This is a genomic window from Microbacterium sp. JZ101 (assembly GCF_053903175.1).
Map to the genome: position 1 here is coordinate 113,313 of NZ_CP096400.1, position 910,581 is coordinate 1,023,893.

Here is a 910,581-nt window from a genome sequence, read left to right on the forward strand (position 1 = left end):
CAGCGTGATGGCCATCGCGACGGCGACGCCGAGCACGGTCTCGATCGCGCGGTCCGCCATGAGCTGCGCCACCGGCAGCGGATGGCCGAGCTGCACCATGCACAGCGCGAGCGGTGTGATGAAGAGCAGCGCGACCGTGTAGTTCCGGCCGATGAACAGCTCGGCGCCGAGCTGCATCACCGCGATGATGAGGATGAGGGCGAGCGGCGGCGGCGCGAAGGCCAGCACGGCCCACGTGATGAGCACGCCGACGAGGGTTCCGACGACGCGCTGCGTGCCGCGGAGGAGGCGCGCGGATGCCGTCGGCGCCGCCATCGGGACGACCACCGAGACGATCGCCCAGTACGGATGGCCGATGCCGATCGCGGTCGCGACGGAGCCCGCGAGCACGACGCCGAGGCCGTACCGGACGAGGTAGTGCCGCAGCGGCCACTCCGGGCCGTCGCCAGGCAGGGTGCCGGGGTCCGCGGGGCGGCGCGGCCAGGTCTGCGCGACGCGCGCGATGTGGCGCCGCCAGAGGTGGCGACCGAGCGAGGTCAGATAGGTGAGCGCGAGGCTCAGCGCGAGGGCGGCGGCCGACACGAGCGCGGCGGGCACGAGGTCGGCGGCGGTGCGGGCGGTCGAGGCGCACGCGCCGAGCGCGAAGACGTGGAAGAGCACGCCGGGCGGGTGCCAGTTGCGTCGGTGCGAGACGACCGCGATCCCGGTCGCGAACACGGCCGCGACCGGGATGAGCAGCCACTCCCGTCCGGGCCAGAGCGCCACCGCGACGCCGAGGAGGATCGCGAGGATGAGCGTCAGCCCCGCCTCCGCCTGCGACCGCAGCCGCTCCGGGAGGGGGAGGGTCCGCCCGAAGATCGACGACAGCGCGCCGAACGACGCGTACATCGCCCAGTCGAGCCTGTCGGCTCCCCAGAGCACGAGGAGAGGCAGCAGCACGGACAGCGCCGCCCGGATGGCCACGGTCCACTCCCCGCGCGCCGGCTGGATGCGGAAGAGGTCGCGCAGGAAGGAGGGAGGAGCCATCCCCTCTATTCTCCTCCTGCGGTCAGGTTGCGACCGCGACCGCGTCGGCGGCGACCCGGGTGCGCGCCATCCCGGCTGCCACGGCGAGCACGGCCAGGGCGGCGGCGGTCATCGCGGCGCCGACCCAGATCGGCGCGGTGTAGCCGAGGCCCGCGGTGATCGCGACGCCGCCGGCCCACGCGCCGAGCGCGTTGCCGACGTTGAACGCGCCGATGTTCGCGCCCGAGGCGAGCGTCGGAGCCTGGCCGGCATACGCCATGATGCGGCTCTGGAGGCCCGGGACGGTGCCGAAGCCGAAGCCGCCCATGAGGAAGAGGGCGACGACGGTCGCGATCTGCGATCCGGCGAGCAGGGCGAAGAGCGCGAGCACGACGACGAGCGCCGCGGTGAAGACGATGAGCGTCGGGTCGATCGCGCGGTCGGCGAGCCGCCCGCCGATGCCGTTGCCGAGCACGAGGCCGGCCCCGAACACCACGAGCAGCCACGGCACGGCGCCTGCCGCGAAGCCGCTGACCTCGGTGAGCGTGTACGCGATGTACGTGAAGGCGCCGAACATGCCGCCGAACGCGAGGACCGTGACGATGAGCGAGAGCCAGACCTGGGTCGAGCGGAACGCACGCAGCTCGCGGCGCAGGCTCACGCGCTCCTCGGGAGCCGGGATGGCCGGGACGAGGGCCGCGACGCCCGCGAGCGCGATGAGGCCGATCGCGGAGATCGCCCAGAACGTGGAGCGCCAGCCGAGCTCCTGGCCGAGGAACGTGCCGAAGGGCACGCCCAGCACGTTCGCGGCCGTGAGGCCCGTGAACATGATGGCGATCGCGCCGGCCTTCTTCTCGGGCGCGACCAGGCCCGCGGCGACGACCGAGCCGATGCCGAAGAACGCGCCGTGGCAGAGCGCGGCGAGGATGCGCCCGGCCATGGCGGTGGCGTAGTCGGGTGCGAGCGCGGTGAGCGCGTTGCCGAGGATGAAGAGGACGATGAGGCTGAGGAGCACGGCCTTACGGGGCAGGCGGATGGTCGCGGCCGTGAGGAGGAGGGCGCCGACCACGACGCTGAGCGCGTAGCCCGAGATGAGCCATCCGGCGGCCGCCTCCGAGACGGCGAAGTCGCGTGCCACCTCGGGCAGCAGGCCCATGATGACGAATTCCGTGAGTCCGATGCCGAAGGCGCCGATGGCGAGGGCGATCAGTCCGAGGGGCATGAAGGGGTCTCCTGGTATGCTCGGGTTACTTGCACGCGCGGGATTTTGCAGCGGCTCGAGAAATACTGCCACACGCGGATACAACGCGCAAGCAACTATCTGGAGGGGACATGGGAATTGCCGACGACGCGGTCGAGGTGCGCGCGCAGGGATGGCGCACGCTCGCGGCCCTGCATGGCCTCATCGAGACCGCCCTCGAGCGCGCGCTCGCGACATCCGTCGAGCTCTCGGTCGTCGAGTACACGGTGCTCGACGCGCTGAGCCGTCAGGACGGGTGGCACATGCGGATGCAGCAGCTCGCGGGCGCCGCCGCCCTGAGCGCGAGCGCGACGACGCGGCTCGTGAACCGGCTCGAGGACCGCGGGCTGCTGACGCGCGTCCTCTGCGCGGACGACCGCCGCGGCATCTACACCGAGCTCACGCCCGCCGGACGCGATCTCTTCGAGCGGGCGCGCCCCATCCACGACGAGACGCTCGAGCGCGTGCTGGACGAGGCCGCTGCACGACCCGAGCTCGCTCCGGTCGTGCACGCGCTGCAGGCTGCGCCGGTCTCAGCGTAGGGCGACGTCGCGGAACGCCGTGATGAACGAGTAGCCGGCGTCGTTCTTCGTGACCGAGAGGTTGAGCCCCATATGCGGCTCGAGCGTCGTCACCTTGTCGAGCGGCGCCACGACGATGATCTGGAAGCCGAGGCCGAGCCACGCGCGGATCGCGCGCCCCGTGAACGCGCTGTCGGCCTTGACGAAGCCCTCGTCGAGGAAGACCGGCGCGAACCGCGGCCAGGAGCGCGTCTGATCGCCGAGCTGGTACCGCAGCGCGGCGCCCACGATGAACGCCACGAGCTCCTGCGACTCGCCGCCCGACTTGTCGCCGAGGGTCGAGTAGGTGCTCACCTCGCGGCCTTCGGGATCGATGCGGCTCGCCGTGATCTCGATGTGGCGGCGCACGTCGAGCACCTCGTCTCGGCGCGGGTTGACGCCCGACTCGGGGAGGTCGATGAGGTCGATGAACTCCTGCAGACGCGCGAAGCGCCGGTCGGCCTCCTCCGCGGTCCACTCGCCCGTGACATCCGCGGAGAGCTCCCTCAGCTGCGTCTTGATCGACTCGATGCGCTCGGGGTGCAGATGGCGCATGTCGATGCGGAGCCGGTCGGTCTCCGACGCGAACGGCAGATCGCGGAGGATGTCGTTGACCGGCTCGAGGCGCTCCTCGATGCTCAGCAGGGCGTGGCCGAACGAGTCGCTCAGCATCTTGAGGTCCATCGTGCTGACCTCCTGCAGGTGACGCCGGAACTCGAGCCGGTGCTGCGAGAGGCCGTGGTGCGTGATCTCCTCGTAGATCGCGGCGAACTCGTCGTACGCGTCGACGGTCGTGCCGCGGTTCGGATCCGGCCACCTCTCGTTGTAGGCGGCGAAGATGCGCTCGAGCGACGCCGCGGCCGAGTCGAGCGTGGCGTGCGCGCGGCGGACGTCCAGCTGCAGCTCGTCGGCGAGCCGGGGGACGGCCTTCGCGAACCGGTCGTGCGTCGCGTCGGGCTCGATGCGGCGGAACTCCCGGTCGAGGTGCGCGGCGTCCTCGTCGGTCAGGACGATGTCGGGGCGCTCGGCAAGGCGGTCGCGCTCGGTCGCGACGGCATCCTGCCGGTCGACGATCGCGCCCCACGTGCGCTCGAGCTGCTCGAGCGCGGCCGCGCGGCGGTAGCGCTCCTCGCGCGCCGACTCGAGGCGCTCCGCCGCATCGCGCAGCCGCTCCTCGAGCTCGACGAGAAGGTCCGACCGGTCGAGGATGGCCTCGCGCTGCGCCTCGAGCTCGCCGACCTCCTTCTCGACGGAGGCTACGTCGATCGACGCCCACTCGACGTCCTGCACGCGGCGGTACGCCTCGGCGAGGCGCTGTACCTCGTCGGCCTCGCGCTCGTGCGCGGCTCGGGCCTCCTCGTGCGCGGCGATGCGGGCGGTCGTCTCGGCGATCTCCGCCTCGATCTCCTGCCGGCGCGCGGCGTTCGAGAAGCCGAGGATCGAGCGCTCGCGCGGATCGCGGCCGTGCGCACCGCGTCGGCCGTGCGACGTCTGGCCGTTGACGGTGACCTTGGGCTCGTCGCCGCCGAGCTCGGCGGGCGAGTCCACGCAGAGGTGGTCGCCCGCGACGACGCGCCGCTTGACCCACGCCGTGAACGGCGAGTCCCGGAAGACGAGGCGCCCCGAGATGTACCGCGGGTCCGACGGGGTCTCGGCGTCCTCCGACAGGTCGACGCCGTCGAAGCGGATGCGCCGCGTGAGCTTCATCGACTCGATGGCCTCGCGGATCTGCCGCTGCCGCCGCGCGTCCATGAGCATCGTCATGCCGATGCCCGACAGGGTGACCTCGGCAGCCGTGCGCCACGGCTCGTGGTCGGGGTGCACGTCCATGAGCTCGGCGGCGAAGGGCAGGTCGGATGGCTCGAGCCCGCATGCGCGGGCGATCTCGCGCCGGGTGCGGTCGTAGGCGTCGGGGATGAGGCTGTCGCGCCCCGAGAGCGACTCGAGCTCCGCGGCGTCGCCGCGCCGGCGGCGGGTCAGGTCGCCGATCGCGAGGACCTCCTCGTCGCGACGGCGCTTGAGCTCGGCGAGCCGGTCGTCGACGCCCTCGAGGAACGTCGCCGCGGCATCCTGCACGGCGCGCAGCGCGCTCTCGGTAGGGAACTCCGCGCCGAGCGTGCGCACGCGCTCCTGCAGGGTGCGCCGGGCGTCGGCGATCCGGGCCGCTCGGGCCCGCGCCTCCGCGACCCGCGCGTCGAGCCGCGCGAGCAGGTCGCCGCCGTTCTGCGCCCGCTGCTCCTTGATCTCCTCGACCTCGACCGCGAGCGCGGTCTCGGCCGAGAGGGCGAGCGTGAGCGCCTCCTTCTCGGCGTCGCGCGCGGTCTTGTTCGCCTCCTCGGCCTCGCCGAGCAGGCGGTACTCCGTCGTCAGGCACCACAGCCGGAAGGGCGTCGCGTCGTCGCCGCGCGTGAGGCCGTAGCGGTCGAGGCGCGCGACGCGGTCCCGTGCGCTCTCGTAGTCGTCGTGCAGGTGCGCGATCTCGGCGAGCATCCGCTCCTTGGCCTCGTCGGTCGCGAGGCTCTCGTGACTCTGCTTGAGCGCCTGGAACTGCGCGAGCACGGCGTCCGCGGCCGCGTACGTCGGCGGCTCCTCGAGCACCATCTCCTTGTAGAGCCGGTCGACGGTGCGCACCTGGTGGCCGGCCTGGATGCGCGACAGGAGGCGCAGGGCGTTGTCGCTGTTGCCGCCCTCGCCGATGCCGAGCCGGGCGGCGACCGCGGAGAGGAAGTCCTGGGTCGTCTCGTAGGAGCGCAGCCCCGTGAACCGGGCCCGCAGGGCGCGCGGATCGAACCGGCCGTCCGCGAAGTCGGCGAGATCGGGCAGATGGAAGTCGCCCTCGACGGTGAGCTGGCGCGTGCGCACCTCGGTGCTGCGCTGGGCGCCCGCGGGCGCGAAGTACGTGCGCAGGGCCGTGTACCGCCGGCCGGAGCCGTCGACGAAGGTCATCGAGATCGCGCCCCACGCGCTCGTGCCGTCGCCGCGGAGCACGCGCTCGACATCGCGGACGGTGTCGCGCTTGCCGCGCAGGTACGTCAGCACGTTGCGTTGGTCGGCACCGCGGGCCCGGCCGACCGTCGCGTCGTTCGAGGCGCCGTTGAACGGCACGGTCGACGGCATCATGAGCGCGATGTACGCGTCGAGGAGCGTGCTCTTGCCCGTGCCGGAGCCGCCCGAGATGAGGGTCGCCTCGCGGTCGAAGTCCACGCGGTGGTGGCCGTGGAAGCCGCCCCAGTTCAGCACCTGGAGGTGGCTCGCGCGCCACTGGGCGGTCTCGTCGTCGTACCCGGCGATGAGCAGATCCGTCACGCGGCGTCCTCCTCGTCGTCCTCGTCCTGCGGTGCGTCCTCCGGCTCATCCGCCGCCGGCTCGATCCGCCGCCGCAGCGCGTTCTCGGGGCGGTTCTGCTCGGCCAGCCACTCCTGGATGACCCGCAGCCGGTCGATCGGCAGGAGCGTCTCGATCACGGGCGAGATGAGGAAGCGGTCGTCGCCGTCGGCCTTCACGAGGATGCCGGCCTTGACGAGCGAGTCGACGGCGGCGCCCGCCTTCTTCTCGTCGCCCGAGCGGTCGGTCGCGTGCGCCGGGCGGAACTGAGCCACCGCGGCGAGGCAGTCGTCGCGGTCGATGTGGGCGTGCGGGCGCCCGCTGCCGCGCTCGGCGAGGTGCCGCTGGCGCAGGTGCGCGAGGAGGACGGTCTCCTCGCGGGTGTACGCGGAGTCGCGCAGGAGCGGGGGGACGTAGCCCGACGCGTCGGAGCGGATCTGCACCTTGTAGGCGACGCCGCGATCGCGGTCGATCACGAGGTCGAGGAAGAGGTCGTTGAGGCGGCTCTTGATGAGGCGCGCGTCGCGCAGGAGGACGGGCCACTCCTCGCGCTCGTCGGTGATGATCTGGTGCTTGAGCATCACGACGAGGCAGCGGCGCTGCTCGAGCGTGAGCATGCCGTCGTCGCCGTCGAAGAGCGACAGGGCGGTATCGTCGGGCGCGTTCTCGATCGCGTCGGGCGTCGTGAAGGCGTCGTCGGCGAAGGCGTCGTCGGCGAAGGCGTCGTCAGGCGTCGTCATCGTCGTCTCCTGTCAGGTCGGTCGGCGGCTGCAGGCGGGGGAGCGCGAGCGCGCGCGCGGTGCCGTCGGGGCGGACGGTGCGGACGACGCCCCCGTCATCGGCGATCCCGCCGGGAAGGCCGTCGCGGGCGGCGAGGTAGGCGAGGCCGAAGACCTCGACGGGGCGGCGCAGGTCGTCCGGGAGGGCGTTGAACGCCTCCGAGAGGGTGGTCGCGCCGTCGGCGGCCGCGGCGTCGAGCCCTCGGCGCACCTCGTCGAGCAGCGGGCCGCCCTGACGCCGGACGTCGTCGAGCGACGGCGGCGCCGGCGCGAGGTCGGAGACGTCCTCGAGCGCGGGAGCGGGCTTCTCCCGGCTCGGATCGTAGAAGCGCGTGCGGAGGTGCTCGATGTCGAGGCGCGACGGCATCCACGGCAGGGGGACGGTGTCGCGGGCGCGGGCGGTCTCCATCCACACCGCGAGCTCCTGCTCGACGCGGCGCAGCGTGCGGGTGACCTCGCGCTCCTGCAGGGAGTCGTACGCCGCGAGGTACTCGGCGAGCGACTGCGACGCGCGCTGCTGGCGCGTCTGCACGTCGCGGAGACCGCGGCGCAGCAGCGCGTCGGCGTTGACGAACGCCGCGCGCTCGTCGGGCGACAGGTCGCGCGCGAACGGATGGCTCATGATCGCGCGGAGGTCTTCGCGGAACTCGGCGAGCAGGTCCTCATCGCTCAGCACGGTGAGGGCGCCCTGGAACGCGCGGCCCTCGCGGGTCTGCGACGCGAGGCGGGTGCTCGAGGCGAGGTACTCGCCGAGCACCTCGCCCTTGGGGCGCTCCTCGGCGCGGAAGTCGCGCACCATCTGGTCGTGGATGGCGTCGAGCGCCTCCTCGACGCGGCGGAAGTCGCCGGGGAGCTGACCGAGGAGGTCGACGAGATCCGTGTAGCCCCCGAGCATCCGCTCGTCGTCGGCGATCTCGACCTCGCCGCCCGCCGCGATGCGGTCACGCTCTGCCGTGAGCCGCGCGATCTCGGCGTCGAGCACGGCCATCCGCGTCGTCTCGTCGGGGTTCGCCTCGGTCGCCCAGCGGCGGACCGCGTCGAGGATGGTCGTGAGCCGCGACTCGCTGAGCAGAGCGCGCTCGCGCGAGAGCTCGCTGTGCATCCGCATCGCGGCGAGGGCGTGCGACGTGAGCTCGTAGGCCTCGCCGCCGTCGTCGAGCGGGACGCGCCGCAGCCACTGGCTGCGCATCCACGACAGGCACAGCGCGCGCCCCTCCTCCTGCGCGGGGACCTCGAAGCCCGCATCGCGCAGCTCGTGCAGGTAGGTGTCGACCTGCACGTGCAGGCGCTCGGCGCGGACCTGCTTGATCTCCTGCGAGAACGAGGCCCGGAAGATCGCGAGGATGAGCGGTGCCCAGCGGCTGCGGACGAGGCTGAGCGCCGCGCCCTCGCGCGCCTCGGTGAGGCGTGCGACGTCCCTGGGGACTCCGCTCACTCGGGCCGCTCCGTTCTGCGCTTCGGGGTTCTCGCCGCACGGCGGCGGCAACCCTCGATTCTCTCACGGAGGCCGGGATGGTCCGGATGCCGGGTGCGCGGTGGATGTCCCTCTCGAGGATGACGCGGTTCGGCCTGCGGGGTGATCCCCTCGCGGCTGCCGCCCGCGAGAGTGGGATCACCGTCGTTCGAAGAGGGAGAAGCCGATGTCCACGGTCCAGTCGGTCGGAAGCGAGGTGCTCGTGCGCGGTGCATCCGCCGCCAGCGCCGTCGTCGAGGTGCTCGTCCTCGCTGGAGTGGCGGTCTTCATGGTGGGGGTGGTCGTCGTGTCCCAGGTCGTGCAGGCCGTCGAGGCCGCCAAGGAGGCCCGCAGCCTGCGGCGGCGACCGCGGCACCCGGTGACCACCCCGCCCGGCATCACGCCTCCACGCGCGCGGGCTTCGTGAAGCAGAACGCGATCGCGCCCACGAGGAGGAGCGCTGCGGAGAGATAGAAGCCCGACTCGAGCATGCCGGTCGCGTCGGCGAGGGCGCCGGTGATGTACGGAGCGAAGATCGACGACAGCATCCCGGCGAAGTTGAAGTAGCCGTACGCCCGCGAGTACATCTCCTGCGGCGTGTTCTCGGCCAGGAACGCGATGAGGATCGGGTCGAGCGCGAGCTTGCCCACGAGGCCGTAGACGACGAGTCCCGCGATCATGAGCGCATAGTCGCCCGTGAGCGGAACGAGGATCTGGCAGAGGCCGCCCAGCAGCGCGAGGGCGATGATCAGCGGCCGTGTGTTCGACATCCGGCGGGCGAGCATGCTGAGCACGATGGCCCCGGGGATCGAGGCCCAGGGCACGAGGGAGGCGATGATCCCCGTCTGCGCGGGGGCGACGTCGCGCACCTGCTGCAGGTAGGTCGGCAGCCACGTGAGCATCGAGAAGAAGCCGTACAGCGAGCAGAAGATCAGCACGTACGTGAGCAGGTGGTTGCGCGAGAAGAGCGCGCGTCGCGCCGGCGCGTCGGGAGTCGCCACGGTGCGCGCGGCGGCGAGCTGCGCGCGGTGCTCGTCGTCGATCGGCGCGAGGAAGTAGTGGATGAGCCCGGCCACCACGACCGTCGCGATGCCGAACACGAGGAAGGTGACGTGCCACGGCAGGCCGAGCGTGAAGGTCAGATAGCTCGACCCGATGAATCCGAGAGAGATGCCGACGGCCATCCCGCTGTTGATGACGGCCGCCGAGACGCCGCGCCAGCGCTTCGAGACGTAGCTCGACGAGATGCCGTACACGGGGCTGTAGTACGTGCCCTCGCCGACGCCCGTGAACGCGCGGAACATGAGGAAGATGAGGAACGTCGACGCGAAGCCGCTCAGAATCGTGCCGATTCCGAAGAGCACGTAGCCCACGACCACGACCCGCACGCGGCCGAACCGATCGGCGATGTACCCCGTCGGGATCTGCATGAGCGCGTAGGTGAGGAAGAACACCGTCGACATCAGGCCCAGCTCGGTGCGCGAGAGGCCCCACTCCTCCTGGATCACCGTCATCACGGGCGAGAGGATGTTCCGATCGGCGTACATGAAGACCCAGCCGAGTGAGAACAGGGCCGTCACGAGGAGCGGGCCCGGTCGGCGTCGGCTCGCGGGGAGCAGCCGCCTGGCGGGGGAGGGCGGTGCGGTCGGGGCGGAGATCGTGGGACGCGACTGCGTGGACGTGGTCATCTGGCTCCTCGTCGCCGGGCTCGAATGGTCGTCTCATTCGAGCGGAGCCGTGTTGCGGCCGATCCCGCGCCGTGTGAAGGCTCTGTTACGCGCCCGCTACCCGATCCGGAGCCCTTCCGGCAAGCACCTCCCGTCGCGCGAGCGCACGTGCGGATACTCGAGCATGAGGACATTCGGCGTGGAGGAGGAGCTGCTGCTCGTGGACGCGACCACGGGGCGGCCGCGTCCGCTCGCGCCCGAGATCCTCGCGCAGGCGGCGGGCCGCGAGCTGGCCGGCTTCGCGCTCGAGTCGGAGATGGACCAGGAGATGCTCGAGGTCATCTCGCCCCCGTGCGCGACGGCCGACGAGCTGCGGTCGTTCGTGCTCGCGGGGCGGGAGATGGCGGATGGTCTCGCTCGCGAGCTCGATGCGCGCGCGGTCGCGCTCGCCACGTCGCCCATCCGCGGCCGGCCGCACACGAGCGTGAGCCCGCGCTACAACGCGGTGCTGGAGCGCTTCCGCGGACTCGCCGCGGCGACGCTCGAATGCGGCCTCCACGTGCACGTGTCCATCGCGGACGCGGAGGAGGGAGTGGCCATCCTCGATCGCATCCGCGCCTGGCTGCCGATCCTCCTCGCGCTGAGCGCCAACTCGCCCTTCCGCGACGGCGCCGACACGGGGTACGCGAGCTACCGCCATGTCGTCTGGCACCAGTGGCCGACCGCCGGTCCGCTCGAGCTCCTGCACACGCCCGCCCGCTACGAGCAGCTCGTGCAATCCCTCCTCGCGACGGGCGGCATCCTCGACGACGGGCAGCTCTACTTCGACGCCCGTCTGTCGCGGCATCATCCGACCGTCGAGATCCGCGTCGCCGACGTCTGCCTCGATCCCGAGGACACGATCACGATCGCCGTCCTCGTGCGGGCCCTCGTCGACACCGCGGCCGCGGCATGGCGTGCGGGCGAGCCGGCCCCCGACATCCCGACGCCGACCATCCGCCTCGCCTCGTGGATGGCGGCGCGGTGGGGCGTTCGCGGCGACCTCGTCGACCCGGGCACGGGGCGCGCGGTGCCCGCGGCGGATGCCGTCGAGACGCTGCTGAGCCACGTCCGCGCGGCCCTGCGTGCGAACGGCGATGCTAAGCGGGCGCAGACCGGCGCGCGGGACATCCTCGTGCGCGGCACAGGCGCCGAACGGCAGCGGGCGCGGCACGAGCTCTCCGGATCGCTCGCGGGCGTCGTGCTCGGAAGCGATCACGAGGGCTGAGCGGCGCTACCCCACGACGGTGCGCACGGCCTCGAGGAGCGTCCGGCGCACGCCGAGGTCCTCGGCGGTGTCCAGGGCGCGACCTGCGTAGCACTCCCATCCTTCGCCCGTGCAGCAGAGGTATCCGCGCACCTGGTCGCCCACGGCGACCTGATAGCAGGTCAGGGTCACCGGGATCAGCCGCGCGCCGAGCGACCGCACGGCCTCCGGCGTCGCGCTCCGGGCCTCTCGGGCATCTGAGATCACGCTCACGGTTCTCCTCCGCTCTCGACCGCGCTGTCGATCCGTCCGCTGATGTGCCGTCCAGTGTCGCGTCCGCGATCCTCCGGAGCACACGGGTTGACAACGCCTGTCGAACGTGAGGCGCGACGGCGCGCGAAGATACCTCGGCGAGGCTGCCTCGTGCCGGAAGGCGGCTGCCCCGTGCCGGAGGCGCCTGTCAACCCCGTGGGATCCGGCCCTGCGCCCTGATTACCTCGGAGCATGACCGCATCCGCCTCCGCGCCCTCGAGGCCCTCCGACGGATCCGCCGCGGACGGCGTCCCGACGCTGTGCCTCGACGCCACCCATCGCCTCGCGCGCGACGGCTACGCCTTCGGCCTCCGCGGATACCGGGACGTCGGGGCCGACGCCTTCCGCACCCGGCTCGTCGGGCGCCCCGTCGTGGTCGCCCGCGGAGCCGAGGCCGCCCACGTCTTCGGCGCCGGCGGCTTCCGACGCAGCGGCGCCATCCCGCGATCCGCGATGCACCTCCTGCAGGACGAGGGCAGCGTCCAGGCGCTCGAGGGCGAACGGCACCGCGTGCGCCGCGCGCTCCTCCTCGAGATCGCCGAGCGCGGGCGCGGGACGCTCGTGGCGCTGTTCCGCTCCGAGTGGGGCGCCGCGGTGGAGGAGGTGTCGGGGGAGCGGACGAGTCTGCTGGATGTCGCGACGACGGCGCTCGCACGCGCTGCGTTCCACTGGGTCGGGGTGCTGCCGCCTCCCGTGGAGGAGCGTGTGATCACGGCCGGCCTGCGCGGCATGATCGACAGCGCGGCGAGCATCGGCCCCCGCAACTGGGCGGCACGCGCGCACCGTCGTCGGGTCGAGCGCTGGGCGGCGTCGCTCGTGTCCTCTGCCCGATCCCGCGGAGACGCCGTCTCGATCGTCGGTCGCCTCGCGCACCACGAGGAGGATGGCCGCCCGCTCGACGTCGAGGTCGCCGCGGTCGAGCTGCTGAACCTCCTGCGCCCCGTCGTCGCCGTGGCCCGGTTCGTCGCGTTCGCGGGGCACGCGCTACACGCGCATCCGGAATGGGCGGCGCGGGTCGGGACCGGCGACGCCGAGACGACGCGCTGGATGGCCGACGAGGTGCGGCGCTTCTACCCCTTCTTCCCGATGATCGGCGGGATCGCGACCGCGCCGTTCCGCCTGCGCGGCGAGGAGTTCCCGGCGGGGCAGTGCCTCCTCTTCGACCTCTACGGCACCGATCACTCACCCGAGCTCTGGGAGCGGCCGGACGTGTTCGACCCGTTCCGCTTCGCGGACGCCTCGCCGCACGCGATCGTCGCGCAGGGCGTCGGCGACGGCCTCGGAGCGCACCGGTGCCCCGGCGAGCTCGCGACATCCGATCTCGTCGCCGAGGCGCTGTCGCTGCTCGTCAACAGCTCGCGATACGAGGTTCTGCCGCAGGATCTGCGCATCAGCCTGCGGCGCATCCCGGCACGGCCGGAGGGCGGGATGGCGGTGGTGTTCGCATGAGCCTGCCCGTTCTGCGCACGCTCGAGGAGCTCGCGGTCGCGGTCCGCGCGGCCAGGGGCCTGCACGTGCGCTACTCCGCGGGGCCCGATGCCGACGCGTCGCGGACGAGCATCGACACCGAGAGCGGCCTCGAGCTGCCCGGCCTGTCGGTGAACCCGCTCGATCCGGAACCATGGTGGACGCGCCCGCTCGACGACTGGCTCGCCCGCCAGCTCTGCCAGTACCGCCACCTGGAGGAGAAGGACGCCGAGCGCTATGCGTGGGTTCTGCGCGGCCGCGAGGCCGGTCGCGGCCCCGACTGCGAGCCGCTGCTCGCCGAGGTCGCACCCGTCGCGAGACTCGACGACGCGCTGCTCGACGAGGCCGAGCAGCGGTATCGCGCCCGCTTCGACGCGGGACGCGGCCCGGCCGATGGCGACGAGAGATGAGCCGCGCCGACATCGAGCGCACCGCGCGCGAGCGCTTCGGGCTGGATCGGCTTCGCCCTGAGCAGGCGGAGGCGATCGCGGCGGCGGTCGAGGGTCGTGACGTGCTCGCGGTCTGGGCGACCGGATCGGGCAAGTCCGCGGTGTACCAGGTCGCCGGTGCGCTGCGCCCGGGGCTCGCGGTGGTCGTCTCGCCGCTCATCGCCCTGCAGGAGGATCAGCTCGTCGGGCTCGGAGACGCGCCATCCGCGCCCGGTGCCGTCGCGCTGAACTCCGCGCGCGGCGTGCGCGCTCAGAGAGAGGCCTGGCGCCGGATTCGCGAGGGCGGCGCGGAGTACGCGCTTCTCGCACCCGAGCAGCTCGTGAAGGACGACGTCCTCGACGCGCTCGCCGCATGCGATGTCTCGCTGCTCGTCGTCGACGAGGCGCACTGCATCACGTCGTGGGGGCACGACTTCCGCCCGGACTACCTCCTCCTCGGAGGGCTCGCCGATCGGCTGGGGCGCCCGCCGATCGTCGCCCTCACGGCGACCGCGTCGACGCCCGTCCGCGAGGAGATCGTGCGGCGCCTGGGAATGCGCGAGCCCGCGGTGCTCGTGGGCGACATGGATCGTCCGGAGATCTCGCTCGCCGTCCGCCGCCACCGCGACGACGCCGCCAAGCGCTCCGCCGTCGTCGACGAGGTCGCCCGTCTCCGCGGCACGGGCCTGCTGTACACCTCGACGCGGAAGGACACCGAGCGCTACGCGCAGGAGCTCGCGGATCGCGGCGTGCGCGCAGCGGCCTATCACGCGGGTCTTCGCGCCGCCGAGCGCCATCGCGTGCACGAGGCGTTCCTCGACGGCGAAGTCGACGTCGTCGTGGCCACCTCGGCGTTCGGGATGGGCATCGACAAGGAGGACGTGCGCTTCGTCGTGCATGCCGATGCGCCCGAGTCGCTCGATGCGTACTACCAGGAGGTGGGTCGCGCCGGTCGTGACGGCGAGGCCGCCCAGGCGACGCTGCACTATCGACCCGAGGACCTCGCGCTGCGCCGGTACTTCGCGGCCCGCTCTGCCGATCCCGACGATCTGCGGGGTGTTCTCGGGGCCATCCGCGACGGACGTCGGCGTCGCGCGGAGATCGCGGATGCCGCGGGCGTCCCGGCCCGCAGGGTCTCGGCCCTGCTCACCCTCCTGTCCGACACCGGCGCAGTGCGCCTCGACCGGCGAGGGGCGGCGCTCATGCGCGGGGTGGACGACGATTCGGCGGTCGACGCCGCGCTCGCGCACGTCGAGGACCGGGAGCGCATCGACCGATCGCGCATCGAGATGCTCCGCTCCTATGCCGAGGCGCGGCGCTGCCGACGCCAGGTGCTCCTCGGCTACTTCGGCCAGGAGGTCGCCGACGCGTGCGGCAACTGCGATGTGTGCGCGGAGGAGCGGGGAGAGGGGCCGGATCCGACGGACGTTGCCGTGTCAGACGCGCCGGATGCGGCGTTCCGCGCGGACGATCGCGTGCGTCATCGCGAGTGGGGCGAGGGCACCGTCATGGAGGTCGAGGAGGATCGGATGACCGTCTTCTTCGAGACGGCGGGGTACCGGGTGCTCGCGCTCGAGCTCGTCGACGAGGGGAGTCTGCTGGACCGGGTCACTTCGGGCTGACGGGAAGGTGGGTGCGGCATGCCCACCGCGGGTCTAGGATCTGTTCACCAGGAGGGCGGCCCGACGCCCGACGTCAACCCTGGGGAGGGAAGATGACGACCACGCAGGTTGCGCAGATCCACGTCGACGTGCCGATCGAGGAGGCCTACCGTCACTGGACGGCGGTCGAGTCGTTCCCGGACTACATCGACGCAATCGACTCCGTACGGCGCATCGACGAGGTGCGCTCGCGATGGTCGGCCACGATCGAGGGCGTCTCCGACGACTTCTACGTCGACATCGTCGATCAGACCCCTCCCGAGCGTCTCGCCTGGCAGAGCACCGACGGGGTGTTCCACTACGGGCGCGTCGACCTCACGCGCGACGGCACGGGCACGCGGATCGTGCTGCGCATGGCGTGGGAGGTCGAAGGCGATGAGGGCACAGGCTCCGAGCTCGGCGACGGCCCGATGCAGCGCGACCTCGAGCGGTTCAAGGCGCTCGTCGAGGGTGCGGCTGCGGAGGAGGGAGATGCGGAGGACGGCGCCGTCGCCTCCTGACCGGCCGCGGCGTCGCGTAGGGTCGAGCGCATGGGCGTCCTCTACTACGGCTCCGAGTCGCTGCCGATCGCGATCGAGGATCGCACCCTCGCGCACCTCAAAGTCGTGATCGTGACCAAGCTCCGCCGCCACGAGAGCTTCGCCGTCTCGTGGCGCCATCCCGAGGGCGAGCCTGCAGGCCGCAGCACGATCTGGGTGCACCCCGCCATCCCGCTCCGCTTCGAGTTCGACGAGCCCGTCGCACCCGAGCTGAACCGAGCCTGGCTCGAGGAACTGGCGACCTCGGCCAATGTCCTCGGCGGTGTCACGCTCGTCGAGGAGCACATCGCACCCGCCGTGTCCTAGTCGGGGCTCTCGGCGCGCCGCCGGGCCGCCGCGTTCCCGTCGGCCCACGCCTCCGTCGCGATTCCGTCGCCCGCGTCTCCGTCTGCCCTGCGTCCGCCGGTTCGGGCCCCGCTGGCGGGCCGGTTTCAGGATGCTGCCGTGGCGAGTTGCGGTCGCGGTTCGATGCGTGCGGGCGTGCCGGGGCCGTGGTCTTCGGGTTCGTGGTGGGCGATGTCGTCGGCATCGAGAAGGGCTTGGGCGAGGTATTCGGGGGTTGTCCAGTAGTGGCGGAGCCATTCCTGGATGTCCTGTTCGATCTCGAGGTGCAGCCGCCGCTCCCGCTCCCGCTCCTCCTGCTCGCGCTGGCGCTGTTCGCGTTCCCGCTGGTGTTGTTCGCGTTCCCGCTGGTGCTGTTCGCGCTCGCGCTCGCGTTCGCGCTGGCGCTGTTCCTGCTCGCGCTCGCGTTCGCGTTGGCGTGCGCGGCGGCGCTGCTCAGCCTGCTCGCGGTCGCGGTGGTGGCGGGCGAGGGCGTCGGCGATGAGCGGGGTCGGGGTGGCGTCCGCGCGGGCCTGTGGGGGTGGCTTCTCGGTGTAGGTGTATCCGGCGGGGCTGGTCCATTCCAGGACGCCGTCGCCGAGCTGCCTGACCTGCCAGGGCGTGTGGTGCTTGTCCTGGTGGCATCCCTCGCACAGGCAGGCGAGGTTGCCCACGTCCGTGACACCGCCCTGGGCGTACGGGATGGTGTGGTCCAGGTCCGCGGTGATCGCGAGGTTGCGGCACCCGGGCGTGCGGCAGCGTTCGTCGCGGGCGAGGAGGTACCGCTTCTGCGCGGCGGTGGGGGTGTACCGGTCGACGGTGAGCAGCGCCCCGGTGTCGGGGTGGCAGAACACCCGCTCCCACCCCGCCGCGTTGCCCGCGAGCTTGCGGGCGGTGTCCGCGTCGATCGGCCCGTACCCGGCCAGGAACCCCGGCTCATCATCCAACCCCGCTAGCGTCGTCGCCGCGACCGTGACCTGCACCACCGCCCGCACCCGCGACAGCACCCGATCCACATCCCCCACCAAGCCCCGCACCGACGGCGGCGCCCCACGCGGAGGACCTCCATCCCGAGGCGATCCGTCCGGGGGTGAGGCTCCGGGATCTCGCGCGGCGTCGGCGGTGCCGGGTGGATCGGATTCCGCGTCCGCACCCACGGGGTCAGCTCCGCCGTCGGCTCTGTCGACCGTTCGCGCGGCATCCGAGACATCGGAACCCGCGCCCGCGTCCACGTCGTCCGCGTCGGGGCTGGCGCCGTCGTCCTCGGTGCCCGCATCGGGGGCCGCCGAGTCCGTGTCCGCGGTCGCACCCGCGATGTCCGTGTCGGGGTTCGTCGTGCCCGCTCCCGCGTCTGCGGCGCCCGTGCCAGCCGCGCCAGGTTCCGTTGAATCCGCGGCGCGAGCCGTCGCGCCCGCGCCGACATCCGTCGTGTCCGTGTCGGTGGTGGTCCAGGGGGCGGGGGTGTCGTCGGGGTCGCCGCACAGGGCGGACAGGACCTCGACGGCGAGGTCCGACGCGATCTGCGTCGCCGTCCGCGGCCCCTCCCCGCCCTCACCGACCCGCTCCGAATCCTCGAACCGCACACCCGACCCACCGGCCGCGCCCACACCCGCGGCGCCCGCGCCCGCGCCCGCGCCCGCGCCCACACCCGCGGCGCCCGCGCCCGCGCCCGCAACGCTTCCGGTATCCGTGGTTTCGGCGGCGCGGCGTTCCTGTCGGGCCAGGTCCCGTGCGTGCTGGCGCAGGGCCCGGGCGATCGCCTGGATCCGGGTCGCCTCGCCCACGATCTCCAGCGCCTGCGTCCCATCCGGAAGCACCTTCACCCACACACCCCGCCGCGCCATCGCCGACCGATGCCGATCCGAGAACGACCGCGGATCCAGCCTCTCCGCCAGAGCCTCCGCGAACACCCGCGTCTCGAACGGCGTCGCACCCTCCGCGTACCCGACGGCCGCGGCCTCGAACACCTCCCGCAGCCCATCCGGCAGCCGCATCCCGACCTGCCGGATCACTCCCGCGTGCCGACCCGTGATCCGCGCACCCTCCAGCGCCGCGAACGTCTCCGGGAACGACCCCACCAACACCATCGCGTCCCCCAGGCGGGTCTGCATCCGCCCCTTCGACTCCCCCAGAGCCGCCGCGAACTCCCCCGCCATCGCCCGGAACGGGAAGTCATACCGCGACGAGACCGCCCCCGACCTCGCCAGCTGCGCCCGCGCGACCTCCCCCGCCTCAGCCAGCGCCTCAATCTCCAGCGCATCCGCCTCCGCCCGCAAAGCCCGCGCCCGACGAGCCCGCTCCACCGCCGAACGCGTCACCGCGACCTCCGCCGGGGTGGGCTCCCAACCCACCCCCGCATCCTCCCGCGGCATCGTCCTCGACATACCCCCACACTACCCACCCCATCGGACATTCCACCGAACAATCCCAGCCTGTGGATAACTCCACATTCGCAAAGAGATACGAGGAAGGAAAGGCGTGAAGGACCCCTGCCTTCTCCTCCTCGCTCTGTCAACCCCGTTCTGCCTGCCCGTCGCGTGTAGTCGAATGGTCTGCACGACCGAAGGCACGACGAGAGGAGGCCCCATGGGACTCGACGACAAGATCGAGAACGCCGGGCAGGACATCGCGGGCAAGGCGAAGGAAGCCACCGGCAAGGCCACGGACAACGAAGAGCTCGAGGCCGAGGGCGAGGCCGACCAGTTCGGCGCGAAGCTCAAGAAGGCCGGAGAGAACGTCAAGGACGCCTTCAAGTAAAGAGGCCTCCTCAACGCCGGCGGCGCACTCGCGCCGCCGGCGTTGCCCTCGCACCCGGGAGTGCGACATCGCGTGATCGACGAAGACCACACGACAGACGAGGACGTGCACCATGATCGAACCCCTGCAGAACGCAGACCCCCACAGACGCGACGGTTTCCGCCGTGCCGGCGCCGCGAACGGGAGGCACCCGTCGCAGCGACCCGTGCCCATCCCGCATTTCCCGCCGTTGACCGACGGCTACCACCGTCCGACGGGACGGTGACCCGTGCTCAAGCAGATCGGCGGCCGCCGCGGCTACGCGGGCCGCGAGGTCATCGAGGGCTGCTGCGCGGATGACGACGCCTGGGCTCTCATCGCCTGGGACGGATGGGACGACGAGCGCTGGTGGGAGCTGCCAGACGGCCGCGCGATCGACGAGGTCCTCGCCGCGGGCGATATCGCGTCGCTCCCGCCGCTGCGACTCGCGTTCGAGCGCGGCGGCCGCCTCGGCGACATCCTCTGGTCCAGCACGCCCGTCGCGCCGATCGTCTCCCAGCGCTTTGCGACCGTCCTCGCCGACATGGGCGCCACGGGGTACGCCCTGATTCCGCTCGCGACGCCGGAGGGCATCCCGCCCTACTTCCTGCTGCTGCTCGACGACAACGACTTCGACGATGTGCGGGCGTTCCCCCAGGGCGCGCAGCCCGTGGATCGCCTCGACGTCTCGCGCGAGGTGATGGCGGCGCTCCGCGCGGCGCACGCCGACTGCTTCCACGTCGAGCACGCCGAGGCGGCATCGCAGCGCGAGCGGATGCGCCAGCTCACGGTGGCGATCCCCTCCTGACGGCCGATCGTGGGCGGACGCCCCTTCTCACCGAGCGGGGGAGCGGGGGACTCCGCCCACGATCCTCAGTCGAGCGGCTTCTCGAAGAGCGCGGCCGGCACGCGGCCGATCTCCGGCGGGAACTCGCGGATGCCCTGGAAGACGTACCCGCGGCCCTCGTAGTAGCTGCGGAGATCCGCGTTCGACGCGACGCAGTCGAGGCGCGCCGCGGCCCACCCGCGCGAGCGGATCATCCCCTCGGCGAACGCGAGGACGCGCCCGCCGAGGCCCTCGCCCGCCCGTGAGCGCGCGACCATGAGGCCGTGGATGTATCCGGCGTCGTCTCCCTCGGCGTCGGGCCAGAAGAGCGGGTCGTCGTCGAGCACGCGCACGGTCGCCTCGATCTCGTCGCGATCATCGAGGACGTGCCACTGGCCAGCCGCGATCTGCGCCTGGATCTCGGTGAGCGGCACCTGCCCGGGCGTCCACTGTCGGATGCCGCGCGAGAGATGCCAGCGCGCGAGCGCATCGCGCAGCGCGAGGATGGCCGGGGCGTCGTCGGTCTGAGCGGGGCGCAGCACCCGACCATCCTCTCGCATCCGGATGCCCCGATCAGATCTCGGGGACGATCCGGACGGCGCCCTTGTCGGCCGACTGTGCGAAGGCCGCGTAGGCGCGCAGTGCGGGCGAGACCTCGCGGACGCGGTTCTTCGGCCGGTAGCCCCCGCCTGCCTCGAGCGCAGCGCGACGGCGCTCGAGCTCCTCGGGGGCGACGTCGAGCGAGATCGCGCGCGTGGGGATGTCGATCGAGATGATGTCGCCGTCCTCCACGAGCGCGATGAGTCCGCCCGCCGCGGCCTCGGGGGAGACGTGTCCGATCGAGAGACCTGACGTGCCGCCCGAGAAGCGGCCGTCGGTGATGAGCGCGCAGCTCTTGCCGAGGCCGCGGCCCTTGAGGAACGACGTCGGGTACAGCATCTCCTGCATGCCAGGGCCCCCCTTGGGGCCCTCGTAGCGGATCACGACGACGTCGCCCTCCGCGACCTCCTTCGCGAGGATCTTCTGCACCGCCTCGTCCTGCGACTCGCACACGACCGCGGGGCCCGAGAACGTCCAGATCGACGGGTCGACGCCCGCGGTCTTCACGACCGCGCCGTCGACGGCGATGTTGCCGCGCAGGACCGCGAGGCCGCCGTCCTTCGAGTACGCGTGCGCGACGTCGCGGATGCAGCCGCCCTCGGCGTCGAGGTCGAGCGCCGCCCAGCGCTCGGACTGCGAGAAGGCCGTCGCCGAGCGGCGCCCGCCGGGCGCCGCGTGCCACAGCTCGACGGCCTCGTCGCTCGCGGAGCCGCCGCGGACATCCCACTCGTCGAGCCAGGCGCCCAGCGTCTGCGCGTGCACCGTGTGCACGTCCTCGTCGAGGAGCCCGCCGCGGCGCAGCTCGCCGAGGAGCGCGGGGATGCCGCCCGCGCGGTGCACATCCTCCATGTAGTAGGTCCGGCCGTTCGCGACGTTCGGCGCGACCTTCGCGAGACACGGCACGCGGCGCGAGACCTCGTCGATCTCATCGAGCCCGAACGCGACGCCGGCCTCGTGCGCGGCCGCGAGCAGGTGCAGGATCGTGTTCGTCGACCCGCCCATCGCGATGTCGAGCGCCATCGCGTTGCCGAATGCGGCAGGCGTCGCGATGCTGCGCGGGAGGACCGAGGCGTCGTCCTCGTCGTAGTAGCGGCGCGTGATGTCGACGACCAGCGAGCCGGCCTTCTCGTAGAGCGCGCGGCGCGCGGTGTGGGTCGCGAGCACCGAGCCGTTGCCCGGGAGCGAGAGGCCGATCGCCTCCGTGAGGCAGTTCATCGAGTTCGCCGTGAACATCCCCGAGCACGATCCGCAGGTGGGGCAGGCCGACTCCTCGATGCGCTGGATGTCTGCGTCAGAGACGTTCTCGTTCACGGCCTCCGAGATCGCGTCGACGAGATCGAGGGTGCGCACGGTGCCGTCGACGAGCGTCGCGCGGCCGGCCTCCATGGGCCCGCCCGAGACGAAGACGGTCGGGATGTTGAGGCGCAGAGCGGCCAGCAGCATCCCGGGCGTGATCTTGTCGCAGTTCGAGATGCACACGAGGGCGTCGGCGCAGTGCGCGTTCACCATGTACTCGACCGAGTCGGCGATGAGGTCGCGAGACGGCAGCGAGTAGAGCATGCCGCCGTGGCCCATGGCGATGCCGTCGTCGACCGCGATCGTGTTGAACTCGCGCGGCACCCCGCCCGCGGCGGTGATCGCGTCGGAGACGATGCGGCCCACAGGCGCGAGGTGCGTGTGGCCGGGCACGAACTCGGTGAACGAGTTGGCGACCGCGATGATCGGCTTCCGGCCGATGTCGGCGCCCGGGACGCCGGCGGCGCGCAGCAGTGCGCGGGCGCCGGCCATGTTGCGGCCGTGCGTGATGGTGCGAGAGCGGAGTGCGGGCATGCTCCCATCTCCGCACGTCGCAGGAAGAAGCGGGAGATGCGGTCAGTACCGGTACTGGCAGTACCATCAAAGCGTGATCCGGCCGCGCACTCCTCGTCGCGAGCAGCTCGGCGAATTCCTTCTCGCGCGCCGTCGCACGACGAGCCGCTCCGCCCTGGGGCTGCCGTTGACTGCCCGCCGCGGCGACGCCGGTCTCACCCGCGAGGAGGTCGCGACGCTCGCCGGCGTGAGCGGGTCCTGGTACACGTGGCTCGAGCAGGGGCGCGACATCAACGTCTCCCGCCAGGTGCTCGCCGCCGTCGCGCGCGTGCTCGGGCTGACCTCGGTCGAGACGGAGTACGTCTTCGCGCTCGCCGAGCAGGAGTCAGCCGAGCCCGCGCCCGAGCGCGAGGCGGTGCCCGACCATCTTCAGCGGCTCGTCGACGCCCTCGACTTTCCCGCATTCATCGTCGCGACGGACTGGGCGATCGCCGGATGGAACGCCCGGTACGCGTGGCTGTACCCGCGGATCGCGACCCTCGACGAGGCCGACCGCAACCTGCTGTGGCTCGTCTACACCGACCCCGAGCTGCGCGAGATGCTGCCCGACTGGGAGCGCGACAGCCGGCGGTTCCTCGCGGAGTTCCGCGCCGAGGCCGGGGTGCGCCTCGCCACCCCGCGGCATCGCGCGATCGTCGAGCGGCTGCGCGAGGCGAGCGATGATTTCCGCGTCCAGTGGGCCGAGCTCGAGATCCTGCGCTTCGCGTCGCGGCGGCGGATGTTCCGCCATCGCGAGGCGGGTCTGCTCGCGTTCGAGCACCATCGGCTCGTGCCATCCGACGCCTCCGACCTCCACGTCGTGATGTACGTGCCCGTCACGACCTGAACCGCGACATACTGCAGAGGATGCTTCCGCTGACGACGACCGTGTTCACGGTCGGGCACTCCAACCGGCCGATCGAGGAGTTCCTCGCGATGCTCGCCGCGAGCGGGATCGAGCTCGTGGGAGACATCCGCTCGGTGGTCGGATCGCGTCGGAACCCGCAGTTCGGGCGGGACGAGCTGCCGCGCGCGCTCGAGGACGCGGGCGTCGCATACCGGCGCCTTGAGGACCTCGGCGGGCGTCGCTACACGCGGGTCGGCGAGGAGTCGATCAACGGAGCCTGGCGCAACCGCAGCTTCCGCGCGTACGCCGACTACATGCAGACCGAGCCGTTCGCGCGCGGCGTGGACGAGCTCATCCGCCTCGCGGAGCGGCAGCGGACCGCGATCATGTGCGCCGAGGCGGTTCCGTGGCGCTGCCACCGCTCGCTCGTGGGCGACGCGCTGCTCGTGCGCGGGATCGAGGTCGTCGACATCATGAGCCCGACCGCGTCCCGGCCGCACACGCTCACGTCGTTCGCGCGCGTCGAGGGCGAGCGCGTCTGGTACCCGCCGGAGGACGACCCGGCGTGAGTCCTCAGTGGGCGGCGCGGCTGCGCTCCTCGATGAGGCGCTTGAAGCGTTCGAGGTCACGCTGTGCGAGGTCGTGGTCGAGGTCGAGCGGCAGGCCGATCGCGGCGAACGGATCGGGAGCATCCCAGGTCGTCTCGAGCGCGACATGGGTGCCGCCGTCGCGCGGCGCGAACTCGACGCGTCCGGAGTGGAGCGCGCCGTCGGTGCTCTGCCAGCAGATGCGCCGTTCGGGCACGTCGTCGACGATGTCGGCGTAGAACGTCTGCGGGGTCCGCCCGAGCCGCACCGTCCAGAACGAGCGGATGTCGTCCACCCGGCGGACGGATTCCACGAGCTCGACGAATTCGGGGAACCCCTCGACGTCCCTCCAGCGTGCGTACACCTCCCCGGGAGGCGCGTCGACGTCGATCTCTCCGGTCAGTGCTGTGCGCATGTGTGCCTCGGCTGGTCGCATGATGGAGTGCTCTCTTCGTGGACCCGAGGCTATGCTCTGCTCCTCCGTGGGATTAATGGGGTTGACGAGCGGCGCGCTTCTCCTCACGCGCGCGCGACCGCCGCCATCCGCCCCTCACGGCGTTCGAGCCGGGGTCGACGTGGAACAGATTCCCCTCGGAGGGAGAGGCGGCCATCCTGCCCACGCCGACACGGCGCATGTACGCCGACATGAACGCGTCGACGAGCCCCGGGCACAGAGGGCGCAGGTAGACGGCCGCTCCCTGCGTCCAGCCGACGACGCGACGGCGGCGCGGGCGGATGGCGAGCTCGACGATCGCGCTCGCTACGCGCTCCGCGGGCACGAGCGGAGGGAGGGGGCGGATCGCGCGGCCGGTCGCGTTCGCGGCGTGCTGGTGGATCGGGGTGTCGATCGTCGCGGGGAGGAGCAGGCACACGTCGATCTCGCCGCGCAGCTCCAGGCGCAGGACCTTCGCGAAGCCGGCGATGCCGTGCTTGCTGGCCGCGTACGCGCCGACGAACGGGGCGGGCACCACGGAGAAGACCGAGCCGAGGAGGATCATCGTGCCGTGCGCCCTCCGAAGGAGAGGGATGGCCGCACGCGCGGCCTCCATCTGCGCGATGAGATTCACCTCGATGATGCGCCGCGTCACCTCGCTCGGCGTGCTCTCGACCGTGCCGAGACTGTAGAGGGAGCTCGCGGCGACCCAGACGTCCACGCGTCGGAGGCGGCGCTCGGCCGACGCGAGCATGTCGGCGACCCCGTCTTCGTCGACGATGTCGAGGGGGAACGTCAGGACGTCGGCCGCGCCGAGGCTGCGGCACTCGTCTGCGGCGGCATCGAGGCTCGCCGGCGTGCGCGCGCAGAGCACCAGACGCGCTCCGTGCCGCGCGAAGGCGTGCGCAGCCGCGCGCCCGATGCCGCTCGAGGCGCCGAGCACCACGACCACGGTGTCCGAGTCGATGCGGCCTCTCATGGCCGCTCGCGTGCTGCCATCGGTTCCTCCCGTCGGTGCCATCCCTAACACCGCCGATCGGCGCGCGGCAAGCCCCTGGCGGACGCGGCGGTGCGGACGCAGGGTGCTCTCATGCGCGATCGATCGAGATCCTGGAGCGTGGTGGCCGAGGGGGTCCACCGGCTCGATGTCGCGCACGTGAACTGCTATCTCGTCGTGCGCCCCGACGGCATGACCCTCGTCGACGCGGGCCTGCCCGGCACGTGGGGCGCGCTCCGGGAAGCGCTCGGCCACCTCCGCGCGACACCGGCCGACATCGACGCCGTGGTTCTCACGCACGGCCATTTCGATCACGTCGGGATCGCCCGGCGGCTGCAGCGCGCGCACGAGACGCCCGTGCACGTCCACGCGCGGGACCGACGCCTCGCGCGCCATCCGTACCTCTACCGCCCCGAGCGCGCCCGGCCGCCGTACCTCGCCCGGTATCCGAAGGCGCTCCCCGTGCTCGGCGACATGGTCCTGCACGGAGCGCTCGGCGTACGCGGCGTGACTGCGCGCGCGTCGCTCGCGAACGGCCATCCGCTCGATGTGCCGGGATCGCCCGTGCCGCTGTGGACGCCGGGGCACACCGACGGGCACTGTGCGCTTCTCTTCGACGAGATCGGGATCCTCTTCTCGGGCGACGCGATCGTCACGCTCGACCCGTACACCGCCGAGACCGGGCCGCGCCTCGTCGCGAACGCCGCGACGGCCGACAGCAGGGCCGCGCTCGCGTCGCTCGACGCGCTCGCGCAGGTCGAGGCGCCGCTCATGCTGCCCGGCCACGGCGAGCCGTGGCGCGACGGTCTCCGCGCGGCCGCACGTCTGGCCCGGGCCGCGGGCGCCCGCTGACGCTGGCACCTGCCCCGCCAGTGCACTATGGTGCACCTATGACCTCTGCGGCATTCACGGGTGTGAGCGCGTTCCCGCTCACGCCGCTGCGCGACGACGTGCTCGACTACGCCGCGTACGCGGGCCTCGTGGAGCGCCTGGCGCGCAGCGAGGTCGACACCATCACCGCGCTCGGCTCGACAGGCTGCTCCCCGTACCTGTCGCGCTCCGAGCGTGCGGAGGCGGCGCGCATCGCGGTCGAGAGCGCGGGCGAGAAGCCCGTGCTCGTCGGGATCGGCGCGCTGCGGGCGAGCGAGGTGCGCGCGCTCGCCGCCGACGCGCAGGAGGCGGGAGCGGCGGGTCTGCTCCTGCCCGCGCTGAGCTACCAGCCTCTGACCCACGACGAGGTCTTCGCTCTCTTCGAAGCGGTGACGGCCGAGGTGTCGGTGCCTGTGGTCGTCTACGACAACCCGACGACGACGGGTTTCGCCTTCACCGACGATCTCCTCGAGCGTGTGGCGGCGCTGCCGCACATCGCCTCGATCAAGATCCCCGGCGTGCCCGCCGAGCCGCTCGCCGCCCGGGAGCGCGTGCGTGCTCTGCAGGGGCGCATCCCGGAGAGCGTGAGCGTCGGCATCTCGGTCGACCCGCTCGCCGCCGCGGGCCTCGCCGCCGGCTGCGCCGTCTGGTACTCAGTGGTGGGCGGCCTCTTCCCGCAGGCGGCGATGGCGATCGCCGAGCCGGCCGGCCGCGGCGATCACGCCGCCGCGGCGGCGGCATCCGAGCGCCTCGAGCCGCTGTGGCAGCTCTTCCGCGCGCACGGGAGCCTGCGCGTCGTCGCCGCGCTCGCGGGTCATCTCGGTCTCACGGCGGATGACCCGCTGCCGCGACCGCTCCGCGCGCTCGAGGGGGACGCGCGGCGGCGGGCCGTCGAGGTCGCGCACGAGCTGGGCCTCGACGAGGAGCTCTGAGGAGGGCGGATCACCCGTCCGGCTGAGGCCGACCGCTCGGCTCGCCGGACGTCCGCGCCTGGACCTCGCGGTACGACGGATCGCGGATCGCGTGGATCCACGGCGCCACCGTCGCGCCCGGCGGAACATGCGCGCCCACGTCGATGCGCTCTGACGTGTCGAGCGCGCCGGCCTCGTGCCGGAGGGTGAGCTCGGCGAAGGGATGCCAGCGCCCGGTCGGGGTGGCGACGTGCAGGCGCAGGCGCCAGGGCGTCTCGCGCAGGGCGGCGGCCAGAGCGGATGGCTCGCTCGGCAGATCGCTCGGCGCGAGCGGCCACGCGGCGAGCAGCAGAGAGCCCCGGGAGCCCGTGTAGGGGAGGAAGGTGCTCAGCCATGCCGCCGAGGGCGACCGGTGCGCCGTGAGAAGCCAGCGGGAGACGGGCCCACGCCCCGTCGACGCCAGCGCGAGGTGCACGGGGCCGCGTTCATCGTCCACGCGGAGCGCAAGGCCGATCACGTCGGACAGGGGCGCGGGCACGCCGATCGAGCGCGACGCTCGGGCCGACACGCGCTGCGGGCCGTCCGGAGGCTCGTCGACCCAGGCGATCCCCGAGGCGCTCGGGCCGAGCCATCGCATCTCGCCCGTGAGGGCGACGCCATGGGGATGCACGGGGCGCGGATGGCGCAGGCGCACGAGTCCCGAGAAGAGCGCCTTCAGGACCGCGCCGGCGAGCGAGGTGATGCGATGCATGCGTCCATCCCAGCCTTCGCCGACGCGCGCGGGTAATCCCTTGCAATGTCCGGCGGACAATGCGTAGCGTCTCGCTCCAGGCGTTGACAACGATGTCAGCCCCCGCGCGACGAAGGGCGAACACCATCCCATGACGAAGAGACGACTCCTGCGCTTGGCCGCGATCGCGGCCGCCACTGCTCTCGGATGCTCCCTCGCGGCATCGCCCGCATGGGGCGCGGACGAGCCGCCACCGCCCGAGACCGAGCAGCACCGGCCGTACCTCCACTTCACGCCCGAGCGCAACTGGATGAACGACCCGAACGGACTCGTCTTCGAGAACGGCACGTGGCACCTGTTCTTCCAGCACAACCCTCATGGCACGCGCTGGGGCAACATGAGCTGGGGGCACGCGACGAGCACGGATCTCGTGCACTGGGAGGAGCAGCCGCTCGCGATCCCCCGCGGCTTCGACGAGAGCGGCACCGAGATCGAGCAGATCTTCTCGGGCTCCGTGGTCTACGACGAGGCGAATACGAGCGGTTTCGGGACGAACGAGAACCCTCCGCTCGTGGCGATCTACACGAGCGCGTACACCCCGCACCACCCGACCCATCTCGGCATCCAGGCGCAGTCGCTCGCGTACAGCCTCGACCACGGCCGGACGTGGACGAAGTACGAGGGGAATCCCGTGCTCGACCGCGGCTCGCAGAACTTCCGCGACCCGAAGGTCATCCCGTACACCGATCCCGAATCGGGTGAGACGTACTGGGTGATGGTCGCCGTGGAGGCGCTCGATCACAAGGTCGTGCTGTACCGCAGCGATGACCTCCGCACGTGGACGCATCTCAGCGACTTCGGCCCGGCGAACGCGGTCGGCGGCATCTGGGAGTGCCCTGACCTCTTCCCGCTTCCGGTCGACGGCGATCCCGCGAACACCAAGTGGGTTCTCGTCGTGAACCTCAACCCGGGCGCACCAGCCGGCGGGTCGGGTGGCCAGTATTTCGTCGGCGAGTTCGATGGCACGACCTTCACCTCCGAGAGCACCGTCGCGGGCGATACTCTGCCGCAAGGGGAGCTGTTCGCGGGGTTCGACGGCGGGGGCTACGACGGCTGGACGGTCATGAACGAGCAAGGGGGCACCGGTCCGTGGGGCGCGGCTCCCGCGCCCGGCACGCTGGACGGCCAGAACCCCGTGACCGGCTTCGTCGGCAGTGGTCTGGTCAACGGCTTCGTCGGCGGCGACGGGCCGGTCGGCTCGATGGAGTCGCCGCCGTTCACGGTGTCGGAGTCGCACGTCAACCTCCTCGTGGGAGGCGGGAGCCATCCGCGTGTGGACGGCACCCAGCTCGGCAACGAACCGCCCGAGGGTCGCCTTCTCTTCGATGGCTTCGAGCTGCCCGACGGCACGGACCTCGCCGACGCCGGATGGGAGCTCACGGGCGACTTCGCGACGGATCCGTCGCGCAACCCGTCGACCACAGGTGGGGACTACTATCTGGGAGCCAAGCGTCTGAATACGTGGGAGGGTGGGCCGAAGGGCGACGAGAACCTCGGCGACCTCACGTCGCCCGCCTTCGCGATCGAGCCCGGCGAGGACCACCTGTCGTTCCTCATCGGCGGTGGCAAGCGTGCGAACGGGACCCTCGAGGTGCGCCTGATCGTGGACGGGCAGGTCGTCCGCACCGCGACCGGGCCGGAGGCCGGCCAGCTCAACTGGCAGTCCTGGGATGTGTCGGAGTTCGCCGGGAGCGAAGCGCGCTTCCAGGTGCATGACGACGCGACAGGCGGGTGGGGACACCTCACGGTCGATCACCTCGTGCTGGGTGCGGAGCCCGCGCAGCCGCGCTCCGAGGAGACAAGCGTGAGTCTCGTCGTCGACGGCGAGGTGGTGCGGACCGCGACCGGAGCGAACAGCGAGACCCTCGACTGGGTGAGCTGGGACGTCGAGGAGTACCTCGGGCGCGAGGCGACCATCCGCATCGTCGACAACAACCGGTTCGGCTGGGGGCACATCCTCGTCGACCAGATCATGTTCGGACCGGAGGCGGCTGCCCCCCGCATCGAGTCCTACGACTGGCTCGACTGGGGGCGTGACGCGTACGCGACCGTGTCGTTCAACGGCGCGCCGGACGGGCGTCGCGTGCTCCTGGGGTGGATGAACAACTGGGACTACGCGAACGACATCCCGACCGGCTCATGGCGCAGCGCTATGGCGCTGCCTCGCGAGGTCGAGCTCGCGTCCACTCCCGAGGGGCCGCGTCTCGTCCAGCACGTCGTACCCGAGTTCGCGCAGCTCGAGCAGTCGGACCGCGCGTGGAACGCACCGGCCGGACCGATCGCCGACGGCGCGGCGACGCTCCCCGTCGAGGGCGACGTGCTGAGGATCGACGCCGTGCTCGCACCCGGCGGTGCCGACGCCGTCGGACTCAGCGTCCTCGGAGACGACGAGAGCGCGACTCGGATCGGCTACGCGGACGGGCGCCTCTTCGTCGACCGGCGCGACTCGGGCGACGTGGCGTTCCACCCCGCGTTCCCGTCCCTCGACGACGCCCCCGTCGCGCTGGAAGACGGCCGGGTCGCGATCACGGCCTACGTCGACCGCGCGAGCGTCGAGGTCCTCACAGCCGACGGCGAGATCTCGATCACCGACCAGGTGTTCCCGAACGAGGGCGCGGACCGCCTGGCGCTCTGGGCTGAGGGAGACGGCGCGATGGTCGAGTCCCTCACGATCACGCCGATGCACGGGGCGATGTGGAAGGAGGCCGGCGCGGACGACGCGACCGCGACGCCCCCGGCCGCCGAGGTGAGCGCCCTCACCGGCCCGAGGCGTGGACCGGATGCCGATGGCGACTTCTCGATCAAGGTGAAGGTCGGCAAGGGGCAGCCCACGACGGTCGTCCGGCTGCTCGAGGACGGACGCGTCATCGGCCGCGTCCACCGCGCCGTCGCGAGCGATCGCGTCGTCGAGTTCCTGGTCAGCGGCGCCTCGCCGGGCGCGCACGAGTACCGCGTCGAGCTCGAGAACTCGGTCGGCGTCGTCGACGGCGGCGCAGTCCGCGTCGGCGTCGCGGGGTGAGTCGGGGTGTCCCGGGGCTCGTCCCCGGGGCACCCCGCTCACGCGGGAGCGGCGATCTCGCCACTCCCGCGTGGGATGAGGCTCGTCTGCACGACGATCCGGCGGGCGGAGGCGTCCTCGCCTTCGAGCCGCGCGAAGAGCAGCTCGACAGCGCGGCGACCGATCTCCTGCGGGTCCTGCGCTGCGACGGTGATGCCCGGATCGAGGAGGTCCGCGAGGGGCAGGTCATCGAACCCGACGAGCGCGACCCGATGCTGGAGACCAGCCTCGCGCAGGGCGTGGAGTGCGCCGACGGTGACAAGGTTCTGGCTGCTGAACACGGCGGTGGGCGGCGTCTCGAGCGCGAGGAGCTCGGCGAGCGCCGCGCGCGCCTGCTCGGGGGTGTGCAGCTCGGTGACGGTCGGCGCGAGGGCGGTCGGGACGCCCGCCGCCCCGAGCGCGTCGAAGAATCCCGCTTGGCGCATCCGTGCGGTCTCGATGTCAAGCCGATCGGCGAGAAGGGCGATGCGGCGGTGCCCGTGCCGGATCAGGTGGGCCGTGGCTGCGGCTGCCCCGTCGCGGTTGTCGCTCGCGACCTGGTCGACCTCGGCGAGCGGGTCGCGGTCGACGAACACAGCCGGGATGCCCCGCGCGCGGAGCGTCTCGAGGTAGGCGGGGCGCGCCTGGGCCGTCGTGAGGATGAGTCCGTCCACTCGGCGCTGCAGGAAGGTCCGCACCGCAAGGTCCTCGCGGTGCGGGTCGTCGTCCATGCTCGCGGCGAGCACGGCCACGCCGCGGGGAGAGGCCGCGTCCTCGACCGCGCGGTGCACGGCGCCCGCGAACGGGTTGTCGACGCTTCCGACCAGGAGCCCGATCGTCCGCGTGCGTCCGTCGGCCCTGCGCAGGCTGCCGGCCTGGAGGTCTACGTGGTAGTCCAGCGTGCGCACCGCGTCCCAGACCTTCGCCGCCGTCGCCGCAGCGACGTTCGGCTCGCCGTTGACCACGCGCGAGACGGTCTTGATCCCGACACCCGCGAGCGCCGCCACGTGCTTCATGGTCGCCCGGGGTCTGCGGGCGTGGTCTTCTGCCAAATCTGACATCGATGTCACATTCTCATCTCGGCGACGGTTTGTCCCCTTGACTCTATCCGAGCCCTCGGATACAAACGTCACTGACATCGTTGTCATCACCTGGAGGTCTCAATGACGAAGCACAGCATCCGGTCCCGCTCCCTCATCGCGGTCGGCCTCGCGACGACCGCCGCGCTCGCGCTCTCCGGCTGTGCCGGTTCCGCGTCGAGTGGCGACCCAGACGCGATCGGCGTCTCGCTCATCGTGAAGACGAACTCGAACCCGTTCTTCATCGCGATGGAGGAGGGCGCCCGCGCTGCGGCAGAAGAACACGGCGTGAGCCTCACGGTCGCCGCCGGCAAGGAGGATGGCGACGAGGACACCCAGATCCAAGCCATCGAGGCCGCGATCTCGAAGGGCGACCAGGGCATCCTCATCACCCCGAACGGTCCCTCCGTCCTCGACGCGATCCAGAAGGCGCGCGACGCCGGGCTCTACGTCATCGCCCTCGACACCGTGCCCGAGCCGGCCGACGCGGTCGACATCACTTTCGCCACGGACAACTTCCTCGCGGGACAGCTGATCGGCCAGTGGACGGCCGGCGCGCTCGGCGGGGAGGACGCCGTGATCGGCATGATCGATCTCTTCGACGACAAGGTCGTCACGGTGGACTACAGCCGCGACCAGGGCTTCCTCGACGGGCTCGGCGTCGATCTCGGCGATCCGGCGGTCAACGGCGACGAGGCCGCGAGCGGCGAGTACTCGGGCGGCTCATACACGATCGTCGGCAACGAGGCGTCGCAGGGCGCCGAGGACGGCGGACGCGCGGCGATGGAGAACCTCCTCGCGAAGAACCCCGACATCAACGTCGTCTACACGATCAACGAGCCCGCGGCCTACGGCGCATATCAGGCGCTCGAGGCAGCGGGCAAGAGCCCCGAGGACGTCATCATCGTCTCGGTGGACGGCGGATGCGCCGGCGTCGGCCAGGTCGCGGACGGCATCATCGACGCCACGAGCCAGCAGTACCCCGTCAAGATGGCGGAGCTCGGCGTCGAGGCGATCGCGCAGCTCGCAGAGACGGGCGAGACCCCCGAGGTCAGCGAGGGCCTGGACTTCTACAACACAGGCGTCGCGCTCGTGACCGACACGCCCGTGGACGGCGTCGACTCGATCGACACCGCCGAGGGCGCGGACCTCTGCTGGGGTGCCGAATAGGCGGAGGTGGCGGGGCGGCGCGTCCTCCCCGCCCCCGCTCCTCGTCCACGCCATCCCTATCCCTGGAGATCCCGTGACTCAGAACATCTCACCGCCGACCAGCGCCCTCGACCTCGCAGCCGAGTTCCTCGATCGTCGGACGCCCGTCGACCGCCTTCGCGGCCTGCTGCACCGGTACCCCGTGATCAGCCCCGCGGTGGTGCTCGTCCTCGCGGTCATCGTCTTCGGCAGCATCAACCCGCGATTCTTCGCTCCCGCGAACCTGTCCCTCGTGCTCGACCAGGTCTCGGTCGTCGGCACCGTCGCCGTCGCGCAGACGCTGATCATCCTCACCGCCGGCATCGACCTCTCGGTCGGCGCGGCGATGATCCTCGCGTCCATGGTCGCCGCGCAGACCGCCGCCGACGCGGGGCTTCCGGCGCCTCTCGCGCTCGTCGTGGGCCTCGTCGTGGCTCTCGTTGCCGGTGCGATCAACGGACTGCTCGTGACGCGGCTGAAGCTGCCGCCGTTCATCGCCACGCTCGGGACGTTCAACGCGTTCCTCGCGCTGAGCCTGCTGTACAGCGGCGGGCAGACCGTGAGGCGCACCGACATGCCCGACCTCATGACCTGGACTGCTACGGCCATTCCGGTCGGAGACGTCCGGCTGACCGTCGGGGCGATCATCATGCTCGCGCTGTACGCGGGCGTCGCGTTCATCCTCGGCCGAACCGCCTGGGGGCGTCACGTCTACGCCGTGGGCGACGACGCCGAGGCGGCGCGCCTCGCGGGCATCTCCACGAGCCGCGTGCTGATGAGCGTCTACGTCGCGGCGGGAGCCGTGCTCGCGATCGCCGCATGGATCCAGATCGGACGGTCGGGCGCTGCCAGCCCCAACGCCGGCGCGGATCTCAACCTCGACTCCATCACGGCGGTCGTGATCGGCGGCACGTCGCTGTTCGGCGGGCGCGGCGTCATCTGGGGCTCGCTGCTCGGCGCGATCATCGTCGGCGTCTTCCGCAACGGCCTCTTCCTCGCCGGTGTGGACGGGCTCTACCAGACGCTCGCGATCGGCATCCTCGTCATCGTCGCCGTCTCCGTTGACCAGTGGATCAGGAAGGTGCGCAAGTGATCCCTTCAGAGAGCGCCGCCGCGGCGGCCGTGACCTCGGGGCGCGCCCCGGTGCTGGAAGCACGCCGGCTCGTGAAGACCTTCGGCCGCGTGGTCGGCCTGGACGGCGTGAGCCTCCAGCTCCACGCGGGCGAGGTGCTAGCTGTCATCGGCGACAACGGCGCCGGCAAGTCCACGCTCATCAAGTGCCTCACGGGCGCCTACATCCCCGACGAGGGCGAGCTCCTCCTCGACGGCTCCCCCGTGCACTTCAAACGGCCGCAGGATGCGCGCGCGGCGGGCATCGAAACCGTGTACCAGAACCTCGCCGTGTCGCCCGCGCTGGACGTCGCCTCGAACCTGTTCCTGGGGCGCGAGCGGCGCAAGCCCGGTGTGCTGGGCTCGGTCTTCCGCATGCTCGACACCGCGGGGATGCGCAAGGATGCCCGCGATGAAGTGCAGCGCCTGGGCATCTCCACGCTCCAGGACGTCACCGTCGCCGTCGAGAACCTGTCCGGGGGCCAGCGTCAGGCTGTGGCCGTCGCGCGCGCCGCGGCCTTCGGCTCGAAGGTCGTCATCCTGGACGAGCCGACGGCCGCGCTCGGGGTCCGCGAGTCGAATATGGTGCTCGAGCTCATCACGCGACTGCGCGACAACGGCGTGCCGGTCATCCTCATCTCGCACAACATGCCGCACGTCTTCCAGGTGGCCGACCGCATCCACATCCAGCGTCTCGGCAAGCGGGCCGCGACGATCACGCCGCAGTCGCACTCCATGACCGACGCGGTTGCGATCATGACGGGAGCGGCCACCGAATGAGCGAACCGGTCGTCCTGCATGCCGAGTTCACCGCCCGACCCGGCTCCGAGGACCATGTCGCGCAGCTGATCACCGCGTACGCGGGCGTCGTGCGCGCAGAGTCCGGGAACGTCGTGTTCGACGTGTACCGGAGGGCCGAGGCGCCCGAGCAGTTCTTCGTCTTCGAGGTGTACCGCGATCGCGCGGCCTTCGACGCGCACCTCGGGGGCGACGCCGGCAGCGCGTTCAACGCCGAGCTGGCCGACCACGTCACGGGCGGCCGCAGCGCGCTGCGCTTCCTCGAGCCGGCGTCGGTCGACGGATGGCGCACGTGACGGCGCCGCGGATCCTCGTCGTCGGCGAGGCGCTCATCGACATCGTTCGCCGCGCCGACGGGCGCATCGAGGAGATCCCCGGTGGCAGTCCCGCCAATGTGGCGATCACGCTCGGGCGCCTCGGACGTTCGCCGCGCCTCCTGACGGCGCTCGGGGCGGATGGCCACGGCCGGGTGCTGCGCGACTGGCTCGCCGAATCGGGCGTCGAGGTCGCGCACGCTGAGATCCCGCGGACCGCGACCGCGACGGCCGAGCTCGATAGGACGGGAGCGGCCACGTACGTCTTCGACATCGCCTGGTCGCTCTCCGGGGCGACGGCCGAAGATGCGGACGTCATCCACGTCGGCTCGATCGCCGGCCTGCTCGAGCCGGGAGCGGACGAGGTCCTGCACATCGTGGAAGCGGGGCGACCTGGAGCGCTCGTCACGTACGACCCGAACATCCGCCCCGCCCTCGTGTCGGATGGGGCCGACACCCGGCGGGGGGTCGAGTCCCTCGTCGCCCAGGCGGACGTCGTCAAGGCGAGTGACGAGGATCTGCACTGGCTCTATCCCGGATTCGACCCTCGCGACGCTGCACGCGCCTGGCAGGCTTCCGGGCCGGCCGTCGTCATCGTGACGGAGGGGGCGAAGGGTGCGTTCGCTGTCGCCGACTGCGGGGAGCTGGAGGTGCCAGGGCGCCGCGTCTCGGTCGTCGACACGGTCGGTGCGGGGGACACGTTCATGGGCGCTCTGATCGACGGCCTCATCTCCGCAGGGTGGGTAGACGGCACCGCGCGCGATGCGCTGCGCGCGGCGGACTCGGCGCAGCTCGCGTCGATCCTCGACTGGGCCGCGCGGGCTGCAGCCGTCACGGTCTCACGCCCGGGCGCGGACCCGCCTCGACGCGGCGAAGTCGCCTAGCGAGACGAGGAGGGCCCTCCACGTGCGCGCGGAGGGCCCTCGTGTGCTGCGGCTCAGCGGCTGTTCTGGGGCTGGGGCTTGAGCTCGAGGTTGGATGGGATGTCGGCGTAGCCGCCGAGGCCGTTGTCGCCGTACGTGCGGTCGACTGTTGCGGTGTCGCCGTCGATCTCGATGCGGACGGTGGGGCCGAGGGTTCCGCCGCGGCGGAAGTTGTCCTTCGTTCCGATCGTGTCGATGAACGACTGCACGAGGCCGTTGGGCATGACGTAGTGCGAGTAGGCCTGGAACTGGCCGGGGTGCTGGTTGTAGTCCGGGTCGAAGGGGTGTCCCACCGCGTAGTTCAGGTTCGACGGGCTGGCCAGCGCGAGTCCCGAACCGCGGTTGAGGGGCTGGTAGTCGCTGCGGATGCCGTTGCCGACGAAGCCGTACACGCCCTCGGGGCCGTCGAGGCCTGCGGCATACGTGTGGCGGTGGCTGATCGTGAAGAGGTAGTACTTGCCGTCCTGCATGTAGATCTGCGGGCGCTCGGTCTGGTCCGTGACGCAGTTCGCGGAGAGGATGGGCGGGAGGAACTCCCACTCGGTGAGGTCCTTGTTCGTCGCGCGGGCCAGTCCGACGTTGCCGATCTGGTAGGTCGCGCCCGAGGCGTTGACCTCTTCGACGGTCTCGGCGTAGGGGTCGCCTTCGCGGTAGCCGAGGTCCTCCTCGGTGCAGTAGGCCTCGTCACGGGGCATGGCGGTGTTGCCCTCGAAGACCATGAAGGTCTCGCCGGGGTGGGCGGGGTCCTCGAACGTGAACGGGTCGCGGAAGTTGAAGAACGGGTTCTGCTCGGCGGTCTGGTAGTACTCGCCGTCGGCCTGGAGCAGGTCGTGGACCTTGTTGAAGCCCGTGAGCTTGACGCCGTTCTTGTTGGCGTGCACGTGCCCGACCGAGAGGGCGATGCGCGGGTCGTAGGGCTTGATGTCCTGCCCGTTCTCGTCGCGGTAGAACGCCACGTCGGTGAAGAAGAGCTTGATCTCGCCGTTCGGGTACACCCGGGCGGAACCGGACCACTGGGTCTGGTGGCTGTAGGACTGGTCCTCGAAGATCGTGCCGGTCACGCCCTCGTCGAACACGAGGCCGCCGTAGGTCCAGCCGCCGTTCTCGGCGTACTCGCCGCCCTCGTTGCCCGGAGCGGTGCCAGCCGGGCGGTAGAAGTAGCCGATCTTGGCGTAGTGGTGGCGCTCGTCGAAGCCGAGGCTGCGGTCGGCGACGAGGGAGAAGATGATCTCCCAGCCGTTCACGCGGTACTGGTTCGCCTTCTCGTCGGTGAGCGGCCAGGTGTCCCACACCCAGACCTGCTCGTTGCTCATGTCGGGGAAGTCCTGCGGGATCGTCGGCATCGTGTACTCCTCGGGGAGGGAGTTCTCCCGGGGAGCGGCGTTCGGGTCGGACATCGCCTGGATCTGCATGGCATCCGCACGCGTCCACTTCGCGGTGAAGTCCGACAGCGGGTCGTATGCCTCCTGCGTGTGCTCGGTGGGAGCCGGGAAACCAGGCACCGCATCCGAGGCGGCGATGGCCGGGGTGGCCAGGAGGGAGGCGCCGAGGGCGCCGATCGCGACAGCGGCGCCGAGCAGGCGCCGTCGAGTGCGTGTGATGGTCACGTTCTTCGCTTTCGTGGGGAGACAGGAAAGTCGCTCGAACGCAGGGTGTGATCTTCCGGTGGGCAAGCTATGCGCGCGCTGAGAGCCGTGTCAAACGCATCGGGTCATCACGCGGAGATCGGCTGCCGACTCCGCCGCGTCATCGCGCGGCGGAAGGCGATTTCCTGGGAATCCACTGATTGCAAAACGGTTTGCAACGCCATACGGTGGAGGCGTCACTCGGATGTGGCGTGCTGAACTTCCACCCCTGTTGTCCGCGATGGTGCACCGTCTCCGTCGCCCATCGGCGGGGAGGCGGTGCACCCCAAGGAGTCCTCATGACCTCCCGCCGCGCTCGCACGCGCCTCGCCGTGCTGGCCGCGTTCTCCATCGTCCTGGCTGTCGTCGTCGCTCTCGTGTGGGCCTGGCCCCGCGACGATGGCCGATCCGCGCCCGGGTCGTCTGGGTCGCCCGCCGCGACGGCCGAGGGTCGTCCGAGCATCCACCTCACCCCGTCGGCGCACTGGATGAACGACCCTCAGCGGCCCGTCTTCGTCGACGGTCGCTGGCACCTCTACTACCTCTACAACGCCGACCACCCGCACGGAAACGGCACGGCCTGGTACCACGTGAGCTCGACCGACTTGGTGCACTGGCGCGACGAGGGCGTCGCGATCGAGAAGTACCGGAACGGCCTCGGCGACATCTGGACCGGCAGCGTCGTCGTCGACAAGCGCGGCACAGCGGGCTTCGGGGCGGGCGCGCTCGTTGCGCTCGTCACGCAGCAGGACGACGGCGTCCAGCGGCAGTCGCTCTTCTTCTCGACCGACGGCGGGGAGAGCTTCGCGTCGTACGACGGCAATCCGGTGATGGACAACCCGGGGGTCGACGCCTGGCGGGATCCCAAGGTGATCTGGGACGAGCAGCGCGGGCGCTGGCTGATGCTCCTCGCTGAAGGCGACAAGATCGGCTTCTACACCTCGCCTGACCTGAAGGAGTGGACCTATCGCTCGGGGTTGGAGCGCGACGACCTCGGCGTGCTCGAGTGTCCGGACCTCTTCGAGATGACGGCCGAGGACGGCTCGCGACACTGGGTGCTCGGTGTGAGCGCCAACGGCGAGGGGCACGGGCGCACGACCGGGTACGCGTACTGGACGGGCTCATTCGACGGCGAGGCGTTCGTGCCATCCGAGGATGACCCGCTCTGGCTGGACGGCGGCGCCGACTTCTACGCGGGCGTGACGTGGAGCGATCCGCGCGACGGCGCCGCGAGCATGCGGCGGTATGCGCTCGGATGGATGAACAACTGGGCCTACGCCGGATCGCTGCCGACCGCGGGGTGGCAGGGCGGAGCGCTCTCGATCGTGCGCGAGCTCCGCCTTCGCGAACAGGACCGGCGCCTTGCTCTCACGTCGGAGCCCATCGACGCGATCGGCGCCCTCGAGGGCGCGCCAGTCTCGGCATCCGGCATCCGGATCGTCGAGGGCGAGACCGCGGTCGACGGGATCCCGCAGCCGGCGGAGGGCGCGTTCCGGCTGCGGATGACGATCGCCCAGGACCCTCGCGATCCTGCGGACGAGGTCCGCGTGCGGGTCGGCGACGAGAGCGCGTTCGCGACGGTCGGCGCGGACTTCGCCCAGGGTGCCGTCTTCCTCGCCCGCGACGCGGACCTCGCTGCGGACGCGATGCCCGAGCAGTACGGGGCTGTGCGCACCGCGCGGGCGCCGCTCGCCGACGGGCGGGTCGAGTTCGACGTCGTCGTCGACGCGATCTCCATCGAAGCCTTCGCGGAGGGCGGGATCGCGTCGCTCACTGGGCTGGTCTTCCTCGATCCCGCGGGGCGAGCGATCGCCGTCGAGTCCGTCGGCGGTGACGTCATCGTCGAGGACGTGAGTGTGGCGCCTCTCGCGAGCGCGCGCTGACGAGGGACGCCACACTCAGCCGCACCGCGTCAGCGGCTGTTCTGGGGCTGGGGCTTGAGCTCGAGGTTGGATGGGATGTCGGCGTAGCCGCCGAGGCCGTTGTCGCCGTACGTGCGGTCGACTGTTGCGGTGTCGCCGTCGATCTCGATGCGGACGGTGGGGCCGAGGGTTCCGCCGCGGCGGAAGTTGTCCTTCGTTCCGATCGTGTCGATGAACGACTGCACGAGGCCGTTGGGCATGACGTAGTGCGAGTAGGCCTGGAACTGGCCGGGGTGCTGGTTGTAGTCCGGGTCGAAGGGGTGTCCCACCGCGTAGTTCAGGTTCGACGGGCTGGCCAGCGCGAGTCCCGAACCGCGGTTGAGGGGCTGGTAGTCGCTGCGGATGCCGTTGCCGACGAAGCCGTACACGCCCTCGGGGCCGTCGAGGCCTGCGGCATACGTGTGGCGGTGGCTGATCGTGAAGAGGTAGTACTTGCCGTCCTGCATGTAGATCTGCGGGCGCTCGGTCTGGTCCGTGACGCAGTTCGCGGAGAGGATGGGCGGGAGGAACTCCCACTCGGTGAGGTCCTTGTTCGTCGCGCGGGCCAGTCCGACGTTGCCGATCTGGTAGGTCGCGCCCGAGGCGTTGACCTCTTCGACGGTCTCGGCGTAGGGGTCGCCTTCGCGGTAGCCGAGGTCCTCCTCGGTGCAGTAGGCCTCGTCACGGGGCATGGCGGTGTTGCCCTCGAAGACCATGAAGGTCTCGCCGGGGTGGGCGGGGTCCTCGAACGTGAACGGGTCGCGGAAGTTGAAGAACGGGTTCTGCTCGGCGGTCTGGTAGTACTCGCCGTCGGCCTGGAGCAGGTCGTGGACCTTGTTGAAGCCCGTGAGCTTGACGCCGTTCTTGTTGGCGTGCACGTGCCCGACCGAGAGGGCGATGCGCGGGTCGTAGGGCTTGATGTCCTGCCCGTTCTCGTCGCGGTAGAACGCCACGTCGGTGAAGAAGAGCTTGATCTCGCCGTTCGGGTACACCCGGGCGGAACCGGACCACTGGGTCTGGTGGCTGTAGGACTGGTCCTCGAAGATCGTGCCGGTCACGCCCTCGTCGAACACGAGGCCGCCGTAGGTCCAGCCGCCGTTCTCGGCGTACTCGCCGCCCTCGTTGCCCGGAGCGGTGCCAGCCGGGCGGTAGAAGTAGCCGATCTTGGCGTAGTGGTGGCGCTCGTCGAAGCCGAGGCTGCGGTCGGCGACGAGGGAGAAGATGATCTCCCAGCCGTTCACGCGGTACTGGTTCGCCTTCTCGTCGGTGAGCGGCCAGGTGTCCCACACCCAGACCTGCTCGTTGCTCATGTCGGGGAAGTCCTGCGGGATCGTCGGCATCGTGTACTCCTCGGGGAGGGAGTTCTCCCGGGGAGCGGCGTTCGGGTCGGACATCGCCTGGATCTGCATGGCATCCGCACGCGTCCACTTCGCGGTGAAGTCCGACAGCGGGTCGTATGCCTCCTGCGTGTGCTCGGTGGGAGCCGGGAAACCAGGCACCGCATCGAGCGCGGTAGCCGCAGGGGCGGCGATCGCCGGCCCCGCGATGACAGACGCGCTGAGTGCGCTCAGCGCCAGGGCGACGCCCAGAAGGCGGCGCCGGGTTCGTTGTGTGCTCACGATCTTCGCTTTCGTCAGATGGATGGGACGGCCGCTCGAACGTGACGTGTGATCTTCCGGGGCAGACGCTATGACTGCACTGAGGGTGTGTCAACTGCCCGGGTTACCGGGCAGCGGCAGCATGCGGTTTCCGCGAGAACATGGGTTGCAAATCGGTTTGCAGCGGTGTTAGCCTCCGGGCGGTCACTCGAGAAGTGACGTGCGCATCTTCCGATCGCTGCACGGTGCATCGCCCTGTCGTGACCCGACGGGGCGATGCACCCCGCTCACGCGGGAGGCGCGACCGAGCCGCGCTCCACGAGGGCGCATTCCAGGCGCGCCTGGACCGGCTCGGTGTCGCCCTCGACAGCCGCGAGCAGACGCGACGCCGCCCAGTGGCCCATCTCGGCGTGCGGCAGCGCGATGGTCGTCAGAGACGGGCGGAGCCCTGCGGAGATGATCCGCAGGTCATCGACGCCGACGACGGAGAGCTCGTGCGGGATCGAGATGCCCGCTGCTGCCGCCGCCTGGTACACGCCCATCGCCATCTCGTCGTTGAAGCAGAAGACGGCGGTCGGGCGCGGTGTGCGCGCGAGCAGCGCGACGCCCGCTTCGTAACCACCGGTCGGATCGCCGCTCGCGCGGACGACGAGCCGCTCGTCGGCCGCGAGCCCCGCTTCCGCGAGGGCCGCGCGGTAGCCGTCCTCTCGCCCGTGCGCAGCGGGCACGTCCCCGCCGATCGTGGCGAGGGCGATCCGACGGTGCCCCGCCGCGATGAGGTGCCGCGTCGCGGTGAGTCCGATCCCGTGCTCATCGGGCACGACCGACGAGAGGCTCGGATCGTCGCTCGTCGCGTCGGCGAGGACGACGTTCTGGTCGCGCAACTCGTCGGGGACGACGACGGAACGGTGGAACATCCGCGCGTAGATGAAGCCGTCGACGCGATGCGTCAGCAGCGTGCGGATCTGACGTCGCTCGCGGTCGGCCATCCCATCGGAATCGAGCACGACGAGGACGCTGTCGTGCTCGGCAGCGGCCGCCTGGGCGCCGCTCACAATGCGACCGGCGTGCGGCGTGGAGGCGATGACGTCGCTCAGGAAGCCGAGCGTGTACGTGCGCGAGCCGCGCAGCGATCGCGCGCGGACATCCGGCAGATAGCCCAATCGCTCAGCCGTCTCGATCACCCGCGCGCGGGTATCGGGGTTGAGAGCGCGTGCGCCGCTGAAGGCGTGGGAGACCGTCGTCGGCGACACGCCGGCGGCAGCAGCGACATCACGGATGCCGACCCTCCGCTTCGGTTCCGCCGTGGCCATAGCGCAACGCTAGTGCACATGCCTTCAGCTCCCCTCGAAAGAGCGGATGACGATACCGGAGAAGCGCGCCGGCCCGCCGTCGGTGTAGAGCGAGATGCCGGTGTCGCCCTCGGTGAAGTGGACCTGCTGTGACAGCACCGTGTGTCCGGCGTTCACGAACACCTCCACGCTCTGCGTGTCGACGAAGATGCGAAGGTGCACCGTGCGCGCGGCGGGATCGATCGGCGCAGCTGCCCGCGTGTAGGGCGCGAGCTCATACCCCGCGAGCTCGGACGGCCCGCGATCGACGTAGAGGTCGCTGCCGTACTTGCCGATGTTCGTATGGCGCGCGCCGTCTGCGGAGCGCCCGACCGAGACGCCGACGTTGGTCGCCGAGTCCCACAAGATGTCCACTTCGAGCTCGTAGGCGCGCCCGCTCCAGGGCAGCACGACACTTCCGTCGACGATCCGATCAGGCAGGGTCGTCTCGGAGGTCACGCGTTCCGCGAGCGTCGCGACGGGACTGCTGAGGAGGCTGTACCAGCCGCCGGCCTGGCGTACGAGGCGCAGTTCGCGCGTGATCGCGTTCTGCCCGTTGTATCCGTCGGTCGCGTCTGTCGGCACATCGCGGGCGGCGTACTTCCAGTTGTTCATCCAGGCGGTCGCATAGCGCCGGGTCTCGGGCGCGTCCGCCTTCGGCCACGTCACCGCTCCGTACCAGTCCCAGCCCCAGTCGAGCCACTGCGGAGTGAGGTCGTCGGCAAGGAACTGCTCGCCGTCCCACGTGCCCATCCAGTACGCGTAGGTCATGGGGAGTCCGACGCCGTACGCGTCCATGCTCGCGCCGAGGATCCAGTGACGAGAGCCGTCGTCGGCCGTCATCTCGAAGAGGTCGGGGCACTCGATGCCGCCGAGCGCGTGGTCCGGGTAGTCGAAGTTGCGTCGCAGGCGCCAGTCGCGCAGGTTCGCCGAGGTGTAGAACGTCGCGTAGCGCGCACGGCCGATCACGCACACCCACTCGCCCCGTGCAGCATCCCAGTGGATCTTCGGGTCGCGGAACCATTCCGCGTGCGCGATCTCCTCGGGCGTGCTCGCCGTGCGCCCATCCGGGTTGACGATCACGGGGTCCGGCAGGGGAGTGAACGTGTACCCGCCGTCCGTCGACCAGTACAGGTACTGCTCCTGGAAACGGCGCACGCCGTCGGTCGGCTGCGTCGCGAGCGCGACGATCGCCCCTGACCCGAAGCCCGCGGTGTTCGCCGCGTCCACGACGAGCGATCCGGACCAGACCGGGACGTTCTGCCGCAGCGGCATGACCGTCCCGTGGTGCGTGAACGTCACCGCATCCACGGTCGTTGCGTGGTCCCATCCGCCTGGCCCATTGTTCACATCGGAATGCAGGTAGTACAGGTGATAGGCGCCGCCCACGTGGACGGGACGCTGGGGATCGCAGAGCCAGCCGGACGGCGGGGTCAGGTGGTAGATCGCGCGCAGGGACGTCAGCGCGCGCGCAGGCGCTGCGTCGACGGAGCCGACGAGCAGGGCGAGGGCGCCGGCTCCGGCGCCTTGCATGAGTCGGCGGCGGGAGATCGGATGCATCATCGCAGTTTCCTCTCGGTGTTCGCGGGCGCGACGGTGCGCCCGCCGTGGCGTGTGCGGACGACGGCGTTCGAAGGGCAGGGTCAGGCGAGCGCGGCGGCGAGGGTCTCGGTCGGACGATCGGCGGCGAGATGGGCGGTCGAGGCCCTGACGGCGCCCGCCCGCTCGGTCTGCAGGCTTGCGACGACTGGGCCGTCGCCGAGCATCACGAGATGTGTGATCGTCGCCGCGCCGTCGTCGGCGAACACCTCGAGCAGAGGGCCGTCGAGGCTGATCAGCAGCCGTCGCGTCGATCCGTCCTCGATCAAGCCGGTCGTGCACGCCGATGCGAAGTCAGGATGGACGGCCTCCGCGTCGGGGCCGCCGCGCTCGAAGCGGAGGGTCGCTGTCTCGGGATCGTGGCTCAGCTCCGCGAACGCGTCGGCGTCGCCCGTGAGCCGCAGGCGCAGAGAACCGGTCGTGCGCGGATCCCACTCCAACTCGAGCAGGGAGTGGGCGGTCAGGGCGAGCTCAGCGAATGGTCTCGCGGCGCGGACCACCTTCGACGGCGTATCGGCGAGGTGCTCGCGCACGAAGATCGGGGGTTCCTGGTGCAGTTGCACTCGTCCGCGACGGTCTCGGCGGAGCGAGAGTCGACGCGCGAGCGACATCGCTCCCCGCCACGGCGACGACGGGATGGCATGGGCGTAGCGCCAGTTGCTCATCCAGGCGAGCATGACCGCCTCGCCGCCTGGTGCGCTGTCGAACGTGACGCCGGCGTAGAGGTCACGTCCCTCGTCGAGCCGAGCGAACTGGCAGGTGTCGGGTGTGAAGGCGATCCCGTCGAAGGTCCCGGCGATCCAGCTCATCGCCGATCCGCGAGGATCGGCATCGTCGCCGACGGGGTTCGTGCTGAGCAGGAGAACCCAGCGGATGTCATCCGGATCGTCGTCGACGGCGAGCGGGACGAGGTCGGGGCACTCCCAGACCACACCATCGGTTCCGAGTGGCCCGAACGAGCTGAGATGCTCCCACGTGCGAAGATCGTCGGACCCGTAGAAGAGCACCTGACGCGCGTCGGCTTCGACCGCGACGAGGATCCATCGATCGCGGCCGTCGGCCGTCGGGAACCGGACGACCTTCGGATCGCGGAAGGACGTCGTCCCTCGGTCGAGCACGGGGTTCTCGAGGTCGGGCGACCAGGTGAGGCCGCCGTCGTCGCTCACGGCGCGGGACTGCGCTTGCCGGCCGTCGTCGTATGCGCTCGTGTAGTGCGCGATGAGCCGGACGCCGTCCCGCTCGGCCACCACGGACCCGGAGAAGATCTGTTCACCCGGCCGGTGCCGCAGAGCGACCGGGTGCTCGGTCCAGTGCGCGAGATCCGTGCTGGACGCGTGGCCCCAGCTCATGTTGCCCCAGTCGGACGACTCGGGGTTGTACTGGAAGTAGGCATGCCAGAGGCCGCTGTGATGAACCAGGCCGTTGGGGTCGTTCATCCAGTTGCGCCTCGGCGTGAGGTGGAACGCCGGACGAGGGACGCGGATCATGACCTAGCCTCCGCGATCGACGCGCGCGCGACGGGAGGGCAGGCGATGCGACGCACTCCGTCGGCCGCATCGTCGATGCCGAGCAGAACCCGCACGCCGGCAGCGCCCAGCTCGTAGTGCGGGAGGGCGACCGTCGACAGGGGCGGTCGGAGGTGCGCGGCGATGACCTCCTGGTTGTCGAACCCCATCACAGCGATGTCCTCCGGCACGCGTCGCCCGTGTTCGCGGAGTCCGTCGTAGAGGCCCATCGCCACGCGGTCGTTGTGACAGAACACCGCTGTCGCCTGAGACGCGAGCACCTGCCTCGTGGACGCGTAGCCGCCCTCCTGCTCGGGCGCCGCGGGGAGGACGAGCGCGTCGTCGAAGGGGATGCCGGCCGCCTCGAGGGCTGCGCGATAGCCCGCCAGGCGTCCGCTCTGCGCGGGCGAGGGCGTGGTCGTGTTGATGAAGGCGATCCTCGTGTGCCCCGCTGCGAGCAGGACCTCGGTGGCCGTGCGGCCGCCCTGCTCCTCGTCCGGCACGACCGCGGGGAGGCCGCTGCCCGGCGCGAAGCAGTCGACGAGCACGGTGTCGGTCTGGCGGAGGGTCTCCGGGACGACGATCTCGCGGTGGTACCAGGTCGAGTAGAGGATGCCCTGCACCTGGTGCTCGAGCATCATGGCGATCGCGTCCGTCTCGGCGGCGGTGTTGCCGTCGGTGTTGGCGACGAGCAGCACATAGCCGTGCTTCCAGGCCTCGTCCTGTGCGCCGTGGATGATCTGGCCGGCGAACGGCGTCGTCGCGATCGCATCGGCGACGAGGCCGATGAAGCGCGAGGAGCCTTGCGACAGCGTCTTCGCGAGGGCGTTCGGGCGGTAGCCGAGTTCGAGCACGGCCTCTTGCACGCGGCGGCGGGCGTCTTCGCCGATGCGCGCGCCGGGCTTGTCATTCACGACGTGGGAGACGGTCGCCACCGAGACGCCTGCGGCCCTGGCGACGTCTCTCATGGTGACCGGCGAGCGCCCGTGGTCGGTGGTCGTCATCCCTTGGTCGCTCCGCTCTCGAGTCCGCTGATCATCGCCTTGTTGAGCACGAGGAACACGAGGAGCAGCGGAGCCACCGTGACGCACACGGCGGCGAACGTCGCTGTCCAGTCGGTGTTGCCCATCGCCCCGATGTAATTCTGCAGGCCGAGCGGGATGGTCTTGAGACCATCCGACAGCACGAACGTGTTCGCGAAGATGAAGTCGTTCCAGATGAAGATGCTGTTCACGAGGACGACCGTGATGATCGTGTTCGCGGAGAGGGGGAAGGTGATCTTCGCGAAGATCCGATACGGGCCCGCTCCGTCGAGTGAGGCGGCCTCGTACATCTCTCGCGGGATGTACTCGTAGAAGGAGGAGAACAGGTACACCGACATCGGCAGAGAGAACGCCGCGAGCGGAATGATCATCGACATATGGGTGTCGAGCAGGCCCACTTGCGAGTAGTCGATGAACAGCGGAACGAGCGCGATCTGGACCGGCACGATGATGCCGAGGAGGAACAGCGAGCGCACGAGCCCGCTGAAGCGGAAGCCGAGCACCTGCAGGGAGTACGCCGCCATCATCCCGGCGATCACGATGAGCGCGCTCGAGCCGAGCGTCACGATGAGGCTGTTGAGGATGTTCAGCCACAGGTCGCCGGTCGCGAACGCCCGCTCGTAGTTCTCGAGTGTGTACGCCGACGGCAGGGCGAACGGGTTGCCTCCCGCGAAGTCGGACGCCGTGCGGAAGCTCGTCACGAACAGCCAGGCGAGCGGGTAGACCTGCACGACCACGATCAGGGCGACCGTGACGCTCAGCAGTGCGCGGTGGATCGGGAGTCGCTGCGTGCGCGGGGTCCGCGCGCGATCGCGCGGCGGTTCGGTCACGGCGGTCTCCGAAGGTCGGATGAGGGCGGGAGCGGTCACGAGTCGTCCCTTCGACGGAGCAGGAGGATGATGAGGCCGACGGCGACGAGGCACTCGACGACGATGAAGACCGAGATCGCGCTCGCGTACCCGTAGTCCGTGTGCACGAACGCGGTCTTGTACATGTACGTCGTCAGGAGCTCGGAGGCCTGCCCCGGACCTCCTCCCGTCAGGAGGTAGGGGATATCGAACCCCCGCAGGGCGAAGGTCGTCGCCATGATCGTCGTGGTGATCCAGACGGGGCGGATATACGGGAAGCGGATGCGCCAGAAGGTCTGCCACCAGGAGGCGCCGTCGAGACGAGCGGCCTCCTCGAGCTCGCGCGGGACCGCGATCAGGGCCGCGTAGATGATCAGCATGTACAGGCCGGTGAAGCGCCATCCCTCGGGGATCGAGACCGCAGCGAGCACGGTCTGGACGTCCGAGAGCCACGCGGATTGAAGGTCTTCGAGACCGAGCCACGCGAGCGCCTGGTTGAGGAGGCCGACCGGGTCCAGCGAGTAGATGCGCTGGAAGAGGAAGGCGATCGCGACGGTCGAGATCACGGCAGGCAGCAGGTAGAGCGTCTTCACGAGCTCCCGGGCGCGCGGCAGCGCGGTGAGCAGCCCGGCGACCGCGAGCGCGCCGCCCAGCTGCAGCACGAGGCAGATCGCGAGGTAGCCGAGCGCGTTTCCGAACGACGTCCAGAACACGTCGTCACGCGTGAGCATCTTGACGTAGTTGTCGACGCCGACGAAGACCATGTCGGTGATCCCGTCCCAGCGGAACAGACTGAGGACGAGCGACTGGATGATCGGCAGCAGCACAGCGACGCCGTAGAGCAGCAACGGCGGGACGAGGAACACCGCGACCGAGAGCGCCGAGCGGCGCGGCAGCATGGACGTCCGCATCGTCGGGCGGGGCCGGGACGGGCGGCGTACGCTCGCCCCGGACCGAGCCGTCTCAGCCATCGAGGTTCTCCGCGAGGGTCGCGTCCATCGTCTCGATGAACTGGTCCGGGGTGATCTCGCCCTGTACGAGCAGCGTCAGCTCCTGCTGGAGGCGCGTGTTCGTCGCGGGATCGAGCTGCGTGTCCCACGGCATCGCGATGGCCTCGCCGACGCCGTCGGCCTGCTCGACCGCGCGCGTGTACAGGTCGGTGGCGCCCTCGGGGATGGCCGTCTCGGAGGTCGTCGTCGGAGACAGTGCGCCCGTGGCCGCGTAGACCTCGGGGTAGCGCTCAAGCGCGAACGCGAGGAAGTCGCGGACGAGCGGGTCGTACGTCTTCGCGTTCACGGCCATCCCGATGCCCGACGGCGTCACGTACTCGTTCTCGGCCGTCACCGCCCCGTCGATCGTCGGCAGCGTGAAGTAGTCGACGGCGTCTCGCACCGCCGGGTCGAGGGCATCGGTCGCGAGGTTGCCGAGCTCCCAGGTCCCGATGTTGTAGATGGCCGCGCGCCCCGAGGTGAAGAGCGCCTGCGCGTCCGCGTATCCGGTCGAGGAGAAGCCGTCGGCGAAGCAGCCGGCCTCGCCGAGTGCGTGCATCCACTCGGCAGCGGCGCGACCCGCCGGGTCGGCGAACGACGCGTCGCCGTTCTTGAGGTCCTGAACGTACTCGGGCCCGGCCATCCGGAACGGGTAGTAGGCCAGGTAGCGCTCGAGCGGCCACTGGTCCGCCCCGTCGAGGGCGATCGGTGTGATGCCGGCGGCGCTCAGCTGCTCGCACATCTGCGGAAAGTCGTCGAGTGTGGCGGGCACCTGGACGCCCGCTTCGGCGAAGAGATCGGTGTTGTACCAGAAGAACTCGAGCTGGAACTCGAACGGCACCATGTACAGCGACCCGTCGTCGAACCGCTGGTAGGCGAGGGCGGCCTCGCGGTAGTCGTCGGCGAGCCCGAGATCCTCGAGGAGCAGTTCCACGTCGACCATGCGACCCTGATCGGCGAGCTTCTGCGCGAACGGCGTCGCATCGGTGTCGAACAGCTCGGGCAGCTTGTTCGCCGCGGCGAGCGTCTCGTACTTCTGGATGTACGAGGGGCGGTCCGGTGTCGTGATGAGGTTCAGGGCGAACCCGGGGTGCTCATCGGCGTACTCGTCGGCGATCTGCTGCATGGCCGTGATCACGCCGCCGTCTGCTGGTCGGGAGAGGAGCCACGAGATCTCGCGGGCGACGATCTCGCCGTCGGGGTCGACGTCGGCGGGATCGGAGGAGGCGGTCGTGCCGGAGCAGCCGGCGAGGGCGAGAGCGGAAGCGGCGAGGCCGGCGAGCAGCGCCGCGCTGCGGTGAGGGCGGGACATGGTCGTCATCTCCATTGACTGATCGATCGGGTGTGGGCGGGCGTCGGCTCAGCGGCCGAGGGAGAGGAGGGTCTCGCGGCGATCCGCAGAGGCGGTGGACTCGGGGACGCGGACGGTGAGTTCGTGCAGGAGTGCGGACCCTTCGCCGACGAAGAAGCCCACGCGGCCCGAGGTGCGGTCGTAGATGCGCGTGCTGAGCACCGTTGCGTCGTCGAGGGTCGCGACGCAGATGTCGCCGTCGACGAGGACGTCGAGCACGTGCGCGCCCGGGTCGACGGTGCACGGCCGCTCGAGCTCGACCGCGAACGGGACGTCGCCCGAGATCTGCCATTGCTCGCCGCCCGTGCGGCGCCTCGGCCAGCGGTCGAAGACGAGGCGGTTGCGTCGAGGCTCCACGCGGATGGCGTAGCCGGCGTCGCCGTCGGCGCTCGTCCGCAGGAGCATGCCGCACTCCGTCGTGCCTTCGCTGATCTCGAACTGAGCAGTGACTCGGAAGGCGTCAGGGGCGTCCTCGTGCGAGAGGATGTGCTGATAGCCGTCGGGTGCGGCGAGCGTCTCAGCGTGCATGACGACCCCCGTCGACCCGGTGGAGTAGGCGCTGCGCAGCTCGGCGGGCGGATGGAAGGCGAGCGTGCCGTCCATCCGCTGCTCCGCCTCGAGCACCGAAAGCGTGCCGGCCCACTGCCACGCGCCGTCGTCGCACGCGCCTTCGCGCGTCGCGATCCAGCCGAAGAAGAGGCGTCGTCCGTCTCGCTCGGCCGACTTGGCCGCGTAGTAGGCCCGTCCGTCGAGCGTGTCGTGCTCGGGTACCAGCCACGGGCCGTCGAGGCTCCGGGCCATCCGGTACCGGGTGGTGAACGACTCGCTGAACTCCGACGAGACGAGGTACCACCAGTCCCCCCACTGGAACACCTCGGGGCACTCGTGCGCGAGAAAGCGCCGCGGGTCCCAGAACGGCGCTGCGGGTTGCCACGCGCGGAGGTCGTGCGAGACGCACTGCGCGATGACGCCCCGTCGGCGCCGCGGCCCGCTGTCGTGGCGAGCCGTGATGAGCATGCGCCAGAGGCCGGCCTCGTGGTCGCGGAACACGAACGGATCGCGCCAGTCCGAGGTCTCGTAGCCGGGCGTTGCGCCGAAAGCGTCGTCGGGGTGCCGTTGCCACGTGCGCATGCCGTCTGCGCTCGTCGCATGCATGACGACCTGGACGGGAAGGCCGTCGGATCCGAGTAGGGTCGGGTTCTGACCCGTGTAGAACGCGTGGTGGAGGCCGCTCTCGTCGCGGACGATGCTGCCGGTGTAGACGTTGAAGTCTGCCGCGTCCGGCCCGCCCGAGGCGAGTGCGACGCCCTTCTCTGAGAACTCGACGAGGTCCGTCGTCTCGATGCGCAGCCACGGCATTCCGGTCTTCGGCTCGCGGCGCTCTTCGTGAAGGTAGAAGAGATGGAAGACGCCATCCTCCTGCCAGGGGATCACGTCCCCCACCCAGGCTCCGTCCGGTCGGTAGAACCCTCGTCGGCTCATCGTCACCCCGTCATTGGTGGTTAATCGGTTGAGCAGGACGTTAGCAGGTCTCGGTGGAGATGGTCAATCGGTTAATCACGAACAAGGGGAACGGGCCCCCCGCGTCTGACGCGGAGGGCCCGTCGTTCGGCGCCCGTCAGCGCGCGAGTGCGGCGAACCCGGTGACGCGCTTGGGGCGCGGCGGGGCGTAGGTGCGCACCTTGGACGTGCGAAGGCCGAGGCGCACGAGGCCCTCCGCGACCGCGACCGCCGCCTGCACGCCGTCCACGACGGGCACTCCGCACAGCTGCACGACGCGGTCCTTCAGCTCGGCCATCCCGCCGCAGCCGAGCACGATGACCTCCGCGCGGTCCTGCTCGACGGCGCGCTGCGCCTCCGCCGCGATCGCCTCGACCGCGCGGGCGGGGTCGGACTCGAGCTCGAGCACGCCGAGGCCCGACGACCGCACCGAGGCACACCGATCGTGCAGCCCGGCGAGGACGAGCCGGTCCTCGATGAGCGGGACCGCCCGGTCGAGCGTCGTGATGACCGAGTACGAACGGCCGACGTACATCGCGGTCGACGCCGCGGCCTCCGTGATGTCGACGACGGGCACGTCGAGCAGCTCCTGCAGGCCCTCGCGCCCGTGCTCGCCGTATCCCGCCTGGATCACGGCGTCGTACGGGCCCTCGTACCGCGTCACCTTGTCCATCACGGCGATCGCGGCGAGGTAGCTCTCCACGTTCCCCTCGCACGACTCGGCGCCGAAGTCGGGGGTGAGGCCGATGATCTCGGTGCCCGGAGAGGCGGCCGAGCGCGCCGCCTCCGCGATGCCCTCGGTCATCGACTCCGTCGTGTTCACGTTCGCGACGAGAATGCGCATGTCGGTGCTCCTTCTTCCGGGGCGATCAGTGGGTCGGCGTGACGGCGATGTCGGTGCCGGCGACATCGTGGAAGGGCCCGCGGCGGTCGGCGATCACGGCGTACACGACCGCGGCGAGTCCGGCGGCGAAGAACCACGAGAAGTCGCGGACCGCGGCGAACGCGGGCAGGAACGTGAACAGGAGCGAGATCGCGCCCGAGATCGCGAGGGCGATGACGGCTCGCGGGTTGAAGCCGCGGGTGTACGCGTACTCGCCGACCGGCGAGGTCGAGTACAGCTCGGGCACGTTGATCCGCTGTCGGCGGATGATCCAGTAGTCGACCATGATGATGCCGAAGAGCGGGCCGAGGAGGGCGCCGAGGCCGCCCAGGAAGACGTTGATCACGACGGGCGAGTTGTAGAGGTTCCACGGCAGGATCACGAGGCCGATCACGGCCGACAGGATGGCCGCCTTGCGGAAGTCCAGGTGACGCGGCAGGAGGTTCGTGAACGCGTAGGTCGGGGCGACGAAGTTCGCCATGAGGTTCACCGCGATCGTGAGGGCGATGAGCGCGAGCGAGGCGAGCACGAGCAGGAAGGTGTTCGGGATGGCCGCGACGACGTCGGCGGGCGAGGTGATGAGCGTGCCGTTCAGGCGGAACGTGCCGCCCGAGAGCACGACGACGATCGCGCCGAAGAACAGCATGTTGATCGGGATGCCCCAGAAGTTGCCCTTGACGACGGCCGCGCGCGACTTCGCACCGCGCGTGAAGTCGCAGAAGTTGAGCACGAAGGTGCCGTAGATCGACACCCACAGCGACGCCGCGCCGAGCATCGTGAGCCAGAGCTCGCCGCCCTCGGCCGTGCCGAGCGGCGCCCAGTCGATCTGGAACCCGCTCTGGATGAGCACCCAGACGGCGAGGACGACGAAGGTGCCGAGGATGATCGGCCCGGCCCACGCCTCGTACTTGCGGATCATCTCCATGCCGTAGCTGACGATGACGACCTGGATCGCCCACAGGGCGAGGAATGTGATCCATCCGAGGGCCGACAGGCCGAGGAAGGATCCGGCCTGCAGTGCGACCGCTCCGGGCGCGACCGCGATGATGACGACCTGCAGCACCTGCGACGCGAGGTACGTCTGGATGCCGAACCATGCGATCGCGACGATGCCGCGGAGCAGGCCGGGGATCTGCGCGCCGTGCACGCCGAAGGCGATGCGGCTCATGACGGGGAAGGGCACGCCCGTCTTCTCGCCCATGAACCCCGACAGCGTCAGGAGCAGGAAGAGGAAGAGCGCCCCGAACGCGAGTGCCCCGAGGATCGCGCCGCCGCTCAGCCCGAGCGCGAACAGGCCGATCGCGAACGCGTAGTTGCCGAGGCTGTGCACGTCGTTCGCCCAGAGGGTGAAGATGCTGTAGGCGCTCCAGTGGCGGCCCTCGCGGGTCGTGGGTGCGAGGTCGCTGTTGTAGAGGCGCGGGCTGATGCCGGCCTGGACGGCGAAGGTCGCGGATGGCGGGTTCGCGAGCCCCTCGGAGGCGCGGCTCGGGATGTGGACGTACTCTTCGGTCGACATGGACGCTTCTTTCCTCGACTTCGTCGTCAGGGGAGAGGGATGATGAAAGTTCCATAATATGGAACGCCTGTTTCGGGTAAAGGAATTTCACCACGTCGTCGGTCCAGCTGTCAACGGTCTGGCCTGCGCCCGCGCCCTAAGATCGACCCCGTGCCGACCCCCTCGCTCCGCCACCCCCTCGACATCGACGGGATCCCCTACGCGCCCCGCGCGCAGGCGCTGCGCGACGCGCTCGCGACGCGCGTCGTCATCGCCGACGGCGCGATGGGCACGATGCTGCAGCGATACGAGCCGACGCTCGACGACTACCAGGGGCTCGAGGGCTGCAACGAGATCCTCAACGTCTCGCGCCCCGACATGGTCGGCCGCATCCACGACGACTACCTCGCGACCGGCATCGACGCGATCGAGACGAACACCTTCGGCGCCAACTGGTCGAACCTCTCCGACTACGACATCGACGACCGCATCCACGAGCTCGCCGAGGCGGGCGCCCGCATCGCGCGCGAGCGGGTCGATGCGGCGGAGGCGGCGGATGGCCGGATGCGCTGGGTCCTCGGGTCGATGGGGCCGGGCACGAAGCTGCCCTCGCTCGGGCACACGACCTACGCGCACCTCAAGGAGACCTTCGCGCAGCAGGCCGAGGGCCTGATCGACGGCGGCGCCGACGCCCTCCTCATCGAGACGTCGCAGGACCTGCTCCAGACGAAGGCCGCCGTGAACGCGTGCAAGCAGGCGATCGTCGCCCGCGGCATCCGCCTGCCGATCTTCGTCGAGGTGACCGTCGAGACGACCGGCACCATGCTCATGGGGTCGGAGATCGGCGCCGCGCTCACGGCTCTCGCGCCGCTCGGCGTCGACGCGATCGGCCTGAACTGCGCGACGGGGCCGCAGGAGATGAGCGAGCACCTGCGGCACCTCTCCAAGCACTCGCCCGTCACGGTCATGTGCATGCCGAACGCCGGCCTTCCCGTGCTCACGGCCGATGGCGCGCACTACCCCCTCACGCCCGCCGAGCTCGCCACGGCGCACGAGCAGTTCGTGCGCGAGTTCGGCCTCGGCCTCGTCGGCGGGTGCTGCGGCACGACGCCCGAGCACATGCAGGCCGTCGTCGACCGGCTGCGCGGGGCATCTGCCGCCGAGCGGTCGGCGCAGATCGAGCCCGGCGTCGCCTCGCTCTATCAGCACGTGCCCTTCGACCAGGACGCGTCCTACCTCGCGATCGGCGAGCGCACGAACGCCAACGGGTCGAAGGCGTTCCGCGAGGCGATGCTCGAGGGCCGGTGGGACGACTGCGTCGAGATCGCGCGCTCGCAGATCCGCGTCGGCGCGCACCTGCTCGACGTGTGCGTCGACTACGTCGGGCGCGATGGCGTCGCCGACATCCGCGAGATCGTCTCGCGCTTCGCCTCGGCCTCCACCCTGCCGCTCGTCGTCGACTCGACCGAGCCCGCCGTCATCCAGGCCGGTCTCGAGCTCATCGGCGGTCGCCCCGTCGTGAACTCGGTCAACTACGAGGACGGCGACGGCCCGACCTCGCGCTTCGGGCGCATCATGCCGCTCGTCAAGGAGCACGGCGCGGCCGTGATCGCGCTCACGATCGACGAGCAGGGGCAGGCGCGCACCGCGGAGGACAAGCTCCGCATCGCCTCGCGCCTCGTCGACGAGCTCGTCGGCGAGTGGGGCATGAAGGTCTCCGACATCATCGTCGACTGCCTCACCTTCCCGATCGCGACCGGCCAGGAGGAGACCCGGCGCGATGCGATCGAGACGATCGAGGCCATCCGCGCCCTCGTCGCGAAGTACCCCGGCATCCACACGACGCTGGGCGTCTCGAACGTCTCGTTCGGGCTCAACCCGGCCGCCCGCTCGGTGCTGAACTCGGTGTTCCTGCACGAGGCGTCGCAGGCCGGTCTCGACTCGGGCATCATCGACGCCGCGAAGATCGTGCCGCTCGCGTCGATCCCGGAGGAGCAGCGCCAGGTCGCGCTCGATCTCGTCTGGGACCGCCGCGCGTACGACGCCGACGGCACCCTGACCTACGACCCGCTCGCCCGCATGCTCGACCTCTTCGCGGGCGTCGACAGCGCCGCCCTCCGCGACCAGCGCGCGGCCGAGCTCGCCGCGCTGCCCACGGGAGAGCGGCTCCAGCGGCGGATCATCGACGGCGAGCTCAAGGGGCTCGAGGAGGACCTCGACCTCGCGCGCGCCGAGGGGATGACCGCACTCGGCATCATCAACGACCACCTGCTCGAGGGCATGAAGGTCGTCGGCGAGCGCTTCGGGTCGGGCCAGATGCAGCTGCCGTTCGTGCTGCAGTCGGCCGAGGTCATGAAGACCGCCGTCGCGCTGCTCGAGCCGCACATGGAGAAGAGCGACGACGCGGGCAAGGGCCGCATCGTCCTCGCGACCGTGCGCGGAGACGTGCACGACATCGGCAAGAACCTCGTCGACATCATCCTCACGAACAACGGGTACGAGGTGATCAACCTCGGCATCAAGCAGCCGATCGCCGGCATCATCGCCGCGGCCGAGGAGCACGACGCCGACGTGATCGGCATGAGCGGCCTGCTCGTGAAGTCGACGGTCGTCATGAAGGAGAACCTCGAGGAGCTGCAGGCGCGGGGCCTTGCGAGGCGCTGGCCGGTCATCCTCGGCGGTGCGGCGCTCACGCGCGCCTATGTCGAGGACGACCTCGCGAGCCTGTTCGAGGGCGAGGTGCGCTATGCGAAGGACGCGTTCGAGGGCCTCGCCCTCATGGAGCCGCTCGTCGCGATCGCGCGCGGCGCCTCGCCCGACGAGGTGGGCCTCCCGCCCCTCAAGAAGCGCATCCACCGCAAGGGCGCCGCTCTCACGCTCACCGAGCCGGAGAGCATGCCCGAGCGCTCCGACGTCGCGGCCGACAACCCCGTGCCGGCGCCGCCGTTCTGGGGCACGCGAATCGTGCGCGGCATCGCGCTGGCTGACTTCGCGGCCTTCCTCGACGAGCGCGCGACCTTCATGGGCCAGTGGGGGCTGAAGCCCGGTCGCGGCGACGACGGACTGTCGTACGAACAGCTCGTCGAGCGCGAGGGCCGGCCGCGCCTGCGGTACTGGCTCGACCGCATCCTCGCGGAGGGCATGCTCGATCCGTCGGTCGCGTACGGGTACTTCCCCGTCGTCTCGGAGGGCGACGACCTCGTCGTGCTCCATCACGGAGAAGATCCGGATGGCCGCATCGGCCGCGCGGGGCTGCTCGCGCCCGACGGAGGCTCGGGCGGGTCGGTCGGCTCCGACCGACTGCGCTTCCACTTCCCGCGCCAGCGCCGTGATCGGCACCTGTGCCTGTCTGACTTCGTGCGCGCACGCGCATCGGGCGAGGTCGACGTGCTGCCCGTGCAGCTCGTGACCGCGGGCGCGAGGATCGACGAGGTGACCGCGCGGATGTTCGCCGAGAACCGGTACCGCGACTACTACGAGCTGAACGGCCTCGTCATGCAGCTCACCGAGGCGCTCGCCGAGTTCTGGCATGCGCGCATCCGCGACGAGCTGGGGTTCTCGGCCGAGGACCCGACGAGCACCGAGGGGCTGTTCAAGCTCGAGTACCGGGGCGCGCGGTTCTCGCTCGGCTACCCCGCGTGCCCCGACATGGAGGACCGCCGCAAGGTCGTCGAGCTGCTGCGGCCCGAGCGGATGGGCGTCGAGCTCAGCGAGGAGCTGCAGCTGCATCCCGAGCAGTCGACGGACGCGTTCGTCTTCCACCACCCGGAAGCGAAGTACTTCTCGGTGTGACGGCCGGCTTCGCCCGCCGCAGCGCGCGCAGGCAGGCGGTGCCGACGAGGGCGAGCCCGACGACGGTCGTGATCGCCCGCAGCGTGTCCCAGCTCAGCGTGGAGGTCACGAGCGAGTACACGAGGAAGCTCGCGAGGTTCTCGGCGAGCGGCGCCCCGGGCGCGTAGGACGCTCCCGTGCCGGCCCCGACCGCGAACGGCCAGAACCACATGTTCATGATGAGCCCGAAGGCGTACGACGCCGCGACGCCGTAGACGCACAGCATCGCGATCTCGGCCCGTCCGCGCACGCGGCGGGGGAGGAGCCCCGCGCCCGCCGCGACCCATCCGCACGCGAACATCTGGAACGGCAGCCACGGGCCGACGCCTCCCCAGAGCAGCGCCGACATCCCGATCGACACGGCGCCCAGCAGCAGGCCGAAGCGCGCCCCGAGCACGCGGCCCGCGAGGATGAGCAGCACGAACAGCGCCTCGACGCCGCCGACGCCCGTCCCGACGATGCGGATGGCCGCGCCCACGGCGCCGAGGACGGCCAGGTGCGCGAGCGTGTGGGCGGAGCGCACCGAGCCGTCGAGGAGGGCGAGCACGGCGATGACCGCGAGCGGCGCGACGGCGACCGCCACGTACGGGACGGCGGCCTGGGCCTCGGTCGGGAGGGCGCTCGCGAAGAGGGGCCACAGGAAGGCCCCCACCGCCACGAGGTTGGCGAGTGCGAGCAGCGCGAGGTTGCCGGCTCCCTCCGCGAGCGCCCTGCCCCCGGTCGTTGAGCGAGCGAAGCGAGTCGGTTCGTTCGGGGAGCGCAGCGACCTGCCCCCGGTCGTTGAGCGAGCGAAGCGAGTCGAAACGTCGTGACCCGTCGTCGAGAACCGCACCCCGCTTCCGGCTCCGTCCGCGGGCACCCTGCCCCCGGCCCCGTCCGCGAGCGACCTGCCCCCGGTCGTTGAGCGAGCGGAGCGAGTCGAAACGCCGTGAGCCGAAACGCCGTCCCCCTCCGTCCCCGGCACACCCACGCGCCCGTCCGCGATCGCCAGCCGGCGGTCCGCGACGAGCTCCGCGAACGCCGCGTCGTGCGTCGCGAGCAGCACGCCGACCCCGGCGTCGGCCTCGGCGAGCACGGCGCGTGCGACGAGTGCGCGGGCCGCGGGATCGAGCCCACGCGTCGGCTCGTCGATGAGCAGCGCCCTCGGGCTGCGCGCGGTCTGGAGGGCGATGGCCAGGCAGCGCCGCTGCCCCGCGGACAGATCTCGCGGGTGCGTGCGGAGGATGCGCGTGAATGTCGGCGCCCCGGGCTCGAGGCCGAGGAACGCCGCGAGCCGCTCGGCGGTGGGCTGCGCGGGGCGGAAGCGCCGGTCGGCCGCGCGGCATTCCGCGGCGACCGTGTCGCGCAGGAGGAGGTCGTCGGACGCATCGGGGACGAGCGCGACGCGGCGGCGCGCCCCGCCCGCGACCGCGACCCCGGGCGCTCCGGTCGCGAGCGCCTCGAGGAGGCTCGACTTGCCCGCCCCGTTGGGGCCGGTCAGCACGAGCACCTCGCCCGCGTGCAGGTCGAGGCTCGCCTCGTCGACGGCGATGCGCGTCCCGCGTCGCGCGGTGACGTCGTGGGCCGCGAGGGCGACGGCGGCTGCGGCCGGCGGCGTGCGGCGCGGCGCCCTGCTCCGCTCGGGACCGGAACGGAGGTCGGCAGGGGCCGCCGCCCCGTCCTCGATCCGCAGCGAGAGGTCGGCGATGGAGGCGAGCTCGGCCATCCGGTGCTCGGCGACGACGACGCACATGCCGTCGCGATGGGCGAGCGCGTCGAGGAGCGCGACGATCCGGCCGCGGAAGTCGGCGTCGAGGTCGGCGAGCGGCTCGTCCACGAGGAGGAGCGCCGGGTCGTCGACGATGGCCGATGCGAGGGCGACGAGGGTCGCCTCGCCCGCCGAGAGCCCGCGCACGGGGCGCTCCAGGAGGTGGCCGATGGCCATCCGCTCCGCGACGTCGGCGACCTTCTCGCGACGGTCCGCTGCGGAGACGCCGCGCAGCTCGAGGGCGAAGCCGATCTCGTCGGCCACGCGAGCCGCCGCGAACGCCTGCCGCGGCTGCTGCAGCACGACGCCGATGTCCCGCGCGAGGTCGCGCGGCGGCACCGCGCTGCGTTCGCGGCCGACGACCTCCGCGCGTCCCGCCATCCATCCGCCATCGACGTGCGTGTGGAGCCCCGCGATGAGCCGCAGAAGCGTCGACTTGCCGGCGCCGGTCGGCCCCGACAGGCAGACGACGGATGCTCGCGGCAGCGCGAGCGCATCGACGCGCACGACCTCGACGGGGTCGAACCCCGCGCGGAGGCCATCGAGCAGGACGGCCGTCTCGGCGCGTGCCGCGGGGGATGGCCGACCCGCGTAGCCGCGGAGCTCGAGTGCCGCGCTCAGCGCGGTCGCGCGCTCGAGGGCGCGCTCGAGCACGGGCGCGAGGAGGCGCGCGGCGTTCCGCTCGTCGCGCAGTCGCTGGGCGAATTGCGCGGCGCGGACCGCGTCGGCGAGAGAGGGAACGGTGGCCCACGCGATGGCGAGGGCGCGGCAGATTCCGCCGAGGAAGCGCCCGCGCGCGCCGTGCGCGAGGAGGCGCGGCACGTCGACGAGCGCCGTGAGCACGCCGATACCGAGGATGACGAGCGCGATCGGAACCGCGCTCAGCGCGGCGTCCGCCAGGCCATCCGCCGTGACCTCGCCGAGCAGGCGCACATGCGCGAAGGGCGGCGGGAGGCGCAGCTCGGGCAGCGCCCAGAGCACGGCGCCGTCGCCGTCGGCGCCGTGGAAGAGGATGCGGTAGACGATCCGGACGACGATGAAGCCCGCGGCCACGACGGCCGCGGTCCTCACCGCCGCGGATCGCGTTGTCACGGTGCCGCGGGTGCGCCGTCCAGCGTGAAGAGGAGCTCGAGGCTCTCGCCCGGTGCGACCTCCTGGGTCGACAGGCCCTCCATCGCGTATTCCCACTCGCCGTCGGCGGGCTGGATCCAGATCGACCAGTAGGCGAACGCGGCGGGCATCGACGCGCACTCCTCGACGTACGCCGGGTCCTCGGTCGAGCCGACCGGCTCGGTCGCCGACGGCAGACCGTCCACGCGGCAGAGCACCTCGTCGCCGTACTCCTCCGTGCCCTCGGTCTCGACGCCGGCCTCGGCCAGGACGTCGGCCGCGACCTGCGGCTCGTCCGCGAGGACGCAGCGCTCGCTGCGCTCGCCGCCCTCGAGCGCGGTGCTGTCGACGATGAGCGTGATGCCCTCGTCGTCGGCGCACGCGCCGTCGACGACCGTCTCGGCCGCAGGGGTCTCGGTCGGTGCCGACTCGGCCGGCTGCTCGGATGCGGGGCTTGCACAGGAGGCCAGGGCGAGCACGGCGATCGCGCCGGCGAGGCCCGAGAGGGCGCGCAGTGTCTTGGTCACCGACTCAGCGTAGGGCGCGCGGCGGCGGTGGTCGGAACCGCGCGTAACAGGAGCGCTCGGGGGGGGCATGCCGACGTTTCCCTGCCCTGATGCCCCGGCAGCGCCCGCCTGTCGGTCGTTGCCCGTAGCGTTGGCGGTGATGTCCGACGCAGCCTCTCCCGATTCTCCCGCGCCCTCCGGCCCCCGTCGTCCCGCTGACGCGGCGCGGAGCGCATCCGAGCGCCCTGCCTGGCGCCGACTGGGCTGGCGTCGGCTGGGCGGGCCCGCTGCGTTCGCCGCGATCGTCCTGCTCGTCGCTGGCACGACCGGCCAGGCCGCGGGGACCGTGATCGCGGGGCGCCTCTCGGGCGACCCCACGGTCGACGCGCTGCTCCTCTTCGCCCTGTGCGTCGTCGGCGGCGCGGTCGTCGACAGCGTCGGGCAGGTCCTGTGGGCCGGCGTCGTCGACCGCGCCGAGGGGCGCCTGCGCGGCGATCTGCTCACGGCCGCGATGAGCCAGCCCCTGGCAGTGCTGTCGGAGCAGGCGGTGGGCGAGGTGCTCGACCGCGTCGACGACGACACGCGCGCGGTCGGCTCGCTCGTGCGGCGTCAGCTGTGGGGAGCCGGGCGGACCCTCGTCGGCGTCGTGCCGCTGTGGATCGTGGCGAGCACGACGTGGTGGCCCGCGTGGATCCTCTTCCCCGTCCTCGGCGTGATCGTGGCGCTCGTCGCCCGCCCGCTGCTGCGCGAGATCGCCCTGCGCAAGGTCGCGGAGGAGGAGGCGTGGACCGACCACGCCGCCGCGTTCGAGGAGGCGGTCGCTGCGCGGAACGACCTCCGCACGAGCCTCGGCCAGGCGTTCGCGGTGCGGCGCCTCGCGCAGATCTCGGCCGTCGTGCACGCGCGGCTCCGCACGCTGACGGGCCTCGAGATGCGGCTCATCAACCGGGCGGAGGTGCTGCTGCACGCCCTGCTGGGCGGCGTCGCGGTGACCGGAGCCGTGCTCGCCTTCGGCGGCAGCCTCCCCGTGGAGCAGCTCGTCACGCTCTTCCTCGCGACGGCCCTGCTCGTCGGGTCGGTGTCGAACCTCGTCCACCACCTGCCGGACATCCAGGAGGGCATCGGCGCGCTCATCCGCATCCGGCAGATGCTCGAGGTGGAGCCCGAGCCGGTGGGCGGCCTCGACGTGCCGCCCGGCCAGGTCGGTCTGGAGGTGCGCGACCTCGACTTCGCCTATGAGGAGGGCGCGTTCGCCCTCGCCGGGGTGTCGCTCGACGTGCCGGCCGGGCAGACCGTGGCGCTCGTGGGGCGGACGGGGTCGGGCAAGTCGACGCTCGCCGCGCTGATCTCGCGCGCGCAGGAGCCGCCGCGCGGCACGGTGCTGCTGGGCGGCGTCGATGTGCGCGACCTGGATCTGCAGAGGCTGCGCGCCGCCGTCGGCGTCGTGACGCAGCGCACCGAGATCCTGTCGGGCACGCTCGCGGAGAACATCGCGCTGTTCGCCCCGGTCGACCGGCGCGAGATCGAGGCGGCCGTCGCGGAGCTCGGCATCGCCGACTGGGTCGCCGGGCTGCCCGACGGGCTCGACACCGCCCTCGGGCCGGGGGGAACTGCGCTCTCCGCAGGCGAGGAGCAGCTCGTCGCCTTCGCGCGCCTGCTCGTCCGCCACGTCCAGGTGGTCGTCCTCGACGAGGCGACGGCGCGGATGGACCCGCTCACCGAGGCGCGCGTGGTCGCGGCGTCCGAGCGGCTGCTGCGGGGGCGGACGGGGGTGCTCGTCGCGCACCGCCTCACGACGATCGAGCGCGCCGACCTCGTCGCCGTTCTCGATCATGGGCGCATCGTCCAGCAGGGGCCGCGCGAGGCTCTCGCGGCGGCGGATGGCCCCTTCCGCCGCCTGCGCGAGGCGGCAGCGTCCGACGGTCAGATCGACGACGCCGCGCCCGACGCGCAGCCGGATGGCGCGGAGGCGGATGCCCCGGCGGCGGCTCCCGACGCCGCGGCCGGCGTCGGCACGCGGCGCCGCACCGGCACTCCGCCCGCGCTCTCGGAGCCCGGCGATGGGCCGTCGCTCGCGCGCGGCATCCTGCATGTGCTGTTCGTCCGGCCCCAGTGGGGCATCGCGGGCGCGGCGCTCTTCCTCGTGTCGGCGCTCGCCGCGGCGCAGGGCGCGCTGACCGGCTTCCTCTGGGGGCGGATCGTGGAGGCGCTTCAGGCGGGCGAGCTGCCGTCGGCCCTTCTCCTCGGGCTCGTGGTGCTGATGCTGCTCAGCCCGCTCGCGCTGGGTCGGGCGATCTACCTCTACCCGAGCTGGTGGGTCGAGAACCTGCTGCGCGTCCGCATGCGCGTCATGTACGGCCAGACCCGCCAGCACCGGCTGCCGACGACTCCCGCCGGCGAGATCGTCGCGCGCGCGATGGACGCCGACCGCTACGTCATGTACGCCGACCGCTGGGTCGACTTCGTGAACGGCCTGGTCATCGCCGCGGTCACGGCGCTCGTGTCGCGCTCCTGGCTCGCGGGCGGCGTGCTGCTCGCGGTCATGGTGGTCTCCGCGCTCGCGGCCGCCGTCGGCCGGCCGATCGCCGGTCGCTCGGCGACCCGCTCCTCGGCTGCCCGCGCGCGATTCGGGCGCTCCCTCGTCTCGGCTCTCGATGCCGCGCGCACGGTCAAGCTCGCCGCCCGCACGCCGGAGGTGCACCGTCATCTCCAGGAGGTCGACAGCGGCCGCGTGCGCGCGGCGATCTTCGAGCACCGCGTGCAGGCCGTCCTCGACGGCGTCCCGATCGTCGCCCTGCACATCGGAGCGGTGGCCGCATGGGCGGCATTCCTCTCCGGCGTCTGGGATCTCGCGACCACCCTCCTGGTCGCGAACGCGGTCACGGGCTTCGGATGGTTCGGCGTCGTCGCGGGAGCGGTGGTCACCGAGGCGCCGGGCACGCGCAGCTGGCAGCAGGCGACCGCGCGCTTCGCGGGCGGCGTCGACCTCGTCGATCCGGTGCCCGGTGTCGACCTCGTCGCGGGGACCGCGCCCGAGCCGCCCGCGACGGGTCGCGCGCCGCTGCAGGCGCTCGAGCTGCGCGGGGTGAGCGCGGTGCACGACGACGGCACGCTCGGCGTGACGGATGTCGATCTCGAGGTGCGCCGAGGCGAGCTGGTCCTGCTCCTCGGGCAGGTCGGATCGGGCAAGTCGAGCCTGCTCGCCGCGCTCGCGGGGCTCATGGAGCACACGGGCGAGATCCGGTGGAACGGCGTCGAGATCGCCGATGCGCAGGAGTTCCTCCGCCCCGGCCAGGTCGCGCATGTCGCCCAGGTGCCGCGCGTCCTCAGCGGCACCTTCGCCGACAACGTGCGCCTCGATCACGAGCGCGACGTCGACGGCCCGATCGACAGCGCCCGGCTCAGCGAGGACGTCCGCGAGGCGGGCGGCGCCCACGCGCTCGTCGGGCACCGCGGGGTGCGTCTGTCGGGCGGGCAGGTGCAGCGGCTCGCGCTCGCGCGGGCGCTCGCGGCTGACGCCGAGCTCCTGCTCGCGGACGACGTGTCGTCTGCGCTCGATGCGCGCACGGAGATCGAGCTCTGGCAGGCGCTGCGCGATCGCGGTGCGACCGTCATCGGCGCGACTTCCAAGCGTGCCGCGCTGGCCCGAGCGGATCGCGTGGTCGTGCTGTCCGACGGCGAGGTCGCGGCCGTCGGCCCCTGGCGCGAGCTGGCGCCGCGGTGGGCGCACCTGGCGGGGTGAGGCGCGCGCTCAGGGCTTCAGAGGCTCCTCGCCGACGACGACGTCCGGGTCCATCGGGATCGGACCGACCACGCGAGGGTCGCCGTCGTGCCACTCGACCGGGACCCCCGCGCGCTCCAGTCCCGCCAGGCTCAGATCGATGCGCAGAAGCGGGAGCGACAGGTCCGCATAGCCGTCGCGCACCACCTCGGCCACGCGTTCCGGGGTCGTCGCGCGAACATAGCCCGCGTCGTCGAGGGGGACGCCGCGCTTGGAGACCTCGTACTGGCCGAACCCCCGGCTCATCCCCCAGTCGTCCTCTATCGCCACATGGCAGATCACGTCCACGGTCGCCACACCTCCTGCTGTAATGAAACGCTGTCGTGTCATTATGGTACCGTGCCCTCATGGCGAGCAAGCGAGGGCGGCCCACGGCGGATGAGCGCGCGAAGCGTCAGGAGCGTGTGCTGGAGGTCGCGACCGAGCTCTTCCTCTCGCGCGGATACGAAGCGGTCTCACTCGATGCGGTCGCAGGAATGGCGGGCATCGCCAAGCGGACTCTGTACGACTCGATCGGCGACAAGAGCGCCATCTTCTGCGCCGTCGTTCGGCGGCAGCACCGGTACACGGAACCGGAGAGCGAGCCGTCCGACCTGGTTCAGGCTGCGGAAGCGGTCCATCGCTCCCTGATGACCGACCAGGCCGTCGCCCTGCACCGCGTCGTCATCGCCGCCGCAGTCTCGTTCCCGGAACTCGCGAGGGAGTTCTACGCGAACGGCCCCGCCGTGGCGCAGGCCTTCCTCGCGAAGCAGCTGGTCGACGCCGGAGGCTCGCCCGAGTCCGCGCCGCTGCTGTTCTCGCTCCTTCTCGGGGAACGCCATCGGCGCCGGCTGCTCGGACTCGACGCGGAGCCGACGGCTGAGGAGAGCCGCGTGCAGGTCGCGGAAGCCGTGGCTGTGGTGCTCGGCGACAACGCGTGAGCGGCTCTCTCGAGTGCGGCATCGACGCAGGATGACCTTGTGGATGTCAGTTCTCAAGCTAGGTGAGACAGAAAGTCCTAGTTGAGACTGGCACCCTTGCCCCGCGTTCACCTGCTCGTCGCTCGGCGCTCTCAATCTAGTTGAGACGAGTTTCTCGCACACCCGCACCGCCGCCTGTGCGTGGGTTACGCGCACGACCGAGAGCCCGTGCGAAGGAGGTGTCGATGCGCGAGGAACCTATTTGAGGAGGGCTACGGGAATTCTTCGATGACCTCGCGATCATCCGCGAGATGTGGCCGGGCAACATCGTGATCAAGGGCGTGCAGAACGTGCCGGATGCGGTGAAGGTCATCGACATGGGCGTGGACGGGCTGATCTTGTCCAACCACGGCGGGCGTCAGCTCGACCGGGCTCCCATCCCGTTCCACCTGCTGCCGAAGGTCGTGCGCGAGGTGGGCCGGGACGCCACGGTGATGATCGACACGGGCATCATGAACGGCGCCGACATCGTCGCCTCGATCGCCCTGGGCGCGAAGTTCACCCTGATCGGCCGCGCCTACCTCTACGGCCTCATGGCGGGCGGACGCGCCGACGTTGACCGCACCATCGTGATCCTGCGCGCCGAGATCGAGCGCACCATGAAGCTGCTCGGCGTCAGCTCCCTCGACGATCTCGAGCCGCGCCACGTCACCCAGGTCACCCGGATGGCGCCCGTCCTGTAGTCGGGCTGTCGCGTTCATTGCGCGGACTCTCGCGCCAGGTTGGTGGGAGACGGGCATAGTCGATATGTTTCAACTGTTTGGTTGATAGTGACGGGATCCCATGACTGCCATACCTCCACGACTGCGGCGCGGCGAAGCTGCGGAACGTCCTGTACGAGATCCGGGGAGAGGCGCTCTCTCAGGCGGAGCGCCTTGAGGCCGAGGGTCATGGGGTGAATCAAGCTGAATATCGGCAACCCCGCGGTGTTCGGCTTCGAGGCTCCGCATAAGGTCGTGCGCGACATGATCGCGTCGGTGCCCCATGCGCACGGATACGGCGACAGCCGTGGCATCCTCTCCGCGCGCCGCGCGGTCTCGGCGCGATACGAGCAGGAGCCCGGCTTCCCCCCCCGGTCGACCCCGATCACGTGTACCTGGGCAACGGTGTGTCCGAGCTGATCACGATGACGATGCAGGCGCTGCTCGACGACGGCGACGAGGTGCTGATCCCCGCTCCGGATTACCCCCTGTGGACGGCGATGACGAGCCTTGGCGGCGGGACGCCGGCGCATTACCTATGCGACGAATCGCGGGAGTGGCAACCGGACCTCGAGGACATCCGATCGAAGGTGACCGCCAACACCAAGGCGATCGTCGTCATCAACCCCAACAACCCCACGGGCGCCGTGTACTCGCGTGAGGTGCTCGAGGGCATCGCGGAGATCGCGCGCGAGCACTCGCTGCTGCTGCTGAGCGACGAGATCTACGACCGGATCGTGTTCGACGACGCGGTGCACGTGCCCATGGCGACCGTCGCTCCCGACCTCCTGTGTCTGACCTTCAACGGACTGTCCAAGACCTACCGCGTCGCGGGGTACCGGTCGGGGTGGCTGGTGATCACCGGCCCCCGTGAGCACGCCGCGGGCTTCCTGCACGGCATCAGCCTGCTGGCATCCACGCGACTGTGCCCGAACATGCCGGCGCAGTTCGCCGCGCAGGCCGCGTTGTCGGGTGTGCAGTCCATCGACGCGCTCATCGCCCCGACAGGCCGGCTGCATGAGCAGCGCGGCGTGGGCAGGGCTGGAGGCGATTCCCGGGGTGTCGTGTGTGCAACCGCGCGGCGCACTCTACGCATTCCACGGCTCGATCCGGACGTGTACGAGATTCCTAACGACGCCGCATTCGTGCGCGACTTCCTCGTCGCCGAGCACGTGCTGCTCGTGCAGGGCTCGGGTTTCAACTGGCCGGGCACGGACCATGTCCGCATGGTCACGCTGGCCGAGGTGCGCGTCGTCTCAGAGGCCGTCGAGCGGCTCGGCAACTTCCTGGCGTCCTGGCGGCCCTGAGGTCGCCGCCCGACCCGCTCAGGAGATCGCGGAGATCGCGCTCATCGCCATGTCGAGAGCTTCGGCCAGGGGCATCGAGGAGCGCGCCGCGTGCAGGTGTGCCGTGGACAGCGCCGAGAAGGCGGCGGCGACCGCGGCGGCTGCCTCCAGCTCCCCGACGGTTCCCGGGGCCCGTTCGAGGACGACGGAGACGATGCGCTCCTGTGCGCGCTGCATCCGTTCGAGGTAGCCCGCGCGGAGGACGTCGGATGACTGGATGATGTGGTCGATCGCTTCCGCCTGGGCGGCGCGACCCGGGTCGGAGATGTAGTCGACGACGCCATCGAACATGCGCCGAAGGGCCCGCCATGCCGGCTCATCTGCGGGCCGCGCGGCCAAGGCGGCCGCAAGATCCTCGCCGAGCTTGTCGTACTTGCCGAGCAGGAGCGCGTCCTTGCTGGGGAAGTAGCGGAAGAACGTCCGCTTCGACATCCCCGCGGCGTCCGCGATCTGGTCGACGCGGACCTCGTTGTATCCCTGCTCGACGAACAGCCGCAGGGCGACCTCGACGAGTTCGCCGCGCACGGCGCGCCGCGTGCGATCGCGGATCGACGGGGATTGCGGTTCTGCGCTCATGCCCGTAGTGTACCTGCGAGTCAGCATTGACACCGGGTGTCAGTTAAGACGCCGAGTGCGACACCGAGGAGGCGCTGTGAGCAAGAACTGGTTCATTACGGGTGCGGGGCGAGGCTTCGGGCGCGAATTTACCAAGAACGCGCTCGAGCGCGGCGACCGCGTCGCGGCCACCGTGCGCGACACCGCGGTGATCGCGGATCTTGTGGATGAATACGGGGACAACCTGCTGGTGCTGACGCTCGATGTTACTGACGAGGCTGCGGTGCGCGATGCCGTCGCGGCGGCCGTCGGTCGATTCGGGCGTCTCGACGTCGTCGTCAACAACGCCGGGTACGGTCTGTTCGGCGCGGTCGAGGAGATCTCCACCGAGCAGCTGCGTGCTCAGCTGGAGGTCAACCTGTTCGGGGCGTTCTTCGTGACGCAGGCCGCCCTTCCCTTCCTGCGCGAGCAGGGATCCGGGCACATCATCCAGATCTCCACGATCGGTGGAATCGCCGCGTTCCCGTCGCTCGGCGGCTATCACGCATCGAAGTGGGCGCTCGAGGGTCTCAGCGAGTCGCTCGCACAGGAGGTTGCACCGTTCGGCATCAAGGTGACGCTGATCGAGCCGGGAGGCTTCTCGACCGACTGGGCGGGCAGCAGTGCCGTGCACGCCGCGCCGCAGCCACAGTATGACGCCCTCCGGAAGGGCATGGCCGAGGGGGCGGCGAATGCGAACCTGGGCGATCCGGTTGCCGCCGGCCCCGCGATCCTGAAGATCGTCGACGCGGAGGAGCCGCCGCTGCGCGTGCTCTTCGGCACGCAGCCCACGCAGATCGTGCCGTGGCTGTACGACCAGCGTCTCGCCACGTGGAAGCAGTGGGAGTGGCTCTCCGTCGAGGCCAACGGCTGACGGAGACCCGACCGCCGTCTGTGCGTCCCCGCGACTTCGGTCACGGGGGCGCACGCGCATGTTGCCATCGACTTCCTTCGGGCCAACCAGTTGGTCACTTTCCGGAATCGGGCGGGCCGCCCCCAGGCGGTGGGGCGGGCGGCGTTCGGGCGCTTCATGGAGAGCTCCGGCGCGTGTCTGCTGCTGGAAAAGGCCATTGATCAGGTCTATCTATTGCCTGGGTGCGACCGCGGAGGTGACCACGCCCGTTTGTGAGACTCGATCGGCTCGATCCGCGGACTACCGGATCACCTCCAATGATTGACGCGAAGATCAACCGTATGGTTACATCGCTGCCAACTCCAGCGAGGCGCGGCTGGGTCCGTACATCCGCGCACCGGTGAAGCCGCTTCAGACAACGCTGTCGACCCGACGACGTCTCCGTCGTCGCTGCCAGAGAGGTCCAGGTAATGACGCCTGAGATGTGGTCCATTGTCGCGCTGCTGGTCTTCTTCACGATGGGCACCGTGCTTCGCATCAACCTGGGGGCCCTCGCCCTCATCGCCACCTTCATCATCGGCACCGTCCTGCTCGGAAAGCCTCCCGCCGATCTGCTCGCGCTGTTCCCCGTCGACTTGTTCGTGATCCTCGTGGGGACCACGATGCTCCTGGGCGTCGCGCAGGCGAACGGCACAGTCGACTGGATCGTCGGCCTGTGCGTCAGAGCGGTGCGGGGGAGGGTTGCGTTCCTGCCGTGGATCCTCTTCCTGATCAGCGCGCTGATGTCGACCATGGGTCCGGGCGCAGTGCCTCTGCTCGCAGGGATCGGAGCGAAGTTCATCACCCGATACACGCTGAACCCGGTCCTGATCGGTCTTATGGTCGTGCACGGTGCCCAGGCCGGCGCGTTCTCGCCGATCACGCCGTACGGCGTGGTGGTGAACGGGATGATGGAGCGTTTCGGGCTCACGCCGGAACCGTGGGTGCTCTATGTGTGCGTGATGGCTTTCAACACGCTCGCGTCGATCATCGGCTTCCGAGCGTTCGGGGGACGGGGCATCCTGGGCCGTAAAGACGACCTCGACGCCGCGTTCGGTGAGGCGTCTGTCGAGAGCACGTCGCCCGTCGCCGGTTCGTCCGGGCTGAAGGTCGATGCGACAGGTCGCATCTCCGGTGGCGGCGCCGGGGTGCATCAGGGGGCAGGCGGGGAGAGCGGGGGCGATGCCGTCGCCACTCAGGCGACGGCATCCATCGCCACCGAGCTCAAGCCGGGGCGGTCGCGGATCCAGCGTCCCTCGTTCCATCAGATCGCGACGCTGATCGCGCTGATCGTCTTCGTGACCGTGGTGACGGCATTCAACACCGACCTCGGCTTCACCTCGCTGATCATCGCGGTTGCGCTGCTGCTCGTCCACTCGGGTGAGATCCGTGGCAGATCCGTCGGCTTCGTCGCCTGGCCGACGCTCCTGCTGGTGGCCGGTGTGCTGACGTATGTGGGCCTCATGCAGGAGATGGGCACGGTCGCCATCATCGCGGAGGGCGTGGGAGCGGTGGGGAGCCCGGTCCTCGCGATCCTGATCTGCTGCTACATCGCCGCGGCCGTCTCGTCGGTGGCTTCGTCGCTCGGCATCATCGGCATCCTGATCCCGCTGGTCCTGCCGTTCCTCCAGAGCGGTGACGTCAGCGTCATCGGAACCATCGTCGCCGTCGCCATCTGCGCCACCATCGTCGATGTGAGCCCTTTCTCGACCTACGGGGCGATGGTGCTGGCCAACTCGCACGGCGTCGACGTGAAGGTGTACGAGCGAAAGCTGCTGGGCTACACTGGCGTGCTCATCCTGCTCGCGCCGGCCGCCACCTGGGCGGTCTTCGTGCTGCCGCACTGGTTGCCGTGACGACAACGAGCCGGGTGTGGCTTGCCTTCCGGAGGCGATCTTGCGAGAATGAGCCGCTAGCGCGCGCAAGCGAAGTGGGGGTGGTGGATCGCGGATGGCGCGCAGGAAGCACGCGTTCCCGAGCGGACGTCGCGTCACGCCCGCCTGATCACCACCCGCGAGAGGCATCCATGCACGGCCACAATCCTGTTCTCCCTCCCGACGTCTGGATCCCCGACGGCGAAGCGCATGTCATGCCGGATGGTCGCCTGTATGTGTACGGGAGCCTCGATCGGCACGAGGACGTGTACTGCAGCAACGAGTACCGCGTCGTGTCCACGTCTGACCTTTGCGACTGGACCGTGCACGACACGTCGTTCGCGATCGACAAGGAGCAGTGGGAGGCGGTGCCGGCTGCCACGTCGCCGGTGGCGACTCTGGGGCGCTGGACCAAGGCCAAGCACCTCGTCAAGACCGGGCTCCAGATGCGCCGCAGCGGCGTCTGGCCGGCCTTTCAGCGCATGATGAAGGCGGGCCGGGATGCTCCGCGGCCCGCGCTGTTCGCGCCGGACTGCATCGAGAAGGACGGTCGCTATCACCTCTTCTTCGACCTGTCCGACGACAGCGAGGGCGTGGCGGTCAGCGATCGGCCGGAAGGACCCTTCCGCGACCCCGTGCGGCTGCCCGCCACCGGCATCGATCCGGCCGTCTTCGTGGACCGCGATGGCTCTGCGTACTACTACTGGGGGCAGTTCCGTGCCAGCGGCGTTCGCCTGAACGACGACATGCGCGGCTTCGACACCCGCGCGGTCGTGCACAACCTGATCACCGAGGAAGAGCATCACTTCCACGAGGGCTCCTCCATGCGGCGGATCGGCGACACGTACTATCTCGTCTTCGCGGACACCTCTCGCGGAAGGCCCACGAGCCTCGGTTACGCGACCGCCCAGAGCCCCCTCGGACCCTTCACATACCGCGGCGTCATCATCGACAACGACGGGTGCGATCCGCAGTCGTGGAACAACCACGGCTCGATCGAGCAGGTCGACGGCAGGTGGTACGTGTTCTACCACCGTTCGAGCGGCAACTCGATGGCCAGACGCCGGCTCTGCGTCGAGCCGATCACCATCGCGCCGGACGGATCGATCGCTGAGGTGCCGATGACGTCCCAGGGTGTGGGCGCCCCTCACGCCCCGGGAGAGGCGATCGAGGCGTGGCGCGCGTGCCAGGTCTCCGGGGGCGCGTACGTCGGCCCGTCGGCCGCTGGGCAGGAGAAGCTCCACCTGCCGGGCGGCGGCGCATCGGGCACGTTCCGATACCTCGTGAGCGATCGCGACCTCACCCGGGCGACAGTCGACGCCCACGGTGCGGCGCTTCTCGAGATCCGGTTGGGGGCGCATGCGACAGTGCACGCGCTGACGTCCGGTTCGCGCGCATTCGACCTCGCGCGCCCGGTGGGACCGGGACGCTACGAGGTCACGATCACGCTGCGGTCGGGATCAGACGTTCAGCTCCGCTCGCTCTCGCTCGCCTGACAAGCCACGCGGAGCATGGAGAGGCGGCCGGCCACCCGAAGGTGACCGGCCGCCTCGTTGCGCGGGACGGGCTCACGCCCCCGAGCCGACGGGCTCGGGCACCGACTCTCGGGAGCTGGTCAGCCCTGCCCACCGTCCGAACGTCATCGATCGCAGGCCCGAGGTGCCCGCCGGATACTGCTCGTAGAACACTCCGGCGATCTCGCCTGCGGCGTACAGGCCGGGGATCGGGCGGCCGAAGACGTCGAGAACGTGCGTGTCTCCGTCCACGCGGAGACCGCCGTAGGTGAAGCAGATCTGACCGGCCACCGGCCAGGCCCGGAAGGGGCCGTCCGTCAGCGCTGTGGCGAAGTTCGACTTCGGTGGGGCGATTCCCGTCGTACCGAGGCCGTCGAGCAGGGCCGTGGGGTCGAAGCCCGCGGGGTCGGGCGTCGCGGCGTTGAACTCGTCGACGGTGCGGCGGAGACGGCCGGGATCGATGTCGAGCTTCTCGGCGAGCTCCTCGATCGAGTCGGCCACGATCGGGTCGATGTCGGTCTGGCGCACGCCCGGGATGCGGGCGATGAGCCTCGACTGAGGGTCGCTGACGATCGCGTACGCAAGGTTGCCCTGCGTGCGCAGGATCGTGTTGCCGACGGTGTCGAAGTGGATCATCTGCAGCTCGGCGGCCTCGTCCATGAATCGCTCGCCCTGCCGGTTGACCAGGATGCCCCACCAGTAGGCGGGAACCAGCGGCTCGATGTCGTCAGAGCGCGGGTCGCAGGGCTCGACATGCGCACCGTCGAACTGGCCGGCGGTGTCGGCACCCACCTCCACAGCGATGCGGATCCCGTCGCCGCGGTTGTTTCGCGTGCCCGGAGACACCGTGCGCAGCTTGTAGGCCTCCGGGATGTAGCGGGTGAGCCACTCGTGGTCTCCCTCGAAGCCTCCGCTCGCGAGAATCACCGCCCGGGTCTCGACGCGCACCGTGGCGCCAGAGGTATCGCGCACGTCGATGCCCGCGATTCGTCCGCCATCCCCACGCACGAGCCCAAGAGCGGTCGTGTCATAGAAGATCTCGCCGCCAAGCGCGCGGATCTGATCGGGGAAGGCGTCGACGACGGACGCTCCGCCACCGTGCACGCTCCACATGCCGTGATACTCGTCGAACGAGATGCCGCTCTCCCGGAGCCACTCCAGCGTCTCGGGAACGAGGCGGTAGAACGCCTCGATGTACGCCTCGTTCGCGAGCTCGCCCGCCGTCTCGCGCACGCGCTCTCCCCAGAACGGGATGAGTTCCTGCTCGGCGGTGAGGGACAGCACCGCCGTGGTCCATCGGGTCGAGCCGCCGCGTTGCGCGTACGGCGCGCGCTCGAAGACCGCGACGCGAGCGGTCCGGCCCTCGGCGCGGGCCGCTTCGAGATGCGCTTTCGCCGCCGTCAGGCCGGCGAAGCCGTGGCCGACGACGACCGCATCCCACGGTCCGCGGATGTCGGAAGTGCTGGACAGGGACATATGAGAACTCCTTTGTCTCAGTTCGGGTGGTTGGATGGCAGAAACGCCGCGCCTTGTAGCCCGGCACCTCACCTGGCAGGGTCCAGTCAGACTCGCGCGACGGGCAGCTCCTGCAGCTGGTTGATGAAGTTGGACCATCCCCGCTTCGGCTCGCCGTTCAAGCGCAGTCGGATGCCGGCGGCATGCAGTTCCTCGAACAGGATCTGAACCTCGAGCTTCGCGAGATAGGAGCCGATGCATCGGTGGATCCCGCTGCCGAAGGCCAGCGTGGCCGTCTCCGTGCGCCACGGGTTGAAGGTGTCGGGGTCGGAGAAGACCGTCTCGTCCCGATTGGCCGAGGTGAAGTACAGGACCACTGCGTCCCCCTGGCGGATCTGGGTGCCCGCAACCTCCACATCGCGCGTGGCCAGGCGCGCCATCTGCATCGCCGGCGTGATGAGGCGGATGAACTCGTCCGCCAGCCTTCCGCTGCTGCCCTCCTCGATGGCGCGGTCCGTGGCAGCCCGGATCTCGTCGTCCTCGAGGATCATCCTCATCGACTGGCCGATGGCCGTGTGAGTGGTCTCGAAACCGGCGGCCAGGATGAGGAGCGTCCACTGGAGGAACTCGGACTGAGTGATGTCGCCGGCGTCGGCGATCTTGGACAGTGCGGTGAACATGTCGTCCGCGGGTTCGGCCCGCTTCCGCTCCTGCATCTCGGCGCAGTACGCCTGGATCTCCTCCTGGACGCTCTGTACCAGCGCGATCTGGGCTTCGGTGCCGTCGCCGGTCTCCTGGCCGGCCGCGAAGAGGCGGATCGTCCAGTCGACGATGCGCTCGCGGTCCTCGCGCGGGCTGCCGAGGACGCGGGCGATCACGTAGGCCGGAATGGTGCGCGCGAACTTGTCGACATAGTCGAACTCCGATAGCGACTCGATGTCGGCGATGGCCTCGCGAACGATCTCGCGCACCCACGGGTCGAAGTTCGCCACAACGCGCGGGCCGAACCCCGCAGCCGCCGCGCGGCGAAGGCCCGTGTGCCGCGGCGGATCGGTGAACATGAGGTTGTCGTTCATCGGGGCCGGCGCCGGGAACGGGTAAATCAGCGGGTACGAGACACCGTGCGTCGACGTGAAGGCGCTGAGATCCTTCTCGACGGCCTGGATGTCCTGGAACCGCGTCACCGCCCAGTAGCCGCCTCGGGACGGCGAGATCTCCGTCGGCTGCCAATACAGCCCCTCTCGCTCGCGAAGCCGACGGAATCCCTCGTGGGGGACCCCCTCGACGAAGGTCTGCGGGTCGCTGAGATCGGGGATGACCTCGTCCACGACGGTCGATGGTGTCATTTCTTCCTCCTTGAATGGTGACGTGACAGGTGCGGGCTCGCCGATGGCGAGCTGCGTGGGGGTGATGAGGTGTGAGGTCGGGGCGGATCCGCCGCGGCGCGTGGGATCTGGCCGGCGCTACGCCAGACCGAGAGTGTGGGCGACCGGGCACTTGCCGGCGTCGCCGGTGCCGTCGTGCGACCAGGCCTCGGCCGCTTCCTCGCGGTGCTCGGCCCAGCTCAGGTCGCCGAGCATGCGGTGGGCTCGCTCCTTCGCGAACGGCACGGACTTCGGGTTCGTGACGATGAGCTCGCGCCCGGACAGCAGCCCCTCGACTGCGATCCGCGCGACCTCGCTGGTCTCCTGCGCGTACGGAGTGACTGCCGCGGCGAAGTCCTCGGATGCCGAGATCAGCTCTCTGATCTGCTCGGTGAGAACCCAGCCGGGGGCGACGAGCGACACCACGATGCCGGTGTCCGCGAGGTCCCGGCGGACGACCTCGGTGAGCGCCAGCTCGGCCTGCTTGGTGACGGTGTAGGCGCTCAGCGGCACCACGTGCGGCGGCACGCCCAGTGAGTGCTCGGACCCGACGTTCAGGATGTACGCGGGCGCGCCCTGCGCGGCATTCGCGCGCAGGTCCTCCGCGAACGCCTGGATGGTCCACACGTAGCCGAGCACGTTGATGTTCAGCGCCCGCTGGAGCCCCTCCGGGTCGTTGTCGATGATCGAGCCCGCGCTGTCGCCGCCGGCGGCGTTGTTGATGAGGATGTTGACCGGGCCGTACTTCTCGCGCGTGAACGCTGCGAGCTCCTGCACCCGTGCGCGGTCCGACACGTCGACCTGGAACCAGTCGGCTTCCGCCCCGGCGGCGCGGATCTCCTCCACGGCGCCGCTGGCGTCGGATGTCGAAGCGATCACAACGCGCGAACCGCGTCGCGCCACCTCGAGAGCCAGGCCGAGGCCGACCCCTTTTCCTCCGCCCGTAACGACGGTCACTGCACCGTGAAGATCGGTCATCACTGCCTCCCAGCAGATGTTTCGCCCCACTCCGATGTGCGGGCTGCCTGGAGCGAAGCTACGCCAGGTTCAGCGCTAATGCAACGCACGGGTCAAGAAAAATCTCGCGACACGTGTGGCGAACCCGGGACAAGTGCGCTAGAAACTAACCCACGAGTTAATTTTGCCGCGATGATCGAACGTCGCGGCCGACGGACGAGGAGGTCCGGATACCCATGTCGCGAGTTGAATACGTGCTGCCCGGCGGGGAGCGCCGAGTAGTGGAAGCCCAGGACGGCACCTCTGTGATGCAGGCGTCGCTCAACAACCTGGTGCCCGGCATCATCGGCGAGTGCGGCGGCGAGCTCTCGTGCGCGACCTGCCACGTGTTCGTCGCCCCCGAGTGGTTCGATCGCCTCGGGGGGCGCAGCCCCGAAGAAGAGGACATGTTGCAGGTCACCGCCGCAGAGCCCACGGATTTCAGCCGGCTCTCGTGCCAGATCCGGTGCGAGGCCGACACGGACGGGCTCGTCGTCACCGTGCCCGAGGTCCAGTGATCTGCCATGGCGCAGCGTACTGATCGCATTGTGGTCGTCGGGGCGGGGCAGGCGGGAGTGGATGCCGCCGCCGCCCTGCGAATGGCGGGGAGCGACGCGCCGATCACCATCGTCGGCGACGAACACGCATCGCCCTACTCGCGCCCGCCGCTCTCGAAGGGCATTCTGGCCGGCACCGCCCAGCTCGGAGAGATCGCCCTCCGCACCGACGACTTCTACGTGCGGGAGGACATCGATCTGCGCGTCGGGCGCTCGGTCGCCGAGATCGACGCGCCGGGACGGACTGTTCAGCTGGACGACGGCGACACGATCCCGTACGACTCGCTCATCATCGCCACGGGCTCCCAGGCTCGGATGCTGCCGCACCCGGAGCTGCGCGGTGCCTCGAACGTGCTGACGCTGCGCACCCTCGATGACACCCTCCGGTTGCAGGAGTTCCTTCGCCCCGGCGCCCGTGCAGCCATCATCGGCGGCGGCTACATCGGGCTGGAGATCGCCTCGGCCGCCCGGCGCGCCGGTGTGGAGACGACGATCCTGGAAGCCGCCGATCGCGTTCTGGCACGCGTGACATCCGCACCCGTGTCCGAGTTCTTCCAGCGCGTCCACGGGGATGAGGGTGTGGACATCCGGACCGGCGCACGGATCGCCGGTTTCCGCACGGATGCGCACGGTGACGTCGCGGCCGTCGTCTTCGACGACGCATCGGCGCTCGAGATCGACTTCCTGCTCGTCGGCATCGGCGTCACGCCGCGCACTGCGCTCGCAGAGCGTGCCGGGGCGCTCGTCGACAACGGCATCGTCGTGGACGGTCAGCTGCGCACGTCGCTTCCCGGGGTCTACGCCATCGGCGATGTCTCCCGGCATCCGTGCCCGCAGCACGGCGGTCTGCGGCGCCTGGAGTCCGCCCCCAACGCGTCGGAGCAGGCGCGGCACGCCGCACGGAGCATCCTGGGGGAGGAGTCGACCTACTCGGCCCTTCCGTGGTTCTGGTCGGACCAGTACGACCTCAAGCTCCAGTCGGTCGGTCTCAGCGCCACCGCGGACAGGGTCGTCGTGCGCGGTGCGCCGGGAGATGGCCGCAAGCTCGAAGTGTTCTACCTCGCGGAGAGCAGGCTCATCGCCGCCGACATCGTGGGCGCTCCCGGTGACTTCGCATTCTCGCGCAAGCTCGTGGAATCGAAGGCCGTCCTGGACCCGGCGGTGCTCGCGGATCCGGATGTCCCGTTGCGCACGTTCCTCGCCGTCTCCAGCGCTGCGTGAGCCCGTCCCTTCACCTGCATCTGTAGGGTGGGGAATCGACATGCCGACCCAGCGCCCGAAGTCCCGACCGAATGCCACCACGACGGACGACCGCGTTCTGCGCGAACGTGGTCGACTCCGTCGGGAGGAGATCCTCCTGGAGGCCGCGAACCAATTCAGTGTGCGCGGCATCAGCGCCGTCACGGTGGAGGACATCGCGAAGGCGGTCGGCTGCAACAAGTCACTTGTCTACTACTACTTCGGAAGCAAGGACGGCCTGCGGGATGCCGTGATGGCGAAGGTGGTCGACATCACCCAGGAGATCTGGGCGGACCTGCGCTCTCAGACGTTCGCCGATTGGGTGCGTGACATCACCGACTGGCCCCGGCGGAATCCCGACAACCCCTGGCTTCGCCTGATCGTACGAGAGGGCATCTCCGACACCGGACATGCCGTCCTGGAGGAGGAGCGCTCGCGTGCGCTCGTCGAGAGCACCCGGGTCGTGGTGCGGGCCCAAGGCCGGGGTGATGTCGAGATGGAGCTGGATCCCGAGCTGGTCTCCCTCCTGATCCTGTTCCTCACCCTGGGGCCCGTCACGGCGCCGCAGATGGTGCGCATGATCACCCATGACGCGCCGGACAGCGATCGTTTCCATGAACGCTACAGCGCGTTCGTCGACGCTCTCATTCAACGGTTGGCGCCCAGCTCGCGGGCCTGAAGATCCGGATCACGGGCATTGCGCCGCCGCCGCCGTGCCGGCGAGGCGACCCGAGAGGATCGCGTGCAGGAAGGATCCGTCTGTCGGGCGCGCGTGATCGGGGAAGGAACCTGCGATCGCTCCCGCCGCGTACAGGCCCGGGATGACGTCGCCCTGTGCGTCGAGGACACGCGCCGCGTCATCCACTCGGAGCCCCTCGGTGGTGAAGGCGACTTGCGCGCCGACCGGCAGCGCCTCGAACGGCGGCTGGATCAGGGGAAGCGCCCAGCTCGACTTCTTCGGCGAGGCGCCGGTCGTGCGATTGCCGTCGAGCGGGCTGCCGTCGTGGAGCGCGGCGGGGGTCGCGGCGTTGTACTGCTCGACGGTTCGTCCCAGCACCGCGGCGTCCATCCCGAGGCGATCGGCCAACTCCGCGATCGAGTCGGCGCTGATCGGAGGCTGATCGGTGCGCTGCAATGCCGCGCTCGCCGGCGTGGCGGCTCGCACCGTGGCGTCCGTGATGGCGAACGCGAGCCCCCCTCGGGCGAGCACCGCGCGCGCGACCGTGTCGGCATGCGACTCGAAGGTGCCCTCGCCTTCGTCGAGGAAGCGCCGGCCATCCAGATCGACGAGGATTCCGCGGAGCCACGTGCCGACGATCGGTGCGACGCGGTCGCTGCGGGGATCGACCGGAAGCAGCGCCGCCGTGTCGGGGCGGCTCGTTCGTGCCGCCCCGATCGCGGTCGCGGCGGCGAGACCCGCTCCCGTGCTCAGCCGGGCACCAGGGGAGGCGGGTTCGAGTCGCTCGCCCCCGGGGACGCGGCGTGCGAGCTCTTCCCGGTCGCCCTCGAAGCCCCCGGAGGCGAGCACGACCGCAGTCGTGTCCATCGCCATCTCGCGGTCAGCGCCGCGCACCTCGACCCGGGCCACTGCACCGCCGGCGCCGCGTCCCAACCCGAGCAGCTCCGTTTGGTAGAAGAACCGGGCGCCGAGCCGGGTGGCACGGTCGTGATACCGCTCGACGAACCCGCGTCCCTCTCCGACGAGGGAGCGCCAGTCGCCCGTCGTTCGCCATGGCGCGAAGCCGGGAAACGGACGAAGACCGACGCCGTTGGATGTCAGCCAGCCGAGCGTCTCGGACAGGGCTGCGCTGACATCGGTGGCACGGAAGCTCGCAGGCGCCCAGCGTGTGGAACCGCCCCGCTCGTCGGGCCGCGCGCGGTCGATCACCGCCACACGTGGTGTCGCTCCGTGCCGCGCCTCGAGATACGCCACTGCGGCGGACAGCCCGGCGAACCCGTGGCCGACGACGATCAGGTCCCAGGGGCCCTCGTCATCCGTGCGCTCCATGCTCATCGCATGCTCCTGACCTCGTACGGCGGAGTCGGAGTTCGGAGAGGTATGCGCTTTCGCGGGCGACGTCAGGAGTTGTCGGGGCCGTGCCAGTAGGCCTTCGGCTCCGTGTACTCGTCGAAGATGTCGAGTCCCATCTCGTGTCCCAGGCCGCTGACCTTCCGGCCACCGAAGGGAACGTTGGGGCTGAACGCGCGCCAGGTGTTGATCCACACGACACCGGTGTCGATCTGCCGCGACACTCGCCGGGCTCGATCGAGGTCGCGCGTCCACAGGCCACCGACCAGACCGAACTCGGTGTCGTTGGCGATCTCGACGGCTTCATCCTCGGTGTCGAACACGATGACGGAACCGACAGGCCCGAAGATCTCCTCGCGCCGAAGACGCGAGTCGCGATCGGGGGTCGCGTACAGTGACGGCTCCACGAACAGGCCGCCCGTGACGCCGGGCACATCCGTGCCGCAGCGGCCACCCACGAGCAGAGCGGTGGTGTCCTCACCCTCCGCGATGTCGAAGTAGCCGGTGACCTTCGTGTACTGCGGGCGCGAAGCGAGCGGACCGATCTGCGTCGCGGGGTCCAGGGGATCGCCGATCACGACCTGGGAGAGGAGCCTCTCGAGCCGGGACAGCACGTCATCGAGGACAGTGCTCTGGATCAGGATGCGCGATCCGGCATTGCAGGCCTGTCCGGTGCCGGCGATGATGCCCGTGAGCAGGCCCTCGGCGGCGCGATCGAGGTCGGCATCGTCGAAGACGATGTTGGCTCCCTTGCCGCCGAGTTCGAGCGTCGCGCGGATGAGACGAGGCGCGATCGCCTGGGCGATGGATCGGCCCGTCGCGGTCGATCCGGTGAAGGCCACCTTGTCGATCCCGGGGTGCTCGACCAGAGCGGCGCCGGTGGCTCCGGCGCCGGTCACGACGTTGACGACACCGGGCGGGAATCCGGCCTCGAGTGCCAGTTCGATCAGCCGAATCGTCGACACCGGCGTCACCTCCGACGGCTTGACGACGATCGTGTTGCCGGAGGCCAGGGCACCGAACAGCTTCCACTGGAGCAGGCCGAGCGGGTTGTTCCAGGGGGCGATCGCGGCGACGACGCCGATCGGGACGCGCTCCGTCCAGGCGGTGTGCCCCGGCATGATCGGCGTGACCGTCTCGCCGTGCAGCGTCAGCGCGTAGTTCGCGCTGAACTCGGCGCCCTGCGCGAGGGCCCCCGGGACCATGCTCATCTCCGTGATGGTCTTGCCGTTCTCGTGCACCTGCAGCCGCGCCAGTTCGGACGCGTGCTCGCGGATGAGCTGGCCCCACCGCCGGAACAGCTCGAGTCGTGCGAACGGCGACATCGCGGACCAGGCCGGGAAGGCGGCGCGCGCGGCGCGCACGGCACGGTCGACGTCGGCGGCGCCGGCGACGGGGATATAGCCCCACTCGGCGTCCTCGAACGGGTCGACGCAGCGATAGGTCTGACCGTCGGCGGCCTGAACCTGCTCGCCGTCGATGATCATCCCGTAGCGCTGCTCGGGGTCGAACTCGGGAAAGCGGGTGGCCACCCGCTGGTCTGCAATGGTCATCGAACTGCCCTCGTCTCGAGACCGGGCGTCGTCACCCGGTGTGAGGGAAACCTACTCTGCCGAATGGCAGTCGTCAACCGTTTGGTTACCGGGGGTGGTTCTCCGTCAGGTCGCCTCGGCGCGCCGGGTGAACATTCGCGTGACCATGTCGGCCCAAGCCGTGATCGTGTCCTCGGACTCGGCCGCTCCCGGACCGAGGCAGAAGTCGACCAGCTGAGGGATCACATGCGGCGCGATGCCCACGGCGTAGATGGTCGCGAGCACGAACCGCGGATCGACGTCTGTCGCGAGGTTGCCCTCCCGCTGCATGCGCAGGATCGCGTTCACCTGGCGGTGGATCGATTCCTGGCGTTCTTCGGCGGAGATCACCGGCCGATCCTCGGAGAGTCCCTCCCAGGCGACCATCCGCGACCAGGCGCGGCGCGCTTCGGGCTCGCCGATCTGGCGGCGAGCGAACTCGCGAATGCCGGATGCCGACTCGATGGAGTCGTGCATCGAGGTCAGCATCTCGCCCAGCACGGCGGCGTAGATGCCGTCCTTGCTGTCGAAGTAGTGGTAGATCAGCTGCTTGTTTACATCCGCGAGCTGTGCGATGCGGTTGATCCGGGCGCCGGAGAAGCCGTGCTCGGCGAACTCCGCGGCGGCCGCGCGGAGAATGCGCTCCCTGGCGGTGGGCGCTGGTGATGGAGGCGGCGGGTCGCTGTCGATCATCGGGCAACCGTAACGCAGTTCCCGCGCCGCCGCAGAGATATCAACCAAACGGTTGACCGATTGGGTTGGTTGTGTCTATCGTGCATTGCATCACCCACGCCGATCTTCCGATGACGCGACGGCAGGGCCTCCTCCCGAGGGCTGATCGCGTCTCGTGAGCGCACGACCCGAGAGGTACATCCATGCCGAACTCCGCAGACAAGACCGCGACGCCCTTCGACGAGCTCGTGCTCGTCGACGATCGAGGCGATTACGCCGTCCTCACGATCAATCGCCCTGAGAAGCGCAACGCGATGAGCATGGACTCTATGAAGCGGCTCCGTGAGGCGCTCACGGAGGTCGCCGACAAGAAGGTCGTCGTTCTCACCGGAACCGGCACGTCGTTCTGCGCCGGTGTCGATCTCTCGCCGCAGAACACCGCGGCGATGGAGGAGTTCAGCAAGGCGCACGGCACCCAGGTGCTGCACCCGTGGACGCAGGTGCAGGCGGAGATCCGAGCGCACCGCGCCATCTTCATCGCCGCGGTCAACGGCTACGCGCTCGGCGGCGGGTCCACCCTCATCAACACGTGCGAGCTCGCGATCGCGGCGGAATCCGCACAGATCGCGATGCCGGAGCAGGGGTTCGGCAGCTGGCCGATGCAGGCGGGGCCGGCCTCCATCAAGCGGATCGCTCCCAAGCACGCCGCGGAGCTGATCTTCACCTCGCGGCGCGCCGACGCGCAGACCGCCTTCCGGATGGCGTTGGTCAACAAGGTCGTGCCGGATGCCGAGCTGCTCGACGAGGCCATCGCGCTCGCCGAGCACATCGCCGCGTTCAACGCCTACAGCCTCGACGCCTCCAAGCGCGCCTACCACCGTGTGCAGTCGATGACGTGGGACGAGGCCCAGGACTACAGCAGCCTGATCGTCGGCAGCATCCGTGCCCAGGCACCGGAAGCGGTGGAGGGCGTCGCCAAGTTCCTCTCGGGCGAGCGCGGCCCGGGTCAGGGACGCTGAGCACCGGGAGCGCGACGATGACGGAATCCTCCTACGCGGCCGCCGCGGCCCGGGCGCCCCGCCGGACCGCGCTGCTGCCGCCCACCCTGCGCGTCGTCGAGCTCGGGGAGTCCGTGTCGACAGCCCTGAGCGGCCGCCTCCTGTCGAAGCTCGGCGCGCAGGTCACCCAGGTCGCCCTGGCCGGACAGCCCCGGGTCCTCGACACCACCGGCCCCTTCGTGGGCGACGGGACGCCACCGATCTCCGCGTTGGCCGTGTGGCTGCGCGACGGCAAGAGCCGCGTCGACATCGATCTCGATGCCGCGGCAGACCGCGACACCCTCGAGGAGATGCTTCGGGCGGCCGACGTGATCCTGGTCGCCGGCACCGCCCGTGAATGGCGCGAGCGCGGCCTGTCGGCCGAGCGCCTGGCACAGCTGGCTCCGGCGGCGGTCATCGGCCGGATCAGCCCGTGGGGTGAGAGCGAGGAGGCCGCGGGCCTGCGATCGAACGAGCTGGCGCTGCAGGCCGCAAGCGGCTTCATGCGGCTCATCGGCTATCTGGACCGCGAGCCGGTGCGGCTGGGTGGCCACCCGCTGCAGGCGATCGCAGCGCTGCTGATGTTCGACGGCGTGATGATCGGACTCTTCGCGCGGGAACGCACCGGCGAGGGATCTCGCTTCACGACGTCGGAGTACGAGGCCGCGGCGCATGCCGAGTGGAAGATCGCGACCTTCGTCCAGGCCGGTCTGCGTCGTGAGCGCCGGGGCGAGGACAACGGCGCACTCGTTCTGCGCTGCCGTGACGGGCATTTCGCCGCCTTCTACGTTCCGCGCGACTGGAGCGTGATGAAGGAGATCATCGGCGACAGCCGGCTGGATGACGAGGCGTTCGACACCCCTCAGGGCCGGATCGAGAACCAGGCGCGGCTCGTCGCGCTGATCGAGGAGACGACAAGGACCATGTCGAAGAAGGACCTCTACCACGCGACCCAGGCTCGCGGGATACCCGCCGGGTATGTGGCGACCGTCACCGACCTGTTCGAATCGCCCCAGTACCGCTCGCGCGGCTTCTTCGAGCCGGTCGAGGTCGCGGGCGCGGGCGCGGGACTGCTTCCCGACGTCCCGTGGCAGGTCTTCGGGCGTGAGGACGTCGTCGCGTGAGCGGGCTGCTGGAGGGCCTGCGCATCGCGGACCTCACGATCGTGACGGCCGGCGCGGCGGCCACCCAGGTGCTGGCGGACTTCGGTGCCGACGTGATCAAGATCGAGGGCGTCACGCGCCCCGATCTGTATCGCGGGGGAATGGGCGGTGACATCGGCGAGGACGTCGCCTTCCCGCCGTTTCGCACCGCGAACCGGAACAAGCGTGCCCTCGCCGTCGATCTGAAGACTCCTGAAGGACTGGAGATCGTGCAGCGGATCGTCGCGACGAGCGACGTGGTCACGGAGAACTTCCGACGGGGCGTCGTGGAGCGGCTGGGCCTCGGCTTCCGCGACTTGATCGCCGTCAAGCCCGACATCGTCCTGGCCTCGATCTCGAGTCAGGGGGTCACCGGGCCGAGCAGCGGACTCATCTCGTTCGGTCTGACCCTGGACGCCCTCGGCGGTGTCATGTCGTTCTCGGGGTACGACACAGGAAACCCGATCTGGTCGAGTGCGCGCATCAACTACCCGGACCAGACGGCGAACTCCCTTGCCCCGGGACTCGTGATCGCGGCGGTGCTGGCGTCGCGCCGCGATGGGCAGCCGCGATGGCTCGACCTGTCGCAGCGCGAGACCGTGACCGCCCTCATGGGAGACGAGGTGCTGCGCACCTCGCTCACCGGCGAGAACCCGCTTCCCACCGGCAACAGCACCCCCGACAGCATCGAGTGGGTGACGCCCTGCGCGGGCGACGACGCCTGGGTTGCCATCTCGCTTCGCTCGGCGGACGAGCTCGAGCTGGTCGCGGCGGTGGTCGGCGCCGACCTGTCGGGAGCCGACGACGAGGGGGCGCGCGCGGCTGTCGTGCGCCTCGCCACCGAGGAGTGGTCGGCATCGCACTCCGACACGGAGAGCGCGGCACGTCTGCGTGCGGCGGGCGTGTTGGCGGTGCCCGTGCGCAGCGGCGAGCAGCTGCTCGACGACCCGTACCTCCGTGAGCGCGAGTGGTGGCAGGAGGTGGATGCACCCGGTGGAGGCACCGAACGCCAGCGCGGCTGGGCCGTCGCCTTCGACGAGGGCGGTCCCACCGGCATCCGTCGCAACGGCCCGCGCATCGGCGAGGACACGTTCGAGGTGCTCGGCGAACTGGGGTACGACCAGGACGAGATCTCGTCGCTCGTGGAACGAGCGGTCGTGTCCGCGCCCGTGGGCGCCCATCAGGGCTGACTCACCCATCAGAAGACTCGACACGAGGAGAGAAATGACAGTGGACATCCGCGGCAAGGTCGCAATCGTCGGTGTCGGCCATTCCGACCAGGGCACGTTCCCCGGCAAGACGGCCGAGCAGCTCTCGATTGAGGCGATCCAGTCCGCCTTGACCGACGCGCAGCTCACGAAGGATCAGCTCGACGGCCTGATCACGTGCAAGTCCGTGCAGGGCAACAACATCGACATCCAGGTGGGGCCGCTCTTCGGGTTGAGCCCGAAGTATGCGCAGACGCTGGACTATGGCACCTGCAACTACTCGCTGCATCTGGCCACGCAGGCGATCCTCTCCGGGCTCGCCGAGACGATCGTGCTGGTGTACGGCGCGAACGCACGATCGGGCAAGTTCAACTTCTCGGCGGCAGCTCCGTCGTTGGAGAGCGCATCCGGATTCGTGCACGTCGCCGGCCCTGCCGCCCTCGCCATGCAGCGTCACAAGGCCCTGTACGGAACGAAGGAGGAGGACTTCGGATGGTTCGCGGTCTCGGAGCGGGAGTGGGCGCAGCGCAACCCGCTGGCGATCTTCCAGGAGCCGATGACGATCGACGACTACCTCAACAAGCCGTACCTCGTGGAGCCGCTGCGCCGGGAGGACATCACCATGATCTCCGACGGTGCCGTCGCGCTGATCGTGACGTCCGCAGAACGGGCGAAGGATTACCCGAACAAGCCGGTGTACATCCTCGGCATCGCGGAGAACACCGAGGTCGCCGGCGACACCTTCGACGACTTCCTGATGCGCCCGAACATGAAGGGCACCGCGGCCGACATCTGGAAGAACACCGGCTTCGCCCCGTCCGACATCGACGTGCTGTACATCCAGAACCCGACGGCGGTCTGGAACCTGCAGATGGTCGAAGCCTACGGTTTCGCGCCGGAAGGCGAGGGGGCCGCGTGGGCGGCCGAGGGGCACATCCGTCCCGGCGGCGACCTGCCGCTGAACACGAACGGCGGCCAGCTCTCGGAGAGCTACATGTGGGGCTGGCTCCACATGGTCGAGGCCGTGCGGCAGCTGCGCGGCACGGTGGAGCCGGACCGGCAGGTGCCCGGAGCGGAACTCGCCCTGTACTGCTCGACGATGACCTTCCTGAAGAGCGCCGCATCGATCATCGGAGTGAACCCGTGAGTGACAACCCCCACCTCCCCGCCACCGACGTCCCGCTGACGGCCCCGTTCTGGGAAGCAGCCAGGCGGCACGTCCTGACCGCGCAGAAGTGCCTCGACTGCGGTTACCTGCGCTACCCGGCGCACGAGATCTGCCCTCGTTGCTGGTCGACGAACCAGACCTGGGCGGAGATCTCGCCGAACGGCACGCTGTGGAGCTACATCGTCTACCACCGTGCTCTCGATCCGAGCAAGAAGGACGAGATCCCCTACGTCGTGGGCCGCGTGAAGACGGACGACGGGCCGGTCTTCACCGTGCGTCTCGACATCGCCCCCGACGAGGCGAAGGTGGACATGCCTGTCACCGCGAGTTGGGACGACGCGAGTGACGAGGTCACGCTCGTGCGGTTCACCGCCAGGTGACACCGTGATCGATGCCGCCGCGCCCGAGTGGCTGCGCCGTGCGCTCGCGGTACGGCCGGAGCAGCGGGCCGTCGAGGTCGAGGGTGCGACGGTACGGTACCGCGCCTGGGGGCCCGTCGGGGCCCCCGGGCTGGTGCTCGTCCACGGAGGCCTGGCTCACGCGCGATGGTGGGACCACATCGCGCCGCTTCTCGGTCGGCATCGTGTGCTCGCCCCCGACCTCACCGGGCACGGTGACAGCACGTGGCGCGACGAGTACGACACGACGCAGTGGGCGCGGGAGATCGCGGCGGTGATCCGCGATGACGGACTCACGCGCCCCGTCGTCGTCGGGCACAGCATGGGAGGGCTCCCCGCCGTGACCGCCGCCCTCGACATGGGCGACGCTCTCTCCGGCGTTGCGACCATCGACGTGCGGTTCAACGACGGGGAGTGGCCCGCTCGGGAGAAGCCGAGCGACCGGTTCGCGTCCCTCGAGGACGGAATCGCGCGATTCGCGCCCATTGCGTCCCGGGTGGGCATCGAGGTGGACCCGGCGATCCAGAGGCACGTCGCCGCGACATCCTTGACGTGGGACGGCGACGCCTGGCGCTGGAAGCGCGCGGACAGCTACGGCATCCGCCGCGTCCCCCTGCGCAGACTGCTGCCCGACGTCCGCGTGCCACTCGCGATCATCCGCACCGACCACGGGCTCGTCACCCCCGAGGCCGCGATCGAGATGCAGCAGCTCATCCCCGCGCCTTCCGTCGTGACGACCGTGCCGGAAGCCGGCCACAATCCGATGCTCGAGCAGCCGCTCGCCCTCGTCGGAGTGCTGCGTGCGCTCCTGGACGGCTGGTGGCCGACGCCGAGCAGCACCAGCGGACGTCCGAGCGATGCCGGCCGTTCGAACACCGAATGAAGAGGTACAACGCCATGTCAGAGACGACTTCGCCCCTCGCTCGCACGTTCCTGTCCGAGATGTGGGCAGCACTCGGAGGCGACGCGTCCGTCACGGAGCGCGTCTCCTTCACCGGAGAGGGCTCGCTGCCCGGCGCGTTCGCGCAGACCGATTTCGCCGCCGCCGCGTTCGGCGTGGCCGGCGCAGCGGTGAGCGAGCTGCTCGAGGCCGGCGGCACCCCCGCATCCGCAGTGGAAGTCGACCGTGTCCTCAGCAGTGGATGGTTCATCCTGCCCCCGTCGCTGTCACGGCTACTCGACGCACCGCCCACCGGGCAGATCCACATGCCGGATTTCGCCACGGAGATCGCGACCGCGGACGGGCGCTGGCTGCGATTGCACGCGTTCCCGTCCAATCGCGCGCGCATCGTCAAGGCGCTCGGTGTCGAGGACAGCATCGACGCCGTCGCGGCTGTCATCCGGGAACGCGCGGTCGACGAGATCGAGCAGGAGCTGGTGGACCAGGGCTGCATCGTCGCGGCGAGCCGGACACCCGACGAGTGGTTCGCGCACCCAGCCGGGGCCGGGGTGGACGCCGAGCCGCTGGCCGCCGTCACCCAGTTCGCCGCAGACGGAGCGGAATGGCGACCCACCCCCGGTCGACCGCTGTCGGGGATCAAGGTGCTGGACCTCACGCGCGTCGTCGCCGGGCCGACCGGTACCCGGTTCCTGGCGGCGCTCGGCGCCGAGGTGCTCCGCATCGACGCGCCCGACTCCGAGGAGTCGCGCTACCTGCCGCTCGGATACGACCTGCTGCTGGGCAAGCGGTGGGCCTTCCTCGACCTCAAGACGCCTGAGGGGGTCGAGCAGTTCAAGCGACTGCTCGCCGAAGCGGACGTGCTGGTCCACGGGTATCGTCCGGGGGCGATTGACGGCTTCGTTCCCGAGGAGGAGCGCCGCCGGCTCAACCCCGACCTGGTCGAGGTCGCCCTGCGCGCATACGGCTGGGAGGGACCATGGAAGATGCGCCGCGGATTCGACACCGTTGTGCAGTTCAGCGTCGGCCTGGCGAACGCGACCCAGGAATGGGCGCTCGCCGACCCGGAGCGCCGCCTGCCGCTCCGCATCAACGGCTACGAGGTCGATGCGACGCGCCCCCGTCACACCCCGGTGGAGGGGCTGGACCTCGCCACCGGCTACCAGATCGCGGCGGCGGCGATCCGCGGACTCACACGGCGCCTGCAATCCGGTGCGGGATCCGTCACCAGGTACTCGCTTGCGCGCACGGCCTCCTTGCTCATGAAGGGCGGACCGAACCCCGACGGCGGGCCTGACATCCGGCTCCCGCTCGATGGGCCGTGGGAGAACCGCGTCTACGGCAGCCCGCTCGGGCCCGTGAAGCGGATGCTGTTCCCGATCGGGATAGAGCGCACCCCTTTGTTCTGGGAGAAGACCCCCGACCGACCGGGGGCCGCGACCCCCACCTGGAACAGCTAGGGGCCGTCCCCGTCGGCGAGGCGGGACCTGCCAACCGGGTTCCGCGTCAGTGCTCCGACCCGATCGCTCGCGCAGGTCCGCGGAGCGATCGGGTCGGCGGCGTACGTCAGCTCACGCGACGGCGCACTCGAGCTCGTGTGAGCCGCTCGAGAGCTCGTGCCGGGTGCCGTCGGGCAGCTCGACGACGCAGCTGGCAGACACCGGCACGTCCACGGACAGCGTGAACCGATCCTGCTCCAGCGTCCACGAGGAGCGTGCGCGGCCGTAGGGCGTCATCACCGCCCCCTCGGCAGAGGTCAGCCCGCCGCCGAGCAGCGGCGCCACGCGGAACCGCCGGTAACCGCCCTCCAGCGGCTCCAGCCCGGCGACCCGTCGGTACAGCCAATCGCCGACGGCACCCGCGGCGTAGTGGTTGAAGGAGACCATGCCGCCGCCGGAGTCCTCGTCCGAGCCGCCGTTGAGATCGGCGATGTTGACGGTGCCGTCCGGTCGCAGCGCATCCCACCGCTCCCAGATCGTCGTGCCGCCGGATTCCACCATGTAGAGCCAGGACGGGCTCGTCGTCTGCAGCAGCAGGTCGAACGCCTCGCTCACGCGCCCGTTCTCCGACAGGGCGAACAGCAGCTGAGGCGTGCCGGGGAAGCCGGTGGCGAGATGGCCGTCCGCCTCCGAGATGAGACGCATGAGGTTGTCGGCCATCGCCTGCGTTTCGCGGCCCGAGGTCATGCCGAAGGCGAGCGGCAGCACGTAGCCGGTCTGGAACTCGGTCTTCAGCGTGCCCTCGCCGTCGGTGAACACATCGCGATACGCCTCGATGACCTCGTCGCGCAGCCGCCGGTAGCGGCGAGCATCGCCCGGCTCTCCCAGCAGTTCTGCGATGCGCGCGACGATTCCGTACGACTGGGCCAGGTAGGCGGTGGCCACCCAGCGCCCGCGGCGCAGCCAGCCGCGCACGTCGGTGTCCGGCGCGGTCCAGTCGCCGAAGTGGAACGGGAAGCGCCAGATGCGACGCCGATTGCGGCGCACCGAGAACAGGCCGGACCACCATCCGGCCGCCTTCAGGAACCGCTTCATGACGGGGTACTGATCCCGCAGCATCCGAAGGTCGCCGCGCGCGAGGTACTCGGCCCACGGCGCCAGGATGCACACGTCGCCCCACGTCGCAGTCGCCATCACGGGGTACGGGTTGCCTGCGCGGGGGACGACCATGGGGATGCCGCCCCCGCGGCCCTGCTCGGCCTTCACGTCGCGCAGCCACTTGCCGAGGAACCGGCTCATGTCGAAGTTGTACGACGCGGTGGAGGCGAAGACGGCGTAGTCCCCGGTCCAGCCCTCGCGCTCGTCGCGCTGCGGGCAGTCGGTGGGGATGTCGACGAAGTTCGACCTGCCGCCCCACTGGATGGCGGACTGCAGCCGGTTGATGAGCTCATTGCTGCAGCGGAAGCTCCCCGTCTCGGGGACGTCGGAGTGCAGCACGAGAGCCTCGAGCTCGAGGTCCTCCGGGGCGATCCCCGTGACCCCGACGTAGCGGAATCCCATGTACGTCAGGCGAGGGGAGTACGTCTGGTCGCCGTCGACGCAGGTGTAGGTCGCCGTCGCCTTGGCCGTGCGCAGCGACGTGACGAACAGCTCGTCGTCGACGAGCACCTCGGCGTGGCGGAAGGTGACGGTGCGCCCGCGCTCGCCTCGGATGCGCGCTCTGACGACGCCCGCGAAGTTCTGGCCGAAGTCGTAGACGAGCTCACCCGTCGGCGAGACCGACTGCCCGATGGGTGAGAGCACGCGCTGGGAGCGCACGGGCGCGCCGTACTGGGCCAGGATGCGAGGCGTGACCCGTGGGGCGGTCACGTCGGCCGCCTTCCAGGTCTGGTCCTCCGCTGTGACGGTGGCGTCGAACGTCTCGCCGTCGTACCACTCCGCCATCCGGTAGGGCCCGTCGATGCTGACGTCCCACTGCGCATCGGTGGCGACGATCTCGGTCGTGCCGTCGGCGTACGCCAGGTGGATCTCGGCAAGCAGCGCCTGCCGATCCGCGTAGATCTTGTTCTTGCGCTTGTGGGTGAAGGAACCCACCGCCCAGCCGCCGGCCACGGTCACGACGACGGTGTTCTCGCCCTCAGCCGGCGACAGATCGTACGTCTGGTACTGGAGTTGGTGGTGGTACGACGTGAGGCCCGGCGCGAAGTAGTCCTCGCCCACCTTGCTGCCGTTCAGGTCGAGCTCGTAGACGCCGAGCGCCGTGATCTCGATCCATGCGCGCGTCAGCCCCGGGCGCGCGTGGAAGCGGCGGCGGAACGCCATGGGCGTCGGCGACTGCTTCTCGGGCGTCTCGTAGCTGGCGTCGGTGATCCACTTCGCCACCCAGGAGATGTCCATCCGCCCCGTGCGGAAGCTGGTCGATGCCTCCGCCCGGGCTCCGCTGACACCCGTTGCCGTCACACGAACCGGGTACTCGGTGCGCGGCCTCAGGTCGCCCGTATAGACCGTGCCGACCTGGTCGGTCGTCTCCGTGCTCCAGTCGCCGACCGAGATGGTCGCCGATGCCAGCGCCTCCCCGGCGACAGCGGATTCGAGAGCGAAGGCGATGCGGGGCGGCTCGTCGGTCAGGCAGCCGTGGGACTGGGCGTCGACGGTGAGGGCGGAGATTCTCATCAAGCGGGTCTTCCTGAGTATCGAGGTGGGGATCGGGCGTCCCCGTGGTCACATCGGAGTGGTCATCGCACCGACCGGACGAACATCGTGAGGATGCCCGCGGCCAGCGAGAAGACGGCGCCTGCCAGGAACAGGGCGGTGTAGTTGCTGCTGTCGGTCGTGTCGATCATGAGCATGGCGGCGCCGAGCAGCGGCGCGACGGCCGTCGAGAGCGTCGCGGCGATGTTGTAGCTGGTCATCCACTTCCCGGCGCGCTCGGGCTCCGGCACGAGGTCGCTCGCGAGCGCGACATCCACCGAGCCGAACATGCCCGCGGCGCCCAGGATGAACAGGACCGCGGCGAAGAAGAGGCCGAACCCGTCGGTGAACGCCATCAGCGTCATGCCGACCGCGGAGAGGATCCCGGAGATGAACACGAAGATCCGGCGCCGCTTGAGCCGGTCGGAGAGGATCCCGGAGCCGACCGCGAACGTCATCGTGACGAGGATTCCGATGCCGCCGACGAGGCTGAGGCGGAGTCCGGCCTCCTCCGCGGTGAAGCCGAGCCGGTCGAGCAGGAAGTACAGCTGGTACGTCGACAGGAATGCCAGCGCGATCTGCATCAGCAGCTTGCCGACCCACAGGACGGAGAAGTCCGGATGCTTACGCGGATCGAACCCGAGCTCGCGGAACGTGTCGCGGATCGACTGACGGGGCAGCTCGACGATCCGCTCGGGCGTCAGGAACAGGAACAGGCCGCCCAGCACCGCCAGCGCGACGACGGGCAGCAGGAAGATGAGGAGGATGCTCCACGTCAGAGAGCCGCCGATGGTGTATCCGAGGACGCCCGCGAGCTGCGTCGCCACCCCGGCGATCGCTCGCCGTGCCGCGCTGCGACTCGGGGATGCGCTCGGCCACGATCGGGGTGATCGCCGCCGCGACACCTGCGCCGCCGAGAGATACGATCACCCACCCGACCACCAGCAGCGGGATCGACGGGGCCAGGGCCACGACGGCAGATCCCACCGCGAGCACGAGCACACCGCCCACGAACCACGGCCGACGGCGACCGATGCGCGTGTGCGTGCGGTCGGACAGGACTCCCGCGACCGGGCCGGCGACGATTCCGACGACGGCGCCCACGGTCGCGACGGCACCCAGCACGGCGACCTTGTCATCCGGCGCGAGCAGCCCGATCTTGTACGGAAGGCTGAACAGCGCCGGCATCATCACGGTCAGGTACAGCCCGAAATTGGCGAGGCCGAAGAGCACGAGGAATCCGGCGCTCACCTTGCCGACCGGGGCGGATGCGACCGTGGGCGTGTCGGGCAGGGGATCGAACGGCGCGGGAGGCGGCTGGTCGGTGAGGCGGTTCATGAAGACTCCTTTGTCGGGTGTGCTGTTGGGTGTGCTCTGCGGTCAGGACGCGCGCGGTGGCTTTGCGGCATCGGACGGGCCGCCGGAGACGAGCCGGCGAAGGGCGCGGAATGGGCGATGCGCGGCAAGGTCGGCGATCGCGGCGGCCATCGTCAGGGGGAACGCACCGGAGGAGGCCATCGCCATGCTCCGCAGCGAGTTGTACGGCATCATCCGCACGAGGAAATGCGTGTTCTTCACCTGCGCGTCGCGTTCGAGGCTGTCGGGCAGGGCGAGCGCGGCGGCGTACTGCTTCTTCACCCGACCCACCACGAGGGCGTGCATGAGCGAGCCCGTGATCGTGCCGCGGGCATCGTCGAGCCGGGTCTCCAGCGTCAGACGACGAGGACGCTCGTACGACGGCTGAGCGCCGACCAGGGTGGTGAAGCTCTCCGGCTCGCGCAACGGCGGCCGGGCGTAATCGGCGGACACGGAAGCCGGGTAGGGCGAACGCGACTCCCGTCCCGTCGTGACGCGCAGCGGGTGCGACAGCCGGACGTCGCGAGAAGATGCGGCGGCCAGAACCTCGTACTCGCCGTTCTCGAGCACCCATCCGTGCTCGGCGATGTCCCAGTATGCGAGATCCTTCAGCGGGAAGCGCAGCGTGACGGAGACCGTCTCGCCGGCGGGGACGGCGACCTTCGTGAAAGCGCGCAGCTCCTTCTCGGCCTTGAAGACCTCCCCGCGGTTGTTCCGCACGTAGAGCTGGATGACCTCTCGCGCATCGCGCTCACCGACGTTCGCCACGTCGAGCGTGACGAGCACGTCGTCTCCTTCGTGGCGGACCTGCAGGTCGCGGTACTCGAACTCGGTGTAACTCAGGCCATGTCCGAACGGGTATCGCAGAGCGGTTCCCGCTGCGTCGTAGAAGCGATAGCCCACGTAGATCGACTCGTAGTAGCGCGACTGCGGGCCGCGATCCCAGTCGGCGCGCGCACTGGCATCGTTCTCGTCGAGCGGCCAGCTCTCGGCGAGCCGCCCCGAGGGGGAGACCTCGCCGAACAGCAGGGAGGCGGTCGCTTCGCCCCCGCGCATCCCGGGCAGGTACATGTCGAGGACGGCCGACAGCTCCTCCGCGAACGGCAGGGACACGGGGGCGCCGGCGTAGAGCACGAGCACGACTCGGGCTCCGGTGTCCAGCAGCGCGCGAAGCAGCGCGGACTGCGCCTCGGGCAAGGCCATCGTCTCGCGATCGAACCCCTCGCTCTCCTCCAGATCGCTGAGGCCGCCGAAGAACAGCACGGTCTGGCCGGGGAGCACCGCATCCAGTGCCTCCCGCTCCAGCGCGGCATCCCGACCCGGCGTGAAGGAGCGATATCCGCGAGCGTAGGTGTAGCGGACTCCCCGGCTGTCGAACGCATCCTTCGGCGAGACGATCTCGGTCGGCGTGATGAGCGACGACCCCGCCCCTTGGAAGCGCATGCGCTCGAACATCTCGCCGACTACGACGATGTCGCTCGCCGATGCGGACAGCGGCAGGATTCCGTCGTTCTGCAACAGCACGGCGCTGTCGGCGGCGATGGCCTCGGCGAGTGCGGCGTGCGCCCGGGGATCATGGGGTTCGCGTGGCCGCTCGGCCCGCCGACTGTCCTCGATGAGGCGCAGGATGCGGCGCACCGACGTGTCGAGGACGCTCATCGGCAGCCGACCATCGGCGACGGCACGCTGGATCGCGCGGCGATTGGCTTCCACCTCGCCAGGCATGTCGAGGTCGCAGCCGGCGTGGAGCGCGGCGACGCGATCGTGCGTCGCACCCCAGTCCGTCATCACGGCCCCCTGGAATCCCCACTCCTCCCGCAGGATGCCCGTCAGCAGGGCGCGGTTGTCGGAGCTGAACACCCCTCCGATGGCGTTGTAGGCGCACATCACCGTCGCGGGCTTGGCCTCGCGGACGACGCGCTCGAACTGCCGCAGATAGATCTCGCGCAGAGCCCGTTCGTCAACGATGCTGTCCCCCACGAAGCGATAGTTCTCGTTCGAGTTCGCCGCGAAGTGCTTGAGCGAGGTGCCCACACCGTTCGACTGCACGCCCTCGACGAAGGCGGTCCCGAGGACGCCGCTGAGCAGCGGATCTTCGGAGTAGTACTCGAAGTTGCGCCCGCACAGCGGGTGGCGCTTGATGTTGACTCCGGGCGCGAGCAGCACATCGACTCCGAGGTCCACGCACTCATGCGCGATCGCCGCGCCCATGCGCCGAGCGTTCTCCGGGTCCCACGATCCCGCGACCGTCGCGGTCGTCGGGAAGGCGGTCGAGGGCTCGTTGTCGGATACGCCGAAGCCTCCGTCGGCGCTGCGCACCTTGCGCACGCCGTGCGGTCCGTCGGTGACGAACAGGGCGGGAATCCCGAGGCGGTCGACCGCATTGGTGTTCCACGCGCCTACGCCCTCGACGAGGAGAGCCTTCTCCTCGAGCGTGAGGGCGTCGACAGCGCTCTCGAGAGGCGAGAGGTCGGAGACGGCGGGGGACGGCAGTGTCATGGGCACCTTCAGTTACTAGCGCGCGCTACTCGCGCGCGTACTGGACCCTACAGTCGATCGCCAGCGCGCGCAAGCGGCGGCAGAAACGGCTTGATCAGGAGGTGGAGGCGAACGCGTCCAGGGTCAGGCGGAGTCGCGTTCGATCACGGCGAGGTAGCGTGTCGGCGCCGACTCCGGTAGGGGCGAGTCCTCCGCGAGGCTGAGTGCGATGCCCGCGAGGTAGCGACCCAGCCCCGCGATGTCGAAGCGGATCGACGTGATGCGCGGTTCGACGGCGGCCGCGAGGGGGATGTCGTCGTGACCGATGACCGCGATATCGCCCGGCACGTTCAGCCCCGCGCGGATGGCCGCCCCGACGAGGGCGATCGCGACGTCGTCGTTGTACGCGACGATGCCGGTCGCGTCAGCCTCCCGCGCGACGTCGAGCGCCCGCGCCGCGGAATCGTCGTCTGCAAGCGACACGGCGCCCGCGTCCACGAGTGTCACCCCCGCGTCGCGGGCGGCGTCGGCGGCTCGCGCGTATCGCTCGTCGACCAGGCCGGCCAGTCGCGCATCCGCCGTGCCGACGAACGCGAGCACTCGGTGGCCCTTGTCTGCGAGATGGGTGACCTGCAGTGCGGGGCCCTGCTCGGTGTACGCCTCGATGGGGACGTGGGCGGGATCGGGGACGATCTTGTGCACGCCCGCCGCGTGGAGCTGATCCAGCCGCTCGGGCGCGAAGGGCGTGAGCGACATCACCACGTCGGGCTGCAGGGTCTCCCACAGGGGTCGCGCCTTGCCCGCGTGCAGCGGGTTGTGCGTGACCAGCGAGTAACCGGCCTCGTCCAGGGCGAGGGTGGCCTCCTCAATGTTGCGACGCATGGTGAAGTCGATGGGCCAATCCGGCAGGACGAGCAGGATGATCCGCGACTGGCCGCTCGCGAGTGCCCGGGCGGCGAGGTGCGGCCGGTATCCGAGCCGCCGGGCCTCGGCCAGCACACGCTCGCGCGTATGGGGCGGGATCGTCTGCCCTGGGGTGTCGTTCAGGACGAAGCCCACCGTGGCGCGCGAGAGACCGAGGGACCGCGCGACATCGGCCGCGGTCACGCGGCGATTGGCGGCCTGGGATCGCTCGGGTGACGAGGATCCGGGCACAGGGGAATCGGAAGCTCTCACGACGTCATCCTAATGACGGGCAGCCTCTTCCCGGCGCGCCGCCGGCCGCGGTGTCGAGGCGTTCTCGACCTGTGCGAGGTGCTGGTTGACGTCGGCCTGCCTGCCGTATCCCGCGCTGTCGCGCACGCACTCGGGGCACCAGTGCCCGGCCGTGAGGATGAGCCGAGGGCTCGCCGCGAAGACATGCCCGAAGCCGCAGCGCCAGACGAGCGGGGCCGAAGGGGCGCCCGCCTCGGTGCTCAGCAGCTCGCCACCGCGGAAGACCGCCGCGCCTGCGTAGTCGTCCACGGTCCACGTCGACGGATCCTTCGATTCGTCGTATCCATGGTCGAGGAGAACCGGCATGCGAGACGGAGCCGGAGGCGTGAAGGTGCTCCAGTCGCCGATCCACTCCCAGGTCTCGCGTGAGCCGAAGTACGCGGCCACCTCATCCTCGCGTCCTCCCCGCACGGCGCCCATGGTGCCCCGGGGTCGGCGGGTGAGGGGCTTCATGACGAGGTGCTTCACGAGCCACGCGGGCACCTTGCCGGCCGAGCGCACCGACGAGGGGGCGGCGGCCAGCGCCCGCTCGAGCGCGTCCTTCACGGTGTCCTGCCGGAACGGGACGAGTTCGTGCAGGCGGTCGCTGTCGCTGTACCACTGCCCGTGGAAGTTCTTCAGCGCGAACCAGTTGCGCTCGTACCAGCCGCGGATGTCGCGAACGCCCATCGCGCCACCCAGCATCGTCTGCAGCTCCCAGTTCGTCAGCCGCCACTGCTCGCCGCCGCCGATGTTGTAAACGCCGCGCCAGAACTGCTCGGGGACACCGCGCGACGCGACGCCGACGAGCAGCCGAGCGGAATCTTCGGCGGTCGCCCACTCCATGACTCCGGAGAACGGCGAGTGCGTCATGATCGGGTCGCGGATCTCGAGCATCCCGGGGTGGAAGATGCCGGTCTGACGCAGCCACGCCCAGCGGGGGAGGCCCGAGTCCACGAGCAGCCGCTCCGCGACGATCTTCGTCTGCCCGTACTCGTCGAACTGCGACACGCGCAGCGGATCGCCCACGCGTCCCCAGTGCACAGGCTCCTGCCGATCCCCGGTCTCGGCGACCGACCCGATGCCGATGACGGCGACGGCGGCCGGGTCGGGCAGGGCGCGCACAGCGCGCACGATGTTCTGCATTGAGCCGATGTTCACCCGGCGGGCGAGGTCGGGGTGGTCGTCGGCGAAGGGGGAGACGATGGCCCCGACGTGCAGAACGACGTCGACGCCGGAGATCGCCCGGCGGACGTCGTCGTAGCGCGTGAGGTCTCCTCGGAACACCTCGAGGTTCGGCATGTCCGCGAATTCGGCGAGCGCGGCATCGTCGGCCGCCGATCGCAGGGCGAACGCCCGCACGCGGATGTCGGGTCGCTCGCGGAACGCGCGCAGGGTGGCGCGCCCCCAGTTGCCGGTCGCGCCGGTCAGGAGAACGGTGCGGTCGAAGGTGTCGGGCATGGGTCTCGTTTCGGGTGTCGGTCGCGTGCTCGGTCGGCACCGCCGGGTGCGGCGCACGTGAGCGGGTATCCGCTCACGCACTATCTCGCGCTAGTGAGACCTTACGTACCATGGCCGGTGTGCGCAAGGCAACAACTTGCGCGCGCAAGTTGCCGTTGGTAGGTTCGTCGCGCTTGCACGCGCAAGTTCCCCGCTTCACGGAAGCGCTTCTTCGACGACGGAGTCCAGATGAACAACCAGACCACGGCCGGGCCGCTTGTCACCCAGACCTCGGCGACGATCGGCCCGGCGCCGGGTGGCCGGGCCGCCGCAGTCGGGACCGATTCGGGCGGCGGCCTGGATCTGCCACAGGTCGGCCCGCGCTACGACTGGCTGATGACGCTCGCGCAGTTCGGCGTCTTCATGGCGTTCATCACCCCGATGGCGATCTCGCTCACGATCAGGGTCAATGCGCTCGCCCCCGGCCACCCCGAGTTCCTCGGCCTGATCACCGGTGCCGGCGCACTGTTCGTGATGCTCACGTCGCCCTTCATGGGCGTCTGGAGCGACCGCACGCGCACCCGGATCGGGCGCCGGCGGCCGTTCCTCATCGGCGGCATGCTCGTCGGGACCGCGGCGCTGTTCGTCATGGCCCTCGCACCGAACGTGCTGCTCCTCGGAGCGGGATGGATCCTCGCTCAGGCGGGCTGGGGGACTGCGCTCAGCAACCTCAACATCTCGCAGGCCGACCGCCTGCCCGAGGCCCAGCGCGGCCGGGTTGCGGGTCTGACGAGCTTCGCCACGCAGATCGCGCCCGTCTTCGGCGTCATCCTCGCCCAGTTCTTCACGGGCGACCCCCTGCTGCTGTTCCTGGTGCCCGGCGCCGTCGGGATCGTCTTCGTGCTGCTCTTCGTCACGCTCGTGCATGAGGATGACAGCCGCGGGATGCCGAAGGACGCGCTCACCGTCACCCAGCTGCTCGCGAAGTACCTGTTCAACCCCCGGAAGTACCCCGACTTCTCGTGGAACTGGCTGGGACGGTTCCTCTTCTACACCGGCATCACCCTGAACACGACCTACACCGCGTACTTCTTCGCCGACCGCCTGGGAGTGGCCGTGGAATCGGTGACCGGCGTCATCGCCTCCCTCAGCCTCGGCAGCATCCTCGCTGTGACCGCCGGCGCCCTCGGAGGCGGCTTCCTGTCGGACCGCCTGCATCGGCGGCGGATCTTCGTCCTGATCGGCGGCGTGATCATGGCCGCGGGAATGCTCGTCTCGGGCCTCGCCCCGGACCTCACGATGCTGATCGTCGGCTCGCTGGTCACGTCGATCGGCCTGGGCCTGTTCGCGGCCGTCGATACCGCCCTGCTCCTAGACGTCCTCCCCGAGCGCGAGACGGACGCGGGCCGGTTCATGGGCATCGTGGGCTTCGCGACGTCGATTCCGCAGTCGCTCGCGCCGCTCGCGGCCTCCGCGATCCTGCTCATCGGGGTCACGGGAGCCGACCGCAACTACACGCTGCTGTACCTCGTGGGTGCGCTCTCCGTCGTCCTCGCCGGCGCGGTCGTGATGCGCATCCGTTCGGTCCGCTGAGGCCGCCCATCCTGACCTGACGACCGCCGCCATCTGACTGGAGCTCACTCGCCATGACCGACGACCTCTCGCATCTCAGCCTGGAGCAGAAGGCATCTCTGCTCTCCGGACGCGACTGGGGCTCGACCAAGCCCATCGACGACGCCGGCGTCCGCTCCGTCAGCATGGCGGACGGCCCTCACGGCGTCCGATACCAGGACGCCGACTCCGATCACCTGGGCATCGGCCACAGCGCCCCGTCGACATGCTTCCCGCCCGCTGTCGCCGTGGGGTCCAGCTGGGATCCGCAGCTCGCCGAGGCCGTCGGCGCCGGTGTCGCACGCGAGGCTTCCGCGTTCGGCCTGGATCTCGTGCTCGGGCCGGGCGTGAACATCAAGCGCTCGCCGCTGTGCGGCCGCAACTTCGAGTACTACTCGGAGGACCCTTTGATCTCGGGTGTGCTCGGCGCGGCGTACGTCACCGCGCTGCAGGAGGTCGGCCCCGGCGCCTCGGTGAAGCACTTTGCGGCCAACAACCAGGAGACCGAGCGCATGCGTGTCAGCGCGGATGTCGACGAGCGGACCCTGCGTGAGATCTACCTGCCCGCGTTCGAGCGCGTGGTCACCGAGGCGCAGCCCGCCACGGTGATGTGCTCGTACAATCGGATCAACGGCGTGCCCGCCTCGCACAACCGCTGGCTGCTCACGGATGTCCTCCGCGGCGACTGGGGCTACCAGGGCGCCGTGGTCTCCGACTGGGGCGCCGTCAGCGACCGCGTCGAGGGCGTGCGCGCGGGTATGGATCTCGAGATGCCCGGCAGCAACGGCGCGACCGACGCGCAGATCGCGGCGGCCGTCGAGTCCGGGGCCCTGGAGGAGGCGCTCGTTGACGCATCCGTCCGGCGCGTGCTCGCCCTCACCGAGCGCCCGCGGCCGTCGGTGTCCGAGATCCCCGTCGACGCCCACCATCGTGTCGCTCGTGAGGTGGCGGCAGGCTCCGTGGTGCTGCTGAAGAACGAGGGCGGCGCGCTCCCGCTGGAGGCCCGCACGACCGTCGCGGTCATCGGCGCGTTCGCCACCGAGCCCCGCTTCCAGGGCGGCGGCAGCTCCCACATCAACGCCACCCGCACGGACACCGCGCTCGCGGAGATTCAGGCGCTCGCCGGTCCCCGCGAGGTGAGGGTCGTCCACGCCCCCGGCTTCTCCCTCGATGCGGACGCGGATGCTGTCGAGGCCGAGGCGCTCAGGGAGGACGCGGTGGCCACCGCGTCGGCTGCGGACGTCGCCGTCGTGTTCGCCGGGTTGGGCGAGCGGGAGGAGTCGGAGGGCTTCGACCGCACGACTCTGCTGCTCCCCGAGCGGCAGGTCGAGCTGATCCGCGCGGTGGCGCAGACCGCGGCGAGGACCGTCGTGGTGCTCTCTAATGGCGGCGTCGTGTCCCTGGAAGGATGGCACGACGAGGTCGACGCCATCGTCGAGGGGTTCCTCCTCGGCCAGGCCGGAGGCGGCGCGCTGGCGGACATCCTGTTCGGCGTGGTCAACCCGTCCGGACATCTCGCCGAGACCATCCCGCTGCGGCTCGAGGACAATCCGAGCTGGCTGAACTTCCCCGGTGAGCAGGGGCACGTCCGCTACGGCGAGGGCGTCTTCGTCGGCTACCGCTACTACACGACCGCGGGCATCCCTGTGCGGTACCCCTTCGGGCATGGCCTGTCGTACACCACCTTCGAGACGACCGGCCTAGAAGTCGCGGCCACCGGCTCCAATACAGCCTCCGCGCACGTCACCGTGCGCAACACGGGCTCTGTCACGGGCAAGCACGTGGTGCAGCTGTACGTCTCGACGACGGCAGGACGCGTCCGCCGTCCTCTCCGCGAGCTGCGTGCGTTCGCCAAGGTCGAACTGCAGCCTGGCCAGTCGCGTACCGTGACGTTCGAGCTCGACCGGCGCGCCTTCGCCTACTGGGACGTCGAAGCGGGCGACTGGGTGGTCGCATCGGGCGACTACGCGGTGCAGGTGTGCGCAGATGCGCAGACCCTGATCGCGGAGCAGATCATCTCGCTCGCGGGGGACACCGTGGTGCGCGAGCTCAGCATGGAGTCCTCGGTCGGCGACTGGTTCGCCCACCCGCTGGTCGGCCCGGCGCTTATGGAAGGGCTGACCGCGTCGATGACGCCCGAGCAGCAGCAGCAGGCGGAGGCGAACCCGGACGGCCTGCGGATGGTCGAGTCGATGCCGATGCGGCAGTTCCTCGTCTTCACCAACGGCGCGATCCCCGCCGAGGCCCTCGAGCAGCTCATCGGGTTGAGCAGGATGCCCGCGCCGGTGGTGTGACCGTGACGTCGCCATCCGTATGCACCGTGCCCTGCGGAGCCGAGGAGCTGCGCCGCTCTCGTGAGGAGTCCGCCCATGAGTGAGAGCACTTCCGCCAGCACTACCGCGGCGACAGGCGGCATGGTCGAACCGCGGATCGTCGACCTGCTCGTCGTCGGCTCAGGCGCCGGCCTCGCGGCCGCCGTGTCCGCCCGCGAGCTGGGCGCCGACGTACTGGTGATCGAGAAGACCGACCTGGTGGGTGGATCGACCGCACGCTCCGGGGGCGCCTTCTGGGTGCCGGCGAATCCGCTTCTCGCTCAGGAGGCGCCCGAGGACACACTTGAGGACGCGCGCACGTACCTCGAGGACCTCGTCGGAGATGCCGCTCCGCGCGAGCGCTGGGAGAGCTGCCTGGAGCACGGCCCCGATGCCATCCGGATGCTGCAGCGCACGACGCGGATGCAGTTCAGCTGGGCGCGCGGCTACTCCGACTACCACCCCGAGCGTCCGGGCGGCTCGGCCCTCGGTCGCAGCTGCGAATCCCGGCCCTTCGATGCCGCGCTCCTCGGGAGGAATCGCACGCGGCTGCGCCCGGCGACAATGGCCGCACCGATCCCCATGCCCGTCACGGGCGCCGACTACAAGTGGCTCAACCTCATGCTTCGCGTGCCGCAGCGCGGATTGTGGGTCGCGGTCAAGCGCGCGATCCAGGGCCTCGGCGGCCTCGTGCTCGGGCGCCGATACGTCGCCGGGGGGCAGGCCCTCGCGGCGGGTCTTTACGACGCCGCTCTGCGAATGGGAGTCCCCGTCTGGACGCGCACTGCGCTCGAGCGGCTGGTGGTCGAGGACGGGCAGGTCACCGGTGCGATCGTCCGTCGCGGGGGAGAGCTCATCCAGGTGACGGCCACGCGCGGTGTCGTCCTCGCCGCCGGCGGCTTCGACCACGAACTCGAGCGCCGTCGTCGTGAGCAGTCCGCGCTGCTCGGGGACTGGAGTCTGGGCGCCGACGGCAACACCGGCGATGCGATCGCCGCCGGGCAGGCGGTCGGCGCGGGCCTGGCGCTCATGGATCAGGCGTGGTGGTTCCCCGCCGTCGCGCCGCTGCCGGGGGAGAGGCCAGTCGTGCTGCTGGCGGAGCGCTCGCTTCCCGGGTCGTTTATGGTCGACCAGGAGGGCAGGCGCTTCATCAACGAAGCCACCGACTACATGTCGTTCGGGCAGGAGCTGCTGCGGCGCGAGCGGGAGGGGCGCCCGGTGCGGGAGATGTGGCTCGTGTTCGACCAGAGCTACCGCAACAGGTACCTGCTCGGGGGCAGTGTCTTCCCGCGCATGCCTCTGCCGAAGGCCTGGTACGACCACGGCATCGCTGTGAGGGCCGGATCCTGGCGCGAGCTCGCGAGCAGGACGCGGCTTCCGGCCGACACGCTGGCGCATACCGCCGAGCGCTTCGCTCAGCTCGCGGCGGCCGGGGTGGATGACGACTTCCACCGGGGCGGCAGCGCGTACGACCGCTACTACGGCGACCCCACAGTCAGGCCCAACCCCAATCTCCGTCCGCTCGACGAGCGCCGCCTCTACGCCGTGCGCATCGTGCTGTCCGACCTCGGCACGTGCGGCGGGCTCGCCGCCGACGAGCATGCCCGTGTCCTGACCGACGACGGGCAACCGATCCCCGGCCTGTACGCGATCGGCAACACGGCCGCCAATGTGTACGGCAACCGGTACCCCGGGGCAGGGGCCACCATCGGGCAGGGCCTCGTGATGGGCCACGTCGCCGCACGGCATGCGCTGTCGGCTGCCGGTCCGGGGCAGGGCGGAGTCCGTGGCTGAGGATCGGGTCCGCATCGGGGTTCTCGGCGCCGCGAGGATCGTCCCACAGGCCCTGCTGCGACCGGCTTCCGAGATCCGCGGTCTCGATGTGGTCGCGATCGCTGCGCGTGACCGCGCGAAGGCAGACGCATTCGCTCGGAAGCACAGCATCCCGATGGTGCACGGTTCGTATGACGGGCTTCTCGCGGACGACAGCATCAACGCCGTCTACATCCCTCTGCCGCCGTCGCTGCACGCACCGTGGGCGATCGCCGCGCTCGAAGCGGGCAAGCACGTGCTGGTGGAGAAGCCCTTCACAGCCGAGCCCGACGCTGCGGTGCGGATCGTCAACGCCGTGGGGCGCAGCGACCGGGTGCTGATGGAGGCCTATCACTCCCACCATCACCCGTTCCAGCGCCGGCTCACCGAGATCGTCCGGTCCGGCGAACTCGGGCAGATCCGGTCCGCTCGTGCGACGTTCTGCGTGCCGATCCCCCCGGGGAAGGACATCCGATGGCAGAAGGCCCTCGGAGGCGGCGCCCTGCTCGACCTCGGCTACTACCCGACTCGCCTGCTCACCGAGCTGCTGGGCCCGCCGGTGCGCGTCGACGACGCCCGCGCGAGCGTAATGCGCGAGGTGGATCGGCGCATCACGGCGACGATGACGTACCCGGGGGATGTGCGCGGCGAAGTCGTCGCCTCGATGTGGTCCGCCCGGCTCTTCGACATGTCGCTCGTCGTCACGGGCACGCACGGGCGAATGCGGGTCACGTTCCCGTATCACCCCCAGCACGGAGCACGCGCCAGGGTCGTGGCGAACGGCGAGCGCCGCGAGGAAGCCGCGGAGCGGCGGTCGACCTACGCGTTCCAGGCAGAGACCTTCCGCGATGCAGTGCTCGATGGAGCAGCGATCTCCACCGGTGCCGAAGAGGCCGCGGCTCATCAGCGCCTGCTCGCGCGCATCGCCGCCGCCGCGGGACTCGAGGACCGCGCACGGTGACGGCTCCCGACGTCACGACCGTGACCGGCGCGAAGCGTCGGCGCGCGCGCACGCGACGTCACCTGCTGGATGCCGCCAAGACGGCCTTCGCCGCGCACGGCGTCGCCGGCTGCTCGATCCAGACGATCTGCGGGCACGCCGGATACTCGCGGGGCGCCTTCTACTCGAACTTCACCTCGAAGGAGCAGCTCCTGATCGAGCTGGCCGCCGAGATCGCGCACAACACGATCGCCCGGGTCCGCGCTGTCGCCCTCGTAGAGGCGCACTCTGCAGGAGACTGGCGCGCACGCGTCCGACACGCGGTCGACGAATCACTCGCCGAGGACTCTGCGGTGCTGATCCTGACGGAGGTCAGGCTGCTGTCGATCCGGCTCCCAGAGGCCCGCGACATCGCGCGCGGGTTCTTCGCGTCGCTCGAGTCGCAGACGGCAGCCCTCGTCAGCGAGTTCACGTCTCAGAGGGGACTGAGCCTGCGTATGCCGGTGCCCCTCGCGGCGCGCGTCGTGATCGCCCTGTGGCTCGATGAGGCGTCGCGGCGCGCTATGCGCCGGCACACCGGCAGCGATTCCGCAGAGTCCGATGGCGACGCGCTGTGGCAGGCGGTCGCCGCACTCGTCGTCGCCTGACCCTCCCAGCTGCCCGCTGCGAACGGCAGGGGAGGACCCCCGTCAGACAACGCCACCGCGGTAGGCGAACGCGACGAGCTGCCCGCGGTCGCGTGCGCCCAGCTTGGTCATGGCGCGATTGAGGTGGGTCTTCACCGTCAGCGGCGAGATGAAGAGGCGCTGGGCGATGGTCGCGTTGTCCTCTCCCCGTGCTGCTGCCGCGACGAGGTCGCGCTCTCGGGGGGTCAGTGTCGCCACGAGAGCCGCGAGCTCCGGGTCGATCTCGGCGCGGGGCTGGTTCGGCGCCGCGGACAGATGGGTGATCACGGCACGAGACGCGCGGGCGGACAGCGAGGATTCGCCTGCGGCCACGCGCTCGACGGCCCCGATGATCTCATCGGGATCGGCGGCCTTCCCGAGGAACCCGTCGGCTCCCGCCGACAGCGCGGCGACCACGTCTCTGTCCCCGTCGAATGTCGTCAGCACGAGGATGCGGACGTCCTCGAGGGAATCGTCGGAGCGGATCTCCTTCGTCGCAGCGGCGCCATCCTGCCCGGGCATCCGGAGATCCATGAGCACGACGTCCGGATGCAGGCTTCGCGCGAGCTCCACACCACGCGCGCCGTCCGGCGCCTCGCCGACAACGGAGACGTCCGCGGATTCGAGGACGCTGCGCAGGCCGGCGCGGATCACGGCCTGATCGTCGACCAGCAGGACGCGGATCATCCCAGCCCCTCCGTTTCGTGAGCGTGGAGCGGCAGGGTCGCGCGCAGGACGAACCGATGCGGCTCGGCGCTCGCGCGGAGCGTGCCGTGCACGCTCGCTGCACGTTCCCGCATGCCGATGAGCCCGAAGCCGCGCACGTCTTCGCGCGCGGTGCCGCGGAGCCGATTGACGACATGGATGCGCAGCGTGCGATCGTCATGCCTGATCGACACGGTGACCGGATCCGTCCCGTGCTTGCGCGCGTTCGTGAGTGATTCCTGAACGATGCGGTACGTGGCGACGCCGACCGATCGGTCGAGCGAGGCCGGCAGGCTCGCGCTGTACTCGACGTGCATGCCGGTCGCTCTCGTGGCCTCCACGAGTGCCTCGAGCCCGTCCAGGCCGGGGAGCGCCCCCCGCTCGTCCTCGGCGCTGTCGCCGGGATTCCGAAGCACCGCCAGGACATCCTGAAGCTCGTCCACGACGGCGCGGGCCGAGGCCCGCACCTGCTGGAGCGCGGTCCGGGCTCGCTCGGTGTCGCCGGTCAGGTGCCGTTCGGCGGCGCCCGCGTGGATGGCGACGGCGGAGACCGTGTGCGCGACCGAGTCGTGGAGGTCGCGAGCGATGCGGAGCCGTTCCTCGTCGACCTTATGGCGCACCTCGCTTTCGCGGTAGGCGGCCGCGGATCGGCTGTGCTCTTCGAGCGCGCGGACGTAGTCGTCGTTCGTGCGCAGGAACAGGCCGACCGAGACGACCGCCGCGGTCCACACAGGCAGGATCAGCGCCACCGGCTCGAGCGGTGCCGCCCGGAAGACGACCACGGCGCCGACGTAGAGCAGCGTGGCGTGCGCCGCGCCGAACCAGAGGGCGATGCGGCGCGGACGGCGGAGCGCGAGAGAGAACAGGCAGACCTCGGCGGCGACCCACAGCGGCACCGCGCCCGCCGGTGCCAGCAGGGCCAGCCCGCTGACGAGAAGCGCGGCGGACGCGGCCACGATCGGAAGCCGTCGGCGCGCCGCCACGGACGCTGCGGCGAGAACCACCACTGGGAGCGTGGAGAACGAGCCCGTGGAGATCTCGCGCGTCAGTTCGACAACAAGCGCGATCGCCGCTGCCGCATCGAGCGCCCACTCGATGCGGTTCAGGCCCAGACCGAGGCCGCGCGGGCGCTGCGGCGCCGAGAGGGAACCGTCGCTCATATCAGCACTCTGCCACGCCGCGGCGGTACCGGGCCGACCACAGCACGCGCCCGATACCGCCACGGGCATCACCGGACGCCGGCCGGCGCGGGCGTCGCCGTCTCCTCCGACGACGACGCGGTCGGCCGCTCGAGCGCGGCGCCCTCCACATCGATGTTCGGCAGGATGCGGTCGAGCCATCGCGGCATCCACCAGGCCGCCTTCCCGAGCAGGGCGAGTGCCGCAGGCACAAGCACCATGCGGACGATGAAGGCGTCTGCGACGACACCCACCGTGAGCGCGAGGGCGATGGAGCCGACCAGGGAGGAGGGGCTCATCGCGAACCCGCCGAACACCGCGGCCATGATCGCGGCGGCTGCGACGACGACGATCGCCGAGCGGCGGAAGCCCGTGCGGATCGCTTCCACCGGGGACATGCCCTGCGTGTGGGCCTCGTGCATGCGAGACACGAGGAACACCTGGTAGTCCATCGCGAGCCCGAACAGGATGCCCGTCACGACGATCGGCAGCAGGCTCAGCAGCGGGTTGCCTTGCGGTGACGTGATCAGCGCGTCCAGCCAGCCCCACTGGAAGACGGCGACGGTCGCGCCGAGGCCGGCGCCGAGGGACAGCAGGAAGCCGATCGTGGCGACGAGAGGAACGAGGATCGAGCGGAAGAGCACGATCATCAGCAGCAGCGACAGGCCCACGATAAGAGCGATGTACGTGGTCAGCGCCGACTGCAGCTGTTCGTCGGAGTCGAGGCCCATCGCCGTGCCGCCGGTGACGAGCAGCTGGGCGTCGTCCACCTGGCGGTCCTCGGCGCGCAGATCGCGCACGAGGTCCTTCGTCTCGTCGTCGAGCGGGCCGTGCTCCGACATGACGGTGAGCATGGCGACGTCACCGCGGTCGTTGACGCCGGCCGGGACGACCATGGCGACGTCGTCGAGCTCGGACAGGTGCTCATGAATATCCGGCAGCACCTGCTCCACGTCGTCGTGCCGCACCAGGACCACAAGAGGATCCTGTGCGCCCTCACCGAACTCGTCCGCGATCAGCTCGTACGCCGCGCGCTGGCTCGACTCGGGGTCCTCGCCGCCGGGGACATTCAGCGTCGTCTGCATGGCCGTCACCGGAAGTGCCAGCGCGCCGAGCAGCAGCGCGCCGCCGAAGAGGCTCGCCACGCGGTGGCGGGTGACGAAGTTCGCCCATCCGGTGATGAAGCGCCCGCCGCTGCCCGGATGTGTGCTGCGCGACGCACGGTCCTTGCGCGACAGTGCACGGCGGCCCATGAAGCTCAGCATCGCCGGAAGCAGCGTGAGCGCCATCAGGACGGCGACGGCGACGGCGAACGCGGCCGCCAGGCCCATCTCACCGAGGAACGTGATCCCGACGACGGTCAGTCCGACCAGGGCGATGATGACGGTCGCGCCCGCGAAGACGACGGACGACCCCGCGGTGCCCACGGCGCGGGCGATGGCGTCCTCGACGCTCGCGCCCTCACGCAGCTCGGACCGGAAGCGGGCGAGGATGAACAGGCAGTAGTCGATCCCGACCGCGAGCCCCAGCATGACCGCGAGGATCGGCGTGAGCGAGCCGATCGGGGCGATCGCCGAGAAGCCCAGCACACCGAGGATGCCGACACCCACACCGACGAGCGCGCCGAGCATGTTCGCGCCCGCGGCCACGAGCGATCCATAGGTGATCAAGAGGACGATGAACGCCAGCGCGGCGCCGACGATCTCGCTCGGGCCCATGATCTCCGGCACGCCCGACTCGAGGCTCCCGCCGACCTCCGCGGTGAGACCGTCGGCGCCCAGGCCGGCAGCGACGTCCGCGACCTCCTCGGAGACCCGTTCGGCGTCCGCATCGGGGTCGACCTCGAGCGACACCACGGCCGTGCTCAGATCCTGCGAGACGTACGGTCGCGCAGGATCGAACGGGTCGGAGACGGTCAGAACGCCGTCGATCGCCGCGAGCTCGTCCCGGGCGGCGGCGATGTCTGCGCCGATCTCTGGGTCCGTGACATCCGCGTGGTCTCCTGTGCTCACAACGAGCTGCAGCGCCTTCGCGGCGTCATCGTCGGTCGGGAACTCCTCCTCCAGCACCGACATCGCCTTGCTCGAGGGCGTGCCGGGAACGTCGAAGGCGCCGTCGCTGAACTTCATGCCGCTCAGTGCGACGACGGCGAGGGCGACGAGCGCGACGACCCAGCTGAACACCGTGGCCCAGCGATGGCGGGCGCTGAAGCGCCCCAGACGTGACAGCAGACGAGCCATAAGGCCCCTTCCTCAAGACAGGAAATCGGACGATCTCCAGCCTTTCCGCCGCAGCGGCGCGCCACGTCTGCCAGGCGCAGGATCTTCATCTACTGCGAGCGCAGTAGGCGCGGCGACGCGCGCAGTTCTCAGCGCGCGGCGAGATCCCCCGTGGGCTCGCCGTTAGCGAGAGCGAGGAGCTGGTCCAGCTACTCGCGGGTGAAGTTTCCGCTGCTCATCGCGACGGCCTGCCTGAGCGGGATCGCCGCGAACATCCGCATCGCGTCAGAGCCGAGGCCCTCGACCGTGTCGACGCCCTGCGCCGCGCCGGACATGTCGGCCACCAGTGGGCCGACGACCGGGTGCGCCATCATCTCTCCGACGGTCGACGCATCGGTCAGTGGCGTCTCGGCGACGTCACCCGCCAGCTCGACAGATGCCGACAGGCGCAGGTCGCGGCGGGAGGCGCCGACGTGCACGACGTCGGCCCCCGGCTCGAGGACCCACCGCCCCGCCGCCGTGTCCCAGAAGGACAGATCCTCGCGGCGGAGGTCGACGTCAATGGTCGCGGACTCGCCGGGTTCCAGCTCGACGGCGTCGAAGGCGGCGAGCTCGCGGACGGCCCGCCGCACAGTGGCACCGGGAGCGCTCACGTAGAACTGCGCAACCTCGCGGCCCCGACGGGAGCCCGTGTTGGTCACGGTGACGCTCGCCGTGAGTCCGTTCGTCGCGGCGCTCACGCGCAGGTCACTGTACGCGAATGAGGTGTACGACAGCCCATGGCCGAAGGGATACCTTGCCCTGCGAGGTGCGTGTGCGGTCGATGAGGTATCCCATGAGGAAGTTCGTGCCCGCGTGCAGGATCTACGAGACGATCGGGAACACGATGAGGAACGCGCCTCCCCACAGCCCGGGCACGCCCAGAACGTCCGTGTAGTAGACGTTGAGGTAGCTCGCCAGCACGGCGTTGAGGAGGAGCGCGCCAGCCGGGCCGATGAGATACCCGAGCCACCGCTCGCGCGCCGAGACCTGTGCCGAGCGCACGCGACTCGTGAACAGCGGAGCGTCGAGCAACCGCGTCCGCATCGGCGTGCGAGTCGTCATTGTCATGGAAAGCCTCTCTGCTTCTTCACCGCTCAGCGCCGAAGCGTAATAGCGCGCGCTAGTGATCGTAGCGGAGGCAGGCATGCACATTGTTAACCTTGTGCGCGTCGTGTAGCTCGCGCTATCGGCGGTGTCGTCGACGACATCGCCGTTCGGGCATGCTCTGCAAGGACGCTCGTGACCAACGGACCAGATCCCGGCCTGTGGCGTCTCACCTAGGTTGCGAAAGTCTCACCTAGCTTGAGAACTGACAGTGGAGGGGCTGACGGGAATCGAACCCGCGCTGTCTGCTTGGGAAGCAGAAGTTCTGCCATTGAACTACAGCCCCGCGCGCGTGGAGCACGCGACTCCGCCAGCATAACAGGGGCTGCGGGCACCCCGGGATCCCCCGACAGCAAGTAGCGTCGGCTTCATGGGACGCGACGACCGGTACACCGAGACCTTCACCTCGGTGCCCGAAGGGCATCAGGGGCCCTATGTCATCCCGCCTCTCGACGAGATGCGGCGTCGCGGGACGCGCACGCCGACTCCGCGGGCCTCCCGACCCCGACGGCGCGGGCGCGGGTGGCTCGTCCTCCCGATCCTCCTCGTGATCGTGGTGGCGGCGTTCGAGACACGGCTCTTCGGGCTGTGGCCGGTCGTCGTGGAGACCGTCGAGACGTGGATCAGCGGCGCGCCGGACGAGCCCGAGCCCGTCGTGCCGACCGCGGATGCCGATGCCGATGCCGAGCCATCCGCCCCGCCCGCGCCGCAGCCATCCGAGTTCCCTCCCGTCGACGCGGCCCGGCTCGCGGCCATCCTGGATGCCCCCGAAGCGCACGTGGGCGAGGGGTTCGTCGCGTACGCGGAGATCCTCGCGCCGGACACGCCGGAGGCCGATGTGCCCGCCGACGCCGCCGCGCACCTCGTCACGCTGAGCGCGCGCCAGCCCGCGACCGCGTACGAGTACGTCGGCGACAACCAGACGGTCATCGTCGACCCCGAGGGGCGCCCCGTCGAGACGGGCGACGTGCTCCTCGTCTCGCTCGCCGTGCCCGACCCCGAGAGCTTCGAGTCGTACTACGACCTCGCGGGGATCGACTTCGCGCGGTTCGACGTCGTCGAGCTCGAGATCGTCGGGCTCTACGACCTCGCGCAGGACGTGACCCTCGGCGAGCTGAGGCTCGACGGCGACGAGCCCGTCCTGCCCGTGAGCGTCCGGAACTCCGCCGATGTGCCGATGGAGTACGCGATCGACATCACCGCCCTGAACCCCGACGGGTCGGAGGCGGCGACGTCGATCGCCTGGTCCGCCGACATCGCGCCGGGCGAGACGGGTGCGGCCGACGTCACGCTGTACGGGGCGGTCCCGGATGGCGTCATGTTCCGCATCGACAGCGTCTCGCGCTACGCGCACTGAGGCGGATGGCCGCGGCCGACTACGCTGGCACCGTGCTGCTCTCGGATCGCGACATCAAGGCCCAGCTCGACGCCGACCGCATCAGGCTCGACCCGCTCGATCTCGCGATGGTGCAGCCCTCGAGCGTCGACGTGCGCCTCGACCGGTACTTCCGTCTCTTCGACAACCACAAGTACCCCTTCATCGACCCCGCCGAGGACCAGCCCGAGCTCACCCGCCTCATCGAGGTCAAGCCCGACGAGCCGTTCATCCTGCACCCCGGCGAGTTCGCGCTCGGCGCGACGTTCGAGCAGGTCACGCTCCCGGATGACATCGCGGCCCGCCTCGAGGGCAAGTCGTCGCTCGGGCGCCTCGGCCTCATCACCCACTCGACGGCGGGCTTCATCGACCCGGGCTTCACCGGCCATGTCACGCTCGAGCTCGCGAATGTCGCGACGCTGCCGATCAAGCTCTGGCCGGGCATGAAGATCGGCCAGCTCTGCTTCTTCCAGCTGACCTCGGCGGCCGAGAACGCCTACGGCTCGGGCCCCTACGGCAACCGCTACCAGGGGCAGCGCGGGCCGACCGCCTCCCGCTCGTTCCAGAACTTCCATCGGACGGACGTGTCGGTGAGCGATGCGGGCGCGAGCGGGGCCTGACCTACAGCCGCTTCAGATGCACCGCCGCCATCGCGAGCGCGGCGATCGACTCGCCGTCTGAGATCTCCCCGGACACGGACATCCGCAGCGCCTCGTCGAGCGGCACCCACCGCGAGGCGGTGATGCCCTCCTCGGCCTGATGCGCGGCCGCGTCGTGAGCGGACGTGAGCCCGCGGGCGACGAACACCGTCTCGGGGGCGACGCAGATGCCGTTGAGCGCGTTCATCCGCCCCACCTCGATCCATTCGGCCGCCTCGAGCCCGCTCTCCTCGAGCAGCTCTCGACGCGCGGCCTGCTCGGCCGGCTCGCCATCGCTGCCGCCCGCGACGACCTCCCACGATCGTCCGACCGTGTAGCGGTCGACCTCGACGAGCAGCACGCGGTCCTCCTCGTCGAGCGCGACGACGAAGACCGCCGGATGCCGCAGCTCGACGACGCCGTAGATGCCCTCCCCGCCGTCCGGCCGGGCGACCTCGTCCTCCCGCACGCGGATCCACGGATTCTCGTACACGGTGCGCGTGCGCTTCGTCTGCCAGGCCATGGCCCCATCGTAGGAAGGCGCCCCGCATGTCGCCGATCGGTGCCAGGATCGACTCTCGTGGCATCACTGGGTGAGATCGTCGCGCCGCGGCGGATGGGGCGCGACTTCCGATGGCTCCTCGCGTCGTCGTGGACGAGCAACATCGGCGACGGCATCGCGCTCGCGGCAGGGCCGCTGCTCGTCGCGTCGCTGACCGACTCCCCGTTCCTCGTGGCCTCGGCGGCACTGCTGCAGTACCTGCCGTGGCTGCTGTTCGGACTGCACGCCGGCGCGATCGCCGACCGATTCGACCGCCGCACGCTCGTCATGATCGCGAACGCGCTCCGCGCGCTGGTCGTGGCGATGCTCTGCGTGTTCATCGTCACCGGCGCGGTGAACATCGGGATCGTGCTCGTCACGATGTTCGCCTACGGGGTCGCCGAGGTGTTCGCCGACTCCGCGAGCAGCACGCTGCTGCCGATGCTCGTCGACCACGACGACCTCGGCGTCGGCAACGCGCGCATGCAGGGCGGCTACCTCGTCGCGAACCAGTTCGCGGGGCCGCCCCTCGGCGCCTTCCTCTTCGCCGCCGGCTCCGCCTGGCCGTTCGCCGCGCAGATCGTCTGCGTCCTGCTCGCGATCCTCCTCGTCTCGCGCATCGCCCTCCCGCCGCTCCCGCCGCGCGAGGGCGGCCATCCGCCCGTCCGCCGCGACATCGCGGAGGGCCTGCGCTGGACGTGGCGAAACCCGCCCATGCGCACGCTCGCGATCGTCATCCTCGTCTTCAACATCACGTGGGCGGCGCCGTGGGGCGTGCTCGTCCTCTACGCGACCGAGCACCTGCACATGGGCGCCGTCGGCTATGGGATGCTCACGACGGCATCCGCCGCGGGCGGTCTGCTCTCGACGATGGCGTTCGGATGGCTCGAGCGGCATGTCTCGTTCGCCACGCTCATGCGCGTGTGCCTGTCGCTCGAGGTGGTCATGCACCTCGCCTTCGCGCTCACGACCGAGGGATGGCTCGCGCTCGTCATCATGGGAGTGTTCGGCGCGTACGCGTTCGTGTGGGGCACGATCTCGACGACGGTGCGCCAGCGGGTGGTGCCGAACGAGCTCCAGGGGCGCGCGAGCTCGCTGAACATGGTGTGCGTGTTCGGCGGGATGGTCGTGGGCCAGGCGCTCGGCGGCGTGATCGCGCAGCTGTGGGGCCTGACCGCCCCGTGGTGGTTCGCGTTCGGCGGCGCCGGCATCACGCTGCTGCTCGTCTGGCGGCAGCTCGGCCACATCGCTGCCGCGAAGCGCGCGCCGGCGTGACCGCACGGCGGGCGCCGGGCGGACCGTCAGGAGACTGCGGCACGCTGAGGGCGTGAGCAGGCGCCGGAGGAGCACGACGCAGGCCGCCGCGGTCGTCGTGAGCGGCGTCGTGGGTGCGGGCGTGCTCGTCGGGCTGATCGCCCTGGCCGTGCGGCCGGCGGAACCCGCTCCGCAGGCACCCACCTCGGCCGCCGCGCTCGCGACGCCGTCGTCGGACGGCGCCACGGTCGACGCCGAGTGGCTCGCGGCGACGGCCGCGTCGCAGGGGATCCCCGAGCGCGCGCTCGCGGCATACGGGGCGGCCGACCTCGGCGCGCGGGCGACCTACGGCTGCGCGGTCGGATGGAACACGCTCGCCGGCATCGGATGGGTCGAGAGCCGGCACGGGGCGCTCGAGGGCGGAGCCGTGGACGGCGACGGCGTCGCCCGCCCGGCGATCATCGGCATTCCGCTCGACGGCACGAACCGCACCATGGCCATCCCCGACACCGACGGCGGCGCTCTCGACGGGGACGCGGTCTGGGATCGCGCGGTCGGGCCCTTGCAGTTCATCCCGGAGACCTGGGCCATCTGGGCCGTCGACGCCGACGGCGACGGCCGTGCGGACCCGCACGACATCGACGACGCCGCGGCGACGGCCGCGCGCTACCTCTGCCAGGCGCACGGGACGCTCGATTCGCCCGAGGCCTGGATCGGCGCCATCCGCTCGTACAACGACACCGATGACTACCAGCGGCAGGTCGCGGAGGCTGCGACGCGGTATGCCGAAGGCGGATGAACCCGATGTCGCCCGCTCGCGCTAAGGTCGCGCCGTGATGCGCGACTCCCTGCCGCCTCCTCCGTCGCGTCGCCCCGATGTCGAGGACGACTTCGCCGACGGCCCCGACCCTGCGCTCTGGGTCGCGCACTACCTGCCGCACTGGACGACGCCCGACCGCTCCGCGGCGCGGTTCGACGTCGCCGCGGATGGCCTGCGCCTCCGGATCGATGAGGACCAGCTCGACTGGCGCCCCGAGGACGCACCGCTGCGCGTCTCGAACCTGCAGACCGGGGTCTTCTCGGGGCCGCTCGGGTCGACGCGCGGCACGCATCGGCATCGCCCCGATGGCCTCTCGGTTCGAACCGAGACACCGGCGCGCCTGCTGTGGGCGCCGCGCTCGGGCCGCGTCGACATCACCGTGAGCGCGAGCGCGGATGAGGGCGCGATGCTCGCCGCGTGGCTCGTCGGGACGGAGCATGAGCGCGCAGAGGACGCGGGCGAGATCTGCATCTTCGAGATCGACGCGGAGGCTGTGGGGTCATCGACCGTCGCCCGCACGGGCATCAAGGCCCACGGCGACCCGGGGCTGCGCACCGACATGGCCGAGGTGACGCTGCCGTTCGACGCCGCGAGACCGCACACGTGGACCGCGATCTGGGGCGCGGGCGAGACCGTCATCGGATGCGAGGGCGTGGTCGTGCGCCGGATCCCGCAGGCCCCCGACTGCCCCCTGTTCCTGCTCGTCGACCTGTTCGAGGTCGGCGGGCGCGGCGGCTCCTACCCGAAGACGGCGCGGCTGCACCGCGTGCGCGGCTGGAGCGGCGCGTGACTCAGCCGTCGACGTCGCCGTCGACGTAGACCCAGCGGCCGCCGCGGCGCGCGAAACGGGAGCGCTCCTCGAGCCGGCCAGGGCCATCCGCCGTCGTGAAGTGCGCGACGAACGCGACCTCGTCGCCCGCGGCCTCGAGGATCTCGAGGCGCGTCCACGTCGTGCTGTCGTCGAGGGCGAGGTCGGCGGGGCGCGTGCGCGGGTGCCAGGTGCGCGCGAGGTAGTCGACATCGCCCTTCGAGAAGGCGCTGTACCGCGAGCGCATGAGCTCTTCCGGGGTCTCCGCGAGGCGCGCGCCGGAGTGGAGGGCGCCGCAGCACGACGGATACGGCCGCCCGCTCCCGCACGGGCAGGTCTCGGCGAAGCTCATGACTCGAGCCTACGGTCCGGCGCCGAGACCGCCCGTGTGCAGGGAGAACGCGTCACGACGCGTCGCGGTGTCCGTGGTGGAAGCCGCGCGGGCCGAAGCGGTGGGGCCCGAAGCCGTGTCCGTGCGGGCCGAAGCCGTGGCCGTGGCCGTGGGGCCCGAAGCCGTGGGGCCCGAAGCCGTGGGGCCCGAAGCCGTGGCCGTGCGGGCCGAAGCCGTGGCCGTGTCGGCCGCGGGGACGCGTGCGGCGGGGCAGGGGCTTGCCCTCCTCCCAGCCGAGCTCGCGCGCGATGGCCTCGAGTGAGGCGAGGGTCGTGGCGAAGTCCTCGGGAGAGACCGCGGCGGCGACGCGCTCGCGCACGGCGGCGACCCGGGGCGCGAGCCGATCGAGTGTCGTGCGCCCCTCGTCGGTCAGGGTCCATTCCCCGTCGACGAGCTCGACCCATCCGTGCTCGGCGAGCATCGTGACGCGGTGGGGCTTGCGAGCGAGTCGGTCGTGCAGACCCGGCGCGTCGACCGTGCCGGCGAGCGCGTTCAGCAGCCGCCAGTCGCGGTGGTCGATGCCCTCGCTCTCGAGCGCGGCGTCGATCTGCTGGGAGAGCAGGGAGTCGACGGCCTTCAGCCAGAAGCCGAGGGGGCGGCCGTCGTCCTGCGGGGTGCGGTGTGTGGTGTCGGTGTTCATGGAGGTCTCCAAATCAATGTCATCGTGCATGTATATGCAGGATGACATGCATCGGAGCTCCATGTCAAGTGTCATGTACTTTAGAGGGGTGGCAGAGCCGACCGATCCCGCAGCCCGCATCGCCGCCGCCCTCGCGCGGCTGCGGCTCGGGCGCCGCGGCGGGGAGGGGCCGTTCGAGCACGGGCATCCGCTTCACGGCGGCCCGTTCGGAGGCCCCCACGCCGGGCCGCACGGCGGTCCGCTCGGTGCGCACCACGGGCACGGCGGTCCGCACGGCGATCACCCGCGCGGTCCGTTCGGGCGCTCGATCGCACGTCTGCGGCTGCTGGAGATCCTCGCCACGGCGGATGGTCCGCTGTCGGTCGGGCAGATCGGCGAGCGCCTCGGCGTCGATCAGCCTCGCGCGAGCCGGCTCGTGCAGGCCGTCGTGGAATCGGGACACGCTCGCCGGGAGGCCGATCCTGCCGATGCGCGTCGGACGCTCATCGCGCTCACGGACGAGGGCCGCGCGATCGCGGCGCGCACGCACGGCGCGCGCACGGAGGCCGTCGAGCAGGCACTGGCCGGCTTCACCGCCGAGGAGCGCGCGCAGCTCGCGGATCTCCTCGGGCGCTTCGCCGACGCGTGGCCCGACCCGCGCCGTCCGCAGGGCTGAGCCGGCCCGGGCTCCGAGCCGAGCCATCCGTCTCCCGCCCCGCTGACGCGGAGAGGCCGGGCCGCCCGGAGGGGCGACCCGGCCTCGGTGTCGTGCCGTCGTCAGGACCCGGCGTTGACCTCGATGGTCATCGTGCCCTCGCGGCGGTCAGCGCCCACGACCTGGATGGTCGTGCCCGTGCCGCCGACGATGACCGAGTTCTGCGGGTTGGCCTCGTCGTAGTAGGCGTACGGGTCGGAGTCGTCGAAGAGCGACACCGGCTTCTGCTTCTTGAGCTCGAGGGTGGTCATGCCCTCCTCGGTCTCGCGGTGCAGCGACAGCTTGTCGGTCTTGTCGAGCCCGAACGTCGCGTCGAACGTCTGGATGCGGTTGCGCGCGATCGTCCCGTCCGTCCAGGTCAGCGCCTGCGGACGCGCGTCGACCGGCAGGGCCTGGCCGCCGCCCGGGTGCGCCGAGGTGTTGTTGTCCTCGTAGAGCCCGTTCACGTACCAGATGAGCAGGCCGTCCTGGAACGGGAAGTGCTCGACCCGGTTCGGGTTGGTCTGCGACCAGCCGAAGTTGTACGGGCCCTCGGCGAGCGTCGCGTCGTAGCCGCCGTACACGCGGTTCTCCGCGATGTAGCGGTGGTCGTACTGCACGGTGTACCCGCCGTCCTCGATGAGCTCGAAGCCGGCGCGCTCCCAGTCCGCTGCGCCGTCCTCGACGTCGGTCGACAGCGCGTCGCCCACGGCGATGTCGTCGACCTTGAAGCCGGGGTTGTTGACCGCGCCGTCGGTGACGTACCGGAAGCGGATCTGCGCGGTCTGCCCCGCGTAGGCCCCCAGATCGGCGGTGAGGGCCGTCCAGCCCTCGGTCGCGCCCGTGATGCCGTTGCCGAGGTTCGCCCCGTTCGGGTCCTCGGTCGTCGAGTGGTCGGTCGCGAGCGGCGTCCAGCTGGCCCCTGCGTCAGTCGAGATCTCGGCGTACGCGTAGTCCCAGTCGGCTTCGATGTCGTAGTCGACCTGCGCGGTCAGCGCGGCGCCTGCCGGAACCTCGAACGCAGGGCTCGTGACGGTGCTGTCGAGCCCTGCGCCGCTGCCCGAGAAGAAGTACTTCGTGCCGGATGCCGCCGGCCCGGTCTCGACGAACTGCTCGCCGGGAGGCAGGTTGACGATGACGGCCTGCGGGCGCGTCGTCGCGTGGAAGGCCGGTCCGAGGTCGACGGTCGCCGACTCGCCCGCCTCGACCGTCTCGTAGTCGAGCCAGCCGAGGAACAGCTTCTCGGTCGCGCCCATGTGGTTCGGGGTCGTGCCGATCGTGCCGTCGCCGTGCCCGAGCCACGAGCCCGAGCTCATCAGCGTCCAGAAGGCGGTGCCGTTGTCGCCGCCGTCGGTGTCGTAGTAGTCGGGAAGGCCCAGGTCGTGCCCGAACTCATGGGCGAAGACGCCGAGTCCGCCGTTCTCGGGCTCGGTCGTGTAGTCGCGGATCCAGATGTCCGTGTCGCCGATGCGGACGCCGCCCGCCTTCGGGTGGTCGGCCGGTCCGTCGACGCCGAGACCCGCCTGGTTCGCCGCCCAGCGGTGCGACCAGATCGCCCACTCGGGGGCGCCCGCCTCCTCGCCCTCGCCGGCGTGGATCGCCTGGAAGTGGTCGATGTAGCCGTCGGGCTCGTTCGTGATGCCGTCGCCGTCGAGGTCGTACCGGTCCCACACGTCGAACGTCTGGAGGTACGCCACGATCTCGTCGTGCGTCTTGCCCTGCGCGAGCTGATCGGCGTACCAGGCGTCCGCGGAGTCCTGGATGAAGCGCGTCATGTCGTCCTGCGACTCGGTCTGCCCGTACGACGCCTCCGCGTACGGCACGGTGACCCAGTCGGACACGTCGCCCTGCAGGTCGAAGCGGCCGGACGACATCTCGTCGTAGACGCCGCGGAACGACTCCCCGCCCTGGTCCTCGAGGCCCGTGAAGAACATCTCCAGGAAGTGCTCGCGCGAGAAGTCCTCCTCCCAGTAGGTCGAGTTGTCGTCGGCGGCGGGCTCCGGGATCTCGTTGTGCAGCGGACCCGCGGCCGGGGCCTCGGGGAACCGCTCGTCCGGGGTGTCGCCGAACTCCACGAGGATCGAGAACAGCTGGGCCGTCTCCTCGACGCCGTACTCCACCCAGTCATCGGGGGCGATCTCCACGACGCGGGTCTTGTTCTTCCCCTTGCCGCGCTCGGTGACCTCGGCCTGGCCCGTCGCGACCAGCTCGGCCGCCCGCATCTTCTCCGCCGTGCGCTTCTCGGCGAGCGGATCGGGGCGGTCGTCCTGCTGTGCGGGGACGGTCGGGTCGAGCGGCGGAGCCGTGTCGGTGTCGCTCGGTGCCGCGGTGGCGGCCGTCGGTGCGAGCGCCCCGGCGAGCAGGATCGCTGCTCCCAGTGCGCATGCGGTGCGTGACTTCACTCTTCCTCCAGGTTTCACGCGTCGACCGCGAGGTCGGCGCCCGGATGTCTGCGACACGGCGTCGTCGCCGTGCGCAGACGGATGAACCCAACCTAGAGACCCAGGTGTTTCACAGAAATGACATTCTGTCGAACCGCGATGGGGAGTTCTGCCCATGAGGTGCCCATCTGGTGCGTCGTTCCGCTCATCCACGCGGATGCGGATGATCGGTCGGATGGCCCGGACGCGCGGTCGGGCGGCCAGCGCCGGGCTCCGCGACGCTGGAGGGCATGACGAACACCGCCTCGCTTCCGACCGTCGACGAACGCCTCTCACCTCCGCGCGAGCGCCTCCGCTACGGCGCGCTCGTGACGATGATGGTCATGAGCTTCGTGCTGGTGACCGCGGAGTTCCTTCCGAACGGCGTGCTCACCGAGTTCGCGCGCGACCTCGGTGTGACGGCGGGCCAGGCGGGGCAGGCGGTCACCGTGACCGCTCTCGTCGGATTCCTCGTCGCCCCGACGATCGGCCTCCTCGTGCCGCGCCTCGACCGCAGGGACCTGCTCGTGTGGCTCGCGGTCGCGGCCGCCGTGTCGAACCTGCTCGTCGCGCTCGCGCCGTCCCTGGGCATCGTGCTCGCGTCGCGGGTCCTGCTCGGTGCTGCGCTCAGCGGGTTCTGGTCGATGTCGCTCACGGTGGCGTCGCGCATCGCCGGCCCGGAGCGGCTCGGGCGCGCGGTCATGTTCACGACCGCCGGGACGTCGCTGGCGACGGTGCTCGGGGTTCCGCTCGGCGTGCTCCTCAGCACGTTCGCCGACTGGCGCGCCGTCTTCGCGGGCGCCGCCGTCGTCACGGCCGCCGTCGCCGTCGCGCTCCGCGTGCTCCTGCCGAAGGTGCCGGCGCAGAGCGCAGCGAGCCTCGCCATCCTCGGCAGCACGCTCCGCCGGCCCGGGATCGCACTGGGCCTCGCCGGCCACGTGCTCACGGTTCTCGGCCACTTCACCGCGTACACCTACATCCGGCTCGCGCTGGAGCGGATCACGGAGGGACCCCAGCGCACGCCGCTCGACGAGGGGGCGATCGTGCTCCTCCTCGCCCTCTTCGGCGTCGGCGGGCTCGTCGGCAACGTCGTCACCGGCGTGATCGTCGACCGCCACCTGGGCCTGCTCTCGGCTGCCGTGCCGGTGCTCGTCGGCGCGCCGATCGTCGCGGTCATCCTGTGGCCGACCTCGCTCGCGGTCGTCGGCGTCGCCGTGGTCGTGTGGGGTGTCGCGTTCTCGGCGTGGCTCATCGTGCTGAACGCCTGGATCGGCCGCCGCCTGCCCGACCGCCTCGAGGCCGGCGGAGGCCTGGTCGTCGCGGGATTCCAGCTCGCGATCATGCTCGCGGCCGGCATCGGCGGGGTGCTCGTCGACGCCGCGGGGGTCGACGCGGCCTACATCACGGGAGCCGTCGCGGTCGCCCTCGGCGCCGTGCTGCTCGGTCTCGCCGGTCGCCGGTAGGGCCGGTCGCGGCTACGCGCGGACGAGCGCTCGCGCACGCCACGCCGACGGCGTGACGCCCGTGTGGCGTCGGAATGCGCGGCTGAAGCCCTCGTCCGACGCGTAGCCGAGGCGGCGGGAGACCTCGGAGACCCCGGCACCGCCCGCGAGCAGGTCCTGCGCGGCCGCCATGCGCACCTCCGTCAGGTATCCGAGCGGCGACCGTCCGACGACCGAGCGGAACCGCTCGGCGAAGACCGAGCGAGACATGGCCGCGATCGCGGCCATCCGCTCGACCGTCCAGTCGCGCCCGGGCTCTGCGTGGATGGCCTCGATCACGCGCGCGAGGAACGGATCCGCGGTGCGCGCGGGCCATCCGTCGGGTGCGCAGCCGGCGACGGCCCACGCGCGCAGCGTCGCGAGAGCGAGCGTCGTCGCCATGAGGCGGCAGATCACGGGAGCCGCCCCGGCGTACGGGCTCGTCACCGCGGGGAGGCCGAGGTGGGCTGCGAGCGCCGCGGCGGCGGGCTCGATGCGCGAGAACCCGCTGACCGAGACGAGATCCGGCACGATCGCGAGCTGCCGCTGGACGGACTCGGATGCGCTCAGCCGCGAGACGATCACGAAGGCTCCGTCGCCGCGGATCCGCATCGGCTCGCGGCCCAGGGAGAGAAGCGTGTCGCCCGCGACGAGCTCCGTCGGCGGCGCTCCGTCGCGCGCGCCGCAGTCGTAGGCGCGCGGCGGCAGGGCCAGTGCCCCCTCGAGCACGTACACGAGCGCGGCATCGCCCGCGCCGAGGGCGATCTCCCGCTCGATGCGGAGCCGGTCGGTGCTGCGTACCTCCCACTCGAGCGACGACAGCAGGCGCTCGAGCGCATCGCCGTCGCGCAGTGCGGGGAGCGGGGTCAGCAGCGTCACACCGGCGTGAACCGCCGCCGGCGCGCCGCTATTCCGTCTGCGTCAGAGGAGACCGTGCCGCGCGAAGGCCTTCGCGAGGCCGTCCTCGTCGATCGGAGCGGTCACCTCGTCGGCCGCCTCCTTCGCCTGCAGCGTGCCGTTGCCCATCGCGATGCCGACACCCGCGAGCTCGAGCATCTCGAGATCGTTGTTGTTGTCGCCGATCGCGATCGCATCGGCGAGGTCCATCCCGATCCGATCGACCAGCTCGCGGATCGCGCTGCCCTTCGTCACCGCGGGCATCGACACCTCGCCGCTCGCCGTGCCCATGCCGGGGATCGTGCCCGTGATGACCGTGAACTCGGCGCCCACGGCACGCTGCACGGCGTCGTAGGCCCCGAGGTCGTCGCCCGAGAACACGGCCTTCGCCGTGCGGTCGTGGCGCAGCGGCGGGATCTCGCCGAGGTACCGGCCGAGCCCGCGATCCGAGACGCCCTCGCCATCCGAGACGCCGAGCTGACGGCGCAGGTGCCGCTGCATGCCCGCGGTGGCATAGAAGTACTCGCGCCCCTGGAGCACGTAGTCCAGCCCGAGCGCGTCGAACTCCTCGCGCAGCCTCCGGCAGGACGCCTCGGGCATGAGGCGCTCGATGATCCACTCGCCGTCGTACTCGACGAAGGCGCCGGCGCCCGCGACGATGCCGTCGAACCCGATGTCGGTCACCTGCACGTCGACCTCGTAGGGCGTCCGCCCCGTCGCGAGCAGCACGAGATGGCCGTTCGCGCGAGCGCGGCGGATGGCATCGGGCGTCGAGGGCGGGATGGTCCCGTCGTGGTCGAGGATCGTCCCGTCGATGTCGAGGAACACGATGCGACGGCGGGCGGTGCGGGGCATGCTCCCGACGCTACCCGCCCCGGATCACCGCGCGGCCTTCACGGGCAGCAGCAGGAGGAATCCGAGCAGGAGGACGAGCACGAGGCCGAGGATGCCGAACGTCGTCTGGTGCGTGACGGTGATGAGGAGCGCCCACGCGGCTGAGGCCATCCAGCTCGCGGCGCGCCCCGTCGTCGCGTAGAGGCCGAAGATCTCGCCCTCGCGGCCCGCGGGCGTGACCCGGGCGAGGAACGACCTCGACGCCGCCTGGGCCGGTCCGACGAACACGCACAGGATGAGCCCGCCGATCCAGAACACGGTGCGCCCGGCATCGGCGAGTGCGAAGACCGCGAGCCCCGCGAGGGTCATCGCGCCGAGCGAGAAGAGGATGATGCGCTTGGGCCCGAACCGGTCGTCGAGGCGACCCGAGATGATCGTCGAGACGCCCGCGATGACGTTCGCGGCGACGCCGAAGATCATGAGCTCGAGCGTGCCGAAGCCGAAGACGCTCGCCGCGATCACCGCGCCGAACGTGAACACCCCGGCGAGGCCGTCGCGGAAGACCGCGCTCGCGAGGAGGAACCAGAAGGTCGGGCGCGTGGCGGGGGAGCGGTAGAGGCCGGCGACATCCTTCACGAGCAGCGCGTACGACTGCACGAAGCCCACGCGGCGCTCGGGGCGCCCGAGCGAGGGCTCGGGCACCTTCACGAAGATCGGGATGGCGAACGCGATCGTCCACAGGGCGCAGCCGACCGCGATGACGCGGAACGGGAGGCCGCCCTCCGACGAGAGCCCGAACCAGTCGCCCAGGTAGAAGACGATGACGAGGGCGAGGGCGACGATGCCGCCGAGGTACCCGAACCCCCAGCCGAGGCCCGAGATGCGCCCGATCGTCTTCGGCGTCGCGATGCCGATGAGGATGGCGTTGGAGTTGACGGCCGCGATCTCGCCGAACACCATGCCCGCTGAGATCAGCGCGACCCCCAGCCAGAACAGGGTCGGGGTGGGCTCGACGAACCACAGGCCGAGCATGCAGACGATGAGCGCCCCCGTGCCGATCCCGAGCCACAGCTTCTGCCGGCCTGCGGCATCCGCCTGCTGCCCGAGAACCGGGGCGAGCAGGAGGATGAGGAGGCCCGCGACCGTGGTGCCCCATCCGAGGCCCGATGCGAGGTCGGCGAGCGCCGCGACCTTGACCGGGTCGTCGTCGGCGAGACCCTGCACATCGGGCAGAAGGAAGGCGTCTGTCGTCAGGTAGAGGGCCGTGAAGATGAACGTGAGGATGACCGTGTTGAACGGCTGGGTCGCCCAGTCCCAGAGCGCCCACGCGAAGACGGTGGCGCGCGATGCGGGAGCGCGCTCAGGGAGCTCGAGCCCCATCACGGTCAGCGCGGCGGTGTCGGCGGCCGCGGGCGGCGCGGAGGGGTGGGCGGGCTCGGGCATGTCGGTCACGCTAGGCCTCCTCGGTGAACGCGCGGTGGCGCGCCGTCGCGCCGCTGCCGCCCGTTCTCCCGCTGAGACTAGTGTCCGGCGTCGAGACCTGTGTTCCCGACACCGGTCTCGACGACCGGCGCTAGTCTCGGACGCCCGCTACACCGGTCTCGACGACCGGCGCTAGTCTCGAGGGTGCGGGGTGAAGTTGAGTCGGGCTGTATCAAGTTTCTTGACTTCCCCCGGCTGTCGCCGTACGCTTGAGTCAGCGCGACTCAAGATCGCGCGCAGACTTCAGGCAGCGACAGAAGGAGAAGCAACATGGCACGTGCTGTGGGTATCGACCTCGGGACGACCAACTCGGTCGTCTCGGTCCTCGAGGGCGGCGAGCCGAAGGTCATCGCCAACGCCGAGGGCTTCCGCACGACCCCGTCGGTCGTCGCGTTCACCAAGGACGGCGAGGTGCTCGTCGGCGAGACCGCGAAGCGCCAGGCCGTCACCAACGTCGACCGCACGCTCGCGTCGGTCAAGCGCCACATGGGCACCGACTGGACGTTCAAGGTGGACGACAAGTCGTACACGCCGCAGGAGATCTCGGCGCGCATCCTCCAGAAGCTGAAGCGCGACGCCGAGCAGTACCTGGGCGACACGGTGACCGACGCCGTCATCACCGTGCCCGCGTACTTCAACGACGCCGAGCGCCAGGCCACGAAGGAGGCCGGCGAGATCGCGGGCCTCAACGTCCTGCGCATCATCAACGAGCCCACGGCCGCCGCCCTCGCGTACGGCCTCGACAAGGGCAAGGAGGACGAGCTCATCCTCGTCTTCGACCTCGGCGGCGGAACCTTCGACGTCTCGCTGCTCGAGGTGGGCAAGGACGACGACTTCTCGACCATCCAGGTGCGTGCCACGGCGGGCGACAACCGCCTCGGCGGCGACGACTGGGACCAGCGCCTCGTCGACTACCTCATCAAGCAGTTCAAGGACTCCACGGGCGTCGACGTCTCGAACGACAAGATCGCCCTGCAGCGCCTCAAGGAGGCCGCGGAGCAGGCGAAGAAGGAGCTCTCGAGCTCGACGTCGACGAGCGTCAACCTGCCGTACCTGTCGCTCACGGAGAACGGCCCCGTGTCGCTGTCCGAGACGATCTCGCGCGCGAAGTTCGAGGACCTCACGAAGGACCTCCTCGAGCGCACGAAGAAGCCGTTCCAGGACGTCATCCGCGAGGCGGGCATCAAGGTCTCCGACATCGCGCACGTCGTGCTCGTCGGCGGCTCGACCCGCATGCCCGCGGTCAGCGAGCTCGTGAAGAGCGAGACGAGCCAGGAGCCCAACAAGGGCGTCAACCCGGACGAGGTCGTCGCCGTCGGCGCCGCCATCCAGGCGGGCGTGCTGAAGGGCGAGCGCAAGGACGTCCTCCTCATCGACGTCACCCCGCTGAGCCTCGGCATCGAGACCAAGGGCGGCGTCATGACCAAGCTCATCGAGCGCAACACGGCCATCCCGACCAAGCGCAGCGAGACCTTCACGACCGCAGACGACAACCAGCCGTCGGTGGCCATCCAGGTCTTCCAGGGCGAGCGCGAGTTCACCCGCGACAACAAGCCGCTCGGCACCTTCGAGCTCACCGGCATCGCGCCGGCGCCCCGCGGCGTGCCGCAGGTCGAGGTCACGTTCGACATCGACGCGAACGGCATCGTGCACGTGTCCGCCAAGGACAAGGGCACGGGCAAGGAGCAGTCGATGACCATCACGGGCGGCTCGTCGCTCTCGAAGGAGGACATCGAGCGGATGGTCCGCGACGCCGAGGAGCACGCGGCCGAGGACAAGAAGCGCCGCGAGGCCGCGGATGTCCGCAACCAGGCCGAGACGCTCGCGTACTCGATCGAGAAGCTCATCTCGGAGAACGACGACAAGCTCCCCGCCGACGTGAAGGACTCGGTCAAGGCCGACGTCGACGCGCTCAAGACCGCGCTCGCGGGCGAGGACGACGACGCCGTGAAGGCCGCGTTCGAGAAGCTCAACGAGAGCCAGACCAAGCTCGGCGAGGCGATCTACCAGCAGGCTCAGGCCGCGCAGGAGCAGGCGCCGCAGGACGCCCCGGCCGGCGAGCAGAGCTCGGCGGATGAGGACGTCATCGACGCCGAGGTCGTGGACGACGAGGACGAGAAGAAGAGCTGATGACGGACAAGGACTTCGAGGAGCCCCAGGGCGAGCAGCCCGACGGCGACGAGGTCCAGCCGGACGCCGAGGGGTCGGAAGCCGCCGCTTCCGACCCCGCGGCGCAGCCGGCTGAGACCGCGGAGGAGCGCGACGGCCTGACGGTCGACGACATCCTCGGCGCCGAGCAGACCGACGAGGCGGCGGAGGCGGAGAAGAGCGACTACGAGACGCAGCTCCTGCACGACCTCAAGCGCCTCCAGGCGGAGTACGCGAACTACCGTCGCCGCACCGAGGAGCAGCGCGAGATCGAGATCTCCCGCGCCAGGGGCGAGGCCGTGAAGGGCCTCCTCCCCGTGCTCGACGACCTCGACCGGGCCGAGAAGCACGGCGACCTCGCCGAGGGCAGCCCGTTCTCGGCCGTCGCTGCCAAGGTGCGCGGCGTCGCCGAGCGCCTGGGCGTCGTCGCGTTCGGCGCGACTGGCGAGACGTTCGACCCGCAGCGTCACGAGGCGATCTTCCAGCAGCCGGTCCCCGGCACGACGGAGAGCACGATCCTCGAGGTCGTCGAGGTCGGCTACCTGCTGGGCGACGTCGAGCTGCGCCCCGCCAAGGTCGTCGTCGCCGTCCCGGCGGAATGACTCCCGGTCGGCCCCGCTGCGGCGGGGCCGACCGCTTTCCGGATCACGCGTAGAGCATTCGCAAGAAGAAGGTGCAGATGGCCAGTCAGGACTGGTTCGACAAGGACTTCTACAAGATCCTCGGCGTCGACAAGAACGTGAGCGACGCGGATCTGAAGAAGACCTACCGCAAGCTCGCGCGCAGGTACCACCCCGACTCGAACCCGGGCGACGCGGCTGCGGAGTCGCGGTTCAAGGAGATCAGCGAGGCGTACTCGGTGCTCTCCGACCCCGAGCAGCGCAAGGAGTACGACGAGCTGCGCGCGATGGGCTCGGGTGCGCGGTTCACCGCGCCCGGCGGCGCCGGCGGCGGGTTCGACGACGTCTTCAGCCGGTTCACGCAGCAGCGCACGGCGTCCCCGGGCGACTTCGACGACATCTTCTCGATGTTCTCCGGCGGGGGCGGAGGCTTCGGCTCCGGCCGCTTCGGGCAGTCGACGGGCGGGTACCGCGGCTTCGGCGGCCCCCAGCGCGGCGCCGACGTGCGTGTGCGCGCACGACGATCGACTTCACGACGGCCGCCAAGGGCGAGACCATCACGCTCCAGGGCGAGGACGGCAAGCCGTTCAAGGTCAAGATCCCCGCGGGCGTCGCGGATGGCCAGAAGATCCGCCTGCGCGGGCGCGGGCGTCCCTCGCCGGACGGAGGCGAGAGCGGCGACATCGTCGTCGAGGTCGCCGTCCGATCGCACCCCGTCTTCACGCGCGACGGCCTGAACGTCCGCGTGACCGTTCCGATCACGTTCACCGAGGCGGTGTTCGGCGCGACCATCGAGGTTCCGACGCTCGGTGGCGACCCCGTGAAGCTGCGCGTCGCCCCCGGCACGCCCTCCGGCCGCGTGCTCCGCGTCAAGGGACGCGGCATCGCGTCCAGCAAGGGCACGGGCGATCTCCTCGCCGAGGTGCAGGTGGCTGTGCCGTCGCATCTCGACGACGCCGCGCGCGAGGCGCTTCTCGCCTACCGCGAGGCCGAGCCGAAGGAGAACCCCCGCGCTGAGATGATGGCGAAGGCGAAGCAGTAGCCCGCTGCCGCCATCCGCCCCCGACACCTTCAGGAGGTGAGCACCATGCCGATCCCGGTCGACCCGGCCGACATCGACCCCGATGCGCCGATCTTCCCCATCGCGGCGGCTGCCGAGCTCGCCGCCATGCACCCGCAGACCCTGCGGCAGTACGACCGCATGGGCCTCGTCGTCCCCGGGCGCACGCGCGGCGGATCGCGGCGCTACTCGCTGCGCGACATCGAGCAGCTGCGCGAGGTCGCGCGGCTGTCGTCCGAGGGTGTGCGCCTCGCCGTCATCGAGCGCATCCTGCACATGGAGAACGAGGTGCAGGAGCTGCGCGGCCGTGTCCGCGAGCTCGAGCGCGAGCTGCGCGCCGAGCGCGAGCAGCGTCCGGGCGCGCGCGTGTTCGCGACGAGCGCGAACGGCGCGGTCGTGACGCTGCGTGCGGGCACCCGCGTGCGCCGTCAGACCGACGTCGTGCTCTGGCGTCCCGCCGACTGACGCCCGCAGGCGCGCGCGGCCGTCAGGGCTCGATGCGCGAGTGCTCGCCGAGGCGGTGCCACGTGCGGTTGTGATAGACCAGCGCGTCGCCGGCGTCGCCCGGGTGGATGTCGCGCTCGATGTGCGACTGCAGTGCGTGGGCCGCGACGACCGTCGACGTGCCCGCATCCATCCGGTCGATGACCGCGCAGCGCACCCACGCGCGCACGCCCTCGTACACGGGCTCGCCCGTGGCGAGGCGCGTCCACGGGTGCTCCTGGGCGAAGCGGTCGACTCCGCTCGCGGCGCCGAGCTTCGCCACCTCCAGATCGTGAGCGTCGAGGAAGTGCACGACGACGGTCTCGGCGCGCGAGAGAACGTCCGACGCCGACGACAGCGCCGAGATCGAGAACACCAGGAGCGGGGGCTCGGCGCTCACCGACGCGACCGAGGTCGCCGTTAGGGCGACGGGCCCGTCGCCGGCATCCGCCGTGATGACGGTGACGCCGCCGGGGTGCCCCCGGAAGAGGGCCTTGAAGTCGTCGGGCGACAGCGACGGCGCGAAGCCGTGACGCGGGGTCTCGGCGGGTGCGTCGGCGGGCGACGCCTCAGACGCGCGCATCGGCCAGCTCCTCGCGCAGGATGGCCGCGCCCGCGCTGAGCGCGCTGAGCTTGCGCAGCGCGACCTCCCGGGGGAACGGCGCCATGCCGCAGTTCGTGCTGGGCACGAGCTTGTCCGCGTCGACGTAGGCGAGCGCACGGCGGAGGGTGTCGGCGACCTCCTCGGGGGTCTCGACCGTCTCATCCGCGACGTCGATCGCGCCGAGCATGACCTTCTTGCCGCGGACGAGCTCGACGAGCTCGAGCGGGACGCGGGAGTGGTGGCACTCGAGCGAGACGATGTCGACGGCCGACCGCTGCAGAAGCGGGAACGACTCCTCGTAGTGGCGCCACTGCGAGCCGAGTGTCGCTTTCCAGTCGGTGTTCGCCTTGATCCCGTAGCCGTAGCAGATGTGCACGGCGGTCTCGGCGCGCAGCCCCTCGCACGCGCGCTCGAGGGCGGCGACGCCCCAGTCCTTGACCTCGTCGAGGAAGACGTTGAAGGCGGGCTCGTCGAACTGGATGATGTCGACGCCCGCGGCCTCGAGCTCCCTGGCCTCCTGGTTGAGGATGGTCGCGAACTCCCACGCCAGCTTCTCGCGGCTGCGGTAGTGGGCGTCGTAGAGCGTGTCGACCATCGTCATCGGGCCCGGCAGCGTCCACTTGATCGGGCGGTCGGTGCTCGAACGGAGGAACGCCGCGTCGTCGACGAAGACGGGGCGCTCGCGGTGCACCGCGCCGACGACCGTCGGAACGCTCGCGTCGTAGCGGTCGCGGATGCGCACGGTCCTGCGCTGTGCGAAGTCGACGCCGTCGAGGTGCTCGATGAACGTCGTCACGAAGTGCTGGCGCGTCTGCTCCCCGTCGCCGATGATGTCGATGCCGCGGCGCGTCTGCTCCTGGACGGCGATGCGCATCGCGTCCTGCTTGCCCTCGGTCAGCGCGGTGCCCTCGAGCTTCCAGGGGGACCAGAGCGTCTCCGGCTCGGCGAGCCACGACGGCTTGGGAAGGCTGCCGACGATCGAGGTCGGCAGGAGCGCAGGGGTCATGGATGGTCCTCCGGGGGTCATGCGACGAGAACGGGGTCGCCGGCGGTCCACTGCTCCAGCAGCTCGCGGTTCGGCTCGATGAAGTGCTCCTGCGCGTACTTCCCCTGCGTGACAGCGAGCTGGCTGCGCTCCTCGCGGTCGTAGGAGATCTGCGTCCGCGAGAAGTCCTGCGCGCCCAGGCTCGGGCGGTAGACGGCGGCGGCGGCCGAGTTCGCGTTGTAGATCTCGGGGCGGTAGATCTTCTGGAATGTCTCCATCGTGCTGATCGTGCTGATGAGCTGCAGGTTCGAGTAGTCGTTCAGCAGGTCGCCGCGGAAGTAGAACGCGAGCGGCGCGACGCTTCCGCGCGGCATGAAGTAGCGCACGCGGAGCCCCATCTTCCCGAAGTACTCGTCGGTCAGGGAGTGCTCGTCCTGCTGGTACTCGACGCCGAGGACGGGGTGGCTGTTGCCGGTCTGGTGGTAGGTCTTGCTCGTCGAGACGCTGATGCAGATGACGGGCGCCTGCGGGAAGCGCTGCCGGTAGACATCCGAGTCGAGGAAGTGCTGGAAGAGCCTGCCATGCAGGACGCCGAAGTCGCGGGGGAGCGCGGGCGCGCCCGTGCCATCCTTCGCCGAGGGCAGGACGACGCTGAAGTCGTAGTCGCGGATGTAGGACGAGAAGTTGTTGCCGACGATCCCGTGGTGGCGGGCGCCCGTGTGCCGGTCGATGATCCGCGTGTCGAGGACCTCGAGCAGCGGGAACGGCTGAGCCTCGCCATCCGCCGACGTGCGCAGCTGCACGGAGACGATCTCGAGTTCGAGGGTGTAGCGGTCGCGAGTCGGGTTGTCCCAGTGCGCGAGGTCGTTGAACCGCCGGTCGATCATCGTCAGGGTGCTGCGGAGGTTCTCCTGACGGCGCTCGCCGCGCGCGAGGTTGGCGAAGTTGGTCGTGATCCGGGAGCTCTCCGACGGCGTGTAGTCCTCGTCGAAGGGGGTGGTCGTGATGCTGAACTCGAATGCGCTCGCCATGGGCCAATCCAGGGGTGATGAGGGTCGGGTCGATCCTCGGACGTCGGAGCCTCCATCGTGCCGGGATCCGGGCGATATCGGGTAAGAAGACGACGCTATCCCTCCATATAGTCTGTGGCTATGGCACAGGGAACGAGCGGTCTCACGCTGCAGCAGCTCCGCTACTTCATCGAGGTCGCCGCCGAGGGCTCGATCTCGGGTGCCGCCGACCTGCTCTACGTCGCGCAGCCGACCATGTCGGCGGCGATGAAGGAGCTCGAGGCGCGCGTGGGGCGCACGCTCCTGGTCCGCTCCGCACGCGGCGTGACGCTCACCCTCGACGGGGCGGAGTTCCTCGGCTATGCGCGACAGGTCGTCGAGCAGGTGGAGCTCCTCGAGCAGCGCTACCTCGACCGGCCCCCGTCGCGGCGTCTGCTCGGGGTCTCGGCGCAGCACTACTCGTTCGCGGTCGACGCGTTCGTGCGGATGGTCCAGGCGAGCGGGGCGGCCGAGTACGAGTTCTCCCTGCGGGAGACCCGGACGGGCGACATCATCGAGGATGTCCGCACGCTCCGCAGCGAGATCGGCATCCTCTACCGGAACGACTTCAACCGGAAGGTGATCGACAAGCTGCTGCGGGACTCGGGGCTCGCGTTCCATCCGCTGTTCCTCGCCGAGCCGCACATCTTCATCTCGCGGCGCAACCCACTCGCCTCCCGGAAGCGCGCGACCCTCGGCGACCTCGAGGATCTGCCGCGACTCACCTTCGACCAGGGTGCGGACAACTCCTTCTACTTCGCCGAGGAGATCCTCTCCACCATGTCGAGCAGGCGCGAGATCCGGGTCTCCGACCGGGCGACGATCTTCAACCTCATGATCGGCCTCGGCGGCTACACGATCTCGACCGGCATCATCAGCGACGAGCTCGATCCGGAGATCGTCGCCATCCCCCTCGACGTCGATGAGCGCATCGAGATCGGGTGGATCGACCACGCCGCGATCCCGCTGACGGAGCAGGCGCAGCGCTACCTCGACGAGGTGCGCGCGGTCGTCGCCGGGTTCGGCGTGGAGGTGCTGGGATAGCGCGTCCCTGATGCAGCAGCAAGACGCCAGAGGGCGCTGACGGACGCGTCCACCTGGTCGCGCGTGATCGCGCCGCCGACGTACTGGAGCACGAGACCGTCCAGTGCTGCGAAGACGGCGCGTGCGAGGGCGTCGTCGTCGGCTGTCGCGGCGCTGCCGAACATGCTCCGCGAGACTCCCGCCGTGTAGCGGTCGTACATGTCGATGATCTGCGAACGGACTTCGGCGTCCCGACTCGCTTCGAGAATCATCTCGAACTGATAGACGTGCAGGTCCCGACGCTGGTCGAGGGTGGACCACAGCGCGGCCTTGTAGTCACTCTCCGAGTCAAGGAATCCGTCGAGGTGGGAGTCGCGCATTGCGGTCGCGGCCGACCACTCGAGGGCGGCGTTGGCCAACGCGGACAGCGACCCGAAGTGGTGGGCGACCAGCGAGTTGTTGACACCCGCCTCCTGCGCGACCTTTCGGAAGGTCATGCCATGCAGGCCGTGTCGCGCGACCACGCGAACGGCGGCCTCGATGAGCGCCTCGCGGCCGGTGCCGTACTTGATGCGTTGAGGTTCATCGGCCATGTTCGCACCCTATCTCCCGATGAAGTGACGGCGAATCTAAGCAAACGCTTGACTTTAAATTGAGCAGATGCTGGAATTGCTCGCACTACCCGACGTTCAAAGGAGAACGCCATGGCAACCGCTCGAACGGATGCGACCGCCGGACCGACGACGGCGCTGAAGCGCAACAGTCTCGGCGTGGTGGGCATCGCCTTCTTCGTCATCGCCGCCGCTGCCCCGATGGCTGCCTTCGTCGGCGCGTCTCCTGTCGTCTTCTCCCTCGTCGGCCCTGGTGCACCTGCGGTGTACGTGATCGTCGCCGGAGTGATCGCGATCTTCGCGATCGGATATCTGAAGATGAGCCGGCACATCACGAACGCGGGCGGCTTCGTGGCGTACATCGCTCGCGGGCTGGGATCGAGGACGGCCACCGGCGCGGCGGGGATCGTCGTCGTGACCTACCTCGCCCTTCAGATCGGCCTGGTGGCTCAGTTCGGCGTGTTCGCACAGCAGCTGGCTGCCGAGGCGGGGCTCGACCTCCCTGTGTGGGTCTGGGTCATGCTCGCCATCGTCATCACCACCATCCTCGTCATGCGCGGCGTCGACCTGAACATGCGCGTGCTCGGCGTGATCATCGCGCTCGAGGTCGTGGTCGTCGCCATGCTCGTCGTCGGCATCCTCGTCGCTTTCCCGGGCCAGGACCCCTCGCTGGTGAGCTTCAGCCCCGCGGTTCTCGCGAACCCGGGCGTCGGCGTCGCCGGCCTCTTCGTCTTCACATGCTTCACGACCTTCGAGGCGACGACGGTGTTCGCCGAGGAAGCCCGCAACCCTCGCCGCACCATCCCCGTCGCGCTGTTCGTCGTGATCGGCTTCGTCGCTGCCTTCTACACCCTCGCCACGTGGGCGGTCAGCTACGGGATCGGCGCCGACAACGTCCAGCAGGCGTCGGCAGACGATCTCTCCGGGGTGATCTTCGATATCGCCAGCCGTGCCGTGGGCCCGTGGTTCTCGCTCGTCCTCCAGGTCCTCGTGCTCACGAGCTTCCTGGCGATGCTCATCGGCGTGCAGAACATGTTCGCCCGCTACTGCTTCGCGCTGGGCCGAGCCCGCGTCCTGCCTCGCCTCTTCGCTCGCGTGTCCGAGGTCAAGCGCGCCCCGCACCTGGCCGCGCTCGTGGATGCCGCTGTCTGCGTGGTGATCCTGGCAGCGTTCTTCGCCGCCGGGGCGGACCCCATCGTCGTCATCTACGCCTGGTTCGTCGCGCTGGGCACCATCGGCTTCATCGTGATGATGACCATCGCCTCGGTGGGCATCCTCGCCTTCTTCATCCGTGAGCGGCTGGAGACCGGATTCTGGAGCACCAAGTTCGCGCCGACGCTCGCGATGCTCCTGAATGCCGCGGTTCTCGTCATCGCTCTCTCGAACTTCGACGTGCTGCTGTTCGATGACGGCACGGTCGCGAAGACGATGCTCTGGATGATCCCCATCGCCTTCGCCATCGGGTTCGTGATGCCCAGCTTCCGCAAGAACATCGACTTCCACGTCGTCGCGATCTCCTGAGCCCCACCGCCAGCTTCAGCAAGGAACGAATCATGAGCACAACCACCGACTCCCAGGTCCAGGCACGGGACTTCGTCGCCCAGAGTGACTGGCCCGACGTCTCCGCGATGATCAGCGGCTTCGGCGACCCGAGCCTGCCCGCCAGCAGCGCACTCGTCGGCCAGACCATCGACATCACGTACGACAACGGATGGATGGTCCGGCACGTGTTCCATACCGACGGTGAGTTGACCTGGACCCTTCTCGAGGGTGACGATGCCGGCGCAGCGGGCATCCATCCGTACCGCGCCGTCGAAGTGCGCCCCGGCATCCAGCTTGTCGACGTCCTCAAGGGCGAGGGGCCGCGTACGCACTCCTTCACCTTCGTGCTCGACCTCGCTGACGGACGGGTCACGGCCGCGGACAGCGGCATCACCATCGCGGATGGCATCGGACGGACGAACACGACGTTCCTCTCGGGTCGGGTCGTCGGCACGGGCGAGATCGAACCCCGTCGTCGCAGTGACGAGCTCGTGGGCAAGCGCATCTACTACCGCTACAGCGAGACCGAACGGTACGAGCACATCTACCTCAATGGCGGCACGTTCGTGTGGCATTGCATCTCTGGTGCCGAGGCCGGTCTCGCCGACGTCGACGAGACGAAGGCGTTCGAACTCGCCGACGGGATCGTCATCTTCTTCTGGAAGGAAGGCGTGATGCCGGTGGAGAGCTTCCTGGTGGTCGACCTCGACGAGAAGCGCTCCGTCGGACGCATGTTCTGCTGGGAGAACTCGACGCAGAGCGTCGTGCACATCCCCTTTGACAGTCGCTTCACCATCCTCAACGAGACCACCTATCCGAACGACTGATCGGCACCATCCACAAAGGAGATCACGATGCCAGACTTCATCAGCCACGCTCGTTTCGACCGCTCGAATGCGGAGCCGTTCGAGGTCGGCGTCGTCCAGTGGACCCGACGCCCGGGCGACGGCGGGCGACCCCATCTGTCCTCCGGTTTCTGGTTCGTCACCCCCGAAGAAGCGCCTGGTGCAATGCGTGTCGTCGGGCACGCCGACGAGACCGTGTACATCCTCGAAGGGCATCTGCGGATCGAGCCCGAGGGCGGCGAGCCCTTCGAGCTGACCGCAGGTTCGGTGGCCTCCTTCAACAAGGGCGCTGCCGCGCTGTGGACCGTGTTGGCGCCCACGGTCGAGTTCTTCGTCTACTCCTGAGAAGCGCCATGATCGATCAGCACTACGAGGTCATCGTCGTCGGAGCCGGGTTCGCAGGCCTCACCGCCGCACGCGAACTCACCTGGAGCGGAAAACGCGTCCTCCTCGTCGAAGCGCGCGACCGCATCGGCGGACGCACATGGTTCGACCGTCGGCTCGGCATCGAGATCGAGCTCGGCGGCACCTGGGTGCACTGGACGCAGCCGTACGTCTGGGCCGAACTCCATCGCTACGGACTCGGAGTCGTGGCCAGCCCAGCGCCCGCCACTGCGTGGTGGCACGTGGACGGAAAGCCGACCGTCGTCGCGCCCGATGCGCTACTCGAGCTCATGGACGAGCCGAACCGCGAGCTCGGTGCAGAAGCGCGTGCCGTCTTCCCGCAGCCGTTCTCGCCCCTGAGCTCTGCACCCGGAGCGGCATTCGATGCCCGCGGGATCTCCGAGCGCATCGACGCTCTGGATCTCGACGAGAATCGTCGCGCACTCCTCCGCGCGTTCTGGACGCTGAACTTCAACGGGCGCCTCGGCGAGGCCGCCTACACTCAGGCCCTGCGCTGGCTTGCGGTCGCCAATGGTGACTGGAGGGTCATGTTCGAGGCGTGCGCGAGTTACAAGATCGCGGGCGGTACGCGCGCTCTGGCCGAAGCGATCCTCGCCGACACGAACGCGGAGCTGCGACTCGGCGCAGAAGTGACGGCCGTGGTCGAAGGTGACGGCCCCTCTCGCGTGGAGTTCGCAGACGGCACGCACGCTCGCGCGGACGCCGTGATCCTGACGGCTCCGCTGAACGCACTCTCCCGCATCCGCTTCGAGCCCCCGCTGCCGGAGAGCGCCGGGCGGGCGGTCTCCGCCGGACAGATCGGACTCGGTACGAAGATCTGGTTCGCGGTCCAGGGAGAGCTTCCCCATTTCGTCGCCTTCGGCAGCGAAGACGATCCCTTCACCTTCCTTCAATCCGAATACCACGTGGACGGACGCACCATCGTCATCGGCTTCGGCCCTGATGCGCGCGCGATCGACGCGAGCGATGTCGCCGCCGTGCAAGCCGCGGCGGACAGGCTCGTGCCCGGGCTCGCCGTCGTCGCTGCAACGGGCCACGACTGGACGGCCGATCCGCTGTCGGGGGAGACCTGGCCGATGCACCGCACCGGATACCTCTCACAGGGGCTGCCGGCGCTGCGCGCCGGACATGGATGCGTCGTCTTCGCCGGCTCAGACGTCGCCGAAGGGTGGGGCGGATTCATCGACGGCGCCATCGAGAGTGGCCTGTCAGCTGCGCGGAAGGTTCTCGACCGCGCACCCCACGCCGTCGATTCGACGCTCACCCGTACCGCCTGATCACCCCACTCAGCCCAGGAGCAATCATGACGACCGCCACCAGCATCCTCGATGCCATCACCGTTCCCGTCTCAGAGGGTCGTGCGATCCCTGATGCCGCGACGCGGGAGACCATCGGCTACGCGCCGATCCACACCCTCGCCGACCTCGAGTCCGCCGTGTCCGCCGCCCGCGCCGCGCAGCCTGCCTGGGATGGCCTCGGCCACGCGGAGCGCAGCCGTGTGCTGCATGCCATCGCCGATGACATCGATGCCCATGCGGAGGAGCTGGCCGTCATCCTGTCTCGCGAGCAGGGCAAGCCGCTCGACGGGCCCAACGCCCGATTCGAAGTCGGCGCGTGCGCGGTGTGGACCCGCAGCGCGGCGGACACCGTTCTCGAACCGGAAGTCGTCTTCGAGGCGGGCGCAGCGCGAGCCGAGGTCCACTATGGGGCACTCGGAGTGGTGGGAGCGATCGGCCCCTGGAACTGGCCGATGATGATCTCGGTCTGGCAGATCGCGCCATCCCTGCGCATGGGCAACACGGTCGTCGTCAAGCCCAGCGGGTTCACACCGCTCTCGGTTCTCGCGCTCGTGGAGATCTTCAACCGCCACTTGCCCGCGGGTGTCCTCACCGCCGTCACGGGCGACCGGGAGATCGGATCGACTCTCGCTGCGCACCCTGGCGTGGACAAGATCATGTTCACGGGTTCGACACCGACGGGTCGGAAGATCGTCGAAGCCTCGGCGCAGAACCTCGCCCGCCTCACCCTCGAGCTCGGCGGAAACGACGCCGGCATCGTCCTGCCGGGCACCGACGTCGCCGCGCACGCCGAGGACCTGTTCTGGGGCATCTTCATCAACACCGGGCAGACCTGCGCCGCGCTCAAGCGCCTGTACGTCCACGATTCCGTCTATGACGAGACCGTCGAAGCGCTCGCGCACCTCGCACGCACGATGCCGATGGGGCGGGGGCTCGACGAGGGCAACGTCCTGGGGCCTCTGCAGAACCAGAATCAGTTCGACATCGTCCAGCGCCTCGTCGAGGACGCCCGTGCCCGTGGAGCGCGGATCGTCGCCGGAGGCGAGCCCGCGGCCGACCTCGGGCCTCTGTTCTTCCAGCCGACCGTGGTTGCGGACATCTCCGACGGAGCAGCGCTCGTCGACGAGGAGCAGTTCGGGCCGGCGATCCCGGTCATCCGGTACAGCGATGTCGATGATGCGATCTCGCGCGCGAACGCCGCCGAGCAAGGTCTCGGTGCCTCCGTATGGTCCGACGACCCTGAGGCGGCGCTCGCCGTGGCGCAGCGCCTGCAGGCCGGTACCGTTTGGATCAACCAGCACGGCGTGCTCAACCCCCAGGTCCCGTTCGGGGGCACCAAGTCGTCCGGATACGGGCAGGAGTTCGGTGTCGCCGGCCTCAAGGCCGTTGCCGCCCCGAAGGTCATCAGTCGATGACGTGCGCCGGGGCGGCTGTCAATGCGGTCGAGCCCGACGGGATCGCGCAGGTCGTGCGGGGCTTCGCCGACTCGGACGCAGTCACTGATGGTGCCTGTGGTGATCGGCGTCGGATGTCGCGGCCTGCTCCAGAGCGCGGCTGTGCGCCACGAGGGCGTTGTAGTCTCGCGCGGCCCCGCGCAGCAGGATCTCGACGGCCTGCTGCGCCTCGGCGTCGGTGATGTGGCGGTCGCCGAACAGGGCGAGGTAGTGCACGAGGGCGCCGACCATGTCGAGCAGCACCTCCCGATCCGCATCGGGGCGCACGTCGCCGCGCCCGACCGCCCGGTCGATCGTGCAGGCGACTGCGCGCCGCGCGGGTTCGATCAGCGTCTCGAGGTACTGCGCTCTCAGATCGGCGCTCGTCGCGCACTCGGCGAGCAGGGCGCTGAGGACGTCCGGCCGGATCCGTCGGTAGGCGGCGAGGAACAGCGAGATGCTCTCGTCGAGATCGCACAGGGTGCATCCGGTGTCGGGGGAGCGCGGCGACTCCAGGCGTGAGCTGATCGCGGCCAGTGCGAGACGCGCGCGACCCGGCCAACGTCGATAGATCGCGGGGCGAGACGTCCCGGCCTTCCGCGCGACGGCCTCGAGGCTGAGTTCCTGGTACCCCGCCTCGTCCAGGATCGCCAGCGCCGCGTCGAGGATGGCGTGATCCAGCTGGGCGTCGCGGGGGCGCCCCGCGCCAGCTGGGCGACGGGAGGGTGTGGACATGCAGTCAGTGTAGCCGTAACATTACGTGCCATGACGGAACATAAATTGCGAGACACGGCGGCACCGGTTCGCGCATGGTGGGGGCTCGCCCTGCTCGTCGCTCCGATGCTCGCCCTCTCGACCGATCTCACCGCGCTGTTCTTCGCCATTCCCACGCTGGTCGCGGATCTCGATGCCTCGTCGACGGAGTCGCTCTGGATCGTGCACGCGTACGGCTTCCTCATCGCCGGCTTCCTGATCACGATGGGCCGGGTCTCGGAGCGGGTCGGCGCCCGCAGGCTCCTCCTCTGCGGCGCCTTCGCATTCGCCGTGCTCTCCGTCGTCGCGGCGTTCGCGGCGACTCCTGTCGCGCTCATCGTCACGCGCGCACTGCTGGGCATCGCCGGTGCGACTCTGATGCCCTCGCTGTTCTCCCTGCTCCGCGTGATGTTCCGCGACGATGCTCAGCGTCGGCTCGCGATTGCCGTCATGTTCAGCGCCTTCACGGTCGGCGGCGCGGTCGGCCCACTGCTGGGCGGGGCGCTGATCGAGGGGTTCTGGTGGGGTGCGATCTTCCTGATCAACGTCCCGCCGATGCTCCTGCTCGTCTTGCTCGGAGTGTTCGTTCTGCCGGAGCATCACGACCCCGGGGCGGGCTGCATCGACGCTGTCAGTGTCGCGCTGTCGGTGTCGGGGATGCTGATGCTGGTCTACGGGCTGCAGGAGGTCGCGGCCGGTGCGGAGGGAGGCGACGCGCCGTCTTCGCTCTGGGGCGCCGTCGCCTGCATCGCGGCAGGCCTTGCGCTCCTCGGCCTGTTCGTGCGGAGGCAGCGGCGGGCCGCCGACCCCCTGTTCGATCCAGCTCTGCTGGCGAACCGTCGCGTCGCGGCGTCACTGCTGACCCTGCTGATCACCGGAATCGGCACAGTGGGACTGTTCTTCGTCTTCACGCAGCACCTGCAGTGGGCGGGAGGCTTCCCTCCGCTCGTCGCCGGCGTCCTGACCCTGCCATACATCGTGACGGACATCCTCGGAGCGCTCGCTGCTCCCGCTATGGCTCGACGGTGGTCTCCTGCTCGTGTGATCACCGCGGGGCTCGTGGTGGTCGCGCTCGGTGCAGGGCTCACCGCGATCGCGGTCGCAGACGGCGCGATCTCGTTCCTCGTCGTCGCGGTGTCCGTCATCGGACTCGGCCACGGGGCCGCGATGGCCCTGGTGAGTGACGCGATCATATCGAGTGCGCCGGAGCATCGCGTCGGATCCGCCGCCGCTGCGCAGGAGGTCGGCGGCGAGCTCGGGGCAGCGCTCGGCGTTGCGGCGGCCAGGACCGTGGGGATCGTCGCGTTCCGCGCGTCGCTCGACGACTCGCTGCCGCCGAATATGCCGGCCGACACGACGGAGGCCCTGCGATCGAGCATTCACCAGGCGTTCGCGGTGGCTCACGAGGGCGCGGGCGGGTCCGCGTCCCTCGTCGAGATCCTGCGCGATGCGACGGCGCAGGGGCTGCTGGTATACGCGCTGATCGCGACCGTGCTCGTCGGGGCGACCGCGGGGATGTTCGCAGCCGCGTTCTTCGGGCGCACCGCGCGCTCACGGTCGGTGGGATGAACGACCGTCGCGCCAGTCACCCCCGCTGCCTTCACGAGGAGTGCAGTGGCAACGGGCCTTGACACACGCCCGCCGCGGCCCTAACGTACAACCAAATGGTTGCACAAACGGAGTTGAGCGAGACGGAGATCGACCGTGTCTTCCACGCACTGGCGGCGGCGACGCGGCGCGACATCCTGCGTCGGACGATCGAGCGCGAGCAGTCCGTCTCCGCACTGGCCCGCGACTACGACATGTCGTTCGCCGCGGTCCAGAAGCACGTGGCCGTGCTCGAAGAGGCGCGGCTCATCGTCAAGCGCGCGGAGGGGCGCGAGCGGCTCGTCCGCGCGAACCCCGAGATGATCGCGCGCGCCAGGGCCCTGCTGGGCCGATACGAGCAGCTGTGGCGCGCCCGCATCGCGCGCCTCGACGACCTGCTGGCCGAACCGCACGACACCACTGGATCAGGAGATTGACATGCCCGTCACCGATGTCACCACCGACGCCGAGAGTCTCACCATGACCGTCGTCGCAGACTTCGCAGCGCCCATCGAGCGCGTGTGGAGCGCCTACGCCGACCCGCGCCAGCTCGAGCGCTTCTGGGGTCCTCCCGGCTGGCCTGCGACGTTCACGGCCTTCGACCACACGGTCGGGGGAATGGCGCAGTACACGATGGCCGGCCCGCGCGGCGAGCGCTCCTCGGGGTCGTGGGAGTTCCTCGAGATCGACGAGCCGCGGGGGTTCGCGGTGATCGACCGGTTCGTCGACGACGAGGGCCGTCCGCTCGAGGGCTTTCCCTCCCTGCGCATGACGTTCTCCTTCGAGGAAGCGGGCGACGGCACGCGGATGGTCACCACGAGCCACTTCGACTCGATCGAGGCGCTCGAGCAGGTCGTCGAGATGGGTGCGATCGAGGGCACGCGGATGGCCATGGCCCAGCTGGACGCCGTGCTCCAGGACCTGCGCGCCTACGCACAGGGGAAGGGGACGCGCGTCGAGGAGCTCGACGACACCCACGTGCGGATCACGCGTCTCGTGGAGGGCCCGCGGGAGCTCGTGTGGCGGGCCCACCACGACCCCGACCTGCTGCGGCAGTGGATGCTCGGTCCCGACGGGTGGGAGATGACCGAGTGCGTCGTCGCGCTCGCTCCCGGTGACCGGCACAGCACGTCGTGGGCGCCGGTCGGCGAGACCGAGGGCGAGGCCTTCGGCTTCGAGGGGGAGGCGCTCCTCATCGAGGCTCCGCGGCGCGCTGTCACGACGGAGCGCATGAAGGGCACCGAAGGGCCCGAGACGCTCAACGACCTCAACCTGTACGAAGAGGACGGCGCGACCCTCATCACGCTCCTCATCGAGTACCCCGACAAGGAGACGCGCGACATGATCCTCGCGACCGGGATGGCCGACGGCATGGAGGCCTCGTACGCCCGCCTCGAGAGGGACGTGCTCGTCGCCTCCGGTCGCTGACTCGCCGCGGCCGCGTCACCCGAGGTGGCGCGGCCGCGTTCTGGGCGTACTCTGTTGACAGTCAACGACGTTCAGGGAGGCACGATGCGGGACAAGGTCGAGCGCGGCGTATCGCTCGGAACGCAGGTCGCGGACATCATCCGGCAGCGCATCGTGCGCGGCGAGCTCCAGGCCGGCGACCGCCTGACGGAGGAGGGTGTCGCCGAGGAGTTCCAGGTGAGCCGCGGGCCGGTGCGCGACGCCGTTTCGCAGCTGAGCTACGAGGGCCTCGTCGAGGTGCGGCGCCCGAGGGGCATCTACATCCTCGGGCTGTCGGCCGATGACGTCGAGCAGCTGTACAGCCTGCGGGGCGCGCTCGAGCGGCTCGCCGTTCAGCGCGCGATGGATGTGACGGACGACGAGCCGTGGCGCCGCGTCTGGCAATGCGTCGAGCGGATGGCTGTCGCAGCCGATGAGGGCGATCATCCCGCCTTCCAGAAGGCCGACGTCGAGTTCCATTCGCTCTTCTACGAGATGGCGCGGCATCCGCGTCTTCTCGCGACCTGGCGTCAGTACGAGCCGACGTTCGCCGCTCTGCTCGACGTGACGATCAACCACGACGACGACCTGCACGAGTCGTCTGAGGCGCACCGGCGCTTGTATGACGTGCTGCGCTCCGGTGATCGAGCCGCCGCCGAGGCGGAGCTCATCGAGCATCTGCGAGGCGCGGAGGAGCGCATGCGGCTGGAGCTCGTCGCTCGGCGCTGACTCTCCTCGGATGATCTGAGCGCGGTCAGCGTTGACTGTTAACAGTAAACGTGCAAGACTCGGCTCAGCCGACAGAGCCCGTCGGTTCCGCGCCGAGAGGAGCAATGATGCCCCGGTACATCCGTTTCACCGCAGCGTTCGCGGCGGCAGGCCTGGCCGCGACCGCGCTGGCTGCCTGCACGCCGGTGGCTGAGGGCGGCGACAGCTCGTCCTATCCCGAAGAGGACATCCGCCTCATCATCCAGGCTGACGCGGGAGGCGGCTCCGACCTCTCATCGCGCGCGCTCGCGACGGAGCTCGAGAAGATCCTCGGCGTCAGCGTGATCCCCGAGAACATGCCCGGGGCATCCGGAGCGCTGGCGATGGAGTACGTCGCCGAGCAGGAGCCCGACGGCTATGTCATCGGCTTCGGTCCGGTCGAGATCTCCATGCTGAACACGACCCAGAACGCAGACGTGCTCCCGGAGAACTACGACCTCCTCGGACAGATCATGCTCGCGCCCGGCGTCATCTCGGTCAGTGCTGACAGCGGCATCGAGACGCTCGAGGATCTCATCGAGCAGGGTGAGTCCGGCGCGCTGACGGTTGCCAATTCCGGCGCCGGCTCGATCTGGGAGGCCGCCACTCTCGGCCTCGGCGACGCGACGGGGGCCCAGTTCACTCCGGTCGCGTACGACGGCGGCGCGACGGCGGTGAGCGCCGCTGCATCGGGTGAGGTCGTGGCCGCGGTCTCCGGAGTCGGCGAGGCTCTCGCTCAGGCTGAGTCGGTCCGGATCCTCGCCATCATGCACGACGAGCGTCATCCCGACCTGCCCGACGTCCCGACGGTCGCGGAGGCGATCGGCGAGGAGATCGAGTTCGGCGGCTGGGGTGGGATCTACGCCCCCGCAGGGCTTCCTGACGACGTGCACGACACCCTCGAGTCCGCGATCGCGGAGGCGGTCGAGACCGAGTCCTACCAGGACTTCCAGAAGAGCTCGGGCAACCTCGTGGTGTACCGCGACTCCGCGGAGTTCACGACCTTCGTCGACGAGCAGTTCACTCGCTTCCAGGAGCTGCTCGGCTGATGAACGTCGACGCTGAGACGGAGCCGGGCACAACGCCCCGCCCCTCTCGAGCACTCGAGATCGCCTTCGCAGGCACCGCCCTGGTCTTCTGCGTGGTCTACTTCGCGCTGGGGCTGCAGATCGAGCTGCGGCGCGAAGTGCCCGGTCAGATGGACGCGCGCACCTGGCCGCTCGTCCTCGGCGTCCTCGGAATCGTCGTCTCGCTCGTGCTCGTCGCGATCGCGATCACCCGACCGCCGTCGACGAGGAGCGACCTGGAGCGCGTCGCCGTCGGCGGCCCGCTCAGGGTCGTGCTCACGCTGCTCGTCTCGGGCGGGTTCCTCGCTCTCTGGTCGTTCTCCGATGTGATCGCATTCGGGTACCGCATCCAGCTGTTCCCGATCGCGGCGGCGATCTACCTGCTCGCTCTGCTGCTGCTCTTCGGACAGCGGCGCCTGATCGGACTCATCGTCTATCCCGTCGCGGTGACGGCCTTCGTCTACGTCGTCTTCGGCCTGCTGTTGAGGATCCCGCTATGAACCCGCTGATCGAGGGCCTGTCGTCCCTCATGGACATCTCCGTCCTCCTGTACATGTGCGTGGGACTCCTCCTCGGCTTCCTGGTCGGAGCGTTCCCCGGCATCACCGCGACGATGGCCGTCGCGCTCGCCGCCGGGTTCACCATGACGCTCGACCCTGTCCAGGGACTCGCGGTCCTGCTCACCATCTACGTCGCCGCGAACTTCGGCGACCGGGTGCCGGCCATTCTCGTGAACACGCCGGGCACACCCGCGTCGGTGGCGACCACGCTCGACGGATACCCCATGGCGAAACAGGGAAGAGCGGGGCTCGCCCTGACCATCTCGGCGATCGTCAGCGCGGTCGGGATCCTCGCCTCCGTCATCCTCTTCGCCGCACTCGCCGTGCCGATCGCGACGCTGGCCAGGAACCACTTCCGCTCGCCCGAGCTGTTCGCCCTGGTGGTGTTCGGCATCGCGATCATGATCGGCATCTCGTCGAAGTCCATGATGAAGGGGATCCTCGCGGGCCTGATCGGGCTCATGCTCGGAACCGTGGGCACCTATGCCGCGACAGCGGACCAGCGCTTCACCTTCGGAGTGCTCGAGCTGTCGGAGGGCCTCAACTTCATCGCCGTCATCATCGGGCTCTTCGGCATCGCGGAACTGCTCGATCAGCTGCTCACGCATCACGCATCGAAGGTGCGTCCCATCTCGTCGCTCGGGCGCTGGTTCCCGAACGGCCGCGAACTGCGGCAGACCGGGCGAGCGGTCGCGGTGAGCGGCGCGGTCGGCCTCGGTGTGGGTCTGGTTCCCGCGGCAGGCGGCGACATCGCCGGTCTCATCGGATGGGAACGGGCGCGCGCGGTCTCGCGGCACCCCGAGATGTTCGGCAAGGGATCGATCGAGGGAGTCGCGGCTTCGGACACCGCCTCGAGCGCGACTCTCGGCGGGTCCCTCACGACCACCATGGCGCTCGGCATCCCGGGCGACTCCGTCATGGCCGTCATGATCGGCTCGATGATCATCTGGGGCATCACCCCGGGGCCCACGCTCTTCGCCGAGCGCCCGGAGCTCGTCGTCTCGATCGCGACGATCATGATCGTCGCGACGGTGCTCTCCCTGGCGCTGAGCCTCGTGCGCATGCGCGGGATGGTGAAGCTCCTGGACATCCCGCGGCCCTATCTGTGGAGCGGCATCCTCGTGTTCTGCATCATCGGGACCTACGCCACGTCGAACAGCCTCTCGGCCGTCATCCAGATGCTCGTGTTCGGTGTCGTCGGGCTCGCCTTCAAGCGCCTCGAGATCCCCGCAGGCCCCGTGGTGCTCGGCCTCCTTCTCGGTCCCCTCGCAGAGCAGAATCTCGCTCGCACGCTGGCGATCCTCCCGACCGAGCCGTTCTTCAGCGTGGTCAGCCCGATCGCACTCGTGCTCATCGCTCTCGCGATCGCCTCGATCATCGTGCCGGTCGTCCGCAACGCGCGGCGATCGCCCGAGCAGCGTCGGTCCTTCGCCGAATCGGTCCTCAGCGAGGACACCGTCGCCGAGATCGAGGAGGCGCACGACGAGCTGCGCGCGCGCCCGGATCTGCTCACATCGACCATCCGCAACGACGAAGCCGACCCTGCGCGCGAGCGCACGGCGCGAAAGAACCGCAAGGAGCCCCGTTCATGACCCGCCGAGACATCCTCACCGCCGTGCCGACCTCGTTCCTCGCGGACGGCCGACTCGACCTCGAGGGGAGCCGCGCGATCTTCCGCTACGTCGCGGAGTCGGGGAACGAAGGGGCTTTCGTCCTCGGGACGACGGGCGAATTCCCGGCCGTCGACGACGCCGAGTTCGCCGAGCTCGTCGAGGCCGCGCTGGCGGATCTCGCCGACGCCATGCGCGTCGTCGTGCACGTCGGGGCGACCAGCGCGTTCGAGGCGGTCCGCCGCGTGCAGATCGCCCGCCGCCTGGGTGCCCGCGAGTTCGCCGCGGTCACCCCCTACTACCTCCCCTCGTCGGAGGCCGGTCTGTTCGCGTACTTCGCCGCCATCTCCGAGGCGGTCGGCGACGGGCAGCTGTACGTCTACGCGTATCCGGCCCGCACGGGGAACCCCGTCTCGCCGGAGCTTCTGGCCCGCCTCGCCGAGCTGCCCAACGTGGTCGGGATCAAGGCCAGCGAGCTCTCCCTCGAGCAGATCGCGGCCTATCGCGCGGCGGTGCCCGCGGACTTCGTCATCTACACGGGAGCGGATCGCGACCTCGTCGCGGCCGGAGAGGTCGGCGCCCAAGGCGTGGTGTCCGGAGTCTCGTCGGTGCTGCCGAAGCCGTTCCGTGCACTCGCAGCCGCTGCCGACTCCGGTGACGCGGACGCGATCGCCCGTGCGCAGGCCGCCGTCGACGACGTGGTGTCGGTCATCGGCGGCGACATGCCGCGCATGAAGGCCGCCTACCGCGCGATGGGGGTCGCGGATGGGCGATGCCGGATGGCGCTCGACGAGCCGGACGCCGCCGCCCTCGCCGAGATCGACCGCGTCATCGCGACGCACCGCTGAAGGAGCCCCATGTCCTACGCATTCCCTGAACCGTCCACGCGGCCCGCGCTCGCCCCGAAGACGGCGTATCTCATCGCGTCGGGCGATCTGCGCGAGTCCGCGAACGTCGCAGGATGGCCCACGCAGGTCGCGCTCGAGTCCGCGGTGACGCGCGTGCTGAACGACCTGGGGTGGCAGGTCATCCGCGCCAACGACGTCGATCCCGCGACGGGTCACGGGTTCATCTCGAGTCAGCGGATGGGCCTCGAGGTGTTCAAGACGATCCCGGTCGACGCGCCGCTCATCGTCGCCGAGGCGGTGTGGCAGTACTCGCACCACGTCCTGGCGGGTCTCCGCACGCATCGCGGGCCGGTCCTGACGGTCGCGAACTTCGCGGGCGACTGGCCGGGCCTCGTCGGCCTCCTGGGCCTCAACGCGGGCCTGACGAAGATGGGCAAGGACTACGCCACGATCTGGTCGACCGACTTCCAGGACGAGTGGTTCCGGAGCGGGATCCGCGAGTGGGTCGAGACCGGTCGCATCACGCACGACGCCTCTCACGTGCGGCCGCTGCCCGAGCTGCCGGCGTCTCCCGAGCGGGACCTCGGTCGCGCGCTGGGCGATCAGCTGCTCGCGGACAAGGCGATCATCGGCGTGTTCGACGAGGGCTGCATGGGCATGTACAACGCCATCTTCGACGACGAGCTGCTGAACCCGACCGGCATCTACAAGGAGCGTCTGTCGCAGTCCGCCCTGTACGCCGAGATGCTGACGGTGCCGGACGCGGAAGCCGACGCCGCCCGCGACTGGCTGGTCGACCGCGGAATGAGGTTCCGCTTCGGCAGCGATGAGGCGTCAGAGCTCACCGAGTCGCAGGTGCGCTGGCAGATGAAGATGTACATCGCGGCCCTGCGCATCGCCGATGACTTCGGTCTGGACGCCGTGGGCATCCAGTACCAGCAGGGCCTCAAGGACCTGGTCCCGGCATCCGATCTCGCCGAAGGCGTGCTCAACTCCACCGAGCGCCCACCGGTGTTCTCGCGCGACGGTCAGCGCGAGCTGTTCGCAGGCCGCGCTCTCCCGCACTTCAACGAGGCCGACGAGGGTGTCGCCGTCGATGCGCTCGTGACCGACCGGGTGTGGACGGCGATGGGTCTCGTGCCCGACAACACCCTGCACGACGTCCGCTGGGGCGAGGACTACGAGGGCGACTTCGTCTGGGTCTACGAGATCTCCGGCTCGGTCCCCGGATCGCACCTGGGCGGGTGGGACCAGGCCGAGGGATGGCGCCAGGACCCGGTGTTCTTCCCGGCCGGCGGGTCGACGATCAACGGCGTGTCCCGGCCGGGGGAGCTCGTCATCTCGCGGGTCTTCATCGCGGACGGCGTGCTTCAGGCCGACATCTTCCGCGGAACCGCGATCGAGCTGCCCGAGGAGGAGACCGCGCGCCGGAAGCAGGCGACCAACCCCGAGTGGCCCATCGCGCATGTCGTGCTCCACGGCATCACGCGTGACCAGTTCATGGCCCGGCACAAGGCGAACCACGCTCAGGTGGTCTACGCGCCCGACGCCGCCACGGCCGACCGGGCGCTCGTCGCGAAGGCGGCCATGCTCGACCGCATGGGCATCCGCGTGAATCTCGTGGGGGACGTGCGCCTGTGACTGGCGAGACCGGGCGCGCACTAGCGTGGACGTCGTGAACCGCACGGGCCCCATCGTCGTCCTCGGCAGCGCCAACATGGACCTCGTCACGCGGCAGCCGCGTCTCCCCGAGCCGGGCGAGACGATGGCCGGCTCCGACTTCTCGACGGGCGCCGGCGGCAAGGGCCTCAACCAGGCCGTGGCCGCTCGCCGCGCCGGAGCCGATGTCGCGTTCGCGGGCGCGGTCGGCGACGACGGGTTCGGGCGCGAGCTGCGCGCTTTCCTGGAGGGCGAGCGCATCGCGACCGACGCGCTGCGGACATCCGCTGCGCCGACGGGCATCGCCCAGGTCAGCGTGCTCGACGGCGGCGAGAACAGCATCGTCATCGTGGCGGGCGCGAACGGCGAGGAGGAGCTGACGGATGGCGACCGCGCGCTGATCGCGTCGGCTGCGGCCCTCGTCGTGCAGCTCGAGCGCCCGCTCGCCCTCGTCGAGCGCGCCCTCGCCGCCGGTCGGCAGGCCGAGGCGCTCACGGTGCTCACCCCCGCCCCGGTCGACGCCGAGGCGGCGCGACTGCTGCCGCTCGTGGACATCCTCGTGCCGAACGAGTCGGAGGCGCTCGCGCTGTCGGGCGCTTCCGACGTCGAGGCCGCCGCGCGGCGCCTCAGCGCGGAGGCGGGCACGGTCATCGTCACGCGCGGGTCGAAGGGCGCGCTCATCGCACGCGGCGGCGACATCGTCGCCGCCGTGGCGGCGCGCGAGGTCGAGGCCGTCGACACGACGGGCGCGGGCGACACGTTCGTCGGCGTGCTCGTCGCGTGGCTCACCCGCGGCGAGCCGCTCGAGGCGGCCGTCGAGGCGGCGACGGCGGCTGCCGCGATCGCGGTGACCCGGCCCGGGGCCGCGCCCGCGATGCCGACGCGCGAGGAGATCGACGCCGCGCTCGGGTGACCGGCGCGCATTGTGTCCGTACTGTGGCCATCCGGTTACCGGAACGGCGGGTTCTGTCATCTGAGCCTGGGACAATCGCCCTGTGAGCCCGGAGATCTGGACCCGCATGGGTGAGACAGCCGCCATCTGGCCAGGACGCAACTGGCCGCTCGGAGCGACCTGGAGCGAGGAGTCGACGAACTTCGCGGTCTACGCGCCCAACGCGACGCGCGTGTGGCTGTGCCTGTTCGACGAGAACAACTCCGAGACGCGGCACGAGCTCACCGAGCACTCCCAGAGCATCTGGCACGGCGCCCTTCCCGGCATCCGCCCCGGGCAGCGCTACGGCTACCGCGTCGACGGCCCGTGGGATCCGGCGCAGGGCCTCCGGCACAACCCGCAGAAGCTCCTCCTCGACCCGTACGGTCTCGCCACGAGCGGCACGATCATCGCCGAGCAGCCGATCTTCGGCGTCCGCGAGGACGACCCCGCCGTGCGCGACGACACCGACTCGGCCGCGTACACGGCGCGGAGCGTCGTCGTGGACCCGTCGTTCGACTGGGGCGACGACGAGCCGATGAAGACGCGCTGGCGCGACACGGTCATCTACGAGCTGCACGTGAAGGGGTTCACGAAGCTGCACGACCGCGTCCCCGAGCACCTGCGCGGCACCTATGCGGGCCTCGCCGAGCCGGCGGTCGTCGAGTACCTCCGCGACCTCGGCGTCACGGCCGTCGAGCTGCTGCCCGTGCAGCAGTTCTTCTCGGAGCCGGGCCTCCTCGAGCGCGGGCTCGTCAACTACTGGGGCTACAACACCCTGTCCTACTTCGCGCCCGACGCGGCGTACTCGTCGTCGGGCGATCGCGGCGAGCAGGTCGACGAGTTCAAGCGGATGGTGAAGGCGCTGCACGGAGCGGGGATCGAGGTCATCCTCGACGTCGTCTACAACCACACGGCGGAGGCCGGCCCCCACGGGCCGACCCTCTCGTTCCGCGGGCTCGACGACCGCGGCTTCTACAAGCGGCTGATCCCGGAGAACGGCGGGTTCGACGACACCTACTGGGATGTCACGGGCTGCGGCAACACCGTCAACACGGGCGACCCCTACGCGCTGCGCCTCATCCTCGACTCGCTGCGCTACTGGGTCACCGAGATGCACGTCGACGGGTTCCGGTTCGACCTCACCTCGGCGCTCACGCGCACGGGCTACGACATCGACTTCGCGTGCGCGTTCCTCATCGCGGTCGACCAGGACCCGGTGCTGCGTCACGTCAAGCTCATCGCCGAGCCGTGGGACGCGTCGATGGACGGCTACCTCGTCGGCCGCCTGCCGCAGCCGTGGGTCGAGTGGAACGACAAGTACCGCGACACCATCCGCGACTTCTGGCGCGGGCACGCGCAGATCAAGGACGTCGCGACGCGGCTCGCGGGCTCGAGCGACCTCTACGCCGACGACGGCCGCTCCGCGTACAACTCGGTGAACTTCATCACGGCGCACGACGGCTTCACCGTGCGCGACCTCGTCAGCTACGACCACAAGCACAACGAGGCGAACGGCGAGGACAACCGCGACGGCACCGACAACAACCGGTCCTGGAACCACGGCGTCGAGGGCGAGACCGACGACGCCGAGATCGTCGCACTGCGCCGTCGCCAGGCCGCGAACCTCATGATGACGCTGTGCCTGTCGAACGGCGTGCCGATGATCACGGCCGGCGACGAGCGCGGCCGCACGCAGCGCGGCAACAACAACGCCTACTGCCAGGACAACGAGATCTCGTGGATGGACTGGCGCCCCGACGACGCGTGGCTCGACGTGTACGAGCTCACCAAGGCGGCGCTCAGGCTCCGGCGCGAGCACCTGGCGCTGCGGCAGCGGCACTGGTTCGAGGGGTCGCCGACGATCAAGGGCGGCCCGGCCGACCTCGTCTGGCTGCACCCCGAGGGGCGCCGCATGCGCACGGCCGACTGGGCGGATGGCGGGCTCAGGACCATCGGGATGTTCCTGTCCGGCGGTCCGCTGCGCGAGCCGGGCCCGCACGGCGAGCAGCTCGTCGACCACTCGTTCCTGTTCTGGTTCAACGCGGGCGAGACCGAGGTGACGATCACGTTCCCCGAGAACGAGTGGATCAGCATGGGCGACGTCGTGCTCTCGACCGATGAGGCGGTGCCCCCGGGCACGCGCGTCACGGTGGAGGCGCCGCTCGTCATGGCGCCGCGCACCGTGGTCGTGATGCAGTCGCTGCAGGCTCCGCTCTGACGCGGGCCGGGCCGCTCGACCCTACGCGGTGGCGACCAGGCCCAGCTCGGCGACCGAGGCGAGGTGCTCCTCCTGGGGCACGACGCGCACGGTGTACCCGAACGCGCCCGAGCGGTCGAGGGTGATCCCGCCCGCGAAGCAGACCCGTCCGCCCTCGTAGCTCTCCACCGGCGAGAGCGCCGTGTACGTCGGGTCCGCGATCTCGTCCTCGCCGACCGCGCGCCCCGAGACGAGCTGCACCGCGACATCCGCCGGCCGCAGGTCGCCCAGCGCGACGAACGCGCGCACCGACAGCTCGGCGCCGACCTCGGCGGCGTCGCCAGGGCCACTCGACTCGACGTGCTCGACGCGCACCGCGTGCCATCCGGCCGCGACGCGCGCCTTCCAGGCCGCGAGGTCGATCGCCGCGGCGAAGCCGTCGTCGAGCGCCCGTCCCGACGTCGCGGCCGGCGCATAGAGCTCGGTGACGTAGTCGCGCACCATGCGGGTCGCGAGCACCTTCGGGGCGAGCGACACGAGCGTGTGCCGCACCATCTCGAGCCAGCGGATGGGCAGCCCGTCGGCGTCGCGGTCGTAGAACCGCGGCGCGATCTCGCGCTCGACGAGGTCGTAGAGCGCGGCGGCCTCGAGGTCGTCGCGCTTGTCGGGGTCGTCGAGGCCGTCGGCCGAGGGGATGGCCCAGCCGTTGTCCCCGTCGAACCACTCGTCCCACCATCCGTCGAGGATCGAGAGATTGAGCCCGCCGTTCAGCGCGGCCTTCATGCCGCTCGTGCCGCAGGCCTCGTAGGGGCGCAGCGGGTTGTTGAGCCAGACGTCGCAGCCCGGGTAGAGCGGCAGGGCCATCGCGATGTCGTAGTTGGGCAGGAACACGATGCGGTGGCGGACCTCGGGGTCGTCGGCGAAGCGCACGAGATTCTGGATGAGCTTCTTGCCGCCGTCGTCGGCGGGGTGCGCCTTGCCAGCGACGACGAGCTGGATGGGCCGCTCGGGGTCGAGCAGGAGGCGCTTGAGTCGCGCGGGGTCGCGGAGCATGAGGGTGAGGCGCTTGTACGACGGAACGCGCCGCGCGAAGCCGATCGTGAGCACATCCGGATCGAGTGCGTCGTCGATCCAGCCGAGCTCGGCCTCCGCCGCGCCGCGCTTGCGCCACGAGGCGCGCAGCCGATCGCGCGCATCGAGGACGAGCCGCTCGCGCATCGCGCGCTTGAGCTCCCACATGCGGCGCGACGGCGCGGTGACGATCGCCTGCGCGAACTCCGCGGGGTCGCCGTCGGGGTCGGCGCCGAGCTCGGCCACGAGCTGCTGGAACTCGCGAGCCACCCACGTCGGGGCGTGCACGCCGTTCGTGATGGAGGTGATCGGCACCTCCGCCTCGTCGAACGCGGGCCACAGGCCGTGGAACATCTCGCGGCTCACGTGTCCGTGCAGCTGCGAGACCCCGTTCGCGCGCTGCGCGAGGCGGAAGCCCATCACGGCCATGTTGAACACGCCGGGGTCGCCGCCCGGGTAGCTCTCTGCGCCGAGCGCGAGGACCCGGTCGAGCGGCACGCCCGGCGTCGCGCCGTCGGATGCGAAGTACTGCTCGATGAGCGTGCGGGGGAAGCGGTCGATGCCCGCGGGCACGGGCGTGTGCGTCGTGAACACGGTCGAGGCGCGGCACACCTCGAGCGCCGCGTCGATGTCGAGGCGCGGGCCCGCCGCGTCGACCGTGAGCTCGCGGATGCGCTCGAGCCCCTGGAACCCGGCGTGCCCCTCGTTGGTGTGGTACACCTCGGGCACGGGCGCGCCGGTCAGGCGGCTGTAGGCCCGCAGCGCGCGCACGCCGCCGACGCCGAGCAGCAGCTCCTGGCGGAGCCGGTGCTCGCTGTTGCCGCCGTACAGGCGGTCGGTGACGGCGACGTGGTGATCCGGGGCCCCCTCGACCGCCGTGTCGAGCATGAGCAGCGGCACGCGCCCGACCCTCGCGACCCAGATGCGCGCGACGAGATCGCGGTCGCCGGGCTGGGCGATCGAGATCGTCGCGGGCGTGCCGTCCGGCTCGCGCAGAGCCGTGATCGGCAGCTCGTCGGGGTCGAGCAGCGGGTAGCTCTCCTGCTGCCAGCCCTCGCGCGACAGCGCCTGCGAGAAGTAGCCGTGTCGGTAGAGCAGGCCCACGCCGACGATCGGGACGCCGAGGTCGCTCGCCGCCTTGAGGTGATCGCCCGCGAGGATGCCGAGGCCCCCGGAGTACTGCGGCAGCACCGCCGTGATCCCGAACTCGGGGGAGAAGTACGCGATCGCGCGCGGGCCATCCGCGACCTGGCGCTGATACCAGCGGTCCTCGGCGAGGTAGCGCTCGAGGCTCGCCTCCGCCTGCCCGAGGCGCGCGAGGAAGCCGTCGTCACCGGCGAGCTCGTCGAGCCGCTCGCGCGAGACCGATCCGAGCACGTGCACGGGATCGTGCGTCGCGGCCCACGCGTCCGGCGCGACCTCGGCGAAGACATCCTGCGTGGCGGGATGCCAGGACCATCTGAGGTTCCCGGCGAGGCTGCCGAGCGCCGCGATTGGGGCGGGGAGGACGGGTCGGACGGTGAAGCGACGGATGGCGCGCATGCGCACACGGTAGTGCATGGACGTAGCCATGTCAGCACAAGGGGGTTGACACGAGGTGTCGGGGCGTGCGGCTCCGTCAGTCCTCGGGGGACGCGCCCCACGCCGTGTACTCGATCACGGTGTCGGCGGGCAGATCGAGCGTGTCGCTGCCGCCCCGGTACACGACGTCGGCCGCGATGAACTGGCGCGTGTCCTCGTCGAGGACGACGGTCACGTCGAACGCCGGCCGCTTCTCGGTGGTGACGGAGAGCGCGACGCCCTCGCGCCCGAGACGATCGGTCACCGAGCCGAGCAGCTCGACATCCCCCGTCCGCATCAGGAGCTCGAGAGCCGCGGCGGACTGCTCTCCGGACAGCGTCCATTCGTCGAGGAGCGCGTCGACCGCACCCCACACCTGCAGGCCGTCAGCCTCCTCGGGCAGATACGCACGCTCCCTGAGGTACGCCGCGAGAGCGTCGGCGTCCGACGGGGGAGATTCGTAGAACCATCCCTCGTAGCTCGCCTCGTCCCACTCCTCGGCGGTCATGCCCTTGGCCGCGGGCGGAAGCGGGAACTCCTTCTCGACGACCTCGCCGTCCTCGATCGAGTAGGCGTCGCCGGGGACCGTCTCGAGGTGGCCGGTGCCGTCGTCGTCCCAGACCCAGCGCGCCCAGAAGGGGGCGATGACGCGCTCATCCGCGATCTCGCGGTCGTAGTGCCAGGTGACATGCCAGCCGCCGCGCTCTCCGGCCGTGCTCGCGGTCTCCAGTGCGGCGAGCGACTCGTCCACGACCTCGTCGAGGGATGCCGCGAGCGGCGCGGCCTCGAGCAGGGGCGGTGTCACCGCCACCGCGGGTGCGGGCGCCGCGACCTGGGCGGCGACGACCACCGCCGTCGCGAGCGCCATCGCCGCGAGCGGCGTGATCCAGGCCACGCGGATGGCCGTGCGCGACCGCCCAGGGCGCCTCCCGTCCATCGCGCGCTCGAGGCGCGCCCATTCCGCCGCGGTCGGCCGGGCATCCGCGCCCGAGGCCGCGGGATCCATCGCGCGGAGCCCTTCGGCGATCCGCTCATCCGTCCACTGCATTCCCACTCACCTGCTCTCTGTCTCGCGGGGCTCGGCGGGTGCCGCGAGGCGGGAGCGGAGCGCGTCCCGCGCCCGGCTCAGCCGCTTCCACACCGCGGCCTCGCCGCATCCCAGCACCTTCGCGGCGTCTGCCGCGGAGAGTCCGTCCCAGTACACGAGCACGAGGACCTCGCGCTCCTTCGGCCGCAGCCCCGCCATCGCGATGGCGAGCTCGGCGCTCTCGAAGCCATCCGACCCGTCGGCGTGCCGGCCCGCCTCGAGGAGGTGCGCGGTCGCCGCGCGCTCCCTGTCGCGCTTCCGGTAGGCGTCGCCGATGCGGTTCCGTGCCGTGCGCAGCAGCCAGGGCAGCTCGAACGGCGCCGCGGGGTCGAAGCGGCGCCACGCGATCTCGAAGCTGTCCATCGCGATCTCCCTCGCCTGCTCGCGGTCGTCGACGCGGCGCTCCGCGAAGCGGAGGACCGTGGCGAAGTGCGCGCGGAAGAGGCTCTCGAACGCGGCCCTCGCGCCATCCGCGGCGGTTCGCGCCGAGGCTCTCGCCGCGAGGGGGAGGTCGCTCTCGGAGCCGAGATCGGCCGGCACGCTGCTCACGTCGGTCAGCCCTCGACGGTGTAGCCGTCGACGGCCGCCAGCATCTCCGTGCGGAGCTCCGACCAGCGGTCGCGCTGCGCGCGGATCTCGTCGGCGTGCTCGACGATGTAGGCGACCTGCGCCGTCCACTCCGCGTCGTAGCGCTCGGCGTTCCACCCGCTCGTCGCGCGGCATGCTGCGTCAGCGGAGGCCAGTTCGATCTCGGCGGCCGTCGGCGCAGGCCAGGGGACGACGTCCTTGAGGCCCGTGAGGCCCCAGTCCTCCGCGTCGGCAGTCGTCGGCATGAGCGTCGGGTCGTCCGTGCGCCGCTCGAACCCGGCCTCGGCGAGGCACCGGGACCACGTCCTCGCCGCCGCCGCGACCTCCTCGTCCTCCGCGGCGCGCTCGGCCGCGAAGGTGAGACCGGGCGACAGGATCCCGTTGATGATCTCGACCTCGATGCGCGACCAGTCGTGCTGCTCGCGGACGCCGTCGAGGCAGTCCTGGAAGGCCGTCTCGAACCCGGGGGTCGAGCCCGCGATCCGGTTCAGCAGCTGATGGGCCTCCTGGCCCGCGACGTCGACCTCGCCCGCCGTGTGGTACCCGTGCGCGTCAGCCCACTCCTGAGTGAGCGGGGCCCGGCCGTGCGTGCTCGCGTCGATCTCCGCGACGTCCTCCTCGGGGATCGGCCAGTCGAGGCCGGCTCCCTCGAGGCATGCCGCGACGAGCACGTTCTCGGCGTGGTTCCCGAGACCGCCCTCGACCCCGGGGAACAGGCTCGGCAGCGGCAGCCTCCAGGCGGCCAGGTCCCGCTCGGGCAGCTCGATGCCCTCGACCACGTCGCCGGGCTCGGCGCTCGCGGCGATCTCGGCCCCGTGCGCCGACGCGCACCCCGCCGCGAGCAGCGCGACCGCGCCCACCGCCACCGCGGCCATCCCGTGTCGCATCCGTGTCCTCATGCGCATGTCCTCTCGTTCCGACCGCGCGGTTCACGGGCGGTCATGGGGGAGGTTGTCGCAGGTGCGGGATCCTGACGCGATTCCCGAGACCGCGGGACCGTGAGCCCCTCCGCAGACATTCTGCGGGGCGAAGGGCGCCCCTGCCGGCGAGCCCATGTGCGGTGGTCGAGAGCAACGCTGGATGATGTGGAAAATATCCTATAGGATCGTGCTCGACCACGGATGACGACGTCCACGAGGAGGCGGCGCGATGACGCGACTGTTCAACGACCCTGCGGCGTTCGCCGACGAGATGACCGAGGGCTTCGCCGATGCGGCCGCGCGCTGGGTGCAGCGCGTGCCGGGCGGCGTGGTCCGCGCCACGGCGGCCGATGAGCCGACCGTCGCGCTCGTCGTCGGCGGCGGCAGCGGCCACTATCCGGCCTTCGGCGGCCTGGTCGGGCCCGGCCTGGCGCACGGAGCGGCCATGGGCAACCTGTTCGCCTCGCCCTCGGCGCAGCAGGTGTACTCGGTGGCCAAGGCCGCCGATCAGGGCCGCGGCGTCCTGCTGTCGTACGGCAACTACGCCGGCGACGTGCTGCACTTCACGCAGGCGCAGGACCGCCTGAACGCCGAGGGGCACGACGTGCGCACGGTGCTCGTGACCGACGACGTCTGGAGCGCCCCGGCCGATCAGCAGGAGAAGCGCCGCGGCATCGCCGGCGACCTCGTCGTGTTCAAGATCGCGGGCGCCGCGGCCGAGGCCGGCATGGACCTCGACGACGTCGAGCGCCTCGCCCGGCACGCCAACGCCCGCACGCGCTCGTTCGGCGTCGCGTTCGGCGGGTGCACGATGCCGGGGGCGGACGCCCCGCTCTTCGAGGTGCCGAAGGGGCGGATGGCCGTGGGCCTCGGCATCCACGGCGAGCCCGGGATCGACGAGGTGGACATCCCGACGGCCGAGGGCCTGGCCGGGATGTTCGTCGCGAAGCTGCTCGAGGAGCTGCCCGACGGCGTGACCGTCGCCGGGGCGCGCGTGGTGCCGCTGCTGAACGGCCTCGGAAGCGTGAAGAGCGAGGAGCTCTTCGTCGTCTACCGCACCGTGCACCGCCTGCTCGACGAGGCGGGCGCGACCGTGGTCGAACCCGAGGTCGGCGAGCTCTGCACGAGCTTCGACATGGCGGGCTGCTCGCTCACCCTGCTGTGGCTGGACGACGAGCTCGAGCGCCTGTGGGCCGCGCCCGCCGACAGCCACGGGTACCGGAAGGGAGCGGTCGCTCCGCAGCGTCGCGTCGAGGTCCATGTCGACGAGGAGGATGCGCAGCTGCCGATCGGCCCCGCGTCCGAGGCCTCGCGGGCTCTGGGCGACGTGATCGCGGGCGCCCTCGCCGATGTCGCGCAGGCCCTGGACGACGCCGCCGACGAGCTCGGCCGCATCGATCGGGTGGCAGGCGACGGCGACCACGGCATCGGCATGCAGCGCGGCTCGCATGCTGCTCGCGACGCCGGTCGCCGCGCGAGCGAGGCCGGCGCCGGCGCCCAGACGGTGCTCGCGCATGCCGCCGAGGCCTGGAGCGACAAGGCGGGCGGGACCTCGGGGGCGATCTGGGCCGAGATCCTGAAGACCGTCGGCACGGCCCTGACCGACGACGAGGCCGTCACCGCGCAGCGGGTCGCCGACGGCGTGCGCGCGGCGAGTGACGCCGTGCGGGCGTTCGGCAAGGCCGAGGTGGGCGACAAGACGATGGTCGACGCCATCGTGCCCTTCGCCGAGACGCTGAGCGCCGAGGTCGCCGCCGGCCGCCGCCTCGGCGACGCATGGGCTGCCGCGACCGATGCCGCCGAGGCGGCTGCCCGGTCGACCGCCGACCTCGTCGCGACGCTGGGCCGCGCTCGCTCGCACGGCGAGAAGTCGATCGGCACGCCCGACCCGGGAGCGGTGTCGTTCGCGCTCGTCTGCCGCACCGTCCACCGCGCCTTCGTCGACGCGCCCGCGACGACGTGATCCCCACGAGACCGAAGGAGTGACCATGGCCCTGCGCCTCATCGTCGGCTGCGACGACGCCGGCTACCAGTACAAGGAGATCCTCAAGGGAGACCTCGAGGCGAGCGACCTCGTCGAGAGCGTCGCCGACGTCGGCGTCGACGCCGACGGGCACACGTCCTACCCCCGGATCGCGATCGAGGCGGCCGAGCGCATCGCGCGCGGCGAAGCCGACCGGGCCATCCTGATCTGCGGCACGGGGCTCGGTGTCGCGATCGCCGCCAACAAGGTCAAGGGCATCCGCGCCGTGACCGCGCACGACTCGTTCTCGGTCGAGCGCTCGATCCTGTCGAACAACGCGCAGGTGCTCTGCATGGGCCAGCGCGTGGTGGGCATCGAGCTGGCGCGCCGTCTCGCCGCGGAGTGGCTGACGTACACGTTCGACCCGTCCAGCGCGTCGAACGACAAGGTCAACGACATCTGCGCGTACGAGGGCGACTGAACCGTGGCGCGCTTCGTCGTCGGCGCGAGCCTGAAGGCCTACTTCGGTCGCGAGCGCACGATGACCTGGGCTCGCGCCGTGGATGAGCTGAGCCGAGCGCATCCCGCCGTGCGCTCGGGGGCGGTCGAGCCGTTCGCGATCCCGGGCTTCCTGTCGATCGCGGAGGTCGCGGCGGTCGCCGCCGACGGGCCGCTGCGCGTCGGCGCGCAGGACGCGCACTGGGACGACGGCGCGTTCACAGGGGAGGTGTCGCCGCGGCAGCTCGCCGAGTTCGGGGTGAGCCTCGTCGAGGTCGGCCATGCCGAGCGGCGTCGCCACTTCGGCGAGACCGACGAGACCGTCGCGCGGAAGGCGGACGCCATCCTCGCCGCGGGGTTGACGCCGCTCGTGTGCGTCGGGGAGGAGAGCGAGGGGGCACCGCAGGATGCGGCGCGTGCGGCCGTGCGGCAGCTCCAGGCGTCGCTCGCCCCCGCGCTCGCCGCAGGACGCGACGGGCGGGTGCTCGTGGCATACGAGCCGGTCTGGGCGATCGGAGCGCCGGAGCCGGCGCCCGACGAGCACATCCGCGTCGTGTGCGCGGAGCTGCGCGCGGCGCTGCGGGCGATGGGCATGGCCGCCGATTCGGCCGTCCTCTACGGCGGCAGCGCCGGACCGGGGCTGATCTCGCGCATCGGCGCGGCCGTCGACGGGCTCTTCCTCGGTCGCTTCGCACATGATCCCGAGGCGTTCGGCCGTATTCTCGACGAAGCGGGATCCCTCGCCCAGAGCGACGGGGTCCGGCGGCCCGGAACGGAGTGAGCGCCGAGGAGGAGCACGCGTGAGCAGTCTGCCGCTGGGACGCGTCGTCGAGATCGAGCGGCGCGGTCTGCGAGACCGTGTGTACGATCTGATCCTCGAGATGCTGCTGACCGGCGAGGTCGAGCCGGGTGCGCGCCTGTCGATCGACTCGATGGCCCGCCTTCTCGACGTGTCGCCGACGCCCGTGCGGGAGGCGATGGTCCAGCTGGAGCGCACCGGCCTCGTGACCCGCGAGGCGCTGCGCGGCTACCGCGTGGCTCCTCCGCTCGCGCCCGAGGAGCTCGAGCAGCTGTTCGACGCGCGCCTGGTCATCGAGACGGCCGCTGCCGGCGGCGCCGTCAGGGGAGGCGCTGCCGCGGTGACCGCGCTCCGCGCAGCGCATGCGGGGCACGTCGACGCGGCCGAGGCGGTCATCGCCGCCCACGACGACGCGGGCGTGCCGCTCGAGGTGACGAAGGCCTATTTCGCCGCGGACGGCGAGTTCCATCGGCAGCTGTTCCTCGCGAACGGGAATCACTACCTGCTGGAGATGCACGACGGGCTCGGCGCCCTGACGCATCGGATGCGCCAGGCCGTCATGGGCGGGCCCGACGACGTCCGCGAGGCGGTCGCCGAGCATGAGACGATCCTCGACGCGGTCGAGCGCGGCGACGCCGAGGCGGCCGTCGCCTGCATGCGCGCGCACCTCGAGAAGGTGCGGGCGCGCTCCCTGCGCGACACCGACCGCTGATCCCGCGCGCACGGTCGCGCAGCCGCCGCGTCTGACGGCGGGGTCTCCGCTGATCCCTCGGATCCTCGGATCCGCCCTTGACGCGTCGTGGCAAAGATCCTATAGGATCGATGATGCGCCGCCGATGGCGCGAGAACGCAACGGAGCACACCACATGGCGACTGCATACGAGTACACCCGCGAGGGATGGCCGATCGCGACCTGCTTGCACGGATTCCCCACGGTGGGGCGCGACGGCACGGCCCTGCACGACGCGGCCCCCGAGGTGTGGGACGACATGTTCGAGCAGATCGAGGAGGTCGGCTTCGACCTCGCCGAGCTCGCCGACAGCCACGTGCGCCCCGCCGATCTCGAGGCGAGCCGCCGCGACGAGCTCCTCGCGATCGCCCGATCGCACGGCGTGCGCATCCCCAGCGTGCACTTGCAGCGCCGGAGCGTGATCTGGCCGGGGCGCGAGGACGAGAACCTCGCGTACGCCCACCGCACGATCGACGCCGCGGCCGAGTGGGGCATGGACGTCTTCTCGACCGGCCTCCACCAGCCCTTCAGCGAGGCCCAGCGGGATGCGCTGTGGTTCTGGACCGCGCAGGGCCCGAAGGACCCGGATGACCCGGAGGTCTGGACGGCGGCCGTGTCGCGTCTGCGGGAGCTGGGCCGGCACGCGGCAGAGGTCGGCCTGCAGATGTCGCTCGAGATGTACGAGGACACCTACGTCGGCACAGCCGACAGCGCCGTCCGGCTCATCGAGGACATCGGCCTCGACAACGTCGGCATCAATCCCGACATCGCGAACCTCATCCGCCTGCATCGCCCCATCGAGGACTGGCGCGAGATGTTCGCCAAGACGCTTCCGTACACGAACTACTGGCACGTCAAGAACTACACGCGCGACGAGGCGGGCGACGGATCGTGGGCCACGTCGGTCCCGACGAGCATGGAGCTCGGCCTCATCAACTACCGCCAGGTCGTGCGCGAGGCCATCAACGAGATCGGCTTCCGCGGCATCTTCCTCATGGAGCAGTACGGCGGCGACTCGCTCGGCGTCTGCGCCACGAACGCGCGATACCTCCGCACCCTCATCCCCCGCAACATCAAGGAGCGTCAGCAGTGACCACCATCGCCATCGTCGGATCGGGCTACATGGGCGGCGGCATCGCCCAGGTGCTCGCGCTCGCCGGCTACGACGTCCGCATCGCCGACGTCTCGGCGGAGATCGCCGCCGCCAACCTCGAGCGCCTCCTCACCGAGGCCGGGCAGTTCGTCGCAGACGGACTGTTCCCGGCGGACGCCGTCGAGCGGATCCAGGCGCGCCTCACGGCCGCCGCATCCATCGAGGAGGCCGTGGCGGGCGCCGACCTCATCGAGGAGGCCGTGCCCGAGAAGATCGAGATCAAGCACGCCACCCTGTCCCGCATCTCCGCCGCGGCCCGGCCCGACGCCGTCATCGGATCCAACACGTCGACGATCCTGATCGCGTCGCTCGCGACCGCCGTGGAGCATCCCGAGCGCTTCCTCGGGGTGCACTTCTCGAACCCCGCTCCGTTCATCCCGGGTGTCGAGATCATCCCCCACGAGGGCACCGACGAGGCCATCCTGCCGTTCGTCGAGGAGGTCGTGCGGGCCACGGGCAAGCAGACCGCGCGCGTGAAGGACTCGACGGGCTTCGTGCTCAACCGCCTCCAGTACGCGCTGTTCGCCGAGGCGTCGCAGCTCGTCGAGGAGGGCGTCGCGTCGGCCTCCGACGTCGACACGATCGTGCGCACGACGTTCGGCTTCCGCCTTCCGTTCTTCGGCCCGTTCGCGATCGCCGACATGGCCGGGCTCGACGTCTACGCCTTCTGCTACGAGTCGCTGCAGACCCGGTGGCCCGAGCGCTTCGCCACCCCGGCCGCCCTGCAGGAGCTCGTCGACGCCGGCAAGCTCGGCACGAAGTCGGGCGGGGGATTCCTCGACGTCCCCGCCGAGCGCACGCCCGAGCTGGTGGCCTACCGCAACAGGGCGTACGTCGCGATGCAGAAGCTGCTCGACGAGCTGGGCCCCGCCCCGATCGAGCCCGCGGCGCAGGCCTCGGAGGTCGTCCGATGAGCGCGTTCCCGGCAGAGCGCACCGTGATCCTGACCGGCGCGGCGTCGCCGCGCGGCATCGGCCGGGCCACGGCGCACTACCTCGCCGAGCGGGGCTGGAGCATCGGCATCATCGACCTCGACGAGGCGGCCGCGCAGGGCGTCGCCGACGAGATCGCCGAGCAGCACGGCGTCACAGCCGCGGGAGCCGGGGCCGACGTCGCCGACGAGGTGCAGGTGCGCGCCGCCTTCGATGCGCTCGAGCCGCGGCTGCCGACGCTCGTCGCGCTCGTGAACCTCGCGGGCGTCTCGTCGCCGGATCCGTACCTCGAGGTCACGCCCGAGGAGTGGAACCGCGTCATCGCGATCAACCTCAACGGCGTGCACTACGCCACACGGCGGGCCGCGGAGACGATGACCGCGAACGGGCTCGGCCGCATCGTGAGCATGTCGTCGATCTCGGCACAGCGCGGCGGCGGCACGTTCTCGAAGACCGCGTACTCCGCGGCCAAGGCCGGGGTCATCGGCTTCACCCGATCGGTCGCGCGCGAGCTCGGGCGTCTCGGCGTGACCGTGAACGCGATCGCTCCTGGCCCCATCGACACCGACATCATGGGCGGCACCCTCACCGAGGAGCGGAAGACGGCCATGGCCGCCGACGGCGTGCTGCCCCGCATCGGCTCCCCTCGCGACATCGCCGCGGGCGTCGCCTACCTGATCAGCGAAGACGCCGGCTATGTGACGGGCCAGACCCTGAACATCGACGGCGGCACCTACATGCACTGAGGAGTCCTCCATGACCACCGGCAGCTGGAGCAAGTCCCGCCTGGCGTTCCTCGCCCTCGGCATCGTCCTCGTCGGCATCGGGATCTGGCAGATCCTCGCGGTCTGACCCGCACCGACGACCTCGACCCGACACCCCCCAACCCGTCCGTAGCCATGCTCGAAGGAGAGTCCATCTATGGCTGACACCGCCACCCTGAGGACGGAGCCGCTCGCCAGCGCCGTCCGCAAGGCGACCCGGCACCTCATGCCGATGCTCGTCATCCTGTACTTCGTCGCGTTCCTCGACCGCACCAACGTCGGCTTCGCCGAGGCCGCGCTGCAGACCGACCGCGGCATCTCCGCGGGAGCGTTCGCGCTCGGCGCCGGCATCTTCTTCATCGGCTACGCGATCTTCGAGATCCCGTCGAACCTCGCGCTCAAGAGGTTCGGCGCCCGATGGTGGCTCGCGCGGATCGCGATCACGTGGGGCCTCGTCGCGGCGGCGTTCGCGTTCACGACGAACGACACGATGTTCATCATCCTGCGGTTCCTGCTCGGCGTCACCGAGGCCGGGCTCTTCCCCGGCGTCATCATGTTCCTGGCCGAGTGGTTCCCGAACAAGGTGCGCGTGCGCATGTTCGCGATCTTCTACCTCGCTCAGCCGTTCTCGCAGATGCTCGGCGCTCCGCTCTCCGGCGGACTGATCAGCTTCGGCGACCAGTACACGCCGTGGGCGGGCTGGCAGGTGATGTTCTTCAGCGAGGGCATGCTCGCGGTCATCGCCGGTGTGGCGGCGATCTTCCTGCTCATCGACACGCCGCAGAAGGCCAAGTGGCTGAACGACGACGAGAAGCGCGCCCTGATCGACGTGATGGCGCGTGAGGACGCTGTGCGCCAGGAGGACGGCCCGACCGGCATCTGGCGCGCGATGGCCAACTGGAAGGTCTGGTACTTCACGGTCATCTACTTCTGCCTGCAGATCGCGGTGTACGGCACCACGTTCTACCTGCCGCAGCAGGTGGCGGGGCTCCTGGGCCAGGACGTCGGATGGCAGGTCGGCCTCGTCACGGCGATCCCGTGGCTCGTGGGCCTGTTCGCCTGCTACTACTTCGGCAACAAGGCGGACACAGTGAGGCGCCGTCGCAACTGGGGCGCCACGTTCTACGTCCTCACGGGGGCGTTCATCGTCGGATCCGCGTGGGCGGGGGCGACGGACCAGCCGCTCCTCGGCATCCTCTTCATCACCGTCGCGGTCGCGAGCTTCCTCTCGGTGGGCCCGATCACGTGGTCCTTCCCGACGGCGTTCCTCACCGGCACCGCGGCCGCGGCCGGCATCGGCCTCATCAACTCCCTCGGCAACCTCGGCGGCTTCGTCGCCCCGCTCATGCGCACGGCCTTCAACGAGGCGATGCCGACCGAGAGCGGCGCCTGGGGCGTGGTCTCGCTCGGGGTGTTCGCGTTCCTCGCTGCCGCCATGATGCTCGGCACGCGCTTCTTCCGCGCGAAGGCCGACGACCTGCTCGACGACGCGCCCGCGCAGACCCCGGCCCACTGAGGAGGACCCCATGCCCCGCCCTGTCATCGTCCTCGACGACGACCCCACCGGCACGCAGACGATCCGCGGCGTCCCCGTCCTGACGCGGACGGACCCCGACGATCTGCGGTGGGCGTTCGGTCAGGGCGGGGAGGGGTTCTTCATCCTCACCAACACCCGCAGCCTCGGACCCGCCGAGGCCGCGGAGCGGGTGGCCGGCGTGGCCGCCGCCGTTCGCGGAGTCGCGGCCGAGCTCGGCGTCGATCCCGTGTTCATGGCGCGCGGCGACTCGACCCTGCGCGGGCACTTCCCGCTCGAGACCGACGTGCTCGCGGCCTCCGAGCCGCGGCCCGTCGACGCCGTGCTGCTCGTCCCCGCCTACATCGACGCCGGGCGCATCACGGTCGACGGCGTGCACCTCGTCGTCGGCTCCGACGGCACGCGCACGCCCGTCGGCGAGACCGAGTTCGCGCGCGACGCGACGTTCGGCTTCCGCGAGTCGGCGCTGCCGCGCTGGGTCGAGGAGCAGACGGGCGGGCGCGTGCGCGCATCCGACGTCGCGCAGATCCGCCTGTCCGACATCCGCGAGGGCGGGCCGGATCGCGTGCGCGCCATCCTCGACGAGGCGCAGGACGGGCGGGTCGTGGCCGTCGACGCCGAGCACGACGACGACCTGCGCGTCGTGGCGGAGGCGGTGCAGCGCGCGGAGGCGGATGGCCGGAGGCTCGTCTACCGGTCGGGGCCGTCTTTCGTGCGGGCGCGGCTCGGCCAGCGCGCGAGCAGCCCCGTGGCGGACCACGAGCTCGCGGCGCCGGAGGGCGGCGCACCAGGCGGGCTCGTGGTGGTCGGATCGCACGTCGCGATGACGACGCGCCAGCTCGAACGGCTGCTCGCGGACCGCGAGCTGCCGATCATCGAGCTCGACGCGGCGCGCCCGTCGGACGCCGCGCACCGTCGCGCCCTCGCCGATGCGATCGTCGCGGCGCTCGAGCGCGGCACGGTCGTCTTCCGGACGAGCCGCGCCCTGCGGCGCGGCGACGACGCCGAGGGCAGCCTCGCGATCGCCCGCGAGGTGAGCGCCGCGGTCGTCGACGTCGTGCGCGAGGTGCTCGAGCGCCGGCAGCCCGCCTTCCTCGTCGCGAAGGGAGGCATCACGTCGTCCGACGTCGCGACCGAGGCGCTCGGGATGAGCCGCGCCGAGGTCGTGGGCACGGTGCTGCCCGGCATCGTCTCCGTGTGGCGCCCCGTCGACGGCCGCGCGCCGGGGCTGCCCTACGTCGTGTTCGCCGGCAACGTCGGCGGCGACGACGGCCTCGTGCACGTCGTCGACCGCCTCGAGCAGGCGACCGCGCGGACCGGCCGCCGCTCCGCGGGCTGAGCGGCGCACTCTACCGTGTCGATCGAACGCGATCGGGAACTCTCCGGACACCGTCGACACGCGCGGGAACGCGGGTAGTCGCCGGGTGCTCCGGATGGCTAGGTTGGGTGCCATGGTCGGACGCATTCCCGTGATCGACGTCCATCCGCTCATCGAGGGCGGCGAGCTGCCGGCGAAGGCGACTCGGGGCGAGCCCCTTCCCGTGCGCGCGACGGTCTTCCGCGAAGGCCATGACCGTCTCGGCGCCGAGGTGGTGCTGATCGATCCGGATGGCGCGCGGCGCACGCCGGTGCGCATGCGCGAGATCGCGAAGGGCACCGACCGCTACGAGGCGTGGGTCACCCCCGACGTCGAGGGCGCGTGGACCTTCGAGGTGCACGGATGGTCCGACCCGCTCGCGACGTGGGAGCACGCGGCGAGCGTGAAGATCGCCGCCGGCGTCGACGTCGACCTCATGTTCCTCGAGGGGCGGCTGCTGCTCGAGCGCATCGACGCGGCGGCGCTGTCGGCTGCCGAGCGCGAGGTGCTGCAGGGCGCGCTCGAGGCCGCGACGGATGCGTCGCGGCCGGCGGAGGCGCGGATGGCCCAGCTCGCGAGCGACGAGGTCGTCGCGCTGTTCCGCGCGCATCCGCTTCGCGACCTGCTGACGGTCGCGGGGCCCTACCCGCTGTACGCCGACCGTCCGCGCGCGCTGTTCGGCAGCTGGTACGAGTTCTTCCCCCGCTCCGAGGGCGCGAAGGTCGACAGGAAGACGGGCAAGGTCGTCAGCGGAACGTTCAAGACCGCAGCCAAGCGCCTTCCCGCGGTGGCCGCGATGGGCTTCGACGTGCTGTATCTGCCGCCCATCCATCCGATCGGCGAGATCAACCGCAAGGGGCCGAACAACACGCTCACGCCCGGGCCGGACGACGTCGGATCGCCGTGGGCGATCGGCTCGAAGGACGGCGGGCACGACGCCATCCACCCCGATCTCGGGACCTTCGCCGACTTCGACGCGTTCGTGAAGAAGGCGAACAAGCTCGGCCTCGAGGTCGCGCTCGACCTCGCGCTCCAGGCTGCCCCCGACCATCCGTGGGTGAAGGAGCATCCGGAGTTCTTCACGACGCGGGCCGACGGGTCGATCGCGTACGCGGAGAACCCGCCCAAGAAGTACCAGGACATCTACCCGATCAACTTCGACAACGACTTCGACGGCATCTACGCCGAGGTGCTGCGCGTCGTCCGGCTGTGGATGAGTCACGGCGTGCGGATCTTCCGCGTGGACAACCCGCACACGAAGACCGTGCAGTTCTGGGAGAAGCTCCTCGGCGAGATCCGCCGCACCGACCCCGACGTGCTCTTCCTCTCGGAGGCGTTCACACGCCCCGCGATGATGCACACGCTCGGCGCGGTCGGCTTCCATCAGTCGTACACGTACTTCACGTGGCGCACCGCGAAGGGCGAGATCGAGGACTACCTGCGCGAGGTCGCGACCGAGAGCGACCACCTCATGCGGCCGAACTTCTTCGTGAACACCCCCGACATCCTCCACGGGTTCCTCCAGTACGGCGGCCCCGCGGCGTTCCGCCTGCGGGCGGCGCTCGCCGCGACGGGCTCGCCCTCGTGGGGCGTGTACGCGGGCTACGAGCTCTTCGAGCACGTCGCGGTCAAGCCCGGCAGCGAGGAGTACCTCGACAGCGAGAAGTACCAGATCCGCATCCGCGACTGGGAGGGCGCGGAGCGCGAGGGGCGCACGCTCGCGCCGTACCTCACGCGGCTCAACGAGATCCGTCGGGCGCACCCCGCTCTGCAGCAGCTGCGCAGCCTCGTCATCCACTGGACGGACGATGACCACGTGCTCTGCTTCTCGAAGTCCGATCGCCAGGGCGACACGGTCATCGTCGTCATCAACCTCGATCCGCACGGGACGCGCGAGACGATGGTCCACCTCGACCTCGCGGCGGCCGGCCTCCCCGAGGTGTTCGCCGTCCGCGACGAGATCACCGGCAGCGAGTGGACGTGGGGGCGCGACGCGTACGTGCGGCTCGACCCCGGCCACGAGGTGGCCCACATCCTCGCCGTGCGCGACCCGCACGCCGAGCCGGCGCCGAGCCCCGCCGCCGACATCCCGAGGGGAGCGTCATGACCGCGTCATCGCCATCCGTCCTGCCCATCGATCCGGCGATCCTCGCGCAGATCGCCCACGGCGAGCACGGCGATCCGCACGCCGTCCTCGGGCCGCACCCGCACGACGGCGGCGTCACGGTCCGGGTGCTGAAGCCGCTCGCGAAGTGGGTCACGGTGCGCTATCGCCTGCCCGCGCCGACGCGCAAGAACCCCGACGGATGGGCCGCGGTCGAGCTCGCGCACGAGCACGAGGGCGTCTGGGCCGGGGTGCTGCCCGTGGCCGACGTTCCGGCGTATCGGCTCGAGGTCGCCTACGAGGGGTCGGAGCCGATCGAGCGCGACGACCCGTACCGGTTCCTGCCGACGCTCGGCGAGGTCGACCTCCACCTCATCGGCGAGGGGCGGCACGAGCAGCTGTGGACCGTGCTCGGCGCGCACGTGCATCGCTACGACGGCCTGGGCGTCGCGCCCGACGTCACGGGCACGGCGTTCGCGGTCTGGGCGCCGCGCGCCCGCGCCGTGCGGCTCAAGGCCGACTTCAACAGCTGGGATGGCCGCGAGCACCCGATGCGCCAGCTCGGCAGCTCGGGCATCTGGGAGCTGTTCGTGCCGGACGTCGGCAGCGGCACGACCTACAAATACGTCATCCTCGGCGCCGACGGCGTGTGGCGCGAGAAGGCCGACCCGATGGCCGCATGGGCCGAGGTGCCGCCGCAGACCGCGTCGCGGGTGTTCGACTCGGCGTACGAGTGGGGTGACGACGAGTGGATGGCGGCGCGCGCGTCGCGCGGCCAGGTCGACGCGCCGATGTCGATCTACGAGATGCACCTCGCCTCCTGGCGCCGCGACCGGTCGTACGCGCAGCTGGCGGACGAGCTCGTGCCGTACCTCTCCGACCTCGGTTTCACGCACGTCGAGCTCATGCCGGTCATGCAGCATCCGTTCGGCGGATCGTGGGGCTACCACGTGACGGGCTACTACGCGCCCGACAGCCGGTTCGGCGATCCCGACGGCCTGCGCCTGCTCATCGACCGCCTGCACCAGGCGGGCATCGGGGTCATCCTCGACTGGGTGCCCGGCCACTTCGCGACCGACCCCTGGGCGCTCGTCCAGTTCGACGGCGCACCCCTCTACGAGGACCCGAACCCCCAGCGCGGATGGCACAAGGAGTGGGGATCGCACATCTTCGACTTCGGGCGCCGCGAGGTGCGGAACTTCCTCTACGGCAACGCGCTGTACTGGCTCGAGGAGTTCCACGCCGACGGTCTCCGGGTCGACGGCGTGGCATCGATGCTCTACCTCGACTACGCGCGCGAGCCGGGGGAGTGGACCCCGAACATCCACGGCGGCCACGAGAACCTCGAGGCCGTGCAGTTCCTGCAGGAGCTGAACGCGACCGCCTACAAGCGCGTGCCGGGCATCTCGATGATCGCCGAGGAGTCGACCGCGTGGCCCGGCGTCACGCAGCCGACGAGCGCGGGCGGCCTCGGATTCGGCTTCAAGTGGAACATGGGATGGATGCACGACACGCTGCAGTACCTGCAGCGCGACCCCATCCACCGCGCGTATCACCACGGCGAGATGACCTTCTCGCTGGTCTACGCGTGGAGCGAGAACTACGTCCTGCCGCTGTCGCACGACGAGGTCGTGCACGGCAAGGGCTCGCTGCTGCGCAAGATGCCCGGCGACCGCTGGCGCCAGCTCGCGACGCTGCGCGCGTACTACGCGTTCATGTGGGCCCACCCCGGCAAGCAGATGCTCTTCATGGGCTCGGAGTTCGGCCAGGAGGCGGAGTGGGCCGAGTCGCGCGAGCTCGACTGGTGGCTGCTCGACCACCCCGAGCACCGCGGGCTGCGTGACGCGCTCCGCGACATCAATGCGCGGTACCGCGAGTCGCCCGCGATCTGGCGATCCGACGCCGACCCCGGCTCGTTCGCGTGGGTCGAGGCCGACGATGCGGCGGGGAACGTGTTCGCGTTCGTGCGCCGCAGCGGTGACGACGAGATCCTCTCGGCGACGAACTTCGCGGCCATGCCGCACCACGGGTACCGCCTCGGCTTCCCGGGCGACGGGGAGTGGGAGGAGTGCCTCAACACCGACGCCGAGGCCTACGGCGGCTCGGGTGTGGGCAACCTCGGCGCGGTCACGGCGGTCGCCGGCGAGCACAAGGGATGGCCCGCGCACGCGGAGGTCGTGCTGCCGCCGCTGTCGACGGTGTGGTTCCGGCGCAAGCGCTGACGCGGCGTCGGCGGGGGCGCGTGGCGCGCTTGTCCGGGGCGACGTGTCTTGCCGGGGGCGGGCGTGTCTCGGTCGCGGTGGGCGTGTCTCGGTTGGCGTGGGTTTGCGCGGGTATTTCGGCGTGGCGTGAGACATGGTGTGCCCGGCGGGGTGGGCGTGTCTCAACCGCGGTGGGTATGGGCGGGGTATTCCCGCGTGTCGTGAGACATGGTGTGCCAGGTGTGGTGGGCGTGTCTCAACCGTGGTGGGTATGGGCGGGGTATTCCGGCGTGTCGTGAGACATGCACACCCGCGGCCACGCGAGCGTGTCTCACTCGTCGCGGGTATCCGGAGGCGGAACCCGCGACGAGTGAGACACGTGGGGCGGCGTCAGCCGCGCTGGAGCCAGACGGTCGTCGCGCCGGGGAGCTCGTCGCCCTCGAGCGGCCAGCTCGAGAGGAGCACCTCGCCCTCAGGCAGCGGAACCGGGGTGTCGCCGAAGTTCGTGACGCTCGTCCAGCCGCCCGGGCGCGAGAACGCCAGCACGTCGCCCGTGGTGAGCTTCTCATCCCACGTCAGCGCCTCCGCCGCCTGGAGCTCGTGCCGCAGGCGGAGCGCCTCGCGGTAGAGGTTCAGCGTCGACGCGGGGTCGTCGTCCTGCGCCTCGACCGAGACCTCGGCGAACCAGGCCGGCTGGGGCAGGTGCGCGCCGTTCGGGCCGAAGCCGAACGACGAGCCGCTCGTCGTCCAGGGCAGCGGCACGCGGCATCCGTCGCGGCCCACCTCGACGCCCTTGTTGCGGAAGAACGACGGGTCCTGCCGCGCCTCGTCGGGGATGTCGCCGACCTCGTGCAGACCGAGCTCCTCGCCCTGATACAGGTACGCCGAGCCGGGAAGCGCGAACTCGAGCAGCGTCGCCGCGCGTGCACGGCGCACGCCGAGCTCGCGGTCGAGCTCCTCCTCGGGGGCGCCGCGGAGCAGCCAGTCCTTGCTGGGGATGGCCATGATCTCCGACGTCTCGACCTTCTCGGTCGGCGTCGGCAGACCGTAGCGGGTCGCGTGCCGGACGACGTCGTGGTTCGAGAACACCCACGTCGTCGACGAGCCCGACGCCGCCGACAGGGCGAGGTTCTCGGCGATGATCGTCCGGAACTGCGCGGCGTCGAAGTCGGCCTGCAGGAGGTCGAAGTTGAACGCCTGGCCGAGCCCCTCGGCGCTCGCGTACCGCGGGCGGCGCGACGTCTCGACCCACGCCTCCGCGACGGCGATGCGCGGCGGGTCGTACTCGTCGAAGACCTTCCGCCAGTCGGCGTAGATGTCGTGCACCTCGTCGCGGTCCCACAGGGGGTGCTGACCGGGCTCGGTGATCGCCTTCATCTCCTCCTTGGAGGGCAGCTCATCGGGGAGGTGCTTGGCGAGGCCGTGCGCGACGTCGACGCGGAACCCGTCGACACCCCGGTCGGCCCAGAAGCGCAGCGTCGTGCGGAAGTCGGCGCGGACCTCCTCGTTGTCCCAGTTGAGGTCGGGCTGCTCCTTCGCGAAGAGGTGCAGGTACCACTGCCCGTCCTCGACGCGCGTCCACGACGGGCCGCCGAAGATGCTCTCCCAGTCGGCGGGCGGCAGCTCGCCGTTCTCGCCGCGTCCGTCGCGGAAGATGTAGCGGTCGCGCGCGGGCGACCCCTTGGGCGAGCGCAGCGCCTCCTGGAACCACGCGTGGCGGTCGGAGGAGTGGTTCGGCACGAGGTCGACGATGAGGCGGATGCCCGCGGCATGGAGCTCGCGGACCATCTCGTCGAACTCCTCGAGGGTCCCGATCTTCGGGTCGACGTCGCGGTAGTCGTCGACGTCGTAGCCGCCGTCGGCGAGGGCCGACGGATAGAACGGGCTGAGCCACACCGCATCGATCCCGAGAGCGCGCAGGTACGGGATGCGCGAGATGATGCCGCGCAGGTCGCCGATGCCGTCGCCGTTCGCGTCCGCGAAGGAGCGGGGGTAGATCTGGTACACGGCGGCCTGGCGCCACCAGTCGGCCTCGCCGAGGAGGGTGGGTTCGGATGTCGCGGTGAGCGTGGTCAAGGGATGTCTCTCCTCAGTGCGGTGCGGATGGCGGATCGTGCGGTGTGCGGATGGCGGGTCATGCGCGGGTCAGCCAGGCTGTCGCCGCGCCGGGGAGGAGGTCGCCGTCGAGCGGTGCGCTCGCGAGGACGACCTCTCCATCGGGAAGGGCGACGGGAGCGTCGCCGAAGTTGGTCACGCTCACCCACCCGCCGGGGCGGGAGAAGGCGAGCACATCGTCTCGTCCGAGCTCATCGTGCCATGCGAGCGTCTCGTCCGACTGCAGCTCGCGGCGCAGTCTCAGGGCCGCGCGGTACAGGCTGAGGGTCGAGGCGGGATCGCCCTCCTGCGCCTCGACGGAGACGTCGCCGAACCAGGCCGGCTGCGGCAGATGCGCGCCGTCGGAGCCGAACCCGAACGATGAGCCCGAGCGTGCCCAGGGGAGCGGCACGCGGCATCCGTCGCGCCCGAGCCCGTCGTAGCTCCAGGTCGGCTGTCCGACGGACCGGTGGTACGCGGGATCCTGCCGCTGCTCGGCGGGGATGTCGCCGACCTCGTGCAGCCCGAGCTCCTCGCCCTGATAGAGGTACGCGCTGCCGGGGAGGGCGAGCAGGAAGAGCGTGGCGGCGCGCGCTCGACGCAGCCCGAGCGCGAGGTCGACGCCGTCGGCTGGCGCGCCCGCGAGCATCCACTCGACGCCCTGCTTGACGCGGCGTCCGTTCAGCGGAGGCAGGCCGTAGCGCGTCGCGTGGCGCGTCACGTCGTGGTTCGAGAGGACCCAGGTCGACGACGAGCCCGTGGCCGCGGACTGCGCGAGGTTGTCGGCCACGATGCGGCGGAACGCGCCGGCGTCGAAGTCGGCCGTGAGCAGGTCGAAGTTGAACGCCTGGCCGAGGCCGGCGGGGGAGGCGTAGCGCGCGCGGCGCGCGGGGGAGTCGACCCACGCCTCGGCGACCGCCGTGCGCGGCGGGTCGTACTCGTCGAAGACCGCGCGCCACTGCGCATAGACCTCGTGCACCTCGTCGCGGTCGAGCAGCGGATGGCGCCCCGAATCGCGGTCGAGGGCGTCGAGCTCCGCCTGCGAGGGCAGCGGGTCGGCGAGCTCCTTCACGAGCAGGTGCGCGACGTCGATGCGGAAGCCGTCGACGCCGCGATCCGACCAGAAGCGCAGCGTCGTGAGGAAGTCCTCGCGCACCTCCGCGTTGTCCCAGTTGAAGTCGGGCTGCTCCCTCGCGAACGTGTGGAGGTACCACTGGCCGTCGCCGACCGGCTCCCATGCGGATCCGCCGAACACCGACGGCCAGTCGGCGGGCGGGAGCTCGCCGTTCTCGCCGAGACCGTCGCGGAAGATGTAGCGGTCGCGCGCAGGCGAGCCCTTCGGCGCGGCCAGGGCCTCGCGGAACCACGCGTGCTGGTCGGACGAGTGGTTCGGCACGATGTCGACGACGACGCGGATGCCGGCCTCGTGCAGCGCGGCGACCATCTCGTCGAACTCGGCGAGCGTGCCGATGCGCGGGTCGACGTCGCGGTAGTCGGCCACGTCGTATCCGCCGTCGGCGAGCGCCGACGGATAGAACGGGCTCAGCCACACGGCGTCGACCCCGAGCGCGCGGAGATACGGCACGCGCGAGACGATGCCGCGGAGGTCGCCGATCCCGTCGCCGTTCGCGTCGGCGAACGACCGCGGGTAGATCTGGTAGACGGCGGCCTGGCGCCACCAGTCGGCGCCGGCGGGCGCGATCTGCTCTGACATGACGTGGGATCCCCCCTGGGAGCAAGGGGCGGATGAGCGGGCGCGGCCCGCTCATCCGCCCGTGGACGGTTCGGCGCTCAGCCCTTGACGGCGCCCTGCGTGACGCCCTCCATGACCCAGCGCTGCGCGAACAGGTAGGCGATGATCGCGGGCGCCATCGCCATGAGGTACGACGCGAACGCGACGTTGTAGTTGCTGCTGAACTGCGTCTGGAACAGGTTCTGGCGAACGGGCAGCGTCTGCAGGTTCGCGTCGGAGATGATGAGCGACGGCATCATGAAGTCGTTCCATGCGTAGAGGAACGCGAAGATGCCGACCGTGGCGCTCATCGGGGCGAGGAGCGGGAAGATGAGCTTCCAGAACGTCTGCCACGTCGAGGCGCCGTCGATGCGCGCGCTCTCCTCGAGCTCGAGCGGGATCGACCGCAGGAACGCGGTGAACAGCAGCACGCTGAAGCTCAGCTGGAACATCGTCGCGAGCAGGATGACCCCGAGCGGGTTGTCGAGGCCGACCCGGCCCGTGAGCTGGATCTGCGGGAGGGCGACGACGGGGAACGGGATGAACATGGCCGCGAGCAGGTAGAAGAACGACCAGCGGAACAGCTTGCGATCCCAGTTGCGGACGATCGCGTACGACGCGAACGCCGCGAGGATGATCGTCGCGACGACGGTGCCCGCGGTCACGATGAGCGACATCGCGAAGCCGACCGGGAACTTCGTGAGCTGCCAGGCGTCGATGAACCCCTGGATGCTGAACGGCATCGGCAGCGAGAACGCGTTGCCGTCGACCGCCTGCGAGCTCGTCTTGAACGCCATCGAGACGGTGACGTAGAGGGGCAGGAGCACGGTGATCGCGCACAGGAACAGGATGACGGTGGCCGACCAGTTCACGCGCTCCATGCGGAAGCGCGGGGCCTTGCCGGCGGCGCTCGTGACGATGGCTCTCGTGCTGCCGGTGGGGGCGGTGTGCGTGGACATCAGAGTGCGCTCCTTCCGCGCGTCACCGACAGCTGCAGGACGGCGATGATGACGGTGATGATGAAGAACAGCGTCGCTGTCGCCATCTGGTAGGCGTAGTCGCCCGTCTGGAAGCCGCGGATGATCGTCATCGCGATCGTGCGGGTGGAGGTGCCGGGGCCGCCGTTCGTGAGGCCGACCACGATGTCGTACGAGTTCAGGAAGTTCTTGAAGCCGAGGATGACGTTGATGACGACGTAGCCCGCGACGAGGGGGAGCGTGATCCGCAGCAGCTGCTGCGGCTTGGACGCGCCGTCGATGTCGGCGGCCTCGTAGACCTCGCCGGGGATCGACAGGAGTCCCGCGATGTAGATGAGGAGCGTGCCGGGGATCGACTGCCACGCGGTCACGATGACGATGCCGAGCCAGGCGAGGTCGGGGTTCGCGAGGATGCTCTCCTCGAGGAACGGGATGCCGAGCGCGGCGCCGGCGCCGGGGAGGGAGTTCTGGAAGAGGAACTGGAAGACGTACGCGATGATGATGCCCGACACGACCATCGGGATGACGAAGATCGCGCGGAGCCCCATCTTGAAGCGGATGCGCGCCGTGAGCCCCACCGCGAGGAGGAACGCGATCACGTTCACGACGACGACCGTCACGAGCGAGAACCCGAAGGTGAACAGGAAGCTCGAGAGGATGGCCGGGTCGCTGAAGGCCGCGATGTAGTTGGTGAAGCCGATGAACTTCCAGTCGCCGAGGCCGATGGAGTCGGTGAAGCTGAAGACGATGCCGATGACGCCGGGAAGCGTGATCGCGAGCGTGAACAGCAGCAGCGACGGCAGCAGGAAGAGGTAGTAGATCGGCTCGACCCGCTTGCGGCTGCGGCGCACGCGGCGGTCGCCGCCGGTCACGATCGTCGTGGTGGTGCTCATTCTGCCGTCTCCTCGGTCGAGACCGCCGGCTGGCGGAAGGCGAGGCGGGCCCAGTCGGCGTCCATGGTCTGCAGGACCGAGGAGGCGTCCGCGCCGAGGACGAGCGACTGCGCGTAGTTCTCGGTCGGGATGGCCCGCGGGTTCAGGACGCCGGGGCCCTGGTAGACCGCGCCCTCGTTGTAGTAGCCGATCATCCCCTCGACGCGGGGGTCGCTCGGGTCGTCGCCGGTCGTCGTCGGCACGAAGCCGAGCTGCGACTCGTTGTACTCCTGGATGAGCTCGGGCTGGAAGAGGTGCTCGAGGAACGCGAACGCGCCCTCCTTGTTCTCCGCCTCCTCGGGGATCATCGTGACGAGGTCCATGTTGACGCGCACCTTGAGGTCGGCCGGGTCCTCGGTCATCGGGAGCGGGAAGGTGCCCAGCTCGAGGTCGGGGTTCGTCTTCGCGATCTCGCTGAAGGCCCACGGCCCCTGCAGGTACATCGCGCCCTCGCCGTTCGCGAAGGCGACGTTGCCCGCGTCGTAGCCGCGGCTGCTCGCGTTCGGCTGCGTGTAGGTGCTCGCGAGGAGCTGCATCTTCTCGATCGGCTCGAGGAAGTCCTTCTGGAAGGACACCGGCGAATCCGGGCCGACGTCGGTGCCCTGCGCGGCGAGCTGGTCGTAGAAGTCGAGCACGTCGAGGGATCCGCCGATCGCGTAGTCGAACCATCCCTGGTTCGCCGTCCAGGCATCCGCGAACGTCGCGTAGAACGGCGCGACGCCCGCGGCCTGCAGGGTGTCGCAGACCTCGATGAGCTCGCTCCACGTCTGCGGGACCTCGAGGTCGTGCTCCGCGAAGATCTCCTTGTTGTAGATGACCGATGCGGCCATCACCGAGTACGGGAGCGCGGTCGTGCGGCCCTCGCAGACGCCGTACTGGTCGAGGAGGGGCTGCATCTCGGGGCGGATGTCGGCGGCCGCGTCGGTCTCGGACAGGTCCGTGAGCGCGCAGCGCTGCACGAAGCGCGCGACCTCCTGGTTGTAGTTCGCGAGCATGAGGTCGGGCGGATTGCCGCGGACGAAGCTCGCCGCGATGACGTCGGGGCCCGACGTGTCCATGACCACCTCGTACTCGTCCTGCGACGCGTTGAACTCGTCGACCACCTCGGTCATGAACGAGATCGCCTCGCGCTTGCTGAACGTGAAGTGGACGGTCTCCCGTCCGCCGGCGGAGCAGCCGGCGAGCAGCGACGCGGTCACGGCGACGCCGATCCCGGCCGCGGCGACCCTCGTCGCTCTTCTCAGTCCCAAAGACATCGTCGTCCTCTCCTGCGTCTCGATTTATTCAGCGAGTAAATCTAGACTGCGAATATAACGGGGACACTCTCTCACCGCCAGTCGGGCGGCGTCAAGACCCCCAGTAAGGTCGAGAACATGGCTCACGGCACGGCGAACTCGCCCCAGGTGCTGCGTCGGATGAACTCCGGCGCGGTGGTGCGCTTCGCCCTGCGCGTCGCGGAGTTCACGGCGGCCGAGGTGATGGCGGAGACCTCGCTCACCCGCGCGACGGTGCTCGGCGTGTGCGACGACCTCGTCGAGGCCGGATGGCTCGTCGAGCTCGAGGACAGCCGCGCCGCCGGCCTGACGAGCAAGGGGCGTCCGGCACGGCGCTACCGTCTGCGCGACGAGGCGGGGGTCGTCGCCGGCATCGACGCGGGCGAGCACCGCTTCACCGCCATCGTCGCCGACCTCCGCGGGAAGGTGCTCGGCGAGGTCGGCGCCGACGCGCCCGCCGTCGACCGCCGCCCCGGTACCGCGGCCGAGCGCAGTCGCGCCGAGGCGGCGGACGAGCGCCGCGCGCTCTCCGTGCGCCTGCTCGACGAGGCCCTCGCGGCGGCGGGGGCCCGGCGTGACGATCTGCTCGTCGTCGTCGTCGGCGTTCCGGCGCCCGTCGACGCCGACGGGCGCTCGCCCGCGGGAGATCGGGACTACTGGAAGACGATGAACCCGGGCTTCGCGGACGCGCTCCCCGGCCCGTCCGTGGTCGTCGAGAACGACGCCAACCTCGCGGCGGTCGCCGAGCAGAGCCACGACGGTCAGGCCCACACGGCGAACGTCGCGACGCTGCTCTCGGGGGAGCGCCTCGGCGCGGGCGTCATCGTCGACGGCCGGCTGCTGCGCGGAGCGCGCGGCGGAGCGGGCGAGATGCGCTTCCTCGACATCGTGGAGGGAGCGGGGAGCCCCGACGGCGTCGGCGCGCTCGCCCGCATGTGGGCGCAGGACGCCGTCGCGCACGGTGAGCGGAGCGCCCTGGCCGAGCTGCCCGTCGACGAGATCACGGCGCGCGACGTCTTCCGCGCCGCCGCCGACGGCGACGCGCTCGCCGCCGGCATCCTCGATCGGCTCGGCGACCGCATCGCGCGGGTCGCGCTCGTCCTCGCGAGTCTCCTCGACATCGAGCGGGTCGTGATCGCCGGCGCGATCGCGGAGGCGATCGAGCCGGTCCTCGCGCGTGCGCGGACGGTGCTCGCGGAGGAGTTCTACCCGCCCGTGCCCGAGCTCGTCGCGAGCACCCTGGGGCGCGACATCGTCGTCCGCGGCGCGGTCGAGTCGGCTCGCGCCCGCATCCGCGAGGAGCCGCTCGCCTTCGTGCCGCGCCGCTGACACGGCGATGGCCGGCGCATCCCCCGACGCGCCGGCCACCTGTGCCGCTCGATTCCCGGCACGCTCACATGCCGTGCACGCTCACACTCAGTTCGTCTTGCGTCGACCCGTGATGAGTCCCCAGATGAGGAGGACGATGATCGCTCCGCCGATCGCGAGCAGCCAGCTGCCGAGATCCCAGAACTGGTCGACTCCCACTCCGAAGAGGGCCGTTCCGATCCATCCGCCGAGCAAGGCTCCGACCACGCCGAGGATGAGGGTGGCGATCCAGCCGCCGCCCTGGTTGCCCGGCAGGATGGCCTTCGCGATGGCTCCGGCGATGAGGCCGAGGATGAGGAATGCGATGAAGCCCATGACTGCTCCCTTCTCAAAGCGGTGCGCGGATGTGCGCCGCTGATGCAAACCTAGGGGCGACGGCGGCAGCGGCGCATGGGCTTGACAGCGATGACTCGGCGGCGGTAACCGGGCCTCAGCAGTGCGCGAACACGTGCGCGGGGTCGCCGCGCGGGGTCGCGTCGCGGTCGCGGAGGGTGATCGGATGGTCGCCCGCGCGACGGGCGCACGCCCATTCGAACGCGGTCCGCGTGATGCCGTCGCGCTCGACGGCGCCCGTGTCGTCGTACTCGATCTCGAGCACGCGGCCCGGGTAGCGGTAGTCGGCGCACTCGTCGTGGAGCTCGCACTCCTCGGCGACGGCGAAGTCGAAGCCGAGCTCAGGGCCGGACGCCCCGAGCTCGGCGGTGTTCTTCTGCGCGACGGCCAGCCCGAGCCGGTGCGCGAGGGGAACGATCTCCGCCATGTAGGCGAGCGCGTGGTCGAGGGTCTGCAGCCCGTGCGAGCGCTCGTGCTGATCGAGGTTGTCGGGCTCCACGGCGTCGTAGCCGTCGTCGGCGCACCCGCGCAGCCACGCCGACTGGATCTGGAGCAGCGCCTCGCGCGTGGCGGCGGTCCGGATGTCGAACAGGGCCTCGTTCCACTCCTCGTCGACCACGAGAGCGCCGTCCGCATCGCGCAGCAGCAGCTCGGGGTGAACGGCGTCCCACCACGCGGTCGTCCCCTCGAGGGCGGGGTCGGGCCCCGACGCGGGGTCCGGCTGGGTCTGGAAGAGGTTGACGTAGCAGACGCCGTAGGCCCCGTCCGCGGGCGCCTCGATGCGGTCGCGCACGACGATCGTCACCTCCGGGGCGGGCGCGTACGCGCCGCCGAGCTGGTAGTCGAGCACGCCGTCCGGAGGGGGAAGGCGGATGCCGTCGTCGGCCGCCGCGCATCCCGCGACGAGCGCGGCGGCCGCGAGCAGCGCGGCGGCTCCGCGGATCCGCCGCATCAGGCGGGCGGGAGCCGGAGGATGTTCGACTCGCCGACCTCGAGGTCGTCCGAGAGGCGGATGGTCCGCGCGAGGTCCTCGATCGCCGGCAGCAGCGTGCGGAAGCGCTCGCGGTCGGGCGATGCCGCCTGCAGCGTCACGAGCTGCGTGCCGGTGTCCCACGTGTAGGTCGCCGAGAGGAGGGAGCGCTCGCCCTGCGGCATGTCGATGACGAGCTTCTCGCCCTGCCCGAGGAACGGCGACCGGAAGTCCTCGGTGTCGTCGTACTCGATCGGCATCATGGCGCGGGCGGTCCGCAGCTGCGCCGTGAGCTCCTGGACCTGGGCGATCGCGACGAGGAGCTCGGGGTCGTCCTTCCAGACCCACGCGAGGATGCGGCCATCCGATCGGCGCATCATCGCGCGCGCCGCGCGATTGGCGATCCAGGCGAGGAATCCCGACCCGGGAGCGCCCTGCGGGAGGCCGGCGCTCCCGAGGAGCATGCGGATGGCCGCCTTCCGGTGGCGGCCGCCGCGGAGTCCGCGCCCGGTCACGGGCACCCAGCGGGTCGAGTCGGCGTCGGCGAGCAGGCGCGTCATGGGTCCAGGGTAGGGGCTCGGATAGCGTGGATGCCTGTGAACGGTCAGGTGCTCCCCGCTGTCGTCGCCGTCCTGCTCGGGGCGGTGTTCGCGGTGCTGCTGTTCGTGCCGTTCGTCGCCGTGCAGTATCGGCGGGAGGGCCGGCTCACCCTCCGGCAGCTGCTGCTGTGGGGCGCCTTCCTCGTCTACGGCCTCGCGCTGTGGACGTACACGCTGCTTCCGCTCCCCGACCCCGACGCGATCCGCTGCGCGGCGCCGCAGCTGCGGCCGTTCCAGTTCGTCGACGACATACTCGACTACCCGGTCGGCTCGCTCTCCGCCCTGCGGCACAATCCCGCGGTCATGCAGGTCGCGCTCAACGTGCTCCTGTTCGTGCCGCTGGGGTTCTTCCTGCGCCTCATCTGGCGGCGCGGCGTGCTCGTCTCGACGCTCGTCGGGTTCGGGCTGTCGCTCGCGATCGAGACGACCCAGGTCACGGGCGTCTGGGGCATCTACCCCTGCGGGTACCGTCTGTTCGACGTCGACGACCTGCTCGCCAACACCGCGGGAGCCCTGCTCGGCGGCGCCCTGTCGCTCGCCGTGCGGCCGCTGCTCGCCCGCCGCGATGCACGGCCTGTGGCGGACGCCCCGCGCCCGGTGACGATCTGGCGGCGCCTGCTCGGCATGCTGTGCGACGCGCTCGCGGTCGCGCTGACCGGCGGTGCGGCGGGCATCGCCGTGAACGCGTGGCAGCTCTACGTCGTCGGCGTCCCGGCTGCGCAGCTGGATCCCGCCGCCCCGAACGCCGCGGCGACCGCCGTGCCCTTCGTCCTCCTGGGGGCGGTCGTCCTCGTGACGGGCGGCACGGTGGGCGACCACGCCGTCCTCGTCCGGTGGGAGGGCGGGGTCGGGCCCGCGCCGGCGGCCCGCGCGCTGCGCTATCTCGCGGGCATCGGCGGCTGGCAGCTCCTCGGCATGCTGACGTCGCCGCTCGACGCGCTGTTCGCCGTGGCGAGCATCGTCGCGCTCGTCATCGCGACCGAGCGCGGCGGACTGCCGGGCGTCGTCTCCAGGATGCGCCCGGTGGATGCGCGCGCAGGGGCTCGGGTCTAGGCGGCCCCGCGCGTCACTGCCGGCGGCGGAGGACCAGGAGCCCGGCGCCCGCGAGCACGAGCACCACGGCGCCGCCCACGATCCAGGGCACGAGGTCGTTGCCGGTGCTCGCCAGCGCGGTCGAAGCGGAGAGGAGGGTCGTCGTCACGCGCCCAGTCTGCCTCATGCCCGCCCCGAACCGGGAGCACCGCCCCCGCGGCCGTCCAGGCGGCGCCGGTAGCCTGGGCAGGTGAACGACGCCCTCGCCCGTGCCGAATCGCTCATCGACCTCACCCCGGACTACCCGGAGCCGGGCATCCTGTTCCGCGACATCTCGCCGCTGCTGGCCGACCCCGAGGCCCTCCGCGTCGCGTGCGCCGCGCTCGTCGAGCCGTTCGAGGGCCGGTTCGACATCGTCGGCGGCATCGAGGCGCGCGGGTTCCTGCTCGCGGGGTATGTCGCAGCCGTCGCCGGAGTCGGTGTGCTGCCGATCCGCAAGGCCGGGAAGCTGCCCAAGCCGGCGGCCGCCGTGTCGTACGACCTCGAGTACGGGTCGGCGGCGATCGAGGCGCCGGGCGTCCTCAAGCCGGGGGAGCGCGTCCTGCTCCTCGACGACGTGCTCGCGACCGGCGGGACACTCGCGGCCGCCCAGCAGCTCATCCGGGACCTCGGCGCCGAGGTGGCCGGGTCGGCCGTCGTGCTCGAGCTCGTCGATCTGGGCGGCCGGGCCGTCGCGGGCGACGTGCACACGCTCTTCACGGCGCACGAGTCCGCCTGACGCGGCGCGTGAGGCGCTCGTCATGAAGTGACTCCTTCACGAAACGCCGAGGCAACACCGCGTCATTAGCGTCGCGGCATGACGACCTCCTCCCGCGACGCGAACACCGTCGACTCGATCCCGCCGCTCGCGCGGCTGTTCCCTCTCGGCCTCCAGCACGTGCTCGCAATGTACGCGGGCGCCGTCGCCGTCCCGCTCATCGTCGGCGGCGCGATCGGCCTCGGCGGCGCCGACCTCGCGTACCTGATCAGCGCCGACCTCTTCGTCGCGGGCATCGCGACGATCGTGCAGTCGATCGGGTTCTGGCGGTTCGGCGTGCGCCTGCCGCTCATGCAGGGCGTCACCTTCGCCGCGGTCGGCCCCATGATCGCGATCGGAACGCAGCACGGCATCACGGCGATCTACGGCGCGACCATCGCCTGCGGCCTCTTCATGATCCTCGTCGCGCCGTTCTTCTCGCAGCTCCTGCGCTTCTTCCCGCCGCTCGTCACCGGCACCGTCATCCTCATCATCGGCCTGTCCCTCATGGACGTCGCGGCCGGATGGGTGATCGACGGCGCGGAGGACGGCGCTGCCGACCCGCTGAACCTCGCCTTCGCGGCCGGGACCCTGCTCTTCATCGTCCTCGTCGAGCGGTTCGCTCCGCGGGCGCTCGCCCGCATCTCCGTGCTCCTGGGGCTCGTCGTCGGCACCCTCGCCGCACTCGCTGTCCCCGGGATGGTCGACTGGTCGGGCGTGGCCGACACGGCGTGGTTCGGCATCGTCGCGCCGTTCCACTTCGGACTGCCGACCTTCGAGATCGCCTCGGTCGTCTCGATGCTCGTCGTGGGCCTCGTCATCATGACCGAGACGACGGGCGACATGATCGCCGTCGGCGAGATCGTGGAGCGCCCCGTGGGCCGTCGTCAGCTCGCCGACGGGCTGCGCGCCGACGGGCTCGGCACCGTCATCGGCGGTGTCTTCAACACCTTCCCCTACACCGCGTTCGCCCAGAACGTGGGGCTCGTCTCGCTCACGGGCGTGCGCTCGCGCTGGGTCGCGACGATGGCGGGCGGGATCCTCGTCGTCCTCGGCCTGCTGCCGCCGGTCTCGGCGATCGTCGAGGGCGTCCCGCGGGCCGTGCTCGGCGGCGCGGGGATCGCGCTGTTCGGGATGGTCGCGGCCAGCGGCATCCGGACGCTCGCGAAGGTCCGCTTCGACAACCGCAACGTGCTCGTCGTCGCGGTCTCGGTCGGCATCGCCCTGCTGCCGACGGTCGCGCCGGAGATCTACGCGCGCTTCCCCGACGCGTTCACGCTCATCTTCGACTCGGGCATCTCTGCGGGCGCGATCGCGGCCATCCTGCTCAACCTCCTGCTGAACTCGCGCTCGGCGAAGGAGAGGTACGGCGCCGACCCGGTCGTGGGGTCGTATGACGGCGTGCGCTCGACCGCCGCGATCGCCCTCGTCTCCTCCGAGGCGGTGGGGGCCGGTCTCACCCCTGTGCGGTTCCGCGACGAGAGCGGTCAGGAGCTGCCGGCCGTCGACAAGGAGGGCAACCCCGTCGACGCGCACGTCGTCGCGCCCGAGGGCGACCCCGGCCGCTGAACGGCCGCCCTCGGCGGGCGGGGCGGGCAGGGCGAGGAGGGTCTTGTCCAGGTCGCACTTCGCGTCCGTAAGGGGGCTTTTGGGGACGCGGAGTGCGACCTGGGCGGGGAGGGTCTCGCCGGGGTCGCACTTCGCGTCCGTAAGGGGGCTTTTGGGGACGCGGAGTGCGACCTGGGCGAGAGAGGCGGGGGAGAAGAGAGGACGACGGACTGGAGGGAGGGGCAGACCGAGGAGCGGCGCCGACGTCAGATGAACGTCGGCACGTCGGCCCAGGCCGCGGGCGCGTCGTCGACGCCGTCGCGCACGACCGTCCCCTCGATGAGCCCGTAGGGGCGGTCGTCGGCGATGAACACCTCGCCCTCGTTCTCGAGGTCGAAGCGCGCGAGGTCGTAGAGGAAGTGGTGCCGGTTCGGCATCGCGAAGCGGATCTCCGCGAGCTCGGGTCGCGCCTCGATCGCCGCGCGCCCCATCGCGAAGAGGGTCTGCTGCAGGGCGAGCGAGTGCACGACGGCGAACCGCTCGAGGAGCACGGCCGTGACCTCCTCGTACACGCCGTTGTAGTCCACGCCCTCCGCGACCGCCTCGGGCAGGAAGCGCCAGCGCGCCGTGACCGACGTCGCCATGATGCGGTCGTCGGTCTCGGGGAGGGTCGTGAACGGCGTCCTCGGGAACCCCCGGAACTCCGATCCCGTCGACTTCAGGACGACGAGGTCCTTCACGCCGCCCAGCACGTGGGTGCCGCCATCCGCGACCTGGACGGCGGCGAGCCGCGTGCCGCGCCCCGTGCGGACGAACGCGTGATCGTGGCCGGAGCCGTCGACGGCGATGCGCTCCCACACGTGCTGCTCGGCCTGCCACAGCCCGCCCTCCACCCACTCGAACTCGGTCGTGAAGTGCTCGGCGAGGAGGGAGAGGAAGCGCTCGGGCGAGCCCACGCCGTGCGTCTTCGCGAATGCGAACACCGTGTTCTTCTGCGTGTCGGTGGCGATGACCTTCGCGTTGTCGCCGGTCAGGAACGAGTCGGCGAACGCCTCGCCGCGCAGCTGCGAGGTGACCGTGAGGTCCTCGATCTCGTGCCGGGCGGTGTCCCGCGTGATCCGCACGAGGCGGTTCTCGGCCTTGCCGTACTTGTGCGGTCCCAGGTGCACGGACACGTCGCTCATGGATCAGCTCCCTCGATAGGTGGAGTACGCGAACGGGCTCAGCAGGAGCGGCACGTGCGCGTGCGGCTCGCCGTCGACCCGGAAGGCGACGGCGACGGACGGATAGAACGCCTCGACGCCGCGCGCCGCGAACCACGCGCCGGTGTCGAAGACCAGCGTGTGCTCGCCCGCGCCGAGCGCTCCCAGCGCCGCGCGCCCGTCGGCGTCGGTCGCGGCCGTCGCGACGACGGCGCCCGCGGTGCGCACGGCGACGGCCATGCCGGCCGCGGGGCGTCCGCTCGCGGCATCCAGCACATGCGTCGTCAGCTCGGTCATCGGGTCTCCTCGGATGGCGCCGCGGCGGATGGCGCGGTCTCGGATGGCGCGGCGAAGGCCGCGCGGATGCGGGCGAGGGCGATCTCGAGGAGCTGCCCGCACGCCTCGCGGACCTCGGCGGCGTCGTCGTTCGCGAGCCGGCGGTCGAGCTCGCCGAGCATCTCGACGGGGGAGCGGCCCGCGGCGCGGATGAGGAACACCCGGCCGAAGCGCGCCTCGTAGGCCGCGTTGCCCTCGGCCATCCGCGCGGCGACCTCGGCGTCGGCGTCGGCCATCGCCGCCTGCTCGCGCCGGGAGGCGGCCGCCTCCGCGCTGTCTCCCGTCGGACGATCGCCGATCCGCGGATGGCGCGCGAGCGCCGCGTCGAGCTCGCGCTCACCCCAGGTCGCGGCGTCCTCGGCCGCCCTCGCGAGCAGCGCATCGAGCGACCCGTGCGGTCGGGACGCGACGAGCGCGTCGACCCAGCTCGGGACATCCGCCCACACCCGCGCGGCCGCCGCGGCGTCGGGAGCGGGTGCGCGGTCGAAGTCCTCCAGGAGCATGCCGCCACGCTAGGGGCGGCGTATTTCGGCGCGGTAACGCGGGGTGGTTCGCTCAGTCGGCCGAGGGCGGATGGACGATGAGCCAGCGGGCGACGGCGGGTTCATCGCCCGTGTTGTGCAGCCGATGCGGCTTGTCGCAGGGATACCGGATGGTGTCGCCCGCGCGCAGCACGACGACCTCGTCCGAGAAGTCGATCGTGAGCTCGCCGGAGAGCACCTCGCCGACCTCGTACCCCTCGTGGCGGAAGAGCTGGTCCTTCGACGACGCGGTGCTGCCGGGCGGGTAGATCGACTCGAAGTAGTCGATGCCGGGGCTGTCACCCGGAGCGAGGCGCCGGAAGACGACGCCTCCGCCGAGCTCGAGGTACGCGGCGTCCGCGGCGCGCTCGAGAGCGTACGACCCGTCGTCGGGCCCCGTCGCGACCGAGCCGGAGAGCACCGTGGCGAGCGGGACGCCGAGGGCGTCGGTGATCGCGATGAGGCGCGAGACGCTCGGCTGCATGACGCCGCGCTCGATCTGCGAGACCGCGCTCGTCGAGATCCCGAGGCGCCGGGCGAGGGCGGAGACCGAGAGCCCGGTGAGCGTCCGGGCCTCGCGGAGCCGGCGCCCCACGAGGGTGCGCGGGTCGGGTGCGTCCCCGACGCCGGCAGCGGGTCCGGGGGCCGAGAGGGTCACGCCGACATGCTAGCCCGCGCCGCGAGCGAGCCGCCGTCGGGATTTACGCCGCCGAAACACGAGGGACACGGCGCGGGAAACGTGAAGGGATAACTTCACACCACGCCTCTCGTCCGGCAAGCCTCCATCGGCCGGAGCACCACCGACACCGCATCCTCCTCTCGAAAGGCACCATCGTGTCGCAGAGCAGCTCCCCCACCCGGCCGCAGGACGTCGTGGAGGCCGCGGGCCACCCCATCGGCTCCGGCAACATGCGCCCCGGCTACGACCCCCGCCTCGCCAACGAGGACCTCGCCCCGCTGCGCCGCCAGCGCTGGACGAGCTACAACATCTTCGCGTTCTGGATGAGCGACGTGCACTCCGTCGGCGGCTACGTCACCGCCGGCTCCCTGTTCGCGCTCGGCATCGCGAGCTGGCAGGTCCTCGTCGCCCTCGTCGTCGGCATCCTCATCGTCCAGTTCTTCACGAACCTCGTCGCGAAGCCGAGCCAGCGCACGGGCGTGCCCTACCCCGTCGTCAACCGCTTCCTCTTCGGGGTCAAGGGCGCGAACATCCCGGCCATCGTCCGCGGCGTCATCGCGATCGCCTGGTACGGGGTGCAGACGTACCTCGCCGCCGAGTCCCTCACCATCGTCTTCCTCAAGTTCATCCCGGCGTCGGCCGCGCTCCTCGAGCCGAGCTTCCTCGGCCTCGACGCGCTCGGATGGATCTCGTACGCGATCCTCTGGGTCGCGCAGGCCGCCGTCTTCTGGAACGGCATGGAGGCCATCCGCCGCTTCATCGACTTCGCGGGCCCCGCCGTGTACGTCGTGATGATCGTCCTCGCGGTGTATCTCGTGAGCCAGGCGGGCTGGGAGAACATCAGCCTCGACCTCTCGAGCGGCGAGCCCCTCGACCTGTGGGCCTCGATCCCCGTCATGCTCTCCGCCATCGCGATCGTCGTGTCGTACTTCTCGGGGCCGATGCTGAACTTCGGCGACTTCGCGCGCTACGGCCGCAGCTTCCGCGCCGTGAAGCGCGGCAACCTCTGGGGCCTGCCCGTCAACTTCCTCTTCTTCTCGATCCTCACGGTGGTGACGGCGTCGGCGACCGTGCCGGTCTTCGGCGAGCTCATCACCGACCCCATCCACACGGTCGAGCGCATCGACCACTGGTTCGCCATCCTGCTCGGCGGTCTGACCTTCGTCACCGCCACGGTCGGCATCAACATCGTCGCGAACTTCATCTCGCCGGCGTTCGACTTCTCGAACGTCGCGCCCCACCGCATCTCGTGGCGGATGGGCGGGATGATCGCGGCCGTCGGGTCGGTGCTCCTCACGCCCTGGAACTGGTACGCGAACGACCAGGCCATCCACTACACGCTCGGCATCCTGTCGGCCCTCATCGGCCCGCTGTTCGGCATCCTCATCGCGGGGTACTACGTGGTGGCGCGTCAGCGGATCCGCGTCGACGACATGTACACGATGTCCGAGCAGGGCGCCTACTGGTATCGCCGCGGCTACAACCCGAACGCGCTGTGGGCGGTCGCGGGCGCGGGCGTGCCGACCATCCTCCTCGCGATCGTGCCCAAGTCCCTCGTGTTCGCCGGAGCGATCGACCCCGCGTGGGGCGCGATCGGCGACTTCACGTGGTTCATCGGGTGCGGTCTCGGCTTCGCCATCTTCACGCTGCTCGAGCGCGCCCGACCGACCGTCCCCGTGTTCGACGGCGAGACCGCCGGCGTCTCCGACGGCACGGCAGAGGACGTGCTCGAGGAGTACCCCGACACCGCGACCGCCTCGCTGGCGGTCGCGCAGGCCGAGGCCGCGCTCGCGGCCTCCGACGAAGAAGAGGACGCCCAGGTCCGCTGATGCGCATCACCCTCATCAACCCCAACACCTCCCGGGCCATGACGGCCAAGATCGCCGCCGCGGCCCGGGAGGCCGCCGCCCCCGACGTCGAGGTCGTCGCCGTGTGCCCCGCGGAGGGCGACGGCCCGGCCGCGATCGAGAGCCACCTCGACGAGGTGCACGCGGCGGCCGCGGTCGTCGACGCCATCCGGCGCGACCAGGCGGCGGGCGGCAGCGACGGCTACATCGTCGCGTGCTTCGGGGACCCCGGCCTCGACGCCGCGCGCGAGCTCGTCGACGCACCCGTCGTCGGGATCGCGGAGGCCGCTATGCACGTCGCCGCCCTCACCGGGCGGACCTTCGGGATCGTCACGACGCTCTCGCGCACGCTCGGCCGCGCCGAGGACCTCGTGCTCCGCTACGGGTTCGAGCGCGCGTGCGTCGCCGCCTACGGCACGGGCATCCCCGTCCTCGACCTCGAGGAGGCCGACCCCGCGGCCGTCGAGCGCATCGCCGCGTGGTGCGAGCGCGTCGCGTGGGAGGACCGCGCCGACGCCGTCGTGCTCGGCTGCGCGGGCATGGCCGACCTCTGCGCGCACCTGTCCGAGCGCGTGGGCGTCCCGGTCGTCGACGGCGTCGCCGCGGCGGTCGGGCTCGTCTCGGCGATGGCGCGGATGGGCGTGGGCACGAGCAAGCGCGACGAGTACGCGACGCCGCCGCACCGCGAGCCCCTGGCGCGCGACGCGGCTGTCGCGGGGAGCGTGACCGCATGAGCGGCCCCGTCTCCGCCATCGCCGCGCGGCGCGTGCTCGTGGGCGGCGCCTTCGCGGCCGCCACCGTGCGCATCGCCGACGGCCTCGTGGCCGGCGTGGAGCCGTACGACCCCGACGCCGAGGTCGTGCTCGCCGACGCGGAGGTGCTGCTCCCTGGCCTCGTCGACAGCCACGTGCACCTCAACGAGCCGGGGCGCACCGCGTGGGAGGGCTTCGCCACCGGCACGGCGGCGGCCGCCGCGGGCGGCGTGACGACGCTCGTCGAGATGCCGCTCAACTCGGTGCCCGTCACGACGACGCCCGCCGCGCTCGCCGCGAAGCGTCGGGCCGCGGTCGGCAAGCTCGCGGTCGACGTCGCGTTCTGGGGCGGCGCCGTGCCCGAGAACCTCGGCGCCCTCGGCGCTCTGCTCGACGCGGGGGTCGTCGGGGTGAAGTGCTTCCTCGCCCCGAGCGGGATCGACGAGTTCGGGCACCTCGACGCCGCTCAGCTGGAGACGGCTCTCGCCGAGCTCGCCGCGCGCGACGGCCTGCTCATCGCGCACGCCGAGCTCGAGGAGCACCTGTCCGACGCCGCGGGCCCCGTGTTCACCGATTTCGTGGCATCCCGCCCTCCTCGCGCGGAGGTCGAGGCGATCCGCCTCGTGATCGAGGCGGCCCGGCGGACCGGGGCCCGCGTGCACATCGTGCACGTCTCGGCCGCGGAGGCGCTCGACCTCGTGCGCGCGGCCCGCGCCGACGGCGTCCGCATCACCGTGGAGACGTGCCCGCACTACCTGACCCTGCGCGCCGAGGAGCTGCCGGACGGCCAGGGCCGCTTCAAGTGCTGCCCGCCGATCCGAGACGGCGCGAACCAGGACGCCCTGTGGGCGGGCGTCCTCGACGGCACGATCGCGGCGATCGTGAGCGATCACTCGCCCGCGACCTTCGATCTCAAGGGCGTCGCCGACCTCGGGCTCGCGTGGGGCGGGATCGCGGGTGTGCAGACCGGGCTGTCGGCCGTGTGGACCGAGGCGCGCCGCCGGGGCCTGCCGCTCGAGGCCATCCTGCCGGCGTTCACGACCGGGCCAGCGGACCTCGTGCGCCTCGGCGACCGCGGCCGCATCGCCCCGGGGGCGCCGGCCCACCTCGTCGTGTTCGACCCCGAGGCCGAGTACGTGCTCGATGCCGCATCGCTCGCCTACCGGAACCCCATGTCGCCGTGGGAGGGCGCGCGTCTGCGCGGGATCGTCCGGGAGACCTACCTGCACGGCGAGCTCATCCACGCGCACGGCACCGGACTGCGCGCACGACGCGGGCACGAGGTGCTCGCCCCCACGACGACCGCGACCCTGACGGAGGCCAGCGCATGACCATCGACACCGCCGAGCGGAACCGGTTCGGAGCGGCCGCAGCGCCGGCGCGCTTCGCCGACATCCCGATCCTGCAGCCCGGTCGCGGCCTGCCCGACGGCGCGACGTACCTGACGTCGTCGCCCGAGACCGTGCGGTGGGGGCGGCTCCCGAGCGGCGAGGACGAGCCCGTCCTCACGATCGCGTCGGGCGAGACGATCATCGTCGACACGGTCAGCCACGAGGGGCTGCTGCCCGACCAGGGCCAGGACCCGGTCGCGTTCTTCGCGCAGCACGGCGTCCCCGCGGGCGCCGTCCTCGACGACGCGGTCGCGATCGCCGCATCGGTGCCTCGCGACCCCGTCGCCGACGGCCCGCACGTCGTCACCGGTCCCATCCGCGTGGAGGGCGCGCAGCCGGGCGACCTCCTCCGGATCACCGTCGTCGCGCTCGAGCCGCGGGTTCCGTACGGCGTCATCTCGAATCGACACGGCAAGGGGGCGCTGCCCGGCGTGCTGCCGCGCAGCGGCCGGACGGTCAGCGTCTTCGCCCCGGTCGAGGAGCGCGCAGGCCGCCTCGTCGGAGCGCTCCCCGCGACCGAGGGCGGAGCGCGCGACGTCGTCTTCCCGCTCGCGCCGTTCCTCGGCACGATGGGCGTCACGCCGGCCGGGCCGGAGCGCGCGCATTCGGTCCCGCCCGGTGCGCACGGCGGCAACATCGACATCAACCTCCTGACGGCGGGCTCGTCGCTCTACCTCCCCGTGCAGGTCGAGGGCGCGCTCGCGTACGTGGGCGACCCCCACTTCGCGCAGGGCGACGGCGAGGTCGCGCTCACGGCGCTCGAGGCCTCGCTGCGGGCGACCCTCCGCTTCGACGTCGTGCCCGCCGCCGCGGCCGAGCGCGCCTTCGGACGCATCGCCGGCCCGCTCGTGCGCACGGCCGACCACCTCGTCCCGACGGGCCTCGACCCGGATCTCGACGAGGCGATGCGGGCGTGCACGACGGAGGCGATCGCGCTTCTGCAGGCGCGATGGGGGATGGACGAGCATCTCGCCTACGCCTACCTGTCGGCGGCGGTCGACTTCGACATCTCGCAGGTCGTCGACGTCGTGTGCGGCGTGCACGCGCGAATCCGCGAGGCCGACTTCGCCGCGATCGAGGCCGCCGATGCGTGACGCGACGGCCGTGCAGGCGCCACCGCGGATCCCGGGCGACGAGACGGTTCCGGCCGAGCTGCTCGACGCGTTCCACGCGTACGAGCGGGCCGTGGTCGCGAACGACCTCGATGCGCTCGATGCGTGGTTCGACGACGCCCCCGACACGCTGCGCGGAGACGAGAGCGGCCTCCTCGTGGGGCACGACGCGATCAGCGCGTTCCGCGCGCAGCGGGGCGGGGTCGCGCCGCGCGCCATCGAGCGGATCGAGCACCGTCCGCTCGCCGACGGGACGGCGCTGCTCGTCTCGGTCTCGCGCTTCGACGCGGGCGGGCGAGGGCTGCAGACCCAGGTCTGGCGCCGCAGGGCGGCAGGGTGGCGCATCGTCGCGGCGCACGTCTCCTCGCGGCCGCGGGCGTTCGACCGCGCGATCTGGCGCGAGGTCGGCGAGCCCCTCGCGCCGGCGGCGGCCGACGGCCCCCTCTCGGGCCTCTCGTTCGCGGTCAAGGACCTCTTCGCGATCGCCGGGAGCAGGATCGGCGCGGGCAATCCCGCCTACCTCGACGAGGCGCGGCCCGCCACGACGACCGCGCCCGCCGTGTCGACCCTGCTCGGCGGGGGCGCTGCGCTGCGCGGGATCGCGCGCACCGACGAGTTCGCCTACTCGATCGCGGGGGACAACGCGCACTACGGCACCCCGCCGAACGGGGCCCTCCCCGGGGCTCTCCCCGGCGGGTCGTCGAGCGGGCCCGCGTCGGCCGTCGCGCTGGGCCAGGCCGACATCGGCCTCGCGACCGACACCGCGGGCTCCATCCGCGTGCCGGCGTCCTATCAGGGGCTGTGGGGGGTGCGGACCACGCACGGCCGGGTCCCGCGACGCGGCGTGCTGCCGCTCGCGCCCGCGTTCGACACGGTCGGATGGCTCACGCGCGACGGCGAGACGCTCGAGCGGGTGGCCTCGTGGTGCCTCGACGGCGACGCCGAGGCGCCGCTGCCGTGGCGCTTCCGCGTCCCCGTCGAGGCGCTCGAGCTCGCCGAGCCCGCCGTGCGCGAGGCGTTCGAGGAGCTGCTCGCGGCGCTCGGCCGCACCGCGCCGATCGAGCGCGTCTCGATCGGCGACCTCGCGGCCTGCCACGAGCGGTTCCGCACGGTCCAGGCCGCCGAGGCCTGGCGAGTGCACGGGGCGTGGCTGGACGCGCATCCCGGGGCGCTCGGCGGAGCCGTCGCCGCCCGCTTCGCCGCCGCGGCGGAGGTGACCCCGTTCGCCGAGCAGGCGGCGCGCGAGCAGCTGCGCCCGTTCGCCGCGCGCGTGCGCGCGCTCGTCGGAGACGCGGTGCTGATCCTCCCCGTCGTCCCCGGCCCCGCGCCGTCCCGCACCGCCGAGCCCGACGAGATCGACGCCATCCGCACCGCCACCCTCCGGCTCACGGCTCCCGCCGCGGTGGCGGGAGCGCCCTCGATCTCGGCTCCGCTCCTGACCGTCCCGTCCGCCCTCGGTCCTGCTCCCGTCGGGGTGGGGCTCATCGGGCGGGCCGGCTCCGACCTCTCCCTCGTCCGCCTGGCGCGGGCGCTCGCCGACGCCGTGTCGTGAGCCCGCGCCGTCCCCTCCCGACCGCCCCACTCGGAAGCAGCACATCATGACGATCACCGCCCCGCTCGACCCGCCCGCCCGCCTCCTCATGGGCCCCGGCCCCATCTCGGCGTATCCGCGCGTCCTGCGCGCGATGTCGGCGCAGCTCGTCGGGCAGTACGACCCGTTCATGACCGCGACGATGCGCGAGACGCAGGAGCTCTACCGTCGCGTGTGGGCGACGCGGAACGACGCGACGCTTCTCGTCGACGGCACCGCGCGCGCCGGCATCGAGGCGGCGCTCATGTCGCTCATCCGCCCGGGCGACCGGGTGCTCGTGCCGGTCTTCGGGCGGTTCGGGCATCTGCTCGCGGAGATCGCGGAGCGCGCGCTCGCCGAGGTGCACGTCGTCGAGGTCCCGTGGGGCCAGGTGGTGCCGACCTCGCTCATCGAGGAGGCCGTCGCGCGCGTGAAGCCCGCGGTTCTCGCGCTCGTTCAGGGGGACACCTCCACGACGATGAACCAGCCGCTCGACGAGATCGGCGCGATCTGCGAGCGGCACGGCGCGCTCTTCTACACCGACGCGACGGCCTCGCTCGGCGGGAACGCGTTCCTCGCCGACGCCTGGGGAGTCGACGCCGCCACCGCGGGGCTCCAGAAGTGCCTCGGCGGGCCCAGCGGCTCGGCGCCGCTCACGCTCTCGGAGCGCGCCGTGTCGGTCATCCGCTCGCGCTCGCGCGTCGAGGCGGGCATCCGCGAGGACGCCGACGCGAGCGCCGCCGACTTCGTCCGCACGAACTACTTCGACCTCGGCATGATCCTCGACTACTGGGGGCCGCGACGCCTCAACCACCACACCGAGGCGACCTCGATGCTCTACGCGGCGCGGGAGTGCGCGGCCGTGCTCCTCGAGGAGGGGCGCGAGGCGGTGATCGAGCGGCACCGGCTGGCGGGCGCCGCGATGCTCGCAGGAGTCCGCGGTCTCGGGCTGGGCGTCTTCGGCGATGTCGCGCACCGGATGAACAACGTCGTCGCGGTCGAGGTCCCGGATGGCGTGCCGGCGGACGCCGTGCGCGAGGCGCTGCTCGACGACTTCGGCGTCGAGATCGGCACGTCGTTCGGGCCGCTGCACGGCCGGGTCTGGCGGATCGGCACGATGGGCTACAACGCGCGCAAGGACGCGGTGCTCGTCACGCTCGCGGCGCTCGAGGCGGTCCTGCGCCGCTTCGGCGTCGCCGTCGCTGCGGGCGGCGGGGTCGAGGCAGCCGGCGACGTCTTCCGCGCCGCGGTGCGCGAGGAGGTGCTCGCATGATCGCCTCGCGACTCGCGCTCTCGACCGAGCAGATCGCCGCGGCTGCCCGCCGCGTCATGGCGCGCTGCGACGAGCTCGCGCGGATCAGCGCCGACAGCGGAGCCATCACGCGCGTGTACCTCTCGCCCGAGCACGCGCGGGTGAACGCGCTCGCCGACGCGTGGATGCGCGAGGTCGGGATGACCACCCGGCAGGACGCCGCGGGCAATCAGCTCGGGCTCCTCCCCGCGGCCGATCCCGACGCGCCCGTGCTCATGCTCGGCTCGCATCTCGACACCGTGATCGACGCGGGGCGCTTCGACGGCATCGTCGGCGTGCTCATGGCGATCGAGGTCGTGCGCATCCTCCGGGTCGCGTCGGCGGACGGCGGGTGGCGGTCGCCGTTCCCGTTCGGGATCGAGGTGGCGGCGTTCGCCGACGAGGAGGGCACGCGCTTCGGACGCGCGCTGCTCGGGTCGTCGGCCGTCGCGGGCACCTGGGACGACGCCTGGTGGGACCTGGAGGACGCCGACGGGATCACGCTCCGCGACGCGCACCGCGCCTTCGGACTGGACGCGGCCGCCATCCGCGACGCCGCACGCGCCCCCGGGCAGCTCGTCGGCTACCTCGAGGCGCACATCGAGCAGGGGCCCGAGCTCGATCGGCGCGACGAGCCGCTCGCCGTGGTGTCGTCGATCGCCTCGGCGCGGCGGTTCCAGGTGGTCGTCGAGGGCGAGGCCCGTCACGCGGGCGGCACGCCCTACGACATGCGGCGCGACGCCCTCCTCGGAGCCAGCGAGGCGGCTCTCGCCGTCGAGCGCGTCTGCTCATCGGAGCACCACATCATCGGCACCGTCGGGCAGCTCGAGGCGTTCCCGGGGGCGGTGAACGTCATCCCCGGCGAGACGCGGATGAGCATCGACCTGCGCGGCGAGTTCGACGGCGCGCGCGACCGCGTGTGGGAGCGGATCTCCCGCGAGCTCGACGAGATCATGGGCAGGCGACGGCTCCGCTGGCACGCGCGCGAGGTGCACAGCGCCCCCGCGCTCTTCTGCGCACCGCTTCTGCAGGACGTCGTGCGCGAGGGCATCCGCGCGAGCGTCGCGAGCGCCGAGCCGGCGTCGCTGTTCAGCCCGGCCGGGCACGACGGGATGACGCTGGGCGCGCTGACGGATGTCGGGATGCTCTTCCTGCGCAATGCGGACGGCGTCAGCCACCATCCGGCCGAGTCCGTCCTCGGCGGCGACGTCGCGCTCGGCATCCGCGCGCTCGCGGAGGCCGTCGCGCACCGCGGCGCCGAGCCGAGCTGACCGGCGTCCTGCCGCGTAACACCGGCGCAACAGGCGCGCACGTCGGCGAAATCTGAGGCCCGTACTGTCGCCGAGTACTCACCCGAGAGCACCACCACCTGCAGATGGAGACCCGCATGCCCGCTTCATCCCTTCGTACCCGGCTCGGCGCATCCGCCGCGGTCGTCGCCCTGTCATCGCTCGTGCTCGCCGGATGCGCGGGCGAGCCCGCCGACGGCGCCGCCGGCGACGATGAGAGCTTCGGCGAGATCTCGCTGCAGCTCAGCTGGATCCTCAACGAGGAGTTCGCGGGCGAGTACATCGCCGACAGCGAGGGCTACTACGAGGACGCCGGCTTCGACGCCGTGAACCTCGTGCCCGGCCCCTCGACCGGCACCGCCGAGCTGCTGAGCGGAAGCGTCGACATCGCGCTCAGCGACTCCGCCGCGGTCGGCACGGTCATCGCGAACGAGGGCGCCCCGCTCAAGATCATCGGCGCGACCTTCCAGGCCAACCCGTTCACGGTGCTCTCCCTCGCCGACGGCGGGAACATCGCCACGCCGGCCGACCTCGTCGGGAAGCGGATCGGCGTGCAGGACTCGAACACGTCGCTCTTCCAGGCGCTCCTCGCGGCCAACGGCATCGACCCCGCCGAGGTCGAGGTCGTGCCGGTCCAGTACGACCCCGCGCCCCTCGTGAACGGGGAGGTCGACGGGTTCATCGCCTACCTCACGAACGAGGCCATCACGCTCGACCTCGCGGGGCTCGACACGGTCAACCTCGCCTTCGCCGACAACGGCCTGCCGTTCGTGGCGGAGACGGTCACCGTCACGGACGAGACGATCGAGACCGAGCGCGAGATGCTCAAGGCGTTCCTGGTCGCCGAGATCCGCGGCTGGACCGACGCGCTCGCCGACCCGCAGCGCGGCGCCGACCTCGCGATGGAGGAGTACGGCACCGATCTCGACCTCGACCCGGAGAAGACGCTCGCGGGCTCCGAGGCGCAGAACGCGCTGGTCGTCTCGGCGGACACCGAGGAGAGCGGCCTGTTCACGATCAGCGAGGAGCTCCAGGAGCGCACGATCGCGAGCCTTGCGGGGGCGGGCATCGACGTCACCGCCGAGGAGCTGTTCGACATGAGCCTCCTCGCCGAGGTCTACGAGGAGAATCCCGACCTCGTGGCGTACGCCGGCTGAGCGCAGCCAAGGGCCGGCCGACCCAGCCGGCCCCTTCCCGGCATCCCGACAACCCAAGGAGCACACGTGACCGACACGGCCATCCCCGCGATCCCCGCGTCGACGGCGGGGACCGGGCTGCAGATCACGGGGCTGAACAAGGTGTTCCGCTCGGGGCGCCGCAGCGTCGTGGCTCTGCAGGACGCCGACCTGCACACCGATCGGGGAGCGTTCCTCTCGCTCCTCGGACCGTCCGGGTGCGGCAAGTCGACCATCCTGCGGATCCTCGCGGGCCTCGAGGAGCCCACGAGCGGCACGATCCTCGTCGACGGACGCAGCCCAGAGGACCTGCGCCGCGAGAACCGGCTGGGCATCGCGTTCCAGGACGCGGCGCTGCTGCCGTGGCGCAGCGTGCAGGCCAACATCCAGCTGCCGTTCGAGGTGGCCGGCCGGCCTGTCGACAGGGACTACGTGCGCGAGCTCATCGATCTCGTCGGCCTCACCGGCTTCGAGAAGGCGCGCCCCGCGCAGCTCTCCGGCGGGATGCGCCAGCGCGTCTCGATCGCGCGCTCGCTCGTCCTGAAGCCCGACGTGCTGCTGTTCGACGAGCCCTTCGGCGCGCTCGACGACATGACGCGGCAGCGGCTCAACCTCGAGCTGCTGCGCATCTGGACCGAGAAGCCCGCGACGACCCTGCTCGTGACGCACGGCATCTCGGAGGCGATCTTCCTCAGCGACAAGGTCGCGGTGATGAGCCCTCGGCCCGGGCGCGTCAAGGCGGTCATGGACATCGACCTGCCGCGGCCGCGCACCCCCGAGCTCATGCGCACGCCCGAGTTCCACGCGTACGTCGACCAGGCATCGGAGCTCCTGTTCGGAGGGGGCGACGATGAGCGCTGACGGGGTGGGCGGCGGCTCGGGCGACGCGCTCGCGGCGGTTGCGGCCCAGGCCCCGGACGGACGCGGCGCGCGCATCGCGTGGGAGGACGTGCGCCTCCCGTCCTGGCTCGTCGGCGCGATCGGGCTGGTGGGCGTGGTCATCGCATGGTGGGTGCTCGCCGAGACCGCGCTCGCCGGCGTGGGCGCCGGCGTCCGCGCCGTCCCCACGCCGCCGGAGGTCGTGGTCGGCATCGTCTCGGCGGGATGGGACTTCTACGCGCGCAACTTCGCGGTCACCCTCGCCGAGGCCGGCATCGGGTACCTGTGGGGCAACGCCATCGCCCTCGTGCTCTCGGCCGCGGTGCTCGTCGTGCCGCGCCTCGAGGGCCTCGTGATGCAGCTCGCGATCCTGACCTACTGCATCCCGATCGTCGCGATCGGCATCGTGCTCGTCGTCATCATCCCGGTGCCCCCTGCGGGGCAGCCGGCGGGCAACGCCGTGTTCCTGGCGGCGCTGTCGGTGTTCTTCACGACCGTCGTGAGCACGCTGCTCGGCCTCAAGGCCGCCGACCGCTCCGCTCTCGACGTCGTGACCGTCTACGGCGGCTCGCGTCTGATGCAGCTGCGCAAGGTCCGCATCGTCGCGGCGCTGCCATCCGCTCTGAACGCCCTCCAGGTCGCCGTGCCGGCCGCCTTCCTCGGCGCGGTGCTCGGCGAGTTCTTCGGCAAGGTGCAGTCGGGCGTCGGCCCGGCGATGATCGCCGCCCAGCAGGGCCTCGACGCGCCGCGCGTGTGGGGCCTCGCGCTCGTGTCGGGTCTCGTCGCGCTCGCCGGATTCGCGCTCCTCGGCGTCGTGGCGCGTCTCGTCGCGCCCTGGGCGAAGGGCGCGGCATGAGCGCGGGCGGCGCCGCGGCGGACATCCGGCGCGAGGCGCGCAGGGCCACCCTCCGCGCGCTCGGATCGAGTCTCGCGACCTTCGGCCTCACGCTCGCGGCGGTGCTCGTCCTCTGGCAGGGCCTGCTGTGGGCGACGGGCGTGTCGCCCTACGTCGGGAAGGGGCCGCTCGACGTCTGGACCTTCCTCGTCACGGCACCCGAGGCGGCGGAGAACCGTGCGCTGCTGATGGGCCAGCTCGTCACCACGCTCCAGGACGCCGCGATCGGGTTCGTCGCGGGGCTCGTCGTCGCGCTGCTCGTCGCGATCGGGTTCCAGCTGAGCCGGGGGCTCGAGCACGCGCTCATGCCGCTCGCGATGCTGCTGCGCTCGGTGCCGCTCGTGGCGATGGCGCCCGTCATCATCCTCCTGTTCGGGCGCAGCGCGGCCACCGTCGCGGTGATCGGCGGCATCGTCGTGCTGTTCCCGGCGCTCGTCAACATCGTGTTCGGGCTGCGACAGGTCTCTCCGCAGATGAGCGACGTCATCCACGTCTACGGCGGATCGGCGTGGACGGCCCTGCGGAAGGTCGCGCTGCCGAGCGCGCTGCCCTCGCTCCTCGCCGCCGTGCGGATCTCGGTGCCGGGGGCCATCACGGGCGCGCTGCTGGCCGAGTGGCTCGCGGTAGGCGGCGGGATCGGCGGAGCCGTGGGCGCGTACAGCTCGCAGGCGCAGTTCTCCGCCCTGTGGTCGGCGGTCGTGCTCGTCACGGCCGCGGCCCTCGTGATCTACAATCTCGTGGCCGTCGTCGAGTCCGTCGTCCTCGCCCGGATGGGCATGGCGGATCGCGCCTGAGCTCGCATCGAAGGGAACCCATGACCACCGACCTCCGCGCGTTCGCGCGCGCCCTGCCGAAGGCCGAGCTGCACCTCCACCTCGAAGGGACCCTCGAGCCGGAGCTGAAGTTCGCGCTCGCCGCCCGCAACGGCATCGCGCTCGTCGAGAAGACCGTCGAGGACGTCGTCGCCAGCTACGACTTCACCGATCTGACGAGCTTCCTCGCCGTGTACTACCCCGCGATGACCGTGCTGCAGACCGCCGACGACTTCCACGATCTCGCGTGGGCGTACCTCCAGAAGGCGAGGGAGCAGGGCGTCGTCCACGTCGAGATGTTCTTCGACCCGCAGGCGCACACGAGCCGAGGGGTGCCGTTCGCCGACGTCATCGCCGGCTACCGCCGTGCGGTCGTGCGCGCGCAGGATGAGCTCGGCGTCTCGGCCGAGCTCATCCTCTGCTTCCTCCGCGACTTCACGGCGGAGCACGCGATGTCGACCCTCATGGAGGCGCTGCCCTACCGTGCCTGGATCATCGGGGTCGGACTCGATTCGGACGAGCGCGGCAACCCGCCGGCGAAGTTCGCCGAGGTGTTCGCCCGTGCGAAGGCGGAGGGCTTCTTCACGACGATGCACTGCGACATCGACCAGCCCGGCTCGATCGAGCACATCCGCCAGGTGATCGAGGAGATCGGCGTCGACCGCATCGACCACGGCACGAACATCGTCGAGGACCCGGCGCTCGTCGCCGTCGCCCGCGAGCGCGGGCTCGGCTTCACGACCTGCCCCGTATCGAACTCGTTCGTGACCGAGGAGATGAAGGCGGACGAGATCGTCCAGCTCCTGCGCGAGGGCGTGCGGGTGACGGTCAACTCCGACGATCCGGCCTATTTCGGCGGCTACGTCGCCGACAACTACGTCGCCCTCGCGGAGCACGCGGATCTCTCCGCCGCCGACCTCGCCCGGCTCGCGATCAACTCCTTCGAGGCCGCGTGGCTCACGCCCGCGCGCCGCGCGGCCTACATCGCATCGGTCGTCGACTGCGCGCAGGCGCACGGCGTGCCGCTGCCGGAGTGAGCGCTACGCTCCGAGCAGCGCCCGGATCGGCTCGATCGTGAAGTACACGACGAAGAGCGCGCCGACGAGCCACATGAGCCAGTGCACGTCGCCGACCTTGCCGCGGGCGAGCTTCACGATGATGTAGGCGATGAAGCCCGCGCCGATGCCGTCGGCGATCGAGTACGTGAACGGCATGATGACGATCGTGAGGAAGGCCGGCAGGGCGACCTCGATGTTCTTCCAGTCGATGCCGGCGACCTGCGTGAGCATGAGGAAGCCGACGAGCACGAGCGCGGGGGCCGCGGCCTCGTAGGGCACGAGCGCGACGAGCGGCGCGAAGAGGGTCGAGAGCAGGAACGCGATGCCGGTGACGACCGACGCGAGGCCGGTCCGCGCGCCGTCGCCGACGCCCGCGGTCGACTCGACGAAGGCGGTGTTCGAGGACACCGAGCCCACGCCGCCCGCGACGGCGCCGAGCGAGTCGACGATGAGGATCTGCTTCGTGCGCGGCGGGTTCCCGTTCGCGTCGAGCAGCTTCGCCTCGGCGCCGATCGCGACCATCGTGCCCATGGTGTCGAAGAAGTCGGCGAGCAGCAGCGTGAAGACGAGCAGCACGAGGGTGACGATGCCGATGCTCTGCACCGAGCCGAGCAGGTTGAACTGCCCGATGAGGGAGAAGTCGGGCACGGCGATGACGCCCGAGAACGTCGGGGGCGAGTTGAAGCCGCCGGGGTTCTCGTCGCCGCGCGCGCCGATGTGGAGGGTGTTCTCGAGGAGGATCGCGAGCGCGGTCGCGACGAGGATCGAGATGAGGATGGCGCCCTTCACCCGGCGCGCGCGCAGGACGATCGCGAGGACGAGCCCCACGACGAAGACGAGGATCGGCCACGTGCCGAGGTTGCCGAGGGCGAGGATGGTCGCGCCGTCGCCGGTCACGAAGCCCGCGTTCGCGAGGCCGATGAGCGTGATGAACAGGCCGATGCCCGCCCCGATCGCGGTCTTCAGCGGCGTCGGGACGGCTCGGAAGACGGCCTCGCGGAACCCGGTGAGCACGAGGAGCAGGATGAGCAGGCCCTCGATCACGATGACGCCCATCGCGTCGGCCCAGGTCACGCCAGGGATCGCGGCGATCGAGTAGGTCACGACCGCGTTGAGGCCGAGGCCCGCCGCCATCGCGAGCGGGAAGTTCGCCACGACGCCCATGAGGATCGACATGATGCCCGCGATGAGAGCGGTCGCCGACGCGATCATGCTGAGGTTCGGAGCGTCGCCGCCGCCGAGGAACTCTCCCGTGCCGTCCGCCGACGTGCCGATGATGAGCGGGTTCAGCACCACGATGTACGACATCGCGAAGAAGGTGACGAGGCCGCCGCGGATCTCGGTGCCGACGGTCGAGCCGCGCTCGGTGATGCGGAAGAAGCGGTCGAGGGCGCCGCGGGGCGCAGGGGTGCTCATCATAGGGTCATCGTTCCATCGGGGTGAGGGGTGGAGCCGCACGGGTCACGGGTTCAGGATGGCAGTTGCGGGCTGCGCGCGCATCGACCCGCCTGTCTTCGACAGGCGTAGTCTAGATGTCAGGGTTCATGCAAAGGCATGGATCTTCGCGCAGGAGATCGAAGGGAACATTATGTCATTCGACGGAAGGGTCGCCCTCGTCACGGGCGGCGGATCGGGCATCGGCGAGGCCATCGCGAAGGACCTGGCGGCCCACGGCGCGAAGGTCGTCGTGACCGACATCGACCTGGATGCCGCGCAGCGCGTGGCCGACGACATCGCCGCTGCCGGGGGCGAGGCCGCGGCGTTCCGCGCCGACACCTCGGTCGCCGAGGACAGCGAGAAGGCGGTCGCGTTCGCCAAGGAGACGTTCGGCCGCCTCAACTACGCGGTCAACAACGCAGGGATCGGCGGCCGCCAGGCGCCGACCGGCGAGATCGACGTGGATGACTGGAACCGCGTCATCGGCATCAACCTCGACGGCGTGCTCTACGGCATGCGGCACCAGATCCCCGCGATGCTCGAGGCCGGAGCCGGCGAGAGCGCGATCGTGAACATGGCGTCGATCCACGGGATGGTCGCCGCGCTCGGCAACTCCGCGTACACGGCCTCGAAGCACGCGGTCGTCGGCCTCACGAAGAACGCCGCCGCCGAGTACGGCGCGCAGGGGCTGCGCATCAACGCGGTCGGGCCCGGCTACATCGACACCCCGCTCCTGCAGAAGCTGCCCGCCGAGGCGCTCGAGGCGCTCAAGGCCAAGCACCCGCTCGGGCGGCTGGGCCGGGCAGAGGAGGTCGCGAAGGTCGTCAGGTTCCTCCTCTCAGACGACGCGTCGTTCGTGACCGGCGGCTACTACCTCATCGACGGCGGCTACACCGCCGTCTGACCCTCCTGCAGCAGTCGCCACACGCGCTCGCGGGTGAACGGCTGATGGAAGGGGCGCCGGCCGATGGCGCGCGCGATCGCGTTGCCGATGGCCGGCGCCACGGGGTTGTAGGGGGACTCGCTCATCGACTTGGCCCCGAACGGGCCGAGCGCGTCGGCGGTGTCGGCGAAGAGCACCTCGGTGTCGGGGATGTCGGCCGACTGCGGAACCCGATACGTGCGGAACATCGGATTCCGCACGACCCCGTCCTCGACGAGCACCTCCTCGTACAGTGCGCCGCCGATGCCCTGGGCGACGCCTCCCTCGACCTGGCCGCGGCACTGCGCGGGGTTCATGACGAAGCCCGCGTCGGCCGCGTGGACCGACTTCAGGATGCGGACGACGCCGGTCTCCGGGTCGACGGCGACGCGGACGGCGTGCACGTCGAACGCGAGGGAGCGGCGGTCGCCGTGCTCCTCGCCGGCCGCGGTGATCCCGTCGGGCCCCGCGAGCTCCGCGAAGGGGATGACGCCCGCCGGGGTCGCGACGCCCTCGGCCGTGGGCGCGCACTCCGCCGGGGAGGCGCCCGTGCGCGCGGCAGCGAGCCCGACCATCCGCTCGCGCAGCGCGAGGCAGGCGGCGTGGAGCGCCTTGCCGGCGACGGTCGTGCCGGCCGACGCGAACGCGCCGGTGTCGTGCGGAACGAGCGCCGTGTCGGCGTGGGCGAGCCGGATCATGGAGAGCGGCACGCCGAGCGCGCTCGCCGCGATCTGCCGGTGGACGGTGGTCGTGCCGTTGCCGAACTCGGCCGTGCCCGTGCGCAGCTCGAAGACCCCGTCGGGCCGCAGCGATGCCGACGCGTGCGCCACGTGGCCGAAGGGCGCCATCGTCGCGATCATGGCGGCGGCCATCCCCTCGCCGACGAGCCAGCCGTCGGGCGCGGTCTCGCCGTCACCGCGCTGCATCGCCTCCTGGGCGAGGTCGAGGCACTGATCGAGCCCGTAGCTGCCCCACACGAGGTCGTCCTCGACGTGGCCGTCGGCCGCGAGGATGGGGTCGCCCTCGCGCACGGCGTTGCGGCGCCGGACCTCGAACGGATCGAGACCGAGCCGCTCGGCGAGCATGTCCATGGCCGACTCGATGCCGAGCATGACCTGCCCGAGGCCGTATCCGCGGAAGGCCCCCGACGGCGGGTTGTTCGTGTAGACGACCTCGGCGTCGAGCCGGAGCACGGGCGTGCGGTAGATCGTGACCGACTCGGCGACGCCGTGGAAGAGCACGCCGAGCGCGTGGTTGCCGTACGCGCCGGTGTCGCTCAGCACGTCGAGGCGCATCGCCGTGAGCCGGCCGTCGGCATCCGCGCCCAGCTCGACGCTCACGCGCATCGGATGCCGCACGGGCGCGCGGAGGAACTCGTCCGCGCGGGAGAACTCGTACGCGGCGGGGCGCCCCGTGCGCAGCACGGCGAGCGCGACGAGGTCCTCCGCGAGGAGCTCCTGCTTGCCGCCGAAGCCGCCGCCGACGCGGGGCGCGAAGACGCGGACGCGCTCGCGCGGCAGCTCGAGGATGCGCGCGAGCTCGTCGCGGGTGAGGAACGGGACCTGCGTCGACGAGCGGATGGTCAGGACGTCGCCCTCGAGCCATCCGACCGCGCCGTGCGTCTCGAGCTGCGCGTGCGACGTGCGCGACGTCTGCCAGGTGCCCGCGACGGTGACGGCGCTCGCCGCGAGCGCGGCGTCGATGTCGCCGCCCCGCCCCGTGTGGACGGCGCCGACGACGTTGCGCGCGGCATCCGCGACGCGGTCGTCGGGCGTGCGGTCGGGATGGATGGCCGGAGCACCCGGTGTGCGCGCGGCCTCGGGGTCGAAGACGGCGGGGAGCGGCTCGTAGGCGACCGCGATGAGGCCGCAGGCGCGCTCGGCCGCCGCCGCGGTCTCGGCGACGACGGCCGCGACGCGCTGGCCGATGTGCCGCACGACGTCGTCGAGCATGCGCGTGTCGTCGGGGTCGTCGGTGCGGTGCTCGTGGCGCCCCGTCGAGTAGCGGATGCCGGGCACGTCGCGGTGCGTGAAGACCGCCACGACGCCCGGCACCGCCTCGGCCGCGGTCGTGTCGATGGACGTGATGCGGGCGTGCGAGTGGGGCGACGACAGGACGCGCAGGATGAGCGCCCCGTCCGGCACCTCGTCGAACGTGTACGGCTCGCGCCCCTGCACGATCCGGCGGGCGGCCTCCGGCACGACGGACCGGCCGACGCCGCCGGCCTCCTCCTGGGACGAGCCGGGCCCGGTCTCGCGCCCGGCCGTGAGCGTCGACGCGATCGCCTCGCGGATCGGGCGGTATCCCGTGCAGCGGCAGAGGTTGCCCTTGAGGCGCCGGTCGAGGTCGCGCTCGTCGCCCGGGTGCAGGCACGACGCGGTCACGCTCATCCCCGGCGTGCAGAACCCGCACTGGAACCCGAACCCGGTCGCGAGCGCCTCCTGCACGGGGTGGAGCTCGTCGCCCGGAGCGAGCCCGGCCGCCGTCGTGACCGCGACGCCCTCGGCGCGCACGGCGGGGATGAGGCACGAGTGGACAGGGACGCCGTCGAGGAGCACGCCGCACGCGCCGCAGTCGCCGGCATCGCAGCCCTTCTTCACCTCGGTGTGCCCGTGCTCGCGCAGGAGCGTGCGCAGGCACTGACCAGGGCGCGGATCGGCGTCGACGGGGGAGCCGTTGACCGTGAGCCTCATTCCGCGTCTCCTTCCGCGAGGGCCGCGCGGCAGCGCTCCGCGAGGACGACCGAGACGCCGCGGCGCCAGTCGGCGGCGCCCAGGGGGTCGGTGTACCAGCCCTCGGCGCCGGCCACCGCCGCCCTCAGGTCGGCCGCGCTCGGGAGGGATGGCCAGCGCAGCACGACGGGGCGCTCGACGCTCGCCGTGATGCCGAACACCGCGGCTCCGCCCTCGTCCACCCGGCCGGTCACGACGGCACCCGAGCGCCCGAGCTCGGCGAGCGCGATCCGGCGCAGCGCGGCCCGCGCCCGCAGGGCCCGCGCGGGGATGTCGATGGCGCGGATGATCTCTCCCGGGCCGAGCGCGCTCAGGCCGTTCCCTGCCGGGATCTCGGCCACGGGCATCCGGCGCTCGCCTCCGTCGGGGGTCCAGACGAGCGCCTCGGCGTCGAGGGCCGCGCCGAGCGCGACCATGGCCGCCGCGGCGTAGGACTGGGCGATGTTGCCGCCGACCGTCGCGGTGTTCCAGATCTTGAAGGAGGCGAGGAGGGCGTGCGCGGCGTCGGCGAAGAGCGGCACGGCCGTCCAGGTCGGATCGGGGCGCAGCGCGTCGCGGCCCTCCGCGAACGCGACGAGGCGTGCGATGGGGCAGGTCGCGCCGATGCGCAGGCCGTCGGCCGACGGCTCGAGGTCGGGCCAGCCGAGCGTCGTGAGGTCGACGAGCCCCGTGATGAGCGGGCTCGGCGCGCTGAAGAGCAGCGTGCCGCCCGCGAGCGGCACCTCGCCCGGCGCGAGGGCGAGGTCGGCGCGCGTGCGTGCGCGCCGATAGGTCTCGACGGCGTTCAGATCCATGACGCCCGCTCCGCCAGCGCGCGCGATGCGGCGGTCGCCCGCTCGGCGATCCGCCCCTCGTCGGAGGAGACGAGCACGTCGTCCGCCACGACCGTGCGCCCGCCGACGAGAAGCCGCCGCAGCGGCGGCAGGGCGCCCAGGCCGAGCGCCGCGACCGGGTCGAGGATGCCGGCGTGCTCGACGCCCCCGATCCACCACACGGCGACGTCCGCGAGCAGTCCGGGCTCGAGCGCCCCGATCGCGTCCTCGCGCCCGAGGACGCGCGCGCCGCCGGCCGTCGCCATCCGAAGGGCGTCCCGCACGCTCATCCCGTCAGCGCCCGAGCGGAGCCGGCCCATGAGCACGGCCTCGCGGATCTCGACCCCGAGCTGCCCCGACTCGTTGGACGCCGCCCCGTCGACGCCGAGGCCGACGGGCACGCCCGCGTCGAGCATCGTGCGCACGGGCGCGATCCCGGCCGCCAGCCGCCCGTTCGACGACGGGCAGTGGGCGACCCCCGTGCCGGTGGCCGCGTACCGCGCGACGGCGGCGTCGTCGAGGTGCACGGCGTGCGCCATCCAGACGTCGTCACCCAGCCAGCCGAGGCCCTCGAGATACGCCGTCGGCGACATCCCGAAGCGCTCCGCGCAGAACGCGTCCTCCTCGGCGGTCTCGGAGGCGTGCGTGTGGAGGCGGACGCCCAGGGCGCGAGCCAGAGCCGCCGATTCGCGCAGCAGGTCGCCGGTGACCGAGAACGGCGAGCACGGCGCGATCGCGATGTGGATGCGCGAGTCCGGGCTCGGGTCGTGCCAGCGCTCGACCGCCTCCTGCGATGCGCGGAGGGCGGCGTCCGTCTCCTCGACGGCGGCGTCCGGCGGCAGCCCGCCCTGCGAGGCGCCGAGGTCCATCGACCCGCGGGTCGCGTGCAGCCGCACGCCGATCTCGTCCGCGGCCGCGACGAGCGCGCCGACGATGTCGCCGGAGCCCTGCGGGAAGACGTAGTGGTGGTCGGCGACGGTCGTGCAGCCCGAGCGGGCGAGCACGGCCATCGCGCCGGCGGCGCCCTCGCCCGTGAGGTCGGCGTCGATGTGCGACCACAGGGGGTAGAGCGCCGTCAGCCAGTCGAAGAGGATGGCGTCCTGCGCGCGCCCTCGGGTGAGCCACTGGAAGAGGTGGTTGTGGGTGTTCACGAGGCCCGGGGTGACGAGGCAGTCCGTCGCGTCGACGACCTCGGCGCCCGCGCGCAGCTCGGGCGGAGCGGCCCCCGCTCCCACCGCGGCGATGCGCCCGCCCTCGATGACCACGTGACCCGTGCGGTGCTCGGTCCCGTGGTCATCGACGGTGACGACGTAGCCGCCCTCGATGATCGTGCGGGCGGGTGCGATGGTGCTCATGTCGCTCCTGGGGTCTGTGACGGACGTCGCAGTCCCCGCCCTGACGTGCGCGGAGTCATGGTGATAGGACACGCTCACGCCGATCCTAGGAACCCCGTGTCACGGCGGTGTTACGCGGAGGAGCCGCGCACGCGGCCTCGGCCGCCGGGCGGTCGCGGTGCAGCGGCCCGGTCCGCTCGCGCAGCGGCGCGCCGGTTCCCCCATGCCGGGCGGCGAGGATCTCCGCGAGGATCGCGACCGCCGTCTCCTCGGGCGCCGAGCCGCCCAGATCGAGCCCGAGCGGGGCGTGCAGCCGCGCGAGGTCGGCGTCGGAGACGCCCTCCGCCCGCAGGAGCTCGGCGCGCCGCGCGACGGTCGCGCGGGCGCCGAGCGCCCCGACGAACCCGATCGGCAGGGCGAGGGCCTGGCGGATGGCCGGCACGTCGAGCCGCGCGTCGTGGGTGAGCACGCACACGGCCGTGCGCGCGTCGACCGCGCTCTCCGGAAGGCGCGCGAGGTGCTCGTGCGGGAGGGCGGCGACGAGGTCGTCGGCATCGGGGAAGCGCTCGCGCGTGACGAGCAGCTCCCACGGATCGACGACGGTCACGGCGAAGCCCGCCGCCGCGCCGACACGGCAGAGCGCCGCGGCGTGCTCGGTCGCGCCGGCGAGGATGAGGCGCGGTCGCGGGGCGCTCGAGACCGCCAGCACCGCCGGACGGCCGACGACCCGGGTCTCGGCGAGGAGCGCCGCGGCATCGAACGCGGCCGACGACGCGGGGCCGAGGTCGCGCGAGGCGACGATCCGACCGCGGTCCGCGCCCTCCAGGACGATCCCCGCGGTCGCCGCGCGGCCATCCGCCGCCCGCTCGAGCGCCCGCATCGCGACGGGGTCGGCGGCGCGGACCTCGTAGGCGATGACGTCGACCTGGCCGCCGCACGCGAGGCCCGCCGCGTGCGCCGTCCGGTCGTCGAAGCCGAAGGTCGCGGTGCGGGCGACGCCGTCGGCCAGCACGGCGTGCGCGAGGACGACCGCGTCGCCCTCGACGCATCCGCCCGAGATCGAGCCCACGACCTCGCCCTCATCCGTCACGGCCATCGACGCGCCGAGACCCCGGGGCGCGCTGCGCGCGACGCGGGTCACGGTGATCACCGCGGCGCGTCGGCCGCGCGCGAGCCGATCGAGGAGAGCCGACGCGAGTTCGAGCATGCTCCACGCTATCCCTCCCCATGTTTCACGGAGAAGACAGGAGCGCTGTGAGATCGGCGCGCTACGGTCGGAGGATGGCGGCGATCTGCGGGATCGTGCTGGCGGCCGGCGCCGGCACGCGCTTCGGCGGGCCCAAGGCGCTCGCGCGCACGGCGGATGGCACGCCCTGGCTCGCCCGCGTCGTCGCGGCGCTCGAGGAGGGCGGCTGCGATCGCGTCGTCGTCGCCCTGGGAGCGCGGGCCGCAGCGGCGCGCTCACTCGTGCCGGACCGCGCCGACATCGTCGTGGCATCCGACTGGCAGGACGGCATGTCCGCCACCCTGCGCTCCGCGCTCGCCGCGTCTGCGGGCGCGGACGCGGTGGTCGTCGCGACCGTCGACGTCCCTGAGCTTCCGAGCACGGCCGTCCGGCGCGTGCTCGCGGCCGCGGGCGATCCGCCGACCGCCCTCGCGCAGGCCGTCTACCGGGGCCGGCCCGGCCATCCGGCCGTCATCGGCTCCGCGCACGTCGACGCGCTGACGGCCTCGCTGTCGGGCGACCGGGGAGCGCGCCCCTACCTCGTCGCGAACCGCGTGCGCGAGGTCGAGTGCGGCGACCTGTGGTCGGGCGAGGATATCGACACGCGCTGAGGGAGGCGAGAGACGCCGAAGCGGCCGGATCCATCGGGATCCGGCCGCTTCGGGTGCGCGGTGTCAGCTGCGGCGCGTGCGGGCGCGGGCGACGAGCGCCGTTCCGAGCGCGATGAGCGCGAGCGCGGCGGCCACGAGCGTCGCGGCCATCGTGATGCCGGTCGGCTCGAGCTCCCGCTGCTCGTCCGCGGTCGGCTCCTCGCGGGTGTCCTCGGGCGCCGTGTCCTCGGGCGCCGTGTCCTCGGGGGCAGCCTCGGGCGTCGACTCGGCCGGCGGAACCGGCTGCTCCGACTCCGGGGCCTCCGACTCGGGCGACTGCTCCGGGGCGGGGGCCTGCGGCGCCGGCGTCTCCTCGGGGCGCGGAGCCTCGGGCGAGGGCGACCCCTCGGGCTTCGGCGTCTCCTCGGGCTCGGGGGTGCCCGCGGGCGCCTCCGGCTCGGGCGTCTCCTCGGAGTCCGGTCCGCCCGGGCCCTCGCCGAAGTCCGGCGTCTCCTCCGGCCGGGGCGTCTCGCCCGGCTGCTCGGACCCGGGCGTCTCACCCGGACCGGGCGTCTCACCCGGACCAGGCGTCTCGCCCGGCTCCTCGGGGCCGGGCGTCTCGCCCGGCTCCTCGGTCGCCTCGATGAGGGTGAAGGTGCGCACGGCCGAGACCTCGACGGCGCCGTGCGGGTCGCGCGTCTCCACGAACCAGCCGTGGTCGCCGAGCACCTCGAGCGGCCACTTGACCGCAGCCACAGTGCCGCTCTCGACGCCGGCGAGGGCGTCGATCTCGTTCGCGGTGAGGATCTCCGCCGTGAACGCGGAGGTCGCGAGCGTCTTGTCGCTCGGCGCGATCCCGAGATCCGCGTAGGGCACCTCGAAGTCCTGGTGCAGGTAGGGGTCCTCGGCGGGGCCCAGCAGGCTCGGCTCGTCGGAGTTGTAGCGCTGGAGCGACGGCGAGAACGTGCGCACGGCCATCCGCTGCCCGACGTTGTCGAACTGCAGCAGGCGCAGGAAGCCCTGACCGCCCTCGGGCAGGCCCTGGTAGTCGAACAGCATCGCGTGGACCTTGCGGTCGGCGACGCCGTCGCCGTCGTCGTCGAACTCGTCCACGCGCGTGAACGCGTCGTGGTAGTGCCCCGAGAAGACGAGTCGCACGTTGGGGTTGGTCGCGACGACCTCGTCCATGATCTGCTGCGGCACGGGTCCGAGTCCGCCCGTCGTGAGCATGAACTCGTGCAGGTTGATGATCGCGATGCGCTCGGGGTGCTGCGCGAGCACCTCGTTCATCCAGTCGATCGCGCTCTGCTGGGGGTCCCATCCCATGTAGAGCATGATGAAGTCGATCCCGCCCGCGGTGATGAGGTCGTAGTGACCGCGGTTGTCCTCGAAGCTCTCGCCGTACCAGGGTCGGTCGGCATAGCGCGCCTCCCCGAAGTACCGCGAGAAGTTCGCGTAGTCGCTCACGCCGTGCCCGACGTCGTGGTTGCCCGCGAGCACGCCGTAGGGCATACCGGCGTCATCGAGGCGCGCGTACTGCGGGGAGGCGTTCAGCCACTGGTACTCCTGGTCGTAGTCGTCCACGACGTCGCCCGTGTGGATGAGGTACTGGATGTTCTGCGCCTCGCGCTGCCCCAGCACGTAGTCGTGGATCGCCGCCTGGTGCTGGGTGAACTCCTCGTTGTAGTACTGCGTGTCCGACTCCCACGCGATCGTGAAGTCGTACTCCGAGCGGGGCGTGTCGTCGGGGTGCGCGGGGGCGACCTCCGAGTCGCGCGTCGAGAGGTTCGCGCCGGCGAATCCCTCGGAGTGCTGCACGAGCGCCGTGATCACGCCGTCGTGCGCGGCTTCGGCCACGGGGATGGAGCCGGTGAGCGTGAACTCCTCGCCCTCCGACGCCGTGAGGTGACGCGAGATCTCGATCCATGAGGCGCCGTCGGCCGCGAGCGCGTACAGGATGACCTGCGCGTGCGCGTCGGCCGAGCCCGACCAGGTGAGGCGCGCGGTCGCGCCCTCGCCCGCGTCGTCGGGGACGGCGACGTCGAACGTGTAGTACGGCAGCGCGTCGGTCGACGTCACGGGGGCGAGCCCCGTGGTCGTCGGCAGGTCCGCTGCGGCCGCTGCGGCACCGGCGGATGGCGCGGGCTCGGCCGACGGCTCGAGGTCGCGCTCGAGGGCCGACGCGTCGTGCGTCGTGCCGCTCACCGCGGTCACCTCCTCATCGCCCAGCTCGAAGCGGTGCCCCTCGCGGAACGACACGTCGAGCGGGTCGCCCGTGGGGTCGGTGACCGTCGCCTGCAGGATGACGTCGCCAGCCTCGACCTCGGCGCCCTCATCGGGGGCGAAGCCGTCGGCGCCCGGCTGCTCCTCGGGCACCGTGAAGGTCGTCGTGGACTCGCCCGCGTTGCCGACGTGGTCGGTCGCCGTGACGGCGAGCACGTGCTCCCCGGCTGCGAGCTCGACGGAGGAGGTCCGCGTGCCGAGCTCGACCGGCTCGCCGTCGAGGGTCGCGACGACCTCCGCGACGCCCGAGCCCGCGCCATCCGACACCTCGGCGTCCAGGACGATCTCGCCCTGGTACACGCGCCCGTCCTCGATCGCGGGTGCGATCTCGGGGGCCGTGTTGTCGACCGTGACCTGCGCGGTCGCGGCGTGCGTGCCGTCGGTCGCGCTCACCTCATGGGCGCCGTCGGCGGTCGCCGTCGTTTCCCAGTCGTGTGCGACCGCCGTGAACGCGTCGTCGGGGATCGCGAAGACCGACGCGAACATGTCGTTCTTGCCCGCGCTGTCGCCCATCTGGATGATCCGCGTCGGGTCGTCGTAGCCCTCGGGGCGCAGCGTGCGCCCATCCGGCAGGACGAGCCGCATGCCCGAGATGACGAAGTCGTCGTTGTTCTCGAACTCGTCGATCCACGGGCCGGCCTTCGTGCCCGCCCAGATGTCGACCGAGAGCGGCGCACCCTGCGCGATGTGCTCGAGCGGCACGGGGACGGCGATCGTCTCGGTGCGCTCGTACGTGCCCTCGTCGAAGATGTGCAGGATCTCCTCGCCGATCCGCACGCCGTTGCGGAAGTAGAAGTCGGTCTGCGACGTCTCGAACACGAACTGCGGCTCGTGCTCGAGCGATGCGCGCGTCGGCACCGACGCGCCGTCGATCGCGAGGTCGAGCGCGGGCGGGAAGTCCTCTCCCGCCGCCGACACGGTCGTCGTGCCGCCCATGAACTGCCCGTCCGACACATTGAGGCGGACGGGATCGGTCGACGCGCCCGCGACCGGGACGCGGCGGGTCTCCGTGCGGATCTCGTTGACGCCGTCGGTCGCGACGACGGCGTACTCGTACCAGCGCTTGCCCATGAGGTCGGCGGCGCCGACGGTGTGCCGGTAGGCCGCCTCGTCGTCCGCGGCGTGGACGAGGTTGACGACGCGCGACTCCGGGTCGACGTCGTTGCGGATCTCGAGCGAGACCGTGCGCACGCGCACGTCGTCGGTCACGGAGAGATCGACCGTGAAGCCGGCGGCCGGGTCGATCTCGGCGACCGTGCGGTCGGCAAGAGACGGCGCGACCGCGTCGTCGGCCACGACCGCGAGGCCGGACGGCACCTGATCGACCTGGACGCGACCCGGCGACGCCGCGCGCGCATCGACGATCGACTGCAGGGCGAGGTCGTCCGAGGCGGTGTAGCGGATGCCGCGATCGGCGTCGACGTCGTCGGCTCCCGCCATGTTGTAGTACGCGCGGTTGATGCTGAAGCCCGTGTTCGTGCGGATGTCGAGACCGCGCGCCGAGCCGTTGGCCATGCCAGCCGACGCGATCTCGACGAGGCTCTCGCCGGCGACGAGGTCGGTGCCGAACTTCGCGTTGAAGTCGGCGGCGCCGAGACCCGCGTTGCCGGCGTTCTTGATCCAGAGGACGAGCGTCTCGCCGCCCGGGATCACGACGTCGCGCGGCGACGACGGCCACAGCGCCTCGTTGGTGTTCGTCTCGTAGTCCTGCGGGTACAGGTAGGTGATCGCGTAGTCCGCGAAGTCGATCGGAGCGCTCGTGGCGTTGTAGACCTCGATGAACTCGTAGCCGTCGGCGCCGCCGACGTTCTCCGAATCCGGGAGCACCTCCGTGATCTGCAGCGGCGCGGCGACGACCGACGGGTCCGGCTCGAGCACGCCGATGTCGGCCGGATCGCCGGGCGTCGGCTCAGGCGTCGCGGTCGGCTCGGGGGTCTCGGTGGGCTCGGGCTCGGGCGTCGTGGGCGTGAGCTGCGCGGGCGAGACCGCGCCGGGGGTCATCGCCGTGCGGGTCGCCACGACCGGGGCGGGCTCGCCGACGGCGGATGGCACCGAGAAGTCGACGCCGAGATCGGTCGCCATCGAATCGGTCGGGTAGAACGACCAGGTGAGGATGCCGTGGGCGTCGCTCACGCGGATGCCGCGCCCGACGCCGTTGGCCATCCCCGGCTGTCCGGTCACGCGGAGCACCTGCGTGCCCTCGGGCGTGCCGGTGGCCGCGCGGAACTCGTCCGCCGTGCGCGCGAAGGAGTCGAGCGTGCCGTCGCTGTTCGCGTAGCTCACCCACAGCACGACCGACCCGCCGGGGGCGATCGTCGCGTCGCCGTCCACCGTGAGCGCGACGTCGCGCGCCGTGTCGGCCGAGTCGACGTAGGTGTACGCGAAGGAGAGGCTCGAGAGCGGCACGGGCGCATCGGTCGGGTTGGTGACCTCGATGTACTCGAACTCGTCGGCTCCCGCGGGATTCGCGAGGATCTCCGACACGAACACGGGCGGCGTGGCACCTCCTTCCGCCGCGGTCGCCGAGACGGGGACGAGGGCAGCGCAGCTCGCGAGGATCACGGCGGTCGTCGCGAAGGCGAGCGACCGCGTGAGCCCCGGGCGCGCCGAACGATGTTCGGGCATGAGGGTGCTTCCGGGAGAGATGCGGGAGAGGGGCCGTCGAGACGGCGATGACCCGCACGCTAGCGATCCCGGTCAACCTCGCGGTGACGCCCGCTGTCCGAACGGTGAACGACAGGTGTCGAAAGAGGGGCCGCACCGAGGGGTGCGTCCGCGATCAGGTCCGGATGACGACGTTCTCGGGCTCCTCGCCCCGCGCCATCCGCTCGGCCTGCCGCGCGATCAGGCGCGCGATCCGCGGGCGCATCGCGCCGCTGTTGCCGCCGACATGCGGGGAGATGAAGACGCCGTCGAGCGACCAGAGCGGATGGCCCTCCGGAAGGGGCTCGGGGTCGAACACGTCGCTCGCCACGCGGATGCGCCCGCGGCGGACGTGCTCGACGAGCGCGTCGGTGTCGACGGTCGGCCCGCGGCCGACGTTCACGAGGAGCGCGTGCTCGGGGAGTCGCCCGAGGACAGCGGCGTCGATGAGGTGGCGCGTCTCCTCTCCGCCCGGGAGCGCGTTGACGAGGATCTCCGCGCCGGGAAGCAGCTCGTCGAGCTCGTCGAGCGCGTGGACGTGCAGCCCGTCCTCGTCGCGCGCGCGGGAGGCGACCGGCACGAGGTCGACCTCGAAGGCCGCGAGACGACGCGCGATCGCCTTGCCGACGCCGCCGAAGCCGAGCAGCACGATCCGCCGATCGGCGAGCCCGGGCATCCGGAAGCTGTGCCACTCGCCGCGCTCCTGGCTGTGCACCATCCGGTCGAGACCGCGCTGCGCGAGGATCATGAGACCGACCGCGAGCTCGGCGGTCGCGGTCTCGTGGACGCTCGCCGCGTTCGCGTAGACGGTCCCCGGAGGCAGGCGCTCCTCGACGCCGTCGAAGCCGATGGCCTGCGCCTGCACGAGACGGCACTCGAGCTCGGGCAGCCGCGCGAGCATTCGGCCCTGGCGCATGTACGGCGGCACGACGATGTCGATGCGGTCGCGCGGCGGCGCATCCTGCCCGTCCCACAGGACGACGTCGATGTCGAGCGCGGGGTCGAGCAGCGCCGTCACGTCGGCGACGAGCTCGTCGGTGGGAACGGAGAGCGTCAGTGCAGTCACGCTTCGAGGCTACCGGCGCGGGCACGCCGAAGCCCCGGGGAGTGCCAGGCCCGCGGTTCGCGCCAGGCCCGCCATTCCCGAGGAGGATGCCGCTTTCCCAGGACGGATGGACGCGATCCGGTCCTGGGAAAGCGCGATCCTCCTGGTTTCGGGAGGGTGCCCCGGCCGCTGAGCGCGCTACGCGGTCTGCGCGACGACGGCCGCGATGGCCGACTCGAAGAACCGCAGCCCGTCGATGCCCGAGCGCATGGCGGCGGGGGTGCCGGGGCCGAAGCCGGGCTCCACGGCGTGCTCGGGGTGGGGCATGAGGCCGACGACGTTGCCGCGCTCGTTCGTGAGGCCGGCGATGTCGTCGAGCGAGCCGTTGGGGTTCACACCGAGGTAGCGGAACGCGACCTGGCCCTCGCCCTCGATGCGCTTGAGCGTCTCGTCGTCGGCGATGTAGCCGCCGTCGGCGTTCTTGAGCGGGATGACGATCTCCTCGCCCTGCTCGAACGCGTTCGTCCAGGCGGTCGACGCGTTCTCGACGCGGAGGCGCTGGTCGCGGCGGATGAACTGCTGGTGCGCGTTGCGGATGAGGCCGCCGGGAAGGAGGTGCGCCTCGACGAGCATCTGGAAGCCGTTGCAGATGCCGAGCACCGGCATGCCCTTCGCCGCGGCGTCCGCGACCTCGGCCATGATCGGCGCATGCGCGGCGATGGCGCCCGCGCGCAGGTAGTCGCCGTACGAGAACCCGCCGGGGAGGATGACGGCGTCGACGCCCTCGAGATCGTGCGAGCCGTGCCAGAGCGCGACCGGCTCGGCGCCCGCGATCCGCACCGCGCGCTGGGCGTCGCGGTCGTCGAGGGAGCCGGGGAAGGTGATGACCCCGATGCGGGCGGTCACTCGACCACCTCGATGTTCACGACATCCTCGATGACGGCGTTCGAGAGGATCTCGTCGGCGACCGTCTTGGCCTCGGCGAGCACCTCGTCGGTGACCTCGCCCTCGACCGTGAGCTCGATGCGCTTGCCGATGCGGACGTTCTGGAAGGCGCCGTGGCCCAGACGGGCGAGCGACCCGGTGACGGCCTTGCCCTGCGGGTCCAGCAGCTCGGCCTTGGGCATGACGTCGACGACGATGGTGGGCATGAGATGAGCTCCGGATGTCGCGGGCGGGGAATCGGGACCATTCTAGTCGCCGAGACCCGCGCCATCCGCCGCGCTGCCGTGGGACGCTGGTCGCGGTGCTCGGCTCAGCGCCCCACGGCGTAGCCCTGGGCGCCGCGCGGGTTCGCCGCGGCGCCGAGCAGCCCGGTCCGCGGGTCGCGCGTGACCGCGGAGAGGCGCCCGAGGGCCCATGCGCCGGCGCGGGTCACGGCGTGGCCGCGGCGCTCGAGGCCCGCGATGACGTCGTCGCCGAGTCGGTCCTCGACGACTGCGCCGCCGGGCGTGCCCGTCCGCGGCCAGAACGAGCCGGGGAAGGCCGTCGTGTGGAAGGCCGGCGCGTCGATCGCCTGCTGCGGCGACCATCCGCCCACGAGCACCCGGAGCAGGAAGAGCAGCTGCCACTGATCCTGCTGATCGCCTCCGGGGGAGCCGAGCGCCATGACCGGCTCGTCTCCCTCGAGCACGAGGGTCGGCGTGAGAGTCGTGCGCGGTCGCGCGCCGGGGCGGAGCGCCGACGGCGACGTCTCATCGAGCCAGGTCATCTGCAGGCGCGTGCCGAGGCAGAAGCCGAGGCCGGGAAGGGCCGGCGACGACTGCAGCCAGCCGCCCGACGGCGTCGCCGAGATGATGTTGCCCCACCGGTCGACGACGTCGACGTGGCACGTGTCGCCGCGGGCGACCCCGCGGGCGTCGGTCTCGAGTCCGCTCTCGGAGGGACGGGCTCCCGGGACGGTCGGCTCGCCGACCCCCGCTGCGAGCTCGGCCGCGTCGCGGTGAAGCGGGCGGATGGTCGGCGCCGGGCGGCCGGGCAGGCGTCCGGGGCGCGGGGCGAGCGCCGCCCGATCGCCGATCAGGGCCCGCCGTTCCGCGGCATATTCGTCGGAGAGCATGTACGCGAGGTCGTCCGAGGAGAGCTGCTCGCCGTACCAGGCCTCGCGGTCGGCGAAGGCGAGCCCCAGCGCCTCGAGGATCGTGTGCGCTCCGAGCTCGGTCGACGGGTCGAGTCGGTCGTCGTCGAACCCCTCGAGGATCTTCAGGGCCTGCAGCAGGACGGGGCCCTGCCCCCATGGCCCGGTCTTCGCGATGGTCCGTCCGCGGAACGTCGCGGTCGTCGGATGCTCCCAGCTCGCCGAGAACGCCTCGACATCCGCGCGAGAGAGCACGCCGGCGTGATCGCGGCCGTCGGAGTGGCGGTGCGGTGTGCGAGCGAGCTCCTCCGCGGCGCGGCCGAGGATCTCGCGCCACCGCACCCGCGCGGCGTCGATCCGCGCGACGCGGGTCCCCGCGACGGCCGCGGCGTGGGTCGCGACCTCCTCGAGCAGCGCCGCGTACTCGGGGTTCGTCACGATCTCGCCCGGGCGCGGGATGCGGCCGCCGGGCATCCACCGCTCCGCCGAGGTCGGCCAGTGGTCCCGGAAGAGCGCCGACACGCCCTCGATCGTCGTCACCACGTTGCGGAGGACGGGATGGCCCTCCCTGGCGCACCCGATCGCGTAGGCGAGAGCATCCGCCGGCTCCCATGTGCCGTGGTCGCGCAGGAGGAGGAGCCACGCGTCGACGGCACCCGGGACGGCCGCCGCGAGCGCGCCCGCGCCCGGGACGAGGTCGAGGCCCTCCGACCGGAAGTGCGCGACCGAGGCGGCCGAGGGCGCCGGGCCCTGCCCGACGAGCACGCGGGGAGGGGTGCCGGCAGGTCGGATGATCGCGGTCAGGTCGCCGCCGGGCCCGTTGAGGTGCGGTTCGACGACGTGGAGCGTGAAGGCCGCGGCGACCGCGGCGTCGAAGGCGTTGCCGCCGCGCTCGAGCACCGACTGGGCGACGCCGGTGGCGGTCCAGTGCGTCGAGGCGGCCATCCCGAACGTGCCGGTCAGGTCCGGTCGCGTCGTGAACGCAGCAGGTGTCGAGAACGCCATGTCCTCCACCCTCGCATCGAAATTTCGACCTCGGCCGTCGAAATATCGACTTGACGGATGTGAGAGCGCTCCCATAGAGTCCGTGAGCATGTCGTGGGAGCGCTCTCACGACAGGTCCCACACCCACCACAAAGGAGTGACAGTGAACACTCGTGCCTTCCGCCGCGGAGCCGCCGCGGTCAGCGCCCTCGCCATCGGCGGTCTCGCCCTCGCGGGCTGCTCCGGCTCGTCGCAGGGCGCCGACGCCGCCGATCCCGACGCTCCCGTCGAGATCTCGATCTCGACCTTCAACGACTTCGGCTACACCGACGAGCTCCTCCAGGAGTACATGGACGAGCACCCGAACGTCACGATCGTCCACAACAAGGCGGCGACGTCGAACGACGCCCGCGCCAACTTCTTCCAGAAGCTCGGGAACACGGGCCTCGCCGACATCGAGGCGGTCGAGGTCGACTGGTTCGCCGAGATGATGGAGTACGCCGACCTGCTCGCGCCGGTGCCCGAGGACCTCAAGGGCCGCTGGCTCGACTGGAAGGAGGCCGCGGCGACCGACGCCGACGGCAACCTCGTCGCATACGGCACCGACATCGGCCCGCAGGCGGTCTGCTACCGGTCCGACCTCTTCGAGGCAGCGGGCCTGCCGACCGATCGGGCCGAGGTCGCGGGCCTCTTCACGACCTGGGACGACTTCTTCGCCGTGGGCCAGGAGTACGTCGACAAGACGGGCAAGCCGTTCATCGACTCCGCGAACTCGGTGCTGCAGGGCCTCATGAACCAGATCGAGGTCACCTACGAGGAGGCCGACGGCACCGTCGTCGCCACCGAGAACCCCGACGTCCAGGAGGCGTACGAGACGGTCGTCGAGAAGGCCGTGCCGATCTCGGCCTACGCGGGCCAGTGGAGCGAGGACTGGTACGCCTCGATGGCCAACGGCGAGTTCGCCGCGATGCTCTGCCCGGGCTGGATGCACGGCATCATCTCGGGTGAGGCGCCCGACATCGAGGGCTGGGACATCGCCGACGTCTTCCCGGGCGGCGGCGGCAACTGGGGCGGTTCGTACCTCGTGATCCCGGCGAACGGCGAGAACGTCACGGCCGCGCAGGAACTGGCCGACTGGCTGACGTCGCCCGAGACGCAGGTCAAGGCGTTCGTGAACGCGGGCACGTTCCCGAGCCAGCCCGAGGCGTACGAGGACGCCGAGCTCACCGGCTTCTCGAACCCGTACTTCAACGACGCGCCGACCGGCGAGATCGGCATCGCGCGCGCCGAGGCCGTCGAGGTCTCGCCCGTGAAGGGGCCGAAGTACTTCCAGTTCCACGACGCGCTGCAGAACGCGGTCACCCGGGTGTTCGACGGCATCGAGGACGCCGACACGAGCTGGGACACGTGGGTCGAGGAGGTCTCGGCGTTCTGACGCCCCTCCGTCTCCCCGACGCGGGCGGCCGGCCCCGGCCATCCGCCCGCGTCGGGGGCAGGCGACCGCCAGCCCCGACCATCCGCCCGCTCCTTCCGAGGGAACCTCCGTGACCGTCACCGCCACTCGCCCGACGCGCGCCGACGCGCCGCCGCCGGACCGGCCCATCCGCGTGCTGTCCTTCTCCCAGCGCCTCAGCCGCTGGGACCTCAAGCTCTCGCCGTACCTCTACATCTCGCCGTTCTTCGTGCTGTTCGCGATCGTCGGCCTCTTCCCGATCATCTACACGGGCGTCATCTCGTTCATGGACTGGGACCAGGTGCGCCGATCGGGCGAGTTCATCGGCTTCGACCAGTACGCGTGGATCCTCACGCAGCCGAAGTTCTGGACGGCGCTCGGCAACACCTTCAGCATCTTCCTGCTCTCGAGCGTGCCGCAGCTCATCCTCGCGATGTTCATCGCGGCGATGCTCGACCGCCACATCCGCGCACGGACGTTCTGGCGGATGAGCGCCCTCCTGCCCTATGTCGTCGCACCCGTCGCGGTGGGCCTCATCTTCAACGCGCTCTTCGCGGACAAGTCCGGAGCGATCAACGGCTTCCTGTCGCTCGTGGGGATCGGTGCGATCCCGTGGCACGTCGAGCCGTTCTGGAGCCACGTCGCGATCGCCACGATGGTGAACTACCGCTGGACGGGGTACAACGCGCTCATCCTGCTCGCGGCGATGCAGGCCATCCCGCGCGACTACTACGAGGCGGCGACGGTCGACGGGGCGAACGCGTTCCGGCAGTTCTGGAGCATCACGCTCCCGTCGCTCAAGCCGACGCTCATCTTCGTGATCATCACCTCGACGATCGGCGGCCTGCAGATCTTCGACGAGCCGCGGATGTTCGACCAGTTCGGGCGCGGAGGCTCGGCCCAGCAGTGGCTCACGATCACGCTGTACCTCTACGACATCGGGTGGGGCGAGTGGAACTTCGGGCGCGCAGCCGCGATGGCCTGGATCCTCTTCCTCATCATCCTGGCCATCGGCCTCATCAACCTGCTCATCACCCGGTCGCTCGTGCGCGACGAGGGGACGCGCGGGCGGCAGCTGTCGCGACGCGAGCGTCGAGCCCTGAAGCGAGCGGAGGCCCGCCGATGACCGCCACGTCCGCACTCGTCCTCGAGGAGGCACCGCGCCGGTCCCGCACGGTGCGCATCCGCGGCGCCCGGCCGGGCTTCTGGGTCTACGCCGGACTCGCCGTGGTCCTCGTCGCGAGCCTCTTCCCGCTGTACTTCTCGTTCCTCATCGGATCGGGCGACTCCACGACGCTCCGCGACCCCGCGCGGTCGTGGATTCCCGGGGGCAACTTCATCGCCAACGCGCTGAGCGTGATGAACGATCCCGCCGTGAACTTCTGGCTCGCGCTGTGGAACTCGCTCTGGAGCTCGACGGTCATCGCCGTGAGCGTCGTCGTGTTCTCGACGCTCGCCGGGTGGGCGTTCGCGAAGCTGCGCTTCCGCGGCGGCAAGGTGCTCCTGTCGTTCGTCGTCGCGACGATGGCGGTGCCGCAGCAGCTGGGCGTCGTGCCGCTCTACATCCTCTTCAGCGAGATCGGATGGACGGGGCAGATCGGCGCGATCGTCGTGCCCGCTCTCACGAGCGCCTTCGGCGTGTTCTGGATGACGCAGTACCTCCAGCAGGCAGTGCCCGACGAGCTCATCGAGGCCGCTCGGATGGACGGCGCCTCGATGATCCGCACCTTCTGGACGGTCGGGGTGACGGCCGCGCGGCCTGCCGCCGCGATGCTGTTCCTCTTCACGTTCGTCACGGCGTGGAACAACTTCTTCTGGCCGTTCATCGTGCTCGACCGGCAGAACCCGACGCTGCCCGTGGCGCTCTCCCTGCTGCAGTCGAACTACTTCGTCGACTACTCGATCGTGCTCGCGGGGGTCGTGCTGGCGACGCTTCCGCTGCTGCTGCTGTTCGCGGTGGCCGGCAAGCAGCTCGTCAGCGGCATCATGGCCGGCGCGGTGAAGGGATGATGTCCTTCATGACCCGAACCTTTCCGGACCACTTCCTCTTCGGCGCGGCCACGGCGGCCTATCAGATCGAGGGCGCGGCGTTCGAGGACGGACGCACCGCATCGATCTGGGACGCGTTCGCACGCGTGCCGGGAGCCGTGATCGACGCCGACAACGGCGACGTCGCGTGCGACCACTACCACCGCTACCGCGATGACGTCGCGCTCATGAAGGACCTGGGCCTGCAGGCCTACCGGTTCTCGACGTCGTGGTCGCGCGTGCGCCCCGACGGCGGGGCGCCCAACGCCCGCGGCATCGACTTCTACAGCCGCCTCGTCGACGAGCTGCTCGAGGCCGGCATCCTGCCGTGGCTCACGCTCTATCACTGGGACATGCCGCAGGCGCTCGAGGAGAAGGGCGGATGGACCGCCCGCGACACCGTCGACCGCTTCGTCGAGTACGCGATCACGATGCACGAGGCGCTCGGCGACCGGGTCACGCACTGGACGACCTTCAACGAGCCGTGGTGCTCGTCGTTCCTGTCGTACACGGCCGGCGCTCACGCCCCCGGCCGGCAGAGCGTCCGCGACGGCCTGCTCGCGTCGCACCACCTCCTGCTCTCGCACGGGCGCGCCGTGCAGGAGCTGCGGGATCGCGGTGCGCAGGAGCTCGGCATCACGCTCAACCTCACGAACGCCGAGCCGGTGGACCCCTCGGATCCGGCCGACCTCGACGCCGCGCGGCGCATCGACGGCCAGTTCAACCGGTGGTTCCTCGAGCCCGTCTTCCACGCGACCTATCCCGGCGACATCGTCGAGGACATCCGCGCGGTCGACGCGGCCGCGGTCGACGAGTTCCAGGCGGCCGTGCGCGACGGCGACCTGGCGACGATCTCGACGCCCCTCGAGTTCCTCGGGGTGAACTACTACCACGGGGAGTACGTGTCGGGGCGGCCGTCGTCGACGCCCGTTCCGGGCGGCGACGCACCCACCGATCGGCACATCGAGCCCGCCTTCCCGTCGCACGAGGGGATCCACTGGCACGAGCGCGGGTACGAGCGGACGAACATGGGCTGGGAGATCGACCCGGCCGGGCTCACACGGCTCCTGCAGCGCGTCTCGGACGAGTACGCGAGCGCGGCCGGCGTGCCCCTCTACGTCACCGAGAACGGCGCGGCGGGCGACGACGCCATCGCGGATGGTCGCATCGACGACGCGCAGCGCGTCGCGTTCGTGCGCGACCACGTCGAGGCGGTGGGCGCGGCGCTCGACGAGGGCGTGGATGTGCGCGGCTACTTCTACTGGTCGCTCATGGACAACTACGAGTGGGCGTGGGGCTACGCGAAGCGCTTCGGCATCGTGCACGTCGACTACGAGACGCAGCAGCGCACGGTGAAGGCATCCGGCCGCGCCTACGCGCGCATCATCGCCGATCGCGCGGTCTGACCGCCGCCCGGAGGCGCCGTGCTGCGGAGCGCGGCGCCTCCCGCGGGGTGCCCGGATGGCGGGGGTGCGCGGCGGGGCCCGGTCGCGAGAAGATGTCCTGAAGACAGAAGGAGCCTCCCGATGAGCGCGGATGCCGACGCGGGGCGCGTCCCGGCGACGCTGGAGCAGGTCGCCGCGCGCGCGGGGGTGTCGCGCTCGACCGTCTCGCGCGTCGTCAACGGCGGGGAGCGGGTGAGCCCCGAGGCGCTGGAGGCCGTGCGCCGCGCGATCGCCGAGCTCAACTACGTGCCGAATCGCGCAGCGCGCTCGCTCGCGAGCCGGCTGACGCATGTCATCGCGCTCGTCGTCCCCGAGGACACGACCCGCTTCTTCGGCGACCCGTTCTTCGCGGCGATCGTCACCGGGATCAGCAACCGCCTGTCGCGGTCGGATCACATGCTGAACCTCATCATCGCCTCGGACGATCCGGGCGACAAGGCGACGACGTTCCTCGCGGGCGGCAACGTCGACGGCGCGCTCGTCGTCTCGCACCACACGAGCGACACGTACATCGACCGGATCTCGGCCTCGGTCCCCGTCGTGTTCGGCGGGCGCCCCGCGCGCGAGCGCGTCGACGACTACTTCGTCGACGTCGACAACGTCGCGGGCGGCCGCGTGGCGACCGAGTACCTGCTGAGCCGAGGGCACCGCCGCATCGGCACGATCACCGGTCCGCCCGACATGCCGGCGGGCGTGGACCGGCTCACGGGCTTCCGCGATGCGCTCGCGGAGGCCGGGATCGAGGCGGGGCCGGTCGTCGACGGCGACTTCACCTCGGTCGGCGGCGCGGCCGCGATGCGCCGCATCATCGAGAGCGTCGACCGGGGCGAGGCCGAGTGGCCCGACGCCCTCTTCGTCGCGAGCGACCTCATGGCGCGCGGTGCGCTCGAGGTGCTCGCCACGGCGGGCAGGCGCGTCCCCGACGACATCGCGATCATCGGGTTCGACGACTCGCCCGTCGCGACGAGCGTCGCCCCCGCGCTCACGACCATCCGCCAGCCGTCGCTCGAGCAGGGCGAGGCGATGGCCGACATCCTCCTGGCGCGGCTCGCCGGGCAGTCGCCGCCGCGCGTGACCATCCTGCCCGCCGACCTCGTCGTGCGAGACAGCGCGTAGGGCTGTCGGATGTCGGCGGTGCGCGGGATGCTGTCGACATGGACATCGAGGTGCGCCCCGCGACCGTCTTCGACGACGTCAAGGTGCTCCTGGGCCCGAAGCGCCCCGATGCGAGCGTGTGCTGGTGCCTGAGCCACCGCCTGCCCTCGAAGGTCAACAGCGCGCTGCACGGCCCCGAGCGCGGCGCCTTCGTGGCCGAGATGTGCGCATCCGATCTGCCGCCGGGCGTCCTCGCGTATGACGACGGCGAACCGGTCGGATGGGCGGGGGTCGCTCCCCGCGCGCACACGCAGTTCGCGCGGAGCACGAGGATCCCGCACGTCGAGGGCCCCGAGCCGTGGTCCATCTGGTGCCTGAGGGTGCGCCCGGGGCACCGCGGCCGCGGCATCCTGCCGCCGCTGCTCGACGGCGCCGTGGCGTTCGCGATCGAACGCGGCGCCGCGGCGATCGAGGGGTATCCCGTCGACAACGGCGACCGGAAGGTCGATCTGACGATGGCCTTCGTCGGCTTCCGGTCGCTGTTCGAGCGGGCTGGCTTCCGCAAGGTCGCCGACACCGACTCCGTGTCCGGCGGCATCCCGCGCGTGCTCATGCGGCTCGAGGTCGCCGGCTCGCCCTCGACGGAGGCGGAGGGTGCTCGCTAGCGTGAGAGCGTGCCCATGCTCTTCTCGCTCCTCGTCCTGGCCTTCTCGGTCGTCACGCTGATCGACATCATCACGCGCGAGGAGGGGCAGGTGAAGCACCTCCCGAAGTTCGGATGGGTCATCATCGCGATCCTCATCCCCCTGCTCGGCGGCGCCCTGTGGTGGGCGATCGGCCGCGAGTACCCCGAGCGCGTCGCGCGCCCCGCGCTCTTCACGCGGCCCGCGGCCGAGCGGCCCCAGGCCGCGCCCGTGCGCCCCGTGGACACGCGCACGACGGAGCAGCAGCTCGCCGACCTCGAGCGCGAGGCCGAGGAGGAGCGGTTGCGCGCCGAGATCCTCCGCCGCAAGCGCGAGCGCGGCGAGGCCTGAGCCTCACGCGGTCGCGACGATCTCGGCCTTGAAGCCGCCCGGCCCCTCGATCCAGCCGGCGTAGTGGTCGGGGCCGCCCGCGTGCGGGTACCGCTCCGAGTACAGGGGCGTCCACCGGTGCGCGGGCGCGGCCGCGATCACGGCGTCGACCTCCTCCTTCGTGCCGCCCTCGAAGGCGAGATGGTTGAGCCCGGGGCGACGTCGGTCGTGGAGGTGCCCCACGAGGTTGGGCGACTCGGTGAAGGTGAGGTAGGCGCCGTCGGACACGAAGGTGAAGCCGCCGTCCCACGCGGCGTCCAGCAGCCATCCGAGCCGCTCGAGCAGCCAGGTCCACTCTTCGCGCGCGTCGGCGGCGTCGGCGACCCAGATCTCGACGTGGTGCAGCCCGCTCATCGCTCCATCATGCCGTTCTCCTCGAGCCAGTCCCGCGCGATCCGCTTCGGCGCGCGGAGCAGCCACGACTCGACGACGAGCTCACGCAGCAGGTCGACGGGCGTCTCCGGAAGGCGCAGGAGCACCGCGGGATAGCCGTCGAAGTGCGGGATCGTGAAGGCGGCCCGCGGGTTCGCGGCGAGCACCTCGCGCTTGCCCTCCTCGCCGTCGACGCGGACCCCGAGCACCGCGTCACCCGGCTCGTCGCCCTGCGCGCGCATCCACTCGAGGTCGCGCCCCCGCACCGGTCGCGACCACGCGAACATCGTGCCGCCGATGATCCGCCAGCTCGGGCCCATGTGCCATCCGCCCTCGCGCTCCTCCGTGCGGGGGAGGGCGAGGGCGATCGTCCGCACATCGTCGAACGTGGACATGACACCAGTGTGGCCCCGATCGGGCCACCGGTGTGCGATCGGACCGGGAACCCGCTGCGGACGCCTTGCCAGACTGGGACGATGGACGACGCGCTGTACGAGTTCTCCGCCGACGCCGCCCGGATCGACGCGGCGTGGGTGCACGAGATGCTGAGCACCCACGCGTACTGGGCCGTCGGCCGCACGCGCGCACAGCAGGACGCGGCGAACGCGGGCTCACGCTGCTTCGGGGTCTACCGACGGGCCCGAGGCCGCCAGGTGGCGTTCGCGCGCCTCGTCACGGACGGGGTGACCTTCGGATGGCTCGCCGATGTGATCGTCGACCCGGCCGTGCGCGGCGAGGGCATCGGGAAGGGCCTCGTCGAGGGCATCGCGGCGGAGGCCGACGCCCTGGGCCTCAGACGGACGCTGCTCTTCACGAAGGACGCGCACGCGCTCTACGCCCGCAGCGGCTGGGAGCCCGTCACACCGCCCGAGAGCTGGATGGTGCGCTGGCGGAGTGAGTGAGCGTCACGCCGTGTCGTCCCACCAGGAGAGCACGCGCAGGGCGAGGAACGTCACCCAGGGGGAGGGCAGCCCGGGTTCGACGTCGACGTGGAACCACACGCGACCCGGCTCGCGGAATGCCTGCAGCCAGGTGCCGTCCGGCTGGCGCGCGGCGCGGACCAGCTCCACCGCCTCGGAGAGCCGGGGGTCGGGCGACGCACCGGTCGCGAGGGAGGCCTCGCGGAAGTAGTCGAGCGCATTGAGCACGGTGTAGCGCCAGCGCTGCGGGTATGCGAAGGCCGTCGTCCATTCCGCGACGGGCTCGCCCGTGGAGAGACGGCGATGCAGACGGCGCTCCAGGAGGTACTCCTCCCCGCCGCGCCGCGCCGCGCGTGACGCGTCGGTCCCTCCGGTCGTCCTCTCGTACGCCAGGAGGCCCTTGAGGCTGTTGAGCGTCGAGTGGAACGAGGAGCGCGTCGACCCCTCCACCCACTCGCAGTTCCATCCGCCGTCCGGCAGCCGATGGTCGACGAACCACGCGGCGTTCGCGGCGACGTCGACGCCGAGCCAGGCGCCGTTCGCGAGCGTCCAGGCGTTGATGCAGCAGTCGACCTCGCCGCCCCAGTACGGCAGGTCGTCGTACTCCCAGCGACTGTGCGCGGCGAGCCTCTCCGCTGTCCCCTCGAGGGCGCGGGCGTCGACGCCCCACTCGCGCAGCGCGTTCAGGGTCCAGGTCGTCGCGGTCCAGGGCTGGCCGTCCTCCGAGCCGTCGAACCCGCGCGGGAAGAAGGCGCCGCCCGCCCACTGGCCATCCTCATCCTGGAGGGCGAGGAGCCTCGCTCCGAAGCCCTCCCGCGCGACGCGGGCGCGCGTCGCCCGCCACACGTCCTCCGGCGCGCCCGCGAAGTCGCGCTCCACCTGCCAACGGAGGGCGGGATCCGTGTCGAGCAGCCACGCGAGGACGTCAGGGGAGACCATACGGCGGAGGGTACTCGCGACCTCCCAGGAGCTCGACCCCTGACGCACTCGGCCTCAGAACGGCCCGAGCGCCTCCTCGGTCGTCGCGTCGAGGTCGAGCGCGTCGAGCACGACGAGCAGCTGTCGTTCCTCGAAGCGGAAGTGCGACTCCATGATCGCGGAGACGCCCTCGAGGTGACGGAGCAGCTCGTCCGGCGAGCTGCCGCCGTCGACGGCCTGCTGCAGCCCGCCGAGGAGGTGCGCGATCATCGAGTGGTCCTGCTCGAGCTTGCGGATGGTGTCGCGCAGTTCGGGGTGCGCGCTCACGACCGCGGGGAACAGCGTCCGGTCCTCGGCGACATGGTGCGCCGTGAGCGCCGCGCAGAATCCGTGGCAGAACAGCAGCAGCTCCCGCGAAGCCGCCTCGGCCATCCGCTCGTCGGACGCGAGGGCCTCGCGCGTGACCTGAAGCGCCTTGCGCAGGCGCGCGTGCACGTCGCGCAGCTCACGCGCCCACGCGGCGAACCGTCTCTCGTCGCCCTGACTCATCTGCCTGTGAGACTAGCGCCCGTCGCCGAGCCCGGTGCCGGGAGCACTAGTCTCGACCACCGCCGCTAGTCTCACCGAGCGGGTGATCACCGCCGCTAGTCTCACCGGGGGCGTCACCGGGGCGCGTCACCACCGGCGGCGTCGCCGTCGAGGGGGTCGCCGCCGAGCGGGCCGACGGCGGGGATCGGGCCGCCGTCGTCGGCGCCCGTGCGGCGCGCGCGGGCGATGAGGTTGCCCAGGTGGTAGATCGCGAGCGCGGCGACCGTGCCGAGCACGATGCCGCCGAACGAGAACGCCCCCGCATCCAGGCTGAAGCCCGCGATCGCGATGACGAGCGCGACGGCCGCCGTGTACTGGTTGACGGGGCGCGAGAAGTCCACGCGGTTGTCGACCCAGATCTTGATGCCGATGATGCCGATGAGCCCGTACAGCGCGGTCGTGGCGCCGCCCAGCACTCCGGCGGGGATGGAGTTGAAGACCTCGCCGATCTTCGGCGAGAAGGCGAGCAGGATCGCGAAGCCGCCGGCGATCCAGTACACGGCCGTCGAGTACACGCGCGTCGCGGCCATGACGCCGATGTTCTCCCCGTACGTCGTCGTGCCCGAGCCGCCGAAGCCGCCCGCGAGCATGGTCGCGGCGCCGTCGGCGATGAGCGCGCGGCCGGTGTGCCGGTTGACGGACGCGTCCGTCATCGTCGCGACGCCGCGCACGTGCCCGACGTTCTCGGCGACGAGCACGAGCACGACGGGCAGGAACATGGCGATCGTCGTCCAGGTGCCGGGCGAGACGAAGTCGGGCAGATGGAACTCGGGAAGCCCGATCCACGGCGCATCCGCGATGAGCTCGGCCGGGGTCCGGTCCCCGCGCAGGGGATTCGGGATGTCGAACGAGCCCGTGAACGCCGCGTAGACGTATCCGACGACGACGCCGAGGAAGATAGAGATGCGACCGAGGAAGCCGCGGAACAGCACCGAGAAGAGGATGACCGCGACGAGCGTGATCGTCGCCGTCGCGCCGTCGGCCTGGAAGTTCGTCCACGCGGTCGGGGCGAGGTTGAACCCGATGAGCGCGACGATCGCCCCGGCGACGACGGGCGGCATGAGCGCGTCCACCCACCCGAGCCCGGCGACCTGGACGACGACGCCGACGAGCGCGAGCAGCAGGCCGACCGCGACGACGCCCGCGAGCGCCGACCCGGTGCCGCCGGCCGCGACGGCCGCCGTGATGGGGGCGATGAACGCGAAGGACGAGCCGAGATAGCTCGGCAGCTGGTTCTTCGTGACGACGAGGAACAGCAGCGTCCCGAGACCGCTGAAGAGCAGCGTGGTCGACACGGGGAAGCCGGTGAGCGAGGGCACGAGGAACGTCGCGCCGAACATCGCGACGACGTGCTGCACGCCCATCGCGAGCGTGGCCGGCCACGACAGCCGCTCGGTCGGCGCGACGACGGCGCCGGGGGCGACGGTGCGTCCGTCGCCGTGCACGGTCCACAGGGGCATGGTTCTCCTTCGGGAAGCGGGAGCGCGCGCCGATGCGGATGGCCGGCGCGGGAGGAGCGGATGGCCGGATGCGGCCTCTGAAACGCTAGCGCCTCGGGCGGGCGGGCGGTGCGGGCGCCGCGCGTGCCCCTGTGTGATCGGGCCGTCGTCGCTATCGTGAAGCGCAGCATACGGACGGACGCATACGGAACGCAGGACGCCCCGCGGGGCGACGACGGCTTGGGGGAGACATGACCCAGAACACCGGCGCAGCAGGCGCCGCGCGCAAGCGCGAGCCCGGCAAGGAGAGCACGAAGCGGATCCTCTGGGAGGTGACGCATCCCGCGCTGATCCCCGGCATCGGAGTCGAGGACACCGGGAGATCGTTCAGCACGAACTGGACGGTGTTCGGCATCGCGGGCGTGCTCGTGTTCGCGGTGGTGCTGTGGGGCTTCCTCGCCCCCGACAGCATCAGCGAGGTCGGTGCGGCGTCGCTGGGCTGGGTGACCACGAACTTCGGATGGCTGTTCTCGCTGCTCGCGGTCGTCACGATCGTGTTCATGCTCGTGCTCGGCTACGGCCGTACGGGCGGGGTGCGTCTCGGCTCGGATGAGGAGGAGCCGGAGTTCTCGACGGTCTCCTGGATCGCGATGCTCTTCTCCGCCGGCATGGGCATCGGGCTGCTCTTCTGGGGGCCCGCCGAGCCCCTGGGCTACTTCAACGACGTGCCATACGGCTTCGACTCGGAGGCCGGCAGCCGCGACGCCATGCACGACGCGCTCGCGCAGTCGCTCCTCCACTGGGGCCCGATGGCGTGGGCCTTCTACGCCCTCGTCGGCGGTGCGATCGCCTACGCCGCGTACCGGCGCGGGCGCCCGCCGCTCATCTCGGCCATCTTCTATCCGATCTTCGGCCAGCGCACCGACGGATGGGCCGGCGCCATCATCGACGTCTTCGCGATCATCGTCACGCTCTTCGGAACCGGCGTCACGCTCGGGATGGGCGCGCTGCAGATCGCGAGCGGCGTCGAGTACGTCACCGGTGCAGGTCCGTTCGGCAATGCGGGCCTCATCATCATCGTGACGGTGCTGACGGCCGCGTTCGTCGCGTCGGCGGTGTCCGGCATCAAGCGCGGAATCCGCGCGCTGTCGAACATCAACATGGTGCTCGCGTTCGTCATCGCGGTGATCATCTTCGTCGTCGGACCTACGCTCTTCCTGCTGAACATCATTCCCGCGAGCCTGTCGGCGTTCCTCGAGGACCTCTGGACGATGCTCATGCGGAACCCGGCGCAGGGCGAGGACGCCGCCGCCTTCGTCTCGACGTGGACGAACTACTACTGGGCCTGGTGGATCTCGTGGACGCCCTTCGTGGGCATGTTCATCGCGAAGATCTCGCGCGGGCGCACCCTGCGGGAGTTCGTCACGGTCGTGATCGTCGTGCCGTCGGCCGTGTGCGCGATCTGGTTCGGCATCCTCGGCGGCACGACGATGTGGCTCGAGGAGGCCGGTCGCGGGATCAGCGAGGCCGGCGGGCCCGAGGCGATCCTCTTCGCGGTGTTCCAGCAGATGCCCTTCGGCGTCGTCCTGTCGGTGGTCGCGATGGTGTCGATCATCCTCTTCTTCGTGACCTCGGCCGATTCGGCCGCGATCGTCATGGGCTCGATGAGCCAGCGGGGCAAGCCCGAGCCGTCGACGTGGGTCACCGTGACCTGGGGTCTCCTCCTCGGCGCGGCGGCGCTCGCGCTCCTCCTCGCGGGCGGCGAGACCGCCCTGTCAGGACTCCAGTCGATCATGGTCGTCTCGGCTCTGCCGTTCGCCTTCATCGTCATCGGCGTCATGATCGCGTGGGCGAAGGAGCTCGGCACCGACCCCTATATGCTCCGTCGACGCTTCGCGAAGGCCGCGATCGCGCAGGGCGTGCGGCTCGGCATCGCCGAGCACGGTGACGACTTCGTCTTCGGCGCGACCGAGGTGGCGGCCGACGAGGGCGCGGGAGCCGGTATCGACACGGAGGACCCTGCGCTCACCGAGTGGTACGAGACGGCCACCGAGCAGCATCCGATCGTGACCGCGGAGGATGTGCGCCGCACGCTCGACCCCGGGCACATCCAGCCGCGCGGTCCGGAGAATCCCCGGCACACCGCCTCGGGCGATGCGTCGCTCACGGTGGGTGAGGAACGGCGTGCGCAGCGTCGGCCCCGCCGGGAGGACGAGGAGGCCTGAGGCCGGCGGTCGCCGTCAGGCGGTCATGCGCTCCAGCAGCTCGCGGTAGCGCGCGACCGTCCGCTCGACGATCTCGGCGGGGAGCGACGGCGGCTCGCCCTGCTTGTCCCAGTTCGCGGCGAGCCAGTCGCGCACGATCTGCTTGTCGAAGCTCGCCATGCGCTCGGCGGGCGTCGTCCCGGTCTTCCACGACGCGGCGTCCCAGTAGCGCGACGAGTCGCTCGTGAGCACCTCGTCGGCGAGCCGCAGAACGCCCTCGTCGTCGAGGCCGAACTCGAACTTCGTGTCGGCGAGGATGAGGCCCTTCGCCTCGGCGGCTGCGGCCGCTCGGCGGTAGATCTCGAGCGAGCGGTCGCGCAGCGCGGCCGCGCGCTCCTCGCCGACGAGGTCGACGGTCTGCGCGTAGGAGATGTTCTCGTCGTGCTCGCCCATCGGCGCCTTGTACGCCGGGGTGTAGATCGGCTCGGGCAGGCGGTCGCCGTTCTGGAGCCCATCGGGAAGGGGGATGCCGCACACGGTGCCGCTCTCGACGTACTCGGCCCAGCCCGATCCGGTGAGGTAGCCGCGCACGACGCACTCGACCGGGAGCATGTCGAGCGAGCGGACGATCATCGCGCGTCCGGCGACCTCGGCGGGCATCTCCTCGGACGCGAGGTGGTTGGGGACGCGCTCGCCGCCATCCGCTCCCGCGAGCTGGTCGAACCACCACAGGCTGAGTGTCGTGAGGAGCTCGCCCTTGCCGGGGATGCCGGGAGAGAGCACGACGTCGAACGCGCTGACGCGGTCGCTCGCGACCACGAGCATCCGCTCGGCGCGCTCGCCGTCCGGCGTGTCGGCCGGCACGTACAGGTCGCGGACCTTGCCGGAGTAGACGTGCTTCCAGCCGGGGATCTCGAGGGCGTCGCTCACGGGAACCATTATCGCGGGTGCGGAGGAAGCCTCCGCACCCGCGTGATCGGCGTCACTGCACGGCGACGAACGCCGTGTCGGCGAAGAGCCCGGGGGTGACCGCGATCAGGCCCGACGCGGTGGTCGCGGACGGCACAGCGAGCACGACATTGCCGGTCACCTGCGCGCCGCTGTAGAGGGTCGCGAGGGTGTCGAGCGCATCGGGCGCGACGGCGATCGTGTCGTAGCCGGCGATGCTCACGCCGTCGGGCGTGACGTACTCGATCTGCACCTCCGCTGCCATGCCCTCGTCCTGGCCGGTGTAGGTCGCGGTGACGCCGACGAGGATGTACTCCTCGCCCTCCGCAGGCGCCTGGTTGATCATGTTCTCCGCGAGCACGGCGTCCGTCGCGCCGAGCGTCACGCTGTTCACGGTGACCGTCCACTCGTCTCCCGAGACGGCGGAGCCGAGCGGGGCGGGATTCTCCCGGGTCCCCTCGGCCGGAGCGGGCTCGGCGACCGGCTCATCGACAGGCTCCTCGGTGGGCTCCTCGGCGGGCTCCTCCTCGACCGGGGCCTCCTCGGCGGGTGAGGCGACGCTCGTGGAGGTGCTCTCCTCGACGGCGGAGCTCACGGCGGCCGCGAGGGACCCCACGAAGACGACGACGCCGATCACGGTGCCCACGACCGACACGATGAGCGCCGCGACGCCCGCCGCCTTCCTGCCCTTCTGGAAGAGCGACACGATCGCGAGGATGAAGGCGATCGGCAGGAGGATCCAGCCGACGACGAGCGCGCCGGGGATCGCCGCGAAGACCGCGCCCACGACGGCCAGGGCGAGCGCGACGAGAGCGATCGTGTTGCGCGGCGGACGCGGCTCGCCCGTGCTCGACGGCGCGGACAGCGGATCGGGGGTCGCAGCGCCCGGCGCGGGCGGCGCGCCGAACGGCGCGGGAGGCGGGGTCGACGGCTGCGGTGCGGGGAGCTGCGGGCTGGACGGGTCGACAGGGGAGTGCGACATGACTGCTCATCTCTGCGATGCGGGTGCCGGTCACCCGGCGGGACCCTCCCACTGTCGAGGCGCGCACGGGCCGCGGACATCGGCCATCCGGCCGCTCGTGGCCAGCCGATCGGCTGGACATCCTCGGCCACGCGGACGTCGCCCGGCGTCGGCGCCCACCCCTACGCTCGGATCATGCCCGAGACCGCCCCCGCAGCCGACGCATCGACGTCCCGCGCCTGGGAGCGGATGCGGCGGATCTTCACGGGCACGGGGCTCGTCGTGATCGGCTTCGTTGTCGAGACGGTCGGGATCGCCAACGTGCCGATCGCGACGGCGGATGGCCGCCTCACGCAGGCCGGGACGGTGCTGTGGCTCGTCACGACCGCGCTGTGGGCGACCGTGTTCGCGCGTCGCACCCATCCCGTCCTCCCGCTCATCGCGGGCGCGGTTCTCGCGCTGATCGGCGTCGACTACCTCCTGCTGCTCGTCGCGACGCATCACCTGCTGCTGCGGCTCGACGGCGCCCGTGCCCTGCGTCTCGCGATCGGCGCATCCTGCGCCGTCGCTCTGTTCGTCGCGCGCGAGATGCTGTCGACCTGGGGTGACGACGGTGTGCTCGCCCGCGGGCTCGCCGGCGACTCGGGCCGCGCGGATCCCGCGGCGCTCGCCGCGTTCGTCATCGTCATCGCGGTCGGCGCGCTCCTCGTGACGTTCGGCGCCACGGTCATCCTGCGCTCGCGTCGGGAGAGCGACGTGCAGCGGGCGCGGGCGGACATCGCGCAGGACCGGGCGGAGGCCCTCGGCGAGGAAGTCGTCCGGCAGGCCGAGCGCGAGCGGCTCGCGCGGGACATCCACGACGCCCTCGCGCACAGGCTGTCGGTCATCTCGCTGCAGTCGGGTGCCCTCGAGGAGGCATCGCGGTCCCAGGATCCGACGGTCGCGCGGGCCGCTCTCACGCTCCGCCAGCAGGCGCACCAGTCCCTCGAGGACCTGCGCGGGCTGCTGGGCGAGCTGCGGAGCGCGCCGCGCACCGAGCATCCGGAGGCGCCGCCCACGCTCGCGTCGATGCGCCAGCTGGGGCACCTCATCCGGAGTGTCCGCGAGTCCGGAGCGACGGTCGACGCGCTCGTGCTCATCGAGGATGCGGAGGGGGCGGGCGCAGCGCTCGATCGCACGGTCTACCGCGTGGTCCAGGAGTCGCTCACGAACGCGCTCAAGCACGCGCCCGGGGCGCCCGTGAGCGTCTACGTCGAGGCCTCGCCGTCGACGGGCGCGCGGATCCGCGTGAGCAACCCGCTTCCGATCCCGCCGTCCGGCATCACGCCTGGTGCGAGCCGCGGCATCGCGGGCATCCGCGAGCGCGTCGCGATCCTGCAGGGGACGGCGTGGATCGGCGAGGCCGACGGACACTTCATCGTCGACGTGACGCTGCCGTGGCCCGAGGGGTGAGGCCGCGCGACCGTATCCTCGAGGCATGACCGCCTCGGACCCGTCTTCCGCCGACGTCCCTCGGGCCATCCGCGTTCTCGTCGTCGACGACGACGCGCTCGTGCGCCAGAGCCTCCGGTCGATCCTCGGCGCGGCGGCCGGCATCGAGGTGATCGGCGACGTGTCCAACGGGGCCGATGCGGTGGCGTTCGCACGCGAGCGGCGGCCGGACGTCGTGCTCATGGACGTCCGGATGCCCGGTCTGCCGGGCCCGGAGAGCACGGCCGCGCTCCTGGCCGAGGTGCCGAGCACGAGGGTGATCGCGATCACGAGCTTCGACTCGGAGGACTACGTCTTCCGGATGCTCGAGGCCGGCGCAGCGGGATTCCTCCTCAAGGACAGCGCGACGGCGCACTTCGCGGAGGCCGTCCGCTCCGTCCACGCGGGAGAGGGCTTCGTGTCGCCGCGCAGCACCGTCCATCTCATCGCGCGCTTCGCCGGAGGGCGCGATCACGCCGTGCGCCGCGAGGCGCAGGAGCGGTTCCAGACACTGACGCGGCGCGAGCAGGACATCGCGGTGCTCGTCGCCGAGGGGGCCTCGAACAGCGAAATCGCTCACGCGCTCCACCTCTCCGTCGCCACCGTCAAGACGCATCTCGAGCAGGCGCGGCTGAAGCTCGGCGCACGGAACCGCGCTCTCATGTGCATCGCCGTCGAGCGCGCGGGGTTCGGCCCTGGCATGGTCTGACCCGACGAGCGCGCCGCATATCGGCCGATCCGCGGCGGGATCACGGCGAGGACGACGCGGAATCGGCCGGGGCCGCATACCGTGGACACATGGCTTCAACCGATCCGACCGACACGCCCATCGACGGCGAGGGCGAGAGCACGCCGACCTTCTCCGACCTCGGACTCGGCGACGCCGTCCTGAAGGCGCTCAAGGACGTCGGGTACGAGACCCCGTCCGCCATCCAGGCCCAGACCATCCCGCTTCTCCTCGGCGGCCGCGACGTCCTCGGCGTCGCGCAGACGGGAACGGGGAAGACGGCCGCGTTCGCGCTGCCCATCCTCGATCAGCTCGACACGACGCAGAAGACGCCGCAGGCGCTCGTGCTCGCGCCCACGCGCGAGCTCGCGCTGCAGGTCTGCGAGGCGTTCGAGAAGTACGCCGCGCGCATGAAGGGCGTGCACGTCCTGCCGGTGTACGGCGGACAGGGCTACGGCACGCAGCTGTCGGCCCTCCGTCGCGGCGTGAACATCGTCGTCGGCACCCCGGGCCGCGTCATGGACCACCTCGACAAGGGCACGCTCGACCTGTCGGAGCTGCGGTTCCTCGTGCTCGACGAGGCCGACGAGATGCTCAAGATGGGCTTCGCGGAGGACGTCGAGACCATCCTCGCCGACACCCCCGACGACAAGCAGACCGCGCTCTTCTCGGCGACGATGCCCGCGCAGATCCGTCGGATCTCGCAGCAGCATCTGAACGACCCCGAGGAGATCACGGTCAAGAGCAAGACGACCACCTCGGCGAATATCACCCAGCGGTACCTCATGGTGTCGTACCCCCAGAAGGTCGATGCGCTCACGCGCATCCTCGAGGTCGAGAACTTCGACGGGATGATCGTCTTCGTCCGCACGAAGAGCGAGACCGAGACGCTCGCCGAGAAGCTGCGCGCCCGCGGCTACACGGCCGCGGCGATCAGCGGCGACATCGCACAGGCCCAGCGCGAGCGGACGGTCGAGCAGCTCAAGTCGGGCAAGCTCGACATCCTCGTGGCCACGGATGTCGCCGCGCGCGGCCTCGACGTCGACCGCATCACGCACGTCGTGAACTACGACATCCCCATCGACACGGAGTCGTACGTGCACCGCATCGGCCGGACGGGCCGCGCGGGCCGCACGGGCGACGCGATCAGCTTCGTGACGCCGCGCGAGCGCCGCCTGCTCGGCGCGATCGAGAAGGCGACGCGGCAGCCGCTGACCGAGATGCAGATCCCGACCGCCGAGGACGTCAACGTCACGCGACTCAGCCGCTTCGACGACGCGATCACGGCCGCGCTCGCCGACCAGGAGCGGATCGCGGAGTTCCGCGACATCATCGCGCACTACGTCAACCACCACGACGTCGTCGAGTCCGACGTGGCGGCCGCGCTCGCGGTCGTCGCGCAGGGCGACACGCCGCTCCTGCTGCCGCCCGACCCGCCCCGGCGCGAGCGGGCGCAGCGCGAGGATCGCGAACGCCGCTTCGACGACGACCGCGGCGGACGCGAGGAGCGCCGTCCCCGCGGCGGCGGCCAGTACTCCCCGTACCGCATCGAGGTCGGGAAGCGCCAGCGGGTCGAGCCGCGCCAGATCGTGGGCGCCCTCGCGAACGAGGGCGGGCTGCGTCGCGACGACTTCGGTCGCATCGACATCCGCCCCGACTTCTCGATCGTCGAGCTGCCGGCCGACCTGCCGCAGGAGACGCTCGACCGCCTCGCCGACACGCGCATCAGCGGCCAGCTCATCGAGCTCAAGCCCGACCCGCGTCCGTTCCGCAGCACGGGCGGACCGCGTGGCGGCGGGCGCTTCCGCGACGACCGCGACGGCGGCGGGCGCGGCGGCTACCGCGGGGATCGGGATGGCCGCGGCCGCGGATCGCGCGACGGCGGCTTCCGCGACCGCGACGACCGGCCCCCGCGCAAGCCGCGGCACTGACGCGCGCGGCGACCGCGCCGTTCGGTCGCGGCGGTGGCGCCGTGGTGGCGTGGCGCCGTTCGGGTCGCGGTTGGCGGCCTTGATCGGTGAGTTGAGGCCGGTTTCTGCGACCTGGGTTGGATGGTGGCCGTTCAGGTCGCGGTTGGCGGCCTTGATCGGCCGGTTGGGGCCGCTTTCTGCGACCTGGGTTGGGCGGCGTCGTTCAGGTCGCGGTTTGCGGCCTTGATCGGCCGGTTTGGGCCGGTTACTGCGACCTGGGTTGGGCGGCGCCGTTCAGGTCGCGGTTCGCGGCCTTGACTGGCCGGTTGGGGCCGCTTTCTGCGACCTGGGTGGGGCGGTGGCTCCGCCTGACGTCCGACGCGCGTGCTTCGATGGACGCGTGAACGACGTCGACGCCCTCCGCTCCGAGTCCTCCGTGACGGCGGCGTCGTGGGTGTGCTTCATCGTCGGCGCGCTTGCGGGGTCGGCGCTGCTGTGGGGCGTCGCGCGGCCGCTTGCCGGAGAGGGGTCGATCGGCTTCCCCGCGGCGGCCGTGACGGCGCTCGTCGCCGCGGGTGCGTTCGCGATGAGCACCGTGCGCTTCCGCGGTGCGGAGACCGCGGGCATGCCGCCGTGGCAGACCGCCGTGTCGCGTGTCTCGGATGCCGCGGTCGCCCTCGCTGTCGCAGGCGTGAGCGCGCTGGCGGTGCTGTGCGCGGGGGAGGTGCTCGCCATCGGCCTGCACGGGCTCGAGGTGCCGCCGCTCGGCGGAGGGCTCCTCACGGGCATCGCCTCGGCGGCGAGCGGAGGCTTCGCATATGGCCTCGGCATGCGCCTGCGCACCCGCGAGCTCGTGACCCTGCTCTTCGCGTTCCTCATCACGGGGACGCTGTTCTCGATGCTCACCGCGGCCGACCCGCGGTGGTGGGAGCGCAACTTCTCCCAGCTGGGCGCGGGCGGGCAGACGTCATGGGCCTTCAACGGCACGCTCGTCGTCGGCGGTCTCCTGCTCGCGACGGTCGGCTCGTACGTGGGCCGCGACCTCCACCGGATCCTCGGCGACGACGCGCTCGGCCGCATCGGATGGATCGTCGTGCTGTTCGCGCTCGCCGGCGCCGCGCTCGCGGGCGTCGGGCTGCTCCCGGTCCACCGCGCGCAGTTCGCCCACAACGTCGCGGCCTTCGCCCTCCTCGCCCTCCTCGGCGCGCTGGCGGTGGCGACCATCCGGATCATCCCCGGCCGCCCTCGCGCCCTCGCCGTGACGTCGGCCGGCGTGGCCGTGGGCCTCGTCGTCGCGGTCCTGCTGTGGCGGCCCCTTGCGATCTACTCCGCGACCGGTCTCGAGGCCGTCGCTGTGGGGCTCGCGTTCGTGTGGCTCACGACGCTCCTGCGCACGCTCGCTGCGCTCGCCCCCGAGGGCTCGAGGCCCTCCGCCCGCGTGCGTCTCGCCATGCGCTGAGCGGCCGATCCGCGGATGTCGGCGGTCGGCCGTACGTTCTGCGCATGGAGACGAAGGATGTCGGCGATGAGGCCGAGCAGATCGTCCGGGCGCTGTCCGACGGTCTGACGACACCGCGCGAGGTCGAGTGCCTCGTGTGCTACCTGAACCGGATGATGACCGAGTTCGGATGCGACGGGACGCTGCGGTTCGCGCGGCGGTTCCGAGACGAGCGCGCGCCGCGGGCGACGGGGCTCGAGGCGCGCCTGGAGGGGATGGGCGGCTTCTGCGACTGCGAGGTGCTCTTCAACGCGTACGCGCCCGCGCGCCATCTCTGGACACCCGAGCACTGGAGCGTCGACGGCGACGGCGAGCCCGTGCTGGTCGAGGAGGCGGAGCCGGAGACGATCCCCGCGTGCGCGGGCGTGACGCGAGGCTCCTCTCAGCCCTGCCGCAACTGGGAGCGCGCCCGGCGATGGTGACGCACACCCGCCGCGGGCAGCGTGCGCCTCCCGCCGCGCGCCTCCCGCCGTGCGTCTCCCGCCGTGCGCCTCCCGCCGCTACTGGGCGACGCGGGCCGCGATGTCGGTGCGGTGGTGGGAGCCCTCGAGACGGATCTCCGCGATGCCTCGGTAAGCGCGCTCGCGCGCCTCGCGGAAGTCGGCGCCGCGGGCGACGACGTTGAGCACGCGGCCGCCGGTCGCGATGAGTCCGCCGTCGTCGGCCTGCGCGGTCGCGGCGTGCGCGACATGCACGCCGGCGATGGCCTCGGCCTCGACGATGCCGGTGATCGGCCGACCCGTCACGGGCGACTCGGGGTAGCCCTCGCTCGCGACGACGACCGTCACGGCGACGTCGTCGGAGAACGCGGGCGCCGGCTCGTCCTCGAGGGTGCCGGTCGCCGCCGCCAGGAGCAGGCGCGAGAGCGGCGTGACGAGGCGCGGCAGGACGACCTGCGTCTCGGGGTCGCCGAAGCGCGCGTTGAACTCGATGACGCGCACACCCGCCTCGGTCACGATGAGTCCCGCGTAGAGGAGGCCGATGAAGGGGGTGCCCTCCTCGTCGAGCCGGCGGATGACCGGCAGCGCGACCTCGTCGGTCACGTGCTGGACGAAGGCGTCCTCGCCGCCGAAGCGCTCGGCGAGCCACGGGAGCGGCGAGTAGGCGCCCATGCCGCCGGTGTTGGGGCCCTCGTCGCCGTCGAGCGCGCGCTTGAAGTCCTGCGCGGGGCTCAGGGCGCGCACGGTGTCGCCGTCGCTGAGGAAGAAGAGCGAGACCTCGGGCCCCGAGAGGAACTCCTCGACGAGCACGGGCCCGGTCGGCAGGTACTCGGCGGCGTGGTCGAGAGCCGCCTGTCGGTCGGAGGTGACGATCACGCCCTTCCCGGCGGCGAGCCCGTCGGCCTTCACGACGTGCGGTGCTCCGAACGCGTCGAGCGCGGCGGCGACCTCGTCGAGCGAGCGTGCGTGCGTGGCGCGGCCCGTGGGGACCCCGGCCTCCTCCATGATCCGCTTCGCAAAGGCCTTCGAGCCCTCGAGCGCGGCGGCGGCCTTGCCCGGGCCGAAGACGGGGATGCCGTGCTCGCGCAGCACATCCGCGACGCCGGCGACGAGCGGAGCCTCGGGGCCGACGACGACGAGGTTCACTCCGTGCTCGTTCGCGAACTCGGTGACGGCCGCGCCGTCGAGCATGTCGACGTCGACGATCTCGGCGTCGCGGGCGATGCCGGCGTTGCCGGGGGCGGCGAGCAGCTCGTGGCCCGCGTCCTCCGACTTCAGGGCGAGGATGATGGCGTGCTCGCGCGCACCGGAGCCGAGAACGAGGATCTTCACGCGCAGAAGCCTACCGAGGCGCTTCCGGGCGCGGAAACGCGATGACGCTCACGGCCCCGCGCGGTACTCCGACGGCGTGAACCCGAGGACCGACGAGAACTCGCGCGTGAGGTGGGCGTGGTCGGCGAAGCCGAACTCTGCGGCGATGTCGCGCAGCGGGCGATCCGGCGCGAGCCGGACGGCCTCGGCCGCGTCCTGCAGACGGCGGCGGCGGATGATCGCGGCGGGCGGCAGGCCGAAGCTGCGGCGGGCGAGGCGGTCGAGCGAGCGGACCGAGCGGTGCATGCGCTCGGCGAGGTCGGCGACGCGCAGCAGCGTCGGATCCCCCTCGACCGTCTCGAGGAGCGCGTTCGCCGCGAGATCGTCGTCATCGAGCCGCTCGAGCACGCGGCGGAGCGCCTCGGTCAGGGCTTCGCGCGCGGTGTCCGGGCGGTCGACCGCTCCGTCGACGGCGACCGGCTCCCACGTGTCGAGCAGTGCGGCGAAGGGGCGGGTCGCGAGGTGACGCCCGGCCGCCGGCGTGAGCAGCGCGCCCAGCGCCCAGCCCGTGCCGCGCAGCTCGCGGACCCCGTGCGTCGTGGTCGGACCGTAGAGCAGGGCTGCGCCGTCCTCCGCGACGAGATTCGCGACGGGGTAGCCGAGCACGTGCTGCGCGCGCACCTCCCCCTCGGGCAGATCCCACGAGGGCTGCCACCACTGGCGCATGACCGGCGCGAGCTCCGCCGACGCCGCGACCCGCACCATCCGCACGTCGGGGCGCGGCGTGAGATCGCCCTTCCGGAACAGGGGGTCGTCGGCCACGCGTCCGAGTATGGCGCGAATCTTCAAGCGCGGCCTCGAGCCCCCGACCTAGCGTCGGGGCATGGCAGAGAACACGATCGCCGCGAACGGCGAGCACACCGACAACGGGACCCCTCGCACCGTCACCGCGCTCACGCCCTTCCTCGCTCTGCGGGATGCGCGCAGTGCCGTGCGCTTCTACATCGAGGCGCTCGGCGCCCGGCAGCTGTACGCGGTCGAGATGCCCGGTGAGAGCGGCGAGCCCGTCGTCTCGCACGCGACGCTCGACTTCGGCGGGCGCGGGCGGCTCGAGGTGGGGGAGGCGATGGCGGCCTTCGGCACCGTCCCGCAGCCGGATGGCGACGCGGCGCACTTCTCGATCGCCCTCTACGTCCCCGACGTCGATGCCGTTGTCGCACGGGCCGTGGCCGCGGGCGCGACGGTGCGCGAGGCGCCGCAGGACTTCGTCTCGGGCGACCGATTCGCCTCCATCCGCGACCCGTACGGCGTGCGGTGGTCGATCATGACGCGCATCGAGGACCTCTCCGACGAGGAGAGCGCCGACCGCGTGCTGACCTGGGCCGCCTCCTACGCGGAGGCGACCGTAAGCTGACGGGATGGCACGGAGGATCCCGACGGGCGACGGCCGCGACGCGATCGCGGCCGTCCGCGCCGCCGTCGCGCAGGGGAGCAGGCCGCAGCGGACTGACCTCGCCACGGCCGTCCGCTACCTCCTGCAGCTGCTCGAGGAGCGCGCGCCCGGCGGCAGCGTCGAGGTGCGCGTGCCGCCGTACGGCGCCGTGCAGGTGATCGAGGGCCCGCGCCACACGCGCGGCACCCCGCCCAACGTCGTCGAGCTCGACCCGGTCACGTGGATCGCGGTCGCGACCGGCGAGCGCAGCTGGGAGGACGAGGCCGCAGCGGGCCGCATCTCGGCCTCCGGCACGCGCGCCGACATCTCGATGCTCCTGCCGCTCCTCTTCTGACGGTTCCCGGCTCGTCGCCCGATGGGAGACGGTTCCCAGGATGCCGGGGGAGAATACCGACCATGGCCGAGACCTCCGCAGCGCACACCGACGCCGATGTGGCGAAGGTGCGCCGCGCCCCGAAGTACAGCGTGTTCGCCGCGCTCGGGGCCGCCGTCGGCATCATCGCCGCGCTCATCCTGTCGACCGTGTTCGACGGCACGGGGGAGGCGAGCCCCTTCACGAAGGTCGTCTACTCGCCGTCGCAGGCGTTCGGCTTCATCATGCTGTGGTGCGTGCCCGCGGGTGTGCTCCTCGGGATGCTCGTCGCGCTCGTGCTCGACTGGACGATCGGCCGGCGCACGCGCGAGGTGCACGTCGCGCACGAGCAGGTCGACGAAGCCTGAATCCGGGCACAGCGAGCGGCCGCTATCCTTGTCCGGTGGTCTTCGATCCCACCGCAGCTGCGGCTGAAACCCCCTCATCCACCTACGCCCAGGCCGGCGTCGACACGGCTGCCGGCGACCTCGCCGTCGAGCTCATGAAGTCGTCGGTGCGCGCCACGCACGGCCCCGAGGTCCTCGGCGGTGTCGGCGGGTTCGCCGGGCTCTTCGACGCGAGCGCGCTGCGCGACTTCCGTCGCCCGCTGCTCGCGACGAGCACCGACGGCGTCGGCACCAAGGTCGCGATCGCGCAGGCCATCGACAAGCACGACACGATCGGCCAGGACCTCGTCGGCATGGTCGTCGACGACATCGTCGTGGTCGGCGCCCGTCCGCTCTTCATGACCGACTACATCGCGTGCGGCAAGGTCGTGCCGCAGCGCATCGCCGACATCGTGCGCGGCATCGCCGAGGCGTGCGCGGCGACGGGGACGGCCCTCGTCGGCGGCGAGACCGCCGAGCACCCTGGCCTCCTCGGCGTCGACGACTACGACGTCGCGGGTGCCGCGACGGGCGTGGTCGAGGCCGATCGCGTGCTCGGCGCCGAGCGCGTGCGCCACGGCGACGCCGTGCTCGCGCTCTCCTCGAGCGGCCTGCACTCCAACGGCTACTCGCTCGTGCGTCACATCCTCTCCGGCGCGGGCATCGGCTACGCCGACCGCTCCGACGACCTCGGCGCGACCTGGGGCGAGGCGCTGCTCGAGCCCACGCGTCTCTACACCTCGCCGCTGCTGCGCCTCATCGAGTCCCTCGGCGACGACGTGCACGCGCTCAGCCACGTCACCGGCGGCGGCATCGCGGCCAACCTGGCCCGGGTGCTCCCGGTCGGCACGTGGGCCGAGGTCGACCGCTCGACGTGGTCGCCCTCGCCCGTCTTCCGCGTGCTGAGCGACATCGCCGGCACCTCGCTCGAGTCGAGCGAGGGAACGTGGAACCTCGGCATCGGCTTCCTCGCGGTCCTGGCCCCCGAGCGGGTGGACGCGGCCGTCTCGGCGCTCGCCGCCGATGGGATCGACGCGTGGCAGGTCGGAACGGTCAAGACCGGAGAGCGCCCCGAGGGCGCCTTCGAACAGGGCGCCAAGGGCGTCGACGGCGGTGCCGTCCGCCTGGTCGGCGCATACGCGGACGGAGCGAAGTAACCCCACATGTGCGGCATCGTCGGAGCGGTCGGGCGCGGCCCGGTCAACCAGGACATCTACGACGCCCTTCTCCTGCTGCAGCACCGCGGCCAGGACGCCACGGGCATCGCCACGGCCGAGCCGAGCGGCGTCATGCACATGAGCAAGTCGCGCGGGATGGTCCGCGAGGGCTTCCGCACGCGCGACATGCGCTCGCTCCTCGGGAACGTCGGCCTCGGCCACGTCCGCTACGCGACCAAGGGCACCGCCTCGAGTGAGGAGGAGGCCCAGCCGTTCTACGTGAACGCGCCGTACGGCATCATCCTCATCCACAACGGCAACCTCACGAACACCCGCGAGCTCACGCTCGACATGGCGCAGCGCGACCGCCGCCACCTCAACTCGTCGAGCGACACCGAGCTCCTGCTCAACGTGCTCGCGAACGAGCTGCAGGCGACGACGTCGCCCGTCGACCTCGACCCCGAGCGCATCTTCGAGGCCGTGGCGCGCACGCACAAGCGCATCGAGGGCGCGTACGCCGTCATCTCCGTCATCGCGGGGTACGGGCTCCTCGCGTTCCGCGACCCGTTCGGCATCCGGCCGCTCATCCTCGGGCGTCGCACGGCGGAGGACGGCGGCGACGAGTGGGTCGTCGCGAGCGAGTCGCTCGTCCTCGAGAACGCCGACTATGAGGTCGTCCGCGACGTCGAGCCCGGCGAGGCGATCTTCATCACCAACGACGGACAGCTGTTCTCGAAGCAGTGCGCCGAGTCGCCGCAGCTGTCGCCGTGCTCGTTCGAGTACGTCTACCTCGCGCGCCCCGACTCGATCATGAACGGCATCTCGGTGTACGAGGCGCGCCTGCGGATGGGCGCCAAGCTCGCCGCGACGATCGAGAAGCACGTGCCCGAGGGGGCGATCGATGTCGTCATGCCGATCCCCGACTCGTCACGTCCGGCGGCGATGCAGGTCGCGCGCGTGCTCGGGATCGAGTACCGCGAGGGCTTCTACAAGAACCACTACGTCGGCCGGACGTTCATCATGCCGGGCCAGGCCGTGCGCAAGAAGAGCGTGCGCCAGAAGCTCAACGCGATGTCGAGCGAGTTCAAGGGCAAGAACGTGCTGCTCATCGACGACTCGATCGTCCGCGGCACGACGAGCAAGCAGATCATCCAGATGGCTCGCGATGCGGGCGCCCGGTCGGTCACCTTCGCCTCGGCAGCGCCGCCCGTCCGCTACCCGCACGTGTACGGCATCAACATGCCGTCGAGCAAGGAGCTCATCGCGCACGGCCGGTCGATCCCCGAGATCGCCGCGGAGCTGGGCTGCGACCACCTCGTGTACCAGGAGGTCGAGGACCTCAAGGCCGCGATCCTCGAGGGAAGCACCGCGGGGCAGGGTCTCGACGACCTCGACATGAGCTGCTTCGACGGGCGCTACGTCACGGGCACCGTGTCCGAGGAGTACCTCGAATGGGTGGAGCAGACGCAGGGTTCCTGAACACCCAGCGCCCTTCGAGATATATCGTGTGGAATCCCGTCATGGAACGGGATGCGATTCAGGCGACCTCGACTGCGGGCGCCCACCTCGACGGGCCGACTCCGCGGCCATCCGCCCTGGTGCGCGCCGGGCGCGCGACGCGCCGCGCGATCGGGCGCAGCCGCACCATCGAGCGCGCCTACCGGATCGCGGTCGGCACGGTGGGCGGCGTCCTCGCCGTCGTCGGCCTGCTGCTCGTGCCGCTGCCCGGGCCCGGGTGGCTCATCGTCTTCGCAGGCCTCGCGGTGCTCGGCACGGAGTTCGGCTGGGCGAAGCGCGCGGCCGGATGGCTGAGGCGGCAGCTCGAGCGGTTCTGGGCATGGTGGAAGGCGCGTCGAGAGCGGAAGGCCGCCGCCGCGCGCTGACCTCCGCCGTGCGGGGGATCCCCGGAACTCCGCCCCGAGGGGGAGGCGCGCCGGGCGCGCGGCCGGGCACGCTGGGAGCATGACGAGCGCAGAGAGCATGCCGGAGACCACCCGCGTCCCGTGGGGCGCGGTCGCGACCTTCCTCGTGATCGCCTTCGCCCTCGCCTGGGTGGTGACGCTGCCCCTGTGGCTCGGCGGAGAGGGGCTCCGCTCGCCGCTCGCGCTGCCGCTCATGGCCGCCATGATGTGGACGCCCACAGTCGCGGCGCTCGTCGCGACGTTCTTCGTGCGGCGACCACGGCGGCGCGCGCACTACCTCGGGCTCGTGCCCTTCCGGCCGGTGGGCCGCAAGATCGCGCTGTTCCTCCTGTTCCCCGTCGCCTGGACCGCGATCGCCGTGGCGTCGCTGCTGCTCGCGGCGGCACTCGGATGGGCGCACCCCGACTGGAGCCTGTCGCAGATCGCGCCGTTCCTCCCGGAGGGCATGACGGCCGACGTCTACATGGCCGTCACGCTCGCCGCCATCCCCGTCAACACGGTCGTCGCGACCGTGTCGGCGTTCGGGGAGGAGCTCGGATGGCGCGGGTTCCTCACGACCGCGCTCGCGCCGCTCGGATTCTGGCCCTCGGCCATCCTCATCGGCATCGTGTGGGGGCTGTGGCACGCGCCGGTCATCCTGCTCGGCTACAACTTCGCGCGCCCGGATGCCGCCGGCCTCGCGCTCATGGTCGTGTTCACGCTGTTCGTCGGCGTCATCCTGCAGTGGTCGCGGTACTGGACCGGCAACGTGTGGCCCGCCGCGGTCGGCCACGGAGCGCTCAACACGGCCGCATCGGTCGTCGTGCTGTGGAACGGGCCGGGCGACGACGCGGCGATCGCGACCGTGCTCGGCGCGCCCGGCTGGATCGTGATGGGCGTCGTCATCGCGCTGCTCGTCGTCACGGGCCTGCTCGGCCGGCGCACGCGCACCGCGCTCGAGGCCGTCCCGGCCTGACGCTCACGCGCGTTCGCGCCGTCGCTCAGCGCGACGCGACGCTGCCGCGCTGTTCCAGACGAGGTCGGATCAGTCGCCGCTCGTCATCTCGGTCGGGGGAGCCGATCCGATCGACGAGCAGGTCGACCGCTGTCCCGGCGACCACCGCCGGCTCCGACTCCACGGAGGTGTAGGACAGGACATAGAGGCGGGCGAGCTCCGCCGAGTGGAGGGACACGACGCTGCGGTCCTCGGGCACAGAGAGCCCGAGGTCGCGGAGCACGAAAGGGAGCATCGCGACGGCGGCGTCGTTGTGGATGAGAAGCGCCTCGGGGCTGCCGCTCTCATCCAGCGCGTGGCGGAGCGTGGTCCGCACCTGGTCGGGGCCGACCGGCACCGGCAGGTCGCGCAGGGCGAGCCCGTGCCGCGCCGCGCGGTCGCGGGCTGCGCGTTCGAAACGGCCTGCGTAGGTGCTGCCGGAGGTGTACAGCTCGACGGGCCAGCGGACGAAGAGCGCGTCACGATGACCCGCCTCAGCCAGGTGGTCGACGAGGGCCTCGGCCGCGGAGCCGAAGTCGAGGTCCACCGCATCGACCCCCTTCGTGTCCTCGGGCATCCCGACGAGCACTGCGGGGAATCCTGAGCGCCGGATGGGCTCGAGTCGAGGGTCCTCCTCGAGGACGTTGAGGAGGATCAGCCCGTCCACGCGTCGCTGAGCGACCGCCTGCGCGACGGCGGCGGCACCATCCGGCTCGGTGAGGAGCGTGACCGCGTAGCCGTGCTCGCGCGCCGCGTCCGAGAGGGCCACGAGGTACGTGGCCATCGCCGGACTGAACTCCGCCTCATGGAAGCGGATGACGACGCCGAGCGTCATGGTCCGCGACGTCGCGAGGGCGCGGGCGCCGGCGTTGACGGAGAACCGCAGACGCTCGATCGCGCCCTCGACCCGGGCGCGCGTCTCGGGGCTCACGAACTTGTGCCCCGTGAGCACCGACGACACGGTGCTGCGCGACACGCCCGCCTCGCGCGCGACGTCTCCGATCGTGGCCACTGCATACCTCCTCCGAGCTCTTCGGGCGACGGGTTCCCGTCGCCTGGGGGGCGGGTGGTCGCGGGCAGGGCCCGCGACCACCCGCGCGGGTCAGCCGAACAGCGGCGTGACCGTCACCCGGTCCACGTTGGGAGCGTACTGCGATCGCAGCAGGACGCCGGGCCACGCGTCAGACGCGTAGCTTGTCCCGTCGAACTGCGGCTTCTCCTCACCGCGGATCTCGAGGCGGTTCGTCCCCTTCTCGAGCTCGACCACGACGGTGAGCTCCCAGAAGTTGTTCTCGTGGAACGAATGCGGGAACGCGACGCGGACGGGGTCCGCGCCGTTGACCGACATGAGCGCGTACCGTGCAACGGGGTCGGGATTGTAGTGCGTTGCGGGCGACTGCTCCTCGTTGGAGTACCGGAAGGTGAGCGCGTACTTCCCTGCTCGCGGCACCTCGATCTCCTCGAATCCCAGCGCGTTCGCATTGCCCGGCTCGCCGCCGATGCCCGTGACCGCCAGGCCGCCGGACGCGAGGGAGAGCTCGCTCGCCGACGCCGTGCCGGTGACGACGGCGTCCTCCGCCTCGAAGACGCTCGACGAGAGGTCGTCGCTCGGCGAGACCACGAGGCGGTCGATCTCGAGCCGCTTCGCGCCCTCGACGACCACCTTGTTGATGCCGCCGCGGAGGAAGGCGCTCACGGTGCCGTCCTTCGCGGTTCGCGTCTGCTCGCCGTTGACGTCGAGCCGCACCTTCCCGCGGACGCCCAGATCGAGGAGCGCCGCACCGTCGTTCTCGGCGTACACCCAGAACGTCGCGGTCGCGTTCTTCGGGATCGAGGCGCCGCTGGTCGCGCCGTACACGGTCTGCGCGCCGTCGAGCTCGGCGTACTCGGCCTCGTACACGTCGGCCGTCCGGTTCGGGTTCGGCAGGGCGAGATCGATCTTGTCGATGAGCACGTCGCCGGTGAGCGACCGGGTGCCGTCGAGGCTCCGCGTCGCGAGCCGGATCGTGTGCTCGCCCGCGCTCAGCTCGACCGCGGTGTCCGCGTGGTCCCAGACCGTCCACTTGTAGCCGAGCGGCAGGAAGACCTCCTGCTCGGCGCCGCCGTCGACCGTGAGGAAGACGTTCGCGGGCCCCTGTGCCTGCACCTCCGGGTCTGTGTTGAGTGAGCTCGCGAAGATGCTCAGGTCGTAGACGCCGTCTTCGGGGACGTCCACCGCGAACTCCAGCGCATTGTCGGCGCCCGTGCGCAGTCCGCCGACGTTGTACCCGCCCGAGGTGTAGAACTTCGAGACGTTCGAAGGCGATCCTTCGGGCCCGTTGACGTGCAGCCCCGATCCGCGGAACGCGGCGTCCTCGGCCTCGTATATCGCTTCCCAGGTCGTCCGCGGTGCGGCCTCGATCGAGGCATGGTCGCCCGGAGTGACGATCACCTCGTACGACGACTCCGCCTTGAGCGGAGGCAGACCGTTCGCACCGAAGCGGACGACGGCGTCTCCGCTCTCGACGACCACGTCGAGCTCGCCCACGACGTCGGGCTGCGCGCTGTCGCCGATCTGACCGCTCCACTCGATCTCGCGTACCGTGACGTGCACAGTTTCGCCCAGGAGCGCGGTTGGGACGTTCCGGAGGCGGAGTGCGTAGTCTCCGCTCGCGCCGCCCAGCAGAACGCGACCCTGGCGCAGGTCCTCGTCGAGGGTGGCGACTCCCTGGAGGGTATAGCTCTCGCCCGGATGCGGTGGCGTGACCTCGACGGTCTGGCCGCTCATCTGGGTGTAGGCGTGCAGAAGCCACCACTGGCCGTTCGCGCGGTTGGCCTGCACAGCGGAGTCGGAGAGGTTGCCATCGATGTTCCAGTAGGCGATGTCTCCGTAGACCTTCGAATCCTCGAGAGCAGAGACCCATTGCACCATCTGTCCGGGAACCGAGGTGTGGTAGTTGAATGCGTACTCGCTGATGTTGATCGGCAGTTCGACGCCCTCGTACTCGGTGCCGGCGAACAGCTCGGCTTCCCAAGCGCGGTACCGGTCCACGCTCGCGCGGATTCTCGCGGGATCCGACAGCTCATGCCACACCACCGTGTCCGGCAAGGTGCCCGCCTCGAGCGCGTGCTGCATGAAGCCCTGGACCTGATCGAACAGGACACTGGTGTTGGGCCCGCCGATTCGCGCATCTGGAAGTACCGACCGGATGAGCGCGTGCGCGCGATCCCAGGCGTCGAAGAAGGCCGTCGGATCATCCAGCCAGCTGGTGCCGTCGTAGCTCCACTCGCCGGTCCCGAACATGTTGCCCTCGGGCTCGTTGAACGGCATGAAGACGACCTGCGCCCGCTGCTCAGGCGGCAGGGTCACCACCTGCTCGACTTGGAGACGGATCTTCTCGAGGTAGGTGTCCAGCTTCTCCTCTGGAGTGTCACCGGGCCACTGGTAGGGGAACCCGCGATGGATGTCCGTCATGTAGACGTAGAGGTCGCCGTTCGATGCTTCGACGAGGGGGCCGAGGACTTCGAGCGCGCCGGCTCCGGGGTGCTGGGGACCGTCCTGCGCCTTCGTGGCGACCGAGGCGAGATCGATGCCGTCGATCAGGTTGCGCGACGGCAGACCTTCGTCATAGAGGCCGTACAGCGTGCCGGATGCGCCACCGAGGAAGTCGCCCGTCTTCTTCGAGAGGTCGACGATGAGCGCGTTCTCGACCACCTCGACCGTCGCCGTCACGGTGAGATCGTGGCCGACGACCTCGCCTGACACGGTGAACGACCCCGGCTCCGAGTACAGCTCCTCGGCGATCTCGTCCCACTCGAGGCGGACCGTCCGGCCGATGCCGTCGCTGAAGTCCGCGGGCGCGGTCGACGGCAGCTCGGGCAGCTGCCCTGCGGCCGTCCGCACCTCGAACGCGTCCTCCTGCAGCCCCTCGATCACCGGGAGCTCATCGCCGTACAGGGCGGCGACCTGGGAGCCGTCGAGGGCCACGTCGAACACCTGGAAGTCGTCGATCGCGCCGTCGAAGAACGGATGGCCGCTCCAGAACGGCTTCCCGAGAAACCCCGAGGTCGTGCCGTTCGGGTCGTGCATGACGGCGGCGAGGTCGACCTGCGCAGGCGTCCGGCCGATCTCCACGCCGTTGAGGTAGTAGACGAGCTCCTGGCCGTCGATGACGGTGACCGCCTGCACCCACTCGCCCACCGGGAGCTTGCCCGTGCCGTCCACCTCGACCTCGGTCCCGCCGCTCACCGGCTTGATCGACGAGCGGTGGGTGCTGGTGCCCTGGTAGGACGGGGTGAGGAAGGTCGCGGAGGCGTTGTCCTTGCCGAGGTTGTACGCCCACTGGAAGTCGGGGCCGCCGTCCCAGCGGATCCACGTGGCGATCGTCATCTGCGAGCGTCCCTCGAAGAGGCCGTGCGGCACCTCCACGTAGGGGGCTTCTGTCGATGACGAGGGCCCGCCGGTGAGGTCGAGTGCGGTGGAGCCGTCTCGCCCCGGGACGAGCGGCGCCTGCTCGGCGTTGGCGAGCGCGCCGTCCAGGCCGGAGGGCGACGCGTCGTCGACCGTGCCCTCGGCGACCGTTCCCTCGTCGAAGGAGTACGACAGGATCAGGTGGTCGTCCGGGGATGCGGCCGCGGCGGGTGCCGGTGCGAGAGGCACCAGCGCGAGCGCGGCGAGTGCCCCTGCGGATCGCAGGAGCGCGGGTGGTCGGGCGTGCATGGGATGGCCTCACTCTCTTCGTCGAGATCGCCGGATCAGACAGCGAACCGGTTCGCTGGGCAACGCTAGAGCATCGGGGTGGGGGAGGCAAGGGCTCCAGCAAACCGGTTCGCCCCAGGTGGCGGTCCCCCGCGCCCAGCCCGCGGTAGCATCGCCCTGCCGGCGTCCTCGTCCGACGCACCATCCCATCCGCCTCGCAGAGGAGCGCCATGCCCATCGCCGCCGACGACCCCCGCCTGCACGCGCCGCACGTCGCTTCGGCGTCGCGCTACGACGACGTGCCGTTCCTCCGCGCCGGCGCGAGCGGGGTGAAGCTGCCGCGCGTCTCGCTCGGCCTCTGGCAGAACTTCGGGCGTGACCGCTCGATCGAGAGCCAGCGCGAGATCCTCCTGCACGCCTTCGATCGGGGCGTCGTGCACATCGACCTCGCGAACAACTACGGGCCGCCCTACGGCGCCGCCGAGTCGACCTTCGGCACGGTGCTCGACTCCGACCTGCGGCGCTACCGCGACGAGCTCTTCGTCACGAGCAAGGCCGGCTACGACATGTGGCCGGGGCCCTACGGCGACGGCGGCTCGCGCAAGTACCTCATGCGCTCGCTCGAGCAGAGCCTGACGCGCATGCGCACCGACTACGTCGACGTCTTCTACTCGCATCGCGTCGACCCCGAGACGCCCATCGAGGAGACGATGCAGGCGCTCGTCGACATCGTGCGCAGCGGCAAGGCGCTCTACGTGGGCATCTCGAACTACCCCGCGCCCCTCGCGCGGCGCGCCCACGAGCTGCTCGCCGGAGAGGGCGTGCGCCTGCTTCTGCACCAGCCGCGGTACTCGCTCTTCGACCGCACGCCGGAAGCCGAGCTCTTCCCGCTCCTGCGCGAGCTGCAGGTCGGCAGCGCCGTGTTCTCGCCGCTCGCGCAGGGTCTGCTGACCGGCAAGTACCTCGACGGCGTCGTCCCCGCCGACTCTCGCGCGGCGGGGAGCTTCTTCTTGAACGAGTCGGCGATCACCGACGACTACCTTCGGCGCATCCGGGGGATCGATGCGATCGCGCGGGAAGCCGGTGTGTCGATCCCGCAGCTCGCGATCGCCTGGGTGCTGCGCGATCCCGTCGTGACGACGGCGATCATCGGAGCCTCGCGTCCGGCTCAGGTCGACGATGCGATCGCGGCGAGCCGCCTCGAGCTCTCGACCGACGCGATCGAGGCCCTCGAGGAGTTCGCGGCGCCGAGCGGCGCCGCCACCGCCTGAGGCGCGCTCAGCGCGCGCGGGGCGGCGCGACCGACTCCCGCCAGACGACGCGCTGCAGCACGGCCTCCTGCTCGGGCGGCGTCTCACCGCGGATCGCCGCGATCAGGCGGCGCATGGAGTCGGTGCCGAGCCGCTGACGGTCCTGGAACACCGTCGTGAGCGACGGGATGAAGTGCGCGCTCATCGTGAGGTCGTCCCATCCGGTGACGCTCACATCGCCCGGTACCGACCATCCGCGCGACACGGCCGCCCGGATCGCGCCGGCTGCGAGGACGTCGTTCGCCGCGAGGACCGCCAGCGGCGGGGCATCGTCGGGCAGCTCGCTCACGCACCGGTTCGCGGTGATCCCGCTCCAGTCTCCGCCGACGACCCCGAGCGACTCCACGCCGAGCCGGTCGATCGTCGCGAGATAGGCGTCGCGTCGGGCGACGGCGGCGGGGAAGTCGGAGGGGCCGGCGACGTGGAGGAAGCGGCGATGCCCGAGCTCGACCAGCCGCTCCATCATCTCGACGACCGGGCGGGCATCGCTGAACGCTCCCGTCGCGTGCATCTCCTCGTCGAACTCGGAGAGCGAGAGGAAGACTGGCGCTGCGGCATCGGACGCGACGCGCGGGGTCCGCATGGGGCTGAAGGAGAGGACGCCCTCGTACTCGGTCGAGTCGATGAGCGACGCGAGCTCGCCCTCTCGCTCCTCGGGTGAGCGGGAGAGGCTGAGGACCTCCACCACGTAGCCGGCATCGCGGGCGGTCGAGACGGCGCCCTCGAGGACGGGGAAGAGGTTGAGACCTGTCACCGGGATGACGACCGCGATGCGGCCGGTGCGCTGAGTGCGCATCGATCGCGCCGCCAGATTGGGGCGGTAGTTCAGGTCGGCAGCCGCCTTCAGGACCCGCTCGCGGGTCGCCTCCGAGATGCCGCTGCGCCCCGTGAACACGAACGACACCGTCGACTGCGACACCCCCGCTCGTCGCGCGACGTCGTGACTGGTCGGGCGCTTCGCCATCCCTCGATCCCCCATCTTCGACATCCTGCCCCGAAAAACCTCTTGACCGAGCGGACGCGATGTGTCCATACTACCTACTACGTCTTAGTAATACGTAGTAGAACTTGCGAGGAAGCAATGCTCAGAATCGGGATCATCGGCACGGGCAGCATCGCGAGTGCCCACATCAGCGGGTATCTCGCGTTCCCGGAGGAGTGCGAGATCGTCGCGCTCGCCGACGTGATGCCCGGGAAGGCCGCGCAGAAGGCGGCGGAGTTCGGGCTGACCGATGCCGTGGGGTACGACGATCCTCTTCGCATGATCGCCGAGGCGGGACTCGACCTCGTGAGCATCGCGACGCCGCCGTCGACGCACGCGGCCCTGTCGATCGCGGCCCTCGACGGGGGCGTGAACGTGCTCGTGGAGAAGCCGATGGCGCCGTCTCTCGAGGAGTGCGACGCGATGCTCGCGGCGCAGGAGCGCTCGGGCAAGCTGCTGTCGGTCGTGGCTCAGAACCGGTTCCGCGACGACCTCGCGACCCTGAAGGAGGTCGTGGAGTCGGGCCTGCTCGGCACGATCTCGCATGTGCGTGTGGATTCGGCGTGGTGGCGCGGTCTTCCGTACTACGACCTCTGGTGGCGGGGCACGTGGGAGAAGGAGGGCGGCGGCTGCACCCTCAACCACGCGATCCACCACATCGATCTGCTGCTGTGGCTCCTCGGTCGTCCGACCGAGATCACCGCGATGCTCGCGAACGCGCAGCACGACAACAGCGAGGTCGAGGATCTCTCGGTCGCCGTGTTCCGCTACGAGCGGGGCCTGGCGCAGCTGACGAGCTCGGTCGTGCACCACGGCGAGGAGCAGGAGATCGTCATCCAGGGCGAGAAGGCGCGGGTCTCGCAGCCGTGGAAGGTGATCGCGGAGCGCGCGGATGGCGGCGGCTTCCCCGCGAAGGGAGGCGACGCCGATCTGGTCGCCGAGATCGAGGCGGTCGCGGCGGCGAAGGAGCCCCTGGGGCACTACGGGCACGAGGGGCAGATCGGGGATCTGCTCGGCGCGATCCGCGACGGGCGCGCGCCGATCGCGGATGGACGGGATGGCCGCAACGCGATCGAGGTCGTCACGGCGATCTACAAGGCGGGCATCGAGCGCGCGTTCGTCGAGCTGCCCCTCAAGGCCGACGACCCCTATTACCGTGCCGGCCAGCTCGTCGAGCACGCTCCGCACTTCTACGAGAAGCAGGCGTCCCTCGTCGAGGCGGCATCATGAGCGCCTCATCGTTCCCGGGCGGCACCTCGCTGTCGCACCTCGACATCTACGAGGGCGCGGCGCCCGACGGCATCTGCGGCGGCAGCCCGCACATGCATCTCGTGTCGACCGAGGCGTACCTCGTGGTCGAGGGGCGCGGCGCGCTGCAGACGATCGACGGCGACGGTTTCCGCGAGACGGACCTCGAGCCCGGGTCCGTCGTGTGGTTCACCCCCGGCACCATCCACCGCGCGGTGAACCGCGGAGGGCTGAAGGTGCTCGTGCTGATGAGCAACGCGGGTCTTCCCGAGGCGGGCGACGCCGTGATGACGTTTCCCGCCGAGATCGTCGGGAACGCCGACGCGTACGCCGAGGCGGCCTCGCTGGGCGAGGCGGAGGGTCGCGCCGAGCGCGCCGCCCGTCGCCGCGATCTCGCGGTGACCGGGTTCGAGGCGCTGCGCGATGCGGTCGTCGCGGGCGACCGCGGGCCCCTTGAAGACTTCCATGCGGCGGCCGGTGCACTCGTCCTGCATCGCGCCGCCGCATGGGGGCAGCTCGTGCGCGAGCGGCCGCTGGCCCAGGCGGAGCGCTCCCTCGCGCTCACCGAGGCGATCGCGCGGGGCGATGTCGCCCACCTGCGCGAGGCCCGCGTGCACGAGGCGTCCTCGCCCGCGGGCGAGCGCGCCTTCGGAATGTGCGGACGGATCCGCGCCTACGACGTGACAGACCAGGAGAACCCCCGATGAGCCATCCGTACACCTTCGACCCGCTCCCGCAGCCTGCCGTTGCGCCGGGGGAGTTCGCCTTCGCGGCCGTCGGCCTCGACCACGGTCACATCTTCGGGATGACCGACGGACTCATCGGCGCCGGCGCGACGGTGACCTGGGTCTTCGACGAGAACCCGGAGCGCGCCGCCGCGTTCGCCGAGAAGTACCCGACGGCCCACATCGCCTCCAGCGAGCAGCAGGTTCTCGACGACCCCGACGTGCGGCTCGTCGCGACCGCGGCGATCGCCTCCGAGCGTGCTCCCATCGGGTTGCGCGCGATCGAGGCGGGCAAGCACGCGTTCGTCGACAAGGCTCCGCTCACGACCTTCGCGCAGCTCGAGGCGGTGCGCGAGGCGACCGCGCGGACGGGCCTCAAGTACGCCGTCTACTACGGCGAGCGCGTGCACTCCGAGGCCGCGATCCTCGCCGATCAGCTCATCCAGCGCGGGGCGATCGGACGGGTCCTGCAGGTGGTGTGCTTCGGCCCGCACCGCATCGGAGGAGGCCGGCCCGACTGGTTCTACGACCCTGCCCAGTACGGCGGCATCCTCTGCGACATCGGCAGTCACAACTTCGACCAGATCCTCCACTACACCGGCGCGGCGGACGGCCGCGTGTCGACCTCGACGATCGCGAACTACGCGCACCCCGAGACCCCGGGCCTCCAGGACTTCGGCGACGCGCACGTCATCCTCGACAACGGCGCCACGGGGTACGTCCGCGTGGACTGGTTCACACCGGATGGCCTGGGCGTGTTCGGCGATGGACGCACCCTCCTGCTCGGCACCGACGGGTACATCGAGCTGCGCAAGTACATCGACATCACGACCGACAACGGCGGCGGCCAGGTGCTCCTCGTCAACCAGGAGGGGCAGTACCGCTTCAACGCGAACGGCATGACCGGGTTCCCGTACTTCGGCCAGCTCATCCGCGACTGCATCGACGGCACGGAGACCGCCATGAGCCAGGCGCACGCGCTGAAGGCGGCCGAGCTCAGCCTGCAGGCGCAGGCCGACGCGACCGTCCTCACCTCGCCGTCCGAGGCCATCCTGCTCACTCCCTAGCGGCGACCCGTTCGCCTGAGAACCACGAGGATGTGGAGTTCCGAATGACGCAATCCGTTGACGCGCCCCTGCGGCTCGGGGATGCCCCGCCCGCAGGGGGCGCGACGCGCCTCATCACGACAGCGCGCGCGAAGCGGCGGCTGTTCCGGCGCGATCGCACGCCGCGCGCGAAGCAGACGTGGCGGCGCGCTCTCGCCCGCGACTGGCGCCTCTACACGTTCCTGATCGCACCGGTGATCTTCCTGCTCATCTTCCGGTACGTGCCGATGCTCGGCAACGTCATCGCGTTCCGACGATTCCGCCCCGGCGGCTCGATCTTCGGCGACGAGTGGGTCGGCTTCTACTACTTCGAGGCGTTCATCTCGAACCAGCAGTTCTGGACCGTGTTCTGGAACACGGTGATCCTCGGAGCGCTCACGCTCCTGATCACCTTCCCGTTGCCGATCGTCCTCGCGCTCATGCTCAACGAGCTGCGCTCGCGGCGGTTCAAGCGGATCGTCCAGACCATCTCGTACCTCCCGCACTTCATGTCGATCGTCATCGTCGCGGGTCTCGTGCTCCAGCTCACCGCGCTCAACGGCACGATCAACCAGGTCGTCGAGGCGATGGGCGGCGACCCCGTGCCGTTCATGCAGCGGCCCGAGTGGTTCCGCTCGATCTACGTCTCGTCGGAGGTGTGGCAGACCGTCGGATGGGGGACCATCCTCTACCTCGCGGCCCTCACGACGATCGACGATCAGCTGTACGAGGCCGCCCGCATCGACGGCGCGAACCGCTGGCAGCAGACCTGGCACATCACGCTGCCCGGCATCCAGCCGACCATGATGGTGCTCCTCATCCTCAACATCGGCTCGTTCATGGCGGTCGGATTCGAGAAGGTGCTGCTCCTGCAGAACCCCCTCATCTACTCGACGGCCGACGTGATCTCGACCTACCTCTACCGCGTCGGCATCCAGTCGGCCCAGTTCTCGTACGGAACCGCGATCGGCCTCTTCGAGGCGGTCATCGGCCTCGTGCTCGTGCTCGGCGCGAACGCCCTCTCTCGACGAATGGTGGGTACCTCGCTGTGGTGACCGAAGCTCTTCCCCAGAAGCCCGACATCGCGCACGTCCGCCGGGAGACCGGCATCATCCGCGAGTCGCTCGGGTACCGCGTGTTCCGCGTGGTCAACGCGATCGCCCTCGTGCTCGTGTGCGCCGTCACGCTCTACCCGTTCATCAACCTCGTCGCGAAGGCGTTCTCGTCCGAGGGGTACATCGCGGCCGGCGAGGTGAACCTCATCCCGCGCGGCTTCAACATCGACACGTTCCGCGTGGTCATGAGCGATGAGATGTTCTGGACGAACTACGGGAACACGTTCCTGTACACGATCGTCGGCACGATCATCGCGATGGCGATCACCACGACGTACGCGTACGCCCTCAGCAAGCCGTACCTCAAGGGGCGCACGTTCTTCGTGGGCATCGCGGTCTTCACGATGTTCTTCGGCGGCGGGCTCATCCCGAACTACATCCTGATCGCCAACTACCTCGGCTGGCGCAACAGCATCTGGGCCGTCGTCGTCCCGGGAGCGCTGAGCGTCTTCAACCTGCTCGTCATGAAGTCGTTCTTCGAGAACTTCCCCGAGGAGCTCGAGGAGGCCGCCGCGATCGACGGGCTCACGACGTACGGCATCTTCTTCCGGATCGTGCTGCCGCTGTCGAAGGCCGTGCTCGCGACGATGACGCTGTTCTACGCCGTGAGCATCTGGAACTCGTGGTTCAGTGCCTTCCTCTTCATGGATGACAAGTCGCTCTTCCCCGTGACCATCTACCTGCGCAACCTCATCGCCGCGGCGACGGGCGCGCAGGAGGCCGTGGGCGGCGAGGCCGCGCAGATCGCCTCGAACATCCAGGCCGTGACGATGCTGCTCACCGTCCTGCCCATCATCTGCTTCTACCCCTTCATCCAGCGCTACTTCGTCTCGGGCGTGATGCTCGGGTCGGTCAAGGGCTGATTCCCCCACGTCGAACGACGACGTTCACCTAGAGGAGAAACACAATGAGAATCACTCGCCACACCCTCGTCGGTGCTGCGGGCCTCGCCGCCGTCGCGGTCGCGCTGTCCGCCTGCTCCGCCACGCCGAGCGAGGAGGCCGTCGGAGACGACGGCGTCACGATCGACGAGGCGCACTCCGTGGGCGCCATGGAGGACTTCGAGGCCGGTGTCACCTTCAAGGCGACCGAGCCCGTGAACTTCTCCCTCATGTACCGGGATCACCCGAACTACCCGGTGAAGGACGACTGGTCGGTCTTCCAGCACCTCGAGGAGGACCACAACGTCACGTTCTCCCGCACCGACATCCCGATGGCCGACTACGACCAGAAGAAGTCCCTGCTCATCGGCAGCGGCGAGGCGACCGACATCATCTCGTCGACGTACGCCGGCACGGAGACGCAGTTCGTCTCGGGCGGAGCGATCCTCCCTGTCTCGGACTACTTCGACTACATGCCGAACTTCCAGCAGAAGATCGAGGACTGGGGTCTGGAGGAGGACCTGCAGAACCGTCGTCAGGAGGACGGGAAGATCTATCACCTCCCTGGCCTCCGCGAGGTGCCGGACGTCCAGTACTCGGTCGTCATCCGCGAGGACCTCTGGGAGAAGGCGGGCATCACGGAGGACCCGGCGACCTGGGACGAGTACCTCGAGCAGCTCGAGCAGGTCAAGGAGGCCAACCCCGAGCTCGACTACGCGATGTCGGACCGGTGGACCGACGCCACGCCCCTCGGCTCGCTCCTGAGCGTCATGGCTCCCAACTACGACACCGCAGCCGGATGGGGATACGCGAACACCTGGTACGACGAGGAGGCCGGGGAGTACGTGTTCACCGGCACGTCCGATGAGTACAAGGAGCTCGTGGCGGACGCCGCCGCGCTCGTCGAGGCGGGCGTCCTCGACCCCGAGATCACCCAGAGCGACGACCAGGCCGTGCAGAAGTTCATCTCGGGCAAGTCGGCCGCGATCTCGGGCAACACCCAGGTGATCGCGGAGTACCGCCAGAAGTTCGCCGACTCGGGGCAGGGCGACGTCCCGATCCGCCTCATCTCCATCCCGGGCGGCCCCGCCGGCGACAACCTCCCGAGCGGCCGATTCACGTCGGGCATCCTCATCTCGAGCGAGGCCGCCGAGAAGCCGTACTTCAAGGCGCTCCTGCAGTTCGTCGACTGGCTGTACTACTCCGACGAGGGCCTCGAGTTCGCGCAGTGGGGCGTCGAGGGCGAGACGTTCACGCGCGAGGCGGATGGCACGCGCAAGCTCATGGACGACATCGCCTGGAGCTCCATCAACGCGGGCGCCCCCAAGCTGCTGAACGCCGACTACGGCTACAGCAACGGCGTCTTCCTGCTCGCCAACGGCTCATCCGAGGAGCTCGTGCTCTCGATGATGACCGACGAGATCGCCGAGTGGACCGCGCAGCAGCTCGAGAAGAAGGAGCAGCTGCCGACGGCTCCCGCGCCGCTGCTCAACGAGATCGAGCTCGAGCAGACCTCCCTCCTGCAGACGCAGCTCACGGACGCCGTCCACGCCGCGACCGCCTCGTTCATCACGGGGCAGCGCTCCGTCGAGGACGACTGGGACGCGTATGTGACCGAGCTCGAGGGACTGGGGTCGACGCAGCTCGTCGACACGATCAACGCGGCGCTCGAGCGCACGCAGAGCGAGGGCTGATCGGAAGCGGCCGGCCGTCCGCACCGGCCGGCCGCCTTCCCTCACGCAGAGGAGCTGAGCACATGGACACACAGAACCGCACGTCGTCGCGCGGCGACAGCGCCGACGAGATCGGCCGCGGGCCCCTCTCGCGGGGCGCGGCGGCCATCTACCGGATGATCGTGCTCGAGGCGCAGCTGCTGCTCGCCGCGCTGCCCTCGATCGTCGCGGTGATGCTGCTCGACCGCGACCCGTCGAATCTTCCCCTGTTCGTGATCGCGCTGCTCCCCGTCGCTCCCGCTCTCGTCGCCGGGGTCGCCGCGGTGAGGGTCCCTGGCACCGACCTCTCCCCGGGGCGGCACTTCTTCCGTGCGTATCGGCGTGATGCCGTCCAGACCCTTCGCTGGGCGACCCCTGCGACCGCAGCGCTCGCGCTGCTGACCTTCAACCTCATCCACCTCGACAGCGTCGACGGCGGCGGGGCGCTCCGGCCCGCGCTCGTCGTGCTCGGCACGCTCATCCTCGTGTGGGGCGGCCACATGGTCGTCCTCACCGCAGGCTTCCGCTTCCGCACGCGCGACGCCGCGCGCATCGCCGTCGTCCAGATCGCCTCGCAGTGGAGATTCTCGCTGGGCGTCTTCTCCCTGCTGGTCGTGGCGGGGTTCCTCGTCCTCGCGGCGTCGGAGCTCCTCGTCCTGCTTCTCCTCTGGGCCTTCGCGGCCCTCCTCGCCCTCATGGCGCGCCCCGTGCTCGCCGACGTCACGAGAAGGTTCACGCGCGATGCCTGAGCGGCGCCCCCGCCCCGTCCCGTCCCGCTCTGTCCTCGGCCATCCCGTCGCCCCTCCGTCGCCTGCGCGCCTGCCGCGCCTCGACCGCATCGCGTACGGAGGCGACTACTCACCCGAGCAGTGGGACGGCGATGTCTGGGACCGCGATCACCGGGCCTTCGACGCCGCGCACATCTCGACCCTCACGGTCGGGGTCTTCACGTGGTCTCTCACCGAGCCAGAGGAGGGGCGATTCGACTTCTCGACGCTCGACGCGATCATCCGGCGCGCGGCCGACGAGGGCCGCACCGTCTGCCTCGGGACCGGCACGGGCGCCATCCCGCCGTGGATGGCGCGTGCCTACCCCGACACGACGCGCGTCGACTTCGACGGCCGTCGGCACCGCTATGGACAGCGACACAACGCGTGCTGGAGCTCCCCGGGCTTCCGACGGCTCGCCGCGCGGATGGCCGAGCGCCTCGCGGAGCGGTACGGAGACCATCCCGCCGTCGTCGCCTGGCACGTCGGCAACGAGTACGGCGGCCGCTGCTACTGCGACCTGTGCGCGGCCGAGTTCCGCCAGTGGCTGCGCCGCCGCTACGGCACGCTCGACGAGCTCAACACGGCGTGGAACACGACGTTCTGGTCGCATCGGTTCACCGACTGGGACGAGATCGAGGCGCCGAGCGCGCTGACCGAGCACTGGGGCGGAGAGGGGAAGACCGCGTTCCAGGGCATCACGCTCGACTATCGGCGGTTCTCGACCGACAACGCGATCCGACAGTTCGCCGACGAGAAGGCGGCGATCCGGGCGCACTCCGACCGCCCCGTGACGACGAACTTCATGGGGTTCTATGAGCCGCTCGACTACCACCGCTGGGCGCCGCATCTCGACTTCGCCTCCTGGGACAACTACCCGCGTCGGATGGACGAGCCGTGGGGCACCGCGCTCGCGCACGATCTCATGCGCGGGCTCAAAGACGGGGCTCCGTTCTGGCTCATGGAGCAGACGCCGTCGGTCACGGCCTCGCGCGACGTGAACCCGCAGCGGAGACCCGGCATCATGCGGCTCTGGTCCTGGCAGGCTGTCGCGCATGGCGCCGACTCCGTGCTCTTCTTCCAGATGAGGGCCTCACGCGGAGCCTGCGAGATGACGCACGGGGCGGTCCTCGACCACTCCGGGCGACTCGATACGCGCACGTTCCGCGAGGTCGCCGCACTGGGCGGCGAGCTCGCCTCGGTCGGCGACGCCCTGCTCGGCGCGCGGACCAGCGCGCGCTGCGCGATCGTCGTCGACTGGGAGTCCTGGTGGGCGGTCGAGATGGCGGATGGTCCCAATCGCCTGCTGAGGTACCTTCCGACGGTCACGGAGTGGGCGCGCCCCTTCTGGGAGGCCGGCGCGCAGCTCGACGTGGTGCCGCCGACCGCCGACCTCGGCGCCTACGACGTCGTCGCGGCGCCCCTGCTCCATCTCGTCGCGGGCGACACGGCTGAGCGGCTGCACGCCGTCGCCGAGCGAGGCGGAACGGTGATCATCGGCTGCCTGTCGGGGCGAGCCGACGAGGACGATCTGCGCTTCCTGGGCGACGTCCCCGGACCGCTCGCGCGGATGGCCGGGGTGCGGGTCGCCGAGACCGATGCCGCCGAGCCGACCTTGGCGAATCCCGTGCGGTTCTCGGACGGGGCGACGGCGACGAGCCGGATGGTGTTCGAGGTCCTCGTGCCGGAGGGTGCAGAGGTGATGGCGCGATATGGCGCCGACTACTACGCCGGAGAGCCCGCCGTGACGCGGAACGTCATCCGCGGCCCCGAACGCGAGGGCCACGTCTGGTACGTGGGGAGCGTCCTCGACGAGGAGGGGATGACCCGGGTCGTACGGTCTGCGATCGAGCGCCACGGACTCGCCGGCCCCTACGCCGGTGTCCCGGGTCTCGAGTTCGCGACCCGCGAGGCTCCGTCGGGCGCGGTCATCGACTTCCTGCTGCATCACGGTGCGGAGGCCGTGACAGTGCGCCTCCACGCCGACGGCACCGACCTGCTGACCGGTCGCGTGCTCCGCGAGGGGGAGGCCGTCGTGCTGAACCCCACGGACGTGATCGTCCTCCGCCGCTGACGCGGTGCTGTCCGCACCACTCGAGAGAAAGAGAGAATGCCCATGGCAACGACGCCATCCTCCGACGGCATCAGCCGACGCACTGTCCTGGCGGGCGGTGTCGCCGCCGTGCCCATCGTGCTCGGCCTCGCGGCCGGGCCTGCGCACGGCGCGGCCCCCGCCGTCCGGCCCCGTTCCCTCGTGATCCAGCCGACGCAGCGCCGACAGGTGATCCGCGGCTTCGGCGGCATGACCCACGCGGGGTGGATCGGCGAGCTGACGCCGAGCCAGTGCGCGACCGCCTTCGGCAACGGCGTCGACGATCTCGGGTTCACGATCCTCCGGATCCCCGTCCCCGAGGACTCGGCCAATTGGGCGCGCGATCTCGCCTCGGCGCAGGCGGCGGTCGCGAAGGGCGCGCTCGTGTTCGCGTCGCCGTGGAATCCTCCGGCCGACCTCGTGGAGTTCTTCGAGCGCGTGGACGACGTGCCGCGCGGCAGCCAGTACGAGGCCGAGGCCGCGGCGCTCGTGAACGCACACGTCGCGACGGACCTGTCCGGCTACCAGGGCGAGGGCTACGTGCAGTTCGACGGCGCGACGGGCGCGAGCGTCGAGTTCAGCGGCGTCATCATCGGGTCGTCGGGCACGAAGAACCTCGCCTTCCGCTACGCGGCGCCGACGGGCGACGTGCACGTCGACATCCACGTCGCCGGCGCGCTCGTCGCGGAGAACGTGCTCTTCTCCGCGACCGCCGCAGGGGAATGGTCGTGGAAGTCGATCCAGGCGGTCATGACGCCCGGGCAGTGGACGGTCAAGGTGGAGACACGGGGCGAGGGCGGCCCTGCGCTCGACTACCTCATGGCGGCCCCCTACACGCCGCCCGCGCAGGCGCGGCGCCTCCGGCACGACGCCTATGGCGCGTACGCGGACCACCTGAACGCGTTCGTGCTCTACATGCGCGACAACGGGGTGGAGCTGTACGGCATCTCGGTCCAGAACGAGCCCGACTACGCGCACGAGTGGACGTGGTGGACGACGGAGGAGATGAACCGATTCCTGCGCGACTTCGCGGGGCGCATCGACTGCCGGGTGATCGCGCCCGAGTCGTTCCAGTACGTCAAGGAGGTGTCCGACCCGATCCTGCAGGACCCGGCCGCGCTCGCGAACGTCGACATCATCGGCGCGCACCTCTACGGCACCGCCTACGAGGACTTCCCGTACCCGCTGTTCGCGGAGAAGGGCGCGGGCAAGGAGCTGTGGATGACCGAGGTCTACCACCCGAACAGCTCCAGCTCCGCGGACCTCTGGCCCGAGGCGCTCAAGGTCGCCGAGCACGTCCATCACGCGATGGCCGACGCCGAGTTCCAGGCGTACGTCTGGTGGTACATCCGCCGCTTCTACGGGCCGATGCGCGAGGACGGCACGATCAGCAAGCGCGGTCGGATGCTGTCGCACTACGCGAAGTTCGTCCGCCCCGGGTTCACGCGCGTCGAGGCGCCGCGCGAGCCGCAGCCCGGCGTCCTCACCTCCGCGTACATCGGCCCGGACGGCCTTCTCGTGCTCGTCGCGGTCAACATGTCGGAGTCGACGGCGAACCCGTCACTCGCGGTGCAGGGGCGACGCGTGCGCAGTGCGCGATCGTGGCTGACCGACGCCACGCGCGACCTCGAGGAGCAGCCGGTGATCACGGGGAAGGCGGGCGGCTTCGTCGCGACCCTTCCGCCGCAGAGCGTGACGACCTTCGTCATCCACTCCTGACACGACGAAGCGCCGACCGCTCGAGAGCGCGGCCGGCGCTTCGTGTGTCGCGACGCGCTCAGCGCTCGAGCGTCGCCGCGCGGACGATCTGGATCACGCCGAAGACGAGCAGCGAGGCGCCGATGAAGAGCCAGAGCCACACGGCGGCGAGCATCGGCGAGACGAGCAGCACGATGCCCGCGAGGATGCTGACGATCGCGTACGCGATCGTCCAGCCCTTCGAGCGGACGACCGGGCTGAACGGGTCCTTGGGGCCGCCGAGCGCGAACAGGGTGACGACGCCCTCGAAGATCCACGCGATGCCGAGGAACGTCGAGACGAAGACGCCGAGGAGGGCCGTCGTCGACGCGAGGTTCGAGAAGGCGACGATCGAGGCGACCACGAAGAGGACGCCGAGGAGCGCCAGGCCGACTCTCAGCCATCCGCTCAGCCCCTTCGAGACGACCGCGAGCGCGATGTCGATGATGCCCGCGACGAGGGTGTAGATCGCGATGAGAACCGTGACGGCGACGGCCGACTTGAACGGCCAGATGACGATCACGAGGCCCGCGATGAGCGAGATGACGCCCGTGACGATGGCGATCGTGCGCAGGGTGCGGGCGAGTCCGATGGGCTGGTGATGGGTGTCCGTCACGGTTCCTCCTGGTGTGCGCCGATTCTCCGACTGCCTCGACGCTATCGCGCTGGCCGCGCGAAGTGCAGGAGCGCCCCGTGTCTCAGGGACACGGGGCGCTCTCTGGCATGTGCTGGCGCGCGATCACAGATGCGCGTCGGCGTAGACCGTCAGCGCGTCGCGCACGAACGTCGCGCCGGCCGTGCCGCCGTAGTTCGCGGCGAACCGGTCGTCGGCCACGTACATCTCGGCGAGACCGAGCACGTAGGCCTTGACGTCGCCGCCGGGCGCGGCCGCGGGGGTGCCGGGGATGCCGGTCAGCCACTCCACGTGGCGCTGCGCCAGAGCCTGTGCGTCGTCGGACGCGGGATCGACGCCGGCCTCGGCGGCCGCCGTCCAGTCGCGCGCAAGCTGCGACGTGCGCTCCTGCCATGCCGTGCGCTCGGCCTCGCTCATCCCGCGCCACCAGGCGTCGCCTCGCGCGTACGCGTCGCGACCCCAGCGCTGCTCGACCTCGTTCTTGTACTGCGTGTGGTCGAAGCCGTCGAACATGTTCTCTGCCATGAGCTCCTTCCCCTCCTTCAGGGATCCGATGGTCGACGTCACCGCGCGGATCTGCCGCTCGAGTCGACCTTTCTCTTCCTCCAGCCACGCCAGATGCGTCTCGAGCGCGCGGGCCGGACTCGTCTCGCGAGCCAGCACGTCGCCGATCTGCGGCAGGCCGAGCCCGAGCTCGCGCAGCAGCAGGATGCGCTGCAGGCGGACCAGGGCCGACTCGTCGTAGTAGCGGTAGCCGTTGTGGCCGACGCGCGACGGCGGCAGCAGCCCGATGTCGTCGTAGTGACGCAGCGTGCGGCTCGTCGTGCCCGTCAGGCGGGCGATCTGCTGGATCGACCATTCCATGGCGGCTCCCTCTCCTCTGTCGTAGTGGTGAGAATCACGCTAGAGGTTGACGTTGCGTCAATGTCAACCGCGGATTTCCCGAAGACGCTTGCGGATCGAGATATATCGTGTTTGACTTCCCTCAAGTCGAGATATATCTCGAGTCGGATGCCCGTGCCGGGGCAGACAGGAGCAGATCATGACAGACGAGAAGTGGGTCATCCATCCGGGGGAGACCCGCATCATCGACGTCGAGGGCGTCCGCCGCCTCAAGGTGGGCCTCATCGGCGGCCAGGTCGACATCATCGGACACGACGAGCCGCATGCGCGGGTCGAGGTGCACGGCGTGACCGTCAAAGACCTTCGCATCGAGCTCACGGGAGACGAGCTCGAGATCGACCACCCGCAGCTGCGCTGGGACAACTTCCTCGAGGTCTTCCGCAACTTCGGCGCGGCCGGTCCGCGTGCGGAGATCAGCGTCGCCGTCCCACGCGCGGTCGCCCTCACGCTCGGCGTCGTGAGCGCGGGCGCGCTCGTGGCGGGGCTCGAGCAGCCCGCGCGTCTGAACACCGTGTCGGGCGACGTGCTCGTCGACGGCCTGCGCGGCGATCTCGGGGCGAATGCCGTCTCGGGCGACGTGCAGGTGCGCGACCTCGAGGGCGCCTTCTCGGCCAACACCGTCTCCGGCGATGTCGCCGTCTCGGGCGCCGTGTCGCGGGTCGACGTCGACACGGTGTCGGGCACCACCTTCGTCGACGCGGTCGGACAGGTCGAGCGCGTGTCGGTCAACGGCGTGAGTGGCGCGGTGACACTGCGCCTGGACAAGGGGTATGCCGCGAACTACGTGGCGCGCTCGGCGAGCGGCCGCGTGCGCATCGACGGCGTCGCGTACGCGTCGTCCGGGCCGGTGAGCTATACGGATTCGGTGGGCGAGCTGTCGAGCCGCTTCGCCGACGTGCGGATCAACACGGTCGCGGGCGACATCACGGTCGTGCGCCGCGAGGACGGCTCGGTGCCCGATGCGGCGGCCGAGACGGATGGCGAGGTGCAGTGGCCGGGGCAGGCGGCGGCTGGCGAGGGAGAGGCTCGCTGATGCCTCCGGTCTTCTCGCACGGCGACCTGCGCCTCTACCTCCTGAGCCTCCTCGACGAGACGCCGCGTCACGGCTACGACATCATGCAGGCGTTCGCGGAGCGCACGGGCGGCACCTACACGCCGAGCGCGGGCACGATCTACCCCCGCCTGGCGAAGCTCGAGGAGGAGGGGCTCGTCACGAAGAGCGTCGACGGCCGCAAGACGATCTACGCGATCACGGATGCCGGGCGCGCCGAGGTGCGTGCGCGCGCGGCCGAACTCGATGGCATCCAGGAGGGGCTCGCCGACTCCGTCCGGATCATCGCCGACGGCGTGCGCTCGAGCGTGAGCGAGGCGATGAAGAGCCTGCGCGCCGATCTCGCGGCGGCCGCGAGCGCGACCGCGGAGGCGCCGCGCCCGCACCGTGGGGATGACCCGCGCGTCCGCGCGCGTGAGCAGCTGCAGCGCGCCGAGGTGCTCGTAGGAGAGTTCCGCGGTCGCATCCGAGCTGACCTGCGCACGCATGTGGCGCGCGGGGGCGAGCTCGCGTCATCCGTCGTCGACGACCTCGGCCGTGCTCTCGAGGACGCAGCTGCTGCGCTCGAGCGCGCGCTCGGCGGCCGCTGAGGCCTACTCCTCGAGCGGCCAGTCCTCGTCGTCCGCGAGCGGCTCGCCCACGGGCACCACGAGGATGTTGCGGTGCTGCCGGTGCGACAGGCGCGCGGCGACCGATCCGGTGAAGAACTCCCGGATCGAGTCGCCGATGCCGCGCTTGCGCGTGCCGACGACGATCAGGCGCGCGTCGATCTTCTCGGCGAAGTGCTTGAGGGCGAGCGCCGGGTCGCCGACGAGCTGGCGAACCGTCCAGCGGACGTCCTTGCCGGCGAGGTTCTCCTCGGCTGCTCGGCGGACGGCCTCGAGCTCCTCGGCGCCGGCGTCGATGTGGATGTCGACGGGCGCGGTCTGCACGAATCCGTCCGGATCCTCGTAGGTCACGAAGCGCGTCACGTCGACGTGGGCCACGACGAGCGGCGCGTGCAGAAGGGCCGCATAGCGGGCCGCCTCCTTCATCACACGGGGTGCCTGGCCCGGGATCGCGCCCACGATGACGGCCCCGTGCAGGGACTCGTCGGCTGCCGCGTCGGGTGCCTCGTCGGCGGGGAAGACCTCGTTATCGCTCATGGCCCGTCCTCTCTGTGCCGCAGCCCGGCCGGTGCCCGAGGGCCGCGTGGTATCCTGGATCCTACTCTTTCCCGGCATCAGCCGGCTGTCGGAAGTTATGCATACGGGCCGGCGCATGAAGCCCGATGCTGCTCAACATAAGGGGGTCTCGCGCATGGGGCGTGGCCGTCAGAAGGCGAAGCACACAAAGCTCGCCCGCGAACTCAAGTCGTTCAGCCCGAGCGTCGATTATCGGGCCCTGGAACGCGAACTCGCGCATCCGGATGACGACCCGTACGTCGACCGCTGGGCTGACCAGTACGCCGACGAGGACGAGGACGAAGACGAGCTCGAGAAGGCCTAGCCCTTCTCAGATCATCATGGAAAGTCGCCGCGGAGCACCCTCCGCGGCGACTTTCGTGTGCCTGCGCGACGGGCACCGGCGCACGTGCGTCGAGCCGGTAGTGTCTCGCTCGTGACGCGTGCACCCATCCGCTGGGAGCTGCTGCCCCTCGTCTGCGCGGGCGGCGCGATCGGCGTCGCCGCACGGCACGTGCTGACCGCGCTCGTCCCGGACGGCTCCGTCGTCTGGATGACGGCCGTCATCAACGTGGTCGGATCGCTCCTGCTCGGGTTCGTCGCGGGCGTATGCGGTGCCCGGCATGCACGATGGCGTGGCTTCCTCGGGACGGGCGTGCTGGGCGGCTTCACGACCTACAGCGCGTTCGCCGTTCAGGTCGCGGGCGCGACCCCTGGCCCGCAGATCGCGCTCGTGCTCGCCGGCTCGGCCCTGCTCGTGATCCTCGCGGTCGGCGCGGCGCTCGCGGGTCTCGTCGTCGGCGCGCGCGTCGCGCGCGGGGCCGCAGCGTGACCCCCGGTCTCGTCGCGCTTGTCGCCCTGGCCGGCGGGATCGGCGCCGGCCTGCGCTGGCTCGTCGACGTGCTGCTCTCGCGCGTCGTCCCACGCGGCTTCCCCTGGGCCATCCTCGCGGTGAACGTGTCGGGTTCGCTCGCGCTCGGGGTGCTCACGGGCGCCGCGCTCGGATGGCCGTGGCTCGCGATCGTGGGGACGGGGCTGCTGGGTGGCTACACGACCTTCAGCACGGTGTCGCTCGATGCGGCGGCGTTCCTCCGTGAGGGCCAGGTGCGGAAGGCGCTTCTCGACGCGCTCGGGACCCTCGCGCTCTGCGTGGCGGCCGCCGCGGCCGGTGTCGCGATCGGTGCCCTGGTCTGATCAGGATCATCCCGTAGGTGGAGGCGCCGGTGCGCGCCCCGTTGAGAGAATGACGACGCGGATACAGGACCGTATCGGTCCGTCCGCTCCCGCGTCACGCTCCACCAACGAGAGAGATCCGTGTCGAAGCTCGCCGTCCTCAGCCTCAAGAACCGCGCCCTCATCGCGCTCATCACGATCTGCGCAGCCGTCTTCGGCGGCCTGTCGCTCACGAGCCTCAAGCAGGAGCTGATCCCGTCGATCGAGCTCCCGACGCTCGTCGTGATGACGACCTACCCCGGGGCATCGCCCGAGGTCGTGGAATCCGATGTGTCGACGCCGATCGAGACGGCCGTGCAGGGCGTCGCGGGTCTCGAGTCGACCACGGCGACATCGACGACCGACGCGTCGATCGTGCAGGCGACGTTCGCCTACGGATCGAACCTCGCGACGGCCGAGCAGAAGATGCAGCAGGCGATCAACCGCATCTCGAGCCAGCTGCCGGAGAACGTCGAGCCGCAGGTGCTGTCGGTCAGCATCGACGACCTGCCCGTCATCCAGGTCGCGGTCTCCGGTCTCGGCGAGGACGCGCAGGCGCAGCTCGAGAGCATCGCCATCCCCGACATCGAGGACGTCGACGGCGTCGGCTCGGCCGAGATCGTCGGAGGCACGGGCCAGCGCATCACGATCACCCCCGACGCCGAGGCGCTCGCGGGGAACGGCCTCACGCAGCAGGCGATCTCGGATGCGCTGCAGCAGAACGGCAACCTCTTCCCCGGTGGCGAGATCACGGAGGGCGACCGCACGCTCACGGTCCAGACCGGGGCGAAGATCGAGGATCTCGACACGCTGCGCGAGCTTCCCCTCGCCGCGGCCGCCGCCCCGACGGTCGACCCGACGACGGGGCAGCCGATCGTGCCGCCCGCGCTGACGATCGACGATGTGGCCGAGGTCGAGCAGACCGATGATCCGGCCACCTCGCTGTCGCGCGTGAACGGCGAGGACGCGATCTCGATCTCGATCACGAAGCTGCCTGCGGCGAACACGGTCGAGGTGTCCGAAGGCGTGCAGGCGGTCATCGACGAGCTGCGCGAGACCTTCCCCGACGCCGAGTTCACGATCGTGTTCGACCAGGCGCCGTACATCGTCGAGTCGATCGAGACGCTCGCCACGGAGGGACTGCTCGGTCTCGTCTTCGCCGTGCTGGTCATCCTCGTGTTCCTGCTGTCGATCCGCTCCACGATCGTCACGGCCATCTCCATCCCGACGAGCGTGCTCGTCACGTTCATCGGCATGCAGGCCTTCGGGTACTCGCTCAACATGCTCACGCTCGGCGCGCTCACGATCTCGATCGGGCGCGTGGTCGACGACTCGATCGTGGTGATCGAGAACATCAAGCGGCACTACGTGCGCGGCGCCGAGAAGGGCGCGGCCATCCGCCTCGCCGTCCGAGAGGTCGCGGGAGCCGTCACGGCGTCGACGATCACGACGGTCGCGGTGTTCCTGCCGATCGTGTTCGTGGGCGACATGGTCGGCGAGCTCTTCCGGCCGTTCGCACTCACGGTCACGATCGCGATGAGCGCGTCGCTCCTCGTCGCGCTCACGATCGTGCCGGTGCTCGCGTACTGGTTCATGCGCCCGGGCAAGCCGCTGCTCGACGCGGAGGGGCGCCCGATCGACCCCGAGCACCCCGACGCTCCGCCGTCGCGACTGCAGCGTGCGTACCTTCCGGTGCTCGGATGGACCCTCCGGCACTCGGGCATCACCCTCGTGCTCGCCGTGCTGGTGCTCGTCGGCACGGTCGCGGCCGCGCCGCTCATGAAGGTCAACTTCCTCGGCGACTCGGGTCAGAACACGATGACCATCTCGCAGGACCTGGGCGACACGGCGAGCCTCGAGGCGAAGGATGCCGCGGCTCGCCAGGTCGAGGACGCGCTCGACGGGATCGACGGCATCGAGGCCGTGCAGGCCTCGATCGGCTCGAGCGGATCCGCGCTGTCCGACGCGTTCCGCGGGGGCGGCGGCGTCACCTACTCCGTCATGACCGAGGACGGCGTCGACCAGGAGGCTCTGCGCGCCGAGGTCGAGGAGGCCCTCGACGGGCTCGAGGGCGCCGGCGAGATCACCGTCGCCGGGTCGTCCGGATTCGGCTCGTCCGACATCGAGATCAGCGTCGAGGCGCCGACCTCCGACGCGCTCGCCGATGCCACCGCGGCGATCGTCGCCGAGCTCGAGGGGCGCGAGGGCGTCGGCACCGTGACGGACGACCTCGCATCGTCGCTGCCGTACATCGCCGTCGAGGTCGACCGCGCGGCCGCTGCCGAGGCCGGCCTCTCCGAGGCCGCCATCGGCTCGATCGTCTCGTCCGCGATGCAGCCGCAGCAGGCGGGCACGGTCGAGTTCGGCGACACCGCGCTGACGGTGTACATCGCCGCCGAGGACCCGCCCGCGACCGTCGAGGAGCTGCGCGAGCTGGCCATCCCGACGGCCCGCGGCGTCGTGCCCCTCGAAGATCTCGCCGTGATCGAGGAGAGCGAGGGCCCCGCCTCGATCACGACGGTCGGCGGACGCCGCACGGCCACGATCACGGTGCCGCCCTCCGTCGACGACCTTGCGGTCGCGACCGGCTCGGCCTCCGCCGCGATCGCCGCGGCCGACCTGCCCGACGGCGCGACCGCCTCGGTCGGGGGTGTGGCGGAGCAGCAGGCGGAGTCGTTCGCGCAGCTCGGCCTCGCCATGCTCGCGGCCATCCTCATCGTCTACGTCGTCATGGTCGCGACGTTCAAGTCGCTGCGGCAGCCCATCCTCCTCCTCGTCTCCGTCCCGTTCGCGGCGACCGGCGCCATCCTGCTGCAGGTCGTGACGGGCGTGCCCCTGGGCGTCGCCTCGCTCATCGGCGTGCTCATGCTCATCGGCATCGTCGTGACGAACGCGATCGTGCTCGTCGACCTCGTGAACCAGTACCGCGAGCGCGGGCTGTCTGCGCACGACGCGACGCTCGCGGGGGCGTCGATGCGACTCCGGCCGATCCTCATGACCGCGCTCGCGACGATCTTCGCCCTCACGCCGATGGGCCTCGGGATCACCGGCCACGGCGGATTCATCTCGCAGCCGCTCGCGATCGTCGTGATCGGCGGCCTCGTCTCGTCGACCCTGCTCACGCTCATCGTGCTGCCCACGCTCTACAACCTCGTCGAGGGCGCGAAGGAGCGCCGTGCCGCCAAGCGCGCTGGCCGCGGCGGCTCGGACGGCGAAGGCACGGCCCCGGATGAGCCGACCGGCGACGGGCCGGCTGACGGCGCCACGGCGGATGGCGGTGCGCAGGGCGGTCGCGGCGCGGCGGCTCCCGAGGTGCGCGCGGGGGAGCGGGTCGGTGCCCCGGTGTACGTCGCGCCGACGGCGACTCCGACCCAGACGGCGACGATCGCGGGCGGTCTGCCGGCGGCCTCGCCGGTGCAGCACCGACCGCAGTAGGTGGGGCTGGCGCGGGCGCGGCGGGGGCCCGCGGGTTTCCGGTGTCTGGAATCGGATCGCTGGGGCTGGTGTGCGCGTGTCGTGCTCATGAGTCGGCAGGGGCACCACGGGTCCGATTCCGGGAACGGCGGATGGCCTGCCGGGCGGATTCCCAGACCGGTCCGGTAGTGTCGTGCGGTCGGCTTCGGACACCGCGCGCGCAGCGCGGACGTTTTGGCAAGGTGTGAGTCCAGGGGCCGATGGTGAGCGTCGATCGACGCGCATGAACCATCACATGAATGGCCCCCGGCCGACGACTGTCCGGGTCTGCTCGCGCCTGCGTGCGTCGAGCGCTGTTCTCGTGCGAGAACCCGAAGGACACACCCATGCCCAAGAACAAGAAGCCCGCCGGCGGTCGTCCGGCTCAGAACTTCGACCCCCGCTACGCCAAGAAGAAGCCCGGCGGCCCCTTCCGCGGCAACGACGGGGCGTCTCGCGGCCCGCGTCGCGACGACGCGCGCCCCGCGCGTGACGGCGACCGCTTCGACCGCTCGTCGAGCGACCGCTTCGAGCGCCGCGACGACCGCGGTTTCGGTGGTCAGCGTCGTGAAGGCGGATACGCCGGCCAGCGCCGCGAGGGCGGTTACGGGCGTCGCGACGACCGTGGTTACGGCGGTCAGCGCCGTGAGGGCGGCTACGCCGGCCAGCGTCGTGAGGGCGGCTACGAGCGCCGCGAGGGTGGCTTCAACGGCCAGCGTCGTGAGGGCGGTTTCGCCGGTCGTGACAACGGTCAGCGTCGCGAGGGTGGCTTCGAGCGTCGCGAGGGTGGCTTCAACGGCCAGCGTCGTGAGGGCTTCGCCGGTCGCGATGGTGGTCAGCGCCGCGAGGGTGGCTACGAGCGTCGCGAGGGCGGATACGCCGGCCAGCGTCGCGAAGGCGGCTTCGAGCGTCGGGAGGACCGCGGTTTCGGCGGTCAGCGTCGCGAAGGTGGCTACCAGCGTCGCGAGGGCGGCTTCGAGCGCCCGCGCTTCAACCGCGACGACCGTACCGAGCGCCCGCGCTTCAACCGGGACGACCGCGCGCCCCGCGCGGACCGCCCGTCGTTCCGCGACGACCGTCCGCGTCGGGACGAGCGCCCCGCGCGCTCGGCCGCACAGGAGCAGCAGATCGACGTCGTCCACGAGCGTCTCGAGGCCCAGGCGATCCAGACGACCGAGGCCGTCGACGTGTCGTTCGGCGAGCTCGGCCTCGGCGACAACATCGAGCGCGCGCTCGCCGAGCTCGGCGCGGCCAAGCCGTTCCCGATCCAGGCTGCGACCATCCCGCCGATCATCGAGGGCCGCGACGTCCTCGCTCGCGGACGCACGGGCTCGGGCAAGACCATCGCCTTCGGCGCACCGCTCGTCGAGCGCGTGCTCCGCTCGAAGGCCGGCCAGAAGCGCGAGTTCGGCCGCGCGCCGGTCGCGCTCATCCTCGCCCCGACCCGCGAGCTCGCCCTGCAGATCGACCGGACCATCCAGCCGATCGCGCGCAGCGTCGGCCTCTTCACGACGCAGATCTACGGCGGCGTGCCGCAGGCCCGCCAGGTGGGCGCGCTGAAGAAGGGCGTCGACATCATCATCGGCACTCCCGGGCGCATGGAGGATCTGCACGCGCAGGGCAAGCTCGACCTCTCGCAGATCAGCATCGCCGTCCTCGACGAGGCCGACCACATGTGCGAGCTCGGCTTCCTCGAGCCCGTTCAGCGTCTCCTCCGTCTCACGGCCGACGGATCGCAGAAGCTGCTGTTCTCGGCCACGCTCGACCGCGAGGTCGCCGCGCTCGTCGACGAGTTCCTCGTCGAGCCGTCGGTCTACGAGGTCGCCGGCGAGACGCAGGACTCGGGCACGATCGACCACCGCGTGCTCGTGATCGACCAGCGCAGCAAGGGCGAGATCCTCGAGACGCTCGTCGACCGCGAGGGCAAGACGCTCGTCTTCTCGCGCACCCGCGCCTACGCCGAGCAGCTCGTCGAGCAGTTCGAAGATGCGGGACTCACGGCCGTCGCCCTCCACGGCGACCTGAACCAGGCCAAGCGCACGCGCAACATCGAGAAGTTCTCGAAGGGTCGCGCGCAGGTGCTCGTCGCGACGGATGTCGCCGCGCGCGGAATCCACGTCGACGACGTCGATCTCGTGGTCCAGGCCGACGCGCCGACGGAGTACAAGACGTACCTGCACCGCGCGGGCCGCACGGGTCGTGCCGGCCGCGAGGGCCGTGTCGTCACGCTCATCACGCGGATGCGCCAGCGCCGCATGAGCGAGCTGCTCGAGCGGGCCGAGATCGACGCGCCCTTCGATCAGGTGCGCCCCGGCGACGACCTCCTCGAGGAGCTCGCGGGCGCCCCCACCGCGGAGCAGCTCACCGCGTAGCCCCCGCGCATGCAGAACGGCCCCGTCATCCGACGGGGCCGTTCTGCATCAGCGCTCCGGTCAGCGCTCGCCGCGGCTGAGCTTCGACGGCCACCAGACGGCACGGCCGATGTCGTATGCGAGCGCCGGCACGAGCAGCGAGCGGACGACGAACGTGTCGAGCAGGACGCCGAACGCGACGATGAACGCGAGCTGCACGAGGAACAGCACCGGGATCACCGACAGCGCCGTGAACGTCGCCGCGAGCACGAGGCCCGCCGACGTGATGACGCCGCCCGTGATCGCGAGACCGCGCAGGACGCCGTCGCGGGTCCCGTGCGCGAGCGACTCCTCTCGCACGCGCGTCATGAGGAAGATGTTGTAGTCGATGCCGAGTGCGACGAGGAAGACGAACCCGTAGAGCGGCACGGCGGGGTCGGCGCCCGGGAAGCCGAGGAGCTCGTTGAAGACGAGCGCCGAGACGCCCATCGCGGTTCCGAACGACAGCACGGTCGTGAGGATGAGCAGCACGGGCGCGAGGATGGCGCGCAGCAGCAGCATGAGGATCACGAGGATGACCGCGAGGATCACCGGGATGATGAGGTTGCGGTCGTGGATCGAGGCGTCGTTCGTGTCGACGTCGGTCGCCGTGACGCCTCCGACGAGCGCACCCGGAACGGCGTCCTCGAGGGCCGCGCGCAGGTCGCGCACCGTCTGCTCCGCCGCAGCCGAGTCGGCGGCATCCGCGAGCGTCCCCTGGAGCAGCACATCGCCATCCGCCACCGTCGGCGCGGGCGCGGGCGTTCCGGGAGGGCCGAACGCCGTGACGCCGTCCTCCGTGACGGGCGCCGTGCCGCTGTCGGTGTCGGCCGACACGGCCACGCCGTCGATCCCGTCTTCGGCGAGGAGCACGTCGGCCGCGGCCTGCAGGTCGTCCTCCGCGACGACGACGTACACGGGGCTGCCCGAGCCCGCCGCGAAGTGCTCGCCCAGCACCGCCTGCCCGTCGCGCGCCTCGGATGACCCGAGCACGAGCTCCGACTGCGGCACGCCCGACGCCTGAAACTGGGCGAAGCCGAGCGACCCCGCCGCGAGGACGAGGGCCGTGACGATCCAGATGAGTCGGGGCCGTCGCTCCACGAGACGCGAGACACGCGCCCACAGCCCGCGCGACGGCACCGCGGCCGATGGCGCGTTCGGCGCGTAGACCGGGCGGCGGGGCCAGAACGACGCCCGCCCGAACACGTACAGCAGAGCGGGCAGCAGCGTCAGCGCCGAGAGCATCGCGAAGACGATGCCGATGGCGGCCACCGGGCCGAGGGTGCTGTTCGACTTGAGGTCGCTCAGGAGGAGGCAGAGGAGCCCGGCGATCACGGTGCCGCCCGACGCGAGGATCGGCTCGAACGACCCGCGCAGCGCGCGCATCGAGGCGGTCCAGCGGCGCTCCTCGTGGATGAGCTCGTCGCGGTAGCGGGCGACGTAGAGGAGCGAGTAGTCGGTCGCGGCCCCGATGACGAGGATGAAGAGGATGCCCTGCGTCTGCCCGCTCAGCAGCAGGACGCCCGCCTTGGCGAGCCACCACACGGTGAGCAGCGCGACGCACAGCGCGAAGAGGCTCGTCGACAGCACCGCGAGCGGCAGGAGGAGCGATCGGTAGACGATCACGAGGATGACGAGCACGGCCAGCAGCGCGACGAGCAGCAGGATGCCGTCGATGCCGGCGAACGCCGACACGAGGTCGTTCGAGAAGCCCGCCGGGCCCGTGATGTGGACCTCGACCCCGTCCGGGAGTCCGTCGCGGAGCGTGCTCCCGAGCTCGGAGATCGCCTCCCCGAGATCGGCCTCCGACGACACGGGCACGAACGCCTGCGCGGCGAACTCGTCCTCCGAGGGGATCGCCGGAGACACCTCGTCGACGGCGGGCAGGTCGGCCGCGGCGGCGAGCCGGTCGTCGATCGCGGCGAGGGCATCGCCGTCGAGGGGCTCATCCGACGAGAACACGACGACGGCGGGGATCGCGTCGCCGTCCGTGAAGTCGGACAGGCGCTGCTGCACGGCGGTCGCGTCGGCGCTCTCGGGCAGGTACGTCGTCTGATCGTTCGACGACACCTCGTCGACCTTGCCGAAGTACGGTCCGCCGATGGAGGCGGCCGCGAACCAGACGAGGATGAGGATCGCCGGGAGAAGGATGCGCAGCCATCGCGGTGCGCGCGGGGTGCTGCCGTCCTGCGGCCTCACCGTCTGGACCCGGGGTGCGGAGGGAAGGTCGACGGGCGTGCGGCGGTCGCGCATGGAGCTCCTGTTCGGCGAAAGTCTTTAGCCAGGCTAGCAAACTCGGACGGCTGCGGAGCGCGATACTGGGGTTGCGGCGGGTGGTCGCGGAAGCAGGGAGTGGCGATGAAGCGAATCGATCCGACCGGCGAGCAGGTCGTTCTCCGGGCACAGGGCGCGTTGGGCGAGGTCACCGCGCAGATCGCGCAGGTCGGGGCGTCGCTGCGCGCGCTGACGGTCGGCGGAGTCGACCTCGTGTCGCGGTACCCGGAAGGCGAGCGGACGCCATCCGCATCGGGCATCGTGCTCGTGCCGTGGCCGAACCGCATCCGCGACGGCCGGTGGTCGCAGCGCGGTGTCACGGAGCAGCTCGCCATCTCGGAGCCGAAGTACGGCAACGCGAGCCACGGACTGCTCCGCTTCGCGCCGTATGAGATCGTCGCGGGCGAGGCGGAGGCCACGCTGTCGGCCGTGGTCTATCCCCAGAACGGCTACCTGTTCACCCTCGCGACGAGTGTGACGTACACCCTGGTCGACGACGGGCTCGCGGTGACGCACCGCGTCCGCAACGCGGGCGACGCCGAGGCTCCCGTCGCGCTCGGCACCCACCCGTTCTTCGAGATCGGCGGCGTCGACACGGCGGACCTCGTGATCGCCGCGCCGGGCACGACCTGGTTCGAGGTGGATGACCGGATGCTGCCGGTCGCCGAGCACGACGTCGACGACGCGACGGATCTCCGCGGCGGCGTGCGCCTCGGCGACGTCGCTCTGGATCGCGCCTACGGCGGCGTCGTGCGCGGGGAGGATGGGCTCGCCCGAACGACTCTGACGGCGCCGGACGGTCGCCGGCTCACGGTCTGGCAGGACGAGAGCTTCGGCTTCGTGCAGGTCTTCACGACCGAGAACTATCCCGGGCGCGACCTGGCCGTCGCGGTCGAGCCGATGACCGCCCCCGCCGACGCGTTCAACTCCGGTCGAGCGCTCACGTGGCTCGCGCCCGGCGAGGAGTGGGTGCTGCGGTGGGGTGTGTCGTACTCGGGGTGAGCGCTCAGAACAGCGTGGGCGCCGCCGCCGGAGCCGAGCGCGTCTCGATGAACCGCGGTGCCGCGCGCGGCGTGACGCGTGTGCGCGGGGGCTCGTCCTCCTCGGCGTAGCCGTTCAGTCCGTGCGCGCGGATGAGCGGGCGGATGCGTTGCGCGAGCCACGTGCGGTACCCCTTCGGTGCCTCGACGGATGCCCCGGGATAGAGCCCGCGATACGCGGGGACGAGGTCGGGATGCTCGCGCTGCAGCCACTGGAAGAACCACGGCTTGACGCCGGGCCGCAGATGAAGTGCGCCGTACACGACCCGGTGCGCTCCTGACGCCTTCACGTGCGCGAGCGCATCGTCGATCGCTTCGACCGAGTCGCTGAGGTGCGGCACGATCGGCATGAGGAAGACCTGCACCCGGAATCCGAGGTCGGCTGCCGCGCGGACCGTGTCGAGCCGCGCCTGCGCCGAGGGCGTTCCCGGCTCGATCGCGTGCTGGAGCGCGTCGTCGTAGACGGCGATCGACATCGCGAGCGAGATGTCGACATCCGCTCTGCGCCTCGCGAGCTGCGGGAGATCCCGCCGCAGCAGCGTGCCCTTGGTGAGGATCGAGAACGGCGTCCCCGAGTCCGCGAGCGCATCGATGATGTCGGGCATGAGCCGGTAGCGCCCCTCCGCCCGCTGGTACGGGTCGGTGTTCGTGCCGAGCGCGACGTGCTCGCGCTGCCACGACCGGCGGGAGAGCTCGCGCCGCAGCACCTCTGCGACATTCACCTTCACGACGATCTGGGAGTCGAAGTCGCGCCCGGCGTCGAGCTCGAGGTACTCGTGCGTTCCGCGAGCGAAGCAGTACACGCAGGCATGGCTGCAGCCCCGGTACGGGTTGATCGTCCAGTCGAACGGCATCGAGCTCGGCCCGGGAACGTGGTTCAGCGCCGACTTGGCCATCACCTCGTGGAACGTCATCCCCGCGAACTCGGGTGTGGTGACGGTCCGCACTCCGGCGTCGACGCGGTCGAGACCGGGGAGTGCCGATGCGTCCACGGCACCCAGACGCTGCCCCTGCCACCTCATCCCTCCATAGAACAGATATCCGAAACTGATGTCAAGTCCATACTGGACAGAAGTTCGATTCGGAGAGTCGGAGGATCGTCAGGGTCGGGTCCGCAACAATGGGGGCATGACGAACGGGCGCTATGCACGGCGCCGCGGGCTCGTCGCGCGACATGCGGCGCGGCCGCCGCGGCTGCTCTCAGGGCGCGGCCTCGTCGTGCTCGCGACCGCAGCGGGCGTCGTCGCCGCGTGCGTCCTGGGTGCCGTCTGGTCGGTCGCCCACGACGAGCGCCCCGCGCACGCGTCGTCGGCGCAGACGGCGTCGCCGGCGCCCGTCGAGACGCCTTACGGCTCGATCGAGTCGCTGCCCGTGCCGCAGTTCGAGGTGGTCGTCGCGGAGGATCCGTGCGCGTCGCCCGCCGCAGCGGCGGCCGGAGACGCCGCCGCGGTCATCGCCGCGTTCGGCGGAGCGGAGGAGTTCCGCGCGGCGGCGGCGGAGGGCGCCTCGTGCATCCGCCTCGACGACCCGACGCAGCCCTGGGTCGTCGTGAACAAGCAGCGGCCCGTGAACCCGATCGACTACGCCCCCGAGGTGATGGTGCCCGCGGGCACGCGGAGCCTCGTCGGCGGCGGGCTGCGGCCGGATGCGGCCGCCGCGCTCGACGCGCTCGTGGCGGATGCCGCCGCATCGGGCGCGGGGGACGTGGCGCTCCAGAGCGGGTACCGCTCGTATCAGACCCAGGTCAGCACGTTCCAGGGGCAGATCGGCGCGCTCGGAGAGGAGGGCGCCGAGGCGATCTCCGCGCGCCCGGGCTTCAGCGAGCACCAGCTCGGTCTCGCCGCCGACGTCGTGGCCTGCACGTCGGGCAGCTGCGGCACGATCTACGACATCGCCGGCACGCCGCAGGGCGACTGGATCGTCGAGAACGCATGGCGGCACGGCTGGATCGTCCGCTACGAGAGCGGGCACACCGACACGACCGGCTACAACCCGGAGCCGTGGCACCTGCGCTACATCGGGGTCGAGCTCGCGCAGGCCTACCACGAGGGCGGCTACCACACGCTCGAGGAGTTCTTCGGACTCCCGGCCGCACCCGACTACGCCGACTGAGCGGCTTCGGTCACCCGCCCGCGCCGGCCCCGACCCGCCAGTATCCGCAGAAGCCGATATCGGCCTTGTCGACGCCGCGCTCGTGGACGAGGAGCCGTCGCGCGCCGGTGGCGAGCTGCTGCTCCCCGACGAGGAAGGCGTGGAAGCGCTCGGTCGGGAGCGCGGCATCGCGCAGCGCCGCGAGGGCGGCGACGCCCGGGCGGGCGTGCGGATCCTCGCGGATGACCCAGTGCACGGCGACTCCCTCGGGGTGCGCGAACGGGAGCGCGTCGTCGTGCGACGGCACCTCGATGATCGCGAGGCCGGTCGCGTCGGCGGGGAGCGATGCGCAGATGCCCGCGATCGCTGGCGCCCCCGTCTCATCCGAGACGAGCACCACGCGATCGGTGCCGCGCTCGGGATGGAAGACGAGGCCCTCGTCGATGATCGCGACGTCCTCGCCCGGCTGCGCGGCGACCGCCCAGCTCGGCGCGGGGCCCATCGAGCCATCCGGAGCCTCGTGCACGACGAAGTCGACGTCCAGCTCGGCGCCCGCCGCGCCATCCGCCGGGCGGAACGCGCGCACGGTGTAGCTGCGCATCGCGGGCCGCATCCCCTCGGGGATCCGCAGGAACTTCAGGTACCCGAAGAGGCGGTTCGCCTTCGCGGGCACCCGCTCGAGCCCCGCCTCCCCGTGCACGGGGAGGAAGATCCGGAACCACTGGTCGTAGCCCATCGGGCGGAAGCGCGCGATGTCGCCGCCGCCGAGGGTGACGCGCATCCAGTGCGGGGAGAGTCGCTGCGTGCGCAGCACGGTCAGGCGCAGCAGCTCCTGCGTCTCGGGCTTCACGAGTCGGCTGGCGACGGCCATGGCGTTCCTTCGGGTCGGGGCGTCACCCGAACGGGCGGATGAGCGCGATGAGCAGGGCGGTGCACGCCCAGTAGGCGAGGACGAAGACGGTGTCGCGGGTGCGCCAGAGCACGACGTGCCGCTCGGTGCGCGTGGGATGGGCGCCGAACGCGCGCGCATCCATGGCCAGAGCGACGCGCTCGGCATGCCGGATGGCTCCCGCGAGCAGCGGCACGATGGTGCCGAATCCGCGTCGCACGGCCGCGAGCGGCCCCCGGCCGCCGTGGTGCCCGCGCACGCGGTGGGCCGCGCGGATGAGCTCGAGCTCGTGCCGGAACCGGGGCACGAACCGGTACGCCGCGAGCGCCGCGTAGCCGATGCGGTACGGCAGCCGCAGCGTCCGGATCGCGGCGCGCACGAGATCGGGCCCCTCGGTCGTCGCGCCGCCGATGAGCGCGAGGGCGAGGAGCGCCGCGAGGCGCAGCGACGTCGCGAAGCCGACGGCCAGCGCTCCCGCGTGCAGCCGCCATCCGCCGATCTCCGCGACGACGGGGGTCCCCGCGACAGTCGCGGCGTCGGTCCAGATCGAGAACCCCGCGCCGATCGCGAGCACCATCGTGGGCAGGGCGACGCCGAGCAGGAGCGCGACGCGCCGCGTGAGGCGGGCGCCCGCGAGGATGAGCGCGCACGCGAGCGCGAGGAAGGCGGCGGGAGTCGCGAGGTCGCGGCTCAGCAGCACGATCGCCATCGCCGGCAGCGGGGCGGCGATCTTCGCGAGCGGATTCAGGGCGAGGAGGGGAGGGCGGCGGCGGACGGATGGCGCGGTGCGCGCGAGCGAGGACGAGGCGATCGTCACGCGGGCACCTCCGCCTCGAGCGCGGCCGCTGCCGCGGGGTGCGCTGCGAGCACGCGTCGCAGGGGCGGCGGCCGCAGACCGGCGCGCGCGAGCAGCCCCGCGTCGTCGAGCACATCCGCCGCCGTGCCGAACCCGACGACCGTGCCGTCGGCGACGACGGCGACGTGCGTCGCGTGCTGCTCGACGACGGAGAGGTCGTGCGTCACGATGACGACGGTCGTCCCCGCCTCGTGCAGGCCCGTGAGGATGCCGAGCAGCTCCTCGGCGCGTGCGCGGTCCTGGCCGAAGGTCGGCTCGTCGAGCACGAGCACGCTCGGCGCCGTGATGAGGGCGGTCCCGACAGACAGGCGCCGCTTCTGCCCTCCGGAGAGGCGGAACGGGTGCGCGTCGGCATGCGCGGTCAGGCCGAAGCGCTCGAGCATTTCGCCGACGCGCTCTCGGATCTCGGGCTCGGGAACCCGCCGGATGCGCAGCCCGTGCGCGAGCTCGTCGAAGACCGTGTGCGCGATGAACTGGTGCTCGGGGTTCTGGAAGACGAAGCCCACCCGCGCGGAGATCTCGCGTGCCGACGCGCGCCCGACATCGAGGCCCTGCACGCTCACACTCCGCTTCGGCGGGGCGACGACGCCCGCGATCGCCTGCACGAGCGTCGTCTTGCCCGCGCCGTTCGTGCCGACGACGGCCGTGAACGATCCCGCGGGAAGAGCGAGATCGACGTCGCGGATGGCGACGGCGCGGCCCCGGCGGACGGTGAGACCGCGCACGCTCACGGCGGTGCCGCGAGCCTCGACACCTTGGGTGGTCGCGGCCGGGCACGGTGCGATGCCCGACGGCGGCCCCTGCCTGTTGAGCGCCGAAGCGAGCTCATCGGGAGTGAGCGGCAGGGCGTCGAACCGCCATCCCTGCCGCTCGAGGCGGCGTGCGGCGATGAGAGCGGATGGGAGCCAGACGCCCATCCGCTCGAGCGCGTCGACGCGCGTGCGCAGGACCTCGGCCACCGGTCCGTCGAACGCGAGCCGGCCGGAGGCGTCGAGCACGATCGTGCGCGTCGCGAGGGCGACCGCGGCGTCGAGATCGTGCTCGATGAGCACGATCGCCCGGTCTCCGGCGGACACGAGATCGTGCAGCGCCTCGTACACGTCGGCGACGCCCCGCGGATCGAGGTTCGCGGTCGGCTCGTCCAGGACGACGACGTCGGCGCGCGCCGCGAGTGCGCACGCGATCGCGAGGCGCTGGCGACCGCCGCCCGAGAGGGCATCGGGGTCGAGGTCGCGCTGCTCCCACAGCCCGACGCGGCGCAGGGCCGCCTCGGAGCGGGAGAGCACCTCGTCGACGGGGAGCAGGAGGTTCTCGAGGGTGAACGCGACCTCGTCGAGCACGGTCGCGGTGACGACCTGGGCGTCGGGATCCTGGAACACGATGCCCACGCGTGTGCTGAGCCGAGCCGGCGAGCTGTCGCGGGTGTCGATGCCGTCGACCTCGACCGTGCCGGCGAGATCGGCGTCGATCGCGTGCGGGATGAGCCCGTCGAGCGTGAGCGCGAGCGTCGACTTGCCCGAGCCGCTCGGTCCGAGGACGAGTACGACCTCTCCGCGCCGGACCTCGAACGTCACGCCGTCCGGTGCGCGTCGCTCGCTCTCCGGATAGGCGACCGAGACCTCGCGCACGCGCAGGAGCGGCTCGTCGTCGGCGGGGGTCACCCCACCAATTTAGCCTTACCTAACCTGAGTGAGCGGTCTGTCGGCTCACGGGGTCCGCGCGGGCTGCCTCCGTGGCGTCGCGACGCCGGCGCGTCGGAGGCCGGCGCCGACGGCGAGCCCCACGAGCGTCCAGGCGAGCGGCCCGAGCACCGAGAGCACGAGGTAGGCGACCTGCGCCCAGGTGGGAAGGGCGGCGATGTCGGCGGCCAGTGCGACGATGACCGCCACGAAGACGCCGATCGCCGCACCGGAGAGGAGGAAGCGCCACCACGACCACGCGCGATAGCGGAACAGGGCGGCGACGCCCTCCTGCAGACCGCCGAAGAGCAGCGCCGTCATGAGGAACTGGAGCGTGAACGGCGGCGCGACCGCGGCGCTCACGAGCGCGGCGAGCACGTGCGCGAGAAGCGCGACCCAGGGCATCCGGAGCAGCTCCTGCGCGACGATGCCCGGCAGCACGTGCACGCCGAGGAGGAACCCGTAGATGATGGGCGCCCCGGCCAGCACCGGCGTGACGAGCCATCCCTCGATGCCGCCGAGAGCGCCGGTCGCGACCCCGATCGCGGCGCAGACGAGCAGGACGCGCGTGGACAGGGCGGAGTTGCGGGGCACGAAGCCCAGCCTAAGTCCGCTCAGATGCGACGGCGCCGAGTGGTCAGGCGGACGTTCGGCAGGGGAGGGGCCGGGATGCGCTGCTCGGGCGGATGGCCCTCGACCGTGCCGAAACGGGGCCCCGCCGCCTCCCACTCCTCTCGCGCGACGGCGATCTCGTCGTGCGATCGCCCCACGAAGTTCCACCACATGACGATGTCGTCGGGGAAGGGCTCGCCGCCGATGAGGAACAGGAGGGCGCCCTCCTCCGTCGCGAGCTCGATCTCGTCGCGGTGCACGCCGAGGTAGAGGAGATCCTGCGCCCGCACGGGCGTGTCCTCGAGGTCGGAACCGGTCACGACTCGGAGGTCGCCCTCGATGCCGACGACGGCGTGCTCCCACTCGTGCTGCAGCGGAACGCGCACGCGAGAGCGGGGCGGGAGCGAGATCTCGGCGCCGACGATGGGCGTGTGCATGGTCGCCGGGGAGGTGACGCCGGCGAGCTCGCCGACCACGACGGTCGCCTGTGCCGCGTCGCCGTCGCGCGTCGGGAGCGACAGGGTCGGCAGGCGGTCGTGCCGCTCGAACGCGGGGCCGCCGTGGCGGCGCTCCTCGGGGAGCGCGACCCACAGCTGCAGGGCGTCCAGGGGCACAGCGCCCTCTCCGAGCGAGTACTCCGAGTGCGAGATGCCGGCCCCCGCGGTCATGATGTTGAGCGAGCCGCGGCGGACGACGACGTCGCTGCCGATGCTGTCGCGGTGGTGCACCTCGCCGACGAGCGGCCAGGTCACTGTCTGGAGCCCGATGTGCGGATGCGGGTCGACGCGCATGACGGCCTCCTGCGGACCGAAGCGGTCGAGGAAGCACCAGGCGCCCACCGTCGGGAGCTCGCGCTGCGGGAGCGAGCGGTGCACCTCCATCGCACGCACCCCGCCCAGCGGGACCTCCCGCGCGGCGAGGAGCACGGCCCGCGGGCCGTCGCACCGGGTCGAGCCGCTCTCCTCGACGCCGGCGTCGAGCCGGGTCATCCCGGCTGCTCTCCCGGGGTCGCGGCGTCGTGCGGCGTGCCGTCGGGCCACTGCACGACCGCGCCGGAGACCTCGTTCTCCTTAAGGTACTTCGCGATGAAGGGACACAGCGGGATGATCGTGTCGCCGCGGCGGGCCACATCGGCGAGGGCGTCGGACGCGAGCATCTCGCCGTACCCGCGGCCCCGGAACTCGCGCTCCACGACCGTGTGCGTGAACCGGATCCGGCCCGTTCCCTGCTCGAACTCCGCGTAGCCCGCGACGACGCCTGCTTCGCCGTCGTGAAGCTCGTACCTGCTCAGCTCGTCGTTCCGGGTGACCGTGAGATCACTCATAGGCGCTCCTTTCCTGGGGCTTCCACGCTAGGGCAGATCCCGGGCGCCGGGGCCGGATGTCGCGGGTCGTCTTTAGACTCGAGGGCATGCCCGCGCATCTGCAGAGCGACCCCCAGGGCGATCCGTGGATCGTCGCGCGCATCCCCGACGACGACAGCTGGGTTCCGCCGGAGGAGCCGTACGACGACGGCCCGCCGGAGGGATGGATCCCGCCGGATGACGCGCCCCGGGCGCCCCGCGAGCCGTCCCGCGCGCCACAGGCCGCGCCATCCCGCTTCCCCCGCGCGATCGACGCACTGCGCACGGTCTACGGCTACGAGTCGTTCCGCGGCGATCAGGAGGCGATCGTCGAGCAGGTCATCGCGGGCGGCGATGCCGTCGTGCTCATGCCGACCGGTGGCGGCAAGAGCGTCTGCTACCAGGTGCCGGCGCTCGTGCGCGAGGGCACGGGGCTCGTCGTGTCGCCGCTCATCGCACTCATGCACGACCAGGTCGACGCGCTGCGCGCGAACGGCGTGCGGGCCGCGTACCTCAACTCCACGCAGGCGCCCGACGAGCGCGCCGCGGTCGAGCGCGCGTACCTCGCGGGTGAGCTCGACCTGCTCTACGTGGCACCAGAGCGGCTGAACGGCGAGCAGACTCTCGCACTGCTCGCGCGCGGAGCGCTCAGCGTGATCGCGATCGACGAGGCTCACTGCGTGAGCCAGTGGGGCCATGACTTCCGGCCCGACTACCTCGCGCTGGGCGGGCTCGCCGAGCGCTTCCCCGGCGTTCCGCGGATGGCCCTGACGGCCACGGCCACGCGCGAGACGCATCGCGAGATCACGGAGCGGCTGCGCCTCCCCGAGGCCAAGCACTTCGTCGCGAGCTTCGACCGCCCGAACATCCGCTACCGCATCGAGCCGAAGACCGACGTCCGTCGCCAGCTGCTGCAGTTCATCCGCTCGCAGCCCGAGGGATCGGCCGGCATCGTCTACGCGCTGAGCCGCAAGTCCGTCGAGCAGGTCGCGGCGTTCCTCGCCCAGCAGGGGATCGACGCCATCCCGTATCACGCCGGTCTCGACGCGCGGATGCGCGCGGCGCATCAGGCGCGGTTCCTCCGCGAGGACGGCGTGGTGGTCGTCGCGACGATCGCGTTCGGCATGGGCATCGACAAGCCCGATGTCCGCTTCGTGGCGCACGTCGACCTGCCGAAGTCGGTCGAGGGCTACTACCAGGAGACCGGGCGCGCGGGTCGCGACGGCGAGCCGTCGGTCGCGTGGATGGCATACGGCCTGGGTGACGTCGTGCAGCAGCGGCGGATGATCCAGCAGAGCGACGGCGACCGCGCCATCCAGCAGCGCCAGGGGCAGCATCTCGACGCGATGCTCGCGCTGTGCGAGACGGTCTCGTGCCGTCGGCAGAATCTGCTCGGCTACTTCGGGCAGGAGTCGGGCCCCTGCGGTAACTGCGACACGTGCCTCGAGCCGCCCGAGACGTGGGATGGCCTCATCGCGGCGCAGAAGCTCCTCTCGACGGTCGTGCGGCTGAAGCGCGAGCGCGGCCAGTCGTACGGCGCGGGCCACATCATCGACATCCTGCGCGGGGCGTCGACGGATCGCATCCGGAAGTTCGGGCACGAGTCGCTTTCGACGTACGGGATCGGGCAGGACCTCTCCGAGCAGGACTGGCGCAGCGTCATCCGACAGCTCCTCGCGCGAGGCCTGCTCGCGGCCGAGGGCGAGTACGGCACCCTGGCGCTGAGCCCGGCGTCCGCGGGCGTGCTCCGAGGCGAGACGGCGGTGCCGCTGCGGAAGGACGTCATCGGGCGCGCGTCGCGCGGTCCGCAGCGCAAGGCGAGTGCCGCCGATGCGCTCGCGCCTGAGAATCGTGACCTGTTCGAGACGCTGCGGGCCTGGCGGGCGGAGACGGCCCGCGAGCAGGGCGTTCCCGCGTACATCGTCTTCGGCGACGCGACCCTGCGTGCACTCGCGGAGATCCGCCCCACGACGCTGTCGCAGCTCGACGGCGTCACCGGCATCGGCGCCAAGAAGCGCGATGCCTACGGCGAGGCCGTGCTCGCCGTCATTGCGCGGCATTAGGCGACTCGCCGCGTCACAACCGGTATCCCACACTGGACACGCGTACTGATATAACGCCATACTCAAATTCGACGTGTGTGCACAGTGTGCCCGGGGGGTGCCCGTGCATGGCGTTCTCCCTACCCCAGAACCAGGAGACCCATGGATAACTCGACTGCGGGCGCGAGAGCGCCCCGCAAGCGAAGGCTCGCGCCTATCGCGACGCTGGCCGCGGCCAGCCTCGTCGCGGGCGGCGTCGCCTACGCGGCGAATGTGAACACGACAGGCGCGGCGAACGCCGCCGCTCCCGGTGCGGTCGGCACCGACCCGTCCGCAGCGCAGGGCCAGATCCTGCAGCTTGACACCAGCCTGCTCGGTGACCTCACGGTCGCAGATCTTGGGCACACGCTCACGAGCAACCCGAGTGGCACGGAGCTCGAGGACGACGGTGCGCTCAACCTCGGCGCGCTCAACGACGGGCTGACCGTCGACATCGGATCGTTGATCGGCCTGAACCTCATCGGTGACTCGACGGGGCTTCTTCGTCTCGGCGACCTCGGTGCGCTGCAGAGCTACAGCACGTCACCCAGCCTCACCAACTCGCGCGCTGTCGTCGGCTTCGCCGGTGAAGACGGCGTCGTCGACCTCGGCAACGCGGGTCCCAGCGGAGAGTCGGCCGTTCTCGACCTGACAGGCCTCTTCAGCCAGCTGCAGATCGATGGCCTGACTGATCAGATCCTCGATCAGGCGCGGATCCAGATCGGCGCACTGGGCGCCGAAGCGGAGTACGACGCAGGCACCCTCACCTCGCAGTACAAGGTGGCCGACCTCCAGGTCGACCTGCACAGCGCGCTGCTCGGCTCGCTGACGGAGGAACTGACCGACGTCGTCGGCAGCGCTCTGGAGCCGGTCGACGGTCTGGTCGGCGAGGGCGGCGTCCTCAACACCGCCGTGGGGCAGCTCAGCTCTGTGGTCGATGGCGTGGACCTGACGCTGCTCGGAACCGGTGTTCGTCTCGACTCCGACCCGACGCTCAGCGGTGTGCAGATCACAGGCATCCCCGAGCTGATCAACGGAGTTGTGACGGACCTGACCGGCGAGATCTCGAACACCTCCGGTTCGGTGAGCATCAACCTGGCCGACGGTTCTATCCATCTCGACCTCGGAGAGCTCGTGGTCGAGGGATACGGCGCGGACAACCTCAACTCCCTCCCCGCGAACTCGGAGGTCTTCTCGGAGGCGGTGGTCAATGCCATCACCAACGGTCTGACCGAGGCCGTCGTCGGTAGCGGCGAGAACTCGCTTGTGACGAAGCTGAACACTCTCCTCAGCGAGCGCATCTGGAACCTCGGTGTGGCCATCAACGTCAACGCCTCGGGTGAGCTGTGCGTGCTGGTCGGTTGCTCCACGCTGGCGGCCGCGGACATCACCGTCCAGGGGACGCTCGCGGAGTTCGCCGGGTACAACGGCGAGACGCTGGACAGCTCGAACATCAGCACGACGCTCAACCTCCTCGGCATCATCGACGCGGGCACGCTCATCAACGGGATCAGCGGGCAGCTCCTCGCTCCTCTCGTGAACAACGTCGCGGGCCCGCTGCTGACCACGATCACGGACGATGTGCTCGGTGCGCTGCAGGAGACGGTGCAGGCGGAGCTCGTCGAGCCGGTCGTCGGCACGGTCTTCAACCTCGTCGGCCCTGTCCTTGACGCGCTCGTTTCGCTGCGCATCAACGAGCAGCCGACTGAGGCTCCGATCGGCGGCACTGGCGACCTGCCGGGTGACAGCTTCACGGTGCGGGCACTGAGCCTCACGCTCCTTCCTGCGCTCGACGACGCGGTGAAGCTCGACCTCGCCTCGGCGACGGTCAAGGCACTCGCTGCGGCGCCGGTCATCGCAGGCACGGATCCGGCGTACTCGGGACACGACCTCCCGCTCACGGGCGCGGACTGGCCGGCTTCCTCCACTGTCTCGGTGACGCTTGAAGACTCCGAGGGCAACGTCGTTGCCGGACCGGTCGATGTCGAGACCGACGCCGACGGTGCGATCGTCGCGGGTGAGCTGCTCCCGCTGGGCGACATCGCGGCCGGCGACTACACGATTGTCGGCATCTCGGACGGGATCGTGGCGCGGGATGCTCAGACGGTGTACGCACCGACGGTCGCTGCGACCGAGCCGGCGACGGCCGGCACGGACGTCCCCGTGACGGGTGAGGGCTTCCCGCCCAGCACCCTCATCGAACTCGTGGTGGTCGACCCCGATGGCAACCCCGTCGAGGACGCTGACGGCAACGTGATCGTCATCGAGTTCACGTCGACGCCCGAGGGCGGAGTTCCCGCTGGCACGGTGTACCCGCTTCCCGAGGACGCCGTCGACGGCACCTACACGCTCGAGGCCAGTGACCCGGCCGTGGGTGGCCCGGTCGCCACCGATGACTTCCTCGTCGGTGACGGCTCAGACGTTGATGCAGCGGCGAACGCGGACGCAGAAGCAGACGTGAACGCCTCCGCCTCGGCTTCGGCTTCGGCTGACGCCACCGCCGACGGCGACCCGTCCGCTCAGGCCGCTGCTCAGGCAGCCGCACTCGCTGACGCCACGACCGACGCCTCGGCTGCGGCTGACGTGACGGCCGCTGCGGCTGCGCAGGCTGCCGCTACCGCTGACGCTTCGTCGGACGCTTCGGCGACCGCGGAGTCCGACGTGAATGCCGCCGCTCAGGCTGCTGCCCAGTCGTCGGCCGAGGCCGACTCGCAGGCAGACGCGAGCGCTGCCGCCGAGGCGAACTCCGCCGCTGCGGCAGAGGCAGCGTCCAACGCCGACTCGTCCACGAACGCGTCGGTCGAGGCCTCGGCCAACGCCAACGCATCGTCCTCGGCCGCCGCTTCGGCGAACGCCGACGCGGACAGCAACGCGGTGGCTGAGGCTGCTGCTCAGGCTGCTGCCTACGCCGACGCAACCGCGGAGACGTCGGCCGCTGCCGACGCCACGGCGAACGCTGCCGCGCAGGCGGCGGCGACCGCTGACTCGTCGACGAACGCGTCGGCTGACATCTCGGCTGACGCGAACGCATCGTCGGCTGCGGCTGCTCAGGCTGCCGCGCTCGCGGACGCGACGACGGACGCCAACGCAGAGGCCTCGGCCGCTGTCGAAGGCAACGCTTCGGCTGCCGCGGCTGCGGCATCTGACACCGACTCGTCCAACGAGGCCTCGGCGAACGCTGCAGCGGACGTCAACGCCGCGGCGAACGCGGACGCGGACGCTGATGTCAACGCTTCGGCTTCGGCGTCGGCTTCGGCGAACGCGGATGACAACAGCAACGCGTCGGCTCAGGTTGCGGCGCAGGCTGCGGCTCTCGCGGACGCGACGACGGACGCCTCGGCTGCGGCTGACGCGACGGCTGCTGCGGCTGCTCAGGCGGCGGCGACGGCTGACGCTTCGTCGGACGCTTCGACGACGGCTGACTCCGACGTGACCGCTGCGGCTCAGGCTGCTGCGCAGTCGTCGGCTGAGGCTGACTCGCAGGCGGACTCCACGGCTGCCGCCAACGCGAACGCCTCCGCGGCTGCCGCGGCGGCATCCAACGCCGACTCGTCGACGAACGCCACGGCTGAGGCTTCGGCTGACGCGACCGCTGAGGCTTCGGCTGACGCGACCGCTGAGGCTTCGGCTGACGCGACCGCTGAGGCTTCGGCTGACGCGACCGCTGAGGCGTCGGCTTCGGCCGATGCCAACGCCGCCGCAGAGGCCTCGGCCGCTGCCGACAGCTCGTCCGCCTCGGACAGCGACTCGGCTGCGGACAGCGACTCGGCTTCGGACAGCGACTCGTCGGCGACGGCCTCGGCCAACGCCAACGCGTCGAGCGACTCCGACGGCAGCGCGATCTCGATGGAGCTCGAGCACGACCGCCGCATGGTCGGGCAGGTGCAGATCGCCTACGGTCACGGCTTCGAGCCGGGTGAGACCGTCGAGGCGACGATGTACTCGACGCCGCACGAGCTGGGCACCCAGGTGGCTGACGAGAACGGCGACGTGACCTTCACGTGGACGATCAAGTCGGGCACGCCCACGGGCGACCACCGTGTCGAGCTCGTCGGCGCGACGTCCGGCTCGGTCGACGCGACCTTCGAGGTCTACGCGAAGTCCGGTCAGCTCTCGCCCACGGGCGGCGACCTGGCCCTCCCGCTCGGCGGTCTCGCCGCAGCGATGCTTCTCGGAAGCGCCGCCATCTGGATGATGGTGCGCCGCCGCGGAGCGGACGTCTGATCCAGACGTGAGAGCCGGGTGCTTCGGGCTGGCAAGGCCCGAAGCACCCGGTAACCTTTTGGGATATCGGCAGTGCCCCGGTGAACGCTCACCGGGGCACAGTCGGTTGGCAAGGAACTCCGGCCAGGGGAGGCGGCACCAGTGCCCGAAAAGACCGTCCCACGACGACGTGTGTACACGCGCGTCGTGATGATCCTCGCGGTGGCCTTCACGGCCTGGCACGTCTTCGCGTCGTTCCTCTGGATCGCGCCGTGGTCGCCGCTGCGCGAGGTCGTCTCGCAGAAGGCCCTCTCGGCGTACATGCTCCCGTTCTTCGGTCAGTCGTGGAGCGTCTTCGCCCCCGAGCCCATCAACGGCGACTACCGGTTCGAGGTCCGCGCGATCGTCGACGGGCAGGAGACCGAGTGGGTCAGCGCGAGCGACGTCGAGCTCTCGATGATCCGCTACAACCTCTTCACGCCGCGCGCCGGCATCCAGGCGATGGATGTCTCGAGCCAGCTCAAGGGCGCCTGGGCCGATCTCAACGACGATCAGAAGGCCGTCGCCGAGCTCAACTACTTCAAGGACGACTGGGAGGCGCGGATGTCCGAGGCCATGACGGCGTACGGCGACGCGGAGGTCGTCGACGCGTACGTCGCTCAGGAGCACCGCGCGACCGCCTACGCGACGCAGGTCGCCCTCGCGGTGTGGGGCGACGACGTCGAGCGGGTCCAGTACCAGGCCACGCGGCAGAACGTCATCCCGTTCGCCGATCGCCACGACCCCGAAGCCGAGCGCCCGGCCATCCAGTACTCGCCGACCGGATGGCGCGGGCTCGTGGTGAACGACGGGCAGTCCCAGCAGGCCTTCGAGGACGTCTTCCTCCCCGCCTACGAGCGGATGGCCGAATGAGCGCGCGCGAGAAGGCCGGGATCGCGGATCGCCTCGGCGAGGTGCGCACGATCGCCGCCCGCACGCCGCGCGCGCTCGGTCGTCTCGTCTCCGAGCTGCTGCGCATCGTGTGGGATGTCGCCCGGCGCGCGTGGCTCTTCACGGAGGCGTGGCTCCTCGACTCCAAGAAGTCGCTCTACGGGATCGCCGTCACGCGCATCCTGCTCGGCCTCACCGGCGTCGGCCTGCTCCTCACGAACTTCTCGACCCGCCTCTACACCTTCGGCTCGGGGTCGGCATGGAACGGCGAGGCTGCCGAGCCGGTCAGCGACTTCCCGAAGATCTGGCTGTTCGGACTGTTCGACAGCGTGCGCCTCGACGACGGCCTCTTCACGGTCCTGTACCTCGTGCTGCTTGCGCTGGCCGTGCTGTTCACGCTCGGATGGCGCTTCAAGATCGTGCTGCCGGTCTACTTCGTGCTGTGGGTCAGCTTCATCGAGATGAACGACGCCGTGGGCGACCAGGGCGACAACATGTACCGGATCGTGCTGATCCTGCTCTTCTTCGCCGACCCCGCCGCCCGCTGGTCGCTCGACGCCCGCCGTCGCGCGCGGGGCGGCGACCGGACCATCCTGCCGCGCGAGATCAGCAACCTCCTCCACAACCTCGCCCTCGTCGCGATGACGGCGCAGGTCTGCTTCGTGTACGTCTCGGGCGGCCTGTACAAGGCCGGCGGCGACCCCTGGTCGGGCGGCTACGCGGTGTACAACCCGCTCATGACCGAGCGCTTCGGCACGTGGCCCGTGCTGAGCGAGCTCATCACCGCATGGGGCCCGGCGGTGACGATCGCGAGCTGGGGGTCGATCATCCTGCAGATCGCCTTCCCGTTCATGCTCCTGTCGCGCCCCACCCGCATCCTCGCGCTCTTCGGCATCATGAGCTTCCACATCGGCATCGGCGTGCTGATGGGCCTGCCGTGGTTCTCGCTCGCGATGATCGGCATCGACTTCATCTTCATCCGCGACCGCACATGGCAGCGCGCGCTCGAGATCGTGAAGGGCAGCTTCCGCAGCGACGACGACGCGAAGCGGGAAGCGGCAGCGGAGACCGAGCCCGCATCAGAGGCGGACCCCGTCGTGAGCGACGATCGCGCGGAGCGCGGGCGGCCGGTCGGCGCGGGAGGCGGAGTGCGCGCCCGACGTCGCTAGCGCCGTTATCGATTCGTTACCTGCTGATGATGCGAATCTCTGTACGAATGTCGAGATCCAGAGTAGCATAGAGGCATGGAACGGATGTTCCCCGCGATCGATGAGGATCTGCGGGAGGCCTGCGAGGCACTCGAGCGGGTGTGCGACCGGCTCGAGCCCGGCGGTGCGGCTCCCGGCGAGCTGTCGTCGCTCCTCGCTCGCTTCGGCGAGGTGAAGCGGAGAGCGGATGCGGGGTTCGCGGCGGTCGCTGCGGAGGTCTCGCGGCAGTCCCGGCGAGAGCTCGGCAAGGACGGGTTCGCGCGCCGGCAGGGGTTCTCCTCACCCGCGGCCCTCATCTCGGCGGAGACCGGGGCCGCGACCGCGGAGGCTGCCCGGCTCATCCAGGTCGGCGAGGCGATCGCGCCGCGCGCCAACCTGGTCGGGGAGACCCTTCCCGCGAAGCATCCGCACGTCGCGGCCGCGATGCGGGCGGGCCTGCTCGGGATGGCGTCGGCCGGCGCGATCATCTCGCTGCTCGACCGAGTGGTCGTGCGCGCCGGAACGGCGGCGTGCGAGCGGATGGAGGAGATGCTCGTCGAGCACGCTCAGGGCCTCACGAGCGACGCGCTGCGGAAGCTCCTCCTCGAGGCCGAGGCCCGTCTCGATCCCGACGGCGCGGCGCCCCGCGAGGGCGCGGCGCACGCGGCCCGTCGTCTCACGTTCCGCCGCGACCGCGACGGCGGCGTCTCGTTCTCCGGCTGGCTGGATGCGGAGTCCGCCGCACCGGTGCTGACGGCGATCGACTCGTCGGTCACGGGCATCCTGCGTCGCAGAGAGCAGTGCGCCGATGAGGCCATGCGCGACGACCGCTCGGTCGTGCAGATGCAGGCCGACGTGCTGGTCGACCTGGCCCGCCACGGGCTCGGCTGCGAGCAGGTGCCGACGCGGCCCACATCGACCGTCGTGGTGCGGATGGCGCTGGATGACCTCCTGGCCGCGACGGGCGTCCGCCCCCTCGGCGAGGACGCCGCGGAGGTGCGCGTGCCGGGCGAGCCGGACGGGGTCGCGGGGTGCGCGGTCGGATTCGCGACGATCGACGGCGTCGAGCAGCCGGTGACCGCCGGGATGGTGCGGAGGATGGCCGCCGATGCCGACATCATCCCCATGGTGCTCGGCACGGGAAGCGAATGCCTCGACGTGGGCTACCGCTATCGGTCTTTCACTCCCGCGCAGCGGATCGCCCTCGCGGAGCGCGACGGCGGGTGCGCGTTCTGCGGAGCGCCCCCGGGGCACACGGTCGCGCACCACATCCGATGGTGGTCGCAGGGCGGTCGCACGGATCTCGGCAACGGCATCCTCCTGTGCACGCGATGTCACCATCGGATCCACGACGACGGGTGGGAGATCCGGATCGAGGGGGTCGGCCGCGACGGCATCCCGTGGTTCATCCCACCCGCGTGGCTCGATCCGCTGCGCGCGCCGCGCATGGGCGGCCGGGCGCGCTACGCCCTCACCGCCTGAGCGCGGAGGCGGCGGCGGACCACCGTCGTCCGCATCTGTCGCCGACGGACAACGCCGCGGCCGTGCGCCGCCGGGCCGTGCTGTGCGCCCTGGACAAACTCCCGGACGCGTCGTTGTCGAGCGCCTAGCGTGAAAGACATCCTTCCCACCCCGCAGAAGAGGTGTGCCCATGGTCGACACAGTCGTTCGTCCCGCTCAGCCTGGCTCGCGTCCGGTCGCCGCAGAAGCCGACGACGCCCGCATCGACATCCCGGCCGTGACCCGGATGCTCCTCGGCACCTGGGCGGACATCCGGCTCGAGGCGCGCGAGATGATCAAGGACTCGGCGTTCTGGCGCATCGACGGCCTCAGCCACCACGCGCACCGCGAGCGCGTCCTCGAGCAGACGCAGCTGCTGGCGGACGCCGGCGCCGGAGCCCGTGCGTACCCGACCGAGTACGGCGGTCGGAACACGAACGGCGGCAACCTCGCCGGCTTCGAGGAGCTCGTCCTCGCCGACCCGAGCCTGCAGATCAAGTCGGGTGTGCAGTGGGGGCTCTTCGGGAGCGCCGTCCTCCAGCTCGGGACGAAGAAGCACCACGACCGCTGGCTGCGCGACATCATGAGCCTCAAGATCCCCGGCGCGTTCGCGATGACCGAGAGCGGGCACGGCTCCGACGTGCAGTCGATCGGGACCACCGCCACCTACGACCCTGAGACGGAGGAGTTCGTCATCCACACGCCGTTCCGCGGCGCCTGGAAGGACTACCTCGGCAACGCGGCCGTGCACGGCAAGGCGGCGACGGTCTTCGCGCAGCTCATCTCGAAGGGCGTCAACTACGGCGTGCACTGCTTCTTCGTGCCGATCCGCGACGACAACGGGGTCTTCCTCCCGGGCGTCGGCGGCGAGGACGACGGCGTCAAGGGCGGCCTCAACGGCGTCGACAACGGGCGCCTGCACTTCCACCACGTCCGCGTGCCGCGCGAGAACCTCCTGAACCGCTACGGCGACGTCGCCCCCGACGGCACGTACTCGAGCCCGATCGCGAGCCCCGGCCGCCGCTTCTTCACGATGCTCGGCGCGCTCGTGCAGGGCCGCGTCTCCCTCGACGGGTCCGCCACCTGGGCGTCGGGCCTCGCGCTCAAGATCGCCGTCACGTACGGCAATCAGCGCAGGCAGTTCGACAGCGGAACGGGCGCCGGCGAGACCGTCCTCCTGGACTACGCCAAGCACCGTCGCCGCCTGCTCCCGCTCCTCGCGACGACCTACGCCCAGGCGTTCGCGCACGACGAGCTGCTCGTGAAGTTCGACGGCGTGTTCGGCGGCACCGCCGACACCGACGAGTCCCGTGAGGACCTCGAGACCCTGGCGGCGGCGCTCAAGCCGCTCTCGACCTGGCACGCGCTCGCGACCATCCAGGAGTGCCGCGAGGCCTGCGGCGGAGCGGGCTACATGGCCGAGAACCGCCTCGTGACCCTCCACCAGGACCTCGACGTCTACGTCACGTTCGAGGGCGACAACAACGTGCTCCTCCAGCTCGTCGGCAAGCGCCTGCTCTCGGACTACGGAAAGCAGTTCAAGGGCAAGGACGCACGGGCGCTCGCGGCCTACGCCGTGGGCGAGACAGCCGACAAGATCTTCCACGGCGCGGGCCTGCGCCGGCTGGGGCAGGCGTTCGCCGACCTCGGCTCGACCGCGCGCTCGGTCGAGCTGGGGCTGCGCGCCCACGACCAGCAGGAGCTCCTCACCGACCGCGTCCAGCGGATGGTGGCGGATGTCGCGGGCCGCCTGCGTCTCGCGTCTCGCCTCTCGCCCGCACAGGCGGCAGAGCTGTTCAACGAGAACCAGGTCGCCCTGCTCGAGGCCGCCCGCGCCCACGGCGAGCTGCTGCAGTGGGAGGCCTTCACCGATGCCGTGGAGCGCGTGGAGGACGAGGGTACCCGTCAGGTGCTCACGTGGCTCCGCGATCTCTTCGGCCTCGGGCTCATCGAGAAGCACCTCGCGTGGTACCTCCTGAACGGGCGCCTGTCGACGCAGCGCGCGGCCGCCGTGTCGAGCTACATCGATCGTCTCTGCGCGCGGCTCCGCCCGCACGCTCAGGACCTCGTCGACGCGTTCGGCTTCGAGCCGGAGCACGTCCGGGCGCCCATCGCGTCCGGGCAGGAGCAGGCGCGCCAGGAGGAGGCGGCGGCGTACTACGCGGCCCTCCGTGCCAGCGGCGAGGCTCCGGTCAAGGAGAAGAAGCCCGCGCGCTGACGGCCGCCCGGTCAGCGCCTGCGGAGCGCGATCACGGTGAGGTCGTCCTCCGGCGTCCCGTGCGACGCGAGCTCGACGACCGCCTCGACGGCCTCGTGCGCCGAACGCGCTGAGGACACCCGGCGCCACACGGGCGCGAGGTCGTCGAGCCCGCCGCCGACCGCATCGAGCACGCCGTCGCTCACGACGAGCAGGATCTCGCCGGGGGCCAGACGCTCGGCGCCCGCCTCGCGCTGCTCCTCTGGCGCGATGCCGAGGGGCAGGCCGCCCGCGGGGAGGCGCCGGACGTCGCCCTCCGGCGGGACGATTGCCGCGAGCCCGTGGCCCGCGTCGGCGTAGGCGATCTCTCCGGTCGATGCGCGCACGAACGCGCGGAAGGCCGTCACGAAGGCACCCGCATTCGCGAGGTCGGCGTCCATGCGGCGCTCGGTCTCGACGAGCGGCCGCACGACCTCGCCGTCGGCGCTGTGGGCGCGCAGGAGCGAGCGGGTGGTCGCCGCGAGGATCGCCGCGCCCATGCCCTTGCCCATGACGTCCGCGAGCGTGATGACGGCGCCGTCCTCGACCTCGTGCCAGTCGTAGAAGTCGCCGCCCACCGAGCCGGCCGGCACGAAGCGCGCAGCGAGGCTGTAGCCGGGCAGCCGCGGCTGAGCGACCGGCAGGAGGGCCGCCTGCACCTGCGCGGCGCGCTCGAGCTCGGCGCGCTCGAGCGTGACGTCGCGGAGGACGGTGACGACGCCGCCTCCCGCGCGAGCGGGCAGCCGGGCCGTCGTGAACGCGACGGTGCGCTCGTCGGCGATCGGCGGCCGCACGAGAAGCGGCAGGTCCTTGACGTCCTCGCCCGCGAGCGAGCGGCGGAAGGGGAGCTCGTGGTCGGGCAGGGGGCTGCCGTCCAGATGACGGAGCCCCGCGAGGTCATCCGCGGCGGCCGTGCCTTCCGCGGGCTCTGCGTCGTCGCCGGTCAGGAGGCGCCGTGCCGCGGGATTGCGGACGACGATGCGGCCGCCGCGGTCGACGACCCGCACGCCCTCCGTCATCGTGTCGACGATCGTGCGCAGCAGCTCGGCCTGCGTCTGGGCGCCGTCGCGCGCCTCGCGCAGCGCCGTGGCGAGCGCGTGCCGGTCGTCCCTGTCGAGCGCGAGCGCGAGTCCGATCGTGCACACGAGCACGGTGTAGAGCTGGGCGACCGCGATCTGCGTCGTCGCATCGTCGAGCCCGAGGAAGGGGCCGATGCCGCTGGCGGTCAGGGCGATCGCGACGACCGCGACGAGGGCCCCGTGTCCGATGACGAACCGCGCCGGGAGGCGCACGCCCGCCCAGCAGGCCAGTGTGAGCAGCGGGAAGACGACGGTCGGCTCGGCGAAACCCGCGAACCAGGCGGCGTGCACCGCGGGGGAGAGCACGAGCACCGCGAACCACTCGGGCGGGCGCGAGGCGAGGCCGCCACCGAGGTCGGACAGGCGGAGAATCGGGAGCCCCGCGCGCCGACGACGCACGCTGTCGCCCACAATGAAGCCGAGGGGCACGAGCACGACGATGCTGCCGAGATTGCGCGCGCACCACAGGAGGACGACGTTCCACTGCCATCCGGTGCCCGAGAGGAGTCCGTCGACCTGGATGAGCGGCGACGAGATGAGCGGGCCGGCCACGGCCGCGAGCAGGAACCACCACAGCTCGCGGCGGTCGAGAAGGCGACCGGCGCGGCTGAACCAGACGCGCGGGCAGCGCCGCGCCAGCACCGCGCGGCACACGATGGCCTGCACGACGGCCGCGAGCCCGCCGAACACGCTCTGCAGCGGGGTGCCTCCGGTCGCCGAGACGACCGCCCACGTGAGGACCCCCATGAGCGCGAGGTCCACGGCGATCCACGGACGCCGTGCTCGCGCGACCATCCACAGCACCGAGACGCCGGCGGCCGGCCACACCATGCTGATCCCGCTGTCCGGCAGCACCGTCAGGCGCCCCGCGACCGCGGCGAGGGCGTACGCGAGGGCGAACCCCGCGAGCAGCGACGCCTCCGAGACGACCGTCACGGCCATCCGCGCGGGGCGGTTCGCGGTCATGGCGCTGTCCTCACTCCGGGGTGTCGGGCGCGGGCGCGGTGGCTGCGAGGGCCTCGAGGAAGCGGATGACGACCTCGCGCTCGTCGGGTGCGAGGGCCGCGGCGACGTCGAACCTCCGTGCATGCGTGCGACCGACGCTCGCCCGTGCGGATGCCCGCGTCTCCTCGGTCACCTCGATCGCCAGGCTCCTGCGATCGTGGGGGTGGGGGAGGCGCCGGATGTGGTCGCCGGCCGCGAGACGATCGAGGAGCTTGGTGGTCGACGCGGTCGAGATGCCCAGGTGGGCCGCGATCGAGCTCGGCGTCACGACCGCGCCGTGGCGCTGCGACGCGATGATGTAGCGCAGGGCGCGCATGTCGGTCTCGCCGAGCTTCATGTAGCGGCGCGAGGCCTCGCTCATGGCGCGCTCGGCGTTCCGCCAGGTCTGCAGCGCCTCGAGCACGCGCACGACCTGAGCGAGCTCGTCGTCCGTGAGGTGCGCCCGCTGGACGAGCTCCTCGTCGGGATCGATCACCCGGGGATCGAGCATCGAGAACCGCTCGTCGCGGGGTGCGTGGTCTTCTGGCACAGCGTGAGCTTACCCTCCGTCGGAAAATCAGCTATGTTGATTGCTAGCTTAGCTAATAACACGGCGGGAGAGGCGATGCGCACGATGACGGGTCACGACGAGCGGGTGGTGCTCCTCGACGAGGACGGCCGTCCCACGGGCGTCGCCGACAAGGCGAGCGTGCACGGGGCGAGCACGCCCCTCCATCTCGCGTTCTCCTGCCACGTGAGCGATGATGCGGGGCGCATCCTGCTGACTCGCCGCGCCCTGTCCAAGCGCACGTGGCCGGGGGTCTGGACCAATGCCTTCTGCGGTCATCCGGCCCCCTTCGAGCCGATCCCGGACGCGGTCGAGCGACGCGCCCGCGAGGAGCTCGGTCTCGCGCTGCGCGCGCTCCGGCTCGCCCTGCCCGACTTCCGATACCGCGCGGTCGACGCCTCGGGGATGGTCGAGAACGAGCTCTGCCCCGTCTACCTCGCGGTCGCCGACAGCGAGCTCTCTGCGCGCCCGGACGAGGTGGTCGAGGCCCGATGGGTCGACCCCGCCGACCTCGACGTCGCGCTCGCCGCGGCGCCGTGGGCGTTCAGCCCGTGGCTCGTCCGACAGCGGCAGGAGCTCGTGCAGGCGGGCGCCGCGGCGAGGACGCCGTGATGTCCGCTGTGCGCAGCGCCCCCGAGCGGGTGGACGACGTGCTCGACGCCTTTCTCGCCGAGAGGGTCGAGCGGGCGGCGAGCCTGGGGGCGCCCTACGCCCGCCTCTGGAGGCGGCTCGCCGACGCGTCGCGCGGCGGGAAGCGCCTGCGCCCGCGGCTCGTGCTCGCCGCGCACGACGGTCTCGGCGGGACGGACGACTCCTCGGCGCGAACGGCCGCCGCCGCGATCGAGCTCCTGCACACCGCCCTGCTCCTCCATGACGACGTCCTGGACGGCGATCTCGTCCGCCGTGGCCGTCCGAATCTCGCGGGCGCGTTCGCGGCCGAAGCCATCGAGAGCGGCCTCGGGTCCGACGCGGCGACGTCCTGGGCTGCCGCGTCCGGCGTGCTCGCGGGCGACCTGCTCCTCAGCGCGGTGCACGCGCTCGTCTCCCGCATGGAATCGCCGGCGCGCGCCGCCGTGCACGAGATCGTCGACGAGAGCCTCTTCCTCACAGCGGCCGGCGAGCATGCCGACGTCGGCTTCAGCCTCGGCGCCGTGCCCGCGGACACCGCCGGGATCGTGCGCATGATGGAGCAGAAGACCGCGAGCTACTCCTTCGCCGCGCCGCTGCGCGTCGGCGCGGTCCTCGCCGGCGCCGGGCCGCTCGTCGACGCGGCGCTGCAGCGGATCGGCACGCAGCTCGGCTTCGTCTACCAGCTGCGAGACGACGTCCTCGGCGTCTTCGGCACGGAGGTGCGCACCGGCAAGTCCGCTCTCGGCGACCTGCGCGAGGGCAAGCGCACCCTGCTCGTGGCCTTCGCCGAGCCGCATGCGGCGTGGCGCGAGGTCGCGCATCTCTTCGGACGGCGCTCCCTCGAGGAGGACGACGCCGCTCTGCTGCGCGACGCGATCCGCGCAAGCGGAGCGGCGGACGAGATCGAGCGGCTCATCGCGGAGCAGAGCGCGGCGACGCGCGGCGAGATCGCGGACGCGCCGATCCCCGACGGGCTGCGGGCGGAGCTGGATGCGCTCGTCGGGCGCTGTGCGGAGCGCGACGCATGACCGCCTTGGACCTCTACACCCGAACGGCGCGCGCGGCGTCGTCCCGCGTGCTTCCCGCCTATTCGTCCTCGTTCGGGCTGGCGAGCCGCCTGCTGCCCCCTCGCGTCCGCGCCCACATCGCCGACGTCTACGCGCTCGTGCGCGTCGCCGACGAGATCGTCGACGGCCCCGCGAGCGAGGCGGGTCTCGGCGACGCTGCGCGGCGAGCCGCCCTGGATGAGCTCGAGGGCGAGACCCTGCGGGCGCTCTCGTGCGGGTTCAGCGCGAACCTCGTCGTGCATGCCTTCGCCGACACCGCGCGGCGCACGGGCATCCCCGAGACCCTCGTTCGCCCCTTCTTCGCGTCGATGCGGATGGACGCCGACGGCGCCGAGATCCGCGACGAGGCGACGTATCGCGCCTACATCCACGGCTCTGCGGAGGTCGTCGGGTCGATGTGCCTGCGCGCGTTCGCCCAGGAGGACCCCGCGCTCCTCATCGACGACGAGCTCGAGGAGGGCGCGCGGCGCCTCGGCGCGGCCTTCCAGAAGGTGAACTTCCTGCGCGATCTGGCGGATGACCGCGAGCGGCTCGGCCGCTCGTACTTCCCGGGGGTCGACCCGTGCGCCCTGTCGGAGGACGACAAGCTCCGCATCGTCTCCGATGTCGACTCCGACCTCGCCGTCGCGTCGTCGGCTCTGACGCGGCTGCCGCGGAGGTCCCGACGGGCGACCGCCGCGGCGGCTGGCCTCTTCTCCCGTCTCAACGACGCCCTTCGCGCGACGCCTGCGCGCGAGCTCCTCGAGCGGCGGGTCTCGCTGCCGCGCCGCGCGAAGGCCGCCGTGCTCGTGCGGGCAGCGCTGGACCGCCCGACGGCGGTGCGCGCATGAGCGCGCGCACGGTCGTCGTCATCGGCGGCGGCATCTCGGGCCTCGCGACCGCCGCCCTGCTCGCGGCGGAGGGCGACGACGTCACCCTCATCGAGGCCCGCGAGGAACTCGGCGGTCGCGCGGGCCGGCGCCGCGTCGACGGATTCACGTTCGACACGGGCCCCTCGTGGTACCTCATGCCCGAGGTGTTCGACCACTTCTTCCGCCTCCTCGGCACCACGGCTGCGGAGCAGCTCGACCTCGTGCCGCTCGACCCCGCCTACCGCGTGTGGTTCGAGGGCGACGAGGTGCCGTTCGACCTGCCGGCGCACGGCGCGCGGGAGGCGCTGCGGGCGCTCGATCCCGGCGCTGCATCGCGGATCGACGCCTACCTCGCCTCGGCTGCGGAGACCTACGACCTCGCCACAGAGCGGTTCCTGTACAGCACGTTCGCGTCGCTCCGCCCCCTGCTCGACGCCCGCACGCTCCGGCGGCTGCCGCGTCTCGCTCGCCTTCTGGCCGAGCCGCTCGACCGTCTCATCGCGCGGCACGCCGACGACCGCAGGGCGCGCCAGGTGCTCGGCTACCCGGCCGTCTTCCTCGGGACCTCGCCGTCGCGCGCACCGGGCATGTACCACCTCATGAGCCATCTCGACGTGGGCCAGGGCGTGCTCTATCCGCGCGGGGGATTCGGGACGGTGATCGACGCGATCGCGGCGCTCGCCCGCGACCGCGGCGCGCGCCTGCACGCCGGATGGCGCGCCACCGGCATCGAGGTCGCGGCCGGCGCGGTGCGCGCGGTCGAGGCGGAGCGCGCGGACGGCTCCCGCACGCGCCTCGTCGCCGACGTGGTCGTCTCGAGCGCCGACCTGCGGGTCACCGAGAGCCTGCTGCCCTCGCAGCACCGCTCGCGCACCGAGGCCTGGTGGGACCGGCGCGACCCGGGCCCCGGGGCGGTGCTGGCCCTCCTCGGCGTGCGCGGCGAGCTGCCGCAGCTCGCGCACCACTCCCTCTTCTTCACGCGCGACTGGGATGCCGGATTCGACGCGATCTACGGCCCCGCGCGTCGCATCCCCGATCCCGCGTCCCTGTACGTGTGCCGCCCGAGCGCGACCGACGACGCGGTGGCGCCCGCCGGCCACGAGAACCTCTTCGTGCTCGTGCCGGTGCCGGCCGACCCCGGGATCGGATCGGGCGGGGCGGATGGCGCGGGCGACGTCGACGTGGAGCGCACGGTGGATGCGGCGATCGGCCAGATCGCCTCATGGGCGCGGGTGCCCGACCTGCGGGAGCGGATCGTCGTGCGGCACACGATCGGGCCAGCGGACTTCGAGCGCGAGTTCGGCGCCTGGCGCGGGGGAGCGCTCGGCCCCGCGCACACGCTCCGGCAGAGCGCGCTCCTGCGCGGCTCGAACGCATCGGCCCGCGTCGGCGGCCTCCTCTACGCGGGGGCGACGACGATCCCCGGCATCGGGCTGCCGATGTGCCTCATCAGCGCGGAGCTCGTCGTGAAGCGCCTGCGCGGCGATGTCTCCGCGGGCCCGCTGCCGGAGCCGCTGTGAGCCTCGTCTACCTCGGATGCCTCCTGCTCGCGCTCTCGTGCGTGCTGGCGGTCGACTGGCGCTTCCGGCTGTTCCTGTGGCGCGCTCCCGCGCACGCGGTGCTCGTGCTCACCACCGGACTCGTCCTCCTCCTCGCGTGGGACGCCGCCGGCATCGCCCTCGGCATCTTCTTCCGCGCCGAGACCGCGGTCATGACCGGCCTCGTGATCGCGCCCGAGCTGCCCGTCGAGGAGCCCGTGTTCCTCCTCTTGCTCTGCGAGCTCACGATGGTGCTGTTCTGCGGGGCCGATCGTCTTCTGGCCGCTCGCGACAGGGGGCGGCCATGACCTACGTCGTCCTGTGCGCGGCGTTCCTCGCCGTCGCCGTGGCCGCCGCCGTGGCCCTGTCCGCGCGGCGCCGCCCGCGGCTGAGCGCGGTCGCGCTCGCCGCCGCCGCGCTCGTCGTGCTCACCGCGGTCTTCGACAGCGTCATGATCGCGGTCGGCCTGTTCGCGTACGACGACGAGCGCATCTCCGGCCTGCGGATCGGCCTCGCGCCGCTCGAGGACTTCGCCTACCCGCTGGCGGCGGCCATCCTGCTGCCCGCGCTGTGGGTCGCCCTGAGGAGGCGTCGAGATGATCCGTGACCTGCTCGTCGCATCGCGGCCCCTCAGCTGGATCAACACGGCTTTCCCCTTCGCCGCCGCGTACCTCCTGACCGCGCGCGAGGTCGACCCCGCGCTCGTCGTGGGCACCGCGTTCTTCCTCGTGCCCTACAACCTCGCCATGTACGGCGTGAACGACGTGTTCGACTACGCGTCCGATCTCGCCAATCCCCGCAAGGGCGGCGTGGAGGGCGCCCTGCTCGCCCCGGCCGCGCACCGCGTCGTGCTCGTCGCCGCCGCGGTGTCGTGCCTGCCGTTCGCGGTCGCGCTCGTCCTCCTCGGCGGGCCGGTGTCGTGGGGCGTCCTGGCCGTGAGCCTCTTCGCGGTCGTCGCCTACTCCGCGCCGCCCTTCCGGTTCAAGGAGGTGCCGTTCCTCGACTCGCTCACCTCGAGCGTGCACTTCGCGAGCCCCGCCCTCTACGGGATCGTGCTCGCGGGCGCCGCACCCGATCGCGGAGCGCTCCTCGTGCTCGCGGCATTCCTGCTGTGGGGCGTGGCCAGTCACGCGTTCGGCGCCGTGCAGGACGTCGTGCCCGACCGAGAGGGCGGGATCGCGTCGATCGCGACGGCTCTCGGTGCGGCGCGCACGGTGCGCTTCGCGCTCGCCGCGTGGATCGCCGCGGCCCTGCTCGTGCTCGCCGCCGGCGGCACGGCGGCCTGGGCCGCTCCGCTCGCGCTCCCCTATCTCGCGACCGCCGCTCCGTACGCGCGCGTGTCCGACGCCGACTCCGCACGCGCGAATCGCGGCTGGCGGCGCTTCCTCTGGATCAACTACGCCGTCGGCTTCGCGGTGACGATGCTCCTCATCGTCTTCGCCCTGCAGACGGCCTGAACCCGACCATCCCCCGAACAACAGGAGCACGCCATGACCACGGCATCCGTCCCCTTCGCCTCGCCCGCCGCGCGCGACGGCGCCCCGTACGCGACCGTCCCGCAGCGCTACGACGCGATCCTCCTCGCGGGGTTCGGCGGCCCCGAGGGGCAGGACGACGTCATCCCCTTCCTGCGCAACGTCACGCGGGGCCGCGGGATCCCCGACGAGCGCCTCGAGGAGGTCGCGCACCACTATCGCCACTTCGGCGGCGTGAGCCCGATCAACGCCCAGAACCGCGCGCTCAAGGCCGCGCTGGAGGCCGAGATCGCCCGGCGGGGCCTCGACCTGCCGGTGTACTGGGGCAACCGCAACTGGGCGCCGTACCTCTCCGAGGCCGTGCAGGAGGCCGCCGACGACGGGCGCACGCGCCTCCTCGCGGTCGCGACGAGCGCCTACAGCTCGTACTCGAGCTGCCGTCAGTACCGCGAGGACTTCGCGCGCGCCCTCGACGAGACCGCGCTGGGGAGCGTCGTCGAGATCGACAAGGTGCGGCAGTTCTTCGACCATCCGGGGTTCGTCGAGGCGTTCGTCGACGGGGTCGTCGACGCGATCCGGGGCTTCCTCGCCGACCGGCTCCGGGCGCGCGTCCTCTTCACGACCCACAGCATCCCGGTCGACGATGCGCGGCGATCCGGCCCTCGCGACCTCGATCTCGGGCCGGGCGGAGCCTACGAGGCGCAGCACCGCGCGGTCGCCGCGGCGGTCATGGAGCGGGTCGCCGCGATCGTCCCCGAGGCGGCCGATGTCCCGTGGGAGCTCGTCTACCAGTCGCGGTCGGGCCCGGCCGCGCAGCCGTGGCTCGAGCCCGACATCTGCGACCGGATCGCCGAGCTGCCCGCGGAGGGGGTCGACGCCGTCGCGATCGTCCCCGTCGGGTTCCTCAGCGACCACATGGAGGTCATGTGGGATCTCGACGAGGAGGCGCTGCAGGCGGCGGCCGACGCCGGCCTCCGCGCGGTGCGCACGCCGACGCCGGGCGCCGACCCGCGGTTCGTCGCGGGCGTCGTCGATCTCGTGGAGGAGCGGATGGCCGCCACGCCGCGCGAGGAGCGGCCGGCTGCGACGCCGCTCGGCCCGTGGTTCGACGTCTGCCGCCCGGGGTGCTGCGAGAACGTGCGCGCGGGGTTCCGCCCGGCCGCCGCGGGCATCGCGCCCTGAGACGTGGGCACCTGTGCCCATGCGCTCGCATGGGCGGATCAGGGGGCACAGGTACCCTGGAAGTCCGTGACCGCGCGCCGCCACGCTCCCTTCGGCGCGCGGCGAGGCGAGGACCAGGGGGAGGCCGACCGCGGATGAAGGCATGGACCCGTCTGCGCGCACGCCGCAAGACCCTCATCGGCACGGCCGTCGTCACGGCCGCGACGCTCGCGATCGGCACCATGGCGTTCGCCTACGACGGCAACCCGACGACCGAGGTCGATCTGCACGACGGGAGCGTGTGGATCACGCGCTCGTCCAGCCTCCTCGTGGGCCACTTCAACCACGAGTCGCGCCTCCTCGACGGGAGCCTGCGGACGACGAGCGAGCGCTACGACATCCGGCAGGACGGCGGCAACGTGCTCGTCGTCGACGAGGCGGATGCGGCGGTCGCCGTTGTGAACCCCTCGACCGTCTCGCTCGGCGATCGCGTCGAGCTCCCCGGCAACGCGCGGGTCGAGCTCGGCGGCGACACGGTCGCGATCCTCGACCCGGAGTCGGGCGACCTCTTCGTCGCGCCGGTCGCGGCCCTCGGCGGGTTCGACCCGGCGGAGGCCGAGCCGGTGGCCGAGCTCGGCGAGGGAGCAGCGGTCACGGTCGGGCTCGACGGCACCGTGCACGCGGTCTCGCCGAAGAAGGGCATCGTGACGGTTCCCGTCACGGCGGAGGGCGAGCCCGGCGAGCCCGAGGCGCGGGAGCTGGACCTCGAGAAGGGCGCCGAGCTCTCGATCACGTCGGTCGGCGACCGGGCGGTCGTGCTCGACCGGTCGACGGGCGTCGTGCACCTCGACGACGGCACCGAGATCGAGGTCCCAGGAGGGAAGGACGCGGCGCTCGCCCTCGACGCCGCCGCGGCGTCGAGCGTCACGGCCGCGACCGCCTCCGAGCTCGTCACGATCCCTCTCGACGGCTCCGAGATCGTCTCCGCCCCGAGCGGCGCGGGCCCCGGCGACCCGGTCGAGCCCGTCGTCCTCGGCGGATGCGCGTACGCGGCCTGGGCGGGCGCCGGCCAGTTCCTGCGGGACTGCGCGGGCGATGCGCACGACCTCGCCACGGCGGTGCAGGACTACGACTCCGATGGCGAGCTCGTCTTCCGCGTGAACCGCGACGTCGTCATGCTCAACGACTCCGTGAGCGGCGCGGCATGGCTCGCGAGCGACTCGATGCTCCGCGTCGACAACTGGGACGAGCTCACCCCGCCCGACGACGGCGACGAGGAGCAGGAGGAGGAGACCACCGAGGAGACGCTCGAGACGACGCTGCCCGAGCGGAGCGAGGAGAACACCGTCCCGATCGCGGCGGACGACCGGTTCGGCGTCCGCGCGGGGCGCACCACGATCATCCCCGTGCTCGACAACGACTCCGATCCCGACGGCGACGTCCTCACCGTCTCCCTGCCCGACGGGAGCCCCGACTTCGCGGACGTCCAGCTCATCCACAACGGGACGTCGCTGCAGGTCGCGGTGCCCGAGGGGCGCACGGGCTCGGGCAGCTTCACGTACCAGGTCGACGACGGCCGCGAAGGGCGGGACCGCGCGACCGTGCGCATCGACGTGCATCCGGAATCGCAGAACGCGGGGCCGGAGCAGACGCGCACGCCGACCGTCGCGGTCGAGACCGGCGGCACCGTCACCTACGACGTCATGCCCGACTGGCGCGACGACGACGGCGACGACACCTATCTCGTCGACGTCTTCCCCGCCGAGGGCGACGAGGCGGACTTCACCTCGGATGGGCGCATCACCTACCGTGCGATCTCCGGCGCACAGGGGCCGCTCGAGGTCGAGGTGGTCGTCTCGGACGGGAGGCTCGCGCAATCGGGCACGCTCAAGCTCGACGTGCGGCCGGCCGGCTCCGCCCCGCCCGTGACGAACGCCGACCACGTCGTCGTGCGGCTGGGACAGCAGGCGACCGTCTCCCCGCTCGCGAACGACATCTCCGCGAGCATCGACCCGCTGCGGCTGACGCGCGTCGACGAGGAGGAGGGGCTCATCATCACCCCCGACTTCTCCGACAAGACCTTCACGGTGGAGGGGACGCGCGTGGGCACGACATACGTGCAGTACCTCGCGGCCTCGGGGGCCGACGGCGTGCCGGGTCTCGTCCGGGTCGACGTCGTCGCCGACGAGGGCAGCGATCTGCCGCCCGTCGCGGTGCGCGATCTCGCCCTCCTCCCGGCGGGCGGCGAGGTGCTCGCGGGCGTGCTCGACAACGACTCCGACCCCGCCGGCGGCGTCCTCGTCGTGCAGTCCGTGTCGGTGCCCGACGACGCGGGCATCTCCGTCTCTGTCCTCGGCCACGAGACGCTCCGCATCGCGGACCGCGCCCAGCTCGCGGAGCAGACCACGGTGACGTACCGGCTGTCGAACGGGAAGGAGAGCGTCGAGGGCGAGGTCGTGATCATCCCCGTCCCTGCCGACGAGAAGCTCCGGCCTCCCGTCGCGAACGACGACGAGGTGGTCGTCCGCGCGAACGATCTCGTCACCATCCCGGTCCTCGACAACGACTACCACCCGAACGACGACGAGATCCACGTCGCCCCCGAGCTCGTGGAGGCGCCGTCGGCCGAGGCCGGGCAGATGTTCGTGTCGGAGGACACCGTGCGCTTCCGCGCGAGCGATGTCGCTCAGACGGTGTACGCGACCTACGACGTCGTCGACTCGACCGGGCAGAAGGACGCCGGCCTCATCACGATCCAGGTGCTGCCCGTCGACGCCGAGACGAACGCGCCGCCGAACCCGCCCGACGTGACCGTGCGCGCCCTCGCCGGCGAGACCGCGAACATCCCGATCCCGCTGAACGGCATCGATCCCGACGGAGACTCGGTCGAGCTCGTCGAGCCCGCGTCCGCCGCGAAGAGGGGGACGATCGACGAGGTTGCGGTCGACCATCTCGTCTACCGCGCCTACGACGACGCCGCGGGGCTCGACACCTTCACGTATCGCGTGCGCGACGCGCTCGGCGCCGAGGCGATCGGGACCATCCGCGTGGGCGTGGCGCCCGCGGAGTCCGCGAACCAGGCGCCGTACGCCGTGACCGACTCGCTCCATGTGCGTCCGGGGCGTGTCGTCGCCGTCCCCGTCCTCGCCAACGACTCCGATCCCGAGGGCAAGCAGCTGCTCGTCGTCCCCGACGGGCTCGTGGTCCCCGACGTCGACGGGCTCGAGGCGGAGACCCTGCCCGGCCTCGTCGAGATCACGGCGCCCGGCCGCGAGATGGAGACCTCGGTCCAGTACACGATCGAGGACGAGCACGGCGCACGCGCGCAGGGCGTGATCCAGGTGACCGTCGACGACGAGGTGCCGCTGCAGGCTCCCGTCGCGAAGGACGCCCATGTGCTCCCGGCCGACATCCAGGACGACTTCACCGCCGACGTCGATCTGCGCGAGCGGCTCTCGGATCCCGATGGCACGCCGAGCACCCTCGAGCTGACGGCGGACGGCGGCGAGCTCGTCGACCCCGAGGCCGGCGTCCTCCGGGTGTCGATCGGGGAGGAGCGGCAGCTCATCCCCTTCACCGCGACCGACGAGGACGGCCTGACCGCGACGGCGTACGTGCACGTCCCCGCGAGAGCCGACCTCCGCCCCGTCCGCACGAGCACCGAGCCCGTCGTCGTCCAGAGCGGCGAGACGGTCGAGATCGCCCTCGCGGATCACGTGCGCTCGGCGACCGGCGACCCGGTGGTCATCACCGAGGCGGCGAAGGTGCAGGCGGGCAACAGCGACGGCTCGCCGCTCGTGCGCGACCAGCAGACCCTCGTCTACACCTCGGCGTACCGCTGGTCGGGCGATGACGCCATCACGTTCGAGGTCACCGACGGGACGTCGCCGGACGACCCCAGCGGCACGAAGGCGACGCTGTCCATCCCGATCCACGTGCTCCCACCCGAGAACGAGCCGCCCGAGTTCGTCGACAGCGAGCTGACGGTGGGGGCCGGCGACGGCCCCGCCACGCTCGACCTCGCGCCGCTCGCGAGCGACATCGACGAGGACGACCTGACCTTCGCGGTCGCCGCCACCGCGGACGCCGGCGACATCGCCGTCTCGATCGACGGCACCGTCCTCACCGCGGAGGCCCAGCCCGACAGCGCGGGCACGGAGCGCACCGTCAGCGTGACCGTGTCGGACGGCGTCAACGACCCCGTCCGCGGCGAGGTGCGCGTGGCCGTGACGGCATCGAGCAAGCCGCTGCCGGTCGCGAACGACGATGTCTTCGACGCATGGAACCAGGGCGAGACGCTCACGGTGCCCGTCCTGGACAACGACGTGAACCCGTTCCCCGAGACCCCGCTCGAGCTGCTCTCGGCGACCCTCGAGACCGGCGAGGCCGAGGTCGCGGCCGAGGGCGACCAGGTCGTCGTGACGCCGGCGGCGGACTTCCACGGGACCGTCGTCGTCCGCTACCGCATCGCCGACGCCACGGGGGATCAGTCGCGGATGGTCGAGGGCCGCGTGCGCGTCACCGTGCGCGGCGTGCCCGATGCGCCCGGCAAGCCCACGGTCTCGAGCGTGCAGGACCGCAAGGTCGCGCTCAGCTGGACGCCGCCGTCGGACAACGGCGCGACGATCGCCGAGTACGTCGTCACGAGCGTCGCGGGCGATTACGAGAAGCGCTGCGCCGCGACGACGTGCACGCTCGACGGGCTCACGAACAACGTCGAGTACCGGTTCACGGTCGTCGCCGTGAACGAGGTCGGCGCATCCGAGCCCTCGCTGCCCAGCCAGCCCGCCCGCCCCGATGCGCGCCCCGACCAGCCGCAGGCTCCCAAGCTGCCGTCGTTCGGCGATCGCGCCCTCGGGGTCACCTGGGAGACGCCGGAGACCCCCGGCTCGCCGGTCTCGAGCTTCACGCTCGAGATCTCGCCCGCGCCGCCCAACGGGATCTCGCAGAAGACCGGCGTCACGGGCAACAGGATCACCTGGGAGGGCCTCGAGAACGGCACCGCCTACCGGGTGCGGGTGCGCGCGCACAACCAGGCGCCCGACCCGTCGAGCTGGAGCGCGTGGTCGGCGGCCAACATCCCGGCGGCGCCTCCGGCCGTCCCCGCGCAGCCGTCCGCGCAGATGGCGGCGCCGGTCGGCGATCAGGCGCAGATGACCGTCTCCTGGACGAAGCCGGCGACGAACGGCGATGAGATCGACGCCTACCAGCTGCAGGTGCTCCGGGGCGGCGAGCTCGTGCACACGGTGGACGTCCCCGGCGACCAGACGACGCAGAACGTGACGCTCGACACGTCCGAGACGGACTACCGCTTCCGCGTGCAGGCGAAGAACAAGGCCGGCTGGAGCGGCTGGAGCACGGAGTCCGAGCCGCGACGGGCGTACACCGCGCCCGATGCGCCCACGAACGTGAAGGCCGCGCCCCACGACAACAGCATCTCCGTGAGCTGGACGCCGGCCGCGCGCAACGGCATCAAGGAGAGCGAGATCAGCTGGCAGTACTCGCTCAACGGCGGCGCGTGGAGCAGCCAGTGGTCGGGCGCCGCGGATCCGGCCGGATCGACGATCGCCCAGGGCATCTCGAACGGCGCGTCATACAAGGTCAGCATCCGGGCGGTCTACGCGGCCACCCTGGGCACCGGCAATGGCACCGTGGCGAGCCAGGGGTCGGCGCCGTCGAACGCCGTCGTCCCGTTCGGTCCCGTCCGGAACCCCACGGTCGACGCCCAGCGCACGGGCGACGGTCTGGAGATCACCTACTCGTGGGCCGCTCCGCAGCCGAACGGGCGCGACGTCGCGATGCAGATCCGCATCGACGGCGGCGAGTGGGAGAAGGTCAATCTCACCGGGTCCAGGAGCACCCGATACGGCTACTCGACGACGCACACGATCGAAGCCCGCGCGACGGACACCGAGGGGCAGCAGAGCGCGATCGTCTCGGCGCAGGCGACCACCGTGCCCGAGGCGAAGGCGTGGACGACGCAGGGGCCTGACCGCAGCGCCAAGGACGAGAAGAACTGCGACACGGACAACTGCGAGTACCTCGTCCTCAACACGGAGAACTTCCCCGAGGGCGACTACCGCGCGACCTGCAACGACGCCGACGGCGCGTTCCGCGACGTGGGCGTCATCCACATCCCCGCCAACGGCTCCATCTACGTCGGGAAGAACCCGCACTGCTACTTCGGTACGCCCGGCGACACGGTCTACGTCCACATCGAGGGCTGGGGCAACGCGCAGTCCGTCGTCTGGCGCTGACCGCCCACCTGAGAAGAGAGAACACGCATGACGATGACGCCCGAGCAGGCATCCTGGTTCGAGGGGACCTTCGCGCGCCTCGTCGACAACGTCGACCGCGCCCTCATGGGCAAGCGCGACGTCGTCGGGCTCGTGCTCTCGGCGATGCTCGCCGAGGGCCACGTGCTGCTCGAGGACGCACCCGGAACCGGCAAGACGAGCCTCGCGAAGGCGCTCGCGGCGACCGTGCAGGGCACCTCGAACCGCATCCAGTTCACCCCCGACCTCCTGCCGAGCGACGTCACCGGCGTGACGATCTACGACCAGCAGAGCCACCGCTTCGAGTTCCACCGCGGGCCCGTGTTCGCGTCGATCGTGCTCGCGGACGAGATCAACCGCGCCTCTCCCAAGACGCAGTCCGCGCTCCTCGAGGTCATGGAGGAGTCGCGCGTCACGGTCGACGGCGTCGCGCACGACGTGGGCCGCCCCTTCCTCGTGATCGCGACGCAGAACCCCATCGAGCAGGCGGGCACGTACAAGCTGCCCGAGGCGCAGCTCGACCGCTTCCTCATCAAGACCTCGATCGGGTACCCGACGGTCGAGGTGACCGAGCGCATCCTCGCGGGCTCCGCCGACCGCAACCCCTCGGCGGGACTCACCCCGATCATCACGACGGGCGCCGTGGCCGACATGGCCGACCTCGCGGCGACCGCGCACGTCGAGCCCAGCGTGCTGCGCTACGCCGCCGAGCTCGCGGAGGCGACCAGGGACGACTCCGACACGATGCTCGGCGTCTCGGTGCGCGGCGCCATCGCGATGGTGCGCCTCGCCAAGGTGCGTGCGGCGTCGCTCGGGCGCCACTACGTCCTTCCCGACGACATCAAGGCGCTCACCGGCCCGGTCTGGACCCACCGCCTCGTGCTCGACCCGGAGGCGGAGTTCTCGGGCGCGACCGCGGAGCGCGTGATCGCACGCGTCGTGTCGCAGGTGCCGGCGCCGCAGGTGCGATGAGCGCGGAGGCGCCCGAGGCGGTCGAGACCGAGCAGGCGGAGGAGCGGGCAGGCTGGGCCGCGGTCCTCCGCTACGTCCTCGCGCGCGGATGGCGCGGCGTCCGCGTCGTCGCGGCCGTCGTCCGTCCGCTCGGCTGGGTCCTCCTCGTCGCCGCCGTCGCGCTGTGGGTCCTCGGCATCGCCTTCGGGTGGGTCGAGGTGCGCGCGATCGCGGCCATCCTCACCGCGACCCTCGTGCTCTGCGCGGGCTTCCTCTTCGGGCGCACGTCGTACGACGTCGAGCTCGACCTCACGCGCACGCGCGTCGTCGTCGGCGAGCGCGCGGTCGGCGCGCTCCGGCTCGCGAACACCGGCAGCCGCGCCATCCTCCCCTCCCGGATCGTCCTGCCGGTCGGATCGGGGCGCGGCGTCTTCGGCATCCCGCAGCTCGCGCCGGAGGAGTCGATCGAGGAGCTGTTCGCGATCCCGACCCAGCGCCGCGCCGTGCTGCCGGTCGGGCCCGTGAGCATCGTGCGGGGAGACCCGCTCGGGCTGTACGAGCGGATCGACCGCCGCGACGAGCCCGTCGACCTGTACGTCCACCCGCGCACGGTGAGACTGGAGGGGCAGTCCATCGGCTTCGTGCGGGATCTCGAGGGCATGGAGACGCGCGACCTCGCGCGCGACGACATCGCCTTCCACGCGCTCTCGGAGTACCAGCCCGGCGACGACCTCCGTCACGTGCACTGGCGCTCGACCGCGCGCACGGGCACGCTCATGATGCGCACGTACGAGCAGACCCGCCGCTCGCACTTCGTCATCGGCCTGTCGACCGCGACCGCCGACTACGCGTCGCCTGAGGAGTTCGAGACCGCGATCTCGGCGGGCGGCTCGCTGGGCCTGCGCGCCATCCGCGACGCCTTCCACGTGGATGTGCGGACGCCGGCCGGTCCGCTTCGCGCCGGCACCGGTCGCCAGCTGCTCGACTCGCTCTCGGGCGTCGAGCACAGTCGTGCGCGGGCGGGGAGGGTGGCCGACCTCGCCGGCGCGGTCGCCGCCGCGGCTCCGCTCGCGAGCGTCGTCGTGCTCCTGTGCGGCAGCACGGCTGATCCCGCCGACCTCCGCGACGCCGCCTCGCGCCTGCCGCTCGGCGCACGCACGCTCATCGTCGTGGCCGCCGCCGACGCGGATACCGGGCGCCGGCGCATCGGCGAGACCGACGTGCTCACCCTCGCGACGGTCGACGACCTGCCGCGCGCGCTGCGGAAGGTGCTCGGATGAGCGCGCGCGACGGCGGGCGCCTCGGCGGATGGCGCGGCGACGCGATCGACCTGGGCGCGGTCGCGCTGCTCCTGCTCGTCCCCGTGATCGGCTTCGCGCCGACCTTCGACGGACCGCAGTACCTGATCCCCGCCCTCGCCGGCCTCGTGCTGGGGCTCGGGATCGCCTGGACGGGTGCCGTCCGGCGGTGGAGCGTCCTCCTGCTCGCAGCGGCCGCCGTGGGCGTGTACTTCGTGCTCGGCGGGGCGCTCGCGCTGCCGCACACGGCGATCGGCGGGGTGATCCCGACCATCGACACGCTCCGCCAGCTGGCGGCGGGCGTCGTGACGTCGTGGAAGTCGCTGCTCACCTCGATCGCGCCGGTCGCGGCCGCCGACGGGCACCTCATCGTGCCGCTCCTCCTCTCGCTCGCCTTCGCGACGCTCGCGGGGAGCCTCGCTCTGCGCGTCGTCCCCGCCGCCTGGACGCTGGTGCCCGCCGCGGCGCTGCTCGTGCTCCAGATCGCCCTCGGGACGGCGCAGCCCGCCGCGCCGTTCGTGCAGGCGGCCGTGTTCGCCGTCGTCGCGGTCGCCTGGCTCGCGCTGCGGACGGCGCTCGCGCCGCAGCGCAGCGCGGTCGCGACGGCCGAGTCGCCACAGGCCGACGGGGGTCGCTCGAGCGTCGTGCGCCGGGTCGTGTCGGGCGCCGTCGTCCTCGCGATCGCGGCGGGCGCGGGCGCGGTCTCGCTCGCCCTCGCGCCCGCGAACGAGACCCGCTACGTGCTGCGCGAGGTGATCATCCCGCCGTTCGACATCCGCGAGTACCCGAGCCCCCTGCAGTCGTTCCGGCTCTACGTGCGCGACTTCGACGAGGACGCCCTCTTCACGGTCCGCGGCCTGCCGAGCGGGGCCCGCCTGCGGCTCGCGACGATGGACGCCTACTCGGGAGTGGTCTACGACGTCGCCGACTCGTCGAGCGACTTCACCCCCATCCGCTCGAACATGGCGCAGGGGGCCGCGGGCGAGGCCGCGCGCCTCACGGTCGAGGTCGGCGGCTACGAGGGGGTCTGGGTTCCGGCCGCCGGCGCGGTGCGCAGCCTCGCGTTCGACGGCGACCGCGGAGAGAGCCTGCGCCGCAGCGCGTACTACAACGCCGACACGGGCACCGCGGTCGTCCGCGACGGGCTCCGCGAGGGCGATCGGTACACCGCCGATGTCGTCATCCCGCCGACGTCGGCCGACGAGGCGCTCGCGGACGACGACTTCGCGGACGTCGATCTGCCGCGGCCCGTCGATGTTCCCGGCGATGTCGCCGAGCTCGCCGCCGACGCGGTCGCGGAGGCGCGCACGCCGATCGAGAAGGCGCGCGCCCTCACGTCGTTCCTCTCGGAGGGCGGCTTCTTCAGCCACGGTCTCGAGGGCGAGGTCCCCTCCCGCGCGGGGCACGGGTCGCAGCGCATCGCGAGCCTGCTCGGCGCCGAGCAGATGGTCGGCGACGACGAGCAGTACGCGGTCGCGATGGCGCTCATGGCACGGGAGCTCGGCATCCCGGCGCGCGTCGTGCTGGGCTTCCACCCCGGCGAGGACGAGACGGCGGAGAACCCGTACGTCGTCACGGGCGACGACGTGCACGCGTGGGTCGAGATCGCCTTCGAGGACGCCGGATGGGTCGCCTTCGACCCCACGCCCCCCGAGGACCAGCAGCCGAACGACCAGACGACCCGGCCGAAGAGCGCACCCAAGCCGCAGGTGCTGCAGCCGCCTCCGCCTCCGCAGGAGCCGGTCGAGCTCCCGCCGCTCGTGCCCGACGATCGGAAGGCGGATGAGGACGCCGAGCCCGAGGACGGCGCTCTCGGCCTGATCCTCCTCGTGGGCGGGGCCGGCGTCTCCGTCCTCCTCCTGCTGCTCGCGCCCTTCGTCGTGATCGGCGCCGTGAAGGCCGCCCGCCGTCGCCGACGGCGCGCGGCCGAGCGCGCGGCCGACCGCATCAGCGGCGGCTGGGATGAGCTGCGCGATCGCGCCGTCGACTACCGCGCCTACCCGCTCGACGGCGCGTCGGCCGGAGGAACGCGCTCGGAGGAGGCCGCCGTGCTCGTCGCGACCCTCGAGGACGCCCGCGTGACCGACCTCGCCGCGCGCGCGGACGCCGGCGTCTTCGGGCCGGGCGAGCCCGACCCCGAGTTCGTCGCGGCGTTCTGGAGCGAGGTCGACGCCCTGGTGGACGGGATGGGCGAGAAGGCGACATTCTGGAGTCGCCTGCGCGCCCGACTGAGCCTGCGCTCGCTGCGGCGCAGGACCGGATCGTCGTGGATCCGGAGGCTGCGCGCCGCCGCGGCCGATCGACGGAAGGATGGCTGACATGACCGCGTCGAATCCCCACCGCGCACCGCTGCCGCCCGGGTACGGGCTGCCGGCCGCTGCGCCCGCGCCGCGCCCTGCTCCGCTCGGCCGCCGCGCCGGCGCCTACATCGTCGACATGCTCATCGTCGGCGCGGTGATGTCCGTGCTCTCGGGCGTCACGGTGTGGGTCGCGATGAACGGCCCGCTGTGGCTCACGCTGACGCTCTCCGCGGTCGTCGGCCTGCTCGCGATCGGCTGGGTCCTCCTCTACAGCTGGTGGCAGGGCACCCGTCGCGGGACGCCGGGCATGCGCGCCCTGCGCGTGCGGCTCGTCCGCGACGACGACGGCGCGCCCCTCGGGTTCGGCCGCGCCTTCCTGCGCAACGTGATCTGGGGCCTCGGCGCCGCCATCGTCGTCGGCTACTTCTCGCCCCTCTTCGACGGCTCCCCGTGGCACCGCGGATGGCACGATCGGGTCGCCGGATCGCGGATGGCCGACGCCGGCTCCGCGCGCGACGCGGCTCCGCTGCACCAGGCGAGCGCGCCTGCGGCCCCCGTCGCGCCCGCGGCGCCGGTGCCGCCGTCCGTCGCCGTGCCGCCCCGCCCGCCGGCTCCGCCCGCCGCCGCCCCCGCCGCGCCGGCCGCGCCTGCCGCAGCCCCGGCCATCCCGCCGCGGCCGCCGATGCCCCCCGCGCCTCCCGCGGCTCCGCCCGCACCCCCGCGCGTGGGGGGCGGTTCCGCTCCAGTGGCTCCTCCTGCGCCCGCGACGCCGCCCCCGCCACCACGCTCGGAGCCGAGCGCCCCTCTCGGCGTGATCGCGTACGTTCCCGGCATCACGCAGGACCCGCCGGCGCCCACACCGCCGGCCCCGGCGTCGGCCCCGGCCCCGGCCCCCGCACCCGCCCCGGCACCAGCACCCGCCCCCACCCCGGCGGACGAGGTCTCCGACGACACGATCGTGCCGGGAGGCGACGCGCACGACGGGTACGACCCCCTTCTCGATGACACGATCGTCGTGCGCCGCGAGCCGCCGCGGCCGACCGCGACGCTCGTGTGGGACGACGGCGCCGTGCACACGGTCGACGGCTTCACGCTCTTCGGGCGGAACCCCGCGGGGGAGGGGGAGACCGTCGCCGTGCGCGACGAGAGCCTCTCGCTGTCGAAGACGCACTTCGCGCTCGACGTCGACGGCGACGGCGCGTGGATCACCGACCGCCACTCGACGAACGGCGTCGTCATCGTGCGCGGCGGCGACCGCATCGACGTCGTGCCCGGAGAGCGCACGCCGCTCGTCGAGGGCGACGTGCTCGAGATGGGCGACCGGACGGCGACCTACGGGGCGCCCGCATGACCGCGCCGATCACGGTCGCGGTCGGCGCCGCGACGGACACCGGCCGGCGCCGGGCGATCAACGAGGACGCGCTGCTCGCGTCCGCCCCGGTGTTCCTCGTCGCAGACGGGATGGGCGGGCACGACGCGGGCGAGGTGGCATCGCGGATGGCGGTGGCCGCGTTCGCGGACCTCGTCGGGCGCGATCACCTCACGGTCGACGAGGTGCGCGAGGCCGTCGAGGCCGCCCGTCGGCGCATCGACGCGTTCTCGTCATCCCGCGAGACGGGCGCGGGGACGACCCTGTCGGGGGTCGTCATCGTCGACGTGCGCGGAGCGGGCTACTGGCTCGCGCTCAACATCGGCGACTCGCGCACTTACCGGCTCGCGGGCGACCGCCTCGAGCAGATCAGCGTCGACCACTCGCTCGTGCAGGAGCTCGTCGACTCGGGGCGCCTCGCCGAGGCCGACGCCGAGCGCGACCCGCGCCGCAACGTCATCACGCGCGCCCTCGGGGCCGGCAGCAGCGAGCGGGTGGACTTCTGGATGCTCCCGGCGAGCCGCGGCGACCGCCTGCTCATCTGCTCGGATGGCCTGCCGCGCGAGGTCGGGCGCGACCAGATCGCGGCCATCCTGAGCGCCGAGGACGACCCGCAGACCGCGGCCAGCCGACTCGTCGAGGCGGCCGTCGCGCGCGGCGGCCGCGACAACGTCTCGGTGATCGTCGTCGACGCCGTGCATGTGGCGTGGCACGACGGAGACACCGGCACCCGCGACATCGACGCCGACACGCGGCCGCGCGAGCCGGTGGGGGGTCGCCGGGCATGACGGCGGGCGATCAGCGCGAGGCAGCAGCCGACACGATCGCCCCGACGGGAGACGGGCTCGGCGACCACGACGGCGCGACGATCTCGGCCGCCGACCTCCGGGGCCTGCGCGGGGACCACGACGGCACGACCATCCCGCGCGGCGAGCGCTCGGCCGCTCCCACGCGGACGGCACGCGCCCGCATCCGCCTCTCGAGCGGCGAGGTCGTCGCGCTCGATCGTCCGATCGTGATCGGGCGCCGTCCGCGCGCGACCCGATCGACCGGTGCCGAGCTGCCGCACCTCGTCTCGGTCGAGAGCCCGTCGCTCGACATCTCGCGCAGTCATGTCGAGGTCATCCCCGACGCCGACAGCGTCGTCGTCGTCGACCTCCACTCGACCAACGGCACGACGCTCCTGCGCGGAGGGGAGGAGCCCGTGCAGCTCCACCCGGGCGAGCACACGGTCGTCGTGACGGGCGACGTCGTCGATCTCGGCGACGGCGTCTCCTTCGCGTTCGAGGACCTGCCGTGAACCAGCGCCGCCCGCCCGCCCCGCCGCCGCGCATCCCGGGCTTCCAGTGCATCGAGCTGCTCGGATCGGGCGGCTTCGCCGACGTGTACCGGTACGAACAGGAGCTCCCGCGTCGCCAGGTCGCGATCAAGGTCCTCCTGCCCGATTGGATGGGCGGGACCGCAGGCCAGTTCACCGCCGAGGCGAACACGATGGCGATGCTCTCGAGCCATCCCGCGATCGTCACGATCCTGCAGGCCGGCGTCTCGGACGACGGCCGGCCCTACCTGGTCATGGAGTACTGCCCGGGCGCGAACCTGCAGGTGCGGTACCGCCGCGAGCCGTTCTCGGTCGCGGAGGCGCTGCGCGTGGGCATCCCGATCGCCGCGGCCGTCGAGACCGCGCACCGCGCGGGCGTGCTCCACCGCGACATCAAGCCCGCGAACATCCTCGTGACCGAGTACGGGCGGCCCGCGCTCACTGACTTCGGCATCGCCGCGACCGCGCACGGGCCGACCGAGACGACCGGCATGTCGATTCCGTGGTCGCCGCCCGAGTCGTTCGGCGACGTCGCGCGCAGCGGCCCGCGCTCCGACGTGTACCAGCTCGGCGCGACCGTCTACACGCTGCTCGCAGGCCGCTCCCCGTTCGAGGTCGCGGGCCAGAGCAACGCGAGCGCCGATCTCATCGACCGGATCGAGCGGATGCCCCTGCCGCCGCTCGATCGGCCGGACGTGCCGGAGGCGCTCCAGAGCGTGCTCGAGCGCGCGATGGCCAAGGATCCGGCCGACCGCCACACGAGCGCGCTGGCCTTCGCGCGCGCTCTGCAGAAGGTGCAGATCGAGCTCGCGCACGCGGTCACGCCGATCGACATCATCGACGAGGGCGCCAGGGGCGACCGCGACGAGGACGAGGACGGCGGCCTCACGCGCGTCCGAGCCGTCATGAGCATCGCCCCCGACGCCGCCGACGTGGCGACGTCGCCGCGCCCGGCGTCGGCAGAGACCATCCGCCGGGGCGCGCAGGACGAGGCGACCGTCGTGCGCGGGGCCCGCAGCATCCATCCGGACGACGCCACGGTCATCCGCCCTCCCGTGCCCGCGTCGGCTCCGGAGTCGACCATCCCGCGGCGCGAGATCGCGGCCGAGGCTCCGCGGCGCGCCCGGTGGGGATGGTGGGTGTCGGTCGGCGTGATCGCGCTCGCCGCGGTCGCCGTCATCGGCTTCGGGCTGCCCGCGCTGCTCGCCGAGCCCGACCCGGAGAACACGTCGGCGCAGACGGTCGCGCCGCAGGACCCGATCGTCGCCGTCCCGTCCGTCGCCGACCTCCAGGGTGCCGTGGAGGGCGATGAGGTCGTTTTCACCTGGACGAACCCCGAGCCGGAGGAGGGCGACAGCTACCTCTGGACCATCGCGAGCGTCGCCGGCGAGCCGGACTACGAGCGGACCGTCGAGCCGACGGTGACGGTGCCGGCCGCGGAGGGCGAGACATGCGTCGAGGTGGTGCTCCGCCGCGCGAGCGGGACGAGCTCCGAGCCCGCCGTCGCGTGCGTCGGCGGCTGACCGGCGCGCCGGGGGTGGGCATCCGCACTGCGGGCACGGCACAATGGACGTGGAGGAGCACCATGAGCCACGCAGACACCGCCGAGACCGAGATCCATCAGGCTTCGGAGTGCCCGAAGTGCTTCGTCGAGCTCCAGCGGGACGGCGGATGGTGGCAGGCGCGTCCTGCGGGATCGCGTCTCGTGGGCCTCGTCGTGCAGCGCGACGACATGCCGTCGGTGATCCAGCAGCGCGAGGACCTCACGCGCTTCGGCGTGCCGATCGAGGGCTTCCGGCACCCCGCGCCCGACATCCTCGAATCATGGGAGGAGCGCCTGCAGCGCCTCTTCTCGCGCCTGAAGTCGGGCGATGTCGTCGTCGTCGCGAGCGTGCACGCGCTGGGCCGCGACGCGGCGGAGGAGGTGCGCACGATCGCCGAGCTCTCGCGCCGCGGCGTCGTCGTGAAGGTGCTCGGCCACGGCCAGAAGCACCTCCACGACGCCTGATCGCGCGAGAGCCTCAGATGAGGGCGAGCTCCTTGAGCTTCGCCTCGACGTCGGCGTTCGACGGCTCGACGTGGTGGGTCGCGTCGGGGTAGACCACGACCGGGATGTTCGTGCGTCCCGAGATCTCCTTGGCGACCTCGGCGGCCGCGGGCTCGGCCTCGAGGTCGACGTACGTGTACGCGACGCCGAGCTCATCGAGCTGCGCCTTGGTGCGGCGGCAGTCGCGGCACCACTCGGCGCCGAACATGGTGATCTCGTTGGTGGCGGAAGTCGTCATGCCTTCCAGGTTACGCGCGCTGCGGGGTGCGGGATCCGGGCGATCGTAGGCTGAGAGGATGGGTGCGCTCGAGGACGCGGCGGAGGCCGCGGATGACGTGATCGACGAGCTGGCGGGGGCGCCGGAGGACGGCCGGATCTCGCGCTTCACGTGGCAGGGCGCGACCCTCGTCGCCGAGGAGCGCGGAGCGGGCGAGCCCGTCTTCCTCCTCGTGCACGGGATCGGCATGGGCCGCCGCGTCTTCGCCGACGTCGCCGTCCACCTCGCCGAGCGCGGGCGGGCGATCGCGATCGACCAGCCCGGATACGGGGAGGCGCCCGAGCCGCCGCGGACGCCGTCGATCGAGCGCGTCGCCGACCTCGTCGCGGCGTTCATCCGCGATCGCCGTCTCGAGCGCCCGATCCTCATCGGGCACTCGATGGGCACGCAGGTCGTCGCCGAGATCGCGGCCCGCCACCCGGATCTCGCGGGGCCGGTCGTCCTCGTCGCCCCGACCGTCGACTCCGAGGCGCGCCGCGCCGTCCCCCAGCTGCTGCGTCTGGGGCGCGATCTCCTCGGCGAGAGCCTCAAGGTGCTCGTGCTCGGTGCGAGGGAATACCTGCGGGCCGGCCCGAACCTGCGGCGCAAGATGAAGGCGATGCTGTCGCATCGCCCCGAGGACGCGTACGAGCGGATCCGCTCGCGCACGCTCGTCGTGCGGGGCGCGAACGACGTCGTCTGCCCGCCCGTGTGGGTGCGCCGCGTCGCGGAGCTCGTGCCCGACGCGACCTCGATCGAGATCCCCGGCCACGGGCACGAGACGATGATCCGCGACGGCGCCCCCGCGGCCGAGCGCATCCTGGCGTGGCTCGACCGCGGGTGACGCGTCAGATCAGGCCGTCGCGGCGTCGAGGACGATGACCGCCCACGACATCGGCGGCAGGGTGGCGCGCACCGCGCCGTCGGCGATGCCCGCGTCGCGCAGGGGGACGAGCCCCACGCGGTCCTGATCGTCGGCGACGTTCGCGGAGCGCCGGTCGCCGCCCTCGGGCACGGTCAGCACCTCGGCCGAGCGGATGGCCGTGGCTGCGAGCCCGCGCAGGTCGACCGTGACGTCGCCGGCCTCCTCGAGCGAGCGGTTCGCGACGAACAGCGCGATCGTCCCGCTCGCCTCGTCCCACGTCGCGGCCGCGTCGATCGCGTCGACGTCGCCGAACTTGCGCGTGCTCGTCTGCGACGAGTCGACCGCGAGCCGCAGGATCCGCCCCTGCGCGAGACGCGCCATCCGCGCGAACGGCCAGAAGATCGACTGGCGCCACGCGGGCCCGCCCTCCTCCGAGCGGATCGGCGCGATGACGTTGACGAGCTGGGCCTGGTTGGCGATGCGCACGCGGTCGCCGTGGCGCAGCAGGCTGTGCAGCAGGGTGCCGACGACGACGGCGTCGGCGACGTCGTACGTGTCCTCGATGAGGCGCGGGTGCTCGCGCCATCCCGCCGCCTCGATCTCGCGCGCCTCGTGGTCGTTGTACCGGTCCTGGTCCCAGACGTTCCACTCGTCGAACGAGATGTCGACCTGCCTGCGGTGCTTGCCCGCGGCCTTCACGGCGTCGATCGTCGCGATCACGCCGTCGATGAACGCGTCCATGTCGACGCCCTCGGCCAGGAACGACGCGGCGTCGCCGTCGCGCTCCTGGTAGTACGCGTGCATCGAGATGTAGTCGACCTCCTCGTACGCGTGCGTGAGCACGGTGTGCTCCCACGTGCCGAAGGTCGGCATCTGCCGGTTCGACGATCCCACCGCGACGAGCTCGATCGTCGGGTCGACCAGGCGCATCGCCTTCGCCGTCTCCTGCGCGAGGCGGCCGTACTCGTGCGCGGTCTTGTGGCCGATCTGCCACGGCCCGTCGAGCTCGTTGCCGAGGCACCACAGGCGGATGTCGAACGGGTCGGCTGCGCCGTTGCGGCGGCGCAGGTCCGACCAGTAGGTGCCGCCGGGGTGGTTCGCGTACTCGACGAGCGCGCGCGCCTCCTCGACCCCGCGCGTGCCGAGGTTCACGGCCTCCATGACCTCGACGCCCGCCTCGTCCGCCCACTCGACGAACTCGTGCAGGCCGAAGGCGTTGGTCTCGATCGTGTGCCATGCGCCGTCCAGCCGGCGCGGGCGCTGGTCGACCGGCCCGACGCCGTCCTCCCACAGGTAGCCCGAGACGAAGTTGCCTCCGGGGTAGCGGACGACGGTCGGCCCCAGCTCCTTCACGAGCTGCAGCACGTCGCGCCGGAAGCCCCGCTCGTCGGCCTGCGGGTGGCCGGGCTCGAAGATGCCGGTGTAGACGCAGCGTCCCATGTGCTCGACGAACGATCCGAAGAGCCGGCGCGGCACGTCGGCGATCGTGAAGTCGCGGTCGATGGTGATGCGGGCGCGGGTCATTTCTCTCCTGGTTCCGGGTGTCACTGGCCGCCGAAGCCGGTGGTCGCGACGCCCTTGACGATCTGCTTCTGGAAGATGAGGAACACGATGATGAGCGGCAGCGCGGCGAGCACGGCCTGCGCCATCACCTGCGCGTACTGCACGCCGTAGGCGCTGATGACGGTCTGCAGGCCGACCGGCAGCGTCATGAGCGTCGTGTCGTTGATGACGAGGAACGGCCAGAGGAAGTTGTTCCACGCGCCGATGAACACGAAGATCGCGACCGACGCGAGGATGGGCCGCGACAGCGGGAGCACGATCGACCAGAACACGCGGAAGCGGCTCGCGCCGTCCACGCGGGCGGCGTCCTCGAGCTCGATCGGCACGGCGTCGAAGAACTGCTTGAGGATGAACACCATCGCCGGGGCGACGACCTGCGGCAGGATGAGGCCCCAGTGCGTGTCGATCATGTTGAACGCGAGCATCTCGTAGAACAGCGGGATGATGAGCGCCTGCGGCGGCACGACGATCGCGGCGATGACGGCCACGTAGAGCCAGCGCCGCCCGGTGAAGTCGAGCCGCGAGAACGCGTAGGCGGCCATCGCGGAGATCGCGAGCGTGATGGCCGTCACGGCGGCCGACGTCCAGAGGCTGTTGAAGGCCCAGATCCACACGTTGCCCTGCGAGAGGATGGCCGTGAACGCGTCGGTCGTGGGGCCGCTCGGCCCGATCCACGAGGGGTCGCCCGACGCGGCGTCGGTCTCGGTCTTGAACGCGGTCGCGACCGCCCACAGGAACGGCAGCAGCCATCCGATCGCGAGGAGCAGGAGCACCGCGAACGCGACGATCCGCAGCGGGCCGAACCGCCGGGCCCCGGGCTTGCGCTCGGCGCGGCGCGCGGTGGAGGGGGTGACGAGGGTCTGCGTGACGGTGGTCATCGCTGCTCCTTCCTGCGCGCGGCGGCGGCACCACGGGACATGATCGCCGCCTGGGCGACGCCGATGATGACGATGAGCGCGAAGAACACGTAGGAGATGGCTGCCGAGTAGCCGAAGCGGTAGCCGACGAAGCCGGCCTCGTACATGTACTGCACGATGGAGCGCGTGGTGTCGCTCGCGACGCCGCCGAGCATCTGATACGCCTGGTCGAACAGCTTGAGCGACGCGAGGATCTGCAGCATCACGATGAGGACCGTCGCGGGCCCGAGCTGCGGGATCGTGATCGACCAGAGCTGGCGCCACGGCCCCGCGCCGTCGAGCGACGCGGCCTCGTACTGCTGGGCGGGGATGTTCTGGAGGGCCGCGAGGTAGAGCAGAAAGTTGAACCCGACCGTCCACCACACGGTCGCGATGACGATCGCGATCATGTTCGTGTCGGGGTTCTGCAGCCACGCGATGGGGGCGAGACCGAGCGCCTCGAGGATGTTGTTGGCCGCGCCGATCTGCGGGTTGAAGATCCACACCCAGATCTGCGAGATGACGGTCGAGGCGAGGAGGAACGGCATGAAGAACGACAGCCGCCACAGCCACTGGCCGGGGATGCCGCGGTCGACGAGCACCGCCATGACGAGCGCGATGACGACGAGGGGAACGGTCGAGAGCACTGTGAACCAGAGGGTGTTCCCGAGCGAGCGCCACATGACGGGGTCGGCGAGGGCCTCGGCGTAGTTCGCGAAGCCGACGAGGTCGCCGCCCGCGCCGGTCAGGGACTGGTTCGTGAAGCTCAGGTAGATGCCGTGGAGGATCGGCCACACGAGGAAGAGCGCGAACGCGATGAGGAACGGCGCGAGGAAGACCCAGCTCACGAGCTGCTCGCTGCGCTGGGCTCCGACGTGACGGCGTCCGCCGCGCTGGGCGCCGCCGGTGACGATCGTGCGGGTGGTGGGAGCTGCGGTCGTCATGACTGCCACGTCCCCTCGGGGTCGGCCGGGTTCGGCTTGGAGAGCATGCTGTCGACGCGCGCCTGGAAGGCCGCGATGGCGGCGGCGGGGTCGCCGCCGCTGAGGAGCACGTCCTGCACGGACGCGCCGAAGTCGCCCTGGAAGTTCGACCCCGAGCCGGTGAACCACGCGGGCGGGTCGTATGCGACGTTCTCGGCCGCATTCGCGTAGTGCGCCTGGGGGACGAGATCGGCGTAGTCGGGCGACTCCGTGATCGGCAGGTAGGCCGGGATGTGGCCCGCCCCCGCCCAGTCGAACGAGCCCTTGAGGATGTCGGCGACGAACCGGTACGTGAGGTCGCGCTTGACGGGGTCGGGGCTCGTCTGGTGCGGCAGCACGAACGAGTGCGAGTCGGCGTACACGGAGTCGGTGCCGTAGAGCGTGGGGATGGTCGTCGCGTCGAACGGGATGCCCGCGTTCTGCATGGTCCGCAGCTCCCACACGCCCGTGAGGAACATGCCGCTGCGGCCCGTCGCGAACTCGGCGACGGCCGACTGGTAGTCGTTCTGCGGGGCGGCGATCTCGCCGTCCAGCAGGCTCTGCATGAGCGTGAGCGACTCGACGGCCGCGTCCTGGTCGAGCACGCTCTTCCCGCCCTCGGGCAGCTCCATCGCGAGCCCGTGCTGCGTGTAGAGGGTGTAGAAGAGGCGCCACATCTGGGCGCCGTCGCCGAGGTACCCGTACGAGAGGCCGTGGCTCTCCGACGATCCGGCCACGGCCCGCGTGAGCTCGAGGAACTCCTCGGGCGACGACGTCGGCAGGAGCCGCCCGTCGCTGTCGAGCACGCCGGCGGCGTCGCAGATGTCGGTGTTGAACATGAGGATGAACGGGTGCGCGTCGAGCGCGACGCTGTAGAGCTCGCCGCCCGCGAAGCCCTTCTCCCAGATCGGCGCGGGGAAGGTGCTCTCGTCGACGCCGAGCTCGGCGAGCCGGTCGACGTCCCACGGGTCGAGCAGGCCGCCCGGCGCGTAGCCCGCCACGCGCGTGGCGTGCATGACCGCGACCTCGGGCGCGCGCCCGCCGGTCGCCGCCATGGCGAGCTTCGTGTAGTACGGCGAGCCCCACGCGAGGACGGTGGGGCGGATGCGGTACTCCTCCTGCGCGGCGTTGACGCCGTCGAGGAGGCCCGACATCGTCACGCCGTCGCCGCCGGAGAGCAGGTGCCAGAACTGCAGCTGCTGCGCGCCGCGGGCGGCGCTCGCCGGGGTGCAGCCGGCGATGAGCGCCGTCCCCGCGAGAGCCGCGGCGCCCGCGAAGAGCTGGCGCCGAGTGATGTGGACCGGTGGTGATGCCATCGCCACTCCTTCGTGACCGTCTGACAGAGACGACGCCATCATTACATCGATGTAATGGATGCGCAAGAGGCGTGCGGAGGCGAGCCGCTCACGACCGATCGGTGCTCGCGCGGACGATGAGCTCGTGAGCGACCTGCACGGCGCGCGGCGCCTGCGACCGGTCGGACATCCGGCTCTCGAGCAGCGTGACGGCCTCCCGCGCGAAGGCGCCTCGGTCGAAGCGGATGGTCGTCAGGGCGGGGGTCGCGAAGCGCGCGGGCTCGACGTCGTCGAACCCCGCGACGAGCACGTCGTCGGGGACGCGGAGCCCGTGCGCGTGCAGGGCGTGCAGCGCGCCGATCGCGATCGAGTCGGTGAACGCGACGACGGCGTCGAACGGGGTCCCGCGCGCGACGAGCTCGTCGATGCCGGCCGCGCCCGCCGCCATCGTCCAGGGGAAGCGATTGACCTCGAGCGCGGGATCGAGGGGGATCCCCGCGTCGGCGAGCGCCTCGCGGTAGCCGGCGAGCCGCAGCCGGCTCGTGGCGGTCGCGATCTCCGACGCGTCGTCGCCCCCGACGGCCGCGATCCGGCGCGCGCCGCGCTCGAGGAGGTGGCGGGTGATCTCGCGCGAGGCCGCGAGGCTGTCGACGAACACGCGGTCGGTGACGTGCTGCTCGACCTCGCCGATGAGCACGACGGGAGGCAGGTGATCGGCGTGCTCGACCGCGCTGTCCTCGAGGCGGATCGGGTTGAGGATGAGCCCGTCGATGAGGTGCGCGCGGGCGCGCGAGATGAGCTCGTACTCGCGGCCGGGCTCGGCGGCCGTCTCCTCGATCTGGACCGCGAAGCCGCGCTCGTGGGCGACGTCGAGGATGCTGTCGAGCAGCTCGGCCGAGAACGCGGTCGCGAGATCCGGCAGCGCGACCGCGATCGTGCCCGAGCGGCCGTTGCGGAGGCCCCGCGCGCTGAGGTTGGGCACGAAGTCGAGCTCGGCCATCGCCCTCTCGACCCGCTCGGTCGTCTCGGGGCGGACGAAGACCGTGCCCGTCACGACGTTGGAGACGGTCTTCGGCGACACTCCGGCGAGCGCCGCCACGTCCTTCATGGTGGCCCGCATCGCCCTCCTCGCCATCCGCTCAGAATAGACGCCCCCCTGTGCGTGTCTCACTCGGTGCGGGAATGCCGCCGGTATTCCCGCGCCGAGTGAGACACGCAGAGGAGAGAGGGCGGGATCAGCCGGTGTTCTGCAGACCGGCCGCGACGCCCGAGACCGACAGGAGCAGGAGGCGCTGCTGCTCGGGGTCGGCGTTCCCGCCCGCTGGCGTCTCGCGCAGCGCGCGGAGGGCGCGCAGCTGCAGGAGCGACAGCGCGTCGACGTACGGGCTGCGGAGCTTGACCGCGCGCTGGAGCACGGGCTTGTTCGCGAGGAGCCCGTCGCCGCCCACGATCCGCACGACCCACGAGCGCGTGAGCGCCATCTCGTCCATGACGAGCGCGGCGAGGTCGTCGCGGTCGCCGAGGGCGAGGTACTGGCGGGCGATCCGGTCGTCCGCCTTCGCGAGGCTCATCGCGACGTTGTCGATCATCGTGCGGAAGAGCGGCCACTCGGCGTAGGCGGCCCGCAGCCGCTCCTCGTCGCCGACCGACTCGAGCGCGGTGCCGAGCCCGAACCATCCGGCGAGGTTGATGCGCGCCTGCGTCCACGCGAACACCCACGGGATGGCGCGGAGGTCCTCGAGCGACTCGACCGAGAGCCCGCGGCGGGCCGGGCGCGAGCCGAGCGCGAGCAGCCCGATCTCCTCCATGGGCGTCACGGTGGCGAACCACGGCGCGAAGCCCGGGGCCTTCACGAGGTCGAAGAACCGCGCGCGCGACGTCGTCTCCATGACCTGCGCGATGTCGGCGTACCGCTCGGCGGCCGTGCGGTTGCGGTCCTCGTTCGAGGGCGCGCCCGCCGTGAGGATGGCCGCGGCGACCTGGTCGATGTGCCGCATCGCGATGTCGGGGTCGCCGTAGCGGGCGAAGATGACCTCGCCCTGCTCGGTGAGCTTGAAGCGCCCGTCGACCGAGTGCGGCGGCTGCGCGAGGATCGCGCTGTTCGCGGGGCCGCCGCCGCGGCCGAGCGCGCCGCCGCGGCCGTGGAAGAGCGTGAGCTCGATGCGGTTCTCCTGCGCCCACGCGGCGATCGCCGCCTGCGCCTCGTACAGGGCGAGGTTCGCCGCGACGGGGCCGACGTCCTTCGACGAGTCGGAGTAGCCGAGCATGACCTCGAGGCGACGGCCGGTCGCGTCGAGGCGCGACGCGAACTCGGGGTGCTCTACGATCTCGGCGAGGATGCGCGGCGCGGCCTGCAGGTCGGCGAACGTCTCGAAGAGGGGGATGACGTCGAGCACGGGCGCGGGCCCCGCGTCGCCGACCGCGTAGCGCGCGAGGCGGTGCACGTTGGCGAGGTCGTCGGCGGACTGCGTGAACGACACGATGTAGCGGCCGGCCGCGCGCGGCCCGAAGCGCTCCTGGATGAACGCGATCGCGCGGAAGACCTCGAGGACCTCCTCGGTCAGCTCGCTGCGCGGGCCGCCCGCGTCGAGCTCGGCGAGGACCTTCGCGTGCACGGCCGAGTGCTGGCGCACCTCGAGCTCGGCGAGGTGGAAGCCGTAGGTCTCCACCTGCCAGATGAGGTGCTGCAGGCTGCCGTACGCCTGACGCGCGGCGCCCGCGTCGGCCAGCGACGTCTGCACGATCCGCAGGTCGGCGAGCAGGTGCTCGGGGTCGCGGTAGGCGAGGTCGGCGTCGCGCGTGCGGGTCGCCGTGATCCGGCGCGCGATGAGGAGGAGGATGCGCCGGTGCGGCTCGTTGGGGGAGCGCTTGGCGATGTCGGCGGCGGCGTCCTCGTCGGCGCTGCGCAGACGCTCCCAGAGCGCGAGCAGCTCGTCGCTCGGCGGCGTGGAGGTCGCGTCGAGCGTGAGCCCGCGGCCCACGCGCTGCGCGGCGCGCTCGAGGCCGAGGAGCACGTGCTCGCTCGCGATCGCGGCGGCCTTGCGGCTCACCTTGGCCGTGACGAACGGGTTGCCGTCGCGGTCGCCGCCGACCCAGCTGCCCACGCGGACGAACGGGCGCACGACGGGCGTCCGGTCGCCGTCGACGCCGCCGTGGATGGCGTCGTCGACACGGCGGTACATCTCGGGGACGGCCGTGAAGAGCGTGTCGTCGAAGACCGCCATGACCGCGCGCACCTCGTCGGTCGGCGACGGCTTCTCGGGGCGGATGGGCGCGGTGCGCCACAGCGTGTCGATCTCCTCGAGCATGAGGCGCTGCGTGCGCTGCGCGGCCGAGCCGCCCTCGGGCGCGGCACCCAGCTCGTCGACGAGGGCCGACAGGCGGCGGATGCTCGTCGAGACCGCGCGGCGGCGGGCCTCCGTCGGGTGAGCCGTGAAGACGGGGTGGAAGCGCAGCGCCTGCAGGCGCTCGCGCGCCGCGTCCTCGCCGATCTCGCCGGCGAGCTCGGCGAACGCGCCGGCGATCGTGCCGCGCGGGTCGCGCTCGGGCTGGCCGTCGCGCTCGCGGAGCACGCGCACGCGGTGGTGCTCCTCGGCGAGGTTCACGAGGTGGAAGTAGCACGTGAACGCCCGTGCGACCTCGTCTGCCCGCTGGATCGAGAACGAGTCGGCGATCCGGACGGCGCGGTCGAAGGCCTCGGGGCTGGGGTCCGTGTACGCGTGGATGGTCGCGACGCGCAGGCGCTCGACGTCGTCGAACAGGCCGGCCGAGCCGCTCTCGCGAAGCACCTGGCCGAGGAGGGAGCCCAGCAGGCGCACGTCGGCGCGCATCTGCTCGGGGATCTCCTGCTCCGCTTCCAGTCGCCCGACGGCGTCGAGAACTTCCGTGGGGGTGGGATCGTGCATGCAGACAACGCTAGCGGGCGCGCGCGACCGCTCCGTTCACGCGAGGACGGATGTGACGGCGTGCGACAGCGCGTCGCGCATCTTGCGCGGGAAGAGCGGGAGAATGCGCGCGACGAGCAGTGGCAGCCGGGACTCACGCTCAAGGTCGACACGGGCGATGTCGTTCTGCAGCGCGCAGATCCGGTCGTGCAGTGAATCCGCCCGGCTTCGGAGACCGGGTTCGAGAAGGGCGGCGACGGCCGCCCGAACCGTCCACGGCGAACGGGCACTCGACCGCGCGAGCCAGACGGAAACGGCGCCGATCAGAGCGAAGGCGATGCTGTAGACGGCCCAACCTCGATCCCCCGTTGAGAGCCAGAACCAGCCTTCGAACACAGCGAGCGGAAACCAGCCGCCACCAGCGAAGATCTTTCCCGCAACCCGTGACACGCGGTCGACCCGGGAGGGTCCGAGCGCCGACGACGACCAGGCGATGCCGTAGGCGCTGACGAGCGAGAGCACGACGACGGTCCCGATGACAGTCGTCGTCCAGGATGCGGAGGCGTCGCCCAGCGACAGCCAGATCGAGAACGCCGCGGGAACGCCGAGGAGGAGCAGTGAGCCCCAAGACGCGAGGATGAAGAGCGCGCGCCGTCGAGTCGGCAGCTCTCGAGCGTCAAGCTCCTCCAGCACCTGGCGCCGAGCACGGTATTGCGTGCGCAGATTCTCCACCTGCTCGCGTGCATTCGCGACGAAGGGGATGCCGATGCCGACCGCGAAGACCACCGCCAGAGCAGCGAGAACCAGCATCACCACCCCGCCCCCGACGGTGGACAGACGCGTGTAGGCGCCGAGCTGCCCCGCTGTCGCAAGTGCGACAGCGGCGATCGCGAGGGCGGTGGTGAGGCTGTCGCAGCGACGGCGCTCGTCCAGGGCATGCTGGTCGATGAGTCCCCGTCGGAGTTGGCCTTCGAAGCGAAGCCGGAGGGTGATGATCGCGGGGCCGGCGAGGGCGAGGGCAACGAGCGAGGGGGTGATGAAGCCCCTCGCCACAGTGGACACGACCGACCATGCGTGTCCCCACGAACTGGTCGCCGCGACGATGACGAGAAAGAGCCAGGCGAATCCGGCCGTGCTCAGGACGCCGAGGCTGACGATGTAGCCGGCCAGCCTGGGTCGCGAGGTCTGCTCGCCGGGGACGTAGATTGCCTTCGCCGGCTCACGAGAATCGCTGCGTGTGATCATGTGCCGCAAGGTAGACCCCACCCCCGACATCCCGCGCGCGCCCTGCTCGCGCGCCTGTCCTGAGGCGGCGCGGAGCCATCCGCCCCGGCGGGCGCTACGCGGCGACGGCCGCGTGGCGCCCGCACGGGTGCACGTCGCCGCAGCCCGCGCACAGGACGACGCGGACCTGGCAGGTCTCGTCGACGCAGTCGACCATCCGGTCGGTGGGGCTCTCGCACGCCGCGCAGCGCGAGATCACCGCCGCGCCGTCGCCGAACGTCATCGACTCGCGGCCGTCGAAGACGTAGAGCGATCCCTCCCACAGGCCCGCGTTGCCGAAGGTCTCTCCGTAGCGGACGATGCCGCCGTCGAGCTGGTACACCTCGCCGAAGCCGCGCGCCGTCATGAGGCTCGAGAGCACCTCGCACCGGATGCCGCCCGTGCAGTAGGTCACGACGGGCCTCCCCTTGAGGTCGTCGTAGCGCCCCGAGTCGAGCTCCGCGATGAAGTCGCGCGTCGTGGCGACATCCGGCACGACGGCGTTCCGGAAGCGGCCGATCGCCGCCTCGAACGCGTTGCGGCCGTCGAAGAACACCACCTCGTCGCCGCGCTCCTCGACGAGCTTGTGCAGCGCACCCGGTGTGAGGTGCGTGCCGCCGCCCACGACGCCGTTCTCGTCGACCCGCAGCTCGCCGGGCGCGCCGAACGACACGATCTCGTCGCGCACCTTGACCGACATCCGCGGGAAGTCGAGGCTGCGGCCCTCCGCGTCGAGGCCCGACCCCGACGACCACTTGAAGTCGATGCCCTTGAAGGGCGCATAGTCCTTCGTCTTGCGGACGTAGCGCTTGAGCGCCTGCATGTCGCCGCCGACCGTGCCGTTGATGCCGTGCTCCGACAGGAGGATCCGGCCCCGCAGCCCCAGCAGCTCGCACAGGTCGCGCTGCCAGAGGCGGATGGCCTCGGGGTCGGCGATCGGCGTGAAGAGGTAGTAGAGGAGGATCTTGGCGGGCACGGATCCAGGGTAGGCGAGCAGGCCGTGAGGACGCCGGTCGGGAGCGGTACCGTGGGCGTCATGACGTTCAACGAGAACGCGGATGTGAGCGGGCACGGCGCACGGCGCCGAGGACGGACCGCGGCGATCGCGGGCGGCGGGATCGGCGGCCTCGGCCTGCTCGGCGTCCTCGTCGTCGGACTGCTCACGGGCGGCGACTTCGGGTCGGTGCTCGGGCTGCTGTCGCCCGACGCCGGCGCGCCCGGCGGCTCCGGCCAGGAGACGGCGATCTCGGACTGCGAGACGGGCCAGGACGCGAACGAGAACGACGACTGCCGGCTCGCGGCCGGATCGCTCGCGCTCGACCAGTTCTGGGCCGGCGCCCTCGAGGGGTACCGCGAGCCCGAGCTCATCATCGTGGACGGGCAGACCGAGACCTCGTGCGGCACCGCGTCGAACGCGACGGGGCCGTTCTACTGCCCGCCCGACGAGACGGTCTACATCGACCCGACGTTCTTCTCCCTGCTGCGCGAGCGCTACGACGCGCAGGCGGGCGACCTCGCGCAGCTGTACGTGCTCGCGCACGAGTACGGGCACCACGTGCAGAACCTCACGGGCGTGCTGCAGGAGCATCAGGGCGGCGGAACCGGGCCCGAGAGCGACGGCGTGCGCACCGAGCTGCAGGCCGACTGCTTCGCGGGCGCCTGGGTGGGCGCGATGACCGAGCAGGTCGACGAGAACGGCGTCCCGTACCTCGAGGCGCCCACCCGCGGGCAGCTCGCCGACGCGATGGACGCCGCCTCCGCGGTGGGCGACGACCACATCCAGCAGGAGTCCGGCGGCGTCGTCAACCCCGACAGCTGGAGCCACGGCTCGAGCGAGCAGCGCATGCGGTGGTTCCAGACCGGGTACGAGCGCGGAGAGCGCGCGTGCGACACCTTCGCCGTGCCGGGGAGCGAGCTCTGACCCGCGCGTAGTCTGTCGCGTGTGAACGCACCGCACTCCGCGCTCGGCCGTCTGCGGATGGTCCCCATGCGCCCGCGCGACCCGCGCGAGCCCCATCGGGCCGCGACCTCCCTCGAGCTGTTCTTCGACCTCGTGTTCGTGATCGCCGTGAGCACGGCGGCGGTCAACCTGCACCACGCCCTCGTCGAGGCGCACGTGCTCGACGGCGTCGTGTCGTACCTGCTCGTCTTCTTCGCCATCTGGTGGGCGTGGATGAACTTCACGTGGTTCGCGACGTCGTTCGACGCCGACGACTGGCTGTACCGCGTGCTCACGATCGTGCAGATGGGCGGCGTGCTCGTGCTCGCGGCCGGGGTGGGCCCCGCCTTCCACGGCGACTTCACGATCCCCGTCGTCGGCTACGTCATCATGCGCGTCGCGATGGTGGCGCAGTGGCTGCGCGCCTCGCGGGGCGCCGGCCGCGCCCGGCGCACGACGCTCATGTACGCGCTCGGCATCGCGGTCGTGCAGGTGTACTGGCTGCTCACTCTGCTCGTCCCCGAGGGCGCGTTCCTCGTGGCCTTCCTCATCGGCGTCGTGCTCGAGCTCGCCGTCCCGATCATCGCCGAGCGCGGAGCGAACACCCCGTGGCATCCGCACCACATCACCGAGCGGTACGGGCTCTTCACGCTCATCCTGCTCGGCGAGAGCCTGCTCGCGTCGGCCAACGCCATCATCGAGGCCCTCGAGGACGCCGACGCGCTGGCTCCGCTCATCGCGATCGCCGTGCTGACCCTCGTCGTGACGGCCGCGCTCTGGTGGATCTACTTCTGGCCCCCGCACCACTCCGCGATCGGATCGCTCGCGCAGTCGATCCGCTACGGGTACGTGCACTACGTCGTCTTCGCGGCGGCGGGGGCGTTCTCGGCCGGCGTCGAGGTCGAGATCGACGCGCTGACCCACCACAGCGAGCTCACGGGGCCCGCCGCTGCCTCCACGGTGACCATCCCGATCGCGCTGTTCGTCCTCGGCATCTGGTGGATCGCCATCCGCGCGCACGCTGACCGCGTCGTGAACACGGTGGTGCCCGTGGGCGCCGTGCTCGTCCTGCTCGACGCGCTCCTGCCGTTCCCGCTCGCGCTGAGCGCGGTCATCCTCGTGGCGATCGTCGTCGTCCTCGTGCTGAGGTCGCCGCGCGCCGCCGAGGCTCCGCTGCCCGGGCAGACGCGCTGAGCGCCGCCTGGGCAGCGCCTCGGTATCGACTGCATCACGTATCACGCCGCGTGTTGCACGCCTCGTCGCAGGTATGGACACAATGTGTCTGACATGGACGATCTCTCCCTGTCGCCCGCGGATGACGCGGACGACGTCGCCGACGCCCACGGCGCGGCGCGCTGGGAGCAGGCGGCCGCGCACTTCGCGCGCTGGCGCAGCGGCGACCCGCAGGCGATCGACGAGCTGGTGCGCATCATGACCCCCGTGCTGTGGCACGTCGTCCGCGCGTACGGCCTGCGTCGGGCGGCGGCGGAGGACGTCATCCAGACGACGTGGCTCACGCTCGTCCGCAAGCACGACACGATCGCGAGCGCCGACGCGGTCTCCGGATGGCTGCGCGTGACCGCGCGCCGCGAGGCGTGGCGCGTCGCGCGCGCGGACCGTCGCGCCGATCCGACCGACGACGACCTGCTCGAGGCGCGGCTCCCGTCGCGCCGCGCGGCCGAGGACGACGTCGCAGAGGCCGACACGGCCGACCGCCTCTGGCTGGCCGTGCGCGCGCTCGACGAGCGGTGCCAGCGGCTGCTGCGGATCGTCGCCTTCGAGGACCGACCGGACTACGCCCAGATCGCCGCCGATCTGCGCATGCCGGTGGGAAGCATCGGGCCCACGAGGCAGCGCTGCCTCGCTAAGCTTCGAGCCAGATTGAATCCCGATATACGAGACGAGGGACGATCGTGAACGACCACGTCGGGGGAGCAGAGGACCGCGAGCTCCTCGACGCGCTGCGCGCGTCCTGGGAGCAGGCCGATCCCGTCCCCGCAGGACTCGCCGACCGCATGATCGCGGCCGTGGCCGTGGACGACCTCTCGCGCGAGTTCGCGCTGCTCTCGCTCGTCGACGGCGCGCAGGCCGCCGTGCGGGCGGGTGACGAGCGGCGCACGCTCCAGTTCGCGGACGACGACGCCGAGGTGCTGCTGCACGTGTCGCCGACGGATGGCGGCGCGCGCCGGATCGACGGATGGTCCCGTCCTGCGGTGCTCGCGGCGCGCCTCGCGCAGGACGACGCCGAGTGGGCCGCCGACACGGTCGGCGACGGCCGCTTCTCGTTCGAGGGCGTGGCCGCGGGGCGCGCGCAGGTGCGGATGGTCGTGCGGCAGGAGGAGGGCCTCCGGGAGGTCGCGACCCCCTGGTTCGACATGTGAGGTCGATCTTCCCGTGACGGCGGTTCTGGGGCAGAATACGCGCAAGCGGTGCTCCCCTGGCCGAGTGCCCGGGGAGGTGCGCGATGCCCGACGACAGCCGGACCACATCCCAGCCCGACGGATGGTCGTGGCGTGATCGCGCCGCGGGATCGATCCCGGTCGGGCGGGTCCTCGACCCGGCGGTCGAGCGCGTCGACGGCGTGCGCGCGTTCCCGACCGCGTACGTTCCCGACCGGCTCCTGATCGCACGGCGCGACGACGATGCGGAGGCGGTCGACGGACTCCGCCTCGTCCGCGAGGCCGCTGCCTCGTTCGGGTGGCAGGTCGTCCCCGAATCGCTGCGCGGCGACGCGCTCGGCGAGGCGGAGGAGCCGACCCCGCTGCTGCCGGGCCTCGGGATGCTGCGCGCGCAGCTCGTCGCGCCCGACGGGCCCTCGCGGGGAGAGGCGCCCGTGCCGCCTGACGCGTGGCGCGTCCTGCAGCGGGCGCGACGCCTCTCTCGAGGCCGACTGCGCGACGTCGCGCTCGACCACGTCGTCGCGATCGACCCCGTCGGCGTCAATCCGTTCACGCGCACGAATCCCTTCACGCGGACGAATCCGTTCACGCGCACCAACCCGCATGGCGCTGACCAGTACGCCGAAGCGGGGCACGGCGGGCGGCAGCCCGTCGTGCGCCTCGGGGCCGGGCCCACGCGCGCGGGGAAGCCGCCGCGCGGGCGACGGCGCCCCGTCGTCGCGATCCTCGACACGGGGTGCGGCGCGCACGACTGGCTGCCCGACGACATCGTCACACGCCGCGTCGAGCTCGACGGAGCGCCGCTCGGACTCACGGACGACGCCGACCCCGAGCGGTTCCCCGACCTCTACGGCCAGCTGGACGGGGAGATCGATCCCGTCGCCGGGCACGGCACCTTCATCGCCGGGATCGTCCGGCAGGTCGCCCCGGAGGCCGACATCCTCTCCGTGCGGGTCGCGAACGCCCTCGGCATCGTCGACGAGAGCGCGCTTCTCGAGACGCTGGCCGGGCTCGTCGAGCTGCTCGCGCGGCACCGTGCGGGGCGGGAGGGCGGATGCGCGATCGACGTGATCAGCCTGTCGCTCGGCTACTACCACGAGACCCCGGAGGACGGGCTCTTCTCGACCGTGCTCTTCGAGCTCCTGCGCAGGGCGCGCGAGCTCGGCTGCGCGGTCGTGTGCTCCGCGGGCAACGACGCGATCGACCGGCCGCCCTTCCCCGCGTCGCTCTGGCCGTGGCCGGGCGGCGACAACGGCATCGAGCCCGACGACGGGGCCGAGCACGTGTCGGTGGGCGCGCTGAACCCGAGCGGCGCGGCGGTCGCGCTCTTCTCGAACGTCGGGCCGTGGGTGCGCGTGTACGCGCCGGGCGCCGCGGTGGTGAGCACGATCCCCGCGTTCGAGGGCGGGCGGCAGGCGTCGTCGCGCGATGACCGCTTCGCGCGGCGGCGGGAGACGATCGGGCCCGAGTGCTACCTCGGGAGCTTCGCCGTGTGGAGCGGCACGTCGTTCGCTGCCCCGTTCGCCGCCGCGATGATCGCCGCGCAGCTCGGATGGCCCGCGGCCGGCATCCGCGCGGCGGGCGATGCATGCGCCGAGAGCCGCGCGGCCACGGCGGCCGCGCTCGAGCTGCTCGCCGCGCGGGACCGGTCAGGGGGATGACGTGGCCTCGCGCCCGGAGCTTCCCGTCGAGGAGCTCCTCCGCCGGGGAGTCGACGCCGCCAACGCGAAGCGGCTGCGCACCGCGAGGCGGCTTCTCGTGCGCGCCCTCGAGGCCGCCGACGACGACGTCCTGCGCGCACGGATCAGCGCGTCGCTGGCCTACGCGCTCGGGCAGCTCGGCGATCCGGACGGGGCGGAGCTGCTCTGCCGCACCGCCCTGCGCTTCCCGATGCTGCCGGAGGAGACCCGCGGCATCATCTCCGGTCAGCTGGCGACGCTGCTCCTGCACCGGGGCGACGTCGACGCCGCCCTCCCGCTCTTCGAACGGGCCGTCGCGCTCATCGACAGCCCCGCCTCGCGCGCCAACGTCGTCCTGAATCGCGGCGTCGCGCTTCTGCAGCGCCGACGGCTCGGCGAGAGCGCCGACGCGTTCCGGTCGGCGGCCGCGCTCTTCGCGGACCTCGGCGACCGCGGCGGCGAAGCGCAGGCCCGCCACAATCTCGGGTACACGGCGCTCCTCGCGGGGGACCTCGTGCTCGCGCTCAGCGAGATGACCGTCGCGCGCGCGGAGATCGCGCGCGACTCCGCTGTCGCCGCGGCGATCTCCGACCTCGATCGCGCCGAGGTCCTCCGGGAATCGGGCCAGCTGCGCGAGTCGGCCGCTCTGCTCGAGCAGGTCGCCCAGGCGTTCGGCCGGGCGCGCATGCAGCAGGCACGGGGCGAGGCCGAGCTCCAGCTCGCGCAGACCCTGCTCGGCTACGAGCCGGGTCGCGCCGCCCGGGTCGCGCTCCGCGCCAGTCGGCGCTTCCGCGGGCTCGGCAGCGCGTCCTGGGAGGTGCGAGCGGAGGGCGTCCGGCTGCGGGCGCTCCTCGCGCCCACGGCCGACCGCACGTCGGCGAAGCCCGTCCCCTCGGCGCTCGAGGAGGAGTGCGCGCGCGTCGCGCGGCGGCTGTCGCGCTTCGGGTTCCGCGTCGAGGCCCGCGCGCTCCGCTACGTGCTCGACGCGGCCCTCGCGCGCACGGGGCGGCCGCCGTCGCGCGCGGCCCGCCTGCATCCCGACGACCCGCTGTCCGTCCGCGTGCTCGCCCACGAGGCGAGGGCCGCCCGCTCGGCGGCCCTCGGGCGCGACGCGGACGCCCGCCGGCACGCCGAGGCGGGCCTCCACGAGGTGTCGGCCTGGCAGCGGTCGTTCGGGTCGCTCGAGGTGCTCTCGTCGACGGCCGTCCACGGATCGGGGATCTTCATCGAGGGCCTCGCCGCGAGCGTGCGCTCCGGCCGCCCCGACACGGTCTTCCGCTGGTCGGAGTACACGCGCCACTTCAGCCAGCAGGTCTCGCCCGTGCGCCCTCCGCAGGACGCCGAGCACGCGGCCGACCTCGCGCAGCTGCGTGCGCTGCGCGCCGAGCTCGCCTCGTCGGACTGGGTCGCCGACCCGCGCGTGGCGTCCCTGCGCCAGCGGATCAGCGAGCGTCAGTGGGTCGCGACGGCCTCGACCGACGGCCCTCCCGTGGTCTCCCTCGACGAGCTGCGGTCGGCGCTCGACGGCGACACCGCCCTCCTCACGTACGTGTACGTCCGGGGCCGGCTCACGTGCCTCGTCGTGCCCGGGCGCGGAGCGCCCTCGCTCATCGACATCCCGTGGGGGCGCGTGCGCGACCTCCGCCGCGGTCTGTACAGCGAGCTCAACGCGGCCGCGGCGACGCGCACGGGGCCCGGAAGCCGGCTCATCCGCGAGTCGCTCGAGGCCCGGCTGTCGTGCCTGTCGCGCGCGCTCGTCGAGGAGGCCGTGCGCGCCGCGGGAGACCCGAGGAGGGTCGTCGTGACGGCGCCGGGCGAGCTGCGCGGAACGCCGTGGGGCATGCTGCCGGCGTTGCGCGGCCGGGTCGTGACGCACGTCCGCTCGGCATCGCGCTGGGTCGCCACGCGCGGCTCGGTGCCGCTCTCCTCGGCCGGGTTCGTCGTGGGTCCGGGCGTCGCGCGCGGCGACGAGGAGGCGGACACGGGTGCGCGGGCCTGGCGGCGCGCCGGGGGCCCTGCGCGCATTCTCACGGGCGACGCGTCGCGGATCGAGCACGCGACGGCTCTCGCGGAGGGCGTCGATGTGCTCCACGTCGTCGCGCACGGGCGGCACTCGCCGGATTCGCCGCTCCTGTCCGGATTCGAGCTCGCGGACGGCACGCTGTTCGGGTACGACATCGACGCGATCGCCCGCCCGCCCGCCGTCGTCGTGCTGTCGGCGTGCGAGCTCGGCCGCTCATCGGCGCTGTGGGGCGAGGAGGCGGTCGGGATGGCCAGGGCGTGGCTGCACGCGGGGTCGCACTGCGTCATCGCGGCTCCCGTGACGGTGGCCGACGACGTCGCCTGCGAGCTGCTGGGCGCGATGCACGAGGGGCTCGTCGGCGGGCTCGATCCCGCCGAGGCGCTCATGCGGGCGACGGCCCAGACCGGGCACGTCGCGCCCTTCGTCTGCTACGGCTCGGGCTTCTGAGTCACCGCGCGACGGGAAGGGCCGGCGCGAGGGCGTCGAGCGCGCGCCGCAGCGCGGTGCTCGAGGTGTGCGCGGTGTAGGGGAAGTACACGACCTCGACGCCGACGGCGCCGAACTCGCGCTCGAGGCGGAGGCCCTTCTCGGTGCCCCGCCAGTCGTCGCCCTTGAAGAAGTGGGTGAAGCCGACCTCGCGCCACACATCGAGCTTGTCCGGCACCGTCTCGACGTGGACGTCGTCGACGTACCGGATGCTCCGGACGATCTCCGCGCGCTCGGCGGTGGGCACGACCGAGCGGATGCCCTTCACGGCGCGGAGCATCTCGTCGCTCACGACGCCCGCGATGAGGACGTCGCAGTTCTCCTTGGCGTGGCGGAGGAGGTTGAGGTGGCCGACATGGAAGAGGTCGAACGCGCCGGCCGCGTAGCCGATGCGCGTCATGCGGGCGCCTTCCCGCGGGCGGGACGGCGGGAGGTGCCCCGGTGGCGCAGGGGGCGCACCACCGGGGCGATGGGAGAGAGCTCGGATCTCTCCCATGGCTCGGCCGGGACGGCCGAGGCGACCGATGCGGACGTCGCCGGGGGTTCGGCATCGGCATCGGGGTCTGGGGCCGCTCGGCCGGGGGCCACGGGCACCGCGCGGACCGCCCCAGACGGCGGCAGTGCCCGTGAGCTCTCAACGGATCGCATACTGGGGAAGAGCGCGGACCGCGGCGGCTGATACATCACGACTCGGTAACGAGCTCGGACCGCGGCGAGCGCACGACGCCGCCGGCCGGCACGTCCTTGACGACCACGGCGTAGGGGCCGATCCGCGCGCCCCGGCCGACCGTGATCGCGCCGATGACGACGGCTCCGACCCCGATCTCGACGTCGTCCTCGATCACGGGGCAGTCATGCGGCGTGCGGCGATTGCCGAGCGTCACACCGTGGCGGAGCATCACGTTGCGGCCGATCACGGTCGCGGGGTTCACGACGACGCCGATGCCGTGACGCAGCCGGAGTCCGGGTTCGACGCGGGTCGTCGGGGGGATCTCGATGCCCATGATCCACTCCGTCACGAGCTTGTATCCCGCGGCGTGCGCGAGGTAGATCGCGCGGCCGAGGGGCCGGCGGCTGCCCTGCCAGCGCTGGCAGCGGCGCAGCCAGCCGAGCACGAACCGGCTCTTCGGGTACCGCGCGTTCGCCGCCCGGTCAGCCTGGAGCGCCGCGCGGAGGCGATCGCGCGCGGCGCTCATGACGCTGCCTCCGCTCGCTCGTCCGCGGCGGCGCGGATCCGCTCGCGGCACCAGGCCGCGCGCCGTGCGAGGCGCCGCAGCACCGCGGCGCGATCCGCCGGCCGGAGCCGCGACGCCGCACAGCGGAACCGCCGCTCGAACTCGTCGAGGCACGCGGCCTTCTCCTCCGCGGGCAGCGGAGCGACCGCGAGGGCCGTGAGGCGCGGGAGCGGGGCGCCGAGCACGCGAGCCGACAGCTCCGCGAAGGCGGCCTGCGTGCGCTCGTCGTTCCACGACCGCAGGCGCCAGCCCTCGGCGGACGTGACCTGCCCCGGATGCACGCGGTAGAGAAGGGACGGGGCCGCGAGACGACGCAGACGAGCGCCCGACGAGGCGAGCCGCAGCCACAGGTCGTAGTCCTCGCTCGGGACGACGCGGTAGCCGCGAACGGCCTCGACCGCGGAGCGCCGAGCGGCCATGGTCGAGTGGGCGACGGGGTTCGTCAGGAGGAGATGGAACGGGAAGGACGCGGTCCCGATGCCGGACGGCCAGGGCGGGCGGGGCACCCCGGCTCCGTGCCAGGAGGCGACGGTCGTGAAGACGGCGTCCGCAGTCTTCAGGGCCCGCAGCTGCCGGCGGAAGCGGCCGGGGAGGACGACGTCGTCGGCGTCCATCCGCGCGACGAGCTCGCTCGCTGAGGCATCCAGCAGGGCGTTCAGCGCCCGGGCGACGCCGCGGTTCGGGCCCGTCAGCACGCGCAGGCGCGGATCGTCGATGCGCTCGAGCGCCGCGAGCGTGCCGTCGGACGATCCGTCGTCCTGCACGACGAGCTCGGCGTCGGCTGGCAGGTCGCGCAGCGTCGACCGCACGGCGCGGTCGATCGTCGGCGCCGCGTCGAACGCCGGCATGAGCACGGAGAGCCGCGGCATGTCACATCCCCCGTCCGCGCGCGTTCAGGGCCGAGACGACGCGCCCGCCCGACACGAGGTGGAGGCCGACGCACATCGCGAGGTACGCGCGCGGCTGCAGGAGGTCGTGGCGGATGGCCGCCCGAGCCCATCGCCGGGCGGGGGCGAGCGCGCCGAGCGCTCCGTGCGCGAAGGCGATCTGACCCTCGATCCGCGCGCGGCCGCGCGCGGATCGGGCGAACTCGGGGTGCTTGTCGAGCAGGTAGCTGAGGCCGTCGGCGATGCCGCGCCAGCGCTCGCTGAAGTACGACGGCCGGTCCCAGTGGATGATCGTCAGCGGCGCCGCGACCGCGGCGATGCGGCCGATCTTGGCCGCGCGCAGCAGCAGGTCGTAGTCCTCGCCGTAGCACGCGGGCAGCTCCTCGTCGACGAGACCCAGGCGCCCTCGCGCATCGGCCGTGCGCAGGAGGAAGGAGGACGGGTGCAGCTCGGTGATGCGCGAGCGGAGGAGGTCCGCGAGCGCGACCCGCTCGGGCGCGAGCCGGTCGTGCGCGCCTCCCGTCGAGAGGATGCGGATGCCGGTGGCGGCGATGACGACGTCGGGGTCCTCGAGGAGCGGCAGCTGCGCCTCGAGCTTCCCGGGCGCCCATTCGTCGTCGTCGTCGCAGAAGGCGATGAGCGGCGCCTCGGCCGCGAGGATCCCCGTGTTCCGACCGCCCGCGAGTCCGGGCGTCCGGTCGTTCGCGATCGTCCGCACGACGTGGCGACCGCGCGGGAGGTCGGCGAGGGGATCGACCGCGCATCCGTCGAAGACCACGACGATCTCGAGCGGGTGCGCCGTGTCCTGAGCGAGCACGGAGCGCACGGCCCGTCGCAGGAGCTCGGGGCGGTCGCGGGTGGCGATGACGACGGTGACGCGGGGGTTCATGAGGACGGCCTCTCGAGAGCGGTGTCGTGGGGAAGGGCGGCGGCCGCCGGGAGGAGGGCCAGCACGAGCCCGTGCGGGAGCACGCCGTAGTAGAAGACCTCGACGAGGAGCACCACCTGCACGACGTGGACAGCGGTCATCCGCCTGCGCACATGGCGCGTCGACCACGCGAGCCAGAGGAGGGCGAGGAGGAAGACCGCGAGCGCGGGCAGGCCGTGCGAGAACATCACCATCCACACGTGACCCTGCGTGCCCGCGGACGGCGCGCCCTCCGTCCACGACGGGCGCGGCGCCCCGTAGCCGAAGACCGGGGACCGGAGGGTCCGCACGAGCGTCTCCTGGTAGAGGTCCGCACGGTCCTCGGTCGACGAGCTCGACTCGACGCGCCCGAGGAGCCGGTCTCCGACGTCGAGCACCGCGGCCGCGGCGAGGCCCACGGCGCACGCCGCCGCGAGGCCCGCGACGGCGCGGACCCGACCGGAGGCGAGGAGGATGAGGCCCCCGTAGACCGCCGCGACGCCGAGCCCGATGAACATCCCGCGATTGAGGGTGAGGAACGCGGGGACGAACGAGAGCGGGATCGCGACGAGGAGGCCGAGGAACCGGAGGTCCCGGGGGATGCGCGCCACGTACGAGATGACGAGCGGGAGGAGCATCGAGTACGCGTTGCCCCAGCCGTTCGTATAGAGGAAGGGAGCGGCCGGGCGCGGATCGAGGACCGTCCAGGCGTCCGGGTTCCACTGCGTCGCCCGCCGCACGACCATCTCGCCCACGAGCTCGTTGCTCTGGAGGCCGCGGGGGAGCACGTAGCCGAGCGGGGTCCGGAAGGAGAACTCGGGGGCGATCACGCCGAGCCATCCGCCTGCCACGACGAAGAGCCAGAACAGCGTGAGCATGCCGAGCAGCCAGTCGAGCGTGATCGTGCGGCGCGCGTTGTAGACGTAGAGGAAGGCGATCGTGATCGAGAGGTACTGCAGGGCGCGGTAGACGAACCCGATGAGCCGGCCGGGGGTGTCGATCCCGATCACCGACACGGCGACGAGCGCGAGGAACAGCAGCCAGATCCCGAAGCCCCGCGGCGCGCGGACGTCGCCGCGGCGGATCAGGAGCACCGCCATGGCCGCGGCGAGCGGGATCCACGCCATCTCGGCCATCCCGAGCGCCCACCACAGGGGGAACGCCGCGAACATCGCGGTGATCGGCCAGCGCGGCAGGTCGCCGCGAGCCTCCGTCGCGGTCGGCCGCGCGGAGGCCGGGGCGAACGCCGTGTCAGACCGCATCGGCGTACTCCTCGCGAGCGGGCGTCTCGTCGGCGGCAGGCGCGATCTCCCGTCGGCCTGCGCGGCGCCGTGATCGCCGCCGCTCGCGGGGGACGACGACGGCGCCGATGAGGGGCACCCCCGCGGTCGCGGACTCGTCGCGCAGGGCGGCGGCTGTGGTGCGGCGGCTCGCGCCCTCCTGCAGCACGACGACCACCGCGTCGGCCAGACGCAGCGCGGCGAGCAGGTCGGCCGTGCCGGCCGAGACCGGGACCGCGAGCATGACGAGCGTCCCCTCGGGCGCGGACTCGACGGCGACCCGCGCCTCGGCGGTGCGCGCCTCGCCGTGCAGGTCCGCGCGCCCGAAGCGGACGCTGAGCCCGGGCACGGCGGCCCGGGGCGCCGCTCCGGCCGATCGGAGGACCGCGAGGCGCCGCTCGGAAGGATGGGGGAGCACGAGCCGCACGGCGAACCCGCTCTGCGCGGTCGCCATCGCCAGCCCCGTCGCGACGGCCCCCTCCGACGACGTGTCGTCGAGCACCGCGACCGCGCGCGCCCCGGCGGGGAGGTCGGCGAGCAGGCGCTCGCGTGCGATGCGCATCGCCTCGGCGTCCGGCGCCTCGAGGGGCGTCCGCGGGTGCGGCGTGCGGAGCGTGGCGAGCACGCGCGCGCCGAGCGCGCGCGTGATCTCGGCTCCGCTGCGCAGACGCCCGTCGAAGGGCTCGCGGAGGAAGGCCAGCAGGATCCCGACGATCGCGCCGATCCCGATCCCGGTCGCGGCCGTCGTGTAGCGCGGCGGTGCCGAGTCGATCGGGTTGTCGGCGGCTCCCGTCAGGACGCTGCCGCCCGAGGTGTCGACGCTCTGCAGCGCGTTCCGCTGCGACAGCAGGCCCTCGAGCTCGAGGAGGATCTGCTCCCGGTCGCTCGTCGCCTGCGCCTGCGCGGCGCCGGATCCCGCATCCGCGATCGCCGCGTTCGCCTCGGCCAGCTGCGCGTCGAGCTCGTCGATGCGCGTGCTGAGCCCCGAGACCATGACGTCGAGCCGGCTCTCGGCCTGCTCGCTGCGGTAGGCGAGGTAGGCGGCCGCGACGGAGTCCGCCCGCTCGATCGCGAGCGCGCGCGTCGCGGCCGTCGCGGAGACGTGGGCGATCGTGCCGCCCTCCGAGATCGTGACGTCGACGGTGTCGTGGATCTCGCGCGTCGCGTCGGCGTCGCCGAGCAGGGTCGCCGCGCGCTCGGCCACGACGTGGGAGCGGGCGATCGCGGCCTCGGTGGCGTCGTCCAGCAGACCCGACGCCGCGCGCTGCGGATTGAAGGGATCCGTCGTGATGACGGAGAGGTTGACATCGGTCGTCGCCGTGATGCGCTGCGGGGCGACGAGCAGGTAGGCGATCGCGGCGATCGCCCCGATCGCGATCGCGGCGACGACGAGGCGCCACTGCCTGCGCAGCACGCGAGCGTAGTGATCGAGACCGAGTGTCGTGGTGTGTGCGGTGTCGGACATCGTGCTTCCCCCGGTGAAGCCGTCACCTCAGACGGCGGTGCTTGCGGCGCATCGAGATGCCCGCGTGGATGAGGTTCGCGATGAAGAGGAGGACGTAGACCGCGGCGAAGGCCGCGTGCGCTCCCCACAGCGCGAAGGCCCAGCACAGCGTGCCGGGGTCGGTCGGGATGAGCGCGACCGACTTGGCGACGCCGCTCGACTCCGAGACCGAGCGGCCGTGACGCGACGCGAGCTGCTCCGCGAGGATCTGGCTCATGAACTGGCCCGACGTCAGGAGCGCGAAGCCGAGCGCGACTCCCATCAGCCAGACGTCCTGAGGGCGGTGCACGAAGCATCCGACCGCGACGCCCAGGTGGATCGCCGGGGAGCGGATCGCGTCGACGACGTGATCGAGCCATTCGCCGGCCGGGCTCGACGCCCCGCTGAGCCGGGCGACCTGGCCGTCCGCCGAGTCGAGGACGTATCCCGCCGCCAGGAGCACGGCGGCGACGACGCCCGAGCCCGCGGACGGCGGGGCGGCCGCGATCACGGCGATGCCCGCCGCCGACATCGCTGCGCTGAGCATCGTGACCGCGTTCGGCGTCATCCCGATCCTCACCGCAGCGGCTGCGACGCCGCGCGCGAGGCGGCGATTGATCCAGCGCGTGTACGCGGGGACCCCGGCGCCGCTCTTCTGCGCCTGCGCGAGGGCGGTGCGCGAGGTGCGGAGGGCGCGCGCGGGCCGCGCCGATGCCGTCTGGGCGCTCATGGCGCCGTCACCGTCATCTCGAAGCTGTGGCTGTTCGCGGTCCGGTAGTTGGAGTGGACCTCGACCGCGATCGTGTTGGCCCCCGTGCGGAAGGCGGTCGCGGGGATCTCCGCCACGTACGGCTGCGCCATCGCCGTCGTGCCCGAGACCGCGGTGTTGGCGTAGGTGCTCGCGGTGACCGGGCCGGGGTCGATGTTCCTGCGGAGCACTTCCGCCCCGTTGACGTAGACGACGACCCCGTCGTCGACCCGGACCGAGAAGCGCAGCGCGACCGCGCCGCCCGGGAGGTCGATGTCGTGCCGGTGGTAGCTCGTGAGCGGGCGAGGCGACAGCGAGGTGTCGAGGGCGGTCGCGATGTCCGACGTCCCCCAGCCGACGGGAGCCGCGCCGCTGAGCCAGGAGCCGTCGTCGAACTCGGGAGCAGCCCAGTCGGACGGCGGCGCGGCGGTCGACCAGAGCGTCGCCCAGGTCGAGCCGGCGTCGATGAGCGTCGGCGAGGCCGGATCGGGCCCGGGAGCCGCCTCGGCGGGGACGGCCGGGGTGCTCGCCGAGCGGTTCCCGGCCGCGTCCACGGCGCGCACGGCGTAGAGCGTGCCGTCGGGAGCGGGCGGGAGAGCCGCCGACGTCCCTCCGACGGTCGCCACCACGCGATCGGCCCGCAGCACCTGGTAGGCGGTCACGGCGCGGTCGTCCGTCGCCGCCGTCCACGTGAGGTTCACGCCCTCGGTCGTCCTGACGGCCTTGAACGCGCCCGGCGTCGACGGGCTCGTGACGTCGGAGGGGGCGTGGCGCACGAAGCCGCCCGACCACTGGCGCACATAGCCCGCGCGGGTCGAGTAGCTGTAGTCGCCGCCCTGCCAGAGCGTGCCGCGCGAGTCGACGAAGAGGGCCCAGGCGCCGGCGCCGGCGCGTGTGTTGAGGATGCCGTTGAACGACTCGAGGTACTCGCCGCTCTCGGCGCTCCAGGCGCCGCTGCCGTAGATCGCGTGCGCGCCGGTCCACGCCGTCCCGATGCCGGGCCACACGGTCGCGCCCTCGTAGTTCGTGCCGAAGCAGTGGCAGCCGGCGTACACGGTCTCGCCGTCGGACGCGATCGCCTGGAAGTCCCCGCCGGCGAGCGTGATGTTCGAGCTCGCCATCTCCATCGTGTCGCGGCGGTAGCTCATGAGCGAGTGCTCGGAGCCGCCGAGCCAGACGCGATCTCCGACCTCGAGCACGGCCTGCTGGTAGCCCTGGCGGCCGCTCGTGCGGTTGGAGAACACGACCGGCCACGGCGTGAGCGACTCATCGGCGGTCGACAGCACAGCGGCCTTGTCGGCGGGGCGCCCCTTCGACTGGCTGAAGAACCCGGCCGCATACACGCGGTCGCCGTGAGCGGAGGCGTCGAGGCTGATGACCGTTCCGTTGAACTCCGGGTTCCACGCGTCCGGCACGCTGCTCGCGATCGAGAACCGCACGGTGTTGCGCGCATAGACCTGAGCGCCGGTCGCGGCCTTGGCGTGGGTGAAGGACCCGCCCACGTACAGCCAGTCGCCCTGCACGTCGAGGGTGCGCACGACGGGCACGCCACCGGAGAGGAAGTTCAGCAGGGCGCCCGTGAACGAGGCGTCCACGGCGCCCGTCGTCGCGTCGAGCACGACGAGGCCGGGGTGGCTCTCGCCGTTCACGGTCGAGAAGTAGCCGCCGACGGCGATGCGCCCGCCCGGGAGCGGCGCGAGGGCCTTCACCTGGTTGTCGAACACCGGGCGGAAGGTCGAGATCCAGGTGCCCGTGTCGCGCTCGAACGCCGCGAGATACGCCTGCTCGACCGCGCCCGAGCCGCCGGCCGAGCGCTGCACCTTCGTGAAGTTGCCGCCCACGAAGACGCGGTCGACGTTCTCGGTGAAGGCCGACACCTCGTTGCTGCCCTCGAGGGTCGATGGGCCGGCGCCGAGGCCGGCGACACCCCACGGCTGGGTCTGCGCGAAGGCCTCCGCGACCGCCGTGCCGGCCGTCGCGGGCGTGCCGGCGGCCGGGACCGGTGCGAAGACATCCGCGCTCAGGAGCTTCGGTCGGATGAAGACCTGCGTGAACGGCCGGGCGTAGCCCGCGTTCGTGCTCGGCGACCACAGGTAGCTCGTGCCGTCGGGTGAGCCCTTGATGTCGGAGCCGTACCCGAATCCCATCGCCCAGCCCTCGGCGGAGCCGGTGATGGTGCGCACGCGGATGAGCCCGTTGTCGTTCCCGAAGTTGCTCGTCGTCCCGCCGGTGCCGTTGCGGTTGCCGATCCGGAACGACCCCACGCGCTGCTGGTTGTTGAATTCCCACGTCCACTCGTCGCGCGGGCTGGTGAGGCGGAAGCGCGTGTCCTGCCAGGACGTCCCGGCCGCGTTCGCGGCGCGGACGAGGCGGATGCCGTCGGCGAGGGCGCCGATCGGCTGGTCGTTGTTGAGCTGGTCGATGAGGGCGCCGGGCAGCTGCCGGGGCGTGAACGCCGCGGTGCCCGTCGCGGGCTCGCGCACCTGCGCGGGCGTCCCGGAGCCGAGGATGGACTCGGACCATCCCTGGCGTCCGCGCCCCACGAGGACCCAGCCGCCGCCATCCGTCTCCTGGTCGCAGTAGAACTGCTGCGCGGAGCCCATGGCGGGGGTCGCGAGCCAGTAGACGCCGCTCGGGGCGTCGGGGTCGACCTGCGCGACCTCCCAGCAGGAGGCCGCGGCCGTCGCCTCGGTGCGCCCGTCGGGGGCGGGCAGCGTCGGATCGGCGGCCGTCGCGGGGATCGGAGCGGCCAGCGTCGCGATGAGGGCGATCGCGGCGACCGCCGCGATGCGGGTGCGGAGTGTCATGAGCGGGCCCTTCTTCAGCACGCCGGGTCGTCGGGGAACGAGCGGGAGAGGACGCGCCACGTGCCGTCCTCGTAGACGAGGTCGAAGAGGTGAGCGGCCCGCGGGTGGGTGTCCTTCTCGGAGCCGATCCGCTCGCCGTCGGCGTCGACGAGCTCGAGGCCGCTCGCGTCGATGCAGGCCTTCACCTGCGCGGTGGCCGGCTCGGCCTCCTCGTCGAGCGCGAGGATCTCGAGCCCGACGACCTGGGACTCCCCGACGTACGACCATCCGTTCGCCGAGAGCTCGAGCCACTGGGCCTCGAGCTCGGCGCGGTAGGCGCCGGCGGTCACGTCGGCGAGGAGCGCCTCGAGATCGCCGGGGCGGGCCGCATCCTCCGCGTCGGGCGGGGTGAGCACCTCCTCCACGAGCTCCTCGGCCGGACCCTTCTCGAGATCCCGGTCGCCGAAGCGGCCTCGCCCCTCCGCATGCTCGTCGCGATCCGGCTCGGGAGCAGGACGGGTCGTCGCGGGCGGAGCCGGGCGGTCGCGCCGCGGCGGCTCCTCGGTCGCGACCGGCGTCGCGGATGCGGTGGGCGTCGGGGTCGCGGATGCCGTGGGCGTCGGAGAGGGCGGAGCCGCCTCGTCACCGGGGTCGGCGTTCGCGACGGCGCCCGCGAGGAGCGCGGCGCCGATCGCGACGAGCAGGGTGGCGGCGCCGGCGACCGAGCCGGCCACGGTCGCGGACAGCCGGGAGCGATATGGACTCATGAGAGGTCTCCTGAGGTGCTCCGCCGGATCCGAGCGAGATCGGCGAAGGCGTCGAGGTGAAGGGAGCGCGGGGCGAGCCGCGCCCAGGTGAGAAGGGCGCCGCCGCCGACGACGGCGGCGACGGCGAGGCCGAGCCAGGTCGAGCCGAGCAGCAGCCGGGCGCCGAGGGCGGCAGCCCCCACGGTCGAGAGCGCGATGAGCAGCGGGCGCACCCCCGCCGCGAGCGGCAGGGGCAGCGCGAGGACGCGGTGCACCTGGATGGTCGCGAGGATCGCGTCGAGGAGACAGGCCGCGGCCCACGCGACGGCGGCCCCGGTGACGCCCCAGAGCGGGACGAGCACGAGCAGGAGCGCGACGTCGGCCGTGACCGCGATCGCCTTGTTCGCCGCGGCGAGACCGCTGCGGCCGCTCATGAGGAGCACCGAGTGGACGCTGCCGGCGAGGAAGGTCACGACCGACCCGAGGCAGAGGGCGGCGAGCGCGACCGCGCCCTCCTCGAAGGATGGCCCGAGCAGCGACAGGGCGAGCGGCGAGAACACGGCCAGGAGCAGGTAGAGCGGTGCGCTGAAGAGCACGAGCCAGGTCGTCGCGGCGCGGAAGAGGTCGGCGAGGGCCGCGTGGTCGCGACGGTGCAGCAGGCGGCTGAAGACGGGCGAGACGACCACGCGGATGGCGGAGTCCACGAGCGATCCGGCGGACGCGATCCGCGTGGCGGCGCCGTAGACCCCGGCAGCGGCCGGGCCGGCGATGGCGCCGACGATGAGCACGTCGAGCCAGATGAGCAGCTGCGACAGGAACTCCGACACGACACGGGGGAGCGCGTAGCGGCGCAGGCGCCGCGGAAGACCGGACGACCGGAACGCGCTCGCGGTCATCGGCTCGACGCCGAGCGCGTCGACCCGGCGGCGGAGGACGAGCAGGGCCGCCGCGAGGGCGAGGGCCGCGGGCGCGGCCCACGCGAGGCTCGCGGCGACCACGCCGCCCCCTGCGGCGACGGCGAGGGCGACGGCCGCCGGCCGCAGCGCCGGGAGCCCGACGCCGCCGATCGCGACGTAGGGGCCGACCCCGCCGAGCGCTCGCTCCCCGGCGAGCGCGGTCAGCATCATCGCCGCGAGAGGGAGACACCATGCGGCCGCGGGAAGCGCCGCGGCCACGGGGCCGTCGAGAAGCGCGGCGCCGAGGGTCAGCGCGACCGCGCCGACCGCTCCGCCGAGCCCCGCGACGGCGATGAGGTGCGCGAGCGCGGGGCGGATGGCGCCGCGCTCGCCGTCGGCGAGGCGGGGCAGGATCCACAGCGCGGCGGAGTCGGCGCCCCACCGGGCGAACCCGAGTGCGATCGTGAAGAGCGCGATCACCTGCAGCACGATCCCCGCACCGACGTCGCCGAGTAGCCGGCCGAGCAGCACGACGAGCGCGAGTCCGAGGACGGCGCTCGCCGCGGACCCGGCGAAGCTCAGCGCGCTGCCCCGGGCGAGGGCGGCGCGGTCGGATGCGGCGACGGTGCTCATGCTGCCCGGTGGTGCGCGATGCGGGTCGGGCGCCGCGAGGCCTCGGCGAGACGCTGGCGGACGACGGCGGCGACGAATGCGGGGTTCCCCGCGAGATAGCGGCGCGCGAGCCGGCGCGGCTCGAGGCCCAGCCGCCACAGCCACTCGAGACCGGCGCGGATCATCCACTGCGGCGCCCGGCGATGCGTGCCGCTCAGCCAGTCGAAGAGCCCGCCGCAGGTCAGGACGACCGGCGGCAGCTGATCGCGGTGCCGCTCGACCCAGCGCTCCTGCACGGGGTCGCCGAGCCCGACGAAGAGGATCCGGGTGCCGTGCTCGCGGATGTCGCGGATGAGGGCATCCGACTCCTCGTCGGGGATGTACCCGTGGCTCGTGCGGATCGCGAGGCCCGGCAGCTCCTGCGCCATCCGCTCGGCCGCGGCCGCCGCCACTCCCGGGCGTGCGCCGAAGAAGTACACGGGCAGCCGGTCGCGCGCGGCGGCCGCGAGCAGCGGAGCGGCGAGATCCGTGGTCGCGACCCGCTCGGGCAGCGCCGCGCCCAGCAGGCGCGTCGCCCAGACGACGGACTGCCCGTCGGCGTAGTTCATCGTCGTCGTCGCGAGGAATCGGCGCAGCGTCGCGTCGTGGCGCGCGAGGTTCACGACGTGCGCGTTCACGCCGACGAGGACGTCGACGCCCGTCGTGCGCGTCATGGCGACGATCGCGTCGACGAGGGCGGCCATGGTGAGCGACCGCACGGGGACGCCGTCCACGATGCGGGCTTCGCCGAGCCCGATGCCCTGCTCGGCCGCCGCCGGCCGGCTGAGCGCTGCGGCGCGGGCGAACGAGGGGACCGGCAGCGCGTGGCCGGGGAGGATGACGGACATCAGTACGCTCCTTTCGGGCGGACCATCACCCTGACGGTGCGCCACATGATCGAGATGTCGTCCTGGAGCGACCAGTTCTCGACATAGCCGAGGTCGATCCGGACGCTCTCCTGCCAGGACAGGTCGCTGCGCCCGCCGATCTGCCAGGGACCCGTGATCCCGGGCTTCACGTAGAGCCGCCGCACGGTCGCGTCGTCGTACGCGAGGACCTCGCTCGGAAGCGGCGGGCGCGGCCCGACGACGCTCATGTCGCCGACGAGCACGTTCCAGAACTGCGGCAGCTCGTCGAGCGAGTAGTGCCGCAGGAAGCGGCCGACGCGCGTGACGCGCGGATCGCGGCGCAGCTTGAACAGCGGGCCGGCGCCCTCGTTCTGCGCGCGCAGCTGCGCGAGCTCGGCCTCCGCGGTCGTCCGCATCGAGCGGAACTTCACGAGCCGGAACGTGCGCCCGTCGCGCCCCACGCGCTCCTGCGTGAAGAAGACCGGGCCAGGGGAGTCGAGGGCGATCGCGAGCGCGATGATGGGGGTGATCAGCGCGATGCCCGCGAGCGCGACCGTCGAGACGACGATGTCGAACGCCCGCTTGAGGACGAGGGCGCCGCCGTCGTACTCCGGCATCCGGAGGCGGACGAGGGGGAGCCCGCCCACCGCGTCCAGCGACATCCGAGCCCGCGCGACGTCCATGACGCCGTTCGCGACGATGAGCTCGGCGGCCGTGCCCTCGAGGCACCAGCCGAGGCGCTTCACGAAGTCGGCGTCCGAGGCGGCCGTGCTCGCGACGATCACGGCGTCCGCGTCGCGTCGGGCCGCCTCCTGCGCGATGTGCATCGCGGCCGCCTGCGTGCGCGGCGCCTCGTCGAACTCCACGGCGCCGACGACGCGGTACCCCGAGGCGTCGCTGCCGGTGATCGTCGACGACACGCGCGCGACGTCGGAGGGGCGGCCGGTGACGAGGGCGCGCGAGACACGCAGGCCCGCGGCGCGCTCGGCCGTGAGCCGGCGTCGCCAGATGGTGCGCGCGGCGAGGAGGCCGGCGAGCCCGATCGGCGCCGCGACGAACAGCTGCGCGCAGATCGCGGGGGCGCCGGTCACGACCAGGCCGAGGCCGAGGAGCCCGAAGACGTCGAGCGTGACAGCGGCGACCCGCGCGAGCTCGCGTCCGCGGGTGTCGTGGACGCTCCGCGGTGCCGCGATGGCGAGGCCGATCCACCAGAAGAGGCCGAGCGCGACCGCGAAGAGCACGGGGAGCGCGGGGGCGACGACCGCGGAGGACGGGGCGAGGGTGCCGCGTGCGGCGAGCGTCGTGGCGGTCGACGGGCCGGTCGAGGAGACGGCTCCGGCGACGAGCGCCGCGAGGGCCACGACGGCGGCGTCGGAGAGCAGCACGCGCGCCGTGTGGCGGCGCTCGAGGCGCCGTCTCCGCTCGAGCGAGGGGGCCACGCGCGGCGTGCGGATCGCGGGAGCGGCTTCGCGGCTCGCCCGCGAGGGGGAGACGAGACGGCTGCTCGGCGCGAGGACGAGCGCCCGCTCGAGCACGGTCACCGGTGTCCTCCGCCACGGCGCGTGCGCGAGCCGGGTGTCCTCGTGACGGATGTGGGTCCCTGCTCCCCGATACCGGAATACATCGCGTCTCCCCGCTGCGCCTCGCCGTGGACATCCGGGAGGCGCGCGCTCGCCGGCGCCTCCCGTCACAGGGGAGGAGCGGTCAGCGCGGGATCTGATACATCACGGCTGGATAACGGCGCGCGGGCAGAGCCCCATGCGCTCGGACGCTCTTAGAGTGGCGGCATGAGCGACTACCAGGTGAGCGAGATCGGCGGCCTCGACCAGTGGCGCGACCACTTCGGCGGCTTCCGCCCCGACAGCTCGCGCGACGGACGGCGCGTGGTCGACTTCGAGCTCGCGATGCAGTACATCGGGCTCACGGCGAACGCGCTCGAGCCCGGGGAGCAGGCGGGCTACTGGCACCGCCATGCGCGCGTCGAGGAGGTCTACGTGTTCCTCGAGGGGCGCGGTCAGATGGGGCTCGACGACGACGTCGTCGACGTCGTCCCCGGGACGATCGTCCGGGTGGGGCAGGGCGTCTGGCGCACGTGGCGCGCGCACCCCGAATCGGATGGGCAGCTGCGGTGGCTCTGCATCAGGGCCGGCGGGTACGAGCTGCCCGACCTCCCCGACGACAGCGAGCGCGGGCCGGAGCGCCCGCTGCCGTGGTGAGCTGAGCGGGGCTCACTCCAGGCCGAACGGGCGGCCCTCCGAGACCGAGATCGCGTAGGCGCGCGCGAGCTCCGACGAGACCCCGGGGCTGAGCCGGTCGACCATCTTCCGCGCGTGCGGTTCGATCTCGTCGACGGGGTGCCCCGTCCATTCGCGTCGGAACTCGGCGTCGAGTTGCTGCCACCTGTGATTCATCTCCTCACGGTCGCATGTCGGAGGGCGCCCTGTCGTGGGGTTGAAGCTCGCCGCGACGCGCGCTAGCGGGGGCTGTGCGCGGCGGGGCCGCTCAGTAGGGTGGGGAGCGTGACATCGCTCGTCCTCACCGTCATCGGAGACGACCGCGCGGGCCTCGTGGCGGCCCTCGCCGACGTCGTCGACGCCCACGGCGCCAACTGGGAGAACAGCCGGCTCGCCGAGCTCGACGGCACGTTCGCGGGCGTGATCCAGGTCTCGGTGCCGCCCGAGCGCGTCGACGCGCTCCGCGAGGGACTGAAGGGGCTCGAGGGGCTGCTGACCGTGGTCGTGCGCGCCGCCGAGGAGGTGCACGCGCCGCGCCGCCGCAGCGTCACGCTCCAGGTGCTGGGGCACGATCGTCCGGGCATCGTGCGCGAGATCTCCTCTGCCCTGCGCGCCCGCTCGCTGAGCATCGAGTCGATGGCGACCGAGGCGCGCGACGCGGCCATGGCGGGCGGGCGCCTGTTCGAGGCGACGGCAGAGCTGCGGGTGCCCGACGACGTCGACCTCGGCGACGTCGTCGCCGACCTCGAGCGGATCGCCGCCGAGATCCAGGTCGACGTCACGTTCGTCGAGTAGCTCAGACCGAGGGGCGCAGCTCGAACGCGGTCGCGCCCGTCGGGGCGATCTCCTCGATCGCGATGTCGTCCACGCGGGAGCCGGTCGGCCCCTGCCGCATCCAGTCGACGACCGCGTCGACGGCGTCGGAGCCGCCCTCGAGCTCGGCCTCGACGCGATCCGCGCCCGCGTTGCGGACCCAGCCGACGACATCCCTGCGCTCTGCCTGACGCGCCGTGCTCCACCGGAATCCGACGCCCTGGACGACGCCCTCGACGACCACCCTGACCCGCCTCATGCGGGCCATCCTCGCATCGGATGGCCCGCAGCTGAAGGAGGTGCGCGGGCACCCCGCACGGCCGATCTCGCCGCGGGTCTTCCGTCTGCGACGAGAACCGGTCAGTATAGGCGCGGGGGAAACATGCAGCAGGACACTTCCGACGGCGAGTCGAACGACGCATCCGCGACGCGGGTGCGCTCGACGCGCGCCGCGCACGCGAGCGTCATCGTGGCGGCCCTCGTCGCCGCGGCCACCGGAGCCGGCGCCCTCGCGGCGGCCGGCGCGCCGCCCGAGAGCGAGCCGGTCGCGGCGGTCTCGATCGCGGTCGACGACGGCGAGGTGTCCGACGACCTCGAGCGCCCCGAGTCGCCGACCGCGGGCCTCTCGGATGAGGCGGCGGCGTTCGCCGAGGCCGGCGCGATCGAGGTGCCAGCGCTCGCCGGAAGCGACTACGGCGCGACGACCGTCGACGAGGTGACGAAGCTGCGGCGCGAGGCGCGCGAGAAGCTCATCCGCGCGGCGATCGCCGCGGGCATCGACGTCGACCTCTCGCGCCTCGGGGACGACGGCAAGCTCGCGTCCCTCGACACCTTCCTGTGGCCGATCGCGAACCCTGTGCTCACCGACCAGTTCGGGGCACGCAACGGTCGCCACATGGGCATGGACATCGCGGCGCCCGGCGGCACGCCCATCGGCGCGGCCGCACCCGGCATCGTCGTGCTCTCGAGCGAGAGCCACTACGGCTACGGTGTCGCGGTCATGATCCAGCACGTCAACGGCGTGCGCACGCTCTACGGGCACATGACGCACGGGAGCCGCGTGGTCGAGGAGGGCGACTGGGTCGAGGCGGGCGATCCCATCGGCCTCGTGGGCAACACCGGTCGCAGCTTTGGGAACCACCTCCATTTCGAGGTGCACGTGAACGGCGTCCCGGTCGACCCGCGTCGCTACCTCGACGGGGCCGGCGAGCCGGTCGACATCAAGCCGTGGGCTCCTGACCCGCGCGCATCGCAGAACCCGCAGCCCGCCGAGAGCCCGCAGTCGAGCGAGCCGCCGAAGCCGTCGGAGAACCCGCAGCCCTCGGAGAAGCCGAGCGAGACGCCGAAGCCGAGCACGCCGCCGACGACACCGCCTCCGACGAGCCCGCCGCCGCCCACGCAGCCGCCCGCGACGACGCCGCCTCCGACGAGCCCGCCGCCCACGCAGCCGCCCGCGACGACGCCGCCTCCCACGACGCAGCCGCCCGCGACGAGCCCGCCGCCGACCGAGCCGGCGCCATCCCCCGAGACGACCGAGCCGGCGCCATCCCCCGAGACGAGCGAGCCGTCCACCCCGTCGCCATCGCCGTCGCAGACCCAGACGCCGGTCACGCCGATGCCGCTGCCGACGGTGACGCTGCCGGCGGAGTGACCAGGCGGCCGGGCGGTCCTGCCGCGGCCCGTTCCCGGTTCTCGACGCCTCGACGCTGACCGAGCGCGGCTGACCGAGCGCGGCTGGGGCCTCCGACGAGCCGCCGAGGCACCCCGACATGCTGGTCGGATTCTCGGGATCACCTCTTCCGCCAGCCCGTTCGAATGTCGGTGGTGGGGTTGATGATGGGGGTGTGACGAGCAGGAAGCCGCGGTTTGTGGATCCGCTGTCGTGGGATGCGACGGTGGAGGAGCGGTGGGTGCTGTCGAATGTGCGGGAGACGTTGACGGGTTTCCGGCGGGCGGTGGCGTCGGCTGCGGCGGCGGAGGTGCAGGCGTTCGCGGTGGCGGCGCGGGTGGCGCGGGCGCAGATGGAGCGGTCGGGGTCGGATTCGGAGTTCGCGTTCCCGTGGCGGGCGGTCGCGGCCGAGCTCGCGGTGGCGCTGCATGTGCCGGTGGGGGAGGTGGAGGCGCGGATGGCGGACGCGGAGCTGCTGGAGGCGCGGTTGCCTCAGGTGCGGGCGGCGCTGTCGGCGGGGCGGATCACGCGCAAGCACGCGGACGTGATCCGGGAGGTCGCGCAGGGGCTGCCGGATGCGGTGCTGGGGGAGTTCCTGCGGCGGGTGCTGGGGTTCGCGGAGGAGGCCACGCCGCGGCAGCTGCGGGTGTTCGCGAGCGAGCTGGCGACGGTGCTGCATCCGGTTCCGGTGGCGGAGGGTCAGGCGGCGGCGCGGGAGAAGCGGGGAACGTGGACGCGGGCTCTGCCGGGTGGGCTGGGTGAGTTCGTGATGCGGGACGAGGCGTCGGTGATCGCGGCGGTCGCGGACCGGCTGGATCAGATGGCGCGTCTGGTCGAGGCCGATGAGCGCCGCGCGGACCGTGAAGCACAGGCGGCGCGGCTGGCGCGGGATGCGGCGGATGCGGCGGTGGGAGTGACGAGGGACGGGTTGGGGTTCCGGGTGGATCGGGAGGGGAACCGGATCGACCAGGGCGCGGTGCGGGTGCCCGGCGGCGCCCCCGACCCGGTGGTCGATCCGGGGCTGGCGGTGCGGGATGCGGGGCTGTTTCCGGGGCGGTGCGCGCCGGGGGAGCGGGAGGGGGCTCGGGAGGCGGAGCGGGTGCGGGTGACGCGCACGCAGCGGCGGGCGGATCTGGCGGGGAACCTGCTGCTGACGGGGGCGCCGACGGGGTATCCGATCGACGGGGATCCGGAGCGGCTGGCGGGGGTGCGCGGGACGGTCGCGGTGACGGTCCCGGTGACGAGTCTGGTCGGGCTGGATGACGGGCCGGCGATGCTGGCGGGGTACGGGCCGGTCCCGGCCGAGACCGCCCGCCGGCTCGCGCGGTACGCGCCGGGGTGGGAGCGGATCTTCCAGAACCCCGACACCGGCGCTCTGCTGACCGTCGATCACTACCAGCCGACGGCGGCGATCCGTCGTCTGGTCGAGCTGCGCGACGAGTGCTGCCGGTTCCCGGGCTGCTCGCGCCCGGCCCCGGGGTGCGAGAAGGACCACGTCCGGGAGTACTCCCGCGGCGGCCCGACGAGCGCGGAGAACCTCGAGGCCCTGTGCCGGCCGCATCACTACCTGCGGCATCACACGAGGTGGTCTCCTCGGGCGCTCGAGGGCGGCGGCATCGAGTGGACCAGCCCGCTCGGGCACGTGTACGTCACCGAGCCCGAACCCCGGCGACGACACCACGCCATCCACGACCCCCAGCCCCCACCCTTCTGAGACAACCCAGCCCCCACCATCCACCACGCGCGCCTTTGCGCGGGTGCCATTGATCTGCTGTGCTGGGCGGATGGCGATCACCCTCATGCGACCCACGCTCGAGCTTTTCGACAGCTGGTCGGCCGCGATCGACGAGTTCGGCGGCGTGCATGTGGATGGGTCGGGGCTGACGCCGCCGACGTCGGGAGACCGGGCGACGTGCGAGAAGCTCGTCGCCAAGGCCGCGGAGATCGCGGACACCTCGCGCGTCCTCCCGGGCGGTCTCGTGCACAACGACCTCTACTGGATCGTCGACGAGGGCGAGGTCGTGGGCTTCGTGTCGTTCCGGCATGCTCTGAACGACTACCTGCGCCGGGTCGGCGGGCACATCGGCTATTCGGTCCGCCCCTCCCGCCGGCGGCGCGGCTACGCGTCGCGAGGGCTCGCTCTCGCGCTCGAGCGGGCGCGCGAGATCGGCCTCGATCGGGTGATGCTCACGTGCGATGACGACAACGTGGGCTCCGCGCGGACGATCGAGGGCGCCGGGGGCGTGCTCGAGGATGTCTCGGACCAGTCGGCGCACGGCCATCCGCTGCTGCGGCGGTACTGGATCGAGCTGTAGGGCGGAGAAGGCGGGTTTCGGTGACCTTCTTCGCCCCCGATGGCGCCTTCGACTTCGACGTGGTCGATTTCGTGACCTCGGACACACATTTTGGGCACGCCCGCATCAGCGCGCTGGCAGGGCGGCCCTTCGACGCGGTCGAGGCGATGGATGCAGAGCTCGTCCGGCGGTGGAATGACGCCGTCGCTCCGGACGCGGTTGTGCTGCACCTCGGGGATGTCGCGCTCGGCCCGATCGAGCAGAGCCTCGAACTCACGCGCAGGTTGCATGGACGCCGTTGGCTCGTGCCGGGCAACCACGATCGCGTCTCATCGGCGACGCAGACGAAGCGGGCGATCGAGCGCTTTCGGCCGATCTACGAGGACGCGGGCTGGACGGTGCTTCCAGAGCTGCTCATCGGGGAACGTCATGGAGGGCCGCTGCTCGCGTCGCATTATCCGTATCGCGGCGACTCGACGGAGACCGAGCGCCATGGGAGGCACCGCCCGGTGGACGAGGGGCTGCCCCTGATCCATGGCCACACTCACGCTCGCGATCGCGGCGCGGATGGCCGCCAGTTCCATGTCGGGGTCGATGCCTTCGGCTTCGCGCCCATCCCGTTCTCCGTCGTCGACGCGTGGCTGGACTCGCTCGAGCGCCCGTGAGAGACGCGTCGCAGGTCAGGTGCGCTTGAATCATCGGATGACCGGCGCACACAAGCGGTACGACGCGGCGCGACGAGAGACCGTGCGCTATCACGAGGAGCTCTATGCATCGAAGGCACTCGGAGAGCCCGGATCGTGGCTGGCCAGGCCGCACCGCCTTCTTACTGATGTCCTTGCTCATCTACCGTGTCGCGGACCGGTCATCGCCTACGATCTCGGCGCAGTCCGTTCTCTCCTGAACCGCATCGAGGCCGCACTCCGGCCAGGTGGCGTGGCCGCGATCGCGATCGTCGCGGACCGTTGAGGTCACCGAAGACGGCCGCCGCAGACCCGCCCTCCTGGAGAGCGAGATCTCGAGCCGAGACGCCGACCGTCTGCTTCGTGAGGTCTTTGGCGGTTATGACGTCATCAAGACGGAGCGGAAGCCCACCGAGGTCGCCGAGACACGTGACGGCGAACGCTATGCGCTGCGGTCCACCCTCGTTTCGTGGCTCACGGTCAAGCCGAGGCGGTAGTGAGGGATCGTGACCGGGCGGAGCAGCGCGTTTCGTCTCGCTCCGCTCGCTCAACGACCGGGGAGGAGCCGGCCCTCAACGACCGGGGGAGGAACCCGCCCTCAATGACCCGGGGGAGGAACTGACCCTCAACGCCCGGAGGTGGAACCCGCCCTCACCAGGGCAAAGCAAAACCCCCGCGATGTAGAAGCTACGCGAGGGTTTCTGGGACCGTTGTAACGACGGTCCTTGTGGCTCCGACGGGCGTCGATCCCGTGACCTCACGATTTTCAGTTGGATTCGGTGGGGCAATGGGTTCTGGTTGGTACTCAACTCCCGCGTGACTCCGCGCAAGTTGTCGTGGTTGGTCGCGGGTGGTTGAGAGTGGTTTCAGCGGACCTACCGGCACGGAACCGGCACCGAAGCTCCTAAAGCAAGACGTTCAGATGTAGAACCGTTGTGCGAGCCGCTCCGCTGCTGGTACTGAGCGAGCCGCCGGAGAACCCAGGGCGCGCGGGGTTGGATACGCTAGCGCGAGTACTTCTTGCCGACCGAGTTCATCGAGTTGATGTAATCCTGCAGGAGCCCTGCTGAAGCAATCAGTCGCCAAGGGTTGCTCTCCGCTGCAAGATACCGATCCGCTTCCTGGATCCTGCACCATGAGCAGCTATTGCCCTCTTCCAGAGGCTCACCGCACGATTGGCAGAAGTTCTCAGCTTCTGAGATTGCGCCGTCCGCAAAGACATAAGTCGAACCGTCCGAATTCGTGAAGAAGGGGGTGATGCTACTTCTCCCGATTCTGCACTTATACACGTTGCAACCAATTCCCGCTGCATACGCGCGCAGTTTCGACTCCGTGCCAGCATCAACGTTCGAGCCGAGGATTACCGCGGTCACGCATTGGCGCGGGATTGGAAGGACCGAATACCCATCCAGTTGGAGGAGCTTGGTCGCATCGTTTAGGACGAGACGCCTTTCCTTCTCGTACGACCAGCACGTCGCCTTTGTGAAGTAGGCGGCGTTGTAGACGGCATTACGGAGAAAATAGATGTCTCTAGGTTTCTGGCGATATTGAGCGCGCGTGAGCAATCCCGCGAGTTCATCGGTGGCCGAGTCGCGGTATATTACGTCCTGAATGACGCTGTCGTCGCGGAGCTCAGCGCGCAGAACATCTTCATCAACCTCGATGACGAACCCCTGGCCGTTCTGGCCGTAGTGAGCCCACATCGGAACCACATCAGGGTGGCTCGAGAAGCATGTCGTGGGCATATCCTCTATCTCTCCGATTGCTTCCTCGTAGAAAGCGAGGGTTTCGGGGGGGGAATTACGATCCACGGTTAGAAACAGCTCGAAAGGATCATTAAAGTCCTTCGGCAGAGAGAACTTTAGAGTTGCGCCGTCATGCGTGAGCGCTATTCCTGCGAGCTCGCGGCCGAGATATTTGTATAGCTTTCGGACCATAGGATAGCCTTTCGTGGACCGCGCCTGGACGTCGTGGCGTGCAATGCCCGCCGTTGAGGCTCTGCGCTCAAATAATAGACGCCTGCGCGAGACGCTCGTGAGATGGTAGGGCTCTGACGGGCGTCGATTCCGTGACTTCAGGATCTTCAGTTGTATGCGCCGGGTTTGCGGGTGCTCACGAGTGCAGTGCTGGCATCCCCCGTGATTCCGCGGAAGTCGTGCTCGTTGGTGATGGCCGGTCGTGGATGGATTCAGCCGGGTTCCCGGCCCGGGACCGGCCCGAGCTAGTCGGCGTCAGAGGATTCGCTTCCATACTTGAACGGCGAGGCTCGCGAGCCGGCGCTGCCGATCGGCAATCGATGCCGGCGTCCAATCGCTCTCTTTGCCGATCTCCGAGGTGAGACTGAGGGTTGAGGCGAGCAGGACAGGCTTCTTCACGCTGAACTCATGATTGCCAATCGCGTCGTTCTCGGATTTCCGCAAGAGGCAATGGTTGCCTAGGCGGTCGACCCACTCAGCTCGGAGATCGCCTGTGAAGCTCGGCCACGCCGACGCGGTTGCTCGCTTTGGCAACACGTGCTCAAGGTTGACGGCATTCTCATCAGCGTTCGGTACGAGCTCCGGCTCCGCCTGCCCCTGCGACTCTCGCTCGAGAGCGAGCAGGTAATACCGGCTTATGTTCGTCCTAGGCACGCGAATGGTGGCGAAGGCGTTCTCGAACTCGTCATCGGTGGCGACGATTGCGCTCACGGATGGCAGCAGTTCAGACGCTTGCTTTGCTGTGCCCTGGCGGACCTTGATCGCGGCTTCGCAGTACGCCTTCTCCGCTGTGCCGCCGCCGATACCGCCAACAACGAGACCGCGGACACCCCAATTGACCGCCAAGCGAAGTGCCTTCTGCGCCTCGCTCCGGCTGAAATGCTGAAGCACGGCGAGGAGAAGAGGGCGGTTCTGCTCAAGTCCGAGACGATTCAGAGTCTCGATGTTGGCCTTCGTTTCGGTTCCCCAGCCCTGCCAGTACCCATGGCCCGGATCAAGCAGTGCCGCGTACAGCACCGAAGCCTTCTCCAGCTCGCCCGCGAACGAGATCGCCTGAGCCGAAGTAGTGACGCTCTCCTTGATTCGTCTGTACAGGTCGCGTTCTCTGGTTGCACCATGCATGGAACTCCAGTACTGGCGAAGGAACGTGATGAAGAGGTCTTGGTCCGTGTCCAGTGCGCCCAAGGCGATAAGCCAGCGCTCTCGCACTTGATCCAAACCACCGTGCGTCAGGGATGCTCGTCCGAAAAGGTAGCTCTTTAGCAGATCGGCAAGTGTGAGCTTCGCCCCACGGTCATTTAACGTCTCGAAGATCAGGAAAGCGTCCGACTCGGTCGCCACCGAAACGTGAATCACGTTGAGGCCCTCTTCGATGAACTTTCGCCATGCAACGAGCCGGCTCACCCACCCAGAGCCAGCATTCTGAGCTTCCTCCGCCACAAACTCTCGAAGTCGCTGATACGCGGCCGCGATAAGCGGATGTGAGGCACGTGTGGGTGCCACTTGTTCAGATCCCTCGACGACGAACTGACGAAAGAACTCGTCATCCTCAGAGTTGAGGGTCAGACGGGGGATGAAGTCGTCCTCGTCATCAGAGTAGGAGTTCAGAAAGTCTCGATTGATGCTGTCGGCGCGATTGGTTTCCTGCTGCTGGCGATAGTGATCGCGCAGGGCACATAGGAGGAGCGCCGTCGTTGCCAGACGCTGCTGTCCGTCGATGATTGTCGCGCGTGAGTCGTCCTCGCTGAGGACGATCGTCCCCATGAAATGTTCGCGTGGCTCGCTGTTGAACGCGCCGCGAATATCAGAGCAGAACTCCTCCACCTGGTCCTTCTCCCAGGCGTAGGAGCGCTGATAGATCGGCACCTTGAGCAAACGCTGCTTGAGTTGGGCGCCGATCCCGGCGAGGCCGAAGTCGATTGAGCTTGCAGTCATTTGATCCTCATCACTCTCTACTCGGCAGACTCCAGCGGCCGCTGTGCAAAGGGTAGCTCTGAAGAACCACGCGGCTTCGAGAGCGCCTCGCGGTCATTCCGCCGCGCATGTTGGGTGGTCGCTGTCGCATCCTCGCCGCGTGATGTTCTAGTAAGCCACAGCTGCTCGGTCGTATGCGAACCGAGCATCCGACTCGTCAAGTACCTTCGCCCGCACGTCCGCGAGCTTGAAGTCAAGCACTCGGAGCTTCCCGTCGACGCGACTGATCGCCTCGATCCGGTGGAACCCGTCCCCGTAGACCTCGGCGAATCTCGCCATGCCGTGCAGCTTCCAAGCGGCGTCCGGCAGCCAGTGGCCGTGCGGATCTACGATGCTCGCGCGCACGCCGTCCTCGGTGTCGACGAAGAATAGGAAATCGGGCCTCAACGTGCGCCACTCGCCGTGCGAGCCGCGGTAGGCGATGCTCATCGAGTCTCGCCCACCCGTCGGGTTCCGGTACCAGGCCAGAACGCCGGGGCGAGCCATCTCGGTGTCGAGGACCTCGAGCTCATCTGGGTTGAGCTTGCCGACCGGGAACATCCCCTCGTCATCGGAGAGTAGATGCAGGGCACGCCGTTCGAGGACCTGCTCGCTGTCGCCGACGGCTCGCTTCGTCTCCTCTTGGCGGTTCTTAGGCAGAGCCATCGAGATCAGCTGCGGGTCGGTGCTCATGGCGGTGATCTCCGCGTAGAGGCTCTGCCGCGACTCGGGCAGGCTCTTGACCGCGACACGGTGCTGATCGAGCCACTCCTTCGAGATGGCGTCTGCCTCCTCGTCGAGCTTCGCACGGGTCTGTGTCAGCATCGCGAGCGCCGCGACCCGGACGTAGGCGTCACGAAAATCATCCTCGTCGTCAGCATCGGCCGTGAGGTGCTCGATGTAACTGCGCGCCACGTCCGGTGTGATCGTGCGGGCGCCGCTGCGGTAGGAGTCCTGGATTGCGCGGTCGTCGGCGGCCTCGGTCCACGACTCGTCCCGCCGCATGCCGTGGCGGGCCTGCCCTCGTACGGTGCCGCCAGCGACCGTGAGCACGTCCTCACGTGCCTTTGCGAGATCCTTGGCGTACTGGGCAGCCATTCCGTTCAGCACACCGTGGAGGCGCTCGTGGGCGATCTTGCCCGCGTCCGGCACGAGGCCGTCGGCTGCGAGGGCATGCGCGAGCGACGTGACCCGCTTGATGGGGTTGGCGTGCTTCCGCGGCAGAGTCTCCGCTGGCAGCGCCTGGAACAGCTCCCAGACCTCGTCGGGCACCACGTCGTTCGGCGTCATGAGCTGCGGGTCGACGAGCACGCGCTGGCCCGTGCCGTCGCCTCCCGTCAGGTCGTTGCCCATGATCTTCTCCAGCACGAGGCTTGCAGTCGACTTGCTGAACCTTGGCAGGATGCACTCGACACTGTTGAGCAGGTCGTTGCCCTCGATACGTCGCGCGAGGGGCGTGCGGATCATGCGGCCGAGCAGCTGCGTGATGTGCGTCTCGTCCTTCGCCGGCCTGAATGACACCATCACCTCTGCGCGGGGGCAGTCCCACCCCGTGCTGATCGCGTCCTTGGCGAGCAGCACCCGGATGTACGAGGCATCCTGCACGCGCTCGGGAGAGATATACGGCACGCTGTGCATGCCAAACGTCTGTGCGGTGTGGTCCCCGAAGACATGGGCGACCGCGTCAGACTCCAGCTCCGGCCACTCGTCGCGGATCACGTCAATGGCGGAGGCGATCTCATCGGCCGCGGGCTTGTTCGGCACCTGGAGCACCATCAGCGGCTTGATCGGGTCGATGCCCTGTTCCGCTGCGTACGTCGCCCATGCGTCGGATAGCGCCTTCACCTTGCGCACGCCTCGGCGAAGCAGCACCGTGTTGAAGTCGCCGGTCTCCGCTGGGAAGTCGAGCACGATGTCGTCCTTCAGGAGGCCAGACTCCTGGATGCGCACGGGATCGACCTGCACAGTGCCGAGGTGCACGCGGTTCGACTGGACCTCGGCTTCGGTCATCGCCGCCTCGAATCGCTGCACGGTAGCAGAGATACCCCATACGATCGGCACCGGCGGCACGCCGCTGTGGCCGTTGATGAGGCGCTTCACGATGGTCGGAGTGTCCGTGGGCCGCTTTCCCATGCCTCGGTGGGCCTCGTCGAGAACCATGTAGAGCGTGAGATCGCCGTCCTCGATCGTGCTGCGCAGCGTGTCCCAGAACGTGAACGGCACGGTATCTGGGTGCAATTGCATCCCGTCGAGCGTGTTCGTGTCATCGTGGCCCCGCACTAGGAGGCTGTTTCGCGAGAGTTTCGAGGTGTTCAGGAAGTACACGTGACCCGGCAGCAGCTTCGCATAGCGGAAAGGATGCTCGACGGTCACTAGCCTGTTCCGCAGGCGGTCCGACGCCTGCTCAAGCCGGTGACGGGTCTGCTGGTTCAGCGCAGGGTCGTCGCTGAACCAGAGCACCACCGCGCCCTCGTCAGGCACCACGTCGAAATCGTCGCTGCCCCAGAACATTGCTTCGATCACGGCGGCCGCCATGACAGTCTTGCCCGCACCGGTGGTCGCGGTCAGGGCCACAGACGATACGCGCTTGCTCGCGCTTCGGTAGAAGTCCTTTGCCGAGGCGAGCTCGCGCAGTGTGTCGCCGACAGCGTCGGCCTGGTAGTCCTTCAGCGTGAACCGCATCAGATGTCACCCGTGCTCTCACAATTGCGCAGGTAGTCCTCGTAAAGGCGCACCGTCTCGATGCCCGGAATCTCGCTCGCTACCTGTTGGTAGCGCCCGTCGTCGTCGGTGACCACGTAGGCGACGCGGATTCCCTCGCGGCGCTGGAGTTCGGTGATGAAGTCGCTAGCGAGGTCCAGGTCCTTGAGAATGCCGTAGCTGTCAGTGGCAGCCCAACCGTGCTCGATCGAGTGGATCTGCTCGCCGACGGCACCGGCTCGCAGCCAAAGCATCGGTGCGATAGCGGCGAACGCCTTGTCTGCCTCGACCATCCACGGAGACTCGTAGCTAAGGGTGAAGAACGCGGCGTTTTCCTCGAACCCATCGGACATCGGGAACTCGTCGACGAACTTGTAGTCGCCCTTGATCGAGGAGCCGTCAGGCGTCTCACCGGTGATTGCGGCGCGGATGCGTGGCTTTGTGATGTAGTCGCAGATGCCCCACTGCTCCCACTCGGGGTCGCCCGGACGCAGCTTCCGCTTGCGCAGTTTGGCCTGCTCCTCGGCCGAGACCTCGTTGTTGGTGACTGAGATGCACTGGCGTCGCCCGTTGTCCTGCTTGTTCAAGCGCATGACGGCGTGTGCAGTCGTGCCCGAGCCAGAAAAGAAATCCAACACGACGGCGTCGGGCTTGTCCGCAATGAAGAACCGAAGGGCGTCTTCCACGCCGTACAGCGATTTCGGAAATGGAAACGCTCGCCCCGGAACAAGCGCCTTGAGGATTTCCGTGCCGTACCGCTGGGCATCATGTGAACTACGGTTCCAGTTGCTGGTGGGCATTTTCTCGCGCCCTGTCGGATAGTACGCATCGACGGAGCCGTCTTCGCGGTGTCCTTTGACGATCGCCTTCCCCAGACCGATGTCGCGAACGATTCCGGCGGTGAGATAGCTGATCACATACTCCTGCGGCGCGCCGGGCGTGTGCTTTCCGGCCCGTAGATGGCCATGAGCGAGCCTTTCCCGCGCAACATCCGGAGTGATTCCCCAGTTCATCTCGGTGCCGTCTGGTCGGATCGGCAGCACCGCCACGCACCCCGGGCGCGATGGCACATCTGCGACTGAAACGTGCTCGTGCATTGGCTCGCCAATTGAGCGGATTCGGCCTGACTCCCGATCGACATAGATCGGATAAAACTGATTCGGCCCGCACGCCCCCCGGCCTTTCCGCCCGCGTGCGCCGGCGAGACTGCTACGACGCAGCGTGTCCCACACCACTGGCGTCTCTGTTAGCTGCCTGTCCTCCGGTGCCACGCGGGCGCTGCCGATCCTCAAGAAAAAGACGTACTCATCGGTACGTGAAAAGTCCGAGACGCGTCCTGCTCCGGCGGGATTTATGACAGAGCTCACCATCGAGATCGACGCTTCAGGAAACGTCTGCTCCAGTAGCAGGCCGAGCCGCAGGTATTCTTTCTCGTCGATCGTGACGATAAGCACTGAATCATTGGGATTGAGCAGGCGCTTCGCAAGTTTCAAGCGTCGCTCCATGAAGGCTAACCACTTTGAGTGGCGGTATAGATCATCATCGGCCACGTAGTCGTTGTTGTACTTCCAGTCACGGGAGCCTGAGTTGTAGGGCGGGTCAATGTAGATCGCGTCCACGCTCTGCTCGTGCGTGAATGTGAGCAGTTCAAGAACGTGGAAGTTCTCGCCTCTGATAACGGTGTGGTATGGCTTGTCGCCGCCCCGTCCCACAATGCCATCGGGCCGGAGTCCAGGGTAGATGCGGTCGCGGAACTCGGCCACGAGGATCAGGTCCTCGACCGGGACCAGCTGCGTCTCCCGCTGTTCGCCGTTCGGCGTGGAGACTTCGGCGAAACTCCCGCGCATCGAGTCGACGAACCAGAGGCGCTGGTCACCCCGCTCGGTGGAGCCACGAGGAGGGAGCACGCGGACCTTGTTCCCCTTGCGGATGCGGTGGCCAGCCAGCTCGACCGCCTCAGGCGCGTGGCGCTCGAAGTTTAGGCCGAACGGCAGACGTTTCTGAAGCGGGCGGATCTCGTCGTCAAGATCCTTCGCAAGCTTGGGGTCGAGCTGTTCAAGCGTTCGCAGCAGATCCGACAATCGCGACACCGGCACTCCTTCCGATCTGTGCTTGTCGACGCCACATCGCTGCCGTGACGAAGGGGCGGGCGGGCGCGGCCGAGGAGCGCCCGGACCGCAGCGTAGCGAGGACCGGACGCACCGCAGTGCCGTGCCCGCCCAGCCGACCGAAGGTCGGCCTTGAACGAGTAAAGAAAGTTCTCACAGTTGCTCGTCGACCTCGCTGAGGATCGCTCGGCTGGTGTTGCGCGCCTTGTCCGCCGCAGGCAACCAAGGCTGGAACTTTGGATCAGCCTCCGCTTCGGCAAGCGCATCGTCCAGAGTGTCCGTGATTCCACGTAGGTCCTCGAAGCCGAGCGCGCGGATACCCACACGGATGGCCTCGAGGTCGGGCTGTGGCGACAGCAGTGCTTCGATCGCGGCGACGGTTTTCGGCGTGTATCGCTTGGCGAACGACTGCGTGATCGCGCCCTGCATCGCCGCCAGCTCACCGATCGGTGGCTTCGGTTGATGGAACTTGTGGGCGTAGGCGTTGAAGACGCTGCGATAGTCGCGCGTGGCGCGGTCCGCCGCTTCCGCCGCCCAAGACATCTTGAGGAACGCTTCGTCGTGGTTCCTGGGGGTGCCTCCACCGATCTTGTCGGTGTCCATGGCGTCGACGCCTTCGGCGGCGCGCTCCTTCAGTCGCTGGAGCACGCCGCGAACGGGCTCGGGAACAACCCCCCAGGCGAGGGTCGTCAACTGTTCACCCATGGGGCCACCTCCACACCGGTCAGCTTACTCGGCGGCCACTTCGCCATAGCCGCAAGCCAAGAAGGACCAAAGTGAGAAAAACGTTGACTCGGTAAGAAGTAAGTGCCATTCTGGGTATGTGAGCGAAACGCTCACTAACTGAGAGGAGTTGGCAATGGCACTGCAGACAGCGATCCCGGTGAGCTTCGAGGCGTACTTCCCTCGGGGCGCGTACATGGTGGGCGAGGTTGAGCCCGTCGTGAGGTGGTCGGATGACGGCGAGCGGCAGGGGCAGGACCTCGACAAGCATTCGGGGCATCCGCTCTGGCAGGTGCGCGTGATCGACGCCGATCCCGAGGCTCGCAAGGGGCAGAACGAGGTGACGGTCAAGATCGCGAGCGTCACGGAGCCCCAGGCGCCGCCGGAGGCCGGTGGGCTCCCGTTCCGACCTGTTCTCTTCGAAGGGCTCTCAGTCACGCCCTACGTCAAGGAGAACGGCGGCCGGCCGCGCGTCGCATATTCGCTGCGCGCCCGCGAGATGAAGCCGGCGCCGAAGCCCCGCGGGAGCGAGTGATGCCTTGGTCATGGCGCACTGAGCGCCTGTACTGGGCGGGGGAGTGGCCCCGGCTGTGGCGTGCCGGCAAGTGGCTGCTGCTCCTCCTCGTGGTCCTGACGTTCTTCCACGGGAACCCGGCCGTTGGTCAGCTCACCAACTGGCTCGTCTTCGGCATGCTCGCGGCGATCGTGCTGCGACGGGTGCTCGCCGGTCGTCGCATGGGGGAGGTCCTGAATCGTCGCTGGCGAGATGCGAGAGGGAAGCAGATTCTCGCGGCCTGGCCTGCGCTCGCGGTGAACCTGGGGCTTGAAGTGCGCGACTTCACCGGCAAGCACGTCGTGACCGGGGCAGGCCAGCCGATTTGGAACGGATGGACCTGCGTGCTCCCGGTGTTCCCGCCACCGGGGCTGACGCGCGAGGACCTGGTCGTGCAGTGCGGCCGGATCGCACAGGCGTTCGAGGCGGTGCGCGTGACGGTTGCCGGCGATCGGCTCAGTGCCCTGGCGCTGCACATTGAGTACACCGATGCGCTTGCCCGTCCGTTCTCGCTGCCGATCGGTGAGGGATGGGACGGCCGCTCCGTCGTCATGGGGCTCGGTGAGGGCGGAGAGGAGTGGCGGCTGCCTGTCGGTCCTCACACTCTCGTCGCTGGCGCATCGGGCAGCGGCAAGGCCTCGCTTGTCTGGGGGCTTCTCCTGGGCCTGGCGCAGCCGATCCGCGAAGGCAGCGTCGAGGTCTGGGGCATCGACCGTAAGGGCGGAATGGAACTCGCCATGGGTCGCGCGCTGCTTACGAGGTTTGCGGACGACGCGCTGCGCTCCGTGCTTCTTCTCGAGGAAGCCGTGCGGGAGATGCAAGAGCGTGCTCGGTCTCTGGCGGGGCACACGCGGCAGCATCTGGCCTCGCCGGAGAGCCCGACCGTCATCGTGCTGATCGACGAACTCGCTGCACTCACGTCGTATGAGACGGATCGCGAGTTGCTGAGACGAGCCAACGCGGCGCTCGCAACGCTCGCGTCACAGGGGCGCGCCGTTGGATTCGTGGTGTTCGCGTGCCTTCAGGATCCGCGTAAAGAGACTCTGCCCGCGCGTGGTCTCTTCACTCAGACGGTCGGTCTCCGGCTACGCGATCGCATGGAGACGGCGATGGTGCTCGGGGACGGCGCGGTCTCGGCCGGCGCGCTGTGCCACGAGATTCCGTCTTCGACACCGGGCGTCGCCTACGTCCTTCCCGATGAGGGCGGTGCGCCTCGGCGGGTACGTGCGGCCTACTTCGCCGATGACCAGATCCGCGAGGCGGCGGCGACGTTCCGCGCCCCGCATCCGCGGCCGATCGAGATCCCCAAGGAGCCGGAAGAACCAGCTCGACGACCGCGCGGCCGTCGAACGAAGACAACGAGCAAGGAGGAAGCATGAGCAAGACAAGCAAGCGGGTGGGGGCCGTCGCCGGCGGCCTCGTCGGCCTCGCACTGGCCGGGGGTGTCGGAGCGGCTGCGGGCTATGGCCTGGGCAGTTCCACCGTGGAGAGCTCGGTGGCTGTCGATGATGCCACTCGTCCCGGCTGCAACCTCGAGCTGACCTGGGATCGCGACGCGCAACAGTATCGCGCCACCTATGACGACGATGGCACTCGAGGTTTCGACGACTACGGGCGCACGGCGAACCTCTTCTGCAGTGACGACGAGATCCTCGTGTGGCAGGAGCAACGGCGCGCTGACGGTCTCGATGATGCCGTGTGTCGACCCGTGCTGCGCGAGGATGCGACGGTCGCCGCGGTATACGCCGTCGGATGCGCGGTTCCGGTGGAGGTGGTCGACGATGAGCCTCGCTGAATCCGTCGCCGCGCGCCTGCGCAGTCCGGAGTTCGAGCGTTGGATGGCCGGGGCTGCCCGAACTGGCTTCTGCTCGAAGCCCGTGCGGCTCATCGGATCCTCGGTCACGCTCGACGCTCAGTCTGGCGAGGTCGTGGGCGAGTTCTCGGCGCAGGCGCAGCCCGACGGTCTCACCTTCACGCGCTGCGGCAACCGTCGGGCCCGACGCTGTGAGTCATGCAGTCACGAGTACAAGGGCGACACCTGGCACATGATCATGGCTGGTGCCGCCGGCGGGATGAAGGACGTCCCCGAGAGCGTGGCGGAGCATCCGATGGTGTTCCTCACGCTCACGGCGCCCTCGTTCGGTGCGGTGCACTCCGTCGCGTCCTCGCGCCGGAACGGTGAGTGTGAGCATGGTCGGCCCCGCGGTTGCTGGTGCGGCCACGAGGCGGAGGACCCGCAGCTCGGTGACCCGCTGTGTGCTGACTGTTACGACTACGTGGGCCACATCGCGTGGCAGTTCTTCGCGCCGGAGCTCTGGCGGCGCTTCACAATCCAGCTGCGCAGGAGCCTCGCTCACGAGCTGGGCCTTACGCAGCGAGCTGCCGCCGAAGTCGTCCGCGTGCAGTTCGCCAAGGTCGCCGAATTCCAGCGGCGCGGCGCGGTGCACTTTCACGCGATCGTGCGCGTTGACGGCGTGAACGAGTTCGCTGAGTTCGCTGCGCCGCCGTCGTGGGTCACGGAGGGTCACCTCGTCGCCGCCATCCGAAGTGCAGCTCGACGCGTCGCCTTCGAAGCGCCTCGCGTACCGGGGGAGCTGGCGCCGCGGGTCCTCCGCTGGGGCAAGCAGCTCGACGTGCGCCCGATCGTTCGCCGCGACGGCCTGGACGGTGCGCTGTCCGACCGTGCAGTCGCCGCCTACATCGCTAAGTACGCGACCAAAGCAACCGACGACCTCGACGGCTCAGGCGCGCAACGTCCGCACGTTCAGCGGCTCAAGGAGGTGGCGACCGCGATCTCAGAACGAGACGGGGTGGATGGCCCGTACGCGCTGCTGTCGAAGTGGTCGAACATGCTCGGGTTCCGGGGCCACTTCTCGTCGAAGTCCCGTCGCTACTCGGTGACGCTCGGATCGCTTCGCGGGGCACGCAGGCGCTGGCGCGTCGATCGGGTGCTCGAGCGCATGCGCGATGACGGGCATGACATTGACGAGGTCCTGGTCGTCGGGTCGTGGAGTTTCGCGGGCATGGGCTGGCTCACCGACGGGGATCGCGCTCTCGCCACGGAGGCCGCTCGTGCAGCTCGTGAGTGGCGTGATGCCCGCAGGACGAGGTCTACATCGAAGGAAGGAGAAGGAGATGCGTGACGACCTGGAAGTGATGGATGCGCCCCTGGAGGAGGCGATCGACGCGGACGAGTACCTGACTCGGCGGGAGGTTGCCGCGCGATGCCGGGTGCCGCTGTCGACGTTCGATGCGCTCCGCAGACAGGCGCGAGTGCCGTTCCCCGACGCGCAGATGGGCAAGCACATGCTGTGGAAGACGTCGGCAATCAAAGCCTTCCTCGAAGCGGGTGGGACTCGTGCGCTCGCCCGGTGAAGCGTCTGTGCGGCGCGATCCGAAGAGCAGGAAGCCCCTGCCGGACGGCATCCGGTACCGAGCGGACCGCAACAAGTACCAGGTGCGCGTCTGGGTGATGGGGCTGAACGGCGAGGACCGCGAACGGAGCTTCCTCGTCGAAACCCTCGCGGAGGCCAAGAAGCTGCGGGCGGAGGCCGTGAAGCGGGTGCGGCCCGACGGTGCCATGACACTGACCACCTGGCACGCGCGCTACTGGCCGACCATCGAGTCTGGCGTCAGGCCGTCGACGGCTCGAGCCTATGAGCGCGCATGGCGCAAGCGGGTCAAGCCCTGGCTCGGACATCGCAAGCTCGAGTCGATCACGGTCGGAGACATCGACGACGCGATCGCGGGCTGGGAGGGATCTGCTTCGACGCGGAATGACGCGCTCTCGACGCTGAGCAGGCTGCTCGATGGCGCAGCTCGAGCGGGGCTCATCGAGGCGAATCCCGCGCGACTGGCTCGTCGTCCCAAGGACGAGCGTGCGCGGAGCTTCAGATCCCGGGCGCTGACCGTGTCGGAGGTGAAGGCCATGCTCGAGAGCGTGGATGAGGGCCCGTACCGCGACTATCTCACCGCCCTCGTTTACACGGGGATGCGGGCTGGAGAGGCGAGTGCGCTGCGGGTTGGCGACGTCGATCTCCTGGGCAGGGTCGTTCATGTGCGGCGCAGCTTCTCGACGGGCGCGGACGGCAAGGTGATCGAGCAGACGCCCAAGAGTCACAAGGAGCGCACTGTGCCGCTGCCGGCCGTGCTGTTGCCGACGATGACTCGCGCCACGGAGGGCAAGCGACGCTCTGACCTCGTCTTCGTCGGCCCGCGTGGGGGTCGAATCAACACGTCGAACTTGCGTCGCGCGGTCGACTGGGCGGCGCTGCGGGACAAGCTCGATCGTCCCGACCTGCGGATCCATGACCTGCGTCACACCCTCGCAACGATGCTCTTCGACGCCGGCGCCGCCGCGAACGATGTGCAAGCGATCCTCGGCCACTCATCGCTCCAGGTGACGGAGCGATACAGCCGCGCACGATCGGATGCCGCATTCCGCGCGAACAGCGCACTTGACAAGCTGATGGGGGAGTAGGGACATGCACCACGAGATCGAGATGGGCAAGTATGCGCCCCTATACGAGTACCTCCGCGCTCACGATGGCCTCGACGAGATCGAGGTGACGCTCGAACAGGTCGAAGCGATACTCGGCTTCGCGTTGCCGCCTCGGGCCCGTCCCGTGAAATCGGAATGGTGGACTATGCACCCGACGAGCAAGCAAGCGTTGAGCTGGATTGTTGCGGGTCGGCGCCCACTTCGGGACGAGGGTCGGGTCGTGTTCGTTCGCGCGGAGGCGAGGCTTGGCGACACAGCAGAACGGCACCGTGACGGAACCGAGCAGTACGTTGCGTTCGCGCGAAAGGAACTCGATGATGGGCCACCCATCGTGCTCGATACCGCCGAGCAGCTGCGGCAGTGGTCGCCTCACGAGGTGTACGTGATTCACTTCCGAGAGGCAGGACTGTTCAAGATTGGGATCGCATCGACGGGGAACGGGCGCCCAGAAGACATCTGCCGTAAGGCGAGAGCGCTGCTGCTCGACCGATATGAGGTCGCCAACGAGTGGGCGGCGAAAGTGATCGAAGGCGAGTGGCTCAGGCAAGTGCGTGACGTTCGCGTCGAGCCGCCCCTGTGGGTTGCTCAACATGCTGGCGTGAGCGAGTTCTGGCGCGACGAGGTGCCGGCGCCGTCACTCCGCGACTACGTCCTGTCCCTCGCGGACGACCTGGCGCGACCGCACTGGTCGACCTCGCTGCCGCCGTCTGTGTGGAGCCGGTGATGGCAGAGTCGCTGAACGATGACTGGTTCGACTTCGACACAGTTGAGTTCGTCACCTCCGACACGCACTTCGGGCACGCCCGGATCAGCGAGCTCGCGGGCCGGCCGTTCACCGACCTCGCCTCGATGGATGCCGAACTGGTGCACCGCTGGAACGAGACCGTCGCGCCGGATGATGTTGTGCTGCATCTCGGCGACGTGGCGCTCGGTCCGATCGAGCAGAGTCTCGCGCTGACATCTCGGCTTCACGGGAGGCGGTACCTCGTTCCGGGAAACCACGATCGCGTGTCTTCGGCGACTCAGACGAAGCGCGCGATCGAGAGGTTTCTTCCGCTGTACGAAGCGGCGGGATGGATGGTGCTACCCGAGATCCTGCGTGGCGTGCGGCACGGCCGTCTGCTGCTCGCGTCGCATTATCCGTACCGTGGCGACTCGCAGGAGGTCGAGCGGCACCAGCGACACCGACCGATCGATGAGGGCCTTCCGCTCATCCACGGCCACACTCACGCCCGCGACCGCGGCGCCGATGGACGCCAGTTCCACGTGGGCGTCGACGCGTTCGGCTACGCACCGATCCCGTTCGAGACCGTCGACGTCTGGCTGCAGACGTTCGTTACGGATCGTTCGTTCCGTAACGAACCGTAGGGAGAACCGATGGTCAAGCAGCTGAAGCACCTCGGCCCTGGCAGTGAACCTGATCCGATCCGCGGCATCGCGTCCGCGATCGTCCTCGTCCGAGGACTCAACGGCCACGAGCCGGATGACGCGGAGATCCGTGAGTGCCTCGAGCTTGACGGCTTGGAGCCCTCGGCCGAGAACGTCGAATTTGTGCAACGGTCCGTTGCGCAATTGTCCAATGGCTTGTTGGACGATTGGCGGCGGGGCGGTTCCTATGGGTGACCGCGACTCGGAGGACCAACTGATTGAGGTCCTCGTCAGCGATGACGTTGTGGCGGGCACATCCCGCGACGTCACGGTCATCGCTGAACTCAGGACTCTGCTTCGAGAGAGCTTCCGCCCGGAGGTAGCTCGTTCCTGGCTCACCGGCCGCAACGCCCACCTCGGCGGCGCTCGTCCGATCGACGTGCTGCGGTTGGGGGAAGGCGGAGACGTACTCGACGCGCTGCGTTCCGAGCTGGCAGGTGGATTCGCCTGAGCTCGCAAGGAGACTGCCCCGTAGCGGGTTGGGCCAATAGGTCACCGAGACGTTGCCCAATTCGCCAACGGCTCGTTGGCGGATTTCGAGCACGGCGCATTCAGGGGGCCTGCGCCGTCGATCTACGGTGGATCCGTGACCTTCCGCCCAGCTGACCGCGTCTACGTTGACGAGTCGAAGGCTCGGGGCTACTACGTCGTCGCGACCGCATCGGCGATCGGCGACGTTCAGGTTGCAGAACGTTCTCTGCGCGACCTCCTCAAGCCAGGTCAGCGCCGGATTCACTTCAAGAGCGAGAGTGACAGCCGTCGTCGGCAGATCCTTTCCCGCATGTGCGCCCTCGACGTGCGGGTGGCCGTGTGGGTGGTGAAGCAGCTGCCCGACAAGGAGGCGCGTCCGCTGTCGTTGGAAGCGCTCGTAGAGGAGGCCGCTCGCGCGGGCGTGAGTCAGTTGATCATCGAGCGGGACGAGTCGCTCGAGCGCGCCGATCGACGGCTGATCGCCGATGTCCTCCGTCGACAGGATGGGTCGGAGTTGCTGTATCGCCATGTCGCGCCGCATGAGCACCCGCTGCTGTGGGTGAGCGATGCGGTGGCGTGGTGCTACTCGAACGGTGGCGACTGGATCCGTCGCGTGGAGTCGATCGTCGAGGCTCGCGTCACTCGGCTGTAGAAACACGTGAGCCTGGCTCGTCATACCGTCCGGAAGACTGCCAGGCCCCGAGGGCTACTGCCCGCCGTATCTCAAGTGTATCGCGGTCGAGGTCGGGTGGTCCAGCGGCGCCGGAACTGCATCGTTACCGGCACAAAACCGGCACAACCCCAGACGCGGCCACCCCAGCACCATCCGTGGCAACGCGAAAACCCCTGGCGAACCAGGGGTTTTTCTTGGTGGCTCCGACGGGCGTCGATCCCGTGACCTCACGATTTTCAGTCGTGCGCTCTACCAACTGAGCTACAGAGCCGAGCTGCAGAAAAACTGCCGCTTCCTATACGAAAGGCCTTCTCGAAAGAAGGCCCGTCGCTTGGAGCGACCCTGACGGGACTTGAACCCGCGACCTCCGCCGTGACAGGGCGGCACGCTAACCAACTGCGCTACAGGGCCATGAATGTGCTTTCGCACACGATTTTCAATTGTATCAGCTTGAGTGACCCCAACGGGATTCGAACCCGTGCTACCGCCGTGAAAGGGCGGCGTCCTAGGCCGCTAAACGATGGGGCCGCGGTGTGAACCCGGGGCTCACGCTTGCCGACGATCAAGCATACGCAGACGCTCTCCGAAAATCCAAACCGCGCCCGCGCGCCGGGCGTGCCGCGCCGCCGATCCGGGTGAGGATGGCTCTGTTCCGCGCCCCGAAGCGGATCTTTCATAGTGCCAGAAGTGAACGATGTTGCTACTGTTGCGGATGTGATTGGCCGGAGAAGGGTGTGATGGAAGCCGAGAAGAATCTCGCGGAAGAGTGCGGCTGCGCGCCCACCGCCGCTGAGCGACGCATTCTCTGGAACCCCATCTCGCGGCGGAACGCCCTCGTGATGGGCGCGCTCGGCGTCGCCGCCATCGGCGCGGCGACCGCCACGAGCCCCTTCGGCCCCGGTGTCTCCGGCGCGTTCGCCGCGTCGTACAACCCCGACGACTACCCCTCGTGGGAGGACGTCGAGGCAGCCCGCAACAACGAGGCCGCCAAGGCGGCCGAGGTGCAGCGCATCGAGGGCCTCATCGCCGGTCTCAAGCAGCGCGTCGCCGAGACCCAGGCGGCCGCGAAGGCCGCGGCCGACGCCTACTACGCCGCACAGCAGGCCTTCTACGAGGCGGCCTACCGCGCCGACGAGCTCCAGAAGCAGGCTGACGAGCAGGCTGAGAAAGCCGATGCCGCCGCGCTGACCGCGGCCCGCCTCGCCGCGCAGCTCTCGCGCTCGGGCGGAGACGACACCTCGCTCGAGCTCCTCTTCGCCGGCTCGGCCGAGAACGCCGACCAGCTCCTCACGCAGCTCGGCCAGATGGACAAGCTCATCGAGCGCAACGAGTCCGTCTACGCGGAGGCCGCGTCAGCCCGTGACTCCGCGCAGTCGCTGAGCGATCAGGCCGAGGTGGCCCGCGCCGAGCGCGACCGCCTGCAGAAGATCGCCGAGGAGAAGATGGTCGCCGCCCAGGAGGCGCAGCAGGCCGCCGAGGCCGCGCTCGCCGACCAGGAGGAGAACCTCATCACCCTCGAGGCGCAGCTCGCGGCCCTCAAGGACACGACGAGCAAGACCGTCCAGGAGTACCAGGAGGGCGTCGAGGCCAAGCGGAAGTACGAGGAGCAGCTCCGCCGCGAGGCCGAGGAGCGCGCCCGCAAGGAAGCCGAGCGGCAGCGCGAGCTCCTCCGCCAGCAGCAGCTCGAGCAGCAGCGCCAGCTCGAGCAGCAGCAGCAACAGCAGCAGAACAGCGGCGGCGGCGGTGGTGGTGGAGGCGGCGGCCAGCAGGCACCCGCCGACAACGGCGGCGGGGGCGGCACGACCCAGCCCGGAACGGGCGGATGGGTGCGCCCCAACAACGGCACGCGCACGTCGGGCTACGGCCCGCGCTACCAGATCTGCGGTTCGAGCTACTGCTCGTCGTCCTTCCACGCGGGGGTCGACCTCGCCGCCGGCTGCGGCGCGGGCATCTACGCGGCGCACTCGGGCACGGTCGTCTACGCCGGCTACAACGGCGGCTACGGCAACTACATCCACATCGACAACGGCGACGGCACGGGCACGGGCTACGCGCACATCGTCGACGGCGGCGTCCTCGTCGGCTACGGACAGTGGGTCGAGGCCGGCCAGCTCATCGCCCTCGAGGGCAACACGGGCAACTCGTTCGGCTGCCACCTCCACTTCGAGGTCTACGTCAACGGCGCGACGGTGAACCCGATCGACTTCATGGCGGCGCGCGGCATCTGGGTCTGACCGCCGGATACGCGAAGGGCGCCTGCCGGCCGGCAGGCGCCCTTCGCGTATCCGCAGCGCGGGATCAGGAGCGGGAGTCGGGCAGCTCGCCCTCGCCCTGCGTGCGCGTCTGGCCCTCGTGCTCCTCGAAGCGCTCGAACGCCTCCTTGACGAGGCGCTCGGCCTCGGCGGCGTTCGCCCACTCGTCGACCTTGACCCACTTGTTGGGCTCGAGGTCCTTGTAGTGCTCGAAGAAGTGCTCGATCTCCTTGCGGGTGTACTCCGGGAGGTCGTCGACGTCCTGGATGTGGTCCCAGCGCGGGTCCTTCGCGAGCACGGCCACGACCTTGTCGTCGCCACCGGCCTCGTCGCTCATCTTGAGCACGGCCACGGGGCGGACCTTGGCGCTCACGCCCGGGTAGATCGCGTGGTCGAGCAGCACGAGCACGTCGAGCGGGTCGCCGTCCTCGCCGAGGGTGTTGTCGAAGAACCCGTAGTCGGTCGGGTAGCCGAAGGTCGTGTAGAGCACGCGGTCGAGGTACACGCGCCCCGTGCCGTGGTCGACCTCGTACTTCACGCGGCTGCCGCGCGGGATCTCGATGACTGCGTCGTACGCGCCCATGCGAGTGGTGTCCTCTCGTAAGGAAATCTGACGTCAGCAAGCGTAGCCGCGCCCGCGAGCCGCGACGAAGCGGGGTGCGCGGGGAGGGCGATCCGCCGTCGGCGGACTACCGTTGACGCGTGCTCGATCCCGCCATCGCCGCCGTCCGCCTCGCCGTGCGCACCGCGCTCGCTCCGCTGGAGGGATCGGCCGCGACCGTCCTCGTCGCCCTGTCCGGCGGCGCCGACTCGCTCGCGCTCGCAGCGGCCGCCGCCTTCGAGGCCCCGCGGCTCGGCCTCCGCGTCGCGAGCGTCACGGTCGACCACGGGCTGCAGGATGAGTCGGCGGAGGTCGCCGCGCGAGCCGCCGAGCAGGCGCGGATGGCCGGAGTGACGGATGCCCGGATCGTGCGCGTCGAGGTGGGCGCGGAGGGCGGCCCCGAGGCCGCCGCCCGGACGGCCCGGTACGCGGCTCTGCGCGAGGCCGCGGCGGAGACCGGCGCCGTCGCCGTGCTCCTCGGCCACACCCTCGACGACCAGGCCGAGACCGTCCTCCTCGGGCTCGCGCGCGGCGCGGGGGCCGGGAGCCTCGCGGGCATGGCCCCGCGCCGCGACGAGCGCGGACTGGCCTGGATCCGCCCGCTCCTAGCCATCCGACGCGAGCAGACCCACGGCTTCTGCGAGGCCTCGGGGCTCGAGCCGTGGCACGATCCGCACAACGCCGACGCGCGCTTCTCGCGGGTGCGGGTGCGGCGCGCGGTCCTCCCCGTGCTCGAGGCCGAGCTGGGCCCGGGCGTCGCGCTCGCGCTCGCCCGCACGGCCGAGCAGCTGCGCGAGGACAACGAGGCCTTCGCCGAGATGATCGACGAGACGATCGAGGACATCGTCGAGCACATCGAGGCGGGCATCGCGATCTCGGTGCCCGCGCTCGTCGCCAACCCGCCCGCGCTCCGGCACCGGATCATCCGCCACGTCGCGCAGAGCGAGTTCGGCGCGAGCCTCACGCGCACGCAGACCCTCGAGGTCGCGCGGCTCGTCTCCGACTGGCAGGGCCAGGGGCCGATCGACCTCCCGGGCTTCGTCGCCGACCGGCGCGGAGCGCTCATCGCGTTCACGGCCCGCAGCACGGAGCAGGGGAGCGAGGAGCAGGGGGGCGCGGGGTGAGCGGACCGCGTGACACCGAGCCCCTCCCGGTCGGGCCGGCGCTCGCGTTCGCGGCAGGCCTCGCGCGGACGACGGGCGGGGCCTTCGTCGCCTCGGGGATCGTCTTCGTCGTCGTGCTCGTCGCGGGCATCATCGGCGAGGAGGCGTACTCCCTCCCGTCGGTGTTCGACGCGATGCTCCGCGCGCTCATGGGCGGCGTCCTCGTCGTCACGGGCGCCGCGCTCCTCGTCGAGCTGCTCCGCGGCATCGCCGAGCGGAGGATGCGGCTGCGCGCGGCCGAGCGCCGGCACGCACAGCCGCGCGCGCCGCGCGTGCCGGTCGTCGAGGCGCGGCGCCTCCGCGAGGATCCGTACGGCGGCATCATGGTGCTCGCCTGGTTCGCCGTCGTCCTCGGCCCCGTCACGGCGCTCGTCGACCTCGTCTCGGGCTTCGACTACGACGGCATCGCCCTGCTCGCCGGAGTGGGGATCACCCTCGCCGCCGTCGGGCTCTTCGCGCTGCGCGGCTGGCTCGGCCGGCGCTGGGAGGCGCGGGTGAAGCGCCTGCCGGGGCCCGGCGGCGGCGCGCGGATGGCCCATCCGCAGCCTGCGGGCGCCAAGCGGCGCGAAGGACGGTGGGCTGCAGCGGGCTTCGCGCTGCAGCTCGGCGCCTACGTGTTCTTCGCCGGCGTCCTGCTGCGTCAGCCGTGCCGCGACTGCGACCCCGTCGACTACGGCGGCGGCCCGATCGAGGGCGTCATCGATGCGCTGGTGAGCGTCGGCGGGGTGCTGATCCTCATCCCGATCGCCCTCCTGCTGCTCTCGACGGTTCCGTTCCTCGTCCGCACCGCGGTCCTCGAGCGGCGGACGCTCCGGGCCGCGCGCGAGGGCGCCCTCTCGCCGTCCGCGGACGTCGACGCGCAGCTGACCGGAGCCGGCGCGCTCTCGCACCTCGCGTCGGGCCTCACCGTGATCGGCTTCCTGCTCGTCATCCTCGGCGCGACCCCGTGGACCGTGCTCGCGAACGACTCGGCGGGCGACGACGACATCGCGGCGCTCGCGGCCTTCCAGCCGCTCCTCGCCCCCGGCTGGGCGCTCATCGCCGCCGGGCTCGCGGCGGGCATCGCCGGGGTCGTCGAGACGCGTGCGCGCAGGGCCGCGATCCACCGCGCGCTCCCGCGCTACGACGTCGGGGTCGCAGCGGAGGAGTCGTAGGATGGCCTCCATGCGTGCTGCCGACATCTCCGGTGACCTCGACCGCGTTCTCGTGACCGAGGAGGAGATCCAGGCCAAGCTCCGCGAGCTCGCCGCCCAGGTCGAGAAGGACTACGAGGGCAAGAAGCTCCTCCTCGTCGGCGTGCTCAAGGGCGCCGTCATGGTGATGGCCGACTTCATGCGCTGCCTCACGCGCGAGGTCGTCATGGACTGGATGGCGGTGTCGAGCTACGGCACGAGCACGAAGTCGAGCGGCGTCGTGCAGATCCGGAAGGACCTCGACACCGACCTCGAGGGCTACCACGTGCTCATCGTCGAGGACATCATCGACTCCGGCCTCACCCTCAGCTGGCTGCTCAGCAACTTCGCCTCACGCGGCGCCGAGTCGATCGAGGTGCTCGCGCTCCTGCGCAAGCCCGACGCGGCCAAGGTCGAGATCGACTGCCGCTACCGCGGGTTCGACATCCCCAACGAGTTCGTCGTCGGCTACGGCCTCGACTACGCCGAGCACTACCGCAACCTGCGCGACGTCGCCGTGCTCGCGCCGCACGTCTACGCCTGACGTACGCCGTGGGCGAATCCCAGTCGGCGCATAGACGCGCCGGGGTAGCCTGAGACGACTACGCGCTCGTCGCGTCGACGGGAGGAAGTCACCCCAGGTATGGACGTCAAGAAGCTCACTCGCAACCCGCTGATCTACATCCTGCTGGTCGGCGTGCTGCTGATCGTCGGGTTCTCGCTCGTGTCCAACCTGGGCGCCCCGCGCCAGGTGTCCACGCAGGAGGGGCTCGAGCTGCTGGACGGCGACACCGTCAGCAAGGTGCTCATCACGGATGGCGACCAGCGCGTCGACATGACCCTCACGAAGGCCTACGAGGGCGCCACGGACGTGCAGTTCTACTACGTCTCGGCGCGTGCCGAGGAGGTCGTCGACGCGGTCGAGGCGGCGGCTCCCGCCGACGGCTACGACGACGCCGTGCCGCGCGCGACGATCTGGGACAGCCTGCTGTCGCTGGCCATCCCGATCCTCCTGCTCGGCCTGCTCTTCTGGTTCCTCATGTCGAGCGCCCAGGGCGGCGGTCGCGGCGTCATGCAGTTCGGCAAGTCGCGTGCGAAGCTCATGAGCAAGGAGCACCCCGACGTCACGTTCGGCGACGTCGCGGGCGCCGACGAGGCCATCGAGGAGCTCCAGGAGATCAAGGAGTTCCTCAAGGACCCGGCGCGCTTCCAGGCCGTGGGCGCGCGCATCCCGAAGGGCGTGCTGCTGTACGGCCCTCCCGGCACCGGCAAGACGCTGCTCGCGCGCGCGGTCGCGGGCGAGGCGGGCGTGCCGTTCTACTCGATCTCGGGCTCGGACTTCGTCGAGATGTTCGTCGGCGTCGGCGCGAGCCGCGTGCGCGACCTCTTCAACCAGGCCAAGGAGAACTCGCCGGCGATCATCTTCATCGACGAGATCGACGCCGTCGGCCGGCACCGCGGCGCCGGCATGGGCGGAGGCCACGACGAGCGCGAGCAGACGCTCAACCAGATGCTCGTCGAGATGGACGGCTTCGACCCCAAGGTCAACGTCATCGTCATCGCGGCGACGAACCGCCCCGACATCCTCGACCCGGCCCTGCTGCGCCCCGGCCGCTTCGACCGCCAGATCGGCGTGGACGCGCCCGACCTCAAGGGCCGCCTGCGGATCCTCCAGGTGCACAGCCGCGGCAAGCCGCTCGCCGACAACGTCGACCTCGAGGTCGTCGCGCGCAAGACGCCCGGCTTCACGGGCGCCGACCTCGCGAACGTGCTCAACGAGGCGGCCCTCCTCACGGCGCGCTCGAACGCCCAGCTCATCGACGACCGCGCGATGGACGAGGCGATCGACCGCGTCATCGCTGGCCCCCAGCGCCGCACGCGCGTCATGAAGGACAAGGAGAAGCTCATCACGGCGTACCACGAGGGCGGCCACGCTCTCGCCGCCGCGGCGATGAACCACTCCGACCCCGTCACGAAGATCACGATCCTGCCGCGCGGCAAGGCCCTCGGCTACACGATGGTGCTGCCCCTCGAGGACAAGTACTCCGTGACGCGCAACGAGCTCCAGGACCAGCTCGCGTACGCCATGGGCGGCCGCGTCGCCGAGGAGATCGTCTTCCACGACCCCACGACCGGCGCATCCAACGACATCGAGAAGGCGACGAGCATCGCCCGCAAGATGGTCACGGAGTACGGCATGACGACCGCCGTCGGCCCCGTCAAGCTCGGCAGCGGCAGCGGCGAGGTCTTCATGGGCCGCGACATGGGTCACGGCCGCGACTACTCGGAGCGCATCGCCGAGCACATCGACGAGGAGGTGCGCGCGCTCATCGAGCTCGCGCACAACGAGGCGTACGAGGTGCTCAACGCGAACCGCGACATCCTCGACAAGCTCGCCCTGGCCCTCCTCGAGCACGAGACGCTCGATCACGTCCAGATCGAGGAGATCTTCAAGGACATCAAGAAGCTGCCCGAGCGCCCCCAGTGGCTCTCGTCGAGCGATCGACCGGTGTCGGCGCTGCCGCCCATCGATGTCCCGCGCAAGCGCCAGCACGACGGGATCGCCGCGTCGACGACGGCCGAGAGCTCGCCGTCGCAGCCCGCGACCCGGCCGGCGTCCGGTCACGCGCGGCCCGCGACGGCCTGAGGACGCGACGCGTGACCGTCGATCGGGAGCGCGTCGCGGCGCTCACCCGCGAGCTGCTCGTCGCGATCGGGGAGGACCCCGATCGCGCGGGTCTGCGGCAGACCCCGCAGCGCGTCGCCGACGCGTACGCCGAGTTCTTCGCGGGCGTGGGCCAGGACGCCGCCGAGCCCCTCGCGCACACCATCAGCGTCAGCCGCGGCCCCGCGCCGGACACGCTCCCGTCTGGCGCGGTCCTGCTCCGGGGCGTGCGCTTCCGCTCGGTCTGCGAGCACCATCTGCTGCCGTTCATCGGGCACGCCCATATCGCGTACCTCCCCGGTGAGCAGGTGGTCGGCCTCGGCGCGCTGCCGAAGGTCGTCGACGTGCTCGCCGCGCGCCCGCAGGTGCAGGAGCGGCTCGGCGAGCAGATCGCCGACACGATCGCGGGCTCGCTCGACACCCGCGGCGTCGTCGTCGTGCTCGACGCCGTCCACCAGTGCGTGACGATGCGCGGCGGCCGTCAGAGCGACAGCTCGACGGTGACGGTCGCGGCCCGCGGAGAGCTCGCCGAGCCCGCGGCGCGGGGCGAGATCGTGTCGCTCATCGCGCTCGGGGGCGGCATCGCCCACGAGGATCTCGCATGACCTCCATCTGGGGCATCGTCAACGTCACGCCGGACTCGTTCTCGGATGGCGGCGCTCACTACGCGGCCGACGACGCGATCGCGCACGGCCGGCTTCTGCGCGAGGGCGGCGCGACCGTGCTCGACGTCGGCGGCGAGTCGACCCGTCCCGGCGCGGAGCCGGTGGGCGATGAGATCGAGATCGCGCGCATCCTGCCCGTCATCCGCACCCTCGCGGCCGACCGCGCCACCGTGAGCGTCGACACCTACCGCGCCGCGACCGCCGAGGCCGCGATCGACGCAGGGGCCGCGATCGTCAACGACGTCTCGGGCGGCCTGGCCGATCCGGCGATCCTCGATGTCGTCGCCGAGCGGGGTGTCGACATCGCCCTCGGCCACTGGCGCGGCCCGTCATCCGACATGTACGCGCAGGCGACCTACACGCACATCGGCCGCGAGGTCGCCGACGAGCTCTCGGCGCGCGCGGAGGCCGCGATCGCCGCGGGCGTCGCGCGCGAGCGGGTCATCCTCGACCCGGGCATCGGGTTCGCGAAGCGGGGCGAGCAGAACTGGGCGCTCCTGCGCGAGCTCGACGCGATCGTCGGCCTCGGGTACCGGGTGCTCGTCGGGACATCGCGCAAGGGGTTCCTCGCCTCGGCGCTTGGCGAGGAGACGACCCTCGAGCGGCGGGATCTCGCGACCGCGGTCACGAGCGTGCTCGCCGTGCAGGCCGGTGCGTGGGGCGTGCGCGTGCACGACGCGGCGGCGACCCGCGACGCGCTCGCGGTGGCACGGGAATGGAAGGGCTGAGGGCATGAACCCGTTCGACATGATCGAGCTCCGCGGGCTCACCGCATTCGGGCGCCACGGCGTCTACGAGGCCGAGCGCGCGGAGGGGCAGGACTTCACCGTCGACCTGCGGCTGCACGTCGACACCGCCCGTGCCGCCGAGACCGACGACATCGCCGACACCGTGCACTACGGCGAGCTCGCCGAGAAGGTCGTCGCGATCGTCGAGGGCGAGCCCGTCGATCTCATCGAGACGCTCGCGCACCGCATCGCCGACGCGGTGCTCGAGGACGAGCGCGTGCACGGCGTCCTCGTCACCGTGCACAAGCCGCACGCGCCCATCCGCGCGCGCTTCTCGGATGTCTCGGTCACGGTGCACCGCCTGCGTCAGGAGCGCGCATGACCGCCGGCCGCCGCCCTGACCCGCCGCTGCGTCCCCTCGCGGCGCCGCCCGCGCCCCGACGCCGAGAGCCCGTGACCGCCGTCGTCGCGCTCGGCGCGAACCTCGGCGACCGTGCGGCGACCCTCGACGCGGCCGTGCGCGAGGTCGAGCGGCTGCCGCTCACGGATCGGGTGGTCTGCTCCTCCGCCCACGAGTCCGTCGCGGTCACGCTGGACGGCCCCGACGCCGAGGCGCCGGCGTACCTCAACGCGGTGGCGCTCGTGACGACGCGCCTCGCGCCGAGCGTGCTCCTCGGCTTCCTGCACGCGATCGAGGAGCGGCACGGGCGTGTGCGCCGCGAGCGCTGGGGCGACCGGACCCTCGACCTCGACCTCGTGGCCTACGGCGACGTCGTCTCCGACGACCCCCGGCTCACCATCCCGCACCCGCGGGCAGCCGAGCGCGACTTCGTGCTCGGCCCGTGGCTCGAGGTCGACCCCGACGCCGAGCTCCCTGGTGCCGGACGCGTCGACGCCCTCCTCGCGCGACTCCGCGGAGCCGCGCCGTGAGGCGGACGAGCCTCCTCGCGCTCCTCGTCGCCGCCCTGCTGGGCGGAGGCGGCGGCTTCCTGCTCGACCACCTCCTCACCTCGTCGGGGCGCTCGACCTTCGCGCCCTCGCTCATGCTGCCCGTGCTCCTCGTGCTCCTGGGCGCCCTGTGCCTCGCGCTCGCGTGGCCCGTGCGCCGCTCGGTGCGCGACCCCGACGCACCGCGCATCGACCCGTTCCGCGCACTGCGGATCGCGATGCTCTCGAAGTCGGCGAGCATCGTGGGGGCCGCGGTCACGGGCGCGGCGCTCGGCCTCCTCCTGTACGGCGCGACGCGTCCTGTGGCCCCCGCGCTAGGGTCGTTGGGGACGACCATCGCGAGCGCGATCGCGGGCGCACTGCTCGTGGGCGCGGCGCTGCTCGCAGAGCATTTCTGCACGCTGCCGAAGGATCCAGATGAGCGACAGCCCGACGACACCCCAGCCGGACTCGAACCAGACTGACCCCCAGACCCCGGCCCCGCTCACGCGCGCCGAGGCGCGCGCGGCCGCAGCCGCGCCATCCGCACCCGCACCGGACGCAGCCGTGCCATCCGCACCCGCACGGGACGCAGCCGCCGGACCCGCACAGCCCGAGGTGCTCGACGCCGGCACCTTCACCGCGATCCGCGAGCCCCGCGGCGCCGGCCGACTCGCTCTCGACGGGGCGTGGCATCAGATCTCGCCCAAGTACGTCGTGTCTCAGCTCGTGCAGAACGCGATCTTCCTCGCGATCGTGTGGGCCGCGGCCTTCGTCGTGGCCGAGGTCGCGCGCCTGGGCATGTGGGCGTGGATCGTCGCGGGTGCGATCACGGTCGTCACGCTCCTGACCCTGATCGTGCTGCCGCGGCAGGCGCGCGCGCTCGGGTACATGCTGCGCGACGACGACATCGTGTTCCGCAAGGGCATCCTGTGGCAGCGGATGGTCGCGGTGCCCTACGGCCGCATGCAGCTCGTCGACATCACGCACGGGCCCATGGACCGGGCGTTCGGCATCGCCAAGCTCAAGATGGTGACCGCCGCCGCGACCACGGGCGTGGAGATCCCCGGCATCAGCCAGGCGGCGGCCGAGGCGCTGCGCGACACGCTCATCGAGGTCGCCGAGACCCGCAGGACCGGGCTGTGACCGGTCAGCCTCCCAGCGCGGCGGAGACGGCCGAGGCGCCCGTCCTGCCCGGCGGCGGTTCGTCGTCGCTCGCCGACGGCGCCTGGCACCGGCTCCACCCGCTCACGCCCCTGTTCAAGGGCGGGCTCGTGCTGCTCATCGTCGCGGGCATCGCGATCGGGAATGCGCGCGACCGGATCATCTTCTGGGTCGTCTCCCTCTTCACCCCCGAGGAGGCGCACGTCGAGGACTACGCGGGAGGGGACCCCTTCGACTGGGTGCTCGCGAACAACCTCATCCTCGTGGCGCTCCTCGCCCTTGTGGGCGTGCTCGCGGTGCTCGTCCTCGCGTTCTGGCTCGTCTGGCGGTTCCAGCAGTTCCGGATCACCGACGAGCACGTCGAGGTGCGCAAGGGCATCGTGTTCCGCTCGCACCGGCGGGCCCCGCTCGACCGCGTGCAGGGCGTGAACCTCACGCGCCCGTTCCCCGCGCGCCTCATCGGGATGGCCAAGCTCGAGGTCGTCGGCGCGGGCACCGACGCGAACGTCGCCCTCGAGTACCTCGCCACCCCGCGCGCGGAGGCCGTGCGCGCCGACATCCTCCGCCTCGCCTCGGGAGCGCGGGCCGCGCGGGAGGCCGCGCGCACCGGGCAGCCGGCGCCGCGCACCAGTGCGCGCGGACAGCTCGTCGGGCACCTCAACGACGGCGTGAGCGGCCTCATCGAGGGGGTCGACCTCTCCGACGTCGCGCCCGAGAGCGTCGTCAAGATCCCCACGGGCCGCCTCATCGGCTCGCAGGTGATCAGCGGCGTGCTGTGGCTGGTGTTCTTCGGCCTCCTGTTCGCCGTCGTCATGGCCTTCCTGCTCCCGATCGCCCTGGCCGACGGCGAGGGGCTCATCGTGCTCCTCGGCGCGGGCCTCGGCACCGGCATCCCGCTCGTCCTCACGGCGGTCGCGATCACGTGGGCGCAGATCTCGAAGTCGCTGCGCTACGCGATCGCCCCGACGCCCGACGGCGTCCGCATCACCTACGGCCTGCTCACCACGGTCACCGAGACGCTCCCTCCGGGCCGCATCTTCGCGGTCGAGGTCTCGCAGTCGCTCCTGTGGCGGCCGTTCGGATGGTGGACCATCAAGATCAACCGGATGTCCGGCAAGAGCGCCGCGCAGCAGCAGTCCGGCAGCGCGCAGCAGTTCAACGTCGTCCTGCCGGTCGGCAAGCGCGCCGACGTCGAGCGCGTGCTCGCGCTCATCCTCCCGGACGCCCCGGTCGAGGATCTCCCGCTCGTCTGGGAGCACGGCATCCTCGGCCCGATCGAGGGCGACCCGTACCGCACGATGCCCGCGCGCGCCTGGTGGCGCCGCCCGGTCTCGTGGCGACGCCACGGATACGCGATCACCGACTTCGGCCTCCTGCTGCGGCGCGGGCGCGTCTGGCGCAAGCTCGCGATCTTCCCCCTCGCGCGGCTCCAGGGCGTCTCGATCGCGCAGGGCCCCGTCGACCGCCTGCAGCGCGTCGCATGGGGGCAGGCGCACACGGTCGCCGGGCCCATCTCCGGCCAGGTCGTCGGCCTCGAGCGCGACGACGCCATCGCGCTCCTGCAGCGCGCGAGCCGCGGGGCGGTCGAGGCGGCGTCGCGCGATCACACGCATCGCTGGGGCGAGAGGTAGGGCGCGTGCGACGCGACGGACGTCTGGGGGTCGGCATCATCGGGGCCGGTCGGGTCGGCCCCGTGATCGGCGCCGCGCTCGCGGGCGCGGGGCACGCCATCACCGGCATCACCGGCGGATCCGACGACGATCGCGCGTCGGCCGTGCTGCCCGACGTGCCGGTGCTCGACCCGCTCGAGGTGGTGCGCCGGTCGGAGCTCGTGGTCCTGGCCGTTCCGCGCGCTGAGCTGCCCGGCCTCGTGCAGGGGCTCGCCGACATCGGCGCGTGGCAGATGGGGCAGCTCGTCCTGCACACGGACGCGTCGTTCGGCATCGAGGTGCTCCGCCCCGCGGCCGAGAAGGGCGCCATCCCGCTCGCCGTGCATCCCGCGATGGCGTTCACCGGGACGACGATCGACCTCCGTCAGCTCGCCGCCTCGTACGCCGCCGTCACGGCGCCGCCCGCCGTGCTGCCGATCGCGCAGGCGCTCGCGGTCGAGCTCGGCTGCGAGCCCGTCGTCGTCGCGGAGGACGACCGGCCCGCCTACGCCGAGGCGATCGAGACGGCGTCGGCGTTCTCGCGTCAGATCGTGCACCAGGCCACGGGCCTGCTCCGGGGGATCGGCGTCGAGAACCCGGGCGGCTACCTCTCCGCGCTCGTGCGCTCGACGGTCGACCAGGCGCTCACCGAGGCGACCCCGGCCATCCCCGATCTGCCGCCCGAGGACTGAGCCCGCCCGCAGGGAGCGCCGAGGCCTGCTGACTAGACTTGACGGCAGACTTTCCTGAGGAGCTTTTGCATGTCTGAGACGCCCGCCGAGAACGCCCCCGAGACCGAGGAGGACGTGTTCGAGCAGAAGGCGGTGCGCCTCGCCAAGCGCGAGCGCCTGATCGCCGAGCGCGCCTCCGCCGCGGGCGGCGCCTACCCGGTCACCGTGCCCGTCACGACGACGATCCCGGCGCTGCGCGCGGAGTACGGCGACCTCGAGCCGGGCGCCGAGACGGGCGTGACCGCGGGCGTGGCCGGCCGCGTCGTGTTCAGCCGCAACACGGGCAAGCTCTGCTTCGCGAGCCTGCAGTCGGGCGATGGATCGCGGATCCAGGCGATGGTCTCCCTCGCGAACGTCGGCGACGAGTCGCTCGCGCGCTGGAAGGAGCTCGTCGACCTCGGCGACCACGTGTTCGTGACGGGCGAGGTCATCTCGAGTCGCCGCGGAGAGCTCTCGATCATGGTGACGGACTGGCAGATCGCCGCCAAGGCCGTGCTGCCGCTGCCGAACATGTACACCGAGCTCAGCGAGGAGAGCCGCGTCCGCAGCCGGTTCCTCGACCTCATCGTGCGGGATCAGGCGCGCACGACCGTGCGGGCACGCGCCAACGTGAATGCGAGCCTGCGCGCCACCTTCGAGCAGCACGACTTCGTCGAGGTCGAGACGCCCATGCTGCAGGTGCAGCCGGGCGGCGCGACCGCGCGCCCGTTCATCACGCACTCGAACGCGTTCGACACCGAGCTGTACATGCGCATCGCGCCCGAGCTCTACCTCAAGCGCGCGGTCGTCGGCGGCATCGACCGGGTGTTCGAGATCAACCGCAACTTCCGGAACGAGGGCGCCGACTCGACCCACAGCCCCGAGTTCGCGATGCTCGAGGCGTACCAGGCGTACACCGACTACAACGGCATCGCCGACCTCACGCAGGAGCTCATCCAGAACGCCGCGATCGCGGTCGCCGGCGACACGAAGGTGACGTGGGCCGACGGCACCGAGTACGACCTCGGCGGGCAGTGGGACCGCGTGCCCATGTACCCCTCGCTCTCGGAGGCCGCGGGCGTGGAGATCACGCCCGAGACCTCGCTCGACGAGCTCGTGAAGCTCGCCGAGGCGAACGGCGTGGACGTGCCCCCGCACGCGACCCACGGCAAGCTCGTCGAGGAGCTCTGGGAGCACTTCGTCAAGCAGCACCTCACGCGCCCGACGTTCGTGATGGACTTCCCCGTCGACACCAGCCCCCTCGTCCGCGAGCACCGCACGACACCCGGCGTCGTCGAGAAGTGGGATCTCTACGTGCGCGGCTTCGAGCTCGCGACCGGCTACTCCGAGCTCGTCGACCCGGTCATCCAGCGAGAGCGCTTCGTCGAGCAGGCGAAGCTCGCCGACCGCGGCGACGACGAGGCCATGCGCATCGACGAGGAGTTCCTCCGCGCGCTCGAGCATGGCATGCCGCCGACCGGCGGCATGGGCATGGGGATCGACCGCCTGCTGATGGCGATCACGGGGCTCGGCATCCGCGAGACCATCCTCTTCCCGCTCGTCAAGTAGCGTCACGGGCGCTCGAACGCCCACGGCGGCAGGTAGCTCGCCTCGAGCATCGACGCGATGATGCTCGCGAGGCCGTGCTCGGGGTCGATCTCGGCCACGAGGGCGACGTAGCGGGCCGCGTGCGTCGCCCGGCCGAGCGCCCAGCTGAGCCAGGCCGCCGCGACGGGCGGGCCCACGCGCGCCTCGCGGGGTGCGGCCGCCGCGAGCCTGCGGACGAGTTCGAGCGCGCGCTCGAGCCGGTCGGCGTCGGGTCGCGGGCCCTCGCCCATGAGGCGGACGGGGCCGGTCGGCTCGGCCCGGTGCCCCGCCCGCCAGCGCTCGTTGAAGGCCAGCGTCTCGTACCCCTCCTCGATGTCGGCGCTCCACTGCGAGAGCGCGACGTCGCGGAAGAACGGACGGTTGAGCGCCCACGCGACCGCCCCGGCGAGGTACGGCTCGAGGGCCTCGACGTCCCATGCCAGGCTCTCCTCGAACACCTCGGGGATCTGCCCGAGGAGGCATGCCGTCGCGAGCGCGCGCGGATGGATGCCGGCGATGCCGCTCTCGTCGCCGTCGCTGCCGAGAGCCGCGCACGCGCGGTCGATCTCGGCGAGCGCGCGGCCCAGGCGCTCCTTCTCGGCGAGGTCGCATGCGGGCAGCTCGGCGCCGTCGCCCTGATCGGCCCGCACGGGTGTCGGCTCGACGCCCTCGGGCAGTGCGCCCTCGAACGCGATCTCGTCGAGAGGGCGCCCCTGCTCGGGCGAGGGGTCGTCGAGGTACGAGCCCCAGCCGTCGGCCGCGACGCACAGCGCGTCGACGACCTCGACGCCGCAGTGGTCGGCGCGCTCGCGGAGGTAGCCCATGAACCCCTCGAACGCGATCGCACCGTCTCGGTCGACGAACGGGTCGTCGGTGTACACGACCGCAGCGAAGCGCCCGGCGTCGGGCAGGCGGCACACGATGCCGAGCGCGGTCGCGGCGACCTCTCCCCACGCCTCCTCGTCCTGCGGGAGGTCGAGCCGTGCGACGCCGGCGGTGCGCCCGTCGACGATGGGGACCACGACGAGGCTGAGGCGCGGCACGTAGCCGCACACGTGGGGGAGGACCGAGAGGAACTTCTGCGCGGATCGCGCGGGGATGATCGTCGTCATGCTCCGAGGCTCGCGCGCCGGGTGGTCGCGGACCCCGATCAGCCGGGTGCTGTGGAGGCCAGGACGGAGCGCCGCGACGCTGTGCACGCGGCGTCGATCCGCTCACGCCCGGGTTTCTCTCGACCACGCCTCGTAGGATGGGCCCGTGGACAGTTTCTGGGTGGCGGCGCTGTGGTCGCTCGCGCCCACCGTGGCGATCGCGATCGTGTTCTGGCTCATCCTCCGGAACATCCTCCGATTCGACCGCACCGAGCGCCGCACGTACGCCGCGATCGAGGCCGAGGAGCGCGCCAAGCGCGGACTCCCGCCGCGCGCGGACGGCGAAGCGGGCTAACGCCCGGCCGCGAGGCCTGTCAAGGCACTCCCGCGCAGGCCGCGTGCACGCGACCCTGGAGGCCATGTTCATCGGCTACCACGCGTCGCACGAGCAGCTCGCGCCGCGCGAGCTGCTGTCGTCCGTCCAGCTCGCCGAGCGCGTCGGCTTCCACGGCGCCATGTGCTCCGACCATCTCGCGCCGTGGGGCGTCGCGCAGGGGCACTCGGGGTACGCGTGGTCGTGGCTCGGCGCCGCGCTCGCGCTCACGCGCTTCGGCTTCGGCGTCGTCACGGCGCCGGGTCAGCGCTACCACCCTGCCGTCGCCGCGCAGGCGATCGCGACCCTCGCCGAGATGTTCCCCGGGAGGTTCTGGGCCGCTCTCGGCAGCGGCGAGCTCGTGAACGAGCACGTCACGGGCGATCCGTGGCCCGAGAAGGGCGAGCGCGATCGGCGTCTCGACGAGAGCGCGTCGGTCATCCGCCGCCTCCTGCACGGGGAGCGCGTCGACCACGACGGCGCCGTCCGCGTGCACGACGCGCGCGTGTGGAGCCTGCCCACCGCGCCGCCCCTGCTCGTCGGGGCCGCGATCTCTCCCGGCACAGCCGAGCGGGTCGCCGCCTGGGCGGATGGCCTCATCACGACGGGCACGGACGCATCGGCGCTCGCGGACGCGATCGGCGCCTACCGCGCGGCCGGAGGGCGCGGCGAGGTGAGCCTCCAGGTGCACGTGAGCATCGCGCGGACCGCCGACGACGCGGCGGCGCTCGCGCGCGACCAGTGGCGTCATGGGGCCGTGACGCGCGTCTCGCCCTGGGATGTCGCGCAGCCCGAGGACTTCGACCGGCTCGCGGCGGAGTCCGACGCCGACCCCGCCGAGTCGGTCATCGCGGGGTCCGAGCCGCACGAGATCGCCGACAGGGTGCGCGCGCTGTGCGCCGGCGTCGACCGCGTCTACCTGCACCACATCGGGAAGGATCAGCGGCGGTTCGTGGAGGAGGACGCCCCCGCGCTCATCGCCGCGCTGGAGGAGGGCTCATGAGGCGGGAGAACATCGCGGACCTCTGGTGGCGGTCGTCGGTCATCTACTGCCTCGACGTCGAGACGTTCCTCGACGCGGATGGAGATGGCACGGGCGACCTGCAGGGGCTGGCCCGCGCGGTCGACTACATCGCCGACCTCGGGGCGGACGTCATCTGGCTCATGCCGTTCTACCCGACGCCGAACCGCGACGACGGCTACGACGTCACCGACTTCTACGGGGTCGACGCGCGCTACGGCACGCACGGCGACCTCCTCGAGGTCATCCGGCTCGCGCACGATCGCGGGATCCGCGTGATCGTCGATCTCGTCGTGAACCACACCTCCGACGAGCACCCGTGGTTCCAGTCCGCGCGCAGCTCCCGGAAGTCTCCCTACCGCGACTTCTACGTGTGGCGCGACGAGAAGCCCGAGAACGACGCCAACACGGTCTTCCCGGGCGAGGAGTCGAGCATGTGGGAGTGGGAGCCGCGCACGCGGCAGTACTTCCTGCACAGCTTCTACCGCCATCAGCCCGACCTGAACTTCGGGAACCCGCGCGTGCGCGACGAGATCGCGAAGGCGATCGCGTTCTGGCTGAGCCTCGGGATCGACGGCTTCCGCGTCGACGCCGTCCCGTTCCTCATCGACGTGCCGCACGAGGGCGTCGCCGATCCGCACGAGTACCTGCGCGACATCAAGCGCTTCCTGCGGCGGCGCTCGCCGCAGGCCGTCCTCCTCGGCGAGGTCGGTCTCGATCACGCGGGACAGGAGCCGTACTTCGGGGCCGGAGGCGACGAGCTCGATCTGCAGTTCGACTTCGAGACGAACGTCGCGATGTACCTCGCGCTCGTCCGCGAGGATCCCGAGCCGATCGTCCGCGCCATCCGGAGCCGCACGGCGCCCTCGTCCGACGTCGGCTGGGCGGTGTTCCTCCGCAACCACGACGAGCTCTCGCTCGAGCTGCTCGCCGAGGACGAGCGCGCCGAGGTGTTCGATGCGCTCGCGCCCGACGAGGATCAGCGGGTCTACGGACGCGGCATCGTGCGGCGGCTCCCGCCCATGCTCGGCGGCGATCCGCGGCGCGTGCGACTCGCGTACAGCCTGATGTTCTCGCTGCCCGGCGCGACCGCGCTGCTCTACGGCGAGGAGATCGGGATGGGCGAGAACTCCGCGCTCGAGAAGCGCCGGGCCGTGCGCACGCCCATGCAGTGGACCGCGCAGGGCGGCTTCTCGACGGCGGAGGCGGCCGAGCTCGTCGCGCCGTTCCCCGAGGGCGGCTACGCACCCGAGCACGTGAACGTCGCCGACCAGCGGCGCGACCCCACCTCGCTCCATCGCTTCATGCGGGCGATCATCGCGGCGTACCGGGCGACGCCCGCGATCTCGTGGGGCGCGTTCGAGGTGCTCGAGCACGACGCGCCGTCCGTCCTCGTCCACCGGATGCGCTCCGACGTGGGCGACGCGCTCTTCGCGCACAATCTCGGCGGAAGCCCGGCGACCGTGCGGATCCGCCTCGACGAGGCCGACGACGCGGTGCTCATCGACCTGCACGGCGAGAGCGCGCCGCTCGAGGTGAGCGACCCCCTCGAGCTCGCGCTCGACGGCTACGGGTACCGGTGGTTCCGGCTGCGCAGGGAGTCGGACATCGGCCCCGACGAGGCGGGGCCGACCGTTCGCGGGCACGCTCCCTGAGCGCAGGGGCGCCCCGCACCCGCGGGGAGGAGCGGGCCCGGGGCGGATGGCGTCAGAGCGAGATCTGCTCGACCGTCTCCCCGGTCTCGACGGGGGCCAGCGCGAGCGCGATGTCGGCCTGGCTGACGATGCCGACGAGGAGGTGGTCCTCGATGACGGGGAGCCTGCGCACCTGGTGGTCCTGCATGAGCGTGAGCGCGTCGCGGATGTCCTGATCCGCGTCGACCGTCACGGGCTTGCCCTCGGCGAGCTCTCCCGCGGTCGTCGTGGCGGGGTCCGCTCCCTTCGCGAGGCCCTTCACGACGATGTCCCGGTCGGTCAGCATGCCCTTGAGCTTGCCGTCGTCGCCGCAGATCGGCAGCGAGCCGACGTCGAGGTCGGCCAGCAGTCTCGCCGCCTCGGTGAGGGACTCGTGCTCGCCGACGCAGCGCGGCGACGGGGTCATGATGTCGCGTGCCGTGGTCATGATGTCTCCTCTCTCCTCTTTCCGTGTTCGCGGGCGACGATACGAGGTGCGAGGGCGTCGGGCAGGGCGGTTGACAGATCCGGATCGGGTGATCTCGCGACGAGCATCCCGCGCCGCCCGCGCGCAACCCCCTGTCGCGGGCCCGCGGCCGCGGATACTGTCGCGCCATGACCGTCACACTGACCGGCCTCGCGACCGTCGTGCCGCCGACCGTGCTCCATCAGGACGAGGTGAGGGAGGTGTTCGCGGCGCAGCCGGGGCTCACCCGCCTCTCGCAGCGGATCGTCAGCACGTCGTTCGGCGTCTCGGGCATCGAACGCCGCTACACCGTGCTCACCGAGCTCGGCGACCGCACCGCCGAGCCGGGTGCGGAGCGCCGCTTCTACGACCCCACGACGAACGAGCTCGCCTCTCCCGGCACGAAGCTGCGCAACGACATCTACGCGGTCGAGGCGAGCCGCCTCTACGTCGAGGCCGGCCGCGCCGCGCTCGCGCAGCAGGAGGACTTCTCGGCGGACGATGTCACCCACGTCATCACGGTGTCGTGCACGGGGTTCTACGCGCCCGGGCCCGACTTCGTCGTGGCGCGCGACCTGGGCCTCCCGGCCGACGTCCAGCGCTTCCATCTCGGCTTCATGGGCTGCTACGCGTCCCTCCCCGCGCTGCGGCTCGCGAGCCAGCTCGCGCAGGCCGACCCCGACGCCGTCGTCCTCGTGATCAGCGTCGAGCTGTGCACGCTGCACCTGCGGACCTCGAACGACCCCGACACGATCGTCGCGACGTCGCTCTTCGGCGACGGAGCCGGGGCGGCGCTCGTCACCTCCCGCCCCGTGTCTGCCCACGAGCCCGGCTTCGAGCTCGAGCGCTTCGCGTCGCGCGTCGCGCCCGAGGGCGAGAGCGACATGGCGTGGCGCATCGGCGACCACGGCTTCGAGATGGTCCTCTCCAACGCGGTCCCCGCGATCCTCGGGCAGCACGTGACGGGAGCCGTCCGTCCGCTCTTCGCGCCCGAGCCCCGTCTCGAGCGCGCTCTCGACGAGCGGCGCGCGGGCGAGGCCATCCCGCACTGGGCCATCCATCCCGGCGGCCGGAGCATCCTCGACAAGGTGGAGTCGGCGCTCGAGCTGAGCGAAGCGCAGCTGCTGCCCGCGCGCGCCACGCTGCGCGACTTCGGCAACATGTCGAGCGCCACCGTGCTCTTCGTGCTCCGGCACATCCTCGACTCGCCTGCCGCATCGGCCGGCGAGCGCGTCGTCGCGATGGCGTTCGGCCCCGGCCTCACGGTCGAGTCGGCGCTGCTCACCCTGCGGGGCTCGTGATGCCGGGGCGGCTCGCCGTGCGCGACGCCGTCGCGACCGAGCGGATGGACGACCCGCACTGCGACCCGGAGCGGCTCGCGCGGACCTACGCGCGCTTCGGCCTCGTCAACGCGGTCGTCGCGTCGCCGCGAGCGACGTACCGCCGCTGGATCGCGCCGCGCCTGCGGCAGGGAGACGTGCGCCTCCTCGACATCGGCACGGGCGGGGCCGACTTCCCTCGCGCGGTGTGCCGATGGGCGCGCCGCGAGCGCGGCCGGCTCGACGTGCTCGCGATCGACCCCGACCCGCGCGCGTTCGCGTTCGCGGCGCGTGGTCCTCGGGGGCGCGGGCTGCGGGTGCGGCAGATGGATGCGGCGGCCGTGATCGCGACCGGTGAGCGCTTCGACGTGGTCGTGTCCAACCACGTGCTCCACCACCTCTCCGACGCGGAGGTCACCGCCCTCCTCGAGGAGTCCGCGCAGCTGCTGCGACCGGGCGGCGTCGCCGTCCACCGCGACATCGAGCGCTCGTGGGGTGCGTACCTCGCGTTCTGGATCGGGACGCTGCCCTTCGTGCCGTTCGTCCTGCGGGGCACGTTCCTGCGCGAGGACGGTCTCACGTCGATCCGCCGCAGCCGGACGGCGCGCGAGCTCGCGCAGCTCGTCCCGACGGGCTGGCGAGTGGAGAGGGGATGGCCCGCGCGCGTCGAGGCGGTGCGCGAGGCATGACGCGCGTGCACGACGCCGCGATCGTCGGCGCGGGGCCGGTGGGCCTGCTCGTCGCCGCGCTGCTCGCGCAGGGCGGCGCCGACGTCGTCGTCCTCGAGCGGGCGCAGGCGCCATCCGTCAGCACGCGCGCGATCGGCATCCATCCGCCCGGGCTCGCGGCGCTCGACGCGGGGGGCGTCGGCGACCGCGTCCGCGGCGAGGCGGCGCTCGTGCGCGGCGGCGAGGCGCTCCGCGACGGCCGGATGCTCGGCGCGCTCGCGTTCGACGAGCCCGTTCGCACCCTCCCTCAGCACCGCACGGAGGCCCTCCTCGTGCAGCGCCTGCGCGCGCTCGACCCCGGCGCGCTCCGTCGCGGCGAGAGCGTGCGGGACCTGCGCTCCGTCGCGGGCGGCGTCGAGCTGCGGACGGATGACGGCATCGTGCGCGCCCGCGCCGTCGTCGGCGCGGACGGCACGCGCAGCGCGGTCCGCACGGCCGCGGGGATCGGGTGGGAGCGCCGCGATCCCGACACGCGGTGGGTCATGGCCGATGCCGACGACACGACGGGGCGGCCCGAGACGGCGCTCCTCCACCTCGAGCGCGACGGCGTCGTGGAGTCGTTCCCGCTCCCGGGCGGCCGACGCCGATGGGTCGTGCGCGTCGACGACAGCGCGGGACCGGAGACGGCGGCGGGCTTCGCGGCTCTCGTGCGCGAGCGCGTGGGCGTCGACCTCGAGGGGCTGGAGGAGCCGAGCCGATTCGCCGCGCGGCAGCGGATGGCGCGCGCGTTCGCGCGGGAACGGATCGCGCTCGTGGGCGATGCGGCGCACGAGATCAGCCCGATCGGCGGGCAGGGGATGAATCTCGGATGGCTCGACGCGCTCGCGTTCGCCGAGGCCTTCGCCGCGGCCCGCGCGCGGGGAGCCGAGGGGGAGGAGCCCTGGGCGGGCTGGGCGGAGGAGCGCAGGGCCGCCGCGCGCCGCGCGATGCGCCGAGCCCGCTTCAACATGGCGATGGGCGCGCCCCGCGCCGGCGCGGCGCTCGCGGTGCGCGACGTCGCCGTGCGCGCGCTCTCATCCGCGCCCTTCCGCGGAGCGCTCAGCGCGGCCTTCACGATGCGCGGACTCTGACGCGGCGGCGCGGTGTCAACCCCCTGCCGCGGGTGCGCCGCGCGCGGTTGCCTGGGGGAACGGCAATCACAGCAGCAGAGGAGACACAAGAATGAGCGACAGAACCGTGAACAGGGTCCGATACGCCGGCACGGCCATCCAGAAGGCCGCGCTCGTGTTCGGCATCGTGTTCCTGCTCGTCGGCATCGCCGGGTTCATCCCCGGGATCACGACGGGGACCGACCAGCTCGAGTTCGCCACGCATACGTCCGGCGCGATGCTGCTGGGGATCTTCCAGGTGTCGGTCCTGCACAACCTCGTCCACGTCATGTTCGGCGTCGCCGGGCTCGCGCTCGCCGGGTCGGCGCCGGGGTCGAAGGGGTACCTCATCGTGGGCGGCGCGCTGTACGCGGTGCTCTGGGTGTACGGCCTCGTCGTGCCGCACGACCACGCGGCGAACTTCGTCCCCCTCAACGCAGCGGACAACTGGCTCCACCTCGTCCTCGCGGTGGCGATGATCGCGCTCGGCGTCTTCCTCGGGCGGGACGCGCGCAACCGGGTCTGATGTCCAGGCACGCGCGAGCCGCCGTCCGCCGCACGCGGGCGGCGGCTCGCGCGCTGTGCGCGGCGCTCGCCATCGGCGCTCTCCTCGCGGCGCCCGGGTGCGGCCTGCGCGTTCCGGAGGACCCCGACGGCACGCTCGACCGCGTGATCGCGGACGGCGTGCTCGAGGTCGGGGCGACGGCCGAGGAGGGCCTCGTCGAGGAGGGGCCGGGCGGCGCGGCGGAAGGGCCCCTCGCCGACCTCGCGGAGGGGTTCGCCGACGAGGTCGGGGCGCGCGTGGAGTGGACATGGGCGAGCGAGGAGTCGCTCGTGGGCCTGCTCGAGCGCGGGAGGATCGACCTCGCGGTCGGCGGCTTCACCGATCAGACGCCGTGGGTCGACCGCGTCGGCGTCACGCGCGGCTACCCCGGCGTGCCGGGCGCCGAGGGGCGGTCGATCGTCATGCTCGTCCCGCTCGGCGAGAACCGGCTCCTGTCGGCGCTCGAGAGCCACCTCGACGAGGAGGTCGGCGGATGAGCGAGACCTGGCGGCGCTTCGGCCGCGCCGACCTGCCGGATGAGCAGCGCGGCGCGCTGCGCAGCGCCGTCCGCTGGGAGATCTTCACGATCTGCTACACGACGGTCACGATCGCCCTCGTCGCCCTCGTGGTCGGCAACTCGCAGGCCATGCGGACCGCGTGGATCGAGGACATGCTCTCCCTCATCCCGCAGCTCGCCTTCCTCGTCGCCCTGCCGTTCGTGCGCAGCGCGCCCTCGCGCCGGTACCCCTTCGGCAAGCACCGGGCGATGGGCGTGGGCCACCTCGTGGCGGGCGTCGCCCTGCTCACCGTCGGCTTGAACCTCGCGGTCGAGGCCGTCGTCGGGCTCGTCTCTCAGGAGCATCCGACCATCGGCACGGTGCGGCTCTTCGGCCACACCGTCTGGCTCGGCTGGCTCATGGTGGCCGTGATGGTCGTCATCGTCGTCGGCCCGGTCTTCCTCTACGGCCCGGCCAAGGCGCGCCTCGCGCCCGTGCTCCACAACAAGCTGCTGTACGCCGACGCCGACATGGCGAAGGCCGACTGGCACACGAACGCGGCGTCGATCGTCGGCGTGCTCGGCGTCGGCATCGGCATCTGGTGGCTGGACGGCGCCGCGGCCCTCTTCATCTCCGTCGGCATCGTGTGGGACGGCGTGCGCAACACCCGCTCCGCGGTCGTCGACCTCATGGACCGCCGCGCGCTCACCTACGACGACGCGGCCCCGCATCCGCTCGCGGCCGCGGCCGTGACGCGGCTGCGCTCCCTGCGCTGGATCGAGGACGCCGCCGTGCGCGTGCGCGACCAGGGGCAGGTCCTCCACATCGAGGCCTTCGTCATCCCGCGTCGCGGCCGGGTCGCCGTCGACCGGCTCGTGCGCGCGTCGCAGGCCGTGGCGGCGCTCGACTGGAAGATCCGCGACGTGCAGGTCATCCCCGTCGACGTGCTCCCCGAGGAAGCCGACCCGGCGCGCTGAGTCGGCGCGGCGCGGGGCCTCGGTCCCCGCTTCGCTAGGCTGGCGGGGACGAGGAGGATGCCGATGGACTGGTGGGCGAATTCCGCGTTCTGGTTCGGTGTCTACACGGTCGTCGACATCATCGTCCGCATCCTCGCGCTCGTCGTCGTGCCCGGCAACCGCAAGCCGACCTCGGCGATGGCGTGGCTGCTCGCGATCTTCCTCCTGCCGATCCCGGGCATGCTTCTCTTCCTCCTCATCGGCAACCCGCGTCTGCCGCGCAAGCGCCGCAGGATGCAGACCGAGATCAACGCCGTGCTGCGCGAGGCGAACGAGCACCTCGAGCGCGGGACGCTGCGGCCGCACGAGCCGGAGTGGTTCACCTCCCTCGTCCGGATGAACCGCGAGCTCGGCGCCCTTCCGCTCTCGGGCGACAACGGCGTGCGCCTCGTCACGGGATACCAGGAGAGCCTCGACGAGATGGCCGAGGCCATCCGCTCCGCCCGGCGCTACGTGCACGTCGAGTTCTACATCCTCAAGTCCGACCGGTCGACGGAGAACTTCTTCCGCGCGCTCGAGGAGGCGTGCGCGCGCGGCATCCCCGTGCGCGTGCTCATGGACCACTGGGCGAACCTCTCCAAGCCGCTGCATCGCAAGACGCGCGATCGCCTCGAGCGGATGGGCGCGGACTGGCACTATCTCCTTCCGCTGCGGCCGCTTCACGGCCGCTGGCAGCGCCCCGACCTGCGCAACCACCGCAAGCTGCTCATCGTCGACGGCGAGGTCGCGTACCTCGGCTCCCAGAACGTCACGGACGCGAGCTACAACGTGCGCGCGAACATCAAGCGCGGCCTGCAGTGGGTCGACCTCATGGTGCGGCTCGACGGGCCCGTCGTCTCGAGCGTCGACGCGGTCTTCCTGAGCGACTACTACAGCGAGACCGGCGAGACGCCGGCGGGCGTCGACCTGCGCGAGATGGACGCCGGGTCGGGCGACCTCGACTGCCAGGTGGTGCCGTCGGGACCCGGGTTCGAGGTCGAGAACAACCTGCGCCTGTTCCTCGGGCTCATGTACGCGGCGCAGGAGAAGATCATCATGATCAGCCCGTACTTCGTCCCCGACGAGGCGCTCATGCTCGCCGTCAGCGCGGCGGTCTCGCGGGGCGTGCGGGTCGAGCTCTTCGTGTCGGAGATCAGCGACCAGGCGATGGTGTTCCACGCGCAGCGGAGCTACTACGAGGCGCTCCTGCGGGCCGGCGTGCGGATCTACCTCTTCCCGCCGCCGTACATCCTGCACACGAAGACGCTCTCGATCGACGACGAGGTCGCCGTCATCGGATCGAGCAACATGGACATGCGCTCGTTCGGCCTCAACTTCGAGGTCTCGCTGCTCGTGCGCGGCGAGGAGTTCGTGCAGCAGCTGCGCCGCGTGGAGGACGACTACCGCGACCGCAGCACGCGGCTCTCGCTCGTGGACTGGGTGCGCCGGCCGTTCGGGAGCCGGGTGCTCGACAACCTCGCGCGGCTCACGTCGGCGCTGCAGTGACCGGTCAGAGCCGGTCGGTCGGGTGCCCCTTCGGCACGGCCATGAGCAGGGCGCCCTTCTCGATGCGGCAGTAGACGCGGGTCGCCTCGCCGAACTCGTCGCCGTCGAGCTCGACCGGCTGCACGTCGACCGACGCGGTCTCGATCCCCTCGCCGCGCAGGAACCGCACCGACGTGTCCCTGCGCCGCTCGACGACGCGGCGGCCGAGCCGAGAGCGCCGCAGGACGGAGTTGTCCCACCACACCTTGCGGAAGACCCCGAGCCATCCGAAGGGGCCGGATGGCTGGATGATCGCGATGTCGAGCTGGCCGTCGGCGACCGAGGCGCCGGGGATGAGCTCGATGCCGGCCGGGAGCGCGCCGCAGTTCGCGAAGAGGACGCTCTGCACCTTGGCCGCGTGGAGGCGGCCGCCGTCGAGCTGGTACACGACGCGGAACGGCTCGGCGCCCGGGAGGGACCGCGCGGCGCCGTCGACGTAGGCGACCCAGCCGACCTGCTTCTTCAGCTTCGCGTTCGTGTTGGCGATCATCGCCGCGTCGAGGCCGATGCCCGCCATCACGACGAAGGCGTGGTCCTCGACGGCGCCGTCGGGGCGGCGCAGCCGCGCGATGCCCAGGTCGATCGCGACCGTGTCGCCGTCGATCGCGGCCCGCACCATCTCCGCCGGGTCGGTGAGGGGGAGACGGAGGTTGCGCGCGAGGAGGTTGCCCGTGCCGCTCGGGACGATCGCGAGCCGCACGCCCGTCCCGTTCATCGCCTCGGCGACCGCGCGCACCGTGCCGTCGCCGCCCGCGACGAGCACGGCCGAGACGCCCTCCCCGAGCGCCCGTCGCGTCGCCTCCTGCCCCGGATCCTCGATCGTCGTCTCGAAGATGAGCGGCGGCAGCCATCCCGCCTCGTGGGAGACGAGCGCGACCGCCGACCGGAGGGCGTCGGACGAGGCGACCTTGACCGGGTTGTAGACCAGCGCGGCCCGCTGCGCGGAGGCGGCGGGGGCGGTCATGGTCACACTCTAAGGCGCGCTCTGCACCGGGGGCCGGACGGTCGGCCACTCCTCAGCGAGCAGGGCGTAGGTGAAGCCGTCGAGCCACTCGCCGGACCGGTGCAGGCTGCTTTTCAGACTGTGCTCTTCGCGCCGCATGCCGATGCGCTCCATGAGACGCCACGAGGGCTCGTTGTCGGCGAAGCACGCGGCGAGCACGCGGCGTACGCCAATCGGGCCGAAGCAGAGATCGATCGCCGCTCGCACCGCCTCCGTCGCATAGCCTTGCCCGCCGTGCGCGGGATGCAGCGTCCAGCCGAGCGAGGCCTGCGCTCCGCGCGCGGGAGCGGTGAGCTCGCGCTGAGACCAGGCGTCCTCGACTCGGAGCATCAGGTCTCCGACGACCTCTCCGTCGTCCGCCCGCTCGATGATGAGCGTGACCGCGAGCTTCTCAGGGTCCGTCATGATCGTGCGGAAGTCGTCGAGCGTCTCGGGGCCGGTCGTGATCCATTGCGAGACCTCCGGTAGGCGGCGGTGGCGCCAGAGCGCATCGACGTCGGCCTCGGCCGCTCTGCGCACGATCAGCCGCTCGGTGCGGACGGGCCAGGCCACGGAGTCGAGCGGGTCGCGCATGCTTCTCAGGATAGGGACGACGGCACCTCCGTCGCGGCGGCGAGCCCGGGCGCGCCCCGCGCCTAGACTCGTAGGGTGATCGACCCCGTACTCCTCCGCGAAGACCCCGAGCTCATCAAGCGTTCTCAGGTCGCGCGCGGCAGTTCGCCCGACACGGTCGACGCGGCCCTCGCCGCCGACGCGGCGCGCCGTGCGGCGATCACCGCGTTCGAGGAGCTGCGCGCCGAGCAGAACGCGTTCGGCAAGACCGTCGCGAAGGCCCCCAAGGACGAGAAGGCCGCGCTCGTGGCGCAGGCCAAGGAGCTCGCGGACCGTGTGAAGGCCGCCCAGGCCGCCGCGAACGACGCCGAGGCCGCGTTCCGCTCGGCGATGGACGCGATCCAGAACGTCGTCATCGAGGGCGTGCCGGAAGGCGGCGAGGACGACTTCGTCGAGCTGCGCCGCGTGGGCGAGATCCCCGCGTTCGACTTCGAGCCGCTCGATCACCTGGCGCTCGGCGAGAAGCTCGGCGCGATCGACATGGAGCGCGGCGCGAAGGTCTCGGGTGCGCGCTTCTACTTCCTCACGGGCATCGGCGCGCGCCTCGAGCTGGCGCTCATGAACTACGCGCTGAACACCGCCCTCGAGCACGGGTTCACGCCGATGATCACGCCGACCCTCGTGCGGCCCGACATCATGGCGGGCACGGGCTTCCTCGGCGCCCACGCCGACGAGATCTACCGTCTCGAGGAGGACGACCTCTACCTCGTGGGCACGAGCGAGGTCGCGCTCGCCGGATACCACAAGGACGAGATCCTCGACCTGCAGGGCGGTCCGATCCGCTACGCCGGATGGTCCACGTGCTACCGCCGCGAGGCGGGCTCGCACGGCAAGGACACCCGCGGGATCATCCGCGTCCACCAGTTCAACAAGCTCGAGATGTTCGTCTACACGGCGCCCGAGGACGCGGAGGCCGAGCACGAGCGCCTGCTCGCGCTCGAGGAGCAGATGCTCACCTCGCTCGGCCTCGCGTACCGCGTCATCGACGTGGCAGCGGGCGACCTCGGCTCGAGCGCCGCGCGCAAGTTCGACACCGAGGCCTGGGTGCCGACGCAGGGCGCGTACCGCGAGCTGACGTCGACGTCGAACTGCACGACCTATCAGGCGCGCCGTCTCGACATCCGCCACCGCCCCGAGGGCGGCCGCACGCAGCACGTCGCGACGCTGAACGGCACGCTCGCGACGACCCGCTGGATCGTCGCGCTGCTCGAGACGCACCAGCGCGCGGACGGCTCGGTCGTCGTGCCCGAGCCGCTGCGCCCCTACCTCGGCGGCCTCGAGGTCATGGAGCCGATCGCGTGACGATCCCCGCGCCCGAGGAGGAGCGCCTCTTCATCGCGCTCGACATCGACGGAACGGTGCTGCTCGAGGACGGCTCGTACAGCCCCGGCGTCGAGGAGGCGGTCGCCGAGGCCGCCGAGCGCGGGCACCTCGTGACGCTCGCGACCGGGCGCAGCTGGGAGTCGACCCATCCCGTGATGACGCATCTCGGCATCCTGCCGCCGTACGTCGTGTGCGCGAACGGGGCGACGATCATGTCGCGCGACCCCGATGACCCGACCGGGTACATCCGCCACACGATCGAGACGTTCGATGCGACCGAGGCGCTGCGGTTCATCCGCGAGCACCTCCCCGGCGCGAACTACATGGTCGAGCTCGCCGACGGCACGCGCCTCTTCACGGAGTACATGGACGACTGGGACCTCAACCGTCCCGGCGCGCGCCACGTCGCGTTCGACGAGATGCTCGGCCTGCAGGTGACCCGCGTGGTCGTCGTCTCTCCCGAGCACGACGGCGACGAGTTCAACGCGTTCGTCGAGCGGATGGGGCTGCAGCAGGTGACCTACTCGGTCGGCTGGTCCGCGTGGCTCGACATCGCCCCGCAGGGCGTCAACAAGGCGACAGCGCTCGAGAAGGTGCGCGAGTGGCTCGAGGTCGACCCCTCGCGCGTCGTCGCGATGGGCGACGGCCGCAACGACATCGAGATGCTCACCTGGGCGCACGAGGGCGGCGGTCGCGGCATCGCGATGGGCCAGGCGCCGGACGAGGTGCAGGAGTGCGCGACGCAGCTGACGCTGCCCGTCGAGGGCGGGGGAGTGGCCGCCGCGCTCTCGGAGCTGGGCGCCGCGACGTCCACGATCGCGTGAGGCGCTGACAGGGCTCGCCCAGGGACCGCGTCGACAATAGCGGGAAGGCCGGTCGACTAGACTCGACGCCAGTCCGCGCGCGAGCGGGGGCACGGAGGGTTGTCCGAGCGGCCGAAGGATCCGGTCTTGAAAACCGGTGGGCAGCAATGTCCCGTGGGTTCGAATCCCACACCCTCCGCAGAGCGGGGCGCGCGCCCCGAGGTCGGAGCACCGTTCGTCCCAGCCCGAGAGGACTCGAGTGAGCGAGACCCCGAAGCACGCCGTGCGGCGCACGATCGCCCGCCACGGGCAGCTCTCCTCGCCCGGACCGGTGCAGCAGCTGCTGCGCGTGCTCGGCGTCGCCCTCGCCGTCGTGATCGTGAGCGCGTTCGGCGTGGTCGGCTACGCCGCGTACGACTTCGGCGCGACCTTCAGCGCGGACGCGGTCGTGCTCGAGGGGCAGGAGGCCGCCCCGCCGGACATCGGCGAGCTCGACAACAAGGGCGTGAACATCCTCTTCGCGGGCCTCGACGCGTGCGAGGAGGAGTACAAGCAGTACTTCGGCGGGCGCTGCCCCGACGACGCGGCCTACGACCCCGAGTCGCGCGAGGCTGTTCTGAACGACGTCAACATGCTCGTGCACATCTCGCCCGAGCCGCGTCGCGTGACGGTCGTGAGCTTCCCCCGCGACCTCATGGTCGAGGGGCCGGAGTGCACCGACCCGCAGGGCGATGTCGCCTCCGCGCTCTCGCGCACACAGCTCAACGAGGCGTACTACCGCGGCGACCTCGGCTGCATCGTGAAGACCATCGAGGAGCTGTCGGGCCAGACGATCGACTACGGCGCGACCGTGACGTGGGGTGGCGTGATCGAGATCACGAACGCGATCGGCGGCGTCGACGTGTGCGTCGGCGGAGAGGGCATCTACGACGAGCACACGGGCCTCGCGATTCCGCCGTCGGAGAAGTACACGCTCGCGGGCGTCGAGGCACTGCAGTTCCTCCGCACGCGCTACGGCGTGGGCGGCAGCGACCTCAACCGCATCAGCAACCAGCAGGTGTACATGTCGGCGCTCGCGCGCAAGCTCACGAGCGAGGAGGTGCTGTCCAATCCCAGCACGCTGCTCACGCTCGCGCGCACGACGCTCGAGAACGTCGACCCGTCGTCGAGCCTGACGAACCCGGTCACGCTCGTGCAGATCGCGATGGCCGCGAAGGACGTGCCTCTGCAGGACTTCACGTTCGTGCAGTACCCGGTCGTCGACGACCCGTACGACAGCAACCGCGTCGCTCCGGACTACGCCTCGGCCGAGGCGCTGTGGGCCGCCCTCGAGCAGAACGTCCCGCTGCAGATCACGGGCGACACCGGCGGCGGCGCCATCCTCGCGGAGGGCGAGGAGGGAGCGGAGACCCCCGCTCCCGAGGACACGCAGGCGCCCGTGGAGACCACGACGCCCGAGACGCCCTCGATGACGGAGACGCCGGCCCCGACCGACACCCCGGCGAGTGGCGAGCTGAGCGCCAACGTGCACGGCTCCGACGCGAGCCAGGTCACCTGCTCCAACGGCGTCGGCTGAGCCGGAGACGCGGATGGCGCAGCGGCGGGGCACGATCGCGCAGCACGGGCTGCTGCGGACGCCAGGGCCGATGCGGCAGCTCGTCCGAGTGCTCGGCGTCGCGCTCACGGTCGCGCTCGTCAGCGGCGCGGGCGTCGCCGCCTACGCGGCGTGGGACTTCTCCTCGGCGTGGAGCGAGGACGCCGTGGTGCTCGACGGACAGGAATCGGCGCCGCCCGACATCGGAGCACTCGACGACGAGGGCGTGAACATCCTCTTCGCCGGGCTCGACGCGTGCGAGGAGGAGACGAAGCATCTCTTCCCGGGGCGGTGCGACCCACGCGTGACGTACGACGAGACCACGCGCGCGAGCGCCCTCAACGACGTCAACCTGGTGATGCACATCTCGCCGGAGCCGCGCAGGGTCACCGTCATCAGCTTCCCGCGCGACCTCATGCTCAGCGCGCCCGAGTGCTCTCTCCCTGAGGGCGGCACCGCGCCCGCTGTCGATCGCATCCAGCTCAACGAGCTCTATCAGCGGGGCGACATCCCGTGCGTCGCGAACGCGCTCTCGGCGCTGTCGGGGCTGCAGATCGACTACGCGGCGTCGATCACGTGGGGCGGCGTGATCGAGATCACGAATGCGATCGGCGGCGTCGAGGTGTGCGTCGGCGGCAAGGGCATCTACGACGAGAAGAACACCGGTCTGGCGCTCGCACCCGGTCAGCACACCCTCGTCGGACAGCAGGCGCTCGAGTTCCTGCGCACGCGCCAGGGCGTCGGCGACGGGAGCGACCTCGGCCGCATCGGCAACCAGCAGGTGTACATGACCGCGCTCGTCCGCACGCTCATGAGCGACGCGGTGCTGCGCGACGCCGGGAGGGTCCTGTCGCTCGCGCGGACGACGCTGGAGAGCGTGCGTCCGTCATCGAGCCTCACCGACCCCGTGAAGCTCGCGCAGATCGGGATGGCCGCGGCGGACGTCCCGCTCTCCGACTTCACCTTCGTCCAGTACCCGGTCGTCGACGACCTCTACAACAGCAACCGCGTCGCACCCGACGAGGCGTCCGCAGAGGCCCTTTGGGTGGCGCTCGCGCAGAACGTCCCGCTCGAGATCACGGGCGACACGGGCGGCGGCGCCGTCCTCGCCGAGGGCGAGGAGGCGCCCGCGCCCGAGGGCACGCAGGACCCGGGCGAGACGCCCGCATCCGGGGCGCCTTCGGCCGCGCCGACGCCCGCCCCCGCCGGCACACCGGCGAGCGGGGAGCTGGGGGCGAACGTGCGCGGGTCGGATGCGAGCCAGGTCACCTGCTCGAATGGGCGGGGCGTGCTCTGAGCCGCGGTTCGCAGCACCCCCTCGGACCCGTTAGGATGGTCTACGTGTCTGCGTGCAGGCACCTGGAGACGTCGCATAGTCAGGCCTAGTGCACCACCCTGCTAAGGTGGAGTCCCCTTTAAGGGGACCGAGGGTTCAAATCCCTCCGTCTCCGCCAGACGTCAGAGCCCGACCCCGTGATCACGGGGCCGGGCTCTTCGCGTATACGCTGCGAGGGTCGGCGTTGCTCCCAACACAGGTACTCGAGCAGCAAGCGGACCAGGTTGACCACGTCCTCCGCATCAGCAAGCGCAACCGTGAAAAGATCCGGAACCTCAAACTGCGCCAACATGCGGCTGATCGTAAGTCGTGAAACCGCTCAACGAATCGCGGTCGAGTTCGCCCCAGGGAACTCACGCGTGAGAGGATCGATAGTCAGACCCGTAATGCGTAGTATTAGGCGCGACGGGAAGTTCCACGAGTGTTAGGTTGCGAGCATGGTCGTCATCGGACGCGGTAAGGGAGAAGTCCTCCACAACGCGCACGAGTCCCGTGAGCAGGCTGAGATCGCATACGCGGACCGTGAGATTGTCCTGCAGCTCGCTAGCAAGATCGCCGGCGAGAACCAGGAGCTGATGCGCCGCCTCGCGTGAGGTTCTACTACCTCCGCGCGGAGGACATCCGAACGATCAACTACGCCTTCTGCGGCCCAGGTGCTGGCGTGCGCGACGAAGTCGGCTTCATGTCCATCGTCGACAAGCCGGCCATGACCTACCTGGGTCAGGATCTTTACCCTGGTGTGTTCGAGAAGGCTTGCGCCTACCTGCACGGGTTCGCCACAACCCAGTTCTTTCGAGACGGCAACAAGCGCACTAGCTTCCTGTCAGCGACAGTCTTCCTCGATATCCACGGGTACGAGTGGCAGGGCCCCGACGTGGACGCCGCGGAGGAGTTCCTTCTGTCCGTAGCGGCAAAGCAAGTCGACGAACCTGGCGTCATCGCCTGGCTGAAGGAGCGTTGCGTTCCTAAGCAGTGATGTCCTCGGTTCGAAGAGGACCACCTTCATGGACTTCCTGCTGTGCGCAGCAGCGTGCGGCTTGTCCTGCCCCTCGACGTCATCGTGGACCAGCTCTGGGGTGCGTGCTATCACCGGCTCCTCGTGCTCAAGGTGCCGCTGGACGAGGAGATCGTTCCTCGCCTCGTCGACCAGGCGCTCTTCGGCGCGGCCCGGCCCGATGCCACAGCCCGGTGACCCTGTCAACCGAGTGCGCCCGGCGACCCGCGCGCGTAGCGTCGCACGTGATCCCACCTCGAGACGACGGAGGACCACATGCAGGAGACGCCGCACGCGACCGACCAGGACCTCGCCCGCATCGCCGGGATCGTGAGGTCCGCCAAGATCGGGCTGCTCACGACCACCAGTCCCGAGGGGCAGCTCCACAGCCGCCCGCTCGCCGCGCAGGACGTCGAGTTCGACGGCGACCTCTGGTTCTTCACCCAGGACCCGAGCGAGAAGGTGCGCGACATCGCCGTGCACCCCGCCGTGAACGTCGCATTCGAATCGGGCAAGGGCTACCTCTCGGTCGCCGGCATCGCGGAGGTCGTGCACGACCGGGCGAAGGTGGACGAGTACTGGACCCCCGCGGTCGAAGCCTGGTTCCCCGAGGGGCGGGAGGATCCGACCGTCGCGCTCATCCGCGTGCGCGCAGAGTCCGCCGAGTACTGGGCGACGGATGAGCCCGGCATCGTGTCGGCGTTCAAGATCGCGAAGGCCGTCGTGACGCGCACGCAGCCCGACGTCGGCGAGAACCGCGCCGTCGAACTCTGAATCGAGAGGAGCACATCATGGCAGATGCCCAGAGCCAGCCCGAGGAGAGCGTCGACGAGGAGGCGGCCGACACCATCCTTGACGACCCCAGCACGGAGAAGGACCCGGGTGAGGAGCCCAAGGCGCCTCAGCCGCATGAGGGGGAGCCGAGCCACCACGCGGTCGGCATCGGCGTCATCGACGCGGAGATCCCGGGCGAGGAGGAGTAGTCCTCACCACGCGGCGACGTCGCCGATCGCGAGGCCGTCGGGGGTCGCGGTGAGGGGGCCGTGTCGAGACGCCATGCCTCGATCCTCACACGGCCCCCGCCGCCGCCGATGTCAGGGGAGGTCCTCGACCTCCACCCGGTCGTCATCGTCCTCTGCATCGTCGCGCCCGGGGCCGCGGATGGCATCGGGCGGCACCTCGCCGTCGCTCGAGCCGAGCCCGGGCGCGCCCTCGTCGGGGAGTCGGTCGGGGTCGCTCACGGCGTTCTCCCGCGCGAGGTCGGAATCGGACGTCTTCTTCTCTTCTGCGCTCATGTCGCGATCCTCGCGCGGAGCGGCGGATGGCGCGAGGGCGTTGACAAGCTCGGGATGCGCTGCGACGCCGTCGCGCTATCGCCAGACGGCCCGCGGCGCAAGGGGATGACGTCGCCCGGTCGCCTCCCGCAGGGTGGAGAGGACCCGACGAGGAGGACACCATGGGCAGGGAAGACGAGATCAAGCGCCAGGAGGACGAGGGCGAGTACACCGACGTCGAGGAGCCGGACGGCGAGCGACGGCCCGACCGGGTCATCGAGGAGCCCGGTCAGTACACCGACGTCGACCGCGACGAAGAGGTCTGAGCGGTCGGCATGACGGCGCCCGGGGCGAGCAGGTCGACACGTCGGGCGCCGCACCGCGTGCAGCGGACGTAGAGGACGACGCCCTCGGACGTCGGATGGCGCGACTCCGTGCGCCATCCGTGCTCGCACGTGCGCGCGGCCGCGAGGTCGACGAGGTGCTGGCTGCGCGGGGAGGTCATGCGACCAGCGTGATGTAATGCTCTTATGCATCTCAACCCTTACGGCGAGTACGCGGTGCTCCTCGCGGCGTCGCTCGCGAACGCATGGCCGCACGATCGCGCGGGCATCGAGAGCCGCACGCGCGACTTCGGGATGACGATGCCGTTTCCCGAGCGCCCCGATGACCACGCCGCGACGCGCGAGGTGATCGACCGCTGGCTCGCGGTGGTCGACGCGGATTCGCCGGATGAGCGCGCCCGCCTGCTGAATGAGCTCATGAAGGAGGCGACCGCGTACCCGCGTCTGACCGACCATGACGGCGAGGGATGGCACCTCCACTACCGCGACGACGACCAGTCGCTCGCGCACGTGCTGCTCGCCGTCATCTCCGTCGGGACCGCTCTGCACCTGACGACCCGCGGGATGACCCGGCTCGGGCGGTGCGCCGCGGGCCGCGCGCCCGGCGATCCGTGCCGCAACGTCGTCGTCGACATCACCCGGAACGGCCGGCAGCGCTACTGCTCCGTCCGCTGCGCGAACCGCGACGCCGTGCGCCGCCATCGCGCCCGGCTCCGGTGAGCGTCGAGACTACTTCTTGCCGTTGCCCTGGCCGCCGTTGCCCTGGCCGCCGTTGCCCTGGCTGCCGTTCCCGCCGCCCTGATTCCCGTTGCCCTGCCCGCCGTTGCCCTGGCCGCCTTTCCCGTTCCCGGGGTCGCCGTCGCCCTCGCCTTCACCGCCCTCGCCGTCATCGCCGGTGCCGTCCTCGGCAGGCGGGTCTGACGGGAGGACAACCGGCTCCTCGCTCGGAGTCGGCGTCGGAGACGGCTCCGCGAGTCGCTCGAGGTCGGCGCGGACGGCGTCGATCGCCTCCCGGATGCCGACGGCGCGCGCCGCGTCGATCCGCCCGTCCACGAGGGCCTCGTCGACGTCGGCCTCGAGCCTGTCGAGAGAGGCGAGCGCCCCCGCGGCGTCGCCGTCCGCGGCCTGCTCGGCGACGGTCGCCACGGCATCCTGGAAGGCAGCGGTCGGGGTGTCGGAAGGCGCGCAGCCGGTCAGGACGACGGCTGCGACGATCAGGGTGGGGAGCAGGAGGCGTCTCATGGCGTGACCGCCTCCATGAGGTCGTCGAGATGGCCGCGCAGGGGCTCGTCGAGCGCGGGCAGGGCGGGCGGCGCCGGTTCCTCCTGCGGGAACATCGTCGGCGCGCCGAGCGCCAGCGCGAGCGCGATCAGGGCGACCGCCGTCATCACCGCGACCATCGCGAGGATGCGCCGAGGGCGCCGGCGAGGAGCGGCCGCCGCGGCCGGCGGCTGGAGCGTGCCCAGCGGGATCGCGGCGGTCGGCGCAGGGCGGGACGGCAGGGGCACGGTCGCCTGCGCGACGGGGAATGGCCGCGTCTCCTGCTCGTGGACGGCGGCCGACCGCGGCGTGAGCGGCTCGCTCGGGTCGGCCGCGATCTCCCGCGCGGCCGCGGCGACCTCGCGCGCCGTGGGGCGCCGCGCCGGGTCTCGGTCGGTCATCGCGGTGAGCAGGACACGCCATCGCGGATCGAGCTCGTCGGGCATCTCCGGCTCGCCCGCGATGCGCGAGGCGAAGAGCTCCTGCGCCGTGCCGGAGGGGAAGGGATGGCGGCCGATGAGGAGCTCGAGCAGCACGAGCCCGAGGGAGTAGATGTCGGATGCGGGGGCCGGCTGCATGCCGCGGACCTGCTCCGGGGAGAGGTAGGCGGCCGTCCCGATCGTCGTTCCCGGCGTCGTGATGCGGCTCGAGTCGAGCAGGTAGGCGATCCCGAAGTCGGCCAGCGTCGCCGCGCTCGTGATGCCCGGCAGCTTCGGCGCCCGCATGAGGACGTTCGACGGCTTCACGTCGCGGTGGACGATGCCGGCGTCATGGACGACGGCGAGAGCGTCGGCGAGCGCGGCCGCGGTCTCGGCGACCTCCCGACCCGAGAGCGGGGCTGCGGCCATCCGATCGCGCAGGGTCGGCCCCTCGACGTACTCCATGACGAGGTACGGATGGTCGTCCTCGTCGACATGGGCGTCGAACAGCGTGACGAGGGACGGATGGTTCAGGGCTGCGAGCAGGCGGGTCTCCGCGAGCCGACGCTGTCGCGACTGCGGATCATCCGGCATCGGACGGAAGAGCTTGACGGCGACGTCGCGGCCGAGCAGCTCGTCGCGCGCGCGGTAGACGGTGGCCATGCCGCCGGCGCCCACGCGCGCGATGAGCCGATAGCGGCCGTCGAGCACCTCTCCCGTGACGGGCTCGTCGAGGAGGTCGGACATGCGCGCTCAGGCGAGCGGCTCTCCGTTGTCCGTCGTCCGCCGCGTCGTGATCTGCTCGCCGCTGGCCGGGTCGACCGCCGTGCGCTGAGTGGAGACGGCGCTGCGGCGACGGAGCATGAGGACGAGGCTGATGAGGAAGACGACGGCACCGGCCGCCATGAGGATGTACCCGATGAGGGTGAGGTCGACCGCTCCGCCGAGGTCCACGTTGATGGCGAAAGCGATGATCGCGCCGATCGCGATGAGGGCGATTCCGGATCCGATTCCCATGGTCGTGCTCCTTCCAGGCGCTGGGCCCTGCGGCCGCTGACGGACGGGCTCGGGTGGCTCGTCACCGCGTCAGCGGGTTCCTTCAGGTGTACCGTCCGCGTCGTCCTGGCGTCTCGCGGTTGACACGGAAGCGCCGGGACGGTAGCCGCGCGGCGCCGGGAGGAGGCCGACGAGGATCGCCGCCACGAGCGAGAGCTGCCCGAGAAGCCCGAGGACGACGCCGGACGGCGCGGTGTCGCCGCCGCCGATGGCGAACGTGTCGGCGAGCGCCATGCCGAGAGGGAAGCCCGCGAACCATCGGAAGAACCCCGCGGCGCCGATCGAGATGAGCCCGAGCGCGACGATGCGCCGAGGCGCGAACCAGCTGGCCATGTCGTCACGTGTGCTCATGACGACGAGCGTCGCCGCGATGACGCACCAGACGACGGCCCAGGTCGCGATGAGCAGGCCGCCGGTGGTCTCCCCGGCGTCGGCGATGGCCGCGTAGATCTCGTCCAGCTCCCGCTGCGGAACCTTCGCACGGGGGCTCCACACCGTCTCGTGGAGCACACCCGTGACCACGAACAGGACCACAGCGGCGGCGCACACGAGGGAGGTGCGCAGGCGCGCGCCGCGCGGCGCGGGACGGTGGACGGGCACCATGAGCGTCGCGAGCAGCAGCCCGCTTCCCGCGACAGGCACGAGGGCGACCCCTGCGAGCACCGGCGCGAGCACGCCGACGGCGAACGCGATCGCGGCCAGAGCGGCGGAGAGGACGGCCACGAGACCCGCCCGGCGCCAGGGTGACGTTACGCGGGACGCGACCGCGCTCGAGAGCGCGATGATCCCGATCGCCCCGAGGATGACGCCGAGCATCTGGACGACGCGGACGGCCGCGCTGACGGCCGGCACGTCGGCGGCCTGCGAGAGGGCGGCCGCGTACGCGCCGTTGAGTGCCATGCCCAGCGCGATGATCGAGGCGGCTCCGAGGCACCCCGCGGCCCAGCGGAGCAGGCGCACCGTGTCCGGCCGGCCACGCACGCCCGGCATCAGTCCTCGACGGTCGACGGCGGCGTGCCGAGCTTCTCGAGCTCGGGCCAGAACTCGTCCGGCACGTGCGTCGCGCAGAGCTCCTCGAGCTCGGCGATGCGCTCGGGCCGGCCGACTCCCACGACCGTCGAGTGGACGCCGGGATGCCGCAGGGAGAAGTGGAGCGCGGCGGCCGGGACCGAGAGCTTCCATTCCGCGCAGAGCTCGCGGACCCGGGCGAGCCACGCGAGCAGATCGGCGGGCGCCTCGCGATACGCGTAGCTCGTCGACGTTCCGGCGAGAAGCCCGCCGCCGAACGGCGCGGCGTTGAAGACGCCCATGCCGCGCTCGTTCGCCTCGGCGATCAGCTCCTCGGCGCTGCGGTCGACGATCGTCATGCGGTTGTGGGTGAGGACGGCGTCGAAGATGCCCGTCCCGACATACGCCTTCTCGAGGCTGATCTCGCCGACGGCGATGCCGATCGCCCCGGCCAGACCCTGCTCGCGCAGCTCGATCATCCCCTGGACAGCTCCGCCGGGCGCGAGCGCCTCCTCCACCGTGACGGCCCACGGGTCGTGGAGGTGCACGAGCGGGAACCGCTCGAGCCCGAGCTTCTCGACGCTCTCCTCGAACGAGCGCCACACGCGGTCGCGGTCGAATCGACCGTCCTTCCCGACGTCGACCTTCGTGACGATGCTGTGGCCATCCGCGAGCCCGCCCCGGGCATCCAGCGCCCGCCCGAGCACCCGCTCGCTCTCGCCGCCCGCGTAGTTGTTCGATGTGTCGACGACTGCGAAGCGGGAGGACAGCATCGCCTCGGCGACCTCGAGCGGGTCGGAGGTCGAGCGCTGCGGATCGCCCAGCGACGAGGCGCCGAGCGTCACGGGGCTCACGACGAGAGGGGTCGCGCCGAGCGGGTGAGGGTCGAGCACGGATGACATGGGGCCTCCATCGGTCGCAGGTGTCCCCACCAGCATGGCGCACGGGTCCGCGGATGTCTGCCGCCCACAATGGACTCGTGCCCATCATCGACAACGCCGTCTACGTCGACGGGCGGCGCATCGCCGACCCGGCGAGCCTCGACCAGACCTTCGAGTACATGCGCGACCAGAAGGGGATGGGCTGGATCGGCCTGCTGCGCCCGACCGACGACGAGCTGATGACCGTCGCGGCCGAGTTCGAGCTGCACGCGCTCGCCGTGGAGGATGCGCGCAAGGGGCACCAGCGCGCGAAGCTCGAGCGCTACGGCGACACGCTGTTCCTCGTGCTGCGGCCCGCCTGGTACATCGACGAGACCGAGACGGTCGAGTTCGGCGAGCTGCACGTGTTCGTCGGACCGGACTTCGTGCTCACGGTCCGTCACGGCGAGGCTCCCGACCTCTCGCGCGTCCGGCAGCGGATGGAGGCCGATCCGGCTCTCCTCGCGCGCGGGACCGAGGCCGTGCTCTACGCCATCCTCGACGAGGTGGTCGACCAGTACACCCCGGTCATGCGCGGCGTCGAGAACGACATCGACGAGATCGAGGACGCGCTCTTCACCGACACCGCGACATCTCTCTCCCGCAGGATCTACGAGCTCTCCGGTGAGGTGATCGCGTTCCAGCGCGGCACGCAGCCGCTCGACGGCATGCTCGCCGGCCTGCTGCGCGGAGGCGAGAAGTACGGTGTCGACCTCGAGCTGCAGCGCCTGCTGCGCGACGTGCACGATCATGTGCTGCGTCTCAACGACCGCATCGCGTCCTTCCGAGCCATCCTCGACAACGCGCTCACGGTGCACGCGACGATCGTCACGCAGCGGCAGACCGAGACGTCGCTGCAGCAGAACGAGCAGGTCAAGAAGATCTCGGGATGGGCGGCGATCCTCTTCGGCCCGACGCTCATCGGCGGCATCTACGGCATGAACTTCGATCACATGCCCGAACTCCACTGGGCGTGGGGATACCCGCTCGCCCTCGCGCTCATGGCGGCGACGAGCGTCACCCTGTGGGCGCTGTTCAAGTGGCGGAAGTGGATGTGAGGACGACCGTGGCGTGCGGCTCGAGGCGCAGCGTGTCGCCGCAGCGGAAGCTCGCGATGCCGCGCGTGCCCACGTGGACATGCTCGCCGGATGCTCCGGACATGCCGGTGCCCGACAGATCGAGCTCGATGGGCTCATCCCACTTGCTGACCAGGAGCAGCGACCTCCTGCCGTCGGGGCGCGTGAGGCCCTGCGCATGCAGGCGGGCGTCGGGGAATCCGGGGTAGCCCGTCGACGTCGGAACGGCGCGATCTCCCGGAGCGAAGTGGCGCAGGAGGAGCTGCGTCACGGCATACCGGGCATTCGGCTCGCCGGTCTCCCAGTCGAGGAGCGACGTGCCGGGGAGCATGCCGGGGTAGTCCATGAACTCCGCGATGCCGAGCAGGTCGACCCCCATGGGCAGCAGCCGCGCCCAGAGGTAGGCGTGGATCGACCCGCTGAGGGCCCAGTAGAACGCCGGGATCTGCGGGGCGGGGTTCATGATGTCAGCCGGGTACGTCCCGATCTCATTGAGGAACATCCGCGCGCCAGGCGCCAGCCGCCGCGCGATGGACTGGATGTACGCCACGCTCTCCACGAAGGCATCGGCCTGCGCGAAGAAGGTGCTGCGCCACGTGCTCGGGTCGGCGTTGCCTTCCGGCCCGAACGGGTTGACGATCTCCGGCGACGCATAGAAGTGGCACGAGAAGGCGTCGATGGGGATGCCGTCCTGGTGATTCGCGGCGTCGAGGAAGTGCCAGAAGTACTCGGGGTCGTGGTGCACGTGACTGAGGGACAGGCCGATGAACTTCATCTCGGGGTCCAGGGGCTGCAGCCGCTCGACCACGGCGTCGTACAGCCGGGTATAGACCTCGGCCGGCATGCGCCGGTTGAGGTCGGGCTCGCAGAGCACCTCCCAGTACGCGAAGCGGTATCTGTGGCCCGACTCGTGCCAGCGGCCGAGCTCGTCGGTGAAGCCGCCCGCGATGTACCAGCTGGCGAGTCGGAAGAAGTAGTCCGCGACCTCGGCGAGCGTCTCGTCGCGGAAGTCCGATCCCTGCTCGTACTGCCAGTGGATCTCGTCGGGGTCGCGCGAGACCACGACGTCCTCGGCGCCCTCGAACATCCAGTGCGGGATGGTCGCGAAGTTCGCGACGACCGGTCGCCCCTCGGCCGCGGCCATGAAGTCCTCGACGAACGGATCGAGGTGCGAGAAGTCCCATGAGGTGGCCGTCTCGGTGGGCGGCTCCAGGGCGGGCACGGAGAGCACCGGATGCGAGAACCAGGGGAGGAAGCGCGCGCAGTCGGCCTTCAGATCGCGGAGAGCCGCGAACGCGCGATCGTGGATCGGCGACTCGCGGCGGAGGGGCGGCGCGGCCCAGAGGTGCGTGGTGAGAACCGTCTGGTTGACGTGGAACGCGCCATCCCACGACACCGTGACGGGTACGGCGATGCTGCCGGCGTCGGGCGACACGGGCGGGGTCTGCTCTGCGGACATGAGGCTCCTCGAGAGTTTGATACGTGCGTCTTATACGTATGTATAGCACGCCCGTACAGGGTGCGCCGTATGCTCGAGGAATGGGGCAACGTGAAGCGCTTCTCGCGGGAGCGAAGCAGTGCCTGGCCGAGCGCGGGTACGCGCACACCACGGCGCGCGACATCGTGGGCGTCACTGGGGCCAATCTCGCTGCGATCGGATATCACTTCGGCTCGAAGGACGCTCTGCTCAACGCCGCCGTCATCGAGACCTTCGAGGAGTGGGGCGATGCCGTCGCCAGCAGTGTGACCGCCGACCTCGACGGCGGCCCGGGGCGACGCCTCGAGCACTTCCTCGCCGGTCTGCTCGCGGCGGCGCCGGATAAGCGCAGCGTCCTCGTCGCCAGTGTTCAGGCCTACGCCCAGGCGGAGTTCGCCGAGGAGGTCCGCAGGCAGCTTCTCCGCATCTATGCGGAGAGCCGCCGCGACCTCGCCGCGCTCGTGCTGGAGGTCGATCGGAACGAGGTCTCCGCGGACGACGCCCGCACCGTGGGTTCGCTTGCGCTCGCCCTCATCAACGGCGTGATGCTGCAGTGGATGCTGGACCCCTCGGCCACTCCGTCGGCAGAGGAGCTGTCGCGCGCGATCCGGGCGGTTGCGGCGTAGGTCCGGTCGACGGTCGCGTCGGCGTCACGCCATCGTCTCTATCTCCGAATGTGGAGTTATCCACAGGCTGGGATTGTTCGGTGGAATGTCCGATGGGGTGGGTAGTGTGGGGGCATGTCGAGGACGATGCCGCGGGAGGATGCGGGGGTGGGTTGGGAGCCCACCCCGGCGGAGGTCGCGGTGACGCGTTCGGCGGTGGAGCGGGCTCGTCGGGCGCGGGCTTTGCGGGCGGAGGCGGATGCGCTGGAGATTGAGGCGCTGGCTGAGGCGGGGGAGGTCGCGCGGGCGCAGCTGGCGAGGTCGGGGGCGGTCTCGTCGCGGTATGACTTCCCGTTCCGGGCGATGGCGGGGGAGTTCGCGGCGGCTCTGGGGGAGTCGAAGGGGCGGATGCAGACCCGCCTGGGGGACGCGATGGTGTTGGTGGGGTCGTTCCCGGAGACGTTCGCGGCGCTGGAGGGTGCGCGGATCACGGGTCGGCACGCGGGAGTGATCCGGCAGGTCGGGATGCGGCTGCCGGATGGGCTGCGGGAGGTGTTCGAGGCCGCGGCCGTCGGGTACGCGGAGGGTGCGACGCCGTTCGAGACGCGGGTGTTCGCGGAGGCTCTGGCGGAGAGGCTGGATCCGCGGTCGTTCTCGGATCGGCATCGGTCGGCGATGGCGCGGCGGGGTGTGTGGGTGAAGGTGCTTCCGGATGGGACGCAGGCGCTGGAGATCGTGGGCGAGGCGACCCGGATCCAGGCGATCGCCCGGGCCCTGCGCCAGCACGCACGGGACCTGGCCCGACAGGAACGCCGCGCCGCCGAAACCGAGACCGGTGGGGGCGCGGGCGCCGCGGGTGCGGGCGTCGCCGGTGGGTCGGGTGTGCGGTTCGAGGATTCGGAGCGGGTCGGTGAGGGTGGGGAGGGGCCGCGGACGGCGAAGCAGATCGCGTCGGACCTCGCCGTGGAGGTCCTGTCCGCCCTGTGCAGCGACCCCGACGACACCCCCGCCCCCTGGACCACAGACGCGGACACGACGGACACGGACGCGACGGATGTCGGCGATGCGGACGACGTGAACGTGGATGCCGCGGGTGCGACCGCGGACACGGATTCGGTGGCCCCCGATGCGGGCACCGAGGACGACGGGACGAAGGTCGACGCGGACGACCTCGGCGTGGACGCGGGATCCGATGTGTCGGATGCTGCGCGAACGGCCGACAGAGCCGACGCCGGAGCTGATCCGGTGGGTGCGGGCGCGGAATCCGATCCGCCCGGCACCGCCGACGCCGCGCGAGGTCCCGGAGCCTCACCCCCGGACGGATCGCCTCCGGACGGGGGTCCTCCGCGTGGGGCGCCGCCGTCGGTGCGGGGTCTGGTGGGGGATGTGGATCGGGTGCTGTCGCGGGTGCGGGCGGTGGTGCAGGTCACGGTCGCGGCGACGACGCTGGCGGGGCTCGATGACGAGCCGGGGTTCCTGGCCGGGTACGGGCCGATCGACGCGGACACCGCCCGCAAGCTCGCGGGCAACGCGGCCGGGTGGGAGCGGGTGTTCTGCCACCCCGACACCGGGGCGCTGCTCACCGTCGACCGGTACACCCCCACCGCGGCGCAGAAGCGGTACCTCCTCGCCCGCGACGAACGCTGCCGCACCCCCGGGTGCCGCAACCTCGCCCTCACCGCCGACCTGGACCACACCATCCCGTACGCCCAGGGCGGTGTCACGGACGTGGGCAACCTCGCCTGCCTGTGCGAGGGATGCCACCAGGACAAGCACCACACGCCCTGGCAGGTCCGACAGCTCGGCGACGGGGTCCTGGAATGGACCAGCCCCGCCGGACACACCTACACCGAGAAACCACCCCCGCAGGCCCGCGCGGAAGCCACCCCGAACCAGCTCATCGCCGACGCCCTCGCCCACCACCACCGCGACCGCGAGCACGCCGAGCAGCGCCGCCGCGCCCGCCAGCACCAACGCGAACAGGAACGCGAGCAGGAACAGCACCAAAGGGAACGCGAACAGCACCAACGCGAGCAGGAGGAGCGGGAGCGGGAGCAGGAGGAGCGGGAGAGGGAGCGGCGACTGCACCTCGAGATCGAACAGGACATCCAGGAATGGCTCCGCCACTACCGGACAACCCCCGAATACCTCGCCCAAGCCCTCCTCGACGCCGACGACATCGCCCACCACGAAGACATCGACCACGGCGCGGACGCCCGATTCACCCTCGAACCCGCCTGAGCGAGACACCATCGGACGTGCGGCGGGTCCGGGTTCAATCAGGGAGGAGAGCCCCGGGAGCGGGCGCCGTCCTCGCGATCACCGGCCGCGGGCCCCGGAAGCGTGGCCGGCCGCTCATTCGCCGCCGCCTCCGCCGCCTCCGCCGCCGTCCCCGCCCCCTCCGTCGCCGCCTCCACCGCCGTCGCCGCCTCCCCCGTCACCGCCGCTGCCGTCGCCGCCGTCTCCGCCGCCGTCGCCCCATCCGCCGTCGGTCGAGCTCCAGAGGCCCGCGTCTTCGGCCCACGTGAGCGCGATGCCGCCGCCCACCACGGCCGTGACGCCGTCCACGACGTGCCGTTGCTTCGGTGCGGTCCGCAGGACCTTCAGTGCACTCAGCGGCACGACGCGTCCCAGAGGCCAGCAGACGTCACGCTGTCGGTCGACCGCGATGACCGCGCTCGACCGCGAGCGCGCGTTGACGAGATAGCCCTCGATGCGCGCGGGAACGGAAGGAGGCATCAGCGCGCGGTCGCCCAGCACCGCCACTCGGGTCTCTCCGGCGAGGGCGCGAGCGAGCGCGGTGTCGGGGTCGAGGTGCTCGATCGTGCCCGCGATGACGACGCCCGATGGGCGGCCCCGCATGCCCATGCGACGCACGTCATCCTCGGCGACGCCGAGGATGAGATCCGGACGCCTGCGGTCGGCGTCGAACCCGTGCAGCACTCGCCACCGGCGGAGTCGGCTCACCGCGCGTCGCCCCGCGAGGATGAGCACAAGCAGAGGCCCCGCGAGCGTCAGCACGACGAGCAGGAGCCACAGCAGGAGGCCCGTGGGCACAGCCATCCACTCCTGCTGCTCGGGGATCGAGCGCATGAGCTGATCGGTCCAGACGCCGGGCACGAGGATGGCGCCGTCGGTCGCCTGGATCACGCCGCGACTGAACCAGCCCATCCACGCGACCATCCCGAGGCAGAGCAGGATCGGGGGCAGGGCACGCCACAGAGACCGGCGTGCCGCTCGGTCGAGCAGGGATCGGTCCATCGCGTGTCCTCCTCACCGCCATCTTGGCCCATGACGAGGAGGGATCGGTCCGATGATCTCCTCACACCACCCGAACACCGGCCCGCCAGACGGCGGACGTGAGCGACATGCCGGGGCGATAGGCGAGGTGGCTGACTGACGGGGCGTCGAGCAGCTGCAGGTCGGCGCGCGCGCCGGGCGCGACGACGCCGAGGCGCGGGCGGCCCGGTCGGTCGACGTGGCGGTCGAGCGCGATCGCTCCCCCGAGAGTCGCGGCGCGCACGGCCTCCTCGATGGTGAGCCCCATCTGCAGCACGGCGGTCGCGACGCAGAACGCCATCGACGATGTGTACGACGTGCCGGGGTTGCAGTTGCTCGCGATCGCGACGACCGCCCCGGCGTCGATGAGCCGACGGGCGGGCGCGAGCGGCATGCGCGTCGAGAGGTCGCAGGCCGGGAGCACGGTCGCGACGGTGCCGCGGCCGTCGCCCTGCCACGTCGCCGCGAGGGCCTCCACGTCATCGTCGGTCAGGAAGCCGAGGTGGTCGACGCTCAGCGCTCCGTGCTCCACGGCGATCCGCACGCCGTCGCCGTGCCCGAGCTGATTGCCGTGCACGTGAGCGGCGATTCCTCGCGCCGTCGCGGCGGCGAGCACGCGGGCGCTCTCCTCCGCCGAGAACGCGCCGCGCTCGCAGAACACGTCGACGGCCGTCACCCACGGTGCGACCGCATCGAGCATCGGCCCGGTCACGAGATCGAGGTACTCGACCCGGTCCGCACCCTCCGGGACGACGTGCGCTCCGAGGAAGGTGACCTCGTCGACTGCCTCCGCGGCGATCCGCGCCGATCGAACCTCGTCGTCGACCGTGAGCCCGTAGCCGGTCTTCGTCTCGAGAGCGGTCGTGCCGCCCGCGCGCGCCTCGGCGACGAGCCGTGCGACGCCCGCGCGCAGCTCGTCGTCGGAGGCGGCTCGCGTGGCCGACACCGTCGCGTTGATGCCGCCGGCGGCATACGGCTGGCCCGCCATGCGCGACTCGAACTCGGCGGACCGGTCGCCCGCGAACACGAGATGTGTGTGGGAGTCGACCCACCCCGGCAGCGCGGCTCGACCATCCGCATCGATGCGCTCGTCGGCGTCGGGTGCGTCTGCGGCCGACCCGACCCACGCGAACCGCTCGCCGTCGATCACGACCGCGGCGTCGCGCAGCCGCGGGCCCTCGTTCGTCGTGAGCTCGCGGATGCCCGTGACGAGGATGCTGCCCATGTCAGTCCCGCACGACCGGCGTGAGCGGGACGCGCACGCCGCGCTCGGCGGCCACGTCGACCGCTCGTCGGTAGCCGGCGTCGACGTGGCGGATGACGCCCATCCCGGGGTCGTTGGTGAGCAGGCGCGCGAGCTTCTCCGCCGCGAGCGGCGTGCCATCCGCGACGCCCACCTGCCCCGCGTGGATCGAGCGCCCGATGCCGACGCCGCCCCCGTGATGCAGCGACACCCAGGTGGCGCCCGACGAGGCGGCGGTGAGGGCGTTGAGGAGCGGCCAGTCGGCGATCGCGTCGGATCCGTCGAGCATCGACTCCGTCTCGCGGTAGGGCGACGCGACCGAGCCCGAGTCGAGGTGATCGCGGCCGATGACGATCGGCGCCGAGATCTCCCCCGAGGCGACGAGCTCGTTGAAGCGCAGCCCCGCCTTCGCCCGGTCGCCGTAGCCGAGCCAGCAGATGCGGGCGGGCAGGCCCTCGAACTCGACGCGCTCCTGCGCGGCGGTGATCCACCGGCGCAGGTGCGCATCCTCGGGGAACAGCTCGAGGATGGCGCGGTCGGTGACCTCGATGTCGCGCGGGTCGCCCGACAGCGCGGCCCAGCGGAACGGGCCGAGACCCTCGCAGAAGAGCGGGCGGATGTAGGCCGGCACGAACCCGGGGAAGGCGAACGCGCGCTCGTACCCGGCCTGGCGGGCCTCGTCTCGGATGGAGTTGCCGTAGTCGAAGACCTCGGCACCTGCATCCTGGAACCCCACCATCGCCTCGACCTGGGCCGCCATCGATGCGCGGGCGCGCTCGGTGAAGCCCTCGGGGTCGGCCGCGGCGGCGTCGTGCCACTCCTCGACGGACATGCCGACGGGCAGATACGACAGGGGATCGTGCGCGGAGGTCTGGTCGGTGACGATGTCGATCGCGACGCCGCGGCGCAGCAGCTCGGGGAAGACCTCGGCCGCGTTGCCGACGACGCCGATCGAGAGCGCGCGGCGCTGCTCCTTCGCCTCGAGGGCGACCGCGACGGCGGTGTCGAGGTCGGCCTCGACGCGGTCGAGGTAGCGCTTGCCGACGCGACGGCGCAGACGCGTCTCGTCGGCGTCGACGACGAGGCAGACGCCCTCGTTGAGGGTGACCGCGAGCGGCTGAGCGCCGCCCATCCCGCCGCAGCCTCCCGTGAGCGTGAGCGTTCCGGCGAGCGTCCCGCCGAAGCGCTTGCGGGCGACGGCGGCGAACGTCTCGAACGTGCCCTGGAGGATGCCCTGCGTGCCGATGTAGATCCACGATCCGGCCGTCATCTGCCCGTACATCGTGAGGCCCTCGGCCTCGAGGCGGCGGAACTCGGGCCACGTCGCCCAGTCGCCGACGAGGTGCGAGTTCGCGATGAGCACGCGCGGCGCCCACGGGTTCGTGCGGAAGATGCCGACCGGCTTGCCGGACTGCACGAGAAGCGTCTCGTCGTCCTCGAGGTCGGTGAGCGCCGCCGTGATCGCGTCGAACGCCTCCCAGCTGCGCGCGGCGCGCCCGGTGCCGCCGTAGACGACGAGGTCGTCGGGCCGCTCGGCGACCTCGGGGTCGAGGTTGTTGTGCAGCATGCGCAGCGGGGCTTCGGTCTGCCAGCTCTTCGCCGTCAGTGTGGTGCCGCGCTGTGCGCGGACGGGGCGTGCGCCGGGGAGCGTCATCGTCGGGGCCTCTCTCTCGAGCCGGGGTCTGCCTCGATCCAATCCCGCGACGGCCCGCGCGACAACGGGGAACGCGACGGCCCCGTCTGGAATCCCAGACGGGGCCGTCGCGTCGCGTCGCGGCGCTCGAGGAGGCAGGGGGATGGGCGCTGTCGCGTCCTCGAGGTCAGGCGCCGATCGCCCCTGCTCGCGGACGAACAGCGTGTACGCCAGCCAGAGCACGGCCAGCCACACCGCGCCCACCATGAGCGCGGGCCGCGTGTCGGGCACGATGCCGAGCACGACGACGACGAACAGGACGAAGACGATCGCCGCGTAGGAGGCCGCCGGCCAGAGCGGGACGGGGAACTCCGATGGAAGCCGGCCCTCGCGTGCGATCGCGTGCTTCATGCGCACGTGCGACAGCAGGATCATGAGCCACACCCACACCGTGGCGAACGTCGCGACCGATGCGATGAGGAGGAACGCCCGCTCGGGGATCACCGCGTTGAGGACGACGCCGACGAGCAGCGTCGCCATGAGGATGAGGACAGGGAAGATCGGGACGCCCTGGCGGGAAGTCTTCCGGAAGATCGCGGGCGCCTGCCCCTGCTGCGCGAGGCCGAACATCATGCGACCCGCGCCGAAGATGTCGGAGTTGATGGCCGACACCGCGGCCGTGATGACGACCGCGTTGAGGAGGTGCGGCGCGAACGGGATCCCGAGGGTCGTGAAGATCGAGACGAAGGGGCTCGCCTCGCCCGTGATCGACGTCCACGGCACGAGCATCATGATGACCCCGAGCGTGAGCACGTAGAAGAGGAGGATGCGCAGCGGCACGGTGTTGATCGCCTGCGGCAGCACGCGCTTGGGATCCTGGGCCTCCCCGGCCGTGACGCCGATGATCTCGATGCCGCCGAACGCGAACATGACGACGGCGAGGCTCGCGATGAGCCCGCTGACGCCCTCGGGGGCGAAGCCGCCGTGACTCCAGAGGTTCGCGATGCCGGAGGCGTTCTCCTCCTGGTTGCCGAGCCCGAACGCGATGATGGCGATGCCGCCCGCGATCATCGCGATGATCGCCGAGACCTTGACGAGCGAGAACCAGAACTCGAGCTCTCCGAACACCTTCACGCTCAGCAGGTTGAGCGCGCCGATGAAGAGGATGATCGAGAGCACCCATATCCAGCGCGGCACGTCGGGGAACCAGAAGCCCATGTAGATGCCGAACGCCGTCACGTCGGCGAGGCACACGATCACCATCTCGAACGCGTACGTCCATCCCGTCGCGAAGCCCGCGAGCGGGCCGAGGTAGCGGGCGGCGTACTGGCCGAAGGAGCCCGCGACGGGATGGCGGACGGCCATCTCGCCGAGCGCGCGCATCACCATGAAGACGGCGGCGCCGCCGACGATGTACGCGAGGAGCACGGCGGGTCCCGCGGACTGGATGGCCGCGGACGACCCGTAGAAGAGGCCGGTCCCGATCGCGGAGCCGAGCGCCATGAAGCGCACGTGCCGGGCGGAGAGCCCGCGGCGGAGGGTGTGCGCGGAAGGGATCGCGGCGGGCGCGTGCGTGGCAGAGGTGTCAGACATCGTCGTCTCCATTCTCCTCGGTCGGGCTAGCGTCCGGCGACGCCCGCGAGCGCCTCCAGGACGAGCGTCGCGACGAGGCGCACGGTGCGCCCGTCGGGGGTGTCCGCGGTCGCATCGACCTCGGTGAGGTCGAGCGATCGCACGCGGGGGTCGCGCGTGACGCGTCGGACGGCCCTGCGCAGCTCGGCGGCCGAGAGGCCGCCGGGCACGGAGGCCGGGCAGGCGGGAGCGACCGCGCGGTCGCAGACATCGACGTCGACGTCGACGTGGACCGCGCCTCCGCCCGCGCCCGCGATCGAGAGCGCCTCGTCGACGACGTCGGCGATCGGGCGATCGTGCAGGGCATCGCGCGGGATGACGGTGATCCCGAGCTCCTGCGCCCTCCGCGCGTATGCGAGCGAGTTCGCGAAGTCGGCGATGCCGATCTGCACCACGCGCCGCCCGTCGAGCCCTGCCTCGATGAGGCGCCGCACGGGGGAGCCGTTGCTGATCCCGTCGCGCAGGTCGTGATGCGCGTCGAAGGTGATGAGGCCGGCCGACGCGATGCCGTCGCCCCACGCGCCGAGCGCCGCGGGGACCGTCGCGGCGTTGTCGCCGCCCAGTGCGATGACGAGCCGTGCGCGCTCCGCGAGCGCGCGGACGGCCGCGACGGCGGCGTCCTCATCGCGGCCGTGATCGGGCTCGGCGATGTCGCCCGCGTCGACGATGCGCAGCGCCTCGTCGAGGTCGACGGCGCCCCTGCCCTCCACGTGCGCGAGGGCCGAGTAGCGGCGCAGCGCGTCGCGCACCGCCGATGGCGTCGCGTCCGCGTGCGTCGGCGAGAGCGAGGTGCGCCGGGTCGGGAGCCCGATGAGGGCGGCGTCCGCCTCCGCGCCGTCGGGGCGCGGCCATCCGCCCGTGCGCGGCCAGAGGGGATCGTGCGAGAGGGCGGGGGAGGGCTGATCGCTCATGGCGTCACGGTACCCACGGGCGGTGCGGGGCGAACCGTCGCCTCGCACATCGTCGTCTGGGATCCCAGAGCGTACCGTCTGGGATCCCAGACGGCGGGAGGCCCTCGGTGCTGTCCGCCGGGGCGGACGTGACGTTCCATGGAGGGATGACCACCTCGCACGCCCTCCGCTCCATCTCGCTCGGCTCCGCGGGCCTCCGCCCGGAGGACGTCATCGCCGTGGCCCGAGACGGCGCGCCCGTCCATCTCTCGGAGCAGGCGCTCCGCGACATGGCGGAGAGCCGCGCGCTCATCGACGACCTCGCACACGACGCGCTCCCGCACTACGGCGTCTCGACGGGCTTCGGCGCCCTCGCCACCGTGCAGATCCCGCGCGAGAAGCGCCGGCAGCTGCAGCGCAGCCTCGTGCGATCGCACGCCGCCGGAACCGGGGAGGAGGTCGAGCGCGAGGTGGTCCGCGCGCTCATGCTCCTGCGTCTCGACACCCTCGCGACGGGCCGCACGGGCGCTCGCCCGATCGTCGCGGAGACCTACGCGAAGGTGCTCAACGCAGGGCTCACGCCCGTCGTGCACGAGTACGGCTCGCTCGGCTGCTCGGGCGACCTGTCGCCGCTCGCGCACTGCGCCCTCGCCATCATGGGCGAGGGCACCGTGCGCGATGCGGCCGGCGAGCTGCGCGACGCGGGCGATGCCCTCGAGGAGGCGGGCATCGCCCCCGTCGTGCTGGAGGAGAAGGAGGGCCTCGCCCTCATCAACGGCACCGACGGGATGCTCGGCACGCTCCTGCTCGCGCTGCACGACCTCGAGGCGCTCCTGCGCGTGGCCGATGTCGCGGCCGCCGCGAGCGTCGAGGCGCTCCGCGGGACCGACTCCGTGTTCGCCGCGGATCTGCAGGAGCTGCGCCCGCACCCCGGGCAGGCCGCCGCGGCCGCGAACATGGCGCGGGTGCTGGCCGACTCGGGACTCGTCTCCCGGCGGGTGAGCGGCGAGTTCACGCGCGTGCAGGACGCGTACTCCCTGCGCTGCGCTCCGCAGGTGCACGGCGCCGCGCGCGACACGGCGGCGCATGCGGCCTCGGTCGCCCGCATCGAGCTCGGCAGCGCGATCGACAATCCGGTGGTGACCCGCGACGGGCGCGTCGAGTCGAACGGCAACTTCCACGGGGCGCCCGTCGGGTACGTGCTCGACTTCCTCGCGATCGCCGCGGCCGACGTCGCGTCGATGTCGGAGCGCCGGACCGACCGCTTCCTCGACGTCGCGCGCAACCACGGCCTCCCGCCGTTCCTCGCCGCCGACCCGGGGCTCGACTCGGGCCTCATGATCGCGCAGTACACGGCCGCGGGCATCGTCTCCGAGATGAAGCGGCTCGCGGTCCCCGCCTCGGTCGACTCCATCCCGTCCTCGGCGATGCAGGAGGACCACGTCGCGATGGGATGGGCCGCCGCGCGCAAGCTGCGCCGCTCGATCGACGGCCTCGCGCGCGTGCTCGCGATCGAGCTGCTCACCGCGACGCGCGCCCTCGACTTCCGCCTCGCCGCCGGCGAGGGCGAGCCGGGCGCGGCCACCCGCGCGCTGCACGCTCTCTTCCGCACCGACATCGCCGCGCCCGACACCGACGCCTTCACGTCGCCCGACATCCAGGCGGCGGTCGCGCACGTGCAGTCGGGCCGCGTGCTCGCGGCGGTCGAGACGGCGATCGGCGCGCTCGCGTAGCCTCGACCTCGATGTCAGAGTCGTCCCGCGTTCCCGCGTTCGAGAACGGGCTGCGCATCCTCGACCTGCTCGCGCGTGCGAGCGGGCCGCTCCAGGCCGCGACGATCGCGCAGCGCCTGGAGCTGCCCCGCTCCACGGTCTACCACCTCCTGAACGTCGCCGAGCGGGCGGGATACGTCATGCGGCTGCCCGACGAGAGCCGATACGGGCTCGGCATCGCGGCCGTCGACCTCGGCAGCTCCTATGCGCGCACCGATCCGCTCGCGCGCCTCGGCCGCGTGCACGTCGCGCGCCTGGTCGACCGGATCGGACTCAGCGCGCACCTCGCCGTCCTGCACGGGCGCGAGGTGCTCTACATCGTCGAGATCCGCGCGAAGCACGCGCCCGACCTCGTCACGGCCGTCGACGTCCGCCTGCCGGCCCAGCTGACCGCGAGCGGGCGGGCCATCCTCGCCGCGCTGCCCAAGGCGCAGCTGCGCGCGCTGTACCCCGATGCGCGGGCCTTCGTGCAGCGGCATGCCGAGACGCCCGCCGTGACGACCTACGCCGAGCTGTGCCGGGTGCTCGAGGAGGGGCGCCTGCGCGGATGGGCCGAGGAGACCGGAGACGTCACCCCGGGGCTGTCATCGGTCGCGGTCCCCGTGCTCGATCACCGCGGATGGCCCGTGGCCGCGATCGCGATCACGTATCCGGACGCGTCGGTGGCGCCCGAGCGCCTCCCGGCGCTCGTCGGCGAGGCCCGCTCGGTGGCGGAGGAGATCTCGCGCCGCATCCACGGCGCGCCGCGCGACGCCTAGGCTGGACCCGTGGGCACAGCAGCGCAGCGGGTCGTCATCACGGGGAGCAGCGGGAAGCTGGGGCGCGCGGTCGTCGCGCACTTCGCCGAGCACGGGTACGCGGTGACCGCGGTCGACCGCGTGCGGCCCGCCTCGCTGCCGGAGGGGGCGCGCTTCCTGCAGGCCGACCTCAGCGACTACGGGCAGGCGGTCCAGGTGCTCACGCACGTCGACGAGCACTACGGCGCGCTTCCCGTCGGGTCGGGCCGCGGCGTCGACGCGCTCGTGCACCTCGCCGCGATCCCGGCGCCCGGCCTGCTGCCCGACGCCGCGACCTTCGCGAACAACACGGCGATCACCTACAACCTCTTCTCCGCGGCACGGCTCGCCGGCATCCGCCGCGTGGTGTTCGCATCGAGTGAGACCCTCCTCGGGCTGTCGTTCGCCGACACCCCTCCGCCGTACCTCCCCGTCGATGAGGAGTACGCCGTCCGGCCGCAGACGTCCTACTCCCTCGGGAAGGCGGTCGACGAGGAGCTCGCCCGCCACTTCGCCCGCTGGTGCCCCGATGCGGGCTTCCTCGGCCTGCGGTTCTCGAACGTGATGGATCCCGAGGACTACGCGCGCTTCCCGGCGTTCGACGCCGACCCGTCCGAGCGCTCGTGGAACGCGTGGGGCTACATCGACGCGCGCGACGGCGCGCTCGCCTGCCGCCTCGCGGTCGAGAGCGGCATCGTCGGCGCGGAGAACTTCGTCATCGCGGCGGCCGACACGGTGATGTCGCGGGGCTCGGCCGAGCTCGCCGCCGAGGTGTTCCCCGAGGTGCCGGTGCGCGGCGAGGTCGCGGGCACGCAGACCCTGCTGTCGATCGAGAAGGCGCGCCGCCTGCTGGGCTTCGAGCCGCAGCACTCCTGGCGCGGCTAGCCTCGGCCGGGCACGTCGACGACGCGCTCTCCGCCGACGACCGGCGCGAGGGCTCCGGCCGTGGCGGCTGCGAGGTCGTCGCGGAGGCGGCCGAGCTCGGCGGCCGGCGTCCAGAGCTCGAAGGTCGCGTGCGTCGCATAGGAGGTCTCGCCGAGCGTCGCGCCGTGGTGCGCGGCCCAGTCGCGCAGCAGGTTGTCGATGCGGCCCGCATCGCCGTGCGGCACGGCGACCGTCACCTGCGTGAGCGCCTCGCGGCGCACGGGCGCGGCGAGGTCGAGCGCCTCCGACACGGCAGAGGAGTACGCGCGGACGAGCCCGCCCGCTCCGAGCTTGATCCCGCCGAAGTAGCGGGTGACGACCGCGACGACGTCGGTGAGGTCGCGGCGCCGCAGCACCTCGAGCATGGGGATCCCGGCCGTCCCCGACGGCTCGCCGTCGTCGGATGACCGCGCCTGGTCGCCGAGGACGCCGGTCACCATCGCGACGCAGTGGTGGCGGGCATCCCATGCGCGCCGGCGCGCGGGGGCGATGACCTCCTCCGCCTCCTGCGGCGAGGAGACCGGCGCGACCTGGGCGATGAAGCGCGACTTCCGCTCGACGAGCTCGTGCTCGACGGGCGCCGCGATGGTCGACGGATAGCGGCGGCTCACGGGGCGGCCGTCGCCCGGACGGTGTCGATCAGCGACGCCGCGAGGGCGCCCGCCGCGTTGCGGTCTCCGCGCGCGATGGCGTCGGCGAGAGCGCGATGGGCGTCGCCCACCTCGCGCGGCTCGGGGAGGGCGCTCGTCTCGGCGATCGAGTGGGTCACGAGCCCCGCCATCGCCTCGTGGAGGCGCGCCAGCAGGGGGTTGCCGCTCGCCTCGATCACCGCCCGGTGGAAGGCCGCGTCGGCCGCGACGCAGGCGTCGAGGTCGCCCGCCTCGTGCGCGCGCATCCGCTCGACGAGGGCGCGCTCGATCGCCGGGCCCGCGGTCTCGGGGATGGCCGCGGCGGCGCGCGCGGCGGCGGCCTCGAGCCCGGCCCGCGCCTCGAAGACGTGGTCGATCGACACCTCGTCCCGCGCGAGCAGCACGGGGAGCTCGTCGGACGCGCGCACGTAGGTGCCGTCGCCCACGCGCGGCTCGAGGAGTCCCGCGACGCTCAGCGCGCGCAGCGCCTCGCGGACCGTGCCGCGGCTCACGTCGAGATCCTCTGCGAGCTGGATCTCGCCCGGGATCCGCGACCCCACCGGCCACGCGCCCGACACGATGAGCGCGCGGAACTGCTCGGTGACCTGCACGACGAGCGGGGCCTGCCGGATCGGCGCGTTGAGCGGCATCGCGATACCTCCTCCCGTCGAGCGTACCGGCGTCGCCGGCGTCCGGCTGGCGCGCGACGGCCAGATGTCCTACATTTGCACAGATGAACGAGGGCATGCGCAGAACCGGCTGGATGGCCGCTCTCGTCTTCCTCGTCGCGCTCTGCCTGCGCCCCGCGATCACGGCCGTCGGCCCGGTCCTCGGCGGCATCGGCGCGGAGACCGGGCTCGGCGAGGGCGCGCTCGGCCTGCTCTCGGCCCTGCCCCTGCTCGCCTTCGCCGCCGTGTCGCCGCTCGTGCACCGGATGGCGACGCGCTTCGGCGACGACAGGGCCGTGCTCGTCGCGCTCATCGTCCTCGTGGGCGCGACGCTCGTGCGCTCCTACGCGGGCGACGTCGGGCTGTGGGTCGGCACGTTCGCCGTGGGCGCCGCGGTCGCGGTCGGCAACGTGCTCACCCCGGTTCTCGTCAAGCGCGACTACCCGACGCGCATCTCCCTCGCGACCGGGTTCTACACGGCGTTCCTCACGTTCGCGGCGGGCGCCGGCTCGGCGCTCTCCGTGCCGCTCGCGCACCTCGTGGACTGGCGGTTCTCGCTCGTCGTGTGGGGCGGACTCGCGCTCGTCGTCGCGCTCGCGTGGCTGCCGCGGGTGACTGGCCCCTCGTCGCATGCGCGCTCGCTCGATCCCGTTCCCGTGCCGCACCATCCGAGCATCTGGCGCTGGGGCACGGCGTGGCTCGCGACGGCGTACATGGGGCTGCAGTCCACGACGTTCTACGTCGTCGTCACGTGGCTGCCCACGATCGAGGGCACGTGGGGCGTGCCCGCCGCGACGGCCGGCCTGCACCTCTCCGTCGTGCTCCTCCTCGGCATCGCAGGCGGCCTGCTCATCCCGCGCCTGCTGCGCGATGGCGTCGACCAGGGCCCGGGGATGGTCGTGGCGACGGCTCCGCTCGCGATCGGGACGCTCGGCCTGCTCGTGTGGCCCGGCGCCCTGTACCTGTGGCTCGCGCTCCTCGGCCTCGCGCAGGGCGCCTCGCTCGTGGCGGCGCTGACGATGCTCAGCCTGCGCGCGCGCAGCCACGGCGAGGCGGCGAAGCTGTCGGGCATGGCGCAGTCGCTCGGCTACCTGCTCGCGGCCGCCGGCCCGTTCGCCGCGGGCTTCCTCGCCGAGCGCACGGGCAGCTGGGCGCCGACCCTCGCGCTGCTCGTCGGGCTCACCGCGATCCAGACCGCGATCGGCTTCGTGCTGGGCCGCGGCGGCCGCCGCTGAGCAGAACGATGATCGGCCCCGGCGCGTCGCGCGGGTGATCGCGCAGGATGCGCAGCCCATTCGAGCCCGCCGCCGCATAGCCTGGAGGGACCGACATCCACCGCCGCGACGACGCGGCCAGAGCCTCGAAGATCGGAGGTTCCCATGTCCATGAGCCAGGTGCACAGCACGAAGGCGATCATCGGTGAGCCCGAGGTCGTCGAGGACGGCCGAGCCCCCGGCGTCGAGACCTCGGATGCGTGGCGGCGTCTCAAGGACGCCGCGATCGCGATCCAGGCGATGCAGGCATCCGACGGCTCGATCCCCGACGCATCGGCGCATGACGCCGCGCGCGCCGAGGTCGAGCGCGTGCAGGACGCGGTGCGCGAGCTCGCGCCGCGCTTCCCGCACGACGCCGCGTACCTCGAGGCGGTCGTCGCCGACCTCGGCCGCTGGGTCGCCGACGGGTTCGGCGTTCCCGACTTCCACGACGCCCTCGTCGCGTTCCACCCCGAGCAGCACCGGGTCGACGGGCTGCGTCACCTCGTCGTGTTCCCGATGTACACGCAGAACGGCTCGCCCGACCGGCATCTCGAGGCGCTCGTCGTCGAGGTCATCTGGCCCGACTTCATCGCGCGCCTCGAGGCGACCGACTACGGCAACCGGCTCTTCGTGAGCCTGCGTCTGGTCGACTTCACGCCCGGGTACGACACGAACTCCGCCGTGCTCTTCCCCGAGACCGTCGCCGTGCGCGAGATCCCCGCCTTCACGTGGGGAGCGATCTTCCAGGACCGCGAGGCAGCGCGCTACCGCCGCGTCGTCCGCGCGGCATCCGAGATCACGAAGCTCGAGCTGCCCGCCGAGGCCGCGCGGATGCTCGACGACCAGCAGCTGACCGAGCAGACCTTCGTGATGTGGGACATCATCCACGATCGCACCCACATGCGCGGTGACCTGCCGTTCGACCCGTTCATGATCAAGCAGCGGATGCCGTACTTCCTCTACTCGCTCGAGGAGCTGCGCTGCGACCTCACGGCCTTCCGCGAGTGCGTCGCCATCCAGCGGCGTCTCACGGGCGCCGAGGAGCTCTCCGCGGTCGAGGCCGAGACGCTCGAGCACGCGCGGCTCGTGCAGTACGCGGTGATCTTCGACCGGATCTTCCGGTTCGCGATCACGGGCAGCCGCGTGCGCAACTACGACGGGCTCGGCGGCCAGCTGCTGTTCGCGTGGCTGCACCAGCGCGGGGCGCTCCACTGGACGGACACCGCGCTCACGTTCGACTGGGACGCGGTCCCCGACGCGGTCGTCGCCCTGGGCGACGCGATCGACGAGCTGTACTGGCGCTCGATCGACCGGCCGAAGACCGTGCACTGGCTCGCGGCATACGACCTCATCCGGTCGGTGCTGACGCCGCACCCCGCCTCGAAGTGGGCCCGCGGCCTTCCGGACGAGGTGCTCGCCGGCCCGCCGCGCGGCTTCACCGACGCCGTGCTGGACGACGAGTTCCCGCTGTCGATGTTCTACGAGGCGCTCGAGAAGAAGATGCGCGACGTGATCGCGCAGACCTCGGGCATCCGCGGGACGGATGACTGACGACGCCCTGGCCGGCCGCGCCGTGCTCCTCGCCGGGGGCACGAGCGCGGCCGGCCGCGCGGCGGCCCGGCGGCTCGCGGATGGCGGCGCGCGCGTCATCGTGGCGGGGCGCGACCCCCGGAAGCTCGCTGCGCTCGCGGGGGAGGGCTTCGAGACGATCGAGGTCGACCTCGCAGACGAGGGCGAGGTGCGCACGCTCGCCTCGTCGGCGGGCGCGATCGACGGGCTGCTGCACCTCGTGGGCGGATGGCGCGGAGGCGGAGGGATCCCCGGCCAATCGGAGGAGGGCCACCGGTTCCTCGAGTCGTCATTCACGTCGCTGCGTCTCGTGACGCGCGCTCTGTGGCCGTCCTTCGTCGCGTCGTCGCGCGCCCGCGTCGCGATCGTCTCGTCCACGGCCGTCGCGCGCCCCCGCGCGGGCGGCGCGAGCTACGCGGCGGTCAAGGCCGCGAGCGAGGCGTGGACGCGCGCGCTCGCCGACGGCTTCGCGAAGGAGGCCCCCTCCGCGGCCGCGACGATCTTCCGCGTCACGGCTCTCGCCGGGCGCGAGGAGCGCCTCGCCGACGCGTACGCCGACCTGTGGGCGGCCGACGCGGCCGCCGTCAACGACCGGGTCGTCGAGCTCGCCTGACGACCCTGAATAGGCTGGATCAGTGACCCCGATTCATGACGCGAACCTGCGCGGATTCGCCTCCGACAACTACGCCGGCATCCACCCCGAGGTGCTCGCGGCGATCGCCGACGCGAACGCCGGACACCAGATCGCCTACGGAGAGGACGTCTACACCGCCCGCCTGCACGAGGTGCTCGCCGAGCACTTGGGCGGGCCCGTGGCCGCGTTCCCCGTGTTCAACGGCACGGGCGCGAACGTCACGGCGCTGCAGTCGATGCTGCCCCGCTGGGGCGCCGTGATCGCGGCCTCGACCGCGCACATCAACGTCGACGAGCAGGGGGCGCCCGAGCGCATCGGCGGCATGAAGCTCCTCACGGTGCCCACCGAGGACGGCAAGCTCACCCCCGACCTCATCGACCGCGAGGCGTGGGGCTGGGGCGACGAGCACCGCGCGCAGCCGCTCGTCGTCTCGATCACGCAGGCGACCGAGCTCGGCACCGTCTACACCCCCGACGAGATCCGCGCGATCGCCGACCACGCGCACGGCCTCGGCATGCGCGTGCACCTGGACGGCGCGCGCCTCGCGAACGCCGCGGCCGCGCTCGACCTCCCGCTGCGCGCCTTCACGCGCGACGCGGGCGTGGACGTGCTGTCGCTGGGCGGCACGAAGAACGGCGCGATGCTCGCCGAGGCGATCGTCGTGCTCGACCCCGCGGCGTCGGACGGCCTCACCTTCCTCCGCAAGATGAACATGCAGCTCGCGTCGAAGATGCGCTTCGTATCGGCGCAGCTCGTGGCGCTCTTCGACGGCGACCTGTATCTGCGCAACGCCCGCCACGCCAACGCCATGGCGCGGCGACTGCGCGCGGGCGTCGAGGCGGGCCTCGCGGACGGCTCGATCCGCGGCGTGCGGTTCACGCGCGAGACGCAGGCGAACGGCGTGTTCGCCATCCTCCCGGACGGCGTCGCCGATCGCCTGCGCGAGAGCGTCCGCTTCTACGACTGGGACGAGTCGGTCGGCGAGGTGCGCTGGATGTGCAGCTTCGACACCACCGAGGACGACGTCGACGCGTTCGTCGCCGCGATCGCGCGCGAGACGTCGCGCTGACCGCCGCGGGGCGGCGTCACCGCAGCAGCGGCGCCGCCTCTGCCGCGAAGGCCGCGAACGGGCGCGCGGGGCGACCCGTGACGCGTTCGACGTCGGGTGAGACACGCTCGGCCTCGCCCGCTGCGTAGTGCGCGTAGTCCTCGAGGAGGCCCTCCACCTGCCACGCGGGGAGGAGCCCCTCGAGCGACCGGGCGAACGCCGGCGCGGGGACGTCGACGAAGCGGATGTCGCGCTCGGCCGCACGCGCGAGCGCGCTCGCCATCTCGGCGTGCGTGAGCGCGGCGGGCCCGGTGAGGTCGAGCACGCCCAGGCCCGTCTCGGACACGAGGGCGTGCGCGGCGACCGCTCCGATGTCGTCGACGTGCACGGCGCTCACGCGGGCGTCGCCGATCGGCGCGGGCACGATCCCCTGCGCGCGGATGAGGTCGCGGTACACGAGCAGGCCCTGCATGAAGAGGTTCGGCCGCAGGGCGGTCGAGGCCATCCCCGACGCGCGCAGCGCGGCCTCGACCACGGCGTGATAGCGCAGGAAGCGCACGGGGGAGTCCTCCGCCGCCGCGAACTGCGACAGCAGGACGATGTGCGCGACGCCCGCCTCACGTGCGGCCTCGAGGAACGCGAGCTGCTGGTCCTGCGCGCGCTCGGTCGAGGGCGTCACGAGATAGGCCGCGCCGACCCCCTCGAGCGCCCGCGCAACCGCGTCGCGGTCGTCGAAGTCGCCGCGGACGACGGAGCCGTCGCCGGGGAGAGGGGCATCGTCTCGGCGGGTGAAGCCGCGGTAGGCGATGCCGCGAGCGGCGAGGGCGCGGGCCGTGGCCGACCCGGTCGCGCCGGTGACGCCCGTGACGAGGACAGAGGGTGTGGTGTGCATGGATTCTCCTTTTGTAGAGTGATCAATCACTCACTGATGGGTGGCGGTTGGAAGGAAGGGTGCGGTCAGGGGTGTCGGATGCCCGCCGTCAGCGCGCGAGCCCAGTCGGCGTCGACATCGTCGAGGCCCGCGGTCACGACGAGGTGGCACAGCTGGCCATAGGCGACGAACCGCTGCACCTGCGGGGGAGTGCCGCCCGAGCGCTCGGCGGCGAGCTCGGCGACGCGGCCGAGCCCGTGGCGGAGCGCGGCGCCGACCTCGGCGATCTCGGCAACGGACTGCGCGTGCACCTGGAGCAGAAGGAGGTCGCGGTCGGCGATGAGTGCGGCGTAGGCGCCGCCCATGGCGTCGAGCACCGCGTCGGCATCCTCTCCCTGTGCCGTGTCGGCGCCTCGTTCGAGCGCATCCACGACAAGGTCGAAGCACCGCTCCACGGTCGCGGCGAAGAGCTGCTCCTTGCGCGGGAAGAGCTTGAACGCGTACGCGGCGGAGATCCCGGCCTCGGCCGCGACGGAGGCGACGCTCGTGCCCGCGTAGCCGCCGCGCGCGAACCGGCGCACGGCGGCGTCGACGAGGTCAGGGCGTCGGGCGTCGGCGGTGAGGAGGGTTCGCGGCATGTGAGTGACTGTACACTCACTCTTCGCGGTCGGCAAGCGCAGCTGCGCTGCAGGGCGATGAGGCAGACTCGAGGGGATGGCCTCCTCCCTGCTCGACCGCATCCGAACGACCGACGGCGATGCGGACGCGCTCTACGACGCGTTCACCGCGTGGACGACCGAGCGCGGGCTCGCGCTCTACCCCGCTCAGGACGAGGCGCTGATCGAGCTCGTCTCGGGCAGCAACGTCGTCCTCGCGACGCCCACGGGCACGGGCAAGTCGCTCGTCGCGATCGCCGCGCACGCGATCGCGCTCGCCCGCGGCGGCCGCACCTACTACACGGCCCCCATCAAGGCGCTCGTGAGCGAGAAGTTCTTCGCGCTCGTCGACATCTTCGGGGCCGAGAGCGTCGGGATGGTCACGGGCGACTCGTCGGTCAACCCCGACGCCGCGATCGTCTGCTGCACCGCCGAGATCCTCGCGAACCTGGCCCTGCGCCAGGGAGCCGACGCCCCCGTCGACCAGGTCGTCATGGACGAGTTCCACTACTACGGCGACGCGGATCGCGGATGGGCCTGGCAGGTTCCGCTGCTGCTCCTGCCGCGCGCGCAGTTCCTCCTCATGTCGGCCACGCTCGGCGACACGACGGCCATCCAGGAGGACCTCACCCGGCGCACGGGACGGCAGACGACGCTCGTCGCGGGAGCGGAGCGGCCCGTGCCCCTGCATCACTCCTACTCCGACCATCCGGCGCACGAGACCGTCGAGCGGCTCCTCGAGGAGCGCGAGACGCCCGTGTACATCGTGCACTTCTCGCAGGCGGCGGCCATGGAGCGCGCCCAGGCGCTCGCGAGCGTCAAGGTCACCACCCGCGAGCAGCGCGACGAGATCGCCGAGGCGATCGGCGGATTCCGCTTCACGACCGCGTTCGGCAGGACGCTCTCGCGCCTCGTGCGATCAGGGATCGGCGTGCACCACGCGGGGATGCTCCCGCGCTACCGCCGCCTCGTCGAGACGCTCGCGCAGCGCGGGCTCCTCCGCGTCATCTGCGGGACCGACACCCTCGGGGTCGGCATCAACGTGCCCATCCGCACGGTCATGATCACGGCGCTGTCGAAGTACGACGGCACGCGCATGCGGCGGCTGTCGGCGCGCGAGTTCCACCAGATCGCGGGCCGCGCCGGCCGCGCGGGGTACGACCCGTACGGCAACGTCGTCGTGCTCGCCCCCGACCACGAGATCGAGAACGCGCAGGCCCTCCGCAAGGCCGGAGACGACCCCGTCAAGCGCAAGCGCGTGCAGCGCAAGAAGGCCCCGACCGGGTTCGTATCGTGGAGCGAGCAGACCTTCGACAAGCTCGTGGAGGCGGAGCCGGAGGCGCTCCAGCCGCAGCTGCAGATCACGAGCGCGATGCTCATCAACGTGATCGGCCGCGGTGGAGACGTCTTCGCGAATGTGCGCGCACTCGTGTTCGACAACCACGAGCCGCGGAACCGGAAGTACGCGCTCGCACGTCGGGCGCTCGCGATCTTCCGCACGCTGCGCGAGGCCGGGATCGTCGAGGTCGACGCCGACGGGCGCATCCACCTCGTCGTCGAGCTGCAGCCGAACTTCGCGCTCAACCAGCCGCTGTCGCCGTTCGCGCTCGCGGCGATCGAGTTGCTCGACCCCGAGGGCGGCGCCGACGGCGTGGGCACCGGCTCGTACGCTCTCGATGTCGTGAGCGTCATCGAGGCGACCCTCGACGACCCGCGGGCGATCCTGTCCCAGCAGGAGTTCAAGGCGCGCGGCGAGGCCGTCGCCGCCATGAAGCGCGAGGGCCTCGAGTACGAGGAGCGCATGAGCGCCCTCGAGGAGATCACCTACGCCAAGCCCCTCGCCGACCTCCTCCAGCAGTCGTTCGAGGTGTTCGCGACGAGCCAGCCGTGGGTGCGCGACTTCGAGCTGCGCCCCAAGTCGGTCGTGCGCGACATGTTCGAGCAGGCGATGTCGTTCGCGGAGTTCGTGAACTGGTACCAGCTCGGGCGGAGCGAGGGCCTCGTGCTCCGCTACCTCAGCGACGCGTACCGCGCCATCCGCCAGACCGTGCCCGCCGAGGCGCGGACCGAGGAGCTGCGCGACATCATCGAGTGGCTCGGCGAGCTCGTCCGCCAGGTCGACTCGAGCCTCGTCGACGAGTGGGAGGCGCTCGCCTCGGGCGCGGACGGCGACGACGCGACCTCCGTCGTGCCGCCGGCGCCGCCATCCGTCACGGTGAACCGGCGCGCGTTCACCGTGCTCGTGCGGAACGAGATGTTCCGGCGCGTGCAGCTCGCGGCGCTCGAGAAGGACGAGGAGCTCGAGGCGCTCGACCCGGACGTCGGATGGCCGCACGCCCTGGACCGCTACTACGCCGACCACGAGTCGATCGGCACGGGCGGCGCCTCCCGGTCGCCCGCGCTGTGTCGGATCGAGGAAGCGGGGGCGATCTGGCGGGTCGAGCAGACGATCGACGACCCCGAGGGCGACCACGACTGGCGCATCCGCGCCGAGGTCGACCTCGAGGCGTCGGCCGAGGCCGGCACCGCGATCGTCCGCGTGACCGAGGTCGTGCGGCTCTAGATGTACCGGGTCATCACGTTGGTGCCAGTCGGGTGATCGGCGGGTGGCCTCCGAGGGCTGAGTGGCGCCGTCCAGTGTTGTAGTGCTCGAGCCAGGGTGCAAGCGCTGCGGTGCGGTCTGTGTTGGTGAGGAAGACGTGCCGGTAGGCCCATTCGGTCTGCAGGGTGCGGTTGAAGCGTTCGACCTTGCCGTTTTGCCAGGGGCAGTGCGGCTTGATGAACTTCTGCCGGATCCCGTGCGCGGCGCAGACCTCGCGCAGCGAGAACCTGTAGGCCCAGGCGTTGTCGGTGATGAGCCGCTCGATGCGGGGGATGCCGTGGGCGGCAAAGTAGGCGATCGCGCGTTCCAGGAACGCCGCGCAGGTGGCTCCCTTCTCGTCGGGCAGGACCTCCGAGTACGCGAGCCGGGAGTGATCGTCGACGAGGGAGTGGACATAGTCGTACCCGACCTTCGTGTTCCGGTCTCGCAGGATGGATCCGCTGGCGCGGCCGTGTGCTTTCCAGCCGCCGCCGTCGGGGATCTTGCCGAGCTTCTTCACGTCCATGTGGACCAGCTCGCCGGCCCGGTCCCGCTCGTAACGGACCGCGGTGGTCTTCGACGCGCGGATCACCTCCCCCGTGATCGGATCCAGTGCCCGCAGCGGCGGGATGCCGTGACGGGCGAGGATGCGCGAGACCGTCCGAGCCGACATGCCCAGTCGCGCGGCGATCTCCTCACGCCCGATGCGCTCCCTCTGGCGCAGCTCGAGCACTGCCTCCTCGCGCCCGGGACTCGTACGCGTCGGGCTGGTGTGCGGACGCGAGGAACGGTCGACCAGCCCAGCCTCGCCCTCGGCGCGGTAACGCTCGATCCAGCGCTTCACGCAACGACGTGAGACTCCCATCGCCGCGGCGATGTGCGCCTGCTTCCAGCCGGCTCGGGCACGTTCAATGATCAACCGCCTGCCATGAACGGTCAGCCGGGCGTTAGCGTGGGCCATGGGACCTCCGTGTGCTTCGTGAAGACGTCAGATATCTCCACTAAGCCCGGAGGTCCTCCCCATTCACAATCCCAACGAGGGGACCAACCTCATGGCCCGGTACATCTAGACGGGGCCTATGCGGACGTCGCGTCGAAGCCGCGCGCGATCGCCGCACCGGCCGAGAGCCACGCGCGCTGCGTCGCGGGCTTCAGGGCGCCGTAGTGCAGCAGGCCGCCGATCATCGCCGGGTCGTAGGGGATGCTCACGACGTCGCGCGCGAGGGCCCGGTATCCGTCCACCACCTTGCGGTGCTCGCTCGACGGCGCGTTCGGGTCGGCCTGGCTCACGACCGCGACGGCGTTCCGCGCGAGGCGCGCCGAGCGCTCGTCGCGCATCGCGAGCGCCTCGAGCAGCAGGGCGCCGGCCTCGGCGTGCTCCGCGCGCGACGTGGTCGCGACGACGAGCTGGTCGGTGTGGTCGATCATCTGCAGCCACACGGGGTCGGACTCGTCGTTGCCCGAGTCCATGACGATGAGGCGGTAGTACTTCGCCGCGACGGCGTGGATGCGGTCGACGTCTGCCGCGTCGATGCGCTGCTGCTCGGCGAGCGCCATCGGCTGCGAGCGGAGCACGTCGAAGCGGTCGCGGGTCTGGTGGTGCACGAAGCGCGCGAGGTCGGCCGACTGCGCGCTCGACGAGAGCAGGTGATCGGTCTCGGGAAGCAGCTCGTGCAGCGTCGACTCGTGCGGCCCCTGCTCGGTGCGCCATCCGAGCGTGCCGCGCGTCTGGTTGTTGTCCCACGCGAGCACGCCGGCGCCGCCGAAGCGCGCGAAGACGGCCGCCGTGAGGATCGTCGTGGGCGTCTTGCCCGAGCCGCCCTTGCCGTTGACGACGGCGATCGTGCGGGGCCCCGCCCAGTGCTGGGAGACCGCGGCCTGGTCCTCGCGCTCGGCGCGCTCCGCCGACCCCGGCGGAACCCGCATGCCCGCGCGCACGAGCGCGCCCCGCCATCCGCGGGTCGCGGGCTCCTCGATGCGCTCAGGGGCCAGGAACGACGGGCGCTGCGCGCCGCCGTCGGCCGGCGTGCTCGCGGGCTGCGGCGCGGACCCTGTGCGCATGGGCCCGGGCTGCCCCGCCGCGCGCGCGGGAGCCGGGGCGGGGGCGGGAGTCGGGGCGGGCGCGGATGCCTGCTGCGGCGAGGGCTCGAACGTCACGGGGATGCGCGTCACGATCTGCGTGTCGGCGGCGAGGAGGTCGTCATCGGCGGTCTCGCCGCCCGCGGGGGCCGGTTCGGCGGCGCCTTCGTCGGAATCGACGCGGCCGTCGGGGTGCACGAGGAGCGGCCAGTCGCCGTCGGGCTCGTGCACCGTCACGTGCACGGGGCCGGAGAGCATCGCGGCGATCTCGGCGGCCCGGCGCACGATCTCGCGGCGCGCATCCTCGACGAGCGTCGTCGTGATCTGCTGCGGCGTCTCGTCGACGGTGAGCTCGGCGGATCCGTCGGGGCGGATCACAGCAGAGAGCCCGGCCTGGCTCGAGTCGTCAAGCATCTGGTCGTCTCCTCTGGGGAAAAGGCCGATGTCATCGGCGAACGTCGCTCTCAGCCTACAGACGTCGACATCACTGCCCGCGGTGAGAGAGGGCAGAACTGCCCACGCCGCGTCACGAGCGGTCGTCGGCCTCGCGGCGATCGCGCGCGACCTCGTCGGCGAGAGCGCTCATCGTGTCGGTGAGCATGGCCACGTCGAGGTCGGCCGCCGGCGAGAGAGCGCGTGCCCAGACCCGCCGCAGTCGCTCGAGGTTCGCCTCCGCGAGCGGCGTGATCGCGACGACGACGCCGCGGCCGTCGGTGGCAGGCCGCGAGCGGCTGACGAGGCCGAGGCGCTCGAGCTGGCGCAGGGCCTCGCTCACATTGGGGCGCTTGAGCGCGAGCCGGTCGGCGATCCCGCTGGGCGAGACGCCCGGATGGTGATGTACGAAACGCAGCACCATCCGCGCGGTCGCGGTGAGCGGGATGATCTCAGGATCCTCGCCGACGCGGAGATCGAGCTCGCGCGCGAGGGTGAGGACGGCGTCCGCCAGGTCGGCGAGGGCGGCGCGGGTCGGGACGTCGTCGGGCATGCGTTCAGGCTATCGGGCGGTATAGTTATGCAGACATAACTATCTGGAGGATCACATGACCACGGGAACCATCGCCGCGCCCGGCGCCGCCGTCCGCGCGAGCGGGATCACGGGAGGGCTGCTCGCCGTGCTCGCACTGCTCTCCGCCGTGGCGCCGTTCGCCACCGACCTCTATCTGCCCGCGTTCCCGCAGCTCGCGGCCGAGCTCGGCGCCGACGCGACCGGCGCCCAGCTCACCCTCACGGGCTTCCTCGTCGGCGTGGCGGCAGGGCAGCTCCTCTTCGGCCCGCTCTCCGACCGGTTCGGGCGGCGCGGACCGCTCCTCGCGGGCGCGATCGCGCTCGTGGTCGCGAGCGCCGCGGCGGTCGTCGCCCCGACCCTCGAGATCCTCATCGCCGCGCGTGTGGTGCAGGGGCTCGCGGGGGCGGCCGGCATGGTGCTCGGCCGCGCGGTCATCTCCGACCTCGCGACCGGACCCGCAGCGGCACGCGCCTTCAGCCTCATGATGATCGTCGGCGGCGTCGCCCCCGTGATCGCTCCGCTCGTGGGCGGATTCATCTCGGCGCCCCTGGGCTGGCGCGGGGTGCTCGCCGTCGTGCTCGCGATCGCGGTCGCGATGCTCCTCGCCGTGCTCGTGGTGGTGCGCGAGACCCATCCGGCGTCAGCGCGCGCCCACCGCGCCCCCGGCGCGGCCACGGGCGCGCGGGCTCTGCGCGCGCGCGGCTATCTCGGCCACGCGCTCGCGTTCGCGTTCGCCTTCGCGGTCATGATGGCCTACATCTCGGCGTCGCCGTTCCTCTACCAGACGATGATGGGCTTCGACGAGGTGCAGTACGGACTGCTCTTCGGCGTCAACGCACTCGCTCTCATGGCGACGAGCGCGCTCTCGGCGCGGCTCGCGGACCGGGTCGCGCCGCGCCGGCTCCTGGGGTGGGGCCTGACCGGCTCGCTCGCGGGCGCGGTGCTCTTCCTCGCGATCGCGGTCTCCGGCGCCCCGGCGCCCCTCCTCGCGGCGGCCGTGTTCATCGCGGTCGCGCCGCTCGGGCTCGTCCTCGGAAACGCCACGGCCCTCGCGCAGGCGGCGGCTCCCGGTGTGGCCGGCCTCGCATCGGCCGTGCTCGGCGCGCTGCAGTTCGGCCTCGCCGCGCTCGTCTCGCCCCTCGTCGGCCTCGGCGGGGAGACGACGGCGGTCCCCTGCGGCATCGTCATGGCGGTGTCGGCCGCCATCGCGCTCATGGCCTTCCAGCTTGCGGATTCGGAAAGAACTGCGGTTCTTGCCTCACCGAGTGGCCGCAAAGACCTCGATCACTGCGCATAGCCTGGAGTCGCCACGAGCAGCGCGGGCACAGCGGCCCGCCGACCGAAGGAGACAGAGCCAGCGTGAGCCAGCAGTTCGAAGCACGTCGCGCCGAGTGGATCGCCCGAGAGGAGCTGGCCGAGCGGATGATCCCGCTCATCGGCCGCCTGTACCGCGAGCTCGGCATCGTCACATCCATCCACGGCCGCCGCCTGCTGAACATCTCGCCCGTCGAGATCCTCCGCACCCACCGCTACACGCGCAAGGTCGGCGACGAGGTGCTGCGGCCCGAGAAGACCTACGCCGTGCTCGAGGCGCTCGAGACGCTCCGGCCCGGCCCGGCCTCGATCGACGTCGCGCGTCTCGTCGCGCGCTTCGACGCGCGCGGCGGCTCCTACGCGACCGACGAGCTCGTCGACTTCCTCCGCGAGGAGCTGGCCGAGGTGCTCACGGCCCGCGAATCGAAGCCCACTGACGTCGTGCTGTACGGCTTCGGGCGCATCGGGCGCCTCCTCGCGCGCATCCTCATCGCCCACCAGGGCGACGGCTCGGGCCTGCGTCTGCGGGCGATCGTCGTGCGCAGGGGATCGGCAGACGACCTCAAGAAGCGCGCGAGCCTCCTGCGCCGCGACTCGGTCCACGGCCCCTTCGCGGGGACGATCGAGATCGACGAGGAGAACGACACGATCCTCGCGAACGGCACGCTCATCCAGGTCATCTACGCGAACGACCCTGCGGCCGTCGACTACACGCAGTACGGCATCTCCGACGCGATCGTCGTCGACAACACGGGCCGCTGGCGCGACGAGGAGGGGCTCGGCCAACACCTCCGCGCGACGGGCGTCTCGCGCGTGCTCCTCACGGCACCCGGCAAGGGCGCGATCAAGAACATCGTGTCGGGCATCAACAGCGAGGACATCTCGCCTGAGGACCGCATCCTCTCGGCGGCGTCGTGCACGACGAACGCGATCACGCCGGTCCTCGCGGCGGTCGATCAGGCCTTCGGCATCCGCCACGGGCACGTCGAGACGGTCCACTCGTACACGAACGACCAGAACCTCATCGACAACTTCCACAAGGGCGACCGCCGCGGGCGCTCGGCGGCCCTGAACATGGTCATCACGGAGACGGGCGCCGCGAAGGCCGTCGCGAAGGCGCTGCCGCAGCTCGCCGGCCGGCTCTCCGGCAGCGCGATCCGCGTGCCCACGCCCGACGTGTCGCTCGCGATCCTCAACCTGCAGCTCGAGCGCCCGACCACGAAGGACGAGATCAACGCCTACCTGCGGCAGACGTCGCTCACGTCGCCGCTGCGCCAGCAGATCGACTACGTCGAGTCGCCCGAGGTCGTCTCGACCGACTTCGTGGGCAGCAACCGCGCGGGCATCGTCGACGGCCTCGCGACCGTCGCCGGCGAGGAGAGCGTCGTGCTGTACGTCTGGTACGACAACGAGTTCGGCTACTCGTGCCAGGTCGTCCGCGTGCTCGAGAAGATGGCGGACGTGCATCCGACGATCCTCCCGGTGCGCGAGCCCGTCGTGCTCGGCGCGGAGGCCGCGGTCGACGCCGTGGAGCCCGCGGCGGTCTGAGCCGCACCCGGACGACGCTCGTCGCTACTTCGCGACGAGCGTCGTCTCGAAGCTGTACATGTCGGGCCGGTAGCAGTGCCGCCCGAACTCGATCGCGCGCCCTGACGCGTCGTAGGCCACGCGCTCCATCGTGAGGAGCGGCCCGCCCCGGTCGACGTCGAGCAGCTCCGCCTCGTCGCCGTGCTCGCGACGCGCGCCGATGCGCTGCTTCGCGACCCGGATGGTCACGCCGCGCGATCGCAGGATCTGATAGAGACCCTGCTGCTCGAGCTGCTCGAGCGAGATGTCGGCGAGGTCGCCCGGCAGCCAGTTCTCGAGGAGGGCGACCGGAACGCCGTCGGTGCTGCGCTGTCGCCGCAGGTAGAGGACGTCGTCGCCGGCCGCGACGCCGAGACGCTCGGCCACGTCGGCCGGGACCGCGCGCACCTCGCGCGTGAGCACGCGCGTCGCCGGGTCGTGGTGCGCGCTCTTGAGGTCCTCGTAGAGGCTCGTGAGCTCGACCTGCCGCGTGACCTGGCCCTGCACGACCTGCGTGCCGATGCCGCGCCGGCGCACGAGCAGGCCCTTGTCGACGAGCTCCTGGATCGCGCGGCGCACGGTCGGGCGCGAGAGCCCGAGTCGATGCCCGATGGCGATCTCGTTCTCGAGGCGCGCACCGGGAGGGATGTCCCCTGAGCGGATCGCCTGCTCGAGCCGGCTGGACACCTGGAAGTAGAGCGGCACGGGCCCCGTGCGATCGAGGTCCGTGAAGAGTTCGTCCGGCCACACGGCCTCGTCGGCTGCCATCGCTGCGCTCCTCCTCGATCGTCAGGATGTGATGTCCCGACAACCTTACCCGCCTCGACCTTTGTCACCTCGGATTGACTGTTGCACGCCGTCGCTCTTGTGATATTGTCAGGACATAGATCGACCCGCGGGCGCAGCCGCCCAGTCACGACAACGGAGTATGACGATGAGCACCTCACCCGACGTCCTCGCGATCGGCCGCCTCGGCGTCGACATCTACCCGCTGCAGGACGGCGTGGGCCTCGAGAAGGTCGAGACGTTCGGCAAGTACCTCGGCGGGACGGCCGCCAACGTCTCGGTCGCCGTCGCCCGCTACGGCCACGACTCGGCCCTCGTCTCGCGCGTCGGCGACGACCCGTTCGGCCGCTATCTCCTCGGCGAGCTCACCCGCCTCGGCGTCGACAACCGGTACGTCGCGACCGACCCGACGCTGAGCACGCCCGTCACCTTCTGCGAGATCTTCCCGCCCGACGACTTCCCCCTGTACTTCTACCGCGAGCCCAAGGCGCCCGACATGAACGTCGACGCGGCGCAGATCGACCTCGACGCCGTCCGCGCCGCGCGCATCCTGTGGTTCACGACGACGGGGCTGAGCGAGGAGCCGAGCCGCGAGGCGCACCACGCGGCCCTCGCCGCGCGCGAGCGCCGGACCCACACCATCCTCGACCTCGACTACCGCCCGATGTTCTGGGAGGACTCGGCGCTCGCGACCGAGCAGATCGGCCAGGTGCTCGACCAGGTCACCGTCGCCGTCGGCAACCGCGAGGAGTGCCAGGTCGCGGTCGGCGAGACCGAACCGCAGCGGGCGGCCGACGCCCTCCTCGAGCGCGGGGTCGAGCTCGCGATCGTGAAGCAGGGGCCCCGCGGGGTGCTCGCGAAGACGCGCGACGAGGTCGTCGAGGTCCCCGTCCATGCGGTCGACGTCATCAACGGCCTCGGCGCGGGCGACGCGTTCGGCGGCGCCCTCTGCCACGGACTGCTCGAGGGCTGGAGCATCGAGCGCACGCTGCGCTTCGCGAACGTCGCGGGCGCGATCGTCGCGTCGCGCCGCGAGTGCTCGACCGCCATGCCGACGGCCGACGAGGTCGAGAACACCCTCCAGGGAGCATGACATGACCGCACTCTCCGCAGCCGACTTCGAGCGGCTCCGCGACGTCCGCGCCCACCGGCCCGACGAGATCGGCGCCGCGTTCGCCGCCCGCCGTCGCCGCGACGTGCTGCGCGGAGACGGCCGGCTCTTCATCGTGGCCGCCGACCACCCCGCGCGCGGCGCGCTCGCGGTCGGCTCCGACCAGACGGCCATGGCCGACCGCTACGAGCTCCTCGAGCGTCTCGCGATCGCGCTCGGCCGGCCGGGGGTCGACGGCGTGCTCGGCACGCCGGACATCATCGACGACCTCGCCGCGCTCGGGCTGCTCGACGACAAGGTCGTCGTCGGATCGATGAACCGCGGCGGCCTGCGCGGTGCGGCGTTCGAGATGGACGACCGCTACGGCGCGTACGACGTCGCCACGATGGCGGCGAAGGGCATCGACTTCGCCAAAACCCTCATCCGCGTGAACCTCGGCGATCCCGCCACGGCGCCGACGCTCGAGGCCACGGCCCGCGCCGTGAACGAGGCGGCGGCCGCGCGGCTGCCGATCATGCTCGAGCCGTTCATGAGCGAGTGGCGCGACGGCCGCATCGTCAACGACCTGTCGACCGACGCGGTCATCCTCTCCGTCGCGATCGCGGCGGGGCTGGGCGCCGACAGCGCCTACACGTGGATGAAGCTGCCCGTGGTCGACGACATGGAGCGCGTCATGGCGGCCACGACCATGCCGACCCTGCTGCTGGGCGGCGACTCCGGCGCCGACCCCGATGAGACGTTCGCCGCCTGGGAGGGCGCGCTCGCCCTGCCCGGCGTGCGCGGCCTCACCGTGGGCCGCACGCTCCTCTACCCGCCGGACGGCGATGTCGCGGCGGCCGTCGACACGGCCGCGCGCCTCGTGCACCGCGACATCCCCGCGTCCGTCTGACCCCGACCATCCGAAGGACACCCCCATGAGCACCATCACCGACACGACGGTCATCGGCCACTGGATCGACGGCGCACCGCGAGCGTCGCAGAGCGGGCGCACCGCACCCGTGTACAACCCCGCGACCGGCGCCGTGAGCGCCGAGGTGGCGCTCGCCGACGAGAGCGAGATCGACGCCGCGATCGCGTCGGCGCAGCGCGGCTTCGAGACGTGGAGCCGGTTCTCGGTCGCGAAGCGGCAGACCGTGCTGTTCGCGTTCCGCGAGCTGCTCAACGCGCGCAAGGGCGAGCTCGCCGCGATCATCACGGCCGAGCACGGCAAGGTCCTCTCCGACGCCATGGGCGAGATCCTGCGCGGCCAGGAGGTCGTCGAGCTCGCCACCGGGTTCCCGCACCTCATCAAGGGCGCGTTCAGCGAGAACGCGTCGACGGGCATCGACGTGTACTCGATCAAGCAGCCTCTCGGCGTGGTGGGCGTGATCAGCCCGTTCAACTTCCCGGCCATGGTGCCGATGTGGTTCTTCCCCATCGCGATCGCGGCCGGCAACGCGGTCGTGCTCAAGCCGAGCGAGAAGGACCCCTCGGCGGCGCTGTGGCTCGCGCAGCTGTGGAAGGAGGCCGGGCTGCCGGACGGCGTGTTCACGGTCCTTCAGGGCGACAAGCTCGCCGTCGACGGCCTCCTCACCGACCCGCGCGTGCAGTCGGTGTCGTTCGTCGGCTCGACGCCCATCGCGCAGTACATCTACGAGACCGCGTCGAAGCACGGCAAGCGCGTGCAGGCGCTCGGCGGCGCGAAGAACCACATGCTCGTGCTGCCCGACGCCGACCTCGACCTCGTCGCCGATCAGGCGATCAACGCCGGATACGGCGCGGCGGGGGAGCGGTGCATGGCGATCTCGGTCGTGCTCGCGGTCGAGCCGGTGGCCGACGAGCTCATCGCGAAGATCTCGGAGCGGATCGCGAAGCTCCGCATCGGCAACGGCGCCGGCGTCGACGGCGTCGAGCCCGACATGGGTCCGCTGATCACCGCGCAGCACCGGGAGAAGGTCGCCGGCTACGTCGACATCGCCGAGCAGGATGGCGCCACGATCGTCGTCGACGGGCGCGACTTCCGCGTCGAGGGGCACGAGGACGGCTTCTTCTTCGGCCCGACGCTCATCGACAAGGTGCCGACCACCTCTCGCGCGTACCAGGAGGAGATCTTCGGGCCCGTGCTCGAGGTCGTCCGCGTGCAGAGCTTCCAGGAGGGCGTCGACCTCATCAACTCCGGGCAGTTCGGCAACGGAACCGCGATCTTCACGAACGACGGCGGCGCGGCACGCCGCTTCCAGAACGAGATCCAGGTCGGCATGATCGGCATCAACGTGCCGATCCCCGTGCCGGTCGCGTACCACTCGTTCGGCGGATGGAAGCAGTCGCTGTTCGGCGACGCGAAGGCGTACGGCGTGCACGGCTTCGACTTCTTCACGCGCGAGAAGGCCGTCACGAGCCGCTGGCTCGACCCCGCGACCCACGGCGGCATCAACCTCGGCTTCCCCCAGAACGACTAGATGATGAGGCGAGCGGAGCGAGCCGCTCCCGGTCGTTGAGCGAGCGCCAGCGAGTCGAAACGCCGCGAGACGACCCCCAGAACGACGAGAAGAGAGATGGACATGACGGACCAGCGCTGGTTCCACCGCCGCGGCGCGCTCGCGCGCGACGGCTGGGAGACCGTCGTCGACGGCTCGATCGAGGGCTGGGAGCACACGGGCCTGCGGGTCGCGCAGCTCGCCGCCGGCGACGAGCTCGCGCTCGAGCCGGGCACCGAGAAGCTCGTGGTGCCGCTCGCGGGTGCGTTCGAGGTGCGCACGGGGGATGCCGCCTACGCGCTCGCGGGCAGGCGCTCCGTGTTCGACGGGCCGACGGACGTGCTCTACCTGTCGACCGCGGAGCAGGGCGTGCTGTCGGGGGAGGGGCGCGTGGCGGTCGCGACATCGCCGACCGAGAGGGTCTTCGCCACGCGCCTCATCCCCGCCGCCGACACGCCGGTCGAGCTGCGCGGCGCGGGGGCCTCGAGCCGTCAGGTCCACAACTTCGGCACGCCCCAGGCGCTCGACGCGGCGCGGTTCATCGTGTGCGAGGTCATCACCCCTGCCGAGAACTGGTCGTCGTACCCGCCGCACAAGCACGACGAGCACGTGCCGGGCCACGAGTCGCGCCTCGAGGAGATCTACTACTTCGAGACGGCTCCCGCCCGGGTCGGAGGCGCGAAGGGCACGCCGGAGGCCTCCTTCGGCATGTTCAGCACCTACTCCTCGCCCGCGGGCGAGATCGACATCAACGCGCAGGTGCGCACGGGCGACGTCGCGCTCGTGCCGTACGGCTACCACGGCCCCGCGGTCGCCGCGCCGGGCTACGACCTCTACTACCTCAACGTGATGGCCGGGCCCGACGCCGAGAGGGTCTGGCTCATCAGCGACGACCCCGGGCACGCCTGGGTGCGCGAGACCTGGGAGGGGCAGGAGCTCGACTCCCGCCTCCCCTACGAGAACAAGGAAGGCTGATCCCATGGGCAGCACCAAGCGGATGACCGTGAGCCAGGCTCTCGTCGAGTTCCTGGCGCACCAGTGGACGGTCGACGGCGACCGCCGCGAGCGCACGATCCCCGGCGTGTTCGGCATCTTCGGCCACGGCAACGTCGCGGGCGTGGGGCAGGCGCTCAAGCAGGTCCACGAGGAGCAGCCGGGCCTCATGCCGTACTACCAGGCACGGAACGAGCAGGCCATGGTGCACCAGGCCGTCGGGTACGCGCGCATGCACCGTCGCCGTGCGACCTTCGCGTCGGCCGCGTCGGTCGGCCCCGGAGCGGCGAACATGCTCACCGGCGCGGCGCTCGCGACCTCCAACCGCCTGCCGGCTCTGCTCCTGCCGAGTGACACGTTCGCGACGCGCGTCGCCGACCCCGTGCTGCAGCAGCTCGAGCACCCGCACGACATCGGCATCCAGGTGACCGACGCCTTCCGCCCCGTGTCGCGCTTCTTCGACCGCGTGCAGCGCCCCGAGCAGCTGTACTCGATCGCGCTCGCCGCGATGCGCGTGCTCACCGACCCCGCCGAGACCGGGGCCGTCACGATCGCGCTCCCCGAGGACGTCCAGGCCGAGGCGATCGACGTGCCGCTCGCGTTTCTCCAGGACCGCGAGTGGCGCGTGCGCCGTCCGCGTCCGGATCGCGACGCGCTCGCGCTCGCCGTGCGGGCCATCCGCGGCGCGCAGCGCCCCTTCATCGTCGCCGGCGGCGGCGTGCTCTACTCCGACGCCGAGGAGCAGCTGCGCGCGCTCGTCGAGGCCACGGGCATCCCCGTGGGCACGTCGCAGGCCGGCGGCGGCGTGCTGAACTGGGACCACCCGCAGTACCTCGGCGGCGTCGGCGCCACGGGCACGCTCGCCGCGAACCGCCTCGCGGCCGAGGCGGACGTCGTCATCGGCATCGGCACCCGCTACAGCGACTTCACGACGGCGTCGCGCACGGCGTTCCAGAACCCCGACGTCGCGTTCGTGAACATCAACGTCGCGTCGTTCGACGCCTACAAGCACGGCACGCAGCTGCCGGTCGTCGCGGACGCGCGCGAGGCCCTCGTCGAGCTCCTCGTCGAGCTCGAGGGGCTCCGTGTGACCGCCGAGTACGCGGAGCGCATCGCGCGCGAGAAGGCCGCGTGGGACGCCACGGTCGACGAGGCGTTCGCCCGCTCGGGACTCGCGCTGCCGGGCCAGCCCGAGATCATCGGCGCCGTGCAGCAGGCGAGCGCCCCCGAGGACGTCGTCGTCCAGGCCGCGGGGTCGCTGCCGGGAGACCTCCACAAGCTGTGGCGCGTGCGCGACCCGCTCGGGTACCACGTCGAGTACGCCTTCTCGTGCATGGGCTACGAGATCGCCGGCGGCATCGGCGTCAAGCGCGGCGCCGTGGCCGACGGCTCGGACCGCGACGTGATCGTCATGGTGGGCGACGGGTCGTACCTCATGCTCAACACCGAGCTGGTGACGGCCGTCGCCGAGGGCATCAAGATCATCGTCGTGCTCATCCAGAACCACGGGTACGCCTCGATCGGCCACCTGTCCGAGACGGTCGGGTCGGAGCGCTTCGGCACGAAGTACCGGGCCTACGACCCGCAGGCCCGCGACTTCCAGGGCGAGGACGTCCTCCCCGTCGACCTCGCGATGAACGCGCGCAGCTACGGCATGGACGTCATCGAGATCGAGCCGACGCCCTCCGCGGTCGACGACCTCCGCGACGCGATCGCGCGCGCCAAGGCGTCCGACCGGTCGACCTTCATCCACATCAACAGCGACCCGCACATCTACGCGCCCGACGGCGCGGGATGGTGGGACGTCCCGGTCGCGCAGGTGTCGACGCTCGCATCGACCCAGGCGGCCAGGGCGGAGTACGAGCAGCAGGTCCAGGCGCAGAAGCCGCTCATCGGCTGAGCGCGGGCATCGACAGGAGACACAGCATGACCGACAGCATCCCCGACGACGCAGACATCGTCGTCCGCTCCGACGCCGGCCTGCGCATCGGCACCGCGCCGGACTCGTGGGGCGTGTGGTTCCCCGACGACCCGAAGCAGGTGCCCTGGCAGCGGTTCCTCGACGAGGTCGTCGAGGCCGGGTACACGTGGATCGAGCTGGGCCCCTACGGCTATCTGCCGACCGACCCGCACCAGCTCGAGGACGAGCTGGGCAGCCGAGGGCTCCGGCTCTCGGGCGGCACGGTCTTCACGGGATTCCACAAGAGCGACGACGAGTGGCAGCGCGCATGGGACCAGGCCGTGAAGGTCGCCGGTCTCGCGTCGCAGCTCGGCGCCGAGCACATCGTCGTCATCCCCGACCTCTGGCGCAGCGACGCCACGAGCGAGGTGCTCGAGGCGCGCACGCTCTCCGACGAGCAGTGGGCGAAGCTCGCCGCGGGGCACGACCGGCTCGGCAAGGCGCTCCTCGAGGAGTACGGCGTCCGCCAGCAGTTCCACTCGCACGCCGACAGCCACGTCGGCACGACCCGCGAGGTGCTCCGCTTCCTCGACGAGACCGACCCGCGCTACACGAACCTGTGCCTCGATACCGGGCACTTCGCGTACTACGGCGGCGACAACCTCAAGCTCATCGAGGAGCGGCCGGACCGCATCGGGTACCTGCACCTCAAGCAGGTCGACACGTCGCTGCTCTTCGACGTGCTCAAGAACGACGTGCCGTTCGCCGAGGCGGTCAGCCAGGGCATCATGATCGAGCCGCCGCACGGCGTGCCCGACCTCGGCCCGATCATCGAGGCCGTCGCGGCGATCGACCCCGACATCTTCGCGATCGTGGAGCAGGACATGTACGGCTGCGACGTCGACACCCCGTTCCCCATCGCGAGCCGCACCCGCCAGCACATCTTCAGCTGCACGCACTTCGCGCGCCAGCACTGAGTCTCCAGGAGAAGACGACATGAGCCAGGACCTCCGCATCGGCGTCGTGGGCGCAGGCGCCATGGGCGCCGATCACATCGCCCGCATCACGCAGCGCATCAGCGGCGCCCGCGTCGCGGCGATCATCGAGCCCGACGCAGGGCGCGCCGCGTCCGCCGCGGGGAACGCGCCGGGGGCGCAGACCTTCACCCGCATCGAGGACGCGATCGCGGCCGACGCCGTCGACGCCGTGCTCATCGCGACGCCGGGTCAGTTCCACCTGCCCGTGCTCGAGCCGGCGCTCGCCGCGGGCCTGCCGATCCTCTGCGAGAAGCCGCTCACGCCCGACTCCGAGACGTCGCGCCAGGTGCTCGAGCTCGAGCAGCGACTCGATCGGCCGCACATCCAGGTCGGCTTCATGCGCCGCTTCGACCCCGAGTACGCCCGGCTGCGCGAGCTCGTCGCCTCGGGCGAGGCAGGGGAGCTGCTCATGGTGCGCGCCGTGCACCGCAACCCGAGCGTGCCCGACAGCTACAGCCAGACGATGCTCATCACCGACTCGGTCGTGCACGAGTTCGACGTCGTGCCGTGGCTCGCCGGCTCGCCGATCGTGAGCGTCGAGGTGAAGTACCCGCGTCGCAACGACCTCTCGCCCGAGCGCCTGCGCGAGCCCATCCTCGTGCTCATCGAGCTCGAGAACGGCGTGCTCGTCGACGTCGAGATGAACGTCAGCGTGCAGTTCGGCTACCAGGTGGCGACCGAGGCCGTCTTCCAGCAGGGGATCGCCCGCATCGGCCAGCCGTCCGGGCTGCAGCTGTGGCAGGCGGGCCGTGTCTCGACCGCCGAGCACGTGAGCTTCACGACGCGGTTCGCGACCGCGTACGACAACGAGATCCAGCGCTGGGTCAACGCCGTGCGCGACGGACGCCTCGTCGACGGCCCGAACGCGTGGGACGGCTACCTCGTCGCGCTCGCGTGCGAGGCCGGCGTGCGCGCGCTCGACGGCGGCGTGCAGCCGGTCGACGCACCCGCCCGCCCCGCCTTCTACGCCTGACACCGAAGGAGCACGACGATGGTCCGCATCGCCCTCGACCCGACGCCGTTCCACGACGGGCACGCGCTGCTCGAGTTCCCCGACATCGCCGCACGGCTGGGCTACACGCACCTCCAGCTCACGCCTCACGCCGACTTCTCGCCCTTCTTCCGCTACCCGAAGGCCGACGACGGCCTCGTGGCGAAGCTGAAGAAGGCCGCGAGGGATGCCGGCGTGTCGATCCCGGCCATCCTCCCGGTTCAGCGCATCTCGTGGCCCGATGAGCCGCAGCGCCAGGCGGCCGTGCGGAACTTCCGCCGGATCATCCAGCTCGCCGTCGAGCTCGAGGTGCCCGTCATCAACACCGAGTTCTCGGGCCGCCCCGAGCGTCAGGAGGACTCCGAGGCGGCGTTCTACACCTCGATGGAGGAGCTCCTGCCGATCATCGAGCGCGAGGGCCTCCGCCTCAACGTCGATCCGCACCCCGACGACTTCGTCGAGGACGGCCTCGAGGGATGGCGCGTGCTGCGGGGGCTGAACTCCTCCGCCGTCGGCTTCGTGTACGTCGCCTCGCACACGTTCCACTACGGCGACCGCGCGACGACGCTCCTGCCCGAGATCGGCGACCGCGTCGGCGCCGTGTACACGGCCGACACGTTCGACCACACGCGCTCCCACGGGCTCCGCTACATCACGAACCCGCCGGGCAACGCGGTGCGCGTGCATCAGCACCTGAAGATCGGCGACGGCGATGTGAACTGGGACGAGCTCTTCACGACGCTCCGCGAGATCGGCTACCTCGACCGCGACGACGCGCTCATCGTGTCGAACGTGTTCGCCGAGGACGAGAACCGCGACGAGGTGTCGCGCTACCAGCTCGAGAAGCTGCGCGAGCTGATCGGATCCTGACCCATGACCAAGCTGTCGATGAACGTCACGACGACGTTCTACGGCAATGTCGTGAGCGACATCGCTGTTGCGAAGGCCGCGGGCTACGCCGGTATCGAGCTGCAGAGCCCCAAGCTCTACCGCTACCTCGACGCGGGCTACGCCGTCGAGTCCCTGCCTCCCCTCCTCGAGGGGATCGAGGTGTCGGGCATCGGCGCCGTCCTGGATCTCGAGCGACGCGGCACCGGCCGCGAGGCGCTCCTCGCCGAGGTCGAGCGGATGGCCGACATCGCCGTCGTCGTCGGCGCCCCCATCCTGCAGATGTGCACCGGCCCCGTCGACTGGGAGGTCGTCAAGGACTTCCGGGCCGGACGCCTGTCGGCCGACGACGTGCGCTACCGCGGCACGCTCGGGCTCCCCGAGAGCGATGCGCTCGACGTGGCCGCGACGAACGTGCGCGAGGCGGCCGCCATCGCAGCCGACCGCGGCCTCGACCTCTACCTCGAGCCGCTCGCCTGGTCGAACCTCAACCGGCACCGGCACTCCCTCGAGATCATCGAGCGTGCCGGCCGCGACAACGTCGGCATCGCGCTCGACACGTGGCACTACTGGACGACGGGCGACACCCTCGAGGAGGTCGCCGCGACGCCGAAGGAGCTCATCAAGGCCGCGCACATCTCCGACGGCCTCGACCTCGACCGGGAGCACGACGTGCCGGATCAGAGCGTGCACCGCAACGTCGTCATCGGCGGCGGCGCCATCCCGCTGCAGGAATGGGTCGATGCGATCAAGTCGACGGGGTACGACGGCTGGTGGGTGTCGGAGATGTTCTCCGACAAGGCGAACGAGCACGACTTCCTCGAGGTGGCCACGACCATCCGCGGGCTCCTCCACATCCTCGTTTCCTGAGAAAGAGACCATGCAGCGCTTCGCCCTGATCGGAGCCGGCTTCATCGGCTCCGTCCACGCCCAGAGCCTCGCGGCCCATCCCGCCGTCGACTTCCGCCTCGTCTACGACGTCGACAGCGCCCGCGCGGAAGCGCTCGCCACGGCGCACGGCGCCCGCGCAGCGCGCTCGCTCGCCGAGGCCTTCGATCCCGAGCTCGTCGACGCCGTCTTCATCGCCTCGTCGACCGACACGCATGCCGAGAACCTGCGACGCGCCGCCGACGCCGGTCTCGCCGTGCTCGTCGAGAAGCCCATCGACCTCGACCTCGTGCACGCCGCCGAGACCGTCGCGCACGTCGAGCGGGCGGGCGTCCCCGCCATGGTCGACTTCAACCGCCGGTTCGACCGCGACCACGCCGAGCTCAAGCGGCTCGTCGACGAGGGCGCGGTGGGCGAGGTCGCGCTCGTGCAGCTCACCTCGCGCGGGCCGGCGCTGCCGCCGCTCGACTACCTGCGGGTGTCCGGCGGCCAGATGCGGGACCAGACGGTGCACTTCTTCGACCTCGCGCGGTGGATCACGGGCCTCGAGCCCGTCGAGGTGCACGTCGCGGGGTCGGCGCTCGCCGACCCGCGCGTGGCCGAGATCGGCGACGTCGACACCTCGGCGGCGACGCTGAAGCTCGCCGGAGGCGCGCTCGTCCAGATCGACAGCGTGCGGCACACCGGCTACGGCTACGACGAGCGCATCGAGGTGCTGGGCTCGACGGGGATGGCCGAGTCCGGTCGCATGCGCGCCGGCGGGGTCACCCGCTTCCGCGGCACGGAGGCGGTGTCCGACGGCCTCCACGCCGGATGGTTCGAGCGCGTGCAGCCGACCTACGCCGCCGCGCTCGGCGCGTTCGTGTCGGCGCTCGAAACGGGCGCTCCCGTGCCCGTCGGCCTGCGCGACGGGCTCCGCGCGCAGGCGATCGCCGAAGCGGCGACGCGCTCGCTCGCGTCGGGGCGCAGCGAGCCCGTCGACGCCCTCGTCTGACGGCGTGACGAAAGGGGCCCGATCCGCATCGCCTGCGGATCGGGCCCCTTCTTCGTGCACCGCGTCAGCGTCGGCGACGCCGTGTGTCCTCCTCGACGGTGCGGATGGCCTCGGTGCGGCCGCCGAGCTCCTTGAGCTCGTGGCTGAGCTCGGCGAGCTCGTCGCCGCCGGCCATCTGACGCGTGAGCTCGTCGAGGGTGACCTCGTCGCGCTTGCGGTCGAGGACGGCCTGGCCGAGCTTGAGGATGACGAAGTGGTCGCCCACGAGGTACGCGTGGTGCGGGTTGTGCGTGATGAAGACGACGCCGAGGCCCGCGTCGCGGGCCGCGGCGACGTACTTGAGCACGACGCCGGACTGCTTGACGCCGAGGGCTGCGGTGGGCTCGTCGAGGATGAGCACCTTGGCCCCGAAGTAGACGGCGCGGGCGATCGCGACGCACTGGCGCTGGCCTCCGGAGAGCTCGCTGATGGGCTGGTCGAGGTCCTTGACGACGATCCCCATCTTGCGCAGCTCGGCATCGGCGATCGCCTTCATGTCGCGGATGCTCATGCTCGCGAGCGGGAAGCGCGAGCGGACGAGCTCGGAGCCGAGGAAGAAGTTGCGCCACACCTCCATGAGGCCCACGACGGCGAGGTCCTGGTAGACCGTCGCGATGCCGTCCTCGAGCGCCTGGCGGGGGGAGTCGTAGCGGCGCTCGGCGCCCTCGACGAGGAGGGTGCCCTCGGTGTGCGGGTGGAGCCCGGCCATGATCTTGATGAGCGTGGACTTGCCCGCGCCGTTGTCGCCGAGCACGCACGCGACCTCCCCGGCGTTGACGGTGAGGTTGATGCCCTTGAGCGCTCGGATGGCGCCGTAGCTCTTGCCGACCTCGGTCATCTGGATGAGCGGCGCGCCGCCGCGGGGTCTCTCGGTCATCGTCGTCACCCGACCTTCCGTGCGGTGGAGAGCTTCTTGACATAGAGGTTCACGAGGACGGCGATGACGAGCATCGCCCCGAGGAAGGAGCGGAACCAGTTCGGGTCCCATCCGGCGTACACGATGCCGAGCGAGGTCATCCCGAAGATGAAGGCGCCGATGGCCACGCCGATGGCGTTGCCGAAGCCGCCCGTGAGGAGCGTCCCGCCGACCACCGCGGCGATGATGTAGAGGAACTCGTTGCCGACGCCGTTGCCCGCCTGGAGCGTGTTGAACCGGAACAGCGTGTGCATGCCGACGAACCAGCCGAGGAACGACACCGTCATGAACAGGCCGATCTTGACGGCGACCACGGGCACGCCCACGGCGCGGGCGGAGGCGGCGTTCCCGCCGACCGCGTAGATCCAGTTGCCCACGCGCGTGCGCTGGAGGATCCACGCGGCGAGGGCGACGAACGCGATCCAGTAGAGGACGCTGTTCCAGATCGTGATCCCGCCGATCTGGAACGACCCGGCGAAGATCGTCCGGAGGATGTCGTAGCCGTCCATCCGCGAGATGTTCGGGCTCGCCACGGCGCCGGTGACGAGCTTGGTGATGCCGAGGTTCGCGCCCTGGAGGATGAAGAACGAGCCGAGCGTGATGAGGAAGCTCGGGATGCCCGTGCGCATCACGAGGTAGCCGTTGACGAAGCCGACGACGAGGCAGAACACGAGCGAGAGGACGGCCCCGACGATGAGGTTGATGCCGAGGTAGTACGAGAAGAGCGCGTTGAAGAGCCCCGCACTCGTGACGATGACGCCGGCGGAGAGGTCGAACTCCCCGCCGATCATGAGCAGGCCGACCGCGACGGCGACGATGCCGATCGTGGAGGCCTGGTAGAGCACGGTGAAGAGCGCGTCGGCCGAGCGGAACGCGGGCGCGACGGCGAGGAAGAACACGAAGATGAGCGCCGCGGCGACCGCCGCGCCGACCTCCGGACGGGCGAGCAGGCGGTGCGACCAGCCGAGCTTCACCCGGTTCGACGCCTCCGACGGAGCGGAGGAAGCGAAACCCTGTGACATGGGTACTCCTGGTGGTGGGGGAGGGCGGGCCCTGAGGCCCGCCCTCCGCGGTGGTCAGCGGGTGTTGTTCTCGGCGAACGGGAGGATCGTGTCGATGTTCGACTCGTCGACGAACGACGGGCCCGTCAGGACGGGCTTCCCGCCGCCGATGTCGTTGCCGTTCTTCAGGTAGAGGTAGAGCGACGTGACGGCCATGTACCCCTGCACGTACGGCTGCTGGTCGATCGAGAACTCGATCTGGCCGTCCTTGATCGCCTGCGCGGCGTCGGCGTTGAGGTCGAACGTGATGAGCTTCGCCTCGCTGCCGGACTGCTCCATCGCCTTCAGCGCGTCCAGCGCGATGGGAGCGCCGAGCGTCACGATGTAGTCGATCGACGGGTCCTGCTGGAGCTTCGCCTGCAGGCTCGCCACCACGGCGGAGTCGTCGGCGCCGTTCACCTGGATGTTCTCCGTGCCCGGCACGGCGCTCTTCACGCCCGCGCAGCGCGCCTCGAGGGCCACCGAGCCGGCGGCCTGGATGACGCACAGCGGATGCGCGCCGCCGGCCTCGGCGATGCGCTCTCCCGCCGTCTGCCCGGCGAGCGTCTCGTCCGAGCCGAAGTACATGAGCGCGCCCACCTCCTGGTACTGGTCGATCCCGGAGTTGAAGCCGACGAGCGGGATGCCCGCATCGGCCGCCGCCTGCACCGACGCCGCAAGCGCGTCGGGGGTCGCGAGCGTGGTCGCGATGCCGTCGACGTCCGAGTCGATGGCGGTCTGGATGAGCTGGGCCTGCTTGTCGGCCGCCGGGTCGTTCGAGTACTGCAGCGTCGCTCCGACGTCCTTCGCGGCCTGCTCGGCGCCGGCGCGGATCTTGTCCCAGAACGTGTCTCCCGGGGTCTCGTGCGTGACCATCGAGATGACGTAGCCGGAGTCGCCGCCGCCTCCTCCGGACCCGTCATCGGCCGTGTTCTGCTGCGGCGCGCCGCCGCCGCTGCAGGCGGTCAGCGCGAGGACGGTCGCGAGGGCTCCCGCCCCCAGGAGCTTCCGAGGAGTGATCGTCGCCATGAGTGGTCCTTTCGGGAGGGCCGACCCGTGTGCGCGCCCAGGGCGGCGCGCGGATGCCCGCGGACGGTCCGCGGGCGGGCAGAGGATGCCGTGCGCGGGCGGGCCGCTCTGCCCATCCGCGGTGCGTGGCCGGCGTCCTCGTCGGCACTGCGATCACTGTGACCCGTGATCGCGCGCTTGTCAACAGATTGTCAAGACATAGTGTCATTTTCGTTATGGAAGGCGGTTGTGTGGCTTGTCCGTTTGACAGGACAAAGTGACGCGCTATTATGTAAGGACAAAGGCGTCGCTCGCCGGACGAAGGAGTCACCATGGCACATGCACACGCGGAGGGCTCGAGTACGACCCTTCCCCCGCTCGTCGGAGGACCGCACCGGAAGCGGCTCGGCCTGGTCGCGCTCATCGCGACCTTCGGCGGGCTGCTCTTCGGCTACGACACCGGCGTGATCAACGGCGCGCTGCGCCCCATGGCCGAGGAGCTCGGCCTGAACGCGTTCACCGAGGGCGTCGCGACCAGCTCGCTCATCTTCGCCGCCGCGATCGGCGCGATGTTCTGCGGGCGGCTCTCGGACGGCTGGGGGCGTCGCAAGACGATCATCCTGCTCGCGGTGCTCTTCTTCGCGGGCACGCTGTTCGTCGTCTTCACGCCCAACCTGCCCGTGCTCGTCATCGGCCGCATCATCCTCGGGCTCGCCGTGGGCGGCGCCTCGACGGTCGTGCCGGTCTTCCTCGCCGAGCTCGCCCCGTACGAGATCCGCGGATCGCTCGCGGGTCGCAACGAGCTCATGATCGTGACCGGGCAGTTGGCCGCCTTCGTGGTCAACGCGATCATCGGCAACACCCTCGGGCACCTCGACGGCGTGTGGCGCATCATGTTCGCGATCTGCGCCCTGCCGGCGATCGCGCTGTTCTTCGGCATGCTGCGGATGCCAGAGTCGCCCCGCTGGCTCATCGAGAAGGGCGACCGTGCGGGCGCGCTCGCGGTGCTCAAGAGCGTCCGCTCGGAGGACCGCGCCCTGGCAGAGCTCGCCGAGCTCGAGAAGGTCGCCGACGAGGAGAAGCAGGAGAGCCAGCTCGGATGGCGCGCGATCCTCGGCAACCGCAACCTCACGCGCATCCTCCTCGTGGGCATCGGCCTCGGCGTCGCCCAGCAGCTCACCGGCATCAACTCGATCATGTACTTCGGCCAGACGGTGCTCATCGAGTCGGGCTTCGACGAGAGCGCGGCGCTCATCGCGAACATCGCCCCGGGCGTCATCGCGGTGGTCGGCGGCGTCATCGCCCTCGCCATGATGGACCGGCTCGACCGTCGGAAGACCTTCGCGATCGGCCTCACCCTCACGACGTCGTGCCACCTGCTCATCGGCGTCGCGTCGACCGTGCTCGAGGTCGGCAACCCCCTGCGCCCGTGGGTCATCCTCTTCCTCGTTGTCGCCTTCGTCGGCTCGATGCAGACGTTCCTCAACATCGCGGTGTGGGTGTACCTGTCCGAGATCTTCCCGCTGCACATGCGCGGCGTCGGCATGGGCATCTCGGTCTTCATGCTGTGGGTCGTGAACGGCGTCCTGTCGCTGTACTTCCTCTCGCTCGTCGAGGCGGTCGGCATCACCGGCACGTTCTTCCTCTTCGCCGCGGTCGGGGCGCTCGCTCTCCTCTTCGTCCTCACTCAGGTGCCCGAGACGCGAGGCCGCACGCTCGAGGCGCTCGAGGAGGACGTCACGACCGGCGCGATCTACACCGTCTCGAAGTCGGCCGCACGCCGCCGCTGACTCCGCGCGCCCGCAGGCCCGGCCCCCGCGAACGCGGCCGGGCCTGCGGCGTTCGCGGTGTCAGCAGCCGCAGGAGGCGCCGACGACGAGGTGCGGAGGCATGATGCGATGCACGGGCTCGCCGGTGTGGTCGAGCAGGGCCTCGACGGCAGCGGCGGCCATCTCCGTGAGCGGCTGCGCGACGGAGGTGAGCGTCGGCCAGCTGTAGGCGGCGTCGACGGACCCGTCGAACGACACGATCGCGAGATCCTCGGGCACGCGCACGCCCGCCTCGTGCGCGGCCTTGAGCACGCCGCGGCCCATCTGGTCGGAGCTCACGAAGAGCGCGCGCGGCACGCGCCCGCGCTGCAGCAGGCGCCGCATCGCCTCGTACCCGCCGTCGGGCGAGAAGGCGCCGCGCGCGATGGGGCCCGGCTCGAGCCCGAGCTCCTCGAGCGTCTCGCGCCATCCGATCTCGCGGCCGTCCTCCTCGTCGCCCGACGTGCGCCCGATCGCGAGGCCGATCTCCTCGTAGCCATGCCCCGCCAGGTGCTCGACCGCGAGGCGCGCGCCCTGCATGAGGTCGACGCCGATCGAGTTGCGGGCGGGCACGCCCGCGCTGTGGTTGAGGAGGACGACGGGGATGTTCGAGTGCTCGAGTCCGCGCAGGTCTGGCTCGAAGACGTTGCTGCACAGGAAGATGCCGTCGACGAGCCGCGTCGTGAGGTGCTCGAGGTGCCGTCGCTCCGACTCGATGGATCCGTCGGAGCTCGACGTGAGAAGCAGGTAGCCGCGCCGCGCCGCCGCGAGCTCGACCTCGTGCGCGAGCTGCGCGAAGTACGGATTGATGGACGTGGGCACGACCATCCCGAGCATCTCGGTCGATCCGAGCCGGAGCGCACGCGCCGAGGGGTTCGGCCGGTAGCCGAGCTTCTCGATCGCGTCGCGCACGCGCGCCTCGGTGTCGGGGGACACCTTCTTGGTGCCGTTCACCACGTAGCTGACGACCGCGGGGCTCACTCCCGCGAGCCGGGCGACGTCGTTGCGCGTCGCCCGGCTCGCAGAAGCGGACGTCGAGCGCGGCACGTCAGCCATCCTAACGAGCGAGCACCTGGCCATCCGGGGCGTCGGCCGCGACCGGGGCATCGCCGAAGTCGCGGATGGCGAGGCGCTCCCCGCCGCGGAGCGCGGACTGGTGCGCGACGATGCCGGGCAGCGTGTACCGCGCGGCCTCCCATGCGTTGACCGGCGGCAGCGTGCGGTTCGCGACGGCGACGGCGAAGTCGTCGACGAGGAAGTGGTGGCTGCCCTCGTGCCCGGTCGGCTGGCCGCGCAGCTCGACCGGAAGCCGCTCGGCATCGTGGACGCGCGCGAGCCCCGAGATGAAGGCGTCCCGCAGGGCGGGATCGACGTCGGCGAGCGACGGGTCGTCGGGCGACATGCTGGGCTTCGTCTCGAGGAGCTCCGTGATGTCGGAGAAGCCCTGCTTGTCCTGCCACACGGCCGTCTCGACGAGCTGCTCGAAGCTCGCCTCCGTGCCGAAGTAGCGGAAGCGCGACTCGCGCAGGTGCGACGGGTAGCCGACCCGCCGGAACTCGTTGATGCGCATGCTGCCGCCGCCGGCGAGCTCGAACAGCGCCGTGGCGTTCGAGAAGTCGTTGTCGAACATGCTGACCTCGCGGTCGAAGACGCCGTCCCCTCGGTCGTCGCGCACGCCGATGCAGCTCACGCTGACGGCACGGCCGCCGATCGCGCCGAGCACGCCGCCGACCGAGTGCGTCGGGTAGAGCATGGGCGGGTAGCTCGCGGTGCGCTTCCATTCCGCGCCGCCGCTGAACTGGTACGCGGCGTAGAAGCCGAGGTCCATGTCGTGGACGTAGTCGCCCTCCGCGTAGAAGATGCGGCCGAAGGCGCCCTCCGCCGCGCGCTTGCGGGCGTAGACGGTCGCGGGGTTGTAGTAGCTCGTCTCGCCCATCATGTAGGTGAGCCCGGTCTCGCGCACGGCGTCGATGATCGCGGCGATCTCGTCCTCGCTGATCGCCATCGGCACGGCGGAGTACACGTGCTTGCCCGCGCGCAGCGCCTGCACGACGAGCGGCCCGTGCGTCCAGCGCTGCGTGAAGATCGCGACCGCGTCGAGGTCGCTCGCGAGCATCGCGTCGAAGTCGACGAGCGTGCCGGCGAGGTGCTCGCGCGCGACGAGCGCCTCCGCGCGCTCGGGGATGGTGTCGGTCACCCACACCTCGGAGATGAGCGGGTGCGCCTGGAACAGCTTCGCGAAGTGCCCGGAGAACTGCCCTGCGCCGACGATGCCGAGGGAGAAAGCCTGAGAGGTCATGCGGGTGAGTCTGCCACGAGGGGGTTACTCGTGTCAATGAATGCAGAGGGGTGAAACTTTCGGCACGGAATCCGCGCTTGCATCGGCATTGGTGACTCGTGTAACTTCGCCGTCATCACCGCTCATCGCCATCACAACGGAGTATGAAGATGACCACGACGACCATCGTCCTCGGACGCCGGCGCGCTCAGCGCGACGGCGGCGTCCGCAGGCGGAGAGGGCGCGGCGACCTGCGGATCGCACTCCTCTTCATCGCGCCGGCGCTCGTCGGCCTGATCGCGTTCTACCTCGTGCCGACCGTGCGGGGCCTGTTCCTCAGCTTCACGCAGTACAGCGTGCTCGACGAGCCGCGGTGGGTCGGCGTCGAGAACTACGCCCGCATCGCGCAGGACCCGCTGTTCTGGAACGCGCTCGGCGTGACGGTCCAGTACGTCCTCATCAACATCGTGCTGCAGACCGCGATCGCCCTCGGCCTCGCGCTGCTCATGCACCGGGTCGCGAAGTCGACGCTCGTGCGCGGACTCCTCCTCATGCCGTACCTCATGGCGAACGTGATCGCGGCTCTCCTGTGGTTCTGGATGCTCGACTACCAGCTCGGCATCGTCAACCAGGTCATCGAGTGGCTCGGCCTGCCGCGGGTCGCGTTCTTCGGCGCGCAGGAGTGGGCCATCCCGACGCAGGCGCTCATCAACACGTGGCGCCACATGGGCTACACGGCCCTCCTGATCTTCGCCGGGCTGCAGGCCATCCCGAACACCGTCTACGAGGCCGCGCACCTCGACGGCGCGAACCCGCTTCAGACCTTCGGGCGCATCACGATGCCGCTCCTGCGCCCCGTTCTCGCGCTCGTCCTCGTGCTCACCGTCACCGGATCGTTCCAGGTGTTCGACACGGTCGCCGTCACGACCCAGGGCGGCCCCGTCAACGCGAGTCGCGTGCTGCAGTTCTACATCTTCCAGAAGGCGTTCACGGAGCTCGAGTTCGGATACGCCTCCGCGCTGGCGATGATCCTCTTCGTCATCCTGGGCATCGTCGCCTTCGTGCAGATGAAGCTCCTCCGCGGCAACGAATCCGACCTGGCGTAAGGGGAGCAGGCCATGACCACCACCACGACCATCGTGACCCGCGGGCGCGGGGCGCGGAAGCCCGTCAGCTGGGGCCTCGTCCTCGGCTGGATCTGCCTCGGCATCGCCATCGCCGTGAGCATCCTGCCGTTCTACTGGGTGCTGCGCACGTCGCTGTCGATGAACAGCGGCCTCGCGGCCAACTCCGCGAGCATCCTCCCCGTCGACGTCAACCTCGGCGCCTTCGCGCGCGTGTTCGGCATGCAGTCCACCGAGGAGGCGCTCGCGCAGGGCGGCTCGGGTGCCGCGATCAACTTCTGGCAGTACCTGCTGAACTCGGTGCTCTTCTCGACGCTCACCACGGCCGGCGCCGTCTTCTTCAGCTCCATGGCCGCCTACGCGTTCTCCCGGCTGCAGTGGAAGCACCGCGACAAGGTCTTCGGCATCTTCCTCGCCACGGTGCTCGTGCCGCCGATCTTCACGGCGCTGCCCAACTTCCTCCTCGTGAAGAACCTCGGGCTGCTCGGGACGATCTTCGGCCTCATCCTGCCGTACGTGTTCATGACGCCGTTCGCGATCTTCTTCATGCGCCAGTTCTTCCTCAACATGTCGCGCGAGGTCGAGGAGGCCGCCATGCTCGACGGCGCCTCGCAGTGGCGCATCTTCATCCAGATCGTGATGCCCAACGCGGCCGCGCCGCTCGCGACCCTCGCCCTGCTGACGTTCATGGGGCAGTGGAACGAGTACTTCTGGCCGCTGCTCGTGTCCGACGAGAGCACCCGCGTGCTCACGGTGGGTCTGGGCACCTTCAAGTCCCAGTCGCCGCAGGGCGCGCCCGACTGGTCCGGCCTCATGGCCGCGACCCTCGTGTCGGCTGTGCCCGTGCTCATCCTGTTCATCGCCTTCGGGAAGCGGATCGTGAACTCGATCGGCTTCAGCGGGGTGAAGTGATCGTGAAAGGACGCAGGAACATGAAGAAGGTCCTTGCCGCCGCTGCGCTCGCCGCGGTCTCGACGTCGGCCCTCGGCGGATGCGCCGCGATCACCGGCGAGGAGGGGGTCATCGACTACTGGCTGTGGGATGCCAACCAGCTCCCGGGCTACCGCCAGTGCGCTGAGGACTTCAACGAGGCGAATCCCGACCTCACGGTCCGCATCACGCAGCTCGGCTGGGACGACTACTGGAGCAAGGTGACCAACGGCATGGTCGCCGAGAACGCGCCGGATGTGTTCACCAACCACCTCTCGAAGTACCCCGACTACCTCCGGTTCGACCAGCTCGTGCCTCTCGACGACGTCGACCTCGACTTCGGCCAGTACGCCGAGGGCCTCGCCGATCTGTGGGTCGGGCAGGACGGGAGCCGATACGGCGTGCCGAAGGACTGGGACACGATCGCCCTCTTCTACAACCGCGAGATGGTCGAGGAGGCGGGCCTCTCCGACGAGGAGATGGCGGAGCTCACCTGGAACCCCGACGACGGCGGCACGCTCGAGAAGGCGATCGCGCGGCTCACGGTCGACCGCAACGGAGTGCGCGGAGACGAGCCCGGCTTCGACAAGGACCACGTCGAGGTGTACGGCCTGGGCCTCACCGCGTCGGGGGCAGGCATGGGCCAGACCGAGTGGAGCTGGCTCACCGGGACGACCGGCTGGACCCACACGAACGAGAACCCGTGGGGCGACCGCTACAACTACGACGACGAGCGCTTCCAGAGCGCGATCGCGTGGTGGTCTGGCCTCATCGACAAGGGGTACATGCCGCGGCTCGAGACGACGGTCGGCGCCTCCATGCCCGACAACTTCGGAGCCGGCCGTGCGGCGATCAACGCCAACGGATCGTGGATGATCGGCCAGTACGCCGGGTACGACGGGATCGACCTCGGCATCGCCCCCACGCCGATCGGGCCGGAGGGCCACCGGGCATCGATGTTCAACGGCCTCGCCGACTCGATCTGGGTCGGCACGGACGACCTCGAGGGATCGCGCAAGTGGGTCGAGTATCTCGGCTCGCCCGCCTGCCAGGACGTCGTCGGCGCGCAGGGGGTCGTGTTCCCGGCCATCCTCTCGTCGACGGAGAAGGCGGTCGCGGCGTTCGAGGAGCGCGGCATCGACGTCTCGGCGTTCACCGACCACGTCTCGGAGGGCACGACCTTCCTGTTCCCCATCACCTCCGGGGCGGCGCAGGTGGAGGGCATCATGAAGCCCGCCATGGACGCGGTGCTGACCGGGCAGGCGGACGTGTCGTCGCTCACGCAGGCGAACGAGCGCGTCAACGCCCTCTTCGAGGGGGCGGAAGACACCAGATGACGAAAGCGAATCGAATGAACCCCATCCATCTGCGCGCCGACGGCGTCAGCGTGCTGCTCTCCTTCCGCTCGGGCGAGGCCGAGATCGTCCACTGGGGTGCCGACCTCGGCGCACACGTGCCGGATCTCGAGCTGCTCACCGACCCCGTCCCGCATTCGGCGCTCGACGTGCCCGTGATCGCGGGCGTCGTGCCGCAGCCGTCGTCGGGATGGCTCGGACGGCCGGGCCTGCGCGGGAGCCGCATCGACGAGGACGGGCGACCGGGGCGGGACTTCTCGCCGGCTCTGCGCGTCGTCGCGGCGGAGGCGGATGGCGAGACCGCGCGGATCGTGCAGCGAGATGCGAGCGCGGGGCTGGAGGTCGCGACGCGGCTCCGCCTGCACCCGTCCGGGCTGCTCGAGGCGGCGTCCTCGGTGACGAACACGGGCGCGACCCCCTACCAGGTCGACGAGCTCGCCATCCAGCTCCCGGTGCCCGCCGATGCGGGCGAGCTGCTCGACCTCACCGGGCGCTGGTGCCGGGAGAACCACCCGCAGCGGCAGGCCATCCGCCGTGGCACGTGGGTCCGCACGGGGCGGCACGGCCGCACCGGGCACGACTCCTCGCTGCTCGTCGCGGCGGGCACGCCGGGCTTCGGCAACCGCTCGGGCGCCGTGTGGGCAGCGCACTTCGCCTGGTCGGGCGACCACGAGCAGTTCCTCGACGCGCTCGCCGACGGGCGCCAGATGATCGGCGCCGCGGAGCTGCTCGGATCGGGCGAGGTCGTGCTCGCGCCGGGAGAGGCCTACGAGACGCCCGCGCTGTACGCCGCATGGTCGGATCGCGGCCTCGACGGCGTGACGGAGCGGTTCCACCGGTGGTTCCGTGCGCGTCCGCAGCACGTCAAGGTCGACGGCGGTCGCCCCCGGCCGGTCGTGCTCAACACCTGGGAGGCGGTCTACTTCGACCACCGCATCGAGCCGCTCGTCGAGCTCGCCGCGGCGGCCGCCGAGCTCGGCGTCGAGCGCTTCGTGCTCGACGACGGATGGTTCCGCGGGCGCCGCGACGACCGTGCGGGGCTCGGCGACTGGCACGTCGACGAGGGGCTGTGGCCGGATGGCCTCACGCCGCTCATCGAGGCCGTCACGTCGCGGGGCATGGAGTTCGGGCTGTGGGTCGAGCCCGAGATGGTGAACCTCGACTCCGACGTCGCGCGGGAGCACCCCGACTGGATCGCCGGACCCGACGCGCGCTCGCACGACGAGGGCGGGCGCCTGCCCGTCGAATGGCGGCATCAGCAGGTCATCGATCTCGTGAACCCCGACGCGTGGCAGTACGTCTACGACCGCATCGACGCCCTCCTCCGCGAGAACGACATCGCGTACCTCAAGTGGGATCAGAATCGCGACCTGCGCGAGCACGGGCACGATGGGCGCCCGTCCGTGCACGCGCAGACCCTCGCGGTCTACCGCCTGTTCGCGGCGCTCAAGGAGGCCCACCCCCGTGTCGAGATCGAGTCGTGCTCGTCGGGCGGCGCGCGCATCGATCTGGGCGTCCTCGCGCACACCGACCGCGTCTGGGCGTCGGACTGCAACGACGCGCTCGAGCGCCAGACGATCCAGCGGTGGACCCAGGCGGTGCTCCCGCCCGAGCTCGTCGGCGCCCACGTCGGACCCACCCACTCCCACACGACAGGCCGCGTCCACGACATCGGGTTCCGCGTGCTCACGGCCCTCTTCGGGCACTTCGGGATCGAGTGGGACATCCGCGCGGCCTCCGAGCACGAGCGAGCGGTCCTGCGGAAGGGCATCGAGCTGTACAAGCGCTTCCGCGGCCTGATCCACTCGGGGGTCCGCGTCAACGCCGACCTCGTCGAGCCGGCGCTCGCGCTCCACGGCGTCGTCGCGCAGGACCGGGGGGAGGCGCTCTTCACGGCGGTCATGCACCGGACCCCCGTCGCCGAGATGCCCGGCCGGGTGCGACTTCCGGGGCTCGACCCCGACCGGGTCTACCGCGTCGTGCCGCTCCTGCCCGCGGCGGAGGACTTCCCGCGCACGACCGAGGGCGACAGCGCGAGCCCCTTCGTGCAGCACCGGGGCCCGGGATGGTTCGACGAGGGGCTCACGGCGACGGGGCGCTTCCTCGACGCCGTGGGCGTGACGCTGCCGATCCTGCGCCCCGAGCAGGCGCTGCTCCTGCACGCCGCCGCGGAGTGAGGAGGGCGGACGAGGGGTTGTTCGCGCGAAGAGGCGTATGAGAGAATGTCAGGACAAAGTCCTCGACATCTCTCAGGAGTACTCATGCCCCTCGTCCGCATCGACCACAGCGACGCCCGCACGAATCCCGCCGAGATCGCCGGCGCCGTCCACGACGCCATCGTCTCCGTCTACGGGATCCCCGAGCGCGACCGGTTCCAGGTGATCACCTCGCGCCCCGCGTCGACGATCGTCGCGGAGGATGCCGGTCTCGGCTTCGAGCGGACCGACCCCGTCGTCATCCAGATCTTCACGCAGCGGGGTCGCTCCGTCGATCAGAAGCAGCGCCTGTACGCCGCGATCGCCGCAGCGCTCGAGCCGGTCGGCGTCGCGCCGTCCGACGTCTTCATCGGGTACGTCGAGAATGGGCCGGAGGACTGGAGCTTCGGCTTCGGCCGCGCCCAGTACCTCACGGGAGAGCTCGCCGTCCCGCAGGCGTGACCCCGCGCCCGCCGCCCGGTCCTCGCGGCTAATCTGGTACGAGGAGGTGCGGTGGGACGGAACGCCGATGCGATCGCCGAGGGTCTCGCGATCGCGCATGCCGCCGCGCGGCTCGCGGTGAAGAACAGGATCCTCGTGAGCACGATCTCGCTCGACGAGGCGTTCGACGCGTCCCATTTCCTGCCGGTCGCCCGCGAGACGATCGCGGCGCTCGCCGACGAGTCCGAGCAGGCGGCGCAGGAGATCTCTAAGGCGCGGAAGGCCGCGTGGGGGCGGCACTCGCAGTCGCGCGGCACGCATGACTACCGCGACCGCGACGTGCGCAACCTCCGCCGCCGCGCCAAGCAGTACGTCGGTGTGGCGAAGGCTCTCCGCACGGAGCTCGAGGACGAGGCGCAGCTGCTCGCGCTCGTCGAGCAGTCCCGCGAGGCGGCATGGGGCGACATCGCGTCGACGCTCGACAACCGTCTGCGCGTCGAGGCGATGCGCCCCGACGAGGACCCGGACTACGCCTCGATGCGCGAGGCGCGCATGCAGGCGCTGCGCCTCGTCGACCTGCAGAAGCTCGCTGTCGAGACCAAGGAGCGCCGGTCGGAGGGCGCCTCCGCGGCGGTCGACTGACGCGACGCGCCCGGGCGGCGCGCCCCGATTTGTCCGGTGCGGCGAACGCGTTGTATGCTCATACGGTTGCTTCGGCAGCGGTGAATGCGCCCCTAGCTCAATGGATAGAGCATCTGACTACGGATCAGAAGGTTGGGGGTTCGAGTCCCTCGGGGCGCACCACACGAGAACGGCCCCCGCTTCTGCGGGGGCCGTTCTGCGTTCGGGTGGGACGACCGCGCGTCAAGGGGATCGCGGCGCTCGCCGCGCATGCGCTAGGCAGGAGGCATGCGCGAGCGCGAGATCGTCGTGGTGACCGGGGCCTCCGGGCGGATCGGGTCGGCCGTCGTGCCGCTTCTGCGTCGGGAGGGGCGCGAGCTCCGTCTCGTCGACACTGCCGAGCCGTCGGCCGCCGAGCCCGGGGAGTGGCGCGACCTCTCGATCGACGACGCGACCGGGCTGCGGGACGCGCTGTCGGGTGCGCGAGCGGTCATCCACCTCGCCGGCATCGCGTCGGAGGCGCCCTGGGGCGACCTCCTCCGCGTCAACGTCGACGGCACGCGCGTCCTGCTCGAAGCCGCGCGAGACGCAGGCGTCGGCGCCGTGCTCCTCGCGAGCTCCGTGCATGCGGCCGGGTTCCACGTTCCGGATCGAGTCGGCGAGGCGGAGCCCCTCCTGCCGCGACCGGACACCTTCTACGGGGTCACGAAGGCGGCGATGGAGGCGCTCGGGAGCCTCTTCAGCGACCGCTTCGGGATGTCGATCGTCAGCGCGCGCATCTGCACCTTCCTCGAGACGCCCGACCCGGGCAGGGCCGCGGCGTCGTGGCTCTCGCCGGGCGACGCCGCCCGCCTCTTCGAGGCCGCGATCGCCCTCGAGGATGGCCGGCATCACATCGTGTGGGGCGTCTCGCGCAACGCGCCGGGATGGTTCCCGCTCGGGGCGGGCGAGGAGATCGGCTACCGCCCGCAGGATGACGCGATGGCGGAGCTGCACCGGCTCGGCGTGTCGGTTCCCGATCCCGATCCGACCGATCCGATCGGAGGGCCCTTCACGCGCCCCGATCATGCGATCGGGACGCGATGGTGAGGGCCGGGGCCCCGCGCAGGGCGCCCGCGGGCAGTCCGAGGGCCCACTCGGCGACATCCGTCACGTAGTGCTCGAAGGCCTCGTGGGGGAACGCGCCGACGTTGTTCGCGTACGCCCACCGGCCGTCCACCGCGACGAAGATCCGGATGCATGCCGTCAGCGGGTCGACGTCGGGGAGATCGCCCGACGAGACGCCCTCCTCGATGAGCGCGATGAGGCGCGCGCGGTCGAGGGCCTCCTGCTCCTCGAGCGCGGCCTCGAGTGCGCTGTCGAAGCGGGACAGATGGCGCGCGTTGAGCCACAGGCGCGCGACGGCGCGCGCCTGCTCGCTCTCGGTGTAGGCCATCATGTGCGCGAGGCGCTCGAGCGGTCGCCCGTCGACGGGCACGAGGTCCTCGCGCTCGTCTGAGACCGCACGCGCGAAGGCCGCGACGACGAGCTCGTCCGCCGCGGGGAAGTAGTGGGTGATCAGGCCCGGGCGCACGCCGAGGCGCTCCGCGACCGCCCGGAGGGTGATGCGCTCGAGGCCGGCCTCGAGCGCGATCCGCGCCGCCTCGCGGACGATCTCCTCGCGGCGCTCCTCCGGCCGTTTGCGCGTGCGCACCGGCCGCTCGCTTGACACCATGAGCGCCATGCTATTGGATGTGTGACCAATAGGCCATTGGCCACATGGCCAATAGCGCACCTCGACGGAGAGGAACACCCGTGTCCGCACCCCTTCCGGCGACCGCGCCTGAGCCGGTCGACGCGCTCACCACCCCCGAGACGCGGGGGATCGAGCTCATCCGCCCGTCCGAGCGACACGGCCGCGCGCGCGACCTCTTCGCCGTCTGGGCCGCGCCGAACGTCAGCGTCCTGAACTTCACGATCGGCGCGACGATGATCCTGCTCGGTCTCGAGCTGTGGCAGGCCGTCCTCGTGATCGTCGCGGGGAGCCTCCCGTGGATCTTCCCCGGGATCATCGCGATCGCCGGTCCCGCTGCCGGAACGTCCGGGTCGGTCATCACGCGCGCGCTCTACGGGGTCGTGGGCAACAAGGTGGTCGTGGCCTTCACAGGATGGCTCATCTCCGCGGTGTTCCTCGCGCTGAACTGGCTCGCGTCCTCGTTCATGGGCGCCGATCTGCTGCGCGCGTGGGGCGTCGACGATCCCGTGCTCGGCCCGGTGGCCGTCACGCTCGTCGTGTCGGCGATCACGGTGCTCGTCGCGGTGTACGGGCACGGCCTCATCCTGAGGACATACCCGGCGGTGACCGCCGTGCTGCTGGCGATCTTCCTCGTCGTCTCGGGCTTCATCCTGCCCCACGCGGACTGGGGGTACCGGCCTGCCGTGCCCCTCGACGGCGTGCCGCTGTGGGCGTCGATCACGGTCGGCTTCACGATCCTCGCGTCGACGCCCCTGTCGTACGCGAACAGCCCCGACATGGCGCGGTACCTGCCGCGGAGCACCCGGCCGTCGCACATCGTCGCGGCGACCGCGCTCGGCGGCGCGCTGCCCTGCATCCTCTTCACCGTGGTCGGCGCGCTGCTCGCGACCGGCGTGAGCGACGCCGCGATGGCCGCGGGCATCGAGTCGGCGCTCATGGACCTGCTCCCCGCGTGGCTCGGGCCGCTCCTCGTGATCGGCGTCGTCGTCAACACGATCGCCCTCAACGGCATGACCACCTACACCTCGAGCATGGCCCTGCAGGCGGTGGGCGTGCCCATTCGCCGGATCCCGGCCGCGATCATCGTCGGCGCCATCGGCACCGCGCTCACGATCTACCTCGTCATGTCGACGAGCCTGCTCGGCGCCGTCAACCTCATGCTGCAGTTCCTCGTCATCGTCACGGGCCCGGCGATGGCGATCTTCGTCGCCGACATCGTCCTGCGGCGCAACCGCTACGACGGCGCAGACCTCTTCGACGAGGAGCGCGGCGCGCCGTTCTGGTACACGGGCGGATGGAGCGTGCCCGGCCTCACGGCGCTTGCGCTCGGGGGAGGGGCGACGGCCGCCTGCCTCTCGACCGACGTGTGGATGGGCCCGGTCTCGGCGGCGCTCGGCGGGATCGATCTCTCGGTGCCCGCCGGGATGCTCGTCGCCGCGCTCGTCTACGGCGGGCTGTCGCGCGCCGCGCGGGGCGGGCGCGCGTGAGCGGTCGGCCGACGCTCGACAGCTGGCAGGATCCGCCGCATCACCGCTGGGCGTTCACACACCTCGGCGAGCTCATCCCGAGCGCGGAGATCTCCCGGCACCGACCGGTCGAGCGCGCGCCCGACGTGCGCCTCGACGCGCTCATGGCGCGTCTGCCCGACCTCCGGTCGAGGCTCGAGGCGACGTTCACGGATGCCTTCCTCGTCCTCCGCGGCGACGAGGTCGTCGCGGAGTACCGCCGAGCGGGCCTCTCGGCAGACGACAGGCATCTGCTCATGAGCGTCTCGAAATCGCTGTGCGGGATGGTCGTGGGTGCGCTCGCGGATCGCGGCGACGTCGATCCCGTCCGCCCGATCGCCTCGTACCTGCCCGAGCTGACGGGGTCGGCGTACGACGGCGCCTCGGTGCAGGACGTGCTCGACATGCGGGTGCACGTCGAGTACGACGAGGACTACACCGACCCGCGCTCGCAGGTGCAGCGGCACGACCGAGCGGCGGGCTGGCGGCCCCGCCGAGCCGGCGACCCCGCCGACACCCGCGTCTTCCTCGTGGGCCTGCGCGGCAGCGGACGCGCGAGGCGCTTCCAGTACTGCTCGGCGAACACCGACGTGCTGGCATGGCTCGTCGAGCGGGTGTCCGGCCTGCGCTACCCCACTGCGCTCTCCGAGCTGCTGTGGTCGCTGCTCGACGCCGATCAGGACGCCGCGATCACGGTCGACCCCACGGGCTTCGGATTCGCCAACGGCGGCGTCTCGTGCACTGCGCGCGACCTCGCGCGCGTGGGCCGCGTGCTGCTCGACGGCGGTCGTGCACCGCGCGGCCGTGTCGTGTCGGAGGAGTGGGTGAGGCGCGTCCTCGCGGGCGGCGACCCGCAGGCGATGGCCGGGGAGGGGTTCGCGCGGATGTTCTCCGGCGGCTCGTACACCTGGCAGTGGTGGTGCACGGGGAACGCGCGCGGGAACGTCAGCGGCATCGGCATCCACGGGCAGAGCCTCTGGCTCGATCCGACGACGGACTCGGTGATCGTGAAGCTCTCGTCGTGGCCCGAGCCCGACAGCGCGGCGCGACATGAGGAGCAGAGCCGGCTCCTCGTCGACGTGAGCGCGGCCCTCGACGATCTCGCGTGACAGCGCGCTCGGGTTCTCCTCAGGGATGTCTCTCAGGTCAGGCTATCCTTACCTGGGCGCTCGGCGCCTGAGGACCCTTCCCCGTGACCACGGGGGCCTCGAAGCAGGAGGAGACCCCTCATGGTCGTCACCCGTCCGCGCGCGCTCGCCGGCGCGCTCCTCGTGTCCGCGCTCGCGCTCGCCGGATGCGGCGCGTCGGAGGCCGTCGAGCCCGAGGAGACGGCTGCGGCCGGCGAGGGCCGCACCGCCTACCCGCTCGTCATCGAGAACTGCGGCCACGAGGTCCAGATCGACGCGCCCCCGCAGCGCGTCGTGTCGCTCGACCAGAACTCGACCGAGATCCTCCTCTCGCTCGGCCTCGAGGACCGCATGGTCGGCACGGCGTCGTGGACGGATCCGGTCCTGGAGTCGCTCGCCGCCGCGAACGAGACCGTGCCGCGGCTCGCCGACAACGCGCCCACCTACGAGGTGCTCCTGGGCGCCGACCCCGACTTCGTGACCGCGTCGTTCGGACGCCACTACACCGAGGGCGGCGTCGTGACCCGCGACCGCCTCGACGAGACCGGCGTCGCGTCGTACCTGTCGCCCACCGACTGCGATGAGGGCGAGAGCGTGAACGGCGGGGGAGCGCGCACGCAGCCCCTCACGGTCGACGCGCTGTACCAGGAGATCCGCGAGCTCGCCGAGATCTTCGACGTCGCCGAGCGCGGGGAGGCGCTCGTGGCCGATCTGCAGGAGCGGGCTGCGGCCGCGGTCGAGGGCGTCGACTTCGGGGGCCAGACCGTCGTGTTCTGGTTCGCCGACACGAAGACGCCCTACATCGCGGGCGGGCTCGGCTCCGCGTCGATGCTGGCCGACCTCACCGGCATGGAGAACGCGTTCGCCGACGAGGTCGACGACTGGCCGGCGGTCGGCTGGGAGTCGGTCGTCGACGCCGACCCCGACCTGTTCGTGCTCGGCGACCTGCAGCGCGACCGCTTCCCGGGCGACCGCCTGGACGACAAGGTCGCCTTCCTCACGGGAGACCCCCTCACGCAGACGCTCGGCGCCGTCCAGGACGAGCGGTTCATCGCGCTGCACGGCGCGGAGATGAACCCTTCCATCCGCTTCGTCGACGGGCTCGAGAAGATCCGGGCGTGGTGGGCCGCGAACCAGGACGCCCGATGACGGCGGCCGCGACGGCCGACGCGCCGACCGTCGTGCGCCCCGCGCGCGGGACCTGGTCGCGCGGGCTCGTCGTCGCGGCTCTCGCGCTCGCGGGGCTCGGGCTCGTCGTGCTCTCGGTGGGCGTCGCGGTGACGCTCGGCCCCGCCGACGTCTCGCTCGTGAACGTGCGCGACATCATCCTCAACCATCTCGGTCTCGCCGAGATCCCCGTGCGCGCGTCGGAGGACGCCATCGTGTGGGAGGAGCGCCTGCCGCGCGCCCTCGTCGCGGCCGCGTGCGGCGTGGGGCTCGGGCTGAGCGGCGCGATCCTCCAGTCCCTCCTGCGCAATCCGCTGGCCGACCCGTTCGTGCTCGGCGTCTCGTCGGGGGCGTCGACGGGGGCGGTCGCGGTCGGCGTGCTCGGCGTCGGCGGCGGGGCCCTCGGCCTGTCGGGCGGTGCGTTCGCGGGCGCGCTCCTCGCCTTCGGCCTCGTGCTGCTCCTCGCGCGCTTCTCGAGCGGCGGCACCTCGGGCGTGATCCTCGCGGGCGTCGCGAGCACCCAGCTCTTCTCGGCGCTCACCTCCCTCATCGTCTTCGCGTTCGCGGACTCCGATGAGACGCGCGGGGTCATGTTCTGGCTCCTCGGGTCGCTCGAGGGCATGCGCTGGGACGACGTCGCCCTGTGCGCCGCGGCGGTGCTCGTCGGGCTCGTCATCTGCCTCGGCTCGGCGCGCGCCCTCGATGCGTTCGCGTTCGGCGAGGATGTCGCCGCCTCGCTCGGCGTGCACGTCGCCCGCACGCGGGGGCTGCTGCTGGTCATGACCGCGCTGCTCACCGCGACCCTCGTGAGCGTCGCGGGTGCGATCGGATTCGTGGGCCTCGTGCTGCCGCACGCGGCGCGCCTGCTGTTCGGGCAGCGGCATTCGCGCGTGATCCCGGCCACGGCCATCCTCGGGGCGGTCTTCATGGTGTGGGTCGACGCCGGCTCGCGCGTCGCGTTCGCGCCGACCCCGCTGCCGGTGGGCGTCGGCACGGCGATCGTGGGCGTCCCGGTGTTCGTGCTCCTGCTGCTGCGACGGAGGGGGCGCGCATGACGCTCGAGGCGGAGCGGGTCTCCTGGCGGCGCGGCGGCGCCCTCGTCGTCGACGGCGTCAGCCTGCGGCCAGAGCCCGGTCAGACGATCGGCCTGCTCGGCCCGAACGGCTCGGGCAAGTCGTCGCTCCTGCGTCTGCTGCAGGGGCTCGCCCGACCCGACGCGGGGCGCGTCACCCTCGACGGCGCCGACCTCTCGCAGCTGCGGCGCCGGGAGGTGGCCCGCGCGATCGCGACCGTGACGCAGCACGCCGAGACCGATGCCGACATCGTCGTGCGCGATGTCGTGCGGCTCGGCCGCACGCCGCACCGCCCGCTGCTCGGCGGTGAGACGGCGCACGACGAGCGGGCGATCGCCGACGCGCTCGAGCGGGTGGGCCTCGCCGACAAGGCCGATCGGCTGTGGCACGCGCTCTCGGGCGGCGAGCGTCAGCGTGCGCACATCGCGCGGGCGCTCGCCCAGGAGCCCCGCGAGCTGCTGCTCGACGAGCCGACGAACCACCTCGACATCCGCCACCAGCTCGAGCTGCTCGCGCTCGTCGCGGCGCTCCCGGTCACCGCGATCGTCGCGCTGCACGACCTCAACCTCGCCGCGATGTTCTGCGACGCCGTGCTCGTGCTGCGCGAGGGGCGCGTCGTGGCGGCGGGCGGTCCTGCCGAGGTGCTCACGCCCGAGCTCATCGCCGACGTCTACGGCGTGCGCGCCGACGTGTCGCGCGACCCGGAGACGGGCCGCGCGACGGTGCTGTTCCGGCCGGGAGCGCCCGCGCCGGTCGGCTGAGCGCTCCCGCTCGTCAGCGCGTCTCGCGGACCGCCTCGGCGGCGCGCCACTCCTCCCAGCCGGCGTCGCCGGCCATGAAGCGCTCGATCTCGTCCTGGGAGGCCTCGAGCTTCGGGTCGTGCTTCAGGTACGCGCGCGTCTCGCGGGCGACGAGACCCGAGAGCACGAGCAGGCCGATGAGGTTCGGCAGCGCCATGAGGCCGTTCATCACGTCGGAGAACGACCAGACGACGCTGAGCTCGGTCGTGCAGCCGACGAAGACGATGAGCGAGAAGACGACGCGGAACGGCAGCACGGCACGTCGGCCGAGCAGCTTCTCGATGCAGCGCTCGCCGTAGTACGACCAGCCGAGCACCGTCGAGAACGCGAACATGACGAGCGCGAGCGTGACGACCCAGTGCCCCCACTCGCCGGGCAGGCCGTGGGTGAACGCCTCGCCGGTCATGACCGACGGATCGATCTGGGCGCCCGCCTCGTCCGTGAACGTGTAGGCGCCGGTCGTGACGATCACGAGGCCCGTCATCGACACGACGATGATCGTGTCGATGAACGTCTGCGTCATCGACACGAGGCCCTGGCGCACCGGGTGGCTCGTCTGCGCGGCCGCCGCGGCGATCGCCGCCGACCCCATGCCGGACTCGTTCGAGAAGATGCCGCGCGCGACGCCGAACTGGATGGCGATGATGAGCACCGACCCCGCGAAGCCGCCCGCCGCCGCGCTGCCCGTGAAGGCGTCGCGGAAGATCGTCGCGAAGGCGGCGGGCACCTCGCCGATGTTGGCGATGAGGATGTAGATCGCGCCGAGCACGTAGAACACGATCATGATCGGCACGAAGCCCGCGGTCACGCGGCCGATCGACTTGATGCCGCCCACGAGCACTGCGAGCGCGATGATCGTCAGCACGACGCCGGTGACCCAGGTCGGGATCGAGAAGCTGCTCTCGAGGTTCGCCGCGACCGAGTTGCCCTGCGTCATGTTGCCGATGCCGAAGCTCGCGAAGATCGCGAAGATCGTGAACGCCAGTGCGAGCACCTTGCCGACCGGCCCGCGGATTCCCCGCTCGAGATACTGCTGCGGGCCGCCGTTGCGCTCGCCGGCCGCATCCGTCGTTCGGAAGCGCACGCCGAGGAACGCCTCGGTGTACTTCGACGCCATGCCCAGCAGGCCCGTGATCCACATCCAGAACAGGGCGCCGGGGCCGCCGATCGCGATGGCCGTCGCGACGCCGACGATGTTGCCCGTGCCGACCGTGGCGGCGAGCGCGGTCGTGAGCGCCTGGAACTGCGAGATGTCGCCTTCCGCGCCGGCGTCCTTGCGGCGCCAGAGGCCGAGGCGGAGGGCGGGGCCCAGGCGGAGGAACTGGATGCCGCCGAGCCGGATGGTGAGGTAGAGCCCGGTCCCGAGGAGGAGCGGGATGAGCAGCCACGGGCCCCAGATGATGGCGCCGAGCTGATCGAGGAACGCCTGGATCGTGTCGAGCATTCGTGTGCCTTCCTGCCATGCGCGCCTCGTCGCGCGCTCTCCGTCGGAGGCGCGGGTGGCGCTCCTCCGCGTGATTCTAGGAGGAGAGCGCTCCCGTCCAGGCGAGGAACGCCTGCTGCGTGTCGGCGCCGAAGGAGTGCGGGCGATCGGCCCACGCCGTGTGCAGAGCGTGCTCGGCGCCCGCTCGACGGTAGTGCGCGCGCAGACGCGCCTCGGCGTCGAGCATGCCGCGCAGGGGGAAGAGCGCGTCGTGGCGGGCGAAGCCGACGAACAGCGGACGCGGTGCGCGTGCGGCCGCGATGTCGGGCCATTCCCCGACCCGGGCCATCCCCGGGTTCATGAGCATCCACGTGTGGCGCTGGATGTACCCGTCGAGCATCGCATCGAAGGTCGCCATCATCGCGACGACCGCCGTCGCGCGCACGACCCGTTCGTCGAGCGCGCCGGCCAGGGCCGCGCGGGCGCCGCCGCCCGACAGTCCCACGAGGACGACGCCGCCGGGGCGCACGTCCGCCCTGGCCGCGAGCACGCGCGCGGCGATGAGGTCGTCGCGCGCGACGAGGCCGCCCCACGACGTCCCGAGGACGCCCAGCGTCTTGGCGACGGCGTCCTCGTTCGGGCCGGCGTGCAGGTCGTAGCGCGCGGCATCGTCGAGCGCGCCGCCCCGCGCGGCGATCGCGTCGGCGGCCGCCCGCAGGGTGCGCTCGGGCATGTCCTCCCGGCGCATCCGGCGGCTGCCCCAGCCGAAAGCGTCGTGCGCGAGCACGGCGAAGCCCGCGCGGGCGAACGCGTTGGCCACGGCGACGCCGTCGTACGCGTCGGCGCGGAACGCCGCCACCCGCGGCTCGTCCGCGGGGCCGTCGGCGATCTTCTCCTTCCCGTGGAACTTCATCCCGCCGTGGCAGTGCAGCGCCACGATGCCCGGGAGCGGCGCGCGCTCGCCGGCCGGGCGCAGGAGCCAGGCGCGGGTGTCGGGTCCGAACCCCGTGCTCCAGCGCAGGGCCAGGCCGTCGACGCCGTCGCGCGTCCAGGCGCCCTCCTCGACGACGGGGGTCGTGTCGGGCACAGGCGGCACGCCGAGCGCCACCGCGAGGCGGGCGGGGACAGCGCCGAGATCCACCTCCTCGGGCCGCGCGGTGAAGGGCCGGCCGAGGAGCGCATCGAGCCCCTCGAGCCCCCGGAGATCGCGGCGGGTCATGTTCGTCCTTCCCCTGGCGTCGTGCAGCACCCTACGATGGATTGAGAGTAACCGGTTTCTCAGACGGGATCCCATGACAGAGCCGACCAGCGCCGCGCGGTACCGCAACCCGATCATCGACGCCGACGTCCCCGACCCCGATGCGATCCGCGTCGGCGACGTCTACTACCTCGTCGCCTCGAGCTTCAACCGCGCGCCCGGGCTGCCCGTGCTCGCCTCGACCGACCTCGTCAACTGGGAGATCGTCTCGCACGCGGTCGCCGGGAACACCCCGCAGGCCTGGTTCGCGCAGCCGCGGCATGGCGCCGGCGTCTGGGCGCCATCCATCCGCCATCACGACGGCCTCTTCCACATCGTCTACCCGGATCCGGATCAGGGCGTCTTCGTGGTGAGCGCCGCCGACGCGCGCGGGCCCTGGAGCGCGCCGCGGCTGCTCCTGCCCGGGCTCGGCGTGATCGACCCGTGCCCCCTGTGGGACGACGACGGCGCGACGTACCTCGTGCACGGGTGGGCGCGCAGCCGCGCGGGCCGCAAGAACGTCCTCAGCATCGTGCCGGTCGACGCGGCCCTCACGGCTGTCGTCGGGCCGTCGCGCGACGTCATCGACGGCGACGCGATCGACGGATGCGTCACGCTCGAGGGTCCGAAGCTCTACAAGCGCGACGGGTGGTACTGGATCCTCGCCCCCGCGGGCGGCGTCGCGACCGGATGGCAGTACGCCTTCCGCGCGCGCGACCCGTACGGGCCCTACGAGGAGCGCGTCGTGCTCGCGCAGGGCGACACCCCCGTGAACGGGCCGCATCAGGGCGCGTGGGTCGAGTCGGCCGACGGCGCGCACTGGTTCCTCCACTTCCAGGACCGCGGGGTCTTCGGCCGCGTCCTGCATCTCCAGCCGATGCACTGGGGCGACGACGGATGGCCCGTGCTCGGCGACCAGGGGCGCCCGGTCCTCGAGCACGCGTCGCCCCACGGGGCGCCCCAGGGCCCGCGCACGCTCGCGCGCGGCGACGGCTTCCCCGACGGGCTCCTTGGCGCGCAGTGGGGGTGGCAGGCGAATCCCGACGACGGATGGCTCCTCCCGGAACCGGGATGCCTGCGGATCGTCGCGGGGGTCGACGCGGGGAACCTGCGCACGCTGCCGCGCGTGTTCGGGCAGCCGCTGCCGGGCATCCCGTCCACGATGGCGGTCTCCCTCTCGCTCGACGGCCCGACCGGCACGCGCGCGGGCGCCGGCGTGCTCGGCCTCGACTACCTCTGGGCCGGGCTCCGCCGCACGGCCGAGGGCGATCGGCTCGTCGTCGCGACGCGGCATCGCGACGAGCCGGGGGAGACCGTGCGGCATGACGAGGCGGCGCCCGCGGGCTCCGTGCGGCTCGCGCTGTCGTGCGACGCCGACGGCGAGATCGCGGTGGCGGTGCGCGAGCCCGGCCATGACCGCGCGCTCCCCGTGCGCTTCCGCGCGGCGGAGGGGCAGTGGATCGGCGCCGAGTACGTGCTGTTCGCGGCGACCGGGGCGGCCCAGCACGCCACGGCGCGCTTCGCAGACGTCGAGATCGACGTGCGAGACGGGAGAAGATGAGCCATGGCGACGAAGCGCACCCGACGGCACCCCGTCCGGCAGACGACGATCTCCGACATCGCGGAGCTCGCGGGGGTCTCCAAGGCCACCGTGTCCCGCGTGATGAACGGCGTCCCCACGGTCGCCGAGGACATCGCCGAGCGCGTCCGCGCGGCGATCGACGAGCTCGGATACACGCCCAGCCAGACCGCGCGGTCGCTCTCGCTCGGGGTCAGCCGCACGATCGGCGTGCTCGTGCCCGACCTGTCGAACCCCATGTTCCACCAGGTCCTCCACGGGGTGCACCGGGCGGCCGCGGCCGACGGGTACCGCGTGCTCGTCGCCGACACCCTCGAGGACGAGGCCGGTGAGGCCGCATCGGCCATCGACATCCGCAACCGCACCGACGCCGTCGTCCTCATCGCGCCGCGCATGACACGACCCGAGCTGCTCGACCTGCTCCCGCGCGTGCAGCCGGTCGCGGTCGTCAACCGCACGACGGGCCGCAACGCGGCAGTCGCGCAGGTGGACTACGCGACCGGGATCCAGACCCTCGCGCAGCACCTCGTCGACCTCGGGCACGAGCGGATCGCGTTCCTCTCCGGCCCCGAGGCGTCGCGATCGAACCACGAGCGCCTGCGCGGGCTCATCGCCTTCCGCGAGGCGCACCCCGACATCGAGATCCGGGAGCTCGCGTGCGGGTCGGGCTTCGAGGACGGCTATCGTGCGTGGGACGCGGTGCGCGGCAGCGGCGCGACCGCCGTGCTCGCGTTCAACGACATCGTCGCCCTCGGTCTCCTCGGCCGTCTCGACGAGGAGGGGGTGCGCGTGCCGGACGACCTCTCCGTGACGGGCTTCGACGACATCCCCTTCTCGCGGTACTCCGCGCCGCCGCTCACGACGATGACGGTCGACCTGCCCGGGGTGGGGGCGGCCGTGTGGCGCGAGCTGCACGACGAGATCGGCGGCGGCCTGCGCCGCGACCCCGTCGTGTTCACGCCGGCTCTGACCGTGCGCGCGAGCACGGGGACCCGGCCATGATCGCGCTGCACGCGGGCGATGCGGCGGTCGCGCGGTACCGGGAGGGGCTCGACGTCGCTCCGCGCCTGTCGCCGCGCCCGTATCTCGAGGCCGTCACGCTCGGCGGCGAGGCCGTGACCGCGGTCGGGCCGGCCGATCACCTCCACCACCTGGGGGTGAGCCTCGCGATCCCCGACGTCTCGCGCGCCTCGTTCTGGGGCGGTCGCACGTTCGTCGCCGGGCGGGGCTCGACGATGCTCGACAACCACGGCGTCCAGCGCGTGCTCGCGCGGGACGCCGACGGCGACGGCGTCGAGGAGGAGCTCGCGTGGGCGGGCCCGGATGGCGCGGTGCTGCTCTCCGAGCGGCGCGCGCTGCGCATCGCCCCCGACCGCGACGGATGGCGGATGTCGTGGCGCTCGACCCTGACCGCCAGCGCCGGCGGAGCCGAGTTCGGCAGCCCGCACACGAACGGACGCGACGGCGCGTTCTACGGCGGGATCTTCTGGCGCACGCCCTTCGCCCGCGCGCTCGCCGTGTGCGCCGACGGCGAGGGCACGGACATCGCACACGGCTCCCGTTCGCCGTGGCTCGCGATCGTGGGCGAGCGCGCGACCGTCGTCGCCGCGACGGACAGCGGGCTGCCGTGGTTCGTCCGCACCGGCGGGTACGTGGGATTCGGGCCGGCCGTCGCGACCGTGCGACGGCGCGTGCTCGCGCCATCCGAGACGCTCGAGCTCGACCTCTCCGCGGTCGTCCTCGACGGGCCGGTCGCCGCCGACGACGCGGCGCGCATCGCGGAGCGGATCCGCACGGAGGTGAGGGCATGACCGTCGAGACGCCGCGCATCGGGATCGTGGGAATCCACGGCCACGGGGCATCGCACGTCCGCCGCGCGCTCGCGCTCGAGGAGCGCGGCGTCGCGCGCCTCGTCGCGGTCGCCGACCCGACGCCGCCCGCGCCGGGCGCGCTGCCCGCGCACGTGGTCCACGACGACGATGCGGAGGGCATGCTCGCGCGGGGCATCGTCGACGTCGCGATCATCTCGACGCCCATCCACACCCACGCCGCGATCGCGGCGGCCGCGCTCGATGCCGGGTGCGACGTGCTGCTCGAGAAGCCGCCGACCGCGACCCTCGACGAGTTCCACGCGCTCGCGGCCCACGCCGCGGCGCGGGGCGCGCGGGTGCAGGTCGGGTTCCAGAGCCTCGGGTCGGAGGCCGTGCCGTACGTGCGCGGCCTGGTCGCCGACGGCGCGATCGGCGAGGTGCTGCGCTACGGCGCGACGGGAGCGTGGGTGCGCGACGACCGCTACTACGCGCGGGCGGCGTGGGCGGGGCGGCGCCGCATGGGCGGCGTGGTCGTCGCCGACGGGGCGCTCACCAACCCGCTCGCGCACGCATCGGCGACGGCGCTCGCTCTCGCCGGCATGCAGCGCGCGGACGACGTCGACGGCATCGCGCTCGACCTCTTCCACGCGAACGACATCGAGGCCGACGACACCTCGGTCGCGCGGTTCGCCCTGCTCGACGGGCGGACGCTCACGACGGCCGTCACGCTGTGCGCCGCGCAGCGCGAGGAGCCCTGGGTGGAGGTCGTGGGAGCGCAGGGCACCGTGCGCCTGTACTACACGCTCGACGTCGTGCAGCTCGTGCGCGGCGACGGGCGTCCGCCCGTCACTCGCGCGTTCGGTCGCGCTCCGCTCCTCGAGAACCTGATCGACGCCCGCGCGGGCCGCGCGCCGCTCGCCGTGCCCCTCGCGGAGACCGGCGCGTTCATGCGCCTCGTCGACGCCGTGATGGCCGCTCCCGAGCCGCGCGCGATCCCCGCCGAGCACTGGACCGAGGCCGTCGACGACGCCGGCCGTCATCGCGTCGTCCGGGGCGTGGAGGCCGCGCTGCACGACGCCCTGCGCACGCAGCGGACGTTCACCGAGCTCGGCGCGCCCTTCATTTGTTGACAGCCCCGCTATATGGCACGATGGCTCCTGAATGGAGAGGAGACGCCATGACCTCGACGCTGCGGGTGGCACTCATCGGACACGCCTTCATGGGCCGTGCACACGCTCACGCCTGGAGGACCGCACCGCGGTTCTTCCACCTCCCGGCCCGACCCGAGCTGGCGGTCGTCGTCGGCCGCTCTGCCGAGCGCGCGGAGAGCGCCGCGCACGAGCTCGGAGCCGCGGGGTGGTCGGACGACTGGCGCGCCGTCATCGCGCGCGATGACATCGACATCGTCGACGTCTGCGCGCCGGGCGACGTGCACGCCGAGGTGTCGATCGCGGCGCTCGCCGCAGGCAAGCACGTGCTGTGCGAGAAGCCGCTCGCCCGCACGCTGCCGGAGGCCGAGCGGATGGCCGAGGCCGCGCGCACCGCGCCCGCGGGCACGCGCGCGATGTGCGGCTTCAGCTACCGCCGCACACCCGCGCTCGCCTACGCGAAGCGCCTCGTCGCGGACGGCCGCCTCGGCACCATCCGCCACGTGCGCGCGCAGTACCTCCAGGACTGGCTGACCGACGCCGACGCGCCCCTCACGTGGCGCCTCGACAAGGAGATCGCGGGGTCCGGAACGCTGGGCGACATCGGAGCGCACATCATCGACACCGCGCAGTGGCTCCTCGACGAGCCGCTCGAGGCGGTCTCCGCGCAGCTGCGCACGTTCGTCGCCGAGCGCCCGGTGCTCTCGGAGCAGCGCGGTCTCGGCGGACGCGCGGCGGCCGACGCCGAGCGCGGCCCGGTGACGGTCGACGACGCCGTCGCGTTCACCGCGTCGTTCGCGAGCGGAGCCCTCGGCGTGTTCGAGGCCACGCGCTTCGCGCTCGGGCACCGCAACGCGAACCGCATCGAGATCAACGGCGACCGCGGATCGATCGCCTTCGACTTCGAGCGGATGAACGAGCTCGAGTTCTACGACGCGGCCGACGCCGACGGCGAGCAGGGCTTCCGCCGCATCCTCGTGACCGAGCCGACCCATCCGTATGTCGACGCGTGGTGGCCCGCCGGCCACGGCCTCGGCTACGAGCACCTCTTCACGCACCAGGTCGTCGACCTCGTCACCGCCATCGCCGAGGAGCGCGACCCGTCGCCGAGCTTCGACGAGGCGCTCAGCGTGCAGCGCGTCCTCGACGCGGTCGAGCGCAGCGCAGCGGCCGACGCCGTCCTCACGCAGGTCGGGGGAGGCGCGTGACCCGGGCACTCGTCGTCCGCGGCGGATGGGACGGGCACAAGCCCGTCGAGTCGACGGACCTCTTCCTCCCCTTCCTCGAGGAGCGCGGCTACGACGTCCGCGTCGAGGAGTCGACCGCGGTCTACGCCGACGCCGACGCGATGGCGCAGACCGACCTCATCCTGCAGAGCGTCACGATGTCGACGATCGAGCCCGAGGAGCTCAAGGGGCTCATCGCCGCGGTGCGCGCGGGCACGGGCCTCGCCGGATGGCACGGCGGGATCGCGGACTCGTTCCGGAACAGCTCGGACTACCTGCAGCTCGTCGGCGGCCAGTTCGCGACCCACCCGAGCAAGGAGCCCGGCGAGCTCGTCGGCGACGCGAGCGACAACTACCTGCCGTACACGGTCGAGATCACCGAGCTCGGCCGCACGCACCCGATCACCGCGGGAATCGACGACTTCGCGCTCGAGACCGAGCAGTACTGGGTGCTGCACGACGACCTGAACGACGTGCTCGCGACCACGACGCACCCCGTGCGCCCGTGGCATCCGTGGCACCGGCCGATCACGTCGCCTGCGGTCTGGACGCGGCAGTGGGGCGAGGGGCGGATCTTCGTCGCCACGCCCGGCCACAGCCCGGACGTCCTGCAGGACGAGAACGTCCGCACGATCATCGAGAGGGGCCTGGTGTGGGCGACGCGCACGGCGTAGGCATCGTCGGACTCGGCAACATCTCGCGGCAGTACCTCGACGCGCTCGCGGGCCATCCCGAGATCCGCATCGTCGCGGTCGCCGACCTGTCGGAGGAGCGCGCGGCCGCGGTCGCCGCGGAGACCGGCGCGGAGGCGGTTCCGGCTGCCGAGCTCGTGCGGCACCCCGCGGTGCAGACGGTGCTCAACCTGACGATCCCGGCCGCGCACGCCGAGATCGCGCACGCCGCGATCGAGGCCGGCCGCGCCGTGTACGGCGAGAAGCCGCTCGCGGTCTCGGTCGACGAGGGGCGGGGGATCGTCGAGGCCGGCGCGCGCTCCGGCGTGGCGGTCGGCTCCGCACCCGACACGGTGCTCGGCACGGGCGTGCAGACGGCCCGCCGCGCGGTCGACGACGGCCTCATCGGGCGACCCGTCGCGGCATCGGCGACGATGATCACGGCCGGCCACGAGCGCTGGCATCCGAACCCCGACTTCTACTACCAGCCGGGCGGCGGCCCGATGCTCGACATGGGCCCCTACTACGTCTCGGCGCTCGTGACGCTGCTGGGGCCGGTGGTCGCCGTGAGCGGTGCGGCATCGCGCCTCCGCTCCGAGCGCGTGATCGGATCCGGTCCGCGCGCGGGCGAGACCATCCCGGTCGACGTCGACACGCACGTGACGGGCATCCTCGAGCACGCGAACGGCGCGATCTCGACGATCGTGACGAGCTTCGACGGCACGACGACGACCGCGTCGCCGATCGAGGTGCACGGCACCGACGGCACGCTCCTCGTGCCCGACCCCAACCGGTTCGACGGCGACGTCGTGCTGCACCGGCCGGGCGCCGAGCCCGAGACGCTCGCCGTCTCGGGCGGCTACGACGGGGCAGGACGCGGCGTCGGCCTCGTCGACTTCGTGCGGACCGCGCCCGGGGTCGAGCCGCGCGCGGGCGGCGCCATGGCGCTCCACGTGCTCGACATCATGACCGGCATCCTGCGCGCGGCCGAGCAGGGCGGGCGCGTCGAGCTCACCACGACCACCGAGCGCCCCGAGGCCGTTCCCTTCACCGCGCGGGAGGACTGGCACAGCTGATCCGCAGGGTCAAGCTCCCGGGACTCGCGCGCGGCGTCCGGCAGGATGGTGACGACGCGTTCGCGACGACAGGGGGAGCACGATGTTCAGACGACGCACGCCTCAGGCGCCGGCGCCCGCGCCGGTCGTGGCCGACGGCCGCACGCCGCGCCGGCTGTGGTCCGACGGGTTCGGCGCGCTCGCGACGCGCGCGGTGCAGATCATTGCGGTGGTCATCCTCGCCGCGGGGCTCGTCTACGCGTCGCAGACGCTGTCGGTCGTCGTCATCCCCGTGCTCCTCGCGCTGATCTTCGCGTGCGCGTTCGAGCCCCTCATGGGGTGGCTGCGGCCGCGGCTCGGGCCGTCGTTCTCGACGGCGATCGTGCTCCTCGCGATCGTGCTCGTCATCGGCGGACTCGGATGGGCCATGGTCTCGGCCGTGCGCAGCCAGTGGAGCGAGCTGTACGCGCAGGCGCAGGAGGGCTTCCTCCAGGTGGTCGCGTGGGTCAACACGCTGCCGTTCGCGCCAGACCAGGCGCAGATCGACGAGTGGATCGCGTCGGTGACCGACTTCTTCACGAGCGCGCAGTTCGGCTCTGGCGCGGTCGCCGGGGTCGGCGCCGTCGCGAACTTCGTGACGGGCTTCGTGCTCATGGTCGTCGTGCTGTTCTTCTTCCTCAAGGACGGCCCGCAGATCTGGTCCTTCCTCACGCGGCCGTTCGAGGGCGAGTGGTACGCGCGCGTGCAGCGCGCGGGAGCCAAGTCGGTGGACACGTTCGGCGCCTACGTGCGCGGAACGGCGGCCGTCGCCGCGGTGGACGCGATCGGCATCGGAATCGGGCTCTTCGTGCTCGGCGTGCCGCTCGCCTTCCCGCTGACGATCCTCGTGTTCCTCCTCGCGTTCATCCCCATCGTCGGCGCGACGGTCGCGGGCATCCTCGCCTCGCTCGTGGCGCTCGTGGCGAACGGCCCCATCGTCGCGGTCATCGTCATCGCGATCGTCGTCGTCGTGAACCAGCTCGAGGGCAACCTGCTCCAGCCCATCCTCATGGGGCGGGCGCTCAAGCTGCACTCGCTCGTCGTCCTGATCGCACTGGCCATCGGAACCGTGCTGGGCGGCATCCTCGGCGCGATCCTCGCCGCGCCGTTTGCCGCCGTGGTGTGGGGCATCGTGCAGGTCTGGGACGGACCGGCCACGCCCGCGCGCTGGGCGAGGCGGAAGGACCGGAGGGTCGGCGCGCGGGCGTGAGCGCGCTCAGCGCGCCGTCGCGGCGTCGATGAGCACCTCGGCCGCAGCGCGCGCCTGAGCCGCGACCTGCGGGTCGCCCGAGATGGCGGCCGTGCTCTGCGCGCCCTCCGCGAGGATCGAGAGCTGCGCCGCGAGGGCGGCGGGGGCGCCCGACGCCGCCACGAGCGCCGCCATGTGCTCCTGGAACGACGCCTTGTGCTCGCGGACGATGCGGGCGACCTCGGGATGCGTTCCGCCGAGCTCGCCGAAGGCGTTGATGAACGCGCAGCCCCGGAAGTCCCCCGTGCAGAACCAGTCCTCGAGATAGCGGTAGACCGCGAGCAGGCGCTCGCGCGGATCGTCGCCGGCGGCGGCGATCGCCCCGTCGAGCGCCGACTCCCACTGGCGATGCCGACGGTCGAGCACGGCCGCGACGATGTCGTTCTTGGCGGGGAAGAGCGCGTACAGGCGACGCAGCGACACGCCGGCCGCCGAGCGCAGCTCGTCCATGCCGACGGCCGCGTATCCCTTGCGGTAGTAGAGCTCCTCGGCCGCGGCGAGGATGCGCTCGCGTGCTTCTTCCTCGGTCATGCGCCCAGTCTACTTGACACGAGAACGATCGTTCTCTAGCGTGGACCTCACCAGCGAGAACGACCGTTCTCGGGGATCGAGAGGAAGAGATCATGGGCTACATCACCGTCGGCGACGAGAACAGCACCCCGGTCGAGCTGTACTACGAGGACCACGGGTCCGGGCAGCCGGTCGTGCTCATCCACGGCTACCCCCTGAACGGGCACAGCTGGGAGCGGCAGACGCGCGAGCTGCTCGCGCAGGGCTATCGCGTCATCACCTACGACCGCCGAGGGTTCGGCCAGTCGTCGAAGGTCGAGGCGGGCTACGACTACGACACCTTCGCCGCCGACCTGAACACGGTGCTCGAGACGCTCGACCTGCGCGACGTCGTGCTCGTGGGCTTCTCGATGGGCACGGGCGAGCTCGCGCGCTACGTGGCCCGCTACGGGCACGAGCGCGTCGCGAAGCTCGCGTTCCTCGCGTCGCTCGAGCCGTTCCTCGTCGCCCGCGACGACAACCCCGAGGGTGTTCCGCAGGACGTGTTCGACGGGATCGCGGCCGCCGCGAAGGGCGACCGCTTCGCGTGGTTCACGCAGTTCTACCGCGACTTCTACAACCTCGACGAGAACCTCGGATCCCGGATCAGCCAGGAGGCCGTGACCGCCAGCTGGAACGTCGCGATCGGCAGCGCTCCGGTCGCGGCCTACGCGGTCGTGCCCGCGTGGATCGAGGACTTCCGCGGCGACGTCGAGGCCGTCCGCGCCGCCGGCAAGCCGACGCTCATCCTGCACGGCACGAAGGATCAGATCCTCCCGATCGACGCGACCGCCCGCCGGTTCCACGAGGCCGTCCCCGAGGCGGACTACGTCGAGGTCGAGGGCGCTCCGCACGGCCTGCTCTGGACGCACGCCGACGAGGTCAACGCGGCGCTCAAGGACTTCCTCGCGAAGTAGCCCGCACGCGACGACGGCCCGCCCCGATCGGGGCGGGCCGTCGTCGCGTGCGGTGCCGTCGTCTCGCGCGGTGCCTCAGCCGCCGAGGGCCGCGGTCACGACCGCGCGCGCCTCCTCCTGCACCTGGCGGAGGTGCTCCTCGCCCTTGAGCGACTCGGCGTAGAGCTTGTAGACGTCCTCGGTGCCCGACGGGCGGGCGGCGAACCACGCGTGCTCCGTCTGCACCTTGAGGCCGCCGATCGCCGCGTCGTTGCCGGGAGCGTGCGAGAGCTTGGCCGTGATCGGCTCGCCCGCGAGCTCGGACGCCGAGACGTCGTCGGGGGAGAGCGCCTTGAGGGCGGACTTCTGCTCGGGGGTGGCCGGGGCGTCGACGCGCTGGTAGGCCGACGAGCCGTGCTCGGCCTCGAGCTCCGCGTAGCGCTGCGAGGGCGTCTTGCCCGTGACGGCGAGGATCTCGGCCGCGAGCAGGCACAGGAGGATGCCGTCCTTGTCGGTCGTCCAGACCGAGCCGTCCATGCGGAGGAACGACGCGCCCGCCGACTCCTCGCCGCCGAACGCGACCGAGCCGTCGAGGAGGCCCGGGACGAACCACTTGAAGCCGACGGGCACCTCGAGCAGGCGACGCCCGAGCGCCGCGGTCACCTTGTCGATCATCATCGACGAGACGAGCGTCTTGCCGACGGCCGCGTCCGGCGACCATCCGGGACGATGCGAGAACAGGTAGTCGATCGCGACGGCGAGGTAGTGGTTGGGGTTCATGAGCCCCGCGTCGGGCGTGACGATGCCGTGCCGATCGGCATCGGCGTCGTTGCCCGTGAGGATGTCGTACTCGTCGCGACGTGCGACGAGCGAGGCCATGGCCGACGGCGACGACGGATCCATCCGGATCTTCTCGTCCCAGTCGAGCGTCATGAACTTCCAGGTCGGGTCGACGTCGGGGTTCACGACGGTGAGGTCGAGGCCGTGCATCTCGGCGATGAGCGCCCAGTACTCGACGGATGCGCCGCCGAGCGGGTCGGCGCCGATGCGGACGCCTGCCTTGCGGATGGCCTCGACGTCGATGATCGTCGAGAGGTCGCGCACGTACGCCTCGCGGAAGTCGTACTGGCCGAGCGAGTCGAGGTCGATGTCGGCGTGCTTGACGCGCTTGACGGCGTCGAGGCCGCTCGCGATGAGCGCGTTCGCCCGGTCGGCGATCCAGCCGGTCGCATCGGTGTCGGCGGGGCCGCCGTGCGGCGGGTTGTACTTGAAGCCGCCGTCGGCCGGCGGGTTGTGGCTCGGCGTCACGACGATGCCGTCGGCGCGGCCCGGGTCGTCGGCGGCGCGGCCGCGGTTGTACGCGAGGATGGCGTGGCTGAGCGCAGGGGTCGGCACCCACGAGTCGCGCGCGTCGACGCGCACGTCGACGCCGTTCGCGACGAGCACCTCGATCGCGCTCCGCTCGGCGGGCAGCGACAGGCCGTGGGTGTCGCGCCCGAGGAAGAGCGGGCCGGCGATGCCCTGCTCGTTGCGGTAGTCGACGATGGCCTGGGTCGTCGCGAGGATGTGGTTCTCGTTGAAGCTCGTCGAGAGGCTCGAGCCGCGATGGCCGCTCGTGCCGAACGCGACCTGCTGCGCAGGGATCGAGGGATCGGGTGCGCGGTCGTAGTAGGCGGAGATCAGCTCATCGACGTCGATGAGGTCGGATGCTTCAGCGGGGAGTCCGGCACGGCTCGTCATAGGGCAAGTCTGCCCGGTCGAGGCCCTCCGTGCACAGTTCTTCGTCTCGGAGTCGTCGCAGAGCCGTCTAGGCTGATCGTCATGTCGACGGATGCCCCCGAACGCCGGACGTACAGCTATCTGGGGCCTGCCGGCACCTTCACCGAGGCCGCGCTCGCGCAGGTCCCCGAGGCGCGCGGCCAGATCTGGCGCCCGGTGAGCAACGTCGGGCAGGCGCTCGCCGACGTCGTCTCGGGACGCAGCGACGCCGCCATGATCGCGATCGAGAACTCGATCGAGGGCGGCGTCTCGAGCGCGCAGGACGCTCTCGCGACCATCCCCGGGCTCCGGATCGTCGGCGAGTACCTCGTGCCCGTGCGCTTCTGGCTCGTCGCGCATCCCGGGGCGTCTCTCGACGACATCCGCGCGCAGAAGCCGGTCGGCGTCGCGGGCCATCCGGTCGCCTACGCGCAGTGCCTCGGATGGCTGGCCGAGAACATCCCCGATCACGAGCACGTCGTCGCGTCGAGCAATGTGGCGAGCGCCGTGGGGATGCTCGACGGCTCGCTGCCCGCGCAGGTCGCGATCGTCGCGCCGGGCGTCGCCGAGCACCACGACGTCGAGGTGCTCGCGAAGGACATCGGCGACAACCCCGAGGCCGTCACGCGCTTCGTGCTCGTCACGCGCACGGTCGCGCCGGCCGCGCCCACCGGAGCCGACAAGACGTCGCTCGTCGCCGAGCTGCCGAAGGACGAGCCAGGAGCTCTGCTCGAGCTGCTCGAGCAGTTCTCGACACGCGGGATCAACCTGAGCCTGCTCGAGTCGCGCCCGATCGGCGACGCCCTCGGGCGGTACCGCTTCGTCATCGACGCCGACGGGCACGTCTTCGACGAGCGGATGGCCGACGCGCTGATGGGCCTGCGGCGCTTCAGCCCGAACGTGGTGTTCCTCGGCTCGTATCCGCGCGCCGATCGCCAGGTCGTCCATTACCCGCAGCGCTATGGGGACGAGGCGTTCGTCGAGGCGCGCGACTGGCTCCGCGGCCTCCTCGCCGGCGAGCCCGAGGCGTAGCCCTCCGTTCTCGGCCGTCCCGATCGTTCGGGGCTGTTGGGGCTGGCCGTTCAGGTCGTCGGGGCTGGCTGTCCGGGTCGCAGTTTGCGGCCTTCCGGGGCCTCCGGAGGACGGTTTCTGCGACCTGGGCGGATGGCCGGCTGTCCGGGTCGCAGTTCGCGGCCTCCCGGGGCCTCCGGAGGACGGTTTGTGCGACCTGGGCGGGTGGCCGGCTGGGGCTGGTTGTCCGGGTCGCAGTTTGCGGCCTTCCGGGGCCTTCGGGGGACGGTTTCTGCGACCTGGGCGGGTGGGCGACCGTTCAGGCCAGCGCGGCAGCGAGCAGCTCGACCGTCTGGAGGCGCCCGGGCGCCGCGTCCAGCGGGTCGGCGTCGTACGACCCGGCGGCGGGCGAGATCATGATCTCGTCGACACCGTGCTGAGCCGCGAACGCGCGCAGCTCGGCGGCCACGGTGTCGGGCGTGCCGACGAACCAGCGCGAGCGTGACTGCTGGATGAACGACTCCTCGAGCGCATCGGATGGCGCCGCGAGCGCCTCGTCGATCGTCTCGATCGGGCGCATGGGCTTGTTCGTGCGGAGGCGTGCGAACTGGCGCAGCTGGGGGAGTGCGCGCCGCTCGGCCTCCTCCGGCGTTTCCGCGACGACGACGTTGGCCGTGACGAACGACTTCGGTGCGTCCAGCCACGCGCTCGGCTTGAACTGGCTGCGGTAGAGGGCCATCGCGCGCTCGAGTCCGTCGCCCGCGAAGTGGTTGGCGAAGACGTAGGGCAGTCCGAAGCTCGCGGCCAGCTGCGCGGAGTAGTCGCTCGAGCCGAGCAGCCACACCTCCGGAGCGCCGGTCGCGGCCGGCGTCGCGTGCACGGCGTACTCGCCGCCCGAGGTGAAGCGCACGGTCGCGCCCTCCGGGCTCATGATCGCGAGGATGTCGGTCACATGGTCGGGGAACCGCTCCGCCTCGCTCGTCGTGCCCGAGCGGCGCAGGAGCTGCGTGATGACCGGGTCGCTGCCCGGTGCGCGGCCGAGGCCGAGGTCGATGCGCCCGGGAGCGAGCGCCTCGAGGGCCGCGAACTGTTCGGCGACGATGAGCGGCGCATGGTTCGGCAGCATGACGCCGCCCGACCCGATGCGGATGCGCGCGGTGCGCGCGGCCGCCGCCGCGATGAGCACGGGCGGCGTGGTCGACGCGACCGCGGGCATGTTGTGGTGCTCTGCGAACCAGTACCGGCGGTAGCCGAGCTCATCGGCGCGCTGCGCCATCTGCAGCGAGGCGGCGATCGCCTGGGAGCTGGACTGCCCCGTGCGGACCGAGACGAGATCGAGGATGGACAGAGCGGGAGCGGGTGCGTCGGACATCGCTCGAAGCAACCGCGCCGCGGGCGAGCGTATTCCTCTGCACGCCGAGAACCGCCGTGCTGCCCACGGCGCCGCGCACGCTGAGAGCGCTCACATGGAGCGCCTGCTAGCGTTGCGCCCGGTCGAGGAAACCGTCTGGGGCGGTCGACCGAGCCGGTATGGGTCTGGGGAGGGCCATACGTGGCGGTCCCTGCGATCCGCCGTCCTTCTCGGATTCTGCCTGCGCAGAAACAGTTCTGGGGAGGACTCATATGGGGAACAGCCCTGCCGGCGCGCCGCGTCGGCTCATCGCGGCGGGAGCGATCTCGGCTCTCGTGGTCTTCGGAGGGGCGGCTGTCGCCGCACCCGCCAACGCGGCCGTCGAGTACATCAACCCGTTCGAGGGGAGCGGTGCGTTCACGATCTACGCGCACCACGACGCGTCTCTCGGCAACGGGGAGCTCGAAGGCTCGATCGCCGTCGGCGGCGCGCTGTCGACGACCAGGGACAACTACCCCCTGATCCACCAGGCAGCGGGCCAGTCCACGTACACGGTGCCCGTTATCGACGGCGAGCCGGTGCGCCTGCTCGCGGGCTCGTACGTCGGCGGCGCGGGCCGAGGGATGGCCGTCACCAACCGGGGGTCGGTCGACGGGACGCCCGAGAGCGAGGCGATTGCGAAGCTCGTCGATACGTCGAACCTCACCGCAGCGCCGCGCGGCAGCGACTGGACGCGCCTCACGACAGACAGCGGCGCCATCCTCGACCTCGAGAAGCTGCCCTACTCGTCGGTCGCGCTCGCCGCTGTCGAGACCGAGCAGGCATCCGTCGCCGCCTATCTCGACGTGCCCTCGTACGGCGCGGCCGCTGCTTGCATGGCCGACACGTATGAGACCGACCGCGTCAATCACGTCGACCCGAACGTGCAGGGTGGGATGGCGTACCCGACCGGCTTCGCCGTCGACCGTCCGAATGTCATCGATTACGAGGACATCGAAGGCCTCATCGTCAAGCGCGACGGTTTCGCGGGCTACGAGCCGACCGCGCAGGCACCCCTGGTCGTCCGCGTCGCGCCGAGCACGACGACGATCGGCCCGATCAACATCGAGGGATGGAACGACCAGGCACGATCGTCGTACATCCTCATCGACGCGTCATCGGTCACGGGGCAGCTGATCATCGACGGACTCGAGTACGGAGCGGTCTTCGCCCCGAATGCGGACGTCACGTTCACGGGCAGTCGCACGCACAACGGGCAGTGGGTCACCGGATCGTTCACGTCGCAGGGCGGCGGCGAACTGCATCATTATCTTTTCCAGGGGCAGATCCCGTGCGAGTCGGGGCCCGGGACGGACGCCGATGCTGACACGACGGCGGCTGCGGATGCTTCCGCGGCTGCGGATGTCGACGCTGACGCGGATGTCGACGCTGACGCCGATGCGGATGCGTCTTCGGGTGCGGACAATGACGCAGGCGCGACGGCGGACGCCGATGCCGCCGCGGGCTCGGATCTCGACGCGGATGCGGACGTGGAGGCCTCAGCGGACGCGGATGCGTCTTCGGGTGCGGACGTTGATGCAGACCTGACGGCGGATGCCGATGCCGCCGCGGGTGCGGATGCCGACGCTGGTGCGACAGCAGACGCAGATGCGTCTTCAGGTGCGGACGTTGACGCTGAAGGGGCGTCGGACGTCGAAGCGGATGCGACGGCGGATGCCGATGCCGCCGCAGGGGCGGATGCCGGTGCTTCCGCGACGTCGGATGTCGATGCTTCCGCGGCTGCGGATGTTGACGCTGAAGCGACGTCGGATGTCGACGCGACGTCGGATGTCGACGCCGCGTCGGACGTCGCCGCAACGGCGGACACGCAGGCTGACGCCACTGCTGACGCGGGTGCGGACACGGACGCCGGTGCGACCGCCGACGCGAACGCCACAGCGGACGCGGGAACCCATGCCGAGGCGAACGCGAACGCGGATACGGACAGCGACGTTGGCGCAAACGCAGGGATGAACGCGGCGGCGGATGTCGCTGCTGCGGCGGCTGCGGATGCTGATGCGACAGCCGACACGGACGCTGACGCGGCGGCAGGGGCGGGCGCGACCGCTGATGCGGATACCGCAACGGGAGCGAACGCGACGGCCGACACCGACGCAACGGCGGACGCGGGAACTCACACCGACGCGAATGCCGACGCGAACGTGAACGCGAACTCGGATGCGCACAGCGACGTTGGCGCAAACGCCGGGACGAATGCGACGTCGGATGTCGATGCGACGGCGTCTGCGGACGTTGATGCGACAGCCGACGCGAATACCGACGCGAACGCGGGCGCGGCCGTTGACACGGCGGCGGGCGCGACGGCCGACGCGGATGCGACAGCGGACAGCGGCGAGGGCGCGGGCACGGATGCCTTAGCGTCGGCCGCGGCCGATGCCGCAGCCGATTCGGGCGTCAGCGACTCCGACAGCGGTGCGCTCACCCCGACCGGAGCGGACATCGCTCCGAGCGCGGTGGCGCTCGCCGTCGCGCTGCTGCTCGGCGGTGCCGCGATCATCGCCCTGCGTCGTCGCACGAACCGGGTCTGACTCAGCAGACCGGACGCTCGTTCAGGATGCCGCGCCCGCCTCGGGCGCGGCATCCTCTCGTTACCGCCCTACAGTCCCCAGTCGTCCGCGACGCGCGGGGCGATGTGGCGGACCCAGGGCGTCGACAGGTGGCTGTCGTCCTCGTAGACCGGGTACTCGTCGACGACGAGCGGGCAGCGTCCGTCGAGGCAGGCGTACCCGACGACGTCGATGTACTCGGCGCCGACGTCGGCGGCCTCCACGGCGGCCTTCGTGAGCGCGTTGCTGTCGTACTCGAGACCGCCCGGCGCCGAGATGCACGAGGCCTGCGTGGCGCCGGGTGCGGTCAGGCACTCGGCAGGGCCGGGGCGCGTGGGCACGTCGCCGAGCACGCGGATGTCATCGGTCACGCCGGCGAGCTCGGCGACCGACGCCTCGACCGCGGCGGACCACTGGTCGCGCGCGCTCACCCCTCCGCGGCCATCCTGCAGGAAGAGCATGCCGCGCGCGGTCGTGAAGATCGTGTCTGGTCGCAGCTCGGCGAGCTCCGCGCTCGTCCAGCTGCGGAACGCGTCGCACTCCTCCTGCGTCATCGCCTTGGCCGCCTGGTAGACGGGGTAGTGCGCGCACGCGAGCTTCGCGAACATCCGCACCTGGTAGCCGCGCTCGCGGCCGATCTCGTCGAACGCCGGCAGCCACATCGCCGCGTGCGAGTCGCCGACGAGGGCGATGACGCGGTCGGCGCTCTCGTCGCCGAAGACGCACTCGGGGGCGCTCCTCTGGCCATCCGTCGCGAAGCATCCCTCGCCGACCGCACCCCAGTTGTCCTTCGTGAGCGCCGAGCCGTCGATGGACGGAGGGATGGGCGCGCCCTCCTCGGCGAGGCGGAGCGCGGTCTCCAGCTCCCACGCCACGTCGGGGGTGCCGCCGAGCTGGGTGAAGCCGCTCGTCTCGCCGCTCTCGAACCACGCGGCCGCCGCGCGGTCCGCGGCCTGGTCGCGGTAGTCGGCCAGAGCCGTCGCCGCGAGCGCGCCGACGAGCACGACGGCGACGGAGGCGGGCCAGAGAGCGAGCGCGCGTCGCCCCTGCGAGATGAACGGGATGCGCCGGTGATGGAACGGCACCTCGACGAGGTGGTAGCTGACGGCCGAGAGAGCCACGGCGACGCCCACCGCGAGCGCCCCCGACGCGAGAGGCGGCGTTCCGTCGGGAAGGATGGCCGGCACGAGCAGGATCGCGGGCCAGTGCCAGAGGTAGAGCGAGAACGACACATCGCCGATCCATCGCAGGGGGCGCAGCGACAGCAGGCGCCCGACGAGGCAGTGCGGACCCGAGGCGAGCAGCAGCACAGTGCCGATCGTCGGCACGAGGGCCTGCCATCCCGGGAACGCGGAGCCGGCGTCGAACGCGACCGCCGCGACGGCGATGAGGATGGCGCCGAGCAGGCTCGTGAGGGCGCGCCACGGTGCGCGGAGGGTGGCGGGCAGCACGCACGCGAGCAGAGCGCCCGCGGCGAGCTCGTACGCGCGAGCCGGGGTGTTGAAGTAGGCCGCCGCGGGGGAGGAGGCCGTGTAGAGGAGCGACCAGGCGAGCGAGCCCGCGAACACCGCGGCCGCCGCGATCGTGAACGCCCGCCGCGACAGACGTGTGAGGACGAGCATCGCGAGCAGCGGCCAGACGAGGTAGAACTGCTCCTCGACCGCGAGCGACCAGTAGTGCTGCAGGAGCGACGGCTCGCTCGAGGAGAAGTAGTCCGTGCCCTGCGCCGCGAGGTGCGCGTTCGCGAGGAAGACCGCCGACCACCGCGCGTCTGACGTCGTCTGCGCGACCTGGGTCGTGGGCAGGAGCGCGGCCGCGGCCGCGAGCACTGCGAGGATGACGACGGTCGCCGCGGGGAGGATGCGCCGCGCGCGCCGCACATAGAAGTCGGCGATGCTGATCCGACCCGTGCGCTCGTGCTCGCGCAGGAGAAGGCCCGTGATGAGGTAGCCCGAGATCACGAAGAACACGTCGACGCCGATGAAGCCGCCGTCGAGGCGCGGCACGCCCGCGTGCGCGAGGACGACGAGCCCGACCGCGATCGCGCGGAGCCCCTGGATGTCGGTGCGCCAGGTGCCGCGCCGCGCGGGCTGGCCGGTCGCGGGCACGCGCGTGTCGGGGGCGGCTGTCGTCTGCATCGCGAGAGACCATACGACGTCGAGCCGAGGAAGTCCGGCAAGCGCGGGCCGGCTCTGCCCGGGGTGTTCGCACGCGGGGAGATAGCCTCGGGAGTATGGGCGTCGAGGTGTTCGTGATTCTCGTCTGTTCCGTCGCGGTCGCGGCTTTCGCCCGATGGCGAGGATGGCCGGCGCCGCTGGTCGTGACCGCGGTCGCGCTCGCGGCCTCGCTGCTGCCGTTCGTGCCGACGGTCGAGATCGACGGTCACCTGCTGCTCAACCTCACCCTGCCCCCGCTGCTCTACTCGGCCGCGCTCGAGGTGTCGTTCGTGAGCTTCAAGCGATCGCTTCCGCACATCCGCCGTCTCGGCGTCGGCCTCGTCGTCGTGACGGCCGCGGCCGTCGGTCTCGTGGCGTGGCTCATCATGCCCGAGCTCACGATCGCGGGCGCGCTGCTGCTCGGCGCGATCGTCGGGCCGCCCGACGCCGTGTCGGCGGCCGCGATCGCCCGGAAGCTCGGGCTGCCGCGCCGCGTGATGACCGTGATGTCGGGTGAGAGCCTCATCAACGACGCGACGTCGCTCACGCTCGTGCGCGTCTTCGCGGCCATCGTCGCGGGAGCGACCGTGACGGTGTGGGATGGCGTCGTCGAGTTCGCGCTCGCGGTGGTCGTCGGCGTCGCGGTCGGCCTCGTGTTCGGCATCGTGCTGCACCAGCTGCGCCTGCGGATCAGCGACCCGGTCGTGACGGGGACCGTCGGCCTCCTCGTGCCGTTCGGCGCCTACGCGGTCGCCGAGCAGCTGCACGGATCGGGCGTCCTCGCGGTCGTCGCGATGGGGCTGTACGTCGGCTTCAACGCGCCGAAGACGCGGTATGTCACGCGGCAGCAGGATGGCCCGCTGTGGTCGTCGATGGACTTCCTCCTCGAGAGCTTCGTCTTCGCGTACATCGGCCTCCAGCTGCCCGACGTCGTGCGCGAGCTGGGCGGCGTCTCGGGCGTGCAGACGCTCGTGCTCGCGCTCGCCGTGCTCGTCGTGGTCCTGCTCGTGCGCCCGGTGTTCGTGTACGCGAGCTATGCGTGGGGTCAGATGTGGCAGCGGCTCCGCCTGCTGCGGTGGAAGCACGCGGCCGAGGAGTTCCGCGCGAACCCCGACAGCCCGCGGGCGCGGATGGTCCGCCGGCAGCGCGAGCGCCTCGAGCGGCACGGTCGCCCCGTGACCGAGAAGACCATCCGCCAGCGGATCATCGAGCCCCCGATGTCGGTGCAGGAGCGGGCGGTCGTCTCGTGGGCCGGCATGCGCGGCGTCGTGACTCTCGCGATGGCGGCGGCCTTGCCCGACCTCACCGAGGGCGGGATGTCGCACGGGAACGTCGAGGTGCTCATCGTGTGCGCGTTCGTCGTCACGGTCGGGACGCTGCTGCTGCAGGGCCTCACGCTCGCGCCGCTGATCAAGGCGCTCGGCGTGAACGCCGACGCCGAGCGCGCCGCCGATGCCCGCCAGCTCGAGGCCATCCGCCGGCGCAGCGCCGAGGCCGGGCGCGAGTACCTGCGCGTCAAGCAGCAGGAGTGGGCGGAGCTGTACGGCGACGACTCGATCGACAAGTTCAACAAGGTCGCCCGGTCGCTGCTGCGGGTCGAGAAGAACGCCGATAAGGCCGAGCGGGCGCTCGAGCGCGCGGAGGGGGCCCCGCCGATCCTCAAGCGCCCCAGCTATGAGAGCGTGCGCGACCTGTCGAAGGGGTGGCTCGAGGTGCGCCGTCAGGTGCTGCTCGAGGAGCGCGATCGCGGCAACCTCAGCGAGGAGGTCATGCGCGAGCTGATCACCGCCATGGACGCCGAGGAGCTCGCGCTCGACACCCGCGGGAACCTGCGGCCGCCGACCCGCTGAGGCGCGACCATCCGAGGACGACGAAGGCGGCCATCCGATCGGATGGCCGCCTTCGTGCGGAGATCAGGCGATCAGGCCTTGGCGCCGACGGGCTCGGCGTCCTCGCGCTCGGACTCGTCGATGAACGGCAGGCCCGCGCGCTCGGCGTCGTAGAGCTCCTCGTCGAGGATCCCTTCGCGCTTCGCGACGATCGCGGGGACGAGCGCCTGGCCCGCGACGTTGACCGCCGTGCGGCCCATGTCGAGGATCGGGTCGATGGCGAGCAGCAGGCCGACGCCCTCGAGGGGCAGGCCGAGCGTCGAGAGCGTCAGCGTGAGCATGACGGTCGCGCCGGTCGTGCCCGCGGTCGCGGCGGATCCGACCACCGAGACCACGACGATGAGCAGGTACTGGATCAGCGTGAGCTGGATGTCGAAGAACTGCGCGACGAAGATCGCGGCGATCGCGGGGTAGATCGCGGCGCAGCCATCCATCTTGGTCGTGGAGCCGAACGGGACCGCGAACGATGCGTACTCGCGCGGAACGCCGAAGTTTCGCTCGGCGACGCGCTGCGTGAGCGGCAGGGTGCCGATCGACGAGCGGCTGACGAAGCCGAGCTGGACGGCAGGCCACACGCCCGTGAAGAACTGCTTGATCGAGAGGCCGTGCGTCTTCACGAGGATCGGATACACGACGAAGAGGACGAGGGCGAGGCCGATGTAGATCGCGAGGGCGAACCACGCGAGCGACGTCAGGCGCTCCCAGCCGTACTCGATGACCGCGTTGCCGATGAGGCCGAGCGTGCCGATCGGGGCGATGCGGATGATCCACCACACGACGCGCTGGATGACCTTCAGCAGCGACTCGGTGAAGACGAGGAACGGCTCGGCCTTGCGGCCGGCGCGCAGCGCGGCGGCGCCGACGACAGCGGCGACCACGATGATCTGCAGGATGTTGAAGTTGACGCTCGAGGTGAGAGCGCCGTCCTCGGCGGCGTACGTCGAGACGCTCAGACCGAGGAAGTTCTGCGGGATGAGGCCGAGGAGGAAGTCCCACCACGAGCCGACGCGCGACGGCTCGGAGGTCTCCAGGCCCGCGCCCGCGCGGTTGCCCGGCTGGAGCAGGAGGCCGAGGCCGATGCCGATGACCACGGCGATGAAGGCCGTGATGGCGAACCAGAGGATGGTCTGGCCCGCGAGGCGCGCGGCGTTCTGCACGCGACGCAGGTTGGAGATGCTCGCGACGATCGCCGTGAAGACGAGCGGCACGACGGCGGTGCGCAGGATCGTGACGTACGAGCTGCCGATCGTGTCGAGGGTCGCGGCGAGCGGGTTCGGCTCGCCGTCTGCACTCGCGCCGATCGAGCGGCCGACGAGGCCGAGCACGATGCCGACGACGAGGGCGGCGATGATCTGGAAGCCGAACGAGGTGTAGAAGGGGCGCTTCGCCTTGACGGGGCGCGCCGACGCGGTGCTGCTGCTGCTCATGATCTCCTGTGGCGGCGGGGATCTCCCACCCGGCACGAGGGTCTACTTTAAATCCGCCTGAATAGGTGAAGGGCCGATGAGGCGCAGGAAGTCGTCACGTGACGACATGTGTCGGGGACGGTGGATGGCGCGGGGCGCGACGGTCAGACCGCGCTGCGGCGGGCGTCTGACCTCGGGGTCGTGAACATCTCCGGAGTGAGTCCGTCGATGAGGTCGCCCGGCTCGACGCCGAGGGCCGCCGCGATGCGCACGAGCGAGTGGATGTTCATCATCGACCGGCCGCTCTCGTAGCTGCGGATGTTCGACGAGTCGATGTTCGCCTCGACGGCCAGCTGGTCCTGCGTCTTCGTCTGCCGCCGGCGGATCTCGGCGATGCGCTCGCCCACGTAGGCGGCGGCAGCGGAGGACACGCGGGGCACCAGACAAGCGTTGTCGGCACCGGTATCTCGCGCCAGGGTCGGAGGTACCGGGTACAAGTACACTCATGCACATGTATGAGGGTTCGACGCCATGACGTCGGGGGAGCGGCTGGTCAAGTCGCGACAGCGGGTTTCGGATCACGGCGAGGTGTTCACGCCCCGGTGGCTGGTGGACGACATGCTCGACCTCGTCAAAGACGAGACGGAGCGCATCGACTCGCGCTTCCTCGAGCCCGCGTGCGGCTCGGGCAACTTCCTCGTGCCCGTGCTCGAGCGCAAGCTCGCGGCAGTCCAGGTGCGGCACGGTCGCAGTGACTTCGAGAACCGCCACTACGCGCTCTTCGCGCTCATGTGCATCTATGGCATCGAGCTGCTGGCGGACAATGCGCAGGAGTGCCGAGAGAACCTCGCGGGTACTTTCACCCGGTATCTGAAACTCGGCGCGGACGATCAGGTCTGGCTGCGGGCTGCGCAAGCGGTGCTCGCGGCCAACATCGTGCAGGGTGACGCGCTGAAGCTCACCGATGCGCGCGGAGAGCACATCGTCTTCCCCGAGTGGGGGTACCTCGGTCGCGGCAAGTACCAGCGGCGCGACTTCCGCTTCGACAGCCTCGCCCGCAAGGCGGCGTTCGACGGCCTCTTCGCTGCATTCGAGGAGCATGACGTCTTCGCTCCCGTGAAGTCCTACCCGGCGATGACGGCGCAGGAGATCGCGGCATGAAGACGAACGTCGTCAAGCCCCAGGACGTCTTCTTCAATCCGGTTCGCCTCGTCGTGCCACTGTTCCAGCGCCCGTACGTCTGGTCGCAGGAGACGCAGTGGGAACCGCTCTGGCGGGACATCGTGCGTCTCATCGAGGTGATCGAGCGGCACGATGCGGCGGCGACTCATTTCCTGGGCGCGATCGTCATCCAGCAGGTTCCCGTCGGCCTGGGGGCCCTCCCCGCATGGAACGTCATCGACGGCCAGCAGCGGCTCACGACCCTCCAGATCCTCCTCGACGCGCTCCACGCGGAGCTGGAGCGGCGGGGATGGTCGAACCTGGCTGGCCGCGTCCACTCCCTCGTCGAGAACCCCCGCGACCACTGGGACAGCGCGGAGGATCGGTTCAAGCTGTGGCCGACGAACCGCGATCGCGCCGGCTTCACGGCGGTGATGTCCGCTGCCTCGCCGATCGACTACGACGCACTTGCGGCGACCCGCCTCCGAGACGGCCATCGCTTCTTCGCGGAGTCGATTGTCGCGTGGCTGGGCGATGGCGACGACGCCGAACGACGTGCGCGCATGCTCGTGGCGACGGTCACCGAGCGACTCGAGATCGCGAGCATCAGTCTCGATGCGAATGAAGACGCGCAGGCGATCTTCGAGACGCTCAATGCACGCGGCACTCCGCTGTCGGCGGCGGACCTCATCAAGAACTTCGTCTTCCAGCAGATCGACGCGGGGCAAGCCGAGCGTGCGTATCTCGCCCATTGGGCCGATTTCGAGACGCCCTGGTGGGAGACGGAGATCACGACTGGCCGGGTCAAGCACACCCGCTCCTCGCTCTTCCTGTGGCAGTGGCTCGTGGCGCGGACCCGCGAGGACTTCCCGATCCGCGAGGTCTTCACGCAGTTCAAGCACTATGTGACGACGGCGGAGAAGGACGTCGCAGCCCTGCTTCCGAGGATCAAGGCGTCTGCCGATCGCTACCGGGCCGTGATCGAGGGCGCACAGCGTCCCGATGGGCCGCTGGAGCGCATGGAGCTTTTCGGCTACCGCGTCGGCACGCTCGATTCAGAGGTCGCCCGTCCGCTGATGATCTGGCTCGACGAGCCGGAGCAGTCCGACATCCCTGAGCACGATCGCAACAGGATCCTCGAGGCGCTGGAGACCTGGTTCGTGCGGCGGGCGCTCGTGAGGGCACCGTCCCAGGGATCGAATCGGTTCATCGTCGATCTGCTGGGTCACCTCTCGGCGAGGTCTCCGCTCGAGGTTGCCGACGCGGCGGTGGCATTCCTCGCCGCGAATCACACAGCGGTGGGGTACTGGCCGAGCGACGACGAGGTGCGTGCTGCGCTCGTCGACGCGACGGTGTATTGGGATCACCGGCGCGGGCGGCTGCGCATGGTGCTGGAGGCGCTCGAGGATCATCGGCGCGGATATCCCAACGGCATGCGGCTCGCGATGGGGCCGATCGTCCGTGGCAAGGGGACGATCGAGCACCTCATGCCGCAGGGCTGGGCGAAGCACTGGGATGACGGGCTGAGCGACGAGGCGCTCTCGGCGCGCGATCGAGCCGTGCAGACGCTGGGCAATCTCACGATCGTCACGCAGTCGCTCAACAGCCGCGTCTCGAACGCGACGTGGGAGCGCAAGCGTGAGCACTTCCTGGCCTCCGACGACGTCCTCATCACGAAGCAGGCGCTCGCGATGTCGACGGACGGTGTCTGGGACGAAGCGCGGATCGCCCAGCGCACGGACCAGATGATCTCGCAGATCCTCGAGATCTGGCCGGTGCCAGAAGGCCACGTCGGACTGAATCCCGGCGAGCGACGCGCGCAGGCCAAGGTCTCTGTCGACCTGGCAGAACTCATCTCAGCGGGATGGCTCGAGGCGGGCTCGTCGCTGACGGTGCAGCGTGCCGGCTACGACGCCGTCGTCGCAGCCGTGGCTCAGGACGGACGGGTGTTCGTGGGCGACAGCGCCTATGACACTCCGTCTGCCGCGGCGCGCGCTGTGCTCGGGCGTCACGCGAACGGATGGCAGTTCTGGGGCATTGACGGAGGTGTCTCGCTCGCCGACGTCCGCGAGCGGTACCTCGCGAGCCTCGGCGAGGCAGACGTCGACCTGGCGGAGGAGGCGTGAGCGCGCCGATCGTCGAAGGCAAGGCGACCTTCGCGCTGCACGGGCACAACCCTGATGTGCTGACGTGCATCGCGAACCTCTCCAATGACGAGGTGTTCACGCCGCCGGAGTTCGCCAACCAGATGCTCGACACTCTCGAGCAGGCGTGGGCGGAATCGAATGACGGTGCCGTCATCTGGGCTGATCCAACCGTCACGTTCCTCGACCCGTTCACGAAGTCGGGGGTCTTCCTGCGCGAGATCACGAGGAGGATGACGGATGGCCTCGCAAATGTGATTCCGGATCTCGAGGAGCGGGTCGACCACATCCTCACGAAGCAGGTGTTCGGCATCGCGATCACTCAGCTGACGGCGCTGCTCGCTCGACGCAGTGTGTACTGCTCGCGAGACGCGACCGGCCCGCACTCGATCGCGAAGAGCTTCGACCGCGACTGGGGGAACATCTGGTTCGAGCGGACGGAGCACACCTGGGCCAGTCGGCGGCGCGAGCGTCGCGCGCATCCGGTTACCGGCGCGGAGCAGGTCGTGGACATCGTGGGCACGGGGCGGTGCGCGTATTGCGGTGCGTCCGAGGCGGACTACGCACGGGCCGACGCTCTTGAGTCGCATGCCTATGCGCTCATCCACACTGACGACATCAAGGCTCGCCTGAGCGAGCTGTTCGGAGCCGACATGCAGTTTGACGTCATCATCGGGAATCCGCCGTATCAGCTGAGTGATGGGGGATACGGCACCTCCGCCGCACCGATCTACCAGCTGTTCGTCGAGAAGGCGCTCGAGCTCGATCCTCGTTTCGGCGTGTTCGTGACACCGTCGAGGTGGTTCGCCGGAGGCAAGGGTCTCGATGCGTACCGCGAGAGAATGCTCAGCGACCATCGCATGCGGGCCATCATCGACTACCCGAAGTTGTATGAGGCGTTCCCCGGGGTGAAGATCCGCGGCGGCATCTCTTACTTCCTCTGGGACCGAGATCATGAGGGCCCCTGCAGAATCCAGACGATGTGGGACGGCGAGCCGATCGGCGAACCGGTCGAACGCAACCTCGACCAGTTCGATGTGCTCGTACGGCGCAATGAAGCTGTGCCGATTCTCGAGAAGGTGCGTGCTCGAAACGAGCCGACGCTCGATGCGCGGGTCTCCAGCCGAAAGCCGTTCGGTCTCGCTACGAACTTCAGGGGCGCATCCTCGCCGGATGGAATGAAGGACCCCGTGAAGCTCTTTGCGAATCAGCGCACAGCGTGGATCGAGCGGAACGACCTCCCGCTCAACTCGGCGTGGGTCGATGACTGGAAAGTGCTGATGACTCGGGTCCAGGGGACCAGTGCAGCGGTGGAAACCAAGTTCCTTAGCCGTCCTATCGTGGCCGAGCCTGGGACAGCGTGTACCGAGACATACCTGCTGGCAGGGCGGTTCGATACTCGCTCCGAAGCGGAGCGGCGAGCGGCTTATCTGAGAACGAGATTCGTTCGTTTCCTCGTATCTCTCCGAAAACCGACCCAGGACGCGGCCCGAGGGGTGTATGCATTCGTGCCGGACGTTCCTCTCGATCGTGAGTGGACGGACGACATGCTCTACGAGCGATACGGGCTGAACGCCGACGAGATCGAATTCCTGGAGTCGCAAGTCACCGCTCACGACGACTCGGCCGTGCTCGCGGAAACGCCTGAACAGGCCGACGCGGGCGACGAGTCTCGGGCGACATGACTTCGAGAGCGCAGGAGGATCTCCTCCCCAGCAAGCCCGCGACCCGCCTGCGCATCTACGCGTACGCCATCCATGACGACGCGCACGCGGGGCTGCTGAAGGTCGGCCAGACGACGCAGGACGTGAAGACCCGTGTCGCTCAGCAGCTGAAGACCGCCGCGATCGAGAACTACGAGATCGTTCTCGACGAGCCGGCTGACCGTCCGGACGGGTCGGTGTTCCGTGACCACGATGTACGGGCGCGCCTCAAGAAGAAGGGGTTCCCGAATCCCCAGCTCGAGTGGATGCGTTGCTCGGTGGAGGACGTCCGCACGGCCATCGCCGAGCTCCGGCTGCACAAGGAGTATGAGGGCACTCCGACTCAGAGTTTTCCCATGCGCGCCGAGCAGCAGGCCGCTGTCGACAAGACGTACGAGTACTTCCAGTCCCGATGGGCTGAGGATTCCGACGCAGTCCCGGAGTTCCTCTGGAATGCGAAGATGCGCTTCGGTAAGACCTTCACGACGTACCAGCTCGCGAAGAGGCTCGGCGCGAAGCGCGTGCTCGTGATGACGTTCAAGCCGGCGGTCGAAGACGCATGGGAGCAGGACCTCAGGAGCCATGTCGACTTCGACGGATGGCAGTACCTCTCGCGGGCGACCGGCGGCGACCCGTCGACTATTGAGGCCGACCGACCGCTTGTCTTCTTCGGCTCCTTCCAGGACCTCCTGGGGCGCGACAAGGCGGGAGGTTTCAAGCCCAAGCACAAGTGGCTGTCCGACGTCGCGTGGGATCTCGTCGTGTTCGACGAGTACCACTTCGGTGCGTGGCGCGACACCGCCAAGGAGCTCTTCGAGGGCGAAGACGAGAAGGCCCGCAAGAAGGCGAGCGAGCAGGAGTTCGGCGCGGATCTCGAGACGTTCGCCGAGGAGCTCGAGGAGCGCGGCAGCGAAGAGGACCAGTTCGTCCCCGTGCGCGCGAACGCGTACCTCTACCTCTCCGGCACTCCCTTCAAGGTGCTGAACGAGGGGCGGTTCATCGAGGAGCAGATCTTCAACTGGACCTACACCGACGAGCAGCGGGCGAAGGCGGAGTTCGCGGCCGCCCACCCGGACGAGCCCAATCCCTACGCGCCCCTTCCGGAGATGCGGCTTCTGACGTACCAGATGCCGGACGAGCTGCTGGCGATCGCGAGCCAGGGCGAGTTCGACGAGTTCGACCTCAACGCCTTCTTCGAGGCGAAGGGAACCGGGGATGACGCGGAGTTCGTGCACAAGGACGACGTCCAGAAGTGGCTCGACATCATCCGGGGAGAGTACGCCCCGACACAGCTCGACGCGCTGAAGGCGGGCACGAGGCCCCCGTTCCCCTACTCCGACACGCGCCTGCTGCCGCACCTGCAGCACTCCATCTGGATGCTTCCCCGTACGGCGTCGTGTGCCGCCATGGAGAATCTGCTGGCGGAGCCGCAGAACGCATTCTGGCGCGACTACCGAGTGATCAATGTCTCGGCCCCGAATGTGGGCGTCGGCCTGGACGCGCTGCCTCCGGTGCGTAATGCGATCGGCAGCGGCTTCGATACCAAGTCGATCACCCTCACGGTCGGGAAGCTGACGACCGGCGTGACCGTGCCGCAGTGGTCGTCCATCCTCATGCTGCGGAACCTGCAGGCGCCAGAGACGTACTTCCAGGCGGCCTTCCGCGTCCAGTCGCCCTGGACCATCCGCAATCCCAACGGGGATGATCCGAACGCGATCGAGATATTCAAGCCCGTCTGCTTCGTGTTCGACTTCGCGCCGACGCGGGCCCTTCGTCAGATCGCGGAGTACGGTCGCGGGCTGTCGCCTGAGAACCCGAACCCGGAGAAGGCGGTCGAGGAGCTCGTCAGTTTCCTGCCGGTACTTGCCTACGACGGCTCCCACATGACGCAGGTGGACGCGGCCGGCATCCTCGATATCGCGATGTCGGGGACATCCGCGACCCTGCTCGCGCGCAAATGGGAGTCGGCCATCCTCGTGAACGTCGACAACGCGACCCTCAAGAAGATCATGGCGGATGAGCGCGCCATGGCCGCCGTCATGAACATCGAGGGCTTCCGAGCGCTCGGCGCCAACATCATCGAGACGGTCGTCAACAAGAGCGAAGCCGTAGGCAAGACGAAGAAGGAGAAGGGTGACGACATCACTCCCGCCGAGAAGAAAGAGCTCTCGGCGGAGGAGAAGGAGTACAAGTCCAAGCGGAAGCAGATCCAGGAGAAGCTGATCAAGTTCGCGACGCGGATTCCCGCGTTCATGTACCTGACCGACTTCCGGGAGAACACGCTCTACGACGTCATCACCAAGATCGATTCCGACCTGTTCCAGTCGGTCACCGGCCTCACCGTGGCCGACTTCGAGCTGCTGGTCTCGCTGGGTGTCTTCAATGCGGGGCACATGAATCAGGCGGTGTTCGCATTCCGCCGATATGAGGACTCGTCGCTGTCGTACACCGGAATCGAATCGCACAAGGGCCTGCGTCGGTACGGGCTCTACGACACGGTCGTCGCGATCGAGGCGAGCTGAGCTGCCGTGATCGTCGTCGTCCATCGTGCTCGCGTATCGACAGCCGGCGGCATGGCGCCGGTCGGGGTGTGGGCGATCGAGGGCGACCGGCCGGAGTCGTACTATCCGCCCGAGAATGAGAGGTTCCGAGAGCGCGGATGGAACGCGCTGACCGCCCAACCGGGGCTTCCGCTCGAGGAGTGGGCTCGGTTCAAGGCCTCGTCGTCTCCGGCGTGGCGACTCCACGATGACATCGCGACGGTGGCGCTGATCGCGACGGTCGGCGTCGAGTATGTGTTGAGGGCGATCTTCGTCAGCGAGCGGGATGCTCACGAGGCGAAAGGCCATGCCGTCGAGCTGATGGCGAGCCATCCGCGTGATGAGCCGACTGTGCCCCAGGGCGGGGCGCATCAGAACGTCCTCGCTGCGTCTTGGCATGTCGCGTCCGTGCTGACGCGTCGTCATCCGGATCTGGTCGTGCATGAGACGCATCCTGGTGGTGGCCTCTACGACGTCCTCGTGGTCGTGAAGGAGCAGGATCTCGGCTCGCCCCATACAGCGTCGCGACCGCGCGTCATGCTCAACCGCGCCGGGTCCCTGCAGGTGCATCGGGGTCAATCCGAGATGCGGAAGGTGGCCGAGTGGGCGGACGTCCTCCTGGGCGCGGGTGTGGGCCGAGTGGTCGCTGAAATCGAGGCAGCGGCCGGCTGGGCGCAGCCCTCTTCCGTCCCGACGGCGACGGCGCGAGGCCTGGCGTATCGCTTCATCTCGACGGCCTTGCACATCCTCGGAGGGGAACGGCACCTCTGGGACGCCCGCAGCGAGCACATCGACTCCTCCGGAGTCGAGGCCTCACGGCGCCACCATGTCGATGCCTTTCCTTCCGTTCTCGAAGAGGACGAGAAGGCGCGCCGTCTGGCCACAGCGAGTGCGCCCTACAGCCGACTCTGGGTCCTGCTGCGCGACGGGGAGCCGGTGGCCGTCGTGACGACTGCGGGGCGGCTCCATCGTCGATCGCAGGCTCCGGTCGACCTGCTCGCGGCGTACGGGAAGCACGGCGCGCGAACACGCCGGATGACCGCGGCGCTCATGAACCGCTGGCTGTAGCCGGCCGGCAGGCGTCACTGAGAAGTGACACATGTGTCACCTCGCCATAGAATGGCACCATGCGAACGATCAACCGGCGGACCTTGGCGCACGAGACGGCGCGCGTGCTTGACGCGGTTCTCGACACGGGAGAGCCCGTGGAGGTCGTCGGGCGCGACGGGCGAGCCGTGGTGATTTTGCCGCGCCCTCAGTCCGCCCTCGAACGCTGGGAGGCCCAGGGGCTCATCGAGCATGCGACGTTGAGCGTGGAGGAGTTCGACAGGATTGGCGCCGTCGACACCGATCTCACCGCCGAGGAGATCCTCGACGATCTCCGAGGCGAGTCGTGACCCGCGTCATCTACGTCGACACGTCGACGCTCGTGCGCGCCGCCCTCGCGGAGCACGACGGTGAGGTGCAGCGTCAACGGATGCGCGCGCATCTCGCGGCTGGCGACCGGATGGTGTCGTCGAAGCTGCTCTGGCTCGAAGCTGAGCGCGTGGCCACCCGCCTGGAGGTCGTCGATGGCCGCGATGGTGAGCCGGTTCGCGCATACGTTCGCGGCGTGAGCCTGCTGCCTCTCGATGATGATGTCTGGCGCCGCGCGCATGCGATCCGCCAGCACGTGCGCACGCTGGACGCCATCCATCTCGCGACCTGTGCCCTTGCGGGTGCCGAACTGCTCACGTCGGACACGCAGATGCGCGAAGTAGCGGGCGCTCTCGGCATCACGTGCGTCTGACTCTCAGCGGTCCGCGCGGACGAGCAGATCCCCGATCTCGCAGTCGAGCGCCTGGCAGATGGCGATGAGGGTCGAGAAGCGGATGGCCCGGGCCTTGTCGTTCTTGAGGATCGACAGATTGACGATGCTCACGCCGACGATCTCGCTCAGTCGTGTGAGCGTCATCTCCCGTTCGGCGAGGAGTTCGTCGAGTCGGCAGTGGACGCCGGTCTCCTCGTCGTCAGCGGCGGGCGTCACACAAGGCCTTCCGTGTCGCGCTGAAGCCGCTCGCCGACGGCGAAGGCGCGGGCGACCGCACCGAGCCCGAAGAAGAGGAACAGCTTGAGAAAGTCCATCGGCTCGTTGGGCGCGACATATGCGCCGTCGCTGATCTGCGCGGTGGCCGCGGCCGTGATGTAGGAGCGCAGGAACGAACCGGCGACGAGGTCGAGACCGATGGCTCCCGCCATCACCACGAGCAGGACCGTGTTGTCACGTGTAAAGGCTCTACCGCGCGCGAGATTGAGGACGACGAATGCCGCGCATGCGAGCGCGCCGAGCAGACTCAGCGCGTGGATCGATACCTCTGCGATCAGCGCTGAGTATGGCGCCGGCGGGAGCCCGCTCAGGGAGAGGATCGCGCGGTCCACCGAGACATCGACACCGGAGCTGCCGGGACCGAGCGGCAGCGTTGCGACTTCGCCGCTCAGCCGCACGGTGATCGGCACCTCTGAATTGGGGATGATCTGCGAGAGCCGGAGCACGGCGTCCACGACGACGCCGCATGCAAGTACGACGGCGAAGACGATGATCCACAGGAACGTCCAGCGATCGCTCTGCGGGAAGAGCTCAGGGCGGGAGGTCGAGGCGCTCATCACACGAGTCCTTCCGTATCGCGCTGAAGCCGCGCGCCGATCGTGAGCGCGGCAGCGAGGAGGAACAACAACGTCGGGGTCACCAGTGCGCCGGCGGGGAATTCGAACATGAGGATCGCGAAGCCGAAGTTGTGGAGCCCGAGTGCCTCGGTCGCGGCTGCCGCCGCGAGGCCGCGCAGGAGCGGCGTCAACAGAGCCGCCGCGAAGGACAGCAATGCGGCGACGAGGGCGACAGTCGCCGTTCCGGGCAAGAGCGGGCGGTGGGAGGCGAAGCGCCGGCCAAGGATGAAGATGAGCACGCAGATCGCCAGAGCGGAGCTCGCCGAGAGAAGGACGCCGAGCGCGAGGGGGACGCGCACGGACCACGGGGCCCCGACGACCGTGACCTCAGCCTCCGTGAAGATCGAAGACGGCACCTGCTTGAGTCCGTCCTCGAAGAAGACCGCGTCGTCCGCGATCGGCACGTGCACCGGGATGGCACGTGCGAAGACACCGTTCACAAGCTGCCAGATCGTCCAGACGATCGTGAGCGCGAGCGCACCCAAACTCAGCCAGGCGACCAACGAGATGGCCCGACGGTCTCCGCGCGTGATCGGAGAATCCGAGTTCGACGGCATTCTGACTTCCCCTCGTAACGAAAATCGATAACAACGATAGTCGTTAAGGTTGGCGCGGTGCGCCAGGGGTGTGGCGTCATCGTGACCGTTCTGTGATGAGGGAGGGGCGGGGCATTTCGTCTCGGTCGCTTCGCTCCCTCGCTCAATGACCGGGACGGGAGGGGCGCTCCCTCGCTCGATGACCGGGGGTGGGTCCCGAGGAAGGGTTGCGGCATTTCGTCTCGGTCGCTTCGCTCGCTCGCTCAATGACCGGGAGGGAGAGAGACGCGCCCGCGCTCGACCATCGCGTCAAGGCGCTATGCCCAGGGCGAACACGGCTCCTCGAGCGACGGGCGCTCGTTACGGTGGAACCACGACGCGTCGACCGTCCTTTATCGACGCGTCCTGGCCTCGGCCCTGAGGAGTGACATGTTCGAGAGATTCACCGACCGTGCCCGTCGTGTGGTCGTCCTCGCCCAAGAAGAGGCGAAGATGCTCAACCACAACTACATCGGCACCGAGCACATCCTGCTCGGGCTCATCCACGAGGGTGAGGGCGTCGCTGCCAAGGCGCTCGAATCGCTCGGCATCTCGCTCGACGCTGTGCGCGAGCAGGTGCAGGACATCATCGGCCAGGGGCAGCAGCAGCCGACGGGGCACATCCCGTTCACGCCGCGCGCCAAGAAGGTGCTCGAGCTGTCCCTGCGAGAGGCGCTGCAGCTCGGCCACAACTACATCGGCACCGAGCACATCCTCCTCGGCCTCATCCGCGAGGGCGAGGGCGTCGCGGCCCAGGTGCTCGTGAAGCTCGGCGCCGACCTCAACAAGGTGCGCCAGCAGGTCATCCAGCTGCTCTCCGGCTACCAGGGCAAGGAGCCTGTGGGCGTCGCGCCGAGCGGCCAGGAGTCGCAGCAGGCGGCACAGGGCGGCTCGCAGGTGCTCGACCAGTTCGGCCGCAACCTCACGCAGGCCGCGCGCGAGAACAAGCTCGACCCGGTCATCGGGCGCGAGAAGGAGATCGAGCGCGTCATGCAGATCCTGTCGCGCCGCTCGAAGAACAACCCCGTCCTCATCGGCGAGCCCGGCGTCGGCAAGACCGCCGTCGTCGAGGGCCTCGCACAGGCGATCGTCAAGGGCGATGTGCCCGAGACGCTCAAGGACAAGCAGCTGTACTCGCTCGACCTCGGCTCGCTCATCGCCGGCTCGCGCTACCGCGGCGACTTCGAGGAGCGCCTGAAGAAGGTCACCAAGGAGATCCGCACGCGCGGCGACATCATCGTCTTCATCGACGAGATCCACACCCTCGTGGGTGCGGGCGCCGCCGAGGGCGCGATCGACGCGGCCTCGATCCTCAAGCCGCTCCTCGCTCGCGGCGAGCTGCAGACGATCGGCGCCACGACGCTCGACGAGTACCGCAAGCACTTCGAGAAGGACGCGGCCCTCGAGCGCCGCTTCCAGCCCATCCAGGTCGCCGAGCCCTCGCTGCCGCACGCGATCAACATCCTCAAGGGCCTGCGCGACCGCTACGAGGCGCACCACAAGGTGCAGATCACGGATGGCGCGATCGTCGCGGCCGCGAACCTCGCGGACCGCTACGTGAGCGACCGCTTCCTCCCGGACAAGGCCATCGACCTGATCGACGAGGCCGGCGCCCGCCTGCGCCTGTCGATCCTGTCGTCGCCGCCGGCTCTGCGCGAGTTCGACGAGAAGATCGCGAAGGTCCGCGAGGCCAAGGAAGCCGCGTCGGAGGAGCAGGACTTCGAGAAGGCCGCCGCCCTGCGCGACGAGGAGAAGGCGCTTCTGGGTGAGCGCCTGCGCCTCGAGAAGCAGTGGCGCTCGGGTGACGTCGCCGCGCACGCGGTCGTCGACGAGGGCCTGATCGCCGAGGTGCTGGCCCAGGCCACGGGCATCCCGGTGTTCAAGCTCACCGAGGAGGAGACCAGCCGTCTCGTCTTCATGGAGAAGGCGCTGCACCAGCGCGTCATCGGCCAGGAGGAGGCGATCGCTGCGCTGTCGAAGACCATCCGCCGTCAGCGCGCCGGCCTCAAGGACCCGAAGCGCCCCTCGGGCTCGTTCATCTTCGCTGGCCCCACCGGCGTCGGGAAGACCGAGCTCGCGAAGGCGCTCGCGGAGTTCCTCTTCGACGACGAGGGCGCGCTCATCTCGCTCGACATGTCGGAGTTCGGCGAGAAGCACACCGTCTCGCGTCTGTTCGGCGCCCCTCCCGGGTTCGTCGGCTTCGAGGAGGGCGGCCAGCTCACCGAGAAGGTCCGTCGCAAGCCGTTCTCGGTCGTGCTCTTCGACGAGATCGAGAAGGCGCACCCCGACATCTTCAACTCGCTCCTTCAGATCCTGGAGGAGGGACGTCTGACGGATGGCCAGGGCCGGGTCGTCGACTTCAAGAACACCGTGATCATCATGACGACGAACCTCGGTTCGTCGGCGATCGCAGGCGGTCCGGTCGGCTTCCAGGTCGAGGGCAACACCCAGACGACCTACGAGCGGATGAAGGGCAAGGTCGACGAGGAGCTCAAGCGCCACTTCAAGCCCGAGTTCCTCAACCGCGTCGACGACATCATCGTCTTCCCGCAGCTGTCGAAGGACGAGCTCATCCAGATCGTGGACCTGTTCACGAAGCGTCTGGCGGAGCGCCTGCTCGACCGCGACATGACGATCGAGCTGTCGCAGGCGGCCAAGGAGCGTCTCATCGAGGTCGGCTTCGACCCGGCGCTCGGCGCCCGTCCGCTGCGTCGCGCCATGCAGCGCGAGGTCGAGGACCGGCTGTCGGAGCAGCTGCTCAACGGCCAGCTCGAGTCGGGCCACCACATCAAGGTCGACCTCGTCGACGGCCAGTTCACGTTCCACAGCGCACCCCGCGGCGAGAAGGTCGCGGTCGGCGTGAACACGGGGGGCGACATCTCGGCCACGCCCGACCTCGCGGCGCTCGGCGACTGACGGAGACGACAAGGGGCGGAGCCTTCGGGCTCCGCCTCTTTCGCGTGCCCGCGGCGCGCTCAGCGGAGCCTGAGGTGCGCCGTCCTAGGGTGGGAGGATGACCGAGTTCACGGTGCGCGCGGCGCGAGCGGCCGACATGGAGCAGGTGCACCGGATGCTCGAGCCGTACGTCATGCGGCGGATCCTGCTCGGCAAGGACCTCGTCGTGCTCTACGAGGCGACGCAGGAGTTCCTCGTCGCGGAGGACGCGAGCGGGCGGGTCATCGGCTGCGGCGCGCTCCACGTCATGTGGGAGGATCTCGGCGAGATCCGCACCCTCCTCGTGGAGGACGGATGGCTGCACCACGGCGTCGGCCGCGCCATCGTCGACGGGCTCGAGCGCAAGGCGCGCGACCTCGGCCTCACGCGCCTGTTCTGCCTGACCTTCGAGGTCGACTTCTTCCGCCGGCGCGGCTTCGAGCCGATCGGCGAGCAGGTCGTCTCGCCCGACGTGTACTCGCAGCTCGTGCGCAGCCCCGACGAGGGCGTCGCCGAGTTCCTCGACCTCGCCCATGTGAAGCCGAACACGCTCGGCAACACCCGGATGCTCAAGCACCTCTGAGAGGATGCACCCGTGAGCCAGCGTCGCCGCCCCTCGAAGGCCGTCTACCGACGGCGTCGTCTCATGGTGCTGCTGCTGGCCGTGCTCGTGATCGGCGGGATCGTCTGGCTCGCGATCGCGCAGCCCTGGCAGGCGCTCTTCGCGGGCCCCGCGGCGAGCCCCGCCCCCGCGGCGACGACCGAGGTGCCCGCCGCCGCGGCCGAGCCGAGCGAGGAGCCCACGCCGACGGCGACGCCCACACCGACCGAGCCCGCGGCACCGGGGGAGTGCGATCCTGCCAAGCTCGAGGTCGTCGGGCTCGCCGACCAGGGCGAGTACGCGGCCGACCAGCAGCCCCGCTTCTCGATCGAGCTCACGAACACGGGCGACGTCGACTGCGTGCTCAACGTCGGCACCACCACGCAGCGCTTCACGGTGACGAGCGGCGCCGACACGTGGTGGACCTCGACCGACTGCCAGAGCGAGCCGAGCGACATGGAGGTCACGCTCGCCGCGGGCCAGACCGTGACGAGCGCCGAGCCGGTCGTGTGGGACCGCACGCGGTCGAGCGTCGACACGTGCGACAGCGACGAGCGGCCGGCCGCTCCGGGCGGCGGCGCGTCGTACCACCTCGAGGTCGAGATCGGCGGAGTGACGTCGAAGCAGACGACCCAGTTCCTGCTGCGCTGAGGGTCTCGGGCGGACACGCCCGAGGCGCGGTGTCCCCCGAAAGGGGGACATACAGGACGAAGCGCGCCGCGTAAAGTCGTACGTGACTCCGAAGATGATCCCAGAGCTGTCCCCAGCAGCTCGCCGCACATCGTGTCCCCAGCACGGCGGCATCGAATATCGGAGGGATCAGGGCCCCTCACCTCCCGGAACCCCGGAGGCGAGGGGCCCCTCATTTACCCTCCTCACGGCGCGGCTCCGTAGGGTGGAGGGCATGGCCTCCTCGAAGCGCAAGAAGTCCGTCGCGGCCGACCCCTCGGCGTTCCGCTCCGAGGCGCTCGCGCAGGCTCTCGAGAAGCAGGACATGGCGGCGGTCGCCCTCGCCCTCCGCAACGGCAACACCGTCGTGCCGCTGCTCTCGCCCGGGCCGAAGGACGACCCGCTCGACGGCGGCGAGGTGTGGACGTACCGCGACGCGAGCACGGGCCAGGTCGCGCTGCTGCTCTTCAGCGACGCCCGCCACAAGCCCGCGAACCTGCCGCCCGCGGTCGGCGTCTACTCGCCCGCCTGGCTGCGGGCGTTCCTCACGCAGCACCGCCGCACGATCACGTCCGTGTTCCTCGACATCGCGGGCCCGCACCCCATGCAGGCGACCCCCGACGACCTGCTCGCGGCTCTCGAGGCCTGATCGGACGGCGCGGCGCGCCTGATCAGAAGTCGGCGAATCCCGTGTGCTGCGGGACGAGGTGCAGCGACCGCATGTCGTTGAGCGCCGATGTGAGCTTGCCCGAGCGGTCGTCGACCACGCGCGTGAAGCCGAGACGCGCCGCCTCGGCACGCCGCTGCGCGCCCTGCGTGACCGGACGCACGTCGCCGGCGAGGCTGAGCTCGCCGACGGCGGCCACGTTGCGGGCGATCGCATGGTTCCGCACCGATCCGGCCACGGCGATCGCGATCGCGAGATCGGCGGCGGGCTCGGTGAACTTCACACCGCCGACGGTCGACACGTACACGTCGAGCTCGCTCGTCTTGATGCCGGCGCGGCGCTCGAGCACGGCGAGCACCATGGCCACGCGCGACGGATCGACGCCGTGGACGACGCGGCGCGGGTTGTTCGCCGACGTCGGAACGGTGAGTGCCTGCACCTCGACGGGAAGCGCCCGCCGCCCCTCGAGGGCGATCGAGATGCACGTGCCGGGCTCGGGGCTGCCCTGCGAGAGGAACAGCGCACTGGGATCGGGCACCTCGACGATGCCGTCGCCCGCCATCTCGAAGCAGCCGACCTCGTCGGCCGCGCCGAAGCGGTTCTTGAGCGCGCGGATGAACCGCAGGCTCGTCTGCCGATCGCCCTCGAAGTGGCACACGACGTCGACGAGGTGCTCGAGGAGGCGCGGGCCGGCGACCTGGCCGTCTTTCGTGACGTGCCCGACGAGGATGACGGGGAGGTCGCGCTCCTTCGCGACGCGGATGAGTGTCGACGCGACCTCGCGCACCTGCCCCGGCATGCCCGCCGCGCCGTCCGACAGGGACGACGAGATCGTCTGCACCGAGTCGATGATGACGAGCGCGGGCTGGACCGCGTCGATGTGCCCGAGGATCCGCGCGAGATCGGTCTCGCTCGCGAGGAACAGCTCGTCGTGCAGCGCACGGGTCCGCTCGGCGCGCAGGCGCACCTGCCCGGGCGACTCCTCGGCACTCACGTAGAGCACGCGGCGCCCCTCGCGCGCCGACTGCGCCGCGACCTCGAGCAGCAGGGTCGACTTGCCGACGCCGGGCTCGCCGGAGAGCAGGATGGCCGCGCCCGGCACGATGCCGCCGCCGAGCACGCGATCGAACTCGCCGACGCCGCTCGCGCGGCGCGGCGTCTCGGCCGTGCTGATCGACGTGATCGGGCGCGCGGACGCGGTGGGGATCATCGGCGCGACGCGACGGCCCGCGTCGGCGGGCGCCGCCGCCTCGGACACGGTGTTCCACTGCTGGCATTCGCCGCATCGCCCGACCCACTTGGGGCTCGTCCAGCCGCACTCGCTGCAGACGTAGGCGGGCGGGGCAGGGCGCTTCGAGACCATGCTCCTCAGCGTACGAGGGGGCACCGACATCCGATCGATCGGCGCGTGCGGGAATCCCTACCGGATCGACAGACTTTACGCTGCATGAAGCGCGTCAGCGCCCATCGGCTCCGCCTGTGGTGGACTGGATCCATCGGCCCCCGAGCCGATGCCCTTGCCCTGTCCCGAGGAGACTCCCATGTCCCGATTCCCCCGCGCCGCGCTCGCCGCGGCATCCGTCGTCACGGCAGCAGCGCTTCTCGCCGGCTGCTCGGGCGGCACGGCCCCCACGGAGTCCGCCGGCTCTGGCGAGCCCCAGCAGGGCGGCACGCTCACGTACCTCGAGCCGCAGACGTGGCTCACCCTCTACCCGCCGGCCGGAGGCTTCTACCCCAACGGCGGCATCATCAACAACATCACCGACCGCCTCCTCTACCAGAACCCCGAGACGCTCGAGCTCGAGCCGTGGATCGCGGAGGACTGGGAGGTCAACGAGGACGCGACCGAGTACACCTTCACCCTGCGCGAGGGCGTGACGTACTCCGACGGGTCGCCGCTCGACGCCGAGAACGTCGTGCGCAACATCGACCTCTTCGGCAAGGGCGACCCCGACCGCGCCCTCACCGTGTCGGAGGCCATCAACAACTACGACCGCGGAGAGGTCGTCGACGAGCGCACGGTGAAGTTCCACTTCACGGCGCCCTCGCCCGGCTTCGCGCAGGCGGTCTCGACGATCAACTCGGGCCTGCTCTCGAACGAGACGCTCGAGCGCACGGGCGAGGAGTTCGGCCCGGGCAACGCGACCGAGATCATCGGCAGCGGCCCGTTCGTCGTCGCCGACGAGGAGATCGGCACCGAGATCTCGCTCGAGGCGCGCGAGGACTACGACTGGGCGCCGCCGTCGCTCGAGCACCAGGGCCGCGCGTACCTCGACGGCATCGACTACCTCGTCGTGCCCGAGGACAGCGTGCGCGTCGGCACCGTGACGGCTCAGCAGGCGCACATCGCCCGTCAGATCGAGGCGCCCGACGAGCCCCAGTTCGCCGCCGACGGCCTCTCGCTGCACGCCGCCGCGACGAACGGCGTCAACAACGGCCTGAGCTTCCGCTTCCGCGACCCGCTCCTCGAGGACATCCGCGTGCGCCAGGCGCTCATCGCGGGCATCGACCGCGAGGAGATCGTCGAGACGCTCTTCACGGACAGCTACCCGCTCGCGACCGGCGCGCTCGCCGAGACCGCGCTCGGCTACACCGACACCTCCGAGTACTACGAGTACGACCCCGAGAAGGCCGCCGACCTGCTCGACGAGGCGGGCTGGGAGCTCGGCTCCGACGGCGTCCGCGAGAAGGACGGCGAGAAGCTCAGCCTCACGTTCAACGAGGCGCTCCCGCAGCCGCGCTCGAAGGAGGTCGTCACGCTCATCCAGCAGCAGCTGGGCGAGCTCGGCGTCGAGGTGAACCTCCTGCCGGGCGACCAGGCAGCGCAGGACGCCGCTCGCGGCGAGGTCGGCACGCTGCAGGTGTACCACTCGATGGTCGGCCGCGCCGACTTCGACGTCCTGAAGTCGCAGTACCACTCGGGCAACCGCAACACGCTGCTGAACGGCTACCCCGACGGCTCGGTCGGCGACGAGGAGCTCGACGCGCTCCTGCAGGAGATCGCCTCGAGCCCCACCGAGGAGGGCCGCGCCGAGGCGTCGGCCGCGGCGCAGCAGCGGATGGCCGAGCAGGCCTACATCCTGCCGATCTTCGAGGAGCCGCAGGTGTTCGGCTACGTCGACGCCGTGCAGGGCTTCCGCACCGAGTCGGTCGGGCGTCCGCTGTTCTACGACACGTGGCTCAGCAAGTAGTCCCTTGCTGACCTACGTCCTGCGACGCGCCGGGCAGGCGCTGCTGGTGCTCGTGCTCGCCTACACGGCGGCGTACGTGCTCCTCGCGGCCCTGCCCGGCGACGCCGTGCTCGCCCGGTACGGCAACCCCGATCTCGGCCTCACGCCCGAGCAGCTCGAGCAGATCCGCGCCGCGTACGGCGTGGACCGCCCGCTCGTCGTGCGCTACCTCGAGTCGGCCGCGGGCTTCCTCCGCGGCGACTTCGGCTTCTCGGTGCAGAGCGGCGCCGCCGTGTCCGACCTCATCGCCGTGAACCTGCCCGCGACGCTGACCCTCGCAGTGCTCGGGCTCGGCGCGGCGATCTTCCTCGCCGTCACGATCGCGTTCACGGCGACGTACGGCGGATGGCGGTGGCTGCGTCGCGCGTTCCGCTCGATCCCGCCGTTCTTCGTCTCGCTGCCGGTCTTCTGGGTGGGCATCATCCTCATCCAGATCTTCTCGTTCCAGCTCCGGCTCATCCCCGCGATCGGCGCCGACCCCGTCCAGTCGCTCATCCTGCCTGTCGCGACCCTTGCCATCCCGATCGCCGCGCCCCTCGCGCAGGTGCTCATGCGCAGCATCGACGAGGTGCGCGAGCGCCCGTTCGTGGCGGTGGTCCGCGCTCGCGGGGCGAGCACGTCGTGGCTGCTCTGGCGCAACGTCGCCCGCAACGCGCTCCTGCCGACCCTCACGATGGCGGGCCTGCTGTTCGGCGAGCTCGTCGGCGGCGCGGTCGTCACCGAGACCGTGTTCGCCCGCAACGGCATCGGCCAGATCACGGCGCAGGCCGTCGCGAACCGCGACACCCCCGTCCTCCTCGCGGTCGTCGTCATCTCGACGGTCACGTTCGTCGTCATCAACCTCGTCGTCGACCTGCTGTACCCCGTGCTCGATGCGCGGCTGCGCACGCGCGCGTCGGCGCGCCCCGCGCGGAAGGGAGCCGTCCGATGACCGCCATCGCCCCCGGCCGCGCGCGCCGCGGCCTCGGCCGGTCGCTCGCGCGCCCCGGCTTCATCATCCCCGTCGTCGTCCTCGTCGTCGCGCTCGCCTGGGCGATCGCACCCGGGCTCTTCACGGGCATCAGCCCGACCGACACCGTCGCGCCGTCGCTGCAGGCGCCGAGCGCCGCGCACTGGTTCGGCACCGACGCCACGGGGCGGGATGTCTTCGCGCGCGTCGTGCACGGCGCCTCCCAGTCGATCAGCGGCGCGCTCATCGCGGTGCTCGTCGGCCTCGTCGTCGGCACCGCCCTCGGCGTCACCGCCGGCGCGACCGGCGGCGTCGTCGACGAGGTGCTCATGCGCATCGTCGATGTGCTGCTCGCCATCCCCGCGCTCCTGCTCTCGCTGAGCGTCGTCATCCTGCTCGGCTTCGGCACGACGAACGCCGCGATCGCCGTCGGCGTGACCTCGATCGCCGTGTTCGCGCGCCTCGCGCGGTCGGAGGTCGTGAGCGTGCGCGTGAGCGAGTTCGTCGAGGCCGCGTACGGCTCGGGCGGGACCTTCCTCAGCGTGCTGTGGCGGCACATCCTGCCCAACTCGCTCACGCCCGTGATCGCCCTCGCCGCGCTCCAGCTCGGCTCGGCCATCCTGCAGATCTCGACCCTCGGCTTCCTCGGGTACGGCGCCCCGCCGCCCACGCCCGAATGGGGTCTCCTCATCGCAGAGGGCCGCGACTACGTCGCGACCGCGTGGTGGCTGACCGTCCTGCCCGGCGCCGTCGTCGTCGCGGTCGTGCTCGCGACGAACCGGCTGAGCCAGGCCATCCGAGGAGGCGAGCCGGCATGACCGAACCGCTGCTGTCCATCCGCGACCTCGCCGTGCAGTACCGCACGGCGCACGGCCCGGTCGACGCCGTCCGCGGCGTCTCGTTCGACGTCGAGGCCGGCAGGGTCACGGCCCTCGTCGGCGAGTCGGGCTCGGGCAAGACGACCGTCGCCCAGTCGGTGATCGGCCTGCTCGCCTCGAACGGGCACGTCTCGCGCGGGAGCATCCGCCTCGCCGAGCGGTCGGAGGGCCTCACCGAGCTCGTCGGGCTGAGCGAGCGTCGGTGGCGCCATCTCCGCGGCCGCTGCATCGGGCTCATCCCGCAGGACCCGGGCAACTCGCTCAACCCTGTCGCGACGATCGGCGCGAGCGTCGGCGAGGCGCTGCGGATCCACGGCTGGCGCGATCGCCGCAAGATCGAGGCGCGCGTGCTCGACCTGCTCGAGCGCGTCGACATCGACGACCCCGAGACGCGTGCGCGCCAGTACCCGCACGAGCTGTCGGGAGGGATGCGCCAGCGCGTGCTCATCGCCGCCGCGCTCGCGCTCGAGCCCGAGCTCGTGATCGCCGACGAGCCGACGAGCGCGCTCGACGTGACCGTTCAGCGCACCGTCCTCGATCTCCTCGACCGTCTCCGGGAGGAGACCGGAACGGGCATCCTCTTCATCACGCACGACCTCGCCGTCGCGGCCGACCGCTCCGACGACATCGTCGTCATGCGCGGGGGAGAGGTGCAGGAGGAGGGGCCGTCGGCCGCCGTGCTCACGGCGCCGCAGTCGCCGTACACGCGCACGCTGCTCGCCGACGCGCCGTCGCTCGCGCAGGTCGTCGAGCGCACGCCGCCCGCGGTCGACCCCGGAGCGCGTCCGCTCGTCGAGGTGACCGGTCTCCGCCAGGAGTTCGCCCGCGGGGCGGGGCGGGCGCCGCTCGTCGCCGTCGACGACGTGTCGTTCGCGATCCCGAAGGGGACGACGCACGCGCTCGTCGGCGAGTCCGGGTCGGGCAAGACGACCACGGGGCGCAGCATCGCCGGCTTCAACCGCCCGACCGCGGGGACCATCCGCGTGGGCGACGTCGACGTGACCGCGCTGCGGTCGGCGCGGGAGTTCCGCCGCACGACCCAGCTCGTCTACCAGAACCCGTACGGCTCGCTCGATCCGCGCCAGACGATCGCGAGCATCCTCGCCGAGCCGCTCGAGAACTTCGGCCTGGGCGACCGGGCGGAGCGCGCGGACCGCGTCGCGCACCACCTCGAGCTCGTCTCGCTCGCGCCGGAGATCGGACGCCGCCGGCCGCGCGAGCTCTCGGGCGGGCAGCGGCAGCGCATCGCGATCGCCAGGGCGCTCATCCTCGAGCCGGAGCTCGTCGTGCTCGACGAGGCCGTCTCGGCGCTCGACGTGACCGTGCAGGCGCAGATCCTGCGCCTGCTCGCGCGCCTGCAGAGCGAGCTCGGGCTCACCTACGTCTTCATCTCGCACGACCTCGCTGTCGTGCGGCAGATCGCCGACACCGTGTCGGTGCTGCAGCGGGGCCGGCAGGTCGAGCACGGCACGGCCCAGCAGGTGTTCGACGACCCGCAGGACCCGTACACACGGCAGCTGCTCGCCGCGATCCCCGGGACGACGTTCCGCGAGGCCGACGGGCACGCGCAGGAGGGAGCACGATGACCGCGCCGCGTCTGGGATTCTTCTCGCGCCTTCTCGAGGAGGCGCCGGCCGCGGACCGCTACCGGTTCGCGCTCGAGCAGATCGCGCAGGCCGAGGAGTCCGGCTTCGCGTCGGCCTGGATCGCGCAGCACCACTTCGGCGAGCACGAGGGCGGGCTCCCTTCACCGTTCGTGCTCCTCGCGGCGGCAGCCGAGCGCACGACGCGCATCGGCCTCGGCACGGCCGTCCTCACCCTGCCGATCGATGACCCGGTGCGCACGGCCGAGGACGCGGCCGTGCTCGACCGTCTGAGCGACGGGCGCGTGCAGCTCGGTGTCGCCTCGGGCGGCACTCCGTCGTCGTTCGCCGCGTTCGGGCAGGACGCCGCGCGCCGTCGGGAGATCTTCGCCGACCACTTCGCGGTCTTCCTCGATGCGCTCGAGGGGCGCGGCATCCGCGGCACCGCGTCGCGCATGTACCCCGACGGCGGCGATCTCGCGCGGCGCCTGTGGCAGGCGACGTTCTCGGTCGACGGAGGGCGCCGTGCCGGCGAGCGCGGCGACGGGCTCATGCTCTCGCGCACGCAGCCGCGCCCCGAGGGAGCGGCCGACGCGCCCCTGCACACGGTGCAGCTGCCGATCATCGAGGCGTACCGAGACGCGCTTCCCGACGGCGCGCCCGCGCGCGTCCTCGCGTCGCGCACGGCGGTCGTCGTCGACCCCGAGAACCGCACGCACGTGCTCGAGCTCGCGCAGGATGGCCTGCGCCGGCTCGCCGAGACCATGTTCGGCCTCGACGCCGACCGGCTCGGGATCGACGAGCTCGTGCGCGTCACCGACACCCACATCGGCACGGTCGACGAGGTCGTCGCGACGCTCGCGGCCGACGAGGCGATCTCCGCCGCGACCGATGTGTCGTTCCAGGTGCACTCGGTCGCGGCGCCGCACGAGCTCACGCTCCGCTCCCTCGAGCTGCTGGCGACCGAGGTCGCCCCGCGGCTCGGGTACGCGACCGGCGCCGACGCGGCGTCGTCGCTGCGCACCGCGCACCATCCGCTCGTCCCCGCAACCGAAGGAGCCTCATGAGCCAGAACGCGGACATCATCGATCTGCTCGCGGGCGTCGCGCCGGGCAGCGCGCTGTCGGCCATCCGAGACCAGCGCCCCCAGGCGCGCGAGAACGCGCAGCGCAGCTTCGAGGCGCTCCTCGAGCCCGCCGACCCCGGCACGTTCCCGCTCTCGGAGCGGTACGCGGTCGCCGCCTTCGTCGCCCGCCTGCACGGCTTCGACGCCGCGACCGACTTCTACGCCGATGTGCTCGGCGACGAGGCGCCCGAGCTCGTCGCACCGGTCGACGCGGCCGCCGCGAGCGGCGCGACGACGGGTCCGTACGGGGTCTACCGCGAGCCCGGTCTCGCGGGCGAGAGCCGCGAGGGGCTCGTCTGGACGGCCGACGTCGGCGCACTCGGCGAGCGGCTCGCCGCCGCGCTCACGCACGCGCACCTGCTCGTCTTCCGCCCGCGCGAGGCGCGGCCGGAGGCGCTCCAGGCGCTCGTCGACGCGGGCTGGAGCGCAGACGACATCGTCACGCTCTCGCAGCTCGTCGCCTTCCTGTCCTTCCAGCTCCGCGCGGCCTGGGGCCTGCGCGTCCTGGCCGCCCACCCCGCAGAAGGGAGCGTCGCATGAGCGAGCTCGTCACCGCGTACCCCGACCTCGCCCGCCCCGAGGCGTTCACGCAGCAGGGCCTCGGCTGGGTGCCGTGGCTCCTGCCCGTCGCCGAGGACGAGCTGACCGACGCGCAGCGCGAGGCGCTCATCGAGCCGGCGCGCGCGAAGATGCCCTACTTCCGGCTGCTTGCGCGCGATCCCGAGGCGCTCAGGGCCCGCACGCTGACCGACCTCGACATCTTCTTCAACGTCTCGAGCGGCGTCGGCCGAGCCGAGCGCGAGCTCGCGGCGGCCGCCACGTCGCGGCACAACGGCTGCGTGTTCTGCGCGCACGTGCACGCGGCAGCGGCGACGCGCGAGTCGGGCCGGGAGGACGACGTGCAGCGCCTCCTCGACGAGGGCGTCGGAGCCGACCTCGGCGACGACACCTGGAACGCGATCGTCGCGTCGTCGGTCGCGCTCGCCGAGACGCCGCTCGCATTCGACGGCGACGACGTCGCCCGCCTCCGCGAGGCCGGCCTCGACGACGCCGAGATCGTCGACGTGATCAACGGCGCCGCGTTCTTCAACTGGGCGAACCGGCTCATGCTGTCGCTCGGCGAGCCCGAGGTGCCGGCCCGACGTCGCGGCGGCGCATGAGCATCCCGCGGCTCCTCGACCACGTCGTGATCGCAGGCCCCGATCTCGACGCGCTCGTGCGGTGGTTCGCGCAGGAGACCGGGGTGAGCGCCGCGCCCGGCGGCGTGCATCCGACGGGCACCGCGAACGCGCTCGTCGCGCTCACGGTCGCCGGAGAGCGCGGCCCGCAGTACATCGAGCTCATCGGCCCCGACCCCGATCGGAAGGACGCCGCGCTCCCGACGAAGTTCGGCATCGCGGGCCTCACCGCGCCGAGCGTGCAGACGTACGCCGTGCACCCCGACGACCTCGACGCGACGGTCGCCGCGGCGCGCGAGCGGGGGTACGACCCGGGCCCGATCGAGCCGCTGTCGCGGCGCACACCCGACGGGGAGCTCCTCGAATGGCGCCTCACGCGCGGCGAGGACGTCCGGCTGGACGTGCCGTTCCTCATCGACTGGGGCGCGACCGCGCAGCCCGGACTGTCGGCCATCCCCGCGATCGAGCTCGTCTCGCTCGTCCGCGCGGAGCCCGACCCCGCGCCCCTGCGCCGTGAGCTCGACGCCCTCGGCCTGGGCGATGGCGTCGCGGAGGTCGAGGAGGGCGCTCCCGCCGGCTATCGCCTCACGCTGCGCCGCGACGACGGGCGCGTGGTCGTTCTGTAGCGGGCCGTCCGCCGGGTTTCCCTCTCGCGCTGTGCGACATAGTTTGTAAGACTATGGAACTAAGTACAGCGCTCCGCCGAGTGGGCGCCCGAGGCGAAGGAGCCGCATGACCGTCATCCCGCTGTCCGAATCCTGGACCGTGACCGCCCTCTCCGGCCCCGCGCCCGAGGGCGTCGCCGGCCGGGCCATCCCCGCGACCGTTCCGGGGTCGGTGCACCTCGATCTGCTGCGCGCGGGTCTCATCGACGAGCCGTTCGACGGCGACAACGAGACGACGCAGCAGTGGATCGGCGATGTCGACTGGCGCTTCGAGACGACGTTCCGGTGGCATGAGGACGGCTCGGAGCGCCGCGACCTCGTCGCCGAGGGGCTCGACACGCTCGCGACGATCACGCTCAACGGCGTCGAGATCGGCCGCACCGAGAACCAGCACCGCAGCTACCGCTTCGACATCGGCGCCGCGCTCGTCGAGGGCGAGAACGCGCTCCGGATCGACTTCGACGCGCCCGTGCCCGCCGCGCACGAGCGCTCGGAGCGGCACGGGGCGCGCCCGCATGTGAACCACCATCCCTACAACGCGCTGCGCAAGATGGGCAGCAGCTTCGGGTGGGACTGGGGCATCGACGTCGCGGCGTCGGGCATCTGGAAGCCGATCCGGATCGAGACGTGGTCGACCGCGCGCATCGCGTCCGTGCGCCCCCTCGTCGACGTCGAGGGCACGACCGGCGTGCTCGAGGCCCACGTCGCGATCGAGCGGGCCGACGGTCTCCGCCGCGGCCCGCTGCGGGTCGAGGTCGAGATCGCCGACCGCGTCGAGCAGGTCGAGGTCGCGTCGGGGGAGACCTCCGCGCGCGTCCGCGTCGAGGTGCCCGACGCCGACCTGTGGTGGCCTCGCGGCCACGGCGCGCAGCCGCTCTACGACGTCGCCGTGCGCCTCGCGGATGTCGACGCGTGGCAGGGGCGGGTCGGCTTCCGCACCGTGCACGTCGACATCGCCCCCGACGAGGACGGCAGCCCGTTCGCCCTCCACGTGAACGGCCGGCTCATCCACGTGCGCGGCGCGAACTGGATCCCCGATCACGCGTTCCTCACCGAGGTCGACCGGGACCGGTACGCGCGCCGCATCGCCGACGCCACCGAGGCCAACATGAACCTCCTGCGCGTGTGGGGCGGCGGGATCTACGAGTCCGACGACTTCTACGACCTCTGCGACGAGCAGGGCGTGCTCGTCTGGCAGGACTTCCTCCTCGCGTGCGCCGCGTACGCCGAGGAGGAGTGGCTCTCGCGCGAGATCGAGGCCGAGGCGCGCGAGGCCATCACGCGCCTCTCGCCCCATCCGTCGCTCGTCATCTGGAACGGCAACAACGAGAACATCGTCGCCTATGCCGACTGGGGGTGGCGCTCGAAGCTCGGCGGACTCACGTGGGGCGAGGCGTACTACCGCCGGATGTTCCCCGCGCTCCTCGCGGAGCTCGACCCGACGCGCTTCTACTCCGCGGGCAGCCCGTACTCGTTCTCGTCGTACCTCAGTCCGAACCTCGACCAGTACGGCACCGTGCACATCTGGGACGTGTGGAACACCAAGGACTACGCCGCATACCGCGAGTGGAAGCCGCGCTTCGTCGCCGAGTTCGGGTTCCAGGGGCCGCCCGCGTGGACGACCCTGACCGATGTCGTGCACGACGCGCCGCTCGACCCCCAGGGGGAGCAGATGCTCGTGCACCAGAAGGCGTGGCAGGGCAACATCAACCTCGAGCGCGGGTACGGGCCGCACCTGCCGGCCCCGAAGACGATCGACGACTGGCACTGGGCGACGCAGCTGAACCAGGCGGCCGCGCTGCGATTCGGCATCTCGTACTTCCGGTCGCTCGCGCCGTACAACACCGGGACGATCGTGTGGCAGTTGAACGACGACTGGCCCGTCATCTCGTGGGCCGCCGTCGACTTCGCCGAGCGGCGCAAGCCGCTCTGGTACGCGCTCAAGGCCGTGTACGCGCCGCGGTTCGCCACGATCCAGCCGGCTGAAGACGGGCTCGCGGCGGTGCTCCTCAACGACGCCGACGAGGCGTGGAGCGGCGACCTCGTCGTGCGCCGGCTCGCGTTCGACGGCACCGTGCGGGCCGAGGCGGTCATCGCCGCCGAGGTCGAGGCGCGCGGTGCCGCCACGGTCGCCCTGCCGGCCGAGGTCGCGGCAGCGGACGACCCGACCGGCGAGGTGCTCGTCGTCGACGCGCCCGGCTTCGGGCGCGCGCTGCACGACTTCGCCGAGGTGGTCGAGCAGTCGCTCGATCGCGCGCCGCTCGAGGTGCGCGCCGAGCGGGCGGATGGCGCGGTGCGGGTGCGCGTGACGGCGCGCTCGTACGTGCGCGACGTCTTCCTCCTGGCCGATCGCGGCCACCGCGATGCCGCCGTCGACACGGGGCTCGTGAGCCTGCTCCCCGGCGAGGAGCACGTCTTCACCGTGACCGGAGCGCCCGAGGACGTCGACCCGTCGGCGTTCACCGCTCCGCTCGTCCTCCGGCACGCGGGAGACCTCAGGGCCTGACACCGCGCCATCCCTCGCCCGCCCACGCCGCAGCTCTGCGGCGTGGGCGGGCTCTTTGTTCCATTCGTTACGAAACGCCCTTGACCGAGTTCGTTTCAGTGCGTAACAATGGTCGCAACGGGAGCCCGCCTCCCGGAACCCTGGTCTCCAGGGCTCGTCGACGCCGACGGCCTCCGCCGCGGCGTGAGGAAAGGACAACGATGTTTCTTCGCACAGCACGCGGACGCCGCGCCTCCCTGGCGCTCGCCGCAGGGGCCGCCGCCCTCGGCCTCGCCCTCACCGCCTGCGCGCCCTCGGGCGGCGCCTCGGGCTCCAACGGCGGCTCCGGCTCCGCCGACACCCTCGTCGCCTACACCGGTCAGTCCGGCGACTACCAGATCAACTTCAACCCGTTCTCGCCCTCGAAGATCGGCGGCCTCGGCACGATCTACGAATCCCTGTTCTTCGTCACCAATGCGAACACGAACGACTACGTGCCGCTGCTCGCGACCGAGTACGCCTGGAACGAGGACGGCACGCAGCTCGACATCACCCTCCGCGACGGCGTGACCTGGACCGACGGCGAGGCGTTCGACGCCGACGACGTCGTCTTCACCTTCGAGCTCATCCGCGACAACCCGGCGCTCAACACGGGCGGCTTCAACGGCGAGGTCACCAAGGTCGACGCGACGCACGTCTCGATCGCCTTCCCCGAGCCCGCGTTCGTCACCGGCCCGGAGGTGCTCGGCAAGACCTTCATCGTGCCCGAGCACCTGTGGGGCGACGTCGACCCCACGACCGACGTCATGGCCGAGCCGGTCGGCACGGGGCCGTACGTCCTCGGCGAGTTCAAGCCGCAGGCGTTCACGCTCTCGGCCAATGAGGACTACTGGGGCGGCGCTCCCGCCGTGAAGAACGTCCGCTACCTGTCGCTGTCGGGCAACACGGCCGGCGCCGACGCGCTCGCCGCGGGCACGATCGACTGGCAGACGGGCCCCGTGCCCGACATCGAGAACGTGTCGGAGAACTACCCCGGCTACGAGGCGATCACGGTGCCCATGAACCAGATGGCGCTCCTGTCGTGCTCGAACGCCGACCTCGGCTGCGAGGGCCCCCAGACCGACCCGGCCGTCCGTCAGGCGATCTACTACGCCATGGACCGCGACCAGCTCAACGCCCTCGCGTTCCAGGGCACGGCGAGCGAGATGTCGCCGACGTTCGCCCTGCTGCCCGCGCAGGAGCAGTTCATCTCGGCGGAGATCGACGAGAAGGTCGCGCCCGCGAAGGCCGACCTCGACAAGGTCGACGAGATCCTCACCGGCGCGGGCTACGAGAAGGGCTCGGACGGCATCTACGCGAAGGACGGCGTCAAGCTCGAGCTCACCGTCGAGGTCGTGACGGGCTGGACCGACTACATCACGGCGATCGACACGATGTCGCAGCAGCTGAAGGCGGCCGGCATCGGCCTCTCGGCCTCGCAGTCCTCGTGGAACGAGTGGACCGACAAGAAGAGCAAGGGCACGTACCAGCTCGCGATCGACTCGCTCGGCCAGGGCGCGGTGAGCGACCCGTACTACCTGTACAACAACTTCCTCTCGTCGGCGAACACCGCCGAGGTCGGCCAGGCGGCTCCCGTCAACGTGGCGCGCTTCAGCGACCCGGCCGTCGACGAGGCGCTCGCCGTCCTCAAGCGCACGAACCCGGACGACACCGCGGCGCGGCAGGAGCAGTTCGACGTCATCCAGGCGGCGATCGTCGAGGACATGCCCTACATCCCGATCCTGACCGGCGGCACGACGAGCGAGTACAACGTCGAGAAGTTCAGCGGATGGCCGACCGAGGACGACCTCTACGCGTTCCCGGCCGTGTGGGCATCGCCCGACAACGCCGAGGTCTTCAAGGCCCTCGAGCCGACGGGCAAGTGACCGTGGCCGAGGAGGAGTTCGAGACGGGAGGCGCGACCTCATGAGCTATTTCCTGCGCAAGCTGGGCTTCTACCTCGTCGCCCTGTGGGCGGCGCTGACGCTCAACTTCCTCATCCCGAGGCTGCTCCCGGGCAACCCCGTCGACATCCTGCTCGCCAAGCTCCAGCAGCGCGGCGGCACGGTGACGGCGGAGACCCGGGCGGCCTACGAGCTCCTCCTCGGCGGCAACACGTCGGAGCCGCTCATCGTGCAGTACGGGAGCTACCTCGTGAACGTGCTGCGCGGCGACCTCGGCCTGTCGGTGACCTACTTCCCGGCGCCGGTCACGGAGGTCATCGGGCAGTCCCTGCCGTGGACGATCGCCCTCATCGGCATCGCGACGGTGCTCTCGTTCGTCATCGGCGTCGGCCTCGGCGCCCTCGTCGGGTGGAAGCCCGGCACGTGGCTCGACTCCCTCGTGCCGGCGACCACCCTGCTGGCCGCGGTGCCCTACTTCTGGCTCGCGCTCATCCTCGTCTACTTCTTCGCGACCCTGCTCGGGATGTTCCCCTCGCAGGGCGGGTACGACGTGGCGCTCAACCCGGGGTGGAGCGCCGAGTTCATCGGCTCGGCCATCTACTACGGCTTCCTGCCGGCGCTGACGATCGTCATCGCCTCGCTGGGCGGATGGCTGCTGGGCATGCGCAACATGATGGTCTCGACCCTCTCGGAGGACTACATCCTCACGGCCCACGCGAAGGGCCTGCCGGCGTCGCGCATCCTGCGCAGCTACGCGGCGCGCAACGCCGTGCTGCCGTCGATCGCGGGCTTCGCGATCTCGCTCGGGTTCGTCGTCGGCGGGTCCGTCGTCACCGAGCAGGTGTTCTCGTACCCCGGGATCGGATCGAAGCTCCTGTCGGCGGTCACGAACAACGACTACGCGCTCATGCAGGGGCTGTTCCTCTTCATCACCCTCGCGGTGCTCGGCGCGAACCTCGTCGTCGACCTCTTCTACGGCCTCATCGACCCCCGCACGCGGGCCCGGAGCTGACATGACCAACATCGCCCCCAGGACAGAGCCCTCCGTCGCCGAGGCGACCGAGGCGATCGTCTCGCGCACCTCGCGCGAGCAGCGCGCCGATCGCGTGCGCCGCTCGCGCTCGGCGCTGCGGCAGATGCTCCCCACGATGACGCCCTGGCTCGCGCTCGGGCTCGCGCTCATCGGCGGCATCACCCTGTTCGGGCTCATCGCCCCCTTCTTCGTGGGCGACCCGAGCGCCATCCGCGACATCGGGCTCACGCCGCCATCCGCGGAGTTCCTCCTCGGCACGACCCAGACCGGCCAGGACGTCTTCGCCCAGCTCGCGATCGCGACGCGCGGGTCGCTCGAGATCGGCCTCATCGTCGGCGTGCTCGCGACCGTGCTGTCGGCCTTCTTCGGCATCCTCGGCGCGTACATCGGCGGCTTCGCCGACGAGGCCTTCTCGCTCTTCTCGAACGTGTTCCTCGTCATCCCGGGCCTCCCGCTCGTGATCGTCATCTCGGGCTTCGTGCCCGCCGAGGCGCGCGGCCTCTGGACGATCGCGGTCGTCCTCGCCGTGACGAGCTGGGCGGGGTCGGCGCGCGTCCTGCGGGCCCAGACCCTGTCCATCCGCAGTCGCGACTACGTCGCGGCGTCGAAGGTCGCCGGCGAGCGGGCGTGGCGCGTGATCGCGGTCGAGATCCTCCCGAACCTCCTGCCCGTGCTCGCGTCGCAGTTCGTCTTCGCCGTCATCGCGGCGATCCTCGGCGAGGCCGGCCTGTCGTTCCTCGGCCTGGGCGCCTCGAACTCGTCGACGCTCGGCACCATGCTCTTCTACGCGCAGAACGGGTTCGCCCTGCCGCTGGGCGCCTGGTGGTGGTTCGTCCCGCCGGGCCTCGTCATCGCGCTGTTCGGGATGGGCCTGTCGCTCGTCAACTTCTCGATCGACGAGATCATCAACCCCAAGCTCAAGAACGTGCGCCTCCACGCGCGTCGCGAGCGTCGCGCGCGCCGTGAGGCCCGCAGGAAGGAGCGTGCGGCATGAGCGCGACGACAGCGCGCCGTCCCGTCCTCACCATCGACGACCTCTCGGTCGTGTACGAGGTGGAGCAGCCCGTGACGGCCGTGAAGGGCGCGTCGTTCGAGCTCGCGGCGGGGGAGATCCTCGGCCTCGCGGGCGAGTCGGGCTGCGGCAAGACGACCCTCGCCTACGCCGTGAACCGGCTGCACAAGCCGCCGGCCCGCATCGCGAGCGGCAGCATCGTGTTCCACGACCGCGAGGGCGGCGACGTCGACCTGCTCGCCCTTGCCGACGACGAGCTGCGCGCCTTCCGCTGGTCGAAGCTCTCCATGGTGTTCCAGGGCGCCATGAACGCGCTCAACCCGGTCATCAGCATCCGCGCGCAGCTCGAGGACGTGCTCGTCGCGCACCGACCGCGGATGTCGAAGGCCGAGCGGCGCGAGCGCGCGGCGGATGTCCTGCGCCGCGTGGGCGTGGATCCGTCGCGCCTGACGTCGTTCCCGCACGAGCTCTCCGGCGGCATGCGCCAGCGGGTCATGATCGCGATGGCGATGATCCTCGAGCCCCAGGTCATGATCATGGACGAGCCCACGACGGCGCTCGACGTGGTCGTGCAGCGCGACATCCTGCGCGAGATCGTGCGCCTGCGCGACGAGCTGGGCTTCGCGGTGATCTTCATCACGCACGACCTGCCGCTGCTGCTCGAGATCAGCGACCGCATCGCGGTCATGCTGCGCGGGGAGATCGTCGAGCTGCGCGCGGCCGACGACATGTACCGCGATCCTCACCACGAGTACACGAGGAAGCTCCTCGGCTCGTTCCCCAGCCTCAGCGGGTCGCGCGGGGCGTTCATCCGATCCGGCGTCGACGAGTCGCCGGTCGCCGACGGAGCGGAGGCTCGAGCATGACCACGGTGCGCGTCACGGACCTCGTGAAGGAGTTCAGCGTGCGGGAGGGCCTGCGCCGCAGGCGGTTCCGCGCGGTCGACCGGGTCTCGTTCGAGCTCGTGCCCGGACGCACGGTCGCGCTCGTGGGCGAGTCGGGGTCGGGCAAGTCGACGATCGCGCGGATCCTCTCGAAGCTCGAGCACCCGACGTCGGGCGAGATCGACGTGCGGCAGGCGGATGGCCGCCCGGTCGCGCCAGCCGAGTACCGGCGCCACGTGCAGATGGTCTTCCAGGATCCGTTCGCGTCGCTCAACCCGTTCCACTCGATCGAGCACCACATCGCGCGGCCGCTGCGGATCCACCGGCGCACGCGCGGCGCCGACGAGACGCACGAGCGCGTGATCGAGATGCTCGAGCGCGTGAACCTCGATGCGTCGTTCGCATCGCGTCGCCCGCACGAGCTCTCGGGCGGGCAGCGGCAGCGTGTGGCGATCGCGCGGGCGCTGGCCCCCGGGGCGCAGGTCGTGCTCGCCGACGAGCCGGTGTCGATGCTCGACGTGTCGATCCGGCTCGGGGTGCTGAACCTCCTCGGCCGGCTGCAGCGGGAGGACGACCTCGCGGTGCTCTACATCACGCATGACCTCGCGACCGCACGGCACTTCTCCGACGAGATCCTCGTGCTGTACAAGGGGCGCGTCGTGGAGCGCGGCCCGGCCGACGCGGTCATCCTCGACCCGCAGCACGACTACACGCGCCTGCTCGCGATGGCCGCGCCCGACCCCGAGCGGGTGGGCAAGGTCGTGAGCGGCGAGGCGGCGCCCGACCGGGCGAAGCTCGACAACTCCGTGTGCTTCAACCACTTCACGGGCGAGTGGGAGGGCGCGCGCACCGCTCCCGCCAGCGCGGCCTGACAGACCCTGCATGTCTCGTTTTCCCTGGCTTTCCCGACCGGATGGCGGCGGGAAGCGAGACATGCAGAGGGGTGCTAGGCGATCCAGACCTCGAGGACGCGCGCGGAGGGCTCGGACGTCGGGGCCGTCATCTCGAGGACGCCGGTCTCGGCATCCCAGCTCCACGACCATCCGCCCTCGCTCGACGGGAAGAACGGCGCGACCTCGAGGGCGCGTCCGCGCGCCCAGGGCAGCGACAGCCGTGCCGACGCGTCGCCGCGCCGCCGCCACACCGAGACGTAGGCGTGGCCGTCGAGCGCGAGGCCGAGGGAGACCCAGTCGTCCTCCCACGCCGGGAGGCCGAGCGGCCAGATCGGCCGGCGCGACCGGATGTCGCCGAGGACGGCCTTGTGCGCTGCGACCGCATCGCGGACCGCCGCGCGCTCGTCCGGCGTCATCCGGTTGAGGTAGCCCGACAGGTACATGCGGCCGAGCACTCCGTTCACCAGCGCGAACGTGCGCTCCTCATCGGTCATCCCGGCCTGCGGATAGGCCCAGTTGCCGGCCTGCTCTGGGAGGATGGATGCGGGCGCCGCCGCGGCGATCGACGCGTACGCCACGGGGTCCTGCTGGTCGGAGGTCGACTGCAGGTGGAGGCGCGAGAGCATCGCGTAGTCCATCCGCATGGCGCCCGACGCGCAGTTCTCGATGAGGAGATCCGGATGGCGCGCCTGCACGCCGTCGATCCAGTCGAGAACGGCGCGCGCGTGCTCGAGCAGCCCGTGCCCGGGCGCGAGGCCGTCGCGGTCGGTGCCGGGGCCGGTCATCGTGTTCTCGTCCATCTTGATGAACGCGACGCCGTATTCCCCGACGAGGCGGTCGACGACCGCGTCGAGGTGCGCGCGGGCGGCGGGGTGCCGCAGATCGAGCAGGTGCCGCCCGTGCTCGGCGATGCGCACGCCGCCGCGCGAGAAGAACGCGGCGTCGGGCAGCGTCTGCGCGAGCGGCGACCGCACGCCGATCACCTCGGGCTCGAGCCACAGACCGGGGGTCATCCCGCGCGAGCGGATGTACGCGGTCGCCTCGCCGATGCCGCCCGGGAAGCGCGCGGTCGACGGCTCCCACGCGCCGACGCCGTCCCACCAGTGCCCGTCGGCGTACCAGCCGGCGTCGATGCAGAACGTGTCGGCTCCGGCCTCGGCCGCGGCGTCGATGAGCGGCAGGAGCTTCTCGGTCGTCGGGTCGCCCATGAGCGTGTTCATGTAGTCGTTGAAGACGAGGGGCAGCGCGTCGTCGGCGTCGCGCGGGCGGCGGATGGCGCGGCGCTGGTCGGTGAGCGCCTGCAGCGCCGCCTCCACGCCGCTCTCGGCGACCGCGATCGACACCGGCGCGGAGGTGAACGTCTCCCCGTCGCGCAGCCGCACGGACCACTGGTGCTCCTGGTCCGTCGGGCCGGACAGCAGCAGGTAGGCGCCGTGCCCGTTCTCGCCGAGCTCGGCGACCCACGGTCCGTTGTGCTCGATCTGCCACGCGAGCGCGTAGTCGTCGCGCGCGGACGCGATGACCCCTGTGGGCGCCTTCTCGCCGCTCGACCACGACCCGCGGTTGCCGAGCGCGAGGCGCGTGCGGGGCGGCTGGTGGTTGTGCGCGGCGCGGCCCACGTCGACGAGGCCCGCCTCGCGCAGCGGCTGCACGCGCCACCTGCTCTCGGCGATCCAGTCGCTGTCGGCGTGCGCGACGACGATGTCGTCGACGGATGCCGTGCGCGCGTCGGCGAGGAACGAGCCCGTCGCGAAGCTCGACACGAAGTCGACGACGAGGTCGCCGTCGACCGCGACCTCGGTCCACGCGCGCAGCGCCGGTGCGGACGCATGCGCCGCGAGCACGCTCGTGACGCGGAGCCCTCGCGACGCGTCCTCCTGTCGCACGCGCAGCTCGCGCCATCCGTCCTGCTCCGACTCCTCGTGGCCGACGTAGCGCAGCGCGTGCCCGATCACGGTGTCGACGTGACGGAAGCTGCCGGGGAACCGGCCGTGGCCGAACGCCGACAGCTCGACGAGAGGCTGCTCGCCGTGCCCCTCGGGCAGCACGGGAGCGGGCGCCGGAGACCCGGATGGCCGGATCGCGAGCACCGAGACGGGCCCGTCCTCGGGCAGGGCGAGGGCGACGTGGACGCGCTCGGCGCGCCAGTGCAGGGTCTCGGGCACGACGGATCCTCCGTGATCTCGGGTGTCGCGGCGGGGCGCGGCCGCGTGTGTACTGTGATCTTTCCAGCGCGGGTGGCCGAGCACAAGCGAGTATGTTCAGAAGGGTGACAAACATGGACGTCGAGGACACGGCGCTCGCGGGCGGCGAGATCGGCGAGATGTCGCCGGCGATGCGGGCGGCGCTTCTCGAGGTGCTCATCCACGGCGAGCTCCCGCGCGCCGAGATCGCGCGCCGCCTCCACCTCTCCCGCGCGAGTCTCACCCGCATCACGCGCTCCCTCGTCGACGCCGGTCTGCTCACCGAGGGCGGCACGCGCCTCATGGCGCAGACGGGGCGTCCGTCCGAGATGCTGCATCTGCGCGCGTCGGCTCGCCACTTCCTCGGGATCAAGCTCACCGGCGACACGCTCTACGCGGTCGTCACCGACCTCTCGGCGTCCGCCGTCGAGAGCACCGAGCGTCCGCTCGCATCGCGCGAGCCCGCGGATGTCGTCGCCGAGATCGCCGACGTGGCGCGCGGATACGCGGCGGACTACCCGACGCTGACGTCGGTGGGGATCGCGATCGCGGGCCGCGTGAGCCAGGGCGCGGACGGAGCGCTCGTCGAGCGGTCGTTCTTCCTCGACTGGACCGACGTGCCGCTCGGGGCGCTCGTGCGCGACGCGACCGGGCTTCCGTGCGCCGTGGAGAACGACGTGCAGGCGCTCACGGCGACCGAGCACTGGTTCGGGGCGGGGGCGGGCATCGACGACATGGTGCTCATCACGGTCGGCGCGGGCATCGGCTGCGGGCTCGTCGTGAACGGCCGGCCGGTCGACGGCGCGCACAATCGCGCGGGCCAGATCAGCCACCTCATCGTCGACGAGGCCGGGCCGCGGTGCGGCCTCGGCCACCGCGGCTGCGCGTCGAGCCTGCTCGTGAACAGCGCGATCGTGAACGCCTACCGGCGCCCGGGCGTCGAGTACGAGGGCGTCGTCGAGGCCGCGCGCGCGGGCGACGAGCTCGCGCTCGCGGCGTTCGCCGACGCGGGTCGCGCGCTCGGCGTCATGATCGCGACGGTGGCGAGCCTCGTCGACCCTCAGAAGGTCGTCGTCACGGGAGACGGCATCGCCGTGGTCGAGCTCGCGGGCGACGCCCTGCGCGCCGCGCTCGACGAGCGGCTCGACAAGGACGCCGCTCCGGTCGATCTCGACGTGCGGACGTGGGACTTCTCGGAGTGGGCGCGCGCGGGGGCCGGGCTGGCCATCCGCGCACTTCTCACGTGAGCGTTTGTTTCAGCATTTGACAAAGTGAGCCCCGCGCGGGAACCTGGTCTCTGACGATGCCGTCGAGACGGAGGCCCGCATGACCATCACCTCAGCTCCCGTGAGCGCACCCCCGCGCACGACCACGCTGTTCCGCGCCGCGGGCGCGGCGCTCATCGTGGCGTTCCGCGGCGAGGATCTCCCCGAGGTCCTCCACTGGGGCGCGGATCCGGGAGCGGTGGACGAGGCCGCGCTCGCCGCGCTGGACGCGGCGTCCGCCCGCCAGGTCACGGCGAGCGCGCTCGACGAGGCGTGGCCGCTCACGGTGCTCCCGACCGAGCGCGACGGATGGCAGGGGCGCCCGGGCATCGCGGGCACGGTCGACGGCGCGCCGCTCCTGCCGGGGTGGCGCGTGGAGTCGGTCGAGAGCGATGACCGCGGCTTCGCCCTGCGTGCACGCGCGGACGGCCTCGTGCTCGAGAGCTCCCTGCGGTTCGACGCCGCGGGCATCCTGCGCGTCGACCACCGCGTCGAGAACGCGGGCGACGCCGTCGTCCACCTGTCGACCCTCGATGCGACGCTGCCGGTTCCCGCGCGCGCGAGCGAGCTGCTCGACCTCGCCGGCCGCTGGACGCGCGAGCGCTCGCCGCAGCGCAGGCCGGTCGCCATGGGGTCGCACGCCCGCGACTCGCGGCGCGGGCGGACCGGGCATGACGCCCCGACGCTGACCGTCGTGGGGACGCCCGGCTTCGACGACCGCACGGGCGAGGCGTGGGCCGTGCACCTGGCCTGGAGCGGCGACGCGGTGTACCGCACCGACCGCCTCGCCGAGGGGCGCAACGTGCTCGGAGCGGGCGAGCTGCTCCGCACGGGCGAGATCGTGCTCTCGGCGGGCGAGGCGTTCGCCGCGCCGACGGCCTGGTTCGCGTGGAGCGACCGCGGGCTCGACGGGATCTCCTCGCGCTTCCACCGCTCGCTGCGCGCGCGCCCTGGCCATCCGCGCACGCCGCGACCGGTCGTGCTCAACACGTGGGAGGCGGTCTACTTCGACCACGAGCTCGAGCCGCTCATCGCGCTCGCGGATGCCGCGGCCGAGGTCGGCGTCGAGCGGTTCGTCCTCGACGACGGCTGGTTCCTGGCTCGGCGCAGCGACGGGGCGGGGCTCGGCGACTGGGCCGTCGATCCGGCCGTCTGGCCCGAGGGCCTGCACGCGCTCGTCGACCACGTGCGCGCTCGCGGCATGGGCTTCGGGCTGTGGGTCGAGCCCGAGATGGTCAACCCCGACTCCGATCTCGCCCGCGCGCACCCCGAGTGGGTGCTCGCGCCATCCGATCGCGCGACGCGCACCTGGCGTCACCAGCACGTGCTCGACGTCGCGCGCCCCGAGGTCGCCGAGTGGCTGCTCGCGGCCCTCGGGGCCCTCCTCGACGAGTACCCGATCGAGTACCTCAAGTGGGATCACAACCGCGATCTGCTCGAGGCCGTGCACGCGGGGCGCGCGGGCGTCGACGCGCAGACGCGCGCGGTCTACGCGCTCCTCGACGAGCTGCGCCGCCGCCATCCGCACGTCGAGATCGAGTCGTGCTCGTCGGGCGGCGCGCGCGTCGACCTCGGCATCCTCGAGCGGACCGATCGCGTGTGGGCGTCGGACACGAACGACCCGCTCGAGCGCACGCGCATCCAGCGCTGGACCGAGCTGCTCCTGCCGCCCGAGCTCATCGGCAGCCACGTCGGCCCGACGCAGGCGCACACGACCGACCGCGTCACCGACCTGCGGTTCCGGATCGCGACGACGCTCTTCGCCTCGGCGGGCATCGAGACCGACATCACGCGCTTCACGGCCGACGAGCGCACGCAGCTCGCCGAGTGGATCGCGGAGTACAAGCGCCTCCGCTCCCTCATGCACACGGGCGAGCTGCTGCACGACGCCGTCGCCGACGAGGGGGCCGCGCTCACGGGGGTCGTGTCGGAGGACCGCGCGCACGCGCTCTACCGCCTCACCCGCGAGGCGACGGGGGAGTGGGCCGTGCCGCCAGCGCTGCGCCTCCCGGGTCTCGACCCGTCGCGGACCTATCGCGTCGAGGTCGTCCGCGCGCTCACGACGGGCCACCTGCTCGACATGCGGCCGGTGCCGTGGATCGCGGAGGGCTCGGTGACGCTGCCGGGCTCGCTGCTGTCGACGGTCGGCGTGCGCACGCCGCTGCTCGCCCCCGCGTCGGCGCTCGTGCTCGAGGCGACCGCGGTCGCGTGAGGCGCGCGGGTGGAGCGCGCGTCGCGGGTACGGTGAGCGGATGACCCGTGCGGAGATCGAGCGGCTGCGCGAGCGCGCGCGGGCGCTGCTGCCCGCGCACGTGTTCGACTACGTCGCGGCGACGGCGGATGGCTCGAGCGAGGCCGAGGCGGACCGCTGGGATGCCGTGCGGTTCCGTCCGGCCGCCCTCCGCGGCGAGCTGGATGCTCAGGTCGCGACGACCGTTCTCGGAACGCCGGTCGACCATCCGATCCTCCTCGCGCCGATGGCGCAGCAGGTCGCGGCGCATCCCGACGGCGAGATCGAGATGGCGCGCGCGGCCGCGGCGTCGGGCACCCTGATCGGCGTCTCGACGAACACGGCGATCCCGTTCGCGCGCATCGCCGAGCAGGGGGCGCCGTGGTGGTTCCAGACGTATCTGCTCGCCGAGCCCGCTCTGACCTGGGCGCTCGCCGAGCGCGCGGCGGAGGCCGGGGCCGCGGCGATCCTGCTCACCGTCGAGCTCACGGCGCTGCGCGTCGAGCCGCACGTCGAGCCGGTGAACTGGCCGGAGGGGCCGGCTCGCGCGCGGCTCGCCAACCTCACGGCCGACGAGCGCGCCCTGCTCGGCGACCGCCCGGCGCGCAATCCGGGCCTCGATGACATCGCCCGACTGCGCGACGTGACCGGCCTGCCGGTCGTCGTGAAGGGCGTGCTGCGCGGCGACGACGCGCGTCGTGCGGTCGATGCCGGCGCGGCGGGCGTCGTCGTCTCGACGCACGGGCACCGGCGACTCGCCGGCTCGATCTCGGCGGTCGACGCGCTCGGCGAGGTGGTCGAGGCGGTCGGCGCGGACGCCGAGGTGTCCGTCGACAGCGGCATCCGCGACGGGCGTCACGTGCTGGCGGCCCTGGCTCTCGGTGCGCGGGCCGTCTTCGTCGGGCGCCCGGCCTGGTGGGCGCTCGCGGCGGACGGAGCGGATGGCGTCGCGCGGCTGCTCGACGGGATGGCCGACGAGCTGCGGCTCGCGCTGCTCCAGGCCGGGGTTGCGACGGGCGCCGAGGCGAGCGCGGCGCGACTCGCCCGGGTGACGGGATGGTGAACGCTCGATTCGCGTCTGGGGCGCAGTTGTCCTAAGCTTGTCCGCGGTGACGTGTCCGAGCGGCCGAAGGTGCAACTCTCGAAAAGTTGTGTAGGGTAACCCCCTACCGTGGGTTCAAATCCCACCGTCACCGCCACCCGAAACCCCCTCCTTTGCGAGGGGGTTTCGTCGTTCACTGCTCTGAGGAACCCGATCGGCGGTCGATCTCGGCGGCGCCCATGGCCGGGTGGTCGTAGAACGCGGTGATCCGCTCGATCTGCGACGACGCCACCGACTCCGTCCGGATCATGAAGCGGCTGAGCGCGGCCGAGTGCTGCTCGTCTTTGACAAGCGCAAGGCCGAGTAGTGCTGCGCCTGCTCGGCCTTGAGGGGATTCGTCGTTTCGAGGATCGTGCGCCCGTGGCTGTGGCCCTAGGTCGTCTCCCGCTCCACGAGGTGCGCGTCCGTCTCGGGCCCGGCGGCCGGCGGCGTCGATCCCGTGGCAGCGCTGAGGGCGAGTGCGGCGAGGTAGCGGCCGAGTCCGGCGTTGTCGAGACGCACGGTCGACAGGGCCGGCACGACGAGGCGCGCGAGCGGCGTGTCGTCGTGGCCGATGATGGCGAGCCGATCCGGCACGCTGATGTGCGAGCGGACGGCGGCGCCCAGGACCGTCGCCGCGATGTCATCGTTGTAGGCGACGATGCCGTCGACGCCCAGATCCATCCAGCGGGCAAGCTCCTCCGCGGCGTTGGCCTCGGTGATGGGGGAGTCGGCGACGAACCCCGATCTCGTCAGCGAGTGCAGCGTGCGGGACGCGAGGTCGCGGCGCTGCATCACGAGGTCTGCGAGTCGTGGGTCGGCCGAGGCCGCGAAGGCCACGCGCCGGCGCCCGCGCGACAGCAGGTGCTCGACCTGCAGACGCGGCCCGTCGGCGAAGCCGAGACCTCCTTCGGCAGCCTCATCGCCGCCGGGAAACGGAGGGATGATCTGGTCGACGCCGCTCGCCCGGATCTCGGCGAGCTGCTCCGGCGTGAACGGCGCCAGGCCGATGACGACATCCGGCCGGAGCGTCTCCCAGAGCGGGCGTGCCTGGCCCCCGGGGTGCGGAGTCATCGTCACGAGGGAGTACCCCGCCTCGTCCAGCGCGAGGGACGCCTCGTCGAGGTGGGTCCGCATGCTGTGGTCGAGCGGCCAGTCCGGCAGCACGAGGAGGATAATCCGGCTCTTCCCGCTGGCCAGCGCCCGCGCCGCGGTGTTCGCGCGGTATCCCAGACGGTTCGCCTCCTCGAGCACGCGCGCACGGGTCGCTTCCGGGATGGTCTGACCCGGCGTGTTGTTCAGAACGAAGCCGACGGTGGCGCGCGAGAGGCCGAGTGAACGCGCGACGTCCGCGGCGGTGACTCGCTTCGGTGCGGTTGTCGCCATTCGCTCTCCTTTGGACTTGCGCGCGCTAGTGCACCTACCGTAGCATCCTGGATCAACCACTAGCACGCGCTAGTTTCCCCTCAGACAATGGAGTCTTCCGATGACCCCGACGAACGACGAGCCCCTCGTCACGCCGCTTCCGGCGTCCACTCCCTCTCCCACGGCGAACGCCGTGGAGCTCGAAGGAGCAGCGCGCTCCGCTCCCGAACTGCCGAAGGTCGGCCCTCGCTACATCTGGTTCATGGTGCTGGCGCAGTTCGGCGTCTTCATGGCCTTCATCACCCCGCTGGCGATCTCGCTCACGATCCGTGTGAACACGCTCGCGCCCGGTCATCCGGAGTACCTGGGCTACATCACGGGCGCCGGTGCGCTGTTCGTGATGCTCACCGCGCCGTTCATGGGCGTGTGGAGCGACCGGACGCGGACTCCTCTCGGGCGGCGACGCCCCTTCATGATCGGCGGCATGGTCGTGGGCGTCGCGTCGCTGGTGGTCATGGCGCTCGCCCCGAACGTGCTCGTCGTCGGGCTCGGCTGGATCCTCGCGCAATGGGGATGGGGTACGGCGCTGAGCAACCTCCAGATCTCCACAGCGGACCGCCTGCCGGAATCCCAGCGCGGCAAGGTCGCGGGGCTGACCAGTTTCGCCACGCAGATCGCGCCCGTGTTCGGTGTGATCCTCGCCCAGTTCTTCACGGGCGACCCGCTGCTGCTCTTCCTCGTGCCGGGCGCGGTCGGAGTCGTCTTCGTCGTGCTGTTCGTCACGCTCGTGCACGAGGACGACAGCCGAGGCCTGCCGAAGGACCCGATCACGGTCCTCCAGCTGCTCTCGAAGTACCTCTACAACCCGCGCAGGCACCCCGATTTCTCGTGGAACTGGCTGGGCAGGTTCCTCTTCTACACCGGCATCACGCTGAACACGACCTACACGGCGTTCTTCTTCGCCGACCGCCTCGGCATCGCCGTGGAATCGGTCGCGGGGATCATGGCATCCCTCAGCATGGCCGGAGTGCTCGCCGTGACACTGGGCGCGATCGGCGGGGGGTTCCTCTCCGACCGGCTGAAGCGGCGCCGGCTGTTCGTGCTGGTCGGGGGGCTCATCATGGCCGGCGGGATGCTGGCACAGGCATACGCTCCCGACCTCGCTGTTCTCGTCGCCGGTTCGCTGGTGACGTCCGTCGGACTCGGGCTCTTCGCCGCGGTCGACCAGGCGCTGCTTCTGGACGTGCTTCCCGAGCGCGAGACCGACGCCGGCCGGTTCATGGGGATCACCGGGTTCGCCACGTCGATCCCCCAGTCGATCGCGCCGCTCGCCGCGTCCGGGATCCTCCTCATCGGGGCGGAGGGCGGCGACCGCAACTACACGCTGCTGTTCATCGTCGCCGCTGTCTCGGTGCTCCTGGCCGGCATCGCCGTCCTCCGCATCCGCTCCGTTCGCTGATCCCTCCTCTCAGAAAGCTCCACGCGATGTCGCTCACCCTCAGTCCCATCCGCTTCGAGCACTCCTCGAACGCCCTCGGAATCGGCCAGCCCCGGCCCCGTCTCTCCTGGGTCGTCACCGACGCGCCCGCCGACTGGTCGCAGTCGGCCTACGAGGTGCAGCAGCGCGACGGTGCGAGTGTGCGCGTCGACAGCCCGGACTCGGTTCTCGTGCCGTGGCCGTTCGAGCCCTTGACGTCGCGCGAGCGCAGGGAGATCCGCGTCCGAGTGGTCGACACGGACGGTTCCGCCAGTGACTGGTCCGCATGGGCGTGCGTCGAGGCCGGACTGCTGGAGCGGTCTGACTGGTCCGCGCAGATGGTCGGGCCCGCCGATTCCGCCGTCGCTTCACCCCTGGTGCGCGGGGCCTTCCGGACCCGCTCGGACAGCGAGGTGGTGCGGGCCAGGGTCTATGCCACCGCCCACGGGCTGTTCCAGCTGGAACTGAACGGACACCGGGTCGGCGACGACGAGCTCGCGCCGGGATGGACCGCCTACGAGTCGCGGCTCCGATACACCACGTACGACGTCACCGGTCTCGTGCGGGGCGGCGAGAACGCCATCGGCGCGTGGCTGGCGGATGGATGGTGGCGCGGCTACCTCGGGTGGGGTGGCAAGCGGGCCCTCTACGGCGACCACCTCGGCGTTATGGTCCAGCTGGAGGTCCACTACGCGGACGGCACCCGGCAGACTGTCGCCTCCGGGACGGACTGGGTCGCGGGAAGGGGACCGATACACGCCGCGGATCTGTACAACGGCGAGGACTACGACGCGCGCGACTTCGATCCCGCGTGGTCGACGGTTGACGCCGCGACGGACGGCTGGACTCCCGTCGCCGTGCGCCCGCTCGGCGAGGTCGAGCTCTCGGCGCCCGACGGGCCTCCTGTCCGAGTCGTGGAGAGGATCCCCGTGCAGCGGGTGCTCACCTCGCCGTCGGGAGCGACCATCCTGGACTTCGGGCAGAACCTCGTCGGCAGACTGCGTCTCACCGTCGAGGGTGAAGCGGGCACCCGCGTCACCCTTCGCCATGCCGAGGTCCTCGAAGGCGGCGAGCTCGCGGTCGCGCCGCTGCGCGGAGCGAAGGCGACAGACAGCTACACGCTCGCCGGGGTCGGCACCGAGAGCTGGTCGCCGCGCTTCACGTTCCACGGGTTCCGGTACGCCGAGGTCACCGGCTGGCCCGGCCCGATCGACCCGGAGGCCGTGACAGCCGAGGTGCTGCACTCCGACATGCAGCGCACGGGATGGTTCGAGACCGACCATCCGCTCGTGAACCGCCTCCACGAGAACGTCGTATGGGGGATGAGGGGCAACTTCGTCGACGTCCCGACAGACTGTCCTCAGCGCGATGAGCGATTGGGGTGGACGGGCGACCTGCAGGTGTTCGCGCCCACCGCGACCTACCTCTACGACTCGGCCGGCTTCCTGGTGTCGTGGCTGAAGGATCTCGCGGCAGAGCAGAGGAAGTACGGCGGCACGACCATGGTCGTCCCCGCGATCGTCACCGGCTACACAGGCCCGACGGCGGGCTGGGCCGATGCCGCCACCGTCGTGCCGTGGACCCTGTACCAGGCCTACGGCGACATCGGAGTGCTCGAGACGCAGTTCGAGAGCATGGCCGCGTGGGTCGACGAGGTCACCGCCGCTGCCGGCCCTGACCGGATCTGGAGCGCGGGATTCCAGTTCGGCGACTGGCTCGACCCGACCGCGCCGGCCGACCGCCCCGAACAGGCCCAGACCTACCCCGAGATCGTGGCCACCGCCTACTTCGCGCGCTCCGCCCGGATCGTCGCGGACGCGGCGGCGCTGCTTGGGCGCTCTGCGGACGCCGAACGGTATGGCGCGCTGGCGAGCGAGGTGAAGGCGGCCTTCCACCGCGAGTACGTCTCGCGCTCCGGGCGCCTGCTGTCCGACTCCGCGACCGCGTACTCCCTCGCCCTGACGTTCGATCTCATCCACGACGCCGATGAGCGTCGCCACGCCGCCGACCGTCTCGCGGAGATCGTCGCGGGCAACGGGTACCGGATCCCGACGGGCTTCATCGGCACGCCGATCCTCACCGATGCGCTCAGCGCGAACGGGCACGCCGACACGGCGTACCGACTGCTGCTGCAGACCGAGGCGCCCTCATGGCTGTACACGGTCGAACAGGGAGCCACGACGATCTGGGAGCGGTGGGACTCGCTCCTGCCGGACGGGAGCGTCAATCCCAGCGGGATGACGTCCTTCAACCACTACGCGTTCGGCGCGGTGGCCGACTGGATGCACCGCGTCGTGGCCGGGCTCGCGGCCGCCGCTCCCGGATACCGGCGGCTTCGCATCGCCCCGCAGCCGCCGCGTCGCGGCCTGAGCTCCGCTTCGGCGACCCTGCACACGCCATACGGAATCGCCTCGGCGGGCTGGGAGCTCCGCGATGGCGGGATCCTGGTCTCCGCCACGATCCCGGTGGGAGTGAGGGCCGAGGTCGTCCTCCCCTCGGGCAGAGCGTTCGAGGTCGCCGCGGGTGAGCACCACTGGCAAGAGCCGTTCGAGGTGGATGCCGAGGTCGCGCGGGTGTACACGGTCGACTCGCGGATGGGCGACATCGTCGACCACAAGCCCGCACTCGATGTGCTCAAGGGCGTCATCGGCAAGTGGGTGCCGGGCGCCGCCGACCACATGTCCGGCGGGCTCCGGGGCCAGGAAGACCTCACACCGCGGCAGATCACGGGGATGCTCCCCGACCCGGTGGGGGTGCTCGCCGACCTCGAACGCGGATTCGCCGCCCTGAACGCCGGCGAGCCGATTCCCGCCGACGTGTTCACCGCCCCCGCGCCGATCGCGGCGGACTCGGACCTGCAGGAGAAGGCCATGCTGCTGTCCGGCCGCGACTTCTGGTCGACGCGGGAAGCCGCCGGAGTGCCGTCGATGATCATGGTCGACGGACCGCACGGCGTGCGTCGGCAGGACGGTGCGGTCGACAGCCTCGGCTTCAACGAGTCCCTGCCCGCCACGTGCTTCCCGCCCGGGGTCGCGATGGGCTCGACATGGGACCCGGAGCTGATGCGCGAGGTCGGGGTGGCACTGGGCGAGGAGGCTCGCGCGCTGAACGTGAACATGATCCTCGGGCCGGCGATCAACATCAAGCGATCCCCGCTCGGCGGCCGCACCTTCGAGTACCTGTCGGAGGATCCGCTGCTCACGGGGATGCTCGCCACGGAGTACGTCCGTGGGGTGCAGTCCACCGGCGTCGGCACGTCGGTGAAGCACTTCGCCGCGAACAACCAGGAGACCGGGCGCATGCGCGTCAGCGTGGAAGCCGACCAGCGGACGCTGCGCGAGATCTACCTCCCCGCGTTCGAGCGCGTGGTGACGGAGGCCCGGCCGACGTCGGTGATGAGCGCGTACAACGCGATCAACGGCGTCTTCGCGTCGGAGAACCGCTGGCTGCTGACCGAGCTCCTCCGCGACGAGTGGGGCTTCGACGGTCTCGTGGTCTCAGACTGGGGTGCCATCAAGGACCGGGTCGAGGCCCTCCGCGCGGGGCTGGATCTCGAGATGCCCGGCACCGGCGACGAGGGTACGGAGGCGATCCTCCGGGCTGTGCGCGACGGCCGGCTCGACCGGGCCGTCGTCGAACAGGCCGCCGCGCGCGTGGCCGCGCTCGTCGACCGAACGCGGCTGCCAGACGAGCCGTCCGCATTCGACACGGAGGCGCACCACGCGCTGGCGCGGCGCGCTGCGGCGGCGGGCGTGGTGCTGCTGCGCAATGAGGACCAGACCCTGCCCCTGCGCGAGGGCCAGAAGGTCGCCGTCATCGGCACCCTCGCGGTCGAGCCGCAGTTTCAGGGCGGCGGCAGCTCGCATGTCACGCCGACGCGTCTCGACATCCCGTTCGACGAGCTGCGGGTCGCGCTCGGAGAGACGAGCGTCTCGTTCGCCCCGGGCTATGCGGACGACGGAGATCCGGCGCAGCTGCGTGCGGAGGCCGCAGAAGCGGCTGCTGCCGCCGACGTGGCCGTGGTGTTCGTCGGGCTCTCCGAGAAGGAGCAGTCAGAGGGCTTCGATCGTTCGACGATCGACCTGCCACAAGAGCATGTGGCCCTCATCCACGCTGTGGCCGGCCGTGCGCGTCGCACCGTCGTTGTGCTCTCCAACGGCGGCGTCGTCTCACTGGAGCCGTGGCATGACTCCGTGGACGCGATCGTCGAGGGATGGGCGCTGGGCCAGGCCGTCGGCGGGGCTCTCGCCGACGTGCTGACGGGGGCGGTGAACCCCTCCGGCCGACTGGCCGAGTCCATCCCGCTCCGGCTGCAGGACACCCCGTCGTACCTCAACTTCCCCGGCGAGAACGAGGTCGTCCGATACGGCGAAGGGGTCTTCGTCGGCTACCGGTACTACGCCACGGCCGACCGGCCGGTTCGGTACCCGTTCGGGCATGGCCTGTCGTACACGACGTTCGCTCACGACGTCGTCGAACTCGCCGTCACGGGCCCGGACGCGGCAGTCGTGCGAGTCGCCGTCCGCAACACGGGGCAGGCAGCCGGGGCGGAGGTCGTCCAGGTCTACGTCGCGCCCGCGCCCGCACCGGTGCGTCGCCCGGTCCGCGAGCTCGCGGCCTTCCGCAAGGTGCATCTCGAGCCGGGCGAGACCCGGACGGTGGAGGTGGCCCTCGACAGGCGGGCGTTCGCCTACTGGGACACGCAGCGCGAACGCTGGCAGGTCGAGCCGGGCGAGTATCGCGTCGAGATCGGCCGATCGTCCGCGGACATCACGACCGCGGCGACCGTCACTCTCGACGGCGATGTCGACCGGCCGGCGCCTCTGAGCCTGGAATCAACGGTCGGGGACTGGTTCGGCCACCCCGTCGTCGGCCCGGCGCTCATGCAGGCCATGGTGTCCGAGGCCACCGCCGAGCAGAGAGCCGCCGCCGAAGACAGTGCAGACATGCTGCGGATGGTCGAGTCGATGCCGATGGCGCAGTTCGCGCGGTTCCCCGGTGTGGAGATCTCCGACGACGCGCTCGACCAGCTCATCGCCCTCAGCTGTCGTCTCGACGTCGAGGAGCTCGAGTCGTGAGCCCTCGTCCGCCCCGCACCGTCCTCCTCACGGGCGCCACCGGGAACTGGGGGCGAGCGACGCTCCGCGCGTTCCGCGAGCACCCCGAGCTGACGGTCCGTGCGTTCGCGCTGCCGAATGCCGCCGATCGGAGCGTGCTCGACGAGTTCCGCGATATGCCGAATCTGCAGGTCGTGTGGGGCGACCTCGTCCGGTACGACGACGTGCTCGCCGCGGTCACCGGAGTCGACGTCGTGCTTCATGTCGGCGCGGTGGTCTCGCCCGCTGCCGACGAGAAGCCCGCGCTCGCCCGGCGCGTGAACATCGGGTCGATGCAGAACATCATCCGGGCCGTCCGCGCGCAGGACGACCCTGGATCGATCGCGGTGGTGGGGATCGGCTCCGTCGCCCAGACAGGCGACCGCCAGGAGCCGGTGCACTGGGGTCGGGTGGGAGATCCCCTGCGGGTCTCTCAGTTCGACGAGTACGGCCAGACGAAGATCGTCGCGGAGCGCCTCCTCATCGACTCGGGTCTGCCCCGCTGGGCGTGGCTCCGGCAGACCGGCATCTTCCACCCCGCGATGCTGGAGATCAGGGACCCGATCATGACCCACTCTCCGTTCGGCGGGGTCATGGAGTGGGTCTCGGTCGAGGACGCGGCGCGGCTGCTCGTGGGCATCTCGGCGTCCGATGTGCCCGAGGAGCTCTGGGGAGGCATCTACAACATCGGGGGCGGGGAGGGGTGGCGTCTGACCAACTGGGAGCTGCAGACGGCGCTCGGCGCGGCGATGGGCGTTGCCGACATCCGACGCTGGTATGACCGCAACTGGTTCGCGCTCCAGAACTTCCATGGCCAGTGGTACACAGACAGCGACCGGCTCGACGCGCTCGTGCCCTTTCGTCGCGACACGTTCGCCGAGGCCCTCGAGCGTGCGATCAGGTCCGCGCCCCGCTCCGTTCGGTCGGCGGGACGGGTGCCGTCGTGGATCGTCAAGAACCTGGTGATGCGCCCCCTCACTCGCCGGCCGCGGGGCACGATGGCCGCCGTGCGCACGCGGAACATCGAGGAGGTGTCCGCCCATTTCGGCTCATGGGAGAGGTGGGAGCGGATCGGCGGCTGGGGGACATTCATCCCGCCCGCACCCTCGAGGACTCCTGCGTTCCTGGACCACGGGTATGACGAGTCGAAGCCGTCGGCGGAGTGGGATGCCGGCGACTACCGCGAAGCTGCCGCCTTCCGCGGCGGTGAGCTGCTCGGCGACGCCTCCGTCGGCGACGCGGCGACTCCGCTCATCTGGCGATGCGCGCTCGGACACGTCTTCGCGGGGAGTCCGAGGCTGATTCTCCGCGGGGGCCACTGGTGCCCCGAGTGCACGCGAGACCCCTCGAGCTATGAGCGCCAGGCGGAGGAGAACCTGTTCCTCCGCCAGGTGGTGGAGCCCGGCCTGGCGGTGCCCCGCCCGACGCCGGTCTGAACCCTCATCGCACCTGCTCAGCCCTCTCTGCTCACACGATGACGTCCTCCCGCGAGCTCAGCGCGCGCCATCCGCTCGCCCGCACCTCGGGGCGATCGAGCACGTCGGCGGTCTGCAGCAGCCCGAGGTCGAGCTCCGCGAGCTCGGCGATGTCGGCGATCGGCACCTGGAACGTGCGGAACGCGCCGAGCGGCGGCGTCGCGAACCGGCCCCCGCTCGTGTCGACGAGGTCGGTCTGGTCGAGCACGAAGCCGGTCGCCGCGAGCCCGCTGTCCGTGCGCCACGCGGCGATCTTCCAGAAGCGCAGCGGCACCCGGATGCCGCGATAGGGCGGGTCGTCGCCATCGAGCACCGGGGCGGTGAAGACCGAAAGACGCTGATCGGTCGTCTCGGCGTACGCGAGCACGTGGTCCTCGAGGCCGAGCCAGAGCTCCTTCGACTGGTTGAAGCCCGCGGCCTGGGGCGCGGCGTTCGTGTAGAAGAACGTCGCCTCCATCGCGGCGCGCGCGTCGTTCACCGAGCCCCAGCCCGGGTCTCGGCGGCGGACGAGGTGCCCGCGATCGAGGTCGTTGCCGGCATACACCGCGGGCCCGGTCTGCTCACGCTCGGGCACGCGCGGATCGAGGCGCCACTCGCCGCTGCGGCGCAGATCCTGCAGCTGAGCGCCGTCGATGTTCACGGCGGTGACCGCCGCCAGCCGGCGATCGGTGTCGAGGAGGACGGAGAACCGCGGATAGGCCAGCTCGCGGATGGCGCGAGCCGGATCGGGCGCGGGAAGGGGGAGATCGATGTCGAGGAAGTCGGACGCATAGCCGTCTGAGGTCACGCGAGCAGTCTCGCGCGGACCCCGGACACTGTCGACGCCTGGGTCACGCCGGATGCTCGAGGCGGGCTCCTCCCTCGCGCTAATTGTGGCTATTGACAACGTTTCGGGCCCGCCCTACTCTTCAGAAAGTCTCGAAGTTGCTTCCGAAAGTTTCGGAGCCGCGAGCACAGCAGCCGATCTCGAAGAGGAGAATCATGGTTCGTTCCACGCGCCGGACAACGTGGGTCCGCGCAGTCGCAGCAGCGGGGGTGGTGGCCGGCCTCGTCGCGACGAGCGCCTGCACGGCAGAGGGCGGAGACGCCGCCGAAGTCGATGTCGATGCGCAGTCGGTCGGGGCGATGGAGGACTTCGCCGCCGACGAGCAGTTCACGGCGACGGAGCCGTTCGACCTCTCGATGCTCTGGACCGACTGGCCCGAGGTGCCGGTCACCGACGACTGGCAGATCTTCGACGTCATCGAGGAGCGGACAGGCGTCTCGATCGACCTCACCCACATCCCATTCAGCGACGCGACCGAGAAGCGCAGCCTGCTGATCTCGGCCGGCGACGCCCCCACGGTCATCCCGCTCGTCTACACGGGCGAGGAGGAGCCGTTCGTCTCGTCGGGCGCCGTCCTCCCCATCAGCGACTACGTCGAGTACATGCCGAACTTCCAGAAGTACGTCGAGGAGTGGGACCTCGGCGCGATGGTCGAGCGGCTCAAGCAGTCCGACGGCAAGTACTACATGCTGCCGGGCCTGCAGGAGGTCTCGGTCCCGGTCTTCACGCTCATCATCCGCAAGGACTTGTTCGACGAGGTCGGCGCTCCGGCGCCCGAGACCTGGGAGGACCTCCGCACGGGCCTCGAGCTCATCAAGGAGAAGTACCCCGACTCGAAGCCCCTGGCCGACGGCTTCGAGGGCCAGTCGATGCTCAACTACGCGGCCCACGCGTTCGGCACGCAGGCCGGATGGGGCTTCGGCGACGGCACGATCTGGAACGAGGAGAAGGGCGAGCTCGAGTACGCCGGCACGTCCGAGGGCTACCGCTCGATGGTCGAGTACTTCCACGGGCTCGTCGAGGCCGACCTGCTCGACACCGAGTCGTTCACGGCGGCCGATGCGGGCGGCGGCGCGGCGAACGTCGCGGAGAAGATCGCGAACAACCAGGTCTTCGCCGCCTCCGGCTCGAACGGCACGGTGAACGAGTTCGCGGCGGCCCTCGACGCGGCCGGCGTGACCGACTACGAGCTGGTCCAGCTCGCGCCCCCGGGCGGAGAGGCGGGCATGGTCGTCGAGCCGCGCAACTTCTGGAACGGGTTCATGCTGAGCGCCGACATCGCGGAGTCGCCGAACTTCATCGCGACGCTGCAGTTCCTCGACTGGCTCTACTACAACCCGGAGGCGCGCGAGCTGCTCCGCTGGGGCGTCGAGGGAGAGACCTACGACAAGGCGGCCGACGGCACGATCACCCTGAAGCCCGAGTTCTCGTACGACGACTTCAACATCAACCCCGACGGCGCGACCGACATCAAGAAGGATCTCGGATGGGGCAACGACGTGCTCGCGGGATCGACCGAGTCGCGAGAGCTCAAGGAGTCGTACAACGCACCGCAGTTCGTCGAGTACATCGACACCGTCCTGTCGACGCGCACGCCGCGCGACCCGAACCCGCCCGCCCCGCTCGACGAGGCCGAGCTCGAGCAGGCGTCGCTCCTGTCGACACCGCTCTCTGACGCGGTCCGCACCGCGACGCTGCAGTTCATCCTCGGCGACCGCGACCTCTCCGAGTGGGACGCGTACGTCGCGGAGCTGGAGGCCGCCGGCCTGCAGACCTATGTCGATCTCATCGACGGCGCGCGCGAGCGCTTCGCGGAACAGAACGGCTGACGCACTCCGGGTCGCCGCCGCGCGCGCGGCGGCGACCCGGAACCCGTCGAAGGGATGACGACATGACCTCCACGACCACGGGTGCGGCGCTCGCCGCAGACCCGTCCTCCGCTCCGCCGGGCGCGACGACGACCCGCGTGATCACGACCGCGGGCGGGCCCCGCGGCCGCTCAGGGCGACGCGGCCGGACGCCCTGGCGCACCGCGCTGCGGCGGGACTGGCAGCTCTACGCCCTCGCCCTGCTGCCCCTGATCTTCTTCGCGATCTTCCGCTACGGCCCCATGATCGGCAACGTCATCGCGTTCCGCCGGTTCCGCCCCGGCGGGAGCATCCTCGGCGAGGAGTGGGTCGGCTTCCGCTACGTCGAGATGTTCATCAAGGACCCGGCCTTCTGGCAGGTGTTCGCGAACACGGCCATCCTCGGCGGCCTCACCCTCCTCGTGTGCTTCCCGCTGCCGATCATCCTCGCCCTCATGCTCAACGAGGTGCGCAAGCGCGCGTTCAAGCGCGTCGTGCAGTCGATCTCGTACCTGCCGCACTTCCTGTCGGTCGTCATCGTCGTCGGCATGGTCATGCAGCTGCTGTCGCTGCAGGGCACGGTCAACCAGATCATCACCGCGATGGGCGGCGAGGCCATCCCGTTCCTGCAGCGGCCGGAGTGGTTCCGCGCCGTCTACGTCGGGTCCGAGGCGTGGCAGACCGTCGGATGGGGGACCATCCTCTACCTCGCGGCGCTCACGACGATCGACGAGTCGCTCTACGAGGCCGCGCGCATCGACGGCGCCAACCGGCTGCAGCAGATCTGGCACGTGACGCTCCCGGGCATCCGGCCGACGATGATCACGCTGCTCATCCTCAACATCGGGTCGTTCCTCAACGTCGGGTTCGAGAAGGTGCTGCTCCTCTACAACCCGCTGACGTACTCGACGGGAGACGTCATCTCGACGTACCTGTACCGCGTCGGCCTCGTGTCGAACAACCTCAGCTACGCCGCCGCGATCGGACTCTTCCAGGCCCTCATCGGCCTCGTGATGGTCCTCGGCGCGAACTACCTGTCCCGGCGAATGGTGGGAACGAGCCTGTGGTAACTCTTGCTCAGCGGGCGCCGTCCCGCACGGTCGGCAATCGCGACTCCGTCGGGTACCGCGTGTTCACGGTCGTGAACACGGGCCTGCTCATCCTCGTGTGCCTCGCGATGCTCTATCCGTTCATCACGGTGCTCGCGCAGTCGTTCAGCTCGTCGGGCGCGATCAAGGCCGGGCAGGTGAGCTTCTGGCCCGTCGACTTCAACGTCGACACCTACGCGGCCGTGATCGGCAACGGGATGTTCTGGCGCAACTACGGCAACACCGTGCTCTACACGGTCGTCGGCACGGCGATCGCGATGGCGCTGACGACGTCGTACGCGTACGTCCTCTCGAAGCACCACCTCCGCGGGCGCCGTCTGCTCATCGGCATCGCCGTGTTCACGATGTTCTTCAACGGCGGCCTGGTGCCGAACTACGTGCTCATCTCGTCGCTCGGCATGAAGAACACGATGTGGGCGATCGTGCTGCCCGGCGCGATCTCGGTGTTCAACCTGCTCGTGATGAAGTCGTTCTTCGAGAACCTCCCGCACGAGCTCGAGGAGGCCGCGCAGATCGACGGGCTCGGATGGTTCGGGATCTTCACGCGCATCGTCCTGCCGCTGTCGAAGGCCGTGATCGCGACGATGATCCTGTTCTACTCGGTCGCGTTCTGGAACGACTGGTTCAGCGCGTTCCTGTATCTCGACAAGAACGAGCTCTTCCCGGTCACGCTGTTCCTGCGGAACCTCATCGCGGGCGCCTCCACGACCGCGAGCGAGAGCGCGGCCGTGGGCAGCACCGCGGCCGACCTCAACGCGAACATCCAGTCGGTCACGATGATCCTCACGGTCATCCCGATCCTCTGCGTGTACCCGTTCGTGCAGCGCTACTTCGTCTCGGGCGTCATGCTCGGCTCGGTGAAGGGCTGACGGATGGCCGCCGAGCTCGTCGACGAGGTGGGCACCGGGGTCCTCTCCCGGGCCACGGCCGTCGTGTACCGCTGGATCGTCCTCGCGGCGTTCCTCGCGCTGCTGGGCGCGCCGACCCTGCTCGCGTGGATGGCGCTCGGCCTCGCCGACGGCGTCTCGCCGGCGCTCTACGTCGTGGCGCTCCTCCCGGTCGCGCCGGCTCTCTCGGCGGCGCTCTACGCGCAGCGGGCGTGGGCGGAGGCGCCCGACCTCCGCCCCGCGCGCGCCCTGTGGCGCGGGCTCGCGCGGAACGCGAAGGACGTCGCGCTCTGGTGGGCGCCCGTCCTCGCGGCGGCCGCGATCCTCGTCGTGAACGCGACCGGAGCGGATGCCGCGCCCGGCGGCGCCGTGCTGCGTCCGGTCGCGATCGTGATGCTCGCGGTGCTCGCGCTCTGGTCGGGGCACCTGCTCGTCGTGACCGCGTACTTCTCGTTCCGCACGCGCGACGCCCTCCGGATCGCGGCGGCCGAGCTCTTCTCCCAGTGGCGCGCCACCCTCGGGTTCGCGTCGCTCGCGATCGTCGCGGCCGCGGTCGTGGCACTCGCGTCCGAAGCCGTCCTCCTGCTGTGCGCGTGGGCCTTCGCGCTCCTCCTGCGCAGCGTCTCCCGTCCTGTCGAAGCTGATGTGAAAGCGAGATTCACCCGATGACCGATGTCCTCACCTCCTCCCGATACCGCCACCGCGAGGTGGACGCGAGCGTGCTCGTGCGCGGCGCCGACGGGGAGCCCCTCCGCGAGCACGACGTGACCGTGGCGCAGCTGCGCCACGAGATCGGGTTCGGATGCACGGCTCCCGGTGTGCCGGGGGAGGGACCGCTCGCGCGCTGGCTCGACCTGTTCGACACGGCGACCCTGCAGTTCTACTGGGGGCGCTACGAGCCGGAGCCCGGGCAGACGAAGGAGGCCGAGCTGACGCGGCAGGCGCGCGCGCTGAGCGGGCACGGGGTGCGGCTCAAGGGCCATCCGCTCGTCTGGCACACGGTCAAGGCGCCCTGGGTCGACGCCCTCCCGCTGGATGAGGCCGAGGCGGCCCTGCGCGGCCGCATCCGCCGCGAGGTGAGCGCGTTCGCGGGGCTCGTCGACACGTGGGACGTCGTCAACGAGGCCGTGATCATGCCCCGCTTCGAGAACGAGCCCGACGGCATCCGCAACGCCATCACGCGCCTGTGCGAGAAGCACGGACGCGTGGAGTTCATCCGGATGGCCGTCGACGAGGCGCGCGCGGTCAACCCCGAAGCGGTGCTCGTCCTCAACGACTTCGATCTCGGGCCCGACTACGAGCGGCTCATCGAGGAGGTGCTCGACGCGGGCGTGCGCATCGACGCGATCGGCCTGCAGTCGCACATGCACCAGGGCTTCCGCGGCGAGGAGCAGGTGCACGCCATCTGCGAGCGCTTCGCGCGCTTCGGGCTGCCCCTGCACTGGACCGAGACGTCCCTCGTCTCGGGCGACCTCATGCCGAAGCACATCGACGACCTCAACGACTACGTCGTCGAGGACTGGCCATCGACCCCGGAAGGGGAGGAGCGGCAGGCCGACGAGATCGTGCGGCACTACCGCACGCTCGTCGAGCATCCGTCGGTCGCGGCCATCACCTACTGGGGCTTCGACGACGCCACGGCGTGGCTGAACGCGCCGAGCGGCCTCATCCGCCGCGACGGCTCGCCGAAGCCCGCGTACGACGCGCTGCGCGATCTGGTCCGCGGCGAGTGGTGGCTCGAGCCGACGACCGTGCGGACCGACGCCGACGGGCGGCTTCCGCTGCGGGCGTTCGCGGGCGAGTTCGAGGTGACCGCCGCCGGGCGGCGCGGCGTGCTCTCGGCGGCCGCGGGCGTCTCGGACGCCGAGGTCGAGCTGCGCTGATCCGAGGGTGCCGGGGCCTGCGAGCCCCGGCATCCTCGGGCATAGGATGTTCCGGAAGTCTCGGCGGGGAGGGTGCGGATGCCACGAGGCGGCGCGACGATCGCGACGATCGCCAGAGAGGTCGGCGTCTCGGTGCCCACGGTCTCGCGCGTGCTCAACGGGCGCAGCGACGTCGCCCCCGCGACGCGTCGCCGGGTCGAGGAGGCCCTCGCGCGGCACGACTACCGCAAGCCGGTCGGGCCGGCGTCCCCCACGAAGACCGCGGGGCTCCTCGACCTCGTCTTCCACGAGTTCGGCAGCTCCTGGGCGCAGGAGATCATCGTCGGCGTCGAGAAGGCGGCGGCGCCGCGTCGCGTCGGCGTCGTGCTCAGCGAGCTCGGCGGCTCCCACCGCCCGCCGCAGGAGTGGATCGACAGCATCACGGCCCGCGGCACGCGCGGCGTGCTCCTCGTGCTCTCGCGCCTCGACGACACGCAGCAGCGGCAGCTCATGGCCCGGTCGATCCCCTTCGTCGTGCTCGACACCGACGGCGAGACTCCCGCCGGCGTGCCCACCGTGGGGTCGAACAACTGGAGCGGCGGCCTCGCCGCGACGCGGCACCTCATCGAGCTCGGGCATCGCCGCGTCGCCATCATCTCGGGGCCGGAGAACGTGCTGTGCTCGCGCGCTCGTGTCGACGGCTTCCGCAGCGCGCACACCGAGATCGGGCTCGACGTCGACCCGTCGCTCGTCCGCTGGGGCACCTTCGAGGTCGAGGGCGGCTACGAGCACGGGCTCGAGCTCCTGCGCCGACCGGATCGGCCGACCGCGGTGTTCGCGGGGTCCGACGTGCAGGCACTCGGGTTCATCCGCGCGGCGCACGAGCTCGGCCTGCGGGTGCCCGAGGACGTCTCCGTCGTCGGCTACGACGACCTGCCGCTCGCGTCGTGGCTCGCGCCGTCGCTCACGACCGTGCGCCAGCCGCTCGCCGAGATGGCCGCGCTCGCGACGCAGATGCTCATCGCGCTCTCGGATGGCGAGCCCCTCGCGTCGCAGAAGGTCGAGCTCGGGACCGAGCTCATCATCCGGGAGTCGACCGCCCCGCCGGCGTGAGACGCCCTCCCGCCGCGCCCGCATCCGCGCGATGATGGGAGCGAGCCGCTTCTCGGCTCCGATCGCGGGAGAGCGATGACGACACGAGCGGGCGACATCGCCGCGGACGCCGGGCAGAGGCGACGCGCGGCGGGAGCCGGTGCGGCCGCCGTGATCCTCGGCGCCGGCCTGGGCGAGCTCATCGCCGCATGGTGGGCTCCGGCGTCGCGGCCGACCGCGGTCGTCGGCGCGGCGCTCATCGATCTCGCGCCGCCGTGGGCCAAGGACCTCGCGATCGCGCTGTTCGGCACCGCCGACAAGGTCGCCCTGCTCGTCGGCATCGCGCTCGTGCTCGCCGCGGTCGGCGCCGGCGCCGGGCTGCTGCAGCGCGCGCGGCCGCCCTGGGGCGCCGTCGCCCTCCTCGCGGTCGGACTGGTCGGTGTCGCGGCCGCCCTCACGCGGGCCGACGCCGACGCGCTCTCCGCGGTCCCGTCCGCCGTCGCGGGGATCCTGTCCGCGGCGGCCCTCGCCGTCCTGGTGCCGGCGCGCCGCGGAGGCCCGCGCGGCGACGGGCTCTCGCGGCGGCGATTCCTCCTGCTCACCGTGTCCGCGACGCCCTCGTGCTGCCGCGCGCCTCGACGCGCGCGACGGTGCCCGCGTCGGCGTCCCTCGACATCGAGGGGATCGCGCCCGTGATCACCCCGAACGACGCGTTCTACCGCATCGACACCGCCCTCGTCGTGCCCGAGCTCGCCCCCGCCGACTGGAGGCTCCGCATCCACGGCCTCGTCGACCATCAGTACGAGCTCACCTGGGACGACCTCATGGCCCTGCCGCTCGAGGAGTCGGTCACGACGCTCGCGTGCGTGTCGAACCCCGTCGGCGGCGATCTCATCGGCAACGCCGTCTGGCTGGGGTATCCCGTGCGCGAGCTCCTCGCGCGGGCGGCGCCGCAGCCCGATGCCGACATGGTGCTGTCGCGCTCGGTCGACGGCTTCACGGCGGGAACGCCGCTCGAGGCGCTCACCGACGCGCGGAACGCGATCCTCGCGGTCGGGATGAACGGCGAGCCCCTCCCGCTCGCGCACGGCTTCCCCGCGCGGCTCGTCGTGCCCGGCCTCTACGGCTACGTGTCCGCGACGAAGTGGGTGGTCGAGCTGGAGGTCACGCGCTTCGATCGCGCGCGGGCGTACTGGACGGATCGCGGATGGTCCGAGCGCGGCCCGATCAAGCTGCAGTCGCGCATCGACGTGCCGCGCAGCGGCGCTGTCGCGGCGGGCCGGGTCGTCATCGCGGGCGTCGCGTGGCAGCAGCATGTGGGGGTCGCGCGCGTGGAGGTGAGTGTCGACGACGGCGCATGGCAGGACGCCGAGCTCGCGACGGCGATCTCCGACGACACGTGGGTGCAGTGGTCCGCCGAGGCCGATCTCGCTCCCGGGGAGCACACCGTCCGCTGCCGCGCCGTGAGCGCGGACGGCGAGGTGCAGACGGGGGAGGCCGCGCCGGTCGTCCCCGACGGCGCGACCGGCTGGCACACGGTGCGCGTCACGGCGCGCTGACCCCGCCTACTCCTTGACGAGCCACATCGTCTGATGCGACGTGATGCGGTTGACGGCGGGCAGGCGCGAGAGCTTCGGCAGGGTCTCGAGCGCGTACTGGTCCTGATCCGCGACGAGGATGCGCAGGTAGTAGTCGGGCTGCCCGAACATCCGGCGCAGCTCGAAGACCTCGGGCACGGCGCTCGCGGCGGCCTCGAAGTCCTCGATCGTCTGGCCGTCGTTGACGGCGATGTCGATCGACGCGATCACCTCGAAGCCGCGCCCCGCGGCCTTCGGGTCGAGCACGGCTCGGTACCCGCGGATGACTCCGGTCGCCTCGAGGCGCTGCACGCGGCGCAGGCACGGGGCCGGCGTGAGGCCGACGCGGCGGGCGAGCTCGAGGTTCGTCAGACGCGCGTCCGCCGTGAGCTCGCGGATGATTGCGTGGTCGATGTCATCCAGCTCGTGTTTGTTGCGCATGATCCGATTATCCCGCCTGATCTCGCAAGCACTGTGCGCGCTGATTTCCTTACGATTGCGGTGTGACCACATCCGTCCGCTCCGCGCGCGCGACCGGCGACATCCGGGCCGGCGCGCGCACGGTCGCCCCGGCCTGCCTCGCGGTGATCCCGCTCGGGCTCGCGCTCGGCGTCCTCGTCGTCCAGTCGGGGCTCGACTGGTGGTGGGGCCCCGTGATCGCGGCGTTCGTGTTCGCCGGCTCGCTCGAGTACCTCCTCGTGGGGATGATCGCGGCCGCCGCGCCGCTCGCGCAGATCGCGGTGAGCGCCCTGCTCGTGAACTTCCGTCACGTGTTCTATGCGCTCTCCTTCCCGCTGCACCGCGTGCGCGGACGCGGCGCGCGGGCCTACAGCACGTTCGCGCTCACCGACGAGGCCTATGCCCTCACCGCGACGCCGGAGTCCGCGGGCTGGAGCGGTGCGCGCATCCTCGCGATCCAGGGACTCTTCCACGGCTCCTGGGTGGTGAGCGTCGCGGCGGGCTCGGCTCTCGGCGTGCTCATCCCGCCGCAGGTCGTGGGGCTCGACTTCGCCGTGACGGCGCTGTTCGTCGTCCTGAGCATCGATGCGTACCGCATCCGGCGGTCCATCCCGGTTGCCGTGGTCGCCCTGCTCTGCGCGCTCATCGCCGCGGTCGTGACGCCGCACGACATGCTGCTCACGGCCATGGGCCTGTTCCTCGCGGCGCTCGTCGGGCGGTTCCTCATCGAGCGGAAGGGGTCGCGCCGTGGATGAGCGGTACATCGCCGCGGCGATCGCGATCTCGGGGCTCATCACGTGGGCGCTGCGCGCGGTGCCCTTCGCACTCCTGCGTCCGCTGCGCGACAGCGAGCTGCTCGCCTACGTGGGCGAGCGGATGCCGCTCGGCGTGATGGTCATCCTGGCGGTCTACACGCTGCACGACGTCCGCCCGGAGATGGCGTCGGCGCTGCCGCCGCTCGTCGCACTGGCGGTCACGGTCGCCCTGCACCTGTGGCGCGGCAACGCCGTGCTGAGCCTCTTCGCTGGCACGGTCGTGTGCACCGTGCTCGCCTCGACGCTCGCCGCCTGGCCGTGACCGCGGGTCGGCGGCCGCTAGGCTCGATCCCCATGGCCATCGGCGCGACGATCCACACCTTCACGGTTCAGCTGGCGGACGTCGACCGCGGCGTCTACGACGAGCTCGTCCTCCGCGTCGCGCGCCATCCGTCCGAGACGGACGCCTACATGGCCACGCGGGTGCTGGCGTACTGCCTCGAGCACGCGGAGGGGATCGCGTTCGGCGAGGGGGTCTCGTCGACGGATGAGCCGGCCGTGCTCGTGCGCGATCTCACCGGCGCGATCACCGCGTGGATCGAGGTCGGCGCGCCCGACGCGGAGCGGCTCCACTTCGCGAGCAAGCTCGCCGAGCGCACCGCGGTGTACACCCACCGCGATCCCGCGAAGGTCGTCGCGGCGCTCGCGGGCAAGACGATCCACCGGGCCGACGACATCGTCGTGCACAGCTTCGACCCGGGCTTCATTGACGATCTCGTGCGCGTGCTCGAGCGGCGCAACACGATGACCGTCTCGGTCTCCGACCGGCACCTCTACGTCGACCTCAACGGGTCGAGCTTCAGCTCCGCCGTCCACGATCACGCGATCGCCTGACGCGAAGAGCCCCGTCCCGTCCGAATGCGGTCGGACGAGACGGGGCTCGGGTGCGGTCGGGGCGACGTGCCCGCCTCACGTGAAGCGGCGACGGTACACGGCCAGGGACGCGAGATACGCGACGACGAGGATCCCGATGCACCACGCGAGCGCGACCCACAGATCGGCGCCCACGGGCTGCTCCGCGAGCAGGCTCCGGATGCTGTTCACGATCGACGTCACGGGCTGGTTCTCGGCGAACCAGCGCACGGGCCCCGGCATCGACTCCGTGGGGACGAACGCCGAGCTGATGAACGGCAGGAAGATGAGCGGGTACGAGAACGCACTCGCGCCATCCACCGTCTTGGCCGAGAGGCCCGCGATCACGGCGACCCACGTGAGCGCGAGGGTGAAGACCGTGACGATCCCGGCGACCCCGAGCCAGGCACCGAATCCCGCGGGCGAGCGGAAGCCCATCAGCAGGGCCACGAGCACGACCACGAGCACCGACACGAGGTTCGCGACCACCGAGGTCGCCACGTGGGCCCACAGGACGGCCGAGCGCGCGATCGGCATCGACTGGAACCGCTCGAGGATGCCGCCTTGCAGATCCATGAAGAGCCGGTACGCCGTGTAGGCGATGCCCGACGCCACGGTGATGAGCAGGATGCCCGGCAGCAGGTAGTCGACGTACGATCCCGCTCCCGTCTCGATCGCGCCGCCGAGCACGAAGACGAACAGCAGCATGAGCGCGATCGGCGTGACCACCGTCGTGATGATCGTGTCGGGGCTGCGCCCGATGTGCCGCAGCGAGCGCCCGGTGAGGACGGCCGTGTCGGCGAGGACATGCGCGGTCATGCCGCTTCTCCTTCCGTGTCGCCCACGAGCGCGAGGAACACGTCCTCGAGGCTGGGCTGCTTCTCGATGTACTCCACCTCGGCCGGCGGCAGCAGCCGCTTGAGCTCGGCGAGCGTGCCGTTCACGATGATCCGGCCGCGGTGCAGGATGGCGATGCGGTCGGCGAGCTGCTCGGCCTCGTCGAGGTACTGCGTCGTGAGCAGGACGGTCGTGCCGCCGGCCGCGAGCTCCCTGACCGTCTCCCACACCTCGATGCGCGCCTCGGGGTCGAGGCCGGTGGTCGGCTCGTCGAGGAAGATGATCGACGGATCGCCGATCAGGCTCATCGCGATGTCGAGGCGGCGGCGCATGCCGCCCGAGTACTCGCCCGCCTTGCGGTCGGCCGCGGCCGTGAGCGAGAAGCGCTCGAGCAGCTCGTCCGCGACGGCGCGCGGGTTCGGCAGGTGACGCAGTCGCGCTACGAGGACGAGGTTCTCGCGGCCCGTCAGCACCTCGTCGACCGCCGCGAACTGGCCCGTGAGACTGATCGCCTCGCGGACCTGCCCGGCCTGCGTCGCGACGTCGAGCCCCGCGACCTGCGCACGGCCGGCGTCGGCCGCGAGCAGGGTCGAGAGGATCCTCACGAGCGTCGTCTTGCCGGCGCCGTTCGACCCGAGCAGCGCGAAGATGCTGCCGGGCGCCACCTCGAAGTCGACGCCGCGCAGGACGGCGAGGTCCTTGTAGGACTTCTCGATCCCCTGCACGCGGATGGCCGGCGCGGTCATGATCGCCCTCCCGTCGCGTCGTCGACGGCCTTCCGGAGGCGCTCGCGCTCCCGGTCGATCCACTGACGGCTCCGATACGAGCGCACGAACTCGTCCGCGAACTCGACCGGGTCGTCGCCCACGATCTCGCGCACGGCCATCCCGTCGACCGCCGCGCGCTCGAAGAGGTCGGCGAGGTCGCCGAGCATCGTGATCATCGTGTCGCCGTCGGTGATGCCGCCCTGGTACATGAGGTAGCGGTCGACCGCCTGCGCGACCGTGCGGTGCGGCTCGGGGAGCTCCTCGATCCGCGCCTTGTACTGCCGGTACTGCTTCTTCTGCTCGAGCGAGCCCGTGAGGGCTTCGATCCACTTCGCTGCCATGGTCACCTCTCCTTGTCGTCGTGGAGCTGTTCGATGCGCTCTGCGAGGAAGCTCCACGTCCTCCAGAACTCGGCAAGCTGCTCGCGCCCCTGCGGGTTGAGCGAGTACACCTTGCGCGGCGGGCCCTTCTCCGACGGGACCTTCTCGACGTCGACGAGCCCCTTCTGCTCGATCCGGACGAGCAGTGCGTAGACGGTGCCCTCGACGAGGTCCGTGAACCCCTGCTCGCGCAGCCGCGCCGTGATCTCGTAGCCGTACGCGGGCCGCCCGGCCAGGAGCGCGAGCACGATGCCCTCGAGCGTGCCCTTGAGCATCTCGGTCATCTGATTGCCCATCGCTCACCTCCTCTACTCTGTGTTGCTGACTACCACTAGACGGTAACACTGAGTACCGGTACTTGGCAACACTGAATACCGAATTCCGTGGAACACGCCGTGAGCGTTCACGGAACTCTTGACCTCACCGCGCGGTGTGCCTATCGTGGTGCACGCCGTGAACGTTCACGGCATCCGATCGAAAGGACGATGGTGACCTCTCCTCAGCTGGCTTCCGCAGACCCCTCGACGCGACCGACCACGGGCGGATGGGCGGTGCTCGGCCCCGGGCAGATCGCGCGACGGTTCCTCGGCGAGCTCTCCGAGAACGGCGGCGGCCTCGTCGCCGTCGGCAGCTCCGACGGCGGCCGTGCCCGCGCGTTCGCCGACGAGGCGGAGGAGCGCGGGGCGACGGATGTGACCGCGGGCACGTACGAGGAGGCCCTCGCCGACCCGCGCGTCGCCGCGGTCTACGTCTCCGCCGTGCACACCGCGCACCCGGCGCTCGTCGTCGCCGCGATCGACGCGGGGAAGGCCGTGCTGTGCGAGAAGCCGCTCTCGGTGAACCACGGCACGACGATGGCCCTCGTCGACGCGGCCCGCGAGGCCGGCGTGCCGCTCGTCGAGGCGTACATGTACCGGTTCCACCCGCAGACCCGCGCGGTGCTCGACCTCGTCCGGGAGGGCGCGATCGGCCGGGTCGTGCACGTCGACGCGTCGTTCGCGTTCCGCGTCCCGCAGCGCGGGGGCCGCCTCTTCGATCCGGCGGTGGCCGGCGGCGGCATCCTCGACGTCGGCGGCTACCCCGCGACGATGGTCTCCGCGATCGTCGATGCGGCCGAGGGCGCGCACGCGTCGGAGCCGGTCGACCTCTCGGCGACGGGCGTCGTCGGCCCCACGGGGGTCGACGAGTGGACGGTCGCGCGCGCGACCTATCGCGGCGGCATCACCGCGACGCTCTCGGCCGGCGTCCGGGCCACCGCGCCGAACGACGTCACGATCCTCGGCGAGAAGGGGCGCATCCGCATCCCGGAGCCCTGGGTGCCCACGGGCGCGACGACGATCGAGCTCACGACCGTCGACGAGGGCGAGCGCGTCATCGAGATCGACGCGGCGCCGGCCTACGCGCTCGAGGCGCAGGCGACGCTCGCGGCCCTGCGCGACGGCGCTCTCGAGGCGGCCGAGATGACGTCGGCTGAGACCCTCGCGACCGCGCGCACCCTCGACCGCTGGCGTGCGGCCATCCGCCTGCGCTACCCCTTCGAGGCGGAGACCGCCGACATCCCGCCCGTGCGCCCGCTCGTCGTGTCGGACGCGGCGATGCGGTACGGCGAGATCCCGGGCGTCGGCAAGCGCGTCTCGCGCCTCGTCATGGGCGTCGACAACCAGCCCGACCTCGCCCACGCGTCGGCGATGTTCGACCACTACTTCGCGCACGGAGGCAACGCGTTCGACACGGCGTACATCTACGGCGACGGCGCGCTGGAGGGGCGTCTGGGCCGGTGGATCGCGAACCGCGGGGTGCGCGAGGACGTCGTCGTCATCACGAAGGGCGGCCACACGCCGCACTGCGACCCCGAGTCGGTGTCGCGTCAGCTGCTCGAGAGCCTCGAGCGGCAGGGCACGGACTACGCCGACATCTACATGCTGCACCGCGACAATCCCGACGTGCCGGTGGGCGAGTTCGTCGACGTGCTCGACGAGCACTTCCGCGCCGGGCGCATCCGCGTGTACGGCGGCTCGAACTGGACCCCCGCGCGCATCGACGAGGCGAACGCCTACGCGCGCGCGAACGGGCGCCAGGGCTTCACGGTGGTGAGCAACCACTTCGGGCTCGCCGAGGCGCTCGACGTCCCGTGGGAGGGCTGCGTGCACGCGACCGACGCCGCATCGAAGCGCTGGCTCGCGGAGCGCGGCATCCCGCTGCTGCCCTGGTCGTCGCAGGCCCGCGGGTTCTTCACGGGGCGCGCGCGGCCCGACGACCTCAGCGATCCCGAGCTCGTGCGCTGCTACTACAGCGACGAGAACTTCGAGCGGCTGCGTCGCGCCGAGCAGCTGGGCGCCGACCGGGGCGTGCCCGCCACCGCCATCGCGCTCGCGTACGTGCTCGCGCAGCCCTTCCCGACGTTCCCCCTCTTCGGCCCGCGTACGATCGAGGAGGCCCGGTCGTCGATGCGGGGCCTGTCCATCGAGCTCACGGCCGAAGAGGTGGCATGGCTGGACCTTCGCAGCTGACGGGAGCGGACGACCCCGCGCCCGCGGGGTCGTCCGCCGCCGGGCGCCGACGCGCGACGATCCTCGACGTGGCCGCTGCCGCCGGAGTCTCGCGGCAGACCGTGACGCGCGCCATGAACGACATGAGCGGCATCAGCGCCGAGACCAAACGGCGGGTCATGGAGGCTGCGCGCGAGCTGTCGTATCGGCCGTCGCGCTTCGGCCGAGGCCTTGTGACGGGCGGCGCGCGGCAGCTGGGTCTCGTCGTGAACGACCTGCGCAACCCGTACTCTCCCGAGCTCGCGGCGGCCGTCGTGCGGCTCGCGGCGGACGAGGGATGGAACGTCATGCTCGTCGACATCGGTCTCGCGAGCGACGCGGATCGCCTCCTCGCGTCGCTGCGCGAGCAGGCGGATGTCGTCGTCGGCTATCTCGGGGAATGGTCGGCCGGGTGGGGGAGCGGCCTCGCGACGACGCCGCTCATCCAGCTGGATGCGGGCGAGACCACCGAGCACGCGGGCGTGCGGCTCGACCCCGTCGCCGCGATCGGCGATCTCGTCGCGCACCTCGTGGCGGTGGGCGTGCGGCGCCCCGTCGTGCTCGACGCCTCCGCGCCGCGCGAGCCCAGCGCGCGCGGCGCGGCGATGGCGGCGGCATTCCGCGAGCACGGCGTGGAGGCCGAGGTCGTCCACGCGGCGTCGTCGAGCGCCGAGCACGCGTCCGCCGTCACCGCCCAGGTCGTGCGGCGGGCAGCGCCTCCCGACGCGCTTCTGGCGTTCAACGACCTGATGGCGCTCGGCGCGCTGTCGGCCTGCCGCCATGCGGGCCTCGACGTGCCGCGCGACATCCGCGTGGCGGGGGTCGACGGTCTCACGATCGGGACCCTCGTCGCGCCGACCCTCACGACGCTGGCCGTCGACTTCGACGAGGTCGCCCGCCACACCCTCGAGCTCGCCGTCGCGCTCCGCGACGGCGACGCCGACGTCGATCGCTTCCGCGTCGTCCCGCATCGTCTCGTCCTGCGCGAGTCGGCGTAGCGAGGGCGGGGCCGTGGCCCCGCCCTCGCCTCAGTCGCCCTTCACGTTCACGAGCTGGCGCAGCGTGTGCCGCACCGAGACGAGATCGGCCGCGTCGGCCATCACCCGATCGATCGGCTTGTACGCCTGCGGGATCTCGTCGATGAACGCCTCGGTGTCGCGGTACTCGATGCCGGCCATCGCCTCGCGCAGCTGCTCGCGCGTGAACGTGCGGCGCGCAGCCGACCGCGAGTACTCGCGGCCGGCGCCGTGCGGCGAGGAGTTCAGCGCGAGGGCGTTCCCCCTGCCCTCGACGACGTACGACGCGGTCCCCATGGATCCCGGGATGAGCCCGGGGCGACCGGCGTCCGCCAGGATCGCTCCCTTGCGGGACACCCAGACGCGCTCGCCGAAGTGCATCTCCGACTCCGTGAAGTTGTGGTGGCAGTTGATGCGCTCGAGCTCGTCGACCTCGGCGTCGAGGAAGCGGCCGAGCTGGTGCGCGACGCGGTCCATCATCTCCTCGCGGTTGAGCAGCGCGAACCGCTGCGCCCACCGCAGCTCCCTGATGTAGCGGTCGAACTCGTCCGTTCCCTCGACGAGGTAGGCCAGGTCGATGTGCGGCAGGTCGAGCTCGTCGCGCCGGGCCAGGCTCTTGGCGACGGCGATGTGATGCTGCGCGATCCGGTTTCCGACCCCGCGTGAGCCGGAGTGCAGGAACATCCACACGGCATCCGTCTCGTCGACCGAGATCTCGATGAAGTGGTTGCCGCTGCCGAGCGATCCGAGCTGCAGCCGCCATCTCCTCGCCCGCTTCGCGGGATCGAAGCCCGCGTCGGCGGCGAGCTGCTCGAGCTCGGCCACCCGCGGCTCGGCGGTGGCGACGACCTTGCGGTTGTCGTGCCCAGCCGAGAGCGGGATGGCGCGCTCGATCTGCTCGCGGAGCTCGCGCAGATCGCGCGAGACGAGATCCGCGCGCGTGAACGGCGTGCGCACCGCGATCATCCCGCAGCCGATGTCGACGCCGACCGCGGCCGGCATGATCGCGCCGCGTGTCGGGATGACCGATCCGACGGTCGCGCCGAGCCCGAGATGCGCGTCCGGCATGAGCGCCACGTGGGGGTGGATGAACGGCATGCGCGAGGACGTGCGCGCCTGCTCGACCGTCTGCTCGTCGATCAGGCTCGCCCACGACAGCAGGCGTTCCGAGAGCCTCTCCATGATTCCTTTCCTTCGATCCGCGGGTCCTGGTCCCCGGACCTCCTCCGCGTGACGGAAAGGAGACGCCCCGGACCTGTGCGGTGCGGGGCGTGATGCGAGCGGGTGCTGCTACACGGCCGGCGCCGGAGGGGTCGACGAAGAGCGGTTCTGGGGCTTGCTGCCCAGGACCGCCTGGCGAAGCTCCCGCTGCGGGCTCATCGCGTCGTCCTCTCGACTCGCTGCGTGTGCCGGTCGGCACAGCCTTGCGACCCTACCGGCGGGCCGTGTCGGCGCGCAAGGGGCTGCCTCGGAATCGCGAACCGATGCGAACGGATGTCCGCAGGTGGGTTATCCACAGATCGACATTCTTCGGTGAAATGTCCGAGGCGGTCGGTACTCTGGAGGCATGTCGAAGACGACGTCGCCGAGCGGGTTCTCGAGCGTTCCGTGGGAGTTCACGGACGACGAGATCGCGTCGACCCGCGCGCTGTGCGGGCGCCTGGAGACCTCGCGGCGACTGCGCGCCCAGGCCGATGCGATGGAGATCGAGGCGCTGGCCGAGGCTGCACGGATCGCTCGGGTGCAGCGGGAGCGCGCGGGTGGACCCTCGTCGTACGACTTCCCGTTCCGCTCGATGGCGAGCGAGACCGCGGGCGTGCTGCACGAGTCGAAGTCGCGGATGATGACGAAGCTCGCAGACGCGGAGGTGCTGGTCGAGCGGTACCCCGCGACGGTTCAGGCGCTGGCTGAAGGCCGGATCACCGTGCGGCACGTCGACGTGATCCGGCGGGCGGGGGAGCGGCTGTCCGAAGAGCTCGACCAGGAGTACGAGGAGGCGGCGATCGGGTTCGCCGAGACCGCCTCGCCCGGCCAGTTGCGGGCCTTCGCGATCGAGCTCGCTGAGCGGCTGTGCCCGACGCCGATCGCCGACCGGCATGCCGCCGCACGCGCGCGTCGGCGGGTCCGCGTGGATGACCTCGAAGACGGCGTGAGCAGATTCGAGCTGATCACCTCCACAGCCGAGGTCCACGCGGCGCGGGACCGCATCCGGAGCATGGCCCGAGCGATCGTCGCCGAGAACCGCCGCGCGCGGAAGGCGGCGGAAGCGGAAGGCGGGCCGGAGTCGGCAGCGGAGGTCGACCCGCGCACGCAGTCGCAGATCGAGGCGGACCTGTGGACGGACCTGGCGCTGACGGGCCGGCCGTCCGCGCACGCGCTCCGCGAGGGCGGCGCGCTCGACGTGATCCAGGCGAACGTGCAGATCGTCATCCCCGTCGAGACGCTGGTGGGGCTCGACGACGACGCCGCCTTCGTCGCCGGGCACGGCCCGGTCGACCCCGAGACGGCGCGGCGCCTGGCCGGACACGCGGCGGGGTGGGACCGGGTGTTCCTGCGTCCTGACACCGGAGCCCTCCTCACGGTCGACCGATACGCCCCCACCGCGGCGCAGCGCCGGTTCCTCCTCGCGCGGGACGAAACGTGCCGTAGCCCGGGGTGCGAGAACCGAGCGGCGACGGCGGATCTCGACCATACGATCCCGTATCTGCGCGGCGGGGAGACGTGCGTGGGCAATCTGGAGTGCCTGTGCGAGGGATGTCATCTCGACAAGCACCACTCGCCGTGGACCGTCCGCCAGATCAGCCCCGGGGTGCTCGAGTGGGTCAGCCCGATCGGGCGGACCTCGGTCGACCGCCCGAGACCCCAGGTCCGGTTCGAGTCCCTTCCGGAGCCGAGGGCGAGATCCGGCGCCGCGCCGCCGGGGGAGTGGCCGTCGGACGAGGTCGAGGACGAGGTCGAGATCGATGCTGACCTCGAGGTCGACGTGCCGATCCCCGATGTGCTGCCGGACGCGCCTCCGTTCGATGAGGCCTGGCAGCAGCTGCTCTACGACGAATGGGTTGCCGAGATCGAGGCGGATGAGTTCGACCTGCTCGTCAGCGAGTCGAGCGGCGCGGTCGGGAGTTCGATCCATCCCTCGGTCTGAGCCGCGGGGCGCCAGAGCCCCTATCGCGGCGTCGGCACGGCGAACCGCAGGACGGCGGCGAGCGGGGCGCCGTCGGTGAGATCCTCGCGTCGGACAGCCCGGACCTCGCCGCCCGACTCGAGGACGCGCGCGATGACGTCCTCGATGAGGGCCGCATCCTCGCCGTCCTCCACGACGCGCCCGAACTCGTCAAGCGTCCCGGGCAGATCGGCCGCGTGGTCGAATCGCAGCTCCGCGATCGCCGCCGCCGCTGCGGCGGCCGCGACCTCCTCGAGGCGCGACGTCGCGAGGCCCTGCGAGCGCAGCTCGCCGAAGCGCTCCTTCCACTGCTCGGTCGCGGCCCGGCGGCGCTCCTCGAGGATGGCGCGAGCCTCGTCGCCGAGCCGACGATCGTCGAGCGAATCGGGATGCGCGGGGATCGCGGTCTCGAGCAGCGCATCGTGCGTGTTCTGCGCGCGGTACGCGGTTGCGAGGTCGTCGGAGATCGAGAGGATGAGCGGGACGCCGCGCGGGACGATGCGGACCACCTCGTCCTGCACGGTGCGACAGAAGCGCTCGCGCTCGTTCTGATCTCCGTCGGCCCCGCGAGCGCGGTCGCGGTCGAGCTGTCCGTCGTTGTCGGCGCGCGCGAACACGAGGTCGAGGTCGTCGGGCAGCTCGAGCGGGTGCTCGACGAGCGATCCGTCGGCCTGCAGCTCGGTCAGGCGCGCGCGGTGCTTCGACAGCTGCAGCACGAAGGCGCACGGATGGTGGTCGCGCGTGCGCAGGAGCGCGCGGATCGCGAAGCGCGAGCCCACACGCACTTGATCCTGCACGGGGAACGGCAGCCGGAACGCCTCACGCCGATCAGGTGAGGCGAGCAGGAGGAGGGAGCGGGACTGGTGCTCCCAGAACCCGTCGTCGTCGAGCGTCTCCCGGAGGCGGCGGGTCACGGCGCGCTGCTCCTCGGTCGGGATCCCACGCTGCGCGAGTCGATCGGCGACCTGGTCGATCGCATCGCGCAGCGCGATCCGCACGCGCTCATGATCCGCTGGAACCGGGGACGACTCCAGGGCGATGGTCGCGCTCGCGGGGTGACGATGCGCGAGGAGGTCGAGCAGTCGGTCGTCGTCGGGGATGTCCACGGTGAGCATGGGGCGACGATAGGCAGAGCCCCCGGGGAGGACGGGAGGGGGTTGCGGATCCGCCCGGGGCGGGTTAGGCGGCGTCGGCCCGCTTCGCCCGGCGCGCGCGGATCTCGTACGCCGCGAGCAGGACGCCGATCCAGACCGGCCCGATGACGACCGCCGTGCGGTACTGCGGCGAGAACGCCATGAGCACGACGATGCCCGCGAGGAAGGCGAGGACGATCCACGGCGCGACCCGCGCGAACGGAAGCGGGAAGGCCAGCGCGGCCGCGGCATCCGGCCCGATCCGCCGGCGGAACCTCATCTGCGTGATGACGATCATGGCCCAGTTGATGATCGCGGCGATGAGCGCGATCGACAGCAGGTACTGGAACGCGAACTCCGGCCACAGGAACACGACGACGACCGCGATCACCGTGACGGCCGACGAGGTGAGCACTCCGGCGACGGGCGCGCCGCGGCGGGAGAGCCGGCCGAGATACGCGGGCGCGCTGCCCCGCTGCGCGAGCGAGTAGAGCATGCGCCCATTCGAGTAGAGACCGGAGTTGTAGACCGACACGACCGCCGTGAGCACGACGAGGTTGAGGATGTGCGCGGCGCCCGGGATGCCCACGCGGTCGAAGATCTGCACGAACGGGCTCGTCTCGCCGTCGAGGAGCGACCACGGCACGACCGACATGATCACCGCGAGCGCGCCGATGTAGAAGATGAGGATCCGCAGGACGACCTGGTTCACGGCCTTCGGGATCGTGCGCTCCGGGTCTGCCGCCTCGCCCGCGGTCACGGCGACGAGCTCGGTGCCGCCGAACGAGAACGCGACGATCGCGAGCGAGGCGATGGTGCCGCCCACGCCGAGGGGGAAGAAGCCTCCGTCATCGACGAGATGCGCGAAGCTCGGCGTCGGCAGGTCGGCGCTGCTGTTGATCCCGAGCACCACGACGACGACGCCGAGGACGATCATCGCGATCACGGCCGCGACCTTGATGATCGCGAACCAGAACTCGAACTCGCCGAACGCGCGCACGCCGATGAGGTTCACGCCCGTGATGAGCACGAGCACGATCGCCGCCGAGACCCACGTCGGAACGGCGGGGAGCCAGTAGTTGACGAACGATCCGACGACGGAGAGCTCGACCATCGCGACCGCGATGTAGTTGAACCAGTAGTTCCAGCCCGACACGAAGCCCGCGCGCGGGCTCCAGTTGCGGTGCGCGTAGTGGCTGAAGGCTCCCGAGACGGGCTCGTCGACCGACATCTCCCCGAGCGCGCGGATGATGAGGAAGATCACGGCGCCCACGACGAGGTACGCCAGGAGGACGGATGGCCCCGCGACGCCGATCGCGTCGGATGACCCGTAGAAGAGCCCCGTCCCGATCGCCCCGCCCAGCGCGATCATCTGGATGTGGCGGCTGCGCAGCTCGCGCTTCAGGCCGCCGTCGCCGCTGCCGACGGCGCGGGAGGCCGCGGGGATCCTTCGGGTGCTCATCCCTCCATCCTCGCGGATGCGGGCGCTCAGCCCTCGCGCGCCTGGAGTCCGACGACGACCGCGTGCACGGTGGCGGCCACGAGGGAGCGGTCGAGCGGGCGGTGCTCGAACGTGCGGTGCATGGGCCAGCCCTCGACGAGCGCGTCGAGGGCGCGCGCGACGTCGGGCGAGAAGTGGAGGGTGAGGCTGTCGCGGCTGCGCAGAAGCCACGTGCGCGCGAGCTCGGCGACGGCGGCGTTGTGATTGCCGTACGCGTACATCTCGAAGAGCAGGACCATCTCGCGCGGCACCGCGTACTCCGCGCCGCAGATGAGGTCGACGACGGCGGCCTCCGCCTCGGCAGGGCCGGCTGCCTCCTCGAGGCTGCGCCGGTAGCGCGCCGACATCTCGACGGACAGGCTCTCGAACGCCTGCTCGAGGATGTCCTCGAGGCTCGAGAAGTAGTACGTGAGCGACCCGAGCGGCACCTCGGCGCGCGCCGCGATGCGCCGGTGCGTGGTCTTGTGCACCCCGACCTCGGCGATGACGTCGAGGGCGGCCTCGAGGATGCGCGACCGGCGGTCGGGGTCGTTCGGAACCTGCCTGCGGCTGCCGCTCATGCCGACCAATCTCTCATGTCCGTGGACCCGGCCCCTCGCGCGCCTGAGTGTGTACCATCGTACAAGTGACCCCTGCCATCCGTCAGCGCCGGAACGCGCTCTTCGTGATGTTCCTCCTCCCCGGCATCGGCATCTCGTCGTGGGTGACGCGGACGCCCGACGTGCAGCGGCTGCTCGGCGCGCGCATCGACGAGATGGGGTTCATCCTCTTCGGGCTCTCGGTCGGATCGATGATCGGCATCCTGTCCTCGGGCGCGCTCGTCGCCCGGTTCGGGACGCGCCCCGTGATCGCCGTCGGGACGCTCTCGAGCGCGACCGGCGTGGCGGTCGTGGGGCTCGGGGCGGCCCTCGGGATCGCGCCGCTCGTCGCGGTCGGGCTCGGTCTGTTCGGGCTCGGGATGGGCGGCGCCGAGGTGGCGCTGAACGTCGAGGGCGCCGAGGTCGAGCAGGCGATCGGCCGCTCGGTCATGCCGCTCATGCACGGCTTCTTCAGCCTCGGCACGGTCGTCGGGGCGGTCGCGGGCATGCTGCTCACGGCCGCGGCGTTCCCTGTCGCCGTGCATCTCGCCGTCGTCGCCGCGCTCATCGCGGTCGTGCTCGCCGCGACCATCCGCAACGTCCCGAGCGGCATCGGCCGCCGCGCGACGCCGCGCGAGCGCGGTCGTCGCTCCCCGCGCGCCGCGGTCTGGCGGGACCCCGGCCTCCTCCTCGTGAGCGGCATCATCCTCGCGCTCGCGATGGCGGAGGGGACAGCGGGCGACTGGCTGCCGATCCTCATGGTCGAGGGGCACGGCGTCGATGCGGCGCTCGGGTCGGGTGTGTATGCGATCTTCGCGGTCTCGATGACCGTCGGCCGCTTCGCCGGCGGGCGCTTCGTCGACCGCTTCGGGCGCCCGACGGTGCTCGCCGCGAGCGCGCTGCTCGGGGCGATCGGCCTCGCGGTCGTCATCTTCGTCGACAGCCAGGCGGCCGCCGCGGCCGCGGTCGTGCTGTGGGGCCTCGGCACGTCGCTGGGCTTCCCGCTCGCGCTCTCGGTCGCGGGCGACTCGGGCGAGGACACGGCCGCGCGCGTCTCGTTCGCGGCGACGATCGGCTACGTCGCGTTCCTCGTCGGACCGCCCGTGCTCGGCCTGCTCGGCGAGCACTTCGGGCTGCGCGCGGCCCTCATCGTGGTGCTCGCGCTCGTCGCGGTCGCGATCTTCCTCGCGCCGGGCGCGCGCACCCCGGCCGAGCGCGAGCTCGCGCGCCGCTGAGGGCGGCTCCGCACGTCGGGTTCGCGTGCGCGCCTCGGACGCGGGATACTGGCGATCGCGCGAATGTGAGCGCGCACATCCGATGAGGGAGCGAAATGACCACGCACGCCGATGTCTCGGGCACTCAGCACATCCTGCGAGCGGGCGGATATGAGGCCGCCGTCGCGAGCGTGGGGGCCACGCTCCGCGCGCTGACCTTCGAGGGGCGCGACCTCGTCGTGCCGTTCCGCGCGGACGAGGTGCGTCCGGCTTATCGCGGCACGACGCTCGCGCCGTGGCCGAACCGCGTGGTCGACGGGCGCTACCGCTTCGACGGCGTCGAGTACCAGCTCGCCCTCACGGAGCCGTCGCGCGGCCACGCGCTGCACGGACTCCTCTCCTGGGCCGGTTTCCGCATCGTCGAGGAGAGCGGCGCCCACGTGACGCTCGCCGCGACGATCGAGCCGCAGGAGGCGTACCCGTGGCGCGTCACGGTCACCACGACCTACGCGCTCGACCCCGACTTCGGTCTCACGCAGACCGTCTCGGCGGTCAACGAGAGCGCTGCGCGCGCCCCGTTCGGCACGGGCCCGCACCCGTATCTCGTCGGCGGCGCCGGCACGGTCGACGACTGGACGCTCTCCCTCCCGGCCGACACCGTGCTGAACGTCACGGAGGACCGGCTGTCGCCGACGGGGCTCGCCCCCGTGACCGACGACGCCGAGCGCTTCGACTTCCGCGACGCGCGCCGCATCGGCGCCGTCGAGATCGACCACGCCTACACGGGCCTCGCGCGGCAGGGGGCGCTGGCCGTCGTCTCGCTGACGGATGGCGACGGCTCGGGCGTGCGGATGTCCTGGGACGAGCGCTGCCCGTGGGTGCAGATCCACACCGCCGACCTGCCCGGCCGCGGCGCGGGGCACCGCGCCGGTCTCGCGGTCGAGCCGATGACGTGCCCGCCCGACGCCTTCAACTCGGGCACGGACCTCGTCCTCCTCGAGCCGGGAGCGCCCGTCGAGGTCGCGTCCTGGACGATCGCCGCGATCTGAGCTCCGCGCTCAGTCGTCCTCGCCCTCGGCCTGCGAGGGATGCCCGAACTCGATCGGATCGCTCGACGACTCGATCTCGTCGGGGTCCTCGCCCTCGGCCTGGGAGGGGTGACGGTGCTCGGGGTCCGAGGGACGTGAGGGCTGGTCGGGGAACGTGCTCATGTCGCACCTCTCTCTTCGGATGAGGCCAGTCTCCCGCGCGGCGCGCCCGTTCGGAAGGCCTTGACAGCGCAGCGCCCCCTCCGTCGATGGAGGGGGCGCTGCCGCGCCTCGTCGCGGGAGGTGCGGGGGAGGATCAGTCGTCCTCGCCCTCCGCCTGCGACGGGTGGCGGTCGAACCACGCCGGAACCGCGGCGAAGTCGAAGGCGTCGGTGTCGTACTCGAGGGCCGGAGCGTTCATGGTGTTCTCCTTCTGTCGGCGATCTGGGGGCGGTCGGTGCCGCGTCGAGTCCAGGATGCGCCTCCCGCAAGGGGTGCGGGCGAAGAAAATCCGTGAAGAAAATGTCGTTCTTTAGCGTTTTCACAAGATGAGGCGCTGTTCGACGCCGGAACCGCGCGTAGGAAAGCGCTTGCCGCTCATCCGTTCCAGCGGCGCAGCAGAGCGGCGATCGCCTGGCCGCCGCCGATGCAGAGCGTGACGACCGCGAACTCGAGGTCGCGGCGGCGCAGATCGAGAGCCGCGCGCACCGCGAGGATCGCTCCGGTCGCGCCGACGGGATGGCCCAGGGCGATCGCGCCGCCGTAGGGGTTCGTCCGGGCGGGGTCGAGGCCGGCGTCGCGGATGACCGCGACGGCCTGCGCGGCGAACGCCTCGTTCACCTCGAAGACGTCGACGTCCTGCGGCGCGAGCCCCGTCCGCTCGAACAGACGGGCCAGCGCGATGACGGGCGCGTACCCCATGAGGCCGGGCTCGATGCCCGCGGTCGCGACCGCCTCGATCGTCGCGAGCGCGTCGAGCCCGCGCGCGCGGACATCCGATGCGCGCAGGAGCACGGTCGCGGCCGCGCCGTCGTTGATCCCGGAGGCGTTGCCGGCCGTGACCGTGCCGCCCTCCTGGAAGGCGGGCCGCAGGCGCGAGAGCGCCTCGAGGGTCGTGTCGGGGCGCGGATGCTCGTCCTGCGACACCTCGACCGGCGTGCGCCCGGCCGTCGTCACGGGCACGATCTCCTCCGCGAAGGCCGCGCGCGCGGCGTCGCTCGCGGCCCGCCGCTGGCTCTCGAGCGCGAACGCGTCCTGCTCGGCCCGGGACACGCCGTACCGCTCGGCGACGGTCTCGGCCGTCGTGCCCATGTGGCGGCCGCTGAACGGGTCGGTGAGGATCGCGAGGGTCCCGTCGCGCAGCGCGCGGTCGCCGAAGCGCGCGTTGCCGCGGGCGTCGTCGACGAGGAAGGGCGTGCGCGACATGCTCTCGTCGCCGCCCGCGACGACGACGTCGACGTCGCCCCAGAGGAGCTCCTGCGCGCCCGACCAGATCGCCTGCAGGCCCGAGCCGCACAGCCGGTTCACGGTGAGGGCGGGCACGCTCGGGGCGAGCCCGGCCGCGAGCGCGACGCGGCGCGCGTTGTAGGCGTCGGCTCCGTACTGCGCGACGCAGCCCATCACGACCTCGCCGACCTCCGCGCCGTCGACGGCGGCGCGGCGCAGCGCCTCGCGGACCGCGGCGGCGCCGAGCAGATGCGCGTCGGTGTCGCGGAACGCTCCCGCGAACGACCCCACGGGCGTGCGCGCTCCCGATACGATCGCGACCCTCTCGGACATCCGGACCTCCTCGTCCTGGCGTCGGCCGGGTGTCAGGCCGACTCCTCCGCACGCTCGGCGATCTCGCGGTCGATCTCGTCGGGCTCGTAGCCGGGCACCCGGCGCTGGGCGGGGCCGGTGTACGCCGAGAGCGGGCGAATGAGCGCGTTCGACGCGGCCTGCTCCATGATGTGCGCGGTCCATCCCGTCACGCGCGCCGCGACGAAGAGCGGCGTGAAGGACAGCGTGTCGAAGCCGATGAGGCTGTACGCCGGGCCCGACGGATAGTCGAGGTTCGGGTAGATGCCCTTGCGGTTCACGAACTCTGTCTCGAGCGCCGTGTAGAGCTCGAGCACCTCGGGCCGGTCGTAGTGCGCGACGAGCGACTCGAGCGCGGCGCGCATGGTCGGAACGCGCGAGTCGCCGCGCTTGTACACGCGATGCCCGAAGCCCATGATCTTGCGCTTCTGCGCGAGCGCGTCGTCGAGCCACGGCACGACGTTCGACGCCTCGCCGATCTCGTCGAAGATGTCGAGCACGGCCTCGTTCGCGCCGCCGTGCAGCGGGCCCTTGAGCGCGCCGATGGCCGCCGTGACCGCGGAGTACAGGTCGCTGAGCGTCGACGTCACGACCCGCGCGGTGAACGTCGAGGCGTTGAAGGAGTGCTCGGCGTACAGGATCATCGAGCGGTTGAACGCGTCGACGACGACCGGGTGCGGCTCCTCGCCGAAGGTCATCCAGAGGAGGTTCGCCGCGTAGTCGAGGTCATCGCGCGGAGGGATGGCCTCGAGCCCGCGGCGGCGGCGCTGGCCGTACGCGACGATCGCGGGGAGGGCCGCGAAGAGGCGCAGGCTGCGGTCGAGGTTCTGCTCGGCCGTGCCGCCCGAGGCCACGGCGCTGAGGCCGCCGAGCTCGGCGGCGCCGAGGGCGCTCACCGCGGTGCGGACCTCGTCCATGGGGTGCGCGGCCGTCGGGACGAGGTCGATGACGGCCTTGACCTCGGGCGCGAGCGCGCGATGGCGCCGCTCCTCTGCTCGCAGGGTCGCGAGCTCGGCGTCGGTCGGCAGCTCGCCGTGCCACAGCAGGTGGGCGACCGCCTCGAACGGCTGCGTCGCGGCGAGCTCCTGCACGGGGTAGCCGCGGTAGAGCAGGCTGTTCGTCTCGGGGTCGACCTTCGACACGGCCGTCTCGTCGACGACGACGCCCACGAGCCCTTTCTTGATGTCCGTCATGTTCGCGCTCCTGTCACTTCTCGATCGTGAAGTCGTAGACGCCGGCGTCGAACCGGCCGTATCCGGAGTAGTCGATGAGCTCGTAGAGGTCGGCGCGGTGCTGCATCGCGCCGACCTGGGCGTCGAGGCTGCCGTCCGCGTTCAGGGTGTCGAGGGCGCGCTCGGCCGCGCCCATGGCCATCCGCAGCAGCGAGACGGGCCAGATGACCATCCGCACGCCCGCGTCGCGCAGCTGGTCGACGGTGAACAGGTCGCTCTTGCCGAACTCGGTCATGTTCGCGAGCACCGGCACGTCGAGGGCCGACGCGACCGCCTCGAACTCGCGGAGGTCCTTCATCGCCTCGGGGAAGATCGCGTCCGCACCCGCGTCGACGAGGGCCTTCGCACGGTCGATCGCGGCGTCGAGGCCGGCGATCGCGCGGATGTCGGTGCGCGCCATGATGAGGAGGTTCCCGTCGCGGCGGGCGTCGGCGGCGGCGCGGATGCGCTGGGTCGCGGTCGAGATGTCGACGACCTCCTTGCCGTCGAGGTGGCCGCACCGCTTGGGGTTCACCTGGTCCTCGATGTGGAGGCCCGCGACGCCCGCGTCCTCGAGGGTCTGGACGGTGCGCGCGACGTTCATCGGCTCGCCGAAGCCCGTGTCGGCGTCGACGATCGCGGGCAGCTCGGTCATCCGCGCGATCTGACCCGCGCGCTGCGCGACCTCGGTCAGCGTCGTGAGCCCGATGTCGGGCAGCCCGAGATCTGCTGACAGCACGGCGCCCGAGATGTACACGCCGTCGAACCCCTTGCGCTCGATGAGACGCGCGGAGAGCGGGTTGAAGGCGCCGGGGAAGCGGAGCAGCTCGCCCGACGCGAGCCGCTCGCGGAGCAGGCGGCGCTTCTCGTGCGCCGGCGTCTGCGCGTACAGCATCAGAAGAGTCCCTTCGGCAGGGCGACGGCCTCGAGCACGCCCGCGCGCGCGACGATCGTGAGCTGGGCGACCTCGGCGGGGGTGAGCTCGGGCAGGCGCTGCGCGAGGTCGAGGAACCGCTCGATCTCGATGTCGTCGAGCACGGGCTCGGCGAGCGTGCGGAACTTGCGCACGTAGTCCGCGCGCGCGAACGGACGTGCTCCGAGCGGGTGCGCGTCGGCGACCGCGATCTCGTCGACGACGGTCGTGCCGTCCGCGAGGACGATCTCGACCCGCCCGCCGAACGCCTTCTCGTCGGGGTCCTCGGAGTGGTAGCGGCGGGTCCACTCCGGGTCCTCGGTCGTGGTGATCTTGCGCCAGAGCGCGACGGTGTCGCCGCGCGCGGCTCGCTCGGGCGCATACGAGTCGACGTGGTGCCACCCGCCGTCCTGCAGCGCGACCGCGAAGATGTAGGGGATCGAGTGGTCGAGCGTCTCGCGCGACGCCGTCGGGTCGTACTTCTGCGGGTCGCCCGAGCCCGAGCCGATGACGACGTGCGTGTGGTGCGACGTGTGCAGCACGATCGAGCGGATGTTCTCGGGATCGCGCAGCTCGGGGCGCGCGGAGCCGAGGCGTCGCGCGAGGTCGATCCACGCCTGCGCCTGGTACTCGGCCGAGTGCTCCTTCGTGTACGAGTCGAGGATGGCGCGCTTCGGCTCCCCGGGAGCGGGCAGGGGCACCTCGTAGCGGCCCTCTGGTCCGTCGAGGAGCCATGCGATCACGCCGTCCTCGCCCTCGTAGATGGGGGAGGGCGAGGTCTGCCCGCGCATGGCGCGGTCGACCGCCTCGACGGCCATCTTCCCGGCGAAGGCGGGCGCATGCGCCTTCCACGTCGAGATCTCGCCCTTGCGGGACTGCCGCGTGGCGGTCGTCGTGTGGAGCGCCTGCGACACGGCCTGGAAGACGACCTCGGGCGCGAGGCCGAGCAGCGTCCCGATGCCCGCGGCGGCCGACGGCCCGAGGTGCGCGACGTGGTCGATCTTGTGCTTGTGGAGGCTGATCGCGCGCACGAGGTCCATCTGGATCTCGTAGCCGGTCGCGATCCCGCGGACGAGCGCGCGGCCGTCCGCGCCGACATGCTGGGCGACCGCGACGAGCGGCGGGATGTTGTCGCCGGGGTGCGAGTACTCGGCCGCGAGGAACGTGTCGTGGTAGTCGAGCTCGCGCACGGCGACGCCGTTCGCCCACGCCGCCCACTCGGGGCTCGTGTGCTCGTCGAGCGCGCAGCCGAACACCGTCGCGCCCGCTCCGCCGCGCGAGACCGGGTGGTCGAGCGCCTGGGCGCGGGCCGCGACGACGGGGCCGCGCGTGAGCGATGCGGCAGCGACCGCGGCGTTGTCGATCACGCGGTTGATCACCATGTCGACGACGTCGTCCTCGACCTCCACGGGGTCCGCGGCGGCCTCGGCGATCCGCCAGGCCAGCTGCTGCTCGCGGGGGAGCGGCTCCTCGCTGCGGTACGTGCGGACGGGGTGGATGACGGTCATCGGCAGGCCTCCGTGGTCGTGAAGCGGATGTCTCCAGGGTGCCACGGCGCGGGGCGACCGGGCGCGGGGGCCGCGTTCACCGCGGGGGCATGCGGATCGCGCCGTCGAGGCGGATCGTCTCGCCGTTGATCATGGCATTCTCGACGATGTGCGCCGCGAGCGCCGCGAACTCCTCGGGGCGCCCGAGGCGCGCCGGGTGCGGCACGGCGGCGGCGAGCGACGCGCGCACCTCGTCGGGAAGCGACGCGAGCATGGGCGTGTCGAACGTGCCGGGGGCGATGGTCGCGACGCGGATGAGCTTCGACGCGAGATCGCGCGCGGCGACGAGGGTCATGCCGGCGACGCCCGCCTTCGACGCCGTGTAGGGGATCTGGCCGATCTGCCCCTCGAACGCCGCGACCGACGCCGTGAGCACGCACACGCCGCGCTCGCCGTCCTGCGGCTCGTTGCGGGCCATCCGCGCGGCCGCGAGGCGGAGCACGTTGAACGTGCCCACGAGGTTCACGCGCACGACCTGCTCGAACGCCTCGAGCGATCCGGGTGAGCCGTCGCGCTCGACCAGCCGGACGGGCGTGATGCGCCCGGCGCAGTGCACGAGCGCGCGCAGGGGGCCGCGGTCCTCGGCGGCGTCGAGGGCGGTGTCCACCTGGGCGGCGTCGACGACATCGGCCGGCGCGAACGTGCCGCCGATCTCGGCTGCCGCCGCCTCTCCGGGCGCGCCAGGAAGGTCGACGACGACGACGTGCGCCCCCGCCTGCGCGAGACGCCGCGCGGTCGCGAGACCGAGCCCCGACGCGCCTCCCGTCACCACCGCCGATGCGCCAGCGAGCTCCATCGCCCCACCCCGCTCTGTCTCGTCCGAGCGCCTGCGGCGCCGTCGTCTGCCTGGCTCGACGCTACCGGCGAAGCGCGCGGGCGGGAAGGGCGGGCCGGATGTCCGTGGCAGGATGGCCGGGGCCGCGTCGCCGAGGACGCGGGAGGGAGGAAGCCGATGGACGCCGTGCTGCTCGAGGTCGCCGATGCCGTCGCGACGATCACGCTGAACCGGCCGGAGCGGCTCAACGTGCTCGACATCGGGATCGCCGAGGCGCTCGCGGACGCCGCGCAGCGCGCCGCCGCCTCCGACGCCGAGGTCGTCGTGGTCACCGGCACGGGCCGCGCGTTCACGGCGGGCGGAGACGTGCAGGCGATGGCCGCGGCCGACGACCGCTCCGCCTACATGCTCGACCTCGTCGGGGCGGCCAACCGCGCGATGACGGCGCTGCGGGCGGTGCGGCAGCCCGTGGTCGCGCGCGTGAACGGCATCGTCGCGGGCGCCGGGATCGGCATCGTGCTCGCCGCCGACGTCGCGGTCGCCGTCGACACGGCCACGTTCACCCCGGCGTACGGCGCGATCGGCCTCGTGCCCGACTGCGGCGCGACCGCTCTGCTGCCGCGCGCCATCGGGGATCGGCGTGCGCGCGACCTCCTCCTCACCGGTCGCCGGATCGACGCCGCGACGGCGCTCGAGTGGGGGCTCCTCACCCGGGTGGCGACCACCGAGGAGCTCGACGCATCCGTCGCCGACGTGCTCTCGGCCATCCGGAGCGCGGGTCCGACCGCGCCGTCCGCGACGAAGGAGCTCCTCGATCTCGACGGATCGTACGCCGACGCGCTCGCCGCGGAGCGCGAGGCGATCGCGCGCGAGGCCGCGACGCCGTTCGCCGCCGCGCGCCTGGAGGCGTTCGCCCGACGCGGCTAGCACCGTCGGGGAAGCCCTGTCAATCGGATGGAAGCCCCCGGCCCCGCGGATCTACCGTTCGATCACCGACGGAAGGAGCTGTCATGGCCGACGAACTGCCTCCCATCCGGGAGTGGTGGTCGCACCTCGCGGCCGACGCGAAGGAGTTCCTCCTGGAGTACCCGGCGGCGCCGCTGGTCGGCACCGTCCGGCAGGAGGTCTCGAACGCATCGGGCGTGCTGGTCGAGGACGGGACGAAGCTCAGCGATGAGGACGTCCAGTTCATCCGCAGCGAGGCGGGCGCCGCAGCCTGACGGCAGCGCTCGCGTCACGAGGCGCCCGGCGGCCGAGGCCGCCGGGCGCCTCCGCGCGTCACCCCTTCACACCGCCGGCGACGACGCCCTCCACGATGTGCCGCTGGGCGAGGAAGAACAGGATGATCATCGGCACCGTCGTGATGACGCTCGCCGTGACGAGGATCTCCCAGTGCCACTCGCCGCCGAAGCCGAAGGCGTCGACGAGCGCCTTGAGACCGCGCGGGATGGTGAAGGTCGCCGAGTCGCGGAGGTAGATGAGGGCGCGCATGAGGTCGGTCCACACCGCCTGCACCTCGAAGACCAGCGTGACGGCGATGGCGGGGCGCGACAGCGGCATCGCGATGCGCCAGAACAGCTGCCACGCGTTCGCCCCGTCGACGCGAGCGGCGTCGAAGAGATCGCGCGGGAGCGACAGCATGAACTGGCGCAGGAGGAAGATGTAGAACGCGCTGCCGAACAGGTTGTGCGCCCACATCGGGGTGAGCGTGCCGACCTGCCCGAGCGCGTTCCAGATGAGGAACGTCGGGATCATCGTCACGGCCCCGGGGAGCATCATCGAGCCGAGGACGAGTGCGAAGAGCACGCCGCGGCCGCGGAAGCGGTAGTACGCGAAGCCCCACGCGACCATCGCGCTCGAGAGCGTCACCGCCGTCGCCGCGAGCACCGTGACGACGGCCGTGTTGAGCAGCCACAGCGCGACCGGCGCCTCCTGCCAGACCTGCACGTAGTTGTCCCACGTGAAGGTCCGGGGGATGAGCCGGTTGTCGAACACCTCGCCGCGCGGCTTGAACGACGCGCTCACGAGCCACGCGAAGGGGTAGGCGAACACGATCCCGGCCGCGACGAGCGCGATCCAGGTCGCCCAGCGCCCGACGCGGACCCGGAGCCCGGCGGTCATCGCGCACCTCCCTCGTAGTACACGAGGCGGCGCGAGACGATCACCTGGACGGCCGTCACCACCATGACGATGAGGAACAGCAGCCACGCGAGCGCCGACGCGTATCCCATGTGGAGGAACTCGAACGCCTGCTGGAACAGGTAGATGACGTAGAAGAGCGCGGCATCGTTGGCGTAGGTCGTGTTGCCCGCGCCGAAGAACGCCGTGTACGCCTCGTCGAAGGTCTGCAGCCCCGCGATCGTGTTCACGACGACGACGAAGAACAGCGCGGGGCTGATCATCGGCAGGGTCACGCTCGTGAGCCTGCGCCACGCGCCCGCCCCGTCGAGCCGCGCCGACTCGTAGAGCTCCTCGGGGACGCCGCGCAGCGCCGCGAGCAGGATGAGCACCGACGAGCCGACGGTCCACAGGCTCATGATGACGAGGCCCGGCTTCACCCACGAGCCGTCCGTCGTCCACGACGGTCCGTCGATGCCGACGGCGCCGAGCGCGGAGTTGAACAGCCCGCTCTGCCCGTTGAAGAGCAGGAGGAACAGGATGCCCACGGCGACCGGAGGGGTCATCTTCGGGAGGAAGAAGACCGTGCGGAAGAAGCCGGATGCCCGCCCCGCGCGCTGCAGCAGGACGGCGAGCACGAGCGACACGATCACGTAGGCCGGCACCTGGACGGCCGTGAAGAACAGCGTGTTGCCGAGCGCGAGCGAGACCTTCGGGTCCGAGAACAGCTCGGCGTAGTTGTCGAACCCGACGAACGACGGATCGTTGATGACGTCGTAGTCCGTCAGCGACAGGTAGGCGCTGTAAAGGATGGGCCAGGCGGTGAAGACGGCGAAGCCGATGATCCAGGGACTGAGGAAGAGCAGAGCCGCGCGCGTCTCGCGCGCCCTCACGACCCCTCCTCGACCTTGGCCCAGGCCTCGTCGAGCGCCTCCTGGGCGGTCTCCTGGGCGCGGGTGAGCGCATCGGCCGCCTCCGCGTCGCCCGACAGCACGTCGTTGATCGCGTCGTTGAGCGCGGCCTCGAACTCCGCGTCGGCGGGGTTCGCTGGCAGGGTGAAGGTGTGCTCGTTGGCCTCGTACACGGCCTCGACCGCGCTGTCCCACGGCTCCCCGCCCGAGGTCACCATCTCGCGGATCTGCTCGTCGGCCTCGGCGTTGCCGGTGAGGATGCCCGTGAACGGCTTGCCCTCCTCCTCGCGGAGGTCGAGGCGAGCCTCGGCAGCCGCGATCCAGGCGTCGACCGACGTCATGGCGCGCGCCCAGCGGCACGCGGCCTCGGGGTTCTCGGCGCCGGACGGGATCGCCCAGGCAGAGCCGGACGCGTAGGCGATCGGCTCGCCCTCGTGGTCGCGGACCGTGTCGAAGACCATCGGCGCATCGGGGGAGACGTCGTTGAGCACGTTGACGTACCACTGCTCCATCGGCATCGCGCCGAGGACGCCCGTGGCGAACTGGTTGCCCTCGCCGAAGAAGTCGGCGGAGTCGCGCAGCGCCTTGACGTCGCCGAAGCCGCCCTGCGCGTCGTAGATGCCGACGGCCCACTCGAGCGCCTCGATCGCCGCGGGATCGTCGAGGTTCGCCTCGCGGCCATCCTCGCTGAGCAGCTCGACGCCGTTGGCACGCGCCCACAGCGGGAAGAACTCGGGCAGCTTGCTGTCGACGCCGATCACCGAGAGCGAGCCGTCGCGCTGCATGAGCGCCTCGTTGGCGGCGGACATGGCTTCCCAGTCCGAGCCGTTCACGTCGTCGACCGACAGCCCCGCCTCCTCGAGGAGGTCGGCGTTCGCCATCGTGATCTGCACGGTGTTGAACTCGGGCACGCCGTAGACCTCGCCGCCCAGCGTCACCTGCTCGAGCGCGGGCTCGACGAACGCGTCGGCGTCGATGCCCTCGCCCTCGAAGCAGCTGCCGAGGGGGAGGATGGCGCCGCGCGCGGCGAGCGATCCGATCTGGTCGCGGTTGGCGTAGATGAGGTCGGGCGGGGACCCCGTCGCGGCGGCGGACAGGAACTGCTGCAGGTCGAGCTCGCCCTCCGTGAGCTTCACCTCGACGCCGTCCCCGAGCTGCTGCTCGGCGAAGTCCATGCGCGAGGTCGCGACCTCGTCGACGCCCGAGAAGCCCATGACCGAGAGCTCGCCGTCGAGGGTCGCGTCGGAGGAGTACTCGGCATCGTCGGCGCCGCTCTGGCCGCCCGTGCCGACGGCGCATCCCGAGAGCGTCACGAGCGCCGCCGCGCCCACGGCGGTCGTGACGAGAAGCGGATGGGAGTGCCTTCGTGTGCGCATGATGCGGCTCCTTCGCGATCGGCCCGGTCGGGGCCACTTCCTCCTCGGGTGCTGCGGCACCCGGACGGTGCCGAGGCTAGGAGCGGGCCGGGTCGCGGGGTACCGGCTTGACAGAAGCGCTTCCATGGCGTTGACCGCGCACCGCGCGTTAGCAGGGCGCGAGGTGCCCTGGCAAGCGGCTGGGCGGGAGCGGCGACCGCCCCTAGCGTCGAAGGCAGCCGGCACGGGCCGGTCGTCGACAGAAGGAGGACGCATGAGCCAGGTCAACCTCGAGACCCCCGAGGACCTGCTGCGGCTGCAGCTGCGCACCGCGCTGACGATGGAGGACGACTCGCTTGCCGCACTCGGCGAGCTCGCGGAGGCGGCGGCGTCGCCCGATGTGAAGAAGCTGTTCCGGCATCACGCCGATGAGACGAAGCAGCAGATCGAGAACCTGAAGAAGGTCTTCCAGCTGCTCGAGGTGCCGGAGTCGACCGCCGCGTCCCCCAGCACGAAGGGCATCAGCAAGCAGGCCGAGTCGCTCATCGCGAAGACGGCGAAGCCGCTGCGCGACCAGGTGACCCTCTCGGCCGCGCTCGGCAACGAGCACTACGAGATGGCCGCCTACCAGTCGCTCATCATCCCCGTGACCGCGCTCGGGGCATCCGACGCGCTCAAGCTGCTCGAGGAGAACCGGGAGCAGGAGGTGCACACGAGCGAGGAGCTCGCGACGCGCCTCAAGGAGCTCGTGTCCTGAGAGCGTGAGGGGCGCGGGCGCCGGACGGCTGTGTGAGAGCCTCCGGCGCCCGTCGCCGTCTTCGCGGGGTCACCGCTCGGTGACGACGCCCGCCTCGACGTGCCAGCGCCGCTCGGTGCGCACGTTCTCGAGCATCCGACGATCGTGCGTGACGAGGAGCAGGGTGCCCTCGTACCCGTCCAGCGCCTGCTCGAGCTGCTCGATCGCGGGCAGGTCGAGGTGGTTGGTCGGCTCGTCGAGGACGAGGAGGTTCACGCCGACCGCCTGGAGCACTGCGAGGCCGGCGCGGGTGCGCTCGCCGGGGGACAGATCCCCGACCGGCCGCGACACGTGGTCGGCGCGCAGACCGAACTTCGCCAGCAGGGTGCGCACCTCGGCCGGGGTGAGCGCGGGGACGATCTCCTCGAAGCGCCGAGCGAGCGGGGTCGCCCCGGCCAGCAGCGAGCGCGCCTGGTCGATCTCGCCGATCCGCACGCTCGCGCCGAGGCTCGCCGAGCCCTCGTCGGGAGCGATCCGCCCGAGCAGCGCGGCGAGGAGCGTCGACTTGCCCGCGCCGTTCGGCCCGGTGATGCCGATGCGGTCGCCCGCGTCGACCTGCAGCGACACGGGACCGAGGGCGAAGTCGCCGCGCCGGAACACGGCTCCGGTCAGCGTCGAGACGACCGTGCTCGAGCGTGGCGCGGCGCCGATCGTGAACTGCAGCTGCCATTCCTTGCGCGGCTCCTCGACCTCCTCGAGTCGCGCGATCCGGCTCTCCATCTGCCGCACCTTCTGCGCCTGCTTCTCCGACGACTCCGTCGACGCCCTGCGACGCAGCTTGTCGCTGTCGGGCGCCTTGCGGAGCGCGTTCCGCACGCCCTGACTCGACCACTCCCGCTGCACGCGCGCGCGGGCGACGAGGTCGGCCTTCCTCTCGGCGAACTCGTCGTACGCCTCGCGGGCATGACGGCGCGCGACCTCGCGCTCCTCGAGGTAGGCGTCGTACCCGCCGCCGAACACGCGGTTCGACGACTGCGCGAGGTCGAGCTCGAGCACGCGCGTGACGCAGCGGGAGAGGAACTCGCGGTCGTGGCTCACGAGCACGGCGCCCCCGCGGACCCCCTTCACGAACGCCTCGAGACGCGCGAGGCCGTCGAGATCGAGATCGTTCGTCGGCTCGTCGAGCAGCACGAGGTCGAAGCGCGAGAGGAGGAGCGCCGCGAGACCCACCCGCGCGGCCTGACCGCCGGAGAGGGAGGTCATCGGGGTGCGGCCGGCAGCCTCGCCGTCCAGCTCGAGACCGAGGTCGGCGAGGACTGCGGGGATGCGCTCGTCGAGGTCGGCCGCCCCGCTCGCGAGCCAGCGATCGAGCGCCGATGCGTACGCGTCTGCGGGGTCGACGCCCGAAGGATGGGCGGCCGGGTCGGCGAGCGCCGCCGCCGCGGACTCGAGCTCCGCGCTCGCCGCCTGGCACCCCGTGCGCCGCGCGAGGTACGCCGCGACGCTCTCGCCCTCGACGCGCTCGTGCTCCTGCGGCAGGTAGCCCACGAACGCGTCGGCGGGAGAGAGCGACACCGTGCCGGCCTGCGGCTCGAGCACACCGCCGAGGATGCGCAGCAGCGTCGACTTGCCCGCTCCGTTCACGCCGACGACCCCGACCACATCGCCGGGGGACACCGTGAGGTCCACCCCCGAGAAGAGCGTCCGGTGGCCGTATCCGCCGGCGATCCCGCCGGCCACGAGGGTCGCGGTCATCCGGCCATCCTCTCAGACCGCGCTCGCACGGCCCTCCGAGGACGGCGTCACTCCGACTCGATCGACGACTCCGCGTGCGGGGCCCCGACGGGCTTCGACTCGGCGGACCCGCGCTGGCGGAGGTAGATCGAGAAGGCGACCATGCAGCCGACCGCGAGGAACTCGGACTGCCAGTTCTGCAGGGTCCGGTTCCAGAACTCCGGCCCCGCGACGTACGCGAGCCAGGTCATCGCGGGCTCGCCGTGCTGCGCGGCCTCGTCGTTCGCGACCACGAGCCCGCCGAGCGACTGCGCGAACCAGGAGAGCACGAAGATCGCGCCCATGACGATGAGCATCGAGTTGCCGTAGAGCCTCTGGCGCCAGTCGCGCAGCTTCGCCCAGGCGGGGGAGTCGGCTCGAGCGTGCTCGCCCACGAGCTGCTCCTCGTCGGAGCCGGGGCCCTCGTCGTCGGGGCGCTTGGACTCGGGCGAGCCGCGCTGGATGAGCCACACGGTCGCGAGGATGAAGAGGAAGAACTGCAGGAACTCGCTCTGCCAGTTCTCGGCGACGTCGACGAGGAACGCCGACGACGTGACGAACTCGCCGAGCGGGATCTCGGGCTGGCCGTGGCGGACGAGCTCCTCGTTGTTGTTCGCGTGGCCGACGAACGCCTGCCCGACGAGGGTCGCGACGAAGATCACGAGGAAGAACAGCGACAGCGCGTTGTCGCGGATGAAGCGCGGCATGGACCCCTCCTCAGCGGCCGGTCAGCGGAAGGACGATCATGATCGCGAGTCCGACCGCGACGATCGAGAACCAGGACCAGAAGACGACGCGCATCCCGACGGTCTCGTCGTCATCGGATGCGCCCTTGACCTGTGCTGCCATGCCGTCACCCTATGGCGCTTCTCCGCCGCGCGGGAGGAGGTTGACGGCGCGCGACGCGCCCGGCTAGGACAGGGTGGGTGCCGCGCACCCAGCCGATACATCGCAAGCCCCGTGGCGTCAACCCGGGTGCCTGGTCAGGAGGCCCTGCCTAGCCTGGCTAGCGACGGGGCGGCGACCTGGGGACGGAGCCGCCGGGAGGAGGCACCATGGCCACATCGCTGAGCGCAGAGATCGACGTGGAGGCGCCGCTCGAAGAGGTCTACAACCAGTGGACCCAGATCGAGACCTTCCCCGAGTACCTCGGCGCGGTGAGATCCGTCCGCCAGATCGACGAGGTGCGCTCGCGCTGGTCGGTGACGATCGGCGGATTCACGGAGGATTTCTACGCTGACATCGTCGATCAGGTGCCGGACGACCACATCGTCTGGCAGAGCACCGACGGGATCTTCCACGTCGGGCGGGTCGACTTCGCGCCCATCGAGAACGGCACGCGTGTGACGCTCCGCATGGTCTGGGAGCCGGAGGGGATGCTCGAGTCGTTCGGCGCCGCCATCGGCGTCGACTCCGCGCAGGCGCAGCGGGACCTCGAGCGGTTCAAGGAGTACATGGAGGCGCGCGGCACCGCGACGGGCGCGTGGCGCGGGGAGGTGCACCGGAATCGGCCCGGACCGGCCGACGCGATCTGACTCCCCGTGACGAAGCCGTGATTTTCGACGCCTGTACCGGTTAGAGTCGCTTCGTGGGCAAATTCATCTACGGACTGGGCGGCGACTCCGTCGAAATGGACGACCGTACCCTTGCGCATCTGCGCATCGTGGTCATGAACAAGCTCCGCCGTTCCGAGCCCTTCATGTTCGACGCGTCCCTGGGCGAGGGCACGGGGCGTCGCAGCTTCTGGCTGCACCCCGCAGTGCCCCTGCAGTTCCAGTTCTCCGGCGGGCGCTCGCCGCGGCTCAACCGCGTGTGGCTGGATGAGCTCATGAAGGCCGCGAGCGGGCCGTCGGGGCTCACGATCATGCCCGAGCCGGCGGAGCCGGCCGAGGCGCCCGGCGGCGACCCGCTCTGACCCGTCAGCCGCGCGTCGGCGGCTCCTCGACGAGCTGGATGCCGCCGAGCGCGTTGGCCGAGACGGCGAGGTCCTCGAGCCACTGACGGTCGAGCTCGGGGGCGACGGGCTCCTCGAACTCGAAGCGCAGCGGGATCGCAGGGTGCACCCAGATGGTGCTGCGGCCCTCGGGCTCGCCCTCGCGGTGGCGCCACGAGACGGAGAAGCTCTCGTCGCGGCGCAGCTTGCTGATGATCACGACCTTGAGGTGAGCGAGAGCACGGTCTTCGACGGAGATCGGCGTCGCGGATGCGCCGTAGTAGAGAGTGCCCATGGCCCCAGGCTAACGCCGCGCCCGGGTGCTCCAGGCGGATCTCACAGGGATCCCATAGCGCGCGACCCTAGCGTGGGCCTCATGAGCTCGATCCCCGTCGACGAGGACATGCTGGAGCACGCTCGCTCGCTCCGCGATGAGATGCAGCGCTTCCTCAACGAGTACCGCTTCGGGATGCGCGAGATCGAGACGAAGCTCTCCATCCTCCGCGAGGACTTCGAGCACCAGCACGCCTACAACCCGATCGAGCACGTCTCGAGCCGCCTCAAGTCGATGGACAGCATCGCCGAGAAGGCCGACCGCAAGGGCATCGAGCCGACGATCGAGGCCATCCGCGCGAGCATCCTCGACATCGCGGGCGTCCGCGTGACCTGCAGCTTCGTGACCGACGCGTACCGGCTCTTCGAGCTGCTCGTGAGCCAGGACGACATCAGCGTGCGCGAGGTCAAGGACTACATCGCCCATCCGAAGGCGAACGGCTACAAGAGCCTCCACGCGATCGTCGAGGTGCCGGTGTTCCTGTCGACGGGCATGGTGTCGGTTCCCGTCGAGGTGCAGTTCCGCACGATCGCGATGGACTTCTGGGCAAGCCTCGAGCACAAGATCTACTACAAGTACGACAAGCAGGTGCCGGCGCGGCTCATCGACAGCCTGCGCGACGCGGCCGTCACGGCCGCAGAGCTCGACGACCGGATGGAGCGCCTGCACCGCGAGCTGCACGGTGAGCGCCCGGCCCCGATCGCGCCGCTGTCGATCCTCCCGCGCTCCGGCGGCGACGGGCCGACCGCCGCGTAGCGGACTATCGTGGGGCGGATGGACGACCTCCGCTCGCTGCTCGCCGATGCGCGCGGCCGTCTTCGCGGCATCCCCCGCGAGGGCCTCGGGCAGCTGCGCGAGCCGGGGCGCCTGCGCGGAGCGCTCGGCGCGCGCCCGCGGATCGTGCGGGTCGGCGAGGGATGGCATCTCGGCGTCCTCCTGCTGACCGACGACGGGCTCCTCGCGACGGGCGAGATCCTGCGCGCCGCCGAGGAGGTGCGCCGCGGCTACGCGGCCGAGTCGCAGCGGCGGCGCGCGGAGCTGCGGGCGATGGCGTTCCGCGGCGGGTTCGCCGAGGGGGAGACGCTCCACCTCGGATGGTCCGCGATCGACGTCGACGCGGTCGCCGACGGCGGGGCGGATGGCCCGCTGTCGTGGCAGGACGGCGTGCTCAGCGTGCGCTGGTCGCCCGCGGGCTTCCTCCGCTCGTTCGCTCCCTACCTCGATGAGCAGATCGACCTGCTCACGGCGCCTCGCACCTGACCCGGGGTCTGTCAACCCCCGGAATCGGGGTCGGAGCGCTCGTTAGCGTGGGCGGATGACCCCCTCGTCTCCCGCGCACGCGAACCGCAGCGACGTCGTCCGCCAGGTCGCCGTCGTGGCCGCGACGTGCCTCATGATCGCCGCGGCGATGGTCGGCGCAGGGCTCTTCGGCGGGACGCCCGTCCAGGATCTCCAGGGCGGCGCGCTCGATGTGGACGGCTCGTACCTCGCCCCCGCGCGCCCGGCGTTCTCCATCTGGTCGGCGATCTACATCGGCCTCGTCGCGTATGCCGCGTGGCAGGCGCTTCCGCAGCAGCGGGCAGACGTCCGCCAGCGTGCGATGGGCTGGTGGGTCGCGGCGTCGGAGGTGCTCAACGGGCTGTGGCTGCTCGCGGCGCAGTTCGCCGACCTGCCCACGACCGTCGCGGTGATCTTCGCGCTCGCGGGAGTGCTCGCCCTGGCCTTCCATCGCGCCGTCCGCACAGCGCGGGAGGGCCTGCTGCCCGCGCTTCTCATCGACGGCGTCACGGGCCTCCACCTCGGCTGGGTCACGATCGCAGCGGTCGCGAACACGGCCGCGTGGCTCACCCGGACGGCACCGGAGGAGTGGGCCGACGCGGCCGCCGTCGCGGGCGTCGTCGCGCTCGCGGTGGTCGCGATCATCGCCGTCGGCATCGGATGGCGGGGCCGCGGCCGCCTGGCGCCCGCCCTCGCGCTCGCGTGGGGGCTCTCGTGGCTCGCCGTCGCACGGCTCTCGGGCGAGCCGGCGAGCACCGCGATCGGCGTGACGGCCGCCGCAGTCGCGGTGATCGCGCTCGGCACGACGCTCGCCTTCCGGTTCTCGCGGCGGGCGGCGTCGTGACGGCCTCAGCGGGAGGAGTTCGCCGTGCGCCCGCGGATGATGCCGACGAAGTCCTGGATGTCCGCGGAGTCCCGGTCGCGCCGCCACGCGAAGACGACCGACGAGACCGGGCCGCCGACGAGCGGCCGGTACGTCACGTCGCGTCGGTGGTGCAGGCGGGCGAGAGACATCGGCACGATCGCGATGCCGACGCCCGTGGCGACCGTCGCGATCGCATCCGCGGTCGTCTCGATCGTGTCGAAGCGCGGGGGCACGGTGCCGGGGAGGTCGAACGGACCGAGCACATCGTCGCCCGGCACGATGAGCACCGAGCCGTCGAGGTCGGACGCCTCGAGCTCGTCGACGACCGTGAGGTCGGACTCGCTCGACATGACGACGACCGGCACCTCGTCGTACAGCGCGATGACGTGGAGGCCGTCGTCATCGATCGGGCGTCGCGCGATCGCGGCGTCGACGCGGCCGTCGTCGAGCGCCGTGCGCTGCTCCGCGACCTCGAGCGGCACGAGCTCGAGGGCGACCTCGGGCCTGCGGCTGCTCCAGCGATCCACCCAGCGACCGGGAGTCGCGCCGGGCACGGCGCCCAGACGGAAGGTGCGGGGCGCTTCCGGCTCCGGGGCGGGCGGCGTCTTCGGGGCGGGCGGCGTCTTCGGGGCGGGGGGCGTGCGCCCGGGAGCGCGTCCGCCTGTGGACCGGCCGCGCGCACCGCCGCGGGCGGCGCCGCCGCGGCGAGGTGCCGATCCCTTCCCGTGCGCCATGCCGCAAGCCTACGCGGGCCGACCCCGCGAGGCGATCTGACCATCCGATTCCGCCGATCAACACCAGAATGCCCCCGTCGAGCCGGGTGCATCGAGCAGCAGCGAAAGCGTCCATTCAGGGGAATACCTGCCGGGACGCGGGCGTTGTCGCAGATGTCCGGCCTCGCCCGGGGCCGCAGAAGGGCATCGTGGGAAAGAACTACGTCGACATCGAGAATGACCACGGCGAACTGCTGCGCTATCGCAAGCACGTGAACGGACGTGGACTGATCGCCACAGGAGCGAAGGTCCATCCGGACGCGCGTGTGGAAGCGGGCGCTTATGTCGAACCGGGGGCGCGGATCTCCGCGGGCGCGCGCGTCGCGCGCGGCGCGTGGATCGACGCCAACGCGCTCATCGGGCCGAAGGCGACGATCGAGGTCGGGGCGCACATCGGCCCCGGCGCCATGATCGGCGCGAACGCCCACATCGGCGTGCGCACGACCGTGGGAGAGGGCGCGCGGGTCGCGCCCGGCTCCCGCATCGGCGACGACGAGAGCATCCGGGACGGCGCAGCCGTCGCCACCGACCGCAAGGGCTTCCTGCTCGCCGCATGAGGCCGCACGGCCCCGGCTCAGCCGGGGCCGTCTCGCTGTCAGCAGGCGCAGGACGGCGCCGCGACCGGCGCGACGAGCGGATCGGCCGCGCGGACGACCGGGCCGTCGGCACTCTCGACGGGATAGCCCTCGCGCGCCCAGTACTCGAAGCCGCCGATCATGAGGCGCACGTCGTAGCCGAGCTGCGCGAACGCGAGCGCGGCCTTGTCTCCGCCGTTGCAGCCGGGGCTCCAGCAGTACACGACGACCGGAGTGCCGTGCGGGATCTCGGCCGAAGCTCGCGCGGCGATCTCGCGCGTGGGCAGGTGGATCGCGCCGACCGCATGACCCTGATCCCAGGCGGCCTGCGAGCGGGTGTCGACGAGGGCGAACGCGGTGCCCTCCTGCTGGTCGGCGAAGACGTCGGACGGGTCGGTCTCGAAGGAGAGCTTCGCGCGGAAGTGGGCGGCGGCTGCGGAGTTCGTCATGGCACGCACGCTATCGGCGAGCCGGATGGCCGCCGCGCGATCCGCTCGCATCTGGCAGGATCACGCCGCTGATCGGCCGTCGTCGGCCTCGGGCTGGCAGCGCGGGCACCAGTACACGCGGCGCTCGCGGGTGGGGTCGGGCCCCATCGCGGTCTTGCGGATGGGCGTCCCGCAGCGACGGCACGGCTGCCGGTCGCGCCCGTAGACCCACATCGCCCGGCCGGGGCGCGCGTCTCCCGTGAACGAGCGCGTGCGCTGATCGACGTTGCGCCGGATGGTCCGTGCGCCGAGCGCGACGAGGGCCGCGGTGTCGACCTCGGACATCGGGCGCGTGGGGGCGATGCCGCGCAGGAAGAGCAGCTCGTTCACGTACTCCGTGCCGAACCCGGCGACGTTGCGCTGGTCGAGGAGCGCGACGTGCGCGGCGCGTGTGTCGGCGGCGAGGCGCCGCGCGGCCTCGTCCGGGTCCCAGTCGGGGGCGAGCGGGTCGGGTCCGAGGTATCCGACCGCCGCCTCCTCGTCGCGCGTGAGCAGCAGCTCGACGATGCCGAGCTCGAATCCGACCGTCTCTACGCCGGGTGCGGAGACGATCGCGCGCGCCTGATAGGCCGGGCGGCGCCAGCGGGCGCCCTGTGCGTACACATGCCACTCGCCCTCCATCCGCAGGTGCGTGTGCAGTGTGTGCTCGCCGATGCGGTGGAGGAGGTGCTTGCCGCGCGCGACGACCTCGTGCACGGTCTCGCCGCGCAGGTCGGCGGTCGCCGCCTGCGGCACACGGAGGTCGAACCGCGTGACCACCCGGCCGGCGAGGGCGGCGTGCAGTCGACGCGCCGCGCGGTGGACGGTATCGCCCTCGGGCATCAGCCGCGTTCCCGGCGCAGCGTGAGGCCCTTCGTCGACTCGACGAAACCCGCCGCGCGCAGAGCCCGGCCGAGCGTCGTCCCGAAGACGAACTCGCCGTTGACCTGCTCGACGGTGAGGGTCTCCAGCCGCCGCGATCGTGCGGTCGCGACGAGGTCGCGGCACGCCGCGGCGAGGACTTCCTCGTCGTCGGCGAACTGGAGCACCGTGCGTCCGCCGCGCTCGAGGTAGAGGACGAGGGCGCCGTCGACGAGCACGACGAGGCCGCCCGCCTTGCGGCCCGGGCGGTGCTTGACGGCCTCGAGCGCGGGCCATCCGAGTGCCGCGCCGTAGGGGTTCGCGGGGTCGGTCGCCGCGAGCGTGAACGCGCGCAGCGGAGCGGGCTCTGGCACGGCGGCGAACTGGCGGAGCCGGTCGATCGTCGAGGACGCCGCGAACTGCGCCGCGCCGAGCTGCTCGATGAGGTAGCCGCGTCGGCAGTGGCCGGCCTGCTCGAAGCCGGCGAGGATGCGGTAGACCTGCGCGAAGCCGCCCGGCACCTGCTCGCTCTGCACCGATCCGCGCGTGACGACGCCGTAGCGGTCGAGGAGGAGCGACGCGCTCGCGGTGGCGCGCGCCGCGGCATCCGGCTCGGGCCGGGGGACGAGCGACCAGCGTCCGCCGAGCGCGGGCGGCCGCGGCGGCGCCGACGCCGTCGGGCGGAAGGTCGCTCCTCGGTACATCCGCGCGCGGGGGGTGCGGCGCGCGACCTTGTGGCTCTGCGAGCCGCCGCCGAGGAGCGTGCGCAGCGGCGCGAACGTGTCGTTCGTCACGCGCCCCGTCCAGACGAGGTTCCAGAGCGCCTCCACGACCGACTGCTCGTTCTCGGCTCCCGTCGCCTCGCGCAGCTGGCTCGCGAAGTAGGCGCCTCCGCCCGCGAGCGCCGCGACGAGCTGCGCCTCGAGCGAGCCCTCGGCGAGCTCGCCGTCGATGTCGGGAACCGTGAACGAGGCCGCGTCTGCGGGGTGCAGCGCGATCCATCCGTCTCGCCCGGGCAGGGATCCGTGCCCCGACCAGACGACCTCTCCGGTCGCGGTGAGCTCGTCGAGCATGGACGGCGCGTAGTCGCGCACCCGCGAGGGCAGGACGAGCGATTCCCAGGCGCTCGCCGGGATCGGGACGCCGGCGAGCTGGTCGACGACCGCGACCACGCCGTCGATCCCCTCGAGCGGGCGCACGATGTGCTGCCAGTCGGGGAGGAAGCGCGCGTAGGCGTCGGGCGCGACCGGCTCGACGCTTCCGCGCAGCGCAGCGAGCGAGCGCATCCGGATGCGCCGGAGCGCCTCCGCATCGCACCACTCCACCTCGTCGGAGAGCGTCACGCCGTCGCGCTCGGGCAGGAAGAACCCGCTGGACAGCCGCCCCTGCGCCTCGAGTCGCTGCAGCGTGTGGCGCGCGACCGCAGCGCCGACACCGAGACGGGTCGCGACGGCGTCGGTCGTGAAGGGCCCGTGTGTGCGCGCATACCGCGACACGAGGTCGGCGAGCGGATCGGCGACCGGTTCGAGGAAAGCGACCGGGATGCCGACGGGGAGCGCGGTGCCCAGCCCGTCGCGGAGGCGTCCGGCATCCTCGATCGCCGCGAAGCGGTCGGCTCCGGCGATCTGCACGCGGATGGCGCGACGCGCGTCGACGAGGGCGGCGAGGTGCGCGGACGCGTCGGCGGCGTCCTCGAGGCGCGCGGCGACCTCGTCCGCCGCGAGCGGGCCCAGCACGCGCAGCAGGTCGGCCGTGCCCTCGACGCCGCGCGCGCGGCGGTCGGGCGCGAGCCGCTGCGCCTCGGCCTCGTACTGGGCGAGCACGTCGGGGTCGAGCAGCTCGCGCATCTCGACCTTGCCGAGGAGCTCGCTCAGGAGCGCGGGGTCGACGGACAGGGCGGCGGCGCGCCGCTCGGCGAGCGGGGAGTCGCCCTCGTACATGAACGCGCCGACGTAGCCGAAGAGCAGATCGCGCGCGAAGGGCGACGGCTGCGACGGCTCGGTCTCGATGAGCCGGATGCGCCGCTCGCCGATCCCGCGTGCGACGCGGAGCAGCGCGGGCAGGTCGTAGACATCCTGGAGGACCTCGCGGAGGGTCTCGAGGATGATCGGGAAGGTCGGGTGGCGCTTGGCCACCTCGAGCAGCGCCGCGGAGCGCTGGCGCTGCTGCCACAGGGGCATGCGCTTGCCCGGGTTGAGGCGCGGCATGAGGAGGGCGCGGGCCGCGCACTCGCGGAACCGCGACGCGAAGAGGGCGGAGCCGCCGACCTCGTCGGTGACGATCTGCTCGAGCTCGTCGGGATCGAACGCGAACAGCTCGGCGCCGGGCGGCTCGGACTCGGTGTCGGGGATGCGCGCGATGATGCCGTCGTCGCTCGCGACGGCGGATCCCTCCACGCCGAGGCGCTCGCGGATGCGCGCGTTGACGGCAAGGGCCCACGGCGAGTGCACGTGCATGCCGTAGGGGGAATGCAGGATGATCCGCCAGTCGCCGACCTCGTCGCGCCCGCGCTCGACGGTCAGCGTGCGATCGGTCGGCAGCGTTCCGGTCGCCTCGCGCTGCTCGGCGAGGTACGCGAGGAGGTTGCCACGCGCCTTCTCGTCGAGGCCGGCCTCGATGAGGCGCTGCTCCGCGCGGTCGGCGGGAGCGCTCGTGATCTCGCGCGAGAAGCGGCCGAGAGCCTCGCCGAGCTCGGCTGGGCGGCCCAGCCCGTCTCCGTGCCAGAACGGGACCTTGCCGGGCTGGCCGAACGCGGGCAGCACGTTGACGCGGTCGTGCGTGATCTCGACGATGCGCCAGCTCGTCGTCCCCAGCGTGAAGACGTCGTTCACGCGCGACTCGTAGACCATCTCCTCGTCGAGCTCGCCGACGCGCGCGTTGCGGCTCTCGCCCGCGATGAAGACCCCGAACAGGCCTCGGTCGGGGATCGTCCCGCCGCTCGTGACGGCGAGGCGCTGCGAGCCGGGGCGCCCGGCGATCGTGCCGGCGTCGCGGTCCCACACGACGCGGGGCCGCAGCTCGGCGAACTCGTCGGAGGGGTAGCGGCCGGCGAGCAGGTCGAGCGTCGCCTCGAACGCGCTGCGCGGCAGGGTGCGGAACGGGGCGCTGCGCCGGACGATCTCGTACCACCGCTCGACCTCGATCTCGCCGAGCGCGGAGGCCGCGACAGTCTGCTGGGCGAGGATGTCGAGCGGGTTCTGCGGGACGGCGATCGCCTCGATCTGGCCGTGGAGCATCCGCTCGGTGACGATCGCGGTGTCCAGCACGTCGCCGCGATGCTTCGGGAACAGCGCGGCGCGGCTGATCTCGCCGACCTGGTGGCCCGCGCGGCCGACCCGCTGGAGGCCGCTCGCGGCGCTCGGCGGCGCCTCGACCTGGATGACGAGGTCGACCGCGCCCATGTCGATGCCGAGCTCGAGGCTGCTCGTCGCGACGACGCACCGCAGCGCGCCCGACTTGAGCTCCTCCTCGACGACGGCGCGCTGCTCCTTCGAGACCGATCCGTGGTGCGCTTTGGCGAGCACGGGCTCGGCGCCCGCCGTCTGCCCGGCCTGGGCCATCATCGCGGCGGGGACGGCGGGATCGGGCAGGTCGAGGCCGAGCCGCTCGGCGTAGATCTCGTTGAGGCGGCCCGTCAGGCGCTCGGCGAGACGCCGCGAGTTGGCGAAGACGATCGTCGAGCGGTGCGCGAGCACGCGGTCGACGATCGCCTCCTCGACGTGCGGCCATACCGACCCGGTGATCTCGGTGGTCTCGGGAAGGAACCAGTCCTCGCCGTCCTCGCCCTGCTCGGCGCCGGAGGGCGGCGCGCTGCCCGCGGCCGGCGGCGGGTTCTGCATGTCGTCGATCGGCACCGTGACCGACAGCTCGAAGGTCTTCGACGCCTTCGGCGCGACGATCTCGACGGGGGCCGACCCGCCGAGGAACCGCGCGACCTCGTCGATGGGGCGCACGGTCGCCGACAGCCCGATGCGCTGCGCGGGCCGCTCGAGCAGCTCGTCGAGACGCTCGAGGCTCACCGCGAGGTGCGCGCCGCGCTTGGTCGCCGCGACGGCGTGGACTTCGTCGACGATCACGGTGTGCACGCCGCGCAGGGTCTCCCGCGCCTGGCTCGTGAGCATGAGGTAGAGCGACTCGGGCGTGGTGATGAGGATGTCCGGCGGGTGCCGGACGAGCCGCTGCCGGTCGGCCGACGGGGTGTCGCCCGAGCGCACCCCCACGCTCACGGTCGGCGCCTCGATCCCGAGACGCCGCGCGGCCTGCGCGATGCCGACGAGCGGCGAGCGCAGGTTGCGCTCGACGTCGACGCCGAGGGCCTTGAGCGGCGAGACGTAGAGGATGCGGGTGCGCTCGGCGTCATCCTGCGCCTTCTCGCGGAACACCTGGTCGATCGCCCACAGGAACGACGACAGGGTCTTGCCGGAGCCCGTGGGCGCGACGACGAGGGCATGGCGGCCCTTCGAGACGGCATCCCACGCGCCGCGCTGGGCATCGGTCGGCGCCGCGAACGCGCCGCGGAACCACTCCCGCGTCGCCTCGCCGAACCGATCGAGCACATCCACGCAACCATCCTCTCCCGGACCGCCGACATCAGGCTCGGTCGATCGCGGTCTGATTCACCCGACCCGGAGCAGGAGGATCCGCCCATCGCAGGACGGCCCCTGACGGATCGTCCTTCGCTCGGCGGATTCTCCTGCTCCCACGGCGACGCGGCCCGCGCAGCATGCCGGATATCGGTGTCATCGGAATTGCGCGGTGTCGGCGGACACCGATATGTCTATGGAGCGCGATCGCGCACCACGAGGGGGGAATCACATGACCATGAACGACCATCCGCCGTCCTCGGACGACGTCCAGCCCGAGCCGCCGGTTCCGCCGGTCGAGCCGGAGCCGGTTCCGCCGGTCGAGCCGGAGCCCATCCCGCCGGTCGAGCCGGAGCCCGCGCCGCCGGTCGAGCCGGAGCCCGCGCCGGCCCCGCCCGTCGAACCGGCTCCCGAGCCGCCGGTCGAGCCCGGCCAGCCCGAGCCGCCCGTCGAGCCCGGCCCGCCTCATCCGCCGGTGCCGCCCGTCCCGCCGCTGCCGCCTCAGCCCGGACCGCCGGAGCCCCCGCAGGCCGCGTCGCCCGACGGCGCCGCACCCGGCGCACCCGCGGCGGTCCTCCCGTCGCTGCGCCCGACGCAGCTGCCGCGGACCCTTCTCATCGGGGCGCTCACGACCGCGGGGATCGCCCTCGGCACGACGATCGTCGCCGGCCTCCTGCTCGCCCTCGCCGCGATCGCGCCCCTCGCCGACGCGTTCGAGAGCATGGGCGGCTCGAGCGCCTCGCCGGACGCCGGCGCGGGCGTGCTCATCGGCTTCGTCTTCGTGTGCGCCGGACTCGTCCTGGGCGGCGAGATCAGCGTGCAGCTGGGCGGATCCGCTGGCATGTTCAGCGCGTCCGGCGGCGGATCCGCATGGGTCTTCCCGCTCGTCCTCACCCTCGCGGTCCTCGTCGTGACCGCGTGGTGGTCGTGGCGTCTCGAACGCCGCGATCCGCAGCAGACCGTGTGGCATCGGCTCATCGCGAGCGCCGCGGCGGGACTCGCCGCGTCGCTCGTCCTGCTCCTGCTCGTCGCGATTCTGTCGCCGCGGGTCGAGGAGGCGGGATCATCCTTCCTGCTGACGAGCGCGGGCTTCCGGCTCGTCGCTGTCGGCACGCTCCTCCTCACCGCGGCCGGCTTCCTCGGTCGCGAGCTCGGACGCCGCACGGCGCAGGGCGAAGGCCTGGTGGCGGCCATCCGCCGGAACGTCGGGGCGCTTCCGGCGATCATCCGCGAGCCGCTCGTGGTCGCGACGATCTTCGCGGTCGTGTTCACCCCGCTCGCGATCATCGGCGGCGCGATCGGGCTCGTCCAGCAGGACATGGCCGGCGCCATCCCGCTGCTTCTCGTCCTCTGCCTGAACGTCGCCGCGGCCCTTGCGGTGATCGCCCAGCTGGGCGGCATCGAGGCGAGCGCCGGCACGAGCGGCTTCGGCGGCGCGAGCGAGCTCTACACGGTGTTCGGCGCGGGGCAGTGGTGGCTGTGGCTCGCCGTGCTCGTCGCGCTCGTCACGGCGGTTCTCGCCGCGGTGCGCATCGGAGTGCGGCGGCCGCGCGGCGCGCAGGTCGACCTCGCGCGGATGTGGCAGCTGCCCGCGGGCGCGCTGATCGGATGGATCGTGTTCGCGCTGCTGCTGTTCGGTGCGTCGGCCGCGGACGCAGGCAGCATGATGTTCTTCTCCGGCGAGGGGACGGTCGCTCTGTCGATCGCGTGGTGGTCGCTGCTCGTCCTCCTCGTATGGGCCGCCGCGATCTCGTTCGGGGCGCAGGTGCTGCCGGCGCTCGTGTACGGGCTCTCGCCTCGCCTGCTGGAGGTCATCGGCGGGCGCGCGGCTGTCGCGACCTGGCTCTCCGGCGGCGCGCCGGCGCCGGTCGCGGGCGGCGCTGCCGGCGAGGCCGCGGTGACGGCTCCGGCCGCGCCGCCGGCACCGCCCGCTCCGATGAGCCCACGCACGAAGAAGGCGCTCGCGTGGACGGGCGGGGCCGTGGCCCTGGTGGCGGTGCTCGGCGTCGGCGCGGCCGTCGCGCTGTCGGTCGTGAACGCCGGCCGGGGGCCCGCCGCCGCTGTCGCGCAGTACGTCGGCCTCATCGCCGACGGACAGGCGGAGGCCGCGAGTGCGCTCGTCGACCCGAACGTCTCGAACGCCGAGCGCGCGTTCCTCACCGACGAGGTGCTGTCGGCCGCGGCGGAGCGCATCTCCGACGTCGAGGTCGCGGATGGTGCGGGCGAGGGAGACGTGCGATACATCGACGTGACCTACCGTCTCGACGGCGTCGAGCAGAGCGCGTCGCTGGAGGTGGAGCGTCTCGACAACGAGTGGCTCGTGCTCGAGCGCTGGCGCGTCGCGACACCGCTGCTGACCGAGGTCTTCGTGTACGCCGACGGCGGCGGAGCGCGGATCGGCGGCGTGGACGTGCCGTTCGACGAGTCGGGCCAGGCGACCGTCGCGGTGTATCCGGGCGCCTACGACGTCGAGCCCGCCTCGTCGGCGTTCTTCGAGGCCGATCCGGTCCGCGTGATCGCGGCAGGTCCGGCGGGCTTCGAGGGCGGGGCCGCCGAGATCGACTTCCGCCCGACGTCGGCGCTGCAGGACGAGGTCGACGCGCAGGTGAAGGCCCTCCTCGACGGATGCGCCGAGCAGGCCGTCGGGCAGCCCGAGGACTGCCCGTTCCAGGTGTACGTGTATCCGGACGACACCCCGGTGACGTGGAGCATCGCGTCGTACCCGTCGATCGAGATCGCGGAGGACGGCACGTACTTCACCGCCTCGGAGGGCGTCGCCGAGGCGACCTACATCGACTCCGGATTCTTCTCGGACGACGAGGAGGTCACGGAGGAGCGCGACATCTCCTTCAGCGGCGGCATCGAGATCGACGGCGACGCCGTGACGGTCACCTCCGACGGCTACTGGTGGTGACCGGGTGACGGCGGCGGCATGTGCCGCCGCCGTCACCTCTCCGGTCGCCCGTCAGGCGACCGGGGCCAGCTCGCGCTCCGACAGCCGCCCGTCGCGCAGCTCGAGCACCGCATCGGGAGCGAGCCGCGCGAGGAAGGATTCGTCGTGGCTCACGATGAGCACCGCGCCCCGGTAGGCGCGGAGCGCGTCGAGCAGCTGCTCGGCCGTGTCGATGTCGAGGTTGTTGGTCGGCTCGTCGAGCACGAGCAGCTGCGGCGGCGGATCGGCCAGCAGCAGCCGCGCGAGCGCCACGCGGAAGCGCTCGCCGCCCGAGAGGCTCCGCACCGGGCGCTCGACGGTCGCTCCGCGCAGGAGGAACCGCGCGAGGCGGTTCCGCAGCTCGCGGTCGGGTGTGTCCGGCGCGGCCGCGCGCACGGCGTCGAGCACCGACGCCTCCTCGACGAGACCGTCGACCCGCTGCGGCAGGTACCCGACGTGCTCGACGTGGAGCGCGGCGTGCAGGCCGGCGCCGGGCCGTGCCTGCTCGGCGTCCGGCGTCGGAACGGCCTCGTCGCACCACGCGACCGGAAGGCCGAGCAGCCTCCGCAGCAGCGTCGACTTGCCTGCCCCGTTCGGACCGGTCAGGGCGATGCGCTCGGGGCCCTGCACGACCCACGAGCGCTCGCCGTCGCCGATCGTCGCGACGCGGCGCCCGGCGGCCACACCCGGATCGGGCAGGTCGATGCGTACCGCGTCGTCGTCGCGCAGGCGCCGTTCCGCGGCCTCGTGCGCCTCCCGGGCCGCCGACTCCTTCTCGCGCATCTCGGTGCTGAGACGACCTGCTGACACCTCAGCGGCCATCCGCCGGCCGTGCGAGACGATCTTCGGGACGCGCTTCTCGGCCTCGGCCTTCCGCGCGGTGCGTGCGCGGCGGGCGAGCTTGACCTCGGACTCGATGCGCTGGCGCTTCTCCTTCCTGAGCGCCTTGTCGGCGTCGCGCTCGGCCTGCGCGGCGGCCTCCTGCTCCGCGTCGAGCCACGCTCGCCACGCGGAGTAGGGGCCGCCGAACACGCTGAGCTCGTCGCGGTACAGCTCGGCGGTGTCGTCCATGAGCTCGAGCAGCTCGAGATCGTGCGACACGACGACGAGCGCGCCGCGCCATCCCCGCACCATGTCGTGCAGCCGGAGGCGCGCGTCGCGGTCGAGGTTGTTGGTCGGCTCGTCGAGCAGGGTGATCGCGGCGGAGCGCAGGCGGATGCCCGCGATCGCCACGAGCACGGCCTCGCCTCCCGAGAGGCTCCCGACCGTGCGGTCGAGCGCCTCGGGCGGGAGCCCGGCGTCGGCGAGCGCGGCGTGCGCGCGCGACTCGATGTCCCAGTCGTCTCCGACGGCGTCGAAGTGGGCCGGGTCGACGTCGCCCGACTCGATCGCGCGCAGCGCGGCGAGCGGACGGGCGATGCCGAGGAGCTCGGCGACCGGGCGGTCGACATCGAGTGTGAGCCGCTGGGGGAGGTAGGCGATGTCTCCGGTGCGGACGATGTGGCCGCTGGTCGGGGTCAGCTCGCCGGCCGCGAGCCGCAGCAGCGTGGACTTGCCGGATCCGTTCCGGCCGACGAGGCCCGTGCGTCCGTCGCCGAACGTGCCGGACACGTCCGACAGGGCGACCGAGCCGTCAGGCCAGATGAAGGACAGGTGATCGAGAGTGAGAGCGGGCATGAGGGACCTCCGGTGTGCGAGTGTGCGGATGCACTGACACCGGACGCTCGCCGAAGGACTTCGGCGGACGGCTCTAGGCGGGTCCGAGAGAAGGACCGGCCCGGTTGTTCCGAGGGAGAACGGCGAGCGTCGACGGTTCAGCGCGTGAGCGCGTGAGCGTCGATCAGCTTCAACGGATTCTCCAGACCTCGGGGACAGGACCCGACCACTGTACACACTCCGTCGCGGGCGCGCCAGGGTCGGCGTCAGATCCGCTTCTCGAGGAACACCCTCAGGTCGTCGAGCTCGGCCGGCGACACGGCGTGCCCGAGGCCGGGGTAGATGCGCCCGGCGAGGTCGGCGTGAGCGGGCAGCCAGTCGGTCGTGTGCACGATGAGCCCCTCCGGGATGACCGTGTCGTGCGTCCCGCGGCCCCAGAAGACGGGAGGGCGCCGCTCGGCGAGCGCCGCGTCTCCCTCGAGCTCGCCCGGGGTGACGTAGCCCGAGAGATTCGCGCAGAACGCGAAGCGCTCGGGTGCGAGCCGCATGGCCTGCAGCGAGATCGCGCCGCCCTGCGAGAAGCCGATGAGGCCCACGACGGCATCCGGGCCGAGCGCCGCGTCGACCCACTCGAGGAAGCGGCGGGCGGCCTCGGTCGTGCGCTCGGGCGAGCGGCCCTCGAGGCCCTCGATCGGGTACCAGGAGTAGCCCGGCTGCGGCCACGGCATCCCGAGCGGGGCGCGGACCGCCGCGTACACGAAGGCGTCGGGCAGCATCGTCGAGAGCCCGAAGAGGTCGCTCTCGTCGGCGCCGTAGCCGTGCAGCAGCACGATCACGGGCCGGCCGTCGGGCTCTCCTGACCAGCGCACGACGGCGTCGTCCAGAGCAGGCGTCGCTTCCATGGTCTCCATCGTGACGCACGTCGGCGACATCCGGGGTAGAAAGGACGCATGCCGGTCCGCACGCCTGACCCCGATCCCGAAGAGCTCCCCGAGGAGCCGCAGCTGCCATCCGACCTGGGCGCGAGCGGGATCGGCGCGGTGCCGGGAGGCTCGTCGAACCCGGGCTGGCTGAGCGAGTTCGAGCTCGAGGCCGTGCGCCGTCGCCTTCCGATGCTCTACGTCGAGGCCATCCCGGTGCGCACGGATGGCGTGGGCCAGGTGACCGACGTCGGGATCCTCCTGCGCGCCTCGAGCATGGGCGAGATCAAGCGCACGATCGTCTCCGGCCGCGTCCGCTACGGCGAGACCGTGCGCGACGCGCTGTTCCGGCACCTCGAGAACGACCTCGGGCCGATGGCGTTCCCGCTGCTGCCGCCGCAGCCGACGCCCTTCACGGTCGCGGAGTACTTCCCGATCCCGGGCGTCACGGCGTTCCACGACGACCGCCAGCACGCCGTGTCGCTCGCGTTCGTCGTGCCCGTGACCGGGACGTGCGAGCCGCGTCAGGACGCGCTCGAGGTGACGTGGCTCACACCCGACGAGGCGGCGTCGGATGCGCTCGCCGCCGAGATGGAGGGCGGGCGCGGCTCGCTGATCCGGATGGCCCTGGCATCGGTCGGCGCCCTCCGCTGAGCCCCGCGGCGACTGCATGTGTCGCCGTATGACGCGCTGTGTTACGGCCGCGCGTAATGTCCTACCTCGACGGTGGGGATAGCCCCTAGCGTCGTCGGCATGCAGACACTCGTGCTCCTCGCCCTGATCGGCCTCGCAGGCTTCGCAGCTCAGCTCGTCGACGGCGCCCTGGGCATGGCGTACGGCGTCACGTCAACGACCCTGCTGCTCACGATCGGCGCAGCGCCCGCCGCGGCCAGCGCCTCCGTGCACCTCGCGGAGATCGGCACGACGCTCGCGTCGGGCATCTCGCACTGGCGCTTCGGGAACGTCGACTGGAAGACCGTCTTCAAGATCGGCGTGCCCGGCGCGCTCGGCGCCTTCGCGGGCGCGACGTTCCTCTCGGGCCTGTCGACCGAGGCGGCCGCGCCGCTCACGTCGGGCATCCTCCTGGCCCTCGGCACCTACATCCTCGTCCGGTTCACCGTGCAGGGCCTCCCGAAGCGCCGCACCGACAAGCCGCTCCCGCTCGCGTTCCTCGCGCCGCTCGGCATCGTCGGCGGCTTCCTCGACGCCTCGGGCGGCGGCGGATGGGGCCCGGTCGGCACGCCGGCGCTGCTCTCGAGCGGCCGCCTCGAGCCGCGCAAGGTCATCGGCACGATCGACACGAGCGAGTTCCTCGTCGCGATCGCGGCGTCGCTCGGCTTCCTCCTCGGCCTCGGCTCCGCGGGCTTCGACTTCGGCTGGGTGCTCGCGCTCCTCGCGGGCGGCGTCGCGGCGGCGCCCCTCGCCGCGTGGCTCGTGCGCAAGCTGCCGCCGCGCATCCTCGGGTCCCTCGTCGGCGGGATCATCGTCCTGACCAACACCCGGACCATCCTGCGCAGCCTCGAGGTGGGCGACGCGACGGTGAACCTCGCGCTCGTCGGGATCGCCGTCGTGTGGGCCGCGGCGGTCGCCTGGTCGGTGCGCGCTCACCTCATCGCGCGTCGCGCCGAGAAGGCCGACGCGGAGGCGCCGGCCGCGCAGCCCGCGCTCGTCGCCGACTAGACCGGGTCTCTAGGGGCTCTGCCAGGCGGCCGGGTCCTCGGTCAGCGCGGCGACGTCGGCCGGCAGCCGATCGTCGGCGAGGTCGGCGAGGCTCGTCCCCTCGAGCACGCTGCGCACATTCGCGCGCAGCGCGACCCACAGCTGCAGGAGCGCGCCCTCCTCGGCCATGTCGGATGGCCGCTGATCGCGGACGAAGACGAGCGGGCCATCCACAGCGCGGATCACGTCGGCCACGGTCACCTCGGCCGCCGGGCGGGCCAGCTCGTAGCCGCCGCCGGCGCCGCGACGGCTCGACACGATCCCGGCCCGCACGAGGGACGTCAGGATGCCCTCGAGGAACTTCGCGGGGATGCCCTCGTCCGATGCGATCGTCGGCGAGGCGAGGCGCTCCGTCGCGCGCGCGAGCAGCACGCACGCGCGCACGGCGTATTCGGCACGAGCGGAGATGCGCATCCCTCGATCATGGCACGGGGTCCGGTGCTCTCCGTCCGGTGTCGGTGGTGGTGGTGGTGGCGGTGGCGGTGGCGGTGGTGGTGGGGCGTGGGTGCGGCGTGGTGTGGCGGTGCCGGTGGCTGTTCGGGTCGCAGTTGGCGTCGGTATTCGGCCGTTTGGGGCCGCGAAGTGCGACCCAGGCGGTGCCGGTGGCCATTCGGGTCGCAGTTGGCGTCGGTATTTGGCCGTTTGGGGCCGCGAAGTGCGACCTGGCGCTGCCGGTGGTGTGGGCGTTCTGTTGCGGTGGGTGTCGGCGGTGGCCGTGGCCGTTCGGGTCGCAGTTGGCGTCGGTATTTGGCCGTTTGAGGCCGCGAAGTGCGACCTGGCGGTGGCCGTCGCTGTTCAGGTCGCAGTTGGCGTCGGTATTCGGCCGTTTAGGGCCGCGAAGTGCGACCTGGCCAGGGGAGGAGTGGCCAGCGGAGGAGTGGCCACCGGAGGATTGCCACCAGCGACCCGGCCACCACGGGGCAGCAGTCCCACCACCCGGGGGCGCATCGTGGCACGGCGAAGGCCCCGAGCCGAAGCCCGGGGCCTTCGCGGATGGCCTACTCGCTCTGGGGCGGGAGGGCGGCGATGAGCGGGTGGTCCTTCTCGATCACGCCGACCTTCGACGCGCCGCCGGGCGACCCGATGTCGTCGAAGAACTCCACGTTCGCCTTGTAGTAGTCCTGCCACTCGTCGGGCAGGTCGTCCTCGTAGTAGATCGCCTCCACCGGGCACACCGGCTCGCACGCACCGCAGTCGACGCACTCGTCCGGATGGATGTACAGCGACCGCTCGCCCTCGTAGATGCAGTCGACCGGGCACTCATCGATGCACGCGCGGTCCTTGACATCGACGCAGGGGAGCGCGATGACGTACGTCACGAGCGTGCGAGCGCGTCGGCGCGCGAGATCTCGACCTGCTCCTCGCGGGGCACGACCTTGACGCGCTCCCGCTGGTGGCGGTGCGTCTCGCCGAGCGTGCGCTCGTGCGCGTCGAGGGCGAGCCATCCTTGCCACGTGGTGTACTCGACGTCGCGCTCGTCGAGGAGCGCGACGACGTCGTCGGCCGCGGGGGCCGTGAGCGATCCGGCGGCCGCGTCCTCGACGAGGTGCTCGACCGTCTCCATCGCGTCGGACTTCGTGTGGCCGATGAGGCCGACGGGCCCGCGCTTGATCCATCCCGTGGCGTACAGGCCGGGAACGCCGTCGACACGCCCCTCGACGTTCGGGATGACGCCGCGGGTGGCGTCGAACGGCGCGCCCTCGACGCGCGTGCCGTAGTAGCCGACGGCGCGGTACACGGCCTGCAGCGGGTAGTCGACGAACGCGCCCGTGCCGACGACCCGGTCGCCCTCGACGCGCGTGCGCTCGAACCGCATGCCCTCGACGCGCTCGTCGCCGAGCACCTCGGCGGGCGCGTGCCAGAAGTGGAGGTGCAGGCGGCGGGGAGCACCGGTGAGCTCGCGTCCGCGCCACGAGTTCAGCGTGCGGAGCATGATCTTCATCTGGTTGTTCGGCGCCGCGGCCGGGTCGACGCCCTCGAAGTCGGCGTCGTCGAGCACGATGTCGACGCCGCGCACCTCGCCGAGCTCGCGCAGCTCGATCGGCGTGAACTTGATGTCGGCGGGTCCGCGACGGCCGAACACGTGCACATCCGTCACCGCCGAGCCCTCGAGGCCCTCGAGGACGTTGTCGGGCACCTCGGTCGAGCGGAGGTCCTCGGGCAGCTTCGCGAGCACGCGGGCGACGTCGAGCGCGACGTTGCCGTTGCCGATGACCGCCACCTGCTGCGCGTCGAGCGGCCAGGTGCGCGGCACATCCGGGTGGCCGTCGAACCACGCGACGAAGTCGGCGGCGCCGTACGAGCCGGCCTTGTCGATGCCGGGGATGTCGAGGGCCGCGTCGCGGATGGCTCCGGTCGCGAGGATGACGGCGTGGTACCGCTCCTGGAGCTCCTCGATCGACACGTCGCGGCCGACCTCGATGTTGCCGAGGAAGCGGATGCGGCCCGAGTCGAGCATCTCGTGCAGCGAGTTGACGATGCCCTTGATGCGCGGATGGTCGGGGGCGACTCCGTAGCGGATGAGTCCGTAGGGCGCGGGGAGCGACTCCAGCAGGTCGATCGAGACCGATCCGCCCGCCTCCTCGACGGCGTTCGCGAGGAGGTTGCCGGCGTAGATCCCGGCAGGGCCCGCGCCGACGATCGCGACGCGCAGGTTGTCGAGGCTCACAGGGCTGCCTTTCGTTCGGAGTCGCGACGCACCGCGTCGACGAGCTCGGATGGTGCATAGGGGCTGAGGGTGACCACGTCGCCGATGACGACGACGGCCGGGTTGCGCACCTTCCGCTGAGCGGCCTGGTGCGCGATGGTCTGCAGGGTGCCGAAGGTGACGCGCTGCCGGGGCCCGTATCCATCCTCCACGATCGCGACCGGGCAGTCGCCGCCGCGACGGCCGGCTCCCAGCACATGCGCGGAATGGGGGAGGGTGCCCACGCCCATGAGCAGCACGACCGTGTGGTCGCGGCCGCCGCCGACCTCGTCGATCTGGTCGTGCCCGGAGACGACCGTGAAGGATGTCGCGAGCCCGCGGTGCGTGAGGGGGATGCTCGCGATCGCCGGCACGGCGCTCGCGCTCGTGACGCCCGGCACGACCTCGACGTGGAGGCCGGCCTCGCGGCAGCGGAACAGCTCCTCGCCGCCGCGGCCGAACACGAAGGGGTCGCCGCCCTTGAGCCGCACGACGTCGCGCCCGGAGAGGGCGATCTCGACGAGGAGCTCCGAGATGGCCTCCTGCGGGATCGGATGGTGGCCCGGCGTCTTCCCGACGTCGATGACCTCCGCACGGAGCTCGATGCCCTCGGCCGCGAGGCCATCGAGCACGCCGCGCGCGCCCAGGCGGTCGGCGACGATGACGTCGGCGCTCTCGAGCGCGCGGAGGCCGCGCACGGTGAGGAGGCCGGCGTCGCCCGGACCCGCTCCGACGAGGGTGACGCGCCCCTCGCGGCGCGCGGTCTCAGTCACGGACGGTGCCGGAGGCGATCGTGTGGCCGTCGGCGGGCCGGATGACGAGGAACGAGCCCGAGTGGCGGGACACGCTGTACGGCTCGAGGGGGAGCGCCTCGGCGAGGCGGATCCGCGCGCGGCCGATCTCGTTCGCGCCGAGCTGGTCGGCCGGCACGTGCGCGAGGGAGTCGAGGTCGCGGCGCTCGACGATCTCGTCGACGATCGCCTGCACGGTCTTCGTGCCGTGCTTGACGAGCACGCGGGCACCCTGCGTGAGGGGGCGCTCGTCGAGGAGGAACAGCTGCGCGTCGATCTCGCGCGAAAGCTGCGGCGGGGCGTCCTCCGCCACGATCACGCTGCCGCGCGCGGCGTCGACGTCGTCGGCGAGGCGCACGGCGACCGACTGCGGTGCGGCCGCCTCGTCGACCTCGACGCCCGCGATCTCGACCGCGGTCACCGTGGTCGAGATGCCCGCGGGCAGGACGCGCACGCGGTCTCCCGCGCGCACGGTTCCCGACGCGATGCGGCCAGCCGACGCGCGGTAGTCGCGAAGGCGCTCGACGGCGTCGGGGTCGGCCGCGGCGATCTCGGGCGAGACGCCGCCCTGCGGGCGCAGGACGATCTGCACGGGAAGCCGGAACGGCTCGAGCTCGCGCTCCTCGGCGTCGGCGGCCGGCAGCTGCTCGAGGAGCTCGAGGAGCGACGGGCCCGTGTACCAGGGCGTGCGCGCCGAGCGCTCGACGATGTTGTCGCCCTCGAGGGCGGAGACGGGGAGCACGTGCACATCGGCGACGCCGAGCTCGTCGGTGACCTCGCGCACCTGGTGCTCGACGGGTGCGAAGGCGTCCTCAGCGAAGCCGAGGAGGTCGATCTTGTTGACCGCCACGATGACGTGCGGGACGCGCAGGAGCGCCGTCACGGCGAGGTGCCGGCGGGTCTGCTCGAGCACGCCCTTGCGGCCGTCGATGAGCACGACGACGGCGTCGGCCGTCGTGGCGCCCGTGACCATGTTGCGCGTGTACTGCACGTGGCCGGGGCAGTCGGCGAGGATGAAGCTGCGCTCGGCGGTCGCGAAGTAGCGGTAGGCGACGTCGATCGTGATGCCCTGCTCGCGCTCGGCGCGCAGGCCGTCGGTGAGCAGCGCGAAGTCGATGCCGTCGGCGCCCGCGAAGCCGCGCTCGCGCGAGGTGCGCGCGACCTGCTCGAGCTGGTCCGCGAGGATGGCCTTGGAGTCGTGGAGCAGCCGTCCCACGAGCGTGGACTTGCCGTCGTCGACCGACCCGGCGGTCGCGAACCGGAAGAGGGTGGAGGGGGCGAGCGTGCTCATCAGAAGTAGCCGTCCTTCTTGCGGTCTTCCATCGCCGCTTCGCTGATCCTGTCGTCGGCGCGGGTCGCGCCGCGCTCGGTGAGGGTCGACACCGCCACCTCGGCGACGATGTCCGAGATGCCAGAGGCGGCCGACTCGACGGCGCCCGTGCAGCTCATGTCGCCGACCGTGCGGTAGCGCACCGTGCGGGTCTCGACCGTCTCGTCGGCGCGGGGCTCGGAGAACGGGCCCACGGCCATCCACATGCCGTCGCGACGGTAGACCTCGCGCTCGTGCGCGAAGTAGAGGGGCGGCAGGGCGATGCCCTCGCGCTCGATGTAGCGCCAGATGTCGAGCTCGGTCCAGTTCGAGATCGGGAAGACGCGCACGTGCTGGCCGGGCGTGTGGCGGCCGTTGTAGAGGCTCCAGAGCTCGGGGCGCTGGTTGCGCGGGTCCCACTGGCCGAACTCGTCGCGGAGGGAGAAGATGCGCTCCTTGGCGCGCGCCTTGTCCTCGTCGCGGCGCGCGCCGCCGAAGACCGCGTCGTGCTTGCCGGCCGCGATGGCGTCGAGCAGCGGCTGCGTCTGCAGCGGATTGCGGGTGCCGTCGGCGCGCTCGAGGAGGCGCCCGTCGTCGATGTAGTCCTGCACGCTCGCGACCTCGAGCGTGAGGCCGAGGCGCTCGACGGTCTCGTCGCGGAAGCGGATGACCTCGGGGAAGTTGTGCCCCGTGTCGACGTGCAGCACGGGGAACGGCACGCGCCCGGGCAGGAACGCCTTGGCGGCGAGGTGCAGCACGACGACGGAGTCCTTGCCGCCCGAGAAGAGCAGCACGGGGCGCTCGAACTCGGCGACGACCTCGCGGATGACGTGGATGGCCTCCGCTTCGAGCAGGTCGAGCGTGCTCAGGCGCGTGGCCGGCGCGGCGGCGGTCGCGGTCAGGGTGTCGCTCATGTGTGGAGTCCGCATTCGGTCTTGTCGAGTCCGGCCCAGCGGCCGGAGCGGGGGTCTTCGCCCGGGGCGACGGGCTTCGTGCAGGGGCGGCATCCGATCGAGGGATAGCCGAAGTTGAGCAGGAGGTTCATCGGCACCTGGTGGAGCGAGGCGTAGGCCTGCAGGTCGTCCCACGTCCACGCGGCGACCGGGTTCACCTTGACGAGGCCGTTCTTCGCGTCCCACGTGACGAGCGGCGTGTTGACGCGCGTGGGCGCCTCCTCGCGGCGCACGCCCGTGAACCACACCTCGTAGCCCTGCAGGGCGTCGTGGAGCGGGGCGACCTTGCGCAGCGCGCAGCACTGGGCGGGGTCGCGGGCGAAGAGGTCCTTGCCGTGCGCGGCGTCCTGCTCGGCGACGGTCTGCTCGGGGAGCACGTCGACGATCCGGACGTCGAGGCGGCGCTCGACCTCGTCGCGCGTCGCGACGGTCTCGACGAAGTGGTAGCCCGTGTCGAGGAAGAGCACGTCGACACCGGGCAGCTGCTCGGCGACGAGGTGCGGAAGGGCGGCGTCGGCCATCGAGCACGCGACGGCGACGGCGCCGAGGCCGAAGTTGCGCGCGACCCAGTCGACGACCTGCGCGGGCGTGGCCTCGTGGTCGGTGAGGCTGCCGAGTTCGGCGGCGCCGGCCTCGGCGAGGGCCTCGAGCTCGGCGGCGGAGCGGCGCGTCTGCAGACGCGGCGCGAGGCTGACGGTCATCGCAGGACCTCCTCATCGACGCGGTGGGCCCACTGCGCGAAGCTCTCGTCGCCCTCGCGGCTCTCCGCATAGCGGGTGGCGATGCGTTCGACGTAGTCGGCGATGCCGGTGGCCTCGACCTTGAGCCCGCGCACGGTGCGGCCGAGCCCGGCCTCCTCGCGGTCGTGCGCGGTGAGCCCGCCGCCGAGGTGCACCTGGTAGCCCGGGACCTTGTTGCCGTCGTCATCCGTGATGATCTGGCCCTTGAGCCCGATGTCGGCGGTCTGGATGCGCGCGCACGAGTTGGGGCATCCGTTGATGTGCAGGCTGAGGGGTGCGGGGAGGTCGACCCCCGCGAGCCGCTTCTCGAGCTCGAGGACGGCGATCCGCGCGTTCTCCTTCGTCTCGACGATCGCGAGCTTGCAGAACTCGATGCCCGTGCACGCGATCGTGCCGCGGCGGATGAGGCTCGGTCGCGCGCTGAGGCCGAGCTCGTCGAGTCCGGCGATGAGCGACTCGACGCGGTCCTCGGCGATGTCGAGGAAGACGAGCTTCTGGTGCGGGGTCGTGCGCAGCCGTGTCGAGCCGTGCGCCTCGAGCAGGTCGGCGAGAGCCGCGAGCTGCGTGCCGGACGAGCGCCCGACGATGGGCGTCGCGCCCACGTAGAAGAGGCCGTCCTTCTGGCGGTGCACGCCGATGTGGTCGCCGGGGGTCGGCGGCTTCGGAGCGGCGGGCCCGTCGGCGAGGCGGTAGCCGAGGTACTCGGTCTCGAGGACCTCGCGGAACTTCTCCACGCCCCAGTCGGCGAGGAGGAACTTCAGGCGCGCCTTGTTGCGGAGGCGACGGTAGCCGTAGTCGCGGAAGATGCGCGCGACGCCGTACCAGACCTCGGCGACCTGGTCGGGGGAGGCCCATGCGCCGAGGCGCTCGCCGAGGCGCGGCACGGTCGACAGCGCGCCGCCGACCCACACGTCGTAGCCGACGCCGTGCTCGGGGTGCTCGACGGCGACGAACGCGACGTCGTTGATCTCGTGGACGACGTCCTGGCTCGGATGGCCGGTGAGCGCGGTCTTGAACTTGCGCGGGAGGTTGGCGAGCTCGGGGTCGCCGATGAACCGGCGCGTGATCTCGTCGATCTGCGGGGTCGGGTCGATGAGCTCGTCGGCCGCGATGCCCGCGACGGGCGAGCCGAGGACGACGCGGGGGACGTCGCCGCAGGCCTCGGTGGTCGACAGGCCGACGCTCTCGAGGCGGCGCCAGATCTCCGGCATGTCCTCGACCTGCACCCAGTGCAGCTGGATGTTCTGGCGGTCGGTGAGGTCGGCCGTGCCGCGCGCGAAGTCGTTGGAGATGCCCGCGATCACGCGCAGCTGTTCGGTCGTGAGCTGGCCGCCGTCGATGCGGACCCGCAGCATGAAGTACTCGTCCTCGAGCTCGTGCGGCTCGAGGGTCGCGGTCTTGCCGCCGTCGATCCCGGGCTTGCGCTGGGTGTAGAGACCCCACCAGCGGAAGCGGCCGTGCAGGTCGGTCGGGTCGATCGAGGAGAAGCCGCCCTGCGCGTAGACGGTCTCGATGCGCTCGCGCACGTTGAGGCCGTTGTCCTCCTGCTTGAACTGCTCGTTGGCGTTCAGCGGCTCGGTGCCGTCGATCTTCCACTGCCCGTTCGGCTTGCTCGACGGGCGAGGCGGACGGATGCGCGCCCCGCGCGCCGCCGCCGGTGCGGCCTGCGTGCCGGTCTCGCTCAAGGTCATGCTCGTCTCCCGCTCGCTCGATGTGGGTCGAGCTTAGGGAGCGGAGGGTGAGGGGCTCGCGCGCCTGCGCAACAGACCGTCACACGCGGCGAAACAGAGCGTCACATGACGCAACGCAGGTCGTCCTCGGGGCCTCAGCGCGGCCATCCGCTCAGCCGTGCGACTCGCGACGGATGGCGGATACGCCGCACGGCGGATGCCGCGCCGCGCGCCGGCCCGTACCGTGGAGGGGATGGACGGCGCCGGAACGAGCACGAGCACGCCCCTGCGCACACGGTGGCGGGGGCTCTTCCGACGCGTATCGGCGGCGCAGTGGATCCTCGACGGCTTCACGGGCGCGTTCTTCCTCCTCTTCGCGGCCGTGCTGCTGCCGACCTACGACGACGGCTTCTCGTGGATCGGGGGCGCCGCGACGCTCGCGCTCATGACGACCGCGCTCATGCTGAGCCGCTGCGCACCGGCGCTGTCGCTCGCGGTCGCGTGGATCGGCGCGTTCGTGCAGATGGGCACGGGGCAGCAGCCGATGGCGGCGAACGTCGCGATCTTCGTCGTGCTCTTCGCGGTCGCCGCCTACGGATCGCGCGTCGTCTTCTGGGTGGGCTTCGCCTCGGCGTGCGCGGGGGCGCTCTGCGTCGCGCTGTACCTGTTCGTCTTCGGCCCCGCGATCGCGGGCATCGGCTACGTCGGATACGTCGGGGGAGCGAGCTCGCCGCTGCAGGCGGTGCTGTCGCTCATGCTCGTGTTCGGCGCGGCGCTCTTCAGCCTGCTTCTGGCCTGGACGCTCGGCGCCCTCTTCCGCGTCGTCATCCGAAACCGCGAGACGCGGCGCGCGCAGCTGCTCGCCGAGGAGCGGGCCACGGCGGAGGAGGAGCGCGGGCGCATCGCGCGCGACATGCACGACGTCGTCGCGCACTCGCTCGCGGTGGTCATCGCGCAGGCCGACGGCGCCCGGTACGCGGCCGCCGCGGACCCCGAGGCCGCGACCCAGGCGCTCGCGACGATCAGTCAGACGGCGCGCTCCGCGCTGTCGGATGTGCGGATGCTCCTGACCCAGCTGCGGCATCGGCAGGCCGAGGGGCCGCAGCCGACGATCGCCGACCTCGAGCAGCTCTACGCGCACGTGCGCGCCGCGGGCGTCGACCTCCGGGTGACGGTCGACCCCGCTCCGCCCGGCGAGCCGCCCGCGTCCGTGCAGCTCGCGGTCTACCGCATCCTGCAGGAGGCGACGACGAACGCGATGCGGCACGGCGACGGCGGGCCCGTGCACGTCCATCTCGCGTGGCTGCCGGGAAGCGTCGCGCTGTCGGTGCGCAACCGGAGGGTCTCGTCGGACACGCGTCCGGTGCCGGTCACGACGGCGCGGACGAAGGTGCTCCACGCTCCGCCCGTGCAGTCGGCGGGCCACGGGCTCATCGGCATGCGCGAGCGCGCCGAGCTCGTCGGCGGCCGGTTCGATGCCGGCCCGCAGGGCGCCGACTGGGTCGTGCAGGCGACGCTTCCCGTATGACCCGGCGGGCCCGGCGCGCCCCGGCGAGCATGTCTCGTTTCGTGCGGGTATGGCGCTGGGAAAGCCGGGGAAAGTGAGACACGTGCGGGTGCGTGAAAGAGTGGAGCGACGAAGGGGAGACGGATGATCAGGGTCGTGCTCGTGGATGACCAGGCGCTGTTCCGCGCCGGGATCCGGATGGTCGTGGCGTCGCAGCCCGACCTCGAGGTCGTCGGCGAGGCGGGCGACGGGCAGGAGGCGATCGCCGTCGTGCGGGCGACCCGTCCCGATGTCGTCCTCATGGACATCCGCATGCCCGTCATGGACGGCCTCGCCGCGACCTCGCACCTCCTCGCCGAGCCCGACCCGCCCAAGGTCGTCATGCTCACGACATTCGACCTCGACGAGGCCGCGGCGCGCGCGATCCGGGAAGGGGCGAGCGGCTTCCTGCTGAAGGACGCCGACCCCGAGTTCCTCCTTGCGGCGATCCGCACCGTCCATGCCGGGTCGTCGGTCATCGCGGCATCCGCGACACGGGAGCTCTTCGCGCACTTCGCGGAGGCGCCGCGGCCCGCGCCGCCCGCGTTCGGCGAGCTGACCGACCGCGAGAAGGAGATCTTCGCGCTCGCCGCCCGCGGGCTCAGCAACGCCGAGATCGCCCAGCGCGAGTTCCTCAGCGAGGCGACCGTGAAGACGCACATCAGCCGCATCCTCACGAAGCTCGCCCTGCGCGACCGCGTGCAGCTCGTCGTCTTCGCGTTCGAGCACGGCCTGGCCTGAAGCCGCCCCTACAGCGACTCGCGCCGCACGAGGGACGTCGACAGGGTCTGGATCCTCTCGGCGGGCAGCCCGCGGATGGTCGCCAGAAGGGTCTCGGCGGCGGCTCTCCCCATCGCCTCGAGCGGCTGGCGGATGGTCGTGAGCGGCGGATCCGAGGTGGCCGCGAGCAGGACGTCGTCGAATCCGACGACGGAGACATCGGCGGGCACCCTGCGCCCCGCGGCCTGCAGCGCCCTGAGCGCCCCCGCGGCCATGAGGTCCGACGCGGCGAAGACCCCGTCGAGATCGGGCTCTCTGCGGAGGAGTCGCGCCATCGCGGCCGTGCCGCTGTCGAGGCTGAAGTCGCCGTGCACGATCGGCCCGGGGGCGATCCCGTGCCGTGCGAGCTCGTCCGTCCATCCGCGGGTGCGCTCGCGAGCCTGCTCGAGGTCGAGCGGCCCCGTGATGATCCCGATGGAGCGGCGGCCGGCCTCGACGAGCGCGCGCGCCGCGAGCACGCCGCCGCCGTAGTTGTCGGAGTCGACGATGATGGGCTCCGGCCCGATGTCGGCGTGCGGGCGTCCGACCCAGGCGATCGGCACGGGGGAGTCCGCCAGGCGCTCGACGAGGTGCGAGATCTCGTGCTGGAGGATCACGATCGCGCCGTCGAGCGCCCCCGAGCGCAGGAAGCGCGGCACGCGCTCGATGTCCTCCTGATCGGCAGGGAGGAGGACGGGCTGCACCTCGCCGACGGACAGGGCCTTCGCAGCCCCCTTCATCACGGCCGCGAAGAACGTGCCGCTCAGACCCCCGAGCTCCTCGAACGCGACGACGAGCCCCACCGCCCCTGCTCGTCCGCCGCGGAGGGCACGGGCCGCGACGTTGGTCTCGTACCCCAGGCGCTGCGCCTCGCGCTCGACTGCGCTGGTCATCACCGGGTCGACGTTCGTCGCGCCGGCGAGCACCCGTGCAGCCGTGGCGCGTGAGACGCCCGCCGCCCGGGCGACGTCGACGATGGTGGGTCGGACCATGGCTCCTCCACGGAGTTCATCCCCTCGAAGATCGATCTCTCCGACAGGCTGATCATTGCACGTTCTCTGCGCGGCCGAGGCGAGGCCACTGGTCGCGCGCAACCCCCATGTTACGGATGGGGCGGGCGCGTGGCGGATCCAAGGAATCGCGCGCCTCACAGGACGCGGGTTGCCCCCGTCTCGGATGTGGATTACTGTGACCGCGAGTGAGAGAACGATCTCTCAGGCGGGTTCTCTCGAGACGCCCCGCCATCCCCGAAGAAGAGGAGCTGTTGTGAATCGTCGCAGTCTGGCGTTGCCCACCGCGGCAATCGGTGCTCTCGCCCTGGCGCTGTCCGGGTGCACGTCGGGAGGATCAGGATCGGCCTCGGACGACCCGAACGCGGAGTTCGAGTTCTGGTCGTTCACCGGGATCGGGCAGAAGGACTCGGTCGACCGCTACCTCGAGCAGAATCCCGACGCGAAGGTCAAGCTGACCGAGGTCGGCAGCACGACGGAGACGGCCACCGCCCTGACCGCCGCGCTCGCCGGGGGCAAGGTCCCCGACCTCGTGATGATCCAGAACGACGACCTGCCGAAGTTCGTGGAGAACCCGGGCAACTTCGTCGACCTGCGCACGCTCGGCGGAGACGACATCGGCGAGGGGTACCTCGACTGGGCCGTCGAGGGGGCGACCGCGGAGGACGGCTCGATCATCGGGATCCCGACGGACGTCGGCGGCCTGGCCTTCGCCTACCGCGCCGACCTGTTCGAGGCGGCGGGGCTGCCGACCGATCCGGACGAGGTCGCGCAGATGTGGGCGACCTGGGACGACTTCATCGCGATGGGCGAGAAGTACACCGAGGCGACAGGGGAGCCGTTCGTCGACAACGTCGAGACGAGCGTCTTCTTCTCGACGGTGAACCAGGTCACGGAGAAGTACTACTCCGACGACGGCGAGCTCATCTACGACTCGAATCCGCAGGTCGAGGAGGCCTTCGACGTCGCGGTCCGCACCTACGAGGCCGGCATCAGCGCGGGCATCGCCGCCTGGTCCTCGGGGTGGGGGCCGGGCAAGGCGAACGGATCCTTCGCGGTGACGACCGCTCCGTCATGGATCCTGTCCGGTCTCAAGACGGACGCCCCCGACACCGAGGGCAAATGGCGCATCGCCTCGATCCCCGGCACCGGCGGCAACTGGGGCGGAAGCGTCATCGCGATCCCTGCCCGCGCGGACAACCCCGCCGCCGCGTGGCAGTACATCGAGACGATGCTCTCGCCGGAGGGGCAGACCGAGCACTTCTCCGTCACGGGCACGTTCCCGGCGGCCAAGGCCGCGCTCGAGAGCGACGAGGTGCGGCAGTACACCGACCCGTTCTTCGGCGACTCGCCGATCGGCGAGATCATGAGCGAGTCCGTGACCCAGTTCAACTCGTTCTACAACGGGCCGGACACGAGCGCGATCGGCGCGGCCCTCCTGAACGCGCTCGTCGACATGGAAGCCGGCAACGTCCCGCCCGACGAGGCCTGGCAGACCGGCCTCGACAGCGTCAGGGCCGCGCTGGGCGGCTGACCCACCGTTCGATCGACGGCGACCCGCCTGTCGGGCGGGTCGCCGTCCTCACCGAGGCAGGACCCATGACCGCCACTGCGACCGCCATCCGCGCACCGCGGATCAGCCCCGAGCGGGCATCCGCTCGCCCCATCAGACAGCCGCTCGCCGAGCGCATCGCGCCGTACCTCTACATCGCGCCGTTCTTCGTGATCTTCGCGATCTTCGGGCTCTTCCCGCTCCTGTTCACCTTCTACGTGGCGCTGTTCGACTGGAACCCGGTCGGCGAGCAGACGTTCGTCGGCCTCGCCAACTTCGAGCGCCTCTTCCAGGATCCGCGGTTCTGGAACGCGTTCGTCAACACGTTCGGCATCTTCCTCATCTCGACCATCCCGCAGCTCCTCCTGGCGCTCGGGCTCGCGCACCTGCTCAACCACGCCGCGCTGAAGTTCGCGAACTTCTTCCGCATGGCGCTCCTCGTGCCGTACATCACCTCCGTCGCGGCGACGGCGCTCGTCTTCGCGCAGATCTTCGACAAGAACTTCGGACTCATCAACTGGATCCTCGATCTCGTCGGGGCGCCGGCGGTGAACTTCCTGTCGTCTCAGGTCGGATCCTGGATCGTCATCTCGTCCATGGTGATGTGGCGCTGGTTCGGGTACAACGCACTCCTCTATCTCGCCGGGCTGCAGGCGCTTCCGCGCGAGATGTACGAGGCCGCCTCGGTCGACGGCGCATCCGGATGGCAGCAGTTCATCCACCTCACGATCCCGTCCCTGCGTCCGATCATCATCTTCACCGTGATCATGTCCACGATCGGCGGACTCCAGATCTTCACCGAGCCGCTCCTCGTGGCGCCCGAGTCGGGCCTCACCTGCGGCGGCGGCCGGCAGTGCCAGACCCTCGCGCTGTTCCTCTACGAGCAGGGCTTCGGGCAGTTCGAGTTCGGCTACGGGTCGGCGATCGGGGTGGCGCTGTTCGTCATCGTCGTCGTCGCGTCGCTGATCAACTTCTTCCTCACGACCCGCACCAGGAGGGCACGCTGATGTCGCAGCTGACAGACGAGGGAGCGCTCGCCGGGCCGCGCACGGAGGCGATCGTCACGGGCCGCCGCACGCGCAACGGGGGCCGCATCGGCCGGGTCGGATGGCCGGTGTACGCGCTGCTGATCGTCGCGGTCCTGATCAGCGTGTTCCCGCTGTACTACATGTTCGTGATCGCGTCGGTCGGCGCGACGGCCGTCACGTCGAGCCCTCCGCGGCTCTACCCGGGCTTCAACTTCTTCGACATCGCGGCCAAGGTGTTCGAGACGGTGCCCTTCTTCCAGTCCCTGCTCAACAGCGTGTTCGTCTCGCTCGTGGTGGCCGTCGCCACGGCGCTGCTGTGCGCGCTGGCCGGCTTCGCCTTCGCGAAGCTGACCTTCCCCGGGCGGAACGTGCTGTTCCTCATCGTGCTGCTGACGATGACGGTGCCGGCACAGCTGAGCGTGATCCCGCAGTACCTGATCATCTCGTGGCTGTCGTGGGTCGATACGCTCCAGGCCATCATCGTGCCCGGGCTCGCGAGCGCCTTCGGCATCTTCTGGATGCGGCAGCACCTCGCGACGACCCTGAACGACGAGCTGATGGCCGCCGCGCGCATCGACGGTGCGAGCAGCTGGCAGATCTTCTGGCGCATCGGGTTCCCGATCGTCCGACCGGCGGCGTTCGTGCTGGGTCTCATCACCTTCACGGGCGTGTGGAACGACTTCATGTGGCCGTTCATCGTGCTCAAGTCGCCCGAGCTCTTCACCGTGCAGATCGCCCTCAAGCAGCTTCAGGCGAACCGGACCATCGACCTCGCGCTGACCATGGGCGGCTCGTTCATGGCCACCCTCCCGCTGCTCATCGTGTTCTTCTTCGTCGGACGCCGCATGGTGGCGGGGATCATGGACGGGGCGTTCAAGGGCTGAGGCCGGCACGCCCCGCGCGTCGGGTCGACGCGCGCTCGACGAGCTCGGTCGGCATGACGATCGGCTCCGTGCTGAGATCCTCGCCCGCGGCCGCGCGGGCGAGGATCCGCACCGCCTCCGACGCGGCCTCGCGGATGGGCTGTCGGATGGTCGTGAGCGGCGGGTGAAGCCAGCGCGCGCTGCGCACGTCGTCGAAGCCCACCACGAGGACGTCGTGCGGGATGCTCCGCCCGCTCTGGGCGACCGCGCGGTAGACGCCGGCGGCCATCTCGTCCGAGCACGAGAAGACGCCGATGGGGCCGTCGCCGCCCAGCTCGCCGAGCTCGGCGAGCGCCCGCGTGCACGCGCGCTGCGCGTCCCACGCGCTCCAGTCGGCGCTCGTGCGCACGTACGGGGCACCCGGCGCGGCGTCCTCGAGGGCGCGCGTGAACCCGTCGACGCGGGCGCGGCCGTACCGATACGACGGGGCTCCGCCGATCGCGATGAAGCGGCGTGCGCCGTTCTGCACGAGGTGCCGCGCGGCAGCCTCGCCACCCGCGGCATCCGTGATGCGCAGGCTCGGGAGCGGGCGCGAGGCCTCGGATGGCGGCTCCATGAGCACGAGCGGGATGCCCGCCGCGCGCATGGTCGCGATCTGGGTGCTGGTCGGGACGATGAGCCCGATGATGACTCCCGCCGAGCCGCGCGACCGGATCCGCTCCGGCCAGTCATCCGCGGGATCGTCGCGCTCCGTCGTCAGCACGAGGTCGTAGCCGAGCGCGGACGCCGTCGTGCGCGCGCCGGCCGTGATCTCCTGCGTGTAGGGATCATGGAAGTGCCCGAGCACGAGGTCGATCAGGGAGGTGCCGCGCCGCGGGCGGCCTCGTCGCCGGCTCACGGCCGAGTAGCCGAGCTCCGCGGCGGCGCGTGCGATCCGCGCACGGGTGTCGTCTGACATCTCCCCGCTCCCTCGCAGCGCGCGGGAGGCCGTCGCCACGCTCACGCCGGCTCGCTCGGCGACGGACGTCAGGGTCACATCCGGCGTGAGGCGCATGCCGACATTTTTGCGCAAACCCGCCCGCTCGACCACCGCCCGGTGGCAGGGTTTCCCCACGCGTACATCCCGTCGAGGTGGAAGGGACGAGTCCATGACGACGACAGGACCGACAGCGATGATCGAGAGCCGAGCCGACCTGCGGCCCGCCGGTTCCGGGAAGGCGGGCGTATGAGGGCCCGCCGGGCGCTCATCGTCCGCGGCGGCGGGGAGGGACATCGCCCCGTCGAGGCGACGGACCTCTTCGTGCCGTTTCTCGCGGAGAGCGGGTTCGAGGTGCGCATCGCGGAGTCGAGCGAGATCTACGCCGACCAGGCGGAGATGGAGCGCACCGACCTCATCGTGCAGTGCGTGACGGCGTCCGAGATCTCCCCCGAGGCGCTGGCCGGGCTGCGCGGTGCCGTCGCGCGCGGCACGGGTCTCGCGGGCTGGCACGGCGGCATCGTCGACTCGTATCCGGGCAGCGCGGGCTACCGGCAGCTGATCGGGGCGCGCGCGGTGGCGCACCCGGCCCGACGGGTCGACGGCCGCCGAGACGACGCGCACGACGACGTGCTCTGCTACACCGTGGACATCGCCGATCGCGGACGCTCGCACGAGATCATGACCGGTCTCGAGGACTTCACGTTGCGCACCGAGCAGTACTGGGTGCTCGCCGACGACGGCAACGACGTTCTGGCGACGACGACCTACCCGGCGCTGCCCTCGCGCTCGTGGCAGCGCACGGCGACCGCGCCGGCGGTCTGGACGCGGCGCTGGGGCAGGGGCCGTGTCTTCGTCGCGACGCCCGGCCACAGTCTCCTCGTGCTCCGGGACGTCAGCGTGCGCACGATCATCGAGCGCGGGATGCTGTGGGCGAGTCGCCCGATGACGGAGGAGCCCGCCGACCCGATCCCCCGAGAGGCGCGCGGGATCATCCTCGCGATGTAGCGGGATGAGCCGGGCGGGCGATGACCGCGACGGGGGTCGGTTCCTAGCGTCGTAGGCATGGAGATCACGACCACCGACATGGGGCTCGCCGCGCGCGTGCAGCAGCTCACCAAGCAGTACGGCGCCGGCGAGAACGGCGTCCGTGCTCTCGACGGCGTCAGCGTCGGCATCCGACGCGGCCAGTTCACCGCCATCATGGGGCCGTCCGGCTCGGGCAAGTCCACGCTCATGCACATCATGGCGGGGCTCGACGCGCCGTCGAGCGGACGCGTCTGGATCGGCGACACCGAGATCACGGGGATGCGCGACGAGGAGCTGACGATCCTCCGTCGGCGCCGCGTGGGATTCGTCTTCCAGGCGTTCAACCTCGTGCCGACGCTCGACGTGCAGGCCAACATCCAGCTCCCGTTCGACCTGGATGGCCGCAAGCCGTCGAGCGCCGAGCGCGCGCGCATCGACGGGCTCATCGAGACGCTCGGCCTCGCACCGCGCCTGCGCCACAAGCCGCACGAGCTGAGCGGCGGGCAGCAGCAGCGCGTCGCGATCGCACGGGCGCTCGCGACGGCCCCCGACCTGCTCTTCGCCGACGAGCCCACCGGCAACCTCGACTCCCGCACGGGGCGCGAGGTGCTCGCCCTTCTCGCCGCCGCGAGCCGCGAGCACGGCCAGAGCATCGCGATGGTGACGCACGATCCGTTCGCCGCGAGCTACGCCGACCGCGTGCTCTTCCTCGGCGACGGCCGCATCGTCGCCGACAAGCCGCGGCAGACGCCCGAGCAGATCTCGGCGCACATGCTCGCGGCGGAGACCGCACCCGCGACGTCGGCCATCCCCACGGCGGGAGCCGCGCGATGACCGCGGTCGCCGCGGCACCCGCCCGGACGGCCGCAGTCCGGCCATCCGCTCGGCTCGCCTTCCTGCGCGAGCGCGGCATGGGCGCGAGCGTGCTCGTCGCCGCGCTGTCGGCGGCGTTCGGCGTGACCCTCGTGACGACGACCGGCTACCTCGGCGCCGTCCTGCAGAACGACCCGTACATCGGCGACTCCGAGACGCTCGCGATCGTCGTCGCCATCCTCAGCGTGCTCCTCACCGCGGTCGCGATGTACGTCGCCGCGGTCGTGACGGCCAACACGTTCTCGACGATCGTCGCGGGTCGCGTGCGCCGGATCGCCCTCATGCGCCTCATCGGCGCGTCCGCGCGCTCGCAGCGCTCCGAGGTCGGCCGCCAGGGCCTTGTCGTCGGGGCGATCGGCGCCCTCATCGGGCTCGCCGCCGGTGTGGGGCTCTCCTACGCGGGAACGGCGCTGGGCGATCGCCTGCTCGGCGTCGCGGGGCACGGCTACGTCGTGGCGCAGCCCGTGCTCGTGCTCCCTGCGGCGATCGTCGTGCTCACGACGTGGGCGGCGGCGTGGGTCGGCTCGCGTCGCGTGCTCACCGTCACGCCGCTCCAGGCGCTCGGCGGGTCCGTCGAGCGGACGCACGACGCGGTCTCGCAGCGCCCCGCGCGCAACGTGCTCGCGATCGTGCTCTTCGCGATCGGCGCCGTGCTTCTGGGGGTCGGCGTCGTGGGAGGCTTCGTGACGCCGCTCGGCGTCCTCCCGGCCTTCGCGGGCGGGCTCCTCTCGTTCACGGGACTCGTCCTCGGCGCGACGACGGTCATGCCTCCCGTGCTCCGGATGGTCGGGCGCTGGTTCGGCAGGTCCGCGACCGCGGTGCTCGCGTCCGAGAACGCACTGCGTCATCCGGAGCGCTCGAGCCGCATGTCGATCGGCGTGGTCATGGGCGTGACGCTCGTGACGATGTTCGCCGTCGCGACCGAGACCGCCAAGGCGGTGCTCACGGCGAATGCGGGCGGCGAGCTCGACAGCGAGTTCTCGGTGATCATGGACACCTTCGCGAACATCATGATGGGGCTCGTCGCGGTGTCGGCCGTCATCGCGGCGGTCGGTCTCGTGAACCTCCTCACGATCGGCGTCGTGCAGCGGCGTCGCGAGCTCGGCCTGCTGCGCTCGCTCGGCCTCTCCGGGCGCCAGGTGCGCGCGATGGTGCTCCTCGAGGCGACGCACATCACGCTCGCCTCGCTCGTCACGGGCCTCGTGCTCGGGATCGCCTACGGATGGGCCGGGGCGCAGTCGCTGCTCGGGTCGGTGCCGGCGTACCCTGGCGGCCCGGCCGGCTCGCTCGTCCTGCCCGCGGTGCCGTGGGCGCCCGTGCTCGCGATCGTCGCCGCGATGGCCGTGCTCACCGTGGTCGCGGCGGTCACGCCGACGCGACTGGCCACGAGCATCGCACCCGTCGAGGCGCTGGCCGCCGACTGACGGGAGCTCAGCCGGCCTCGGCCGCGTCCGCCTCGGGATCGAACGCCCACGTGCGGGCGAGCTTCCGCAGGCGGACGCCGCGCACCTGCCACATGGCCCACAGCGGCAGCCAGAGCAGGGGAGCGGTCGGACCGCCGATCGTGAGCCGCTCGCGCCACAGCGTCCGGCCATCCGCCGTCGCCGAGACCGCCATCTGGTGGTCCCAGACGTCGAGCGACCCGAGGGGACCGGTGAGCGGCATCCCCACGTCGCGGAGGATTCGGACGGCGCCGCCCTCCTTCTCGCGGTCGACGGTCGCGATGAGCTGAGAGCCGAGCGGGATGGCCCCCGTGTCGAGCTGGACGGCCGCGTCCGACCCCGACTCCCACTGGAGCGGCATCGGATCGGCGCCGAGCGGCCGCATGCGCACGATCGGGCCGTAGAGCTCCGCGAGCACGGCGGGCGAGTGCAGCGCACGCCAGGCGGCGTCGGCGTCGCAGTCGAGGACGAGCTTCTGCAGGATCCGCATGCTCCAGTGTCGCACCGGCGGCGCCGCGGCGGCGGAGGCTAGACGAGTCCGAGTTCGCGGGCGCGCACGCCGGCCTGGAAGCGCGACTCCGCGCCGAGCGCCTCCATGAGCTCGGCCACGCGACGGCGGTAGGTGCGCACGCTGAGCCCGAGGGCGCGCGCGGCCGACTCGTCCTTCACACCCTGGCTGAGCAGGTCCAGCACCTGCGGGGCGAGCTCGCGGATCTCGGCGCTCGCCGCATCGTGCACGTCGAGGTCGGTCGAAGCGCGCCACGCGGCCTCGAACAGCGACGTGACCCCCTGCACCGCGTCGCGCTGCGTGAGGATGCTGTAGCTGCGCACCCCGGCGCGCCGGTCTCCCGCGAGGATGGCCACGCGCCGGTCGAGGATGATCGTCTCGTTCACCTCGTCGGATGTCACGCGGATCGACACAGCGGGGTGGTGCCGGATCGCGGCCATCCGCTGCGCCCAGCCCGGGTCGAGGAGGGCGCCGCTGCGGAAGACCTTCCGCACCCTCGCATCGCGAGCCGGCTCGGGCATCGCGGCGGGACCATCCGCCTCCCAGCGCCAGCTCGCGAGCTCGTTGGCGGCGCACGTGATCTCGCGCGCGGTCGCGAACAGGTGGGCGGTCCGGCGCATCACCTCGGCCTCGCCGCGCACGACGGTCACGCTCTCGTCGGTCCGGGTCATGGTCGGCATGCCCTCCATGCTCGTCAGCGGCCGCGTGCCGCAGCCTCTCGTGGCAACAACCTGCCACGGGAGCGGATTCCCGTCGCGGCCGTCGCACGCTGAGGGCATGACCGCACAGAATGACACCCTCGCCCCCTCCGCAGCTCTCTCCGGCACCTGGCAGCTCGGCGACCGCACGGTCAACCGCCTCGGCTTCGGCGCGATGCGCCTGACCGGCATGCCATGGGACCCGAAGCCGCGCGACCGCTCCGACGCCATCGCGGTGCTGCGCCGCGCCGTCGAGCTCGGCGTGAACCACATCGACACGGCGGCCTTCTACTTCTTCGCGACGCGATCCGCCAACGAGCTGATCGCGACGGCGCTCCAGCCCTACGGCGACGAGCTCGTCCTCGCAACGAAGGTCGGAGCCTCCCGCAGCCGCGAGGGCGAGTTCGAGCCCTACGCGCGACCCGACCAGCTCCGCGCGCAGGTCGAGGAGAACATCCGCCAGCTGGGGGTCGAGCAGCTCGACCTCGTCAACCTGCGCTGGGGCGCCGGCCTGGGGAAGGAGGAGGGGTCCCTCGCCGACCACCTCGGCGCCCTCGTCGAGCTGCAGGGCGCGGGTCTGCTCCGCAGCATCGGCGTCTCGAACGTCACGGCCGGGCAGCTGCGCGAGGCCCTGGAGGTCGCGCCGGTCGTCTGCGTGCAGAACCGCTACGGGCTCGCCGACCGGGCGGACGACGACGTGCTCGAGCTCGCGCATGAGCGCGGCATCGCGTTCGTCCCGTTCTTCGCGATGGGGGCGGCGGTGCCGGGCGCGCTGCCGGGCGGCGGCCACGACGACACCGGCGCTGCCGAGGTCGCGGCGGTCGCGGAGGCGCACGGGGCGACCCCCGCGCAGATCCGGCTCGCCTGGACGCTCCACCGCGCGCCGAACGTCCTCGCGATCCCGGGCACGGGCGACCTCCGGCACCTCGAGGAGAACGTCACGGCTGGCGCCATCCGCCTCGCCGACGACGAGCTCGCGCTCCTCGACGGCGTCACCTCCGGGCGCTGACGTCCGATCCGGCATCCCTGGCCATCCGCAGCTCGGGGAGCGGCGTGCCGTCGGCCGCGTCCTCGACGCGCTCGACGCCGTCGAGCGCGAAGCCGTGCTTCTCGTAGAAGCGGATGGCCCGGGCGTTGCCCGCGAGCACCCACAGGTAGGCGGGTCGGTCGCCGATCGCCTCGCGGATCAGCGCGTCGGCGACGCCCGAGCCGTGGCGATCGGGGTCGAGGTAGAGGGCGTACAGCTCCCGCTCGGCGGGCGGCTCGGGATCGCGGGCCGGGCCCGATGACGCGAACCCGAGCACGCGCGCCCCCTCGAGCGCGATCCACGTCGGATTGCGGTTCTGCCGGAGGATGCGCTCCCACCGCCGAGCCCGTGCGGGCACCGACAGGCGCGAGAGCGTCTCGGCCGGCAGGAGGTGGGCGTAGGCGATGCGCCAGGTGCGGATGTGCACCTCCGCGAGCCCTCGGGCGTCGTCGGGTCGCGCTCGCCGGATCTCGATCGTCGTCTCCACCTCAGCACGATGCCGCATCCGGCCGCGCCCGCGCCAGGGGCTTGCGCCGAGCACTCGAGACGGTCGGGGAGAATCGAGGGATGGCCTCCGCGTTCGATCAGTCCTCGTATCAGGTGCGCTTCGACTGGGGAGTCGACGGGCTGCGGCGCCTCGCGCCCGCCGACGTCGTGATCGTGGTCGACGTCATCCGCTTCACCTCCAACGTCGCCGCCGCGGTCGCACGCCGCGAGCAGGTCGCGCTGGCCGACGCGCACGCCGTCTCGATCAACGGCGCCGCGGTCGCGCAGGCCGCCGCGGGCCTGGAGCACGCACCGGTCGTGCTCGCCGGGGCGCTGCGCAACGCGGCGGCCGTCGCCCGCGCCGTGCTCGCCGAGCAGGAGCGCCGCGGCGCCCGCACGAGCATCGCCGTCATCGCGGCGGGCGAGACGGATGGCGCCGGGCTGCGGTTCGCGGTCGAGGACCAGCTCGGCGCGGGCGCCGTGATCGCGGCACTGTCGGACCTCGGCATCGACCACTCCTCGCCCGAGGCCGTGGTGCCGGCCGAGTCGTTCAGGGCGCTCCGTCGCGCGGTGAAGCACCTGCTGACCGCGAGCGGCTCGGGCCGGGAGCTTGACGGCGACCCACGGCACGCCGACGTGAAGCCCGCCGCGGCGATCGACGACCTCGACGTCGTGCCCGTGCTGCGGGACGGGGTGTTCACGGCCCTGGGCTGAGGGGCGCGGCCCTGTTCAGGTCGCAGTTTCGGCCGCTATTAGGCCCGTTTGGGGACGGTTTTTGCGACCCGGGCGGGGTGGGTGGGTGTCGACGGGGCTCGGTTGAGGGGCTGGCCCTGTTCAGGTCGCGGTTTCGGCCGATATTCGGCCGTTTTGGGGGCGGTTTTTGCGACCTGGGCGGGGTAGCGGGGTCGACCCCTGTTCAGGTCGCGGTTTCGGCCGCTATTCGGCTGTTTTGGGGACGGTTTTTGCGACCTGGGCGGGGTGGGTGGCGCGGGACTTCCGCGCACGACGCGGCCCCGGCCATCCGACCGGGGCCGCGTCGCAGCGGGTGAGCGGGACTACCGCCCGGCGCGCACCTCGTCGGTGCGGATCACGCGCGAGATGGGCGACGGGCCCTGGCCGTCCTCGGGGAGCTCCGGCAGCTTCGAGAAGTCGGGCTCGTCGTGGTCGTCGGTCATCGTCTCCTCGTCGAACGGCCGCTCGCCGCGGAGCACCTGGCGCGCCTGGTCGCGGTCGAACTCGCGCGTCCACGTCGCGATGACGATCGAGGCGACGGCGTTGCCCGTGAAGTTCGTGAGCGCGCGGGCCTCCGACATGAAGCGGTCGATTCCCGTGATGATGCCGACGCCGTCGACGAGGTCGGGGCGGTAGGTCTGCAGGCCGCCCGCGAGGGTGGCGAGCCCCGCGCCGGTGACGCCCGCGGCGCCCTTCGACGCGATGATCATGAAGACGAGCAGCCCGATTTGCTCCGAGATCGACAGCGGCGTGCCCATCGCGGTGGCGATGAACAGCGACGCCATCGTGAGGTAGATCGCGGTGCCGTCGAGGTTGAACGAGTAGCCGGTGGGCACCGTGATGCCCGCGACGGGCTTCGAGACCCCGAGGTGCTCCATCTTCGCGATGAGGCGGGGCAGGGCCGACTCCGACGACGACGTGCTCACGATGAGGAGGTACTCGCGGGCGAGGTACTTCATCACGGAGAAGATGTTGATGCGCGCGGTGAACCACAGCACGGCGGCGAGCACGACGCCGATGAAGAGGATGCACGTGACGTAGAAGCCGATCATCAGCGTCCCGAGCGCGAGCACGGCGCCCCATCCGGTCGAGCCGACGACGCCGGCGATCGCGCCGAAGGCGCCGATCGGGGCGACCCAGAGGATCATGGTCAGCACGCGGAAGACGACGGCCTGCACGAGGCGGATGCCCTCGAGGATGCGCTCGCCCTTGGCGCCGAGGCGCTGGATGGCGAAGCCGACGAGCAGCGAGACGAAGAGCACCTGCAGGACCGACTCGCCCGTGAGCGGCGAGAAGAGCGTCGCGGGGATGATGCCCATGAGGAAGTCGGTCGTCGACTCGGCCTCGCCCTCGACCTCGTAGCCCGGGTTGCTGAGCTGGAGTCCCTCGCCGGGGTGGATGAGGTTGCCGACCACGAGGCCGATGAAGAGCGCGAACGTCGACATCACGAGGAAGTAGCCGAGCGCGAGCCCGCCGACCTTGCCGACGGTCGCGGCCTTCGCGATAGAGCCGATGCCGAGCACGATCGTGCAGAAGATCACCGGGGCGATCATCATCTTGATGAGGCCGACGAAGGCCTTGCCGATCCAGGCGAGCGATGCGCCGAAGTCGGGCCAGATGAGTCCGACCGCGATGCCCGCGACCACGGCGATGATGACCGCGATGTAGAGCCAGTGCTGCTTGTCGATGCCGCGCCTGCGCTGCGCGGCCTGTGGCGTCGTCGCCATGGTGCGTCCTCTCCTTCGGGGCACCGGAGCCTCGGGTTCGCGGTCCGGCGTGCGGGGTTCATCCTGTTCCGGGGCGGATAGACCGGACGACTTGCGTGCATAGTGTTCGCGTCGAGAGGCGGAGGGCGAGGGCGCGCGGCCGACACAATGGGGGGATGGCACGACGAGGCGCCGGGATCGGCGCGCGCGGACGACGGCGCAGCGTGGCGGCGTGGGTGCTCGGCGTGCAGACGGCCGTGCTGCTCGCCGGCGGGGCGATCGTGTTCGGCGTGCTCGCGTGGGACGCGCAGACCGCGGCGCACGCGGACGCGGAGGAGCGCTCGACGAGCCTCGTGCTCACCCTCGCGAGCGAGCCGACGGTGATCGAGGTCGTCTCCGCCGCTCACGGGCGCATCGGCGCCGACCCGGAGGGCGCCGTCGCGACGGCGTCGGCCGAGCTGCAGCCGTACGTCGAGCGGATCATCGCCGCGACGGGCGTCTCGTACGTGACGATCATGGACACCGATCGCACCCGCTATACGCACGCCGACCCCGCGCGGATCGGCGGCGCGTTCATCGGCACGATCGCGCCCGCCCTCGAGGGGGAGACGTTCACCGAGGTGTACTCCGGCACGCTCGGGCCCTCGGTGCGCGCGGTCGCTCCCGTCGCGGACGACGGCGAGATCGTCGGCCTCGTCTCGGCCGGCGTGACGCTCGAGAACGTGACCGGGTCCATCCTGCTGCGTCTGCAGCTCGTCGGCCTCGCCACGCTCGCGGTCGTGGGGCTGGGAGCGCTCGCGACCATCCTGCTGTTCCGCCGCCTCTACCGCGTGACCGACGGTCGTGATCCCGACGAGCTCGCGCGGCTCTTCGCCGCTCACGAGGCGGTGCTCCACTCGCTCGAGGAGGGCCTGCTGCTCGTCGAGCGCCCGCGATCGGATGGCGCGGCGCGCGTCGTGCTCGCGAACGACCAGGCGGGCGTGCTGCTCGGGATCGCGGAGGAGCCGCCGTTCGCGGTCGACGACCCGACCCTCCCGACCGAGGTGCGCGACGTGCTCACCGGGCGAGAAGGCGGAGCCGTCGTGCGGGTGGGTGCGCGCGAGCTCGTCGTCGACCGGTCGGAGATCGAGCTCGGCGGCCGTCGCGCGGAGATCCTCGCGCTCCGCGATCGCACGGAGCTGCGGCGGATGGCCGGCGAGCTGTCGTCGGTGAAGACGATCTCCGATGCGCTGCGCGCGCAGGCGCACGAGTTCGACAACCGCCTGCACGCGATCGCGTCGCTCATCGAGCTCGGGCGCCCCGACGAGGCGCTCGCGTTCGCGGCGTCGGAGCGCGACCTCGGGCAGCGGCTGGCTGACCGCGTGCTGCACGCCGTGGATGAGCCGGTCATCGCGGCGCTCGTGCTCGGCAAGGTCGCGCAGGCGCATGAGCGGGCCGTGGAGATGCACTTCGAGACCCATCTCGCCCCGGGAACGCATGGCCTCCCGCCGGCCGACGTCGTGACCATCCTCGGCAACCTCATCGACAACGCGATCGAGGCGTCGGCGAGGCGGGCGGCGCGCACGGGCGTCCGCGATGCGTGGGTGGAGGTGTATCTCGGCGAGACGGAGGACGATGCGCTCGTGTTCCAGGTGACCGACAGCGGAGACGGCGTCGCGGCGGCCGACCGCGAGCGCATCTTCGAGCGCGGGTTCTCGACGAAGGCCGATGACGCGCAGGGCCATGGCTACGGTCTCGCGCTCGCGCGTCAGGCCGCGCGCGGGCTGGGCGGCGACATCGAGGTCGCCGAGGCTCCGGGCGGGGGAGCCGTCTTCACGGCGACGCTGCCACGGCCGGATGGGGCGGGAGCCGCGGGGGAGGACGCGGCCCGCGCGGGGGAGCGGTCATGACGCCGATCCGGGTCCTCGTCGTCGAGGACGACCCCCGCGCCGCGCAGGCGCACGGCGCGTACCTGGCCCGCCTCGATGGATTCGCGCTCGTCGGGACCGCGCACACCGCGGCATCCGCGCGCCGGGCCATCCGCGATGCATACGCGACAGACGATCGCATCCATCTCGTGCTGCTCGACCTCAACCTGCCGGATGGTCACGGGCTCGAGCTGTGCCGAGAGCTGCGGGCGGCGGGGATCGCGATCGACGTGATCGCCGTCACGGCCGTGCGTGAGCTCGGTGCGGTGAGGCAGGCCGTCGCCGTCGGCGTCGTGCAGTACCTCATCAAGCCGTTCACGTTCGACGTGTTCGCGGCGAAGCTGCGTGCGTACCGCGAGTACTTCGAGCGGATGCGGTCGCCCGTGTCGGCGCTCAGCCAGCGCGAGGTGGACACGGCGTTCGCGGCGCTGCGGACGACGAACCTGCCTGGGCTGCCGAAGGGACTCTCTCAGGAAACCCTCGATGCGGTCACGGAGCTCATCGCGGCCGAGGGGCTCTCGGCATCCGAGGTGGCCGACGTGCTCGGACTCTCGCGGGTGACGGCGCGCCGGTACCTGGAGTTCCTCGCCGACGGGGGCGTCGTGGCGCGCTCGCCGCGTCACGGCGGCCGCGGGCGCCCCGAGCTGGAGTACCGGCGCGTCGAGTGAGGAGGCCCGGGGTCTTACCGCGGCGTCATCGCGGCGACGCGGTCAGCGCGCGTGATCTCGCGGCGCTCCCACGTGAAGAGGAAGCGCCGGTCGAACGTCGGCGCGCACTTCACGCACGACGACGCCCGCGCCGGACGCCGATGACGGTACACCGTGTGGCCGCCCGGGCACGTGCCGACCCAGGGCGCGAGTTCGGTCGCCGTCTCGCCGTCGTGTGTCGTGCCGCCGACGTAGCCGAGGTCGCGGGCGATGCGCTTCCAGGCCTTGCCGTGCCCCGCGGCGCGCCCCGCGAGGGCGTGCGCGACCTCGTGCAGCAGGGTCTGGTGGTTCGTGTCGTCGTCGTACCGTGCGGCGAGGTAGCGCGAGACGGTGATCCGCTTGCGTGAGAAGTCGCACTGGCCGGCCCGGCGCTTGGCGTTGTCGAAGGCGAAGCTCCAGCTCTCGTCGAGGTGCTGGGCGATGAGGGCTTCGGCCCATCGGGTGACGCGCTGCAGATCCGACACGCTTCGAGGCTAAGCGCCCCCGCCGACAACGCGGCCCAGCGCTCGCCGCCGGGTGGGCGTGTGTCGCGTGCGGCCGGTGGGCGAGGGCGGGGCGGAGGTGCGGAGGCGTGGGGCGTGGGGGCGGAGGCGTGGGGTGTGGGGCGCGGGGGCGAGGGGCGTGGGCTTCCATGTCTCACTTGGCGCGGCCATCCGCCGGTCTTTCTGGTCCGTGGTGAGACACGCATGGTTCGCCGGGGTCACCTGCCTCGGCACACGGCACGTCGTGTCTCACCTGGTGCGGGTATCCCGCGGCTTATCCCGCCGGGGGTGAGACATGTGGTGTCGGCAGGGCCACCGTGTCTCGCCCGCCGCGGTTATCGGCCCGTCTTTCCCGCCAGAAGTGAGACACGCAACGCCCGCCACCCGCCCGTGTCTCGCCCGCCGCGGCTATCCGCCCGTCTTTCCCGCCGAGAGCGAGACATGCATAGACTGGGGCGCATGGGGACTCTGTGCAGCGCGCTGACGGCGTGCGTCTACGTCCGCGACCGCCGCGCCTGACGGCGCGTTCGCAGGTCGACCTTCTCCGCGCCGTCGTTCCGGATGCCATCGCGCCCGGACGCGCGTCCTCGCTCACGCCCGACGTGCCCGGGCGCTCCGAATCCTTCCCTGGAGCGCTCGCATGCGACCCCGATCCATCCATGGCGGACGCCATGAACTCGGACAGAACTTCCTCATCCACCAGCCCACCATCGACCGGCTCGTCGCCCTCGTCGCCGACACCACCGGGTCGGTGCTCGAGATCGGCGCGGGAGACGGCGCCCTCACCCGCCGCCTCGCGACGTTGCCGCGCGACCTCACGGCGCTCGAGATCGACGAGACGCGGGTGCGCGGGCTCCGCCGCCGCCTGCCCGGCGTGCGGATCGTCCGCGCCGACGCGCTCGGCCATCCGCTCGACGCCGACGTCGTCGTGGGCAACCTGCCGTTCCACCTGACGACGCCCCTGCTGCGTCACCTCCTCGCCGCGCGGCGCTGGACCGACGCCGTGCTCCTCACCCAGTGGGAGGTCGCGCGCAAGCGGGCGGGCGTCGGCGGTGCGACCCTCATGACGGCGCAGGCCGCGCCGTGGTTCGCCTTCGCGCTGCACGGGCGCGTCCCGGCGCGGGGCTTCCGCCCGGTGCCCGGCGTCGACGGCGGCATCCTGACGATCTCGCGCCGGCCGACCCCGCTCATCCCGACCCGGGAGCGGCGCGGCTACGAGCGCTTCGTGCGCTCCGCCTTCACCGGCCAGGGGCGGGGGATGGCCGAGATCCTGCGCCGTGCGACGGGTGCGGATGGCCGCAGCGCGCGTCGTGCGCTCGCGGCGTGCGGCATCGACGCGGCGCGTCTCCCGCGCGATCTCCAGCCCGAGGACTGGGCGGCGCTGTGGCGGGAGGTGTCGCGGCGGTAGCCGTCAGCTCGCGACGGCGGAGCGGGGGCGACGGCGCTCGGCGGCCTCGATCGCCGACATCGTCGCCTCGAGCTGCTGCTCGGGGGCGCCCATCTCCTGGCGCAGGAAGAGCACGCGCTTGAAGTCCTGGCGGGCGCCCTCGAAGTCGCCCGCGTCGAAGCGCGTCTTGCCGCGGTGCTGGAGCGCGAAGGCGGCGATGCCCGCCCACTCCTGGCCCTCGGCCTCCTCGATGCAGGTCGACAGCTCGTACTCGGCGGCCGCGTACGCGCCGCGGAACTGCTGCACCGTCGCGTGCAGCACACGGGCGCGCAGGAGGTCCTTGCGGGTTCCGGCCATCCGCGCGACGCGGACGGCCTGCTCCGAGATCGAGAGGGCCTCGTCGAGCTCGCCGAGCACCTTCAGTAGCCACACCCGCTCGAGCAGAGCGGGGAGGCTCCGCTGCGGGCCGATCTCCGCGAGGCGCTCGCGGCACTCGGCGGGGTCGACGACCTCACGAAGGGTCTCCGGATCGTATCCGTGGATGTAGCTCAATTCCCACTCCCTTCCGCGCAGTCGCCTGTCCAGTGTGCAACGCGTCCGCGCATCCGCCGGGCAGGCACACCGGGCCGGGTCGGATCGATCGCGGATCGGAAGAAACGCGTCCGCGTCAGCGCTCGAAGAGCGACGCGGACGGCTTGGGCGAGGCCGTCGCATCCGCGTCGGTCGCGGGGAGGGCGCCGCGCACGAACTCGTCGATCTCGCGGCCCTCGGCGACCTTCGCGGGGTGCGGCCCGGCCGCCATGAGCCGCGGCAGCCACTCGGTCGGGAGGGGCGCCGCCGACGCCGCGACGACGAGGTTGCCGAAGCGCCGGCCCTTGAGCACCTGCACCTCGGCGAGCACGACGACGTGCGGCAGCACATCGCGGATGGTCGCCACCTGCCTCCGCGCGAACGCGAGGCCCGCGCCATCCGCGACGTTGACGAGCAGCACGCCGTGCGGCGCGAGGAGCGCGGCGGCCGCGCGGTAGAACTCGACCGTCGTGAGGTGCGCAGGCGTCTGCGCGCCCGAGTACACGTCGGAGACGAGCAGGTCGACCTGCCCCGTCAGGGCGGAGGGGAGTCGTCCGAGGCCCTCGCGTGCATCGCCGATCCGGATGCGGATGGCCGCGCCGCGAGGGAGCGGGAGCTGCGCGCGGACGAGGTCGACGAGCGCCTGCTCGAGCTCGACGACCTGCTGCCGCGACCCCGGCCGCGTCGCGTCGATGTACCGCGGGATCGTGAGGCCCCCGCCGCCGAGGTGCACGGCCGTGAGCGGGCCGGGCGGCAGCTGGTCGATGACCGCGCCCATCCGCGCGACGTACTCGAAGTGAAGGTGCGTCGGGTCGTCGAGGTCGACGTGCGACTGCGGGGTGCCGTCGACGATCAGCTCCCAGCCCGAGCCGAACTCGCTCGGCGCGATCCGCGCGATCGACCCGTCCGACAGACGTGCCTGCGGCTCGTCGCGCTCGTCTCTCCGCTGGCGTCCCATGCGTCCATCCTCTCGCGGGGCGGTGCGTCTCGTGCTGCAGGGCTCTCGCGGGGTCAAGGGCGATGCGCGTCGGCGAGCCAGCGCAGGTACCGGTGCCACGGATCGCCGTCGGCGAGCGACGCGATGTGCGCGAGCAGCTCGGGCGCGGCCGTGAACCACTCGCCGCCCTCGCGCAGGTGCGCGAACTGCGCGTGCCGCGCCTGCTCGACCGGCCTCCCGCCCTGCTCGAACGCGAGCAGCTCCTCGTGGCGGATGGTGCGGAGCCGGCGGCGGGGATCGGTCGACGTCCCGATCTTCACGCGCTCGGCGTAGCGGAGGTAGTAGACGACCTCGACGCGCGGCGGGGCGAGGTCCGCGTCGGGAGCGTCGCCGACGATCCATCCGCACCGTGCGCACCGCGGCCATCCGCCGACGCGCTCGCCCTCGCGCCCTCCGCAGAAGGCGCACGGGTCGGCCAGTGTCGTCACCCGCCGAGGCTACGCCGGGGCTCCGACACCATCGCCGCGACCGGCGCCCTCACCGGCGCCCTCACCGGCTCCCGAGCCGGCCCGCGGCGCCGCCGGGCGCGCATTTATACCGGACAGTCCGAGCGAGGTCAAGGACTCCGCTTGCCACGGCGCGTCAGAGGGTCTATGCTTGAGATTTGCGCTCTTATGGGTCATCCATGCCTTCATATGGTGGTCGGCTGGCTCCCGTGATCCCCGCAGATAGCGGCGTGCGAATCACAGGATAGACCCGAAGCGCACCTCACCTGTCGACAAGGAATCTAGCGGCCCCGCACGCGGGGCTCATGGAGGTTTTCCCCTTGGCTGCTGCGCGCAACGCATCCACCACCACCCCGAAGAACGGACGCGGAGCATCCCGCCTCTCGTTCGCCAAGATCTCCGACACGCTCACGGTCCCCGACCTGCTGGCGCTGCAGACCGAGTCGTTCGACTGGCTCGTCGGCAACGAGGCCTGGAAGGCCCGCGTCGCCGAGGCGAAGGCCGCCGGACGCACCGACGTGCCCGAGCGGAGCGGTCTCGACGAGATCTTCGAGGAGATCTCGCCCATCGAGGACCTGAGCGAGACGATGCAGCTCTCGTTCACCAACCCCTACCTCGAGCCCGAGAAGTACACGATCGAGGAGTGCAAGGACCGCGGCAAGACCTACGCGGCCCCGCTCTACGTCGAGGCCGAGTTCATGAACCACCAGACCGGTGAGATCAAGACTCAGACGGTCTTCATGGGCGACTTCCCGCTGCAGACCGACAAGGGCACGTTCATCATCAACGGCACCGAGCGTGTCGTGGTGTCGCAGCTCGTCCGCTCGCCCGGCGTCTACTTCGACAAGACCCCCGACAAGACGTCCGACAAGGACATCGTGTCGGCGCGCGTCATCCCCAGCCGCGGCGCATGGCTCGAGTTCGAGATCGACAAGCGCGACCAGGTCGGCGTCCGCATCGACCGCAAGCGCAAGCAGTCGGTCACGGTGTTCCTCAAGGCCCTCGGCCTCTCGAGCGACGACATCCTCGCCGAGTTCGCCGGCATCTCCTCGATCGAGGAGACCCTCGCGAAGGACACGATCCTCACGCAGGAGGAGGCGCTCCGCGACATCTACCGCAAGCTGCGTCCGGGCGAGCAGGTCGCCGCCGAGGCCGCGCGCTCGCTGCTCGACAACTTCTACTTCAACCCGAAGCGCTACGACCTCGCCAAGGTCGGCCGCTACAAGCTGAACCAGAAGCTCGGCCTCGACAAGCCGCTCACCGACTCGGTGCTCACGGTCGAGGACATCGTCGCGACGATCAAGTACCTCGTCCGCCTGCACCGCGGCGACGAGACCTTCGAGGGCGTCCGCAAGGGCGGCGAGGTCGTCGACCTCCGCATCGAGGTCGACGACATCGACAACTTCGGCAACCGTCGCATCCGCGCGGTGGGCGAGCTCATCCAGAACCAGGTCCGCACCGGTCTGTCGCGCATGGAGCGCGTCGTCCGCGAGCGCATGACCACGCAGGACATCGAGGCGATCACGCCGCAGACCCTGATCAACGTGCGCCCCGTCGTCGCCGCGATCAAGGAGTTCTTCGGAACGTCGCAGCTGTCGCAGTTCATGGACCAGAACAACCCGCTCGCGGGTCTGACCCACAAGCGCCGCCTGTCGGCGCTGGGCCCCGGCGGTCTCTCGCGCGACCGCGCGGGCGTCGAGGTCCGTGACGTCCACCCGTCGCACTACGGCCGCATGTGCCCGATCGAGACGCCGGAAGGCCCGAACATCGGCCTCATCGGCTCGCTCGCGTCGTTCGCGCGCATCAACGCGTTCGGCTTCATCGAGACGCCGTACCGCCGCGTCGTCGACGGCCGCGTGACGAACGAGATCGACTACCTCACCGCCGCCGAGGAGACGCGCTTCAACGTCGCCCAGGCCAACGCGGTCCTCAACGAGGACGGCACGTTCGCCGACGAGCGCGTGCTCGCGCGTCAGCGCGGCAACGAGGTCGACCTCGTGCCCGCCGACGAGGTGTCGTACATGGACGTCTCGCCGCGCCAGATGGTGTCGGTCGGAACCTCGCTCATCCCGTTCCTCGAGCACGACGACGCGAACCGCGCGCTCATGGGCGCCAACATGCAGCGTCAGGCCGTTCCGCTCCTCGTCGCCGAGTCGCCGCTGGTCGGCACCGGCATGGAGGGCTACGCGGCCATCGACGCGGGCGACTCGATCATCGCCGACAAGGCGGGCGTCGTCACCGACGTCACGAGCGACTACGTCTCGGTGCAGCTCGACGAGGGCGGCCGCCGCGACTACTTCCTGCGCAAGTTCGACCGCTCGAACCAGGGCAACTGCTACAACCAGCGTGCGATCGTGACCGCGGGCGAGCGCGTCGAGGTCGGCGAGGTCATCGCGGATGGTCCGGCGACGGAGAACGGCGAGCTCGCGCTCGGCAAGAACCTGCTCGTCGGGTTCATGTCGTGGGAGGGCCACAACTTCGAGGACGCGATCATCCTCAGCCAGAACCTCGTGAAGGACGACACCCTCACCTCGATCCACATCGAGGAGTACGAGGTCGACGCCCGTGACACGAAGCTCGGCAAGGAGGAGATCACCCGCGACCTCCCCAACGTGAGCCCCGAGCTCCTGAAGGACCTCGACGAGCGCGGCATCATCCGCATCGGCGCCGAGGTCCGCCCCGGCGACATCCTCGTCGGCAAGGTCACGCCCAAGGGCGAGACCGAGCTCTCGGCCGAGGAGCGCCTGCTCCGCGCGATCTTCAACGAGAAGAGCCGCGAGGTCCGCGACACGTCGCTCAAGGTGCCGCACGGCGAGCAGGGCACGATCATCGCGGTCAAGGAGTTCAACGCCGAGGAGGGCGACGACGAGCTCGGCTCGGGCGTCAACCGCCGCGTCGTGGTCTACATCGCCCAGAAGCGCAAGATCACCGAGGGCGACAAGCTCGCCGGCCGTCACGGCAACAAGGGCGTCATCGCGAAGATCCTCCCCGTCGAGGACATGCCGTTCCTCGCGGACGGAACGCCGCTCGACGTCGTGCTGAACCCGATGGGCATCCCCGGTCGAATGAACTTCGGCCAGGTCCTCGAGACGCACCTCGGCTGGATCGCCAAGCAGGGCTGGAAGATCGAGGGCGAGCCCGAGTGGGCCGTGCACATCCCCGAGGACGCCCGCGAGGTCGCCCCCGGCACGAAGGTCGCGACCCCCGTGTTCGACGGCGCCTACGAGTCCGAGATCGCGGGTCTGCTCGACTCGACGCTCCCGACGCGCGACGGCGACCGCCTCATCGACCGCTCGGGCAAGGCGCAGCTCTTCGACGGCCGCACCGGCGAGCCCTACCCGGCTCCGATCTCGGTCGGCTACATGTACATCCTGAAGCTGCACCACCTCGTTGACGACAAGATCCACGCGCGCTCGACGGGCCCGTACTCGATGATCACCCAGCAGCCGCTCGGTGGTAAGGCGCAGTTCGGCGGTCAGCGCTTCGGCGAGATGGAGGTGTGGGCCCTCGAGGCCTACGGCGCCGCGTACGCGCTGCAGGAGCTCCTCACGGTCAAGTCCGACGACATCCTCGGCCGCGTCAAGGTGTACGAGGCGATCGTCAAGGGCGAGAACATCCCCGAGCCCGGCATCCCCGAGTCCTTCAAGGTGCTCATGAAGGAGATGCAGTCGCTCTGCCTGAACGTCGAGGTCCTCTCGTCCGACGGCACGGCGGTCAACCTCCGCGACACCGACGACGAGGCCTTCCGCGCTGCGGAGGAGCTCGGCATCAACATCTCCAGCCGATTCGAGTCCGCCTCGATCGACGAGATCTGATCCGGCCAGCCGATTTAGAGATTTCCGAATACAGGAGAACTAGTGCTCGACGCAACAACTTTCGATGAGCTTCGCATCGGCCTGGCCACCGCCGACGACATCCGTCGCTGGTCCTTCGGCGAGGTCAAGAAGCCCGAGACCATCAACTACCGCACGCTGAAGCCGGAGAAGGACGGCCTCTTCGGCGAGCAGATCTTCGGTCCCAGCCGCGACTGGGAGTGCGCCTGCGGCAAGTACAAGCGCGTCCGCTTCAAGGGCATCGTCTGCGAGCGCTGCGGCGTGGAGGTCACCAAGAGCTCCGTCCGCCGTGAGCGCATGGGCCACATCGAGCTCGCCGCGCCCGTGACGCACATCTGGTACTTCAAGGGCGTTCCGTCGCGCCTCGGGTACCTGCTCGACATGGCGCCGAAGGACCTCGAGAAGGTCATCTACTTCGCCGCCTACATGGTCATCTCGGTCGACGAGGAGGCGCGTCACCGCGACATGCCGACTCACGAGAACAACCTGCGTCTCGAGATCAAGAACCTGAACGACCGTCGTGACTCGCGCATCGCGGCTCGCCTCCAGAAGCTGGAGGAGGAGCTCGCGGCTCTCGAGGCCGAGGACGCCAAGGCAGACCAGAAGAAGAAGGTCCGCGACGCTGCCGAGAAGGAGATGGCGACCATCCGCAAGCGCGCGGACGAGTCCATCGCCAAGCTCGAGCGGATGTGGGAGGAGTTCCGCTCCCTCAAGGTCGGCGAGCTCAAGGCGGAGGACGACGTCTTCCAGGAGCTCCAGGACCGCTTCGGCCAGTACTTCGAGGCGCACATGGGTGCCGAGGCGATCCAGCGTCGCCTCGCGGAGTTCGACCTGGAGGCCGAGGCCGAGTCGCTGCGCAACCAGATCGCCGAGGGCAAGGGCCAGCGCAAGATCCGTGCGATCAAGCGCCTCAAGGTCGTCAACTCGTTCATCTCGACCGGCATGACGCCGGCCGCGATGGTGCTCGACGTCGTCCCGGTCATCCCGCCGGAGCTGCGCCCGATGGTCCAGCTCGACGGCGGCCGCTTCGCCACGAGCGACCTGAACGACCTCTACCGTCGTGTGATCAACCGCAACAACCGTCTGCGCCGCCTTCTCGACCTCGGGGCTCCCGAGATCATCGTGAACAACGAGAAGCGCATGCTGCAGGAGGCCGTCGACGCGCTGTTCGACAACGGCCGCCGCGGTCGCCCCGTCACCGGCACCGGCAACCGCGCCCTGAAGTCCCTGAGCGACATGCTCAAGGGCAAGCAGGGTCGCTTCCGCCAGAACCTGCTCGGAAAGCGCGTCGACTACTCCGGCCGTTCGGTCATCGTCGTCGGCCCGCAGCTCAAGCTGCACCAGTGCGGTCTGCCCAAGCAGATGGCGCTCGAGCTGTTCAAGCCGTTCGTGATCAAGCGCCTGATCGACCTCGGTCACTCGCAGAACATCAAGGCCGCCAAGCGCGCGGTCGAGCGCACGCGTCCCGAGGTGTGGGATGTGCTCGAGGAGATCATCCGCGAGCGCCCGGTTCTCCTGAACCGCGCCCCCACGCTGCACCGTCTGGGCATCCAGGCGTTCGAGCCGCAGCTCGTCGAGGGCAAGGCCATCCAGCTGCACCCGCTCGTCTGCGCGGCGTTCAACGCCGACTTCGACGGCGACCAGATGGCCGTGCACCTTCCGCTGTCGGTCGAGGCCCAGGCCGAGGCGCGCATCCTCATGCTCGCGTCGAACAACATCCTGAAGCCGTCGGACGGCCGTCCGGTGACCCTGCCCTCGCAGGACATGATCATCGGCCTGCACCACCTGACCACGCTCAAGGACGGCGCGACCGGCGAGGGCCGCGTGTTCGGCTCGGTGTGGGAGGCGCAGCTCGCCAAGGAGGAGGGCACGCTCGACCTCCAGGCGAAGGTCCGCATCCGCATCCCGGGTCTCGAGTTCCTCGAGGGCCAGGCTCCGGAGGGCTACGACAAGCACGGCCTCGTCGACACCTCGCTCGGCCAGGCGATCTTCAACGACCAGCTGCCGAAGGGCTACCCCTTCGTGCGCGAGCAGGCCGACAAGGGCAAGCTCTCGCAGATCGTGAACAAGCTGGCCGAGGAGTACCCGAAGGTCGTCGTGGCGGAGACGCTCGACAAGATCAAGGACGCGGGCTTCTACTGGGCCACGCGCTCGGGTGTCACGGTCGCGCTCAGCGACGTGCTCACGCCGCCGAACAAGGCCGAGATCGTCGCGCGCTACGAGCAGCAGGCCGCGAAGGTCACCGCTCAGTACGAGAAGGGCCTCACGACCGACGAGGAGCGCCGCACCGAGCTGGTCCGCATCTGGACCGAGGCGACGGACGAGATCCAGAAGGAGATGCGCGCCAACTTCCCGGCCGACAACACCATCAACCGCATGGTGTCGTCGGGTGCCCGTGGTAACTGGCTGCAGATCCGGAACATCGCGGGTATCCGCGGTCTGGTGAACAACCCGAAGGGCGAGATCATCCCCCGCCCGATCATCTCGTCGTACCGCGAGGGCCTGTCGGTGGCGGAGTACTTCATCGCCACGCACGGTGCCCGCAAGGGTCTCGCCGACACGGCTCTCCGTACGGCCGACTCGGGCTACCTCACGCGTCGTCTCGTCGACGTCTCGCAGGATGTCATCATCCGCGAGGAGGACTGCGGCACGTCGAAGGGCCTCGAGTACCCGATCGCCGCGGCCGACGCATCGGGCGTGCTCGTGCGCGACGCGAACGTCGAGAACTCGGTGTTCGCCCGCAGCCTCGCGGTCGACGTGGTCGGGGAGGACGGCACCGTCCTCGCGCAGGCCGGCCAGGACGTCGGCGACGTGCTGATTGACCAGCTCGTGGAGTCGGGCGTCACCTCGATCAAGGTGCGCTCGGTGCTCACGTGCGACTCGGCGGTCGGCGTCTGCGCCCGCTGCTACGGCCGCTCGCTCGCGACCGGCAACCTGGTCGACATCGGCGAGGCCGTCGGCATCATCGCGGCCCAGTCGATCGGCGAGCCCGGCACGCAGCTCACGATGCGCACGTTCCACACCGGTGGATCGGCGTCGGCAGACGACATCACGCAGGGTCTTCCCCGCGTGCAGGAGCTGTTCGAGGCCCGCACCCCGAAGGGCGCTTCGCCCATCGCGGAGGCGGATGGCCGCATCACGATCGAGGAGACCGAGAAGCAGAAGAAGGTCATCCTCACGCCCGACAACGGCGACGAGCCGCACGTCTACCCGGTGCTGAAGCGCGCGACGCTTCTCGTCGAGGACGGCCAGCACGTCAAGGTCGGCGACCCGCTTCAGGTCGGCACGCTCGACCCGAAGGAGATCATGCGCGTGCAGGGCGCCCGCGAGGTGCAGAAGTACCTCGTCGGCGGCGTGCAGGGCGTGTACCGCTCGCAGGGTGTGCCGATCCACGACAAGCACATCGAGGTCATCGTGCGCCAGATGCTGCGGAAGGTCACCGTGGTCGACCACGGCGAGACCGACCTGCTGCCGGGCGAGATGGTCGACATGCGCCGCTACCAGGACATCAACCGCGCGGCGATCGCCGAGGGCAAGCGCCCCGCGTCGGGTCGTCCCGAGCTGATGGGTATCACGAAGGCGTCGCTCGCGACGGAGTCGTGGCTGTCGGCCGCGTCGTTCCAGGAGACGACGCGCGTGCTCACCGAGGCCGCCATGCAGGGCAAGCGCGACCCGCTGATCGGTCTCAAGGAGAACGTCATCATCGGAAAGCTCATCCCCGCGGGGACGGGCCTGTCGAAGTACCGCGATGTCGTGGTCGAGGCGACGGAGGAGGCGAAGAGCGAGCGGTACCCCAACCGCATCTTCGCGTCGGACGGCGCCTACGCCGAGGGCGACTACTCGTTCGTCGACTTCGACGCGTTCTCGACCGACGACTTCACGCCCGGGACGTACAACTGATCCGGCTGTGAAGCACGCCAGGAGGCCCCGGGGTTCGCCCCGGGGCCTCCTTCGTCGTCCGGGGCCGGATGGCCCTCCCGGCAGACGCGTGTCGCGCGCGGGCGCCGGGTGCGGGCTCTACCCTGGTGCCATGGCGATCGGGGGACGCAATCTCGCAGCCACGTGGATCGCGGGGCTGCTGATCGTGGGGATCATCGGCGCGATCCTGTGGGTCGCGTTCCCGTCGTTGCACATCGTCGGCGACTGGGTCGTCGCGGCGGTCGACTTCTTCTTCGACTGGCTCCGCTCGATCACGCCGACACGCCCGTAGAGCCCGACATTCCGCGGCGAGGCTCCGGCGACACGCCGCGCCGCGTAGGTATTCTCGCGGGCAGGGGAGAGTCCCCGTCGTGAGGAGTGCTTCTGATGAGCGACGCCCAGGGTTCGAACGGCGGACCGCGCAACGGCGATCCCATCGAGGAGTCGGCACCCGCCGACGCGCCCGAGACCGCCGTGCCCGAGAACGACGACGCCCGTGCGACCGACGCGTGGTCGCCCGCGGATGGCCAGGGCGCGGAGAGCGCTGAGGTCGCGAACTCGGACGAGCGCGTCGCGGGCACCTTCACGGAGTCCGCGGAGCCCGCCCCCGCTGCGCCCGCGTCGAGCGAGGCCCCGGCGGCACCCGCGTCGAGCGAGGCTCCGGCGGACGACTCCGAGGCAGGGCCCGCCGACGCGGCCATCCCGGCGGCATCCTCGGACGAGCCCCACATGCCGGCCGCTCCCGAGGACGACGCCACGGCCGCCGATGCGCCCGTCGCGGACGCTCCCGCCGATGCACCCGCGTCCACGCACATCCCGCCGGTCGACAACGACCACGACGGCGAGCCCGACTACGCGGCCCTGGCCGCCGAGCTCGAGGAGTTCGAGCGCCGCAACGCGGACGCGAGCGACTCCTTCTCCGCGCCGGGAGCCGCAGGGCCCACGGCCGCGGGCGTCGCGGCAGCGGGTGCCGCCGACGCGCAGGACAAGCGGAACGACCCGTGGTTCGAGCCGGCCAAGACCGAGACGTTCTCGGCCTCGGAGCCGGCGGTCACGGCATCCGAGCCCGTGGTCGAGCCGCAGACGACGGCTGCCCCGGTCGCACCCCAGCCGATCTTCGTGCAGGCGCCCGAGCCGCCGAAGGTCCGCGGCAACCGTGGCGCGGCCGGCCTCATCGGCCTCGTCGCCGCGATCGTCTTCGCCATCCTCTACTTCGCCGCGACCCTCGGCTGGCGCCTGCTCGCCGGCGAGGCCGAGCTCTCGACCATCGCCGAGCCCGCCGTCGCGCTTCTCACGAGCTTCGAGTTCTGGGTTCCCGTGGTCGTGTTCTGGCTCGGCTTCTGGCTGCTCGGGGCCCTCGTGAACCGTGCCCGCTGGGGCAAGTGGGTCATCTTCGGCCTCCTCGTGGGCGTGATCTCCTACGGCGGGCACCTCCTCGGCCAGCTGTTCCAGGCGCCGTTCTGGATGCTCACGCCGTCGCAGGGGTCGGAGCTCGTCGCCGAGAGCCTGCTGTCGCCGGTCGCGATCGTCGCGTTCATCCTCGGCCGCGAGATCACGATCTGGTTCGGCGCCTGGGCCGCCCGCCGCGGCGCCAAGGTCACGGCGCAGAACGCCGAGGCTCAGGCCGAGTACGAGCGCACGCTCGAGGCAGGTCCGCAGCTCTCGCAGTGACCGCACCTCTTCGCGAAGGCGAGGGGCTTCCCGCAGGGACGCTCCTCGCCTTCGCTGTCGCTGCCGACGGCGCGCTCGTCGTCTGCGGGCTGGGCTTCGGCAGCCTCCTCACGGGCAGCGATGTCATCGAGACTCCGGGCATCGGGATCGTCCCGGCCGCTCTTGCGGTCGTCGTGAGCATCGCGGTGTTCGGCCTCGCGCTGTGGCCCGCGCTGCGCATCCCTCATCCGAGCTTCGTCCGCGTGATCGGGGTGCTGTTCGCGTCCGCCGCGGCCTACGGCGCGGCGCTCTGGCTGCTCGCGCTCGCGTTCGGCGCGGGCATCGCGTCGGCGACGGCCGCGGTCGCCGACGTGACGATCGGATGGCCGGTGCCGGTCATCGCCGGCTCCGCGGCGGTCGCGGCCTGGGGTGCGATCGCCGTGCGGCGCACGCGCGCGCGGCGCCCCCTCTGGCCGTGGGAGCGCCACGATGACGACGAGTAGCCGAGAGTCCGCACCGCGAGAGCCCGGGCGTCATACCCTGTGATCATGGAGCGCGCGCTCGACTCGCAGGTGGCGCAGGCGGTGGATGCCTGGCTCCGCTGGCTGCCGCGCTGGCAGCCGGCGACGCACCGCGGTCGATCCGCGCCCTGCCGCCGCTGCTTCGGCTCGCCCGTGCTCTCCGCCGCGGGGGTCGGATCGGATGTCCCGCACGGCGTCCAGCACGGCCTCTCGACCCGCATGAAGAAGATCGTCGACCTCGCGGTCGCCGAGTACACCGCCCGGAACCTGCCGCTTCTCCAGCTCGAGCTCGACCAGCAGGCGGCGCGGAATCAGGCGCGCTCGTATCGTCCGGGGGAGGACCTCGCCCCGGAGTACGAGGGGCTGCCGCTCGACCCGGATCCCGTGCCGGGCGCGCCGTTCCTCTTCACGATCGAGGGGCTCGCGAGCGAGGCCGACGCCGAGGTGCCGAGCCTGCCGCCGCTCTCCGACGAGGCCAAGGAGGCTCTCCGCCGCGAGGTCGGTCTGGCTGACGAGTATGCGAACCTCGTCGGGCGCGAGATCTGCTCGCTGCTCCTGGGGCACCGACTGCGGATCCAGGCCGCGATCGTGGAGTTCGTCGAGCCTCAGGTCGAGGCCATGCTGGCCGAGCTGACGCGCTCCCTCGACACGCCGTTCGGTCCCGACGACTTCCTCTCCGGGCCGGGCAAGACCCCCTGAAACGCGACATCCCCGCCTCCGAGGAGACGGGGATGTGTCCATTTCGGTGGGCAGTTGTGCCCATCGAAATCGTCGAATCAGCTCTCGCGAGCGAGCGATCCGAGGGGCTCACCGGTCTTGTCGAAGACCTCGAGAGTGGTCTCTCCGACCGTGATCGTCTTGACCTTCGAGAGCCACGTGTCGACCCCGGGGCAGCCCTTCAGCGTGCTCGCCGCGAACGTCACGGTGACGGTGTCGCCGTCCTGCTCGTAGCGGCCGCCGATGCCGTTGCACCCGTCATTTCCCTGGAATTTCCCGTCCTCCGAGAAGGTCAGGTACGGCTCGTTCTCCTCGCTGCTCTGCCAGGTTCCGACAACCGAGTTCACGTCTTCCACCCCTTCTCCGCTGGTCGCGTTCGACGCGCAGCCGGCGAGCGCGAATCCCGCGAGCATCATCGCCGCTGCGGCCGTGATCCGCTTCCTGACCATGTCGTCCCCCGTTCATGTCGGCGAATGTGGACTTGCGTTTCATAGTAGGTGTGCGGATACTCTGGGTTCGCTGTGTCTCTCCCGAGAGACCCAAGCTTCCGGGGGCTGTGGGCCGAACCAGGCCTGGACCCCTGTTCCGAGAAGTTCGCACAAACGAGATCTGGGGGACTGGGTTTGAAGTCTTCAATTACGCGCGTCGCGCGTCTGGGAGCGCTGGGCGTCGCATCGGCGCTGGCGTTCGGCGGTGTCGCCGCGACGTCGGCGACCGCTGTCGAGGGCGCGGTCGCGCCGACCGAGGGAGAGGCCTTCGAGGCGCTCGCGCTCGACCTGTTCAAGGACGAGGCCGTCACGGGCGTCCTCCACGACGGCGCGGGCAATGTCGTCGTGCAGCGCCTCGAGGAGACCGCGGGCTCCGCTTCGGCCAAGATCGACGCGTCCGCCGCGGCGGCGGAGATCGCCGGCGCGTACGAGAACGTGAAGATCGTCCCGGTCACCGAGGACGAGCTCGCCAAGCCGACCGCTGCGACCGACGTCGTCGGCGGCTACGGCATCGGCCTGTTCGACAACTCCGGCAGCGGCGGCGTCTGCTCGGTCGGCTTCCCCGCGTGGACGCCCGACGGCAAGCCCGCCGTGCTCACCGCCGGCCACTGCACGGGCGATGGCGCCTACAACAACGTGTACCTCACCGACCCCAAGGGCGACACGGCCGGCGGCGGCGCGGAGGACCTCTCGACGGTCACGCCGACGCACGAGGTCGGCCAGGTCGGCTTCAACCAGTTCGGCGGCTCGGGCAACACCGCCGGCGAGCCCGGCAACGCGACCGACATCGCCGCGATCGACGTCACGAACGCCGACCTCGACCTCATCGCCGCGATGACCGACTGGAAGAACACGAACGACCTGTCCGCGTCGCTCGCGTCGAACATCACGGGCGTCGGCACGGCCGAGGTGGGCGAGAAGGTTCAGCGCTCGGGCCGCACCACGGGCTACTCGTCGGGCGTCGTCGACACCGACCAGATCAACCCCTACGTCGACTACGAGGGCTACATCGAGGTCGACGGCCGCCTGGTCAAGGGCTTCTCGGCACAGACGCGAGTCATCCCCGGTGACTCGGGTGGCACCATCCTCCAGGGCAGCACCGCCGTGGGCGTCGTGACGGCCACGTTCGAGTTCAACGGCGAGCCGCACATGTGGGGCGCCGACCTCAAGACGGGCCTCGAGGCCGCGGCCGGCTACACGGTCAAGCTCGACCTGCCCGAGGCGAAGGTCACCTCGGTCGAGGACGGCGCGAACGTCTCGTGGAACGCCGAGCTCTCGGGCACGGCCGGCGCGAACGCCGAGGTCGAGTACGCGTTCGTGAAGCAGGGCGCGAAGGCGTCCTGGGAGAACAGCGCGAAGACGAAGGCCGACGGCGAGGGCAAGTGGACGCTCACCGGCCCCGCGACCCCCGGCGACTACACGATCTACGCCCGCTCGACGAGCGGCTTCAACACGTCCGACGTCACGTCGATCGACGTGCAGGTCTTCCCGACCGCTCCCGGCATCACCTCGCCGGAGAACGGCAAGACCTACACCGACCCGGTGACGAAGATCACGGGCAACGCGGCGCCGAACACCGAGGTCACGCTCTCGGGTGACGTCAACGCCAAGGTCACGTCGGACGCCGACGGCAACTGGTCGCACAGCGTCGACCTCGCTGACCGCCGCGAGTACACCGTCAGCGCGCAGCAGACGATCAACGGCAAGACCTCGGACCGCACCACGGTGACCTTCACGGTCGGCGCGGCTGCTCCCGCGGCGCCGGAGTTCATCAACCCGGTCGACGGCGGCTCGTACGTCGAGGGCCAGGTCCCGACGACGATCACCGGCACCGGCACGAACGGCGCCACGGTCGAGCTCCGCGTGGGCGACAAGGTCGTCGGCACGGGCACGGTCGACGCCAACGTGTGGTCGATCAAGATCGAGCAGCTGCCGGTCGGCGAGCACAAGCTCGCCGCTCGCCAGATCGTCGACGGCGTGGCCAGCACCGACGCCGTGATCACCATCACGGTGACGGCCGCTCCGCAGGAGCCGCAGCAGCCTGAGCAGCCGCAGGGCGAGGAGAGCCCGACCCCGGCTCCCCAGGACCCGCAGCAGCCCCAGAAGCCCGAGCAGGAGAAGGACGGCAAGCTCGCTCCCACGGGCGCGGAGTTCAACGCCACGGCTCCGATCGCCATGGGCCTCGGCCTCGCGGTCGTCGCCGGCGGTGTCCTCCTCATCGCGCGTCGGCGTCAGCTGAACTCGGAGCGCTGAGCACGAGTTAGCGCATAGCGCAGAAGGGGCGTCCCGTACGGGGCGCCCCTTCTTCGTGCGTGCGGTACCACGAACCGCGCCGCGGTCATCCGATCGCCGTTTGACCGCGTGTCGCGCGACCCGTATCATGGGACGAGTGTGCGTACACGCGTCTGCGTGCGTGCCCACGATCGGGATGGGCCTGCGAACAGGTCACCCCCACGGCATATCCACCAGAAGTCTCTCGCTCTTTCGGCGTGGGGGTGGGTTTTCGTGAAACATCACGCGCTGTCACCGTGCAGCAATGAACAAGGAGAAACGTGCCAACTATTCAGCAGTTGGTTCGCAAGGGCCGTACGCCGAAGGTCTCGAAGACCAAGGCTCCGGCGCTGAAGGCGAACCCGCAGCAGGCGGGTGTCTGCACCCGCGTCTACACGACCACGCCCAAGAAGCCGAACTCGGCGATGCGCAAGGTCGCCCGTGTGAAGCTGCGCAACGGCACCGAGGTCACCGCCTACATCCCCGGTGAGGGTCACAACCTTCAGGAGCATTCGCTCGTGCTCGTCCGCGGTGGTCGTGTGAAGGACCTCCCCGGTGTGCGCTACAAGATCGTCCGCGGTGCGCTCGACACCCAGGCTGTCAAGAACCGTAAGCAGGCGCGCAGCCGCTACGGCGCGAAGAAGGGTTGAGTTAGATGCCTCGTAAGGGTCCGGCCCCCAAGCGCCCCGTCGTCAACGACCCGGTCTACGGCGCCCCGATCGTCACGCAGCTGGTCAACAAGATCCTCGTCGACGGCAAGAAGTCCATCGCCGAGCACATCGTCTACACCGCTCTCGAGGGTGTGGCCGCGAAGAACGGCCAGGACGCTGTCGCCACGCTGAAGAAGGCGCTCGACAACGTGCGCCCGACGCTCGAGGTCCGCAGCCGCCGCGTCGGTGGCTCGACGTACCAGGTTCCGGTCGAGGTCAAGCCTCACCGTGCCAACACGCTCGCTCTGCGCTGGCTCGTGAGCTACGCGAAGGGTCGCCGCGAGAAGACGATGACCGAGCGTCTCATGAACGAGATCCTCGACGCGTCGAACGGCCTCGGTGCCGCGGTCAAGCGCCGCGAGGACACCCACAAGATGGCCGAGTCGAACCGCGCCTTCGCGCACTACCGCTGGTAGGAAGCGCCCCGAGCCGGTCCCGGATCGCTCCCCGGGGCATCCGGGGCCGGCTTCCTGCTTCATTCCCTCTCCACACGTAAGGAAGAACGCAAGTGGCACAAGACGTGCTCACCGACCTCAAGAAGGTCCGCAACATCGGCATCATGGCGCACATCGATGCCGGTAAGACCACGACGACCGAGCGCATCCTGTTCTACACGGGCGTCAACCACAAGATCGGCGAGACCCACGACGGTGGCGCGACCACCGACTGGATGGAGCAGGAGCAGGAGCGTGGTATCACCATCACCTCCGCCGCTGTGACGTGCTTCTGGGACAAGAACCAGATCAACATCATCGACACCCCCGGTCACGTCGACTTCACCGTCGAGGTGGAGCGCTCGCTCCGCGTCCTCGACGGCGCGGTCGCCGTGTTCGACGGCAAGGAGGGCGTCGAGCCCCAGTCCGAGACGGTGTGGCGTCAGGCCGACAAGTACAACGTCCCCCGCATCTGCTTCGTCAACAAGATGGACAAGCTGGGCGCGGACTTCTACTTCACGGTCGACACGATCATCAACCGCCTGAAGGCGAAGCCGCTCGTGCTGCAGCTTCCCATCGGTGCCGAGAACGACTTCGTCGGCGTCGTCGACCTCGTCAACATGCGCGCTCTCACGTGGCCCGGCGACGCCAAGGGCGACGTGACCATGGGCGCCAAGTACGAGATCGGCGAGATCCCCGCCGACCTCGCCGACAAGGCTGCCGAGTACCGCGAGAAGCTCCTCGAGACCGTCGCCGAGAGCGACGACGTGCTGCTCGAGAAGTACTTCGGCGGCGAGGAGCTCACGGTCGACGAGATCAAGGGCGCCATCCGCAAGATGACGATCGACAGCGAGGTCTACCCGGTCCTCTGCGGCTCGGCGTTCAAGAACCGCGGCGTGCAGCCCATGCTCGACGCGGTCGTGGACTACCTCCCCTCGCCCCTCGACGTGCCGGCCATCGAGGCCCACGACCCGAAGGACGAAGAGAAGATCATCGAGCGTCACGCCGACCGTGACGAGCCCTTCGCGGCTCTCGCGTTCAAGGTCGTCTCGCACCCGTTCTTCGGCCGTCTGACCTACATCCGCGTCTACTCGGGTCACCTCGAGTCGGGTGCGCAGGTCGTCAACTCGACCAAGGGCAAGAAGGAGCGCATCGGGAAGATCTTCCAGATGCACGCCAACAAGGAGAACCCGGTCGAGTCGGTCACCGCGGGCCACATCTACGCGGTCATCGGCCTCAAGGACACGACCACGGGCGACACGCTCAGCGACCCGAACAACCAGGTCGTCCTCGAGTCGATGACGTTCCCGGAGCCGGTCATCGAGGTCGCGATCGAGCCCAAGACGAAGGCCGACCAGGAGAAGCTGGGTCTCGCGATCCAGAAGCTCGCGGAAGAGGACCCGACGTTCCGCGTCGAGAACAACGCCGAGACCGGTCAGACCGTCGTCAAGGGCATGGGCGAGCTGCACCTCGACATCCTCGTGGACCGCATGAAGCGCGAGTTCAAGGTCGAGGCCAACGTCGGCAAGCCGCAGGTGGCGTACCGCGAGACGATCCGCAAGGTCGTCGAGCGTCACGACTACACGCACAAGAAGCAGACCGGTGGCTCGGGTCAGTTCGCGAAGATCCAGTTCAAGCTGGAGCCGCTCGAGGTGACCGCCGACAAGACCTACGAGTTCGTCAACGAGGTCACCGGTGGCCGCATCCCGCGCGAGTACATCGAGCCGACGAACCAGGGCTTCCAGGACGCGATGAACACCGGCGTGCTCGCCGGCTACCCGATGGTCGGCGTCAAGGCGACCCTCGTGGACGGCGCATCGCACGACGTCGACTCCTCGGAGATGGCGTTCAAGATCGCCGGTTCGATGGGCTTCAAGGAGGCCGTCCGCAAGGCGAACCCGGTCATCCTCGAGCCGCTCATGGCCGTCGAGGTCCGTACGCCCGAGGAGTACATGGGCGACGTCATCGGCGACCTGAACTCGCGTCGTGGTCAGGTCCAGTCGATGGAGGATGCTCAGGGTGTGAAGGTCGTCAAGGCCCTCGTCCCGCTCTCGAGCATGTTCGGCTACATCGGCGACCTGCGTTCGAAGACGTCGGGCCGTGCTGTCTACTCGATGGAGTTCGACAGCTACGCCGAGGTCCCGAAGGCTGTCGCCGACGAGATCATCCAGAAGGGCAAGGGCGAGTAATTCGCCCGAGCCTCATGGCTCGCCGGGGCCGGCTGCGTGGCCGGCCCCGGCACCTCAAAACTTCATAACGAGTCTCTACTAGACTGTGAAACATCCCCGTAGAGGCCCGGTCGCAATCCGGCGACCGTGATCTCTGCACGACCGTCCTGAGGAGGACCCAGTGGCTAAGGCCAAGTTCGAGCGCACCAAGCCGCACGTGAACATCGGAACGATCGGTCACGTCGACCACGGCAAGACGACGCTCACCGCGGCGATCTCGAAGGTGCTCGCTGACAAGTTCCCGTCGGCGACCAACGTGCAGCGCGACTTCTCGTCGATCGACTCCGCTCCTGAGGAGCGCCAGCGCGGCATCACGATCAACATCTCGCACGTCGAGTACGAGACGCCGAAGCGTCACTACGCTCACGTCGACGCCCCGGGTCACGCCGACTACATCAAGAACATGATCACCGGTGCCGCCCAGATGGACGGCGCGATCCTCGTGGTCGCCGCGACCGACGGTCCCATGGCTCAGACCCGTGAGCACGTTCTGCTCGCCAAGCAGGTCGGCGTTCCCTACCTGCTCGTCGCGCTGAACAAGGCCGACATGGTCGACGACGAGGAGATCCTGGAGCTCGTCGAGCTCGAGGTTCGCGAGCTCCTCTCGTCGCAGGACTTCGACGGCGACAACGCTCCCGTCGTCCGCGTCTCGGGCCTCAAGGCTCTCGAGGGCGACGAGAAGTGGACGCAGTCGATCCTCGACCTCATGGAGGCCGTCGACGAGTCCATCCCGGACCCGGTGCGTGACAAGGACAAGCCGTTCCTCATGCCCATCGAGGACGTCTTCACGATCACCGGTCGTGGCACCGTCGTCACGGGCCGCGCCGAGCGTGGCACGCTCGCCATCAACTCCGAGGTCGAGATCGTCGGCATCCGCCCGACGCAGAAGACCACGGTCACGGGTATCGAGATGTTCCACAAGCAGCTCGACGAGGCGTGGGCCGGCGAGAACTGCGGTCTTCTCCTCCGTGGCCTCAAGCGCGAGGACGTCGAGCGCGGCCAGGTCGTCGTGAAGCCGGGCTCGGTCACCCCTCACACCAACTTCGAGGGCACCGCGTACATCCTCTCGAAGGACGAGGGTGGCCGTCACAACCCCTTCTACACGAACTACCGCCCGCAGTTCTACTTCCGCACCACGGACGTCACCGGCGTCATCACGCTGCCTGAGGGCACCGAGATGGTCATGCCCGGCGACACCACGGACATGACGGTGGAGCTCATCCAGCCCATCGCCATGGAAGAGGGCCTCGGCTTCGCGATCCGTGAGGGTGGCCGCACCGTCGGCGCCGGCACGGTGACCAAGATCATCAAGTAAGTTCTTCCGAACCTGCTTCGTCAGCGGGGTCGCCCTTCGGGGCGGCCCCGCTTTCGTGTGTCCGGGGTTCTGTCGCGTCCACGTGCGGGCATTGCGCGAGCGGACGGCCCTGCCCCGGTCGTCGCACGAGCGGATGGCCCTGCCCCGGTCGTTGAGCGAGCGGAGCGAGTCGAAACGTGGTGACCTCTCGGGGTACGGTCGCGCCGTTTCGTCTCGGTCGCTGGCGCTCCCTCGCTCAACGATCGGGGTGAGCGGATGGCCTGGCCCGGTCGTTGAGCGAGCGGAGCGAGTCGAAACGTGGTGACCTTTCGAGGGCCGGCCGGGGCGTTTCGTCTCGGTCGCTGGCGCTCCCTCGCTCAACGACCGGGGTGCGCGGATGGCCCCTTCCGGTCGTTGAGCGAGCGGAGCGAGTCGAAACGTGGTGACCTTTCGAGGGTCGGCCGGGGCGTTTCGTCTCGGTCGCTGGCGCTCCCTCGCTCAACGACCGGGGGAGTGGATGACCCTGCCCCGGTCGTTGAGCGAGCGGAGCGAGTCGAAACGTGGTGACCTTTCGAGGGCCGGCTGGGGCGTTTCGTCTCGGTCGCTGGCGCTCCCTCGCTCAACGACCGGGGGTGAGCGGATGGCGCCTTCCGGTCGTTGAGCGAGCTGACCCTGCCCCGGTCGTTGAGCGAGCGGAGCGAGTCGAAACGCGGTGACCTTTCGAAGCACGGCCGGGGCGTTTCGTCTCGGTCGCTGGCGCTCCCTCGCTCAACGACCGGCCCTGTGGACAACTTCCACGGCGCCGCACGGCCGGTGGCTACTGTGCCGACATGCCATACGTCTACATCCTGGAGTGCGCTGACGGCACCTACTACGTCGGAAGCACCCGCGACCTCAACAGGCGGTTTGTCGAGCATCAGGAGGGGCTCGGCGCCGCGTACACCCGGCGCCCCGGCCGGCGTCCGGTCACGATGGTGTGGCACAACGAGTTCGAGCGGATGGACGACGCATTCCGTTGGGAGAAGCAGATCCAGGGCTGGAGCCACGCGAAGCGCAAGCTCCTGATCGAGGAAGGGCTCGGCGCAGTCATCGGCTGGAGCAAGCGGCAGCGCGATGCGGCGAAGCGCCGTCCGGATGTCGACACGTGAGGGCACGAGGCACGGTCGCGTCGTTTCGTCTCGGTCGCTGGCGCTCCCTCGCTCAACGACCGGGGTGAGCGGGTGGCCACTTCCGGTCGTTGCACGAGCGGATGGGCGCCTTCCGGTCGTTGAGCGAGCGGAGCGAGTCGAAACGTGGTGACCTTTCAGGGTCGGCCGGGCCGTTTCGTCTCGGTCGCTGGCGCTCCCTCGCTCAACGACCGGGTGGGGTGAGCGGGTGGCCCCTTCCGGTCGTCGCACGAGCGGATGGGCGCCTTCCGGTCGTTGAGCGAGCGGAGCGAGTCGAAACGTGGTGACCTTTCGAGGGAGGGCCGGGGCGTTTCGTCTCGGTCGCTGGCGCTCCCTCGCTCAACGACCGGGGTCGCGTCGTTTCGTCTCAGTCGCTGGCGCTCTCTCGCTCAACGACCGGCAGGCGAAGCTCGCCCACCGAGTCGCAAGAACCGCCGCGACCTCCAGTCGCGGTGTCAAGCCGCTCGCGCCATCCGCCGTCGCCGTCTAGGAAAGACGCATGACCATCCCCACCTGGACTGCACATGGCGGGCTCGAGCTGCCCGTCCTCGGATTCGGAACCTACCGCCTCAAGGGATCGGATGGCGCGGATGGCGTCGCGCGCGCGATCGAGAAGGGCTACCGGCTCATCGACTCCGCCTTCAACTACGAGAACGAGGGCACGGTCGGCGCGGGGGTGCGGCGGGCCGGGATCGACCGCGACGAGGTCATCGTCACGTCGAAGCTCCCGGGTCGGCATCACGCGTACGACGAGGCGCTGGAGACGATCGAGGAGAGCGTGTTCCGGTCTGGGCTCGGCGATCTCGACCTCTATCTCATCCACTGGCCCAACCCGAAGACCGATCGGTACGTCGAGGCGTGGGAGGCGCTCATCGAGGCGCGCGAGCGCGGGCTCGTGAAGGCGATCGGGGTGTGCAACTTCCTGCCCGAGCACCTGGAGCGGCTCGAGCGCGAGACCGGCGTGCTGCCCGAGGTGAACCAGATCGAGATGCACCCGTACTTCCCGCAGGAGGAGCTGCTGCGGTTCGATGCGGAGCACGGCATCCTCACCGAGGCCTGGAGTCCGCTCGGGCGCGGCAACGACCTCCTCGAGAACGAGGTCATCGTCGACATCGCGCGCAAGCACGGCGCGACACCCGGCCAGACGGTGCTCGCATGGGCGATCGCGCGGGTGTCGATCCCGATCCCGAAGGCGGCGAGCGACGAGCGGCAGCTCGAGAACCTCGGCGCGCTCGAGGTGGAGCTCGACGAGGACGACATCGCGGCGATCACGGCGCTCGGGCGCGCGGATGGCCGACTCGCCGACCAGGACCCCGCCGAGTACGAGGAGTTCTAGGTCGCGCGGCGAGCTCGTGCACGCAGCACGTGCTCGCCCGCCTCGACGTACGACGTGAACAGCTCGGTCACGTCGTGCAGTCGGTCTGCGGTCTCGGGCGTCTCGGTGAGGCTCTCGGCCGCCTGCAGCGTGCGGATGAACGCGCGTGCGCGCTCATGGCTCGCCGCGAGCAGGCTCTCGAATCCGCCTGTCGCCTCGATGAGGAGGCGCCGGCTGCCGGGCTGGGGGATGGTCCGGGCGAGCCCCCACGCCACGAGCTCGCGGACGGCGGTGCTCACGGCTCCCGCACTGAGCGAGAGTTCGGCGCGCAACTCCTCTGCGCGGGACGGCTCATCCTGGAGCAGGAGATAGCCGTAGACTCGGCCGGTTGCGCGAGGGAGGTTCCACGCGGCGAGTCTGTCGCCCATCGCGTCGATGAACTGCTCGCGGTCCGCGCTCATCCGCGCCGCCCCAAGGGCCCGGGCTCCGCGGCACGCCACTCGTCGAGGATCTCGCACAGCGTGCGAGACGTCTCCGCGGGCGCATCCCAGGTGAGGATATGCCCGGCGCCGGGGATGACCCGTTCGCGCACGTCCTCGGCCGCCGCCCACCGCGCCATCGTCGACGCGATGTTCCCCGTTCGATCCTCCGCGCCGCGCACGAGGGCGAGCGGCACGGGGGAGAGGTAGGTGGGATCCGGCTGCACGAACGAGGTCGTCGCCCGCCAGACGTCGAGGAAGACGCGCTTGGGCATCCGCGCGAACACCGACTCGGCTCGAGTCACCGCCTCCGGCCGCACAGCCGACGCACGGGCCATCACGCGCGCCATGGTCCGCGCCGGCATCGCCGCGAGCGCAGGCGCGGCGAGCCGGAGGCCGAGCCGCTCCATCGCGGACAGAGGGCCGGTGTTCCACGTCGACCCGAGCACGATCAGACCGCTCACGCGATCAGGGTGCGCACGCGTGAAGGCCTGGGCGAGGTTGCCGCCGAGCGAATGCCCCACGAGCACCGGCGACGGATGGCCGCAGGCCGAGAGAAGAGCGTCGAGATCCCGCAGCGCGTCCTGCGCGGCGAAGCGCGTGCCCGCCTCCATCGCGGATTCTCCGTGCCCGCGCAGATCGCAGACGATGACGCGGATGCCGCGCTCGATCAGGGCGCCGGCCTGGTCGTCGAACATCGTGTGGTCGAGGCCCGCCCCGTGGAGCAAGACGACGGCCTGCTCGCCGCTGCCTGCGTCCTCGTACGCGAGCTGCGCGTCCCCTCTCTCGAGCCGCTTCGTCAAATTCACCACTTTCTGAAAATAACCCATCGGACACGACGCGGCCACCCACCCCCGGTCACCCAACCGTTACCCGAGGCACCGATGATTGCCAGGTGACACCGCCTATCGTCGAGGGCATCATCTGCTCCAGAGGAGGCACCGCATGACCGACGTCCTCGGACCGAAGCCGCCCCGCAGTCGCGCTCGCCTGTGGGTCGCCACGCTCCTTCTTCTCGTCTACGCGGGCTTCGTCGCTCTCGTCACGCTCTGGCCCAACCCAAGCGACCTCGAGTTCGGCGGCATCGCCGACCGCGTGCTGAACGTGCTGTACCGCTTCGGCGTGCCCGAGTCGTTCGGCTTCGACGAGCTCGAGTTCACGGCGAACATCGGCATGTTCGTGCCTCTCGGCTTCTTCCTCGGCCTCGCGCTGCCGCGGCGCGGATGGTGGCTCGCGCTGTTCCTCGTGCCCGGTTACTCCGGCTTCATCGAGTTCACGCAGGCGACGGCCCTCGAGTCGCGCGTCTCGAGCATCCTCGACGTCTTCGCGAACACGACCGGCGGCTACATCGGCCTCCTCTTCGCGATGACGATGCGCGCCATGATCTATGCGCGCGACCGGCGGATCATCGCGCGTGCCATCTGGGAGCGCGACGCGGAGATCATCCGCGCCCGGCAGCATCCGCTTCCGCAGCAGCGCGCGACGCAGCGGGAGCCCGACCCGGCGACGCGGATCTTCGAGCAGCAGCCCGCCTGGCGCGACCCCCAGGACGCTCCGACCGAGCGGCTCCCGTTCTGAAACGAAAAGTTAACTTGGCTAATCGCTTCCATGTCTAGTAACCTCCGAAGTGTGGGCAGACGCTCACAGGTCGACGAACGAGGGGGCACGTCATGGGCAGGATCTTCTACGGCACGAGCGACCAGGCGATCGAGATCGAGGACCGGCTCCTCGCGCACGTCCAGGCCGTCGTGATCACCAAGCTGCGGCGCGGGGAGTCGTTCTCCCTCACGTGCCGCGCCGCGGATGGCTCACGCGAGACGATGTGGGTCAACTCCGCGATCCCGATCCGCATCGTCCTCGACGAGGAGACGGATGGTCGACTCGACCGGGAGCTGCTCGTGCAGCTCGTCGAGGCGGCGAACTCGAACCGTGGGCTCGACGTGACCGAGCTCATGGCCGAGTCGGCGTCTGCACAACGCCGGGATCTGCCGCGCGCCGCCTGAAGGGGCAGGCACCTGCATCCGGTGGGGGAGCCGGGCACAGGGGATGACGCGCAGCGAATATGACCGAGAGGAGACGGGCCGAACGTCGGGGGACGTTCGGCCCGTTTCGCATGTCCGGATGGTGCGGGCTCATGACGCACGCACCCCGGTCGTTGCCGAGGGAGCGCGAGCGCACTCTCCTCGTTCGCTGAGCGAGGGAGCGCCAGCGCATTCTCCCCGGTCGCCGAGCGAGGGAGCGCCAGCGCACCTCCCCGGTCGTTGAGCGAGGGAGCGCCAGCGACCGAGTCGAAACGCAGTTCCTCCACAGCTCACCCCGTTTCGTCTCCCTTCGCGCGCTCAACGACCAGAAAGCGCCCCACCGGCCGCCCGCTGGAGGCGCGCGGCGAGCCGTTCGAGCGCCGCGACTACCTCGTCGCCTTCGAGCACCTCGATGTCCGCGCCGAGCTGCGTCAGTGAGAGCGCGAGCCGGTCGGGGTCGTTCGAGCCGAGCTCGAATCGGCACGTGCTCTCGTCAATCTCCTCGATCTCGATCGGGATGGGGATCCGCGCGGCGACCTCGGCCGCCGGCGCATGCACGACCACGCGCGCGCGGTACGTCCAGGTCGACCGCGCGACGCGGCGCACGACGAAGTTCACGACCTCCTCCTCGGGGATGACCCGCGGTCGGAACCGCGCGCCCGTCGGCGTGTGCGGCACCATCCGATCGACCCGGAAGATGCGCCAGTCGTCGCGGACGAGATCCCACGCGAGCAGGTACCAGAGCGGCCCCCAGTTCACGAGCCGCTGCGGTTCGACGTGGCGCGGCTCGGTGCCGCCGTCGTGCGTCGTGTATCCGAAGCGCAGCCGCTCATGGCTGCGGATGGCCGCCGCGACTGCGCCGAGCACGGGGAGCTCGACCGGGCCGCCCGGGTCGGGCACGGCGCTCGTCGCCGCGCGCACGGCCTCGACGCGCCGGCGCAGGTGCGACGGCAGCACCTGCTCGAGCTTCGCGAGGGCGGTGAGGGATGTCTCCTCGACGCCGACGCCTCGGGTCGCGATCGCGCCGAGCCCGAGCGCGACGGCGACCGCCTCGTCGTCGTCGAGGAGGAGCGGCGGCATCGCCGTGCCGGCGGCGAGGCGGTACCCGCCCGAGACGCCCGGGCGCGCGTCGACCGGATAGCCGAGCGCGCGCAGGCGGCCGATGTCGGCGCGCACGGTCCGCGTGCTCACGCCGAGGCGCTCCGAGAGCGCCGAGCTCGTCCAGTCACGCCGCGCCTGAAGGAGTGAGAGCAGCTCGAGGAGGCGGGCCGAGGTCTCCAGCATGATTCGATCATCCTCCGAATCGCGGAAGCTCATCGTCCGCATTGCCTGGGAGCGTCGATGTCATGACCGAAAGCACAGCTCTCACGCCCTTCCGCATCGACATCCCGCAGGCCGACCTCGACGATCTCCGTGATCGGCTCGCGCGCACGCGCTGGCCGCACCCGGTGCCCGGTCGCGACGACCCGCACGACTTCAGCCGGGGCATCCCGCTCCCGTACCTTCGCGAGCTCGCGGAGTACTGGCGCGACGGGTTCGACTGGCGTGCGCAGGAGGCTCGGCTCAACGAGCTCGAGCAGCTGACGACCGTCGTCGACGGCCAGACCTTCCACGTCGTGCACGTGCGGTCGTCCGACACCGCCGCCACGCCGCTGCTCCTGAATCACGGATGGCCGGGCTCGTTCATCGAGTACGAGCGGATCATCCCGAAGCTCGCCGACGACTTCCACCTCGTGATCGTCTCGCCGCCCGGGTTCGGCTTCTCGACTCCGCTCGCGAGCACCGGATGGGAGCTCGCGCGGACGACGGATGGCTTCGCCGAGATCATGACGCGGCTCGGCTACGAGCGGTTCGCGGTCCACGGCACCGACATCGGCTCCGGCGTCGCCGGCCGTCTCGCCGCGGTCTACCCCGAGCGCGTGATCGGCATGCACCTCGGCATCGATCGAGCGGTGCTCGGGCTCGTGGGTGCGGTCTTCCCGCGACCCGACGGACTGTCGGAGGCCGAGGCGGCCGAGCTCGACGCGATCCTGGCGGCGAGCGCTGCGGAGCGGGGCTACCTCGAGATGCACAACCACCGCCCCGACACGATCGGTGCGGCGCTGACCGACTCGCCCGTGGGGCTCCTCGCGTGGATCGGGGAGAAGTTCAAGGTGCGGTCGGGCGACGGGTACGGCGCGCCGGTGGTGGATCGCGACCAGCTCCTCGCCGACGTGAGTCTGTACTGGTTCACCCGCAGCGGCGCATCGAGCGCGCAGTTCTACTACGAGGGCGCGCACTCCGGGGTGATGCCGCTCATGGGCGGCCCGGTGCCCTCGGCCTGGGCGGCGTTCGACACGCACCCGCTGCTGCGTCGCACGATGGATCCGGCGAACCGCATCGAGCACTGGAGCGACTTCACTGAGGGAGGTCACTTCCCCGCGATGGATGCGCCGGAGCTGCTCGCCGCGGACCTGCGGGCGTTCCTCCGCGGGCCCAGCTGAGGGTTCCTCGGCCGTACCTGGGAGCTCCTCGGCCGCACCTGGCTGTTCGGGTCGCAGTTTCGGCCCCTAAACGCGGGGTTGAGGACGGTTTTTGCGACCTGGGCAGTTGGGCCGGCTGTTCAGGTCGCAGTTCCGGCCGCTAAACGTCGGTTGGGGGACGGTTTCTGCGACCTGGGCAGTTGGGGGCGTCGAGGTCGCAGTTTCGGTCCCAAAACGCCGGTTAGCGGCCGGTTTTTGCGACCTGAGCGATTGCTCTTCCCCGGTCGTTGAGCGAGGGAGCGCCAGCGACCGAGACGAAACGTGGTGACGGTTCTTCGGGTTCGGCGGCGTTTCGACTCGCTTCGCTCGCTCAACGCCCGGGGAGACGGCACCCGCCCGCTCCACATCCCGAAGCGGCACTCATCACCCCACCCCACCCCCGCCGCCCCTCACCCGCGCGGGGGAGGCGCGGCGGCGCCTGGGCGCGGCACGATGGAGCCGTGACCGCAACCGACGCCGACCGTCGTGGGCCGCTCGTCGCGGCGGCGCTCCTGTGCGCGATCGCCCTGCCGATGACGATCGCGATGCTCGTGCAGCTCGTCGCGCCCGTGCAGGGCGGTACGTGGGCGACGTGGATCGGCGCACTCGCGGTCGTGCTGCACGCGGCCGCCTTCGCATCGCCGTGGTTGCCGCGGGCGGCGTTCGCCGGCGGAGCCGCGGTGATGCTCGCACTCGCCCTCACGGCCGACGCCGGAACGTCGAGCGCCGCCCTTGTGCCGTCGGCCGTGGCGTTCCTCCTGCTCGAGTGGCAGGTCGCGTCGACCCAGGGGCGTTCGACGGCCGTCGCGGCGCTGGTCGTCGGCATCGTCGGCGCGTTCGTCATCACGGGCGTCGACGTGGTCTCGACGCGGCAGGCCGACCCGGCGCCCATCGCCTTCGAGGTCATCGCGCTCGCCGCGGTCGTGAGCGCCGCGTGGGTGCTCGGAAGGTCGGCGCGGCGACGCCGCATCGCGACGGCAGAGCGCGAGCGGCAGCAGGTGCGGGATGCTCTGGCCGCCGAGCGCGCGCGGATCGGCCGCGACCTGCACGACGTCGTGTCGCACTCGCTCACGGTCATGATCGCCCAGGCCGAGGCGGCGCGCGTGCTCACGAGCGAGCCGCGTGCGGCGGATGCCCTCGCCCGCGTGGCCGACACGGGGCGCTCGGCGATGCAGGGGCTGCGCGGGATGCTCCGGGTGCTCGACGAGGCGGATGCCGGGCGGAGCGCGCTCGACGAGACCGCGCCCGCGCCGGATCTCGCGTCGCTCGCCGCTCTCGTGGTCGGCGCGGGCTCATCCGATCACCGCCTCTCGTTCGTCGAGACCGGGCATCCGCGCCCGCTCGCGCCCGACGCCCAGCTCGCGCTGTACCGCGCGGCGCAGGAGGCGATCACCAACGCCTTGCGCCACGTGCGCCCGCCGGTCGATGTGCGCGTCGAGCTCGCATGGGGAGAACAGGATGTGCGCCTCACGGTCGCGGATGACGGCGGCTCCGGCCCGCGCGACGATCCGGGCGGCGGCACGGGACTCATCGGGATGGCCGAGCGTGTGCGCCAGGCAGGCGGCGCGCTCGAGGTGCACAGGGGAGCGGGATGGATGGTGCAGGTGACGATGCCCGTGGAGCAGGGCGCATGATCCGGGTGCTGCTCGCCGATGATCAGGAGCTCCTGCGCGACGCGCTCACGACCATCCTCGGCGCGGACGCGCGCCTCGAGATCGTCGGGGGAGTGGCGGATGGCGCGGCCGCGGTCGAGTACGTGCGCGCGCACGACGTCGACGTGGTGCTGATGGATGTGCGGATGCCCGGGATGGACGGGATCCGCGCGACCGAGGAGGTGCGGCGGGTCAGGCCGTCGACGCGCGTGCTCGTGCTGACGACGTTCGACGTCGACGAGTACGTGTTCGGCGCCATCCGCGCGGGAGCGAGCGGGTTCCTCACGAAGGACGCGCGGCCCGACGCGCTCGTCGACGCGATCGTGCGGGTGGCCGCGGGTGATGCCGTCATGGCGCCGCGGGCCACGGCGCTCCTGCTGCAACACGTGCGGCGTCAGGCGGTTCCCGCGGGAGGCAACCCTCTTGCCGTGCTCAGCCCGCGCGAGCGCGAGGTCGCGCTGCTGCTCGCACGCGGAGCGTCGAACGACGAGATCGGGCGGGCGCTGTACCTCACGGGCAACACGGTCAAGACGCACGTGAAGGCGATCCTCGCGAAGCTCGGCCTCGCCGATCGGATCCAGGTCGTCATCTGGGCGTACGAGCACGGCGTCGTCGAGCCGGGCGCTCAGCCTCACCCGCGCGGGTGATCCGCTCCCGCTCCCACGGGCGAAGCGCGGCACGGGGTCTCCGCGCGACCGTGGAGCCATGGACATTCGCACGCAGATTCCGAACCCGGCTCCGACCATCCGCCCGCCCGCGTCGCGGCCGCTCACGTGGGTCGGTGTCGCGCTCGCGACCGTGGCGCTCGCCGCCGCGGGGGTGTGGCTCGTCGCTCCCGACGCCGGCCCGTTCGCGGCGGGCGGCACTCCGCTCGAGCAGCTGCTCGGCGGACCCGCGCCGTTCGCGTCCTTCGCGGCGGGCGCCATCCTCGCGCTCGCGGGAGTGCTCGCGCTCGCCGCGGGGCTCGCCTCGCTCGCCGGATGGCGGTCGCTCGACCGCGCGGCACCCGCGCTCGCGCTCATCGCGTCGCTCGCCGTCGCACTCGGCCTCGTCGGATTCGACGGCATCGTCATCGCGGGGTACACGCTCGCGACCCTCGTGCCGATCGGCGTCGTCGTGGTGATCGCCCTGCTCGCGCGGCGGCGTCCGCTCGCGGCGGTCGCGCTCGCGGTGCCCGTCGTCGCCGTCGTCGTGCTCGCGGTGACGGGGGTGTTCCCGGTCGGGATGTTCTACGCCCGGTTCACCGAGACCGTCCTCAACGATCCGGTCCGCTTCGTCGGGGCGCTCGGGCTCACCCTCTTCGCCGGAGTCTGGATGGTCTGGGCCGCGACCTCGACGGCGGCCGCGCTCCCGCGGATGGGCGCGTTCGTGCAGCGGCATCGCGTGGTGATCACGGTGCTCGCGGCGCTGTGCCCCGCGCCGTACGTCGTCGCGCGTCTGACGTGGCTCACGCCGTGGCCGCTCTTCGGGGGTGACCTCGAAGCCTTCGCGGAGCACCCCGACATGTTCGTGACGGGGCTGCTGCTCGGGGCGGCGATGCTGCTCGGAGCCGTGCTCACGCTCGGGCTCGTGCTGCCGTGGGGTGAGCGCGCGCCGCGGTGGGTGCCCGGCATCGGCGGGCGGCCGGTGCCGATCGCGCTCGCCGTCGTTCCGGCGCTCTCGGTCGCGGTGCTCTTCACCGCCGGTGGCCTGCAGGAGCTGGGGCTGATCGCCTCGGGTCAGCTGCACGGCGCGAGCGCGCTCGTGCTGCCGTTCTGGGCGTGGGGTCCGCTGCTCGCGCTCGCGACGTGGGGGTATGCGCGGAAGCGGATGGCCGAGGTGCGGTGAGCGCGGGAGCTCGGCTGTCTTCCCCCCCTCGGTCGTTGAGCGAGGGAGCGCCAGCGACCGAGACGAAACGTGGTGACGGTTATTCGGCGGCGTTTCGTCTCGCTTCGCTCGCTCAACGTCCGGAAGGGGCTTCGTTCGCTCAACCTCCCGAGCGGGAGTGCCGCTACCTCCCTCCGGTCGTTGAGCGAGGGAGCGCCAGCGGCCGAGACGAAACGTGGTGACGGTTATTCGGCGGCGTTTCGTCTCGCTTCGCTCGCTCAACGTCCGGAAGGGGCTTCGTTCGCTCAACCTCCCGAGCGGGAGTGCCGCTACCTCCCTCCGGTCGTTGAGCGAGGGAGCGCCAGCGGCCGAGACGAAACGTGGTGACCGTTCTTCGGCGGCGTTTCGACTCGCTTCGCTCGCTCAACGCCCGGAAGGGGCACCAGCTCGCTCAACGCCCGGAAGGGGCACCAGCGCGCTCAACGCCCGGAAGGAGCGCCGACGTCGCCGGAGGTGCATCCAGTCTGCTGCGGGCAAGGGAGCTCCCGCGTCACCGGTACTCCGGCGCCGCCGGGAGCCCGAAGAACGCCTCGAGCGAGTGGTACCCGCCGTCGTGGTAGACCCGCGCGAGGTCGGCGCCGATGTACCGCAGGTGCCACGGCTCGGCGTTGTACCCGGTCGTGCCGGTCTGGCCCGACTCGTAGCGCACGATCCACCCGTAGCGCCAGGAGTTCTCGCGCACCCAGCGCTCCTGCGCGGTGCCGGCGAAGCTGTACAGCGAGCCGCATCCGCCGCCGCACGAGACGACATCCGCGGCGAGGCCGAGCTGGTGCTCGCTGTAGCCCGGCCGGGCCGCGAGGCGCTCGCCCTGCTCCTGGCCGAGTGTCTCGACCTGGTAGCGGTGGATGCCCGCCTGGGTGCCGTACGAGCGGTAGCCGCTCGTCAGCGCGATGCGGCCGGCGCCCGATGCGGCGACGTCGCGCTGCAGCTGCTCGAACGATCCGACGGCGTCGGAGCGGATGCCGCCGTCGACGAGAGAACCGGATGGCACGGCGAGCGACGAAGGGACGTAGTCGAGCGGAGACACCGGGCGCTGCTTGTTCACGACGACCCACGGCAGCGCCGGGTCGTCGAGCGGCACGCACGCCGCGCGGCCGTCGGCGATCGCGTCACGCAGCGCGCCCGCCCCGCCGAAGAGCTGCGTGATGCGCCCTGCGTCGTGGGTTGCGAGAGCTGCAGGCATGTCGGGCGACTGGCAGCCGACGCGCGGTGCCGGCCGGCCCGTGATCGGAGGCGACGCCGCCCCCGAGGTGGGCGCGTACATGGCGACGCCCTCGTACGTCCAGTTGCGGTCGCTCGAGCGCAGCTTCTGGGCCTCGTCGGCGTTGGCGGTGTAGAAGTGCTTCTCGAAGCCCGGGCTCCAGAACCGATGGACCGCGACCGTCCCCTCGGTCTGCTGCGCTGCGGCGCAGAACCGCACGCCCTCGTACGTCCAGTTGCGGTCGGTGCGGCGCACCTTGTCGGCCTCGGCGGCGTTCATCGTGTAGAAGTGCGACGTGTAGGCGGATGACCAGAACCGGTGCACGGGCGAGGTTCCGGCCGGGCAGGCGCCCGACGCGAGCGGCCAGACCCGGAAGTCCGTTCCCTCGTACGTCCAGTTGCCGTCGTTGCTGTGCAGGCCCTGCGCTTCGGAGTGGTCGAGCGTGTAGAAGTGGGCGTTCTCGTACCCCTGGCTCCAGAACCGGTAGATCGGGCGGCTCGAGCTCGGGTCGGGCGAGGCGCTCGCGGCGGCTGCCGGCGCGACCGTCACGCTCGGCGCGACCGCGGCCATCCCGCCGAGCAGGATGGCGGCCGCGAGTCCGCTCGCGAGCCTGCGGATCACGGAACCCGGCTTCCGCCCTCGTGCACGTGCTCGCCCCCGCGCTGCGCGCGCCATCCCCCCGGAAGTCATGATCCCGATCGTATCGACGGGCCGATGGCGGAGGGGAACGGAGCGACCCGGGCACCCGAGCGGATGGCGCGGGCCGGCTGCGGCGCTACGGTGCGCCTTCCTCCACCGCGGGACGGCAGTCGGCGAAGGCCGCGGGCAGGAAGAACTCCTGCAGGTGCGTCGCCACCTCGGCGCCGTCGCCCGCCTCGAACGCGCGCTTCAGCTGCGAGATGGTGGGAGCCACGTCGATGTCGTGGCTCGGCCCCGTGCGCACGACGTGCCCGACGTGGAACAGCAGCGTGATGCGGGCGGCGTTCCACGCTTCGAGAAGGTGCTCGTTCTCGGCGGCGCGCGCGAGCGCGCTGACGAAGCGGGTCGAGCTCAGGAGCAGGTCGCGCGGTTCGGCCGCTGCGACCAGGGCCGCCAGCTCGGCGGACGCAGCCGCGTGCATCGTCGTGCCGGCGAGCTTCGGGATGGCGACCCGCGCGACGCCGCCCGCGAGGTAGGCGGCGAACTCCGCCGCCGCCTTCGTCGATGTCGGCGTGACCGGGGCGACGCGCGTCCAGCGGCTGGCTTCGACATCCACGAGCCCGAGCGGAACGAGGCGTCGGATGGCCTCGCGCACGGGCATGCGCGAGATGCCGAGCTCCTGCGCGATCTCCGCGAGCTCGAGGGCCTCGCCGGGGGAGTAGCGCCCCTCGCAGATCTCACGCGCGAGATGCTGGAACACGTTGTCGGTCAGGGACTCCGTGTGGGCGCGGATACGCGGCTGCATCACATCGACTCCTTCGCAGTCGCACTCGGGTATGCGACTGAAGGTACGGCCCCTGCGACACTTCGCGCAGGGGGTTGTTAGGGTACGAACATATTGGCATAATCCCCGGCGCTGGGGGTGGATGGTGTGAGTCCCGTCCTCAACGACGTCATCGCGAACGTCGGGCTGCCGGCCATCCAAGCCGATCTCGGCATGTCTCCCGCGGCGATGCCTTGGGCGGTGAACGCCTACATCCTCCTGTTCGGCGCGCTGCTGTATTCGGCGGACGACTCGGCGACCAGTACGGACGCCGCCGTCTGCTGCGCATCGGGCTCGTCGTCTTCATCGCCGGGGCGCTGATCGCGGGTCTGTCCACGAGCGGCACCATGGTCATCCTCGCGCGCGCTCTTCAGGGCATCGGAGCAGCTCTGACCGCGCCGAACGTGCTCGCGTCGATCAACTCGACGTTCCCATCGGGAAAGCAGCGCAACACGGCGCTCGCCCTGTACGGCGCGATGTCCGGCCTGGGCGTCGCAGTCGGACTCCTCGTCGGCGAGGTGCTCACGGGCACGCTCGGATGGAACTGGATGTTCTACCTCAACATCCCGATCGGCCTCCTGCTTCTCGCGGGCACGAGGTCGCTCGTCGAAGCCGAGCGGCACCAGGGGCGGATCGACATCACCGGCGCGGTGCTCGGTACGGGCGCGATGGCTTCCCTCGTCTACACGATCACGCGCGGAGGCGAGCACGGATGGGCCGACCCGACGACCCTCGCCTTCCTCGCCGCAGCGGCCATCCTGCTGCTCGTCTTCCTCGTGGTGCAGTCGAAGATGAAGGATCCGATGCTGCCGCTGCGGGTGTTCCGGAACCGCAATCGCGCCGGCGCGTACGTCGGGATGCTCATGGTCTCGTTCGGCCCGCTCGGCATGTTCTACCTGCTCAACCTCTACCTGCAGTACGTCCTCGACTTCGACCCCCTGCAGACGGGCCTCGCCTGGCTGCCCTTCGCGGTCGGCATCGTCCTCGGGGCGGGAATCAGCGCGAAGCTCGCGGCAGCCATCGCGCCGCGCTGGATCATCGGCGCGGGCATGCTCATCGCCGCCGGCGGTCTCTTCTCGCTCACCTTCATCGGCACGAGCACGTCGTACTGGGGGCACCTCCTGCCGGCGATCCTCGCCACGGCGTTCGGGTTCGCGCTCAACTTCGTGCCGCTGACGTCGGCCGCGGTGAGCAGTGCTGCTCCGGCAGACACGGGAATCGCGTCGGCCCTTCTCAACGCAGGCCAGCAGATCGGAACGGCTCTCGGCATGGCCGTCACCTCGAGCATCGCGGTCGCCGTCACTACGGGCGACCTGCCCGACGCACTCGCCCGTCTGACGCAGGGGCGCCGGGATGGCGACTCGACCATCGTCGCGGAGGCATCAGAGGCGCTCGTCCACGGCTACACCGCCGCGCTCGCCGTCGGCGCGATCTCACTCGTCGTCGCGGCGGTCGTGACAGCGATCGTCGTCAACGGCGCGAAGCCCGCTCCGACCGCGTCTGACCAGCTCGCGAACGATGCCGTCTGAACGGACAACCCACCCCAGGAAAGGAAGACAACGTGCACTCCCACAATGACGAAGCGACATTCATGGCCGACATCAAGGAGGGCGCGCCCGAGATGGTCTCGGCGTTCTTCGGGTTCGACAAGGCCGTATTCAGCAAGAAAAGCGGCAACCTCGACCTCGCCACGAGGGAGCTGATCGCGGTCGGTGTCGCTGTGACCACGCAGTGTCCGTTCTGCATCGGGGATCACGCCAAGCGCGCGGTCCGGGGGGCGTCCAAGGCCGATGTCGCCGAAGCCGTCATGGTCGCCGCTGCGCTCCGCGCCGGCGGCGGCGTTACCCACGGCTGGAAGGCGATGAAGGCGATCGCCGAGAGCGAGTGAGCCGCGTGGCGCTCGGGTGCTGCCGTCCGAAGCAGAACTCCCGCCTGCTGAATCACAGGCGGGAGTTCGCGCGTCCAGGAGGTGATGCGGGACGGAGGAGCAGCCGTCACGGCGGCTTCCTCCCGCACCTAGACTGGCCCTCGTTTCCGCTCTCGCTCAGGGCATCGGCGCAGAGCCCCGCATGAGCGGCGGACGCGCACCGAGCCACTGCCACCAGGGCTTGAAGACCTATCGTTCGCGGGGGCCGCCCGGCACCTCGCGCGAAGTGGGAAGATCACCGCCGTCCAACCCGTAGAACATGCGCGGCGCGCCGTCCAGCTCGATCGTGACTGTCCCGGTCGCAACCGGCAGACTACGTGAGCGGCCGATCGTGTCCACTTCGGTGACGGTTCCTCGCCTCGCTTTCACTCGGATCTTCTTCTTCGTCTTCCACGTCTCCACCCACGGCTCGGGCGTCGGGTAGAACCCTCCATCTCGTTGCGCTTCAGTGTTCAGCTCATAACCATCCGCGCGAGACCACATGATCGCGAGCGGACCGCGGGGCGTGGTGAACTCAAGACCCCAGAGCGTCTCATCTTCAAAGCGAATCCAGCGATTGAAGATGGCGCCGTCCAGGTGCTCGGCTGCGGCTGCGTAGGCGAGTAGGGATGGCTTCGGACTGAGATCTCGGAGGACCAGTCCGAAATGGTGTTCACGATCGTTCGGTCGCGCTCCATGCTGATTTGCTCGAATGTTGTCGTAAAGCTGAAACCACAACATCGATGTGACGTCGAGTGACAGAGCGAGCGCGGCGCTAAGAAGTACGTTCTCGGCCGCGTGCCGGTATGAGTCATCCCACCAGGCGTTCGGCCGAGTGCACGCGTAGACCTCGGTGAGCCACAGCTCCATTCCAGGCGCGTGGTCGGATATGAGGCCCTGCGCTTCCTTCAACGCCCCGAAATAGCTCCATGAGTGGTCTTTGCCGTCCTTCACTCGTCGCGCATCTGGCGCCCAGTCCGGGGTTACGTTGCTCCGACCGGGGTGGAGATTGAATCCGTCGACGAGATCCGCAAGCCCAGCACGAAAGAGCTCACGGGCATATGGCACGTCCATGCCGGCGAGGCCTACGGCGATCAGCTTCATCTTGCTTTTTCGTTGAACCATCGCCCGTTTGAAGGGACGCACCCAGTTTTCGACGTACTCCTGCGCGCCGTCACCTGTGAAGGGGCCTCGCCCCCAGCGGTTGAGTTCGTTTCCGAGCTCGTATGCGGTGGAGTGGCCGGCCTCCGCGACGTCAAGTTCTGACGCGATGTACGCCTTCAGTCGTTTTGGATCATCCACGTATGCGTCGAGAGATGGCGGCGTTCGCACGCGATGCTGCGAGAATCCGTGAGCTTTGAGCTGTTTTCGTGTGAAGTAGATATGCCTACTTCTGCGTACTCCAATCCGGCGCAGGAGCAGCCGTTCCTCTGGGGAATCGAATATGTATGCTGCGGCGATGCCGAACATTGAACTGGCTGCATCGTCCGAGTAGTCGTGCGGCGGGAGCACCGCGACGTTCGTACGTTGGTATGCGATGTCAGTCCCCGAGGTGACTGTCACCTCGAGGAAAACAATGCCTCTCGAAGTCAACCGAATCGGCACTGTGAGCGATGCGTCTTCTCCGGTGCCAAGCGCAAGATCACGACTGCCGCTCGCGATCGTCTCACCATCGAAGTCGCGCCCGATCCAGTCGATGTGGACGACGCGCGGTTTCGCGCCGTTGTACACGGTCGCGTGAACCGGGAGAGCATCGCCCGGCGTCTCCCAGATGTTGTACGGCGTGTCTGTCCGGAGATCGACTGAGAGCGCTCGACGACCGGCCTCGGCAGCCATTATGGAGGCATTCGAATCACCGCGAACCACGATGTGCGCGCTCGCCCGGAGAGTGCCATCACCCTGCTCCTCCGGCTGAAGGTGCAGGGCACGATTGTCTCGCCAGTCGGTTTTCGTGCGGTCCGCAACTATCCCGATCTTGAGAGGCCCGTGATCCTGCACGTATACGAAGGTGCCCTCAGCCTGGTATGGGATGCCACCCCGTTCGTCTCGTTGCCAGTCAAATACTCCGTGGGCTGATTCGACAACGGGCCCATGAGTGAAGGACTCCCTCAGCAGCATTCCATGTCGCGGGTCCAGATCCCCGTCGCTCCGGAAGTCGAACGTCACATCGACGACCCTGCCTGCGGGGGCGAAGATCGCGGTCGCTTGCGAGGACGAACCCTTTGGACTTGCATAATCGACGACGAGTGCGGCCCGGCCGTCCGCCGTGGTACCGCGACGGACCCGCCCAGCGCTGAACGTCACATCCCGGAAACGGAACCCGCGGAAGCGCTGGAGAGGAGAGCCGTCCGCTGCGCAGAGGAGGACAGCGGCGGTCTTGCCTTCTGCTCTCAGAGAGAACCCACTGGCTTGAACTTCAGGGGTTGGGGGCGCGCCGGGATCCGCCGCGATGAGCGATCGCGCTGAAGGTGCTTGCCCGAAGCCGTACAGCACCATCGATGTGCCGAGCACGCCGAAGAACCCGCCCGCGAGAAGTTGCCTTCGGCTGACCTTGCTCCGTGACGGCGTCTGCGCTGAGGGCGTCTCGTCCCCGCGCTCACTCTTGTCTCTCAGAAGGTTGTCTCTCCTTCGATCTTGGGCTTCAGGCTGCTTCGGTGGTCAGGCTGGGCAGATGCGAGGTTAGTGAGGAACGATGGTAGTGAGGGTGGCTTCAAAGAATCCGCTGCGCAGGGGGGATTTTTCTTGATCCGGGTGCATCCTCGGAAACAGCAAGAACCTTCATCTTGGCCTCCGCCAGGCATCCTCGCCTTCCAGGAGAAGCGCTTGTACTTCCGGCCTGAGCCCCGATTCCACGCGGCCGACTCTAATCGATCCCCGTCGCGGAGCCGGTGAGCTCCGGTCTTGGCTCAAGGTGCTTTGATACCCTTCAGTCTTGTGGTTGCCGTCCACGCGGCCCCGAACACCCGGTTAGGTCAGGAATGACAGCGACTCGAATACTCCACGTCACACAGGTCTACGCCGGCGGAATCAGTAGGGCGATCGCTTCGCTCGTGGATCTGATGCCCGAGGCTGAGCACCACCTCCTGTGGGCTGGCAACGAGAGTCCCGATCCTCGGATCGCGTACGCGAGCCTCCATCAGATGCCACAGTCTCCGAGGAAGGCAGCCGCGGCGATCAGGCGCGTGCGCGAGGCCGTCCAAGCGGTGAAGCCCGATGTCGTGCACGCGCATTCGTCGTTCGCCGGCGTCTACACGAGACTCGCCCGTCTGGACGTGCCCGTGTTCTACGAACCCCACTGCTATAAGTTCGACGATGGTGAGCAACATCGGGCGATGCGCGCCTCCTTTCGCATGGCCGAGAAGATTCTCGCCCGTCGTTCTGCGTGCACCGTCGTGCTTTCACCACACGAAGAAGCGCTGGCGAAATCGCTCGACCGTCAGGCGCGGACGCACTTCCTTCCTAACGTCGCGACGGTCTCGCCCTCGGAGGCGCATCCATCGGTGAGCTTCGACTCCGGTAGGAACGTCTTCATGGTCGGGCGTCTCACCGGTCAGAAGGATCCCGACTACTTTGCCGCCGTAGCTCGGCGGGTCAAGGCCGTCGCTCCTGACGTCACATTCAGGTGGGTAGGTGACGTTCACGGTCAGGATGATGGCGTAGGTGAGGGCATGCGGAAACGCCTCATCGACGCGGGAGTCGAGGTGCTTGGTTGGCTGGTCGGGGATGCGCTCGCGAGGGAATTGAGCAGGCCGGGCCTTTACTTCCACTCTGCGCACTACGAGGGCTTCCCGCTCAGCCTCCTCGATGCAGCCGCGTTCGAACATCCCCTCGCTGTTCGATCCATTCCGACGTTTGACGGGTTGGATATCCCGGCGGCGCGGAGCGCTGATGACGCGGCCGACCTTATCCTCGACATTCTCGATGGAGGTCAGGCCCGGCCGCGTGCAGTCGAGGCGGCGCGCCACCTCAACCGCACAATGAACCATGACGCTCAGCGAGACGCCCTGCGCGCTCTGTACGCGACCGTCTGATTGTTGCGCGCTTACTTAGAAGGAGAGTTGTCAGGATGAGTTCACGAACGGTGAGAGTGCTCGAATCGGTAGCGGCGCCCGGCCCCTCGATCAAGTACATCGACCAGGTCGTGAGACTCGCGCCCGGCACTGTCGAGTTCAATTACTTCAATTGGGCTCGCGCTCTGCTAGGCAGGTACGACGTGTTGCACGTGCACTGGCCGGAATTTCTGATCCGGTCGCGTCGAACGCCCGTCCGGATGCTCAAGCGTACTCTTTTCCGACTGCTCTTATTGCGCATTCGCGCCTTCTCGATCCCCGTGGTACGAACGCAGCATAATCCTGCACCCCATGACCAAGGCGACGCTGAGGAAGAACGCCTGCTGGCGCGCCTGGACACGCTAGTCACGACTCGCGTGTTCTTGGATGCAGCGACAGTGGACGCGCGTGACGGCGAGATTACGCGGGTGATCTCACATGGGCATTATCGGGACCAGTTCGGGGACTTCCAGCGGAACGACCCGGAAGCAGGGCGCTTGCTCTTCTTTGGAAGGATCGAACCCTACAAGCGTGTTCCCAGCTTGATTGATGCATTCGAGGGAGCAGCGCGCGCCGGAGACGAACTTCGGATCGTCGGCCGCCCGTCGCTCGCGGCAGTAAGAGAGGACATCGAGAAGCGCGCGGACTCGTGGACGAGGAGTGACGCTGGTGTGGTCCTGCGCCTCGAGCATGTACCGGACGAGGACATGGTTGCGGAAGTCACCTCAGCGGAAGCAGTTGTGCTTCCCTACCGCGAAATGCATAACTCGGGGGTCGTGTTGGTTGCCCTTTCGCTTGAACGTCCGGTAATTGTTCCCGCGTCGCCGACCAACGAGAGCATCGCGGACGAAGTGGGTCCGGGCTGGGTGATCCAGTACGAGGGGGAATTCGACGCCGCAAAACTTGCGGACTGTCTCGCCCGAGTGCGGGGAACGTCACGGTCAGAGGTCAACCTCTCCGCGCGCGACTGGAGCGCTGTCGCCGGAGCCTACGCGGACGCCTTCCATGACGCCGCGCGACGCAGACGCCGGCCGCGCGTTTATGTCAACGCCGGCGGTCAGCGTGACAACATCGGCGACTCCCTGCTTCGACGGGCGTACCTCGACGCGCTGCGTCCGTTGGGGGAGCTGCATGTCTATGTAGGCCCCGACGACGACTATACGTCCGGGCTCGGCCTCCGCGCCGAGGACGTCTCGTATGCGTCACCTCGAAAGTGGCTTGTTCGCGCCCTTTGCGGCGCCCTCGCGGGTTCAATGATCGCGTTCAACACCGGTGAGGTAGTCGGGACACCAGAGGAGGGAAAGAAGGGCACGTGGCAGCTGGTAGTCGCGGCGCTCGCTAAGTTGAGGGGCAGCCGAACGATCGTCGCGGGGGTGAGCCTCCGTCCTGGAACATCGGTCGAGCACACGCACCTTCGGCCGATCGCGGACTCTGCGGCATACCTCTCCTGGCGCGACGAGTGGTCTCGCGACCAACTCGGTAAGGGCGAGATCCAGCCAGACTGGGCGTACTCGCTTGGAACCGATCCGTCTGGTTGGGCCGCAGGCAGCGATCGAGATGTCCTCGCTATCGCGATGCGTGGGGATCGGCCAACGCCTCCGGATGCTTGGTTCGACGCGGTCAAGGCCACGGCGTCAGTTTTGAATCTCCGAACGGTTGTTGTCGTGCAAGTGCGTCGTGACCGAGAGCGAGCGTATGAGCTCGCGAGTCGCTTGAACGCAGATATCCTCGAGTGGAACGAAGAGAATCACAAGACGCAAGAAGCGAAGGTGCGAGCCCTCTATTCCCGCTCCGCGGCCATCGTGAGCGACCGTATTCACGCACTCATCGTCGGCTTCACGGAAGGAGCGGTCCCGCTCGGGTTCAGCACCGGTTCGGTCGACAAGGTGGTTAGGTCCTTGAAGCCGGGGACGTCGGCATATCGCCTAGTCGTGAGCGCCGACGACGCAGACAGTGGGCGGTGGGTTGACGCGATCAATCGCAGGGAATTGCTCGCCTCTGACCTGCTCCAAGCGCGCCGGGAGATCGCCGGGGTCGCATCTGCTTTGGTTAAGCTCGAACGACGCTGAATCGCCACCTTCGGAACGCGCTTACGCGATGTGGAATCAGTTCCAAAGATCGCGGGGAAAGGCAGCGACGAGTGCCTCAGCATCGAAGTCAATCGGGCGCTCCCCACCCAGGTTGAGTGCTTCCTCGACAGAACCCGCCGCACGGTAGGAACTGCGTCCGGTGCCGGCGTAGTAGTCCAAGTACTTGAAGGCTGGCTCGGCTCCGGGTTCGATGAGCCGAGCGGGGATACCGAAGGCTTCTGCGAGAGCGATGCCGTGCAGCGAAGAGCCACAGACGAAGTCGCTCTGGGCGATTTGCTCGATGACCGTGAACGGATCCTGAAGGGGGTCGATTACATTTGGCCCGGTCATCGCGCCGCGGTCGTGGAAGTTGGGAACCACGCTCACAGCGCGTCGCGGCACCGAGGAGTTCCTTCGGTATTCCTCGAGCGGCCAGAACCGTGGCCAGAGCAGTGCGGGATCTCCGTAAACCTCGGGCACGGCAGTTCCGCGATCGAGGAGCGCACGCCGCGTGTGCGGGCCCCGCACCGCACGGACGTCGATGTCGGGCGCCGCACCGGCGTCCATAGATTTTCCGTTCACTCCCGTCCCCCAGACCGTGTCGCCTGAGCGCGTGAGTTTCATGATCGACCCCACCGCGACGAGCCGCCGCCGCTCGGTCGGCTCGGTCAGACCGAACTCGGCAACGAGCCGTTCCACGATGATCGGGCCGATGAGGTCCCCGAAGTTGTTCAGTCGCTTGCGCGGAAGGACACGGCCTACCGGGCCCGGTCGGCGCCTAAGGGGATTGAAATGAACGACTTCGACCGGCATAGGGCGATTCCTCTCGGGCGGCCTCGGTGGTTCGCAACGCGATGTGACGAGAGCGACGTTACGGATCCTGCCAATGGTTGCGGATCCTGCCAATGAACGGCGTCCAGCCTACAGGCGGGCGTTTCCAGCGCAGCCTACTAGGCTCTCCTCGTGGCGGACCTCGCATAGCGAGCGAGTGTCGGCAAGGCAACGGCCGCCGCCACGAGCTACAGGGCGCGCCTGTGAGGGGGACTCAAGATCTGGCAAGGAGGAAGTTTGGAGCAGGGTATCTTGCGCCGTGACCTTGCCGCTCAGCGGCGAAGATCCCGCAGAGCCAATGTCAAACGGCGAGGTGAGCGTCTCTTCTACGGTGCTGTTGTCGGTGGCTTCCTTCTCGGGCTCGTGATTACGGCGTGGCGAGACGAAATTCTGCCCGCGCAGTTCCACCGTGACGCGACCCGAATCTTCAACATCGCGAGTGGCAGCGTCCCAGACTTCACCGATCGGTCGTACACGCCAGTCGGAATCGCCTACCGGTGGCTGGGGCTGGGAAACAACCCGGATGCGGCGGCATTCGCCGGCTATCTGTTCGCCTGTCTGGTGATCGGAGTCGCACTGCTGCGTGTCCGCAGGCGAACTGCGAGTGTCGCTGTCGCCACGTTCATTGTCGCCGCGTTCGCCCTGTCGGGCGTATATCTGGGGCAGTACTCGAAGGATGTCTTCGTTCTCGTTCCGGTGATGTTATTGCTAATCCTGCCTCGTCGCCTGTGGTGGGACGTGCTGGCCGTCCTCGCGATGGCGGGATACGCATATCTCTTCCGAGACTACTGGTACCTTGTTGCCGCCTCATTTGCCGCGTATCGAGTAATCACAATCTGGCAGGCTCGGCTTCGATACCTTCTTTTCGGTGGAGCCGTCGCTGCCGTCGGAATTGGTCTGATCTTCTACGTACTTCTCGGCGTTGACCCCAATCATTACCGGACGGCGGTGCAGGGACATCTCGACGCGAACACGCTCATCATCCCGGTCGAGCCGGTATCGCAGCCGTTCGGTGGCGCCATCGATGTTTTCGTGAACTACTGGCTCCTGTACGCGCCGATACTCTTGCCGTTGACGGCGTCTTTGCCTTACCTCGCGGTCAGCTTGGCGTTCGTATTCGTGAAGCTCCTGCCGCTAGCGGCCGCTCGCTCTGCTGTACGCTGGCCGGCCCCTCGAAGTCGCGACGGTGTTCTCTTGCGTCGCGCTATCTCCCTGATGCTGGCTCTGGGTGTCGTACAGGCAGTCTTTGAGCCCGATTATGGCTCGGCGTTGCGTCACTTCACGCCTCTGCTGGCCCTCGCGATCGTGCTGATGCAGGCATCCCGAGCAGGGAGTCTTCGCGAGGGCAAGTCGGTGCCATGGAGTTGGTCGGGCCGTGCCGCGTCGCCTGCGCGCCCATCGGCTTCCGAAACTGAATCGCCCCGTCAGGGCTGAGCACGTTGGACCACCGAGGATTGGAAAAAGATGCCCACGGGAACAAACGGATCGAGTAAGCCCGTAACGCTCCTTTGGATGGAGTCGACCCGAGTCGGGTCAGCCGCACGCACCCACATGGACGGCACGCGGGAGCGGCTGAAAGCGGCTGGAATTCCGGTTCGGGCAGAGTTCTATTCGGAAGCGACCAGCGAGGGGCCCTATGAAAAGCTCAAGAGGCTGTTCGGCCTCGTCAAGAAGGCACGCGCCGCAGCCCACGAGGGCGTTCTCGTCACACGTTGGCACCCGTTCTTGGCGTTCGTAGCGCCTCGTTGGAAGCGGGCCGGAGGGCGAGTTCTGCTTCTGGTTCAGGGGAACGACGATTCCACCTACGAGACGAACCCGTGGCTACGAAGGGTACCGGGCATTCGCCGATTGATGACGAAGAGCCTCGAGATGGGATCCTTCGTGCTCTGCGTCAACAAGGGACTAGCCGAGTGGGTCGCCGAGGAGCGGTCGAGCGCAGCACGCGTGCCCATCGAAGTCATGCCGAGCGGCGTCTCGGACGTGTTCTTCGATGCAAAGCCTAAGGATGTTGGTGAGCCGTACGTGCTGTTCTTCGGCGGGCTCGCACCGTGGCAAGGAATCGACTACATGTTGGAGGCACACCGCTCCGAGGAGTGGCCCGCGGGGTTGAAGCTCCTTGTTATTGGTGACGGCGCGAAGGCCGATGCAGTCCGCGCGGCACAAGATTCAACCCTCACGTGGCTCGGCCCGAAGCCCCCTGCAGAACTCGCCGAGTACGTGGCCGGCGCCGTCGTCACGCTGTGCCCGAAATCGAACACGGGCTCTATGGCGAACGTCACAACTCCTTTCAAGATCCTGGAGTCCGTCGCTGCGGGCGTGCCGGTCATCGCTACCGACATTCCCGCCCAGGTTGACATGCTCGCGGAGGGCTACGGGATGCTCGTGCGTGCCGACGAACCAGCTGATCTCGCTCGAGCCGTTGCTCGCATCCACGAGTCTCCGGAACTTCGAGCGGGGTTGGTGGGAAGTGCGCGCGCGTTCTCTCCACGGTGTCGATGGGCCTACGCGGCGCCGCAACTCGCCGCCGCCATCAGCGTCCTCCAGCGGGAGATCGCCACCACGGACGCCGCGCGCCGACCAAGGCTCCGCTGAATCGCGGTGGAGGGACGAGCCAGCAGACTGCAGGCAGCGATGATGCAGGAGAGCTCGATTCTGGCGATCGCGGTGCGCCGGACCCTTCGCGCTTCTCGACTACCCTGATCAGGTGACTGCCGCGAGTAACGAGGAGCCTGACGACCTCAGGGGTAAGGTGGCCCGATCAGTCGGCTGGGTTGTTGCGGAACGCTGGGGGTCTCGGCTCCTTCAGCTGGGTGTGATCGCGGTGCTGACGCGGTTTGTTTCGCCCGACGATTTTGGCTTGATCTCGATGGCGACATCGATCACGCTGGTGCTGCAGGTGGTGGTTGACTCCGGCTTCGCGAAGGCTCTGATTCAGCTTGACAAGCTGGCAGCGAAGGATGCCTCGACTGCGTTCTGGACCTCGCTTGGCGTCGCATCCGTCGTATACGCCGCACTCTATTTTGCGTCTCCATTGCTTGCGACCGCGATGGGAGAGCACGAACTGACGTCGATCTTGAGAGCTATGGGACTGAGCCTTCCGATTTGGGCGCTCTCCCAGACACCCTCCGCGCTACTGGAGCGCGAGTTCCAGTTCCGTACCTTGTCGATCCGACAGCTCGTCGCGGCAATAGCTGGGGCGGCTGCCGCAATCCCTGTCGCTTTGCTTGGCGGCGGGGCCTGGGCGCTCGTGACCCAGACGCTGACAGGCGCTGCAGTCGCATGCATGGTTCTGTGGGCGTCGACCGCCTGGCGACCGCGCTTCGAATACTCGCGGGATTCGCTGAGGCGTATCTGGCCGGTGGGACTCAGCATCATGGGCACTGAGCTCCTCGACGCGCTACAAGGAAATGTGGACAAGATCGCTGTCGGGTTCTTCTTTAACTCAGAGATCCTTGGCTTCTATTACCTCGCGCAGCGTGTGATTCAGATCCTGATGGAACTCGTCACCACAGTGATCGCCCGCGTATCGCTGACGACGTTCTCGAGGGTTCAGAATGACTTGCCGAGGCTCAACCGGATCTTCGGCCAGCTCACGCTCGTGGCCGGTATTGTCGGCATTCCCATATTCGCCCTTGTCTCCGCTTTGGGGCCGCAAATAATTCCACTCGTGTTCGGGCGAGGGTGGGAGCAGTCGATTCCGATTCTATGGGGACTTTCGATTGGGTCATCGTTGACGGCGATTATGTATTTTGACAGGCCTGCGCTGCTCTCTCGTGGGCGCGCAAAGGCGGCATTCTGGCTCGCTGCTTTACAGAATGTTGTCGGCATCCTATTGTTGTTCGTGTTGATGCCGTTGGGGATCTGGGGTGTGATCATCTCACGGTGGGCGCGCGTCTTCGTATGGCCGGTGCGTCTCCTCGTTCTCCACCGGGAAATTGGCCTCCGGATAGGGACGTATCTCCTTCAGATTCTTCGCCCAGTGCTCGCTATCGCGCCGATCGTTGTAGGTATTGCTCTGCTGCAGGGGACGTCCTGGGCGGAGGCCCCATGGCCGTTCGTCTCTTTTGCGCTGCCCGTCGGGCTCGTAGGGCTAGTCCTGTACGGCGCAATTGTCTGGATGATCGCGGGCGACGAGAATCGCAGCGCTATGCGCCCCTTTGTCGACGGTGCAATGCGGAAGCTGCGATTCGGCCGTCGATGACTGACGTATCGGGCGGAGACTACGCTGGAGTGCGGCTTCTGGTAGCCGCGTCGCAGTAAGAGGGGATATATCATGCCAGTGAGGACGTTCTACTGGGACCCAGCCGTGAGGGGCTGGCGCGGGGTCCTCCGACGGCCCAGTTTCCGCGTTGGCAATGCGGGAGACCTCCTGAACCGAGATCTCATCCGTCACTTCTACGGTGAAGAGCCGCACAACACTGAGGATGGAAGCCGCCTGCTGCTGGTCGGGTCGGTCATCCACCGCATGCAGCCGGGTGATGTCGTCGCGGGCGTGGGGACGAAGGGATCACCGCTCCCCGCCCCTGACACCCTGGGCGACGTCGAGATACGCGGCGTGCGCGGCCCAATCACGTACGACGCGCTCAATCGAGCTGGTTTCGATGTCAGCCATGTCTCCTTCCAGGCGGACCCTGGCCTCCTGGTCAGGGAGCTGTACCCCGCGGAAGCCGAGAAAGAAGCTGTGCGTGGCCGAGTGACATTTATCCCCCACTACCGGGACCGTGAAGAGTACCGGCGCACTCCCGGTGTGCGCATTGTCGACATCGATTGCGAGCCGAGCCAGCTCGCAGCCGAAATCGCACAGGCAGAAGTCGTGCTCACATCGTCGCTCCACGGCCTGATCTTTGCTCACGCGATCGGACGTCCGGTTGTCCTGGTCGCCCCGATCCGGTCCGAGCCGATGATCAAGTACCAGGACTACATGGCATCCGTGGGACTTGCCTGGCGAGAGCCTGTTGATCTTGCAAGCGCTTTGGCGTCGCCGTTGCCCTCCAGTCCTGTGGATATTGACTTTGACCCGGAGTCCATCACCTTCCCGGACCTAGATACCCTCGTTGCGCGAGGCCTGACGGAACCTCGGTGACGTTCATGGGTCTGCTGAGCCTAAGTAGATGCGAGACGGCGGCTTCGAAGTCGATCCTCGCTGTGGCAGAGTCGCTGGGCCGCCACGTCTTTAACCCGAGCGTTAGAGTGCACGGCGCGGACGTCGTGCTGGCGGCGCGAGTGAGCGACGCCGCAATCGGGCCGGTGAGTGCGAGCCTCGCCACGCTAGACCCCAGCCGCACCGACCCTGCGTCGGACTGGGTGCAAGACCTAACACGCATCGGAGCCATGAACGGCATCGAACCTGTCGCTGACCCAAAACTGTTCTCATATCGAGGAGCGGTGTGGGCGACCTTCAACACTGGATATGTGGCTTCCGGGAATGCGGTCTATGTCATGCAGGTCTTCCCCGAAGTCGGCCGACCAGTGCGTTGTGAGGCACCGGATCGGCAGATCATCGAGAAGAACTGGGGGTTTTTCGAGGGGCCTGACGGAGAGCTCCGCGCGATCTACCTGCTCGACCCGCTCACCGTGCTCACCTTCGGGGTGTTGTGTAACGAGCCAGCCTCAGAAGTCGTGGTGGGGAGCGTGGTCTCTCGAGTTCGCAACGAGTCATGTGCTGGCCTGACGATCGGGACTCAACCGGTCGAATTCGACGGATCACTCATGCTCATCGCACATGAGAGGGTGGGCGTCAGAAGATGGCGGGGCTACTTCGGCCGGGTTGTTCGGCTTGACGGCCAGGTAAGTGGTGCGACCGTCGGGCGACCGCGGTTGATCCACGATGGTCCCACCATGTTGGGGAGCCGTCCTCGTCGTAACAAGCACCTCTGGTTCGCCACCTACTTCTCGGGCCTGGAGGTGATCGACGGCGTGCCAACCGTGACCTACGGCATCAACGATCAGCGCTCTGGCGCGGCGGCTTTGCCGCCTCACGCGCTCTGAGGAAGCGTGACGGTACCCAGGCGCTGCCCGGGTGGGGGAGTTCGGGCGCAGCCAACCCGCACTTAGCCTGAACCGGGTGCGTGAGAACTTTCCTGGCCGCTCGACGGGGCAGCTGAATCGTCCTCTGGGAGACCCCGCGCAGCGCGACGGGTTTCGCTACGACATACAGGGACTGCGCGCGGTCGCTGTTGTGCTGGTTGTCCTGGATCATGCGTTTCACATGCCCGCCGGCGGGTTCGTAGGGGTCGATGTCTTCTACGTCATCTCGGGATTCCTTATTACTGGACTGCTCCTCCGGGAGCTGGAGCAGTCCGGATCCATCTCGCTGAGAGCGTTCTACGCGCGTCGTGTGAGGCGAATCGTGCCCGCTGCAGTCCTTGTGCTGGCGGTCACGGTGATCGGGTCGTGGATAGTTTGGTTCGCGCCGCGGGCTCTGCAGATCACCCTCGACGCGGTGAGCGCGCTGCTCTTCGTCTCGAACTGGCACTTCGCTGAGCTCGGCACGGACTACCTTCAAGCTGACGGCCCCGTGTCTCCAGTCCAGCATTACTGGTCACTGTCGATCGAAGAGCAGTTCTATGCGATCTGGCCGCTCGTGCTCCTCGCCTTGGTCGTCGTGGCGAAAGCTCGCCGTCGTGTTCTCGCCGCGGTGATCGTGGTGGCGATCATCTTGGGTGTCGCTGCGGCGGCCTACAGAACGGCGAAGGAGCCGAACGCGGCGTACTTCGAGACCTGGGGGCGCGCGTGGGAGCTCCTCGCAGGAGCGCTCGTCGCGTGCGTGGGTGGCGCACCGCTATCTCTAGGCGTATGGGTGAGACGCGCGCTCTCCATGTTCGGATTGCTCGTCATAGTTGGGTCCGCGCTGTTGCTCACGCCCGAGTCCAGTGTGCCGTTCCCCGGTGTTATTCCGGCAGTGCTCGGCTCCGCGCTCCTGATCTGGGCGCGATCTCCCGCTGCGCGACGCGGTCTGCTGGGAAACCCCGTTTCGCAGTGGCTCGGCGACGTCTCCTACAGCCTCTATCTTTGGCACTTTCCCGTACTCATCTTCGCTGGTGCGCTGTTCGGAAACAGCACGTGGGTCGCGGTCCTTGCGCTCCCCGTCATGCTCTCTCTCGCAGAACTGTCACGACGACTCGTTGAGCAACCGATCATGCGAAGCGGTTTCCTTCGTCGAACCGCTAAGTCGCGCAACGAACGTTCGTTTGTCGGGAAGGATCTCCTGTTCGGGGCGGTCGTGCTCGTGACGATCGCAATCTTGTCGGTGACGCAGCTACGGGGCCCATCGTGGATGCGCTCCGCTGCGGACCTCGCATCGTTGGCGGGCGAGCAGCGGATCACGAGTCGTCAGGATGTGAGCGACCTCGGCGAGCGTCGCGTGTCGCTCGAGGAGGCTCTCGCGGCCACCCGGTGGCCGGAAGGCCCCGCATCGGACCTCGAGAAGCTATCGCTCGCGCAACAAGGCGAGGCCATGTTGCGTTGGGCCCCGGGGTGCCGCAACAGCGTGTTTGACTCCACTCCTCCTGAAGTGTGTGAGCCTTCCGGAACGGCCGAGAACGAGGCGATGGTCGTTGGGGACTCCATCGCGCTCTCATGGGTGCCCACCGTGGCCGTTGCGGGGGACGCGCTGGGGTGGGCGACGTCGGCCGTCGGCTACGCCAACTGCCCCCTCATTGACGTCCGTGCGACGAACAGCACTGACGATCCGGGATTCGCGGAGGCGTGCGCGACGAGCCGGGAGCGCATGATGTCCGTTATTCGGGAACGCCAGCCAGACATCGTCTTTCTCTCTGCATCTGAAATCTCGCTGGAGTTCACTGAGCTGCCCCTTAGCGAAGCTCGTGTTGCTTGGCGGGAGGGAGTTCAACGGACGCTGACCGATCTGGGGTCCTTGCCATCTGCGCCCCAGATCGTGGTCCTCGGGGATCCTCCTCGGGCGGGGAACATGACGGAGTGCCCATCGCGTATCGGGAGTCCGGGTGACTGTGAATCAGCGCTTTCTCCGACGTACGTAGCGAAGGCCGAGGCCGACCGCGAAGCTGTGGCAGCGTCTGCGGGTGCGACTTACATCGAGACTCTCTCCTGGTTCTGCGTCGACGGTCGATGCCCGGCGTTTGCCGGCGAACACGTGATCCGCATGGATGCCTCGCATCTCACAGATGCTGAGGGACGCTCGCTCGGACCCTTGCTGGCTGCTGCGCTCAGGGAAGAGCTTCAGCTCCGCTGACCGGATCGGTGCCGCGGGAGGGTGAAACCGCTGTCGGTACTATTGGTGACCATGGCAACGAGTACCCAGCAGTCGCACGTGCCCGCGCGCATCGTCGGAACAACTGGGGTATATCGGCCTGACGTCGACGGATTGCGCTCGATCGCCGTCACCGCGGTCGTCCTCTTCCACGCGGGGCTGACCGCATTGTCGGGTGGCTATATCGGGGTGGACGTGTTCTTCGTCATCTCGGGGTATCTCATTACCCGCCAGGTGGTCGCGGGCGTACAGCGCGGTGGCTTCTCGTTCGTCGAGTTCTACACGAGGCGCATCCGGCGGCTCATGCCGGCGGCGTTGACGACGGCCGCGCTTGCGCTTCTATTCGCCCTACTCTTCCTCCCGGCTTTCCGGCTTGCGGAGATCGCAAAGTCGGTCGCGGCCGCAGCGCTCTCGGTGTCAAACATCTTCTTTTGGCAGGAGACGAGCTACTGGGCCGACGAGTCGGCGGTGCAGCCCCTGCTCCACACGTGGTCGCTCAGCGTCGAGGAGCAGTTCTACCTTGTCTGGCCGCTGTTGATCGTGCTCTCGCTGCGATGGTTCCGGCGCGCGACACTGCCGATTCTGATCGTCGGTACGTTCGTCTCGATCGCAGTCACGACTTGGGCGACGACCCGCTCGCCGGACGCCGCCTTCTATCTCACGCCGTTCCGCACGTACGAGTTCGCTATCGGAGCGCTCTGCGTGTGGGTGGAGCGCCTCCGCTGGCCCGACTCACGTATCGGGCGCGTCATGCAGTCGGGAAGCTGGCTGCTGGGCATGGTGCTGATCGTTTTCGCGATGCTTACCTTCAATGAAGCGGGCACGGCGTTCCCCGGATGGCACGCTCTTGTCCCAACTGTCGGCACCGCGCTGGTCATCGCGGCACGCCGCCCCGCGGGCCTTGATCGGGTCCTCGACAATCCGGTCATGCAGTACATCGGGCTGCGTTCGTACAGCCTCTACCTCGTGCACTGGCCGGTACTCGTCTTCGCGCAAGAGCTTTTCGGCCCGCTCACGCTCCTCACCGCGACGGCTTGCATCGTCCTCACCGCTGTACTCGCGGAACTTCAGTACAGGTACGTCGAGTATCCGCTGCGCGTGCACTCGGCCAAGAAGACCGTAGACGCGCAGGATGTGCCGACGAAGGTGAAGTCGGGGCGCGAGCGTTTCGTTCGGCTGGCGGTGCCCGTGCTCGCGACAGCTGTCGTGGTCGCGGGCGCTGCCGGCGTCGCGTGGTCGTACGCCAAGTCGCCGTTGGTGTATCCCGCCAGCGTGAGGCCGGTGGCGGAACTCGACCGAGAGGCCCTTAACGAGGTGCGGAGGGCGCCGATCGGCGAACTCTGCGCTGCTCGCTCTGAAGGATCGATCTGCGGAGTGCTCTCCGACGCGAAGCCGAACGTCCTCGTCATTGGCGACTCGTTTGGGGCCGATGGGCTCAATATCGCCCGTGGGATCGCGCCCGAGGCCAACTTCCTCGTAAGCGAACGGCCGGCGTGCCCGCCGTTGCAGTCAAAGGGCGCAGGTGAGGGCGGCGATGCCGACTGTATTCGCCTCAACGCGTATCGGGTGCCGGCGATCGACGATATGGCACCGCGAGTCGATCTTGTCGTGCTTTCGATGAAGTTCACCGAACTCAACCGCGAGCGGGCCATGGACCGAATCGCGGAGCTTGTGGCCTTGGGTACACCGGTTGCCGTCATCGGTCAGGGGGCGCACTACGACCAGGAAGCGTGGCAGACCGTTCTCGAACACGGGAGTTTGAACGGCGTTGAGGGAGCGCTTTTCGATCACCTCGACGTCACCGCGGAGCAGAATGCAGCGCTAGCTGAGGACGTCACTGCCCTCGGAGCGAGCTACGTCGACCGGTGGGAATGGATGTGCGATGATCACGGCTGCCGTGCGTACGTTGATGATGTGCAGGACCTCGTCATGTACGACACCGCGCACATGACCGCGATCGGCGCGTCGGCATTTGTGGAGGCCGTGCGCGAAGACAGTGACGTGAAGCTCGCATTCCACCCGGCCCTCGCCGACTGAAGTGCGACGCTCGGTGTTGCCGCAGGGAGCGCGCGCCTGGGCGAACTAGGCTGTTCGAATCGCCGGTGCGAGCCTTGCCACACCGGCGTGCGCTGGAAGATCGCGGACGAGTCACGGCCCGAGCAGGAGTCGATAGCAACATGAATGCAGCTGAGCACGAGCCGGTCGATCGGGGACGGGACGCTAACGCCGCCCGTCGCTCGAAGCGGCGGAAGCTCATGCGCCGTTGGCTGGCGTGGGGGTTGCCGATCCTGCTCCTGGCGTACGCAGCGGTGCTCGCCGTCAGCGCATTCGTCGCGTACGGCGCATTGCGCGACGTAACGCCGCTTGCGGGGCGGGTTCAGAACCAGATTGCAGCCGGCGACACAGCTGGAGCGCAGTCGTCGGTCGCGGACGTGGCACAGAAGACGGCGACCGCCCGCGCTGCCACCGACCACCTCCTCTGGCGCGGCGTGGAATGGCTCCCGTTTGTCGGAGACGATATCGCCTCTGTTCGACTGGCTGCTGCGGCTGGGGACGAACTGGTTCGCGACGCGCTCACTCCGTTCGCGAGCGTGAACCTCGCGGCGCTCGGCCCCACGAATGGCGCCGTCAACCTCGACGCCGTACGTTCCCTCGCGGAGCCGGTTTCTCAGGCCGCCGTCGCGACGGAGAGGGTGCAGATCGATCTGCTGGCGATCGACACCTCGACCCTGCTGGCACCCGTCGAGTCTGCAGTTGGCCAGCTGACTGGTGCTGTCGAGACGCTCTGGCCGACCCTGGTTCGCTTGGATGGGCTCATGCCCCATCTGCCGACGATGCTCGGGGCGGATGGGCCAAGGAACTACATCGTGATTGTTCAGAACAACGCGGAGGCACGAACGACAGGCGGCAATCCTGCGTCGCTGATGATGCTCACAGCCGACCAAGGGCGCATCTCGATCACGCAGCACGCAGCCTCCACCGACTTCAACAACAACCGGGAAGCGCCGATCATCGACCTCGATTCCGGCACTGAGACTCTCTACGGATCGCGAGTCGGCAAGTTCATCCAGGACACGACGATGTCGCCGAGCTTCGACGAGACCGCCGGGCTCGTACGCGCGTATTGGCAGGAGACGTACGGCGATCCGGGTGTGGGCGTGCTCTCGCTGGATCCCGTCGCGCTGAGCTACATCCTCAAGGCGACGGGCGGCGTTGCCCTTCCCGACGGTGACAAGCTGACGTCGGAGAACGCGGTTCAGACCCTTCTCAATAGCGTTTACTTCAAGTACCCCGGTGATACAGTCGCGGAGCGCGACGCCCAAGACGCGTACTTCGCGGCGGCGGCCGGGGGAGTTTTCGAAAAGATCACCAGTGGGTCGGCTGATATCGTCAAGCTCGCTCAGGCGTTCGGGAAGGCCGGTGCCGAGGGCCGTATCTACTTCTCCTCGACTGATCCGATCGAGTCGCAGGCTGTGCAGGGCACCACGCTCTCGAACCCCTTGCCGGCCGACAACGAGGATGAGACAGCCCTCGCGGTATTCGTCAACGACACGACCGAAGGCAAGCTCGACTACTACGCCGACATGGAAGTTGAGGCCACGTCGAACGTCTGCGAGGCAGCGACGGGCGAAGCGCCAACTTTCACGACTAAGGCGACGTACAACTACAACCTTCAGCCGGGTGATGTCGCGAGTCTGCCGATCTACATCTCGACAGGCCGCTATTTCGAGCGTGGCGTGAAGGCGACGGACATGGTGTTCTACGGTCCCGTCGGAGGCACGTATGTCTCCGCGATGGTCGACGGAGCCGAGGTGCAGCCGGACGTCGGCACCATGGACGAGGGGCGACCAGCGGTCCGCATCCGCGTCGAGAACCAGCCGGCCAGCTCGCACACCTTCGAGGTGACGTTCAGCGGTGCGCCTGACCAGGAGTACGGCCCCCTCAGCGTCGTCCACACTCCGCTCGTCAAGCCGGTTCCGGTCGAGACATCGAGCCCGGGCTGCGGTTGACGAAACTGGGGCGGCCACGCGGAACGTGAGCGTGGTCGCCTCAGTTGCGCTTCCTGTCGCCGCCGCGTGTCCGCGACGCCCGCAGTCGCGCGGCGCGCCATCCGCTTCCTCAGGCATCCGCTCAGACGTCGGCCCATAGGATCGAGACCACAGCTTCAACAAGGAGACACCGGTGAGTGGTCTGATCGTGCACGAGTGGCTCTCGCCCGCAGGCGGGTCGGAGAACGTGTTCGAGGCCATCGCGCAGATCTTCCCCGATGCGGAGCGCTGGTGCCTGTGGAATGACGCCGGCGACCGGCTGCAGCCCGTCCACGAGACCGTCCTCGCACGCACGCCGCTGCGTGGGCGCAAGGCACTCGCACTTCCGTTCATGCCGACGGTATGGCGTCACCTCCCTGAGCGCGACGCCGACTGGGTGCTCGCGAGCACGCACCTGTTCGCGCACCACGCGCGCTTCGGCGGCCCGGCACGCGATGTGCCGAAGCTCGTCTACACGCACACGCCGGCGCGCTACATCTGGGTGCCCGAGCTCGACGGACGAGGCGACAGCCTGCCCATCCGTGCGGTCTCCGCAGCGCTGAAGCCGCTGGACCGCAAGCGCGCGCAGGAGCCCCTCGCGATCGCGGCGAACAGCCGGTTCATCGCCGATCGGATCGCCGACGCGTGGGAGCGCGAGTCGGAGGTCATCTACCCGCCCGTCGCGGTCCACGGCTTCGGCGAGGAGCCCGACCTGACGGCGGCCGAGCAGGACCAGCTCGACACGCTGCCGGAGTCGTTCATCCTCGGGTTCTCGCGCTTCGTGCCGTACAAGCGCCTCGATGCGGCGATCGCCGCCGGCCGCGCCTCCGGCCTGCCGGTCGTGCTCGCCGGATCGGGGCCCGACGAAGACCGGCTCCGAACGATCGCCGACGAAACGTACCCCGGCGCGGTGACCTTCGTGCACCATCCGTCGAATCCGCTGCTGACCGCCATCCTGCAGCGCGCATCGGCGCTCGTCTTCGCGCCCATCGAGGACTTCGGGATCATCCCGGTCGAGGCGATGGCGGCCGGCACGCCCGTGCTCGCGAACGCCATCGGGGGAGCGGTCGAGTCGGTGCTCGATGGCGTCACGGGCGCGCACGTGCACGACTGGGACTCTCCATCGGAGCTGCGCGCGGCGGTCGACAAGGCGCTCGCCTCGTCGCCGGGGGAGTGCCGGGTGCGCGCGCAGCGGTTCAGCGAAGACGTCTTCGCCCGCGAGATCCAGGGGTTCGTCGAGCGGAACGTGTGAGGAGGGGGCGCCGGAGCGCCCCTTCCTCGCCTACGCCCGGTCGTGGATCGTGACGTGGTAGCCGTCGGGATCCGCGAAGGTGAAGGTGCGCCCGAACGGGCCGTCGATCGGCGCGGAGACGATCGTGTGACCCGCATCGGCGAGCGCATCGTGGATCGCCTGCGCGTCGGTCGCGTGGAGCCAGATCGCCGTGCCGATGCCCGGCTGCGCGGCCGACTCGAGGTCGGTTCCGGGCACGATGTCGCGCAGGGCGAACGTGATCGGAGTCGTCTCGAAGACGACGGCGTGCGGCGGCCCTGCGGGCGATCGCACGAGACCGAGGTGCTGCTCGTAGAACGCCTGCGACGCCTCGAGGTCGCGCACCTGCAGGGAGATGAAATCGGGGCCGGTGACGGGCATGTCTGCTCCTTTGTGTCAGATAACTGACAAAGAGGCTATGTCAGACTTCTGACATGAGTCAAGACGTGATCGATCTCGAGACATCCCTCGGCTATCTGCTGAAGGAGGCGTCCTCCGCGCTCCGTTCGGCCATGGAGGCCGTGCTCCGACCGCTCGGGATGACGGTGACGCACTACGCCTGCCTCGAGCTGCTCGCGCAGCGGCCGGGCCTGTCGAACTCCGAACTCGCACGCGGGGCGTTCGTGACGCGTCAGTCGATGAACGTGCTGCTGCAGACCCTCGAGCAGGAGGGCTCGGTGACGAGGCCTTCGGAGGCCCGAGTGGGGAGGGCGCTGCCGGCGGAGCTCACCCCGCTCGGTCGGGAGCGCCTCGAGACGGCGAGCACCGCCGTCCGCGCGGTCGAGGACAGGATGGTCAGCGGGATGACCCCGCAGGAGCAGGAGGCGGCGCGGTCTGCCCTGCGGAGCATGATCGCGGCGCTGACCGGGCGCGGCGATGCGGAGCGTGCCGAGGAGCCGTGACCGCCCGGCCCGGGCCATCCGACCCTCCCGCATAGGCTGGGGCGCATGGCCCGGACCGAGCGCATCGTGTGGATCGACGCGGCCCGCGGCATCTGCGTGCTCGGCGTCGTGCTCATGCACACGACGCTGTCGAGCTACCTCGGGCACCTGCAGCCCGGGGCGTCGACGGGCTTCTGGTCGTGGTTCATCGACGCGATGACGCCGTTCCGCATCCCGGGGCTCGCGATGCTCAGCGGCCTGTTGCTGGCCCGCCGGATCCGGCGCGGATGGTCCGACCGCACCGTGCGCGTGTCGGTCGCCTCGTCGTACTGGCTCTACGCGGTGTGGCTCCTCGCGTTCGCGCTCTACGCCGGGCTCGTCGGCGCGTACGTCTGGACGGGCCCGCTCGGCGGCACCGGTGCCATCCGCTGGGACGCGTACCTCAACGAGCTCGTCCTGCCGAAGACGCTCCTCTGGTACGTGTTCGCGCTCGCCGTGTGGACCGCCCTCCTGGCGACGCTGCGCAGGGTCGACCCCGCGCTCGTCCTCGTGGTGCTCGTCGTCGTGTCGATCTGCAGCCACTACGTGCCGGTCGCCGACAACAACGACCAGTACCGCAACCTCATGCGGTACGCCGTCTTCTTCGCGATCGGCGTCTACGGATCGGCGTGGCTGCGCGAGCGCGTCGCGTCGCGGCACCTCCCGTTCGCGCTCGGCGCGCTCGCCGTGTACCTCGGCGCGGGCGGCGTCATGGCCATGGGCGATCCGCACGTCGGCGCGGTGCTGTCGGTGCCTCGCGACGCGGCCGCGGCCATCCTGCTCCTGCTGCTCATGTCGGTGCTCTGCCGGGCGCGGCCCGTCGGCCGGATGCTCGCGTGGATCGGGCGGCGGACCCTGCCGATCTACGTCCTGCACGGACTCCTGCTCGAGCTGCTGTCGCGCGTGCCGAACTGGGGTCTCGTGATCGACCGCCCGGTCATCCGCTCGCTCGCGCCGCTGCTGGTGACGCTCGCCATCGCCATCCTGTCGGTCGCGGTCTACGAGCTCGTCATGCGCACCCCCGCGCGGGTCGTGTTCGAGCTGCCGCGGCCGGCGAAGCGCGCGCTGCTGGGGGAGCGGCGGTAGGGCCCCGGTCTCCGGGACGACAGAATGGAACCCATGGCACAGGTCGCGATCGACACCCGGTGGGATGGCATCGCCGGCATCCAGCGCTACTCGCGCGAGGTGCTGCCGCGGCTGACGACGCCGTGGCAGTCGCTCGGGCTCGACGGCGACCACCTCGCCCCGCTGGACGCGCTGCGCGCCGTTCCGCGCGACCGCCTCATCTACTCGCCCGGCTACAACGCCTTCGTGCGGGCGAAGCGGCAGCTCGTGACGCTGCACGACCTCATCCAGCTGCAGACGCCGTGGCCCGGGCGCGCGAAGTACCTCGCGTACTACCGGCTCGTGGTCCGTCGTGTCGTGCGGCGGACGGGGGCCGTGCTCACGGTCTCCGAGACGTCGAAGGCGCTCATCGAGGAGTGGCTCGACGACGATGCGGTGCAGGTCGTCAACGCGGGCATCGGATGCTCCGACGCCTTCCGCGCCGACGTCACGCCGGCCCCGGGCGATCCGTACCTCATGTACGTCGGCAACCTCCGCGCGCACAAGAACGTCGAGGTCGTGCTCGACGCCCTCGGGCGCGTCCCGGATGCGCGACTGCGGATGCTCCTGCCCGCGCGCGAGCACGAGCAGGCCGAGCGGATGGCCGCGGAGCGCGGCATCTCGGCTCGCGTCGAGCTGCTCGCGGGGATCGACGACGCCGCGCTCGCGCGCCACTACCGCGGCGCGGCGGCGACCGTCATGCCGTCGACCCTCGAGGGGTTCGGCCTTCCCGCGCTCGAGAGCGTCATGACCGGGACCCCCGTGCTGTTCTGGCGGGGGTGCGCGGCGGTCGCCGAGACGGTGGGCGATCGCGGCCGCGGCGTCGAGAACGCGACCGACGTCGAGGAGTGGGCCGGCGCCATCCGCTCGGCCCTGGCCTCCCCGCGTCGCGTCGATCCGCCCGCGTCGGGATACGACTGGGACGCGACCGCGCGCACGATCGACGCGACGCTGGGGGAGCTGCGGTAGAGGCGACTACTGCAGGGCGCGGAAGTCCGCGAGCCATCCGTAGCCCGGTGCGGACATCGCCTGACCGCGCGGCTGCACCGTCAAACCCGCGTACACGCTGTTCAGCAGCCACGGTGCCTTCGTGGCACTCCACTCTGAGGTCATCGACGGGATCTGGACGAACCCGTACGTCGCGACGGCGAGCCGTCCGGTCGCGCGGAGCCGTTCCATCACATCGCGGAGCAGGTGCTTCTTGCTCTCGTACCACGGGCTCATCGACAGCAGGTCGTTCCATTTGTGCGAGGGGAACGGGTTCTCGATCGCCTCGCCGATGACCTCCCACGTCGGGGTGCCGCGGTCGTAGCCGTACCGGTCGGCGAACAGAGCGGGAACAGGGTCTGCCATGTGCTGCTGCCAGTGCCAGACGAGCGAGAACTCCGTCATGAGGAACGTCTGATCCTCGCGCAGGCGCGGAAGCGTGTAGTCGAGGAAGGCGTCGATGCGCGACTCATCGGGCACGTGAGGGTGCAGGTCGACCCCTTCGATCTCCGGGGTCTCGCGGGCGAACGCGAGGAAGCGCTCGACCGCGGGCGTCCGATTCTGAGGGAGGTCGAGGCGATTGAGCGCGCCCATGTACAGGTGCGTCGAGCAGCCGGCTCCGCAGAGCCGCTCACGGGCATCGATCACGTGCCGTGCGACGGTCTCGTAGAACACGTTCAGCCGTTCGTCGCGCTGGCTGGGCTGGCTCTCGATGAACGGCTCGTTGCCGATCGTCACGACGTCGACGGCGCCGAAGACGAGCGGCAGCACGCGATCGAGTCGCTCCAGCTCGTGCGCCATCTCCGCGCTTCCGGGTTCGGGGAATGCAGCGCTCTGCTTCGGGAACTTGAGACTGAGGATGGTGCGGTGCCCGCCGGCGTCGGCATCCAGGATCGAGCGGATGGTCGGGCTGTCGGCGGGCGGGATCCTGTCGGCCTCAGGCAGCGTGTAGAACCCGCGGACCCACTCCGCGCGCGCCGCGGCCAGCTCGACCTCGTTGAGCCGATCGAGGTTCTCGTTGTAGTTCGCGCCGAGAGCGCCGAGCGGTGGGAGAGGTTCCGTGCCGCTCGCGGCGCCGGCCGCTGCCGCGTGAGCGGGCGCGCCGACGGCGAGCGTCGCGACGACGGCCGCCGTCGCGACGGTGCGCCGGAACCGGGGAAGGGCGGTCGCCATCGAAGGGCGGGTGAGCCGCGTGCGCATCAGTCGCGCCCCCGTCGTCGCTCGGCGTAGAGGCGGCCCCCTTCGGGCCCTGTCCACTCCATCCGCACCACGCCCGGCACGGCCGCCTGAGCGACCCGCGTCGGGTCTGACCAGTAGCCCGCGGCGGGGTTGCGGAAGAACGTGGCCCACACCGTGCCGTCGTGGTCGGCGAAGAGGTTGTTGTGTCCTGCCCCGACGCCGGCGGTCCAGCGAGGGGAGTAGGGGCCCTCGAACGCGTCTGCGACGGCGACGATGGCGTCGTACTGGTACTGCGCGCGGCCGGGCGCCGGGGTGTCGTATGCGTAGCGGACGCTGCCGTCGGCGGCGATCGACGAGCGGTTCCATGCGGCATGCAGCAGGTAGTACCTCCCTTCGTGCCGGAACACGTAGGCGCCCTCGAGATACGGCTCCGGCGCATACGGCGTCTGGGCGAATCGGGGCAGGGAGGTCGTGGGGACGATGTCCTCCATGTCGTCGCGGAACCGCGCGTACTCGTCGTTGTGCAGCACGAGCCACGCATCGTCGCCCTCGGTGTACAGGCTGCCGTCGATGTGGTGATAGGCCCCGGGCTCGATGAAGGCGGGGCCTCCTGCGACCGGGTCGCCGAACGGCTTCTCGACGTTGCCCTGCACGAGCCGGTACGGGCCTTCGATGCCGCCCTCGCTCACGAGCATGAACGAGCCGACCTTGCGGGAGTGATCGCCCATGCACGCGACGATGTACCAGGTGTCGCGGAAGTAGTGCACCTCGGGCGCCCACACCTGGCCGCGCTTCCCGAATCGCGCGTCGTGCCAGTACTCCTGCCAGGGTGCGACGACCGTGCGCCCCGGGCGGTTCTCGTCGACGAACTCGGGCGACCACACCTTGCCGCGCTCTGCGCTCGGGCGCACCCCGCTCGTGTCGACCAGCCGCCACGGGCCACGCAGCGAGCGCGCGGTCCAGACGAAGATCCCGTCGTTCCACGGGGCCGCCCGATCGAGGCCGGGGACCTTCGTCGTCCCGGTGGCGACGTAGAGCGGCCTGCCGTTCACGACGAAGCAGTTGACGTAGGTGTCGCGCATCCACACGTGCTCGTCCTCGGCATCCCGAGGGCGGCGCTCGAGAGGCAGGATGAAGGAGTTGTCGTCTCGCGGCCAGAGGTCGACGCGCGTGTCCGCAACGCCGTAGGGCTGCGGGTCGGGCCAGTTCGACGGGTAGCGTCCGCGGGGCGGCGCCTCTGTGGGCGACGCGGATGCCAGCGCCGTGGCCGACGTCGTTCGGCTCGCTGCCGCGGCGGGCCCGCCGGCGGCGAGCGCCGCCGAGGCGACCGCGCCGCCCACTCCTGCGAGAAACGCGCGCCGGTCTACGCGACAGCCGTGCTGGGGGTCGTTCATCTTCGAACCTTCCTCATCACCGAGGAGCCGGGGAGCCCGGCCCGCGAGCCGTCCGCCGGCCCGCGCCGGGAACGCTACGGAGGTCGATTTTCTCCGTCAACGGTGCGTCAGAAAGACGTGCGGACGCGTTCTGAAAGGACCTCTGCAGATTCCGAAACTTTTTCTGTCGGATTCTTGACGGAAAAATTCGGCGCTGGGAGCGTGGGCTGCATGTCGATGACGACGGGAGTGCACGCCCTGGTGAGGCGGACCCACGAAGAGCGCGTTCTGGCCGCGCTGCGTGCGCACGGCGCGCTGAGCCGCGCCGAGCTGGCGAAGCGCGTCGGGCTCTCGCGCACGACGCTCTCGGAGATCACCGCGAGCCTGCTTCAGCGCGGCGCGATCATCGTCGCGGACACGGATGCAGCGGTGCGCTCGGGCAGCGGCCGCCCGGCAGAGCGGCTCGCGCTCGACCCCGCCTCGGGCCAGTTCCTCGGGGTCGATTTCGGTCACCGGCGCGTGCACGTCGTGGTCGCCGACGCCTCGCACGAGGTCATCGCGGAGGGCGTCGAGCGGTATGCCGACGACCTGCCGTGGGCCGAGCGACTTGCGATCGCGTTCGCGCTCATCGAGCGCGTGAGTCTCGAGACCGGGGTCCACTTCGGAGCCCTCCAGGCGGTCGGCATCGGCGTCCCCGGGCCCTACACCGGCGCGCGCGGCGGCATGCCTGTCGTCAGCTGGAAGAAGCAGCTCGCACCCGAGGGGGTCGACGTCGCCTTCCTCGAGCGCTTCGGCGCTCCGGTGATCGTCGACAACAACACCCGCCTCGCCGCCCTCGCCGAGGCGATCTCGAGGCCCGACGCCGTGGACAACCTCATCTACCTGCGGCTCTCCGACGGCGTCGGCGGCGGGCTGGTCATCGCCGGCCAGCTCGTCACCGGCGCACGGGGGTTCGCCGGCGAACTCGGCCACGTCACCGCAGACCCCACCGGCGCGCTGTGCCGCTGCGGCAAGAGGGGATGTCTCGAGACGATCGCGTCGGTGCCGGCGATCCTGCGCGCCTGCCGCGACGCCGGTGCGGACGTGCACACGCTCGACCACCTGGCCCATGTGGTCGCCACCGGCGACCCCGCGGTCGACGCCGTGCTCCGAGACGTCGGCTCGACGGTCGGCCGGGTGCTCGGCGCCGCCGCGATGATGCTCAACCCCCGCGAAGTCGTGATCGGCGGCGAGATCGTCCGCGTCGCCCCCGTGCTCGTCGAGCAGGCGGCGTCGACGCTCCGATACGAGCTCCACTCCATCCCCTCCGACCAGCCGCACATCGTGCGGGCCGCGCAGCTGCACGACAGCGACGGTGCGCTCGGCGCCATCGCCGCGATCTTCCATCAGTCCCCCCTCCTCGCCGGATACCCCGACCCTGCGTCCTCCGGCGAATCGGTTCCACAGCAGCAAAGGAGCGCCCTGTGAACGCCCACTCACCCGTCCCGACCGGAGGGAGCAGGCCATGACCGAGGCGAGAATGACGACCGGCCCCTCGCGAGCCGAGATCCAGCCGCACACCATGAGCACCTCGGCGGTGGCCGAGAAGCTGCCGCCGTCGAGCCCGAAGCCATCGCCGTTCGCGCGTCGCCGCCTCTCGAAGCGCAGCAGCCTGCTCATCCTCAACGCCGTGTCGATCGTGGGCGGGATCGGCCTGTGGTGGATCCTCGCGCTGAGCGGCTTCCAGTTCCCGACGCCGCCGCAGGTCGTCGCCAAGGCGGTGCAGCTGTGGCAGGCGGGCATCCTCCAGGAGGACATCCTCGCCAGCCTCGCCCGCGTGCTCACGGGATTCCTGCTCGGCTCGGCCGCCGCCATCCCCGTCGGCTTCCTCATGGGCTGGTACACCGTGGCCCGCGGCCTGGCTGAGCCCTGGATCCAGTTCTTCCGCACCATCCCGCCGCTTGCCCTGCTTCCGCTCGTGCTCGTGCTGCTCGGCATCGGCGAGGTCCCGAAGGTGTTCGTCATCTTCCTCGCCGCGTTCCTCGCGTGCGTCATCTCGACGTACCAGGGCGTCGTCAACGTCGACCGCACGATGATCAACGCGGCGCGCGTCCTCGGGGCGAAAGACGGCACGATCTTCCTCAAAGTCGTCGTGCCGGCGTCGACTCCGTTCATCCTCGTCGGCATGCGCGTCGGACTCGGGTCGGCATGGGCGACGCTCGTCGCCGCCGAGCTCCTCGCCGCGCAGGCCGGGCTGGGGTACCGCATGCAGCAGGCCCAGCTCTACTACGACCTCGCGACGATCTTCGTGGGGATCGTCTTCATCGGCATCCTCGGCCTGGTGATGGATCGACTGCTGCTCTTCGCCGAGAACAAGCTCACCGGATGGCAGGAACGACGATGACCACCACCGACTCCACCGCCAAAATCTCCGTCCGAGACATCCGCAAGACCTTCGAGCTGAAGGGCGAGGAGTTCGTCGCCATCGAGCGGGTGAACCTCGACATCGCGGACAACGAGTTCGTCACGGTCGTCGGCCCGTCGGGCTGCGGCAAGTCGACGCTCATGAACATCCTCGCGGGGCTCGAGGCGCCGACGGCCGGCCAGGCCCTCGTCGACGGCAAGCCCGTCGCCGGGCCGGGGCCCGACCGCGGCGTGATCTTCCAGCAGTACGCGCTCTTCCCCTGGCTCACCGTGCGAAAGAACGTCGAGTTCGGCTTGAAGGTCGCGGGCCTCCCGAAGGCCGAACGACGCGAGAAGGCGGACTACTTCATCCGGATGGTCGGGCTCGAGCAGTTCGCGGACGCCCTGCCCAAGATGCTCTCGGGCGGGATGAAGCAGCGCTGCGCCATCGCGCGCGCCTATGCCGTGAACCCGTCGATCCTGCTCATGGACGAGCCGTTCGGCGCCCTCGACGCGCTCACCCGCGTGAAGCTGCAGGAGCAGCTTCTCGGCACCTGGAGCCGCGAGAAGCGCACGGTGATGTTCATCACGCATGACGTCGACGAAGCCGTCTTCCTCGCCAACCGCGTCGTCGTGATGGCGGCGCGCCCCGGGCGCATCTACGACGTCATCGACGTCGATCTGCCCTATCCGCGCACCGAAGAGGTGCGCCTGAGCCCTGAATTCCGCGACCTGCGCAACCGCGTGTGGCACGCGGTCTACCACCAGGAGCCCGGCGTCGTCGCCAGCTCCGCGTCGCACTGATGACCGACCCCATGAAGGGAACTGCCATGCGTTTCACCCGGAAGATCGCCGGCGCGACCGCCGTCGGCGCCGCTGTCGCCCTGCTCCTCACCGCGTGCACATCCGCCGACCCGGGCGATGGGGGCACTGCGCCCGAGGCCGAGAGCGAGTACGACGACGTCATCGACGTGAACTTCGGCTACATCGCCGATTTCAACGGCACGAGCCTGCTCGCGATCGCCGAGGACCAGGGGCTCTGGGCGAAGTACGGCCTCGATGTCACGGCCACCTCGTTCACGAACGGACCGCTGCAGATCCAGGCGCTCGGCACGGGGGACCTCGACTTCGGCTACATCGGCCCCGGCGCCTTCTGGCTGCCGGCGTCGGGACAGGCCAAGATCGTCGCGATGAACACGCTCGGCCAGGCCGACCGTGTCGTCGCGCAGGCGGGCATCGACTCGATCGAGGACCTCGAAGGCAAGACCGTCGCCGTGCCCGAGGGCACGTCTGGGGACATGATCCTCACGCTGTCGCTCGAGAAGGCGGGCATGACGAAGGACGATGTGAACCTCGTCCCGATGGAGCCTGCGGCGATCGTCGCGGCACTCTCGTCCAAGCAGGTCGACGCCGCGGGCTTCTGGTACCCCGCGCTCGCGACGGTGAAGGCACAGGTGCCCGACCTCGTCGAGCTCGCGAAGAACTCCGACTTCGACGACGTCGCCTTCCCGACCGCGTTCGTGGCAGGCAACGACGTCGTCGCAGACGAGCCGGAGAAGGTCGACCGCGTGCTGAAGGCCCTGCGCGAGGCGATCGCGTACCGCGCCGACAACGTCGACGAGGCGATCGCCCTGACCGCCGAGTTCTCGGCCCTCGACCCCGCTCAGGTGGAGGCCGACGCGGGCAACGTCGAGATCCTGTCGCTCGAGGACATCGACCAGTACACCGAGGACGGCACCATCGACACGTGGCTGACGACGATGGTCGACTACTTCGTGGAAGCCGGAAAGCTGTCCGACCCCGTCGACCCCGCAGAGTTCTACACGGGCGACCTCTTCCTCGAGGCCGGAGAGTGAGCGCCATGAAGCCGAGCAACATCCTCTTCCTGATGACCGACCAGCATCGGGCGGACACTCTCGGCGAATACGGCAACGCGCTCGCCGCGACGCCCGTGCTCGACGAGCTCGCGCGCACAGGCACGCGGTTCGACCGCTGGTACACGCCCACGGCGATCTGCACGCCCGCGCGTGCGAGCCTCCTCACCGGGCAGGCGCCGTTCCGTCACCGTGTGCTCGCGAACCACGAGCGGAACGTGGGGTACCTCGAAGACCTCGAGGACGGCACGTTCACGTTCGTCGAGGCACTGCGTGACCGCGGCTACAACACGGGGCTCGTCGGCAAGTGGCACGCGGGCACGGTGAAGAACGCCGCCGACTTCGGCTTCGACGGCCCCGATCTCCCCGGGTGGCACAACCCGGTCGAGAACGAGGACTACCTCGCCTTCCTCGCCGAACGAGGACTCCCGCCCTACCGGATCAGCGACCGCATCCGGGGAACGCTGCCCAATGGCGGGCCGGGGAACCTGCTCGCCGCGCGTCTCCACCAGCCGGTCGAGGCGACCTTCGAGTACTACCTCGCCACACGCACCATCGAGCTCCTCGAGCGCTACGCGGAGGAGCACGAACGCGATGGGCGACCGTTCTTCCTCGAGCTGAACTTCTTCGGCCCGCACCTGCCCTACATCGTTCCGGACGCGTACTTCGACATGTTCGATCCCGCGCAGATCGAGCTGCCCAAGTCGATCGCCGAGAACTTCGAGGGGAAGCCGCCGGTGCAGCGCAACTACAGCGCGCACTGGACCTTCGACACCATGCCGATCGAGATCACCCGGAAGCTCATCGCGGTGTACTGGGGGTACGTCGCCCTCATCGACGAGCAGATCGGGCGGGTCATGGCGGCGCTCGAGAGGCTCGGGCTGGTCGACGAGACCGCGGTGTTCTTCACGTGCGATCACGGGGAGTTCACCGGGGCTCACCGGCTCCACGACAAGGGGCCCGCGATGTACGAGGACATCTACCGGACTCCCGGGCTCCTGCGGATCCCCGGCGGGGAGCCGGGCCAGGTGCGCAGGGAGTTCGTCAGCCTGCTCGACTGCACCGCGACCATCCTCGACCTGGCGGGCATCGACCCGTCGCCCGCCGTCGATTCGCGCAGTCTCGTCCCGCTCGCGGCAGGCGAGCACCCCGAGTGGGACGAGGACATCGTCTGCGAGTTCCATGGCCACCACTTCCCGTACCCGCAGCGGATGCTGCGCGAGGACCGCTACAAGCTCGTGGTCAACCCCGATTCGGTGAACGAGCTGTACGATCTCGAGCTCGACCCCGACGAGCTTCTGAACCTGTACGAGCACCCCGAGATGAGGCCCGTGCGCAAGCGGATGATGCAGCGGCTGTACAGCGTGCTCCGCGAGCGCGGCGACAACTTCTACCACTGGATGACGACGATGTACGACGTCGGCGACGTGGACTACGACCCGACCCAGAGCGGCCTGGACGAGACGACGTACCAGGCGAGCGAGCGGATGGCCGTGCTCCCGGAGGAGAGGAAGAGCGCCTGATGCCCGAGCGGCGGCCGAACATCGTCATGATCCTCACCGACGATCACGGCGCCCAGGCGGTCGGGGCCTACGGATCCACGATGATCGCGACGCCGCGCATCGACGAGATCGCCTCCCTCGGGTGGCGGCTCGAGAGCTGCTTCGCGACCAATGCGCTGTGCTCCCCGAGCCGGGCGTCGATCCTGACCGGCACCTACAGCCACGTCAATGGGGTGACGACGCTCGTCACGCCGATCGACGCGAGCCAGCCGACGTTCGTCACACAGCTCAAGGCCGCGGGCTACCGCACCGCGATCGTCGGCAAGTGGCATATGGGGGAGGGCGAGGGGTCCACGCCGCAGGGGTTCGACTACTGGGACATCCTCGTGGGGCACGACGGGCAGGGCGAGTACTGGGACCCGCTCTTCCTGTCGGAGGACGGCGAGCGCATCGTGCCCGGCTACGCGACCGATGTGATCACGGATCTCGCCCTCGGATGGGTCGACTCGCTCGACGGCGACGCCCCGTGGTGCGTGCTGATCTACCACAAGGCGCCGCACCGGCCGTGGGAGCCGAAGCCGGACGACGCCGCGCGCTTCCGCGACGCGGTGCCCGTGCCGTCGACCTTCTGGGACGACTACGCGACGCGCTCGTCATCGACGCGCCGCGCGCTCATGCGGCTGGCCGAGAACCTGAACGAGGAGGACCTGAAGGAGACTCCGCCCGACGGGCTGCCCTACGAGGACCTCGCGCTGTGGAAGTACCAGCGCTTCATGGAGGACTATCTCGCGTGCGTCGCGTCGGTGGACGACAGCGTCGGCCGCGTCATCGACCGCCTGCGCGAGCGCGGAGAGTTCGAGGACACGTTCCTCATGTACGCGTCGGATCAGGGCTTCTTCCTGGGCGAGCACGGGTGGTTCGACAAGCGGTTCATGTTCGAGGAGTCGCTGCGGATGCCCGTGGTGCTGAGCTATCCGCGGCATCTTGCGGGAGGGCAGGTGCTGGACGCCCTCGTGACGAACGTCGACTTCGCCCAGACGATTCTCGATGCCGCCGGGGCGCCGGCCCATCCCCGCATGCAGGGGCGCAGCTTCTGGCCCGAGCTCGTGGGAGCGCCTGCACCGGCGCCGACGGAGGGCGTGTACTACCGCTACTGGGAGCACGACGACGCGTTCCATCGGGCACCCGCCCACTACGGCTATCGGACGCGCCGCTACAAGCTCATCTACTACTACAACGACGGGATGGGCCTGCCGGGCACAGGACCCTTCACCTATCCGCCGGAATGGGAGCTCTACGATCTCGAACGCGACCCGGATGAGCTCCGCAACGTCGCGCACGATCCGGAGTACCGCGAGATCCGCGCTGAACTCGCCCGGACCATGTGGGCCGAGCAGGCGCGGCTGGGCGACGTACCGCATCCGAGCCAGCCCGATCCCATTCTGTCGCCCTGAGTGCGATCGAGCGCCAGCGAGCGCAGTCGAAACGTCGTGAGCTGATCTCGGGAGTGTCGTTTCGTCTCGCTTCGCTCGCTCAACGACCGGGAGGTGGTTGCTCGCTCGACGACCGGGGGTGGGGCGTCCTTCCGGTCGTTGAGCGGAGCGAGCGCCAGCGAGCGCAGTCGAAACGTGGTGAGCTGGCCTCGGGGACGGGGTGTCGTTTCGTCTCGCTTCGCTCGCTCAACGACCAGGGCGGGGCGTCCTTCCGGTCGTTGAGCGGAGCGAGCGCCAGCGAGCGCAGTCGAAACGCCGCGAGCCGACGTCGGGGACGGTGTCGTTTCGTCTCGCTCCGCTCGCTCAACGACCGGGAGGTGGTTGCTCGCTCGACGACCGGGGTGGGGCGCTCGCTCAACGACCGGGGGTGCGATTGCTCGAGTCGAGCGCGCCCTCACGTGCTGATGAGCACGAGCGCGAGCGTGCACAGCGCGAGGCCGATGCCCTCGGTGCGCGTCCACCAGCGACGCGTGACGATCGCGGCCGCGATCACCGTCACCGCGGGGTAGAGCGACGTGACCGCCGCCGCGATGGCGAGATCCCCGAGCTTGGCCGCGATCTGGTAACTCACCGTCGCGACGCCGGCGAGGACGCCCGCCACCGCCGCCATCCCGACCGCCCGCCGGGGGAGCGGGCCGCTGGCGCGCAGGACGCCGACGGCGAGCACCGCGAGGAGCGCGACCGAGACGCCCTGGCCGATCGCGAGGGGCACCAGGCCCGCCGCTTCCGACGTCTGGCCGAGGCAGGTGAACTGCGTCCCGAAGCCGGCGCCGGCTCCCGCGCCGATGAGCAGGCCGCGCCGGTCCACTTCGGACCGACCGCCTGCCGCGACGAGCCAGATCGCCGGCACGACGGCGATGAGACCGACCGTCTGCAGCGGCGTCGGCAGACCGCCGAACGCGACGCCGACGACCACTGGGATCGTCACCGCGACGACGCCCGACATCGGCGCGACGCTCGTGACCGAGCTCGTCGCGATGCCCCGGTAGATCAGCACGTTGCCGATTGCGCTGCCGAGCCCCGCGCCCGCGCCCCAGAGGACATCCGCTCTGGTCGGAGCTCCCTGCCCGACCGGTGAGACGACGAGGAGCACCGCGAGCACCGCCGCGCATGCCTGGCTGATGAGCGCGACGACCCGCGCGTCGATCCGCTCGGATGCCCGGCCGCCGACGTAGTCCGACAGCCCGTACGAGACGGCCGCCGCGATCGCGAAGGGGAGCGTGAGCACGGTCGTCAGCTCGAGGCGGTCGTCGAGGAGGGTGTCGGGTGCATGCATCCTCCTGAGCCCGGCGTGCGAACGGGTGACATATCCGACCGTAGCGGTAGGGGCGGCGTGGCGGCCCCGACAGCGCCCGCCGGACGCGGGTGGCGTTTCGTCTCGCGGAGACCAGTGTTGAGCGAGCGGAGCGAGCCGAAGCATCGCTTGACGACCGGGCGTTTCGTCTCGCTTCGCTCGCTCAACGACCGGGGGAGGGAGGCTTGCTTAATGACCGGGCGTTTCGTCTCGCTTCGCTCGCTCAACGACCGAGGGAGGGAGGCTCGCTCAACGACCGAGGCCAGCCTCCTCGAACCGATGCGTGCCGTGCGCCACCGTCGACGACGCGCCTGACGGCAGCACGACCTCGGCCGTCACACCGACGGGAATCGTCACCTCGAGCCCGAAGCGGCCGCCGTCGATCGACCACGCCACGGCGATCTCGCCGTAGGGCGACGCGTGCCGCGCCCGCGCCCACGTCAGACCGCCGCCCGGGCGCGGAGCGATCCGCACCGTGCGGCTGCCCGGCGAGGTCGTCGCGATGCCGCCGATTTCGCGGTGCATCCAGTCGGCGATCGAGCCGAGCGCGTAGTGATTGAACGAGGTCATCTCGCCCGGGTTCACCGTGCCGTCGTCGAGCAGGCTGTCCCACCGTTCCCAGATCGTCGTCGCGCCCTTGTCGACCATCGAGAGCCACGACGGGGTGCTCCGCTCCGTGAGCATCGCGAACGCGTCGTCGGCATGGCCGGTGGCGGTGAGCGCATCAGCCACGAGGTTGACCCCCGCGAAGCCGGCGCCCACGCGGAAGCCGCCCTCGCGCACGAGGCGCGCGAGCTCCGCTCCGGCGACCCGGGCCATCCGCTCGTCGAGCAGCTCGAAAGCGATCGCGAGCGCGTAGCCGGTCTGCGTCGGGTGGGCGAGGCGCCCGTCGGCATCGAACCACTGCCCGCGGATGGCGGCGCGCACCTCCGCGGCGAGGCTCGCGTACTGCTCGGCGACGGCGCCGTGCCCGACGGCCGCGGCGAGCTCGCCCACACGGCGGGCGGAGTGCGCGAAGAACGCCGTCGCGACGAGCGCGGGGTCGGTCTGCGCGGCCGCGGGATCCTCGGGCGGAGCCGTGGGATCGAGCCAGTCGCCCAGCTGCCGGTCGGCGTTCCACAGGCGCGTCGCGCCCGCGCGACCGGCCACCTGGTCGACCCAGGCGCGAGCGCTCTCCAGCTGCCGCAGGACGAGCTCGCGGTCCGCGTAGCGCCGCCACAGATCCCACGGGGTGAGCGCAGCGGCATCGCCCCACGCGGCGATCGGACGCCCGGGGGTCCACCAGAAGCCGCCGGGGATGAAGGGCACGTACACCGGCACGGTCCCCACCCGGCGCTGCTCGACCTCGAGGTCGCGCAGCCAGCTCGACAGGAATCCGGCGCAGTCGTAGAGATAGGTCGCCGTCGCCGCGAAGACCTGGATGTCTCCCGTCCACCCCAGCCGCTCGTCGCGCTGCGGGCAGTCCGTCGGGATGTCGACGAAGTTCGACCGCAGACTCCACAGCACGTTGTCGTGCAGCCGGTCGAGGGAGGGATCAGATGTCTCGAGCCACCCCGTCCGGCGCATCGCGGTGTGCAGCACGCGCCCCGTCACCGTGAGGTCGTCGAGACGCCCGTCGAAGCCCGCGATCTCGGCGTAGCGGAAGCCGTGGATCGTGAAGCGCGGCTCCCAGTCGATCGAGCCGTCCGAGCCGAGGTAGCGGTCTTCCGAGGTCGCGCCGCGCAGGGTGCGCGTGTAGAGCGCGTCGTCCTGCAGCACCTCGGCATGGCGGATGGTCAGCTCGGGCCCGACGCCCGAGCTCGCGCGCACGCGCAGGCGCCCCGCGAAGTTCTGCCCGAAGTCGATGACGATGCGGCCATCCGCTCGCCGCTCGATCGAGACCGGAGAGAGCTCCTCCGTGCACCGCACGGGAGGCCCCTCGGGGGCGACGAGCGTGCCGTGGGCGACGTGCGCAGCGCGCACGGGCTGCCACGCGGCGTCGTCGAACCCCGGATCGCTCCATCCGTGCGGCACCTCCCGCGCGTCGAAGGTCTCGCCGAGGTAGAGACTGCTGCGCAGGATCGGCGAGCGGTGCGCGCGCCACTCCGCGTCGGTCGAGATCGTCACGCGCGAGCCGTCGTCGAGCTCGACCTCGAGCTGCGCGAGCAGCGCGAGGTCGGCGCCGTAGAGATCCGCCTGCCCGCCGTCGAACCCGAGGCGCCCGCGCCACCATCCGTCGCCCATCCACGCGCCGACCGCGTTCTCGCCCGCGTGCAGCAGATCGGTCACGTCGTAGGCGTGATAGCGCAGGCGTGCGGGATAGACGGTCCATCCGGGGTTCAGCTCGTCGGCGCCGACGCGGCGGCCGTTGACCTCGAGCTCGTACACGCCGTGCGCCGTCGCGTAGAGCCGCGCACGGCGGACGCCCGACGACAGGGTGAACCGGCGCCGGAAGAGGGGAGGGCGGCGCTCGCCGCCGGCCGGGTCGTCCCAGGGAGCCTGCACGCCCGCACCGATCCAGTCGAGCGGGTCGAGCAGGCCCGCCTCGACGACCGCGGGCTCCGACCACCCCGACCACGCACCGTCGTCGCCGGCCACGCGGATGCGCACGACCGCCTCCTCGCGCGAGGAGAGCGGGTCATCGGGCCACGGCACGAGCACGGACTCCGCCGACTCCACCGCGAACCGACGGCTCTCGCCGCCCCGCGCGACCTCGACCTCGTAGGCGCGCTGCGCCCATCCGGCCGACGCGGTCGTCTGCCACGACAGGCGCGGGCGCGCCTCGCCGATGCCGAGCGCCTCGTCCCGGTGCTCGAAGCGCACGGATGCGACCTGTGTCGTCATGTTGTCCCCCTCGTGGATGCGGCGCGCCTCTCGACGCGCGTCGGGCCGACGACGTCGTCGCCCAGCCCCGTGATGCGGATGCCGGTGGGCACGTCGACCATGACGACGTCGCCCTCGGCGTGCACGGTCAGATCGCCGTGCGGTGTCGGGACGACCGCGGCCGCCCAGGTGAGGTCTCCGAGCGCCGGGGCGACCGCGACCTCGCGCCATCCGGCCGCGCGCGGCTCGATGCCCAGCACGGCCCACGGCAGGAGGGCGGCGGGCGCCGCGCCCCACGCGTGACAGAGGCTCTTGCCGAACGGGCGTCCGTACATCTCGTACGGCGAGTGCCCGGGCTCGGCGAACTCCTCCCAGAACGTCGTCGCCCCCGCGTCGAGCATGGGCTGCCAGCGTCGACGCAGCAGCGCGAGCGCGTCGTCGCGGCATCCGCCCGTCACGAGCGCGGCGGCCGCGAACCCGGTCATGTACGGCGTGCGGACCCGCCCGTCTCGCACGGCATCCACCACGCCGTCGGAGACGCCGAGGCCGGCGAGGATCGCGAGAAGGTTCGGATACGCGGATGGCCCGCTGTCGGCGTCGAGGTGCTCGCGCCAGAATCCGCGCTCATCCCACGCACGCTCGCGCAGCACGCGCTCGGCGCGCACGGCGACTTCGCGCCATCGCGCAGCGTCGGGATGGCCGCCGCGCGCGAGCAGGTCGGCTCCCGTGCGCGCGGCCCAGGCGAAGAGCACCTGGAGCGCGGCGAGATCGCGGCCGGGAGTCGTGTCGACGCCCCAGTCGATGAGCACGGGGCCGGCCGGGAAGCCCGACGGCTGCCCTGGGCGGAACACCCCGTCGCTGTCGACGTCGCACGCGAGCGTGTCGAGCATCCGCGCGACCGCGTCGGCCCTGCGGCGCGCCGAGACGCTGTCGCCGAAGTGGGTCATGTGTAGGCCCTGCGCGACGACCCACCACAGTGAGTAGTCGGCGAGCCCGTTGACGTACCCGCCATCGGGGGCCCCGAGCGCGTCGAGGCTGTCGAACGCGATGCCGCCGTCGCCGATCGCGTAGGCGTTCGCGAGCAGGGCGAGCGCCTGATCGCCCGCCCACGGCACGCGGTCGCGCTTGAGTCCGTCGACGGCGAGGCCCTGCAGGCTCGCGCGCGTCGTGTACGCCGCGACCGCCCACATGCGGGTGAGGTCCTCGTCGGAGCAGGCGAACGCGCCGCCGCGCTCGACCGGATGCGCGAACGCTTCGAGGTGCACCTCTGCGGCCGGGTCGTCGACGCGCAGGTAGCGGAAGCCCAGGCGGCCCTGCGTCGTCCACGCGCCGTCGGCGCGCCGCACGATCTCGACGATCGCCTCCTGGTCGCCATCCGCCTCGACCTCCGCGAGGGACTCCCCGACTCGGATGGCGGGGCGCATGCCGCTCGCGATCACCGGGCGCGCGAGCACCGTCGCGCCCGCGTCGTGCAGGCCCGCGCCGAGCGCGATCGGCTCGAGCGCGAACGAGGGCCCGGGGTCGAGGTGCGGCGGGCGGTCGCGCCCGGGGCGGATGTCCGGCGCGACCCATGCGCCATCCGCCTCGACGCGCCATCCGCGCCCGTCATCGCAGAGCGCGGCGGGCTCGCCCTCCGTCGCGACGCACTCGACGACCTCGCCGTCGTCGGCGCGGAACCGCACGCGCGATGCCGCGGGCCGCTGGTTGTCGTCGTAGTGCACGAACCGCGCACTCGCCCGGCTCTCGGCGACGAGCCGGTTCAGCACGCCGCGCGCGTAGGCGCCGGGGGTGTAGAGCCAGGTGCGCTCGCCGCGGGTGGGCAGCTGCAGCGGGAAGGGGTCGGGGCTCGCGGCGCGCGAGAGGCGGCGGATGTCGTCCGGCGTCACCCCTTCACCGCGCCCGAGGTCATGCCAGCGACGATCTGGCGGTTGAAGAAGATGTACATGACCAGCGGCGGGAGGGTGATGAGCAGGACGTCCATGAAGAGGAGGTTCCAGTTGCTCACCGCCTGCGACGAGAAGTTGAACAGCGTCAGCTGCACGGTCGCGTTCTCGTCGCCGGGCAGGAAGTACAGCGCGTAGGTGAAGTCGTTGAACACGAACACCGACTGCACGACGACCACGGTCATGACGACCGGCTTCAGCAGCGGCAGGATGATCCCGAAGAACAGGCGCAGCGGGCTCGCGCCGTCGATGATGGCCGCCTCGTCGAGCTCCTTGGGGATTGTGGCGACGAACGCGCGGAACAGCAGCACGCAGAACGACAGCCCGAACGCGACGTGCACGAAGACGAGGCCGGGGAGCGTCTTGAAGAGGCCGAGAGTCTGCAGCACCCAGATGGTCGGGACCACGGCCGGCGGGATGATGAGCCCCGACAGGACGAGCGCGTTGACGACGCGATTCCACCGCGACGACCGGCGCTGAAGCACGTAACCGACCATGGCCGACAGCACCACCATGATCGTCACCGAGACCACGGTCAGCACGATGCTGTTCACGAAGGCGCGCACGAGCAGGAAGTCGCGGTTCTCGAGGACGGTCATGAGGTTCTCGAAGAACGCCCACTGCGTCGGGAGCGTGAAGCCGAGCAGAGATGCCTCCTGCTGCGTCTTCGATGCCGTCAGCACGATGAACGCGAACGGCACGATGAAGACGACGATCGCGAGCGCGATGGCGGCGGCCCCGCCGCCGTATCGCCAGAGTCGGGTTCTCACAGCTCGGTCTCCTTGCGGTTGAGCCAGGCCGACAGCGGGAAGATGATCGCCGCGACCACGAGGAAGAGGATGACGTTGCCGGCGGTCGAGAGCCCGAAGAAGCCGGCCTGGTACTGCTTGTAGATGACTGACGCGATGACGTCGCTCGTGAACCCTGGCCCGCCCTTCGTCATCGCCCAGATGAGGTCGAACGACCGCAGACCGCCGATGAGCGACAGCAGGATGACCGTCACGGTCGCGGGGCGCAGGAGCGGAAGGGTGATGTGCCGGAAGTGGTTCCAGGCGTTCGCCCCGTCGACGCGCGCCGCCTCGCTGTACTCCTGGGGGATGGCCACGATGCCGGCGATGTAGATGAGGGCGGCGAGGCCGACGCCCTTCCAGACGTCCACGAGCGCGACCGAGAGCAGCGCGAGCGCCGGATCGGTGAGCCATCCGGGCCCGGTCGCGCCGAGCGCCTCGATGACGCGGTTCACGAGGCCGTCGAACGGATCGAGGAGCACCTTGAACGTGATGCCGACGCCGATCGTCGACACGAGCACGGGGAAGAACACGACGCTGCGCAGGAACCCGCGGCCGATGATCTGCGAGCTCAGGAGGAGGCCGAGAGCCATCCCGAGGACGACCTTGAGCCCGCTCGTCACGGCAGCGAAGACGAAGGTGTTCACGAAGCCCGTGCTGAGAGCCGGGTCCTTGAAGAACTCGACGAAGTTCTCGAAGCCGATGAACTCCGAATCGAAGAGGGTCCAGCGGGTGAGCGCGAAGTAGAACGACGCCACCGTCGGGATGAGGAAGAGGATGACGTAGAAGACGCCGGCGGGCAGGAAGAACCACGAGGGGTACATGCTCCGGCGCCGGACGGGGCGGGCGGGCGCCTGCGCGACGCGCGTCGGCTCGGCGGCGAGTGCGGTCATGGGGTGCTCCAAGGCATGTCGGGAGAGGGGCGGCCGGAGCCGCCCCTCTCGGAGGTCACCAGCCCTCGAGGCCGAGCTGCTGGGCCTGCTTGCGGACGTCGTCGTCGTACTGCTGCGCACCCTCCTCGGCGGAGGTGATGCCCGAGCCCACGGCGACGGTGATCTGCTCGAGCGACGGGCCCTTGATCGGGGAGAGGAACTCGAGCGCGTTCTGCACGCGCCCCTCGTCGAAGTAGGCGATCTCGTCGGTGACGATCGGTGGAACGTCGTCACCGAGCTCGCAGCCCTCCACCACGAACGGGCCGTACGGAACGCCGGTCGCCTCGACCTGCACGTCGCAGCTCTCCGGCGTCGTGAGCCACTCGAGGAAGACCTTCGCCGACTCGAGCCGCGCGCCCTCCGTCGACGACGGCACGTACACGGCGCCCGGCTGCCACACCGTCAAGGTGTTGTCCTCGGCGGACTCGCCGGGGATCGCGAAGAGGCCGATGTCGTCGACGGCGTCGGGGTAGTTGGCCGCGAGGTTCTGGATGGCCCACGACAGGATCGGGTAGTGCGCGCCCTCTCCGTTCGCGAGCATGCCCACGGCCTCGTCGTAGGTCGCCGACGCGTAGTCCTCGTTGAAGAGGCCGGCCTCGTTCAGCTCCTGCAGGTGGCGGAACCCGGTGAACGCGGGCTCGTCGACGTACTTGGCCTCGTTCGCCGTGTACTTCTCGGCCCACTCCGGGTCGGCCTTCATGACGTTGGCGAAGTCGCCGAGCACGAACAGCTGCGACGTCCACGTCTCGCCGTAGGACTGGATGATCGGCGCGACGTCGGACGCCTCGGCCTTGACCTTCTCGGCGTTCGCGACGAACTCGTCCCAGGTCTGCGGGATCTCGAGCCCGAGCTCCTCGTAGACCCGCTTGTTGTACATGATCGCGCCGGACGACGTCTGCCCGAGCGGAGCGCCGTAGAAGCCCTCCTCGGTCGAGACGACGGGCACGAAGCTGTCCTGGAGCTTCGACACCCACGGCTCGTCGCCGAGGTCGACGAGCTGCTGGTCGGGGTTGAGCGCCTGCAGGAGCGAGCCCGTGTTGTAGGCGAACAGATCGGTCATCTCGCCCGTCGACAGGCGCGTCTTGACGACGTTGTCGCCCTCCGTGCCCTGCGGGCGGGTCTCGATCTCGACCTGGATGTCGGGGTGCTCGGCCTCGAAGGCCTCGACCAGGGCCTCCATCGTGGTGACCGAGGTCTCGGCATTGTCGATGAGGATCGAGATCTCGGAGCCGTCGTCGGACGCCCCGCCGGAGCATCCGGTGAGGACGAGCGCCGCGCCGCCGGCGGCAGCCGCCGCGGCGAGGAGCCTGCGCTGGGTGTGAGGGGACATCAGGGAACCTCCTGGTGCGAAACGTCTTCGTCTGTGCGCCGCTCGACCTTGCGCGGCATGAGCAGGCTAGGGAGCTGAAAGCGCGGTTGTCAATCGATCTACACAAACTCGTAGAGCGATCTACGAAATCGAGATCCGGCTGTTACCATGAGGCCGAAGCGGGCGACCGCGGGTCGAAGGGGAGACGTGGCGATGACGCAGGCGAGCGTGGGGCAGGCGACCATCCAGGATGTCGCCGACCTCGCCGGAGTGTCCCGCGCGGCCGTGTCGAAGGTCATCCGCAACGCCTACGGCGTGAGCCCCGCCATGCGCGAGCGCGTGGAGAATGCGATCGAGCAGCTCGGCTACCGCCCGCGTGTGGGGGCTCGCGCGCTGCGCGGCTCGACGCACACGATCGGGTTCGAGCTGCCCGCGCTCACGAACCCGTTCCTCGCGAAGATCCTCACGGGAGCGACCGACGCCATGGAGGGGTCGCGCTACCAGCTGATCGTCGCGCCCACCCCGCCGGGCGCATCCGAGCGCGGGCCCATCGACGCGCTGGTGGACCGCCAGGTCGACGGCCTCGTCGCGATCGGACCGCAGATCGAGCAGGCATGGCTGGAGCGGATCGCGCCGATGACGCCGCTCGTCATGATCGGACGCCACGACGAGTCGGCGCTCTATGACACCGTCACGGGCGACGACGACCTCGGCACCGAGCTCGTCCTGCGCCACCTCATCGATCTCGGGCACCGCAGGATCGCGCACGTGACGATCACCACCGCGGACTCCGGCGACCGCTCGCCGCACGGTCGCCGCATCGGGGCCTACGAGCGGATCATGCGAGAGGCCGGCCTTGCGCACGCCATCCGCGTGGCGCGGAGCGGCGAGGCCGGGGGAGATGCCTACGACGTCGTGCGCGCGCTCCTGGCCGAACCGGAGCCGCCGACCGCGATCTTCGCCGGCAACGATTCGCTCGCGCTCGATGCGCAGCGGGCGCTCGCCGACGCCGGGCTCACACCCGACGACGTCTCCATCGTGGGATACGACGGCATCGACCTCGCGGGGCATCCCGGGGTGGACCTCACGACCATCGACCAGGACGGCGTCGGCATGGGGCGCACGGCGGTGGCCCTGCTGCTCGAGCGCATCGGCGGACGCACCGAGCCCGCGCACGCTGTGAGCGAGACACGTCTCGTCGTCCGCGGCTCGACGCGCCCGCCGCGCGACTAGCGGCCGGGGAGCTGGCCGCGCGCGACTTGCGGCCTAGCGCGCCCGCCGGGCCGGGGTGGGGACTATCGCCCGGGCACCGCCTCCCAGGGCTCGGAAGTGAGAGCGCTAACCTGGATGGCGGGGGACGCAAGACCTCCATACCGTGCCGTCGACGTGTGGAGCAGATCGTGATCGTCCTGGCCGAGCCGTCGTTCCTCGGCTCCCGCACGCCGCTCGAGATCGTCCTCATCCTCGCGGCCGCCCTGCTCGGGGCCGGCGTCATCGTCCTGCTGTCGTTCCGGCTGCCGGCGCGGACGCTGCTCGCGGGCGCCTTTGCGCTCGGCACGCTGCAGTTCTTCGGCCCGTTCGGGTTCACGTCCCTCGGGCTCATCGCGACGGCGGCCCTCCTCCCCGGCGCGATCTGGCGCTTCTGGCGCGGCAACGCCCACGTCTGGATCGGGCTGCTCGGCGCGCTCGCCGTGTGGCAGGCGATCTCGGTGCTCTGGGCCGACAAGGTCGGCTCGGCCGCCTACGGCGTCCTGCTCACCCTCGCGCTGATCGCCACCGCGCTCCTCGCGCGCGAGACCATCCGCTCGTCTCCGCAGGGACTCATCGAGGCCCTCGCGATCGTGTCGCCGCTCATCCTCATCGAGGCGTGGCTCGTCACGCTCTTCCGCCTCGCGCCCGATCTCGAGAAGGCGTACCTCACGTCGCCGATCGCGCGCGTGTTCACCGAGCCGGGCGTCGAGATGATCGCGCACGGCAGCACCGAGAACGTCAACGACATCTTCAAGGCCGGCGGCCTCTTCCTGAACGCGAACACCGCGTCTCTCTTCCTCGCGGTGGTCGCGTGCCTGTACGTGTGGGCGGCCCTCCAGCGCCCGGGCCGCGCTCGCTTCTGGCTGTTCCTCGCGGTCGCGGCCATCTCGCTCGACGCCTCCCTCGGAACCGGATCGAAGACGCCCCTCGTCGCCATCGTCATCCTGCCGGTGCTCGGCGTGCTCGCCCTCGTCGCCGTGCGCAAGCCCATCCTCACGGTCGTCGTCGCGGTCGCCGGCGCAGGGCTGGCCGCGGGCGCCGTCGCCGTCGTCACCGCGATGCGACCGCGTCTGCTCGACGAGGTCGTGCGCACGCTCGACGAGCGGCGGCGGCTGTGGGGCGTCGTCTTCCAGAGGTTCCCCGAGAACTGGTTCACGGGGCTCGGCTTCGGCAACTGGCGGCTCACGATCGCGGAGGAGTGGCGGATGGCCTTCCCCGGCCGCGGCCTGCAGCTCTTCCCGCCGCACAACCTCTTCGCGCAGGCGTGGGCCGACGCCGGCATCATCGCGCTGCTCCTGACGATCGCGCTGTCGCTGCTCCCGATCGTCGCCGTGCTCCGCCGCATCGGCGCCGCGCGCCACGACAAGCTCGTCTCGCGCGCGTCCGTCGAGCTGCTCGTCGTGTTCGTCGGCGTCTCGTGGGTGCTCGCGCACGGCATGCTCGACACGACGACGTTCCTCGGCGACAACCACCTCGTGCCGTTCTTCGCCGCGATCACGGCGGTCGCGTTCTCGACGCGGCTGGGGACACGGCAGGATGGTCGCATCCCATCCGCCTCCGTCAGTCAGGCCGCATGACCACCTACGTCTACTTCCCGCGCGGGCTCGCCACAGGCGGGCCCGAGGCGCTGCACCAGCTCGTCGACTCGCTCCGTCGTCAGGGGCAGGAGGCTTTCCTCGTCCCGGTGCCGGGAACGCAGGATGCACCCCGCGCGGAGCGCTACGCGCACTACGACGCCCCCGAGGCGCCCGCGGTCGTCGATGCGCCGGGCAACGCCGTCGTCGTCCCCGAGACGCAGGCGCTCCTGCTGCGGGGCCTCGCGCACGCGCAGCCGTTCGTGTGGTGGCTCTCGATCGACTACGCGCCGCGCTTCGTCATCGAGCGGGCCCAGAAGTCGACGCTCCCGCTCGAGCGCACGCCGATGTCGCGCCCGCCGCTCATCTGGGCCCGCCATCTCAAGCGCGCCCTGCGCGGCGTCACGACGGGGGAGGACGCCGTGCTCGCCCGCGCGGGCCACCTCGTGCAGTCGCACTACGCGTGGAACCACGTCTTCGCGCACCTCGGCCGGGTGGGGACCATCCTCTCCGACTACACGCCCCTGGACTTCCCCGCTTCCGTGACGGTCGAAGGCCGCGCGCCGCGCATCACGTACAACCCCGCGAAGTCGGCCGCGCTCATGCGCGAGTTCTCGCGGCGCTGGCCGGGCATCGAGCTCCTGCCGCTGCGCGGGATGACGCGCGACGAGGTCGCCGACGCGCTGCGGACATCCCTCATCTACCTCGACCTCGGCACGCACCCCGGCAAGGACCGGATGCCCCGCGAAGCCGCCGCGATGGGCTCGATCGTGCTCGTCGCGCGCCGCGGCGCGGGGGCCAACGACGTCGACGTGCCGCTGCCGTGGGAGCACAAGGTCGACGTCGCCCCCGACGTCGTCGCGGCGGCGCACACCGCCATCGAGCGCGTGCTCGCCGACCCGGCCGCCGCGCTCGCCGCGCAGGAGCCGTACCGTGCAGCCATCCGCCGCGAGCGCGAGGTGTTCGACCGCGAGGTCGCGGCGGCGTTCATCCGAGGCGAGTTCGGCCGCGACGGCGCCGCGGGGGCGTAGGGGCGGCATCCGTCACCGGGTCGCCCGCCGTCCGTGTCCCGCGTCCGTCACGGGCCGTCCGTCACCGGGCCCGGCCCTGCCGTACCGGCCATCCGTGCCCCGCGTCCGTCACCTGACTTCCCACACCGCCCATCCGTATCCCGATTCGGATCGGTGGGGCCGCTGTGGCCTGGTGTCGTGCGACACGCGCACATCCGCCCCACGACTCCGATTCCCGTGACGTCGGTGCCGTTCCCCGATTCGGATCGGTGGGGCTGGTGTGGCCCGGTGGCGTGCGACACGCGCACTTCTGCCCCAAGGCTCCGAATCCGGTGACGTCATTCGGCCCGACGTGGTGTCCCTGTCGCGCCCTCGACGGCTGTGTCACTCGGCCTGACGTGCCGGCCCGTCGCTGCCTCCTCGGCTGCGGTCGCCGGCGGCCTCAGCGGGCCCGGGCCGGATCCGGGGCGTCCGCGACCTGCTCCGCTGCCCGCACGAGCGCCGCGACGGCGCGCGACCGCGAGTCCTGCGGCCACGCGATCGACAGTTCCGTCGTCGGAGCGTCGGCCACCGTCAGATAAGCGACACCCGGGCGCGGGTACCGCTCTGCCACATGCGCGGGAAGCAGCGCGACGATGCCCTCGAACTCGACGAGCGCGAGCAGCTGGGGCAGGTCGCGGATGTCGTGGTCGCGAACGAGGGCACGCTGGTACGCGTGGAAGCCCGCCTCGTCGTCAGGACCCGAGATCGGGAGCGCGAGTGCAGCGAGGGTCGTGCCCGATCCGGCGAGCGGCGCTCCCGCGAGCGGATGGTCGACGCGCACGGCGGCGACGGTCTCCTCCTCGCTCAGGCGGTCGGCATCCAGGCCCGCGCGGTCGAACGCTCCGCGGATGAGCGCGACATCCGCTTCGCCCCGCCGCAGCAGGACGGGCTCCTCGCCCCACGCGCATAGGCGCACCGAGACCTCGAGGTCGGGCTCGTCTTCGGCGAGGCGCCGGAGCAGAGCATCGAGGAATCCGCCGTCGTTGTCGGCCTTCATCGCGAGCACGACGCCGCGCGGGGCGGCCGCCGCACGCTGTGCCCGGCGTCCCGCGGCGTGCAGCGCATCGAGGGCCGTGCGAGCGTGCTCGAGGAGGACGATGCCCGCCGACGTGAGCGACACGGCGTGCGTGCTCCGCTCGAACAGGGTGACGCCGAGCTCGCGCTCGAGGGCTCGGATGGCGCGCGAGAGCGGCGGCGTCGACATGCGCAGGCGCTCGGCGGCACGCGTGAAGTTCAGCTCCTCCGCCACCGCGACGAAGTAGCGGAGCGATCGGGACTCGAGCATCGCACCTCCTCTTCTGCGACCATCCTCGACCATCCCGACCGCGATGGCGTGCCGGTATGACTCCAGGGGCAATACCCGTGACCGACCCGATCCTTCCACCGCGACGGGCGCGGCGCGAGGGTGGAGACGCCCGGAACTCGGGCCATCCACCGCGTCGGCTGTGCGCCGGCGCGCGAACACGAGGAGCACAGCACGGATGATCATCGTCACAGGCGCCACGGGCAAGCTCGGCAGTGCGGTTGTCGAACGTCTCATCGACCGCGTGGGGGCGCAGGAGGTGGGCGTCGCCGTCCGCAATCCAGCCGCGGCCGCGGGCCTTGCCGAGCGCGGGGTCCGCGTGCGCCGCGCGGACTACGCCGACCGCGCGTCGCTCATCGACGCCTTCGAGGGAGCGCGGCGCGTGCTTCTCGTCTCGGCGCGCGGAAACGGCCCGGATACGGTCGAGCTCCACCGCCGCGCGATCGACGCCGCGCGCGGTGCGGGCGTCGAGCACCTGGTCTACACGAGCCACATGGCGTCGCGCGCCGACTCGCTGTTCTCTCCGATGCGGGATCACCACGCGACCGAGGCCGCCCTGGACGAGTCGGGCCTGTCGTACACCTCGCTGCGCAACGGGTTCTATGCCTCGACCGTGCCGATCCTGCTGACCGGGGCGATGGCGACGGGGGAGCTGCGGACTCCCGTCGACGGCCCCGTCTCCTGGACCACGCACGCCGACCTCGCCGACGCCGCGGCCGTCGCGCTCACGACCGGCCTCGGCACCGGCGCGACACCGCCGCTCACGGGCGGCGAAGCCCTCGACATGGCGGCCGTGGCCGACGTCGCGTCGCGCGCGACGGGGAAGGCCATCCGCCACACGGTCGTCTCGCCCGAGGAGTTCCGTTCGGGGCTCCTCGACGCGGGCGTCCACGCCTTCCTCGCGGGCATGCTCGTCGAGATGTTCGCCGCGGCGCACGCCGGGGAGTTCGCGGCGGTGCATCCGGCGCTGGCGGAAGCGCTCGGTCGCGCGCCCCAGACGCTGCACGACGAGCTCGCGGGGTAGCCGGGGCCGGCGCCAGGGCGGGGCAGGATGGCGGGCGCGGGTGGCGGGGCGGGTCATCCGTCACTGGATTCGGATCGGTGGGGCTGGTGTGGCCTGGCGTGGTGCGACACGCGCACTTCTGCCCCACGACTCCGATTCCCGTGACGTCGCTGCCGTCACCCGATTCGGATCGGTGGGGCTGGTGTGGCCTGGTGTCGTGCGACACGCGCACTTCTGCCCCACGACTCCGATTCCCGTGACGTCGCTGCCGTCACCCGATTCGGATCGGTGGGGCTGGTGTGGCCTGGTGTCGTGCGACACGCGCACATCTGTCCCACGAGTCCGAATCCGGTGACGCCGCTGAGCACCCCGGCCCCGTCCGAACCACACGCGCCCCGGGCCACCCGCCCCGGCCCGGCCTCAGCGCCGGAAGACGCGCAGCAGCTTCCGCATCCCATGCTGCTCGGGAGGAAGGTCGTGCAGCAGGAGCGCGTCGATGTCCGCCGCGGTCGCAATGCGGGCGGCCTGGATCCGGCGGCGCTCCCGCAGCGCGTGCGGCAGCAGGCGGATGGCCCCGCCGATTCCGCGCAGGGCATGCCCTCCCGAGCCGGTCGCGAAGGTCTTGCCGAGCATCATCGCGAAGAGCAGGGCGAACCTCGGCCAGATGACGTGACGGAGGCCTGCGGGCACGTCCTTCACGAGGAGCACGGGGAGGTTCTTGAACGTCTGCCGCACGGTGAAGCCGGGGATGCGTCCGCTCGTCGCGCCGATCCGATGATGGGCGACAGCCGCCGGCTCGTACACGATCTCGTGGCCCGCGAGCCGCGCGCGGAACCCGATGTCGATGTCCTCGAAGTACGCGAAGAACGTCTCGTCGAACAGGCCGATCTCATCGAAGAGCGCCGTGCGATAGAGCGACGCACCGCCGCTCGCGGAGAATACGCGCCCCTTCCCGGGGGCGTCCGCGCGGCCATCCGATCGCCCGCGGGGGAACGGCATGCCCCAGACGCTCAGGCCGTCGCCGGCGGTGTCGATCGTGCCCGCGATCGCGGGGTCGTCGGAGCGCCGGAGGAGCAGCCCGGTCGCGATCGCCGCGTCCGCGTCGGCCTCGAGTGCCGCGACGAGTGCCTCGAGCCAGTCGGGCTCGGGGAGCGCGTCGTTGTTCAGCAGCGCGACCGCGTCGTAGCCGTCGTGCTGCGCGAGGCGGATGCCGACGTTCACGCCGCCCGCGAATCCCAGGTTCTCGGGCTCCAGGCGGAGGCGGATGGCCCCGCTCGCGGCTCGCGCGCGAAGACGCCGCACGTCGTCGGGGGAGGAGCCGTTGTCGACGACGAGCACGTCGGCCGGACGCGTCTGCGCCGCGAGGGCGTCGAGGCACTCCTCGGTGTCGTCGATGCCGTTCCAGTTCAGGACGACCACGAGAACCCGCATCACACCCTCGCCTTCCGCGCCGCGAGCACGTACCCCACCTGCACGAGGAGCACGACGACCTCGGCGGAGGCGAGGCCCGTCGCGCCGCCGACCGACCCCCACAGCGCCGACAGCGCGAGCGTCAGCGGCACGCCGACGACCGCACCTGCCACGACGCTCACGAAGATCGCGCGGGTGCGCCCGAGCGGCACGAGCACATGCCGCCCGAGGGATGTCGTGAGCGAGATGCAGAGGATCGCTGCGCCGAAGAGGATGGCGGTGGCCGCGTCCATCTCCTTCCCGCGGAAGAGGATGCCGGTCAGCCACGGCCCGATGAGCGCGAAGGCCGCGAACCCGAGCACGCCGAGCACCGCGTGCAGGAGCAGGGCCTTGCGCGCGCGGGCGCCGAAGTGCGCGCGATCCTCCTCGACGACCCAGCCCTGCAGGGCGTTGCCCTGCGCGCCCACGACCGTCTGGCCCATCCGGAACAGCTTGTCGCCGGAGACGTAGGCGGCGGCCTGCGCGGTTGTCGTCCCGGCCGTGACGAGCGACACGGCGAGCGTCGTGTACGCGCCGCTCACCGTCTCCGTCGCCGCCGCCGCGAGGTGTCGACGGGCGAAGGCGAGCGATCCCCGCCAGTCGCCGCGCACGAGGGCGGCGGGCTTCATCACGGTCGCGGCATATGCGGCGACGCCTCCCGCGATCGCGAGCAGCAGGAGCGCCGGGTACCAGAGCACAGGGCCGCCGACGAGGATGATCGCGCCGCCCAGTGCGGTCGCGGCGGCCCGGGGGAGCAGTTCGAACAGGATGAGCGGCAGCGGCCGCCCGAGCCCGATGAGGAACCACGCCGACGACAGCCCGCCGAGCGTGATCGCGACCGCCATGGTCGCCGCGATCGGGGCGTCGGCACCGGGAGCAAGCACCGCTGCGATCACCGCCGCGACGAGCGCCCCGGGGAGGGCGACCGCGAGGCGAGCGCGCGTCCCGGTCGCGAAGAGCTCGGGGCGCTCGGCCTCGGGCGCGAGGCTCACGAGCGTGGGCCCGACGACATTGAGGCCGAGGCTCACGGCGAGCGCGAAGAACCCGCCGACGGACTGGCCGACGGCGACGGCGACCCACGGGCCCGCTCCCGCGTTGTACGCGAGGACCGGCAGGACGAGGAACGGGATGAGCGCCGACGCCGCCGGGATCGTCGAGAAGCTCAGGAGCCGTCGTGCGAGGGCCATCAGCGAGAGCCCGTCACAGCTTCTCCCAGAACGACGCCGAGCGCATCCGGAGCGACCGGGGCATGTCGATCGAGGCATCCGCCGCCGCGAGCGGGAACTGCGGCCGCACCTCGCGCGCCGCCGCGCGCCATCCGGCGATCCGCCCGGTGAGCGACTTCACGTCGCGGTACAGCACGATCCGGCGCAGGCACACGATCGCCTCGGTCACGAGTGCGCGCGCCGCCCGACGCGTCCGGAGGATGCCCCACGCGCGCAGGAGGTAGCCGCGCCCGAAGCCCGCGAGGTACCGCTGCTTGGGCGAGCCCTCGCCGGCCGACGCGCCGCCGATGTGCATGCCGCCCGGCGTCTCGAGGCCGATCGCGTCCCATCCCGCGGCCCGCAGTCGGAACGCGAGGTCGAGCTCCTCGCCGTACATGAAGATGCCCTCGTCGAGCAGGCCGACCTCGCCGAGCGCGCGGCGACGATATGCCGCGGCGGCGCCGTACGGTCCGAGCAGCGCGGGCCGCGTCGCCGACGCGCGGTCGACCGTCGCGCCGTGATAGCGGACGAAGCCCGCAGCCGTCGCGTCGACCGTGATCCCCAGGGAGTCGACGCGGCCATCCGGGCGCAGGAGCAGGGGAGCCACGCTGCCGACCGTCGACGGCGCCGCCTCGAAGGCCGCCAGGACGTGCTCGACGAGCGTCGGCTCGGCGATGACGTCGCTGTTCACGAGGAGCACGTACGGCGCCTCGCCGTGCGCCATGCCGCGGTTGCAGGTGTGCGCGAATCCGCGGTTGCGGCCGTTGCGCAGGAGCGTCACGCCCGGGAACGCGCGGGCGATCCGGTCGGCGGTGTCGTCGGGCGAGCGGTCGTCGACGACGATGACGTTCGCTGCGACCGTCTGCTCCTCGAGCGCGCGCAGACACGGCTCGACATGATCCCAGCCGCCGTACACGGGCACGACGACGTCGATGAGCGGGGTGTCGTGCGGCATGCGTCAATCCTACGGAGGCGGATGGCCGGCGCCGGGAGGCGGCATCCCCGGGCAATGCGCAGGGGGAGGAGCCGCGCGGGTGACAGGATTGACGCAGTCGACCAGCCCTCGGGGGAAGGACCAGCCGATGTTCGCTCGCCAGAGAGACAAGAAGAAGATCGCCATCATCGCGGCGAGCGCCGTCGGCGCGGTCGCCGTGCTGGGCGGAGGCACGGCGCTCGCGCTCAACCTCACGCAGCAGCCCGCGCCGGTCGCGTCGGAGACGCCGACCGCGACGCCGACGGCGACGAAGACGCCGACCCCCACCCCGACGCCGACCCCCACGCCGGAGCCCGTCGAGCTGCCGGTCTCGGTTCCCGTCGAGGGCGCGCTCAACGGATGGCAGGGCGCGGGCTCCGCGCAGATCGCCGACGTGTGGCCGCAGGCGGGCGATGCCGCGAGCGGCGAGACCTCCGCGTACATCGACGCCCCTGTCGTCGACGCACCGGTCGCCGCCCTCACCGCGACGGTCGCGGTCCAGGCGGGAACCACCTACGACTTCTCGGCGCAGGTGCGCCAGATGGCGACCCTGCCCGAGCCCGTCTCCGCGGCCATCCTCATCGGCGAGACGCGCATCGAGCTCGGCGAGATCGACGCGTCGTGGACCGAGGTCGAGGGCGAGTACACCGCGCCCGAGGGCGCCGGCGAGACGACCATCGCGATCCAGATCGAGGGGCCGGTGTCGGGTCTCGGCATCGACGACCTCTCGCTGACGCCCCAGGGCGGCGAGAACGTCGTGCCGAACCCGTCGTTCGAGGAGGTCACCTCCGACTGGGGCATCCTCAACAACGCCCTGATCCTCCGCGAGAAGAGCGCGGCGCTCGGCGTGAAGATGGGCGCCGGCGACGCGCGCTGGCAGGTCACCCGCGCCGACGGCTCGGTCGCGGCCGAGGGGACCGCCCCGCTGCGCGACGGCGTCTCGGCCATCCCGCTCGAGGGCGTGACGCAGGGCTACTACCGCGTCTCGGTCACCGACGCCTCGGGCCAGAGCGTCGCGACCCCCGTCGCCGTCGTCGACTTCGAGGGCGCCCGCATCGCGCCCGACGAGCGCATCGGCGCGATCACCCACGTCGACCAGTCGTGGTACGTCGACGCGGCTGACGTGCTGCAGTCGGTCGGCTTCGGCTCGGCGCGCAACGACGTGCTGTGGGAGCAGAACGAGCGCACGCCCGGCGTCTACGAGTTCGGCAGCCACTACACGTCCGAGTTCGACAAGATGCACGCGCACGGCATCGGCCTGCTCGGCATCGTCAACTACGGCAACCCGCTCTACGACGGCGGCAACCCGCCGTCGTCGCCCGGCGCGGTCGAGGCGTACGGCAACTACGCCGCGGCGATCGCGCAGCGGTTCGACGTCGTCGGCCTCGAGGTGTTCAACGAGTTCAACCACGAGCGCTTCAACACGGGCGGCTGCGGCACCGCGCCGACCTGCTACTTCCCGCTCGTCCAGTCGGTGCAGGCGAAGGTCGACGACTCGATCCCCATCATCGCGGGTTCGACGGCCAACTACGACGCCGAGTGGTTCCGGCGCCTGTGGGCCGAGACCGACACCCTCGCGCACGCCGACGCGATGAGCTTCCACCCGTACAACCCGTCGTACTACCAGCAGCCCGAGAACCTGACCGGCGCGTTCGCCGACGCGCGCGAGAACATGCAGGCGGGCGCGGGCGGCGAGCTGCCGATCTGGCTCACCGAGTTCGGATGGACGACGGGCAACGAGCTCGGCCAGGCGCGCTCGCTCGAGGCGCAGGCGCAGAACCTCGTCGCGGCCGAGGCCGTGAGCCTCGCGAACGGCGTCGAGAAGTACTACTGGTACGACCTCATCGACGACAGCACCGACGGCAACAACCACGAGGGCAACTTCGGCATGTTCTACCAGGAGGCCGCGAGCGTCGCGACCGCGGCTCCGAAGCCCGCCGCCTTCGCCCAGGCGCTCTTCATCGACCAGCTGGGCGGGCGCGAGGCGACCGCGCGCGACGACATCGGGTCGGGCAACCACTCCTACCTCTTCGGCGAGGAGTCCGACGGCGTCCGCGTCGCGTGGACGCTCAACGGCCAGGCCAGCGCCGAGTACGAGGCGTCGGGCCCCATCACGATGACCGACATGTCGGGCGCCGTGACGACCCTCGAGCCCGAGAACGGCACCGTGACCGTGCCGCTGACGGGCAGCGCCGTCTTCCTGGCCGGCGACTTCTCGCCCGCCGACGGGCCGACGCCGACGGCGTCGCCGACCGCGACGCCCGACCCCACGGAGACGCCCGCGCGCCCCGAGGACTGAGACGAGCGGATGGCCGGGGCCGCGCGCTCCGGCCATGTCGCGCACGCGACAACGAGGGAATCTTGCAGAAGGTTTCGTAGGGTTGGAGAATGCCCCACTCGCAGGACGACGCGCGCGACAAGCCCCTGAGTCGACGCGCCCGACGGCTCGCACGCCAGGCTGAGGCACCGCAGGAGCCCGGGTTCTACGCCACCGGGATCGATGCGGCCGCGACCGGCCGCATCGACGTGTTCGACCTCGAGCGGCAGGACGCGCCGGGTTCCGCGCAGGCGCCGGGCGGCGCCGACGCGGCGCCCGCGACGCAGGTGCTGCACACCCCGCGCGACGCGGGGGAGACGCCGACGACCCGCATGGGCGCGGTCGGCGGGGCCGCCGACGCGACGCCGACGCAGCGCTTCGACGCGCCGACCCAGCTCCTCGACGCGCCCCGGGGCGAGAGCGCGGCACCGCCATCCGCCCCGCCGCCCGGGAAGGGCGCGAAGGAGAAGGGCGACGGCTCGCGTCGCCGCCGCATCCGCATCGGCGTGCTCATCGGCATCGCCGTCCTCGTGGTCGCGGGCCTGTGGCTGGGCGCGCGCGTGCTCATCGTCAAGAGCGAGCTCGAGGCCGCCCAGCGCGTGGTGAACCACGTGCAGGACGGCGGAACCCTCGAGGTGTCGGTGCCCATCCTCGGCGAGCATGCCGCGAACGCCGCGAGCGTCTCGGTCGACCCGGTGTGGCGCCTCGCCGAGTTCATCCCGTGGGCCGGCGACAACCTTCGCGGCGTGCGCCTCGCGGCCGAGGCGCTCGACGTCGTCAGCAACCGGATCGGCCAGCCCGCGCTCGAGGCGATGTCATCCGACAGCGGCGAGTCGATCATCGCGCGCGTGCTGCCGCTCCTCCAGGACTCGACCGACGACGTCGTGCGCATCGCCGAGGGCATCGCCGACGTCAAGGCCGCCGGCACGCTCATCGCTCCTGTCCAGACCGGTGTGAACCTCGTCGACTCCGTGATGTCGGTCGCCGCGCCCGCGTTCGAGTACGGCCCTGAGCTGCTCGGCGCGAACGGCTCGCGCAACTACCTGCTCGTGTTCCAGAACAACGCGGAGTCGGTCGGCCTCGGCGGGTCCGCGGCGTCGCAGACCCTCATGAGCGCCGATGCGGGCAACCTGCAGATCGTGAACCAGGCCTCGAGCGCCGACTTCACCGAGTTCGTGCCGGTCGACGTCGACGTCGACCAGAGCGCGCTCGACCTCTACAACGAGTACCTCATCCACCACGTCAACACGTCGCCGAGCCGTCCGGACTTCCCGACGATGGCCGAGATCGTCACGAAGTTCTGGCAGCGCGACATCTCCGACGACCGCATCGACGGGGTCGCGTCGATCGACCCGATCGCGCTCGGCTACATCCTCGAGGCAACCGGGCCCATCCAGCTGACGACCGGCGACGTCATGACGAGCCAGAACGCCGCGCAGCTGCTGCTGAGCGACGTCTACAGCCGCTTCGACAGCGTCACCGATCCGGCCGCGGCCGACGAGTTCTTCGCGAGCGTCGCCGAGCAGGTCTTCACGAAGGTGTCGGCCGGCGACTTCGACATCCAGTCGATGCTGTGGGCCATCCGCCACGGGATCGAGGGCGGCAACATCCTCTTCCACAGCCAGAACGAGGATGTCCAGAAGCAGATCGCCGACGAGAAGGTCGCGGGCATCCTGCCGAAGGACAACGACGACCAGACGACCCTCGGCGTGTTCTTCCGCGACGAGTCGGCGTCGAAGATCGACTACTACATGAAGTCGAACATCGACGTCACGCAGACGTGCCAGGCCGACGCGTCGACTTTCGAGGTGCGGACGACGCTGCACCTCGACATCGACCAGGCGACCGCGGATGCGCTTCCGCAGTATGTGAAGAGCCAAACCGACGGGACGCGCTTCCACACGCAGGTATACGTGTATGGCCCTCCGGGCACGACCGTCGAGTCGGTCGCGGTGGAGGGCGAGGAGGTCACGCTCCGGCGCGACGACGTCGTCGACCTCGGTCGTCCGGTCGCGTGGTTCACGACCGTGCTCGACCCGAGCGAGCTCGCGACGGTGACGGCGACGTTCTCGGGCGAGGGCGAGTTCGGCCCGCTCGCGCTGCGCTCGACCCCGATGGTGCAGGCGACGACGGGTGCGCTGACGGCATGCGGCTGATGGGCAGAAGCGCCCGTTCGAGCCGTTTCGCGCGCGCCTCGGCGTGTCTGGGAATAACCTGCGCGGTACACTGCCTCAGTCCATCTTTCGATCAGGACACGGGGGAACACGCGTGACCACGGAGATCACACGAAGCGGGCAGCGCGCCGCGGACGCCGAGTCCGCCGCCGCGACGACCGCCTCTGCTCTCACGACGAGCGCAGCGTTCCCCGCCCTCGTGCGCACCGCGAGCGGCAAGATCCCGGTCGTCGCCGCGTCGGCGCCGCCGAAGTTCAACTGGCGCAAGCGCTACGCGCGCTACCTGCGCCTGACCGACTTCATCGTCCTCACGCTCGTCGTGTTCGGCACGCAGTTCAGCTGGCTCGGCATGCACAAGCTCATCGAGATGCCGATCCCGGCATTGCCGGGGCTCACGTCGTACACGATGCTCTCGGTCGTCGTCGTGCTGCTCTGGATGATGGTGCTCGCCCTCAACGACACGCGCTCCGATCGCGTGATCGGCGTCGGGACGGCCGAGTACAAGCGCATCTTCGACGCGAGCTTCATGCTCTTCGGCGTCATCGCCATCGCGGCCTTCCTCCTCAAGGTCGAGATCGCCCGCGGGTACCTGCTCATCGCCCTCCCGTCCGGAGTCGCCGCGCTCTTCATCGAGCGCTGGATCTGGCGACGCTGGCTCGCGCGGCAGCGCGCGAAGGGGGAGTACTCGGCGCGCGTCCTCCTCGTGGGCTCCGAGCGCTCGGTCGCGCACACGGCGCGCGAGCTCAAGCGCGCGAAGGGCGCCGGCTACCGGATCGTGGGCGCGTGCATCCCGACCGGGCGCATCGCGGGGCAGCTCACCGACACCGACATCCCCGTCATGGGCAGCGTCAACTCGGTCGAGCGCGCGATCGAGGTGACGGGCGCCGACACCGTCGTCATCACGAGCACCGACGAACTCGGGCCGCAGCGGGTCAAGCAGGTCTCCTGGGCGCTCGAGGCCGGTCGCCAGCACCTCGTGCTCGCGCCGAGCATCACCGACATCGCGGGTCCGCGCATCCACATGCGCCCCGTGTCGGGCCTCCCGCTCATGCACGTGGAGACCCCGCGCTTCTCGCCGGGCCAGCGCTTCGTCAAGCGCATGATGGACCTCTTCGGCTCGCTCTTCATCGTCACGCTGCTGAGCCCCGTGCTCCTCGTGCTCGCGGCCATCGTGAAGGTCTCCTCGCCCGGCCCCGTCATCTACAAGCAGACCCGCATCGGGCGCCACGGGCGCGAGTTCCAGATGCTCAAGTTCCGCTCCATGGTCGTGGGCGCGGAGCACCTCCTCGACGACCTCATCGAGCAGCAGGACCTCGGCAACGAGGTGCAGTTCAAGATGAAGGACGACCCGCGCGTGACGAAGGTCGGCCGGGTCATGCGCAAGTTCAGCCTCGACGAGCTGCCGCAGCTGTTCAACGTGCTCGGCGGATCCATGTCGCTCGTCGGCCCTCGCCCGCCCATCCAGCGCGAGGTCGACCAGTACGCCGACCACGTGCACCGCCGCTTCCTCGTCAAGCCCGGCATCACGGGCCTGTGGCAGGTCTCCGGACGCTCGACGCTCTCGTGGGACGACAGCGTGCGTCTCGACCTCTCCTACGTGGAGAACTGGAGCGTCATGGGCGACATCGTGATCCTCCTGAAGACCGGCAAGGCCGCGCTCTTCCCCGGCGACACCGCGTCCTGACGCGCCGCGCGTCGCGGCCTCCTGACGCGCCTCGCGTCACGGCCTCCTGACGCGCCGCGCGTCGTGGCCGGTCCGGTCGCGCCCCGGGCACCCCATGCACGAATTCACCCGGATGTCTAGCCGGTTGCGCTCCCCGGATGCCAGACTGATCGCGAAGCGCCCGGACCTGCGGGCGTCCAACGCCGAGGAGGGTGACATGGGTCTGGATGACCTCGTGAACAAGGGCAAGGATCTCTACGAGCAGAACAAGGACAAGGTCGACGAGGCGCTTCACAGCGACCAGGCCGAGCAGGTGAGCGACAACGTGCTCGGCGGCGTCGCCGACTTCGCGAAGAAGATCCTCCCGGACTCGGTCGACGGCAAGATCGACGAGGTCCGCGACAACATCGACGGCGCGATCGGCAACGACCGCTGACGCAGCCGTGAGCGCACGAGGGCCCCGCCGGACGGCGGGGCCCTCGTCTGCGTCCAGGGCGGTTCACCCGCTCGCCCCGTGCGTTCGGTAGGGTGCGGCACATGCTGCGCGGAGTCATCCCTCCTGTCGTCACGCCCCTCACGGATGAGCGGGCTCTCGACGAGGCGAGCCTCGTCCGGGTCGTCGAGGACCAGATCGCGGCGGGCGCGGGCGGCGTCTTCGTCGGCGGGTCGACGGGGGAGATCGCCCTGCTCGACGACGAGACGCGCGTGCGGGCGGCGGAGGTCGCGGTCGAGGCGGCGGCCGGGCGCGTCCCCGTGCTCGCGGGCGTCATCGACACGGGCACGGCGAGGGTCGTGCGGCACGCGCTGCGGGCGGAGGCGGCGGGCGTCGATGCCGTGGTCGCAACGCCCCCGTTCTACGTCGCGCCGCACGCCGATGAGATCTCCCGCCACTACCGGCTGCTGGCGGAGGCCGTGTCGATCCCCGTGGTGGCATACGACATCCCGTCTGCGACGCACGTGCCGCTTCCGGCATCCGTCCTCGGCGAGCTAGCTCGGGATGGTGTGATCGCGGGCTTCAAGGACTCCAGCGGCGACATCGCGGGCTTCCGGCGGGCGCTCGACGCCGTCGCCGGAACCGACGTCGCCGTCTTCACCGGCTCCGAGCTGTTCGCCGACCTGGCCCTCGAGCTCGGCGCGGCCGGCATCGTCCCCGGCCTCGGCAACGTCGATCCCGCCGGTTACGTCGCCATCGAGCGGGCCGTCGCCGCGGGCGACATCGCGACCGCACGGCGCGAGCAGGAGCGGCTCATCCGGCTCTTCCGCATCACCGAGGTCGGCGACCGTGCGCGACTCGGCTACACGGCCGCGGCGCTCGGGGCATTCAAGGCCGCGCTGTGGCTGCGCGGCGTGATCGCGACGCCCGCGACATCCGCCCCGCTCGGCGCGCTCGACGCCGCCGAGATCGACGAGATCCGCGGCGTCCTCGTCGCCGAGGGAGTGGCGCTCACGCGCTGATCGCGCCCGCTTCGGGGGATTGCCAGGCATTTCGGAGGTTCCCGTTCGGGCGGTGTGACGCGCCCCTCCGCGATCCGCGTCAGCATGCGGATCTCTCGTTATCGATCCGTTACATTCCGTGATCGACGTGCGCGGGGCCATCCATGCGCCTCGGAGGGCATACCCAGAGACCGCCCAGACTCGCGGGTCAGGGTCTTCGTCCTGTGGCCGACGCCCGAACGGCGGCCGCACCGGTGCACCCGACACCGGCATCCTCACCGGCGAGACCGGCGCCCGCCCCGGCGCACCGCCGGCCCCCACGACACAGGACGTTGAATGCCCCGCGATCTCGAAGCGGGTGAGCCCCTGCTCGCCCCGTTCCCCCGACCGAACCACCTCTCGCTGCTCCGCAAGGAGAAGGAGCGACGCACGCGCCGCCGCTGGGCGATCGGCGCGACGCTCGCCCTCTGCGTGACCGCCGCGAGCGGAAGCGTCGCGGCAGCGGCCGCCGAGCTCCACACCGGCGCACGCACGGCCGCCGAGGTGACGGTCGCCCTCGTGCAGCCCGAGACGGTCGAGGCCGCGACGTCGGCGATCGAGGAGGCCGAGGCGGCGATCGCCGACGCCCATCCGTCGGTCGACACGACCGCGCTCGTCGAGCAGGTCGACACCCTCCGCGCGTACGACAAGCTCCCCGTCGTCACCGTCGAGGCCGCCATCGCAGACGCCGCTGCCGAGACCGAGCGCGTCGTCGACGAGACCGCTTCCGCCGAAGCCGCCGACGCGGAGGCCGCGAAGAAGGCCGCCGAGGAGAAGGCGGCCGGCGAGGCGGCGGAGGCCGCTGCCGCCGCCGAGGCCGCGGCAGCCGCCAACACGGTCGAGGGCGCGCAGGCGACGGCCCGCACCATGGCCGCCGAGCAGTACGGCTGGGGCGACGGCGAGTTCACGTGCCTCGTCTCGCTCTGGAACAAGGAGTCGGGATGGTCGTACACCGCGACCAACCCCTCGAGCGGTGCCTACGGCATCCCGCAGTCGCTCCCCGGCGACAAGATGGCGACGGCCGGCGCCGACTGGCAGACCAACGCGTCGACGCAGATCGCCTGGGGCCTCGAGTACATCGCCGCCGCGTACGGCACCCCCTGCAGCGCCTGGGGGCACTCCCAGGCCACCGACTGGTACTGAGCCACGAACACGAGATCAGGACACCGCATGGCCGAGCAGCTTCTCACCCCCTTCCCCCGCCCGAACCACCTCGTGCTCCTCCGTCAGGAGAAGGAGCGCCGCCGCCGTCGCCGCTGGGCGATCGGGTCGGCTCTCGCGCTGTGCCTCTCCGCCGCGGGCGGGAGCGTCGCCGCGGCCGCTGTCGAGCTGACGCCCGTGCCGCGCACCGCGCAGGAGGTCACGGCCGCGGCGACGGTCGACACCGCGGCGCGGACGGCGACCGAGGCCCTCGACGCCGCGCAGCAGGCGATCGACGAGGCGCACCCCTCGGTCGACACGGCGCAGCTCGAGAAGTACGTCGCGACGCTCGACGCCTCCGACAAGCTCCCCGTCGTGACGGTGCTCGCCGCGGCCGAGGACGCCGAGGCGGAGACCGACGAGGTCGTCGCCGAGACCGCTGCCGCCGAGAAGGCCGACGCCGAGCGCAAGGCCGCCGAGGAGAAGGCCGCGGCCGAGAAGGCCGCCGCGGAGAAGGCTGCCGCCGAGAAGGCGGCCGCAGAGCAGGCCGCGGCGGAGCAGCGCGCCGCGGAGGAGCAGGCCGCGGCGGAGCAGCAGGCGGCGGAGGAGCAGGCTCAGCAGGAGCAGGCTGCTCCCGCGCCTCAGCCCGCGCCCCAGGCGCCGGCGGTGCCGTCGGGCAGCGCGCAGGAGATCGCACGGCAGATGGCGGCCGACCAGTACGGCTGGGGCGACGGCGAGTTCGCGTGCCTCGTGTCCCTCTGGGACAAGGAGTCGGGATGGTCGTCGACCGCCCAGAACCCGTCGAGCGGCGCCTATGGCATCCCGCAGGCGCTCCCCGGCGACAAGATGGCGTCGTTCGGCGCGGACTGGGCGACGAACCCGGCCACCCAGATCGCGTGGGGCCTGAGCTACATCGCGGGCACCTACGGCACCCCGTGCGGCGCGTGGGGTCACTCCCAGTCCGTCGGCTGGTACTGAGCGGCACGAGGCTCGCTCGGCGGGCGGGGCTGGCGTGTGGGGCAGCCGCGCTTCGAACGGACGCCGGTTCGTCGCGAATCGCGGCAAGCGGATGAGCATCCTCGAGGCGGATCGGCCTACGGCATCGGAGCACGGATCCGCCACCTTGGCCGTGTCTCACCTGGCGTGGGAATCGAGGGCCCATAGCCGCTGCGAGTGAGACACCCACCTGGTGGTGTCTCAGGCGGTGCCACCGGTGTCTCAATCGTCGCTGGAATCGTGCCCGGATGGCCACCGAAACCGAGACATGCCCCGCAGTGCGTGAGACATCCATCCGTCCGTGTCTCACTCGTCGCTGGAATGGCGACCGAATGGCCGCCGAAACCGAGACATGCCCCGCAGCGCGTGAGACATCCATCCGTCCGTGTCTCACTCGTCGCTGGAATGGTGACCGGATGGCCGCCGAAAGTGAGACATGCCCGCATCGGCCGTGCTACCACCCCCATCCGTGTCTCACTCGTCGCTGGAATGGTGACCGGATGGCCGCCGAAACCGAGACATCCCCCGCAGCACGTCGGCGACCCACTCGTCCGTGTCTCACTCGTCGCCGGAATGACGAGCGGATGGCCGCCGAAAGTGAGACATGCAGGAGGGGGCGCGACCGCCCCGGCAGCCCGGAGACGGGGCACCCGGAGGGGTGCGCGACGAACCTGAACGCCTGCCCGGGATCCCTTGCGGCACAACGGCCCGGGGCGCGACACGCCCGGGTTGCGACGACGGCGTCGGGGATGGCAGAATAGACAGGTTCCACATTCCGGCGTGCGCTTCGGCGCGCCAGCCGGATCACTGCCAGGGCAGTGCATAGGCGGCGCCTCGAGCGCAGAGACCTAGGCCGCGGGCAGCAGAACACACACAACCCCACCTCCCCTCCCGGGGAGAAGTGCGGCTGCGGTCGTCTCCGGACGGCCGATTGACAGCAGAACAGTGGTGCAGCATGCGCCGTCCTCGGGCGGCCTCGATGTGCCGAAGGCGCGCCAGCGCCGCAGTGCGTCCAATGCCCGAGAGGTACGACGCGGAAAGAGAGACAGACAATGGCGGGACAGAAGATCCGCATTCGCCTGAAGTCGTATGACCACGAGGTCATCGACACGTCGGCGCGCAAGATCGTCGACACGGTGACCCGTGCCGGCGCTCAGGTCGTCGGCCCGGTGCCGCTCCCGACGGAGAAGAACGTCGTGTGCGTCATCCGATCGCCTCACAAGTACAAGGACAGCCGCGAGCACTTCGAGATGCGCACCCACAAGCGCCTCATCGACATCGTCGACCCGACCCCCAAGGCGGTCGACTCGCTCATGCGTCTGGACCTCCCTGCTGACGTCAACATCGAGATCAAGCTCTGAGGTTCGACATGGCTGACATCAACAACAAGGTTTCGAAGGGTCTGCTCGGCACCAAGCTCGGCATGACCCAGGTCTGGAACGAGAACGGCAAGCTCATCCCCGTCACGGTGATCGAGCTCGCTCCGAACGTGGTCACGCAGATCCGCTCGGTCGAGAAGGATGGCTACAACGCCGTCCAGATCGGCTACGGGCAGGTCGACCCCCGCAAGGTGAACAAGCCCCTCACGGCCCACTTCGAGGCCGCCGGCGTGACGCCCCGTCGTCACCTCACCGAGATCCGCACTGCGGACGCCGCCGACTACACCCTGGGCCAGGAGCTCACGGTGGACGGCGTGTTCGAGGCCGGCCAGCTGGTCGACGTCGTCGGCACCAGCAAGGGCAAGGGCACCGCGGGTGTCATGAAGCGCCACAACTTCAAGGGCGTCTCGGCTTCGCACGGTGCGCACCGCAACCACCGCAAGCCCGGTTCGATCGGCGCGTCGTCGACCCCGAGCCGCGTCTTCAAGGGCATGCGCATGGCCGGCCGCATGGGCGGCGAGCGCGTGACCGTCCTCAACCTCACGGTTCACGCCGTCGACGCCGAGAAGGGTCTGCTGCTCGTCAAGGGCGCCGTCCCCGGTGCGCGCGGCCGGATCGTCTTCGTCCGCAACGCTGTGAAGGGAGCCTGAGGCACATGGCTGACTCGACTCTCGCTCTCGACGTCCTCGGCACCGACGGCAAGAAGACCGGCACGGTCGAGCTTCCCGCTTCGGTGTTCGACGTCAAGACGAACATCCCGCTGATCCACCAGGTCGTCGTCGCGCAGCTCGCGGCGGCTCGCCAGGGCACCCACTCGACCAAGCGTCGCGGTGAGGTCTCGGGCGCCGGCCGCAAGCCCTTCAAGCAGAAGGGCACGGGCAACGCCCGCCAGGGCTCGATCCGTGCGCCGCACATGACCGGCGGTGGCATCGTCCACGGTCCGAAGCCGCGCGACTACTCGCAGCGCACCCCCAAGAAGATGATCGCCGCCGCCCTCGCGGGCGTGCTCAGCGACCGCTTCCGCGGCGGACGCCTGCACGTCGTCGACGCGTTCGGCACCGAGAAGCCCTCGACGAAGGCCGCTGCGCAGTTCCTCGCGCAGGTCACCTCGTCGAAGAAGGTCCTCGTCGTGCTCGACCGCACGGACGACTTCGGCTGGCTGAGCGTGCGCAACCTGCGCAACGTCCACGTCCTGGCCGCTGACCAGCTCAACGCCTACGACGTGGTCACCTCCGACGACGTCGTGTTCACGAAGGCCGCGATCGACGCGTTCATCGCGCAGAAGACCGGCGCCACCCAGGAGGTCTCGGCATGACCGCTCTCAACAAGGACCCGCGCGACGTCATCATCGCGCCGGTCGTCTCGGAGAAGAGCTACGGCCTGATCGACGAGGGCAAGTACACGTTCATCGTGGACCCCCGCTCGAACAAGTCGGAGATCAAGCTCGCGATCGAGAAGATCTTCGACGTGAAGGTCGCCTCGGTGAACACGATCAACCGCGTCGGCAAGGCACGCCGCACCCGCTTCGGCACGGGCAAGCGCAAGGACACCAAGCGCGCCATCGTGACCCTCAAGTCGGGCACCATCGACATCTTCACGGCTGTCGCCTGAGACGGCCAGGAGGAATAGAGAGAAATGGCTATTCGCAACTACAAGCCCACGACCCCGGGTCGCCGCGGCTCGTCGGTGGCTGACTTCGCAGAGATCACGCGCTCGACGCCCGAGAAGTCGCTGCTCCGCCCGCTCGCCAAGACGGGTGGCCGCAACAACCAGGGCCGCATCACGACGCGTCACATCGGCGGTGGCCACAAGCGCCAGTACCGTGTGATCGACTTCCGTCGCAACGACAAGGACGGGATCAACGCGAAGGTCGCTCACATCGAGTACGACCCCAACCGCACCGCGCGCATCGCGCTCCTGCACTACTTCGACGGCGAGAAGCGCTACATCCTCGCGCCCGAGAAGCTCCGTCAGGGCGACATCGTCGAGTCGGGCTCCGGCGCCGACATCAAGCCCGGCAACAACCTGCCGCTGCGCAACATCCCCACCGGTACGGTCATCCACGCGATCGAGCTCCGCCCCGGCGGCGGCGCGAAGCTGGCCCGTTCGGCGGGCGCCTCGGTGCGTCTCGTCGCCAAGGACGGCCCCTACGCGCAGCTCCGTCTGCCCTCGGGCGAGGTCCGCAACGTCGACGCACGCTGCCGCGCCACCATCGGCGAGGTCGGCAACGCCGAGCAGTCCAACATCAACTGGGGCAAGGCCGGCCGCAAGCGCTGGAAGGGCGTCCGCCCGACCGTCCGCGGTGTCGCGATGAACCCGGTCGACCACCCGCACGGTGGTGGTGAGGGCAAGACCTCCGGTGGTCGCAACCCCGTCACGCCGTGGGGTCAGCCTGAGGGCCGCACCCGTCACGCGAACAAGGAAAGCGACAAGCTCATCGTTCGTCGTCGTAACGCCGGCAAGAAGCGCAAGTAGGAGTCAAGAAGATGCCACGCAGTCTGAAGAAGGGCCCCTTCGTCGACGAGCACCTGCTTCGCAAGGTTGTCTCGCAGAACGAGGCGGGTACCAAGAACGTCATCAAGACCTGGTCGCGCCGTTCGATGATCATCCCCGCCATGCTGGGACACACCATCGCCGTGCACGACGGTCGCAAGCACATCCCCGTGTTCGTGACCGAGACCATGGTCGGCCACAAGCTGGGCGAGTTCGCGCCCACCCGCACCTTCCGCGGTCACGTGAAGGACGACAAGAAGGGCCGTCGCCGCTAAGGCGACCGAGAGGAGAGAGAAATGGTGGAGTCCATCGCACGTGTGCGACACATCCGCGTGACCCCTCAGAAGGCTCGTCGTGTCGTGGCCCTCATCAAGGGCAAGCAGGCCCAGGAGGCTCTCGCGATCCTCAAGTTCGCGCAGCAGTCCGCCTCGGAGCCCATCTACAAGCTCGTCGAGTCGGCGATCGCCAACGCGCAGGTCAAGGCCGGCAACGCCGGTGAGTACCTCAACGAGCAGGACCTGTACGTGAAGAACGCCTTCGTGGACGAGGGGACGACGCTCAAGCGCTTCCAGCCCCGTGCACAGGGCCGCGCGTTCCAGATCAAGAAGCGCACGAGCCACATCACGGTCGTGCTCTCGACCCCGGAGGTCGCCGAGGCGGCCGCTGCGGGCAACAAGAAGGCGAGCAAGTAATGGGACAGAAGGTAAACCCGTACGGCTTCCGCCTCGGCATCACCACGGACCACGTCTCGCGCTGGTTCTCTGACTCGACCAAGCCGGGTCAGCGGTACGCCGACTACGTGGCCGAGGACATCAAGATCCGTCAGCTGCTCACCACGTCGCTCGACCGCGCCGGCGTGAGCAACATCGAGATCGAGCGCACCCGCGACCGCGTGCGCGTCGACATCCACACCGCGCGTCCGGGCATCGTCATCGGCCGCCGCGGTGCGGAGGCCGAGCGCATCCGCGGTGAGCTCGAGAAGCTCACGGGCAAGCAGATCCAGCTGAACATCCTCGAGGTGAAGAACCCCGAGGCCGACGCTCAGCTCGTCGCGCAGGGTGTCGCCGAGCAGCTCAGCGCCCGCGTGGCCTTCCGCCGCGCGATGCGCAAGGGCCTGCAGGGTGCGCAGCGCGCCGGCGCCAAGGGCGTCCGGATCCAGGTCTCGGGCCGTCTCGGCGGCGCCGAGATGAGCCGCTCGGAGTTCTACCGCGAGGGCCGTGTGCCGCTGCACACGCTCCGCGCGAACATCGACTACGGCTTCTACGAGGCGAAGACCACCTTCGGCCGCATCGGCGTGAAGGTCTGGATCTACAAGGGCGACCTCACCAACAAGGAACTCGCGCGTGAAGAGGCTTCGCGTAAGCCCTCCTCGCAGCGCGACCGTGGCGGCCGTCGTGGCCCGCGTCGCAACGACGCCGAGGCAGCGCCGGTCGCGGAAGGAGCGTCGGCGTAATGCTCATCCCCCGCAAGGTCAAGTACCGCAAGCAGCACCACCCCAAGCGCGACGGCCAGGCCACGGGTGGCACGAAGGTCAGCTTCGGCGACTTCGGCATCCAGGCGCTCACGCCCGCGTACGTGACGAACCGTCAGATCGAGGCAGCTCGTATCGCCATGACGCGTCACATCAAGCGTGGCGGAAAGGTGTGGATCAACATCTACCCCGACCGTCCGCTCACGAAGAAGCCCGCCGAGACCCGAATGGGCTCCGGTAAGGGCTCGCCCGAGTGGTGGGTCGCAAACGTCAAGCCGGGTCGCGTCCTCTTCGAGGTCGCCGGTGTCAACGAGCAGCTCGCCCGTGAGGCACTGACCCGAGCAATCCACAAGCTGCCTCTCAAGGCACGCATCATCAAGCGCGAGGAGGGCGACGCGTAATGGCGATCGGCACCAAGGAGCTCGCCCCCAAGGAGCTCGACACGTTCGAAGACCAGCGCCTCGTCGAGGAGCTGCGCAAGGCCAAGGAAGAGCTGTTCAACCTGCGCTTCCAGTCGGCCACCGGCCAGCTGGAGAGCCACGGCCGCATCCGTGCGGTCAAGCGCGACATCGCGCGTCTCTACACCGTGATCCGCGAGCGCGAGCTCGGGATCCGGGCGACGCCGGCTCCGGTCGAGACGAAGGCCAAGAAGACCAAGGCGAAGAAGGCGGACAAGGCGGAGACGCCGGCTGCCGCCGAGGGAGAGGCTGAGTGATGGCCACCGAGAACAAGACCGAGGAGACCGCCGAGCGCGGCTACCGCAAGTCCGTCCGCGGCTACGTCGTGAGCGACAAGATGGACAAGACGATCGTCGTCGAGGTCGAGGACCGCGTGAAGCACCCCCTCTACGGCAAGGTCATCCGTCGCACGAAGAAGCTCAAGGCGCACGACGAGCAGAACACCGCCGGCATCGGCGACCTCGTGGTCATCAACGAGACCCGCCCGCTGAGCGCCACCAAGCGCTGGCGCCTGGTCGAGATCCTCGAGAAGGCCAAGTAAGCCCTCCGGGGCTCGCTTGGAACCAAGGAGTAAGAAGTGATTCAGAACGAATCCCGCCTCAAGGTCGCTGACAACACCGGCGCCAAGGAGCTGCTCACCATCCGCGTGCTCGGCGGCTCGAACCGCCGCTACGCGGGTCTCGGTGACACGATCGTCGCCACCGTCAAGGACGCGATCCCCGGCGGCAACGTGAAGAAGGGCGACGTGGTCAAGGCCGTCGTCGTCCGCACTGTCAAGGAGACGCGCCGTCCCGACGGCTCGTACATCAAGTTCGACGAGAACGCCGCCGTCATCCTGAAGAACGACGGGGAGCCCCGCGGCACCCGCATCTTCGGGCCCGTCGGCCGCGAGCTTCGTGACCGCAAGTTCATGAAGATCGTCTCGCTCGCACCGGAGGTGCTGTAACTCATGGCGAAGATCAAGAAGGGCGACCTCGTCCAGGTGATCTCCGGCGCCAAGCCCGAGCGCGGTGGAGACCGCGGCAAGCAGGGCAAGGTGCTCGAGGTCGTGGACGGCGGCAACCGCGTCGTCGTCGAGGGCGTCAACTACATCACGAAGCACAACCGCGTCGGCCAGACGCAGCGCGGCACGAAGACCGGCGGCATCGAGACCCTCGAGGCCCCCATCCACGTGTCCAACGTCGCGCTCGTCGACCCCGAGACCAAGAAGCCGACCCGCGTCGGGTTCCGTCTCGAGGAGCAGGTCAAGGACGGCGTCAAGAAGACTGTTCGCGTGCGCTACGCGAAGAAGTCGGGTAAGGACATCTGAGAATGAGCACGGATACCGCTGCGCAGACTGGCAAAATCCAGCCGCGTATGAAGCAGGTCTACCGGGACGAGATCCGTCAGAAGCTGCAGGACGAGTTCGGCTACGCGAACCCGATGCAGGTTCCCGGCCTCGTCAAGGTGGTCGTGAACACGGGTGTCGGCGAGGCCGCTCGCGACAGCAAGGTCATCGAGGGCGCGGTCGCAGACCTCACCGCCATCACCGGCCAGAAGCCTGTCGTCACCAAGGCGAAGAAGTCGATCGCTCAGTTCAAGCTGCGCGAGGGCCAGGCCATCGGCGCGCACGTCACCCTCCGCGGTGACCGCGCGTGGGAGTTCCTGGACCGTCTCATCTCGCTCGCCCTGCCCCGCATCCGCGACTTCCGCGGCCTGTCGCCGAAGCAGTTCGACGGCAACGGGAACTACACCTTCGGTGTCACGGAGCAGTCGATCTTCCACGAGATCGACCAGGACAAGATCGACCGCGTCCGCGGCTTCGACATCACCATCGTGACGACCGCGAAGACGGATGACGAGGGTCGCGCGTTCCTGCGCCACCTGGGATTCCCCTTCGTGGGCAAGAACGAGCAGGCCTGATACACTAGGGCGTTTGCTTCATGCGTTTCGCCCCCGCGGCCGCGCCGCGGGGGCGTCTCGTGTGAAGGCACACAATCGAACATCGCAGGTCATCGAAGGTCGTCTGTCGTGTAACGGCAGCCGAAACCTCATGAACAAAGGAATCGTCATATGACAATGACAGACCCGGTCGCAGACATGCTGACCCGTCTGCGCAACGCGAACTCGGCGCACCACGACTCCGTGTCGCTGCCGTCGAGCAAGCTGAAGACGCACATCGCCGACATCCTCAAGCAGGAGGGCTACATCTCGGCGTGGGAGGAGACCGACGCGCGCGTCGGCAAGACCCTCACGCTGACCCTCAAGTACGGCCCGAACCGCGAGCGCTCCATTGCGGGCATCAAGCGCGTCTCGAAGCCCGGTCTCCGCGTGTACGCGAAGTCGACCGAGCTCCCGCGCGTGCTCGGCGGACTCGGCGTCGCCATCCTGTCCACCTCCAGCGGTCTCCTCACCGACCGCCAGGCCGAGCAGAAGGGCGTGGGCGGAGAAGTTCTCGCCTACGTGTGGTGATCGAACCATGTCGCGTATCGGACGTCTTCCCATCGACATCCCCGCCGGCGTCACCGTGACGGTCGACGGGTCGCAGGTTGCGGTCAAGGGCCCTAAGGGCGAGCTCGCCCTCGAGGTCGCGAAGCCCATCGAGGTCAAGGTCGAGGAGAACCAGGTTCTCGTCACCCGCCCCGACGACGAGCGTGAGTCGCGTGCCCTGCACGGCCTCACCCGCACCCTCATCTCCAACAACATCATCGGCGTGACCCAGGGCTACACCAAGGGCCTCGAGGTCGTCGGCACGGGTTACCGCGTCGCCCAGAAGGGCTCGTCCGTCGAGTTCGCTCTCGGCTTCTCGCACCCGGTCGTCGTCGAGCCGCCGGCCGGCATCACGTTCACGGTCGAGGGCAACAACAAGCTCACCGTCAGCGGCATCGACAAGCAGGCCGTCGGCGAGGTGGCTGCCAACATCCGCAAGATCCGCAAGCCCGAGCCGTACAAGGGCAAGGGTGTGCGCTACGCCGGCGAGGTCGTGCGTCGCAAGGCCGGAAAGGCTGGTAAGTAATCATGGCTGTGAAGTCGAAGTCCGTCGCGCGCTCGCGTCGCCACACTCGCCTTCGCAAGAAGGTCGTGGGCACCGAGGCGCGCCCCCGTCTCGTCGTCAACCGCTCTGCGCGCCACGTGTTCGTGCAGCTCGTCGACGACAGCAAGGGCATCACGCTCTTCAGCGCGTCGACGCTCGAGACCGACCTCCGTTCGTTCGAGGGTGACAAGACCGCCAAGGCCCGCAAGGTCGGCGAGCTCGTCGCCGAGCGCGCGAAGGCCGCCGGCATCAACGACGTCGTGTTCGACCGTGGAGGCAACCGCTACGCCGGTCGTGTCGCCGCGATCGCGGATGGCGCCCGTGAGGGAGGCCTGAACCTGTGAGTGAGAACAAGGAGACCGAAGTGACCACCGAAGCCGCTGCTCAGGCAGCGCCCGAGCAGACCGAGGAGCGCCGCGAGCGCGAGCCTCGCCGCGGCGGTCGCGAGCAGCGCGGCAACAGCCGTGACCGCAACAGCCGCGGCAACGACAGCCAGTTCCTCGAGCGCGTCGTCACGATCAACCGCGTGTCGAAGGTCGTCAAGGGCGGTCGTCGCTTCAGCTTCACCGCGCTCGTCGTCGTCGGCGACGGCAGCGGTGTGGTCGGCGTCGGCTACGGCAAGGCCCGCGAGGTGCCCCTGGCCATCTCGAAGGGCGTCGAGGACGCGAAGCGCAACTTCTTCCGCGTGCCCCGCGTCGGCAGCACCATCCCGCACCCCGTGCAGGGTGAGGCGGCCGCCGGCGTCGTCCTCCTCCGTCCGGCCGCTGCCGGTACCGGTGTCATCGCGGGCGGCCCCGTCCGCGCCGTCCTCGAGTGCGCGGGCATCCACGACGTGCTCTCGAAGTCGCTCGGCTCGTCGAACACGATCAACATCGTGCACGCGACCGTCGAGGCGCTGAAGCAGCTCGAGGAGCCCCGTGCGGTCGCCGCGCGTCGCGGTCTCGACTTCGACCAGGTGGCTCCGGCTCGTCTCGTGCGCGCGGAGGCCGAGGCCGCCGCTACCGCAAAGGCAGGTGCGTGATGGCTGCGCGTCTCAAGGTGACCCAGATCAAGTCCAAGGTGAGCGAGAAGCAGAACCAGCGCGACACGCTGCGCAGCCTCGGCCTCAAGCGGATCGGCGACTCGGTCGTCCGTCCCGACGACGCTCAGACGCGCGGCTACGTCCGCACCGTCGCTCACCTCGTGAACGTTGAGGAGATCGACTGATGGCTGAGACCAACGAGCAGCGCCCCGGCGTGCTGAAGGCCCACCACCTCCGTCCCGTCCCGGGCGCCAACACCGCGAAGACCCGCAAGGGCCGTGGTGAGGGCTCGAAGGGCAAGACGGCCGGTCGTGGCACCAAGGGCACGAAGGCCCGCAACACCGTGCGCGTCGGCTTCGAGGGTGGGCAGATGCCGCTGCACATGCGCACCCCGAAGCTCCGCGGCTTCAAGAACCCGTTCCGCGTCGAGTACCAGGTCGTGAACCTGGACAAGCTCGCGGAGCTCTACCCCCAGGGTGGCGACGTGACCGTCGCCGACCTCGTCGCCAAGGGCGCCGTTCGCAAGAACGAGAAGGTCAAGCTCCTGGGCAACGGCGACATCTCGGTCGCGCTCAACGTGTCGGTGGACAAGGTCTCCGGCTCGGCTGAGCAGAAGATCGTCGCCGCCGGCGGCAGCATCAAGTAACACCCCGCGAAAGGGCCGGAGGCGAGAGCCTCCGGCCCTTTCCGTTACTCTGGACATCGGTGCGCCTTCTCTTCGCGGCCCACCACTCCATTCCACTGGGAGGCTCTTCCTTGTTCAGCGCTATCGCGCGGATCATCCGCACGCCCGATCTGCGGCGGAAGATCGGCTTCACGCTCGGGATCATCGCCGTGTACCGCTTCGGCGCGCACATCCCCGCACCGTTCGTCAACTTCCCGAACGTGCAGAGCTGCATCGATCAGACGTCGGGCACGCAGGGCCTGCTCTCCCTCGTCAACCTCTTCTCCGGTGGCGCGCTCCTGCAGCTGTCGATCTTCGCGCTGGGCGTCATGCCCTACATCACCGCGACGATCATCACGCAGCTGCTGCGCGTGGTCATCCCGCACTTCGAGACCCTCTACAAGGAGGGCCAGGCGGGCCAGGCCAAGCTCACGCAGTACACGCGCTACCTGACGATCGCGCTCGCGCTCCTGCAGTCGACCACGCTCATCACCGTCGCGCGCAGCGGCCAGCTGTTCGGGGTCACCGGTGTCCCCGAGTGCGAGAACGTGCTGACCAACGACGCCTGGTGGGCGCAGCTGCTCGTCATCATCACGATGACCGCCGGCACCGGCCTCATCATGTGGTTCGCCGAGCTCGTCACCGAGCGCGGCGTGGGCAACGGCATGTCGCTGCTCATCTTCACGTCGATCGCCGCGACCTTCCCGGCCGCGATGTGGGCCATCTGGCAGGCGAACGGCTTCGAGATCTTCCTCCTCGTGCTCGCGGTCGGCATCGTCGTCGTCGCGGCCGTGGTGTTCGTCGAGCAGTCCCAGCGGCGCATCCCGGTGCAGTACGCGAAGCGGATGGTCGGACGCCGCACGTACGGCGGCACGAACACGTACATCCCGATCAAGGTCAACATGGCGGGCGTCGTGCCGGTCATCTTCGCCTCGTCGCTGCTGTACATCCCGTCGCTCGTCGCGCAGTTCAACTCCACGCCCGACGCCGAGGGCAACCTGCCCGGCTGGGTCACGTGGATCAACAGCTACCTGACGACAGGCGACCACCCGCTGTACATGCTGGTGTACTTCCTGCTCATCATCGGGTTCACCTACTTCTACGTCGCGATCACGTTCAACCCCGTCGAGGTCGCCGACAACATGAAGAAGTACGGCGGCTTCATCCCCGGGATCCGGGCCGGCCGCCCCACCGCCGAGTACCTCGACTACGTGCTCACGCGCATCACGCTCCCGGGCTCGCTGTACCTCGGCCTCATCGCTCTCATCCCGCTCATCGCCCTCGCGACGGTCGGCGCCAACCAGAACTTCCCGTTCGGGGGCGCGTCGATCCTCATCATCGTCGGTGTGGGACTCGAGACCGTGAAGCAGATCGACGCGCAGCTCCAGCAGCGCCACTACGAAGGACTCCTCCGATGACAGCCCGTCTCCTCATCGTCGGCCCCCAGGGCTCCGGCAAGGGCACGCAGGGCGTGCTCGTCGCCGAGGCGTTCGGCATCCCCGTGGTGTCGACCGGCGACATCTTCCGCGCCAACATCAAGCAGGGCACCGAGCTCGGCCTCAAGGTCAAGGCGATCACCGACGCCGGCGACCTCGTGCCCGACGAGGTCACGAGCGAGATCGTGCGCGACCGCCTCTCGCAGGACGACGCCCAGGGCGGCTTCCTGCTCGACGGCTACCCGCGCAACACGACGCAGGTCGGCCACCTCGACGCGTTCCTCGCGGAGCGCGGCGAGAGCCTCGACGCCGTGATCCTCCTCGACGTCCCGCGCGACGAGTCCATCGCGCGCATCGCGAAGCGCGCCGAGGAGCAGGGCCGCAGCGACGACACGGAGGAGGCGATCGCGAAGCGCCTCGACATCTACGAGTCGGAGACCGCGCCCATCGTCGACGTGTACGCCGAGCGCGGCATCGTCGACCGCATCGACGGCGTCGGCACGCTCGACGAGATCACGGCGCGCATCTTCGCCGCCCTCGAGGCCCGCGGCCTCGTGCGCGTGGCTGCCTGAGCGTGTTCCGCCGCTCGCCCTACAAGAACGCCGCGCAGCTGCGGGCGATGATCGAGCCCGGACTGATCACGGCCGCCTCCCTCGAGGAGGTGCGCCGGATCATCCGCCCGGGCATCACGACCGCCGAGCTCGACGCCGCCGCCCACCGCGTCATCGTCGAGCGCGGTGCGCGCTCGAACTTCCAGCTCGTCCGCGGGTACCGCCACACGACGTGCATCTCGGTCAACGAGCAGGTCGTCCACGGGATCCCGGGTGAGCGCGTGCTCGAGCCCGGCGACATCGTGTCGATCGACAGCGGCGCCGAGACGAAGGACGGATGGAACGGCGACTCCGCCATCACGATCGTCGTGCCCGGGGGAGATGCGGATGTCGTCGCGCGCCGCGAGGAGCTCTCTCGCGTGACCGAGGGCTCGATGTGGGCGGGGATCGCCGCCCTCGCCTCCGCGGCGCACCTCGGCGAGGTGGGCGCAGCCATCCAGGACCACATCGAGGCGAACCCGCTCTCGTGGACCGGGCAGCCCGCCGGCATCCTGCGCGACTACGTCGGCCACGGCATCGGCCGCAAGATGCACGAGGCGCCCTCGATCTTCAACTACCGCACGAGCGACCGCGGCGCGGATGTGCGCCCCGGGCTCACCGTGTGCATCGAGCCGATGATGACCTCCGGATCGGAGGAGGTCTTCGTCGAGGACGACGACTGGACCGTGTCGACCGTCGACGGCAGCGACGGCTCCCACTGGGAGCACAGCGTCGCCGTGCATGATGACGGCATCTGGGTCCTCACCGCGCCCGACGGCGGAGCCGCTGCTCTCGCCGCGTTCGGCGTGACCCCTCACCCCATCGCCTGACACCCCGGAGAAGAACTGACGTGATGATGGCAGCCCCTGGCAAGAAGACGAACTGGTTCGCGATCATCATCTCGCTGGTCGTCGTGGTCGCCGTCGTCGGCGTCGGCGCGCTCGTCGTGACGATGAACAACGCCGCGACCGCTCCCGCCGAGGCGCCCGCCGCGGGCGTCGTCAACGAGGAGACCGGGGGAGTGAGCCTCGGCGACGGGCCGAACGTCATCGAGGAGTACGTCGACTTCATGTGCCCCTTCTGCGGGGACTACTGGGCGGGCTACAGCGACTACGTGAGCGAGAAGGTGAAGTCGGGCGACGTCACGCTCGTCATCCACCCCATCTCGATCCTCGACAACGCGTCGATGGGCACGAAGTACTCCACGCGCGCCGCGAGCGCCGCGTACTGCGTCGCCGAGACGAACCCCGACGCGTTCTACGCCTACGTCGACCGCCTCTTCGAGAAGCAGCCGGCCGAGTCGACCGAGGGCCTCACGAACGACCAGCTCGTCGAGTACGCGTCGCAGGTCGGCGCGGGCGACGCCGCGTCGTGCATCCAGGGCGAGGAGTACGCCGACTACGTCGCCGAGCGCACGCCCGAGACGCCGCTCGCGGAGGGCGCCACCGGCATCTCGACGCCGACGATCGTCGTCAACGGCGAGGTCGTCTCGCTCACGCTCCAGGGCCCCGAGACCGACCTCGAGCCGCTCCTCACGAAGTAGCAGGGGAGCGCCGGGTGCGACACGCCGAGTTGCCGACACGCCCGACGTGACCTAACATAGATCTTTGGTGCCTTGCGCCTCATCTCGGCGTGTCGTCTCGACGAACCCGGCATCACCATCCAACCACCGCAGACCGACCGGTCTGCAGCTACGCGAGCGAGGATATGGCGAAGAAAGACGGAGTCATCGAGTCCGAGGGGACCATCGTCGAGGCGCTGCCGAACGCGATGTTCCGTGTCGAGCTCGACAAGCCCGCTGGGCACAAGGTGCTCGCAACGATCTCCGGGAAGATGCGGCAGAACTACATCCGCATCATCCCCGAAGACCGTGTGGTCGTGGAGCTGAGCCCCTACGACCTGACGCGCGGCCGCATCGTCTACCGCTACCGCTGACCGGTCGAGAAGTAACGACCGGCGGCCGTCGCGCGCGACGACGCCGGTACGAAGACAGCGAACAGGAAGCATCATGAAGGTCAACCCCAGCGTCAAGCCGATCTGCGACCACTGCAAGGTGATCCGCCGTCACGGCCGCGTCATGGTCATCTGCAAGAGCAACCCGCGCCACAAGCAGCGCCAGGGCTGAGCTCCTCTCGAAGACCCACAACTGAATTCAGGCAGGATCAGAACCCGCTCGGCGGGGGACACCTCGGGGCGGAGGCCCGGGCACCGATCCTGCTCCACACCTCCACAATCATCAGGAGAACCGCATGGCACGTCTTGCCGGCGTCGACATCCCGCGCGACAAGCGCGTGGTGATCGCACTCACGTACATCTACGGCGTTGGCCGTACCCGCTCGAACGAGATCCTCGCCGCCACCGGTGTCAGCCCCGACATCCGCGTGAAGGACCTCTCCGACGACCAGCTCGTCGCGCTGCGCGACTACATCGAGGGCAACTACAAGGTTGAGGGTGACCTCCGCCGCGAGGTCGCCGCCGACATCCGCCGCAAGGTCGAGATCGGCTCCTACGAGGGTCTCCGCCACCGTCGTGGTCTCCCGGTCCGCGGTCAGCGCACGAAGACCAACGCGCGTACGCGCAAGGGTCCCAAGCGCACCGTCGCCGGTAAGAAGAAGGCCCGCTAAGGCGCGCGGATAGGTTTAGGAGAAAACCATGGCTGCACCGAAGACTGCCGCGCGCAAGCCGCGCCGCAAGGAGAAGAAGAACATCGCGCTGGGCCAGGCCCACATCAAGTCGACGTTCAACAACACGATCGTCTCGATCACCGACCCGTCCGGCGCCGTGATCAGCTGGGCCTCGTCGGGTGGCGTGGGCTTCAAGGGCTCGCGCAAGTCGACGCCGTTCGCCGCCGGCCTCGCCGCCGAGTCGGCTGCGCGTCAGGCGCAGGAGCACGGCGTCAAGAAGGTCGACGTGTTCGTGAAGGGTCCGGGCTCGGGCCGCGAGACCGCGATCCGCTCGCTCCAGGCCGCCGGCCTTGAGGTCGGCTCGATCCAGGACGTGACGCCGCAGGCTCACAACGGCTGCCGTCCGCCGAAGCGTCGCCGCGTCTGAGAACGTCTTCGCCGGGGTGCTCGTTCGAGCACCCCGGCGCATTCGCCGTTCAACGCCCGGCGCGAGCTGGGTCCCGAGTACAACTCAAGACCTCTCATCATCGCAAGTGTCATATAGCGGGCACTTGATCGAAAGGAACACATAGTGCTCATCGCACAGCGTCCGACCCTCACCGAGGAGAAGATCTCCGAGTTCCGCAGCCGGTTCGTCATCGAGCCCCTGGAGCCCGGCTTCGGCTACACGATCGGCAACGCGCTCCGTCGCAGCCTCCTCTCGTCGATCCCCGGCGCGGCTGTCACGAGCATCCGCATCGACGGCGTGCTGCACGAGTTCAGCACGATCCCCGGCGTGAAGGAGGATGTCACCGAGATCATCCTCAACATCAAGCAGCTGGTCGTCTCGAGCGAGCGCGACGAGCCCATCACCGCGTACCTGCGCAAGACGGGTGCCGGCGAGGTCACGGCCGCAGACATCTCGGCCCCGGCCGGCGTCGAGGTCCACAACCCCGAGCTCGTCATCGCGACGCTCAACTCGGACGCGAAGTTCGAGCTCGAGCTCACGATCGAGCGCGGCCGCGGCTACGTGTCGGCGACGCAGAACCGCAACGAGTACGCAGAGGCGGGTCAGATCCCCGTCGACTCGATCTACTCGCCCGTCTACAAGGTCAGCTACCGCGTCGACGCCACCCGTGCCGGTGAGCGCACCGACTTCGACAAGCTGATCCTGGACGTCGAGACGAAGGCGTCGATCGCGCCCCGCGACGCCGTCGCGTCGGCCGGCCGCACGCTGGTCGAGCTGTTCGGCCTCGCTCGCGAGCTGAACGTCGAGGCCGAGGGCATCGAGATCGGCCCCGCGCCGGTCGAGACCGTCCTCTCGAACGAGCTGTCGATGCCCATCGAGGACCTCGACCTGTCGGTCCGCTCGTACAACTGCCTCAAGCGCGAGGGGATCAACACGGTCAGCGAGCTCGTCGCCCTCTCGGAGACGCAGCTCATGAACATCCGCAACTTCGGTCAGAAGTCGGTCGACGAGGTGCGCGACAAGCTCGTCTCGCTCGGTCTGTCGCTGAAGGACTCGGTGCCCGGCTTCGACGGCACCGGCTTCTACAGCGGCTACGACGAAGAGTCCCTCTGACCCGACTTCCTGTCCTGATACTGGAGTAACAAGAAATGCCCAAGCCCACGAAGGGTGCCCGCCTCGGCGGCGGCCCGGCCCACGAGCGCCTGCTTCTCGCGAACCTCGCAGCGGCTCTGTTCACCCACAAGTCGATCAAGACCACGGAGACGAAGGCGAAGCGCCTCCGCCCCCTGGCTGAGCGCCTCATCACCAAGGCCAAGCGCGGCGACCTCCACGCGCGCCGCACCGTGCTCTCCGTGATCGGTGACAAGGAAGTCGTGCACGTCCTGTTCAACGAGATCGCTCCGCTCGTCGCGGACCGCGAGGGTGGCTACACGCGCATCACCAAGGTCGGCAACCGCAAGGGCGACAACGCTCCCATGGCCGTGATCGAGCTCGTCCTCGAGCCCGTCACGCCGAAGGCGAAGACATCCGCGTCGAAGCCCGCCGCGCCGGCTGAGCCCGCCGCTCCCGTCGCCAACGCGAACGAGGACGAGGCCGCCGAGCCCGCCGAGGTCGAAGAGGCCGGCGTCGCCGCGGAGGACACCGCCGGCGAGGCTCTCGTCGACAACGAGGCATCGGACGAGGAGGCGGCCGAGGAGGCCGACGCTCCCGAGGCCGAGTCGAAGTAAGCACTTCGTGCCCGCGCAGCGCCCCGCACCGGATGGTGCGGGGCGCTTCGCTGTGCTCGGGCGGGGGATGGCCCGGGCCGGTGCGCGTAGGCTCGGAGGGTGACTGAAGCGCCCCGCATGAACGTCGAGTCGTTCAACCTCGACCACCGCATCGTGTCCGCGCCGTACGTGCGCCTCGCCGACCGCAAGCAGCTGCCGGCGGGCGACGTCATCGTGAAGTACGACGTCCGCTTCGCGCAGCCGAACGTCGCGCATCTCGAGATGCCGACCATCCACTCGATCGAGCACCTCTTCGCCGAGAAGAGCCGCAATCACTCGGATCGCGTGATCGACTTCTCGCCGATGGGGTGCCAGACCGGCTTCTACCTCATCCTTCAGGGCGAGCCCGCGTACGAGGAGGTCCTCGCGCTCGTCGAGGCGACCCTCCGAGACATCCTCGAGGCGACCGAGGTGCCCGCCGCGAACGAGACGCAGTGCGGATGGGGCGCGAACCACACCCTCGAGGGCGCCCAGAGCGCCGTCCGCGACTTCCTCGCGCAGCGCGACGCGTGGGCGACCGTCTTCGCGCCGGGCGCGAGCGCATGACGACCGTCGTCGTCCAGGTCGCGATGGACGAGGAGGCACAGCCCTTCCTCGACGCGGCCAGCGAGGTGAGCGAGCCGGTCCGCATCGCGCGCGCCGAGCACCGCGGCGTCGTCGTCGACGGCCGCACGTTCGTGCTCGTGCGCTCGGGCATCGGCATGGTCAACGCGGCGGATGCCGCGGTCGGCGCCCTGCATCGGTACGGCGACGACGTGCTCCTCGTCTCGGCCGGGTCGGCCGGTGGCCTCGCCGCCGACGTCGAGGTCGGGGACGTGTTCGTCGGGATGGACTACGTCAACGTCGAAGCGGATGCCCGTGCATTCGGCTACGAGGCGGGCCAGGTCCCGGGGATGCCCGCGAGCTACGCGCCTGACCCGCTCGCCGTCGCCGCTCTCACCGCATCTGCGCCGGACGGCGTGCGCGTGCGCGGCGGCGGCATCGGCTCGGGGGAGAAGTTCGTCACGGTCGAGATCGCCCATCGTCTCCGCGAGGTCTTCCCGGGCATCCACGTCGTGGACATGGAGACCGCGGCCATCGCGCAGACGGCCTTCAACCACGGCGTCCGCTTCGTGTCGGTGCGTGCGATCAGCGACCTCTGCGCCCCCGACGGCACCGAGTTCCTCACGCACGTCGATGACGCCGCGGAGCGGTCGGCGAAGGCGGTGCTCGCGGCGCTGCCGCAGCTCGTCGGCTAGGCGCCGGTCCGTTCGGGTCGCAGTTGTCGTCCCTATTGGCGGTTTCTGGGACGGTTTTCGCGACCTGGGCGAGGCGCCATCTGTTCGGGTCGCGGTTGTCGTCCGTATCGGCGGTTTCTGGGACGGTTTTCGCGACCTGGGCGGCGGACCGGGCCGGTGGGGCGGCCGGGTGGTGCGTGTCCCTGGCGGTGCCGCGGCCCTGGAAGGACGTCGCCGGCTCCCGGCCGCGAAAGAGCGCCCGCCGCGCCCCGATATCCTGAACCGATGCGGCGCATCCGGCTCGACATCGCGTACGACGGCACGAACTTCCGAGGATGGGCCCGGCAGCCGGGGCTCCGCACCATCCAGGGCACGCTCGAGGCGGCGCTCACGCGGATCGCGAGCTCGCCCGTGCAGCTCGTGGTCGCAGGGCGCACCGACGCCGGCGTGCACGCGACCGGGCAGGTCGCGCACGCCGACATCGACGACGTCCAGTGGGAGCGGATGACGCAGCGTCGACGCAACGCCCCCGAGGTCGACGACCCGATGGAGCCGGTCGCGCGTCGCCTCATGGGCGTGCTCGGCCAGTACTCCGATGTCGCCGTGAACCGCGTGTCGACCGCGCCCGAGGGATTCGACGCGCGCTTCTCCGCGACGTGGCGCCGCTACGCGTATCGCATCGCCGACCAGGTCGTCGGCTACGACCCCATGGAGCGCCACCGCACGACGACCGTCCGCGCGGAGCTCGACGTCGCCGCGATGGACGAGGCCGCGCGCGGACTCGTCGGACTCTGGGACTTCGCCGCGTACTGCAAGCCGCGACCCGAGGCCACGACCATCCGCACGCTCCTCGAGTTCGACTGGCGTCGTGACGACGACGGCGTGCTCGTCGCGAACGTCCGCGCCGACGCGTTCTGCCACTCGATGGTGCGCGCGCTCGTCGGCGCGTGCGTCGCTGTGGGGGAGGGCAAGCTCACCGCCGAGCACCTCCGCATCATCCGCGACGGACTCGAGCGCACGAACGAGTTCAAGGTGCTCGCCGCGCGCGGCCTCACGCTCACCGAGGTCGGCTATCCGGCCGACGACCAGCTCGCGCAGCGGGCGGAGCAGACGCGCAACCGGCGCGACGCCGACGAGGTCGGCGGCTGACGCGCGAGCGGATGGCGGCCGAGCGGATGGCGGCCGGCTCGCGTCCAGGACACGCGCGCGCAACCCATAGCATCCGCACGTTCGGCGGGCATACCGTGGGCGGCATGAGAGTCATCTCGTACAACCTCCGCAAGCACGCCGCGGCCGCGGAGCTCGAGCACCTGGTCGATCGGTGGGAGGCGAACGTCCTCTGCCTGCAGGAGGCCGACACGACCGACCTCCCCGAGCACGTCGCGGGCCTCCGACTCGCGAAGGCGACCGAGCGGAACCGGCTCGGCCTCGCGCTCTACTACCGCGAGAACATGTTCCGCCTCGAGGACGTCGTCGTGCTCTCGCTCAAGCGCTCGCTGCACGACATCCTCCTGAAGCCCGCCCACGAGCGACTCCTCGGAGCGCGGATGTTCGACATCGACGCCGGGCGTGAGGTGATCTTCGCGTCGTTCCATGCGGCTCCGCTCACCGCACTCAACTCGCTCCGGCGTCACCAGATCCGCTCGGCGCTGGGTGCGCTCCAGCGCCTTGGTCCGGGCCTCCCGACGCTCATGGTTGGCGACTACAACTACCCCGTCTTCAAGGAGCGGCTGCACGAGCGGATCAAGGGCCACGGCTACGACCTGACCCTGAGCGACGCCCGCACCTACACGCGGTATCGGTTCTTCCGGGGGCACTACGACTTCGCGACGTCCGCCGGGCTGACGATCGACGACATCACGACGCTGCCGCAGGGCGCGAGCGATCACCTGCCCATCCTCGTCAGCGCGAGCTATCGCTGACGACCGCTTTTGGCCATCCGCACCCTCATCGGTTAGGATTGCTCTTTGGTGCCCGTCTCGGGCGCCGCGAACGTGAGCCCTCCACCGCAGGTGATGGCCGGCATCGACCGGTCAAACCGCCCGGAGCGGGATTCACGAACGTCTCCGTTCGAACAGAAAGCAGCACTACTGTGACGCGCACTTACAGCCCGAAGGCCGGTGAAGCCCAGCGCGAGTGGCTCGTGATCGACGCCACCGACGTCGTTCTCGGCCGCCTGGCCTCGCACGCCGCCGCCCTCCTCCGCGGCAAGCACAAGGCGACCTTCGCTCCCCACATGGACATGGGCGACTTCGTCATCATCGTGAACGCCGACAAGGTCGCGCTCACCGGTCAGAAGCTCCAGCAGAAGAAGGCCTACCGTCACTCGGGCTTCCCGGGCGGCCTCAAGTCGGTCACCTACGCCGAGCTCCTCGAGAAGAACCCGGTTCGCGCTGTCGAGAAGGCAGTCCGCGGCATGCTCCCCAAGAACACCCTTGGTCGCGAGCAGCTCGCCAAGCTGAAGGTGTACGCCGGTGCCGAGCACCCGCACGCCGCTCAGCAGCCCAAGACGTACACCCTCGACCAGGTCGCCCAGTAAGCGGCGTTTAAGGACTTCATCGTGGCGAACGAAATCGAAAACGACATCCAGAACTACTCGACCGAGACGCCGGCGAACGACGTCGTCGTGGCCGAGCGCCCCGTCGTGAGCGTCCCCGGTGCTGCCGTGGGCCGTCGCAAGCAGGCCATCGCCCGCGTGCGCATCATCCCCGGCTCGGGCTCCTTCACGGTCAACGGCCGCACCCTCGAGGACTACTTCCCGAACAAGCTGCACCAGCAGCTCATCACGGACCCCTTCACGGTGCTCAACCTCAACGGCGCCTACGACGTGATCGCCCGCATCAACGGCGGCGGCCCCTCGGGCCAGGCCGGCGCGCTGCGCCTCGCGATCGCCCGTGCCCTCAACGAGGTCGACCGCGAGAACAACCGCCCGACCCTCAAGAAGGCCGGCTTCCTCACGCGCGACGCTCGCGTCATCGAGCGCAAGAAGGCCGGTCTCAAGAAGGCCCGCAAGGCTTCGCAGTTCTCGAAGCGCTGAGGCAGACACACTCCATGCCGCTTTTCGGCACGGACGGCGTGCGAGGGCTTGCCAACGGCACCCTCACCGCCGACCTGGCTCTCTCCCTGGCCCAGGCGACCGCGGTCGTCCTGGGCCAGGGGCGTTCCGCGGAGGCGCGCCGCGCCGCGGGCAAGCGCACCACGGCCGTCATCGGCCGCGACCCCCGCATCTCGGGCGAGTTCCTCAGCGCCGCCGTCGCGGCGGGTCTCGCGGCATCGGGCGTCGACGTCTACGACGCCGGCGTCATCCCGACGCCCGCGCTCGCCTTCCTCATCGCCGATCGCGACGCCGACTTCGGCGTCATGGTCTCGGCATCGCACAACCCCGCGCCCGACAACGGCATCAAGATCTTCGCGCGCGGCGGCGTGAAGCTGCCCGACGTCGTCGAGCAGCGGATCGAGAGCTACCTCACGCGCGACAAGCTGCTGCCGACCGGCGGCGAGGTCGGCCGCATCCGGCGCTTCTCCGACGCCGAGGACCGCTACCTCCTGCACCTGCTCGGCTCTCTTCCCGCGCGCCTCGACGGCATCCACGTCGTGCTCGACTGCGCCCACGGCGCGGCCGCCGGCGTCTCGCCCGAGGTGTTCCGCGACGCAGGCGCCCAGGTCACCGTCATCGGCGCCGACCCCGACGGGCTCAACATCAACGACGGCGTCGGATCGACGCACATCGACAAGCTCGCCGAGGCCGTCGTCGCGCACGGTGCCGACGTCGGCATCGCGCACGACGGCGACGCCGACCGCTGCCTCGCCGTGACCGCCGACGGCACGCCCGTCGACGGAGACCAGATCATGGCCATCCTCGCCGCCTCGATGCAGGAGCGCGGCATGCTCGCGCAGGACACGCTCGTCGCGACCGTGATGAGCAACCTCGGCCTGCACGTCGCGATGCGCGAGCGGGGGATCACAGTCAAGACGACCGCCGTCGGCGACCGCTATGTGCTCGAGGAGATGAACGCCGGCGGATACTCCCTCGGCGGCGAGCAGTCGGGCCACGTCATCATGAGCGACTTCGCGACGACGGGCGATGGCGTGCTCACGGGCCTGCACATCGTGGCCGAGATGGCACGTCAGGGCAAGAGCCTGGCCGAGCTCGCGTCGATCATGACGGTCTACCCGCAGGTGCTCGTCAACGTGAAGGGCGTCGACAAGACGCGCGTCGACGACGAGGTCGTGCAGGACGTCGTCCGCACGGTCGAGGCCGAGCTCGGCGACACCGGCCGCGTGCTCCTGCGCGCATCGGGTACGGAGTCGCTCGTCCGCGTGATGGTCGAGGCCGCCGACGGCGCCTCGGCCCAGCGGCACGCCGACGCGATCGCCGACGTCGTCCGGGAGCGGCTCGCGCTCTGACGCGCGGCCGCTCCCGGCGCGCGGGCCTGCCGGGGGCATCCGCCGGCGCGACTTGACGCGCGCGGCTTGCCGGGGGCGCTTGCCGCGCGCGCTCTGCGCGCTCTCTGGGCGGATGGCCGCGGCCGCCGAATCGTCGGACGTACGGTCGGCTCTCTATCCTGGAGACGATGCCCCGCTCCGAGACGCCCGAACGCCCGATGCGCACCACCTGGGTGCCGGTTCACCCCGACCTCGCGCCCACGCGTCGTTCGCTTCGCGCGCAGGCCCCGGGCCGGAGCCTGCGCCCGCTGCTCATCGGGTCGGCGGCGGCCGTCGTCCTGGCGATCGTCGTCGTCGCGCTCGTGGCGGGGCCGATGCTCGCGCGGGCGGGGGAGTCGGACCGGACCGAGCAGTACGCGAGCGCTCGTGCGGAGGCTGTCTCGGCTCGAGATGAGGCGTCTTCCGCGCGGTCCGATGTCGCCGCCGCGATCGCGACCCGCACGGAGACGGCCGAGCGGATGTCCACGGCCCTTGCAGGCGCGGAGGGGTACGCCGACGAGGCCGCGCGGTCGACCGCCGCGCAGGCGGTGGCCGCCTATGCGGACGGGCTCGGCCGACTAGAGTTGCCGTCCGAGCCGGCAGCCGTGCCCGAGACCGCGACGGTCGAGACGGATGAGGATCTCGACCGTGCCCTCACGGCCCTCGACGGGGCCGAGGCCGAAGCCGACGCGACCATTGCCGCTGTCGGCGAGGCGCGCAATCGGATGACGGAGCTCGACGCCGAGTTCTCCGCAGCGCTTGAGGCATTCCGCGGATCCCTGCTGCCTCGCGCCGAGGTCATCCTGGGGGAGAACCCCGACGCCGTCGAGGACTTCCGCGCGGCGGTCGCGTCGGCCGCGCAGAGCGCGGCTGACGCGAGCGACCCCGTCCAGTTGGAGCAGCGGCTGAAGGAGTTCGCCTCTGCGGTCGATGCGCTGCGTGCGGACCAGCATCGGGCGGCGATCGCGATCGAGCAGGAGCGCCTCGAGCAGGAGCAGCGGGAGGCGGAGGAGCGCGAGCGGCAGCAGACGCCGGTCGTGCCCGCTCCCGTGCCGACGCCGGACCCGTCGCCCGAGCCGACGCCCGAGACGAGCCCGGAGCCGACGCCCGAGCCCGAGGAGCCGACGCCGACGCCCGAAGATCCGACTCCGGAGACGCCCGCTCCCGAGACGCCCGCTCCCGACGACCCGACTCCCGAGACCCCTGCTCCCGACGCGTCGTAGCCGCTCGTTCGGGCCGAGACCTCACGTGTCTCACTTCGCGCGGTAATTCGGGGCGGAATCCCGCCGGTGGCGAGACATGCTTGTTCGGCCTTCCGTGGGGGCGGTGCTTCCGTGTCTCGGTTTCCGCGGTTATCCGGGCTCGATTCCCGCCGGTGTTGAGACATGCCGGTGCGGCGCACGGCGCGTGTCTCGGTTTCCGCGGTTATCCGGGCTCGATTCCCGCCGGTACCGAGACACGCTCGTCCGGCTGACACCCCGTGTCTCACGCCCCGCCGTTATCCGAGCCCGATTCCCGCTGGCACCGAGACACGCTCGTCCGGCGGACGCACCGTGTCTCGCTTCCCGCGGTCATCCGGGGCGGATTCCCGCCCGTACCGAGACACGCGCCAAAGGCCCCCTCGTCATATTCTCGATTCGCGGGAATAGACGCCGGAGAGGGCTGTTTCACCTGCTGTGATCGAGTTCTCGGATTCGCGCCCCGCTGCGACGCTGGATGTCCCCGCCGCCCGTGAGCGGGTGCGCGTGCGCATCCCTCTCCGGTTCCCCGACGGATACGCGACGGAGGCCGAGGTCATCACGTTCGACGGACTCGTCGACGGCCGGGAGCACCTTCTTCTCGCCCTGGGCGACTGGCGCGGGGCACTCGAGCGCGACGGTGTCGCGCCGCTCGTCCGCCCGCACAGCGAGTGCCTCACGGGCGACGTCTTCGGCTCGGAGCGCTGCGACTGCGGTCCGCAGCTGCGCGAGGCCGTCGAGCGCATCGCCGACGAGGGCGGATTCCTGCTGTACCTCCGCCAGGAGGGACGCGGCATCGGACTCTACGCGAAGCTCGATGCCTATGCGCTGCAGGACGCGGGACTCGACACCTACGAGGCGAACCTCGCGCTCGGCCACGGTGAGGATGAGCGCGACTACACCGCGGCGGCGCAGATGCTGCGCGCGGTCGGCGTCGACCGCATCCGCCTGCTGAGCAACAACCCCGACAAGGCCGCCCAGCTCGGCGCCCTCGGCGTCGGGGTCGAGGAACGCGTTCCCACGGCCGTGCACCTCTCGGCCGCGAACGCGAACTACCTGCGCACGAAGCGCGATCACACCGCGCACACGATCGATCTGCCCGCAGCCTGAGCACGGATGGCGCCGCGCCCGCACGCGTGGCGCCATCCGTGTATCGCGTTGCGAAGCGCCCCGATATGCTTCGGGGGTGAAGCGGCGGACGGCGCGATGGGGCGGAGTGCTCGCCATCTGCGGCGCGCTCGCGTTCGGCGGCGCCGCGCACGCGGACGCCCAGCCGGATGAGACCTCGGCGCCGGCGGATGTCTCGGTGCACGTCGTGATCGACGGCTCGCGCTGCGGCCCGGTCATGAGGGTTCCGGATGGCGTCGCCGAGCATGTCCGCGACCGATCGAAGGGCAAGGCGCGTCCGTTCACCGGCGGACTGCCGCCGGCAGCGGTCGCAGGCCAGTGCAAGGCCGAGCGCCTGCCCGAGGTCGTCGTCGAACGGTCTCGGGGACGCGGCGGCGCGCTCGTCACGTACTCCCTCTTCGCCTGAGCGCGGGCCGGGATCAGCCCACCGCCGTCGAGACTAGCCCTGGTCGTCGGGACCAGTGCCGGGAGCACCGGTTTCGACGACGAAAGCTAGTCTGACGAGGATGACGCCCGTCCCCGACGATCGCCTGATCTGGGTAAAGGCGGTACGGCCCGGATGGCTCGACCGACCGAAGGTGGAGGCGTGACGCCGTGGTCAGCCGACCGCGACGGAGTCGACCTCAGCGGGGACGCCGATCTCGACGCTCGGCTCCCACCCGAGGCGCCACGCGCGGACGCGGATCGGCCTGCCCGGAGGAACGGGTGCGGAGCTGAGACGCCAGTGACGGGAATCCGTCACCCCGCCGATCGCGCGAGGGAAGGCGGGTGAGCCTGACGGCTCCTCGAGTTCGTCGGTCCAGGCGACGACCGCGCCCGGTGTCTCGCAGAAGGCGACCAGCATGCCATTCACGATCGACGCTTCCGGGGTGGCGACGCGGGGAGCGCAGCCGTGAGGGCGCCACCGCTCCAACAGAGACTCCTCGGGAACGGCACCGAGGTCGCCCGTTCTCGCGAGCCAGTCGTCGAGCGCGCCTCGAAGGCGCTCCAGATCTCCGACGTAAGCGGGGTCATCGATGAGGTCTCGCGTCTCGAACGGGTCGGCCTCGACGTCATAGAGCTCCTCAGCGGGTTTGCAGGAGGCGAGTATGGCGCGCTGCAGAGGCGTGAGGATGTCGGGCTGCCGCCCTTCTGCCAGTTGGCCGGCTTCGTCGAACGCGAGGCGGCGCAACTCGGCCCACGTCTCCAGCGCATCCGGATACGCGGCGTGCTGCATCGGGGACCGGTCAGGATGAAGGTGGCGGATGTATCGGAACCGTTCGTCGCGGACCGTGCGCGAGGCGTCGACCTGCTCATCCATGCGGTCCCGGGCAGCGAACGCATAGCGAGGGCGTGCGGGCACCGTGCCATCCCGCGCGACGAGCACCCGACCGTCCAGGGTGTCCGGCACATCGATCCCTGCAGCCGCGATCAACGTCGGAGCGAGATCGAGCAGCTGGACGACGTCGGACCGTTCGGTCCGCGGTTCGACCACTCCCGGCCACCTGATGAGGAGCGGCTCCCGCACACCGCTCTCGTTCGCCCAGCGCTTGGCACGGGGCATCCCGAGTCCGTGATCGCTCCAGAAGACGACGATCGTGTCGTCAGCGAGGCCATCCGACTCCAGGTCGTCGAGGATCGTCCCGACCCAGTGATCCATCTCGGTGATCAGATCGAGGTATCGCGCCCAGGAACGTCGGAAGACAGCCGTATCGGGATAGTACGGGGGGAGCGCGACGCGCGCTGGATCGTGCCGCTGGTCATCGCGCACGTTCGTCGTCGCGGCGGCGAAAGCCTCGTCGTCGAGGTAGATCTGCGACTCGTGCGTCGTCATCCCGTGGAATGCGGCGAAGAACGGCGTCTCTGGCGATGGGCGCCCCCGCCAATGCGCTTCCGGCCCGACAGCATCGAACACCGTGGGAGGCAGCTCCATCTGGAAGTCCGTGAACCAGTTGTTCGTCGTGTAGTAGCCGGCCTCGCGCAGCAGCTGCGGGAAGAGCACGACGTCCTCGGGCGGGACGGCACTCGTCCGCATGTGCATGGTCCCGATCGCGATCGGGTATCTGCCCGTCATGATCGCCGACCGAGAGGGTGCGCAGACCGGTGCGGCCGCGAACGCGCGGTCGAACCGCGCGCCCTCGGCGGCGAGCCGATCGAGGTTGGGCGTCACAGCCTGCTCGGCTCCCGGCCAGACGCCGGCATAGGCGCCCAGGTGCGGATTGATGTCGTGTGTCGAGATGAAGACGATGTTGGGTCTGCTCATTTCACGCCCTTGATGAACTGGTTGATGACGGCACCGATGATCCCGATGATCGCGCCGCCGATGAACAGAGCGGGGTAGTTCTCCTTCCCTCCGCCGATCGCCAGGAAGAGCGGAGCGCAGACCGGAACGAGGGTCTGAGGGAGGACATTGGCGAGGTGGAGCACGCCCATGTCCTTGCCGACGTCGGCGCGTGATGGCAGAACCTCGGCGATGAGGGCGGCGTCGACAGCCAGGTACGTTCCCATCGCGAGTCCGGCGATCGCGGTGGCGATGAGGAAGACGGAAAACGACGGCGCGATGGCGGCGAGGACATGGGCGAGCGCGAGGATGATCGCGGAGATCAGGACGAAGAGCTTGCGGCGCTGGAGACGATCCGAGATCTGGCCGATGAGGAGGCTCATGATGATCGTCGCGACGGTCATCACGATCGTGTTCTGAAGCACGGCCCCGCCGATGGAGACCTCGTCGTACCCGAATCGGTCGATGAGGAAGTACACCTGGTAGCTCGCGAGTGTCATGTTGCCGAAGAACACGAGAAGTCGCGACCACCACGCGAGGGCGAAGTCGGGGGCCTTGCGGGGGTCAGTCCAGAACGCCTTGATGAAGAGGAGAAGCGAGAAACGAGGGCGGTCCGCCCGGTCCAGAACCCGGTCCTTGAGAAGGATGATCAGCGGGAGCACGGTGAGCAGCATGATCGCCCCCGGGATGAGGATGGCGAGGGTGAGGTCCGGCAGGAACAGCTGAGCGAAGTAGGCGCCGCCGACGGCGGCCAGGCTCTGCGTGATCCCGATGAGGCCGGACACCCGCCCCAGCTGCTTCGAAGGGACATGGTCGGGCAGGACCGGGTTGAGACCTGCGAGCAGCACATTGAAGGTGAGCTGGGTCGCGCCCCAGGCGAGGACGAGCATCGGCACCGAACCGGCGTAGGCGAGCAGGAAGAGGCTCGCGATACCGGTCATGAGGCCCGCGAGCAGCCAGGGCCGCCGCATGCCGAACCGACCGGTGGTGCGGTCGCTGAGCGCGCCGAAGATGTTCTGCGCGACGAGCGCGATGAAGGCCCCCACGCCGAGAACGAGCGACAGGGTTCCGGCACGCGAGTCGGGTGCGATCTGGGCGACCTTGAGCGCGAGCGTGACCTGCGTCGCGGGGAGGAGGGCCAGCCATGTCCCGAAGAAGCTCAGGAAGAGTGTGGCCTGGAATGGCCAGCGCACCGGCGCGAGCGCGATCGGCGCGTGCGTGCCGTCTGGGGACTCGAGCGCCGGGTCGACGCTGGCGGTCGGGCGAGCGGAGGAGGGCGTTTCCACGATGAAGAGACCTTTCTCTCGACGTTGAGGGTCAGGTCAGTATTGCATACTTACTTGGTATCAAGTAAGTAGTGCGAGAGCGGCACGTCTGAAGGTCGTTACCAGGTCCATCGGGACGCCGAGAAGATACTGCAGCTGCAACCCGTCAGAGAGGGCGATGAGTTCGTGCGCGCGCTGATCCGGATCGCCCGGGGCGACGCGACCCCGCTCCTGGTCCGTTTGAACAGCGCTCCTCGCCATCCGCCATGTCTCCGCGTAGCGCTCGACGAAGTACGCGTGTGCCGGATGCTGCTCATCCGTTGCCTCTGCTGCGAGCGTGACGTACAGCCGCATCAGCTCAGGCTCGGCCACATTCTGGGTCAGGAAGCTCTCGAACAGAGCCACGACTCCCTGCTCGTTCCGGATCGTGTCGAACGAGGCCGCTCGGATCTCGTTGCGATGGCGCAGTGTGGCAGCGAGCAGCGCCTCCTTCGTGCCGAAATGATGAAGCACGCCCTGCAGGCTGATCCCGACCTCTGCGGCGATGTCCTTCAGGGCGCCCTGGCGGTATCCCTGGCGCCCGAACGTTCGGATGGCGGCGTCGAGGATCTGGCGCTTGCGCTCTTCTGCGTCGATGCGTACGCGTTTCGGTGCAGGCATCCTCACATGGTTTCACAGGCGAGGGGCCGCGGCCTCAGCTCCCGAGGGCGCCCATCAAGAGGTAGCCGGCGCACGCGGCGCCGAGCATGAGCGCGGCGGCGGTCGCGAGAGCGAGCGGCCACGCTCCCCGCTCCAGGGCGCCGGAGCGGTGGAGCGACGCGTGCGCACGGCGGTATCCGATGGCCGCCGCGAAGTACGCCCCCACGGCGAGCCCTGCCCCCACGAGGCCCACGATCACGGCCGCGAGCCCGAGCGATTCCGCCGTGAAGCGCATGGCGACGAGACTCGCGAGCCCGAAGGAGAGGCACGTGCGGCGCCATGCGAGCAGCGTGCGCTCGGGCTGCAGCCCCGGGTCGAAGACCGCGTCCGTCACACGAACATCCCGATGGTGACGAGCGCCACGGCGACGACCACGCCGACGACGATGACCCCTCCGACGCCGAGCCCGGGAAGCGGTCGGCCCAGACGGAGCGCCTTCTCGGTGCGCGCCCACCCGAGCCAGGCCTGGACGGCGGCGAGGGTGCCCAGCACGAGGAAGACGGCCGCGGCCGCGAGGCGCCACCCGGCGGCCGTCGGGATGTCGAGCGCCTCGAGAGCGAACGCGCCGGCGTACATCGCGAGCGCGGTGCGGAGCCACGCGAGGAACGTGCGCTCGTTCGCGAGGCTGAAACGGGGGTCGGGTTCGTCGCCCTCGCGGTAGACGCGCTGCGGGAAGCGGCTCACGAGCGCTCCTCGCGGAGCGCGACGGTGCGGAACCCGGCGTTGCCCATCGACGAGTCCGGGGTGTTCTGCGACCGGGCGGAGTTGCGGTAGCGGTTGCAGTACGAGATGTGGCAGAGATAGCTGCCGCCGCGCAGGATGCGCGCGGCCCCGGTGGCGGGCCCTCTCGGGTTCTCGACGTCGCCGCGCTCGTAGGTGCGCGGATCGAACCAGTCCTGACACCACTCCCACACGTTCCCGACGGTCTGCCAGAGCCCGAAGCCGTTCGGCTGGAAGGTGCGCACGGGAGCCGTGGTGAGCCATCCGTCGTCCAGAGTGTTCTCGCGCGGGAACACGCCCTGCCAGATGTTGGCGCGCCATCCGCCCTCGTCGACCTCAGCGTCGCCCCACGGGTACTTCGCGCCGTCGATTCCGCCGCGCGCTGCGTACTCCCACTCGGCCTCGGTGGGCAGGCGGCGACCGGCCCACGCGCAGTACGCGACGGCGTCGTTCCAGCTGACGTGCACAACCGGATGGTCGTCGAGTCCGTCGAGGTCGGAGCGGGATCCTCCCGGATGACGCCAGTCGGCGCCCCTGACGCCGAACCACCAGGGAGTCGCCGGCGGCTGACCGACGATGTCCTCCTCGGGGGCTGCGACAGCGAGGTGGAACACCGCCGAGAAGCCGAACGTCTCGGCCTCGGTGCGGTACCCGGTGTCGTCGACAAAGCGCGCGAAGTCGGCGTTGGTCACGGCCGTCGCGTCGATCTCGAACGCATCGAGCGTCACGCGGTGCAGCGGCGTCTCGCCATCCTGCGGATTGCGATCGCCCGACGAGTCGCCCATCGTGAACGCGCCCGCCGGGATGCGCGCCTGCTCGATCGCGTGGCGGCCTGTGCGGGCCAGCGCGGTCGAGGGCGGCCGTGTGCTCAGGGAGAGGAAAGCGCCGCGCCCTGGGGTTCCGCACCCGCAGCCGCAGCCGGTGACTTCGTCGCTCACCCTTCCACGGTAGCCCTCGGCGCGGCGCGGAATCCCGAGTGGGGGAGTGGGGAACGGGGCAGTCATGAGCCGGCGGGAACGGGCGACCCGACTGCGCGGAGACGCTCCTCGAAGGCCTCGAGCTGAGGATCGCCGTTCTCGACCATCCAGGCGTGGAGGGCGGAGCGCATGCGCCGCAGTGCGGGCGCATGGCCGGAATCCTCGCTCAGATCTGCGAGAGCATGGGGGTCGCTCCGGAGGTCGTAGAGCTCTTCGGCCTGCCGTGCCTCGTAGAACGCGACCCGCCCCGCGATGCCCGGATCCGTTTCAGACGCCTCGATCATCGCGCTCCAGGTGAGACCGAGCATGTTCTCCGCTCGATAGGACACTCCCGCGGCAACCCACCCATTCCAGATGTAGCCGTATTCTCCGTTCTGGACGCACCTCATCTCGTATCGGCCCTTCATGGCGGTCTCATGGAAGACCGTTACGACGTCATCGCGGTGCTCGGACACGTCGCCGACGAGCAACGGCACGAGCGAGATGCCGTCGTTGGAGGGAGCCTCGGCGCCGGCCACGTCGCAGAACGTGGCGAAGATGTCGAGCATGCTGACAAACGGGTGCACAACTCGGCGTCCAGCGTCGACCTTGCCCGGCCATCGGACGATGAGCGGTGTGCGAGTGGACTGCAGATAGCAGTTCGCCTTCGAGAAGGGGAACGCCATCCCGTTGTCCGAGAGGAAGACAACCAGGGTCTCGTCGCTCGCTCCCGCTTCGTCGAGCACCTCCAGAGCGGCCGCCACCACGTCGTCACAGCGTCGTGACGAGCTGAGATACTGCGCGTACTCCCTCCGGACCGCGGGCAGGTCGGGGAGGTACCCCGGTACGGGAACCGCCTCGTCGGCGCTCACAATCCGGCTCGGCGCTGGGATGCTCTGCTGCTCTTGCGCGCTGAAGAAGCGGTCCACGTCCTCGCCGCCGTGGAACGGGCGATGAGGGTCGTGAGCGTTGAGCATAAGAAACCACGGGCGGTCACCCGCCATGTGCAGGAACGCCGCCATCTCCTGCGCGTAACGCTGCGGATCTCGGCCCATGCCAAGCGCGCCCATCTCCACCGCGTGATCCCAGCCGAAACGGTCGACGGGCTGAAGGTGCGAGACCTTGCCCAGAATGCCGAGCGCATATCCAGCGTCTCCCAGCACCTCGGTGAGCAAGGGGACGCCGTCGTTGACGGGTTCGAAACCCTCAGCGCCGTTCCGGTGCGGCCAGAGGCCTGTCATCATGGCTGAACGGCTCGGCTGGCATACCGCGATCGGGACATGTGCGCGCTCGAAGGTCGCGCCCTGGGCTGCCAGTGCATCGAGAGCAGGCGTGATGTCGGCGGGCCCCCCGAATGCGCCGGGGGTGGTGCCCTCCATGTCGTCGGCGGTGATGAACAGGATGTTGGTTCCGCGCACGTGTTCTCCTCGTTGAGTCAGGCGATAGTTCTATAGTCCAGCGGTAGGGATTAGGTCCCGACCGTCGACTAGAGCTATGTGATTTGTTACACAGTAAGGGGTACCCGTGAGCAAGCTCAATCTTCTTGACTCCGTTCTGCTCGGGCTCATCGCTCGAACTCCGAGCGCCGGCTTCGACATCCGTCGCCATCTGGAGAAGACCGGGCGCGTCTACGGGTATGTTCCGCAGCCCTCCCAGATCTATCGACAGCTGGCCTCTCTCGTGCAGCGTGGTCTGCTCGAGTTCGAGATCGACACCACCCGCAATGGCCCGGACGCCAAGGTCTACTCGCTCACGCCCGCCGGGCTGAGGCGTTTCGCTCGATGGGCTGACGAGCCCTTCGTGCCGGCTGAGCGGCCACTTGACGCGCACTTCCAGCTCCATTTCGCGCTCGCTGGCGCGCTCTCGCCGGTGCTCGCCCTCCGCTTCGTCGAGATCGAGCTCGAGTACCGTGTGGCCCAGGAATCGAGCTGGGAGCCGGATCACCTGTTCCCGCCGGTGTCCAACGCCCTCTTCGATCAGGACTGGCTCGACGAAGCCGCCTATCTGGGCGACGTTCGCGGGAACTTCCTCGCAAGTGCGCACATCTCCTGGCTGCATACGACACGCCGCAGGCTCCTTCGCTACATCGAGCGGACCGGCGCAGTGTGGCCGTCCGCGGAGTGGAGTGCGATCATCGACGGCGATGGGTAGCACACAAATCAATTCGCTCTGAGGTCCGCCCTCAGGAGCCCTACCTTGTTGCACTATGTGAGAAGTGCTAATGTGACTCGCGTCGACAGGGCCGTCGACGCTTTCACGTAACGAAGGGGTTCCTGTGATGAGTGCGTTCCGAAGAACGGCCGCGATTGCGGTGGTGGGGATCGTGGCAGGAGGTGGAATCGTCGGCTGCGGGGCAACCGGTGGTGCCGTTCCCAAGGATGACTGGGCCACGCTCACGATCGCGGCTGTCGCGGAGCCGACGAGCTTCGATCCCGCGCAGGCGGCCGAGGCCAACTACGCGCAGTACTTCCAGCCCGTCTTCGACACACTCATCCGTCGTATGCCGGACGGCGAGCTCGCGCCGATGCTCGCGACAGACTGGGAGCTTTCGGCCGACGGTCTCGTCGCGACGCTCGAGCTGCGAGACGATGTGACCTTCGCGGACGGCACCCGGTTCGATGCATCCGTCGCTGAGCTGAACCTCGAGCGCTTCCGCGATGCCGGCGGGCCATTCTCCGCGAACCTCGCGACGATGACGGACGCCGTCGTCCTGGACGACGACACGATCGAGCTCCACTTCTCAACTCCTGACCCCGATATCTTCCAGTATCTCGGCAACAGCGCGGGGTACATGGCCAGTCCTGCTCAGTTCGAGAGCGACACCGTCGCGACGGTGCCGGTCGGGTCAGGCCCGTATGAGCTGGTGCGCGACGAAACGGTCACGGGATCGAAGTACACCTATGTCAAGCGGGACGACTATTGGGACGACGCGGCCGACTGGGATTTCTTCGAGCGGCTCGTCATCAAGCCGATGACGGACCCCTCGGCGCGGATGAATGCGCTCAAGTCCGGCGAAGTCGATACCGCGATCATCGAACCGAAATCGATCCCCGAGGCGAAGTCAGCGGGACTCGGCGTCACCACGTTCCAGGTGAACTGGTACGGTCTGGCGATCTTCGATCGTGACGGAGCGATCGCTCCGGAGCTTGCCGACGTTCGCGTACGGCAAGCGCTGAACTACGCCATCAAGAGCGAGGACATCCTCGATGCGGTGGAACTCGGCTACGGCGACCCGACCGACCAGACGTTCAATGTCGCGTCCGAGGCGTATATCGAGGGGTACGACGACTACTACGAGTACGACCCCGAGCGGGCGCGGGATCTTCTCGCGGAAGCCGGATACGGCGACGGCTTCTCGCTGACGATGCCGAGCAGCTCGTCGATGGACCCCGCGATGCTGGCGGCTATCGCGCAGGATCTGGCCGCGGTGGGTGTCACGGTGCACTGGCAGGAGGTCGCTCCCGCCGATTTCGTGCCGTCGTTGCGGCAAGGAGAGTTCGCCCTGAGCTGGATGTCGTTCGCGCAACCGCCCACCGCGTGGGGGACGGTGAGCCGATTCCTCCTCCCGACCTCCGCGTGGAATGTGTTCAAGACCCAGGATGACCGGATCGATGCTGCGGTCTCGACGGCTCTGAGCAGCCTCGACGACCCGCAGTCGTACGCCGAAGCACTTCAGGAGATCAATCGCGTGACAGTCGAAGATGCGTGGAACGTCGTCTTCTATCGCGTCGAACAAGGCGTCGTGACGCGAGCCGGGCTCCGCGTGGAGGGACAGGCCGGCCAAGCAGCGCCCTCGATCTACAACTACTCGGTCGAGAACTGACCAGAAGGGCGAACTCCATGCTGAACTTCATCATGAGGCGCCTCGTCGGCGGCCTCGTCCTGCTCGTCGTCGCGTCCTCGCTGACATACCTCCTCATGAACGCGAACAGCAGCGGCATCGCCATCCGCATCCTCGGGGATCAGGCGACCGCCGAGCAGGTTGCCGCGAAGGAAGCCGAACTCGGGCTCGACCGACCGCTCATCACCCGCTTCGGCGAGTGGCTTCTCGGTGCTGTCCGCGGTGATCTCGGCGTCTCCTGGTTCACGAGCGAGGGCGTGTGGCACACGGTCACCTCGAGACTGCCCGTCACCCTCTCTCTGGTCGTCGGAACGGTGCTCGTCACGGCGATCATCGCCACGGCCCTCGGCGTTCTCGCGGCGATGCGTCGCGGCTGGGTGGACCGGTTGGTTCAGGTCGTGTCCGTCATCGGGGCCGCGGCCCCGAACTTCTGGATCGGCCTCATGCTCGTCGTCGTGTTCGCGTTGGCGCTCGGGTGGTTCCCGGCAACGGGCTTCGTCGCGCCTTCGGACTCACTGGCCGGATGGGCCGCGTCCATCACACTGCCCATTGCGGCGCTCTCCCTCGGGGCGGTCGCCGCCGTCACCCAGCAGGTGCGGAGCGCGTTCATCGAGGTGGAAGGGCGCGACTATGTGCGCACACTCCGGAGCCGCGGTCTCGGCGACCGCAGCATCCTCCTCGGGCACGTCCTCCGGGGCGCCGCGACACCCGCGCTCACGGTCCTCGCCCTGCAGTTCGTGGGGCTCCTCGGCGGCGCCGTCGTCGTCGAACGCGTCTTCGCCCTCCCGGGCCTCGGCGAGACCATTGCGAACGCCACCACAACGGGCGATGTCCCACTCGTGATGGGCGTGGTGGTCGTAAGCGTCGCTCTCGTCGTCGTCGTCAACCTCTTCATCGACATCCTGACCGGATGGATCAACCCGAAGGCTCGCATCTCATGAGCACAGGAACACTCGCCTCCGTCGCACTCCAGGCATCCGAGAACGGAACGAATCGCTCGCTCACCCGTCGCCTGATCCGCAACCCGCTCGGCCTCGCCTCGCTCGTGCTTCTCGGCGCGATCGTGCTGCTCAGCGTGCTCTCCCCGTGGCTGGCGCCCCACGATCCGAATCTCGTCGATCTCGGCAGTGCGTTCGACTCGCCGAATGCCGCGCACTGGCTGGGCGCCGACTCGGCGGGCCGCGACGTCCTGTCGCGACTGCTCTCCGGCGGCCGCCTGACGATCCTCGGGGCAGGAATCACGCTGATCGTCGCGGTCGTCGTCGGTCTCACGAGCGGCCTCATCGCCGGCTTCTACGGGGGCTGGTTCGACACAGCGAGCGATCTCACCACGAGTCTGGTGATGGCGCTGCCGAACATGATGATCCTGCTCGCCGTGCGCGTCGTGGTCGGTCCCTCCCTCTGGACGACGATGGCGATCTTCGGCGTGCTCATCTCTCCCAGCATCTACCGCCTCGTGCGAAGCGGTGTGCGCCAGGTGCGCAACGAGCTCTACGTCGACGCGGCTCGCGTCAGCGGACTCTCAGATTCGCGCATCATCGCCCGGCACATCCTCTTCGTCGTGCGCGCGCCGATCATCATCCAGTCGGCCATCATCGCCGGCATCGCCATCGCCATCCAGTCGGGGCTCGAGTTCCTCGGTCTCGGCGACCAGACCGTGCCGACCTGGGGCGTGATGCTGAGCGAGGCCTTCCGCAACCTGTACATCTCGCCGCTTCTGATCCTGTGGCCTGGATTGGCGATCGCGCTGACCATCGGCTCGCTCGTGCTGTTCGGCAACGCTCTCCGCGACGCACTCGAGGACCGACCCACCGCACCGCGGTGGCGCGGGGCCACAAAGGGTGCAAAGCGGTCGCCCGAGGACCTCCCCGGTGAGGACATCGTCCTGAGCGTGCGCGGTCTCACGGTCGGCTACCCGGAAGGCAGCGATCGCCTGAAGACCGTGATCCAAGACGTGACGTTCGACGTCCGGCGCGGCGAGATCGTCGGACTCGTCGGCGAATCGGGGTCGGGGAAGACTCAGACTGCGTGGTCGATTCTCGGCCTTCTGCCGCGCGGAGCGGTCGTCGAAGCCGGATCGATCATGCACGACGGCGTCGAGATGCTCGGCGACGGCGGCCGAGCGCAGCGAGCCCTGCTGGGGAAGCGCATCGCCTACGTGCCACAGGAGCCGATGTCGAACCTCGATCCGCTGTTCACGATCGGGCACCAGCTCATTGCTCCGATGCGCAAGCACCTCGGGATCACGAAGGCCGAGGCAAGAAAGCGCGCAATCGAACTGCTTGCGCGGGTGGGCATCAAGGATCCTGAACGCACGATGCGCGCATACCCGCACGAGGTCTCGGGAGGGATGGCGCAGCGAGTGCTCATCGCCGGTGCGGTCTCGTGCGACCCCGATCTCATCGTCGCCGACGAACCGACGACGGCGCTCGACGTGACGGTTCAAGCCGAGATCCTCGAGTTGCTCCGCAGCCTGCGCAACGAGCGGGGGCTCTCGATGCTGCTCGTGACGCACAACTTCGGGGTCGTAGCCGATCTGTGCGACGCGGTCGTGGTCATGCGTGGCGGCGAGGTCGTGGAGCACGGTTCGGCCGAGGAGGTCCTTCTCGCACCCCAGCACTCCTACACGCAGTCACTTCTCGCGTCGACGCTTGACGGAACAGCAACGCGCAGCGAGAGCGACGCGAAGCACGCAGAACTGGAGACCACGCGATGACCGATTCTCTTCTCGAGGTCGAGGACCTCGTCGTCGAATTCCCGGGCCGGAAGCGCGGTGAGCGCTTTCGGGCACTCAAGGGCGTGTCACTCGACATCGCAGCCGGCGAGACGGTCGGGCTGGTCGGAGAGTCCGGCTCGGGCAAGACGACGCTTGGGCGAGCGATCCTCGGATTGGCTCCCGTCGCGAGCGGCGAGATCAGATTCGAGGGCACGTCGCTCGTGGGGCTCCACCGGTCCGCTCGGCGCGCCGTGAGCCGCGACATCCAGGCGGTGTTCCAGGACCCGTACACGTCGTTGAATCCCGCGATGCTGATCGAGGACATCCTCGCCGAGCCGCTGACCGTGCAGGGCGTATCCGGCCGCGACGCACGCGCGCGTGTGGTCGAGCTGCTCGATGCGGTGGGACTCCCCTCGGATGCGGCGAGGCGGCGCCCCAACGAGTTCTCCGGAGGTCAGCGCCAACGGGTCGCGATCGCGCGAGCACTCGCGCTGCGTCCGAAGCTGATCGTGTGCGATGAACCCGTGTCGGCGCTCGACCTCTCCACGCAGGCGCGCGTGCTCGATCTGTTCATCGACATCCAGCGTCAGACCGGCGTCGCCTACCTGTTCGTCTCGCACGACCTCATGGTGGTGCGCCACATCAGCCATCGCGTCGCCGTGATGTACCACGGCGAGATCGTCGAGTTCGGGAGCGGGGAGCAGGTCACTGAGCGGCCGGCGCATGCGTATACGCAGCGCCTGCTTGCCGCCTCTCCCGTGTCCGATCCTCACGAGCAGCGCCGTCGACGTGAGCTCCGCGCGCAACTGCTCGCCTCAGGGCGTGTCGCATGATGCAGGGCACGCAGCGACCCAACATCGTCTGGATCTCGACCCATGACATCAATCCCGACCTGGGCTGCTATCGCGGCGTATGGCCGGGTGCCGACGTGGCTGTCACTCCCCACCTCGACGCCCTCGCGGCAGAGGGGACGAGATTCGACCAGGCGTTCGCCACCGCGCCGGTGTGCGCGCCATCCCGATCGTCGATCATGACAGGGTGCTTCCCGACGTCCATCGGAACGCACAACATGCGGTCGAAGGCCGTGCCGCCGCCGGAAGTCCGTCTCCTGAGCGAGTACTTCCGGATCGCCGGGTACCACGTGACGAACAACGCCTTCACCGACTTCCAGGTCCCGCTGCCGGGCACGGCGTTCGACGAGTGCTCTCCGTCGGCGCACTGGCGGGGACGATCCGACCCGGCTCAGCCCTTCTTCGCAATCTTCCACGGAATGACGACGCATGAGTCGCAGATCTACGTGGACGACGACACGTTCGCTCGCGTCACGGAGGAGCTCGGACAATCCGATCGGCATGACCCCGCCGATGTGCCGGTGCCGCCCTACCATCCCGACGACGACGTCTTCCGCACCGCATGGGCGCGCTACCACGACCTCGTCTCCGTGATGGACCGCTGGGTAGGCCGACTTCTGCATCAGCTCGCCGAAGACGGCCTCGAGGAGGACACGATCGTCGTGTTCTGGAGCGACCACGGGGCCGGCTTCCCTCGGGCCAAGCGATGGGCGACGGAAGCCGGACTCCGCGTGCCGCTCATCGTGCGATGGCCAGGACGCGTTGCAGCTGGAGCCGCCCGAGACGATGTCGTGCACGTCTCCGACATCGCGCCGACGATGCTCGCGATGGCGGGCCTGGACATTCCGGAGCACATCCAGATGCGGCCGCTGTTCGACGCGGAGGGGCGGGCGCTTGCACAGGGAGACTACGCATTCGGGGGACGCGACCGGATGGACGAGCAACGGGACAGGTCGCGCACCGTGCGCGACCGACGCTACCGCTACGTGCGCCACAGCCACCCGGATCGCTCGCCCTTCCAGCTTCAGCATTTCGCCGAGCGCTTCACCACATGGCGCGACCTCCGGACACGCGTGAACGATGAGGCGCGGCAACGAGCCGCGGGTCTCCCGGAAGACCGGCTCACACCGGTACAGCGCCGGATGACTGCCCCGGTGAAGCCGGCGGAAGAGCTCTATGACATCGAAGCCGACCCCCACGAGACGACCTGTCTCGTGGGTGACCCCGCTCACGAGGACGCGCGGCGACGTCTCTCTGAAGCGCTGGACAGCTGGGTCGAGCGCTTCGGAGATCTCGGGGCAGTCGATGAGGACGAGTTGATCCGGACGTGGCGTCCCGAGGGTGAGCTGCCGGTGACATCTCGCCCCGTGCTTCAGCCCGCCGAGGATGGGCTGCGCCTCTCATGTCCGACGACTGGCGCGCTCGTCGCCTGGACGGAGGATCCGCCGAGGCCGGTCGCGCCGCAGACGCTCGAAGAGCGCATCGCCGGGGATCCGGAGCGAGACGGACGGCGATGGAGGATCGCGGTCGGACCGCTCCTCCCATCCACCAGGCCCCGCTGGGCTCGCGCATGGCGCCTTGGCTGGCGCGGCAGTGACGATCTCACCATCCCACCGCGCCCCACCTCGACCATTACTGACCACGGCTCACCGCCATCCGAAACCGGAAAGCAGGAACCATGACCCGGACGAACATCGTCTTCATCATGTCGGACGACCACGCCGCGCACGCCATCTCGGCGTACGGCAGCCGCGTCAACCACACGCCGCACATCGACCGCATCGCGCACGAAGGCGTCCGGATGGACGCCGTCTTCTGCACGAACTCGATCTGCAGTCCGTCGCGGGCGTCCATCCTCACCGGCACTTACAGCCACATCAACGGCGTCTCGTCGATCTGGACGGAGATGGACTACCGGGTCCCGACGTTCGTCGACGTGCTCAAGGGCGAGGGCTACCGCACGGCGCTCTTCGGAAAGTGGCACCTCGGGGAGCACGGCGTCTCCGCGCCGCGAGGCTTCGACACCTGGAAGGTCTTCCCGGGGCAGGGCGATTACGTCGATCCGCAGATGATCGACGAGACGGGCACGCACGTCGTTCCCGGCTACGCGACCGACATCGTCACCGACATGGCCATCGACTGGATCGACGGACTGCGAGACGACGAGCCCTTCTGCCTCCTCGTGCACCACAAGGCGCCGCACCGTCCGTGGGTTCCGGATGAGAAGCACAAGCACCTCTACACCGGCGGAGACATCCCCGAGCCGGAGACGTTCTTCGACGACGGAGCCACCCGCAGCAAGGCGGTCCGCGGCGTGCACATGACGATCGCCGACGACATGGGCGCCGACGACCTCAAGGCGGATGTCCCCGCGCACCTCCGCGGTCCGGAGAACCGCGAGGCGCGGATGAGCTGGAAGTACCAGATCTACATGCGGGACTACCTCCAGTGCATCCAGTCGATCGACGACAACGTCGGGCGCCTCCTGGACACGCTCGAGGAGAGGGGCCTCGCTGAGAACACCCTCATCGTCTACACCTCCGACCAGGGCTTCTTCCTCGGCGATTACGGATGGTTCGACAAGCGCCTGATGTACGACCCCTCCCTGCAGATGCCCATGCTCGTGCGCTGGCCGGCTGAGATCCCCGCAGGATCCGAGTGCGAGGCGATCGTGACGAACGTCGACTTCGCGGCCACGTTCCTCGACGTCTGCGGAGTCGATACCGCCGAGGCGCTCCCGACCTCCCAGGGCCGCAGCTTCCGTCCGCTCCTGCGCGGCGAGGATGTCGAGGACTGGCCGGATGCCGCCTACTACCGCTACTGGGAGCACGACGACCCGATCCACCACGCGCCCGCGCACTACGGCATCCGCACGAAGACGCACAAGCTCATCCACTACTACGGCGCGGGTCTGGGCGTGCCCGGTGCCTCCGATGAGGTCTTCGACGCCGAGTGGGAGCTCTACGACCTGGTCGCCGACCCCTCGGAGCTGAACAACGTCGTCGACGACCCTGCCTACGGCGAGGTGCGCCGAGAGCTCGAGGCGAAGCTCACGCAGTATCAGGAGCGCTACGCGGACGAGCCCTACCGCGGCCCCGACACGCCACGGCCCGAGTGGGGGCCGTACGATGCCGAGGTCTTCGCGATGGTCCAGGAGTACGTCGCGAATATCAACGCGACGAGCTGACGGCGGGAGGGGCGGGCCTCCCGCCCCTTACCAGCCCAGGTCCTCGATGTAGCGCAGCAGCACGCCCTCGCGGAGCGCCCACGGCGACACCTCGAGCTCGTCGACCTCGAGTGCGGCCATCGCCTCGTGCAGGACGACCGCACCCGCCGTGATCTGGAACGTGCGATCCGCCGTGATGCCGGGCAGCTCCTGCCGCGCCTGCGCGGGGATCCGCGCGAGCACCGGGATCCAGGAGCCGAGCGCGTCGCGGCGCAGCACCATCCGGTCGTTGCCGGCCCAGCCCTCGAGCGGATGGCCCGCGAGCCGCGCGAGGGAGCGGATCGTCTTCGACGAGCCCACGACGTGGTCGGGGCGGGGGAGCGATGCGAAGCGCTCGGCGAGCGGAGCGAGTGCCGACGCCGCGTGCGCGCGGAGCCGGTCGACCTGCCGGTCGCCGGGCGGGTCGTCGGGCAGGAACCCGATCGTCATCCGGCCGGCGCCCAGCGGGACCGACTCGGCGAGATCGGGCAGCTCCTCGCTGCCGCCCGCGATCTCGAGCGACCCGCCGCCGATGTCGAAGAGGAGGATCTGCCCCGCCGACCAGCCGAACCAGCGCCGGACGGCGAGGAACGTGAAGCGCGCCTCCTGCTCGCCGCCCAGCACCTGGAGCGGCTGGCCGAGCGCGGCCTCGATCTGCAGGATGACGTCGGTGCCGTTCGCGGCCTCGCGCACGGCGGAGGTCGCCGTGGCGAGCAGCTCGTCGACGCCCTCCTTCTCGGCGACCTCGCGCGCGCGATGCACGGCGTCGATGATCGCCTTCACGCCCTCGTCGGAGATGCGCCCGTCGTCCTCGAGATAGCGCATGAGCCGCAGGACGGACTTCTCGCTCGTCTGCGCGAGCGGTCTGCCGCCGGGGTGGGCATCCGCGACGAGCAGGTGGACGGTGTTCGAACCGATGTCGAGGACTCCGAGGCGCACGTCGACAGCGTAGTGGTCGCGCCGTGGATGCAAGCGCTTGCCGACTTGTGTCGATGAGAACCCCCGAGATTGCGCGAGACCCGTGTCATCACCATCCGCCCTCGACGTATTTTCTGCAAACGCTTGCAGCAGACCCATCCGCGCCGCTAGCGTCACAGCGGGCACGCGGATGTGCCCCGGTGTGCACTCGAAGACGAAGCGCGCATCGACGACAAGCGAAGGAGCATGCCCCGATGAACCCTGCCCCGACCGTCGACCGCCCGCGCCGCAGAAGGCGCCCGCTCCGCGCGATCGCCCTCGCCGGAGCCCTCGCCCTCGCGGCCCCGCTCCTCGCGATCGCCGCTCCCGCCGAGCCCGCCGAAGCCGCCGCTCCCGGGCCGAAGGACACCACGGCCGTCCTGTTCGAGTACACGTGGGACGCGATCGCCCGCGAGTGCACCGAGACCCTCGGCCCCGCCGGCTACGGGTACGTGCAGACGTCGCCCCCGCAGGAGCACGTGCTCGGGTCGGCCTGGTGGACGCACTACCAGCCGGTCTCGTACAAGCTCGACTCGCGCCTCGGCACCGAGGCCGAGTTCCAGAACATGATCGACACGTGCAACGCGGCGGGGGTGGGCGTCATCGTCGACGCCGTGATCAACCACATGTCGGGGCAGTCCGCGGGCGGCACCGGATGGGCCGGAACCCAGTACCAGCACTACACGTACCCCGGGCTCTACCAGAGCTGGGACTTCCACGGCTGCAAGCGCGACATCGTCAACTACCAGGACCGCTGGGAGGTGCAGGAGTGCAATCTCGTCAACCTCGCTGACCTCAACACGAGCTCGACGTACGTGCAGAACACGATCGCCGGCTACCTCAACAAGCTCGTCGACATGGGCGTCGCCGGCTTCCGCATCGACGCCGTGAAGCACATCGCCGCGACCGACATGCAGGGCATCTGGAGCAAGGTGAAGAACCGCGATTCGCTCTACGTCGTGCAGGAGGTCATCCGCGCCAACGAGCCCATCCAGCCGGAGGAGTACACCTCGATCGGCGACATCCACGAGTTCGCGTTCGCGCGCAAGCTCAAGGAGGCGTTCGGCGGCCGCACGCTCAACTGGCTCATCGAGGGCAACGGCATCGGACCGACCTGGAGCGGCTTCCTCCCGCAGGCCAACGCCGCGGTGTTCGTCGACAACCACGACACCGAGCGCAACGGCGAGACCCTCTCGTACAAGGACGGCGCCGCCTACGACCTCGCGCAGATCTTCACGCTCGCCTGGAACTACGGCTCGCCGTCGATCCACTCCGGCTACGCGTTCAGCAACAAGGACGCCGGCCCGGCGACGGATGGCGCGGGCGCGGTCGTCGACGCGAGCCCTCAGGGCGGATGGACCTTCACGCACAAGCAGAACGACATCCTCAACATGGTCGGCTTCCGCACCGCCACGTACGGCAAGCCGATCACGGACAAGTGGACCAACGGCAGCAGCGCGATCGCGTTCGGCCGCGGAGACGCCGGCTTCGTCGCGATCAACCGCGGCGGGGACCTCACCCGGACGTTCACGACGAGCCTGCCCGACGGCACCTACTACAACGTCATCGACGCGGTGAAGACGAACGGCGTGTGGTCGGGCCCCACGATCACCGTCTCGGGCGGCCAGTTCACCGCGACGGTGGGCGCCGACGACGCCATCGCGCTCCACAAGGACGCGAAGGCGACGACGGGCCCCGTCACCGGCGACGACCTCACGGTGTACTACTCGACGTCGAAGGGATGGTCGGCGTACAACATCCACTACAAGGTCGGCTCGGGCGCGTGGACGACGGCGCCGGGGCAGTCGATGACGGCGGCGTGCTCGGGATGGGTGTCGCGGACGATCGACTCCAACGGCGCGTCGGTGACCGCCGCGTTCAACAACGGCGCGGGCACGTGGGACAACAACGGCGGGTCCGACTACGTCCTGTCGGGCACGACCGCTGCGGTCGCGAACGGCGCCGTGACGACGCAGAACCCCTGCGCGACGACGCTGACCGACGACCTCACGGTGTACTACTCGACGTCGAAGGGATGGTCGGCGTACAACATCCACTACAAGGTCGGCTCGGGCGCGTGGACGACGGCGCCGGGGCAGTCGATGACGGCGGCGTGCTCGGGATGGGTGTCGCGGACGATCGACTCCAACGGCGCGTCGGTGACCGCCGCGTTCAACAACGGCGCGGGCACGTGGGACAACAACGGCGGGTCCGACTACGTCCTGTCGGGCACGACCGCTGCGGTCGCGAACGGCGCGGTGACGACGCAGAACCCCTGCGGCTGATCCGGATCGTCGCCGGTCACTGAGGAGCGGGCGAGGCGAGAGGGCGACCTGCGGGTCGCCGGGGCTCGCCTCGCCCGCTTCCGTCGGCGGGTCGGGCTGCCCCGGCCAACCTGCGGACCTGCCCCGGTCATCCTGCCGCCGGGCCCCGGCCATCCGCCCCGGTACGATGTTGCGGATGAGTCCGACAGCCGTTCCCGCCTCCCTCTCGCTGTACCGCGAGATCCCCCGCGCCGAGTGGGCGCGGATGGCGGCGGGCATGGATCAGCCGCTCACCGAGACCGAGGTCGTCCAGCTGCGCGGGCTCGGCGACCGGCTCGACATCGCCGAGGTGCGAGACGTCCACCTGCCGCTGAGTCGCACGCTCAGCATCTGGGCGAGCGGTGTGCGCCGGATCGGCGCCGAGGTGTCGACGTTCCTCCAGGAGGAGGACCCGACGACCCCGTTCGTCATCGGGGTCGCGGGGTCGGTCGCGGTCGGCAAGTCGACGGTCGCGCGCCTGCTCCGCGAGCTGATCAGCCGCTGGCCGGACACCCCGCGCGTCGAGCTCGTCACGACGGACGGCTTCCTCTATCCGAACGCGGAGCTCGAGCGGCGCGGGATCATGAGCCGCAAGGGCTTCCCCGAGTCGTACGACCGCCGTGCTCTCGTCGACTTCGTCACGCGCGTCAAGAGCGGTGCCGACGAGGTGCGCGCCCCGTTCTACTCGCACATGAAGTACGACATCATGCCCGACGCGCAGGTCGTCGTGCGGCGGCCCGACGTGCTCATCATCGAGGGGCTCAACGTCCTGCAGCCGCCGCCCACGCCGAACGACGTCGCGGTCAGCGACCTGTTCGACTTCTCGATCTACGTCGACGCCGACGCCGCACACATCGAGGAGTGGTTCGTCAACCGCTTCCTCGCGCTGCGCGAGGGCGCGTTCTCGAACCCGTCGTCGTACTTCAATGTCTTCCAGCACCTCAGCGACGAGGAGGCCATCAGCACGGCCCGGGGCATCTGGAACGACATCAACCTGCCGAACCTGCTCGAGAACGTCGCGCCGACGAAGCACCGCGCGACGCTCGTGCTCAACAAGGGCGCCGACCACAACGTCGAGAGTGTGCTCCTGCGCAAGCTGTAGAAGCAGGCGGGGCGGCGTGGGCGCTCAGCCTGCGCGGCGCGCGGCGGAGGCCGCGAGATGGGCCCGCATCGCCGCCGCAGCGGCGAGAGGGTCTCCCGAGCGGATGGCCGCCGCGATCGCGCGGTGCTCGGAGACGACCGCCGCGGCCTCAGCGCTCGCCCGCTCGGAATCGGAGATCCGCGCCGGCGGGAGGACGATGGCGCGCGCACCCATCCGATCGAGCGCGGCCAGCAGGTAGCGGTTGCCTGACGCGGCGGCGACCGCGCGATGGAAGGCGAAGTCGGCCTCGGCCGACGCGGCCGGCAGCGTCGCGCCCTCCAGGTCGGCCAGGGCTGCGTCGACCGCCGCGAGGTCGGCAGCGGATGGCCGGCGCGCCGCGAGCGCGGCGGCCTCGGTCTCGATCGCGGTGCGGAAGGCGTGGAGCTCGTTCCGCTCCGAGGCGTCGCGCGCGGCGAGCCAGTCGTCGCCCGTGACGGGCGCGGGGGGAGTGAGCGCGTAGCTCCCCGACCCGACCCTCGTGCGCACGAGGCCGCGGGACTGGAGCCGCTGGAGCGCCTCGCGCACGACGGTCCGGCTCGCGCCGAACTCGTCGACGAGGCGCCCCTCGCTCGGCAGGCGCTCGCCGGGTGCGATGGCGCCCTCGACGATCCGGGCGGCGAGGACGCGGGCGATCTCCTCGGAGCGCGATGTGCTCATCCGCTCATCGTCCCATTCCGCGGGCGGCTCCCGCGGCCATCCGCGCGCATGCCGCGCCCGCGTCCATCCGTCATCGCCCGATCGCGACCGAATCGGTCGTCCAGGCGCGCGCCTGGTCGCTGAAGGTGATGCCGAGGCCGGGGCGATCGGGCACGATCATGCGGCCGTCGCGCGTCTCGAGGCGCTCCTCGAAGAGCGGGTCGAGCCAGTCGAAGTGCTCGACCCACGGCTCGCGCGGGTAGCAGGCGGCGAGGTGCAGGTGGATCTCCATGGCGAAGTGCGGTGCGAGGTCGAGCCCCGCCTGGTCGGCGAGCGTCATGAGCCGCAGGAACTGCGTGATGCCGCCGACGCGCGGGGCATCGGGCTGGATGATGTCGCACGATCGTGCCGCGATCAGCCGCTCGTGCTCCGCGACGGACGCGAGCATCTCGCCCGTCGCGATCGGCGTGTCGAGGGCGCGCGCGAGATCGGCGTGCCCTTCCGCGTCATAGGCGTCGAGGGGCTCCTCGATCCAGACGAGGTCGTACTCCTCGAGCCGGCGGCCCATCCGCAGCGCGGTCGCGCGATCCCACTGCTGGTTGGCGTCGACCATGAGCGGCACGGCGTCGCCGATGTGCTCGCGGACGGCGCGCACGCGGCGGAGGTCCTCTGCAGTGTCGGGGAGCCCGACCTTGATCTTGATGCCGCCGATCCCCTCCTCGATCGACCGCGACGCCCGCTCGCGGACCTCGTCGATGGACGCGTTGAGGAATCCGCCCGACGTGTTGTAGGTGCGGACCGAGTCGCGGTGAGCGCCGAGCAGCTTCGAGAGCGGGAGGCCGGCGCGCTTGGCCTTGAGGTCGTAGAGGGCGATGTCGATCGCAGCGAGCGCCTGCGTCGCGACGCCTGAGCGGCCGACGGACGCGCCGGCCCAGAGGAGCTTCGTGTAGAGCTTCTGGATGTCGTTCGGGTCCTCGCCGATGGCCGCCTCGGCGACCTCCTTCGCATGCGCGTACTGTGCAGGGCCGCCGGCTCGCTTGGAGTAGCTGAAGCCGTGCCCGGAGAAGCCCTGCTCGGTCTCGATCTCGGCGATGAGGAAGGCGACCTCGGTCATGGGCTTCTGGCGGCCGGTGAAGACCTTGGCGTCGGAGATCGCGGTCTGCAGCGGCAGGCGGAGCGTCGACAGGCGGATGGTGCGGATGGCGTCGGGTGTGTACGTCACGGGGTTCTCCTCATCGCGCGGATGATCTGAATCTATCGTACAGATCCATAATCTGTCCAACGAAATACCTCCCGTGTCTCGTTTCGGGTGGGAATGCCGAGGGCATTCCCACCCGAAACGAGACACGGGAGGTGGGGATGGAAGAGAGGTGGAGAGGAGGAGTAGGGACGGGGAGGGAGGCGGGGACGGGGGAGGCGGCCTCCGGATCAGCGGACGAGGCAGGGCCGCTTCGGGTCGAACACCCACTCGCGGAGGAGGTACTGCATCGCCACGGCGTCGTCACGGGCGCCGAGGCCGTGCTCGAGGTAGAGCTCGTGCGCGGCGGCGAGCCGATCGCGGTCGATCGTCACGCCGAGACCCGGCGCGTCGGGAACCCGCACCGCGCCATCCCGGATCTGCAGGGGCGCCGTCGTGAGGCCCTGGCCGTCCTGCCAGATCCAATGGGTGTCGAGCGCCGTGATCGCGCCGGGCGCGGCCGCCCCGACGTGCGTGAACATCGCGAGCGACACGTCGAAGTGGTTGTTCGAGTGCGACCCCCACGTGAGATCGAAGTCGGCGCACAGCTCGGCGACTCGCACCGACCCGGCCATCGTCCAGAAGTGCGGGTCGGCCAGCGGGATGTCGACGGCGTTCTCGCGCACGGCGTGCGCCATCTCGCGCCAGTCGGTCGCGATCATGTTCGTCGCCGTGCGCAGACCCGTGCGCCGCCGGAACTCGGCCATCACCTCGCGGCCCGAGAACGGCCCCTCCGCACCGCAGGGATCCTCCGCGTAGGCGACGACACCGCGAAGGCGCTCGCCGAGGCGCACGGCGTCGGCCAGCAGCCACCCGCCGTTCGGATCGAGCGTGATGCGGGCCTCGGGGAAGCGCCGCGCCAGCGCCGTGACGACATCCACCTCGGCGTCGCCGTCGAGCACGCCGCCCTTGAGCTTGAAGTCGGTGAATCCGTACCGCGCCTGGGCGGCCTCCGCGAGACGCACGACCGCGTCGGCGGTCATGGCCTCCTCTCGGCGCAGGCGCTCCCACTCGTCCGCCCCGTCGGGCTCGCGGAGGTAGGGCAGATCCGTGCGATCGGCGTCGCCGACGAAGAACAGGTATCCGAGCATCGGCACGCTGTCGCGCTGCTGCCCGGATCCGAGGAGCTCGGCCACGGGCACGCCGAGCTCCTGCCCGTGCAGGTCGAGGAGGGCCGACTCGAGCGCCGTCACGGCGTGGACGGTCGTCCGGAGGTCGAAGGTCTGCAGGCCGCGCCCGCCCGCGTCGCGGTCGGCGAACCGTCGGGCGACCTCGCGCAGGAGGGAGCGGAATCGCGCCACGGGCTGCCCGACGAGCAGCTCGCCGGCCTCGGCGATCGTGGCGCGGATGGCCTCGCCTCCGGGCACCTCGCCGAGCCCCTCGCGGCCGTCGGAGTCGGTGACGATCGCGATGTTGCGTGTGAAGAACGGCCCGTGCGCGCCGGACAGGTTGAGGAGCATCGAGTCGTGGCCCGCGACGGGCACGACCTCGACGCGGGAGACGACGGCGCTCATGCGGCACCTCCGGGCTGGAGCACGCCGTCGACGAGGCGCGTGAGGTTCCACGGGTTCGCGTCGCGCAGCGGCGCGGGAAGGAGCGCGTCAGGGAGCCCCTGGTACGCCACCGGTCGGAGGAAACGCTCGATCGCGAGCGTTCCGACGCTCGTCGTGCGGCCATCCGATGTCGCGGGGAACGGGCCGCCGTGCACCATCGCATGCCCGACCTCGACGCCGGTCGGCCAGCCGTTCGCGAGGATCCGCCCGGCCTTCCGCTCGAGCACGGGAAGGAGCGCCGCCGCGAGCGCGTGGTCCCGCTCGGCGAGCTGGATGGTGGCGGTCAGCTGGCCCTCGAGCCGGCCCGCGGCCGCGCTGAGGTCATCGGCCGCGTCGTATCGGACGACCAGGGATGCGGCGCCGAAGATCTCGGCCTGCAGGGCGTCGTCGGCGATGAACGACGCGGCGTCGACACCGTGGATGACGGGTGCCGGCGCGTTCTCGCCCGCACCTTCCGCGCCGCGGGCGAGCACCTCGACGCCCAGTTGCTCGCGCGCGTCGACTCCCTCGCGCCAGGCCCGTGCCATCCCTGCCGTGAGCATGACCTGCCCCGCGGCCTCGTCGACGAGGCGCGACGTCGCCGCGACGAACCGGTCGCCGGCCTCTCCGCGCGGCACGAACACGATGCCGGGCTGCGTGCAGAGCTGTCCGCTCGAGCCCGTCACGCTCGCGACGTACCCCGTCGCGAGCGCCTCGATGTCGCCATCCAGCGCCCCGGGCAGGATGAAGACCGGGTTCACCGAGCTCATCTCGGCGTACACGGGGATCGGCACGGCGCGGCTCTGCGCCGTCCGGACGATCGCGAGGCCGCCCGCGCGCGAGCCGGTGAAGCCGACGGCCTGGATGGCCGGGTCGGCGACGAGCGCCTGCCCCACCGCGGCGCCGGGCCCGTACACGAGCGAGAAGACGCCGGGGTGCAGGCCTGCCGCGGTGATGGCGTCGACGATCGCCGACGCGACGAGCTCGCTCGTGCCGGGGTGCGCGTTGTGCGCCTTGAAGACGACGGGGCAGCCGGCGGCGAGGGCGGAGGCGGTGTCTCCGCCTGCGGTGGAGAAGGCGAGCGGGAAGTTCGACGCGCCGAACACCGTCACGGGCCCGAGGGCGACCTTGCGCTGGCGGATGTCCGGGCGCGGGAGCGGCGAGCGGTCGGGGAGGGCGGGATCGACGCGGACGCCGCGGAAGTCGCCCTGCCGCACGACGCGCGCGAACAGCCGCAGCTGGTTCGTCGTGCGCGTCCGCTCTCCGGCGAGGCGGCCCGACGTGAGCCCGGTCTCGAGGGCGGCGCGCTCGATGAGGGCGTCGCCGAGCGCATCGATGCGGTCGGCGACGTCGTCGAGGAAAGCGGCGTGCGCCGACGGGTCGAGCGACGAGAACGACGGGAATGCGGCCTCGGCTGCGGCCGTCGCCTCTCCGACCTGGTCGACGTCGAGCAGGGTGTAGGCAGGCTCGAGGCGCTCGCCGGTGAGCGGCGAGACGCCGTGTGTCGTTCCCGCGGTTCCCGGCACGCGTGCGCCGGCGATGAGCGAGTGGCCCGTGAGGGTGGTCATGCGGTTCCTTTCGATCAGACGGCGGCGGGGGCGCGGACGCCCGCGCGCTCGATGAGCGCGGCGAGGTCGGCGAGGTCCTGCTCGGAGAGGTCCTGCAGAGGAGGGCGGACGGGCCCGGCGTCGCGGCCGACGGCGCGCAGCCCTGCCTTGACGATCGAGACGCCGTAGCCGCGGCCTCGATCGCGGATGTCGAGGTACGGCAGCACGAAGCGCGAGAGCTTCTCGGTCACGGCGGCGCGGTCCTGCGCGCGCACATCGCGGTAGAACTCGAGCGCGAACTCGGGGAGGAAGTTGAACAGCGCGGACGAGTAGGTGCTCATGCCCATCTGCAGGAGCGGAAGGGCGTAGGTCTCGGCGGTCGGCAGGCCCCCGAGGTAGAAGAGACGCTCGCCGTTGCGCGCGTAGACCTTGGCGAGGTGCTCGATGTCGCCGATCGCGTCCTTGAACCCGATGAAGTTCTCGTGGCGGTCCGCGAGGCGCTCGACCGTCTCCGCGGAGTACACCGCGTTCGCCCTGTTGTAGACGATGATGCCGATCCGCGTCGCGGAGGCGATCGCGTCGACGTGCGCCTCGAGTCCGCGCTGATCGCACTCGGTGAGGTAGGGCGGCAGCACGAGGAGCCCCTCCGCGCCCGCCTCCTCGGCTGCGCGGGCGTTCTCGACCGCCTGCCAGGTGGCCCCGCCGGACGAGGCGAGCACAGGCACCTCAGGGCGGGAGGATTCGACCGCCGCGCGCACCACGGCAGCGGATTCCGCCGGGCTCAGGCTGAAGCCCTCGCCGGTGCCGCCCGCGGCGAACAGCCCCGCGACGTCGTAGCTCGCCTGCCACTCGACGTGCTCGCGGTAGGCGCGCTCATCGAAGGCGAGCTCGCGGGTGAACGCGGTGACGGGGAAGGAGAGAAGTCCATCCTTCAGGTGAGCCGCCAGTTCGGCGGGGGTGAGACGTGCCACGAGTGCTCCTGGAGCCAGTGCCGGCGACCCGGCGACGAACGGGATACCCGTCACGCTAGGCGGGGCCCGCCATACCTGTCCAAGCCAAAGAGTGGATAGTTCGATGCTCTCGAGGTATCAGGCGGGCAGGTCGTCCAGGAGGCGGACGACGCGCGCGAGTGCGGGATTCCGGCTCGCACTGCTCCAGAGCGCGTGCAGCTGCACGATGTCGTGCGCGTCCGGGCCGAGGTCGACGTAGGACACCCCGTCGATGCCGAGCAGGCGTGCCGACTCCGGGACGAACGCGATGCCGCGTCCGGCGGCCACGAGCGCGACCATCGTCGCGATCTGGCTCACGACGTGCACCACGCGGGCGTGGTCGACCGGCAGCATCCGCACCGCGAGGTCGTAGAAGTAGCGCGCCTTCGTGGGGGAGTGCATGATGAGCGGCTCCGTCTGCAGCCGTTCGCGGCTCGGGATGTCCGCGGCCGAGGCGAGCGGATGGCCGGCGGGCACAGCCAGGACGAGATCCTCGGCGAGCAGCAGGCGCGAGTCGAACCGCTCGGGGTCGAACGGCGGCCTCGCGAGACCGAGGTCGAGGGAGCCATCCGCGAGGGCGTCGCGCTGCTCGTTCGTGACGAGCTCCTCGAGCTCGAGCCGGACGTTCGGGAGCGCCTCCGAGATCGCGGTCAGGAGCGGGCCGAGCACGCTGTAGCCGGAGGCGGCGGTGAAGCCGATCCGCACGACCCCGCTGCGGCCGGCTGCGACCTCGCGGGCCGTGGACGGCGCGCGCTGCACGGCCGCGAGGATCTCCCGGCTCTCGCGGAGGAAGGCCTGGCCGGCCTCCGTGAGCGCGACGCTGCGGTTGTCCCGGTCGAGCAGCGTCACGCCGAGGTGCGCCTCGAGCCGCTGGATCTGACGGCTCAGCGGCGGCTGGGTCATGCGGAGGCGCTCGGCGGCCCGTCCGAAGTGGAGCTCCTCGGCGACGGCGATGAAGCAGCGGAGCTGGTCGAGCGTGAACATGATGCCCTGAGGGTATCGCGCTATTCGGAATCTGGCTTGGACGTGCATCCATCCGCCTTCCTAACCTGAGTACCCGTCCCACATCGGTGTGGACGCCGCGAACGAAAGCGGGCGAGGACGCCCGACCCGAAAGGACCGACATGACCGCCACCCGATTCGCAGGACTCGGCCTCCTGGCCGCCGGCGCGCTCGCCCTGACCGCGTGCGGCGGCAACATCGCCTCGGGCGGTGACGCCGAGGAGTTCCCCACCGGCCCGATCACCCTCACCGTCGGTCAGGCGGCGGGCGGATCGACCGACCTCATCGCCCGCGCTGTCGCCGAGGGCATGGCGGAGGAGCTGGGCGTCGCCGTGCCCGTCGTGAACAAGCCGGGCGCCAACGGCGCGCTGGCCACCGAGGAGGTCGCCGCCTCCGAGGCCGACGGGTACAACCTCGTGCTGCTCAACGCGTCGCTCATCACGATCACCCCGCTCGCCGTCAGCGAGGAGGAGGCGGTGAGCCTCGACGACCTCACCGTCCTCAAGGGCCTCTCGCAGGACGACTACGTGCTCGTCGCGAGCACCGCGTCGGGCTTCGACAGCCTCGACGACCTCTCCGGGGCCGAGGACCTCTCGTACGGCACGACGGGCGTCGGCACCGGATCGCAGCTCGCGCAGGCGATCCTCTTCGCGGAGGCCGGCATCGACGGCACGGCCGTGCCGTTCGACTCGGGGTCGCCCGCGCTCACCGCGGTCATGGGCGACCAGGTCCAGGTCGCCACGATCCAGCTCGGCGAGGCCAAGCCGCAGATCGACGCGGGCACGGTCACCCCGCTTCTGACGTTCTCCCAGGAGCGCAACGAGTACCTGCCCGACGTCCCGACCGCGGCGGAGGAGGGCTACGACATCCCCGTTGCCCAGTACCGCGCGGTCGCCGGGCCGAAGGACCTCCCCGAGAACGTGCAGGAGGCGCTCGTGAGCGCGATCGACGCGGCGCTCGAGACCGACGCGTACCGGCAGCTCAACGAGACCAATCTCCTCACGCCGCACGAGATCTCGGGCGACGAGGTCGTCAGCGAGTGGACCGAGCTCGCCGACACCTACCGCGCGCTCGTCGAGGACAACGGCATCTCGCTCACCGAGGGCTGAGAGCGCGCGCGGCCGGGAGCACCCCCGGCCGCGCGCCCGCCCGCACGACTCCAGGAAGAGGACGCCGCATGGCCGGACTGTTCGCGCAACCCGCGCCGCCGCCGGGCGACACCACGCCCGTTCCGATCGACGACTCGCCGCCCGCGGCCGGGCCGATCGCCAACCTCGCCGGCTCCCTCGTCGCGGCCGCGGTCGGAGCGCTCGGCGCCGTGCTCGCGACCTCCCTCGGAATCGGGACGCTCGCGAAGCCCGGGCCAGGGCTCTGGCCGCTCGCCGTGAGCGCGGTCGTCGTCATCCTCGCGCTCGCGCAGCTCGTCGCGGGCCGTCACGGCGGCGACGGAGAGAAGTTCATGCGGGCGTCGTGGATGGCCGCCGCGGGCTTCGCGAGTCTCGTCGCGTACGTGGCGCTGCTGCCGGTGATCGGCTTCGAGACCCCGACCCTCCTGCTGGCCTTCCTCTGGCTGCGCGTCCTCGGCCACGAGCGCTGGATCCTCTCCATCGTCGGATCCGTGCTGATCGTCGTCGGGTTCTACCTCGTCTTCGTCGTCGCCCTCAAGACGTCGATCCCCCACCTGCTCTGACCCGCGGAGACACCATGGACTTCCAGCCCGTGCTCGACGGCTTCGCGACCGTCTTCGAGCCCCTCAACCTCCTCTACTGCCTCATCGGCGTGGTCGTCGGCATGCTCGTGGGCGTGCTCCCGGGCCTCGGGCCCGCCGCGACCATCGCCATCCTCCTGCCGCTGACCTACGGCATCGAGCCGGTCACGGCGATCATCATGCTCGCGGGCATCTTCTACGGCGCGCAGTACGGCGGCACGATCACCTCGGTCCTCCTGCGGCTGCCGGGCGAGGCGAGCTCGGTCGTGACGGTCTTCGACGGCTACGCGCTCGCGAAGCGCGGCAAGGCGGGCACGGCGCTCGGCATCGCCGCGATCGGCTCGTTCATCGGGGGCACCGTCGCGATCATCGGCCTCACGGTGTTCGCGCCGATCGTGGCGGGGTGGGCGCTGAGCTTCGGGCCCGCCGAGTACGCGGCGCTCGCTCTGCTCGGCATCCTCCTCGTCGCCACGATCTCGAGCGGCTCGAAGCTCAAGGCGATCATCGCAGCGGGCATCGGCCTGCTCCTCGCCACGGTGGGGCGCGACCCCTTCACGGGGGCCGAGCGATTCACCTTCGAGAGCCTGCAGCTCGCCGACGGCCTCGACTTCGTGCCGATCGCGATGGGCCTGTTCGGGCTCGGCGAGATCCTCTACAGCCTCGAGGAGCGGCATCGCGCGGAGACGCTCGCCCCTGCGCACGTCGCGAACGTCTGGCCCAGCCGCACCGAGCTGCGGCAGTCGTCGGGCGCGTTCGCGCGCGGCTCCGTTCTGGGCTTCCTCCTCGGTCTCCTGCCCGGGGGCGGAGCGACCATCGCGTCGATGGCGGGGTACGCCGTCGAGAAGAAGCGCGCGAAGGACCCTTCGCGGTTCGGCCACGGCGCGGTCGAGGGCATCGCCGGCCCGGAGACTGCGAACAACGCGGCGGCGACGAGCTCCTTCATCCCTCTCCTCACCCTCGGCATCCCGGCCAACGCGACGATGGCGCTCATGTTCGGCGCGCTCCTCATCCAGGGCGTGACGCCCGGCCCGCAGCTCGTCGACCAGCACCCCGACCTCTTCTGGGGCGTCGTGAACTCGATGTACATCGGCAACGTGCTGCTGCTCATCATGTCGCTGCCGCTCGTGGGACTGTTCGTGCGCATCCTCCGCGTGCGCGCGGCCATCCTCGCCCCCATCACGGCGCTCATCACCCTGATCGGCGCCTACACGATCAACAACTCCGTCTTCGACGTGGCGCTCGTCGTCGGCTTCGGCGCCCTCGGGTACCTCATGAAGAAGTTCGGCTTCGAGCCGGGCCCGCTCGTGCTCGCGTTCGTGCTCGGCTCGCTGCTCGAGTCGAGCATCCGGCGGGCGCTCCTCCTGTTCGACGGCGACCCGACCGGCTTCCTCACCCGGCCGATCTCGGGCGTGCTCATCGCCGTCGCCGTCGTCGTCATCGTGCTGCCGGTCATCCAGTCGGCGATGCGCGCCCGGCGGGGGTCCGCGATCGGGATCGGCCGCCGATGAGCGCGGTGCTCGCCCTGCTCGTGCCGGGCGCGGAAGGCCGCTCGGCGCTCGCCGCAGCCGCGGCCGAGGCGGACCGGCGCGGCTCCCGACTCGTCGTGGCGGGCGAGGAGGCGCTGCTGCGCACCCTCGCCGATGAGCGCGGCTCGTCGGAGAGCCTGCGCGATGCCCGCACGGTCGAGGTGGAGGCGCCGGCGGACGGCGACGCGCTCGCCTCGATCGTGTCGGACGAGGGGGTCGACCTCGTCGTCGTGGGCATGCGCCGACGCGAGGGAGCCGGCCGTCTGCTCGTCGCGACGCCCGCCATGCGCGCCGTGCTCGCGGTCGACGCTCCCGTGCTCGTCGTGCGCCCGTAGCCGCGCCCGGGGCGGCGGCCTGCCGGGGTTCCCAGGATGGCGTCCCTAGGATTGAGCGCATGTGCGGAATCGTCGGATACGTCGGTCCTCGGGAAAGCCAGGACATCCTTCTCGCGGGTCTTGCTCGGCTCGAGTACCGGGGGTACGACTCCGCGGGCATCGCCGTGATCGACCGCGAGGGGTCGCTGGGGATGCGGAAGAAGGCGGGCAAGCTGGCGCGTCTGCGGGAGGCGCTGGATGAGGCTCCGCTGGGTGCCGGCACGACGGGGATCGGGCACACGCGGTGGGCCACGCACGGGGGTCCGACGGATCTGAACGCGCATCCGCATCTGGCGGATGATGACCGGCTGGCGGTGATCCACAACGGCATCATCGAGAACTTCTCTGCGCTGAAGGCGGAGCTGGAGGCGGAGGGGTTCTCGTTCCGCAGCCAGACGGACACCGAGGTCGCGGCGGTGCTGCTGGGCCGGGAGTACCGGGCTGCGGGCGGGGATCTGGCTGCGGCGTTCCGGGCGGTGGTGTCGCGGCTGGAGGGCGCGTTCACGCTGCTGGCGATGCATGAGGATCACCCGGGCTTGGTCGTGGGCGCGCGGCGGAACTCGCCGCTGGTGATCGGTCTGGGCGAGGGGGAGAACTTCCTCGGGTCGGATGTGGCGGCGTTCGTGGAGCACACGCGTCGTGCGCTGGCGATCGGGCAGGATCAGATCGTGTCGATCACGCCGGAGGGCGTGTCGGTGACGGACTTCGACGGGGCGGTCGTGGAGGTCGAGCCGTTCGAGGTGTCGTGGGATGCGGCGGCTGCGGACAAGGGCGGCTGGTCGAGCTTCATGGCCAAGGAGGTCTCGGAGGAGCCCGAGGCGGTCGCGAACACGGTGCTGGGTCGGGTGCAGGACGGGCAGATCGTGATCCCCGAGCTGGATGGCCTGGACGGGCTGTTCCAGGGCGTGAGCCGGGTGATCGTGCTGGCGTGCGGGACGGCGTACTACGCGGGTCTGGTCGGGAAGTACGCGATCGAGCAGTGGGCGCGGATCCCGGTGGATGTGGAGCTCGCCCACGAGTTCCGGTACCGCGACCCGATCGTGGGGCCGGAGACGCTCGTGGTGTCGATCAGCCAGTCCGGCGAGACGATGGACACGCTGATGGCGGTGAAGGAGGCCGCGCGCCTGGGCGCGAAGACCCTGTCGATCTGCAACACGCAGGGCGCGACGATCCCGCGGGAGTCGGACGCGATCGTGTACACGCACGCGGGGCCGGAGGTCGCGGTGGCGTCGACGAAGGCGTTCGTGGCGCAGATCACGGCGCTGTACCTGCTCGCGCTGCACGTGGGGCGGGTGCGGGGCGCGCTGTCGGCGGAGGTCGCGGGTGCGGCGATCGCGGAGCTGGAGACGCTGCCGGAGAAGATCCGGTGGATCCTGGAGAACGAGCAGGAGCGCATCGAGCAGCTCTCGCGGTGGATGTCCGACACGCGGTCAGTCCTGTTCCTGGGCCGTCACGTGGGGTACCCGATCGCGCTGGAGGGTGCGCTCAAGCTCAAGGAGCTGTCGTACATCCACGCGGAGGGGTTCGCCGCGGGCGAGCTCAAGCACGGCCCGATCGCGCTGATCGAGCCGGGTCAGCCGGTGTTCGTGATGGTGCCGTCGCCGCGTCAGGGCGCGACGCTGCACGCGAAGGTCATCTCGAACATCGAGGAGATCCGCGCCCGCGGCGCCCGCGTGATCGCGGTCGCGGAGGAGGGCGACGCGGCCGTGCTGCCCTTCGCCGACGAGGTGCTCCGGGTGCCGCTCGCGGCGCCGCTGTTCGAGCCCATCCTCGCCGTCGTGCCGCTGCACATCTTCGCGATGGGCCTCGCGACCGCGAAGGGCCTCGACGTCGACCAGCCCCGCAACCTCGCGAAGTCGGTCACAGTCGAGTAGGCGCGTCGGAGCGCGCAGCACGGGCACGGCGGAAGGGAGAAGGATGATCGTCGGCATCGGCGTCGACCTCGTCGACATCCCGCGGTTCGAGAGCACGATCATGCGCACGCCGCGCCTGCGCGACCGCCTGTTCACGGAGCACGAGCGCGGCCTGCCGCTGCGCTCGCTCGCCGCGCGCTACGCCGCGAAGGAAGCGCTCATCAAGGCCCTCGGCGGCTCGGACGGCGTGACGTGGACCGAGATCGAGGTCGCCCGGCTCGGCGAGCGCGAGGCGCCGCGCTTCGAGCTCACCGGCGCCACCGCGCAGACCGTCGCCGCACTCGGGATCACGGCGCTGCACCTCTCGCTGTCGCACGATGCGGGGCTCGCGATCGCCTACGTCACGGCCGAAGGGGAGGCGGGCCCTGCCGCGGTCGACGTCGTGAGCGCGGGCGTCGAATCGCCCCTCGACGAGGCGGACGGCGACGAGGCGGATGGCTCGGATGTCGCGGGTGGCGCGGGTACGTCGACCGCAGGCGAGACGACCCCGTGAGCGGCGAGGGGCGCGCGCTGCGCGAGGCCGTCATCGATCGCGCGGCGATCGTGCACAACGTGCGGCATCTGCGCGAGGTGACGGGGACGCGCGAGTTCATCGCGGTCGTGAAGGCCGACGGCTACGGCCATGGCGCCGAGACCGCGGCGCGCGCGGCGCTCGAGGGAGGGGCGACGCGGCTCGGGGTCGCCGAGATCCCCGAGGCGCTCGCGCTGCGCGCCGCGGGCATCGACGCGCCCGTGCTCGCGTGGCTGCACGACCCGGTCGAGGACTTCGCCACCGCGGTGGCCGCGCGGGTCGAGCTCGGCGTCTCGCGCATCCCGCAGCTCGCGGCGATCGCCGCCGCAGCGATCGGCGACGAGGTGCCGCGCGTGCACCTCAAGCTCGAGACCGGCCTCGGGCGCAACGGGCTCGCCCCCGCCGACTGGCCCGCCGCGTTCGCGGAGGCGGCGCGCCTCGCGCAGGCCGGCCGCATCGTCGTCGAGGGGGTCTTCAGCCACCTCTCCGGCACGAGCGAGGCCGACGATCTCGCGCAGGTGCGCGTCTTCGAGGGCGCGCTCGCGCAGGCCGAGGCGGCGGGACTCTCGCCGCGCATCCGCCACATCGCGGCGACCGCCGCCGCCATCCGCCTGCCCGCCGCCCGCTTCGACGCCGTCCGCGTCGGCGTCGGCATCTACGGGCTCTCGCCGTTCGACGACGCGACGTCGGCCGACCTCGGGCTGCGGCCCGCGATGACCCTGCGCGGCCGGGTGGCGGCCGTGCGCCGCGTGCCAGCCGGCCAGGGCGTCTCATACGGGTACGTCCATCGCACGACGGGGGAGACGACGCTCGCCCTCGTGCCGCTCGGCTACGCCGACGGCATCCCGCGCCAGGCCTCGAACCGCGCGCCGGTCGTGATCGGCGGGCGCCGGATGCCCGTGGTCGGGCGGATCGCGATGGACCAGTTCGTCGTCGATGCGGGCGACCATCCGGTCGCCGTCGACGACGAGGCGATCCTCTTCGGCGACCCCGCTGCGGGGGCTCCCGCGGTCGAGGAGTGGGCGGACGCGGCGGGCACGATCAACTACGAGATCGTCACGCGCATCGGACCGCGCGTGGCACGGAGGGTGAAGGGATGATCCCCGACGAGCTGCTCGGCACGCACGACGTGCCCACAGCGACCGACATGGAGAACCTCGGCCGCCGCATCGGCGCGCACCTCGAGGCGGGCGACCTCGTCGTCCTGACCGGGCCGCTCGGCGCCGGCAAGACGACGCTCACGCGCGGCCTCGCCGATGCGCTCGGCGTGCGCGGGCCCATCCAGAGCCCGACCTTCGTCATCGCGCGCACGCACCCCTCCCTCGTCGGCGGGGCGCCGCTCGTCCACGCAGATGCGTACCGCCTCTCGTCGGCGCTCGAGCTCGACGACCTCGACATCGACGTCGACGGATCGGTCGTCGTCATGGAGTGGGGGCGCGACAAGATCGAGGGCCTGCGCGAGGTGTGGTGGGACGTCGAGATCACCCGCCCCGTGGGCGGACGCGGCTCCGACACGATGTGCGGCGATCTCTCGCGCGCCTCCGCGGAGCTCGACGCCGACGCGCCGCGCATCGTCGTGATCGAGAAGCGCACCGCCGCATGACCCGCGCGTCTCTCGGCGGCCAGCTCCTGCGCCGCCGCACGATCGGCATGCTCGTCGCCGAGGCCGGGCAGTCGAGCGAGGGCTCTGCGACGCTGGGACGCCACCTCTCGATGATCCAGCTCGCCATGATCTCCGTCGGCGCGACGCTCGGCACGGGCATCCTCGCCCTGCTGGCCGAGCAGATCCCGCATGCCGGTCCCGGCATCTGGATGAGCGTGCTGCTCGCGGCCGTCCCCGCTCTGCTCTCCGCCCTGTCGTACGCCGAGATGGCGGGCGCCGTGCCGGTGTCGGGCTCGAGCTACTCGTACGCGTACGTCACGCTCGGCGAGGGCGTCGCCTGGGTCGTGGGCTGGTGCCTCGTCCTCGAGTACGGCGTCTCGGTCGCCGCGGTCGCATCGGGCGCGGGGCAGTACGTCGACGAGACCCTCGCGATCTTCGGGCTCTCGCTGCCGGCCGCGATCGCCTCGGATCCGTCGGCCGAGGGCGGCGTGTTCAACCTCAGCGCGTTCCTGCTCGTCATCCTCGCGATGGTGCTGCTCCTGCGCGGCGTGCGCGAGGCCGCCTGGATCAACACCGTGCTCGTCGCGCTCAAGGTCGGCGTCCTCCTCTTCTTCTCCGCGGTCGCGTTCACCGCATTCCGCGTTGATCACTTCGACGGCATGTTCGACGCGTTCTTCCCGGGCGTGACAGGCGCCGCGGCCGTGCTGTTCTTCTCGTACATCGGGTTCGACGCGGCCTCGACTGCGGGCGAGGAGGCGCGAGACCCCGCGCGCGACCTGCCGCGCGCCATCCTGCTCGGGATGGGCCTCGTGACGGCCATCTACGTCGTCGTCGCGATCGCGGCGGTCGGCGCGCGCGAGGCGCCGTGGTTCCGCGACCACGGACTCGTGACGGTGCTCGCCGAGGTGACCGGCCAGCCCTGGTTCGGCGTCGTGTTCTCGATCGGCGCGCTCATCGCGTTCGCGAGCATCGTGCTGACCGTGCTGTACGGGCAGACGCGCATCCTCCTCACGATGTCGCGCGACGGGCTCGTGCCGCGCGTCTTCGGGCGCATCTCGCCGACGACCCGCACCCCCGTGGCCGGCACCCTCATCACGGGCGCCGTGATCGCCGTCGCTGCGGGCATCGTGCCCCTCGGCGAGCTCGCGAACGCGACGAGCATCGGGACGTTCGCGGCCTTCACGGTCGTCAACGTCGCCGTCATCGTCCTGCGATACCGCCGCCCCGACCTGCCGCGCACGTACCGCGTGCCGCTCTTCCCCGTCGTGCCCGTCCTCGGCGCCGTGACGTGCCTCGCGCTCATGACGCAGCTCTCGGGCGGCACCTGGATCGCGTTCGGCTGCTGGATGGCCGTCGGCATCGCGATCTACCTCGCCTACGGCCGGAGGCACTCGCGGATCGGGGCGCTCGACGAGCGCGCCTACCGTGCGGCGATCGCGGGCGAGGCGAGCGGCTTCCGCGCCGCGCCCCGCGCTGGCAGACTTCCGGGATGACGCTCACCCTCCGCGATATGGACCCCTCCCGGCTGCCCGCCTGGATCGACCGCAGCCGCGGCGCGTATGCCGATGAGCTCATGGCGGCAGGGGAGGCGCCCGACGTCGCACGCGAGAACGCGCAGAAGAGCGTCGAGCGCGCCTTCCCCGACGGGCAGCTCGTCGCCGGCCACCGCGTGTTCGACGTCGTCGAGGGCGACGAGGTCGTCGGGTGGCTGTGGATCGGGCCCGATCCGAGCCCGGATGACACCGCCTGGTGGGTGTGGGACATCCAGATCCACGAGGCGCACCGCGGTCGCGGGCTGGGCCGGGCCGCCATGCAGCTCGGGGAGGAGCACGCCCGCTCGCAGGGAGCGCGGTCGATCGGGCTCAACGTGTTCGGCTCGAACACCGCCGCCCGGCGTCTGTACACGTCGCTCGGGTTCGAGATCAGCGCCATCCGGATGCACAAGACCCTCGACTGAGGGCGCGCGTTCCCGGCATTCCGTGACCGGCGGGAAACTACGCTGGAGAGCATGATCCTGGCCGTCGACACCTCCATCGGCTCGGGCGCGGCCGTCGTCGCGCCCGACGGCGAGATCCTCTCGGAGGCCGAGAGCGAGAACGCCCTCGGTCACGCCGAGGTGATCGGCACGCTCCTCGAGCGCGCGCTCGCCGACGCGGGCGTCGGGCCGGACCGCATCACGCATGTCGCCGCGGGAATGGGGCCGGGGCCCTTCACGGGCCTCCGCATCGGCATCGCCGCCGCGCGCGCGTTCGCCCTCGGCCGCGATGTTCCCGTGCTCGGCATCGCGAGCCACGACGCGGTCGCCGCGGAGCTGACGATCGCCTTCCCGACCGGCGGATTCGCCGTCGCGACCGACGCGCGCCGCAGGGAGAACGCCATCTCGATCTACGGCGACCTCGACGGATGGGGTCTGCCGCGCCGCATCGCCGGACCCGAGCTGCGCCCGCGCGACGCAGACCTCTCCGCGGACCCGCTGCTCGCGCCGCTGCGCGACCTCGACGGCGACCGGTTCGTTCTCGCCACGCGCATCCCGATCGGCGCGCTGGGCCGGCTCGCGGCCATCCGCCTCCGCGCGGGCGAGACGCGCGGCGTGACCGAGCCGCTGTACCTGCGCTCGCCCGACGTCACGGCGCCCGCGCCGCGGAAGCGGGTGGGCTCGTGAGCATCCGCGCGGCGACCGTCGCCGACCTCGACGCGATCATGGCGCTCGAGCGCAGCGCCTTCCCGACCGACGCCTGGAGCGAGGGCATGATGCGCGAGGAGCTCGCGTCGGAGCACGCGCACTACCTCGTGCTCGAGCAGGCCGGGCAGGTCGCGGGCTACGCCGGTCTGCGATCGCTCCCGGGCGCGAAGGACGCGGACGTCCAGACGATCGCCATCGCCGAGAGCGCGCGCGGCCGCGGGCAGGGCAGGGCGCTGCTGCGTCTCCTCCTCGAGGAGGCCGATCGCCGCCGCGTGCGCGAGGTGTTCCTCGAGGTCCGCGCCGACAACCCGGTCGCCCAGGCGCTCTACGCCAGCGAGGGGTTCGCCGAGCTCGGCCGGCGCCCGCGCTACTACCAGCCCGACGACGTCGACGCGATCGTCATGAAGCTCGACGTCCCCGCGTGGCGCGCCGCGCGCATCCCCGACCCGACCGATGCAGGAGCCTGCTCATGAACCGCGCCGAACCCCTCGTGCTCGGCATCGAGACGAGCTGCGACGAGACCGGCATCGGGATCGTCCGCGGCCGCACCCTCCTGTCCAACACGATCGCGAGCAGCATGGACGAGCACGCGCGCTTCGGCGGCGTCGTGCCCGAGGTGGCCGCCCGCGCGCACCTCGAGGCGCTGCAGCCGGCGATCGAGCAGGCCGTCGCCGAGGCGGGCATCCGGCTCGCGGACCTCGATGCCGTCGCGGTCACGAGCGGGCCGGGCCTCGCGGGTGCGCTCATGGTGGGGGTCGGCGCCGCCAAGGCACTCGCGGTGTCGCTCGGCAAGCCGCTCTACGCCGTGAACCACCTCGTCGGGCACATCGCGGCCGACATCCTCGCCGACGACAGCGAGCCGCTCGAGTACCCGACCGTCGCCCTGCTCGTCTCGGGCGGGCACACCTCGCTGCTGCTCGTCCGCGACCTCACGAGCGATGTCGAGCTGCTCGGCGAGACGGTCGACGACGCGGCGGGGGAGGCCTTCGACAAGGTCGCGCGCATCCTCGGACTGCCGTACCCCGGCGGGCCGGAGATCGACCGCGCTGCCGTCGGCGGCGATCCCGATGCCATCCGCTTCCCCCGGGGCCTCTCGCGCGCGAGCGACCGCGAGAAGCACCGCTGGGACTTCTCGTTCTCGGGCCTCAAGACCGCCGTCGCGCGGTGGACCGAGCAGCGCGAGGCCGAGGGCGAGGACATCCCGATGGCGGATGTCGCGGCGAGCTTCCGCGAGGCCGTCGTCGACGTGCTCGTGACGAAGGCACTGGATGCCTGCGCGGAGCACGACGTGCCGCGACTGCTTCTCGGCGGGGGCGTGATCGCGAACCGCCGTCTCCGCGAGGTCGCTCTCGCGCGCGCCGAGGCCGCGGGCGTGACCGTCCGGATCCCGCCGCTGCGGCTCTGCACCGACAACGGCGCGATGATCGCCGCGCTCGCCTCCGAGCTCATCCAGTCGGGCCACGAGCCCTCGACGCTCGCGTTCGGAGCGGACTCGACCCTGCCCGTCACCGACATCCAGGTCGCGCGCAGACCATGACCGAGCCGGAGGACGCGGCGAAGCTCGACGACGACGAGCTGCTGAACGCGGTGCCCTCCCGCTCCGACCGGCCGCGCCGCCGGGTCTCGCTCTCGAGCCCGTCGCTCGTGCTCGGGATGTTCGCGCTCACGATGTCGTGGTTCACGCCGTGGGTCGCGCCGCTCGCGCTCATCGCCGTCGTGCTCGCGGTCATCGCGCTCGTCCGCCGACATGCCGACCGGGCCCTCGCTTGGTGGGGATTCGGGTTCGGCGTCGTGGCGATCGCCTACTCCGGCGTCTGGGCGCTCTGGATCCTCGGCCAGCTCGGCGAGGCGCCCGTCATCGAGCTGCCGGCCGCGTAGCCGCTACACGCGGTCGGCGAGGATGGCGGCGCGCCGGCCGCCGATGCGCGTCACGAACAGCGTGGCCGATCCGTCGCCACGCAGATTGAGCTTCTTCCGGAGGAGCGCCGGATCGACGTCGACGCCGCGCTTCTTGATCTCGAGGGTGCCGATCCCGCGGGCGCGGAGCGCCTTCGCGAGCGCCTTGACGTCGGCGGGGAGCGTCTCGCGGACGCGGAACGACGAGACGAACGGCGTCGTCAGCGCGGCGTCGCCCGTGAGATAGGCGATGCCGGGAGCGATCGGGCCGGCCTCGAGCGACCGGGCGACCTCGCCGACGAGGCGCGCGCGGATGACGGCGCCCTCGGGCTCGTGCAGGAACGCCCCGAGCTCGTGCACCGGCTCGTCCTCGGTGTCGGCGGGAGCGGTGAGCTCGTGCGACGCGTCGCCGCGGATGACGAGCGCGGCCCGCCGCACGCCGTCGCGCGCGAGCGCCCCCGACCAGAGCACGAGCTCGACGGTCGACCCGTCGACGCTCACCCACTGCGCCTCGACCTCGTCCGGGATCGCCTCGCGATCGTGAGCCGGCCCGAGCTTCATGCCCACGGGCATCCGCTCGCCGAGCGCGTGCGCCCAGTCGAGCGCGGGGGAGTAGTCGGATGGCGCGACCCGGCGGGTCTCGGAATGACCGCTCGTGCGACGCGCGGGGTCGAGCCAGACCGCGTCCCAGCCGGAGAGGTCGACCTCCTCTGCGCGCTCGGAGCGCACCTCCACGGCATCCCCGAACGGCCGCAGGTTGTAGGCCGCGAGGGCCGCCGTCACAGGGTCCGCGTCGACTGCGAGCACCTCCATCCCGACGCCGGCGAACGCGAGCGCGTCGCCGCCGATGCCGCAGCCGAGGTCGGCCACGCGCTCGATTCCCGCCGCGCGCATGCGCCCTGCATGGTGCGCGGCCACGGCCATCCGCGTCGCCTGCTCGACCCCCGCGCGGGTGAAGAGCATGCGCGCCGCGAAGGGGCCGAACTTCGTCTCGGCCCGCGACCGCAGACGCACCTGGCCGACGACCGCCGAGACGAGGTCGGGGGAGTGGCCCGCGGCCCGGAGGCGCGATACCGTGCGGGCGACATCCGCCGTCGTCTCCACGGGGTCCAGCGCGTCGAGCAGGGCCAGGCCCTCGGCGGTCAGCAGCGCGTCGAGTTCTCCCTGCTCCATGCGTCCATTCTCGCGTGTCATCCTGTGTCCTCGAATTGGCACTCGCGTTGCGGGAGTGCCAGGTCCCGCCCTACACTGGCGTTAGCACTCTCGTCATGAGAGTGCGAACTGAGTCTTCCGTCGAAGCAACGAAAGAAGAGGTACACCGTGTCGGTTTCCATCAAGCCGCTCGAGGACCGCATCGTCATCAAGCAGGTCGAGGCCGAGCAGACCACCGCCAGCGGTCTGGTCATCCCCGACACCGCCAAGGAGAAGCCCCAGGAGGGCGAGGTCGTGGCCGTGGGCCCCGGCCGCATCGACGACAACGGCAACCGCGTTCCGCTCGACGTCGCCGTCGGCGACCGCGTCCTGTACAGCAAGTACGGCGGGACCGAGGTCAAGTTCGGCGCCGACGAGTACCTGGTGCTCTCGGCCCGCGACGTGCTCGCGGTCGTCGTCCGCTGACGACACGCCTTTCCTGAAGGGCCCGGCGCTTCGGCGTCGGGCCCTTCTGCATGCGCGCGATCCTGCCGAGGCTGCCGCGGTCTGGCAGGAATGCGCCGGAGGATGACCGCCGCGGCACCGTCCGGCCGCCCTCGCGGACCGCCTGCCGACCTAGGCTGGATCGGTGACCACGCTCTCCGCCACTGGATCCTCGGAACGCGAGCGGGCGCTCGGCACGGGGTACGGCTTCAGCGCCTACCTGCTGTGGGGTGTGCTCCCGCTCTACTTCGTCTTCCTCGCGCCGACCGGCCCGTGGGAGGTCGTCGCCTGGCGCGTCCTCCTCTCGCTCGTCTTCTGCGCCATCCTGCTCACCGTCGCGCGCGGATGGGGCCGGATGATCGCCGTGCTGCGGAACCCCCGTCTCGCGCTGTGGACGGCGATCGCCGGCGTCCTCATCTACGTCAACTGGCAGACCTTCCTCATCGCGACCCTCACCGGGCACGTCGTGGAGTCGAGCCTCGGGTACTTCATCAACCCGATCACGACGGTCGTCCTCGCGGTGCTCGTGCTGCATGAGCGGCTGCGCCCCGCGCAGTGGGCCGCGGTCGGCATCGCGGCCGTGGCGGTGGTCGTGATCGTCGTCGGATACGGCTCCGTGCCGTGGATCGCGCTCATCCTCAGCACGTCGTTCGGCCTCTACGGGCTCGTCAAGAACCGGATCGGCGGCGCGGTCGACGCGGTCAGCGGCCTCGCGCTCGAGACGATGTGGCTCGCGCCGGTCGCGGTCGTGCAGCTCGTCGTCGTCGCGGCGACGGCGGGGCTGACCTACGGCACCGTCAGCACGCTGCACACCGTGATGCTGTCGCTCGCGGGCGTCGCTACGGCCGTGCCGCTGCTGCTCTTCGCGGCAGGCGCCCGGCGCATCTCGCTGACGGCCGTGGGGCTCCTGCAGTTCATCGCGCCGATCCTGCAGTTCCTCGTCGGCGTCGTCGTGCTCCACGAGCCCATGCCGCTCGAGAGGTGGATCGGCTTCGGCATCGTCTGGGTCGCGCTCGTCGTGCTGAGCGTGGACATGATCCGGCACGCGCGCCGCCCCCGTCCGGCCCTGGAGCCCGAGCCCGTCGCCTGAGGTCGGGTTTCTGGGGCGGGGTCGCTCGGGCTTTCTGGGTCGAAGCGCGGCGGTTCCGGCCGCGGTCTTCGCCCGCTGAGGGTCACGGAGTCGGATGGCTGGGGCTGGCGTGCGCGTGTCGTGCGCAGGAGGCGACTCCAGCACCACCGGTCCGATTCCGGTGACCGTTGCGGCGGGTCGTGCATTTCGGGAAAACGCTTCCTCTCCTGGCTGACGCGTCGCTACTCTGCGAGTCAGTCGCCGTCCGCCGCGTCAAAGAGGACGCGGATCGCGGGCGGCGTGTCGAAGGGGACCCATCTTGAGACATGCTCATGCGCGGCGGCGCAGCCGCGCCATCCTGTCCGCGCTCGCGACGACCATCCTCTGCATCGCGGGACTGGCTCTCGCCGCCCCGGCCCATGCCGCCGGCACGAGCTGCACCGGCTCGACCGTGCACGGGGCCGCTGTGCAAGACGGCAGCACCTGGCGGGCGTATCGCGGCTCGACCCTCCTGTGGGAGGGTGCCGACATGCTCACGGCCATCAACACGGCCATCTCCGGCCTCGACGCGGGGAGGACGAGCAAGCAGCGCGTGGTCGTCAACGGATCCGGGACGATGAGCGCGAACGCCCGCATCACGATGCCGAGCTACACCACGCTCGAGTCTTGCGGCACGATCAACGTCACCGGCACCGGATCCGGGAATGTCGCGGGCGTCTACATGCGCGGCGCGCACGACATCGAGATCGCGCGGCTGCACCTGACGGGAACCCCGGTGTACGGGATCTTCGCGCGGAACGTCGACAACCTCCGCCTGCGCGACATCGACATGCGACTGAGCGGCGGCCTCGGCGTGCGCATCGACAACCTCGGCGACACGAGCGTGTACGCGAAGAACATCGTCATCGACAGCGTCTACGTCTCGGGCGCGGGGTCGCACGCCGTCGAGACGTACGGCGTGGACGGCCTCACGGTCGGCACTGTGACCGCTCGCGACGTGGCGCACTCCGGCCTCCTCCTCAACAACACGGTGAACGCGACGGTCGGCACGGTCGACGCCGTCGGCGCGGGCACGGGGACGGGCTATGCCGCGTTCCGCATCGCCAACAGGGCAGGTCGCATCGGCGACGCGTATCCGACGAACATCCGCGTCGGCACCGTCAAGGCGACCGGGGGCGGCCGGGGCGTCTTCTGCGTGTCGGAGAGCGGCGGACTCATCATCGACCGCGTCGAGCTCACGGATACCGGCAACAACCCCGTGCTCATCGAGAACTGCACGAATGTGAGCCTCGCCACGAGCGGCGGCACGATCTCGCGCGGCGACGTGCGCCTCGCCGAGCGGACGGAGTTTCCCGGCAACCGCGACATCACGCTGCGCAACCTCACGCTCATCAACGGCGCGCGCATCGTCGAGAACCCGTGTGCGGACAACCTTGTCATCTCGAACGTGACCGGGCCGATCGTGCGCTGCTCCTGACAGGAGGGGCTCGCGCGGGGCTCCGGAAGGAGCTCAGCGCGAGCCCTCTCCGCGGCCCGGCGGTAGCGAGGTGCGGCACGTCACGGGATTCGGATGGCTGCGGCTGGTGTGCGCGTGTCCTGCGCAGGAGGCTACTCGTGCCCCACGGATCCGATTCCGGTGACGGTTCTGGCTGCGGTCGTCGCCTGCCGCGGGTCGCGGATTCGGATGGCTGGGGCTGGCGTGCGCGTGTCGTGCGCAGGAGGCGACTCCTGCCCCACGGGTCCGATTCCGGTCACAGTGTGCCGGGCCCGGCGCCGCCAGCCGCGACTTCGCGCAGGCCCCGTCGTGCCATCCGCCTACCGCGCTTCGGCGCCCATCCGCAAGCGCCTTGTTTTCGGTTCACCGAAAAGCTACTTTTTCGGTATGCCGAAAAATCTCGTCCGGGGCGGCGCCGTCCTCGCGGCGGTCGCCCTGCTCTCGGGGTGCGCCGGGGGTGCCGCGCCCCCGGGTGACGACCGCCCGGTCGTCCTCACCACCTTCACCGTGCTCGCCGACATCGCCCGCAATGTCGCGGGCGAGCACCTCTCGGTCGAGTCGATCACGAAGGTCGGGGCCGAGATCCACGGCTACGAGCCGACGCCGGGAGACATCCGGCGCGCCGCCGACGCCGACCTCATCCTCGACAACGGCCTCAACCTCGAGGCGTGGTTCGCGCAGTTCGTGGACTCCGTCGACGTGCCGCACGTCGTCGTGTCGGAGGGCGTCGAGCCCATCGACATCGCCGGCGACGCGTACGCCGGCAAGCCCAACCCGCACGCCTGGATGAGCCCCGTCAACGTGCAGGTGTACGTCGACAACATGGTCGAGGCGTTCAGCGAGCTCGACCCCGAGCACGCCGACGACTTCGCGGCGAACGGAGAGGCCTACGCGCAGCAGCTGCAGGCCGTGCAGGACGAGCTCGTCGACGCGCTCGCGCCGCTGCCGGAGAACGAGCGGGCGCTCGTCACATGCGAGGGGGCGTTCTCATACCTCGCGCGTGACGCGGGGCTCACCGAGGCGTACATCTGGCCCGTCAACGCCGAGCAGCAGGCGACGCCTCAGCAGATCGCCGCCGCCATCGAGTTCGTCGAGGCGAACGGCGTCCGGGCCGTGTTCTGCGAGTCGACGGTGTCGGACAAGCCGATGCAGCAGGTCGTCGAGGCGACGGGCGCGGCGTTCGGCGGCACGCTCTACGTCGACTCCCTCTCCGAGCCGGAGGGGCCCGTTCCCACCTACCTCGACCTCATCCGGCATGACGCGTCGCTCATCGTCGAGGGGCTGACCGGATGAGCCCCGCGATCGAGGTCGCCGACATCACGGTCCGCTACCGAGACATCCTCGCTCTCGACGCCGCATCCGCGACGGTCGAGGCCGGGAAGGTGACGGCCCTCATCGGGATGAACGGGTCGGGCAAGTCCACGCTCTTCAAGACCGCGCTCGGGCTCATCCGCCCCGACGCCGGCAGCGTCCGCATCGAGGGCGGGTCGCCCGCCGTCGCCCGTCGACGCGGCATCGTCGGCTACGTGCCGCAGAGCGAGGACGTCGACTGGGCGTTCCCGGTCTCCGTGCGCGACGTCGTCATGATGGGGCGCTACGGGCGCCAGGGCCTGACGCGGCGCGCCCGCCCCGATGATCGCGCGGCCGTCGAGGAAGCCCTCGAGCGGGTCGACCTCGTCGATCTCGCAGACCGCCAGATCGGCCAGCTGTCGGGAGGCCAGCGCAAGCGCGCGTTCGTCGCGCGCGGCATCGCGCAGGAGGCGCGGATCCTCCTGCTCGACGAGCCCTTCGCCGGTGTCGACAAGCGCTCCGAGGCGACGATCGTGCGACTCCTTCGCGAGCTCGCGGCCGACGGCTGTGCGGTGCTCGTCTCGACCCATGACCTGCACGCGCTTCCCGCGCTGGCCGACGAGGCCATCCTCCTCCTGCGCAGGCCCCTCTTCCACGGCCCGGTCGGCGAGGCGCTGCGGCCGGAGAACCTCGCACGCGCCTTCGGGCTCGGGGAGGCCGCATGAACCCCCTCGACCTCCTCCTCGAGCCGCTGCAGTACGACTTCATGGTGCGCGCGCTCGCCGCGACCGTCGTCGCCGCGGTCGTCTGCGCCCTGCTGTCGTGCTGGCTCGTGCTCGTCGGATGGTCGCTCATGGGCGACGCCGTCTCGCACGCGGTGCTGCCGGGCGTCGTCATCGCGTACATCCTCGGCGCGCCGTTCGCGCTCGGCGCGCTCGCCTTCGGGCTTCTCGCGGTCGCGCTCATCGGCGTGCTCCGCGACACGAGCCGCGTGAAGGAGGACGCCGCGATCGGCATCGTCTTCACGACCCTCTTCGCGCTCGGGCTCGCCCTCATCTCCGTGACGCCGAGTCAGACCGATCTCAACCACATCATCTTCGGCAACATCCTCGGCGTCTCCGACGGCGACCTCATCCAGATCGGCGCGCTCGCCGCGGTCGCCCTCGTCGTGCTGCTCGTGAAGCGACGCGATCTCACGCTCTACGCGTTCGACCCGACCCATGCGTTCGCGATCGGGCTCTCGCCCCGTCTGCTGGGCGCCATCCTGCTCGGCGTCCTCGCGCTGACCGCGGTGGTCGCGCTCCAGGTGGTCGGCGTCATCCTCGTCGTCGCGATGCTCATCATCCCGGGCGCGACCGCGCACCTCCTCACCGACCGATTCGGGCGGATGCTCGTCATCGCGCCGATCCTGTCGGCCGCCTGCTCGGTGATCGGCATCTACCTCAGCTACTGGCTGGATGCCGCGTCGGGGGCGCTCGTCATCCTCGTCCAGGGCGTCGTCTTCACTCTCGTCTACCTCTTCAGCCCACGGCACGGAGTGGTCGGACGGCGGATGGCGCGGGCGCGCGCCGCCTGAGGCTTTCCTGTGCGCGGGGTGTGAGCGAGACGGCGCCGCTCTCCGGGCGCGCCGATAGAATCGGCGCACGGGACGGCGATCCCTCCCGTACCGGAGCAGCCCACACCGCGTCGGCAGGAGACACCCCCAATGACAGAACACGACCCGTTCGGCTTCGTCGGCCTCACCTACGACGACGTGCTGCTCCTCCCGGGGCACACCGACGTCATCCCCAGCGAAGCGGACACGTCGTCGCGGCTCACCCGCCGCATCCGGGTCGCCATCCCGCTCCTCTCGAGCGCGATGGACACCGTCACCGAAGCGCGGATGGCGATCGCGCTCGCCCGCCAGGGCGGCATCGGCATCCTCCACCGCAACCTCTCGATCGCCGACCAGGCCGCGGCCGTCGACCGCGTCAAGCGCAGCGAGTCGGGCATGATCACCGACCCGATCACGACCTCGCCCGACGCGACGATCGCCGAGGTCGACGCGATGTGCGCGAAGTACCGCATCTCGGGTCTGCCCGTCGTCGACGAGGACAACCGCCTCATCGGCATCATCACGAACCGCGACATGCGGTTCGTCTCCGACATCCAGCGCCCCGTGACGCGCGTGAAGGACGTCATGACGAGCGAGGGCCTCATCACCGGCCCCGTCGGCATCGCCGCCGAGCAGGTCATCGCCCTGTTCGCCGAGCACCGCGTCGAGAAGCTGCCGCTCATCGACGACGAGGGCAAGCTCGCCGGCCTCATCACCATCAAGGACTTCGACAAGAGCGAGAAGTACCCCCTCGCCACGAAGGACGACCAGGGGCGCCTCCGCGTGGGCGCCGCGATCGGCTTCTTCGGCGACGCGTGGGAGCGCGCCGAGGCGCTGCGCGACGCGGGTGTCGACGTCATCGTCGTCGATACGGCCAACGGGCAGTCGCAGGGCGTCATCGACATCGTCCGCCGTCTCAAGTCGGACGAGTCGTTCGCGCACATCGACGTGATCGGCGGCAACATCGCCACGCGCGAGGGCGCCCAGGCGCTCATCGAGGCGGGCGTCGACGCGGTCAAGGTCGGCGTCGGCCCCGGCTCGATCTGCACGACGCGCGTCGTCGCCGGTGTCGGCGTGCCGCAGGTGACCGCGATCTACGAGGCGTCGCTCGCGGCGCGCGCCGCCGACGTGCCCGTCATCGCGGATGGCGGCCTCCAGTACTCGGGCGACATCGCGAAGGCGCTCGTCGCCGGCGCCGACACGGTCATGCTCGGGTCGCTGCTCGCGGGCACGGAGGAGTCGCCGGGCGAGATCGTGTTCCAGGCCGGCAAGCAGTTCAAGCAGTACCGCGGCATGGGCTCGCTCGGCGCCATGCAGACGCGCGGCAAGCAGACCTCGTACTCGAAGGACCGCTACTTCCAGGCCGACGTCCCGAGCGACGACAAGCTCATCCCCGAGGGCATCGAGGGCCAGGTGCCCTACCGCGGGCCCCTCTCGGCCGTCGTGTACCAGCTCGTCGGCGGGCTGCGCCAGTCGATGTTCTACGTCGGTGCGCGCACGATCGACGAGCTCAAGACCCGCGGCAAGTTCGTCCGCATCACCTCGGCGGGTCTCAAGGAGTCGCACCCGCACGACGTGCAGATCGTCGTCGAGGCGCCGAACTACAAGCGCTGAGCCGCTCGACAGAAGGCCCCCGCCTTAGCGGGGGCCTTCGTCGTCGGCACCCCTGGACCCCTCCGAGCCCCGGGCGTACCGTGCGGGTATGTGCCGAAGCATCCACACCCTCCACAACTTCGAGCCCGCCGCGACCTCCGAGGAGGTGCAGGCGGCGGCGCTGCAGTACGTCCGCAAGATCGCCGGCACGACGAAGCCGTCGAAGGCGAACCGCGAGGCGTTCGACCGCGCGGTCGCGGAGATCGCCCACGCCACCCAGCACCTGCTCGCCGACCTCGTCGCGACGACACCTCCCAAGAACCGCGAGGAGGAGGCCGAGAAGAAGCGCGCGAAGGCCATCGCCTCCGGCCGCTACGCGGCCTGATCGCGCGCCGCGGCGCGGATCCGGATGGCCGTCACCCGGCCAGGTAGGCTGGGCGGGTGAGCAGTGACATCGAGCTGGGCCGCGGCAAGCGGGGTCGACCCGCGTACACGTTCGACGACATCGCGGTCGTGCCCTCGCGGCGCACGCGCAACCCCGAGGACGTCTCCACGACGTGGGCGATCGACGCGTACACGTTCGACGTGCCCGTCGTCGGCGCGCCGATGGACTCGGTCGTGAGCCCGCAGACCGCGATCATGCTGGGCAAGCTCGGCGGCCTCGGCGTCCTCGACCTCGAGGGTCTGTGGACGCGCTATGAGGACCCGGAGCCGCTGCTCGCGGAGATCGCGTCGCTGCCCGAGCGCTCCGCGACCGCCCGCATGCAGGCGCTCTACTCCGAGCCGATCAAGCCCGAGCTCATCACGGCGCGTCTCGCCGAGATCCGCGACGCCGGCGTCACGGTGGCCGGCGCGCTGTCGCCGCAGCGCACGAAGGAGCTCTACGAGACGGTCGTCGCCGCGGGCGTCGACCTGTTCGTGATCCGGGGCACCACGGTGTCCGCCGAGCACGTCTCGAGCGCGGCCGAGCCGCTGAACCTCAAGGAGTTCATCTACGAGCTCGACGTGCCGGTCATCGTCGGCGGCGTCGGCACGTACACGGCCGCCCTCCATCTCATGCGCACGGGCGCGGCCGGCGTGCTCGTCGGCTTCGGCGGGGGAGCCGCGTCGACGACCCGCGCGACCCTCGGCGTCACCACGCCCATGGCGACCGCGGTCGCCGACGTGGCCGGTGCGCGTCGCGACTACCTCGACGAGTCGGGCGGCCGCTACGTGCACGTGATCGCCGACGGTGGCGTCGGGACCTCGGGCGACATCGTGAAGGCGCTCGCCATGGGCGCGGACGCGGTGATGCTCGGCGTCGCGCTCGCCCGCGCGACCGATGCGCCCGGCAACGGCTACCACTGGGGCCCCGAGGCGCACCACCCGAAGCTCCCGCGCGGCCACCGCGTGAAGGTCGACCAGGTCGGCACGCTCGAGGAGGTCCTCTACGGGCCCGCCCTCGTGGCGGATGGCACGGCGAACCTCATCGGGGCGCTGCGCAAGTCGATGGCGACGACGGGATACTCCGACCTGAAGGAGTTCCAGCGCGTCGACGTCGTCGTGAACCCCGTGCACTGATGGCCGATCCCGCGCCATCCGCTGCGAGCGAGACGCAGGTCTTCCCGCCGACGCTGCGCGAGGTCATGCTGCGGCCGCGCTGGATCGCGATGCTGCTGCTGTGCCTCGTCGTGGCCGGCGTGTTCTCGTGGCTCCTGCAGTGGCAGCTCGCGCGCGCGATCGACACCGATCCCCCCGAGGACGGCGCGACCGAGATCATCCGCCCGATCGACGAGGTCGTGCGGCCGGGGCAGTACCTCGACGACGCGCTCGTCGGCCAGAAGGTCTCCCTCGAAGGCCAGTGGGTGCCGGGCGACTTCATCGTCGTATCGTCGCGCTTCGACGACGGCGTCGAGGGCTACTGGGTCACGGGGCAGTTCGCCCTCGCGGTCTACCCCGAGAGCCGGTCGATCGCGGTCGCGCTCGGCTGGACCGCCTCCCGCGAGGACGCCGACGCCGCCGTGGCCGCACTCGAGGAGCGCGCGGAGGAGAAGTACGTCGCCCCCGAGCTGCGGCACGTCGTCGACTGGCAGCCGACGCCCCTCACGGGGCGGGTCATCTCCGACGAGGGGCCGCAGCTGCCGCCGGGTGACGACGTCGACGAGATGACGCGGATGTCGCCTGCCGCGCTGCTCAGCCGATGGCACGACACCGAGATCGACGGCGAGCGGATCGACGTCTACCGCCCGTACCTCACCTCGGATGACCCGGTCGCGGGCCTCGTCGAGACGGAGCTGACGGCGATCTCGTCGCCGGCTCCCGAGGTGGCGGGGCCGGTCAACTGGCTGAATCTCTTCTACGCGGTCGAGTGGGCGGTGTTCGCGGCGTTCTCGTTCTACCTCTGGTATCGCCTCGCGAAGGACGCGTGGGAGCGCGAGCTCGAGGAGCTCGCGGGCGGCGACCCCGACGACGAGTAGCCGTGGCCTCCGAAGCTGACCGGCGCACGGGCCCGCCCGCTGAGCGGGTCGACGAGCTCGCCCGGCGGATCGAGCTCGCCGCGCGCACCCGGCGGCGGTTCCTGCTCGGGGTCGCGGGCAGCCCAGGGGGAGGGAAGACCACCCTCGCGGCGGCCCTGGTGGCGGCGCTCAACGCGCGCCACGCGGGCATCGCGGTTGCGCTGCCGATGGACGGGTTCCATCTCGCGAACGCGACGCTCGAGCGACTGGGCCTGCGCGACCGCAAGGGAGCGATCGACACGTTCGACGGCTGGGGATTCGTCGCGCTCCTCGAGAGGGTCCGCCGCGAGACGGATCACACGGTCTACGCGCCCGCGTTCGAGCGCGACGTCGACGAGGGCGTGTCCGGGGCGATCGCGATCGAGCGGACGGCTCGGGTCGTCATCGTCGAGGGCAACTACCTGCTCATCGACCGGGAGCCGTGGCTCGGCGTCCGGGAGCGGATGGATGAGGTCTGGTTCTGCGCGACGCCCCCTGCCGAGCGCGAGTCACGGCTTGTCGAGCGGCACACACGGCACGGGCGGACGCCCGAGGCGGCCGCAGCGTGGGCACGCGACGTCGACGGCGCGAACGCCGTGCTGATCGAGGGATCGCGCGTCCGCGCCGACCTCGTCGTCTCGGGGATCACCGGCGAGTCGCTGGGGCCGCCGACGGGCTGACGTCGGCGGTGGACGGCGCCCCGCCCGCGCAGCGGCCGCGGCCATCCGCCCATCGGCGAACCGCCAGGTGCGCCCCCACTAGAATCGAGGTATGCCACAGCCGCGGGTCTCATCCTTCCCCCAGATCCGCCGGGCGCTCCGCTTCTACCAGGTCTGCTCGGTCATCACGGGCGTCGGACTGCTTCTCCTGTGCGCCGAGATGGTGCTGAAGTACACGCCGCAGCTGGCCGTCGAGCTGTTCTTCCTCGACTCCCACGGCCTCTTCGCGTTCCGCGAGGTCGTCCCGAGCCCGACGGGGGAGCTCATCTCGACCGGTGACGGCATCAATCTGTCGCTCGGCATCCTCATCGTCCACGGCTGGTTCTACGTCGTGTACCTCTTCGCGTGCTTCCGCGTGTGGAGCCTCATGCGCTGGCCGTTCTGGCGCTTCCTGCTGCTCGCCGGCGGCGGCGTCGTGCCGTTCCTCTCCTTCTTCATGGAGTACTTCGTCGCCCGCGACGTCAAGCGCTACCTCGCCCAGCGCGAGGAGACCGCCGCCGAGAAGCGGGCCGCCAAGGCCGCCTCCGGCCCCTCGACTCCGTCCGCACCGACCCAGGAGGTCCCCCGATGAGCGCAGACACCGCTGCGCGCCCCGTCCTCGTCGTCGACTTCGGCGCGCAGTACGCCCAGCTCATCGCACGTCGCGTGCGTGAGGCGGGCGTCTACAGCGAGCTGGTGCCGCACACGATCACGGCCGCAGAGGTCGCCGAGAAGAACCCCGTCGCGATCATCCTCTCGGGTGGGCCGTCGTCGGTGTACGAGCCCGGCGCACCCTCCCTCGATCCCGGCGTCTTCGAGCTCGGGATCCCCACGCTCGGCATCTGCTACGGCTTCCAGGTCATGGCCCAGGCGCTGGGCGGCGAGGTCGCCCACACCGGTCTGCGCGAGTACGGCGCGACCGATGCGACCGTCGTCGGAGACGGCGGCGTCCTGCTGGGCGGCCAGCCCAGCGAGCAGAACGTGTGGATGAGCCACGGCGACCAGGTCGCCCAGGCGCCAGAGGGCTTCCAGGTGCTGGCCTCCACGGCCGTCACGCCCGTCGCCGCCTTCGGGAACGACGAGCGCTGCCTCTACGGCGTGCAGTGGCACCCCGAGGTGAAGCACTCCGACTTCGGCCAGAACGTGCTGGAGAACTTCCTGCACAAGGCCGCGGGCCTCCCCGCCGACTGGAACAGCGGCAACGTCATCGAGGAGCAGGTGCAGCGCATCCGGGAGCAGGTCGGCTCGGCGCGCGTCATCTCGGCCCTCTCCGGCGGCGTGGACTCGGCGGTCTCGACGGCCCTCGTGCACCGCGCGATCGGCGACCAGCTGACCGCCGTCTTCGTCGACCACGGGCTCCTCCGCAAGGGAGAGCGCGAGCAGGTCGAGAAGGACTACGTCGCCTCGACGGGCGTCCGCCTCATCACGGTCGACGCGGCCGAGACCTTCCTCGGCCACCTCGCGGGCGTCACCGACCCCGAGGAGAAGCGCAAGATCATCGGCCGCGAGTTCATCCGCGCCTTCGAGAAGGTGCAGCGCGAGCTCGTCGAGGAGGCCAAGGCCGAGGGCGAGCCCATCCGCTTCCTCGTCCAGGGCACCCTCTACCCTGACGTGGTGGAGTCGGGCGGCGGCGCCGGCACGGCGAACATCAAGAGCCACCACAACGTCGGCGGTCTGCCCGACGACCTCGACTTCGAGCTCATCGAGCCGCTGCGCACCCTGTTCAAGGACGAGGTGCGTGCGATCGGCCGCGAGCTCGGCCTCCCCGAGGCGATCGTCGGCCGCCAGCCCTTTCCGGGGCCCGGCCTTGGCATCCGCATCGTGGGCGAGGTCACCGCTGACCGTCTCGAGATCCTGCGTGACGCCGACGCCATCGCGCGCGAGGAGCTGAGCGCGGCGGGCCTCGACAGCGAGATCTGGCAGTGCCCCGTCGTGCTGCTCGCGGACGTCCGCTCGGTGGGTGTGCAGGGCGACGGCCGCACGTACGGCCATCCGATCGTGCTGCGTCCGGTCTCGAGCGAGGACGCGATGACCGCCGACTGGACGCGTCTGCCGTACGACGTGCTGTCGAAGATCTCCAACCGCATCACGAACGAGGTGCGCGAGGTGAACCGCGTCGTGCTTGACGTCACCTCGAAGCCCCCGGGGACGATCGAGTGGGAGTGATCCCGCCCCGCTGAAGGCCGCCGCTGCACCCGCAGCGGCGGCCTTCGCCGTTCAGAGGCTGTCGCGCACGTACTCCTGGACGACGACGCCGGAGTCGAACGCACGGGTCCGCTCGTGGGCGAAGTGCCGGGCTTCGTACGGGGCCGATCCGAACAGGGGCACCCCGCTGCCGAATGCGAACGGGTTCCGCTTGAGAACGAGGCGGTCGATCTCGTCGATCAGCTGACCTGCGAGATCTCCGCCGCCGCAGAGGTAGATGTCCAGCCCGTCCTCCTGCTTGAGCTCTCGTATGCGCTCGAGGGGATCTGCCGTGATCTCGATCTCGTCGGGAACGCGGCGATCGCGACGGCTCGCGACGATCTGACGGAGGTGGGCGTACGGACTCGTGATCCCGATGTCGAGGGCCGGCGTGTAGGTATTCCACCCCATGACGACGGTGTCGAACCGGGTCCGCGGGGCCGAGATCCCGAGGGCTGTCAGGCCGTGGGTCGGAAGCGCGTCCCCGAACTCGCGCTGGAGCACGGGCGCATGGTCGCCCTCGACGAGGAACGCGTCGAAGCCCCCGTCTGGCGCTGCGATGTAGCCGTCGAGCGTGACGGCGACGTAGTAGACGAGTTCGCGCATGGGATCTCCCTCCGTTATCCACGACGGGTGTCGTGGATACGGGATCAATGTACAACGGATGTCGTGGTTTCGCTAGGGTGGGAGCGTGGCGAGGAACGAGGAGCGGCGGGCTGCGCTCGCCGACGCCGGACTGCGGGTGCTCGCGCGTGAGGGCGCGCGGGGCCTGACCCACCGCGCTGTCGACGCGGAAGCGGGCGCCCCGCGGGGCACGGCGTCGAACTACTTCGCGTCGCGCGACGCGCTCGTCGACGGGCTCGTCGCGCGCATCGGCGAGCGGCTGACGCCGGATCCCGCCGTGCACGCGAGGCTCGCCTCCCGCGCGCCGTCGCGGGAGCTGTTCGCCGACTACCTGCGCGACATCGTACGGCGCCTTCTCGCTGACCGCGATGTCACTCTCGCGCTCCTCGAGCTCCGACTCGAGGCCGCGCGTCGGCCATCCGTCGCGGAGTCGCTGGGCGGATGGATGCGGGCCGGGTTCGCGGGCGACGTCGCCTTCAATGAGGGGGCGGGTCTTCCAGGAGCTCGCACCGAGATCGCCCTCTTCCACTACGCGGTCGACGGGCTCATCCTCGACCGCCTCACGGTGAGCATCGACGCCGACATCTCGATCGACGACGTCATCGACGAGCTCGTCGACCGGCTCCTGCCGCTCTGAGCGATCACAGCGGCCACGAGCGCAGCTCAGCGGTCAGCCCGGCGAGGTGCTCGGGCGGCCCCGCCTCGGCGAACCAGAGCCACAGCTCCGCCGCGTGGACAGCTGCCCAGGCGCGCACCAGGTCCCGATCCGCGCCGTATGCGGCGGTCATGTCGTCGAGACATCGTGCGTCCTTGCGGCTCGCCGCCCACGCGGCGCGCGCCAGCTCCCGCACCGGATCGCCGACGTGAGCGGCTTCCCAGTCGACCACACCGGAGACGCGCCCGCCGACGACGAGCAGATTGCCGTCGGTCCAGTCCCCGTGGCAGAAGGCGGCAGGACCCGATGCTTCCGGGATGGAGAGCGGAAGCGGGGGCCCGCCCGCGTCGCGGTAGCTCCGGAGGATGCGCGCATCGTCCGGAGCCGCCGGCAGGCCCTGCGGCACCGGTGTCTCGTGGAGACGGCGGAGCAGCACCGCCGACGCGCGCATGCCCTCGCGGCGCGTGTCCGCATCGACCTCGTCGAGTCTCTCTCCCGGCATGAGCGTCATGAGAATCCGACCGAGGGAGGCGTCGACCACCGACGGTGCGGGGATCGATGTCTGCGCGAGCGCGCGCAGGGCGAGCAGTTCGGTGTCGTGGCGGGCCGGATCCGCCATCCGCTTCTCGACGAGTGCGCGTCCGCCTCGCATGACGACGCGAACATGACCGACCGCTCCCTGCCGCATTCCGCCATCCTGCCTCGCGCGACTCGCGCCCGCGAGAATGGGACGATGACGTCCTACCGCATGCGCGACCGGCTCATCCGCGATCACACTGTCACCGTGCCCCTCGACTGGACCGCACCCGACGACGGCCGCACCATCGAGGTGTTCGCCCGCGAGGTCGCCCACGTCGACCGCGTCGACGCGCCGTTGCTCGTCTTTCTCCAGGGCGGTCCGGGCGGCACCGGGCCGCGCCCGATGCCCGGCGGCGGAGACTGGATCGACGAGGTGCTGAAGACGCACCGGCTGCTGCTCCTCGACCAGCGCGGCACGGGGCGCTCCACGCGTGTCGAACGCGCCTCGATCGCCGGCATGAGCGCGGACGACGCGGCCGCCTACATCCGCCTCTTCCGTGCTGAGCAGATCGTCGCCGACCTCGAGCACCTCCGCCGCACGGTGTTCGGCGGTGTGCGCTGGCAGACGCTCGGGCAGAGCTACGGAGGCTTCCTCACGCTCACGTATCTGTCCTTCCATCCCGAAGCCCTCGCCGCCTCGTACGTCACGGGCGGGCTCACCTCGGTCGATCCCGATCCCGTCGAGGTCTACCGCCGCACGATCCCGCGCGTCGAGGCGAAGACCGCCGAGTTCTACCGTCGCTACCCGGAGGACGCCGACACGCTCGCGCGCATCGTCGACATCCTCGAGGGCTCCGACGTGCGCCTGCCCAGCGGCGACCGGCTCTCCGCGCGCCGCCTGCAGACGCTCGGCATCGAGTTCGGCATGAAGCCGGGTTTCGAGCGGATGCACTGGCTCCTCGACGAGGCCTTCTCGCGCCCGGGCGTGCTGAGCGATCACTTCCTCGCCGAAGTCGACGCCGCCACGCAGTACTGGCGCGGACCGCTGTACGCGCTCCTGCAGGAGGAGATCTACGCGGATGGCGACGGCGCGACCGCGTGGGCCGCTCAGCGGGTGCGCGACGAGCGGGGCGGACTGCCCGCGACCGACGGGCCGATGCCGTTCACGGGGGAGATGTTCTTCCCGTGGATGTTCGACGAGATCGCGTCGCTGCGGCCCTTCCGCGATGCCGCGCATGCGCTCGCGGATCGCGTCGACCATCCGCGCCTGTACGACCGGACGCGGCTCGCGCGCAACGAGGTGCCCGTCGCCGCCGCGATGTACTACGACGACATGTACGTCGACTTCCCGCAGGCCGAGGAGACCGCGCGCTTCGTGCCGCACACGCACCTCTGGGTGACGAACGAGTACGAGCACGACGGGCTCCGTCAGGACCCGCGCATCGTGCGCGCCCTCATCGACCGCGTCGTCGCCGAGGGCGGACCGCTCGCCTGAACCGGCGGTGGCGGCTGTCCGGGTCGCCCGGGTGGCGCCGTCGATGTCCGGGTCGCGGTTTCCGTCTGTATTGGGGCCGTTGGGGACGCGAAGTGCGACCTGGGCGGCGGCCGCCGATGTCCGGGTCGCAGTTGCCGTCTGTATTCGGGCCGTTGGGGACGCGAACTGCGACGTGGACGAACGGCTGCGGCCTGGGCGGCGCCGCCGATGTTCGGGTCGCAGTTGCCGTCCGTATTCGGGCCGTTGGGGACGCGAGTTGCGACCTGGGCGGCGGCGGCCGGTGTTCGGGTCGTGGTTGCCGTCCGTATTCGGGCAGTTGAGGACGCGAACTGCGACCTGGACGGTCCCGCCGCCCCCCAACCCCGCACCCGGCCTCCAACCCGGCCCCCGCCGACCCGTGTACGCTTGTACACACATCCGCAGATCGCGGCTGAATCAGGAGACCCGGTGAGCATGTCCTCCCCGCCCTCGCGCGAGGCGCGCAGGGCCCGCGGCGCGGTGTCCGCGCTCTTCTTCACGAACGGCGCGATCTACGCCAACGTCATCCCGCGCTTCCCCGAGATCAAGGACGCGCTGGGCCTCAGCGATACGCTCTACGGCGCCTCGATCGCGGCGATGCCGGTCGGCGCGCTCCTGTCGGGGCTCGCCGCTGCCGCGATCATCCGCCGTCTCGGATCCGGCCGCGTCGCGGTCATCGGCTCCGTTCTCCTCGCCGCCACGATGCTCGGGGTCGGCCTCGCGCCGGTGCCGATCCTCTTCGCCCTCGGCCTCTTCCTCGCGGGCGTCCTCGATTCGGTCACCGACGTGGGGCAGAACGCCCATGGCCTGCGCGTGCAGAAGCGGTACGGGCGGTCGATCATCAACGGCTTCCACGCCATCTGGTCGCTCGGCGCGGTCGTCGGCGGCTTCATGTCGGCCGGAGCGATCGCGATCGGCCTCCCGCTCGGCGTGCACCTGGCGATCACCGGGGCGCTCTTCGCTGCGACGGCGATCGTCGCGCTGCGCTTCTGCCTGCCCGGACCCGAGGAGGAGTCGGGCGACGCCGAGACGCCGACCACCGCCGCAGCGGCACCGACCGCGCGCCGGACGCCGCGCATCGCGCTCGTCATGGCCGGGCTGGCGGTCATCGCGATCGCCGGGACGATCGTCGAGGAGGTCGGCAGCTCCTGGGCGACCCTCTACATGCGCGAATCGCTCGGCGCGCCTGCGGCGCTCGCGGCGATGGGCTTCATCGCGCTCATCGGGTTCCAGTTCATCGGCCGCCTCGTCGGCGACCGCCTCGTCGACCGCTTCGGGCAGCGGATGGTCGCGGTCGCGGGCGGCGCGCTCGTCGCGGTCGGCATGGGGTCGGCTCTCGCATGGCCCTCGGTCCCGCTCACCCTCGTCGGCTTCGCCGCGGCGGGATTCGGCGTCGCGACGCTCGTGCCGGCCGCCATGCATGCGGCCGACGAGCTGCCGGGCCTGCGCCCCGGCACCGGGCTCACCGTCGTGACGTGGCTCATGCGCCTCGGGTTCCTCATCTCACCGCTCGTCATCGGCACGATCTCCGACGCGACCGAGCTGAGGGTGAGCCTCGTCATCGTGCCGGTGGCGGGTCTGCTCGTGATCGCGCTCTCGGGCTTCCTCGAGCGCCGGCGCGCGTAGCCGTTCTGCTCTGGGCGGAAAGGGGTGCGCGCGCGAGCCGCGATGCCTACCGTGAGGGCATGGCCGAACTGCTTCCGCTCCCGTCGCGCCCCGTCGAGCCGGATCCGCTGTGGCGACATCTCGTCGGCGACCGGCTGCGGCGCATGCGCCACGAGCGCGGGGAGACGCTCGCCGAGGTCGCGCGACGCGCGGGCGTGTCGGTGCAGTACCTCTCCGAGGTCGAGCGCGGGCGCAAGGAGCCCTCGAGCGAGATCGTCGCGGCCATCCTCGGCGCTCTCGGCGGCACGCTCCTCGACCTGACCGCCGGCGTGGCGGATGACCTGCGCGCGACGGCGCTGGCCCCCGCGACGCTGCAGGCGCCGGGCGCGGTGCTCGCCCTCGCCGCCTGACGGCCGACCGGGGCGCGATCGCCGCGCCCCGGCCATCCTGCCGTCCGTCTCTCAGTGCCGTTCCAGGACGACGTCGGCGAGCCCGTACTCGACGGCGGCGCGCGCGGTGAAGACGCGGTCGCGGTCCGTGTCGCGGCGCAGGGTCTCGACGTCGTGCCCGGTGTGGCGCGACAGGATTCCCTCGATGTCGCCGCGCACGCGCACGAGCTCGTCGGCGTGCAGGATGAGGTCGGGGATGGCCCCGCGCCCCTGCGCCGCCGGCTGGTTGAGCACGACGCGCGCGTGCGGGAGCACGGCTCGCTTTCCGGGCGCCCCTGCCGCGAGCAGCACGGCGCCGACGCCGATGGCCTGGCCGACGCACGTCGTCGCGACGTCGGGTCGGATGTACTGCAGCGTGTCGTAGACGCCGAGCATGGCCGCGGGGTCGCCGCCCTCGCAGTTGATGTAGAGCTGCACGTCGCGGTCGGGCGCGAACGACTCGAGATGCAGGAGCTGCGCGATGAGCGCGTTCGCGACGCCCGCGTCGATGGGCGTGCCGAGGTACACGACCCGCTCGGCGAGGAGGTGCGAGTACACGTCCATGATGCGCTCGCCGCGGCCGTCGCGGGTGATGACGTTGGGGATCGTGTAGGTGCTCATGCCGCCTCCGCTCCGAGCCCGATGCGGGCGCGCCGCTCGGGCATGACCTCGTGGAATCCGCTCACGATCGCGTCGATGAACCCGTACTCCCTGGCCTCCTCTGCCGTGAACCAGTTGTCGTGCAGGGAGTCCTCGAAGACGCGCGCGAGCGGCTGGCCGGTGTCCTCGCTGATGAGGCCGAGCACCGTGTCGCGCAGCCGGCGGAGGTCGTCGGCCTGCAGCTCGACGTCGACGGCCGTGCCTCCGATGCCCGAGGAGCCCTGATGCAGCAGGATCCGGGCGTGGGGGAGGGCGCGGCGCTTGCCGGGCGTCCCCGCCGAGAGCAGGAACTGCCCCGCGCTGCAGGCCAGGCCGATCGCGAGCGTCGAGACGTCGCACGGCACGAGCCGCATCACGTCGCGGATCGCGAGCATCGACGGCACGGAGCCGCCAGGGGAGTGGATCCACAGCGCGATCTCGCTCTGCGGATCCTCGGCGGCGAGCGCGAGCATCTGCGTCGTGAGGAGCATGCCGTTGTCGTCGTCGAGCACGCCGTCGAGCACGAGCACGCGGCGGTGGTAGAGCTCACGGCGGGCCTCCGCCGTGAACTGCGGGATCTTCGGTTCGTCTGCCATGCACCCAGCGTGCGCGCGCCATCCGCTCGCCGGGCGGGAATCGGCTCAGGGCGGATCTGCCCCGAGCGGATGGCCGCGCCGCGAGAGAGCGGATGGCCGCGCCGATGGAGAGCGGATGGCCGTGCCGCCAGGTTGCGCCCGGCGCTCAGGCGCGCCCGAACGTCTCCGGGTCGACGGGCCGAGTGCGCCGCGGGAGCCCCTGCACGACGAGGAGATAGGATTCGGTCACGAGCTCGTCGACGAGCTCGGGTGTGAGCCCCGGGCCGGGCGTGACCGTGATCCAGTGCCGCTTGTTCATGTGATATCCGGGGGCGATCTCGGCGAACGTCGCGCGCAGCGCCTCCCCGTCCTCGGGGCGCGCCTTGAGGTTCACCATCGCCTCTCCGCCGCGCACGGTCTGCAGCATGAAGACCTTGCCGCGCACCTTGAAGACCTCCCATTCGGGTCCGAAGGGGTACTCGAGCGTCATGCCCGGAAGCTCCTCCGCGCGCTCGGCCGCGTGGCGCTGCAGGTCGTCGCCGTCCATCCGCACTCTCCTCGTCGTCGGTCCTCCGCCAGCGTACGCATCCGCGCGGAGTCACAGACCGGTGTCGTCGGTCGTGACCGGAACGGACATCGCCCGTAACACCGCGACGCGTCCCGCGAAACGTCGTGCCGCCATCCTGGAGGCACCCCTCGAGATCCACGGAGTCGCCATGTCCTACGTGAAGCCCGCCGACCTCGTCACGCGCATGATCGATGCCGGCGAGTCGAAGATCCTCATGTCCACCCGTGACACGATCATCCGCGCGTTCATGGGCGGGGCCATCCTCGCCCTGGGCGCCGCGTTCGCCGTGACCGTGTCGACGAACACGGGTCAGCCGCTTCTGGGTGCCCTGCTCTTCCCGGCGGGATTCGTGCTGCTGTATCTGCTCGGGTTCGACCTCCTCACCGGCGTCTTTACGCTCGCGCCCCTGGCCTGGCTCGACAAGCGGCCTGGCGTCTCGGGCGGCGGCGTGCTGCGCAACTGGGGGCTCGTGTTCCTCGGCAACTTCCTCGGCGCGTTCACGGTCGCGGTGCTCATGGCGATCGTGTTCACCTACGGCTTCGCAGCCGAGCCGAACGCGATCGGCCAGGCCATCGGCGAGATCGGCCACGGCCGCACGGTCGGCTATGCGGAGTACGGCGCCTCGGGCATGCTGACGCTCTTCGTGCGCGGCGTCCTCTGCAACTGGATGGTGTCGACCGGCGTCGTCGCGGCGATGATGTCGGACAGCGTCGCGAGCAAGGTCATCGCGATGTGGCTGCCCATCATGCTCTTCTTCTACATGGGCTTCGAGCACTCGATCGTGAACATGTTCCTGTTCCCGTCGGGTCTGCTCCTCGGCGCCGACTTCACGCTCGTGGACTACCTCGTGTGGAACGAGATCCCCACCGTCGTCGGCAACCTCGTGGGCGGCCTGTCGTTCGTGGGTCTCACGATCTACGCCACGCACGGCCGGACGGCCCCGAAGCGCGTCGCGCTCGTGAAGCCGAACGGCAAGCGCTTCGCGGCCGCCCCGACCCGGGTGCCGGCCGAGCTCGCCGACCAGCTCTGAGACCGACGGGAGCCGGGACGCCTCGCGCGTCCCGGCTCCCGCATGTCCGGGCTCCCTGTTCGGGTGTGCCGTTCGGGCTCGCTCCTTCGGGCGTACCGGGATTCGGATGGCTGGGGCTGGTGTGCGCGTGTCGGCCTCAGTGGGCGACGTGTGCCCCATGGGTCCGATTCCGAGGACGGTGGGTGAGGGAGCGTCGCCTCGTTCCGGTGTCGGGATTCGGATGGCTGGGGCTGGTGTGCGCGTGTCGGCCTCAGTGGGCGACGTGCGCACCACGGGTCCGATTCCGGGGACGGCGGGCACGGCCTGGTGCGGGGAGGCGGCTCAACCGCGCCCGCCGCCCGGGCCGCCCATCCCTCCGCCGCCCATCCCGCCGGCGAGGGCCTGGCCGGTCGTCGCGGTCGCGACGGAGGCGCCGTCGACCGAGATGTCATACGACGCACCCGATACGACGTCGGCGCTCGAGAACACCACGGCCCCGAAGTCCTTCTCGGCGGTCGTCGAGAACAGCACCGTGCCGTCCTCCGCGACGATCTCGACGGTCGACCCGGCTGCGCCCGACGCGGAAGCCGCGACCCAGGCCTGAGCCGATTCCGTCGCGGGGGAGCCGCTCATGCCGCCCGAGTCGAGCGCGAGCACCGTGCCTCCCGAGATCGTGAGCGAACCGTTCGTGTCGAGCGCGCCGTTGCCCGAGCTCGTCGGGCCGTAGACGACCGTCGTGCCGCCCGTGATCTCCATCGAGCCGTTCGAGTCGAGCCCGTCGCCGTCGGAGTCGATCGTGATCTCGCCGCCCGCGATGAGCACGAGCTCGCCGGAGTCCTGCATGCCGCCTCCTCCCATGCCGCCCTGCATCTCCTCACCCGACGCCGTGTCGGAGCTCGAGCCCGCCGATCCGTTGATGCCGTCGTCGGTCGCCGTGATGTCGATGACGCCGCCGCCGATCGCGATCGTGCCGGCCTCGATGCCCTCCTCGGCCGAGATCGCGATGTCCCCGCCCGTGATGACGATGTCGGTGTAGCCGTCGATCCCGTCGCTGCCTGCGGTGATGTCGAGCGTGCCGCCCTCGATCTCGACGTAGCCCTGGGTCTCGTCCGCATCCTGATCGGAGGCGAGTCCGTCGCCGCCGGCGTCCACGGTGATCCTGCCGTCGCGGACCGTCAGCGAGTCGTTGCCCTTCAGCCCGTCGTCGGCGGCGGTCACGGTGATCTGACCGGAGAGGATGACGAGGTCGTCCTTGCTCGCGATGCCGTCCTCCGCTTCCCCCTCGACGGTGAGCGCTCCTGTGCCGGAGATCGTCAGATCCGTGTCGGCCCAGATCGCGGCGTTCGCGCCGGCATCGGCGGAATACGCGCCCGTCGACGCGACGGCGTTGGTCGAGCCCTCGGCGAGGAAGAGCGCGACGTCGTCGGCAGTCGTCACCTGGATGGCCGGGGCATGGGCTGCCGCGATCGTCGCGCCGTCGAGGATGAGCACGACCTGCGCGTCGTCGGGCGCGGCCACGACGATCGATCCCGTGTAGTCGCCCGACAGACGGTACACGCCGGCCTCCGAGATGGTCACCGTGCCGTCCGCGACCGTCACGCCCGGGGCATCCGTCGTGGCTTCGGTTCCCGACAGGGCGATGTCGACGGCGTCGTCGGCCGACCACTCGTCGTCGTTCACGACGGTCTGGTCGGCGTTGGCGTCGCTCACCGCGGTGACGCTCGCGACCTCGGCGGTTGAGGCCGAGCTCGCCGTGGACGACGAAGCGGACGAGGAGTCCGACGTGGAGCCGGCTGCGGTGTCGGTGGCCGCGCTCGCGATGGCGGAGCAGCCGGTGACGGCCGCGACGGCGAGGGCGAAGGCGAGGCCGAGGCCCACACGCGCGGTGCGGGCGGAGCGGCGGGGTTCGGTGTTCATGAGGGCTCCTGTCGGGTCAGGCGGCGGGTGCGAAGTGGGTGCGGAGCACGCGGCTCCACTTGTTGGAGGGCAGATCGGGGTGCAGGGCGGCAAGGCCCGTGGCGAACTTGCTGATGCCGACCGGACGGACACCTCCGCGCCAGAGCAGCCGGTCGAGTGACGACGCGCGAGCGGCGGACTTCGTCTCGACGATCACGAGGTCGGGGCGGTGCATCCGTCCGCCCCAGGCATCGGCCCACGCGAGCTCGGTGTCGATCGTCGCGCGGGCGCCCTCGGGCAGGAGCAGCGTCGTGCGCCGATAGGCCGTGTGCAGCGTCGGCGTGAGCGCGTCGGCGATGCCGGCGTCGAGACCGAGCGACGCGACGGCCTCGGCGGCGTAGCCGCGGCCCTCCTCGGTGAGGCGGTCGACCGCGTCGGCGGGGTGCGCGATCCGCTCCTTCACGGTCGTGCCGCGGCTGCCACGCGTCTTCATCTCGAGGAAGGCCGCGTCGGTGTCGACGTAGTGCCGCGCACGCAGCTTGAAGCGGCGCCGCCGGCCGAGCGCGGCGAGGCGGTAGCTCAGGAGATCGGGGGTGTCGAAGTACATCGTGCCGTACTGCGACGCGCGGTCGCCGTCGATCTCCAGGACCCGGGTGCGTCGATCGACCTGATCGAGGATCCGGACGGCGTCGTCGGCCGTCATGAGGTACTTGCGGTCGACGCGGGTGAGCAGCTCGGCCTCCTCGACGAGCTCGTCGAGGGACAGCGGGGTGAAGCGGCCCGCGAACCGCTCCGAGAGGCTCACGCGGCCACCTCCTCGCGGACGGCGGAGATGCGGATGGCCGCGGCCGGGCGCACGCGATAGCGCACGTCCACGAGCGTGGTGTCGTTGACGAAGTCGATGTGCTGGACGGAGAACGCCCGCACCTCGCCCCCGAGCCGCTCCTCGAGGGCGCACCGCAGCTGGTCGTCGTCGCCGATGGCCTCGTCGAGCTCGACCGTGCGGTGCCGGTAGGAGGCGAATAGAGCGGGATGGTCGACGACGGCGAGTGCGAGCACGACGACCGCGACGAGCACGGTCGGGAGCACGTCGAACGTCGGCGCGAGGCCCGTCAGCAGCCCGATGGCGAGCGCCGCGAAGTAGTAGGCGACCTCGCGCTGAGAGATCTCGCTCGAGCGGAGGCGGATGATCGACAGGACGCCGAACAGACCCAGCCCCAGGCCGACGGCCACCTCGGCCGAAGCGAGCACATTCGAGACCGCGAAGACGCCGATGTTGACGCCGAAGAATGCGACGACGAGGTCGCGCCGCCGGTGGCGGTGGAAGTAGACGGCGACCGTGAGCAGCGTGATGGCGGCCAGGTCGACGGCGAGCATCGTGAGATCGGGCATGTCGTTCACCTTTCGTTCACTTCAGTGAAGCGGCGCGGTCTATGGGCCTCCTATGCCCCGATCAAGCGAGGACCAGGGGTTTCACCGGCGCTCGGTCGGCTGCGCGCGCGTGCGCGAACACCCACGCGCGCTGCACCAGGAACCCGGCCAGCCAGAGCGCGGCCTCGGTGACGACCTTGGCGATGACGAGGCCCACGCCGAGCGCGTCGAGGATGGTCATGAGGGTCACGTTCGCGACGAGCACGACCGCCGCGAGGGCGGCGTAGCGCGCGAGCTCGACGCGCAGGGGTGCGCGCTGTCGACGGCGTCCGAAGACCCAGATGCGGTTCACGGCGAAGTTCAGGCCCGCGCTCACGACGCGGGCGCCCGCGATCGATCCCTGCAGCCATCCGCTCGCGAGGAGGAGCAGCCAGAGCAGGAGCGCGTCGACCGCTGCCGCGAGCACCGACGACGCGAGGAACGCGGCCAGCGGAGCCACGACGCGCAGCGAGTCGCGCAGCGGGCGGAAATGCGAGCTGCGGTTCTCGTCGAGGTAGACCGTCCGGATGGGCGTCTGCAGGATCCGGAAGCCGGCACGCGCCGAGCGGAGGAGCATGATCGCCTCGTACTCGAAGCGGTCGCCCGGCAGGCGCGACGCCCACGGGAGCGCGGCGGCAGGCAGCCCCCGCAGCCCCGTCTGCGTGTCGACGACCCGGACGCCCGTGGCGACCGCGAACATCCGCGCAGACACCGCGTTGCCGAAACGGCTGCGCAGCGGCACGTCGTCGCCCCGGAAGTCGCGCACGCCGAGCACGATCGCGTCAGGGCTCCCCTCCACCTCACGCGCGACCCGCACGATGTCGTCGGGGGCATGCTGCCCGTCCGCGTCCGCGGTGACGACGGGAGCGTCGGGGTGCGCCGTGCGTGCGTGCCGGAAGAGCGTGCGCAGCGCGGCCCCCTTGCCGCGGTTCGCGCCGTGGCTCAGCACCTCGACGCCTGCGGCCTCGAGCGAGGCGAAGACGGGCGCCGACGCCACGCCGCTGCCGTCGTCCACGACGACGATGTCGAGCGAGGGATCGCGCTCGTGCAGGGCCGTGGCGAGGTCGACGAGACGGTGGTCCGGCTCGTAGGCCGGGATCGCGACGACGGTCACCCCGCGCCGCCGATGTAGAGGATGTCGCTCGTCGCCCGCTCGCCGCCGTTGGAAGGCCGGTTGACGACCTCGCCATCGAACCACATCTCGCTCGAGCCGCCGCCGTCGAGGTTGTACGCGGTCTGCACGCCGAGGCCCTGCATGATCTCGGCGAGCTCGGGCAGGGTCGCGCCGCGGCTGTACCCCTCCTCGCGTCCGTCGACGACGACGAAGAGGAGGTGCGTCGCATCGATCACGCCGATCGCGGTGCGCGGCTGCTCGCCCTGGATCGAGTGGTTGCCGAAGTTCGTGTCGACCTCCACCTCGTCGACGCCTTCGACGACGGCGCCGTCGCGCACGAGCGCCGGGCCGAACGAGAGCGTCGTCCAGACGCCTGCGTCGACGAGGGCCTGCGCCGTGGTCACGGTCTCGTCGTAGATCTCGGCGCGCCCGTCGGCGTAGAGGGCGAGGCCCTCGCGCGCCCCCGCATCGCGGTAGGCGACCCCGTTGCGCACCTGGATGCCCGTGTCGCGGAAGCCGTAGTAGTCGCCGTTGACGGCGAACCGGGCGCCGTGCGCCTCGGCCATCTCCGACACGAGCTGCGTCACGTTCTCGCCGAACTGGTCGTGCGCGAACGCCGTGCGGAGGTCGGTCGGGTCGCCCAGCGTCACGTGCGCGACGAAGAAGGTGAGGGTGTCGGCGCCCGTGCCCGTCGTGACGGTCTCGATCGAGACGGTGCTCGCACTCGAGGTCGAAGCCGTCTCGGAGACCGCGGTGCCGGACGCCTCCTCGGCCGCCGCGACGCTCGCGACCTCGACATGCGGGACGAGGAATCGGTCGGCCGCCCACCAGGCGGCCGTGCCGGCGCCGGCGACAGCCGTCGCCCCGCCGATGAGAAAAGCTCTGCGTGAGAGGATCCGTCGTTCGCTCATGGCCCGATGCTCGAGCGCGCGGCTATGCGGTCGCTATGGCACCGGGATGACGGGGCTCCGGCTTCCTCTGGAGACGCCGGGAGAGACGACGAAGGCCGCCCCGCGGAGCGGGACGGCCTTCGATCGTCTGCGGCTCCTTACTCGCTGCCGCGGAGGATGGCGATGATGCGCAGGATCTCGACGTACAGCCAGACGACCGTGACCATGATGCCGAAGGCGGCCTGCCAGCCGAACTTGCGCGGGGCGCCGTTGCGGACGCCCTGCTGCACCATGTCGAAGTCGAGCACGAGCGAGTACGCCGCCATGATGACGACGAGCACGCCGATCGCGACACCGAGCCATCCCGACCGGAGACCCCAGCCGTCCACGATCCCCGTGAACGAGAGCACGAGGTTGAGGAGCGAGAAGACGAGGTACCCGATCATCGCGATCATGAAGATCTTGGTCGCACGGGCCGAGGCGCGGATCTTGCCGCTGGCGAAGAGGGCGAGCGTCACGCCGATGACCGAGACGGTCGCCAGCGTGGCCTGCATGATGATGCCGGGCCAGATGAGCTCGAAGTAGGCGGAGATGCCGCCGACGAAGAGCCCCTCGAACGCCGCGTAGGCGAAGATCAGCGGAACGCTCGGCGTCTTCTTGAACGCGTTCACGAGGCCGAGGATGCCGCCGCCGATCATGCCGATGATCCACGGCATCATCGACGCGTTGGCGAGGTTGTTGGTCGCGATCGCCGGCGCGAAGGTCCAGAAGTAGCCGACCGCCGCGAGCACGAGCATGACCGCGAAGAGGCCCACGGTCTTCCAGATCGTGTCCTCGACCGTCATGCGGCCGGTCTCGCGTGCGCCGGCCGGCGGCGCGGCGAGCATGCCCTCCATCTGGGCGTTCGCTGCGGCGTCGACGCCCATGTGGGCGAACTGCCCGGCCTGGACGCCGGCGGGCGGCGGGGTGGTGGGCGTTCCGTACTGCGCGGCCTGCGGGCCACCGGGGTAGCTCTGAACCGCGCGCGGATCGGGGGAGAAGACGGGATTGTTGAAACCGGGGCTGGCCATGATGCGGTCACTCCTATGGTCTGCTGACGGCGCGGTCTCATCGTCGAGCTTCGCGGAAGCCCCACGATGATGCTGTCCCTCCAGAGTAGTCACGCGATGCTATGGGAGGGCTGTGATTCGGAAAGCGTTCACGCGCGGCGAAATCCCGGTTCCCGCGCGCTGGCTAGCCTTCTCGTATGCCCCGTCGCCATCCGCTCGTCATCGGCCACCGCGGAGCACCGGGGTATCGGCCCGAGCACTCGCGCTCGTCCTACGCCCTCGCCTTCGCGATGGGCGTCGACGCCGTCGAGCCCGATGTCGTCGCCACGCGCGACGGCGTGCTCGTGGTCCGGCACGAGAACGAGATCTCCGGCACGACCGATGTCGCCGACCATCCCGAGTTCGCCGATCGTCGGACGGCGAAGACCGTCGACGGCGAGCGGCTCGACGGCTGGTTCACGGAGGACTTCACGTGGGACGAGCTCGCGACCCTGCGCACGCGCGAGCGGATCCCCGATCTGCGGCCCGCGAGCGCGACGTTCGACGGGGCCGAGCCCATCCTGCGGCTGGACGAGCTGCTCGAGCTCGTCCGCGCGGCGTCCGCCGAGCACGGGCGCGAGGTCGGCGTCGTGCTCGAGATCAAGCATGCGACGTACTTCGAGCGCCTCGGCCTCGATCTCGTGCCCCTCATCGAGCGCGACCTCGCCACCGCGGGCTGGCTGGACGGGTCGCTCCCTCTCATCGTCGAGGCGTTCGAGGAGACGGTGCTGCGTCGGCTGCGTGCGCGCGGCGTGCCCGGGACCTACATCCACCTGCTCGAAGCCCGGGGGACGGCCTTCGACCTCCTCGTGCGCGATGGCGCCGCGGCGCGCAGCTACGCGCAGACGGCGACGCCGGCCGGTCTCGACGAGCTCGTCGGCGTGGTCGACGGCATCAGCGTCGACAAGCGCATGATCCTCCGCCCCGACGGGGCGGGGCGTGCGGCCGGGCCGGGCGGGCTCGTCGCCGACGCGCACGACCGCGGGCTGCAGGTGTTCACCTGGACCTGCCGCCCCGAGAACGCCTTCCTCGTTCCCGAGTTCCGCGGCGCGGGCGGGCGCGCGGCGTTCGGCGACTACGCGGCCGAGTGGGAGCTCGTGCGCGCGAGCGGAGTGGACGGCGTGTTCGTCGACCATCCCGATCTGGGGGCGGACGTGTTCCGCGCCCCCGTCGTCAGCTGACGGAGGAGCTCATGTCGGCCCGGAAGATCCGACCGAGGCACCGCTCTGCGGTGCGGGCGTCGGACGCCTGGATGGCCGTGGCGACCTCGCGCGCGCGTGCCGCGATGAACTCCGGAGGGTTCAGCAGCGGATGGCCGCCCCGCGTGCTGCGCATGAGCTCACCCCATGCGCGGTCGAAGGACACGCGCAGGAACGGGTTGCCTGCGGCCTCGATGGTCGCATCGAAGGCCACCCGCGCGGCCCCGTAGAGCACCTCCGGCGTGTGCTGGCCCTCGTCGCACAGCGCGGCGAGCGCGCGGAACAGCTGCGCCAGGCGCACCCGCGCGGCGCTGTCGACCCGCGCGAGCGCGAGATGGAGGCCGATGCCGACCTCGATCCCCAGGCACTCCATCGCGATGTGGAAGCGGTCGGGTGCGTGCTCGGCGACGCGGTAGAAGCGGCTGCGGGTCTCGCGGACGAGCCCCACGCGCTCCAGCTCGCGCAGCGCGACGCGCACGATCGCGCGAGGGATCCCGAGCTCGTCGGCGATCACCGCGTCGCGGATCCGCGCTCCCGGCGGCAGCGCTCCTGTCCTGATCGCGTCGCGCACGTGCTCCGACGTGCGCTTCATCTCCCCGGCGTGCTCGACGACACGCACCTGCCCCCTGTATCGCTGCATGGCAGACCCCCTTGGACACACGGTAGCGCCACCGGCGCTTCGTGCAACAGGGTGTCGTGGGGTCAGTCGCGCGAGGTCGTCGCGTCGAACAGCTCGAGGATGCTCTGCTCGGCGCGCAGCGCGTCCGCGCTCTCGATCGCGTCGCGCAGCTCGTCGAAGAGCGCCGACACCGCGTCGTCCACGGCGATCGCGAAGCTGCCGCTGCGGATGTTGCGCTCGAGCGCGAACCGCGCGTCCATCGTGACGGAGCGGAAGACCGGGTTCTCCGTCTGGTCGACGAGGAACAGGAAGCACGCGAAGTAGCTCTCGCGCGCACGGTCGCGATCGCCGGCGGCGAGTGCCGTCCGCAGGTCCTCGAGCAGCTCAAGGCTGCGCCTGCGCGCGCCGTCGTCCATCCGCTCCACGGCCATCCGCGCGGCCACGCCGGTCTGGTAGCGCGCGAACTCGATGCTCGCGGTCACCATCTCGGGCGTGATCTCGGTCACGCGCGTGAAGCGGCTCGCCGACATCTCGATGAGCCCCTCCCGCTCGAGGCGCTGCAGAGCCTCGCGGACCGGCATGCGCGAGACCCCCAGGCTCTCGGCGATGTCGAGGTCGCGGATGCGCTCTCCGGGCGCGAAGGAGCCGTCGACGATGGCCGCCGCGATCCTGTCGTACACGGCGTCGCCCAGTCGTGTCGGCGATAGGTCGAGTTTCCCAGTGAAATTCGGCATCGTAACCTCCCCAGTCGATGCGAACGGATGAACACTACTCCTCGCACCTGCGATATGTCGCTCTCACCAGCTGTGTTGTTCCTCCGGAATACGGGTACATCTGCCCTTGTCAGGGGCCCGCCCTACACTCGAAGGGACATGACAGACGCGCTCTTCCCCCTCTCCGCCGCCGCCGACGACGATCTGCTGAAGGGGCTCAATCCGCCGCAGCGCGAGGCCGTCGAGTACCGCGGCCCCGCTCTGCTCATCGTGGCGGGTGCCGGGTCGGGCAAGACGCGGGTCCTCACGCACCGCATCGCCTCGCTCCTGCGCAGTAGGGAGGCGTGGCCGAGCCAGATCCTCGCGATCACCTTCACGAACAAGGCCGCGGGCGAGATGCGCGAGCGCGTCGAGCAGATCGTGGGCGACAGCGCGCGCGGCATGTGGATCTCGACGTTCCACTCGGCGTGCGTGCGCATCCTGCGCCGCGAGGCCGAGCAGTTCGGCTTCACGAAGGCGTTCACGATCTACGACTCCGGCGACTCGCGCGCGCTCCTCAAGCGCCTCGTGCGCGAGCGCGAGGCCGACGCGCTCGGGCTCACCCCGGCCGGCGTGCAGTCGCGCATCTCCAAGCTCAAGAACGAGCTCGCCGACGCCGAGTCGTACGCGCGCGACGCCAACATGAACGACCCCGCCGAGCGGAAGTTCGTCGAGATCTTCGGCGACTACCAGCGCGAGCTGCAGAAGGCGAACGCCTTCGACTTCGACGACCTCATCGCGCAGACCGTCTTCCTCTTCCGGGCGTTCCCGCACGTCGCCGACGTCTACCGCAAGCGGTTCCGCCACATCCTCGTCGACGAGTACCAGGACACGAACCACGCGCAGTACCAGCTCATCCGCGAGCTGACGCGGCCCGTGCAGGCGGAAGCGGCCGGCGGCATGGTGTTCGAGGACGAGCCGGCGGCCTCCCTCACGGTCGTCGGCGACTCGGACCAGTCGATCTACGCGTTCCGCGGGGCGGACATCCGCAACATCACCGAGTTCGAGCGCGACTTCCCCGGCGCGAAGGTCGTCCTCCTCGAGCAGAACTACCGGTCGAGCCAGAACATCCTCGACGCGGCGAACGCGGTGATCCGCAACAACTTCGACCGCAAGGACAAGCGCCTCTGGAGCGACCAGGGCGAGGGCGAGAAGATCGTCGGCTTCACGGGCTACTCGCAGCACGACGAGGCGCAGTTCGTCGCCGACGAGATCGAGAAGCTGCGGCGCTCGGGCATCGACTACCAGCAGATGGCCGTGTTCTACCGCACGAACTCGCAGTCCCGTGCGCTCGAGGAGATCTTCATCCGCGCCGCGGTGCCCTACAAGATCATGGGCGGCACGAAGTTCTACGACCGCGCGGAGATCAAGGACGCCCTGGCCTACCTCGTCGCCGTGGCGAACCCCGCCGACGAGATGGCCGTGCGGCGCATCCTGAACAAGCCCAAGCGCGGCATCGGCGACGTCACCGAGACGACGATCGCGCGATTCGCGGCCGACAACGGCCTGTCGTTCCGCGACGCGCTCGCGCACCCGGCGGAGATGGGGCTCGGCCCCAAGCTGCAGAAGGCGATCGCCCAGCTCGACGAGGTGCTCCGCGAGGCGAGCGGGATCCTCTTTCCCGCCTCGGGGGAGCAGGCGCCGCCATCCGCGGTCACGGAGGGCCTGCAGGTGCTCCTCAACAAGAGCGGCTACCTCGACGCGCTGCGCATGAGCCGCGATCCGCAGGACGAGGCGCGCGTCGAGAACCTCGACGAGCTCGTCGCGGTCACGCGCGAGTTCGCGCGGAACAACCCCGAGGGCACGATCGTCGACTTCCTCACCGAGGTCGCGCTCGTCGCCGACACCGACGACCTCGACGACGAGTCGGGTGCCGTCTCGCTCATGACGCTGCACACGGCGAAGGGGCTCGAATTCGACGCCGTGTTCGTCACGGGCGTCGAGGAGGACCTCATCCCGCACCGCATCTCGGCGGGCGAGCCGGGCGGCCCGCAGGAGGAGCGGCGCCTGTTCTACGTCGGGATCACGCGGGCCCGCAAGCGCCTCTACCTGTCGCTCGCGATGACCCGCGCGCAGTTCGGCGAGGTCACGGTCGCGATGCCGAGCCGGTTCCTGCAGGAGATCCCGGCGGCCCTCATCGACTGGAAGCAGTCTCCCGGCGACGTGAACTCCCGCGGCGGAACCCAGTCGCGCGCCCTCAACGCGCGCCGACCCGGCGGATCGAGCGACCGCTGGGGTGTGAAGCCGCTGCCGGCCGGCGGGGGCCTCAAGCCGAAGTCGACCGCGATGGACCGCTTCCCCGGGCTCGTCACGAACAAGGTGCGCGACAACGGAGACCTCGAGCTCGCCGCGGGCGACCGCATCCGCCACGACGACTTCGGCGAAGGGACCGTCGACGCGATCACGGGGGAGGGCGCCAAGCGCATCGCGCACGTGCGCTTCGACGAGGCCGGAGCCAAGAAGCTCCTCATCAAGGTCGCGCCGATCGCCAAGCTCTAGCCCGCGCTCGGCTCCGCGCCGCCGTCGACGATCGCCATCCCGCGGCCCCGGAGGCGGCGCCGCTCGCCCTCGAGGAAGCCGACGAGGCGCTCGCGTGTGCCGCGCGCGTGCGCTGCGACGAGCGCCGTCGCCGTCTCGGCCTCGCGCGCGAGGATCGCATCGAGGATGGCCGCATGCTCGTCGCGCGCGTGGGCGCGCGCCTGCGGCGTGCGCACCTCGAGCCATCGCGTGCGGCTCAGACGCGTCATCACGTCGGCCAGCGCGTCGGCGAAGAACGCGTTGCCCGACAGGCGCGCGAGGGCGACGTGGAAGTCGCCGCCGTCGCGGACGCCCGCCTCCTCGTCGTCGTGCTCGGGTTCCTCGGCGAGCGCGCGGAGCGCCGCGAGGTCGTCGTCCGACGCCCGGTCGACGACGAGGGCCACGGCCCCGGTCTCCACGGCCTCGCGGAACTCCATGGCCGCGCGCACCTCGCTGAGGTCGATCGGCGCGACCCGCCACCCGCGACCATCCCGTCGCGTGAGCCCCTCGCCCTCGAGGCGGAGGAGCGCGGCGCGGATCGGAGTGCGCGATGCCCCGGTCAGCGGCTCCAGCCCGCGCTCGCTGAGGGACTCGCCGGGGAGCAGATCGAACGACAGGATGGCCGCGCGCAGGGTGGCATAGGGGGCGCGGTCGTCGGTGTGCGGCATGGCATCCTCCAGTGGTATACCAGTACGGTACACCGAGGAGGAGCCATGACCGACATCATCACCCGCGCGCCCGTCAAGGCCTGGCGGATGCTCGTGCTCGGCGTGCTCGCGCAGGCGGCGGGGACCATGCTCGTCAGCACGCCCGCGTACCTCATCCCGCTGCTGCACCTCGAGCGCGGCATGTCGCTGGCTGAGGCCGGCGCGCTCGCCGCCGCGCCCACCCTCGGCATGGTGACGACGCTCGTGCTGTGGGGGCACCTCGCGGATCGCCACGGCGAGCGGTGGGTCATCGCCGGCGGGCTCGCCCTGACGGCGGTGTTCGCGCTCGCGGCGTCGGCCGTCTCCGACGTCCTCGGCTTCGGGGCCCTGCTCCTCCTCGGCGGGGCCGCCTCGGCGAGCGTGAACTCGGCGAGCGGCCGGATCGTCGTCGGCTGGTTCCCGCGCCGTCGTCGGGGCACCGCCATGGGCATCCGCCAGATGTCGCAGCCGCTGGGCGTCGCGGTCGCCGCGCTCGTCGTGCCCGGGCTCGCCGACGTCGGCGGCATCGCGGCGCCGCTTCTCGTGTCGGCGGCCGCGACCGGCCTCCTCGCCGTGCTGTGCGCCCTGGGCGTCGAGAACCCGCCCCGGACCCCGGCCGTGCCAGGAGCGCCCGCGGGCGCGAACCCGTATCGCCGCAGCGGCTTCCTGGCCCGCGTGCACGCGGTGTCGCTGCTTCTCGTCTTCCCGCAGTTCCTCCTGTCGACGTTCGGGATGGTGTGGCTGATCGCGGGGCTCGGATGGGACGCCGCGGCGGCCGGCGCGCTCATCGCCGCGTCGCAGTTCGTCGGCGCGTTCGGGCGGATCGCGGTTGGCGCGCTGAGCGATCGGGTCGGCAGCCGCATGCGCGTCCTGCGCTGGGTCGCGGTGAGCGGCGTCGTCGTCATGGCCGCGCTCGCCCTCGTGGCGGCGCTCGAGGCGGGCGCCGCCGCGGCGGTCGTCCTCGTCATCGCCACGAGCGTCACGGTCGCCGACAACGGCCTCGCGTTCACCTCGGTCGCGGAGGCGGCCGGATCGGCGTGGTCGGGCAAGGCGCTCGGCATCCAGAACATGGGGCAGTTCGTCGCGGCATCCGCCGTCGGCCCCGTGATGGGCGCGCTCATCACGGCCGTCGGCTTCCCGCTCGCCTTCGCGCTCACGGCGCTCGTGCCGCTCGCGGCCTATCCGCTCATCCCGCGGCACGACGAGCACGCCGCCTGAGCGACGAGCGGGCGCTGCGAGGCGGCGGAGCGCGATACTCTTCGGATGAGGGGAGGCGACGGCATGATCGAGTGGATCGGCACCCTCGTGCGTCTGCTCCTGGTGGCGCTCGGCTCCGCCGCTGTTCAGGAGCCGGTCGCCCTCGGCGCGCTCGCTCTCGCGGCGGCTGCGCTGGCCATCCTCGCCATCGCCACGAAGCCGACAGGGGCAGGAGACGCGCGGCCTGCCATCCGCCGGCGCCTGCGCGCCGAGCGACGCGAGCGCGGCGCGCCCGCGCAGTGCGACCCGGGTGCCGCGGGGCATCCGCGCCCGCGCGCGCCGGGCGGCGCGGCTCCGGCCGCGTAGCGGCGTCCGCGCGCCCAGGCGCGCCGTCGACGCGCATGCGGCCATCAGCCGCATCCGCCTCGACGTCAGGACACTCATGGACCCCTTCGCTCTGCCCCCGCTCGCCGCCGTGCTCGACGCCGCGGCGACCCTCCTCGTCGGCACCGCCGACGTTCTCCGGCCGCTCGCCGGTACGGCTTCCGGCGCGCTCGCCGTGGTCGTCGTCACACTCCTCGTGCGCGCTCTTCTGCTCCCGGCCGGCGTCGCGCAGGCGAAGGCCGAGCAGGCGAGAGCGCGTATCGCTCCGCGGCTGAAGGCCATCGCGGACCGGCACCGACGCGACCCGCAGCGCCTCCAGCGCGAGACTGCGCGGGCCTACGCGGAAGAGAGGGTGTCTCCTCTCGCCGGTATCCTCCCCATGCTCGCGCAGGCGCCCGTCATCGGCCTGCTCTCTGCCGTATTCCTCCACCCCGTGGTCGCAGGGCGCCCGAACGGGCTCCTCGAGGAGCAGCTCGCGGGTGTGTCGCTCGGCGCGAACGCCCTCAGCGCAGGCGCCGAGGGCGCCATCGTGTTCGCGGTGCTCGTCGGACTGCTCGCGCTGATCGCGGAGATCACCCGCCGCGCCTTCCGTCCGCCTGCTTCGCTCGAAGGGTCTGCGATTCTCCGTCAGGTCGGACTGCTCGTGCACACGACCGCCCTCATCGCGCCGTTTCTGCCGCTCGCGGCAGGCATCTACCTGCTCACGACCATGTCATGGACGCTCGGGCAGCGCGCGCTGCTGCGCAGGCGGTACCCGCTTCCGTGAGCGAGGGCGGATGCGCCGCGCAACCTGGGCAGGGCGTGCGAAGCGGCCGGAGGGCCCGTCGGCGACCCGTAGGCTGGGCGCATGGGCCTGTTCTCGAGGAAGAAGAAGACCGACCCCGCGACGGAGGAGGCCGCTTCGACCCCGGTCGAAGGCGAGGGGGCCGCTGCGGCGGCCGACGCTCCCGCCGAGCCGGAGGCTCCCGCCGAGCAGACACCCGAGGTCGGCATCTCGTTCTCCGCGTTCCGCGGCGTGGGAGCGCCCTCGGGGCCCGAGATCGCCCCGCCGTCCGACGAGCCCGCGCCCGCCCCGGCCGCGTCGTCTGCGCCCGCTCAGCCCGGGCCATCCGTCGTGCGCCGCCCGGCGCCCGAGCCCACCCCGCCCGCGCGCCCCGAACTGCCCAAGGCGCCCGCCGCTCCGCCCACCCAGCTCGAGACCGTGCCGGGTCTGCGCGACAACGCTCTGCTGCGCGACGCGCTCGCGGCGCTCCCAGAGAAGCCGACCGGCCCGCAGGTCATGGGCGTGCTGCGGCAGATGCTGCAGGGCCACGTCTTCCTGCGTGTGAAGGGCGATGCGCGCCAGCAGATCGCGGAGGGGAAGCCCGTCACCTTCGGCATCGCGCGCGTGGGCGACCAGAACTTCATGGTCGCGTTCAGCTCGGGCAAGGCCCTGCGCGATGCCGTCCAGAGCGATGGCGACACGGAGACGTCGGCGGTCGCGCAGCCCGTCGCGGCGCTGCTCACGCAGCTGCTCAAGGGCGACTTCGGCGGCATCATCATCGACAACAACTCCGCACCGCACCGCGTCGTGCTGCCGCGCGACATCATCGAGCAGGCGATGAACCAGGCCGACCCGGAGTTCCGCCTCAAGGCGCTGCTCACGGCGCCGCGCGAGGCCGACACCCCGCACAAGGTCGCCGCGCTGCTCGCGGAGGCCCCGCCGCTCTGGGTCGCGGTCGGCTCGCTCGCGGAGGACCAGACGAAGATGGGGATCGCCGAGGCGCGCCTGGCCGACGGCACGCGCCTCGTGCAGCTGCACTCGCACCCCCTCGAGGTCGTCGCGCAGGGCCGCGGCGAGAAGGCGCTCCCGATCAAGGTCGTCAAGCTCGCGAAGATGCTCCGCGACCACGAGGAGCTCGGCGGCGTGCTCATCGACCCGGCGGGGCCGCTCATCACGCTCACGCGCGACGAGCTCGCCCCGGTGCTCGCCCTCGAGGAGGAGTAGGGGCGGGCTCAGTACTCCGCGCGCGCCGCGAACGTCTCGAGCAGGCGCTGCAGCGAGTCCAGGCGCGGCGCGGGCAGCCGGCGCTCCGCGACCGCCTCGTTGAGCGCGCAGTCCGGCGCGTCGGGCAGGTGCGTGCACCCGCGCGGGCACTCCTCGGCGACCGCGTCGAGATCGGGGTACGCCCGGAGGATGTTCGCGGGGTCGACATGGCCGAGCCCGAACGAGCGCACGCCCGGGGTGTCGATCACCCATCCCTTGCCCCGTCGGCCCTCGTATCGCAGCGACACCGTGGAGGACGACGTGTGCCGGCCGCGGCCGGTCACCTCGTTCACATGCCCCGTCGCGCGGCCGGCGCCCGGCACGAGGGCGTTCACGAGCGTCGACTTGCCGACGCCGGAGTGCCCGACGAAGACCGTCGAATGGCCCACGAGCGCCGCGCCGATCTCGGCGACCGGCGTCTCGCCGCGCGCGCTGCGGAAGACGCGCAGGTCGGGAAGGCCCTCGAAGTGCGCGAGGAACCCCTCGGGGTCGGCGAGGTCGGTCTTCGTGACGACGAGGAGCGGCCGGATGCCGGCGTCGAGGGCCGCCACGAGGTAGCGGTCGACGAGGCGCGGGCGCGGCTCGGGATCGGCCGCGGCCACGACGACGAGCATCTGGTCGGCGTTCGCGACGACGACCCGCTCGACCTGGTCGGTGTCGTCGGCGCTGCGACGCAGGAGCGACGTGCGCTCCTCGATGCCGACGATGCGCCCCAGCGTGCCCTCACGGCCCGACGTGTCGCCCACGACGCGCGCGCGGTCGCCCGTGACGATCGGCGTGCGGCGCAGCTCCCGCGCGCGGGCGGCCGTCGCCTCGTGCTCGTCGGGGCCGTCCTCGTCGATGAGCAGCGTGTAGCGCCCGCGGTCGACGCCGAGCACCCGCGCGATGCGGGCATCCTCGTGTGCGGGGCGCCGCTTCGTGCGCGGCCGGTTGGCCTTCGGGTTCGGCCGCACACGGACGTCCGACTCGTCGAACTCGTCGTCGAGGTCGTCGGAGTCGCCGAGCCAGCTCACGCCGAGGTGCTCCTCGACCTCGTGCCGACGAGGCCCTCCCACAGCTGGGCGAACTCCGGCAGCGTCTTCGCCGTCGTGCCGATGTCGTCGACGACGACACCTGGGGTGCGCAGCCCGATGAGCGCGCCCGTGGTCGCGATGCGGTGGTCGTGGAACGCGCGCCACGTTCCCGCGCGGAGGGGCCGCGGGAACACGCGGATGCCGTCCGGAAGCTCCTCGGCCTCGCCGCCGACCGCGCGGAGGTTCTGGGCGAGCGCGGCCAGGCGATCGGTCTCGTGCCCGCGGATGTGCGCGATCCCGCGGAAGGTGGACGGTCCGTCCGCATACGCTGCGAGCCCGACGAGCGTCGGCGTGAGCTCGCTCACCGCCGAGAGGTCGAGGTCGACGCCGTGCAGGCCCTTGCCCGCGGAGACCGTGAGCGCACCCGAGCGCCGCGTCACGCGCGCGCCCATGTGCGCGAGGATCTCGGTGAGGTGCGCTCCCGGCTGGGTCGAGTGCACGGGCCATCCGGTCACCGTCACGTGGCCGCCCGCGATCATGGCGGCCGCGAGGAACGGCGCGGCGTTCGACAGATCGGGCTCGATCGCGATGTCCTTGGCGCGCACGGGGCCGGCCGGCACGATCCACTCGCCGTGGCCCGACCGCTCGACGAGCACGCCGCGCCGCGCGAGCGACTCGATCGTCATGTCGATGTGCGGGACGCTGGGCAGGCGGGCGCCGACGTGTCGCAGGCGCAGGCCGACGTCGAAGCGCGGGGCGGCGAGCAGGAGGCCCGAGACGAACTGGCTCGACGCCGAGGCGTCGATGTCGATCTCCCCGCCGCGCAGATGGCCGTGTCCGTGCACGCGGAACGGGAGCGACCAGCGCCCCTCGTCGTCGATGTCGACGCCGAGGTCGCGCAGCGCCTTGATCATCTCGCCCATCGGCCGGTGCAGCGCGCTCTCGTGAGCGGTCACGAGCACGTCGCCGTCGGCGAGGCCCGCGAGCGGGGCGACGAACCGCATCACCGTGCCGGCCTGGCCCGAGTCGACCGTGCCGCCGCCGCGCAGGGGAGCGGCAGGGGTCACGTGCAGGTCGGGCCCGAACGGGCTGTCGCCCTCGACCTCCTCGATCCCGACACCCAGCTGGGTGAGCGCCTCGATCATCCGGCGGGAGTCGTCCGAGTGCAGCGGCCGGTGCAGGGTGCTCGGCCCGTCTGCGATGGCCGCGAGCACGAGCTCGCGGTTCGTGAGCGACTTCGACCCGGGCACGGCCAGGGTCGCGTCCAGCGCACGCTCGGCGACGGGCGCCTCGTACGCGCCCTGCGGTCTGTTCACGGCGCCATGGCCGTCGGGGGAATACCCACGGGCAGTCATCGCGTTCCACCCTACTGAATGCACGAGAGGAGCCGGATGTTCGCCACCCTTGCGAATCCGCGTGAGGACGTCGACGCGGGGCCCTGCGGCGGCGCCGATGCGGCGCGCCTAGACTTGCCGATCATGAGCGACGCACAGCCCTCCCCGGCAGACGCGCGCGCGCAGTTCGAAGAGCAGGCGCTCCCCTTCATGGACCAGCTCTACGGCGCAGCGATGCGGATGACCCGGAACCCGCCGGATGCGGCGGACCTCGTCCAGGAGACGTTCGTCAAGGCGTTCGCGTCGTGGTCGTCGTTCACGCAGGGGACCAACCTCAAGGCGTGGCTGTACCGCATCCTCACGAACACCTACATCAACACGTACCGGAAGAAGCAGCGCGAGCCCTACCAGGGCACGATCGACGACCTCGAGGACTGGCAGCTCGGCGGCGCCGAGTCGACGACCGCGATGAGCAGCCGCTCGGCCGAGGCCGAGGCGATCGACCGCATGCCCGCCTCGGTCGTGAAGGACGCTCTGCAGTCCATCCCCGACGACTTCCGGATGGCGGTGTACCTCGCCGACGTCGAGGGCTTCGCCTACCAGGAGATCGCCGACATCATGAAGACCCCCATCGGCACCGTCATGAGCCGCCTGCACCGTGGCCGGCGGCTCCTGCGCGGGATGCTGACCGAGTATGCGGCCGAGCGCGGGATCTCGGCCGCCGAGACAGGAGCGAAGAAATGACCGACTGCGGCTGCGAGAAAGCACGGCGCGACCTCGAGGCGTACCTCCGAGGCGCGATCGAGCTGTGCCGGACCGAGCACTCCGACATCAAGGAGCACATCGACAGCTGCCCGAGCTGCCAGGGCGAGGTCCTCGTCGAGCGCACGCTCACCGAGGCCATCCAGCGCTCCTGCCGCGAGGAGGTCGCCCCCGAGGAGCTCCGCGACCACGTCCTCGCCCAGCTGCGCGCGGCGCAGGCGGCCCACACAGCGGTCTGAGACCGCCCCTGAGACCGTGGCGTCGAGCACACAGTCTCGGGGTGGACAATAGACGACGTGGAAGAGCTCTTCGTCCTCCTGCTGGTGGTCGTCACCGCCCTGGCATTCGACTTCACCAACGGGTTCCACGACACGGGCAACGCGATGGCCACGTCCATCGCGACCGGGGCTCTGAGACCGAAGGCGGCTGTCGCCCTCTCGGCCGTGCTCAACCTCGTCGGCGCGTTCCTCTCGATCGAGGTCGCGAAGACGGTCGGCGGAGACGTCGTCGACCTGAACCAGGCGCAGGGCGAGGAGCTGATGCTCATCGTCTTCTGCGGCCTCGTCGGCGCGATCATCTGGAATCTCGTGACCTGGCTCTTCGGCCTCCCGTCGTCGTCGAGCCACGCGCTCTTCGGCGGGCTCGTCGGCTCGGCGTTCGTCTGGGGCATCGTGAACGGCGCGAACGGCGTCGTGTGGGCCGGCATCGTCGGCAAGGTGCTCATCCCCGCCGTGCTGTCGCCGCTCATCGCGGCCCTCATCGCGGGCGTCGGCACCGTGCTCGTCTACCGCATCACCGCCCGCGTGCCGGCGGAGAAGTCCGAGCGCGGCTTCCGCTGGGGCCAGCTCGGCTCGGCGTCGCTCGTCTCGCTCGCGCACGGCACCAACGACGCCCAGAAGACGATGGGCGTCATCTTCCTCGCGCTCATCGCATACGGGGCGGTGAACCCCGAGGACGACGTTCCGTTCTGGGTGAAGCTGACGTGCGCCCTCGCGATCGCGCTCGGAACCTACCTGGGCGGATGGCGCATCATCCGCACGCTCGGAAAGGGCCTCGTCGAGCTGTCGGCGCCGCAGGGGATGGCCGCGGAGACGTCGAGCGCGGCGATCATCCTCACCTCGAGCCACCTCGGCCTCCCGCTGTCGACGACGCACGTCGCGACCGGATCCATCCTCGGCACCGGTCTGGGGCGCAAGGGCGCCGAGGTCCGCTGGAAGCTCGCGGGGCGGATGGGCATCGCGTGGATCATCACGCTGCCGGCCGCGGCCGCTGTCGGCGGCGTGTGCTGGTGGATCGGCTCCGCGTTCCCCGGCCTCATCGGCGTCCTCATCGTCTTCGCCCTGCTCATCGGGCTGTCCGGCTACATGTACTGGCGCTCCACGCACAACGAGGTGTCGCACCACAACGTCAACGACGACTGGAAGGACGACGGCGTCACGGTCGACACGTCGAACGTGACGAGCGTCGTGAAGGTGGTGCGCTGATGGCCATCGACGTCTCCGCGATCCTCGGCTCCGTCGGCCAGGTGCTCGTCGCCGGGCTCCTGCTCGGCGCCGGCCTCCCCGCGCTGTTCGCGCTCGGGGTCCGCCTCCTCGCGACGGCCCCCGAACCCGGAGCCGGCGGCTTCTCGGGCGCCCGCGTCGGCGCGTGGGCGTGCTTCGGGCTCTGCATCGCCGCCGCCCTGTTCGGGATCGTCGTCATCGTCTTCGGGAAGCAGATGTTCGGGGCCTGAGGCCCTCGGCAGCCATACCGCTGGGCCCGCGCGTTCACGCGCACGTCACCCCCGCGCATCCCTCCGGCCACCGACGCGCGCGTGTCGCGTCATCCCGCCTCCGTACGGTCGCGCCTGCGCGCACCCGAGCGCGCTTCCCTGCCGCACCTTCCGGAGGTCCCCATGTCACCACGCCCTGCCCTCGCCGCCCTCGGCCTTCTCGCCGCGACGTCGCTCGCGCTCGCGGGCTGCGCCCCCGCCGGCTCCGACGACGCCGCTGCGTCCGACGGCATCGATGCGGCGTCCGCGACGAGCGTCGAGGACTTCGGATCGTTCGAGGCGCTCGAGGAAGCCGCGAAGGCGGAGGGCGCGCTCAACGTGATCGCCCTGCCGCGCGACTGGGCGAACTACGGCGAGATCCTCGACCTGTTCGCCGAGCGCTACCCCGAGATCGCGATCGAGGAGCAGTCGCCCGACGTCTCGAGCGCCGAGGAGATCCAGGCCGCCGAGGCGAACGCCGGGCTCGACACCGCACCCGATGTGTTCGATCTCGGCCTCACCGTCGCTCTGCAGAACACCGACGCGTTCGCGCCGTACCGCGTGCAGACGTGGGACGACATCCCCGACGAGCTGAAGCACCCGGAGGGCCTCTTCGTCGGCGACTACGGCGGGTACATGTCGATCGGGTACGACGCGTCGTCGTTCGACGCGCCGACCTCGCTCGACGACCTGCTCGGCTCGGAGTTCGCCGGCTCCGTCGCGATCAACGGCGACCCCACGCAGGCCGGCGCGGCGTTCGCCGCCGTGGGCCTCGCGACGGTCCAGTCGGGCGGCACGCTCGACGACTTCCAGCCCGGCATCGACTTCTTCTCGGAGCTCAACGCAGCGGGCAACCTCCTCAAGGTCGATGTCACCTCCGCGACCGTGGCCTCGGGCGAGACCCCCGTCGTGTTCGACTGGGACTACCTGAACGCCGCGCACAGCGCCGAGAACCCCGACTGGAAGACGGTCGTCCTCGACGGCGTCGGCTACGCGGGGTACTACAACCAGGCGATCAACGCCGACGCGCCGCACCCGGCCGCCGCGCGCCTGTGGCAGGAGTTCCTCTACAGCGACGAGGTCCAGAACCTGTGGCTGAAGGGCGGCGCCCGCCCGGTCCGCGCCGAGGCCATGGCCGCGGCGGGAACGATCGACGAGGAGCTCTACGCCGCGCTGCCCGAGGCGCCTGAGGAGACGGTCGTGCCGACGGAGGAGCAGTCGGAGGCCGCGGGCACCCTCCTCGGCGAGACCTGGGCCGCGGCCGTCGAGTGACGACCGCAGTCCTCGCGGAGGGGGCGTCCACCGTCGCGTCGGCGCCCCCTCCGTCCGCGCCTCGACGCCGGCGGTTCGACCCGGCTGCGCTCGGCCTGGTCCCCTTCGCGGCGTACGTCCTCGTGTTCCTCCTCCTCCCGACGGCGATCGCCATCGGGACGGGCTTCCTCGACGGCGACGGAGCACTCACCCTCGACAACGTCGCCGGCCTGCTCGAGCCGACGATCCTGCGGACCTTCGGCAACTCCATCTGGCTCTCCGCCCTCACGGCGATCGTCGGCGCCGTCCTCGGTGCACTGGCCTGCTACGCGATGCTCGGCCTGCCCGAGGGCGGGCGAACGCGCACGGCGGTCGACGCCGCGGCGAGCGTGCTCGCGCAGTTCGGCGGCGTCATGCTCGCGTTCGCGTTCATCGCGACACTCGGCGCGCAGGGGCTCATCACCCGGCTCATCCTCGATCTGGCGGGTGTCGACATCCACGCGGGCGGCAACTGGCTGTACGCCCTGCCCGGCCTCGTCCCGACGTACCTCTTCTTCCAGGTGCCGCTCATGGTCATCACGTTCATGCCCGCGATGAACGCGCTGCAGCCGGCCTGGGCCGAGGCGAACCTCACCCTCGGGGGCACGCGCTTCGGCTTCTGGCGCTGGATCGGCATCCCGGTTCTGTCGCCGGCGTTCCTCGCGAGCCTGCTTCTGCTGTTCGCCAACGCCTTCTCCTCGTACGCGACGGCTGCCGCGCTCGCCAGCCAGGGAGCGCAGATCGTGCCCCTGCAGATCCGCGCCGCCCTCACGAGCGAGACGGTCCTCGGCCGCGAGAACCTCGCGGGCGCCCTCGCGCTCGGCATGATCGCCGTCGTGTCCGCCTGCATGTGGGGCTACTCCGCGATCCAGCGCCGAGCGGCGAGGTGGCGGCGATGAGCGCCCCGCCCTTCGCTCCGAGTGCCGCGACGCGCTGGATCATCGGCGTCGTGCTCCTCGCCGTGTTCGCCATCCCGATCGCGTCGATGGTCGAGTACTCCCTGCGCGACGGCGAGGGCTACTCGCTCGTGCACTGGACCGCCCTCTTCGACCCGGAGAACGCGGGGACCTATCGTCCGATCTGGACCGGACTCGGCAACTCGCTCCTCCTCGCCGCGGTCACCGTCGTCATCGTGCTCGCGCTCGTCGCGCCCACCGTCGTGCTCGTGAACCTCCGCTTCCCCCGGCTGCGACGGCTCTTCGAGTTCGTCGTGCTGCTGCCGATCTCCATCCCCGCGATCGTCGTGGTGGTCGGACTCGCTCCGATCTACCAGAGCATCGGACGTGCGATCGGCACGGGGGTGTGGACGCTGGCGTTCGCCTACGGCATCACGGTCCTGCCGTTCGCCTACCGCGCGATCCAGGCCTCCATCGACGCGGTGGACCTCCGGACCCTGTCCGAGGCGTCGCGCACACTCGGCTCGGGCTGGGGGACCACCCTCCTCCGGGTGATCGCGCCCAACCTGCGGCCGGGGCTCCTCGCCGCGTCGCTCATCTCCGTCGCCGTCGTGCTCGGCGAGTACACGATCGCCTCGATCCTCGGCCGTCAGAACCTCCAGACCGCCCTCGTCGTGGTCGGCAAGCAGGACCCGTGGGCGCCGGTCATCCTCTCGCTGCTGTCGCTCGTCTTCGCGTTCGCACTGCTCATCGTCATCGGGCGCGCGGGGCGCGCCCGCTCCGGAAGGACCTCTGCATGACCATCGACGCGATCGACAAGGACGAGAATGCGCTGCTCGCGGCCCGGGGGCAGGGCGTCCCGGTCGCCTTCCAGGGCGTGGTGAAGGAGTTCGGGTCGACGCGCGTTCTCCACGGCGTCGACCTCGACATCCGCCCCGGCGAGTTCCTGTCCCTGCTCGGTCCATCCGGCTGCGGCAAGACGACGCTCCTGCGCATCCTGGCGGGGCTCGAGCAGGCGACCAGCGGCGTCGTCCGCATCGACGGTGCCGACGTGTCGACCGTCCCGACCAATCGGCGCGACCTCGGCATGGTGTTCCAGGCGTACTCGCTCTTCCCTCACCTCACGGTGCAGCAGAACGCGGCTTTCGGGCTCGAGCGGCGCCGCGTCGCCAAGGTCGAGGCCGCGAGGCGCGCGCTCGACGCGCTGCGGCTCGTGGGGCTCGAGCATCTCGCCGATCGGTATCCGCACCAGCTGTCGGGTGGCCAGCAGCAGCGCGTCGCCCTCGCGAGGGCCATCGTCACCGAGCCCCGCGTGCTGCTGCTGGACGAGCCGCTCTCGGCACTCGACGCGAAGGTGCGGGTGCAGCTGCGAGACGAGATCCGCGCCCTGCAGCTGAGGCTCGGCATCACGACGGTGTTCGTCACCCACGATCAGGAGGAGGCGCTCGCCGTATCCGACCGGATCGCGGTCATGGACGCGGGGCGCATCGAGCAGATCGGCACGCCGGAAGATCTCTATCTGCGCCCCGCGACGCCCGGCGTCGCCGCGTTCGTCGGGCTCTCGTCCATCGTCCCCGCCGTCGCCCGGAGCGGGTTCGTCGAGGTTCTGGGCACGCGGGCGCCCATCCTGGGCGACGCCGTGGACGGGTCGGTCGAGGCGTTCGTGCGCCCCGAGAACGTGCGCCTGGGCGGGAGCGTGCTCGGCACGGTCGTCGAATCGACCTTCCTCGGCAGCATGCGCCGCTCGGTCGTGCGGGTGGAGACGGCGGACGGCGCGACGGCGCTCGTCCGCGTGCAGCACGCCGCGTCCGAGCGGCTCGAGGTGGGCGAGCGGGTGACGCTGTCGGTCGACGCCGTGCCCGTCGTCGTGCGCCCGCGCGGGGCCTGACCCTCTTCGGGCGACGCACCGCGGGCCATCCTGCGCCGCTCCGCGCCTGTAGCCGCGGGCGGCGGCTCGGACCCGGCGTCCGCGCCCGCCCGTAGGCTGGTGCGGTGAGCCCCATCGACGCACGCACTGTTCCCGCCGACCCGACCTCTCACGCGCGCCTCGCCGCCGCCGGCCTCGACTACCGGCTCGTCGACGGGGCGGACCGCGACGCGCTGGGCCGCACGCTCCAAGCCGTGTCGCGCGGATTCCTCGGCCCGGAGGTGAACGACGAGTCGCTCACCGAGCAGCACACCCAGCTCGCCGACCGCCGGTACACGGCCGTGTTCGACGCGTCGATCGCCGAGCCGGAGATCCCGGTCGCGACGGTCGATTCGTGGGTCACGCCGCTGACGATCCCCGGCGGCGAGCTCGACATGTGGGCGATCAGCGGTGTGACCGTGTCGCCGACCCACCGGCGGCGCGGCATCGCGCGGGCCATGCTCGAAGGCGAGGTGCGCGCCGCGGCCGAGGCCGGCCTCGCGATGGCGGGGCTGACCGTGACCGAGACCACCATCTACGGCCGGTACGGCTTCGGATCGGCGATCCCCATGAGCCGGTGGACGATCGATGTGCGGCGTGCGGGATGGTCCGGCGGCGAGCCCGACGGCCGCGTCGAGTTCGTGAGCCGCGAGCAGCTCGCGCGCGACCTCGGGGAGGTGCACGACCGTCAGCGCACGCTGCGCGCGGGCGAGATCGCCGGATGGCCGCGCCGCTGGCGGCAGCACGCCGGCCTGTCCTCCTCGGTGAAGGACGGCGACAGCGTCCGCGGCGTGCGGTATGTCGACGCCGACGGCGCCGTGCGGGGCGCGATGGCCTACCGGATCGCCGAGGGCGAGAGCGACTTCGCGCTCGCGCGCCTGGACATCCGCCATCTCGCGGCCGAGACCGACGACGCGACCGCCGCCCTCCTGCGTTTCGCCCTCCAGCACGATCTCGTGGCCGAGGTCCGCACCGACCTGCGGCCCGTCGACGACCCGCTCCGCTGGCTCGTGAGCGACGAGCGCGGCGCCGTGCAGACCATCCGCGACCACGGCTGGCTGCGCATCCTCGACGTGCCGCGCGCGCTCGAGGCGCGCACGTACTCTGCACCGGCGACGGCGACGCTCGAGGTGACCGACCCGCTCGACCTCACGACGGGCACGTGGCGCCTCGAGATCGGCGCGGATGGCCGTGCGCACGTCGCGCCGACGGACGCGGCGCCCGACATCCTGCTCGGGATCGCGCAGCTGTCCTCGATCTTCCTCGGGGGCGTGCCCGCCCTCGGTCTCCTCGCTGCACGTCGCATGGCGGGCGACCGCGCGGTCGCGGCGGCGCTCGACGTCGCGTTCCGGCCCGCCCAGCCGCCGTCGCTCAGCATCTGGTACTGAGCTCGCGGCATCCGCACCGCACGACGAAGCGGCCGGCCATCCCGAGGGATGACCGGCCGCTTCGTCGTGCGGATCAGGCCAGCGCGCGGCCCATCAGCTCGGCCTGCTCGACCGCGTGGATCTTCGAGGACCCGGTCGACGGCGCGGCGGCAGCCGGGCGCGAGACGACCGAGATCGTGCGGCCGAGACGGCCGGCGACCTCGAGCGAGATGAACGGCCACGCGCCCTGGTTCTCGGGCTCGTCCTGGACCCAGACGATCTCCGCGTTCGGGTACTCCGCGAGCACGGCCTGCAGCGCCTCGACGGGCGCCGGGTAGAACTGCTCGAGGCGCACGAGCGCGATCGTCGGGTTGGGGTTCTTCTCGAGCTCGCCGCGGAGATCCCAGTGGATCTTGCCCGAGTGCAGGAGCACCTTCGTGACGCCCGCCTTGTCGATCGGGCGGTCGTCGGCGAGAACCGGCTGGAAGCGGCCCTGCGTGAAGTCCTGGATCTCGCTCGTCGCCCCGCGCAGACGCAGCATGGCCTTCGGCGTGAAGACGATGAGCGGCTTGCGCGGCCGCGCGTACGCCTGTCGGCGGAGGAGGTGGAAGTACGACGCGGGCGTCGACGGACGCGCGACCGTCATGTTGTCCTGCGCGCACAGCTGCAGGAAGCGCTCGATGCGCGCCGACGAGTGGTCGGGGCCCTGGCCCTCGTACCCGTGGGGGAGGAGGAGCACGACACCCGACTCCTGGCCCCACTTCTGCTCGGCCGACGAGACGTACTCGTCGATCACCGACTGCGCGCCGTTGACGAAGTCGCCGAACTGCGCCTCCCAGAGAACGAGCGCCTCCTCGGCCTCGACCGAGTAGCCGTACTCGTACGCGAGCGCCGCGTACTCGCTGAGGAGCGAGTCGTACACCCAGAAGCGGCCCTGGCTCTCCGAGAGGTTGACGAGCGGCAGCCACTCCTGGCCGTTCACGCGGTCGTGGAACGCCGCGTGGCGCTGCACGAACGTGCCGCGACGCGAGTCCTGGCCCGCGAGGCGGACGTTCGTGCCCTCGAGCAGGAGCGATCCGAACGCGAGGAGCTCGCCGAACGCCCAGTCGATCTTGCCCTCGCGGCTCATCTGCACGCGCTTGTCGAGCAGCTGCTGCAGCTTCTGATGCACCGTGAAGCCCTCGGGCTTGTTCGCGTGCGCATCGCCGATCTGGTGGATCACCTCGACCGGGACGCCGGTGACGTCGGGCTCCCCGACGACCGGGTCCTGCTCGACCTCGGGCGTGACGACGGGGTTCGCCCCCGTCTCGACCGCGTGCGTCTCGGCGAACGCGACCTCGAGGCGGTTCTGGAAGTCGGCCTTCGCCTGCTCGTACTCCTCCTCGGTGATGTCGCCGCGGCCGACGAGGGCCTCGGTGTACAGGCGGCGCACGGAGCGCTTCGCCTCGATGAGGTCGGTCATGAGCGGCTGCGTCATCGACGGGTCGTCGCCCTCGTTGTGACCGCGGCGGCGGTAGCAGACGAGGTCGATGACGATGTCGCGGTGGAAGCGCTCGCGGTACTCGAAGGCGAGCTCCGCGGCGCGCACGACGGCCTCCGGGTCGTCGCCGTTCACGTGGAGGATCGGCGCCTGGATGGTCTTGGCCGCGTCGCTCGCGTAGTACGAGGTCCGCGAGTCCTGCGGCAGCGTGGTGAAGCCGACCTGGTTGTTGACGATGATGTGCACCGTGCCGCCGGTCCGGTAGCCGCGCAGCTGCGACATCTGCAGGGTCTCGACGACCACGCCCTGGCCCGCGAAGGCCGCGTCGCCGTGGATGAGGACGGGCAGCCACGAGAACGACGCGATCGGGCCGCGGTCCTGCTTGGCGCGCGCGATGCCCTCGAGCACGCCGTCGACGGTCTCGAGGTGCGACGGGTTCGCGGCGAGGAGCACCTCGAGCGAGGAGCCGCCGTCCGACGTGAAGGTGCCCTGGGTGCCGAGGTGGTACTTGACGTCGCCCGAGCCGCGCTTGTTGCCGGGCAGGGCGCCCTCGAACTCCTGGAAGACCTCGCCGTACGCCTTGCCGGCGATGTTCGTCAGCACGTTGAGGCGGCCGCGGTGCGGCATGCCGATCGCGGCGCCCTCGAGCCCGCCGTCGGCCGCGCCCTGCAGGATGCGGTCGAGGAGCGGGATGAGCGACTCGCCGCCCTCGAGCGAGAAGCGCTTCTGGCCGACGTACTTCGTCTGGAGGAAGGTCTCGAACGCCTCGGCCTCGTTGAGCTTGCGGAGGATGCGCAGCTGCTCGTCGTGGTCCGGCTTGACGTACTTGACCTCGAGCTTCTGCTGGAACCACTCGCGCTGCTCGTGGTCGGCGATGTGCATGTACTCGATGCCGACGGTGCGGCAGTACGTGTCGCGCAGCACGCCGAGCACGTCGCGCAGCTTCATCTGGCGCTTGCCGCCGAAGCCGTTCGTGACGAACTCGCGGTCGAGATCCCAGAACGACAGCCCGTGCGACTCGATGTCGAGGTCGTGGTGCTCGCGCTGGACGTACTCGAGCGGGTCGACGTCGGCCATGAGGTGGCCGCGCACGCGGTAGGAGTTGATGATCTCCTGCACGCGCGCGGTCTTGTCGATGCGCTCGGAGAGGTCGACGGCGACGTCGGGGTTCCAGTGGATCGGCGCGTAGGGGATGCGCAGGGCCGCGAAGATCTCCTCGTAGAAGTCGCGCTCGCCGAGCAGCAGCTCGTGCACCTTCTTGAGGAACTCGCCCGACCCGGCGCCCTGGATGACCCGGTGGTCGTAGGTGCTCGTGAGGGTGATCGTCTTGCCGATCGCGAGCTCGTTGAGCGTCTTCGGGCTCGCGCCCTGGAACTCGGCCGGGTACTCGAGGGCGCCCGCGCCGATGATGCAGCCCTGGCCCTTCATGAGGCGGGGCACCGAGTGGACGGTGCCGATGCCGCCGGGGTTCGTGAGCGAGATCGTCGTGCCCGCGAAGTCGGCCGCGGTGAGCTTGTTCGCGCGAGCGCGCTTGACGAGGTCCTCGTAGGCGGCGAGGTACTCGTTGAAGGTCAGCGTGTCGGCCTTCTTGATGCTCGGCACCATGAGGGCGCGGGAGCCGTCGGGCTTGGGCAGGTCGATCGCGATGCCCAGGTTGATGTGCGCGGGGGCGACGACCGACGGCTTGCCGTCGATCTCGGCGTAGAAGACGTTCTGGCTCGGGAACTCCTTGAGCGCGCGGATGAGCGCCCACCCGATGAGGTGCGTGAAGCTCACCTTGCCGCCGCGTGCACGCGCCATGTGGTTGTTGATGACGATCCGGTTGTCGATCATCAGCTTCGCGGGGATGGTCCGCACGCTCGTCGCGGTCGGGACGGTCAGCGACTCGTCCATGTTCTTCGCGAGCGTCTTGGTCATGCCCTTGAGGACGGTGACCCTGTCCTCCTCGGCCTCGCGCTGGTCGTCGCCGTTCGCGGGCTTCGAGACGGGCTGGTCGGCCGGGATGGGCGCGGGCGCCGCGGGGCGCGCCGTCGTGCGCGCGACCGGCTGCTGCCCGACGACGGGGATCGGCGCCGTCGGCGGATGCGCGGGCCCGCCCGAGGGCGTCGCGGTCGGAGCAGCCGGAGCCGCGGGCGCGCCGGCGCCTGCGCCGTACGCCTCGAGGATCGGCCACCATTCCCTGTCGACCGCGTTGCGGTCGACCTTGAACTGCTCATAGAGCTCTTCGACGAGCCACTCGTTGGCACCGAACTCGTCTTCGCTCGAGGTACCGACGCCCGTCACACGGCTTGACACGGCAGGATCGCCCACTTTCGTCCCTGAATCGATGGCACGCATGCTCCGATGCGGAAAACCCCCGAACCGGACCTCCCGAGGCGGTCTCTTCGCACCGGGACGATGCGCGTGCGTTCAGGCATCCAGCCTAGCCCACTCGCCGCGCGGAACGCCCTGAGGCGACGCGCTCTGATGGCACGCACAGTCGCGCGCCGCCGCGTTCCGACAGGGCGGCGCTACCGTGGGCGACATGGAATTCATCGGCGAGCCCCCGACGGTCGATCTCACCTACTCGGACGTCTTCCTCGCGCCGCGCAGATCGGCGATCACGAGCCGCCTCCAGGTCGACCTCGCGCCGGGTGACGGCACGACCGCGACCATCCCGCTCGTGTCGAGCAACATGAACTCCGTGACGGGCCCGCGGCTCGCGGCGGCCCTCGCGCGCCGCGGCGGGCTCGGCGTGCTCCCGCAGGACATGCCCCTTCAGGCCCTCGATGCGGCCATCCGCTGGGTGAAGCGGCAGCCGGTGCACTGGGACACGCCGCTCATCCTCGCGCCGGAGACGACGGTCGAGGAGGCGCGTCGCGTGCTGCCGCCGCTCGAGGGGCACGGCATCGTCGTCGGTCGCGGCGAGGGAGCGGATGGCGAGCTCCCGCACGTGTCCGACATCCGCAACATGCTGCCGGCGTCTCGGCTCGCGACCGCGCTTCCCGACGCCGCGCTCGGCGACCTCGTGCGCGGCCCCGTGCCGTCGATCGACGCCGACGACGTCACCGACGCACGGCATGCGTTCGACCTGCTCGTGGACGCCGATGTCGAGATGATGACGGTCGTGCGCAAGGGCCGGCTCGTGGGCACCGCGACGCGCCGCAGCGCCCTCCGGTCGACGCTCTACCGCCCCGCGGTCGACGCCGGCGGCCGCCTCGTCGTCGCCGCGGCGATCGGCATCAACGGCGACGTCGAGGCGAAGGCCCGGGCGCTCGCGGCGGCGGGCGTCGACGTGCTCGTGGTCGACACCGCGCACGGGCATCAGGAGGGGATGCTGCGCGCGCTCGGCGTCGTCGCGGGCCTGGGCCTCGGCATCCCGGTCGTGGCCGGCAACATCGTCACGGCCGACGGCGTCCGCGACCTCGTGTCGGCCGGCGCGTCGATCCTCAAGGTCGGCGTGGGCCCCGGCGCGATGTGCACGACCCGCATGATGACCGCCGTCGGGCGGCCCCAGTTCTCGGCCGTGCTCGAGACGGCCGAGGCCGCGCGCGACCTCGGCGCGCACGTGTGGGCGGATGGCGGCGTCCGCTACCCGCGCGACGTCGCGCTCGCGCTCGCGGCGGGCGCCGCGAGCGTCATGATCGGCTCGTGGTTCGCCGGCACCATCGAGGCGCCGGGCTCGCTGCAGACGGACGCCGACGGCCGCATCTTCAAGGAGTCGTGGGGGATGGCCTCGACGAAGGCCGTGCAGGAGCGCTTCGGCCGACTCGACGCCTACGAGCGTGCACGCAAGGAGCTGTTCGCCGAGGGGATCTCGTCGTCGCGCATCTACCTCGACCCGCTCCGCCCGAGCGTCGAGGACCTCGTCGACATGATCACCTCGGGCGTGCGCTCGTCGTTCACGTATGCGGGCGCCGCGACCGTGGCGGAGTTCCACGACCGCGCCCGCGTCGGCCTGCAGTCTGCGGCGGGCTACGAGGAGGGGAAGGCGCTCCCCGTCAGCTGGTGACGGGGAGCGCCGGGGCGTCGCGTCAGCGCCGGCGGGAGCGCTCGGTCGCGTCGTGGACCTCGCCCACGAGCTCCTCGATGATGTCCTCGAGGAAGAGCACGGCTGTCGTCGTGCCCTCGGCGTCGCGCACCCGGGCCAGGTGGCGCCCGGCGCGGCGCATGATCGCCAGCGCGTCCTCGAGGTCGGTCGTCTCCTGCACCGGCACCATCGCGTGGATCCGCTTGGGCGGGATGGGGCGCGCGGCCTTCTCATCCGGATCGTCGCCGTTCGCGGCGCGGAGGATGTCCTTGAGGTGGACGTATCCGACCGGATCGCCGGCGTCGTCGACGATCACGTACCGCGAGTAGCCGTGCTTCGCCACCGCGCGCTCGACCTCGTCGGGCGTGACCTGCTCGGGAAGCGTCACGATCCGCGCGAGCGGCACCGCGACATCCTTCGCCTTCTTGTCGGTGAACTCCACCGCGGCCGCGACCGTGCCGGCGGTGTCGTCGAGGACGCCCTCGCGGCGCGACTGCGCGACGATCGTGGCGACCTCGTCGAGGGTGAAGGTCGATGCGGCCTCGTTCTTCGGCTCGACGCCGAAGAGGCGCAGCACCGCGTTCGCGAGCCAGTTCAGGGCCCAGATCACGGGGTGGAAGACCTTCGACACCCACACGAGCGGCGGCGCGAGCAGGAGCACGGCGCGGTCGGGAACCGAGAACGCGATGTTCTTGGCGACCATCTCGCCGAACACGACGTGCAGGTAGGAGACGAACACGAGCGCGATCACGAACGCGATCGTGTCGACGGCCGCCTCGGCCATCCCGGTGAGCCCGAGCGGCACCGCGAGGAGGTGGTGCAGCGCCGGCTCCGAGACGTTCAGGATGAGCAGCGAGCAGATCGTGATGCCCAGCTGCGAGGTCGCGAGCATGAGCGTCGCGTGCTCCATCGCGAACAGCGCGGTGCGCGCCGCGCGCGAGCCCTTCTCGGCGAGCGGCTCGATCTGCGAGCGCCGCGCCGAGATGACGGCGAACTCGGCGCCGACGAAGAAGGCGTTCGCGAGCAGCAGCACCACGAGCCATGCCAGTCCGGCCCAGTCGCTCATCGCCGGCCCTCCTCGTCCTCAGCGCCCTCGGGGAGCGGGTCGGGGGTGAAGCGCACGCGGTCGACGCGGCGCCCGTCCATCCGCTCCACGGTGAGTGTGCCGTCGTCGACGCGCACGGCGTCTCCGACGACGGGCACGCGCTCGAGCACGCTCATGATGAATCCGCCGACCGTGTCGTACGCGTCGTCCTCCGGCACCTCGACGGCCGCGCGGTCGCGCAGCTCGTCGGGGCGGAGCTGACCGGGGAAGGTCACCGAGTCGCGGTGGCGCACGACCCCCGCGGGGCGGCGGTCGTGCTCGTCGGACACCTCGCCGACGATCTCCTCGACGAGGTCCTCGAGGGTCACGACGCCCGCCGTGCCGCCGTACTCGTCGACGACGACGGCCATCTGGTAGCCGCCGACCCGGAGCTCGGCGATGAGGGCGTCGAGGTGCACGGTCTCGGGAACGCGCAGCGGCTCGTTCGCGAGGGCGGCCGCCGGCACGTCGCCTCGCCGCTCGCGCGGAACGCTGACCGCGGCCTTGAGGTGCACGATGCCGACGATGTCGTCCATCGACTCGTCGTACACGGGGAACCGGCTGTGCCCGGTCTGCCGCGCGAGCTGGATCACCTCGTCGGCGGAGTCGCCGGCCGCGACCGCGTGGACGCGCGGCCGCGGCGTCATGACGTCGCCCGCGCTGAGTCGCGCGAACGTGAGGCTCCGGTCGAGCAGGGTCGCGGTGTCCTCCTCGAGGACGCCCGCGAGAGCGGAGCGCCGCACGAGGCTCGAGAGCTCCTCGGCCGAGCGGGCGCCCGAGAGCTCCTCCTTGGGCTCGATGCCCATCGCCCGCAGCACGGCGTTGGCGCTGCCGTTCAGCAGGGCGATCACGGGCCGGAACACGGCGGTGAACGCGATCTGGAACGGCGCGACCACCTTGGCCGTGGCCAGCGGCAGCGCGAGCGCGAAGTTCTTCGGCACGAGCTCGCCCAGGATCATCGAGAGGATGGTCGCGACGGCCATCGCCACGACGGTCGCGATGGGCGCGACCGCCGGCTCGGCGACCCCCCAGCCGAGGAGGACCGGCCGCAGCAGGTTCGAGAACGCGGGCTCGAGCGTGTAGCCCGTGAGCAGGGTCGTCAGCGTGATGCCGAGCTGGGCGCTCGACAGGTGCGTCGACGTGTGCCGCAGCGCGCGGATCGTGAGCGACAGGCGGCTCTCGCCGCGCGACTGGCGCGCCTCGAGCTCGGCGCGGTCGAGGTTCACGAGCGCGAACTCGCTCGCGACGAACAGACCGGTTCCGATCGTCAGGATGAGCCCCACGCCCAGGAAGACGTAATCCATCATTCGTCACCTCCGAGGGGCTCGGAGGGCGGGCAGTGGGGCGATCGTCTGTAACTCGGAGGGTCGTCCATCGTGCCGCTCATGATACGGCACGCCTCTGGACGCGCGTCTCGCTCAGCGTCGTGCCGCCACGCGCTCGCGGTGCGCGCGCAGGTACTGCGGCGGCCACAGCGCGTCGGCCGGCTCGCCGAGCTCGGCCGCCGCACGGAGGGCGAAGTGCGGATCCCGCAGGAACTCGCGGCCCGCGAAGACGGCGTCGGCTGCGCCTTCGGCGAGCACCTCCTCGGCCTGCTCTCCCGACGTGATGATCCCCACGGCCGCCGTGGGGAGGCCCGTGAGCTCGCGGATGCGCGCGGCGTGCGGAACCTGGTAGCCCGGTCCCGGCTCGATGCGCTGGTGGCGCACGAGACCCCCGGTGGAGATGTCGAAGAGGTCGGCGCCGGCCTCGTGCGCCCAGGTCGCCGCGGTCGCGACGACCTCGACCTCGAGCCCGCCCGGGGCCCAGTCCGTCGCGGAGAAGCGCACGAAGACGGGCACGCCGTCGCCCACCTCGGCGCGCACGGCGCGGACGACCTCGAGCAGGAGCCGTGCCCGGCCCTCCGGCGAGCCGCCCCATCCGTCGGTGCGCTGATTCGACAGCGGCGAGAGGAACTCGTGCAGGAGGTAGCCGTGCGCCGCGTGCACCTCGACGACGTCGAAGCCGGCATCGAGGGCGCGCCGGGCGGCGGCGCGGAAGTCCGAGATCACCTGCGCGATGCCCGCCTCGTCGAGCTCCTGCGGGACCGCGTAGCCGTCGAACGCGACCGGAGACGGGGCGACCGTGGGCCATCCGCCCTCCTCGATCGGAACGCTGCCCTCTGCGTCGGCGAACGGCCACCAGGTCGAGCCCTTGCGACCCGCGTGCGCGAGCTGCACGGCCGCGAGCGCGCCCCGCGCGTGGATCGCGGCGACGACCTCGGCCCACGCGTCGCGCTGGGCGTCGTTCCAGATGCCCGCGTCGCGCGGCGAGATCCGGCCCTCGGGCGAGACGGCCGCCGCCTCGCTCATGACCAGACCCGCGCCTCCCGATGCGAACTGCGCGAGGTGCACGTGGTGCCAGTCGTTCACGACGCCGTCCTCGGCGCTGTACATGCACATCGGCGACACCCACAGGCGGTTGCGGAACGTCGTCTCGCGGACGGTCAGGGGGCTGAACAGCTGGCTCACAGTGCTCCGATCCGGCGGCGCTCGTCGGCGCCGCGCACAGCGCGAGTAGGGTGGCGGCATGCCGGGAGGACACGCATGGCACTCGGATGAGTGGACCGCCCAGGACGCGGTCCGCGTCCTGCGAGTGCCAACCGCAGACGACCACAAGTATTCCCGAGGCGTCGTCGCCCTGCGCACGGGGTCGCTCGCGTACCCGGGCGCGGCGGTGCTCTCGACGGAGGGCGCGTGGCGCGCGGGCGTCGGGATGGTCCGGTGGGACGGCCCCGAGGACGTCGCGGGTCTCGTCCTGCAGCGCCGACCCGAGACCGTGCTCGGCGCGGGGCGCGCCGACGCCTGGGTCATCGGCTCCGGTGTGGACGCGCGCGGACGCGGCGAGGATGAGACGCGGCTGCTGCGCGGCATCCTGCGCGACCGGCCGCTGCCCGTCGTCGTCGACGCGGGGGCGCTCGACCTCGCCGCGGAGGCCACGGGCCCGCTCATCGTGACGCCGCACGAGGGGGAGCTGCGCGAGGTGCGCATTCCGCTCGGCTTCGGCATCGACGACGTCGAGGAGGATCCGCTCGCCCCGCGCCTGAGCGGCCCGTTCCGAGAGCGCGTGCTCGTCGTCCGCGAGACCGCGGTCGCGCTCGGCGGCGTCGTGCTCCTCAAGGGCGCCGCGACGATCGTGGCGACGCCCGGAGGATGGTGGACGGTCGTCCGCTCCGGCACGCCCTGGCTCGCGTCGGCGGGCACGGGCGACGTCCTGGCCGGAGCGGCGGGCGCTCTGCTCGCGGGAGCAGCGGCGGCCGCCCGCGTCGCGGGGCGCGAGCTCGACGTCGAGGAGCTCGGCCCGATCGCCGCGACCGCGGCATGGCTCCATGGGACCGCTGGCCGCATCGCCTCCGGCCGCGGCCATCCGATCGCCGCGATCGACGTGGCCGAGGCGCTTCCGGCCGCCTTCGCCGCCGCGCTCGCCGCCTGAGTCGGCGCGGGCGTGTTCGGGGGCGGTTCGGGCTGATGCGGGGGCTGGGGCGGGGCGGCCGCCGGGGTGGCGGCCGGGCGGCGGCCGGGGCGGGGCGGGCGCCGGGGTGGCGGCCGGGCGGCGACCGGGCGGAGCCGGCATGTCTCACCAGGGTGGGGATAGGGATGCCGAAAGGGTGTCTTTTCGAGACATGCGGTCGGGGTGCGCCCAGGGCCCGACGTGGCATGTCTCACCGGTGCAGGGATTGGCACGCCGAAAGGGTGTCTTTTCGAGACATGCGGTCGGGCCCGGGCCGGCATGTCTCACCCGGGTAGGGATTGGCGCGCCGAAAGGGTGCCTTTTCGAGACATGCGGCCGGGCCCGGGTCGGCATGTCTCACCCGGTTAGGGATTGGCACGCCGCAACGGTGCCTTTTCGAGACATGCGGCCGGGCCCGGGTCGGCATGTCTCACCCGGGTGGGGATTGGCACGCCGAAAGGGTGTCTTTTCGAGACATGCGGTCGGGCCCGGGTCGGCATGTCTCACCCGGGTAGGGATTGGCGCGCCGAAACCGTGCCCTTTCGAGACATGCACGGGGGCGGATGGCCGGAGGGGCGGTCCGTAGGATGGGGGCGTGCCGAGGCGGATGCTGCTGTGGATCGCTTTCACGCTCGTGCACGTCTGGGTCGCGGCGGCCGGGTGGTGGATGCCCAACCAGCCGATGGGCGACGTCCACCTCGTGTACGAGCCGTGGTCGGCGCGCGCCCTCGCGGGCGACGGCATCGTCGGCGTCACCGAGGCGTGGGTCTACCCGCAGCTGGCCCTCGCGCCGATGCTGCTCGCACACGCGCTCGCCGGGATCGGCGGATACGACCTCGCGTGGGCGATCCTCGTCACGTTGTGCGACGCGGTCGCCTTCTGGCTCCTCGTCGGAGACGGACGATCACGCGGTCGCCGCACGGCCGCGTGGTTCTGGCTCGGCTTCGCGCTCCTCCTCGGGCCGGTCGGGATGTTCCGGCTCGACGCGATCACGGTGCCGATCGCGATCGTCGGGCTGCTCCTCCTCGCGACGCGGCCGACCGTCGCCTCCGCCCTCCTCACGGCCGCCGCCTGGATCAAGGTGTGGCCGGCTGCGCTCGTGGCCACGGCCGTGGTCGCGATGCGCCGCCGAGGGGCCGTGCTCGTCGGTGCTGCCGTCGCCTCCGCCCTCGTCGTCGCGGTCGTCGTGGTGAGCGGGGGAGCGGCCCACCTGCTCGGATTCGTCACGATGCAGACGGGGCGCGGCCTCCAGCTCGAGGCGCCCGTGAGCACGTTCTACCTCTGGGGCGCCGCGCTGCACATCCCGGACTGGTGGATCTTCTACGACCGCGACATCCTCACTTTCCAGGTGACGGGACCGCAGGTCGATGCCGTCATCGCCGCGATGACCCCGCTGCTCGGTGCCGCGGTCGCCGCGATCGCGGTGCTCGGCGTCGTCCAGGCGCGCCGGGGCGCCGCGTACCGCTCGCTCGTGCCGCCGCTCGCGCTGGCCCTCGTTCTCGCGTTCATGGTGTTCAACAAGGTCGGCTCCCCTCAGTTCCACGACTGGCTCATCGCGCCGATCGCGCTGTGGCTCGTCGTCGATCGGCGACGTGCTCGGGGGCCGGCTCTCCTCGCGCTGGGCTGCGCGCTCCTCACCCAGCTCGTGTACCCCCTCCTCTACATGGGGGTCATGCTCGCCGAGCCGTTCGCCGTGTCGGTCCTGACGGCGCGCAACGCACTGCTCGTCGTCCTCCTCGTCTGGGCGGTCGCGCGCGTGGCGCGCGTGCCCGTCCGCGTCCGTTCGCGCGCCGTCGCGCTCGCGGAGTCCTGACCGTCCTTCGAAAGGGGAATCCCATGCTCGTCGCCTTCTCCGTCGCTCCCTCGGGAGACGGCAGCGCCGACGGCTCCGTGCACGACGCGGTCGCCGCGGCCGTCAAGGTCGTCCGCGAATCGGGCCTCGCGCACCGCACGACGTCGATGTTCACCGAGATCGAGGGCGAGACCTGGGACGAGGTGATGGATGTCGTGCGCCGCGCGACCGAGGCCGTCATGCCGTTCGGCTCCCGCGTCTCCCTCGTGCTGAAGGCCGACATCCGCCCGGGCTACCACGGCGAGATCGACGGCAAGATCGAGCGCCTCGAGCGCGCGATCGGAGACCTGGACTGAGGCGCGGTCGATGACGGCAGGCGCCGCGTCGCCGGCGCTCGCGGGAGCGCTGGAGCGCCTCCGCGTGCACGGGCGCGTGGTGCTCACGGGGTGCGAGTCGGATCCCGTGCTCCGCTGGCTACGGCGCCGCCGGATCCTGGTGGGCGTCGCGCTCGGCGTCGCCGCGCTCGGCGCCCTCGGCGTCGTGGCGGGTCTCCTGCTGCGCGACGACGGCCTGTGGGCGCTCATGCCGGTGGGCGCCTTCGCCGTGTTCTGGGGCGCCATGGTCGGCGGTCTCCTGATGATCAGCACGCGGCTCATGGGCGATCGGCTGCGATCGGAGCGACAGCCCGTCGTCGTCGAGGCGGCTGGAATCACGCTCCGCGGCATCGGTCCGGTCCCGTGGTCCGATGTCGATGCGCCCGAGCGACGCCGGATCCCCGTGAAGGGCGACATCGGCGGGATCTGCGCCGTGATGCCGCTGACTGCGCAGGGGCGTGCGCGCGTGAGCAGGCAGCCGGCGTGGTGGCGGCTCCGAGTGGGTCCGCGGCCCTACCTGCGCACCGACGTCCCCTGCCTGCTCCTGCCCGGCATCGAGGGGCTCACGGAGGACGAGGCCCTGCAGCTGCTCAGCACCGCGCACGAGAGGTACGCCCGGTGACGCGCTCTCCGTCGGACGGGGCCCTCGACCGCGTGCGCGCGCAGGTCGCGCCGTCGCTCGGGGAGGAGCCCGCGCTTCGACTGCGCACCTTCCAGGACGGCGGGCTCTACATCGACGCCCAGTGGGGCCGCGCGTTCCTCGCCTGGCTGATCGACGTCGCGCTCGTGGTCGGGTGCGCCGTGTCCGCGGGGGTCGCGGCCTCCACCACGCCGGGGCCGAACGCCGCCGAGGGCGCTGTCGGCGTCATCGTCATCCTGCTGGTGGTGCTGCCGCTCCTCTACGGCTGGTTCTTCCAGGACGGGCGCGCGCTGGGCGGACTGCTCACGGGGACGCGTCTCGTCAGGATCGCGGATGGCTCGCGCATCGGATTCTGGAAGGCCGGATGGGCGATGCTCATCCGCACGCTGTTCGTGCCGGTCCTCGTCTGGTCGATGCTGCAGCTGGCGGACGCGAGCTTCTCCACGGTCCGGACGAGCATCGACGATGTCGCCACCCGGAGACTGCGGGACGCCGGCTTCCTCCGTCTCGGGTGAGAGCGGCGCCGCGCACGGCCCGTAGACTCTCCTGGTGACCACCTCGACCACCACGTCGAGGGGTGCGGCGATGTGGGCGCTCCTCTCGCTCGCCATCGGCGCCTTCGGCATCGGCATGACCGAGTTCGTCTCGATGGGGCTTCTGCCGCGCATCGCCGGCGACCTCCTCCCGGCCGTCCACGCCGCGAGCCCCGAGGACGCCGTCGCGCAGGCGGGCGTGCTGATCAGCCTCTACGCGCTCGGCGTCGTCATCGGAGCGCCGACGATCGCGGCGTTCGTGTCGCGGTTCCCGCGTCACCGCGTGCTCATCGCCCTCGCCCTCGCGCTCCTCGTCTTCAACGCGCTCACCGTCATCATGCCGACGTTCGAGCTCGTCGGCCTCTCGCGCTTCCTGTCGGGTCTGCCGCACGGCGCCTACTTCGGCATGGCCGCCGTCGTCGCGGCCGACCTGTTCGGCCCCGAGAAGCGCGGCCGCGCGATCTCGATCGTCATGAGCGGCCTCATGATCGCCAACGTGGTCGGCGTGCCCGGCGGCACGCTCCTCGGTCAGCAGCTCGGATGGCGCGCCGCCTACGTCGTCGTCGGGGCGGTCTTCCTGCTCGCCCTGCTCATGATCGCCTTCTTCGTGCCCGCGCAGCCCGGTGACGCGGGTCGCACGGTCCGCCACGAGCTCGGCATCTTCCGCATCCCCCAGGTCTGGCTCACGGTCGCGATCGGGTCGATCGGCTTCGGCGCGTTCTTCGCGGTGTACAGCTACGTCGCGACCCTCGTGACCGAGGTCGCCGGGGCAGCGGAGTGGGTCGTGTCGATCGCGCTCGTCGCCATCGGGCTCGGCATGACGATCGGCAACCTGCTCGGCGGCCTGCTCGCCGACATCAGCGTGCGCCGCACCCTCGTCTACGGTCTGCTCGCGCTCGCCGGCGCGTCGGCCCTCGTCGGCGTCGTCGCCCACCTCACCGTCGCGCTCGTCATCGGCCTGTTCGTCTTCGCGACCGTCTCCGCCACCGCCACGCCGACCGTGCAGCTGCGCCTGCTCGATGTCGCGCGCGATCACCAGGCGATCGGCGCCGCCCTCAACCACTCGGCGCTCAACGTCGGCAACAGCCTCGGAGCGGCGCTCGGCGGCGCCGTGATCGCCGCCGGATGGGGGTACGTCGCCCCGGTGTGGGTCGGCGTCGTCCTCTCGCTCGTCGGGATGGCGATCGCGCTCGTCGCCTTCGCGGCCGAGCGGCGCTCCGACGCGCGGATGCTCGCATCCTTCTCCTCGGAGGACACGGGCACCTCGCCCATCCCCACGGTTTGAGCCCGGGCCATCCGCTCGCGGCGCAGGACGCCGCGTAGGGTCGAAGGCGTGACCGACCGATGCACCTGGGTGCGCGACGCCATCCGCCTGCTCGAGGCCGATGCGAACCGCAGCGCCGACACGCACCTGCACGTCTTCCCGCTTCCGTCGGAGTGGGGCATCGACCTGTACCTCAAGGACGAGTCCGTGCACCCGACCGGCTCGCTCAAGCACCGTCTCGCGCGATCGCTCATCCTCTACGGGCTCGTGAACGGGCGCATCGACGAGGGGACGACGCTCGTCGAGGCGTCGAGCGGATCGACCGCCGTGTCGGAGGCGTACTTCGCGCGCATGCTCGGGCTCGACTTCGTGACGGTCGTGCCGCGGGCGACGAGCCCCGAGAAGATCGAGCTCATCGAGTTCTACGGAGGGCGCTGCCACTTCGTCGACGTCCCCGGCGACATGTACGCCGAGGCGGAGCGCCTCGCGGCGGAGAGCGGCGGGTACTACCTCGACCAGTTCACGTACGCCGAGCGCGCGACCGACTGGCGCGGCAACAACAACATCGCCGAGAGCGTGTTCGAGCAGCTCGCCGCCGAGCGCTATCCCGTCCCCGCGTGGATCGTCGTGGGCGCGGGAACCGGCGGCACGAGCGCGACGTTCGGCCGCTATGTGCGCTACCGCCGCCATCCGACCCGGATCGCGGTCGTCGACCCGGAGAACTCCGCGTATTACGGCGGATGGCGCACCGGGCGCTCCGACCACACGACGGGCATGCCGAGCCGCATCGAGGGCATCGGGCGCCCGCGCGTCGAGCCGTCGTTCGTCCCCGGAGTGATCGACGAGGTGCTCCCGATCCCCGACGCGGCGTCGCTCGCGGCCATCCGCCTCCTCAGGGAGCGCACGCTGCACTGGGCGGGCGGCTCGACCGGCACCAACCTCGTCGGCGCGTTCCAGATCATCGCGCGGATGATCGCGGCGGGGGAGCGGGGCAGCGTCGTCACCCTCATCTGCGACGGCGGCGCGCGCTACGCCCACACGTACCACGACGACGCGTGGGTCGCCGCGCAGGGGCACGACCTCGCGCCGCACCGCGAGCGGATGGACCGCTTCCTCGCGACCGGCGTCTGGGACTGACCCGCGCTACGCCGCGAACAGGCGGCCGAGGTGGTGGGCGACGGCCTCGGTCTCGATGAGGAACCCGTCGTGGCCGAAGTCGCTGTGCAGCACCACCGACTCCTGCCCGTCGAGCGTGTTCGGGATGCTCCGCGCGATGCGGTGCTGCCCGTCGACGGGGAAGAGCCGGTCGCTGTCGATCCCCAGCACGAGCGTCGTCGCGGTGACCTCCGACAGGGCCTCCTCGACCCCGCCGCGGCCGCGGCCGACGTCGTGCGAGTCCATCGCCTCCACGAGCCGGATGTACGTGTTCGCGTCGAAGCGGCGCGTGAACTTGTTGCCGTGGAAGTCGAGGTACGACTCCACCGCGAAGCGGCCGCCGAAGCCGAGGGGGCTGACGTCGGACTGCCACGACCGCTGGAACCGCTGATTGAGCTCGGTGGGGCTGCGGTAGTTCAGCAGGGCCATCCGACGGGCGAGCGCGAGACCGCGGTGCGGCCCCTCACCGGGTGCCGCGTCGTAGTAGTCGCCGCCCGCGAATCGGGGATCGATCTCGATCGCCTCGAGCTGAACGGAGTTCAGGGCGATCTGGTCGGCCGTGTTGATCGGGGGCGAGGAGAGGATGGCCAGCCGCTCGACGCGGTCGGGCAGCCCGACGGCCCATTCGAGCGCGTGCATGCCGCCCATCGAGCCGCCGATCACGGCGGCCCAGCGGTCGATGCCCAGGGCGTCGGCGAGTCGGACCTGCGCGGCGACCTGGTCGCGGATGGTGAGATACGGGAAGCGCGAGCCCCAGGCCTCGCCGTCGGGATGGATGCTCGCCGGCCCGGTCGAGCCCTGACATCCGCCGAGGACGTTCGGGGCGATGACGAACCACCGGTCGGTGTCGATCGCGAGACCCGGCCCGACGAGCGCGTCCCACCATCCCGCGGTCGGATGCCCGGGGCCGGCGGGGCCGCGGACATGGCTGTCGCCGGTCAGCGCGTGCAGGATGAGCACCGCGTTGTCGCGGGCGGGGCTCAGGTCGCCCCACGTCTCGTACGCGAGGCGGAACCCTGGCAGCTCCGCACCGCTCTCGGTCGTGAGCGGTCCGAACGCGGCGAACCGGCGATCCCCCACGGGATCGCCGTCGAGCCACGCTCCCGTCGCGGGCGGACGGCCGGCCATCGAGCGGGCGTCGGCCTCCGTGACGGGAGCAGACGGCACCGTGTCCTCGGAGATCTGCCAGTCCATCCGTCCATTCTCCCGTGCTCTGCGGGGCGCCCCCGCCACTGTTACGCGTCGCCGGATACGGCGGATGCCCCGGGCGCGCGCCCGGGGCATCCATCGTGTTCGCGGGTCAGGCCCGAGCGGCCGCCGCCGTCTCGCGGGCCGCGACGAGCGCCTGCTCGAGGTCGGCCTTGAGGTCGTCGACGTTCTCGAGGCCGATCGACAGGCGCACGAGTCCCGGCGTCACACCGCTCGTGAGCTGCTGCTCGGGGGTGAGCTGCGAGTGCGTCGTCGATGCGGGGTGGATGACGAGCGAGCGCACGTCGCCGATGTTGGCGAGGTGGCTGAACAGGCCGAGCGAGTTGACGAACGCGCGGCCCGCGTCGACTCCGCCCTTGAGCTCGAACGACAGCACGGCGCCGACGCCCTTCGGCGCGTAGCGGTTCGCGTTCGCGTACCAGGGCGACGACGGGAGACCCGCGTAGTTGACCGTCGCGACGTCGGGGTGGTTCTCGAGCCACTCCGCGATCTCCTGGGCGTTCTGCACGTGGCGCTCGATGCGCAGCGACAGCGTCTCGATGCCCTGGATGAGCTGCCACGCGCTCTGCGGGGCGATCGCCGAGCCGAGGTCGCGCAGCAGCTGCACGCGCGCCTTGATGATGTACGCGAGCTCGTCGCCCACGGCGGTCGTGTAGCTCGCGCCGTGGTACGACGGGTCGGGCTCGGTGAGACCCGGGAACCTCTCGACGTTCTGCGACCATGCGAAGCGGCCGCCGTCGACGATCGCACCGCCGAGGACCGTGCCGTGCCCGCCGAGGAACTTCGTCGCGGAGTGCACGACGATGTCGGCGCCGTGCTCGAACGGGCGGATGAGGTACGGCGTCGCGATCGTGTTGTCCACGATGAGCGGCACGCCGTTCTCGTGGGCGATGTCGGCGACCGTGCGGATGTCGAGGACGTTGATGGCGGGGTTGCCGATCGTCTCCGCGAAGAACAGCTTCGTGTTCGGGCGGACCGCTGCACGCCACTGCTCGGGGTCGTCCTGGTTCTCGACGAAGGTGACCTCGATGCCCAGCTTGCCGAGCGTGTACTTGAAGAGGTTGTAGGTGCCGCCGTAGATCGAGCTCGAGGACACGATGTGGTCGCCGGCCTGCGCGATGTTGAGCACGGCGAAGGTCTCGGCGGCCTGGCCGCTCGCCACGAGGAGCGCGCCCGTGCCGCCCTCGAGCGCCGCGATGCGCTGCTCGACGACATCCTGCGTCGGGTTCTGCAGGCGCGTGTAGATGTTGCCGAACTCGGCGAGCGCGAAGAGGTTCTTCGCGTGGTCCGCGTCGCGGAACACGTACGAGGTCGTGTTGTAGATCGGCGTCGCGCGGGCCCCGGTCACGGGGTCGGGCTGCGCGCCGGCGTGGATCTGCGTGGTCTCGAAGCGCCAGTTCTCGCTCATGCGTGTCTCCTGCTCGAAGGATGGTCGTGGGATCTGCTCGGGGATGCCCGCCTTCGGGCATGACTGCGACAGTACGGAACCCGCGGTGCCCGGGCAACGCACGGGACACGCGGCGTCATATCGCGCGTCGCATGCCGTCACGGCTCGTCACAGGCCGTCACGGTGCGCCCTCGGTCGGGGACGGCATACTGGACGGATGGCGAACAGGCGTGCGGTCGTGACGGGAGCGAGCTCGGGGATCGGCGCGGCGACGGTGCGCCTGCTGCGCTCGCGCGGATGGGACGTCACGGGCGTCGCCCGGCGGGCCGAGCGCCTCGAGGCGCTCGCCGCGGAGACGGGCGCCGACGTGTTCGCCGCCGACCTCACCCGGCAGGCCGACGTCGACGCCCTGGCCGCGCATCTCGCCGCGAGCGGCGGCGTGCACGCGCTCGCGCACGTCGCGGGCGGCGCGCGCGGCACCGACCGCGTCGAGGACGGCGACGCCGACGAGTGGACGTGGATGTTCGAGGCGAACGTCCTGTCCGCGCAGCGGCTCGTGCGGGCTCTCCTGCCGCAGCTGCGCGACGCGGTGCGCGGGGGAGCGGGCCACGCCGACCTGCTCTTCGTCACGTCGACGGCTGCTCAGCGCGCATATCCCGGCGGCGCCGGCTACAACGCCGCGAAGGCCGGGGAGTCGATGATCGTCGACGCCCTCCGGCTCGAGCTCAACGGCGAGCCGCTGCGCGTGATCGAGATCGCGCCGGGGATGGTGCGCACCGAGGAGTTCTCGCTCACGCGCCTCGGCGGCGACCGGGAGGCGGCGGAGGCCGTGTACGCGGGCGTCGACAGCCCGCTCTCCGCCGAGGACGTGGCCGACGTGATCGCGTACGCCCTCGAGGCGCCCGGGCATGTGAACCTCGACCTCGTGACCGTGCGGCCCGTGGCACAGGCGGCCGCCCATCTCCTGCACCGCGGCCCTCTCGCCGTCCGCGAGAGCTGATCCGCACCATCCGCATGTCTCGTTTTCCCTGGATTTCCGGCCCGGATGGCGGCGGCTTTCGAGACATGCAGGATGGGTCTGACTTGCATGTCTCGTTTTCCCTGGCTTTCCGGCCCGGAAGGCGCGATGACTGAGACACGATCGAAAGGAACGCCCGTGACCGACACTCCGACCGAGCGCGAAGTCCTCACCTGGGACGGCTTCGGCGCCGCGACGCGCGACCTCGCTCGCACGATCCTCGACAGCGGCTTCGAGCCCGAGGTCGTCGTCGCGATCGCGCGCGGCGGACTCCTCCCCGCCGGCGCCATCGCCTACGGTCTCGGCGCGAAGAACTGCGGCGCCATCAACGTTGAGTTCTACACGGGCATCGGGACCGTCCTCGACGCGCCGGAGGTGCTCCCGCCGGCCCTCGACATGGAGTACCTCGACGGGCGCCGCGTGCTCCTCGTCGACGACGTCGCCGACTCGGGGCGCACGCTCGCGCTCGCCGTCCAGCTGCTCTCCGACAAGGGCGCCGACGTGCGGTCGGTCACGATCTTCACGAAGCCGTCGACGATCATCCAGCCCGACTACGCGTGGAAGGACACCGACCTCTGGATCGACTTCCCCTGGTCGGCCAGGGGCACCGTGCGCGAGGAGGACCTCGGCCTCGCCCCGACCGCGTGAGGGCGCTCGACATGGCAGGGCGCTCCCTTCCCGAGCTCGCCGAGGCGGGCCTCATCGACGCCGGCTGGGCGCACGCGCTCGCACCCGTGGCCGCCGACATCGCCGCGCTCGGCGACCGGCTGCGCGCCGAGGTCGCGGCCGGGCGGCCGTATCTGCCCGCGGGGGACCGCGTGCTGCGGGCGTTCCAGCGCCCGCTCGCCGACGTCCGCGTGCTCATCGTCGGGCAGGACCCGTACCCGACCCCGGGCCATCCGATCGGCCTGTCGTTCGCGGTCGAGCGACACGTCCGGCCCATCCCGCGCAGCCTGCAGAACATCTATCGCGAGCTGCAGAGCGACCTCGGCGTCGCGCCCGCGCCCCACGGCGACCTCTCGGCGTGGAGCGACCAGGGCGTCATGCTCCTCAACCGCGTGCTCACGGTGAGCCCCGGTGCGCCCGCGTCGCACCGCGGATGGGGGTGGGAGCGGGTGACCGAGACCGCGATCCGCGCCCTCGCAGAGCGCGGCGGGCCGCTCGTGGCGATCCTGTGGGGGCGTGACGCCGCGAACCTCAAGCCGCTGCTGGGCGGCGTGCCGTCGATCGAGTCGCCCCACCCCTCGCCGCTCTCGGCGAGCCGCGGCTTCTTCGGATCGCGGCCGTTCTCACGCGCGAACGCGCTGCTCGCGCAGCAGGGCGCCGGCCCTGTCGACTGGACGATCCCCGCGTAGGCTGGACGCATGCTCGAGGAGGAATACCAGAAGCGCCGACGCCTGCCGCTGCACCTGCAGCGTCGGCCCGCCCCCGAGCGCCCGTTCTCGTACGAGATCCGCCCCGCCGAGATGCGCGACATCGAGGACATCCGCGAGATCTACAACTACTACGTGACGAACTCGGTCGTGACCTTCGACGAGAAGAAGTGGACGCATCGGCAGTGGAAGGAGAAGTTCCTCCACCTGCAGAAGCTCGACCTCCCCTTCCTCGTCGCCGTCGCGCCGACCGGGCAGGTGCTGGGCTACGCGCTCGTGTCGCCGTGGTCGGGCAAGTCGTCGTACCGGTACACGGTCGAGAACTCGATCTACCTCGGGCACGCCGCGACGGGCAAGGGCCTCGGCACCGCGCTCCTCGCCGCCCTCATCGAGGCGTGCGAGGAGAAGGGGCTCCGTCAGATCGTCGCGGTGATCAGCGACAAGGGCGCCGAGGGGTCGCTCGCGCTGCACGAGCGCTTCGGCTTCGAGGAGGTCGGGCGGATGGGCAAGGTCGGCTTCAAGTTCGACCGCTGGCTCGGCACGGTGTACCTCCAGAAGTCGCTCACGCCGAAGCGGAAGCGCGGCGTGCTCTCGCGGGTCTTCGGCTCGGACGACTGACCGTCGTCAGGGCGCGATCGCGGTCCGCGGCGCGACGCTCGCGGGCTGCGCGAGGAGGAGCGCCAGGTGCTCGAGGCCCATCGCGGGCGCGACGAGCCGCTCCCACGGGTACCGCGTGCGCGTGGACGCGAGGAACGCGACCGCCTCGCGCAGGTGGCGGGGCTCGGAGCCGAGCACGCCGGTGATCGCGAGCCCGCGGCGGACGACGCGGTCCAGGTCGACAGGGACCGCGGCGGATGTCGCGGCTGCGCGCGCGAGGACGAGCCGGCCGCCGATCGCGAGCGCCGCGAGCGCGCCCGAGGCCGCCTCGGCCGCTCCCGAGAGCTCCCACGCGAGATCCGCCTCGCCCGGGCGATCCCGCGGCGCCACGACCGCCGTCGCCCCGAAGGCGAGCGCGAGCGAGCGGCGCGACGCGTCGGTATCGAGGACGACCACCTCGGACGCCCCGCTCTCGCGGGCGACCGCCGTCGCCGTGAGGCCGAGCATCCCCGCACCGCAGACGAGGACGCGCAGGCCCGTGAGGTCGCCCGACGCCTCGCGCACGGCCATCGCGGTCGCCGTGGCGCCGCCCGCGGGCGCCGCGACGGCATCGCACAGCTCGTCCGGCACCCGCTCCACGGTCGCTCCGGACGGGAGGAGGATGTGCCGGGCGTAGGCGCCCGAGAGCGGCCACGGGCCGTCGATGGGCTCGCGCCCGATCTCGCGCAGCTTGCGGCAGCGCGCGACCCGTCCGTGTCGGCAGCGGTCGCACATCCCGCATCCGACGGATGGGGCCCAGACGACCCGATCGCCCTCGGTCGCCGGTGCGCCGACTCCCGCGGCGACGACGCGTCCGACCGCCTCGTGGCCGAGCACGGCAGCGGGTGCGCGGTGCGCGTCCGATGCGGTGCGGCGGTCGTCGCCGCTGACGGTCGCGAGGTCGATCTCGACGACGAGCTCGCCGGGCCGCGGCGCGGGCACCGGCAGCTCCTCGATCCGGATGCCGTCGGCGCCCCGCCACACGGCGGCGAGGGTCGTGGGCGCGGCGCTCACAGCGTCGCCGCGGCGGTCGTCGCGGGGCTGCGGTGCGGTCCGGCTGCGGCGCGCTCGATCGACATGGGGCGAGCCTGACGCGCGCGCGTGAACGGACGGCAAACGGATGGCGACCGCCCCGTGCCGCGCGCGCGTGCGGATGCCCCTGCCGCGTCAGGCGCGCGGCTGGTCGATCGTCGGGATGGCCGCGAGCAGCCGCCGCGTGTAGTCCTCGCGCGGAAAGAGGAGCACCTGCGGGGTCGGGCCGTGCTCGACGACGCGGCCGTCCTTCATGACGACGACCGTGTCGCAGAGGTTCTGCACGACGCCGATGTCGTGCGAGACGAGCACGAGGGTCATCCGCTCGCGGGCGCGCAGGTCGGCGAGGAGCGCGAGGATCTGCGCCCGCACCGTGACGTCGAGCGCCGACAGCGGCTCGTCGCCCACGAGCGTCTCCGGGCGGTGGACGATCGCCCTGGCCAGGGCGATGCGCTGACGCTGGCCTCCGGAGAACTCGTGCGGGTAGCGGTCGGCCATGTCGGGCTCGAGGCCGACCTGCGCGAGCACCTCGCGGACGCGCGCCGCGCGGTCTCCCGGGATGCCGAGCGCCCACAGCGGCTCCTCGACGATGCGCGCGACGGTCATGCGGGGGTCGAGCGAGGCGTACGGGTCCTGGAAGACGATGCCCGTCGCGCGCCGCAGCCCGTGCAGCGCCCGCGCCGGAGCGCGGGCGTCGACCGGCCGGCCGTCGTACTCCACGGTGCCCGCCGTCGGGACGTCGAGCCCGAGCAGGAGGCGCACGAGCGTGGATTTGCCCGACCCGGACTCGCCGATGATCCCGACGGCCTCGCCGCGGCGGATGTCGAGGTCGGTCGGGTGCAGCGCGACGGTCTCGCGCCGCCGCTCGAAGAGCGTCGTGCGCGGATGGAGGTGCCGCCGCTCGAGCGCGCGCGCTCGCAGGAGGATGTCAGCCATGGCCATCCGCCCCCTTCGCCGAGCCGTCATCTCGCGGGGCGTTCTCCGCGCCCGCGGGTCGCCAGAGCGTCGCGGTCGCGTCGCGCAGGAGTCCCTGCGTGACGGGGTGCTGCGGCGCGGTGAGCAGCCGGGACACGGGCGCATCCTCGACGACGCGGCCGTCCTCGAGCACGACGCCGTGGGTCGCGACCTGCGACAGCACCGCGAGATCGTGCGTGATGAACACGAGCGACATCCCGTCGTCCGCGACGAGCGACAGGAGCAGGCGCAGCACCTCGGCCTGGATCGTGACGTCGAGGGCCGTCGTGGGCTCGTCGGCGATGAGCAGCCGCGGGCGGCATGCGAGCGCCATGGCGAGCGCGACCCGCTGGCGCTGCCCGCCCGAGAGCTGATGCGGGTAGCGGGCGACGATGCGCTCGGGGTCGGGCAGCGCGACGCGACGGGCCTCGGCGACGGCGATCTCCGCGGCCTCGCGCCGGGAGACGTCGCGGTGGATGCGCACGGCCTCCGAGATCTGGCGCCCCACGGTGCGGATCGGGTTGAGCGCGGTCTGCGGCTCCTGGAAGACCATGCCGATCTCGTCGCCCCGCAGCCGCGCCATCTCGCGGTCGGGGATGCCGAGGATCTCGGCGCCCTGCCAGCGGACGCTGCCGCTCGCGGTGGCGGCCGCGGGCAGGAGGCCCAGGATCGCGAGCGCCGTGAGCGACTTGCCCGATCCGGACTCGCCGATGAGCCCGAGCCGCGCGCCGTCGGGCACGGCGAACGAGACGTCGTCGACGACTCGGTGACCGTCGATCTCGATCGTGAGACCCGAGACCTCGAGGCTCATGCGACCACCACCGGCTGATGCGCCTGCGGCTTGGCCTCGCCGCGGCGCAGGGTCGGGTCGGTCGCCTCGCGCAGGGCGTCGCCGAGGAGGTTCAGCGCGAGCACGGTGACCGTGATCGCGAGTCCCGGCCACAGCACCGAGAGCGGGTGCAGCGAGATGTAGCGCTGCATGTCGCCGAGGAGCAGGCCCCAGCTCGGCTCGGTGAGCGGGGCGCCGAAGCCGAGGTACGACAGCCCCGCCTCCGCCAGCACGGCAGCCGCCATCGACCACGACAGCTGCACGATGAACACCGGCAGCACGTTCGGGAGGAGGTGGCGCGTGAGCGTCTGCACGGTCGTGAGCCCCGACGCGCGCGCCGCGAGCACGAAGTCGCTGCGCTGCACGCGGCGCAGCTCGGCGCGGGCGACCCGCGCGATGTTCACGCCGAAACCGATGCCGACCGACCACACGACGATCCACAGCGACGCACCCCACACGGCCGACAGCATCATGGCGATGAGGAGCACGGGGAAGGCGATGAGGATGTCGACGAGCACCGCCACGGCCTCGCGCACGGGCCGCGCGGTGAGGGCGCCGAGCGCGGCGAGCAGCACGCCGACGGCCGTCGCCACCGCGCCCGCGCCCGCCGCGACGAGCACGGTCGTGCGCGCGCCGACCATGAGCAGGCTGAGGATGTCGCGCCCGTTCGCGTCGCCGCCGAGGAGGTGCGGCCATCCGGGGCCCGTCCAGCGCGCCGCGAGGTCGACCGTGCGCGGATCGAACGGGGTCCAGAGCAGCGACACGAGGGCGACGATGCCGATCACGGCGACCGCGACGAGGCCGAATCGCCCCGTCCCCGTGCGCCACAGGCGCGAGAGCACGCGCGCGGGTGTCATGCGGCCTCCCTCTGCCGGGGGTCGATCACACGGTGCACGATGTCGACCGCGAACCCGATCGCGAGCACGAAGCCCGTGAGGACGAGCAGCTCGCCCTGCACCTTCACGAGGTCGCGCGCGCCGACATCCGCCACGAGCATCCGCCCGATGCCGGGGAGGTTGAACACCTGCTCGATGACGACAGCGCCGACGACGATGCCGGCGATCTGCAGGCCGAGCACCGTGATGATCGACAGGCCGACCGACGGCAGGCCGTGCCGGACGAGCGCCTGGGTGCGCGTGAGCCCCTTCGCCGCCGCCGTGCGCACGTGATCCTCGCCGAGCGCCTGCAGCGTCGCGCTGCGCACGAAGCGGAGGAGGAGCGCACCCTCGACGACGCCCACCGTGAGGGCGGGCAGCGTGAGCGCCCGCAGCGCGGCGGCCGGGTCGGACCAGCCCGCGCGCGGGAATCCCTGCGCGGGCAGCCAGCCCAGCGTGATCGCGAAGACGACGACGAGCATCATCCCGGCCCAGACGACGGGAACCGCGGCGAGCAGCTGCGCGACGACGCTGATCGAGGTGCCGACGGGGCGCCCGCGGCGGATAGCCGACAGGACGCCGAACGGGACGGCGATCGCGAGGGCGATGGCGAGCGAGAGCACGCCGAGCGGCACCGTCACCTGCGCCTTCGACGCGAGCTCGTCGGCGACCGGGGTGCCGGTCAGGAGCGACCGGCCCAGGTCGCCGCGCAGGATCCCGCCGATCCAGTCGGCGTACTGCACGAGGACGGGCCGGTCGAGGCCGAGGCGCTCGCGGATCGCCGCCACCTGGCCGGGGCTGCCCTCGGTGCCCGCGACGAGCTGCGCCACGTCGCCCGGCAGCACGCGCAGCGTCGCGAAGACGAGCGCGCTCGCGACGAGCAGCCCGAGCGCCAGCAGCGCGAGCCTCGTCAGCGTGTACCGGAGCACCGGCGGAGGGACCTCAGTCGGCCAGCGTCACGGACGCGAGGTCGAGGCGGGAGTTGATCGAGTCGACGGGGAAGCCCGCGACGCCCGGCCCCACCGCGACGATCGTCTCGCCCGTGTAGAGCCAGTCGGCGGCGTGGTCCTCGGCGACGATCCGCGCGGCCTGCGCGAGCAGATCGGCGGACTCGTCCGGATCGATCGCGGCGATCGCCTGCGCGTAGAGCTCCTGGACCTCGGCGCTGTCGTAGTGGAAGTAGTAGTCGGGGTTCGCCCACGCTCCGAAGTCGCGCGGCTCGACGTGGTTCACGAAGCTCAGCTGGTAGTCGCCGTTCGTGTAGACGTCCTGCAGCCACGTCGAGAACTCGACGGGGTTCACGGTCAGCTCGACCCCGACGTCGTGGAACGCCGAGACGAGGAACGTCGACGCCGTCGTGCCGTAGAACGCGGGGATCGTGAGCTCGAGCTCGAGATCCTCCTGACCGGCCTCCGCGAGGAGCTGCCGTGCGCGGTCGGGGTCGAAGGGCGCCACGTCGGACAGGTCCTCGTAGCCCGGGTCGAGCTCGGGGATCGGGCCGTACTGGGTCACGCCGGCGCCCACGGCCTCGACGAGGGCGTCGTGGTCGATCGCGAGGCGCAGGGCCTCCCGCACGCGCGCGTCGTCGAGCGGCGCCTCGGCGCTGTTGAACGCGAGCACGTACTTGTCCGTGGTCCGACCGGTCGTGAGCGTGAAGCCGTTCGCGCCGTCGAGCTGCGGCGCGAGCTGGGGGTCGACGGCCGTGAGCACGTCGAGCGAGCCGTCGAGCGCCGCGTTCACGCCCGCGGTGAAGTCCGGGATGTAGCTCGCGACGACCTCGGCCACGCCCGCGGCCTCGCCCCAGTACTCGTCGAAGCGCTCCAGCACGATGCTCTCGCCCTGGTTCCACTCCGCGAGGGTGAACGGGCCCGTGCCGTTCGCGTCGCTCTGGAGGTCGGTCTCGTCGCCCTCGTCGAACACGAGGCCGGCGGGGCCCGTGAGCGTGAAGAGGAGGTTCTGGTTCGGCTCCGTCAGCTCGACGACGACGGTGCGGTCGTCGGGAGCGGTCACGGCCTTGACGTTCGCGAGGTCGTCGTGGCCGACGACGGACTCGTCGGAGACGACCTCCTCGAGCGACGCGGCGGCATCCTGCGCGGTGAGCTCGCCGCCGTCGTGGAAGACGACCCCCTCCTCGAGCGTGAAGGTGTAGACGAGGCCGTCCTCCGACATCTCCCAGGAGCTCGCGAGCGCGGGCACGATCTCGTTCTCCTGCGTGCGGGTCACGAGGCCCTCGTACACGTTGTCGACGAGGATCTGCTCGAGCGCGGCGCCCGAGGTGCGGCGGATGTCGAGATTCGTCGGCTCGAGGACGAGGCCCACGCGCAGACTCGCGTCGGGGTTGGGCTCGCCCGCGGGAGCGTCGGAGGGCGACGTCTGCCCGCCGCCGGCGCAGCCGGCGAGGAGCACGGCGGGCACGAGGAGCGCTGCGGCGGACGCCGGGCGCGCGAGGATGCGGATCATGCTGTCTGCCGTCCTTCCGGTGCGGCGCCCGCCGAGGCGGCGAGACGCACGATGAGGGATGCGAGGTCGGCGAAGGCGACCTCCTGCACGTTGTGAGGGGCGTCGAGCGCGACGACGTCGGCGCCCGTGCGCCGGGCGAACTCGTCGGCGTCACCTGACGTGACGAACCCGGTGGTGCCGCGCACGAGGGCGATCGGGGCGGTCACGCCGGCGAGATCCTCCCACCCGCTCTCGGGCGCAGCGGCGGGGGAGGGCGTCCCCGAGGACATGAGCTGGGCGAAGTGGTGGCGCCACTCCACCCGGCCGTCCTCGCGCACGCGGGAGTTGAGGAGGACGCCCCGCTCGGCCTGCGCGCGCGAGCCGCCGAGGCCGAACGCGAGCGCGCGCTCGACGAGCTCGTCGCGAGACGCGAAGACCGTCTCCTCGTAGAAGCGGCGGAGCATCGCCGGCCCGGCCGAGGTGTCGACGCCCGGCGTGATGTCGACGATGGCGAGGCGCGCGATGAGGTCGGGCCGTCGCGACGCCACGGCGGCCGCAGTGAGCCCGCCGAGAGACTGCCCGACGAGGACGACGGGAGCGTCCGCCCACGCCTCGATGCCGCGCACGACGTCGTCGGCGTTCGTGCGGGCGCGGTAGTCCGCGTCGGCACGCCATGACGAGTGCCCGTGGCCGGGAAGGTCGATCGCGAGCGCGGGGAGGTCGAGCGCGATCACGGTCTGGTCCCACGTGTGGGCGTTGAGGCCGGCCCCGTGGAGGAGCACGATCCTCGGGCGTCCCTCGCCGTACGCGAGAGCGCTGAGAGCGCGTCCGTCGGGAAGGAGGAGACGCTCGCGTCGGTCGATCGGGGCGGGGCGCCCCTGAGCGGCGGCCTGCTCCGGCAGGAACGAGAACTCGTCGAACGCGTCGTCGGCGGGGGATGCCGCGTTCGCGGGGGCGATGCTCACAGGACTCCTCGATGGGGACGCCGAGCGGGACGCACGGGAGGGCTCCCGACGCCTCCATTCTGGCGAGGTCGAGGCCCGCCCGGGAAATCGCGGATCGAACTGCTCGTCGCGCAGCGGCAGATCTGAGCATAAGGTACGGAGCGGGTGGGTGGCGCTGCGCGATCTGTCGCCGAGCTGGGTCCGCCTCCGCGCACTAGGGTCGAAGCATGACCGAGCAGCGCGTGCATCTGTCCAAGTCGGCGATCGAGGCCTACAAGGCGCTCGACGCGTTCTCGCAGACCGTCGGCCGCATCGCGCGCGAGTACGGCGTCGACGACCGGCTCAAGGAGCTCGTGCTCCTGCACTGCTCGCAGCTCAACGGCTGCGCCTACTGCGTCCGCGTGCACGCGGATCGGGCCGTCGCCGCGGGGCTCACGGTCGACGAGATCGCGCAGATCGCGGTGTGGCGCGAGTCGGGCGTCTTCTCCGAGCGCGAGCGCGCGGCCCTCGAGCTCGCCGAGGCGCACACGTTCATCCACCGCGCCGGCATCCCCGATGACCTGTACGACCGGGTCGGCGCGGTGCTCAGCGAGCAGGAGTACGTCGCCGTCAGCTGGCTCAGCGTCTCGATCAACGCGTTCAACCGCATCACCGTCGCCGGACGCTACCCCGTGCCGCCCCGCCCCGCGGAGAGCTGACCGTGCTGAGGTAAGGCAACCCTTCGCGCGGTGTAGACTGGCGTCGTCATGGAGAGCATCGAGACGACCCAGGAGCACGGCGACAAGGTCTGCCGTGCGTCGCGTCACGCGCGCGTGCAGCACCTCATCACGGCCGACGAGCGCTCGCTCGTCGACCTCGAGACGCTCGTCGCGACGCTGCCGATCTGCTCGACGGGCCGCATCTTCATCGAGGTTCCCGACGCGTCGTGGATCGGCGAGATCGCCGCACCCGCCCGGATGGTCGTGACGTGGCTCGACCGCTCCCGGCGTTCGGGCGCACCCGGCACCGGACGTGCCTGCGTGCCCGGCCAGGCGCTGTCCCGTGCGGTCACCGCGTGGGCCGACGAGATGATGTGCGCCGGCGACGACTCGACGCGCGTCGTGCTGCTCGGCGGCTTCCTCGGCACGGCCGACATCGTCGACCACCTGACGGGATCCCTCGGGACCCCGGCGGAGGCCATCCACGTGCCCGACGCCTTCGCGAGCCTCATCCGCTGACGTAGCCGCCTGCTTCCAGCCCGGCCTCGATCTCGAAGCGATTGCGCAGCGGGTTCCGTCCCGCGAGCAGGTACAGCACGGGCATGAGCACGCCGTAGCGGCGCCACTGCCGCAGGTGCACGGCCTCGTGCCGCAGGAGCCGGGCCGACACGCTGCGGTCGCCGGTCAGGAAGCACCCGCCCACGCACACGCCGCCGCGGCCGAAGGTCCACGCGGGCATCCCGCGGAAGACGATCAGGCCCTCGCGGCGCTCGACGCGCCCGCGGCTCCACAGCGTCCCCCACAGCCATCCGAGCGCCGTCGCGGCCGCGCAGCCGACCGCGCTCACGGGGGAGTCGAGCAGCCATCGCGGGATGCGGGCGTCGATGCGCCGCCCGTGCTCGACCCGCAGCGCGGCGATCTCGCGCCAGTGGGCGGGAGCCGGATCGGCCGGGAAGCTGATGCGCATGACGCCATCCTGCCGCAGTCCGGGCGGGCGAGGGGCGGATGGCGCACGCGGGTCAGCGGAAGCGCGTGCGCAGCAGGGCGCCGGCGACCTCGATCTCGACGAGCGCTCCCTGCTCGACCGGGAACGCCGAGCGCGGCGCTCCCGTCATCACGACGTCGCCCGGCCCGAGCTCGATCCAGTGCGCGACGTACGCAAGGCAGTCCGCCACGCGCGCCGGGAGCTCGTGGGTGCCGGTCCGGACGCGCTCCATCCCGTCGATGCGGACGGCGAGATCGACCTCGTCGAGGTCGATCGCGGTCTCGATCCACGGGCCGAGCGGGGTGTAGCCTGCTCCGCCCTTGACCTCGAAGTTGCGCGGATCGGAGCGGTCGGGGCTCGAGACGTCGTTCACGGCGGTCACGCCGAGCACGTACGACGCCGCGTTCTCGGGCGTGAGACCGGCTGTGCTCCGCCCGATCACGACGGCGACCTCGCCCTCGATCACGGGGCGCCCGGCGTCGCGCCGCAGGGCGACCTCGGCGCCGCTCGCGACGACCGTGCGCGGGCTCTTGAGCCACGCGCCGACGGGTCCGCCCGGGTGCGCGGGCTGGGCGATCCCCACGACGACGCGGGGGTCGACGGGCGCCAGGAACACGGGGGAGTCGACGGGAGCGCCGAGCGGGACCGGCGCCGCGCCCGAGGCGGAGGCCGCGAACGGGTCGGACACGGGCTGCCAGCGCTCCCCGTCCGGCACCGCGTGCACGGCGCCGGACGGGGAGGCGATGCGGGCGATCCTCATCGCGCGTCGGCGATGACCACCGACACGAGGCCGGTGTCCTTCTCGTCGGTCGAGACGCGGACCGCGTCCTGGATGCGCAGGAGGTCGCGGCTGCGGGTCTCCGGGATGAGGAAGGTCGATGCCGTCGTGATCGCGGCGAGCGTGGCGAGGTAGAGGCCCATGACGACCCAGTTGCCGCCGGTCAGCGTGAGCAGCCACGTGCCGAGCACTCCCGCGAGGCCGCCTGCGAGCACCGCGGAGATCTCGCGCGCCATCGCGACGCCGAGGTAGCGGTGGCGGTTGCCGAACATCTCGGGCAGGAGCGCGCACTGCGGGCCGAGCATCGAGGCGACGGCGACGCCGATGCCGATCGCGATGACGGCCACCGTGAGAACCGGGTCGCCGAGCGAGAGCATCCACCACGCCGGGAACGCGAAGAGCAGCATGAAGACGGCGCCGAAGCGGTACACCGGGCGACGGCCGAACCGGTCGGACAGCCAGCCGGTGAGCGGGACCGAGAAGATGCCGATGAGCGAGCCGATCGTCACGCCCCACGTCGCGATGCCGCGGTCGACGGGGTTCGCGATGAACGTGCCGGCGACGAACGCGAGCGCGACGTTCTGGAAGATGTACGAGCCGCCGTTCTCGGCCATCCGCAGGCCGATGCCCGTGATGACGCCCGGCATGCCGGTCGTGAAGATGTCGCGGAACGGGTGTGCGGCGACCTGCTCGTGCTTCTCGAGCTCGACGAACGTCGGCGTCTCGCGCAGCCGCATGCGGATGAACAGCGCGATGAGGATGAGGAGGAACGAGGCGAGGAACGGCACGCGCCATCCCCAGGCGAGGAACGCGTCCTCGGGCATGAGCGACAGCCCGGAGAAGACGAGGGCCGCGAGGAGCGTTCCCGCCTGGATGCCGATGAACGGCAGCGCCGCGAAGAACCCGCGCTGGCGCACCGGCGCGTACTCCGCCATGAGCACCGTGGCGCCGGCCTGCTCGGCTCCCGCGCCGAAGCCCTGCAGGAGGCGCATGACCACGAGCAGCACGGCTGCCCACACGCCCACGACCTCGTAGGTCGGCAGGAGGCCGATGGCCGTCGATGCGCCGCCCATGAGGAGGATCGTCACGACGAGGACCCACTTGCGGCCGAGCCGGTCGCCGATCGTCCCGAAGAAGAACCCGCCGAACGGGCGCGCGACGAAGCCCACGCCGTAGACCGCGAACGCGCCGATCACGCCCATCGCGGGATCGGCGGGGTCGAAGAACAGGCGGTTGAAGACGAGGGCCGTCATCAGGCCGTACAGCGCGAAGTCGAAGTACTCCAGCGCGCTGCCGACGCTCGAGGCGAGGGTGGCGCGCCGGAGGTTCGCGGCGTACTCGGGATCGTCGTACTGGGTCTTGGGGGCAGTCGGGGCTGCTGTGCTCACGTCATCTCCTTCGATGAGGGCGCTCGCGGGAGCGCGAGACGTGACCACCGTACCACGGATGGAACGGTGTGCAACAGGTTGAACGCTCAGTCCGAGCTGGAGCCTCGGACGGCGAGCGGGTTCGTCAGGAGCGACGCCGCCGCGAGCAGCGCCTCGCCGACCTCGGCGACCCGCTCGGGAGTCGTCGCGTCGGCGGGCAGCGCCGCGCCCATGGCGAGCGGCGGGTCGCTCGGATTCCATGGCGACAGGGGCACGGCGACGCCCGTGATGCCCGCGAACGACCCGCTCTCGTCGAGCGCGTAGCCGCGCTCCCGCGCCTCCGCGAGGAGCGCGAGGAGGGCCTCGAGGCTCGTGACGCTGCGCTCGGTCACGGCCGCGAACGCCGAGGGCGGCAGCTGGCGGGCGACGTCCTCGTCGTCGAGGGTCATGAGGATGGCCCTGCCGGTCGCGCTCTGCGCGGCCGGCAGGCGCGAGCCGAGGGGCGTGCCGAGGCGGTGCGGAGCGCGCCCCTCGTGGCGCGCGAGGTAGAGCACGTCGGCTCCGTCGAGCATGGCGATCTGCACGACCTCCCGGTGCAGCACCTCGGAGGCCGCGCAGATCGCGAAGAACTCGCGCACCTGGTTGAACTGCAGTGCGAACGCCCCGCCGAGCTCGGCGGTGCGCCGACCGAGCCGGAAGCCGCGCGCGTCGCGCTCGATCATGCCGCCCTCCTCGAGCGCCGCGCAGAGGTTCGCGGCGGAGGACTTCGCGATGCCGACCGCTCTGGCCAGCTCGCTGAGCGTCATCGGCGCTCCGCCGGAGTCGGCCAGCGCCGTGAGGATGCGCAGGGCGCGCGTGACGGCCGGCGCCGGGTCTCGATCGGGGGCAGTGGACATGGCGCTCCTTCGCGATGCCGGCGCTCGCGCGGCCGGCCTAGTAGAACTCGACGGTGTCCACCACGTTACGCAGGGGCTCGCCGTCGAGCAGGCGACGCGCGTTGTCGGCGAAGAGGCGCACGATGCGCGCGTCCTCCTGCGTCGACAGCGCCGCGGTGTGCGGGCTCACGAGAACGCGCGGATGGTCCCACAGCGGGCTCCGGTCGGGAAGCGGCTCCACCTCGAACACGTCGAGCGCCGCGTACGACACCCGGCCGTCGTCGAGGGCGGCGAGAAGCGCCGCCTCGTCGATGACGCTGCCGCGCCCGACGTTGGTCACGATCACGCCTGGCTTGACCGCGCGGAGCACGTCCTCGCCGATGAGGTGCTCGGTCTGCGCGGTGCCGGGCAGGGTGACGACGATCGCGTCGACCTCGCCGACCGCGGATGCGAGCTCGTCCACGGGGACGATGCGCTCGACGCCGTCGACAGGGCGGCCCGATCGGCTCGTTCCCCACACCCGCGCGCCGAAGGCCGCGAACCGCGAGACGACGGCCTTGCCGATGCCGCCCAGGCCCACGACGAGCACGGTCATCTCGTCGAGGTGGCGCATCGTCCAGCGGTCGTCCCACGCGTGCTCGCGCTGCGCCTGCTGCAGGCGGGGAAGCTCCTTGGCGCCCGCGAGCACGCCGAAGACGGCGAACTCCGCGAGGGTCGAGCCGTGCACGCCCGCGCTCGTCGTGAAGACGACCCGGCCGAGCTCCTCCTCGGTGAGACCCGCGGCCTTGACCTGGGCGCCGCCGCCGGCCGCCATGACGTGCACCCAGCGGAGGCGCGGATTCGCGCGCACCGTGCGGGCGAGGGCCGCCGGGTCGGTGTCGGGGATCGAGAAGAGGATGTCGGCCGAGTCGACGAGCGCGTCGAACGCCTCCTGCTCGGCGGGCGAGCGGACGTGGGCGGGGTCCCCGCCCCAGTCCGCGGGCCACCGCATGGGGCGGCACAGGCTCGGATCGCGGACGATCTCGAGTCGCGGCTCGCGCCGCTCGAGCTCGCGGCACAGCTGCTCCGACAGGTCGGTGGCGATGACGGCGCGCAGCCGTCCGGTGCTTTCGGTCATGACCATCCTCTTCGATGTGGGGTGGTGCCAGCATACCGGCTCGGCCAAAGTTCTGTACGACGTTCCATATTCTGGCCAAAACCCGTAGAGTCGGAGCATGACCGATGACGCTCATCCTCCTCTCCGTGTCGGCGTCGTGGGCCTCGGCGCGATGGGCCTGCCGATGGCCGAGCACCTCCTGGAGGCGCACGGCGCGCTCGCGATCACGGGCCGCACGCGCCGCCATCCGTCTCTCGAGAGCGCCGGCGCGACCTGGTGCGAGACGCCGCGCGCCCTCGCCGAGCGCAGCGACGCCGTGCTCGCGATGGTGCCCGACCTTCCCGAGCTCGAGGGCCTGCTCGAGGGCGACGACGGCCTGCTCGCGGGCGTCGCGCATCCCCTCCTTCTGCTCATCGGCTCGACGTCGTCGGCCACGCGCGTGCGCGCTCTGGCTGCGGACCTCGCGGAGCGGACGGATGGCCGGGTGCGGGTGGTCGACTGCCCCGTGTCGGGCGGGGAGGACGGCGCGAGGGCGGGGACGCTCTCGATCATGATGGGCGGCGACGAGGCCGACGCCGCGCTCGCGGCGCGCGTGCTCGCTCCCTGCGGAACGCCCGTGCGCCTCGGTCCGCTCGGAGCGGGGGAGGTCGCCAAGTCGTGCAATCAGCTCGTCGTGTCGGCGACGATGCTCGCGCTCGCCGAGGCCACCGTGCTCGCCGAGCGCAGCGGGATCGACCCCGGGCAGCTGTGGGAGCTGCTCGGCGGCGGCTACGCGGGATCGAACCTGCTCCGCAGCCGCCGCGACAAGCTCGTGGCCCGCGACTACAGCCCCTCCGGAGTCGCGAAGTACATGGTGAAGGACCTCGCGTTCGCAGATGACGTGGCAGCGGAGACGCGCACGCACCCCGTGCTGCTGCCGGCGCTGCGCGCCGCGTTCGACGAGCTCGTCGAACGCGGCCTCGGGGACGACGATCTCGTCGTGACGCGTCGCCTCGTCGAGGAGCGCTGACCCGGGCTCAGCGCGCGAGGGCGCCGATGAGGCGCAGGATCGTGCCCATGTCGTCGACGGCGGCAGCGGGCGACGACGGCGCGAAGCCCGCGACCGATGCGCCCGCGAGCGGCAGCGCCGAGCGCAGAGCCGCGATCGCCGCGACCACCTGGGAGGGCTCGAGGCCGAATGGCGTGGGGGCCGTGACCCCCGACATGTGCGCGGGGTCGAGGACGTCGAGATCGATGTGCACGTAGACGCGCGCCGCGCCCGTGGCAGTCGCGGCCTCGGCGAGGGCGTCGGGGGTGAACTCCGCGGCGGGCACGCGGCGGATCGCGCTCGTCTCCAGGAAGTCGGCCTCCTCGTCCTCGAGGATCCGGGCGCCCGCGAGGACGACGCGGTCGGGCGTCACGGCGCCGCGGGGGAGCGCGAGCGTGGGCTCGCCGCCGCCCAGGACGCCGCGCAGCGACATCCCCGAGAACGCGCCGGACGGAGACGAGGACGGCTCGTGCAGGTCGGCGTGCGCGTCGAGCCACACGACCGCGAGGTCGTCGGCCGCGACGCGGCCGATCGCGGGCACCGCGACGCCGCAGTCGCCGCCGACGACGATGACCGGCTCATCGTCGTGCTCGTCGAGCGCGGCGCCGATGCCGTCGCGCACGCGCTGGAGGGCGCTCGCTCTGAGGACCCCGGTGCCCAGGGTGTCGCCCGCCTCGAGCGGGACGTCGATGCCGGTGCACGCGGAGCGGGGCAGGTCGCCGGCGATGGCCTCGGCGCCGTCGATGAGCGCCATCGCCCTCGACGAGGGGGAGCCCTGCCACTGCGGGACCACGAGGAATCGTGCCATCCTCCCATCCTGCCCCTGCCGGAGGGCGCGCGCGAGTGCGCCCGCGGACACGACGACGCCGCCCTCCCCGGGGAGAGGGCGGCGTCGGAAGGCGGTCAGGCGCCGAGCTGGCCCTGCGGCTGGCCACCGGTCTTGAGCGCCGCGAGGCGCGCTTCGACCTCGGTCAGCTCGCCCACGTCCTCGAGCGACTCGAACTGCGCGTCGAGGCTCGATGCGGCGATCTCCGCCTTGCCCGCGGCGAGGGCCTCCTGGCGGCGGACCTTGTCCTCGAAACGGCCGAGCTCGCTCGTCGGGTCGAGCACGTCGATCGACTTGACGGCGTCGTGCACCTTGTTCTGCGCCTCGGCCGTCTTGGCGCGCGCGAGGAGCTCGGCGCGCTTGCCCTTGAGCTGCTCGAGCTTGACCTTCATGCCGTTGAGCCCGTCCTTGAGCTTGTTCACGACCTCGGTCTGCTGCTGCAGCTGCGGCTCGACGGCCTTGATCTCGTTCTCGGTCGAGATCTGACGCTGCAGGGCGACCTTCGCGAGGTTGTCGAACTTGTCGGCGTCGGCGGTGTTGCCCGATGCGCGCAGCTCGTCGGCCTTGCGGCTCGCGGCGAGCGCCTTGTTGCCCCACTCGGCCGCGGTCTGGCGGTCCTCTGCGGTGTCGCGCTCGAGCAGGCGCAGGTTCCCGATCGTCTCGGCGATGGCGGCCTCGGCGTCGGCGATGTTGTTCGTGTAGTCGCGGACGAGCTGGTCGAGCATCTTCTGGGGGTCCTCGGCCTCGTCGATGAGGGCGTTGATGTTCGCCCGGATGAGGGTCGAGATGCGTCCGAAGATCGACTGCTTGGTCATCGGTGTTTCCCTTTCGGTTGGGGTCAGGAGCGGATGGCTGTCTCAGGGCAGGGAGGGACGGATCAGAAGCGACCACCTCCGCGGCGGCCCGAGCGGCCGCCTCCGCCGAAGCTCCGGCGGCCGGATCGTCCTCCGCCGAACGACCCGCCTCCGCGGCGCCCGGAGCGCGACGAGCCGCCTCCGCCGCCGAAGAGCCCGCCCCCGCCTCCGCCGAGGAGGCCGCCGCCCCATCCGGAGTTCGAGGAGCGCCCGCCGCCGAGGGAGCTGCCGATGAGGCCGCCCAGGAGCCCGCCGAGGAAGTCGTCTCCGCCCGAGGAGCGGCCCTGCGAGCGGTACGACGACTCGAACATGCTGAGGTCGCTCTGCGTGAGGGAGATCGCGTCGTTCGCGAGACGGAGCGCGGACTGCGCGTGGCCGAGCGCGGCCGCGGGGTCGCTCTGGCGCAGGCCCTCCGCGCGCGCGAGCTCGGCGCCGGCCTGCGCGAGCCGCGTGCGGGCGTCCGAGCCCACTCCGCCGCGCCGCGCCGACACGTACTCCTCGGCCGCCGAGACCTGGCTGCGCGCCTGGAGGATCGTCTGCTCGAGCATCTGCTCGGACCGCCGTCGCCGCTCGACCGCGTCGCGACCGCCGGCGAGAGCGCGGTCGATCTCCTCGTCGGCCTTCTGGAGGGCCTCGAGCATCGCGAGCGGGCGGCGCCCGGAGCCGGCGAGGTTCTGCTTCGCGGTCTGCACCTGCTGCTCGGTGCGCGCGACGGCGGCCGCGACGGCCCCGTCCTCGTCGGGCAGCTGCCGGGCCGCGGCCACGTCGCCCTCGAGCTCGAGGATGAGATCGGCCGCCTGCTTCTCGCCCTCAGCGAGCGCCGCGCCGAGCTCGTCGATCGCGGTGCCGAGGCGCCGCGCCTGGGCGATCGCCTGCTCGGCATCGCGGATGGCGACGGCGGCCTCGCCGCCCTCGCCCGAGCCGATCGCGCGCTGCGCGACGGCGAGCTGCTCGTCGGCGAACGCCAGCCGTGCCTGAGCCTGCTCGGGGTTGTCGGCCACGGTCGTGAGCGCCTCGGGCGCGTACCGGGCGCCCAGCGCCTCGAGCGCGCGGCGGGCCTCGTCGGACACGGATGCCGCCTGCGCGCGCTTCTCCTGCACCTGCGTGAGCGCCTCCGGCGCGTTCTGCTCGAGCTGGCGCAGCTGCGCGAATCCCTGCGCCTTCTCCTCGAGCGACGCCGCCGCCTGCTCGCAGAGGGCGACGATCTCGGTGTTCCACGCGCGCACGTCGGCCTCGGTGTCCTCCGTGGCGTCGTCGAGCCGCTGCTTGAGCTCGAACGCGCGCGCGAGCGACGCGCGCGCATCCGACAGCGCGGTGCGGAACTCGGCGGTCGCCTCCTCGCCGAACTGCGCGACCGCGAACCCGAGCTCCTGCTCGCTCGAGCGGATGGCGTCGTCGGTCGCGATGAGGGCGGATGCCGCCCGGCGCTGCAGCTCGGCGGTCGGGACCTCGGGCTCGGCGGGCGCGTCACCGGCTCCTGCCCTCTCCGCGGGGCTGCGCTTGCGCGAGAGCAGCACGACGACGATCACGATGCCCGCGATCACGACGAGGCCGATGATCCACGGCCATGCGCTGGCGCCGCCCTGTCCGCCGCCCTCGAACCCGTCGGCGGCGACGTCGACCGCGCTCGCCCAGTCGTCGTCCGCCAGGGCGTCGAAGAGGTCCTGCTCGACCGCCGCGAGACGGTCCTCGCTCACGGGGCCGTCCGCGGCGGAGGAGATGTAGAGCTGGCGGCCCTCGGTCGCGATCGCGAGGAGGTACTGCGTGCTGCCGAGCCCGTTGAGGTCTGCGGTGCGATCCGCCCACTCGATGGCGTCGGAGGGGTTCTCGAAGTCGTCGACGTAGACGACCCAGAGCGAGACGTCGGTGTCGGCCGCGAGCTGAGCGAGGCGCTCGTCGGCGGCGCGCTCCTCGCTCGGGCTCAGCACATCCGAGCCGTCGTAGACGTACGCGTCGCCGAGCTCGACCGGGCTCTCCGCCGAGGCCGCCATCGGGGCGCCCCCGAGGAACAGCGTCAGGCCGGCGCACAGCGCCACGGTCCACCTTGCCCGCATGGCGACTTCCCCTCCGCGGGCGCCATGGGCCCGCGAGACCGATCCTATGCACGCGGCGGCATGCGGCGGAAGACGAGGCCGCCGCGCACAGGAGATTCATCGACCGCGTCGAGCGCGCGCCGCTCCGCGACGGGTCGGCGGCCCGTGGTGGGATGTAGGGCGGGAGGACCCTCATGGACGACAGATACGGCACCGACGTGCTCGCGGCGGGATGGCGCGAGAAGGGCAGGAAGACGTCGAAGCCGGTCCCCGCGGAGCTCGACCTCGTCGTCGAGGTCGCGGGAGACGGATACTGCGGCGCGATCACGCGCGTCGAGAACGGCAGCGTCGAGCTCGAGGACTGGAAGGGGCGCACGCGCGTCTTCCCGCTGGGCGCGGGCTTCCTCATCGACGGCGAGCCGGTCGCCCTCGTCCCGCCGAAGGCGGCACCGCAGGGCCGCCGCCGCACGGCATCCGGATCGTTCGCGGTCGAGGATCAGCGGGCGCGGGTCGCGCTGCCGAGTCGCATCCTCGTGGAGGGGAAGCACGACGCCGAGCTCGTGGAGAAGGTCTGGGGCGCCGATCTGCGCGTCGAGGGCGTGGCGGTCGAGTTCCTCCAGGGCATCGACCTCCTGCACGAGCTCCTCGAGGAGGAGCCGCCATCGGCGAAGCGCCGCTACGGCGTGCTCGTCGACCACCTCGTCCCGGGGTCCAAGGAGTCGCGCATCGCCGAGCAGATCGCGCGCGGGCGCCACGGTGCGCACGTCCGCATCGTCGGCCATCCGTTCGTCGACGTGTGGCAGTGCGTCAAGCCGCAGGCGGTCGGCATCGCGCGCTGGCCCGTCGTGCCGCGCGGCACCGACTGGAAGACCGGCATCTGCCGCGGCCTCGGCTGGCCCGCCGAGACCAAGGAGGACCTCGGCCTCGCGTGGCAGCGCATCCTCTCGCGCGTGACGACGTACCGCGACCTCGAGCCCGAGCTGCTCGGCAGGGTCGAGGAGCTCATCGACTTCGTCACGGCCCCGTGACCCACGGCGCCTGACCCACGGGGAGGGCACGGCGGCGGAAAGTACCCTGGAGGCATGCCCGAGCCCCGCACCTTCCGCGACCATCCCGTCTCGTTCGTCCGCCGCAGCGGGCGCATGTCGGAGGCGCAGGAGCGCGCGTGGGCCGAGCTCGCGCCGACGTACTTCTTCGACGTGCCGCGGGCGATCGCGTCGACATCGGTCCACCCCGACGCGCGGTTCGTCCCCGCGGAGGAGTACGGCCGCGTGGCGCCGCTCATCGTCGAGATCGGGTCCGGGCAGGGGCACGCGATCGTGCACGCCGCGTCGACCCGGCCCGACGTCGACTTCCTCGCCGTCGAGGTGTTCCGCGCGGGGCTCGCGCGGACGATGCTCGACGCCGACGCCGCCGGCGTGCGCAACCTCCGTCTCATCGAGGCGAACGCGCCCGAGGTGCTCGAGACGCTCCTGCCGGAGGGCGGCGCCGACGAGGTCTGGATCTTCTTCTCCGACCCGTGGCACAAGAAGCGGCACACGAAGCGCCGGATGATCCGCCCCGGGTTCGGCGCCACGGCGGGCCGCGCCCTGCGCGACGGCGGCCTCCTGCGCCTCGCGACCGACTGGGAGGACTACGCCCTGCAGATGCGCGAGGTGCTCGACGATGCGCCCGAGTTCGAGCGCGCGTTCGAGGGGGACTGGGCCGATCGCTTCGATGGACGGGTGATGACGGCCTTCGAGCGCAAGGGCATCGAGAAGGGGCGCGAGATCCGCGATCTCGTCTACCGCCGCGTCGCGCGGGGCTGACGGGTGGCCGTGCCCGCTGCGCGCGCGGTCGCCCCGCTCCCGCTCGCCGCCGCGCTTCTCACGTGCCTCGCGGCTCCGGCGTTCTTCGTGCTGCTCGTGCCGTGGCTCGGATGGCTGCTGCTCGCGGCCGGCATCGCCCTCGCGATCGCGGCGGACCGGTCGCGCGGCGTCGCGCCCTGGGCGCTCGCGCCATCCGCGCCATCCGCGCCCGGGCCGTCCGCGCCCATGCCCTCCCTTGCGCGGGATCTGTCGCTCATCGCGATCGGGCTGCTCATCGTGAGCGCCATCCCGCTCGCGGCGGAGCTCGACGACGCCGCGATGATCCGCTTCACGGTCGCGCTCGGCGGCGCGGTCGCCGTGCCGTACGCGGTCTCGCGGTTCGTCTACCGCGACCGCGCGATCGCGTTCCCGTGGCGGACGGGCCGGCGCTGGACGCGCCTGCAGTGGGGGTGGCTCGTCGCGGTGCTCGCGCTCGGATGGCTGATCCTGCCGTTCTACTTCATCACGTCGGGCGTGTACCGCAACTGGCCGGTCGTCGACACCGCCGACCTCATCGCGCGGCTCTTCGTGGGCGTGGGCGCCGTGGGCATCTGGGACGAGCTCTTCTTCGTGTGCACGGTGTTCGCGCTGCTGCTGCGGCACTTCCCGACGACGGTCGCCAACGTGCTCCAGGCGATCGTGTTCGTGTCGTTCCTGTGGGAGCTCGGCTACCGCGCGTGGGGTCCCGTGCTGACGATCCCGTTCGCGCTGCTGCAGGGGTGGATCTTCCTGCGCACGCACTCGCTGGCCTACGTCGTGACCGTGCACCTGCTCTTCGACGCCGTCGTGTTCCTCGTGCTCGTGCACGCGCACAACCCCGGCGCCGTCCCGTTCTTCCTGGTGTGAGGCGACCCGCATGACCGATCGGATGGACGTCGAGACCGTCGTCGTCGGAGGCGGCGTCGTCGGCGCCGCGACCGCGTGGGCGCTCGCCCGCGAAGGGCGCGAGGTCGTGCTGCTCGAGGCGCACGAGCCCGCCCACGCGCTCGGCGCCTCGCACGCGTCGACCCGCAACTTCAACCCGTCGTACGCGGAGCCGGCGTACCTGCGGCTGCTCACGCGTGCGCTGCCCCTGTGGCGCGAGCTCGAGGCGGAGTCGGGCGAGACCATCCTCGAGCAGACCGGCATCGTGAACCGCGGGCCCGTTCCCGAGGCCGAGCGCCTGCGCGAGAACGCGCCGCGCGCCGGGTTCGCCGTGGAGACGGTTCCCGCGGGCGAGGCCGCGCGCCGCTGGCCGGGGATGCGGTTCGCGAGCGACGCGCTCTTCCTGCCGGACGGCGGGCGGATCTGGGCCGAGCGCGCCGTCCGCGCGCTCCACGCGCTCGCTGCGCGCTTCGGCGGAGACATCCGACACGGCGTGCGCGTCGACGGCGTCCGCGTCCTCGGCGACGGGATGGCCGAGGTGCGCGCCGGCGATCTCGTCGTCCGCGCGCGCCGTGCGGTCGTCGCAGCGGGCGCGTGGTCGTCGGAGCTGCTCGCGGGCGTCGTCGACCTGTCGCGCCTGCGGGTCACGGAGGAGCATCCCGCCCACTTCGCGCTCGCCGCGGGCGACGACGGCGCGGACTGGCCGAGCTTCAACCACTTCGCCGAGCCGCCCGGGTTCGGATGGCTCGGGCCGATCTACGGGCTCGTCTCGCCTGGCGAGGGTCTCAAGGTCGGATGGCACGGCGCGGGCCCCGAGGTCACACCCGCAACGCGCACGTTCGCGCCCGAGGAGCACGTCGTCGCCGCCCTGCGCGCGTACGTGCGCGAGTGGATGCCCGGCGCGGACCCCGATCGGCTGGAGCCGATCAGCTGCACGTACACGTCGCGCGAGGACGAGGACTTCATCCTCGACGCGGCGGGGCCGATCATCGTCGCCGCGGGCTTCGCGGGGCACGGGTTCAAATTCGCCCCCGCGCTCGGCGAGCACCTGGCCTCCCTCGCGACCGGCACGGGCCATCCGGATCCGTTCTTCGCCCTGCGACGGTGATCCGCGCGCCGATCCCGCGACGTGAGCGGGGTGGGTGGGGTGTCCTCGTGTGCGTGTCTCGGTGCGGGTGGGTATGGGTGCCGGTTAGCCGCGCGTGGTGAGACATGCGGGGCCGGGGAGACAAGAGGGGCGTCCGACCTGCCGGGTCGGCGCGGGAGGGCCCGGCCGGCTGTCGGATGCCCGTGCGAGGCTGGGAGCATGAGCGACGACACCCTGCGGACCTCCGCGCTCGCGGCCCTCCGGAAGCTCGTGGGGCGGGACGACGCCGACTTCCACGAGGGGCAGTTCGAGGCGATCGAGGCGCTCGTGGGCGGACGCCGCCGCGCGCTCGTCGTGCAGCGGACCGGGTGGGGCAAGTCGGCGGTGTACTTCGTGGCGACGAGGCTGCTCCGAGACGCGGGAGCCGGGCCGACGGTGCTCGTCTCGCCCCTCATCGCCCTCATGCGCGACCAGATCGCGGCCGCGCAGCGGGCCGGCGTCCGCGCCGTGGCGATCAACTCGACGAACGCGCACGAGTGGACCGACGTCCTCGCGCAGCTCGACGCCGACGAGGTCGACGTGCTGCTCGTGTCTCCTGAGCGGCTCAACAACCCGACGTTCCGCGACGAGCAGCTGCCCGCCCTCGTGCGGCGGATCGGCATGCTCGTCGTCGACGAGGCCCACTGCATCAGCGACTGGGGTCACGACTTCCGCCCCGACTACCGGCGCCTGCGCGACCTCATCGCGCAGATGCCGCCGTCCGTCCCTGTGCTCGCGACGACGGCCACCGCGAACAGCCGCGTGGTCGCCGACGTCGTCGAGCAGCTGGGTGCGGAGGGCGTGACGACCATCCGTGGCCCGCTCGCACGCGCGTCTCTGCGCCTCGGCGTGCTGCGGCTCCCCGACGCGACGGCGCGTCTCGCGTGGCTGCTCAGCCACCTCGATGAGCTGCCGGGGTCGGGCATCATCTACACGCTCACGGTCGCCGCCGCGAACGACACCGCCCGGCTCCTGCGCGATCACGGCCACGCCGTGCGCGCGTACACCGGGCAGAGCGACGCCGACGAGCGCGCGGAGTCGGAGGCGATGCTCAAGCGCAACGAGGTCAAGGCGCTCGTCGCGACGAGTGCGCTCGGCATGGGCTTCGACAAGCCCGACCTCGGCTTCGTGCTCCATCTGGGTGCCCCGTCGTCGCCCGTGGCGTACTACCAGCAGGTCGGCCGTGCGGGCCGCGCGACGGCGTCCGCGGATGTCGTTCTGCTTCCGGGCCCCGAGGACCGCGACATCTGGCACTACTTCGCGACCGCGTCGATGCCCGACCAGGAGCGCGCCGAGCGCGTGCTGTCGGCCCTCGGAGCGGCCGATCGTCCGCTGTCGACGGCTGCGCTCGAGGCGGTCGTCGACATCCGGCGCACGCCCCTCGAGCTGCTCCTCAAGGTGCTCGACGTCGACGGCGCGGTGCGGCGCGAGAAGGGCGGATGGGCCGCGACCGGCATCCCGTGGACGTACGACGCCGAGCGGTACAGCCGCATCGCCGCCGAGCGCCGCATCGAGCAGGAGCACATGCTCGAGTACGAGACGACCACCGTGTGCCGCATGGAGTTCCTGCAGCGCCGTCTCGACGACGACACCGCGGCGCCGTGCGGGCGCTGCGACAACTGCGCGGGACCGTGGCTCTCCGCCGAGATCGGTCAGGACGTCTCGGCGTCCGCCGCCTCCGCCCTCGACCGCGTCGGCGTGCCGATCGAGCCGCGGCGCCAGTGGCCATCCGGTCTCGATCGGCTCGGCGTGCCGCTCAAGGGCCGCATCCCGGCCGAGGAGCAGGCGGCCGAGGGCCGCGCGCTCGCCCGCCTGACCGATCTCGGCTGGGGCGGTGCCCTGCGCGAGCTCTTCGCCGCGGGCGCGCCCGACCAGCCCGTGCCCCCGCGCCTGCTCGATGCCTGCGTGCGCGTGCTCGCCGACTGGGGCTGGGACGAGCGCCCCGTCGCCGTCGCCTCCGTGCCCTCGCGCTCCCACCCGCAGCTCGTCGCCTCGACCGCGCAGGGGCTCGCGCGGGTCGGGCGCCTGCCGTACCTCGGCGAGCTGGCCCTCGATCCCGCCGCGCCGGTCGGCCGCCCCGGCGGCAACAGCGCGTTCCGCGTCGCCGACCTGCACGGTCGCCTCGACGCGTCCCCGCTCGCGGTGCCGACGGGGCCGATCCTGCTCGTCGACGACCTCGCCGACAGCCGGTGGACGCTCACGCTCGCCGCGCGCGAGCTCCGCAGGGCCGGCGCCACGGCCGTCCTGCCGTTCGCCCTCGCTCTCCGGAGCTGAGCGGCCGAGCAGGCTCAGCGCCCCGCGTCGAGTGCGCCCGGCGTCGACAGCGGGCTCAGCGCCCGGCCGCGCGGTTCGTCTTCGCGGTCGCGGGCGCCGTCCACGGATCCTCCGGCCACGGATGGCGCGGGTAGCGGCCGCGCATCTCCCTGCGCACCTGCTGGTACGGGCCGTTCCAGAAGGACGCGAGGTCGTCGGTCACGGCGAGAGGACGCCGCGCGGGGGAGAGCAGATGGAAGAGCACGGGCACGCGCCCGTCGACCAGGCGCGGCGTCTGCGCGAGGCCGAAGACCTCCTGCAGCTTCACGGCGACGACGGGCCGTGCATCCACATCGCCCGCGTAGTCGATGCGCACGCGGGACCCGGACGGCACGGCGAGCCGCTCGGGCACGAGCTCGTCGAGGCGCGCGGCCTCCGGCCAGGGGAGCAGGCGCCGCAGCGCTGCCTCGACGTCGATCCCGTGCAGGGACACGTCGGCGCGCAGGCGGGAGAGATCGGGCCCCAGCCAGTCGTCGATGCGCGCGAGCAGGGAGGCGTCGTCGACCTCGGGCCACGGGCGGCCGATCTCCCGGTGCACGAGCGCGAGGCGCGCGCGCAGGGCGAGCGCCTCGGGACGCCACGCGAGCGCGTCGAGGCCCCTCTCGCGGACGTGCGCGGCGAAGGCGGGGCCGACGTCCTCGGGGGCCGCCGCGACGGGCGTCTCGGCGAGCAGGATGGCACCGAGGCGGCGGGTGCGGCGGACGCGCACGCGACCGCCCTCGATGCGTGCGGCGCGCTCGTCGCTCGTGAGCCCCGCCCCGATCGCGAGCGCGTCCTCCTCGGCGAGCGCGGCGGCCATCCGGATGACGGCGCCGGTGCCCTCGGCCGCGCGGCCCTCCGCGCGCTGGACCTCCCAGACCGCGAGCCACTCCGACGCGCTCAGCGCACTGCCCGGGGGAAGCGCGGCGCGCGTGCCGCTCGCGAGGAGGTACGTCCGGTCGTGCGGGCCCGTGCGCCGAGCGATCCAGTCGGGCCGCGCGAGGGCGACGACGGCTCCCGGCGCGGATGGCCCGGAATCGGACCCGCCCGGCACGGATGGCCCGGAATCGGACCCGCGGGGCGCCGCGTCGGATGCCGCGATCCGGGCGAGCCGGGTCGTCTCGCGCCGCCAGCGCGCGGCGCCCGGGCCGCGGCCATCCCTCAGCTCGCGGAGCATCCGCCCGAGGTCGGCATCGGCATCGCGGTGGTCGTCGGAGATCGCCGCGACGACCTCGGCGGCCGCACGCGCATCGCCGAGCATCGCCGCGCCCTCGAGGAGGGCCCGCGCCTCGCGAGCGCCGACGGGAAGCGGTGCGATGCGGCGCCCGAGAGCCGTCGGCCGTCCGCTCGCGTCGGTCAGCTCGAGCGCGTGCAGCACGGAGAGCGCCTGAGCGACCGCGGCGCGCGGGGGAGGGGTGAGGAGGGCGAGGCCCTCGCCGCCCGGCGTGCCCCACGCGCCCGCGAGAAGCATGGCGTCGACGAGGTCGGCCGAGGCGATCTCGGGTGCGGCGGCAGCCGGCATCCGTGCGAAGTCCACCTCCGCGTAGGCGCGCACCGCTCGGCCGGGGCCCTGCCGTGCCGCGCGCCCGGCTCGCTGGTCCGCGCTCGCTCGCGACGCGCTGACCGTCACGAGGCCGGTCATGTCGCGGCCGCGGTCTCGGCGCACCTCGCGCGAGAGGCCCGCGTCGACGACGAGCCGCACACCGGGCACCGTGAGCGAGCTCTCGGCGAGCGCCGTGCTCACGACGATGCGGGGCGGCTCCCCGGCGCGGCGCCCCTGCGTGGCGCGATCCTGCTCGCGGGCGGGCAGCCGGCCGTGCAGGGGGAGGACCTCGATGTCCGCCGCGCGGTCGCGGATGAGCCGCACGAGCTCGTCGACATCGCGCGCCGAAGGCACGAAGACGAGGGCATCGCAGCCGTCCTCGCGCTGTGCGGCCGTCGCGACGCGGGCGAGGTGCGCGAGGTGCGCGCGCGTGACGCCGCGCTCGTCGAGGCGCGGTGCATCTCCCGGCGCGTACTCGATCGCGAGCGGATGGAGGGGCGACGGCACGTCGACGACGGGCGCGGGATGATCGGCGCCGCCGAGCAGGCGGGCGACGGCGTCCGCATCGAGGGTCGCCGACATGGCCGTCACGACGAGGTCGTCGCGGAGCGCGCGTGCCTCGGCGAGCATCCCGAGGAGGAGGTCGCCGTCGAGCGAGCGCTCGTGCACCTCGTCGAGGATGACCGCGTCGACGCCGTCGAGACCGGGATCGGCCAGCAGTCGGCGCAGCAGCACGCCGGGGGTGAGGAGCTCGATGCGCGTGCGCGGGCCGACCTCGCGCTCGCCGCGGACGCTGAAGCCGACCGGGCCGCCGAGCTCCGACCCGTCCAGCTGCGCGATGCGGCGGGCGGCCGCGCGCACGGCGACCCTGCGCGGCTGCGTCACGAGCACGCGGCCCTCGACCGCGTTCGCGAGCAGCGGTGGCACGAACGTGGTCTTGCCCGTTCCGGGCGGCGCCGTCACGACGAACGCAGCCGTGTCCACGGCCGCGGCCAGCGCGTCGCGCGCCGTCGACACCGTGAGCCCCGCGCCGAGCGCGGCGAGGTCGAAGCGGTGCGGGTCGGCCATCGTCCGATTCTCTCAGGGGGCGGGAACGGCGAAGGCCCCGCTCGCAGACGAGCGGGGCCTTCGCACCGGGTGCCCCCGGAGGGATTCGAACCCCCGACCTTCGGTACCGGAAACCGGCGCTCTATCCCCTGAGCTACGGAGGCGTGCTGATCGAGCTTATCAGCGCGGCGAGGGTGTCTCGTACACGTCGGGCGCCGCCGGGAGCGCCGGCTCGGGCTGGTTCTCCGCGGCCTCGACCTGCACGGGGGCTGTGATCTCCGCGATCGCCGCGACGAGGCGCTCCGCGAGATGGGCGTGTCCGGCGTCGGAGGGGTGCCGCGCGCCGCGCTCCGACGTGTCGATGAGCCGCAGGTAGTCGGCGGCCGTGATCCACTCGTCCTGCACGGGCGAGATGTACGGCCATCCGCGGTCCGCGGCGAGCGCCGAGAGCCTGCGGTCGAGCTCCGCCGTCGTGTCCTCGACCGGAAGGATGTGCGGCGCGGGGCCGAGGATGACGATCGCGGCGTCGGGGTAGAGGTCCGCGAGCGCGTCCCATGCCGCATTCACCGCGCCCGCGTAGCGCGACAGGTCCTGTCGGCGGTCGTTGATCGAGCCCTGGACGATGACGAGATCCGGATCGAGCGCGGGATCGAGCGCGGCGATGCGCTCGCCGAAGGCCGGGCCGTCGATCCCCGGCTTGAGGTACCCGCTGCCCCGCACGCCGTCGACGACGGTCTCCCAGCCCTCGAGCTCCCCGAAGCGGTACGCGTACCCGCCCGTCGGGGTCGTCGCCGCCGAGCCGTAGGTCCACGAATCGCCGAAGACGAGCACCGTCGGGTCGTCGGGCAGCGCGATCGTCGCGGCGCTCTCGGCGGAAGCCGCCTCTCGGTCGGAGGCGACCGCCGCGTCGGGCACGGGGAGCGGCGCCCAGGGCCGCCAGACCCCGAGCACGAGGGCGGCGGCGAGCAGGAGGAAGCCGATCGCCGCGGCGAGCACGACGGGCCGGCGGGTCGGGTGCGCCGCGGTCATGCGAACGAGGATAAGCACTCGGCGTGGCCACACCGTGCGTCGTCATAAACTTGTGACGCTATGAACCCGGATTCCCTCGCCGCCGCCCTGCTCGCCGTCCTCTCTCCGATCGCCGAGCGTCGCCGCCCCGAGGAGTCCCTCGACCTGGCCGCCGCCGACGTCGTCTTCGAGCGCCCGAAGAACCGCGATCACGGCGACTGGGCCACGAACATCGCCATGAAGCTCGCCAAGCGCCTCGGCGCGAACCCGCGCGAGCTCGCGCAGGAGATCGCCGACGCCCTCGGCTCGGTCGACGGCATCGCATCGGTCGAGGTCGCGGGCCCCGGCTTCATCAACATCCGCCTCGACGCCGCCGCGGCTGGGGCCCTCGCGAAGACGATCGTCGACGCGGGCGCCGCATACGGGCGCAACGAGACGCAGGTCGGCAACACGATCAACCTCGAGTTCGTGAGCGCGAACCCCACGGGCCCGCTCCACATCGGCCACACGCGCTGGGCCGCGCTCGGCGACTCGATCGCGCGCGTGCTCAAGGCGAGCGGCGCCGACCTCGTCAGCGAGTACTACATCAACGACGCGGGCGCGCAGATGGACAAGTTCGGCGCGAGCGTGCTCGCGGCGGCCAAGGGGGAGCCGACGCCGGAGGGTGGCTACCCGG

General features: G+C 71.1%; 816 protein-coding genes, 9 tRNA genes and 6 pseudogenes (2 of these 831 running past the window's edge). 518 read left to right on the plus strand and 313 right to left on the minus strand.

Annotated elements, in window-relative coordinates:
* Together M1D56_RS00545 and M1D56_RS00550 are read right to left on the minus strand one after the other, a co-directional pair.
* Positions 1–1,026, minus strand: partial view of an FUSC family protein gene (locus tag M1D56_RS00545; RefSeq protein WP_456284317.1) — the 5' portion only. The gene continues 39 nt to the left of window position 1, outside the view; the window shows 1,026 of its 1,065 coding nt (coding positions 1–1,026); the start codon lies at positions 1,024–1,026; its stop codon lies beyond the left edge, outside the window.
* A gap of 22 nt (positions 1,027–1,048) precedes the next feature.
* Positions 1,049–2,227, minus strand: coding sequence for an MFS transporter (locus M1D56_RS00550; protein WP_456284318.1), 1,179 nt, complete (start codon positions 2,225–2,227; stop codon positions 1,049–1,051).
* Between the two features lie 110 nt (positions 2,228–2,337).
* On the opposite strand from M1D56_RS00550, the gene M1D56_RS00555 reads away from it, so the two are divergent.
* The gene (locus M1D56_RS00555) at positions 2,338–2,787 is read left to right on the plus strand and encodes a MarR family winged helix-turn-helix transcriptional regulator (protein WP_456284319.1); all 450 of its coding nucleotides are present in this window, start codon (positions 2,338–2,340) and stop codon (positions 2,785–2,787) included.
* On the opposite strand, the gene M1D56_RS00560 is transcribed toward M1D56_RS00555, so the two are convergent.
* From M1D56_RS00560 to M1D56_RS00570, 3 genes are read right to left on the minus strand one after another with little or no spacing between them, the layout of a single operon-like run.
* Positions 2,779–6,111 carry an ATP-binding protein gene (locus tag M1D56_RS00560; protein ID WP_456284320.1) on the minus strand — a complete coding sequence of 1,111 codons (3,333 nt, stop codon included), beginning with the start codon at positions 6,109–6,111 and terminating at the stop codon, positions 2,779–2,781. The genes M1D56_RS00555 and M1D56_RS00560 overlap by 9 nt on opposite strands.
* Complete coding sequence (locus M1D56_RS00565; protein ID WP_456284321.1) at positions 6,108–6,869, minus strand: DUF4194 domain-containing protein; 762 nt, start codon at positions 6,867–6,869, stop codon at positions 6,108–6,110. The genes M1D56_RS00560 and M1D56_RS00565 overlap by 4 nt, the downstream gene beginning before the upstream one ends.
* Positions 6,856–8,343, minus strand: coding sequence for a DUF3375 family protein (locus M1D56_RS00570; protein WP_456284322.1), 1,488 nt, complete (start codon positions 8,341–8,343; stop codon positions 6,856–6,858). The genes M1D56_RS00565 and M1D56_RS00570 overlap by 14 nt, the downstream gene beginning before the upstream one ends.
* 205 nt (positions 8,344–8,548) lie before the next feature.
* On the opposite strand from M1D56_RS00570, the gene M1D56_RS00575 reads away from it, so the two are divergent.
* Positions 8,549–8,788: a hypothetical protein gene (locus tag M1D56_RS00575; RefSeq protein ID WP_456284323.1), complete on the plus strand. Its 240-nt coding sequence runs from the start codon at positions 8,549–8,551 to the stop codon at positions 8,786–8,788.
* On the opposite strand, the gene M1D56_RS00580 is transcribed toward M1D56_RS00575, so the two are convergent.
* On the minus strand, positions 8,760–10,049 hold the full coding sequence (locus tag M1D56_RS00580) for an MFS transporter (protein ID WP_456284324.1): 1,290 nt from the start codon (positions 10,047–10,049) through the stop codon (positions 8,760–8,762). The two genes, M1D56_RS00575 and M1D56_RS00580, sit on opposite strands and share 29 nt — an antisense overlap.
* 163 nt (positions 10,050–10,212) lie before the next feature.
* On the opposite strand from M1D56_RS00580, the gene M1D56_RS00585 reads away from it, so the two are divergent.
* Positions 10,213–11,295 (plus strand): carboxylate-amine ligase, encoded by a 1,083-nt coding sequence (locus M1D56_RS00585; RefSeq protein WP_456284325.1) that lies wholly within the window; start codon positions 10,213–10,215, stop codon positions 11,293–11,295.
* A 6-nt stretch (positions 11,296–11,301) separates the two neighbouring features.
* Here M1D56_RS00585 and M1D56_RS00590 read toward each other — a convergent pair whose 3' ends face one another.
* Positions 11,302–11,547 carry a hypothetical protein gene (locus M1D56_RS00590; RefSeq protein ID WP_271172671.1) on the minus strand — a complete coding sequence of 82 codons (246 nt, stop codon included), beginning with the start codon at positions 11,545–11,547 and terminating at the stop codon, positions 11,302–11,304.
* A gap of 231 nt (positions 11,548–11,778) precedes the next feature.
* Here M1D56_RS00590 and M1D56_RS00595 point away from each other — a divergent pair, with 231 nt between their 5' ends.
* The 5 genes from M1D56_RS00595 to M1D56_RS00615 all read left to right on the plus strand — a co-directional run bounded on the left by M1D56_RS00595 (position 11,779) and on the right by M1D56_RS00615 (position 15,987).
* Positions 11,779–13,035 carry a cytochrome P450 gene (locus M1D56_RS00595; protein WP_456284326.1) on the plus strand — a complete coding sequence of 419 codons (1,257 nt, stop codon included), beginning with the start codon at positions 11,779–11,781 and terminating at the stop codon, positions 13,033–13,035.
* Entirely contained in the window at positions 13,032–13,463 is a 432-nt protein-coding gene (locus M1D56_RS00600; protein ID WP_456284327.1) for a DUF6098 family protein, read from the plus strand. Before M1D56_RS00595 ends, M1D56_RS00600 begins: the two co-directional genes overlap by 4 nt.
* Positions 13,460–15,103 carry a RecQ family ATP-dependent DNA helicase gene (locus M1D56_RS00605; protein WP_456284328.1) on the plus strand — a complete coding sequence of 548 codons (1,644 nt, stop codon included), beginning with the start codon at positions 13,460–13,462 and terminating at the stop codon, positions 15,101–15,103. Before M1D56_RS00600 ends, M1D56_RS00605 begins: the two co-directional genes overlap by 4 nt.
* Positions 15,104–15,195: 92 nt before the next feature.
* Positions 15,196–15,642 carry an SRPBCC family protein gene (locus tag M1D56_RS00610; protein WP_456284329.1) on the plus strand — a complete coding sequence of 149 codons (447 nt, stop codon included), beginning with the start codon at positions 15,196–15,198 and terminating at the stop codon, positions 15,640–15,642.
* Between the two features lie 30 nt (positions 15,643–15,672).
* Complete coding sequence (locus M1D56_RS00615) at positions 15,673–15,987, plus strand: DUF7882 family protein (protein WP_271172676.1); 315 nt, start codon at positions 15,673–15,675, stop codon at positions 15,985–15,987.
* A 125-nt stretch (positions 15,988–16,112) separates the two neighbouring features.
* Here the strand turns inward: M1D56_RS00615 and M1D56_RS00620 are convergent, their stop codons facing one another.
* Entirely contained in the window at positions 16,113–18,353 is a 2,241-nt protein-coding gene (locus M1D56_RS00620) for an HNH endonuclease (protein WP_456284330.1), read from the minus strand.
* A gap of 235 nt (positions 18,354–18,588) precedes the next feature.
* Between M1D56_RS00620 and M1D56_RS00625 the strand changes: the two genes are divergently transcribed.
* Together M1D56_RS00625 and M1D56_RS00630 are read left to right on the plus strand one after the other, a co-directional pair.
* Positions 18,589–18,759, plus strand: a complete 171-nt coding sequence (locus tag M1D56_RS00625; RefSeq protein ID WP_271174638.1) for a CsbD family protein — start codon at positions 18,589–18,591, stop codon at positions 18,757–18,759.
* A 268-nt stretch (positions 18,760–19,027) separates the two neighbouring features.
* On the plus strand, positions 19,028–19,585 hold the full coding sequence (locus M1D56_RS00630) for a hypothetical protein (protein WP_456284331.1): 558 nt from the start codon (positions 19,028–19,030) through the stop codon (positions 19,583–19,585).
* A 65-nt stretch (positions 19,586–19,650) separates the two neighbouring features.
* On the opposite strand, the gene M1D56_RS00635 is transcribed toward M1D56_RS00630, so the two are convergent.
* Both M1D56_RS00635 and ilvD read right to left on the minus strand, forming a co-directional pair.
* On the minus strand, positions 19,651–20,145 hold the full coding sequence (locus tag M1D56_RS00635; protein ID WP_456284332.1) for a GNAT family N-acetyltransferase: 495 nt from the start codon (positions 20,143–20,145) through the stop codon (positions 19,651–19,653).
* Positions 20,146–20,176: 31 nt separating this feature from the next.
* Positions 20,177–22,033, minus strand: a complete 1,857-nt coding sequence (ilvD, locus tag M1D56_RS00640) for a dihydroxy-acid dehydratase (RefSeq protein ID WP_456284333.1) — start codon at positions 22,031–22,033, stop codon at positions 20,177–20,179.
* 73 nt (positions 22,034–22,106) lie between these two features.
* Between ilvD and M1D56_RS00645 the strand changes: the two genes are divergently transcribed.
* Positions 22,107–22,898 (plus strand): helix-turn-helix domain-containing protein, encoded by a 792-nt coding sequence (locus tag M1D56_RS00645; RefSeq protein ID WP_282980410.1) that lies wholly within the window; start codon positions 22,107–22,109, stop codon positions 22,896–22,898.
* Positions 22,899–22,918: 20 nt separating this feature from the next.
* Positions 22,919–23,467: a DUF488 domain-containing protein gene (locus tag M1D56_RS00650; protein ID WP_456284334.1), complete on the plus strand. Its 549-nt coding sequence runs from the start codon at positions 22,919–22,921 to the stop codon at positions 23,465–23,467.
* A 4-nt stretch (positions 23,468–23,471) separates the two neighbouring features.
* Here M1D56_RS00650 and M1D56_RS00655 read toward each other — a convergent pair whose 3' ends face one another.
* Positions 23,472–23,900: an SRPBCC family protein gene (locus tag M1D56_RS00655; RefSeq protein WP_456284335.1), complete on the minus strand. Its 429-nt coding sequence runs from the start codon at positions 23,898–23,900 to the stop codon at positions 23,472–23,474.
* Between the two features lie 73 nt (positions 23,901–23,973).
* Positions 23,974–24,897 (minus strand): SDR family NAD(P)-dependent oxidoreductase, encoded by a 924-nt coding sequence (locus M1D56_RS00660; RefSeq protein WP_456284336.1) that lies wholly within the window; start codon positions 24,895–24,897, stop codon positions 23,974–23,976.
* Positions 24,898–25,038: 141 nt separating this feature from the next.
* On the opposite strand from M1D56_RS00660, the gene M1D56_RS00665 reads away from it, so the two are divergent.
* Both M1D56_RS00665 and M1D56_RS00670 read left to right on the plus strand, forming a co-directional pair.
* Positions 25,039–25,767, plus strand: coding sequence for an MBL fold metallo-hydrolase (locus M1D56_RS00665; protein ID WP_456284337.1), 729 nt, complete (start codon positions 25,039–25,041; stop codon positions 25,765–25,767).
* A gap of 38 nt (positions 25,768–25,805) precedes the next feature.
* Positions 25,806–26,717: a dihydrodipicolinate synthase family protein gene (locus tag M1D56_RS00670; RefSeq protein ID WP_456284338.1), complete on the plus strand. Its 912-nt coding sequence runs from the start codon at positions 25,806–25,808 to the stop codon at positions 26,715–26,717.
* Between the two features lie 10 nt (positions 26,718–26,727).
* Here M1D56_RS00670 and M1D56_RS00675 read toward each other — a convergent pair whose 3' ends face one another.
* Complete coding sequence (locus M1D56_RS00675; protein ID WP_456284339.1) at positions 26,728–27,447, minus strand: hypothetical protein; 720 nt, start codon at positions 27,445–27,447, stop codon at positions 26,728–26,730.
* A 130-nt stretch (positions 27,448–27,577) separates the two neighbouring features.
* Here M1D56_RS00675 and M1D56_RS00680 point away from each other — a divergent pair, with 130 nt between their 5' ends.
* Entirely contained in the window at positions 27,578–30,505 is a 2,928-nt protein-coding gene (locus M1D56_RS00680; RefSeq protein WP_456284340.1) for a GH32 C-terminal domain-containing protein, read from the plus strand.
* 38 nt (positions 30,506–30,543) lie between these two features.
* On the opposite strand, the gene M1D56_RS00685 is transcribed toward M1D56_RS00680, so the two are convergent.
* Positions 30,544–31,539: a LacI family DNA-binding transcriptional regulator gene (locus M1D56_RS00685; RefSeq protein ID WP_456284341.1), complete on the minus strand. Its 996-nt coding sequence runs from the start codon at positions 31,537–31,539 to the stop codon at positions 30,544–30,546.
* 147 nt (positions 31,540–31,686) lie between these two features.
* Between M1D56_RS00685 and M1D56_RS00690 the strand changes: the two genes are divergently transcribed.
* The 5 genes from M1D56_RS00690 (at position 31,687) to M1D56_RS00710 (ending at position 35,896) form a co-directional block, all read left to right on the plus strand.
* Positions 31,687–32,772: a substrate-binding domain-containing protein gene (locus M1D56_RS00690; RefSeq protein WP_456284342.1), complete on the plus strand. Its 1,086-nt coding sequence runs from the start codon at positions 31,687–31,689 to the stop codon at positions 32,770–32,772.
* Positions 32,773–32,845: 73 nt separating this feature from the next.
* Positions 32,846–33,883: an ABC transporter permease gene (locus M1D56_RS00695; RefSeq protein WP_455968992.1), complete on the plus strand. Its 1,038-nt coding sequence runs from the start codon at positions 32,846–32,848 to the stop codon at positions 33,881–33,883.
* The gene (locus M1D56_RS00700; RefSeq protein WP_455969165.1) at positions 33,883–34,680 is read left to right on the plus strand and encodes an ATP-binding cassette domain-containing protein; all 798 of its coding nucleotides are present in this window, start codon (positions 33,883–33,885) and stop codon (positions 34,678–34,680) included. The genes M1D56_RS00695 and M1D56_RS00700 overlap by 1 nt, the downstream gene beginning before the upstream one ends.
* Positions 34,677–34,994: a putative quinol monooxygenase gene (locus M1D56_RS00705; protein WP_456284343.1), complete on the plus strand. Its 318-nt coding sequence runs from the start codon at positions 34,677–34,679 to the stop codon at positions 34,992–34,994. The genes M1D56_RS00700 and M1D56_RS00705 overlap by 4 nt, the downstream gene beginning before the upstream one ends.
* Positions 34,991–35,896, plus strand: coding sequence for a carbohydrate kinase family protein (locus M1D56_RS00710; RefSeq protein WP_456284344.1), 906 nt, complete (start codon positions 34,991–34,993; stop codon positions 35,894–35,896). The genes M1D56_RS00705 and M1D56_RS00710 overlap by 4 nt, the downstream gene beginning before the upstream one ends.
* A gap of 53 nt (positions 35,897–35,949) precedes the next feature.
* Here M1D56_RS00710 and M1D56_RS00715 read toward each other — a convergent pair whose 3' ends face one another.
* On the minus strand, positions 35,950–37,542 hold the full coding sequence (locus M1D56_RS00715; RefSeq protein ID WP_455968998.1) for a glycoside hydrolase family 68 protein: 1,593 nt from the start codon (positions 37,540–37,542) through the stop codon (positions 35,950–35,952).
* 317 nt (positions 37,543–37,859) lie between these two features.
* Between M1D56_RS00715 and M1D56_RS00720 the strand changes: the two genes are divergently transcribed.
* Positions 37,860–39,443: a GH32 C-terminal domain-containing protein gene (locus tag M1D56_RS00720; protein ID WP_456284345.1), complete on the plus strand. Its 1,584-nt coding sequence runs from the start codon at positions 37,860–37,862 to the stop codon at positions 39,441–39,443.
* A 29-nt stretch (positions 39,444–39,472) separates the two neighbouring features.
* Here the strand turns inward: M1D56_RS00720 and M1D56_RS00725 are convergent, their stop codons facing one another.
* The 11 genes from M1D56_RS00725 to M1D56_RS00775 form a co-directional block, all read right to left on the minus strand.
* Positions 39,473–41,080: a glycoside hydrolase family 68 protein gene (locus M1D56_RS00725; RefSeq protein ID WP_456284346.1), complete on the minus strand. Its 1,608-nt coding sequence runs from the start codon at positions 41,078–41,080 to the stop codon at positions 39,473–39,475.
* A 266-nt stretch (positions 41,081–41,346) separates the two neighbouring features.
* A complete protein-coding gene (locus tag M1D56_RS00730) occupies positions 41,347–42,372 on the minus strand; it encodes a LacI family DNA-binding transcriptional regulator (RefSeq protein WP_455969002.1) in 1,026 nt (341 codons plus the stop codon).
* A gap of 24 nt (positions 42,373–42,396) precedes the next feature.
* Positions 42,397–43,953: a glycoside hydrolase family 32 protein gene (locus M1D56_RS00735; protein WP_456284347.1), complete on the minus strand. Its 1,557-nt coding sequence runs from the start codon at positions 43,951–43,953 to the stop codon at positions 42,397–42,399.
* Positions 43,954–44,033: 80 nt separating this feature from the next.
* Complete coding sequence (locus tag M1D56_RS00740) at positions 44,034–45,476, minus strand: GH32 C-terminal domain-containing protein (RefSeq protein ID WP_456284348.1); 1,443 nt, start codon at positions 45,474–45,476, stop codon at positions 44,034–44,036.
* A complete protein-coding gene (locus M1D56_RS00745; protein ID WP_456284349.1) occupies positions 45,473–46,498 on the minus strand; it encodes a LacI family DNA-binding transcriptional regulator in 1,026 nt (341 codons plus the stop codon). The genes M1D56_RS00740 and M1D56_RS00745 overlap by 4 nt, the downstream gene beginning before the upstream one ends.
* On the minus strand, positions 46,495–47,406 hold the full coding sequence (locus tag M1D56_RS00750) for a carbohydrate ABC transporter permease (protein WP_456284350.1): 912 nt from the start codon (positions 47,404–47,406) through the stop codon (positions 46,495–46,497). The genes M1D56_RS00745 and M1D56_RS00750 overlap by 4 nt, the downstream gene beginning before the upstream one ends.
* Entirely contained in the window at positions 47,403–48,284 is an 882-nt protein-coding gene (locus M1D56_RS00755) for a carbohydrate ABC transporter permease (RefSeq protein WP_324013062.1), read from the minus strand. Before M1D56_RS00755 ends, M1D56_RS00750 begins: the two co-directional genes overlap by 4 nt.
* A gap of 64 nt (positions 48,285–48,348) precedes the next feature.
* Entirely contained in the window at positions 48,349–49,686 is a 1,338-nt protein-coding gene (locus tag M1D56_RS00760) for an ABC transporter substrate-binding protein (RefSeq protein ID WP_456284351.1), read from the minus strand.
* Positions 49,687–49,734: 48 nt separating this feature from the next.
* On the minus strand, positions 49,735–51,207 hold the full coding sequence (locus M1D56_RS00765) for a GH32 C-terminal domain-containing protein (RefSeq protein WP_456284352.1): 1,473 nt from the start codon (positions 51,205–51,207) through the stop codon (positions 49,735–49,737).
* Positions 51,208–51,343: 136 nt separating this feature from the next.
* Positions 51,344–52,069: an aspartate/glutamate racemase family protein gene (locus M1D56_RS00770; protein ID WP_324013058.1), complete on the minus strand. Its 726-nt coding sequence runs from the start codon at positions 52,067–52,069 to the stop codon at positions 51,344–51,346.
* Between the two features lie 25 nt (positions 52,070–52,094).
* On the minus strand, positions 52,095–53,624 hold the full coding sequence (locus tag M1D56_RS00775) for an NCS1 family nucleobase:cation symporter-1 (RefSeq protein WP_421074916.1): 1,530 nt from the start codon (positions 53,622–53,624) through the stop codon (positions 52,095–52,097).
* A gap of 150 nt (positions 53,625–53,774) precedes the next feature.
* Between M1D56_RS00775 and metH the strand changes: the two genes are divergently transcribed.
* Positions 53,775–57,395 (plus strand): methionine synthase, encoded by a 3,621-nt coding sequence (metH, locus tag M1D56_RS00780; protein WP_456284353.1) that lies wholly within the window; start codon positions 53,775–53,777, stop codon positions 57,393–57,395.
* On the opposite strand, the gene M1D56_RS00785 is transcribed toward metH, so the two are convergent.
* Both M1D56_RS00785 and M1D56_RS00790 read right to left on the minus strand, forming a co-directional pair.
* Positions 57,310–60,273: an ATP-binding cassette domain-containing protein gene (locus M1D56_RS00785; RefSeq protein WP_456284354.1), complete on the minus strand. Its 2,964-nt coding sequence runs from the start codon at positions 60,271–60,273 to the stop codon at positions 57,310–57,312. The two genes, metH and M1D56_RS00785, sit on opposite strands and share 86 nt — an antisense overlap.
* Positions 60,270–60,818: a hypothetical protein gene (locus M1D56_RS00790; protein WP_456284355.1), complete on the minus strand. Its 549-nt coding sequence runs from the start codon at positions 60,816–60,818 to the stop codon at positions 60,270–60,272. Before M1D56_RS00790 ends, M1D56_RS00785 begins: the two co-directional genes overlap by 4 nt.
* Before the next feature lie 139 nt (positions 60,819–60,957).
* On the opposite strand from M1D56_RS00790, the gene M1D56_RS00795 reads away from it, so the two are divergent.
* The gene (locus M1D56_RS00795) at positions 60,958–64,539 is read left to right on the plus strand and encodes an ATP-binding cassette domain-containing protein (RefSeq protein WP_456284356.1); all 3,582 of its coding nucleotides are present in this window, start codon (positions 60,958–60,960) and stop codon (positions 64,537–64,539) included.
* Positions 64,540–64,548: 9 nt separating this feature from the next.
* Here the strand turns inward: M1D56_RS00795 and M1D56_RS00800 are convergent, their stop codons facing one another.
* Positions 64,549–64,875, minus strand: a complete 327-nt coding sequence (locus M1D56_RS00800; RefSeq protein WP_456284357.1) for a hypothetical protein — start codon at positions 64,873–64,875, stop codon at positions 64,549–64,551.
* A gap of 50 nt (positions 64,876–64,925) precedes the next feature.
* Between M1D56_RS00800 and M1D56_RS00805 the strand changes: the two genes are divergently transcribed.
* The 3 genes and pseudogenes from M1D56_RS00805 (at position 64,926) to M1D56_RS00815 (ending at position 67,545) form a co-directional block, all read left to right on the plus strand.
* Complete coding sequence (locus M1D56_RS00805) at positions 64,926–65,498, plus strand: TetR/AcrR family transcriptional regulator (protein ID WP_456284358.1); 573 nt, start codon at positions 64,926–64,928, stop codon at positions 65,496–65,498.
* Positions 65,499–65,761: 263 nt separating this feature from the next.
* Positions 65,762–66,220: pseudogene (locus M1D56_RS00810) on the plus strand (alpha-hydroxy acid oxidase); the annotation flags it as partial.
* A 407-nt stretch (positions 66,221–66,627) separates the two neighbouring features.
* Positions 66,628–67,545 carry an aminotransferase class I/II-fold pyridoxal phosphate-dependent enzyme gene (locus M1D56_RS00815; protein ID WP_456284359.1) on the plus strand — a complete coding sequence of 306 codons (918 nt, stop codon included), beginning with the start codon at positions 66,628–66,630 and terminating at the stop codon, positions 67,543–67,545.
* Positions 67,546–67,563: 18 nt separating this feature from the next.
* On the opposite strand, the gene M1D56_RS00820 is transcribed toward M1D56_RS00815, so the two are convergent.
* Positions 67,564–68,160 carry a TetR family transcriptional regulator gene (locus M1D56_RS00820; RefSeq protein WP_456284360.1) on the minus strand — a complete coding sequence of 199 codons (597 nt, stop codon included), beginning with the start codon at positions 68,158–68,160 and terminating at the stop codon, positions 67,564–67,566.
* 76 nt (positions 68,161–68,236) lie between these two features.
* Between M1D56_RS00820 and M1D56_RS00825 the strand changes: the two genes are divergently transcribed.
* The 3 genes from M1D56_RS00825 (at position 68,237) to M1D56_RS00835 (ending at position 72,440) form a co-directional block, all read left to right on the plus strand.
* Positions 68,237–69,052 carry an SDR family NAD(P)-dependent oxidoreductase gene (locus tag M1D56_RS00825; protein ID WP_456284361.1) on the plus strand — a complete coding sequence of 272 codons (816 nt, stop codon included), beginning with the start codon at positions 68,237–68,239 and terminating at the stop codon, positions 69,050–69,052.
* Between the two features lie 449 nt (positions 69,053–69,501).
* Positions 69,502–70,926, plus strand: coding sequence for an SLC13 family permease (locus M1D56_RS00830; RefSeq protein ID WP_456284362.1), 1,425 nt, complete (start codon positions 69,502–69,504; stop codon positions 70,924–70,926).
* A 170-nt stretch (positions 70,927–71,096) separates the two neighbouring features.
* Positions 71,097–72,440 (plus strand): family 43 glycosylhydrolase, encoded by a 1,344-nt coding sequence (locus M1D56_RS00835; protein WP_456284363.1) that lies wholly within the window; start codon positions 71,097–71,099, stop codon positions 72,438–72,440.
* Positions 72,441–72,512: 72 nt separating this feature from the next.
* Here the strand turns inward: M1D56_RS00835 and M1D56_RS00840 are convergent, their stop codons facing one another.
* The 3 genes from M1D56_RS00840 to M1D56_RS00850 form a co-directional block, all read right to left on the minus strand.
* Positions 72,513–73,934: an FAD-binding protein gene (locus M1D56_RS00840; protein WP_456284364.1), complete on the minus strand. Its 1,422-nt coding sequence runs from the start codon at positions 73,932–73,934 to the stop codon at positions 72,513–72,515.
* 86 nt (positions 73,935–74,020) lie between these two features.
* Positions 74,021–75,259, minus strand: coding sequence for a cytochrome P450 (locus M1D56_RS00845; protein ID WP_456284365.1), 1,239 nt, complete (start codon positions 75,257–75,259; stop codon positions 74,021–74,023).
* 117 nt (positions 75,260–75,376) lie between these two features.
* Positions 75,377–76,255: an SDR family NAD(P)-dependent oxidoreductase gene (locus tag M1D56_RS00850; protein ID WP_456284366.1), complete on the minus strand. Its 879-nt coding sequence runs from the start codon at positions 76,253–76,255 to the stop codon at positions 75,377–75,379.
* Positions 76,256–76,515: 260 nt separating this feature from the next.
* On the opposite strand from M1D56_RS00850, the gene M1D56_RS00855 reads away from it, so the two are divergent.
* From M1D56_RS00855 to M1D56_RS00865, 3 genes are read left to right on the plus strand one after another with little or no spacing between them, the layout of a single operon-like run.
* Entirely contained in the window at positions 76,516–76,791 is a 276-nt protein-coding gene (locus M1D56_RS00855) for a 2Fe-2S iron-sulfur cluster-binding protein (RefSeq protein ID WP_456284367.1), read from the plus strand.
* 6 nt (positions 76,792–76,797) lie between these two features.
* Positions 76,798–78,051: an NAD(P)/FAD-dependent oxidoreductase gene (locus M1D56_RS00860; protein ID WP_456284368.1), complete on the plus strand. Its 1,254-nt coding sequence runs from the start codon at positions 76,798–76,800 to the stop codon at positions 78,049–78,051.
* A 40-nt stretch (positions 78,052–78,091) separates the two neighbouring features.
* Positions 78,092–78,748 (plus strand): TetR/AcrR family transcriptional regulator, encoded by a 657-nt coding sequence (locus M1D56_RS00865; RefSeq protein WP_456284369.1) that lies wholly within the window; start codon positions 78,092–78,094, stop codon positions 78,746–78,748.
* 9 nt (positions 78,749–78,757) lie between these two features.
* Here M1D56_RS00865 and M1D56_RS00870 read toward each other — a convergent pair whose 3' ends face one another.
* The 3 genes from M1D56_RS00870 to M1D56_RS00880 form a co-directional block, all read right to left on the minus strand.
* Positions 78,758–80,083 (minus strand): FAD-binding protein, encoded by a 1,326-nt coding sequence (locus M1D56_RS00870; RefSeq protein WP_456284370.1) that lies wholly within the window; start codon positions 80,081–80,083, stop codon positions 78,758–78,760.
* Between the two features lie 65 nt (positions 80,084–80,148).
* Positions 80,149–81,651, minus strand: coding sequence for an aldehyde dehydrogenase family protein (locus M1D56_RS00875; protein ID WP_456284371.1), 1,503 nt, complete (start codon positions 81,649–81,651; stop codon positions 80,149–80,151).
* A gap of 105 nt (positions 81,652–81,756) precedes the next feature.
* Positions 81,757–82,362: a TetR/AcrR family transcriptional regulator gene (locus tag M1D56_RS00880; protein WP_456284372.1), complete on the minus strand. Its 606-nt coding sequence runs from the start codon at positions 82,360–82,362 to the stop codon at positions 81,757–81,759.
* A gap of 182 nt (positions 82,363–82,544) precedes the next feature.
* Between M1D56_RS00880 and M1D56_RS00885 the strand changes: the two genes are divergently transcribed.
* Genes M1D56_RS00885 through M1D56_RS00915 form a run of 7 tightly spaced genes read left to right on the plus strand, consistent with a single transcriptional unit; the run spans position 82,545 to position 89,652 of the window.
* A complete protein-coding gene (locus M1D56_RS00885; protein ID WP_456284373.1) occupies positions 82,545–83,360 on the plus strand; it encodes an enoyl-CoA hydratase/isomerase family protein in 816 nt (271 codons plus the stop codon).
* 17 nt (positions 83,361–83,377) lie between these two features.
* Positions 83,378–84,502: a CoA transferase gene (locus M1D56_RS00890; protein WP_456284374.1), complete on the plus strand. Its 1,125-nt coding sequence runs from the start codon at positions 83,378–83,380 to the stop codon at positions 84,500–84,502.
* Positions 84,499–85,710 (plus strand): CaiB/BaiF CoA transferase family protein, encoded by a 1,212-nt coding sequence (locus M1D56_RS00895; RefSeq protein WP_456284375.1) that lies wholly within the window; start codon positions 84,499–84,501, stop codon positions 85,708–85,710. The genes M1D56_RS00890 and M1D56_RS00895 overlap by 4 nt, the downstream gene beginning before the upstream one ends.
* Before the next feature lie 34 nt (positions 85,711–85,744).
* Positions 85,745–86,875: a thiolase family protein gene (locus M1D56_RS00900; protein WP_456284376.1), complete on the plus strand. Its 1,131-nt coding sequence runs from the start codon at positions 85,745–85,747 to the stop codon at positions 86,873–86,875.
* A complete protein-coding gene (locus M1D56_RS00905; protein ID WP_456284377.1) occupies positions 86,872–87,276 on the plus strand; it encodes a Zn-ribbon domain-containing OB-fold protein in 405 nt (134 codons plus the stop codon). The genes M1D56_RS00900 and M1D56_RS00905 overlap by 4 nt, the downstream gene beginning before the upstream one ends.
* 4 nt (positions 87,277–87,280) lie before the next feature.
* The gene (locus M1D56_RS00910; RefSeq protein ID WP_456284378.1) at positions 87,281–88,177 is read left to right on the plus strand and encodes an alpha/beta fold hydrolase; all 897 of its coding nucleotides are present in this window, start codon (positions 87,281–87,283) and stop codon (positions 88,175–88,177) included.
* Entirely contained in the window at positions 88,114–89,652 is a 1,539-nt protein-coding gene (locus M1D56_RS00915) for a CoA transferase (RefSeq protein WP_456284379.1), read from the plus strand. The genes M1D56_RS00910 and M1D56_RS00915 overlap by 64 nt, the downstream gene beginning before the upstream one ends.
* Before the next feature lie 111 nt (positions 89,653–89,763).
* Here the strand turns inward: M1D56_RS00915 and M1D56_RS00920 are convergent, their stop codons facing one another.
* From M1D56_RS00920 to M1D56_RS00945, 6 genes and pseudogenes are all read right to left on the minus strand, one after another.
* Positions 89,764–92,304, minus strand: coding sequence for a family 78 glycoside hydrolase catalytic domain (locus tag M1D56_RS00920; RefSeq protein WP_456284380.1), 2,541 nt, complete (start codon positions 92,302–92,304; stop codon positions 89,764–89,766).
* A 62-nt stretch (positions 92,305–92,366) separates the two neighbouring features.
* Positions 92,367–93,149 (minus strand): MFS transporter, encoded by a 783-nt coding sequence (locus tag M1D56_RS00925; RefSeq protein ID WP_456284381.1) that lies wholly within the window; start codon positions 93,147–93,149, stop codon positions 92,367–92,369.
* Between the two features lie 73 nt (positions 93,150–93,222).
* Positions 93,223–93,660 (minus strand): annotated as a pseudogene (locus tag M1D56_RS00930) (MFS transporter); the annotation flags it as partial.
* Positions 93,661–93,702: 42 nt separating this feature from the next.
* Positions 93,703–96,177, minus strand: a complete 2,475-nt coding sequence (locus M1D56_RS00935) for a glycoside hydrolase family 3 N-terminal domain-containing protein (protein ID WP_456284382.1) — start codon at positions 96,175–96,177, stop codon at positions 93,703–93,705.
* 123 nt (positions 96,178–96,300) lie between these two features.
* Entirely contained in the window at positions 96,301–97,263 is a 963-nt protein-coding gene (locus M1D56_RS00940) for a LacI family DNA-binding transcriptional regulator (protein ID WP_456284383.1), read from the minus strand.
* Between the two features lie 78 nt (positions 97,264–97,341).
* The gene (locus M1D56_RS00945; RefSeq protein ID WP_456284384.1) at positions 97,342–98,811 is read right to left on the minus strand and encodes an NAD-dependent epimerase/dehydratase family protein; all 1,470 of its coding nucleotides are present in this window, start codon (positions 98,809–98,811) and stop codon (positions 97,342–97,344) included.
* Positions 98,812–99,039: 228 nt separating this feature from the next.
* On the opposite strand from M1D56_RS00945, the gene M1D56_RS00950 reads away from it, so the two are divergent.
* The 5 genes from M1D56_RS00950 to M1D56_RS00970 all read left to right on the plus strand — a co-directional run bounded on the left by M1D56_RS00950 (position 99,040) and on the right by M1D56_RS00970 (position 106,112).
* Entirely contained in the window at positions 99,040–100,383 is a 1,344-nt protein-coding gene (locus M1D56_RS00950; RefSeq protein ID WP_456284385.1) for an MFS transporter, read from the plus strand.
* 53 nt (positions 100,384–100,436) lie between these two features.
* Positions 100,437–102,695: a beta-glucosidase gene (locus M1D56_RS00955; RefSeq protein WP_456284386.1), complete on the plus strand. Its 2,259-nt coding sequence runs from the start codon at positions 100,437–100,439 to the stop codon at positions 102,693–102,695.
* Positions 102,696–102,770: 75 nt separating this feature from the next.
* Entirely contained in the window at positions 102,771–104,507 is a 1,737-nt protein-coding gene (locus tag M1D56_RS00960; RefSeq protein ID WP_456284387.1) for a 3-ketosteroid-delta-1-dehydrogenase, read from the plus strand.
* A complete protein-coding gene (locus M1D56_RS00965; protein ID WP_456284388.1) occupies positions 104,500–105,486 on the plus strand; it encodes a Gfo/Idh/MocA family protein in 987 nt (328 codons plus the stop codon). Before M1D56_RS00960 ends, M1D56_RS00965 begins: the two co-directional genes overlap by 8 nt.
* On the plus strand, positions 105,483–106,112 hold the full coding sequence (locus M1D56_RS00970) for a TetR/AcrR family transcriptional regulator (RefSeq protein ID WP_456284389.1): 630 nt from the start codon (positions 105,483–105,485) through the stop codon (positions 106,110–106,112). The genes M1D56_RS00965 and M1D56_RS00970 overlap by 4 nt, the downstream gene beginning before the upstream one ends.
* A gap of 42 nt (positions 106,113–106,154) precedes the next feature.
* On the opposite strand, the gene M1D56_RS00975 is transcribed toward M1D56_RS00970, so the two are convergent.
* The 6 genes from M1D56_RS00975 to M1D56_RS01000 all read right to left on the minus strand — a co-directional run bounded on the left by M1D56_RS00975 (position 106,155) and on the right by M1D56_RS01000 (position 111,664).
* Positions 106,155–106,817: a response regulator gene (locus M1D56_RS00975; protein ID WP_456284390.1), complete on the minus strand. Its 663-nt coding sequence runs from the start codon at positions 106,815–106,817 to the stop codon at positions 106,155–106,157.
* Complete coding sequence (locus M1D56_RS00980; protein ID WP_456284391.1) at positions 106,814–108,058, minus strand: sensor histidine kinase; 1,245 nt, start codon at positions 108,056–108,058, stop codon at positions 106,814–106,816. Before M1D56_RS00980 ends, M1D56_RS00975 begins: the two co-directional genes overlap by 4 nt.
* 5 nt (positions 108,059–108,063) lie before the next feature.
* Positions 108,064–110,253, minus strand: a complete 2,190-nt coding sequence (locus tag M1D56_RS00985) for an MMPL family transporter (RefSeq protein WP_456284392.1) — start codon at positions 110,251–110,253, stop codon at positions 108,064–108,066.
* 188 nt (positions 110,254–110,441) lie between these two features.
* The gene (locus M1D56_RS00990) at positions 110,442–110,972 is read right to left on the minus strand and encodes a fibronectin type III-like domain-contianing protein (protein ID WP_456284393.1); all 531 of its coding nucleotides are present in this window, start codon (positions 110,970–110,972) and stop codon (positions 110,442–110,444) included.
* 124 nt (positions 110,973–111,096) lie between these two features.
* Complete coding sequence (locus M1D56_RS00995; protein ID WP_456284394.1) at positions 111,097–111,342, minus strand: hypothetical protein; 246 nt, start codon at positions 111,340–111,342, stop codon at positions 111,097–111,099.
* Positions 111,343–111,590: 248 nt separating this feature from the next.
* Positions 111,591–111,664, minus strand: a tRNA-Gly gene (locus M1D56_RS01000).
* Positions 111,665–111,748: 84 nt separating this feature from the next.
* Here M1D56_RS01000 and M1D56_RS01005 point away from each other — a divergent pair.
* Positions 111,749–112,735, plus strand: coding sequence for a hypothetical protein (locus M1D56_RS01005; protein WP_456284395.1), 987 nt, complete (start codon positions 111,749–111,751; stop codon positions 112,733–112,735).
* A gap of 32 nt (positions 112,736–112,767) precedes the next feature.
* Positions 112,768–113,373 (plus strand): dCTP deaminase, encoded by a 606-nt coding sequence (gene dcd / locus M1D56_RS01010; protein WP_271174620.1) that lies wholly within the window; start codon positions 112,768–112,770, stop codon positions 113,371–113,373.
* Position 113,374: 1 nt separating this feature from the next.
* Here the strand turns inward: dcd and M1D56_RS01015 are convergent, their stop codons facing one another.
* A complete protein-coding gene (locus tag M1D56_RS01015) occupies positions 113,375–113,914 on the minus strand; it encodes an NUDIX domain-containing protein (RefSeq protein ID WP_456284396.1) in 540 nt (179 codons plus the stop codon).
* A 57-nt stretch (positions 113,915–113,971) separates the two neighbouring features.
* Between M1D56_RS01015 and M1D56_RS01020 the strand changes: the two genes are divergently transcribed.
* The 3 genes from M1D56_RS01020 to M1D56_RS01030 are packed head-to-tail and all read left to right on the plus strand — an operon-like array spanning position 113,972 to position 116,796.
* Positions 113,972–115,207: an MFS transporter gene (locus M1D56_RS01020; RefSeq protein WP_324013033.1), complete on the plus strand. Its 1,236-nt coding sequence runs from the start codon at positions 113,972–113,974 to the stop codon at positions 115,205–115,207.
* A gap of 52 nt (positions 115,208–115,259) precedes the next feature.
* Positions 115,260–115,985 (plus strand): lytic murein transglycosylase, encoded by a 726-nt coding sequence (locus M1D56_RS01025; RefSeq protein WP_456284397.1) that lies wholly within the window; start codon positions 115,260–115,262, stop codon positions 115,983–115,985.
* Positions 115,986–116,022: 37 nt separating this feature from the next.
* Positions 116,023–116,796, plus strand: coding sequence for a hypothetical protein (locus M1D56_RS01030; RefSeq protein ID WP_456285250.1), 774 nt, complete (start codon positions 116,023–116,025; stop codon positions 116,794–116,796).
* Between the two features lies 1 nt (position 116,797).
* Here the strand turns inward: M1D56_RS01030 and M1D56_RS01035 are convergent, their stop codons facing one another.
* Together M1D56_RS01035 and M1D56_RS01040 are read right to left on the minus strand one after the other, a co-directional pair.
* Positions 116,798–117,166 carry a YchJ family protein gene (locus M1D56_RS01035; protein ID WP_456284398.1) on the minus strand — a complete coding sequence of 123 codons (369 nt, stop codon included), beginning with the start codon at positions 117,164–117,166 and terminating at the stop codon, positions 116,798–116,800.
* Between the two features lie 52 nt (positions 117,167–117,218).
* Positions 117,219–117,845, minus strand: a complete 627-nt coding sequence (locus tag M1D56_RS01040; protein WP_456284399.1) for a hypothetical protein — start codon at positions 117,843–117,845, stop codon at positions 117,219–117,221.
* Between the two features lie 88 nt (positions 117,846–117,933).
* On the opposite strand from M1D56_RS01040, the gene M1D56_RS01045 reads away from it, so the two are divergent.
* Complete coding sequence (locus M1D56_RS01045; RefSeq protein ID WP_271174614.1) at positions 117,934–118,500, plus strand: MarR family winged helix-turn-helix transcriptional regulator; 567 nt, start codon at positions 117,934–117,936, stop codon at positions 118,498–118,500.
* A gap of 101 nt (positions 118,501–118,601) precedes the next feature.
* Here M1D56_RS01045 and M1D56_RS01050 read toward each other — a convergent pair whose 3' ends face one another.
* Positions 118,602–120,920 (minus strand): immune inhibitor A domain-containing protein, encoded by a 2,319-nt coding sequence (locus tag M1D56_RS01050; RefSeq protein ID WP_456284400.1) that lies wholly within the window; start codon positions 120,918–120,920, stop codon positions 118,602–118,604.
* Positions 120,921–121,189: 269 nt separating this feature from the next.
* Here M1D56_RS01050 and M1D56_RS01055 point away from each other — a divergent pair, with 269 nt between their 5' ends.
* On the plus strand, positions 121,190–122,401 hold the full coding sequence (locus M1D56_RS01055; protein WP_456284401.1) for an MFS transporter: 1,212 nt from the start codon (positions 121,190–121,192) through the stop codon (positions 122,399–122,401).
* A 12-nt stretch (positions 122,402–122,413) separates the two neighbouring features.
* On the opposite strand, the gene M1D56_RS01060 is transcribed toward M1D56_RS01055, so the two are convergent.
* From M1D56_RS01060 to M1D56_RS01070, 3 genes are read right to left on the minus strand one after another with little or no spacing between them, the layout of a single operon-like run.
* Positions 122,414–123,298 (minus strand): helix-turn-helix transcriptional regulator, encoded by an 885-nt coding sequence (locus M1D56_RS01060; RefSeq protein WP_324013022.1) that lies wholly within the window; start codon positions 123,296–123,298, stop codon positions 122,414–122,416.
* Positions 123,299–123,340: 42 nt separating this feature from the next.
* Complete coding sequence (locus M1D56_RS01065; protein ID WP_282980382.1) at positions 123,341–124,171, minus strand: Cof-type HAD-IIB family hydrolase; 831 nt, start codon at positions 124,169–124,171, stop codon at positions 123,341–123,343.
* A gap of 24 nt (positions 124,172–124,195) precedes the next feature.
* Entirely contained in the window at positions 124,196–125,593 is a 1,398-nt protein-coding gene (locus M1D56_RS01070) for an MFS transporter (RefSeq protein WP_456285251.1), read from the minus strand.
* Between the two features lie 309 nt (positions 125,594–125,902).
* Here M1D56_RS01070 and dnaK point away from each other — a divergent pair, with 309 nt between their 5' ends.
* The 4 genes and pseudogenes from dnaK (at position 125,903) to M1D56_RS01090 (ending at position 129,925) form a co-directional block, all read left to right on the plus strand.
* Positions 125,903–127,762: a molecular chaperone DnaK gene (gene dnaK / locus M1D56_RS01075; protein ID WP_456284402.1), complete on the plus strand. Its 1,860-nt coding sequence runs from the start codon at positions 125,903–125,905 to the stop codon at positions 127,760–127,762.
* The gene (locus M1D56_RS01080; protein WP_456284403.1) at positions 127,762–128,382 is read left to right on the plus strand and encodes a nucleotide exchange factor GrpE; all 621 of its coding nucleotides are present in this window, start codon (positions 127,762–127,764) and stop codon (positions 128,380–128,382) included. Before dnaK ends, M1D56_RS01080 begins: the two co-directional genes overlap by 1 nt.
* A gap of 77 nt (positions 128,383–128,459) precedes the next feature.
* Positions 128,460–129,442, plus strand: a pseudogene (locus tag M1D56_RS01085) (DnaJ C-terminal domain-containing protein).
* A 45-nt stretch (positions 129,443–129,487) separates the two neighbouring features.
* Positions 129,488–129,925, plus strand: coding sequence for a heat shock protein transcriptional repressor HspR (locus M1D56_RS01090; protein ID WP_456285252.1), 438 nt, complete (start codon positions 129,488–129,490; stop codon positions 129,923–129,925).
* Positions 129,926–129,947: 22 nt separating this feature from the next.
* Here M1D56_RS01090 and M1D56_RS01095 read toward each other — a convergent pair whose 3' ends face one another.
* From M1D56_RS01095 to M1D56_RS01105, 3 genes are read right to left on the minus strand one after another with little or no spacing between them, the layout of a single operon-like run.
* On the minus strand, positions 129,948–130,526 hold the full coding sequence (locus M1D56_RS01095; protein ID WP_456284404.1) for a flavin reductase family protein: 579 nt from the start codon (positions 130,524–130,526) through the stop codon (positions 129,948–129,950).
* Positions 130,513–131,553 (minus strand): methionine synthase, encoded by a 1,041-nt coding sequence (locus tag M1D56_RS01100; RefSeq protein WP_456284405.1) that lies wholly within the window; start codon positions 131,551–131,553, stop codon positions 130,513–130,515. The genes M1D56_RS01095 and M1D56_RS01100 overlap by 14 nt, the downstream gene beginning before the upstream one ends.
* A gap of 17 nt (positions 131,554–131,570) precedes the next feature.
* Positions 131,571–132,563, minus strand: coding sequence for a DUF1852 domain-containing protein (locus M1D56_RS01105; RefSeq protein WP_456284406.1), 993 nt, complete (start codon positions 132,561–132,563; stop codon positions 131,571–131,573).
* 120 nt (positions 132,564–132,683) lie between these two features.
* Between M1D56_RS01105 and M1D56_RS01110 the strand changes: the two genes are divergently transcribed.
* Positions 132,684–133,625: a LysR family transcriptional regulator gene (locus M1D56_RS01110; protein WP_456284407.1), complete on the plus strand. Its 942-nt coding sequence runs from the start codon at positions 132,684–132,686 to the stop codon at positions 133,623–133,625.
* Here the strand turns inward: M1D56_RS01110 and M1D56_RS01115 are convergent.
* Positions 133,568–134,197: a TetR/AcrR family transcriptional regulator gene (locus M1D56_RS01115; RefSeq protein WP_324013004.1), complete on the minus strand. Its 630-nt coding sequence runs from the start codon at positions 134,195–134,197 to the stop codon at positions 133,568–133,570. The genes M1D56_RS01110 and M1D56_RS01115 overlap by 58 nt on opposite strands.
* A 111-nt stretch (positions 134,198–134,308) precedes the next feature.
* On the opposite strand from M1D56_RS01115, the gene M1D56_RS01120 reads away from it, so the two are divergent.
* From M1D56_RS01120 to M1D56_RS01140, 5 genes are read left to right on the plus strand one after another with little or no spacing between them, the layout of a single operon-like run.
* Positions 134,309–135,736, plus strand: coding sequence for an APC family permease (locus M1D56_RS01120; protein ID WP_456284408.1), 1,428 nt, complete (start codon positions 134,309–134,311; stop codon positions 135,734–135,736).
* Positions 135,737–135,768: 32 nt separating this feature from the next.
* Entirely contained in the window at positions 135,769–136,584 is an 816-nt protein-coding gene (locus M1D56_RS01125) for a MoaF C-terminal domain-containing protein (RefSeq protein ID WP_456284409.1), read from the plus strand.
* A gap of 27 nt (positions 136,585–136,611) precedes the next feature.
* Positions 136,612–136,947, plus strand: coding sequence for a cupin domain-containing protein (locus M1D56_RS01130; RefSeq protein WP_456284410.1), 336 nt, complete (start codon positions 136,612–136,614; stop codon positions 136,945–136,947).
* Positions 136,948–136,955: 8 nt separating this feature from the next.
* Positions 136,956–138,284 carry a flavin monoamine oxidase family protein gene (locus M1D56_RS01135; protein ID WP_456284411.1) on the plus strand — a complete coding sequence of 443 codons (1,329 nt, stop codon included), beginning with the start codon at positions 136,956–136,958 and terminating at the stop codon, positions 138,282–138,284.
* Positions 138,285–138,310: 26 nt separating this feature from the next.
* Entirely contained in the window at positions 138,311–139,720 is a 1,410-nt protein-coding gene (locus M1D56_RS01140; RefSeq protein WP_456284412.1) for an aldehyde dehydrogenase family protein, read from the plus strand.
* 81 nt (positions 139,721–139,801) lie between these two features.
* On the opposite strand, the gene M1D56_RS01145 is transcribed toward M1D56_RS01140, so the two are convergent.
* Positions 139,802–140,473 (minus strand): TetR/AcrR family transcriptional regulator, encoded by a 672-nt coding sequence (locus M1D56_RS01145; RefSeq protein ID WP_456284413.1) that lies wholly within the window; start codon positions 140,471–140,473, stop codon positions 139,802–139,804.
* A gap of 30 nt (positions 140,474–140,503) precedes the next feature.
* On the opposite strand from M1D56_RS01145, the gene M1D56_RS01150 reads away from it, so the two are divergent.
* The 11 genes from M1D56_RS01150 to glgX all read left to right on the plus strand — a co-directional run bounded on the left by M1D56_RS01150 (position 140,504) and on the right by glgX (position 153,167).
* Positions 140,504–142,060 (plus strand): MFS transporter, encoded by a 1,557-nt coding sequence (locus M1D56_RS01150; RefSeq protein ID WP_456284414.1) that lies wholly within the window; start codon positions 140,504–140,506, stop codon positions 142,058–142,060.
* A gap of 95 nt (positions 142,061–142,155) precedes the next feature.
* On the plus strand, positions 142,156–142,515 hold the full coding sequence (locus M1D56_RS01155) for an ArsR/SmtB family transcription factor (protein WP_455969054.1): 360 nt from the start codon (positions 142,156–142,158) through the stop codon (positions 142,513–142,515).
* Position 142,516: 1 nt separating this feature from the next.
* Positions 142,517–143,506 carry an SRPBCC family protein gene (locus tag M1D56_RS01160; RefSeq protein WP_456284415.1) on the plus strand — a complete coding sequence of 330 codons (990 nt, stop codon included), beginning with the start codon at positions 142,517–142,519 and terminating at the stop codon, positions 143,504–143,506.
* Positions 143,507–143,590: 84 nt separating this feature from the next.
* Positions 143,591–144,253: a GntR family transcriptional regulator gene (locus M1D56_RS01165; RefSeq protein ID WP_271174598.1), complete on the plus strand. Its 663-nt coding sequence runs from the start codon at positions 143,591–143,593 to the stop codon at positions 144,251–144,253.
* 107 nt (positions 144,254–144,360) lie between these two features.
* The gene (locus M1D56_RS01170) at positions 144,361–145,320 is read left to right on the plus strand and encodes a tripartite tricarboxylate transporter substrate binding protein (RefSeq protein ID WP_456284416.1); all 960 of its coding nucleotides are present in this window, start codon (positions 144,361–144,363) and stop codon (positions 145,318–145,320) included.
* Entirely contained in the window at positions 145,320–145,838 is a 519-nt protein-coding gene (locus M1D56_RS01175; RefSeq protein WP_456284417.1) for a tripartite tricarboxylate transporter TctB family protein, read from the plus strand. Before M1D56_RS01170 ends, M1D56_RS01175 begins: the two co-directional genes overlap by 1 nt.
* Positions 145,835–147,490 carry a tripartite tricarboxylate transporter permease gene (locus M1D56_RS01180; protein WP_324012984.1) on the plus strand — a complete coding sequence of 552 codons (1,656 nt, stop codon included), beginning with the start codon at positions 145,835–145,837 and terminating at the stop codon, positions 147,488–147,490. Before M1D56_RS01175 ends, M1D56_RS01180 begins: the two co-directional genes overlap by 4 nt.
* The gene (locus M1D56_RS01185; RefSeq protein ID WP_324012982.1) at positions 147,487–148,356 is read left to right on the plus strand and encodes a dihydrodipicolinate synthase family protein; all 870 of its coding nucleotides are present in this window, start codon (positions 147,487–147,489) and stop codon (positions 148,354–148,356) included. The genes M1D56_RS01180 and M1D56_RS01185 overlap by 4 nt, the downstream gene beginning before the upstream one ends.
* Before the next feature lie 9 nt (positions 148,357–148,365).
* Positions 148,366–149,997, plus strand: coding sequence for a fucose isomerase (locus M1D56_RS01190; protein ID WP_456284418.1), 1,632 nt, complete (start codon positions 148,366–148,368; stop codon positions 149,995–149,997).
* Between the two features lie 34 nt (positions 149,998–150,031).
* Positions 150,032–150,928 carry a ribokinase gene (locus M1D56_RS01195; RefSeq protein ID WP_456284419.1) on the plus strand — a complete coding sequence of 299 codons (897 nt, stop codon included), beginning with the start codon at positions 150,032–150,034 and terminating at the stop codon, positions 150,926–150,928.
* 82 nt (positions 150,929–151,010) lie between these two features.
* Complete coding sequence (gene glgX / locus M1D56_RS01200) at positions 151,011–153,167, plus strand: glycogen debranching protein GlgX (RefSeq protein WP_456284420.1); 2,157 nt, start codon at positions 151,011–151,013, stop codon at positions 153,165–153,167.
* A 21-nt stretch (positions 153,168–153,188) separates the two neighbouring features.
* Here the strand turns inward: glgX and glgP are convergent, their stop codons facing one another.
* The 4 genes from glgP to M1D56_RS01220 form a co-directional block, all read right to left on the minus strand.
* A complete protein-coding gene (glgP, locus tag M1D56_RS01205) occupies positions 153,189–155,759 on the minus strand; it encodes an alpha-glucan family phosphorylase (RefSeq protein WP_456284421.1) in 2,571 nt (856 codons plus the stop codon).
* 76 nt (positions 155,760–155,835) lie between these two features.
* The gene (locus tag M1D56_RS01210) at positions 155,836–156,825 is read right to left on the minus strand and encodes a CU044_5270 family protein (RefSeq protein ID WP_456285253.1); all 990 of its coding nucleotides are present in this window, start codon (positions 156,823–156,825) and stop codon (positions 155,836–155,838) included.
* A gap of 6 nt (positions 156,826–156,831) precedes the next feature.
* Positions 156,832–157,413 carry an RNA polymerase sigma factor gene (locus M1D56_RS01215; protein ID WP_456284422.1) on the minus strand — a complete coding sequence of 194 codons (582 nt, stop codon included), beginning with the start codon at positions 157,411–157,413 and terminating at the stop codon, positions 156,832–156,834.
* Positions 157,414–157,418: 5 nt separating this feature from the next.
* On the minus strand, positions 157,419–158,351 hold the full coding sequence (locus tag M1D56_RS01220; protein ID WP_456284423.1) for a hypothetical protein: 933 nt from the start codon (positions 158,349–158,351) through the stop codon (positions 157,419–157,421).
* 250 nt (positions 158,352–158,601) lie between these two features.
* Here M1D56_RS01220 and M1D56_RS01225 point away from each other — a divergent pair, with 250 nt between their 5' ends.
* The 11 genes from M1D56_RS01225 to glgB all read left to right on the plus strand — a co-directional run bounded on the left by M1D56_RS01225 (position 158,602) and on the right by glgB (position 172,428).
* Complete coding sequence (locus tag M1D56_RS01225) at positions 158,602–160,335, plus strand: dihydroxyacetone kinase family protein (RefSeq protein ID WP_456284424.1); 1,734 nt, start codon at positions 158,602–158,604, stop codon at positions 160,333–160,335.
* Positions 160,336–160,360: 25 nt separating this feature from the next.
* Complete coding sequence (locus M1D56_RS01230; protein WP_374727757.1) at positions 160,361–160,816, plus strand: ribose-5-phosphate isomerase; 456 nt, start codon at positions 160,361–160,363, stop codon at positions 160,814–160,816.
* Positions 160,817–160,819: 3 nt separating this feature from the next.
* Positions 160,820–161,614, plus strand: coding sequence for a triose-phosphate isomerase family protein (locus M1D56_RS01235; protein ID WP_456284425.1), 795 nt, complete (start codon positions 160,820–160,822; stop codon positions 161,612–161,614).
* Between the two features lie 19 nt (positions 161,615–161,633).
* On the plus strand, positions 161,634–162,344 hold the full coding sequence (locus M1D56_RS01240; protein ID WP_271173405.1) for a GntR family transcriptional regulator: 711 nt from the start codon (positions 161,634–161,636) through the stop codon (positions 162,342–162,344).
* Between the two features lie 154 nt (positions 162,345–162,498).
* Positions 162,499–163,455 carry a sugar phosphate isomerase/epimerase family protein gene (locus tag M1D56_RS01245; RefSeq protein WP_456284426.1) on the plus strand — a complete coding sequence of 319 codons (957 nt, stop codon included), beginning with the start codon at positions 162,499–162,501 and terminating at the stop codon, positions 163,453–163,455.
* 29 nt (positions 163,456–163,484) lie between these two features.
* Positions 163,485–164,429, plus strand: a complete 945-nt coding sequence (locus M1D56_RS01250; RefSeq protein ID WP_456285254.1) for a 3-hydroxyacyl-CoA dehydrogenase family protein — start codon at positions 163,485–163,487, stop codon at positions 164,427–164,429.
* The gene (locus tag M1D56_RS01255) at positions 164,426–165,193 is read left to right on the plus strand and encodes an SDR family NAD(P)-dependent oxidoreductase (protein WP_421074971.1); all 768 of its coding nucleotides are present in this window, start codon (positions 164,426–164,428) and stop codon (positions 165,191–165,193) included. Before M1D56_RS01250 ends, M1D56_RS01255 begins: the two co-directional genes overlap by 4 nt.
* A 175-nt stretch (positions 165,194–165,368) precedes the next feature.
* The gene (locus tag M1D56_RS01260; RefSeq protein WP_271173409.1) at positions 165,369–166,727 is read left to right on the plus strand and encodes an MFS transporter; all 1,359 of its coding nucleotides are present in this window, start codon (positions 165,369–165,371) and stop codon (positions 166,725–166,727) included.
* A gap of 10 nt (positions 166,728–166,737) precedes the next feature.
* Complete coding sequence (locus M1D56_RS01265; protein WP_456284427.1) at positions 166,738–168,084, plus strand: four-carbon acid sugar kinase family protein; 1,347 nt, start codon at positions 166,738–166,740, stop codon at positions 168,082–168,084.
* 94 nt (positions 168,085–168,178) lie between these two features.
* Positions 168,179–170,209: a maltotransferase domain-containing protein gene (locus M1D56_RS01270; protein ID WP_456284428.1), complete on the plus strand. Its 2,031-nt coding sequence runs from the start codon at positions 168,179–168,181 to the stop codon at positions 170,207–170,209.
* Entirely contained in the window at positions 170,206–172,428 is a 2,223-nt protein-coding gene (gene glgB, locus M1D56_RS01275; protein ID WP_456284429.1) for a 1,4-alpha-glucan branching protein GlgB, read from the plus strand. Before M1D56_RS01270 ends, glgB begins: the two co-directional genes overlap by 4 nt.
* 369 nt (positions 172,429–172,797) lie before the next feature.
* Here the strand turns inward: glgB and M1D56_RS01280 are convergent, their stop codons facing one another.
* The 5 genes from M1D56_RS01280 to M1D56_RS01300 form a co-directional block, all read right to left on the minus strand.
* Positions 172,798–174,483, minus strand: coding sequence for a glycoside hydrolase family 13 protein (locus M1D56_RS01280; RefSeq protein ID WP_271173412.1), 1,686 nt, complete (start codon positions 174,481–174,483; stop codon positions 172,798–172,800).
* A gap of 58 nt (positions 174,484–174,541) precedes the next feature.
* A complete protein-coding gene (locus M1D56_RS01285; RefSeq protein ID WP_456284430.1) occupies positions 174,542–176,215 on the minus strand; it encodes a glycoside hydrolase family 13 protein in 1,674 nt (557 codons plus the stop codon).
* Positions 176,216–176,292: 77 nt separating this feature from the next.
* Positions 176,293–177,192, minus strand: a complete 900-nt coding sequence (locus tag M1D56_RS01290) for a carbohydrate ABC transporter permease (RefSeq protein WP_416383279.1) — start codon at positions 177,190–177,192, stop codon at positions 176,293–176,295.
* Positions 177,192–178,103: a carbohydrate ABC transporter permease gene (locus M1D56_RS01295; RefSeq protein WP_271173414.1), complete on the minus strand. Its 912-nt coding sequence runs from the start codon at positions 178,101–178,103 to the stop codon at positions 177,192–177,194. Before M1D56_RS01295 ends, M1D56_RS01290 begins: the two co-directional genes overlap by 1 nt.
* Positions 178,100–179,398, minus strand: a complete 1,299-nt coding sequence (locus tag M1D56_RS01300) for an ABC transporter substrate-binding protein (RefSeq protein ID WP_456284431.1) — start codon at positions 179,396–179,398, stop codon at positions 178,100–178,102. The genes M1D56_RS01295 and M1D56_RS01300 overlap by 4 nt, the downstream gene beginning before the upstream one ends.
* Before the next feature lie 117 nt (positions 179,399–179,515).
* Between M1D56_RS01300 and M1D56_RS01305 the strand changes: the two genes are divergently transcribed.
* Positions 179,516–180,745: an ROK family protein gene (locus M1D56_RS01305; protein WP_456284432.1), complete on the plus strand. Its 1,230-nt coding sequence runs from the start codon at positions 179,516–179,518 to the stop codon at positions 180,743–180,745.
* A gap of 87 nt (positions 180,746–180,832) precedes the next feature.
* On the opposite strand, the gene M1D56_RS01310 is transcribed toward M1D56_RS01305, so the two are convergent.
* The 3 genes from M1D56_RS01310 to M1D56_RS01320 form a co-directional block, all read right to left on the minus strand.
* Entirely contained in the window at positions 180,833–181,099 is a 267-nt protein-coding gene (locus M1D56_RS01310) for a GlsB/YeaQ/YmgE family stress response membrane protein (protein ID WP_271173417.1), read from the minus strand.
* A gap of 115 nt (positions 181,100–181,214) precedes the next feature.
* Positions 181,215–182,069 carry an endo alpha-1,4 polygalactosaminidase gene (locus M1D56_RS01315; protein ID WP_456284433.1) on the minus strand — a complete coding sequence of 285 codons (855 nt, stop codon included), beginning with the start codon at positions 182,067–182,069 and terminating at the stop codon, positions 181,215–181,217.
* Positions 182,069–182,647 carry a hypothetical protein gene (locus tag M1D56_RS01320; protein ID WP_271173419.1) on the minus strand — a complete coding sequence of 193 codons (579 nt, stop codon included), beginning with the start codon at positions 182,645–182,647 and terminating at the stop codon, positions 182,069–182,071. The genes M1D56_RS01315 and M1D56_RS01320 overlap by 1 nt, the downstream gene beginning before the upstream one ends.
* A 30-nt stretch (positions 182,648–182,677) precedes the next feature.
* Between M1D56_RS01320 and M1D56_RS01325 the strand changes: the two genes are divergently transcribed.
* Positions 182,678–183,739 carry a VanZ family protein gene (locus M1D56_RS01325; protein WP_456284434.1) on the plus strand — a complete coding sequence of 354 codons (1,062 nt, stop codon included), beginning with the start codon at positions 182,678–182,680 and terminating at the stop codon, positions 183,737–183,739.
* A gap of 13 nt (positions 183,740–183,752) precedes the next feature.
* On the opposite strand, the gene M1D56_RS01330 is transcribed toward M1D56_RS01325, so the two are convergent.
* Positions 183,753–183,887, minus strand: coding sequence for an LAETG motif-containing sortase-dependent surface protein (locus tag M1D56_RS01330; RefSeq protein ID WP_271173421.1), 135 nt, complete (start codon positions 183,885–183,887; stop codon positions 183,753–183,755).
* Positions 183,888–183,968: 81 nt separating this feature from the next.
* On the opposite strand from M1D56_RS01330, the gene M1D56_RS01335 reads away from it, so the two are divergent.
* Both M1D56_RS01335 and M1D56_RS01340 read left to right on the plus strand, forming a co-directional pair.
* Positions 183,969–184,496 (plus strand): adenine phosphoribosyltransferase, encoded by a 528-nt coding sequence (locus M1D56_RS01335; protein ID WP_282979267.1) that lies wholly within the window; start codon positions 183,969–183,971, stop codon positions 184,494–184,496.
* A gap of 78 nt (positions 184,497–184,574) precedes the next feature.
* On the plus strand, positions 184,575–186,083 hold the full coding sequence (locus tag M1D56_RS01340) for a nucleobase:cation symporter-2 family protein (protein ID WP_456284435.1): 1,509 nt from the start codon (positions 184,575–184,577) through the stop codon (positions 186,081–186,083).
* 245 nt (positions 186,084–186,328) lie between these two features.
* Here M1D56_RS01340 and pucL read toward each other — a convergent pair whose 3' ends face one another.
* Genes pucL through M1D56_RS01360 form a run of 4 tightly spaced genes read right to left on the minus strand, consistent with a single transcriptional unit; the run spans position 186,329 to position 188,779 of the window.
* The gene (gene pucL / locus M1D56_RS01345) at positions 186,329–187,246 is read right to left on the minus strand and encodes a factor-independent urate hydroxylase (protein WP_456284436.1); all 918 of its coding nucleotides are present in this window, start codon (positions 187,244–187,246) and stop codon (positions 186,329–186,331) included.
* A gap of 3 nt (positions 187,247–187,249) precedes the next feature.
* Positions 187,250–187,561, minus strand: a complete 312-nt coding sequence (gene uraH, locus M1D56_RS01350; RefSeq protein WP_324012933.1) for a hydroxyisourate hydrolase — start codon at positions 187,559–187,561, stop codon at positions 187,250–187,252.
* Positions 187,558–188,103: a 2-oxo-4-hydroxy-4-carboxy-5-ureidoimidazoline decarboxylase gene (uraD, locus tag M1D56_RS01355; RefSeq protein WP_456284437.1), complete on the minus strand. Its 546-nt coding sequence runs from the start codon at positions 188,101–188,103 to the stop codon at positions 187,558–187,560. The genes uraH and uraD overlap by 4 nt, the downstream gene beginning before the upstream one ends.
* Before the next feature lie 52 nt (positions 188,104–188,155).
* On the minus strand, positions 188,156–188,779 hold the full coding sequence (locus M1D56_RS01360) for a helix-turn-helix domain-containing protein (protein ID WP_324012930.1): 624 nt from the start codon (positions 188,777–188,779) through the stop codon (positions 188,156–188,158).
* Positions 188,780–188,955: 176 nt separating this feature from the next.
* Here M1D56_RS01360 and M1D56_RS01365 point away from each other — a divergent pair, with 176 nt between their 5' ends.
* From M1D56_RS01365 to add, 12 genes are all read left to right on the plus strand, one after another.
* Positions 188,956–190,629 (plus strand): NCS1 family nucleobase:cation symporter-1, encoded by a 1,674-nt coding sequence (locus tag M1D56_RS01365; RefSeq protein ID WP_456284438.1) that lies wholly within the window; start codon positions 188,956–188,958, stop codon positions 190,627–190,629.
* Entirely contained in the window at positions 190,629–191,381 is a 753-nt protein-coding gene (locus M1D56_RS01370) for an aspartate/glutamate racemase family protein (RefSeq protein WP_324012927.1), read from the plus strand. The genes M1D56_RS01365 and M1D56_RS01370 overlap by 1 nt, the downstream gene beginning before the upstream one ends.
* Positions 191,378–192,730, plus strand: a complete 1,353-nt coding sequence (allB, locus tag M1D56_RS01375; RefSeq protein ID WP_456284439.1) for an allantoinase AllB — start codon at positions 191,378–191,380, stop codon at positions 192,728–192,730. Before M1D56_RS01370 ends, allB begins: the two co-directional genes overlap by 4 nt.
* Positions 192,727–193,884 carry an acetamidase/formamidase family protein gene (locus tag M1D56_RS01380; protein ID WP_456284440.1) on the plus strand — a complete coding sequence of 386 codons (1,158 nt, stop codon included), beginning with the start codon at positions 192,727–192,729 and terminating at the stop codon, positions 193,882–193,884. The genes allB and M1D56_RS01380 overlap by 4 nt, the downstream gene beginning before the upstream one ends.
* A complete protein-coding gene (locus M1D56_RS01385; RefSeq protein ID WP_456284441.1) occupies positions 193,877–195,454 on the plus strand; it encodes an AtzH-like domain-containing protein in 1,578 nt (525 codons plus the stop codon). The genes M1D56_RS01380 and M1D56_RS01385 overlap by 8 nt, the downstream gene beginning before the upstream one ends.
* Before the next feature lie 46 nt (positions 195,455–195,500).
* Complete coding sequence (locus tag M1D56_RS01390) at positions 195,501–196,745, plus strand: pyridoxal-phosphate-dependent aminotransferase family protein (RefSeq protein WP_455969097.1); 1,245 nt, start codon at positions 195,501–195,503, stop codon at positions 196,743–196,745.
* On the plus strand, positions 196,742–198,034 hold the full coding sequence (locus M1D56_RS01395; protein ID WP_456284442.1) for an allantoate amidohydrolase: 1,293 nt from the start codon (positions 196,742–196,744) through the stop codon (positions 198,032–198,034). The genes M1D56_RS01390 and M1D56_RS01395 overlap by 4 nt, the downstream gene beginning before the upstream one ends.
* Before the next feature lie 116 nt (positions 198,035–198,150).
* Positions 198,151–199,209, plus strand: coding sequence for an ABC transporter substrate-binding protein (locus tag M1D56_RS01400; RefSeq protein WP_456284443.1), 1,059 nt, complete (start codon positions 198,151–198,153; stop codon positions 199,207–199,209).
* Positions 199,210–199,275: 66 nt separating this feature from the next.
* Positions 199,276–200,088 carry an ABC transporter ATP-binding protein gene (locus M1D56_RS01405; protein WP_324012915.1) on the plus strand — a complete coding sequence of 271 codons (813 nt, stop codon included), beginning with the start codon at positions 199,276–199,278 and terminating at the stop codon, positions 200,086–200,088.
* Positions 200,078–200,962 (plus strand): ABC transporter permease, encoded by an 885-nt coding sequence (locus M1D56_RS01410; RefSeq protein WP_456284444.1) that lies wholly within the window; start codon positions 200,078–200,080, stop codon positions 200,960–200,962. The genes M1D56_RS01405 and M1D56_RS01410 overlap by 11 nt, the downstream gene beginning before the upstream one ends.
* Positions 200,959–201,795, plus strand: a complete 837-nt coding sequence (locus tag M1D56_RS01415; RefSeq protein WP_456284445.1) for an ABC transporter permease — start codon at positions 200,959–200,961, stop codon at positions 201,793–201,795. The genes M1D56_RS01410 and M1D56_RS01415 overlap by 4 nt, the downstream gene beginning before the upstream one ends.
* Before the next feature lie 20 nt (positions 201,796–201,815).
* The gene (add, locus tag M1D56_RS01420) at positions 201,816–202,850 is read left to right on the plus strand and encodes an adenosine deaminase (RefSeq protein ID WP_456284446.1); all 1,035 of its coding nucleotides are present in this window, start codon (positions 201,816–201,818) and stop codon (positions 202,848–202,850) included.
* A 3-nt stretch (positions 202,851–202,853) separates the two neighbouring features.
* Here the strand turns inward: add and M1D56_RS01425 are convergent, their stop codons facing one another.
* The gene (locus M1D56_RS01425; protein ID WP_456285255.1) at positions 202,854–204,287 is read right to left on the minus strand and encodes an NCS2 family permease; all 1,434 of its coding nucleotides are present in this window, start codon (positions 204,285–204,287) and stop codon (positions 202,854–202,856) included.
* A gap of 172 nt (positions 204,288–204,459) precedes the next feature.
* Between M1D56_RS01425 and M1D56_RS01430 the strand changes: the two genes are divergently transcribed.
* On the plus strand, positions 204,460–205,212 hold the full coding sequence (locus M1D56_RS01430; protein WP_374727761.1) for an SDR family NAD(P)-dependent oxidoreductase: 753 nt from the start codon (positions 204,460–204,462) through the stop codon (positions 205,210–205,212).
* Here M1D56_RS01430 and M1D56_RS01435 read toward each other — a convergent pair.
* The 4 genes from M1D56_RS01435 to M1D56_RS01450 all read right to left on the minus strand — a co-directional run bounded on the left by M1D56_RS01435 (position 205,197) and on the right by M1D56_RS01450 (position 211,315).
* Complete coding sequence (locus tag M1D56_RS01435; RefSeq protein WP_456284447.1) at positions 205,197–207,923, minus strand: molybdopterin-dependent oxidoreductase; 2,727 nt, start codon at positions 207,921–207,923, stop codon at positions 205,197–205,199. The two genes, M1D56_RS01430 and M1D56_RS01435, sit on opposite strands and share 16 nt — an antisense overlap.
* Positions 207,920–208,756 carry an FAD binding domain-containing protein gene (locus tag M1D56_RS01440; protein WP_456284448.1) on the minus strand — a complete coding sequence of 279 codons (837 nt, stop codon included), beginning with the start codon at positions 208,754–208,756 and terminating at the stop codon, positions 207,920–207,922. The genes M1D56_RS01435 and M1D56_RS01440 overlap by 4 nt, the downstream gene beginning before the upstream one ends.
* Positions 208,747–210,129, minus strand: a complete 1,383-nt coding sequence (locus tag M1D56_RS01445) for an 8-oxoguanine deaminase (protein WP_456284449.1) — start codon at positions 210,127–210,129, stop codon at positions 208,747–208,749. Before M1D56_RS01445 ends, M1D56_RS01440 begins: the two co-directional genes overlap by 10 nt.
* An 85-nt stretch (positions 210,130–210,214) precedes the next feature.
* Positions 210,215–211,315 carry an XdhC family protein gene (locus M1D56_RS01450; RefSeq protein ID WP_456284450.1) on the minus strand — a complete coding sequence of 367 codons (1,101 nt, stop codon included), beginning with the start codon at positions 211,313–211,315 and terminating at the stop codon, positions 210,215–210,217.
* 74 nt (positions 211,316–211,389) lie between these two features.
* On the opposite strand from M1D56_RS01450, the gene M1D56_RS01455 reads away from it, so the two are divergent.
* Positions 211,390–211,944, plus strand: coding sequence for a nucleotidyltransferase family protein (locus tag M1D56_RS01455; RefSeq protein WP_282979289.1), 555 nt, complete (start codon positions 211,390–211,392; stop codon positions 211,942–211,944).
* A 63-nt stretch (positions 211,945–212,007) separates the two neighbouring features.
* Here M1D56_RS01455 and M1D56_RS01460 read toward each other — a convergent pair whose 3' ends face one another.
* The 5 genes from M1D56_RS01460 to M1D56_RS01480 all read right to left on the minus strand — a co-directional run bounded on the left by M1D56_RS01460 (position 212,008) and on the right by M1D56_RS01480 (position 220,976).
* Positions 212,008–216,831 carry a lamin tail domain-containing protein gene (locus tag M1D56_RS01460; RefSeq protein WP_456284451.1) on the minus strand — a complete coding sequence of 1,608 codons (4,824 nt, stop codon included), beginning with the start codon at positions 216,829–216,831 and terminating at the stop codon, positions 212,008–212,010.
* 154 nt (positions 216,832–216,985) lie between these two features.
* Entirely contained in the window at positions 216,986–217,915 is a 930-nt protein-coding gene (locus M1D56_RS01465; protein WP_456284452.1) for a 2-hydroxyacid dehydrogenase, read from the minus strand.
* Positions 217,916–218,092: 177 nt separating this feature from the next.
* Complete coding sequence (gene purQ / locus M1D56_RS01470) at positions 218,093–218,800, minus strand: phosphoribosylformylglycinamidine synthase subunit PurQ (protein ID WP_271173448.1); 708 nt, start codon at positions 218,798–218,800, stop codon at positions 218,093–218,095.
* Complete coding sequence (purS, locus tag M1D56_RS01475; protein WP_282979291.1) at positions 218,797–219,045, minus strand: phosphoribosylformylglycinamidine synthase subunit PurS; 249 nt, start codon at positions 219,043–219,045, stop codon at positions 218,797–218,799. The genes purQ and purS overlap by 4 nt, the downstream gene beginning before the upstream one ends.
* 104 nt (positions 219,046–219,149) lie before the next feature.
* Complete coding sequence (locus M1D56_RS01480) at positions 219,150–220,976, minus strand: gamma-glutamyltransferase family protein (RefSeq protein WP_456284453.1); 1,827 nt, start codon at positions 220,974–220,976, stop codon at positions 219,150–219,152.
* Between the two features lie 142 nt (positions 220,977–221,118).
* Between M1D56_RS01480 and M1D56_RS01485 the strand changes: the two genes are divergently transcribed.
* The 7 genes from M1D56_RS01485 to M1D56_RS01515 all read left to right on the plus strand — a co-directional run bounded on the left by M1D56_RS01485 (position 221,119) and on the right by M1D56_RS01515 (position 228,010).
* Positions 221,119–222,390: an ABC transporter substrate-binding protein gene (locus M1D56_RS01485; RefSeq protein WP_456284454.1), complete on the plus strand. Its 1,272-nt coding sequence runs from the start codon at positions 221,119–221,121 to the stop codon at positions 222,388–222,390.
* A gap of 109 nt (positions 222,391–222,499) precedes the next feature.
* Positions 222,500–223,534, plus strand: coding sequence for a carbohydrate ABC transporter permease (locus tag M1D56_RS01490; RefSeq protein ID WP_324012892.1), 1,035 nt, complete (start codon positions 222,500–222,502; stop codon positions 223,532–223,534).
* Entirely contained in the window at positions 223,531–224,418 is an 888-nt protein-coding gene (locus tag M1D56_RS01495; RefSeq protein WP_456284456.1) for a carbohydrate ABC transporter permease, read from the plus strand. The genes M1D56_RS01490 and M1D56_RS01495 overlap by 4 nt, the downstream gene beginning before the upstream one ends.
* An 8-nt stretch (positions 224,419–224,426) precedes the next feature.
* The gene (locus M1D56_RS01500; protein WP_421075004.1) at positions 224,427–225,842 is read left to right on the plus strand and encodes a GH1 family beta-glucosidase; all 1,416 of its coding nucleotides are present in this window, start codon (positions 224,427–224,429) and stop codon (positions 225,840–225,842) included.
* 120 nt (positions 225,843–225,962) lie between these two features.
* A complete protein-coding gene (locus M1D56_RS01505; RefSeq protein ID WP_271173455.1) occupies positions 225,963–226,997 on the plus strand; it encodes a LacI family DNA-binding transcriptional regulator in 1,035 nt (344 codons plus the stop codon).
* A gap of 38 nt (positions 226,998–227,035) precedes the next feature.
* Complete coding sequence (locus M1D56_RS01510) at positions 227,036–227,641, plus strand: GNAT family N-acetyltransferase (RefSeq protein WP_456284457.1); 606 nt, start codon at positions 227,036–227,038, stop codon at positions 227,639–227,641.
* Between the two features lie 15 nt (positions 227,642–227,656).
* Complete coding sequence (locus tag M1D56_RS01515; protein WP_324014924.1) at positions 227,657–228,010, plus strand: PLD nuclease N-terminal domain-containing protein; 354 nt, start codon at positions 227,657–227,659, stop codon at positions 228,008–228,010.
* Between the two features lie 3 nt (positions 228,011–228,013).
* On the opposite strand, the gene M1D56_RS01520 is transcribed toward M1D56_RS01515, so the two are convergent.
* Positions 228,014–228,403, minus strand: coding sequence for a VOC family protein (locus tag M1D56_RS01520; RefSeq protein WP_324012886.1), 390 nt, complete (start codon positions 228,401–228,403; stop codon positions 228,014–228,016).
* The gene (locus M1D56_RS01525) at positions 228,400–228,816 is read right to left on the minus strand and encodes an MmcQ/YjbR family DNA-binding protein (protein ID WP_324012884.1); all 417 of its coding nucleotides are present in this window, start codon (positions 228,814–228,816) and stop codon (positions 228,400–228,402) included. The genes M1D56_RS01520 and M1D56_RS01525 overlap by 4 nt, the downstream gene beginning before the upstream one ends.
* 81 nt (positions 228,817–228,897) lie before the next feature.
* Here M1D56_RS01525 and M1D56_RS01530 point away from each other — a divergent pair, with 81 nt between their 5' ends.
* Positions 228,898–229,323, plus strand: a complete 426-nt coding sequence (locus tag M1D56_RS01530) for a GNAT family N-acetyltransferase (RefSeq protein ID WP_282979300.1) — start codon at positions 228,898–228,900, stop codon at positions 229,321–229,323.
* Between the two features lie 3 nt (positions 229,324–229,326).
* On the opposite strand, the gene M1D56_RS01535 is transcribed toward M1D56_RS01530, so the two are convergent.
* From M1D56_RS01535 to M1D56_RS01545, 3 genes are all read right to left on the minus strand, one after another.
* On the minus strand, positions 229,327–230,280 hold the full coding sequence (locus M1D56_RS01535; RefSeq protein ID WP_456284458.1) for a squalene cyclase: 954 nt from the start codon (positions 230,278–230,280) through the stop codon (positions 229,327–229,329).
* 54 nt (positions 230,281–230,334) lie between these two features.
* Positions 230,335–230,808, minus strand: a complete 474-nt coding sequence (locus M1D56_RS01540) for a hemerythrin domain-containing protein (RefSeq protein ID WP_324012881.1) — start codon at positions 230,806–230,808, stop codon at positions 230,335–230,337.
* Positions 230,809–230,921: 113 nt separating this feature from the next.
* Complete coding sequence (locus M1D56_RS01545) at positions 230,922–232,307, minus strand: uracil-xanthine permease family protein (protein WP_271173461.1); 1,386 nt, start codon at positions 232,305–232,307, stop codon at positions 230,922–230,924.
* Between the two features lie 230 nt (positions 232,308–232,537).
* Between M1D56_RS01545 and M1D56_RS01550 the strand changes: the two genes are divergently transcribed.
* Complete coding sequence (locus tag M1D56_RS01550) at positions 232,538–234,511, plus strand: BCCT family transporter (RefSeq protein ID WP_456284459.1); 1,974 nt, start codon at positions 232,538–232,540, stop codon at positions 234,509–234,511.
* Between the two features lie 15 nt (positions 234,512–234,526).
* Here the strand turns inward: M1D56_RS01550 and M1D56_RS01555 are convergent, their stop codons facing one another.
* Complete coding sequence (locus M1D56_RS01555; protein ID WP_456284460.1) at positions 234,527–235,429, minus strand: phosphoribosylaminoimidazolesuccinocarboxamide synthase; 903 nt, start codon at positions 235,427–235,429, stop codon at positions 234,527–234,529.
* A 43-nt stretch (positions 235,430–235,472) separates the two neighbouring features.
* Positions 235,473–236,420 (minus strand): hypothetical protein, encoded by a 948-nt coding sequence (locus M1D56_RS01560; protein ID WP_456284461.1) that lies wholly within the window; start codon positions 236,418–236,420, stop codon positions 235,473–235,475.
* Positions 236,421–236,594: 174 nt separating this feature from the next.
* On the opposite strand from M1D56_RS01560, the gene M1D56_RS01565 reads away from it, so the two are divergent.
* The 5 genes from M1D56_RS01565 (at position 236,595) to M1D56_RS01585 (ending at position 242,426) form a co-directional block, all read left to right on the plus strand.
* Positions 236,595–237,851, plus strand: coding sequence for a sensor histidine kinase (locus M1D56_RS01565; RefSeq protein WP_456284462.1), 1,257 nt, complete (start codon positions 236,595–236,597; stop codon positions 237,849–237,851).
* A 25-nt stretch (positions 237,852–237,876) separates the two neighbouring features.
* Complete coding sequence (locus M1D56_RS01570; protein ID WP_456284463.1) at positions 237,877–238,578, plus strand: response regulator transcription factor; 702 nt, start codon at positions 237,877–237,879, stop codon at positions 238,576–238,578.
* A gap of 89 nt (positions 238,579–238,667) precedes the next feature.
* On the plus strand, positions 238,668–240,527 hold the full coding sequence (locus M1D56_RS01575; protein WP_271173465.1) for a DEAD/DEAH box helicase: 1,860 nt from the start codon (positions 238,668–238,670) through the stop codon (positions 240,525–240,527).
* 379 nt (positions 240,528–240,906) lie between these two features.
* Positions 240,907–241,965, plus strand: coding sequence for a DUF998 domain-containing protein (locus M1D56_RS01580; RefSeq protein ID WP_456284464.1), 1,059 nt, complete (start codon positions 240,907–240,909; stop codon positions 241,963–241,965).
* Positions 241,966–242,009: 44 nt separating this feature from the next.
* Positions 242,010–242,426, plus strand: coding sequence for a DUF2695 domain-containing protein (locus tag M1D56_RS01585; protein WP_456284465.1), 417 nt, complete (start codon positions 242,010–242,012; stop codon positions 242,424–242,426).
* A 78-nt stretch (positions 242,427–242,504) separates the two neighbouring features.
* Here the strand turns inward: M1D56_RS01585 and purD are convergent, their stop codons facing one another.
* Complete coding sequence (gene purD, locus M1D56_RS01590; RefSeq protein ID WP_456284466.1) at positions 242,505–243,776, minus strand: phosphoribosylamine--glycine ligase; 1,272 nt, start codon at positions 243,774–243,776, stop codon at positions 242,505–242,507.
* 48 nt (positions 243,777–243,824) lie between these two features.
* Positions 243,825–244,577: a helix-turn-helix domain-containing protein gene (locus tag M1D56_RS01595; protein ID WP_456284467.1), complete on the minus strand. Its 753-nt coding sequence runs from the start codon at positions 244,575–244,577 to the stop codon at positions 243,825–243,827.
* A gap of 61 nt (positions 244,578–244,638) precedes the next feature.
* Between M1D56_RS01595 and M1D56_RS01600 the strand changes: the two genes are divergently transcribed.
* The 7 genes from M1D56_RS01600 to M1D56_RS01630 all read left to right on the plus strand — a co-directional run bounded on the left by M1D56_RS01600 (position 244,639) and on the right by M1D56_RS01630 (position 249,980).
* The gene (locus M1D56_RS01600) at positions 244,639–245,169 is read left to right on the plus strand and encodes a VOC family protein (protein ID WP_456284468.1); all 531 of its coding nucleotides are present in this window, start codon (positions 244,639–244,641) and stop codon (positions 245,167–245,169) included.
* A gap of 4 nt (positions 245,170–245,173) precedes the next feature.
* A complete protein-coding gene (locus tag M1D56_RS01605) occupies positions 245,174–245,542 on the plus strand; it encodes a sterol carrier family protein (protein ID WP_456284469.1) in 369 nt (122 codons plus the stop codon).
* Between the two features lie 62 nt (positions 245,543–245,604).
* Positions 245,605–245,928, plus strand: a complete 324-nt coding sequence (locus M1D56_RS01610) for a potassium transporter Trk (RefSeq protein WP_271173472.1) — start codon at positions 245,605–245,607, stop codon at positions 245,926–245,928.
* A gap of 134 nt (positions 245,929–246,062) precedes the next feature.
* Positions 246,063–247,103, plus strand: coding sequence for a phosphoribosylformylglycinamidine cyclo-ligase (gene purM, locus M1D56_RS01615; RefSeq protein ID WP_456285256.1), 1,041 nt, complete (start codon positions 246,063–246,065; stop codon positions 247,101–247,103).
* Positions 247,104–247,109: 6 nt separating this feature from the next.
* Positions 247,110–248,582, plus strand: a complete 1,473-nt coding sequence (purF, locus tag M1D56_RS01620; protein ID WP_271173474.1) for an amidophosphoribosyltransferase — start codon at positions 247,110–247,112, stop codon at positions 248,580–248,582.
* A gap of 41 nt (positions 248,583–248,623) precedes the next feature.
* The gene (locus M1D56_RS01625) at positions 248,624–248,986 is read left to right on the plus strand and encodes a TIGR02611 family protein (protein WP_456284470.1); all 363 of its coding nucleotides are present in this window, start codon (positions 248,624–248,626) and stop codon (positions 248,984–248,986) included.
* Positions 248,987–249,065: 79 nt separating this feature from the next.
* Positions 249,066–249,980, plus strand: a complete 915-nt coding sequence (locus tag M1D56_RS01630; RefSeq protein ID WP_456284471.1) for a CPBP family intramembrane glutamic endopeptidase — start codon at positions 249,066–249,068, stop codon at positions 249,978–249,980.
* Between the two features lie 25 nt (positions 249,981–250,005).
* On the opposite strand, the gene M1D56_RS01635 is transcribed toward M1D56_RS01630, so the two are convergent.
* Both M1D56_RS01635 and M1D56_RS01640 read right to left on the minus strand, forming a co-directional pair.
* Entirely contained in the window at positions 250,006–251,010 is a 1,005-nt protein-coding gene (locus M1D56_RS01635; protein ID WP_456284472.1) for a LacI family DNA-binding transcriptional regulator, read from the minus strand.
* Positions 251,011–251,100: 90 nt separating this feature from the next.
* Complete coding sequence (locus tag M1D56_RS01640) at positions 251,101–254,697, minus strand: LamG-like jellyroll fold domain-containing protein (protein WP_456284473.1); 3,597 nt, start codon at positions 254,695–254,697, stop codon at positions 251,101–251,103.
* Positions 254,698–254,906: 209 nt separating this feature from the next.
* Between M1D56_RS01640 and M1D56_RS01645 the strand changes: the two genes are divergently transcribed.
* On the plus strand, positions 254,907–255,947 hold the full coding sequence (locus M1D56_RS01645) for an aldo/keto reductase (RefSeq protein ID WP_456284474.1): 1,041 nt from the start codon (positions 254,907–254,909) through the stop codon (positions 255,945–255,947).
* A gap of 7 nt (positions 255,948–255,954) precedes the next feature.
* On the opposite strand, the gene M1D56_RS01650 is transcribed toward M1D56_RS01645, so the two are convergent.
* The gene (locus tag M1D56_RS01650) at positions 255,955–256,950 is read right to left on the minus strand and encodes a LacI family DNA-binding transcriptional regulator (protein ID WP_456284475.1); all 996 of its coding nucleotides are present in this window, start codon (positions 256,948–256,950) and stop codon (positions 255,955–255,957) included.
* Between the two features lie 117 nt (positions 256,951–257,067).
* Between M1D56_RS01650 and M1D56_RS01655 the strand changes: the two genes are divergently transcribed.
* The 9 genes from M1D56_RS01655 to M1D56_RS01695 all read left to right on the plus strand — a co-directional run bounded on the left by M1D56_RS01655 (position 257,068) and on the right by M1D56_RS01695 (position 268,312).
* Entirely contained in the window at positions 257,068–258,198 is a 1,131-nt protein-coding gene (locus M1D56_RS01655; protein WP_455969150.1) for a Gfo/Idh/MocA family protein, read from the plus strand.
* On the plus strand, positions 258,195–258,923 hold the full coding sequence (locus M1D56_RS01660; protein ID WP_456284476.1) for a cupin domain-containing protein: 729 nt from the start codon (positions 258,195–258,197) through the stop codon (positions 258,921–258,923). The genes M1D56_RS01655 and M1D56_RS01660 overlap by 4 nt, the downstream gene beginning before the upstream one ends.
* Positions 258,920–260,008, plus strand: coding sequence for a Gfo/Idh/MocA family protein (locus M1D56_RS01665; protein WP_456284477.1), 1,089 nt, complete (start codon positions 258,920–258,922; stop codon positions 260,006–260,008). The genes M1D56_RS01660 and M1D56_RS01665 overlap by 4 nt, the downstream gene beginning before the upstream one ends.
* Positions 260,009–260,052: 44 nt before the next feature.
* A complete protein-coding gene (locus M1D56_RS01670; RefSeq protein ID WP_271173483.1) occupies positions 260,053–261,081 on the plus strand; it encodes an ABC transporter permease in 1,029 nt (342 codons plus the stop codon).
* Entirely contained in the window at positions 261,075–262,004 is a 930-nt protein-coding gene (locus M1D56_RS01675; RefSeq protein ID WP_416383278.1) for a carbohydrate ABC transporter permease, read from the plus strand. Before M1D56_RS01670 ends, M1D56_RS01675 begins: the two co-directional genes overlap by 7 nt.
* A gap of 44 nt (positions 262,005–262,048) precedes the next feature.
* Positions 262,049–263,716, plus strand: a complete 1,668-nt coding sequence (locus tag M1D56_RS01680) for an ABC transporter substrate-binding protein (protein ID WP_282979319.1) — start codon at positions 262,049–262,051, stop codon at positions 263,714–263,716.
* Between the two features lie 62 nt (positions 263,717–263,778).
* Positions 263,779–264,483 carry a hypothetical protein gene (locus M1D56_RS01685; RefSeq protein ID WP_456284478.1) on the plus strand — a complete coding sequence of 235 codons (705 nt, stop codon included), beginning with the start codon at positions 263,779–263,781 and terminating at the stop codon, positions 264,481–264,483.
* Positions 264,476–266,575: a beta-galactosidase gene (locus M1D56_RS01690; RefSeq protein ID WP_456284479.1), complete on the plus strand. Its 2,100-nt coding sequence runs from the start codon at positions 264,476–264,478 to the stop codon at positions 266,573–266,575. The genes M1D56_RS01685 and M1D56_RS01690 overlap by 8 nt, the downstream gene beginning before the upstream one ends.
* Positions 266,576–266,617: 42 nt before the next feature.
* The gene (locus M1D56_RS01695) at positions 266,618–268,312 is read left to right on the plus strand and encodes a CBM35 domain-containing protein (RefSeq protein WP_456284480.1); all 1,695 of its coding nucleotides are present in this window, start codon (positions 266,618–266,620) and stop codon (positions 268,310–268,312) included.
* A gap of 58 nt (positions 268,313–268,370) precedes the next feature.
* On the opposite strand, the gene M1D56_RS01700 is transcribed toward M1D56_RS01695, so the two are convergent.
* Together M1D56_RS01700 and M1D56_RS01705 are read right to left on the minus strand one after the other, a co-directional pair.
* The gene (locus M1D56_RS01700) at positions 268,371–268,946 is read right to left on the minus strand and encodes an HdeD family acid-resistance protein (protein ID WP_456284481.1); all 576 of its coding nucleotides are present in this window, start codon (positions 268,944–268,946) and stop codon (positions 268,371–268,373) included.
* Positions 268,947–269,069: 123 nt separating this feature from the next.
* Positions 269,070–269,828 carry a MerR family transcriptional regulator gene (locus M1D56_RS01705; protein ID WP_456284482.1) on the minus strand — a complete coding sequence of 253 codons (759 nt, stop codon included), beginning with the start codon at positions 269,826–269,828 and terminating at the stop codon, positions 269,070–269,072.
* A 178-nt stretch (positions 269,829–270,006) separates the two neighbouring features.
* Here M1D56_RS01705 and M1D56_RS01710 point away from each other — a divergent pair, with 178 nt between their 5' ends.
* Both M1D56_RS01710 and M1D56_RS01715 read left to right on the plus strand, forming a co-directional pair.
* The gene (locus M1D56_RS01710; protein ID WP_456284483.1) at positions 270,007–270,900 is read left to right on the plus strand and encodes a DUF4097 family beta strand repeat-containing protein; all 894 of its coding nucleotides are present in this window, start codon (positions 270,007–270,009) and stop codon (positions 270,898–270,900) included.
* Positions 270,900–271,508 carry a PadR family transcriptional regulator gene (locus M1D56_RS01715; RefSeq protein WP_324012825.1) on the plus strand — a complete coding sequence of 203 codons (609 nt, stop codon included), beginning with the start codon at positions 270,900–270,902 and terminating at the stop codon, positions 271,506–271,508. The genes M1D56_RS01710 and M1D56_RS01715 overlap by 1 nt, the downstream gene beginning before the upstream one ends.
* Positions 271,509–271,511: 3 nt before the next feature.
* On the opposite strand, the gene M1D56_RS01720 is transcribed toward M1D56_RS01715, so the two are convergent.
* On the minus strand, positions 271,512–272,063 hold the full coding sequence (locus tag M1D56_RS01720; RefSeq protein ID WP_271173493.1) for a universal stress protein: 552 nt from the start codon (positions 272,061–272,063) through the stop codon (positions 271,512–271,514).
* 154 nt (positions 272,064–272,217) lie between these two features.
* Between M1D56_RS01720 and M1D56_RS01725 the strand changes: the two genes are divergently transcribed.
* The 5 genes from M1D56_RS01725 (at position 272,218) to M1D56_RS01745 (ending at position 279,118) form a co-directional block, all read left to right on the plus strand.
* A complete protein-coding gene (locus M1D56_RS01725; protein ID WP_282979377.1) occupies positions 272,218–272,406 on the plus strand; it encodes a DUF3073 domain-containing protein in 189 nt (62 codons plus the stop codon).
* Between the two features lie 111 nt (positions 272,407–272,517).
* Positions 272,518–272,913, plus strand: coding sequence for a fluoride efflux transporter FluC (locus M1D56_RS01730; RefSeq protein WP_324012823.1), 396 nt, complete (start codon positions 272,518–272,520; stop codon positions 272,911–272,913).
* Positions 272,910–273,275 carry a fluoride efflux transporter FluC gene (locus M1D56_RS01735; RefSeq protein ID WP_421075039.1) on the plus strand — a complete coding sequence of 122 codons (366 nt, stop codon included), beginning with the start codon at positions 272,910–272,912 and terminating at the stop codon, positions 273,273–273,275. The genes M1D56_RS01730 and M1D56_RS01735 overlap by 4 nt, the downstream gene beginning before the upstream one ends.
* Before the next feature lie 120 nt (positions 273,276–273,395).
* Positions 273,396–276,728, plus strand: coding sequence for an efflux RND transporter permease subunit (locus M1D56_RS01740; protein ID WP_456284484.1), 3,333 nt, complete (start codon positions 273,396–273,398; stop codon positions 276,726–276,728).
* Positions 276,729–277,093: 365 nt separating this feature from the next.
* Positions 277,094–279,118: a DEAD/DEAH box helicase gene (locus M1D56_RS01745; RefSeq protein WP_456284485.1), complete on the plus strand. Its 2,025-nt coding sequence runs from the start codon at positions 277,094–277,096 to the stop codon at positions 279,116–279,118.
* A 60-nt stretch (positions 279,119–279,178) separates the two neighbouring features.
* On the opposite strand, the gene M1D56_RS01750 is transcribed toward M1D56_RS01745, so the two are convergent.
* The gene (locus tag M1D56_RS01750; protein ID WP_456284486.1) at positions 279,179–281,389 is read right to left on the minus strand and encodes an MMPL family transporter; all 2,211 of its coding nucleotides are present in this window, start codon (positions 281,387–281,389) and stop codon (positions 279,179–279,181) included.
* A gap of 105 nt (positions 281,390–281,494) precedes the next feature.
* On the opposite strand from M1D56_RS01750, the gene M1D56_RS01755 reads away from it, so the two are divergent.
* On the plus strand, positions 281,495–282,412 hold the full coding sequence (locus tag M1D56_RS01755; protein WP_456284487.1) for an aldose 1-epimerase family protein: 918 nt from the start codon (positions 281,495–281,497) through the stop codon (positions 282,410–282,412).
* A 4-nt stretch (positions 282,413–282,416) separates the two neighbouring features.
* Here M1D56_RS01755 and M1D56_RS01760 read toward each other — a convergent pair whose 3' ends face one another.
* Positions 282,417–283,472: an Rv2578c family radical SAM protein gene (locus M1D56_RS01760; RefSeq protein WP_456284488.1), complete on the minus strand. Its 1,056-nt coding sequence runs from the start codon at positions 283,470–283,472 to the stop codon at positions 282,417–282,419.
* Positions 283,473–283,578: 106 nt separating this feature from the next.
* Between M1D56_RS01760 and M1D56_RS01765 the strand changes: the two genes are divergently transcribed.
* A complete protein-coding gene (locus tag M1D56_RS01765; protein WP_456284489.1) occupies positions 283,579–284,562 on the plus strand; it encodes a M15 family metallopeptidase in 984 nt (327 codons plus the stop codon).
* 10 nt (positions 284,563–284,572) lie between these two features.
* Here M1D56_RS01765 and M1D56_RS01770 read toward each other — a convergent pair whose 3' ends face one another.
* The 6 genes from M1D56_RS01770 to M1D56_RS01795 are packed head-to-tail and all read right to left on the minus strand — an operon-like array spanning position 284,573 to position 289,901.
* Entirely contained in the window at positions 284,573–285,412 is an 840-nt protein-coding gene (locus tag M1D56_RS01770) for a siderophore-interacting protein (protein ID WP_456284490.1), read from the minus strand.
* 22 nt (positions 285,413–285,434) lie between these two features.
* Positions 285,435–286,247: an energy-coupling factor transporter transmembrane component T gene (locus M1D56_RS01775; protein WP_456284491.1), complete on the minus strand. Its 813-nt coding sequence runs from the start codon at positions 286,245–286,247 to the stop codon at positions 285,435–285,437.
* The gene (locus tag M1D56_RS01780) at positions 286,244–287,947 is read right to left on the minus strand and encodes an ABC transporter ATP-binding protein (RefSeq protein ID WP_456284492.1); all 1,704 of its coding nucleotides are present in this window, start codon (positions 287,945–287,947) and stop codon (positions 286,244–286,246) included. The genes M1D56_RS01775 and M1D56_RS01780 overlap by 4 nt, the downstream gene beginning before the upstream one ends.
* A gap of 45 nt (positions 287,948–287,992) precedes the next feature.
* Positions 287,993–288,559, minus strand: a complete 567-nt coding sequence (locus M1D56_RS01785) for an ECF transporter S component (RefSeq protein WP_324012805.1) — start codon at positions 288,557–288,559, stop codon at positions 287,993–287,995.
* Between the two features lie 20 nt (positions 288,560–288,579).
* Positions 288,580–289,566: a pirin family protein gene (locus M1D56_RS01790; protein WP_456284493.1), complete on the minus strand. Its 987-nt coding sequence runs from the start codon at positions 289,564–289,566 to the stop codon at positions 288,580–288,582.
* A complete protein-coding gene (locus M1D56_RS01795) occupies positions 289,563–289,901 on the minus strand; it encodes a GNAT family N-acetyltransferase (RefSeq protein WP_271173511.1) in 339 nt (112 codons plus the stop codon). The genes M1D56_RS01790 and M1D56_RS01795 overlap by 4 nt, the downstream gene beginning before the upstream one ends.
* 86 nt (positions 289,902–289,987) lie before the next feature.
* Here M1D56_RS01795 and recQ point away from each other — a divergent pair, with 86 nt between their 5' ends.
* The 6 genes from recQ to M1D56_RS01825 all read left to right on the plus strand — a co-directional run bounded on the left by recQ (position 289,988) and on the right by M1D56_RS01825 (position 302,038).
* On the plus strand, positions 289,988–291,982 hold the full coding sequence (recQ, locus tag M1D56_RS01800) for a DNA helicase RecQ (protein WP_282979348.1): 1,995 nt from the start codon (positions 289,988–289,990) through the stop codon (positions 291,980–291,982).
* A 141-nt stretch (positions 291,983–292,123) separates the two neighbouring features.
* Complete coding sequence (locus M1D56_RS01805) at positions 292,124–296,224, plus strand: choice-of-anchor G family protein (RefSeq protein ID WP_456284494.1); 4,101 nt, start codon at positions 292,124–292,126, stop codon at positions 296,222–296,224.
* A 189-nt stretch (positions 296,225–296,413) separates the two neighbouring features.
* Positions 296,414–297,115: a DUF5819 family protein gene (locus tag M1D56_RS01810; protein ID WP_310090260.1), complete on the plus strand. Its 702-nt coding sequence runs from the start codon at positions 296,414–296,416 to the stop codon at positions 297,113–297,115.
* Positions 297,112–298,302: an HTTM domain-containing protein gene (locus M1D56_RS01815; RefSeq protein WP_456284495.1), complete on the plus strand. Its 1,191-nt coding sequence runs from the start codon at positions 297,112–297,114 to the stop codon at positions 298,300–298,302. The genes M1D56_RS01810 and M1D56_RS01815 overlap by 4 nt, the downstream gene beginning before the upstream one ends.
* A 75-nt stretch (positions 298,303–298,377) precedes the next feature.
* Positions 298,378–299,802 (plus strand): DUF222 domain-containing protein, encoded by a 1,425-nt coding sequence (locus M1D56_RS01820; RefSeq protein WP_456284496.1) that lies wholly within the window; start codon positions 298,378–298,380, stop codon positions 299,800–299,802.
* Positions 299,803–299,971: 169 nt separating this feature from the next.
* Positions 299,972–302,038 (plus strand): acyl-CoA dehydrogenase family protein, encoded by a 2,067-nt coding sequence (locus tag M1D56_RS01825; RefSeq protein ID WP_456284497.1) that lies wholly within the window; start codon positions 299,972–299,974, stop codon positions 302,036–302,038.
* A gap of 11 nt (positions 302,039–302,049) precedes the next feature.
* Here the strand turns inward: M1D56_RS01825 and M1D56_RS01830 are convergent, their stop codons facing one another.
* Entirely contained in the window at positions 302,050–304,101 is a 2,052-nt protein-coding gene (locus tag M1D56_RS01830; protein ID WP_456284498.1) for a SpoIIE family protein phosphatase, read from the minus strand.
* 10 nt (positions 304,102–304,111) lie between these two features.
* The gene (locus M1D56_RS01835; RefSeq protein ID WP_456284499.1) at positions 304,112–304,669 is read right to left on the minus strand and encodes a MarR family winged helix-turn-helix transcriptional regulator; all 558 of its coding nucleotides are present in this window, start codon (positions 304,667–304,669) and stop codon (positions 304,112–304,114) included.
* Positions 304,670–304,753: 84 nt separating this feature from the next.
* On the opposite strand from M1D56_RS01835, the gene idi reads away from it, so the two are divergent.
* The 17 genes from idi (at position 304,754) to M1D56_RS01920 (ending at position 326,928) form a co-directional block, all read left to right on the plus strand.
* On the plus strand, positions 304,754–305,299 hold the full coding sequence (gene idi, locus M1D56_RS01840) for an isopentenyl-diphosphate Delta-isomerase (protein ID WP_456285257.1): 546 nt from the start codon (positions 304,754–304,756) through the stop codon (positions 305,297–305,299).
* The gene (locus M1D56_RS01845; protein ID WP_456284500.1) at positions 305,299–306,345 is read left to right on the plus strand and encodes a polyprenyl synthetase family protein; all 1,047 of its coding nucleotides are present in this window, start codon (positions 305,299–305,301) and stop codon (positions 306,343–306,345) included. The genes idi and M1D56_RS01845 overlap by 1 nt, the downstream gene beginning before the upstream one ends.
* Positions 306,342–307,214: a phytoene/squalene synthase family protein gene (locus M1D56_RS01850; RefSeq protein ID WP_456284501.1), complete on the plus strand. Its 873-nt coding sequence runs from the start codon at positions 306,342–306,344 to the stop codon at positions 307,212–307,214. The genes M1D56_RS01845 and M1D56_RS01850 overlap by 4 nt, the downstream gene beginning before the upstream one ends.
* Positions 307,211–308,755: a phytoene desaturase family protein gene (crtI, locus tag M1D56_RS01855; RefSeq protein ID WP_456284502.1), complete on the plus strand. Its 1,545-nt coding sequence runs from the start codon at positions 307,211–307,213 to the stop codon at positions 308,753–308,755. Before M1D56_RS01850 ends, crtI begins: the two co-directional genes overlap by 4 nt.
* The gene (locus M1D56_RS01860; RefSeq protein WP_456284503.1) at positions 308,752–309,081 is read left to right on the plus strand and encodes a lycopene cyclase domain-containing protein; all 330 of its coding nucleotides are present in this window, start codon (positions 308,752–308,754) and stop codon (positions 309,079–309,081) included. Before crtI ends, M1D56_RS01860 begins: the two co-directional genes overlap by 4 nt.
* A complete protein-coding gene (locus M1D56_RS01865) occupies positions 309,078–309,380 on the plus strand; it encodes a lycopene cyclase domain-containing protein (protein WP_456284504.1) in 303 nt (100 codons plus the stop codon). Before M1D56_RS01860 ends, M1D56_RS01865 begins: the two co-directional genes overlap by 4 nt.
* Positions 309,370–310,230: a prenyltransferase gene (locus M1D56_RS01870; RefSeq protein WP_456284505.1), complete on the plus strand. Its 861-nt coding sequence runs from the start codon at positions 309,370–309,372 to the stop codon at positions 310,228–310,230. Before M1D56_RS01865 ends, M1D56_RS01870 begins: the two co-directional genes overlap by 11 nt.
* A 33-nt stretch (positions 310,231–310,263) precedes the next feature.
* Positions 310,264–311,430 carry a ferrochelatase gene (locus M1D56_RS01875; protein WP_456284506.1) on the plus strand — a complete coding sequence of 389 codons (1,167 nt, stop codon included), beginning with the start codon at positions 310,264–310,266 and terminating at the stop codon, positions 311,428–311,430.
* Between the two features lie 134 nt (positions 311,431–311,564).
* Positions 311,565–317,666, plus strand: coding sequence for an Ig-like domain-containing protein (locus M1D56_RS01880; protein WP_456284507.1), 6,102 nt, complete (start codon positions 311,565–311,567; stop codon positions 317,664–317,666).
* Positions 317,667–317,693: 27 nt separating this feature from the next.
* On the plus strand, positions 317,694–318,656 hold the full coding sequence (locus tag M1D56_RS01885) for an AAA family ATPase (protein WP_282979370.1): 963 nt from the start codon (positions 317,694–317,696) through the stop codon (positions 318,654–318,656).
* Complete coding sequence (locus M1D56_RS01890) at positions 318,653–319,915, plus strand: DUF58 domain-containing protein (protein WP_456284508.1); 1,263 nt, start codon at positions 318,653–318,655, stop codon at positions 319,913–319,915. Before M1D56_RS01885 ends, M1D56_RS01890 begins: the two co-directional genes overlap by 4 nt.
* Positions 319,912–322,251, plus strand: a complete 2,340-nt coding sequence (locus tag M1D56_RS01895) for a transglutaminase family protein (protein ID WP_456284509.1) — start codon at positions 319,912–319,914, stop codon at positions 322,249–322,251. The genes M1D56_RS01890 and M1D56_RS01895 overlap by 4 nt, the downstream gene beginning before the upstream one ends.
* A 1-nt stretch (position 322,252) precedes the next feature.
* Entirely contained in the window at positions 322,253–323,584 is a 1,332-nt protein-coding gene (locus M1D56_RS01900; protein ID WP_456284510.1) for an RDD family protein, read from the plus strand.
* On the plus strand, positions 323,581–324,390 hold the full coding sequence (locus tag M1D56_RS01905) for a PP2C family protein-serine/threonine phosphatase (RefSeq protein WP_271174725.1): 810 nt from the start codon (positions 323,581–323,583) through the stop codon (positions 324,388–324,390). The genes M1D56_RS01900 and M1D56_RS01905 overlap by 4 nt, the downstream gene beginning before the upstream one ends.
* A complete protein-coding gene (locus M1D56_RS01910; protein WP_421076229.1) occupies positions 324,387–324,902 on the plus strand; it encodes an FHA domain-containing protein in 516 nt (171 codons plus the stop codon). Before M1D56_RS01905 ends, M1D56_RS01910 begins: the two co-directional genes overlap by 4 nt.
* Complete coding sequence (locus tag M1D56_RS01915) at positions 324,899–326,443, plus strand: serine/threonine-protein kinase (RefSeq protein WP_456284511.1); 1,545 nt, start codon at positions 324,899–324,901, stop codon at positions 326,441–326,443. Before M1D56_RS01910 ends, M1D56_RS01915 begins: the two co-directional genes overlap by 4 nt.
* Positions 326,444–326,505: 62 nt before the next feature.
* On the plus strand, positions 326,506–326,928 hold the full coding sequence (locus M1D56_RS01920; protein WP_271174722.1) for a recombinase family protein: 423 nt from the start codon (positions 326,506–326,508) through the stop codon (positions 326,926–326,928).
* A gap of 13 nt (positions 326,929–326,941) precedes the next feature.
* On the opposite strand, the gene M1D56_RS01925 is transcribed toward M1D56_RS01920, so the two are convergent.
* Positions 326,942–327,205: a glutaredoxin family protein gene (locus tag M1D56_RS01925; RefSeq protein ID WP_271174721.1), complete on the minus strand. Its 264-nt coding sequence runs from the start codon at positions 327,203–327,205 to the stop codon at positions 326,942–326,944.
* Between the two features lie 58 nt (positions 327,206–327,263).
* On the opposite strand from M1D56_RS01925, the gene M1D56_RS01930 reads away from it, so the two are divergent.
* The gene (locus M1D56_RS01930; protein WP_456284512.1) at positions 327,264–328,067 is read left to right on the plus strand and encodes an alpha/beta fold hydrolase; all 804 of its coding nucleotides are present in this window, start codon (positions 327,264–327,266) and stop codon (positions 328,065–328,067) included.
* A gap of 9 nt (positions 328,068–328,076) precedes the next feature.
* Here M1D56_RS01930 and arfA read toward each other — a convergent pair whose 3' ends face one another.
* The 8 genes from arfA to trhO all read right to left on the minus strand — a co-directional run bounded on the left by arfA (position 328,077) and on the right by trhO (position 338,927).
* On the minus strand, positions 328,077–329,612 hold the full coding sequence (gene arfA, locus M1D56_RS01935) for an arabinosylfuranosidase ArfA (protein WP_456284513.1): 1,536 nt from the start codon (positions 329,610–329,612) through the stop codon (positions 328,077–328,079).
* Between the two features lie 20 nt (positions 329,613–329,632).
* On the minus strand, positions 329,633–330,529 hold the full coding sequence (locus M1D56_RS01940; RefSeq protein WP_271174718.1) for a carbohydrate ABC transporter permease: 897 nt from the start codon (positions 330,527–330,529) through the stop codon (positions 329,633–329,635).
* Entirely contained in the window at positions 330,526–331,491 is a 966-nt protein-coding gene (locus M1D56_RS01945; RefSeq protein WP_271174717.1) for a carbohydrate ABC transporter permease, read from the minus strand. The genes M1D56_RS01940 and M1D56_RS01945 overlap by 4 nt, the downstream gene beginning before the upstream one ends.
* Complete coding sequence (locus M1D56_RS01950; RefSeq protein WP_271174716.1) at positions 331,488–332,825, minus strand: extracellular solute-binding protein; 1,338 nt, start codon at positions 332,823–332,825, stop codon at positions 331,488–331,490. Before M1D56_RS01950 ends, M1D56_RS01945 begins: the two co-directional genes overlap by 4 nt.
* 88 nt (positions 332,826–332,913) lie before the next feature.
* Positions 332,914–333,939 carry a LacI family DNA-binding transcriptional regulator gene (locus tag M1D56_RS01955; RefSeq protein ID WP_456284514.1) on the minus strand — a complete coding sequence of 342 codons (1,026 nt, stop codon included), beginning with the start codon at positions 333,937–333,939 and terminating at the stop codon, positions 332,914–332,916.
* Positions 333,940–334,039: 100 nt separating this feature from the next.
* Positions 334,040–336,709: a phosphoenolpyruvate carboxylase gene (locus tag M1D56_RS01960; protein ID WP_456284515.1), complete on the minus strand. Its 2,670-nt coding sequence runs from the start codon at positions 336,707–336,709 to the stop codon at positions 334,040–334,042.
* A gap of 36 nt (positions 336,710–336,745) precedes the next feature.
* Positions 336,746–337,933, minus strand: a complete 1,188-nt coding sequence (locus M1D56_RS01965; protein WP_456284516.1) for a hypothetical protein — start codon at positions 337,931–337,933, stop codon at positions 336,746–336,748.
* Positions 337,934–338,027: 94 nt separating this feature from the next.
* Positions 338,028–338,927: an oxygen-dependent tRNA uridine(34) hydroxylase TrhO gene (gene trhO / locus M1D56_RS01970; RefSeq protein ID WP_324012752.1), complete on the minus strand. Its 900-nt coding sequence runs from the start codon at positions 338,925–338,927 to the stop codon at positions 338,028–338,030.
* A gap of 60 nt (positions 338,928–338,987) precedes the next feature.
* Here trhO and ypfJ point away from each other — a divergent pair, with 60 nt between their 5' ends.
* From ypfJ to M1D56_RS02000, 6 genes are all read left to right on the plus strand, one after another.
* Entirely contained in the window at positions 338,988–339,872 is an 885-nt protein-coding gene (gene ypfJ, locus M1D56_RS01975) for a KPN_02809 family neutral zinc metallopeptidase (protein WP_324012751.1), read from the plus strand.
* Between the two features lie 66 nt (positions 339,873–339,938).
* Positions 339,939–341,084, plus strand: coding sequence for a low temperature requirement protein A (locus M1D56_RS01980; RefSeq protein WP_456285258.1), 1,146 nt, complete (start codon positions 339,939–339,941; stop codon positions 341,082–341,084).
* Between the two features lie 93 nt (positions 341,085–341,177).
* The gene (locus M1D56_RS01985) at positions 341,178–341,807 is read left to right on the plus strand and encodes an RNA polymerase sigma factor (protein WP_271174710.1); all 630 of its coding nucleotides are present in this window, start codon (positions 341,178–341,180) and stop codon (positions 341,805–341,807) included.
* Positions 341,804–342,271, plus strand: coding sequence for a hypothetical protein (locus M1D56_RS01990; protein ID WP_271174709.1), 468 nt, complete (start codon positions 341,804–341,806; stop codon positions 342,269–342,271). The genes M1D56_RS01985 and M1D56_RS01990 overlap by 4 nt, the downstream gene beginning before the upstream one ends.
* Positions 342,272–342,354: 83 nt before the next feature.
* Positions 342,355–343,950: a S8/S53 family peptidase gene (locus tag M1D56_RS01995; protein WP_456284517.1), complete on the plus strand. Its 1,596-nt coding sequence runs from the start codon at positions 342,355–342,357 to the stop codon at positions 343,948–343,950.
* A 1-nt stretch (position 343,951) separates the two neighbouring features.
* Positions 343,952–346,438 (plus strand): CHAT domain-containing protein, encoded by a 2,487-nt coding sequence (locus M1D56_RS02000; protein ID WP_456284518.1) that lies wholly within the window; start codon positions 343,952–343,954, stop codon positions 346,436–346,438.
* Between the two features lies 1 nt (position 346,439).
* On the opposite strand, the gene M1D56_RS02005 is transcribed toward M1D56_RS02000, so the two are convergent.
* The 12 genes from M1D56_RS02005 to M1D56_RS02060 form a co-directional block, all read right to left on the minus strand.
* On the minus strand, positions 346,440–346,877 hold the full coding sequence (locus M1D56_RS02005) for an adenylyltransferase/cytidyltransferase family protein (protein WP_271174706.1): 438 nt from the start codon (positions 346,875–346,877) through the stop codon (positions 346,440–346,442).
* Positions 346,878–347,160: 283 nt separating this feature from the next.
* The gene (locus tag M1D56_RS02010) at positions 347,161–347,673 is read right to left on the minus strand and encodes a serine acetyltransferase (protein ID WP_324012744.1); all 513 of its coding nucleotides are present in this window, start codon (positions 347,671–347,673) and stop codon (positions 347,161–347,163) included.
* On the minus strand, positions 347,670–348,581 hold the full coding sequence (locus tag M1D56_RS02015; protein ID WP_456284519.1) for a glycosyltransferase family 2 protein: 912 nt from the start codon (positions 348,579–348,581) through the stop codon (positions 347,670–347,672). The genes M1D56_RS02010 and M1D56_RS02015 overlap by 4 nt, the downstream gene beginning before the upstream one ends.
* A 1-nt stretch (position 348,582) precedes the next feature.
* Entirely contained in the window at positions 348,583–349,488 is a 906-nt protein-coding gene (locus M1D56_RS02020) for a glycosyltransferase family 2 protein (protein WP_456284520.1), read from the minus strand.
* A complete protein-coding gene (locus M1D56_RS02025; RefSeq protein WP_456284521.1) occupies positions 349,485–350,768 on the minus strand; it encodes an O-antigen ligase family protein in 1,284 nt (427 codons plus the stop codon). The genes M1D56_RS02020 and M1D56_RS02025 overlap by 4 nt, the downstream gene beginning before the upstream one ends.
* Positions 350,758–352,251: a hypothetical protein gene (locus M1D56_RS02030; RefSeq protein ID WP_456284522.1), complete on the minus strand. Its 1,494-nt coding sequence runs from the start codon at positions 352,249–352,251 to the stop codon at positions 350,758–350,760. The genes M1D56_RS02025 and M1D56_RS02030 overlap by 11 nt, the downstream gene beginning before the upstream one ends.
* A gap of 22 nt (positions 352,252–352,273) precedes the next feature.
* Positions 352,274–352,999, minus strand: coding sequence for a CDP-alcohol phosphatidyltransferase family protein (locus tag M1D56_RS02035; RefSeq protein WP_456284523.1), 726 nt, complete (start codon positions 352,997–352,999; stop codon positions 352,274–352,276).
* On the minus strand, positions 352,996–355,824 hold the full coding sequence (locus M1D56_RS02040) for a fibrinogen-like YCDxxxxGGGW domain-containing protein (RefSeq protein ID WP_456284524.1): 2,829 nt from the start codon (positions 355,822–355,824) through the stop codon (positions 352,996–352,998). Before M1D56_RS02040 ends, M1D56_RS02035 begins: the two co-directional genes overlap by 4 nt.
* Positions 355,825–355,838: 14 nt before the next feature.
* The gene (locus M1D56_RS02045; protein WP_324012733.1) at positions 355,839–356,570 is read right to left on the minus strand and encodes a hypothetical protein; all 732 of its coding nucleotides are present in this window, start codon (positions 356,568–356,570) and stop codon (positions 355,839–355,841) included.
* Positions 356,567–358,078, minus strand: a complete 1,512-nt coding sequence (locus M1D56_RS02050; RefSeq protein WP_456284525.1) for a lipopolysaccharide biosynthesis protein — start codon at positions 358,076–358,078, stop codon at positions 356,567–356,569. The genes M1D56_RS02045 and M1D56_RS02050 overlap by 4 nt, the downstream gene beginning before the upstream one ends.
* Entirely contained in the window at positions 358,075–358,944 is an 870-nt protein-coding gene (locus M1D56_RS02055) for a WecB/TagA/CpsF family glycosyltransferase (protein ID WP_282980469.1), read from the minus strand. The genes M1D56_RS02050 and M1D56_RS02055 overlap by 4 nt, the downstream gene beginning before the upstream one ends.
* Positions 358,944–360,485, minus strand: coding sequence for a sugar transferase (locus M1D56_RS02060; protein ID WP_456284526.1), 1,542 nt, complete (start codon positions 360,483–360,485; stop codon positions 358,944–358,946). The genes M1D56_RS02055 and M1D56_RS02060 overlap by 1 nt, the downstream gene beginning before the upstream one ends.
* Before the next feature lie 246 nt (positions 360,486–360,731).
* On the opposite strand from M1D56_RS02060, the gene M1D56_RS02065 reads away from it, so the two are divergent.
* The gene (locus M1D56_RS02065) at positions 360,732–361,160 is read left to right on the plus strand and encodes a cupin domain-containing protein (protein WP_456284527.1); all 429 of its coding nucleotides are present in this window, start codon (positions 360,732–360,734) and stop codon (positions 361,158–361,160) included.
* A gap of 12 nt (positions 361,161–361,172) precedes the next feature.
* On the opposite strand, the gene M1D56_RS02070 is transcribed toward M1D56_RS02065, so the two are convergent.
* Positions 361,173–361,355, minus strand: a complete 183-nt coding sequence (locus M1D56_RS02070; RefSeq protein ID WP_271174693.1) for a hypothetical protein — start codon at positions 361,353–361,355, stop codon at positions 361,173–361,175.
* Between the two features lie 108 nt (positions 361,356–361,463).
* On the opposite strand from M1D56_RS02070, the gene M1D56_RS02075 reads away from it, so the two are divergent.
* Positions 361,464–361,973 (plus strand): glycine cleavage system protein R, encoded by a 510-nt coding sequence (locus M1D56_RS02075; RefSeq protein ID WP_456284528.1) that lies wholly within the window; start codon positions 361,464–361,466, stop codon positions 361,971–361,973.
* 1 nt (position 361,974) lies between these two features.
* On the opposite strand, the gene M1D56_RS02080 is transcribed toward M1D56_RS02075, so the two are convergent.
* Positions 361,975–362,250, minus strand: coding sequence for an acylphosphatase (locus tag M1D56_RS02080; protein WP_271174778.1), 276 nt, complete (start codon positions 362,248–362,250; stop codon positions 361,975–361,977).
* A gap of 123 nt (positions 362,251–362,373) precedes the next feature.
* On the opposite strand from M1D56_RS02080, the gene M1D56_RS02085 reads away from it, so the two are divergent.
* From M1D56_RS02085 to M1D56_RS02105, 5 genes are all read left to right on the plus strand, one after another.
* The gene (locus tag M1D56_RS02085; RefSeq protein ID WP_456284529.1) at positions 362,374–363,642 is read left to right on the plus strand and encodes a M23 family metallopeptidase; all 1,269 of its coding nucleotides are present in this window, start codon (positions 362,374–362,376) and stop codon (positions 363,640–363,642) included.
* Between the two features lie 118 nt (positions 363,643–363,760).
* Complete coding sequence (locus M1D56_RS02090; protein WP_456284530.1) at positions 363,761–365,374, plus strand: DUF222 domain-containing protein; 1,614 nt, start codon at positions 363,761–363,763, stop codon at positions 365,372–365,374.
* 70 nt (positions 365,375–365,444) lie between these two features.
* Complete coding sequence (locus tag M1D56_RS02095; RefSeq protein WP_271174643.1) at positions 365,445–365,975, plus strand: GNAT family N-acetyltransferase; 531 nt, start codon at positions 365,445–365,447, stop codon at positions 365,973–365,975.
* Between the two features lie 20 nt (positions 365,976–365,995).
* Complete coding sequence (locus tag M1D56_RS02100; RefSeq protein ID WP_456284531.1) at positions 365,996–366,619, plus strand: metallophosphoesterase family protein; 624 nt, start codon at positions 365,996–365,998, stop codon at positions 366,617–366,619.
* Between the two features lie 37 nt (positions 366,620–366,656).
* Positions 366,657–366,923, plus strand: a complete 267-nt coding sequence (locus M1D56_RS02105; RefSeq protein ID WP_456284532.1) for a hypothetical protein — start codon at positions 366,657–366,659, stop codon at positions 366,921–366,923.
* 718 nt (positions 366,924–367,641) lie between these two features.
* On the opposite strand, the gene M1D56_RS02110 is transcribed toward M1D56_RS02105, so the two are convergent.
* From M1D56_RS02110 to M1D56_RS02130, 5 genes are all read right to left on the minus strand, one after another.
* Complete coding sequence (locus M1D56_RS02110) at positions 367,642–368,574, minus strand: DUF2971 domain-containing protein (RefSeq protein WP_456284533.1); 933 nt, start codon at positions 368,572–368,574, stop codon at positions 367,642–367,644.
* Positions 368,575–368,868: 294 nt separating this feature from the next.
* Positions 368,869–370,548 (minus strand): DUF262 domain-containing protein, encoded by a 1,680-nt coding sequence (locus tag M1D56_RS02115; RefSeq protein WP_456284534.1) that lies wholly within the window; start codon positions 370,546–370,548, stop codon positions 368,869–368,871.
* Positions 370,549–370,695: 147 nt separating this feature from the next.
* On the minus strand, positions 370,696–373,248 hold the full coding sequence (locus tag M1D56_RS02120; RefSeq protein ID WP_456284535.1) for a DEAD/DEAH box helicase: 2,553 nt from the start codon (positions 373,246–373,248) through the stop codon (positions 370,696–370,698).
* Positions 373,248–375,356, minus strand: a complete 2,109-nt coding sequence (locus tag M1D56_RS02125; RefSeq protein WP_456284536.1) for a site-specific DNA-methyltransferase — start codon at positions 375,354–375,356, stop codon at positions 373,248–373,250. The genes M1D56_RS02120 and M1D56_RS02125 overlap by 1 nt, the downstream gene beginning before the upstream one ends.
* A 171-nt stretch (positions 375,357–375,527) precedes the next feature.
* A complete protein-coding gene (locus tag M1D56_RS02130) occupies positions 375,528–376,079 on the minus strand; it encodes a hypothetical protein (RefSeq protein ID WP_456284537.1) in 552 nt (183 codons plus the stop codon).
* Between the two features lie 154 nt (positions 376,080–376,233).
* Here M1D56_RS02130 and M1D56_RS02135 point away from each other — a divergent pair, with 154 nt between their 5' ends.
* From M1D56_RS02135 to M1D56_RS02185, 11 genes are all read left to right on the plus strand, one after another.
* Complete coding sequence (locus M1D56_RS02135) at positions 376,234–376,632, plus strand: plasmid replication, integration and excision activator (protein ID WP_456284538.1); 399 nt, start codon at positions 376,234–376,236, stop codon at positions 376,630–376,632.
* Positions 376,632–378,029, plus strand: a complete 1,398-nt coding sequence (locus tag M1D56_RS02140; protein WP_456284539.1) for an FtsK/SpoIIIE domain-containing protein — start codon at positions 376,632–376,634, stop codon at positions 378,027–378,029. Before M1D56_RS02135 ends, M1D56_RS02140 begins: the two co-directional genes overlap by 1 nt.
* Positions 378,026–378,445 carry a hypothetical protein gene (locus tag M1D56_RS02145; RefSeq protein WP_456284540.1) on the plus strand — a complete coding sequence of 140 codons (420 nt, stop codon included), beginning with the start codon at positions 378,026–378,028 and terminating at the stop codon, positions 378,443–378,445. The genes M1D56_RS02140 and M1D56_RS02145 overlap by 4 nt, the downstream gene beginning before the upstream one ends.
* Positions 378,432–379,793 (plus strand): replication initiator, encoded by a 1,362-nt coding sequence (locus M1D56_RS02150; RefSeq protein ID WP_456284541.1) that lies wholly within the window; start codon positions 378,432–378,434, stop codon positions 379,791–379,793. The genes M1D56_RS02145 and M1D56_RS02150 overlap by 14 nt, the downstream gene beginning before the upstream one ends.
* Positions 379,786–380,025, plus strand: a complete 240-nt coding sequence (locus M1D56_RS02155) for a hypothetical protein (RefSeq protein WP_456284542.1) — start codon at positions 379,786–379,788, stop codon at positions 380,023–380,025. The genes M1D56_RS02150 and M1D56_RS02155 overlap by 8 nt, the downstream gene beginning before the upstream one ends.
* Positions 380,000–381,130, plus strand: coding sequence for a tyrosine-type recombinase/integrase (locus tag M1D56_RS02160; protein ID WP_456284543.1), 1,131 nt, complete (start codon positions 380,000–380,002; stop codon positions 381,128–381,130). The genes M1D56_RS02155 and M1D56_RS02160 overlap by 26 nt, the downstream gene beginning before the upstream one ends.
* 4 nt (positions 381,131–381,134) lie before the next feature.
* Positions 381,135–381,875, plus strand: a complete 741-nt coding sequence (locus tag M1D56_RS02165) for a hypothetical protein (protein WP_456284544.1) — start codon at positions 381,135–381,137, stop codon at positions 381,873–381,875.
* Positions 381,875–382,519: a metallophosphoesterase family protein gene (locus M1D56_RS02170; RefSeq protein WP_456284545.1), complete on the plus strand. Its 645-nt coding sequence runs from the start codon at positions 381,875–381,877 to the stop codon at positions 382,517–382,519. The genes M1D56_RS02165 and M1D56_RS02170 overlap by 1 nt, the downstream gene beginning before the upstream one ends.
* A 9-nt stretch (positions 382,520–382,528) precedes the next feature.
* Positions 382,529–382,774, plus strand: coding sequence for a hypothetical protein (locus M1D56_RS02175; protein WP_456284546.1), 246 nt, complete (start codon positions 382,529–382,531; stop codon positions 382,772–382,774).
* Positions 382,767–383,030 (plus strand): antitoxin Xre/MbcA/ParS toxin-binding domain-containing protein, encoded by a 264-nt coding sequence (locus tag M1D56_RS02180; protein WP_456284547.1) that lies wholly within the window; start codon positions 382,767–382,769, stop codon positions 383,028–383,030. Before M1D56_RS02175 ends, M1D56_RS02180 begins: the two co-directional genes overlap by 8 nt.
* A gap of 135 nt (positions 383,031–383,165) precedes the next feature.
* Entirely contained in the window at positions 383,166–383,702 is a 537-nt protein-coding gene (locus M1D56_RS02185) for a hypothetical protein (RefSeq protein WP_456284548.1), read from the plus strand.
* 216 nt (positions 383,703–383,918) lie between these two features.
* On the opposite strand, the gene M1D56_RS02190 is transcribed toward M1D56_RS02185, so the two are convergent.
* The 3 genes from M1D56_RS02190 to M1D56_RS02200 all read right to left on the minus strand — a co-directional run bounded on the left by M1D56_RS02190 (position 383,919) and on the right by M1D56_RS02200 (position 384,251).
* Positions 383,919–383,994, minus strand: a tRNA-Phe gene (locus M1D56_RS02190).
* Between the two features lie 66 nt (positions 383,995–384,060).
* A tRNA-Asp gene (locus tag M1D56_RS02195) sits at positions 384,061–384,134 on the minus strand.
* 44 nt (positions 384,135–384,178) lie between these two features.
* Positions 384,179–384,251, minus strand: a tRNA-Glu gene (locus M1D56_RS02200).
* Positions 384,252–384,460: 209 nt separating this feature from the next.
* Between M1D56_RS02200 and M1D56_RS02205 the strand changes: the two genes are divergently transcribed.
* A complete protein-coding gene (locus M1D56_RS02205) occupies positions 384,461–385,957 on the plus strand; it encodes a peptidoglycan DD-metalloendopeptidase family protein (RefSeq protein WP_421076173.1) in 1,497 nt (498 codons plus the stop codon).
* A gap of 64 nt (positions 385,958–386,021) precedes the next feature.
* Here M1D56_RS02205 and M1D56_RS02210 read toward each other — a convergent pair whose 3' ends face one another.
* Entirely contained in the window at positions 386,022–386,558 is a 537-nt protein-coding gene (locus M1D56_RS02210) for an inorganic diphosphatase (RefSeq protein WP_271174647.1), read from the minus strand.
* Between the two features lie 119 nt (positions 386,559–386,677).
* Between M1D56_RS02210 and tilS the strand changes: the two genes are divergently transcribed.
* The 13 genes from tilS (at position 386,678) to lysS (ending at position 398,988) form a co-directional block, all read left to right on the plus strand.
* On the plus strand, positions 386,678–387,700 hold the full coding sequence (gene tilS, locus M1D56_RS02215; protein WP_456284549.1) for a tRNA lysidine(34) synthetase TilS: 1,023 nt from the start codon (positions 386,678–386,680) through the stop codon (positions 387,698–387,700).
* Positions 387,697–388,893, plus strand: a complete 1,197-nt coding sequence (locus M1D56_RS02220) for a hypothetical protein (RefSeq protein WP_421076175.1) — start codon at positions 387,697–387,699, stop codon at positions 388,891–388,893. The genes tilS and M1D56_RS02220 overlap by 4 nt, the downstream gene beginning before the upstream one ends.
* A 10-nt stretch (positions 388,894–388,903) precedes the next feature.
* On the plus strand, positions 388,904–389,455 hold the full coding sequence (hpt, locus tag M1D56_RS02225; protein WP_456285259.1) for a hypoxanthine phosphoribosyltransferase: 552 nt from the start codon (positions 388,904–388,906) through the stop codon (positions 389,453–389,455).
* A 99-nt stretch (positions 389,456–389,554) separates the two neighbouring features.
* Complete coding sequence (gene ftsH / locus M1D56_RS02230) at positions 389,555–391,558, plus strand: ATP-dependent zinc metalloprotease FtsH (RefSeq protein ID WP_271174650.1); 2,004 nt, start codon at positions 389,555–389,557, stop codon at positions 391,556–391,558.
* 11 nt (positions 391,559–391,569) lie between these two features.
* Positions 391,570–392,181, plus strand: a complete 612-nt coding sequence (folE, locus tag M1D56_RS02235) for a GTP cyclohydrolase I (protein ID WP_271174651.1) — start codon at positions 391,570–391,572, stop codon at positions 392,179–392,181.
* Complete coding sequence (gene folP, locus M1D56_RS02240) at positions 392,178–392,969, plus strand: dihydropteroate synthase (RefSeq protein WP_456284550.1); 792 nt, start codon at positions 392,178–392,180, stop codon at positions 392,967–392,969. Before folE ends, folP begins: the two co-directional genes overlap by 4 nt.
* Before the next feature lie 4 nt (positions 392,970–392,973).
* Positions 392,974–393,351 (plus strand): dihydroneopterin aldolase, encoded by a 378-nt coding sequence (gene folB / locus M1D56_RS02245; RefSeq protein ID WP_271174653.1) that lies wholly within the window; start codon positions 392,974–392,976, stop codon positions 393,349–393,351.
* Complete coding sequence (gene folK, locus M1D56_RS02250; RefSeq protein WP_456284551.1) at positions 393,348–393,899, plus strand: 2-amino-4-hydroxy-6-hydroxymethyldihydropteridine diphosphokinase; 552 nt, start codon at positions 393,348–393,350, stop codon at positions 393,897–393,899. The genes folB and folK overlap by 4 nt, the downstream gene beginning before the upstream one ends.
* Positions 393,896–394,381 carry a DUF3180 domain-containing protein gene (locus tag M1D56_RS02255; RefSeq protein WP_271174655.1) on the plus strand — a complete coding sequence of 162 codons (486 nt, stop codon included), beginning with the start codon at positions 393,896–393,898 and terminating at the stop codon, positions 394,379–394,381. The genes folK and M1D56_RS02255 overlap by 4 nt, the downstream gene beginning before the upstream one ends.
* Positions 394,382–394,541: 160 nt before the next feature.
* Positions 394,542–395,042, plus strand: coding sequence for a PH domain-containing protein (locus tag M1D56_RS02260; protein ID WP_271174691.1), 501 nt, complete (start codon positions 394,542–394,544; stop codon positions 395,040–395,042).
* Positions 395,039–396,691 carry a PH domain-containing protein gene (locus tag M1D56_RS02265; RefSeq protein ID WP_282980428.1) on the plus strand — a complete coding sequence of 551 codons (1,653 nt, stop codon included), beginning with the start codon at positions 395,039–395,041 and terminating at the stop codon, positions 396,689–396,691. Before M1D56_RS02260 ends, M1D56_RS02265 begins: the two co-directional genes overlap by 4 nt.
* Before the next feature lie 5 nt (positions 396,692–396,696).
* Positions 396,697–397,401, plus strand: a complete 705-nt coding sequence (locus tag M1D56_RS02270; protein ID WP_271174657.1) for a DUF2520 domain-containing protein — start codon at positions 396,697–396,699, stop codon at positions 397,399–397,401.
* A 69-nt stretch (positions 397,402–397,470) separates the two neighbouring features.
* Positions 397,471–398,988, plus strand: a complete 1,518-nt coding sequence (lysS, locus tag M1D56_RS02275; RefSeq protein ID WP_456284552.1) for a lysine--tRNA ligase — start codon at positions 397,471–397,473, stop codon at positions 398,986–398,988.
* 2 nt (positions 398,989–398,990) lie between these two features.
* Here lysS and M1D56_RS02280 read toward each other — a convergent pair whose 3' ends face one another.
* Entirely contained in the window at positions 398,991–400,118 is a 1,128-nt protein-coding gene (locus M1D56_RS02280; RefSeq protein WP_456284553.1) for a DUF4192 family protein, read from the minus strand.
* A 145-nt stretch (positions 400,119–400,263) separates the two neighbouring features.
* Between M1D56_RS02280 and M1D56_RS02285 the strand changes: the two genes are divergently transcribed.
* From M1D56_RS02285 to M1D56_RS02295, 3 genes are read left to right on the plus strand one after another with little or no spacing between them, the layout of a single operon-like run.
* Complete coding sequence (locus M1D56_RS02285; protein ID WP_271174660.1) at positions 400,264–400,452, plus strand: hypothetical protein; 189 nt, start codon at positions 400,264–400,266, stop codon at positions 400,450–400,452.
* 43 nt (positions 400,453–400,495) lie between these two features.
* A complete protein-coding gene (locus M1D56_RS02290) occupies positions 400,496–401,473 on the plus strand; it encodes a TIGR03557 family F420-dependent LLM class oxidoreductase (RefSeq protein WP_456284554.1) in 978 nt (325 codons plus the stop codon).
* Positions 401,470–403,146 carry an alpha-amylase family protein gene (locus M1D56_RS02295; RefSeq protein WP_456284555.1) on the plus strand — a complete coding sequence of 559 codons (1,677 nt, stop codon included), beginning with the start codon at positions 401,470–401,472 and terminating at the stop codon, positions 403,144–403,146. Before M1D56_RS02290 ends, M1D56_RS02295 begins: the two co-directional genes overlap by 4 nt.
* Before the next feature lie 52 nt (positions 403,147–403,198).
* On the opposite strand, the gene M1D56_RS02300 is transcribed toward M1D56_RS02295, so the two are convergent.
* A complete protein-coding gene (locus tag M1D56_RS02300; RefSeq protein WP_271174663.1) occupies positions 403,199–403,612 on the minus strand; it encodes a CBS domain-containing protein in 414 nt (137 codons plus the stop codon).
* Positions 403,613–403,779: 167 nt separating this feature from the next.
* Between M1D56_RS02300 and M1D56_RS02305 the strand changes: the two genes are divergently transcribed.
* The 7 genes from M1D56_RS02305 (at position 403,780) to cls (ending at position 410,307) form a co-directional block, all read left to right on the plus strand.
* Positions 403,780–404,931: a type III polyketide synthase gene (locus tag M1D56_RS02305; protein ID WP_282980436.1), complete on the plus strand. Its 1,152-nt coding sequence runs from the start codon at positions 403,780–403,782 to the stop codon at positions 404,929–404,931.
* A complete protein-coding gene (locus M1D56_RS02310) occupies positions 404,931–405,638 on the plus strand; it encodes a methyltransferase domain-containing protein (protein ID WP_456284556.1) in 708 nt (235 codons plus the stop codon). The genes M1D56_RS02305 and M1D56_RS02310 overlap by 1 nt, the downstream gene beginning before the upstream one ends.
* Positions 405,635–406,747: an FAD-dependent oxidoreductase gene (locus tag M1D56_RS02315; RefSeq protein WP_456284557.1), complete on the plus strand. Its 1,113-nt coding sequence runs from the start codon at positions 405,635–405,637 to the stop codon at positions 406,745–406,747. Before M1D56_RS02310 ends, M1D56_RS02315 begins: the two co-directional genes overlap by 4 nt.
* Positions 406,748–406,838: 91 nt before the next feature.
* Positions 406,839–407,291 (plus strand): DUF4383 domain-containing protein, encoded by a 453-nt coding sequence (locus M1D56_RS02320; RefSeq protein ID WP_282980438.1) that lies wholly within the window; start codon positions 406,839–406,841, stop codon positions 407,289–407,291.
* Positions 407,291–407,806: a hypothetical protein gene (locus M1D56_RS02325; protein ID WP_456284558.1), complete on the plus strand. Its 516-nt coding sequence runs from the start codon at positions 407,291–407,293 to the stop codon at positions 407,804–407,806. The genes M1D56_RS02320 and M1D56_RS02325 overlap by 1 nt, the downstream gene beginning before the upstream one ends.
* Complete coding sequence (locus M1D56_RS02330; protein ID WP_421076185.1) at positions 407,803–408,783, plus strand: cation transporter; 981 nt, start codon at positions 407,803–407,805, stop codon at positions 408,781–408,783. The genes M1D56_RS02325 and M1D56_RS02330 overlap by 4 nt, the downstream gene beginning before the upstream one ends.
* A 63-nt stretch (positions 408,784–408,846) precedes the next feature.
* Complete coding sequence (gene cls, locus M1D56_RS02335) at positions 408,847–410,307, plus strand: cardiolipin synthase (protein ID WP_456284559.1); 1,461 nt, start codon at positions 408,847–408,849, stop codon at positions 410,305–410,307.
* A gap of 4 nt (positions 410,308–410,311) precedes the next feature.
* Here cls and M1D56_RS02340 read toward each other — a convergent pair whose 3' ends face one another.
* Together M1D56_RS02340 and M1D56_RS02345 are read right to left on the minus strand one after the other, a co-directional pair.
* The gene (locus M1D56_RS02340; RefSeq protein WP_456284560.1) at positions 410,312–411,310 is read right to left on the minus strand and encodes a diacylglycerol/lipid kinase family protein; all 999 of its coding nucleotides are present in this window, start codon (positions 411,308–411,310) and stop codon (positions 410,312–410,314) included.
* A 9-nt stretch (positions 411,311–411,319) separates the two neighbouring features.
* Entirely contained in the window at positions 411,320–411,922 is a 603-nt protein-coding gene (locus M1D56_RS02345; protein WP_456284561.1) for a GNAT family N-acetyltransferase, read from the minus strand.
* 75 nt (positions 411,923–411,997) lie between these two features.
* On the opposite strand from M1D56_RS02345, the gene serS reads away from it, so the two are divergent.
* The 11 genes from serS (at position 411,998) to M1D56_RS02400 (ending at position 418,994) form a co-directional block, all read left to right on the plus strand.
* Positions 411,998–413,263: a serine--tRNA ligase gene (serS, locus tag M1D56_RS02350; protein WP_271174671.1), complete on the plus strand. Its 1,266-nt coding sequence runs from the start codon at positions 411,998–412,000 to the stop codon at positions 413,261–413,263.
* Positions 413,260–414,108, plus strand: coding sequence for an HAD family hydrolase (locus M1D56_RS02355; protein WP_271174672.1), 849 nt, complete (start codon positions 413,260–413,262; stop codon positions 414,106–414,108). Before serS ends, M1D56_RS02355 begins: the two co-directional genes overlap by 4 nt.
* Positions 414,109–414,201: 93 nt before the next feature.
* Positions 414,202–414,286 (plus strand) — tRNA-Ser (locus M1D56_RS02360).
* A 60-nt stretch (positions 414,287–414,346) separates the two neighbouring features.
* Positions 414,347–415,663, plus strand: a complete 1,317-nt coding sequence (locus tag M1D56_RS02365) for an LCP family protein (RefSeq protein WP_282980447.1) — start codon at positions 414,347–414,349, stop codon at positions 415,661–415,663.
* A 13-nt stretch (positions 415,664–415,676) separates the two neighbouring features.
* A complete protein-coding gene (locus M1D56_RS02370; protein ID WP_282980449.1) occupies positions 415,677–416,978 on the plus strand; it encodes an LCP family protein in 1,302 nt (433 codons plus the stop codon).
* A gap of 64 nt (positions 416,979–417,042) precedes the next feature.
* Positions 417,043–417,135: transfer RNA gene (locus M1D56_RS02375), tRNA-Ser, on the plus strand.
* A gap of 319 nt (positions 417,136–417,454) precedes the next feature.
* A complete protein-coding gene (locus M1D56_RS02380; protein WP_456284562.1) occupies positions 417,455–417,610 on the plus strand; it encodes a hypothetical protein in 156 nt (51 codons plus the stop codon).
* Complete coding sequence (locus M1D56_RS02385; protein ID WP_456284563.1) at positions 417,607–417,993, plus strand: type II toxin-antitoxin system death-on-curing family toxin; 387 nt, start codon at positions 417,607–417,609, stop codon at positions 417,991–417,993. Before M1D56_RS02380 ends, M1D56_RS02385 begins: the two co-directional genes overlap by 4 nt.
* 42 nt (positions 417,994–418,035) lie before the next feature.
* Positions 418,036–418,209, plus strand: coding sequence for a hypothetical protein (locus M1D56_RS02390; protein ID WP_456284564.1), 174 nt, complete (start codon positions 418,036–418,038; stop codon positions 418,207–418,209).
* A gap of 78 nt (positions 418,210–418,287) precedes the next feature.
* Positions 418,288–418,785 carry a pyridoxamine 5'-phosphate oxidase family protein gene (locus M1D56_RS02395; protein WP_456284565.1) on the plus strand — a complete coding sequence of 166 codons (498 nt, stop codon included), beginning with the start codon at positions 418,288–418,290 and terminating at the stop codon, positions 418,783–418,785.
* Positions 418,786–418,802: 17 nt separating this feature from the next.
* Complete coding sequence (locus M1D56_RS02400) at positions 418,803–418,994, plus strand: hypothetical protein (RefSeq protein ID WP_456284566.1); 192 nt, start codon at positions 418,803–418,805, stop codon at positions 418,992–418,994.
* A gap of 111 nt (positions 418,995–419,105) precedes the next feature.
* Here the strand turns inward: M1D56_RS02400 and M1D56_RS02405 are convergent, their stop codons facing one another.
* Positions 419,106–419,306, minus strand: a complete 201-nt coding sequence (locus M1D56_RS02405; protein ID WP_282980453.1) for a hypothetical protein — start codon at positions 419,304–419,306, stop codon at positions 419,106–419,108.
* A gap of 161 nt (positions 419,307–419,467) precedes the next feature.
* Between M1D56_RS02405 and M1D56_RS02410 the strand changes: the two genes are divergently transcribed.
* The gene (locus M1D56_RS02410; protein ID WP_271174679.1) at positions 419,468–419,611 is read left to right on the plus strand and encodes a hypothetical protein; all 144 of its coding nucleotides are present in this window, start codon (positions 419,468–419,470) and stop codon (positions 419,609–419,611) included.
* Here M1D56_RS02410 and M1D56_RS02415 read toward each other — a convergent pair.
* Positions 419,575–419,790 carry a hypothetical protein gene (locus tag M1D56_RS02415; protein WP_456284567.1) on the minus strand — a complete coding sequence of 72 codons (216 nt, stop codon included), beginning with the start codon at positions 419,788–419,790 and terminating at the stop codon, positions 419,575–419,577. The genes M1D56_RS02410 and M1D56_RS02415 overlap by 37 nt on opposite strands.
* A 25-nt stretch (positions 419,791–419,815) precedes the next feature.
* On the opposite strand from M1D56_RS02415, the gene M1D56_RS02420 reads away from it, so the two are divergent.
* On the plus strand, positions 419,816–420,349 hold the full coding sequence (locus tag M1D56_RS02420) for a CGNR zinc finger domain-containing protein (protein WP_456284569.1): 534 nt from the start codon (positions 419,816–419,818) through the stop codon (positions 420,347–420,349).
* 9 nt (positions 420,350–420,358) lie between these two features.
* Here M1D56_RS02420 and M1D56_RS02425 read toward each other — a convergent pair whose 3' ends face one another.
* From M1D56_RS02425 to M1D56_RS02445, 5 genes are all read right to left on the minus strand, one after another.
* Positions 420,359–420,871, minus strand: coding sequence for a hypothetical protein (locus tag M1D56_RS02425; protein WP_456284570.1), 513 nt, complete (start codon positions 420,869–420,871; stop codon positions 420,359–420,361).
* Complete coding sequence (locus M1D56_RS02430; RefSeq protein ID WP_456284571.1) at positions 420,868–422,055, minus strand: serine/threonine-protein kinase; 1,188 nt, start codon at positions 422,053–422,055, stop codon at positions 420,868–420,870. Before M1D56_RS02430 ends, M1D56_RS02425 begins: the two co-directional genes overlap by 4 nt.
* A gap of 6 nt (positions 422,056–422,061) precedes the next feature.
* A complete protein-coding gene (locus M1D56_RS02435) occupies positions 422,062–422,325 on the minus strand; it encodes a DUF6458 family protein (protein WP_271174684.1) in 264 nt (87 codons plus the stop codon).
* Positions 422,326–422,394: 69 nt separating this feature from the next.
* Positions 422,395–423,354, minus strand: coding sequence for a hypothetical protein (locus M1D56_RS02440; RefSeq protein ID WP_456284572.1), 960 nt, complete (start codon positions 423,352–423,354; stop codon positions 422,395–422,397).
* Positions 423,354–424,274, minus strand: coding sequence for an aldo/keto reductase (locus M1D56_RS02445; protein WP_456284574.1), 921 nt, complete (start codon positions 424,272–424,274; stop codon positions 423,354–423,356). Before M1D56_RS02445 ends, M1D56_RS02440 begins: the two co-directional genes overlap by 1 nt.
* Before the next feature lie 77 nt (positions 424,275–424,351).
* On the opposite strand from M1D56_RS02445, the gene corA reads away from it, so the two are divergent.
* Complete coding sequence (gene corA, locus M1D56_RS02450) at positions 424,352–425,350, plus strand: magnesium/cobalt transporter CorA (protein WP_271174686.1); 999 nt, start codon at positions 424,352–424,354, stop codon at positions 425,348–425,350.
* On the opposite strand, the gene M1D56_RS02455 is transcribed toward corA, so the two are convergent.
* Positions 425,328–426,827 (minus strand): hypothetical protein, encoded by a 1,500-nt coding sequence (locus tag M1D56_RS02455; protein WP_456284575.1) that lies wholly within the window; start codon positions 426,825–426,827, stop codon positions 425,328–425,330. The genes corA and M1D56_RS02455 overlap by 23 nt on opposite strands.
* An 80-nt stretch (positions 426,828–426,907) precedes the next feature.
* Here M1D56_RS02455 and M1D56_RS02460 point away from each other — a divergent pair, with 80 nt between their 5' ends.
* Both M1D56_RS02460 and M1D56_RS02465 read left to right on the plus strand, forming a co-directional pair.
* Positions 426,908–427,471, plus strand: a complete 564-nt coding sequence (locus tag M1D56_RS02460) for a TetR/AcrR family transcriptional regulator (protein WP_455970587.1) — start codon at positions 426,908–426,910, stop codon at positions 427,469–427,471.
* A gap of 147 nt (positions 427,472–427,618) precedes the next feature.
* On the plus strand, positions 427,619–429,691 hold the full coding sequence (locus M1D56_RS02465) for an HNH endonuclease (protein WP_456284576.1): 2,073 nt from the start codon (positions 427,619–427,621) through the stop codon (positions 429,689–429,691).
* 114 nt (positions 429,692–429,805) lie between these two features.
* Here the strand turns inward: M1D56_RS02465 and M1D56_RS02470 are convergent, their stop codons facing one another.
* The 5 genes and pseudogenes from M1D56_RS02470 to M1D56_RS02490 form a co-directional block, all read right to left on the minus strand.
* A complete protein-coding gene (locus M1D56_RS02470) occupies positions 429,806–430,711 on the minus strand; it encodes a hypothetical protein (RefSeq protein ID WP_456284577.1) in 906 nt (301 codons plus the stop codon).
* 61 nt (positions 430,712–430,772) lie between these two features.
* Complete coding sequence (gene hutI / locus M1D56_RS02475; RefSeq protein ID WP_456284578.1) at positions 430,773–431,954, minus strand: imidazolonepropionase; 1,182 nt, start codon at positions 431,952–431,954, stop codon at positions 430,773–430,775.
* A 1-nt stretch (position 431,955) separates the two neighbouring features.
* Positions 431,956–433,626, minus strand: coding sequence for a urocanate hydratase (hutU, locus tag M1D56_RS02480; RefSeq protein WP_456285260.1), 1,671 nt, complete (start codon positions 433,624–433,626; stop codon positions 431,956–431,958).
* Positions 433,627–433,872: 246 nt separating this feature from the next.
* Positions 433,873–435,210: pseudogene (locus M1D56_RS02485) on the minus strand (amino acid permease); the annotation flags it as partial.
* Positions 435,211–435,224: 14 nt separating this feature from the next.
* Positions 435,225–436,148 carry an arginase family protein gene (locus M1D56_RS02490; protein WP_456284579.1) on the minus strand — a complete coding sequence of 308 codons (924 nt, stop codon included), beginning with the start codon at positions 436,146–436,148 and terminating at the stop codon, positions 435,225–435,227.
* 146 nt (positions 436,149–436,294) lie between these two features.
* Here M1D56_RS02490 and hutH point away from each other — a divergent pair, with 146 nt between their 5' ends.
* The 3 genes from hutH to M1D56_RS02505 are packed head-to-tail and all read left to right on the plus strand — an operon-like array spanning position 436,295 to position 439,560.
* Positions 436,295–437,860 carry a histidine ammonia-lyase gene (gene hutH, locus M1D56_RS02495; RefSeq protein ID WP_456284580.1) on the plus strand — a complete coding sequence of 522 codons (1,566 nt, stop codon included), beginning with the start codon at positions 436,295–436,297 and terminating at the stop codon, positions 437,858–437,860.
* 11 nt (positions 437,861–437,871) lie between these two features.
* Complete coding sequence (locus M1D56_RS02500) at positions 437,872–438,657, plus strand: IclR family transcriptional regulator (protein WP_456284581.1); 786 nt, start codon at positions 437,872–437,874, stop codon at positions 438,655–438,657.
* A 9-nt stretch (positions 438,658–438,666) separates the two neighbouring features.
* Positions 438,667–439,560 (plus strand): NAD-dependent epimerase/dehydratase family protein, encoded by an 894-nt coding sequence (locus M1D56_RS02505; protein WP_456284582.1) that lies wholly within the window; start codon positions 438,667–438,669, stop codon positions 439,558–439,560.
* On the opposite strand, the gene M1D56_RS02510 is transcribed toward M1D56_RS02505, so the two are convergent.
* Positions 439,557–440,210 carry an IMPACT family protein gene (locus M1D56_RS02510; RefSeq protein ID WP_456284583.1) on the minus strand — a complete coding sequence of 218 codons (654 nt, stop codon included), beginning with the start codon at positions 440,208–440,210 and terminating at the stop codon, positions 439,557–439,559. The two genes, M1D56_RS02505 and M1D56_RS02510, sit on opposite strands and share 4 nt — an antisense overlap.
* Positions 440,207–440,878, minus strand: a complete 672-nt coding sequence (locus tag M1D56_RS02515) for a FadR/GntR family transcriptional regulator (RefSeq protein WP_456284584.1) — start codon at positions 440,876–440,878, stop codon at positions 440,207–440,209. Before M1D56_RS02515 ends, M1D56_RS02510 begins: the two co-directional genes overlap by 4 nt.
* 83 nt (positions 440,879–440,961) lie before the next feature.
* Here M1D56_RS02515 and M1D56_RS02520 point away from each other — a divergent pair, with 83 nt between their 5' ends.
* The 4 genes from M1D56_RS02520 (at position 440,962) to M1D56_RS02535 (ending at position 445,424) form a co-directional block, all read left to right on the plus strand.
* The gene (locus M1D56_RS02520; RefSeq protein WP_456284585.1) at positions 440,962–442,131 is read left to right on the plus strand and encodes an MFS transporter; all 1,170 of its coding nucleotides are present in this window, start codon (positions 440,962–440,964) and stop codon (positions 442,129–442,131) included.
* 144 nt (positions 442,132–442,275) lie between these two features.
* On the plus strand, positions 442,276–443,703 hold the full coding sequence (locus M1D56_RS02525) for a DUF6421 family protein (protein WP_421076342.1): 1,428 nt from the start codon (positions 442,276–442,278) through the stop codon (positions 443,701–443,703).
* Positions 443,696–444,334, plus strand: coding sequence for an SDR family NAD(P)-dependent oxidoreductase (locus M1D56_RS02530; protein ID WP_456284586.1), 639 nt, complete (start codon positions 443,696–443,698; stop codon positions 444,332–444,334). Before M1D56_RS02525 ends, M1D56_RS02530 begins: the two co-directional genes overlap by 8 nt.
* Before the next feature lie 22 nt (positions 444,335–444,356).
* Positions 444,357–445,424, plus strand: a complete 1,068-nt coding sequence (locus tag M1D56_RS02535; protein ID WP_456284587.1) for a threonine aldolase family protein — start codon at positions 444,357–444,359, stop codon at positions 445,422–445,424.
* 16 nt (positions 445,425–445,440) lie between these two features.
* On the opposite strand, the gene M1D56_RS02540 is transcribed toward M1D56_RS02535, so the two are convergent.
* Together M1D56_RS02540 and M1D56_RS02545 are read right to left on the minus strand one after the other, a co-directional pair.
* The gene (locus tag M1D56_RS02540; RefSeq protein ID WP_456284588.1) at positions 445,441–446,295 is read right to left on the minus strand and encodes an NmrA family NAD(P)-binding protein; all 855 of its coding nucleotides are present in this window, start codon (positions 446,293–446,295) and stop codon (positions 445,441–445,443) included.
* Positions 446,296–446,360: 65 nt separating this feature from the next.
* The gene (locus M1D56_RS02545) at positions 446,361–446,912 is read right to left on the minus strand and encodes a TetR/AcrR family transcriptional regulator (protein ID WP_456284589.1); all 552 of its coding nucleotides are present in this window, start codon (positions 446,910–446,912) and stop codon (positions 446,361–446,363) included.
* A 76-nt stretch (positions 446,913–446,988) separates the two neighbouring features.
* Here M1D56_RS02545 and M1D56_RS02550 point away from each other — a divergent pair, with 76 nt between their 5' ends.
* Positions 446,989–449,493 (plus strand): DEAD/DEAH box helicase, encoded by a 2,505-nt coding sequence (locus M1D56_RS02550; RefSeq protein WP_456284590.1) that lies wholly within the window; start codon positions 446,989–446,991, stop codon positions 449,491–449,493.
* 13 nt (positions 449,494–449,506) lie between these two features.
* Here M1D56_RS02550 and M1D56_RS02555 read toward each other — a convergent pair whose 3' ends face one another.
* The 3 genes from M1D56_RS02555 to M1D56_RS02565 form a co-directional block, all read right to left on the minus strand.
* A complete protein-coding gene (locus M1D56_RS02555; RefSeq protein WP_456284591.1) occupies positions 449,507–450,472 on the minus strand; it encodes an IS481 family transposase in 966 nt (321 codons plus the stop codon).
* Positions 450,473–450,588: 116 nt separating this feature from the next.
* The gene (locus M1D56_RS02560) at positions 450,589–452,004 is read right to left on the minus strand and encodes a MinD/ParA family ATP-binding protein (RefSeq protein WP_456284592.1); all 1,416 of its coding nucleotides are present in this window, start codon (positions 452,002–452,004) and stop codon (positions 450,589–450,591) included.
* 112 nt (positions 452,005–452,116) lie between these two features.
* Entirely contained in the window at positions 452,117–452,575 is a 459-nt protein-coding gene (locus M1D56_RS02565; protein WP_456284593.1) for a MarR family transcriptional regulator, read from the minus strand.
* 55 nt (positions 452,576–452,630) lie between these two features.
* Here M1D56_RS02565 and M1D56_RS02570 point away from each other — a divergent pair, with 55 nt between their 5' ends.
* Positions 452,631–453,893: a multidrug effflux MFS transporter gene (locus M1D56_RS02570; RefSeq protein ID WP_456284594.1), complete on the plus strand. Its 1,263-nt coding sequence runs from the start codon at positions 452,631–452,633 to the stop codon at positions 453,891–453,893.
* Positions 453,894–453,955: 62 nt separating this feature from the next.
* A complete protein-coding gene (locus M1D56_RS02575) occupies positions 453,956–455,458 on the plus strand; it encodes a glyceraldehyde-3-phosphate dehydrogenase (RefSeq protein ID WP_456284595.1) in 1,503 nt (500 codons plus the stop codon).
* A 24-nt stretch (positions 455,459–455,482) separates the two neighbouring features.
* Here M1D56_RS02575 and M1D56_RS02580 read toward each other — a convergent pair whose 3' ends face one another.
* Positions 455,483–456,244: a GntR family transcriptional regulator gene (locus M1D56_RS02580; RefSeq protein ID WP_456284596.1), complete on the minus strand. Its 762-nt coding sequence runs from the start codon at positions 456,242–456,244 to the stop codon at positions 455,483–455,485.
* A gap of 166 nt (positions 456,245–456,410) precedes the next feature.
* Here M1D56_RS02580 and iolC point away from each other — a divergent pair, with 166 nt between their 5' ends.
* From iolC to M1D56_RS02630, 10 genes are all read left to right on the plus strand, one after another.
* Complete coding sequence (gene iolC, locus M1D56_RS02585; protein ID WP_456284597.1) at positions 456,411–457,355, plus strand: 5-dehydro-2-deoxygluconokinase; 945 nt, start codon at positions 456,411–456,413, stop codon at positions 457,353–457,355.
* Position 457,356: 1 nt separating this feature from the next.
* On the plus strand, positions 457,357–458,262 hold the full coding sequence (locus tag M1D56_RS02590; protein WP_271173204.1) for a class I fructose-bisphosphate aldolase: 906 nt from the start codon (positions 457,357–457,359) through the stop codon (positions 458,260–458,262).
* 25 nt (positions 458,263–458,287) lie between these two features.
* Entirely contained in the window at positions 458,288–459,811 is a 1,524-nt protein-coding gene (locus M1D56_RS02595) for a CoA-acylating methylmalonate-semialdehyde dehydrogenase (RefSeq protein WP_282979062.1), read from the plus strand.
* 102 nt (positions 459,812–459,913) lie between these two features.
* Positions 459,914–460,804: a 5-deoxy-glucuronate isomerase gene (iolB, locus tag M1D56_RS02600; RefSeq protein WP_282979061.1), complete on the plus strand. Its 891-nt coding sequence runs from the start codon at positions 459,914–459,916 to the stop codon at positions 460,802–460,804.
* A gap of 4 nt (positions 460,805–460,808) precedes the next feature.
* Positions 460,809–462,722: a 3D-(3,5/4)-trihydroxycyclohexane-1,2-dione acylhydrolase (decyclizing) gene (gene iolD, locus M1D56_RS02605; RefSeq protein WP_456284598.1), complete on the plus strand. Its 1,914-nt coding sequence runs from the start codon at positions 460,809–460,811 to the stop codon at positions 462,720–462,722.
* A 26-nt stretch (positions 462,723–462,748) separates the two neighbouring features.
* The gene (locus tag M1D56_RS02610; RefSeq protein WP_271173200.1) at positions 462,749–463,699 is read left to right on the plus strand and encodes a sugar phosphate isomerase/epimerase family protein; all 951 of its coding nucleotides are present in this window, start codon (positions 462,749–462,751) and stop codon (positions 463,697–463,699) included.
* Between the two features lie 19 nt (positions 463,700–463,718).
* Complete coding sequence (locus M1D56_RS02615; RefSeq protein ID WP_456284599.1) at positions 463,719–464,732, plus strand: Gfo/Idh/MocA family protein; 1,014 nt, start codon at positions 463,719–463,721, stop codon at positions 464,730–464,732.
* Positions 464,733–464,750: 18 nt separating this feature from the next.
* A complete protein-coding gene (locus tag M1D56_RS02620) occupies positions 464,751–465,620 on the plus strand; it encodes a sugar phosphate isomerase/epimerase family protein (RefSeq protein WP_324012571.1) in 870 nt (289 codons plus the stop codon).
* Between the two features lie 3 nt (positions 465,621–465,623).
* Entirely contained in the window at positions 465,624–466,508 is an 885-nt protein-coding gene (locus M1D56_RS02625) for a sugar phosphate isomerase/epimerase family protein (protein WP_456284600.1), read from the plus strand.
* Positions 466,509–466,518: 10 nt separating this feature from the next.
* Positions 466,519–467,520: a Gfo/Idh/MocA family protein gene (locus tag M1D56_RS02630; RefSeq protein WP_456284601.1), complete on the plus strand. Its 1,002-nt coding sequence runs from the start codon at positions 466,519–466,521 to the stop codon at positions 467,518–467,520.
* 64 nt (positions 467,521–467,584) lie between these two features.
* On the opposite strand, the gene M1D56_RS02635 is transcribed toward M1D56_RS02630, so the two are convergent.
* From M1D56_RS02635 to M1D56_RS02645, 3 genes are read right to left on the minus strand one after another with little or no spacing between them, the layout of a single operon-like run.
* The gene (locus M1D56_RS02635; protein ID WP_456284602.1) at positions 467,585–468,436 is read right to left on the minus strand and encodes an ATP-binding cassette domain-containing protein; all 852 of its coding nucleotides are present in this window, start codon (positions 468,434–468,436) and stop codon (positions 467,585–467,587) included.
* A 5-nt stretch (positions 468,437–468,441) separates the two neighbouring features.
* Entirely contained in the window at positions 468,442–469,497 is a 1,056-nt protein-coding gene (locus M1D56_RS02640) for an ABC transporter permease (RefSeq protein WP_456284603.1), read from the minus strand.
* A 54-nt stretch (positions 469,498–469,551) separates the two neighbouring features.
* Positions 469,552–470,544, minus strand: coding sequence for a substrate-binding domain-containing protein (locus M1D56_RS02645; RefSeq protein ID WP_455970550.1), 993 nt, complete (start codon positions 470,542–470,544; stop codon positions 469,552–469,554).
* A gap of 311 nt (positions 470,545–470,855) precedes the next feature.
* Between M1D56_RS02645 and M1D56_RS02650 the strand changes: the two genes are divergently transcribed.
* On the plus strand, positions 470,856–472,313 hold the full coding sequence (locus M1D56_RS02650; protein ID WP_282979050.1) for a sugar porter family MFS transporter: 1,458 nt from the start codon (positions 470,856–470,858) through the stop codon (positions 472,311–472,313).
* Positions 472,314–472,373: 60 nt separating this feature from the next.
* Here the strand turns inward: M1D56_RS02650 and M1D56_RS02655 are convergent, their stop codons facing one another.
* The gene (locus M1D56_RS02655; protein WP_456284604.1) at positions 472,374–473,387 is read right to left on the minus strand and encodes a LacI family DNA-binding transcriptional regulator; all 1,014 of its coding nucleotides are present in this window, start codon (positions 473,385–473,387) and stop codon (positions 472,374–472,376) included.
* Between the two features lies 1 nt (position 473,388).
* Positions 473,389–474,630, minus strand: a complete 1,242-nt coding sequence (locus M1D56_RS02660) for a Gfo/Idh/MocA family protein (RefSeq protein WP_282979047.1) — start codon at positions 474,628–474,630, stop codon at positions 473,389–473,391.
* Positions 474,631–474,779: 149 nt separating this feature from the next.
* Between M1D56_RS02660 and M1D56_RS02665 the strand changes: the two genes are divergently transcribed.
* The 8 genes from M1D56_RS02665 (at position 474,780) to M1D56_RS02700 (ending at position 482,364) form a co-directional block, all read left to right on the plus strand.
* On the plus strand, positions 474,780–475,715 hold the full coding sequence (locus M1D56_RS02665) for a carbohydrate ABC transporter permease (protein ID WP_282979046.1): 936 nt from the start codon (positions 474,780–474,782) through the stop codon (positions 475,713–475,715).
* 12 nt (positions 475,716–475,727) lie between these two features.
* A complete protein-coding gene (locus M1D56_RS02670; RefSeq protein WP_324012557.1) occupies positions 475,728–476,645 on the plus strand; it encodes a carbohydrate ABC transporter permease in 918 nt (305 codons plus the stop codon).
* Positions 476,646–476,665: 20 nt separating this feature from the next.
* Positions 476,666–478,000: an ABC transporter substrate-binding protein gene (locus M1D56_RS02675; protein ID WP_456284605.1), complete on the plus strand. Its 1,335-nt coding sequence runs from the start codon at positions 476,666–476,668 to the stop codon at positions 477,998–478,000.
* A 14-nt stretch (positions 478,001–478,014) separates the two neighbouring features.
* Positions 478,015–480,195, plus strand: coding sequence for an alpha-galactosidase (locus M1D56_RS02680; RefSeq protein ID WP_456284606.1), 2,181 nt, complete (start codon positions 478,015–478,017; stop codon positions 480,193–480,195).
* A gap of 84 nt (positions 480,196–480,279) precedes the next feature.
* A complete protein-coding gene (locus tag M1D56_RS02685; protein WP_324012553.1) occupies positions 480,280–480,675 on the plus strand; it encodes a tautomerase family protein in 396 nt (131 codons plus the stop codon).
* Positions 480,676–480,726: 51 nt separating this feature from the next.
* Complete coding sequence (locus tag M1D56_RS02690) at positions 480,727–481,296, plus strand: asparagine synthase (protein WP_271173185.1); 570 nt, start codon at positions 480,727–480,729, stop codon at positions 481,294–481,296.
* Positions 481,297–481,382: 86 nt separating this feature from the next.
* Positions 481,383–481,458 (plus strand) — tRNA-Arg (locus tag M1D56_RS02695).
* Positions 481,459–481,563: 105 nt separating this feature from the next.
* A complete protein-coding gene (locus tag M1D56_RS02700) occupies positions 481,564–482,364 on the plus strand; it encodes an NAD-dependent epimerase/dehydratase family protein (RefSeq protein ID WP_456284607.1) in 801 nt (266 codons plus the stop codon).
* On the opposite strand, the gene M1D56_RS02705 is transcribed toward M1D56_RS02700, so the two are convergent.
* On the minus strand, positions 482,327–482,989 hold the full coding sequence (locus M1D56_RS02705) for a TetR family transcriptional regulator (protein WP_456284608.1): 663 nt from the start codon (positions 482,987–482,989) through the stop codon (positions 482,327–482,329). The genes M1D56_RS02700 and M1D56_RS02705 overlap by 38 nt on opposite strands.
* 80 nt (positions 482,990–483,069) lie before the next feature.
* Between M1D56_RS02705 and M1D56_RS02710 the strand changes: the two genes are divergently transcribed.
* The 5 genes from M1D56_RS02710 (at position 483,070) to M1D56_RS02730 (ending at position 488,643) form a co-directional block, all read left to right on the plus strand.
* Positions 483,070–484,497 (plus strand): purine-cytosine permease family protein, encoded by a 1,428-nt coding sequence (locus tag M1D56_RS02710; protein WP_456284609.1) that lies wholly within the window; start codon positions 483,070–483,072, stop codon positions 484,495–484,497.
* Positions 484,494–485,624, plus strand: a complete 1,131-nt coding sequence (locus M1D56_RS02715; protein WP_456284610.1) for a serine hydrolase domain-containing protein — start codon at positions 484,494–484,496, stop codon at positions 485,622–485,624. Before M1D56_RS02710 ends, M1D56_RS02715 begins: the two co-directional genes overlap by 4 nt.
* A gap of 120 nt (positions 485,625–485,744) precedes the next feature.
* Complete coding sequence (locus M1D56_RS02720; RefSeq protein ID WP_456284611.1) at positions 485,745–486,791, plus strand: ABC transporter substrate-binding protein; 1,047 nt, start codon at positions 485,745–485,747, stop codon at positions 486,789–486,791.
* Positions 486,788–487,864, plus strand: a complete 1,077-nt coding sequence (locus M1D56_RS02725) for a FecCD family ABC transporter permease (protein WP_456284612.1) — start codon at positions 486,788–486,790, stop codon at positions 487,862–487,864. The genes M1D56_RS02720 and M1D56_RS02725 overlap by 4 nt, the downstream gene beginning before the upstream one ends.
* Complete coding sequence (locus M1D56_RS02730; RefSeq protein ID WP_456284613.1) at positions 487,861–488,643, plus strand: ABC transporter ATP-binding protein; 783 nt, start codon at positions 487,861–487,863, stop codon at positions 488,641–488,643. Before M1D56_RS02725 ends, M1D56_RS02730 begins: the two co-directional genes overlap by 4 nt.
* A 13-nt stretch (positions 488,644–488,656) precedes the next feature.
* Here the strand turns inward: M1D56_RS02730 and M1D56_RS02735 are convergent, their stop codons facing one another.
* Entirely contained in the window at positions 488,657–490,126 is a 1,470-nt protein-coding gene (locus tag M1D56_RS02735) for an alanine/glycine:cation symporter family protein (protein WP_282979040.1), read from the minus strand.
* Between the two features lie 76 nt (positions 490,127–490,202).
* Positions 490,203–491,324 carry an acetylesterase gene (locus tag M1D56_RS02740; RefSeq protein ID WP_456284614.1) on the minus strand — a complete coding sequence of 374 codons (1,122 nt, stop codon included), beginning with the start codon at positions 491,322–491,324 and terminating at the stop codon, positions 490,203–490,205.
* A 73-nt stretch (positions 491,325–491,397) separates the two neighbouring features.
* Between M1D56_RS02740 and M1D56_RS02745 the strand changes: the two genes are divergently transcribed.
* The 8 genes from M1D56_RS02745 (at position 491,398) to M1D56_RS02780 (ending at position 500,081) form a co-directional block, all read left to right on the plus strand.
* A complete protein-coding gene (locus M1D56_RS02745; RefSeq protein ID WP_456284615.1) occupies positions 491,398–492,903 on the plus strand; it encodes a family 43 glycosylhydrolase in 1,506 nt (501 codons plus the stop codon).
* Positions 492,904–492,906: 3 nt separating this feature from the next.
* Positions 492,907–493,923: a LacI family DNA-binding transcriptional regulator gene (locus M1D56_RS02750; RefSeq protein WP_456284616.1), complete on the plus strand. Its 1,017-nt coding sequence runs from the start codon at positions 492,907–492,909 to the stop codon at positions 493,921–493,923.
* On the plus strand, positions 493,920–494,732 hold the full coding sequence (locus tag M1D56_RS02755; RefSeq protein WP_456284617.1) for a DUF6807 domain-containing protein: 813 nt from the start codon (positions 493,920–493,922) through the stop codon (positions 494,730–494,732). The genes M1D56_RS02750 and M1D56_RS02755 overlap by 4 nt, the downstream gene beginning before the upstream one ends.
* Complete coding sequence (locus M1D56_RS02760) at positions 494,729–495,862, plus strand: Gfo/Idh/MocA family protein (protein WP_456284618.1); 1,134 nt, start codon at positions 494,729–494,731, stop codon at positions 495,860–495,862. Before M1D56_RS02755 ends, M1D56_RS02760 begins: the two co-directional genes overlap by 4 nt.
* Before the next feature lie 47 nt (positions 495,863–495,909).
* Complete coding sequence (locus M1D56_RS02765; RefSeq protein WP_456284619.1) at positions 495,910–497,088, plus strand: Gfo/Idh/MocA family protein; 1,179 nt, start codon at positions 495,910–495,912, stop codon at positions 497,086–497,088.
* The gene (locus M1D56_RS02770; RefSeq protein WP_324012532.1) at positions 497,085–497,780 is read left to right on the plus strand and encodes a ThuA domain-containing protein; all 696 of its coding nucleotides are present in this window, start codon (positions 497,085–497,087) and stop codon (positions 497,778–497,780) included. Before M1D56_RS02765 ends, M1D56_RS02770 begins: the two co-directional genes overlap by 4 nt.
* Positions 497,759–498,853, plus strand: coding sequence for a Gfo/Idh/MocA family protein (locus M1D56_RS02775; protein ID WP_456284620.1), 1,095 nt, complete (start codon positions 497,759–497,761; stop codon positions 498,851–498,853). The genes M1D56_RS02770 and M1D56_RS02775 overlap by 22 nt, the downstream gene beginning before the upstream one ends.
* Positions 498,854–498,935: 82 nt before the next feature.
* Positions 498,936–500,081 carry an AI-2E family transporter gene (locus M1D56_RS02780; protein WP_456284621.1) on the plus strand — a complete coding sequence of 382 codons (1,146 nt, stop codon included), beginning with the start codon at positions 498,936–498,938 and terminating at the stop codon, positions 500,079–500,081.
* Positions 500,082–500,087: 6 nt separating this feature from the next.
* On the opposite strand, the gene M1D56_RS02785 is transcribed toward M1D56_RS02780, so the two are convergent.
* Positions 500,088–500,651 carry a TetR/AcrR family transcriptional regulator gene (locus M1D56_RS02785; protein ID WP_271173172.1) on the minus strand — a complete coding sequence of 188 codons (564 nt, stop codon included), beginning with the start codon at positions 500,649–500,651 and terminating at the stop codon, positions 500,088–500,090.
* 92 nt (positions 500,652–500,743) lie between these two features.
* On the opposite strand from M1D56_RS02785, the gene M1D56_RS02790 reads away from it, so the two are divergent.
* On the plus strand, positions 500,744–501,586 hold the full coding sequence (locus tag M1D56_RS02790) for an alpha/beta fold hydrolase (protein ID WP_456284622.1): 843 nt from the start codon (positions 500,744–500,746) through the stop codon (positions 501,584–501,586).
* A gap of 75 nt (positions 501,587–501,661) precedes the next feature.
* Here M1D56_RS02790 and pgm read toward each other — a convergent pair whose 3' ends face one another.
* The gene (pgm, locus tag M1D56_RS02795; protein ID WP_456284623.1) at positions 501,662–503,305 is read right to left on the minus strand and encodes a phosphoglucomutase (alpha-D-glucose-1,6-bisphosphate-dependent); all 1,644 of its coding nucleotides are present in this window, start codon (positions 503,303–503,305) and stop codon (positions 501,662–501,664) included.
* Between the two features lie 81 nt (positions 503,306–503,386).
* On the opposite strand from pgm, the gene pheA reads away from it, so the two are divergent.
* A complete protein-coding gene (gene pheA / locus M1D56_RS02800; protein ID WP_282979023.1) occupies positions 503,387–504,355 on the plus strand; it encodes a prephenate dehydratase in 969 nt (322 codons plus the stop codon).
* Positions 504,356–504,653: 298 nt separating this feature from the next.
* Here the strand turns inward: pheA and M1D56_RS02805 are convergent, their stop codons facing one another.
* A complete protein-coding gene (locus M1D56_RS02805; RefSeq protein ID WP_455971141.1) occupies positions 504,654–505,706 on the minus strand; it encodes an LLM class flavin-dependent oxidoreductase in 1,053 nt (350 codons plus the stop codon).
* Between the two features lie 251 nt (positions 505,707–505,957).
* Here M1D56_RS02805 and M1D56_RS02810 point away from each other — a divergent pair, with 251 nt between their 5' ends.
* Positions 505,958–508,273 (plus strand): collagen-binding domain-containing protein, encoded by a 2,316-nt coding sequence (locus M1D56_RS02810; RefSeq protein WP_456284624.1) that lies wholly within the window; start codon positions 505,958–505,960, stop codon positions 508,271–508,273.
* 68 nt (positions 508,274–508,341) lie between these two features.
* Here the strand turns inward: M1D56_RS02810 and M1D56_RS02815 are convergent, their stop codons facing one another.
* Complete coding sequence (locus M1D56_RS02815; protein WP_456284625.1) at positions 508,342–510,429, minus strand: acyltransferase family protein; 2,088 nt, start codon at positions 510,427–510,429, stop codon at positions 508,342–508,344.
* 95 nt (positions 510,430–510,524) lie between these two features.
* Here M1D56_RS02815 and M1D56_RS02820 point away from each other — a divergent pair, with 95 nt between their 5' ends.
* Positions 510,525–512,297, plus strand: coding sequence for a cation:proton antiporter (locus M1D56_RS02820; protein WP_456284626.1), 1,773 nt, complete (start codon positions 510,525–510,527; stop codon positions 512,295–512,297).
* A 71-nt stretch (positions 512,298–512,368) separates the two neighbouring features.
* On the opposite strand, the gene M1D56_RS02825 is transcribed toward M1D56_RS02820, so the two are convergent.
* The gene (locus tag M1D56_RS02825; protein ID WP_455971146.1) at positions 512,369–513,763 is read right to left on the minus strand and encodes a dicarboxylate/amino acid:cation symporter; all 1,395 of its coding nucleotides are present in this window, start codon (positions 513,761–513,763) and stop codon (positions 512,369–512,371) included.
* Between the two features lie 143 nt (positions 513,764–513,906).
* Entirely contained in the window at positions 513,907–514,182 is a 276-nt protein-coding gene (locus M1D56_RS02830) for a helix-turn-helix domain-containing protein (protein WP_271173157.1), read from the minus strand.
* A 91-nt stretch (positions 514,183–514,273) separates the two neighbouring features.
* Here M1D56_RS02830 and M1D56_RS02835 point away from each other — a divergent pair, with 91 nt between their 5' ends.
* From M1D56_RS02835 to M1D56_RS02865, 7 genes are all read left to right on the plus strand, one after another.
* Positions 514,274–514,903, plus strand: coding sequence for an N-6 DNA methylase (locus tag M1D56_RS02835; RefSeq protein ID WP_456284627.1), 630 nt, complete (start codon positions 514,274–514,276; stop codon positions 514,901–514,903).
* Positions 514,900–517,029 carry a GmrSD restriction endonuclease domain-containing protein gene (locus M1D56_RS02840; protein ID WP_456284628.1) on the plus strand — a complete coding sequence of 710 codons (2,130 nt, stop codon included), beginning with the start codon at positions 514,900–514,902 and terminating at the stop codon, positions 517,027–517,029. Before M1D56_RS02835 ends, M1D56_RS02840 begins: the two co-directional genes overlap by 4 nt.
* The gene (locus tag M1D56_RS02845) at positions 517,026–518,732 is read left to right on the plus strand and encodes an Eco57I restriction-modification methylase domain-containing protein (protein WP_456284629.1); all 1,707 of its coding nucleotides are present in this window, start codon (positions 517,026–517,028) and stop codon (positions 518,730–518,732) included. The genes M1D56_RS02840 and M1D56_RS02845 overlap by 4 nt, the downstream gene beginning before the upstream one ends.
* A complete protein-coding gene (locus M1D56_RS02850; RefSeq protein WP_456284630.1) occupies positions 518,729–521,272 on the plus strand; it encodes a GIY-YIG nuclease family protein in 2,544 nt (847 codons plus the stop codon). Before M1D56_RS02845 ends, M1D56_RS02850 begins: the two co-directional genes overlap by 4 nt.
* A 240-nt stretch (positions 521,273–521,512) precedes the next feature.
* Positions 521,513–522,358 carry a TY-Chap2 family putative peptide chaperone gene (locus M1D56_RS02855; protein ID WP_456284631.1) on the plus strand — a complete coding sequence of 282 codons (846 nt, stop codon included), beginning with the start codon at positions 521,513–521,515 and terminating at the stop codon, positions 522,356–522,358.
* 59 nt (positions 522,359–522,417) lie between these two features.
* The gene (locus M1D56_RS02860; protein WP_456284632.1) at positions 522,418–522,687 is read left to right on the plus strand and encodes a hypothetical protein; all 270 of its coding nucleotides are present in this window, start codon (positions 522,418–522,420) and stop codon (positions 522,685–522,687) included.
* The gene (locus M1D56_RS02865; protein ID WP_271173151.1) at positions 522,684–523,079 is read left to right on the plus strand and encodes a type II toxin-antitoxin system VapC family toxin; all 396 of its coding nucleotides are present in this window, start codon (positions 522,684–522,686) and stop codon (positions 523,077–523,079) included. The genes M1D56_RS02860 and M1D56_RS02865 overlap by 4 nt, the downstream gene beginning before the upstream one ends.
* A 3-nt stretch (positions 523,080–523,082) precedes the next feature.
* Here the strand turns inward: M1D56_RS02865 and M1D56_RS02870 are convergent, their stop codons facing one another.
* From M1D56_RS02870 to M1D56_RS02880, 3 genes are read right to left on the minus strand one after another with little or no spacing between them, the layout of a single operon-like run.
* The gene (locus tag M1D56_RS02870; protein WP_282979007.1) at positions 523,083–523,316 is read right to left on the minus strand and encodes a helix-turn-helix domain-containing protein; all 234 of its coding nucleotides are present in this window, start codon (positions 523,314–523,316) and stop codon (positions 523,083–523,085) included.
* A complete protein-coding gene (locus tag M1D56_RS02875) occupies positions 523,313–523,933 on the minus strand; it encodes a hypothetical protein (RefSeq protein ID WP_421074586.1) in 621 nt (206 codons plus the stop codon). Before M1D56_RS02875 ends, M1D56_RS02870 begins: the two co-directional genes overlap by 4 nt.
* Positions 523,933–524,550, minus strand: coding sequence for a hypothetical protein (locus tag M1D56_RS02880; RefSeq protein WP_421074587.1), 618 nt, complete (start codon positions 524,548–524,550; stop codon positions 523,933–523,935). Before M1D56_RS02880 ends, M1D56_RS02875 begins: the two co-directional genes overlap by 1 nt.
* Before the next feature lie 408 nt (positions 524,551–524,958).
* Between M1D56_RS02880 and M1D56_RS02885 the strand changes: the two genes are divergently transcribed.
* From M1D56_RS02885 to M1D56_RS02900, 4 genes are all read left to right on the plus strand, one after another.
* Positions 524,959–527,484 (plus strand): ATP-dependent Clp protease ATP-binding subunit, encoded by a 2,526-nt coding sequence (locus M1D56_RS02885; protein ID WP_271173147.1) that lies wholly within the window; start codon positions 524,959–524,961, stop codon positions 527,482–527,484.
* 97 nt (positions 527,485–527,581) lie between these two features.
* Positions 527,582–528,085, plus strand: coding sequence for an amino-acid N-acetyltransferase (locus M1D56_RS02890; protein WP_271173146.1), 504 nt, complete (start codon positions 527,582–527,584; stop codon positions 528,083–528,085).
* A gap of 12 nt (positions 528,086–528,097) precedes the next feature.
* Positions 528,098–528,754: a hypothetical protein gene (locus M1D56_RS02895; protein ID WP_456284633.1), complete on the plus strand. Its 657-nt coding sequence runs from the start codon at positions 528,098–528,100 to the stop codon at positions 528,752–528,754.
* A 253-nt stretch (positions 528,755–529,007) separates the two neighbouring features.
* Entirely contained in the window at positions 529,008–529,421 is a 414-nt protein-coding gene (locus M1D56_RS02900) for a dehydrogenase (protein ID WP_324012509.1), read from the plus strand.
* Between the two features lie 22 nt (positions 529,422–529,443).
* Here the strand turns inward: M1D56_RS02900 and radA are convergent, their stop codons facing one another.
* A complete protein-coding gene (gene radA / locus M1D56_RS02905; RefSeq protein WP_456284634.1) occupies positions 529,444–530,802 on the minus strand; it encodes a DNA repair protein RadA in 1,359 nt (452 codons plus the stop codon).
* 178 nt (positions 530,803–530,980) lie between these two features.
* On the opposite strand from radA, the gene M1D56_RS02910 reads away from it, so the two are divergent.
* The 14 genes from M1D56_RS02910 to M1D56_RS02975 all read left to right on the plus strand — a co-directional run bounded on the left by M1D56_RS02910 (position 530,981) and on the right by M1D56_RS02975 (position 547,277).
* Positions 530,981–532,630, plus strand: coding sequence for a TIGR04028 family ABC transporter substrate-binding protein (locus M1D56_RS02910; RefSeq protein WP_324012508.1), 1,650 nt, complete (start codon positions 530,981–530,983; stop codon positions 532,628–532,630).
* A gap of 7 nt (positions 532,631–532,637) precedes the next feature.
* The gene (locus M1D56_RS02915) at positions 532,638–533,600 is read left to right on the plus strand and encodes an ABC transporter permease (protein WP_271173230.1); all 963 of its coding nucleotides are present in this window, start codon (positions 532,638–532,640) and stop codon (positions 533,598–533,600) included.
* On the plus strand, positions 533,597–534,436 hold the full coding sequence (locus M1D56_RS02920; RefSeq protein WP_271173141.1) for an ABC transporter permease: 840 nt from the start codon (positions 533,597–533,599) through the stop codon (positions 534,434–534,436). The genes M1D56_RS02915 and M1D56_RS02920 overlap by 4 nt, the downstream gene beginning before the upstream one ends.
* A complete protein-coding gene (locus tag M1D56_RS02925; protein ID WP_456284635.1) occupies positions 534,433–536,082 on the plus strand; it encodes a dipeptide ABC transporter ATP-binding protein in 1,650 nt (549 codons plus the stop codon). The genes M1D56_RS02920 and M1D56_RS02925 overlap by 4 nt, the downstream gene beginning before the upstream one ends.
* Positions 536,079–537,146 carry a putative FMN-dependent luciferase-like monooxygenase gene (locus M1D56_RS02930; RefSeq protein WP_456284636.1) on the plus strand — a complete coding sequence of 356 codons (1,068 nt, stop codon included), beginning with the start codon at positions 536,079–536,081 and terminating at the stop codon, positions 537,144–537,146. Before M1D56_RS02925 ends, M1D56_RS02930 begins: the two co-directional genes overlap by 4 nt.
* Positions 537,143–537,745: a CMD domain protein gene (locus M1D56_RS02935; protein ID WP_456284637.1), complete on the plus strand. Its 603-nt coding sequence runs from the start codon at positions 537,143–537,145 to the stop codon at positions 537,743–537,745. Before M1D56_RS02930 ends, M1D56_RS02935 begins: the two co-directional genes overlap by 4 nt.
* Positions 537,742–538,365, plus strand: a complete 624-nt coding sequence (locus M1D56_RS02940) for an alkylhydroperoxidase domain protein (protein ID WP_271173137.1) — start codon at positions 537,742–537,744, stop codon at positions 538,363–538,365. Before M1D56_RS02935 ends, M1D56_RS02940 begins: the two co-directional genes overlap by 4 nt.
* Positions 538,362–539,009, plus strand: a complete 648-nt coding sequence (locus tag M1D56_RS02945) for a VOC family protein (RefSeq protein WP_456284638.1) — start codon at positions 538,362–538,364, stop codon at positions 539,007–539,009. Before M1D56_RS02940 ends, M1D56_RS02945 begins: the two co-directional genes overlap by 4 nt.
* A gap of 106 nt (positions 539,010–539,115) precedes the next feature.
* The gene (locus M1D56_RS02950; protein WP_456284639.1) at positions 539,116–541,554 is read left to right on the plus strand and encodes a glycoside hydrolase family 2 protein; all 2,439 of its coding nucleotides are present in this window, start codon (positions 539,116–539,118) and stop codon (positions 541,552–541,554) included.
* Between the two features lie 200 nt (positions 541,555–541,754).
* Positions 541,755–543,458 carry an ABC transporter substrate-binding protein gene (locus tag M1D56_RS02955; protein WP_456284640.1) on the plus strand — a complete coding sequence of 568 codons (1,704 nt, stop codon included), beginning with the start codon at positions 541,755–541,757 and terminating at the stop codon, positions 543,456–543,458.
* A 40-nt stretch (positions 543,459–543,498) separates the two neighbouring features.
* Positions 543,499–544,488 (plus strand): ABC transporter permease, encoded by a 990-nt coding sequence (locus M1D56_RS02960; protein ID WP_456284641.1) that lies wholly within the window; start codon positions 543,499–543,501, stop codon positions 544,486–544,488.
* Between the two features lies 1 nt (position 544,489).
* Positions 544,490–545,503, plus strand: coding sequence for an ABC transporter permease (locus M1D56_RS02965; protein ID WP_456284642.1), 1,014 nt, complete (start codon positions 544,490–544,492; stop codon positions 545,501–545,503).
* The gene (locus tag M1D56_RS02970) at positions 545,500–546,387 is read left to right on the plus strand and encodes an ABC transporter ATP-binding protein (RefSeq protein WP_456284643.1); all 888 of its coding nucleotides are present in this window, start codon (positions 545,500–545,502) and stop codon (positions 546,385–546,387) included. Before M1D56_RS02965 ends, M1D56_RS02970 begins: the two co-directional genes overlap by 4 nt.
* Positions 546,384–547,277, plus strand: a complete 894-nt coding sequence (locus tag M1D56_RS02975) for an ABC transporter ATP-binding protein (RefSeq protein ID WP_421074599.1) — start codon at positions 546,384–546,386, stop codon at positions 547,275–547,277. The genes M1D56_RS02970 and M1D56_RS02975 overlap by 4 nt, the downstream gene beginning before the upstream one ends.
* Positions 547,278–547,351: 74 nt before the next feature.
* Here the strand turns inward: M1D56_RS02975 and M1D56_RS02980 are convergent, their stop codons facing one another.
* On the minus strand, positions 547,352–549,463 hold the full coding sequence (locus tag M1D56_RS02980; RefSeq protein ID WP_456284644.1) for a glycoside hydrolase family 36 protein: 2,112 nt from the start codon (positions 549,461–549,463) through the stop codon (positions 547,352–547,354).
* 113 nt (positions 549,464–549,576) lie between these two features.
* Here M1D56_RS02980 and M1D56_RS02985 point away from each other — a divergent pair, with 113 nt between their 5' ends.
* The 4 genes from M1D56_RS02985 to M1D56_RS03000 all read left to right on the plus strand — a co-directional run bounded on the left by M1D56_RS02985 (position 549,577) and on the right by M1D56_RS03000 (position 554,175).
* Positions 549,577–550,728, plus strand: coding sequence for an ROK family transcriptional regulator (locus M1D56_RS02985; RefSeq protein WP_324012493.1), 1,152 nt, complete (start codon positions 549,577–549,579; stop codon positions 550,726–550,728).
* Between the two features lie 79 nt (positions 550,729–550,807).
* Positions 550,808–552,958, plus strand: coding sequence for an alpha-galactosidase (locus tag M1D56_RS02990; RefSeq protein WP_456284645.1), 2,151 nt, complete (start codon positions 550,808–550,810; stop codon positions 552,956–552,958).
* A gap of 40 nt (positions 552,959–552,998) precedes the next feature.
* Entirely contained in the window at positions 552,999–554,039 is a 1,041-nt protein-coding gene (locus M1D56_RS02995) for an alpha-hydroxy acid oxidase (protein ID WP_271173126.1), read from the plus strand.
* Between the two features lie 45 nt (positions 554,040–554,084).
* A tRNA-Ser gene (locus M1D56_RS03000) sits at positions 554,085–554,175 on the plus strand.
* 275 nt (positions 554,176–554,450) lie between these two features.
* On the opposite strand, the gene M1D56_RS03005 is transcribed toward M1D56_RS03000, so the two are convergent.
* Positions 554,451–555,443, minus strand: coding sequence for a LacI family DNA-binding transcriptional regulator (locus tag M1D56_RS03005; RefSeq protein WP_456284646.1), 993 nt, complete (start codon positions 555,441–555,443; stop codon positions 554,451–554,453).
* Between the two features lie 100 nt (positions 555,444–555,543).
* Here M1D56_RS03005 and M1D56_RS03010 point away from each other — a divergent pair, with 100 nt between their 5' ends.
* Genes M1D56_RS03010 through M1D56_RS03020 form a run of 3 tightly spaced genes read left to right on the plus strand, consistent with a single transcriptional unit; the run spans position 555,544 to position 563,431 of the window.
* Entirely contained in the window at positions 555,544–556,881 is a 1,338-nt protein-coding gene (locus M1D56_RS03010; RefSeq protein ID WP_456284647.1) for an MFS transporter, read from the plus strand.
* A 26-nt stretch (positions 556,882–556,907) separates the two neighbouring features.
* Positions 556,908–561,977: a family 78 glycoside hydrolase catalytic domain gene (locus M1D56_RS03015; protein WP_456284648.1), complete on the plus strand. Its 5,070-nt coding sequence runs from the start codon at positions 556,908–556,910 to the stop codon at positions 561,975–561,977.
* Positions 561,974–563,431: an NAD-dependent epimerase/dehydratase family protein gene (locus tag M1D56_RS03020; protein ID WP_456284649.1), complete on the plus strand. Its 1,458-nt coding sequence runs from the start codon at positions 561,974–561,976 to the stop codon at positions 563,429–563,431. Before M1D56_RS03015 ends, M1D56_RS03020 begins: the two co-directional genes overlap by 4 nt.
* 31 nt (positions 563,432–563,462) lie before the next feature.
* Here the strand turns inward: M1D56_RS03020 and M1D56_RS03025 are convergent, their stop codons facing one another.
* Positions 563,463–564,257, minus strand: a complete 795-nt coding sequence (locus tag M1D56_RS03025; protein ID WP_456284650.1) for a DNA/RNA non-specific endonuclease — start codon at positions 564,255–564,257, stop codon at positions 563,463–563,465.
* A gap of 194 nt (positions 564,258–564,451) precedes the next feature.
* On the opposite strand from M1D56_RS03025, the gene M1D56_RS03030 reads away from it, so the two are divergent.
* The 8 genes from M1D56_RS03030 to M1D56_RS03065 all read left to right on the plus strand — a co-directional run bounded on the left by M1D56_RS03030 (position 564,452) and on the right by M1D56_RS03065 (position 572,652).
* The gene (locus tag M1D56_RS03030) at positions 564,452–566,125 is read left to right on the plus strand and encodes an ABC transporter substrate-binding protein (protein WP_456284651.1); all 1,674 of its coding nucleotides are present in this window, start codon (positions 564,452–564,454) and stop codon (positions 566,123–566,125) included.
* A 62-nt stretch (positions 566,126–566,187) separates the two neighbouring features.
* Positions 566,188–567,213 carry an ABC transporter permease gene (locus tag M1D56_RS03035; RefSeq protein ID WP_271173108.1) on the plus strand — a complete coding sequence of 342 codons (1,026 nt, stop codon included), beginning with the start codon at positions 566,188–566,190 and terminating at the stop codon, positions 567,211–567,213.
* Positions 567,207–568,121, plus strand: coding sequence for a carbohydrate ABC transporter permease (locus tag M1D56_RS03040; RefSeq protein ID WP_416383275.1), 915 nt, complete (start codon positions 567,207–567,209; stop codon positions 568,119–568,121). Before M1D56_RS03035 ends, M1D56_RS03040 begins: the two co-directional genes overlap by 7 nt.
* A gap of 3 nt (positions 568,122–568,124) precedes the next feature.
* On the plus strand, positions 568,125–568,808 hold the full coding sequence (locus M1D56_RS03045; protein ID WP_456284652.1) for a hypothetical protein: 684 nt from the start codon (positions 568,125–568,127) through the stop codon (positions 568,806–568,808).
* Positions 568,805–570,022, plus strand: coding sequence for an endo-1,4-beta-xylanase (locus M1D56_RS03050; protein ID WP_456284653.1), 1,218 nt, complete (start codon positions 568,805–568,807; stop codon positions 570,020–570,022). Before M1D56_RS03045 ends, M1D56_RS03050 begins: the two co-directional genes overlap by 4 nt.
* A 78-nt stretch (positions 570,023–570,100) precedes the next feature.
* Entirely contained in the window at positions 570,101–571,114 is a 1,014-nt protein-coding gene (locus tag M1D56_RS03055) for a LacI family DNA-binding transcriptional regulator (RefSeq protein ID WP_282978964.1), read from the plus strand.
* Positions 571,115–571,189: 75 nt separating this feature from the next.
* Complete coding sequence (locus M1D56_RS03060) at positions 571,190–571,789, plus strand: hypothetical protein (protein WP_456284654.1); 600 nt, start codon at positions 571,190–571,192, stop codon at positions 571,787–571,789.
* Complete coding sequence (locus tag M1D56_RS03065) at positions 571,786–572,652, plus strand: molybdopterin-dependent oxidoreductase (protein ID WP_456284655.1); 867 nt, start codon at positions 571,786–571,788, stop codon at positions 572,650–572,652. The genes M1D56_RS03060 and M1D56_RS03065 overlap by 4 nt, the downstream gene beginning before the upstream one ends.
* Before the next feature lie 6 nt (positions 572,653–572,658).
* Here the strand turns inward: M1D56_RS03065 and M1D56_RS03070 are convergent, their stop codons facing one another.
* The gene (locus M1D56_RS03070; protein ID WP_282978961.1) at positions 572,659–573,111 is read right to left on the minus strand and encodes an Lrp/AsnC family transcriptional regulator; all 453 of its coding nucleotides are present in this window, start codon (positions 573,109–573,111) and stop codon (positions 572,659–572,661) included.
* A gap of 62 nt (positions 573,112–573,173) precedes the next feature.
* Between M1D56_RS03070 and M1D56_RS03075 the strand changes: the two genes are divergently transcribed.
* From M1D56_RS03075 to M1D56_RS03085, 3 genes are read left to right on the plus strand one after another with little or no spacing between them, the layout of a single operon-like run.
* Complete coding sequence (locus M1D56_RS03075) at positions 573,174–573,884, plus strand: AzlC family ABC transporter permease (protein ID WP_456284656.1); 711 nt, start codon at positions 573,174–573,176, stop codon at positions 573,882–573,884.
* Positions 573,877–574,206, plus strand: a complete 330-nt coding sequence (locus M1D56_RS03080; RefSeq protein WP_456284657.1) for a branched-chain amino acid transporter permease — start codon at positions 573,877–573,879, stop codon at positions 574,204–574,206. Before M1D56_RS03075 ends, M1D56_RS03080 begins: the two co-directional genes overlap by 8 nt.
* A 32-nt stretch (positions 574,207–574,238) precedes the next feature.
* On the plus strand, positions 574,239–574,778 hold the full coding sequence (locus M1D56_RS03085) for a YaeQ family protein (RefSeq protein ID WP_271173099.1): 540 nt from the start codon (positions 574,239–574,241) through the stop codon (positions 574,776–574,778).
* A gap of 75 nt (positions 574,779–574,853) precedes the next feature.
* Here M1D56_RS03085 and M1D56_RS03090 read toward each other — a convergent pair whose 3' ends face one another.
* Genes M1D56_RS03090 through M1D56_RS03105 form a run of 4 tightly spaced genes read right to left on the minus strand, consistent with a single transcriptional unit; the run spans position 574,854 to position 577,076 of the window.
* On the minus strand, positions 574,854–575,615 hold the full coding sequence (locus tag M1D56_RS03090) for an ABC transporter permease (protein WP_271173098.1): 762 nt from the start codon (positions 575,613–575,615) through the stop codon (positions 574,854–574,856).
* The gene (locus tag M1D56_RS03095) at positions 575,612–576,379 is read right to left on the minus strand and encodes an ABC transporter ATP-binding protein (RefSeq protein ID WP_456284658.1); all 768 of its coding nucleotides are present in this window, start codon (positions 576,377–576,379) and stop codon (positions 575,612–575,614) included. Before M1D56_RS03095 ends, M1D56_RS03090 begins: the two co-directional genes overlap by 4 nt.
* On the minus strand, positions 576,376–576,741 hold the full coding sequence (locus tag M1D56_RS03100) for a DUF1048 domain-containing protein (protein WP_324012444.1): 366 nt from the start codon (positions 576,739–576,741) through the stop codon (positions 576,376–576,378). The genes M1D56_RS03095 and M1D56_RS03100 overlap by 4 nt, the downstream gene beginning before the upstream one ends.
* A 2-nt stretch (positions 576,742–576,743) precedes the next feature.
* Positions 576,744–577,076 carry a PadR family transcriptional regulator gene (locus tag M1D56_RS03105; RefSeq protein ID WP_456284659.1) on the minus strand — a complete coding sequence of 111 codons (333 nt, stop codon included), beginning with the start codon at positions 577,074–577,076 and terminating at the stop codon, positions 576,744–576,746.
* A gap of 192 nt (positions 577,077–577,268) precedes the next feature.
* Here M1D56_RS03105 and M1D56_RS03110 point away from each other — a divergent pair, with 192 nt between their 5' ends.
* Both M1D56_RS03110 and M1D56_RS03115 read left to right on the plus strand, forming a co-directional pair.
* Positions 577,269–579,290, plus strand: a complete 2,022-nt coding sequence (locus M1D56_RS03110) for an aldo/keto reductase (RefSeq protein ID WP_456284660.1) — start codon at positions 577,269–577,271, stop codon at positions 579,288–579,290.
* The gene (locus tag M1D56_RS03115) at positions 579,269–580,306 is read left to right on the plus strand and encodes a LacI family DNA-binding transcriptional regulator (protein ID WP_456284661.1); all 1,038 of its coding nucleotides are present in this window, start codon (positions 579,269–579,271) and stop codon (positions 580,304–580,306) included. The genes M1D56_RS03110 and M1D56_RS03115 overlap by 22 nt, the downstream gene beginning before the upstream one ends.
* 30 nt (positions 580,307–580,336) lie before the next feature.
* Here the strand turns inward: M1D56_RS03115 and M1D56_RS03120 are convergent, their stop codons facing one another.
* Positions 580,337–581,506, minus strand: coding sequence for an RtcB family protein (locus tag M1D56_RS03120; protein WP_456284662.1), 1,170 nt, complete (start codon positions 581,504–581,506; stop codon positions 580,337–580,339).
* A 385-nt stretch (positions 581,507–581,891) separates the two neighbouring features.
* Here M1D56_RS03120 and M1D56_RS03125 point away from each other — a divergent pair, with 385 nt between their 5' ends.
* Entirely contained in the window at positions 581,892–583,469 is a 1,578-nt protein-coding gene (locus M1D56_RS03125; protein ID WP_456284663.1) for a DUF222 domain-containing protein, read from the plus strand.
* A 20-nt stretch (positions 583,470–583,489) separates the two neighbouring features.
* Here M1D56_RS03125 and M1D56_RS03130 read toward each other — a convergent pair whose 3' ends face one another.
* The 3 genes from M1D56_RS03130 to M1D56_RS03140 form a co-directional block, all read right to left on the minus strand.
* Positions 583,490–584,602: a baeRF11 domain-containing protein gene (locus M1D56_RS03130; RefSeq protein WP_456284664.1), complete on the minus strand. Its 1,113-nt coding sequence runs from the start codon at positions 584,600–584,602 to the stop codon at positions 583,490–583,492.
* 64 nt (positions 584,603–584,666) lie between these two features.
* Entirely contained in the window at positions 584,667–586,082 is a 1,416-nt protein-coding gene (locus tag M1D56_RS03135; protein WP_456284665.1) for an amino acid permease, read from the minus strand.
* Positions 586,083–586,108: 26 nt separating this feature from the next.
* Positions 586,109–586,681 (minus strand): TetR/AcrR family transcriptional regulator, encoded by a 573-nt coding sequence (locus M1D56_RS03140; protein WP_282978941.1) that lies wholly within the window; start codon positions 586,679–586,681, stop codon positions 586,109–586,111.
* 65 nt (positions 586,682–586,746) lie between these two features.
* On the opposite strand from M1D56_RS03140, the gene M1D56_RS03145 reads away from it, so the two are divergent.
* Together M1D56_RS03145 and M1D56_RS03150 are read left to right on the plus strand one after the other, a co-directional pair.
* Positions 586,747–587,934: an MFS transporter gene (locus M1D56_RS03145; protein ID WP_456284666.1), complete on the plus strand. Its 1,188-nt coding sequence runs from the start codon at positions 586,747–586,749 to the stop codon at positions 587,932–587,934.
* Positions 587,935–588,029: 95 nt separating this feature from the next.
* Positions 588,030–588,962 carry an aldose 1-epimerase family protein gene (locus M1D56_RS03150; RefSeq protein ID WP_271173086.1) on the plus strand — a complete coding sequence of 311 codons (933 nt, stop codon included), beginning with the start codon at positions 588,030–588,032 and terminating at the stop codon, positions 588,960–588,962.
* A 9-nt stretch (positions 588,963–588,971) separates the two neighbouring features.
* Here the strand turns inward: M1D56_RS03150 and M1D56_RS03155 are convergent, their stop codons facing one another.
* From M1D56_RS03155 to M1D56_RS03180, 6 genes are all read right to left on the minus strand, one after another.
* Complete coding sequence (locus M1D56_RS03155) at positions 588,972–589,124, minus strand: hypothetical protein (RefSeq protein WP_271173085.1); 153 nt, start codon at positions 589,122–589,124, stop codon at positions 588,972–588,974.
* A 414-nt stretch (positions 589,125–589,538) separates the two neighbouring features.
* Complete coding sequence (locus M1D56_RS03160; protein WP_456284667.1) at positions 589,539–590,720, minus strand: thiolase family protein; 1,182 nt, start codon at positions 590,718–590,720, stop codon at positions 589,539–589,541.
* Positions 590,721–590,752: 32 nt separating this feature from the next.
* Positions 590,753–591,931, minus strand: coding sequence for a bifunctional 2-methylcitrate synthase/citrate synthase (locus M1D56_RS03165; RefSeq protein ID WP_456284668.1), 1,179 nt, complete (start codon positions 591,929–591,931; stop codon positions 590,753–590,755).
* 13 nt (positions 591,932–591,944) lie between these two features.
* The gene (prpB, locus tag M1D56_RS03170; protein WP_456284669.1) at positions 591,945–592,844 is read right to left on the minus strand and encodes a methylisocitrate lyase; all 900 of its coding nucleotides are present in this window, start codon (positions 592,842–592,844) and stop codon (positions 591,945–591,947) included.
* A complete protein-coding gene (locus M1D56_RS03175; protein ID WP_456284670.1) occupies positions 592,844–594,370 on the minus strand; it encodes an MmgE/PrpD family protein in 1,527 nt (508 codons plus the stop codon). The genes prpB and M1D56_RS03175 overlap by 1 nt, the downstream gene beginning before the upstream one ends.
* Before the next feature lie 76 nt (positions 594,371–594,446).
* Complete coding sequence (locus M1D56_RS03180) at positions 594,447–595,205, minus strand: SDR family NAD(P)-dependent oxidoreductase (protein ID WP_456284671.1); 759 nt, start codon at positions 595,203–595,205, stop codon at positions 594,447–594,449.
* A 156-nt stretch (positions 595,206–595,361) separates the two neighbouring features.
* Between M1D56_RS03180 and M1D56_RS03185 the strand changes: the two genes are divergently transcribed.
* Both M1D56_RS03185 and M1D56_RS03190 read left to right on the plus strand, forming a co-directional pair.
* Entirely contained in the window at positions 595,362–596,111 is a 750-nt protein-coding gene (locus tag M1D56_RS03185) for an enoyl-CoA hydratase/isomerase family protein (RefSeq protein WP_455968906.1), read from the plus strand.
* Between the two features lie 83 nt (positions 596,112–596,194).
* Complete coding sequence (locus tag M1D56_RS03190; RefSeq protein WP_456284672.1) at positions 596,195–596,404, plus strand: hypothetical protein; 210 nt, start codon at positions 596,195–596,197, stop codon at positions 596,402–596,404.
* A gap of 58 nt (positions 596,405–596,462) precedes the next feature.
* On the opposite strand, the gene M1D56_RS03195 is transcribed toward M1D56_RS03190, so the two are convergent.
* Genes M1D56_RS03195 through M1D56_RS03205 form a run of 3 tightly spaced genes read right to left on the minus strand, consistent with a single transcriptional unit; the run spans position 596,463 to position 599,589 of the window.
* The gene (locus M1D56_RS03195; protein ID WP_271174729.1) at positions 596,463–597,305 is read right to left on the minus strand and encodes a carbohydrate ABC transporter permease; all 843 of its coding nucleotides are present in this window, start codon (positions 597,303–597,305) and stop codon (positions 596,463–596,465) included.
* Positions 597,302–598,195, minus strand: coding sequence for a carbohydrate ABC transporter permease (locus M1D56_RS03200; RefSeq protein ID WP_324012417.1), 894 nt, complete (start codon positions 598,193–598,195; stop codon positions 597,302–597,304). Before M1D56_RS03200 ends, M1D56_RS03195 begins: the two co-directional genes overlap by 4 nt.
* On the minus strand, positions 598,192–599,589 hold the full coding sequence (locus tag M1D56_RS03205; RefSeq protein WP_456284673.1) for an ABC transporter substrate-binding protein: 1,398 nt from the start codon (positions 599,587–599,589) through the stop codon (positions 598,192–598,194). Before M1D56_RS03205 ends, M1D56_RS03200 begins: the two co-directional genes overlap by 4 nt.
* Positions 599,590–599,842: 253 nt before the next feature.
* On the opposite strand from M1D56_RS03205, the gene M1D56_RS03210 reads away from it, so the two are divergent.
* Positions 599,843–600,325, plus strand: coding sequence for a YciE/YciF ferroxidase family protein (locus tag M1D56_RS03210; RefSeq protein ID WP_271174732.1), 483 nt, complete (start codon positions 599,843–599,845; stop codon positions 600,323–600,325).
* Between the two features lie 69 nt (positions 600,326–600,394).
* Here the strand turns inward: M1D56_RS03210 and M1D56_RS03215 are convergent, their stop codons facing one another.
* Genes M1D56_RS03215 through M1D56_RS03225 form a run of 3 tightly spaced genes read right to left on the minus strand, consistent with a single transcriptional unit; the run spans position 600,395 to position 602,926 of the window.
* The gene (locus M1D56_RS03215) at positions 600,395–602,059 is read right to left on the minus strand and encodes an ABC-F family ATP-binding cassette domain-containing protein (protein WP_456284674.1); all 1,665 of its coding nucleotides are present in this window, start codon (positions 602,057–602,059) and stop codon (positions 600,395–600,397) included.
* Positions 602,060–602,106: 47 nt separating this feature from the next.
* On the minus strand, positions 602,107–602,784 hold the full coding sequence (locus tag M1D56_RS03220; RefSeq protein ID WP_456284675.1) for a DUF6766 family protein: 678 nt from the start codon (positions 602,782–602,784) through the stop codon (positions 602,107–602,109).
* Positions 602,785–602,794: 10 nt separating this feature from the next.
* The gene (locus M1D56_RS03225) at positions 602,795–602,926 is read right to left on the minus strand and encodes a hypothetical protein (RefSeq protein WP_324012404.1); all 132 of its coding nucleotides are present in this window, start codon (positions 602,924–602,926) and stop codon (positions 602,795–602,797) included.
* A 206-nt stretch (positions 602,927–603,132) separates the two neighbouring features.
* On the opposite strand from M1D56_RS03225, the gene M1D56_RS03230 reads away from it, so the two are divergent.
* Together M1D56_RS03230 and M1D56_RS03235 are read left to right on the plus strand one after the other, a co-directional pair.
* Entirely contained in the window at positions 603,133–603,612 is a 480-nt protein-coding gene (locus tag M1D56_RS03230; protein WP_456284676.1) for an SRPBCC family protein, read from the plus strand.
* Between the two features lie 53 nt (positions 603,613–603,665).
* Positions 603,666–603,992, plus strand: coding sequence for a DUF7882 family protein (locus M1D56_RS03235; RefSeq protein ID WP_271174737.1), 327 nt, complete (start codon positions 603,666–603,668; stop codon positions 603,990–603,992).
* A gap of 4 nt (positions 603,993–603,996) precedes the next feature.
* Here the strand turns inward: M1D56_RS03235 and M1D56_RS03240 are convergent, their stop codons facing one another.
* Entirely contained in the window at positions 603,997–604,305 is a 309-nt protein-coding gene (locus tag M1D56_RS03240) for a DUF7882 family protein (protein WP_456284677.1), read from the minus strand.
* An 81-nt stretch (positions 604,306–604,386) separates the two neighbouring features.
* Between M1D56_RS03240 and M1D56_RS03245 the strand changes: the two genes are divergently transcribed.
* The 3 genes from M1D56_RS03245 to M1D56_RS03255 are packed head-to-tail and all read left to right on the plus strand — an operon-like array spanning position 604,387 to position 606,466.
* Positions 604,387–605,100 carry a GTP pyrophosphokinase gene (locus tag M1D56_RS03245; RefSeq protein ID WP_271174739.1) on the plus strand — a complete coding sequence of 238 codons (714 nt, stop codon included), beginning with the start codon at positions 604,387–604,389 and terminating at the stop codon, positions 605,098–605,100.
* A gap of 18 nt (positions 605,101–605,118) precedes the next feature.
* Positions 605,119–605,604 carry a glutaminase gene (locus tag M1D56_RS03250; RefSeq protein ID WP_456284678.1) on the plus strand — a complete coding sequence of 162 codons (486 nt, stop codon included), beginning with the start codon at positions 605,119–605,121 and terminating at the stop codon, positions 605,602–605,604.
* A gap of 55 nt (positions 605,605–605,659) precedes the next feature.
* On the plus strand, positions 605,660–606,466 hold the full coding sequence (locus tag M1D56_RS03255) for a tryptophan-rich sensory protein (protein WP_456284679.1): 807 nt from the start codon (positions 605,660–605,662) through the stop codon (positions 606,464–606,466).
* 5 nt (positions 606,467–606,471) lie between these two features.
* On the opposite strand, the gene M1D56_RS03260 is transcribed toward M1D56_RS03255, so the two are convergent.
* Positions 606,472–607,221, minus strand: coding sequence for a LysR family substrate-binding domain-containing protein (locus M1D56_RS03260; RefSeq protein ID WP_456284680.1), 750 nt, complete (start codon positions 607,219–607,221; stop codon positions 606,472–606,474).
* Positions 607,222–607,289: 68 nt separating this feature from the next.
* Here M1D56_RS03260 and M1D56_RS03265 point away from each other — a divergent pair, with 68 nt between their 5' ends.
* Positions 607,290–607,817 (plus strand): transferase, encoded by a 528-nt coding sequence (locus tag M1D56_RS03265; RefSeq protein WP_271174743.1) that lies wholly within the window; start codon positions 607,290–607,292, stop codon positions 607,815–607,817.
* 38 nt (positions 607,818–607,855) lie between these two features.
* On the opposite strand, the gene M1D56_RS03270 is transcribed toward M1D56_RS03265, so the two are convergent.
* Genes M1D56_RS03270 through M1D56_RS03280 form a run of 3 tightly spaced genes read right to left on the minus strand, consistent with a single transcriptional unit; the run spans position 607,856 to position 613,725 of the window.
* Entirely contained in the window at positions 607,856–608,284 is a 429-nt protein-coding gene (locus M1D56_RS03270; RefSeq protein WP_282980516.1) for a rhodanese-like domain-containing protein, read from the minus strand.
* A 60-nt stretch (positions 608,285–608,344) separates the two neighbouring features.
* Positions 608,345–609,145: a DNA-formamidopyrimidine glycosylase family protein gene (locus tag M1D56_RS03275; RefSeq protein ID WP_271174745.1), complete on the minus strand. Its 801-nt coding sequence runs from the start codon at positions 609,143–609,145 to the stop codon at positions 608,345–608,347.
* Positions 609,145–613,725 carry an ATP-dependent helicase gene (locus tag M1D56_RS03280; RefSeq protein WP_456284681.1) on the minus strand — a complete coding sequence of 1,527 codons (4,581 nt, stop codon included), beginning with the start codon at positions 613,723–613,725 and terminating at the stop codon, positions 609,145–609,147. The genes M1D56_RS03275 and M1D56_RS03280 overlap by 1 nt, the downstream gene beginning before the upstream one ends.
* A gap of 253 nt (positions 613,726–613,978) precedes the next feature.
* Here M1D56_RS03280 and M1D56_RS03285 point away from each other — a divergent pair, with 253 nt between their 5' ends.
* Positions 613,979–616,660, plus strand: a complete 2,682-nt coding sequence (locus tag M1D56_RS03285) for a hypothetical protein (protein ID WP_456284682.1) — start codon at positions 613,979–613,981, stop codon at positions 616,658–616,660.
* Between the two features lie 51 nt (positions 616,661–616,711).
* Here the strand turns inward: M1D56_RS03285 and M1D56_RS03290 are convergent, their stop codons facing one another.
* Positions 616,712–618,355, minus strand: a complete 1,644-nt coding sequence (locus M1D56_RS03290; RefSeq protein WP_324012390.1) for an ABC-F family ATP-binding cassette domain-containing protein — start codon at positions 618,353–618,355, stop codon at positions 616,712–616,714.
* Positions 618,356–618,600: 245 nt separating this feature from the next.
* Positions 618,601–619,236, minus strand: coding sequence for an alpha/beta hydrolase (locus M1D56_RS03295; protein ID WP_455968885.1), 636 nt, complete (start codon positions 619,234–619,236; stop codon positions 618,601–618,603).
* A gap of 48 nt (positions 619,237–619,284) precedes the next feature.
* Here M1D56_RS03295 and M1D56_RS03300 point away from each other — a divergent pair, with 48 nt between their 5' ends.
* Both M1D56_RS03300 and M1D56_RS03305 read left to right on the plus strand, forming a co-directional pair.
* Positions 619,285–619,908, plus strand: a complete 624-nt coding sequence (locus M1D56_RS03300) for an NUDIX hydrolase family protein (RefSeq protein ID WP_271174750.1) — start codon at positions 619,285–619,287, stop codon at positions 619,906–619,908.
* Between the two features lie 99 nt (positions 619,909–620,007).
* Complete coding sequence (locus M1D56_RS03305) at positions 620,008–620,934, plus strand: sulfite exporter TauE/SafE family protein (protein WP_456284683.1); 927 nt, start codon at positions 620,008–620,010, stop codon at positions 620,932–620,934.
* A 9-nt stretch (positions 620,935–620,943) separates the two neighbouring features.
* Here the strand turns inward: M1D56_RS03305 and M1D56_RS03310 are convergent, their stop codons facing one another.
* The 8 genes from M1D56_RS03310 to M1D56_RS03345 all read right to left on the minus strand — a co-directional run bounded on the left by M1D56_RS03310 (position 620,944) and on the right by M1D56_RS03345 (position 629,143).
* Complete coding sequence (locus M1D56_RS03310; protein WP_271174752.1) at positions 620,944–621,387, minus strand: RrF2 family transcriptional regulator; 444 nt, start codon at positions 621,385–621,387, stop codon at positions 620,944–620,946.
* A gap of 584 nt (positions 621,388–621,971) precedes the next feature.
* Positions 621,972–622,292, minus strand: a complete 321-nt coding sequence (gene fdxA, locus M1D56_RS03315; RefSeq protein WP_282980188.1) for a ferredoxin — start codon at positions 622,290–622,292, stop codon at positions 621,972–621,974.
* Positions 622,289–623,641, minus strand: a complete 1,353-nt coding sequence (locus M1D56_RS03320; protein ID WP_282980190.1) for an FAD-dependent oxidoreductase — start codon at positions 623,639–623,641, stop codon at positions 622,289–622,291. Before M1D56_RS03320 ends, fdxA begins: the two co-directional genes overlap by 4 nt.
* A complete protein-coding gene (gene cobA / locus M1D56_RS03325; protein ID WP_309299977.1) occupies positions 623,638–624,432 on the minus strand; it encodes a uroporphyrinogen-III C-methyltransferase in 795 nt (264 codons plus the stop codon). Before cobA ends, M1D56_RS03320 begins: the two co-directional genes overlap by 4 nt.
* Positions 624,425–625,741, minus strand: a complete 1,317-nt coding sequence (locus M1D56_RS03330) for a sulfate adenylyltransferase subunit 1 (protein WP_456284684.1) — start codon at positions 625,739–625,741, stop codon at positions 624,425–624,427. The genes cobA and M1D56_RS03330 overlap by 8 nt, the downstream gene beginning before the upstream one ends.
* Positions 625,741–626,673, minus strand: coding sequence for a sulfate adenylyltransferase subunit CysD (gene cysD / locus M1D56_RS03335; protein WP_271174429.1), 933 nt, complete (start codon positions 626,671–626,673; stop codon positions 625,741–625,743). The genes M1D56_RS03330 and cysD overlap by 1 nt, the downstream gene beginning before the upstream one ends.
* Positions 626,670–627,413: a phosphoadenylyl-sulfate reductase gene (locus M1D56_RS03340; protein ID WP_271174430.1), complete on the minus strand. Its 744-nt coding sequence runs from the start codon at positions 627,411–627,413 to the stop codon at positions 626,670–626,672. Before M1D56_RS03340 ends, cysD begins: the two co-directional genes overlap by 4 nt.
* Positions 627,410–629,143: a nitrite/sulfite reductase gene (locus tag M1D56_RS03345; protein ID WP_282980192.1), complete on the minus strand. Its 1,734-nt coding sequence runs from the start codon at positions 629,141–629,143 to the stop codon at positions 627,410–627,412. The genes M1D56_RS03340 and M1D56_RS03345 overlap by 4 nt, the downstream gene beginning before the upstream one ends.
* A 232-nt stretch (positions 629,144–629,375) precedes the next feature.
* Here M1D56_RS03345 and M1D56_RS03350 point away from each other — a divergent pair, with 232 nt between their 5' ends.
* Both M1D56_RS03350 and M1D56_RS03355 read left to right on the plus strand, forming a co-directional pair.
* Complete coding sequence (locus M1D56_RS03350; protein ID WP_282980193.1) at positions 629,376–630,650, plus strand: sensor histidine kinase; 1,275 nt, start codon at positions 629,376–629,378, stop codon at positions 630,648–630,650.
* Between the two features lie 123 nt (positions 630,651–630,773).
* Positions 630,774–631,409, plus strand: a complete 636-nt coding sequence (locus tag M1D56_RS03355) for a response regulator (RefSeq protein ID WP_271174433.1) — start codon at positions 630,774–630,776, stop codon at positions 631,407–631,409.
* A gap of 8 nt (positions 631,410–631,417) precedes the next feature.
* On the opposite strand, the gene M1D56_RS03360 is transcribed toward M1D56_RS03355, so the two are convergent.
* Positions 631,418–632,419: a LacI family DNA-binding transcriptional regulator gene (locus M1D56_RS03360; RefSeq protein ID WP_324012377.1), complete on the minus strand. Its 1,002-nt coding sequence runs from the start codon at positions 632,417–632,419 to the stop codon at positions 631,418–631,420.
* 295 nt (positions 632,420–632,714) lie between these two features.
* Between M1D56_RS03360 and M1D56_RS03365 the strand changes: the two genes are divergently transcribed.
* From M1D56_RS03365 to M1D56_RS03375, 3 genes are all read left to right on the plus strand, one after another.
* Positions 632,715–633,971, plus strand: coding sequence for an ABC transporter substrate-binding protein (locus M1D56_RS03365; RefSeq protein WP_456284685.1), 1,257 nt, complete (start codon positions 632,715–632,717; stop codon positions 633,969–633,971).
* 65 nt (positions 633,972–634,036) lie between these two features.
* Complete coding sequence (locus M1D56_RS03370) at positions 634,037–634,996, plus strand: carbohydrate ABC transporter permease (protein WP_324012373.1); 960 nt, start codon at positions 634,037–634,039, stop codon at positions 634,994–634,996.
* Complete coding sequence (locus tag M1D56_RS03375) at positions 634,996–635,901, plus strand: carbohydrate ABC transporter permease (protein ID WP_456284686.1); 906 nt, start codon at positions 634,996–634,998, stop codon at positions 635,899–635,901. The genes M1D56_RS03370 and M1D56_RS03375 overlap by 1 nt, the downstream gene beginning before the upstream one ends.
* On the opposite strand, the gene M1D56_RS03380 is transcribed toward M1D56_RS03375, so the two are convergent.
* Positions 635,891–636,934, minus strand: coding sequence for a LacI family DNA-binding transcriptional regulator (locus M1D56_RS03380; RefSeq protein WP_456284687.1), 1,044 nt, complete (start codon positions 636,932–636,934; stop codon positions 635,891–635,893). The genes M1D56_RS03375 and M1D56_RS03380 overlap by 11 nt on opposite strands.
* 171 nt (positions 636,935–637,105) lie before the next feature.
* On the opposite strand from M1D56_RS03380, the gene M1D56_RS03385 reads away from it, so the two are divergent.
* From M1D56_RS03385 to M1D56_RS03395, 3 genes are read left to right on the plus strand one after another with little or no spacing between them, the layout of a single operon-like run.
* Positions 637,106–637,864, plus strand: coding sequence for a ThuA domain-containing protein (locus M1D56_RS03385; RefSeq protein WP_456284688.1), 759 nt, complete (start codon positions 637,106–637,108; stop codon positions 637,862–637,864).
* Positions 637,865–637,921: 57 nt separating this feature from the next.
* Positions 637,922–638,719, plus strand: coding sequence for an ABC transporter ATP-binding protein (locus M1D56_RS03390; protein ID WP_324012369.1), 798 nt, complete (start codon positions 637,922–637,924; stop codon positions 638,717–638,719).
* Positions 638,716–640,182, plus strand: coding sequence for an FtsX-like permease family protein (locus tag M1D56_RS03395; protein ID WP_456284689.1), 1,467 nt, complete (start codon positions 638,716–638,718; stop codon positions 640,180–640,182). Before M1D56_RS03390 ends, M1D56_RS03395 begins: the two co-directional genes overlap by 4 nt.
* Positions 640,183–640,189: 7 nt before the next feature.
* Here the strand turns inward: M1D56_RS03395 and M1D56_RS03400 are convergent, their stop codons facing one another.
* Positions 640,190–640,690, minus strand: a complete 501-nt coding sequence (locus tag M1D56_RS03400; protein WP_271174438.1) for a hypothetical protein — start codon at positions 640,688–640,690, stop codon at positions 640,190–640,192.
* A 38-nt stretch (positions 640,691–640,728) separates the two neighbouring features.
* The gene (locus M1D56_RS03405) at positions 640,729–641,388 is read right to left on the minus strand and encodes a DNA-binding response regulator (RefSeq protein WP_455968869.1); all 660 of its coding nucleotides are present in this window, start codon (positions 641,386–641,388) and stop codon (positions 640,729–640,731) included.
* 97 nt (positions 641,389–641,485) lie between these two features.
* On the opposite strand from M1D56_RS03405, the gene M1D56_RS03410 reads away from it, so the two are divergent.
* Positions 641,486–642,415, plus strand: coding sequence for an oxidoreductase (locus M1D56_RS03410; protein WP_456284690.1), 930 nt, complete (start codon positions 641,486–641,488; stop codon positions 642,413–642,415).
* On the opposite strand, the gene M1D56_RS03415 is transcribed toward M1D56_RS03410, so the two are convergent.
* Positions 642,399–642,920, minus strand: a complete 522-nt coding sequence (locus M1D56_RS03415) for a GNAT family N-acetyltransferase (RefSeq protein ID WP_421074660.1) — start codon at positions 642,918–642,920, stop codon at positions 642,399–642,401. The two genes, M1D56_RS03410 and M1D56_RS03415, sit on opposite strands and share 17 nt — an antisense overlap.
* 80 nt (positions 642,921–643,000) lie before the next feature.
* Between M1D56_RS03415 and M1D56_RS03420 the strand changes: the two genes are divergently transcribed.
* Positions 643,001–643,633 carry a 2-phosphosulfolactate phosphatase gene (locus M1D56_RS03420; RefSeq protein WP_456284691.1) on the plus strand — a complete coding sequence of 211 codons (633 nt, stop codon included), beginning with the start codon at positions 643,001–643,003 and terminating at the stop codon, positions 643,631–643,633.
* Between the two features lie 341 nt (positions 643,634–643,974).
* On the opposite strand, the gene M1D56_RS03425 is transcribed toward M1D56_RS03420, so the two are convergent.
* Entirely contained in the window at positions 643,975–645,378 is a 1,404-nt protein-coding gene (locus M1D56_RS03425; protein WP_282980209.1) for a cation:dicarboxylate symporter family transporter, read from the minus strand.
* Between the two features lie 155 nt (positions 645,379–645,533).
* Here M1D56_RS03425 and M1D56_RS03430 point away from each other — a divergent pair, with 155 nt between their 5' ends.
* Positions 645,534–647,246, plus strand: coding sequence for an ATP-binding protein (locus M1D56_RS03430; protein WP_456284692.1), 1,713 nt, complete (start codon positions 645,534–645,536; stop codon positions 647,244–647,246).
* A complete protein-coding gene (locus M1D56_RS03435) occupies positions 647,243–647,932 on the plus strand; it encodes a response regulator (protein WP_421074665.1) in 690 nt (229 codons plus the stop codon). The genes M1D56_RS03430 and M1D56_RS03435 overlap by 4 nt, the downstream gene beginning before the upstream one ends.
* Positions 647,933–647,946: 14 nt before the next feature.
* On the opposite strand, the gene M1D56_RS03440 is transcribed toward M1D56_RS03435, so the two are convergent.
* Positions 647,947–648,435, minus strand: coding sequence for a SprT-like domain-containing protein (locus tag M1D56_RS03440; RefSeq protein WP_271174452.1), 489 nt, complete (start codon positions 648,433–648,435; stop codon positions 647,947–647,949).
* A 658-nt stretch (positions 648,436–649,093) separates the two neighbouring features.
* Between M1D56_RS03440 and erm the strand changes: the two genes are divergently transcribed.
* Complete coding sequence (erm, locus tag M1D56_RS03445) at positions 649,094–649,861, plus strand: 23S ribosomal RNA methyltransferase Erm (RefSeq protein WP_282980214.1); 768 nt, start codon at positions 649,094–649,096, stop codon at positions 649,859–649,861.
* Between the two features lie 3 nt (positions 649,862–649,864).
* Here erm and M1D56_RS03450 read toward each other — a convergent pair whose 3' ends face one another.
* The 3 genes from M1D56_RS03450 to M1D56_RS03460 form a co-directional block, all read right to left on the minus strand.
* Positions 649,865–650,392 (minus strand): hypothetical protein, encoded by a 528-nt coding sequence (locus tag M1D56_RS03450; RefSeq protein WP_271174454.1) that lies wholly within the window; start codon positions 650,390–650,392, stop codon positions 649,865–649,867.
* Between the two features lie 115 nt (positions 650,393–650,507).
* Positions 650,508–651,368 carry a spermidine synthase gene (locus tag M1D56_RS03455; protein WP_456284693.1) on the minus strand — a complete coding sequence of 287 codons (861 nt, stop codon included), beginning with the start codon at positions 651,366–651,368 and terminating at the stop codon, positions 650,508–650,510.
* Positions 651,369–651,421: 53 nt separating this feature from the next.
* The gene (locus M1D56_RS03460) at positions 651,422–651,835 is read right to left on the minus strand and encodes a GIY-YIG nuclease family protein (protein WP_456284694.1); all 414 of its coding nucleotides are present in this window, start codon (positions 651,833–651,835) and stop codon (positions 651,422–651,424) included.
* A gap of 338 nt (positions 651,836–652,173) precedes the next feature.
* On the opposite strand from M1D56_RS03460, the gene rpoB reads away from it, so the two are divergent.
* The 6 genes from rpoB to M1D56_RS03490 all read left to right on the plus strand — a co-directional run bounded on the left by rpoB (position 652,174) and on the right by M1D56_RS03490 (position 662,474).
* The gene (rpoB, locus tag M1D56_RS03465; RefSeq protein ID WP_324012344.1) at positions 652,174–655,668 is read left to right on the plus strand and encodes a DNA-directed RNA polymerase subunit beta; all 3,495 of its coding nucleotides are present in this window, start codon (positions 652,174–652,176) and stop codon (positions 655,666–655,668) included.
* A gap of 42 nt (positions 655,669–655,710) precedes the next feature.
* Complete coding sequence (gene rpoC / locus M1D56_RS03470; RefSeq protein ID WP_271174458.1) at positions 655,711–659,586, plus strand: DNA-directed RNA polymerase subunit beta'; 3,876 nt, start codon at positions 655,711–655,713, stop codon at positions 659,584–659,586.
* Positions 659,587–659,716: 130 nt separating this feature from the next.
* Complete coding sequence (locus tag M1D56_RS03475; protein ID WP_271174459.1) at positions 659,717–659,896, plus strand: hypothetical protein; 180 nt, start codon at positions 659,717–659,719, stop codon at positions 659,894–659,896.
* A 95-nt stretch (positions 659,897–659,991) separates the two neighbouring features.
* Positions 659,992–661,275 (plus strand): ABC transporter, encoded by a 1,284-nt coding sequence (locus tag M1D56_RS03480; RefSeq protein ID WP_456284695.1) that lies wholly within the window; start codon positions 659,992–659,994, stop codon positions 661,273–661,275.
* Complete coding sequence (locus M1D56_RS03485; RefSeq protein ID WP_456284696.1) at positions 661,272–661,757, plus strand: hypothetical protein; 486 nt, start codon at positions 661,272–661,274, stop codon at positions 661,755–661,757. The genes M1D56_RS03480 and M1D56_RS03485 overlap by 4 nt, the downstream gene beginning before the upstream one ends.
* A 45-nt stretch (positions 661,758–661,802) precedes the next feature.
* The gene (locus tag M1D56_RS03490; protein ID WP_282980224.1) at positions 661,803–662,474 is read left to right on the plus strand and encodes a spermidine/putrescine ABC transporter substrate-binding protein; all 672 of its coding nucleotides are present in this window, start codon (positions 661,803–661,805) and stop codon (positions 662,472–662,474) included.
* A gap of 77 nt (positions 662,475–662,551) precedes the next feature.
* On the opposite strand, the gene M1D56_RS03495 is transcribed toward M1D56_RS03490, so the two are convergent.
* Positions 662,552–662,941 (minus strand): META domain-containing protein, encoded by a 390-nt coding sequence (locus tag M1D56_RS03495; RefSeq protein WP_271174463.1) that lies wholly within the window; start codon positions 662,939–662,941, stop codon positions 662,552–662,554.
* A 174-nt stretch (positions 662,942–663,115) separates the two neighbouring features.
* Here M1D56_RS03495 and M1D56_RS03500 point away from each other — a divergent pair, with 174 nt between their 5' ends.
* From M1D56_RS03500 to M1D56_RS03530, 7 genes are all read left to right on the plus strand, one after another.
* The gene (locus M1D56_RS03500) at positions 663,116–665,233 is read left to right on the plus strand and encodes a hypothetical protein (protein WP_456284697.1); all 2,118 of its coding nucleotides are present in this window, start codon (positions 663,116–663,118) and stop codon (positions 665,231–665,233) included.
* A gap of 299 nt (positions 665,234–665,532) precedes the next feature.
* A complete protein-coding gene (rpsL, locus tag M1D56_RS03505) occupies positions 665,533–665,901 on the plus strand; it encodes a 30S ribosomal protein S12 (protein WP_067194597.1) in 369 nt (122 codons plus the stop codon).
* Between the two features lie 5 nt (positions 665,902–665,906).
* The gene (gene rpsG, locus M1D56_RS03510; protein ID WP_271174465.1) at positions 665,907–666,377 is read left to right on the plus strand and encodes a 30S ribosomal protein S7; all 471 of its coding nucleotides are present in this window, start codon (positions 665,907–665,909) and stop codon (positions 666,375–666,377) included.
* A 92-nt stretch (positions 666,378–666,469) separates the two neighbouring features.
* Complete coding sequence (fusA, locus tag M1D56_RS03515; protein ID WP_456284698.1) at positions 666,470–668,584, plus strand: elongation factor G; 2,115 nt, start codon at positions 666,470–666,472, stop codon at positions 668,582–668,584.
* 160 nt (positions 668,585–668,744) lie between these two features.
* On the plus strand, positions 668,745–669,938 hold the full coding sequence (gene tuf / locus M1D56_RS03520; RefSeq protein WP_271174467.1) for an elongation factor Tu: 1,194 nt from the start codon (positions 668,745–668,747) through the stop codon (positions 669,936–669,938).
* Between the two features lie 809 nt (positions 669,939–670,747).
* On the plus strand, positions 670,748–671,065 hold the full coding sequence (locus tag M1D56_RS03525) for a GIY-YIG nuclease family protein (protein ID WP_456284699.1): 318 nt from the start codon (positions 670,748–670,750) through the stop codon (positions 671,063–671,065).
* A 517-nt stretch (positions 671,066–671,582) separates the two neighbouring features.
* Positions 671,583–672,419 (plus strand): aldo/keto reductase, encoded by an 837-nt coding sequence (locus M1D56_RS03530; protein ID WP_456284700.1) that lies wholly within the window; start codon positions 671,583–671,585, stop codon positions 672,417–672,419.
* Here M1D56_RS03530 and M1D56_RS03535 read toward each other — a convergent pair.
* On the minus strand, positions 672,416–672,859 hold the full coding sequence (locus tag M1D56_RS03535; RefSeq protein ID WP_271174469.1) for a GbsR/MarR family transcriptional regulator: 444 nt from the start codon (positions 672,857–672,859) through the stop codon (positions 672,416–672,418). The two genes, M1D56_RS03530 and M1D56_RS03535, sit on opposite strands and share 4 nt — an antisense overlap.
* A complete protein-coding gene (locus M1D56_RS03540; RefSeq protein ID WP_456284701.1) occupies positions 672,856–673,725 on the minus strand; it encodes an alpha/beta fold hydrolase in 870 nt (289 codons plus the stop codon). Before M1D56_RS03540 ends, M1D56_RS03535 begins: the two co-directional genes overlap by 4 nt.
* 97 nt (positions 673,726–673,822) lie before the next feature.
* Between M1D56_RS03540 and M1D56_RS03545 the strand changes: the two genes are divergently transcribed.
* Positions 673,823–674,455, plus strand: coding sequence for a VanZ family protein (locus M1D56_RS03545; RefSeq protein WP_421074676.1), 633 nt, complete (start codon positions 673,823–673,825; stop codon positions 674,453–674,455).
* Positions 674,456–674,547: 92 nt separating this feature from the next.
* A complete protein-coding gene (locus M1D56_RS03550) occupies positions 674,548–674,880 on the plus strand; it encodes a DUF7882 family protein (protein ID WP_456284702.1) in 333 nt (110 codons plus the stop codon).
* 336 nt (positions 674,881–675,216) lie between these two features.
* On the opposite strand, the gene M1D56_RS03555 is transcribed toward M1D56_RS03550, so the two are convergent.
* Positions 675,217–676,182, minus strand: a complete 966-nt coding sequence (locus tag M1D56_RS03555) for a helix-turn-helix transcriptional regulator (protein WP_456284703.1) — start codon at positions 676,180–676,182, stop codon at positions 675,217–675,219.
* A 62-nt stretch (positions 676,183–676,244) separates the two neighbouring features.
* Between M1D56_RS03555 and M1D56_RS03560 the strand changes: the two genes are divergently transcribed.
* From M1D56_RS03560 to M1D56_RS03575, 4 genes are all read left to right on the plus strand, one after another.
* Positions 676,245–677,381, plus strand: coding sequence for an epoxide hydrolase family protein (locus tag M1D56_RS03560; RefSeq protein WP_456284704.1), 1,137 nt, complete (start codon positions 676,245–676,247; stop codon positions 677,379–677,381).
* A gap of 479 nt (positions 677,382–677,860) precedes the next feature.
* On the plus strand, positions 677,861–679,033 hold the full coding sequence (locus M1D56_RS03565) for a sensor histidine kinase (RefSeq protein WP_456284705.1): 1,173 nt from the start codon (positions 677,861–677,863) through the stop codon (positions 679,031–679,033).
* Positions 679,030–679,698: a response regulator gene (locus tag M1D56_RS03570; RefSeq protein WP_456284706.1), complete on the plus strand. Its 669-nt coding sequence runs from the start codon at positions 679,030–679,032 to the stop codon at positions 679,696–679,698. Before M1D56_RS03565 ends, M1D56_RS03570 begins: the two co-directional genes overlap by 4 nt.
* 58 nt (positions 679,699–679,756) lie before the next feature.
* Positions 679,757–680,878, plus strand: coding sequence for a hypothetical protein (locus M1D56_RS03575; RefSeq protein WP_456284707.1), 1,122 nt, complete (start codon positions 679,757–679,759; stop codon positions 680,876–680,878).
* A 529-nt stretch (positions 680,879–681,407) separates the two neighbouring features.
* Here the strand turns inward: M1D56_RS03575 and M1D56_RS03580 are convergent.
* Both M1D56_RS03580 and M1D56_RS03585 read right to left on the minus strand, forming a co-directional pair.
* Entirely contained in the window at positions 681,408–682,739 is a 1,332-nt protein-coding gene (locus M1D56_RS03580; RefSeq protein WP_456284708.1) for a D-alanyl-D-alanine carboxypeptidase family protein, read from the minus strand.
* 154 nt (positions 682,740–682,893) lie between these two features.
* Positions 682,894–683,562, minus strand: coding sequence for a GntR family transcriptional regulator (locus M1D56_RS03585; protein WP_456284709.1), 669 nt, complete (start codon positions 683,560–683,562; stop codon positions 682,894–682,896).
* 126 nt (positions 683,563–683,688) lie between these two features.
* Here M1D56_RS03585 and M1D56_RS03590 point away from each other — a divergent pair, with 126 nt between their 5' ends.
* From M1D56_RS03590 to M1D56_RS03600, 3 genes are all read left to right on the plus strand, one after another.
* Entirely contained in the window at positions 683,689–683,901 is a 213-nt protein-coding gene (locus tag M1D56_RS03590) for a hypothetical protein (RefSeq protein ID WP_456285269.1), read from the plus strand.
* The gene (locus tag M1D56_RS03595; protein ID WP_456285261.1) at positions 683,868–685,109 is read left to right on the plus strand and encodes an MFS transporter; all 1,242 of its coding nucleotides are present in this window, start codon (positions 683,868–683,870) and stop codon (positions 685,107–685,109) included. Before M1D56_RS03590 ends, M1D56_RS03595 begins: the two co-directional genes overlap by 34 nt.
* Before the next feature lie 62 nt (positions 685,110–685,171).
* The gene (locus tag M1D56_RS03600; RefSeq protein ID WP_456284710.1) at positions 685,172–685,468 is read left to right on the plus strand and encodes a carboxymuconolactone decarboxylase family protein; all 297 of its coding nucleotides are present in this window, start codon (positions 685,172–685,174) and stop codon (positions 685,466–685,468) included.
* 228 nt (positions 685,469–685,696) lie between these two features.
* Here M1D56_RS03600 and M1D56_RS03605 read toward each other — a convergent pair whose 3' ends face one another.
* Positions 685,697–687,652, minus strand: coding sequence for a hypothetical protein (locus tag M1D56_RS03605; RefSeq protein WP_456284711.1), 1,956 nt, complete (start codon positions 687,650–687,652; stop codon positions 685,697–685,699).
* An 893-nt stretch (positions 687,653–688,545) separates the two neighbouring features.
* Here M1D56_RS03605 and M1D56_RS03610 point away from each other — a divergent pair.
* Both M1D56_RS03610 and M1D56_RS03615 read left to right on the plus strand, forming a co-directional pair.
* Positions 688,546–689,517 carry a glycosyltransferase gene (locus M1D56_RS03610; protein WP_456285262.1) on the plus strand — a complete coding sequence of 324 codons (972 nt, stop codon included), beginning with the start codon at positions 688,546–688,548 and terminating at the stop codon, positions 689,515–689,517.
* Between the two features lie 35 nt (positions 689,518–689,552).
* Positions 689,553–691,604 (plus strand): polysaccharide pyruvyl transferase family protein, encoded by a 2,052-nt coding sequence (locus M1D56_RS03615; protein WP_456284712.1) that lies wholly within the window; start codon positions 689,553–689,555, stop codon positions 691,602–691,604.
* 36 nt (positions 691,605–691,640) lie between these two features.
* Here M1D56_RS03615 and M1D56_RS03620 read toward each other — a convergent pair whose 3' ends face one another.
* The gene (locus M1D56_RS03620) at positions 691,641–692,417 is read right to left on the minus strand and encodes a polysaccharide pyruvyl transferase family protein (RefSeq protein ID WP_456284713.1); all 777 of its coding nucleotides are present in this window, start codon (positions 692,415–692,417) and stop codon (positions 691,641–691,643) included.
* 255 nt (positions 692,418–692,672) lie between these two features.
* Between M1D56_RS03620 and M1D56_RS03625 the strand changes: the two genes are divergently transcribed.
* From M1D56_RS03625 to M1D56_RS03665, 9 genes are all read left to right on the plus strand, one after another.
* Positions 692,673–693,869: a hypothetical protein gene (locus M1D56_RS03625; protein ID WP_456284714.1), complete on the plus strand. Its 1,197-nt coding sequence runs from the start codon at positions 692,673–692,675 to the stop codon at positions 693,867–693,869.
* Positions 693,870–693,947: 78 nt separating this feature from the next.
* Positions 693,948–695,027: a glycosyltransferase family 4 protein gene (locus M1D56_RS03630; RefSeq protein ID WP_456284715.1), complete on the plus strand. Its 1,080-nt coding sequence runs from the start codon at positions 693,948–693,950 to the stop codon at positions 695,025–695,027.
* Positions 695,028–695,139: 112 nt separating this feature from the next.
* Positions 695,140–696,636 (plus strand): lipopolysaccharide biosynthesis protein, encoded by a 1,497-nt coding sequence (locus M1D56_RS03635; protein ID WP_456284716.1) that lies wholly within the window; start codon positions 695,140–695,142, stop codon positions 696,634–696,636.
* A gap of 72 nt (positions 696,637–696,708) precedes the next feature.
* Positions 696,709–697,518: a polysaccharide pyruvyl transferase family protein gene (locus tag M1D56_RS03640; protein ID WP_456284717.1), complete on the plus strand. Its 810-nt coding sequence runs from the start codon at positions 696,709–696,711 to the stop codon at positions 697,516–697,518.
* Positions 697,519–697,766: 248 nt separating this feature from the next.
* Positions 697,767–698,423 carry a hypothetical protein gene (locus tag M1D56_RS03645; RefSeq protein ID WP_456284718.1) on the plus strand — a complete coding sequence of 219 codons (657 nt, stop codon included), beginning with the start codon at positions 697,767–697,769 and terminating at the stop codon, positions 698,421–698,423.
* A 76-nt stretch (positions 698,424–698,499) separates the two neighbouring features.
* Positions 698,500–700,647: an acyltransferase family protein gene (locus tag M1D56_RS03650; RefSeq protein WP_456284719.1), complete on the plus strand. Its 2,148-nt coding sequence runs from the start codon at positions 698,500–698,502 to the stop codon at positions 700,645–700,647.
* A 51-nt stretch (positions 700,648–700,698) separates the two neighbouring features.
* Entirely contained in the window at positions 700,699–702,702 is a 2,004-nt protein-coding gene (locus M1D56_RS03655; protein WP_456284720.1) for an acyltransferase family protein, read from the plus strand.
* Between the two features lie 140 nt (positions 702,703–702,842).
* The gene (locus M1D56_RS03660; protein ID WP_456284721.1) at positions 702,843–704,675 is read left to right on the plus strand and encodes a DUF4012 domain-containing protein; all 1,833 of its coding nucleotides are present in this window, start codon (positions 702,843–702,845) and stop codon (positions 704,673–704,675) included.
* Between the two features lie 172 nt (positions 704,676–704,847).
* Positions 704,848–705,945, plus strand: a complete 1,098-nt coding sequence (locus tag M1D56_RS03665) for a glycosyltransferase (RefSeq protein ID WP_456284722.1) — start codon at positions 704,848–704,850, stop codon at positions 705,943–705,945.
* A 30-nt stretch (positions 705,946–705,975) separates the two neighbouring features.
* Here the strand turns inward: M1D56_RS03665 and M1D56_RS03670 are convergent, their stop codons facing one another.
* A complete protein-coding gene (locus M1D56_RS03670) occupies positions 705,976–706,344 on the minus strand; it encodes a VOC family protein (RefSeq protein ID WP_456284723.1) in 369 nt (122 codons plus the stop codon).
* 53 nt (positions 706,345–706,397) lie between these two features.
* Here M1D56_RS03670 and M1D56_RS03675 point away from each other — a divergent pair, with 53 nt between their 5' ends.
* The 3 genes from M1D56_RS03675 to M1D56_RS03685 are packed head-to-tail and all read left to right on the plus strand — an operon-like array spanning position 706,398 to position 708,956.
* A complete protein-coding gene (locus M1D56_RS03675) occupies positions 706,398–706,865 on the plus strand; it encodes a MarR family winged helix-turn-helix transcriptional regulator (RefSeq protein ID WP_456284724.1) in 468 nt (155 codons plus the stop codon).
* A 45-nt stretch (positions 706,866–706,910) separates the two neighbouring features.
* Positions 706,911–707,969, plus strand: coding sequence for an acyltransferase family protein (locus M1D56_RS03680; RefSeq protein ID WP_456284725.1), 1,059 nt, complete (start codon positions 706,911–706,913; stop codon positions 707,967–707,969).
* Positions 707,970–708,002: 33 nt separating this feature from the next.
* Entirely contained in the window at positions 708,003–708,956 is a 954-nt protein-coding gene (locus M1D56_RS03685) for a glycosyltransferase (RefSeq protein ID WP_456284726.1), read from the plus strand.
* A 6-nt stretch (positions 708,957–708,962) separates the two neighbouring features.
* Here M1D56_RS03685 and M1D56_RS03690 read toward each other — a convergent pair whose 3' ends face one another.
* Both M1D56_RS03690 and M1D56_RS03695 read right to left on the minus strand, forming a co-directional pair.
* A complete protein-coding gene (locus M1D56_RS03690) occupies positions 708,963–710,147 on the minus strand; it encodes a hypothetical protein (RefSeq protein WP_456284727.1) in 1,185 nt (394 codons plus the stop codon).
* Positions 710,148–710,173: 26 nt separating this feature from the next.
* Positions 710,174–711,547 carry a family 43 glycosylhydrolase gene (locus M1D56_RS03695; protein WP_456284728.1) on the minus strand — a complete coding sequence of 458 codons (1,374 nt, stop codon included), beginning with the start codon at positions 711,545–711,547 and terminating at the stop codon, positions 710,174–710,176.
* A 210-nt stretch (positions 711,548–711,757) separates the two neighbouring features.
* On the opposite strand from M1D56_RS03695, the gene M1D56_RS03700 reads away from it, so the two are divergent.
* The 6 genes from M1D56_RS03700 to M1D56_RS03725 are packed head-to-tail and all read left to right on the plus strand — an operon-like array spanning position 711,758 to position 718,738.
* Complete coding sequence (locus M1D56_RS03700; protein WP_456284729.1) at positions 711,758–712,993, plus strand: ROK family transcriptional regulator; 1,236 nt, start codon at positions 711,758–711,760, stop codon at positions 712,991–712,993.
* Between the two features lie 37 nt (positions 712,994–713,030).
* The gene (locus M1D56_RS03705) at positions 713,031–713,909 is read left to right on the plus strand and encodes an ABC transporter permease (protein WP_456284730.1); all 879 of its coding nucleotides are present in this window, start codon (positions 713,031–713,033) and stop codon (positions 713,907–713,909) included.
* Positions 713,906–714,712, plus strand: coding sequence for an ABC transporter ATP-binding protein (locus tag M1D56_RS03710; protein WP_456284731.1), 807 nt, complete (start codon positions 713,906–713,908; stop codon positions 714,710–714,712). Before M1D56_RS03705 ends, M1D56_RS03710 begins: the two co-directional genes overlap by 4 nt.
* Positions 714,713–714,738: 26 nt before the next feature.
* Entirely contained in the window at positions 714,739–715,764 is a 1,026-nt protein-coding gene (locus M1D56_RS03715) for an aliphatic sulfonate ABC transporter substrate-binding protein (RefSeq protein WP_456284732.1), read from the plus strand.
* 5 nt (positions 715,765–715,769) lie between these two features.
* The gene (locus tag M1D56_RS03720) at positions 715,770–717,305 is read left to right on the plus strand and encodes a sulfatase-like hydrolase/transferase (RefSeq protein ID WP_456284734.1); all 1,536 of its coding nucleotides are present in this window, start codon (positions 715,770–715,772) and stop codon (positions 717,303–717,305) included.
* Positions 717,305–718,738 carry a sulfatase family protein gene (locus M1D56_RS03725; protein ID WP_456284735.1) on the plus strand — a complete coding sequence of 478 codons (1,434 nt, stop codon included), beginning with the start codon at positions 717,305–717,307 and terminating at the stop codon, positions 718,736–718,738. Before M1D56_RS03720 ends, M1D56_RS03725 begins: the two co-directional genes overlap by 1 nt.
* A 433-nt stretch (positions 718,739–719,171) precedes the next feature.
* Here the strand turns inward: M1D56_RS03725 and M1D56_RS03730 are convergent, their stop codons facing one another.
* From M1D56_RS03730 to M1D56_RS03755, 6 genes are all read right to left on the minus strand, one after another.
* The gene (locus M1D56_RS03730; protein ID WP_456284736.1) at positions 719,172–720,053 is read right to left on the minus strand and encodes an EamA family transporter; all 882 of its coding nucleotides are present in this window, start codon (positions 720,051–720,053) and stop codon (positions 719,172–719,174) included.
* Between the two features lie 267 nt (positions 720,054–720,320).
* On the minus strand, positions 720,321–722,894 hold the full coding sequence (locus M1D56_RS03735; RefSeq protein ID WP_456284737.1) for a glycoside hydrolase family 78 protein: 2,574 nt from the start codon (positions 722,892–722,894) through the stop codon (positions 720,321–720,323).
* Positions 722,891–724,759 (minus strand): alpha-L-rhamnosidase-related protein, encoded by a 1,869-nt coding sequence (locus tag M1D56_RS03740; RefSeq protein WP_456284738.1) that lies wholly within the window; start codon positions 724,757–724,759, stop codon positions 722,891–722,893. Before M1D56_RS03740 ends, M1D56_RS03735 begins: the two co-directional genes overlap by 4 nt.
* On the minus strand, positions 724,756–725,586 hold the full coding sequence (locus M1D56_RS03745; protein WP_456284739.1) for a carbohydrate ABC transporter permease: 831 nt from the start codon (positions 725,584–725,586) through the stop codon (positions 724,756–724,758). Before M1D56_RS03745 ends, M1D56_RS03740 begins: the two co-directional genes overlap by 4 nt.
* A complete protein-coding gene (locus M1D56_RS03750; RefSeq protein ID WP_456284740.1) occupies positions 725,583–726,497 on the minus strand; it encodes a carbohydrate ABC transporter permease in 915 nt (304 codons plus the stop codon). The genes M1D56_RS03745 and M1D56_RS03750 overlap by 4 nt, the downstream gene beginning before the upstream one ends.
* Positions 726,498–726,552: 55 nt before the next feature.
* Complete coding sequence (locus M1D56_RS03755; RefSeq protein ID WP_456284741.1) at positions 726,553–727,866, minus strand: ABC transporter substrate-binding protein; 1,314 nt, start codon at positions 727,864–727,866, stop codon at positions 726,553–726,555.
* A 192-nt stretch (positions 727,867–728,058) separates the two neighbouring features.
* On the opposite strand from M1D56_RS03755, the gene M1D56_RS03760 reads away from it, so the two are divergent.
* From M1D56_RS03760 to M1D56_RS03770, 3 genes are all read left to right on the plus strand, one after another.
* Positions 728,059–729,078: a LacI family DNA-binding transcriptional regulator gene (locus M1D56_RS03760; protein ID WP_456284742.1), complete on the plus strand. Its 1,020-nt coding sequence runs from the start codon at positions 728,059–728,061 to the stop codon at positions 729,076–729,078.
* 155 nt (positions 729,079–729,233) lie between these two features.
* Positions 729,234–730,673 (plus strand): O-antigen ligase family protein, encoded by a 1,440-nt coding sequence (locus M1D56_RS03765; RefSeq protein WP_456284743.1) that lies wholly within the window; start codon positions 729,234–729,236, stop codon positions 730,671–730,673.
* The gene (locus M1D56_RS03770) at positions 730,670–731,701 is read left to right on the plus strand and encodes a hypothetical protein (RefSeq protein WP_456284744.1); all 1,032 of its coding nucleotides are present in this window, start codon (positions 730,670–730,672) and stop codon (positions 731,699–731,701) included. The genes M1D56_RS03765 and M1D56_RS03770 overlap by 4 nt, the downstream gene beginning before the upstream one ends.
* A gap of 421 nt (positions 731,702–732,122) precedes the next feature.
* On the opposite strand, the gene M1D56_RS03775 is transcribed toward M1D56_RS03770, so the two are convergent.
* Positions 732,123–733,007 carry a LysR family transcriptional regulator gene (locus M1D56_RS03775; RefSeq protein ID WP_456284745.1) on the minus strand — a complete coding sequence of 295 codons (885 nt, stop codon included), beginning with the start codon at positions 733,005–733,007 and terminating at the stop codon, positions 732,123–732,125.
* A gap of 196 nt (positions 733,008–733,203) precedes the next feature.
* Here M1D56_RS03775 and M1D56_RS03780 point away from each other — a divergent pair, with 196 nt between their 5' ends.
* Positions 733,204–734,049 carry an NmrA family NAD(P)-binding protein gene (locus M1D56_RS03780; RefSeq protein WP_456284746.1) on the plus strand — a complete coding sequence of 282 codons (846 nt, stop codon included), beginning with the start codon at positions 733,204–733,206 and terminating at the stop codon, positions 734,047–734,049.
* A gap of 399 nt (positions 734,050–734,448) precedes the next feature.
* Here M1D56_RS03780 and M1D56_RS03785 read toward each other — a convergent pair whose 3' ends face one another.
* Genes M1D56_RS03785 through M1D56_RS03795 form a run of 3 tightly spaced genes read right to left on the minus strand, consistent with a single transcriptional unit; the run spans position 734,449 to position 737,637 of the window.
* Complete coding sequence (locus M1D56_RS03785) at positions 734,449–735,459, minus strand: glycosyltransferase family 2 protein (RefSeq protein ID WP_456284747.1); 1,011 nt, start codon at positions 735,457–735,459, stop codon at positions 734,449–734,451.
* A complete protein-coding gene (locus M1D56_RS03790) occupies positions 735,459–736,664 on the minus strand; it encodes a lipopolysaccharide biosynthesis protein (protein WP_456284748.1) in 1,206 nt (401 codons plus the stop codon). Before M1D56_RS03790 ends, M1D56_RS03785 begins: the two co-directional genes overlap by 1 nt.
* Positions 736,665–736,677: 13 nt before the next feature.
* Entirely contained in the window at positions 736,678–737,637 is a 960-nt protein-coding gene (locus M1D56_RS03795; RefSeq protein WP_456284749.1) for a glycosyltransferase family 2 protein, read from the minus strand.
* A 127-nt stretch (positions 737,638–737,764) separates the two neighbouring features.
* On the opposite strand from M1D56_RS03795, the gene M1D56_RS03800 reads away from it, so the two are divergent.
* From M1D56_RS03800 to M1D56_RS04030, 47 genes are all read left to right on the plus strand, one after another.
* Positions 737,765–739,954: a carbohydrate binding domain-containing protein gene (locus M1D56_RS03800; RefSeq protein ID WP_456284750.1), complete on the plus strand. Its 2,190-nt coding sequence runs from the start codon at positions 737,765–737,767 to the stop codon at positions 739,952–739,954.
* A gap of 89 nt (positions 739,955–740,043) precedes the next feature.
* The gene (locus tag M1D56_RS03805; protein ID WP_456284751.1) at positions 740,044–742,128 is read left to right on the plus strand and encodes a DUF4012 domain-containing protein; all 2,085 of its coding nucleotides are present in this window, start codon (positions 740,044–740,046) and stop codon (positions 742,126–742,128) included.
* Positions 742,129–742,240: 112 nt separating this feature from the next.
* Entirely contained in the window at positions 742,241–743,830 is a 1,590-nt protein-coding gene (locus M1D56_RS03810) for a sugar transferase (RefSeq protein ID WP_309299959.1), read from the plus strand.
* A gap of 196 nt (positions 743,831–744,026) precedes the next feature.
* Positions 744,027–744,245: a hypothetical protein gene (locus tag M1D56_RS03815; protein ID WP_271172391.1), complete on the plus strand. Its 219-nt coding sequence runs from the start codon at positions 744,027–744,029 to the stop codon at positions 744,243–744,245.
* Positions 744,246–744,346: 101 nt separating this feature from the next.
* A complete protein-coding gene (locus M1D56_RS03820) occupies positions 744,347–745,264 on the plus strand; it encodes a dihydrodipicolinate synthase family protein (RefSeq protein WP_456284752.1) in 918 nt (305 codons plus the stop codon).
* Positions 745,265–745,579: 315 nt separating this feature from the next.
* A complete protein-coding gene (locus M1D56_RS03825; protein WP_456284753.1) occupies positions 745,580–746,425 on the plus strand; it encodes an aggregation-promoting factor C-terminal-like domain-containing protein in 846 nt (281 codons plus the stop codon).
* 27 nt (positions 746,426–746,452) lie between these two features.
* A complete protein-coding gene (locus tag M1D56_RS03830) occupies positions 746,453–747,400 on the plus strand; it encodes an aggregation-promoting factor C-terminal-like domain-containing protein (protein ID WP_421074720.1) in 948 nt (315 codons plus the stop codon).
* Positions 747,401–748,470: 1,070 nt separating this feature from the next.
* Positions 748,471–748,779: a 30S ribosomal protein S10 gene (rpsJ, locus tag M1D56_RS03835; RefSeq protein WP_098409068.1), complete on the plus strand. Its 309-nt coding sequence runs from the start codon at positions 748,471–748,473 to the stop codon at positions 748,777–748,779.
* 8 nt (positions 748,780–748,787) lie between these two features.
* On the plus strand, positions 748,788–749,447 hold the full coding sequence (gene rplC, locus M1D56_RS03840; protein ID WP_271172387.1) for a 50S ribosomal protein L3: 660 nt from the start codon (positions 748,788–748,790) through the stop codon (positions 749,445–749,447).
* Positions 749,448–749,452: 5 nt separating this feature from the next.
* Positions 749,453–750,112, plus strand: a complete 660-nt coding sequence (rplD, locus tag M1D56_RS03845; RefSeq protein WP_456284754.1) for a 50S ribosomal protein L4 — start codon at positions 749,453–749,455, stop codon at positions 750,110–750,112.
* A complete protein-coding gene (rplW, locus tag M1D56_RS03850) occupies positions 750,109–750,408 on the plus strand; it encodes a 50S ribosomal protein L23 (RefSeq protein ID WP_271172385.1) in 300 nt (99 codons plus the stop codon). The genes rplD and rplW overlap by 4 nt, the downstream gene beginning before the upstream one ends.
* Before the next feature lie 24 nt (positions 750,409–750,432).
* Positions 750,433–751,272 carry a 50S ribosomal protein L2 gene (gene rplB / locus M1D56_RS03855; RefSeq protein WP_271172384.1) on the plus strand — a complete coding sequence of 280 codons (840 nt, stop codon included), beginning with the start codon at positions 750,433–750,435 and terminating at the stop codon, positions 751,270–751,272.
* Between the two features lie 11 nt (positions 751,273–751,283).
* A complete protein-coding gene (rpsS, locus tag M1D56_RS03860) occupies positions 751,284–751,565 on the plus strand; it encodes a 30S ribosomal protein S19 (protein ID WP_147911206.1) in 282 nt (93 codons plus the stop codon).
* 21 nt (positions 751,566–751,586) lie between these two features.
* Entirely contained in the window at positions 751,587–751,982 is a 396-nt protein-coding gene (gene rplV / locus M1D56_RS03865; protein ID WP_271172383.1) for a 50S ribosomal protein L22, read from the plus strand.
* Positions 751,982–752,743, plus strand: a complete 762-nt coding sequence (rpsC, locus tag M1D56_RS03870; RefSeq protein ID WP_271172382.1) for a 30S ribosomal protein S3 — start codon at positions 751,982–751,984, stop codon at positions 752,741–752,743. Before rplV ends, rpsC begins: the two co-directional genes overlap by 1 nt.
* On the plus strand, positions 752,743–753,162 hold the full coding sequence (gene rplP, locus M1D56_RS03875) for a 50S ribosomal protein L16 (protein WP_271172381.1): 420 nt from the start codon (positions 752,743–752,745) through the stop codon (positions 753,160–753,162). The genes rpsC and rplP overlap by 1 nt, the downstream gene beginning before the upstream one ends.
* Positions 753,162–753,476, plus strand: a complete 315-nt coding sequence (gene rpmC, locus M1D56_RS03880; protein WP_271172380.1) for a 50S ribosomal protein L29 — start codon at positions 753,162–753,164, stop codon at positions 753,474–753,476. Before rplP ends, rpmC begins: the two co-directional genes overlap by 1 nt.
* A complete protein-coding gene (gene rpsQ / locus M1D56_RS03885) occupies positions 753,476–753,760 on the plus strand; it encodes a 30S ribosomal protein S17 (RefSeq protein WP_271172379.1) in 285 nt (94 codons plus the stop codon). The genes rpmC and rpsQ overlap by 1 nt, the downstream gene beginning before the upstream one ends.
* A 36-nt stretch (positions 753,761–753,796) precedes the next feature.
* Entirely contained in the window at positions 753,797–754,165 is a 369-nt protein-coding gene (gene rplN, locus M1D56_RS03890; RefSeq protein ID WP_271172378.1) for a 50S ribosomal protein L14, read from the plus strand.
* A 3-nt stretch (positions 754,166–754,168) separates the two neighbouring features.
* Positions 754,169–754,528, plus strand: coding sequence for a 50S ribosomal protein L24 (gene rplX, locus M1D56_RS03895; protein WP_271172377.1), 360 nt, complete (start codon positions 754,169–754,171; stop codon positions 754,526–754,528).
* A gap of 2 nt (positions 754,529–754,530) precedes the next feature.
* A complete protein-coding gene (rplE, locus tag M1D56_RS03900; protein ID WP_271172376.1) occupies positions 754,531–755,121 on the plus strand; it encodes a 50S ribosomal protein L5 in 591 nt (196 codons plus the stop codon).
* A 150-nt stretch (positions 755,122–755,271) separates the two neighbouring features.
* Positions 755,272–755,670: a 30S ribosomal protein S8 gene (gene rpsH / locus M1D56_RS03905; protein WP_271172375.1), complete on the plus strand. Its 399-nt coding sequence runs from the start codon at positions 755,272–755,274 to the stop codon at positions 755,668–755,670.
* Between the two features lie 7 nt (positions 755,671–755,677).
* A complete protein-coding gene (gene rplF / locus M1D56_RS03910; protein ID WP_271172374.1) occupies positions 755,678–756,214 on the plus strand; it encodes a 50S ribosomal protein L6 in 537 nt (178 codons plus the stop codon).
* Positions 756,215–756,216: 2 nt separating this feature from the next.
* Positions 756,217–756,576 carry a 50S ribosomal protein L18 gene (gene rplR / locus M1D56_RS03915; protein WP_271172373.1) on the plus strand — a complete coding sequence of 120 codons (360 nt, stop codon included), beginning with the start codon at positions 756,217–756,219 and terminating at the stop codon, positions 756,574–756,576.
* Positions 756,573–757,253: a 30S ribosomal protein S5 gene (rpsE, locus tag M1D56_RS03920; protein WP_374727720.1), complete on the plus strand. Its 681-nt coding sequence runs from the start codon at positions 756,573–756,575 to the stop codon at positions 757,251–757,253. Before rplR ends, rpsE begins: the two co-directional genes overlap by 4 nt.
* A complete protein-coding gene (rpmD, locus tag M1D56_RS03925; RefSeq protein WP_271172371.1) occupies positions 757,253–757,438 on the plus strand; it encodes a 50S ribosomal protein L30 in 186 nt (61 codons plus the stop codon). Before rpsE ends, rpmD begins: the two co-directional genes overlap by 1 nt.
* Positions 757,438–757,899, plus strand: a complete 462-nt coding sequence (gene rplO, locus M1D56_RS03930; RefSeq protein ID WP_271172370.1) for a 50S ribosomal protein L15 — start codon at positions 757,438–757,440, stop codon at positions 757,897–757,899. The genes rpmD and rplO overlap by 1 nt, the downstream gene beginning before the upstream one ends.
* Before the next feature lie 110 nt (positions 757,900–758,009).
* Positions 758,010–759,335, plus strand: coding sequence for a preprotein translocase subunit SecY (gene secY / locus M1D56_RS03935; RefSeq protein WP_271172369.1), 1,326 nt, complete (start codon positions 758,010–758,012; stop codon positions 759,333–759,335).
* Entirely contained in the window at positions 759,332–759,925 is a 594-nt protein-coding gene (locus M1D56_RS03940; RefSeq protein ID WP_456284755.1) for an adenylate kinase, read from the plus strand. Before secY ends, M1D56_RS03940 begins: the two co-directional genes overlap by 4 nt.
* A 47-nt stretch (positions 759,926–759,972) precedes the next feature.
* Positions 759,973–760,773, plus strand: coding sequence for a type I methionyl aminopeptidase (map, locus tag M1D56_RS03945; RefSeq protein WP_456285263.1), 801 nt, complete (start codon positions 759,973–759,975; stop codon positions 760,771–760,773).
* A 23-nt stretch (positions 760,774–760,796) separates the two neighbouring features.
* On the plus strand, positions 760,797–761,486 hold the full coding sequence (locus tag M1D56_RS03950; protein ID WP_271172366.1) for a DsbA family protein: 690 nt from the start codon (positions 760,797–760,799) through the stop codon (positions 761,484–761,486).
* A gap of 164 nt (positions 761,487–761,650) precedes the next feature.
* On the plus strand, positions 761,651–761,878 hold the full coding sequence (gene infA / locus M1D56_RS03955) for a translation initiation factor IF-1 (protein ID WP_156242004.1): 228 nt from the start codon (positions 761,651–761,653) through the stop codon (positions 761,876–761,878).
* Positions 761,879–761,951: 73 nt separating this feature from the next.
* On the plus strand, positions 761,952–762,068 hold the full coding sequence (gene rpmJ, locus M1D56_RS03960; RefSeq protein ID WP_005050492.1) for a 50S ribosomal protein L36: 117 nt from the start codon (positions 761,952–761,954) through the stop codon (positions 762,066–762,068).
* A gap of 124 nt (positions 762,069–762,192) precedes the next feature.
* Positions 762,193–762,567 carry a 30S ribosomal protein S13 gene (rpsM, locus tag M1D56_RS03965; protein ID WP_271172365.1) on the plus strand — a complete coding sequence of 125 codons (375 nt, stop codon included), beginning with the start codon at positions 762,193–762,195 and terminating at the stop codon, positions 762,565–762,567.
* Positions 762,568–762,595: 28 nt separating this feature from the next.
* Entirely contained in the window at positions 762,596–762,994 is a 399-nt protein-coding gene (gene rpsK / locus M1D56_RS03970; RefSeq protein ID WP_271172364.1) for a 30S ribosomal protein S11, read from the plus strand.
* A 144-nt stretch (positions 762,995–763,138) separates the two neighbouring features.
* On the plus strand, positions 763,139–764,128 hold the full coding sequence (locus M1D56_RS03975; protein WP_271172363.1) for a DNA-directed RNA polymerase subunit alpha: 990 nt from the start codon (positions 763,139–763,141) through the stop codon (positions 764,126–764,128).
* 35 nt (positions 764,129–764,163) lie between these two features.
* Entirely contained in the window at positions 764,164–764,742 is a 579-nt protein-coding gene (gene rplQ / locus M1D56_RS03980; RefSeq protein WP_456284756.1) for a 50S ribosomal protein L17, read from the plus strand.
* A gap of 117 nt (positions 764,743–764,859) precedes the next feature.
* On the plus strand, positions 764,860–765,327 hold the full coding sequence (locus M1D56_RS03985; RefSeq protein ID WP_271172439.1) for an S-ribosylhomocysteine lyase: 468 nt from the start codon (positions 764,860–764,862) through the stop codon (positions 765,325–765,327).
* Positions 765,324–766,019: a 5'-methylthioadenosine/S-adenosylhomocysteine nucleosidase gene (mtnN, locus tag M1D56_RS03990; protein WP_271172361.1), complete on the plus strand. Its 696-nt coding sequence runs from the start codon at positions 765,324–765,326 to the stop codon at positions 766,017–766,019. Before M1D56_RS03985 ends, mtnN begins: the two co-directional genes overlap by 4 nt.
* Before the next feature lie 264 nt (positions 766,020–766,283).
* On the plus strand, positions 766,284–767,147 hold the full coding sequence (locus M1D56_RS03995; RefSeq protein WP_456284757.1) for a tRNA pseudouridine synthase A: 864 nt from the start codon (positions 766,284–766,286) through the stop codon (positions 767,145–767,147).
* A 104-nt stretch (positions 767,148–767,251) separates the two neighbouring features.
* Complete coding sequence (locus M1D56_RS04000; RefSeq protein ID WP_271172359.1) at positions 767,252–767,920, plus strand: endonuclease/exonuclease/phosphatase family protein; 669 nt, start codon at positions 767,252–767,254, stop codon at positions 767,918–767,920.
* Between the two features lie 170 nt (positions 767,921–768,090).
* On the plus strand, positions 768,091–768,537 hold the full coding sequence (gene rplM, locus M1D56_RS04005; RefSeq protein ID WP_271172358.1) for a 50S ribosomal protein L13: 447 nt from the start codon (positions 768,091–768,093) through the stop codon (positions 768,535–768,537).
* A 33-nt stretch (positions 768,538–768,570) separates the two neighbouring features.
* Positions 768,571–769,035, plus strand: a complete 465-nt coding sequence (gene rpsI / locus M1D56_RS04010; protein ID WP_374727767.1) for a 30S ribosomal protein S9 — start codon at positions 768,571–768,573, stop codon at positions 769,033–769,035.
* A 14-nt stretch (positions 769,036–769,049) separates the two neighbouring features.
* Entirely contained in the window at positions 769,050–770,405 is a 1,356-nt protein-coding gene (gene glmM / locus M1D56_RS04015) for a phosphoglucosamine mutase (RefSeq protein ID WP_324012223.1), read from the plus strand.
* A gap of 167 nt (positions 770,406–770,572) precedes the next feature.
* Positions 770,573–771,646, plus strand: a complete 1,074-nt coding sequence (locus M1D56_RS04020) for a hypothetical protein (protein WP_456284758.1) — start codon at positions 770,573–770,575, stop codon at positions 771,644–771,646.
* Between the two features lie 528 nt (positions 771,647–772,174).
* Positions 772,175–772,771, plus strand: a complete 597-nt coding sequence (locus tag M1D56_RS04025; protein ID WP_456285264.1) for a GTP cyclohydrolase II — start codon at positions 772,175–772,177, stop codon at positions 772,769–772,771.
* Positions 772,772–772,847: 76 nt separating this feature from the next.
* Positions 772,848–773,195 (plus strand): hypothetical protein, encoded by a 348-nt coding sequence (locus M1D56_RS04030; protein WP_456284759.1) that lies wholly within the window; start codon positions 772,848–772,850, stop codon positions 773,193–773,195.
* A gap of 192 nt (positions 773,196–773,387) precedes the next feature.
* Here the strand turns inward: M1D56_RS04030 and M1D56_RS04035 are convergent, their stop codons facing one another.
* The 8 genes and pseudogenes from M1D56_RS04035 to M1D56_RS04070 form a co-directional block, all read right to left on the minus strand.
* Positions 773,388–774,683, minus strand: coding sequence for a sulfatase-like hydrolase/transferase (locus tag M1D56_RS04035; RefSeq protein ID WP_456285265.1), 1,296 nt, complete (start codon positions 774,681–774,683; stop codon positions 773,388–773,390).
* Positions 774,684–774,770: 87 nt separating this feature from the next.
* Positions 774,771–775,031 (minus strand): annotated as a pseudogene (locus M1D56_RS04040) (sulfatase-like hydrolase/transferase); the annotation flags it as partial.
* Complete coding sequence (locus M1D56_RS04045; protein WP_456284760.1) at positions 775,028–776,335, minus strand: MFS transporter; 1,308 nt, start codon at positions 776,333–776,335, stop codon at positions 775,028–775,030. The pseudogene M1D56_RS04040 and the gene M1D56_RS04045, both read right to left, overlap by 4 nt.
* 60 nt (positions 776,336–776,395) lie before the next feature.
* Positions 776,396–776,974, minus strand: a complete 579-nt coding sequence (locus M1D56_RS04050) for a TetR/AcrR family transcriptional regulator (protein WP_456284761.1) — start codon at positions 776,972–776,974, stop codon at positions 776,396–776,398.
* Between the two features lie 34 nt (positions 776,975–777,008).
* A complete protein-coding gene (locus M1D56_RS04055) occupies positions 777,009–777,347 on the minus strand; it encodes a DUF202 domain-containing protein (protein ID WP_456284762.1) in 339 nt (112 codons plus the stop codon).
* Entirely contained in the window at positions 777,344–777,697 is a 354-nt protein-coding gene (locus M1D56_RS04060) for a YidH family protein (RefSeq protein WP_271172352.1), read from the minus strand. The genes M1D56_RS04055 and M1D56_RS04060 overlap by 4 nt, the downstream gene beginning before the upstream one ends.
* Positions 777,694–778,671: a formylglycine-generating enzyme family protein gene (locus tag M1D56_RS04065; RefSeq protein ID WP_456284763.1), complete on the minus strand. Its 978-nt coding sequence runs from the start codon at positions 778,669–778,671 to the stop codon at positions 777,694–777,696. Before M1D56_RS04065 ends, M1D56_RS04060 begins: the two co-directional genes overlap by 4 nt.
* A gap of 62 nt (positions 778,672–778,733) precedes the next feature.
* Positions 778,734–780,107 (minus strand): sulfatase family protein, encoded by a 1,374-nt coding sequence (locus M1D56_RS04070; RefSeq protein WP_456284764.1) that lies wholly within the window; start codon positions 780,105–780,107, stop codon positions 778,734–778,736.
* 106 nt (positions 780,108–780,213) lie between these two features.
* On the opposite strand from M1D56_RS04070, the gene M1D56_RS04075 reads away from it, so the two are divergent.
* The 7 genes from M1D56_RS04075 to M1D56_RS04105 all read left to right on the plus strand — a co-directional run bounded on the left by M1D56_RS04075 (position 780,214) and on the right by M1D56_RS04105 (position 789,284).
* Complete coding sequence (locus M1D56_RS04075) at positions 780,214–780,840, plus strand: PadR family transcriptional regulator (RefSeq protein WP_456284765.1); 627 nt, start codon at positions 780,214–780,216, stop codon at positions 780,838–780,840.
* A gap of 127 nt (positions 780,841–780,967) precedes the next feature.
* Positions 780,968–782,512, plus strand: coding sequence for an ABC transporter substrate-binding protein (locus M1D56_RS04080; RefSeq protein ID WP_456284766.1), 1,545 nt, complete (start codon positions 780,968–780,970; stop codon positions 782,510–782,512).
* Positions 782,513–782,529: 17 nt separating this feature from the next.
* Positions 782,530–783,471: an ABC transporter permease gene (locus M1D56_RS04085; protein WP_456284767.1), complete on the plus strand. Its 942-nt coding sequence runs from the start codon at positions 782,530–782,532 to the stop codon at positions 783,469–783,471.
* Positions 783,468–785,246: a dipeptide/oligopeptide/nickel ABC transporter permease/ATP-binding protein gene (locus M1D56_RS04090; protein ID WP_456284768.1), complete on the plus strand. Its 1,779-nt coding sequence runs from the start codon at positions 783,468–783,470 to the stop codon at positions 785,244–785,246. The genes M1D56_RS04085 and M1D56_RS04090 overlap by 4 nt, the downstream gene beginning before the upstream one ends.
* Positions 785,243–786,079 (plus strand): ATP-binding cassette domain-containing protein, encoded by an 837-nt coding sequence (locus M1D56_RS04095; RefSeq protein WP_456284769.1) that lies wholly within the window; start codon positions 785,243–785,245, stop codon positions 786,077–786,079. The genes M1D56_RS04090 and M1D56_RS04095 overlap by 4 nt, the downstream gene beginning before the upstream one ends.
* Positions 786,076–787,779, plus strand: a complete 1,704-nt coding sequence (locus M1D56_RS04100) for a sulfatase family protein (RefSeq protein ID WP_456284770.1) — start codon at positions 786,076–786,078, stop codon at positions 787,777–787,779. Before M1D56_RS04095 ends, M1D56_RS04100 begins: the two co-directional genes overlap by 4 nt.
* Positions 787,776–789,284 (plus strand): sulfatase family protein, encoded by a 1,509-nt coding sequence (locus tag M1D56_RS04105; RefSeq protein ID WP_456284771.1) that lies wholly within the window; start codon positions 787,776–787,778, stop codon positions 789,282–789,284. Before M1D56_RS04100 ends, M1D56_RS04105 begins: the two co-directional genes overlap by 4 nt.
* Positions 789,285–789,311: 27 nt before the next feature.
* Here the strand turns inward: M1D56_RS04105 and M1D56_RS04110 are convergent, their stop codons facing one another.
* Positions 789,312–790,241 (minus strand): Ppx/GppA phosphatase family protein, encoded by a 930-nt coding sequence (locus M1D56_RS04110; RefSeq protein ID WP_271172351.1) that lies wholly within the window; start codon positions 790,239–790,241, stop codon positions 789,312–789,314.
* 233 nt (positions 790,242–790,474) lie between these two features.
* On the opposite strand from M1D56_RS04110, the gene M1D56_RS04115 reads away from it, so the two are divergent.
* Positions 790,475–792,544 (plus strand): carbohydrate binding domain-containing protein, encoded by a 2,070-nt coding sequence (locus M1D56_RS04115; RefSeq protein WP_456284772.1) that lies wholly within the window; start codon positions 790,475–790,477, stop codon positions 792,542–792,544.
* A 175-nt stretch (positions 792,545–792,719) separates the two neighbouring features.
* A complete protein-coding gene (coaA, locus tag M1D56_RS04120; RefSeq protein ID WP_282978214.1) occupies positions 792,720–793,664 on the plus strand; it encodes a type I pantothenate kinase in 945 nt (314 codons plus the stop codon).
* A 24-nt stretch (positions 793,665–793,688) separates the two neighbouring features.
* Here the strand turns inward: coaA and M1D56_RS04125 are convergent, their stop codons facing one another.
* From M1D56_RS04125 to M1D56_RS04150, 6 genes are all read right to left on the minus strand, one after another.
* Entirely contained in the window at positions 793,689–794,360 is a 672-nt protein-coding gene (locus M1D56_RS04125) for a FadR/GntR family transcriptional regulator (protein ID WP_456284773.1), read from the minus strand.
* A 70-nt stretch (positions 794,361–794,430) separates the two neighbouring features.
* A complete protein-coding gene (locus M1D56_RS04130) occupies positions 794,431–795,561 on the minus strand; it encodes an L-talarate/galactarate dehydratase (protein ID WP_456284774.1) in 1,131 nt (376 codons plus the stop codon).
* A 206-nt stretch (positions 795,562–795,767) separates the two neighbouring features.
* Positions 795,768–797,090 carry an enolase C-terminal domain-like protein gene (locus tag M1D56_RS04135; RefSeq protein ID WP_456284775.1) on the minus strand — a complete coding sequence of 441 codons (1,323 nt, stop codon included), beginning with the start codon at positions 797,088–797,090 and terminating at the stop codon, positions 795,768–795,770.
* On the minus strand, positions 797,087–798,676 hold the full coding sequence (locus M1D56_RS04140) for an aldehyde dehydrogenase (NADP(+)) (protein ID WP_456284776.1): 1,590 nt from the start codon (positions 798,674–798,676) through the stop codon (positions 797,087–797,089). The genes M1D56_RS04135 and M1D56_RS04140 overlap by 4 nt, the downstream gene beginning before the upstream one ends.
* A gap of 14 nt (positions 798,677–798,690) precedes the next feature.
* The gene (kdgD, locus tag M1D56_RS04145; protein WP_456284777.1) at positions 798,691–799,626 is read right to left on the minus strand and encodes a 5-dehydro-4-deoxyglucarate dehydratase; all 936 of its coding nucleotides are present in this window, start codon (positions 799,624–799,626) and stop codon (positions 798,691–798,693) included.
* Positions 799,627–799,743: 117 nt separating this feature from the next.
* The gene (locus M1D56_RS04150; protein ID WP_456284778.1) at positions 799,744–800,628 is read right to left on the minus strand and encodes a LysR substrate-binding domain-containing protein; all 885 of its coding nucleotides are present in this window, start codon (positions 800,626–800,628) and stop codon (positions 799,744–799,746) included.
* A 140-nt stretch (positions 800,629–800,768) separates the two neighbouring features.
* Here M1D56_RS04150 and M1D56_RS04155 point away from each other — a divergent pair, with 140 nt between their 5' ends.
* The 14 genes and pseudogenes from M1D56_RS04155 (at position 800,769) to M1D56_RS04220 (ending at position 812,842) form a co-directional block, all read left to right on the plus strand.
* Positions 800,769–801,755, plus strand: coding sequence for a tripartite tricarboxylate transporter substrate binding protein (locus M1D56_RS04155; RefSeq protein ID WP_456284779.1), 987 nt, complete (start codon positions 800,769–800,771; stop codon positions 801,753–801,755).
* Between the two features lie 68 nt (positions 801,756–801,823).
* Positions 801,824–802,336 (plus strand): tripartite tricarboxylate transporter TctB family protein, encoded by a 513-nt coding sequence (locus M1D56_RS04160; protein ID WP_456284780.1) that lies wholly within the window; start codon positions 801,824–801,826, stop codon positions 802,334–802,336.
* A 14-nt stretch (positions 802,337–802,350) separates the two neighbouring features.
* Positions 802,351–803,862: a tripartite tricarboxylate transporter permease gene (locus tag M1D56_RS04165; RefSeq protein WP_456284781.1), complete on the plus strand. Its 1,512-nt coding sequence runs from the start codon at positions 802,351–802,353 to the stop codon at positions 803,860–803,862.
* On the plus strand, positions 803,859–804,215 hold the full coding sequence (locus M1D56_RS04170) for a universal stress protein (RefSeq protein WP_456284782.1): 357 nt from the start codon (positions 803,859–803,861) through the stop codon (positions 804,213–804,215). The genes M1D56_RS04165 and M1D56_RS04170 overlap by 4 nt, the downstream gene beginning before the upstream one ends.
* A 59-nt stretch (positions 804,216–804,274) precedes the next feature.
* Positions 804,275–806,128 carry a glutamine--fructose-6-phosphate transaminase (isomerizing) gene (glmS, locus tag M1D56_RS04175; protein WP_456284783.1) on the plus strand — a complete coding sequence of 618 codons (1,854 nt, stop codon included), beginning with the start codon at positions 804,275–804,277 and terminating at the stop codon, positions 806,126–806,128.
* A gap of 43 nt (positions 806,129–806,171) precedes the next feature.
* Positions 806,172–806,525, plus strand: a pseudogene (locus tag M1D56_RS04180) (holo-ACP synthase); the annotation flags it as partial.
* Between the two features lie 131 nt (positions 806,526–806,656).
* Positions 806,657–807,778: an alanine racemase gene (gene alr, locus M1D56_RS04185; RefSeq protein WP_456284784.1), complete on the plus strand. Its 1,122-nt coding sequence runs from the start codon at positions 806,657–806,659 to the stop codon at positions 807,776–807,778.
* Positions 807,775–808,281, plus strand: a complete 507-nt coding sequence (gene tsaE / locus M1D56_RS04190; protein ID WP_324012178.1) for a tRNA (adenosine(37)-N6)-threonylcarbamoyltransferase complex ATPase subunit type 1 TsaE — start codon at positions 807,775–807,777, stop codon at positions 808,279–808,281. The genes alr and tsaE overlap by 4 nt, the downstream gene beginning before the upstream one ends.
* On the plus strand, positions 808,278–809,774 hold the full coding sequence (locus tag M1D56_RS04195; RefSeq protein WP_271172342.1) for an APC family permease: 1,497 nt from the start codon (positions 808,278–808,280) through the stop codon (positions 809,772–809,774). The genes tsaE and M1D56_RS04195 overlap by 4 nt, the downstream gene beginning before the upstream one ends.
* Positions 809,771–810,238 (plus strand): N-acetyltransferase family protein, encoded by a 468-nt coding sequence (locus M1D56_RS04200; RefSeq protein ID WP_456284785.1) that lies wholly within the window; start codon positions 809,771–809,773, stop codon positions 810,236–810,238. The genes M1D56_RS04195 and M1D56_RS04200 overlap by 4 nt, the downstream gene beginning before the upstream one ends.
* A gap of 51 nt (positions 810,239–810,289) precedes the next feature.
* The gene (gene tsaB, locus M1D56_RS04205) at positions 810,290–810,943 is read left to right on the plus strand and encodes a tRNA (adenosine(37)-N6)-threonylcarbamoyltransferase complex dimerization subunit type 1 TsaB (protein WP_324012173.1); all 654 of its coding nucleotides are present in this window, start codon (positions 810,290–810,292) and stop codon (positions 810,941–810,943) included.
* Positions 810,940–811,437 (plus strand): ribosomal protein S18-alanine N-acetyltransferase, encoded by a 498-nt coding sequence (gene rimI, locus M1D56_RS04210; protein WP_456284786.1) that lies wholly within the window; start codon positions 810,940–810,942, stop codon positions 811,435–811,437. The genes tsaB and rimI overlap by 4 nt, the downstream gene beginning before the upstream one ends.
* The gene (tsaD, locus tag M1D56_RS04215; protein WP_271172338.1) at positions 811,434–812,501 is read left to right on the plus strand and encodes a tRNA (adenosine(37)-N6)-threonylcarbamoyltransferase complex transferase subunit TsaD; all 1,068 of its coding nucleotides are present in this window, start codon (positions 811,434–811,436) and stop codon (positions 812,499–812,501) included. The genes rimI and tsaD overlap by 4 nt, the downstream gene beginning before the upstream one ends.
* The gene (locus M1D56_RS04220) at positions 812,498–812,842 is read left to right on the plus strand and encodes a hypothetical protein (protein ID WP_456284787.1); all 345 of its coding nucleotides are present in this window, start codon (positions 812,498–812,500) and stop codon (positions 812,840–812,842) included. The genes tsaD and M1D56_RS04220 overlap by 4 nt, the downstream gene beginning before the upstream one ends.
* A 3-nt stretch (positions 812,843–812,845) precedes the next feature.
* On the opposite strand, the gene M1D56_RS04225 is transcribed toward M1D56_RS04220, so the two are convergent.
* Entirely contained in the window at positions 812,846–814,033 is a 1,188-nt protein-coding gene (locus tag M1D56_RS04225) for a THUMP-like domain-containing protein (protein WP_456284788.1), read from the minus strand.
* 147 nt (positions 814,034–814,180) lie between these two features.
* Here M1D56_RS04225 and groES point away from each other — a divergent pair, with 147 nt between their 5' ends.
* The 13 genes from groES to guaA all read left to right on the plus strand — a co-directional run bounded on the left by groES (position 814,181) and on the right by guaA (position 826,874).
* Entirely contained in the window at positions 814,181–814,477 is a 297-nt protein-coding gene (gene groES, locus M1D56_RS04230; RefSeq protein WP_039394204.1) for a co-chaperone GroES, read from the plus strand.
* 163 nt (positions 814,478–814,640) lie between these two features.
* Positions 814,641–815,585: an EamA family transporter RarD gene (gene rarD, locus M1D56_RS04235; RefSeq protein ID WP_456284789.1), complete on the plus strand. Its 945-nt coding sequence runs from the start codon at positions 814,641–814,643 to the stop codon at positions 815,583–815,585.
* A gap of 298 nt (positions 815,586–815,883) precedes the next feature.
* The gene (locus M1D56_RS04240; RefSeq protein ID WP_456284790.1) at positions 815,884–817,041 is read left to right on the plus strand and encodes a hypothetical protein; all 1,158 of its coding nucleotides are present in this window, start codon (positions 815,884–815,886) and stop codon (positions 817,039–817,041) included.
* Positions 817,042–817,446: 405 nt separating this feature from the next.
* The gene (locus M1D56_RS04245; protein WP_456284791.1) at positions 817,447–818,352 is read left to right on the plus strand and encodes a metal ABC transporter substrate-binding protein; all 906 of its coding nucleotides are present in this window, start codon (positions 817,447–817,449) and stop codon (positions 818,350–818,352) included.
* The gene (locus M1D56_RS04250; RefSeq protein ID WP_456284792.1) at positions 818,349–819,074 is read left to right on the plus strand and encodes a metal ABC transporter ATP-binding protein; all 726 of its coding nucleotides are present in this window, start codon (positions 818,349–818,351) and stop codon (positions 819,072–819,074) included. Before M1D56_RS04245 ends, M1D56_RS04250 begins: the two co-directional genes overlap by 4 nt.
* A complete protein-coding gene (locus tag M1D56_RS04255; RefSeq protein ID WP_271172332.1) occupies positions 819,071–819,925 on the plus strand; it encodes a metal ABC transporter permease in 855 nt (284 codons plus the stop codon). Before M1D56_RS04250 ends, M1D56_RS04255 begins: the two co-directional genes overlap by 4 nt.
* Positions 819,926–820,054: 129 nt before the next feature.
* On the plus strand, positions 820,055–821,557 hold the full coding sequence (gene guaB / locus M1D56_RS04260) for an IMP dehydrogenase (RefSeq protein WP_455968281.1): 1,503 nt from the start codon (positions 820,055–820,057) through the stop codon (positions 821,555–821,557).
* Positions 821,558–821,645: 88 nt separating this feature from the next.
* Positions 821,646–821,921 (plus strand): DUF2277 domain-containing protein, encoded by a 276-nt coding sequence (locus M1D56_RS04265; RefSeq protein ID WP_456284793.1) that lies wholly within the window; start codon positions 821,646–821,648, stop codon positions 821,919–821,921.
* Between the two features lie 56 nt (positions 821,922–821,977).
* Positions 821,978–823,096, plus strand: a complete 1,119-nt coding sequence (locus tag M1D56_RS04270) for a GuaB3 family IMP dehydrogenase-related protein (RefSeq protein ID WP_271172329.1) — start codon at positions 821,978–821,980, stop codon at positions 823,094–823,096.
* Between the two features lie 65 nt (positions 823,097–823,161).
* Positions 823,162–823,992, plus strand: a complete 831-nt coding sequence (locus M1D56_RS04275; protein WP_282978266.1) for an SURF1 family cytochrome oxidase biogenesis protein — start codon at positions 823,162–823,164, stop codon at positions 823,990–823,992.
* 2 nt (positions 823,993–823,994) lie between these two features.
* Entirely contained in the window at positions 823,995–824,690 is a 696-nt protein-coding gene (locus M1D56_RS04280) for a nucleoside/nucleotide kinase family protein (protein WP_456284794.1), read from the plus strand.
* A 91-nt stretch (positions 824,691–824,781) separates the two neighbouring features.
* Positions 824,782–825,300, plus strand: a complete 519-nt coding sequence (locus tag M1D56_RS04285) for a DUF3817 domain-containing protein (protein ID WP_282978194.1) — start codon at positions 824,782–824,784, stop codon at positions 825,298–825,300.
* Positions 825,297–826,874 (plus strand): glutamine-hydrolyzing GMP synthase, encoded by a 1,578-nt coding sequence (gene guaA / locus M1D56_RS04290; RefSeq protein WP_456284795.1) that lies wholly within the window; start codon positions 825,297–825,299, stop codon positions 826,872–826,874. Before M1D56_RS04285 ends, guaA begins: the two co-directional genes overlap by 4 nt.
* Positions 826,875–826,925: 51 nt before the next feature.
* Here the strand turns inward: guaA and M1D56_RS04295 are convergent, their stop codons facing one another.
* Positions 826,926–827,498, minus strand: a complete 573-nt coding sequence (locus tag M1D56_RS04295; RefSeq protein WP_456284796.1) for a dihydrofolate reductase family protein — start codon at positions 827,496–827,498, stop codon at positions 826,926–826,928.
* An 85-nt stretch (positions 827,499–827,583) separates the two neighbouring features.
* On the opposite strand from M1D56_RS04295, the gene M1D56_RS04300 reads away from it, so the two are divergent.
* Entirely contained in the window at positions 827,584–828,153 is a 570-nt protein-coding gene (locus M1D56_RS04300) for a TetR/AcrR family transcriptional regulator (RefSeq protein WP_456284797.1), read from the plus strand.
* A 4-nt stretch (positions 828,154–828,157) separates the two neighbouring features.
* Here the strand turns inward: M1D56_RS04300 and M1D56_RS04305 are convergent, their stop codons facing one another.
* Positions 828,158–828,859 (minus strand): phosphotransferase, encoded by a 702-nt coding sequence (locus M1D56_RS04305; RefSeq protein WP_456284798.1) that lies wholly within the window; start codon positions 828,857–828,859, stop codon positions 828,158–828,160.
* A 45-nt stretch (positions 828,860–828,904) separates the two neighbouring features.
* Between M1D56_RS04305 and M1D56_RS04310 the strand changes: the two genes are divergently transcribed.
* From M1D56_RS04310 to M1D56_RS04320, 3 genes are all read left to right on the plus strand, one after another.
* On the plus strand, positions 828,905–830,185 hold the full coding sequence (locus tag M1D56_RS04310; RefSeq protein WP_456284799.1) for an alpha/beta fold hydrolase: 1,281 nt from the start codon (positions 828,905–828,907) through the stop codon (positions 830,183–830,185).
* Positions 830,186–830,638: 453 nt separating this feature from the next.
* A complete protein-coding gene (locus M1D56_RS04315; RefSeq protein WP_421075651.1) occupies positions 830,639–831,829 on the plus strand; it encodes an MFS transporter in 1,191 nt (396 codons plus the stop codon).
* A gap of 59 nt (positions 831,830–831,888) precedes the next feature.
* On the plus strand, positions 831,889–832,218 hold the full coding sequence (locus M1D56_RS04320; protein WP_271172321.1) for a helix-turn-helix domain-containing protein: 330 nt from the start codon (positions 831,889–831,891) through the stop codon (positions 832,216–832,218).
* 51 nt (positions 832,219–832,269) lie between these two features.
* Here M1D56_RS04320 and M1D56_RS04325 read toward each other — a convergent pair whose 3' ends face one another.
* The 3 genes from M1D56_RS04325 to M1D56_RS04335 form a co-directional block, all read right to left on the minus strand.
* Positions 832,270–832,857 (minus strand): ClpP family protease, encoded by a 588-nt coding sequence (locus M1D56_RS04325; protein WP_456284800.1) that lies wholly within the window; start codon positions 832,855–832,857, stop codon positions 832,270–832,272.
* Entirely contained in the window at positions 832,854–833,471 is a 618-nt protein-coding gene (locus M1D56_RS04330; RefSeq protein WP_456284801.1) for a ClpP family protease, read from the minus strand. The genes M1D56_RS04325 and M1D56_RS04330 overlap by 4 nt, the downstream gene beginning before the upstream one ends.
* 145 nt (positions 833,472–833,616) lie before the next feature.
* Positions 833,617–833,997: an MmcQ/YjbR family DNA-binding protein gene (locus M1D56_RS04335; RefSeq protein ID WP_271172318.1), complete on the minus strand. Its 381-nt coding sequence runs from the start codon at positions 833,995–833,997 to the stop codon at positions 833,617–833,619.
* A gap of 169 nt (positions 833,998–834,166) precedes the next feature.
* Between M1D56_RS04335 and M1D56_RS04340 the strand changes: the two genes are divergently transcribed.
* A complete protein-coding gene (locus M1D56_RS04340) occupies positions 834,167–835,048 on the plus strand; it encodes a formate/nitrite transporter family protein (protein WP_282978187.1) in 882 nt (293 codons plus the stop codon).
* 321 nt (positions 835,049–835,369) lie between these two features.
* On the opposite strand, the gene M1D56_RS04345 is transcribed toward M1D56_RS04340, so the two are convergent.
* The 6 genes from M1D56_RS04345 to M1D56_RS04370 all read right to left on the minus strand — a co-directional run bounded on the left by M1D56_RS04345 (position 835,370) and on the right by M1D56_RS04370 (position 841,407).
* Positions 835,370–836,944, minus strand: coding sequence for a carbohydrate-binding domain-containing protein (locus tag M1D56_RS04345; RefSeq protein WP_456284803.1), 1,575 nt, complete (start codon positions 836,942–836,944; stop codon positions 835,370–835,372).
* Positions 836,945–836,960: 16 nt separating this feature from the next.
* Complete coding sequence (locus tag M1D56_RS04350) at positions 836,961–837,728, minus strand: polyphosphate polymerase domain-containing protein (RefSeq protein ID WP_271172315.1); 768 nt, start codon at positions 837,726–837,728, stop codon at positions 836,961–836,963.
* Positions 837,725–838,315 (minus strand): DUF4956 domain-containing protein, encoded by a 591-nt coding sequence (locus M1D56_RS04355; protein ID WP_271172314.1) that lies wholly within the window; start codon positions 838,313–838,315, stop codon positions 837,725–837,727. The genes M1D56_RS04350 and M1D56_RS04355 overlap by 4 nt, the downstream gene beginning before the upstream one ends.
* Positions 838,316–838,376: 61 nt before the next feature.
* On the minus strand, positions 838,377–839,447 hold the full coding sequence (locus tag M1D56_RS04360) for a glycosyltransferase (protein WP_455968261.1): 1,071 nt from the start codon (positions 839,445–839,447) through the stop codon (positions 838,377–838,379).
* Positions 839,444–840,358, minus strand: a complete 915-nt coding sequence (locus M1D56_RS04365; RefSeq protein ID WP_456284804.1) for a phosphodiester glycosidase family protein — start codon at positions 840,356–840,358, stop codon at positions 839,444–839,446. Before M1D56_RS04365 ends, M1D56_RS04360 begins: the two co-directional genes overlap by 4 nt.
* Positions 840,359–840,495: 137 nt before the next feature.
* A complete protein-coding gene (locus tag M1D56_RS04370) occupies positions 840,496–841,407 on the minus strand; it encodes a Bax inhibitor-1/YccA family protein (protein WP_456284805.1) in 912 nt (303 codons plus the stop codon).
* A 176-nt stretch (positions 841,408–841,583) separates the two neighbouring features.
* Between M1D56_RS04370 and M1D56_RS04375 the strand changes: the two genes are divergently transcribed.
* Positions 841,584–842,606: a glycerophosphodiester phosphodiesterase family protein gene (locus M1D56_RS04375; RefSeq protein WP_456284806.1), complete on the plus strand. Its 1,023-nt coding sequence runs from the start codon at positions 841,584–841,586 to the stop codon at positions 842,604–842,606.
* On the opposite strand, the gene M1D56_RS04380 is transcribed toward M1D56_RS04375, so the two are convergent.
* On the minus strand, positions 842,599–843,264 hold the full coding sequence (locus M1D56_RS04380; RefSeq protein WP_456284807.1) for a GntR family transcriptional regulator: 666 nt from the start codon (positions 843,262–843,264) through the stop codon (positions 842,599–842,601). The genes M1D56_RS04375 and M1D56_RS04380 overlap by 8 nt on opposite strands.
* A 62-nt stretch (positions 843,265–843,326) precedes the next feature.
* A complete protein-coding gene (locus tag M1D56_RS04385) occupies positions 843,327–843,923 on the minus strand; it encodes a GntR family transcriptional regulator (RefSeq protein WP_456284808.1) in 597 nt (198 codons plus the stop codon).
* 192 nt (positions 843,924–844,115) lie between these two features.
* Here M1D56_RS04385 and M1D56_RS04390 point away from each other — a divergent pair, with 192 nt between their 5' ends.
* A complete protein-coding gene (locus tag M1D56_RS04390; protein WP_421075588.1) occupies positions 844,116–846,494 on the plus strand; it encodes an ATP-dependent helicase in 2,379 nt (792 codons plus the stop codon).
* Here the strand turns inward: M1D56_RS04390 and M1D56_RS04395 are convergent.
* Positions 846,491–847,180 (minus strand): GntR family transcriptional regulator, encoded by a 690-nt coding sequence (locus tag M1D56_RS04395; RefSeq protein WP_282978176.1) that lies wholly within the window; start codon positions 847,178–847,180, stop codon positions 846,491–846,493. The two genes, M1D56_RS04390 and M1D56_RS04395, sit on opposite strands and share 4 nt — an antisense overlap.
* A 45-nt stretch (positions 847,181–847,225) precedes the next feature.
* On the opposite strand from M1D56_RS04395, the gene M1D56_RS04400 reads away from it, so the two are divergent.
* The 4 genes from M1D56_RS04400 (at position 847,226) to M1D56_RS04415 (ending at position 850,766) form a co-directional block, all read left to right on the plus strand.
* Positions 847,226–848,416 (plus strand): MFS transporter, encoded by a 1,191-nt coding sequence (locus M1D56_RS04400; protein ID WP_456284809.1) that lies wholly within the window; start codon positions 847,226–847,228, stop codon positions 848,414–848,416.
* A gap of 45 nt (positions 848,417–848,461) precedes the next feature.
* Positions 848,462–848,761, plus strand: a complete 300-nt coding sequence (locus tag M1D56_RS04405; protein WP_456284810.1) for a DUF6412 domain-containing protein — start codon at positions 848,462–848,464, stop codon at positions 848,759–848,761.
* Positions 848,762–848,837: 76 nt separating this feature from the next.
* On the plus strand, positions 848,838–849,545 hold the full coding sequence (gene yidC / locus M1D56_RS04410; protein WP_456284811.1) for a membrane protein insertase YidC: 708 nt from the start codon (positions 848,838–848,840) through the stop codon (positions 849,543–849,545).
* An 81-nt stretch (positions 849,546–849,626) separates the two neighbouring features.
* Entirely contained in the window at positions 849,627–850,766 is a 1,140-nt protein-coding gene (locus M1D56_RS04415) for an SseB family protein (RefSeq protein WP_456284812.1), read from the plus strand.
* Positions 850,767–850,774: 8 nt separating this feature from the next.
* Here M1D56_RS04415 and rsgA read toward each other — a convergent pair whose 3' ends face one another.
* Together rsgA and aroA are read right to left on the minus strand one after the other, a co-directional pair.
* Positions 850,775–851,818 carry a ribosome small subunit-dependent GTPase A gene (gene rsgA / locus M1D56_RS04420; RefSeq protein ID WP_271172303.1) on the minus strand — a complete coding sequence of 348 codons (1,044 nt, stop codon included), beginning with the start codon at positions 851,816–851,818 and terminating at the stop codon, positions 850,775–850,777.
* Positions 851,815–853,173 carry a 3-phosphoshikimate 1-carboxyvinyltransferase gene (gene aroA / locus M1D56_RS04425; protein ID WP_271172302.1) on the minus strand — a complete coding sequence of 453 codons (1,359 nt, stop codon included), beginning with the start codon at positions 853,171–853,173 and terminating at the stop codon, positions 851,815–851,817. Before aroA ends, rsgA begins: the two co-directional genes overlap by 4 nt.
* A 123-nt stretch (positions 853,174–853,296) precedes the next feature.
* On the opposite strand from aroA, the gene M1D56_RS04430 reads away from it, so the two are divergent.
* The 9 genes from M1D56_RS04430 to M1D56_RS04470 all read left to right on the plus strand — a co-directional run bounded on the left by M1D56_RS04430 (position 853,297) and on the right by M1D56_RS04470 (position 861,144).
* Positions 853,297–853,896 (plus strand): sigma-70 family RNA polymerase sigma factor, encoded by a 600-nt coding sequence (locus M1D56_RS04430; RefSeq protein ID WP_271172301.1) that lies wholly within the window; start codon positions 853,297–853,299, stop codon positions 853,894–853,896.
* Positions 853,893–854,153, plus strand: a complete 261-nt coding sequence (locus M1D56_RS04435; protein ID WP_271172300.1) for an anti-sigma factor family protein — start codon at positions 853,893–853,895, stop codon at positions 854,151–854,153. The genes M1D56_RS04430 and M1D56_RS04435 overlap by 4 nt, the downstream gene beginning before the upstream one ends.
* Before the next feature lie 57 nt (positions 854,154–854,210).
* On the plus strand, positions 854,211–855,398 hold the full coding sequence (locus M1D56_RS04440) for an inorganic phosphate transporter (RefSeq protein WP_271172299.1): 1,188 nt from the start codon (positions 854,211–854,213) through the stop codon (positions 855,396–855,398).
* Entirely contained in the window at positions 855,398–855,646 is a 249-nt protein-coding gene (locus tag M1D56_RS04445; protein ID WP_456284813.1) for a hypothetical protein, read from the plus strand. Before M1D56_RS04440 ends, M1D56_RS04445 begins: the two co-directional genes overlap by 1 nt.
* Positions 855,647–855,808: 162 nt before the next feature.
* Positions 855,809–856,936 (plus strand): ABC transporter substrate-binding protein, encoded by a 1,128-nt coding sequence (locus M1D56_RS04450; protein WP_271172297.1) that lies wholly within the window; start codon positions 855,809–855,811, stop codon positions 856,934–856,936.
* Positions 856,933–857,853: an ABC transporter permease gene (locus M1D56_RS04455; RefSeq protein ID WP_456284814.1), complete on the plus strand. Its 921-nt coding sequence runs from the start codon at positions 856,933–856,935 to the stop codon at positions 857,851–857,853. Before M1D56_RS04450 ends, M1D56_RS04455 begins: the two co-directional genes overlap by 4 nt.
* Entirely contained in the window at positions 857,850–858,650 is an 801-nt protein-coding gene (locus M1D56_RS04460) for an ABC transporter permease (protein ID WP_456284815.1), read from the plus strand. Before M1D56_RS04455 ends, M1D56_RS04460 begins: the two co-directional genes overlap by 4 nt.
* Entirely contained in the window at positions 858,647–859,738 is a 1,092-nt protein-coding gene (locus M1D56_RS04465) for an ABC transporter ATP-binding protein (protein WP_456284816.1), read from the plus strand. The genes M1D56_RS04460 and M1D56_RS04465 overlap by 4 nt, the downstream gene beginning before the upstream one ends.
* A gap of 104 nt (positions 859,739–859,842) precedes the next feature.
* The gene (locus tag M1D56_RS04470; protein ID WP_456284817.1) at positions 859,843–861,144 is read left to right on the plus strand and encodes a GNAT family N-acetyltransferase; all 1,302 of its coding nucleotides are present in this window, start codon (positions 859,843–859,845) and stop codon (positions 861,142–861,144) included.
* Between the two features lie 73 nt (positions 861,145–861,217).
* Here the strand turns inward: M1D56_RS04470 and M1D56_RS04475 are convergent, their stop codons facing one another.
* On the minus strand, positions 861,218–864,898 hold the full coding sequence (locus M1D56_RS04475) for a multifunctional oxoglutarate decarboxylase/oxoglutarate dehydrogenase thiamine pyrophosphate-binding subunit/dihydrolipoyllysine-residue succinyltransferase subunit (protein WP_456284818.1): 3,681 nt from the start codon (positions 864,896–864,898) through the stop codon (positions 861,218–861,220).
* A 229-nt stretch (positions 864,899–865,127) separates the two neighbouring features.
* Here M1D56_RS04475 and guaB1 point away from each other — a divergent pair, with 229 nt between their 5' ends.
* Complete coding sequence (gene guaB1 / locus M1D56_RS04480; protein WP_456284819.1) at positions 865,128–866,594, plus strand: GMP reductase; 1,467 nt, start codon at positions 865,128–865,130, stop codon at positions 866,592–866,594.
* A gap of 22 nt (positions 866,595–866,616) precedes the next feature.
* On the opposite strand, the gene M1D56_RS04485 is transcribed toward guaB1, so the two are convergent.
* From M1D56_RS04485 to M1D56_RS04495, 3 genes are all read right to left on the minus strand, one after another.
* On the minus strand, positions 866,617–867,678 hold the full coding sequence (locus M1D56_RS04485; protein ID WP_271172291.1) for a hemolysin family protein: 1,062 nt from the start codon (positions 867,676–867,678) through the stop codon (positions 866,617–866,619).
* A complete protein-coding gene (locus M1D56_RS04490) occupies positions 867,675–869,000 on the minus strand; it encodes a hemolysin family protein (RefSeq protein WP_324012093.1) in 1,326 nt (441 codons plus the stop codon). The genes M1D56_RS04485 and M1D56_RS04490 overlap by 4 nt, the downstream gene beginning before the upstream one ends.
* Before the next feature lie 114 nt (positions 869,001–869,114).
* Entirely contained in the window at positions 869,115–870,206 is a 1,092-nt protein-coding gene (locus M1D56_RS04495; RefSeq protein WP_456284820.1) for an NADH:flavin oxidoreductase/NADH oxidase, read from the minus strand.
* Positions 870,207–870,264: 58 nt separating this feature from the next.
* Between M1D56_RS04495 and M1D56_RS04500 the strand changes: the two genes are divergently transcribed.
* From M1D56_RS04500 to cds1, 7 genes are all read left to right on the plus strand, one after another.
* A complete protein-coding gene (locus M1D56_RS04500) occupies positions 870,265–871,167 on the plus strand; it encodes an ADP-dependent NAD(P)H-hydrate dehydratase (protein ID WP_282978162.1) in 903 nt (300 codons plus the stop codon).
* A gap of 613 nt (positions 871,168–871,780) precedes the next feature.
* The gene (locus M1D56_RS04505; protein WP_456284821.1) at positions 871,781–872,998 is read left to right on the plus strand and encodes a hypothetical protein; all 1,218 of its coding nucleotides are present in this window, start codon (positions 871,781–871,783) and stop codon (positions 872,996–872,998) included.
* A gap of 23 nt (positions 872,999–873,021) precedes the next feature.
* The gene (locus M1D56_RS04510; protein WP_271172286.1) at positions 873,022–873,333 is read left to right on the plus strand and encodes a thiamine-binding protein; all 312 of its coding nucleotides are present in this window, start codon (positions 873,022–873,024) and stop codon (positions 873,331–873,333) included.
* Positions 873,334–873,343: 10 nt separating this feature from the next.
* A complete protein-coding gene (locus M1D56_RS04515) occupies positions 873,344–873,973 on the plus strand; it encodes a hypothetical protein (RefSeq protein WP_456284822.1) in 630 nt (209 codons plus the stop codon).
* Positions 873,970–874,506 carry an RDD family protein gene (locus tag M1D56_RS04520; RefSeq protein ID WP_456284823.1) on the plus strand — a complete coding sequence of 179 codons (537 nt, stop codon included), beginning with the start codon at positions 873,970–873,972 and terminating at the stop codon, positions 874,504–874,506. Before M1D56_RS04515 ends, M1D56_RS04520 begins: the two co-directional genes overlap by 4 nt.
* Positions 874,507–874,576: 70 nt before the next feature.
* On the plus strand, positions 874,577–875,809 hold the full coding sequence (locus tag M1D56_RS04525; protein WP_456285266.1) for an MFS transporter: 1,233 nt from the start codon (positions 874,577–874,579) through the stop codon (positions 875,807–875,809).
* 48 nt (positions 875,810–875,857) lie between these two features.
* Complete coding sequence (cds1, locus tag M1D56_RS04530) at positions 875,858–876,925, plus strand: L-cysteine desulfhydrase Cds1 (RefSeq protein WP_421075598.1); 1,068 nt, start codon at positions 875,858–875,860, stop codon at positions 876,923–876,925.
* Between the two features lie 6 nt (positions 876,926–876,931).
* Here the strand turns inward: cds1 and metX are convergent, their stop codons facing one another.
* Together metX and M1D56_RS04540 are read right to left on the minus strand one after the other, a co-directional pair.
* Entirely contained in the window at positions 876,932–878,137 is a 1,206-nt protein-coding gene (metX, locus tag M1D56_RS04535) for a homoserine O-acetyltransferase MetX (RefSeq protein WP_456284824.1), read from the minus strand.
* Between the two features lie 106 nt (positions 878,138–878,243).
* A complete protein-coding gene (locus tag M1D56_RS04540; RefSeq protein ID WP_416383271.1) occupies positions 878,244–879,560 on the minus strand; it encodes a bifunctional o-acetylhomoserine/o-acetylserine sulfhydrylase in 1,317 nt (438 codons plus the stop codon).
* Positions 879,561–879,756: 196 nt separating this feature from the next.
* Here M1D56_RS04540 and M1D56_RS04545 point away from each other — a divergent pair, with 196 nt between their 5' ends.
* From M1D56_RS04545 to M1D56_RS04560, 4 genes are all read left to right on the plus strand, one after another.
* Positions 879,757–880,539, plus strand: a complete 783-nt coding sequence (locus tag M1D56_RS04545; RefSeq protein ID WP_456284825.1) for an SDR family oxidoreductase — start codon at positions 879,757–879,759, stop codon at positions 880,537–880,539.
* A 126-nt stretch (positions 880,540–880,665) separates the two neighbouring features.
* Positions 880,666–881,205 carry a phosphoribosyltransferase gene (locus M1D56_RS04550; RefSeq protein ID WP_374727724.1) on the plus strand — a complete coding sequence of 180 codons (540 nt, stop codon included), beginning with the start codon at positions 880,666–880,668 and terminating at the stop codon, positions 881,203–881,205.
* An 11-nt stretch (positions 881,206–881,216) separates the two neighbouring features.
* Positions 881,217–881,912: a uracil-DNA glycosylase gene (locus tag M1D56_RS04555; RefSeq protein ID WP_282978261.1), complete on the plus strand. Its 696-nt coding sequence runs from the start codon at positions 881,217–881,219 to the stop codon at positions 881,910–881,912.
* 9 nt (positions 881,913–881,921) lie between these two features.
* On the plus strand, positions 881,922–882,548 hold the full coding sequence (locus M1D56_RS04560; RefSeq protein ID WP_271172281.1) for a GNAT family N-acetyltransferase: 627 nt from the start codon (positions 881,922–881,924) through the stop codon (positions 882,546–882,548).
* Between the two features lie 6 nt (positions 882,549–882,554).
* Here M1D56_RS04560 and M1D56_RS04565 read toward each other — a convergent pair whose 3' ends face one another.
* From M1D56_RS04565 to M1D56_RS04595, 7 genes are all read right to left on the minus strand, one after another.
* The gene (locus M1D56_RS04565; protein ID WP_456284826.1) at positions 882,555–883,580 is read right to left on the minus strand and encodes an alcohol dehydrogenase catalytic domain-containing protein; all 1,026 of its coding nucleotides are present in this window, start codon (positions 883,578–883,580) and stop codon (positions 882,555–882,557) included.
* Positions 883,581–883,733: 153 nt separating this feature from the next.
* Positions 883,734–884,534 carry an ATP-binding cassette domain-containing protein gene (locus M1D56_RS04570; protein WP_282978154.1) on the minus strand — a complete coding sequence of 267 codons (801 nt, stop codon included), beginning with the start codon at positions 884,532–884,534 and terminating at the stop codon, positions 883,734–883,736.
* Positions 884,527–885,363 carry an ABC transporter ATP-binding protein gene (locus M1D56_RS04575; RefSeq protein WP_456284827.1) on the minus strand — a complete coding sequence of 279 codons (837 nt, stop codon included), beginning with the start codon at positions 885,361–885,363 and terminating at the stop codon, positions 884,527–884,529. Before M1D56_RS04575 ends, M1D56_RS04570 begins: the two co-directional genes overlap by 8 nt.
* Positions 885,360–886,238, minus strand: a complete 879-nt coding sequence (locus tag M1D56_RS04580; protein ID WP_456284828.1) for an ABC transporter permease — start codon at positions 886,236–886,238, stop codon at positions 885,360–885,362. The genes M1D56_RS04575 and M1D56_RS04580 overlap by 4 nt, the downstream gene beginning before the upstream one ends.
* On the minus strand, positions 886,235–887,185 hold the full coding sequence (locus tag M1D56_RS04585; RefSeq protein ID WP_271172276.1) for an ABC transporter permease: 951 nt from the start codon (positions 887,183–887,185) through the stop codon (positions 886,235–886,237). Before M1D56_RS04585 ends, M1D56_RS04580 begins: the two co-directional genes overlap by 4 nt.
* A 13-nt stretch (positions 887,186–887,198) precedes the next feature.
* Complete coding sequence (locus M1D56_RS04590) at positions 887,199–888,716, minus strand: ABC transporter substrate-binding protein (protein ID WP_456284829.1); 1,518 nt, start codon at positions 888,714–888,716, stop codon at positions 887,199–887,201.
* The gene (locus tag M1D56_RS04595) at positions 888,713–889,660 is read right to left on the minus strand and encodes an alpha/beta fold hydrolase (RefSeq protein ID WP_456284830.1); all 948 of its coding nucleotides are present in this window, start codon (positions 889,658–889,660) and stop codon (positions 888,713–888,715) included. The genes M1D56_RS04590 and M1D56_RS04595 overlap by 4 nt, the downstream gene beginning before the upstream one ends.
* A 206-nt stretch (positions 889,661–889,866) precedes the next feature.
* Here M1D56_RS04595 and M1D56_RS04600 point away from each other — a divergent pair, with 206 nt between their 5' ends.
* Together M1D56_RS04600 and M1D56_RS04605 are read left to right on the plus strand one after the other, a co-directional pair.
* Complete coding sequence (locus tag M1D56_RS04600; protein WP_456284831.1) at positions 889,867–890,337, plus strand: carboxymuconolactone decarboxylase family protein; 471 nt, start codon at positions 889,867–889,869, stop codon at positions 890,335–890,337.
* Positions 890,338–890,385: 48 nt separating this feature from the next.
* Positions 890,386–890,856 carry an SIP domain-containing protein gene (locus tag M1D56_RS04605; RefSeq protein ID WP_456284832.1) on the plus strand — a complete coding sequence of 157 codons (471 nt, stop codon included), beginning with the start codon at positions 890,386–890,388 and terminating at the stop codon, positions 890,854–890,856.
* Here M1D56_RS04605 and M1D56_RS04610 read toward each other — a convergent pair.
* The 5 genes from M1D56_RS04610 to M1D56_RS04630 all read right to left on the minus strand — a co-directional run bounded on the left by M1D56_RS04610 (position 890,846) and on the right by M1D56_RS04630 (position 895,459).
* Complete coding sequence (locus M1D56_RS04610; RefSeq protein ID WP_456284833.1) at positions 890,846–891,304, minus strand: Fe-S oxidoreductase; 459 nt, start codon at positions 891,302–891,304, stop codon at positions 890,846–890,848. The two genes, M1D56_RS04605 and M1D56_RS04610, sit on opposite strands and share 11 nt — an antisense overlap.
* A 52-nt stretch (positions 891,305–891,356) precedes the next feature.
* The gene (locus M1D56_RS04615; RefSeq protein ID WP_456284834.1) at positions 891,357–892,082 is read right to left on the minus strand and encodes a fumarylacetoacetate hydrolase family protein; all 726 of its coding nucleotides are present in this window, start codon (positions 892,080–892,082) and stop codon (positions 891,357–891,359) included.
* Positions 892,079–893,488 (minus strand): MFS transporter, encoded by a 1,410-nt coding sequence (locus tag M1D56_RS04620; RefSeq protein ID WP_456284835.1) that lies wholly within the window; start codon positions 893,486–893,488, stop codon positions 892,079–892,081. Before M1D56_RS04620 ends, M1D56_RS04615 begins: the two co-directional genes overlap by 4 nt.
* An 86-nt stretch (positions 893,489–893,574) precedes the next feature.
* Complete coding sequence (locus M1D56_RS04625; protein ID WP_421075609.1) at positions 893,575–894,363, minus strand: IclR family transcriptional regulator; 789 nt, start codon at positions 894,361–894,363, stop codon at positions 893,575–893,577.
* 37 nt (positions 894,364–894,400) lie between these two features.
* Positions 894,401–895,459 carry a D-2-hydroxyacid dehydrogenase gene (locus M1D56_RS04630; RefSeq protein WP_456284836.1) on the minus strand — a complete coding sequence of 353 codons (1,059 nt, stop codon included), beginning with the start codon at positions 895,457–895,459 and terminating at the stop codon, positions 894,401–894,403.
* Positions 895,460–895,556: 97 nt separating this feature from the next.
* Here M1D56_RS04630 and M1D56_RS04635 point away from each other — a divergent pair, with 97 nt between their 5' ends.
* Positions 895,557–896,447, plus strand: coding sequence for an NAD(P)-dependent oxidoreductase (locus M1D56_RS04635; protein WP_456284837.1), 891 nt, complete (start codon positions 895,557–895,559; stop codon positions 896,445–896,447).
* Positions 896,448–896,454: 7 nt separating this feature from the next.
* Here the strand turns inward: M1D56_RS04635 and M1D56_RS04640 are convergent, their stop codons facing one another.
* The 3 genes from M1D56_RS04640 to M1D56_RS04650 form a co-directional block, all read right to left on the minus strand.
* Positions 896,455–897,273 carry an arginase family protein gene (locus tag M1D56_RS04640; RefSeq protein ID WP_456284838.1) on the minus strand — a complete coding sequence of 273 codons (819 nt, stop codon included), beginning with the start codon at positions 897,271–897,273 and terminating at the stop codon, positions 896,455–896,457.
* Between the two features lie 95 nt (positions 897,274–897,368).
* Positions 897,369–898,106: a PspA/IM30 family protein gene (locus tag M1D56_RS04645; RefSeq protein WP_271172264.1), complete on the minus strand. Its 738-nt coding sequence runs from the start codon at positions 898,104–898,106 to the stop codon at positions 897,369–897,371.
* 62 nt (positions 898,107–898,168) lie between these two features.
* Positions 898,169–900,199 carry a TPM domain-containing protein gene (locus M1D56_RS04650; protein ID WP_456284839.1) on the minus strand — a complete coding sequence of 677 codons (2,031 nt, stop codon included), beginning with the start codon at positions 900,197–900,199 and terminating at the stop codon, positions 898,169–898,171.
* A 173-nt stretch (positions 900,200–900,372) separates the two neighbouring features.
* Between M1D56_RS04650 and M1D56_RS04655 the strand changes: the two genes are divergently transcribed.
* The 5 genes from M1D56_RS04655 to M1D56_RS04675 all read left to right on the plus strand — a co-directional run bounded on the left by M1D56_RS04655 (position 900,373) and on the right by M1D56_RS04675 (position 906,289).
* Entirely contained in the window at positions 900,373–901,206 is an 834-nt protein-coding gene (locus M1D56_RS04655) for a DUF3097 domain-containing protein (RefSeq protein ID WP_271172262.1), read from the plus strand.
* Positions 901,207–901,260: 54 nt separating this feature from the next.
* Positions 901,261–901,986, plus strand: a complete 726-nt coding sequence (gene trmB / locus M1D56_RS04660) for a tRNA (guanosine(46)-N7)-methyltransferase TrmB (RefSeq protein WP_456284840.1) — start codon at positions 901,261–901,263, stop codon at positions 901,984–901,986.
* Between the two features lie 3 nt (positions 901,987–901,989).
* The gene (locus M1D56_RS04665; protein WP_456284841.1) at positions 901,990–902,871 is read left to right on the plus strand and encodes a CPBP family intramembrane glutamic endopeptidase; all 882 of its coding nucleotides are present in this window, start codon (positions 901,990–901,992) and stop codon (positions 902,869–902,871) included.
* Between the two features lie 10 nt (positions 902,872–902,881).
* Positions 902,882–903,997 carry an FAD-dependent oxidoreductase gene (locus M1D56_RS04670; RefSeq protein WP_456284842.1) on the plus strand — a complete coding sequence of 372 codons (1,116 nt, stop codon included), beginning with the start codon at positions 902,882–902,884 and terminating at the stop codon, positions 903,995–903,997.
* A 198-nt stretch (positions 903,998–904,195) separates the two neighbouring features.
* Positions 904,196–906,289, plus strand: a complete 2,094-nt coding sequence (locus M1D56_RS04675) for a RecQ family ATP-dependent DNA helicase (protein WP_456284843.1) — start codon at positions 904,196–904,198, stop codon at positions 906,287–906,289.
* Between the two features lie 55 nt (positions 906,290–906,344).
* On the opposite strand, the gene hrpB is transcribed toward M1D56_RS04675, so the two are convergent.
* From hrpB to M1D56_RS04690, 3 genes are all read right to left on the minus strand, one after another.
* Positions 906,345–908,918 (minus strand): ATP-dependent helicase HrpB, encoded by a 2,574-nt coding sequence (hrpB, locus tag M1D56_RS04680; RefSeq protein ID WP_456284844.1) that lies wholly within the window; start codon positions 908,916–908,918, stop codon positions 906,345–906,347.
* 70 nt (positions 908,919–908,988) lie between these two features.
* Positions 908,989–909,061, minus strand: a tRNA-Arg gene (locus M1D56_RS04685).
* 16 nt (positions 909,062–909,077) lie between these two features.
* On the minus strand, positions 909,078–909,926 hold the full coding sequence (locus tag M1D56_RS04690) for an SGNH/GDSL hydrolase family protein (RefSeq protein ID WP_456284845.1): 849 nt from the start codon (positions 909,924–909,926) through the stop codon (positions 909,078–909,080).
* Between the two features lie 60 nt (positions 909,927–909,986).
* On the opposite strand from M1D56_RS04690, the gene argS reads away from it, so the two are divergent.
* Positions 909,987–910,581, plus strand: partial view of an arginine--tRNA ligase gene (gene argS, locus M1D56_RS04695; protein ID WP_271172245.1) — the beginning only. 1,073 nt of this gene lie beyond the right edge of the window; 595 of the gene's 1,668 nt are visible here — the first part of the coding sequence; its start codon is at positions 909,987–909,989; its stop codon lies beyond the right edge, outside the window.

Bases quoted from the DNA above. Each gene is read 5' to 3' on its own strand.
- M1D56_RS04105 (WP_456284771.1), top strand. From the start codon at position 787,776: ATGACCCGGACGAACATCGTCTTCATCATGTCGGACGACCACGCCGCG.
- M1D56_RS02070 (WP_271174693.1), bottom strand. From the start codon at position 361,355: ATGAATCACAGGTGGCAGCAACTCGACGCCGAGTTCCGACGCGAATGG.
- M1D56_RS01625 (WP_456284470.1), top strand. From the start codon at position 248,624: ATGGAACGGGATGCGATTCAGGCGACCTCGACTGCGGGCGCCCACCTC.
- M1D56_RS03085 (WP_271173099.1), top strand. From the start codon at position 574,239: ATGGCCATCGGCGCGACGATCCACACCTTCACGGTTCAGCTGGCGGAC.
- M1D56_RS04195 (WP_271172342.1), top strand. From the start codon at position 808,278: ATGACCCGCGCGTCTCTCGGCGGCCAGCTCCTGCGCCGCCGCACGATC.
- M1D56_RS02180 (WP_456284547.1), top strand. From the start codon at position 382,767: ATGGGTGACCGCGACTCGGAGGACCAACTGATTGAGGTCCTCGTCAGC.
- M1D56_RS01710 (WP_456284483.1), top strand. From the start codon at position 270,007: ATGACAGACGAGAAGTGGGTCATCCATCCGGGGGAGACCCGCATCATC.
- M1D56_RS03260 (WP_456284680.1), bottom strand. From the start codon at position 607,221: ATGGCGCACGGGAAGGGATCGGCACCTCGCCGCGGCGGCGCCGCCCGC.
- ilvD (WP_456284333.1), bottom strand. From the start codon at position 22,033: ATGCCCGCACTCCGCTCTCGCACCATCACGCACGGCCGCAACATGGCC.
- M1D56_RS01250 (WP_456285254.1), top strand. From the start codon at position 163,485: ATGGGCGGCGGCATCGCCCAGGTGCTCGCGCTCGCCGGCTACGACGTC.
- M1D56_RS01030 (WP_456285250.1), top strand. From the start codon at position 116,023: ATGCGCGACTCCCTGCCGCCTCCTCCGTCGCGTCGCCCCGATGTCGAG.
- M1D56_RS01550 (WP_456284459.1), top strand. From the start codon at position 232,538: ATGACCCAGAACACCGGCGCAGCAGGCGCCGCGCGCAAGCGCGAGCCC.
- M1D56_RS02380 (WP_456284562.1), top strand. From the start codon at position 417,455: ATGGTCGTCATCGGACGCGGTAAGGGAGAAGTCCTCCACAACGCGCAC.
- M1D56_RS00580 (WP_456284324.1), bottom strand. From the start codon at position 10,049: ATGACCACGTCCACGCAGTCGCGTCCCACGATCTCCGCCCCGACCGCA.
- M1D56_RS01770 (WP_456284490.1), bottom strand. From the start codon at position 285,412: ATGGCCGTCGCCAGCCGACTCGTGAAGCCCGAGACGCAGGAGCTGCTG.
- M1D56_RS03800 (WP_456284750.1), top strand. From the start codon at position 737,765: ATGTTCGCTCGCCAGAGAGACAAGAAGAAGATCGCCATCATCGCGGCG.
- M1D56_RS03690 (WP_456284727.1), bottom strand. From the start codon at position 710,147: ATGGCGACCGCCCTTCCCCGGTTCCGGCGCACCGTCGCGACGGCGGCC.
- M1D56_RS02455 (WP_456284575.1), bottom strand. From the start codon at position 426,827: ATGTCCGCAGAGCAGACCCCGCCCGTGTCGCCCGACGCCGGCAGCATC.
- M1D56_RS00600 (WP_456284327.1), top strand. From the start codon at position 13,032: ATGAGCCTGCCCGTTCTGCGCACGCTCGAGGAGCTCGCGGTCGCGGTC.
- M1D56_RS02970 (WP_456284643.1), top strand. From the start codon at position 545,500: ATGAGCGCGACGACAGCGCGCCGTCCCGTCCTCACCATCGACGACCTC.
- rpmJ (WP_005050492.1), top strand. From the start codon at position 761,952: ATGAAGGTCAACCCCAGCGTCAAGCCGATCTGCGACCACTGCAAGGTG.
- M1D56_RS02210 (WP_271174647.1), bottom strand. From the start codon at position 386,558: ATGGGCGCGTACGACGCAGTCATCGAGATCCCGCGCGGCAGCCGCGTG.
- M1D56_RS02565 (WP_456284593.1), bottom strand. From the start codon at position 452,575: ATGCCCGACGACGTCCCGACCCGCGCCGCCCTCGCCGACCTGGCGGAC.
- iolD (WP_456284598.1), top strand. From the start codon at position 460,809: ATGGGCAGCACCAAGCGGATGACCGTGAGCCAGGCTCTCGTCGAGTTC.
- M1D56_RS04570 (WP_282978154.1), bottom strand. From the start codon at position 884,534: ATGGCTGACATCCTCCTGCGAGCGCGCGCGCTCGAGCGGCGGCACCTC.
- M1D56_RS01830 (WP_456284498.1), bottom strand. From the start codon at position 304,101: ATGACCGCGAACCGCCCCGCGCGGATGGCCGTGACGGTCGTCTCGGAG.
- M1D56_RS00770 (WP_324013058.1), bottom strand. From the start codon at position 52,069: ATGCGCATTCTCGTCGCGAACGTGAACACGACGGAGTCGATGACCGAG.
- M1D56_RS04140 (WP_456284776.1), bottom strand. From the start codon at position 798,676: ATGACCACCCTCACGGGCCACTCGCTCATCGCCGGCGCACGCGTGCCG.
- M1D56_RS02025 (WP_456284521.1), bottom strand. From the start codon at position 350,768: ATGCGGTCTGACACGGCGTTCGCCCCGGCCTCCGCGCGGCCGACCGCG.
- M1D56_RS01575 (WP_271173465.1), top strand. From the start codon at position 238,668: ATGGCTTCAACCGATCCGACCGACACGCCCATCGACGGCGAGGGCGAG.
- purF (WP_271173474.1), top strand. From the start codon at position 247,110: ATGTGCGGCATCGTCGGAGCGGTCGGGCGCGGCCCGGTCAACCAGGAC.
- M1D56_RS03750 (WP_456284740.1), bottom strand. From the start codon at position 726,497: ATGACCGCACTCGCCGCCGAGCCGACGCGCGTCGCGCAGGCGCCCGCC.
- M1D56_RS03630 (WP_456284715.1), top strand. From the start codon at position 693,948: ATGGAGTCGACCCGAGTCGGGTCAGCCGCACGCACCCACATGGACGGC.
- M1D56_RS02645 (WP_455970550.1), bottom strand. From the start codon at position 470,544: ATGGCGACGATCACTCCTCGGAAGCTCCTGGGGGCGGGAGCCCTCGCG.
- M1D56_RS02850 (WP_456284630.1), top strand. From the start codon at position 518,729: ATGACTTCGAGAGCGCAGGAGGATCTCCTCCCCAGCAAGCCCGCGACC.
- M1D56_RS02545 (WP_456284589.1), bottom strand. From the start codon at position 446,912: ATGCCGCGAACCCTCCTCACCGCCGACGCCCGACGCCCTGACCTCGTC.
- M1D56_RS01015 (WP_456284396.1), bottom strand. From the start codon at position 113,914: ATGGCCTGGCAGACGAAGCGCACGCGCACCGTGTACGAGAATCCGTGG.
- metX (WP_456284824.1), bottom strand. From the start codon at position 878,137: ATGGACTGGCAGATCTCCGAGGACACGGTGCCGTCTGCTCCCGTCACG.
- M1D56_RS02425 (WP_456284570.1), bottom strand. From the start codon at position 420,871: ATGAGACGCCTCCTGCTCCCCACCCTGATCGTCGCAGCCGTCGTCCTG.
- M1D56_RS00795 (WP_456284356.1), top strand. From the start codon at position 60,958: ATGTCCGACGCAGCCTCTCCCGATTCTCCCGCGCCCTCCGGCCCCCGT.
- M1D56_RS01210 (WP_456285253.1), bottom strand. From the start codon at position 156,825: ATGCAGTGGACGGATGAGCGGATCGCCGAAGGGCTCCGCGCGATGGAT.
- M1D56_RS03345 (WP_282980192.1), bottom strand. From the start codon at position 629,143: ATGACCTTGAGCGAGACCGGCACGCAGGCCGCACCGGCGGCGGCGCGC.
- M1D56_RS01530 (WP_282979300.1), top strand. From the start codon at position 228,898: ATGGACGACGCGCTGTACGAGTTCTCCGCCGACGCCGCCCGGATCGAC.
- rpsS (WP_147911206.1), top strand. From the start codon at position 751,284: ATGCCACGCAGTCTGAAGAAGGGCCCCTTCGTCGACGAGCACCTGCTT.
- M1D56_RS02925 (WP_456284635.1), top strand. From the start codon at position 534,433: ATGACCGAACCGCTGCTGTCCATCCGCGACCTCGCCGTGCAGTACCGC.
- folB (WP_271174653.1), top strand. From the start codon at position 392,974: ATGAACCCGTTCGACATGATCGAGCTCCGCGGGCTCACCGCATTCGGG.
- M1D56_RS01500 (WP_421075004.1), top strand. From the start codon at position 224,427: ATGACCCGAACCTTTCCGGACCACTTCCTCTTCGGCGCGGCCACGGCG.
- M1D56_RS04310 (WP_456284799.1), top strand. From the start codon at position 828,905: ATGACGTCCTACCGCATGCGCGACCGGCTCATCCGCGATCACACTGTC.
- M1D56_RS03555 (WP_456284703.1), bottom strand. From the start codon at position 676,182: ATGCTGGAGACCTCGGCCCGCCTCCTCGAGCTGCTCTCACTCCTTCAG.
- M1D56_RS02405 (WP_282980453.1), bottom strand. From the start codon at position 419,306: ATGAGCGCAGAAGAGAAGAAGACGTCCGATTCCGACCTCGCGCGGGAG.
- M1D56_RS03120 (WP_456284662.1), bottom strand. From the start codon at position 581,506: ATGGAGAGGCTCTCGGAACGCCTGCTGTCGTGGGCGAGCCTGATCGAC.
- coaA (WP_282978214.1), top strand. From the start codon at position 792,720: ATGAGTCCGACAGCCGTTCCCGCCTCCCTCTCGCTGTACCGCGAGATC.
- M1D56_RS02490 (WP_456284579.1), bottom strand. From the start codon at position 436,148: ATGAGCGATCAGCCCTCCCCCGCCCTCTCGCACGATCCCCTCTGGCCG.
- M1D56_RS01535 (WP_456284458.1), bottom strand. From the start codon at position 230,280: ATGGTCTCCCCTGACGTCCTCGCGTGGCTGCTCGACACGGATCCCGCC.
- M1D56_RS02460 (WP_455970587.1), top strand. From the start codon at position 426,908: ATGGGGCAACGTGAAGCGCTTCTCGCGGGAGCGAAGCAGTGCCTGGCC.
- M1D56_RS01765 (WP_456284489.1), top strand. From the start codon at position 283,579: ATGACGAACGGGCGCTATGCACGGCGCCGCGGGCTCGTCGCGCGACAT.
- M1D56_RS03380 (WP_456284687.1), bottom strand. From the start codon at position 636,934: ATGCGCCTCACGCCGGATGTGACCCTGACGTCCGTCGCCGAGCGAGCC.
- M1D56_RS01940 (WP_271174718.1), bottom strand. From the start codon at position 330,529: ATGACCACCGTCACGCAGACCCTCGTCACCCCCTCCACCGCGCGCCGC.
- M1D56_RS00605 (WP_456284328.1), top strand. From the start codon at position 13,460: ATGAGCCGCGCCGACATCGAGCGCACCGCGCGCGAGCGCTTCGGGCTG.
- M1D56_RS01040 (WP_456284399.1), bottom strand. From the start codon at position 117,845: ATGAACACCGACACCACACACCGCACCCCGCAGGACGACGGCCGCCCC.
- M1D56_RS03265 (WP_271174743.1), top strand. From the start codon at position 607,290: ATGCCCCCGTCGAGCCGGGTGCATCGAGCAGCAGCGAAAGCGTCCATT.
- M1D56_RS02635 (WP_456284602.1), bottom strand. From the start codon at position 468,436: ATGACCGAGAGACCCCGCGGCGGCGCGCCGCTCATCCAGATGACCGAG.
- M1D56_RS04370 (WP_456284805.1), bottom strand. From the start codon at position 841,407: ATGGCCAGCCCCGGTTTCAACAATCCCGTCTTCTCCCCCGATCCGCGC.
- ftsH (WP_271174650.1), top strand. From the start codon at position 389,555: ATGGACGTCAAGAAGCTCACTCGCAACCCGCTGATCTACATCCTGCTG.
- M1D56_RS01890 (WP_456284508.1), top strand. From the start codon at position 318,653: ATGAGCGCGGAGGCGCCCGAGGCGGTCGAGACCGAGCAGGCGGAGGAG.
- M1D56_RS02315 (WP_456284557.1), top strand. From the start codon at position 405,635: ATGACGCGCGTGCACGACGCCGCGATCGTCGGCGCGGGGCCGGTGGGC.
- M1D56_RS04375 (WP_456284806.1), top strand. From the start codon at position 841,584: ATGCCCCGTCGCCATCCGCTCGTCATCGGCCACCGCGGAGCACCGGGG.
- M1D56_RS02435 (WP_271174684.1), bottom strand. From the start codon at position 422,325: ATGGGAATCGGATCCGGAATCGCCCTCATCGCGATCGGCGCGATCATC.
- rplX (WP_271172377.1), top strand. From the start codon at position 754,169: ATGGCGAAGATCAAGAAGGGCGACCTCGTCCAGGTGATCTCCGGCGCC.
- M1D56_RS01055 (WP_456284401.1), top strand. From the start codon at position 121,190: ATGACGAACACCGCCTCGCTTCCGACCGTCGACGAACGCCTCTCACCT.
- M1D56_RS04320 (WP_271172321.1), top strand. From the start codon at position 831,889: ATGGCCGAACTGCTTCCGCTCCCGTCGCGCCCCGTCGAGCCGGATCCG.
- M1D56_RS01685 (WP_456284478.1), top strand. From the start codon at position 263,779: ATGGACACACAGAACCGCACGTCGTCGCGCGGCGACAGCGCCGACGAG.
- M1D56_RS04125 (WP_456284773.1), bottom strand. From the start codon at position 794,360: ATGAGCACATCGCGCTCCGAGGAGATCGCCCGCGTCCTCGCCGCCCGG.
- M1D56_RS01255 (WP_421074971.1), top strand. From the start codon at position 164,426: ATGAGCGCGTTCCCGGCAGAGCGCACCGTGATCCTGACCGGCGCGGCG.
- M1D56_RS01725 (WP_282979377.1), top strand. From the start codon at position 272,218: ATGGGGCGTGGCCGTCAGAAGGCGAAGCACACAAAGCTCGCCCGCGAA.
- M1D56_RS03055 (WP_282978964.1), top strand. From the start codon at position 570,101: ATGCCACGAGGCGGCGCGACGATCGCGACGATCGCCAGAGAGGTCGGC.
- M1D56_RS01035 (WP_456284398.1), bottom strand. From the start codon at position 117,166: ATGAGCTTCGCCGAGACCTGCCCGTGCGGGAGCGGGCGGCCGTATCCG.
- M1D56_RS01505 (WP_271173455.1), top strand. From the start codon at position 225,963: ATGAGCGCGGATGCCGACGCGGGGCGCGTCCCGGCGACGCTGGAGCAG.
- M1D56_RS01570 (WP_456284463.1), top strand. From the start codon at position 237,877: ATGACCGCCTCGGACCCGTCTTCCGCCGACGTCCCTCGGGCCATCCGC.
- M1D56_RS00985 (WP_456284392.1), bottom strand. From the start codon at position 110,253: ATGGCTCGTCTGCTGTCACGTCTGGGGCGCTTCAGCGCCCGCCATCGC.
- M1D56_RS03140 (WP_282978941.1), bottom strand. From the start codon at position 586,681: ATGAGCGGCAGCCGCAGGCAGGTTCCGAACGACCCCGACCGCCGGTCG.
- M1D56_RS03480 (WP_456284695.1), top strand. From the start codon at position 659,992: ATGAGCGACGCCCAGGGTTCGAACGGCGGACCGCGCAACGGCGATCCC.
- M1D56_RS03995 (WP_456284757.1), top strand. From the start codon at position 766,284: ATGCGGCGCATCCGGCTCGACATCGCGTACGACGGCACGAACTTCCGA.
- M1D56_RS03285 (WP_456284682.1), top strand. From the start codon at position 613,979: ATGACCATGAACGACCATCCGCCGTCCTCGGACGACGTCCAGCCCGAG.
- infA (WP_156242004.1), top strand. From the start codon at position 761,651: ATGGCGAAGAAAGACGGAGTCATCGAGTCCGAGGGGACCATCGTCGAG.
- idi (WP_456285257.1), top strand. From the start codon at position 304,754: ATGACGGGTCACGACGAGCGGGTGGTGCTCCTCGACGAGGACGGCCGT.
- M1D56_RS02345 (WP_456284561.1), bottom strand. From the start codon at position 411,922: ATGCGCGACCCGCTCGACTCCGTGGCCTGGCCCGTCCGCACCGAGCGG.
- M1D56_RS02595 (WP_282979062.1), top strand. From the start codon at position 458,288: ATGAGCACCATCACCGACACGACGGTCATCGGCCACTGGATCGACGGC.
- M1D56_RS01105 (WP_456284406.1), bottom strand. From the start codon at position 132,563: ATGGCGAGCGCATTCGAGTTCAGCATCACGACCACCCCCTTCGACGAG.
- M1D56_RS01650 (WP_456284475.1), bottom strand. From the start codon at position 256,950: ATGGCGAAGCGCCCGACCAGTCACGACGTCGCGCGACGAGCGGGGGTG.
- M1D56_RS02785 (WP_271173172.1), bottom strand. From the start codon at position 500,651: ATGACCGAGGAAGAAGCACGCGAGCGCATCCTCGCCGCGGCCGAGGAG.
- M1D56_RS00765 (WP_456284352.1), bottom strand. From the start codon at position 51,207: ATGAGCCGACGAGGGTTCTACCGACCGGACGGAGCCTGGGTGGGGGAC.
- M1D56_RS02320 (WP_282980438.1), top strand. From the start codon at position 406,839: ATGAGCGACAGAACCGTGAACAGGGTCCGATACGCCGGCACGGCCATC.
- M1D56_RS02145 (WP_456284540.1), top strand. From the start codon at position 378,026: ATGAGCAAGACAAGCAAGCGGGTGGGGGCCGTCGCCGGCGGCCTCGTC.
- M1D56_RS00680 (WP_456284340.1), top strand. From the start codon at position 27,578: ATGACGAAGAGACGACTCCTGCGCTTGGCCGCGATCGCGGCCGCCACT.
- M1D56_RS01385 (WP_456284441.1), top strand. From the start codon at position 193,877: ATGCGTGACGCGACGGCCGTGCAGGCGCCACCGCGGATCCCGGGCGAC.
- M1D56_RS00820 (WP_456284360.1), bottom strand. From the start codon at position 68,160: ATGAGCGCAGAACCGCAATCCCCGTCGATCCGCGATCGCACGCGGCGC.
- M1D56_RS03585 (WP_456284709.1), bottom strand. From the start codon at position 683,562: ATGCAGCCGCGTATCCGCGCCCACACGGAGTCCCTGACCGACAACGTG.
- M1D56_RS03455 (WP_456284693.1), bottom strand. From the start codon at position 651,368: ATGGGACGCCAGCGGAGAGACGAGCGCGACGAGCCGCAGGCACGTCTG.
- M1D56_RS00585 (WP_456284325.1), top strand. From the start codon at position 10,213: ATGAGGACATTCGGCGTGGAGGAGGAGCTGCTGCTCGTGGACGCGACC.
- M1D56_RS02760 (WP_456284618.1), top strand. From the start codon at position 494,729: ATGACCGTCGAGACGCCGCGCATCGGGATCGTGGGAATCCACGGCCAC.
- M1D56_RS02520 (WP_456284585.1), top strand. From the start codon at position 440,962: ATGAACGAGGGCATGCGCAGAACCGGCTGGATGGCCGCTCTCGTCTTC.
- M1D56_RS04000 (WP_271172359.1), top strand. From the start codon at position 767,252: ATGAGAGTCATCTCGTACAACCTCCGCAAGCACGCCGCGGCCGCGGAG.
- M1D56_RS03310 (WP_271174752.1), bottom strand. From the start codon at position 621,387: ATGCGCATCTCCGCTCGTGCCGAATACGCCGTGCGCGCGTGCGTGCTG.
- M1D56_RS03570 (WP_456284706.1), top strand. From the start codon at position 679,030: ATGATCCGGGTGCTGCTCGCCGATGATCAGGAGCTCCTGCGCGACGCG.
- M1D56_RS01400 (WP_456284443.1), top strand. From the start codon at position 198,151: ATGCCCGCTTCATCCCTTCGTACCCGGCTCGGCGCATCCGCCGCGGTC.
- hutI (WP_456284578.1), bottom strand. From the start codon at position 431,954: ATGGGCAGCATCCTCGTCACGGGCATCCGCGAGCTCACGACGAACGAG.
- M1D56_RS03125 (WP_456284663.1), top strand. From the start codon at position 581,892: ATGTCGAAGACGACGTCGCCGAGCGGGTTCTCGAGCGTTCCGTGGGAG.
- M1D56_RS01695 (WP_456284480.1), top strand. From the start codon at position 266,618: ATGGCAACGACGCCATCCTCCGACGGCATCAGCCGACGCACTGTCCTG.
- M1D56_RS04640 (WP_456284838.1), bottom strand. From the start codon at position 897,273: ATGGCACGATTCCTCGTGGTCCCGCAGTGGCAGGGCTCCCCCTCGTCG.
- M1D56_RS01495 (WP_456284456.1), top strand. From the start codon at position 223,531: ATGACCGCCACGTCCGCACTCGTCCTCGAGGAGGCACCGCGCCGGTCC.
- yidC (WP_456284811.1), top strand. From the start codon at position 848,838: ATGGACCCCTTCGCTCTGCCCCCGCTCGCCGCCGTGCTCGACGCCGCG.
- M1D56_RS04525 (WP_456285266.1), top strand. From the start codon at position 874,577: ATGTGGGCGCTCCTCTCGCTCGCCATCGGCGCCTTCGGCATCGGCATG.
- M1D56_RS02945 (WP_456284638.1), top strand. From the start codon at position 538,362: ATGAGCATCCCGCGGCTCCTCGACCACGTCGTGATCGCAGGCCCCGAT.
- prpB (WP_456284669.1), bottom strand. From the start codon at position 592,844: ATGCTGTACGCGCAGACGCCGGCGCACGAGAAGCGCCGCCTGCTCCGC.
- M1D56_RS04670 (WP_456284842.1), top strand. From the start codon at position 902,882: ATGACCGATCGGATGGACGTCGAGACCGTCGTCGTCGGAGGCGGCGTC.
- M1D56_RS00655 (WP_456284335.1), bottom strand. From the start codon at position 23,900: ATGCGCACAGCACTGACCGGAGAGATCGACGTCGACGCGCCTCCCGGG.
- M1D56_RS02110 (WP_456284533.1), bottom strand. From the start codon at position 368,574: ATGGTCCGAAAGCTATACAAATATCTCGGCCGCGAGCTCGCAGGAATA.
- M1D56_RS02280 (WP_456284553.1), bottom strand. From the start codon at position 400,118: ATGACGACGATCATCCCCGCGCGATCCGCGCAGAAGTTCCTCTCGGTC.
- M1D56_RS02650 (WP_282979050.1), top strand. From the start codon at position 470,856: ATGGCACATGCACACGCGGAGGGCTCGAGTACGACCCTTCCCCCGCTC.
- M1D56_RS01480 (WP_456284453.1), bottom strand. From the start codon at position 220,976: ATGGCGTTCTCGACACCTGCTGCGTTCACGACGCGACCGGACCTGACC.
- M1D56_RS01425 (WP_456285255.1), bottom strand. From the start codon at position 204,287: ATGAGCACCCCTGCGCCCCGCGGCGCCCTCGACCGCTTCTTCCGCATC.
- M1D56_RS01095 (WP_456284404.1), bottom strand. From the start codon at position 130,526: ATGCGCGCGTCTGAGGCGTCGCCCGCCGACGCACCCGCCGAGACCCCG.
- M1D56_RS02630 (WP_456284601.1), top strand. From the start codon at position 466,519: ATGCAGCGCTTCGCCCTGATCGGAGCCGGCTTCATCGGCTCCGTCCAC.
- M1D56_RS03390 (WP_324012369.1), top strand. From the start codon at position 637,922: ATGGAGATCACGACCACCGACATGGGGCTCGCCGCGCGCGTGCAGCAG.
- M1D56_RS01515 (WP_324014924.1), top strand. From the start codon at position 227,657: ATGCTCTTCTCGCTCCTCGTCCTGGCCTTCTCGGTCGTCACGCTGATC.
- M1D56_RS01875 (WP_456284506.1), top strand. From the start codon at position 310,264: ATGACCACGGCATCCGTCCCCTTCGCCTCGCCCGCCGCGCGCGACGGC.
- M1D56_RS01315 (WP_456284433.1), bottom strand. From the start codon at position 182,069: ATGCGGCGGATCCGCGGAGCCGCCGCGCTGCTCGCGGCCGCCGCGCTC.
- M1D56_RS04135 (WP_456284775.1), bottom strand. From the start codon at position 797,090: ATGAGCGCCGTCGTCTCCCGCGTCGAGGTCGTGCCCGTCGCGGGCCAC.
- M1D56_RS02755 (WP_456284617.1), top strand. From the start codon at position 493,920: ATGATCGCGCTGCACGCGGGCGATGCGGCGGTCGCGCGGTACCGGGAG.
- M1D56_RS00900 (WP_456284376.1), top strand. From the start codon at position 85,745: ATGACAGTGGACATCCGCGGCAAGGTCGCAATCGTCGGTGTCGGCCAT.
- M1D56_RS04515 (WP_456284822.1), top strand. From the start codon at position 873,344: ATGACGGCAGGCGCCGCGTCGCCGGCGCTCGCGGGAGCGCTGGAGCGC.
- M1D56_RS03180 (WP_456284671.1), bottom strand. From the start codon at position 595,205: ATGGAGCTCGCTGGCGCATCGGCGGTGGTGACGGGAGGCGCGTCGGGG.
- M1D56_RS00690 (WP_456284342.1), top strand. From the start codon at position 31,687: ATGACGAAGCACAGCATCCGGTCCCGCTCCCTCATCGCGGTCGGCCTC.
- M1D56_RS03695 (WP_456284728.1), bottom strand. From the start codon at position 711,547: ATGAACGACCCCCAGCACGGCTGTCGCGTAGACCGGCGCGCGTTTCTC.
- M1D56_RS03535 (WP_271174469.1), bottom strand. From the start codon at position 672,859: ATGAGCGCGGACCGCGAGCAGTTCATCGACGCGATGGGCGACAGACTC.
- M1D56_RS04580 (WP_456284828.1), bottom strand. From the start codon at position 886,238: ATGACACCCGCGCGCGTGCTCTCGCGCCTGTGGCGCACGGGGACGGGG.
- M1D56_RS01510 (WP_456284457.1), top strand. From the start codon at position 227,036: ATGGACATCGAGGTGCGCCCCGCGACCGTCTTCGACGACGTCAAGGTG.
- M1D56_RS00975 (WP_456284390.1), bottom strand. From the start codon at position 106,817: ATGATCCGCGTCCTGCTGGTCGACGATCAGGCCGTGATCCGCGCCGGC.
- rplC (WP_271172387.1), top strand. From the start codon at position 748,788: ATGGCTGACATCAACAACAAGGTTTCGAAGGGTCTGCTCGGCACCAAG.
- M1D56_RS03355 (WP_271174433.1), top strand. From the start codon at position 630,774: ATGATCAGGGTCGTGCTCGTGGATGACCAGGCGCTGTTCCGCGCCGGG.
- M1D56_RS01380 (WP_456284440.1), top strand. From the start codon at position 192,727: ATGACCATCGACACCGCCGAGCGGAACCGGTTCGGAGCGGCCGCAGCG.
- M1D56_RS01795 (WP_271173511.1), bottom strand. From the start codon at position 289,901: ATGAGTGATCTCACGGTCACCCGGAACGACGAGCTGAGCAGGTACGAG.
- M1D56_RS01565 (WP_456284462.1), top strand. From the start codon at position 236,595: ATGCCCGAGACCGCCCCCGCAGCCGACGCATCGACGTCCCGCGCCTGG.
- M1D56_RS04340 (WP_282978187.1), top strand. From the start codon at position 834,167: ATGTCCTACGTGAAGCCCGCCGACCTCGTCACGCGCATGATCGATGCC.
- M1D56_RS01370 (WP_324012927.1), top strand. From the start codon at position 190,629: ATGCGCATCACCCTCATCAACCCCAACACCTCCCGGGCCATGACGGCC.
- guaA (WP_456284795.1), top strand. From the start codon at position 825,297: ATGAGCGCAGACACCGCTGCGCGCCCCGTCCTCGTCGTCGACTTCGGC.
- M1D56_RS04355 (WP_271172314.1), bottom strand. From the start codon at position 838,315: ATGCCCGATCTCACGATGCTCGCCGTCGACCTGGCCGCCATCACGCTG.
- M1D56_RS03005 (WP_456284646.1), bottom strand. From the start codon at position 555,443: ATGGCGACAACCGCACCGAAGCGAGTCACCGCCGCGGACGTCGCGCGT.
- M1D56_RS03370 (WP_324012373.1), top strand. From the start codon at position 634,037: ATGACCGCCACTGCGACCGCCATCCGCGCACCGCGGATCAGCCCCGAG.
- M1D56_RS01660 (WP_456284476.1), top strand. From the start codon at position 258,195: ATGAGCGCCTCATCGTTCCCGGGCGGCACCTCGCTGTCGCACCTCGAC.
- M1D56_RS03195 (WP_271174729.1), bottom strand. From the start codon at position 597,305: ATGACCGCCGGGCTCCGGGTCCGCGTCGGGCGCTGGGCGACCTGGATC.
- M1D56_RS01145 (WP_456284413.1), bottom strand. From the start codon at position 140,473: ATGTCCACACCCTCCCGTCGCCCAGCTGGCGCGGGGCGCCCCCGCGAC.
- M1D56_RS04160 (WP_456284780.1), top strand. From the start codon at position 801,824: ATGGCCGGACTGTTCGCGCAACCCGCGCCGCCGCCGGGCGACACCACG.
- M1D56_RS01155 (WP_455969054.1), top strand. From the start codon at position 142,156: ATGGTTGCACAAACGGAGTTGAGCGAGACGGAGATCGACCGTGTCTTC.
- aroA (WP_271172302.1), bottom strand. From the start codon at position 853,173: ATGACTGCCCGTGGGTATTCCCCCGACGGCCATGGCGCCGTGAACAGA.
- M1D56_RS01080 (WP_456284403.1), top strand. From the start codon at position 127,762: ATGACGGACAAGGACTTCGAGGAGCCCCAGGGCGAGCAGCCCGACGGC.
- rpsG (WP_271174465.1), top strand. From the start codon at position 665,907: ATGCCTCGTAAGGGTCCGGCCCCCAAGCGCCCCGTCGTCAACGACCCG.
- rplR (WP_271172373.1), top strand. From the start codon at position 756,217: ATGGCTGTGAAGTCGAAGTCCGTCGCGCGCTCGCGTCGCCACACTCGC.
- uraD (WP_456284437.1), bottom strand. From the start codon at position 188,103: ATGCTCCTGGAGGACTTCGACCGCGCACCCGCTCCCGACGCCGCGGCG.
- M1D56_RS03410 (WP_456284690.1), top strand. From the start codon at position 641,486: ATGACCGCACAGAATGACACCCTCGCCCCCTCCGCAGCTCTCTCCGGC.
- M1D56_RS02880 (WP_421074587.1), bottom strand. From the start codon at position 524,550: ATGCCGTCGAACTCGGATTCTCCGATCACGCGCGGAGACCGTCGGGCC.
- M1D56_RS03105 (WP_456284659.1), bottom strand. From the start codon at position 577,076: ATGGGCAATCAGATGACCGAGATGCTCAAGGGCACGCTCGAGGGCATC.
- M1D56_RS02790 (WP_456284622.1), top strand. From the start codon at position 500,744: ATGGGCTACATCACCGTCGGCGACGAGAACAGCACCCCGGTCGAGCTG.
- M1D56_RS03830 (WP_421074720.1), top strand. From the start codon at position 746,453: ATGGCCGAGCAGCTTCTCACCCCCTTCCCCCGCCCGAACCACCTCGTG.
- M1D56_RS04490 (WP_324012093.1), bottom strand. From the start codon at position 869,000: ATGGATTACGTCTTCCTGGGCGTGGGGCTCATCCTGACGATCGGAACC.
- tsaE (WP_324012178.1), top strand. From the start codon at position 807,775: ATGATCCCCGACGAGCTGCTCGGCACGCACGACGTGCCCACAGCGACC.
- M1D56_RS03545 (WP_421074676.1), top strand. From the start codon at position 673,823: ATGACCGACGTCCTCGGACCGAAGCCGCCCCGCAGTCGCGCTCGCCTG.
- M1D56_RS04090 (WP_456284768.1), top strand. From the start codon at position 783,468: ATGAGCACAGGAACACTCGCCTCCGTCGCACTCCAGGCATCCGAGAAC.
- M1D56_RS02890 (WP_271173146.1), top strand. From the start codon at position 527,582: ATGACCGAGTTCACGGTGCGCGCGGCGCGAGCGGCCGACATGGAGCAG.
- map (WP_456285263.1), top strand. From the start codon at position 759,973: ATGATCGAGCCCGGACTGATCACGGCCGCCTCCCTCGAGGAGGTGCGC.
- M1D56_RS03100 (WP_324012444.1), bottom strand. From the start codon at position 576,741: ATGGCAGCGAAGTGGATCGAAGCCCTCACGGGCTCGCTCGAGCAGAAG.
- M1D56_RS00835 (WP_456284363.1), top strand. From the start codon at position 71,097: ATGCACGGCCACAATCCTGTTCTCCCTCCCGACGTCTGGATCCCCGAC.
- M1D56_RS00805 (WP_456284358.1), top strand. From the start codon at position 64,926: ATGGCGAGCAAGCGAGGGCGGCCCACGGCGGATGAGCGCGCGAAGCGT.
- M1D56_RS03730 (WP_456284736.1), bottom strand. From the start codon at position 720,053: ATGCATGCACCCGACACCCTCCTCGACGACCGCCTCGAGCTGACGACC.
- M1D56_RS03130 (WP_456284664.1), bottom strand. From the start codon at position 584,602: ATGCTCACCGTGGACATCCCCGACGACGACCGACTGCTCGACCTCCTC.
- M1D56_RS01135 (WP_456284411.1), top strand. From the start codon at position 136,956: ATGATCGATCAGCACTACGAGGTCATCGTCGTCGGAGCCGGGTTCGCA.
- M1D56_RS04575 (WP_456284827.1), bottom strand. From the start codon at position 885,363: ATGAGCCTCGAGGTCTCGGGTCTCACGATCGAGATCGACGGTCACCGA.
- M1D56_RS02655 (WP_456284604.1), bottom strand. From the start codon at position 473,387: ATGGCTGACGTGCCGCGCTCGACGTCCGCTTCTGCGAGCCGGGCGACG.
- hrpB (WP_456284844.1), bottom strand. From the start codon at position 908,918: ATGGCCGACCCGCACCGCTTCGACCTCGCCGCGCTCGGCGCGGGGCTC.
- M1D56_RS02560 (WP_456284592.1), bottom strand. From the start codon at position 452,004: ATGCTTGACGACTCGAGCCAGGCCGGGCTCTCTGCTGTGATCCGCCCC.
- glmS (WP_456284783.1), top strand. From the start codon at position 804,275: ATGTGCGGAATCGTCGGATACGTCGGTCCTCGGGAAAGCCAGGACATC.
- M1D56_RS02330 (WP_421076185.1), top strand. From the start codon at position 407,803: ATGAGCGAGACCTGGCGGCGCTTCGGCCGCGCCGACCTGCCGGATGAG.
- M1D56_RS03795 (WP_456284749.1), bottom strand. From the start codon at position 737,637: ATGCCGCACGACACCCCGCTCATCGACGTCGTCGTGCCCGTGTACGGC.
- M1D56_RS04405 (WP_456284810.1), top strand. From the start codon at position 848,462: ATGAGGGGAGGCGACGGCATGATCGAGTGGATCGGCACCCTCGTGCGT.
- M1D56_RS02860 (WP_456284632.1), top strand. From the start codon at position 522,418: ATGCGAACGATCAACCGGCGGACCTTGGCGCACGAGACGGCGCGCGTG.
- M1D56_RS02705 (WP_456284608.1), bottom strand. From the start codon at position 482,989: ATGGTGTCAAGCGAGCGGCCGGTGCGCACGCGCAAACGGCCGGAGGAG.
- guaB (WP_455968281.1), top strand. From the start codon at position 820,055: ATGACAGAACACGACCCGTTCGGCTTCGTCGGCCTCACCTACGACGAC.
- M1D56_RS00705 (WP_456284343.1), top strand. From the start codon at position 34,677: ATGAGCGAACCGGTCGTCCTGCATGCCGAGTTCACCGCCCGACCCGGC.
- hutH (WP_456284580.1), top strand. From the start codon at position 436,295: ATGACCACCTCGCACGCCCTCCGCTCCATCTCGCTCGGCTCCGCGGGC.
- M1D56_RS03685 (WP_456284726.1), top strand. From the start codon at position 708,003: ATGGCACAGGTCGCGATCGACACCCGGTGGGATGGCATCGCCGGCATC.
- M1D56_RS01160 (WP_456284415.1), top strand. From the start codon at position 142,517: ATGCCCGTCACCGATGTCACCACCGACGCCGAGAGTCTCACCATGACC.
- M1D56_RS03400 (WP_271174438.1), bottom strand. From the start codon at position 640,690: ATGCGGATCCTGCAGAAGCTCGTCCTCGACTGCGACGCCGACGCCGCC.
- M1D56_RS04690 (WP_456284845.1), bottom strand. From the start codon at position 909,926: ATGACCGCGGCGCACCCGACCCGCCGGCCCGTCGTGCTCGCCGCGGCG.
- M1D56_RS03420 (WP_456284691.1), top strand. From the start codon at position 643,001: ATGGCCTCCGCGTTCGATCAGTCCTCGTATCAGGTGCGCTTCGACTGG.
- M1D56_RS03250 (WP_456284678.1), top strand. From the start codon at position 605,119: ATGGACGACCTCCGCTCGCTGCTCGCCGATGCGCGCGGCCGTCTTCGC.
- M1D56_RS01925 (WP_271174721.1), bottom strand. From the start codon at position 327,205: ATGACGACTTCCGCCACCAACGAGATCACCATGTTCGGCGCCGAGTGG.
- M1D56_RS03160 (WP_456284667.1), bottom strand. From the start codon at position 590,720: ATGTCCGAGAGGGTCGCGATCGTATCGGGAGCGCGCACGCCCGTGGGG.
- M1D56_RS01175 (WP_456284417.1), top strand. From the start codon at position 145,320: ATGAACGTCGACGCTGAGACGGAGCCGGGCACAACGCCCCGCCCCTCT.
- folP (WP_456284550.1), top strand. From the start codon at position 392,178: ATGACCTCCATCTGGGGCATCGTCAACGTCACGCCGGACTCGTTCTCG.
- M1D56_RS04500 (WP_282978162.1), top strand. From the start codon at position 870,265: ATGCCGGGAGGACACGCATGGCACTCGGATGAGTGGACCGCCCAGGAC.
- M1D56_RS04325 (WP_456284800.1), bottom strand. From the start codon at position 832,857: ATGAGCACCTACACGATCCCCAACGTCATCACCCGCGACGGCCGCGGC.
- M1D56_RS03210 (WP_271174732.1), top strand. From the start codon at position 599,843: ATGAGCCAGGTCAACCTCGAGACCCCCGAGGACCTGCTGCGGCTGCAG.
- M1D56_RS02725 (WP_456284612.1), top strand. From the start codon at position 486,788: ATGACGGCGGCCGCGACGGCCGACGCGCCGACCGTCGTGCGCCCCGCG.
- M1D56_RS00870 (WP_456284370.1), bottom strand. From the start codon at position 80,083: ATGAGCATGGAGCGCACGGATGACGAGGGCCCCTGGGACCTGATCGTC.
- M1D56_RS03985 (WP_271172439.1), top strand. From the start codon at position 764,860: ATGAACGTCGAGTCGTTCAACCTCGACCACCGCATCGTGTCCGCGCCG.
- M1D56_RS01680 (WP_282979319.1), top strand. From the start codon at position 262,049: ATGAGAATCACTCGCCACACCCTCGTCGGTGCTGCGGGCCTCGCCGCC.
- M1D56_RS02975 (WP_421074599.1), top strand. From the start codon at position 546,384: ATGACCACGGTGCGCGTCACGGACCTCGTGAAGGAGTTCAGCGTGCGG.
- M1D56_RS03275 (WP_271174745.1), bottom strand. From the start codon at position 609,145: ATGCCCGAGGGCGATACCGTCCACCGCGCGGCGCGTCGACTGCACGCC.
- M1D56_RS03350 (WP_282980193.1), top strand. From the start codon at position 629,376: ATGGACGGCGCCGGAACGAGCACGAGCACGCCCCTGCGCACACGGTGG.
- M1D56_RS04345 (WP_456284803.1), bottom strand. From the start codon at position 836,944: ATGAACACCGAACCCCGCCGCTCCGCCCGCACCGCGCGTGTGGGCCTC.
- M1D56_RS02175 (WP_456284546.1), top strand. From the start codon at position 382,529: ATGGTCAAGCAGCTGAAGCACCTCGGCCCTGGCAGTGAACCTGATCCG.
- M1D56_RS00565 (WP_456284321.1), bottom strand. From the start codon at position 6,869: ATGACGACGCCTGACGACGCCTTCGCCGACGACGCCTTCGCCGACGAC.
- M1D56_RS01410 (WP_456284444.1), top strand. From the start codon at position 200,078: ATGAGCGCTGACGGGGTGGGCGGCGGCTCGGGCGACGCGCTCGCGGCG.
- M1D56_RS02020 (WP_456284520.1), bottom strand. From the start codon at position 349,488: ATGAACCCCCGCGTCACCGTCGTCATCGCCACCCGCGACCGCCCCGAG.
- M1D56_RS01300 (WP_456284431.1), bottom strand. From the start codon at position 179,398: ATGTCTTTGGGACTGAGAAGAGCGACGAGGGTCGCCGCGGCCGGGATC.
- M1D56_RS02835 (WP_456284627.1), top strand. From the start codon at position 514,274: ATGACGTCGGGGGAGCGGCTGGTCAAGTCGCGACAGCGGGTTTCGGAT.
- M1D56_RS01180 (WP_324012984.1), top strand. From the start codon at position 145,835: ATGAACCCGCTGATCGAGGGCCTGTCGTCCCTCATGGACATCTCCGTC.
- M1D56_RS01290 (WP_416383279.1), bottom strand. From the start codon at position 177,192: ATGTCCACGCACACCGCCCCCACCGGCAGCACGAGAGCCATCGTCACG.
- M1D56_RS03790 (WP_456284748.1), bottom strand. From the start codon at position 736,664: ATGGCCCTCGCACGACGGCTCCTGAGCTTCTCGACGATCCCGGCGGCG.
- M1D56_RS02620 (WP_324012571.1), top strand. From the start codon at position 464,751: ATGGTCCGCATCGCCCTCGACCCGACGCCGTTCCACGACGGGCACGCG.
- M1D56_RS04285 (WP_282978194.1), top strand. From the start codon at position 824,782: ATGCCACAGCCGCGGGTCTCATCCTTCCCCCAGATCCGCCGGGCGCTC.
- M1D56_RS01885 (WP_282979370.1), top strand. From the start codon at position 317,694: ATGACGATGACGCCCGAGCAGGCATCCTGGTTCGAGGGGACCTTCGCG.
- M1D56_RS02675 (WP_456284605.1), top strand. From the start codon at position 476,666: ATGAAGAAGGTCCTTGCCGCCGCTGCGCTCGCCGCGGTCTCGACGTCG.
- M1D56_RS03330 (WP_456284684.1), bottom strand. From the start codon at position 625,741: ATGAGCACGCTCGCCCCCTCCACCCTCTTCCGGTTCGCGACCGCCGGG.
- M1D56_RS00875 (WP_456284371.1), bottom strand. From the start codon at position 81,651: ATGACCATTGCAGACCAGCGGGTGGCCACCCGCTTTCCCGAGTTCGAC.
- M1D56_RS01065 (WP_282980382.1), bottom strand. From the start codon at position 124,171: ATGCCCCGCACCGCCCGCCGTCGCATCGTGTTCCTCGACATCGACGGG.
- M1D56_RS00845 (WP_456284365.1), bottom strand. From the start codon at position 75,259: ATGACACCATCGACCGTCGTGGACGAGGTCATCCCCGATCTCAGCGAC.
- M1D56_RS02530 (WP_456284586.1), top strand. From the start codon at position 443,696: ATGACTGACGACGCCCTGGCCGGCCGCGCCGTGCTCCTCGCCGGGGGC.
- M1D56_RS03735 (WP_456284737.1), bottom strand. From the start codon at position 722,894: ATGACGACACAGGTCGCATCCGTGCGCTTCGAGCACCGGGACGAGGCG.
- M1D56_RS03430 (WP_456284692.1), top strand. From the start codon at position 645,534: ATGGCACGACGAGGCGCCGGGATCGGCGCGCGCGGACGACGGCGCAGC.
- M1D56_RS00890 (WP_456284374.1), top strand. From the start codon at position 83,378: ATGACGGAATCCTCCTACGCGGCCGCCGCGGCCCGGGCGCCCCGCCGG.
- M1D56_RS03775 (WP_456284745.1), bottom strand. From the start codon at position 733,007: ATGCTCGAGTCCCGATCGCTCCGCTACTTCGTCGCGGTGGCGGAGGAG.
- M1D56_RS02155 (WP_456284542.1), top strand. From the start codon at position 379,786: ATGCGTGACGACCTGGAAGTGATGGATGCGCCCCTGGAGGAGGCGATC.
- M1D56_RS02740 (WP_456284614.1), bottom strand. From the start codon at position 491,324: ATGACCCGCCGCGATCTCCGGGGGCTCGAGGGGCTCGATGCGCTCCTC.
- M1D56_RS04170 (WP_456284782.1), top strand. From the start codon at position 803,859: ATGAGCGCGGTGCTCGCCCTGCTCGTGCCGGGCGCGGAAGGCCGCTCG.
- M1D56_RS02930 (WP_456284636.1), top strand. From the start codon at position 536,079: ATGACCGCGCCGCGTCTGGGATTCTTCTCGCGCCTTCTCGAGGAGGCG.
- M1D56_RS00960 (WP_456284387.1), top strand. From the start codon at position 102,771: ATGAGTGAGAGCACTTCCGCCAGCACTACCGCGGCGACAGGCGGCATG.
- M1D56_RS00945 (WP_456284384.1), bottom strand. From the start codon at position 98,811: ATGCCCGACACCTTCGACCGCACCGTTCTCCTGACCGGCGCGACCGGC.
- M1D56_RS00885 (WP_456284373.1), top strand. From the start codon at position 82,545: ATGCCGAACTCCGCAGACAAGACCGCGACGCCCTTCGACGAGCTCGTG.
- pheA (WP_282979023.1), top strand. From the start codon at position 503,387: ATGTCGACGGATGCCCCCGAACGCCGGACGTACAGCTATCTGGGGCCT.
- M1D56_RS00830 (WP_456284362.1), top strand. From the start codon at position 69,502: ATGACGCCTGAGATGTGGTCCATTGTCGCGCTGCTGGTCTTCTTCACG.
- M1D56_RS01460 (WP_456284451.1), bottom strand. From the start codon at position 216,831: ATGCCCGAACATCGTTCGGCGCGCCCGGGGCTCACGCGGTCGCTCGCC.
- M1D56_RS02420 (WP_456284569.1), top strand. From the start codon at position 419,816: ATGCATCTCAACCCTTACGGCGAGTACGCGGTGCTCCTCGCGGCGTCG.
- M1D56_RS02515 (WP_456284584.1), bottom strand. From the start codon at position 440,878: ATGCCGCTCAACGCGCCGATCCGGCAGGCCCCGCTCGTCGTGCAGGTC.
- M1D56_RS01305 (WP_456284432.1), top strand. From the start codon at position 179,516: ATGGCTCACGGCACGGCGAACTCGCCCCAGGTGCTGCGTCGGATGAAC.
- M1D56_RS04545 (WP_456284825.1), top strand. From the start codon at position 879,757: ATGGCGAACAGGCGTGCGGTCGTGACGGGAGCGAGCTCGGGGATCGGC.
- M1D56_RS04540 (WP_416383271.1), bottom strand. From the start codon at position 879,560: ATGAGCGAGAACTGGCGCTTCGAGACCACGCAGATCCACGCCGGCGCG.
- M1D56_RS03940 (WP_456284755.1), top strand. From the start codon at position 759,332: ATGACAGCCCGTCTCCTCATCGTCGGCCCCCAGGGCTCCGGCAAGGGC.
- M1D56_RS04315 (WP_421075651.1), top strand. From the start codon at position 830,639: ATGTCCTCCCCGCCCTCGCGCGAGGCGCGCAGGGCCCGCGGCGCGGTG.
- M1D56_RS02540 (WP_456284588.1), bottom strand. From the start codon at position 446,295: ATGCACACCACACCCTCTGTCCTCGTCACGGGCGTCACCGGCGCGACC.
- M1D56_RS01265 (WP_456284427.1), top strand. From the start codon at position 166,738: ATGCCCCGCCCTGTCATCGTCCTCGACGACGACCCCACCGGCACGCAG.
- M1D56_RS02085 (WP_456284529.1), top strand. From the start codon at position 362,374: ATGCAGCAGGACACTTCCGACGGCGAGTCGAACGACGCATCCGCGACG.
- M1D56_RS03205 (WP_456284673.1), bottom strand. From the start codon at position 599,589: ATGCGCACACGAAGGCACTCCCATCCGCTTCTCGTCACGACCGCCGTG.
- M1D56_RS04630 (WP_456284836.1), bottom strand. From the start codon at position 895,459: ATGACCGAAAGCACCGGACGGCTGCGCGCCGTCATCGCCACCGACCTG.
- lysS (WP_456284552.1), top strand. From the start codon at position 397,471: ATGTCTGAGACGCCCGCCGAGAACGCCCCCGAGACCGAGGAGGACGTG.
- M1D56_RS03495 (WP_271174463.1), bottom strand. From the start codon at position 662,941: ATGGTCAGGAAGCGGATCACGGCCGCAGCGGCGATGATGCTCGCGGGA.
- M1D56_RS02170 (WP_456284545.1), top strand. From the start codon at position 381,875: ATGGCAGAGTCGCTGAACGATGACTGGTTCGACTTCGACACAGTTGAG.
- M1D56_RS02950 (WP_456284639.1), top strand. From the start codon at position 539,116: ATGACCGTCATCCCGCTGTCCGAATCCTGGACCGTGACCGCCCTCTCC.
- M1D56_RS03610 (WP_456285262.1), top strand. From the start codon at position 688,546: ATGCCCGAGGCTGAGCACCACCTCCTGTGGGCTGGCAACGAGAGTCCC.
- M1D56_RS00935 (WP_456284382.1), bottom strand. From the start codon at position 96,177: ATGACACTGCCGTCCCCCGCCGTCTCCGACCTCTCGCCTCTCGAGAGC.
- M1D56_RS03090 (WP_271173098.1), bottom strand. From the start codon at position 575,615: ATGACCGCGCATGTCCTCGCCGACACGGCCGTCCTCACCGGGCGCTCG.
- M1D56_RS01930 (WP_456284512.1), top strand. From the start codon at position 327,264: ATGGGTGCGCTCGAGGACGCGGCGGAGGCCGCGGATGACGTGATCGAC.
- M1D56_RS02805 (WP_455971141.1), bottom strand. From the start codon at position 505,706: ATGTCCGACGCACCCGCTCCCGCTCTGTCCATCCTCGATCTCGTCTCG.
- M1D56_RS02140 (WP_456284539.1), top strand. From the start codon at position 376,632: ATGCCTTGGTCATGGCGCACTGAGCGCCTGTACTGGGCGGGGGAGTGG.
- M1D56_RS02745 (WP_456284615.1), top strand. From the start codon at position 491,398: ATGACAGAGCCGACCAGCGCCGCGCGGTACCGCAACCCGATCATCGAC.
- M1D56_RS01110 (WP_456284407.1), top strand. From the start codon at position 132,684: ATGGCACAGGGAACGAGCGGTCTCACGCTGCAGCAGCTCCGCTACTTC.
- M1D56_RS03135 (WP_456284665.1), bottom strand. From the start codon at position 586,082: ATGAGCACCCGAAGGATCCCCGCGGCCTCCCGCGCCGTCGGCAGCGGC.
- M1D56_RS03215 (WP_456284674.1), bottom strand. From the start codon at position 602,059: ATGACCGCGACCCTCGTGGCCGGCGGGATCGCCGGCGGATACGGCCAC.
- tsaD (WP_271172338.1), top strand. From the start codon at position 811,434: ATGAACCGCGCCGAACCCCTCGTGCTCGGCATCGAGACGAGCTGCGAC.
- M1D56_RS01555 (WP_456284460.1), bottom strand. From the start codon at position 235,429: ATGGTTCCCGTGAGCGACGCCCTCGAGATCCCCGGCTGGAAGCACGTC.
- M1D56_RS01805 (WP_456284494.1), top strand. From the start codon at position 292,124: ATGGATAACTCGACTGCGGGCGCGAGAGCGCCCCGCAAGCGAAGGCTC.
- M1D56_RS02665 (WP_282979046.1), top strand. From the start codon at position 474,780: ATGACCACGACGACCATCGTCCTCGGACGCCGGCGCGCTCAGCGCGAC.
- M1D56_RS04295 (WP_456284796.1), bottom strand. From the start codon at position 827,498: ATGCGCGAACTCGTCTACTACGTCGCCGTCACGCTCGACGGCTACATC.
- M1D56_RS04560 (WP_271172281.1), top strand. From the start codon at position 881,922: ATGCTCGAGGAGGAATACCAGAAGCGCCGACGCCTGCCGCTGCACCTG.
- M1D56_RS00920 (WP_456284380.1), bottom strand. From the start codon at position 92,304: ATGAGAATCTCCGCCCTCACCGTCGACGCCCAGTCCCACGGCTGCCTG.
- M1D56_RS03230 (WP_456284676.1), top strand. From the start codon at position 603,133: ATGGCCACATCGCTGAGCGCAGAGATCGACGTGGAGGCGCCGCTCGAA.
- M1D56_RS01690 (WP_456284479.1), top strand. From the start codon at position 264,476: ATGCCTGAGCGGCGCCCCCGCCCCGTCCCGTCCCGCTCTGTCCTCGGC.
- M1D56_RS01295 (WP_271173414.1), bottom strand. From the start codon at position 178,103: ATGAGCACCACCACGACGATCGTGACCGGCGGCGACCGCCGCGTGCGC.
- M1D56_RS00730 (WP_455969002.1), bottom strand. From the start codon at position 42,372: ATGGCCACGGCGGAACCGAAGCGGAGGGTCGGCATCCGTGATGTCGCT.
- M1D56_RS03375 (WP_456284686.1), top strand. From the start codon at position 634,996: ATGTCGCAGCTGACAGACGAGGGAGCGCTCGCCGGGCCGCGCACGGAG.
- M1D56_RS01905 (WP_271174725.1), top strand. From the start codon at position 323,581: ATGACCGCGCCGATCACGGTCGCGGTCGGCGCCGCGACGGACACCGGC.
- M1D56_RS04485 (WP_271172291.1), bottom strand. From the start codon at position 867,678: ATGAGCGACTGGGCCGGACTGGCATGGCTCGTGGTGCTGCTGCTCGCG.
- M1D56_RS01655 (WP_455969150.1), top strand. From the start codon at position 257,068: ATGCTCAGAATCGGGATCATCGGCACGGGCAGCATCGCGAGTGCCCAC.
- M1D56_RS02700 (WP_456284607.1), top strand. From the start codon at position 481,564: ATGCGCGAGCGCGAGATCGTCGTGGTGACCGGGGCCTCCGGGCGGATC.
- M1D56_RS01850 (WP_456284501.1), top strand. From the start codon at position 306,342: ATGACCGCCTTGGACCTCTACACCCGAACGGCGCGCGCGGCGTCGTCC.
- M1D56_RS04305 (WP_456284798.1), bottom strand. From the start codon at position 828,859: ATGCGGCAGGGAGCGGTCGGTCATGTTCGCGTCGTCATGCGAGGCGGA.
- M1D56_RS01310 (WP_271173417.1), bottom strand. From the start codon at position 181,099: ATGGGCTTCATCGCATTCCTCATCCTCGGCCTCATCGCCGGAGCCATC.
- M1D56_RS02720 (WP_456284611.1), top strand. From the start codon at position 485,745: ATGGTCGTCACCCGTCCGCGCGCGCTCGCCGGCGCGCTCCTCGTGTCC.
- M1D56_RS03270 (WP_282980516.1), bottom strand. From the start codon at position 608,284: ATGACGAACTCCGCAGCCGCCGCCCACTTCCGCGCGAAGCTCTCCTTC.
- M1D56_RS04080 (WP_456284766.1), top strand. From the start codon at position 780,968: ATGAGTGCGTTCCGAAGAACGGCCGCGATTGCGGTGGTGGGGATCGTG.
- M1D56_RS04225 (WP_456284788.1), bottom strand. From the start codon at position 814,033: ATGGAGCAGGGAGAACTCGACGCGCTGCTGACCGCCGAGGGCCTGGCC.
- M1D56_RS01665 (WP_456284477.1), top strand. From the start codon at position 258,920: ATGAGCCATCCGTACACCTTCGACCCGCTCCCGCAGCCTGCCGTTGCG.
- M1D56_RS02610 (WP_271173200.1), top strand. From the start codon at position 462,749: ATGACCGACAGCATCCCCGACGACGCAGACATCGTCGTCCGCTCCGAC.
- M1D56_RS03660 (WP_456284721.1), top strand. From the start codon at position 702,843: ATGAATGCAGCTGAGCACGAGCCGGTCGATCGGGGACGGGACGCTAAC.
- M1D56_RS00555 (WP_456284319.1), top strand. From the start codon at position 2,338: ATGGGAATTGCCGACGACGCGGTCGAGGTGCGCGCGCAGGGATGGCGC.
- M1D56_RS04445 (WP_456284813.1), top strand. From the start codon at position 855,398: ATGGCCATCGACGTCTCCGCGATCCTCGGCTCCGTCGGCCAGGTGCTC.
- rpsC (WP_271172382.1), top strand. From the start codon at position 751,982: ATGGGACAGAAGGTAAACCCGTACGGCTTCCGCCTCGGCATCACCACG.
- M1D56_RS01225 (WP_456284424.1), top strand. From the start codon at position 158,602: ATGACGCGACTGTTCAACGACCCTGCGGCGTTCGCCGACGAGATGACC.
- M1D56_RS02030 (WP_456284522.1), bottom strand. From the start codon at position 352,251: ATGTCCGACACCGCACACACCACGACACTCGGTCTCGATCACTACGCT.
- cysD (WP_271174429.1), bottom strand. From the start codon at position 626,673: ATGAGCGACACCCTGACCGCGACCGCCGCCGCGCCGGCCACGCGCCTG.
- M1D56_RS03035 (WP_271173108.1), top strand. From the start codon at position 566,188: ATGACCTCCACGACCACGGGTGCGGCGCTCGCCGCAGACCCGTCCTCC.
- M1D56_RS00595 (WP_456284326.1), top strand. From the start codon at position 11,779: ATGACCGCATCCGCCTCCGCGCCCTCGAGGCCCTCCGACGGATCCGCC.
- M1D56_RS03820 (WP_456284752.1), top strand. From the start codon at position 744,347: ATGCTGCGCGGAGTCATCCCTCCTGTCGTCACGCCCCTCACGGATGAG.
- M1D56_RS02090 (WP_456284530.1), top strand. From the start codon at position 363,761: ATGCTGGTCGGATTCTCGGGATCACCTCTTCCGCCAGCCCGTTCGAAT.
- M1D56_RS01130 (WP_456284410.1), top strand. From the start codon at position 136,612: ATGCCAGACTTCATCAGCCACGCTCGTTTCGACCGCTCGAATGCGGAG.
- M1D56_RS04415 (WP_456284812.1), top strand. From the start codon at position 849,627: ATGGGCCTGTTCTCGAGGAAGAAGAAGACCGACCCCGCGACGGAGGAG.
- M1D56_RS03220 (WP_456284675.1), bottom strand. From the start codon at position 602,784: ATGCCGCGCTTCATCCGCGACAACGCGCTGTCGCTGTTCTTCCTCGTG.
- M1D56_RS00625 (WP_271174638.1), top strand. From the start codon at position 18,589: ATGGGACTCGACGACAAGATCGAGAACGCCGGGCAGGACATCGCGGGC.
- M1D56_RS01995 (WP_456284517.1), top strand. From the start codon at position 342,355: ATGCCCGACGACAGCCGGACCACATCCCAGCCCGACGGATGGTCGTGG.
- M1D56_RS03240 (WP_456284677.1), bottom strand. From the start codon at position 604,305: ATGGGCACTCTCTACTACGGCGCATCCGCGACGCCGATCTCCGTCGAA.
- M1D56_RS03550 (WP_456284702.1), top strand. From the start codon at position 674,548: ATGGGCAGGATCTTCTACGGCACGAGCGACCAGGCGATCGAGATCGAG.
- M1D56_RS04275 (WP_282978266.1), top strand. From the start codon at position 823,162: ATGCTGCGGCCGCGCTGGATCGCGATGCTGCTGCTGTGCCTCGTCGTG.
- M1D56_RS04635 (WP_456284837.1), top strand. From the start codon at position 895,557: ATGACCGATGACGCTCATCCTCCTCTCCGTGTCGGCGTCGTGGGCCTC.
- glgB (WP_456284429.1), top strand. From the start codon at position 170,206: ATGACCGCGTCATCGCCATCCGTCCTGCCCATCGATCCGGCGATCCTC.
- M1D56_RS03185 (WP_455968906.1), top strand. From the start codon at position 595,362: ATGGACGCCGTGCTGCTCGAGGTCGCCGATGCCGTCGCGACGATCACG.
- M1D56_RS01395 (WP_456284442.1), top strand. From the start codon at position 196,742: ATGATCGCCTCGCGACTCGCGCTCTCGACCGAGCAGATCGCCGCGGCT.
- M1D56_RS04020 (WP_456284758.1), top strand. From the start codon at position 770,573: ATGCCCCGCTCCGAGACGCCCGAACGCCCGATGCGCACCACCTGGGTG.
- M1D56_RS01415 (WP_456284445.1), top strand. From the start codon at position 200,959: ATGAGCGCGGGCGGCGCCGCGGCGGACATCCGGCGCGAGGCGCGCAGG.
- M1D56_RS03340 (WP_271174430.1), bottom strand. From the start codon at position 627,413: ATGACCGTCAGCCTCGCGCCGCGTCTGCAGACGCGCCGCTCCGCCGCC.
- M1D56_RS02580 (WP_456284596.1), bottom strand. From the start codon at position 456,244: ATGGCAGCCGACGAGGCCGTGTGGCCGGACGAACTCTTCACGGACCTC.
- recQ (WP_282979348.1), top strand. From the start codon at position 289,988: ATGCCCGCGCATCTGCAGAGCGACCCCCAGGGCGATCCGTGGATCGTC.
- M1D56_RS01525 (WP_324012884.1), bottom strand. From the start codon at position 228,816: ATGTCCACGTTCGACGATGTGCGGACGATCGCCCTCGCCCTCCCCCGC.
- M1D56_RS04330 (WP_456284801.1), bottom strand. From the start codon at position 833,471: ATGGCAGACGAACCGAAGATCCCGCAGTTCACGGCGGAGGCCCGCCGT.
- M1D56_RS04605 (WP_456284832.1), top strand. From the start codon at position 890,386: ATGGAGAGCATCGAGACGACCCAGGAGCACGGCGACAAGGTCTGCCGT.
- M1D56_RS01745 (WP_456284485.1), top strand. From the start codon at position 277,094: ATGCCCAAGAACAAGAAGCCCGCCGGCGGTCGTCCGGCTCAGAACTTC.
- M1D56_RS02615 (WP_456284599.1), top strand. From the start codon at position 463,719: ATGAGCCAGGACCTCCGCATCGGCGTCGTGGGCGCAGGCGCCATGGGC.
- M1D56_RS03175 (WP_456284670.1), bottom strand. From the start codon at position 594,370: ATGACCGTCATCCACCCCGTCCGCACGTACCGCAGCGAGGAGCCGCTC.
- M1D56_RS02300 (WP_271174663.1), bottom strand. From the start codon at position 403,612: ATGACCACGGCACGCGACATCATGACCCCGTCGCCGCGCTGCGTCGGC.
- M1D56_RS04510 (WP_271172286.1), top strand. From the start codon at position 873,022: ATGCTCGTCGCCTTCTCCGTCGCTCCCTCGGGAGACGGCAGCGCCGAC.
- M1D56_RS02590 (WP_271173204.1), top strand. From the start codon at position 457,357: ATGACCGCACTCTCCGCAGCCGACTTCGAGCGGCTCCGCGACGTCCGC.
- M1D56_RS04085 (WP_456284767.1), top strand. From the start codon at position 782,530: ATGCTGAACTTCATCATGAGGCGCCTCGTCGGCGGCCTCGTCCTGCTC.
- M1D56_RS01910 (WP_421076229.1), top strand. From the start codon at position 324,387: ATGACGGCGGGCGATCAGCGCGAGGCAGCAGCCGACACGATCGCCCCG.
- trmB (WP_456284840.1), top strand. From the start codon at position 901,261: ATGCCCGAGCCCCGCACCTTCCGCGACCATCCCGTCTCGTTCGTCCGC.
- M1D56_RS04590 (WP_456284829.1), bottom strand. From the start codon at position 888,716: ATGATCCGCATCCTCGCGCGCCCGGCGTCCGCCGCAGCGCTCCTCGTG.
- tsaB (WP_324012173.1), top strand. From the start codon at position 810,290: ATGATCCTGGCCGTCGACACCTCCATCGGCTCGGGCGCGGCCGTCGTC.
- M1D56_RS04650 (WP_456284839.1), bottom strand. From the start codon at position 900,199: ATGCGGGCAAGGTGGACCGTGGCGCTGTGCGCCGGCCTGACGCTGTTC.
- M1D56_RS02935 (WP_456284637.1), top strand. From the start codon at position 537,143: ATGAGCCAGAACGCGGACATCATCGATCTGCTCGCGGGCGTCGCGCCG.
- M1D56_RS02555 (WP_456284591.1), bottom strand. From the start codon at position 450,472: ATGGCCCACGCTAACGCCCGGCTGACCGTTCATGGCAGGCGGTTGATC.
- M1D56_RS04675 (WP_456284843.1), top strand. From the start codon at position 904,196: ATGAGCGACGACACCCTGCGGACCTCCGCGCTCGCGGCCCTCCGGAAG.
- M1D56_RS01985 (WP_271174710.1), top strand. From the start codon at position 341,178: ATGGACGATCTCTCCCTGTCGCCCGCGGATGACGCGGACGACGTCGCC.
- M1D56_RS03780 (WP_456284746.1), top strand. From the start codon at position 733,204: ATGATCATCGTCACAGGCGCCACGGGCAAGCTCGGCAGTGCGGTTGTC.
- M1D56_RS01815 (WP_456284495.1), top strand. From the start codon at position 297,112: ATGAGCGCGCGCGAGAAGGCCGGGATCGCGGATCGCCTCGGCGAGGTG.
- M1D56_RS00955 (WP_456284386.1), top strand. From the start codon at position 100,437: ATGACCGACGACCTCTCGCATCTCAGCCTGGAGCAGAAGGCATCTCTG.
- M1D56_RS03435 (WP_421074665.1), top strand. From the start codon at position 647,243: ATGACGCCGATCCGGGTCCTCGTCGTCGAGGACGACCCCCGCGCCGCG.
- rplD (WP_456284754.1), top strand. From the start codon at position 749,453: ATGGCTGACTCGACTCTCGCTCTCGACGTCCTCGGCACCGACGGCAAG.
- M1D56_RS00760 (WP_456284351.1), bottom strand. From the start codon at position 49,686: ATGTCCCGCCCTCACCGCAGCGCGGCGCTGCTCGCCGGCCTCGCCGCT.
- glmM (WP_324012223.1), top strand. From the start codon at position 769,050: ATGCCGCTTTTCGGCACGGACGGCGTGCGAGGGCTTGCCAACGGCACC.
- M1D56_RS04600 (WP_456284831.1), top strand. From the start codon at position 889,867: ATGACCGAGCAGCGCGTGCATCTGTCCAAGTCGGCGATCGAGGCCTAC.
- M1D56_RS03050 (WP_456284653.1), top strand. From the start codon at position 568,805: ATGACCGATGTCCTCACCTCCTCCCGATACCGCCACCGCGAGGTGGAC.
- iolB (WP_282979061.1), top strand. From the start codon at position 459,914: ATGACGGACCAGCGCTGGTTCCACCGCCGCGGCGCGCTCGCGCGCGAC.
- M1D56_RS02550 (WP_456284590.1), top strand. From the start codon at position 446,989: ATGGCCTCCTCCCTGCTCGACCGCATCCGAACGACCGACGGCGATGCG.
- M1D56_RS02965 (WP_456284642.1), top strand. From the start codon at position 544,490: ATGACCAACATCGCCCCCAGGACAGAGCCCTCCGTCGCCGAGGCGACC.
- M1D56_RS04460 (WP_456284815.1), top strand. From the start codon at position 857,850: ATGAGCGCCCCGCCCTTCGCTCCGAGTGCCGCGACGCGCTGGATCATC.
- M1D56_RS02035 (WP_456284523.1), bottom strand. From the start codon at position 352,999: ATGAGCGCCCAGACGGCATCGGCGCGGCCCGCGCGCGCCCTCCGCACC.
- erm (WP_282980214.1), top strand. From the start codon at position 649,094: ATGCGACCCCGATCCATCCATGGCGGACGCCATGAACTCGGACAGAAC.
- M1D56_RS02820 (WP_456284626.1), top strand. From the start codon at position 510,525: ATGGGCGTCGAGGTGTTCGTGATTCTCGTCTGTTCCGTCGCGGTCGCG.
- M1D56_RS02120 (WP_456284535.1), bottom strand. From the start codon at position 373,248: ATGCGGTTCACGCTGAAGGACTACCAGGCCGACGCTGTCGGCGACACA.
- M1D56_RS04390 (WP_421075588.1), top strand. From the start codon at position 844,116: ATGACAGACGCGCTCTTCCCCCTCTCCGCCGCCGCCGACGACGATCTG.
- rplO (WP_271172370.1), top strand. From the start codon at position 757,438: ATGGCTGAGACCAACGAGCAGCGCCCCGGCGTGCTGAAGGCCCACCAC.
- pucL (WP_456284436.1), bottom strand. From the start codon at position 187,246: ATGAGCGACGTGTCCGTGCACCTGGGACCGCACAAGTACGGCAAGGCC.
- arfA (WP_456284513.1), bottom strand. From the start codon at position 329,612: ATGACCCGCGCCCGCATCACCATCGACCGCGACTTCACGATCGCCGAC.
- rplQ (WP_456284756.1), top strand. From the start codon at position 764,164: ATGCCCAAGCCCACGAAGGGTGCCCGCCTCGGCGGCGGCCCGGCCCAC.
- M1D56_RS02445 (WP_456284574.1), bottom strand. From the start codon at position 424,274: ATGTCATCCGTGCTCGACCCTCACCCGCTCGGCGCGACCCCTCTCGTC.
- M1D56_RS03755 (WP_456284741.1), bottom strand. From the start codon at position 727,866: ATGTCCCCTCACACCCAGCGCAGGCTCCTCGCCGCGGCGGCTGCCGCC.
- rpsH (WP_271172375.1), top strand. From the start codon at position 755,272: ATGACAATGACAGACCCGGTCGCAGACATGCTGACCCGTCTGCGCAAC.
- M1D56_RS03710 (WP_456284731.1), top strand. From the start codon at position 713,906: ATGACCACCACCGACTCCACCGCCAAAATCTCCGTCCGAGACATCCGC.
- M1D56_RS04365 (WP_456284804.1), bottom strand. From the start codon at position 840,358: ATGAGCGAACGACGGATCCTCTCACGCAGAGCTTTTCTCATCGGCGGG.
- M1D56_RS01430 (WP_374727761.1), top strand. From the start codon at position 204,460: ATGTCATTCGACGGAAGGGTCGCCCTCGTCACGGGCGGCGGATCGGGC.
- rpsQ (WP_271172379.1), top strand. From the start codon at position 753,476: ATGGCCACCGAGAACAAGACCGAGGAGACCGCCGAGCGCGGCTACCGC.
- M1D56_RS02135 (WP_456284538.1), top strand. From the start codon at position 376,234: ATGGCACTGCAGACAGCGATCCCGGTGAGCTTCGAGGCGTACTTCCCT.
- M1D56_RS02065 (WP_456284527.1), top strand. From the start codon at position 360,732: ATGAGCGACTACCAGGTGAGCGAGATCGGCGGCCTCGACCAGTGGCGC.
- M1D56_RS02295 (WP_456284555.1), top strand. From the start codon at position 401,470: ATGAGGCGGGAGAACATCGCGGACCTCTGGTGGCGGTCGTCGGTCATC.
- M1D56_RS01560 (WP_456284461.1), bottom strand. From the start codon at position 236,420: ATGTCGCACTCCCCTGTCGACCCGTCCAGCCCGCAGCTCCCCGCACCG.
- M1D56_RS04220 (WP_456284787.1), top strand. From the start codon at position 812,498: ATGACCGAGCCGGAGGACGCGGCGAAGCTCGACGACGACGAGCTGCTG.
- M1D56_RS03715 (WP_456284732.1), top strand. From the start codon at position 714,739: ATGCGTTTCACCCGGAAGATCGCCGGCGCGACCGCCGTCGGCGCCGCT.
- M1D56_RS03815 (WP_271172391.1), top strand. From the start codon at position 744,027: ATGGGTCTGGATGACCTCGTGAACAAGGGCAAGGATCTCTACGAGCAG.
- M1D56_RS02885 (WP_271173147.1), top strand. From the start codon at position 524,959: ATGTTCGAGAGATTCACCGACCGTGCCCGTCGTGTGGTCGTCCTCGCC.
- M1D56_RS02570 (WP_456284594.1), top strand. From the start codon at position 452,631: ATGACCACGGGAACCATCGCCGCGCCCGGCGCCGCCGTCCGCGCGAGC.
- M1D56_RS03680 (WP_456284725.1), top strand. From the start codon at position 706,911: ATGGCCCGGACCGAGCGCATCGTGTGGATCGACGCGGCCCGCGGCATC.
- M1D56_RS03095 (WP_456284658.1), bottom strand. From the start codon at position 576,379: ATGACCGCGCCGGCCATCCGCGTGCAGGGGATCGAGAAGTCCTACAAG.
- M1D56_RS02810 (WP_456284624.1), top strand. From the start codon at position 505,958: ATGGGGAACAGCCCTGCCGGCGCGCCGCGTCGGCTCATCGCGGCGGGA.
- M1D56_RS01600 (WP_456284468.1), top strand. From the start codon at position 244,639: ATGGCAGAGAACACGATCGCCGCGAACGGCGAGCACACCGACAACGGG.
- M1D56_RS01170 (WP_456284416.1), top strand. From the start codon at position 144,361: ATGCCCCGGTACATCCGTTTCACCGCAGCGTTCGCGGCGGCAGGCCTG.
- M1D56_RS03255 (WP_456284679.1), top strand. From the start codon at position 605,660: ATGACCCCCTCGTCTCCCGCGCACGCGAACCGCAGCGACGTCGTCCGC.
- M1D56_RS03190 (WP_456284672.1), top strand. From the start codon at position 596,195: ATGGCCGACGAACTGCCTCCCATCCGGGAGTGGTGGTCGCACCTCGCG.
- M1D56_RS04265 (WP_456284793.1), top strand. From the start codon at position 821,646: ATGTGCCGAAGCATCCACACCCTCCACAACTTCGAGCCCGCCGCGACC.
- M1D56_RS03060 (WP_456284654.1), top strand. From the start codon at position 571,190: ATGACGACACGAGCGGGCGACATCGCCGCGGACGCCGGGCAGAGGCGA.
- cls (WP_456284559.1), top strand. From the start codon at position 408,847: ATGGACTGGTGGGCGAATTCCGCGTTCTGGTTCGGTGTCTACACGGTC.
- M1D56_RS03245 (WP_271174739.1), top strand. From the start codon at position 604,387: ATGAGCTCGATCCCCGTCGACGAGGACATGCTGGAGCACGCTCGCTCG.
- M1D56_RS01870 (WP_456284505.1), top strand. From the start codon at position 309,370: ATGATCCGTGACCTGCTCGTCGCATCGCGGCCCCTCAGCTGGATCAAC.
- M1D56_RS00860 (WP_456284368.1), top strand. From the start codon at position 76,798: ATGGCGCAGCGTACTGATCGCATTGTGGTCGTCGGGGCGGGGCAGGCG.
- M1D56_RS01900 (WP_456284510.1), top strand. From the start codon at position 322,253: ATGACCGCGTCGAATCCCCACCGCGCACCGCTGCCGCCCGGGTACGGG.
- M1D56_RS03705 (WP_456284730.1), top strand. From the start codon at position 713,031: ATGACCGAGGCGAGAATGACGACCGGCCCCTCGCGAGCCGAGATCCAG.
- rplE (WP_271172376.1), top strand. From the start codon at position 754,531: ATGAGCACGGATACCGCTGCGCAGACTGGCAAAATCCAGCCGCGTATG.
- M1D56_RS03150 (WP_271173086.1), top strand. From the start codon at position 588,030: ATGACCACGCACGCCGATGTCTCGGGCACTCAGCACATCCTGCGAGCG.
- M1D56_RS04335 (WP_271172318.1), bottom strand. From the start codon at position 833,997: ATGGACGGCGACGACCTGCAGCGCCACGCGGCCGAGCGCGCGGAGGAG.
- M1D56_RS02130 (WP_456284537.1), bottom strand. From the start codon at position 376,079: ATGGGTGAACAGTTGACGACCCTCGCCTGGGGGGTTGTTCCCGAGCCC.
- M1D56_RS01705 (WP_456284482.1), bottom strand. From the start codon at position 269,828: ATGGAATGGTCGATCCAGCAGATCGCCCGCCTGACGGGCACGACGAGC.
- M1D56_RS02115 (WP_456284534.1), bottom strand. From the start codon at position 370,548: ATGACTGCAAGCTCAATCGACTTCGGCCTCGCCGGGATCGGCGCCCAA.
- M1D56_RS01715 (WP_324012825.1), top strand. From the start codon at position 270,900: ATGCCTCCGGTCTTCTCGCACGGCGACCTGCGCCTCTACCTCCTGAGC.
- M1D56_RS01605 (WP_456284469.1), top strand. From the start codon at position 245,174: ATGGCACGGAGGATCCCGACGGGCGACGGCCGCGACGCGATCGCGGCC.
- M1D56_RS03645 (WP_456284718.1), top strand. From the start codon at position 697,767: ATGAACGGCATCGAACCTGTCGCTGACCCAAAACTGTTCTCATATCGA.
- M1D56_RS02015 (WP_456284519.1), bottom strand. From the start codon at position 348,581: ATGCCGCGGCTCTCCGTGCTCATGCCGGCGTTCGACGCGGCGCCGACG.
- M1D56_RS04100 (WP_456284770.1), top strand. From the start codon at position 786,076: ATGATGCAGGGCACGCAGCGACCCAACATCGTCTGGATCTCGACCCAT.
- M1D56_RS03490 (WP_282980224.1), top strand. From the start codon at position 661,803: ATGGAGCGCGCGCTCGACTCGCAGGTGGCGCAGGCGGTGGATGCCTGG.
- M1D56_RS00685 (WP_456284341.1), bottom strand. From the start codon at position 31,539: ATGAAGCACGTGGCGGCGCTCGCGGGTGTCGGGATCAAGACCGTCTCG.
- M1D56_RS03725 (WP_456284735.1), top strand. From the start codon at position 717,305: ATGCCCGAGCGGCGGCCGAACATCGTCATGATCCTCACCGACGATCAC.
- M1D56_RS04165 (WP_456284781.1), top strand. From the start codon at position 802,351: ATGGACTTCCAGCCCGTGCTCGACGGCTTCGCGACCGTCTTCGAGCCC.
- M1D56_RS03675 (WP_456284724.1), top strand. From the start codon at position 706,398: ATGAGTCAAGACGTGATCGATCTCGAGACATCCCTCGGCTATCTGCTG.
- M1D56_RS04150 (WP_456284778.1), bottom strand. From the start codon at position 800,628: ATGTTCACGCTCGACCAGCTCCGCTGCTTCATCGCCGTCGCCGAGGAG.
- M1D56_RS00735 (WP_456284347.1), bottom strand. From the start codon at position 43,953: ATGATGCATCCGATCTCCCGCCGCCGACTCATGCAAGGCGCCGGAGCC.
- M1D56_RS03295 (WP_455968885.1), bottom strand. From the start codon at position 619,236: ATGGAAGCGACGCCTGCTCTGGACGACGCCGTCGTGCGCTGGTCAGGA.
- M1D56_RS02685 (WP_324012553.1), top strand. From the start codon at position 480,280: ATGCCCCTCGTCCGCATCGACCACAGCGACGCCCGCACGAATCCCGCC.
- M1D56_RS01640 (WP_456284473.1), bottom strand. From the start codon at position 254,697: ATGCACGCCCGACCACCCGCGCTCCTGCGATCCGCAGGGGCACTCGCC.
- M1D56_RS01100 (WP_456284405.1), bottom strand. From the start codon at position 131,553: ATGACCCCTGCGCTCCTGCCGACCTCGATCGTCGGCAGCCTTCCCAAG.
- M1D56_RS01285 (WP_456284430.1), bottom strand. From the start codon at position 176,215: ATGTCAGAGCAGATCGCGCCCGCCGGCGCCGACTGGTGGCGCCAGGCC.
- M1D56_RS01670 (WP_271173483.1), top strand. From the start codon at position 260,053: ATGACGCAATCCGTTGACGCGCCCCTGCGGCTCGGGGATGCCCCGCCC.
- M1D56_RS04115 (WP_456284772.1), top strand. From the start codon at position 790,475: ATGAACCCTGCCCCGACCGTCGACCGCCCGCGCCGCAGAAGGCGCCCG.
- M1D56_RS00550 (WP_456284318.1), bottom strand. From the start codon at position 2,227: ATGCCCCTCGGACTGATCGCCCTCGCCATCGGCGCCTTCGGCATCGGA.
- glgP (WP_456284421.1), bottom strand. From the start codon at position 155,759: ATGCGCGCCATCCGTCGCTTCACCGTCCGACCCGTCCTCCCCGCCCCA.
- M1D56_RS02750 (WP_456284616.1), top strand. From the start codon at position 492,907: ATGGCGACGAAGCGCACCCGACGGCACCCCGTCCGGCAGACGACGATC.
- M1D56_RS03670 (WP_456284723.1), bottom strand. From the start codon at position 706,344: ATGCCCGTCACCGGCCCCGATTTCATCTCCCTGCAGGTGCGCGACCTC.
- M1D56_RS03770 (WP_456284744.1), top strand. From the start codon at position 730,670: ATGACCACCTACGTCTACTTCCCGCGCGGGCTCGCCACAGGCGGGCCC.
- M1D56_RS03225 (WP_324012404.1), bottom strand. From the start codon at position 602,926: ATGGCAGCACAGGTCAAGGGCGCATCCGATGACGACGAGACCGTCGGG.
- M1D56_RS01090 (WP_456285252.1), top strand. From the start codon at position 129,488: ATGCCGATCCCGGTCGACCCGGCCGACATCGACCCCGATGCGCCGATC.
- M1D56_RS01120 (WP_456284408.1), top strand. From the start codon at position 134,309: ATGGCAACCGCTCGAACGGATGCGACCGCCGGACCGACGACGGCGCTG.
- M1D56_RS03405 (WP_455968869.1), bottom strand. From the start codon at position 641,388: ATGCCGACCATGACCCGGACCGACGAGAGCGTGACCGTCGTGCGCGGC.
- M1D56_RS03300 (WP_271174750.1), top strand. From the start codon at position 619,285: ATGCCGGTCCGCACGCCTGACCCCGATCCCGAAGAGCTCCCCGAGGAG.
- M1D56_RS02440 (WP_456284572.1), bottom strand. From the start codon at position 423,354: ATGCCGGGCGTGCGTGGCCGGCCGGACACGGTGCGCCTGCTCCGCTGG.
- M1D56_RS01440 (WP_456284448.1), bottom strand. From the start codon at position 208,756: ATGGATCTGAACGCCGTCGAGACCTATCGGCGCGCACGCACGCGCGCC.
- iolC (WP_456284597.1), top strand. From the start codon at position 456,411: ATGAGCACCTCACCCGACGTCCTCGCGATCGGCCGCCTCGGCGTCGAC.
- M1D56_RS00575 (WP_456284323.1), top strand. From the start codon at position 8,549: ATGTCCACGGTCCAGTCGGTCGGAAGCGAGGTGCTCGTGCGCGGTGCA.
- M1D56_RS03425 (WP_282980209.1), bottom strand. From the start codon at position 645,378: ATGGCGACGACGCCACAGGCCGCGCAGCGCAGGCGCGGCATCGACAAG.
- M1D56_RS02780 (WP_456284621.1), top strand. From the start codon at position 498,936: ATGTTCAGACGACGCACGCCTCAGGCGCCGGCGCCCGCGCCGGTCGTG.
- M1D56_RS04245 (WP_456284791.1), top strand. From the start codon at position 817,447: ATGCCGAAAAATCTCGTCCGGGGCGGCGCCGTCCTCGCGGCGGTCGCC.
- M1D56_RS01790 (WP_456284493.1), bottom strand. From the start codon at position 289,566: ATGACCCGGCTCGACGCCGGCGTCGAGGAGAGCGGCTCGACCCGGTGC.
- M1D56_RS02825 (WP_455971146.1), bottom strand. From the start codon at position 513,763: ATGAGCAGCAGCAGCACCGCGTCGGCGCGCCCCGTCAAGGCGAAGCGC.
- rpsK (WP_271172364.1), top strand. From the start codon at position 762,596: ATGGCTGCACCGAAGACTGCCGCGCGCAAGCCGCGCCGCAAGGAGAAG.
- M1D56_RS01270 (WP_456284428.1), top strand. From the start codon at position 168,179: ATGGCTAGGTTGGGTGCCATGGTCGGACGCATTCCCGTGATCGACGTC.
- M1D56_RS02985 (WP_324012493.1), top strand. From the start codon at position 549,577: ATGGACGTCGAGGACACGGCGCTCGCGGGCGGCGAGATCGGCGAGATG.
- M1D56_RS02815 (WP_456284625.1), bottom strand. From the start codon at position 510,429: ATGCAGACGACAGCCGCCCCCGACACGCGCGTGCCCGCGACCGGCCAG.
- M1D56_RS01960 (WP_456284515.1), bottom strand. From the start codon at position 336,709: ATGCACGATCCCACCCCCACGGAAGTTCTCGACGCCGTCGGGCGACTG.
- M1D56_RS03525 (WP_456284699.1), top strand. From the start codon at position 670,748: ATGCCATACGTCTACATCCTGGAGTGCGCTGACGGCACCTACTACGTC.
- M1D56_RS02430 (WP_456284571.1), bottom strand. From the start codon at position 422,055: ATGTCCGACCTCCTCGACGAGCCCGTCACGGGAGAGGTGCTCGACGGC.
- M1D56_RS01455 (WP_282979289.1), top strand. From the start codon at position 211,390: ATGGCGGCGATCTGCGGGATCGTGCTGGCGGCCGGCGCCGGCACGCGC.
- rplP (WP_271172381.1), top strand. From the start codon at position 752,743: ATGCTCATCCCCCGCAAGGTCAAGTACCGCAAGCAGCACCACCCCAAG.
- M1D56_RS03395 (WP_456284689.1), top strand. From the start codon at position 638,716: ATGACCGCGGTCGCCGCGGCACCCGCCCGGACGGCCGCAGTCCGGCCA.
- M1D56_RS03070 (WP_282978961.1), bottom strand. From the start codon at position 573,111: ATGCGCAACAAACACGAGCTGGATGACATCGACCACGCAATCATCCGC.
- M1D56_RS04250 (WP_456284792.1), top strand. From the start codon at position 818,349: ATGAGCCCCGCGATCGAGGTCGCCGACATCACGGTCCGCTACCGAGAC.
- M1D56_RS02325 (WP_456284558.1), top strand. From the start codon at position 407,291: ATGTCCAGGCACGCGCGAGCCGCCGTCCGCCGCACGCGGGCGGCGGCT.
- M1D56_RS03600 (WP_456284710.1), top strand. From the start codon at position 685,172: ATGGCCGACATCAAGGAGGGCGCGCCCGAGATGGTCTCGGCGTTCTTC.
- M1D56_RS02150 (WP_456284541.1), top strand. From the start codon at position 378,432: ATGAGCCTCGCTGAATCCGTCGCCGCGCGCCTGCGCAGTCCGGAGTTC.
- M1D56_RS01825 (WP_456284497.1), top strand. From the start codon at position 299,972: ATGGTCGACACAGTCGTTCGTCCCGCTCAGCCTGGCTCGCGTCCGGTC.
- ypfJ (WP_324012751.1), top strand. From the start codon at position 338,988: ATGACGTTCAACGAGAACGCGGATGTGAGCGGGCACGGCGCACGGCGC.
- rplB (WP_271172384.1), top strand. From the start codon at position 750,433: ATGGCTATTCGCAACTACAAGCCCACGACCCCGGGTCGCCGCGGCTCG.
- M1D56_RS03155 (WP_271173085.1), bottom strand. From the start codon at position 589,124: ATGAGCACGTTCCCCGACCAGCCCTCACGTCCCTCGGACCCCGAGCAC.
- M1D56_RS00755 (WP_324013062.1), bottom strand. From the start codon at position 48,284: ATGCTGCCGCGCCGCTCGGCGCTCTCGGTCGCGGTGTTCCTCGTCCCG.
- M1D56_RS03760 (WP_456284742.1), top strand. From the start codon at position 728,059: ATGACGCAGGCGAGCGTGGGGCAGGCGACCATCCAGGATGTCGCCGAC.
- M1D56_RS02955 (WP_456284640.1), top strand. From the start codon at position 541,755: ATGTTTCTTCGCACAGCACGCGGACGCCGCGCCTCCCTGGCGCTCGCC.
- M1D56_RS03115 (WP_456284661.1), top strand. From the start codon at position 579,269: ATGGCTGGACCTTCGCAGCTGACGGGAGCGGACGACCCCGCGCCCGCG.
- M1D56_RS02050 (WP_456284525.1), bottom strand. From the start codon at position 358,078: ATGAGCACCGTCGCCGCATCCGACCGCGCCGCCCTCGCCCGGGGCAGC.
- M1D56_RS02730 (WP_456284613.1), top strand. From the start codon at position 487,861: ATGACGCTCGAGGCGGAGCGGGTCTCCTGGCGGCGCGGCGGCGCCCTC.
- M1D56_RS02765 (WP_456284619.1), top strand. From the start codon at position 495,910: ATGACCTCGACGCTGCGGGTGGCACTCATCGGACACGCCTTCATGGGC.
- M1D56_RS01150 (WP_456284414.1), top strand. From the start codon at position 140,504: ATGACGGAACATAAATTGCGAGACACGGCGGCACCGGTTCGCGCATGG.
- M1D56_RS01005 (WP_456284395.1), top strand. From the start codon at position 111,749: ATGGGACGCGACGACCGGTACACCGAGACCTTCACCTCGGTGCCCGAA.
- M1D56_RS03655 (WP_456284720.1), top strand. From the start codon at position 700,699: ATGGCAACGAGTACCCAGCAGTCGCACGTGCCCGCGCGCATCGTCGGA.
- M1D56_RS01340 (WP_456284435.1), top strand. From the start codon at position 184,575: ATGACGACCTCCTCCCGCGACGCGAACACCGTCGACTCGATCCCGCCG.
- M1D56_RS01750 (WP_456284486.1), bottom strand. From the start codon at position 281,389: ATGCGCGACCGCCGCACGCCCGTCGACCTTCCCTCCGCACCCCGGGTC.
- rplV (WP_271172383.1), top strand. From the start codon at position 751,587: ATGGTGGAGTCCATCGCACGTGTGCGACACATCCGCGTGACCCCTCAG.
- M1D56_RS01630 (WP_456284471.1), top strand. From the start codon at position 249,066: ATGACGAGCGCAGAGAGCATGCCGGAGACCACCCGCGTCCCGTGGGGC.
- M1D56_RS00850 (WP_456284366.1), bottom strand. From the start codon at position 76,255: ATGACCGATCTTCACGGTGCAGTGACCGTCGTTACGGGCGGAGGAAAA.
- add (WP_456284446.1), top strand. From the start codon at position 201,816: ATGACCACCGACCTCCGCGCGTTCGCGCGCGCCCTGCCGAAGGCCGAG.
- M1D56_RS02415 (WP_456284567.1), bottom strand. From the start codon at position 419,790: ATGACCTCCCCGCGCAGCCAGCACCTCGTCGACCTCGCGGCCGCGCGC.
- M1D56_RS01445 (WP_456284449.1), bottom strand. From the start codon at position 210,129: ATGAGCACCATCGCACCCGCCCGCACGATCATCGAGGGCGGCTACGTC.
- M1D56_RS00775 (WP_421074916.1), bottom strand. From the start codon at position 53,624: ATGTCGACCGAAGAGTACGTCCACATCCCGAGCCGCGCCTCCGAGGGG.
- M1D56_RS01895 (WP_456284509.1), top strand. From the start codon at position 319,912: ATGAGCGCGCGCGACGGCGGGCGCCTCGGCGGATGGCGCGGCGACGCG.
- M1D56_RS04430 (WP_271172301.1), top strand. From the start codon at position 853,297: ATGAGCGACGCACAGCCCTCCCCGGCAGACGCGCGCGCGCAGTTCGAA.
- M1D56_RS02670 (WP_324012557.1), top strand. From the start codon at position 475,728: ATGACCACCACCACGACCATCGTGACCCGCGGGCGCGGGGCGCGGAAG.
- M1D56_RS01190 (WP_456284418.1), top strand. From the start codon at position 148,366: ATGTCCTACGCATTCCCTGAACCGTCCACGCGGCCCGCGCTCGCCCCG.
- M1D56_RS00745 (WP_456284349.1), bottom strand. From the start codon at position 46,498: ATGACGACCACCGACCACGGGCGCTCGCCGGTCACCATGAGAGACGTC.
- M1D56_RS02095 (WP_271174643.1), top strand. From the start codon at position 365,445: ATGGCGATCACCCTCATGCGACCCACGCTCGAGCTTTTCGACAGCTGG.
- M1D56_RS01320 (WP_271173419.1), bottom strand. From the start codon at position 182,647: ATGACGCGCCTGCTCGCCGACGCCGACTCGACCCGCTGGGTGCCCGTG.
- M1D56_RS01950 (WP_271174716.1), bottom strand. From the start codon at position 332,825: ATGGCATCACCACCGGTCCACATCACTCGGCGCCAGCTCTTCGCGGGC.
- M1D56_RS01755 (WP_456284487.1), top strand. From the start codon at position 281,495: ATGAAGCGAATCGATCCGACCGGCGAGCAGGTCGTTCTCCGGGCACAG.
- M1D56_RS04380 (WP_456284807.1), bottom strand. From the start codon at position 843,264: ATGCAGCGATACAGGGGGCAGGTGCGTGTCGTCGAGCACGCCGGGGAG.
- M1D56_RS02940 (WP_271173137.1), top strand. From the start codon at position 537,742: ATGAGCGAGCTCGTCACCGCGTACCCCGACCTCGCCCGCCCCGAGGCG.
- M1D56_RS02995 (WP_271173126.1), top strand. From the start codon at position 552,999: ATGACCCGTGCGGAGATCGAGCGGCTGCGCGAGCGCGCGCGGGCGCTG.
- M1D56_RS01185 (WP_324012982.1), top strand. From the start codon at position 147,487: ATGACCCGCCGAGACATCCTCACCGCCGTGCCGACCTCGTTCCTCGCG.
- M1D56_RS04450 (WP_271172297.1), top strand. From the start codon at position 855,809: ATGTCACCACGCCCTGCCCTCGCCGCCCTCGGCCTTCTCGCCGCGACG.
- guaB1 (WP_456284819.1), top strand. From the start codon at position 865,128: ATGGAATTCATCGGCGAGCCCCCGACGGTCGATCTCACCTACTCGGAC.
- M1D56_RS01390 (WP_455969097.1), top strand. From the start codon at position 195,501: ATGACGATCACCGCCCCGCTCGACCCGCCCGCCCGCCTCCTCATGGGC.
- M1D56_RS02310 (WP_456284556.1), top strand. From the start codon at position 404,931: ATGCCGGGGCGGCTCGCCGTGCGCGACGCCGTCGCGACCGAGCGGATG.
- rplF (WP_271172374.1), top strand. From the start codon at position 755,678: ATGTCGCGTATCGGACGTCTTCCCATCGACATCCCCGCCGGCGTCACC.
- M1D56_RS02400 (WP_456284566.1), top strand. From the start codon at position 418,803: ATGGCAGATGCCCAGAGCCAGCCCGAGGAGAGCGTCGACGAGGAGGCG.
- M1D56_RS03165 (WP_456284668.1), bottom strand. From the start codon at position 591,931: ATGACGGACATCAAGAAAGGGCTCGTGGGCGTCGTCGTCGACGAGACG.
- M1D56_RS02470 (WP_456284577.1), bottom strand. From the start codon at position 430,711: ATGGACCGATCCCTGCTCGACCGAGCGGCACGCCGGTCTCTGTGGCGT.
- M1D56_RS01810 (WP_310090260.1), top strand. From the start codon at position 296,414: ATGATCCTCGCGGTGGCCTTCACGGCCTGGCACGTCTTCGCGTCGTTC.
- M1D56_RS03825 (WP_456284753.1), top strand. From the start codon at position 745,580: ATGCCCCGCGATCTCGAAGCGGGTGAGCCCCTGCTCGCCCCGTTCCCC.
- M1D56_RS01980 (WP_456285258.1), top strand. From the start codon at position 339,939: ATGCGCCCGCGCGACCCGCGCGAGCCCCATCGGGCCGCGACCTCCCTC.
- M1D56_RS02340 (WP_456284560.1), bottom strand. From the start codon at position 411,310: ATGACCGCCCCCGCCGCCTCCGCGCAGCGGGCCGCGCTGGTCTACAAC.
- M1D56_RS01645 (WP_456284474.1), top strand. From the start codon at position 254,907: ATGCCCATCGCCGCCGACGACCCCCGCCTGCACGCGCCGCACGTCGCT.
- M1D56_RS03805 (WP_456284751.1), top strand. From the start codon at position 740,044: ATGCCCCACTCGCAGGACGACGCGCGCGACAAGCCCCTGAGTCGACGC.
- M1D56_RS00670 (WP_456284338.1), top strand. From the start codon at position 25,806: ATGACCTCTGCGGCATTCACGGGTGTGAGCGCGTTCCCGCTCACGCCG.
- M1D56_RS01610 (WP_271173472.1), top strand. From the start codon at position 245,605: ATGGCCGAGACCTCCGCAGCGCACACCGACGCCGATGTGGCGAAGGTG.
- M1D56_RS03720 (WP_456284734.1), top strand. From the start codon at position 715,770: ATGAAGCCGAGCAACATCCTCTTCCTGATGACCGACCAGCATCGGGCG.
- M1D56_RS03785 (WP_456284747.1), bottom strand. From the start codon at position 735,459: ATGCGGGTTCTCGTGGTCGTCCTGAACTGGAACGGCATCGACGACACC.
- M1D56_RS00650 (WP_456284334.1), top strand. From the start codon at position 22,919: ATGCTTCCGCTGACGACGACCGTGTTCACGGTCGGGCACTCCAACCGG.
- M1D56_RS04555 (WP_282978261.1), top strand. From the start codon at position 881,217: ATGGCAGGGCGCTCCCTTCCCGAGCTCGCCGAGGCGGGCCTCATCGAC.
- M1D56_RS04050 (WP_456284761.1), bottom strand. From the start codon at position 776,974: ATGCCTGCACCGAAACGCGTACGCATCGACGCAGAAGAGCGCAAGCGC.
- M1D56_RS01245 (WP_456284426.1), top strand. From the start codon at position 162,499: ATGGCGACTGCATACGAGTACACCCGCGAGGGATGGCCGATCGCGACC.
- M1D56_RS01880 (WP_456284507.1), top strand. From the start codon at position 311,565: ATGAAGGCATGGACCCGTCTGCGCGCACGCCGCAAGACCCTCATCGGC.
- M1D56_RS02625 (WP_456284600.1), top strand. From the start codon at position 465,624: ATGACCAAGCTGTCGATGAACGTCACGACGACGTTCTACGGCAATGTC.
- M1D56_RS03360 (WP_324012377.1), bottom strand. From the start codon at position 632,419: ATGGTCCGACCCACCATCGTCGACGTCGCCCGGGCGGCGGGCGTCTCA.
- M1D56_RS01070 (WP_456285251.1), bottom strand. From the start codon at position 125,593: ATGCCCGAGCCCGCCCACCCCTCCGCGCCGCCCGCGGCCGCCGACACC.
- M1D56_RS04155 (WP_456284779.1), top strand. From the start codon at position 800,769: ATGACCGCCACCCGATTCGCAGGACTCGGCCTCCTGGCCGCCGGCGCG.
- M1D56_RS02960 (WP_456284641.1), top strand. From the start codon at position 543,499: ATGAGCTATTTCCTGCGCAAGCTGGGCTTCTACCTCGTCGCCCTGTGG.
- mtnN (WP_271172361.1), top strand. From the start codon at position 765,324: ATGACGACCGTCGTCGTCCAGGTCGCGATGGACGAGGAGGCACAGCCC.
- M1D56_RS01450 (WP_456284450.1), bottom strand. From the start codon at position 211,315: ATGCTCGAACTCGCGTCGGCTCTCCTCGATCGGCTCGCGCGCGGCCGA.
- rpsJ (WP_098409068.1), top strand. From the start codon at position 748,471: ATGGCGGGACAGAAGATCCGCATTCGCCTGAAGTCGTATGACCACGAG.
- M1D56_RS01585 (WP_456284465.1), top strand. From the start codon at position 242,010: ATGGAGACGAAGGATGTCGGCGATGAGGCCGAGCAGATCGTCCGGGCG.
- uraH (WP_324012933.1), bottom strand. From the start codon at position 187,561: ATGACCGAGCTGACGACGCATGTGCTGGATGCCGCGAGCGGACGCCCC.
- M1D56_RS02990 (WP_456284645.1), top strand. From the start codon at position 550,808: ATGACCATCACCTCAGCTCCCGTGAGCGCACCCCCGCGCACGACCACG.
- M1D56_RS02900 (WP_324012509.1), top strand. From the start codon at position 529,008: ATGGCCTCCTCGAAGCGCAAGAAGTCCGTCGCGGCCGACCCCTCGGCG.
- M1D56_RS02010 (WP_324012744.1), bottom strand. From the start codon at position 347,673: ATGAGCGCCGCGCGCGATCGCCTCCGCGCGGCGCTCCAGGCTGACCGG.
- M1D56_RS04200 (WP_456284785.1), top strand. From the start codon at position 809,771: ATGACGCTCACCCTCCGCGATATGGACCCCTCCCGGCTGCCCGCCTGG.
- crtI (WP_456284502.1), top strand. From the start codon at position 307,211: ATGAGCGCGCGCACGGTCGTCGTCATCGGCGGCGGCATCTCGGGCCTC.
- M1D56_RS03700 (WP_456284729.1), top strand. From the start codon at position 711,758: ATGTCGATGACGACGGGAGTGCACGCCCTGGTGAGGCGGACCCACGAA.
- M1D56_RS02205 (WP_421076173.1), top strand. From the start codon at position 384,461: ATGGAAGCCGAGAAGAATCTCGCGGAAGAGTGCGGCTGCGCGCCCACC.
- M1D56_RS04655 (WP_271172262.1), top strand. From the start codon at position 900,373: ATGGACGACAGATACGGCACCGACGTGCTCGCGGCGGGATGGCGCGAG.
- M1D56_RS00660 (WP_456284336.1), bottom strand. From the start codon at position 24,897: ATGAGAGGCCGCATCGACTCGGACACCGTGGTCGTGGTGCTCGGCGCC.
- M1D56_RS01955 (WP_456284514.1), bottom strand. From the start codon at position 333,939: ATGGCGAGGAGGGCGATGCGGGCCACCATGAAGGACGTGGCGGCGCTC.
- M1D56_RS01435 (WP_456284447.1), bottom strand. From the start codon at position 207,923: ATGAGGCTCACGGTCAACGGCTCCCCCGTCGACGCCGATCCGCGCCCT.
- M1D56_RS02525 (WP_421076342.1), top strand. From the start codon at position 442,276: ATGTCCATGAGCCAGGTGCACAGCACGAAGGCGATCATCGGTGAGCCC.
- M1D56_RS02410 (WP_271174679.1), top strand. From the start codon at position 419,468: ATGGGCAGGGAAGACGAGATCAAGCGCCAGGAGGACGAGGGCGAGTAC.
- M1D56_RS00995 (WP_456284394.1), bottom strand. From the start codon at position 111,342: ATGACAATGACGACTCGCACGCCGATGCGGACGCGGTTGCTCGACGCT.
- M1D56_RS02105 (WP_456284532.1), top strand. From the start codon at position 366,657: ATGACCGGCGCACACAAGCGGTACGACGCGGCGCGACGAGAGACCGTG.
- M1D56_RS03030 (WP_456284651.1), top strand. From the start codon at position 564,452: ATGGTTCGTTCCACGCGCCGGACAACGTGGGTCCGCGCAGTCGCAGCA.
- M1D56_RS03015 (WP_456284648.1), top strand. From the start codon at position 556,908: ATGTCGCTCACCCTCAGTCCCATCCGCTTCGAGCACTCCTCGAACGCC.
- M1D56_RS02500 (WP_456284581.1), top strand. From the start codon at position 437,872: ATGTCAGAGTCGTCCCGCGTTCCCGCGTTCGAGAACGGGCTGCGCATC.
- M1D56_RS01920 (WP_271174722.1), top strand. From the start codon at position 326,506: ATGAGCCACGCAGACACCGCCGAGACCGAGATCCATCAGGCTTCGGAG.
- M1D56_RS01165 (WP_271174598.1), top strand. From the start codon at position 143,591: ATGCGGGACAAGGTCGAGCGCGGCGTATCGCTCGGAACGCAGGTCGCG.
- rpsM (WP_271172365.1), top strand. From the start codon at position 762,193: ATGGCACGTCTTGCCGGCGTCGACATCCCGCGCGACAAGCGCGTGGTG.
- M1D56_RS03575 (WP_456284707.1), top strand. From the start codon at position 679,757: ATGGACATTCGCACGCAGATTCCGAACCCGGCTCCGACCATCCGCCCG.
- M1D56_RS01220 (WP_456284423.1), bottom strand. From the start codon at position 158,351: ATGAGGACACGGATGCGACACGGGATGGCCGCGGTGGCGGTGGGCGCG.
- M1D56_RS02660 (WP_282979047.1), bottom strand. From the start codon at position 474,630: ATGACCTCTCAGGCTTTCTCCCTCGGCATCGTCGGCGCAGGGCAGTTC.
- M1D56_RS01760 (WP_456284488.1), bottom strand. From the start codon at position 283,472: ATGAGGTGGCAGGGGCAGCGTCTGGGTGCCGTGGACGCATCGGCACTC.
- M1D56_RS01260 (WP_271173409.1), top strand. From the start codon at position 165,369: ATGGCTGACACCGCCACCCTGAGGACGGAGCCGCTCGCCAGCGCCGTC.
- M1D56_RS03620 (WP_456284713.1), bottom strand. From the start codon at position 692,417: ATGCCGGTCGAAGTCGTTCATTTCAATCCCCTTAGGCGCCGACCGGGC.
- allB (WP_456284439.1), top strand. From the start codon at position 191,378: ATGAGCGGCCCCGTCTCCGCCATCGCCGCGCGGCGCGTGCTCGTGGGC.
- M1D56_RS01820 (WP_456284496.1), top strand. From the start codon at position 298,378: ATGGAACGGATGTTCCCCGCGATCGATGAGGATCTGCGGGAGGCCTGC.
- M1D56_RS02920 (WP_271173141.1), top strand. From the start codon at position 533,597: ATGACCGCCATCGCCCCCGGCCGCGCGCGCCGCGGCCTCGGCCGGTCG.
- M1D56_RS02080 (WP_271174778.1), bottom strand. From the start codon at position 362,250: ATGAGGCGGGTCAGGGTGGTCGTCGAGGGCGTCGTCCAGGGCGTCGGA.
- M1D56_RS00720 (WP_456284345.1), top strand. From the start codon at position 37,860: ATGACCTCCCGCCGCGCTCGCACGCGCCTCGCCGTGCTGGCCGCGTTC.
- M1D56_RS01865 (WP_456284504.1), top strand. From the start codon at position 309,078: ATGACCTACGTCGTCCTGTGCGCGGCGTTCCTCGCCGTCGCCGTGGCC.
- M1D56_RS00950 (WP_456284385.1), top strand. From the start codon at position 99,040: ATGAACAACCAGACCACGGCCGGGCCGCTTGTCACCCAGACCTCGGCG.
- M1D56_RS03560 (WP_456284704.1), top strand. From the start codon at position 676,245: ATGACCGAAAGCACAGCTCTCACGCCCTTCCGCATCGACATCCCGCAG.
- M1D56_RS01140 (WP_456284412.1), top strand. From the start codon at position 138,311: ATGACGACCGCCACCAGCATCCTCGATGCCATCACCGTTCCCGTCTCA.
- rplW (WP_271172385.1), top strand. From the start codon at position 750,109: ATGACCGCTCTCAACAAGGACCCGCGCGACGTCATCATCGCGCCGGTC.
- M1D56_RS04095 (WP_456284769.1), top strand. From the start codon at position 785,243: ATGACCGATTCTCTTCTCGAGGTCGAGGACCTCGTCGTCGAATTCCCG.
- M1D56_RS02370 (WP_282980449.1), top strand. From the start codon at position 415,677: ATGGCGCAGCGGCGGGGCACGATCGCGCAGCACGGGCTGCTGCGGACG.
- M1D56_RS02040 (WP_456284524.1), bottom strand. From the start codon at position 355,824: ATGACACTCCGCACCCGCATCGCGGCGGTCGCCGCGATCGCCCTCATC.
- M1D56_RS03045 (WP_456284652.1), top strand. From the start codon at position 568,125: ATGGCCGCCGAGCTCGTCGACGAGGTGGGCACCGGGGTCCTCTCCCGG.
- M1D56_RS02735 (WP_282979040.1), bottom strand. From the start codon at position 490,126: ATGCTCGACACGATCCAGGCGTTCCTCGATCAGCTCGGCGCCATCATC.
- folK (WP_456284551.1), top strand. From the start codon at position 393,348: ATGACCGCCGGCCGCCGCCCTGACCCGCCGCTGCGTCCCCTCGCGGCG.
- M1D56_RS02305 (WP_282980436.1), top strand. From the start codon at position 403,780: ATGACCGTCACACTGACCGGCCTCGCGACCGTCGTGCCGCCGACCGTG.
- M1D56_RS00675 (WP_456284339.1), bottom strand. From the start codon at position 27,447: ATGCATCGCATCACCTCGCTCGCCGGCGCGGTCCTGAAGGCGCTCTTC.
- M1D56_RS01945 (WP_271174717.1), bottom strand. From the start codon at position 331,491: ATGACGACCGCAGCTCCCACCACCCGCACGATCGTCACCGGCGGCGCC.
- M1D56_RS02165 (WP_456284544.1), top strand. From the start codon at position 381,135: ATGCACCACGAGATCGAGATGGGCAAGTATGCGCCCCTATACGAGTAC.
- M1D56_RS04645 (WP_271172264.1), bottom strand. From the start codon at position 898,106: ATGACCAAGCAGTCGATCTTCGGACGCATCTCGACCCTCATCCGGGCG.
- M1D56_RS02005 (WP_271174706.1), bottom strand. From the start codon at position 346,877: ATGACGCGCATCGGCTACGCGGCCGGCGCGTTCGACCTCTTCCATGTC.
- M1D56_RS01720 (WP_271173493.1), bottom strand. From the start codon at position 272,063: ATGAGCGATAACGAGGTCTTCCCCGCCGACGAGGCACCCGACGCGGCA.
- M1D56_RS03290 (WP_324012390.1), bottom strand. From the start codon at position 618,355: ATGCCCGCTCTCACTCTCGATCACCTGTCCTTCATCTGGCCTGACGGC.
- hutU (WP_456285260.1), bottom strand. From the start codon at position 433,626: ATGACGCTCCCCGGCGCACGCCCCGTCCGCGCACAGCGCGGCACCACA.
- M1D56_RS04395 (WP_282978176.1), bottom strand. From the start codon at position 847,180: ATGCCGCACACCGACGACCGCGCCCCCTATGCCACCCTGCGCGCGGCC.
- M1D56_RS03950 (WP_271172366.1), top strand. From the start codon at position 760,797: ATGATGGCAGCCCCTGGCAAGAAGACGAACTGGTTCGCGATCATCATC.
- M1D56_RS03530 (WP_456284700.1), top strand. From the start codon at position 671,583: ATGACCATCCCCACCTGGACTGCACATGGCGGGCTCGAGCTGCCCGTC.
- M1D56_RS03385 (WP_456284688.1), top strand. From the start codon at position 637,106: ATGAGGGCCCGCCGGGCGCTCATCGTCCGCGGCGGCGGGGAGGGACAT.
- M1D56_RS01230 (WP_374727757.1), top strand. From the start codon at position 160,361: ATGGCCCTGCGCCTCATCGTCGGCTGCGACGACGCCGGCTACCAGTAC.
- M1D56_RS01125 (WP_456284409.1), top strand. From the start codon at position 135,769: ATGAGCACAACCACCGACTCCCAGGTCCAGGCACGGGACTTCGTCGCC.
- M1D56_RS01325 (WP_456284434.1), top strand. From the start codon at position 182,678: ATGCCTGTGAACGGTCAGGTGCTCCCCGCTGTCGTCGCCGTCCTGCTC.
- M1D56_RS04435 (WP_271172300.1), top strand. From the start codon at position 853,893: ATGACCGACTGCGGCTGCGAGAAAGCACGGCGCGACCTCGAGGCGTAC.
- M1D56_RS02680 (WP_456284606.1), top strand. From the start codon at position 478,015: ATGAACCCCATCCATCTGCGCGCCGACGGCGTCAGCGTGCTGCTCTCC.
- M1D56_RS04625 (WP_421075609.1), bottom strand. From the start codon at position 894,363: ATGTCCACTGCCCCCGATCGAGACCCGGCGCCGGCCGTCACGCGCGCC.
- M1D56_RS02055 (WP_282980469.1), bottom strand. From the start codon at position 358,944: ATGTCCGTCATCCTCCCCGGCCACGCGCTGCCGGTCCCCTCGTTCGCC.
- M1D56_RS04465 (WP_456284816.1), top strand. From the start codon at position 858,647: ATGACCATCGACGCGATCGACAAGGACGAGAATGCGCTGCTCGCGGCC.
- M1D56_RS02640 (WP_456284603.1), bottom strand. From the start codon at position 469,497: ATGTCACAGGGTTTCGCTTCCTCCGCTCCGTCGGAGGCGTCGAACCGG.
- purS (WP_282979291.1), bottom strand. From the start codon at position 219,045: ATGCCCACCATCGTCGTCGACGTCATGCCCAAGGCCGAGCTGCTGGAC.
- M1D56_RS00880 (WP_456284372.1), bottom strand. From the start codon at position 82,362: ATGATCGACAGCGACCCGCCGCCTCCATCACCAGCGCCCACCGCCAGG.
- M1D56_RS02395 (WP_456284565.1), top strand. From the start codon at position 418,288: ATGCAGGAGACGCCGCACGCGACCGACCAGGACCTCGCCCGCATCGCC.
- M1D56_RS02910 (WP_324012508.1), top strand. From the start codon at position 530,981: ATGTCCCGATTCCCCCGCGCCGCGCTCGCCGCGGCATCCGTCGTCACG.
- M1D56_RS03640 (WP_456284717.1), top strand. From the start codon at position 696,709: ATGCCAGTGAGGACGTTCTACTGGGACCCAGCCGTGAGGGGCTGGCGC.
- M1D56_RS01965 (WP_456284516.1), bottom strand. From the start codon at position 337,933: ATGATCACACGCAGCGATTCTCGTGAGCCGGCGAAGGCAATCTACGTC.
- M1D56_RS01540 (WP_324012881.1), bottom strand. From the start codon at position 230,808: ATGAGTCAGGGCGACGAGAGACGGTTCGCCGCGTGGGCGCGTGAGCTG.
- M1D56_RS00615 (WP_271172676.1), top strand. From the start codon at position 15,673: ATGGGCGTCCTCTACTACGGCTCCGAGTCGCTGCCGATCGCGATCGAG.
- rpmD (WP_271172371.1), top strand. From the start codon at position 757,253: ATGGCTGCGCGTCTCAAGGTGACCCAGATCAAGTCCAAGGTGAGCGAG.
- M1D56_RS03305 (WP_456284683.1), top strand. From the start codon at position 620,008: ATGCAGACACTCGTGCTCCTCGCCCTGATCGGCCTCGCAGGCTTCGCA.
- M1D56_RS04610 (WP_456284833.1), bottom strand. From the start codon at position 891,304: ATGCGCATCAGCTTCCCGGCCGATCCGGCTCCCGCCCACTGGCGCGAG.
- M1D56_RS00840 (WP_456284364.1), bottom strand. From the start codon at position 73,934: ATGTCCCTGTCCAGCACTTCCGACATCCGCGGACCGTGGGATGCGGTC.
- M1D56_RS03475 (WP_271174459.1), top strand. From the start codon at position 659,717: ATGGCGATCGGGGGACGCAATCTCGCAGCCACGTGGATCGCGGGGCTG.
- rpmC (WP_271172380.1), top strand. From the start codon at position 753,162: ATGGCGATCGGCACCAAGGAGCTCGCCCCCAAGGAGCTCGACACGTTC.
- M1D56_RS03615 (WP_456284712.1), top strand. From the start codon at position 689,553: ATGAGTTCACGAACGGTGAGAGTGCTCGAATCGGTAGCGGCGCCCGGC.
- M1D56_RS01845 (WP_456284500.1), top strand. From the start codon at position 305,299: ATGTCCGCTGTGCGCAGCGCCCCCGAGCGGGTGGACGACGTGCTCGAC.
- radA (WP_456284634.1), bottom strand. From the start codon at position 530,802: ATGGTCTCGAAGCGCCCTGCCCCGCCCGCCTACGTCTGCAGCGAGTGC.
- M1D56_RS04400 (WP_456284809.1), top strand. From the start codon at position 847,226: ATGACCGACATCATCACCCGCGCGCCCGTCAAGGCCTGGCGGATGCTC.
- M1D56_RS00610 (WP_456284329.1), top strand. From the start codon at position 15,196: ATGACGACCACGCAGGTTGCGCAGATCCACGTCGACGTGCCGATCGAG.
- hpt (WP_456285259.1), top strand. From the start codon at position 388,904: ATGCGTGCTGCCGACATCTCCGGTGACCTCGACCGCGTTCTCGTGACC.
- M1D56_RS01545 (WP_271173461.1), bottom strand. From the start codon at position 232,307: ATGCCCCTGTGGACCGTGCACGGCGACGGACGCACCGTCGCCCCCGGC.
- M1D56_RS04255 (WP_271172332.1), top strand. From the start codon at position 819,071: ATGAACCCCCTCGACCTCCTCCTCGAGCCGCTGCAGTACGACTTCATG.
- M1D56_RS01115 (WP_324013004.1), bottom strand. From the start codon at position 134,197: ATGGCCGATGAACCTCAACGCATCAAGTACGGCACCGGCCGCGAGGCG.
- M1D56_RS04550 (WP_374727724.1), top strand. From the start codon at position 880,666: ATGACTGAGACACGATCGAAAGGAACGCCCGTGACCGACACTCCGACC.
- M1D56_RS02045 (WP_324012733.1), bottom strand. From the start codon at position 356,570: ATGAGTCCATATCGCTCCCGGCTGTCCGCGACCGTGGCCGGCTCGGTC.
- purM (WP_456285256.1), top strand. From the start codon at position 246,063: ATGAAGTCGTCGGTGCGCGCCACGCACGGCCCCGAGGTCCTCGGCGGT.
- M1D56_RS00865 (WP_456284369.1), top strand. From the start codon at position 78,092: ATGCCGACCCAGCGCCCGAAGTCCCGACCGAATGCCACCACGACGGAC.
- M1D56_RS02875 (WP_421074586.1), bottom strand. From the start codon at position 523,933: ATGAGCGCCTCGACCTCCCGCCCTGAGCTCTTCCCGCAGAGCGATCGC.
- M1D56_RS01520 (WP_324012886.1), bottom strand. From the start codon at position 228,403: ATGAGCGGGCTGCACCACGTCGAGATCTGGGTCGCCGACGCCGCCGAC.
- M1D56_RS03010 (WP_456284647.1), top strand. From the start codon at position 555,544: ATGACCCCGACGAACGACGAGCCCCTCGTCACGCCGCTTCCGGCGTCC.
- M1D56_RS02840 (WP_456284628.1), top strand. From the start codon at position 514,900: ATGAAGACGAACGTCGTCAAGCCCCAGGACGTCTTCTTCAATCCGGTT.
- pgm (WP_456284623.1), bottom strand. From the start codon at position 503,305: ATGACGAGCCGTGCCGGACTCCCCGCTGAAGCATCCGACCTCATCGAC.
- M1D56_RS04615 (WP_456284834.1), bottom strand. From the start codon at position 892,082: ATGAGGATCGCCCGCATCGCCTCCCCGTCCGGCGCCGTGCACGCGGTG.
- M1D56_RS00740 (WP_456284348.1), bottom strand. From the start codon at position 45,476: ATGATCCGCGTCCCTCGTCCGGCGTTCCACCTCACGCCGAGGCGCAAC.
- dnaK (WP_456284402.1), top strand. From the start codon at position 125,903: ATGGCACGTGCTGTGGGTATCGACCTCGGGACGACCAACTCGGTCGTC.